General features: G+C 24.2%; 1077 protein-coding genes, 22 tRNA genes, 3 rRNA genes, 2 other RNA genes, 34 pseudogenes, 2 riboswitches and 1 other annotated feature (2 of these 1141 cut by a window edge). Of the genes and pseudogenes, 600 read left to right on the top strand and 538 right to left on the bottom strand.

The features are described 5' to 3' along the window. Positions 1-373: the 5' portion of a transposase family protein gene (locus AAHM85_RS07315; RefSeq protein WP_342260487.1), read on the bottom strand. Its footprint begins 122 nt before the window's first position; 373 of the gene's 495 nt are visible here — the first part of the coding sequence; its start codon is at positions 371-373; its stop codon lies off the left edge, out of view. Between the two features lie 4 nt (positions 374-377). Next, positions 378-725 (bottom strand): transposase family protein, encoded by a 348-nt coding sequence (locus tag AAHM85_RS07310; protein WP_342260488.1) that lies wholly within the window; start codon positions 723-725, stop codon positions 378-380. An 80-nt stretch (positions 726-805) separates the two neighbouring features. On the opposite strand from AAHM85_RS07310, the gene AAHM85_RS07305 reads away from it, so the two are divergent. The 3 genes from AAHM85_RS07305 to AAHM85_RS07295 all read left to right on the top strand — a co-directional run bounded on the left by AAHM85_RS07305 (position 806) and on the right by AAHM85_RS07295 (position 1,591). Next, a complete protein-coding gene (locus tag AAHM85_RS07305; RefSeq protein ID WP_342260813.1) occupies positions 806-1,048 on the top strand; it encodes a transposase in 243 nt (80 codons plus the stop codon). Positions 1,049-1,116: 68 nt separating this feature from the next. Further along, complete coding sequence (locus tag AAHM85_RS07300; RefSeq protein ID WP_342260812.1) at positions 1,117-1,242, top strand: hypothetical protein; 126 nt, start codon at positions 1,117-1,119, stop codon at positions 1,240-1,242. 4 nt (positions 1,243-1,246) lie between these two features. After that, entirely contained in the window at positions 1,247-1,591 is a 345-nt protein-coding gene (locus AAHM85_RS07295) for a hypothetical protein (protein WP_342261544.1), read from the top strand. On the opposite strand, the gene AAHM85_RS07290 is transcribed toward AAHM85_RS07295, so the two are convergent. Both AAHM85_RS07290 and AAHM85_RS07285 read right to left on the bottom strand, forming a co-directional pair. Beyond that, the gene (locus AAHM85_RS07290; protein WP_342260487.1) at positions 1,565-2,059 is read right to left on the bottom strand and encodes a transposase family protein; all 495 of its coding nucleotides are present in this window, start codon (positions 2,057-2,059) and stop codon (positions 1,565-1,567) included. The two genes, AAHM85_RS07295 and AAHM85_RS07290, sit on opposite strands and share 27 nt — an antisense overlap. 4 nt (positions 2,060-2,063) lie before the next feature. Next, on the bottom strand, positions 2,064-2,411 hold the full coding sequence (locus AAHM85_RS07285; RefSeq protein WP_342261543.1) for a transposase family protein: 348 nt from the start codon (positions 2,409-2,411) through the stop codon (positions 2,064-2,066). Positions 2,412-2,521: 110 nt separating this feature from the next. Here AAHM85_RS07285 and AAHM85_RS07280 point away from each other — a divergent pair, with 110 nt between their 5' ends. After that, complete coding sequence (locus AAHM85_RS07280; protein ID WP_342261405.1) at positions 2,522-3,661, top strand: hypothetical protein; 1,140 nt, start codon at positions 2,522-2,524, stop codon at positions 3,659-3,661. Next, positions 3,655-3,981, top strand: coding sequence for a hypothetical protein (locus AAHM85_RS07275; protein WP_342260810.1), 327 nt, complete (start codon positions 3,655-3,657; stop codon positions 3,979-3,981). Before AAHM85_RS07280 ends, AAHM85_RS07275 begins: the two co-directional genes overlap by 7 nt. Before the next feature lie 29 nt (positions 3,982-4,010). Here the strand turns inward: AAHM85_RS07275 and AAHM85_RS07270 are convergent, their stop codons facing one another. Further along, a complete protein-coding gene (locus AAHM85_RS07270) occupies positions 4,011-4,505 on the bottom strand; it encodes a transposase family protein (protein WP_342260487.1) in 495 nt (164 codons plus the stop codon). Positions 4,506-4,509: 4 nt separating this feature from the next. Next, the gene (locus tag AAHM85_RS07265; protein WP_342260488.1) at positions 4,510-4,857 is read right to left on the bottom strand and encodes a transposase family protein; all 348 of its coding nucleotides are present in this window, start codon (positions 4,855-4,857) and stop codon (positions 4,510-4,512) included. Between the two features lie 551 nt (positions 4,858-5,408). On the opposite strand from AAHM85_RS07265, the gene AAHM85_RS07260 reads away from it, so the two are divergent. The 4 genes and pseudogenes from AAHM85_RS07260 to AAHM85_RS07245 all read left to right on the top strand — a co-directional run. Next, entirely contained in the window at positions 5,409-5,756 is a 348-nt protein-coding gene (locus tag AAHM85_RS07260) for a transposase family protein (RefSeq protein WP_342260488.1), read from the top strand. Positions 5,757-5,760: 4 nt separating this feature from the next. Then, positions 5,761-6,255 carry a transposase family protein gene (locus AAHM85_RS07255; RefSeq protein WP_342260487.1) on the top strand — a complete coding sequence of 165 codons (495 nt, stop codon included), beginning with the start codon at positions 5,761-5,763 and terminating at the stop codon, positions 6,253-6,255. A 5-nt stretch (positions 6,256-6,260) separates the two neighbouring features. Beyond that, on the top strand, positions 6,261-6,458 hold the full coding sequence (locus tag AAHM85_RS07250) for a transposase family protein (protein WP_342261702.1): 198 nt from the start codon (positions 6,261-6,263) through the stop codon (positions 6,456-6,458). An 86-nt stretch (positions 6,459-6,544) separates the two neighbouring features. Then, positions 6,545-6,767, top strand: a pseudogene (locus AAHM85_RS07245) (transposase); the annotation flags it as partial. 171 nt (positions 6,768-6,938) lie between these two features. Here the strand turns inward: AAHM85_RS07245 and AAHM85_RS07240 are convergent. After that, positions 6,939-8,059, bottom strand: a protein-coding gene (locus tag AAHM85_RS07240; RefSeq protein ID WP_425289706.1) for an IS3 family transposase whose coding sequence is annotated in 2 segments (ribosomal slippage) — positions 6,939-7,816 and positions 7,816-8,059 — 1,122 coding nt in all. Because the reading frame shifts where the segments join, the coding sequence is not laid out codon by codon here. Between the two features lie 77 nt (positions 8,060-8,136). Between AAHM85_RS07240 and AAHM85_RS07235 the strand changes: the two are divergent. The 4 genes and pseudogenes from AAHM85_RS07235 to AAHM85_RS07220 all read left to right on the top strand — a co-directional run. After that, positions 8,137-8,556 (top strand): annotated as a pseudogene (locus AAHM85_RS07235) (IS5 family transposase); the annotation flags it as partial. A gap of 73 nt (positions 8,557-8,629) precedes the next feature. Then, positions 8,630-9,046 carry a transposase family protein gene (locus tag AAHM85_RS07230; RefSeq protein ID WP_342261542.1) on the top strand — a complete coding sequence of 139 codons (417 nt, stop codon included), beginning with the start codon at positions 8,630-8,632 and terminating at the stop codon, positions 9,044-9,046. Between the two features lie 22 nt (positions 9,047-9,068). Further along, on the top strand, positions 9,069-9,707 hold the full coding sequence (locus AAHM85_RS07225; RefSeq protein ID WP_342261403.1) for a hypothetical protein: 639 nt from the start codon (positions 9,069-9,071) through the stop codon (positions 9,705-9,707). Then, positions 9,634-10,404 carry a hypothetical protein gene (locus AAHM85_RS07220; RefSeq protein ID WP_342261402.1) on the top strand — a complete coding sequence of 257 codons (771 nt, stop codon included), beginning with the start codon at positions 9,634-9,636 and terminating at the stop codon, positions 10,402-10,404. The genes AAHM85_RS07225 and AAHM85_RS07220 overlap by 74 nt, the downstream gene beginning before the upstream one ends. Positions 10,405-10,406: 2 nt before the next feature. On the opposite strand, the gene AAHM85_RS07215 is transcribed toward AAHM85_RS07220, so the two are convergent. Then, on the bottom strand, positions 10,407-10,988 hold the full coding sequence (locus AAHM85_RS07215; protein WP_342261401.1) for an IS3 family transposase: 582 nt from the start codon (positions 10,986-10,988) through the stop codon (positions 10,407-10,409). Positions 10,989-11,068: 80 nt separating this feature from the next. Between AAHM85_RS07215 and AAHM85_RS07210 the strand changes: the two genes are divergently transcribed. Together AAHM85_RS07210 and AAHM85_RS07205 are read left to right on the top strand one after the other, a co-directional pair. After that, positions 11,069-11,416: a transposase family protein gene (locus AAHM85_RS07210; RefSeq protein WP_342260488.1), complete on the top strand. Its 348-nt coding sequence runs from the start codon at positions 11,069-11,071 to the stop codon at positions 11,414-11,416. A gap of 4 nt (positions 11,417-11,420) precedes the next feature. Continuing rightward, positions 11,421-11,915, top strand: a complete 495-nt coding sequence (locus AAHM85_RS07205; protein WP_342260487.1) for a transposase family protein — start codon at positions 11,421-11,423, stop codon at positions 11,913-11,915. Here AAHM85_RS07205 and AAHM85_RS07200 read toward each other — a convergent pair. Further along, entirely contained in the window at positions 11,889-12,140 is a 252-nt protein-coding gene (locus AAHM85_RS07200) for an IS3 family transposase (protein ID WP_342261541.1), read from the bottom strand. The two genes, AAHM85_RS07205 and AAHM85_RS07200, sit on opposite strands and share 27 nt — an antisense overlap. A 41-nt stretch (positions 12,141-12,181) precedes the next feature. Further along, positions 12,182-12,460 (bottom strand): transposase, encoded by a 279-nt coding sequence (locus tag AAHM85_RS07195; protein ID WP_342260957.1) that lies wholly within the window; start codon positions 12,458-12,460, stop codon positions 12,182-12,184. Between the two features lie 288 nt (positions 12,461-12,748). Here AAHM85_RS07195 and AAHM85_RS07190 point away from each other — a divergent pair, with 288 nt between their 5' ends. The 3 genes from AAHM85_RS07190 to AAHM85_RS07180 all read left to right on the top strand — a co-directional run bounded on the left by AAHM85_RS07190 (position 12,749) and on the right by AAHM85_RS07180 (position 18,451). Further along, on the top strand, positions 12,749-13,243 hold the full coding sequence (locus AAHM85_RS07190; RefSeq protein ID WP_342260487.1) for a transposase family protein: 495 nt from the start codon (positions 12,749-12,751) through the stop codon (positions 13,241-13,243). Between the two features lie 71 nt (positions 13,244-13,314). Then, positions 13,315-13,746 (top strand): hypothetical protein, encoded by a 432-nt coding sequence (locus AAHM85_RS07185; RefSeq protein WP_342261540.1) that lies wholly within the window; start codon positions 13,315-13,317, stop codon positions 13,744-13,746. A gap of 388 nt (positions 13,747-14,134) precedes the next feature. Further along, complete coding sequence (locus AAHM85_RS07180; protein ID WP_342261539.1) at positions 14,135-18,451, top strand: ribosome-inactivating family protein; 4,317 nt, start codon at positions 14,135-14,137, stop codon at positions 18,449-18,451. 190 nt (positions 18,452-18,641) lie between these two features. On the opposite strand, the pseudogene AAHM85_RS07175 reads toward AAHM85_RS07180, so the two are convergent. The 11 genes and pseudogenes from AAHM85_RS07175 to AAHM85_RS07130 form a co-directional block, all read right to left on the bottom strand. Beyond that, positions 18,642-18,758 (bottom strand): annotated as a pseudogene (locus AAHM85_RS07175) (IS5/IS1182 family transposase); the annotation flags it as partial. Between the two features lie 54 nt (positions 18,759-18,812). Next, positions 18,813-19,031 carry a hypothetical protein gene (locus tag AAHM85_RS07170; RefSeq protein WP_342261537.1) on the bottom strand — a complete coding sequence of 73 codons (219 nt, stop codon included), beginning with the start codon at positions 19,029-19,031 and terminating at the stop codon, positions 18,813-18,815. 42 nt (positions 19,032-19,073) lie between these two features. After that, positions 19,074-19,163 (bottom strand): IS3 family transposase, encoded by a 90-nt coding sequence (locus AAHM85_RS08495; protein WP_425289731.1) that lies wholly within the window; start codon positions 19,161-19,163, stop codon positions 19,074-19,076. 12 nt (positions 19,164-19,175) lie between these two features. Beyond that, the gene (locus AAHM85_RS07165; RefSeq protein WP_342261536.1) at positions 19,176-19,670 is read right to left on the bottom strand and encodes a transposase family protein; all 495 of its coding nucleotides are present in this window, start codon (positions 19,668-19,670) and stop codon (positions 19,176-19,178) included. Between the two features lie 4 nt (positions 19,671-19,674). Beyond that, positions 19,675-20,022 (bottom strand): transposase family protein, encoded by a 348-nt coding sequence (locus AAHM85_RS07160; protein ID WP_342260860.1) that lies wholly within the window; start codon positions 20,020-20,022, stop codon positions 19,675-19,677. A 520-nt stretch (positions 20,023-20,542) separates the two neighbouring features. After that, entirely contained in the window at positions 20,543-21,421 is an 879-nt protein-coding gene (locus AAHM85_RS07155) for an IS1595 family transposase (RefSeq protein WP_342260524.1), read from the bottom strand. Positions 21,422-21,791: 370 nt separating this feature from the next. Continuing rightward, complete coding sequence (locus AAHM85_RS07150) at positions 21,792-22,034, bottom strand: transposase (protein WP_342261535.1); 243 nt, start codon at positions 22,032-22,034, stop codon at positions 21,792-21,794. A gap of 67 nt (positions 22,035-22,101) precedes the next feature. Further along, a protein-coding gene (locus AAHM85_RS07145) for an IS3 family transposase (RefSeq protein WP_425289706.1) occupies positions 22,102-23,222 on the bottom strand; the annotation gives its coding sequence in 2 pieces (ribosomal slippage) (positions 22,102-22,979 and positions 22,979-23,222; 1,122 coding nt in all). 47 nt (positions 23,223-23,269) lie between these two features. Beyond that, positions 23,270-23,506 carry a transposase gene (locus tag AAHM85_RS07140; protein ID WP_342261534.1) on the bottom strand — a complete coding sequence of 79 codons (237 nt, stop codon included), beginning with the start codon at positions 23,504-23,506 and terminating at the stop codon, positions 23,270-23,272. Positions 23,507-23,520: 14 nt separating this feature from the next. Next, on the bottom strand, positions 23,521-23,892 hold the full coding sequence (locus AAHM85_RS07135; RefSeq protein ID WP_342261533.1) for an IS1595 family transposase: 372 nt from the start codon (positions 23,890-23,892) through the stop codon (positions 23,521-23,523). A 31-nt stretch (positions 23,893-23,923) separates the two neighbouring features. After that, complete coding sequence (locus tag AAHM85_RS07130) at positions 23,924-24,259, bottom strand: hypothetical protein (protein WP_342261532.1); 336 nt, start codon at positions 24,257-24,259, stop codon at positions 23,924-23,926. Positions 24,260-24,301: 42 nt separating this feature from the next. Between AAHM85_RS07130 and AAHM85_RS07125 the strand changes: the two genes are divergently transcribed. Next, on the top strand, positions 24,302-24,994 hold the full coding sequence (locus tag AAHM85_RS07125) for a transposase (RefSeq protein WP_342261531.1): 693 nt from the start codon (positions 24,302-24,304) through the stop codon (positions 24,992-24,994). A gap of 3 nt (positions 24,995-24,997) precedes the next feature. Here AAHM85_RS07125 and AAHM85_RS07120 read toward each other — a convergent pair whose 3' ends face one another. Then, complete coding sequence (locus tag AAHM85_RS07120; protein ID WP_342261530.1) at positions 24,998-25,240, bottom strand: transposase; 243 nt, start codon at positions 25,238-25,240, stop codon at positions 24,998-25,000. A gap of 109 nt (positions 25,241-25,349) precedes the next feature. On the opposite strand from AAHM85_RS07120, the gene AAHM85_RS07115 reads away from it, so the two are divergent. Then, positions 25,350-26,470, top strand: a protein-coding gene (locus AAHM85_RS07115) for an IS3 family transposase (RefSeq protein WP_425289706.1) whose coding sequence is annotated in 2 segments (ribosomal slippage) — positions 25,350-25,593 and positions 25,593-26,470 — 1,122 coding nt in all. Because the reading frame shifts where the segments join, the coding sequence is not laid out codon by codon here. 2 nt (positions 26,471-26,472) lie between these two features. On the opposite strand, the gene AAHM85_RS07110 is transcribed toward AAHM85_RS07115, so the two are convergent. Then, positions 26,473-26,643, bottom strand: coding sequence for a hypothetical protein (locus AAHM85_RS07110; RefSeq protein ID WP_342261529.1), 171 nt, complete (start codon positions 26,641-26,643; stop codon positions 26,473-26,475). Continuing rightward, positions 26,627-27,100, bottom strand: a complete 474-nt coding sequence (locus AAHM85_RS07105) for an IS1595 family transposase (protein WP_342261528.1) — start codon at positions 27,098-27,100, stop codon at positions 26,627-26,629. Before AAHM85_RS07105 ends, AAHM85_RS07110 begins: the two co-directional genes overlap by 17 nt. Before the next feature lie 219 nt (positions 27,101-27,319). Here AAHM85_RS07105 and AAHM85_RS07100 point away from each other — a divergent pair, with 219 nt between their 5' ends. From AAHM85_RS07100 to mgtA, 4 genes are all read left to right on the top strand, one after another. Continuing rightward, the gene (locus tag AAHM85_RS07100; RefSeq protein ID WP_342260865.1) at positions 27,320-27,820 is read left to right on the top strand and encodes an IS3 family transposase; all 501 of its coding nucleotides are present in this window, start codon (positions 27,320-27,322) and stop codon (positions 27,818-27,820) included. A 285-nt stretch (positions 27,821-28,105) separates the two neighbouring features. Further along, positions 28,106-29,647, top strand: coding sequence for a glutamine-hydrolyzing GMP synthase (gene guaA / locus AAHM85_RS07095; protein WP_342261527.1), 1,542 nt, complete (start codon positions 28,106-28,108; stop codon positions 29,645-29,647). 3 nt (positions 29,648-29,650) lie between these two features. Then, positions 29,651-31,117 (top strand): IMP dehydrogenase, encoded by a 1,467-nt coding sequence (gene guaB, locus AAHM85_RS07090; protein ID WP_342261526.1) that lies wholly within the window; start codon positions 29,651-29,653, stop codon positions 31,115-31,117. A gap of 416 nt (positions 31,118-31,533) precedes the next feature. Then, positions 31,534-34,257, top strand: a complete 2,724-nt coding sequence (gene mgtA / locus AAHM85_RS07085) for a magnesium-translocating P-type ATPase (RefSeq protein WP_342261525.1) — start codon at positions 31,534-31,536, stop codon at positions 34,255-34,257. Between the two features lie 91 nt (positions 34,258-34,348). On the opposite strand, the gene AAHM85_RS07080 is transcribed toward mgtA, so the two are convergent. Together AAHM85_RS07080 and AAHM85_RS07075 are read right to left on the bottom strand one after the other, a co-directional pair. Then, complete coding sequence (locus AAHM85_RS07080; RefSeq protein WP_342260555.1) at positions 34,349-34,504, bottom strand: IS3 family transposase; 156 nt, start codon at positions 34,502-34,504, stop codon at positions 34,349-34,351. 37 nt (positions 34,505-34,541) lie between these two features. Then, on the bottom strand, positions 34,542-35,627 hold the full coding sequence (locus tag AAHM85_RS07075; protein WP_342261524.1) for a hypothetical protein: 1,086 nt from the start codon (positions 35,625-35,627) through the stop codon (positions 34,542-34,544). 201 nt (positions 35,628-35,828) lie between these two features. On the opposite strand from AAHM85_RS07075, the gene AAHM85_RS07070 reads away from it, so the two are divergent. Next, on the top strand, positions 35,829-37,094 hold the full coding sequence (locus AAHM85_RS07070) for a rod shape-determining protein (RefSeq protein WP_342261523.1): 1,266 nt from the start codon (positions 35,829-35,831) through the stop codon (positions 37,092-37,094). A gap of 127 nt (positions 37,095-37,221) precedes the next feature. On the opposite strand, the gene AAHM85_RS08490 is transcribed toward AAHM85_RS07070, so the two are convergent. The 5 genes from AAHM85_RS08490 to AAHM85_RS07050 all read right to left on the bottom strand — a co-directional run bounded on the left by AAHM85_RS08490 (position 37,222) and on the right by AAHM85_RS07050 (position 40,163). Then, a complete protein-coding gene (locus tag AAHM85_RS08490; RefSeq protein WP_425289730.1) occupies positions 37,222-37,341 on the bottom strand; it encodes a BspA family leucine-rich repeat surface protein in 120 nt (39 codons plus the stop codon). 64 nt (positions 37,342-37,405) lie between these two features. Further along, entirely contained in the window at positions 37,406-37,633 is a 228-nt protein-coding gene (locus AAHM85_RS07065; protein WP_342261522.1) for a BspA family leucine-rich repeat surface protein, read from the bottom strand. 31 nt (positions 37,634-37,664) lie between these two features. Beyond that, positions 37,665-37,886: a hypothetical protein gene (locus tag AAHM85_RS07060; protein ID WP_342261521.1), complete on the bottom strand. Its 222-nt coding sequence runs from the start codon at positions 37,884-37,886 to the stop codon at positions 37,665-37,667. A 120-nt stretch (positions 37,887-38,006) separates the two neighbouring features. After that, positions 38,007-38,669, bottom strand: a complete 663-nt coding sequence (locus AAHM85_RS07055; protein ID WP_342261520.1) for an FMN-dependent NADH-azoreductase — start codon at positions 38,667-38,669, stop codon at positions 38,007-38,009. Between the two features lie 213 nt (positions 38,670-38,882). After that, positions 38,883-40,163, bottom strand: a complete 1,281-nt coding sequence (locus AAHM85_RS07050) for an IS3 family transposase (RefSeq protein ID WP_342261519.1) — start codon at positions 40,161-40,163, stop codon at positions 38,883-38,885. A 313-nt stretch (positions 40,164-40,476) separates the two neighbouring features. On the opposite strand from AAHM85_RS07050, the gene typA reads away from it, so the two are divergent. Continuing rightward, positions 40,477-42,321 (top strand): translational GTPase TypA, encoded by a 1,845-nt coding sequence (gene typA / locus AAHM85_RS07045; RefSeq protein ID WP_342261518.1) that lies wholly within the window; start codon positions 40,477-40,479, stop codon positions 42,319-42,321. 17 nt (positions 42,322-42,338) lie between these two features. Here typA and AAHM85_RS07040 read toward each other — a convergent pair whose 3' ends face one another. The 3 genes from AAHM85_RS07040 to AAHM85_RS07030 all read right to left on the bottom strand — a co-directional run bounded on the left by AAHM85_RS07040 (position 42,339) and on the right by AAHM85_RS07030 (position 43,456). Beyond that, the gene (locus AAHM85_RS07040) at positions 42,339-42,503 is read right to left on the bottom strand and encodes a hypothetical protein (RefSeq protein ID WP_342261517.1); all 165 of its coding nucleotides are present in this window, start codon (positions 42,501-42,503) and stop codon (positions 42,339-42,341) included. Positions 42,504-42,752: 249 nt separating this feature from the next. Continuing rightward, a complete protein-coding gene (locus tag AAHM85_RS07035) occupies positions 42,753-43,028 on the bottom strand; it encodes a transposase (protein ID WP_342261516.1) in 276 nt (91 codons plus the stop codon). Positions 43,029-43,039: 11 nt separating this feature from the next. Continuing rightward, the gene (locus tag AAHM85_RS07030; RefSeq protein ID WP_342261515.1) at positions 43,040-43,456 is read right to left on the bottom strand and encodes a hypothetical protein; all 417 of its coding nucleotides are present in this window, start codon (positions 43,454-43,456) and stop codon (positions 43,040-43,042) included. 250 nt (positions 43,457-43,706) lie between these two features. Here AAHM85_RS07030 and AAHM85_RS07025 point away from each other — a divergent pair. Continuing rightward, a protein-coding gene (locus AAHM85_RS07025) for an IS3 family transposase (protein ID WP_425289719.1) occupies positions 43,707-44,827 on the top strand; the annotation gives its coding sequence in 2 pieces (ribosomal slippage) (positions 43,707-43,950 and positions 43,950-44,827; 1,122 coding nt in all). Here AAHM85_RS07025 and AAHM85_RS07020 read toward each other — a convergent pair. From AAHM85_RS07020 to AAHM85_RS07010, 3 genes are all read right to left on the bottom strand, one after another. Continuing rightward, positions 44,814-45,197 (bottom strand): hypothetical protein, encoded by a 384-nt coding sequence (locus AAHM85_RS07020; RefSeq protein WP_342261514.1) that lies wholly within the window; start codon positions 45,195-45,197, stop codon positions 44,814-44,816. The two genes, AAHM85_RS07025 and AAHM85_RS07020, sit on opposite strands and share 14 nt — an antisense overlap. Positions 45,198-45,364: 167 nt before the next feature. Next, positions 45,365-45,880, bottom strand: a complete 516-nt coding sequence (locus AAHM85_RS07015) for a hypothetical protein (RefSeq protein WP_342261513.1) — start codon at positions 45,878-45,880, stop codon at positions 45,365-45,367. Positions 45,881-46,217: 337 nt separating this feature from the next. After that, positions 46,218-46,445 carry a hypothetical protein gene (locus tag AAHM85_RS07010; RefSeq protein ID WP_342261512.1) on the bottom strand — a complete coding sequence of 76 codons (228 nt, stop codon included), beginning with the start codon at positions 46,443-46,445 and terminating at the stop codon, positions 46,218-46,220. Positions 46,446-46,836: 391 nt separating this feature from the next. Here AAHM85_RS07010 and AAHM85_RS07005 point away from each other — a divergent pair, with 391 nt between their 5' ends. Then, the gene (locus AAHM85_RS07005; RefSeq protein ID WP_342261511.1) at positions 46,837-47,493 is read left to right on the top strand and encodes an IS1595 family transposase; all 657 of its coding nucleotides are present in this window, start codon (positions 46,837-46,839) and stop codon (positions 47,491-47,493) included. Here the strand turns inward: AAHM85_RS07005 and AAHM85_RS07000 are convergent. Then, positions 47,479-48,265: pseudogene (locus AAHM85_RS07000) on the bottom strand (IS5 family transposase). The gene AAHM85_RS07005 and the pseudogene AAHM85_RS07000 overlap by 15 nt on opposite strands. Between AAHM85_RS07000 and AAHM85_RS06995 the strand changes: the two are divergent. Further along, positions 48,247-48,456 (top strand): hypothetical protein, encoded by a 210-nt coding sequence (locus AAHM85_RS06995; RefSeq protein WP_342261510.1) that lies wholly within the window; start codon positions 48,247-48,249, stop codon positions 48,454-48,456. The pseudogene AAHM85_RS07000 and the gene AAHM85_RS06995 overlap by 19 nt on opposite strands. A gap of 126 nt (positions 48,457-48,582) precedes the next feature. On the opposite strand, the gene AAHM85_RS06990 is transcribed toward AAHM85_RS06995, so the two are convergent. From AAHM85_RS06990 to AAHM85_RS06960, 7 genes are all read right to left on the bottom strand, one after another. Further along, a protein-coding gene (locus AAHM85_RS06990) for an IS3 family transposase (RefSeq protein WP_425289710.1) occupies positions 48,583-49,703 on the bottom strand; the annotation gives its coding sequence in 2 pieces (ribosomal slippage) (positions 48,583-49,460 and positions 49,460-49,703; 1,122 coding nt in all). A 39-nt stretch (positions 49,704-49,742) separates the two neighbouring features. After that, positions 49,743-50,069, bottom strand: a complete 327-nt coding sequence (locus AAHM85_RS06985) for a hypothetical protein (RefSeq protein WP_342261509.1) — start codon at positions 50,067-50,069, stop codon at positions 49,743-49,745. 25 nt (positions 50,070-50,094) lie between these two features. Then, positions 50,095-51,375 (bottom strand): IS3 family transposase, encoded by a 1,281-nt coding sequence (locus tag AAHM85_RS06980; protein ID WP_342261508.1) that lies wholly within the window; start codon positions 51,373-51,375, stop codon positions 50,095-50,097. Between the two features lie 51 nt (positions 51,376-51,426). After that, a complete protein-coding gene (locus AAHM85_RS06975; protein ID WP_342261507.1) occupies positions 51,427-51,552 on the bottom strand; it encodes a hypothetical protein in 126 nt (41 codons plus the stop codon). After that, positions 51,540-52,091 (bottom strand): hypothetical protein, encoded by a 552-nt coding sequence (locus AAHM85_RS06970; RefSeq protein ID WP_342261506.1) that lies wholly within the window; start codon positions 52,089-52,091, stop codon positions 51,540-51,542. Before AAHM85_RS06970 ends, AAHM85_RS06975 begins: the two co-directional genes overlap by 13 nt. Continuing rightward, positions 52,092-52,970: an IS1595 family transposase gene (locus AAHM85_RS06965; RefSeq protein ID WP_342261505.1), complete on the bottom strand. Its 879-nt coding sequence runs from the start codon at positions 52,968-52,970 to the stop codon at positions 52,092-52,094. It abuts the gene before it with no gap. A 595-nt stretch (positions 52,971-53,565) separates the two neighbouring features. Further along, on the bottom strand, positions 53,566-53,745 hold the full coding sequence (locus tag AAHM85_RS06960; RefSeq protein ID WP_342261504.1) for a hypothetical protein: 180 nt from the start codon (positions 53,743-53,745) through the stop codon (positions 53,566-53,568). Between the two features lie 457 nt (positions 53,746-54,202). Between AAHM85_RS06960 and aguA the strand changes: the two are divergent. After that, positions 54,203-55,312, top strand: a pseudogene (aguA, locus tag AAHM85_RS08485) (agmatine deiminase). A 149-nt stretch (positions 55,313-55,461) separates the two neighbouring features. Here the strand turns inward: aguA and sepF are convergent. From sepF to AAHM85_RS06905, 9 genes are all read right to left on the bottom strand, one after another. Next, the gene (gene sepF / locus AAHM85_RS06945) at positions 55,462-55,746 is read right to left on the bottom strand and encodes a cell division protein SepF (protein ID WP_342261501.1); all 285 of its coding nucleotides are present in this window, start codon (positions 55,744-55,746) and stop codon (positions 55,462-55,464) included. Between the two features lie 6 nt (positions 55,747-55,752). Continuing rightward, a complete protein-coding gene (ftsZ, locus tag AAHM85_RS06940) occupies positions 55,753-56,907 on the bottom strand; it encodes a cell division protein FtsZ (protein WP_342261500.1) in 1,155 nt (384 codons plus the stop codon). Between the two features lie 35 nt (positions 56,908-56,942). Next, on the bottom strand, positions 56,943-58,223 hold the full coding sequence (locus AAHM85_RS06935) for a hypothetical protein (protein WP_342261499.1): 1,281 nt from the start codon (positions 58,221-58,223) through the stop codon (positions 56,943-56,945). A gap of 21 nt (positions 58,224-58,244) precedes the next feature. Further along, entirely contained in the window at positions 58,245-59,195 is a 951-nt protein-coding gene (gene rsmH / locus AAHM85_RS06930; RefSeq protein ID WP_342261498.1) for a 16S rRNA (cytosine(1402)-N(4))-methyltransferase RsmH, read from the bottom strand. A 5-nt stretch (positions 59,196-59,200) separates the two neighbouring features. Continuing rightward, positions 59,201-59,632: a division/cell wall cluster transcriptional repressor MraZ gene (gene mraZ / locus AAHM85_RS06925; RefSeq protein ID WP_342261497.1), complete on the bottom strand. Its 432-nt coding sequence runs from the start codon at positions 59,630-59,632 to the stop codon at positions 59,201-59,203. Between the two features lie 234 nt (positions 59,633-59,866). Then, complete coding sequence (locus AAHM85_RS06920; protein WP_342261496.1) at positions 59,867-60,418, bottom strand: BspA family leucine-rich repeat surface protein; 552 nt, start codon at positions 60,416-60,418, stop codon at positions 59,867-59,869. Continuing rightward, complete coding sequence (locus tag AAHM85_RS06915) at positions 60,393-60,560, bottom strand: hypothetical protein (RefSeq protein ID WP_342261495.1); 168 nt, start codon at positions 60,558-60,560, stop codon at positions 60,393-60,395. The genes AAHM85_RS06920 and AAHM85_RS06915 overlap by 26 nt, the downstream gene beginning before the upstream one ends. Positions 60,561-60,662: 102 nt before the next feature. Then, entirely contained in the window at positions 60,663-61,943 is a 1,281-nt protein-coding gene (locus AAHM85_RS06910) for an IS3 family transposase (protein WP_342261494.1), read from the bottom strand. Positions 61,944-62,300: 357 nt separating this feature from the next. After that, complete coding sequence (locus tag AAHM85_RS06905) at positions 62,301-64,232, bottom strand: hypothetical protein (RefSeq protein WP_342261493.1); 1,932 nt, start codon at positions 64,230-64,232, stop codon at positions 62,301-62,303. 782 nt (positions 64,233-65,014) lie between these two features. Here AAHM85_RS06905 and AAHM85_RS06900 point away from each other — a divergent pair. Further along, complete coding sequence (locus AAHM85_RS06900) at positions 65,015-65,893, top strand: IS1595 family transposase (protein ID WP_342261492.1); 879 nt, start codon at positions 65,015-65,017, stop codon at positions 65,891-65,893. 195 nt (positions 65,894-66,088) lie between these two features. Here AAHM85_RS06900 and AAHM85_RS06895 read toward each other — a convergent pair whose 3' ends face one another. Continuing rightward, positions 66,089-66,775, bottom strand: a complete 687-nt coding sequence (locus tag AAHM85_RS06895) for a hypothetical protein (protein WP_342261491.1) — start codon at positions 66,773-66,775, stop codon at positions 66,089-66,091. 579 nt (positions 66,776-67,354) lie between these two features. On the opposite strand from AAHM85_RS06895, the pseudogene AAHM85_RS06890 reads away from it, so the two are divergent. Next, positions 67,355-68,143: pseudogene (locus tag AAHM85_RS06890) on the top strand (IS5 family transposase). A gap of 309 nt (positions 68,144-68,452) precedes the next feature. On the opposite strand, the gene AAHM85_RS06885 reads toward AAHM85_RS06890, so the two are convergent. Further along, the gene (locus AAHM85_RS06885; protein WP_342261490.1) at positions 68,453-69,097 is read right to left on the bottom strand and encodes a hypothetical protein; all 645 of its coding nucleotides are present in this window, start codon (positions 69,095-69,097) and stop codon (positions 68,453-68,455) included. Between the two features lie 99 nt (positions 69,098-69,196). On the opposite strand from AAHM85_RS06885, the gene AAHM85_RS06880 reads away from it, so the two are divergent. The 3 genes from AAHM85_RS06880 (at position 69,197) to AAHM85_RS06870 (ending at position 71,698) form a co-directional block, all read left to right on the top strand. Then, complete coding sequence (locus AAHM85_RS06880) at positions 69,197-69,751, top strand: inorganic diphosphatase (protein ID WP_342261489.1); 555 nt, start codon at positions 69,197-69,199, stop codon at positions 69,749-69,751. 111 nt (positions 69,752-69,862) lie between these two features. After that, positions 69,863-70,741: an IS1595 family transposase gene (locus AAHM85_RS06875; RefSeq protein ID WP_342261488.1), complete on the top strand. Its 879-nt coding sequence runs from the start codon at positions 69,863-69,865 to the stop codon at positions 70,739-70,741. Between the two features lie 77 nt (positions 70,742-70,818). Beyond that, a riboswitch (cobalamin riboswitch) is annotated at positions 70,819-70,997 on the top strand. A gap of 128 nt (positions 70,998-71,125) precedes the next feature. Continuing rightward, complete coding sequence (locus tag AAHM85_RS06870; protein WP_342261487.1) at positions 71,126-71,698, top strand: hypothetical protein; 573 nt, start codon at positions 71,126-71,128, stop codon at positions 71,696-71,698. A gap of 52 nt (positions 71,699-71,750) precedes the next feature. Here the strand turns inward: AAHM85_RS06870 and AAHM85_RS06865 are convergent, their stop codons facing one another. Both AAHM85_RS06865 and AAHM85_RS06860 read right to left on the bottom strand, forming a co-directional pair. After that, positions 71,751-71,906, bottom strand: coding sequence for a hypothetical protein (locus AAHM85_RS06865; RefSeq protein ID WP_342261486.1), 156 nt, complete (start codon positions 71,904-71,906; stop codon positions 71,751-71,753). A 349-nt stretch (positions 71,907-72,255) separates the two neighbouring features. Continuing rightward, positions 72,256-72,435 carry a hypothetical protein gene (locus AAHM85_RS06860; RefSeq protein WP_342261485.1) on the bottom strand — a complete coding sequence of 60 codons (180 nt, stop codon included), beginning with the start codon at positions 72,433-72,435 and terminating at the stop codon, positions 72,256-72,258. Between AAHM85_RS06860 and AAHM85_RS06855 the strand changes: the two genes are divergently transcribed. Further along, positions 72,417-73,206 (top strand): IS5 family transposase gene (locus AAHM85_RS06855; protein ID WP_342261484.1). Its coding sequence is split into 2 segments (ribosomal slippage): positions 72,417-72,674 and positions 72,676-73,206, totalling 789 coding nucleotides; the frame shifts between segments, so codons are not numbered across the junction. The genes AAHM85_RS06860 and AAHM85_RS06855 overlap by 19 nt on opposite strands. Here the strand turns inward: AAHM85_RS06855 and AAHM85_RS06850 are convergent. Further along, the gene (locus AAHM85_RS06850) at positions 73,192-73,548 is read right to left on the bottom strand and encodes a hypothetical protein (RefSeq protein WP_342261483.1); all 357 of its coding nucleotides are present in this window, start codon (positions 73,546-73,548) and stop codon (positions 73,192-73,194) included. The two genes, AAHM85_RS06855 and AAHM85_RS06850, sit on opposite strands and share 15 nt — an antisense overlap. 17 nt (positions 73,549-73,565) lie before the next feature. Further along, positions 73,566-74,402: a transposase gene (locus AAHM85_RS06845; protein WP_342261482.1), complete on the bottom strand. Its 837-nt coding sequence runs from the start codon at positions 74,400-74,402 to the stop codon at positions 73,566-73,568. A gap of 684 nt (positions 74,403-75,086) precedes the next feature. On the opposite strand from AAHM85_RS06845, the gene plsX reads away from it, so the two are divergent. From plsX to AAHM85_RS06815, 6 genes are all read left to right on the top strand, one after another. Further along, positions 75,087-76,115: a phosphate acyltransferase PlsX gene (gene plsX / locus AAHM85_RS06840; RefSeq protein ID WP_342261481.1), complete on the top strand. Its 1,029-nt coding sequence runs from the start codon at positions 75,087-75,089 to the stop codon at positions 76,113-76,115. Positions 76,116-76,143: 28 nt separating this feature from the next. After that, entirely contained in the window at positions 76,144-76,863 is a 720-nt protein-coding gene (gene rnc / locus AAHM85_RS06835; RefSeq protein WP_342261480.1) for a ribonuclease III, read from the top strand. A 2-nt stretch (positions 76,864-76,865) separates the two neighbouring features. Next, positions 76,866-80,429, top strand: coding sequence for an ABC transporter permease (locus AAHM85_RS06830; protein ID WP_342261479.1), 3,564 nt, complete (start codon positions 76,866-76,868; stop codon positions 80,427-80,429). Positions 80,430-80,545: 116 nt separating this feature from the next. Beyond that, on the top strand, positions 80,546-80,788 hold the full coding sequence (locus AAHM85_RS06825) for a hypothetical protein (RefSeq protein WP_342261478.1): 243 nt from the start codon (positions 80,546-80,548) through the stop codon (positions 80,786-80,788). A gap of 284 nt (positions 80,789-81,072) precedes the next feature. Then, the gene (locus AAHM85_RS06820) at positions 81,073-81,525 is read left to right on the top strand and encodes a hypothetical protein (RefSeq protein WP_342261477.1); all 453 of its coding nucleotides are present in this window, start codon (positions 81,073-81,075) and stop codon (positions 81,523-81,525) included. After that, the gene (locus AAHM85_RS06815; protein WP_342261476.1) at positions 81,500-81,883 is read left to right on the top strand and encodes a hypothetical protein; all 384 of its coding nucleotides are present in this window, start codon (positions 81,500-81,502) and stop codon (positions 81,881-81,883) included. The genes AAHM85_RS06820 and AAHM85_RS06815 overlap by 26 nt, the downstream gene beginning before the upstream one ends. On the opposite strand, the gene AAHM85_RS06810 is transcribed toward AAHM85_RS06815, so the two are convergent. Then, positions 81,880-82,669 (bottom strand): IS5 family transposase gene (locus AAHM85_RS06810; RefSeq protein WP_425289718.1). Its coding sequence is split into 2 segments (ribosomal slippage): positions 81,880-82,407 and positions 82,409-82,669, totalling 789 coding nucleotides; the frame shifts between segments, so codons are not numbered across the junction. The two genes, AAHM85_RS06815 and AAHM85_RS06810, sit on opposite strands and share 4 nt — an antisense overlap. On the opposite strand from AAHM85_RS06810, the gene AAHM85_RS06805 reads away from it, so the two are divergent. Then, the gene (locus AAHM85_RS06805; RefSeq protein WP_342261474.1) at positions 82,651-82,860 is read left to right on the top strand and encodes a hypothetical protein; all 210 of its coding nucleotides are present in this window, start codon (positions 82,651-82,653) and stop codon (positions 82,858-82,860) included. The two genes, AAHM85_RS06810 and AAHM85_RS06805, sit on opposite strands and share 19 nt — an antisense overlap. Positions 82,861-83,459: 599 nt before the next feature. On the opposite strand, the gene AAHM85_RS06800 is transcribed toward AAHM85_RS06805, so the two are convergent. After that, complete coding sequence (locus AAHM85_RS06800; protein ID WP_342261473.1) at positions 83,460-84,122, bottom strand: IS1595 family transposase; 663 nt, start codon at positions 84,120-84,122, stop codon at positions 83,460-83,462. A 455-nt stretch (positions 84,123-84,577) separates the two neighbouring features. Between AAHM85_RS06800 and AAHM85_RS06795 the strand changes: the two genes are divergently transcribed. Then, positions 84,578-84,787: a hypothetical protein gene (locus tag AAHM85_RS06795; RefSeq protein ID WP_342261472.1), complete on the top strand. Its 210-nt coding sequence runs from the start codon at positions 84,578-84,580 to the stop codon at positions 84,785-84,787. A gap of 51 nt (positions 84,788-84,838) precedes the next feature. Beyond that, positions 84,839-85,510 carry a hypothetical protein gene (locus tag AAHM85_RS06790; protein WP_342261471.1) on the top strand — a complete coding sequence of 224 codons (672 nt, stop codon included), beginning with the start codon at positions 84,839-84,841 and terminating at the stop codon, positions 85,508-85,510. Here the strand turns inward: AAHM85_RS06790 and AAHM85_RS06785 are convergent. After that, the gene (locus AAHM85_RS06785; protein ID WP_342261470.1) at positions 85,500-86,177 is read right to left on the bottom strand and encodes a transposase family protein; all 678 of its coding nucleotides are present in this window, start codon (positions 86,175-86,177) and stop codon (positions 85,500-85,502) included. The genes AAHM85_RS06790 and AAHM85_RS06785 overlap by 11 nt on opposite strands. A 205-nt stretch (positions 86,178-86,382) precedes the next feature. Between AAHM85_RS06785 and AAHM85_RS06780 the strand changes: the two genes are divergently transcribed. Together AAHM85_RS06780 and AAHM85_RS06775 are read left to right on the top strand one after the other, a co-directional pair. Further along, entirely contained in the window at positions 86,383-86,883 is a 501-nt protein-coding gene (locus AAHM85_RS06780; RefSeq protein ID WP_342261469.1) for an IS3 family transposase, read from the top strand. Then, on the top strand, positions 86,846-87,172 hold the full coding sequence (locus AAHM85_RS06775) for a transposase (RefSeq protein ID WP_342261468.1): 327 nt from the start codon (positions 86,846-86,848) through the stop codon (positions 87,170-87,172). The genes AAHM85_RS06780 and AAHM85_RS06775 overlap by 38 nt, the downstream gene beginning before the upstream one ends. Positions 87,173-87,378: 206 nt before the next feature. Here the strand turns inward: AAHM85_RS06775 and udk are convergent, their stop codons facing one another. From udk to AAHM85_RS06760, 3 genes are all read right to left on the bottom strand, one after another. Next, positions 87,379-88,002 (bottom strand): uridine kinase, encoded by a 624-nt coding sequence (gene udk / locus AAHM85_RS06770; protein ID WP_342261467.1) that lies wholly within the window; start codon positions 88,000-88,002, stop codon positions 87,379-87,381. 16 nt (positions 88,003-88,018) lie between these two features. Next, complete coding sequence (gene ruvX, locus AAHM85_RS06765) at positions 88,019-88,444, bottom strand: Holliday junction resolvase RuvX (protein WP_286642295.1); 426 nt, start codon at positions 88,442-88,444, stop codon at positions 88,019-88,021. Between the two features lie 99 nt (positions 88,445-88,543). Next, positions 88,544-89,824, bottom strand: coding sequence for an IS3 family transposase (locus tag AAHM85_RS06760; RefSeq protein ID WP_342261236.1), 1,281 nt, complete (start codon positions 89,822-89,824; stop codon positions 88,544-88,546). 155 nt (positions 89,825-89,979) lie between these two features. On the opposite strand from AAHM85_RS06760, the gene AAHM85_RS06755 reads away from it, so the two are divergent. Then, positions 89,980-90,150: a hypothetical protein gene (locus AAHM85_RS06755; protein ID WP_342261466.1), complete on the top strand. Its 171-nt coding sequence runs from the start codon at positions 89,980-89,982 to the stop codon at positions 90,148-90,150. 115 nt (positions 90,151-90,265) lie between these two features. On the opposite strand, the gene AAHM85_RS06750 is transcribed toward AAHM85_RS06755, so the two are convergent. The 4 genes from AAHM85_RS06750 to AAHM85_RS06735 form a co-directional block, all read right to left on the bottom strand. Continuing rightward, positions 90,266-91,249, bottom strand: coding sequence for an OTU domain-containing protein (locus AAHM85_RS06750; protein WP_342261465.1), 984 nt, complete (start codon positions 91,247-91,249; stop codon positions 90,266-90,268). An 810-nt stretch (positions 91,250-92,059) separates the two neighbouring features. Further along, a complete protein-coding gene (locus tag AAHM85_RS06745) occupies positions 92,060-95,131 on the bottom strand; it encodes a DNA polymerase III subunit alpha (protein ID WP_342261464.1) in 3,072 nt (1,023 codons plus the stop codon). 496 nt (positions 95,132-95,627) lie between these two features. Continuing rightward, on the bottom strand, positions 95,628-95,897 hold the full coding sequence (locus AAHM85_RS06740) for a BspA family leucine-rich repeat surface protein (RefSeq protein ID WP_342261463.1): 270 nt from the start codon (positions 95,895-95,897) through the stop codon (positions 95,628-95,630). After that, positions 95,849-96,172, bottom strand: a complete 324-nt coding sequence (locus tag AAHM85_RS06735) for a hypothetical protein (protein WP_342261462.1) — start codon at positions 96,170-96,172, stop codon at positions 95,849-95,851. The genes AAHM85_RS06740 and AAHM85_RS06735 overlap by 49 nt, the downstream gene beginning before the upstream one ends. A gap of 196 nt (positions 96,173-96,368) precedes the next feature. Between AAHM85_RS06735 and AAHM85_RS06730 the strand changes: the two genes are divergently transcribed. Next, the gene (locus AAHM85_RS06730) at positions 96,369-96,521 is read left to right on the top strand and encodes a hypothetical protein (protein ID WP_342261461.1); all 153 of its coding nucleotides are present in this window, start codon (positions 96,369-96,371) and stop codon (positions 96,519-96,521) included. A gap of 602 nt (positions 96,522-97,123) precedes the next feature. Here AAHM85_RS06730 and thiI read toward each other — a convergent pair. The 5 genes from thiI to AAHM85_RS06705 all read right to left on the bottom strand — a co-directional run bounded on the left by thiI (position 97,124) and on the right by AAHM85_RS06705 (position 101,904). Then, positions 97,124-98,296 (bottom strand): tRNA uracil 4-sulfurtransferase ThiI, encoded by a 1,173-nt coding sequence (gene thiI, locus AAHM85_RS06725; protein WP_342261460.1) that lies wholly within the window; start codon positions 98,294-98,296, stop codon positions 97,124-97,126. Between the two features lie 23 nt (positions 98,297-98,319). Further along, complete coding sequence (locus AAHM85_RS06720) at positions 98,320-100,008, bottom strand: hypothetical protein (protein WP_342261459.1); 1,689 nt, start codon at positions 100,006-100,008, stop codon at positions 98,320-98,322. A gap of 50 nt (positions 100,009-100,058) precedes the next feature. Further along, a complete protein-coding gene (locus AAHM85_RS06715) occupies positions 100,059-100,832 on the bottom strand; it encodes a type III pantothenate kinase (RefSeq protein WP_342261458.1) in 774 nt (257 codons plus the stop codon). A 2-nt stretch (positions 100,833-100,834) separates the two neighbouring features. Next, a complete protein-coding gene (locus AAHM85_RS06710) occupies positions 100,835-101,509 on the bottom strand; it encodes a DNA integrity scanning protein DisA nucleotide-binding domain protein (RefSeq protein WP_342261457.1) in 675 nt (224 codons plus the stop codon). Positions 101,510-101,661: 152 nt separating this feature from the next. Beyond that, positions 101,662-101,904, bottom strand: a complete 243-nt coding sequence (locus tag AAHM85_RS06705; protein ID WP_342260813.1) for a transposase — start codon at positions 101,902-101,904, stop codon at positions 101,662-101,664. 80 nt (positions 101,905-101,984) lie between these two features. Here AAHM85_RS06705 and AAHM85_RS06700 point away from each other — a divergent pair, with 80 nt between their 5' ends. Next, positions 101,985-102,161 carry a hypothetical protein gene (locus AAHM85_RS06700; RefSeq protein ID WP_342261456.1) on the top strand — a complete coding sequence of 59 codons (177 nt, stop codon included), beginning with the start codon at positions 101,985-101,987 and terminating at the stop codon, positions 102,159-102,161. Between the two features lie 173 nt (positions 102,162-102,334). Then, complete coding sequence (locus AAHM85_RS06695; RefSeq protein WP_342260487.1) at positions 102,335-102,829, top strand: transposase family protein; 495 nt, start codon at positions 102,335-102,337, stop codon at positions 102,827-102,829. On the opposite strand, the gene AAHM85_RS06690 is transcribed toward AAHM85_RS06695, so the two are convergent. The 3 genes from AAHM85_RS06690 to AAHM85_RS06680 form a co-directional block, all read right to left on the bottom strand. Further along, a complete protein-coding gene (locus AAHM85_RS06690; RefSeq protein WP_342261455.1) occupies positions 102,803-103,471 on the bottom strand; it encodes an IS1595 family transposase in 669 nt (222 codons plus the stop codon). The two genes, AAHM85_RS06695 and AAHM85_RS06690, sit on opposite strands and share 27 nt — an antisense overlap. A gap of 118 nt (positions 103,472-103,589) precedes the next feature. After that, a protein-coding gene (locus AAHM85_RS06685; protein ID WP_425289708.1) for an IS3 family transposase occupies positions 103,590-104,710 on the bottom strand; the annotation gives its coding sequence in 2 pieces (ribosomal slippage) (positions 103,590-104,467 and positions 104,467-104,710; 1,122 coding nt in all). Positions 104,711-104,899: 189 nt separating this feature from the next. Further along, positions 104,900-106,020 (bottom strand): IS3 family transposase gene (locus tag AAHM85_RS06680; RefSeq protein WP_425289706.1). Its coding sequence is split into 2 segments (ribosomal slippage): positions 104,900-105,777 and positions 105,777-106,020, totalling 1,122 coding nucleotides; the frame shifts between segments, so codons are not numbered across the junction. Between the two features lie 222 nt (positions 106,021-106,242). On the opposite strand from AAHM85_RS06680, the gene AAHM85_RS06675 reads away from it, so the two are divergent. Next, positions 106,243-107,523 carry an IS3 family transposase gene (locus tag AAHM85_RS06675; protein ID WP_342261236.1) on the top strand — a complete coding sequence of 427 codons (1,281 nt, stop codon included), beginning with the start codon at positions 106,243-106,245 and terminating at the stop codon, positions 107,521-107,523. Between the two features lie 120 nt (positions 107,524-107,643). Here AAHM85_RS06675 and gmk read toward each other — a convergent pair whose 3' ends face one another. Both gmk and AAHM85_RS06665 read right to left on the bottom strand, forming a co-directional pair. Further along, positions 107,644-108,222 carry a guanylate kinase gene (gene gmk, locus AAHM85_RS06670; RefSeq protein WP_342261454.1) on the bottom strand — a complete coding sequence of 193 codons (579 nt, stop codon included), beginning with the start codon at positions 108,220-108,222 and terminating at the stop codon, positions 107,644-107,646. Between the two features lie 14 nt (positions 108,223-108,236). Continuing rightward, on the bottom strand, positions 108,237-108,794 hold the full coding sequence (locus tag AAHM85_RS06665) for an RsmD family RNA methyltransferase (RefSeq protein ID WP_342261453.1): 558 nt from the start codon (positions 108,792-108,794) through the stop codon (positions 108,237-108,239). A 101-nt stretch (positions 108,795-108,895) separates the two neighbouring features. Here AAHM85_RS06665 and def point away from each other — a divergent pair, with 101 nt between their 5' ends. Together def and AAHM85_RS06655 are read left to right on the top strand one after the other, a co-directional pair. Continuing rightward, positions 108,896-109,486 (top strand): peptide deformylase, encoded by a 591-nt coding sequence (gene def / locus AAHM85_RS06660; RefSeq protein ID WP_342261452.1) that lies wholly within the window; start codon positions 108,896-108,898, stop codon positions 109,484-109,486. Positions 109,487-109,645: 159 nt separating this feature from the next. Beyond that, positions 109,646-111,358, top strand: coding sequence for a ribonuclease J (locus tag AAHM85_RS06655; RefSeq protein ID WP_342261451.1), 1,713 nt, complete (start codon positions 109,646-109,648; stop codon positions 111,356-111,358). An 80-nt stretch (positions 111,359-111,438) separates the two neighbouring features. Here the strand turns inward: AAHM85_RS06655 and AAHM85_RS06650 are convergent, their stop codons facing one another. The 3 genes from AAHM85_RS06650 to AAHM85_RS06640 form a co-directional block, all read right to left on the bottom strand. Next, positions 111,439-112,287 carry a hypothetical protein gene (locus AAHM85_RS06650; RefSeq protein WP_342261450.1) on the bottom strand — a complete coding sequence of 283 codons (849 nt, stop codon included), beginning with the start codon at positions 112,285-112,287 and terminating at the stop codon, positions 111,439-111,441. Between the two features lie 148 nt (positions 112,288-112,435). After that, a complete protein-coding gene (locus tag AAHM85_RS06645; protein ID WP_342261449.1) occupies positions 112,436-114,406 on the bottom strand; it encodes an ankyrin repeat domain-containing protein in 1,971 nt (656 codons plus the stop codon). 52 nt (positions 114,407-114,458) lie between these two features. Further along, a complete protein-coding gene (locus tag AAHM85_RS06640) occupies positions 114,459-114,851 on the bottom strand; it encodes a GNAT family N-acetyltransferase (RefSeq protein WP_342261707.1) in 393 nt (130 codons plus the stop codon). A 332-nt stretch (positions 114,852-115,183) separates the two neighbouring features. On the opposite strand from AAHM85_RS06640, the gene AAHM85_RS06635 reads away from it, so the two are divergent. Together AAHM85_RS06635 and AAHM85_RS06630 are read left to right on the top strand one after the other, a co-directional pair. Continuing rightward, positions 115,184-115,531 carry a transposase family protein gene (locus tag AAHM85_RS06635; protein ID WP_342260488.1) on the top strand — a complete coding sequence of 116 codons (348 nt, stop codon included), beginning with the start codon at positions 115,184-115,186 and terminating at the stop codon, positions 115,529-115,531. A 4-nt stretch (positions 115,532-115,535) separates the two neighbouring features. After that, the gene (locus AAHM85_RS06630; protein WP_342260487.1) at positions 115,536-116,030 is read left to right on the top strand and encodes a transposase family protein; all 495 of its coding nucleotides are present in this window, start codon (positions 115,536-115,538) and stop codon (positions 116,028-116,030) included. On the opposite strand, the gene AAHM85_RS06625 is transcribed toward AAHM85_RS06630, so the two are convergent. Further along, a complete protein-coding gene (locus AAHM85_RS06625; RefSeq protein WP_342261314.1) occupies positions 116,020-116,577 on the bottom strand; it encodes a transposase in 558 nt (185 codons plus the stop codon). The genes AAHM85_RS06630 and AAHM85_RS06625 overlap by 11 nt on opposite strands. A gap of 263 nt (positions 116,578-116,840) precedes the next feature. Between AAHM85_RS06625 and AAHM85_RS06620 the strand changes: the two genes are divergently transcribed. Both AAHM85_RS06620 and AAHM85_RS06615 read left to right on the top strand, forming a co-directional pair. Further along, complete coding sequence (locus AAHM85_RS06620) at positions 116,841-117,086, top strand: hypothetical protein (RefSeq protein WP_342261313.1); 246 nt, start codon at positions 116,841-116,843, stop codon at positions 117,084-117,086. Next, positions 117,087-117,689: an IS1595 family transposase gene (locus AAHM85_RS06615; protein WP_342261698.1), complete on the top strand. Its 603-nt coding sequence runs from the start codon at positions 117,087-117,089 to the stop codon at positions 117,687-117,689. Between the two features lie 14 nt (positions 117,690-117,703). On the opposite strand, the pseudogene AAHM85_RS06610 reads toward AAHM85_RS06615, so the two are convergent. The 3 genes and pseudogenes from AAHM85_RS06610 to AAHM85_RS06600 all read right to left on the bottom strand — a co-directional run. Continuing rightward, positions 117,704-118,289: pseudogene (locus AAHM85_RS06610) on the bottom strand (IS5 family transposase); the annotation flags it as partial. 31 nt (positions 118,290-118,320) lie between these two features. Then, the gene (locus tag AAHM85_RS06605) at positions 118,321-118,854 is read right to left on the bottom strand and encodes an IS1595 family transposase (protein WP_342261448.1); all 534 of its coding nucleotides are present in this window, start codon (positions 118,852-118,854) and stop codon (positions 118,321-118,323) included. Continuing rightward, complete coding sequence (locus AAHM85_RS06600; RefSeq protein WP_342261447.1) at positions 118,827-118,955, bottom strand: hypothetical protein; 129 nt, start codon at positions 118,953-118,955, stop codon at positions 118,827-118,829. Before AAHM85_RS06600 ends, AAHM85_RS06605 begins: the two co-directional genes overlap by 28 nt. Before the next feature lie 388 nt (positions 118,956-119,343). Here AAHM85_RS06600 and AAHM85_RS06595 point away from each other — a divergent pair, with 388 nt between their 5' ends. Together AAHM85_RS06595 and AAHM85_RS06590 are read left to right on the top strand one after the other, a co-directional pair. Then, positions 119,344-119,691, top strand: coding sequence for a transposase family protein (locus tag AAHM85_RS06595; protein ID WP_342260488.1), 348 nt, complete (start codon positions 119,344-119,346; stop codon positions 119,689-119,691). A gap of 4 nt (positions 119,692-119,695) precedes the next feature. Then, a complete protein-coding gene (locus AAHM85_RS06590) occupies positions 119,696-120,190 on the top strand; it encodes a transposase family protein (protein ID WP_342260487.1) in 495 nt (164 codons plus the stop codon). Here the strand turns inward: AAHM85_RS06590 and AAHM85_RS06585 are convergent. Next, the gene (locus tag AAHM85_RS06585; protein ID WP_342261446.1) at positions 120,164-121,369 is read right to left on the bottom strand and encodes a hypothetical protein; all 1,206 of its coding nucleotides are present in this window, start codon (positions 121,367-121,369) and stop codon (positions 120,164-120,166) included. The genes AAHM85_RS06590 and AAHM85_RS06585 overlap by 27 nt on opposite strands. A 195-nt stretch (positions 121,370-121,564) precedes the next feature. On the opposite strand from AAHM85_RS06585, the gene AAHM85_RS06580 reads away from it, so the two are divergent. The 7 genes from AAHM85_RS06580 (at position 121,565) to AAHM85_RS06550 (ending at position 125,443) form a co-directional block, all read left to right on the top strand. Then, positions 121,565-121,912, top strand: a complete 348-nt coding sequence (locus AAHM85_RS06580; protein ID WP_342260488.1) for a transposase family protein — start codon at positions 121,565-121,567, stop codon at positions 121,910-121,912. Between the two features lie 4 nt (positions 121,913-121,916). Next, positions 121,917-122,411 carry a transposase family protein gene (locus tag AAHM85_RS06575; RefSeq protein ID WP_342260487.1) on the top strand — a complete coding sequence of 165 codons (495 nt, stop codon included), beginning with the start codon at positions 121,917-121,919 and terminating at the stop codon, positions 122,409-122,411. Between the two features lie 128 nt (positions 122,412-122,539). After that, the gene (locus AAHM85_RS06570; protein WP_342261445.1) at positions 122,540-123,643 is read left to right on the top strand and encodes a hypothetical protein; all 1,104 of its coding nucleotides are present in this window, start codon (positions 122,540-122,542) and stop codon (positions 123,641-123,643) included. Positions 123,644-123,753: 110 nt separating this feature from the next. Beyond that, positions 123,754-124,101, top strand: coding sequence for a transposase family protein (locus AAHM85_RS06565; protein ID WP_342260488.1), 348 nt, complete (start codon positions 123,754-123,756; stop codon positions 124,099-124,101). 4 nt (positions 124,102-124,105) lie between these two features. Next, a complete protein-coding gene (locus AAHM85_RS06560) occupies positions 124,106-124,600 on the top strand; it encodes a transposase family protein (RefSeq protein WP_342260487.1) in 495 nt (164 codons plus the stop codon). Next, positions 124,581-124,988, top strand: a complete 408-nt coding sequence (locus tag AAHM85_RS06555) for an IS1595 family transposase (RefSeq protein ID WP_342261706.1) — start codon at positions 124,581-124,583, stop codon at positions 124,986-124,988. The genes AAHM85_RS06560 and AAHM85_RS06555 overlap by 20 nt, the downstream gene beginning before the upstream one ends. A gap of 272 nt (positions 124,989-125,260) precedes the next feature. Then, on the top strand, positions 125,261-125,443 hold the full coding sequence (locus AAHM85_RS06550; protein WP_342260655.1) for a hypothetical protein: 183 nt from the start codon (positions 125,261-125,263) through the stop codon (positions 125,441-125,443). Positions 125,444-125,534: 91 nt separating this feature from the next. On the opposite strand, the gene AAHM85_RS06545 is transcribed toward AAHM85_RS06550, so the two are convergent. Together AAHM85_RS06545 and AAHM85_RS06540 are read right to left on the bottom strand one after the other, a co-directional pair. Continuing rightward, positions 125,535-126,413, bottom strand: a complete 879-nt coding sequence (locus AAHM85_RS06545; protein WP_342260524.1) for an IS1595 family transposase — start codon at positions 126,411-126,413, stop codon at positions 125,535-125,537. A 310-nt stretch (positions 126,414-126,723) separates the two neighbouring features. After that, a protein-coding gene (locus AAHM85_RS06540; protein ID WP_425289706.1) for an IS3 family transposase occupies positions 126,724-127,844 on the bottom strand; the annotation gives its coding sequence in 2 pieces (ribosomal slippage) (positions 126,724-127,601 and positions 127,601-127,844; 1,122 coding nt in all). Positions 127,845-128,403: 559 nt separating this feature from the next. Here AAHM85_RS06540 and AAHM85_RS06535 point away from each other — a divergent pair. From AAHM85_RS06535 to AAHM85_RS06520, 4 genes are all read left to right on the top strand, one after another. Next, positions 128,404-129,684: an IS3 family transposase gene (locus tag AAHM85_RS06535; protein WP_342261236.1), complete on the top strand. Its 1,281-nt coding sequence runs from the start codon at positions 128,404-128,406 to the stop codon at positions 129,682-129,684. 116 nt (positions 129,685-129,800) lie between these two features. Continuing rightward, entirely contained in the window at positions 129,801-131,810 is a 2,010-nt protein-coding gene (gene tkt, locus AAHM85_RS06530) for a transketolase (protein WP_342261444.1), read from the top strand. Between the two features lie 13 nt (positions 131,811-131,823). Further along, the gene (locus AAHM85_RS06525; protein WP_252319938.1) at positions 131,824-132,060 is read left to right on the top strand and encodes a YneF family protein; all 237 of its coding nucleotides are present in this window, start codon (positions 131,824-131,826) and stop codon (positions 132,058-132,060) included. Positions 132,061-132,409: 349 nt separating this feature from the next. Continuing rightward, entirely contained in the window at positions 132,410-132,565 is a 156-nt protein-coding gene (locus AAHM85_RS06520) for a hypothetical protein (protein ID WP_342260601.1), read from the top strand. Here AAHM85_RS06520 and AAHM85_RS06515 read toward each other — a convergent pair. Further along, positions 132,562-133,440 carry an IS1595 family transposase gene (locus AAHM85_RS06515; RefSeq protein WP_342260524.1) on the bottom strand — a complete coding sequence of 293 codons (879 nt, stop codon included), beginning with the start codon at positions 133,438-133,440 and terminating at the stop codon, positions 132,562-132,564. The genes AAHM85_RS06520 and AAHM85_RS06515 overlap by 4 nt on opposite strands. A 487-nt stretch (positions 133,441-133,927) precedes the next feature. Between AAHM85_RS06515 and AAHM85_RS06510 the strand changes: the two genes are divergently transcribed. Together AAHM85_RS06510 and AAHM85_RS06505 are read left to right on the top strand one after the other, a co-directional pair. Continuing rightward, a complete protein-coding gene (locus tag AAHM85_RS06510; RefSeq protein ID WP_342261443.1) occupies positions 133,928-134,233 on the top strand; it encodes a hypothetical protein in 306 nt (101 codons plus the stop codon). A 47-nt stretch (positions 134,234-134,280) separates the two neighbouring features. Continuing rightward, a complete protein-coding gene (locus AAHM85_RS06505) occupies positions 134,281-134,706 on the top strand; it encodes an IS3 family transposase (RefSeq protein ID WP_342261442.1) in 426 nt (141 codons plus the stop codon). A gap of 80 nt (positions 134,707-134,786) precedes the next feature. On the opposite strand, the gene rpsO is transcribed toward AAHM85_RS06505, so the two are convergent. From rpsO to AAHM85_RS06485, 4 genes are all read right to left on the bottom strand, one after another. Further along, the gene (gene rpsO / locus AAHM85_RS06500; RefSeq protein ID WP_342261441.1) at positions 134,787-135,053 is read right to left on the bottom strand and encodes a 30S ribosomal protein S15; all 267 of its coding nucleotides are present in this window, start codon (positions 135,051-135,053) and stop codon (positions 134,787-134,789) included. Positions 135,054-135,220: 167 nt separating this feature from the next. Beyond that, positions 135,221-135,934, bottom strand: coding sequence for a glycerol-3-phosphate 1-O-acyltransferase PlsY (plsY, locus tag AAHM85_RS06495; RefSeq protein ID WP_342261440.1), 714 nt, complete (start codon positions 135,932-135,934; stop codon positions 135,221-135,223). Positions 135,935-135,976: 42 nt separating this feature from the next. After that, positions 135,977-136,279 (bottom strand): SemiSWEET family sugar transporter, encoded by a 303-nt coding sequence (locus AAHM85_RS06490; protein ID WP_342261439.1) that lies wholly within the window; start codon positions 136,277-136,279, stop codon positions 135,977-135,979. Continuing rightward, positions 136,272-136,562 carry a SemiSWEET family sugar transporter gene (locus AAHM85_RS06485; protein ID WP_342261438.1) on the bottom strand — a complete coding sequence of 97 codons (291 nt, stop codon included), beginning with the start codon at positions 136,560-136,562 and terminating at the stop codon, positions 136,272-136,274. The genes AAHM85_RS06490 and AAHM85_RS06485 overlap by 8 nt, the downstream gene beginning before the upstream one ends. Before the next feature lie 223 nt (positions 136,563-136,785). On the opposite strand from AAHM85_RS06485, the gene AAHM85_RS06480 reads away from it, so the two are divergent. Then, on the top strand, positions 136,786-137,664 hold the full coding sequence (locus AAHM85_RS06480) for an IS1595 family transposase (protein WP_342261437.1): 879 nt from the start codon (positions 136,786-136,788) through the stop codon (positions 137,662-137,664). Between the two features lie 29 nt (positions 137,665-137,693). On the opposite strand, the gene AAHM85_RS06475 is transcribed toward AAHM85_RS06480, so the two are convergent. Together AAHM85_RS06475 and AAHM85_RS06470 are read right to left on the bottom strand one after the other, a co-directional pair. Then, entirely contained in the window at positions 137,694-137,858 is a 165-nt protein-coding gene (locus tag AAHM85_RS06475; protein WP_342261436.1) for a hypothetical protein, read from the bottom strand. 61 nt (positions 137,859-137,919) lie between these two features. After that, complete coding sequence (locus AAHM85_RS06470) at positions 137,920-138,060, bottom strand: hypothetical protein (RefSeq protein WP_342218002.1); 141 nt, start codon at positions 138,058-138,060, stop codon at positions 137,920-137,922. Between the two features lie 250 nt (positions 138,061-138,310). Between AAHM85_RS06470 and AAHM85_RS06465 the strand changes: the two genes are divergently transcribed. Together AAHM85_RS06465 and AAHM85_RS06460 are read left to right on the top strand one after the other, a co-directional pair. Further along, on the top strand, positions 138,311-138,637 hold the full coding sequence (locus AAHM85_RS06465; RefSeq protein WP_342261435.1) for a transposase family protein: 327 nt from the start codon (positions 138,311-138,313) through the stop codon (positions 138,635-138,637). A gap of 24 nt (positions 138,638-138,661) precedes the next feature. Then, positions 138,662-139,156: a transposase family protein gene (locus AAHM85_RS06460; protein WP_342260487.1), complete on the top strand. Its 495-nt coding sequence runs from the start codon at positions 138,662-138,664 to the stop codon at positions 139,154-139,156. 233 nt (positions 139,157-139,389) lie between these two features. Here AAHM85_RS06460 and AAHM85_RS06455 read toward each other — a convergent pair whose 3' ends face one another. The 5 genes from AAHM85_RS06455 to AAHM85_RS06435 all read right to left on the bottom strand — a co-directional run bounded on the left by AAHM85_RS06455 (position 139,390) and on the right by AAHM85_RS06435 (position 144,502). Next, positions 139,390-139,512 carry a hypothetical protein gene (locus tag AAHM85_RS06455; protein WP_256468302.1) on the bottom strand — a complete coding sequence of 41 codons (123 nt, stop codon included), beginning with the start codon at positions 139,510-139,512 and terminating at the stop codon, positions 139,390-139,392. A 301-nt stretch (positions 139,513-139,813) separates the two neighbouring features. Beyond that, complete coding sequence (locus AAHM85_RS06450; RefSeq protein WP_342261434.1) at positions 139,814-140,176, bottom strand: hypothetical protein; 363 nt, start codon at positions 140,174-140,176, stop codon at positions 139,814-139,816. A gap of 21 nt (positions 140,177-140,197) precedes the next feature. After that, positions 140,198-140,617: an HIT family protein gene (locus AAHM85_RS06445; protein WP_342261433.1), complete on the bottom strand. Its 420-nt coding sequence runs from the start codon at positions 140,615-140,617 to the stop codon at positions 140,198-140,200. A 97-nt stretch (positions 140,618-140,714) separates the two neighbouring features. Next, on the bottom strand, positions 140,715-142,433 hold the full coding sequence (locus AAHM85_RS06440; protein ID WP_342261432.1) for a hypothetical protein: 1,719 nt from the start codon (positions 142,431-142,433) through the stop codon (positions 140,715-140,717). 17 nt (positions 142,434-142,450) lie between these two features. Then, a complete protein-coding gene (locus AAHM85_RS06435; RefSeq protein WP_342261431.1) occupies positions 142,451-144,502 on the bottom strand; it encodes a hypothetical protein in 2,052 nt (683 codons plus the stop codon). Positions 144,503-144,799: 297 nt separating this feature from the next. Between AAHM85_RS06435 and AAHM85_RS06430 the strand changes: the two genes are divergently transcribed. From AAHM85_RS06430 to AAHM85_RS06420, 3 genes are read left to right on the top strand one after another with little or no spacing between them, the layout of a single operon-like run. Beyond that, entirely contained in the window at positions 144,800-146,083 is a 1,284-nt protein-coding gene (locus tag AAHM85_RS06430; RefSeq protein ID WP_342261430.1) for an aminotransferase class V-fold PLP-dependent enzyme, read from the top strand. After that, complete coding sequence (gene sufU, locus AAHM85_RS06425; protein ID WP_342261429.1) at positions 146,070-146,528, top strand: Fe-S cluster assembly sulfur transfer protein SufU; 459 nt, start codon at positions 146,070-146,072, stop codon at positions 146,526-146,528. Before AAHM85_RS06430 ends, sufU begins: the two co-directional genes overlap by 14 nt. After that, positions 146,512-147,072 carry a 5-formyltetrahydrofolate cyclo-ligase gene (locus tag AAHM85_RS06420; protein WP_342261428.1) on the top strand — a complete coding sequence of 187 codons (561 nt, stop codon included), beginning with the start codon at positions 146,512-146,514 and terminating at the stop codon, positions 147,070-147,072. The genes sufU and AAHM85_RS06420 overlap by 17 nt, the downstream gene beginning before the upstream one ends. A gap of 121 nt (positions 147,073-147,193) precedes the next feature. Here AAHM85_RS06420 and AAHM85_RS06415 read toward each other — a convergent pair whose 3' ends face one another. The 3 genes from AAHM85_RS06415 to AAHM85_RS06405 are packed head-to-tail and all read right to left on the bottom strand — an operon-like array spanning position 147,194 to position 149,334. Next, a complete protein-coding gene (locus tag AAHM85_RS06415; RefSeq protein ID WP_342260487.1) occupies positions 147,194-147,688 on the bottom strand; it encodes a transposase family protein in 495 nt (164 codons plus the stop codon). Between the two features lie 4 nt (positions 147,689-147,692). Next, the gene (locus AAHM85_RS06410; RefSeq protein WP_342260488.1) at positions 147,693-148,040 is read right to left on the bottom strand and encodes a transposase family protein; all 348 of its coding nucleotides are present in this window, start codon (positions 148,038-148,040) and stop codon (positions 147,693-147,695) included. 13 nt (positions 148,041-148,053) lie between these two features. After that, the gene (locus AAHM85_RS06405; protein WP_342261236.1) at positions 148,054-149,334 is read right to left on the bottom strand and encodes an IS3 family transposase; all 1,281 of its coding nucleotides are present in this window, start codon (positions 149,332-149,334) and stop codon (positions 148,054-148,056) included. Between the two features lie 478 nt (positions 149,335-149,812). Here AAHM85_RS06405 and AAHM85_RS06400 point away from each other — a divergent pair, with 478 nt between their 5' ends. From AAHM85_RS06400 to AAHM85_RS06385, 4 genes and pseudogenes are all read left to right on the top strand, one after another. Further along, positions 149,813-150,103, top strand: coding sequence for a hypothetical protein (locus AAHM85_RS06400; protein WP_342261427.1), 291 nt, complete (start codon positions 149,813-149,815; stop codon positions 150,101-150,103). A 26-nt stretch (positions 150,104-150,129) separates the two neighbouring features. Continuing rightward, the gene (locus AAHM85_RS06395) at positions 150,130-150,390 is read left to right on the top strand and encodes a hypothetical protein (RefSeq protein WP_342261426.1); all 261 of its coding nucleotides are present in this window, start codon (positions 150,130-150,132) and stop codon (positions 150,388-150,390) included. 58 nt (positions 150,391-150,448) lie between these two features. Beyond that, positions 150,449-150,667, top strand: a complete 219-nt coding sequence (locus AAHM85_RS06390; protein ID WP_342261425.1) for a hypothetical protein — start codon at positions 150,449-150,451, stop codon at positions 150,665-150,667. Positions 150,668-150,710: 43 nt separating this feature from the next. Continuing rightward, positions 150,711-151,165 (top strand): annotated as a pseudogene (locus tag AAHM85_RS06385) (oleate hydratase); the annotation flags it as partial. 22 nt (positions 151,166-151,187) lie between these two features. Here the strand turns inward: AAHM85_RS06385 and AAHM85_RS06380 are convergent. Further along, positions 151,188-152,308, bottom strand: a protein-coding gene (locus AAHM85_RS06380) for an IS3 family transposase (RefSeq protein ID WP_425289706.1) whose coding sequence is annotated in 2 segments (ribosomal slippage) — positions 151,188-152,065 and positions 152,065-152,308 — 1,122 coding nt in all. Because the reading frame shifts where the segments join, the coding sequence is not laid out codon by codon here. Positions 152,309-152,385: 77 nt separating this feature from the next. On the opposite strand from AAHM85_RS06380, the pseudogene AAHM85_RS08480 reads away from it, so the two are divergent. After that, a pseudogene (locus AAHM85_RS08480) lies at positions 152,386-153,119 on the top strand (oleate hydratase); the annotation flags it as partial. Between the two features lie 8 nt (positions 153,120-153,127). Here the strand turns inward: AAHM85_RS08480 and AAHM85_RS06365 are convergent. Then, a pseudogene (locus AAHM85_RS06365) lies at positions 153,128-153,547 on the bottom strand (IS5 family transposase); the annotation flags it as partial. 77 nt (positions 153,548-153,624) lie between these two features. On the opposite strand from AAHM85_RS06365, the gene AAHM85_RS06360 reads away from it, so the two are divergent. Further along, a protein-coding gene (locus AAHM85_RS06360) for an IS3 family transposase (RefSeq protein ID WP_425289706.1) occupies positions 153,625-154,745 on the top strand; the annotation gives its coding sequence in 2 pieces (ribosomal slippage) (positions 153,625-153,868 and positions 153,868-154,745; 1,122 coding nt in all). A 171-nt stretch (positions 154,746-154,916) separates the two neighbouring features. Here the strand turns inward: AAHM85_RS06360 and AAHM85_RS06355 are convergent. Further along, a pseudogene (locus AAHM85_RS06355) lies at positions 154,917-155,139 on the bottom strand (transposase); the annotation flags it as partial. Positions 155,140-155,205: 66 nt separating this feature from the next. Here AAHM85_RS06355 and AAHM85_RS06350 point away from each other — a divergent pair. Beyond that, positions 155,206-155,800 (top strand): annotated as a pseudogene (locus tag AAHM85_RS06350) (oleate hydratase); the annotation flags it as partial. A gap of 316 nt (positions 155,801-156,116) precedes the next feature. Here the strand turns inward: AAHM85_RS06350 and AAHM85_RS06345 are convergent. Further along, on the bottom strand, positions 156,117-156,812 hold the full coding sequence (locus AAHM85_RS06345; RefSeq protein ID WP_342261423.1) for an IS1595 family transposase: 696 nt from the start codon (positions 156,810-156,812) through the stop codon (positions 156,117-156,119). Positions 156,813-157,071: 259 nt separating this feature from the next. Here AAHM85_RS06345 and AAHM85_RS06340 point away from each other — a divergent pair, with 259 nt between their 5' ends. Next, positions 157,072-157,449 (top strand): S1 RNA-binding domain-containing protein, encoded by a 378-nt coding sequence (locus AAHM85_RS06340; protein WP_342261422.1) that lies wholly within the window; start codon positions 157,072-157,074, stop codon positions 157,447-157,449. 170 nt (positions 157,450-157,619) lie between these two features. Further along, positions 157,620-158,930: a glucose-6-phosphate isomerase gene (locus AAHM85_RS06335; protein ID WP_342261421.1), complete on the top strand. Its 1,311-nt coding sequence runs from the start codon at positions 157,620-157,622 to the stop codon at positions 158,928-158,930. Positions 158,931-158,975: 45 nt separating this feature from the next. Here AAHM85_RS06335 and AAHM85_RS06330 read toward each other — a convergent pair whose 3' ends face one another. After that, positions 158,976-159,854: an IS1595 family transposase gene (locus AAHM85_RS06330; RefSeq protein WP_342261420.1), complete on the bottom strand. Its 879-nt coding sequence runs from the start codon at positions 159,852-159,854 to the stop codon at positions 158,976-158,978. Between the two features lie 205 nt (positions 159,855-160,059). Here AAHM85_RS06330 and AAHM85_RS06325 point away from each other — a divergent pair, with 205 nt between their 5' ends. Then, positions 160,060-161,340: an IS3 family transposase gene (locus tag AAHM85_RS06325; protein ID WP_342261419.1), complete on the top strand. Its 1,281-nt coding sequence runs from the start codon at positions 160,060-160,062 to the stop codon at positions 161,338-161,340. 21 nt (positions 161,341-161,361) lie between these two features. Here AAHM85_RS06325 and AAHM85_RS06320 read toward each other — a convergent pair whose 3' ends face one another. From AAHM85_RS06320 to AAHM85_RS06310, 3 genes are all read right to left on the bottom strand, one after another. Further along, positions 161,362-161,988 (bottom strand): isochorismatase family cysteine hydrolase, encoded by a 627-nt coding sequence (locus AAHM85_RS06320; protein ID WP_342261418.1) that lies wholly within the window; start codon positions 161,986-161,988, stop codon positions 161,362-161,364. Between the two features lie 9 nt (positions 161,989-161,997). Further along, the gene (locus AAHM85_RS06315; RefSeq protein WP_342261417.1) at positions 161,998-162,315 is read right to left on the bottom strand and encodes a hypothetical protein; all 318 of its coding nucleotides are present in this window, start codon (positions 162,313-162,315) and stop codon (positions 161,998-162,000) included. 117 nt (positions 162,316-162,432) lie between these two features. Further along, entirely contained in the window at positions 162,433-162,861 is a 429-nt protein-coding gene (locus tag AAHM85_RS06310; RefSeq protein ID WP_342261416.1) for a hypothetical protein, read from the bottom strand. Between the two features lie 275 nt (positions 162,862-163,136). Between AAHM85_RS06310 and AAHM85_RS06305 the strand changes: the two genes are divergently transcribed. The 7 genes from AAHM85_RS06305 to AAHM85_RS06275 all read left to right on the top strand — a co-directional run bounded on the left by AAHM85_RS06305 (position 163,137) and on the right by AAHM85_RS06275 (position 163,811). Next, positions 163,137-163,212, top strand: a tRNA-Val gene (locus AAHM85_RS06305). Positions 163,213-163,219: 7 nt separating this feature from the next. Beyond that, a tRNA-Thr gene (locus AAHM85_RS06300) sits at positions 163,220-163,296 on the top strand. Positions 163,297-163,307: 11 nt separating this feature from the next. Then, positions 163,308-163,392 (top strand) — tRNA-Tyr (locus tag AAHM85_RS06295). Between the two features lie 10 nt (positions 163,393-163,402). Next, positions 163,403-163,477 (top strand) — tRNA-Gln (locus tag AAHM85_RS06290). Positions 163,478-163,495: 18 nt separating this feature from the next. Then, positions 163,496-163,570, top strand: a tRNA-Lys gene (locus AAHM85_RS06285). A gap of 6 nt (positions 163,571-163,576) precedes the next feature. Continuing rightward, positions 163,577-163,664: transfer RNA gene (locus tag AAHM85_RS06280), tRNA-Leu, on the top strand. A gap of 65 nt (positions 163,665-163,729) precedes the next feature. After that, a tRNA-Leu gene (locus AAHM85_RS06275) sits at positions 163,730-163,811 on the top strand. Between the two features lie 70 nt (positions 163,812-163,881). On the opposite strand, the gene AAHM85_RS06270 is transcribed toward AAHM85_RS06275, so the two are convergent. Then, positions 163,882-164,895 carry a hypothetical protein gene (locus AAHM85_RS06270; RefSeq protein ID WP_342261415.1) on the bottom strand — a complete coding sequence of 338 codons (1,014 nt, stop codon included), beginning with the start codon at positions 164,893-164,895 and terminating at the stop codon, positions 163,882-163,884. A 683-nt stretch (positions 164,896-165,578) separates the two neighbouring features. Between AAHM85_RS06270 and AAHM85_RS06265 the strand changes: the two genes are divergently transcribed. The 5 genes from AAHM85_RS06265 (at position 165,579) to AAHM85_RS06245 (ending at position 169,724) form a co-directional block, all read left to right on the top strand. After that, complete coding sequence (locus AAHM85_RS06265; protein ID WP_342261414.1) at positions 165,579-166,775, top strand: hypothetical protein; 1,197 nt, start codon at positions 165,579-165,581, stop codon at positions 166,773-166,775. 77 nt (positions 166,776-166,852) lie between these two features. Next, positions 166,853-167,200: a transposase family protein gene (locus tag AAHM85_RS06260; RefSeq protein ID WP_342260488.1), complete on the top strand. Its 348-nt coding sequence runs from the start codon at positions 166,853-166,855 to the stop codon at positions 167,198-167,200. A 4-nt stretch (positions 167,201-167,204) separates the two neighbouring features. Next, a complete protein-coding gene (locus tag AAHM85_RS06255; protein WP_342260487.1) occupies positions 167,205-167,699 on the top strand; it encodes a transposase family protein in 495 nt (164 codons plus the stop codon). A gap of 347 nt (positions 167,700-168,046) precedes the next feature. Then, complete coding sequence (locus AAHM85_RS06250) at positions 168,047-169,591, top strand: sodium-dependent transporter (RefSeq protein WP_342261413.1); 1,545 nt, start codon at positions 168,047-168,049, stop codon at positions 169,589-169,591. Between the two features lie 4 nt (positions 169,592-169,595). After that, complete coding sequence (locus tag AAHM85_RS06245) at positions 169,596-169,724, top strand: hypothetical protein (protein WP_342261412.1); 129 nt, start codon at positions 169,596-169,598, stop codon at positions 169,722-169,724. A gap of 95 nt (positions 169,725-169,819) precedes the next feature. Here AAHM85_RS06245 and AAHM85_RS06240 read toward each other — a convergent pair whose 3' ends face one another. Then, a complete protein-coding gene (locus tag AAHM85_RS06240) occupies positions 169,820-170,212 on the bottom strand; it encodes a hypothetical protein (protein WP_342261411.1) in 393 nt (130 codons plus the stop codon). Positions 170,213-170,372: 160 nt separating this feature from the next. Between AAHM85_RS06240 and AAHM85_RS06235 the strand changes: the two genes are divergently transcribed. Beyond that, a tRNA-Gly gene (locus AAHM85_RS06235) sits at positions 170,373-170,446 on the top strand. Between the two features lie 53 nt (positions 170,447-170,499). Here the strand turns inward: AAHM85_RS06235 and AAHM85_RS06230 are convergent. Both AAHM85_RS06230 and AAHM85_RS06225 read right to left on the bottom strand, forming a co-directional pair. Further along, positions 170,500-170,697, bottom strand: a complete 198-nt coding sequence (locus tag AAHM85_RS06230) for a hypothetical protein (RefSeq protein ID WP_342261410.1) — start codon at positions 170,695-170,697, stop codon at positions 170,500-170,502. Then, positions 170,697-170,924, bottom strand: coding sequence for a hypothetical protein (locus AAHM85_RS06225; RefSeq protein WP_174481002.1), 228 nt, complete (start codon positions 170,922-170,924; stop codon positions 170,697-170,699). Before AAHM85_RS06225 ends, AAHM85_RS06230 begins: the two co-directional genes overlap by 1 nt. 914 nt (positions 170,925-171,838) lie before the next feature. Here AAHM85_RS06225 and AAHM85_RS06220 point away from each other — a divergent pair. The 3 genes from AAHM85_RS06220 (at position 171,839) to AAHM85_RS06210 (ending at position 174,996) form a co-directional block, all read left to right on the top strand. Further along, on the top strand, positions 171,839-172,087 hold the full coding sequence (locus AAHM85_RS06220; RefSeq protein WP_342261409.1) for a hypothetical protein: 249 nt from the start codon (positions 171,839-171,841) through the stop codon (positions 172,085-172,087). A 248-nt stretch (positions 172,088-172,335) separates the two neighbouring features. Beyond that, on the top strand, positions 172,336-174,018 hold the full coding sequence (locus AAHM85_RS06215; protein ID WP_342261408.1) for a phospho-sugar mutase: 1,683 nt from the start codon (positions 172,336-172,338) through the stop codon (positions 174,016-174,018). A 15-nt stretch (positions 174,019-174,033) separates the two neighbouring features. Continuing rightward, on the top strand, positions 174,034-174,996 hold the full coding sequence (locus tag AAHM85_RS06210; protein WP_342261407.1) for a 3'-5' exoribonuclease YhaM family protein: 963 nt from the start codon (positions 174,034-174,036) through the stop codon (positions 174,994-174,996). 103 nt (positions 174,997-175,099) lie between these two features. On the opposite strand, the gene AAHM85_RS06205 is transcribed toward AAHM85_RS06210, so the two are convergent. Beyond that, positions 175,100-176,149 (bottom strand): hypothetical protein, encoded by a 1,050-nt coding sequence (locus AAHM85_RS06205; protein ID WP_342261406.1) that lies wholly within the window; start codon positions 176,147-176,149, stop codon positions 175,100-175,102. 332 nt (positions 176,150-176,481) lie between these two features. Here AAHM85_RS06205 and AAHM85_RS06200 point away from each other — a divergent pair, with 332 nt between their 5' ends. After that, a complete protein-coding gene (locus tag AAHM85_RS06200) occupies positions 176,482-177,621 on the top strand; it encodes a hypothetical protein (RefSeq protein ID WP_342261405.1) in 1,140 nt (379 codons plus the stop codon). Continuing rightward, positions 177,615-177,941 carry a hypothetical protein gene (locus AAHM85_RS06195; RefSeq protein ID WP_342260810.1) on the top strand — a complete coding sequence of 109 codons (327 nt, stop codon included), beginning with the start codon at positions 177,615-177,617 and terminating at the stop codon, positions 177,939-177,941. Before AAHM85_RS06200 ends, AAHM85_RS06195 begins: the two co-directional genes overlap by 7 nt. Positions 177,942-177,970: 29 nt before the next feature. Here AAHM85_RS06195 and AAHM85_RS06190 read toward each other — a convergent pair whose 3' ends face one another. Then, complete coding sequence (locus tag AAHM85_RS06190; protein WP_342260487.1) at positions 177,971-178,465, bottom strand: transposase family protein; 495 nt, start codon at positions 178,463-178,465, stop codon at positions 177,971-177,973. Between the two features lie 4 nt (positions 178,466-178,469). After that, positions 178,470-178,817, bottom strand: a complete 348-nt coding sequence (locus AAHM85_RS06185; RefSeq protein ID WP_342261404.1) for a transposase family protein — start codon at positions 178,815-178,817, stop codon at positions 178,470-178,472. Positions 178,818-179,368: 551 nt separating this feature from the next. Between AAHM85_RS06185 and AAHM85_RS06180 the strand changes: the two genes are divergently transcribed. Genes AAHM85_RS06180 through AAHM85_RS06155 form a run of 6 tightly spaced genes read left to right on the top strand, consistent with a single transcriptional unit; the run spans position 179,369 to position 182,275 of the window. Beyond that, positions 179,369-179,716, top strand: coding sequence for a transposase family protein (locus tag AAHM85_RS06180; protein ID WP_342260488.1), 348 nt, complete (start codon positions 179,369-179,371; stop codon positions 179,714-179,716). A 4-nt stretch (positions 179,717-179,720) separates the two neighbouring features. Next, positions 179,721-180,215 (top strand): transposase family protein, encoded by a 495-nt coding sequence (locus tag AAHM85_RS06175; protein WP_342260487.1) that lies wholly within the window; start codon positions 179,721-179,723, stop codon positions 180,213-180,215. A 5-nt stretch (positions 180,216-180,220) separates the two neighbouring features. Then, positions 180,221-180,418, top strand: a complete 198-nt coding sequence (locus AAHM85_RS06170; RefSeq protein WP_342261702.1) for a transposase family protein — start codon at positions 180,221-180,223, stop codon at positions 180,416-180,418. Between the two features lie 4 nt (positions 180,419-180,422). Beyond that, positions 180,423-180,917, top strand: a complete 495-nt coding sequence (locus AAHM85_RS06165; RefSeq protein ID WP_342260487.1) for a transposase family protein — start codon at positions 180,423-180,425, stop codon at positions 180,915-180,917. Between the two features lie 22 nt (positions 180,918-180,939). Then, positions 180,940-181,578: a hypothetical protein gene (locus tag AAHM85_RS06160; RefSeq protein ID WP_342261403.1), complete on the top strand. Its 639-nt coding sequence runs from the start codon at positions 180,940-180,942 to the stop codon at positions 181,576-181,578. Next, positions 181,505-182,275, top strand: coding sequence for a hypothetical protein (locus AAHM85_RS06155; RefSeq protein WP_342261402.1), 771 nt, complete (start codon positions 181,505-181,507; stop codon positions 182,273-182,275). Before AAHM85_RS06160 ends, AAHM85_RS06155 begins: the two co-directional genes overlap by 74 nt. 2 nt (positions 182,276-182,277) lie before the next feature. Here the strand turns inward: AAHM85_RS06155 and AAHM85_RS06150 are convergent, their stop codons facing one another. Next, positions 182,278-182,859 carry an IS3 family transposase gene (locus tag AAHM85_RS06150; RefSeq protein WP_342261401.1) on the bottom strand — a complete coding sequence of 194 codons (582 nt, stop codon included), beginning with the start codon at positions 182,857-182,859 and terminating at the stop codon, positions 182,278-182,280. Positions 182,860-182,939: 80 nt separating this feature from the next. Between AAHM85_RS06150 and AAHM85_RS06145 the strand changes: the two genes are divergently transcribed. From AAHM85_RS06145 to AAHM85_RS06135, 3 genes are all read left to right on the top strand, one after another. Then, entirely contained in the window at positions 182,940-183,287 is a 348-nt protein-coding gene (locus tag AAHM85_RS06145) for a transposase family protein (protein WP_342260488.1), read from the top strand. 4 nt (positions 183,288-183,291) lie between these two features. Further along, positions 183,292-183,786, top strand: coding sequence for a transposase family protein (locus AAHM85_RS06140; RefSeq protein WP_342260487.1), 495 nt, complete (start codon positions 183,292-183,294; stop codon positions 183,784-183,786). 431 nt (positions 183,787-184,217) lie between these two features. Continuing rightward, positions 184,218-185,338 (top strand): IS3 family transposase gene (locus AAHM85_RS06135; RefSeq protein ID WP_425289710.1). Its coding sequence is split into 2 segments (ribosomal slippage): positions 184,218-184,461 and positions 184,461-185,338, totalling 1,122 coding nucleotides; the frame shifts between segments, so codons are not numbered across the junction. 2 nt (positions 185,339-185,340) lie between these two features. On the opposite strand, the gene AAHM85_RS06130 is transcribed toward AAHM85_RS06135, so the two are convergent. After that, complete coding sequence (locus tag AAHM85_RS06130; RefSeq protein ID WP_342261400.1) at positions 185,341-186,105, bottom strand: IS1595 family transposase; 765 nt, start codon at positions 186,103-186,105, stop codon at positions 185,341-185,343. 76 nt (positions 186,106-186,181) lie between these two features. Between AAHM85_RS06130 and AAHM85_RS08475 the strand changes: the two genes are divergently transcribed. The 3 genes from AAHM85_RS08475 (at position 186,182) to AAHM85_RS06120 (ending at position 187,336) form a co-directional block, all read left to right on the top strand. After that, complete coding sequence (locus AAHM85_RS08475) at positions 186,182-186,412, top strand: ankyrin repeat domain-containing protein (protein ID WP_425289729.1); 231 nt, start codon at positions 186,182-186,184, stop codon at positions 186,410-186,412. Between the two features lie 77 nt (positions 186,413-186,489). After that, positions 186,490-186,837, top strand: a complete 348-nt coding sequence (locus AAHM85_RS06125; protein ID WP_342260488.1) for a transposase family protein — start codon at positions 186,490-186,492, stop codon at positions 186,835-186,837. A 4-nt stretch (positions 186,838-186,841) separates the two neighbouring features. After that, positions 186,842-187,336: a transposase family protein gene (locus tag AAHM85_RS06120; RefSeq protein ID WP_342260487.1), complete on the top strand. Its 495-nt coding sequence runs from the start codon at positions 186,842-186,844 to the stop codon at positions 187,334-187,336. Positions 187,337-187,610: 274 nt separating this feature from the next. Here AAHM85_RS06120 and AAHM85_RS06115 read toward each other — a convergent pair whose 3' ends face one another. Next, complete coding sequence (locus AAHM85_RS06115) at positions 187,611-188,771, bottom strand: Mbov_0401 family ICE element transposase-like protein (protein ID WP_342261399.1); 1,161 nt, start codon at positions 188,769-188,771, stop codon at positions 187,611-187,613. Positions 188,772-188,843: 72 nt separating this feature from the next. Here AAHM85_RS06115 and AAHM85_RS06110 point away from each other — a divergent pair, with 72 nt between their 5' ends. Next, positions 188,844-190,550, top strand: a complete 1,707-nt coding sequence (locus AAHM85_RS06110) for a hypothetical protein (protein WP_342261398.1) — start codon at positions 188,844-188,846, stop codon at positions 190,548-190,550. A gap of 149 nt (positions 190,551-190,699) precedes the next feature. Beyond that, on the top strand, positions 190,700-190,846 hold the full coding sequence (locus AAHM85_RS06105; protein WP_342261397.1) for a hypothetical protein: 147 nt from the start codon (positions 190,700-190,702) through the stop codon (positions 190,844-190,846). On the opposite strand, the gene AAHM85_RS06100 is transcribed toward AAHM85_RS06105, so the two are convergent. Next, positions 190,833-191,953, bottom strand: a protein-coding gene (locus AAHM85_RS06100) for an IS3 family transposase (protein WP_425289706.1) whose coding sequence is annotated in 2 segments (ribosomal slippage) — positions 190,833-191,710 and positions 191,710-191,953 — 1,122 coding nt in all. Because the reading frame shifts where the segments join, the coding sequence is not laid out codon by codon here. The two genes, AAHM85_RS06105 and AAHM85_RS06100, sit on opposite strands and share 14 nt — an antisense overlap. Positions 191,954-192,311: 358 nt before the next feature. Here AAHM85_RS06100 and AAHM85_RS06095 point away from each other — a divergent pair. Continuing rightward, positions 192,312-192,593, top strand: coding sequence for a hypothetical protein (locus AAHM85_RS06095; protein WP_342261396.1), 282 nt, complete (start codon positions 192,312-192,314; stop codon positions 192,591-192,593). 1 nt (position 192,594) lies between these two features. On the opposite strand, the gene AAHM85_RS06090 is transcribed toward AAHM85_RS06095, so the two are convergent. The 24 genes from AAHM85_RS06090 to AAHM85_RS05975 form a co-directional block, all read right to left on the bottom strand. After that, positions 192,595-194,625: a hypothetical protein gene (locus tag AAHM85_RS06090; RefSeq protein ID WP_342261395.1), complete on the bottom strand. Its 2,031-nt coding sequence runs from the start codon at positions 194,623-194,625 to the stop codon at positions 192,595-192,597. Continuing rightward, positions 194,573-195,808 carry a hypothetical protein gene (locus AAHM85_RS06085; protein WP_342261394.1) on the bottom strand — a complete coding sequence of 412 codons (1,236 nt, stop codon included), beginning with the start codon at positions 195,806-195,808 and terminating at the stop codon, positions 194,573-194,575. Before AAHM85_RS06085 ends, AAHM85_RS06090 begins: the two co-directional genes overlap by 53 nt. A 145-nt stretch (positions 195,809-195,953) precedes the next feature. Continuing rightward, positions 195,954-197,906: a hypothetical protein gene (locus AAHM85_RS06080; protein WP_342261393.1), complete on the bottom strand. Its 1,953-nt coding sequence runs from the start codon at positions 197,904-197,906 to the stop codon at positions 195,954-195,956. A 65-nt stretch (positions 197,907-197,971) separates the two neighbouring features. Then, the gene (locus AAHM85_RS06075) at positions 197,972-199,594 is read right to left on the bottom strand and encodes a hypothetical protein (RefSeq protein WP_342261392.1); all 1,623 of its coding nucleotides are present in this window, start codon (positions 199,592-199,594) and stop codon (positions 197,972-197,974) included. Between the two features lie 14 nt (positions 199,595-199,608). Next, positions 199,609-200,793, bottom strand: a complete 1,185-nt coding sequence (locus tag AAHM85_RS06070) for a hypothetical protein (RefSeq protein ID WP_342261391.1) — start codon at positions 200,791-200,793, stop codon at positions 199,609-199,611. A gap of 18 nt (positions 200,794-200,811) precedes the next feature. Next, on the bottom strand, positions 200,812-201,189 hold the full coding sequence (locus AAHM85_RS06065) for a hypothetical protein (protein WP_342261390.1): 378 nt from the start codon (positions 201,187-201,189) through the stop codon (positions 200,812-200,814). A 16-nt stretch (positions 201,190-201,205) separates the two neighbouring features. Continuing rightward, a complete protein-coding gene (locus AAHM85_RS06060) occupies positions 201,206-201,394 on the bottom strand; it encodes a hypothetical protein (RefSeq protein ID WP_286642310.1) in 189 nt (62 codons plus the stop codon). 34 nt (positions 201,395-201,428) lie between these two features. After that, positions 201,429-201,587, bottom strand: a complete 159-nt coding sequence (locus tag AAHM85_RS06055; protein WP_342261389.1) for a hypothetical protein — start codon at positions 201,585-201,587, stop codon at positions 201,429-201,431. 16 nt (positions 201,588-201,603) lie between these two features. Further along, positions 201,604-202,362 carry a hypothetical protein gene (locus AAHM85_RS06050; RefSeq protein ID WP_342261388.1) on the bottom strand — a complete coding sequence of 253 codons (759 nt, stop codon included), beginning with the start codon at positions 202,360-202,362 and terminating at the stop codon, positions 201,604-201,606. After that, entirely contained in the window at positions 202,331-202,606 is a 276-nt protein-coding gene (locus AAHM85_RS06045) for a hypothetical protein (protein WP_286642307.1), read from the bottom strand. Before AAHM85_RS06045 ends, AAHM85_RS06050 begins: the two co-directional genes overlap by 32 nt. Then, positions 202,599-202,916 carry a hypothetical protein gene (locus AAHM85_RS06040; protein ID WP_342261387.1) on the bottom strand — a complete coding sequence of 106 codons (318 nt, stop codon included), beginning with the start codon at positions 202,914-202,916 and terminating at the stop codon, positions 202,599-202,601. Before AAHM85_RS06040 ends, AAHM85_RS06045 begins: the two co-directional genes overlap by 8 nt. Positions 202,917-202,919: 3 nt before the next feature. Then, positions 202,920-203,078 carry a hypothetical protein gene (locus AAHM85_RS06035; protein WP_342261386.1) on the bottom strand — a complete coding sequence of 53 codons (159 nt, stop codon included), beginning with the start codon at positions 203,076-203,078 and terminating at the stop codon, positions 202,920-202,922. A 164-nt stretch (positions 203,079-203,242) separates the two neighbouring features. Further along, the gene (locus tag AAHM85_RS06030) at positions 203,243-203,536 is read right to left on the bottom strand and encodes a hypothetical protein (RefSeq protein ID WP_342261385.1); all 294 of its coding nucleotides are present in this window, start codon (positions 203,534-203,536) and stop codon (positions 203,243-203,245) included. 2 nt (positions 203,537-203,538) lie between these two features. Next, positions 203,539-204,003: a hypothetical protein gene (locus tag AAHM85_RS06025; protein WP_342261384.1), complete on the bottom strand. Its 465-nt coding sequence runs from the start codon at positions 204,001-204,003 to the stop codon at positions 203,539-203,541. A gap of 2 nt (positions 204,004-204,005) precedes the next feature. Continuing rightward, complete coding sequence (locus AAHM85_RS06020; RefSeq protein ID WP_342261383.1) at positions 204,006-204,236, bottom strand: hypothetical protein; 231 nt, start codon at positions 204,234-204,236, stop codon at positions 204,006-204,008. A 134-nt stretch (positions 204,237-204,370) separates the two neighbouring features. Then, complete coding sequence (locus AAHM85_RS06015; RefSeq protein WP_342261382.1) at positions 204,371-204,889, bottom strand: hypothetical protein; 519 nt, start codon at positions 204,887-204,889, stop codon at positions 204,371-204,373. 1,040 nt (positions 204,890-205,929) lie between these two features. Further along, positions 205,930-206,598, bottom strand: coding sequence for a copper homeostasis protein CutC (locus tag AAHM85_RS06010; RefSeq protein ID WP_342261381.1), 669 nt, complete (start codon positions 206,596-206,598; stop codon positions 205,930-205,932). An 18-nt stretch (positions 206,599-206,616) separates the two neighbouring features. Beyond that, positions 206,617-207,798 (bottom strand): methionine adenosyltransferase, encoded by a 1,182-nt coding sequence (gene metK / locus AAHM85_RS06005; protein WP_425289728.1) that lies wholly within the window; start codon positions 207,796-207,798, stop codon positions 206,617-206,619. An 11-nt stretch (positions 207,799-207,809) separates the two neighbouring features. After that, positions 207,810-208,691, bottom strand: coding sequence for an alpha/beta fold hydrolase (locus AAHM85_RS06000; RefSeq protein ID WP_342261379.1), 882 nt, complete (start codon positions 208,689-208,691; stop codon positions 207,810-207,812). Between the two features lie 126 nt (positions 208,692-208,817). Continuing rightward, positions 208,818-209,645, bottom strand: coding sequence for a TIGR00282 family metallophosphoesterase (locus tag AAHM85_RS05995; RefSeq protein ID WP_342261378.1), 828 nt, complete (start codon positions 209,643-209,645; stop codon positions 208,818-208,820). 15 nt (positions 209,646-209,660) lie between these two features. Continuing rightward, complete coding sequence (ylxM, locus tag AAHM85_RS05990) at positions 209,661-209,975, bottom strand: YlxM family DNA-binding protein (RefSeq protein WP_342261377.1); 315 nt, start codon at positions 209,973-209,975, stop codon at positions 209,661-209,663. Beyond that, the gene (ftsY, locus tag AAHM85_RS05985; RefSeq protein WP_342261376.1) at positions 209,968-210,951 is read right to left on the bottom strand and encodes a signal recognition particle-docking protein FtsY; all 984 of its coding nucleotides are present in this window, start codon (positions 210,949-210,951) and stop codon (positions 209,968-209,970) included. The genes ylxM and ftsY overlap by 8 nt, the downstream gene beginning before the upstream one ends. A 216-nt stretch (positions 210,952-211,167) precedes the next feature. Further along, complete coding sequence (locus tag AAHM85_RS05980; RefSeq protein WP_342261375.1) at positions 211,168-212,124, bottom strand: ankyrin repeat domain-containing protein; 957 nt, start codon at positions 212,122-212,124, stop codon at positions 211,168-211,170. A 433-nt stretch (positions 212,125-212,557) separates the two neighbouring features. Next, the gene (locus AAHM85_RS05975; RefSeq protein WP_342261374.1) at positions 212,558-217,285 is read right to left on the bottom strand and encodes an ABC transporter permease; all 4,728 of its coding nucleotides are present in this window, start codon (positions 217,283-217,285) and stop codon (positions 212,558-212,560) included. 324 nt (positions 217,286-217,609) lie between these two features. On the opposite strand from AAHM85_RS05975, the gene AAHM85_RS05970 reads away from it, so the two are divergent. From AAHM85_RS05970 to AAHM85_RS05960, 3 genes are all read left to right on the top strand, one after another. Further along, positions 217,610-219,727, top strand: a complete 2,118-nt coding sequence (locus AAHM85_RS05970; RefSeq protein WP_342261373.1) for a hypothetical protein — start codon at positions 217,610-217,612, stop codon at positions 219,725-219,727. A 147-nt stretch (positions 219,728-219,874) separates the two neighbouring features. Further along, on the top strand, positions 219,875-220,675 hold the full coding sequence (locus AAHM85_RS05965) for an IS1595 family transposase (RefSeq protein ID WP_342261372.1): 801 nt from the start codon (positions 219,875-219,877) through the stop codon (positions 220,673-220,675). A 274-nt stretch (positions 220,676-220,949) separates the two neighbouring features. After that, on the top strand, positions 220,950-221,222 hold the full coding sequence (locus AAHM85_RS05960) for a hypothetical protein (protein WP_174480642.1): 273 nt from the start codon (positions 220,950-220,952) through the stop codon (positions 221,220-221,222). 108 nt (positions 221,223-221,330) lie between these two features. Here the strand turns inward: AAHM85_RS05960 and AAHM85_RS05955 are convergent, their stop codons facing one another. Both AAHM85_RS05955 and AAHM85_RS05950 read right to left on the bottom strand, forming a co-directional pair. Continuing rightward, positions 221,331-222,866 carry an ABC-F family ATP-binding cassette domain-containing protein gene (locus tag AAHM85_RS05955; RefSeq protein ID WP_342261371.1) on the bottom strand — a complete coding sequence of 512 codons (1,536 nt, stop codon included), beginning with the start codon at positions 222,864-222,866 and terminating at the stop codon, positions 221,331-221,333. Between the two features lie 104 nt (positions 222,867-222,970). Next, positions 222,971-224,251 (bottom strand): IS3 family transposase, encoded by a 1,281-nt coding sequence (locus AAHM85_RS05950; protein WP_342260726.1) that lies wholly within the window; start codon positions 224,249-224,251, stop codon positions 222,971-222,973. An 831-nt stretch (positions 224,252-225,082) separates the two neighbouring features. Here AAHM85_RS05950 and polA point away from each other — a divergent pair. The 15 genes from polA (at position 225,083) to AAHM85_RS05875 (ending at position 237,721) form a co-directional block, all read left to right on the top strand. Next, positions 225,083-227,707 (top strand): DNA polymerase I, encoded by a 2,625-nt coding sequence (polA, locus tag AAHM85_RS05945; RefSeq protein WP_342261370.1) that lies wholly within the window; start codon positions 225,083-225,085, stop codon positions 227,705-227,707. Positions 227,708-227,931: 224 nt separating this feature from the next. Next, positions 227,932-228,279 (top strand): transposase family protein, encoded by a 348-nt coding sequence (locus AAHM85_RS05940; protein WP_342260488.1) that lies wholly within the window; start codon positions 227,932-227,934, stop codon positions 228,277-228,279. Positions 228,280-228,283: 4 nt separating this feature from the next. Next, positions 228,284-228,778 (top strand): transposase family protein, encoded by a 495-nt coding sequence (locus AAHM85_RS05935; RefSeq protein ID WP_342260487.1) that lies wholly within the window; start codon positions 228,284-228,286, stop codon positions 228,776-228,778. 69 nt (positions 228,779-228,847) lie between these two features. Beyond that, entirely contained in the window at positions 228,848-229,408 is a 561-nt protein-coding gene (locus AAHM85_RS05930) for an IS1595 family transposase (protein ID WP_342261369.1), read from the top strand. After that, the gene (locus tag AAHM85_RS05925) at positions 229,339-229,725 is read left to right on the top strand and encodes an IS1595 family transposase (RefSeq protein WP_342261701.1); all 387 of its coding nucleotides are present in this window, start codon (positions 229,339-229,341) and stop codon (positions 229,723-229,725) included. The genes AAHM85_RS05930 and AAHM85_RS05925 overlap by 70 nt, the downstream gene beginning before the upstream one ends. Continuing rightward, the gene (locus AAHM85_RS05920; RefSeq protein ID WP_342261368.1) at positions 229,726-230,175 is read left to right on the top strand and encodes a hypothetical protein; all 450 of its coding nucleotides are present in this window, start codon (positions 229,726-229,728) and stop codon (positions 230,173-230,175) included. Beyond that, positions 230,121-230,513, top strand: coding sequence for a transposase (locus AAHM85_RS05915; protein ID WP_342261367.1), 393 nt, complete (start codon positions 230,121-230,123; stop codon positions 230,511-230,513). Before AAHM85_RS05920 ends, AAHM85_RS05915 begins: the two co-directional genes overlap by 55 nt. Positions 230,514-230,669: 156 nt before the next feature. Then, on the top strand, positions 230,670-231,500 hold the full coding sequence (mutM, locus tag AAHM85_RS05910) for a DNA-formamidopyrimidine glycosylase (protein WP_342261366.1): 831 nt from the start codon (positions 230,670-230,672) through the stop codon (positions 231,498-231,500). A 173-nt stretch (positions 231,501-231,673) separates the two neighbouring features. Then, a complete protein-coding gene (locus AAHM85_RS05905; protein WP_342261365.1) occupies positions 231,674-232,795 on the top strand; it encodes a DnaD domain protein in 1,122 nt (373 codons plus the stop codon). A gap of 45 nt (positions 232,796-232,840) precedes the next feature. Next, positions 232,841-233,770 (top strand): ATP-binding protein, encoded by a 930-nt coding sequence (locus AAHM85_RS05900; protein ID WP_342261364.1) that lies wholly within the window; start codon positions 232,841-232,843, stop codon positions 233,768-233,770. A gap of 89 nt (positions 233,771-233,859) precedes the next feature. Continuing rightward, positions 233,860-234,354 (top strand): hypothetical protein, encoded by a 495-nt coding sequence (locus tag AAHM85_RS05895; protein WP_342261363.1) that lies wholly within the window; start codon positions 233,860-233,862, stop codon positions 234,352-234,354. Next, positions 234,315-234,515: a transposase gene (locus AAHM85_RS05890; protein ID WP_342261362.1), complete on the top strand. Its 201-nt coding sequence runs from the start codon at positions 234,315-234,317 to the stop codon at positions 234,513-234,515. Before AAHM85_RS05895 ends, AAHM85_RS05890 begins: the two co-directional genes overlap by 40 nt. 395 nt (positions 234,516-234,910) lie before the next feature. Continuing rightward, positions 234,911-235,918, top strand: a complete 1,008-nt coding sequence (gap, locus tag AAHM85_RS05885; protein ID WP_342261361.1) for a type I glyceraldehyde-3-phosphate dehydrogenase — start codon at positions 234,911-234,913, stop codon at positions 235,916-235,918. A gap of 126 nt (positions 235,919-236,044) precedes the next feature. Continuing rightward, positions 236,045-237,235, top strand: coding sequence for a phosphoglycerate kinase (locus AAHM85_RS05880; protein ID WP_342261360.1), 1,191 nt, complete (start codon positions 236,045-236,047; stop codon positions 237,233-237,235). Positions 237,236-237,244: 9 nt separating this feature from the next. After that, positions 237,245-237,721 carry a hypothetical protein gene (locus AAHM85_RS05875; RefSeq protein WP_342261359.1) on the top strand — a complete coding sequence of 159 codons (477 nt, stop codon included), beginning with the start codon at positions 237,245-237,247 and terminating at the stop codon, positions 237,719-237,721. Here AAHM85_RS05875 and AAHM85_RS05870 read toward each other — a convergent pair. Together AAHM85_RS05870 and AAHM85_RS05865 are read right to left on the bottom strand one after the other, a co-directional pair. Beyond that, on the bottom strand, positions 237,713-238,300 hold the full coding sequence (locus AAHM85_RS05870; protein WP_342261700.1) for an IS1595 family transposase: 588 nt from the start codon (positions 238,298-238,300) through the stop codon (positions 237,713-237,715). The genes AAHM85_RS05875 and AAHM85_RS05870 overlap by 9 nt on opposite strands. A 39-nt stretch (positions 238,301-238,339) precedes the next feature. Continuing rightward, entirely contained in the window at positions 238,340-238,546 is a 207-nt protein-coding gene (locus tag AAHM85_RS05865; protein WP_342261358.1) for a hypothetical protein, read from the bottom strand. A 62-nt stretch (positions 238,547-238,608) separates the two neighbouring features. On the opposite strand from AAHM85_RS05865, the gene AAHM85_RS05860 reads away from it, so the two are divergent. Further along, the gene (locus AAHM85_RS05860) at positions 238,609-239,070 is read left to right on the top strand and encodes a hypothetical protein (RefSeq protein WP_342261357.1); all 462 of its coding nucleotides are present in this window, start codon (positions 238,609-238,611) and stop codon (positions 239,068-239,070) included. 107 nt (positions 239,071-239,177) lie between these two features. Then, the gene (locus AAHM85_RS05855) at positions 239,178-239,648 is read left to right on the top strand and encodes an IS1595 family transposase (RefSeq protein WP_342261356.1); all 471 of its coding nucleotides are present in this window, start codon (positions 239,178-239,180) and stop codon (positions 239,646-239,648) included. Positions 239,649-239,651: 3 nt separating this feature from the next. On the opposite strand, the gene AAHM85_RS05850 is transcribed toward AAHM85_RS05855, so the two are convergent. After that, a complete protein-coding gene (locus AAHM85_RS05850) occupies positions 239,652-240,530 on the bottom strand; it encodes an IS1595 family transposase (protein WP_342261355.1) in 879 nt (292 codons plus the stop codon). Between the two features lie 114 nt (positions 240,531-240,644). Between AAHM85_RS05850 and AAHM85_RS05845 the strand changes: the two genes are divergently transcribed. Further along, positions 240,645-241,070, top strand: a complete 426-nt coding sequence (locus AAHM85_RS05845; RefSeq protein WP_342261699.1) for an IS1595 family transposase — start codon at positions 240,645-240,647, stop codon at positions 241,068-241,070. A 238-nt stretch (positions 241,071-241,308) separates the two neighbouring features. On the opposite strand, the gene AAHM85_RS05840 is transcribed toward AAHM85_RS05845, so the two are convergent. After that, positions 241,309-241,542, bottom strand: a complete 234-nt coding sequence (locus AAHM85_RS05840) for a hypothetical protein (protein ID WP_342261354.1) — start codon at positions 241,540-241,542, stop codon at positions 241,309-241,311. A 588-nt stretch (positions 241,543-242,130) separates the two neighbouring features. Beyond that, complete coding sequence (locus AAHM85_RS05835; RefSeq protein WP_342261211.1) at positions 242,131-243,009, bottom strand: IS1595 family transposase; 879 nt, start codon at positions 243,007-243,009, stop codon at positions 242,131-242,133. A 350-nt stretch (positions 243,010-243,359) separates the two neighbouring features. Between AAHM85_RS05835 and AAHM85_RS05830 the strand changes: the two genes are divergently transcribed. Beyond that, a complete protein-coding gene (locus AAHM85_RS05830; protein WP_342260488.1) occupies positions 243,360-243,707 on the top strand; it encodes a transposase family protein in 348 nt (115 codons plus the stop codon). 4 nt (positions 243,708-243,711) lie between these two features. Next, entirely contained in the window at positions 243,712-244,206 is a 495-nt protein-coding gene (locus tag AAHM85_RS05825) for a transposase family protein (RefSeq protein ID WP_342260487.1), read from the top strand. Between the two features lie 5 nt (positions 244,207-244,211). Here AAHM85_RS05825 and argF read toward each other — a convergent pair whose 3' ends face one another. The 14 genes from argF to AAHM85_RS05755 all read right to left on the bottom strand — a co-directional run bounded on the left by argF (position 244,212) and on the right by AAHM85_RS05755 (position 254,150). Beyond that, complete coding sequence (argF, locus tag AAHM85_RS05820; protein WP_342261353.1) at positions 244,212-245,216, bottom strand: ornithine carbamoyltransferase; 1,005 nt, start codon at positions 245,214-245,216, stop codon at positions 244,212-244,214. 235 nt (positions 245,217-245,451) lie between these two features. Then, on the bottom strand, positions 245,452-245,643 hold the full coding sequence (locus tag AAHM85_RS05815; protein WP_342261352.1) for a hypothetical protein: 192 nt from the start codon (positions 245,641-245,643) through the stop codon (positions 245,452-245,454). A 366-nt stretch (positions 245,644-246,009) separates the two neighbouring features. Then, the gene (locus AAHM85_RS05810; protein WP_342261351.1) at positions 246,010-246,825 is read right to left on the bottom strand and encodes a hypothetical protein; all 816 of its coding nucleotides are present in this window, start codon (positions 246,823-246,825) and stop codon (positions 246,010-246,012) included. A gap of 53 nt (positions 246,826-246,878) precedes the next feature. Beyond that, positions 246,879-248,537, bottom strand: coding sequence for a DAK2 domain-containing protein (locus tag AAHM85_RS05805; protein ID WP_342261350.1), 1,659 nt, complete (start codon positions 248,535-248,537; stop codon positions 246,879-246,881). 23 nt (positions 248,538-248,560) lie between these two features. Then, entirely contained in the window at positions 248,561-248,854 is a 294-nt protein-coding gene (locus AAHM85_RS05800) for a hypothetical protein (RefSeq protein WP_342261349.1), read from the bottom strand. 105 nt (positions 248,855-248,959) lie between these two features. Continuing rightward, positions 248,960-249,097, bottom strand: coding sequence for a hypothetical protein (locus AAHM85_RS05795; RefSeq protein ID WP_342260635.1), 138 nt, complete (start codon positions 249,095-249,097; stop codon positions 248,960-248,962). Then, positions 249,051-249,737: a hypothetical protein gene (locus AAHM85_RS05790; protein WP_342261348.1), complete on the bottom strand. Its 687-nt coding sequence runs from the start codon at positions 249,735-249,737 to the stop codon at positions 249,051-249,053. The genes AAHM85_RS05795 and AAHM85_RS05790 overlap by 47 nt, the downstream gene beginning before the upstream one ends. Before the next feature lie 111 nt (positions 249,738-249,848). Further along, the gene (locus AAHM85_RS05785; RefSeq protein WP_342261347.1) at positions 249,849-250,241 is read right to left on the bottom strand and encodes a transposase; all 393 of its coding nucleotides are present in this window, start codon (positions 250,239-250,241) and stop codon (positions 249,849-249,851) included. Between the two features lie 139 nt (positions 250,242-250,380). Then, positions 250,381-250,773 carry a ribosome hibernation-promoting factor, HPF/YfiA family gene (gene hpf / locus AAHM85_RS05780; RefSeq protein WP_342261346.1) on the bottom strand — a complete coding sequence of 131 codons (393 nt, stop codon included), beginning with the start codon at positions 250,771-250,773 and terminating at the stop codon, positions 250,381-250,383. A 166-nt stretch (positions 250,774-250,939) separates the two neighbouring features. Further along, complete coding sequence (locus AAHM85_RS05775) at positions 250,940-252,133, bottom strand: hypothetical protein (RefSeq protein WP_342261345.1); 1,194 nt, start codon at positions 252,131-252,133, stop codon at positions 250,940-250,942. A 120-nt stretch (positions 252,134-252,253) separates the two neighbouring features. Next, positions 252,254-252,505, bottom strand: coding sequence for a hypothetical protein (locus AAHM85_RS05770; RefSeq protein ID WP_342261344.1), 252 nt, complete (start codon positions 252,503-252,505; stop codon positions 252,254-252,256). A gap of 132 nt (positions 252,506-252,637) precedes the next feature. Then, the gene (locus AAHM85_RS05765) at positions 252,638-253,132 is read right to left on the bottom strand and encodes a transposase family protein (RefSeq protein WP_342260487.1); all 495 of its coding nucleotides are present in this window, start codon (positions 253,130-253,132) and stop codon (positions 252,638-252,640) included. 4 nt (positions 253,133-253,136) lie between these two features. After that, a complete protein-coding gene (locus AAHM85_RS05760) occupies positions 253,137-253,484 on the bottom strand; it encodes a transposase family protein (RefSeq protein ID WP_342260488.1) in 348 nt (115 codons plus the stop codon). A 589-nt stretch (positions 253,485-254,073) separates the two neighbouring features. Next, a tRNA-Ile gene (locus AAHM85_RS05755) sits at positions 254,074-254,150 on the bottom strand. Positions 254,151-254,325: 175 nt separating this feature from the next. Between AAHM85_RS05755 and AAHM85_RS05750 the strand changes: the two genes are divergently transcribed. From AAHM85_RS05750 to AAHM85_RS05710, 9 genes and pseudogenes are all read left to right on the top strand, one after another. After that, positions 254,326-254,487, top strand: a complete 162-nt coding sequence (locus AAHM85_RS05750; RefSeq protein WP_342261343.1) for a hypothetical protein — start codon at positions 254,326-254,328, stop codon at positions 254,485-254,487. Positions 254,488-254,612: 125 nt separating this feature from the next. Then, on the top strand, positions 254,613-254,870 hold the full coding sequence (locus AAHM85_RS05745; RefSeq protein ID WP_342261342.1) for a hypothetical protein: 258 nt from the start codon (positions 254,613-254,615) through the stop codon (positions 254,868-254,870). Between the two features lie 831 nt (positions 254,871-255,701). Beyond that, positions 255,702-255,995, top strand: a pseudogene (locus AAHM85_RS05740) (ISNCY family transposase); the annotation flags it as partial. 125 nt (positions 255,996-256,120) lie between these two features. Beyond that, complete coding sequence (locus AAHM85_RS05735) at positions 256,121-256,417, top strand: transposase family protein (protein WP_342261340.1); 297 nt, start codon at positions 256,121-256,123, stop codon at positions 256,415-256,417. A 4-nt stretch (positions 256,418-256,421) separates the two neighbouring features. Beyond that, positions 256,422-256,892, top strand: coding sequence for a transposase family protein (locus AAHM85_RS05730; protein WP_342260936.1), 471 nt, complete (start codon positions 256,422-256,424; stop codon positions 256,890-256,892). A 299-nt stretch (positions 256,893-257,191) separates the two neighbouring features. Continuing rightward, positions 257,192-257,413 (top strand): transposase, encoded by a 222-nt coding sequence (locus tag AAHM85_RS05725; protein WP_342261339.1) that lies wholly within the window; start codon positions 257,192-257,194, stop codon positions 257,411-257,413. Between the two features lie 60 nt (positions 257,414-257,473). Continuing rightward, complete coding sequence (locus tag AAHM85_RS05720; RefSeq protein WP_342260488.1) at positions 257,474-257,821, top strand: transposase family protein; 348 nt, start codon at positions 257,474-257,476, stop codon at positions 257,819-257,821. A gap of 4 nt (positions 257,822-257,825) precedes the next feature. Continuing rightward, positions 257,826-258,320: a transposase family protein gene (locus tag AAHM85_RS05715; protein ID WP_342260487.1), complete on the top strand. Its 495-nt coding sequence runs from the start codon at positions 257,826-257,828 to the stop codon at positions 258,318-258,320. A 124-nt stretch (positions 258,321-258,444) separates the two neighbouring features. Beyond that, complete coding sequence (locus AAHM85_RS05710; protein WP_342261338.1) at positions 258,445-258,996, top strand: DDE-type integrase/transposase/recombinase; 552 nt, start codon at positions 258,445-258,447, stop codon at positions 258,994-258,996. Here the strand turns inward: AAHM85_RS05710 and AAHM85_RS05705 are convergent. Both AAHM85_RS05705 and AAHM85_RS05700 read right to left on the bottom strand, forming a co-directional pair. Then, positions 258,986-259,480, bottom strand: coding sequence for a transposase family protein (locus AAHM85_RS05705; RefSeq protein WP_342260487.1), 495 nt, complete (start codon positions 259,478-259,480; stop codon positions 258,986-258,988). The two genes, AAHM85_RS05710 and AAHM85_RS05705, sit on opposite strands and share 11 nt — an antisense overlap. A 4-nt stretch (positions 259,481-259,484) precedes the next feature. Next, complete coding sequence (locus AAHM85_RS05700; RefSeq protein ID WP_342260488.1) at positions 259,485-259,832, bottom strand: transposase family protein; 348 nt, start codon at positions 259,830-259,832, stop codon at positions 259,485-259,487. Between the two features lie 79 nt (positions 259,833-259,911). Between AAHM85_RS05700 and AAHM85_RS05695 the strand changes: the two are divergent. Together AAHM85_RS05695 and AAHM85_RS08470 are read left to right on the top strand one after the other, a co-directional pair. Then, positions 259,912-260,178 (top strand): annotated as a pseudogene (locus AAHM85_RS05695) (IS3 family transposase); the annotation flags it as partial. 22 nt (positions 260,179-260,200) lie between these two features. Further along, positions 260,201-260,563, top strand: a pseudogene (locus AAHM85_RS08470) (ISNCY family transposase); the annotation flags it as partial. An 8-nt stretch (positions 260,564-260,571) separates the two neighbouring features. On the opposite strand, the pseudogene AAHM85_RS05685 reads toward AAHM85_RS08470, so the two are convergent. The 4 genes and pseudogenes from AAHM85_RS05685 to rplM all read right to left on the bottom strand — a co-directional run. Next, positions 260,572-261,359, bottom strand: a pseudogene (locus tag AAHM85_RS05685) (transposase); the annotation flags it as partial. Between the two features lie 210 nt (positions 261,360-261,569). Then, positions 261,570-262,616 carry a hypothetical protein gene (locus AAHM85_RS05680; RefSeq protein WP_342261336.1) on the bottom strand — a complete coding sequence of 349 codons (1,047 nt, stop codon included), beginning with the start codon at positions 262,614-262,616 and terminating at the stop codon, positions 261,570-261,572. Between the two features lie 311 nt (positions 262,617-262,927). Continuing rightward, positions 262,928-263,335, bottom strand: coding sequence for a 30S ribosomal protein S9 (rpsI, locus tag AAHM85_RS05675; RefSeq protein WP_342261335.1), 408 nt, complete (start codon positions 263,333-263,335; stop codon positions 262,928-262,930). A 6-nt stretch (positions 263,336-263,341) separates the two neighbouring features. Then, complete coding sequence (rplM, locus tag AAHM85_RS05670; protein ID WP_342261334.1) at positions 263,342-263,782, bottom strand: 50S ribosomal protein L13; 441 nt, start codon at positions 263,780-263,782, stop codon at positions 263,342-263,344. A gap of 195 nt (positions 263,783-263,977) precedes the next feature. Here rplM and AAHM85_RS05665 point away from each other — a divergent pair, with 195 nt between their 5' ends. The 4 genes from AAHM85_RS05665 to rpsD all read left to right on the top strand — a co-directional run bounded on the left by AAHM85_RS05665 (position 263,978) and on the right by rpsD (position 267,275). Next, positions 263,978-265,258 (top strand): IS3 family transposase, encoded by a 1,281-nt coding sequence (locus AAHM85_RS05665; RefSeq protein WP_342261333.1) that lies wholly within the window; start codon positions 263,978-263,980, stop codon positions 265,256-265,258. Between the two features lie 209 nt (positions 265,259-265,467). Further along, on the top strand, positions 265,468-265,962 hold the full coding sequence (locus tag AAHM85_RS05660) for a hypothetical protein (RefSeq protein WP_342261332.1): 495 nt from the start codon (positions 265,468-265,470) through the stop codon (positions 265,960-265,962). Then, on the top strand, positions 265,923-266,300 hold the full coding sequence (locus AAHM85_RS05655; protein ID WP_342261331.1) for a transposase: 378 nt from the start codon (positions 265,923-265,925) through the stop codon (positions 266,298-266,300). Before AAHM85_RS05660 ends, AAHM85_RS05655 begins: the two co-directional genes overlap by 40 nt. A gap of 363 nt (positions 266,301-266,663) precedes the next feature. Continuing rightward, positions 266,664-267,275, top strand: coding sequence for a 30S ribosomal protein S4 (rpsD, locus tag AAHM85_RS05650; protein ID WP_342261330.1), 612 nt, complete (start codon positions 266,664-266,666; stop codon positions 267,273-267,275). Between the two features lie 437 nt (positions 267,276-267,712). On the opposite strand, the gene AAHM85_RS05645 is transcribed toward rpsD, so the two are convergent. From AAHM85_RS05645 to hprK, 8 genes are all read right to left on the bottom strand, one after another. Beyond that, positions 267,713-268,789 (bottom strand): hypothetical protein, encoded by a 1,077-nt coding sequence (locus AAHM85_RS05645; protein WP_342261329.1) that lies wholly within the window; start codon positions 268,787-268,789, stop codon positions 267,713-267,715. Between the two features lie 16 nt (positions 268,790-268,805). Further along, positions 268,806-270,422, bottom strand: coding sequence for a tyrosine--tRNA ligase (gene tyrS / locus AAHM85_RS05640; RefSeq protein WP_342261328.1), 1,617 nt, complete (start codon positions 270,420-270,422; stop codon positions 268,806-268,808). An 8-nt stretch (positions 270,423-270,430) separates the two neighbouring features. Further along, positions 270,431-270,886, bottom strand: a complete 456-nt coding sequence (locus tag AAHM85_RS05635; RefSeq protein ID WP_342261327.1) for a hypothetical protein — start codon at positions 270,884-270,886, stop codon at positions 270,431-270,433. A 186-nt stretch (positions 270,887-271,072) separates the two neighbouring features. Next, complete coding sequence (locus AAHM85_RS05630) at positions 271,073-271,369, bottom strand: helix-turn-helix domain-containing protein (protein ID WP_252319896.1); 297 nt, start codon at positions 271,367-271,369, stop codon at positions 271,073-271,075. Positions 271,370-271,402: 33 nt separating this feature from the next. Continuing rightward, complete coding sequence (whiA, locus tag AAHM85_RS05625; RefSeq protein WP_342261326.1) at positions 271,403-272,350, bottom strand: DNA-binding protein WhiA; 948 nt, start codon at positions 272,348-272,350, stop codon at positions 271,403-271,405. 23 nt (positions 272,351-272,373) lie between these two features. Next, complete coding sequence (trxB, locus tag AAHM85_RS05620) at positions 272,374-273,339, bottom strand: thioredoxin-disulfide reductase (RefSeq protein WP_342261325.1); 966 nt, start codon at positions 273,337-273,339, stop codon at positions 272,374-272,376. Further along, the gene (locus AAHM85_RS05615; RefSeq protein ID WP_342261324.1) at positions 273,323-274,525 is read right to left on the bottom strand and encodes a prolipoprotein diacylglyceryl transferase; all 1,203 of its coding nucleotides are present in this window, start codon (positions 274,523-274,525) and stop codon (positions 273,323-273,325) included. Before AAHM85_RS05615 ends, trxB begins: the two co-directional genes overlap by 17 nt. 33 nt (positions 274,526-274,558) lie before the next feature. After that, positions 274,559-275,506 carry an HPr(Ser) kinase/phosphatase gene (gene hprK, locus AAHM85_RS05610; protein ID WP_342261323.1) on the bottom strand — a complete coding sequence of 316 codons (948 nt, stop codon included), beginning with the start codon at positions 275,504-275,506 and terminating at the stop codon, positions 274,559-274,561. 157 nt (positions 275,507-275,663) lie between these two features. On the opposite strand from hprK, the gene AAHM85_RS05605 reads away from it, so the two are divergent. Next, entirely contained in the window at positions 275,664-276,497 is an 834-nt protein-coding gene (locus AAHM85_RS05605; RefSeq protein WP_342261322.1) for an IS1595 family transposase, read from the top strand. Positions 276,498-276,681: 184 nt separating this feature from the next. Further along, entirely contained in the window at positions 276,682-276,912 is a 231-nt protein-coding gene (locus tag AAHM85_RS05600) for a hypothetical protein (RefSeq protein ID WP_342261321.1), read from the top strand. Positions 276,913-276,922: 10 nt separating this feature from the next. On the opposite strand, the gene AAHM85_RS05595 is transcribed toward AAHM85_RS05600, so the two are convergent. The 5 genes from AAHM85_RS05595 to uvrA form a co-directional block, all read right to left on the bottom strand. Beyond that, a complete protein-coding gene (locus AAHM85_RS05595; RefSeq protein WP_342261320.1) occupies positions 276,923-278,095 on the bottom strand; it encodes a hypothetical protein in 1,173 nt (390 codons plus the stop codon). 54 nt (positions 278,096-278,149) lie between these two features. After that, the gene (locus tag AAHM85_RS05590; RefSeq protein WP_342261319.1) at positions 278,150-279,106 is read right to left on the bottom strand and encodes an SGNH/GDSL hydrolase family protein; all 957 of its coding nucleotides are present in this window, start codon (positions 279,104-279,106) and stop codon (positions 278,150-278,152) included. A 317-nt stretch (positions 279,107-279,423) separates the two neighbouring features. Beyond that, positions 279,424-280,476: a hypothetical protein gene (locus tag AAHM85_RS05585; RefSeq protein WP_342261318.1), complete on the bottom strand. Its 1,053-nt coding sequence runs from the start codon at positions 280,474-280,476 to the stop codon at positions 279,424-279,426. A gap of 136 nt (positions 280,477-280,612) precedes the next feature. Beyond that, on the bottom strand, positions 280,613-281,491 hold the full coding sequence (locus AAHM85_RS05580) for an IS1595 family transposase (RefSeq protein WP_342260524.1): 879 nt from the start codon (positions 281,489-281,491) through the stop codon (positions 280,613-280,615). A gap of 365 nt (positions 281,492-281,856) precedes the next feature. Then, positions 281,857-284,727 (bottom strand): excinuclease ABC subunit UvrA, encoded by a 2,871-nt coding sequence (gene uvrA / locus AAHM85_RS05575; RefSeq protein ID WP_342261317.1) that lies wholly within the window; start codon positions 284,725-284,727, stop codon positions 281,857-281,859. 539 nt (positions 284,728-285,266) lie between these two features. On the opposite strand from uvrA, the gene AAHM85_RS05570 reads away from it, so the two are divergent. Next, positions 285,267-286,056, top strand: a protein-coding gene (locus AAHM85_RS05570) for an IS5 family transposase (RefSeq protein ID WP_342261316.1) whose coding sequence is annotated in 2 segments (ribosomal slippage) — positions 285,267-285,527 and positions 285,529-286,056 — 789 coding nt in all. Because the reading frame shifts where the segments join, the coding sequence is not laid out codon by codon here. Here AAHM85_RS05570 and AAHM85_RS05565 read toward each other — a convergent pair. Continuing rightward, positions 286,042-286,185 (bottom strand): hypothetical protein, encoded by a 144-nt coding sequence (locus AAHM85_RS05565; RefSeq protein ID WP_342261315.1) that lies wholly within the window; start codon positions 286,183-286,185, stop codon positions 286,042-286,044. The genes AAHM85_RS05570 and AAHM85_RS05565 overlap by 15 nt on opposite strands. A gap of 217 nt (positions 286,186-286,402) precedes the next feature. Here AAHM85_RS05565 and AAHM85_RS05560 point away from each other — a divergent pair, with 217 nt between their 5' ends. Together AAHM85_RS05560 and AAHM85_RS05555 are read left to right on the top strand one after the other, a co-directional pair. Further along, on the top strand, positions 286,403-286,750 hold the full coding sequence (locus tag AAHM85_RS05560) for a transposase family protein (protein ID WP_342260488.1): 348 nt from the start codon (positions 286,403-286,405) through the stop codon (positions 286,748-286,750). 4 nt (positions 286,751-286,754) lie between these two features. After that, entirely contained in the window at positions 286,755-287,249 is a 495-nt protein-coding gene (locus AAHM85_RS05555; RefSeq protein WP_342260487.1) for a transposase family protein, read from the top strand. On the opposite strand, the gene AAHM85_RS05550 is transcribed toward AAHM85_RS05555, so the two are convergent. Continuing rightward, a complete protein-coding gene (locus AAHM85_RS05550; protein ID WP_342261314.1) occupies positions 287,239-287,796 on the bottom strand; it encodes a transposase in 558 nt (185 codons plus the stop codon). The genes AAHM85_RS05555 and AAHM85_RS05550 overlap by 11 nt on opposite strands. A gap of 263 nt (positions 287,797-288,059) precedes the next feature. On the opposite strand from AAHM85_RS05550, the gene AAHM85_RS05545 reads away from it, so the two are divergent. After that, positions 288,060-288,305 carry a hypothetical protein gene (locus AAHM85_RS05545; RefSeq protein WP_342261313.1) on the top strand — a complete coding sequence of 82 codons (246 nt, stop codon included), beginning with the start codon at positions 288,060-288,062 and terminating at the stop codon, positions 288,303-288,305. Then, on the top strand, positions 288,306-288,908 hold the full coding sequence (locus AAHM85_RS05540) for an IS1595 family transposase (RefSeq protein WP_342261698.1): 603 nt from the start codon (positions 288,306-288,308) through the stop codon (positions 288,906-288,908). It abuts the gene before it with no gap. 14 nt (positions 288,909-288,922) lie between these two features. Here the strand turns inward: AAHM85_RS05540 and AAHM85_RS05535 are convergent. Beyond that, a pseudogene (locus tag AAHM85_RS05535) lies at positions 288,923-289,508 on the bottom strand (IS5 family transposase); the annotation flags it as partial. 31 nt (positions 289,509-289,539) lie between these two features. Then, entirely contained in the window at positions 289,540-290,418 is an 879-nt protein-coding gene (locus AAHM85_RS05530; RefSeq protein ID WP_342260673.1) for an IS1595 family transposase, read from the bottom strand. 144 nt (positions 290,419-290,562) lie between these two features. Here AAHM85_RS05530 and AAHM85_RS05525 point away from each other — a divergent pair, with 144 nt between their 5' ends. Next, the gene (locus tag AAHM85_RS05525; protein ID WP_342260488.1) at positions 290,563-290,910 is read left to right on the top strand and encodes a transposase family protein; all 348 of its coding nucleotides are present in this window, start codon (positions 290,563-290,565) and stop codon (positions 290,908-290,910) included. A 4-nt stretch (positions 290,911-290,914) separates the two neighbouring features. Next, positions 290,915-291,409, top strand: coding sequence for a transposase family protein (locus AAHM85_RS05520; RefSeq protein ID WP_342260487.1), 495 nt, complete (start codon positions 290,915-290,917; stop codon positions 291,407-291,409). A 59-nt stretch (positions 291,410-291,468) separates the two neighbouring features. On the opposite strand, the gene AAHM85_RS05515 is transcribed toward AAHM85_RS05520, so the two are convergent. After that, positions 291,469-291,924 (bottom strand): methylated-DNA--[protein]-cysteine S-methyltransferase, encoded by a 456-nt coding sequence (locus AAHM85_RS05515; protein ID WP_342261312.1) that lies wholly within the window; start codon positions 291,922-291,924, stop codon positions 291,469-291,471. An 89-nt stretch (positions 291,925-292,013) separates the two neighbouring features. On the opposite strand from AAHM85_RS05515, the gene AAHM85_RS05510 reads away from it, so the two are divergent. Continuing rightward, entirely contained in the window at positions 292,014-292,604 is a 591-nt protein-coding gene (locus tag AAHM85_RS05510) for an IS1595 family transposase (RefSeq protein WP_342261311.1), read from the top strand. A gap of 21 nt (positions 292,605-292,625) precedes the next feature. Further along, a complete protein-coding gene (locus AAHM85_RS05505; protein ID WP_342261310.1) occupies positions 292,626-292,847 on the top strand; it encodes a transposase in 222 nt (73 codons plus the stop codon). A 40-nt stretch (positions 292,848-292,887) separates the two neighbouring features. Here the strand turns inward: AAHM85_RS05505 and AAHM85_RS05500 are convergent, their stop codons facing one another. From AAHM85_RS05500 to uvrB, 6 genes are all read right to left on the bottom strand, one after another. Next, the gene (locus AAHM85_RS05500; protein ID WP_342261309.1) at positions 292,888-293,172 is read right to left on the bottom strand and encodes a hypothetical protein; all 285 of its coding nucleotides are present in this window, start codon (positions 293,170-293,172) and stop codon (positions 292,888-292,890) included. Next, positions 293,138-293,539 (bottom strand): hypothetical protein, encoded by a 402-nt coding sequence (locus AAHM85_RS05495; protein ID WP_342261308.1) that lies wholly within the window; start codon positions 293,537-293,539, stop codon positions 293,138-293,140. Before AAHM85_RS05495 ends, AAHM85_RS05500 begins: the two co-directional genes overlap by 35 nt. Then, positions 293,540-293,722 (bottom strand): transposase, encoded by a 183-nt coding sequence (locus AAHM85_RS05490; RefSeq protein WP_342261307.1) that lies wholly within the window; start codon positions 293,720-293,722, stop codon positions 293,540-293,542. 12 nt (positions 293,723-293,734) lie between these two features. Beyond that, a protein-coding gene (locus AAHM85_RS05485) for an IS3 family transposase (protein ID WP_425289706.1) occupies positions 293,735-294,855 on the bottom strand; the annotation gives its coding sequence in 2 pieces (ribosomal slippage) (positions 293,735-294,612 and positions 294,612-294,855; 1,122 coding nt in all). Between the two features lie 39 nt (positions 294,856-294,894). After that, a complete protein-coding gene (locus tag AAHM85_RS05480) occupies positions 294,895-295,641 on the bottom strand; it encodes an IS1595 family transposase (RefSeq protein ID WP_342261306.1) in 747 nt (248 codons plus the stop codon). 203 nt (positions 295,642-295,844) lie between these two features. Continuing rightward, positions 295,845-297,830: an excinuclease ABC subunit UvrB gene (uvrB, locus tag AAHM85_RS05475; RefSeq protein WP_342261305.1), complete on the bottom strand. Its 1,986-nt coding sequence runs from the start codon at positions 297,828-297,830 to the stop codon at positions 295,845-295,847. A 308-nt stretch (positions 297,831-298,138) separates the two neighbouring features. On the opposite strand from uvrB, the gene AAHM85_RS05470 reads away from it, so the two are divergent. Together AAHM85_RS05470 and AAHM85_RS05465 are read left to right on the top strand one after the other, a co-directional pair. Beyond that, positions 298,139-298,324, top strand: coding sequence for a hypothetical protein (locus AAHM85_RS05470; RefSeq protein WP_342261304.1), 186 nt, complete (start codon positions 298,139-298,141; stop codon positions 298,322-298,324). A 640-nt stretch (positions 298,325-298,964) separates the two neighbouring features. Next, complete coding sequence (locus tag AAHM85_RS05465; protein WP_252320481.1) at positions 298,965-299,102, top strand: hypothetical protein; 138 nt, start codon at positions 298,965-298,967, stop codon at positions 299,100-299,102. A gap of 560 nt (positions 299,103-299,662) precedes the next feature. Here the strand turns inward: AAHM85_RS05465 and AAHM85_RS05460 are convergent. The 3 genes from AAHM85_RS05460 to AAHM85_RS05450 form a co-directional block, all read right to left on the bottom strand. Then, positions 299,663-300,541, bottom strand: coding sequence for an IS1595 family transposase (locus tag AAHM85_RS05460; RefSeq protein WP_342261303.1), 879 nt, complete (start codon positions 300,539-300,541; stop codon positions 299,663-299,665). 29 nt (positions 300,542-300,570) lie between these two features. Then, entirely contained in the window at positions 300,571-301,851 is a 1,281-nt protein-coding gene (locus tag AAHM85_RS05455; RefSeq protein WP_342261236.1) for an IS3 family transposase, read from the bottom strand. 626 nt (positions 301,852-302,477) lie between these two features. Then, positions 302,478-303,116, bottom strand: a complete 639-nt coding sequence (locus AAHM85_RS05450) for an IS1595 family transposase (protein ID WP_342261697.1) — start codon at positions 303,114-303,116, stop codon at positions 302,478-302,480. A gap of 619 nt (positions 303,117-303,735) precedes the next feature. Here AAHM85_RS05450 and AAHM85_RS05445 point away from each other — a divergent pair. The 6 genes from AAHM85_RS05445 (at position 303,736) to AAHM85_RS05420 (ending at position 306,619) form a co-directional block, all read left to right on the top strand. Beyond that, complete coding sequence (locus AAHM85_RS05445; protein WP_342261302.1) at positions 303,736-303,978, top strand: hypothetical protein; 243 nt, start codon at positions 303,736-303,738, stop codon at positions 303,976-303,978. Between the two features lie 11 nt (positions 303,979-303,989). Further along, entirely contained in the window at positions 303,990-304,241 is a 252-nt protein-coding gene (locus AAHM85_RS05440; protein WP_342261159.1) for a hypothetical protein, read from the top strand. Positions 304,242-304,243: 2 nt separating this feature from the next. Beyond that, on the top strand, positions 304,244-304,387 hold the full coding sequence (locus AAHM85_RS05435; protein ID WP_342261301.1) for a hypothetical protein: 144 nt from the start codon (positions 304,244-304,246) through the stop codon (positions 304,385-304,387). Between the two features lie 244 nt (positions 304,388-304,631). Next, positions 304,632-305,645 (top strand): hypothetical protein, encoded by a 1,014-nt coding sequence (locus tag AAHM85_RS05430; protein ID WP_342261270.1) that lies wholly within the window; start codon positions 304,632-304,634, stop codon positions 305,643-305,645. A 109-nt stretch (positions 305,646-305,754) separates the two neighbouring features. After that, positions 305,755-305,910, top strand: coding sequence for an IS3 family transposase (locus AAHM85_RS05425; RefSeq protein WP_342261300.1), 156 nt, complete (start codon positions 305,755-305,757; stop codon positions 305,908-305,910). A gap of 25 nt (positions 305,911-305,935) precedes the next feature. Further along, a complete protein-coding gene (locus tag AAHM85_RS05420; protein WP_342261299.1) occupies positions 305,936-306,619 on the top strand; it encodes an IS1595 family transposase in 684 nt (227 codons plus the stop codon). Between the two features lie 144 nt (positions 306,620-306,763). Here AAHM85_RS05420 and glyA read toward each other — a convergent pair whose 3' ends face one another. Together glyA and rpiB are read right to left on the bottom strand one after the other, a co-directional pair. Continuing rightward, positions 306,764-308,065: a serine hydroxymethyltransferase gene (gene glyA / locus AAHM85_RS05415; RefSeq protein WP_342261298.1), complete on the bottom strand. Its 1,302-nt coding sequence runs from the start codon at positions 308,063-308,065 to the stop codon at positions 306,764-306,766. 37 nt (positions 308,066-308,102) lie between these two features. Beyond that, positions 308,103-308,531 carry a ribose 5-phosphate isomerase B gene (gene rpiB / locus AAHM85_RS05410; protein WP_174480264.1) on the bottom strand — a complete coding sequence of 143 codons (429 nt, stop codon included), beginning with the start codon at positions 308,529-308,531 and terminating at the stop codon, positions 308,103-308,105. 205 nt (positions 308,532-308,736) lie between these two features. Between rpiB and AAHM85_RS05405 the strand changes: the two genes are divergently transcribed. Next, entirely contained in the window at positions 308,737-309,174 is a 438-nt protein-coding gene (locus tag AAHM85_RS05405) for a PPC domain-containing DNA-binding protein (protein WP_342261297.1), read from the top strand. 55 nt (positions 309,175-309,229) lie between these two features. Here the strand turns inward: AAHM85_RS05405 and fba are convergent, their stop codons facing one another. From fba to ychF, 13 genes are all read right to left on the bottom strand, one after another. Continuing rightward, positions 309,230-310,099 (bottom strand): class II fructose-1,6-bisphosphate aldolase, encoded by an 870-nt coding sequence (gene fba / locus AAHM85_RS05400; protein WP_342261296.1) that lies wholly within the window; start codon positions 310,097-310,099, stop codon positions 309,230-309,232. A 136-nt stretch (positions 310,100-310,235) separates the two neighbouring features. Beyond that, positions 310,236-311,840: a CTP synthase gene (locus tag AAHM85_RS05395; RefSeq protein WP_342261295.1), complete on the bottom strand. Its 1,605-nt coding sequence runs from the start codon at positions 311,838-311,840 to the stop codon at positions 310,236-310,238. A 36-nt stretch (positions 311,841-311,876) separates the two neighbouring features. Then, the gene (gene rpoE / locus AAHM85_RS05390) at positions 311,877-312,278 is read right to left on the bottom strand and encodes a DNA-directed RNA polymerase subunit delta (RefSeq protein WP_342261294.1); all 402 of its coding nucleotides are present in this window, start codon (positions 312,276-312,278) and stop codon (positions 311,877-311,879) included. A 50-nt stretch (positions 312,279-312,328) separates the two neighbouring features. After that, positions 312,329-313,969, bottom strand: a complete 1,641-nt coding sequence (gene argS / locus AAHM85_RS05385; protein ID WP_342261293.1) for an arginine--tRNA ligase — start codon at positions 313,967-313,969, stop codon at positions 312,329-312,331. 83 nt (positions 313,970-314,052) lie between these two features. Continuing rightward, a complete protein-coding gene (locus AAHM85_RS05380) occupies positions 314,053-315,144 on the bottom strand; it encodes a hypothetical protein (RefSeq protein WP_342261292.1) in 1,092 nt (363 codons plus the stop codon). Between the two features lie 31 nt (positions 315,145-315,175). Further along, positions 315,176-316,369 carry an HD domain-containing protein gene (locus tag AAHM85_RS05375; protein ID WP_342261291.1) on the bottom strand — a complete coding sequence of 398 codons (1,194 nt, stop codon included), beginning with the start codon at positions 316,367-316,369 and terminating at the stop codon, positions 315,176-315,178. 217 nt (positions 316,370-316,586) lie between these two features. After that, positions 316,587-317,270: an IS1595 family transposase gene (locus tag AAHM85_RS05370; protein WP_342261290.1), complete on the bottom strand. Its 684-nt coding sequence runs from the start codon at positions 317,268-317,270 to the stop codon at positions 316,587-316,589. Then, positions 317,260-317,418, bottom strand: coding sequence for a hypothetical protein (locus tag AAHM85_RS05365; protein WP_342261289.1), 159 nt, complete (start codon positions 317,416-317,418; stop codon positions 317,260-317,262). The genes AAHM85_RS05370 and AAHM85_RS05365 overlap by 11 nt, the downstream gene beginning before the upstream one ends. Positions 317,419-317,504: 86 nt before the next feature. Next, the gene (gene gltX, locus AAHM85_RS05360; RefSeq protein WP_342261288.1) at positions 317,505-318,950 is read right to left on the bottom strand and encodes a glutamate--tRNA ligase; all 1,446 of its coding nucleotides are present in this window, start codon (positions 318,948-318,950) and stop codon (positions 317,505-317,507) included. 80 nt (positions 318,951-319,030) lie between these two features. Further along, on the bottom strand, positions 319,031-319,774 hold the full coding sequence (locus AAHM85_RS05355; RefSeq protein ID WP_342261287.1) for a hypothetical protein: 744 nt from the start codon (positions 319,772-319,774) through the stop codon (positions 319,031-319,033). Between the two features lie 18 nt (positions 319,775-319,792). After that, complete coding sequence (locus AAHM85_RS05350; RefSeq protein ID WP_342261286.1) at positions 319,793-320,452, bottom strand: hypothetical protein; 660 nt, start codon at positions 320,450-320,452, stop codon at positions 319,793-319,795. Positions 320,453-320,466: 14 nt separating this feature from the next. Beyond that, positions 320,467-320,970, bottom strand: coding sequence for a hypothetical protein (locus AAHM85_RS05345; RefSeq protein WP_342261285.1), 504 nt, complete (start codon positions 320,968-320,970; stop codon positions 320,467-320,469). Positions 320,971-321,054: 84 nt separating this feature from the next. Continuing rightward, positions 321,055-322,152 (bottom strand): redox-regulated ATPase YchF, encoded by a 1,098-nt coding sequence (gene ychF, locus AAHM85_RS05340; protein ID WP_342261284.1) that lies wholly within the window; start codon positions 322,150-322,152, stop codon positions 321,055-321,057. Positions 322,153-322,379: 227 nt separating this feature from the next. On the opposite strand from ychF, the gene AAHM85_RS05335 reads away from it, so the two are divergent. The 3 genes from AAHM85_RS05335 to AAHM85_RS05325 are packed head-to-tail and all read left to right on the top strand — an operon-like array spanning position 322,380 to position 324,355. Further along, on the top strand, positions 322,380-323,180 hold the full coding sequence (locus AAHM85_RS05335; RefSeq protein ID WP_342261283.1) for a transposase: 801 nt from the start codon (positions 322,380-322,382) through the stop codon (positions 323,178-323,180). Further along, a complete protein-coding gene (locus AAHM85_RS05330) occupies positions 323,164-323,661 on the top strand; it encodes an IS3 family transposase (protein ID WP_342261282.1) in 498 nt (165 codons plus the stop codon). Before AAHM85_RS05335 ends, AAHM85_RS05330 begins: the two co-directional genes overlap by 17 nt. Beyond that, complete coding sequence (locus tag AAHM85_RS05325) at positions 323,624-324,355, top strand: IS1595 family transposase (RefSeq protein ID WP_342261281.1); 732 nt, start codon at positions 323,624-323,626, stop codon at positions 324,353-324,355. Before AAHM85_RS05330 ends, AAHM85_RS05325 begins: the two co-directional genes overlap by 38 nt. Positions 324,356-325,112: 757 nt before the next feature. On the opposite strand, the gene AAHM85_RS05320 is transcribed toward AAHM85_RS05325, so the two are convergent. The 3 genes from AAHM85_RS05320 to rsmG all read right to left on the bottom strand — a co-directional run bounded on the left by AAHM85_RS05320 (position 325,113) and on the right by rsmG (position 327,531). Further along, complete coding sequence (locus tag AAHM85_RS05320; protein ID WP_342261280.1) at positions 325,113-326,000, bottom strand: ParB/RepB/Spo0J family partition protein; 888 nt, start codon at positions 325,998-326,000, stop codon at positions 325,113-325,115. After that, positions 325,993-326,757 (bottom strand): ParA family protein, encoded by a 765-nt coding sequence (locus tag AAHM85_RS05315; protein WP_174480209.1) that lies wholly within the window; start codon positions 326,755-326,757, stop codon positions 325,993-325,995. Before AAHM85_RS05315 ends, AAHM85_RS05320 begins: the two co-directional genes overlap by 8 nt. Positions 326,758-326,835: 78 nt before the next feature. Continuing rightward, the gene (gene rsmG / locus AAHM85_RS05310) at positions 326,836-327,531 is read right to left on the bottom strand and encodes a 16S rRNA (guanine(527)-N(7))-methyltransferase RsmG (RefSeq protein ID WP_342261279.1); all 696 of its coding nucleotides are present in this window, start codon (positions 327,529-327,531) and stop codon (positions 326,836-326,838) included. A 693-nt stretch (positions 327,532-328,224) separates the two neighbouring features. Between rsmG and AAHM85_RS05305 the strand changes: the two genes are divergently transcribed. Next, positions 328,225-328,443 carry a hypothetical protein gene (locus AAHM85_RS05305; protein ID WP_342261278.1) on the top strand — a complete coding sequence of 73 codons (219 nt, stop codon included), beginning with the start codon at positions 328,225-328,227 and terminating at the stop codon, positions 328,441-328,443. Here AAHM85_RS05305 and AAHM85_RS05300 read toward each other — a convergent pair. The 7 genes from AAHM85_RS05300 to AAHM85_RS05270 all read right to left on the bottom strand — a co-directional run bounded on the left by AAHM85_RS05300 (position 328,429) and on the right by AAHM85_RS05270 (position 335,826). Then, positions 328,429-329,218 (bottom strand): IS5 family transposase gene (locus AAHM85_RS05300; RefSeq protein WP_425289717.1). Its coding sequence is split into 2 segments (ribosomal slippage): positions 328,429-328,956 and positions 328,958-329,218, totalling 789 coding nucleotides; the frame shifts between segments, so codons are not numbered across the junction. The genes AAHM85_RS05305 and AAHM85_RS05300 overlap by 15 nt on opposite strands. Positions 329,219-329,262: 44 nt before the next feature. Next, positions 329,263-329,733: a hypothetical protein gene (locus AAHM85_RS05295; RefSeq protein ID WP_342261276.1), complete on the bottom strand. Its 471-nt coding sequence runs from the start codon at positions 329,731-329,733 to the stop codon at positions 329,263-329,265. A gap of 434 nt (positions 329,734-330,167) precedes the next feature. Beyond that, a complete protein-coding gene (locus tag AAHM85_RS05290; protein ID WP_342261275.1) occupies positions 330,168-331,082 on the bottom strand; it encodes an ABC transporter permease subunit in 915 nt (304 codons plus the stop codon). A gap of 2 nt (positions 331,083-331,084) precedes the next feature. After that, positions 331,085-332,287, bottom strand: a complete 1,203-nt coding sequence (locus AAHM85_RS05285) for an ABC transporter permease (RefSeq protein ID WP_342261274.1) — start codon at positions 332,285-332,287, stop codon at positions 331,085-331,087. A 95-nt stretch (positions 332,288-332,382) separates the two neighbouring features. After that, on the bottom strand, positions 332,383-333,984 hold the full coding sequence (locus tag AAHM85_RS05280; RefSeq protein ID WP_342261273.1) for an ATP-binding cassette domain-containing protein: 1,602 nt from the start codon (positions 333,982-333,984) through the stop codon (positions 332,383-332,385). Between the two features lie 2 nt (positions 333,985-333,986). Further along, a complete protein-coding gene (locus AAHM85_RS05275; RefSeq protein ID WP_342261272.1) occupies positions 333,987-335,102 on the bottom strand; it encodes a hypothetical protein in 1,116 nt (371 codons plus the stop codon). Positions 335,103-335,412: 310 nt separating this feature from the next. Then, positions 335,413-335,826, bottom strand: coding sequence for a transposase family protein (locus AAHM85_RS05270; protein WP_342261271.1), 414 nt, complete (start codon positions 335,824-335,826; stop codon positions 335,413-335,415). A 75-nt stretch (positions 335,827-335,901) separates the two neighbouring features. Between AAHM85_RS05270 and AAHM85_RS05265 the strand changes: the two genes are divergently transcribed. Together AAHM85_RS05265 and AAHM85_RS05260 are read left to right on the top strand one after the other, a co-directional pair. Beyond that, a complete protein-coding gene (locus AAHM85_RS05265; RefSeq protein WP_342261270.1) occupies positions 335,902-336,915 on the top strand; it encodes a hypothetical protein in 1,014 nt (337 codons plus the stop codon). 109 nt (positions 336,916-337,024) lie between these two features. Next, the gene (locus AAHM85_RS05260; RefSeq protein ID WP_342260555.1) at positions 337,025-337,180 is read left to right on the top strand and encodes an IS3 family transposase; all 156 of its coding nucleotides are present in this window, start codon (positions 337,025-337,027) and stop codon (positions 337,178-337,180) included. A 228-nt stretch (positions 337,181-337,408) separates the two neighbouring features. Here the strand turns inward: AAHM85_RS05260 and mnmG are convergent, their stop codons facing one another. Together mnmG and AAHM85_RS05250 are read right to left on the bottom strand one after the other, a co-directional pair. Next, the gene (gene mnmG, locus AAHM85_RS05255) at positions 337,409-339,292 is read right to left on the bottom strand and encodes a tRNA uridine-5-carboxymethylaminomethyl(34) synthesis enzyme MnmG (protein WP_342261269.1); all 1,884 of its coding nucleotides are present in this window, start codon (positions 339,290-339,292) and stop codon (positions 337,409-337,411) included. 594 nt (positions 339,293-339,886) lie between these two features. Then, positions 339,887-340,675 (bottom strand): exonuclease domain-containing protein, encoded by a 789-nt coding sequence (locus AAHM85_RS05250; protein WP_342261268.1) that lies wholly within the window; start codon positions 340,673-340,675, stop codon positions 339,887-339,889. A gap of 550 nt (positions 340,676-341,225) precedes the next feature. Here AAHM85_RS05250 and AAHM85_RS05245 point away from each other — a divergent pair. Next, complete coding sequence (locus AAHM85_RS05245; protein WP_342261267.1) at positions 341,226-341,405, top strand: hypothetical protein; 180 nt, start codon at positions 341,226-341,228, stop codon at positions 341,403-341,405. Positions 341,406-341,412: 7 nt separating this feature from the next. Here the strand turns inward: AAHM85_RS05245 and AAHM85_RS05240 are convergent, their stop codons facing one another. Continuing rightward, complete coding sequence (locus AAHM85_RS05240) at positions 341,413-342,693, bottom strand: IS3 family transposase (protein WP_342261266.1); 1,281 nt, start codon at positions 342,691-342,693, stop codon at positions 341,413-341,415. A gap of 127 nt (positions 342,694-342,820) precedes the next feature. Between AAHM85_RS05240 and AAHM85_RS05235 the strand changes: the two genes are divergently transcribed. The 9 genes from AAHM85_RS05235 (at position 342,821) to AAHM85_RS05195 (ending at position 348,546) form a co-directional block, all read left to right on the top strand. Beyond that, a complete protein-coding gene (locus tag AAHM85_RS05235) occupies positions 342,821-343,699 on the top strand; it encodes an IS1595 family transposase (protein WP_342261265.1) in 879 nt (292 codons plus the stop codon). 295 nt (positions 343,700-343,994) lie between these two features. After that, complete coding sequence (locus AAHM85_RS05230) at positions 343,995-344,306, top strand: HU family DNA-binding protein (RefSeq protein WP_342261264.1); 312 nt, start codon at positions 343,995-343,997, stop codon at positions 344,304-344,306. A 30-nt stretch (positions 344,307-344,336) separates the two neighbouring features. Then, positions 344,337-345,350: an alpha/beta hydrolase gene (locus AAHM85_RS05225; protein ID WP_342261263.1), complete on the top strand. Its 1,014-nt coding sequence runs from the start codon at positions 344,337-344,339 to the stop codon at positions 345,348-345,350. 70 nt (positions 345,351-345,420) lie between these two features. Continuing rightward, positions 345,421-346,869 carry an FAD-dependent oxidoreductase gene (locus tag AAHM85_RS05220; protein ID WP_342261262.1) on the top strand — a complete coding sequence of 483 codons (1,449 nt, stop codon included), beginning with the start codon at positions 345,421-345,423 and terminating at the stop codon, positions 346,867-346,869. 33 nt (positions 346,870-346,902) lie between these two features. Then, a complete protein-coding gene (locus tag AAHM85_RS05215; RefSeq protein WP_342261261.1) occupies positions 346,903-347,325 on the top strand; it encodes a hypothetical protein in 423 nt (140 codons plus the stop codon). Between the two features lie 41 nt (positions 347,326-347,366). Continuing rightward, complete coding sequence (locus AAHM85_RS05210) at positions 347,367-347,564, top strand: hypothetical protein (RefSeq protein WP_342261260.1); 198 nt, start codon at positions 347,367-347,369, stop codon at positions 347,562-347,564. Positions 347,565-347,647: 83 nt separating this feature from the next. Beyond that, entirely contained in the window at positions 347,648-347,797 is a 150-nt protein-coding gene (locus tag AAHM85_RS05205) for a hypothetical protein (RefSeq protein ID WP_342261259.1), read from the top strand. Between the two features lie 105 nt (positions 347,798-347,902). Beyond that, complete coding sequence (locus tag AAHM85_RS05200) at positions 347,903-348,214, top strand: hypothetical protein (protein WP_425289716.1); 312 nt, start codon at positions 347,903-347,905, stop codon at positions 348,212-348,214. 14 nt (positions 348,215-348,228) lie between these two features. Then, the gene (locus tag AAHM85_RS05195) at positions 348,229-348,546 is read left to right on the top strand and encodes a hypothetical protein (RefSeq protein ID WP_342261258.1); all 318 of its coding nucleotides are present in this window, start codon (positions 348,229-348,231) and stop codon (positions 348,544-348,546) included. Here AAHM85_RS05195 and AAHM85_RS05190 read toward each other — a convergent pair. The 6 genes from AAHM85_RS05190 to AAHM85_RS05165 all read right to left on the bottom strand — a co-directional run bounded on the left by AAHM85_RS05190 (position 348,524) and on the right by AAHM85_RS05165 (position 355,469). Continuing rightward, positions 348,524-349,274, bottom strand: a protein-coding gene (locus tag AAHM85_RS05190; RefSeq protein ID WP_342261257.1) for an IS5 family transposase whose coding sequence is annotated in 2 segments (ribosomal slippage) — positions 348,524-349,012 and positions 349,014-349,274 — 750 coding nt in all. Because the reading frame shifts where the segments join, the coding sequence is not laid out codon by codon here. The genes AAHM85_RS05195 and AAHM85_RS05190 overlap by 23 nt on opposite strands. A 379-nt stretch (positions 349,275-349,653) precedes the next feature. Continuing rightward, the gene (locus tag AAHM85_RS05185; RefSeq protein ID WP_342261256.1) at positions 349,654-350,175 is read right to left on the bottom strand and encodes a hypothetical protein; all 522 of its coding nucleotides are present in this window, start codon (positions 350,173-350,175) and stop codon (positions 349,654-349,656) included. 21 nt (positions 350,176-350,196) lie between these two features. Next, positions 350,197-352,857 carry a cation-translocating P-type ATPase gene (locus AAHM85_RS05180; protein WP_342261255.1) on the bottom strand — a complete coding sequence of 887 codons (2,661 nt, stop codon included), beginning with the start codon at positions 352,855-352,857 and terminating at the stop codon, positions 350,197-350,199. Between the two features lie 23 nt (positions 352,858-352,880). Then, the gene (locus tag AAHM85_RS05175) at positions 352,881-353,756 is read right to left on the bottom strand and encodes an aldo/keto reductase (RefSeq protein ID WP_342261254.1); all 876 of its coding nucleotides are present in this window, start codon (positions 353,754-353,756) and stop codon (positions 352,881-352,883) included. Between the two features lie 27 nt (positions 353,757-353,783). Beyond that, the gene (locus tag AAHM85_RS05170; protein WP_342261253.1) at positions 353,784-354,434 is read right to left on the bottom strand and encodes an NAD(P)-dependent oxidoreductase; all 651 of its coding nucleotides are present in this window, start codon (positions 354,432-354,434) and stop codon (positions 353,784-353,786) included. A gap of 201 nt (positions 354,435-354,635) precedes the next feature. After that, positions 354,636-355,469, bottom strand: a complete 834-nt coding sequence (locus AAHM85_RS05165) for an IS1595 family transposase (protein ID WP_342261252.1) — start codon at positions 355,467-355,469, stop codon at positions 354,636-354,638. Positions 355,470-355,715: 246 nt separating this feature from the next. On the opposite strand from AAHM85_RS05165, the gene AAHM85_RS05160 reads away from it, so the two are divergent. Further along, the gene (locus AAHM85_RS05160; protein ID WP_342261251.1) at positions 355,716-355,841 is read left to right on the top strand and encodes a hypothetical protein; all 126 of its coding nucleotides are present in this window, start codon (positions 355,716-355,718) and stop codon (positions 355,839-355,841) included. A 27-nt stretch (positions 355,842-355,868) separates the two neighbouring features. Here AAHM85_RS05160 and AAHM85_RS05155 read toward each other — a convergent pair whose 3' ends face one another. From AAHM85_RS05155 to AAHM85_RS05125, 7 genes are all read right to left on the bottom strand, one after another. Further along, positions 355,869-356,723, bottom strand: coding sequence for a hypothetical protein (locus AAHM85_RS05155; RefSeq protein WP_342261250.1), 855 nt, complete (start codon positions 356,721-356,723; stop codon positions 355,869-355,871). Further along, positions 356,689-357,336: a nitroreductase family protein gene (locus AAHM85_RS05150; protein WP_252320126.1), complete on the bottom strand. Its 648-nt coding sequence runs from the start codon at positions 357,334-357,336 to the stop codon at positions 356,689-356,691. Before AAHM85_RS05150 ends, AAHM85_RS05155 begins: the two co-directional genes overlap by 35 nt. A gap of 102 nt (positions 357,337-357,438) precedes the next feature. Continuing rightward, positions 357,439-358,695, bottom strand: a complete 1,257-nt coding sequence (gene tuf, locus AAHM85_RS05145) for an elongation factor Tu (protein ID WP_286641788.1) — start codon at positions 358,693-358,695, stop codon at positions 357,439-357,441. Positions 358,696-358,798: 103 nt separating this feature from the next. Next, entirely contained in the window at positions 358,799-360,901 is a 2,103-nt protein-coding gene (gene fusA, locus AAHM85_RS05140) for an elongation factor G (RefSeq protein ID WP_342261249.1), read from the bottom strand. Positions 360,902-360,916: 15 nt separating this feature from the next. Continuing rightward, positions 360,917-361,384 (bottom strand): 30S ribosomal protein S7, encoded by a 468-nt coding sequence (gene rpsG, locus AAHM85_RS05135; RefSeq protein ID WP_342261248.1) that lies wholly within the window; start codon positions 361,382-361,384, stop codon positions 360,917-360,919. A gap of 14 nt (positions 361,385-361,398) precedes the next feature. Beyond that, on the bottom strand, positions 361,399-361,818 hold the full coding sequence (gene rpsL, locus AAHM85_RS05130) for a 30S ribosomal protein S12 (protein WP_342261247.1): 420 nt from the start codon (positions 361,816-361,818) through the stop codon (positions 361,399-361,401). Between the two features lie 185 nt (positions 361,819-362,003). Beyond that, positions 362,004-363,215 (bottom strand): spiralin repeat-containing protein, encoded by a 1,212-nt coding sequence (locus AAHM85_RS05125; RefSeq protein ID WP_342261246.1) that lies wholly within the window; start codon positions 363,213-363,215, stop codon positions 362,004-362,006. A gap of 235 nt (positions 363,216-363,450) precedes the next feature. Here AAHM85_RS05125 and AAHM85_RS05120 point away from each other — a divergent pair, with 235 nt between their 5' ends. Continuing rightward, positions 363,451-363,765 (top strand): HU family DNA-binding protein, encoded by a 315-nt coding sequence (locus tag AAHM85_RS05120; RefSeq protein WP_286641782.1) that lies wholly within the window; start codon positions 363,451-363,453, stop codon positions 363,763-363,765. A 175-nt stretch (positions 363,766-363,940) separates the two neighbouring features. Here AAHM85_RS05120 and AAHM85_RS05115 read toward each other — a convergent pair whose 3' ends face one another. Next, positions 363,941-365,554: an MATE family efflux transporter gene (locus tag AAHM85_RS05115; protein WP_342261245.1), complete on the bottom strand. Its 1,614-nt coding sequence runs from the start codon at positions 365,552-365,554 to the stop codon at positions 363,941-363,943. A 394-nt stretch (positions 365,555-365,948) separates the two neighbouring features. Then, positions 365,949-367,229, bottom strand: coding sequence for an IS3 family transposase (locus AAHM85_RS05110; RefSeq protein ID WP_342261244.1), 1,281 nt, complete (start codon positions 367,227-367,229; stop codon positions 365,949-365,951). A 91-nt stretch (positions 367,230-367,320) separates the two neighbouring features. Between AAHM85_RS05110 and AAHM85_RS05105 the strand changes: the two genes are divergently transcribed. Continuing rightward, positions 367,321-367,668 (top strand): transposase family protein, encoded by a 348-nt coding sequence (locus tag AAHM85_RS05105; RefSeq protein WP_342260488.1) that lies wholly within the window; start codon positions 367,321-367,323, stop codon positions 367,666-367,668. A 4-nt stretch (positions 367,669-367,672) separates the two neighbouring features. Further along, positions 367,673-368,167: a transposase family protein gene (locus AAHM85_RS05100; protein WP_342260487.1), complete on the top strand. Its 495-nt coding sequence runs from the start codon at positions 367,673-367,675 to the stop codon at positions 368,165-368,167. A 108-nt stretch (positions 368,168-368,275) separates the two neighbouring features. On the opposite strand, the gene AAHM85_RS05095 is transcribed toward AAHM85_RS05100, so the two are convergent. The 10 genes from AAHM85_RS05095 to AAHM85_RS05050 form a co-directional block, all read right to left on the bottom strand. Next, positions 368,276-369,154 carry an IS1595 family transposase gene (locus tag AAHM85_RS05095; RefSeq protein ID WP_342261243.1) on the bottom strand — a complete coding sequence of 293 codons (879 nt, stop codon included), beginning with the start codon at positions 369,152-369,154 and terminating at the stop codon, positions 368,276-368,278. A 186-nt stretch (positions 369,155-369,340) separates the two neighbouring features. Further along, positions 369,341-370,435 (bottom strand): hypothetical protein, encoded by a 1,095-nt coding sequence (locus AAHM85_RS05090; RefSeq protein ID WP_342261242.1) that lies wholly within the window; start codon positions 370,433-370,435, stop codon positions 369,341-369,343. Positions 370,436-370,440: 5 nt separating this feature from the next. After that, positions 370,441-370,935: a transposase family protein gene (locus AAHM85_RS05085; protein ID WP_342260487.1), complete on the bottom strand. Its 495-nt coding sequence runs from the start codon at positions 370,933-370,935 to the stop codon at positions 370,441-370,443. Between the two features lie 4 nt (positions 370,936-370,939). Beyond that, complete coding sequence (locus tag AAHM85_RS05080; protein WP_342260488.1) at positions 370,940-371,287, bottom strand: transposase family protein; 348 nt, start codon at positions 371,285-371,287, stop codon at positions 370,940-370,942. A gap of 80 nt (positions 371,288-371,367) precedes the next feature. Continuing rightward, positions 371,368-372,159, bottom strand: coding sequence for an alkaline phosphatase (locus AAHM85_RS05075; protein ID WP_342261241.1), 792 nt, complete (start codon positions 372,157-372,159; stop codon positions 371,368-371,370). Between the two features lie 343 nt (positions 372,160-372,502). Beyond that, positions 372,503-372,868: a hypothetical protein gene (locus AAHM85_RS05070; RefSeq protein ID WP_281748740.1), complete on the bottom strand. Its 366-nt coding sequence runs from the start codon at positions 372,866-372,868 to the stop codon at positions 372,503-372,505. Positions 372,869-372,887: 19 nt separating this feature from the next. Next, positions 372,888-373,268 carry a hypothetical protein gene (locus AAHM85_RS05065; RefSeq protein WP_342261240.1) on the bottom strand — a complete coding sequence of 127 codons (381 nt, stop codon included), beginning with the start codon at positions 373,266-373,268 and terminating at the stop codon, positions 372,888-372,890. Positions 373,269-373,445: 177 nt separating this feature from the next. Beyond that, positions 373,446-374,126, bottom strand: coding sequence for a 50S ribosomal protein L1 (gene rplA / locus AAHM85_RS05060; protein WP_342261239.1), 681 nt, complete (start codon positions 374,124-374,126; stop codon positions 373,446-373,448). Position 374,127: 1 nt separating this feature from the next. After that, positions 374,128-374,574: a 50S ribosomal protein L11 gene (gene rplK, locus AAHM85_RS05055; RefSeq protein WP_342261238.1), complete on the bottom strand. Its 447-nt coding sequence runs from the start codon at positions 374,572-374,574 to the stop codon at positions 374,128-374,130. Positions 374,575-374,791: 217 nt separating this feature from the next. Next, positions 374,792-375,670, bottom strand: coding sequence for an IS1595 family transposase (locus tag AAHM85_RS05050; protein ID WP_342261237.1), 879 nt, complete (start codon positions 375,668-375,670; stop codon positions 374,792-374,794). 81 nt (positions 375,671-375,751) lie between these two features. Here AAHM85_RS05050 and AAHM85_RS05045 point away from each other — a divergent pair, with 81 nt between their 5' ends. Together AAHM85_RS05045 and AAHM85_RS08465 are read left to right on the top strand one after the other, a co-directional pair. Further along, on the top strand, positions 375,752-377,032 hold the full coding sequence (locus AAHM85_RS05045) for an IS3 family transposase (RefSeq protein WP_342261236.1): 1,281 nt from the start codon (positions 375,752-375,754) through the stop codon (positions 377,030-377,032). Then, a complete protein-coding gene (locus AAHM85_RS08465) occupies positions 376,995-377,273 on the top strand; it encodes an integrase core domain-containing protein (RefSeq protein ID WP_425289715.1) in 279 nt (92 codons plus the stop codon). The genes AAHM85_RS05045 and AAHM85_RS08465 overlap by 38 nt, the downstream gene beginning before the upstream one ends. A 64-nt stretch (positions 377,274-377,337) precedes the next feature. Here the strand turns inward: AAHM85_RS08465 and nusG are convergent, their stop codons facing one another. The 10 genes from nusG to AAHM85_RS04995 form a co-directional block, all read right to left on the bottom strand. After that, complete coding sequence (gene nusG / locus AAHM85_RS05040; RefSeq protein WP_342261235.1) at positions 377,338-377,970, bottom strand: transcription termination/antitermination protein NusG; 633 nt, start codon at positions 377,968-377,970, stop codon at positions 377,338-377,340. A 19-nt stretch (positions 377,971-377,989) separates the two neighbouring features. Then, positions 377,990-378,421 (bottom strand): preprotein translocase subunit SecE, encoded by a 432-nt coding sequence (gene secE / locus AAHM85_RS05035; protein ID WP_342261234.1) that lies wholly within the window; start codon positions 378,419-378,421, stop codon positions 377,990-377,992. A gap of 11 nt (positions 378,422-378,432) precedes the next feature. Beyond that, the gene (gene rpmG / locus AAHM85_RS05030) at positions 378,433-378,582 is read right to left on the bottom strand and encodes a 50S ribosomal protein L33 (RefSeq protein ID WP_342261233.1); all 150 of its coding nucleotides are present in this window, start codon (positions 378,580-378,582) and stop codon (positions 378,433-378,435) included. Between the two features lie 177 nt (positions 378,583-378,759). Further along, positions 378,760-379,851, bottom strand: coding sequence for a hypothetical protein (locus AAHM85_RS05025; RefSeq protein WP_342261232.1), 1,092 nt, complete (start codon positions 379,849-379,851; stop codon positions 378,760-378,762). A 78-nt stretch (positions 379,852-379,929) separates the two neighbouring features. Beyond that, positions 379,930-381,261, bottom strand: coding sequence for a hypothetical protein (locus AAHM85_RS05020; protein ID WP_342261231.1), 1,332 nt, complete (start codon positions 381,259-381,261; stop codon positions 379,930-379,932). 53 nt (positions 381,262-381,314) lie between these two features. Continuing rightward, positions 381,315-381,773 carry a hypothetical protein gene (locus AAHM85_RS05015; RefSeq protein WP_342261230.1) on the bottom strand — a complete coding sequence of 153 codons (459 nt, stop codon included), beginning with the start codon at positions 381,771-381,773 and terminating at the stop codon, positions 381,315-381,317. Between the two features lie 174 nt (positions 381,774-381,947). Next, a complete protein-coding gene (locus AAHM85_RS05010; RefSeq protein WP_342261229.1) occupies positions 381,948-383,228 on the bottom strand; it encodes an IS3 family transposase in 1,281 nt (426 codons plus the stop codon). Positions 383,229-383,340: 112 nt separating this feature from the next. Further along, positions 383,341-385,086: a hypothetical protein gene (locus tag AAHM85_RS05005; protein WP_342261228.1), complete on the bottom strand. Its 1,746-nt coding sequence runs from the start codon at positions 385,084-385,086 to the stop codon at positions 383,341-383,343. 193 nt (positions 385,087-385,279) lie between these two features. Then, positions 385,280-385,462 (bottom strand): hypothetical protein, encoded by a 183-nt coding sequence (locus AAHM85_RS05000; protein ID WP_342261227.1) that lies wholly within the window; start codon positions 385,460-385,462, stop codon positions 385,280-385,282. Positions 385,463-385,674: 212 nt separating this feature from the next. Next, entirely contained in the window at positions 385,675-385,827 is a 153-nt protein-coding gene (locus AAHM85_RS04995) for a hypothetical protein (protein WP_342261226.1), read from the bottom strand. Positions 385,828-386,133: 306 nt separating this feature from the next. Between AAHM85_RS04995 and AAHM85_RS04990 the strand changes: the two genes are divergently transcribed. The 5 genes from AAHM85_RS04990 (at position 386,134) to AAHM85_RS04970 (ending at position 391,051) form a co-directional block, all read left to right on the top strand. Further along, positions 386,134-387,254 (top strand): IS3 family transposase gene (locus AAHM85_RS04990; RefSeq protein ID WP_425289714.1). Its coding sequence is split into 2 segments (ribosomal slippage): positions 386,134-386,377 and positions 386,377-387,254, totalling 1,122 coding nucleotides; the frame shifts between segments, so codons are not numbered across the junction. Between the two features lie 192 nt (positions 387,255-387,446). Beyond that, positions 387,447-387,794, top strand: coding sequence for a transposase family protein (locus AAHM85_RS04985; RefSeq protein ID WP_342260488.1), 348 nt, complete (start codon positions 387,447-387,449; stop codon positions 387,792-387,794). 4 nt (positions 387,795-387,798) lie between these two features. Further along, a complete protein-coding gene (locus AAHM85_RS04980) occupies positions 387,799-388,293 on the top strand; it encodes a transposase family protein (RefSeq protein ID WP_342261225.1) in 495 nt (164 codons plus the stop codon). 177 nt (positions 388,294-388,470) lie between these two features. Further along, positions 388,471-388,797, top strand: a complete 327-nt coding sequence (locus AAHM85_RS04975; RefSeq protein ID WP_342261224.1) for a hypothetical protein — start codon at positions 388,471-388,473, stop codon at positions 388,795-388,797. Positions 388,798-389,770: 973 nt separating this feature from the next. Beyond that, entirely contained in the window at positions 389,771-391,051 is a 1,281-nt protein-coding gene (locus AAHM85_RS04970) for an IS3 family transposase (RefSeq protein WP_342261223.1), read from the top strand. 67 nt (positions 391,052-391,118) lie between these two features. Here the strand turns inward: AAHM85_RS04970 and rlmB are convergent, their stop codons facing one another. The 4 genes from rlmB to AAHM85_RS04950 form a co-directional block, all read right to left on the bottom strand. Next, positions 391,119-391,859: a 23S rRNA (guanosine(2251)-2'-O)-methyltransferase RlmB gene (gene rlmB / locus AAHM85_RS04965; RefSeq protein WP_342261222.1), complete on the bottom strand. Its 741-nt coding sequence runs from the start codon at positions 391,857-391,859 to the stop codon at positions 391,119-391,121. Between the two features lie 12 nt (positions 391,860-391,871). After that, the gene (gene cysS / locus AAHM85_RS04960) at positions 391,872-393,203 is read right to left on the bottom strand and encodes a cysteine--tRNA ligase (RefSeq protein ID WP_342261221.1); all 1,332 of its coding nucleotides are present in this window, start codon (positions 393,201-393,203) and stop codon (positions 391,872-391,874) included. A 101-nt stretch (positions 393,204-393,304) separates the two neighbouring features. Next, the gene (locus tag AAHM85_RS04955) at positions 393,305-393,511 is read right to left on the bottom strand and encodes a hypothetical protein (protein ID WP_342261220.1); all 207 of its coding nucleotides are present in this window, start codon (positions 393,509-393,511) and stop codon (positions 393,305-393,307) included. A gap of 62 nt (positions 393,512-393,573) precedes the next feature. After that, complete coding sequence (locus tag AAHM85_RS04950) at positions 393,574-393,969, bottom strand: hypothetical protein (RefSeq protein WP_342261219.1); 396 nt, start codon at positions 393,967-393,969, stop codon at positions 393,574-393,576. A gap of 68 nt (positions 393,970-394,037) precedes the next feature. Here AAHM85_RS04950 and AAHM85_RS04945 point away from each other — a divergent pair, with 68 nt between their 5' ends. The 3 genes from AAHM85_RS04945 to AAHM85_RS04935 all read left to right on the top strand — a co-directional run bounded on the left by AAHM85_RS04945 (position 394,038) and on the right by AAHM85_RS04935 (position 396,541). Next, positions 394,038-395,237 (top strand): hypothetical protein, encoded by a 1,200-nt coding sequence (locus AAHM85_RS04945; protein WP_342261218.1) that lies wholly within the window; start codon positions 394,038-394,040, stop codon positions 395,235-395,237. 31 nt (positions 395,238-395,268) lie between these two features. Then, positions 395,269-396,389, top strand: a protein-coding gene (locus AAHM85_RS04940; RefSeq protein WP_425289706.1) for an IS3 family transposase whose coding sequence is annotated in 2 segments (ribosomal slippage) — positions 395,269-395,512 and positions 395,512-396,389 — 1,122 coding nt in all. Because the reading frame shifts where the segments join, the coding sequence is not laid out codon by codon here. A 23-nt stretch (positions 396,390-396,412) separates the two neighbouring features. Continuing rightward, on the top strand, positions 396,413-396,541 hold the full coding sequence (locus tag AAHM85_RS04935; protein WP_342261217.1) for a hypothetical protein: 129 nt from the start codon (positions 396,413-396,415) through the stop codon (positions 396,539-396,541). 85 nt (positions 396,542-396,626) lie between these two features. Here the strand turns inward: AAHM85_RS04935 and AAHM85_RS04930 are convergent, their stop codons facing one another. The 30 genes from AAHM85_RS04930 to dnaA form a co-directional block, all read right to left on the bottom strand. After that, positions 396,627-397,205, bottom strand: coding sequence for a hypothetical protein (locus AAHM85_RS04930; protein ID WP_342261216.1), 579 nt, complete (start codon positions 397,203-397,205; stop codon positions 396,627-396,629). 132 nt (positions 397,206-397,337) lie between these two features. Beyond that, entirely contained in the window at positions 397,338-398,462 is a 1,125-nt protein-coding gene (locus AAHM85_RS04925; RefSeq protein ID WP_342261215.1) for a bifunctional folylpolyglutamate synthase/dihydrofolate synthase, read from the bottom strand. Between the two features lie 18 nt (positions 398,463-398,480). Further along, positions 398,481-399,428, bottom strand: coding sequence for a hypothetical protein (locus AAHM85_RS04920; protein ID WP_281748707.1), 948 nt, complete (start codon positions 399,426-399,428; stop codon positions 398,481-398,483). A 110-nt stretch (positions 399,429-399,538) separates the two neighbouring features. After that, positions 399,539-400,210 carry a uracil-DNA glycosylase gene (locus tag AAHM85_RS04915; protein WP_342261214.1) on the bottom strand — a complete coding sequence of 224 codons (672 nt, stop codon included), beginning with the start codon at positions 400,208-400,210 and terminating at the stop codon, positions 399,539-399,541. Positions 400,211-400,222: 12 nt separating this feature from the next. Then, positions 400,223-400,696 (bottom strand): 23S rRNA (pseudouridine(1915)-N(3))-methyltransferase RlmH, encoded by a 474-nt coding sequence (locus tag AAHM85_RS04910; protein WP_342261213.1) that lies wholly within the window; start codon positions 400,694-400,696, stop codon positions 400,223-400,225. Further along, complete coding sequence (locus AAHM85_RS04905) at positions 400,696-401,445, bottom strand: hypothetical protein (RefSeq protein ID WP_342261212.1); 750 nt, start codon at positions 401,443-401,445, stop codon at positions 400,696-400,698. The genes AAHM85_RS04910 and AAHM85_RS04905 overlap by 1 nt, the downstream gene beginning before the upstream one ends. A gap of 512 nt (positions 401,446-401,957) precedes the next feature. After that, the gene (locus AAHM85_RS04900) at positions 401,958-402,836 is read right to left on the bottom strand and encodes an IS1595 family transposase (RefSeq protein ID WP_342261211.1); all 879 of its coding nucleotides are present in this window, start codon (positions 402,834-402,836) and stop codon (positions 401,958-401,960) included. Between the two features lie 132 nt (positions 402,837-402,968). Further along, a complete protein-coding gene (locus tag AAHM85_RS04895; protein ID WP_342261210.1) occupies positions 402,969-403,409 on the bottom strand; it encodes an ankyrin repeat domain-containing protein in 441 nt (146 codons plus the stop codon). Positions 403,410-403,544: 135 nt separating this feature from the next. After that, positions 403,545-405,779, bottom strand: coding sequence for a hypothetical protein (locus AAHM85_RS04890; protein ID WP_342261209.1), 2,235 nt, complete (start codon positions 405,777-405,779; stop codon positions 403,545-403,547). A gap of 223 nt (positions 405,780-406,002) precedes the next feature. Continuing rightward, complete coding sequence (locus AAHM85_RS04885; protein WP_342261208.1) at positions 406,003-407,622, bottom strand: lysine--tRNA ligase; 1,620 nt, start codon at positions 407,620-407,622, stop codon at positions 406,003-406,005. Between the two features lie 365 nt (positions 407,623-407,987). Continuing rightward, positions 407,988-408,368 (bottom strand): GNAT family N-acetyltransferase, encoded by a 381-nt coding sequence (locus AAHM85_RS04880; RefSeq protein ID WP_342261207.1) that lies wholly within the window; start codon positions 408,366-408,368, stop codon positions 407,988-407,990. 65 nt (positions 408,369-408,433) lie between these two features. Continuing rightward, positions 408,434-409,447 (bottom strand): ABC transporter ATP-binding protein, encoded by a 1,014-nt coding sequence (locus AAHM85_RS04875; protein WP_342261206.1) that lies wholly within the window; start codon positions 409,445-409,447, stop codon positions 408,434-408,436. 96 nt (positions 409,448-409,543) lie between these two features. Further along, positions 409,544-412,771, bottom strand: coding sequence for an ABC transporter permease (locus AAHM85_RS04870; RefSeq protein WP_342261205.1), 3,228 nt, complete (start codon positions 412,769-412,771; stop codon positions 409,544-409,546). Positions 412,772-412,908: 137 nt separating this feature from the next. Continuing rightward, complete coding sequence (gene hpt, locus AAHM85_RS04865) at positions 412,909-413,487, bottom strand: hypoxanthine phosphoribosyltransferase (RefSeq protein WP_338961573.1); 579 nt, start codon at positions 413,485-413,487, stop codon at positions 412,909-412,911. A 207-nt stretch (positions 413,488-413,694) separates the two neighbouring features. Further along, on the bottom strand, positions 413,695-414,378 hold the full coding sequence (locus tag AAHM85_RS04860; protein ID WP_342261204.1) for an IS1595 family transposase: 684 nt from the start codon (positions 414,376-414,378) through the stop codon (positions 413,695-413,697). Positions 414,379-414,558: 180 nt separating this feature from the next. Further along, positions 414,559-416,568, bottom strand: a complete 2,010-nt coding sequence (ftsH, locus tag AAHM85_RS04855; RefSeq protein ID WP_342261203.1) for an ATP-dependent zinc metalloprotease FtsH — start codon at positions 416,566-416,568, stop codon at positions 414,559-414,561. Between the two features lie 37 nt (positions 416,569-416,605). Next, positions 416,606-417,895 carry a tRNA lysidine(34) synthetase TilS gene (tilS, locus tag AAHM85_RS04850; protein WP_342261202.1) on the bottom strand — a complete coding sequence of 430 codons (1,290 nt, stop codon included), beginning with the start codon at positions 417,893-417,895 and terminating at the stop codon, positions 416,606-416,608. Positions 417,896-418,016: 121 nt separating this feature from the next. Then, on the bottom strand, positions 418,017-418,655 hold the full coding sequence (locus tag AAHM85_RS04845) for a tRNA1(Val) (adenine(37)-N6)-methyltransferase (RefSeq protein ID WP_342261201.1): 639 nt from the start codon (positions 418,653-418,655) through the stop codon (positions 418,017-418,019). 3 nt (positions 418,656-418,658) lie between these two features. After that, a complete protein-coding gene (locus AAHM85_RS04840; RefSeq protein ID WP_342261200.1) occupies positions 418,659-419,624 on the bottom strand; it encodes a hypothetical protein in 966 nt (321 codons plus the stop codon). After that, complete coding sequence (tmk, locus tag AAHM85_RS04835) at positions 419,611-420,285, bottom strand: dTMP kinase (RefSeq protein WP_342261199.1); 675 nt, start codon at positions 420,283-420,285, stop codon at positions 419,611-419,613. Before tmk ends, AAHM85_RS04840 begins: the two co-directional genes overlap by 14 nt. A gap of 38 nt (positions 420,286-420,323) precedes the next feature. Further along, positions 420,324-420,593, bottom strand: coding sequence for a YbaB/EbfC family nucleoid-associated protein (locus tag AAHM85_RS04830; RefSeq protein ID WP_342261198.1), 270 nt, complete (start codon positions 420,591-420,593; stop codon positions 420,324-420,326). A gap of 18 nt (positions 420,594-420,611) precedes the next feature. Continuing rightward, on the bottom strand, positions 420,612-422,315 hold the full coding sequence (dnaX, locus tag AAHM85_RS04825; protein WP_342261197.1) for a DNA polymerase III subunit gamma/tau: 1,704 nt from the start codon (positions 422,313-422,315) through the stop codon (positions 420,612-420,614). Between the two features lie 58 nt (positions 422,316-422,373). Then, on the bottom strand, positions 422,374-422,826 hold the full coding sequence (locus AAHM85_RS04820; protein ID WP_342261196.1) for a nucleoside deaminase: 453 nt from the start codon (positions 422,824-422,826) through the stop codon (positions 422,374-422,376). Positions 422,827-422,851: 25 nt separating this feature from the next. Beyond that, positions 422,852-422,946, bottom strand: an RNA gene (ffs, locus tag AAHM85_RS04815) — signal recognition particle sRNA small type. 70 nt (positions 422,947-423,016) lie between these two features. Next, positions 423,017-424,282 (bottom strand): serine--tRNA ligase, encoded by a 1,266-nt coding sequence (serS, locus tag AAHM85_RS04810; RefSeq protein WP_342261195.1) that lies wholly within the window; start codon positions 424,280-424,282, stop codon positions 423,017-423,019. 16 nt (positions 424,283-424,298) lie between these two features. Beyond that, a complete protein-coding gene (gene gyrA, locus AAHM85_RS04805) occupies positions 424,299-426,788 on the bottom strand; it encodes a DNA gyrase subunit A (protein WP_342261194.1) in 2,490 nt (829 codons plus the stop codon). 31 nt (positions 426,789-426,819) lie between these two features. Continuing rightward, the gene (gene gyrB / locus AAHM85_RS04800; protein ID WP_425289727.1) at positions 426,820-428,742 is read right to left on the bottom strand and encodes a DNA topoisomerase (ATP-hydrolyzing) subunit B; all 1,923 of its coding nucleotides are present in this window, start codon (positions 428,740-428,742) and stop codon (positions 426,820-426,822) included. Positions 428,743-428,986: 244 nt separating this feature from the next. Then, on the bottom strand, positions 428,987-430,018 hold the full coding sequence (locus AAHM85_RS04795; RefSeq protein WP_342261192.1) for an SGNH/GDSL hydrolase family protein: 1,032 nt from the start codon (positions 430,016-430,018) through the stop codon (positions 428,987-428,989). 58 nt (positions 430,019-430,076) lie between these two features. Next, positions 430,077-431,264, bottom strand: coding sequence for a DNA polymerase III subunit beta (gene dnaN / locus AAHM85_RS04790; protein WP_342261191.1), 1,188 nt, complete (start codon positions 431,262-431,264; stop codon positions 430,077-430,079). 172 nt (positions 431,265-431,436) lie between these two features. Further along, on the bottom strand, positions 431,437-432,816 hold the full coding sequence (dnaA, locus tag AAHM85_RS04785; protein ID WP_342261190.1) for a chromosomal replication initiator protein DnaA: 1,380 nt from the start codon (positions 432,814-432,816) through the stop codon (positions 431,437-431,439). Between the two features lie 273 nt (positions 432,817-433,089). On the opposite strand from dnaA, the gene rpmH reads away from it, so the two are divergent. From rpmH to AAHM85_RS04730, 11 genes are all read left to right on the top strand, one after another. Continuing rightward, entirely contained in the window at positions 433,090-433,224 is a 135-nt protein-coding gene (gene rpmH / locus AAHM85_RS04780) for a 50S ribosomal protein L34 (RefSeq protein WP_174481423.1), read from the top strand. A 29-nt stretch (positions 433,225-433,253) separates the two neighbouring features. Next, the gene (gene rnpA / locus AAHM85_RS04775) at positions 433,254-433,583 is read left to right on the top strand and encodes a ribonuclease P protein component (RefSeq protein WP_342261189.1); all 330 of its coding nucleotides are present in this window, start codon (positions 433,254-433,256) and stop codon (positions 433,581-433,583) included. A gap of 13 nt (positions 433,584-433,596) precedes the next feature. Beyond that, a complete protein-coding gene (yidC, locus tag AAHM85_RS04770; protein WP_342261188.1) occupies positions 433,597-434,778 on the top strand; it encodes a membrane protein insertase YidC in 1,182 nt (393 codons plus the stop codon). Positions 434,779-434,868: 90 nt separating this feature from the next. Next, the gene (locus tag AAHM85_RS04765; protein WP_342261187.1) at positions 434,869-435,564 is read left to right on the top strand and encodes an IS1595 family transposase; all 696 of its coding nucleotides are present in this window, start codon (positions 434,869-434,871) and stop codon (positions 435,562-435,564) included. Between the two features lie 345 nt (positions 435,565-435,909). Continuing rightward, positions 435,910-436,110 carry a hypothetical protein gene (locus tag AAHM85_RS04760; RefSeq protein ID WP_342261186.1) on the top strand — a complete coding sequence of 67 codons (201 nt, stop codon included), beginning with the start codon at positions 435,910-435,912 and terminating at the stop codon, positions 436,108-436,110. Between the two features lie 127 nt (positions 436,111-436,237). After that, positions 436,238-437,593, top strand: coding sequence for a tRNA uridine-5-carboxymethylaminomethyl(34) synthesis GTPase MnmE (mnmE, locus tag AAHM85_RS04755; RefSeq protein ID WP_342261185.1), 1,356 nt, complete (start codon positions 436,238-436,240; stop codon positions 437,591-437,593). A 17-nt stretch (positions 437,594-437,610) separates the two neighbouring features. After that, the gene (locus tag AAHM85_RS04750; RefSeq protein WP_342261184.1) at positions 437,611-438,456 is read left to right on the top strand and encodes a TatD family hydrolase; all 846 of its coding nucleotides are present in this window, start codon (positions 437,611-437,613) and stop codon (positions 438,454-438,456) included. After that, positions 438,449-438,808, top strand: a complete 360-nt coding sequence (locus AAHM85_RS04745; RefSeq protein WP_342261183.1) for a DJ-1/PfpI family protein — start codon at positions 438,449-438,451, stop codon at positions 438,806-438,808. Before AAHM85_RS04750 ends, AAHM85_RS04745 begins: the two co-directional genes overlap by 8 nt. Further along, complete coding sequence (locus tag AAHM85_RS04740; protein WP_342261182.1) at positions 438,772-439,008, top strand: DJ-1/PfpI family protein; 237 nt, start codon at positions 438,772-438,774, stop codon at positions 439,006-439,008. Before AAHM85_RS04745 ends, AAHM85_RS04740 begins: the two co-directional genes overlap by 37 nt. Before the next feature lie 208 nt (positions 439,009-439,216). Beyond that, on the top strand, positions 439,217-439,540 hold the full coding sequence (locus AAHM85_RS04735; RefSeq protein WP_342261181.1) for a hypothetical protein: 324 nt from the start codon (positions 439,217-439,219) through the stop codon (positions 439,538-439,540). 156 nt (positions 439,541-439,696) lie between these two features. Beyond that, complete coding sequence (locus AAHM85_RS04730; RefSeq protein ID WP_342261180.1) at positions 439,697-439,825, top strand: hypothetical protein; 129 nt, start codon at positions 439,697-439,699, stop codon at positions 439,823-439,825. Positions 439,826-439,920: 95 nt separating this feature from the next. Here the strand turns inward: AAHM85_RS04730 and AAHM85_RS04725 are convergent, their stop codons facing one another. The 5 genes from AAHM85_RS04725 to AAHM85_RS04705 form a co-directional block, all read right to left on the bottom strand. Continuing rightward, entirely contained in the window at positions 439,921-440,262 is a 342-nt protein-coding gene (locus AAHM85_RS04725; protein ID WP_342261179.1) for a hypothetical protein, read from the bottom strand. Positions 440,263-440,499: 237 nt separating this feature from the next. After that, a complete protein-coding gene (locus tag AAHM85_RS04720) occupies positions 440,500-440,730 on the bottom strand; it encodes a hypothetical protein (protein ID WP_342261178.1) in 231 nt (76 codons plus the stop codon). A 27-nt stretch (positions 440,731-440,757) separates the two neighbouring features. Beyond that, positions 440,758-440,928 (bottom strand): hypothetical protein, encoded by a 171-nt coding sequence (locus AAHM85_RS04715; RefSeq protein WP_342261177.1) that lies wholly within the window; start codon positions 440,926-440,928, stop codon positions 440,758-440,760. Positions 440,929-441,403: 475 nt separating this feature from the next. Next, positions 441,404-442,642, bottom strand: a complete 1,239-nt coding sequence (locus tag AAHM85_RS04710; RefSeq protein WP_342261176.1) for a rod shape-determining protein — start codon at positions 442,640-442,642, stop codon at positions 441,404-441,406. A 30-nt stretch (positions 442,643-442,672) separates the two neighbouring features. Beyond that, positions 442,673-443,812, bottom strand: a complete 1,140-nt coding sequence (locus AAHM85_RS04705) for a rod shape-determining protein (protein WP_342261175.1) — start codon at positions 443,810-443,812, stop codon at positions 442,673-442,675. A 178-nt stretch (positions 443,813-443,990) separates the two neighbouring features. On the opposite strand from AAHM85_RS04705, the gene rsmA reads away from it, so the two are divergent. From rsmA to pth, 3 genes are all read left to right on the top strand, one after another. Beyond that, complete coding sequence (rsmA, locus tag AAHM85_RS04700) at positions 443,991-444,836, top strand: 16S rRNA (adenine(1518)-N(6)/adenine(1519)-N(6))-dimethyltransferase RsmA (protein ID WP_342261174.1); 846 nt, start codon at positions 443,991-443,993, stop codon at positions 444,834-444,836. Between the two features lie 263 nt (positions 444,837-445,099). Beyond that, the gene (locus tag AAHM85_RS04695; protein ID WP_342261173.1) at positions 445,100-446,110 is read left to right on the top strand and encodes a ribose-phosphate pyrophosphokinase; all 1,011 of its coding nucleotides are present in this window, start codon (positions 445,100-445,102) and stop codon (positions 446,108-446,110) included. A 5-nt stretch (positions 446,111-446,115) separates the two neighbouring features. Continuing rightward, positions 446,116-446,679: an aminoacyl-tRNA hydrolase gene (pth, locus tag AAHM85_RS04690; protein ID WP_342261172.1), complete on the top strand. Its 564-nt coding sequence runs from the start codon at positions 446,116-446,118 to the stop codon at positions 446,677-446,679. A gap of 19 nt (positions 446,680-446,698) precedes the next feature. Here pth and AAHM85_RS04685 read toward each other — a convergent pair whose 3' ends face one another. Further along, entirely contained in the window at positions 446,699-446,956 is a 258-nt protein-coding gene (locus tag AAHM85_RS04685; RefSeq protein WP_342261171.1) for a hypothetical protein, read from the bottom strand. A gap of 118 nt (positions 446,957-447,074) precedes the next feature. On the opposite strand from AAHM85_RS04685, the gene AAHM85_RS04680 reads away from it, so the two are divergent. The 3 genes from AAHM85_RS04680 (at position 447,075) to AAHM85_RS04670 (ending at position 451,777) form a co-directional block, all read left to right on the top strand. Further along, a complete protein-coding gene (locus tag AAHM85_RS04680; protein WP_342261170.1) occupies positions 447,075-448,637 on the top strand; it encodes an adenylosuccinate synthase in 1,563 nt (520 codons plus the stop codon). Between the two features lie 2 nt (positions 448,638-448,639). Next, positions 448,640-449,941, top strand: a complete 1,302-nt coding sequence (gene purB, locus AAHM85_RS04675) for an adenylosuccinate lyase (protein ID WP_342261169.1) — start codon at positions 448,640-448,642, stop codon at positions 449,939-449,941. A gap of 555 nt (positions 449,942-450,496) precedes the next feature. Then, the gene (locus tag AAHM85_RS04670; protein WP_342261168.1) at positions 450,497-451,777 is read left to right on the top strand and encodes an IS3 family transposase; all 1,281 of its coding nucleotides are present in this window, start codon (positions 450,497-450,499) and stop codon (positions 451,775-451,777) included. A 46-nt stretch (positions 451,778-451,823) separates the two neighbouring features. On the opposite strand, the gene AAHM85_RS04665 is transcribed toward AAHM85_RS04670, so the two are convergent. Then, entirely contained in the window at positions 451,824-452,702 is an 879-nt protein-coding gene (locus tag AAHM85_RS04665; RefSeq protein WP_342261167.1) for an IS1595 family transposase, read from the bottom strand. 188 nt (positions 452,703-452,890) lie between these two features. Between AAHM85_RS04665 and metG the strand changes: the two genes are divergently transcribed. The 3 genes from metG (at position 452,891) to AAHM85_RS04650 (ending at position 456,162) form a co-directional block, all read left to right on the top strand. After that, positions 452,891-454,474: a methionine--tRNA ligase gene (gene metG / locus AAHM85_RS04660; protein ID WP_342261166.1), complete on the top strand. Its 1,584-nt coding sequence runs from the start codon at positions 452,891-452,893 to the stop codon at positions 454,472-454,474. A gap of 235 nt (positions 454,475-454,709) precedes the next feature. Beyond that, on the top strand, positions 454,710-455,990 hold the full coding sequence (locus AAHM85_RS04655) for an IS3 family transposase (RefSeq protein ID WP_342261165.1): 1,281 nt from the start codon (positions 454,710-454,712) through the stop codon (positions 455,988-455,990). Between the two features lie 16 nt (positions 455,991-456,006). Then, positions 456,007-456,162 carry a hypothetical protein gene (locus tag AAHM85_RS04650; protein ID WP_342261164.1) on the top strand — a complete coding sequence of 52 codons (156 nt, stop codon included), beginning with the start codon at positions 456,007-456,009 and terminating at the stop codon, positions 456,160-456,162. 16 nt (positions 456,163-456,178) lie between these two features. Here AAHM85_RS04650 and AAHM85_RS04645 read toward each other — a convergent pair whose 3' ends face one another. Both AAHM85_RS04645 and AAHM85_RS04640 read right to left on the bottom strand, forming a co-directional pair. After that, positions 456,179-456,700 carry a ferritin-like domain-containing protein gene (locus AAHM85_RS04645; protein ID WP_342261163.1) on the bottom strand — a complete coding sequence of 174 codons (522 nt, stop codon included), beginning with the start codon at positions 456,698-456,700 and terminating at the stop codon, positions 456,179-456,181. Between the two features lie 112 nt (positions 456,701-456,812). Next, the gene (locus AAHM85_RS04640) at positions 456,813-457,793 is read right to left on the bottom strand and encodes an SGNH/GDSL hydrolase family protein (RefSeq protein WP_342261162.1); all 981 of its coding nucleotides are present in this window, start codon (positions 457,791-457,793) and stop codon (positions 456,813-456,815) included. Between the two features lie 335 nt (positions 457,794-458,128). On the opposite strand from AAHM85_RS04640, the gene AAHM85_RS04635 reads away from it, so the two are divergent. The 11 genes from AAHM85_RS04635 (at position 458,129) to AAHM85_RS04585 (ending at position 461,898) form a co-directional block, all read left to right on the top strand. Further along, positions 458,129-458,263, top strand: a complete 135-nt coding sequence (locus AAHM85_RS04635) for a hypothetical protein (protein WP_342261161.1) — start codon at positions 458,129-458,131, stop codon at positions 458,261-458,263. 729 nt (positions 458,264-458,992) lie between these two features. After that, complete coding sequence (locus AAHM85_RS04630) at positions 458,993-459,244, top strand: hypothetical protein (protein WP_342261160.1); 252 nt, start codon at positions 458,993-458,995, stop codon at positions 459,242-459,244. A gap of 1 nt (position 459,245) precedes the next feature. After that, positions 459,246-459,497 (top strand): hypothetical protein, encoded by a 252-nt coding sequence (locus tag AAHM85_RS04625; protein WP_342261159.1) that lies wholly within the window; start codon positions 459,246-459,248, stop codon positions 459,495-459,497. Positions 459,498-459,499: 2 nt separating this feature from the next. Beyond that, positions 459,500-459,970 carry a hypothetical protein gene (locus AAHM85_RS04620; RefSeq protein ID WP_342261158.1) on the top strand — a complete coding sequence of 157 codons (471 nt, stop codon included), beginning with the start codon at positions 459,500-459,502 and terminating at the stop codon, positions 459,968-459,970. After that, positions 459,927-460,220: a hypothetical protein gene (locus AAHM85_RS04615; RefSeq protein WP_342261157.1), complete on the top strand. Its 294-nt coding sequence runs from the start codon at positions 459,927-459,929 to the stop codon at positions 460,218-460,220. Before AAHM85_RS04620 ends, AAHM85_RS04615 begins: the two co-directional genes overlap by 44 nt. 2 nt (positions 460,221-460,222) lie before the next feature. Next, positions 460,223-460,348 carry a hypothetical protein gene (locus AAHM85_RS04610; RefSeq protein ID WP_342261156.1) on the top strand — a complete coding sequence of 42 codons (126 nt, stop codon included), beginning with the start codon at positions 460,223-460,225 and terminating at the stop codon, positions 460,346-460,348. After that, the gene (locus tag AAHM85_RS04605; RefSeq protein ID WP_342261155.1) at positions 460,341-460,508 is read left to right on the top strand and encodes a hypothetical protein; all 168 of its coding nucleotides are present in this window, start codon (positions 460,341-460,343) and stop codon (positions 460,506-460,508) included. The genes AAHM85_RS04610 and AAHM85_RS04605 overlap by 8 nt, the downstream gene beginning before the upstream one ends. 104 nt (positions 460,509-460,612) lie before the next feature. After that, positions 460,613-460,807 carry a hypothetical protein gene (locus tag AAHM85_RS04600; RefSeq protein WP_342261154.1) on the top strand — a complete coding sequence of 65 codons (195 nt, stop codon included), beginning with the start codon at positions 460,613-460,615 and terminating at the stop codon, positions 460,805-460,807. 164 nt (positions 460,808-460,971) lie between these two features. Next, positions 460,972-461,247: a hypothetical protein gene (locus AAHM85_RS04595; protein WP_342261153.1), complete on the top strand. Its 276-nt coding sequence runs from the start codon at positions 460,972-460,974 to the stop codon at positions 461,245-461,247. Positions 461,248-461,365: 118 nt separating this feature from the next. Beyond that, a complete protein-coding gene (locus AAHM85_RS04590) occupies positions 461,366-461,602 on the top strand; it encodes a hypothetical protein (RefSeq protein WP_342261152.1) in 237 nt (78 codons plus the stop codon). Between the two features lie 122 nt (positions 461,603-461,724). Further along, the gene (locus AAHM85_RS04585) at positions 461,725-461,898 is read left to right on the top strand and encodes a hypothetical protein (protein WP_342261151.1); all 174 of its coding nucleotides are present in this window, start codon (positions 461,725-461,727) and stop codon (positions 461,896-461,898) included. Between the two features lie 115 nt (positions 461,899-462,013). On the opposite strand, the gene AAHM85_RS04580 is transcribed toward AAHM85_RS04585, so the two are convergent. From AAHM85_RS04580 to AAHM85_RS04565, 4 genes are all read right to left on the bottom strand, one after another. Then, positions 462,014-462,175, bottom strand: a complete 162-nt coding sequence (locus AAHM85_RS04580; protein WP_342260929.1) for a TraM recognition domain-containing protein — start codon at positions 462,173-462,175, stop codon at positions 462,014-462,016. A gap of 135 nt (positions 462,176-462,310) precedes the next feature. Then, entirely contained in the window at positions 462,311-462,652 is a 342-nt protein-coding gene (locus AAHM85_RS04575; protein ID WP_342261150.1) for a carboxymuconolactone decarboxylase family protein, read from the bottom strand. Positions 462,653-462,676: 24 nt separating this feature from the next. Continuing rightward, positions 462,677-463,225, bottom strand: coding sequence for a DJ-1/PfpI family protein (locus AAHM85_RS04570; protein ID WP_342260931.1), 549 nt, complete (start codon positions 463,223-463,225; stop codon positions 462,677-462,679). Between the two features lie 773 nt (positions 463,226-463,998). Further along, on the bottom strand, positions 463,999-464,163 hold the full coding sequence (locus AAHM85_RS04565) for a hypothetical protein (RefSeq protein ID WP_342260932.1): 165 nt from the start codon (positions 464,161-464,163) through the stop codon (positions 463,999-464,001). A gap of 180 nt (positions 464,164-464,343) precedes the next feature. On the opposite strand from AAHM85_RS04565, the gene AAHM85_RS04560 reads away from it, so the two are divergent. Further along, positions 464,344-464,604 carry a hypothetical protein gene (locus AAHM85_RS04560; protein ID WP_342253460.1) on the top strand — a complete coding sequence of 87 codons (261 nt, stop codon included), beginning with the start codon at positions 464,344-464,346 and terminating at the stop codon, positions 464,602-464,604. Beyond that, positions 464,605-465,003: a ParA family protein gene (locus tag AAHM85_RS04555; RefSeq protein ID WP_342261149.1), complete on the top strand. Its 399-nt coding sequence runs from the start codon at positions 464,605-464,607 to the stop codon at positions 465,001-465,003. Here AAHM85_RS04555 and AAHM85_RS04550 read toward each other — a convergent pair. The 4 genes from AAHM85_RS04550 to AAHM85_RS04535 all read right to left on the bottom strand — a co-directional run bounded on the left by AAHM85_RS04550 (position 465,000) and on the right by AAHM85_RS04535 (position 470,009). Beyond that, a complete protein-coding gene (locus AAHM85_RS04550; RefSeq protein WP_342260694.1) occupies positions 465,000-466,280 on the bottom strand; it encodes an IS3 family transposase in 1,281 nt (426 codons plus the stop codon). The two genes, AAHM85_RS04555 and AAHM85_RS04550, sit on opposite strands and share 4 nt — an antisense overlap. 115 nt (positions 466,281-466,395) lie before the next feature. Then, positions 466,396-468,924, bottom strand: a complete 2,529-nt coding sequence (locus tag AAHM85_RS04545) for a vitamin B12-dependent ribonucleotide reductase (protein WP_342261148.1) — start codon at positions 468,922-468,924, stop codon at positions 466,396-466,398. Positions 468,925-469,162: 238 nt separating this feature from the next. Then, positions 469,163-469,657, bottom strand: coding sequence for a transposase family protein (locus AAHM85_RS04540; RefSeq protein WP_342260487.1), 495 nt, complete (start codon positions 469,655-469,657; stop codon positions 469,163-469,165). Positions 469,658-469,661: 4 nt separating this feature from the next. Next, complete coding sequence (locus AAHM85_RS04535) at positions 469,662-470,009, bottom strand: transposase family protein (RefSeq protein ID WP_342260488.1); 348 nt, start codon at positions 470,007-470,009, stop codon at positions 469,662-469,664. Between the two features lie 112 nt (positions 470,010-470,121). On the opposite strand from AAHM85_RS04535, the gene AAHM85_RS04530 reads away from it, so the two are divergent. Then, positions 470,122-470,343, top strand: coding sequence for a transposase (locus AAHM85_RS04530; RefSeq protein ID WP_342261147.1), 222 nt, complete (start codon positions 470,122-470,124; stop codon positions 470,341-470,343). A 310-nt stretch (positions 470,344-470,653) separates the two neighbouring features. Here the strand turns inward: AAHM85_RS04530 and AAHM85_RS04525 are convergent, their stop codons facing one another. Genes AAHM85_RS04525 through AAHM85_RS04515 form a run of 3 tightly spaced genes read right to left on the bottom strand, consistent with a single transcriptional unit; the run spans position 470,654 to position 471,822 of the window. Then, positions 470,654-470,971: an IS1595 family transposase gene (locus AAHM85_RS04525; protein ID WP_342260551.1), complete on the bottom strand. Its 318-nt coding sequence runs from the start codon at positions 470,969-470,971 to the stop codon at positions 470,654-470,656. 28 nt (positions 470,972-470,999) lie between these two features. After that, on the bottom strand, positions 471,000-471,470 hold the full coding sequence (locus tag AAHM85_RS04520) for a transposase family protein (RefSeq protein WP_342260936.1): 471 nt from the start codon (positions 471,468-471,470) through the stop codon (positions 471,000-471,002). Positions 471,471-471,474: 4 nt separating this feature from the next. Beyond that, positions 471,475-471,822 (bottom strand): transposase family protein, encoded by a 348-nt coding sequence (locus tag AAHM85_RS04515; protein WP_342260488.1) that lies wholly within the window; start codon positions 471,820-471,822, stop codon positions 471,475-471,477. A 254-nt stretch (positions 471,823-472,076) separates the two neighbouring features. Between AAHM85_RS04515 and AAHM85_RS04510 the strand changes: the two genes are divergently transcribed. From AAHM85_RS04510 to dnaB, 8 genes are all read left to right on the top strand, one after another. Further along, a complete protein-coding gene (locus AAHM85_RS04510; RefSeq protein ID WP_342261146.1) occupies positions 472,077-472,757 on the top strand; it encodes a hypothetical protein in 681 nt (226 codons plus the stop codon). Between the two features lie 497 nt (positions 472,758-473,254). Continuing rightward, positions 473,255-473,854 carry a deoxynucleoside kinase gene (locus AAHM85_RS04505; RefSeq protein WP_342261145.1) on the top strand — a complete coding sequence of 200 codons (600 nt, stop codon included), beginning with the start codon at positions 473,255-473,257 and terminating at the stop codon, positions 473,852-473,854. A 191-nt stretch (positions 473,855-474,045) separates the two neighbouring features. Continuing rightward, complete coding sequence (gene rpsF / locus AAHM85_RS04500) at positions 474,046-474,573, top strand: 30S ribosomal protein S6 (protein WP_342261144.1); 528 nt, start codon at positions 474,046-474,048, stop codon at positions 474,571-474,573. A 30-nt stretch (positions 474,574-474,603) separates the two neighbouring features. Beyond that, on the top strand, positions 474,604-475,107 hold the full coding sequence (locus AAHM85_RS04495) for a single-stranded DNA-binding protein (protein WP_342261143.1): 504 nt from the start codon (positions 474,604-474,606) through the stop codon (positions 475,105-475,107). Between the two features lie 12 nt (positions 475,108-475,119). After that, the gene (gene rpsR / locus AAHM85_RS04490) at positions 475,120-475,350 is read left to right on the top strand and encodes a 30S ribosomal protein S18 (RefSeq protein WP_338958381.1); all 231 of its coding nucleotides are present in this window, start codon (positions 475,120-475,122) and stop codon (positions 475,348-475,350) included. A gap of 190 nt (positions 475,351-475,540) precedes the next feature. Then, positions 475,541-477,538 (top strand): DHH family phosphoesterase, encoded by a 1,998-nt coding sequence (locus AAHM85_RS04485; RefSeq protein ID WP_342261142.1) that lies wholly within the window; start codon positions 475,541-475,543, stop codon positions 477,536-477,538. Between the two features lie 32 nt (positions 477,539-477,570). Further along, positions 477,571-478,014 carry a 50S ribosomal protein L9 gene (gene rplI, locus AAHM85_RS04480; RefSeq protein WP_342261141.1) on the top strand — a complete coding sequence of 148 codons (444 nt, stop codon included), beginning with the start codon at positions 477,571-477,573 and terminating at the stop codon, positions 478,012-478,014. A 2-nt stretch (positions 478,015-478,016) separates the two neighbouring features. After that, positions 478,017-479,357, top strand: coding sequence for a replicative DNA helicase (gene dnaB, locus AAHM85_RS04475; RefSeq protein WP_342261140.1), 1,341 nt, complete (start codon positions 478,017-478,019; stop codon positions 479,355-479,357). 147 nt (positions 479,358-479,504) lie between these two features. On the opposite strand, the gene AAHM85_RS04470 is transcribed toward dnaB, so the two are convergent. Then, complete coding sequence (locus AAHM85_RS04470) at positions 479,505-479,726, bottom strand: transposase (protein ID WP_342261139.1); 222 nt, start codon at positions 479,724-479,726, stop codon at positions 479,505-479,507. Positions 479,727-479,747: 21 nt separating this feature from the next. Beyond that, on the bottom strand, positions 479,748-480,338 hold the full coding sequence (locus AAHM85_RS04465) for an IS1595 family transposase (protein ID WP_342261138.1): 591 nt from the start codon (positions 480,336-480,338) through the stop codon (positions 479,748-479,750). Positions 480,339-480,498: 160 nt separating this feature from the next. Between AAHM85_RS04465 and AAHM85_RS04460 the strand changes: the two genes are divergently transcribed. From AAHM85_RS04460 to prmC, 7 genes are all read left to right on the top strand, one after another. After that, positions 480,499-480,708 carry a hypothetical protein gene (locus tag AAHM85_RS04460; protein WP_342261137.1) on the top strand — a complete coding sequence of 70 codons (210 nt, stop codon included), beginning with the start codon at positions 480,499-480,501 and terminating at the stop codon, positions 480,706-480,708. Positions 480,709-481,087: 379 nt separating this feature from the next. Beyond that, positions 481,088-481,417, top strand: coding sequence for a 50S ribosomal protein L31 (rpmE, locus tag AAHM85_RS08460; protein WP_425289713.1), 330 nt, complete (start codon positions 481,088-481,090; stop codon positions 481,415-481,417). Positions 481,418-481,595: 178 nt separating this feature from the next. After that, the gene (locus AAHM85_RS04450; RefSeq protein ID WP_342261136.1) at positions 481,596-483,575 is read left to right on the top strand and encodes a hypothetical protein; all 1,980 of its coding nucleotides are present in this window, start codon (positions 481,596-481,598) and stop codon (positions 483,573-483,575) included. Positions 483,576-483,589: 14 nt separating this feature from the next. Next, the gene (locus AAHM85_RS04445) at positions 483,590-484,615 is read left to right on the top strand and encodes a bifunctional oligoribonuclease/PAP phosphatase NrnA (protein WP_342261135.1); all 1,026 of its coding nucleotides are present in this window, start codon (positions 483,590-483,592) and stop codon (positions 484,613-484,615) included. A 24-nt stretch (positions 484,616-484,639) separates the two neighbouring features. Next, positions 484,640-485,230 carry a thymidine kinase gene (locus tag AAHM85_RS04440; protein ID WP_281749194.1) on the top strand — a complete coding sequence of 197 codons (591 nt, stop codon included), beginning with the start codon at positions 484,640-484,642 and terminating at the stop codon, positions 485,228-485,230. 15 nt (positions 485,231-485,245) lie between these two features. Continuing rightward, a complete protein-coding gene (gene prfA / locus AAHM85_RS04435; protein ID WP_342261134.1) occupies positions 485,246-486,343 on the top strand; it encodes a peptide chain release factor 1 in 1,098 nt (365 codons plus the stop codon). Between the two features lie 444 nt (positions 486,344-486,787). Continuing rightward, positions 486,788-487,627 (top strand): peptide chain release factor N(5)-glutamine methyltransferase, encoded by an 840-nt coding sequence (gene prmC / locus AAHM85_RS04430; protein ID WP_342261133.1) that lies wholly within the window; start codon positions 486,788-486,790, stop codon positions 487,625-487,627. A gap of 413 nt (positions 487,628-488,040) precedes the next feature. Here prmC and AAHM85_RS04425 read toward each other — a convergent pair whose 3' ends face one another. Continuing rightward, a complete protein-coding gene (locus AAHM85_RS04425; protein ID WP_342261132.1) occupies positions 488,041-489,321 on the bottom strand; it encodes an IS3 family transposase in 1,281 nt (426 codons plus the stop codon). A 75-nt stretch (positions 489,322-489,396) separates the two neighbouring features. On the opposite strand from AAHM85_RS04425, the gene AAHM85_RS04420 reads away from it, so the two are divergent. From AAHM85_RS04420 to AAHM85_RS04395, 6 genes are all read left to right on the top strand, one after another. Continuing rightward, entirely contained in the window at positions 489,397-490,278 is an 882-nt protein-coding gene (locus AAHM85_RS04420; protein ID WP_342261131.1) for an IS3 family transposase, read from the top strand. An 86-nt stretch (positions 490,279-490,364) separates the two neighbouring features. Beyond that, a complete protein-coding gene (locus AAHM85_RS04415; RefSeq protein WP_342261130.1) occupies positions 490,365-490,910 on the top strand; it encodes an L-threonylcarbamoyladenylate synthase in 546 nt (181 codons plus the stop codon). Between the two features lie 36 nt (positions 490,911-490,946). Next, a complete protein-coding gene (locus AAHM85_RS04410; protein ID WP_342261129.1) occupies positions 490,947-491,078 on the top strand; it encodes a hypothetical protein in 132 nt (43 codons plus the stop codon). 83 nt (positions 491,079-491,161) lie between these two features. Next, complete coding sequence (locus tag AAHM85_RS04405) at positions 491,162-491,542, top strand: hypothetical protein (RefSeq protein ID WP_342261128.1); 381 nt, start codon at positions 491,162-491,164, stop codon at positions 491,540-491,542. Positions 491,543-491,625: 83 nt separating this feature from the next. Continuing rightward, positions 491,626-491,874 carry a hypothetical protein gene (locus AAHM85_RS04400; protein WP_342261127.1) on the top strand — a complete coding sequence of 83 codons (249 nt, stop codon included), beginning with the start codon at positions 491,626-491,628 and terminating at the stop codon, positions 491,872-491,874. A gap of 60 nt (positions 491,875-491,934) precedes the next feature. Further along, positions 491,935-492,633: a hypothetical protein gene (locus tag AAHM85_RS04395; protein ID WP_342261126.1), complete on the top strand. Its 699-nt coding sequence runs from the start codon at positions 491,935-491,937 to the stop codon at positions 492,631-492,633. 27 nt (positions 492,634-492,660) lie between these two features. On the opposite strand, the gene AAHM85_RS04390 is transcribed toward AAHM85_RS04395, so the two are convergent. After that, complete coding sequence (locus AAHM85_RS04390) at positions 492,661-492,978, bottom strand: IS1595 family transposase (RefSeq protein ID WP_342261125.1); 318 nt, start codon at positions 492,976-492,978, stop codon at positions 492,661-492,663. A 178-nt stretch (positions 492,979-493,156) separates the two neighbouring features. On the opposite strand from AAHM85_RS04390, the gene AAHM85_RS04385 reads away from it, so the two are divergent. Beyond that, positions 493,157-493,402 carry a hypothetical protein gene (locus AAHM85_RS04385; protein ID WP_342261124.1) on the top strand — a complete coding sequence of 82 codons (246 nt, stop codon included), beginning with the start codon at positions 493,157-493,159 and terminating at the stop codon, positions 493,400-493,402. Between the two features lie 42 nt (positions 493,403-493,444). Here AAHM85_RS04385 and AAHM85_RS04380 read toward each other — a convergent pair whose 3' ends face one another. The 3 genes from AAHM85_RS04380 to AAHM85_RS04370 form a co-directional block, all read right to left on the bottom strand. After that, a complete protein-coding gene (locus AAHM85_RS04380) occupies positions 493,445-493,939 on the bottom strand; it encodes a transposase family protein (protein WP_342260487.1) in 495 nt (164 codons plus the stop codon). Positions 493,940-493,943: 4 nt separating this feature from the next. Next, positions 493,944-494,291, bottom strand: a complete 348-nt coding sequence (locus AAHM85_RS04375) for a transposase family protein (protein WP_342260488.1) — start codon at positions 494,289-494,291, stop codon at positions 493,944-493,946. Between the two features lie 347 nt (positions 494,292-494,638). Beyond that, positions 494,639-495,049, bottom strand: coding sequence for a hypothetical protein (locus AAHM85_RS04370; protein ID WP_342261123.1), 411 nt, complete (start codon positions 495,047-495,049; stop codon positions 494,639-494,641). Positions 495,050-495,548: 499 nt separating this feature from the next. On the opposite strand from AAHM85_RS04370, the gene upp reads away from it, so the two are divergent. The 11 genes and pseudogenes from upp to AAHM85_RS04315 all read left to right on the top strand — a co-directional run bounded on the left by upp (position 495,549) and on the right by AAHM85_RS04315 (position 505,233). Next, positions 495,549-496,193 (top strand): uracil phosphoribosyltransferase, encoded by a 645-nt coding sequence (upp, locus tag AAHM85_RS04365; protein WP_342261122.1) that lies wholly within the window; start codon positions 495,549-495,551, stop codon positions 496,191-496,193. 257 nt (positions 496,194-496,450) lie between these two features. After that, a complete protein-coding gene (locus AAHM85_RS04360) occupies positions 496,451-496,603 on the top strand; it encodes a hypothetical protein (protein ID WP_342261121.1) in 153 nt (50 codons plus the stop codon). Next, positions 496,604-497,410: a F0F1 ATP synthase subunit A gene (locus AAHM85_RS04355; RefSeq protein WP_342261120.1), complete on the top strand. Its 807-nt coding sequence runs from the start codon at positions 496,604-496,606 to the stop codon at positions 497,408-497,410. It begins immediately after the preceding gene. Between the two features lie 26 nt (positions 497,411-497,436). Beyond that, a complete protein-coding gene (atpE, locus tag AAHM85_RS04350) occupies positions 497,437-497,730 on the top strand; it encodes an ATP synthase F0 subunit C (RefSeq protein ID WP_281749185.1) in 294 nt (97 codons plus the stop codon). A 33-nt stretch (positions 497,731-497,763) separates the two neighbouring features. After that, the gene (atpF, locus tag AAHM85_RS04345; RefSeq protein ID WP_342261119.1) at positions 497,764-498,291 is read left to right on the top strand and encodes a F0F1 ATP synthase subunit B; all 528 of its coding nucleotides are present in this window, start codon (positions 497,764-497,766) and stop codon (positions 498,289-498,291) included. 12 nt (positions 498,292-498,303) lie between these two features. Beyond that, positions 498,304-498,846, top strand: a complete 543-nt coding sequence (locus tag AAHM85_RS04340; RefSeq protein ID WP_342261118.1) for a F0F1 ATP synthase subunit delta — start codon at positions 498,304-498,306, stop codon at positions 498,844-498,846. A gap of 11 nt (positions 498,847-498,857) precedes the next feature. Further along, the gene (atpA, locus tag AAHM85_RS04335; protein ID WP_342261117.1) at positions 498,858-500,441 is read left to right on the top strand and encodes a F0F1 ATP synthase subunit alpha; all 1,584 of its coding nucleotides are present in this window, start codon (positions 498,858-498,860) and stop codon (positions 500,439-500,441) included. Between the two features lie 27 nt (positions 500,442-500,468). Further along, positions 500,469-501,320, top strand: coding sequence for an ATP synthase F1 subunit gamma (atpG, locus tag AAHM85_RS04330; protein WP_342261116.1), 852 nt, complete (start codon positions 500,469-500,471; stop codon positions 501,318-501,320). A gap of 17 nt (positions 501,321-501,337) precedes the next feature. After that, positions 501,338-502,900, top strand: a complete 1,563-nt coding sequence (gene atpD, locus AAHM85_RS04325) for a F0F1 ATP synthase subunit beta (protein ID WP_342261115.1) — start codon at positions 501,338-501,340, stop codon at positions 502,898-502,900. A 14-nt stretch (positions 502,901-502,914) separates the two neighbouring features. After that, a complete protein-coding gene (locus tag AAHM85_RS04320; protein WP_174480958.1) occupies positions 502,915-503,232 on the top strand; it encodes a F0F1 ATP synthase subunit epsilon in 318 nt (105 codons plus the stop codon). 480 nt (positions 503,233-503,712) lie between these two features. Next, positions 503,713-505,233 (top strand): annotated as a pseudogene (locus AAHM85_RS04315) (PTS transporter subunit EIIC). Here the strand turns inward: AAHM85_RS04315 and AAHM85_RS04310 are convergent. The 3 genes and pseudogenes from AAHM85_RS04310 to AAHM85_RS04300 form a co-directional block, all read right to left on the bottom strand. Continuing rightward, positions 505,230-505,757 (bottom strand): annotated as a pseudogene (locus tag AAHM85_RS04310) (IS5 family transposase); the annotation flags it as partial. The pseudogenes AAHM85_RS04315 and AAHM85_RS04310 sit on opposite strands and share 4 nt — an antisense overlap. Before the next feature lie 28 nt (positions 505,758-505,785). Then, positions 505,786-506,103 carry an IS1595 family transposase gene (locus AAHM85_RS04305; RefSeq protein WP_342260551.1) on the bottom strand — a complete coding sequence of 106 codons (318 nt, stop codon included), beginning with the start codon at positions 506,101-506,103 and terminating at the stop codon, positions 505,786-505,788. Continuing rightward, the gene (locus AAHM85_RS04300; RefSeq protein ID WP_342261114.1) at positions 506,103-506,264 is read right to left on the bottom strand and encodes a hypothetical protein; all 162 of its coding nucleotides are present in this window, start codon (positions 506,262-506,264) and stop codon (positions 506,103-506,105) included. The genes AAHM85_RS04305 and AAHM85_RS04300 overlap by 1 nt, the downstream gene beginning before the upstream one ends. A 117-nt stretch (positions 506,265-506,381) precedes the next feature. Between AAHM85_RS04300 and AAHM85_RS04295 the strand changes: the two genes are divergently transcribed. The 7 genes from AAHM85_RS04295 (at position 506,382) to AAHM85_RS04265 (ending at position 510,675) form a co-directional block, all read left to right on the top strand. Further along, the gene (locus AAHM85_RS04295; protein ID WP_342261113.1) at positions 506,382-506,597 is read left to right on the top strand and encodes a hypothetical protein; all 216 of its coding nucleotides are present in this window, start codon (positions 506,382-506,384) and stop codon (positions 506,595-506,597) included. Beyond that, on the top strand, positions 506,591-506,746 hold the full coding sequence (locus tag AAHM85_RS04290) for a hypothetical protein (protein WP_342261112.1): 156 nt from the start codon (positions 506,591-506,593) through the stop codon (positions 506,744-506,746). Before AAHM85_RS04295 ends, AAHM85_RS04290 begins: the two co-directional genes overlap by 7 nt. Positions 506,747-506,893: 147 nt before the next feature. Next, entirely contained in the window at positions 506,894-507,430 is a 537-nt protein-coding gene (locus AAHM85_RS04285) for a hypothetical protein (RefSeq protein WP_342261111.1), read from the top strand. A 14-nt stretch (positions 507,431-507,444) separates the two neighbouring features. Next, positions 507,445-508,776 carry a hypothetical protein gene (locus AAHM85_RS04280; protein WP_342261110.1) on the top strand — a complete coding sequence of 444 codons (1,332 nt, stop codon included), beginning with the start codon at positions 507,445-507,447 and terminating at the stop codon, positions 508,774-508,776. A gap of 3 nt (positions 508,777-508,779) precedes the next feature. Beyond that, a complete protein-coding gene (locus tag AAHM85_RS04275; protein ID WP_342261109.1) occupies positions 508,780-509,070 on the top strand; it encodes a hypothetical protein in 291 nt (96 codons plus the stop codon). After that, positions 509,036-509,854, top strand: a complete 819-nt coding sequence (locus AAHM85_RS04270) for a hypothetical protein (protein WP_342261108.1) — start codon at positions 509,036-509,038, stop codon at positions 509,852-509,854. Before AAHM85_RS04275 ends, AAHM85_RS04270 begins: the two co-directional genes overlap by 35 nt. Beyond that, positions 509,854-510,675, top strand: coding sequence for a hypothetical protein (locus AAHM85_RS04265; RefSeq protein WP_342261107.1), 822 nt, complete (start codon positions 509,854-509,856; stop codon positions 510,673-510,675). The genes AAHM85_RS04270 and AAHM85_RS04265 overlap by 1 nt, the downstream gene beginning before the upstream one ends. Before the next feature lie 205 nt (positions 510,676-510,880). Here AAHM85_RS04265 and AAHM85_RS04260 read toward each other — a convergent pair whose 3' ends face one another. Next, positions 510,881-511,543, bottom strand: a complete 663-nt coding sequence (locus AAHM85_RS04260) for an IS1595 family transposase (RefSeq protein WP_342260980.1) — start codon at positions 511,541-511,543, stop codon at positions 510,881-510,883. A gap of 236 nt (positions 511,544-511,779) precedes the next feature. Here AAHM85_RS04260 and AAHM85_RS04255 point away from each other — a divergent pair, with 236 nt between their 5' ends. The 5 genes from AAHM85_RS04255 to AAHM85_RS04235 are packed head-to-tail and all read left to right on the top strand — an operon-like array spanning position 511,780 to position 514,706. Beyond that, positions 511,780-512,298 (top strand): hypothetical protein, encoded by a 519-nt coding sequence (locus AAHM85_RS04255; protein WP_342261106.1) that lies wholly within the window; start codon positions 511,780-511,782, stop codon positions 512,296-512,298. Between the two features lie 3 nt (positions 512,299-512,301). Further along, a complete protein-coding gene (locus tag AAHM85_RS04250; RefSeq protein WP_342261105.1) occupies positions 512,302-512,643 on the top strand; it encodes a hypothetical protein in 342 nt (113 codons plus the stop codon). Positions 512,644-512,686: 43 nt separating this feature from the next. Continuing rightward, the gene (locus tag AAHM85_RS04245; protein WP_342261104.1) at positions 512,687-513,823 is read left to right on the top strand and encodes a hypothetical protein; all 1,137 of its coding nucleotides are present in this window, start codon (positions 512,687-512,689) and stop codon (positions 513,821-513,823) included. Between the two features lie 60 nt (positions 513,824-513,883). Further along, positions 513,884-514,231, top strand: a complete 348-nt coding sequence (locus AAHM85_RS04240; protein WP_342260488.1) for a transposase family protein — start codon at positions 513,884-513,886, stop codon at positions 514,229-514,231. Positions 514,232-514,235: 4 nt separating this feature from the next. Continuing rightward, positions 514,236-514,706, top strand: coding sequence for a transposase family protein (locus tag AAHM85_RS04235; RefSeq protein WP_342261103.1), 471 nt, complete (start codon positions 514,236-514,238; stop codon positions 514,704-514,706). On the opposite strand, the gene AAHM85_RS04230 is transcribed toward AAHM85_RS04235, so the two are convergent. Further along, positions 514,599-515,879: an IS3 family transposase gene (locus AAHM85_RS04230; protein ID WP_342260894.1), complete on the bottom strand. Its 1,281-nt coding sequence runs from the start codon at positions 515,877-515,879 to the stop codon at positions 514,599-514,601. The genes AAHM85_RS04235 and AAHM85_RS04230 overlap by 108 nt on opposite strands. Before the next feature lie 55 nt (positions 515,880-515,934). Between AAHM85_RS04230 and AAHM85_RS04225 the strand changes: the two genes are divergently transcribed. From AAHM85_RS04225 to AAHM85_RS04190, 8 genes are all read left to right on the top strand, one after another. Then, positions 515,935-516,102: a hypothetical protein gene (locus tag AAHM85_RS04225; protein ID WP_342261712.1), complete on the top strand. Its 168-nt coding sequence runs from the start codon at positions 515,935-515,937 to the stop codon at positions 516,100-516,102. 498 nt (positions 516,103-516,600) lie between these two features. Beyond that, positions 516,601-518,061, top strand: a complete 1,461-nt coding sequence (locus tag AAHM85_RS04220) for a phage terminase large subunit (protein WP_342261102.1) — start codon at positions 516,601-516,603, stop codon at positions 518,059-518,061. 11 nt (positions 518,062-518,072) lie between these two features. Beyond that, positions 518,073-519,422, top strand: coding sequence for a hypothetical protein (locus tag AAHM85_RS04215; RefSeq protein ID WP_342261101.1), 1,350 nt, complete (start codon positions 518,073-518,075; stop codon positions 519,420-519,422). Further along, on the top strand, positions 519,352-520,239 hold the full coding sequence (locus AAHM85_RS04210; protein WP_342261100.1) for a hypothetical protein: 888 nt from the start codon (positions 519,352-519,354) through the stop codon (positions 520,237-520,239). The genes AAHM85_RS04215 and AAHM85_RS04210 overlap by 71 nt, the downstream gene beginning before the upstream one ends. 64 nt (positions 520,240-520,303) lie before the next feature. Beyond that, on the top strand, positions 520,304-520,651 hold the full coding sequence (locus tag AAHM85_RS04205) for a transposase family protein (protein WP_342260488.1): 348 nt from the start codon (positions 520,304-520,306) through the stop codon (positions 520,649-520,651). Between the two features lie 4 nt (positions 520,652-520,655). After that, complete coding sequence (locus AAHM85_RS04200; protein WP_342260487.1) at positions 520,656-521,150, top strand: transposase family protein; 495 nt, start codon at positions 520,656-520,658, stop codon at positions 521,148-521,150. A gap of 169 nt (positions 521,151-521,319) precedes the next feature. Further along, positions 521,320-521,688 (top strand): hypothetical protein, encoded by a 369-nt coding sequence (locus tag AAHM85_RS04195; RefSeq protein ID WP_342261099.1) that lies wholly within the window; start codon positions 521,320-521,322, stop codon positions 521,686-521,688. 233 nt (positions 521,689-521,921) lie between these two features. Beyond that, positions 521,922-523,042 (top strand): IS3 family transposase gene (locus AAHM85_RS04190; protein WP_425289706.1). Its coding sequence is split into 2 segments (ribosomal slippage): positions 521,922-522,165 and positions 522,165-523,042, totalling 1,122 coding nucleotides; the frame shifts between segments, so codons are not numbered across the junction. Positions 523,043-523,201: 159 nt separating this feature from the next. On the opposite strand, the gene rplQ is transcribed toward AAHM85_RS04190, so the two are convergent. The 29 genes and pseudogenes from rplQ to rpsJ all read right to left on the bottom strand — a co-directional run. After that, positions 523,202-523,567, bottom strand: coding sequence for a 50S ribosomal protein L17 (gene rplQ, locus AAHM85_RS04185; protein ID WP_252319218.1), 366 nt, complete (start codon positions 523,565-523,567; stop codon positions 523,202-523,204). 18 nt (positions 523,568-523,585) lie between these two features. Continuing rightward, positions 523,586-524,554, bottom strand: a complete 969-nt coding sequence (locus AAHM85_RS04180; RefSeq protein WP_342261098.1) for a DNA-directed RNA polymerase subunit alpha — start codon at positions 524,552-524,554, stop codon at positions 523,586-523,588. An 18-nt stretch (positions 524,555-524,572) separates the two neighbouring features. Beyond that, positions 524,573-524,965, bottom strand: coding sequence for a 30S ribosomal protein S11 (rpsK, locus tag AAHM85_RS04175; protein ID WP_252319229.1), 393 nt, complete (start codon positions 524,963-524,965; stop codon positions 524,573-524,575). A gap of 17 nt (positions 524,966-524,982) precedes the next feature. Further along, positions 524,983-525,381 (bottom strand): 30S ribosomal protein S13, encoded by a 399-nt coding sequence (gene rpsM, locus AAHM85_RS04170; protein WP_174480910.1) that lies wholly within the window; start codon positions 525,379-525,381, stop codon positions 524,983-524,985. Positions 525,382-525,405: 24 nt separating this feature from the next. Next, positions 525,406-525,519, bottom strand: coding sequence for a 50S ribosomal protein L36 (gene rpmJ, locus AAHM85_RS04165; protein ID WP_174480911.1), 114 nt, complete (start codon positions 525,517-525,519; stop codon positions 525,406-525,408). Positions 525,520-525,541: 22 nt separating this feature from the next. Next, positions 525,542-525,862 (bottom strand): translation initiation factor IF-1, encoded by a 321-nt coding sequence (infA, locus tag AAHM85_RS08455; RefSeq protein WP_425289712.1) that lies wholly within the window; start codon positions 525,860-525,862, stop codon positions 525,542-525,544. After that, complete coding sequence (gene map, locus AAHM85_RS04155) at positions 525,855-526,643, bottom strand: type I methionyl aminopeptidase (RefSeq protein WP_342261097.1); 789 nt, start codon at positions 526,641-526,643, stop codon at positions 525,855-525,857. The genes infA and map overlap by 8 nt, the downstream gene beginning before the upstream one ends. Continuing rightward, entirely contained in the window at positions 526,636-527,301 is a 666-nt protein-coding gene (locus AAHM85_RS04150) for an adenylate kinase (RefSeq protein WP_342261096.1), read from the bottom strand. Before AAHM85_RS04150 ends, map begins: the two co-directional genes overlap by 8 nt. Before the next feature lie 9 nt (positions 527,302-527,310). Further along, entirely contained in the window at positions 527,311-528,669 is a 1,359-nt protein-coding gene (gene secY, locus AAHM85_RS04145; RefSeq protein WP_342261095.1) for a preprotein translocase subunit SecY, read from the bottom strand. Then, entirely contained in the window at positions 528,670-529,113 is a 444-nt protein-coding gene (gene rplO / locus AAHM85_RS04140) for a 50S ribosomal protein L15 (RefSeq protein ID WP_342261094.1), read from the bottom strand. It lies immediately after the preceding gene. A 9-nt stretch (positions 529,114-529,122) separates the two neighbouring features. Then, positions 529,123-529,827 carry a 30S ribosomal protein S5 gene (gene rpsE, locus AAHM85_RS04135; protein ID WP_342261093.1) on the bottom strand — a complete coding sequence of 235 codons (705 nt, stop codon included), beginning with the start codon at positions 529,825-529,827 and terminating at the stop codon, positions 529,123-529,125. Between the two features lie 18 nt (positions 529,828-529,845). After that, positions 529,846-530,196 carry a 50S ribosomal protein L18 gene (rplR, locus tag AAHM85_RS04130; RefSeq protein WP_174480918.1) on the bottom strand — a complete coding sequence of 117 codons (351 nt, stop codon included), beginning with the start codon at positions 530,194-530,196 and terminating at the stop codon, positions 529,846-529,848. 30 nt (positions 530,197-530,226) lie between these two features. Next, positions 530,227-530,781, bottom strand: coding sequence for a 50S ribosomal protein L6 (gene rplF / locus AAHM85_RS04125; RefSeq protein WP_342261092.1), 555 nt, complete (start codon positions 530,779-530,781; stop codon positions 530,227-530,229). Positions 530,782-530,793: 12 nt separating this feature from the next. Beyond that, positions 530,794-531,198 carry a 30S ribosomal protein S8 gene (gene rpsH, locus AAHM85_RS04120; RefSeq protein WP_174480920.1) on the bottom strand — a complete coding sequence of 135 codons (405 nt, stop codon included), beginning with the start codon at positions 531,196-531,198 and terminating at the stop codon, positions 530,794-530,796. A 13-nt stretch (positions 531,199-531,211) separates the two neighbouring features. Further along, positions 531,212-531,397 (bottom strand): type Z 30S ribosomal protein S14, encoded by a 186-nt coding sequence (locus tag AAHM85_RS04115; protein ID WP_174480921.1) that lies wholly within the window; start codon positions 531,395-531,397, stop codon positions 531,212-531,214. Between the two features lies 1 nt (position 531,398). Then, entirely contained in the window at positions 531,399-531,956 is a 558-nt protein-coding gene (gene rplE, locus AAHM85_RS04110; RefSeq protein ID WP_342261091.1) for a 50S ribosomal protein L5, read from the bottom strand. Positions 531,957-531,977: 21 nt separating this feature from the next. Then, positions 531,978-532,325 carry a 50S ribosomal protein L24 gene (rplX, locus tag AAHM85_RS04105; protein WP_342261090.1) on the bottom strand — a complete coding sequence of 116 codons (348 nt, stop codon included), beginning with the start codon at positions 532,323-532,325 and terminating at the stop codon, positions 531,978-531,980. 13 nt (positions 532,326-532,338) lie between these two features. After that, on the bottom strand, positions 532,339-532,707 hold the full coding sequence (gene rplN / locus AAHM85_RS04100) for a 50S ribosomal protein L14 (RefSeq protein WP_174480924.1): 369 nt from the start codon (positions 532,705-532,707) through the stop codon (positions 532,339-532,341). A 21-nt stretch (positions 532,708-532,728) separates the two neighbouring features. Then, a complete protein-coding gene (gene rpsQ / locus AAHM85_RS04095; protein ID WP_252319243.1) occupies positions 532,729-533,007 on the bottom strand; it encodes a 30S ribosomal protein S17 in 279 nt (92 codons plus the stop codon). Then, positions 533,007-533,498 carry a 50S ribosomal protein L29 gene (gene rpmC / locus AAHM85_RS04090; RefSeq protein ID WP_342261089.1) on the bottom strand — a complete coding sequence of 164 codons (492 nt, stop codon included), beginning with the start codon at positions 533,496-533,498 and terminating at the stop codon, positions 533,007-533,009. The genes rpsQ and rpmC overlap by 1 nt, the downstream gene beginning before the upstream one ends. Beyond that, on the bottom strand, positions 533,479-533,964 hold the full coding sequence (gene rplP, locus AAHM85_RS04085) for a 50S ribosomal protein L16 (RefSeq protein ID WP_281748520.1): 486 nt from the start codon (positions 533,962-533,964) through the stop codon (positions 533,479-533,481). Before rplP ends, rpmC begins: the two co-directional genes overlap by 20 nt. Before the next feature lies 1 nt (position 533,965). Further along, entirely contained in the window at positions 533,966-534,709 is a 744-nt protein-coding gene (gene rpsC, locus AAHM85_RS04080; protein ID WP_252319246.1) for a 30S ribosomal protein S3, read from the bottom strand. Between the two features lie 16 nt (positions 534,710-534,725). Beyond that, the gene (rplV, locus tag AAHM85_RS04075; RefSeq protein ID WP_174480929.1) at positions 534,726-535,058 is read right to left on the bottom strand and encodes a 50S ribosomal protein L22; all 333 of its coding nucleotides are present in this window, start codon (positions 535,056-535,058) and stop codon (positions 534,726-534,728) included. Between the two features lie 12 nt (positions 535,059-535,070). Further along, entirely contained in the window at positions 535,071-535,343 is a 273-nt protein-coding gene (gene rpsS / locus AAHM85_RS04070) for a 30S ribosomal protein S19 (protein ID WP_174480930.1), read from the bottom strand. Between the two features lie 14 nt (positions 535,344-535,357). Beyond that, a complete protein-coding gene (rplB, locus tag AAHM85_RS04065) occupies positions 535,358-536,221 on the bottom strand; it encodes a 50S ribosomal protein L2 (RefSeq protein ID WP_342261088.1) in 864 nt (287 codons plus the stop codon). Between the two features lie 24 nt (positions 536,222-536,245). Continuing rightward, entirely contained in the window at positions 536,246-536,539 is a 294-nt protein-coding gene (gene rplW, locus AAHM85_RS04060; protein WP_252319250.1) for a 50S ribosomal protein L23, read from the bottom strand. 1 nt (position 536,540) lies between these two features. Continuing rightward, positions 536,541-537,170, bottom strand: a complete 630-nt coding sequence (gene rplD / locus AAHM85_RS04055; RefSeq protein ID WP_342261087.1) for a 50S ribosomal protein L4 — start codon at positions 537,168-537,170, stop codon at positions 536,541-536,543. A 23-nt stretch (positions 537,171-537,193) separates the two neighbouring features. After that, on the bottom strand, positions 537,194-537,886 hold the full coding sequence (gene rplC, locus AAHM85_RS04050; protein ID WP_342261086.1) for a 50S ribosomal protein L3: 693 nt from the start codon (positions 537,884-537,886) through the stop codon (positions 537,194-537,196). 115 nt (positions 537,887-538,001) lie between these two features. Then, positions 538,002-538,304 (bottom strand): annotated as a pseudogene (gene rpsJ / locus AAHM85_RS04045) (30S ribosomal protein S10); the annotation flags it as partial. A gap of 334 nt (positions 538,305-538,638) precedes the next feature. Between rpsJ and AAHM85_RS04040 the strand changes: the two are divergent. The 3 genes and pseudogenes from AAHM85_RS04040 to AAHM85_RS04030 all read left to right on the top strand — a co-directional run bounded on the left by AAHM85_RS04040 (position 538,639) and on the right by AAHM85_RS04030 (position 541,377). Then, positions 538,639-539,517, top strand: a complete 879-nt coding sequence (locus tag AAHM85_RS04040; RefSeq protein WP_342260886.1) for an IS1595 family transposase — start codon at positions 538,639-538,641, stop codon at positions 539,515-539,517. Positions 539,518-539,802: 285 nt separating this feature from the next. After that, positions 539,803-540,471, top strand: a complete 669-nt coding sequence (trmB, locus tag AAHM85_RS04035; protein ID WP_342261085.1) for a tRNA (guanosine(46)-N7)-methyltransferase TrmB — start codon at positions 539,803-539,805, stop codon at positions 540,469-540,471. Between the two features lie 90 nt (positions 540,472-540,561). Next, positions 540,562-541,377: pseudogene (locus AAHM85_RS04030) on the top strand (IS5 family transposase). Positions 541,378-541,574: 197 nt separating this feature from the next. Here AAHM85_RS04030 and AAHM85_RS04025 read toward each other — a convergent pair. After that, on the bottom strand, positions 541,575-542,963 hold the full coding sequence (locus AAHM85_RS04025; protein ID WP_342261084.1) for a M17 family metallopeptidase: 1,389 nt from the start codon (positions 542,961-542,963) through the stop codon (positions 541,575-541,577). A 145-nt stretch (positions 542,964-543,108) separates the two neighbouring features. Between AAHM85_RS04025 and pepF the strand changes: the two genes are divergently transcribed. The 5 genes from pepF (at position 543,109) to AAHM85_RS04000 (ending at position 548,861) form a co-directional block, all read left to right on the top strand. Further along, positions 543,109-544,947 carry an oligoendopeptidase F gene (gene pepF, locus AAHM85_RS04020; RefSeq protein ID WP_342261083.1) on the top strand — a complete coding sequence of 613 codons (1,839 nt, stop codon included), beginning with the start codon at positions 543,109-543,111 and terminating at the stop codon, positions 544,945-544,947. Between the two features lie 128 nt (positions 544,948-545,075). Then, entirely contained in the window at positions 545,076-546,065 is a 990-nt protein-coding gene (locus tag AAHM85_RS04015; protein ID WP_342261082.1) for a GMP reductase, read from the top strand. A 453-nt stretch (positions 546,066-546,518) separates the two neighbouring features. After that, positions 546,519-547,910, top strand: a complete 1,392-nt coding sequence (locus AAHM85_RS04010; RefSeq protein WP_342261081.1) for a hypothetical protein — start codon at positions 546,519-546,521, stop codon at positions 547,908-547,910. A 164-nt stretch (positions 547,911-548,074) separates the two neighbouring features. After that, positions 548,075-548,434: a hypothetical protein gene (locus AAHM85_RS04005; protein ID WP_342261080.1), complete on the top strand. Its 360-nt coding sequence runs from the start codon at positions 548,075-548,077 to the stop codon at positions 548,432-548,434. Next, positions 548,421-548,861 carry an IS1595 family transposase gene (locus AAHM85_RS04000; RefSeq protein ID WP_342261079.1) on the top strand — a complete coding sequence of 147 codons (441 nt, stop codon included), beginning with the start codon at positions 548,421-548,423 and terminating at the stop codon, positions 548,859-548,861. The genes AAHM85_RS04005 and AAHM85_RS04000 overlap by 14 nt, the downstream gene beginning before the upstream one ends. A gap of 96 nt (positions 548,862-548,957) precedes the next feature. Here the strand turns inward: AAHM85_RS04000 and AAHM85_RS03995 are convergent, their stop codons facing one another. Further along, positions 548,958-549,863, bottom strand: coding sequence for a hypothetical protein (locus AAHM85_RS03995; protein ID WP_342261078.1), 906 nt, complete (start codon positions 549,861-549,863; stop codon positions 548,958-548,960). Between the two features lie 153 nt (positions 549,864-550,016). Between AAHM85_RS03995 and AAHM85_RS03990 the strand changes: the two genes are divergently transcribed. The 3 genes from AAHM85_RS03990 (at position 550,017) to AAHM85_RS03980 (ending at position 551,639) form a co-directional block, all read left to right on the top strand. After that, entirely contained in the window at positions 550,017-550,364 is a 348-nt protein-coding gene (locus AAHM85_RS03990; RefSeq protein ID WP_342260488.1) for a transposase family protein, read from the top strand. A 4-nt stretch (positions 550,365-550,368) separates the two neighbouring features. Further along, positions 550,369-550,863, top strand: a complete 495-nt coding sequence (locus AAHM85_RS03985) for a transposase family protein (RefSeq protein WP_342261077.1) — start codon at positions 550,369-550,371, stop codon at positions 550,861-550,863. Positions 550,864-550,888: 25 nt separating this feature from the next. Beyond that, a protein-coding gene (locus AAHM85_RS03980; RefSeq protein WP_425289726.1) for an IS5 family transposase occupies positions 550,889-551,639 on the top strand; the annotation gives its coding sequence in 2 pieces (ribosomal slippage) (positions 550,889-551,158 and positions 551,160-551,639; 750 coding nt in all). Here the strand turns inward: AAHM85_RS03980 and AAHM85_RS03975 are convergent. Beyond that, the gene (locus AAHM85_RS03975) at positions 551,616-552,206 is read right to left on the bottom strand and encodes an IS1595 family transposase (protein WP_342261076.1); all 591 of its coding nucleotides are present in this window, start codon (positions 552,204-552,206) and stop codon (positions 551,616-551,618) included. The two genes, AAHM85_RS03980 and AAHM85_RS03975, sit on opposite strands and share 24 nt — an antisense overlap. Before the next feature lie 77 nt (positions 552,207-552,283). On the opposite strand from AAHM85_RS03975, the gene AAHM85_RS03970 reads away from it, so the two are divergent. Together AAHM85_RS03970 and AAHM85_RS03965 are read left to right on the top strand one after the other, a co-directional pair. Next, the gene (locus tag AAHM85_RS03970) at positions 552,284-552,544 is read left to right on the top strand and encodes a transposase (RefSeq protein WP_342261075.1); all 261 of its coding nucleotides are present in this window, start codon (positions 552,284-552,286) and stop codon (positions 552,542-552,544) included. Positions 552,545-552,789: 245 nt separating this feature from the next. Continuing rightward, positions 552,790-554,424: a DEAD/DEAH box helicase gene (locus AAHM85_RS03965; RefSeq protein WP_342261074.1), complete on the top strand. Its 1,635-nt coding sequence runs from the start codon at positions 552,790-552,792 to the stop codon at positions 554,422-554,424. Between the two features lie 126 nt (positions 554,425-554,550). Here the strand turns inward: AAHM85_RS03965 and AAHM85_RS03960 are convergent, their stop codons facing one another. Next, positions 554,551-554,823: a hypothetical protein gene (locus AAHM85_RS03960; protein ID WP_342261073.1), complete on the bottom strand. Its 273-nt coding sequence runs from the start codon at positions 554,821-554,823 to the stop codon at positions 554,551-554,553. 23 nt (positions 554,824-554,846) lie between these two features. After that, entirely contained in the window at positions 554,847-555,305 is a 459-nt protein-coding gene (locus tag AAHM85_RS03955; RefSeq protein ID WP_342261072.1) for an RNase H family protein, read from the bottom strand. Between the two features lie 55 nt (positions 555,306-555,360). Between AAHM85_RS03955 and AAHM85_RS03950 the strand changes: the two genes are divergently transcribed. Next, positions 555,361-556,641, top strand: a complete 1,281-nt coding sequence (locus tag AAHM85_RS03950) for an IS3 family transposase (RefSeq protein WP_342260794.1) — start codon at positions 555,361-555,363, stop codon at positions 556,639-556,641. Between the two features lie 213 nt (positions 556,642-556,854). Beyond that, the gene (locus AAHM85_RS03945) at positions 556,855-557,301 is read left to right on the top strand and encodes a hypothetical protein (protein WP_342261071.1); all 447 of its coding nucleotides are present in this window, start codon (positions 556,855-556,857) and stop codon (positions 557,299-557,301) included. Between the two features lie 61 nt (positions 557,302-557,362). Here the strand turns inward: AAHM85_RS03945 and secA are convergent, their stop codons facing one another. Together secA and AAHM85_RS03935 are read right to left on the bottom strand one after the other, a co-directional pair. Then, positions 557,363-559,747 carry a preprotein translocase subunit SecA gene (secA, locus tag AAHM85_RS03940; RefSeq protein ID WP_342261070.1) on the bottom strand — a complete coding sequence of 795 codons (2,385 nt, stop codon included), beginning with the start codon at positions 559,745-559,747 and terminating at the stop codon, positions 557,363-557,365. A gap of 181 nt (positions 559,748-559,928) precedes the next feature. Further along, on the bottom strand, positions 559,929-560,117 hold the full coding sequence (locus AAHM85_RS03935) for a hypothetical protein (RefSeq protein ID WP_342261069.1): 189 nt from the start codon (positions 560,115-560,117) through the stop codon (positions 559,929-559,931). Between the two features lie 125 nt (positions 560,118-560,242). On the opposite strand from AAHM85_RS03935, the gene AAHM85_RS03930 reads away from it, so the two are divergent. The 7 genes from AAHM85_RS03930 (at position 560,243) to AAHM85_RS03900 (ending at position 565,436) form a co-directional block, all read left to right on the top strand. Further along, positions 560,243-560,590 carry a transposase family protein gene (locus tag AAHM85_RS03930; RefSeq protein WP_342260488.1) on the top strand — a complete coding sequence of 116 codons (348 nt, stop codon included), beginning with the start codon at positions 560,243-560,245 and terminating at the stop codon, positions 560,588-560,590. Between the two features lie 4 nt (positions 560,591-560,594). Further along, positions 560,595-561,089 (top strand): transposase family protein, encoded by a 495-nt coding sequence (locus AAHM85_RS03925; protein ID WP_342260487.1) that lies wholly within the window; start codon positions 560,595-560,597, stop codon positions 561,087-561,089. Between the two features lie 36 nt (positions 561,090-561,125). Beyond that, on the top strand, positions 561,126-562,406 hold the full coding sequence (locus AAHM85_RS03920) for an IS3 family transposase (protein ID WP_342261068.1): 1,281 nt from the start codon (positions 561,126-561,128) through the stop codon (positions 562,404-562,406). Then, complete coding sequence (locus AAHM85_RS03915; protein WP_342261067.1) at positions 562,369-562,677, top strand: hypothetical protein; 309 nt, start codon at positions 562,369-562,371, stop codon at positions 562,675-562,677. Before AAHM85_RS03920 ends, AAHM85_RS03915 begins: the two co-directional genes overlap by 38 nt. Before the next feature lie 200 nt (positions 562,678-562,877). Next, on the top strand, positions 562,878-563,720 hold the full coding sequence (locus AAHM85_RS03910) for an energy-coupling factor transporter ATPase (RefSeq protein ID WP_342261066.1): 843 nt from the start codon (positions 562,878-562,880) through the stop codon (positions 563,718-563,720). Continuing rightward, positions 563,696-564,574, top strand: a complete 879-nt coding sequence (locus AAHM85_RS03905) for an energy-coupling factor transporter ATPase (RefSeq protein ID WP_342261065.1) — start codon at positions 563,696-563,698, stop codon at positions 564,572-564,574. Before AAHM85_RS03910 ends, AAHM85_RS03905 begins: the two co-directional genes overlap by 25 nt. A gap of 13 nt (positions 564,575-564,587) precedes the next feature. After that, positions 564,588-565,436, top strand: a complete 849-nt coding sequence (locus AAHM85_RS03900; RefSeq protein ID WP_342261064.1) for an energy-coupling factor transporter transmembrane component T — start codon at positions 564,588-564,590, stop codon at positions 565,434-565,436. 174 nt (positions 565,437-565,610) lie between these two features. On the opposite strand, the gene AAHM85_RS03895 is transcribed toward AAHM85_RS03900, so the two are convergent. Together AAHM85_RS03895 and AAHM85_RS03890 are read right to left on the bottom strand one after the other, a co-directional pair. Further along, the gene (locus AAHM85_RS03895; protein ID WP_342261063.1) at positions 565,611-565,904 is read right to left on the bottom strand and encodes a hypothetical protein; all 294 of its coding nucleotides are present in this window, start codon (positions 565,902-565,904) and stop codon (positions 565,611-565,613) included. Between the two features lie 99 nt (positions 565,905-566,003). Continuing rightward, the gene (locus AAHM85_RS03890) at positions 566,004-566,273 is read right to left on the bottom strand and encodes a hypothetical protein (RefSeq protein WP_342261062.1); all 270 of its coding nucleotides are present in this window, start codon (positions 566,271-566,273) and stop codon (positions 566,004-566,006) included. Positions 566,274-566,938: 665 nt separating this feature from the next. On the opposite strand from AAHM85_RS03890, the gene AAHM85_RS03885 reads away from it, so the two are divergent. After that, on the top strand, positions 566,939-567,166 hold the full coding sequence (locus AAHM85_RS03885) for a hypothetical protein (RefSeq protein WP_342261061.1): 228 nt from the start codon (positions 566,939-566,941) through the stop codon (positions 567,164-567,166). Positions 567,167-567,202: 36 nt separating this feature from the next. On the opposite strand, the gene AAHM85_RS03880 is transcribed toward AAHM85_RS03885, so the two are convergent. The 8 genes and pseudogenes from AAHM85_RS03880 to AAHM85_RS03845 form a co-directional block, all read right to left on the bottom strand. Beyond that, positions 567,203-568,033 carry a hypothetical protein gene (locus AAHM85_RS03880; RefSeq protein WP_342261060.1) on the bottom strand — a complete coding sequence of 277 codons (831 nt, stop codon included), beginning with the start codon at positions 568,031-568,033 and terminating at the stop codon, positions 567,203-567,205. A gap of 170 nt (positions 568,034-568,203) precedes the next feature. Continuing rightward, positions 568,204-568,993 (bottom strand): annotated as a pseudogene (locus AAHM85_RS03875) (IS5 family transposase). A gap of 33 nt (positions 568,994-569,026) precedes the next feature. Then, the gene (locus AAHM85_RS03870) at positions 569,027-569,962 is read right to left on the bottom strand and encodes a hypothetical protein (protein ID WP_342261059.1); all 936 of its coding nucleotides are present in this window, start codon (positions 569,960-569,962) and stop codon (positions 569,027-569,029) included. 2 nt (positions 569,963-569,964) lie between these two features. Then, the gene (locus AAHM85_RS03865; RefSeq protein WP_342261058.1) at positions 569,965-570,156 is read right to left on the bottom strand and encodes a hypothetical protein; all 192 of its coding nucleotides are present in this window, start codon (positions 570,154-570,156) and stop codon (positions 569,965-569,967) included. Positions 570,157-570,365: 209 nt separating this feature from the next. Then, the gene (locus AAHM85_RS03860; RefSeq protein ID WP_342261057.1) at positions 570,366-570,554 is read right to left on the bottom strand and encodes a hypothetical protein; all 189 of its coding nucleotides are present in this window, start codon (positions 570,552-570,554) and stop codon (positions 570,366-570,368) included. 226 nt (positions 570,555-570,780) lie between these two features. Beyond that, entirely contained in the window at positions 570,781-570,903 is a 123-nt protein-coding gene (locus AAHM85_RS03855; protein ID WP_342261056.1) for a hypothetical protein, read from the bottom strand. A gap of 98 nt (positions 570,904-571,001) precedes the next feature. Continuing rightward, positions 571,002-571,181, bottom strand: coding sequence for a hypothetical protein (locus AAHM85_RS03850; protein ID WP_342261055.1), 180 nt, complete (start codon positions 571,179-571,181; stop codon positions 571,002-571,004). A gap of 317 nt (positions 571,182-571,498) precedes the next feature. Further along, a complete protein-coding gene (locus tag AAHM85_RS03845) occupies positions 571,499-572,332 on the bottom strand; it encodes an IS1595 family transposase (protein WP_342261054.1) in 834 nt (277 codons plus the stop codon). A gap of 209 nt (positions 572,333-572,541) precedes the next feature. Here AAHM85_RS03845 and AAHM85_RS03840 point away from each other — a divergent pair. The 3 genes from AAHM85_RS03840 to AAHM85_RS03830 all read left to right on the top strand — a co-directional run bounded on the left by AAHM85_RS03840 (position 572,542) and on the right by AAHM85_RS03830 (position 574,705). Continuing rightward, positions 572,542-572,618 (top strand) — tRNA-His (locus AAHM85_RS03840). A 156-nt stretch (positions 572,619-572,774) separates the two neighbouring features. Next, positions 572,775-573,305, top strand: a complete 531-nt coding sequence (locus AAHM85_RS03835) for a DUF402 domain-containing protein (protein WP_342261053.1) — start codon at positions 572,775-572,777, stop codon at positions 573,303-573,305. Positions 573,306-573,538: 233 nt separating this feature from the next. Next, positions 573,539-574,705, top strand: a complete 1,167-nt coding sequence (locus AAHM85_RS03830) for a hypothetical protein (protein ID WP_342261052.1) — start codon at positions 573,539-573,541, stop codon at positions 574,703-574,705. Here AAHM85_RS03830 and AAHM85_RS03825 read toward each other — a convergent pair. Continuing rightward, a protein-coding gene (locus tag AAHM85_RS03825) for an IS3 family transposase (protein WP_425289706.1) occupies positions 574,692-575,812 on the bottom strand; the annotation gives its coding sequence in 2 pieces (ribosomal slippage) (positions 574,692-575,569 and positions 575,569-575,812; 1,122 coding nt in all). The two genes, AAHM85_RS03830 and AAHM85_RS03825, sit on opposite strands and share 14 nt — an antisense overlap. Before the next feature lie 77 nt (positions 575,813-575,889). Here AAHM85_RS03825 and AAHM85_RS03820 point away from each other — a divergent pair. After that, complete coding sequence (locus AAHM85_RS03820) at positions 575,890-576,042, top strand: IS3 family transposase (protein ID WP_342261051.1); 153 nt, start codon at positions 575,890-575,892, stop codon at positions 576,040-576,042. Here AAHM85_RS03820 and AAHM85_RS03815 read toward each other — a convergent pair. Beyond that, positions 576,035-576,541 carry a hypothetical protein gene (locus AAHM85_RS03815; RefSeq protein WP_342261050.1) on the bottom strand — a complete coding sequence of 169 codons (507 nt, stop codon included), beginning with the start codon at positions 576,539-576,541 and terminating at the stop codon, positions 576,035-576,037. The genes AAHM85_RS03820 and AAHM85_RS03815 overlap by 8 nt on opposite strands. A gap of 164 nt (positions 576,542-576,705) precedes the next feature. Next, a pseudogene (locus AAHM85_RS03810) lies at positions 576,706-577,496 on the bottom strand (IS5 family transposase). 92 nt (positions 577,497-577,588) lie between these two features. Between AAHM85_RS03810 and AAHM85_RS03805 the strand changes: the two are divergent. From AAHM85_RS03805 to AAHM85_RS03780, 6 genes are all read left to right on the top strand, one after another. Continuing rightward, the gene (locus AAHM85_RS03805; protein ID WP_342261049.1) at positions 577,589-577,900 is read left to right on the top strand and encodes a hypothetical protein; all 312 of its coding nucleotides are present in this window, start codon (positions 577,589-577,591) and stop codon (positions 577,898-577,900) included. A gap of 64 nt (positions 577,901-577,964) precedes the next feature. Next, positions 577,965-579,323, top strand: a complete 1,359-nt coding sequence (locus AAHM85_RS03800; RefSeq protein WP_342261048.1) for a BMP family ABC transporter substrate-binding protein — start codon at positions 577,965-577,967, stop codon at positions 579,321-579,323. A 318-nt stretch (positions 579,324-579,641) separates the two neighbouring features. Next, positions 579,642-580,949: a BMP family ABC transporter substrate-binding protein gene (locus tag AAHM85_RS03795; RefSeq protein WP_342261047.1), complete on the top strand. Its 1,308-nt coding sequence runs from the start codon at positions 579,642-579,644 to the stop codon at positions 580,947-580,949. A gap of 17 nt (positions 580,950-580,966) precedes the next feature. After that, entirely contained in the window at positions 580,967-582,547 is a 1,581-nt protein-coding gene (locus AAHM85_RS03790) for an ABC transporter ATP-binding protein (protein WP_342261046.1), read from the top strand. After that, positions 582,540-584,585 carry an ABC transporter permease subunit gene (locus tag AAHM85_RS03785; protein ID WP_342261045.1) on the top strand — a complete coding sequence of 682 codons (2,046 nt, stop codon included), beginning with the start codon at positions 582,540-582,542 and terminating at the stop codon, positions 584,583-584,585. Before AAHM85_RS03790 ends, AAHM85_RS03785 begins: the two co-directional genes overlap by 8 nt. Further along, complete coding sequence (locus AAHM85_RS03780; protein ID WP_342261044.1) at positions 584,585-585,505, top strand: ABC transporter permease; 921 nt, start codon at positions 584,585-584,587, stop codon at positions 585,503-585,505. Before AAHM85_RS03785 ends, AAHM85_RS03780 begins: the two co-directional genes overlap by 1 nt. Before the next feature lie 188 nt (positions 585,506-585,693). On the opposite strand, the gene AAHM85_RS03775 is transcribed toward AAHM85_RS03780, so the two are convergent. Next, the gene (locus AAHM85_RS03775; protein ID WP_342261043.1) at positions 585,694-586,449 is read right to left on the bottom strand and encodes an IS1595 family transposase; all 756 of its coding nucleotides are present in this window, start codon (positions 586,447-586,449) and stop codon (positions 585,694-585,696) included. A gap of 256 nt (positions 586,450-586,705) precedes the next feature. On the opposite strand from AAHM85_RS03775, the gene AAHM85_RS03770 reads away from it, so the two are divergent. The 14 genes from AAHM85_RS03770 (at position 586,706) to AAHM85_RS03705 (ending at position 601,268) form a co-directional block, all read left to right on the top strand. After that, a complete protein-coding gene (locus AAHM85_RS03770) occupies positions 586,706-587,533 on the top strand; it encodes a purine-nucleoside phosphorylase (RefSeq protein ID WP_342261042.1) in 828 nt (275 codons plus the stop codon). Next, the gene (gene tsaD / locus AAHM85_RS03765; RefSeq protein WP_342261041.1) at positions 587,508-588,446 is read left to right on the top strand and encodes a tRNA (adenosine(37)-N6)-threonylcarbamoyltransferase complex transferase subunit TsaD; all 939 of its coding nucleotides are present in this window, start codon (positions 587,508-587,510) and stop codon (positions 588,444-588,446) included. The genes AAHM85_RS03770 and tsaD overlap by 26 nt, the downstream gene beginning before the upstream one ends. Before the next feature lie 10 nt (positions 588,447-588,456). Next, positions 588,457-589,050, top strand: coding sequence for a dephospho-CoA kinase (gene coaE / locus AAHM85_RS03760; RefSeq protein WP_342261040.1), 594 nt, complete (start codon positions 588,457-588,459; stop codon positions 589,048-589,050). A gap of 358 nt (positions 589,051-589,408) precedes the next feature. Continuing rightward, positions 589,409-589,574, top strand: a riboswitch (cobalamin riboswitch). 157 nt (positions 589,575-589,731) lie between these two features. Beyond that, on the top strand, positions 589,732-590,751 hold the full coding sequence (gene nrdF / locus AAHM85_RS03755) for a class 1b ribonucleoside-diphosphate reductase subunit beta (RefSeq protein WP_342261039.1): 1,020 nt from the start codon (positions 589,732-589,734) through the stop codon (positions 590,749-590,751). 17 nt (positions 590,752-590,768) lie between these two features. Beyond that, positions 590,769-593,375 (top strand): class 1b ribonucleoside-diphosphate reductase subunit alpha, encoded by a 2,607-nt coding sequence (gene nrdE / locus AAHM85_RS03750; RefSeq protein ID WP_342261038.1) that lies wholly within the window; start codon positions 590,769-590,771, stop codon positions 593,373-593,375. A 101-nt stretch (positions 593,376-593,476) separates the two neighbouring features. Further along, positions 593,477-593,971, top strand: coding sequence for a hypothetical protein (locus tag AAHM85_RS03745; protein ID WP_342261037.1), 495 nt, complete (start codon positions 593,477-593,479; stop codon positions 593,969-593,971). A gap of 11 nt (positions 593,972-593,982) precedes the next feature. Beyond that, entirely contained in the window at positions 593,983-594,309 is a 327-nt protein-coding gene (locus tag AAHM85_RS03740; protein WP_342261036.1) for a transposase, read from the top strand. A gap of 149 nt (positions 594,310-594,458) precedes the next feature. Continuing rightward, a tRNA-Ser gene (locus tag AAHM85_RS03735) sits at positions 594,459-594,549 on the top strand. Between the two features lie 100 nt (positions 594,550-594,649). Further along, positions 594,650-596,173 carry a cardiolipin synthase gene (gene cls / locus AAHM85_RS03730; RefSeq protein ID WP_342261035.1) on the top strand — a complete coding sequence of 508 codons (1,524 nt, stop codon included), beginning with the start codon at positions 594,650-594,652 and terminating at the stop codon, positions 596,171-596,173. 50 nt (positions 596,174-596,223) lie between these two features. Next, positions 596,224-596,925 carry an acetyltransferase gene (locus tag AAHM85_RS03725; protein ID WP_342261034.1) on the top strand — a complete coding sequence of 234 codons (702 nt, stop codon included), beginning with the start codon at positions 596,224-596,226 and terminating at the stop codon, positions 596,923-596,925. Between the two features lie 14 nt (positions 596,926-596,939). Continuing rightward, positions 596,940-598,721: a hypothetical protein gene (locus tag AAHM85_RS03720; protein WP_342261033.1), complete on the top strand. Its 1,782-nt coding sequence runs from the start codon at positions 596,940-596,942 to the stop codon at positions 598,719-598,721. A 6-nt stretch (positions 598,722-598,727) separates the two neighbouring features. Then, a complete protein-coding gene (gene proS / locus AAHM85_RS03715) occupies positions 598,728-600,179 on the top strand; it encodes a proline--tRNA ligase (protein WP_342261032.1) in 1,452 nt (483 codons plus the stop codon). 440 nt (positions 600,180-600,619) lie between these two features. Then, positions 600,620-600,901, top strand: a complete 282-nt coding sequence (locus AAHM85_RS03710) for a hypothetical protein (RefSeq protein WP_342261031.1) — start codon at positions 600,620-600,622, stop codon at positions 600,899-600,901. Beyond that, the gene (locus tag AAHM85_RS03705; RefSeq protein ID WP_342261030.1) at positions 600,852-601,268 is read left to right on the top strand and encodes a hypothetical protein; all 417 of its coding nucleotides are present in this window, start codon (positions 600,852-600,854) and stop codon (positions 601,266-601,268) included. Before AAHM85_RS03710 ends, AAHM85_RS03705 begins: the two co-directional genes overlap by 50 nt. Here AAHM85_RS03705 and AAHM85_RS03700 read toward each other — a convergent pair. The 3 genes from AAHM85_RS03700 to AAHM85_RS03690 all read right to left on the bottom strand — a co-directional run bounded on the left by AAHM85_RS03700 (position 601,265) and on the right by AAHM85_RS03690 (position 602,984). Then, positions 601,265-601,894, bottom strand: a complete 630-nt coding sequence (locus AAHM85_RS03700) for an IS1595 family transposase (protein ID WP_342261029.1) — start codon at positions 601,892-601,894, stop codon at positions 601,265-601,267. The two genes, AAHM85_RS03705 and AAHM85_RS03700, sit on opposite strands and share 4 nt — an antisense overlap. Beyond that, positions 601,812-602,144, bottom strand: a complete 333-nt coding sequence (locus AAHM85_RS03695) for a transposase (protein ID WP_342261028.1) — start codon at positions 602,142-602,144, stop codon at positions 601,812-601,814. Before AAHM85_RS03695 ends, AAHM85_RS03700 begins: the two co-directional genes overlap by 83 nt. Positions 602,145-602,194: 50 nt before the next feature. Then, a protein-coding gene (locus tag AAHM85_RS03690) for an IS5 family transposase (protein WP_342260572.1) occupies positions 602,195-602,984 on the bottom strand; the annotation gives its coding sequence in 2 pieces (ribosomal slippage) (positions 602,195-602,722 and positions 602,724-602,984; 789 coding nt in all). Positions 602,985-603,133: 149 nt separating this feature from the next. On the opposite strand from AAHM85_RS03690, the gene AAHM85_RS03685 reads away from it, so the two are divergent. The 4 genes from AAHM85_RS03685 to AAHM85_RS03670 all read left to right on the top strand — a co-directional run bounded on the left by AAHM85_RS03685 (position 603,134) and on the right by AAHM85_RS03670 (position 605,498). Then, a complete protein-coding gene (locus AAHM85_RS03685) occupies positions 603,134-604,414 on the top strand; it encodes an IS3 family transposase (protein ID WP_342261027.1) in 1,281 nt (426 codons plus the stop codon). Between the two features lie 208 nt (positions 604,415-604,622). Then, positions 604,623-604,877: an acyl carrier protein gene (locus AAHM85_RS03680; protein WP_342261026.1), complete on the top strand. Its 255-nt coding sequence runs from the start codon at positions 604,623-604,625 to the stop codon at positions 604,875-604,877. Between the two features lie 25 nt (positions 604,878-604,902). Continuing rightward, on the top strand, positions 604,903-605,364 hold the full coding sequence (locus AAHM85_RS03675; protein WP_342261025.1) for a Fur family transcriptional regulator: 462 nt from the start codon (positions 604,903-604,905) through the stop codon (positions 605,362-605,364). A 59-nt stretch (positions 605,365-605,423) separates the two neighbouring features. Continuing rightward, positions 605,424-605,498, top strand: a tRNA-Trp gene (locus tag AAHM85_RS03670). 50 nt (positions 605,499-605,548) lie between these two features. Here AAHM85_RS03670 and AAHM85_RS03665 read toward each other — a convergent pair. Together AAHM85_RS03665 and AAHM85_RS03660 are read right to left on the bottom strand one after the other, a co-directional pair. Beyond that, positions 605,549-606,430, bottom strand: coding sequence for a DegV family protein (locus AAHM85_RS03665; RefSeq protein WP_342261024.1), 882 nt, complete (start codon positions 606,428-606,430; stop codon positions 605,549-605,551). A 161-nt stretch (positions 606,431-606,591) separates the two neighbouring features. Then, positions 606,592-606,861: pseudogene (locus AAHM85_RS03660) on the bottom strand (transposase); the annotation flags it as partial. Between the two features lie 97 nt (positions 606,862-606,958). Here AAHM85_RS03660 and AAHM85_RS03655 point away from each other — a divergent pair. The 5 genes and pseudogenes from AAHM85_RS03655 to AAHM85_RS03635 form a co-directional block, all read left to right on the top strand. Beyond that, positions 606,959-607,744, top strand: a pseudogene (locus AAHM85_RS03655) (transposase); the annotation flags it as partial. 139 nt (positions 607,745-607,883) lie between these two features. Further along, positions 607,884-608,762: an IS1595 family transposase gene (locus AAHM85_RS03650; protein WP_342260524.1), complete on the top strand. Its 879-nt coding sequence runs from the start codon at positions 607,884-607,886 to the stop codon at positions 608,760-608,762. A gap of 427 nt (positions 608,763-609,189) precedes the next feature. Further along, a complete protein-coding gene (gene secG, locus AAHM85_RS03645) occupies positions 609,190-609,453 on the top strand; it encodes a preprotein translocase subunit SecG (RefSeq protein ID WP_174480339.1) in 264 nt (87 codons plus the stop codon). A gap of 106 nt (positions 609,454-609,559) precedes the next feature. Continuing rightward, positions 609,560-611,836: a ribonuclease R gene (gene rnr / locus AAHM85_RS03640; protein WP_342261693.1), complete on the top strand. Its 2,277-nt coding sequence runs from the start codon at positions 609,560-609,562 to the stop codon at positions 611,834-611,836. Further along, on the top strand, positions 611,809-612,423 hold the full coding sequence (locus tag AAHM85_RS03635; protein WP_342261023.1) for a hypothetical protein: 615 nt from the start codon (positions 611,809-611,811) through the stop codon (positions 612,421-612,423). The genes rnr and AAHM85_RS03635 overlap by 28 nt, the downstream gene beginning before the upstream one ends. Here the strand turns inward: AAHM85_RS03635 and AAHM85_RS03630 are convergent, their stop codons facing one another. Further along, positions 612,424-612,816, bottom strand: coding sequence for a hypothetical protein (locus tag AAHM85_RS03630; protein WP_342261022.1), 393 nt, complete (start codon positions 612,814-612,816; stop codon positions 612,424-612,426). 276 nt (positions 612,817-613,092) lie between these two features. Here AAHM85_RS03630 and smpB point away from each other — a divergent pair, with 276 nt between their 5' ends. Then, on the top strand, positions 613,093-613,524 hold the full coding sequence (smpB, locus tag AAHM85_RS03625) for an SsrA-binding protein (protein WP_342261021.1): 432 nt from the start codon (positions 613,093-613,095) through the stop codon (positions 613,522-613,524). A gap of 295 nt (positions 613,525-613,819) precedes the next feature. Here smpB and AAHM85_RS03620 read toward each other — a convergent pair whose 3' ends face one another. From AAHM85_RS03620 to AAHM85_RS03600, 5 genes are all read right to left on the bottom strand, one after another. Beyond that, positions 613,820-613,978, bottom strand: a complete 159-nt coding sequence (locus tag AAHM85_RS03620; protein ID WP_342261020.1) for a hypothetical protein — start codon at positions 613,976-613,978, stop codon at positions 613,820-613,822. Then, positions 613,941-614,717: an IS3 family transposase gene (locus tag AAHM85_RS03615; RefSeq protein ID WP_342261019.1), complete on the bottom strand. Its 777-nt coding sequence runs from the start codon at positions 614,715-614,717 to the stop codon at positions 613,941-613,943. Before AAHM85_RS03615 ends, AAHM85_RS03620 begins: the two co-directional genes overlap by 38 nt. A 136-nt stretch (positions 614,718-614,853) precedes the next feature. Further along, positions 614,854-615,348: a transposase family protein gene (locus AAHM85_RS03610; protein ID WP_342260487.1), complete on the bottom strand. Its 495-nt coding sequence runs from the start codon at positions 615,346-615,348 to the stop codon at positions 614,854-614,856. Between the two features lie 4 nt (positions 615,349-615,352). After that, entirely contained in the window at positions 615,353-615,700 is a 348-nt protein-coding gene (locus AAHM85_RS03605; RefSeq protein WP_342260488.1) for a transposase family protein, read from the bottom strand. A gap of 64 nt (positions 615,701-615,764) precedes the next feature. Continuing rightward, complete coding sequence (locus AAHM85_RS03600; RefSeq protein ID WP_342261018.1) at positions 615,765-616,154, bottom strand: transposase; 390 nt, start codon at positions 616,152-616,154, stop codon at positions 615,765-615,767. 137 nt (positions 616,155-616,291) lie between these two features. Here AAHM85_RS03600 and ssrA point away from each other — a divergent pair. After that, positions 616,292-616,707, top strand: a transfer-messenger RNA (tmRNA) gene (ssrA, locus tag AAHM85_RS03595). 116 nt (positions 616,708-616,823) lie between these two features. Here ssrA and AAHM85_RS03590 read toward each other — a convergent pair. Further along, entirely contained in the window at positions 616,824-617,507 is a 684-nt protein-coding gene (locus tag AAHM85_RS03590) for an IS1595 family transposase (protein WP_342261017.1), read from the bottom strand. 338 nt (positions 617,508-617,845) lie between these two features. Here AAHM85_RS03590 and AAHM85_RS03585 point away from each other — a divergent pair. The 10 genes from AAHM85_RS03585 (at position 617,846) to AAHM85_RS03540 (ending at position 619,242) form a co-directional block, all read left to right on the top strand. Then, positions 617,846-617,921 (top strand) — tRNA-Cys (locus AAHM85_RS03585). Between the two features lie 107 nt (positions 617,922-618,028). Further along, positions 618,029-618,105 (top strand) — tRNA-Arg (locus AAHM85_RS03580). 1 nt (position 618,106) lies between these two features. Then, positions 618,107-618,183: transfer RNA gene (locus AAHM85_RS03575), tRNA-Pro, on the top strand. Between the two features lie 12 nt (positions 618,184-618,195). Next, positions 618,196-618,271, top strand: a tRNA-Ala gene (locus AAHM85_RS03570). Between the two features lie 33 nt (positions 618,272-618,304). After that, a tRNA-Met gene (locus AAHM85_RS03565) sits at positions 618,305-618,381 on the top strand. Between the two features lie 7 nt (positions 618,382-618,388). Then, positions 618,389-618,465 (top strand) — tRNA-Ile (locus AAHM85_RS03560). Positions 618,466-618,478: 13 nt separating this feature from the next. Continuing rightward, positions 618,479-618,568: transfer RNA gene (locus tag AAHM85_RS03555), tRNA-Ser, on the top strand. A gap of 21 nt (positions 618,569-618,589) precedes the next feature. Next, a tRNA-Met gene (locus tag AAHM85_RS03550) sits at positions 618,590-618,664 on the top strand. 1 nt (position 618,665) lies between these two features. Next, positions 618,666-618,741 (top strand) — tRNA-Asp (locus AAHM85_RS03545). A gap of 231 nt (positions 618,742-618,972) precedes the next feature. Further along, positions 618,973-619,242 (top strand): hypothetical protein, encoded by a 270-nt coding sequence (locus AAHM85_RS03540; protein ID WP_342261016.1) that lies wholly within the window; start codon positions 618,973-618,975, stop codon positions 619,240-619,242. Here the strand turns inward: AAHM85_RS03540 and AAHM85_RS03535 are convergent. The 6 genes from AAHM85_RS03535 to AAHM85_RS03510 all read right to left on the bottom strand — a co-directional run bounded on the left by AAHM85_RS03535 (position 619,239) and on the right by AAHM85_RS03510 (position 623,404). Next, on the bottom strand, positions 619,239-620,057 hold the full coding sequence (locus tag AAHM85_RS03535; RefSeq protein WP_342261015.1) for an IS3 family transposase: 819 nt from the start codon (positions 620,055-620,057) through the stop codon (positions 619,239-619,241). The genes AAHM85_RS03540 and AAHM85_RS03535 overlap by 4 nt on opposite strands. A gap of 216 nt (positions 620,058-620,273) precedes the next feature. Next, positions 620,274-620,936, bottom strand: a complete 663-nt coding sequence (locus AAHM85_RS03530; RefSeq protein ID WP_342260980.1) for an IS1595 family transposase — start codon at positions 620,934-620,936, stop codon at positions 620,274-620,276. A gap of 436 nt (positions 620,937-621,372) precedes the next feature. Next, complete coding sequence (locus tag AAHM85_RS03525; protein ID WP_342260487.1) at positions 621,373-621,867, bottom strand: transposase family protein; 495 nt, start codon at positions 621,865-621,867, stop codon at positions 621,373-621,375. 4 nt (positions 621,868-621,871) lie between these two features. Then, positions 621,872-622,219, bottom strand: coding sequence for a transposase family protein (locus tag AAHM85_RS03520; protein WP_342260488.1), 348 nt, complete (start codon positions 622,217-622,219; stop codon positions 621,872-621,874). A gap of 60 nt (positions 622,220-622,279) precedes the next feature. After that, positions 622,280-622,465 carry a transposase gene (locus AAHM85_RS03515; RefSeq protein WP_342261014.1) on the bottom strand — a complete coding sequence of 62 codons (186 nt, stop codon included), beginning with the start codon at positions 622,463-622,465 and terminating at the stop codon, positions 622,280-622,282. A 60-nt stretch (positions 622,466-622,525) separates the two neighbouring features. Continuing rightward, a complete protein-coding gene (locus tag AAHM85_RS03510) occupies positions 622,526-623,404 on the bottom strand; it encodes an IS1595 family transposase (RefSeq protein ID WP_342260524.1) in 879 nt (292 codons plus the stop codon). Positions 623,405-623,596: 192 nt separating this feature from the next. Between AAHM85_RS03510 and AAHM85_RS03505 the strand changes: the two genes are divergently transcribed. Beyond that, complete coding sequence (locus tag AAHM85_RS03505) at positions 623,597-624,169, top strand: hypothetical protein (protein ID WP_342261013.1); 573 nt, start codon at positions 623,597-623,599, stop codon at positions 624,167-624,169. A 95-nt stretch (positions 624,170-624,264) separates the two neighbouring features. On the opposite strand, the gene AAHM85_RS03500 is transcribed toward AAHM85_RS03505, so the two are convergent. Continuing rightward, positions 624,265-625,385, bottom strand: a protein-coding gene (locus AAHM85_RS03500) for an IS3 family transposase (RefSeq protein WP_425289710.1) whose coding sequence is annotated in 2 segments (ribosomal slippage) — positions 624,265-625,142 and positions 625,142-625,385 — 1,122 coding nt in all. Because the reading frame shifts where the segments join, the coding sequence is not laid out codon by codon here. Between the two features lie 333 nt (positions 625,386-625,718). On the opposite strand from AAHM85_RS03500, the gene AAHM85_RS03495 reads away from it, so the two are divergent. The 7 genes from AAHM85_RS03495 to AAHM85_RS03465 all read left to right on the top strand — a co-directional run bounded on the left by AAHM85_RS03495 (position 625,719) and on the right by AAHM85_RS03465 (position 633,384). Continuing rightward, complete coding sequence (locus tag AAHM85_RS03495) at positions 625,719-626,330, top strand: hypothetical protein (protein WP_342261012.1); 612 nt, start codon at positions 625,719-625,721, stop codon at positions 626,328-626,330. A 22-nt stretch (positions 626,331-626,352) separates the two neighbouring features. Next, positions 626,353-627,978 carry a hypothetical protein gene (locus AAHM85_RS03490; protein ID WP_342261011.1) on the top strand — a complete coding sequence of 542 codons (1,626 nt, stop codon included), beginning with the start codon at positions 626,353-626,355 and terminating at the stop codon, positions 627,976-627,978. Between the two features lie 225 nt (positions 627,979-628,203). Continuing rightward, positions 628,204-628,674 (top strand): hypothetical protein, encoded by a 471-nt coding sequence (locus AAHM85_RS03485; RefSeq protein WP_342261010.1) that lies wholly within the window; start codon positions 628,204-628,206, stop codon positions 628,672-628,674. Positions 628,675-628,944: 270 nt separating this feature from the next. Further along, entirely contained in the window at positions 628,945-629,565 is a 621-nt protein-coding gene (locus AAHM85_RS03480; protein WP_342261009.1) for a hypothetical protein, read from the top strand. Between the two features lie 22 nt (positions 629,566-629,587). After that, on the top strand, positions 629,588-631,165 hold the full coding sequence (locus tag AAHM85_RS03475; RefSeq protein ID WP_342261008.1) for an AAA family ATPase: 1,578 nt from the start codon (positions 629,588-629,590) through the stop codon (positions 631,163-631,165). A gap of 14 nt (positions 631,166-631,179) precedes the next feature. Continuing rightward, positions 631,180-632,667: a VWA domain-containing protein gene (locus tag AAHM85_RS03470; RefSeq protein ID WP_342261007.1), complete on the top strand. Its 1,488-nt coding sequence runs from the start codon at positions 631,180-631,182 to the stop codon at positions 632,665-632,667. Between the two features lie 309 nt (positions 632,668-632,976). Next, the gene (locus AAHM85_RS03465; RefSeq protein WP_342261006.1) at positions 632,977-633,384 is read left to right on the top strand and encodes a hypothetical protein; all 408 of its coding nucleotides are present in this window, start codon (positions 632,977-632,979) and stop codon (positions 633,382-633,384) included. Positions 633,385-633,561: 177 nt separating this feature from the next. Here the strand turns inward: AAHM85_RS03465 and AAHM85_RS08450 are convergent, their stop codons facing one another. The 7 genes from AAHM85_RS08450 to AAHM85_RS03435 all read right to left on the bottom strand — a co-directional run bounded on the left by AAHM85_RS08450 (position 633,562) and on the right by AAHM85_RS03435 (position 637,463). Beyond that, entirely contained in the window at positions 633,562-633,702 is a 141-nt protein-coding gene (locus tag AAHM85_RS08450) for a hypothetical protein (RefSeq protein WP_425289711.1), read from the bottom strand. Positions 633,703-634,688: 986 nt separating this feature from the next. Beyond that, positions 634,689-634,910 carry a transposase gene (locus tag AAHM85_RS03460; RefSeq protein ID WP_342261005.1) on the bottom strand — a complete coding sequence of 74 codons (222 nt, stop codon included), beginning with the start codon at positions 634,908-634,910 and terminating at the stop codon, positions 634,689-634,691. Further along, positions 634,891-635,067 (bottom strand): transposase, encoded by a 177-nt coding sequence (locus tag AAHM85_RS03455; protein WP_342261004.1) that lies wholly within the window; start codon positions 635,065-635,067, stop codon positions 634,891-634,893. Before AAHM85_RS03455 ends, AAHM85_RS03460 begins: the two co-directional genes overlap by 20 nt. Continuing rightward, on the bottom strand, positions 635,028-635,522 hold the full coding sequence (locus tag AAHM85_RS03450; protein WP_342261003.1) for a hypothetical protein: 495 nt from the start codon (positions 635,520-635,522) through the stop codon (positions 635,028-635,030). Before AAHM85_RS03450 ends, AAHM85_RS03455 begins: the two co-directional genes overlap by 40 nt. Positions 635,523-635,554: 32 nt before the next feature. Next, positions 635,555-635,791, bottom strand: coding sequence for a hypothetical protein (locus AAHM85_RS03445; protein WP_342261002.1), 237 nt, complete (start codon positions 635,789-635,791; stop codon positions 635,555-635,557). A 36-nt stretch (positions 635,792-635,827) separates the two neighbouring features. Beyond that, positions 635,828-636,617, bottom strand: a protein-coding gene (locus tag AAHM85_RS03440) for an IS5 family transposase (RefSeq protein ID WP_342261001.1) whose coding sequence is annotated in 2 segments (ribosomal slippage) — positions 635,828-636,355 and positions 636,357-636,617 — 789 coding nt in all. Because the reading frame shifts where the segments join, the coding sequence is not laid out codon by codon here. Positions 636,618-636,673: 56 nt separating this feature from the next. Then, positions 636,674-637,463 (bottom strand): IS5 family transposase gene (locus AAHM85_RS03435; RefSeq protein ID WP_342260572.1). Its coding sequence is split into 2 segments (ribosomal slippage): positions 636,674-637,201 and positions 637,203-637,463, totalling 789 coding nucleotides; the frame shifts between segments, so codons are not numbered across the junction. A 166-nt stretch (positions 637,464-637,629) separates the two neighbouring features. On the opposite strand from AAHM85_RS03435, the gene AAHM85_RS03430 reads away from it, so the two are divergent. The 7 genes from AAHM85_RS03430 (at position 637,630) to gpmI (ending at position 643,933) form a co-directional block, all read left to right on the top strand. Further along, positions 637,630-637,890, top strand: a complete 261-nt coding sequence (locus tag AAHM85_RS03430; protein ID WP_342261000.1) for a hypothetical protein — start codon at positions 637,630-637,632, stop codon at positions 637,888-637,890. 128 nt (positions 637,891-638,018) lie between these two features. Beyond that, positions 638,019-638,094 (top strand) — tRNA-Phe (locus AAHM85_RS03425). Between the two features lie 131 nt (positions 638,095-638,225). Beyond that, complete coding sequence (gene nagA / locus AAHM85_RS03420) at positions 638,226-639,419, top strand: N-acetylglucosamine-6-phosphate deacetylase (RefSeq protein WP_342260999.1); 1,194 nt, start codon at positions 638,226-638,228, stop codon at positions 639,417-639,419. A 27-nt stretch (positions 639,420-639,446) separates the two neighbouring features. Beyond that, positions 639,447-640,196 carry a glucosamine-6-phosphate deaminase gene (gene nagB / locus AAHM85_RS03415; protein WP_342260998.1) on the top strand — a complete coding sequence of 250 codons (750 nt, stop codon included), beginning with the start codon at positions 639,447-639,449 and terminating at the stop codon, positions 640,194-640,196. A 16-nt stretch (positions 640,197-640,212) separates the two neighbouring features. After that, positions 640,213-640,962 (top strand): triose-phosphate isomerase, encoded by a 750-nt coding sequence (tpiA, locus tag AAHM85_RS03410; protein WP_342260997.1) that lies wholly within the window; start codon positions 640,213-640,215, stop codon positions 640,960-640,962. A gap of 41 nt (positions 640,963-641,003) precedes the next feature. Next, positions 641,004-642,380, top strand: a complete 1,377-nt coding sequence (locus tag AAHM85_RS03405) for a hypothetical protein (RefSeq protein ID WP_342260996.1) — start codon at positions 641,004-641,006, stop codon at positions 642,378-642,380. A gap of 17 nt (positions 642,381-642,397) precedes the next feature. Continuing rightward, a complete protein-coding gene (gene gpmI / locus AAHM85_RS03400; RefSeq protein ID WP_342260995.1) occupies positions 642,398-643,933 on the top strand; it encodes a 2,3-bisphosphoglycerate-independent phosphoglycerate mutase in 1,536 nt (511 codons plus the stop codon). Between the two features lie 30 nt (positions 643,934-643,963). Here gpmI and AAHM85_RS03395 read toward each other — a convergent pair whose 3' ends face one another. Then, positions 643,964-644,842 carry an IS1595 family transposase gene (locus AAHM85_RS03395; RefSeq protein WP_342260524.1) on the bottom strand — a complete coding sequence of 293 codons (879 nt, stop codon included), beginning with the start codon at positions 644,840-644,842 and terminating at the stop codon, positions 643,964-643,966. Between the two features lie 294 nt (positions 644,843-645,136). On the opposite strand from AAHM85_RS03395, the gene AAHM85_RS03390 reads away from it, so the two are divergent. The 9 genes from AAHM85_RS03390 to rrf all read left to right on the top strand — a co-directional run bounded on the left by AAHM85_RS03390 (position 645,137) and on the right by rrf (position 659,567). Further along, positions 645,137-646,054, top strand: a complete 918-nt coding sequence (locus AAHM85_RS03390; RefSeq protein ID WP_342260994.1) for a hypothetical protein — start codon at positions 645,137-645,139, stop codon at positions 646,052-646,054. 43 nt (positions 646,055-646,097) lie between these two features. Next, positions 646,098-648,431, top strand: coding sequence for a hypothetical protein (locus tag AAHM85_RS03385; protein WP_342260993.1), 2,334 nt, complete (start codon positions 646,098-646,100; stop codon positions 648,429-648,431). A 119-nt stretch (positions 648,432-648,550) separates the two neighbouring features. Further along, positions 648,551-649,855, top strand: a complete 1,305-nt coding sequence (eno, locus tag AAHM85_RS03380) for a phosphopyruvate hydratase (RefSeq protein WP_342260992.1) — start codon at positions 648,551-648,553, stop codon at positions 649,853-649,855. Between the two features lie 106 nt (positions 649,856-649,961). Then, positions 649,962-651,014, top strand: a complete 1,053-nt coding sequence (locus AAHM85_RS03375; RefSeq protein WP_252319488.1) for an ATP-dependent 6-phosphofructokinase — start codon at positions 649,962-649,964, stop codon at positions 651,012-651,014. An 18-nt stretch (positions 651,015-651,032) separates the two neighbouring features. Next, complete coding sequence (gene pyk, locus AAHM85_RS03370) at positions 651,033-652,439, top strand: pyruvate kinase (RefSeq protein WP_342260991.1); 1,407 nt, start codon at positions 651,033-651,035, stop codon at positions 652,437-652,439. A gap of 43 nt (positions 652,440-652,482) precedes the next feature. Further along, positions 652,483-654,417, top strand: coding sequence for a threonine--tRNA ligase (thrS, locus tag AAHM85_RS03365; RefSeq protein ID WP_342260990.1), 1,935 nt, complete (start codon positions 652,483-652,485; stop codon positions 654,415-654,417). A 311-nt stretch (positions 654,418-654,728) separates the two neighbouring features. Continuing rightward, a 16S ribosomal RNA gene (locus AAHM85_RS03360) occupies positions 654,729-656,245 on the top strand. 193 nt (positions 656,246-656,438) lie between these two features. After that, positions 656,439-659,378 (top strand): 23S ribosomal RNA (locus AAHM85_RS03355). An 82-nt stretch (positions 659,379-659,460) separates the two neighbouring features. After that, positions 659,461-659,567 (top strand): 5S ribosomal RNA (gene rrf, locus AAHM85_RS03350). The 16S, 23S and 5S rRNA genes sit together here, the layout of an rRNA operon. A 16-nt stretch (positions 659,568-659,583) precedes the next feature. Here rrf and AAHM85_RS03345 read toward each other — a convergent pair. Both AAHM85_RS03345 and AAHM85_RS03340 read right to left on the bottom strand, forming a co-directional pair. After that, on the bottom strand, positions 659,584-659,856 hold the full coding sequence (locus tag AAHM85_RS03345; RefSeq protein ID WP_342260989.1) for a hypothetical protein: 273 nt from the start codon (positions 659,854-659,856) through the stop codon (positions 659,584-659,586). Positions 659,857-660,136: 280 nt separating this feature from the next. Continuing rightward, positions 660,137-660,646: pseudogene (locus tag AAHM85_RS03340) on the bottom strand (IS5 family transposase); the annotation flags it as partial. A 77-nt stretch (positions 660,647-660,723) separates the two neighbouring features. Here AAHM85_RS03340 and AAHM85_RS03335 point away from each other — a divergent pair. The 8 genes from AAHM85_RS03335 to rplT all read left to right on the top strand — a co-directional run bounded on the left by AAHM85_RS03335 (position 660,724) and on the right by rplT (position 664,501). After that, positions 660,724-661,071, top strand: a complete 348-nt coding sequence (locus AAHM85_RS03335; RefSeq protein ID WP_342260488.1) for a transposase family protein — start codon at positions 660,724-660,726, stop codon at positions 661,069-661,071. Positions 661,072-661,075: 4 nt separating this feature from the next. Continuing rightward, entirely contained in the window at positions 661,076-661,570 is a 495-nt protein-coding gene (locus tag AAHM85_RS03330; protein WP_342260487.1) for a transposase family protein, read from the top strand. A 125-nt stretch (positions 661,571-661,695) separates the two neighbouring features. After that, a protein-coding gene (locus AAHM85_RS03325) for an IS5 family transposase (protein ID WP_342260988.1) occupies positions 661,696-662,485 on the top strand; the annotation gives its coding sequence in 2 pieces (ribosomal slippage) (positions 661,696-661,956 and positions 661,958-662,485; 789 coding nt in all). A gap of 92 nt (positions 662,486-662,577) precedes the next feature. Further along, positions 662,578-662,862 carry a hypothetical protein gene (locus AAHM85_RS03320; RefSeq protein ID WP_342260987.1) on the top strand — a complete coding sequence of 95 codons (285 nt, stop codon included), beginning with the start codon at positions 662,578-662,580 and terminating at the stop codon, positions 662,860-662,862. Further along, positions 662,807-663,079 carry a hypothetical protein gene (locus AAHM85_RS03315; protein WP_342260986.1) on the top strand — a complete coding sequence of 91 codons (273 nt, stop codon included), beginning with the start codon at positions 662,807-662,809 and terminating at the stop codon, positions 663,077-663,079. Before AAHM85_RS03320 ends, AAHM85_RS03315 begins: the two co-directional genes overlap by 56 nt. Before the next feature lie 298 nt (positions 663,080-663,377). After that, positions 663,378-663,920 (top strand): translation initiation factor IF-3, encoded by a 543-nt coding sequence (gene infC, locus AAHM85_RS03310; protein ID WP_342260985.1) that lies wholly within the window; start codon positions 663,378-663,380, stop codon positions 663,918-663,920. A gap of 16 nt (positions 663,921-663,936) precedes the next feature. Then, positions 663,937-664,125 (top strand): 50S ribosomal protein L35, encoded by a 189-nt coding sequence (rpmI, locus tag AAHM85_RS03305; RefSeq protein ID WP_174480739.1) that lies wholly within the window; start codon positions 663,937-663,939, stop codon positions 664,123-664,125. Between the two features lie 16 nt (positions 664,126-664,141). Beyond that, complete coding sequence (gene rplT / locus AAHM85_RS03300; protein WP_342260984.1) at positions 664,142-664,501, top strand: 50S ribosomal protein L20; 360 nt, start codon at positions 664,142-664,144, stop codon at positions 664,499-664,501. A 240-nt stretch (positions 664,502-664,741) separates the two neighbouring features. Here the strand turns inward: rplT and AAHM85_RS03295 are convergent, their stop codons facing one another. The 3 genes from AAHM85_RS03295 to AAHM85_RS03285 form a co-directional block, all read right to left on the bottom strand. Beyond that, the gene (locus AAHM85_RS03295; protein ID WP_342260983.1) at positions 664,742-664,966 is read right to left on the bottom strand and encodes a hypothetical protein; all 225 of its coding nucleotides are present in this window, start codon (positions 664,964-664,966) and stop codon (positions 664,742-664,744) included. A gap of 74 nt (positions 664,967-665,040) precedes the next feature. Further along, positions 665,041-665,244 (bottom strand): hypothetical protein, encoded by a 204-nt coding sequence (locus AAHM85_RS03290; protein ID WP_342260982.1) that lies wholly within the window; start codon positions 665,242-665,244, stop codon positions 665,041-665,043. A 71-nt stretch (positions 665,245-665,315) separates the two neighbouring features. Beyond that, entirely contained in the window at positions 665,316-665,792 is a 477-nt protein-coding gene (locus AAHM85_RS03285) for a UPF0236 family transposase-like protein (protein ID WP_342260981.1), read from the bottom strand. 510 nt (positions 665,793-666,302) lie between these two features. Between AAHM85_RS03285 and AAHM85_RS03280 the strand changes: the two genes are divergently transcribed. Continuing rightward, entirely contained in the window at positions 666,303-666,965 is a 663-nt protein-coding gene (locus tag AAHM85_RS03280) for an IS1595 family transposase (protein ID WP_342260980.1), read from the top strand. Positions 666,966-667,229: 264 nt separating this feature from the next. Further along, the gene (locus tag AAHM85_RS03275; RefSeq protein WP_342260979.1) at positions 667,230-667,595 is read left to right on the top strand and encodes a hypothetical protein; all 366 of its coding nucleotides are present in this window, start codon (positions 667,230-667,232) and stop codon (positions 667,593-667,595) included. 350 nt (positions 667,596-667,945) lie between these two features. On the opposite strand, the gene AAHM85_RS03270 is transcribed toward AAHM85_RS03275, so the two are convergent. After that, a complete protein-coding gene (locus AAHM85_RS03270) occupies positions 667,946-668,629 on the bottom strand; it encodes an IS3 family transposase (RefSeq protein WP_342260978.1) in 684 nt (227 codons plus the stop codon). Beyond that, complete coding sequence (locus AAHM85_RS03265) at positions 668,619-669,170, bottom strand: transposase (RefSeq protein ID WP_342260977.1); 552 nt, start codon at positions 669,168-669,170, stop codon at positions 668,619-668,621. Before AAHM85_RS03265 ends, AAHM85_RS03270 begins: the two co-directional genes overlap by 11 nt. Positions 669,171-669,245: 75 nt before the next feature. On the opposite strand from AAHM85_RS03265, the gene AAHM85_RS03260 reads away from it, so the two are divergent. The 13 genes from AAHM85_RS03260 (at position 669,246) to AAHM85_RS03200 (ending at position 681,035) form a co-directional block, all read left to right on the top strand. Continuing rightward, positions 669,246-669,590 carry a transposase family protein gene (locus tag AAHM85_RS03260; protein WP_342260976.1) on the top strand — a complete coding sequence of 115 codons (345 nt, stop codon included), beginning with the start codon at positions 669,246-669,248 and terminating at the stop codon, positions 669,588-669,590. A 446-nt stretch (positions 669,591-670,036) separates the two neighbouring features. Further along, positions 670,037-670,826, top strand: a protein-coding gene (locus AAHM85_RS03255) for an IS5 family transposase (RefSeq protein ID WP_342260572.1) whose coding sequence is annotated in 2 segments (ribosomal slippage) — positions 670,037-670,297 and positions 670,299-670,826 — 789 coding nt in all. Because the reading frame shifts where the segments join, the coding sequence is not laid out codon by codon here. A 234-nt stretch (positions 670,827-671,060) separates the two neighbouring features. Continuing rightward, positions 671,061-671,408 carry a transposase family protein gene (locus tag AAHM85_RS03250; protein WP_342260488.1) on the top strand — a complete coding sequence of 116 codons (348 nt, stop codon included), beginning with the start codon at positions 671,061-671,063 and terminating at the stop codon, positions 671,406-671,408. Positions 671,409-671,412: 4 nt separating this feature from the next. Further along, a complete protein-coding gene (locus AAHM85_RS03245; protein ID WP_342260487.1) occupies positions 671,413-671,907 on the top strand; it encodes a transposase family protein in 495 nt (164 codons plus the stop codon). Positions 671,908-672,142: 235 nt separating this feature from the next. Further along, a complete protein-coding gene (locus AAHM85_RS03240; protein WP_342260975.1) occupies positions 672,143-673,003 on the top strand; it encodes a hypothetical protein in 861 nt (286 codons plus the stop codon). Positions 673,004-673,034: 31 nt separating this feature from the next. Beyond that, positions 673,035-673,538 carry a dUTP diphosphatase gene (locus AAHM85_RS03235; protein WP_342260974.1) on the top strand — a complete coding sequence of 168 codons (504 nt, stop codon included), beginning with the start codon at positions 673,035-673,037 and terminating at the stop codon, positions 673,536-673,538. 35 nt (positions 673,539-673,573) lie between these two features. Next, the gene (locus AAHM85_RS03230; protein WP_342260973.1) at positions 673,574-674,281 is read left to right on the top strand and encodes a SprT family zinc-dependent metalloprotease; all 708 of its coding nucleotides are present in this window, start codon (positions 673,574-673,576) and stop codon (positions 674,279-674,281) included. Next, positions 674,259-675,050 carry an RNA methyltransferase gene (locus tag AAHM85_RS03225; protein WP_342260972.1) on the top strand — a complete coding sequence of 264 codons (792 nt, stop codon included), beginning with the start codon at positions 674,259-674,261 and terminating at the stop codon, positions 675,048-675,050. The genes AAHM85_RS03230 and AAHM85_RS03225 overlap by 23 nt, the downstream gene beginning before the upstream one ends. 31 nt (positions 675,051-675,081) lie before the next feature. After that, positions 675,082-675,531 carry a hypothetical protein gene (locus AAHM85_RS03220; RefSeq protein WP_342260971.1) on the top strand — a complete coding sequence of 150 codons (450 nt, stop codon included), beginning with the start codon at positions 675,082-675,084 and terminating at the stop codon, positions 675,529-675,531. Continuing rightward, entirely contained in the window at positions 675,521-675,868 is a 348-nt protein-coding gene (locus tag AAHM85_RS03215; protein ID WP_342260970.1) for a transposase, read from the top strand. Before AAHM85_RS03220 ends, AAHM85_RS03215 begins: the two co-directional genes overlap by 11 nt. A gap of 174 nt (positions 675,869-676,042) precedes the next feature. Beyond that, positions 676,043-677,107 (top strand): phenylalanine--tRNA ligase subunit alpha, encoded by a 1,065-nt coding sequence (pheS, locus tag AAHM85_RS03210; RefSeq protein ID WP_342260969.1) that lies wholly within the window; start codon positions 676,043-676,045, stop codon positions 677,105-677,107. 24 nt (positions 677,108-677,131) lie between these two features. Further along, positions 677,132-679,537 (top strand): phenylalanine--tRNA ligase subunit beta, encoded by a 2,406-nt coding sequence (pheT, locus tag AAHM85_RS03205; RefSeq protein WP_342260968.1) that lies wholly within the window; start codon positions 677,132-677,134, stop codon positions 679,535-679,537. Between the two features lie 76 nt (positions 679,538-679,613). Further along, a complete protein-coding gene (locus AAHM85_RS03200) occupies positions 679,614-681,035 on the top strand; it encodes an MATE family efflux transporter (RefSeq protein WP_342260967.1) in 1,422 nt (473 codons plus the stop codon). A gap of 453 nt (positions 681,036-681,488) precedes the next feature. On the opposite strand, the gene AAHM85_RS03195 is transcribed toward AAHM85_RS03200, so the two are convergent. Next, positions 681,489-681,761: a transposase gene (locus AAHM85_RS03195; protein ID WP_342260966.1), complete on the bottom strand. Its 273-nt coding sequence runs from the start codon at positions 681,759-681,761 to the stop codon at positions 681,489-681,491. 68 nt (positions 681,762-681,829) lie between these two features. Between AAHM85_RS03195 and AAHM85_RS03190 the strand changes: the two genes are divergently transcribed. The 4 genes and pseudogenes from AAHM85_RS03190 to AAHM85_RS03175 all read left to right on the top strand — a co-directional run. Then, complete coding sequence (locus AAHM85_RS03190; protein ID WP_342260965.1) at positions 681,830-683,110, top strand: IS3 family transposase; 1,281 nt, start codon at positions 681,830-681,832, stop codon at positions 683,108-683,110. Positions 683,111-683,223: 113 nt separating this feature from the next. After that, the gene (locus tag AAHM85_RS03185) at positions 683,224-683,637 is read left to right on the top strand and encodes a hypothetical protein (RefSeq protein ID WP_342260964.1); all 414 of its coding nucleotides are present in this window, start codon (positions 683,224-683,226) and stop codon (positions 683,635-683,637) included. 11 nt (positions 683,638-683,648) lie between these two features. Continuing rightward, positions 683,649-684,440 carry a hypothetical protein gene (locus AAHM85_RS03180; RefSeq protein ID WP_342260963.1) on the top strand — a complete coding sequence of 264 codons (792 nt, stop codon included), beginning with the start codon at positions 683,649-683,651 and terminating at the stop codon, positions 684,438-684,440. A gap of 527 nt (positions 684,441-684,967) precedes the next feature. Further along, positions 684,968-685,843, top strand: a pseudogene (locus AAHM85_RS03175) (class I tRNA ligase family protein); the annotation flags it as partial. Between the two features lie 253 nt (positions 685,844-686,096). Here the strand turns inward: AAHM85_RS03175 and AAHM85_RS03170 are convergent. Beyond that, complete coding sequence (locus AAHM85_RS03170; protein WP_342260961.1) at positions 686,097-686,342, bottom strand: transposase family protein; 246 nt, start codon at positions 686,340-686,342, stop codon at positions 686,097-686,099. A gap of 4 nt (positions 686,343-686,346) precedes the next feature. After that, positions 686,347-686,694 (bottom strand): transposase family protein, encoded by a 348-nt coding sequence (locus AAHM85_RS03165; protein WP_342260488.1) that lies wholly within the window; start codon positions 686,692-686,694, stop codon positions 686,347-686,349. Between the two features lie 100 nt (positions 686,695-686,794). On the opposite strand from AAHM85_RS03165, the gene AAHM85_RS03160 reads away from it, so the two are divergent. Beyond that, positions 686,795-687,742 (top strand): class I tRNA ligase family protein, encoded by a 948-nt coding sequence (locus tag AAHM85_RS03160; RefSeq protein ID WP_342260960.1) that lies wholly within the window; start codon positions 686,795-686,797, stop codon positions 687,740-687,742. Here AAHM85_RS03160 and AAHM85_RS03155 read toward each other — a convergent pair. Continuing rightward, entirely contained in the window at positions 687,716-688,210 is a 495-nt protein-coding gene (locus tag AAHM85_RS03155) for a transposase family protein (protein WP_342260487.1), read from the bottom strand. The genes AAHM85_RS03160 and AAHM85_RS03155 overlap by 27 nt on opposite strands. Before the next feature lie 4 nt (positions 688,211-688,214). Beyond that, positions 688,215-688,562, bottom strand: a complete 348-nt coding sequence (locus AAHM85_RS03150; protein ID WP_342260488.1) for a transposase family protein — start codon at positions 688,560-688,562, stop codon at positions 688,215-688,217. Between the two features lie 122 nt (positions 688,563-688,684). On the opposite strand from AAHM85_RS03150, the gene AAHM85_RS03145 reads away from it, so the two are divergent. Continuing rightward, the gene (locus AAHM85_RS03145) at positions 688,685-689,281 is read left to right on the top strand and encodes a class I tRNA ligase family protein (protein WP_342260959.1); all 597 of its coding nucleotides are present in this window, start codon (positions 688,685-688,687) and stop codon (positions 689,279-689,281) included. On the opposite strand, the gene AAHM85_RS03140 is transcribed toward AAHM85_RS03145, so the two are convergent. Beyond that, complete coding sequence (locus AAHM85_RS03140; RefSeq protein WP_342260487.1) at positions 689,271-689,765, bottom strand: transposase family protein; 495 nt, start codon at positions 689,763-689,765, stop codon at positions 689,271-689,273. The two genes, AAHM85_RS03145 and AAHM85_RS03140, sit on opposite strands and share 11 nt — an antisense overlap. A 4-nt stretch (positions 689,766-689,769) precedes the next feature. Beyond that, a complete protein-coding gene (locus AAHM85_RS03135; protein ID WP_342260488.1) occupies positions 689,770-690,117 on the bottom strand; it encodes a transposase family protein in 348 nt (115 codons plus the stop codon). A 122-nt stretch (positions 690,118-690,239) separates the two neighbouring features. Here AAHM85_RS03135 and AAHM85_RS03130 point away from each other — a divergent pair, with 122 nt between their 5' ends. Further along, positions 690,240-690,836, top strand: a complete 597-nt coding sequence (locus AAHM85_RS03130; protein ID WP_342260959.1) for a class I tRNA ligase family protein — start codon at positions 690,240-690,242, stop codon at positions 690,834-690,836. On the opposite strand, the gene AAHM85_RS03125 is transcribed toward AAHM85_RS03130, so the two are convergent. Continuing rightward, entirely contained in the window at positions 690,826-691,320 is a 495-nt protein-coding gene (locus tag AAHM85_RS03125) for a transposase family protein (RefSeq protein ID WP_342260487.1), read from the bottom strand. The genes AAHM85_RS03130 and AAHM85_RS03125 overlap by 11 nt on opposite strands. A gap of 4 nt (positions 691,321-691,324) precedes the next feature. Next, positions 691,325-691,672 carry a transposase family protein gene (locus AAHM85_RS03120; RefSeq protein ID WP_342260488.1) on the bottom strand — a complete coding sequence of 116 codons (348 nt, stop codon included), beginning with the start codon at positions 691,670-691,672 and terminating at the stop codon, positions 691,325-691,327. A 64-nt stretch (positions 691,673-691,736) separates the two neighbouring features. Between AAHM85_RS03120 and AAHM85_RS08445 the strand changes: the two genes are divergently transcribed. Both AAHM85_RS08445 and AAHM85_RS03115 read left to right on the top strand, forming a co-directional pair. Further along, complete coding sequence (locus AAHM85_RS08445) at positions 691,737-691,949, top strand: hypothetical protein (RefSeq protein ID WP_425289725.1); 213 nt, start codon at positions 691,737-691,739, stop codon at positions 691,947-691,949. Between the two features lie 122 nt (positions 691,950-692,071). Then, a protein-coding gene (locus AAHM85_RS03115) for an IS5 family transposase (protein ID WP_342260572.1) occupies positions 692,072-692,861 on the top strand; the annotation gives its coding sequence in 2 pieces (ribosomal slippage) (positions 692,072-692,332 and positions 692,334-692,861; 789 coding nt in all). Between the two features lie 7 nt (positions 692,862-692,868). On the opposite strand, the gene AAHM85_RS03110 is transcribed toward AAHM85_RS03115, so the two are convergent. Together AAHM85_RS03110 and AAHM85_RS03105 are read right to left on the bottom strand one after the other, a co-directional pair. After that, a complete protein-coding gene (locus AAHM85_RS03110; protein WP_342260958.1) occupies positions 692,869-693,474 on the bottom strand; it encodes a DDE-type integrase/transposase/recombinase in 606 nt (201 codons plus the stop codon). 41 nt (positions 693,475-693,515) lie between these two features. Beyond that, positions 693,516-693,794, bottom strand: coding sequence for a transposase (locus tag AAHM85_RS03105; RefSeq protein WP_342260957.1), 279 nt, complete (start codon positions 693,792-693,794; stop codon positions 693,516-693,518). Positions 693,795-694,065: 271 nt separating this feature from the next. On the opposite strand from AAHM85_RS03105, the gene AAHM85_RS03100 reads away from it, so the two are divergent. Further along, positions 694,066-694,533, top strand: a complete 468-nt coding sequence (locus AAHM85_RS03100; RefSeq protein WP_342260956.1) for a hypothetical protein — start codon at positions 694,066-694,068, stop codon at positions 694,531-694,533. Positions 694,534-694,906: 373 nt separating this feature from the next. Here the strand turns inward: AAHM85_RS03100 and AAHM85_RS03095 are convergent, their stop codons facing one another. Continuing rightward, positions 694,907-695,149, bottom strand: a complete 243-nt coding sequence (locus tag AAHM85_RS03095; RefSeq protein WP_342260603.1) for a transposase — start codon at positions 695,147-695,149, stop codon at positions 694,907-694,909. Positions 695,150-695,236: 87 nt separating this feature from the next. On the opposite strand from AAHM85_RS03095, the gene AAHM85_RS03090 reads away from it, so the two are divergent. Further along, positions 695,237-695,584, top strand: a complete 348-nt coding sequence (locus AAHM85_RS03090; RefSeq protein ID WP_342260488.1) for a transposase family protein — start codon at positions 695,237-695,239, stop codon at positions 695,582-695,584. Between the two features lie 4 nt (positions 695,585-695,588). Continuing rightward, positions 695,589-696,083 carry a transposase family protein gene (locus AAHM85_RS03085; RefSeq protein WP_342260487.1) on the top strand — a complete coding sequence of 165 codons (495 nt, stop codon included), beginning with the start codon at positions 695,589-695,591 and terminating at the stop codon, positions 696,081-696,083. Between the two features lie 2 nt (positions 696,084-696,085). Here the strand turns inward: AAHM85_RS03085 and AAHM85_RS03080 are convergent, their stop codons facing one another. Then, complete coding sequence (locus AAHM85_RS03080) at positions 696,086-696,718, bottom strand: IS1595 family transposase (protein WP_342260955.1); 633 nt, start codon at positions 696,716-696,718, stop codon at positions 696,086-696,088. A gap of 141 nt (positions 696,719-696,859) precedes the next feature. Between AAHM85_RS03080 and AAHM85_RS03075 the strand changes: the two genes are divergently transcribed. The 5 genes from AAHM85_RS03075 (at position 696,860) to AAHM85_RS03055 (ending at position 700,495) form a co-directional block, all read left to right on the top strand. Beyond that, complete coding sequence (locus AAHM85_RS03075; RefSeq protein WP_342260954.1) at positions 696,860-697,012, top strand: hypothetical protein; 153 nt, start codon at positions 696,860-696,862, stop codon at positions 697,010-697,012. Between the two features lie 218 nt (positions 697,013-697,230). Then, positions 697,231-698,142: a DNA polymerase III subunit delta gene (gene holA, locus AAHM85_RS03070; RefSeq protein ID WP_342260953.1), complete on the top strand. Its 912-nt coding sequence runs from the start codon at positions 697,231-697,233 to the stop codon at positions 698,140-698,142. A 43-nt stretch (positions 698,143-698,185) separates the two neighbouring features. Next, positions 698,186-699,634 carry a hypothetical protein gene (locus AAHM85_RS03065; RefSeq protein WP_342260952.1) on the top strand — a complete coding sequence of 483 codons (1,449 nt, stop codon included), beginning with the start codon at positions 698,186-698,188 and terminating at the stop codon, positions 699,632-699,634. Between the two features lie 28 nt (positions 699,635-699,662). Then, a complete protein-coding gene (locus tag AAHM85_RS03060; protein ID WP_342260951.1) occupies positions 699,663-699,797 on the top strand; it encodes a hypothetical protein in 135 nt (44 codons plus the stop codon). A 14-nt stretch (positions 699,798-699,811) separates the two neighbouring features. Next, positions 699,812-700,495 carry an IS1595 family transposase gene (locus AAHM85_RS03055; RefSeq protein WP_342260950.1) on the top strand — a complete coding sequence of 228 codons (684 nt, stop codon included), beginning with the start codon at positions 699,812-699,814 and terminating at the stop codon, positions 700,493-700,495. 86 nt (positions 700,496-700,581) lie between these two features. Here the strand turns inward: AAHM85_RS03055 and AAHM85_RS03050 are convergent, their stop codons facing one another. From AAHM85_RS03050 to AAHM85_RS03035, 4 genes are all read right to left on the bottom strand, one after another. Beyond that, positions 700,582-700,719, bottom strand: coding sequence for a hypothetical protein (locus AAHM85_RS03050; RefSeq protein ID WP_342260949.1), 138 nt, complete (start codon positions 700,717-700,719; stop codon positions 700,582-700,584). Between the two features lie 138 nt (positions 700,720-700,857). Next, complete coding sequence (locus AAHM85_RS03045) at positions 700,858-701,106, bottom strand: hypothetical protein (RefSeq protein WP_342260948.1); 249 nt, start codon at positions 701,104-701,106, stop codon at positions 700,858-700,860. A gap of 379 nt (positions 701,107-701,485) precedes the next feature. Then, entirely contained in the window at positions 701,486-702,121 is a 636-nt protein-coding gene (locus AAHM85_RS03040; RefSeq protein WP_342260947.1) for an ABC transporter ATP-binding protein, read from the bottom strand. Positions 702,122-702,287: 166 nt separating this feature from the next. After that, on the bottom strand, positions 702,288-703,166 hold the full coding sequence (locus tag AAHM85_RS03035; protein WP_342260593.1) for an IS1595 family transposase: 879 nt from the start codon (positions 703,164-703,166) through the stop codon (positions 702,288-702,290). A gap of 367 nt (positions 703,167-703,533) precedes the next feature. Here AAHM85_RS03035 and ilvA point away from each other — a divergent pair, with 367 nt between their 5' ends. Next, entirely contained in the window at positions 703,534-704,784 is a 1,251-nt protein-coding gene (gene ilvA / locus AAHM85_RS03030) for a threonine ammonia-lyase (RefSeq protein ID WP_342260946.1), read from the top strand. A 63-nt stretch (positions 704,785-704,847) separates the two neighbouring features. Here ilvA and rpsT read toward each other — a convergent pair whose 3' ends face one another. Next, a complete protein-coding gene (rpsT, locus tag AAHM85_RS03025; protein ID WP_342260945.1) occupies positions 704,848-705,108 on the bottom strand; it encodes a 30S ribosomal protein S20 in 261 nt (86 codons plus the stop codon). A 500-nt stretch (positions 705,109-705,608) separates the two neighbouring features. Between rpsT and AAHM85_RS03020 the strand changes: the two genes are divergently transcribed. The 4 genes from AAHM85_RS03020 to AAHM85_RS03005 are packed head-to-tail and all read left to right on the top strand — an operon-like array spanning position 705,609 to position 709,505. After that, positions 705,609-706,217 carry a hypothetical protein gene (locus tag AAHM85_RS03020; protein WP_342260944.1) on the top strand — a complete coding sequence of 203 codons (609 nt, stop codon included), beginning with the start codon at positions 705,609-705,611 and terminating at the stop codon, positions 706,215-706,217. A gap of 36 nt (positions 706,218-706,253) precedes the next feature. Then, positions 706,254-708,008 (top strand): DUF2779 domain-containing protein, encoded by a 1,755-nt coding sequence (locus AAHM85_RS03015; protein ID WP_342260943.1) that lies wholly within the window; start codon positions 706,254-706,256, stop codon positions 708,006-708,008. Further along, positions 707,995-708,942, top strand: coding sequence for a methionyl-tRNA formyltransferase (gene fmt / locus AAHM85_RS03010; RefSeq protein WP_342260942.1), 948 nt, complete (start codon positions 707,995-707,997; stop codon positions 708,940-708,942). Before AAHM85_RS03015 ends, fmt begins: the two co-directional genes overlap by 14 nt. Before the next feature lie 47 nt (positions 708,943-708,989). Beyond that, positions 708,990-709,505: a hypothetical protein gene (locus AAHM85_RS03005; RefSeq protein WP_342260941.1), complete on the top strand. Its 516-nt coding sequence runs from the start codon at positions 708,990-708,992 to the stop codon at positions 709,503-709,505. Here AAHM85_RS03005 and AAHM85_RS03000 read toward each other — a convergent pair. Both AAHM85_RS03000 and AAHM85_RS02995 read right to left on the bottom strand, forming a co-directional pair. Next, positions 709,491-709,613: pseudogene (locus AAHM85_RS03000) on the bottom strand (IS5/IS1182 family transposase); the annotation flags it as partial. The gene AAHM85_RS03005 and the pseudogene AAHM85_RS03000 sit on opposite strands and share 15 nt — an antisense overlap. A 28-nt stretch (positions 709,614-709,641) precedes the next feature. Then, complete coding sequence (locus AAHM85_RS02995) at positions 709,642-710,922, bottom strand: IS3 family transposase (protein ID WP_342260940.1); 1,281 nt, start codon at positions 710,920-710,922, stop codon at positions 709,642-709,644. 273 nt (positions 710,923-711,195) lie between these two features. On the opposite strand from AAHM85_RS02995, the gene lepA reads away from it, so the two are divergent. Further along, the gene (gene lepA, locus AAHM85_RS02990; RefSeq protein WP_425289724.1) at positions 711,196-713,004 is read left to right on the top strand and encodes a translation elongation factor 4; all 1,809 of its coding nucleotides are present in this window, start codon (positions 711,196-711,198) and stop codon (positions 713,002-713,004) included. Between the two features lie 185 nt (positions 713,005-713,189). Here the strand turns inward: lepA and AAHM85_RS02985 are convergent, their stop codons facing one another. Further along, entirely contained in the window at positions 713,190-713,702 is a 513-nt protein-coding gene (locus tag AAHM85_RS02985; RefSeq protein WP_342260938.1) for an IS1595 family transposase, read from the bottom strand. A gap of 231 nt (positions 713,703-713,933) precedes the next feature. Between AAHM85_RS02985 and AAHM85_RS02980 the strand changes: the two genes are divergently transcribed. The 5 genes from AAHM85_RS02980 (at position 713,934) to AAHM85_RS02960 (ending at position 716,000) form a co-directional block, all read left to right on the top strand. Continuing rightward, positions 713,934-714,281, top strand: a complete 348-nt coding sequence (locus AAHM85_RS02980) for a transposase family protein (RefSeq protein ID WP_342260937.1) — start codon at positions 713,934-713,936, stop codon at positions 714,279-714,281. A gap of 4 nt (positions 714,282-714,285) precedes the next feature. After that, on the top strand, positions 714,286-714,756 hold the full coding sequence (locus AAHM85_RS02975) for a transposase family protein (protein WP_342260936.1): 471 nt from the start codon (positions 714,286-714,288) through the stop codon (positions 714,754-714,756). Between the two features lie 176 nt (positions 714,757-714,932). Next, complete coding sequence (locus AAHM85_RS02970; protein WP_342260935.1) at positions 714,933-715,076, top strand: transposase; 144 nt, start codon at positions 714,933-714,935, stop codon at positions 715,074-715,076. A gap of 77 nt (positions 715,077-715,153) precedes the next feature. Beyond that, on the top strand, positions 715,154-715,501 hold the full coding sequence (locus AAHM85_RS02965) for a transposase family protein (protein ID WP_342260488.1): 348 nt from the start codon (positions 715,154-715,156) through the stop codon (positions 715,499-715,501). A 4-nt stretch (positions 715,502-715,505) separates the two neighbouring features. Then, a complete protein-coding gene (locus AAHM85_RS02960) occupies positions 715,506-716,000 on the top strand; it encodes a transposase family protein (protein ID WP_342260487.1) in 495 nt (164 codons plus the stop codon). On the opposite strand, the gene AAHM85_RS02955 is transcribed toward AAHM85_RS02960, so the two are convergent. From AAHM85_RS02955 to AAHM85_RS02945, 3 genes are read right to left on the bottom strand one after another with little or no spacing between them, the layout of a single operon-like run. After that, complete coding sequence (locus AAHM85_RS02955; RefSeq protein ID WP_342260934.1) at positions 715,990-716,379, bottom strand: transposase; 390 nt, start codon at positions 716,377-716,379, stop codon at positions 715,990-715,992. The genes AAHM85_RS02960 and AAHM85_RS02955 overlap by 11 nt on opposite strands. Positions 716,380-716,430: 51 nt before the next feature. Then, positions 716,431-716,850, bottom strand: a complete 420-nt coding sequence (locus AAHM85_RS02950) for a ParA family protein (protein ID WP_342260933.1) — start codon at positions 716,848-716,850, stop codon at positions 716,431-716,433. Then, positions 716,851-717,111, bottom strand: a complete 261-nt coding sequence (locus AAHM85_RS02945; RefSeq protein WP_342253460.1) for a hypothetical protein — start codon at positions 717,109-717,111, stop codon at positions 716,851-716,853. A 180-nt stretch (positions 717,112-717,291) separates the two neighbouring features. Here AAHM85_RS02945 and AAHM85_RS02940 point away from each other — a divergent pair, with 180 nt between their 5' ends. From AAHM85_RS02940 to AAHM85_RS02925, 4 genes are all read left to right on the top strand, one after another. Continuing rightward, positions 717,292-717,456, top strand: a complete 165-nt coding sequence (locus AAHM85_RS02940) for a hypothetical protein (RefSeq protein WP_342260932.1) — start codon at positions 717,292-717,294, stop codon at positions 717,454-717,456. A 773-nt stretch (positions 717,457-718,229) separates the two neighbouring features. Next, positions 718,230-718,778, top strand: a complete 549-nt coding sequence (locus AAHM85_RS02935; protein WP_342260931.1) for a DJ-1/PfpI family protein — start codon at positions 718,230-718,232, stop codon at positions 718,776-718,778. 24 nt (positions 718,779-718,802) lie between these two features. Then, complete coding sequence (locus tag AAHM85_RS02930) at positions 718,803-719,144, top strand: carboxymuconolactone decarboxylase family protein (protein WP_342260930.1); 342 nt, start codon at positions 718,803-718,805, stop codon at positions 719,142-719,144. 135 nt (positions 719,145-719,279) lie between these two features. Continuing rightward, positions 719,280-719,441, top strand: a complete 162-nt coding sequence (locus AAHM85_RS02925) for a TraM recognition domain-containing protein (RefSeq protein WP_342260929.1) — start codon at positions 719,280-719,282, stop codon at positions 719,439-719,441. Between the two features lie 60 nt (positions 719,442-719,501). Here AAHM85_RS02925 and AAHM85_RS02920 read toward each other — a convergent pair whose 3' ends face one another. Together AAHM85_RS02920 and AAHM85_RS02915 are read right to left on the bottom strand one after the other, a co-directional pair. Then, on the bottom strand, positions 719,502-719,996 hold the full coding sequence (locus AAHM85_RS02920) for a transposase family protein (protein ID WP_342260487.1): 495 nt from the start codon (positions 719,994-719,996) through the stop codon (positions 719,502-719,504). A gap of 4 nt (positions 719,997-720,000) precedes the next feature. Then, positions 720,001-720,348, bottom strand: a complete 348-nt coding sequence (locus AAHM85_RS02915; RefSeq protein ID WP_342260488.1) for a transposase family protein — start codon at positions 720,346-720,348, stop codon at positions 720,001-720,003. A gap of 444 nt (positions 720,349-720,792) precedes the next feature. On the opposite strand from AAHM85_RS02915, the gene AAHM85_RS02910 reads away from it, so the two are divergent. From AAHM85_RS02910 to ribF, 14 genes are all read left to right on the top strand, one after another. Further along, the gene (locus AAHM85_RS02910) at positions 720,793-721,434 is read left to right on the top strand and encodes a hypothetical protein (protein ID WP_342260928.1); all 642 of its coding nucleotides are present in this window, start codon (positions 720,793-720,795) and stop codon (positions 721,432-721,434) included. Positions 721,435-721,494: 60 nt separating this feature from the next. Then, positions 721,495-721,842 (top strand): transposase family protein, encoded by a 348-nt coding sequence (locus tag AAHM85_RS02905; protein WP_342260488.1) that lies wholly within the window; start codon positions 721,495-721,497, stop codon positions 721,840-721,842. Between the two features lie 4 nt (positions 721,843-721,846). After that, positions 721,847-722,335 (top strand): transposase family protein, encoded by a 489-nt coding sequence (locus AAHM85_RS02900; RefSeq protein WP_342260927.1) that lies wholly within the window; start codon positions 721,847-721,849, stop codon positions 722,333-722,335. Positions 722,336-722,409: 74 nt separating this feature from the next. Next, on the top strand, positions 722,410-723,288 hold the full coding sequence (locus AAHM85_RS02895; RefSeq protein WP_342260544.1) for an IS1595 family transposase: 879 nt from the start codon (positions 722,410-722,412) through the stop codon (positions 723,286-723,288). A 72-nt stretch (positions 723,289-723,360) separates the two neighbouring features. Next, the gene (locus AAHM85_RS02890) at positions 723,361-723,516 is read left to right on the top strand and encodes an IS3 family transposase (RefSeq protein WP_342260555.1); all 156 of its coding nucleotides are present in this window, start codon (positions 723,361-723,363) and stop codon (positions 723,514-723,516) included. A 95-nt stretch (positions 723,517-723,611) separates the two neighbouring features. After that, entirely contained in the window at positions 723,612-724,796 is a 1,185-nt protein-coding gene (locus tag AAHM85_RS02885) for a prolipoprotein diacylglyceryl transferase family protein (RefSeq protein ID WP_342260926.1), read from the top strand. Between the two features lie 123 nt (positions 724,797-724,919). Further along, positions 724,920-725,228, top strand: a complete 309-nt coding sequence (locus AAHM85_RS02880; protein WP_174480536.1) for a hypothetical protein — start codon at positions 724,920-724,922, stop codon at positions 725,226-725,228. A 19-nt stretch (positions 725,229-725,247) separates the two neighbouring features. After that, complete coding sequence (locus AAHM85_RS02875) at positions 725,248-726,306, top strand: MSC_0882 family membrane protein (RefSeq protein ID WP_342260925.1); 1,059 nt, start codon at positions 725,248-725,250, stop codon at positions 726,304-726,306. A 156-nt stretch (positions 726,307-726,462) separates the two neighbouring features. Next, positions 726,463-727,341: an IS1595 family transposase gene (locus AAHM85_RS02870; protein ID WP_342260524.1), complete on the top strand. Its 879-nt coding sequence runs from the start codon at positions 726,463-726,465 to the stop codon at positions 727,339-727,341. A gap of 193 nt (positions 727,342-727,534) precedes the next feature. After that, the gene (locus AAHM85_RS02865) at positions 727,535-727,888 is read left to right on the top strand and encodes a transposase (protein WP_342260595.1); all 354 of its coding nucleotides are present in this window, start codon (positions 727,535-727,537) and stop codon (positions 727,886-727,888) included. Between the two features lie 149 nt (positions 727,889-728,037). After that, positions 728,038-728,814: an IS3 family transposase gene (locus AAHM85_RS02860; protein ID WP_342260924.1), complete on the top strand. Its 777-nt coding sequence runs from the start codon at positions 728,038-728,040 to the stop codon at positions 728,812-728,814. A gap of 495 nt (positions 728,815-729,309) precedes the next feature. After that, on the top strand, positions 729,310-731,271 hold the full coding sequence (gene topA, locus AAHM85_RS02855; RefSeq protein ID WP_342260923.1) for a type I DNA topoisomerase: 1,962 nt from the start codon (positions 729,310-729,312) through the stop codon (positions 731,269-731,271). 9 nt (positions 731,272-731,280) lie between these two features. Next, positions 731,281-732,204: a tRNA pseudouridine(55) synthase TruB gene (truB, locus tag AAHM85_RS02850; RefSeq protein WP_342260922.1), complete on the top strand. Its 924-nt coding sequence runs from the start codon at positions 731,281-731,283 to the stop codon at positions 732,202-732,204. After that, complete coding sequence (gene ribF / locus AAHM85_RS02845) at positions 732,164-733,081, top strand: riboflavin biosynthesis protein RibF (RefSeq protein ID WP_342260921.1); 918 nt, start codon at positions 732,164-732,166, stop codon at positions 733,079-733,081. Before truB ends, ribF begins: the two co-directional genes overlap by 41 nt. Positions 733,082-733,632: 551 nt before the next feature. Here ribF and AAHM85_RS02840 read toward each other — a convergent pair. After that, on the bottom strand, positions 733,633-734,445 hold the full coding sequence (locus AAHM85_RS02840; protein WP_342260920.1) for a phosphotransferase: 813 nt from the start codon (positions 734,443-734,445) through the stop codon (positions 733,633-733,635). Between the two features lie 82 nt (positions 734,446-734,527). On the opposite strand from AAHM85_RS02840, the gene AAHM85_RS02835 reads away from it, so the two are divergent. Then, positions 734,528-735,061, top strand: a complete 534-nt coding sequence (locus AAHM85_RS02835; RefSeq protein WP_342260919.1) for a cob(I)yrinic acid a,c-diamide adenosyltransferase — start codon at positions 734,528-734,530, stop codon at positions 735,059-735,061. Beyond that, the gene (gene rdgB, locus AAHM85_RS02830) at positions 735,061-735,654 is read left to right on the top strand and encodes an RdgB/HAM1 family non-canonical purine NTP pyrophosphatase (RefSeq protein WP_342260918.1); all 594 of its coding nucleotides are present in this window, start codon (positions 735,061-735,063) and stop codon (positions 735,652-735,654) included. The genes AAHM85_RS02835 and rdgB overlap by 1 nt, the downstream gene beginning before the upstream one ends. Positions 735,655-735,664: 10 nt before the next feature. On the opposite strand, the gene AAHM85_RS02825 is transcribed toward rdgB, so the two are convergent. Next, entirely contained in the window at positions 735,665-735,832 is a 168-nt protein-coding gene (locus tag AAHM85_RS02825) for a hypothetical protein (RefSeq protein WP_342260917.1), read from the bottom strand. Between the two features lie 334 nt (positions 735,833-736,166). On the opposite strand from AAHM85_RS02825, the gene AAHM85_RS02820 reads away from it, so the two are divergent. The 3 genes from AAHM85_RS02820 to AAHM85_RS02810 all read left to right on the top strand — a co-directional run bounded on the left by AAHM85_RS02820 (position 736,167) and on the right by AAHM85_RS02810 (position 737,527). Next, positions 736,167-736,514: a transposase family protein gene (locus AAHM85_RS02820; protein WP_342260488.1), complete on the top strand. Its 348-nt coding sequence runs from the start codon at positions 736,167-736,169 to the stop codon at positions 736,512-736,514. Positions 736,515-736,518: 4 nt separating this feature from the next. Next, complete coding sequence (locus AAHM85_RS02815) at positions 736,519-737,013, top strand: transposase family protein (RefSeq protein WP_342260538.1); 495 nt, start codon at positions 736,519-736,521, stop codon at positions 737,011-737,013. A 367-nt stretch (positions 737,014-737,380) separates the two neighbouring features. Continuing rightward, a complete protein-coding gene (locus tag AAHM85_RS02810; RefSeq protein WP_342260916.1) occupies positions 737,381-737,527 on the top strand; it encodes a hypothetical protein in 147 nt (48 codons plus the stop codon). Positions 737,528-738,212: 685 nt separating this feature from the next. Here the strand turns inward: AAHM85_RS02810 and AAHM85_RS02805 are convergent. Continuing rightward, positions 738,213-738,419, bottom strand: coding sequence for a hypothetical protein (locus AAHM85_RS02805; RefSeq protein ID WP_342260915.1), 207 nt, complete (start codon positions 738,417-738,419; stop codon positions 738,213-738,215). A 240-nt stretch (positions 738,420-738,659) separates the two neighbouring features. Beyond that, on the bottom strand, positions 738,660-739,313 hold the full coding sequence (locus AAHM85_RS02800; RefSeq protein WP_342260914.1) for a hypothetical protein: 654 nt from the start codon (positions 739,311-739,313) through the stop codon (positions 738,660-738,662). Between the two features lie 136 nt (positions 739,314-739,449). Here AAHM85_RS02800 and AAHM85_RS02795 point away from each other — a divergent pair, with 136 nt between their 5' ends. The 3 genes from AAHM85_RS02795 (at position 739,450) to AAHM85_RS02785 (ending at position 742,224) form a co-directional block, all read left to right on the top strand. After that, positions 739,450-740,724 carry a hemolysin family protein gene (locus AAHM85_RS02795; protein WP_342260913.1) on the top strand — a complete coding sequence of 425 codons (1,275 nt, stop codon included), beginning with the start codon at positions 739,450-739,452 and terminating at the stop codon, positions 740,722-740,724. A gap of 75 nt (positions 740,725-740,799) precedes the next feature. After that, positions 740,800-741,870: a hypothetical protein gene (locus tag AAHM85_RS02790; protein ID WP_342260912.1), complete on the top strand. Its 1,071-nt coding sequence runs from the start codon at positions 740,800-740,802 to the stop codon at positions 741,868-741,870. A gap of 93 nt (positions 741,871-741,963) precedes the next feature. Then, positions 741,964-742,224 carry a hypothetical protein gene (locus tag AAHM85_RS02785; RefSeq protein WP_342260911.1) on the top strand — a complete coding sequence of 87 codons (261 nt, stop codon included), beginning with the start codon at positions 741,964-741,966 and terminating at the stop codon, positions 742,222-742,224. A 195-nt stretch (positions 742,225-742,419) separates the two neighbouring features. Here the strand turns inward: AAHM85_RS02785 and AAHM85_RS02780 are convergent, their stop codons facing one another. After that, positions 742,420-743,295, bottom strand: coding sequence for a Cof-type HAD-IIB family hydrolase (locus tag AAHM85_RS02780; protein ID WP_342260910.1), 876 nt, complete (start codon positions 743,293-743,295; stop codon positions 742,420-742,422). A 12-nt stretch (positions 743,296-743,307) separates the two neighbouring features. After that, positions 743,308-744,333 carry a tryptophan--tRNA ligase gene (gene trpS / locus AAHM85_RS02775; RefSeq protein ID WP_342260909.1) on the bottom strand — a complete coding sequence of 342 codons (1,026 nt, stop codon included), beginning with the start codon at positions 744,331-744,333 and terminating at the stop codon, positions 743,308-743,310. Between the two features lie 191 nt (positions 744,334-744,524). Here trpS and AAHM85_RS02770 point away from each other — a divergent pair, with 191 nt between their 5' ends. Then, positions 744,525-746,129, top strand: a complete 1,605-nt coding sequence (locus tag AAHM85_RS02770; protein ID WP_342260908.1) for a hypothetical protein — start codon at positions 744,525-744,527, stop codon at positions 746,127-746,129. Between the two features lie 184 nt (positions 746,130-746,313). On the opposite strand, the gene AAHM85_RS02765 is transcribed toward AAHM85_RS02770, so the two are convergent. Continuing rightward, on the bottom strand, positions 746,314-746,643 hold the full coding sequence (locus AAHM85_RS02765) for a hypothetical protein (RefSeq protein WP_342260907.1): 330 nt from the start codon (positions 746,641-746,643) through the stop codon (positions 746,314-746,316). A 408-nt stretch (positions 746,644-747,051) separates the two neighbouring features. On the opposite strand from AAHM85_RS02765, the gene AAHM85_RS02760 reads away from it, so the two are divergent. From AAHM85_RS02760 to AAHM85_RS02750, 3 genes are read left to right on the top strand one after another with little or no spacing between them, the layout of a single operon-like run. Further along, entirely contained in the window at positions 747,052-747,447 is a 396-nt protein-coding gene (locus tag AAHM85_RS02760) for a Spx/MgsR family RNA polymerase-binding regulatory protein (protein WP_174481244.1), read from the top strand. 20 nt (positions 747,448-747,467) lie between these two features. Then, a complete protein-coding gene (locus AAHM85_RS02755; protein WP_342260906.1) occupies positions 747,468-748,292 on the top strand; it encodes an NAD(+)/NADH kinase in 825 nt (274 codons plus the stop codon). 38 nt (positions 748,293-748,330) lie between these two features. After that, complete coding sequence (locus AAHM85_RS02750) at positions 748,331-748,729, top strand: hypothetical protein (RefSeq protein WP_342260905.1); 399 nt, start codon at positions 748,331-748,333, stop codon at positions 748,727-748,729. A 1-nt stretch (position 748,730) separates the two neighbouring features. Here AAHM85_RS02750 and AAHM85_RS02745 read toward each other — a convergent pair whose 3' ends face one another. Next, positions 748,731-749,066: a rhodanese-like domain-containing protein gene (locus AAHM85_RS02745; RefSeq protein WP_342260904.1), complete on the bottom strand. Its 336-nt coding sequence runs from the start codon at positions 749,064-749,066 to the stop codon at positions 748,731-748,733. A gap of 106 nt (positions 749,067-749,172) precedes the next feature. On the opposite strand from AAHM85_RS02745, the gene AAHM85_RS02740 reads away from it, so the two are divergent. After that, positions 749,173-751,287 (top strand): polyribonucleotide nucleotidyltransferase, encoded by a 2,115-nt coding sequence (locus tag AAHM85_RS02740; RefSeq protein ID WP_342260903.1) that lies wholly within the window; start codon positions 749,173-749,175, stop codon positions 751,285-751,287. A 178-nt stretch (positions 751,288-751,465) separates the two neighbouring features. Beyond that, complete coding sequence (locus tag AAHM85_RS02735) at positions 751,466-753,235, top strand: ribonuclease J (RefSeq protein ID WP_342260902.1); 1,770 nt, start codon at positions 751,466-751,468, stop codon at positions 753,233-753,235. A 297-nt stretch (positions 753,236-753,532) separates the two neighbouring features. Here the strand turns inward: AAHM85_RS02735 and AAHM85_RS02730 are convergent, their stop codons facing one another. Next, a complete protein-coding gene (locus tag AAHM85_RS02730; RefSeq protein ID WP_342260694.1) occupies positions 753,533-754,813 on the bottom strand; it encodes an IS3 family transposase in 1,281 nt (426 codons plus the stop codon). 291 nt (positions 754,814-755,104) lie between these two features. Between AAHM85_RS02730 and AAHM85_RS02725 the strand changes: the two genes are divergently transcribed. Both AAHM85_RS02725 and uvrC read left to right on the top strand, forming a co-directional pair. Continuing rightward, positions 755,105-756,169 (top strand): hypothetical protein, encoded by a 1,065-nt coding sequence (locus AAHM85_RS02725; protein ID WP_342260901.1) that lies wholly within the window; start codon positions 755,105-755,107, stop codon positions 756,167-756,169. Between the two features lie 104 nt (positions 756,170-756,273). Continuing rightward, the gene (gene uvrC, locus AAHM85_RS02720; protein WP_342260900.1) at positions 756,274-758,043 is read left to right on the top strand and encodes an excinuclease ABC subunit UvrC; all 1,770 of its coding nucleotides are present in this window, start codon (positions 756,274-756,276) and stop codon (positions 758,041-758,043) included. A 507-nt stretch (positions 758,044-758,550) separates the two neighbouring features. On the opposite strand, the pseudogene AAHM85_RS02715 reads toward uvrC, so the two are convergent. Next, positions 758,551-759,340, bottom strand: a pseudogene (locus AAHM85_RS02715) (IS5 family transposase). Positions 759,341-759,679: 339 nt separating this feature from the next. Continuing rightward, positions 759,680-760,177, bottom strand: a complete 498-nt coding sequence (locus AAHM85_RS02710; protein ID WP_342260899.1) for a hypothetical protein — start codon at positions 760,175-760,177, stop codon at positions 759,680-759,682. A gap of 103 nt (positions 760,178-760,280) precedes the next feature. Between AAHM85_RS02710 and AAHM85_RS02705 the strand changes: the two genes are divergently transcribed. From AAHM85_RS02705 to AAHM85_RS02695, 3 genes are all read left to right on the top strand, one after another. Next, positions 760,281-760,439 carry a hypothetical protein gene (locus tag AAHM85_RS02705; protein ID WP_342260898.1) on the top strand — a complete coding sequence of 53 codons (159 nt, stop codon included), beginning with the start codon at positions 760,281-760,283 and terminating at the stop codon, positions 760,437-760,439. Continuing rightward, complete coding sequence (locus tag AAHM85_RS02700) at positions 760,429-760,935, top strand: IS1595 family transposase (RefSeq protein ID WP_342260897.1); 507 nt, start codon at positions 760,429-760,431, stop codon at positions 760,933-760,935. The genes AAHM85_RS02705 and AAHM85_RS02700 overlap by 11 nt, the downstream gene beginning before the upstream one ends. Positions 760,936-761,304: 369 nt before the next feature. Further along, positions 761,305-761,583 carry a SemiSWEET family sugar transporter gene (locus tag AAHM85_RS02695; protein WP_286641432.1) on the top strand — a complete coding sequence of 93 codons (279 nt, stop codon included), beginning with the start codon at positions 761,305-761,307 and terminating at the stop codon, positions 761,581-761,583. Between the two features lie 138 nt (positions 761,584-761,721). Here AAHM85_RS02695 and AAHM85_RS02690 read toward each other — a convergent pair whose 3' ends face one another. The 9 genes from AAHM85_RS02690 to rpmG (AAHM85_RS02650) all read right to left on the bottom strand — a co-directional run bounded on the left by AAHM85_RS02690 (position 761,722) and on the right by rpmG (AAHM85_RS02650) (position 768,148). Continuing rightward, positions 761,722-762,369 carry an alpha/beta hydrolase-fold protein gene (locus AAHM85_RS02690; RefSeq protein ID WP_342260896.1) on the bottom strand — a complete coding sequence of 216 codons (648 nt, stop codon included), beginning with the start codon at positions 762,367-762,369 and terminating at the stop codon, positions 761,722-761,724. 16 nt (positions 762,370-762,385) lie between these two features. Then, positions 762,386-763,129, bottom strand: coding sequence for a hypothetical protein (locus AAHM85_RS02685; RefSeq protein ID WP_342260895.1), 744 nt, complete (start codon positions 763,127-763,129; stop codon positions 762,386-762,388). A gap of 81 nt (positions 763,130-763,210) precedes the next feature. Continuing rightward, on the bottom strand, positions 763,211-764,491 hold the full coding sequence (locus AAHM85_RS02680; RefSeq protein WP_342260894.1) for an IS3 family transposase: 1,281 nt from the start codon (positions 764,489-764,491) through the stop codon (positions 763,211-763,213). A gap of 206 nt (positions 764,492-764,697) precedes the next feature. Next, the gene (locus AAHM85_RS02675) at positions 764,698-765,333 is read right to left on the bottom strand and encodes a zonular occludens toxin domain-containing protein (protein WP_342260893.1); all 636 of its coding nucleotides are present in this window, start codon (positions 765,331-765,333) and stop codon (positions 764,698-764,700) included. A 187-nt stretch (positions 765,334-765,520) separates the two neighbouring features. Then, positions 765,521-765,925, bottom strand: coding sequence for a transcription antitermination factor NusB (gene nusB / locus AAHM85_RS02670; RefSeq protein WP_342260892.1), 405 nt, complete (start codon positions 765,923-765,925; stop codon positions 765,521-765,523). Further along, entirely contained in the window at positions 765,891-766,259 is a 369-nt protein-coding gene (locus AAHM85_RS02665; RefSeq protein ID WP_342260891.1) for a hypothetical protein, read from the bottom strand. Before AAHM85_RS02665 ends, nusB begins: the two co-directional genes overlap by 35 nt. A 14-nt stretch (positions 766,260-766,273) precedes the next feature. Then, positions 766,274-766,837 carry an elongation factor P gene (gene efp, locus AAHM85_RS02660; RefSeq protein WP_342260890.1) on the bottom strand — a complete coding sequence of 188 codons (564 nt, stop codon included), beginning with the start codon at positions 766,835-766,837 and terminating at the stop codon, positions 766,274-766,276. A gap of 2 nt (positions 766,838-766,839) precedes the next feature. Next, positions 766,840-767,916: an aminopeptidase P family protein gene (locus tag AAHM85_RS02655; protein WP_342260889.1), complete on the bottom strand. Its 1,077-nt coding sequence runs from the start codon at positions 767,914-767,916 to the stop codon at positions 766,840-766,842. Positions 767,917-767,998: 82 nt separating this feature from the next. After that, complete coding sequence (gene rpmG / locus AAHM85_RS02650) at positions 767,999-768,148, bottom strand: 50S ribosomal protein L33 (RefSeq protein WP_342260888.1); 150 nt, start codon at positions 768,146-768,148, stop codon at positions 767,999-768,001. Positions 768,149-768,586: 438 nt separating this feature from the next. Here rpmG (AAHM85_RS02650) and AAHM85_RS02645 point away from each other — a divergent pair, with 438 nt between their 5' ends. The 4 genes and pseudogenes from AAHM85_RS02645 to AAHM85_RS02630 all read left to right on the top strand — a co-directional run. After that, a complete protein-coding gene (locus AAHM85_RS02645) occupies positions 768,587-768,856 on the top strand; it encodes a hypothetical protein (protein WP_342260887.1) in 270 nt (89 codons plus the stop codon). A 37-nt stretch (positions 768,857-768,893) separates the two neighbouring features. Then, positions 768,894-769,097 (top strand): annotated as a pseudogene (locus tag AAHM85_RS02640) (transposase); the annotation flags it as partial. Between the two features lie 99 nt (positions 769,098-769,196). After that, positions 769,197-770,075, top strand: a complete 879-nt coding sequence (locus AAHM85_RS02635; protein WP_342260886.1) for an IS1595 family transposase — start codon at positions 769,197-769,199, stop codon at positions 770,073-770,075. A 143-nt stretch (positions 770,076-770,218) separates the two neighbouring features. Then, positions 770,219-770,683: pseudogene (locus AAHM85_RS02630) on the top strand (IS5 family transposase); the annotation flags it as partial. 7 nt (positions 770,684-770,690) lie between these two features. Here AAHM85_RS02630 and AAHM85_RS02625 read toward each other — a convergent pair. The 3 genes from AAHM85_RS02625 to AAHM85_RS02615 are packed head-to-tail and all read right to left on the bottom strand — an operon-like array spanning position 770,691 to position 771,851. Further along, positions 770,691-770,933 carry a Gfo/Idh/MocA family protein gene (locus AAHM85_RS02625; RefSeq protein WP_342260885.1) on the bottom strand — a complete coding sequence of 81 codons (243 nt, stop codon included), beginning with the start codon at positions 770,931-770,933 and terminating at the stop codon, positions 770,691-770,693. 28 nt (positions 770,934-770,961) lie between these two features. Beyond that, complete coding sequence (locus AAHM85_RS02620; protein WP_342260884.1) at positions 770,962-771,387, bottom strand: Gfo/Idh/MocA family oxidoreductase; 426 nt, start codon at positions 771,385-771,387, stop codon at positions 770,962-770,964. Between the two features lie 11 nt (positions 771,388-771,398). Continuing rightward, positions 771,399-771,851 carry an RsmE family RNA methyltransferase gene (locus tag AAHM85_RS02615; RefSeq protein WP_342261692.1) on the bottom strand — a complete coding sequence of 151 codons (453 nt, stop codon included), beginning with the start codon at positions 771,849-771,851 and terminating at the stop codon, positions 771,399-771,401. Positions 771,852-771,930: 79 nt separating this feature from the next. Between AAHM85_RS02615 and AAHM85_RS02610 the strand changes: the two genes are divergently transcribed. Further along, complete coding sequence (locus tag AAHM85_RS02610; protein WP_342260488.1) at positions 771,931-772,278, top strand: transposase family protein; 348 nt, start codon at positions 771,931-771,933, stop codon at positions 772,276-772,278. A gap of 4 nt (positions 772,279-772,282) precedes the next feature. Next, the gene (locus AAHM85_RS02605; RefSeq protein ID WP_342260487.1) at positions 772,283-772,777 is read left to right on the top strand and encodes a transposase family protein; all 495 of its coding nucleotides are present in this window, start codon (positions 772,283-772,285) and stop codon (positions 772,775-772,777) included. Here the strand turns inward: AAHM85_RS02605 and AAHM85_RS02600 are convergent. From AAHM85_RS02600 to AAHM85_RS02590, 3 genes and pseudogenes are all read right to left on the bottom strand, one after another. Next, on the bottom strand, positions 772,767-773,054 hold the full coding sequence (locus AAHM85_RS02600) for a hypothetical protein (protein WP_342260883.1): 288 nt from the start codon (positions 773,052-773,054) through the stop codon (positions 772,767-772,769). The genes AAHM85_RS02605 and AAHM85_RS02600 overlap by 11 nt on opposite strands. A gap of 163 nt (positions 773,055-773,217) precedes the next feature. Next, a complete protein-coding gene (locus AAHM85_RS02595) occupies positions 773,218-773,445 on the bottom strand; it encodes a hypothetical protein (protein WP_342260882.1) in 228 nt (75 codons plus the stop codon). Between the two features lie 160 nt (positions 773,446-773,605). Beyond that, a pseudogene (locus AAHM85_RS02590) lies at positions 773,606-774,270 on the bottom strand (IS5 family transposase); the annotation flags it as partial. Between the two features lie 88 nt (positions 774,271-774,358). Between AAHM85_RS02590 and AAHM85_RS02585 the strand changes: the two are divergent. Continuing rightward, positions 774,359-775,639, top strand: coding sequence for an IS3 family transposase (locus AAHM85_RS02585; RefSeq protein WP_342260881.1), 1,281 nt, complete (start codon positions 774,359-774,361; stop codon positions 775,637-775,639). 62 nt (positions 775,640-775,701) lie between these two features. On the opposite strand, the gene AAHM85_RS02580 is transcribed toward AAHM85_RS02585, so the two are convergent. Together AAHM85_RS02580 and AAHM85_RS02575 are read right to left on the bottom strand one after the other, a co-directional pair. Continuing rightward, the gene (locus AAHM85_RS02580) at positions 775,702-777,627 is read right to left on the bottom strand and encodes a hypothetical protein (RefSeq protein WP_342260880.1); all 1,926 of its coding nucleotides are present in this window, start codon (positions 777,625-777,627) and stop codon (positions 775,702-775,704) included. 123 nt (positions 777,628-777,750) lie between these two features. Then, a complete protein-coding gene (locus AAHM85_RS02575) occupies positions 777,751-777,882 on the bottom strand; it encodes a hypothetical protein (protein WP_342260879.1) in 132 nt (43 codons plus the stop codon). A gap of 75 nt (positions 777,883-777,957) precedes the next feature. On the opposite strand from AAHM85_RS02575, the gene AAHM85_RS02570 reads away from it, so the two are divergent. The 4 genes from AAHM85_RS02570 (at position 777,958) to AAHM85_RS02555 (ending at position 780,307) form a co-directional block, all read left to right on the top strand. After that, positions 777,958-779,238 (top strand): IS3 family transposase, encoded by a 1,281-nt coding sequence (locus tag AAHM85_RS02570; RefSeq protein ID WP_342260878.1) that lies wholly within the window; start codon positions 777,958-777,960, stop codon positions 779,236-779,238. A gap of 3 nt (positions 779,239-779,241) precedes the next feature. Continuing rightward, entirely contained in the window at positions 779,242-779,511 is a 270-nt protein-coding gene (locus AAHM85_RS02565) for a hypothetical protein (RefSeq protein ID WP_342260877.1), read from the top strand. Next, positions 779,472-779,663 carry a transposase gene (locus AAHM85_RS02560; RefSeq protein ID WP_342260876.1) on the top strand — a complete coding sequence of 64 codons (192 nt, stop codon included), beginning with the start codon at positions 779,472-779,474 and terminating at the stop codon, positions 779,661-779,663. Before AAHM85_RS02565 ends, AAHM85_RS02560 begins: the two co-directional genes overlap by 40 nt. Before the next feature lie 299 nt (positions 779,664-779,962). Continuing rightward, positions 779,963-780,307: a hypothetical protein gene (locus AAHM85_RS02555; RefSeq protein ID WP_342260875.1), complete on the top strand. Its 345-nt coding sequence runs from the start codon at positions 779,963-779,965 to the stop codon at positions 780,305-780,307. A 21-nt stretch (positions 780,308-780,328) separates the two neighbouring features. Here AAHM85_RS02555 and AAHM85_RS02550 read toward each other — a convergent pair whose 3' ends face one another. From AAHM85_RS02550 to acpS, 6 genes are all read right to left on the bottom strand, one after another. Next, the gene (locus tag AAHM85_RS02550) at positions 780,329-781,066 is read right to left on the bottom strand and encodes a pseudouridine synthase (protein ID WP_342260874.1); all 738 of its coding nucleotides are present in this window, start codon (positions 781,064-781,066) and stop codon (positions 780,329-780,331) included. Then, positions 781,059-781,640: an SMC-Scp complex subunit ScpB gene (scpB, locus tag AAHM85_RS02545; RefSeq protein ID WP_342260873.1), complete on the bottom strand. Its 582-nt coding sequence runs from the start codon at positions 781,638-781,640 to the stop codon at positions 781,059-781,061. The genes AAHM85_RS02550 and scpB overlap by 8 nt, the downstream gene beginning before the upstream one ends. Then, on the bottom strand, positions 781,633-782,385 hold the full coding sequence (locus AAHM85_RS02540) for a segregation/condensation protein A (protein WP_342260872.1): 753 nt from the start codon (positions 782,383-782,385) through the stop codon (positions 781,633-781,635). Before AAHM85_RS02540 ends, scpB begins: the two co-directional genes overlap by 8 nt. 154 nt (positions 782,386-782,539) lie before the next feature. Further along, positions 782,540-783,853, bottom strand: coding sequence for a hypothetical protein (locus tag AAHM85_RS02535; protein WP_342260871.1), 1,314 nt, complete (start codon positions 783,851-783,853; stop codon positions 782,540-782,542). A 74-nt stretch (positions 783,854-783,927) separates the two neighbouring features. Then, positions 783,928-785,139, bottom strand: a complete 1,212-nt coding sequence (locus AAHM85_RS02530) for a thymidine phosphorylase (RefSeq protein ID WP_342261691.1) — start codon at positions 785,137-785,139, stop codon at positions 783,928-783,930. A gap of 123 nt (positions 785,140-785,262) precedes the next feature. Continuing rightward, positions 785,263-785,583 (bottom strand): holo-ACP synthase, encoded by a 321-nt coding sequence (acpS, locus tag AAHM85_RS02525; RefSeq protein ID WP_342218986.1) that lies wholly within the window; start codon positions 785,581-785,583, stop codon positions 785,263-785,265. Positions 785,584-785,714: 131 nt separating this feature from the next. Between acpS and AAHM85_RS02520 the strand changes: the two genes are divergently transcribed. From AAHM85_RS02520 to AAHM85_RS02505, 4 genes are all read left to right on the top strand, one after another. After that, entirely contained in the window at positions 785,715-786,575 is an 861-nt protein-coding gene (locus tag AAHM85_RS02520; RefSeq protein ID WP_342260870.1) for a ribonuclease HIII, read from the top strand. A gap of 181 nt (positions 786,576-786,756) precedes the next feature. Next, a complete protein-coding gene (locus AAHM85_RS02515; protein ID WP_342260869.1) occupies positions 786,757-786,969 on the top strand; it encodes a hypothetical protein in 213 nt (70 codons plus the stop codon). A gap of 137 nt (positions 786,970-787,106) precedes the next feature. Next, complete coding sequence (locus AAHM85_RS02510) at positions 787,107-788,921, top strand: hypothetical protein (RefSeq protein ID WP_342260868.1); 1,815 nt, start codon at positions 787,107-787,109, stop codon at positions 788,919-788,921. A 110-nt stretch (positions 788,922-789,031) separates the two neighbouring features. After that, on the top strand, positions 789,032-789,235 hold the full coding sequence (locus tag AAHM85_RS02505) for a hypothetical protein (RefSeq protein WP_342260867.1): 204 nt from the start codon (positions 789,032-789,034) through the stop codon (positions 789,233-789,235). Between the two features lie 63 nt (positions 789,236-789,298). Here the strand turns inward: AAHM85_RS02505 and AAHM85_RS02500 are convergent, their stop codons facing one another. After that, a complete protein-coding gene (locus AAHM85_RS02500) occupies positions 789,299-790,540 on the bottom strand; it encodes a DEAD/DEAH box helicase (RefSeq protein ID WP_342260866.1) in 1,242 nt (413 codons plus the stop codon). Between the two features lie 630 nt (positions 790,541-791,170). Here AAHM85_RS02500 and AAHM85_RS02495 point away from each other — a divergent pair. Continuing rightward, positions 791,171-791,671: an IS3 family transposase gene (locus AAHM85_RS02495; RefSeq protein ID WP_342260865.1), complete on the top strand. Its 501-nt coding sequence runs from the start codon at positions 791,171-791,173 to the stop codon at positions 791,669-791,671. After that, entirely contained in the window at positions 791,634-791,927 is a 294-nt protein-coding gene (locus AAHM85_RS02490; RefSeq protein WP_342260864.1) for a transposase, read from the top strand. The genes AAHM85_RS02495 and AAHM85_RS02490 overlap by 38 nt, the downstream gene beginning before the upstream one ends. Here the strand turns inward: AAHM85_RS02490 and AAHM85_RS02485 are convergent. Next, positions 791,919-792,431 carry an ankyrin repeat domain-containing protein gene (locus tag AAHM85_RS02485; RefSeq protein WP_342260863.1) on the bottom strand — a complete coding sequence of 171 codons (513 nt, stop codon included), beginning with the start codon at positions 792,429-792,431 and terminating at the stop codon, positions 791,919-791,921. The genes AAHM85_RS02490 and AAHM85_RS02485 overlap by 9 nt on opposite strands. 351 nt (positions 792,432-792,782) lie before the next feature. Here AAHM85_RS02485 and parE point away from each other — a divergent pair, with 351 nt between their 5' ends. Continuing rightward, entirely contained in the window at positions 792,783-794,705 is a 1,923-nt protein-coding gene (gene parE / locus AAHM85_RS02480) for a DNA topoisomerase IV subunit B (protein WP_342260862.1), read from the top strand. A gap of 20 nt (positions 794,706-794,725) precedes the next feature. Then, a complete protein-coding gene (parC, locus tag AAHM85_RS02475) occupies positions 794,726-797,191 on the top strand; it encodes a DNA topoisomerase IV subunit A (protein ID WP_342260861.1) in 2,466 nt (821 codons plus the stop codon). Positions 797,192-797,356: 165 nt separating this feature from the next. Here the strand turns inward: parC and AAHM85_RS02470 are convergent, their stop codons facing one another. Further along, positions 797,357-797,917: an IS1595 family transposase gene (locus AAHM85_RS02470; protein WP_342261690.1), complete on the bottom strand. Its 561-nt coding sequence runs from the start codon at positions 797,915-797,917 to the stop codon at positions 797,357-797,359. A 214-nt stretch (positions 797,918-798,131) separates the two neighbouring features. On the opposite strand from AAHM85_RS02470, the gene AAHM85_RS02465 reads away from it, so the two are divergent. Both AAHM85_RS02465 and AAHM85_RS02460 read left to right on the top strand, forming a co-directional pair. Continuing rightward, complete coding sequence (locus AAHM85_RS02465) at positions 798,132-798,479, top strand: transposase family protein (protein ID WP_342260860.1); 348 nt, start codon at positions 798,132-798,134, stop codon at positions 798,477-798,479. Positions 798,480-798,483: 4 nt separating this feature from the next. Continuing rightward, positions 798,484-798,681: a transposase family protein gene (locus AAHM85_RS02460; protein ID WP_342260859.1), complete on the top strand. Its 198-nt coding sequence runs from the start codon at positions 798,484-798,486 to the stop codon at positions 798,679-798,681. Here AAHM85_RS02460 and AAHM85_RS02455 read toward each other — a convergent pair. Next, positions 798,674-799,954, bottom strand: coding sequence for an IS3 family transposase (locus AAHM85_RS02455; protein ID WP_342260858.1), 1,281 nt, complete (start codon positions 799,952-799,954; stop codon positions 798,674-798,676). The genes AAHM85_RS02460 and AAHM85_RS02455 overlap by 8 nt on opposite strands. Positions 799,955-799,996: 42 nt before the next feature. Here AAHM85_RS02455 and AAHM85_RS02450 point away from each other — a divergent pair, with 42 nt between their 5' ends. Then, positions 799,997-800,350, top strand: a complete 354-nt coding sequence (locus AAHM85_RS02450; RefSeq protein ID WP_342260857.1) for a transposase family protein — start codon at positions 799,997-799,999, stop codon at positions 800,348-800,350. On the opposite strand, the gene AAHM85_RS02445 is transcribed toward AAHM85_RS02450, so the two are convergent. Further along, complete coding sequence (locus AAHM85_RS02445) at positions 800,340-800,462, bottom strand: transposase (RefSeq protein WP_342260856.1); 123 nt, start codon at positions 800,460-800,462, stop codon at positions 800,340-800,342. The two genes, AAHM85_RS02450 and AAHM85_RS02445, sit on opposite strands and share 11 nt — an antisense overlap. A gap of 254 nt (positions 800,463-800,716) precedes the next feature. Between AAHM85_RS02445 and AAHM85_RS02440 the strand changes: the two genes are divergently transcribed. The 3 genes from AAHM85_RS02440 to AAHM85_RS02430 all read left to right on the top strand — a co-directional run bounded on the left by AAHM85_RS02440 (position 800,717) and on the right by AAHM85_RS02430 (position 804,155). Next, entirely contained in the window at positions 800,717-802,156 is a 1,440-nt protein-coding gene (locus AAHM85_RS02440; protein WP_342260855.1) for an NADP-dependent glyceraldehyde-3-phosphate dehydrogenase, read from the top strand. A 200-nt stretch (positions 802,157-802,356) separates the two neighbouring features. After that, on the top strand, positions 802,357-803,307 hold the full coding sequence (locus AAHM85_RS02435) for an L-lactate dehydrogenase (protein ID WP_342260854.1): 951 nt from the start codon (positions 802,357-802,359) through the stop codon (positions 803,305-803,307). Positions 803,308-803,327: 20 nt separating this feature from the next. Further along, positions 803,328-804,155 carry a formate/nitrite transporter family protein gene (locus AAHM85_RS02430; RefSeq protein WP_342260853.1) on the top strand — a complete coding sequence of 276 codons (828 nt, stop codon included), beginning with the start codon at positions 803,328-803,330 and terminating at the stop codon, positions 804,153-804,155. Positions 804,156-804,389: 234 nt separating this feature from the next. On the opposite strand, the gene AAHM85_RS02425 is transcribed toward AAHM85_RS02430, so the two are convergent. Further along, positions 804,390-805,268, bottom strand: coding sequence for an IS1595 family transposase (locus tag AAHM85_RS02425; RefSeq protein ID WP_342260524.1), 879 nt, complete (start codon positions 805,266-805,268; stop codon positions 804,390-804,392). A gap of 196 nt (positions 805,269-805,464) precedes the next feature. Between AAHM85_RS02425 and AAHM85_RS02420 the strand changes: the two genes are divergently transcribed. After that, a complete protein-coding gene (locus AAHM85_RS02420) occupies positions 805,465-805,758 on the top strand; it encodes a hypothetical protein (protein WP_342260852.1) in 294 nt (97 codons plus the stop codon). 234 nt (positions 805,759-805,992) lie between these two features. Here the strand turns inward: AAHM85_RS02420 and AAHM85_RS02415 are convergent, their stop codons facing one another. Further along, a complete protein-coding gene (locus AAHM85_RS02415) occupies positions 805,993-807,030 on the bottom strand; it encodes an Mbov_0401 family ICE element transposase-like protein (RefSeq protein WP_342260851.1) in 1,038 nt (345 codons plus the stop codon). Positions 807,031-807,516: 486 nt separating this feature from the next. On the opposite strand from AAHM85_RS02415, the gene AAHM85_RS02410 reads away from it, so the two are divergent. The 5 genes from AAHM85_RS02410 to AAHM85_RS02390 all read left to right on the top strand — a co-directional run bounded on the left by AAHM85_RS02410 (position 807,517) and on the right by AAHM85_RS02390 (position 810,807). Continuing rightward, a complete protein-coding gene (locus AAHM85_RS02410; RefSeq protein WP_342260850.1) occupies positions 807,517-807,828 on the top strand; it encodes a hypothetical protein in 312 nt (103 codons plus the stop codon). Further along, positions 807,809-808,003, top strand: coding sequence for a hypothetical protein (locus AAHM85_RS02405; RefSeq protein ID WP_342260849.1), 195 nt, complete (start codon positions 807,809-807,811; stop codon positions 808,001-808,003). Before AAHM85_RS02410 ends, AAHM85_RS02405 begins: the two co-directional genes overlap by 20 nt. A gap of 144 nt (positions 808,004-808,147) precedes the next feature. Then, the gene (locus AAHM85_RS08440) at positions 808,148-809,173 is read left to right on the top strand and encodes a rolling circle replication-associated protein (protein WP_425289723.1); all 1,026 of its coding nucleotides are present in this window, start codon (positions 808,148-808,150) and stop codon (positions 809,171-809,173) included. 368 nt (positions 809,174-809,541) lie between these two features. Next, a complete protein-coding gene (locus tag AAHM85_RS02395) occupies positions 809,542-809,817 on the top strand; it encodes a hypothetical protein (protein ID WP_342260842.1) in 276 nt (91 codons plus the stop codon). Positions 809,818-809,943: 126 nt separating this feature from the next. Continuing rightward, positions 809,944-810,807 (top strand): hypothetical protein, encoded by an 864-nt coding sequence (locus tag AAHM85_RS02390; protein ID WP_342260841.1) that lies wholly within the window; start codon positions 809,944-809,946, stop codon positions 810,805-810,807. A gap of 15 nt (positions 810,808-810,822) precedes the next feature. Here the strand turns inward: AAHM85_RS02390 and AAHM85_RS02385 are convergent, their stop codons facing one another. Next, complete coding sequence (locus tag AAHM85_RS02385) at positions 810,823-811,317, bottom strand: transposase family protein (RefSeq protein ID WP_342260487.1); 495 nt, start codon at positions 811,315-811,317, stop codon at positions 810,823-810,825. A gap of 4 nt (positions 811,318-811,321) precedes the next feature. After that, entirely contained in the window at positions 811,322-811,669 is a 348-nt protein-coding gene (locus AAHM85_RS02380) for a transposase family protein (RefSeq protein ID WP_342260488.1), read from the bottom strand. 321 nt (positions 811,670-811,990) lie between these two features. Here AAHM85_RS02380 and AAHM85_RS02375 point away from each other — a divergent pair, with 321 nt between their 5' ends. From AAHM85_RS02375 to AAHM85_RS02335, 9 genes are all read left to right on the top strand, one after another. Continuing rightward, the gene (locus AAHM85_RS02375) at positions 811,991-812,224 is read left to right on the top strand and encodes a hypothetical protein (RefSeq protein WP_342260495.1); all 234 of its coding nucleotides are present in this window, start codon (positions 811,991-811,993) and stop codon (positions 812,222-812,224) included. A 1-nt stretch (position 812,225) separates the two neighbouring features. Continuing rightward, complete coding sequence (locus tag AAHM85_RS02370; protein WP_342260847.1) at positions 812,226-812,432, top strand: hypothetical protein; 207 nt, start codon at positions 812,226-812,228, stop codon at positions 812,430-812,432. 270 nt (positions 812,433-812,702) lie between these two features. Further along, positions 812,703-813,050, top strand: coding sequence for a transposase family protein (locus tag AAHM85_RS02365; protein ID WP_342260488.1), 348 nt, complete (start codon positions 812,703-812,705; stop codon positions 813,048-813,050). A gap of 4 nt (positions 813,051-813,054) precedes the next feature. Beyond that, positions 813,055-813,549, top strand: coding sequence for a transposase family protein (locus AAHM85_RS02360; protein WP_342260487.1), 495 nt, complete (start codon positions 813,055-813,057; stop codon positions 813,547-813,549). Between the two features lie 102 nt (positions 813,550-813,651). Further along, on the top strand, positions 813,652-813,960 hold the full coding sequence (locus AAHM85_RS02355) for a hypothetical protein (RefSeq protein WP_342260494.1): 309 nt from the start codon (positions 813,652-813,654) through the stop codon (positions 813,958-813,960). Between the two features lie 209 nt (positions 813,961-814,169). Beyond that, positions 814,170-814,361, top strand: coding sequence for a hypothetical protein (locus AAHM85_RS02350; RefSeq protein WP_174479934.1), 192 nt, complete (start codon positions 814,170-814,172; stop codon positions 814,359-814,361). Between the two features lie 2 nt (positions 814,362-814,363). Continuing rightward, entirely contained in the window at positions 814,364-814,786 is a 423-nt protein-coding gene (locus AAHM85_RS02345) for a hypothetical protein (RefSeq protein WP_342260846.1), read from the top strand. A gap of 332 nt (positions 814,787-815,118) precedes the next feature. After that, complete coding sequence (locus AAHM85_RS02340) at positions 815,119-815,682, top strand: hypothetical protein (protein WP_342260845.1); 564 nt, start codon at positions 815,119-815,121, stop codon at positions 815,680-815,682. 11 nt (positions 815,683-815,693) lie between these two features. Continuing rightward, positions 815,694-816,599 carry a hypothetical protein gene (locus AAHM85_RS02335; RefSeq protein WP_342260844.1) on the top strand — a complete coding sequence of 302 codons (906 nt, stop codon included), beginning with the start codon at positions 815,694-815,696 and terminating at the stop codon, positions 816,597-816,599. A gap of 191 nt (positions 816,600-816,790) precedes the next feature. Here AAHM85_RS02335 and AAHM85_RS02330 read toward each other — a convergent pair. Next, a protein-coding gene (locus AAHM85_RS02330; RefSeq protein WP_425289710.1) for an IS3 family transposase occupies positions 816,791-817,911 on the bottom strand; the annotation gives its coding sequence in 2 pieces (ribosomal slippage) (positions 816,791-817,668 and positions 817,668-817,911; 1,122 coding nt in all). A 411-nt stretch (positions 817,912-818,322) separates the two neighbouring features. Between AAHM85_RS02330 and AAHM85_RS02325 the strand changes: the two genes are divergently transcribed. From AAHM85_RS02325 to AAHM85_RS02260, 14 genes are all read left to right on the top strand, one after another. After that, on the top strand, positions 818,323-818,670 hold the full coding sequence (locus AAHM85_RS02325) for a transposase family protein (RefSeq protein WP_342260488.1): 348 nt from the start codon (positions 818,323-818,325) through the stop codon (positions 818,668-818,670). Positions 818,671-818,674: 4 nt separating this feature from the next. Continuing rightward, a complete protein-coding gene (locus tag AAHM85_RS02320; protein WP_342260487.1) occupies positions 818,675-819,169 on the top strand; it encodes a transposase family protein in 495 nt (164 codons plus the stop codon). Positions 819,170-819,446: 277 nt separating this feature from the next. After that, entirely contained in the window at positions 819,447-820,382 is a 936-nt protein-coding gene (locus tag AAHM85_RS02315; protein ID WP_342260843.1) for a rolling circle replication-associated protein, read from the top strand. A gap of 368 nt (positions 820,383-820,750) precedes the next feature. Continuing rightward, on the top strand, positions 820,751-821,026 hold the full coding sequence (locus AAHM85_RS02310; RefSeq protein WP_342260842.1) for a hypothetical protein: 276 nt from the start codon (positions 820,751-820,753) through the stop codon (positions 821,024-821,026). 126 nt (positions 821,027-821,152) lie between these two features. Further along, a complete protein-coding gene (locus tag AAHM85_RS02305) occupies positions 821,153-822,016 on the top strand; it encodes a hypothetical protein (RefSeq protein WP_342260841.1) in 864 nt (287 codons plus the stop codon). Between the two features lie 2 nt (positions 822,017-822,018). After that, complete coding sequence (locus AAHM85_RS02300; protein WP_342260496.1) at positions 822,019-822,267, top strand: hypothetical protein; 249 nt, start codon at positions 822,019-822,021, stop codon at positions 822,265-822,267. Further along, positions 822,267-822,500: a hypothetical protein gene (locus AAHM85_RS02295; protein ID WP_342260495.1), complete on the top strand. Its 234-nt coding sequence runs from the start codon at positions 822,267-822,269 to the stop codon at positions 822,498-822,500. Before AAHM85_RS02300 ends, AAHM85_RS02295 begins: the two co-directional genes overlap by 1 nt. A 489-nt stretch (positions 822,501-822,989) precedes the next feature. Beyond that, positions 822,990-823,211, top strand: a complete 222-nt coding sequence (locus tag AAHM85_RS02290) for a hypothetical protein (RefSeq protein WP_342260840.1) — start codon at positions 822,990-822,992, stop codon at positions 823,209-823,211. A 43-nt stretch (positions 823,212-823,254) separates the two neighbouring features. After that, positions 823,255-823,458, top strand: coding sequence for a hypothetical protein (locus tag AAHM85_RS02285; RefSeq protein ID WP_342260839.1), 204 nt, complete (start codon positions 823,255-823,257; stop codon positions 823,456-823,458). Between the two features lie 64 nt (positions 823,459-823,522). Further along, the gene (locus AAHM85_RS02280) at positions 823,523-823,870 is read left to right on the top strand and encodes a transposase family protein (RefSeq protein ID WP_342260488.1); all 348 of its coding nucleotides are present in this window, start codon (positions 823,523-823,525) and stop codon (positions 823,868-823,870) included. A 4-nt stretch (positions 823,871-823,874) separates the two neighbouring features. Beyond that, positions 823,875-824,369 (top strand): transposase family protein, encoded by a 495-nt coding sequence (locus AAHM85_RS02275; protein ID WP_342260487.1) that lies wholly within the window; start codon positions 823,875-823,877, stop codon positions 824,367-824,369. 336 nt (positions 824,370-824,705) lie between these two features. After that, entirely contained in the window at positions 824,706-824,897 is a 192-nt protein-coding gene (locus AAHM85_RS02270) for a hypothetical protein (protein ID WP_174479934.1), read from the top strand. A gap of 2 nt (positions 824,898-824,899) precedes the next feature. After that, the gene (locus AAHM85_RS02265) at positions 824,900-825,958 is read left to right on the top strand and encodes a hypothetical protein (protein ID WP_342260838.1); all 1,059 of its coding nucleotides are present in this window, start codon (positions 824,900-824,902) and stop codon (positions 825,956-825,958) included. An 11-nt stretch (positions 825,959-825,969) separates the two neighbouring features. Next, on the top strand, positions 825,970-826,224 hold the full coding sequence (locus tag AAHM85_RS02260; RefSeq protein WP_342260837.1) for a hypothetical protein: 255 nt from the start codon (positions 825,970-825,972) through the stop codon (positions 826,222-826,224). Here AAHM85_RS02260 and AAHM85_RS02255 read toward each other — a convergent pair. Further along, entirely contained in the window at positions 826,214-826,708 is a 495-nt protein-coding gene (locus tag AAHM85_RS02255; RefSeq protein WP_342260487.1) for a transposase family protein, read from the bottom strand. The genes AAHM85_RS02260 and AAHM85_RS02255 overlap by 11 nt on opposite strands. 4 nt (positions 826,709-826,712) lie before the next feature. Beyond that, a complete protein-coding gene (locus tag AAHM85_RS02250) occupies positions 826,713-827,060 on the bottom strand; it encodes a transposase family protein (RefSeq protein ID WP_342260488.1) in 348 nt (115 codons plus the stop codon). 136 nt (positions 827,061-827,196) lie between these two features. Between AAHM85_RS02250 and AAHM85_RS02245 the strand changes: the two genes are divergently transcribed. Then, positions 827,197-827,625, top strand: a complete 429-nt coding sequence (locus tag AAHM85_RS02245) for a hypothetical protein (protein WP_342260836.1) — start codon at positions 827,197-827,199, stop codon at positions 827,623-827,625. Here the strand turns inward: AAHM85_RS02245 and AAHM85_RS02240 are convergent. Further along, positions 827,612-828,732 (bottom strand): IS3 family transposase gene (locus AAHM85_RS02240; protein ID WP_425289710.1). Its coding sequence is split into 2 segments (ribosomal slippage): positions 827,612-828,489 and positions 828,489-828,732, totalling 1,122 coding nucleotides; the frame shifts between segments, so codons are not numbered across the junction. The genes AAHM85_RS02245 and AAHM85_RS02240 overlap by 14 nt on opposite strands. Positions 828,733-829,474: 742 nt before the next feature. Here AAHM85_RS02240 and AAHM85_RS02235 point away from each other — a divergent pair. The 5 genes from AAHM85_RS02235 (at position 829,475) to AAHM85_RS02215 (ending at position 834,338) form a co-directional block, all read left to right on the top strand. Further along, entirely contained in the window at positions 829,475-830,353 is an 879-nt protein-coding gene (locus AAHM85_RS02235) for an IS1595 family transposase (protein ID WP_342260835.1), read from the top strand. Positions 830,354-830,382: 29 nt separating this feature from the next. Beyond that, positions 830,383-831,219, top strand: coding sequence for a rolling circle replication-associated protein (locus AAHM85_RS08435; protein WP_425289722.1), 837 nt, complete (start codon positions 830,383-830,385; stop codon positions 831,217-831,219). 64 nt (positions 831,220-831,283) lie between these two features. Continuing rightward, a complete protein-coding gene (locus tag AAHM85_RS02225) occupies positions 831,284-832,564 on the top strand; it encodes an IS3 family transposase (protein WP_342260833.1) in 1,281 nt (426 codons plus the stop codon). Between the two features lie 675 nt (positions 832,565-833,239). After that, positions 833,240-833,413, top strand: a complete 174-nt coding sequence (locus AAHM85_RS02220; protein WP_342260832.1) for a hypothetical protein — start codon at positions 833,240-833,242, stop codon at positions 833,411-833,413. A 232-nt stretch (positions 833,414-833,645) separates the two neighbouring features. Next, the gene (locus AAHM85_RS02215) at positions 833,646-834,338 is read left to right on the top strand and encodes a hypothetical protein (RefSeq protein WP_342260831.1); all 693 of its coding nucleotides are present in this window, start codon (positions 833,646-833,648) and stop codon (positions 834,336-834,338) included. Here AAHM85_RS02215 and AAHM85_RS02210 read toward each other — a convergent pair. The 10 genes from AAHM85_RS02210 to AAHM85_RS02165 form a co-directional block, all read right to left on the bottom strand. After that, positions 834,328-834,822 (bottom strand): transposase family protein, encoded by a 495-nt coding sequence (locus AAHM85_RS02210; protein WP_342260487.1) that lies wholly within the window; start codon positions 834,820-834,822, stop codon positions 834,328-834,330. The genes AAHM85_RS02215 and AAHM85_RS02210 overlap by 11 nt on opposite strands. Before the next feature lie 4 nt (positions 834,823-834,826). Beyond that, complete coding sequence (locus tag AAHM85_RS02205) at positions 834,827-835,174, bottom strand: transposase family protein (protein WP_342260830.1); 348 nt, start codon at positions 835,172-835,174, stop codon at positions 834,827-834,829. Between the two features lie 60 nt (positions 835,175-835,234). After that, positions 835,235-835,411: a hypothetical protein gene (locus AAHM85_RS02200; RefSeq protein WP_342260829.1), complete on the bottom strand. Its 177-nt coding sequence runs from the start codon at positions 835,409-835,411 to the stop codon at positions 835,235-835,237. Positions 835,412-835,530: 119 nt separating this feature from the next. Beyond that, positions 835,531-836,016, bottom strand: coding sequence for a hypothetical protein (locus AAHM85_RS02195; protein WP_342260828.1), 486 nt, complete (start codon positions 836,014-836,016; stop codon positions 835,531-835,533). Next, positions 836,009-836,731: an ERF family protein gene (locus tag AAHM85_RS02190; protein WP_342260827.1), complete on the bottom strand. Its 723-nt coding sequence runs from the start codon at positions 836,729-836,731 to the stop codon at positions 836,009-836,011. Before AAHM85_RS02190 ends, AAHM85_RS02195 begins: the two co-directional genes overlap by 8 nt. Positions 836,732-836,746: 15 nt before the next feature. Beyond that, positions 836,747-836,917, bottom strand: a complete 171-nt coding sequence (locus AAHM85_RS02185; RefSeq protein WP_342260826.1) for a hypothetical protein — start codon at positions 836,915-836,917, stop codon at positions 836,747-836,749. A gap of 19 nt (positions 836,918-836,936) precedes the next feature. Beyond that, a complete protein-coding gene (locus tag AAHM85_RS02180) occupies positions 836,937-837,143 on the bottom strand; it encodes a hypothetical protein (RefSeq protein WP_342260825.1) in 207 nt (68 codons plus the stop codon). 1 nt (position 837,144) lies between these two features. Next, on the bottom strand, positions 837,145-837,327 hold the full coding sequence (locus tag AAHM85_RS02175) for a hypothetical protein (protein WP_339046861.1): 183 nt from the start codon (positions 837,325-837,327) through the stop codon (positions 837,145-837,147). Continuing rightward, positions 837,317-837,475 carry a hypothetical protein gene (locus AAHM85_RS02170; RefSeq protein ID WP_342260824.1) on the bottom strand — a complete coding sequence of 53 codons (159 nt, stop codon included), beginning with the start codon at positions 837,473-837,475 and terminating at the stop codon, positions 837,317-837,319. The genes AAHM85_RS02175 and AAHM85_RS02170 overlap by 11 nt, the downstream gene beginning before the upstream one ends. A gap of 134 nt (positions 837,476-837,609) precedes the next feature. Then, a complete protein-coding gene (locus AAHM85_RS02165) occupies positions 837,610-838,098 on the bottom strand; it encodes a hypothetical protein (RefSeq protein ID WP_342260823.1) in 489 nt (162 codons plus the stop codon). 537 nt (positions 838,099-838,635) lie between these two features. Between AAHM85_RS02165 and AAHM85_RS02160 the strand changes: the two genes are divergently transcribed. The 6 genes from AAHM85_RS02160 (at position 838,636) to AAHM85_RS02135 (ending at position 841,726) form a co-directional block, all read left to right on the top strand. Continuing rightward, positions 838,636-838,791 carry an IS3 family transposase gene (locus tag AAHM85_RS02160; RefSeq protein WP_342260555.1) on the top strand — a complete coding sequence of 52 codons (156 nt, stop codon included), beginning with the start codon at positions 838,636-838,638 and terminating at the stop codon, positions 838,789-838,791. Further along, positions 838,754-839,491, top strand: a complete 738-nt coding sequence (locus tag AAHM85_RS02155) for a transposase (protein WP_342260822.1) — start codon at positions 838,754-838,756, stop codon at positions 839,489-839,491. Before AAHM85_RS02160 ends, AAHM85_RS02155 begins: the two co-directional genes overlap by 38 nt. Further along, a complete protein-coding gene (locus tag AAHM85_RS02150) occupies positions 839,492-839,992 on the top strand; it encodes a hypothetical protein (protein WP_342260821.1) in 501 nt (166 codons plus the stop codon). Positions 839,993-840,215: 223 nt separating this feature from the next. Then, positions 840,216-840,563 (top strand): transposase family protein, encoded by a 348-nt coding sequence (locus tag AAHM85_RS02145; RefSeq protein ID WP_342260488.1) that lies wholly within the window; start codon positions 840,216-840,218, stop codon positions 840,561-840,563. 4 nt (positions 840,564-840,567) lie between these two features. After that, positions 840,568-841,062 carry a transposase family protein gene (locus AAHM85_RS02140; protein ID WP_342260487.1) on the top strand — a complete coding sequence of 165 codons (495 nt, stop codon included), beginning with the start codon at positions 840,568-840,570 and terminating at the stop codon, positions 841,060-841,062. 40 nt (positions 841,063-841,102) lie between these two features. Beyond that, a complete protein-coding gene (locus AAHM85_RS02135) occupies positions 841,103-841,726 on the top strand; it encodes a hypothetical protein (RefSeq protein WP_342260820.1) in 624 nt (207 codons plus the stop codon). Here the strand turns inward: AAHM85_RS02135 and AAHM85_RS02130 are convergent. Beyond that, on the bottom strand, positions 841,700-842,194 hold the full coding sequence (locus tag AAHM85_RS02130) for a transposase family protein (RefSeq protein WP_342260487.1): 495 nt from the start codon (positions 842,192-842,194) through the stop codon (positions 841,700-841,702). The two genes, AAHM85_RS02135 and AAHM85_RS02130, sit on opposite strands and share 27 nt — an antisense overlap. Before the next feature lie 4 nt (positions 842,195-842,198). Beyond that, positions 842,199-842,546 carry a transposase family protein gene (locus AAHM85_RS02125; RefSeq protein WP_342260488.1) on the bottom strand — a complete coding sequence of 116 codons (348 nt, stop codon included), beginning with the start codon at positions 842,544-842,546 and terminating at the stop codon, positions 842,199-842,201. Between the two features lie 91 nt (positions 842,547-842,637). On the opposite strand from AAHM85_RS02125, the gene AAHM85_RS02120 reads away from it, so the two are divergent. Together AAHM85_RS02120 and AAHM85_RS02115 are read left to right on the top strand one after the other, a co-directional pair. After that, positions 842,638-842,925: a hypothetical protein gene (locus tag AAHM85_RS02120; protein WP_342260819.1), complete on the top strand. Its 288-nt coding sequence runs from the start codon at positions 842,638-842,640 to the stop codon at positions 842,923-842,925. After that, positions 842,894-843,073 (top strand): hypothetical protein, encoded by a 180-nt coding sequence (locus tag AAHM85_RS02115; protein WP_342260818.1) that lies wholly within the window; start codon positions 842,894-842,896, stop codon positions 843,071-843,073. Before AAHM85_RS02120 ends, AAHM85_RS02115 begins: the two co-directional genes overlap by 32 nt. On the opposite strand, the gene AAHM85_RS02110 is transcribed toward AAHM85_RS02115, so the two are convergent. Beyond that, positions 843,047-843,541 (bottom strand): transposase family protein, encoded by a 495-nt coding sequence (locus AAHM85_RS02110; protein ID WP_342260487.1) that lies wholly within the window; start codon positions 843,539-843,541, stop codon positions 843,047-843,049. The genes AAHM85_RS02115 and AAHM85_RS02110 overlap by 27 nt on opposite strands. A gap of 4 nt (positions 843,542-843,545) precedes the next feature. Beyond that, on the bottom strand, positions 843,546-843,893 hold the full coding sequence (locus AAHM85_RS02105) for a transposase family protein (RefSeq protein WP_342260488.1): 348 nt from the start codon (positions 843,891-843,893) through the stop codon (positions 843,546-843,548). Between the two features lie 284 nt (positions 843,894-844,177). On the opposite strand from AAHM85_RS02105, the gene AAHM85_RS02100 reads away from it, so the two are divergent. The 4 genes from AAHM85_RS02100 to AAHM85_RS02085 are packed head-to-tail and all read left to right on the top strand — an operon-like array spanning position 844,178 to position 846,192. Continuing rightward, the gene (locus tag AAHM85_RS02100) at positions 844,178-844,609 is read left to right on the top strand and encodes a hypothetical protein (protein WP_342260817.1); all 432 of its coding nucleotides are present in this window, start codon (positions 844,178-844,180) and stop codon (positions 844,607-844,609) included. Continuing rightward, on the top strand, positions 844,609-845,511 hold the full coding sequence (locus AAHM85_RS02095; RefSeq protein ID WP_342260816.1) for a hypothetical protein: 903 nt from the start codon (positions 844,609-844,611) through the stop codon (positions 845,509-845,511). Before AAHM85_RS02100 ends, AAHM85_RS02095 begins: the two co-directional genes overlap by 1 nt. After that, entirely contained in the window at positions 845,512-846,030 is a 519-nt protein-coding gene (locus AAHM85_RS02090; RefSeq protein WP_342260815.1) for a hypothetical protein, read from the top strand. 3 nt (positions 846,031-846,033) lie between these two features. Beyond that, positions 846,034-846,192 (top strand): hypothetical protein, encoded by a 159-nt coding sequence (locus AAHM85_RS02085; RefSeq protein ID WP_342260814.1) that lies wholly within the window; start codon positions 846,034-846,036, stop codon positions 846,190-846,192. On the opposite strand, the gene AAHM85_RS02080 is transcribed toward AAHM85_RS02085, so the two are convergent. Together AAHM85_RS02080 and AAHM85_RS02075 are read right to left on the bottom strand one after the other, a co-directional pair. Beyond that, on the bottom strand, positions 846,182-846,676 hold the full coding sequence (locus tag AAHM85_RS02080) for a transposase family protein (protein WP_342260487.1): 495 nt from the start codon (positions 846,674-846,676) through the stop codon (positions 846,182-846,184). The two genes, AAHM85_RS02085 and AAHM85_RS02080, sit on opposite strands and share 11 nt — an antisense overlap. Positions 846,677-846,680: 4 nt before the next feature. Further along, positions 846,681-847,028 (bottom strand): transposase family protein, encoded by a 348-nt coding sequence (locus AAHM85_RS02075; RefSeq protein WP_342260488.1) that lies wholly within the window; start codon positions 847,026-847,028, stop codon positions 846,681-846,683. Positions 847,029-847,108: 80 nt separating this feature from the next. Between AAHM85_RS02075 and AAHM85_RS02070 the strand changes: the two genes are divergently transcribed. From AAHM85_RS02070 to AAHM85_RS02055, 4 genes are all read left to right on the top strand, one after another. Continuing rightward, complete coding sequence (locus tag AAHM85_RS02070; protein ID WP_342260813.1) at positions 847,109-847,351, top strand: transposase; 243 nt, start codon at positions 847,109-847,111, stop codon at positions 847,349-847,351. Positions 847,352-847,419: 68 nt separating this feature from the next. After that, positions 847,420-847,545 (top strand): hypothetical protein, encoded by a 126-nt coding sequence (locus tag AAHM85_RS02065; protein WP_342260812.1) that lies wholly within the window; start codon positions 847,420-847,422, stop codon positions 847,543-847,545. Positions 847,546-847,549: 4 nt separating this feature from the next. Further along, positions 847,550-849,031, top strand: a complete 1,482-nt coding sequence (locus AAHM85_RS02060; RefSeq protein ID WP_342260811.1) for a hypothetical protein — start codon at positions 847,550-847,552, stop codon at positions 849,029-849,031. Then, the gene (locus AAHM85_RS02055) at positions 849,025-849,351 is read left to right on the top strand and encodes a hypothetical protein (protein ID WP_342260810.1); all 327 of its coding nucleotides are present in this window, start codon (positions 849,025-849,027) and stop codon (positions 849,349-849,351) included. The genes AAHM85_RS02060 and AAHM85_RS02055 overlap by 7 nt, the downstream gene beginning before the upstream one ends. A gap of 29 nt (positions 849,352-849,380) precedes the next feature. On the opposite strand, the gene AAHM85_RS02050 is transcribed toward AAHM85_RS02055, so the two are convergent. Next, entirely contained in the window at positions 849,381-849,875 is a 495-nt protein-coding gene (locus AAHM85_RS02050; RefSeq protein ID WP_342260487.1) for a transposase family protein, read from the bottom strand. 4 nt (positions 849,876-849,879) lie between these two features. Next, positions 849,880-850,227 carry a transposase family protein gene (locus tag AAHM85_RS02045; RefSeq protein WP_342260488.1) on the bottom strand — a complete coding sequence of 116 codons (348 nt, stop codon included), beginning with the start codon at positions 850,225-850,227 and terminating at the stop codon, positions 849,880-849,882. Positions 850,228-850,365: 138 nt separating this feature from the next. Between AAHM85_RS02045 and AAHM85_RS02040 the strand changes: the two genes are divergently transcribed. The 4 genes from AAHM85_RS02040 to AAHM85_RS02025 all read left to right on the top strand — a co-directional run bounded on the left by AAHM85_RS02040 (position 850,366) and on the right by AAHM85_RS02025 (position 855,496). Further along, the gene (locus tag AAHM85_RS02040; protein ID WP_342260809.1) at positions 850,366-850,698 is read left to right on the top strand and encodes a hypothetical protein; all 333 of its coding nucleotides are present in this window, start codon (positions 850,366-850,368) and stop codon (positions 850,696-850,698) included. Then, a complete protein-coding gene (locus AAHM85_RS02035) occupies positions 850,664-851,200 on the top strand; it encodes an IS1595 family transposase (RefSeq protein ID WP_342261688.1) in 537 nt (178 codons plus the stop codon). The genes AAHM85_RS02040 and AAHM85_RS02035 overlap by 35 nt, the downstream gene beginning before the upstream one ends. Positions 851,201-852,217: 1,017 nt before the next feature. Continuing rightward, entirely contained in the window at positions 852,218-855,181 is a 2,964-nt protein-coding gene (locus AAHM85_RS02030; RefSeq protein WP_342260808.1) for an AAA family ATPase, read from the top strand. Between the two features lie 180 nt (positions 855,182-855,361). Then, positions 855,362-855,496, top strand: a complete 135-nt coding sequence (locus AAHM85_RS02025) for a hypothetical protein (RefSeq protein ID WP_342260807.1) — start codon at positions 855,362-855,364, stop codon at positions 855,494-855,496. A gap of 5 nt (positions 855,497-855,501) precedes the next feature. Here AAHM85_RS02025 and AAHM85_RS02020 read toward each other — a convergent pair whose 3' ends face one another. From AAHM85_RS02020 to AAHM85_RS02005, 4 genes are all read right to left on the bottom strand, one after another. Further along, positions 855,502-855,996 (bottom strand): transposase family protein, encoded by a 495-nt coding sequence (locus AAHM85_RS02020; protein WP_342260487.1) that lies wholly within the window; start codon positions 855,994-855,996, stop codon positions 855,502-855,504. Between the two features lie 4 nt (positions 855,997-856,000). Next, positions 856,001-856,348 carry a transposase family protein gene (locus tag AAHM85_RS02015; protein ID WP_342260488.1) on the bottom strand — a complete coding sequence of 116 codons (348 nt, stop codon included), beginning with the start codon at positions 856,346-856,348 and terminating at the stop codon, positions 856,001-856,003. 60 nt (positions 856,349-856,408) lie between these two features. After that, entirely contained in the window at positions 856,409-856,705 is a 297-nt protein-coding gene (locus tag AAHM85_RS02010; RefSeq protein WP_342260806.1) for a hypothetical protein, read from the bottom strand. 179 nt (positions 856,706-856,884) lie between these two features. Further along, the gene (locus AAHM85_RS02005) at positions 856,885-857,661 is read right to left on the bottom strand and encodes a BspA family leucine-rich repeat surface protein (RefSeq protein WP_342260805.1); all 777 of its coding nucleotides are present in this window, start codon (positions 857,659-857,661) and stop codon (positions 856,885-856,887) included. Between the two features lie 732 nt (positions 857,662-858,393). Between AAHM85_RS02005 and AAHM85_RS02000 the strand changes: the two genes are divergently transcribed. The 3 genes from AAHM85_RS02000 to AAHM85_RS01990 all read left to right on the top strand — a co-directional run bounded on the left by AAHM85_RS02000 (position 858,394) and on the right by AAHM85_RS01990 (position 860,752). Then, a complete protein-coding gene (locus AAHM85_RS02000; protein WP_342260804.1) occupies positions 858,394-859,077 on the top strand; it encodes an IS1595 family transposase in 684 nt (227 codons plus the stop codon). Between the two features lie 339 nt (positions 859,078-859,416). Continuing rightward, positions 859,417-860,218, top strand: a protein-coding gene (locus AAHM85_RS01995; RefSeq protein WP_342260803.1) for an IS5 family transposase whose coding sequence is annotated in 2 segments (ribosomal slippage) — positions 859,417-859,677 and positions 859,679-860,218 — 801 coding nt in all. Because the reading frame shifts where the segments join, the coding sequence is not laid out codon by codon here. 123 nt (positions 860,219-860,341) lie between these two features. Continuing rightward, the gene (locus AAHM85_RS01990) at positions 860,342-860,752 is read left to right on the top strand and encodes a DUF1295 domain-containing protein (protein WP_342260802.1); all 411 of its coding nucleotides are present in this window, start codon (positions 860,342-860,344) and stop codon (positions 860,750-860,752) included. 142 nt (positions 860,753-860,894) lie between these two features. Here AAHM85_RS01990 and AAHM85_RS01985 read toward each other — a convergent pair whose 3' ends face one another. From AAHM85_RS01985 to AAHM85_RS01965, 5 genes are all read right to left on the bottom strand, one after another. Further along, the gene (locus AAHM85_RS01985) at positions 860,895-861,998 is read right to left on the bottom strand and encodes a DnaJ C-terminal domain-containing protein (protein WP_342260801.1); all 1,104 of its coding nucleotides are present in this window, start codon (positions 861,996-861,998) and stop codon (positions 860,895-860,897) included. 20 nt (positions 861,999-862,018) lie between these two features. Further along, positions 862,019-863,788, bottom strand: a complete 1,770-nt coding sequence (gene dnaK / locus AAHM85_RS01980; protein ID WP_425289709.1) for a molecular chaperone DnaK — start codon at positions 863,786-863,788, stop codon at positions 862,019-862,021. Between the two features lie 92 nt (positions 863,789-863,880). Then, positions 863,881-864,525 (bottom strand): nucleotide exchange factor GrpE, encoded by a 645-nt coding sequence (locus AAHM85_RS01975; RefSeq protein WP_342260799.1) that lies wholly within the window; start codon positions 864,523-864,525, stop codon positions 863,881-863,883. Positions 864,526-864,540: 15 nt separating this feature from the next. Continuing rightward, entirely contained in the window at positions 864,541-865,554 is a 1,014-nt protein-coding gene (hrcA, locus tag AAHM85_RS01970) for a heat-inducible transcriptional repressor HrcA (protein WP_342260798.1), read from the bottom strand. 83 nt (positions 865,555-865,637) lie between these two features. Further along, positions 865,638-867,779: an ATP-dependent Clp protease ATP-binding subunit gene (locus tag AAHM85_RS01965; RefSeq protein ID WP_342260797.1), complete on the bottom strand. Its 2,142-nt coding sequence runs from the start codon at positions 867,777-867,779 to the stop codon at positions 865,638-865,640. A 329-nt stretch (positions 867,780-868,108) separates the two neighbouring features. Here AAHM85_RS01965 and AAHM85_RS01960 point away from each other — a divergent pair, with 329 nt between their 5' ends. Together AAHM85_RS01960 and AAHM85_RS01955 are read left to right on the top strand one after the other, a co-directional pair. Continuing rightward, positions 868,109-869,674, top strand: coding sequence for a hypothetical protein (locus tag AAHM85_RS01960; protein WP_342260796.1), 1,566 nt, complete (start codon positions 868,109-868,111; stop codon positions 869,672-869,674). Between the two features lie 98 nt (positions 869,675-869,772). Further along, complete coding sequence (locus AAHM85_RS01955; RefSeq protein ID WP_342260795.1) at positions 869,773-870,465, top strand: transposase; 693 nt, start codon at positions 869,773-869,775, stop codon at positions 870,463-870,465. A gap of 3 nt (positions 870,466-870,468) precedes the next feature. On the opposite strand, the gene AAHM85_RS01950 is transcribed toward AAHM85_RS01955, so the two are convergent. Further along, entirely contained in the window at positions 870,469-871,347 is an 879-nt protein-coding gene (locus AAHM85_RS01950; RefSeq protein ID WP_342260524.1) for an IS1595 family transposase, read from the bottom strand. A gap of 180 nt (positions 871,348-871,527) precedes the next feature. On the opposite strand from AAHM85_RS01950, the pseudogene AAHM85_RS01945 reads away from it, so the two are divergent. The 3 genes and pseudogenes from AAHM85_RS01945 to AAHM85_RS01935 all read left to right on the top strand — a co-directional run. Next, positions 871,528-871,749, top strand: a pseudogene (locus AAHM85_RS01945) (transposase); the annotation flags it as partial. A gap of 192 nt (positions 871,750-871,941) precedes the next feature. Further along, positions 871,942-873,222, top strand: a complete 1,281-nt coding sequence (locus tag AAHM85_RS01940) for an IS3 family transposase (RefSeq protein ID WP_342260794.1) — start codon at positions 871,942-871,944, stop codon at positions 873,220-873,222. 225 nt (positions 873,223-873,447) lie between these two features. Beyond that, on the top strand, positions 873,448-873,909 hold the full coding sequence (locus AAHM85_RS01935) for a DxFTY motif-containing membrane protein (RefSeq protein ID WP_342260793.1): 462 nt from the start codon (positions 873,448-873,450) through the stop codon (positions 873,907-873,909). 225 nt (positions 873,910-874,134) lie between these two features. Here the strand turns inward: AAHM85_RS01935 and AAHM85_RS01930 are convergent, their stop codons facing one another. Next, positions 874,135-874,497: a hypothetical protein gene (locus AAHM85_RS01930; protein ID WP_342260792.1), complete on the bottom strand. Its 363-nt coding sequence runs from the start codon at positions 874,495-874,497 to the stop codon at positions 874,135-874,137. Between the two features lie 173 nt (positions 874,498-874,670). Between AAHM85_RS01930 and AAHM85_RS01925 the strand changes: the two genes are divergently transcribed. Continuing rightward, the gene (locus AAHM85_RS01925; protein ID WP_342260791.1) at positions 874,671-875,951 is read left to right on the top strand and encodes an IS3 family transposase; all 1,281 of its coding nucleotides are present in this window, start codon (positions 874,671-874,673) and stop codon (positions 875,949-875,951) included. A 113-nt stretch (positions 875,952-876,064) separates the two neighbouring features. On the opposite strand, the gene AAHM85_RS01920 is transcribed toward AAHM85_RS01925, so the two are convergent. The 4 genes from AAHM85_RS01920 to AAHM85_RS01905 all read right to left on the bottom strand — a co-directional run bounded on the left by AAHM85_RS01920 (position 876,065) and on the right by AAHM85_RS01905 (position 878,552). Continuing rightward, positions 876,065-876,412, bottom strand: a complete 348-nt coding sequence (locus AAHM85_RS01920) for a transposase family protein (protein ID WP_342260488.1) — start codon at positions 876,410-876,412, stop codon at positions 876,065-876,067. A gap of 547 nt (positions 876,413-876,959) precedes the next feature. Continuing rightward, positions 876,960-877,634 (bottom strand): IS1595 family transposase, encoded by a 675-nt coding sequence (locus AAHM85_RS01915; RefSeq protein WP_342260790.1) that lies wholly within the window; start codon positions 877,632-877,634, stop codon positions 876,960-876,962. Positions 877,635-877,705: 71 nt separating this feature from the next. Continuing rightward, positions 877,706-878,200 (bottom strand): transposase family protein, encoded by a 495-nt coding sequence (locus AAHM85_RS01910; RefSeq protein ID WP_342260487.1) that lies wholly within the window; start codon positions 878,198-878,200, stop codon positions 877,706-877,708. Positions 878,201-878,204: 4 nt separating this feature from the next. Continuing rightward, positions 878,205-878,552, bottom strand: coding sequence for a transposase family protein (locus AAHM85_RS01905; RefSeq protein WP_342260488.1), 348 nt, complete (start codon positions 878,550-878,552; stop codon positions 878,205-878,207). A 155-nt stretch (positions 878,553-878,707) separates the two neighbouring features. Beyond that, positions 878,708-878,780: a sequence feature (ribosomal protein L21 leader region), on the top strand. An 11-nt stretch (positions 878,781-878,791) separates the two neighbouring features. On the opposite strand from AAHM85_RS01905, the pseudogene rplU reads away from it, so the two are divergent. From rplU to AAHM85_RS01845, 12 genes and pseudogenes are all read left to right on the top strand, one after another. Continuing rightward, positions 878,792-879,082 (top strand): annotated as a pseudogene (rplU, locus tag AAHM85_RS08430) (50S ribosomal protein L21); the annotation flags it as partial. A gap of 334 nt (positions 879,083-879,416) precedes the next feature. Next, complete coding sequence (locus tag AAHM85_RS01895; RefSeq protein WP_342260788.1) at positions 879,417-879,728, top strand: ribosomal-processing cysteine protease Prp; 312 nt, start codon at positions 879,417-879,419, stop codon at positions 879,726-879,728. Positions 879,729-879,730: 2 nt separating this feature from the next. Further along, on the top strand, positions 879,731-880,018 hold the full coding sequence (rpmA, locus tag AAHM85_RS01890; protein ID WP_342260787.1) for a 50S ribosomal protein L27: 288 nt from the start codon (positions 879,731-879,733) through the stop codon (positions 880,016-880,018). A 102-nt stretch (positions 880,019-880,120) separates the two neighbouring features. After that, positions 880,121-881,293, top strand: a complete 1,173-nt coding sequence (gene coaBC / locus AAHM85_RS01885; protein ID WP_342260786.1) for a bifunctional phosphopantothenoylcysteine decarboxylase/phosphopantothenate--cysteine ligase CoaBC — start codon at positions 880,121-880,123, stop codon at positions 881,291-881,293. Between the two features lie 166 nt (positions 881,294-881,459). After that, entirely contained in the window at positions 881,460-882,749 is a 1,290-nt protein-coding gene (obgE, locus tag AAHM85_RS01880) for a GTPase ObgE (protein ID WP_342260785.1), read from the top strand. A 25-nt stretch (positions 882,750-882,774) separates the two neighbouring features. Next, positions 882,775-883,866: a DNA recombination protein RmuC gene (locus tag AAHM85_RS01875; protein ID WP_342260784.1), complete on the top strand. Its 1,092-nt coding sequence runs from the start codon at positions 882,775-882,777 to the stop codon at positions 883,864-883,866. 2 nt (positions 883,867-883,868) lie between these two features. After that, a complete protein-coding gene (gene nadE / locus AAHM85_RS01870; RefSeq protein ID WP_342260783.1) occupies positions 883,869-884,615 on the top strand; it encodes an NAD(+) synthase in 747 nt (248 codons plus the stop codon). A gap of 12 nt (positions 884,616-884,627) precedes the next feature. Continuing rightward, positions 884,628-885,350 (top strand): YebC/PmpR family DNA-binding transcriptional regulator, encoded by a 723-nt coding sequence (locus tag AAHM85_RS01865; protein ID WP_342260782.1) that lies wholly within the window; start codon positions 884,628-884,630, stop codon positions 885,348-885,350. A 220-nt stretch (positions 885,351-885,570) separates the two neighbouring features. After that, positions 885,571-886,851 carry an IS3 family transposase gene (locus AAHM85_RS01860; protein ID WP_342260781.1) on the top strand — a complete coding sequence of 427 codons (1,281 nt, stop codon included), beginning with the start codon at positions 885,571-885,573 and terminating at the stop codon, positions 886,849-886,851. A 152-nt stretch (positions 886,852-887,003) separates the two neighbouring features. Continuing rightward, positions 887,004-890,168 (top strand): protein translocase subunit SecDF, encoded by a 3,165-nt coding sequence (gene secDF, locus AAHM85_RS01855; RefSeq protein WP_342260780.1) that lies wholly within the window; start codon positions 887,004-887,006, stop codon positions 890,166-890,168. Between the two features lie 9 nt (positions 890,169-890,177). Further along, complete coding sequence (locus AAHM85_RS01850; RefSeq protein ID WP_342260779.1) at positions 890,178-890,699, top strand: adenine phosphoribosyltransferase; 522 nt, start codon at positions 890,178-890,180, stop codon at positions 890,697-890,699. Between the two features lie 13 nt (positions 890,700-890,712). Next, on the top strand, positions 890,713-892,965 hold the full coding sequence (locus tag AAHM85_RS01845) for a RelA/SpoT family protein (protein WP_342260778.1): 2,253 nt from the start codon (positions 890,713-890,715) through the stop codon (positions 892,963-892,965). 212 nt (positions 892,966-893,177) lie between these two features. Here the strand turns inward: AAHM85_RS01845 and AAHM85_RS01840 are convergent, their stop codons facing one another. The 3 genes from AAHM85_RS01840 to AAHM85_RS01830 all read right to left on the bottom strand — a co-directional run bounded on the left by AAHM85_RS01840 (position 893,178) and on the right by AAHM85_RS01830 (position 894,009). After that, positions 893,178-893,555, bottom strand: coding sequence for a transposase (locus tag AAHM85_RS01840; protein WP_342260777.1), 378 nt, complete (start codon positions 893,553-893,555; stop codon positions 893,178-893,180). Beyond that, positions 893,516-893,719, bottom strand: coding sequence for a hypothetical protein (locus tag AAHM85_RS01835; RefSeq protein ID WP_342260776.1), 204 nt, complete (start codon positions 893,717-893,719; stop codon positions 893,516-893,518). Before AAHM85_RS01835 ends, AAHM85_RS01840 begins: the two co-directional genes overlap by 40 nt. Before the next feature lie 74 nt (positions 893,720-893,793). Next, complete coding sequence (locus AAHM85_RS01830) at positions 893,794-894,009, bottom strand: hypothetical protein (RefSeq protein ID WP_342260775.1); 216 nt, start codon at positions 894,007-894,009, stop codon at positions 893,794-893,796. Positions 894,010-894,174: 165 nt separating this feature from the next. Here AAHM85_RS01830 and hisS point away from each other — a divergent pair, with 165 nt between their 5' ends. After that, on the top strand, positions 894,175-895,467 hold the full coding sequence (gene hisS, locus AAHM85_RS01825; protein WP_342260774.1) for a histidine--tRNA ligase: 1,293 nt from the start codon (positions 894,175-894,177) through the stop codon (positions 895,465-895,467). Continuing rightward, a complete protein-coding gene (gene aspS / locus AAHM85_RS01820; RefSeq protein WP_342260773.1) occupies positions 895,451-897,193 on the top strand; it encodes an aspartate--tRNA ligase in 1,743 nt (580 codons plus the stop codon). Before hisS ends, aspS begins: the two co-directional genes overlap by 17 nt. Positions 897,194-897,407: 214 nt before the next feature. On the opposite strand, the gene AAHM85_RS01815 is transcribed toward aspS, so the two are convergent. The 3 genes from AAHM85_RS01815 to AAHM85_RS01805 all read right to left on the bottom strand — a co-directional run bounded on the left by AAHM85_RS01815 (position 897,408) and on the right by AAHM85_RS01805 (position 900,251). Further along, positions 897,408-898,688, bottom strand: coding sequence for an IS3 family transposase (locus tag AAHM85_RS01815; RefSeq protein ID WP_342260772.1), 1,281 nt, complete (start codon positions 898,686-898,688; stop codon positions 897,408-897,410). 92 nt (positions 898,689-898,780) lie between these two features. Beyond that, on the bottom strand, positions 898,781-899,383 hold the full coding sequence (locus AAHM85_RS01810) for a hypothetical protein (protein ID WP_342260771.1): 603 nt from the start codon (positions 899,381-899,383) through the stop codon (positions 898,781-898,783). A 112-nt stretch (positions 899,384-899,495) separates the two neighbouring features. Then, on the bottom strand, positions 899,496-900,251 hold the full coding sequence (locus AAHM85_RS01805) for an IS1595 family transposase (RefSeq protein ID WP_342260770.1): 756 nt from the start codon (positions 900,249-900,251) through the stop codon (positions 899,496-899,498). A gap of 289 nt (positions 900,252-900,540) precedes the next feature. Here AAHM85_RS01805 and AAHM85_RS01800 point away from each other — a divergent pair, with 289 nt between their 5' ends. The 6 genes from AAHM85_RS01800 (at position 900,541) to AAHM85_RS01775 (ending at position 906,020) form a co-directional block, all read left to right on the top strand. Further along, positions 900,541-901,404 carry a DegV family protein gene (locus AAHM85_RS01800; protein WP_281748924.1) on the top strand — a complete coding sequence of 288 codons (864 nt, stop codon included), beginning with the start codon at positions 900,541-900,543 and terminating at the stop codon, positions 901,402-901,404. Positions 901,405-901,470: 66 nt separating this feature from the next. After that, positions 901,471-902,260, top strand: a protein-coding gene (locus AAHM85_RS01795) for an IS5 family transposase (protein ID WP_342260769.1) whose coding sequence is annotated in 2 segments (ribosomal slippage) — positions 901,471-901,731 and positions 901,733-902,260 — 789 coding nt in all. Because the reading frame shifts where the segments join, the coding sequence is not laid out codon by codon here. A gap of 908 nt (positions 902,261-903,168) precedes the next feature. Further along, a complete protein-coding gene (locus AAHM85_RS01790) occupies positions 903,169-903,924 on the top strand; it encodes an IS1595 family transposase (RefSeq protein WP_342260768.1) in 756 nt (251 codons plus the stop codon). Positions 903,925-904,182: 258 nt separating this feature from the next. Further along, complete coding sequence (locus AAHM85_RS01785) at positions 904,183-905,061, top strand: IS1595 family transposase (RefSeq protein WP_342260767.1); 879 nt, start codon at positions 904,183-904,185, stop codon at positions 905,059-905,061. A gap of 237 nt (positions 905,062-905,298) precedes the next feature. Then, positions 905,299-905,646: a SemiSWEET family sugar transporter gene (locus AAHM85_RS01780; RefSeq protein WP_342260766.1), complete on the top strand. Its 348-nt coding sequence runs from the start codon at positions 905,299-905,301 to the stop codon at positions 905,644-905,646. A gap of 5 nt (positions 905,647-905,651) precedes the next feature. Continuing rightward, positions 905,652-906,020, top strand: a complete 369-nt coding sequence (locus AAHM85_RS01775; protein WP_342260765.1) for a SemiSWEET family sugar transporter — start codon at positions 905,652-905,654, stop codon at positions 906,018-906,020. A gap of 215 nt (positions 906,021-906,235) precedes the next feature. Here AAHM85_RS01775 and AAHM85_RS01770 read toward each other — a convergent pair whose 3' ends face one another. Both AAHM85_RS01770 and AAHM85_RS01765 read right to left on the bottom strand, forming a co-directional pair. After that, positions 906,236-906,562: a hypothetical protein gene (locus tag AAHM85_RS01770; protein ID WP_342260764.1), complete on the bottom strand. Its 327-nt coding sequence runs from the start codon at positions 906,560-906,562 to the stop codon at positions 906,236-906,238. 280 nt (positions 906,563-906,842) lie between these two features. Beyond that, positions 906,843-907,963, bottom strand: a protein-coding gene (locus tag AAHM85_RS01765) for an IS3 family transposase (RefSeq protein WP_425289708.1) whose coding sequence is annotated in 2 segments (ribosomal slippage) — positions 906,843-907,720 and positions 907,720-907,963 — 1,122 coding nt in all. Because the reading frame shifts where the segments join, the coding sequence is not laid out codon by codon here. Positions 907,964-908,133: 170 nt separating this feature from the next. Between AAHM85_RS01765 and AAHM85_RS01760 the strand changes: the two genes are divergently transcribed. From AAHM85_RS01760 to AAHM85_RS01725, 8 genes are all read left to right on the top strand, one after another. Continuing rightward, the gene (locus AAHM85_RS01760; protein ID WP_342260763.1) at positions 908,134-908,382 is read left to right on the top strand and encodes a hypothetical protein; all 249 of its coding nucleotides are present in this window, start codon (positions 908,134-908,136) and stop codon (positions 908,380-908,382) included. A 258-nt stretch (positions 908,383-908,640) separates the two neighbouring features. Next, positions 908,641-908,775: a hypothetical protein gene (locus AAHM85_RS01755; RefSeq protein WP_342260762.1), complete on the top strand. Its 135-nt coding sequence runs from the start codon at positions 908,641-908,643 to the stop codon at positions 908,773-908,775. Between the two features lie 230 nt (positions 908,776-909,005). After that, the gene (locus AAHM85_RS01750; protein ID WP_342260761.1) at positions 909,006-909,437 is read left to right on the top strand and encodes a hypothetical protein; all 432 of its coding nucleotides are present in this window, start codon (positions 909,006-909,008) and stop codon (positions 909,435-909,437) included. A gap of 16 nt (positions 909,438-909,453) precedes the next feature. Continuing rightward, positions 909,454-909,612, top strand: coding sequence for a hypothetical protein (locus AAHM85_RS01745; protein ID WP_342260760.1), 159 nt, complete (start codon positions 909,454-909,456; stop codon positions 909,610-909,612). A 34-nt stretch (positions 909,613-909,646) separates the two neighbouring features. Further along, positions 909,647-909,835 carry a hypothetical protein gene (locus AAHM85_RS01740; protein WP_342260759.1) on the top strand — a complete coding sequence of 63 codons (189 nt, stop codon included), beginning with the start codon at positions 909,647-909,649 and terminating at the stop codon, positions 909,833-909,835. A 15-nt stretch (positions 909,836-909,850) separates the two neighbouring features. Further along, positions 909,851-910,228 carry a hypothetical protein gene (locus AAHM85_RS01735; RefSeq protein ID WP_342260758.1) on the top strand — a complete coding sequence of 126 codons (378 nt, stop codon included), beginning with the start codon at positions 909,851-909,853 and terminating at the stop codon, positions 910,226-910,228. 18 nt (positions 910,229-910,246) lie between these two features. Further along, entirely contained in the window at positions 910,247-910,420 is a 174-nt protein-coding gene (locus AAHM85_RS01730; protein WP_342260757.1) for a hypothetical protein, read from the top strand. 280 nt (positions 910,421-910,700) lie between these two features. Further along, the gene (locus AAHM85_RS01725) at positions 910,701-911,423 is read left to right on the top strand and encodes a hypothetical protein (RefSeq protein WP_342260756.1); all 723 of its coding nucleotides are present in this window, start codon (positions 910,701-910,703) and stop codon (positions 911,421-911,423) included. On the opposite strand, the gene AAHM85_RS01720 is transcribed toward AAHM85_RS01725, so the two are convergent. Continuing rightward, positions 911,420-912,058, bottom strand: coding sequence for an IS1595 family transposase (locus AAHM85_RS01720; protein ID WP_342261686.1), 639 nt, complete (start codon positions 912,056-912,058; stop codon positions 911,420-911,422). The two genes, AAHM85_RS01725 and AAHM85_RS01720, sit on opposite strands and share 4 nt — an antisense overlap. Positions 912,059-912,073: 15 nt before the next feature. Further along, positions 912,074-912,298, bottom strand: coding sequence for a transposase (locus tag AAHM85_RS01715; RefSeq protein ID WP_342260755.1), 225 nt, complete (start codon positions 912,296-912,298; stop codon positions 912,074-912,076). Between the two features lie 162 nt (positions 912,299-912,460). Between AAHM85_RS01715 and AAHM85_RS01710 the strand changes: the two genes are divergently transcribed. Further along, positions 912,461-913,210, top strand: coding sequence for a hypothetical protein (locus AAHM85_RS01710; RefSeq protein WP_342260754.1), 750 nt, complete (start codon positions 912,461-912,463; stop codon positions 913,208-913,210). Here AAHM85_RS01710 and AAHM85_RS01705 read toward each other — a convergent pair. Together AAHM85_RS01705 and AAHM85_RS01700 are read right to left on the bottom strand one after the other, a co-directional pair. Then, positions 913,203-913,703 carry an IS3 family transposase gene (locus tag AAHM85_RS01705; protein WP_342260753.1) on the bottom strand — a complete coding sequence of 167 codons (501 nt, stop codon included), beginning with the start codon at positions 913,701-913,703 and terminating at the stop codon, positions 913,203-913,205. The two genes, AAHM85_RS01710 and AAHM85_RS01705, sit on opposite strands and share 8 nt — an antisense overlap. 172 nt (positions 913,704-913,875) lie before the next feature. Beyond that, positions 913,876-914,484, bottom strand: coding sequence for a transposase (locus AAHM85_RS01700; protein ID WP_342260752.1), 609 nt, complete (start codon positions 914,482-914,484; stop codon positions 913,876-913,878). Positions 914,485-914,539: 55 nt separating this feature from the next. Here AAHM85_RS01700 and AAHM85_RS01695 point away from each other — a divergent pair, with 55 nt between their 5' ends. Continuing rightward, positions 914,540-914,701, top strand: coding sequence for a hypothetical protein (locus AAHM85_RS01695; RefSeq protein WP_342260751.1), 162 nt, complete (start codon positions 914,540-914,542; stop codon positions 914,699-914,701). Between the two features lie 110 nt (positions 914,702-914,811). Continuing rightward, on the top strand, positions 914,812-915,408 hold the full coding sequence (locus tag AAHM85_RS01690; protein WP_342260750.1) for a hypothetical protein: 597 nt from the start codon (positions 914,812-914,814) through the stop codon (positions 915,406-915,408). A gap of 106 nt (positions 915,409-915,514) precedes the next feature. Here AAHM85_RS01690 and AAHM85_RS01685 read toward each other — a convergent pair whose 3' ends face one another. The 3 genes from AAHM85_RS01685 to AAHM85_RS01675 all read right to left on the bottom strand — a co-directional run bounded on the left by AAHM85_RS01685 (position 915,515) and on the right by AAHM85_RS01675 (position 917,339). Continuing rightward, on the bottom strand, positions 915,515-915,754 hold the full coding sequence (locus AAHM85_RS01685) for a hypothetical protein (RefSeq protein ID WP_342260749.1): 240 nt from the start codon (positions 915,752-915,754) through the stop codon (positions 915,515-915,517). Between the two features lie 174 nt (positions 915,755-915,928). Continuing rightward, positions 915,929-916,582 (bottom strand): hypothetical protein, encoded by a 654-nt coding sequence (locus tag AAHM85_RS01680; protein ID WP_342260748.1) that lies wholly within the window; start codon positions 916,580-916,582, stop codon positions 915,929-915,931. Then, on the bottom strand, positions 916,533-917,339 hold the full coding sequence (locus AAHM85_RS01675; protein WP_342260747.1) for an ABC transporter ATP-binding protein: 807 nt from the start codon (positions 917,337-917,339) through the stop codon (positions 916,533-916,535). The genes AAHM85_RS01680 and AAHM85_RS01675 overlap by 50 nt, the downstream gene beginning before the upstream one ends. A gap of 175 nt (positions 917,340-917,514) precedes the next feature. Here AAHM85_RS01675 and AAHM85_RS01670 point away from each other — a divergent pair, with 175 nt between their 5' ends. From AAHM85_RS01670 to AAHM85_RS01660, 3 genes are all read left to right on the top strand, one after another. Beyond that, positions 917,515-917,892, top strand: coding sequence for a hypothetical protein (locus AAHM85_RS01670; protein WP_342260746.1), 378 nt, complete (start codon positions 917,515-917,517; stop codon positions 917,890-917,892). A 24-nt stretch (positions 917,893-917,916) separates the two neighbouring features. Next, a complete protein-coding gene (locus AAHM85_RS01665) occupies positions 917,917-918,750 on the top strand; it encodes an IS1595 family transposase (protein ID WP_342260745.1) in 834 nt (277 codons plus the stop codon). 283 nt (positions 918,751-919,033) lie between these two features. Further along, positions 919,034-919,453, top strand: coding sequence for a hypothetical protein (locus AAHM85_RS01660; protein ID WP_342260744.1), 420 nt, complete (start codon positions 919,034-919,036; stop codon positions 919,451-919,453). Between the two features lie 111 nt (positions 919,454-919,564). On the opposite strand, the gene lon is transcribed toward AAHM85_RS01660, so the two are convergent. After that, positions 919,565-921,949 (bottom strand): endopeptidase La, encoded by a 2,385-nt coding sequence (gene lon, locus AAHM85_RS01655; RefSeq protein ID WP_342260743.1) that lies wholly within the window; start codon positions 921,947-921,949, stop codon positions 919,565-919,567. Positions 921,950-922,211: 262 nt separating this feature from the next. Beyond that, positions 922,212-922,746, bottom strand: partial view of a trigger factor gene (tig, locus tag AAHM85_RS01650; RefSeq protein WP_342260742.1) — the 3' end only. The gene runs 776 nt beyond the window's last position; only the last 535 of its 1,311 coding nucleotides appear in the window; its start codon lies beyond the right edge, outside the window; it ends in the stop codon at positions 922,212-922,214.

Below are 922,746 nucleotides of genomic sequence, written 5' to 3'. Positions count from 1 at the left end.
AAAATGCAAAAACATGTTCAATTTTTCTACGAGTTTTATTAATAATCTTATTAAAGATTTTGGTTTTATTTGTTTTAGGATTATTTTTGCTAATTTTAATGGGTAAAAATGTATTAGCATGAATTTTTTGTAAACCTTGATAACCTTTATCTGCAAGAATTATAGTTTCTGGTAAAAACTTTAACTTTGAATTCTTAAAAGTTTTAAAATCATGATTTTTACCAATATCAGAAAAAATATTTAAAATTTCATTAGTATTTGCATTAATTACGGTTTGAAACTTAACAGTATGCATTCATTTTTTACCAGAAAATCAATCTTTTTGGTTATATTTTGGTCGTTCTGTTTCTACCTCTGTTACATCAATTATCAAAATTTTATTTTTTAATTCTTCTTTTTAAAAAAATATTTTTATTTGTTAAATTATTAAACTTATTATTCTTTATTAAAATATCTTCAATTGAACGAATATTTCGTAAAGCAGTAGTATCAACCATACCATACTCAGCACCAATACTATGATATGTACGATTTTCATATAAATATCTTAAACTCATTACTAGTCGATCTTCTATTGACATTTTATATGGCCTTCCACCAATAGTAGTTTTGAGTTTTTGATGTTCTAATAAAATATTTAAAATTTCGTTAAAAACGAGTTTATTAATACCCACTATTTTACGAAAATATTGATCAGATTTATCTTTTAATTCAAAATATGTCATAAAGTTTATCCTTAACTATTCAAATTTTATTTTAATAATAACAAAAAAATAAAAAGTTAACTAGTTATGCAGTAAGTCTAATGAATAAAATTTTACCATATGAACAAGTTAATCACAAAAAATATTTTTCTTATAATGGTATTCATACAAATACAATAGAAAGTTTTTGAGCAATATTAAAAAGAGGTTTTATCGGCCAATTTCATTGAGTTTCAAAAAAATGACTCCAATCTTATTTAAATGAATTTTGTTTTAAATATAATAACCGTAAAGAAAAAATCACATTTAAAAATATCATAATTAAATTATTTATTAAGAATTAAGTGTTAACCAATAAGCGTAAAATTCCGAAGAATTTTTATATGGTGAGTTAAATACTGAGGTTCAAACTTTGGATTGAGATAATATTAATGGTAGAATAATGCTTTCTTTACAAATGCAGAATGATACAATTGCTATTATTAGTGACCCTACAAGATATGGTCAACTTTTAAAATTAGAAGAATTACAGGAATAATATTATGAATAAAGAATTTACTTATTTACATGCAATTAGTTATTGATTATTAAATAAAAATGATTTTACTCATAGTGAATATAATTTAAGTGGAAGTAGATATTCAAGTAAAACATATAGTATTGCAGAAGAATTAGCAATATTACTTGCAATATCAATTAAAGTTAATAAATCAATTGCTATCTATTGTTTTAGAAAATTAAATAAAGATATTAATGATTTAGTTAAAGAAATATATAATGCTTTAATAACAATTCATTTTAATGATTATAAAGATTTTACTTTAAAATATCCAAATAAACAAGCAGATTTTAGATTAGACTTACTGCATAACGTTTTTAAGTTTTAATGATAAATTATAAAATCCTGCAATTAAATTAAATCTTAAAAATATTCGTTTTCTGGCTTTTCTAAATTTATAACCAATAATCTTAAAACATTTTAAAAATGCAAAAACATGTTCAATTTTTCTACGAGTTTTATTAATAATCTTATTAAAGATTTTGGTTTTATTTGTTTTAGGATTATTTTTGCTAATTTTAATGGGTAAAAATGTATTAGCATGAATTTTTTGTAAACCTTGATAACCTTTATCTGCAAGAATTATAGTTTCTGGTAAAAACTTTAACTTTGAATTCTTAAAAGTTTTAAAATCATGATTTTTACCAATATCAGAAAAAATATTTAAAATTTCATTAGTATTTGCATTAATTACGGTTTGAAACTTAACAGTATGCATTCATTTTTTACCAGAAAATCAATCTTTTTGGTTATATTTTGGTCGTTCTGTTTCTACCTCTGTTACATCAATTATCAAAATTTTATTTTTTAATTCTTCTTTTTAAAAAAATATTTTTATTTGTTAAATTATTAAACTTATTATTCTTTATTAAAATATCTTCAATTGAACGAATATTTCGTAAAGCAGTAGTATCAACCATACCATACTCAGCACCAATACTATGATATGTACGATTTTCATATAAATATCTTAAACTCATTACTAGTCGATCTTCTATTGACATTTTATATGGCCTTTCACCAATAGTAGTTTTGAGTTTTTGATGTTCTAATAAAATATTTAAAATTTCGTTAAAAACGAGTTTATTAATACCCACTATTTTACGAAAATATTGATCAGATTTATCTTTTAATTCAAAATATGTCATAAAGTTTATCCTTAACTATTCAAATTTTATTTTAATAATAACAAAAAAATAAAAAGTTAACTAGTTATGCAGTAAGTCTATTTAAAGGTAGTAAATCATTTATTAGAGTTATGGGTGTATATAGTAATTCAAATGATAGAATACCTTTAAAAGGGCTTTCTAGAAGTGAAATTAAAGGTTTTGATTTAGCAATTGAATGATGTGAAGAAGCAAATGAATTTAGTCAACAAGAATTTCAAGCAATTACATTTGCATTAGGTAATGCTAAAAAAAGAATTAAAATAAAAAGTTGTAATCCAGATAATATTTATCAATATTTTATTGAATATATGAATAAAATAGTACCTTTTAATTTAGAAATTATGAAAGAAAATAATGAACAAATTAAATCAGTATTTGATAATAATATATTTAAATTATTTCATTATTCAAATTGAAAAGTAAATTCTCATAATTTAACATTAGATATGATTAATGATTTAGAAGAATTAAAAGTATTAGACCCTATTAAAGCACAAAGTTGATATTATGGGGTACCTAGTATTCTTACTGGTGCTATATTTGCAAGATATTTAGATAAAGTAGGTACTAAATTAGATTTTCAAGTACAAAGATTAACTGGTGGATTAGATATTGGTATGGCAACAAGTAGTAGTGGTCATCCAACTGCTGCTTCATTATGATTTATTGGTGAAAATGAAAACGGAAGAAGAGCACATAAAGAAAGTGAATTTTATCATAGTAATGTTACTATGCAATATAAAGATACTGATACATTAGCAAATGATATTATTAATTATTATTTAAATGAAAGTAAACGTTATATAGCAATGTTATTTGGTTTTATTTGTTATGTTGATTATGGTAATGGTGGATTAGTATTTATTGATGTTTTAAAAAGTTGAGTTAAAAAACGTAATATAACATGATTAAAATTTATAGCAGTAGATAAATCAATTTTATATTTAAATGATAGAATTGATTTTACAACAATTTGTATGCTTAAAAATATTATTAGTTTTAATTGAGAAAAATGTTCAGAAACTAAAAGACAATATAGTTTAATGCAATGATTAGATAAAAAGAAATTAGATAGTAATAATAATACTCCTAAAATGTTAGATTTACATGATGATACTTGAGATAGTGATATGTATGCTTTAATGCATGAAATGAAATGATTAATTAATGGTATTAATAATAAATTATTAATTAATAAAAATAAATTTAATGGTGATGAATTATGATAAATACAATGGAATATTTAAGTTGTGATAAATCAAATTGATATATTGATATACCTATGATTATTGCTCAAAAATCAACTAAATTATGATTAGGTAAAGGTTTTTTATTTAATTCAAGTAAAAAAGAAATATTAGATTATTTAAATGAAATGAATTTAAAAGATAAATGATTAGAAAAATTTTATAAATTTGGTTTACAAAATAGTTTAATGGGTAAAGTATTTATTATGATTATAGTTAATGAAGATAATAGTAAATCACTTAAAATATTACCTAATAGTTTTTGTGGTAGAGTTGCTAAATATAATAGACTTACTGCATAACGTTTTTAAGTTTTAATGATAAATTAGACTTACTGCATAACGTTTTTAAGTTTTAATGATAAATTATAAAATCCTGCAATTAAATTAAATCTTAAAAATATTCGTTTTCTGGCTTTTCTAAATTTATAACCAATAATCTTAAAACATTTTAAAAATGCAAAAACATGTTCAATTTTTCTACGAGTTTTATTAATAATCTTATTAAAGATTTTGGTTTTATTTGTTTTAGGATTATTTTTGCTAATTTTAATGGGTAAAAATGTATTAGCATGAATTTTTTGTAAACCTTGATAACCTTTATCTGCAAGAATTATAGTTTCTGGTAAAAACTTTAACTTTGAATTCTTAAAAGTTTTAAAATCATGATTTTTACCAATATCAGAAAAAATATTTAAAATTTCATTAGTATTTGCATTAATTACGGTTTGAAACTTAACAGTATGCATTCATTTTTTACCAGAAAATCAATCTTTTTGGTTATATTTTGGTCGTTCTGTTTCTACCTCTGTTACATCAATTATCAAAATTTTATTTTTTAATTCTTCTTTTTAAAAAAATATTTTTATTTGTTAAATTATTAAACTTATTATTCTTTATTAAAATATCTTCAATTGAACGAATATTTCGTAAAGCAGTAGTATCAACCATACCATACTCAGCACCAATACTATGATATGTACGATTTTCATATAAATATCTTAAACTCATTACTAGTCGATCTTCTATTGACATTTTATATGGCCTTCCACCAATAGTAGTTTTGAGTTTTTGATGTTCTAATAAAATATTTAAAATTTCGTTAAAAACGAGTTTATTAATACCCACTATTTTACGAAAATATTGATCAGATTTATCTTTTAATTCAAAATATGTCATAAAGTTTATCCTTAACTATTCAAATTTTATTTTAATAATAACAAAAAAATAAAAAGTTAACTAGTTATGCAGTAAGTCTAATGAACAAGAACAATCAGCAGAATTTTATTTTATTAATGAACAAGCAGATAGTGCAACTTTAACTTGAGTAACAATTCAAAATGGAAAAGTTAAATATGAAACATATAAAGATAATAATAAAGATATTATTTTAGGTTCTACAAAAACAAAATTAAAACCAAATATTACTCCATTAAAAACTTATGAAATTAAAAATCCATTTAATTATATACCAATTTTTGAAATAACTAATTTACCAATTATTAATTTATATGGTAATGCTACAACTTTAAATGCTTATCCAGATTGTACACCAGTATGAGATTTAATTTGAGATTTAAATCGTGTAATTAGACAAAAAAGATTAGAAAGAGAATTAAATGTTACTACTTTATTTGCAGCATTAGATAATAGACTTACTGCATAACTAGTTAACTTTTTATTTTTTTGTTATTATTAAAATAAAATTTGAATAGTTAAGGATAAACTTTATGACATATTTTGAATTAAAAGATAAATCTGATCAATATTTTCGTAAAATAGTGGGTATTAATAAACTCGTTTTTAACGAAATTTTAAATATTTTATTAGAACATCAAAAACTCAAAACTACTATTGGTGGAAGGCCATATAAAATGTCAATAGAAGATCGACTAGTAATGAGTTTAAGATATTTATATGAAAATCGTACATATCATAGTATTGGTGCTGAGTATGGTATGGTTGATACTACTGCTTTACGAAATATTCGTTCAATTGAAGATATTTTAATAAAGAATAATAAGTTTAATAATTTAACAAATAAAAATATTTTTTTAAAAAGAAGAATTAAAAAATAAAATTTTGATAATTGATGTAACAGAGGTAGAAACAGAACGACCAAAATATAACCAAAAAGATTGATTTTCTGGTAAAAAATGAATGCATACTGTTAAGTTTCAAACCGTAATTAATGCAAATACTAATGAAATTTTAAATATTTTTTCTGATATTGGTAAAAATCATGATTTTAAAACTTTTAAGAATTCAAAGTTAAAGTTTTTACCAGAAACTATAATTCTTGCAGATAAAGGTTATCAAGGTTTACAAAAAATTCATGCTAATACATTTTTACCCATTAAAATTAGCAAAAATAATCCTAAAACAAATAAAACCAAAATCTTTAATAAGATTATTAATAAAACTCGTAGAAAAATTGAACATGTTTTTGCATTTTTAAAATGTTTTAAGATTATTGGTTATAAATTTAGAAAAGCCAGAAAACGAATATTTTTAAGATTTAATTTAATTGCAGGATTTTATAATTTATCATTAAAACTTAAAAACGTTATGCAGTAAGTCTAATAGAAGATCGACTAGTAATGAGTTTAAGATATTTATATGAAAATCGTACATATCATAGTATTGGTGCTGAGTATGGTATGGTTGATACTACTGCTTTACGAAATATTCGTTCAATTGAAGATATTTTAATAAAGAATAATAAGTTTAATAATTTAACAAATAAAAATATTTTTTTAAAAAGAAGAATTAAAAAATAAAATTTTGATAATTGATGTAAGAACCTGTTTAGAATCTTTTAGAGAATAAGGTAAAATTACTATATATTTTAAAATAAGAGGTATATATGCATAAAAATTATCCAAGTCATGTCACTAAAGAACAATTTGAGAACATAAGATTAATTTTAGAAAATGTCAAAAAGAAAACAAAACCAAGAAATTTAGATTTATATGAAGTATTTTGTGCAGTTTTATATGTATTAAAAAGTGGTTGTCAATGAAGAATGTTACCAAAAAATTTTCTAAAATGACAAACTCTATATTATTATTTTCAAATTTGAAGTAAAAATAATGGTAAAGAACCTAGCATATGACAATTAATTTTTTGAAAAATTAGTTAGAAAAGTTCGTATCAATAATCATCGAAAAGAAAAAACCAGTTTTTGTATAATTGATTCACAAAGTGTTAAAAATACAGATACTACTAAAAACAAAGTGAAATGGCAACCCTTTTTAGGACTATTTTTTGGTAGACATTTTTTCTTGATATTTAATGGGAGTTAAGTAGTTTAAAGTGCTGTGGATTCTTATATTGTTATATCAATTGATATAATCAAATAATTCTAATTTTAACTGTATTAATGATGTAAATTTTTTGTCATTAATAAATTCAGTCTTGAAAGTTTTAAAAGTTGCTTCAGCAACAGCATTGTCATAAGGACAACCTTTTTTACTTAAAGAGCGGGTAATATTGAATGCTAATAAAAGTTTGTTAATAATTTTATTATTAAATTCGTTACCTCGATCGCTATGAAATATTTGCATATCTTTTAAACAGCGATTTGATTGCATAAATGCTTGATATACCAATGATGCATCTTTTTTAGTACCTACACTATGTCCAACAATTTCGCGGTTAAATAGGTCTATTAATAAGCAAATATAGTTTCATTTACCATTAACTTCAACATAACTAAGATCACTGACAATCACCTCATTTTTAATTCTATTATTAAAGTTTCTATTAACAATATTAGTGATTTGTTCATTATTTACTTTATTACGATGATTTTTAAATGATAATTTAGTGTATTTTGACATTAAATTATGTTTATCCATAATTTTTTTAATTTTTCTTCTTGATAAATAAATTTCTTGTTTTTCTAGTATGACTTTTAATCTTCTTGTTCCATAAACACATTTGTTTTCTTTAAAAGCACTAATAACAGCTTGATCATAAATATTATTTTTGATTTTATCTTCTTTTTTCTTTAAATTAAAATAATATGTTGATTTAGAAATTTTTAAAAAACGACACATTGGGCGAATCTTATATTTTCATTTATTATTTGCAATAATCTCTACTTTCTGCCTATTATTAGTGCTGCTTGCTTTAAAATATCATTTTCCATTCGTAATTGTTTTAATTCTTTATTCATTTGAATTAATTGTTTTTCTAAATCAGAAAGATTATCTTTAGTTTTAAAACTTCCCGAATTAGTAAATTGCTTAATTCATTTATATGCAACTGCTCTTGTAACATTGTACTCTTTAACAAGACAAGATACTGATTTGCCACTTTGATATAAAGCTACTATTTGTTTTTTAAATTCATCTGTATATGAAGTAATATTGGCCATAATTATATTTCCTTTCTTTTAACAAATATTGTTATTTGTCTACATAATTAGTGTCCAATAAATTGTAGCCGATCCACAAAGGTTATGATGCTGGTAAAAAGATTTCAGGAATAAAACGTCATATTGCTGTTGATTCTCAAGGTTTACCACATGCAATTTACGTAACTACAGCAGAAAAAAAGATCGTAATAGTGCTATAATAATGATTCAAAATGAAAAAGAAAATCTTTCTACAGTTCAAAAAATAATAGTAGATGCTGGTTATACTGGTGAAAATTTGCTTCTGTAATCAAAACAATTATAAATGCGAATGTTGAAGTTGTAAAACGTAATAAATTACATTCTTTTGTAGTATTACCAAAAAGATGAGTTGTAGAGCGAAGTTTTGCTTGATTAGAAAAATGTAGAAGATTATGAAAAAATTGTGAAAGAAATTAAATACTAGTTTACAAATGGTTGTTCTTTCCTTTATTTCAATTTTATTAAAAAGATTCTAAACAGGTTCTAACAGAGGTAGAAACAGAACGACCAAAATATAACCAAAAAGATTGATTTTCTGGTAAAAAATGAATGCATACTGTTAAGTTTCAAACCGTAATTAATGCAAATACTAATGAAATTTTAAATATTTTTTCTGATATTGGTAAAAATCATGATTTTAAAACTTTTAAGAATTCAAAGTTAAAGTTTTTACCAGAAACTATAATTCTTGCAGATAAAGGTTATCAAGGTTTACAAAAAATTCATGCTAATACATTTTTACCCATTAAAATTAGCAAAAATAATCCTAAAACAAATAAAACCAAAATCTTTAATAAGATTATTAATAAAACTCGTAGAAAAATTGAACATGTTTTTGCATTTTTAAAATGTTTTAAGATTATTGGTTATAAATTTAGAAAAGCCAGAAAACGAATATTTTTAAGATTTAATTTAATTGCAGGATTTTATAATTTATCATTAAAACTTAAAAACGTTATGCAGTAAGTCTAATGAAACAGTTAAAGAAATGCAAGAAAATGGTAATATTATTGAAAATCCTAAAAAAGATATGTTTGTTAATGTTGGTAGTGCTGGATATGATAAAAATGGTAATGGTGGTATGCAAATTATTCAAGGTAACCCTAAATTTAATGAATATTGATTAGATTATAATGATACTGCTAAAGTAATATTTAATGGTGCTGGATATGATTATGATGAACATGGTAATGATGTTTATACTAATAAAACACAAAGTATGTTTAATAATAAATATGATATGGAAACAACCGAAATAAAAATAGCATTTTATAGTGCTTATTTTTATCGTATATTTGATTTATTACTTATTAGTGAAAATTTATGAAATGGTATTGGAGAAAGACCTTATAGTTTTAAATTTATTCCAATTGCTATGACTGACCAAATAGTACAAGACCAAATTATTAATTCAAGATTAAATAATGGCACAATGACAATAATTGAAGCAATTGGTGAATATGATAATATTGACCAATTAATGGCTGAAAATAAATTAGAAAATATTATTAATGAAAATCAAAAATTAAATAAAAATTTAGGAGGTAATGAAAATGAGCAGACATCAACAAATACAATTAATGAAACACGCTCACATGAGATTAAAGATGCAACAAATATTAATTAAAAGACAATCACATTGAAAAATATTTCCATTTATTATAAATAATGGTGCTATACCTTTAACTGAAACTGGTTATAAACCAATTAATAGTAAGATAAGTGATTTTGGGCAATATGAATTAATATTAACTGGTAATACTCCAGTTGTATGTATTTGAAAAAATAGTACAAAAATATATCAAAAAAATAAAGGAATTATTGACCAAGAAACACATAAAGTAAAAGGACAAGATGAATTTTATACAAAACAATATAAAATTGGTGATTATTGAAATGCTTATTTAATTGATGATACAAGTGGTGTAGATTTTAATAATTTACCAAATAATCAAATATTTAAAACAGTACAAACTAAAAGACAATATACTTTAGTAATGTTTGAAGAACATATTACAATTGATGATTATTTACAATTCTTTTGTGTATTTAATGATGAAAATGAAAATATTGGTGGTAATAGTGGTAAAAATCAAGATAGACAATTATTATATATTTCAAATGTAACAAATTATTATAGTCCTTATAATGGTGCATTTAGTATGCAAGTTTTAACTTTTAGTAGTTTAAATGATAGAGTAATAAGTAGTGGTCAAAATACACTTGATTTTGTACAATATGCAAGCCCGGGTAGTGGTTATGCTTTTCCTACTATTGAGAATGGAAAAATAACCTTAAATCGTTGAAATGGCAACCCTTTTTAGGACTATTTTTTGGTAGACATTTTTTCTTGATATTTAATGGGAGTTAAGTAGTTTAAAGTGCTGTGGATTCTTATATTGTTATATCAATTGATATAATCAAATAATTCTAATTTTAACTGTATTAATGATGTAAATTTTTTGTCATTAATAAATTCAGTCTTGAAAGTTTTAAAAGTTGCTTCAGCAACAGCATTGTCATAAGGACAACCTTTTTTACTTAAAGAGCGGGTAATATTGAATGCTAATAAAAGTTTGTTAATAATTTTATTATTAAATTCGTTACCTCGATCGCTATGAAATATTTGCATATCTTTTAAACAGCGATTTGATTGCATAAATGCTTGATATACCAATGATGCATCTTTTTTAGTACCTACACTATGTCCAACAATTTCGCGGTTAAATAGGTCTATTAATAAGCAAATATAGTTTCATTTACCATTAACTTCAACATAACTAAGATCACTGACAATCACCTCATTTTTAATTCTATTATTAAAGTTTCTATTAACAATATTAGTGATTTGTTCATTATTTACTTTATTACGATGATTTTTAAATGATAATTTAGTGTATTTTGACATTAGACTTACTGCATAACTAGTTAACTTTTTATTTTTTTGTTATTATTAAAATAAAATTTGAATAGTTAAGGATAAACTTTATGACATATTTTGAATTAAAAGATAAATCTGATCAATATTTTCGTAAAATAGTGGGTATTAATAAACTCGTTTTTAACGAAATTTTAAATATTTTATTAGAACATCAAAAACTCAAAACTACTATTGGTGGAAGGCCATATAAAATGTCAATAGAAGATCGACTAGTAATGAGTTTAAGATATTTATATGAAAATCGTACATATCATAGTATTGGTGCTGAGTATGGTATGGTTGATACTACTGCTTTACGAAATATTCGTTCAATTGAAGATATTTTAATAAAGAATAATAAGTTTAATAATTTAACAAATAAAAATATTTTTTTAAAAAGAAGAATTAAAAAATAAAATTTTGATAATTGATGTAACAGAGGTAGAAACAGAACGACCAAAATATAACCAAAAAGATTGATTTTCTGGTAAAAAATGAATGCATACTGTTAAGTTTCAAACCGTAATTAATGCAAATACTAATGAAATTTTAAATATTTTTTCTGATATTGGTAAAAATCATGATTTTAAAACTTTTAAGAATTCAAAGTTAAAGTTTTTACCAGAAACTATAATTCTTGCAGATAAAGGTTATCAAGGTTTACAAAAAATTCATGCTAATACATTTTTACCCATTAAAATTAGCAAAAATAATCCTAAAACAAATAAAACCAAAATCTTTAATAAGATTATTAATAAAACTCGTAGAAAAATTGAACATGTTTTTGCATTTTTAAAATGTTTTAAGATTATTGGTTATAAATTTAGAAAAGCCAGAAAACGAATATTTTTAAGATTTAATTTAATTGCAGGATTTTATAATTTATCATTAAAACTTAAAAACGTTATGCAGTAAGTCTATTAAATTATGTTTATCCATAATTTTTTTAATTTTTCTTCTTGATAAATAAATTTCTTGTTTTTCTAGTATGACTTTTAATCTTCTTGTTCCATAAACACATTTGTTTTCTTTAAAAGCACTAATAACAGCTTGATCATAAATATTATTTTTGATTTTATCTTCTTTTTTCTTTAAATTAAAATAATATGTTGATTTAGAAATTTTTAAAAAACGACACATTGGGCGAATCTTATATTTTCATTTATTATTTGCAATAATCTCTACTTTCTGCCTATTATTAGTGCTGCTTGCTTTAAAATATCATTTTCCATTCGTAATTGTTTTAATTCTTTATTCATTTGAATTAATTGTTTTTCTAAATCAGAAAGATTATCTTTAGTTTTAAAACTTCCCGAATTAGTAAATTGCTTAATTCATTTATATGCAACTGCTCTTGTAACATTGTACTCTTTAACAAGACAAGATACTGATTTGCCACTTTGATATAAAGCTACTATTTGTTTTTTAAATTCATCTGTATATGAAGTAATATTGGCCATAATTATATTTCCTTTCTTTTAACAAATATTGTTATTTGTCTACATAATTAGTGTCCAATAAATTGTAGCCGATCCAGAAATGCCAATATTTGATTCACCAGTTAATATTTTAGAAAGAGTAATATGAAAATCGTACATATCATAGTATTGGTGCTGAGTATGGTATGGTTGATACTACTGCTTTACGAAATATTCGTTCAATTGAAGATATTTTAATAAAGAATAATAAGTTTAATAATTTAACAAATAAAAATATTTTTTTAAAAAGAAGAATTAAAAAATAAAATTTTGATAATTGATGTAACAGAGGTAGAAACAGAACGACCAAAATATAACCAAAAAGATTGATTTTCTGGTAAAAAATGAATGCATACTGTTAAGTTTCAAACCGTAATTAATGCAAATACTAATGAAATTTTAAATATTTTTTCTGATATTGGTAAAAATCATGATTTTAAAACTTTTAAGAATTCAAAGTTAAAGTTTTTACCAGAAACTATAATTCTTGCAGATAAAGGTTATCAAGGTTTACAAAAAATTCATGCTAATACATTTTTACCCATTAAAATTAGCAAAAATAATCCTAAAACAAATAAAACCAAAATCTTTAATAAGATTATTAATAAAACTCGTAGAAAAATTGAACATGTTTTTGCATTTTTAAAATGTTTTAAGATTATTGGTTATAAATTTAGAAAAGCCAGAAAACGAATATTTTTAAGATTTAATTTAATTGCAGGATTTTATAATTTATCATTAAAACTTAAAAACGTTATGCAGTAAGTCTATTATTAAACAAAGATATTGAAACTGTAAAAACTCATTTAAGATTTATAAAACAAAAACAATTAGTTTTGATAAATCAAGTAACAAGAAAAAACATTTACTTTCTTTCAAACTTAGGAAAAGAAAACAACAAATCAAAATTAAATTTAAACCAACTTACTCACCAAGATTTAATGATTAAATGACTAGCTAAACAAAAAAACATAGCAAGTTATGAAACTGAACTTGAACTAAAAAGTTGAAATTCAAAACAAGACAGATACCCTGACTTAATGATTGAATATGAAAACAAAAATAAAGTTTGAGTTGAAATCGAACGAACACGTAAATCAAAAGAACGTATAGAAAACAAACTTGATAACATGCGCGAACACATAAGAGGCAATCATAAAGTAATTTGAGTTATACCAGATGAAAAAATGGCTAAATTCATACAAGAACAAATCAATAATTACAATTGATACAAAGATGCACATACAATTGAAATATTTAACATATAAATTTTAAAAAGTCAAAGTAATGGTTTAATAAAAATGATATATAAAATTGCAATCTTTTTCTATCTTCAAAATCAATTTTAAGGCATCAAATTTCCTCATATACAAATGATTTAAAAATTTATATGTTTTGGGGGTTTATTAAAAATAATAAATCAAAATAAAGATATTTATGAGCTTAATTTTATTATGTTAAAATTTAAAATAAATTTTAGAATATTTCCACATTTAAATTTTTATATGTATAATTAAATTGTTAAAAACTTAATGAAAATATTTTTATTTAAATAGATAAAATAAAAAGAAGAGCCTTTCTAATTTCAACAAATTAGAGTATTTTTTTCTTTTTTTGTTTTTAACACATATTTATTAATGAAAGGAAATATTTATAATGAAATATTTTAGTCCAAGTTATTGATTTAAATTGTGAGTACTAAGTGCTCCACTTTTTAATGATAAAACACAAGGTATTAATGCTAAGTCAATTGATAATAATCAAAACATTAAAGATTGAGCTAGCAACAATACTAATTTACAATCAATAAACCAAGATATGATTTTTATAAACTCAAGTACTAATTATCAACTATACAATTTAAATGAACCACAAGAAAACCAAAATATAGACTCCTTTTATCAAACATATTTAGATTCACTAGCAAGCCCAGAATTAGAAACAAGTACTCACCAACACCGTCACGAAAAAAGTAAAAAAAATAAAAGAGAAACAAATGCTGGATCCATGATTGAATTTGAAGGTCATTTTTTGGGTGTCGATGGTAAAGTTTTAATTTCACTTAAACCTCAATTGTGAGAAGAAATTTCTTTTTTATATCGTGATAATAATAAAGAAGATTTTTCAAAAAAATTTAAAAATTTAATGTTTGAAGTTCCTCTTTGAAAAGATTGAAGAGTTGAAAATGTTCCTGAAGATGTTAAAAAATTAGGAGAAGTAATATATGATAATTTTTTAACTATTAATAATAAATTTAGAAATAGTAGTAGAAGAGAACGCATAATGATTATTATAGAAAAAAACAAGGATTTTTGAACATCTAATTATTCATTTGCTTATAAAGAAGCGAATATAAGAACAGATGATAGTCAATATTATCCAAATAAATATATTCCTAATTTAATTTCTGATTTTAAAACATGTATAGATCCTGTTGATGACACTAATGATGAAACAATTTTAAAAGCTATTAAATCTAAAAATCCTAGTGTAGATACATCACAAGTTTATGTTAAAGAAAAAACAATAAATGGTAAATTAGTTATTGGTGTTAAACGTTATTCAAATAAATATAATGTTAATAATTCTGCATCATGTAATAATTTTCAAGTTAAACCTGATTTAATTTCTGATTTTAAAACATGTATAGATCCTGTTGATGACACTAATGATGAAACAATTTTAAAAGCTATTAAATCTAAAAATCCTAGTGTAGATACATCACAAGTTTATGTTAAAGAAAAAACAATAAATGGTAAATTAGTTATTGGTGTTAAAAGTTATTCAAATAAATATAATGTTAATAATTCTGCATCATGTAATAATTTTCAAGTTAAACCTGATTTAATCTCTGATTTTAAAACATGTATAGATCCTGTTGATGACACTAATGATGAAACAATTTTAAAAGCTATTAAATCTAAAAATCCTAGTGTAGATACATCACAAGTTTATGTTAAAGAAAAAACAATAAATGGTAAATTAGTTATTGGTGTTAAAAGTTATTCAAATAAATATAATGTTAATAATTCTGCATCATGTAATAATTTTCAAGTTAAACCTGATTTAATCTCTGATTTTAAAACATGTATAGATCCTGTTGATGACACTAATGATGAAACAATTTTAAAAGCTATTAAATCTAAAAATCCTAGTGTAGATACATCACAAGTTTATGTTAAAGAAAAAACAATAAATGGTAAATTAGTTATTGGTGTTAAAAGTTATTCAAATAAATATAATGTTAATAGTTCTACATCATGTAATAATTTTCAAGTTAAACCTAATTTAGATAAATTTATAAATAGTTTAGATCCAAGAATTTCTTTTTTAGGATCGGATATGAAACAAAGAGGTGTTCTTTGATTAGATACTGCAAATAAACTGATAAAATTTTATCCAAGAACTGATGATGATGGTAATCAAAAAACTTTTGGAACTTATAAAAATATTATTATCAAAGATCAAAATGATAATACGATTAGAATTATTACTTTTAATCTGAATAATACTATGAGTGAAGTTTTAAATAATCATAATTTAAATAGTAAAAAAGTTCCTAATGATGGTCTTGATTATGAAGATGGCTATACTATTGAAATCACTTCATCTCAAGCTGATACAACTCAATTAAAAAGAGATGAATGCTGTAATTGATATTGAAATACTTCAAAGGGTCAACATACTGAAAAACTTTTTATAGTTAACAATTGATTATGACACAAAGATTATTATCTAAAAAAACAAAGAAATGAAATTAATTTAAAAAGAAGTTTAAATTTACCAACTACTTTTTTTCAAAATAATTTTTATTGTAAAGAAAATAATATCTTAACAAATATAAATAAAGAGACTATTTTGGATAAAAGTAAAATTATTCTATCATCAGCAATTGATAATAACAATAATGTTTATATTTCTACCGATAATGGTGTTTATAAAATTAATTTTAAAAAAAATGAAAATTGAAAAATACCAGGATTTAATAATGATTTAATATCAAAAATAATTTTAGATGCAAGTGATAATCCTTATTTTATATCAGTTAATGGTAATGCATATTTTTTAACAAACCATTGATTTTGATGAAATTCAGTGCAAAGAATTGATAAATATCACAATGTTCCTGAAATAAAAAATGTGCTAGCAATAAAATCAATAAAAACAAATAAAAAAAGTAATGATAATGGTGTTTATTTTGCAACTAATCATGGTGTATTTTACATGAAATCTTTTAGTTGAACAGCTAATAAAATTGGAGGAATAAATGAAATAATTGTAAAAATTAGTATCGATACAAGTGGTAATGTTTATTTTATATCAGTTAATGGTAATGCATACTATATCACAAATACTTTGACATGAACCGCTGAAAGAATAGATATAAAACATAATGTTCCTGAAATAAAAAATGTTTTATCAATAAATGAAATTCCAAATCCTAGTATTGTATCTACTGCTGATGGTGTTTATTTTGCAACTAATCATGGTGTATTTTACATGAAATCTTTTAGTTGAACAGCTAATAAAATTGGAGGAATAAATGAAATAATAGCAGAAATTGCTATAGATAAAAATGGTAATGCTTATTTTACATCAGTTAATGGTAATGCATACTATTTGGCTAATAGCTGATCTTGATGAAGTGCAGTAAAAATTGATGATTATTATAATGTTCCTGAAATAAAAAATGTGCTAACAATAAAAATTGATAATAATAATGTATATTATACAACTGACCATGGTGTATATACTATGCCCATCAATAATTGAACACAAATTAAAAAAATAGATGAAATAAATAAAATAATAGCAGAAATTACTACTTCAAATAATAATCTTGATTGTTTTAAAAGTTTTTCTTCATTTGAAAATAAAGAAAATAAAAAATATGAAATAAAACAAAATGAAAATCCCGAAATAATAGTTGATGATGAAAATGAACAAACAATTAAAGGTATTGAGTTATTACATACTTTACAAAGAGGCGGTGATTATGGCTTAGTTCCAGTCAATACAATTAACAGAGGTTATTTAAATTTTGTTAATTCTTTTGACAATGTTTTAAGATATTTTATTAATCAAGGAATTGTCACTAATAATTATGATCATGAAACTTTTAGATTTCAAAGAGGTATTCCTTATCGACTAACTAATTCAAATGGCTTTTTTATTGTAAATGTTAATATTATCAACTTAATTCAAAATAGAAGGCTGCAATTGGTGTTCCTTAGTAGTAATCTTTATCTTCAAGGTTTTGTTATTAGAAATGGTAATGATTACACTTCTACTGGTACTTATTATTACTTTCGTGGGGATGATATTATTAATGATTTAAGAGATCCGACTTTAAACTCAGAAATATTAAGATTTAATGCACATTATAGTGGCAGTGGTTCTATGCAATCTAGATACAACAATCCCAATCTTAATTGAAATTTAATAACTCAATCATTTCGTGAATTGTTAAATTATAATAGTAGAACTCAATTAATCACAATTCAAAATGCATTAACAAGAGTAATTTTTAGTACCGCGGAAAGTTGACGTTTTAATTATTTATATACAGAAATGGCGCTAGTATCAACAGACAGAACACTAAGTTTTCCTTGAAGTAATTTTGATTCTAATTTAACTGATTGAGGTACTCGTAGTAACTTTCAAGGTCCTTTAGACATTGAGACAATTTTTGATAGAAATGAAAATTTTATTGATCTTAGACATCTTGAACATTCATTTTTATCTACTTTAAGAATTGCAAATAGCCCAAGTTCATCAAGGAGAAATAAAAGAAGTATTTTTGTTGAAAATGCAAATCTAACTAATGTAGAATTAGATTCTGAAAAAGATTTAAATAATAAAAATATATTTAAATGAACTGATGATTTTACAAAAGATATCAATCAAGAACAACATTTATCAAAAATAACTAATAACACTAATTACATAGCAAATAATATAACAAATCTATAATAAATACTCCCTCTTTAATTATAAAACCATTGTTATATGAACACCTATAATAAAGTAGACACAAAAAAACCGGTTTGTGATAAAACTTTATTGAAAGAGGTGTTCATTTTTATGGATAAATGTTATTCACAAAAAGAAAAATTAGAAATGTTAAAAAAAATAAAAGGATTAGGATGTACTACTGCTAGTAAAATACTTCATATAAATCTAAATTTCTTGGTTTTGTTTTCTTTTTGCCATTTTCTAAAATTAATCTTATGTTCTCAAATTGTTCTTTAGTGACATGACTTGGATAATTTTTATGCATATATACCTCTTATTTTAAAATATATAGTAATTTTACCTTATTCTCTAAAAGATTCTAAACAGGTTCTAAGGTTTTAATATAATATTGTCAATCTTGTTTCTCATTTTTAAATCATATTGTTTCACTTATTAGTTTTTCTAATTCTCATACTTGAAACACTAACATAGAAATTTTAGAAATAAAATAAGAATTACATTTATCATTTAATTTATTTTCCCTTATTCAATTTTGATAAGTTGATAGAAGTTCTTGCTCTTTATTTGTTAATTGCATTGTTTTCACCTATTAGTTTTGAAATGGCAACCCTTTTTAGGACTATTTTTTGGTAGACATTTTTTCTTGATATTTAATGGGAGTTAAGTAGTTTAAAGTGCTGTGGATTCTTATATTGTTATATCAATTGATATAACAATAGACTTACTGCATAACGTTTTTAAGTTTTAATGATAAATTATAAAATCCTGTAATTAAATTAAATCTTAAAAATATTCGTTTTCTGGCTTTTCTAAATTTATAACCAATAATCTTAAAACATTTTAAAAATGCAAAAACATGTTCAATTTTTCTACGAGTTTTATTAATAATCTTATTAAAGATTTTGGTTTTATTTGTTTTAGGATTATTTTTGCTAATTTTAATGGGTAAAAATGTATTAGCATGAATTTTTTGTAAACCTTGATAACCTTTATCTGCAAGAATTATAGTTTCTGGTAAAAACTTTAACTTTGAATTCTTAAAAGTTTTAAAATCATGATTTTTACCAATATCAGAAAAAATATTTAAAATTTCATTAGTATTTGCATTAATTACGGTTTGAAACTTAACAGTATGCATTCATTTTTTACCAGAAAATCAATCTTTTTGGTTATATTTTGGTCGTTCTGTTTCTACCTCTGTTACATCAATTATCAAAATTTTATTTTTTAATTCTTCTTTTTAAAAAAATATTTTTATTTGTTAAATTATTAAACTTATTATTCTTTATTAAAATATCTTCAATTGAACGAATATTTCATAAAGCAGTAGTATCAACCATACCATACTCAGCACCAATACTATGATATGTACGATTTTCATATAAATATCTTAAACTCATTACTAGTCGATCTTCTATTGACATTTTATATGGCCTTCCACCAATAGTAGTTTTGAGTTTTTGATGTTCTAATAAAATATTTAAAATTTCGTTAAAAACGAGTTTATTAATACCCACTATTTTACGAAAATATTGATCAGATTTATCTTTTAATTCAAAATATGTCATAAAGTTTATCCTTAACTATTCAAATTTTATTTTAATAATAACAAAAAAATAAAAAGTTAACTAGTTATGCAGTAAGTCTAATTTATAATCATTTCATAATAATTTCTAAATTTTACATATTCTTCTTTATTACTTTTAATAAAATTAGGAATTTTTAATTCATTCTTAGTATTACTCATTATTTTGTTCTCCTTTTTTATTTAATATTTCTAAAATTTCATCTAATTTTTTATTAATTTTGCCTATATGTTTTAATAAAATTAAAATTGATTTATCCATGATTATCATCCTTACTTACTATTTCATCAACTATTTTTTCTAAACATTTCATACATCAATATTTACTTAATCAAATTCTTTTTTTACATTTTTTACATTTATTCATATTTATTTATCCTTGTTTTTAATAAACTTAATTCATATTTAATTTGTTTTCTAATTTCAAATTCAATTACTTCATCATGCGAATATTCTAATAATTCATTTAAATATTCGGAATTTTACGCTTATTGGTTAACACTTAATTCTTAATAAATAATTTAATTATGATATTTTTAAATGTGATTTTTTCTTTACGGTTATTATATTTAAAACAAAATTCATTTAAATAAGATTGGAGTCATTTTTTTGAAACTCAATGAAATTGGCCGATAAAACCTCTTTTTAATATTGCTCAAAAACTTTCTATTGTATTTGTATGAATACCATTATAAGAAAAATATTTTTTGTGATTAACTTGTTCATGTGGTAAAATTTTATTCATTTTATAATATCCACGATATTCATCAGTAAAAAGAATAGAATTGTTAATATCAACATTTTCTTTAACTATTTTCATTAAATCTTCAGATTTAATACTTTTATTTTTTGCATGAAATAATTTAACATTACCATTTCGTTCAATAATGCCAACAACACACTCTTTACTAGTTCCTCTACCACGTAATGAGTTATTTTTATTATCAACATCATTATATTTACGCGGTTTTCCACCCACATATGTTTCATCCATCTCTAATATTTTTGCTAATAATTTAATCTCATCATTAGCCATTGCCTTTCTAATTTTATGCATCATTTTTCATACAGTTGCTAAACGTAAATTTAAGTCTCTTGAAGCTTGAGATGATGATAAACTTTTTTTAGCATTAGCCATTAATACTATTAAAATAAATCACTTTTGAAGTGGTACACGTGTATGATGAAAAATAGTTTGAGCAGTTACACTAAAAGACTTATGACATTTTTTGCATTTATAACGCGACTCTTTTAAAACAGAGTTAACTTTTTCACTAAAACAAAAAAGACATTTTGGTTTGTTATTTCATCTTATTTCTTCTAAAAATTTTATACAAGATTCTTGGTTTGGAAATTTATTTATTATGTCTAAAATATTCATTTTCAATCACCTTTAATTAGATTTTATTTTACTAATATCTAATTATAGTTTTCAGAAATAATAATGTATATAAGTTATTGCCAATAAACGTAAAATTCCGTAAATATTTAATATTTTCTTTAATTTGCTCTATGTCTTCTTTATTAAATTTATTCATTTTCATTTTTAATTTCTCCTTTAAAATATTTTGTTTTTGCATTCATTCATTCAATTAATAATTCACTTGTTATTTCAATTTCTATTTCTTCTTGAGTATTTTTATTAGTTAAATAAACTAAATCTGGTGTTCCAGCAATTAAATCACTAATAATTGGTTTTTCTATAATAAATTCATAATTATTTTCGGAATTTTACGCTTATTGGTTAACACTTAATTCTTAATAAATAATTTAATTATGATATTTTTAAATGTGATTTTTTCTTTACGGTTATTATATTTAAAACAAAATTCATTTAAATAAGATTGGAGTCATTTTTTTGAAACTCAATGAAATTGGCCGATAAAACCTCTTTTTAATATTGCTCAAAAACTTTCTATTGTATTTGTATAAATACCATTATAAGAAAAATATTTTTTGTGATTAACTTGTTCATGTGGTAAAATTTTATTCATTTTATAATATCCACGATATTCATCAGTAAAAAGAATAGAATTGTTGAAATGGCAACCCTTTTTAGGACTATTTTTTGGTAGACATTTTTTCTTGATATTTAATGGGAGTTAAGTAGTTTAAAGTGCTGTGGATTCTTATATTGTTATATCAATTGATATAATCAAATAATTCTAATTTTAACTGTATTAATGATGTAAATTTTTTGTCATTAATAAATTCAGTCTTGAAAGTTTTAAAAGTTGCTTCAGCAACAGCATTGTCATAAGGACAACCTTTTTTACTTAAAGAGCGGGTAATATTGAATGCTAATAAAAGTTTGTTAATAATTTTATTATTAAATTCGTTACCTCGATCGCTATGAAATATTTGCATATCTTTTAAACAGCGATTTGATTGCATAAATGCTTGATATACCAATGATGCATCTTTTTTAGTACCTACACTATGTCCAACAATTTCGCGGTTAAATAGGTCTATTAATAAGCAAATATAGTTTCATTTACCATTAACTTCAACATAACTAAGATCACTGACAATCACCTCATTTTTAATTCTATTATTAAAGTTTCTATTAACAATATTAGTGATTTGTTCATTATTTACTTTATTACGATGATTTTTAAATGATAATTTAGTGTATTTTGACATTAAATTATGTTTATCCATAATTTTTTTAATTTTTCTTCTTGATAAATAAATTTCTTGTTTTTCTAGTATGACTTTTAATCTTCTTGTTCCATAAACACATTTGTTTTCTTTAAAAGCACTAATAACAGCTTGATCATAAATATTATTTTTGATTTTATCTTCTTTTTTCTTTAAATTAAAATAATATGTTGATTTAGAAATTTTTAAAAAACGACACATTGGGCGAATCTTATATTTTCATTTATTATTTGCAATAATCTCTACTTTCTGCCTATTATTAGTGCTGCTTGCTTTAAAATATCATTTTCCATTCGTAATTGTTTTAATTCTTTATTCATTTGAATTAATTGTTTTTCTAAATCAGAAAGATTATCTTTAGTTTTAAAACTTCCCGAATTAGTAAATTGCTTAATTCATTTATATGCAACTGCTCTTGTAACATTGTACTCTTTAACAAGACAAGATACTGATTTGCCACTTTGATATAAAGCTACTATTTGTTTTTTAAATTCATCTGTATATGAAGTAATATTGGCCATAATTATATTTCCTTTCTTTTAACAAATATTGTTATTTGTCTACATAATTAGTGTCCAATAAATTGTAGCCGATCCATGTTAATATCAACATTTTCTTTAACTATTTTCATTAAATCTTCAGATTTAATACTTTTATTTTTTGCATGAAATAATTTAACATTACCATTTCGTTCAATAATGCCAACAACACACTCTTTACTAGTTCCTCTACCACGTAATGAGTTATTTTTATTATCAACATCATTATATTTACGCGGTTTTCCACCCACATATGTTTCATCCATCTCTAATATTTTTGCTAATAATTTAATCTCATCATTAGCCCTTCCTTTCTAATTTTATGCATCATTTTTCATACAGTTGCTAAACGTAAATTTAAGTCTCTTGAAGCTTGAGATGATGATAAACTTTTTTTAGCATTAGCCATTAATACTATTAAAATAAATCACTTTTGAAGTGATACACGTGTATGATGAAAAATAGTTTGAGCAGTTACACTAAAAGACTTATGACATTTTTTGCATTTATAACGCGACTCTTTTAAAACAGAGTTAACTTTTTCACTAAAACAAAAAAGACATTTTGGTTTGTTATTTCATCTTATTTCTTCTAAAAATTTTATACAAGATTCTTGGTTTGGAAATTTATTTATTATGTCTAAAATATTCATTTTCAATCACCTTTAATTAGATTTTATTTTACTAATATCTAATTATAGTTTTCAGAAATAATAATGTATATAAGTTATTGCCAATAAACGTAAAATTCCGATTATTTTTATCTTTAAATTTTTCTTTTAAAAATATCAGTGATTTTTTACAATAAGAATAATTTATTGAATTTGTTAAAGGTTTTAATTTTTTTAATAAATTATTAATAATATTTTCTTGATGAATATTTTGTAAATATAATTCATTTAATTTATGAACTCATTTACCACGAACTGAAGCATTTTTTAATACTTCTGGTGCTATATGACTATATCCAAAACCTAAATAAGGTATCAGTCACTTAAGTTTACCAATTAATATTTTCAATCTGTAATATAATTAAAAATAATTAATACAGAAGGAGAAATTATGAATTATAAAGTTTATTCAAAAGAAACAAAATTAGCCGTTGTTAATGAGTATTTAGTTGATAAAAAACTAAAAATACATGAAATTCAAGTCAAATATAAATTATCAACTCCAGTATTAATTTATAATTGGGTTAACCAATATCAAATTAAAGGTGAAAATGCATTCACCAAAATTTCTAAATCCCAAACTTCTCACAGGATCGATAAGAAAGATATTGAAATTAAACTATTAAACAAAGAAATTGATAAACTTAGAAAACAAGCTTTAAAAGATGAGGTTGAAAAAGAACTTTTAAAGGAGCAATTAGCCTGTGAAAAGAAATTAACAAGGGGAAAAAATAGTAAATTATTAAAATATAAGTGTTTTTTAATAGTAGAAAAATATAAGCAAAAAGGTCATCAATTAAATAAAATTATTGTTTACATAGCTATTAGCAAAACAGCATACTATTTATGAGTAAAAAAAGGTAAAAAGCAATATCAATCAAAAATTAATGATAATTTGATACAAGCAATAAACAAAATAGTTCTCATTAAAAATGAAAAAAAGTACATTAATATCACTAGTTTTGAAAAAGTAAGATTAGAGTTAAAAATAAAAAATAAAGGTCTTAAATGCAGTAAAACAAGCATAAAACAAATATTAAAAGATAATAATATTAAATTACGGAATTTTACGCTTATTGGTTAACACTTAATTCTTAATAAATAATTTAATTGTGATATTTTTAAATGTGATTTTTTCTTTACGGTTATTATATTTAAAACAAAATTCATTTAAATAAGATTGGAGTCATTTTTTTGAAACTCAATGAAATTGGCCGATAAAACCTCTTTTTAATATTGCTCAAAAACTTTCTATTGTATTTGTATGAATACCATTATAAGAAAAATATTTTTTGTGATTAACTTGTTCATGTGGTAAAATTTTATTCATTTTATAATATCCACGATATTCATCAGTAAAAAGTGGATCGGCTACAATTTATTGGACACTAATTATGTAGACAAATAACAATATTTGTTAAAAGAAAGGAAATATAATTATGGCCAATATTACTTCATATACAGATGAATTTAAAAAACAAATAGTAGCTTTATATCAAAGTGGCAAATCAGTATCTTGTCTTGTTAAAGAGTACAATGTTACAAGAGCAGTTGCATATAAATGAATTAAGCAATTTACTAATTCGGGAAGTTTTAAAACTAAAGATAATCTTTCTGATTTAGAAAAACAATTAATTCAAATGAATAAAGAATTAAAACAATTACGAATGGAAAATGATATTTTAAAGCAAGCAGCACTAATAATAGGCAGAAAGTAGAGATTATTGCAAATAATAAATGAAAATATAAGATTCGCCCAATGTGTCGTTTTTTAAAAATTTCTAAATCAACATATTATTTTAATTTAAAGAAAAAAGAAGATAAAATCAAAAATAATATTTATGATCAAGCTGTTATTAGTGCTTTTAAAGAAAACAAATGTGTTTATGGAACAAGAAGATTAAAAGTCATACTAGAAAAACAAGAAATTTATTTATCAAGAAGAAAAATTAAAAAAATTATGGATAAACATAATTTAATGTCAAAATACACTAAATTATCATTTAAAAATCATCGTAATAAAGTAAATAATGAACAAATCACTAATATTGTTAATAGAAACTTTAATAATAGAATTAAAAATGAGGTGATTGTCAGTGATCTTAGTTATGTTGAAGTTAATGGTAAATGAAACTATATTTGCTTATTAATAGACCTATTTAACCGCGAAATTGTTGGACATAGTGTAGGTACTAAAAAAGATGCATCATTGGTATATCAAGCATTTATGCAATCAAATCGCTGTTTAAAAGATATGCAAATATTTCATAGCGATCGAGGTAACGAATTTAATAATAAAATTATTAACAAACTTTTATTAGCATTCAATATTACCCGCTCTTTAAGTAAAAAAGGTTGTCCTTATGACAATGCTGTTGCTGAAGCAACTTTTAAAACTTTCAAGACTGAATTTATTAATGACAAAAAATTTACATCATTAATACAGTTAAAATTAGAATTATTTGATTATATCAATTGATATAACAATATAAGAATCCACAGCACTTTAAACTACTTAACTCCCATTAAATATCAAGAAAAAATGTCTACCAAAAAATAGTCCTAAAAAGGGTTGCCATTTCAAAGAATAGAATTGTTAATATCAACATTTTCTTTAACTATTTTCATTAAATCTTCAGATTTAATACTTTTATTTTTTGCATGAAATAATTTAACATTACCATTTCGTTCAATAATGCCAACAACACATTCTTTACTAGTTCCTTCTACCACGTAATGAGTTATTTTTATTATCAACATCATTATATTTACGCGGTTTTCCACCCACATATGTTTCATCCATCTCTAATATTTTTGCTAATAATTTAATCTCATCATTAGCCATTGCCTTTCTAATTTTATGCATCATTTTTCATACAGTTGCTAAACGTAAATTTAAGTCTCTTGAAGCTTGAGATGATGATAAACTTTTTTTAGCATTAGCCATTAATACTATTAAAATAAATCACTTTTGAAGTGGTACACGTGTATGATGAAAAATAGTTTGAGCAGTTACACTAAAAGACTTATGACATTTTTTGCATTTATAACGCGACTCTTTTAAAACAGAGTTAACTTTTTCACTAAAACAAAAAAGACATTTTGGTTTGTTATTTCATCTTATTTCTTTTAAAAATTTTATACAAGATTCTTGGTTTGGAAATTTATTTATTATGTCTAAAATATTCATTTTCAATCACCTTTAATTAGATTTTATTTTACTAATATCTAATTATAGTTTTCAGAAATAATAATGTATATAAGTTATTGCCAATAAACGTAAAATTCCGTTAAATTATTATTAGAACCTAAATCAACAAATAGAGTAGTAGAAAATAGTGATTTAAAAAATAATAAAGATTTATTAAAACGTAATTTTTCAAGTAATAACTTTCTTGAAAAAGTTGGTATGGATGGCACATGATTTAAAAATATAATTATTGGTGATAAAAAAACAAAATTATTAGTTGTTTTTGCTACTGATATGTACAGTAATTCAATTGTTGGCTGAAAAATAAACAAAAGTGAAAATGCCAAAACTGTGTTAAATGTGGTTAATCAAATAGAATTAGCGAGTGCTAAACAATGTAATTTTACGACTATTCAATCAGATTTAGGTTCTGCTAATACAAGCGAAATTGTTAGTAAAGTTTTTAATACAAGTACTAATCTAATTCATTCAAAAAGTCTATCAGGTTTTAAAGGTAATCAAGTTAGTGAATGTTTAAATCGTTGAATTAAAAGAGATTTTAAAATGATGTTTGGTAGCACTTTTGAAAGTATGGAAAGTTTTAATAAAATATTAGAAAAATTTGTTAGATATTGAAACAATGATAGAATAGTTATTAGATTGAAAATGCCTCCAAATCAATTTGTACAGATTTGAAGACAAGAAAGTAAACTTATCTAACCAATGCCAAAATAGTAATATAAACTTACAATTACATAAAAATCCCAAATTATTTCTTGTCTGAAATATAATAAGACTATATAAGATTTAATTTATTCCGGATTTTTGACAATCTCCCCTTAATTTCTTTAAAATATAGTTTAACTTTTAAGAGTAATCATTAATATCAATATTTTTAATTATATTTTAAAGAAATTAAAATCTATCATAAAATAATTATTAGTGTAATCTATTTTATTTTTTGTCAAAAAATGATTTAATTACTATTATATTTGGAGGAAAAAAATGATAAATACACAAGTATTGATTTTAGATTTTGGAAGTCAATATACACAATTATTAGCAAGAAGAGTAAGAGAAGCAAATGTTTATACTGAAGTTTTATCTTTTAATATTAGTTATCAAAAAATAAAAACATATCCCAATTTAAAAGCAATTATTTTATCTGGTGGACCATCAAGTGTTTATTTACAAAATGCTTATAAAATTGATCAAGCGATTTTTAATTTACCAGTTGCCATTTTAGGAGTTTGTTATGGCATGCAATTATTAACAAATCATTTTAAAGGGAAAGTAGAATTGGCAGATGAACAAGAATTTGGAAAATCAATTTTATATCTTGATCAACCAAACAATAAATTATTTAAAAAAGTTACTAATCAATCAAAAGTATGAATGAGTCATGCTGATCATGTAACAAAAATTCCAAAAGATTTTATACAAATAGCTCATTCTGATTCTTCAATTTCAGCAATTGCACATTTGACTAAACCAATTTATGGTATCCAATTTCATGCTGAAGTTACCCATTCAGAATTTGGTAAGCAAATAATCGAAAATTTTTTATTTACAATAGCAAATTGTACGAAAGATTGAAGTTTAGATGATTTTATTACTAATCAAATTACAGAAATTAAAAATAAAGTCCAAGATAAACAAGTTATTTTAGGTTTAAGTGGTGGAGTTGATTCTTCAGTTGCTGCTGCCATTATTTCTAAGGCAATTGGTAAACAATTAACTTGCATTTTTGTTGATACAGGTTTATTGAGAAAAAATGAAGCAATTGACGTTATGGAAATTTATAAACAAAATTTTAAACTTAATCTTGAAATGATTGATGCAAGTAAACATTTTTTTACTGCTTTAAAAGGTGTTAAAAATGCTGAAGATAAAAGAAAAATTATTGGTAAACAGTTTATTGATGTATTTACAACAGCAGCAAGAAAATTTAAAATAGCTGATTTTTTAGCACAAGGAACAATTTATCCAGATATTATTGAATCATCAAGTAAACATGCAAGTTCAAAAACAATTAAAACTCATCATAATGTTGGTGGTTTACCTGATGATTTACAATTTAAATTGTTAGAACCATTAAAAACCTTATTTAAAGATGAAGTAAGAGAAATTGGTTTAAAACTTGGGTTACCTGAAACATTAATTAATCGTCATCCTTTCCCTGGTCCTGGATTAGGAGTTAGAGTTATAGAAGAAGTAACAAAAGAAAAATGTTTAATTTTACAAGAAGTTGATCATATTTTTATTACCAAATTGAAAGAAAAAAATATATATAATCAATTATCACAAGCATTTGCCACTTTGCTACCAGTTAAAACTGTGGGCGTAATGGGTGATAATCGCACTTATGATTATGTTGTTAGTTTAAGAAGTGTTAATACAATTGACTTTATGACAGCAACAAGTTCACATTTACCATGAGAATTTCTAGATGAAGTCGCAAATGAGATTATTAATAAAGTAGATGGTGTTAATCGAGTAGTTTATGATATTACATCAAAGCCACCAGGTACTATAGAATGGGAGTAAACTATGAATAAAGATTTAAATCAAAAAATAATATGTGAAGGAATTACTTTTGATGATGTGTTATTAGTTCCAGGATATTCAGAAGTTTTACCAAATCAAGTTTCTTTAAAAACTAAATTAACAAATAAAATTGAATTAAATATTCCAATTTTGTCTGCTGCTATGGATACAGTTACTGAATCTGATCTAGCAATTGCCATGGCAAGAGTTGGGGGTATTGGCATTATTCATAAAAATTTATCAATTGCTGAACAAGCTTTAGAGGTACAAAAAATTAAAAGAAATGAGTCGGGTTTTATTACTGATCCAATTACTATTGGTGTTCAAACTTTAATTAGTGAAGCAAAATCAATTATGACTACTTATCGAATTTCTGGATTGCCTGTTGTAAATGAAGAAAATCAACTAATTGGAATTGTTACTAATCGTGATTTAAAATATCTTGATAATGATAATGCATTAGTTAAAAATATTATGACTACCAAAAATTTAATTGTTGGCGATAAAACAACAACAATTGAACAAGCAAAACAAGTTATGTTAAAAAATAAAATTGAAAAACTACCAATTGTTGGTTCAAATAATAAGTTGATTGGTTTAATTACAACAAAAGATATTGATAAAGCTATTGATTATCCAAATGCTTGTAAAGACGATCAAGGACGATTAAGAGTTGGCGCTGCTGTTGGTGTTGGTGAAGATACTTTAGCAAGAGTTGAGGCATTAGTTAAAGCAAAAGTTGATGTATTAGTTGTTGATTCAGCACATGGTCATAGTTTAGGGATTTTAAAAACAGTTAAAATAATTCGTAAAACTTATCCTAAATTAGAAATTATTGCTGGAAATATTTGTACTGCAGCTGGTGCACAAGCACTTTATGAAGCTGGCGCAAATTGTATTAAAGTTGGTGTTGGTCCTGGTAGCATTTGTACTACTAGAATAATAGCAGGAGTTGGTGTGCCACAAATTACTGCTATTAATGATGTTTATAATTGAGCAAAAAATAAAAATGTAACAGTCATTGCTGATGGTGGTATTAAATATTCTGGTGATATTGTAAAAGCAATTGCTGCTGGTAGCAATTGTGTAATGTTAGGTAGCATTTTAGCTGGAACAGAAGAATCACCAGGTGAAGAAATTATTGTCAATGGTAAAAAATATAAAAATTATGTTGGTATGGGTTCATTAGCTGCCATGAAACGTGGTAGTAGTGATCGTTATTTTCAAAAAGGAATTAAAAAATTAGTACCAGAAGGAATTGAAGCACGTGTTCCTTTTAAAGGAAAAGTACAAGATGTTATTTTTCAATTAGTTGGTGGTATTAGAAGTGGTATGGGTTATGTTGGTGCTAAAAATATTTTATTTTTAATCCAAGATTCTAAATTTGTAAAAATTTCAAGTGCTAGTTTAAGAGAATCACATCCTCATGATGTTGAACTAACAAAAGAAGCACCAAACTATAATAAATAAAAAATTTGTATATTTAAAAAAAGTAAGTTTTAATAAAACTTACTTTTTAATTATCAATATTTTTTTAATTTATATTTCCTTTCATTTTTCTAAATAAAAACCTATTATTTTTAAGTAAAAATAATAGGTTAAAAACTCATATCAAGTTTAACTAAATACTATGATATTTGATTAATAAATATAGAAAATTGATTAGAAGATTTATAATTATATTTCAACTCCTTTTAAATCATTGATGTTTACTCCTATTTTTGATATAAATAATTTGTATTTAAAATAATACAAATTATTTATTAAAAATAGAAGAATATTATTCTTAAATATTTGGTAGTTTTAAGAACTTTATTCACTAAAATAAAGTTCTTTTGATTTTAGTATACAATTAAATTATACGTTTGAAGAAAGGTTGGTTGATAATGCAATTTTTTAAAAAGAAGCATATAGAGCAAAAAACAACAACCATGTTTAAACAATTTTCGCAACTATCGAAAGAAGAAGTTATCCAACAATTAGATGGTAGTATGTACGGATTAAAAAAGGAAGAAGTAGAAAACAGACTTAAGAAATATGGTAAAAATGTTTTTTCTCATAAACGATTTGTTTGATACAAAAAATTAATGCACAATATTTTTAATCCTTTTATTATTGTTTTAATGATAATAGTTATCTATAATTTTATTAGTTACAGTATTATTGATACTAATACTGATAAAAATGTTGATTTGTACAGTGCTATTATTGTTTTAGTAATGATTATTTTGAGTGTTTTTATATCTTACTTTCAAGATTATCGTTCCTATAAATCTTCAGAAAAATTACGACAATTAATTGAAACAACAGCCAGTGTTTTTCGATTTAGTAATAAAAATAAAAAAATTGATTTTAATGCTCTAAATAGTGTTGCCAATTTTACAAAAGAAGTATTAATTGAAAATTTAGTACCAGGTGATATTATTTTCTTATCTTCTGGTGATATGATTCCTGCTGATGTTCGAATTTTAGTTTCAACTGATTTATTTATTAATCAATCAGCACTAACTGGTGAAACATTTCCTGTTGAAAAACATGCTATTAATACTAAAGATGATAATAAAAAAAGTAGTATCCTAGAATTAGGAAACATATGTTTTATGGCTACTAGTATTGTTTCAGGTGGCGCTATTGCTATTGTTATTGCCTCAGGTGTTAATACTTATTTTGGCTCAATTGCTAGTGCAGTAACTAGTAAACGCCCTGTTACTAGTTTTAGTAAAGGTATTAAAAAAGTTACTTACATTCTTATTGGTTTTATGTGTATAATGGTACCATTAATATTTATTGTTAATGTAATTACTAAAAATAATATTTTAACAGCGTTAATATTTTCAATATCAGTTGCTGTTGGTATTACCCCCGAAATGCTCCCGATGATTGTTAGTGCTAACTTAGCAAAAGGTGCAATTAGATTATCACATAAAAAAGTAATTGTTAAAAATTTAACTAGTATTCAAAATTTTGGTGCAATGGATGTTTTATGCACTGATAAAACGGGTACTTTAACTGAGGATAGAATTGAGTTAGTTAAACACTTAGATCCAGAAGGTGTCGAATCAAACAAAGTTTTAGAAATGGCATATTTAAATAGTTCTTTACAAACTGGATTAAAAAATAATATTGATAAAACAATTGTTCAACACATTAAAGCTCATCATAATAAAATAGTTGAAATGCCCTATCGTAAAATTGATGAAATACCTTTTGATTTTATAAGAAGACGAATGTCAATAGTAGTTTCAAAAGATAAAATTAATAATACTTTAATTTGCAAAGGAGCAGTAGAAGAAATATTAAAAATTTGTACTAAAGTTGAAATTAGGGGGAAAGTAATTACCTTAACTGATAAGATTAAAGAAAATGTTTTAAAATTAAGTGTGGAATTAAATAATGATGGTTTACGAGTAATTGCAATTGGCTATCAAAATTTTGCTAGTGACAAAACAATTTTTAAAATAGAAGATGAATCTAATTTAGTTTTATTAGGATATATAGGTTTTTTAGATGTACCTAAACCTAGTGCTATTAAAGCAATAACAACTCTTAATCAACATGGAATTGATGTTAAAATTTTGACTGGTGATAATGAAATTGTTACTAAAGCAATTTGTAAAAAGGTGGGATTAGAACCAGGAATTCCTTTATTAGGTAGCAACATTGAAGATATGGATGATCAACATTTACAAGCATTAGTTAATAAAACTACTATTTTTGCGAAAATGGATCCATTACAAAAATCACGAATTATTGATATTTTAAAATTAAATGGTCACACTGTTGGCTTTTTAGGTGATGGTATTAATGATGCTGTTGCTTTACATCATGCTGATGTTGGAATATCTGTTAATAGTGCTACTGATATTGCCAAAGAAGCATCTGATATTATTTTATTAGAAAAAGATTTAGATGTTTTAGAGCAAGGAGTAATTAGTGGTAGAAATACTTTTGGTAATATTTTAAAATATATTAAAATTACTATTTCTTCTAATTTTGGTAATTCATTAAGTATTTTAATTGCTTCAATTTGATTACCTTTTTTACCAATGATGGCAATTCAAATTTTACTACAAAATTTATTATATGATATTTCTCAATTAGCAATTCCTTGAGATAGGGTTGATGAAGACTTTATTAAAAAACCACAAAAATGAAATGCAAAAAGCATTTTACCTTTTGCATTCTGAAATGGACCGCTAAGTTCAGTATTTGATATAACCACCTTTTTATTTTTAGGATATGGTTTACATATTTTTGCCAATTTTGCTAATGCAGATCCTAATAGTGCTGCTGGCATATATCAACAATCATTATTTCATACTGGATGATTTATTTTAGGAGTTACTTCACAAACATTAATTGTACAATTATTACGAACTTCTAAGATACCTTTTATTCAAAGTATGCCATCTCATCAACTATTTTTAACAACAATTATAATTACTATTATTGGCATTAGTATTCCATATACACAATTAGGTGCTACTATTGGTTTAACACCAATTCCTTTAATTTTTTATGCTTATTTAGCTGGTGTTGTTTTTGTTTATTTCATTGCTAGTCAATTATTAAAAATGATATATATAAAGGTTAATAAACGCTGATTGTAAATTAAATTTTTAATTTTAAGAAAATATATTGGATTTTTTTAAAATTATGATACAAATAAATGTAAAACTAAAGAAAGTTTTTGGGCATTGGTTAGATAAGTTTACTTTCTTGTCTTCAAATCTGTACAAATTGATTTGGAGGCATTTTCAATCTAATAACTATTCTATCATTGTTTCAATATCTAACAAATTTTTCTAATATTTTATTAAAACTTTCCATACTTTCAAAAGTGCTACCAAACATCATTTTAAAATCTCTTTTAATTCAACGATTTAAACATTCACTATTGATTACCTTTAAAACCTGATAGACTTTTTGAATGAATTAGATTAGTACTTGTATTAAAAACTTTACTAACAATTTCGCTTGTATTAGCAGAACCTAAATCTGATTGAATAGTCGTAAAATTACATTGTTTAGCACTCGCTAATTCTATTTGATTAACCACATTTAACACAGTTTTGGCATTTTCACTTTTGTTTATTTTTCAGCCAACAATTGAATTACTGTACATATCAGTAGCAAAAACAACTAATAATTTTGTTTTTTTATCACCAATAATTATATTTTTAAATCATGTGCCATCCATACCAACTTTTTCAAGAAAGTTATTACTTGAAAAATTACGTTTTAATAAATCTTTATTATTTTTTAAATCACTATTTTCTACTACTCTATTTGTTGATTTAGGTTCTAATAATAATTTAATATTATTATCTTTTAATATTTGTTTTATGCTTGTTTTACTGCATTTAAGACCTTTATTTTTTATTTTTAACTCTAATCTTACTTTTTCAAAACTAGTGATATTAATGTACTTTTTTTCATTTTTAATGAGAACTATTTTGTTTATTGCTTGTATCAAATTATCATTAATTTTTGATTGATATTGCTTTTTACCTTTTTTTACTCATAAATAGTATGCTGTTTTGCTAATAGCTATGTAAACAATAATTTTATTTAATTGATGACCTTTTTGCTTATATTTTTCTACTATTAAAAAACACTTATATTTTAATAATTTACTATTTTTTCCCCTTGTTAATTTCTTTTCACAGGCTAATTGCTCCTTTAAAAGTTCTTTTTCAACCTCATCTTTTAAAGCTTGTTTTCTAAGTTTATCAATTTCTTTGTTTAATAGTTTAATTTCAATATCTTTCTTATCGATCCTGTGAGAAGTTTGGGATTTAGAAATTTTGGTGAATACATTTTCACCTTTAATTTGATATTGGTTAACCCAATTATAAATTAATACTGGAGTTGATAATTTATATTTGACTTGAATTTCATGTATTTTTAGTTTTTTATCAACTAAATACTCATTAACAACGGCTAATTTTGTTTCTTTTGAATAAACTTTATAATTCATAATTTCTCCTTCTGTATTAATTATTTTTAATTATATTACAGATTGAAAATATTAATTGGTAAACTTAAGTGACTGATGCCAAATTACCAATATATTAATCCCATATTTCCTTATAAATTAATATAAATAACTTATTTATAAAATCATGTAAAATTAATTTAGATAAAATTTAAGTATTTAAAGAAAGGGAAAATTAGAGAAATGTTTAAAACAAGAAAAGAAAATTTAAATCAGAAAAATAACAAACTTAAATCAATAACTGATTATCAATGATTAGCTTTAGATATCGGAACTGAAAATTTTAAAGCTAGACATATTAATATAGGTCTTAGATATGATGCTCCAACCTATTTAGCTGAAGACTATGAAAAAAATAGAATTCTTTACGGTGAAGAGGCTAAAGTATTAATTGATAAAACAAATGAAAATGTTATTATTAAACGTCCAGTTCGTGATGGTAATATTGCTGATCCAGATGCTTTACAACGTATTCTTACTAAAATTTTTCAAGATTTCAGACTTGAAATTAAAAATTTAAAGCAAATTAATAACAACTCTATAAAAAAGCATGAAAAATTAGATAAAAATCGTAATTTGATTGTGTTGATGGCAACACCAAGTGAAATTAATTCAGTACAAAAAGAAGCTTTAGAAAATATTGTATATCGTTTAGGAGCACTCCGTGGATTTGTACAAGAAGAAGTAAAAATGGCAGCCTTAGGTTCAGGGCAAGATATTTTTGGAAGTGCAATTATGTGCATTGATATTGGTGGTGGCAGTACTGATGTTGCCATTATTAGTAATAATTCAATATTGTATTCATATACAACACATTGTGCTGGTGACTATTTAATACAAAAAGTTCAAGAATATATTATAAAAAAACATGCCTTAAAAGTTGGAATAAAAGAAGCTGAAGATGTCATTAAAAATATTGGTTCACTTATGAAATATCAAGATGAAAAACCATACACAATTTCAGGTTTTTCATTACCTAGATTAAATTCTCAGCCAGGAGAAACAATGTCAATTTCTAAGACTATTGAAATTACACCAGAAGAAATTCGTGAAAATGTTATGCAATTTCAATTCAAAGAACATGTTATTCCAGCCATTCGTAGAGTACTAAGAACTGCTGGTGACAAGGCTGCTGGAAGTATTAGCGATTTAAAGAAAAAAGGTAAGGGAATCACAATTTGTGGTGGTGGAGCTTATATTAAAAAAGTTGATAAATTTATTCAAGAAGAATTAGCTAAAGAATATTATATTGAAGTTAAAACTGAAAAAGGTACAAAACCAATGCGTCAAAAATATGAAGGAGATCTTTTTGAAGTACGTACTGCTCAAAATCCTTTAGATAATGTTATTGATGGTTGTGTAAAATATCGTGATACAATTTACAAACAATTAATAATTGAACAAAATCCTAATCGTGAAATTCTAGTAAAGAACGAAGATTTAGGATAAAAAATATAAAATTCTTAAATTAGTATTTTTAAATTATTAAAATTTTTTTAAACTTTGGTAATTTATTTGAGTTATCAATTCCTGAATCAAAAGAAAAACCTTGGTGTTCCATAACGCTTGATACATTTTAGTTTGATATATTTTGATTAAAAGATGCTGCATTTCAAAACATACCATTCATACTTTTTACATTTGAAGTATTTCAAGATGATAAATCTTGATTAAATAATGAAGTATAAGTAAACATATAGCTCATATTTGTCACTTTTGAGGTGTCTCACTTTGAAAGATCTTGATTAAAATGTTGCACATTATCAAACATACCATTCATTCATACTTTTTACATTTGAAGTATTTCAAGATGATAAATCTTGATTAAATGATATAGCACCATGAAACATTCAATTCATATTTTTTACATGTGAGGTATCTCAAGATGAAATATCTTGATTAAATGTTTCACAAAATATAAACATAAATTGTAAAGATGTAATTTCTGGTGGCAATTGATTAGATACTTTTTTAATTGTTCTTGGCATGTTAACAACTTGAATTTCTCCTTCTTTATTTTTAAAATCCAATTTGAACAATTTCTTTACTATTTATATTTGATAAATCTCTTTCACTAGTTGTTATTTGTTTGCCATTTTTATCAATGTAAATTGTGTCTTGTTGAGTTTTATTATTTAAAACATCATTTTTTTGTGAACTTGTGTTTAAGACAGTTACAGTTAAACTTCCTGCAGTTGTTGCAAGTGCTAAAACACTTAATGCTGTCAATATTTTTTTCATTTTTTCATCCTTCTATTTTATTTTGACTTTATTTAGGAAACCAATTTTACTTTACTACTTTTTGAAGATAAACTCACAAAAATTATATTTTTTTGACTAAAAAATTTTTATTTTTTAAAGTTAAAACTTTTTTGCTGTTTCTTTAATATACTGTTCAAATTTATCCATCGTTTTTTCTGGTCCTAATGCTGGCAAACCTCCACCTTTTGCTAATATTTTAGAACCAATAAGTAAATTAGCATCGTTTTGATGAAGTTCTTGAACCTTAGTACCACAAATAAGAATTGGTTCTACTACTTTAGCACCTACAAATTCTCATGTTCCTTTTAAATAAGTTGCATGATTGCCTCATAAATATCAACCATATGGTGCTCCTTGTGTCGCCAAAATTTGAACTTTTAAATGTGGTAATAATCCTCTAGCTTCACCTTGTTTGGTATATTTATAATCAAAAGTTTTACCAGCAACTAAGATGTGATCTAAATAATTTTTTGTCATGCTAGTAACATTAAAATTAGTCATTGGTGTTGTGTATATAACTTTATTAACATTTTTTAGTTGATTAATATAATAATCAGAGTCTTTTTCATTAAAATATGAAGTAAAGTTTTTTTGCGTAATAGTAATACTTGCCATTGGTATTTGATTTAAATCTAATTCAATTATTGAATCTTCTGGATGAAATTCACGATAATATTTAACAAAACGAGATACTAAACTTTCAGAATAAGATAGTTCTTTTTTAATCATAGAAGAACGAATTACTAATACTTTATTTGCCATTATTTTTTACCTCCGAAATATCTAAAATAACTTTCTAACTTTATTTTATCAGTTTTTATTTATTATTTTTAAAAAAATAATAAATAAAAATATAGTTTTATAAAAAAATCAAATATTTATTATAATTTTATCAATTTCTATAAAGTGTTATCATTAAAGTGTGTAAAACTTTTAAAAAAGTTTATAGAAAAACTTTAATAAATAGGACATTGGTTAGATAAGTTTACTTTCTTGTCTTCAAATCTGTACAAATTGATTTGGAGGCATTTTCAATCTAATAACTATTCTATCATTGTTTCAATATCTAACAAATTTTTCTAATATTTTATTAAAACTTTCCATACTTTCAAAAGTGCTACCAAACATCATTTTAAAATCTCTTTTAATTCAACGATTTAAACATTCACTAACTTGATTACCTTTAAAACCTGATAGACTTTTTGAGTGAATTAGATTAGTACTTGTATTAAAAACTTTACTAACAATTTCGCTTGTATTAGCAAAACCTAAATCTGATTGAATAGTCGTAAAATTACATTGTTTAGCACTCGCTAATTCTATTTGATTAACCACATTTAACACAGTTTTGGCATTTTCACTTTTGTTTATTTTTCAGCCAACAATTGAATTACTGTACATATCAGTAGCAAAAACAACTAATAATTTTGTTTTTTTATCACCAATAATTATATTTTTAAATCATGTGCCATCCATACCAACTTTTTCAAGAAAGTTATTACTTGAAAAATTACGTTTTAATAAATCTTTATTATTTTTTAAATCACTATTTTCTACTACTCTATTTGTTGATTTAGGTTCTAATAATAATTTAATATTATTATCTTTTAATATTTGTTTTATGCTTGTTTTACTGCATTTAAGACCTTTATTTTTTATTTTTAACTCTAATCTTACTTTTTCAAAACTAGTGATATTAATGTACTTTTTTTCATTTTTAATGAGAACTATTTTGTTTATTGCTTGTAGCAAATTATCATTAATTTTTGATTGATATTGCTTTTTACCTTTTTTTACTCATAAATAGTATGCTGTTTTGCTAATAGCTATGTAAACAATAATTTTATTTAATTGATGACCTTTTTGCTTATATTTTTCTACTATTAAAAAACACTTATATTTTAATAATTTACTATTTTTTCCCCTTGTTAATTTCTTTTCACAGGCTAATTGCTCCTTTAAAAGTTCTTTTTCAACCTCATCTTTTAAAGCTTGTTTTCTAAGTTTATCAATTTCTTTGTTTAATAGTTTAATTTCAATATCTTTCTTATCGATCCTGTGAGAAGTTTGGGATTTAGAAATTTTGGTGAATACATTTTCACCTTTAATTTGATATTGGTTAACCCAATTATAAATTAATACTGGAGTTGATAATTTATATTTGACTTGAATTTCATGTATTTTTAGTTTTTTATCAACTAAATACTCATTAACAACGGCTAATTTTGTTTCTTTTGAATAAACTTTATAATTCATAATTTCTCCTTCTGTATTAATTATTTTTAATTATATTACAGATTGAAAATATTAATTGGTAAACTTAAGTGACTGATGCCTTTATTAACCCAACAAATTCAACAAAATAATTTTTTAAATAATAATGATAAAAGTACATATAGAAATAAAGCTGATGAAAATGGAAAACAATCACAAATAATAAGATTTAGATAATTATTATATGTCAAAAAATCATTTTAAATAAATTATTTTTTTAATTATTTTACTAAATTTAAAAATATTGCGTATAATTTATATAATGTCAAAATTTAAGAATAACGGAGAATGAATAATGTCTGAACAAGAAAAAGTTTCTGCTGAACAAAAAATTATTAATATTGCAGTGATAGCACACGTTGATGTTGGAAAATCAACATTAGTTGATGCTTTATTAAAGCAATCAAATATTTTTCATCAAAACCAAGTTATTGTTGAACAAATAATGGATAGTAATGATCAAGAACGTCAACGAGGAATTACTATTTATTCTAAAAATTGTTCAATCATGCATGGTAATACAAAAATTAATATTATTGATACACCCGGTCATGCTGACTTTTCCTCTGAAGTTGAAAGAATTATGAAAACAGTAGACTGTGTTATTTTACTAGTTGATAGTGTTGAAGGACCAATGCCACAAACTCGTTTTGTATTGCAAAAAGCACTAGAACATAACTTAAATCCAATTTTAATGATTAACAAAATTGATAAAAAGGACCAAAGAATTGAAGAAGTAAAAGATGAAGTATTAGAACTTTTTATGGAATTAAATGCTAATGATGAACAGTTAGATTTTCCAACACTTTATGGAATTACTAAAGAAGGTATTGCCCAATATGAATTGAATCAACCAAGTGAAAATTTAGAACCATTATTTGAAACAATTATTAAACATGCTAAAATTTCTAAATTAGTAAAATCTAATGAACCTTTACAAATGCAAATTAGTTCATTAGATTATGATAGTTTTATTGGTAGAATTGGAATTGGTAGATTATTTCAAGGTACTATTTCTGAAGGACAAGAAATAATTGTTGTTGATGATTATGATTTAAAAAGAAAAGCAAAAGTAAAATATTTATTTGTTTATCAAGGATTAAAACGAGTAGCTGTTAAAAATGCTGTTGCTGGTGATATTGTTTGCATAGCAGGTATTGAAAATATAACAATTGGTAATACTATTTGTGATAAAGATAATGTTGTGCCAATGGAACCAATTACAATCCAAGCCCCAACAATGTCAATGAATTTCCTTGTTAATAATTCACCATTTTCTGGAACTGAAGGTAAACTAGTAACTAGTAATAAAATTAAAGAACGTTTAACAAGAGAATTAGAAACTAATGTTGGTTTAAAAATAGAACAATTATCTGGAAGTAATGCTGATGGTTTTAAAGTTTTTGGTCGTGGTGAATTACATTTATCTGTTTTAATTGAAAATATGCGTCGCGAAGGCTTCGAGTTGGCTATTTCTAAACCGGAAGTAGTATTTAAAAAAGATGAAAAAGGACACACCACTGAACCAGTGGAAGAAATTATTTTAAATCACCCTACTGAATATAGTAGTACTGTTATTAATAATTTAAATCTAAGAAAAGGTATTATGACTAATATGGATTCTGATAATGTTCGTGATAAAATTATTTTTCATATTCCAACACGAGGATTAATTGGATTTGGTCGTCAATATGTTAATATTACTCGCGGAACAGGTGTTATGGTTCGTAGTTTCCTTACATATGAACCATTAAAAGGCGAAATTAATAATAATAGAAATGGTGTTCTAGTAAGTATGATTACAGGAACAACATTACCTTATGCTTTAAATTCTTTAGAAGAACGTGGTACTTTATTTGTTAAACTACAAACTAAAGTGTATGAAGGAATGATTATTGGTTTAAGTAATCGTGATAAAGATTTGGATGTTAATCCTTGTAAAGCAAAACAATTAACAAATACTAGAAGTTCAGGTAATGATGAAGCTGTTAGATTAACACCACCAACTATTTTTAGTTTGGAAGAATCTTTAGAATTTATTGCTAGCGATGAATTAGTTGAAGTAACACCACAAAATATTCGTATGCGTAAAAAATTCTTGACTGAAAATGAACGTAAACAAAATAGAAATCGTAAGTAATACTTACGATTTTTTGTTTAAAGATTAAAAAGATTATAATTTACACAGTTAACTGTAGATACTCAATATTCTGATTCAATATCAATAATATCATTTAAAGAAAGAATTTTTTGATTTTCTTGCAATGTATCTTCTATCTGTATTGTTTCATAATTAGCAAAGTTATTAACTTCATTAATCATTAATTGAATTTGCTTATCAATAAGTTCTTTATTTTTTCTCTTTTCAATATATTTTTTTCTGCGTCTTTTTTCTCCTTCTCTTTTTTTCTAATAAATTCAGGATTTGATTTATTTTTCGCTTTTCTCCCTTTATGTACTATTTTTTAATTTTATCACATAAATGCTGAGAAAAGCGTATCTAGGGACTTCTCCCCACATTTTTAAATTAAACACAGCATTACAATTTCAAAACTAGGTATCTTGTTGAATTTATATGCACTTCTTTGGCATATAAATAAACATGATGTTTTGCAACTTTGATATGTGTTTTAATGTTCTTCTTATATGTTTTCAAACTGATTCAATTTGATTGGTATTTACACCAGTTTTTGAAACATAACCATCTTGATGGTTAACTGTTTTATGTTTTGGGAAAACCAATTTGAAATCGCAATATCCTTTTCAATCATCAGTATATACATGACATTTTGAAGAAATGTGGCTTCTTGCAAAATTCAAAAGACTTTTACTCTTTGCATTTTTCAATACTTTCACAATTAAATTATTAGTTTTTTTTCATAAATGCCAACAATCAATGTTTTATTTTTCAAGGATCTTCCTTGTTTTTTAAAAGCCATATGTGAAAGATACATTTCATCAATTTGCACTGTGCCTTCAACAATAAATTGAGGTTCTTGTTTTGTAATACGTATTCTAATTTTATGACCCATTCTCCATGCTGTTTTTAAGGTCACTCCCAATTCTTTTGAAACATCAGTTAACGGAATTCCATGTTTGGTGTTTATTCATCTAAAGATGAGGTAAAATCATGATCTTAAAGATGTTTGTGACCTTGAAAATATGGTACCCGTGAGAATACTAAATGTTTGATTACATTTCAAACATCTTATTCTTTTTAAATCAGAAGTATTCAAATTAAAACTAGAACACCTAATACATTTGTTTTCTTTCAAATTTGCTATATATGCAAGACATTACTGTTCAGTTTGAAAAGCATTGTTGAACTCATTCAGTTTCATTGTTCCCTCCACAAGTACATGTAGAGAGAAGTCCGTTATTTTTTTCTAAATATTGTTTTTGTCTTTCTGCATGTTTTTGTTTTTTAGTTTTAATGTTTTCAAATGAATGGATCGGCTACAATTTATTGGACACTAATTATGTAGACAAATAACAATATTTGTTAATAAGAAAGGAAATATAATTATGGCCAATATTACTTCATATACAGATGAATTTAAAAAACAAATAGTAGCTTTATATCAAAGTGGCAAATCAGTATCTTGTCTTGTTAAAGAGTACAATGTTACAAGAGCAGTTGCATATAAATGAATTAAGCAATTTACTAATTCGGGAAGTTTTAAAACTAAAGATAATCTTTCTGATTTAGAAAAACAATTAATTCAAATGAATAAAAAATTAAAACAATTACGAATGGAAAATGATATTTTAAAGCAAGCAGCACTAATAATAGGCAGAAAGTAGAGATTATTGCAAATAATAAATGAAAATATAAGATTCGCCCAATGTGTCGTTTTTTAAAAATTTCTAAATCAACATATTATTTTAATTTAAAGAAAAAAGAAGATAAAATCAAAAATAATATTTATGATCAAGCTGTTATTAGTGCTTTTAAAGAAAACAAATGTGTTTATGGAACAAGAAGATTAAAAGTCATACTAGAAAAACAAGAAATTTATTTATCAAGAAGAAAAATTAAAAAAATTATGGATAAACATAATTTAATGTCAAAATACACTAAATTATCATTTAAAAATCATCGTAATAAAGTAAATAATGAACAAATCACTAATATTGTTAATAGAAACTTTAATAATAGAATTAAAAATGAGGTGATTGTCAGTGATCTTAGTTATGTTGAAGTTAATGGTAAATGAAACTATATTTGCTTATTAATAGACCTATTTAACCGCGAAATTGTTGGACATAGTGTAGGTACTAAAAAAGATGCATCATTGGTATATCAAGCATTTATGCAATCAAATCGCTGTTTAAAAGATATGCAAATATTTCATAGCGATCGAGGTAACGAATTTAATAATAAAATTATTAACAAACTTTTATTAGCATTCAATATTACCCGCTCTTTAAGTAAAAAAGGTTGTCCTTATGACAATGCTGTTGCTGAAGCAACTTTTAAAACTTTCAAGACTGAATTTATTAATGACAAAAAATTTACATCATTAATACAGTTAAAATTAGAATTATTTGATTATATCAATTGATATAACAATATAAGAATCCACAGCACTTTAAACTACTTAACTCCCATTAAATATCAAGAAAAAATGTCTACCAAAAAATAGTCCTAAAAAGGGTTGCCATTTCAATTTTATTTATTTCATCAATAGAATTACTATCTTCTTCTATATCTCAACCATTTTTTTGATCAATTTCTTTTGTTATTTTTTCCAACTCTATTTTGATTTCTTTTAAACTAGTTTTATTAATATTATTATTTAATCTTTTTTCAATATTTTGAATTTTTATATCAATTTCATGATATCAAGTAATATCTACAACATTGCAAAGTGGTTCTTGTACTCAAACATGATACATTTTTCTTTCTTCAAATCCTTCTGTAAGTTTTATTTCTTCTTTAATTTCGGCAATTAATTTATATATACTTTTTATTCTTTTAACTTTACTATACATATCTTTTAATCTTCCTTTCAAAAATAAAAACTCATATACTTTAAAAATTAAAATAATGAGTTGAAAACTTAAATTAAGTTTAAAGAATTATATCATAATATCTATGGTATTTGGTGTTAAATTTTTATACATATTTTTAAAAATAAAAAAATAGTTATAAAAAAATAAAACTACTGAATTGAGTAGTTTTATTTATCTTCTTCAATTTTTACTGTCATTTCTTGATCATCAAAAACAAATTTAACTTTTTTATCATCTTTTTTATTAACAACATCATTGGGTTTATCATTTTTTTTATTTTCAAATAAAGGTTTTGGTTTTTTCTTTAATTCTTTTTCATTTTTTAAATAATATTTTTGAACTATATCAAAAAGTTCATTATTTAAACTACCATCTTTATATCTCTTTTTAAATTTATAAAAATACTTATAACGCTTATCTAAAATTATTGATTTAATTTCATTAAAGAGTATAAAAGCATTTCTACTTGAAAATTTATAATTATTTTTACCTATTTTTACTAAATTATCACTTATAATATTGTTTATTTTAAACTTAAATCTTTTTCTTTTAAAAAGAAAAATAACTAAAATAAAAATAAAAGTTAGCATTAATAATAATATTGATAATCCTATTATTATTCAGTCCTTTATTGAAAAATCTGATCAATTAACTAAAAACATTATATTTAAATTATTTTGCATATAAATAACCCCCTAAATTTTCTTAATATATAAATTTGCGTGATTTTATAAACAAGTTCTTCTTATCTTTTATTTTGGATAAATTACATTTAAAATTACACTTCCAATAACTAAAGGGTCATCATAAGTCATTTCAACTGTTAAAGTAGTTGGTTTAATTTTCATATTATTATATTTTAAATCACCTAAAATAATTTTTTCTTTTATTAAATTTGATTGTGGATTACTTTCAATTAGTCTCTCTTTAATAACCTCTCCTTTACAGTTTCTGGACTTGTCATTTTCAATTTGTCTTCAGGTTTTAATTGCAGATTTGTTTTGTTTTTGAAAATTACTCCTAAAGTTCGTTTATTATCACTAATTGATGATTGTTTAGAGACCGAACTATTTGATTTATTTTATTTTTTTCTTCCTCCTCTTCTTCTTTTTCTCCTTCTGTTTCAGCAATAGCTGTCATACCACCAGCAATGGTAGCTCCAATTAAAGCTGCAGAACCGATGAGACCAGCAATAATTTTTGTTGATTTCTTCTTTTTTTTCTTTTCTTCTTCATCTTCTTCTGACATAAATTACAAACCTCTTTTCTAAACCCTTAAATTTTTTCGGGAGATTGTCAAAAATCCGGAATAAATTAAATATTATATAGTCTTATTATATTTCAGACAAGAAATAATTTGGGATTTTTATGTAATTATAAGTTCATATTACTATTTTTTAAAACATATTTCAACTAAAATACTTATTTTTAAAAATTACTAAAATAAATTTAATATTTATACATAACAAAAATGCTTATTAAAGTTCATTTAATAAGTTTTATTTTATTTTTAGTTTTTTTAAAAAAACTAATTTTTAACGGACTTCTGCCCACATGTACTTGTGGAGGGAACAATGAAACTGAATGAGTTCAACAATGCTTTTCAAACTGAACAGTAATGTCTTGCATATATAGCAAATTTGAAAGAAAACAAATGTATTAGGTGTTCTAGTTTTAATTTGAATACTTCTGATTTAAAAAGAATAAGATGTTTGAAATGTAATCAAACATTTAGTATTCTCACGGGTACCATATTTTCAAGGTCACAAACATCTTTAAGATCATGATTTTACCTCATCTTTAGATGAATAAACACCAAACATGGAATTCCGTTAACTGATGTTTCAAAAGAATTGGAAGTGACCTTAAAAACAGCATGGAGAATGGCTCATAAAATTAGAATACGTATTACAAAACAAGAACCTCAATTTATTGTTGAAGGCACAATGCAAATTGATGAAATGTATCTTTCACATATGGCTTTTAAAAAACAAGGAAGATCCTTGAAAAATAAAACATTGATTGTTGGCATTTATGAAAAAACAACTAATAATTTAATTGTGAAAGTATTGAAAAATGCAAAGAGTAAAAGTCTTTTGAATTTTGCAAGAAGCCACATTTCTTCAAAATGTCATGTATATACTGATGATTGAAAAGGATATTGCGATTTCAAATTGGTTTTCCCAAAACATAAAACAGTTAACCATCAAGATGGTTATGTTTCAAAAACTGGTGTAAATACCAATCAAATTGAATCAGTTTGAAAACATATAAGAACCTGTTTAGAATCTTTTTAATAAAATTGAAATAAAGGAAAGAACAACCATTTGTAAACTAGTATTTAATTTTCTTTCACAATTTTTTCATAATCTTCTACATTTTTCTAATCAAGCAAAACTTCGCTCTACAACTCATCTTTTTGGTAATACTACAAAAGAATGTAATTCATTACGTTTTACAACTTCAACATTCGCATTTATAATTGTTTTGATTGCAGAAGCAAATTTTTCATCAGTATAACCAGCATCTACTATTATTTTTTGAACTGTAGAAAGATTTTCTTTTTCATTTTGAATCATTATTATAGCACTATTACGATCTGTTTTTTCTGCTGTAGTTACGTAAATTGCATGTGCTAAACCTTGAGAATCAACAGCAATATGACGTTTTATTCCTGAAATCTTTTTACCAGCATCATAACCTTTGTTTTTAGTAGTATCTGTATTTTTAACACTTTGTGAATCAATTATACAAAAACTGGTTTTTCTTTTCGATGATTATTGATACGAACTTTTCTAACTAATTTTTTTTAATTAATTGTCATATGCTAGGTTCTTTACCATTATTTTTACTTCAAATTTGAAAATAATAATATACAGTTTGTCATTTTGGAAAATTTTTTGGTAACATTCTTTATTGACAACCACTTTTTAATACATATAAAACTGCACAAAATACTTCATATAAATCTAAATTTCTTGGTTTTGTTTTCTTTTTGACATTTTCTAAAATTAATCTTATGTTCTCAAATTGTTCTTTAGTGACATGACTTGGATAATTTTTATGCATATATACCTCTTATCTTAAAATATATAGTAATTTTACCTTATTCTCTAAAAGATTCTAAACAGGTTCTAAGAAGAACATTTAAAACACATATCAAAGTTGCAAAACATCATGTTTATTTATATGCCAAAGAAGCTGCATATAAATTCAACAAGATACCTAGTTTTGAAATTGTAATGCTGTGTTTAATTTAAAAATGTGGGGAGAAGTCCGTAGATACGCTTTTCTCAGCATTTATGTCATAAAATTAAAAAATAGTACATAAAGGAAGAAAAGCGATTTTCAATTTATAATAATTGAAATGGCAACCCTTTTTAGGACTATTTTTTGGTAGACATTTTTTCTTGATATTTAATGGGAGTTAAGTAGTTTAAAGTGCTGTGGATTCTTATATTGTTATATCAATTGATATAATCAAATAATTCTAATTTTAACTGTATTAATGATGTAAATTTTTTGTCATTAATAAATTCAGTCTTGAAAGTTTTAAAAGTTGCTTCAGCAACAGCATTGTCATAAGGACAACCTTTTTTACTTAAAGAGCGGGTAATATTGAATGCTAATAAAAGTTTGTTAATAATTTTATTATTAAATTCGTTACCTCGATCGCTATGAAATATTTGCATATCTTTTAAACAGCGATTTGATTGCATAAATGCTTGATATACCAATGATGCATCTTTTTTAGTACCTACACTATGTCCAACAATTTCGCGGTTAAATAGGTCTATTAATAAGCAAATATAGTTTCATTTACCATTAACTTCAACATAACTAAGATCACTGACAATCACCTCATTTTTAATTCTATTATTAAAGTTTCTATTAACAATATTAGTGATTTGTTCATTATTTACTTTATTACGATGATTTTTAAATGATAATTTAGTGTATTTTGACATTAAATTATGTTTATCCATAATTTTTTTAATTTTTCTTCTTGATAAATAAATTTCTTGTTTTTCTAGTATGACTTTTAATCTTCTTGTTCCATAAACACATTTGTTTTCTTTAAAAGCACTAATAACAGCTTGATCATAAATATTATTTTTGATTTTATCTTCTTTTTTCTTTAAATTAAAATAATATGTTGATTTAGAAATTTTTAAAAAACGACACATTGGGCGAATCTTATATTTTCATTTATTATTTGCAATAATCTCTACTTTCTGCCTATTATTAGTGCTGCTTGCTTTAAAATATCATTTTCCATTCGTAATTGTTTTAATTCTTTATTCATTTGAATTAATTGTTTTTCTAAATCAGAAAGATTATCTTTAGTTTTAAAACTTTCCGAATTAGTAAATTGCTTAATTCATTTATATGCAACTGCTCTTGTAACATTGTACTCTTTAACAAGACAAGATACTGATTTGCCACTTTGATATAAAGCTACTATTTGTTTTTTAAATTCATCTGTATATGAAGTAATATTGGCCATAATTATATTTCCTTTCTTTTAACAAATATTGTTATTTGTCTACATAATTAGTGTCCAATAAATTGTAGCCGATCCATTACATTTAAAAATAACGATTTTAATATAAATTAAAATATTATATGTTCTATTAGCAAGCATTTCTTTTAAAACATGTCAAATATTTGTTTCTGTAAAACAACCAATATTTCATTTTGCACCTTGATTTTCAATACCTTGTTTATTATTTTTAAAATATTTTTTCTTTAATTTTTTATGATTATCTAATTCTTTATATAAATAATCAATTAATTGTTCATATTGACCATTATTAATTAAATTTTTACAATGATTATATTCTTTTACATACTTTCCTTTATTTCCAGCCATTATTCCAAGATATAATGGGCATTGGTTAGATAAGTTTACTTTCTTGTCTTCAAATCTGTACAAATTGATTTGGAGGCATTTTCAATCTAATAACTATTCTATCATTGTTTCAATATCTAACAAATTTTTCTAATATTTTATTAAAACTTTCCATACTTTCAAAAGTGCTACCAAACATCATTTTAAAATCTCTTTTAATTCAACGATTTAAACATTCACTAACTTGATTACCTTTAAAACCTGATAGACTTTTTGAATGAATTAGATTAGTACTTGTATTAAAAACTTTACTAACAATTTCGCTTGTATTAGCAGAACCTAAATCTGATTGAATAGTCGTAAAATTACATTGTTTAGCACTCGCTAATTCTATTTGATTAACCACATTTAACACAGTTTTGGCATTTTCACTTTTGTTTATTTTTCAGCCAACAATTGAATTACTGTACATATCAGTAGCAAAAACAACTAATAAATTTGTTTTTTTATCACCAATAATTATATTTTTAAATCATGTGCCATCCATACCAACTTTTTCAAGAAAGTTATTACTTGAAAAATTACGTTTTAATAAATCTTTATTATTTTTTAAATCACTATTTTCTACTACTCTATTTGTTGATTTAGGTTCTAATAATAATTTAATATTATTATCTTTTAATATTTGTTTTATGCTTGTTTTACTGCATTTAAGACCTTTATTTTTTATTTTTAACTCTAATCTTACTTTTTCAAAACTAGTGATATTAATGTACTTTTTTTCATTTTTAATGAGAACTATTTTGTTTATTGCTTGTATCAAATTATCATTAATTTTTGATTGATATTGCTTTTTACCTTTTTTTACTCATAAATAGTATGCTGTTTTGCTAATAGCTATGTAAACAATAATTTTATTTAATTGATGACCTTTTTGCTTATATTTTTCTACTATTAAAAAACACTTATATTTTAATAATTTACTATTTTTTCCCCTTGTTAATTTCTTTTCACAGGCTAATTGCTCCTTTAAAAGTTCTTTTTCAACCTCATCTTTTAAAGCTTGTTTTCTAAGTTTATCAATTTCTTTGTTTAATAGTTTAATTTCAATATCTTTCTTATCGATCCTGTGAGAAGTTTGGGATTTAGAAATTTTGGTGAATGCATTTTCACCTTTAATTTGATATTGGTTAACCCAATTATAAATTAATACTGGAGTTGATAATTTATATTTGACTTGAATTTCATGTATTTTTAGTTTTTTATCAACTAAATACTCATTAACAACGGCTAATTTTGTTTCTTTTGAATAAACTTTATAATTCATAATTTCTCCTTCTGTATTAATTATTTTTAATTATATTACAGATTGAAAATATTAATTGGTAAACTTAAGTGACTGATGCCTAAATTCAATAATTTTTTGATGATAATTTTTAATATTATTTTTCATTAAATTTGTATTATTAATAATTTCTTGTTTAGTTTCTTCTAATTGAAGCATTTTTTGTTCTTCTTCAATAGCTTCTTCTTTATTTTTTTACTTTCTGTTATTTTTTCTTTTGTAATAGTTCTAATGTTTTTAATTTGTTGTTTTAACTCTGCTATCATTTTTTTATCATTATCTAAACTTACATTTTCTAAAGTTTTTGATAAATTTTCATATGTCGTTCTTTCTTTTTTATTAATAACTTCAATCGATTTACTTTCTTCTTCAACGAATTGTTCACAATGTCTATCAAACTGTAATTTAATTTCTTTTATTCTTTCAAAAGTACTTTTTGTTAAATTTATTGCTTCTGTTATATATTTCATTATGAAATTTTTTGCTAAGTCACTTGTATATGAATCACTTATTTTTTTTAATACAGTAAATTCATTATTGATAGCACCACATATTCTATTAATATTTGATTGTAAACTATCTGCTTCAAATTGTTCAGTACTATTAAAAATAAGAAATTGATAATAATAATCTATTATCTTAGAATCTTCAATATTATTAATAAAATTTTTCGGAATTTTACGCTTATTGGTTAACACTTAATTCTTAATAAATAATTTAATTATGATATTTTTAAATGTGATTTTTTCTTTACGGTTATTATATTTAAAACAAAATTCATTTAAATAAGATTGGAGTCATTTTTTTGAAACTCAATGAAATTGGCCGATAAAACCTCTTTTTAATATTGCTCAAAAACTTTCTATTGTATTTGTATGAATACCATTATAAGAAAAATATTTTTTGTGATTAACTTGTTCATGTGGTAAAATTTTATTCATTTTATAATATCCACGATATTCATCAGTAAAAAGAATAGAATTGTTAATATCAACATTTTCTTTAACTATTTTCATTAAATCTTCAGATTTAATACTTTTATTTTTTGCATGAAATAATTTAACATTACCATTTCGTTCAATAATGCCAACAACACACTCTTTACTAGTTCCTCTACCACGTAATGAGTTATTTTTATTATCAACATCATTATATTTACGCGGTTTTCCACCCACATATGTTTCATCCATCTCTAATATTTTTGCTAATAATTTAATCTCATCATTAGCCATTGCCTTTCTAATTTTATGCATCATTTTTCATACAGTTGCTAAACGTAAATTTAAGTCTCTTGAAGCTTGAGATGATGATAAACTTTTTTTAGCATTAGCCATTAATACTATTAAAATAAATCACTTTTGAAGTAGTACACGTGTATGATGAAAAATAGTTTGAGCAGTTACACTAAAAGACTTATGACATTTTTTGTATTTATAACGTGACTCTTTTAAAACAGAGTTAACTTTTTCACTAAAACAAAAAAGACATTTTGGTTTGTTATTTCATCTTATTTCTTCTAAAAATTTTATACAAGATTCTTGGTTTGGAAATTTATTTATTATGTCTAAAATATTCATTTTCAATCACCTTTAATTAGATTTTATTTTACTAATATCTAATTAAAGTTTTTAGAAATAATAATGTATATAAGTTATTGCCAATAAACGTAAAATTCCGAAATTTTTTAATTCATTTATACTTTTTGCTATTTTTTTTGAAAACTATTATAATAACTTTCATTATTATAATCTTCTAAATCAATTAAAAATTGTTTTCTTTTCATAACATTACTAACTAATGCTACTTGTTCACTACATTCTTTAACTTTTTCTAGATTTCTTTTATGATTTCTTGATAATCTTCACCAATAATTTTAAATTTTTTAATATTTTTTTCAAAATTAATAAAAACATTACATAACTCAGCAATATTTTCTTTTCACTCTGCTGATAAAAACTGATCTAAATTTTCTTCTTGTATAATTTGTTTTCAAAAATTAATCGCATTATCGCGAAGTTTTAACTCAGGAAAAAAGTAATCAAAATTAATTAGTGCTTGTTCTTGTTTAAATTTTATAATTTCAAAATATTGTTCTGGAAATGCTTCTTTAACTATATTTTTTAATTCAATAATTAAATTATGTTCTTCATTAAAAATTTGCCGTTCTTTTAATTAAACTATTAAAAAATATAGTAAGGTCATCATTATTAATTGTTTACAATACTTTCTTTCTATTTTTGCACTTGTAATCTTAGAAATTATTTCTTTTCTAAAATCCTTAATATTTTTTTGCTTTTTATTATCAGAACCTATTTCTTGACTTTCTGTAGGCACTTCTTTACATCCTTTCAAATAAAAAACCCATTTATTTTATTAAAAATAAAACAATGGGCTTGAAAAACATATTTTTTTAAATTTTCATTAAAATAAGCAAAGGAACAATTCTAAAATAAATTAGTTATAATTTATTTGAAAAAGTTAATTAACAATTTCTAAAATCTCTTGTTAATTACCTATAATAATGGATATAGTTTATCTCAAATATTAGAGATAACTATTACTAAATAATAGCATGTATAAAATGTATTGCAAATAATATACAAAAATCATACTTTATATTACATTAATTTTACTAATTAAAATGATAAATAAAAACATCATTGATATTATATAAAATAATAAACACTTTTATTATTAAATAAATTTTATTTTGTAAACAAAATATTTTATAATAAAAAATACTATTTATATATAGAATAGGGTTACATAAATCCACTATTATAAATAGTACTACTTAAAGGGGGGAATTATGAGCAAATTATTAACATCAACACTAAAAAAAGATGGTTTTTTTGCCCCAATTGAATCAATAGAACATAAAGGTACATGAATGATTTGACCACTTATGAAATATGATTGACAAAAAGAATGTCAACCAGCACGAACTGTTTTTGCAAAAATAGCCAACTCAATCAATAAACATGAACCAATAAAAATTATTATTAATAAAAGTAATTGAAATGAAGCTCGCAAACTATTAGATCCAACTATCAAATTAATTGATATTAAATATCAAGATAGTTGAGCGCGTGATATGGGACTAATTTATTTAATAAATAAAAAAGGACAACGAAGAGCTGTTCATTTTTCACTTCACTGCATGAGGCATGAAAAATGAACCAAGTGTTAATCCACCCAGTTGAAATTGAAATTATGAAATTGATAATAAAGTTGGAATTGAAATGACTAAAAATAGTAACATTGATTATTATCAAGCACCAATTGTATTAGAAAGCGAAAGCGTTCATCAAGATGGTGAAGAAACAATTTATACTACAGAAGAATGTTTATTAAACCCTAATCGAAATCCTGATTTAACAAAAGAAGATATTGAAGAACATTTAAAACAATATTTAAATGCACAAAAAATAATATGAATTCCTCGTGGTGTTTATAATGATGAAACAAGTGGTCATGTTGATAATCTACTACATATCATTACACCTGGTCATGTTGTTTTAACATGAACTGATGATAAAAATGATCCTCAATATGAGCGTAGTTTAGAAGCTTTAACCTTTCTTAAAAATAGTACAGATGCAAAAGGACGAAAAATAAAAGTAACTAAATTACATCAACCAGCACCATTATTTATAACTAAGTCAGATTCAGAAAATCGTGAAAAAAGTCCTCGTTTTGCTAATCGTACCGAAGGATTTTGTATGCCAGCTAGTTATGTTAATTTCTATATTACAAATAAAACAATCATTATTCCCATTTTTAATGACCCAATATGGGATAAAATGCAATTAATGTTTTACAAAATTGTTTTCCTAATTATAAAATTAATTCATTTTATACATGTGAAGTACTATTAGGTGGTGGCAATATTCACTGTATAACACAACAAGAATTATAAAAATAACAAATAAGCAAATTAAAACAATAAAAATCCCTTCTAAATTAGAAGGGATTTTTATTCTAAAATTAATGTAAGAACAATTTAAAAAATAAATAATTTTATTTCTTTAATTATTAAAAAGAAATAAAAAATCTATTTGTTCAAAATTAACTTAATTCATTTTTAAATTCATAAATATGAATATCAATTTTATCAACAACAAAACCAATAACATACGAAATACCACAAAGAAAATCAATAATTCTTCTTCGATCATTTTCAACAGTTGTTGTTAAATTAACTTTAATTGGTTTTTGTAAAATCATAGCATTAGCAATTGATTCAATTTCTTGATAATTTTTAGGAGCAAATTCTTGTATTTGTTCTTGAAAACTGGTTTTATAATTACTATTTTCATCATTGTCTTTATATTTTTTACTTCTTCATCCCATAATTAATTAAACTCCCTTTCGTCTTCGTAAAAATGATGGTAAATCATCATCTGCTTCCATTGCTGCTTCTTGAACTAATTTTTGTTGTTCTTCTTCCTTTTTCTTTGTTTGTTCTTTTATTTCTTCACTTAAATATTGAGTCTTATTATTAATAAATTCATGATTATCAACTTTTGAACTATAAACAAAATTATTAGCATTAGCACCTTCTTCATCAAAACCAGTAGCAATAACTGTTACAATCATTTCATCATTTAAATTTTCATTAACAGCAACACCAAAAATGATATTAACATCATTACCTGCAGCATCACGAACTAAATCAACAGCAATATTAGCATCAGTTAATGTCATTGTTGTTCCACCAGTAACATTAACAATAGCATTTTTAGCACCCTTAATTGTCACATCATCAAGTAAAGGAGAAGAAATAGCTTTTGTTGCGGCTTGTTTAGCTTTATGCTCACCCTTTGACATTCCAATACCAAATAAGGCATTACCTTTATTTTCAATAATAGTACGAACATCAGCAAAATCTAAATTTATTAAGGCAGGAACAGCAATTAAATCAGTAATAGTCTGTACACCTTGACGTAAAATATTATCTGCTTCTTTAAACGAATCTTTAAGAGGGATATTACCAATTACTTGTAATAATTTATCATTAGAAATTATAATAATTGCATCAACTTGTTTCTTTAAATTTTCAATTCCAACTACAGCATGAGCATTACGATTACGTCCTTCAAATTTAAATGGTTTAGTAACAATAGCAATTGTTAAAACACCACATTCTTTAGCAATTCTTGCAACAATTGATGCAGCACCAGTACCAGTACCACCACCCATACCAGCAGCAATAAAAACCATATCTGCACCATCTAAAGCACGTTTAATATCTGCTTCACTTTCAATTGCGGCTTGTTTACCAATTTCCGGATTAGCTCCTGCTCCAAGTCCCTTTGATAATTCTTTGCCCAAAATAATTTTATTTTCAGCTGGTGATGCATTAACTACTTGTGCATCAGTATTAGCAACATAAAAATCAACACCTTGTACCTCTGCTTCAATCATTCTATTAACAGCATTATTACCAGCACCACCAATACCAATTACCCTAATTGATGCTATTGGTTTAAATTGTGAATTATTATGTTCCATTTTATTTTCCTCCTGATTAATCAAATTGTCTTCTTCTATTTACTACCATCATTATACTGATAATTTGGTTGAAAGGGGGAATTATAATGCTTATTATCATGATTATTAGGTTGTGTATAATGATTTAATTTTGATACAATTTCTGGTTTATGTATTGATGAAATATAATTATTACTAAAAACATTTACTAAATGTTGATAGTGAGTATTACCGATTAAAGTAGTTCACTGATAACTATATGCACCAGGAGTTTGGCTAAGCATATATTTTACTTCTTTTAGTTTGCTATTATTTTTAAAATAGTTGGCAAAACCACATAAACCAATAGTAATTCCCGTAAAAATAATTTCCATATCTGAACTATTATTATCACTAACTTCATCAAGAAAATATTCAATACAAGCAATAATTTCATTAATTTGTTTTTTAACTGTTGCTTGTAAATCAGTTTTTGTTAAACGAACAATAGATTTTGTTTGATCATCAACATACTTATCAACAACAACATCGCATAAATAATTACTACTTATATTAATAATTTTTTGTAAATATCTTTCAGCTTTATCATAACCACAATGCATTTGCTTCATTAATGATTGAATTATTTGATTTCAACCAATTTTAATATTAGTTGTTGCAAATAATACTGAATTACTAAAAACACTAATCTTAGTACTATTAATATTTCAATCAACTAAAACTGTATTACGATTAAAATCAGTATTTTTAATATTACATACTAATGCAAATTGGTCTAAAGTAACAGTTAACAATTCTGTTTCAGCATTAGTTAATACTTCAAGGTGAGAATTATATAAACTTTTAGGTAATGAGTAAACTAAAGCATCAACATGCATAACTTGTCCTTTTTTAGCAATTGGTAATTGCTCATTACCAATTGCATGATCAACTTTAAAATTGTATGGTTTAGTTAAACAAATAATTTCACTATTATCAATAGTAATGTTTTTAGCCATTTCAATCACTTTACTACAATCTTCATCAGTAATAATGTGGTTAGCATCTTTAAAGTCAAGTGATGCTTGTGATTGATAAATTTTTAAATTATTTGAAGGTAAAGTTAAGGCAATACGTTGTACTTTTATATTTAAAGTATTATTAATTTTATTAATAATTTGCCTTAATAACTTACCTGTAGCAATTGAATTAATAATTACACCATTTTCAGAAAATTGTTCAGTATCAACAGTTTCTTTATATAAAACCTGAATTTGATTATTAACATAATTATTAACCATAACTTTTAAACTAAAGTCTTCAATTTGACATATAATATATAGTTCTTGAAAATTCATATTGTTCACCTCTAAACGTTTTTACGAATCAATATAAGTAATAACTCTTAGTTTTGCACTTCGTGCTCTTGGATTTTTATTTATTTCATCAGGCTTTGGTGTAATTGGTTTTTTAATTATTAAATGATATTTTGTTTTTCAATTATTGTGAACTGGTAATTTAGCATATAATTGTGCTTGTGGATCAATTAAAAGTTCATTAAAAGTTTGTTTAACAATACGATCTTCTAAAGAATGAAAACTAATAACAACAATTCTACCATTAGATTTTAATAATTTCAAAGATTGTTTTAAAGAAGATTTTAATGTTTCTAACTCATTGTTAACAGCAATTCTTAATGCTTGAAAAGTCTTTTTGGCAGGATGATGATGTTTATTTAATACTCTTAATGGTAATGATTTTTTAATAATCGTAACCAATTGTAAAGTGGTATCAATTGGTTGAAAAGTTCTTGTTTTAATAATATTTTTAGCAATACTACTAGCAAATACTTCTTCACCATAATTTTTAATAATTGTTTTTAATTGCTCATAATTATAATTATTAACAATATCTCACGCATTTAATTTTTGACTTTGATCCATACGCATATCTAACTTAGCATCTTTCATATAACTAAATCCTCTAATATCTTCATCAACTTGTGGTGATGATATACCTAAATCATATAATATACCATCAACTTCAGTAATATTTCTTTTTAAAAGCTCAGATTGAATATTAGCAAAATTACTTTTAATTATTTCATATTTATCTTTAAAATCTTTTAAAATAATTTTACTATTATCAATGGCCATTTGATCTTGATCAAAAGCATATAGTTTGCCAAAGGTAAGTTTTGATAGTATAACTTTACTATGACCTGCTCGTCCTAATGTACAATCGACATAAATACCATCAGGTTTAATATTTAAGAAATCAATTGCTTCTGTTAACATTACAGAAATGTGTCTTGCATTGATATTATTCATAATTTTTATATCTCATCTAGAGCTGCTGCCGCTGACTCAAATTTATCCTTGGTATCTTGATTAAAACTATTTCAATTAGTTTCTGATCAAATCTCAATTTTATTGGATAGTCCAATCATAATTACTTTTTGTTTAATATCAGCTAGTGTCAATAATGAATGTGGAATATTAATGCGACCTTTGCTATCAATAGTTAATTCTTCTGAATTAGCAAATACTTGTCTTGCTAAAATTCTGGCTTCTTTCTGACCTTCTGATTGTGATAAGATTTTATCTTGTCATTTAATAAATTCAATTTCGTTACGAATAACTAAACAGCCTTCAAAGCCTTTAGAAACAATAACAATCTCATTGTTATGAAAATAACTTCTAAACTTATAAGGAATTATCATTCGTTTCTTTTCATCTAATGTTGACAATGATTGTCCTAGTAGCATAATATCACCCACACTTTCCCACTATTACCCATATTATATAATCTTTGCATATAATTGCAATTGATTACTTTAAATGTATGACTAGTCATACATTTAAAAGAGCATACAATAATAAAAAAGCTTACCGTTTGTCAATATTATATTCTTTTATAAAAAAACAAATATAATATTTTATTATACTATTCTAAGTTTTGTTATAGTTAATTACTTAGAAATTAAATATTTTTGATTAAATTAAATAGTGTTATTAATAAAAAAAATTTTAAATTTAGGTAATTTATTAGAATCAGAAATTGCTGAACCAACAGCAAAATCAGTCTGATCTAGTACATTGGATACATTTCACTTTGAAAGATCTTGATCAAATAATACTGATCCAGCAAACATACCAGTCATAATTCTTACATTGGATACATCTCAAGTTGATAAATCTTGATTAAATTTTAAACTACCATTAAACATAACAAGCATATCTGTTACATTAGATACATCTCAATTTGAAATATTACCATTAAATGAAGTAGCACCAGCAAATACACTCAACATACTTGTCACTCTAGATACATCTCAAGTTAATAAATCTTGATTAAATTGTGAAGCACCCAAAAACATAATATTTAAAGATGTTACTTCTGATGGTAATTTGTCAGGTACTTCTTTAATTGTTTTTGGCATTCTAACAACTTGAATTTCACCTTGTTGATTTTTATAAAAACCAATTTGAGTAATTTTGGTAGTTTTTATGTTCGATAAATCTCTTTTATTTAGTTGTTTGTTCTTTTCCATCTTTATCAATGTAAATTGTATCTTGTTGTGTTTTATTATCTAAAAGTTCAATTTTTTGTGGAGTTGTATTTAAAACAGTATTTAAAGTTCCCATAGATGTACCAAATGTTAAAACACTTAGTGCAGTAATCAATGTTTTCATATTGAAAACCTCCCTTTTTATTTTATTAAATCTATAAGTTATTTATATCTTAGAACCTGTTTAGAATCTTTTAGAGAATAAGGTAAAATTACTAGGCATTGGTTAGATAAGTTTACTTTCTTGTCTTCAAATCTGTACAAATTGATTTGGAGGCATTTTCAATCTAATAACTATTCTATCATTGTTTCAATATCTAACAAATTTTTCTAATATTTTATTAAAACTTTCCATACTTTCAAAAGTGCTACCAAACATCATTTTAAAATCTCTTTTAATTCAACGATTTAAACATTCACTAACTTGATTACCTTTAAAACCTGATAGACTTTTTGAATGAATTAGATTAGTACTTGTATTAAAAACTTTACTAACAATTTCGCTTGTATTAGCAGAACCTAAATCTGATTGAATAGTCGTAAAATTACATTGTTTAGCACTCGCTAATTCTATTTGATTAACCACATTTAACACAGTTTTGGCATTTTCACTTTTGTTTATTTTTCAGCCAACAATTGAATTACTGTACATATCAGTAGCAAAAACAACTAATAATTTTGTTTTTTTATCACCAATAATTATATTTTTAAATCATGTGCCATCCATACCAACTTTTTCAAGAAAGTTATTACTTGAAAAATTACGTTTTAATAAATCTTTATTATTTTTTAAATCACTATTTTCTACTACTCTATTTGTTGATTTAGGTTCTAATAATAATTTAATATTATTATCTTTTAATATTTGTTTTATGCTTGTTTTACTGCATTTAAGACCTTTATTTTTTATTTTTAACTCTAATCTTACTTTTTCAAAACTAGTGATATTAATGTACTTTTTTTCATTTTTAATGAGAACTATTTTGTTTATTGCTTGTATCAAATTATCATTAATTTTTGATTGATATTGCTTTTTACCTTTTTTTACTCATAAATAGTATGCTGTTTTGCTAATAGCTATGTAAACAATAATTTTATTTAATTGATGACCTTTTTGCTTATATTTTTCTACTATTAAAAAACACTTATATTTTAATAATTTACTATTTTTTCCCCTTGTTAATTTCTTTTCACAGGCTAATTGCTCCTTTAAAAGTTCTTTTTCAACCTCATCTTTTAAAGCTTGTTTTCTAAGTTTATCAATTTCTTTGTTTAATAGTTTAATTTCAATATCTTTCTTATCGATCCTGTGAGAAGTTTGGGATTTAGAAATTTTGGTGAATACATTTTCACCTTTAATTTGATATTGGTTAACCCAATTATAAATTAATACTGGAGTTGATAATTTATATTTGACTTGAATTTCATGTATTTTTAGTTTTTTATCAACTAAATACTCATTAACAACGGCTAATTTTGTTTCTTTTGAATAAACTTTATAATTCATAATTTCTCCTTCTGTATTAATTATTTTTAATTATATTACAGATTGAAAATATTAATTGGTAAACTTAAGTAACTGATGCCGTTTTACTTTGAATCTAATTAGTTGTAATATTAGTTTTTTCTTCAATTGTATTTAAAATATTGATTAAATTTCCTGTGGTTGTTGCAAGTGTTAAAACACTTAATGTTGTTAATAATGATTTCATAATTAGTCCCCTTTATTTTCCCCAATAACTTTTTCTTAAATCTATAAGTTATCTATATTTTAAATTGTTTAAAGAGAAATGCAATAACTGACTTGTATATTAGGATACTTTTTAAATTAAAATATCTAATTATTGAAGAAAATTATTAAAAATTATTGACTAATATGAAATAATTTTATTTTAAAGGTTTTACTTGTAAGAAAATTATCATTTTTAAATGTAATATCATAACTTTTATTATCTAAATTATTTTTAATTTTATAACTTAAAACTGCACTAACACTACCATCATCATGTTTAAATGTATTCATTGCAATATCACTTAAAGTAAAATAACTATTATTATTAATATCAAAGTATTTACTATACATATCTTTATATAAATTTTCTTGGTCCTTTAACATATTATCAAGAATACCATTATTATGTGTTTTATCAACTATTATATTTAGTAAGGAATTTAAACTACTAGTAGGAGTATTTAATCAATTAGAAAAGTTTGCAAGAACACTATCTTGCTTAAAATTAGTTTCACCACCAAATTGAACACCTAATAATTGTAATATTTCTTTAGTTTTACTAATATTATCTGTTGTTGGATGATTAATAATATATTTAAGATTATTTAAAGCATTAATAAAATCTTTACTACCAAAAGTTAAATATAAATATTTTACTAAATCTTTTAAATCAATTAATGGATTTGTTGTTAAATATTTATTAGTAAACTCAAATATTTTATTAATTGTGTCACTAATTGGAACATTTTTAATTGCTGATTCTAAACTATTAACAACTTGTTGAGGAATATCACTAATAGCTGAAATAAAAGAAAATTTCTTTTGAATCTCAGGTAATGTTCAATATGTATCAGTTCATGCAAAAGTAACTTTAGCAATAATATCCTCACCAAAAGGTCCGGTCATTAAATTGGTAACTAATTTAAGCATATTATCTTTTGAAGATATTAATTCTTGAAAGATAGTTAATACTTTTTTTAGTTGAACTGTATTATTTTTAAGTGGTGTTTTGTCATTTCAAGTAATACTATCAATGCCAAGAGTTGGATTAGTTAATTTTAATACTTCGCTTTTAACCATTGGTATTATTTTTTTTATTAAATAAGGTCATGCCACTGGATTTGTTAAAATTTTACTAAGAGTTTCACTAAATATAGCATTAAAATTATCAGAATTAAAACCAATAGGTCCAACACCTCAAGCATTTTTAATATTATCACTAATCATTTCACCAATATATTTTCCTGATATTGACTTAAACATATAATTAAAATTAACACCAGCTATATATTCATAAAATTGATTTCAATTTCAATCTTTTGCTTCATCTTTAACATAATATCACTTTTCATGACTTGGAATATTTCAAGCTTGAGCAAATGTCGCTTTCTTTGACATATAATCTTGCATTTTTTCAAAAGTAGTATTACCACTAAAATTATCTTCTTGATCTCAATCTGCTAATAATTCGTCAATAGTATTAGTTATAATTAGAATATAATTAGTATAAGATAAGTAATCATTAATATTTGGTATTAAATTTTTAATATTTTTTAACATTCCATCAATCATATTAACAGTATCATCATTAGATAAAATAGAATTATTTAAATAATTTTTAACCATTGGTAATATGTCACGATAACTACTATAGCTATTAATATTATTAGTGATAGCATCAACTTTAGATTGATTAATACCATTACGTTGAAATAAAAACTGAATAGTATTAATACTATTACCATCTAAGTTACTAGTTCAATTTTTAATAAAATCATTGCCAGTATTCTTACCTGCAAGATTATCAATTTGAATAGAATGGTTTTGATTATACATATCATTTAATAAACTATTAGTATTAAAACCTTTATTTTTACCAATTAATAATGATTTACCAACAATAGAGGTTTCATTAGCATACTTAGTTGCTGTTTTAGTATCAACATTGTTGTTAGCAAAAATATTAATACTAACATTATTTGTATCAATTGTGAATGCTAAAAGTGACATGCTAGAACTTAATAAAAGGTTTGTAGTAAAAAATAAATTTAATTTTCGTCTCATATTTTACACTCCTTTTATAATGATTTTGATATTATTATAAACTATTACAAAATAATGTACAGTAAATTTTATTTTTAAAAAAAATATCTACTAATAAGTTAAATTAGTAGATACTTAATACATTTTAATTATGAATTTAATTAGATATTCCATTTTTGTTAAGTTAGGACTAATAACTAGTAAAGGAATATTTATAAATTTATGAGAAATTATGTTTATTGTGTTTTTTTGTTGTAGAAGCATTAGTTTGTGTTTTATTAAAAACATGTGTTGGTTTAACTGAATGATTATTCTCTTGATTAAAATGAGAATATTTTTTGTGCTGATGTAATTTATTATTACATTTATTAAACAAATGTTTAATCAAATGTAAGGGATTTACTATACAGTGATGATGGTGACATAAAATATCAACAATATTAGTTAATAAATAATTAACATTTTTATTAGTTTCCAAATTATGTTGGATAGGTTTTTCTAAAATGCTATAAAAACTAGGAATAATATTATTATAATTAGCGATATCTCTTTCCTATAAATATGTTAACATTTCCAATACTTTTTTATTATTTACTAAATCATTATTACTTTTAAACTTTCTAATCTTGATAATGTTACTATGATAAGAATTTGGATTACATAAACGATATTTTATTTTCCTTGATGATTTTATTTTCTTTTTCGGAATTTTACGTTTATTGGCAATAACTTATATACATTATTATTTCTGAAAACTATAATTAGATATTAGTAAAATAAAATCTAATTAAAGGTGATTGAAAATGAATATTTTAGACATAATAAATAAATTTCCAAACCAAGAATCTTGTATAAAATTTTTAGAAGAAATAAGATGAAATAACAAACCAAAATGTCTTTTTTGTTTTAGTGAAAAAGTTAACTCTGTTTTAAAAGAGTCGCGTTATAAATGCAAAAAATGTCATAAGTCTTTTAGTGTAACTGCTCAAACTATTTTTCATCATACACGTGTACCACTTCAAAAGTGATTTATTTTAATAGTATTAATGGCTAATGCTAAAAAAAGTTTATCATCATCTCAAGCTTCAAGAGACTTAAATTTACGTTTAGCAACTGTATGAAAAATGATGCATAAAATTAGAAAGGCAATGGCTAATGATGAGATTAAATTATTAGCAAAAATATTAGAGATGGATGAAACATATGTGGGTGGAAAACCGCGTAAATATAATGATGTTGATAATAAAAATAACTCATTACGTGGTAGAGAAACTAGTAAAGAGTGTGTTGTTGGCATTATTGAACGAAATGGTAATGTTAAATTATTTCATGCAAAAAATAAAAGTATTAAATCTGAAGATTTAATGAAAATAGTTAAAGAAAATGTTGATATTAACAATTCTATTCTTTTTACTGATGAATATCGTGGATATTATAAAATGAATAAAATTTTACCACATGAACAAGTTAATCACAAAAAATATTTTTCTTATAATGGTATTCATACAAATACAATAGAAAGTTTTTGAGCAATATTAAAAAGAGGTTTTATCGGCCAATTTCATTGAGTTTCAAAAAAATGACTCCAATCTTATTTAAATGAATTTTGTTTTAAATATAATAACCGTAAAGAAAAAATCACATTTAAAAATATCATAATTAAATTATTTATTAAGAATTAAGTGTTAACCAATAAGCGTAAAATTCCGTTCTTTTTTCTTAATTTCAGAAAAAATATTATTATAAAACCAATTAAAAAAATAATACTCATGATAATAATTAAAATAACTATTAACTTCATATATTACTCCCTAATTTTATTTTTAATTAATAAGTATTAATTTAACATTTTATTTTATAAAATAAAATACTTTTTATTAAAAATAATAACGTTTAGCAGAACCTATCTTTCTTTCAACTAAACTAAATAAGATAAAGATAAAAATAAATCTTAAAATTTCAATACCAAGTAAAATAAATAATATAATTACTGAATGATTATTAAAATTAAGAATATTATTATCATATTCATCAGGTCTTGATAGGTTAGGACTAAAATAAAGCACTACTAAAGTTAAAGCAAAAGATAAAGTAGCAATAATCGCATTTAAGGGTACTATTACTAGACCAGCACTTACTTTTTTGATAGTATCTACTTTTAAATTTTTACTTTTATTACACAATTTAAAAAGATAGTAGTAAATAAAATAAAAAGAAACAATAAATAAAATATTAGCAATATTATCAAAGAAAAGTTGAATTGGTGGATGATCACTATCTGCTAATAAATGTAATCAAGGTTCGATAATACCAATTGCTAATGTATAATATAAACCAATAATTGGTAAAGCAAAAGCAATAATTAATGAATCAAAAATTCTTAATGGTAAAATTAATCCCATAAACTGAATAGGTATTTCAATTAACGAAGAAGCAACAGCTAATCCCAATAAAATTCCTGTTAAAGTAATATTAAAAATTTGTTGTTTTGAATTAATCTTTATTTTTTTCTTTGTTTTTATATCTACTTTTTCTTTTTCTTGGTCAACACTTTTAACTATCATTATAACTTCTCCTTTTTAAAATAGGTATTTAATTAAGTAAATACTTATTTATAAAAATTATAAATTAATTTTAATCAAAAAACAAGACATTTATTAAATTTTTATAAAAACTAATAATACTACTCTAATTTAGAAAATCAATTAACAATGAAACTATCATAATAATAATTTGATAGATAGTTTTTTAAAAAATAAATAACAAAAACTAAAAAATAAATTATAATATTAATCATTAATTTAAACAGTGTTAAATCCTTATATAGATATTTTTCTGTATTAGGATTTTTATTAAATTAAATTGCTAAAAGAAAAGGAAAATTAAAAGATGGTAAAAAATATACACCTGAAATAAAAGAAAAAGTATTACAATACTTACAAGATGGTAAAAGTTATGGTGAAATCAAAAAAGAAACTGGCATTTCAAAAACAACAATTTGAATTTGAAAACAAAAAGCAAAAAAGAATGAACTTAAAACAAAACATTCAGCCAACTCAGCTCCAAGAGATATATTAGAACCTGTTTAGAATCTTTTAGAGAATAAGGTAAAATTACTATATATTTTAAAATAAGAGGTATATATGCATAAAAATTATCCAAGTCATGTCACTAAAGAACAATTTGAGAACATAAGATTAATTTTAGAAAATGTCAAAAAGAAAACAAAACCAAGAAATTTAGATTTATATGAAGTATTTTGTGCAGTTTTATATGTATTAAAAAGTGGTTGTCAATGAAGAATGTTACCAAAAAATTTTCCAAAATGACAAACTGTATATTATTATTTTCAAATTTGAAGTAAAAATAATGGTAAAGAACCTAGCATATGACAATTAATTTAAAAAAAAATTAGTTAGAAAAGTTCCTATCAATAATCATCGAAAAGAAAAAACCAGTTTTTGTATAATTGATTCACAAAGTGTTAAAAATACAGATACTACTAAAAACAAAGGTTATGATGCTGGTAAAAAGATTTCAGGAATAAAACCTCATATTGCTATTGATTCTCAAGGTTTACCACATGCAATTTACGTAACTACAGCAGAAAAAACAGATCCTAATAGTGCCATAATAATGATTCAAAATGAAAAAGAAAATCTTTCTACAGTTCAAAAAATAATAGTAGATGTTGGTTATACTAGTGAAAAATTTGCTTCTGCAATCAAAACAATTATAAATGCGAATGTTGAAGTTGTAAAACGTAATGAATTACATTCTTTTGTAGTATTACCAAAAAGATGAGCTATAGAGCGAAGTTTTGCTTGATTAGAAAATGTAGAAGATTATGAAAAAATTGTGAAAGAAAATTAAATACTAGTTTAAAAATGGTTGTTCTTTCCTTTATTTCAATTTTATTAAAAAGATTCTAAACAGGTTCTTAGAAGAAGCTATTAATATTGCAAAAATAAATTGTGATAATAATGAAAATCAAAATTATAAAGAAGAATTTTTAAATCAACAGCAAGCAATAAATTTATTATCAGTAAATATTAAAAAACAAATAGAAAACAACTATTTTGATAGTTCAGAAGAAGATAGTGATTCAGAACGATTAGTAATTGATGAAGATTATAAAGAAGAAGTAAATATTTAAAGACCTTGAGAAGAATCAGAAATTAAACAAAATAGTGAAGAATCTTTAGCAATAGAATTAAACAAAGACCAATAAAATATATTATTTAAATATTAAAATGTTGTACTAAAATTTGTACTGGCCTAACTAATAATAAATATAAAAACAAAACTGAAGTAAATTTAATTAAATTAAATGGTAGAAATATAATTCAAATCTTATCTTTAAGATCACCAGCTCCATACATGTCTAAAATAAAAGCTCAATTATAAAAAGCACTAATTAATGATACTAAAATACAAGTAATAACAATTGTTGGTATTTCAATAATCATTAATCGTTTTCAAGAATTATTAGATTGCGTTTTTCAAAACGGTAATTGCTTAAATAATAATTTAAAACTACTATATAATAACAATAAAGTAATAGTACTTAACATATAAGCAAATTCACCAATCGGTTCAGCGTTACCAGAAGGAAAATGAGGTAATATTAAACTTAATCAAGGAACAATAATAGCAATTAACAAGCTATAAGGAAGTTTAATAATTAACAATGCAATTAAATTAATAGTATTACCAAAATCAATTTTTAAAAAAGGTAAAAAAATAGGTGGTGTTTCTAATAAGGTCATTAATGTCGTAACTGCCAATAAACTACTAATTAATGCTATCCTATGAGTAGTCAATTTTAAAGAATTATTAATATTACTTTTAAATTGTTGTCACTTTTTCTCATATTTTAAATTCATTTTTTACTCCTTAAAATACATTTATTATTTTAATTATATATAAAAAAACGTTTATTTATTATATAATAAAATTAATTTTTAAAAGGAGATGAAATATTAATGAAAAAAAGTGAAAATAACATTGTGCAAATGGTAGTTGAAATTCCCAAAGGATCAAGTAATAAATATGAATATGATTGAAAATCTAAAACTATGATATTAGATCGCGTCCTTTATGGTGCTAATTTTTATCCCGGTGAATATGGATATATTCCTGAAACTTTAGATTACGATGGTGATCCTTTAGATATCATTAGTTTAATTACTTACCCAACTTTCCCTGGTTGCTTAGTAGAAGTTAGAATTTTAGGAATGATTAAAATGATTGATGGTGGTGAAGTCGATACTAAATTATTTGGTGTTGTTAATTCTGATCCACGCTTTAATGAGTATCAAGTTCTAAAAGATGTACCACAACATTTACATGATGAAATTGTTAATTTCTTTTTACAATATAAAGAACTACAAAAAAAGAAAGTCATAATTGAAGGTTGAGGTAACTTAAAAGAAACATTAACTGAACTTACAACATGTAAAAATATGTTTAAACAATATCAAAATGAAATGAATAATTTACCAAAAGCACAATTAGTGTCATTATTAAACAAAAAATAAACAAAAAGTATCGGAATTTTACGTTTATTGGCAATAACTTATATACATTATTATTTCTGAAAACTATAATTAGATATTAGTAAAATAAAATCTAATTAAAGGTGATTGAAAATGAATATTTTAGACATAATAAATAAATTTCCAAACCAAGAATCTTGTATAAAATTTTTAGAAGAAATAAGATGAAATAACAAACCAAAATGTCTTTTTTGTTTTAGTGAAAAAGTTAACTCTGTTTTAAAAGAGTCGCGTTATAAATGCAAAAAATGTCATAAGTCTTTTAGTGTAACTGCTCAAACTATTTTTCATCATACACGTGTACCACTTCAAAAGTGATTTATTTTAATAGTATTAACGGCTAATGCTAAAAAAAGTTTATCATCATCTCAAGCTTCAAGAGACTTAAATTTACGTTTAGCAACTGTATGAAAAATGATGCATAAAATTAGAAAGGCAATGGCTAATGATGAGATTAAATTATTAGCAAAAATATTAGAGATGGATGAAACATATGTGGGTGGAAAACCGCGTAAATATAATGATGTTGATAATAAAAATAACTCATTACGTAGTAGAGGAACTAGTAAAGAGTGTGTTGTTGGCATTATTGAACGAAATGGTAATGTTAAATTATTTCATGCAAAAAATAAAAGTATTAAATCTGAAGATTTAATGAAAATAGTTAAAGAAAATGTTGATATTAACAATTCTATTCTTTTTACTGATGAATATCGTGGATATTATAAAATGAATAAAATTTTACCACATGAACAAGTTAATCACAAAAAATATTTTTCTTATAATGGTATTCATACAAATACAATAGAAAGTTTTTGAGCAATATTAAAAAGAGGTTTTATCGGCCAATTTCATTGAGTTTCAAAAAAATGACTCCAATCTTATTTAAATGAATTTTGTTTTAAATATAATAACCGTAAAGAAAAAATCACATTTAAAAATATCATAATTAAATTATTTATTAAGAATTAAGTGTTAACCAATAAGCGTAAAATTCCGAAAAGTATAATATATTTTTAATATATTAAATCATTTATCCTTAAATAACAACTGAATAAAATTAAATAGATGAACAATTGTTCATAAAAGAGAATTAAGTAATCTTAAGTTGCCCCAGCAACTGTGATACTGATAAAAGTTACATAATCCATTGAAATCAAAAATTTTGAGAAGGGTAACAAGTAAAACGAAGTTAAGCCAGTAGACCTATCTATTTAATTAATACTATTAAACTAATCTCTGTGTGCAGATAACAGTTATATAATTTTAATTGATGTTTTATCTCCGATTAGTATAACTAAACCACCTTTATGAGGTGGTTTTAAATTTAAAAAATAAAGAAAGCTGAGAACAAATATGAGTAACCATGTCCAAAAATTAATTCGTATCTTGATTATTCCTTCATATGCAGCACTAGTCTTTGCTTTAAAAGAAGTACTAACAATATTACCAAATATTGAAGTTGTAACTTTTCTATTAGCATTTTCAGCATTAGTTTTTCCATTATATATGTCAATTACTATTCCTTTAATTTTTGCTTCATTAGAAATTCTACTTTACGGTGGTAATAGTTGAATATTTTTATATTTTAGTATATGACCAATATTGGTAATAATAATTTGAATATTTCGTCATTTAATTAAAAAGCATTGATGAATTTTTGTAATTATTACAAGTTTATGAGGTTTTACTTTTGGTACATTTGATGCTCTAATTCATTTAATATTATTTGGTAAATCCAGTTTTTATCTTTACTGATTATCTGGATTAAGTTTTGATGCTATTCATGGCATTGGTAACTTTATGTTTAGTAGTTTTCTGTATAGACCAATTATTAGTATTTGAAATAAATATTTACAATATTATATTAATATTGAAGAAAGCAATAATGAACAAACATCAAATAATGAAATATTAGTTGAACCATAAATATAAATTTATATTTAAATAATTAACTATTCATATAATATTATTTATATCATTAAACTAATAATGAAAAGTGTTTATTTCAACCTCTTATTGATTCTTTTTCTTCTAAATTAAATGAATTTATATATTTTTTCAAATCATCTTCTTTTGCAAATAATTCTTTAAGATCTTTTTGTAATAAGTTTTGCTCATTAATTAATACTTGCATATTAGTTTTTACTATATCATATTTTTCTTTTGAATTTTCTTTTTCCCTATTGGTTTTTATAAATTCATTTTTATTTTCACATAGTTCTTTTTCTGTTATTTTATTTCAATCATAAAAATCTAAAGTAATACATTTAATATAAAAATTAATTCTTGGATTTATTTTCTTTGTATTTAAATTAATAATAGATTTTCTTAATTTAGAACTTTTTGACTCTAAAATTAAAAGTTCTTTTTTTTAATTTCTTTAATTCTATTTTAAAATCAAGTATTTTAGGTAATAACTCAATATAATATTTTTTCATTTTTTGATCAATTTCTTTTTCAAATATCTTAAATTTTGGCATTGGTTAGATAAGTTTACTTTCTTGTCTTCAAATCTGTACAAATTGATTTGGAGGCATTTTCAATCTAATAACTATTCTATCATTGTTTCAATATCTAAGAACCTGTTTAGAATCTTTTAGAGAATAAGGTAAAATTACTATATATTTTAAAATAAGAGGTATATATGCATAAAAATTATCCAAGTCATGTCACTAAAGAACAATTTGAGAACATAAGATTAATTTTAGAAAATGTCAAAAAGAAAACAAAACCAAGAAATTTAGATTTATATGAAGTATTTTGTGCAGTTTTATATGTATTAAAAAGTGGTTGTCAATGAAGAATGTTACCAAAAAATTTTCCAAAATGACAAACTGTATATTATTATTTTCAAATTTGAAGTAAAAATAATGGTAAAGAACCTAGCATATGACAATTAATTTAAAAAAAAATTAGTTAGAAAAGTTCGTATCAATAATCATCGAAAAGAAAAAACCAGTTTTTGTATAATTGATTCACAAAGTGTTAAAAATACAGATACTACTAAAAACAAAGGTTATGATGCTGGTAAAAAGATTTCAGGAATAAAACGTCATATTGCTGTTGATTCTCAAGGTTTACCACATGCAATTTACGTAACTACAGCAGAAAAAACAGATCGTAATAGTGCTATAATAATGATTCAAAATGAAAAAGAAAATCTTTCTACAGTTCAAAAAATAATAGTAGATGCTGGTTATACTGGTGAAAAATTTGCTTCTGCAATCAAAACAATTATAAATGCGAATGTTGAAGTTGTAAAACGTAATGAATTACATTCTTTTGTAGTATTACCAAAAAGATGAGTTGTAGAGCGAAGTTTTGCTTGATTAGAAAAATGTAGAAGATTATGAAAAAATTGTGAAAGAAAATTAAATACTAGTTTACAAATGGTTGTTCTTTCCTTTATTTCAATTTTATTAAAAAGATTCTAAACAGGTTCTAACAAATTTTTCTAATATTTTATTAAAACTTTCCATACTTTCAAAAGTGCTACCAAACATCATTTTAAAATCTCTTTTAATTCAACGATTTAAACATTCACTAACTTGATTACCTTTAAAACCTGATAGACTTTTTGAGTGAATTAGATTAGTACTTGTATTAAAAACTTTACTAACAATTTCGCTTGTATTAGCAGAACCTAAATCTGATTGAATAGTCGTAAAATTACATTGTTTAGCACTCGCTAATTCTATTTGATTAACCACATTTAACACAGTTTTGGCATTTTCACTTTTGTTTATTTTTCAGCCAACAATTGAATTACTGTACATATCAGTAGCAAAAACAACTAATAATTTTGTTTTTTATCACCAATAATTATATTTTTAAATCATGTGCCATCCATACCAACTTTTTCAAGAAAGTTATTACTTGAAAAATTACGTTTTAATAAATCTTTATTATTTTTTAAATCACTATTTTCTACTACTCTATTTGTTGATTTAGGTTCTAATAATAATTTAATATTATTATCTTTTAATATTTGTTTTATGCTTGTTTTACTGCATTTAAGACCTTTATTTTTTATTTTTAACTCTAATCTTACTTTTTCAAAACTAGTGATATTAATGTACTTTTTTTCATTTTTAATGAGAACTATTTTGTTTATTGCTTGTATCAAATTATCATTAATTTTTGATTGATATTGCTTTTTACCTTTTTTTACTCATAAATAGTATGCTGTTTTGCTAATAGCTATGTAAACAATAATTTTATTTAATTGATGACCTTTTTGCTTATATTTTTCTACTATTAAAAAACACTTATATTTTAATAATTTACTATTTTTTCCCCTTGTTAATTTCTTTTCACAGGCTAATTGCTCCTTTAAAAGTTCTTTTTCAACCTCATCTTTTAAAGCTTGTTTTCTAAGTTTATCAATTTCTTTGTTTAATAGTTTAATTTCAATATCTTTCTTATCGATCCTGTGAGAAGTTTGGGATTTAGAAATTTTGGTGAATGCATTTTCACCTTTAATTTGATATTGGTTAACCCAATTATAAATTAATACTGGAGTTGATAATTTATATTTGACTTGAATTTCATGTATTTTTAGTTTTTTATCAACTAAATACTCATTAACAACGGCTAATTTTGTTTCTTTTGAATAAACTTTATAATTCATAATTTCTCATTCTGTATTAATTATTTTTAATTATATTACAGATTGAAAATATTAATTGGTAAACTTAAGTGACTGATGCCGATGCCAAATACTAGTTTACAAATGGTTGTTCTTTCCTTTATTTCAATTTTATTAAAAAGATTCTAAACAGGTTCTTAGATATATACTTAAGAAGTAACTACATTTTAAAGTTTTTAAAATAAAATACAATAAAAATTATTTTTAATTAACTTTATTTTATTTTATTTTTATGAATAATAATCAATTTAATAGTGTTTATTTTTATAAATAAAAATAAACACTATTAAATGTTTTTAATTTTTTTTAATTCTTTGATTATTTTTGATTTTAGTAAAATTATGATAAGATATTTTTATATTTATATTAGTTTTTTGCTTTTAAATTTTTTTTATTAATAAAATAAATAAAAGGGTTTTGGTCTTTAAAAAAAAACTGGTGTAAATAAAAACAATTATTTAGAAAATCAATATCAAAATAATTAGAGATAAATTGTTTTTTAACTTTACTAGCAAATAATGAAATATTCATATTTAAAATAAATAAATGCAGTATTAGTTGGATTGTTAATCTTAAGGAATTAAAAAAATTAACGTATAATTAAACTATTAATAATATAATATTATTTAAGGTTTCTTAAATTATTTTTTGTTTTCAGGAGGAACTATGAAAATTGCTTTTGATGTAATGGGTTCAGACCATGGTAGTTTGCCCGCTATTGCTGCAGCGTTAGAAGTTATTAAAGAATTCAAAAACGTTGAAATTTGTTTAGTTGGTGATGAAAAACAAATTAATGGAAACTTGCAGATTTTATTAAAAAATAAGCCATTATCATCAAGAATAACAATACTAGCAACAACCCAAGTAATAACTATGAATGATGGCCCACTCGCTGGTATTAGAATGACTGATTCTTCTATGAATCAAGCCATTCAGTTAGTTAAAAATAAAAAAGCAGATGGGATTCTAACTTCGGGTTCAACTGCTGCCTATCTTGGTGCTTGTCATTTTTTATTAGGCGAAATCAAAGGCATTAAACGTCCGGCATTCATGCCAATTATGCCTACTTTAATAAAAGATCGACAAGTAGTATTATTGGATGTTGGAGCAAATATTGAAAATACTGTTGATGAATTAATTAATTTTGCATTAATGGGTCATATTTATTGTCAAACTATTCAAAATATTTCACGTCCTAAAATTGGTTTATTAAATATTGGTATTGAAGAAAGCAAAGGTCCAGAAGTAACTAAAGCAACATATACTAAACTAAAACAATTAACACAAAAAAATGAAAAGTTAAGTTTTTTAAATTTTCACGGTAATATTGAATCACGAAATGTTTTAAGTGGTGATGTTGATATTATTATTTGTGATGGTTATTCAGGTAATATTGTTTTAAAATCAGTTGAAGGCATGGCATCATTATTATTTACATTAATTAAAAATGGTTATAAAAAAAATTTATGAACTAAATTTTTAGGTTTAATGTCAATTGGTATTTTTAAAAATATTAAAAAAACTTTTGATTATAAGAATACAGGTGGTGCTCAATTAATAGGTATTAATGGCATTGCTTTTAAAGCACATGGATCTAGTGATAAAAAATCTTATTATAGTACTTTAAAACTTTTAATTCGTGCTATTGAGCAAGATGTTACTAATAAAATAGCTAAACAAATTCAAGAATTATAATTTATAAATAAGTATTAAGGAGAAAAATATGATTAATATTGAACATATTTTAAAATCGAGTATTTTAGAAAAAATTAAATCTAATCGTAATTATCGTGAAGCGTTTACTCATCGTTCTTTTTCAAACGAACATAATCTAGATTATTCATATGAGCGATTAGAATTTTTGGGTGATTCGATTTTAGGGGAAAATATTTCAACTTACATTTGGCACTTATTTCCAAATAAAGATGAGGGACAATTAACAAGTTTACGTAGTAAAGCAGTTAGACAAGAAACATTGGCAGCAGTGGCAATTGCTTTAGGGTTACAAGATTATTTATTTTTGGGAAATGGTGAAAAAAATACAGGTGGACAACAACGTGAAAGTATTTTATCAGATGTTTTTGAATCATTTCTTGCTGCAATATATCTTGATTTAGGAAATAGTGCCGTTAAAAAAATTTTAGATTTAACCTTATTTGAATTAATTAAAACTAATCAGTTAGAAACGATTATTGATTATAAAACTAAATTACAAGAATTAGTACAGGCAGAAAAAAGAGATCCTATTAATTATAAAACTATGGAACAAATTAAAAAAGATAATATTACTTATTTTATTGTTCATGTGTATTTAGATAATAAAATACTAATGGGGAAAGGAGTAGGAACAAATAAAAAGAAAGCTGAGCAAGAAGCAGCAAAATCAGCTTTAGCAAAACTATCAAAATCTAATTTATTAATAAGTGATCATAAGAAGGGATAATCATGTTTAAATTATTACATAATTATATTCGTGAACAAAAAAACAATTTATTACAAATGTTTGGTTTAGGTTTTTTAGTAATGATTATGATTATTGCCTTTTTATCATTAAATTTTTCTAATAATTATTTATTTGAACAATATGTTAACGATATTGCTCATAATGAATTTAACCAATATAAATTTTTTTCACCAATGGAATATGTTAATTTCGATGGAAAATATAATGAAAAAGATAAAGCTGGTTCTTATTTAAATAATATTAATTATTATCAAAAAGATAATACTATTGATAAAGAAAAGATGGCAAAAGCTACTTTTCAGTTAACAATACCAGATGCTACTAGACCTGATATATATCGTTTTACTTTTCATGATGGGGTCGCTAGTAGTAAAGAATATTTTGCTATTGGTGATAGTCTTTTTAATGATACTAGCCATAATTATATTGATTTTAAAATTAATATTCCTATTAATTATCCATCTTATGATACTCATAAAGCAATGATAGAACAATATGCTAATATTCTTAATCAATATCTATATGATCCATTACATCCAGAAAAAAATCCAGAAAATGCAACAAATTTTATGATTACTAGTGAAGCTGCTTTACAGTTTTATAATGATAATTTTAAGGGACAATTGTCATATGCTAATCGAAACTATAATGAAATAGATATTAATAATGAAGCTAAGTTATATGAAATAATGTCAATGGGAATGTTATATAAAGACATTGAATGACAACATGCTATTATGGTCCGTGATTTATTAATTACTAGTAAAAATTTTGCTTTTATTGAAACAGGACCCGAATATATTGTTAATAAAGCAATTATTGTCAAAGATGGTGGCCCAAGTTTAACAGAAAAACCATTACAAGATAATGAAATTTTAATTTACAAACATTTTGCTGAACTAAATAATTTACATATTGGTCAAAATTATGTAATTGCTGGACAAACGTTTATTATTCGTGGTTATGCTACAAGTTCATTAGCAGCATTTGTTGGTCGTTATTTTGGTAATTCACTTGATTTAAAAAATAATACTGTCGCTTTTACTAATGGTAATACGATGCGCAAAGTTGAATCTGATTTAAAGGCATTTAGTAATAATATTGATGATTTTTTTTTAGGTATTAATCCTGATTTGGCTAAAAATATTGATTCACAAATAAATAATGAATGAATTTATAATTATCTTCATGCAACTTATAAAACACCTACTGATATAGCAAGTACAAAATATTATAATAATGGTATTGATTATAATAAAATAGTTTCACCTTTAAATATCAGTAATCCTAGATTTTATACTAGTATGCAAGAATGACCTTTTAGTTCCATTAATAATAGAATTAATGTTATTGAAGAGATTTCTAGTTTATTTTTAATTTTGATTTTTATTGTGACTACTATTATTATTTTTATTATTACTTTTAAAATGATTGATCGTAATAAAAAATTAATTGGAATTTTAAAAGCAACAGGATATAAAAGTTGGCAATTAAGTATATCATTAGTAATTTCAATTATTGCTCCTTTAATTATTTTTGCTATTATTGGTGTTTTAATTTCGATTCCAGTTGCGCATTATTTAATTTATATTACTAATATTAGTACTGTTGCCTTAATTAGTTATGGTTGGTACTTTAATATTGTTACCGCTATTTTATTACTTGTTATTCCAATCATTAGTTTAACTTTCATTAGTTTTTTAATGGTATTATTCTTATTAAGAAATAAACCCTTAGATTTAATTACTAATAATATTTCAAAACAAAAATATAAAATAAATATTAGTTCAACTTTTACTTTTATTGCAAGATATGTGATTGGTAGATTTAGTTATCGTAATAAGTTGGCCGTTACTACTTCGCTACGTAGTTTTGGTAAAACATTAATTATGTGTTTTACTAGTATTTTTGCTGCAACATTAGTATTCTTTGCGCTTGCTGCTAGTAGTTTAGTTAATAATATGTTAGGTTCACAATTTGCGGGAACTAATTTTAATTATCAAAATGGTTATCAATTTGATGATAATATTAAAACTAACTTTATTAATAACGAAAATAAATTAATGTATCAATTTAATAGTGTTGATAATATTAAAAGTAAAATTTCATTATATCCAGAATTATTAGCGGCAATTAAACAATTTGTTCCACTTAATCCTAATAAATCAATTATGATTAATGTTCAAAATCGGTATATTATGGGTAGTGAATTATTAAAAATAAAACAGTGAATTGATGCTAATCCATCAAAGATGCCACCAATAATTAAAGATTTCTTAAAGAAAAATGAAATATTATTTAATTATTTAACCAATAATAATGGTAAAAATAATACTGATTTAATGATAAGTTTTGGTTTAATTCCTTATGATGAACAGCATGAAGTACCATATACACAATTAGAGCTTGATAAGGCTAATCTGTTACTTCCTAATCAGCCTGGTGTTGTTTTTGATAATGATACACAAACTTTATCAAAAGAATCTTTTAAAAATTGAAGTGCACCAAGAACTGCTTATGGTATTGATGATAGTTTAAGTGATTTTTTATCTCTAAATTTTAGTATAAGTAATTTCTCTACTTTTAGTAAATTAAATTTAGCTGATATGGAAATTTCTAATAATTGGCAAGATAAACAATTTATTAATATTCGTAATCATTTAATTGAAAAATTAGGAATTAAAAATCCAGATAGTAGTGCCGTTCAATTTATTCCAATGGCTACTTCTGCTTTACCTTCGGTTGTTAATGTTTATAATGGTGGAGAACAACTTAATAATAGTCTTATTTATAGGTATAAAGGATTAGATAATCAAACAAAATATATAATTGGTATTACTTATGATTATATTAATAAATTAGATCCAAAAATAATAGTAATGCCCAAACTTTGGCTTAATGATATTTTATTTGGTAGTAAAAGTGATTTATTAGAAAATAATTTTGCTAATAGCAAATTAAGCAAATTTACTGATAATGAGTTTAAACATTACTTACCAATTATTAGTAATAAAAATGATTATAATATTGATTTAGCACAAATTTCACACTCAGGATATTTGGAAAGTAAAGGTATTAGTACTTCATTATCATCGGTGTATGATATTAGTAATTTACGTAGTATTATGAAGAATAATCAATATAGTTTACAAATAATCATTTCATTTTTTGGTATTTTTAGTGTTATATTATCATTAATGATTATTGTTATTGTTACTAATATTAGTGTTCGTGATAATTTAATATTAATTAATATTTTACGAAGTTTAGGTTATACTGCATTAGAAGTTTCTTATAATTTCTTTCTGGTAATAATACCGGCATTGGTAATGAGTAGTTTGGTTGCTGTTTTTATTGTTCCTTCTTTAGTAATGGTACTTTCTAATTTATTAGCAACTTTTGCAAAAATTGCATTTCCCATTGTTTTTCATTGATGGTATTTTGCATTGATGATTAGTATAAATATTTTAATTTATTTAGTCTCATACATTATTACTTGAAAGTTAAACGTTAATAATAAACAATTAATGACATTAACTAAATAATATATAATCTGGTTTGCTGCTTAAAATAAAAAATTGCACATTAAAATATTTTAATTTTAAAAAAAATTTTTAAATTGATAAAATTAATTTGAAGTATCAACTGGAGTTAGTGGAATATGGTAAAAATATTTTTTAATTATTTGCGTGAACAAAGAAAAAATATTATTCAAGTTTTAGGATTAGGATTTTTAGTTATGATTATGATTATAACTTTTTTAAGCATTAAGTTTTCTGATCAATATCTAGAAAATCAATATTTAAATGATATTAGTCAAAATACTAATTTTCAAGAATTAAATGAAGTACCAATTGAAAAAATACTTTTGAAAAAGGATATAATTATTATAAAGCACATTTAGGATTATGATTGGAAAATATGTCATATTATAAACAAGATGATAGTATTGATACTTTTAAATTAAATCATGCGACTTTTCAAATTGTTTTAATTAATGGTAATACCGATACTTAGCGTTTTATTTTTAATGGTAGTAGTGATTTAAGTGATTCTCATGCTAATAATTATTTACAAATTGGAAATAACATATCTACTAAATATCATCATGATTATGTTGATTTTAAACTATTAGTTCCTAATGATTATCATCAAGGTTATAACTCTTCTGAAGAATATAAAAATGCAATGCGTAATTTAATTAATAGTTATGTTTATTATGGAAAGACAAATATTAATCAAGTAAACTATTTTATTTTAAATGATAAATCATTAAAAATTTATCAAGATGAAATTTATCATAAAATATCATACGCTAATCATGAATATAATACAATTGATATTTCTTTGCAATCACAACTATATTTTTTAGTTATTAATGGCATGTTATTTCAAAATATTGAATGAAATCAATATACTTTAGTTAATGATTTATTAATGACTGGTAAATCTTTTCTTTTTACACAAACAGTTCCTAAAAATATTATTGATCCACCAATTTTAGTAGGTAATTATAAACAAAGTTTGGAAGAGTTACCATTACAAGATAATGAAATTTTAATTTATGAACAATTTGCTAATAATAATAATTTAAAAATTGGTGATAAGTATAATATTGTTAATCGTACTTTTAACTATTAGAGGATTTGTTACTAGTCGTAATAGTGCTTTTATTGCCAATAATATTAGTCGATTGATGGATCCAAAAAATAAAACCGTTGCTTTTGTTAATAGTAATACAATTGCTAATATCAATAATGATTTTAAGGGTTTTATTGATAAAAATAAACAAAAAAATAGTTTTAATCCGGTTTATCCTGAACGTGGTTTAAATCCATGATTATATAATATATTACATAATCAATTAGCATATGGTCATCATTATCAGAATCTTACTAATGGTATAAATTTTGCTAATGTTGCTAGTATTTTAACAAATGATGATTATTTATGAAGACCTTATAATGAAAATGCTATTTTTTTCTTAGAACCTGTTTAGAATCTTTTTAATAAAATTGAAATAAAGGAAAGAACAACCATTTGTAAACTAGTATTTAATTTTCTTTCACAATTTTTTCATAATCTTCTACATTTTTCTAATAAAGCAAAACTTTGCTCTACAACTCATCTTTTTGGTAATACTACAAAAGAATGTAATTCATTACGTTTTACAACTTCAACATTCGCATTTATAATTGTTTTGATTGCAGAAGCAAATTTTTCACCAGTATAACCAGCATCTACTATTATTTTTTGAACTGTAGAAAGATTTTCTTTTTCATTTTGAATCATTATTATAGCACTATTACGATCTGTTTTTTCTGCTGTAGTTACGTAAATTGCATGTGGTAAACCTTGAGAATCAACAGCAATATGACGTTTTATTCCTGAAATCTTTTTACCAGCATCATAACCTTTGTTTTTAGTAGTATCTGTATTTTTAACACTTTGTGAATAAATTATACAAAAACTGGTTTTTTCTTTTCGATGATTATTGATACGAACTTTTCTAACTAATTTTTTTTAAAATTAATTGTCATATGCTAGGTTCTTTACCATTATTTTTACTTCAAATTTGAAAATAATAATATACAGTTTGTCATTTTGGAAAATTTTTTGGTAACATTCTTCATTGACAACCACTTTTTAATACATATAAAACTGCACAAAATACTTCATATAAATCTAAATTTCTTGGTTTTGTTTTCTTTTTGACATTTTCTAAAATTAATCTTATGTTCTCAAATTGTTCTTTAGTGACATGACTTGGATAATTTTTATGCATATATACCTCTTATTTTAAAATATATAGTAATTTTACCTTATTCTCTAAAAGATTCTAAACAGGTTCTAAGAAGAACATTTAAAACACATATCAAAGTTGCAAAACATCATGTTTATTTATATGCCAAAGAAGTTGCATATAAATTCAATAAGATACCTAGTTTTGAAATTGTAATGCTGTGTTTAATTTAAAAATGTGGGGAGAAGTCCGTAGATACGCTTTTCTCAGCATTTATGTCATAAAATTAAAAAATAGTACATAAAGGGAGAAAAGCGAAAATTACGGAATTTTACGCTTATTGGTTAACACTTAATTCTTAATAAATAATTTAATTATGATATTTTTAAATGTGATTTTTTCTTTACGGTTATTATATTTAAAACAAAATTCATTTAAATAAGATTGGAGTCATTTTTTTGAAACTCAATGAAATTGGCCGATAAAACCTCTTTTTAATATTGCTCAAAAACTTTCTATTGTATTTGTATGAATACCATTATAAGAAAAATATTTTTTGTGATTAACTTGTTCATGTGGTAAAATTTTACGGAATTTTACGCTTATTGGTTAACACTTAATTCTTAATAAATAATTTAATTATGATATTTTTAAATGTGATTTTTTCTTTACGGTTATTATATTTAAAACAAAATTCATTTAAATAAGATTGGAGTCATTTTTTTGAAACTCAATGAAATTGGCCGATAAAACCTCTTTTTAATATTGCTCAAAAACTTTCTATTGTATTTGTATGAATACCATTATAAGAAAAATATTTTTTGTGATTAACTTATTCATGTGGTAAAATTTTATTCATTTTATAATATCCACGATATTCATCAGTAAAAAGAATAGAATTGTTAATATCAACATTTTCTTTAACTATTTTCATTAAATCTTCAGATTTAATACTTTTATTTTTTGCATGAAATAATTTAACATTACCATTTCGTTCAATAATGCCAACAACACACTCTTTACTAGTTCCTCTACCACGTAATGAGTTATTTTTATTATCAACATCATTATATTTACGCGATTTTCCACCCACATATGTTTCATCCATCCCTAATATTTTTGCTAATAATTTAATCTCATCATTAGCCATTGCCTTTCTAATTTTATGCATCATTTTTCATACAGTTGCTAAACGTAAATTTAAGTCTCTTGAAGCTTGAGATGATGATAAACTTTTTTTAGCATTAGCCATTAATACTATTAAAATAAATCACTTTTGAAGTGGTACACGTGTATGATGAAAAATAGTTTGAGCAGTTACACTAAAAGACTTATGACATTTTTTGCATTTATAACGCGACTCTTTTAAAACAGAGTTAACTTTTTCACTAAAACAAAAAAGACATTTTGGTTTGTTATTTCATCTTATTTCTTCTAAAAATTTTATACAAGATTCTTGGTTTGGAAATTTATTTATTATGTCTAAAATATTCATTTTCAATCACCTTTAATTAGATTTTATTTTACTAATATCTAATTATAGTTTTCAGAAATAATAATGTATATAAGTTATTGCCAATAAACGTAAAATTCCGGAAAATTATTTTAAATATTGAACCAAAAGAACTACCTTTCCAAATAGTGAAATTATTTTCGAAATATTTTTAATTAAAAATAATAAATTATACAAACACGTTAAAAAATATGAAAATATTGACAAATTATCATATGACCTAAATAATAATAAACTTTTAGATTCTTCTCCTATCAAAGTTAAAGGAGGTGAAAAATCAAATCTAAAATATTATTATTTTTTAGAAAACGCTACTATAAATTATTTCTATTAATAATATAGATACACTTATAAAAAATATTATCTTATTTAATCAAAAATTAAATAATAATACTGATTATGATACTTTATTAGAGTTATATCAGTATTTAACATATATGCAAAAACTTATTGATAATCCTACTTCGTCTAGCAATATTTCAATCAATACCAAAATTAAAGAAACATTACCTAATTTATTTTTAGGATTACTACTAGTTTATATTGCATTTACTGGAAAAAATGCACAAAGAATAATTTCTACATATATTTTTGATGATCAAGAATATACATCAGAAGGGCATCAGTCACTTAAGTTTACCAATTAATATTTTCAATCTGTAATATAATTAAAAATAATTAATACAGAAGGAGAAATTATGAATTATAAAGTTTATTCAAAAGAAACAAAATTAGCCGTTGTTAATGAGTATTTAGTTGATAAAAAACTAAAAATACATGAAATTCAAGTCAAATATAAATTATCAACTCCAGTATTAATTTATAATTGGGTTAACCAATATCAAATTAAAGGTGAAAATGCATTCACCAAAATTTCTAAATCCCAAACTTCTCACAGGATCGATAAGAAAGATATTGAAATTAAACTATTAAACAAAGAAATTGATAAACTTAGAAAACAAGCTTTAAAAGATGAGGTTGAAAAAGAACTTTTAAAGGAGCAATTAGCCTGTGAAAAGAAATTAACAAGGGGAAAAAATAGTAAATTATTAAAATATAAGTGTTTTTTAATAGTAGAAAAATATAAGCAAAAAGGTCATCAATTAAATAAAATTATTGTTTACATAGCTATTAGCAAAACAGCATACTATTTATGAGTAAAAAAACGTAAAAAGCAATATCAATCAAAAATTAATGATAATTTGATACAAGCAATAAACAAAATAGTTCTCATTAAAAATGAAAAAAAGTACATTAATATGACTAGTTTTGAAAAAGTAAGATTAGAGTTAAAAATAAAAAATAAAGGTCTTAAATGCAGTAAAACAAGCATAAAACAAATATTAAAAGATAATAGACTTACTGCATAACGTTTTTAAGTTTTAATGATAAATTATAAAATCCTGCAATTAAATTAAATCTTAAAAATATTCGTTTTCTGGCTTTTCTAAATTTATAACCAATAATCTTAAAACATTTTAAAAATGCAAAAACATGTTCAATTTTTCTACGAGTTTTATTAATAATCTTATTAAAGATTTTGGTTTTATTTGTTTTAGGATTATTTTTGCTAATTTTAATGGGTAAAAATGTATTAGCATGAATTTTTTGTAAACCTTGATAACCTTTATCTGCAAGAATTATAGTTTCTGGTAAAAACTTTAACTTTGAATTCTTAAAAGTTTTAAAATCATGATTTTTACCAATATCAGAAAAAATATTTTTATTTGTTAAATTATTAAACTTATTATTCTTTATTAAAATATCTTCAATTGAACGAATATTTCGTAAAGCAGTAGTATCAACCATACCATACTCAGCACCAATACTATGATATGTACGATTTTCATATAAATATCTTAAACTCATTACTAGTCGATCTTCTATTGACATTTTATATGGCCTTCCACCAATAGTAGTTTTGAGTTTTTGATGTTCTAATAAAATATTTAAAATTTCGTTAAAAACGAGTTTATTAATACCCACTATTTTACGAAAATATTGATCAGATTTATCTTTTAATTCAAAATATGTCATAAAGTTTATCCTTAACTATTCAAATTTTATTTTAATAATAACAAAAAAATAAAAAGTTAACTAGTTATGCAGTAAGTCTAATAATATTAAATTATTATTAGAACCTAAATCAACAAATAGAGTAGTAGAAAATAGTGATTTAAAAAATAATAAAGATTTATTAAAACGTAATTTTTCAAGTAATAACTTTCTTGAAAAAGTTGGTATGGATGGCACATGATTTAAAAATATAATTATTGGTGATAAAAAAACAAATTTATTAGTTGTTTTTGCTACTGATATGTACAGTAATTCAATTGTTGGCTGAAAAATAAACAAAAGTGAAAATGCCAAAACTGTGTTAAATGTGGTTAATCAAATAGAATTAGCGAGTGCTAAACAATGTAATTTTACGACTATTCAATCAGATTTAGGTTCTGCTAATACAAGCGAAATTGTTAGTAAAGTTTTTAATACAAGTACTAATCTAATTCATTCAAAAAGTCTATCAGGTTTTAAAGGTAATCAAGTTAGTGAATGTTTAAATCGTTGAATTAAAAGAGATTTTAAAATGATGTTTGGTAGCACTTTTGAAAGTATGGAAAGTTTTAATAAAATATTAGAAAAATTTGTTAGATATTGAAACAATGATAGAATAGTTATTAGATTGAAAATGCCTCCAAATCAATTTGTACAGATTTGAAGACAAGAAAGTAAACTTATCTAACCAATGCCCTATTCTTTTTACTGATGAATATCGTGGATATTATAAAATGAATAAAATTTTACCACATGAACAAGTTAATTACAAAAAATATTTTTCTTATAATGGTATTCATACAAATACAATAGAAAGTTTTTGAGCAATATTAAAAAGAGGTTTTATCGGCCAATTTCATTGAGTTTCAAAAAAATGACTCCAATCTTATTTAAATGAATTTTGTTTTAAATATAATAACCGTAAAGAAAAAATCACATTTAAAAATATCATAATTAAATTATTTATTAAGAATTAAGTGTTAACCAATAAGCGTAAAATTCCGAAAAATAGTGTTTATGAGCAAATAATGCAAATACAAAAATTTAATGTTTTATCTCTTTTAAATGAAAATAAAATTGATTATTTAAGTTGTTAATCTTCTTTGTTAACTTATAAAAAAACAATAAAATGCATTTTTAAGATGCATTTTATTGTTTTTTTAAAAATTAAAACTTAAAGAAATTATTTAATAATTGCTTTAATTTTAGTAGCAATAATATCAATAGCTACAGTATTATGAAAATCAAAAGGAATAATAATATCAGCATAACGTTTAGTTGGTTCAACAAAAGCATCATGCATAGGTTTAACAGTTAATGCATATTGTTGTAAAACACTGTCAAGAGTACGATTTCTAAAACTAACATCTCGTTTAATTCTTCTTAATAATCTAGTATCACTATCAGTGTCAACAAAAATTTTGATAGTAGATAATTCACGAATAATAGGATTTTCTAAAGCAAAAATACCATCCAGAATGATAACATCACCCGGACCAATAATCTCAGTGTTTTTACTGCGACTATTGATTTTAAAATCATAAATAGGTTCTTCAATAGCATTACCAAGTAATAATTGTTCTAAATCATGAATTAATAATTTCATATCAATAGCATTAGGATGATCAAAATTAGTTTTTTTTCTTTCTTCAACTTTTAAGTTACTAAGGTCATGATAATAATTATCCATTTGTACAAAAATGACATTTTTTTTATTACAAGCTTCAGCAATTTTTTCTGCTACTGTTGTTTTTCCTGAAGCACTGCCACCAGCGATAGTGATTAAATTAATTTTTTTATATTTCACATTTATCTCCTAAAATTTAAGATTGAGTTATTTTATCAAAGTATGATTGTAAAATAATAGCAGCAGCCAATTGATCTTTAACTTGTTTTCTTTTATTTAAAGAAACATTAGATTTTATTAATATTTGCTGCGAAGAATAAGTAGTTCTTCTTTCATCTTGTAAAACAATATTTAGTTTATCATTATTTTGTGTTAATTTAAATTTATCAATAAAATTTAAAACAATTTTTGCGCTGGGGCCGACTGTGCTATCCATGTTTAAAGGGTAACCAAAGACAAGAATATCAGCATCATATTCTTTAATAGCATTTTGGAGTTGGATAATGGCATTATTAAAATCATGCTCTGGGAAACGAATAGTTTTTCAAGAAAAAGCAATTTTTCCTTCACCACGAGCAAGTCCTAATGTTTTACTACCTAAATCAATGCCTAAATACTTCATAAATTTATTATACTTAATATTTTTTTTAATTTTAATAATATATTGATTTTATAAAAAATATTTTTTATATTGTAACTATAATAAAAATGCAGGCATTGGTTAGATAAGTTTACTTTCTTGTCTTCAAATCTGTACAAATTGATTTGGAGGCATTTTCAATCTAATAACTATTCTATCATTGTTTCAATATCTAACAAATTTTTCTAATATTTTATTAAAACTTTCCATACTTTCAAAAGTGCTACCAAACATCATTTTAAAATCTCTTTTAATTCAACGATTTAAACATTCACTAACTTGATTACCTTTAAAACCTGATAGACTTTTTGAGTGAATTAGATTAGTACTTGTATTAAAAACTTTACTAACAATTTCGCTTGTATTAGCAGAACCTAAATCTGATTGAATAGTCGTAAAATTACATTGTTTAGCACTCGCTAATTCTATTTGATTAACCACATTTAACACAGTTTTGGCATTTTCACTTTTGTTTATTTTTCAGCCAACAATTGAATTACTGTACATATCAGTAGCAAAAACAACTAATAATTTTGTTTTTTTATCACCAATAATTATATTTTTAAATCATGTGCCATCCATACCAACTTTTTCAAGAAAGTTATTACTTGAAAAATTACGTTTTAATAAATCTTTATTATTTTTTAAATCACTATTTTCTACTACTCTATTTGTTGATTTAGGTTCTAATAATAATTTAATATTATTATCTTTTAATATTTGTTTTATGCTTGTTTTACTGCATTTAAGACCTTTATTTTTTATTTTTAACTCTAATCTTACTTTTTCAAAACTAGTGATATTAATGTACTTTTTTTCATTTTTAATGAGAACTATTTTGTTTATTGCTTGTATCAAATTATCATTAATTTTTGATTGATATTGCTTTTTACCTTTTTTTACTCATAAATAGTATGCTGTTTTGCTAATAGCTATGTAAACAATAATTTTATTTAATTGATGACCTTTTTGCTTATATTTTTCTACTATTAAAAAACACTTATATTTTAATAATTTACTATTTTTTCCCCTTGTTAATTTCTTTTCACAGGCTAATTGCTCCTTTAAAAGTTCTTTTTCAACCTCATCTTTTAAAGCTTGTTTTCTAAGTTTATCAATTTCTTTGTTTAATAGTTTAATTTCAATATCTTTCTTATCGATCCTGTGAGAAGTTTGGGATTTAGAAATTTTGGTGAATGCATTTTCACCTTTAATTTGATATTGGTTAACCCAATTATAAATTAATACTGGAGTTGATAATTTATATTTGACTTGAATTTCATGTATTTTTAGTTTTTTATCAACTAAATACTCATTAACAACGGCTAATTTTGTTTCTTTTGAATAAACTTTATAATTCATAATTTCTCCTTCTGTATTAATTATTTTTAATTATATTACAGATTGAAAATATTAATTGGTAAACTTAAGTGACTGATACCAATAAAGAAGAAATTTTTGCAAAATTGGAAGATTATATCAGACAAATTAGAATATCACATTATAAAATTGGATTAATGGAGGAAAGAATTTATATTTATTTTAAACCAGAACAAATGATAATTACTGATAATCAAGAATTAAAACTTAATATTGTGGGAGCATATTTACATAATTATGATGAAGAAAAACATTTACCAAATTCTGTTTATTATATAACAACAACTATTAAATACCAAGTAAAATAAATTTAAAAATATACTAAAAATAACCAAATATTTGGTTATTTTTTATTAATATAACAAATCAATAAATACAAAAGTGATAATACTAATAATACTTATTAAATGATTTTAATACTAATTAATTAGTATTTGTATTAGTACTTTCTTTTAATAATTGTTGATCTCCTGTTTTAGAACCATTAATTATTGGTTTAATAAATGATTGAAAAACAAGATTAGGATTTGTAAATAATTGATCTTGATTATTTAATTCAAAAATAGATTTTTCTAATATTTCATTTTTTTGATGTGCTGGTACTTTAATTATATCTTCAATAAAAATATCAATTATAGCATTTTGTGTTTCTTCATTAATTTCTTTATCAGACAACTGATTTTTAAGTTTTAATCTAGCATTAATTAAAAAATCATCACTTTCCTCTCTTGGAAATGAAATACTTTCTTGAAAACTATTATTACTTGAGTTAACTTCAAATGAAGGTGTTACTACTTTTGTAGTTTCTTCTTCATTCCTTTTTGTTGGTGTTTGATTAGTAATATTTGAAAAATATTGATAATGTCCAGCTTGATAGTATAACTTCACTTCATTATTAGCAATTACATTATCTGGTTCAAATCTTTCCCTATTTGCAATATCAAAATCTTCATTATTTCTAATAATATCACAATTTAAAATATTACAAATTGCTTCAATTTCAACAGAACCTGTTATTTTACCATTTTTTCTCATTTGTTCTAAATTTTTTCTTATTTGTGTCTCTTCACTATTGTTAGGATATAATTCTTTATTTTTTTTATTGATTTCACTATCTAATAACATTGATCTAAAATTAGCTTTATTATTTGGACGTTTTGTATCTAAATTTGTTTCAATATAATCACAAATACGATTACGAAACACTTTAACTAATTTTTCATTTTCTTTATCAGCAAAATTAAAATCAGCAAAATTAAAAATTCGTTCTCAACCGCCTTCTATACCAAAAAGTGATTTATATCTTTTTTTAAATTGGTTTTTATTAGTTTTAACTTGTTCTAAATATGAAACAATTACTGCTCATAATAAACAATTACCATCTCTTTGTACATCTTTAATTGCCATGGTGATGTGCTCCTTTAAACAAAAAACAGTTACTTTAAAATAAAGTAATAAACTAAAATTTTAAATAAATATATTGGGATTTTAATCCTCGTTGCTTTGCAATTCATCGCAAATTGGTAATAAATATTACTACTTATAATATAACAAAAAAAACAAAAAAATAATAGCAAATCACTATTAAAATATTATATATAAATATTTCATAATTTAATTTTATTTAATAAAATATAAGGAGATTTTTAGAAATGAAAATTCAGAAACTTAAAAAAATAAATTTAATAACGCTATCACTATTCATTTTAACTATTTTGGTTATATTTACATCTTTAACCTTAATAGATTTTTTTAACATAAAAAATGATATAAAATATATACCTTGTTTCTATAATAATTATAGAAAGCAAGAAATAATAACAAAAGAAAATGGTTTTAATTTAATAAAAGAACATGGTTTAATTTATATATTAACTAATAATAAATTATATTTTTGTAAACATTACCTCTTCCAAAATATTATTGAAAACTATAATCTTAAATCATTAGTACAACTAAAAATTGGAATTGTTTTTGCTATAATTTTAAGTCCAATTTTATTATTTATAACTATATTACTAATCTTTTTAAATAAATATTTAAAAATAAAAAAAGAAAATAATAACTTTTGAGATGCTATTGAAAATTGTGAAATTATTAATAATTATTATGTTCATTAATTTTTTATTTATTATTAGAAATTAAACTAAGAAACTTAAAAACTATTGATTATATTTATTATTTAATATAGTAAGCATAGATAAAATTATATGCTTACTATAAATTTTTAATTACTCTTGATAAAATTAACTGAATATTATCATTATAAATCTCTACCTTTCCTTCCATTAAAATTACTTTATTAACTTGTAAATATTCTTGGTATATTTGATATAACTTTTCAAAAACCGTTACTTCAATAACATTGCTATCATTTTGCATTTCAAAAAAAGCCATTAATTTTTTAGTTTTAGTTTTAATTACTCTAATATTATTGATAACTCCATATACTCTAACATGTTGATCAACATAATTATTAATATATGCTAAATCAATAGCTTTATTATGAGGATCTAATTTTTCTTTTCATAGTAATTTAGGATTATATTTTAAGTAAAGTCCTAATGCACGATGTTCATTAATACTATTATTATTTCAATCATCTTCTCTTTGTAACATAATTGGTTTAGCAATTAAATTAAAATTTAATGATAATTCTTCTCCACTAGTTTCATCTTTTACCTGCACCATATTGGCATATTCTAATGCAGCATCCAAGTTTAATAATAACATTGTTCGATTTGATTGAATATCATCTAAAGCACCAGCAGCAATTAAATGTTGAATATTTTTACGATTCAAACCAATAAATATTGCTCGAGCACAAAAGTTAAAAAAATCTTGAAAAAATCCATTACTAGTACGTTCTTTAATAAGATTACTACAACTACCTTGACTCATTTGCTTAATTGCTTGTAAACTATAACGAATAGCTTTTTTAGCATCATCAATTAAAAAATCAATGCCAGAAAATTGAATTGATGGTGATAAAACTTTAATTTGATATTTTTGACATTCATTCAAATATTGTAACATTTTTTGATCATTACCAATAACACTGCTTAATAACGATACCATAAATGCCAATGGATAATTTGCTTTTAAATAAACTAAATAATAACTAATTAATGAATAAGCAACAGCATGAGAACGATTAAATCCATAACCAGCAAATTTTTCAATATCTTCTCATATTTTCTTAACAACTCTTGATGAATAACCTCTATTAACAGCACTTTTAATAAATGAGTTTGCTTGTTCTTTCATAACTGTAGTATCTTTTTTACTAATTGCACGACGAATTAAATCAGCTTTTCCTAATGAATAACCAGCAACTTTCTGTAGAATTAATAATATTTGTTCTTGATAAATAATAATGCCATAAGTTGATGCTAAATAAGGTTTTAAATCTTCATGAATATATGTAACTTTTTGTTTTCCTAATTTACGATTAATATAATCTTGAATGTACTCTTGTGGTCCAGGACGAAATAAAGAAGAACTAGCAATAATATCTTCTAAGTTATCAACTTTCATTTTAATTAAAATTTGACGCATTCCTGAAGATTCCAATTGAAAAATACCAGTTGTATCACCATTTTTAATAATGCTAAAACTTTTTTCATCATTTAAAGGAATTTGAGATAATTTTAAATTTAAAAAATAATGTTTACTTACTTGTTGTAAAATATTTTGTAAAATAGTTAAATTACGTAATCCTAAGATGTCCATTTTTATCAAACCAAGAGCTTCTAGGGTTTGCATTGGAAATTGCGTTTGATAAATACCTTGAAATCCTAATTGTAATGGAATAGCAGTAACTAACGGTGCTCTTGTAATAACAATTCCTGCTGCATGAGTACTAGTTTGTCGTGGAAAACCAAGAATTTCTTTGGTTAAAGTAAACAATAGAGGATACTTATTTGCATATCATGCTAATTTTGGTGATTGTTTAATAGCCATATCTATTTCAAAATTATATTGAATTGGTATCAATTTTGTCATTTCATTAATATCTTCAATATTAACTTGAAAAACTCTTCCTAAATCACGAATTGCCATTTTACTAGCAATTGTTTGAAAAGTAACAATATATGCAACATGTTCCTTGCCATATTTTTGATGAATATAATTAATAACTTCATCTCTTCTTGTATCTTCAAAATCGATATCAATGTCTGGTAATGATATTCGTTCTGGATTTAAAAATCTTTCAAAAATTAAATTATAAGCAATAGGATCAACACCAGTAATTCCTAAAACATATGCCACTAAACTACCAGCAACACTTCCTCTACCTGGTCCAACCATTATATTCTTGCTTTTTGCAAATTTAACATAATCATTAACAATTAAAAAATAATCAGCAAAACCCATTTCATTAATTACTTGTAATTCATATAAAACTCTTTTAACGTATGTTTCAGGAATTTCACGACTTTGAAAATGCGCTTCTAATCCCTGCTTACATAATTCTTGCAAATATAAATTACTAGTAAGATTATTAGGGCAAGTAAATTTTGGTAAACTCAATTCTGCGCTATTTGGCTTATTTTTAGGAAATTTTAAATTACATAATCAAATAACCTTTTCAATGTTTTCAATAATTTCATTTGGATAATGTTTCATTAAATCTTGTTTAGTTTTATATAAAAACTCATTACTTTTTGATAAATCTTCTGATTTTAATGTTTTTTGTTCTTTAATAGCTTGTAAAATTTGATAAGTACGATGTTGTTTTTCATCTAAATATAAAACCAAATCAATTGGAATAATATTAGATGTAATCGATTTTAATAAAGTAATATTATCCATATCACTAGGTACTAAACCAAAATAAACTAATTCATGACCTGTTGAATTTAAAATATCATAATTATTTTTAATATATCTAATATTTTTGTTATTAGCATGAATAATAACTAAAACTTCACGTGTTTGATTAAGATATTTTTTTACATCATTAGTAGTAACAATATTATTATTAGTACTAATAATAGTAGAAAGTTCTATTAATCTTTGATAACCAGCATATGAAGTTGCCATAATAGTTAATTCAACTTTATCAGTAGCACTTTCTCAAACGCAATTTAAACCAATTAATGGTTTAATATCATTCTCTATACATAAATTACAAAATTCATAAGTACCATACATTATATTTTTATCTACTAAAGATAGAACTTTTAAATTATTTTTTTTAGCAAATTCAATATAATCACTTATTTTAATAGTTGATGAAAGAAATGAATAATTAGAACGAACATTTAAATTAACTATATATTTCATATTATCTCCTACAATTCTTGAATGACTTATATTACAAGTTAATTTTAACATCATTTTTTCTTACTAGGTTATTCTTAAGTTATTGTTTTTAATACGAAACTATTTACAACACTTAAAATAATTTTTTTTCAAAAATACTCATATTTTTAAACACTATAGTAATAAATTTCAAAATTACTATAATTCTATAATATTGTAATATTTTTTGCATTATCATTTCTATAATTTGCAATTCTTCTTTCATTTCTTCTGCTGTTAATGGAATAGGGTTTCTAATAATATTTAAAGTGTTAAATTTTTGAATTTTACTTTCAATTTTATATATGAAATTAACACTTTCATCTTCATTAATTAATATTCTTGGAATTTTTAATTTGTTCTTCTTTTGTTAAAATCAAAAAAATATATTTAAAATATGTAATTATATCTATTTTCTTTTTAATAAGTTATATTAAATATATTTTCTTATATTAATTAAGATAAAAAATTAAGAAAATTAATTAGGAAATTTTGGTAACTTATTAGGATCAGTAATTCCTGAATTTCCAGCAAAATTTTTATGTTCTTTTACATTAGATACATCTCAGATTGAAATATCTTGATTAAATGATGATGTGAAAAGAAACATATAATTCATATTTATTACATTAGATACATCTCAATTTGAAATATCTTGATTAAAATTTGAAGATAAACTAAACATACCAGTAACATCCTTTATTTCTGATGGTAATTGCTCACGTACTTTTTCAACTGTTTTTGGCATTCTAACTGCCTGAACTTGCTCTTGTTCATTTTTATAAATCCAATTTGAATGATTTCTTTACTATCTATATCTGTTAAAAAATGTTGATTAGTTGCTACTTGCTTTCCAACTTTATCAATGTAAATTGTATCTTGTTCTGTTTTTGTTTCAAAAATACTATTTTTTTGATTTAAAAAAATATTCGTTTTTTGTACAGTAACATTTACAATACTGCTCAAATTTCCCATATTAACTCCAAGTGCTAAACTGCTTAATGTTATTAATCATGAAATCATGATTAACCCCTACTTTGTTTAGATTTATGTCAACTTTTCTTAAAATTATATAAGTTATCTAAATTCTAAAACTTTGTAAAAAAAATACAACAAAAATAACTTTCACAAAAAAATATAATAATATGCTACAATTTGCATAAACTTAATACAAATTTTTAACTTATTAATTTATTTTTAATCAAATAAGGAGAATAAAATGGATATTCAAATAATATTAGCTGCTAAAAGTGATGATCTACAAGTAATTAAAAATGGTGGCAATGTTAATTATATATGCGATGATATAACCGCTTTAATATGAGCAGCACAAAATGGTCATTTAGATGTAGTTAATTATCTTAATAGATAATAATGTTAGTATTTATCATGTAGTAAAAAATAGACGCGATCCTTGAATATTAAATAATATTAATGGACAAATAATTATAGCTAATTATTTAAAAACAAATGGTTATTATAACTATGCTAATCTTTTACTAGACACCATTGAAAATGGTGATACAGCTTTAACAATAGCTGCTAAAACAAAGACCCAAAAATAGTTGAAAGATTAGCCTATGAAATTTATGAACAAAAAATAAAGCAACGATATAAATTTGAATTACCTACTATTCTTAATGTTACAACCAATAAAAATAATTTTGAAGTTAAATTTCTTCAAGAATTAGCAAATGAAGTACAAAAAATAACAAGCGGTATTGATTTTAGAGAACCAAATCCATATCAAAAATTAAAAATAAATTTAAAACTTACTCAATTAGAAATTGATAAGAAAAAAATAAATGAAATCAATAAAAGAATTGAAAAAACAAAATTATTAGTAAATGAAATAAATGCAATCGATTTACAAAATCAAACTTCAACAAGTAATCAAAATACTTATTGTAATATTTTATATTTAAAGTAAATAAACTACATTTATTAAAACTATTAAATTATTAATAAATTTATTTACATTTTTTCAATATCTTTAAAACTTTTTATTAAAATTTGTTCTCAATCAATTATTTGCTTTAAATCATTTTCCAAAAGTTCACATTCTTTAATCTTTGGTTGTGTAACAGGGTTTTTGGGAACAAATAATGAACAACAATCAGCGAATGGTAAAATTGATGTTTCATAAGTACCAATTTTTTTAGCAAGATTAATAATATCAACTTTATCTTCGGCAATCAAACTACGCAAAATTGGTAAATTGCTAACAATATTAATAGCGTTAATACTTGCTAATGTTTGTGAAGCAACTTGACCAATTGCTTCACCAGTTGTTAATGCTTGAATTTTATATTTTTCTGCAAATAAACTAGCAATTCTAATAAACATTCTACGCATTAAAGTAATACGATAACTTTCTTTCTTAATATGACTTAATTCATTTTGCAAGTTAGTAAAATTGCAAATATATAAATTTTTACTACCAGCATTATAAGGTGCTAAAATTTGAACTAAAGTTTCTACTTTTTTTAATGCTGTTGGTAAAGTAAAAGGTGGAGTAGCAAAATGTAAATACTGAACTTGTAATCCTCGTTTCATTAATTTATATGCTGCTACAGGTGAATCAATACCACCGCTCAATAATAATAATACTTTCCCTGAACTACCTACTGGAAAACCACCAGCACCAATAATTTTATTTGCAAATAAATAAATATCATCCTTATTAACTTTGATATTTATTTTTAAATCAGGATTAGTAACATTAACCTTTAAATCTGTTTTTTTTAAAATTATAGAAGCTATAATTTTAACTATTTGTTCTGAATTTAATGAAAAACTCTTATCACTACGACTAACAAAAAGTTTAAATGTTTTAAAATTTGTTAGATCTTGACTTAAAATTAATGATATTACTTTTTCTGATAATATTTCCATATTTTTAGCAATTCTAAAAGCAGGTGATAATGAACTAATACCAAATATTTTCACCAAAATATTAATAACATCATTCATTACATCAAGAGATAAATTGGTTAGTTCCATCCGATCATGAAAATGAATAATATTTATTTCTTTATAATCACTAAGAGCATACTTAATATTTGTTTTTAATTGTTTAATAAAATCAATCCGATTTTTACTTTTAGTTGTTAATTCACCATAACGAATAATAATAATTGGTACCATTTAATTTTCCTCTTTTTTAAAATTTATTCCATTAATTCCAATAATAATGTTAATGCTTTTTGATTATGATTATTAGTGATATTATTTTCAATTTCATTAAATTTACTGCTAAGTTGCTGATTAATTGAACGATGACGATTAGCATAAACAAGAGTTAAATGTGATAATTTATGAATAGTAATTTCCATTTTTAATTCAGTATAAAGATGAAAAATTTTATTTTGTAAATCATTAAATTTACTAAAAGAAGAATTATCATAATTTCCATTTTTAAAATTTAAAATAGTATCATTTATTAAATATTGTAAATCACTAAACTTTTCTTTATAAATTTCATTTAAATAATAAAAATTAATATTATTTAAAATATTATCAATTTGTAACATCATTGAATTGATTTTATCAACATAAGTTTTAAATTTAATTTTTGATTTATTTTGTTCACTCAACAATTTATTATACTCTTTTAAACTATTAAAAACAACAATACTATTTTCAAATAATGCCGCTAATAACATTACTAATGTTTCATAACTAGTATTTTTTATTGATTTTTGATGTTCTATGATTAATAAATTATCAAAATGATTAACAGTAGTAAGTTGTTTATTAATAATAGTTTCTAAGTTAGTTATTTTACTATTCTCTATCATTTTAGAATTAATTTTATTTGAAAGAGCAATTTCATTTTTAATAGTTTCAAATATTTCATTAAAATTAAAACTCATAACTAAAATTTTTTCATAATTTTGTTTAAAAATATTATAAAATATTTGTTCTTTATCAATTTTATTATTAAAAGTGGCAATTAATTTTAATATTTCTTGAGTGTTAACCTTAGCTTTTTTGTATTGTAAATTATTAATTTGTTTATTAATAAAAGTTAACTTTTCATCAACGTTTACTACTAATTGTTCGTATTGTAAAAGTAAAGTATTATTTATTTTTATCATTTGATATTTATTTTTTAAAGCAGACATTTTCTGTTTAATTTCATATGTTATAATATAACGAAGTGTTGGTAAATTATCTAAAATTTCTGCCAATGTTACAACAGCAATCGCAATCTCACTTAAAATAGTAATAATTTGACTAACATTAATAGCATTAATATTTGTTTCTAATTCTTTAAACATATCATTAATTATTTTAATAACTTCATCTAATTGTTCTCGATTAAGATCGTTTTGTAAATTAATCTTGATCATTTGATCTTGTAAATAATTAAAATTTTGTTTAAAAAATAATTGATATTCTCGTAATAATTGATCAATACTAATAAAATAATCTATTTCAATTGTTAATAACTGCAACTGATTTTTTAAATTATTACTCTTATTATGCATTCTATACATTAATTTATATCTTTTTCATAATTCTTTATTATTTTGTAATTTTAAAATTTGAATATACTTTTTAAAAACCTTATTTAAATCTTTTTTAAAAAAAAGATTATAACGACTAATTCAAATTCCTAAAATAGAACTATATTGTTCATTTGCTTGTACCATTTGATTAATACGATTTAATCTTTCTTTAATATTAATATTTTGAATATATTGCAAATTTTTATAAACCATAAATTGTTTATTTTTATATGAACTAAAAATTACTAATAAACTTGTTAAAACGATAATAGTAAAAATTAATAAACTAATAATAGTTATTATAATAATTTGTGCACTAGTTAATTTATAAATTTTTATTAACATCAACATAGTTTTATTCTCCTTTCCTTATATTTTAAATATATTAAAAGATATTAATCATTTATTTTATTATTACTTCTAAAATATTTAATAATATCAACTAAACCTAAAAATAACATTTGTGGTTCATAAATATAAGAAAAATCAAAATAAGATTTTAAAATTGGTACACTACCTCCTGTTAAAATTACAGGTAAACTAATATTTGTTTCATTTTGAATTCTAGTAACTATACTATTAATCATTGCACTAAAACCATAACCATAACCAATTGATAAAGCATGATTAGTATTTTTACCTAGCATTGATTGATAATGTTGCATTTCAAAATCGACAAGTAAAGCAACATTATCAATCAATGCATCTTTACTGGTACTAAATCCAGGTCCAATAATAACACCAACCAAAACATCATTAATAACAACACTATAGGTAGTAGCAGTTCCCAAACTAACAACTATCGCATTATGATACTTAGTATAAGCAGCATATGATAATGCTATTAAATCACTACCTAATTGACAATTTTCTAAATTAAGTTTTAAAGGTAAAGAACTTAGTAAATTAAAATCAACAATTAACGGTTTTAAATTATATGTAAAAACAATTAATTTTTCTATTATTATTAAAAACTTTGCAACAACACAACTAATAACAGCTTCTTCAAAATATAATTTTTTATTTAATTTAAATGCTTTTTTCAATTGATCAATTGCATTTTTACTTTTGGTTTCTATTACTGATCATTGTTCAATAATTTCACTATCATTAATCATAGCAATCTTAATTAATGTATTACCAATATCTATTAATAACAAACTTTTCATTATTATACTTGTTGAACCATTTCTTTAGTTGAAGCTAATTCATCATATAGTGTACGAACAAGATTATTTAAGTTTTCAACTTGTAAAAACTTACCACTACGAGCTATTGAAACAGAACCATTAGTTTCACTAACAATAACTGATACTGCATCGGTTTGCTCTGATATTCCAATAGCAGCACGATGACGCGAACCAAATTGACTAGATATTTTTTTATTAGTTAATGGAAAATAAGTAGAGGCACATTCAATACGACCTAAACGAATAATAACTGCACCATCATGCAATGGTGAACCTTTAATAAAAATAGATTGTAATAGTTGTGAAGTTACTTCACCATCAATTTTTACTCCCAAATCAGTATATTCATTTAATGAAACATTTCTTTCAATCGTAATTAGTGCTCCAATTTTTTCTTCTGCTAATTTAATCACTGCTTCTGCTAAAACACTCGCTAACATTCTTTTTTCTGAAGTTGCTAGTAATTTCATATGAGATTTATTTCTTGTTGTTCATCAAACTTTTTTACCACGAATAAAGGTATTCATAACTATTAAAATAAGAATTGTCATTAATAAAGAAATGGTTATTCCGAATAAAACCGCTATTTCAGCAATAACCGTTCCAATATCTGCTGAAATTACAGCCGAAATAATATTTAACGGTAATACACTCATATTAAATACCACCATTCCTTTATTTTTTGATTCCACTACTTTAATTATAAAGTAAAAAAATTATTTTTGATATTATTAGTATAACAACTTATCATAATTTACAAAATACTCCTTTTAAATTTATTCGGAATTTTACGCTTATTGGTTAACACTTAATTCTTAATAAATAATTTAATTATGATATTTTTAAATGTGATTTTTTCTTTACGGTTATTATATTTAAAACAAAATTCATTTAAATAAGATTGGAGTCATTTTTTTGAAACTCAATGAAATTGGCCGATAAAACCTCTTTTTAATATTGCTCAAAAACTTTCTATTGTATTTGTATGAATACCATTATAAGAAAAATATTTTTTGTGATTAACTTGTTCATATGGTAAAATTTTATTCATTAGACTTACTGCATAACTAGTTAACTTTTTATTTTTTTGTTATTATTAAAATAAAATTTGAATAGTTAAGGATAAACTTTATGACATATTTTGAATTAAAAGATAAATCTGATCAATATTTTCGTAAAATAGTGGGTATTAATAAACTCGTTTTTAACGAAATTTTAAATATTTTATTAGAACATCAAAAACTCAAAACTACTATTGGTGGAAGGCCATATAAAATGTCAATAGAAGATCGACTAGTAATGAGTTAGATATTTATATGAAAATCGTACATATCATAGTATTGGTGCTGAGTATGGTATGGTTGATACTACTGCTTTACGAAATATTCGTTCAATTGAAGATATTTTAATAAAGAATAATAAGTTTAATAATTTAACAAATAAAAATATTTTTTTAAAAAGAAGAATTAAAAAATAAAATTTTGATAATTGATGTAACAGAGGTAGAAACAGAACGACCAAAATATAACCAAAAAGATTGATTTTCTGGTAAAAAATGAATGCATACTGTTAAGTTTCAAACCGTAATTAATGCAAATACTAATGAAATTTTAAATATTTTTTCTGATATTGGTAAAAATCATGATTTTAAAACTTTTAAGAATTCAAAGTTAAAGTTTTTACCAGAAACTATAATTCTTGCAGATAAAGGTTATCAAGGTTTACAAAAAATTCATGCTAATACATTTTTACCCATTAAAATTAGCAAAAATAATCCTAAAACAAATAAAACCAAAATCTTTAATAAGATTATTAATAAAACTCGTAGAAAAATTGAACATGTTTTTGCATTTTTAAAATGTTTTAAGATTATTGGTTATAAATTTAGAAAAGCCAGAAAACGAATATTTTTAAGATTTAATTTAATTGCAGGATTTTATAATTTATCATTAAAACTTAAAAACGTTATGCAGTAAGTCTATTTTATAATATCCACGATATTCATCAGTAAAAAGAATAGAATTGTTAATATCAACATTTTCTTTAACTATTTTCATTAAATCTGAAGATTTAATACTTTTATTTTTTGCATGAAATAATTTAACATTACCATTTCGTTCAATAATGCCAACAACACACTCTTTACTAGTTCCTCTACCACGTAATGAGTTATTTTTATTATCAACATCATTATATTTACGCGGTTTTCCACCCACATATGTTTCATCCATCTCTAATATTTTTGCTAATAATTTAATCTCATCATTAGCCATTGCCTTTCTAATTTTATGCATCATTTTTCATACAGTTGCTAAATGTAAATTTAAGTCTCTTGAAGCTTGAGATGATGATAAACTTTTTTTAGCATTAGCCATTAATACTATTAAAATAAATCACTTTTGAAGTGGTACACGTGTATGATGAAAAATAGTTTGAGCAGTTACACTAAAAGACTTATGACATTTTTTGCATTTATAACGCGACTCTTTTAAAACAGAGTTAACTTTTTCACTAAAACAAAAAAGACATTTTGGTTTGTTATTTCATCTTATTTCTTCTAAAAATTTTATACAAGATTCTTGGTTTGGAAATTTATTTATTATGTCTAAAATATTCATTTTCAATCACCTTTAATTAGATTTTATCTTATATAAGTTTATAAAATTATTAAAACTAAATGTCTTCAGTTTACTATAAATTTGTTGTTAGAACCTGAAATGGCAACCCTTTTTAGGACTATTTTTTGGTAGACATTTTTTCTTGATATTTAATGGGAGTTAAGTAGTTTAAAGTGCTGTGGATTCTTATATTGTTATATCAATTGATATAATCAAATAATTCTAATTTTAACTGTATTAATGATGTAAATTTTTTGTCATTAATAAATTCAGTCTTGAAAGTTTTAAAAGTTGCTTCAGCAACAGCATTGTCATAAGGACAACCTTTTTTACTTAAAGAGCGGGTAATATTGAATGCTAATAAAAGTTTGTTAATAATTTTATTATTAAATTCGTTACCTCGATCGCTATGAAATATTTGCATATCTTTTAAACAGCGATTTGATTGCATAAATGCTTGATATACCAATGATGCATCTTTTTTAGTACCTACACTATGTCCAACAATTTCGCGGTTAAATAGGTCTATTAATAAGCAAATATAGTTTCATTTACCATTAACTTCAACATAACTAAGATCACTGACAATCACCTCATTTTTAATTCTATTATTAAAGTTTCTATTAACAATATTAGTGATTTGTTCATTATTTACTTTATTACGATGATTTTTAAATGATAATTTAGTGTATTTTGACATTAAATTATGTTTATCCATAATTTTTTTAATTTTTCTTTTTGATAAATAAATTTCTTGTTTTTCTAGTATGACTTTTAATCTTCTTGTTCCATAAACACATTTGTTTTCTTTAAAAGCACTAATAACAGCTTGATCATAAATATTATTTTTGATTTTATCTTCTTTTTTCTTTAAATTAAAATAATATGTTGATTTAGAAATTTTTAAAAAACGACACATTGGGCGAATCTTATATTTTCATTTATTATTTGCAATAATCTCTACTTTCTGCCTATTATTAGTGCTGCTTGCTTTAAAATATCATTTTCCATTCGTAATTGTTTTAATTCTTTATTCATTTGAATTAATTGTTTTTCTAAATCAGAAAGATTATCTTTAGTTTTAAAACTTCCCGAATTAGTAAATTGCTTAATTCATTTATATGCAACTGCTCTTGTAACATTGTACTCTTTAACAAGACAAGATACTGATTTGCCACTTTGATATAAAGCTACTATTTGTTTTTTAAATTCATCTGTATATGAAGTAATATTGGCCATAATTATATTTCCTTTCTTTTAACAAATATTGTTATTTGTCTACATAATTAGTGTCCAATAAATTGTAGCCGATCCAAACCTGTTTAGAATCTTTTAGAGAATAAGGTAAAATTACTATATATTTTAAAATAAGAGGTATATATGCATAAAAATTATCCAAGTCATGTGAAATGGCAACCCTTTTTAGGACTATTTTTTGGTAGACATTTTTTCTTGATATTTAATGGGAGTTAAGTAGTTTAAAGTGCTGTGGATTCTTATATTGTTATATCAATTGATATAATCAAATAATTCTAATTTTAACTGTATTAATGATGTAAATTTTTTGTCATTAATAAATTCAGTCTTGAAAGTTTTAAAAGTTGCTTCAGCAACAGCATTGTCATAAGGACAACCTTTTTTACTTAAAGAGCGGGTAATATTGAATGCTAATAAAAGTTTGTTAATAATTTTATTATTAAATTCGTTACCTCGATCGCTATGAAATATTTGCATATCTTTTAAACAGCGATTTGATTGCATAAATGCTTGATATACCAATGATGCATCTTTTTTAGTACCTACACTATGTCCAACAATTTCGCGGTTAAATAGGTCTATTAATAAGCAAATATAGTTTCATTTACCATTAACTTCAACATAACTAAGATCACTGACAATCACCTCATTTTTAATTCTATTATTAAAGTTTCTATTAACAATATTAGTGATTTGTTCATTATTTACTTTATTACGATGATTTTTAAATGATAATTTAGTGTATTTTGACATTAAATTATGTTTATCCATAATTTTTTTAATTTTTCTTCTTGATAAATAAATTTCTTGTTTTTCTAGTATGACTTTTAATCTTCTTGTTCCATAAACACATTTGTTTTCTTTAAAAGCACTAATAACAGCTTGATCATAAATATTATTTTTGATTTTATCTTCTTTTTTCTTTAAATTAAAATAATATGTTGATTTAGAAATTTTTAAAAAACGACACATTGGGCGAATCTTATATTTTCATTTATTATTTGCAATAATCTCTACTTTCTGCCTATTATTAGTGCTGCTTGCTTTAAAATATCATTTTCCATTCGTAATTGTTTTAATTCTTTATTCATTTGAATTAATTGTTTTTCTAAATCAGAAAGATTATCTTTAGTTTTAAAACTTCCCGAATTAGTAAATTGCTTAATTCATTTATATGCAACTGCTCTTGTAACATTGTACTCTTTAACAAGACAAGATACTGATTTGCCACTTTGATATAAAGCTACTATTTGTTTTTTAAATTCATCTGTATATGAAGTAATATTGGCCATAATTATATTTCCTTTCTTTTAACAAATATTGTTATTTGTCTACATAATTAGTGTCCAATAAATTGTAGCCGATCCACATGTCACTAAAGAACAATTTGAGAACATAAGATTAATTTTAGAAAATGTCAAAAAGAAAACAAAAGGTATCAGTCACTTAAGTTTACCAATTAATATTTTCAATCTGTAATATAATTAAAAATAATTAATACAGAAGGAGAAATTATGAATTATAAAGTTTATTCAAAAGAAACAAAATTAGCCGTTGTTAATGAGTATTTAGTTGATAAAAAACTAAAAATACATGAAATTCAAGTCAAATATAAATTATCAACTCCAGTATTAATTTATAATTGGGTTAACCAATATCAAATTAAAGGTGAAAATGCATTCACCAAAATTTCTAAATCCCAAACTTCTCACAGGATCGATAAGAAAGATATTGAAATTAAACTATTAAACAAAGAAATTGATAAACTTAGAAAACAAGCTTTAAAAGATGAGGTTGAAAAAGAACTTTTAAAGGAGCAATTAGCCTGTGAAAAGAAATTAACAAGGGGAAAAAATAGTAAATTATTAAAATATAAGTGTTTTTTAATAGTAGAAAAATATAAGCAAAAAGGTCATCAATTAAATAAAATTATTGTTTACATAGCTATTAGCAAAACAGCATACTATTTATGAGTAAAAAAAGGTAAAAAGCAATATCAATCAAAAATTAATGATAATTTGATACAAGCAATAAACAAAATAGTTCTCATTAAAAATGAAAAAAAGTACATTAATATCACTAGTTTTGAAAAAGTAAGATTAGAGTTAAAAATAAAAAATAAAGGTCTTAAATGCAGTAAAACAAGCATAAAACAAATATTAAAAGATAATAATATTAAATTATTATTAGAACCTAAATCAACAAATAGAGTAGTAGAAAATAGTGATTTAAAAAATAATAAAGATTTATTAAAACGTAATTTTTCAAGTAATAACTTTCTTGAAAAAGTTGGTATGGATGGCACATGATTTAAAAATATAATTATTGGTGATAAAAAAACAAAATTATTAGTTGTTTTTGCTACTGATATGTACAGTAATTCAATTGTTGGCTGAAAAATAAACAAAAGTGAAAATGCCAAAACTGTGTTAAATGTGGTTAATCAAATAGAATTAGCGAGTGCTAAACAATGTAATTTTACGACTATTCAATCAGATTTAGGTTCTGCTAATACAAGCGAAATTGTTAGTAAAGTTTTTAATACAAGTACTAATCTAATTCACTCAAAAAGTCTATCAGGTTTTAAAGGTAATCAAGTTAGTGAATGTTTAAATCGTTGAATTAAAAGAGATTTTAAAATGATGTTTGGTAGCACTTTTGAAAGTATGGAAAGTTTTAATAAAATATTAGAAAAATTTGTTAGATATTGAAACAATGATAGAATAGTTATTAGATTGAAAATGCCTCCAAATCAATTTGTACAGATTTGAAGACAAGAAAGTAAACTTATCTAACCAATGCCATATTAAATTTATAAAATTATTGTAATATAGTTTTCTATACCATTATATTTTTATACAAATTAACATCATTAAATGTTTTTCATATTTAATTCTAAACTATCAAATTAAAAACTAATTAATATTATTTTTAATAATATCTGTTATTTCTTTAACAGCAATATCTAAGTCATCATTAATAACAATATAATCATATTCATGTTGAACTTTAAATTCTTCTTTTGCTTTATTTAACCTTTTCTCAATAATTTCTTCTGACTCGCTAGCACGCATACGAATTCTTTGTTCTAATTTTTGATAAGAAGGAGGCATAATAAAAATACTCATAATATCATTGCGATGTTCATAATTTTTTAAAACTTGACTAGCACCATCAACCTCAATTTCCAAAATAACATTATAACCTTGATTTTGCAAATTTAAAACATAACTCTTACTAGTACCATAGTAATTACCAATAAAATTTGTATATTCTAAAAAATCATTACCTTTAACATGATTTAAAAAAGTTGATACATCAACAAAAAAATAATTAATGCCATCTTGTTCTTTATTACGTGGTTTTCTTGTTGTCATTGAAACTGAATATGCTAAATTTAACGATTTATCAGCAAATAATTTAGCAATAATTGCACCCTTACCAACACCACTTGGTCCAGAAAGAATAATTAATTTTCCTTTTTTTTGTTCCATTTACATTCTACCTTCTATTTTTCATAAAATTGAATTATTTTAATATATATATTACCGTATTTTTTATTAGATACTACTTTAAAATGGAAATTTAATTGTAAATTTTCAAGTGGTACATTTGTTTCTAAAACAATTAAAGCATTATTAGCAAGTAAATTTTTTTTATAAAAAAAATCAATAATTCACTGTTGACAAGTAATATTTGCAAACGGTGGATCAATAAAAACAATATCACATTGTTGTACTAGTGTTTTACTAAAAATTTGATAATCCAAATTACTTAATTTTACTTGCTCTTGTAAATTACAAGCAAGACAATTTTGATTAATAATATTACAAGCAGCTTTGTTAATATCATTTGCAAAAGCAAATTTTGCCCCTCGTGATAAACTTTCAAGAATTAAATTACCGCTTCCAGCAAATAAATCAACAACAATTTTATCTTCAAAACTACAATAATTTAACATAATATTAAAAATATTTTCTTTAATTCGATTTAACGTTGGTCTTGTTGATAAACCTTCTAAAGTAATTATTTTTTTTCCTTTTAATTTTCCAGCAATAATTTTCATGTTTTCTCCAAAATTTAGTTTATAATAACTTTATCATTAAATTTGATAAAAGCAAGTTAGTTTAATTTATTATTTATTACAAACTGATGAAAGGATCTGCAATGTTAAAAAAATTACAAAACGAAGTACCATCAGCATCTTGAATTACTGAAGATACAAAACCTAGTTTATTAAGACCTTGTGCTGATGTTATTTTACCCTTAACACCTAAAGATGAAAATATTATGAAACGTATGATTGATTGAGTAAAAGCATCACAAGATAAAGAATTTAATGCTAACAACACTTTAACCGAAGCTATTGGTATTGCTGCACCACAAATTGGAGAAAATATAAAAATGTATTATATTTTATTACCAATTCCTAATAAAAATGAAAAAATTATTTACTATGAACATGCATTAATAAATCCAAAAATCATCGGTAAAAGCGAACAAATAGCTTATTTAAAAAAAGGTGAAGGTTGTTTAAGTGTAACTAATCACCCTCATGAAGGTTTAGTTCCACGTAGTTATAAAATCAACGTTACAGGTTATGACTATTTAAAAAAGAAGAAAGTAATTTTAACTGTTAGAGGTTATGAAGCAATTGTTTTTCAACATGAGCAAGACCATTTAGAAGGAAAACTCTTTTATCATCACATTAATAAGGATAATCCTTGACTTAATGATGATAAATGGATTATGATATAAAGTAGAATGATAAACTTAAGTTTTTAAATTGCTTTATTATAGTTAAATATAATATACCAAATAAGTAATAAGTAAAAACATGATTAAATTAATTACTTTTTTTATGTTATGTTTTATGTTATTTCTTTATAATTTTAAAATGAATGAAGGAGAAAAAATATGAGTGATACACCCACAAAAAATACTATGCCAGTTAAAAAGTTCGTCACTAAAATCTTTGCGCTTGGTGGGCTAGAAGAAGTTGGAAAAAATACTTATGTAATTGAACAAGATAATGAAATTATTATTATTGATGCTGGAGTAAAATTTGCTGATGCTTCTATGCCAGGAATTGAAGCAGTAATTCCTGATTATAGTTACCTAAAAGAAAATAAACATAAAATTAAAGGAATATTTATTACTCATGGTCATGAAGATCATATTGGTGGTATACCATACTTATTAAAAGAAATTAGTGATATTCCAGCTATTTACGCTCCTAATTTAGCAGCAGCTTTAATTCGTCATAAAATTAAAGACAAAGGAATAAAATCAAAAATAAAAATAAATATTGTTGATGGTAATAGTAAAATTAAAATTAACAGATTTATTATTAGCTTCTTTGCTGTTAATCATTCAATTCCTGATGCATATGGAATTTGTGTAGAAAATTCAAATGGAACTGTTGTTACAACAGGTGATTATAAATTTGATTGAACACCTTTAGGTCATAAAGCAGATATTGATAAAATGGCACAAATGGGTCAAAAAGGAGTAACATTATTTTTAGCAGATTCAACGAATGCTGAAGTACCCGGTTATACAATGACAGAAATGCTTGTTGTTAAAAGAATTAGTGAAATATTTGCTAAAGCGAAGGGCAGAATTTTAATTTCTACTTTTGCTTCTAATGTACACCGTTTACAACAAATTATTGAAGTTGCAACAAAACATAATAGAAAAGTAGTAGTTGTTGGAAGAAGTTTAGAAAGAATAGTTAATGTTATTCGTCAAATGGGGCATTTAAAAGTTCGTGATAGTTCATTTATTAAAGCAGAAGAAGCTAAAAAATATGATAATAATCAAATTGTTATTATTTGTACGGGTTCCCAAGGTGAACCAATGGCAGCGTTATCAAGAATTGCTAATCGCGAACATCGTCAAATAAAAATTATACCTGGTGATACAGTAATATTCTCTTCATCGGCAATTCCCGGTAACCGTGCTGACGTTGAAAGAGTAGTTAATAAACTAACACGACTTAGTGCGATTGTTGAAGAAAATTCACCATTAAATTGATTACATACTTCTGGTCATGCTTCACAAGAAGAACAAAAACTAATGTTAAATTTAATTAAACCATCATACTTTATGCCAATGCATGGTGATTATCGAATGTTAAAAGTTCATAAAGAAACAGCTGTATCAATCGGAATCCCTGAAGAAAATATATTTATTTGTGCTAACGGTGATCCAATTATTATGGATAATGGTAAATGTTCTTTAAGTGATAAACGCATTGTTGCTGATCCTATTTATGTTGATGGTGGAAAAGATATGTCTGGAGTAACAACTGCTGCAGTAATTCGTGATAGACAAATTCTTTCTAAAGATGGTTTAATTGCAATTGTTGTTTCTATTGATTCACAAAATAATAAATTATTAGCACCACCAACGTTTATTTCTCGCGGTTCTTTCTATGTTCGCGATGCAGCACCTTTAGTATCTGAAGCAATATCATTACTAACAAAAGCTATTAATGAAGTATTAAAAAGTGAAAGACCTACTTTTGCGACAATAAAAAATGCTATCAAATCAACATTAGCACCTTATATATTTAAAAAGAAAAGAAGAAATCCTTTAATTATTCCTGTTATATTAAATAAAAAATAGTTTTTAAAACTATTTTTTATTTTTTTGATATATTTTATTAAAATAATTAGCATCGAGTATGTATTTATATTGTGTTATTATTAAGGATTAACTATTAATTCTTCTGCTACAAAAATCATAAATTCACCGATTTTAAATCTAACTGTAATTTTATCATTGGCTATAAAATTACCTGTTAATTTATCATTTTTTGTTACTAACAATTTTAATGATCCTTTATTTAATAATTTTTGGATTCCAAAGATTATTTTAACATTATCTTTAGAATTATCTAACATTGAAGTCAAATCACTCTTAATTTGAAATTTACTTACTGATTGACCTACTTTAAATTCACTTTGAAAATTACTATTAAAATCTGTTTTTTTAATTGAAAAAATATCATGACCAACTACTCCATTTGGATTTGTTTTTGTAACTACTTTATATTTATCAGTTTTTGTAACACCATTTGTAAACATTATATTATATGAACCTTTTACAATATAAAAATCATTTTTCCCTGTTACTGGATTTAAATCAACATTAATATTTGAAATAATAGTAGTTACATTATTTAATTCTGTTTCATTAAAAATAGCATCTTCTAATTTTGTACCACTATCAATTTTAATATTTAAGACATTTTTTAAAAATTGAAAACTTTCTTCATCTTTAGCTCTTTTATCATTTTTAACCAAATTTATTACCTTAATATTAGTTGTATTGATTTTTCAAGTTACTTGTGATTTATCATTTTCATCAACATTAATAATAGGCATTAATAATCCTTCGCCAGTAGCATTAGTCAATTTTAAATTTTGTGAAACTTTTGCATTTAATAAATTTTCTTCGAAATCTTGATTATCACATGCGATAACTGAACTTGTGCTAACTGTAGTTAAGGCAACTGTTGACATTAATCTTAATACCGCTTTTATAATATTCATATTTTTCTCCTTAATCTTTAAATCTTTTTTACTATACCTATTATATATAATTTTTGTTATATTGCATTAATTATTATTTTATTATCATTTGAGTGTTTACTTAATTAATTGTATAAATTTAATATATATAATTAGATAAAAATTATCTTTATATTTGTAAAGTTTGTTTATTATTAATTGTTAAAAAATTATTATCATCTTCAACTAAATTTATGTTATTTTTAAAATAATCAAAAGCATCAATAGCAACTTCATCAATATCATAATAATAATTTATAATATTTAATCTATTTTTATTAGCATTTTTATCTTTTTTGTTTAAAGGTTTAATAAAACAAGATTCTTTTCTTGATAATAAATCAATATTTTTTTCTAAAAATATTCTATCTTCTTCATTTACTTGATCTTTTAATTTAATTGCTACAGCAGTTTCTTTTTTTAGTAACATACAAGCATGATTTCATGCTGAATTCCCCGAACTATCTTTATAATCAATATCAAATGGTCATTTTTTTACTAAATAAGTTACTAATTTTTGTCAATCATTTAATACTGCTATATGCAATAATGAATAATTTTCCTCTTCAAATTTTAGACTGTTGATAAATTCTTTTTTTAAAAAAAGAATTAGTTGCCCATCAATATTTTTGGTTTTTTTATTAATATAATCTTCATAATTTTGCAATATTTTAATAAATTTTCTTTCTATTTTTTTTGAATAAATTCTTTCTTTATTTTTATTAAAAAAAATGTTCATTTTATTTATCATTTTTTTAACATTTAATAAATTTTCTCTTTTTAAACTACTTACTTGAATGATTATCTTTTTTATCTGTGAATGATTATATTTGGTTGCTAATAATAAAGCAGTATTACCATTTACATCTACATCATCAATATTAGCATTATATGCTAATAAAGTTTTAACTATTTCTAAATGAGCATTCCTCGCAGCTCACATTAAAGGCGTATAACCATTTTCATTTATACAATTAACATTTGCACTATTTATTAATAAAGTTTTAACTATATCCAAATGTCCATTTTTAGCAGCAACAATTAAAGCGGTTTCTTCAATTATATTTTCATGATTAACATTAGCTCCATTTTTGATTAAAATATTAACTATTTCTAAATGACCATTTTGTGCTGCTCATATTAAGGCGCTCAAACCATTCATAGCTACATGATTAACATTATTTCCATTTTTTATTAAAGTATTAACTATTTCTAAATGACCTTTACCTGCAGCAGCAATTAAAGCAGTATAACCACAAATTTTTGTTATAGAATGAACATTTGCACCTTTATTTAATAACAAATTAACTATTTCTAAATGACCATTCCTCGCAGCTCACATTAAAGGCGTATAACCATTTTCATTTATACAATTAACATTAGCTCCCAATTCTAATAAAGTTCTGACTATTTTTAAATGACCATTCCTCGCAGCTCACATTAAAGGCGTATAACCAAACATATTTTTTCTATTAACATTAGGATAATTTGTTAATAAGGCATTAACTATTTCTAAATAATTAGATTTAATTGCTAATATTAAAGCAGTATTACCATTTATAGAGACATGATTAATATTAGTGCCATTTGCTAGTAAATCATTAACTATTTCTAAATGACCTTTACCTGCAGCAGCAATTAAAGCAGTTTCGCCATATCGATTTTCATGATTAACATTAACATTATGTGTTAATAAAGTTTTAACTATTTCCAAATTTCCATTTTCAGCACTTAAAATTAAAGCAGTATTACCAAATTGATCCTCACAACTAACATTAACATTATGTTCTAATAAAAGATTAATTATTTTTGTATAATTTTTTTTAGTAGCTAAGATTAAGGCAGTATTACCATTTACAGATATGTAATTAACATTAGCATTATGTGCTAATAAAACATTAACTATTTCTAGATAACCTTTTTCAGCAGCTCACATTAAAGGCGTATAACCATTTGTATCAATATAATCAATATTAATATCATCTTTTAATATTTTATTAACTACATCTAACTTTTTATTTTTAATAGCATCTATCATTTTTGCTTCTTTGTTATTAGTATTTATATTTATTCCAAATATTTCCCTAACTCACTCAAACATATTCTTTTCCTTTCATTGTTTTTAAAAAACAATGTATTTAAAATATTATTCTTTAAAATTTACTTTCATTATATATTTTTTTCTCCATTTTACAATGTTTAATTCCAGCGTCTAAAAATATTTCAGAACAAACTTTATAACCTAAATTTTTATAAAAATTTAGTGCTTGAATTTGTGCATGAAGAGATATAACTTTAAATTGATTTTTAATTGCAACTTTTTCCATAAATTCCATTAATTTTTTACCAATACCTAATTTACGATATTCTTGCAATATACACACTCTTTCAATCTTTACATTATCTTCAACTTTTCGCATTCTACTAGTAGCTATCGGTTTATTATTATCATCAAAAACTAAAAAGTGAATCGATACATCTTCAAATTCATCAATTTCTTCTTCAAAAGGAACCTTTTGCTCATTAACAAAAACTTTTTTTCTAATAGACTTACTGCATAACTAGTTAACTTTTTATTTTTTTGTTATTATTAAAATAAAATTTGAATAGTTAAGGATAAACTTTATGACATATTTTGAATTAAAAGATAAATCTGATCAATATTTTTGTAAAATAGTGGGTGGCATTGGTTAGATAAGTTTACTTTCTTGTCTTCAAATCTGTACAAATTGATTTGGAGGCATTTTCAATCTAATAACTATTCTATCATTGTTTCAATATCTAACAAATTTTTCTAATAGACTTACTGCATAACTAGTTAACTTTTTATTTTTTTGTTATTATTAAAATAAAATTTGAATAGTTAAGGATAAACTTTATGACATATTTTGAATTAAAAGATAAATCTGATCAATATTTTCGTAAAATAGTGGGTATTAATAAACTCGTTTTTAACGAAATTTTAAATATTTTATTAGAACATCAAAAACTCAAAACTACTATTGGTGGAAGGCCATATAAAATGTCAATAGAAGATCGACTAGTAATGAGTTTAAGATATTTATATGAAAATCGTACATATCATAGTATTGGTGCTGAGTATGGTATGGTTGATACTACTGCTTTACGAAATATTCGTTCAATTGAAGATATTTTAATAAAGAATAATAAGTTTAATAATTTAACAAATAAAAATATTTTTTTAAAAAGAAGAATTAAAAAATAAAATTTTGATAATTGATGTAACAGAGGTAGAAACAGAACGACCAAAATATAACCAAAAAGATTGATTTTCTGGTAAAAAATGAATGCATACTGTTAAGTTTCAAACCGTAATTAATGCAAATACTAATGAAATTTTAAATATTTTTTCTGATATTGGTAAAAATCATGATTTTAAAACTTTTAAGAATTCAAAGTTAAAGTTTTTACCAGAAACTATAATTCTTGCAGATAAAGGTTATCAAGGTTTACAAAAAATTCATGCTAATACATTTTTACCCATTAAAATTAGCAAAAATAATCCTAAAACAAATAAAACCAAAATCTTTAATAAGATTATTAATAAAACTCGTAGAAAAATTGAACATGTTTTTGCATTTTTAAAATGTTTTAAGATTATTGGTTATAAATTTAGAAAAGCCAGAAAACGAATATTTTTAAGATTTAATTTAATTGCAGGATTTTATAATTTATCATTAAAACTTAAAAACGTTATGCAGTAAGTCTATTTTTAATGAGAACTATTTTGTTTATTGCTTGTATCAAATTATCATTAATTTTTGATTGATATTGCTTTTTACCTTTTTTTACTCATAAATAGTATGCTGTTTTGCTAATAGCTATGTAAACAATAATTTTATTTAATTGATGACCTTTTTGCTTATATTTTTCTACTATTAAAAAACACTTATATTTTAATAATTTACTATTTTTTCCCCTTGTTAATTTCTTTTCACAGGCTAATTGCTCCTTTAAAAGTTCTTTTTCAACCTCATCTTTTAAAGCTTGTTTTCTAAGTTTATCAATTTCTTTGTTTAATAGTTTAATTTCAATATCTTTCTTATCGATCCTGTGAGAAGTTTGGGATTTAGAAATTTTGGTGAATGCATTTTCACCTTTAATTTGATATTGGTTAACCCAATTATAAATTAATACTGGAGTTGATAATTTATATTTGACTTGAATTTCATGTATTTTTAGTTTTTTATCAACTAAATACTCATTAACAACGGCTAATTTTGTTTCTTTTGAATAAACTTTATAATTCATAATTTCTCCTTCTGTATTAATTATTTTTAATTATATTACAGATTGAAAATATTAATTGGTAAACTTAAGTGACTTATGCCCTTTTAATAATTCACAATTTTCCTCTTCTTGTCGAATTAAATTATTAATATTTTGATTTATATTGATTTTTCCAAATGAAAAAATTTTAATAAAAAAATTTTTAACTTTATTAATTTTTTGTTTTTTTAACTTTAAAATTTGATTTTTATAATTAATTATCGGACTTCTCCCCACATGTACTTGTGGAGGGAACAATGAAACTGAATGAGTTCAACAATGCTTTTCAAACTGAACAGCAATGTCTTGCATATATAGCAAATTTGAAAGAAAACAAATGTATTAGGTGTTCTAGTTTTAATTTGAATACTTCTGATTTAAAAAGAATAAGATGTTTGAAATGTAATCAAACATTTAGTATTCTCACCGGTACCATATTTTCAAGGTCACAAACATCTTTAAGATCATGATTTTACCTCATCTTTAGATAAATAAACACCAAAGATGGAATTCCGTCAACTGATGTTTCAAAAGAATTGGGAGTGACCTTAAAAACAGCATGGAGAATGGGTCATAAAATTAGAACACGTATTGCAAAACAAGAACCTCAATTTATTGTTGAAGGCACAGTGCAAATTGATGAAATGTATCTTTCACATATGGCTTTTAAAAAACAAGGAAGATCCTTGAAAAATAAAACATTGATTATTGGCATTTATGAAAAAACAACTAATAATTTAATTGTGAAAGTATTGAAAAATGCAAAGAGTAAAAGTCTTTTGAATTTTGCAAGAAGCCACATTTCTTCAAAATGTCATGTATATACTGATGATTGAAAAGGATATTGCGATTTCAAATTGGTTTTCCCAAAACATAAAACAGTTAACCATCAAGATGGTTATGTTTCAAAAACTGGTGTAAATACCAATCAAATTGAATCAGTTTGAAAACATATAAGAAGAACATTTAAAACACATATCAAAGTTGCAAAACATTATGTTTATTTATATGCCAAAGAAGTTGCATATAAATTCAACAAGATACCTAGTTTTGAAATTGTAATGCTGTGTTTAATATTAAAATATATTACATAAATCTTAGAACCTGTTTAGAATCTTTTTAATAAAATTGAAATAAAGGAAAGAACAACCATTTGTAAACTAGTATTTAATTTTCTTTCACAATTTTTTCATAATCTTCTACATTTTTCTAATCAAGCAAAACTTCGCTCTACAACTCATCTTTTTGGTAATACTACAAAAGAATGTAATTCATTACGTTTTACAACTTCAACATTCGCATTTATAATTGTTTTGATTGCAGAAGCAAATTTTTCACCAGTATAACCAGCATCTACTATTATTTTTTGAACTGTAGAAAGATTTTCTTTTTCATTTTGAATCATTATTATAGCACTATTACGATCTTTTTTTCTGCTGTAGTTACGTAAATTGCATGTGGTAAATCTTGAGAATCAACAGCAATATGACGTTTTATTCCTGAAATCTTTTTACCAGCATCATAACCTTTGTTTTTAGTAGTATCTGTATTTTTAACACTTTGTGAATCAATTATACAAAAACTGGTTTTTTCTTTTCGATGATTATTGATACGAACTTTTCTAACTAATTTTTTTAAATTAATTGTCATATGCTAGGTTCTTTACCATTATTTTTACTTCAAATTTGAAAATAATAACGGAATTTTACGCTTATTGGTTAACACTTAATTCTTAATAAATAATTTAATTATGATATTTTTAAATGTGATTTTTTCTTTACGGTTATTATATTTAAAACAAAATTCATTTAAATAAGATTGGAGTCATTTTTTTGAAACTCAATGAAATTGGCCGATAAAACCTCTTTTTAATATTGCTCAAAAACTTTCTATTGTATTTGTATGAATACCATTATAAGAAAAATATTTTTTGTGATTAACTTGTTCATGTGGTAAAATTTTATTCATTTTATAATATCCACGATATTCATCAGTAAAAAGAATAGAATTGTTAATATCAACATTTTCTTTAACTATTTTCATTAAATCTTCAGATTTAATACTTTTATTTTTTGCATGAAATAATTTAACATTACCATTTCGTTCAATAATGCCAACAACACACTCTTTACTAGTTCCTCTACCACGTAATGAGTTATTTTTATTATCAACATCATTATATTTACGCGGTTTTCCACCCACATATGTTTCATCCATCTCTAATATTTTTGCTAATAATTTAATCTCATCATTAGCCATTCCTTTCTAATTTTATGCATCATTTTTCATACAGTTGCTAAACGTAAATTTAAGTCTCTTGAAGCTTGAGATGATGATAAACTTTTTTTAGCATTAGCCATTAATACTATTAAAATAAATCACTTTTGAAGTGGTACACGTGTATGATGAAAAATAGTTTGAGCAGTTACACTAAAAGACTTATGACATTTTTTGCATTTATAACGCGACTCTTTTAAAACAGAGTTAACTTTTTCACTAAAACAAAAAAAGACATTTTGGTTTGTTATTTCATCTTATTTCTTCTAAAAATTTTATACAAGATTCTTGGTTTGGAAATTTATTTATTATGTCTAAAATATTCATTTTCAATCACCTTTAATTAGATTTTATTTTACTAATATCTAATTATAGTTTTCAGAAATAATAATAGACTTACTGCATAACTAGTTAACTTTTTATTTTTTTGTTATTATTAAAATAAAATTTGAATAGTTAAGGATAAACTTTATGACATATTTTGAATTAAAAGATAAATCTGATCAATATTTTCGTAAAATAGTGGGTATTAATAAACTCGTTTTTAACGAAATTTTAAATATTTTATTAGAACATCAAAAACTCAAAACTACTATTGGTGGAAGGCCATATAAAATGTCAATAGAAGATCGACTAGTAATGAGTTTAAGATATTTATATGAAAATCGTACATATCATAGTATTGGTGCTGAGTATGGTATGGTTGATACTACTGCTTTACGAAATATTCGTTCAATTGAAGATATTTTAATAAAGAATAATAAGTTTAATAATTTAACAAATAAAAATATTTTTTTAAAAAGAAGAATTAAAAAATAAAATTTTGATAATTGATGTAACAGAGGTAGAAACAGAACGACCAAAATATAACCAAAAAGATTGATTTTCTGGTAAAAAATGAATGCATACTGTTAAGTTTCAAACCGTAATTAATGCAAATACTAATGAAATTTTAAATATTTTTTCTGATATTGGTAAAAATCATGATTTTAAAACTTTTAAGAATTCAAAGTTAAAGTTTTTACCAGAAACTATAATTCTTGCAGATAAAGGTTATCAAGGTTTACAAAAAATTCATGCTAATACATTTTTACCCATTAAAATTAGCAAAAATAATCCTAAAACAAATAAAACCAAAATCTTTAATAAGATTATTAATAAAACTCGTAGAAAAATTGAACATGTTTTTGCATTTTTAAAATGTTTTAAGATTATTGGTTATAAATTTAGAAAAGCCAGAAAACGAATATTTTTAAGATTTAATTTAATTGCAGGATTTTATAATTTATCATTAAAACTTAAAAACGTTATGCAGTAAGTCTAATATTTTATTAAAACTTTCCATACTTTCAAAAGTGCTACCAAACATCATTTTAAAATCTCTTTTAATTCAACGATTTAAACATTCACTAACTTGATTACCTTTAAAACCTGATAGACTTTTTGAGTGAATTAGATTAGTACTTGTATTAAAAACTTTACTAACAATTTCGCTTGTATTAGCAGAACCTAAATCTGATTGAATAGTCGTAAAATTACATTGTTTAGCACTCGCTAATTCTATTTGATTAACCACATTTAACACAGTTTTGGCATTTTCACTTTTGTTTATTTTTCAGCCAACAATTGAATTACTGTACATATCAGTAGCAAAAACAACTAATAATTTTCTTTTTTTATCACCAATAATTATATTTTTAAATCATGTGCCATCCATACCAACTTTTTCAAGAAAGTTATTACTTGAAAAATTACGTTTTAATAAATCTTTATTATTTTTTAAATCACTATTTTCTACTACTCTATTTGTTGATTTAGGTTCTAATAATAATTTAATATTATTATCTTTTAATATTTGTTTTATGCTTGTTTTACTGCATTTAAGACCTTTATTTTTTATTTTTAACTCTAATCTTACTTTTTCAAAACTAGTGATATTAATGTACTTTTTTTCATTTTTAATGAGAACTATTTTGTTTATTGCTTGTATCAAATTATCATTAATTTTTGATTGATATTGCTTTTTACCTTTTTTTACTCATAAATAGTATGCTGTTTTGCTAATAGCTATGTAAACAATAATTTTATTTAATTGATGACCTTTTTGCTTATATTTTTCTACTATTAAAAAACACTTATATTTTAATAATTTACTATTTTTTCCCCTTGTTAATTTCTTTTCACAGGCTAATTGCTCCTTTAAAAGTTCTTTTTCAACCTCATCTTTTAAAGCTTGTTTTCTAAGTTTATCAATTTCTTTGTTTAATAGTTTAATTTCAATATCTTTCTTATCGATCCTGTGAGAAGTTTGGGATTTAGAAATTTTGGTGAATGCATTTTCACCTTTAATTTGATATTGGTTAACCCAATTATAAATTAATACTGGAGTTGATAATTTATATTTGACTTGAATTTCATGTATTTTTAGTTTTTTATCAACTAAATACTCATTAACAACGGCTAATTTTGTTTCTTTTGAATAAACTTTATAATTCATAATTTCTCCTTCTGTATTAATTATTTTTAATTATATTACAGATTGAAAATATTAATTGGTAAACTTAAGTGACTGATACCATTTGAATTTTCATAGTTTTCTCCTTAAACATAAATAGACTTACTGCATAACTAGTTAACTTTTTATTTTTTTGTTATTATTAAAATAAAATTTGAATAGTTAAGGATAAACTTTATGACATATTTTGAATTAAAAGATAAATCTGATCAATATTTTCGTAAAATAGTGGGTATTAATAAACTCGTTTTTAACGAAATTTTAAATATTTTATTAGAACATCAAAAACTCAAAACTACTATTGGTGGAAGGCCATATAAAATGTCAATAGAAGATCGACTAGTAATGAGTTTAAGATATTTATATGAAAATCGTACATATCATAGTATTGGTGCTGAGTATGGTATGGTTGATACTACTGCTTTACGAAATATTCGTTCAATTGAAGATATTTTAATAAAGAATAATAAGTTTAATAATTTAACAAATAAAAATATTTTTTTAAAAAGAAGAATTAAAAAATAAAATTTTGATAATTGATGTAACAGAGGTAGAAACAGAACGACCAAAATATAACCAAAAAGATTGATTTTCTGGTAAAAAATGAATGCATACTGTTAAGTTTCAAACCGTAATTAATGCAAATACTAATGAAATTTTAAATATTTTTTCTGATATTGGTAAAAATCATGATTTTAAAACTTTTAAGAATTCAAAGTTAAAGTTTTTACCAGAAACTATAATTCTTGCAGATAAAGGTTATCAAGGTTTACAAAAAATTCATGCTAATACATTTTTACCCATTAAAATTAGCAAAAATAATCCTAAAACAAATAAAACCAAAATCTTTAATAAGATTATTAATAAAACTCGTAGAAAAATTGAACATGTTTTTGCATTTTTAAAATGTTTTAAGATTATTGGTTATAAATTTAGAAAAGCCAGAAAACGAATATTTTTAAGATTTAATTTAATTGCAGGATTTTATAATTTATCATTAAAACTTAAAAACGTTATGCAGTAAGTCTAATAATATTTTAAATTAATTATATAATTAATTTTTAAATTTAATCTAACAATTAGTGAATTTTTAATTATTGTTATAATTTAAGTAAGCGATTTTAAAAAATATTTTTTGGGGAGGAATAAATTTTGGAAATACAAAAAATTCAATTTAAAAAATTACGACCGCATAATTTTTTGGGAGGGCAATATTTTGTTTTATTATTTTTTTGAATAATATTTATTACATTACTAATTACTGCATTAGTCTTATTTTTAAATGAAAGAACAAGAATTGATAAAGAAAATAATGTTAAAGAACTACTAGAACAAATTGCTAATGCAAAACAAGAAAGTGACAAAACTCCTTTCTATAAAAAATTAATGGATATTTATTATCCATTAATTGATTTTTCATTAATGTCATTTATTTTTACTAAACATGATGATGCACCAATAAGTGACTGAGGAAGTGCATGAACACAACGTTTAAATAGCATTAATACTGCTTATTCATATATCTTTATTACAATTTTAATCGCTTTAATCGCTTTACTTTTTTATATTATTATCATTATTAAACTTTATTGTCGTCGAGCATTTCAAAGAAAATATGGTTTAACAACTCAATTCGCAAATGATTATCCAATTTATGATATTAAAATGTATCTAGGTTTTACAGTTAATTTAGCTATTGTTTTTAGTTTTTTCAATTTTCTAACAAGTATCATTGTATTAATTTATGGTGTTATCTTGGTATTAACTTCTTATTTCTTTTGATATATTTTAAAAATTAAAACAGAAATATTAATTATACATAAATGATGAAAAACACCAAACTTTGCTTTATTTTTATCTGTTATTTTATTCCAAAATGGTTATACTTTATTAAAATCAATATTTGCTCAAAAATTTAATGTTAACTTGGACTTAATTTTATCAATTATTTTACCAATTGGAACAATTACCATCTTCATTACCTTATTAATCAAAAATATGCTTAATTCACAAGTTACAGCAGTAAAAAATGCTATTAAAACAATTGGTGCTAAAATTAGTGCTTTTCAAATTTTCTATTACACACAAAAAGAAAAATCTTTAGAAGACTACATGTTTGTTAGCCAATTACCAACACTTGTTCGTATACCATTACAAAATAATAGCATTAATACCAAACAAGCAGTAATGCTAATGGCAACTATTGATGAAACAATAATATTTTTAAAAAACACTTTCATAAACCAAAAGAATTAAACTATATGCTTTTTCACTTATTTAATAGAATAGACTTACTGCATAACTAGTTAACTTTTTATTTTTTTGTTATTATTAAAATAAAATTTGAATAGTTAAGGATAAACTTTATGACATATTTTGAATTAAAAGATAAATCTGATCAATATTTTCGTAAAATAGTGGGTATTAATAAACTCGTTTTTAACGAAATTTTAAATATTTTATTAGAACATCAAAAACTCAAAACTACTATTGGTGGAAGGCCATATAAAATGTCAATAGAAGATCGACTAGTAATGAGTTTAAGATATTTATATGAAAATCGTACATATCATAGTATTGGTGCTGAGTATGGTATGGTTGATACTACTGCTTTACGAAATATTCGTTCAATTGAAGATATTTTAATAAAGAATAATAAGTTTAATAATTTAACAAATAAAAATATTTTTTTAAAAAGAAGAATTAAAAAATAAAATTTTGATAATTGATGTAACAGAGGTAGAAACAGAACGACCAAAATATAACCAAAAAGATTGATTTTCTGGTAAAAAATGAATGCATACTGTTAAGTTTCAAACCGTAATTAATGCAAATACTAATGAAATTTTAAATATTTTTTCTGATATTGGTAAAAATCATGATTTTAAAACTTTTAAGAATTCAAAGTTAAAGTTTTTACCAGAAACTATAATTCTTGCAGATAAAGGTTATCAAGGTTTACAAAAAATTCATGCTAATACATTTTTACCCATTAAAATTAGCAAAAATAATCCTAAAACAAATAAAACCAAAATCTTTAATAAGATTATTAATAAAACTCGTAGAAAAATTGAACATGTTTTTGCATTTTTAAAATGTTTTAAGATTATTGGTTATAAATTTAGAAAAGCCAGAAAACGAATATTTTTAAGATTTAATTTAATTGCAGGATTTTATAATTTATCATTAAAACTTAAAAACGTTATGCAGTAAGTCTATTGAACGAAATGGTAATGTTAAATTATTTCATGCAAAAAATAAAAGTATTAAATCTGAAGATTTAATGAAAATAGTTAAAGAAAATGTTGATATTAACAATTCTATTCTTTTTACTGATGAATATCGTGGATATTATAAAATGAATAAAATTTTACCACATGAACAAGTTAATCACAAAAAATATTTTTCTTATAATGGTATTCATACAAATACAATAGAAAGTTTTTGAGCAATATTAAAAAGAGGTTTTATCGGCCAATTTCATTGAGTTTCAAAAAAATGACTCCAATCTTATTTAAATGAATTTTGTTTTAAATATAATAACGGTAAAGAAAAAATCACATTTAAAAATATCATAATTAAATTATTTATTAAGAATTAAGTGTTAACCAATAAGCGTAAAATTCCGCAAAATTTTATAAACGATGTATTTTATTAAACAAAAACGATGAAATTATAGTAACTGGTCAAATCTTTAATACTTTAAATATTCCTAAAATCGTGCATTTTGTTCAATCAATGTTAAATGATTTAAAAAATGAAAGGAATAAAAAATTAATTATATTAAAAAACAACAAAAATTCTATAATGGTACAGAAATAGATTTAATACTTGATATTTTATTACAAAAAATAATTAATGGTGAATTTAATAATGAATAAATTAACTAGAATTGAAATTTGTGTAAATAATAACAAATTAACTCATAAAGATTATCAATGATATACAAAAGAATATTCTAATTGAATACAAGAAGATAGAAAAATTAAATATGAAATTCAAGATAATGGAAAAACATTAAAGGTATGAATAGATGAAAAAATGAAAAAAATCTAATAAAAGAATCTGATTAAGTAAAAATTGATGTATGAAATGTTTAGAAATAATAGTTAATAATTTACGGAATTTTACGCTTATTGGTTAACACTTAATTCTTAATAAATAATTTAATTATGATATTTTTAAATGTGATTTTTTCTTTACGGTTATTATATTTAAAACAAAATTCATTTAAATAAGATTGGAGTCATTTTTTTGAAACTCAATGAAATTGGCCGATAAAACCTCTTTTTAATATTGCTCAAAAACTTTCTATTGTATTTGTATGAATACCATTATAAGAAAAATATTTTTTGTGATTAACTTGTTCATGTGGTAAAATTTTATTCATTTTATAATATCCACGATATTCATCAGTAAAAAGAATAGAATTGTTAATATCAACATTTTCTTTAACTATTTTCATTAAATCTTCAGATTTAATACTTTTATTTTTTGCATGAAATAATTTAACATTACCATTTCGTTCAATAATGCCAACAACACACTCTTTACTAGTTCCTCTACCACGTAATGAGTTATTTTTATTATCAACATCATTATATTTACGCGGTTTTCCACCCACATATGTTTCATCCATCTCTAATATTTTTGCTAATAATTTAATCTCATCATTAGCCATTGCCTTTCTAATTTTATGCATCATTTTTCATACAGTTGCTAAACGTAAATTTAAGTCTCTTGAAGCTTGAGATGATGATAAACTTTTTTTAGCATTAGCCATTAATACTATTAAAATAAATCACTTTTGAAGTGGTACACGTGTATGATGAAAAATAGTTTGAGCAGTTACACTAAAAGACTTATGACATTTTTTGCATTTATAACGCGACTCTTTTAAAACAGAGTTAACTTTTTCACTAAAACAAAAAAGACATTTTGGTTTGTTATTTCATCTTATTTCTTCTAAAAATTTTATACAAGATTCTTGGTTTGGAAATTTATTTATTATGTCTAAAATATTCATTTTCAATCACCTTTAATTAGATTTTATTTTACTAATATCTAATTAAAGTTTTCAGAAATAATAATGTATATATGGATCGGCTACAATTTATTGGACACTAATTATGTAGACAAATAACAATATTTGTTAAAAGAAAGGAAATATAATTATGGCCAATATTACTTCATATACAGATGAATTTAAAAAACAAAAATTATTGCAGGAATAGTTAGTTCTGCGGTTTTATTTAGTGATGCAACTGCTGGTATTTTATATAATTCTGAAATGGAAGAAAAGATTGAAGAAGATGAAATGGCAACCCTTTTTAGGACTATTTTTTGGTAGACATTTTTTCTTGATATTTAATGGGAGTTAAGTAGTTTAAAGTGCTGTGGATTCTTATATTGTTATATCAATTGATATAATCAAATAATTCTAATTTTAACTGTATTAATGATGTAAATTTTTTGTCATTAATAAATTCAGTCTTGAAAGTTTTAAAAGTTGCTTCAGCAACAGCATTGTCATAAGGACAACCTTTTTTACTTAAAGAGCGGGTAATATTGAATGCTAATAAAAGTTTGTTAATAATTTTATTATTAAATTCGTTACCTCGATCGCTATGAAATATTTGCATATCTTTTAAACAGCGATTTGATTGCATAAATGCTTGATATACCAATGATGCATCTTTTTTAGTACCTACACTATGTCCAACAATTTCGCGGTTAAATAGGTCTATTAATAAGCAAATATAGTTTCATTTACCATTAACTTCAACATAACTAAGATCACTGACAATCACCTCATTTTTAATTCTATTATTAAAGTTTCTATTAACAATATTAGTGATTTGTTCATTATTTACTTTATTACGATGATTTTTAAATGATAATTTAGTGTATTTTGACATTAAATTATGTTTATCCATAATTTTTTTAATTTTTCTTCTTGATAAATAAATTTCTTGTTTTTCTAGTATGACTTTTAATCTTCTTGTTCCATAAACACATTTGTTTTCTTTAAAAGCACTAATAACAGCTTGATCATAAATATTATTTTTGATTTTATCTTCTTTTTTCTTTAAATTAAAATAATATGTTGATTTAGAAATTTTTAAAAAACGACACATTGGGCGAATCTTATATTTTCATTTATTATTTGCAATAATCTCTACTTTCTGCCTATTATTAGTGCTGCTTGCTTTAAAATATCATTTTCCATTCGTAATTGTTTTAATTCTTTATTCATTTGAATTAATTGTTTTTCTAAATCAGAAAGATTATCTTTAGTTTTAAAACTTCCCGAATTAGTAAATTGCTTAATTCATTTATATGCAACTGCTCTTGTAACATTGTACTCTTTAACAAGACAAGATACTGATTTGCCACTTTGATATAAAGCTACTATTTGTTTTTTAAATTCATCTGTATATGAAGTAATATTGGCCATAATTATATTTCCTTTCTTTTAACAAATATTGTTATTTGTCTACATAATTAGTGTCCAATAAATTGTAGCCGATCCAAAGAAATTGAAATTGAAAAGAAAAAACTTAGAAATAATTTTTCCTAAAGGAAAAAGAAATTTAGGTAAAATTTATATTGGACAAAACATAACTACTATAAATGATGATGAAAAAGTAAAAAAAGATACGCTTTTCTCATCATTTATGTGATAAAATTAAAAAATAGTACATAAAGGGAGAAAAGCGTATCTACGGACTTCTCACCACATTTTTAAATTAAACACAGCATTACAATTTCAAAACTAGGTATCTTGTTGAATTTATATGCAGCTTCTTTGGCATAAATAAACATGATGTTTTGCAACTTTGATATGTGTTTTAAATGTTCTTCTAAGAACCTGTTTAGAATCTTTTTAATAAAATTGAAATAAAGGAAAGAACAACCATTTGTAAACTAGTATTTGGCATCAGTCACTTAAGTTTACCAATTAATATTTTCAATCTGTAATATAATTAAAAATAATTAATACAGAAGGAGAAATTATGAATTATAAAGTTTATTCAAAAGAAACAAAATTAGCCGTTGTTAATGAGTATTTAGTTGATAAAAAACTAAAAATACATGAAATTCAAGTCAAATATAAATTATCAACTCCAGTATTAATTTATAATTGGGTTAACCAATATCAAATTAAAGGTGAAAATGCATTCACCAAAATTTCTAAATCCCAAACTTCTCACAGGATCGATAAGAAAGATATTGAAATTAAACTATTAAACAAAGAAATTGATAAACTTAGAAAACAAGCTTTAAAAGATGAGGTTGAAAAAGAACTTTTAAAGGAGCAATTAGCCTGTGAAAAGAAATTAACAAGGGGAAAAAATAGTAAATTATTAAAATATAAGTGTTTTTTAATAGTAGAAAAATATAAGCAAAAAGGTCATCAATTAAATAAAATTATTGTTTACATAGCTATTAGCAAAACAGCATACTATTTATGAGTAAAAAAAGGTAAAAAGCAATATCAATCAAAAATTAATGATAATTTGATACAAGCAATAAACAAAATAGTTCTCATTAAAAATGAAAAAAAGTACATTAATATCACTAGTTTTGAAAAAGTAAGATTAGAGTTAAAAATAAAAAATAAAGGTCTTAAATGCAGTAAAACAAGCATAAAACAAATATTAAAAGATAATAATATTAAATTATTATTAGAACCTAAATCAACAAATAGAGTAGTAGAAAATAGTGATTTAAAAAATAATAAAGATTTATTAAAACGTAATTTTTCAAGTAATAACTTTCTTGAAAAAGTTGGTATGGATGGCACATGATTTAAAAATATAATTATTGGTGATAAAAAAACAAAATTATTAGTTGTTTTTGCTACTGATATGTACAGTAATTCAATTGTTGGCTGAAAAATAAACAAAAGTGAAAATGCCAAAACTGTGTTAAATGTGGTTAATCAAATAGAATTAGCGAGTGCTAAACAATGTAATTTTACGACTATTCAATCAGATTTAGGTTCTGCTAATACAAGCGAAATTGTTAGTAAAGTTTTTAATACAAGTACTAATCTAATTCATTCAAAAAGTCTATCAGGTTTTAAAGGTAATCAAGTTAGTGAATGTTTAAATCGTTGAATTAAAAGAGATTTTAAAATGATGTTTGGTAGCACTTTTGAAAGTATGGAAAGTTTTAATAAAATATTAGAAAAATTTGTTAGATATTGAAACAATGATAGAATAGTTATTAGATTGAAAATGCCTCCAAATCAATTTGTACAGATTTGAAGACAAGAAAGTAAACTTATCTAACCAATGCCTTATTATTTTTATACTTTTTTTAATTATTTTTAAAAAATTATCTATTTTATTAAGAATATTGTTAATATTATATTAAATAATAACTATTAAAAATTTAAGGAGAAATTATGGAAAATAAAATTAATTTAGATAAATTAACTATTAATTCAATTCGTATGTTAGGAGTACAAGCAGTTAATGCTGCTAAAAGCGGCCACCCTGGCATTGTTTTAGATGCTTCACCAATGACTTTTTCTTTATTCAAAAATCATTTATCTTTTAATCCAAAAAATCCAAAATGATTTAATCGTGATCGATTTGTTTTATCAGCAGGTCATGGTAGTGCTTTATTATATTCAATATTACATCATGCTGGTTATAAATATACAATTAATGATATAAAACAATTCCGTCAATTAAATAGTAATACACCAGGTCATCCTGAATATAATTTAGACTATGGAGTAGAGACAGCTACTGGACCATTAGGTCAGGGTATTGCTAATGCTGTTGGAATGGCGCTTACTGAGAGTTTTCTTAGTGCTAAATATAATCAAAAAGATCTTAATATTATTGATCATTATACATATGCAATTTGTGGTGATGGTGATTTACAAGAAGGTATTGCGCAGGAAGCACTTAGTTTTGCTGGACATTTTAAATTAAATAAACTAATTATTTTATATGATTCAAATGATATTCAATTAGATTCATCTGTTAAATTAGTATATTCAGAAAATTTAAAAATGCGTCTTCAAGCATTAGAGTGAAATTATTTAAAAGTTGAAGATGGTGAAGATGATAAACTTATTTCTGAAGCTATTAAAAAAGCGAAAGTTACTGATAAACCAACTTTAATTGAAATTAAAACTATAATTGGTTATGGAGCTAGTAAACAAGGAACACCAAGCGTTCATGGTTCTCCTTTAATGGAAGATATTAAAACAGTTGCTAAAAATTTAAACTGAGAATATCCTGAATTTACTGTTCCAAAAGAAGTAAGTACTTACTTCACACAAACAGCACTTAATCATGGTTCTAAAATAGAATTAGCTTGAAATCAAAAAGTTGAAAAATATGCAAAATTATATCCAAAATTGTATGATGAAATTAAATCATCATTGAAAAATGAAATTTTTAATGATGATTATCAATTAAATAAAATTGATTGAAGTTCAATTATTGGAGTAAATCCACAAGCAACAAGAGTAGACTCTGGTAATATTTTAAAACTTTTATCAGCTCATTGTCCAACATTAATTGGTGGTAGTGCTGATTTAGCTGGCTCAACTAAAGCATTAGTAACAGACAAAGATTTTCTACCTCTTGATCATTCAGGAAGACATATTCATTATGGAGTAAGAGAATTTGCAATGGGTGCTATTGTTAACGGTATGACGTTACATCAAGGCACAATTCCTTTTGGTTCTACTTTTCTTGTGTTTAGTGATTATCTAAAGCCTGCATTACGATTAGCAGCTTTAATGTCAATTCCATCTTTGTTTATTTTTAGTCATGATAGTATCGCAGTTGGCGAAGATGGCCCTACTCACGAACCAGTTGAACAACTAACAATGTTAAGAACTATTCCTAATTTTAATGTAATTCGCCCTGCTGATACAAAAGAAACAATTGGTGCATATTTAATGGCATTATCTAGTAAAACTAACCCTAGTGCTATTATTATTACTAGACAAAATTTACCACAACTTGTAAATAGTAATATTGAGGCAGTTCAAAAAGGTGCTTATATTATTAGTAAAGAGAATAGTAGTAAAGCTGCTTTAGATTTTATTATTATTGCTAGCGGTAGTGAAGTTTCATTAGCTATTGCTAGTCAAGAACAACTATGAAACGATCAAAAACTTAATGTTCGTGTAGTTTCAATGCCTTCTACTTTTATTTTTGATAAACAAGATAAAACATATCAAAATAAAATTTTACCTAATGATATTATAAAAGTTGCTATTGAAATGGGTTCTAAAGATAGTTGGTATAAATATGTTGCAGGTAATGGCTTTGTTATTGGCGTAAGTACTTTTGGTATTTCTGCTCCTGATAAGATGGTACTAGAAAAATATGGCTTTACATCAAATCAAGTGTGTGATAAAATTAATAAGTTTTTAAACAGTAAGTAAGGAGAAATTAATAATGATGGTTTGGTGAGCAGTATTAATCATTGGCATTGCTAGTGCGTTAATTGGTGGATTAGTTGGTTTTATTGTTACTAAGAAGATTTTCGAAAAACAATTACAGAAAAATCCTCCTATTAATGAAAATATGATTCGTGCAATGTATTTACAAATGGGGCGTAAACCTACTGAATCTCAAATTAAATCAGTAATGCAAGCAATGAAACGTCAACAAAGTACTACTAAAAAACGATAATTTATATTTGTGATAAATTTAATGTTCTATATATACGCTTGTTGATGGTTTATCTTGTGCATAATTTTCTTCTTTTAATTCTTGTTTAATTTTTTTCTGTCATTTTTTTCTTGATTAGTATTTAATTTATTAATATTACATTTAAATATATTCTTTATTTTTTGTTCAATTTTTAAAATTCTTTTCTTATCAATTTTTAATCCAATTAATATTAAATTTTCTTTTATATTTTTTACTGAATTATTTGTATTTAAATGTATTATATATTAGGCATCAGTCACTTAAGTTTACCAATTAATATTTTCAATCTGTAATATAATTAAAAATAATTAATACAGAAGGAGAAATTATGAATTATAAAGTTTATTCAAAAGAAACAAAATTAGCCGTTGTTAATGAGTATTTAGTTGATAAAAAACTAAAAATACATGAAATTCAAGTCAAATATAAATTATCAACTCCAGTATTAATTTACGGAATTTTACGCTTATTGGTTAACACTTAATTCTTAATAAATAATTTAATTATGATATTTTTAAATGTGATTTTTTCTTTACGGTTATTATATTTAAAACAAAATTCATTTAAATAAGATTGGAGTCATTTTTTTGAAACTCAATGAAATTGGCCGATAAAACCTCTTTTTAATATTGCTCAAAAACTTTCTATTGTATTTGTATGAATACCATTATAAGAAAAATATTTTTTGTGATTAACTTGTTCATGTGGTAAAATTTTATTCATTTTATAATATCCACGATATTCATCAGTAAAAAGAATAGAATTGTTAATATCAACATTTTCTTTAACTATTTTCATTAAATCTTCAGATTTAATACTTTTATTTTTTGCATGAAATAATTTAACATTACCATTTCGTTCAATAATGCCAACAACACACTCTTTACTAGTTCCTCTACCACGTAATGAGTTATTTTTATTATCAACATCATTATATTTACGCGGTTTTCCACCCACATATGTTTCATCCATCTCTAATATTTTTGCTAATAATTTAATCTCATCATTAGCCATTGCCTTTCTAATTTTATGCATCATTTTTCATACAGTTGCTAAACGTAAATTTAAGTCTCTTGAAGCTTGAGATGATGATAAACTTTTTTTAGCATTAGCCATTAATACTATTAAAATAAATCACTTTTGAAGTGGTACACGTGTATGATGAAAAATAGTTTGAGCAGTTACACTAAAAGACTTATGACATTTTTTGCATTTATAACGCGACTCTTTTAAAACAGAGTTAACTTTTTCACTAAAACAAAAAAGACATTTTGGTTTGTTATTTCATCTTATTTCTTCTAAAAATTTTATACAAGATTCTTGGTTTGGAAATTTATTTATTATGTCTAAAATATTCATTTTCAATCACCTTTAATTAGATTTTATTTTACTAATATCTAATTAAAGTTTTCAGAAATAATAATGTATATAAGTTATTGCCAATAAACGTAAAATTCCGTTAATTTATAATTGGGTTAACCAATATCAAATTAAAGGTGAAAATGCATTCACCAAAATTTCTAAATCCCAAACTTCTCACAGGATCGATAAGAAAGATATTGAAATTAAACTATTAAACAAAGAAATTGATAAACTTAGAAAACAAGCTTTAAAAGATGAGGTTGAAAAAGAACTTTTAAAGGAGCAATTAGCCTGTGAAAAGAAATTAACAAGGGGAAAAAATAGTAAATTATTAAAATATAAGTGTTTTTTAATAGTAGAAAAATATAAGCAAAAAGGTCATCAATTAAATAAAATTATTGTTTACATAGCTATTAGCAAAACAGCATACTATTTATGAGTAAAAAAAGGTAAAAAGCAATATCAATCAAAAATTAATGATAATTTGATACAAGCAATAAACAAAATAGTTCTCATTAAAAATGAAAAAAAGTACATTAATATCACTAGTTTTGAAAAAGTAAGATTAGAGTTAAAAATAAAAAATAAAGGTCTTAAATGCAGTAAAACAAGCATAAAACAAATATTAAAAGATAATAATATTAAATTATTATTAGAACCTAAATCAACAAATAGAGTAGTAGAAAATAGTGATTTAAAAAATAATAAAGATTTATTAAAACGTAATTTTTCAAGTAATAACTTTCTTGAAAAAGTTGGTATGGGGATGGCACATGATTTAAAAATATAATTATTGGTGATAAAAAAACAAAATTATTAGTTGTTTTTGCTACTGATATGTACAGTAATTCAATTGTTGGCTGAAAAATAAACAAAAGTGAAAATGCCAAAACTGTGTTAAATGTGGTTAATCAAATAGAATTAGCGAGTGCTAAACAATGTAATTTTACGACTATTCAATCAGATTTAGGTTCTGCTAATACAAGCGAAATTGTTAGTAAAGTTTTTAATACAAGTACTAATCTAATTCACTCAAAAAGTCTATCAGGTTTTAAAGGTAATCAAGTTAGTGAATGTTTAAATCGTTGAATTAAAAGAGATTTTAAAATGATGTTTGGTAGCACTTTTGAAAGTATGGAAAGTTTTAATAAAATATTAGAAAAATTTGTTAGATATTGAAACAATGATAGAATAGTTATTAGATTGAAAATGCCTCCAAATCAATTTGTACAGATTTGAAGACAAGAAAGTAAACTTATCTAACCAATGCCCTATTTCTGTTTTTAATATTATTTAGATGTATATAAAAAAATCAGTATTAATAAGTAAATACTGATTTAATATTAGTTATCTTTTAGTGATAGTGCTGTTAATAATTTATTGTATGTAGCAACATCTTGTTTTTTAAAGTATTTTAAGAAACGTTTTCTACTTGCTACCATTTTTAACAAACTTCGTTTTGCAGTAATATCTTTTTTTTGTACTTGTAGATGGGCTGTTAATTCTAAAATTCTTTTTGTTAAATTAATAATTTGAACTGTAGAAGAACCAGTATCTTTGGCATTTAAGCGAAATTTTTTAATCAATTCATCTTGTTTAATTTGTTGCATATTTGTCAACTCTCCTTTAAATATAATTCGGCTTAAGCAAAGCTAATATCGGAGAGAATATTAACAATGTTAAGTCAACACGGTTATAATAGTACATTAATTTTAAACATAAAACAAGTATTTTTTTAAAAAATATTTTTATTGATTTTGTATAAAGAGATGATTTTTTATTTTTTTTCTTCATTTGCTTTTTTATTTTTTTTATCAAAAATAGTCACTTTACGTTCAGTATGATTAAGAATTCTTTTACAATTATCTCAATGACGAATAATAATTAATACTCAAATTAGAGCCATAGTTATATTAACAATATAGTATTGAGTGTCTTGTTGGGAAAGAAAAGCATGCAGTGGCATATTCGGTATTCATGATAAGATAAAAGCAAGTATCATCATTAACATTGAAGATAAAGATGACATTCTACTTAAATATAAAATAAATCATCAACTAGCAATTGTGATAACGCAATAAATAGGATTAATCATTAATAGTACTCCTAATGAAGACGCAGCTCCTTTGCCACCACGAAAACCATAAAATAGTGGTCAACAGTGACCAATAATTGCAGCAAGACCAGTTGGATAAATGTATGCTTGTTTAAATATTGTTTCATAATTAGGATTAGTAATATCAATAAAGGTTAAACCGTATGCAATTAAAATAGGAATAGCCGGCTTAAAACCATCAATAATTAAAATAATAGCTCCTCATTTACCACCCATAACTCGTGTTGAATTAGTAGCACCAGCATTTTTAGAGTAATATTCTCTAACATCGGTTTTAAATTTTAATTTACTAATAATAATTGAAGGTGAGATTGAGCCAATTAAATAACCAATGATAATAAAAATAAAAGTTCCTAATAGATTAATATGTGCCATTTTTTTCTCCATTCTTGTGCAAGTATTATGTTAATAAAAATTTTATTTTTTAGAAGTTAAATTGTTCTTTTTATCTTTATTATAATATAAATTATAAATTATTAATGTTAATAATATGATATTAATAACTGTACCAAAGGCATTTGCTGCTAGTAAGGGAATGTTTTTAATTAAACTAGCATAAATTATGAATGAAGTTAATCCTATTTGATATATGCTATAAGAAATTAACGATAAACCTTTTGTGTTTTTAGTTTTAATTAGTTTAATAGTTTGTGGTAAAAAGGTACCTGAAATAAAAAAGGCACCTATATATCCAATAATATCAATTGCAATATTAGACATTTTTTTCCTCCTTATTTTTTTGTTTAATTAAATTGTTAACAATAATACCAATTATTATGAAATTTAGTGTAGCAGTAATAGTTTGACAAGTAATCATAGGAATATCATGACGAAGTATGCCAAATATTAAAAAAGTAAGACCCCCCAGTTGATAGATACTATATGAAAAAATAGAAAGACCTGAAGTATTTCTTGTTTTAATTAGTTTAATAGTTTGTGGTAAGAATGCCAAAGGAATACAAATGGCTGCAATATACCCCAATATTTCTATAAAAATGTTCATTTTTTCTCCTTTTAATTAATTTAATTTATCATAATAATTATAATAAAATATTGTGAAAATAGTTATTTATTTTATTTTAAATAATAAAAAATGTGTTTAGCAAAACACATCATTAATTTATTTCGGAATTTTACGTTTATTGGCAATAACTTATATACATTATTATTTCTGAAAACTATAATTAGATATTAGTAAAATAAAATCTAATTAAAGGTGATTGAAAATGAATATTTTAGACATAATAAATAAATTTCCAAACCAAGAATCTTGTATAAAATTTTTAGAAGAAATAAGATGAAATAACAAACCAAAATGTCTTTTTTGTTTTAGTGAAAAAGTTAACTCTGTTTTAAAAGAGTCGCGTTATAAATGCAAAAAATGTCATAAGTCTTTTAGTGTAACTGCTCAAACTATTTTTCATCATACACGTGTACCACTTCAAAAGTGATTTATTTTAATAGTATTAATGGCTAATGCTAAAAAAAGTTTATCATCATCTCAAGCTTCAAGAGACTTAAATTTACGTTTAGCAACTGTATGAAAAATGATGCATAAAATTAGAAAGGCAGTGGCTAATGATGAGATTAAATTATTAGCAAAAATATTAGAGATGGATGAAACATATGTGGGTGGAAAACCGCGTAAATATAATGATGTTGATAATAAAAATAACTCATTACGTGGTAGAGGAACTAGTAAAGAGTGTGTTGTTGGCATTATTGAACGAAATGGTAATGTTAAATTATTTCATGCAAAAAATAAAAGTATTAAATCTGAAAATTTAATGAAAATAGTTAAAGAAAATGTTGATATTAACAATTCTATTCTTTTTACTGATGAATATCGTGGATATTATAAAATGAATAAAATTTTACCATATGAACAAGTTAATCACAAAAAATATTTTTCTTATAATGGTATTCATACAAATACAATAGAAAGTTTTTGAGCAATATTAAAAAGAGGTTTTATCGGCCAATTTCATTGAGTTTCAAAAAAATGACTCCAATCTTATTTAAATGAATTTTGTTTTAAATATAATAACCGTAAAGAAAAAATCACATTTAAAAATATCATAATTAAATTATTTATTAAGAATTAAGTGTTAACCAATAAGCGTAAAATTCCGATTTATTTTTCTTCTTCTTTAATGAAACAATTTTTACATAAAGATTTTCCTTCTTTTGTATCAAGAATATCAAAAGCTTCAAACATCATTCCGCAATCAAAACATTTTACGGTTTTTGTTAAAGATTCATCATCAGTTTTATTGTTTATTTTCTTGAATCATTTCATTATATCCTTCCTTTCTAAATATATTAAATAAGTGTGTTATCAACACACTTATTTAATATATTTATTTAGCACAATCTTTACATAAACATTTACCATCTGCTGCTTTAGTGCATTCAGATGAACTTTTCATTTTCCCACAACCATCACATTTTTTTTGATCTTTTGCTTCTCCAGTTTTATCCTTTTTTTTAAATGGTCACATGTATATAACTTCCTTTCCACATATCATAATTATTCTACTCAATTATAACAAATTTTATTATTTTCTATGGTATTAACTATTTTTAAAACTTTTTTGTTAAATTTTCTTAATTATTTTTTTCTTTTAAGAATATTATTTTTGATTTCTTCAATTTCTTCAATATCAGTTATTAGACTTACTGCATAACTAGTTAACTTTTTATTTTTTTGTTATTATTAAAATAAAATTTGAATAGTTAAGGATAAACTTTATGACATATTTTGAATTAAAAGATAAATCTGATCAATATTTTCGTAAAATAGTGGGTATTAATAAACTCGTTTTTAACGAAATTTTAAATATTTTATTAGAACATCAAAAACTCAAAACTACTATTGGTGGAAGGCCATATAAAATGTCAATAGAAGATCGACTAGTAATGAGTTTAAGATATTTATATGAAAATCGTACATATCATAGTATTGGTGCTGAGTATGGTATGGTTGATACTACTGCTTTACGAAATATTCGTTCAATTGAAGATATTTTAATAAAGAATAATAAGTTTAATAATTTAACAAATAAAAATATTTGTTAAAAAGAAGAATTAAAAAATAAAATTTTGATAATTGATGTAACAGAGGTAGAAACAGAACGACCAAAATATAACCAAAAAGATTGATTTTCTGGTAAAAAATGAATGCATACTGTTAAGTTTCAAACCGTAATTAATGCAAATACTAATGAAATTTTAAATATTTTTTCTGATATTGGTAAAAATCATGATTTTAAAACTTTTAAGAATTCAAAGTTAAAGTTTTTACCAGAAACTATAATTCTTGCAGATAAAGGTTATCAAGGTTTACAAAAAATTCATGCTAATACATTTTTACCCATTAAAATTAGCAAAAATAATCCTAAAACAAATAAAACCAAAATCTTTAATAAGATTATTAATAAAACTCGTAGAAAAATTGAACATGTTTTTGCATTTTTAAAATGTTTTAAGATTATTGGTTATAAATTTAGAAAAGCCAGAAAACGAATATTTTTAAGATTTAATTTAATTGCAGGATTTTATAATTTATCATTAAAACTTAAAAACGTTATGCAGTAAGTCTATTATGTCTAAAATATTCATTTTCAATCACCTTTAATTAGATTTTATTTTACTAATATCTAATTAAAGTTTTCAGAAATAATAATGTATATAAGTTATTGCCAATAAACGTAAAATTCCGATTTGTTTTATTAACAATTAAGATGAAAATTGTTTTAGAAAACTAAAACAATCAGTAAAAATTTTAAAATTAGTTGATAAGGCATATAAATTTTGTTAATAATCAAAAATTATTGATTAGCGCATTCTGGACATTTCATAATTTTTCTTGCTGTTTTTGAGTTTGAAGCTAAATCATTACCATTAATTTCTTTATTACAACTTGAACAGTGTAACACTTTTCTTTTTTTCATATCTCAATCTCCTTTATCTTTTTTTATTAATGTTTAAAATTATAGCATCATTAATAAAAAATACTTTTTTGATGAAAACAAAATGATAGTTATGCCACTCATCAATTAAATATTTTTACAAAATTCGATAATAATAACTATTATAATATTTGTTCTTATTATCTATGTTGAAAATAAGCTCTAAAAATATTATTAATCATTTATTAAAAATTGGTTTAATACTATTTTCAACCAAAATTATAAAAAAATATTGGATAATATATTATCCAATATTTTAAGTTATTAATAATTATTTTATCACTTATTTACTATTAAATATCCATAAAATAGAACCAAGCGCCATGATAATATGTGGTAAAGCATTAATATAAGTTCATGTTGACTTATAATCTACACCTTTACCAACAAATAAACCAATAACTATTATAATTGAAAGAAATGATATAAATAGCGCTCATAGTCTTGATCATAATCCAGGTTTAACTGAAAAAGGTATTAGAATATAAATAATACCTATTATAACTAATGTAGCTCCATTTTCATTTCAGCCATAGAAACTATAAGTTATAACTCCTGCTGCATACAATAAACTAAAAACAATAATTCATACAGCACCAATTAGCATTAATATTTTAGGTAAAGTTAATAACTTAAGACTTTTCATTTTTTCCTCCTTAAATATTTTTTACATTAATTGTGATTTTAGTATTTTTTTAAGATTATTAATATCATCAATTGTAACATTTTCTTTTGTCCTATTAATTAAAAAACCTTTTTCACGAATATATTTTGGAATAATATGAACATGATAATGAAATACTTCTTGAAATGCTTCGCTACCATTATTAGTTAAAATATTAAATCCTTTAATTTCAGGAATAGTTTTTATTAACAAATTAGCAATTTTATGAGTTGTGATACTAACATCACCTACTATTTTAGGCGTAGTATCAATAAAAGTTTCAAAATGTTGCTTTGGAATTACTAGAATGTGTCCTTTAGTTACAGCATTGATATCCATGAATGCTGCTGTATTTGTATCTTCAAAAATTAAGTTATTTGTATTTTTAATAATTGTACAAAAAATGCATGCTTTATTTGTCATATATTTCACCTCAACTTACTTTATAAGTATAACTTAAATTATTCTAATATTTTAAAAAACATATACTAAGTATATGTTTTTTAAAATTTAAATATTATTATGGATAAAACTCTTTTACTTTACTTCAAAATCCTTCTTCATATATATTATTTTTTGGAATATATGTTGGAAATAAATTTTGAGCAGCGATTTTAAAGTTTTCAGTTGCTGGTGAATCTTTAGTTGCAGAATCACTAGCAGATATAGAATATAACATTTGTCAAAATATATTTCACTTTGTTTCTTGGGTAATAGTGCTTTCGTTACCATCACCCCTTATATACTTAGAGAAATCTGTCTTAAGACTAGCATTACCACTATTGCTTCATGAATGAATTAAATTACTAATTTCTGGAACTCAGCCTTCGTTTTTATTATTTTTTAAAAAACTAAAATCTAAATTTTGTAGAAGGTTTAGGAAATAAATAGGAGCAGAATAAGTAAATGTAGCAATATTATTATTCGTAGTGTAATGTAATCCACCATTAGGTACTCAACCTGCAACTAATACTCAATTAGCTGCAGTACTTAAGAAACCATTAGCACCAAAATTAGGATCAATTTCACTAATAGTTGAGGCATTACCGCTTGTTAATTGAATAAAAAAATCAGAATTTAAAGTTTTTCCTTTTCCTGAATCATCATCTTTAACAATTGACTCTCACTTTGGAGGTTCAGAAGGGCTATTATTTCATTTTTTATCAATGCTTTGCGCATTTGCTAAATCAGTAGTAAAATTTCACGTTGCATTATAGTTACTCTTTTGTCAACTAGTAGTATCTTGTAATTGACTTATGTAAAGGTTATTTGTTTGGGTTGAAATTATAAGTTTACCTGCTGCATTATCTTTAATATCAACAATATTATCTAAAATATAAGACATTGTAAATAAAGTTTGATTTAATGCTGGTAAAATTTCATATTGATAATATTGTTGATAACGAAAACGTAATCATCATTGGAAACGTTTTAAATATTTTGAATAAGTTGGAATACCTTCATTAGAAAGACCTTTTTGTGTTTTATTAATACCAGCACTACTATTTCACTTTTTAGCATCATTTGGTAATAATTTACCAATTTCGTCACTATAATTGTCATCTGGATGTTTAGCAATGGCAGCTAATTGTTCATCAAAAGCAACATCTCCTTTATCACCATAATCTTTATATAAACTATCAGGAGTAAATATTTGATCAGGATCATTAACTTTACCAGTAGCATCATTTTTTTCTTTATAAAAATCTAAATTTTGATAATTAAATTTACTTGTACCATCCTGATGTCAACTTTGATTTTGAAATAATAACTCATTATTATCTGCTGCTGATACTTTATCTAGTGAATTAGCTGTATTAATACCACTTAAATACTTTTGAGTTAATAAACTTAATCCTAAATCATCTTTAAGTTTTATAAAAGCTTTATTAGCTTCTCCCATTGCAGTAGTACCATCTGCATTTTTTGTGTTTTCACTATAATGAAGTTTATTATGAAAAAATCCATAAAATTTCTGCTGAGCAATTGTTCCTTCAACATCTTTTAAAATAAAATCAAGACCTTGTGAATAAGTATTCTTAAACTGAGCAGAAATCGTTTCATTAAAATTTACTCCTAAAAAATTAAATAATACACGATTTTTATAATCATCAGGAATTTTACCACTAGGTAAATTAGTCATATCACGTTCATTATCACAAGCAACTAATAATAATACAGGGCCAGATAAAAGAGTAATTGAAGTTAATAATGGTAAAATCTTTTTTATCTTTTTCATTTTTTTATACCTCCCGTCTAAGAACTAATAATACTTGGATCATATCATCATAATGTTCGTTTCCCAACAACATCTAGATAATTAGCAATATTAATATCCATACGAGCAACTGGTGCATCTTGCGTAAAACCATCTCATGTATTATTAGTTTTTATAATATTATCCTTAAATGTTGCATTAATATTAATACCTTGTCTATTGTTTCAACGATTTTCTTTAGTTTTGTCAAATCAACTTTTCATTTTTTCAACAAAGTCATTAATTTTCTTATCAGTTGGATCAAGAGGACTTGAACCAAATATATCTTGTAAATTTCAATGAATTAAACTCGAGTTATTATTAAAATATAAATTATAATCTCATCAAGTTGCATCACCAAGACTACCAGTACCTCCCGCTCCTCCAGTAAAGTCTGTTAATGCAACATTTAAATTAAAAGTAGGAGTTGTATTTGGAGTATATTTTTGTAGTAAAAAACCAGTTTGTAAATAATCAAGATAAGGAGAATCAGATAATCCACCTGGACGTTCAGATAATGGCGCTAAGTCTTTTCACTGATAATTATCTTTTCTATGATTTTTAAATGTTTTAATTATATTATAAGTAGATTCATCACTTTTAGGTTTGTCTTGCTGTTGATATGTGATACCTGGCGTTTGAATAAAATGAATACCACCAGTATCAATAAAAATACCAACTCCAGGTCCATTATTAACTGCAGCATCAGGAAGTTGTGGTCCTTTTATATCTTTCATATAAACTAAATCATTATATTGACTAGTACCATCTTTACCTTTATCTTTAATACTATCACGGTCTATATAAGGAATTAAGTCATCTAAACCCTTTTCCTTGTCAGTTGGTGAAGTAAATTGTGTTAATTTATATCGTTGAATACCATCAACATTTTTACCAACACCTTCAGCACTAGTTACATAACGATATAAGTAATAATAAAAAGGACTATTCTCTTGTGAAGATTTAGTAATATCCATTAATCCTAAATCACCAGTTTTACTAACATCAGTAGTAGCAGCACCTTTTTCTTCAGTAAATGTTTGATCAAAACCATTAGTACTAATATTCTTTAAAATTTCATTAATTTTAGTTTTATTTTGAGAAAACTGAGAAACATTAATCTTTTCTTGTAAAGGTTTAGCAGTAGAGTCAAAAGGAATAACAATTTGACGAGTTCAAATTAATTCTTGATTTCTTAACATTACTTTAGATATTTTAGATTGATTATCACTTAATAAGCCATCAATAGTATTGTATGAATCTGTTTCATAATTAGTATCATTCTTATCATCACTAGTTTTTACAACAGGAAGACTAATATTAACACCAGTTCATGTTTTAGCAAGTTTAACATTATAATCTAATTTTGCAATAGTATCCTTTTCAAAATTATTAGCATTAGCGACAACTCAAATTTTGCTAAAATATTTACCAGCATCAGTAATACTTGTTTTACCACTAATGTATTGCTGTACACTTTCATAAGTACCATTTGGATTATTAGTACTCTTTACTTGTTCTCATAAATCCTTTAATCAAATATTAATTTCATTTTGATTGTAGTATTTATAATCCTTATAATTACTAGTAACATAACTACGTTGAATAATACCTAAAGCACTCTTTTTTAAAATATTATCAATGTAAGTATTAACATCATCATCCCCCAATACTTTCTTTCATTGTTTTTCTCATGAACGACCATATTTTGCTTGCAATGATTTTATTTTATTTTCCATTTCAGATTGAGCCGCCGTCAAAGCAGCAAGATAATCATCTTTATATTCTGGAGTATTTTTTAAAATTGAAAGATTAATATATTGATTAATATCAGTATATAATGTTTTACCTCATCCACTATTGGGATTATTTAATAAGTAATTAAAAAAGGTATCAGTCGTAGTACTTGTATCTATAAAAGCACTATTTCAGTCGAAAACATTAGTTGTGCCTCTTTCATTTGAATTATTACAAGCTATAATAGACATAGTTGATGTTGATGATAACGTGAAAGCTGCAACTAAGGCAAGAATATTGCGCACTTTATTCACTCCTTTTAATTAAATCTATAGCAAAAAAAAGATTTTTTAATTTATTTTACTAAGATATCTTAACATAAAATTTATATTTAAGGGATAGTTTTTTCTAATTAATTTTAAAATGAAATAACTAATTAACAATTATTTATTTTAAAAAATTTAAAATATTAATTTTTTTAAATATTATTACTTTATAGTCCACAATTAATATTTTATTCATTTTTTAATTTTAAGAAAATTAGCACAAAATTAAGTGTATAATCATTAGTATAAGTATATTATATTTGGTGTAATGATATAGGAGTAAATATGAATAAAAAAATAAACATTAATGATAATACCTTTAAAACTGATTTTCCCTTTTTTAAAAATAAACCTGATTTAGTTTATTTAGATACAGCGGCTTCTTCACTAAAACCACAAATAGTTATTGATGCTGTTAGGGATTATTATGAAAAATATTGTATTAATCCACATAGTCAAGATTATCAACTTGCTGTTAAGGGAAATGATATATTTGAAGATACTAGAAAAAGAATTAGTAAATTTATTAATAGCAACGAAAACGAAATAGTTTTTTGTCCTTCAGCAACTTTTGCTTATAATCAAATTGCTTTTGGCTTAGAAAAACATTTACAAGAAAATGATGAAATTTTATTAACCACTTTAGAACATAGTTCATTACTCTTACCATTTTATCGTTTGATGCAAACTAAAAAAATTAAAATAAAATTTATTGAAACAAATAAACAAGGAGTCATTACTGTTGAAAGTTTAAAAAAAGTTTTAACACCTAAAACTAGAATAGTTGCTTTTGCAAATATTAATAATTCTTTAGCAATAGAAAATGATACTGAAACATTAACTAATTTTATTAAAGAATATGGTAAAAAAAATGTTAAAAATGATAATTGAATTTTTAAAAATATTTTAGTAATAATAGATGGTGCACAATCAATAGGACATATAAAAACTGATGTTAAAAATTGAAATATTGATTTTTTTGGATTTTCTGGTCATAAAGTTTTTGGTCCAACTGGAATCGGTGTCTTTTGAGGAAAAAACGAATGATTAAATATGCTAGATCCACTAATATTGGGTGGAGGCATGAATGGTGATATTTATGAAAATGGTAAATTTAACTTATTAGATAGTCCTTATCGTTTTGAAGGTGGAACACAAAATATTGCGGGTGTATTTGGGTTAGGTGCAGCTATTAAGTATTTATTAAACATTGGTATTGAAAATATTAGAAATCATGAAATTTTACTAAAAAAATACGCAATTGAACAATTAACAGCGCAGTTAGGAAATAATATTGAAATTTATAATATTGATGGTAATAGTAGTAACATAATATTTAATATTAAAAAAGTATTTGCAAAAGATGTTGCTAATTTTTTAGGAACACAAAATATATGCGTACGCAGCGGAACTTATTGTGCTAAATTATTACCTAATATAATTAACGCTGAAGTAACAATTCGTCTTAGTTTTTACATATACAATTGCAAAAAAGATATTGACTTATTAGTAATAGCTTTAAAAAAAGGGATTAATGAAGGAGGAGATTTTTTAAATGAATTCTTTTAATAACAATCAAGACTATTATCGCAAATTAATTGTTGAACACTATAGTAATCCAAAAAATAAAGGTTTTAAAAATTTACCAAATAGTTTGACATATCATCAAAACAATGAATCATGTGTTGATAATTTTCATGTTGAAATTTCTATTAAAAATAAAGTTATTAATAGCGCACGCTTTACTGGAATTGGGTGTGCTATTTCAACTGCAGCAACCGATCTTTTTTGTATTTTAATTGAAGGTAAAATAATATCACAAATAAAAGAAATTATTATTAATTATCAAGCAATGTTATCAGAAAAGAAATTTAATGATAAAATAATTGAAAATATGATTGCTTTTAAAAATGTACCAAGACAGCGTAATCGAATTAAATGTGCCCTTATTGGTATTAATGGTATTAATAAAATAATTGAGAAAGAATGTGAAAAAAATGGAAATGGAAATTAAGGATAAAATTAGTTTAAGAACCATTTATTTAAAAAAATTAAAAAATGTTTCTAAAAATAATTATCAAAAGTGAAATAAAATTATTTTCATTAAATTTATTGAATCACATTATTTTAAACAAAATAATGTATTTGCTCTTTATAATTCCTTAACATATGAAATAGAAACTAAAGAAATTATTGAATTATTATGAAAAAATCTAAAACAAGTTTGTTTACCAAGAATAAATGGTGAACATTTGGAATTTTACTTTATTAATAGTTGAAATGATATTGTATTTGATAATGATTTTAAAATCGGACAACCAAGTTTAAATTGCCAAAAAGTTATGGGAAGTCAAATTGATTGTATGTTAGTGCCATTAATTGCTTTTGATAAAGATTATTACCGTATTGGTTATGGTAAAGGCTTTTACGATCGTTATTTATCTAAAAATAAATTTAACTTTAGTAAAATAGGGCTTGGTTTTGCTATTCAAAAAATTCCCTATATAATTAATCATGATAATTGAGATATACCATTAGACTATATTTTTACTAATTAATTAGTAAGTTATAATTTTAATCTAAAATTAAATACACCAATCAATAAATAAAAGATAATTTAATTAATCAAATTATCTTTTATTTATTTTTATTGTATATTCATTTTTTCAATTATAAGACTTACTGCATAACGTTTTTAAGTTTTAATGATAAATTATAAAATCCTGCAATTAAATTAAATCTTAAAAATATTCGTTTTCTGGCTTTTCTAAATTTATAACCAATAATCTTAAAACATTTTAAAAATGCAAAAACATGTTCAATTTTTCTACGAGTTTTATTAATAATCTTATTAAAGATTTTGGTTTTATTTGTTTTAGGATTATTTTTGCTAATTTTAATGGGTAAAAATGTATTAGCATGAATTTTTTGTAAACCTTGATAACCTTTATCTGCAAGAATTATAGTTTCTGGTAAAAACTTTAACTTTGAATTCTTAAAAGTTTTAAAATCATGATTTTTACCAATATCAGAAAAAATATTTAAAATTTCATTAGTATTTGCATTAATTACGGTTTGAAACTTAACAGTATGCATTCATTTTTTACCAGAAAATCAATCTTTTTGGTTATATTTTGGTCGTTCTGTTTCTACCTCTGTTACATCAATTATCAAAATTTTATTTTTTAATTCTTCTTTTTAAAAAAATATTTTTATTTGTTAAATTATTAAACTTATTATTCTTTATTAAAATATCTTCAATTGAACGAATATTTCGTAAAGCAGTAGTATCAACCATACCATACTCAGCACCAATACTATGATATGTACGATTTTCATATAAATATCTTAAACTCATTACTAGTCGATCTTCTATTGACATTTTATATGGCCTTCCACCAATAGTAGTTTTGAGTTTTTGATGTTCTAATAAAATATTTAAAATTTCGTTAAAAACGAGTTTATTAATACCCACTATTTTACGAAAATATTGATCAGATTTATCTTTTAATTCAAAATATGTCATAAAGTGGCATTGGTTAGATAAGTTTACTTTCTTGTCTTCAAATCTGTACAAATTGATTTGGAGGCATTTTCAATCTAATAACTATTCTATCATTGTTTCAATATCTAACAAATTTTTCTAATATTTTATTAAAACTTTCCATACTTTCAAAAGTGCTACCAAACATCATTTTAAAATCTCTTTTAATTCAACGATTTAAACATTCACTAACTTGATTACCTTTAAAACCTGATAGACTTTTTGAGTGAATTAGATTAGTACTTGTATTAAAAACTTTACTAACAATTTCGCTTGTATTAGCAGAACCTAAATCTGATTGAATAGTCGTAAAATTACATTGTTTAGCACTCGCTAATTCTATTTGATTAACCACATTTAACACAGTTTTGGCATTTTCACTTTTGTTTATTTTTCAGCCAACAATTGAATTACTGTACATATCAGTAGCAAAAACAACTAATAATTTTGTTTTTTTATCACCAATAATTATATTTTTAAATCATGTGCCATCCATACCAACTTTTTCAAGAAAGTTATTACTTGAAAAATTACGTTTTAATAAATCTTTATTATTTTTTAAATCACTATTTTCTACTACTCTATTTGTTGATTTAGGTTCTAATAATAATTTAATATTATTATCTTTTAATATTTGTTTTATGCTTGTTTTACTGCATTTAAGACCTTTATTTTTTATTTTTAACTCTAATCTTACTTTTTCAAAACTAGTGATATTAATGTACTTTTTTTCATTTTTAATGAGAACTATTTTGTTTATTGCTTGTATCAAATTATCATTAATTTTTGATTGATATTGCTTTTTACCTTTTTTTACTCATAAATAGTATGCTGTTTTGCTAATAGCTATGTAAACAATAATTTTATTTAATTGATGACCTTTTTGCTTATATTTTTCTACTATTAAAAAACACTTATATTTTAATAATTTACTATTTTTTCCCCTTGTTAATTTCTTTTCACAGGCTAATTGCTCCTTTAAAAGTTCTTTTTCAACCTCATCTTTTAAAGCTTGTTTTCTAAGTTTATCAATTTCTTTGTTTAATAGTTTAATTTCAATATCTTTCTTATCGATCCTGTGAGAAGTTTGGGATTTAGAAATTTTGGTGAATGCATTTTCACCTTTAATTTGATATTGGTTAACCCAATTATAAATTAATACTGGAGTTGATAATTTATATTTGACTTGAATTTCATGTATTTTTAGTTTTTTATCAACTAAATACTCATTAACAACGGCTAATTTTGTTTCTTTTGAATAAACTTTATAATTCATAATTTCTCCTTCTGTATTAATTATTTTTAATTATATTACAGATTGAAAATATTAATTGGTAAACTTAAGTGACTGATGCCCACTTAAATTTTATAAAAACTGAATTAATTAAAATTATTTTATATTTTTTTATCAAAATGAATCCAAAATTAAATAATAAAAAATGATATTTTTAGTAAATCTTAATACTAAAAAATAAATATTTCTAAAAAAATAATGAAAAAAATACATAGGAGACAAATAAACATGCGTTGATATAACTTAACATGTGCTACACTTTTAAGTTCATTATCATTATTAACTATTAATTCAAATTAATTCAAAGCATTGTTCTTTAAATAAAGGAGAACAAGCTATAGAACAAGTTGATAACTTATATGTTATTGGTGATAGTTTATCAGATAATGGCGCACTTGTTGGGGCTGGAACTCAATTTTTTAAAGGTAATAAAATTCTTCCAAAAATTCAAGAAATTAAAATGGAAGAACCTTATCATAATAATCAGTTTTGTAATTGTCCAAATGCAGTTAGTGTTGTAGCAAATTATTTTCATAAACCTTTAACACCAGCATGGAAATTTCAAAAAATACCATTGGTTGGCAAAACTTATCAACAAATTGGCGAAAATTATGCTGTTGGTGCTGCCAGATTAGGATATAGTATCTATCCAGGCGGATTTTTGTTAGTAAATTTTCAACACAAGCACAAGTTACTTCTTTACTTTCACAACATAAAAATATTAATGATCATGATTGAGTACTATATGTAATGGGGGCTAATGATCTTTTAGCAGTAATGCAAGATACAACTTCTCCTTTCTTAACATGAAAACTTTATTTAGATTTTGCAATCCTTAATGAAAAAATATCAATAATGCGACTACTTAAACATCATGTAGCAAATATTGTTGTTACTGATGTTCCAGATATTAGTGAAACTCCTGCTTATAATAATGATCCTATCCTAGAGACAAAAGCAGCAACTTTTAAATATTTTTCATTCGCAATGAAAAGCAATGATAAAAACTTTAAAATAAGATTACCCAAAACAAATTAATGATTTTGAACTTTCATCAGTTGTTAAACAAACATTAAATGATTTAGGTAAAAGGCGAATGAATATTAAAGAAGGAGCTACTGATATTAGCTTTTATGAATCATTTTTAAAAGATGGTATTTTACAACCCAAATTAAATCCCGGGGTAACTTTAGATACAGTTAATAACTACTTCTTTGTCGATACTGTTCATCCAACTGAAATACCATCAAAAGTAATTGGTATGCAGTTAGCTCATTTTATTACTAATAAAATTAAACAAAATTTAAATGATTAACAAAAAAAATAAAAAATAATAACAAATAGGAGGTACAAATTATATGTATAAAAGCAATGGAAATTATGAAGCATTTGCACAAACTAAACCAGGAAAAGAAATAGAAGATAAAAAAGCATTTTTAGTAGGAGCAGGATTAGCTTCTTTAGCCGCTGCTACATTTTTAATCAGAAATGCAAAAATGAATCCAGAAAATATCCATATTTTTGAAGAATTAAGTATTGCTGGTGGTAGTTTAGATGGGATTTTAATCCAGATAAGGGCTTCATTAGTCGTGGTGGACGAGAAATGGAAAACCATTTTGAATGTCTATGAGATTTATTTCGCTCTATTCCATCTTTAGAAATTGAAAGGGCTTCAGTTTTAGATGAATTTTACTGATTAAATAAAGAAGATCCAAATTATTCTAAGTGTCGACTTATTCATCAACAAGGGAAAAGAACAGAAGATAATGATAAGTTTACTTTGAATGAAGAGGCTTGTAAACAAATAATTGATGAAATGGCAACCCTTTTTAGGACTATTTTTTGGTAGACATTTTTTCTTGATATTTAATGGGAGTTAAGTAGTTTAAAGTGCTGTGGATTCTTATATTGTTATATCAATTGATATAATCAAATAATTCTAATTTTAACTGTATTAATGATGTAAATTTTTTGTCATTAATAAATTCAGTCTTGAAAGTTTTAAAAGTTGCTTCAGCAACAGCATTGTCATAAGGACAACCTTTTTTACTTAAAGAGCGGGTAATATTGAATGCTAATAAAAGTTTGTTAATAATTTTATTATTAAATTCGTTACCTCGATCGCTATGAAATATTTGCATATCTTTTAAACAGCGATTTGATTGCATAAATGCTTGATATACCAATGATGCATCTTTTTTAGTACCTACACTATGTCCAACAATTTCGCGGTTAAATAGGTCTATTAATAAGCAAATATAGTTTCATTTACCATTAACTTCAACATAACTAAGATCACTGACAATCACCTCATTTTTAATTCTATTATTAAAGTTTCTATTAACAATATTAGTGATTTGTTCATTATTTACTTTATTACGATGATTTTTAAATGATAATTTAGTGTATTTTGACATTAAATTATGTTTATCCATAATTTTTTTAATTTTTCTTCTTGATAAATAAATTTCTTGTTTTTCTAGTATGACTTTTAATCTTCTTGTTCCATAAACACATTTGTTTTCTTTAAAAGCACTAATAACAGCTTGATCATAAATATTATTTTTGATTTTATCTTCTTTTTTCTTTAAATTAAAATAATATGTTGATTTAGAAATTTTTAAAAAACGACACATTGGGCGAATCTTATATTTTCATTTATTATTTGCAATAATCTCTACTTTCTGCCTATTATTAGTGCTGCTTGCTTTAAAATATCATTTTCCATTCGTAATTGTTTTAATTCTTTATTCATTTGAATTAATTGTTTTTCTAAATCAGAAAGATTATCTTTAGTTTTAAAACTTCCCGAATTAGTAAATTGCTTAATTCATTTATATGCAACTGCTCTTGTAACATTGTACTCTTTAACAAGACAAGATACTGATTTGCCACTTTGATATAAAGCTACTATTTGTTTTTTAAATTCATCTGTATATGAAGTAATATTGGCCATAATTATATTTCCTTTCTTTTAACAAATATTGTTATTTGTCTACATAATTAGTGTCCAATAAATTGTAGCCGATCCATGAATTATTTTTAACAAAAGAAGTAAATCTAAATAATAAAACAATCGAAGAAGTATTTCCAAAAGATTTTTTTAAATCAAATTTTTGATGATATTGATCATCAATGTTTGCTTTTGAAAAATGATATAGTGCTATGGAAATGAGAAGATATATTATGAGATTTATTCATCATCTTGGTGGATTACCAGATTTATCAGCACTTAAATTTACTAAATACAATCAATACGAATCACTTGTTTTACCATTAATTTCTCACTTAGAAGAACAAGGTGTTGTTTTTCACTATGAAACAACAGTAAAAAATATTATAATTTCAGAAAATGAAAATAAAGAAAAATTGCAAAAAAAATCATTTTTCAAAAAAAGAATAAAGAACAACAAATAATATTAAAAGAAAATGATTTCGTTTTTGTAACCAATGGCAGTATTACTGAAAGTACAACATATGGTGATCATAATACTCCAGCACCAATTAGTGAACAACTCCAATTAGGTGGAAGTTGAGAATTATGAGAAAATTTGGCAAAGCAAAGTAAAAATTTTGAAAAACCAGAAAAATTTTATGCAAATTTACCAAAAGAAAGTTCATTTATCTCAGCAACATTAACAACTCTAGATAAAAAAATGGCACCTTATATTGAAAAAATCAGTAAAAGAGATCCATATGCTAAAAAAGTTGTAACTGGTGGAATTGTTACTGCTATCGATTCAAGTTGAATTTTAAGTTATACCTTAGAACCTGTTTAGAATCTTTTTAATAAAATTGAAATAAAGGAAAGAACAACCATTTGTAAACTAGTATTTAATTTCTTTCACAATTTTTTCATAATCTTCTACATTTTTCTAATCAAGCAAAACTTCGCTCTACAACTCATCTTTTTGGTAATACTACAAAAGAATGTAATTTATTACGTTTTACAACTTCAACATTCGCATTTATAATTGTTTTGATTACAGAAGCAAATTTTCACCAGTATAACCAGCATCTACTATTATTTTTTGAACTGTAGAAAGATTTTCTTTTTCATTTTGAATCATTATTATAGCACTATTACGATCTTTTTTTCTGCTGTAGTTACGTAAATTGCATGTGGTAAACCTTGAGAATCAACAGCAATATGACGTTTTATTCCTGAAATCTTTTTACCAGCATCATAACCTTTGTGGATCGGCTACAATTTATTGGACACTAATTATGTAGACAAATAACAATATTTGTTAAAAGAAAGGAAATATAATTATGGCCAATATTACTTCATATACAGATGAATTTAAAAAACAAATAGTAGCTTTATATCAAAGTGGCAAATCAGTATCTTGTCTTGTTAAAGAGTACAATGTTACAAGAGCAGTTGCATATAAATGAATTAAGCAATTTACTAATTCGGGAAGTTTTAAAACTAAAGATAATCTTTCTGATTTAGAAAAACAATTAATTCAAATGAATAAAGAATTAAAACAATTACGAATGGAAAATGATATTTTAAAGCAAGCAGCACTAATAATAGGCAGAAAGTAGAGATTATTGCAAATAATAAATGAAAATATAAGATTCGCCCAATGTGTCGTTTTTTAAAAATTTCTAAATCAACATATTATTTTAATTTAAAGAAAAAAGAAGATAAAATCAAAAATAATATTTATGATCAAGCTGTTATTAGTGCTTTTAAAGAAAACAAATGTGTTTATGGAACAAGAAGATTAAAAGTCATACTAGAAAAACAAGAAATTTATTTATCAAGAAGAAAAATTAAAAAAATTATGGATAAACATAATTTAATGTCAAAATACACTAAATTATCATTTAAAAATCATCGTAATAAAGTAAATAATGAACAAATCACTAATATTGTTAATAGAAACTTTAATAATAGAATTAAAAATGAGGTGATTGTCAGTGATCTTAGTTATGTTGAAGTTAATGGTAAATGAAACTATATTTGCTTATTAATAGACCTATTTAACCGCGAAATTGTTGGACATAGTGTAGGTACTAAAAAAGATGCATCATTGGTATATCAAGCATTTATGCAATCAAATCGCTGTTTAAAAGATATGCAAATATTTCATAGCGATCGAGGTAACGAATTTAATAATAAAATTATTAACAAACTTTTATTAGCATTCAATATTACCCGCTCTTTAAGTAAAAAAGGTTGTCCTTATGACAATGCTGTTGCTGAAGCAACTTTTAAAACTTTCAAGACTGAATTTATTAATGACAAAAAATTTACATCATTAATACAGTTAAAATTAGAATTATTTGATTATATCAATTGATATAACAATATAAGAATCCACAGCACTTTAAACTACTTAACTCCCATTAAATATCAAGAAAAAATGTCTACCAAAAAATAGTCCTAAAAAGGGTTGCCATTTCACTTTGTTTTTAGTAGTATCTGTATTTTTAACACTTTGTGAATCAATTATACAAAAACTGGTTTTTTCTTTTCGATGATTATTGATACGAACTTTTCTAACTAATTTTTCAAAAAATTAATTGTCATATGCTAGGTTCTTTACCATTATTTTTACTTCAAATTTGAAAATAATAATATAGAGTTTGTCATTTTAGAAAATTTTTTGGTAACATTCTTCATTGACAACCACTTTTTAATACATATAAAACTGCACAAAATACTTCATATAAATCTAAATTTCTTGGTTTTGTTTTCTTTTTGACATTTTCTAAAATTAATCTTATGTTCTCAAATTGTTCTTTAGTGACATGACTTGGATAATTTTTATGCATATATACCTCTTATTTTAAAATATATAGTAATTTTACCTTATTCTCTAAAAGATTCTAAACAGGTTCTTAAATCGTCAACCACACTTTAAAAGCCAATCAGATGATCAATTAGTTGTTTGAATCTATGGATTACTTTCAAATAAGGAAGGAGATTATATTAAAAAAGTATTACTGAATTTTCTGGCATGGAAATAGCTCAAGAGTGATTATATCATATTGGTGTTCCTGAAGAAGAAATCTTTGAACTTGCTAAAAACTCATGTAATGTGGTACCAGTTTATATGCCATTTATTACCTCATATTTTATGCCAAGAGAAATTGGTGATCGTCCTTTAGTAGTTCCAGAAAGTTCAAAAAATTTAGCATTTATTGGTAATTTTAGTGAAACTGAAGATGATACAGTTTTTACAACCGAATATTCAGTGAGAACTGTTATGGAAGCTGTCTATAAATTATTAAACGTTGATAGAGGAATACCAGAAGTTTTTGCTTCAGCATATGATATTAGAGTACTATTGAATTGAACTCATATTTTATGAGATAAGAAAAAAATTAATGATATACAAGTTCCTCTTGTCTTAAAAATTTTCCGTAGAGGTGCATTAAAAAAATCAAGGGAACTTTTCTAGAAGAATTACTTGAAAAATCAGGATTACTATAATAAATCCCAATATTTTTAATAATATTTATAAAATAAAATATCTATTTTAACTTACCGTTTTAAGTATAAAATAAAGAAAACTATTAAAAAAACGCTTTTCTCAGTATTTATGTGATAAAATTAAAAAATAGTACATAAATACTGAGAAAAGCGTATCTACGGACTTCTCCCCACATTTTTAAATTAAACACAGCATTACAATTTCAAAACTAGGTATCTTGTTGAATTTATATGCAGCTTCTTTGGCATATAAATAAACATGATGTTTTGCAACTTTGATATGTGTTTTAAATGTTCTTCTTATATGTTTTCAAACTTATTCAATTTGATTGGTATTTACACCAGTTTTTGAAACATAACCAACTTGTTGGTTAACTGTTTTATGTTTTGGGAAAACCAATTTGAAATCGCAATATCCTTTTCAATCATCAGTATATACATGACATTTTGAAAAAATGTGGCTTCTTGCAAAATTCAAAAGACTTTTACTCTTTGCATTTTTCAATACTTTCACAATTAAATTATTAGTTGTTTCTTCATAAATGCCAACAATCAATGTTTTATTTTTCAAGGATCTTCCTTCTTTTTTAAAAGCCATATGTGAAAGATACATTTCATCAATTTGCACTATGCCTTCAACAATAAATTGAGGTTCTTGTTTTGCAATACGTGTTCTAATTTTATGACCCATTCTCCATGCTGTTTTTAAGGTCACTCCCAATTCTTTTGAAACATCAGTTGACGGAATTCCATGTTTGGTGTTTATTCATATAAAGATGAGATAAAATCATGATCTTAAAGATGTTTGTGACCTTGAAAATATGGTACCCGTAAGAATACTAAATGTTTGATTACATTTCAAACATCTTATTCTTTTTAAATCAGAAGTATTCAAATTAAAACTAGAACACCTAATACATTTGTTTTCTTTGAAATTTGCTATATATGCAAGACATTGCTTTTCAAACTGAACAGCAATGTTGAACTCATTCAGTTTCATTGTTCTCTCCACAAGTACTTGTGGAGAGAAGTCCGTAAAAAAATTAATGATATTGTTACAAATAACATTCATTTCTTTAAAAACAAACAAGTTGTTAACAAATTTAATATTCTAATAATCTTTAAATTTAAAATCAATTAATAATTTCTCATTCTAATGTTTAAAAATTCATAAAATTAATAATATTAATTTTAACTTCAAGATTAAATATAATGTTATAATGTTTCTATGTATTATTAAATTATACAAAAGAAAGAGGAATTAACTTATTATGAGTACAATTATTAAAAATGAAGAAAATGAATCAAATATTCAACAATTTCAAGTTGGCGACATTATTACCGTAACTCCAACAGGAATAAAGGAATTTGGAGTTTTTTGTAAGTGTCCAAATGGATTTTCTGGTTTAATTCACATTAGTCGTATTACCCCTAAATTTGTTAAAAATGTTAGTGATTATTTTACAATTGGTACATCAGTTAAAGCAGAAATAACAGGTATTGATCATATTAAACAACAATTAAGTTTAAGTACAAAAGAGCAAGGATTAGTTGCAAAAAATAATTCTTCAATTGAAGAAAATGGTAAAGGATTTGCACCAATAAGAGAAACTGTTGATAATTGATTTAAAAAAGAAGAAAATAATTAAAATACTATTTTTCTTCTAAATAATAAAAAATATTGCTATTTAATAGCAATATTTTTTATTATTTTCTTGCAATCCAAAATTTTTACAACTATATTTTTATTATAAATATTAAATAGTATTATTACGAATTAATATTTTAATTTTAAATACTATAAGGAGGTTATAGAATAGTGATAAAAACTAATTTAAAGTTTACTAATTTAGATATAAAAGAATTATCAACTTTATATCAAGAAAAAGTAACGGAGATTAACGCTGAACTGGAAAGTAATGCTAAAAATGAAGATGGTTGATTAGGATGAATTGATTTTCCATTTGCATACCAAAAAGACATTACTTTTCAAGAGTGTTGAAAACGAATGAAAATTCTAGCATTGAAACTAGAAAAAGAAATACAAGTTTTAGTAGTAATTGGTATTGGTGGCTCATACTTAGGTGCTAGAGCAGGAATTGATATGGTGCAAGGTTTATTTAATAATACAGCTCCTGTCAAAGTAATTTATATGGGTAATACTATGAGTTCAACTTATGTTCACCAAGTTTTATCATATTTAAAAGATAAAGAATTTGCTATTAATGTTATTTCTAAATCAGGAACTACTACTGAACCAGCAATTGCTTTTCGTTTGTTAAAAGAACTATTAATTAAACAAAAGAAAAATAAGAATATTATTAATAATAGAATTATTGCTACTACTGATAAAGCAAAAGGAGTACTCCATGATTTGGCAAAAGAAGAAGGATATGAAAGTTTTGTTATCCCCAATAATATCGGTGGTAGATACTCTGTTTTAACTCCTGTTGGTATTTTTCCGATGATGGTAGCAGGAATTAACTGCGAAGAAATTATTGCTGGTGCACAATTAGCAGCAAAAGAATGTAAAAGTGATAAAATCGATGTTAATGATGCCTATTTATATGCAGTTTCTCGCTATCATTTACATAAAACTAATAATAAAGCAGTTGAAATTTTAGTAAGCTATGAATTACAAATGCAAATATTATGTGAATGATGAAAACAATTATTTGGTGAATCAGAAGGTAAGGATGACAAAGGATTATTACCAGCTAGTGTTGTTTTTTCAACTGATTTACATTCAATGGGCCAATTTATTCAAGAAGGTTCAAAAATGTTTTTTGAAACAGTAATAAAAATCAAAAAACCTAATGAAGATATCAAAATTCCACTTGATAAAGAAAACAATGATCAATTAAACTATTTAACAAAACATTCTTTACATGAAATTAATAATATTGCCTTACAAGGAACTATTGAAGCTCATAGTGATGAAATAGTAGGAAAAACTCCAAATATTTTATTAGAATGGGATACAATGGATGGCAAAATGTTTGGTTATGCTAGTTATTTCTTTATGAAGGCTTGTGCTGTTAGTGCAAAATTATTAGGTGTTGACCCATTTAACCAACCTGGTGTTGAAGTATACAAAAAGAAAATGTTTACATTATTAGGTAAAAAATAATTTCCTAATAATAAATTTCGGAATTTTACGCTTATTGGTTAACACTTAATTCTTAATAAATAATTTAATTATGATATTTTTAAATGTGATTTTTTCTTTACGGTTATTATATTTAAAACAAAATTCATTTAAATAAGATTGGAGTCATTTTTTTGAAACTCAATGAAATTGGCCGATAAAACCTCTTTTTAATATTGCTCAAAAACTTTCTATTGTATTTGTATGAATACCATTATAAGAAAAATATTTTTTGTGATTAACTTGTTCATGTGGTAAAATTTTATTCATTTTATAATATCCACGATATTCATCAGTAAAAAGAATAGAATTGTTAATATCAACATTTTCTTTAACTATTTTCATTAAATCTTCAGATTTAATACTTTTATTTTTTGCATGAAATAATTTAACATTACCATTTCGTTCAATAATGCCAACAACACACTCTTTACTAGTTCCTCTACCACGTAATGAGTTATTTTTATTATCAACATCATTATATTTACGCGGTTTTCCACCCACATATGTTTCATCCATCTCTAATATTTTTGCTAATAATTTAATCTCATCATTAGCCATTGCCTTTCTAATTTTATGCATCATTTTTCATACAGTTGCTAAACGTAAATTTAAGTCTCTTGAAGCTTGAGATGATGATAAACTTTTTTTAGCATTAGCCATTAATACTATTAAAATAAATCACTTTTGAAGTGATACACGTGTATGATGAAAAATAGTTTGAGCAGTTACACTAAAAGACTTATGACATTTTTTGCATTTATAACGCGACTCTTTTAAAACAGAGTTAACTTTTTCACTAAAACAAAAAAGACATTTTGGTTTGTTATTTCATCTTATTTCTTCTAAAAATTTTATACAAGATTCTTGGTTTGGAAATTTATTTATTATGTCTAAAATATTCATTTTCAATCACCTTTAATTAGATTTTATTTTACTAATATCTAATTATAGTTTTCAGAAATAATAATGTATATAAGTTATTGCCAATAAACGTAAAATTCCGATAAATTTAATAAAAACATAAAAAAGGCATCAGTCACTTAAGTTTACCAATTAATATTTTCAATCTGTAATATAATTAAAAATAATTAATACAGAAGGAGAAATTATGAATTATAAAGTTTATTCAAAAGAAACAAAATTAGCCGTTGTTAATGAGTATTTAGTTGATAAAAAACTAAAAATACATGAAATTCAAGTCAAATATAAATTATCAACTCCAGTATTAATTTATAATTGGGTTAACCAATATCAAATTAAAGGTGAAAATGCATTCACCAAAATTTCTAAATCCCAAACTTCTCACAGGATCGATAAGAAAGATATTGAAATTAAACTATTAAACAAAGAAATTGATAAACTTAGAAAACAAGCTTTAAAAGATGAGGTTGAAAAAGAACTTTTAAAGGAGCAATTAGCCTGTGAAAAGAAATTAACAAGGGGAAAAAATAGTAAATTATTAAAATATAAGTGTTTTTTAATAGTAGAAAAATATAAGCAAAAAGGTCATCAATTAAATAAAATTATTGTTTACATAGCTATTAGCAAAACAGCATACTATTTATGAGTAAAAAAAGGTAAAAAGCAATATCAATCAAAAATTAATGATAATTTGATACAAGCAATAAACAAAATAGTTCTCATTAAAAATGAAAAAAAGTACATTAATATGACTAGTTTTGAAAAAGTAAGATTAGAGTTAAAAATAAAAAATAAAGGTCTTAAATGCAGTAAAACAAGCATAAAACAAATATTAAAAGATAATAATATTAAATTATTATTAGAACCTAAATCAACAAATAGAGTAGTAGAAAATAGTGATTTAAAAAATAATAAAGATTTATTAAAACGTAATTTTTCAAGTAATAACTTTCTTGAAAAAGTTGGTATGGATGGCACATGATTTAAAAATATAATTATTGGTGATAAAAAAACAAAATTATTAGTTGTTTTTGCTACTGATATGTACAGTAATTCAATTGTTGGCTGAAAAATAAACAAAAGTGAAAATGCCAAAACTGTGTTAAATGTGGTTAATCAAATAGAATTAGCGAGTGCTAAACAATGTAATTTTACGACTATTCAATCAGATTTAGGTTCTGCTAATACAAGCGAAATTGTTAGTAAAGTTTTTAATACAAGTACTAATCTAATTCACTCAAAAAGTCTATCAGGTTTTAAAGGTAATCAAGTTAGTGAATGTTTAAATCGTTGAATTAAAAGAGATTTTAAAATGATGTTTGGTAGCACTTTTGAAAGTATGGAAAGTTTTAATAAAATATTAGAAAAATTTATTAGATATTGAAACAATGATAGAATAGTTATTAGATTGAAAATGCCTCCAAATCAATTTGTACAGATTTGAAGACAAGAAAGTAAACTTATCTAACCAATGCCCAATGCCCCTTAATTAAATAACATCTTTAACAATAGTAATGCCATTTTTAAGCATTGAATATCATGCATATTGATTTAAAATATGAGCTGGATGCTCTGGTTGATCATAAGTATTTGTCATTGTCATTGGAACAATAACATTTACTTCTTTATTGTGCTGATTAAATCAAGTTTTACAACTAATAGCAAATTGATAAATACAAATATCAGTACAACAACCAACAATAATAATGTTATCCCATTGTAAATTTGGCTTAAAATCAAAAGCAAAAAAACCATTAGTACTATTTTTTTTAATAATCTTAATATTGTCAGATTTTAATTCTTCTACTAACTCTGATTCAATAGTATCTTCCAAACAATGACTAGGAAAAGTATGAAATTCGGGACTATGTTCATTATGAGCATCATTAAAAGCAATAACTTTAGTTTCATTAGTATTTACTTTTGCTAATAAATTTTTAATTGGTTTAATAATTGAATTAATATTAGGTGAAAATAAATTTCCTTTTTTAGCAAAGCCATTAACCATATCAACAATAAATATAATATTATGACCTTTTAAAGCTTTAAAATCTAAATTAACTGTTTTATCCAAAGTTTTATTTATTATTTCAATAAATGAATCATTATTTTTCATTATTCACCTCTATTTTTTAAAAATTAATCGTTTAATAATAAATCAAATTATACTACAGCCAGAACAAATTGGCATTAAGAAAATAGTAAAAATAATCCCTACTTTTAAAAAGAAAATATCTACTGTTATTCCCTGACTACTTTGATAGGTTAAACTATCAATTACACCATTTATATAAATAACATTAAATCCATTAAAAATGTTATCTATTTTAATGCTTAATAACATAATTAACCCTAATAACAAAAATATAAAACCAGAAAAAAATAAAATAGTAACTATTTTTTCATCAAAAGGTAATTTTTTTCATCAATTTTTAGTTATCATTATTATCACCTATTTTTTTTAATTATATCATTGTTATATTACTGCTATAAAATAAATAAATAAATCTTACTTTAATTTGAAAAATAAGAATTTTTTAAAATTAATAAATTGCTATTTTTATTTTTTTACTACTTTTAAATAACAACTGTATCCAAAAATAATAATACTTGTAAATAATAAGATTGGAGTAGCAATAATCGCTAAGATTACTCCTATTTGTAATTGCGCTGCTGTACCTGTTAAAGTTGCAGTTCCACCTAATGCAGCAACTGCAATTTTTAATTTATCAAAAAAATCAGCTAATGACATAGTAACACCAAAATTAGTTATACTACCCTTAATAAAATCTCCAATAGTTCAAGGATGAGAATTTCTTAAAATTCAAAACCCATCATGACTTTCAGCCACTTTAGCTCCTAATGGTTTAACTGTTCAAGATACTGTTCCGATTAAAATTAATCCTAAAATCATTACTATTAACATAGTTATAAATACGTAAATGCTAATTTTATCTAACTTTGATAATTTTTTTCATATTTTTTGCATAAAATAATTTCACTTTCTTTTAATATAAATATGGCTCAGAAAAATTGTAGCAAACTTTAAAAAATATATTATATTTAAAATATATAAAACTGAAAATAGGTATAAAATAGTAATATTTAATATAAAATTATTTTTTTTGGTTTTTTCTTTTAAAAAATAATTAAAAATAAAATAATTTTACATTATCTTTAAAAAATAATTGTAAATGTGAAAAATATCTATTATAATGATTAAGGTTTTTTAAGAATAAATAATTCTAATAAAACAATAAATAAGGAGTATTAGCTCAGCTGGGAGAGCAATTGCCTTACAAGCAATAGGTCGGCGGTTCAAGTCCGTCATACTCCACCATTTACCTGCTGATGTGGCTCAATCCGGCAGAGCAACGGTTTTGTAAACCGTAGGTTGCAGGTTCGATTCCTGTCATCAGCACCATTATTATTTATGGAGGGGTAGCAAAGTGGCCAACTGCACCTGGCTGTAAACCAGATCTCTTCGAGTTCGGGGGTTCGACTCCCTCCCCCTCCACCATATTACTTATTGGGGTGTAGCCAAGCGGTAAGGCAACGGCCTTTGACGCCGTCATGCGTTGGTTCAAATCCAACCACCTCAGCCATATATATTTTATTAACTTGTCCTCGTAGCTCAGCGGTAGAGCACTCGGCTTTTAACCGAGGTGCCGCAAGTTCGATCCTTGCCGGGGACACCATTTGATGCCCAGGTGGTGAAATGGCAGACACGTCGGGCTTAAGATCCGATGACTTTTACAGGTTGTGCGAGTTCGAGTCTCGCTCTGGGCACCATTTTATATATTTATTAATGACGAGGAAGTATTCCTCATTTTTTATAAGTAAGTAAACTATATTTTGCCCAGATGGCGAAATGGCAGACGCAGCAGACTCAAAATCTACCGAGAAATCATGCGGGTTCGAGTCCCGCTCTGGGCACCACTAATATTAAATTATTAGTATAAAAAGGTATTCTTAAAAGAATACCTTTTTATTTTTATAATATTAAATATTATAAAAATGATAATCGACGTTCTGAAGATGGTTGTTTAACAGGAAAACATTCTTCAAAATTTAATGCTTCTGTATTAAGTGGTTTAGGATCAGATATTTCAATAACACTAGAAGTTGGCATTACTGATTGTGTTTCCTCTTCATTATTAATTTTTTCTGGATTAAAAGATTTATTTAATAATGAATTATTATCATCATCACTATCTTCAGAACTTGATGATGATGGTGAAGATGTACTGCTAGAAACATTTTCATAATTACCTTCCTCATCAAAATCATTAACATCCGCACATCAATTTTCATATAATTCTATTCCAGTATTTACTAATAAACCAGTACCAACTGTTGCAAGACCAGCTATTGTTTCTCAAAAAGCCATTGATCTTTTTTTATAAAATGGTTGATCATCATTATTATTTGGATTACTTAATTCATGATATGCAAAAAGACTAACACCAGTAATTGCACTAGCAATAGTTATTGGTGCTAATAAACTTGCTGCTGTATTACCTATTTTTTGTCATATATTACGTTGTTGATTTATTGCATTTTCTTCATTATTAGGTGCACAACATTCTAATATTTTTTTACTCACTGTCACTATATGATTTAAACTTGAAGCTGCTGCTGTAATAAAAGCATATGTAACAGGTAATGTATCTGGATTGGGTGTTGGTCAGTTAAGTCAAGCTACTGCTAGTGGTAATAATGGTGCTGTTGCAAAACTTAGTTCTGTTAATAAATTATTAATATTTCGATATCTTAATATTAAATTAGTTAGCGAAATTTTTGAATTAACTGCTCCTTCCACCATAAAACATAATGCTGGTACTAGTGATAATACTCCATCTTGATATAATAAATAGTTACCCCCAGTTACCATTGAATTACCAAAAGTAAGTAACACATCTCTTATAGTAGGTGCTACCCTATTTCTATTATTAGTTGATATTAAATCATTTGGTAATAATTGTTCTGTAGAAGAATAACTTCTTGCTGGTGATGAATCCATATTTTTCATCCTTTCTAAAAAATAATTTAAAATAATAAAATTAATATAAAAACACCCATATTAAGAATTACAATCCTTAAATATGAGCTAAACTCTAGTCTTTATCTATTACTTCTTGTATTATAACCCTATATTAAATAAATGAAAGTAATATAATCATTAATATTGAAATTATGAAAAATAATTTGGACGATTGTCAAATTTACGAAATAATTAATTATCATATTAGTAACTTATTTCCAAATGAATTATTTGAAAAATCATTAAAATTAGACAAAATTACTCTCTTTTCTTAAAACATTAAATTTATATTTTATATTCGACGTATTTAAAAAAATAAAATATACATTTTATAAGTTAAATTAAAATTATTAACAAGGAAAAAGACAAAAAATAATCTTGTCTTTTTTTGTAATTGTAAAATTTTAAAATTTTTATTATTAGCACCCTTTAAATATCTACTACACGCAGTGACCAAGTAGGAGAAAGTTAATAATTAATAATCTTCTTTAACGCTATTATCAACACGTGTTAGAACCTGTTTAGAATCTTTTTAATAAAATTGAAATAAAGGAAAGAACAACCATTTGTAAACTAGTATTTGGCATCAGTCACTTAAGTTTACCAATTAATATTTTCAATCTGTAATATAATTAAAAATAATTAATACAGAAGGAGAAATTATGAATTATAAAGTTTATTCAAAAGAAACAAAATTAGCCGTTGTTAATGAGTATTTAGTTGATAAAAAACTAAAAATACATGAAATTCAAGTCAAATATAAATTATCAACTCCAGTATTAATTTATAATTGGGTTAACCAATATCAAATTAAAGGTGAAAATGCATTCACCAAAATTTCTAAATCCCAAACTTCTCACAGGATCGATAAGAAAGATATTGAAATTAAACTATTAAACAAAGAAATTGATAAACTTAGAAAACAAGCTTTAAAAGATGAGGTTGAAAAAGAACTTTTAAAGGAGCAATTAGCCTGTGAAAAGAAATTAACAAGGGGAAAAAATAGTAAATTATTAAAATATAAGTGTTTTTTAATAGTAGAAAAATATAAGCAAAAAGGTCATCAATTAAATAAAATTATTGTTTACATAGCTATTAGCAAAACAGCATACTATTTATGAGTAAAAAAAGGTAAAAAGCAATATCAATCAAAAATTAATGATAATTTGATACAAGCAATAAACAAAATAGTTCTCATTAAAAATGAAAAAAAGTACATTAATATCACTAGTTTTGAAAAAGTAAGATTAGAGTTAAAAATAAAAAATAAAGGTCTTAAATGCAGTAAAACAAGCATAAAACAAATATTAAAAGATAATAATATTAAATTATTATTAGAACCTAAATCAACAAATAGAGTAGTAGAAAATAGTGATTTAAAAAATAATAAAGATTTATTAAAACGTAATTTTTCAAGTAATAACTTTCTTGAAAAAGTTGGTATGGATGGCACATGATTTAAAAATATAATTATTGGTGATAAAAAAACAAAATTATTAGTTGTTTTTGCTACTGATATGTACAGTAATTCAATTGTTGGCTGAAAAATAAACAAAAGTGAAAATGCCAAAACTGTGTTAAATGTGGTTAATCAAATAGAATTAGCGAGTGCTAAACAATGTAATTTTACGACTATTCAATCAGATTTAGGTTCTGCTAATACAAGCGAAATTGTTAGTAAAGTTTTTAATACAAGTACTAATCTAATTCATTCAAAAAGTCTATCAGGTTTTAAAGGTAATCAAGTTAGTGAATGTTTAAATCGTTGAATTAAAAGAGATTTTAAAATGATGTTTGGTAGCACTTTTGAAAGTATGGAAAGTTTTAATAAAATATTAGAAAAATTTGTTAGATATTAGACTTACTGCATAACTAGTTAACTTTTTATTTTTTTGTTATTATTAAAATAAAATTTGAATAGTTAAGGATAAACTTTATGACATATTTTGAATTAAAAGATAAATCTGATCAATATTTTCGTAAAATAGTGGGTATTAATAAACTCGTTTTTAACGAAATTTTAAATATTTTATTAGAACATCAAAAACTCAAAACTACTATTGGTGGAAGGCCATATAAAATGTCAATAGAAGATCGACTAGTAATGAGTTTAAGATATTTATATGAAAATCGTACATATCATAGTATTGGTGCTGAGTATGGTATGGTTGATACTACTGCTTTACGAAATATTCGTTCAATTGAAGATATTTTAATAAAGAATAATAAGTTTAATAATTTAACAAATAAAAATATTTTTTTAAAAAGAAGAATTAAAAAATAAAATTTTGATAATTGATGTAACAGAGGTAGAAACAGAACGACCAAAATATAACCAAAAAGATTGATTTTCTGGTAAAAAATGAATGCATACTGTTAAGTTTCAAACCGTAATTAATGCAAATACTAATGAAATTTTAAATATTTTTTCTGATATTGGTAAAAATCATGATTTTAAAACTTTTAAGAATTCAAAGTTAAAGTTTTTACCAGAAACTATAATTCTTGCAGATAAAGGTTATCAAGGTTTACAAAAAATTCATGCTAATACATTTTTACCCATTAAAATTAGCAAAAATAATCCTAAAACAAATAAAACCAAAATCTTTAATAAGATTATTAATAAAACTCGTAGAAAAATTGAACATGTTTTTGCATTTTTAAAATGTTTTAAGATTATTGGTTATAAATTTAGAAAAGCCAGAAAACGAATATTTTTAAGATTTAATTTAATTGCAGGATTTTATAATTTATCATTAAAACTTAAAAACGTTATGCAGTAAGTCTATTGAAACAATGATAGAATAGTTATTAGATTGAAAATGCCTCCAAATCAATTTGTACAGATTTGAAGACAAGAAAGTAAACTTATCTAACCTCCTCCCTTATATAAGGGAGGAGGTTTATTTTTTACTATTACTTTTTTAAAATTTACTTAAAAACCTTGTTTTTTCTTATTCTTTATTTTTAATAATATCATTTATTTAATAAAATAAAATTTTCATTTTCTATATATTTTCCAACACACCTTATTAATAAATAACATTACAAAATTTTATTTACTGAAATTGGTTTTAATAAAATATTTTTTTTGTATAATTAACTGTTATAAAGGAGGTCATTTATTAATATGAAAAAACAACGCTTAAATATCTCAAAATTAGGATTCTTACTTTCAGTAATGGGTTCAGCAGTAGGATTAGGTGGTATTTGAGGATTTCCAACTCAAATGTATAACCATCACGGTGCTTTTCTAATACCCTTTTTAATATGTATGGTAATTTGTGCAATACCCGTTTTATTTATTGAAATGACAATTGGTAATAAATATCGTAAAAATCATATTGAATTTTTTAGTGAAGTTGGAGGTAAAAAAGGTGCTTTTTTCTCTTGATTGCATTCAACAACCGTTATTTTACTAAGTACTTATTATAGTGTTTTAGTAGGATGAACTTTAATTAATATTATTATTAGTTTTACTTCTAATTTAAATAAAGGTTCTTATTTTTATCATAATATTTTACAACAAACAAATGATCAAGATATTAGCAATTTAAATAGCCTAGGTAACTTAAATTGAATGATTTTACTTGCAACAATTGGTGTATGAATTATTTTAGGTATTATTCTACTAGGTGGTGTTGAAAAAGGAATTGAAAAAGCCAATAAAATTATGATTCCATTTTTATTTTTAATGATTATTATTTTAGCAATTTATACTAGTAACTTATCAGGTGCCAAACTTGGATTAAATGTAATGTTTGATTTAGATGCTAAAGAATTATTAAATCCTGGATTATGAAAAGATGCTTTTGGTCAATCATTCTTTATGTTATCAACATGTACAGGAACCATTTATATTTATTCAGCTCATGCTCCTGAAAAACAAGATAGTACTAATCAAGCTTTTGTAGTAGCCTTTGGCACTAGCGTTATTGGTATATTAACAACAATTATTGTTTTTAATTCAATAGGTGCAATTGCTCAAAATCAAGGTAAAACTGATATTAAAGATGTATTTCAAGCAGGACCTGCTTTGATTTTCCAAGTAATACCACAATTATTTGCTATTATTAATAATCAAGTTCCTATTTTAGGAAATATTTTAGCAATATTATTTTTTGTTACACTTTTCTTTGCAGGTATGTCCTCACTAACTGGTCAAGTTGAATCAATGGTAAATGGTTTAGAATATGAAATTCATTTAAAGCGCAAACAAGCATTAGCAATATCATTATTAGGAGCAATGGCAGTATCAGTATTATTTACCTTTAGTAATTCACCAGCGCTGTTTAATGGGCTAGCAATTTGAGTAGCGCAAATTTGATTACTAATAATTGGATTTATTTTATTAATTGGTATTAGTCCATATGGCTGAAAACTATATGATACATTAAAATTATATAATAATGAAAATTCATGAATGAAATGAACAAAAGGATATAAAATAGTAATTTTAATTATCGCACCAATTTTAATTTTAATTAATATTGCTACTGGTATCTATGATTTTATTATTAATATTATCAATGCTAATTTTGTCTATGGTACAGTTGGTCTAACACTTGGTGTTGGGTTAGTTTTACTTTTAACTTTTATCTTAACTTATCATAAAAATATTCATAATGGTTTTAATAAATTATTTAAAATAAAACCAAAAACTGAAAGAGGTTAAAAACATGGATGTTGCAGCAATTATTTTGATGGTAATTTCTTTAGTAAGTATTATTGGTCTTTTTATTTTCTTTGTCATAATGGATTTTAAGAGTCATAAAAAACAAAAAAGAAAAGAAAAAAACAAAGAATAATATTTTTTAAAATATTTTAGTATACTTATGATAAAGTATTATAATTAGGTTTTTTTGTAATCTGGCATCAAAATGCCAGATTACAAAACTTATTATTAAATGGTGAGTGAAATGGAAAAAAATAAATTAAAACAAATTTTATTAATTAGCAAAATAACTTTAACAATTGCTTCTTTATTTTTATTTTTAGTTTGACTAATGTTTATGACTAATAATTTTTTTCCTAAATCTCAGAACTCATTTGTTGCCAAAATTATGAATACTTCAATTCAAATTATGATTTGACCAATTACTAGTATAATTCTATTTATTTTTATTATGCCAATATGAGTTACTAATAAAAAACAAATTTTATTAGTATTTTTAACATTGTCACTAATTATCACAATATTGTGCATAACTTTTCTTTTTAGTTTAAATATTAATAAATTCTGAATTATATGATTAATTGCTCATTTTTTTGCTATAGCTTCAATTATTTTTGTCATTGTTTCTTATTTCTTTAAAGAAAAAATTCTTTTATTTAAAAAGAAAAAAATAAATATATTGAAAAAAACATTAAAAAATAATTTTTTTTAACTTGTTTATCAAAAGTAGTTGACTTTAATTTTAGTAATATGATATAAATACATGGTGGTTAACATAACTGCGGGTGTCGTATAATGGTATTATTACAGCCTTCCAAGCTGAAGACGTGGGTTCGATTCCCATCACCCGCTCCATTATAAAATAAAAAAAGGCGTATTAATTACGGCTTTTATTTTTTTATAATGGTTTATATTTTAGGACCTTTTTTATTTTGTAGTACTACTGGTGTTTCTTCATCACTAGAATTACTGCATGCACATTTATTAACTGTTTCTGCTCATGAATTTACTGGATACATAACTAAAGACATTCCATTAGTTCTTTCTGGTAATGATTCTAAATATTTTATTTTATTATTTGTGCATTCTTCTAAATTAATTTTCATTAGTTATCCCCTACTTCTTTTAAAATTCGACTATTAAAAGCATCTGCTAAGAACTTATAAACTTTTACTTCAGAAATATTTTTTAGATCATAACAATTAATGATGTCAGTTAATTTTAAAATCACATCATGATATTTTATAAAGTAAGTTTTATTTTCAACATTTGCTCACTTTTCTAAATTCATTGCATAATAAATTATCCCATCTCTATAAAATTGTGATTTCATATTTCTCACTCCTTTAAACGATATAATAAAACAAAAAACCTAATTTAAATACAAAAATTTAAACGAGGTCTATAAAAAACCAAAATATTTTGTTCCAAAGTTCCTTTAAAACTTTAATACAATTGTAACTCATTTACAAGAAATTCCAAGTAAAATCAATAAAAAAATTTAATAACTTAAAATTAATATAAAGAGATAAATAAAGATTGCATTTGCAATCTTTATTTATAATTGTCCTGAAATTGTTTTTAAAACAAAAATTTTTATATTCACTGATTGGAACCTCAGTTTTATTTTAAATCACTCACTTGTTTTTATCATTTTTTTAACTAAGTTTTTCATCTCTACATAGTCAGGTGTAACAATAGAAACAAAAATAATCATTTATTTCATAATTTGTAACTCAACCTCACAATGTTTCTTATTGACTAATCTGGGGTCTCAAGCATAAGCAAGAACTGTTCTATTGCTTACTGCTACTTTAATTAATTTGTTTTAGTTTTATCTTTAGGAATTTCTTTTAATCTTTTTTTTCCTTTTCTTTAAAACTTTAATTTAATAAAAATCCTAACATAGAGATATATCTATATTAGGACTGAACAGTTATTAAATTATGAATATATAATAACATAAAAAATAATACTTTTGATTAAAATTATAATTAACACTTATATAAGTATTAATATTTAATTTCATATACATGTATTTTTTATAAACAATTAAATTATAAAACTTCTAAGGAAGTAACTATTTCTAATTAAACAATAGTTATCTAATACAGAAATAAATGAAAAATATCTATATTAAATATAGAAATTATGATATAATTTTCCTAAAATTAATATAAGTTTTTACCTATTTACTTTTATTTTAAAGTAAATAGGTTTTTAATTTGAAAAAGGAGATATTTAGAAGTGCCATATAGTAAAAAATCAGAAAATCTTATAACAGAAAAAGAAAAACAAGTTTTTAAAGAAAAAATAACAACAAATTCAAGAAAAATTAAACCAGAATTACCAATAACAACAACACTTGCTGAAATATTACTAAATAATGATGAAAACCTTGTTGGTACTATTACTAGTGATCAGCATCTTAATAAAGATAACAAACAAGTACCATTATATAAACTAATTAAAACTTCAGAGCCAAATAAAAAATAAATATTGAAGCAATAAATTCTATTAAAAATGATAAACAACCAATAACAACTCTAAATAAAACCAATTCACAATCAATATAAAAATAAAATAAAATTATTAAAGATTGAAATTGAAATTTTTAATAATTTTATTTTTTATTATTTAATTAAAAGTTTATGTTTAGATTAACTACTAAAATTTATTTTCTTCTTATTTTATAGTATGATTTACCTATAAACTTAATTTTTTATTATAAAGGAGAAATAATAATGAATGTACTAAAAACATATGAGATTTGAAAAAAGCAAAACTTACCACAACACTTAAAAAAACAATTAACTACAATGTCTAAAAGTGAAATTGAAGATGCTTTTACTACAACTTTAGAATTTGGTACAGCTGGCATGCGTGGTATTACTGGAGTTGGTACCGGCAGAATTAATGAAATTATTATTATGAAAGCAACTGTCGCATTTATTCAATATTTAAAATCTGCCTTTTCTGAAAAAGACTTACTTCGTGGTGTTATTATTGCTCATGATAATCGTCACTTTTCAGCAGAATTTACAATGTTAATAGCAAAAACTTTAGCTAAACATAAAATTCCTGTTTTTTTATTTAAAAATAATGATTTAAGACCAACACCAGTACTTTCATATAGCATTAGAAAAGTTAATGCTCTTGCTGGAATTGTTATTACGGCCAGTCATAATCCTCCTGAATATAATGGTTATAAAATTTATGATCAATATGGCTGTCAATTTCTTCCTAATGTTACCAATATAATTGGCAACAAAATGGAGCAATTGCCTGATGATTTTCAATTAACATTTGATTATGATACTAAGCTAATTAAAGAAGTACCTTCAACAGTAGAAGATAATTATCGTGATGATATTAAAAATTTACAGTTTTATCCACAAGTTAAAAATCGTAACTTTAAAATTGTATTTTCTAATCTACACGGTACTAGTCGTGAATGAGTTAAACCAATTTTAGAACAATGCGGTTATGAAATTATTTTAGTAACAGAGCAAGCTAACTATGATCCTGATTTTAAAGGTGTAGTGTCACCTAATCCCGAAGTAAAACCAACATTTGATTTAGCAATTAAACATGCTAAAAAACATGATGCACCATTAATTATTTTAAATGATCCTGATGCTGATCGCATTGGTATTGCTGTAATACATAATAATGATTATGTATTATTAACAGGTAATGAAACAGCACCAATTTTATTAGAATATTTATTAAGTCATTATCAACTTAATAAAACAATGCCAAAAAATCCTGTTATGTACAATACATTTGTTACTTCAAATTTATCTGATATGATTGCTAAATCATATGGATGCCAAGTCATTAAAACGTTAACTGGTTTTAAATGAATTGGTGCAGAAATGCTAAAAGAAAAAGCACGTAACATTAACTTTGTTTTTGGTTTTGAAGAAGCATATGGTTATGTTATTAAAGATATTACTCGTGACAAAGATGGTATTCAATCAGCAATAGTAGCAGCAGAAGCAGCTTGATATTATCAAAAGTCACAAAAAACATTAGTTGATGTTTTAGAAAATATTTATCAAAAATTTGGATATTATTACTGTTATACTGTTAATCTTATTTTAAAAGGAAAAACAGGACAAAATACTATTAATAATATGTTAGAAACATTAAGAACTAGTAAAATACCAACACTTAATAATATTAAAACAATTAAAGTTGAAGACTATCAAACTGGTTTACATGGAATGCCATCGCAAAATTTACTAAAATTTTACTTCAGTGATGGTTCATGATTTGCTGTTAGACCTAGTGGAACTGAGCCAAAAATTAAATTTTATTTTGTTTGCATTGATAAAACCATTAATGATGCACAATTAAAAATGAGAAAAATGTATGAAGAATTAGCTATCAAATATCTAAATATCAAAGATATAAAATGATAGAAAGGAACTAAAAAAATGACAGTAATTAAAGATATTAAACCTAATAATGTTTTAAGTTTAGTAGTAATTATTAATAGAGTAATTCAAGGTGTTGCTTCTAACAATACTAATTATTTAAACTTACAATTACAAGATAAAACTGGGACAATTTCAGCAAGAATTTGAGACGTAAGCAAAGAAACTATTGATCAATTAACAACAGGACAAGTAATTAAAATTGAAGCAAATAGCATTAATTATAATAATGAAATACAACTAAAAATTAATAATTGAAATATTATTAGTAATCCTAGTGAATATTATGATTTATTACTTACACAAGCACCAATTAATATTATTGAAGCATGAACTGAAATTAGTCAAACAATAAAGGAATTTAAAAATCCAATTTTAAAAAAAGTATTAATCCAATGTTTTAATAAAAAAAATATTGATGATTATAAAAAGTGACCAGCAGCAGTTAAAATGCATCATGCTGTTCAAAGCGGTTTATTATGACACTCAGTAACAATGTTAAGAATGGCAAAACAAGTAGTAGTGCTTTATAATGATCGTAACATTAATAGTGAATTATTATATGCAGGAATCATTATGCATGATTATGGAAAAATGGTTGAATTAAATAATAATCCTATTAGTTCATATACACTATCAGGTAAAATGATTGGTCATATTTCATTAGGTGCAATGCAAGTTACACTTGCTTGTAAGGAATTAAATATTAACTTAGAGGAAGAAATCGTAGTTTTATTACAGCATCTAATATTAGCTAGTCATGGCAAATATGAATATGGTTCACCTGTCTTACCAAAAACAATAGAAGCTGAAATTTTACATCATTTAGATAACTTAGATGCAAAGATCTATGCAATTGATGAAGCATTGGTTAATATTAATGTTGGTGAATCAACTGCTCGTATTGCAAGTATTGAAAATAGAATGTTCTATAAACATCAAAATTTAAAAGAAAAAAAATAAAGATGTTACTTGAATTTTTTTCAAGATTTAAAATATATTTTAAATCATAAAAGAATTAGTTCTATTTTAAAATAATTTTAATTAAGTTTCTATTTGAATAAAACTAAGTTATATTTATTCAAATAGGAAAGAAATAACCATCTTCTTCTTTTACACTACCATAAAAAATTATTATTAATGCTGGTTTTTTTGTTTCTTTATTTTCAAATCAATTATCAGAAACCGGCTTTTCATTTACATCATAAATTTCATTTTTATTTGTAAGTTTATTAAAATCAATTTTTTCCTTATACATACCTTCTAATATTGACTTAGTAAGATATTCAAATTTTTTTTGGATTTTCTTTAAACTATCTGTAACATTTGCAATTGCCTGCTGTTTATCTGATGTAGCAGGAATTGAAGGATTTTCTGGTGCAAGTTTGGCTACTGGTTTAGTTCTCTCTGCAAAATTATTTTGCATATCAATATCTGAAATAATTGTTTGTTTAGTTATATCAATCATTGTTGAACCTTGATAATTTGGATCATTTGAATTACTACTTATTTTGACAAATATTTTAGATACTTTTTCAAGTTCTTGTTTATTGTTTGTTATTTCTTCATTATTTTCGTTATAAAATTGAAGTTGATAACCATCAGCTAATGGTGTTGACTTAAATTCATCAAAACTATTTATATTACTAATTAATTCTTTATAATTTTTACTTGGATTAGCAATAATGTCTAAACCAGTTAATTGAGTAATAGTACTTAAATCAGTTTTATCAGATTGTTCTTTTAAATTTATTTTAATTGGTGCTGATGAACCTTGATAATTCAAATCATTACTATTGCTAGTAATAACTATATATAAATCACCAACTTTTTGTGATTTAGTAGTTATATCATTTTTAGCTTCTTTATCACTAAAATATTTAATTACAGGGTTAACTAACTTTGGATTTAAGTTTTTAACTTCTGTTGTATTATTTATTAATGTATCTAATTTTTTATTACTTTTATTAACATCTACAGTAATATTTGTTGTTAGTTTAGTAATTTTATCTTTTAATTCTGTTTTTTGTATTGTGTTATTATCACAAGCAACAACTGATAATGGTATTGGTGTTGATATTGTTAAGATCGATAATAATTTTACTAAGTTTTTCATTTTTTACCTCGCTTAAAAATAATAAGTTAATTTAAAAACCAATAAAGATTTTGAATTAATAATATATGAAAACCAAATATTTTACAATATAACTTTAATATGCAAAAATACTTGTAAATTAAATTATTTTTAAAAAAATTTCTTTTCTTTTTTATATATTTTAAAATTATTTTTAATTAAAAATGATAATTATCTATTACTAGTAAAGAAAATATGATATTAGACTTACTGCATAACTAGTTAACTTTTTATTTTTTTGTTATTATTAAAATAAAAAGTTAACTAGTTATGCAGTAAGTCTATTTAAAGGTAGTAAATCATTTATTAGAGTTATGGGTGTATATAGTAATTCAAATGATAGAATACCTTTAAAAGGGCTTTCTAGAAGTGAAATTAAAGGTTTTGATTTAGCAATTGAATGATGTGAAGAAGCAAATGAATTTAGTCAACAAGAATTTCAAGCAATTACATTTGCATTAGGTAATGCTAAAAAAAGAATTAAAATAAAAAGTTGTAATCCAGATAATATTTATCAATATTTTATTGAATATATGAATAAAATAGTACCTTTTAATTTAGAAATTATGAAAGAAAATAATGAACAAATTAAATCAGTATTTGATAATAATATATTTAAATTATTTCATTATTCAAATTGAAAAGTAAATTCTCATAATTTAACATTAGATATGATTAATGATTTAGAAGAATTAAAAGTATTAGACCCTATTAAAGCACAAAGTTGATATTATGGGGTACCTAGTATTCTTACTGGTGCTATATTTGCAAGATATTTAGATAAAGTAGGTACTAAATTAGATTTTCAAGTACAAAGATTAACTGGTGGATTAGATATTGGTATGGCAACAAGTAGTAGTGGTCATCCAACTGCTGCTTCATTATGATTTATTGGTGAAAATGAAAACGGAAGAAGAGCACATAAAGAAAGTGAATTTTATCATAGTAATGTTACTATGCAATATAAAGATACTGATACATTAGCAAATGATATTATTAATTATTATTTAAATGAAAGTAAACGTTATATAGCAATGTTATTTGGTTTTATTTGTTATGTTGATTATGGTAATGGTGGATTAGTATTTATTGATGTTTTAAAAAGTTGAGTTAAAAAACGTAATATAACATGATTAAAATTTATAGCAGTAGATAAATCAATTTTATATTTAAATGATAGAATTGATTTTACAACAATTTGTATGCTTAAAAATATTATTAGTTTTAATTGAGAAAAATGTTCAGAAACTAAAAGACAATATAGTTTAATGCAATGATTAGATAAAAAGAAATTAGATAGTAATAATAATACTCCTAAAATGTTAGATTTACATGATGATACTTGAGATAGTGATATGTATGCTTTAATGCATGAAATGAAATGATTAATTAATGGTATTAATAATAAATTATTAATTAATAAAAATAAATTTAATGGTGATGAATTATGATAAATACAATGGAATATTTAAGTTGTGATAAATCAAATTGATATATTGATATACCTATGATTATTGCTCAAAAATCAACTAAATTATGATTAGGTAAAGGTTTTTTATTTAATTCAAGTAAAAAAGAAATATTAGATTATTTAAATGAAATGAATTTAAAAGATAAATGATTAGAAAAATTTTATAAATTTGGTTTACAAAATAGTTTAATGGGTAAAGTATTTATTATGATTATAGTTAATGAAGATAATAGTAAATCACTTAAAATATTACCTAATAGTTTTTGTGGTAGAGTTGCTAAATATAATAGACTTACTGCATAACGTTTTTAAGTTTTAATGATAAATTAGACTTACTGCATAACGTTTTTAAGTTTTAATGATAAATTATAAAATCCTGCAATTAAATTAAATCTTAAAAATATTCGTTTTCTGGCTTTTCTAAATTTATAACCAATAATCTTAAAACATTTTAAAAATGCAAAAACATGTTCAATTTTTCTACGAGTTTTATTAATAATCTTATTAAAGATTTTGGTTTTATTTGTTTTAGGATTATTTTTGCTAATTTTAATGGGTAAAAATGTATTAGCATGAATTTTTTGTAAACCTTGATAACCTTTATCTGCAAGAATTATAGTTTCTGGTAAAAACTTTAACTTTGAATTCTTAAAAGTTTTAAAATCATGATTTTTACCAATATCAGAAAAAATATTTAAAATTTCATTAGTATTTGCATTAATTACGGTTTGAAACTTAACAGTATGCATTCATTTTTTACCAGAAAATCAATCTTTTTGGTTATATTTTGGTCGTTCTGTTTCTACCTCTGTTACATCAATTATCAAAATTTTATTTTTTAATTCTTCTTTTTAAAAAAATATTTTTATTTGTTAAATTATTAAACTTATTATTCTTTATTAAAATATCTTCAATTGAACGAATATTTCGTAAAGCAGTAGTATCAACCATACCATACTCAGCACCAATACTATGATATGTACGATTTTCATATAAATATCTTAAACTCATTACTAGTCGATCTTCTATTGACATTTTATATGGCCTTCCACCAATAGTAGTTTTGAGTTTTTGATGTTCTAATAAAATATTTAAAATTTCGTTAAAAACGAGTTTATTAATACCCACTATTTTACGAAAATAGTGATCAGATTTATCTTTTAATTCAAAATATGTCATAAAGTTTATCCTTAACTATTCAAATTTTATTTTAATAATAACAAAAAAATAAAAAGTTAACTAGTTATGCAGTAAGTCTAATGAACAAGAACAATCAGCAGAATTTTATTTTATTAATGAACAAGCAGATAGTGCAACTTTAACTTGAGTAACAATTCAAAATGGAAAAGTTAAATATGAAACATATAAAGATAATAATAAAGATATTATTTTAGGTTCTACAAAAACAAAATTAAAACCAAATATTACTCCATTAAAAACTTATGAAATTAAAAATCCATTTAATTATATACCAATTTTTGAAATAACTAATTTACCAATTATTAATTTATATGGTAATGCTACAACTTTAAATGCTTATCCAGATTGTACACCAGTATGAGATTTAATTTGAGATTTAAATCGTGTAATTAGACAAAAAAGATTAGAAAGAGAATTAAATGTTACTACTTTATTTGCAGCATTAGATAATAGACTTACTGCATAACTAGTTAACTTTTTATTTTTTTGTTATTATTAAAATAAAATTTGAATAGTTAAGGATAAACTTTATGACATATTTTGAATTAAAAGATAAATCTGATCAATATTTTCGTAAAATAGTGGGTATTAATAAACTCGTTTTTAACGAAATTTTAAATATTTTATTAGAACATCAAAAACTCAAAACTACTATTGGTGGAAGGCCATATAAAATGTCAATAGAAGATCGACTAGTAATGAGTTTAAGATATTTATATGAAAATCGTACATATCATAGTATTGGTGCTGAGTATGGTATGGTTGATACTACTGCTTTACGAAATATTCGTTCAATTGAAGATATTTTAATAAAGAATAATAAGTTTAATAATTTAACAAATAAAAATATTTTTTTAAAAAGAAGAATTAAAAAATAAAATTTTGATAATTGATGTAACAGAGGTAGAAACAGAACGACCAAAATATAACCAAAAAGATTGATTTTCTGGTAAAAAATGAATGCATACTGTTAAGTTTCAAACCGTAATTAATGCAAATACTAATGAAATTTTAAATATTTTTTCTGATATTGGTAAAAATCATGATTTTAAAACTTTTAAGAATTCAAAGTTAAAGTTTTTACCAGAAACTATAATTCTTGCAGATAAAGGTTATCAAGGTTTACAAAAAATTCATGCTAATACATTTTTACCCATTAAAATTAGCAAAAATAATCCTAAAACAAATAAAACCAAAATCTTTAATAAGATTATTAATAAAACTCGTAGAAAAATTGAACATGTTTTTGCATTTTTAAAATGTTTTAAGATTATTGGTTATAAATTTAGAAAAGCCAGAAAACGAATATTTTTAAGATTTAATTTAATTGCAGGATTTTATAATTTATCATTAAAACTTAAAAACGTTATGCAGTAAGTCTAATAGAAGATCGACTAGTAATGAGTTTAAGATATTTATATGAAAATCGTACATATCATAGTATTGGTGCTGAGTATGGTATGGTTGATACTACTGCTTTACGAAATATTCGTTCAATTGAAGATATTTTAATAAAGAATAATAAGTTTAATAATTTAACAAATAAAAATATTTTTTTAAAAAGAAGAATTAAAAAATAAAATTTTGATAATTGATGTAACAGAGGTAGAAACAGAACGACCAAAATATAACCAAAAAGATTGATTTTCTGGTAAAAAATGAATGCATACTGTTAAGTTTCAAACCGTAATTAATGCAAATACTAATGAAATTTTAAATATTTTTTCTGATATTGGTAAAAATCATGATTTTAAAACTTTTAAGAATTCAAAGTTAAAGTTTTTACCAGAAACTATAATTCTTGCAGATAAAGGTTATCAAGGTTTACAAAAAATTCATGCTAATACATTTTTACCCATTAAAATTAGCAAAAATAATCCTAAAACAAATAAAACCAAAATCTTTAATAAGATTATTAATAAAACTCGTAGAAAAATTGAACATGTTTTTGCATTTTTAAAATGTTTTAAGATTATTGGTTATAAATTTAGAAAAGCCAGAAAACGAATATTTTTAAGATTTAATTTAATTGCAGGATTTTATAATTTATCATTAAAACTTAAAAACGTTATGCAGTAAGTCTAATGAAACAGTTAAAGAAATGCAAGAAAATGGTAATATTATTGAAAATCCTAAAAAAGATATGTTTGTTAATGTTGGTAGTGCTGGATATGATAAAAATGGTAATGGTGGTATGCAAATTATTCAAGGTAACCCTAAATTTAATGAATATTGATTAGATTATAATGATACTGCTAAAGTAATATTTAATGGTGCTGGATATGATTATGATGAACATGGTAATGATGTTTATACTAATAAAACACAAAGTATGTTTAATAATAAATATGATATGGAAACAACCGAAATAAAAATAGCATTTTATAGTGCTTATTTTTATCGTATATTTGATTTATTACTTATTAGTGAAAATTTATGAAATGGTATTGGAGAAAGACCTTATAGTTTTAAATTTATTCCAATTGCTATGACTGACCAAATAGTACAAGACCAAATTATTAATTCAAGATTAAATAATGGCACAATGACAATAATTGAAGCAATTGGTGAATATGATAATATTGACCAATTAATGGCTGAAAATAAATTAGAAAATATTATTAATGAAAATCAAAAATTAAATAAAAATTTAGGAGGTAATGAAAATGAGCAGACATCAACAAATACAATTAATGAAACACGCTCACATGAGATTAAAGATGCAACAAATATTAATTAAAAGACAATCACATTGAAAAATATTTCCATTTATTATAAATAATGGTGCTATACCTTTAACTGAAACTGGTTATAAACCAATTAATAGTAAGATAAGTGATTTTGGGCAATATGAATTAATATTAACTGGTAATACTCCAGTTGTATGTATTTGAAAAAATAGTACAAAAATATATCAAAAAAATAAAGGAATTATTGACCAAGAAACACATAAAGTAAAAGGACAAGATGAATTTTATACAAAACAATATAAAATTGGTGATTATTGAAATGCTTATTTAATTGATGATACAAGTGGTGTAGATTTTAATAATTTACCAAATAATCAAATATTTAAAACAGTACAAACTAAAAGACAATATACTTTAGTAATGTTTGAAGAACATATTACAATTGATGATTATTTACAATTCTTTTGTGTATTTAATGATGAAAATGAAAATATTGGTGGTAATAGTGGTAAAAATCAAGATAGACAATTATTATATATTTCAAATGTAACAAATTATTATAGTCCTTATAATGGTGCATTTAGTATGCAAGTTTTAACTTTTAGTAGTTTAAATGATAGAGTAATAAGTAGTGGTCAAAATACACTTGATTTTGTACAATATGCAAGCCCGGGTAGTGGTTATGCTTTTCCTACTATTGAGAATGGAAAAATAACCTTAAATCGTTGAAATGGCAACCCTTTTTAGGACTATTTTTTGGTAGACATTTTTTCTTGATATTTAATGGGAGTTAAGTAGTTTAAAGTGCTGTGGATTCTTATATTGTTATATCAATTGATATAATCAAATAATTCTAATTTTAACTGTATTAATGATGTAAATTTTTTGTCATTAATAAATTCAGTCTTGAAAGTTTTAAAAGTTGCTTCAGCAACAGCATTGTCATAAGGACAACCTTTTTTACTTAAAGAGCGGGTAATATTGAATGCTAATAAAAGTTTGTTAATAATTTTATTATTAAATTCGTTACCTCGATCGCTATGAAATATTTGCATATCTTTTAAACAGCGATTTGATTGCATAAATGCTTGATATACCAATGATGCATCTTTTTTAGTACCTACACTATGTCCAACAATTTCGCGGTTAAATAGGTCTATTAATAAGCAAATATAGTTTCATTTACCATTAACTTCAACATAACTAAGATCACTGACAATCACCTCATTTTTAATTCTATTATTAAAGTTTCTATTAACAATATTAGTGATTTGTTCATTATTTACTTTATTACGATGATTTTTAAATGATAATTTAGTGTATTTTGACATTAGACTTACTGCATAACTAGTTAACTTTTTATTTTTTTGTTATTATTAAAATAAAATTTGAATAGTTAAGGATAAACTTTATGACATATTTTGAATTAAAAGATAAATCTGATCAATATTTTCGTAAAATAGTGGGTATTAATAAACTCGTTTTTAACGAAATTTTAAATATTTTATTAGAACATCAAAAACTCAAAACTACTATTGGTGGAAGGCCATATAAAATGTCAATAGAAGATCGACTAGTAATGAGTTTAAGATATTTATATGAAAATCGTACATATCATAGTATTGGTGCTGAGTATGGTATGGTTGATACTACTGCTTTACGAAATATTCGTTCAATTGAAGATATTTTAATAAAGAATAATAAGTTTAATAATTTAACAAATAAAAATATTTTTTTAAAAAGAAGAATTAAAAAATAAAATTTTGATAATTGATGTAACAGAGGTAGAAACAGAACGACCAAAATATAACCAAAAAGATTGATTTTCTGGTAAAAAATGAATGCATACTGTTAAGTTTCAAACCGTAATTAATGCAAATACTAATGAAATTTTAAATATTTTTTCTGATATTGGTAAAAATCATGATTTTAAAACTTTTAAGAATTCAAAGTTAAAGTTTTTACCAGAAACTATAATTCTTGCAGATAAAGGTTATCAAGGTTTACAAAAAATTCATGCTAATACATTTTTACCCATTAAAATTAGCAAAAATAATCCTAAAACAAATAAAACCAAAATCTTTAATAAGATTATTAATAAAACTCGTAGAAAAATTGAACATGTTTTTGCATTTTTAAAATGTTTTAAGATTATTGGTTATAAATTTAGAAAAGCCAGAAAACGAATATTTTTAAGATTTAATTTAATTGCAGGATTTTATAATTTATCATTAAAACTTAAAAACGTTATGCAGTAAGTCTATCATATAAATAACACAATAGATACTGCTTTAACACTATCTATTAAACAAGGTCATGAAAATATAGTTAAATTTTAGTAACAAATGGTGCTAATGTTAATTATATAAACAAAAATGATGATACAGCTTTATTATTAGCTGCTAAAAAGGTTACACAAAAATAGTTGAAACTTTATTAAAAAATTACGGAATTTTACGCTTATTGGTTAACACTTAATTCTTAATAAATAATTTAATTATGATATTTTTAAATGTGATTTTTTCTTTACGGTTATTATATTTAAAACAAAATTCATTTAAATAAGATTGGAGTCATTTTTTTGAAACTCAATGAAATTGGCCGATAAAACCTTGGATCGGCTACAATTTATTGGACACTAATTATGTAGACAAATAACAATATTTGTTAAAAGAAAGGAAATATAATTATGGCCAATATTACTTCATATACAGATGAATTTAAAAAACAAATAGTAGCTTTATATCAAAGTGGCAAATCAGTATCTTGTCTTGTTAAAGAGTACAATGTTACAAGAGCAGTTGCATATAAATGAATTAAGCAATTTACTAATTCGGAAAGTTTTAAAACTAAAGATAATCTTTCTGATTTAGAAAAACAATTAATTCAAATGAATAAAGAATTAAAACAATTACGAATGGAAAATGATATTTTAAAGCAAGCAGCACTAATAATAGGCAGAAAGTAGAGATTATTGCAAATAATAAATGAAAATATAAGATTCGCCCAATGTGTCGTTTTTTAAAAATTTCTAAATCAACATATTATTTTAATTTAAAGAAAAAAGAAGATAAAATCAAAAATAATATTTATGATCAAGCTGTTATTAGTGCTTTTAAAGAAAACAAATGTGTTTATGGAACAAGAAGATTAAAAGTCATACTAGAAAAACAAGAAATTTATTTATCAAGAAGAAAAATTAAAAAAATTATGGATAAACATAATTTAATGTCAAAATACACTAAATTATCATTTAAAAATCATCGTAATAAAGTAAATAATGAACAAATCACTAATATTGTTAATAGAAACTTTAATAATAGAATTAAAAATGAGGTGATTGTCAGTGATCTTAGTTATGTTGAAGTTAATGGTAAATGAAACTATATTTGCTTATTAATAGACCTATTTAACCGCGAAATTGTTGGACATAGTGTAGGTACTAAAAAAGATGCATCATTGGTATATCAAGCATTTATGCAATCAAATCGCTGTTTAAAAGATATGCAAATATTTCATAGCGATCGAGGTAACGAATTTAATAATAAAATTATTAACAAACTTTTATTAGCATTCAATATTACCCGCTCTTTAAGTAAAAAAGGTTGTCCTTATGACAATGCTGTTGCTGAAGCAACTTTTAAAACTTTCAAGACTGAATTTATTAATGACAAAAAATTTACATCATTAATACAGTTAAAATTAGAATTATTTGATTATATCAATTGATATAACAATATAAGAATCCACAGCACTTTAAACTACTTAACTCCCATTAAATATCAAGAAAAAATGTCTACCAAAAAATAGTCCTAAAAAGGGTTGCCATTTCAACCTCTTTTTAATATTGCTCAAAAACTTTCTATTGTATTTGTATGAATACCATTATAAGAAAAATATTTTTTGTGATTAACTTGTTCATATGGTAAAATTTTATTCATTTTATAATATCCACGATATTCATCAGTAAAAAGAATAGAATTGTTAATATCAACATTTTCTTTAACTATTTTCATTAAATCTTCAGATTTAATACTTTTATTTTTTGCATGAAATAATTTAACATTACCATTTCGTTCAATAATGCCAACAACACACTCTTTACTAGTTCCTCTACCACGTAATGAGTTATTTTTATTATCAACATCATTATATTTACGCGGTTTTCCACCCACATATGTTTCATCCATCTCTAATATTTTTGCTAATAATTTAATCTCATCATTAGCCATTGCCTTTCTAATTTTATGCATCATTTTTCATACAGTTGCTAAACGTAAATTTAAGTCTCTTGAAGCTTGAGATGATGATAAACTTTTTTTAGCATTAGCCATTAATACTATTAAAATAAATCACTTTTGAAGTGGTACACGTGTATGATGAAAAATAGTTTGAGCAGTTACACTAAAAGACTTATGACATTTTTTGCATTTATAACGCGACTCTTTTAAAACAGAGTTAACTTTTTCACTAAAACAAAAAAGACATTTTGGTTTGTTATTTCATCTTATTTCTTCTAAAAATTTTATACAAGATTCTTGGTTTGGAAATTTATTTATTATGTCTAAAATATTCATTTTCAATCACCTTTAATTAGATTTTATTTTACTAATATCTAATTATAGTTTTCAGAAATAATAATGTATATAAGTTATTGCCAATAAACGTAAAATTCCGAAAAATTATGCCAATGTTAATCATAAAACAAAATTTGGTAATACTGCTTTAACAAAAGCCGCTAAAAATGGTCATTTAAATGTAGTTGAGTTATTAATAGAAAATGGTGCTGATATTAATCAAATAAATTTACGTGGTGAAACTGCTTTAATAAGAGCACAAAAACAAAAACATACAAAAGTAGAAAAAATTTTAATAAAACAATAGACTTACTGCATAACTAGTTAACTTTTTATTTTTTTGTTATTATTAAAATAAAATTTGAATAGTTAAGGATAAACTTTATGACATATTTTGAATTAAAAGATAAATCTGATCAATATTTTCGTAAAATAGTGGGTATTAATAAACTCGTTTTTAACGAAATTTTAAATATTTTATTAGAACATCAAAAACTCAAAACTACTATTGGTGGAAGGCCATATAAAATGTCAATAGAAGATCGACTAGTAATGAGTTTAAGATATTTATATGAAAATCGTACATATCATAGTATTGGTGCTGAGTATGGTATGGTTGATACTACTGCTTTACGAAATATTCGTTCAATTGAAGATATTTTAATAAAGAATAATAAGTTTAATAATTTAACAAATAAAAATATTTTTTTAAAAAGAAGAATTAAAAAATAAAATTTTGATAATTGATGTAACAGAGGTAGAAACAGAACGACCAAAATATAACCAAAAAGATTGATTTTCTGGTAAAAAATGAATGCATACTGTTAAGTTTCAAACCGTAATTAATGCAAATACTAATGAAATTTTAAATATTTTTTCTGATATTGGTAAAAATCATGATTTTAAAACTTTTAAGAATTCAAAGTTAAAGTTTTTACCAGAAACTATAATTCTTGCAGATAAAGGTTATCAAGGTTTACAAAAAATTCATGCTAATACATTTTTACCCATTAAAATTAGCAAAAATAATCCTAAAACAAATAAAACCAAAATCTTTAATAAGATTATTAATAAAACTCGTAGAAAAATTGAACATGTTTTTGCATTTTTAAAATGTTTTAAGATTATTGGTTATAAATTTAGAAAAGCCAGAAAACGAATATTTTTAAGATTTAATTTAATTGCAGGATTTTATAATTTATCATTAAAACTTAAAAACGTTATGCAGTAAGTCTAATGTTCTTTAGAATCTAATAAAAATGAAATCAATGCAACTAATTATAAGGGAGTATACCGATGTTGTCAATAATATTCAAATTTGTCTTTAAATTATAAGATTAGACGAGAATAATTTAGACTTCAATATGCAATTGTATGTTAATCTTAGCACTTGTAAAATATTAGTCAACAATAATACTTACTTTTATAATTCAAAAATTCTTATTAATAGTTACTTTAATAAGTTTTATTTTATTTTTGGTTTTTTTAAAATTTTTAATTTTAATTTATAATAACTGGATGGCAGTATTTATTTGATAGCATTTAAAATTAACCATTTTTGTATACATATCAATGTTATAGGTTCTATCACCAATCATATGCTTTAAAATTTGTTTAATATTCGTTTCAGTAAAACAACCAATATTTTCAACTAATGCTTGGTTTAATACACCATCTTTGGCATTAATAAAATAACCAACTTTTAATTTTTTATATTGTAAAGTTAATGATTCTAAAAAATCAATTAATTCATAATATTGACCTTTGGAAAATAAATTTATTGCATTTTCATAGTGTAATTTAGCAATTTTATTTTTTCTTCTTCCAGCCATTATGCCAAGAAATAAAACATGAAAAGCATGAAATTTATCTAAAATAAATTTAGCATTTAAAATTGTAGCAGTTTTTCTAATTCATTTTGCGCTATCTCCGCAAACTACTAAATTTGCTTGTTCAAAATTTTCAAAAAATAAATTACCATATTTTTCAATTAATTTTGCAGTTTTTTCAGCACCAATTTCTGTTTTTGATACTCTTATTTGACATGCAGCTCTTTTATTAATTAATTTTCCATTTTTCTTTTTACCAGTACAAAATACTATTAATCTCATAGAACATTTTTTACAATTTTTAGTATTGTGTTTTTCATTAAACTTAAATTTTCTATGCCCATCATCAATATTTATATATAAAGTTTGATTTGGTTGTAATACTATTTTAGGAATATTAACTTTTGGTAATTCAAATTTTTGATATGTTCTGCAAACTGTACTATTACTTATTAAATCTTCAATAAAAGTATCACAAACATCACGATACTTTTTATCATCAGCAAAATATTTTAAAATTTGTTTAATAACATTTGGTGCAAGTTTGCTATATTTTTTAACACCAAGATAGTTATCTAATAACGATACATATTCATTTTTTTGTTTTTCTGTGTTATAATAAGTACAAATACGTCGTTTATAATTTAATAAACCTTTTTTTGTTTTTAATTTTCTTTTTCTAAATCTATATGATTTATATACAGATTTATCACATGTATTTCATAAATAATCATCTATTTTTGAAAATAATTCCTCTGTTTGTTTTAAACTTAATTCATCTTGATTAAAATCGTGTTTGTCTCAATCAAAATGATTTGCGAATGGTAATATAAACATTTTTAATGTTCCTTTCTAAATTTGTTTTGTTAATAATTTAAGTTTAATTTTTTTAAAAAATAAGGAGTAAAAATGGCTTTTATTACTAGTTATGCACAATTAAATAAAAAATATAATCTTAATTTTAGTGATAATAATTATGGTTTTAGTTGAGATATTTTTAAAGAATTTGTTGGTGATGAATGAGCAGAATTTTTCACAACCAACTGTTTTTATCGTTTTGTTCCAACAGCACGATTAACAAGAAAAACTTGAAACTGTTTAGCGTTTGATTTATTTATATGTTGTAATTTTAGTGATAGTAGTGTTCAAGAAGTAAGAAGATATGAAAATACTCATAATGAAACCACTATTGGGTCTTTAATGGATGTTTGTCAATATTTAGCAGATAACTATAATATTCATTTAGGAGTAAATAATCCACATGGTATTAAGTGAAAAATAACTAAGGATGGTGGATGTATTATTTTTCCCAATAATCAACAAATTGATTTTATTGGTTATGCTAATGGTAATAAAATTTTTGGTAAAGCAGTTGGTGGTTCAAGTTATTTATGTTCAAGAACTGATGAAATTATTATGGCAGAAGAAAAAGAAACATTAAGTGAAAAACAATTAACTCAACGTTATGAACGTTTAAAATTATCAATGTTTCGTAGTAATCGCATTAAAGTATCAAATCAACCAATTAAAGACTGAAGTTGAACATTTATTGATAGAAATGTATTTAGTTCAACTTATGGTCAAAAAATTACTCGTTATTTTTATAAAAATCATTTTATTTCTTTTACTTGTAATCCTTATGATAAATATCATCCATTTTATTTACTTTATTGCACGCCATATTTACCATTAAATGATAAAGTGACAGATACTTTGAAAAAAATTGGTAAGATTTATTATGAAGACACCGAAGCATTTTCGGGTTTAGGATTATTTATTTTAAGATTTACATTATTGCCATTTTGAAATAAATTAGAACCAGTAACTAAAAAATTAATTCTAGAACTCAAAAAGAAAAATCCTGATGAATTTAATACTGTTTATTATGGCTTTGAATTTTTAGATAGTGATGCTACTATTTTTCCTTTTCAAAAAACATTAAAATATTGACAAAAATATGATTTAAAACAATTTTATAATCAAGAAAAAGATATGTATAAATTTGATTTTTATAGTGTTGGTATTGATTGAGCAACTGGTCACAAAGACCATACAGTATTTATGGTAGTGGGTTTTAAAGAATATAATAATACTGGCTATTATGATGCTTATATTATTTGTGAATTAGTAGTTACACCAAATGACTTTATAAATGAAAACGAAAAAATTAGTGCTTATGTAAATGAAGTTTTGGGATTAATAGATAATTTTGAAGATTTTGCACAAACTGTTTATTTTTATGATGATAAAGCAAGAACTGCTATTGATTGATTAAATCAAAAATTAATCGATGAACATAATACTACTTTAATAACACAAACTGCTATTAAACACGCTTCAAATTTAAATCAAGAAGCAGGATTAACTAATAGAGTAGTTTGAATGAGAAATATTATGAGTTATGGAAATTTTTATGCTAATAAAAATGATTTACCAAAGACCACTCAATGTTTAGAAGAATTACGTTATGACCAAACCAAAACTAACATTCCTGACAAAAATATGTATCAAGACCCATATGATGCATTGTTTTATGCACTATATCCATATAAAAATATAATTAGGGGTAAAAATAATGCTACTGTGAAAAAAAACATCTTCACATTTGCCATATAATAAACAAGTACAATATAATTAATAGTTATGATTTCACAAAATAAACGCCTTGAATTTAGGCGTTATTTTTCGTTTAAAAGCATACTTGTAAAAATAATGAAAAATAGTACAATTTTAAAGTAAAATTAAGACATAAGGAGTAATTTAATATGAGTCAATTTGAAAAACATAAAATAGAACAATCTATTAAAGATTTTAAGAAAAATATAGAAAATGCTCATACAGAAATATCTTTTTTAGAAAAGAAAAAAAATCAAGATGAAATGGCAACCCTTTTTAGGACTATTTTTTGGTAGACATTTTTTCTTGATATTTAATGGGAGTTAAGTAGTTTAAAGTGCTGTGGATTCTTATATTGTTATATCAATTGATATAATCAAATAATTCTAATTTTAACTGTATTAATGATGTAAATTTTTTGTCATTAATAAATTCAGTCTTGAAAGTTTTAAAAGTTGCTTCAGCAACAGCATTGTCATAAGGACAACCTTTTTTACTTAAAGAGCGGGTAATATTGAATGCTAATAAAAGTTTGTTAATAATTTTATTATTAAATTCGTTACCTCGATCGCTATGAAATATTTGCATATCTTTTAAACAGCGATTTGATTGCATAAATGCTTGATATACCAATGATGCATCTTTTTTAGTACCTACACTATGTCCAACAATTTCGCGGTTAAATAGGTCTATTAATAAGCAAATATAGTTTCATTTACCATTAACTTCAACATAACTAAGATCACTGACAATCACCTCATTTTTAATTCTATTATTAAAGTTTCTATTAACAATATTAGTGATTTGTTCATTATTTACTTTATTACGATGATTTTTAAATGATAATTTAGTGTATTTTGACATTAAATTATGTTTATCCATAATTTTTTTAATTTTTCTTCTTGATAAATAAATTTCTTGTTTTTCTAGTATGACTTTTAATCTTCTTGTTCCATAAACACATTTGTTTTCTTTAAAAGCACTAATAACAGCTTGATCATAAATATTATTTTTGATTTTATCTTCTTTTTTCTTTAAATTAAAATAATATGTTGATTTAGAAATTTTTAAAAAACGACACATTGGGCGAATCTTATATTTTCATTTATTATTTGCAATAATCTCTACTTTCTGCCTATTATTAGTGCTGCTTGCTTTAAAATATCATTTTCCATTCGTAATTGTTTTAATTCTTTATTCATTTGAATTAATTGTTTTTCTAAATCAGAAAGATTATCTTTAGTTTTAAAACTTCCCGAATTAGTAAATTGCTTAATTCATTTATATGCAACTGCTCTTGTAACATTGTACTCTTTAACAAGACAAGATACTGATTTGCCACTTTGATATAAAGCTACTATTTGTTTTTTAAATTCATCTGTATATGAAGTAATATTGGCCATAATTATATTTCCTTTCTTTTAACAAATATTGTTATTTGTCTACATAATTAGTGTCCAATAAATTGTAGCCGATCCAAGAATTTAATAATATATCTTTAAAAGACACATCTTTTGATTTTACTGATTGAAATAAAAAAATAAATTCTAAAATTAAATACCACGAATCTGTAATAGATTATTTTAATGAAAAAATATATCAAAGTAATGAATTATTATTAATATTAAATACTAAAAAAGCACCAGTTTTTTCAAAAAAAGTCATAAATAGTATTGATAATAAAATGGAAAAATCTAAACCAATTAATATTGCAAAAGGTAAAAAAATAAAACCATAAATTATTGTAGAAAGGAAAATAAAATGAAAACATGAATTAAAACAAATTTAAGTAAAATAACATTAGCATTAGCACTAACTGGTGCAGTGACAGGAACAATAGGATTAATCATGGGGGGGGTACTTACCCATAATATGGAAAATTATTATTTAAAACCAAATGGTGAAAAAGTATATGGAACAACAACTATTTGACTTAATAAACATACTAGTAGTGATATTTTTGAATTATATTTTGGTAGTAAACCAGTACATCCAGATGATATTGTATGAGATGGTACATATCCAAATTGATATTTTAAATAATTTAAATTTCTAAATTTATATAAGAAATATTCTCGTTATATTTATCAAATAGGTTAATATTAGTTAAATTTATATTTTGATTATTAGTTATTAAAATTAAATCATAATTTCCAGCTCCAAATACACCACTTATTTCAATCCGATTTAAGTTATTAATTGGATTTTCAATTTGCAATTCAAATTCATCATTATTATCAATTTGCAATATTTCTTTATAAAACTCTAATTTAGAAAATAATTGAGATTTATTTGAACCATATAACTTTAAAGCATTTTCAATTTTATTTTTATCAATAATTGCTCTTGTAAAATATTTACCATATTCACCATTACCGAGCGTTCAATCGGCAGGAATTAAAGATGGAATATTATTGGTTTCTAATTCGTTTGTAATAGATAATCAATTAAATTGGTTATCATCCAGTTTAAATAATTGATTTTGACTAATATCATTATTTTTTAATTTAATATTATTAATATTTGTAAAATCAAAATATGCAGATTTTAATATTACTTTTGCATCTTTAAATTCTCAAACTTTATCAGAAGTAGAATGTATAGGATTTGATTTTAATTCAAAATAATATGGTAATAATAACTTATAATCATCATTTAAACCTTTGTTAATAGACATATTTGAATAAATATTATTTGATAACATAATAACTATTTGTTTAATTATTTTAGCCTCTGGTAAGTTTATATAACTTGGATAATCTAATTTTCATTGTTTAAATAGGTTGGTAATAACATCATCAGATTTTTGTCCTTCAAATTTTTGACGTAATTTTGCTATATCATTTGTTGGATTACCATTACTATATTCTGCTCCATCAAAATTCCTATTATAACTATATGTATAAGTTAGCATATCTAATAATACTTTTTGCAAACTATCAATTGGTGGTTTGTCTTTTATTTCTAATTCTATATCTTTAAATTTATCATTGGTAGCAATACTTACATATTCTTTTCCTAAAACATCATGAATTTTTCATACTTCTTTATCTTTAAGTTCTTTTTCGTTAGGTAATGGTCATTCATGAAAATCAATAGAACTTAAAAAATATCCTAATCAAGCATTTGTTACTCGTGCATTATTAATAATTTCTTTTCTTGTTTCTCTACCACCACCAATAGCAATTAAATCTAAAACTGATTTTTCTTGTCCTATAAATTGTTTTGCTAAATTTCAAGGTAATATTTGTTCACTAAATCATTGTTGTAATATTCTAACTTTTGGTTGAGTTTCAATAGGCATTGATAATAGCGGAAATGCTATCTTATCTTTAACGAATAATTTAGGGTATACTTCCATATTGTCAACTTCACCAAGTAACTTTATATTGCCAAAAATCATGCTTCTAGGCGCTTTAATTTTTAAACCAATAACTTTGGTATCTTTATCTAATGGTTTTTGCAATTTAATAATAATTGGATAACCATCTCTTGTTTTAAAATCTTTAATTTTAATAATAGTTATACTTTTAGTACTTCTAGTTTTTGGATTTTGATAAGGTTGGGAATAATTATTAATAATATATAAATTATCAATATTATTTTCAGTTAATGGTTCATTTATACTAACTGCATATAACTTAAATTGATTTAATAAATTTATTTCTTGAAATATTAAATTTTTAATATCAGTCATACTATATTCAATAGTATTATCATTAATATTTGTGCTAGCTCTTTGATTTAATTGCATAGTAAAGTCTGATGTTTCAACAGCAGTAGTTTTTAATACTTTATCAATATCAATAAAACCTATTTTAATAGTATTTGCTGAAAATCTTAAACTATTATTTTCATTATTTTTAAATAAACGTTCAATTTCATAAATATAAATTGTTCTTTTTTTAAATTCATCATATGCTCTATTAATATCAGGGTCACTAGTAGCACCCATCATATTAGTAAAATCATAAGGAATATTATCAATTAAATAATCATTTTCTGCTTCTGCTTGATTAAGTTTAGTTTGTTTCTGTGGAAACTTCGTTTGTGGTTTGTTGTCTTTGCTGTCCATTATTATCTCCTATTAATTGATTATTTTCGGGGTTAAATAATTTTAATTTAACTGTTAAATTATTAATTTCTTGTTCATCATTAATATTAAATGTTTTACTATTTAATAAATCTTTATCTACGCTTACTAATATTTGAATAAATTTAAGAATATCAATATTAAATTGTCATAATTTTTGTTCAATATAATTAATAGTTGAAATATTTACTGCTGTACTTTCGGGAACTGATTGTTGTGCAGATTTCTTTTGACTTGGTATATGAATACCACAACGTTTAAATATTTCATTAACATTTCAATCGTATATATCAGTTAAATTTTTACCTTTAAAATTACTACTTGTCATATTAATATTTTCGTTTTGTTCGTTATTATCTCCGCCACTTTTAAATATGTAGTTTTTAGTAACCAAAGTTCTTACTGCTTGTTCTAATGTTGATTGAACATTACCATAAGTTTGATTAAAAATAAATTTAGGTGAGTTTAAAATAGTATCTAAAACAATTTGTTCATAAATAACATCTAATGCTTTAATTTTATCCATTACTTTATCACAATCTGCTAATTCATTTGCTTTATTTCTCATAATTGCTATTGGAATATAATTAATATTTAATGTTTGTTCTTGTTCTAAATTGGGATTATTAATATACGTTTTAAAATCTAATGGCAGTTGTTTTTTATTATCATTAATACTATAAATTGCACGATTAATAGTTACTTGTTCATTATTTAGTTTATAAATTTCAAATAATCTTACCATTTGTGCATTTTGTTCATAACTATCATAAAAAATAGTACATTGAATTAATTTACCAGTAATGTCATAAACTCTTTGTTGAATATCAACTACTTGAAAATATAAATCATCATTAGCAATAAAAATTAAATAACCACTAATTCCTAATTTACTTAACTTAAAAATAGAATTTCAATTTTTTCTATAAAACTCTTGTTGAATTAAATACTGTTTAATAGTTTCATTATTAATTTCTAATGGAGCATTATATAAATTAGCATTATTTTCTGCTACAAAATCAGTAAAATAAGTTTCATGATTAAAATCATTAAAACCAAAATAACTTAAAATAGAAGCATGTGTACTCTTATCTTTTAAAAAAGTTAATTTAGGTTTTTCTTGATTATTAATACCTTTATCTTTTCTTAAAAACCTACCTAACATAATATTCACCACCTTTTTTTAAAATATTTGATTAATTTTTAATACAATTTTTACTATAATAAATATAATTAAACCCGCAATAGCCGAAGATAATAACACTCCAATTAAACTTAAAATAATTTTTATAATTTTTCAAATCATAATTTTATCCTTGTAATTCTTGTAATTTTCAAAAATTACCATCATTAGAATTATTTTTTCATGATATTTTATGTTGATTAATTACTATTATTAAATGTGAAAGATTAGTATCTTTTCAATGTGGTAAATTAATTCATAAATCATTAAAACTACTTCCATCAGTATAAATTCAATAAAATTCACTTATTAAACAAGGATATTTACCAATTAATCCAGTACTTCTTTTATTATTAACATCATAAAATATTCTATAATGTGTATTGGTTTTCAATTCATAAATAATTGTTTCTCTATCTTGTGAAAATGCTACATCTTTTCAATTTGAGCCACTTGATTGTTTATCTTTTATTTCATTAATAGCACCAGCAACAGTTTTATTTTCAGTTTCTAAATTAGGAATTTCTTGACTTACAGCATTTATTTGAAATGCAATAGGAAATTGTGATTTTACATCTTCTAATTTTTTATCTAAAGTTCGTAAATTAACAGCATCTTGTGGTTGTGTAGGGTCTGCTATATCAACAATTCTAGTATTATTTGAAGTAATAATTCTTTTTTCTTTAGGTTGAATAATATTTGGACTATTAGGGTCTATTAATCATAATGATTCACTACCACTAGTAGCACTGATTTTATTATTTTCATCAATCTTAATATTTTCACCAGCAATTAATTTATCTTGTTTTTTATCTAATAAATTATTAGTTTCTATTTTTGTGTAATAATCGCGTTCAGTACCTTCTTCTGCTATAAATTCAGTTGGTGTACCCTTTCCAATATATTTATATATATCAAAAATTATTGGTTTATACTTTTGTTTAGCACTAGTAACAATAAATTGTTGTAATTCAAAATTAAATAATAATGTTATTTTATCAACATCAACATCAACATTTTCAATTACTATAATTTTTTGTGGTGGATTACCAGCGTACCCTAAATTAATTTTTGTTAATTTTTTAGCATCATTATACCCATGGGTACTATCAATAAATTCGTATGCTCAATAAATAATATATCATTCATTTGCATATAAATCTTTATTATCAATTTTCTTTCATAAAGGACTAGTTTCAATATTAAATCAATTATTTTTAACATCATTAATATTTTCGTTTGCTTTAATTAATTTACTATTTAATTTTGTTATATTGTTTTCATTTGTAGTAATTCTTTTTTGTTGTTTAGCAGAAAAATCAGCAGTTGCAGCATGAGTAAAATCACCAATTTGTGGATTATTTTGTAATGCTTCGGGTGGTAATGTACCAATTTCATTAGGTCAATTTAAAATCATAGTTTCAGTTTCTTTATCATATTCTGTTGCTACATATCCTTTATTGATAAAATTAGTTACAGCACCACGAAAAACTTCATGTTCATTATCATCAATAACATCATCATATAGTTTAATTTGTTTTGACAATGTAAATTCTTTTTGTTGTTCAATTAGTTCATCAACTTGATTTCTAGTATAAAATGCTTTTAAGTCAATTTTTTCAACATCTATTTCATCATCATTATAACTTGAAAATATTTGTTTTAATTCAGTTAATCTTGCTCATATTTTCATTCTACTAGGTGCTAAATCTCAAACATTAATTGTAGGGATACTACTTGCACTAAATTGACTACCATTATTAAATTGAATAGTAGCATCAACGTTAAATTCAATTGGTGTACGATTAAATACTCAATGCTCAACCATTACATAAACCATATCTCTTAATGTTTCTTTAATTAATTCATCTTTAAAACTATCAAAAGAAAATTTAGATAAAATAAAATCAAGATAAGCATTAATATCATTTTGAGCACGAATAGCAAATGTTTTAAATCAATCATTAACATTTGGTCATGTTTTTATATATTGTGATGGTGATTCTGTAATTTTTCCAGTTAAAGGATATCAGTTATTATAATTTTCTAAACTGACACCGGTTCAAAGTTTATTAATCATATTTTATCATTCCTTAAAAAACGCTTTTTTATAATGTTTAGTTCTTGTTTTAGTTTTTCTATGTGCTATATGAATAATTTCTTTTTACCCTTTTCTACAACTTGACTATATGCAAATTTTTCTAAATGATGTAGTAGTCCTGTACCAAATAAAGTATTAACTGAAAATTTTAAACCAGCACTTTTAAATGATTTATTAATATTTTCAATAGGGTTATTAATAACATTTACTATTTTATGATAAGTTCTAATTGTTCTAAATATTTCTCTATAAACTTTAAAACTATCTCTAATTACTTGTTGAACAACTGGTGGTGCAAATGCTATTGATTTTAATCACTTATTATGATTTACTCCATAACCAATGTATCAGCCAGTATATCATCTATATCAATGAAATGGATGAATTTGAGTGACGAAAGTTTCTGCCTTAACAATACTATCAACTACTACAATTGGTTTATATTTAGGATTACGATGATAAATACTAATAGCACATTTATCTAATGACAAAAATTGAATTTTACAGCCCATAAATACTGGTGAATTCAATGGAATTAATTGTGCATGTCTGATTGCTTTTTTCTCAGCACTACTAAATAAATCAGTAACTTTTTCTTTTAATTTATTAATTTTTTCAATTGCTTTTTCTTCTAATTGTTCAAATTTTTCTTGTAATTTATATATACTTGCTCGTAATTTTTCAAAATATGGTGTATCTTTTCAAAATTTATTAAAACTCTTTTTTAAATAAAATCTAATATCAAAATATTTAAAAGTTTGATTGGTTTTTAATACCAATTTATGAATTGAACTATTTTTAAAATTAAATTTAATAGCATCAGCACGAATTTTTTGTAAGTCCAAAATTAAAGATTTACCATATCTATTATCTGCATATATTGTATGAACTAAATTTAATCAATCATTTTGATTCATTTTTAATACTTCTTTTAAATTACTATTATATTTCTTTAAAAAGTTATTTGCTTTTTCAATATCCTTGATTTTAAATTTTGGAGTTAATTGTGGGCTTAATTTTATTAATGTATTTTGTAATATTAAATAATCTTTTAACTCTTGTTCTTCTAATTTTTGAAAATTATTTTTGAATTGTCTTTCAGCAACAAAACCTAAATTTTGAATTATTGTTTCACGATTAGGAGCATAACTATAATTAAATAAATAACGTTTATTGCCAATAATCTTATCTGTTAAAAACTCTTTTCCACTTACTTGATTAATTATTTCTTGTAAGTTTTTAACTTCTTTAACACCAATTTGTTCTAGAGTTTTAGTTTTTTGTGCTAGTTTAATAAATTTAGTAGTACGATAACCACGAGTAATTCTATTAAGTCCTGCAAATGCTGGTAATAAATTAAAGAAAGTATTTAATGATGTTACATTTCCTTTTAAATAATCATAAACTTGATTAATAGTAAAATCAGTTGCAAACTCAACACCAGTAGCACTAATACTAGCAATTAAATCACTTGCACCTAATCCAAGTGCTAAATCTTCACTTAAACCACCAGTAAAAGGAGCAAGTGCTACTGCTATAACTTGTACACCAATCATTTCTAAAATTTCTCATCATAAACTTTTATGCTCTTGTTGTTGACTAGTTCTAGTATGTTTTGGTTTATTTATTTTTAAGAGTGTTGCTGTATTTGCTGTACCAATAGGCATGATTAATGTCCTTATTATTTAAGAGTTATTTTTATAGGATTTGTTGAGCCTTGATAATTTGCATCATTAATATTTGCAGTAATAATTACATATAAATCCCCTGCTTTTTGATTTTGATTACTTACATCAGTTTTGCCTTGTGCATCACTAAAATATTTAATATTTGCATGTACTAAGTCTAATGCTGGGTTCAAACTAGTAATTTCTCTTGAATTTTTTATTGCTGTATCTAATAATTGATTTTTTCTGCTAGTATTAGCAGTAATATCAGTTGTTAAAGTTGTAAGTTTGCTACTTAAATCCGTTTTAGTAATAATTCCACATAACATTCAACGTGATGTTGTTTCTTTTTTTGACATATAAGGAATTGATTGACCTAGTACTTCACCACCAACTTTATATGCTCTACCAAGTTTACCATCAGCAATTTCTTGAACATATACAATTGTTTGTTGTAACATATATCTTTTCATTGCTCTTGGTGTTGCTAAAATAAAAGGTATAATTTGTTTTTTATTTTCACTATCAGTAAATGCCATATAATCATCCATTACAATTTGACATAATACACCTTTGATATATAAATCATTACCATTTAATCTTAGTTGTTGAGCAATTTGGTTATCTGTAATTAAACCTTTATTATTAGCCAAATAAACAATAGTATCATAAAGATTATTTGTAATAAAGAAACGACAATTTGCACTATTTCTTAATTGAAATAAAGTATTTCAAGCAGATAACATTGCTTGTATATGTCCTGTTGGTGATGTATCACTAATTATTACTTTAGTTGCATTATCACTAATGACTTGTATATCATCAGTTGCTAATTTATCTGCTAAATCATTAGCAACTTCATATTGCATACTTTCTAGTAAATTTTGCCCATTTTCAGCATTTAAATCTACAGCAGCAATAGTTTCACCTGCAACATATAATTTTTCAATTATTTTCGGAATAGTATCAGTTTGTGCATAAGTTACATCTATTCTTTGACTTTTATCATTTCATGCAATAACTTTAATTGATGGGTCTTTTGGAACTTTAATAATAAATTCTATTTTAGTAGAATTAACTATTTCAATTGGAAAAAAGTTTGCTCATGGACTATTTGATTGTTTAAAAAATTCAATAAATTCTGGTACTTCAACTAGTTTTTCTGTATTATTTAAGTTTGTTTGAATATTAATTGCCATTTTTATTTTTCCTTTCTGTTATAAATTATTTTTCTTTTTATAATCCAATAAACTACTTTTTATTGAATTGGGTTGATTTGTTAATATTGTTTCTGGTTTACCACCTGTATTAATTGGTTCTTTAAATATTGGTTGTTCTTTAATCATTTTTTTAATAGTATCTTCTATTTTTGAATTTTCTATATTACTAGTTTTAAACTTTAAATAGTCATAAAATTCATTTTTAACTTGATATTTTTTAAATATATTAATTATTTCTTTTTCTTTAATTTCTTTATTAAGTTTATTTAACTTATTTTCTAATTCAACAATCTTAGTTTCTTGCTCTTGTTGTAAATTATTACTTTCAGTTAAAGGTTCAGTTGTTTCTTGAACATTAGTTTCATTTTCTAACATTTATATCACACCTTTATTATTTACTTTCTTTATTAATTTTTTCATTTAATTTTGCTAATTTTTTTTGATGTTTTATTACTTTATTATTTGCTCGAACATGTTTTGGGGTTGTAATAAATCGTTTAAATCAAACAATTAGTTCCCTACAAATTAATGTTCCTACACTTGTTCCAATAATAATTAATTCATGCAATAATTCTTTCATTTCAATATTTTCCTTTCAATTATTTATTTTTTAATTATTCGTCAAATTGACCACCATTAATTCTTTCAATCATTGACTGATAATTACTTATAATAGTTACTAATAAAGAAATTTCTTTATTTAATTGTTCCATTCTTTCTTTAAGCGTATTTATTTCGTGATTATAATATTCAATTAATTTTTCTTTATTCATAAATTATTCACCTCCTTTATAAACTGTTATATACAGTTGGTCGATATACTGGTGATATTCTATCTACAACATCATTAATTAATCTTGCATTTTCACTAGTAAATGTTGTTTCTTGCATTTCTTCAACATTATGATTGGTTTCCATAGGCAATAAATTATGAATAATTTCAGATGCACCAGCAACTATTGTTGGAACTGCATAAGCATTACTAAAATCATTATTAATACCCATAGCAACCCCACTTGATATTAAGCAACCACCAGTTGCCATATTTGCTATTTTACGTATAGTTTCAAATTTACTTGGTATTAATTCAGTAATTCCAGCAACCAAATTGGCAATACCATATGAATTTAAAGATATATAAGTATCTCAATCCATTAAAGATTGTTCATTAACGTTATTGTTAGTTACTGATAATGTTAATGTTGGTCATGGTGGTGTTTCTGTAGTTGTTGTAGTTGGGGTAATAGGATTTATTGTTTCAGTAAATTTACTATAATTTGCTAAACCAATTGTTCCTAATCCTAATGCTATTTTTTTACTTGAATTTAATAATTTACTTTTTAAATTTGGCATTTGATTTAAATTTCATATATCAATTCCTAATTTTTTAGAAAATAATAAAGCATTTATACTACCTAATATTGGATTTCCTATTAATTGACCATAGTATGCAGAAGTTCCTATCATACCAAATAATGGACTTGCTCCAGTTCTTATTAATTTTAATAAAGTGTAATTACTTGATTGTACAGTTATGTCATTTGGCATTTCCTTCTACTCCTTCTACTTTTTGTTTAATAAATACTTCTATTCAACCTTGATAATTGAAATTATCTCCAACTAAAATTGCGGTATTAGCATGTGGTTGAGAAACAATTAAATATTTAGCAATGACATTAGGATATTTTCATAAAATCAATGCTTTTATATCATTACTGTCTGTTAAATCTTTGGGATTTGGTGAAAATATTTCTATTTTATCTTGACCAAACAAATCTATTAATTTAATCATTATCAAATTCACCATTTTCAATTCTTTCTTTTAAATAAAAGACATATTCTGTATAAGTTCTATGTGGGTTTGTATCATTTATAATTTTATTGATATCTAAAATTATTTTTTCTTTACTAATGCAATTTTTATGCATTAATTTTCGTGTTTCTTTAACTTGTTTTAAGTGTATTTCACAAAAATATCTTTCATTAACATTATGTTTATCTCTTGTAGTATTTGTACTATTACATTCAATTATTTTATAATAGGGTAGATCATATGAGTTATATGATACTTTTGTATCATTTTCAGTTCAGTTACATTTCATTATTTATTCTTCCTTATCAAATTCACCATTTTTAATTCTTTTAATTAGTTCATCAATACCTTTTATATTTGGGTCTCTATTTGAAGATAATAAAAATTGTTTTCCATTATAAGCATTTGCTTTATTATTAATTAAATATTTAATTAATTTTTCTTTATTCATATCTATTTCTCCTTTTTTTCAATTTCTTTTGCTATATCATTTAATTTTGTTAATACTTTATAATCTTTTTTTAAATCAATTATTATAAAAATTAAAAATATTATTAGTGTTATACTTGTTATTAATATTGGTGCTATTAATAAAATTTTTCATAATATCATTTTTTACTCTTTTCATTTTTTAAATCATTTAACATTGATTGAACAAAATGCACGATTTTTAGGAATGTTTAAAGTATTAAAGATTTGACCAGTTACTAAAATTTCATCATTTTTGTTTAATAAAATACATCGCCTATAAAATTTTGGGTTGTTAAAAATTAAAGTAACATAGTTTAAACCATTTCACTGACCTCGAACACTATAATATAATTCTTTATTACCTTTTTCGTAATATTTTGCTTCAATAGTGTTACTAAGTTTTACTGTTAATTTGATGTAATTTGCTTTATCTTTCATGTTTATAATTTCCTTAAATAATTATCAAAAATTAATATTTTTTTATTATTTTTTAAATAATATTGAATATGCTTATAAGCATCTTGTTCATGTTTTGTTAATTTTATATTTCCTTTATAATCTGTTATTTTATTTTTATTTTTTGGGTGGTTTTCGAAATAATCTCAATTCATAACATCTTGTATCAATACCATTAAAGCACCAATAATTTTAGGAGTTGCTAATGGATTAGTTAATAATTGTTTTGAACTTAAAAAGAAATTTTCTACAATAACTAATATTTTTTTATCAATAAATTTTTCTTTAATTAATTGAAATTTTTCTTTATACATATTTTTAGTTCATAAAACAGTTAATGTATTAAATGTTTCATTAAAAACAATATTATTAGTTTCATTTGAATATATAACAATTCCATTATTACCAATACCAGCGGGGTCAATACCAATAATTAAGTCATATTGCATTATTAATCAAATTCTCCACTATTGATTTTTTGAATTAATGAATAATATATTGCATCATTATTTGTACTTCTATATCCATCATTTTCAATTTTATTTTCTAAATATTTAATGAATTTTCCTTTATCAATAAAGTTATCAAATTTTTTTCATAAACCGTTATATAATCTGTCATTATTTTGTTTAAGTAGTTCTATTTCTAATTTTAATGAATTAATTTCTTGTTCTTTATTCATATTTATACCTCCTACTTAACCTAATATTTAAAATACAGTCATAACAAATTGCTTTACTATTTTTATCTCTTAAAAAATATTTTCTTGTTTTTATATCATTAGTATTAAAGAATAAATAATCTAATTTATTTTGTTTACATGTTCAACAAAAATACTTTTTCATTATGAGTTGAAATTTCCTTATACGAAGTAACTATATAATTAATTGGTAAATCATCATGTTTATATGGATTATTTATTTTAAAGCCTTTTCTGTTTTCTTCTCACGTAATGTTATATTTAAAACAAGGATTAGTAATTTTAGTTTTGTTATCTGTTATTTCACCCATAAATCAACTATTATGCTGTTCATAAAATGTTAATGGTTCAAGTTTTATATCATTAAGATAATATTCTTTTGGAACAGTTGGTTTATTAACAGTTATTTTTTGGTCTTTAATATATGGTTCTAATAATTTTATTAATTCATTACCACTTAATTCTCTTTTAATATTTTCTAAATTAAAAACTCAATATGTGTAACTGTTATCAACAATAAAAGAATTATTTTTAATCATTCATTTTGGAAGTGATAATTTATATTCAACATAATCAATAAGAATAGATTGTGGTTTATCTTTTACAATTTGTTCTTTTTTAAATTCTATTTGCATAATAATCCTTTCCTAATATGTTCTGTTGCTTCTAGCATAAAGAACATATATTTTGATTTTTAGATTATTAATAATACTACTATTCGTTTTATTCATTCCATGAAAACTGGGCTCAAAAATAAATTGTGAAATTTTAAAAAACATTGAGGCATTCGATTCAATATTTATTTAATTTGCGTTTAGCAAATTAATATTTTAATTGAACCGGCACCGCTCAATTTTTTTTACAAGTTTGAAATTTATTTTCTCGCCCAAAAAATTTTTCAAAAAAAATAAAAAATAAAACCAACACTTGCTCACTGGGGAGTGGCAAGGTTGGTTAAATAAAGAATAGAATTAATACAATAGGTCCCTACAACAGGTCTATATATACTAGTTTCCAATCCGCTCCCACCCCAAGGATTACCATTAAATGGTTAGTATATTTTATTAGGTATCACTCCACTTTTTATTTATCCATGCAAGTCCACATGCTAGCCACTATTTTGAACAACTGTGTTGTGGTTCACTTTTTTAATTCCTTAACACGTGTTGATAATAGTATTAAAGAAAGTTATTAAAAATTTTAAAATTTTACAATTACAAAAAAAGACAAGATTTTTATTCTCGTCTTTTGTCATTTATTTTTAATTTAAGGGTTAAAAAAATTAGGAAGTTATTTTTGAAAATTACTAGTTATCGACATCTTCGGTACGCTCCCAATTATAATAATAAACCATCAATAAAGGTTGCTGTTTAATCTTATATATTATAAAACTTTTCGGAATTTTACCACATGAACAAGTTAATCACAAAAAATATTTTTCTTATAATGGTATTCATAAAAATACAATAGAAAGTTTTTGAGCAATATTAAAAAGAGGTTTTATCGGCCAATTTCATTGAGTTTCAAAAAAATGACTCCAATCTTATTTAAATGAATTTTGTTTTAAATATAATAACCGTAAAGAAAAAATCACATTTAAAAATATCATAATTAAATTATTTATTAAGAATTAAGTGTTAACCAATAAGCGTAAAATTCCGAAACTTTTTATTATTTATGCCATATTTTTAATATTATTAATTAATTTATAATTAATAGGATTATTAAAATTATTATCTTCATGCACACATTTTCCAAAATGAATATCATTAATACCATTTTTTAATAAAACATTAACATTTTCTAAATTAACTCCACCACCAGCAAGAATTTTTATTGGTAAATTTAATTTTTTTAATTCTTTAAATTTATTAATGTTATTCACAATATTATCTTGACCACCAGAAGTTAAAACTGTAGTAACACCTAATTTTACTAACTGCTCTAAAGCTTGTTTTTTATTAAAAATTTCATCAAAAGCACGATGAAAAGTTACTTTTAAAGGTTTTGCTAATTTAATAACTTCACTCATTCTTTCAACATCAATGTTATTATCTTTAGTTAAAATGCCACAAACAATACCTGATGCATGAGTTGTTTTAATAAATTGAATATCTCTTTTAAAGATTTTAAAGTCATTATCAGTAATATTAAAACCATTATTGTTATTTCTAACCATAACCATTACTGGTTTCAACGAAATTTTACATGCTTCAACAATCAATTCATAACTTGGAGTATAACCACCAAATTCCATAGCAGTACAAAGTTCAACTTGATTAGCTAAAGAATTATTAATTTTTTCTATATCTTTTAAAGATGTAGCTATTACTTCTAAAAACATAAAATATTTCTCCCTATCTTATTTTTTTGGTAAATAAGTTTTCAATAAACTAACTTTATCTAATTGCTCTCAAGGTAATTGTAAATCATTTCTACCAAAATGACCATAAGTTGATAATTGTTGATAATTTTGTTTAGATAACTCTAATTTATCAATCATAGCACTAGCAGAACAATCAAAAACTTGATAAATAATTTCTGTTAATTTTGCTTCTGTTAAACCGGAAATAATAGTTTGATGAGTATTAACAAATATTGCAATTGGTTCAAGAGTTCCAATTGCATAAGCTAATTGTACTTCACAAATCTTTGCTAAGTTAGCAGCAACAATATTTTTAGCAATATACCTAGCATAATAAGCACCCGTTCTATCAACTTTAGTGGGATCTTTTCCTGAAAAAGATCCCCCACCATGACAAGCAGCTCCACCATAAGTATCAACCATTAATTTTCTTCCTGTTAAACCAGTATCACCAGCAGGTCCACCAATTACGAATTTGCCAGTTGGATTAATTAAATATTTAAAATCAAGATTTAAATGATATTGATTAGCAACATATTGCATAATTTCTTTATGAATAAATGTTTTAAATTGTTTTTCATCATAATTTGCTTGATGTTGAATGCTCATTAAAATAGTATGTATTTTTAAATTTTTAGGTTCTTCTTGATCAATATCAATAGTAACTTGCGCTTTCATATCAAGAAGTGCATACTTAAATTTTTCTTCCTTTCGTAACTTTGTAGCCCGTTTAATTAATTCATGTGCTAAAACGATTGGTAATGGCATATATTCTGATGTTTGTTGACATGCATAACCAAACATTATTCCTTGATCACCAGCACCGATTTGATGATTTTTTAATTCAACGCCTTGTAAAATATCGGGTGATTGTTCATGAATTAACACTTTAATTTCACAAGTAAAACCATTAAATCCAATTTCATCATTTATATAACCAATTTCAGTAATAACTTTTCGCGCAATTGCTTGATAATCAACTTGAGCATGACTATGAACTTCACCCCCAATTAAAACAAAATTTGTAGTAATAAAAACCTCACATGCTACTTTGGCATGTGGATCTTGTTTTAAAAAAGCATCCAAAATTGCATCAGCAATTTGATCGCAAATCTTATCAGGATGACCAGGAGCAACAGACTCACTAGTAAAAAGAGGATAGATAATATTAGGTATTAATTTCATATTTTTTAACCTTTCTCAAGTAAAATATTTTTTGTAATTCATGGCATAATTTCATTATCAAATATATCTTTAATATTAGGTTCATTAATTAAAGCATGTTTACCATCAAAAATAAAAACATAACTATGATGTTTCTTCCAATATTTTTTATTAATTTTAAGTTGATGAAAATCACTAAATACATCATCAGCACTTTGTAAGATTAACGTTGGAAGTTCTGAATTACTAATTTCCATTATACTTTTTTTATTAATTTTTTTAAATTGTAGTAAAAAACGTAATGATCAATTTTGACGATTACTATATCTTTGATTTATATTAGTAATATGAGCATTATTACTAGAAATATCTTGATTTTCAACATAAATTGGCATTTGAATATTAGAATTAAAAATAAAAGCAAAACAAAAGCAAATAATAAAACTTAATGAAAATTGACAAAGATTTTTTTTAGTTACTAAATTACTAGTAATTAATGCTGATACTTGTGAATTATTTTTAGCAGCATGACTAGCAATAGCTGCGCCTAATGATTCACCAAAAACAATAATTTTTTGATTAGGATATTTAGATTTTACTGCACTTATTATATCTTTTAAATCATTAATATCAGTACCTAATGATTTAAATTTTCAATCTTGTCCATTTTTACCAATACCTCTTCGATCATAAGTAATCAAAGATAGTTGTGATTTTTTACAAAAAGAACTTAATAATTTAAAATCATCTTTTTGACCTTGCAAGCCATGAGCACCAATAATAATGATTGTACTTTTATCAACCATTTGTTTAAATAATTTTACTTCATAACCATCACGTAAAATAATTACCTTTTCTCGTATTTCAGCAGCTTGTTGTACATGAACATTGTCTTTAATTTTTGCCATTAATAAAATTCTTAAAATTATTAATATACTAATCCCAATTAAAATTGAATATAAACCATTTTTATCAGTAAAAAAATTAGCATTATTTCATATCATGTTAAAGTTAGTCCCTTCCTATATTTGTAATTATTCGTAAATTTTAAAATTAGGTGCTTGTGGATGAATAAAAATACGTTCAATTTTTTCTGCTTTATTTGTCTCATCATTAATAGTCAATAAAACGGCTGAAAATTGACCTTCACCATCAGCTGGACTAAATTTTGCCGGCATACTTTTTTTATCACGAATAATAACTTCTTCAGCTTTAGCACCAATAATGGAATAAAACGGACCTGTCATTCCAACATCACTAATAAAAGCAGTACCTTTTGGTAATAAACGATTATCTGCTGTTTGAACATGAGTATGAGTTCCTACTACACAAGTAACTTGACCATCAAAATTTCAAGCAAAAGATAACTTTTCCGCTGTTGCTTCAGCATGAAAATCAATAATATGAATGTCACTTTTTTCTTCACTATTTTGTTTATCAATCGTAATAAGTTGTTCAAGAGCAAAATAAGGATTATCAGATTTATCCATGAAAGTACGACCAATTAAATTTGTTACACGCACTTTTTTATTACCAACTTTAACTAAAATTGTACCATTACCTGGATGATAAGGATTATAATTTAAAGGACGTAATAAATCTGGAGTTGTATTAATATACTTAGCAACATCAGGATGACCAAAAATATGATTACCAGTAGTAATAATATCAATACCAGCATTTTTTAATTCATCATAGTGTTTTTTACATAATGATTTACCATGAGTAGTATTTTCACCATTCGCAACTACTAAATCAATCTTAAATTGATTTTCATATTCCTTTTTTATTTTAGGAATTCAATATTTAACCATTTGTCTACCAACAATACTGTAAATATCACCAATTATTAAAATTTTCATTAATTTCCACCTGCTTTATTCTATTTTATCAATTTCTTGTAAAACTTTAATAAAATTATACTTTTCCGTATATTTTTCATATATTACTTGTCTTTGTTTATATTTTTCATAAAGATACAACTTACTTTCATATTTATTTAATAAAATAATAACTTTTTGCAGACTATCATAAACAGCCGTTCGTGATACTTTTTGTAAATCAGCGATTTCTTGTAAAGATAAATTCTCAATAAAGTAATTTGTAAAATATTGTTTTTGTTTTGCTGTTAATAATGTATTATAAAAAGCAAATAAACTATAATATAAAACTTGTTTTTCTAAACTATTCATTTTCATACTCCGCAAACAAATCACTTGTTAAACTAAAAATATACTTATCTAAATCAAACTCTTCCAAGTCATTAATACCTTCACCAAAACCCATTAATTTAACAGGAATATCTAATTCTTCTTTAATAGCAAGAATAATACCACCTTTAGCAGTACCATCCATTTTTGTTAAAATAATGCCAGTCAAAGAAACAATTTTCATAAATTCTTGTGCTTGATTAATACCATTTTGTCCAGTTGTACCATCAATTACTAACAATGTTTCATTAGCTTCATGTCCTAATTTCTGAGTAATAATTTTATTAATCTTTTTTAACTCCTGCATCAAATTAACTTTATTTTCTAATCTTCCTGCTGTATCAACAATAATAACATCACAACCTTCAGATTTAGCTGCTTCAATTCCAGCATAAACAACACTAGCTGGATCTTGCTTTGGTGTTCCTAAATAACAAGGAATACCAATTCTTTCTGCTCAAATTTGCAATTGTTCAACGGCACCAGCACGAAAAGTATCAGCAGCAACTAGAATTGGTTTTTTACCTTGTGTCTTTAATTTAGCTGCTAATTTAGCTGCTGATGTTGTCTTACCATTACCATTAACACCAACAACTAAAAATAACGAAATATTATTACTACTAAAATTTAATCTTGTAGAAACTAACTGACCATCAGTATAAATAACAAACATTTTATCAATAATAATATCATTAATAACTTTTGGTTTTGTTAATTTTTGGATTTTAGCTTCATGACGAATTTCATCAGTAATAGTTTCTGCCATTTTGTATCCAACATCTGCTAAAATTAATACTTCAGTTAATTCTTCAAAATATTGTTCATCAAGTTGATGATAACGCGCTGCTAACGCTTTAATTTTAGATGCAAATAATGTTCTTGACTTTTTAAGTCCCTGATCATATTTAGTTGTCTTTTGACCAAATAATTTTGTCTTTAAATTTTTAAAAAATGCCATATTTTCACCTACATTATTATACCAACAAATAACTAGTTATTTATGACATTAATACTTTAATTTTATTAAAATATTAATAGTACGATTTAAAAGTTTTATTTAATAAGTAATTTATTAAATTAAAATATAATAATAAATACAAAAAATATTAATCAATTTTTCTTGATTTTAGCTAAAAATAAAAGATTGCAAAAGCAATCTTTTTAACTTGTTTTATTAAATACATGATGAATTTGATGGTTTATATCCACTTGCTGACTGTTTATTTTTCAGATCCATTGCATTTATTATTCTAGCTTTATTAAATTTTATTTTTCTTATTTCTTGTTCCAATAATTGTTTTTCATTATTAATTATTATTTTATCTGATAATAATTTATTAAGCTCATTATTTTTAATTGAAATATCCTCATTTATATTTTTATTCTTATTAACGCAACCAAAAGTAAAAATAATAATAATATAATTTAATGCTGAACTTATTTTTTTCTGTTCAAAATGTACAATTTCTCTTTCAATATTGCTAATTCTTTTAGTTATATTTAGTAAAATTTGTTGATTTTGTTTTATTTTTAATTTTTTCATTTTTTTAAAAAAAAACTCAGAAACTTTCTTATCTTTTGCAAAAGATTTTACAAAAGATAAACTATCATTACCCATTTTATCTTTCTCAATAAAATTAGCACCTTTATCAACTAATAAATTAATAAATTTTAAATCAGCATTACCCATTATAGCATAATGTAAAGGAGTATTATCTCTATTATTTTTGGCATTTATATTAGCACCATATTTAATTAATAGATCTGCAGTTTCTAAAAAATTATGAAAACATGCATAATGTAAAGGAGTATTACCAGAATTATCTTTTTCATTTATATTTAAATTATTTATTTTATTAGTAAGAAAATAAATAACTACCTTATTATTACCGTTTTGTAAAGAGTAAATAAAAAGTTTTTGATCAAAAACTTTTCTTAAGTTTTCATCTGTTAATATTCTTTTTGCTTCATTCAATTCTTGCATTTTAAGTTTTGATTGAGGATTATTATTTTTATCTGGGTGAGTTTTTAGAGCATTCTGTTTGAATTTTTTTTTAATTTCTGCTACTGATGCTGTTGTTAATACATTTAATATATCATAATAATTAAAAATTAATGATTCATCTTTCAAAATTTTTTTTCTCCTTTCAAAATAAAAACCCATTTACTTTAAAAATAAAGTAATGAGTTAAAAACTATATTTAGTTTTCAAATAAAGTATACATATTTCACTATCAATTTGGTAAATTTAAATATTTAAATTCGGAATTTTACCACATGAACAAGTTAATCACAAAAAATATTTTTCTTATAATGGTATTCATACAAATACAATAGAAAGTTTTTGAGCAATATTAAAAAGAGGTTTTATCGGCCAATTTCATTGAGTTTCAAAAAAATGACTCCAATCTTATTTAAATGAATTTTGTTTTAAATATAATAACCGTAAAGAAAAAATCACATTTAAAAATATCATAATTAAATTATTTATTAAGAATTAAGTGTTAACCAATAAGCGTAAAATTCCGTTTAAATTTACCAAACATTCTTTAGTGAACTTTATTTTATTCATCAGATTTTAATAATTCAATTAAATTCATTTTATTTAATTCATGATTATTAATAATAAATGTTGATATATATATACCACCAATTATGGTAAAACTTACTGGTAATATTCATCATGTTATTGTAAATGGTAAAGCCACACCAACAAAACTAGTAAGAATAGAAATTAAACCATAAATTGCAAGGAAACCTAGGGCAAACCCTACAATATAACCAAGTAATGCTCAAGGTGTAAAAATACCTAAAGTAAAAGAATTAATTTCTCAATTAGTATATCCTTCTGCTTTCATATGAGCCATAAAACGACGAAATTGATCGGTAAATAAATCAGTAATCATAATAACAATTAATATTGAACAAATAATCGTTGTCACAATAAATAAAGCACTAGCACTGAAAGCAATATCTGACATTTTAGTAATCATCGCTTGTTGTCTTGATAGTAAATAATTTTTTTTGACCATTGGTATATTTTGATTACCACTTAAACTAGTAGTTGCATAAATAGTATAATCATCTAAATTTGATTTAAAACTCATTCTTCCAATTAAATCAAAAACATTAGCATTAGCACTTAACTTACCATTAAATCATTGAAATACATCGGTTCCTGAATAATAAGGATTATCATCAATATAACTATAACCCATAATTTCATTAGCTCATTTTTGATCAATATAGGCTTTAGGAGCATCATAAGAATCTTGAATTCCTACAACTTGATATGTATGAAGTGGATTGTCATTACCCATAATATTTTTTCATCATGTTGGCATGTTATTTTTAATATCTGCTTGTAAACTATCAGCATTAATATTATTTTCTTTAGTTAAAATATTATTATTAACCATTCCCATAAATCATTCTGCTGGGCGGTTTAATAAAATACTTAATGGGTCTTTAGGATCAAATCCATTATATGGCTTTACCAAATCATATGAAAAAGGTCTAATTCATTCACCTGTTGAATCTAAAATATGTGATAAATCAAAATCAATAGTTTTAGCATTATCAGCTGTTGGAATTTTACCACTTTTAGCATTAGGACTAATATCAGGAGGTAATTTTAATCAAATATCATTAACATTATTTCAAGTACTAGGTTCATTATTTACAATTGGTTGTCCTTTAGCATCATACATACCATTATACCTAGTACCATGGCTATCACTATATTCTTTATTATTATCAGATAATTTTATTTTTTGATCACCGCGATAATTTCATTTTGTTCCACTTTTTGATCAGATGCCACCATTTGTAGTATAAGCACCTGATGGTGGCATCTCACCATAATATCAATTTTCTTTTGGTAAAGGAACACTTTTACCATCAATATTTTTATAACATAGAGTATTAACTTGTGGTACACCACTAAATTGTGAGCCAACATCTAATCCAAATTTAGATTGAAAAGCACGGTTGATAATCATTGGAATAGTATTAGCATTAGCATTATATTTTAAAGCTTTAACTTCATCATTTTTTAATACTAACATTGCAGTATCAGGATTAATGCCAATAACATCCATTAATTCTTTTTTAGCAATTTTTGTACTTTCATCAACACCAACTTTAAACTGTGTTACTAATTCTTCATCTGGACCATTAATATCACCATTATTAGTACTTTTTGGATTAAAAGCAATAGTATTATGACCAATACTAAAATAATCATAAGGATCTTCTTTAATATTGGGTCTTGGCAAACTATCAATACTCTGACGAACAAAGCCTGGTAATACTTGCTTTAAAATTTCTTTAATTGCCTCTGGACCAGGTGGCACTCCGGGATTAGGAACTTGCAAAATATTAGGTAATTGACCACTTGCAAAATTAACAATATTATATGAAAATATTTTTGATGGTGTATTATCTTCTTTACTTAAATCAGTTAATAACTGATTACTAAAAGCTTTGCCACCCAATCAACTATATGATCAAACTAAATCACTAAGATCTAATGTCCCTGTTGATTGTTCTTGATAATAAGAGGACATTTTTTTTATAAACTCTGTTCTTTCAGATTCAGGAAAAGATGAATCAAAAGTAAAAATATCAGCAAAATTATTAGTTAATTTTTCTTTTTTAAACAATAATGGATTATATCACCCAACTCGTGCCTTTTTCTCATCATAAACAATTTTATCTTCAGGTCAAGGCATAGCACCATAAGTTGGATAATATTTCTCATCGTTTGGTCAATTAAAAAAATCTCATGAATATAATCCATATTTACTCATCGGCATATTCGGCATTGGTGTTTGATACTCATAATAATTTTTATATTTTTGAGTTTTGAAATAATTAACTTTTAAACTATTAATAGTGGCAAGAACTAGTGTTGTTGCTACAATTGAAAGTGAAGCTAAAGTAATAACTCCTGAAGTAACTAAAATTTTTTTTCAACTAGTTTTTGATAACGATAATAAAAAACGAAGACGAAAATTATTTTGTAAAAACTTGCTAGCTCTACTTTTAGGAACACCTAAAGCTAAATCACTATCTTTTTTAATTAAAAATAAAGGATCACGTTTTAAAAGACGAAAGGCAGTTAATAAAGTAACAATTGTAATAAAACCAATAATTAAAACAATTGAAATAAATAATGGAACAACATCAAAGTTAAAAACATTATATGGTAAAACAAATAAAGTATTAAAGATCTCAGTTAAATATACCTGAATTACAAGACCAACAATTCAGCCAATTGGAATTGCAATTAATAGTGTTAATAATGGATATGCCAAATAAGAAATCGTAATTTGTCATGTTTTATAACCTATTGATTTTAAAATACCCATTGAAACTTGTCCGTGTTGAATTGCTTTTTTAACAATTAAAGTGGTAATAAAAATAACAACCGTTAGTAAAAATAATACTCCTGCTATTGCTGCATATAAAAAGCCAATTATTGCTGAATTAAATATCTTTTCTTTACTATTATAAATCGAAAACTGACTATTACTACTTGTAACTACAGGATTTGGATTAATAAGGTATGTAGAAGATGATTGTGGTGTTGGATCTGTATTACCGTATTTCTCAACTAAATACTTATTATAATCATATTGATTTAAATCACTAACACCATTATCACTAAATATTGTTTTTTGAAAAAAATCATTAAATAAATCAACATCAAATTCATGAATACTATTTTTAGGAACATTATTTCATTTTGTAAAATACATTAAAGTATTATCAGTTTTTTCTGCTGTCTTATATCAATCTCCATCATTTCACGCTGAAGGTGTAACATAAGCAATAAATTCAGTTCTTGTATTGGGAATTGGATTTAAGTCACTAATTGTTGGATAAATATCATAAGCATCACCACCAATACCACTAACAATAAAGTCAGTACCATTAATATTAATATGATCGCCTGGTTTATATGCTTTATTACTTTTATTTTTTCTTGCATATTGTGGCGTAATAACTATTTCATTTTTACTTGTTGGTTCAACACCTTCAAAGACTTTTAGATTAGTATGATTTAAACCATTAGGTAAACCAATATCAATAATCTTAGTATTAATTTGAGTATTATTGACTACTCCAACACTGGCACTAAATTGATTACGAACATATAAATCACGCATTTGTAATGCTGCAACCGCACGAATTAAATATGTAGAAAGTGCGTCTCTTTCAGTACCATCACTAATCATATTATAGTTAAAAGGTGAATGATAACCAATAGAAGTATTAGTAAAATTAGTATAAATGTTACTATCTGATTCTTTTGCAGAAAAATTACGATAAATTCTCATTCATTGACCATTCATACCATAATCATTGTCTAATCTTGGATCGAGTTCAGTTTCCTTAACTACCTTAATAAAAAGCTCATTTCTTTCTGTTGGAACTTGCAAATTAACACTATCAGGAATAGTAGCATCATTAGAAGAAGATCTAAAATTTATTTTATTTTCTAAAATTCAAGTGGTAACTTTATCATTATCAGTCTCTTTTAATATTGGATCTGTTGAATGTTTTGTAATCCATTCCTTAATAAAAGTATTAATAGATTGAACAATATTGGGTGCTGTTTTTTTTAAAAAAATATCGCGATATAAATCATCTGCTGCTGTTTTAAAATGATTTTTTAAATTCTCATTAGAAGCATTTTTTGATTTTAATAATAATTGACCATAGATGCTTGCTTTAACATTATTATTATTCAAATTAAAAATTAAAGGATTATCCGAATTTGTTCATCTTATATCATTAAACCCAGTAATATTACCTGTATTATCACGAGTATAATCAATAGTTAAGTTATCTTTAGTGATTGGTAGGATTTCTTGATCTGTACCTATTTTTGTATCATCAAAATAAAGCGCTTTAGTACTTTTACTATTAGTTCCATCTTGAACATAAAATCGACCTAACTTTAAACTAAAAGCTTGATTAGCAATTTGTTTAATACCTTGTGACACTGGTGAATAAGGTAAAACAGCATCAAACTTAAGATCATTTAATCCTAATTCATTAGCTCCTCCAATCATTCTAACGTACGATATTCAACTTCCAGTAACCAACGAAGTTGCAAAAGCAGTAAGTAATAATAAAATAACTAATTGTAATTTACTTTTTCATGTAGCAACTAAAGTCTGCTTTAATAGCAATGCATTCTTAAATAAACTTTTTTTTGCTTTCTTATTAGTAGATACCATTTTTTTATTATTCGCTTTTTCGGGTTTATTTAACCTTGCCATTACAGTTCTCCCTAATTCCTGAAATTAAAATTTTGCATTTAATTTTAATTATTAAGTTCAAATATGGATTAATAATATCACACTTATACAAAATTAATATATAGGATAATTTTAAAATAAATAGTAGATAGTTTTTATAATGTTTAATTTTTCTCTGTTTGATATATTACCATATTTAAATTGTTTATTTAAATAAATTTTAAAATTAAAATAACTAATGATACAATTTGTAAGAAATGAATTTAATTATTTTCAGAGTTAAATGTATTAAATTTTAGTAAAATAAAATTGACAAAAATAACACTTTATTTAAGGAGAACTGCTATGAAAAAAGTATTTACCAAGTTAGGAATTATCTTAATAGCAAGTGCCACTATTTTACCTCTATCAGCTTGTACCTTTAATTTTTATGTTAACTGTGTAACTAATAGTATCGCTAAAAGTTTTGCTGATCAAACTTCTGCTTTAATTAAAAGTATGGTTATGTCAAAAGAGTTGGGTGCTGATACTAGTAGTACTAATGATGATATTATGGGAAAAATTAAAAATAATAGTATTAATAATTTAACTAAAAACACTAGTTTAGATAATTGAGGTGATTTACAAACACGTTGAGGGAAAAATGGAAAAATTGATGTAAATAATTTTGATCCTGATAATTTTTTTAAAGCTTCTGGAACAGGTCAATTAACTAAAACCATAAATAGTAAAAAGCAAGTTAATGATGTTTTTTCATCACTTGATTATATTAGAACTATATCAATTATGGCTAACCCACAATTAGAAAATATAGTTGTAGGTGCTGGTATGGACCCCATTTCTAGTTTTTTAAAATCATTACAAGGTGACTTAAGTACTTTACCAGCTGGATTACAATTAGTTGCTAATTTAATTAATAACTATGGTCCTAATTTTTTAAATCCGCTAACTAGAATATTTGGTAATTTAGTCAATGGCAGTTGATCTGATCAACAAACTTCTACACCTACTGATGAAGAAACATTAACTAAGTTTATGAATAATTGAAAAAATGATAGTGGTCAACCTTATAGTGCTTGAAATGATGGAGAAAGATGAAAAATAAGCCCAACTTTCGTTCCTGGTCACACAGTAAGTAATTGAAAATCAAAACAAGATTATGATTTATATCATGGTGGAACTTTAATTAATTACTTGTTTTGAAAAATGAGCGAAGACAATAAAATTTCTGGTAAAGATGGTAAAACTCCACGATATTTAGGTGGCATTCTTTCAGAACATATAACTGTTACTGGTTCAATTACCGATCGAAATGTTGATTTTGATTATAAAGGTTTTTTTGCTGATATTGAAAGATACCTTCCCTATCTTTTAACTAACCCACTTTATATCTTAACAATTATTGAAGCAATTATTCCGGTTATTAAAAAATGAATATTAGATATGCCAGATATTACCCAAGGTGTTAAAAACTTAACAATTGGTAATGGTTATCCATCAAAGCCAAATGCTGGTAGTTATAATTTACTTGATATTATTAATACTATAAAATCTTTAATTAACCAACCAGAAAAATTAAAACAAATACTTCTAACCGTATTTGGTAAAACTACAACAGAAACTCGTGGTTTTGATACATTTCTTTATGACGTTAAACTCAATTTAGAAATAACAGGAATTATTCCAATGCATGTAAACTTGACTTTAGGCGGCCTTATTGGTGATAGTGCATATGATCCTAGCCCATTAATTGATACCATTATCAAAGAAATTAATACAGATAGTGTTAAAAACACTATCACTAGTATTACTGATCTAATTACCAAAATTTCAGAACAATATCCAGGTAATGAAGGTATTAATATTGATTTACAAGATTTAGAGAATTTTTTATTTAATAATACTACTGGTCTCTTAATAATTCTTAAAAATGATACTATTGTTACTCTAAAAAACGTAATTAATAAAAGTGATGTAACAGCAACCGATGTCGAAGAATTATATAAATCATTAGGTGGACACATTAATAAAGATGATCCAGAATTTCCAACTTTTACTCAAGGTTCAATACTTGATATTTTACAAAAAACTATGCTTCAATCAAACAGTCAACTAAATAATATTTTAAATTTATTACTTGGTACTACTGATGAAAATCATAAATTAGGAATTAAAAATATTATTACTGCTGATAATAATCAATGAATTAAAGATAACTATGAAGCTTATTTTGATGCTGATAATAAAACAGGTATTAATAAAAAAATAGGTAATACTTGTAATATTACTATGACTAAAACTACTACCAATAGTATTGAAACAATTAATTTAAAATATGGTTTTACATATAAAATTAAAAACACTACATATCATTTTATTATCACTGCTATTGATATTGAAAACTTAATTGATTTTCAAGGTATACGTACTTTTAAATTTAAAAGGATTACTTTAGTAAAATAATAAACTAATTTTAGTAATATTATTTACTAGATATTTAATAAAAAAATCGGAATTTTACGTTTATTGGCAATAACTTATATACATTATTATTTCTGAAAACTATAATTAGATATTAGTAAAATAAAATCTAATTAAAGGTGATTGAAAATGAATATTTTAGACATAATAAATAAATTTCCAAACCAAGAATCTTGTATAAAATTTTTAGAAGAAATAAGATGAAATAACAAACCAAAATGTCTTTTTTGTTTTAGTGAAAAAGTTAACTCTGTTTTAAAAGAGTCGCGTTATAAATGCAAAAAATGTCATAAGTCTTTTAGTGTAACTGCTCAAACTATTTTTCATCATACACGTGTACCACTTCAAAAGTGATTTATTTTAATAGTATTAATGGCTAATGCTAAAAAAAGTTTATCATCATCTCAAGCTTCAAGAGACTTAAATTTACGTTTAGCAACTGTATGAAAAATGATGCATAAAATTAGAAAGGCAATGGCTAATGATGAGATTAAATTATTAGCAAAAATATTAGAGATGGATGAAACATATGTGGGTGGAAAACCGCGTAAATATAATGATGTTGATAATAAAAATAACTCATTACGTGGTAGAGAAACTAGTAAAGAGTGTGTTGTTGGCATTATTGAACGAAATGGTAATGTTAAATTATTTCATGCAAAAAATAAAAGTATTAAATCTGAAGATTTAATGAAAATAGTTAAAGAAAATGTTGATATTAACAATTCTATTCTTTTTACTGATGAATATCGTGGATATTATAAAATGAATAAAATTTTACCACATGAACAAGTTAATCACAAAAAATATTTTTCTTATAATGGTATTCATACAAATACAATAGAAAGTTTTTGAGCAATATTAAAAAGAGGTTTTATCGGCCAATTTCATTGAGTTTCAAAAAAATGACTCCAATCTTATTTAAATTAATTTTGTTTTAAATATAATAACCGTAAAGAAAAAATCACATTTAAAAATATCATAATTAAATTATTTATTAAGAATTAAGTGTTAACCAATAAGCGTAAAATTCCGAAAAAAATAGTTATCATAATAATAATTATTTTTAAGTATAAAATATATGACTATATACTATACAATTTTAATTTTAATGCTATACTTAATTAAGTGCTTATTAATCTCATTATATCAGATATTATTATCAGATTTATCAATTAGGCGCCAGAAAGAAGAGGCATTGTTAATGGAAAACAATCAAACAATCGAAGCATTATTAGAAGAAATTAAAGTTTTAAAAGAAACAGTAATTACTATTAATGCAAGTTTAACAACACTTGTAAAAATCACAGAAGAACGTGAAAAACGTTTTGCTGAACGTGGAGCAAGAACACAAGGGGATAGAAATTCTTCTGATCGTGGAAACTTTAGACCACGTTCTGACCGTGGTGATTCTAGTTGAGGAAACAGTGGTGGATTTAGCAGACGAGACCGTGACGACCGTAATCGTAAAGGGTAATTTAAACAAATAAAAAAATACTTATAACTAAATGTTAGTTATAAGTATTTTTTTATTTGTTTAAATGTATAATGAAATTAAATATTAAAAATAACTATTTTAATTTCACTAATTTGTTAATTTTTCAAAATCTAAAACGCCATCAACTCAACTATTATTAAAATTAGTATCATGAGTTGTCAATAATACAGTACCTTCAAATTGTTGCAATGCTTTTAATAAAGACTCTTTAGCCAAAACATCAATATGATTAGTTGGTTCATCTAAAATTAATAAGTTGTAAGGTTTTAATGCAAATGCTGCTAATCTAACCTTAGTTTGTTCGCCACCAGAAAGTAAGTTCATTGGTTTCATTACTAAATTACTACGCAAACCAAAACTTGCTAAAATTCTTCTAATCTCAACATCATTTAATTTAATATCTAACTCTTTTAAATAATTAAATGGAGTAGTACTAGTCATTACTTCAGTTTGATGAAAATACGCTACTTGCATTCGATCATCTAAATTAATATTTCCAGCAAGTGCTGGAATATTACCAGCTAACGTTTGCAAAAAAGTAGTTTTACCAATTCCATTATATCCTTTAACAACTCACTTACTACCAGTTTTAATAACAAAAGTAAGTGACTTAATTAATGGTTTATGATAACCTATTTCAAGGTTTTTAGCTTGGACAGCAATTGAACTTGTTGTTTTATAATACTTAAAATAAAAATTTGGCGGAGTCTGAATTTGTTGTTTTTCTAAAACATTAATTTTAGACAATTGCTTTCTTCTTGATTCAGCACTTTTAGCAGTTGAAGCACGTGCTGCATTTTTACTAATATAAGTTTCTAATTTTTCAATTAATTTCTTTTGATTTGAATATGCTGATTCATATTGGCGATGATGTAAACTTTTTTGTTCTAAAAAACTTTCAAAATTACCAACATAACGAGTAATCATATAATTATCAATATCGAAAATAATATTACATGTTGTATTAATAAAATTACGATCATGTGACACTAATAAAAATGCACTAGGGTAATTTTGTAAAAACTTAGCTAATCAATTAATTTGTTCAATATCCAAAAAATTAGTTGGCTCATCAAGTAATAAAAAATCATCTTCATTTAATAATAATTTTGCTAATAATACTTTTGCTCTTTGACCACCACTTAAACTACCTAAAGTTTGTTCTAAAAGTTGTAAATTAATACCTAATCCATCAACTAAACGACCAATTTTTTTACTAATAGTATCAAATCCTTGGTGTGTCAATTCATCTTGAATTTTCATTGCTTTTGTTAATAATTCTTCACTATAATTATTAGCCATTTCTGCATATAAATTTTCCATTTGTTGTTCACGTTCAAAAAGTTTTTGATAACTTTCACGCAAATATTGTAAAACTGTTAATTCTAGATTAACCTCTTGATGTTGTTCCAAATACCCAATTTTAATTTTAGTATGAATATTTAAATTAATATGATCTGCAGATACTGTTCCATTAATAATATTTAATAATGTTGTTTTACCAACACCATTCATACCAATTAATGCCACATGTTCACCTTTATTAATTTGTAAAGTGGTGTTTTTATATAAAACTTTTCCACCATTAGCGTGTGTTAAATTCTCAATTGTGACAATACTCATCTTATACCTCATTAATATTTTTTAATTACTTAGTAATAATAACATGAATGTTAATCTTAAAATAAGAGAAAACAGAAAATAGTATTAATTTTATAGGGCATTGGTTAGATAAGTTTACTTTCTTGTCTTCAAATCTGTACAAATTGATTTGGAGGCATTTTCAATCTAATAACTATTCTATCATTGTTTCAATATCTAACAAATTTTTCTAATATTTTATTAAAACTTTCCATACTTTCAAAAGTGCTACCAAACATCATTTTAAAATCTCTTTTAATTCAACGATTTAAACATTCACTAACTTGATTACCTTTAAAACCTGATAGACTTTTTGAGTGAATTAGATTAGTACTTGTATTAAAAACTTTACTAACAATTTCGCTTGTATTAGCAAAACCTAAATCTGATTGAATAGTCGTAAAATTACATTGTTTAGCACTCGCTAATTCTATTTGATTAACCACATTTAACACAGTTTTGGCATTTTCACTTTTGTTTATTTTTCAGCCAACAATTGAATTACTGTACATATCAGTAGCAAAAACAACTAATAATTTTGTTTTTTTATCACCAATAATTATATTTTTAAATCATGTGCCATCCATACCAACTTTTTCAAGAAAGTTATTACTTGAAAAATTACGTTTTAATAAATCTTTATTATTTTTTAAATCACTATTTTCTACTACTCTATTTGTTGATTTAGGTTCTAATAATAATTTAATATTATTATCTTTTAATATTTGTTTTATGCTTGTTTTACTGCATTTAAGACCTTTATTTTTTATTTTTAACTCTAATCTTACTTTTTCAAAACTAGTGATATTAATGTACTTTTTTTCATTTTTAATGAGAACTATTTTGTTTATTGCTTGTATCAAATTATCATTAATTTTTGATTGATATTGCTTTTTACCTTTTTTTACTCATAAATAGTATGCTGTTTTGCTAATAGCTATGTAAACAATAATTTTATTTAATTGATGACCTTTTTGCTTATATTTTTCTACTATTAAAAAACACTTATATTTTAATAATTTACTATTTTTTCCCCTTGTTAATTTCTTTTCACAGGCTAATTGCTCCTTTAAAAGTTCTTTTTCAACCTCATCTTTTAAAGCTTGTTTTCTAAGTTTATCAATTTCTTTGTTTAATAGTTTAATTTCAATATCTTTCTTATCGATCCTGTGAGAAGTTTGGGATTTAGAAATTTTGGTGAATGCATTTTCACCTTTAATTTGATATTGGTTAACCCAATTATAAATTAATACTGGAGTTGATAATTTATATTTGACTTGAATTTCATGTATTTTTAGTTTTTTATCAACTAAATACTCATTAACAACGGCTAATTTTGTTTCTTTTGAATAAACTTTATAATTCATAATTTCTCCTTCTGTATTAATTATTTTTAATTATATTACAGATTGAAAATATTAATTGGTAAACTTAAGTAACTGATGCCAAATACTAGTTTACAAATGGTTGTTCTTTCCTTTATTTCAATTTTATTAAAAAGATTATAAACTGGTTCTAAGATAAGTAGAACAAAATTATTGCAATTTTTCCAAAAATATTTATCAAAAAATAAAAAACTTATATAGAGTATGAATATATTTTTTTAAAAAAACTGAAAATATAAATTATTTCTAAAAATAATAACAAATTTCCTTGCAATTTAAATATTATTTGTTATTATTCTTATAAGGATTTAGATAGCCTAGGTCCTTTAAAATTAAGGTAATATGTCAAAACATTATTCAATTATAATATTTTTAAATATAAAAATTTAAAATTAATCTAAAACCCCTAATTTAAACTCTATAACCCCAATAACCTTAAGTTTTATTTATAAATAACCCCCCTTTTTTTTTATAAATGACATATTACCTTAGCAATAATTCTTGTGTAGACAAGAGCTGAAAAGCTCTTGTTTTTTTATATATAAAAAAGAAAAAATGAATTTAAAAATTAAAAATTAAATGTTATAATAAATATTAAGTTACAGAACTCTAATCACTATAAATATAATAATTCTCTTAAAATTAACCCTAAAACCTTATATTTATAATGTTTTCTACACAATTAAATCTGTAACTTAATTATTGTTCGATAGCAAGAAAAAAATCTTGTTTTTTTTATGTTGTAATTTTTTAATTTTATATGAAGTTATACTTACTTATTGTTATAATAATTTTATGAAATTAGGTGAATAAATGAAAAAAGCATTAATTATTGATGGTAACAATTTACTATTTAAAGCATATTATGCTACTGCATACCAAGGAGTTAATCTACATTCGCTACAAGGTATTCCAACTAATGCTGTCTATGCTTTTATTAGAATGTTGACTAAGTACTTAAAATCTAACAACTATGCTAGTGTTTTTGTTGCATTTGATGCTGGTCGTAAAACATTTCGTCATGAAACTTTAGCAACATATAAAGGAAAACGAAGTGAAACTCCAGTTGAATTAATTGAACAATTTAATTTAGTTAAAATATTTTTAGACTTAGCACAAATTCCTTGAGGACAAATAAATAATTATGAAGCTGATGATATTATTGGCAGCATTGTTAAAAAAAAAGTTGCTAGTAATTATCAAATTGATATTATGAGTAGTGATAAAGATTTATTACAACTATTAGATAATAATATTAAAATCCTTAATCCACAAAAAGGGATGAGTGATTTAAAGGTTATTACTATTTCTACATTTCAATCAGAATATGAATTATTACCATATCAAGTTACCGATCTAAAGGGATTAATGGGTGATAGTTCTGATAATTTACCTGGCATTAAAGGGATTGGTCAAAAAACTGCCATTAGTTTATTAAAAAAATATAATACATTAGAAAACATTATTGAAAATGTAGAACAATTAAAACCAAACGTTAGTAAGTTAATTAAACTTAACTTTAATAATGGTATTATTTGTAAACAACTAGCGCAACTTAATTTAAATACACCAATTACTGGTAATTTAGAAACGTTTAATTATAATATTGAAAATTTAAATAATGAAAAGTTACAAGATTTTTACAAGCAATATAATATGAACTCTTTATTAATACAAGACACTAATCCTAAAATTAATAAAAATAGTACATCTCACATTCAAATTATAAATCAGTGAAGTCAAGAATGAAATTGTGATTCAAATTACTTATGATTAGAAATTTTTGGTGATAATTATAATCGTCATAATATTATTGGTTTTGGTATTAAAAACGAAAAAGGAACATTTTATATTAATAAAATTAATGCAATTAATTGTTCTAATTTTCAACATTTCTTACAAAATAAAAAACTACAAAAAATAACTTGAGATTTAAAAAAAGTTATTATCGCGGGACTACGTTTAAACCTGATAATAAATAATATTATTTTTGATCATATGTTAGCTGCTTACCTTCTTTATGCTAACGAAAAAATATTACCAGAAAACATTGCTGTTATACTCAATGTCAATGTTAAAGATAATTTAAGCGCTGATGATTTCTATGGCAAAGGTATTAAAAAAAATATTCCCAATGATGAAAAAGAAATAGCTATTTTCTTAGAAAAAAAATTAAATTTTTTAACAGATTCTCATCTCATTCTTATAAAAAAATTAAAAGATACCAATAACTGAAGTTTATATCAAGAGATTGAACTACCTGCTGCTTTTGTATTAATAAATATGGAGCGTAACGGTGTTAATATTGATCAAAAAAAATTAAAATTACTAACCGATAAAACTTTATTAAAAATCCAAGATTTAGAATTACAAATTAAAAAAGAAAGTAATAGTAATTTAAATCCAAATTCACCAAAACAAATTAGTGAATACTTATTTAAAGAATTAAAATTACCTAATTACAAAAAAGGTAGTACTGCTTTTGAAGTTTTAATTAGTTTAGAAAATCAACATCCAATCATCAATATTCTTTTAGAATATCGTAAATTACAAAAATTATATTCCACTTACTTACTTGGTTTACAAAAATATATTTTTGATGATGGTAAAATTCATAGCATTTATAATCAAGTGCAAACCAGTACTGGTAGATTATCTTCATTAGATCCTAATATGCAAAACATTAGTATTCGCGATAAAGAGCAAAGAGAAGTTCGCAAAATCTTTATTCCAAGTAAACCACATACTAAAATACTATCCTGCGATTATTCGCAAATTGAATTAAGAATATTAGCTCATATTAGTGCAGATGAAAATTTAATTAAAGCTTTTCAACAAAACCATGATATTCATCGTGAAACTGCAAGTAAAATATTAAATATACCTTTAGCAGAAGTTAATAACGAACAAAGACAAAATGCAAAAGCTATTAACTTTGGCATTGTTTATGGCATTTCTAGTTTTGGTTTATCACAACAAATAGGAATTAAAGTTGAAGATGCTAAAATATTTATTAATAAATATTTTTCGGTTTTTCCAAAAATTAAAAATTATATTAATAATATAATTGACTTTTGTGAAAAAAATGGATACGTTCAAACAATTTTTAATCGTAGAAGAGAAGTAATGGAAATTACAAATAAAAATAAGGTGATTCAAAATTTTGGTAAACGAATAGCAATGAACATGCCAATTCAAGGTAGTGCTGCTGATATTTTAAAATTAGCAATGAATAAAATTTATGAAGAAATAAAAAAACAAAATATTGATGCAATATTAATTGCACAAATTCATGATGAATTAATTTTTGAAGTTGAAGATAATAAAGTTAATGATGTTATTACTAAAATTACTAAAATTATGTCTAACGTTACTAAATTAAAAGTTCCCTTACTAGTTAATACTAGTATTGGTGATAACTGATTTGAATTAAAATAAATTTCGGACTTCTCCCCACATGTACTTGTGGAGGGAACAATGAAACTGAATGAGTTCAACAATGCTTTTCAAACTGAACAGCAATGTCTTGCATATATAAAAAATTTCGGAATTTTACGTTTATTGGCAATAACTTATATACATTAGACTTACTGCATAACTAGTTAACTTTTTATTTTTTTGTTATTATTAAAATAAAATTTGAATAGTTAAGGATAAACTTTATGACATATTTTGAATTAAAAGATAAATCTGATCAATATTTTCGTAAAATAGTGGGTATTAATAAACTCGTTTTTAACGAAATTTTAAATATTTTATTAGAACATCAAAAACTCAAAACTACTATTGGTGGAAGGCCATATAAAATGTCAATAGAAGATCGACTAGTAATGAGTTTAAGATATTTATATGAAAATCGTACATATCATAGTATTGGTGCTGAGTATGGTATGGTTGATACTACTGCTTTACGAAATATTCGTTCAATTGAAGATATTTTAATAAAGAATAATAAGTTTAATAATTTAACAAATAAAAATATTTTTTTAAAAAGAAGAATTAAAAAATAAAATTTTGATAATTGATGTAACAGAGGTAGAAACAGAACGACCAAAATATAACCAAAAAGATTGATTTTCTGGTAAAAAATGAATGCATACTGTTAAGTTTCAAACCGTAATTAATGCAAATACTAATGAAATTTTAAATATTTTTTCTGATATTGGTAAAAATCATGATTTTAAAACTTTTAAGAATTCAAAGTTAAAGTTTTTACCAGAAACTATAATTCTTGCAGATAAAGGTTATCAAGGTTTACAAAAAATTCATGCTAATACATTTTTACCCATTAAAATTAGCAAAAATAATCCTAAAACAAATAAAACCAAAATCTTTAATAAGATTATTAATAAAACTCGTAGAAAAATTGAACATGTTTTTGCATTTTTAAAATGTTTTAAGATTATTGGTTATAAATTTAGAAAAGCCAGAAAACGAATATTTTTAAGATTTAATTTAATTGCAGGATTTTATAATTTATCATTAAAACTTAAAAACGTTATGCAGTAAGTCTATTATTATTTCTGAAAACTTTAATTAGATATTAGTAAAATAAAATCTAATTAAAGGTGATTGAAAATGAATATTTTAGACATAATAAATAAATTTCCAAACCAAGAATCTTGTATAAAATTTTTAGAAGAAATAAGATGAAATAACAAACCAAAATGTCTTTTTTGTTTTAGTGAAAAAGTTAACTCTGCTTTAAAAGAGTCGCGTTATAAATGCAAAAAATGTCATAAGTCTTTTAGTGTAACTGCTCAAACTATTTTTCATCATACACGTGTACCACTTCAAAAGTGATTTATTTTAATAGTATTAATGGCTAATGCTAAAAAAAGTTTATCATCATCTCAAGCTTCAAGAGACTTAAATTTACGTTTAGCAACTGTATGAAAAATGATGCATAAAATTAGAAAGGCAATGGCTAATGATGAGATTAAATTATTAGCAAAAATATTAGAGATGGATGAAACATATGTGGGTGGAAAACCGCGTAAATATAATGATGTTGATAATAAAAATAACTCATTACGTGGTAGAGGAACTAGTAAGAGTGTGTTGTTGGCATTATTGAACGAAATGGTAATGTTAAATTATTTCATGCAAAAAATAAAAGTATTAAATCTGAAGATTTAATGAAAATAGTTAAAGAAAATGTTGATATTAACAATTCTATTCTTTTTACTGATGAATATCGTGGATATTATAAAATGAATAAAATTTTACCACATGAACAAGTTAATCACAAAAAATATTTTTCTTATAATGGTATTCATACAAATACAATAGAAAGTTTTTGAGCAATATTAAAAAGAGGTTTTATCGGCCAATTTCATTGAGTTTCAAAAAAATGACTCCAATCTTATTTAAATGAATTTTGTTTTAAATATAATAACCGTAAAGAAAAAATCACATTTAAAAATATCATAATTAAATTATTTATTAAGAATTAAGTGTTAACCAATAAGCATAAAATTCCGAAAAATTTTAAAGAAAACAAATGTATTAGGTGTTCTAGTTTTAATTTGAATACTTCTGATTTAAAAAGAATAAGATGTTTGAAATGTAATCAAACATTTAGTATTCTCACGGGTACCATATTTTCAAAGTCACAAACATCTTTAAGATCATGATTTTACCTCATCTTTAGATGAATAAACACCAAACATGGAATTCCATCAACTGATGTTTCAAAAGAATTGGGAGTGACCTTAAAAACAGCATGGAGAATGGGTCATAAAATTAGAACACGTATTGCAAAACAAGAACCTCAATTTATTGTTGAAGGCACAGTGCAAATTGATGAAATGTATCTTTCACATATGGCTTTAAAAAACAAGGAAGATCCTTGAAAAATAAAGCATTGATTGTTGGCATTTATGAAAAAACAACTAATAATTTAATTGTGAAAGTATTGAAAAATGCAAAGAGTACAAGTCTTTTGAATTTTGCAAGAAGCCACATTTCTTCAAAATGTCATGTATATACTGATGATTGAAAAGGATATTGCGATTTCAAATTGGTTTTCCCAAAACATAAAACAGTTAACCATCAAGATAGTTATGTTTCAAAAACTGGTGTAAATACCAATCAAATTGAATCAGTTTGAAAACATATAAGAAGAACATTTAAAACACATATCAAAGTTGCAAAACATCATGTTTATTTATATGCCAAAGAAGCTGCATATAAATTCAACAAGATACCTAGTTTTGAAATTGTAATGCTGTGTTTAATTTAAAAATATGGGGAGAAGTCCGTAGATACGCTTTTCTCAGCATTTATGTGATAAAATTAAAAAATAGTACATAAAGGGAGAAAAGCGATAAATTTTTAAAATTTTTATTAATATTTAAAATAAATTAGTTTAATATATTTTATTGGAAGGAAAATTAAAATGCCAGAATTACCCGAAGTTGAAACTGTTCGCAAAACTTTACAACCACTTTTAACTAATCATAAAATTATTGGTGTTAGAATTCTTTTAAATAAAATTATCAAAACGCCAAGTATTGAACAATTCACAAAACAAATTATTGGACAAACAATAAATGATGTTCAAAGAGTTGGTAAATTATTAATATTTATATTAGATGATTATGTATTATTAAGTCATTTAAGAATGGAAGGAAAATATTATTTTCAACAAAACGATCAATCAATAAATTGAAAACATGTCTTATTAATATTAGAATTAGACAATAAATACGAATTACGATATCATGACACAAGACAGTTTGGAACCTTTCATTTACAAACTAAAAATGAATATCAAAAAATAAAACCTTATATTAATATTGGTCCAGAACCTTTTAATAATAATGTTACTACTGAATATTTAAAAAATAAATGAAAAAATAAAAGTCAAAGTATTAAAGCAACATTATTAGAACAAAATGTTATGAGTGGTTTAGGAAATATTTATGCAGATGAAGTATTATTTTATGCTAGTATTCATCCGCAAAGCATTACTAAAAATTTAACACTTAAACAATTGCAAGAAATTATTAATAAGGCAAAATTTGTGCTTAATAAATCAATAAAACTTGGTGGATCAACAATTAGTAGCTATACTTCAAGCCTTGGTGTAACAGGTTACTATCAACAAGAATTACAAGTTCATACTAGAGCAAAAATGCCTTGTTTTAAATGCCATACTATTATCAAAAAAATAAAAATAAACCTTCGTGGAACTTACTTTTGTAGTCACTGTCAAATTAAATATTAACTGTGGAAAACTCAAAAGAATATATTAATAAAGAATATTTTTAATAAATAATAGTGGAATAAATGTGGATAAGTATGTGTTTTAATCATTTCACTTTATTTATATTCTTTATGTGCATATAATTATCATACCATGAAAGAAATGGATAGTAAAAAGAAAGTTAGGGAATGAATATGAACAGAACAATAAATGATATTGATATTTTTAAGTTGAACCAATCGGAATATATTAATAACGAAGATTACCAAATTTTATTTATGTTATATCAACCAATAATTGGTATTGAAGCAATAAATTTATATTTAACTTTAGTTCAAGAAAAGTTATTAACAAAACGTATTAATCTTGATTTCAATCACGGACGAATTAAATCTTTATTAAAGATAACTTCCACTCAATTACTTGTTGCTTTCCAACAACTTGAATCTGTTAACCTTATTAATACTTACTACTACTCTTTAAAATCTACTTACATTTATCAATTGTGTTCTCCCTTATCTGCTGATGATTTTTTTGCTAATATCCATTTAAACTCAGAACTTCTTAAACAATTAGGGACTTTAAATTATGAAAGACAAAAATTTTATTTTTTAAAAAATGATATTGAAATTACAGAAAATTATGTTAATATTACTCAACAGGAAAATACTATCCCTCAATCTTTAAAATTAAAAACAGCACTTAATAATATTTATGCTACACAAAAACAAATATCAATTTCTAGACCAATTTATTCATTTCAAAATAAAAATCAAATTAACGCTATGAAAGTTAATTTAAATTCTAATAGTAATACAGTTATATCTAAAGATAATTCTGACTTTATTAATACCACATTAAATTTAATGCAACAAAAATTACCTGAAGAATATTTAAAAAATTTAACTGGTAAAATACCAACTGATAAATTAAAAACAACATTAGAAATATTAACTAATAACTTTCAATTAAATAATGCTGTAATTAACTGCTTAATTGAATATGTTTGATTTAAAAATAATAAACGTTTAGAACCAAACTATATTATTAAAATTGCTGAAACCTTTCAAGAAAATCAAATTAATAGTATTGATGATGCTTTATCTCATTTAAAACTTGCTTATGCTCGTAGCAAAAAAAATCCACAGCAACAATTTCAACAAGAATCATTATGGTCTACTACAGAACAATCAACAACAAATAATTTCAATAAAAAATTAATTAAAAAATATAAGGTTGATAATATTAATAAAAAAGATATAACATTAACTCAAGAAGAAATAAATAATATTTTAAAGGAATTTGATGCTCATTAATTTAATTATTAAAAAACACTATTATTAAGTAAGGAAATGATTATCATGAAACTTAAAGCGACAACTATCTTAAAAGAAAACATTAACAATGCTGAACTTCATGACTTTATTAAAAAAAGCAACTTAACCAACAGCAAACTAGAACCATATGTTGATTTATTAAAAACTTATATTGACAGCTACAATTTATGTAAAAAACGAGAAAATCTTAGCAAATGTCTACAAAATGTTAAAGGATATCGTTATAAACTAGTAATGTTACCTAATCAAAAAATAAGCTTAGTACTAACGGATTGTCTTCATTCTATTAATAGATCTGTTCAACAACAAGTACATAATAATTTTTTAATTAAATACTATGATGATAAACTTTTATCACTTTCATGAAGTAAAAATTTTAATGCGTCAACTAATGCAAGAAAAGAAATCATCCAGTATTTACATCAATCTTTAAAACACAAAAGTTATCAAGGTTTATACTTATATGGTGACACAGGCAGTGGTAAAACTTTCATTTTTATCTTATTTGCAAATAAATTAATTCAAAAAAATCAAACTGTTTGTTTTATTGTATGACCTGAATTTGTTATGGACATTAAAAAAAGTTTCAAAAATGATACTGATACTAATCAACAAATTGAGCAATTAAAATCATGTGACTTATTATTTATTGATGATTTAGGTGGTGAAACTGTTAGTGCTTGAGAGCGTGATGAATTATTATTTAGTATTCTTAATGCACGAATTTTACCATTAAAAACTACATTTATTAATTCTAACTATAGTATTAGTGAACTATATCAACATTATTATTTAAGAAATAGTAAATCAGAAGAAATTAAAGTTAAACGCTTATTAGAACGTATTCAAACTTTAACTATACCAATTGAATTAACTGTTGAAGAATCACAAACTACAATTGAAAATATTAATATTGACAATATTAATAATGAAATAGAATATATACCAATATAAAACATAGTACTTTTCATAAAAAAATAAAATAATGAAGATTATAACTAAAATAAAGGAAATAATTTACGGACTTCTCCCCACAAGTACTTGTGGAGGGAACAATGAAACTGAATGAGTTCAACAATGCTTTTCAAACTGAACAGCAATGTCTTGCATATATAGCAAATTTGAAAGAAAACAAATGTATTAGGTGTTCTAGTTTTAATTTGAATACTTCTGATTTAAAAAGAATAAGATGTTTAAAATGTAATCAAACATTTAGTATTCTCACGGGTACCATATTTTCAAGGTCACAAACATCTTTAAGATTATGATTTTACCTCATCTTTAGATGAATAAACACCAAACATGGAATTCCGTCAACTGATGTTTCAAAAGAATTGGGAGTGACCTTAAAAACAGCATGGAGAATGGGTCATAAAATTAGAACACGTATTGCAAAACAAGAACCTCAATTTATTGTTGAAGGCACAGTGCAAATTGATGAAATGTATCTTTCACATATGGCTTTTAAAAAACAAGGAAGATCCTTGAAAATAAAACATTGATTGTTGGCATTTATGAAAAAACAACTAATAATTTAATTGTGAAAGTATTAAAAAATGCAAAGAGTAAAAGTCTTTTGAATTTTGCAAGAAGCCACATTTCTTCAAAATGTCATGTATATACTGATGATTGAAAAGAATATTGCGATTTCAAATTGGTTTTCCCAAAACATAAAACAGTTAACCATCTTGATGATTAACTGTTTCAAAAACTGGTGTAAATACCAATCAAATTGAATCAGTTTGAAAACATATAAGAAGAACATTTAAAACACATATCAAAGTTGCAAAACATCATGTTTATTTATATGCCAAAGAAGTTGCATATAAATTCAACAAGATACCTAGTTTTGAAATTGTAATGCTGTGTTTAATTTAAAAATGTGGGGAGAAGTCCATAGATACACTTTTCTCAGCATTTATGTGATAAAATTAAAAAATAGTACATAAAGGGAGAAAAGCGATAATTTATTAATAAAATAAATGTTTTATAAATAAATCCATATTTTATGAGAAATATTAACAATATTTGTTTATAATATACTTAGTCATTAATCAATATAAAAAACAAACACATAAAAGGAGTGACTTAATAATGGCAATTAAAATTGCAATTAATGGATTTGGACGTATTGGCCGCCTTGCCTTCCGTCAGTTATTTGACAAAAAAGAAATTGATATTGTTGCTATCAATGATTTAGGAAATGTAGAAGCTCTAGCATATCTATTACAATATGATTCAGCACATAGAACTTGAAAACACGGAAAAATCAAAGCAGACAAATCAAAAAACACTATTAATGTTGATGGTAAAATAATTAAAGTTTGTCAAGAAAAAGACCCAAAAGCATTACCATGAAAAGCCAATGCTGTTGATATCGTAATTGAAGCAACTGGACGTTTTACAACAAAAGAATTAGCACAAGCACATATTGATGCTGGAGCTAAAAAAGTTGTGATTTCAGCACCTGCTAAAGGAGACTTAAAAACTATTGTTTATAATGTTAACCATGATATTCTAAAAAGTACTGATAATATTATTTCTGGTGCTTCATGTACTACTAATTGTCTTGCTCCTGTTGTTCATGCTCTAGAATCAGAATTTGGAATTATTAAAGGATGAATGACAACAGTTCATGCTGCAACTAATGACCAACGTTTACTAGACTTAGAACATTCAGATTTCAGAAGAGGACGTAGTGCTATGTCTAATATTGTTCCTGCAGCTACAGGTGCTGCTGCAGCTATTGGTTTAGTTATCCCTTCTGTTAAAGGAAAACTAGATGGTTCAGCAATGCGTGTTCCAATTATTACTGGTTCAATTGTTGATTTAACAATTGAGTTAAAGAAAAATGTTACTGTTGAACAAGTTAATGCAGCAATGAAAAAACATAGTAGCGAATCATTTGCTTATAATGAAGATCCAATTGTTTCAACTGATATTATTGGTTCAAGTTTTGGTTCAAGTTTTGATGCAACATTAACAAAAGTTATTGAAGTTGAAGACAAACAAATTGTTAAAGTTTTTGCTTGATATGATAATGAAATGTCATATGTATCACAATTAGTAAGAACAGTAATACACTTAGCAAAGCTAAAATAATTTTTAAATAGTTTAATTAAAATATTAAACTACAAAAATGCATCTTACCAATTACAAGATGCATTTTTATTAATAGCTTTAAAAATATATTAAAATTATAATATGAAAAAAGGAGATGAAAATTATATGAATAAAAAAACATTAAAGGATCTTGATTTTAAAAATAAAAAAGTTATTGTTCGTTTTGACTTCAATGTACCATTAGAAAATAATAAAATTACCGATGATACAAGAATAAAAGCAAGCATCGAAACTATTAAGTATTTACAAAATCAAGATGCAAAAATAATCATGTTATCACATCTTGGAAGAATTAAATCTGAAGCAGATAAAGCAAAAAATAGTTTAGCACCTGTTGCAAAAAGACTAAGTGAAATCTTAAAAGAAAATGTAATATTCATTAATGAAACTCGTGGTACAAATCTTGAAACAGCTATTAATAATCTTAAAAACAAAGAATTACTTTTAATAGAAAATACTCGTTTTGAAGATTTAAATGGTAATAAAGAATCTACTAATAATCCCGAATTAGGTAAATATTGAGCACATTTAGGTTATGTATTTGTTAATGATGCTTTTGGTACTGCACACCGTGCTCATGCATCTAACGTTGGTATTGCTACTAATATCAAAAATAGTTGTGTTGGTTTATTAATTGAAAAAGAATTAACAATGCTTAATAAAATCACCGTTAATCCAGAACATCCTTTTATAGCAGTACTTGGTGGTGCTAAAGTATCAGATAAAATTGATGTTATCAAACAATTATTAACAAAAGCTGATAAAGTTCTTGTTGGTGGTGGTATGGCTTATACTTTTATGAAAGCATTGAATTATAAAATTGGTGATTCATTATTAGAAAAAGATAAAATTGATATTGCTAAAGAAATTATTGAATTAGGAAAAGAAAAATTAATACTACCTATTGACTTTGTAATTGCTCCGGAATTTAAGGATATCAAAAGTAAAATTACTACTAATGAAAATATTGACGATGGATATGAAGGAATGGATATTGGACCAAAAACAATTAAATTATTTGAAAATACTTTAATTAATGCTAAAACTGTATTTTGAAATGGACCATTAGGAGTTTTTGAAATGAGTAACTTTGTTAATGGAACAAAAAATATTTGTAAAACTATTTCACAACTAAAAGGTGCATTTACACTAATTGGTGGTGGTGATAGTGCAGCAGCAGCAGTTAAATTTGGATATGAAAATAAATTTAGCCATATTTCAACTGGTGGAGGTGCTTCATTAGAATATCTAGAAGGTAAGGATTTACCTGGTATTAATGCTATAGAAAATAAATAGTGAAAATATATGATTACTCAAGATCAAACAACAAGTATTTTTATTCTTATTAGTTTATTTTTAATTACGATGGTTTTAATATTTCAATTATTCCAATTTATTTTTTGATTAATTATTATTTTAAAAACTAAAAAAAATATTTTAAAGTTAAAAAATCGTGATTTTAATGAAACTACTACTTGAAATAAATATCAAACTTTAAGTAGTGTACTTGTTATTAAGTGAAAGAATAATTCTCAAAAATGAAGTAATTTAACTCTACCAATTATTAATTTATTTTTTATAAGTGGTGTTATTATTACTATTATTTGTTCTTTATTATATTATATTCTAATTCAAAATAGCAATACTAATATTAACAAGGAAACATTAGCAATTTTTAGTTTCCTTAGCCTACTTATTATTACTATAAGTTGATTATTTTGAACAATGTTTTATGAAAAATTTCGTAAGCAATTAATGACATTAAATACAGAATTAAATTAAACACAGCATTACAATTTCAAAACTAGGTATCTTGTTGAATTTATATGCAACTTCTTTGGCATATAAATAAACATAATGTTTTGCAACTTTGATATGTGTTTTAAATGTTCTTCTTATATGTTTTCAAACTGATTCAATTTGATTGGTATTTACACCAGTTTTTGAAACATAACCATCTTGATGGTTAACTGTTTTATGTTTTGGGAAAACCAATTTGAAATCGCAATATCCTTTTCAATCATCAGTATATACATGACATTTTGAAGAAATGTGGCTTCTTGCAAAATTCAAAAGACTTGTACTCTTTGCATTTTTCAATACTTTCACAATTAAATTATTAGTTGTTTTTTCATAAATGCCAACAATCAATGTTTTATTTTTCAAGGATCTTCCTTGTTTTTTAAAAGCCATATGTGAAAGATACATTTCATCAATTTGCACTGTGCCTTTAACAATAAATTGAGGTTCTTGTTTTGCAATACGTGTTCTAATTTTATGACCCATTCTCCATGCTGTTTTTAAGGTCACTCCCAATTCTTTTGAAACATCAGTTGACGGAATTCCATGTTTGGTGTTTATTCATCTAAAGATGAGGTAAAATCATAATCTTAAAGATGTTTATGACCTTGAAAATATGGTACCCGTGAGAATACTAAATGTTTGATTACATTTCAAACATCTTATTCTTTTTAAATCAGAAGTATTCAAATTAAAACTAGAACACCTAATACATTTGTTTTCTTTCAAATTTGCTATATATGCAAGACATTGCTGTTCAGTTTGAAAAGCATTGTTGAACTCATTCAGTTTCATTGTTCTCTCCACATGTACTTGTGGAGAGAAGTCCGAAATATTATTTTAAAACAAAAAATGAAGCAATAATATTTTTGAAAAAATATAAGAAAATCTATGAGCAACGAATAACAAAAACTAAACAAAAATATGGACAATCAATACCATTATTAAATGGTTTACAACTTAATCAAGAACAAGTACTATTAAAAGTAAAAGAGTTAATAAGCACAATAACATTAAAAAATAACAATAATGTTTTAATAAAAATAAAATTAACTGATCCAATTGAAAATATATATACAAGTCTTTTAGAATTTGAAGATCAACAAGCAGACACATTAACACTACTTTCTGATATTTATTATGATAACACACCAACCCAATCACAACAAAATTTAAGTTCTTTTACTATTGATAATAGTATAAACATTAAAGAACAAAGTCCTGAAGAAATAGAAGAAATAAAAGATGAAAAAAAATATGAGTTTCTTAATTCTGAAAACTCACAAATAGTAAAAAATAAACTAGCAAAAAAAGTAGTATATAACATATAAAAACTTTCGGAATTTTACGTTTATTGGCAATAACTTATATACATTATTATTTCTAAAAACTTTAATTAGATATTAGTAAAATAAAATCTAATTAAAGGTGATTGAAAATGAATATTTTAGACATAATAAATAAATTTCCAAACCAAGAATCTTGTATAAAATTTTTAGAAGAAATAAGATGAAATAACAAACCAAAATGTCTTTTTTGTTTTAGTGAAAAAGTTAACTCTGTTTTAAAAGAGTCACGTTATAAATGCAAAAAATGTCATAAGTCTTTTAGTGTAACTGCTCAAACTATTTTTCATCATACACGTGTACTACTTCAAAAGTGATTTATTTTAATAGTATTAATGGCTAATGCTAAAAAAAGTTTATCATCATCTCAAGCTTCAAGAGACTTAAATTTACGTTTAGCAACTGTATGAAAAATGATGCATAAAATTAGAAAGGCAATGGCTAATGATGAGATTAAATTATTAGCAAAAATATTAGAGATGGATGAAACATATGTGGGTGGAAAACCGCGTAAATATAATGATGTTGATAATAAAAATCGGAATTTTACGCTTATTGGTTAACACTTAATTCTTAATAAATAATTTAATTATGATATTTTTAAATGTGATTTTTTCTTTACGGTTATTATATTTAAAACAAAATTCATTTAAATAAGATTGGAGTCATTTTTTTGAAACTCAATGAAATTGGCCGATAAAACCTCTTTTTAATATTGCTCAAAAACTTTCTATTGTATTTGTATGAATACCATTATAAGAAAAATATTTTTTGTGATTAACTTGTTTATGTGGTAAAATTTTATTCATTTTATAATATCCACGATATTCATCAGTAAAAAGAATAGAATTGTTAATATCAACATTTTCTTTAACTATTTTCATTAAATCTTCAGATTTAATACTTTTATTTTTTGCATGAAATAATTTAACATTACCATTTCGTTCAATAATGCCAACAACACACTCTTTACTAGTTCCTCTACCACGTAATGAGTTATTTTTATTATCAACATCATTATATTTACGCGGTTTTCCACCCACATATGTTTCATCCATCTCTAATATTTTTGCTAATAATTTAATCTCATCATTAGCCATTGCCTTTCTAATTTTATGCATCATTTTTCATACAGTTGCTAAACGTAAATTTAAGTCTCTTGAAGCTTGAGATGATGATAAACTTTTTTTAGCATTAGCCATTAATACTATTAAAATAAATCACTTTTGAAGTAGTACACGTGTATGATGAAAAATAGTTTGAGCAGTTACACTAAAAGACTTATGACATTTTTTGTATTTATAACGTGACTCTTTTAAAACAGAGTTAACTTTTTCACTAAAACAAAAAAGACATTTTGGTTTGTTATTTCATCTTATTTCTTCTAAAAATTTTATACAAGATTCTTGGTTTGGAAATTTATTTATTATGTCTAAAATATTCATTTTCAATCACCTTTAATTAGATTTTATTTTACTAATATCTAATTAAAGTTTTTAGAAATAATAATGTATATAAGTTATTGCCAATAAACGTAAAATTCCGATAAAAATAACTCATTACGTGGTAGAGAAACTAGTAAAGAGTGTGTTGTTGGCATTATTGAACGAAATGGTAATGTTAAATTATTTCATGCAAAAAATAAAAGTATTAAATCTGAAGATTTAATGAAAATAGTTAAAGAAAATGTTGATATTAACAATTCTATTCTTTTTACTGATGAATATCGTGGATATTATAAAATGAATAAAATTTTACCACATAAACAAGTTAATCACAAAAAATATTTTTCTTATAATGGTATTCATACAAATACAATAGAAAGTTTTTGAGCAATATTAAAAAGAGGTTTTATCGGCCAATTTCATTGAGTTTCAAAAAAATGACTCCAATCTTATTTAAATGAATTTTGTTTTAAATATAATAACCGTAAAGAAAAAATCACATTTAAAAATATCATAATTAAATTATTTATTAAGAATTAAGTGTTAACCAATAAGCGTAAAATTCCGAAAACTTTTAAATAAATTAACTAATGCTATTCTTTTAAATTAAAAAAAGAATAGCATTTTTAATAACAAATTAAAGATTGACTACTATCATTTAATTCTGAATTATTATCTCAATTATCCAACATATCATTAATTACTCTAATTGAAATAGATCAAATCTAATTAATTGATTATTAACATCAATAATTAAGTTATCTACCATTCTCTCTAATTATCATTGAAACATTAATGGTTTTTCTTTATTTTGTAATTCTTCTTTTTTATTGTTCAATTTTGTTAATATTTCCATTAAGCTAACTGTACTATTTTCATTTCAGTTATTATTTATATTTACAAAATCATTTCTTAAATTTTCAATTTCACTAATAGTTTTATTTATATACATTGCTTCTGCTCTCTTTTCATATCATTCAGGAAATATTTTTTTATATACAAATGGCCCCATAATAAATAATACTAATAATGAACTAGTAACAGCACCCATTAGCATTCGAATTGGTAATGAAAATAAATTTTCATTATTACCAAGTGCTTTAACAATTTTTTCATTACATAAATATGTTATACCAATGCCTGCTATATTGTACTAAACAAAAAAAACACTACCAATAATGCCCACTTTTTTTCATATATTTAATCCTTGATGATTATATATTAATTGTTGTCTACTATCTTCTGATATTCCTTCTTGTCTTATCATAATTTGCTCCTATTTTCCTAATTTGAGTTAATAAAATTAATCGGAATTTTACGCTTATTGGTTAACACTTAATTCTTAATAAATAATTTAATTATGATATTTTTAAATGTGATTTTTTCTTTACGGTTATTATATTTAAAACAAAATTCATTTAAATAAGATTGGAGTCATTTTTTTGAAACTCAATGAAATTGGCCGATAAAACCTCTTTTTAATATTGCTCAAAAACTTTCTATTGTATTTGTATGAATACCATTATAAGAAAAATATTTTTTGTGATTAACTTGTTCATGTGGTAAAATTTTACGGAATTTTACGCTTATTGGTTAACACTTAATTCTTAATAAATAATTTAATTATGATATTTTTAAATGTGATTTTTTCTTTACGGTTATTATATTTAAAACAAAATTCATTTAAATAAGATTGGAGTCATTTTTTTGAAACTCAATGAAATTGGCCGATAAAACCTCTTTTTAATATTGCTCAAAAACTTTCTATTGTATTTGTATGAATACCATTATAAGAAAAATATTTTTTGTGATTAACTTGTTCATGTGGTAAAATTTTATTCATTTTATAATATCCACGATATTCATCAGTAAAAAGAATAGAATTGTTAATATCAACATTTTCTTTAACTATTTTCATTAAATTTTCAGATTTAATACTTTTATTTTTTGCATGAAATAATTTAACATTACCATTTCGTTCAATAATGCCAACAACACACTCTTTACTAGTTCCTCTACCACGTAATGAGTTATTTTTATTATCAACATCATTATATTTACGCGGTTTTCCACCCACATATGTTTCATCCATCTCTAATATTTTTGCTAATAATTTAATCTCATCATTAGCCATTGCCTTTCTAATTTTATGCATCATTTTTCATACAGTTGCTAAACGTAAATTTAAGTCTCTTGAAGCTTGAGATGATGATAAACTTTTTTTAGCATTAGCCATTAACACTATTAAAATAAATCACTTTTGAAGTGGTACACGTGTATGATGAAAAATAGTTTGAGCAGTTACACTAAAAGACTTATGACATTTTTTGCATTTATAACGCGACTCTTTTAAAACAGAGTTAACTTTTTCACTAAAACAAAAAAGACATTTTGGTTTGTTATTTCATCTTATTTCTTCTAAAAATTTTATACAAGATTCTTGGTTTGGAAATTTATTTATTATGTCTAAAATATTCATTTTCAATCACCTTTAATTAGATTTTATTTTACTAATATCTAATTATAGTTTTCAGAAATAATAATGTATATAAGTTATTGCCAATAAACGTAAAATTCCGAAATTAATTATTAATATCTTAACATAAAACTAACATTAATATTTTATTAAATAATCAATTAATAGTATTTAATATTCTAAAATAAAAAGTAAAAAAACTAATTAATACAAATAAGTTTATTAAATAAGATAATTAAAAATTCTTTTCATTTTTAATATAATCTCCTATATTAGACTTACTGCATAACTAGTTAACTTTTTATTTTTTTGTTATTATTAAAATAAAATTTGAATAGTTAAGGATAAACTTTATGACATATTTTGAATTAAAAGATAAATCTGATCAATATTTTCGTAAAATAGTGGGTATTAATAAACTCGTTTTTAACGAAATTTTAAATATTTTATTAGAACATCAAAAACTCAAAACTACTATTGGTGGAAGGCCATATAAAATGTCAATAGAAGATCGACTAGTAATGAGTTTAAGATATTTATATGAAAATCGTACATATCATAGTATTGGTGCTGAGTATGGTATGGTTGATACTACTGCTTTACGAAATATTCGTTCAATTGAAGATATTTTAATAAAGAATAATAAGTTTAATAATTTAACAAATAAAAATATTTTTTTAAAAAGAAGAATTAAAAAATAAAATTTTGATAATTGATGTAACAGAGGTAGAAACAGAACGACCAAAATATAACCAAAAAGATTGATTTTCTGGTAAAAAATGAATGCATACTGTTAAGTTTCAAACCGTAATTAATGCAAATACTAATGAAATTTTAAATATTTTTTCTGATATTGGTAAAAATCATGATTTTAAAACTTTTAAGAATTCAAAGTTAAAGTTTTTACCAGAAACTATAATTCTTGCAGATAAAGGTTATCAAGGTTTACAAAAAATTCATGCTAATACATTTTTACCCATTAAAATTAGCAAAAATAATCCTAAAACAAATAAAACCAAAATCTTTAATAAGATTATTAATAAAACTCGTAGAAAAATTGAACATGTTTTTGCATTTTTAAAATGTTTTAAGATTATTGGTTATAAATTTAGAAAAGCCAGAAAACGAATATTTTTAAGATTTAATTTAATTGCAGGATTTTATAATTTATCATTAAAACTTAAAAACGTTATGCAGTAAGTCTATTATCCTTTCAAAGTTGCTAACATTACAGCCTTAATAGTATGTAAACAATTTTCTGACTGTTGAAATACCTTTGATGCAGAAGATTGAAATACTTCATCAGTAACTTCTAATTCACCTGTTCCACCATATTGCTTAACAATATCTTGAGTAATTTGTGTATTACCATCATGAAAACTTGGTAAAGAGTGTAAAAATATAACATCTGATTTTGCAATTTTCATTTTTTCATTATTAACTTGATATGGCATTAATTCTTTAATTCGTTGTTTTAATAAAACTTTATCTTCACATACAGATGATCAAACATCAGTAGCAACTACGTCAGCATCTTTACTTGCTGTTTTATAATCTTCTGTTAAAATAATAGAACCACCAGTTTCTTGAGCAATTTCTTGACATTGTTTTAATAGTTGAGGATATGGTCATAAATTTTTATTAGTACAGATTACTAAATTCATTCCTAATTTTGCACTAATAATCATATAACTATTAGCCATATTAAAACGAGCATCTCCAAAATAAACAAATTTAATACCTTTAACATTTTTATTTTTTTTACACTCTTGAATTGTCATGATATCAGCTAGCATTTGCGTTGGATGATATAAGTCAGTTAAGCTATTTCATATTGGAACACCGGCATTTTCAGCTAATTCTTCAACATCAGTTTGTTTATATCCACGAAATTGAATACCATTATAAATTCTACCAAGAAATTTAGCAGTATCAATAATTGATTCTTTAATTCCTAATTTACTACTAGTTGGATCAAAATATGTTGAATGCATTCCTAAATCACAAGCAGCAACTTCAAATGCGCTTCTTGTTCGTAATGAATCTTTTCGATATAATAAAGCAACACTATAACCTTTTAATGGCTGCTTTTCTATTCCTTTTTGTTTTGCAATTTTTAAAGTAGCAGCTAATTCTAATAAGTAATAAATTTCTTCTGGAGTAAAGTCTAATAAACAAATAAAATTTCTGCCTTTTAAATTAATAGCCACGATATGTTTTCTTCCTTTCAGATCCTAATATCTTTATTTAATTTAACATTGATATACAATGTGGACAACACTCTGACCACACGACAATTCAGAATTAGTAATTTCATAAACATGGATATGTATTATTATATTTAATTTTTAACTAAAATTTATTAACACCAGTAATTATTTTGTTAATAAATTGTTGAACTGAAAGTTGCTTTAAATATTTTCTAGTGAAATAATATATTCTTTTTTAGAATTCCATTTTTTCAAAATTTGATTGATTAAGTAAAAACATTTTTTTATCTTGGATAATACCCATTGCAACAAACTTTTTAATATAAAATACTCCAATACCATTTCTGATAAAAATTTTAGCAAGTAATAAAACTATTTTTAATTTATTAATTTCTGAATATATATTAACAGCAGACTTACTTTGCATTCAGTATTCTCCTTAACTTAAAATATTCTTTTTTTCTCTCTCATAGTTAACATTTAAAACCTTTTTTTATATTTTTGCAATAAATATACAAAAAATTACTAATTAAAATATATATATTAAATTAATAAGTGTATTTTATTGTATATTTAAAATTTTATTTTGATAGTTTTAAATTTTAAATATACAATAATAAATGAAAATGAAAAATATTAGTTTAGTAATTAAATGTAAAATTAAAAAAACAAAACTTTAAAACTTACTAAAATAGAATATTTTATAAAAGTTTTGAAAATAATGTTTTATCAATAAAACTTAATATAATTTTAAATTTAAAATTTGTACCTATAATTTAGATACAAATTTTTATTATTTCTCATTTTGCTGTGTGTACATCACAATACGTAAAATAAGTTGTAATATTTCATAAATCATACGAATCAAGTAATAAATAAACTTAATTTGGAAAATTCAACTAATAGCACGTATTTCTTTTTCATTTAAAACACCAACAAGATTTTGACAAATTTCTTTTCTTGATTTAGCATAAAAAATCATTTGCATTGATGAAAAAAAAATCAATAAAATACTACCTATAATTGATAAAACAATTGAGAGTATATTGGCGCTCGCTACTGATAAAGTAATTCAAGAATTAGCAGGTGAAAGAGCAAATAGAATAGCAAGTGCAAAAGGAATTAAAACAAAAAATAATGTTATTTTACGAGAAAAATCTCATCAAAAAGTATTAAAACGACTACTATTTGAACTACTTACTGCTCAAGTACTTTCCATTGCCATTGCTAAAGTATAAATAGAACGACGGTGATAAGTTCATGGTAATAATCTTAAAGTAAAATTACCATTATTAAATAAATATGGTCTTAAATAAAAAAATCTGGGTTCAACAGTAATACTATTAACATTACCAAATCCCTTAAATTTTATTCTTTTTGCATTAATACCGTATTTTTTTAAATATTTTTGAGATAACTCGCCACCAGTTAAATTAGCACTATTTTCACGATGAAATCAAGAATACTTAATTCAAGTAAAAAATCAAATCATAGTAACAACAAACAAAATTACACCAACAATAGCTACTAAACTTGCTAAAACAATTAAACTAGTTGATCAAGTCTTTGGATCATTTGGGTTAACTGAGGATAATAATAAATTAGTCATAATCTTCTCCTTTCTAACTATTTGAATAGAGTCTACAATATTATAACATAGTATTATTCAACCACGAAAAGAAAGTTATAAACTTCCTGTTCACCATCAACAATTTCATATTCAATATCATAATCTTCATCTAAAATTTTTTTCATAAAATTAATTTGATCTTTTGAATAACCTTTACCTTTAAAAATAGTAATTATTTCTGCACCATCTCAAATTAATTTAGTAAATAATACTTTAATTACATTAAATAAATTCTCATTTGAAGCAATAATTTTTTCTTTACCATCTTTATTACGAAAACTAACAGCAGAAAAAAAGTGTTTTTTTCCAATTTTAATACCATCTATTTCAACATCACGATCAGCAACTGTTATATAACCAAAAGCAGCATATTTAATTTCACTTCACATATTTTTATTATTTTCTTTTGCACTTAATTCAGGATTGAAATTTAAAGCAGCACGCATACCTTGAGCAATATTTTTAGCAGGTAATACAAAAACTTTTGATTTTTTTTCTAATTTTCTTGCTTGTTCTGCCGCTAAAAATAAATTACTATCATTTGACAAAATAAAAACATTTTTTGCATCAACAATTTCAATTGCCTTTAAAAAATCATCTGTTGATGGATTAATTCTTTTTGAATACATAATAATATTGTTAACCTTTAATTCATCTCTAAAAAAGGTTTCAATTCCTCTACCAGGAACAGCAGCAATTAAAGCAAATTTATTATTTAATTTACGAATTGGTTTAATAGTTTGTGTATGTGCTTTTGCCTGTTCGGTCATATTTTCAATTTTTACTTTTAAAATTTCACCAAATTTCTGAAAATAATTTAAAATTTGACCCGGTTTTAAAGTATGAACATGAACTTTAATTAAATCTTCATCATCTACTAAAACTATTGATTGACCATCCATTGTTTCTAAATCAGTTCGTGTTTTACTTAAATTAAAATCTAACTTACTAACTTTATTTAATTTTACAATAACTTCTGAACAATAACCAAAGTTTTCTTGATTTAAAACCATTTCTAACTTTGCTGTATCTTGTTGTTCTAATTTTTTCTTTGGTGAAATAGCTTTACCATGTTTTAAACCATAGACCATACCTTCAATAATATAAACTAAACCAGCACCACCCGAATCAACAACTCCTACTTTTTTTAAAATTGGTAATAAATCAGGTGTTCTCTTTAATGATTTATTCATTCCTTCTAGTAATTTTTCAAAAATATAAAGCGAGTCTTTGCCTGTTATTTCTAATTCATTAATATAATTAGCACCATCTTTAATAATAGTAAGAATAGTACCTTCTACTGGTTTCATAACTGCACGATATGCATAATCTTGAGCACTTTTTCAAGATTTTAATAAATCCTCATTACTAATGAAATCATTTTTTAAATCTTTTGTTTTTATAGTTTGAAAAAAACCACGAAAAATTTGAGATAAAATAACTCCAGAATTACCACGTGCACCCATCATTAAACCTCGAGAAAAAGTAGTAGCAAATGTTTTTAAACTATCATATTCTTTGCCATTTAATTCTTTTATAGCATTCATCATTGTTAAATTCATATTTGTTCCAGTATCACCATCAGGTACTGGGAAAACATTTAATTTATCAACTTCAAAATGATGATTATAAAGATTATTAGCACCGCTAATAAGCATAACTTTTAAGGTTTTAATATCAATTTTTTTCATTTAATTTCACCTTATATTTTCTTTTATTCTTCAATTAAATCATGAACAAAAATGTTAAGTACTATATAGTCTTGATGTTTAATAATCTTTTCAACAATATATTTTAAATTTTTCTGAGCTTGATTCATAATATTTCAAATATTATTATTAAAAAAACAAACTATATTAATATCAATAATTCAACCTAAATCAGCTTTGTTAACTTTAATTCCATAATTATTATCTTCTTCATAAATATTGGCAACACCTGGTACAGATAAAATACTTTCTGATAATGCTTTTTTAATAATGTTCATAATATCTTTATCTTTCTCCACATAATCACCCCTATTATATTAATAATAAATTAAATTTATACAAAATAAAATCTCTTACAATTTTTATAGTGTCTTATATTATACCTAATATAATATAGGCATTGGTTAGATAAGTTTACTTTCTTGTCTTCAAATCTGTACAAATTGATTTGGAGGCATTTTCAATCTAATAACTATTCTATCATTGTTTCAATATCTAACAAATTTTTCTAATATTTTTATTAAAACTTTCCATACTTTCAAAAGTGCTACCAAACATCATTTTAAAATCTCTTTTAATTCAACGATTTAAACATTCACTAACTTGATTACCTTTAAAACCTGATAGACTTTTTGAATGAATTAGATTAGTACTTGTATTAAAAACTTTACTAACAATTTCGCTTGTATTAGCAGAACCTAAATATGATTGAATAGTCATAAAATTACATTGTTTAGCACTCGCTAATTCTATTTGATTAACCACATTTAACACAGTTTTGGCATTTTCACTTTTGTTTATTTTTCAGCCAACAATTGAATTACTGTACATATCAGTAGCAAAAACAACTAATAATTTTGTTTTTTTATCACCAATAATTATATTTTTAAATCATGTGCCATCCATACCAACTTTTTCAAGAAAGTTATTACTTGAAAAATTACGTTTTAATAAATCTTTATTATTTTTTAAATCACTATTTTCTACTACTCTATTTGTTGATTTAGGTTCTAATAATAATTTAATATTATTATCTTTTAATATTTGTTTTATGCTTGTTTTACTGCATTTAAAACCTTTATTTTTTATTTTTAACTCTAATCTTACTTTTTCAAAACTAGTGATATTAATGTACTTTTTTTCATTTTTAATGAGAACTATTTTGTTTATTGCTTGTATCAAATTATCATTAATTTTTGATTGATATTGCTTTTTACCTTTTTTTACTCATAAATAGTATGCTGTTTTGCTAATAGCTATGTAAACAATAATTTTATTTAATTGATGACCTTTTTACTTATATTTTTCTACTATTAAAAAACACTTATATTTTAATAATTTACTATTTTTTCCCCTTGTTAATTTCTTTTCACAGGCTAATTGCTCCTTTAAAAGTTCTTTTTCAACCTCATCTTTTAAAGCTTGTTTTCTAAGTTTATCAATTTCTTTGTTTAATAGTTTAATTTCAATATCTTTCTTATCGATCCTGTGAGAAGTTTGGGATTTAGAAATTTTGGTGAATGCATTTTCACCTTTAATTTGATATTGGTTAACCCAATTATAAATTAATACTGGAGTTGATAATTTATATTTGACTTGAATTTCATGTATTTTTAGTTTTTTATCAACTAAATACTCATTAACAACGGCTAATTTTGTTTCTTTTGAATAAACTTTATAATTCATAATTTCTCCTTCTGTATTAATTATTTTTAATTATATTACAGATTGAAAATATTAATTGGTAAACTTAAGTGACTGATGCCCATCAACTTTGAATAAAAAAACTAATGCTAATAATTGTATACTTTCATAAATGTTTTCTTTAATCTTTATTTTCTGTTACGTCAATAATAACTTCACTATTATCATCAAGAATTTCTTTAGTTATAAATTGACCAACGCTTTCAACACCAGTTTTATCAGCAACTGTTTTTAAACGACTTAATTGTTTTTCTAACGGAACTAATGTTTTATTAATGCCAACATAAAGATCGTGATTTTCTATTAAACACTGTAAAAAATTATTATTTAATAACTGAATATGAACGGAAATATTATATGTATGATTACTATTTCTTTCAATACCAACTTTAGCAATCATATCTTTTTTAATATATTTAGAATACTTTTCTTGTAAATAATTAAAATTTTTATCAACAGCATTTTTAATTTCATAAGTAATATTAATATTTTTTCCATGGACAATAACTTGCATGATTAATTGCTCCTATCTTTTAATTATTATATACATTTTCCCATAAACAAATAAATTTTAAAAGATAATAGTGTAATTAAATTTAAATTATTAACAACTAAGCAAAATACCAATTATATTTATAATATGCTTAATATCATCTTCAATTAAATTAATGATTAATACTCTATTTTTTATCTTTTCATGATTTTTGTTTTAAAAAATTTTGTTTTCCATTAAAAGTAATAGTTGTTTTTCAACGTGGATAATTATTACCTTTAGTAATAGCATTAGTATTATTTATTGGTTGTAAATTACTAATATCAGAAGTACCTCCATGAAATAAAGGTCGTTGATGTATAATAGTTCAATTATAACTTTTAGGATTATCATTAAGTTTAACATTACTAATAAAGTTGTTTCTAAACATTAGCGCACCTGCATAGTCTTTTCGATATAACTGTGGATTATAATCATCAATAATTTCTCCTTTATTTCATACTTCTTCAATTTGTTGTGATGTTCAAGTTACTTCACTATTAACAACATTACTATTGTTATTAGTTTGAACAGGATTTGGATTACTAGTTACTTGATTATCAAGTAATTTTGATTGTGGAAGTGCACCTCCACCAGTATTATTAATAACTATATTTATACCTTGTGTTGATTTATCGTGTTCATTAAAAATCGATCTGTAAATGATTGGCCCAATAGTTTGTTCACCAAAAAGAGAATTTTGTTCAACACTTGCAGGTATTTCTGTTACTGATAAAGCATTATTATTTGTCAATGATGCTTTTTTTCATTTATTTCTTAGATTAGCCATTATTAATCATAAAGAAAAAAGTACTAAAAAAAAACTACAAATTAATGCAAAACCTCAAGGTAAAATAAAAAATAAAACATTAATAATTTTTTTGTCCATAACATAACTATAAATTTTTTTATAGCCATAACTTATTAATAATCCTGAACCAATAAGTAAGACAAGCGAAATTACTACTACTATTAATGCTCATATTAAAGTTATTACTCCATATTCATTTAAAAAAATAAATGGAATTGTAATAAACACTAAAGTAATAACCGAAAAAATTAAAGTAAAAATTGTTAAAATCTGAAAAGTAAGAGTAAATTTAATGCCTTTACTATTAATTACTTCAGTTAAAAGTGTTAAAATCTCATTAATATTAGTACGATAAAGTATAAGTCATAATACTCAACTTATAATCAAAGTTATTGCCATTAACCCCGAACTAACATTAATTCCTCAACGATTATGAGAATTAATCTTTCTATAATTCTCTGCTGACACTTCCATACTAAAACCTCACAACTCTAAAATCTCATTAAAATCTCATATATTAAATTCTATCATAAATGATGATTAACATGTTTAACGACAATTATGAAATATAAATGAAAATATAACGTTTATAAAAATACTTCTTGAAAATTAAAATTTAGATTTAATTTAATAAAATGTATCATAATATTTTTAATAAACTTTAAATTTACAATGTTCTTTGGGATAATCTTTTGTTAAAGATTGTTGATTTTGTGATTCTGATTTATTAATTTTTTCAATATTTAATCTTTCATCTAATGATTCATCTTCAAAAAAATTCCTTCTACTCTCTTTTTTTGCTAATCTATTTTTTTCTAAAATATCAAATAAACTTTCTGCTTTTAATTCAATATTTAATTGAGATTGTAATAATGTTTTATCTGTTTCTAACGTGGTAGTCATTTTTAATTTTGCAAGTTCTAACTGCTTAGTTAAAATATCTTGTTGTACCCTACTTCTTTCTAGACTTAATTGTTCAATTTCTTTTTGCCTAATTAAATTTTCTGCTTCTATCTTCCTTTTTTCTAATTAGACTTACTGCATAACGTTTTTAAGTTTTAATGATAAATTATAAAATCCTGCAATTAAATTAAATCTTAAAAATATTCGTTTTCTGGCTTTTCTAAATTTATAACCAATAATCTTAAAACATTTTAAAAATGCAAAAACATGTTCAATTTTTCTACGAGTTTTATTAATAATCTTATTAAAGATTTTGGTTTTATTTGTTTTAGGATTATTTTTGCTAATTTTAATGGGTAAAAATGTATTAGCATGAATTTTTTGTAAACCTTGATAACCTTTATCTGCAAGAATTATAGTTTCTGGTAAAAACTTTAACTTTGAATTCTTAAAAGTTTTAAAATCATGATTTTTACCAATATCAGAAAAAATATTTAAAATTTCATTAGTATTTGCATTAATTACGGTTTGAAACTTAACAGTATGCATTCATTTTTTACCAGAAAATCAATCTTTTTGGTTATATTTTGGTCGTTCTGTTTCTACCTCTGTTACATCAATTATCAAAATTTTATTTTTTAATTCTTCTTTTTAAAAAAATATTTTTATTTGTTAAATTATTAAACTTATTATTCTTTATTAAAATATCTTCAATTGAACGAATATTTCGTAAAGCAGTAGTATCAACCATACCATACTCAGCACCAATACTATGATATGTACGATTTTCATATAAATATCTTAAACTCATTACTAGTCGATCTTCTATTGACATTTTATATGGCCTTCCACCAATAGTAGTTTTGAGTTTTTGATGTTCTAATAAAATATTTAAAATTTCGTTAAAAACGAGTTTATTAATACCCACTATTTTACGAAAATATTGATCAGATTTATCTTTTAATTCAAAATATGTCATAAAGTTTATCCTTAACTATTCAAATTTTATTTTAATAATAACAAAAAAATAAAAAGTTAACTAGTTATGCAGTAAGTCTATTCTATGTTTTTATCTTCTATTTGCTTAGTTAAAATAATTAATTCTTTTTCATTTATTTCTAACTTTAATTGTTCAAGTTCTTCTTGCTTAATTAAATTTTTTGCTTCTAATCTTTCTTTTTGTATTTCTGATCTTATTTTACTAATTTCTAATTCCTTAATTAATTTTTTATCGCTTTTCTCAGCATTTATGTGATAAAATTAAAAAATAGTACATAAAGGGAGAAAAGCGTATAATAATTACTATATGGTTAATATACTTAATACTGATATATTATATATTAATTTATAATTCAAAAATAAAAAAATTAAAAATATAAAAAGTACTAAAAAAGAATAACAATCAATAAAAACCTATGACTAATTAAAATATCTGATCAATCATAGATTTTTAATATAACTTTTTATATTCTTAATAAATCAATTGATTTACATCTTTATTATAATTTTTAATTTGATTTAAATAAAAAAAATAAACAAAACTGTTTATTTCATAATTTCACATATAATGGTGGGACTAAATGGACTTGAACCATCGACCTCACGCTTATCAAGCGTGCGCTCTAACCAGCTGAGCTATAGTCCCAAAAAGAGCAACAGAGATATTATATATTTGTTCAATCACGATTGCAATATATAATAACAATATTTTATTTAATTTTTATTTAATATTCTTATAATAAAATTTATATTTTTAAAAGTAAAAAAAATTTTTTGTATAATTTATTCATACAAGGTTTTTTATTAAGAGGGGATTGAGAATGACAAAGATTAAAATACATATCTTAAAAATTGAAAAATGAAATCAAAATCTAGGAAAAGAAGCAACACTAAATGATGATGATATAAAAGATATAAATGAGAATGAGAATATAGAGCAAATTAATGATGACATTATTGCAAAATCACCTACACTTTCATAATCATATTTTTTAGTATATATTTATTAATAATTTTTAATAAAAAAATACTAAATATGAATTAAGTAAAATGATATAATTTATATATAATTTACTTGTTAAATTATATAAGTTTGAGAGGTAAAAAAATGAATGGCAATAAAAATGAAATGAAAATAAAACTCAAAGAAATTTATTTATTAAAATATAAAACAAATCAAAGTGATGATATAAAATATAAAGCATTTGAAACATTAGAATTAGCAACACTATTTCATCTAAGTTTTAAAGAAATAGTTACAAAATTTGGATATCCTAATCGCGAAATTATTCATTATGAAATTATTGTAATACCATTTAATTTAGATGCAAGTAGAATGTTGAATCAAATTAATAAATCAAAATAATATTTAGAAAATATTTAAATATTTTCTAAATATTATTCATTTATATAATTAAATAAACTATTAATTAAAATTTTGCTTATACAATCAATAATTGTAAAAACACTATAAATTTGTTATCATTTTTACATAAAATAATATAGTTTTTAACTTATTAATTTTATAATATAAAAATGTTTTTTTATATTTAAAGAGGTATCAAAATGAAAAAATAGAAAATATTACAGTTAACAACTATAATATTATTTGCAATCACGGTTTTAATTACAATTACTGGTTTATACTTAATTTGATTTAGTAACTTTTATTTTAAATTCGATAATAATGAACAATGTTATTCAAATTTTAAAGTTGGATATACAATGTTAAAACATCTTGGTTTAAGTTATACTATTAGCACTTCAGCAAGTTCTTTCTGTAACTTAAGTCATTTTCCTGATAATTACTATTGTTGAATTCAATTACAAATTGGAGTTATCTTTTGTATAATTATCGTTCCAATCTTATTATATACAGTATTTCTATTCATAGTAGTTATTTTTATTTTTAAAATAAAAGATAAAAATAAAAATTTTTGAGATGCAATCCAAAATTGTGAAATAATTAATAATTACTATGTTCATTAATTTTTATTAATATTTTAAAAATGAAACTTAATTTTGCTAATTTTTGTTTTAACTAAATATTCTCTAAACATTATAATATTTTTATTATAATGTTTTTTATTTTTTTAACAATTTTATTTTATTCTTTGTCATTATTTAATGATAATTTCCTATTAGTTATCGAGTAATAATTTCCCAAAAGTGAAGTTAAATATACTTGGTGATAAATATGGAAAGAAGCATGACTATGAAAGAAAAATATAAGTACAAATTTATAAATAATATTATTATTAATAAATTATCTAAACATCAAGCCAAAAATAAACTTAACCTAACTATTAAAAGAATTAACCAATTGATTCAAATTTTTAATAAAGAAGGTAAAGTGGGTTTTATTCATAAATCTCGAAATAAAATTTCTAATAAGGCAATAAAAATTGAAATTAAAAATAAAATTATAAACTTATATAAAACAAAATATTATAATTTTAATTTTCAACATTTTCATGAAAAATTAATTAATAGACTTACTGCATAACTAGTTAACTTTTTATTTTTTTGTTATTATTAAAATAAAATTTGAATAGTTAAGGATAAACTTTATGACATATTTTAAAAGATAAATCTGATCAATATTTTCGTAAAATAGTGGGTATTAATAAACTCGTTTTTAACGAAATTTTAAATATTTTATTAGAACATCAAAAACTCAAAACTACTATTGGTGGAAGGCCATATAAAATGTCAATAGAAGATCGACTAGTAATGAGTTTAAGATATTTATATGAAAATCGTACATATCATAGTATTGGTGCTGAGTATGGTATGGTTGATACTACTGCTTTACGAAATATTCGTTCAATTGAAGATATTTTAATAAAGAATAATAAGTTTAATAATTTAACAAATAAAAATATTTTTTTAAAAAGAAGAATTAAAAAATAAAATTTTGATAATTGATGTAACAGAGGTAGAAACAGAACGACCAAAATATAACCAAAAAGATTGATTTTCTGGTAAAAAATGAATGCATACTGTTAAGTTTCAAACCGTAATTAATGCAAATACTAATGAAATTTTAAATATTTTTTCTGATATTGGTAAAAATCATGATTTTAAAACTTTTAAGAATTCAAAGTTAAAGTTTTTACCAGAAACTATAATTCTTGCAGATAAAGGTTATCAAGGTTTACAAAAAATTCATGCTAATACATTTTTACCCATTAAAATTAGCAAAAATAATCCTAAAACAAATAAAACCAAAATCTTTAATAAGATTATTAATAAAACTCGTAGAAAAATTGAACATGTTTTTGCATTTTTAAAATGTTTTAAGATTATTGGTTATAAATTTAGAAAAGCCAGAAAACGAATATTTTTAAGATTTAATTTAATTGAGGATTTTATAATTTATCATTAAAACTTAAAAACGTTATGCAGTAAGTCTAATGAAAAAACCATTAAAATTGCATATAGTACAGTTTATACTATATTAATTAAAGAAAAAAATACTTCACCAAAAAGACATAAAAATAAGAAAAATAAGTTACATCCAACTAGAAATCGTACAACAAATTTTGGTGAATTAATTCAAATGGACACAAGTAATCATCATTGATTTGATTATGATAAACCAAAAGCATTGGATCGGCTACAATTTATTGGACACTAATTATGTAGACAAATAACAATATTTGTTAAAAGAAAGGAAATATAATTATGGCCAATATTACTTCATATACAGATGAATTTAAAAAACAAATAGTAGCTTTATATCAAAGTGGCAAATCAGTATCTTGTCTTGTTAAAGAGTACAATGTTACAAGAGCAGTTGCATATAAATGAATTAAGCAATTTACTAATTCGGAAAGTTTTAAAACTAAAGATAATCTTTCTGATTTAGAAAAACAATTAATTCAAATAGACTTACTGCATAACTAGTTAACTTTTTATTTTTTTGTTATTATTAAAATAAAATTTGAATAGTTAAGGATAAACTTTATGACATATTTTGAATTAAAAGATAAATCTGATCAATATTTTCGTAAAATAGTGGGTATTAATAAACTCGTTTTTAACGAAATTTTAAATATTTTATTAGAACATCAAAAACTCAAAACTACTATTGGTGGAAGGCCATATAAAATGTCAATAGAAGATCGACTAGTAATGAGTTTAAGATATTTATATGAAAATCGTACATATCATAGTATTGGTGCTGAGTATGGTATGGTTGATACTACTGCTTTACGAAATATTCGTTCAATTGAAGATATTTTAATAAAGAATAATAAGTTTAATAATTTAACAAATAAAAATATTTTTTTAAAAAGAAGAATTAAAAAATAAAATTTTGATAATTGATGTAACAGAGGTAGAAACAGAACGACCAAAATATAACCAAAAAGATTGATTTTCTGGTAAAAAATGAATGCATACTGTTAAGTTTCAAACCGTAATTAATGCAAATACTAATGAAATTTTAAATATTTTTTCTGATATTGGTAAAAATCATGATTTTAAAACTTTTAAGAATTCAAAGTTAAAGTTTTTACCAGAAACTATAATTCTTGCAGATAAAGGTTATCAAGGTTTACAAAAAATTCATGCTAATACATTTTTACCCATTAAAATTAGCAAAAATAATCCTAAAACAAATAAAACCAAAATCTTTAATAAGATTATTAATAAAACTCGTAGAAAAATTGAACATGTTTTTGCATTTTTAAAATGTTTTAAGATTATTGGTTATAAATTTAGAAAAGCCAGAAAACGAATATTTTTAAGATTTAATTTAATTGCAGGATTTTATAATTTATCATTAAAACTTAAAAACGTTATGCAGTAAGTCTAATGAATAAAGAATTAAAACAATTACGAATGGAAAATGATATTTTAAAGCAAGCAGCACTAATAATAGGCAGAAAGTAGAGATTATTGCAAATAATAAATGAAAATATAAGATTCGCCCAATGTGTCGTTTTTTAAAAATTTCTAAATCAACATATTATTTTAATTTAAAGAAAAAAGAAGATAAAATCAAAAATAATATTTATGATCAAGCTGTTATTAGTGCTTTTAAAGAAAACAAATGTGTTTATGGAACAAGAAGATTAAAAGTCATACTAGAAAAACAAGAAATTTATTTATCAAGAAGAAAAATTAAAAAAATTATGGATAAACATAATTTAATGTCAAAATACACTAAATTATCATTTAAAAATCATCGTAATAAAGTAAATAATGAACAAATCACTAATATTGTTAATAGAAACTTTAATAATAGAATTAAAAATGAGGTGATTGTCAGTGATCTTAGTTATGTTGAAGTTAATGGTAAATGAAACTATATTTGCTTATTAATAGACCTATTTAACCGCGAAATTGTTGGACATAGTGTAGGTACTAAAAAAGATGCATCATTGGTATATCAAGCATTTATGCAATCAAATCGCTGTTTAAAAGATATGCAAATATTTCATAGCGATCGAGGTAACGAATTTAATAATAGACTTACTGCATAACGTTTTTAAGTTTTAATGATAAATTATAAAATCCTGCAATTAAATTAAATCTTAAAAATATTCGTTTTCTGGCTTTTCTAAATTTATAACCAATAATCTTAAAACATTTTAAAAATGCAAAAACATGTTCAATTTTTCTACGAGTTTTATTAATAATCTTATTAAAGATTTTGGTTTTATTTGTTTTAGGATTATTTTTGCTAATTTTAATGGGTAAAAATGTATTAGCATGAATTTTTTGTAAACCTTGATAACCTTTATCTGCAAGAATTATAGTTTCTGGTAAAAACTTTAACTTTGAATTCTTAAAAGTTTTAAAATCATGATTTTTACCAATATCAGAAAAAATATTTAAAATTTCATTAGTATTTGCATTAATTACGGTTTGAAACTTAACAGTATGCATTCATTTTTTACCAGAAAATCAATCTTTTTGGTTATATTTTGGTCGTTCTGTTTCTACCTCTGTTACATCAATTATCAAAATTTTATTTTTTAATTCTTCTTTTTAAAAAAATATTTTTATTTGTTAAATTATTAAACTTATTATTCTTTATTAAAATATCTTCAATTGAACGAATATTTCGTAAAGCAGTAGTATCAACCATACCATACTCAGCACCAATACTATGATATGTACGATTTTCATATAAATATCTTAAACTCATTACTAGTCGATCTTCTATTGACATTTTATATGGCCTTCCACCAATAGTAGTTTTGAGTTTTTGATGTTCTAATAAAATATTTAAAATTTCGTTAAAAACGAGTTTATTAATACCCACTATTTTACGAAAATATTGATCAGATTTATCTTTTAATTCAAAATATGTCATAAAGTTTATCCTTAACTATTCAAATTTTATTTTAATAATAACAAAAAAATAAAAAGTTAACTAGTTATGCAGTAAGTCTAATAAAATTATTAACAAACTTTTATTAGCATTCAATATTACCCGCTCTTTAAGTAAAAAAGGTTGTCCTTATGACAATGCTGTTGCTGAAGCAACTTTTAAAACTTTCAAGACTGAATTTATTAATGACAAAAAATTTACATCATTAATACAGTTAAAATTAGAATTATTTGATTATATCAATTGATATAACAATATAAGAATCCACAGCACTTTAAACTACTTAACTCCCATTAAATATCAAGAAAAAATGTCTACCAAAAAATAGTCCTAAAAAGGGTTGCCATTTCACATTTTTACATGCTGCAATTGATGATGCTACAGGAAATATTGTTGGACTATGATTTGATCATCAAGAAACATTAGATGGTTATTATAATGTTTTTTATCAAATTTTAACTAAATATGGCATACCAAAAACATTTTATACTGATAACAGAACGGTTTTTGAATATAAGAAAAGAATCGACTCAGGTAAACTAAACCCAGAAAATGATACTTATACTCAATTTCAAAAGTGCTGTAATGATTTGGGTGTCGAAATAATTAGAACTTTAATTCCACAAGCTAAAGATAGAATTGAACGCTTATTTGGAACACTTCAAAATCGATTAATTAGTGAACTAAGATTTCATAAAATTAAAACCTTAGAATCTGTTTAGAATCTTTTTAATAAAATTGAAATAAAGGAAAGAACAACCATTTGTAAACTAGTATTTAATTTTCTTTCACAACTTTTTCATAATCTTCTACATTTTTCTAATCAAGCAAAACTTCGCTCTACAACTCATCTTTTTGGTAATACTACAAAAGAATGTAATTCATTACGTTTTACAACTTCAACATTCGCATTTATAATTGTTTTGATTGCAGAAGCAAATTTTTCACCAGTATAACCAGCATCTACTATTATTTTTTGAACTGTAGAAAGATTTTCCTTTTCATTTTGAATCATTATTATGGCACTATTACGATCTGTTTTTTCTGCTGTAGTTACGTAAATTGCATGTGGTAAACCTTGAGAATCAACAGCAATATGACGTTTTATTCCTGAAATCTTTTTACCAGCATCATAACCTTTGTTTTTAGTAGTATCTGTATTTTTAACACTTTGTGAATCAATTATACAAAAACTGGTTTTTTCTTTTCGATGATTATTGATACGAACTTTTCTAACTAATTTTTTTTAAAATTAATTGTCATATGCTAGGTTCTTTACCATTATTTTTACTTCAAATTTGAAAATAATAATATACAGTTTGTCATTTTGGAAAATTTTTTTGGTAACATTCTTCATTGACAACCACTTTTTAATACATATAAAACTGCACAAAATACTTCATATAAATCTAAATTTCTTGGTTTTGTTTTCTTTTTGACATTTTCTAAAATTAATCTTATGTTCTCAAATTGCTCTTTAGTGACATGACTTGGATAATTTTTATGCATATATACCTCTTATTTTAAAATATATAGTAATTTTACCTTATTCTCTAAAAAATTCTAAACAGGTTCTAAAAGAAAGCAATGAGTTAAAAACTTATATTAATTTTGTATAAATTAATTATACAAAATTAAAAAAATAAACAGTTTAATCTTCCAAAATAACTTATCTTTTTAACAAATATTTTTGGGAAATTTTAACTCGATATTGACATTTTATTTTATTCTTTTAAAAAGTAACTTCCCTTGATAATTTTGATTAGTTTTATCATTATAATTTTTGCTTCCAATATATAAATTATTATCTGCAGGTAATAAACTCACTACCGCACCATAATCTTTATTTCAACCAAATACTTCAGTAAAAGTAATAGCACCATCAGATGACTTATATAATCCACCTTTAAATTTATTATCAACAACTTGAACTCTGCTTCCAACATATAAATCATTATTAACAACAGCTAAACTTCAAATCTCACTATAATTTTTATTATTTTTTCAACCAATAGTTTCTGTTATTTTTTCTCCTTTAAGAGAAAGTTTAAATAGTCTACTTTCATATAGTTGATTTCTACTTCCAATATATAAATCATTACCAAAAACTATTAAACTCCAAACTTCACCATTATTTTGATTTCATTTTTTTAACACTAATATTCCATTAGGCTTAAATATCAATAAATTTCCAGTATATGTACCAGTTTTAGTACCAATATACAAATCATTATCAATAAACGCTAAACTTCTAACTTCACCATATGTTTCAATTCAGTCTTTAATTTCTGATACTTTTTTATTAGATTCAATCATAAATAACTTACCATAACAATCAGAAGTTCTTGTTCCAACATATACATTATTGCCCATAACTACCAAACTATAAACTTTTCCTGTTATTTCTGATATTCGTGTCGAAATATTTTGTTCAAGAGAATATCTAAAAACTCCATTAGCAAAAGTTGCTACATAAATAGTGCCATCATTAGTAACAACTAAACTAGAAATATAACCATTAATAACATTAATTAGTGTTATTATTTTATCTTTTGTATTAATTGCATTATCTTTAATTTTATATACACCATTACTAGTTCCGACATATAAATCATTATTTATATTTAATAAAGTTGATATTGCACCATAAGATTCAGGTCAATTAAAAATATTTAATTTTTCTTGATATACTCCCTCATTTTGAACTAATATTTCAGAAGTTGCTATAATACCCCGATTAATCCACCAGCCAAAACTGTCCCACAAACCATTCCTACAATAACTTTTCTTTTTCCTTTAATTTCTTTTGGCATAAACTAAAATCTCTCCTTAATTTTATTAAGTTTTTTGTAAATTAATTTTACATTATTCTTAAAACAAATTATTGATATTCTGATTTTAAACATATATAGTGTTTATAATAAAAACACCTCCAATTGATCTAAAGAAATACAAATTTAAAAAAAGTAAATTATAAACAAAAATAATATATAAAATTCTAATAATACTATCAAAATAATAAAAAAATATTAGATAATAGTAGTAAAAAAAGAGTCTGAGACTCTTTTTTTACTATATTAACGTTTTGAGAACTGTGGTGCTTTTCTGGCTGCTTTTAAACCATATTTTTTACGTTCTTTTTTACGTGCATCACGAGTTAATAATCCAAATTGTCTTAATAATGCTCGATATTCTTCTGACACCTTAACTAAAACATTAGATAAAGCTAAACGTGCGGCACCAGCTTGACCAGTTCTTCCACCACCTTCAACTTTGATATTAATTTCAAAGTTTTCTAACGTATTAGTTACTTTTAAAGGGAATAACATATCTTGAACTAAGATTTCTTGTTCTAAATATTTTAAAGGCTCAAAACCATTAATTAATATTCTCGATTGACCAGTATTTTTTAAATGAACACGGGCAGTTGACGTTTTACGTCCGCCTGAACTTGAATAAGTTACGGGTTTATTAGATGTTGTCATAAAAGTCTACTCCTCTTGGCCTAATGTTAAAACTTCGGGGTTTTGGGCTTGATGTTGATGTTGATCATGGTTATAAACATGAAGATGTGTAAATTGCTTACGACCTAAGGTAGTATTTGGTAGCATACCTTTAATCGCTATCTCTACTAATTCAGAAGCATCTTTAGCAATCATACTTTGTGCATTACGTACACGTAATCCACCAGGATATTGTGAATGGTTATAATACTTCTTATATTGTAATTTATTACCTGTTAATTTAATTTTGTTTGCATTAATAATAATAATATAATCTCCACAATCTAAATGTGGTGTAAATGAAGGTTTATTTTTACCACGCAATATCATTGCAACTTTAGTTGCAAGACGCCCTAAAATTAAACCACTGGCATCAATAACATATCATTTTTTTTCAATGTTACTGAAATTCATTGTTGTTTGACGCATTTTTTTCTCCTTACAGTGTAATTTTTACCGGGACTACATTGCTTAAAGCATTAATAATTATATAGAAACTTATTTAAAAAAACAAGTATTATCAAAGATTTAATAATTATTTTTAGGCATCAGTCACTTAAGTTTACCAATTAATATTTTCAATCTGTAATATAATTAAAAATAATTAATACAGAAGGAGAAATTATGAATTATAAAGTTTATTCAAAAGAAACAAAATTAGCCGTTGTTAATGAGTATTTAGTTGATAAAAAACTAAAAATACATGAAATTCAAGTCAAATATAAATTATCAACTCCAGTATTAATTTATAATTGGGTTAACCAATATCAAATTAAAGGTGAAAATGCATTCACCAAAATTTCTAAATCCCAAACTTCTCACAGGATCGATAAGAAAGATATTGAAATTAAACTATTAAACAAAGAAATTGATAAACTTAGAAAACAAGCTTTAAAAGATGAGGTTGAAAAAGAACTTTTAAAGGAGCAATTAGCCTGTGAAAAGAAATTAACAAGGGGAAAAAATAGTAAATTATTAAAATATAAGTGTTTTTTAATAGTAGAAAAATATAAGCAAAAAGGTCATCAATTAAATAAAATTATTGTTTACATAGCTATTAGCAAAACAGCATACTATTTATGAGTAAAAAAAGGTAAAAAGCAATATCAATCAAAAATTAATGATAATTTGATACAAGCAATAAACAAAATAGTTCTCATTAAAAATGAAAAAAAGTACATTAATATCACTAGTTTTGAAAAAGTAAGATTAGAGTTAAAAATAAAAAATAAAGGTCTTAAATGCAGTAAAACAAGCATAAAACAAATATTAAAAGATAATAATATTAAATTATTATTAGAACCTAAATCAACAAATAGAGTAGTAGAAAATAGTGATTTAAAAAATAATAAAGATTTATTAAAACGTAATTTTTCAAGTAATAACTTTCTTGAAAAAGTTGGTATGGATGGCACATGATTTAAAAATATAATTATTGGTGATAAAAAAAGAAAATTATTAGTTGTTTTTGCTACTGATATGTACAGTAATTCAATTGTTGGCTGAAAAATAAACAAAAGTGAAAATGCCAAAACTGTGTTAAATGTGGTTAATCAAATAGAATTAGCGAGTGCTAAACAATGTAATTTTACGACTATTCAATCAGATTTAGGTTCTGCTAATACAAGCGAAATTGTTAGTAAAGTTTTTAATACAAGTACTAATCTAATTCACTCAAAAAGTCTATCAGGTTTTAAAGGTAATCAAGTTAGTGAATGTTTAAATCGTTGAATTAAAAGAGATTTTAAAATGATGTTTGGTAGCACTTTTGAAAGTATGGAAAGTTTTAATAAAATATTAGAAAAATTTATTAGATATTGAAACAATGATAGAATAGTTATTAGATTGAAAATGCCTCCAAATCAATTTGTACAGATTTGAAGACAAGAAAGTAAACTTATCTAACCAATGCCTTTGGTGGTGCTTCACAATTCAATAAAGATCTTTCAGATTGAGATGTAGAAAAAGTAATAGAATATATTGACTTTTTCTGGAATTCAGGAATAACTGATAACAAAAAAATACCAAAATTCAATAACTAACTTTTTAAATTAAATACTAAATTTTATTATATAAATTTAAATTATTTTTCGGACTTCTCCCCACATGTACTTGTGGAGGGAACAATGAAACTGAATGAGTTTAACAATGCTTTTCAAACTGAACAGCAATGTCTTGCATATATAGCAAATTTGAAAGAAAACAAATGTATTAGGTGTTCTAGTTTTAATTTGAATAATTCTGATTTAAAAAGAATAAGATGTTTGAAATGTAATCAAACATTTAGTATTCTCACGGGTACCATATCTTCAAGGTCACAAACATCTTTAAGATCATGATTTTACCTCATCTTTAGATGAATAAACACCAAACATGGAATTCCGTCAACTGATGTTTCAAAAGAATTGGGAGTGACCTTAAAAACAGCATGGAGAATGGGTCATAAAATTAGAAGACGTATTGCAAAACAAGAACCTCAATTTATTGTTGAAGGCACAGTGCAAATTGATGAAATGTATCTTTCACATATGGCTTTTAAAAAACAAGGAAGATCCTTGAAAATAAAACATTGATTGTTGGCATTTATGAAAAAACAACTAATAAATTAATTGTGAAAGTATTGAAAAATACAAAGAGTAAAAGTCTTTTGAATTTTGCAAGAAGCCACATTTCTTCAAAATGTCATGTATATACTGATGATTGAAAAGGATATTGCGATTTCAAATTGGTTTTCCCAAAACATAAAACAGTTAACCATCAAGATGGTTATGTTTCAAAAACTGGTGTAAATACCAATCAAATTGAATCAGTTTGAAAACATATAAGAAGAACATTTAAAACACATATCAAAGTTGCAAAACATCATGTTTATTTATATGCCAAAGAAGCTGCATATAAATTCAACAAGATACCTAGTTTTGAAATTGTAATGCTGTGTTTAATTTAAAAATGTGGGGTGAAGTCCGTAGATACGCTTTTCTCAGCATTTATGTGATAAAATTAAAAAATAGTACATAAAGGGAGAAAAGCGTTATTTTTTAAAAAAAAATAATAACTAAAATTTAATGATATTTAATTGCAAAAATGAAAAAATAATATTTGACAAATAACATTACTTATCCTATAATTGATAAGCATTCACGAAAGCAGCAAATAAGTATTATTAAGTTGCAAATAGTTTACCCTCAAAGATTATTCTTTTTATTAATCTTAATAGTAACCAGTGCTGTTCTGGCGAATTGTAAACTATCTTAATGAGAACTTATTAAAGTCTCTTTGTGTTTGTATACATTCCAAGGAGGTTTTTATTATGTCAAGATATACTGGTCCAGTTTTTAGAAAATCAAGAAGATTAAACTTCTCAATTCTTGAATCTGGTAAAGAATTTGCAAAGGGAAAAAAGCGAACATTCGCTCCTGGACAACATGGTCAAAAAAGAATTAAACTTTCTAACTATGGATTACAATTACAAGAAAAGCAAAAAATTCGTTTCACTTATGGTTTAAATGCTCGTCAAATGAAAAATTTATTTGATGAATCAAAAAAAACTCATGGTGTTACAGGTACTAACTTGTTGGTATTCTTAGAATCAAGATTAGATAATATTGTTTTTCGTTTAGATCTATCTTTAACAAGAAAAGGTGCTCGTCAATTAGTAAATCATGGTCATGTTTTAGTTAATGGTAAAAAAGTTAATATTCCCTCATATCGTGTTAAAATAGGAGATAAAATTACTATTACTAAAAAAGCACAAAAAAATTCAAAAATTATTGAAGCATTAAATGCTAACGCTTCAACATTACCATTTATTGAATTCAATAAAAAAACATTTATTGGTACATATGTACGTCATCCACTACGTGACGAACTAAATACTGATATTAATGAAGCATTAGTTGTTGAATCATATGGACGTGCTTAAAATTAATAATTAATTTAAAATCTGTTATCAATTGATAACAGATTTATTTTTTAAATGGTAAATGTCAATAAAAGCATTTACCATTTTTTGTTTTTGAAAAAAATAAAATATAAATTAACGGACTTCTCTCCACAAGTACTTGTGGAGAGAAGTCCGTTATTATATTGTTGTTCTTCGGGTGCACTCTCTATTATTTCTTTAAGTAAATCTATCATAATTTTATCTTCCTTTGCTTATTAAAATTTAACTTAATAAAAATCCTAATATAGAAAATATCTATACTAGGAAAGAACATTTATTAAATTACTAGGTAATAATATCATAATTTTTTTAAAACACAAAGAAAAATTACTACTCCAGTTATAAATAAAAATTAAATGCTCAACTATTTTTTTATAAAAATATTGAAATAGAAAAAAATATTTTTTTTATTTTTATTAAAACGGATTATAAATATTTTTTAAATTCTGAATAATATGCTCTCTCACTATTACATCTTTAATTGAATTAGTAAAAGCAGAAATTTTAGGCTTTAAAAGATTATAACGACCCATATTTTGTGGAAGTGTAGTATCTATTATTGGCATATCTTTTAAATTATCATCGAATATTTGTACTACTTCCGAATATAAATTAAGTATATTAGCATAAGCATTAAAAACTGATACGATATAATTAACGTCTAAAAAATTATCAACTCCGTGTTGTTGCAAGAGATCTATAATTATTTTTTTATTAGCAATGATATCACCTGTTGATTCCATCTCTTTTAAAGCATTAGCAATTTTATCGGTTTCATCTACTCTTAATATAGCTATCATTTTTAACTTTTCAACAGTACTGTAACATTCCTCATAAGTTGTATTATTTTTTAATTCATTTATACTCTGTTTTAATGTTTCACTATTTTGATATAAAGCAATAACAGTGTTAATGTCTGTTACATTAACATTTAAAAAAGGAATATTATTATCAATACTACTAAATATTTTATGAGTAACAGAAGTTGTCGGTATTTCATTTTTAATAACACCATAACTTAATAATTTATTACCAAAAACATTAGTACCCATCATAATAATTACGATACTACCTAAAATACTCATTCTAATAAAATTAATTAAAATTCCAGCTGTAGCATTTATTGCTCTGTGTTCAATTTTATTTTTATTAAAAAGCACAAAATATAAAATAATATAGATTATTCAAAATAAAATATTAAAGGCAATAATTCAAACAATAGCATATATCAAAAAGCCAATATTATCAGTTAATAAATTCTTAAATGAAGCAAAACTACCACTAAGACCACTAAATCATGGTGATACCATATTTTTAAAAGAATTTATTAACATTGGTTTAAATGCCAACATTAAACCAATACTAAGTAAATTAACAACACTAATAAATGTTAATGATCTTCCCCCAATAAAAAAACCGGTAATAATACCAAAAATAATAATAGCGAAAATAATAATATCCCATAATAATGGAGAAACATTAATAAATATCATATTTAAATACCTTTCCTTATTTATAAACAACTATAAAATAATGACGCTTACCTTTTTTAATAATTGTTACTTGATTATTAATTGCATTTTTTTTACTAATAAGAAAATTTATATTAGTAATTTTTTCACCATTAACAATAATTGAACCTTGCATAATCAGTTCTCTTGCTATTCTTTTCGAATTACAAATTTGATTATTAACTAAAAAATCAATTATTTGTTCATTATGATTAAGATTAAAATGTGGTACATCTTTTAAAACCTGTAAAATCTCAGATGACTTCATTTGATGAATCCGATCATGGAAAAAAGCATTAGTAATATTAATAGCACTAAAATATCCATTTAATTTATGAATAAATACCGTTAATAAAGCTGCTAAAATCTTTTGTCCATAATGTTGTTTAACATCACTGTTATGAATTACTAAAATTTTTGTTATTTGTTCTTCACTAAATAAAGTTAAAGAATTAAAAAAAGTAGGCAAATCTTTATCTTCTTGATTAAATAAAAATTGATATAACTCATAAGGTGAAGTTTTTTCACTATTTAAAAATATAGCGCCTTTTTCACTTTTACCAAATTTTTCACCATTAGATTTAGTTAATAAATTAATAGTAATACCGGCAGCATGATGTTCATCACCTTTTTGTTTTCTAATTAAATCTAAACCGGCAGTAATATTTCCTCATTGATCACTACCACCAGATTGAATATAACATTGCTCTTTTTCATATAAATGATAAAAATCATACGCTTGTAATACCATATAAGAAAATTCAGTATAAGAAATTCCAGAATTTAAACGATTAGCAATCATTTCTTTACCTAACATTTGATTAACGTTAAAATGTTTACCAATATCACGCAAAAAAGTTATAATTGTTAGTGGACCTAATCATGTTTGATTATTAATAATTTTAATTGGCTTAATTTTATTATTTAATGTTCCCAATGGTAATTTTAAAAATGTAATTCAAGTTTCTACATAACTGTCACAATAATTTAACAATTGTTTAAAGGAAAGATTATTTAAATCACTTTTCATAGTAACTCACTTTTGATCAAAATTACAAATTTCATATAAAGTTTTTAGTAATGATGCTGATAATCCTAATTCTTCTCATGGTAATGGCAATGTTTTTAAAATACTACTTAAAGTCTGTTGATATTGATTATTTGGATTAATACTTTTAATAATCATTTCTAATGTTTTATATTCTTTATCATTTAATAAATTACATGTTTTAATTAATTCTAATGATGTTAAATTATCAATATTTTCATAACTTAATAATGTTACTAACTGCTCTTTTATTTTTCTAACATTAGTTTGTAAAACATTTTCATCTAATAAATTACGTTCTTTATTTTTACCACTTGGATCACCAATCATTGCCGTTGTACCACCAATAACAGCAATTGGTTGAAAACCAAATATGGCAAAACGATGCAATAAAATAATTTGCAGTAAATTACCTAAATGTAATGAATCATTACTTGGATCAAAACCACAATATATTCCTTTTCCTAATTTTCCTGCATTAATTACTTTATCTATGCTACTAATATCTTTTAAGATATTACGTCATTTTAATTCGTCAATAATATTGGATTTTATTATATTATTCATAGCATCTCCTATTTATTTTCATCTAAAATATCATCAACTAACAAATCAATAGTTGTAATAATTGTATCGTTATTACTTGCATTATTGTAATTAATAGATGTAGTTTCTTTAAATATTTTATCGCGAAATTCTAGATAGCGCGATGGTAAACTATCATATATTTGTTGTTGTTCTCTATTTTTTTTAATTTGTGCAATTCTAGTATTATCAAGATTACTAGAATTATTATACGTTACTTCTTTTTCGCGAAAAATATTTTCTTTAGTTTTTTTATCAACATATTGCTCAATAATGCTAGAACTGCTATCGGCTTTTTTAATATTAATTGGAATCGTAGTTATTTTTTGATGATTAAGACCAAATATAGGTGAAATAATACTAGTTAGTTGATAAGGTTCTTTTTCAACATTATCAACATTAGTAGTAACATTTTCAATTTCAACTTCTGGATTTTCTATTGTCATAATAACTCCTTAATGATAATCAATAATTAAATTATATCATTTTAATGATTAATTATTCCTAATATAAGGTGAATAAATTTCATAATCTTCATTAATATAAAATAATTACTAGTGAATATAAAATTAATTTTAATAAAAAAGTAGTACTTATTTATAAAGTACTACTAAAAGTGTATTAAATTGATTTTATTCAACACTAAATGTGTCATATAAATTTGAAGTATCAATATTATCAAACCCTACAGCAAAAAACTCACTAATAGATGAATCCAACCCATTAATTATTTTTAAGATTGCAACTAAAGATACGTTTCTTGTTCCTCTTTCAGCATCAGAAATATAATTACGATGTAGGCCGCTTGCTTCTCCAAGTTTCTCTTGTGAAAATTTTCTACCTTTTTGATTACGTAAAGTTTTCATTCGTTTTCCAAAAGCATTCAATAAATCTTGACGACCTTTGCTTAAAATTTCTTTCTTTTTCATTGTATGGCCTCCTCTTATACTTTTTATATTAACTTACAATGTTTCTTGATACTTTTTCTTAATTTCGCGAATTAAATGATTAACCCCAGACTTAGTAATGACAAAACCAGTTTCTTGATAGTAAAGTTCACCCAATTCTGAAAGTGATGCTTCAGGATTTTTTAATCTTAAATTTGAAATAATTTGAGCTTTTAATGACAACGCTTTGAAAAGTTTTTTATCCTTTAAAACGGAAATCATTATAACTTGCTGGTCTCCAGCATTTAAAATTTTTTGTTGATTAGAAATATCAATATTATTAAAACGATTAATATTATTAAATAATTCTCGTGAAATGCGTTTATCTTCAAAAGCGAAAACTGCTTGTGGACAATCAATTATTTTTAAAAAGTCAGAAATTACATTAGATTTTTTTAGATAAAGCACCGTTTTATTACGACGTTTTATTATTTTAAAGTTTAATTTAAAAGTTTGTAATAAAATATTTTTAATTTTTTTAGCCAACATATCATTATGAAATTGCAATTCCAAATGGTAGTTAGGTGTTGAAGGAGAATTGATACTGCCAACTACAAGGAAGATTCCTGCGATATACGCTCTTATACAATGCTCTTTTATTATATGCTGGTGCATAGCTTCTTTCTCAATAAAAAGATATTTATCTTGAAGCATTAAATCATTAATAATAAAATTGATTTTATTATTAATACGAATATTATACACCTTTGGACGCTCAAATTTATTTAAAACATCCACCATAACTATCAATCTTACATCTTTATATTGATTTTTTAAAAATTTATATATTAACCTAGTGGTTTTGTTATGAAAACTATGAATAATAATCTCATTATTTATTTTATCTGAATTTGTAATCTTACCATTAATAAGCGAATATGCTGATAGTAAAGATTTCTGACAACAATTTTTAAAATTTTTTTGACAGATTTCATCTTTTACACTTGTTGTAAATGATATCATTACTATCACCTCAATTGTACACTTTATTCATTAAAATTATCAATAAAATTTATTAAATATTGTGCTGCAATCGCTCCATCATTAACAGCAGTTACTATTTGTCTTAAATTTTTAGAAATTACATCACCAGCTGCATATAATCCTGGGATTTTAGTTTGACACTTATCATTAACTATAATATAACCATTGCTATCACAAATATCTAAATCTTTAACAAATTTTGTAACAGGATCAGAGCCAATATAAGGAAATAAGGCATCAGTAGTAATTTCACTAATTTCCTTAGTTTTAATATTTTGAATTTCTAATTTACCTACTTTTTTCTTATCCTCAGTACCTAATACTTTTAATACAACATGATTAGTTATTAAATTAATATTTTCATTGTTTTTAACTTTATTAACGGTTTTATCATCAGCACGAAATTGATCACGGCGATGAATAAGATTAACTTTATTAGTAAATCTTATTAAATATAAAGATTCTTCACAAGCAGCATAACCACCGCCAACTACACTAATAATTTTATTCTTAAATAAAGCACCATCACAAACAGCACAATAAGAAACACCACGATTAGCATATTCCTCTTCACCAGAAACACCAATTTTACGTTCTAATGAACCAGTCGCTATAATTATTCCTTTAGCAGTAAGAACATCACCACTACTTAAAATGACTGTTTTAATTTTATGATTTTCACTATCTGTAATTTTAATAACTTCATCAGTAACAAATTCAACTTGTAGTTTCTCAACTTGCTTTTGCATTTTTTCTGATAATTCAGGCCCTAAAATATAATCATAACCTGGATAATTTTCAATTTCAGAAGTTTTAATCATTTTTCCACCAACAATATATTTTTCAATAATCACAGTTTTAAGATTTGCTCTTTGTGCATAAATAGCAGCTGTCATTCCTGCTGGACCACCACCAATAACTACTAAATCATAATCATATTTATTTTCTTTATTAGTATGATTTTTCATATAATCATTCTCCTTTACGAAATCTTGATGGTGCAATAATTTGTGCAAATATTACTAAAATAACACCTAAAATAATTCACATTCCAGAAACTATCATTGAAGTTGAAACATTGGCTATTTTCATAATGTCTCTATTATCACGAAGTGGTTCTAAAATCATTCTAATAATACCATAAAAGACAAAGTATAAACTACCTGATACTCCTGCATACGTTACTCGATAATTATTAGGATTATACATAGTATTTAAAGATTTAGAATGTGGTTGCATATTATATTTAATCTTTAAATATCATTTTTTTATCTTTGATTTAACTTTCGAATGTGTTTTAACATTTTTTCAAGGTATTTTTTCAACACTTTTAACACTATTCTTATTGGATGTAAAATCAAAATATGCTTGTTTTCAACTTTCATATTTAAATTTACGATATCCATGAAATTTTTTAATAATTTTTCAAGGTTTTAAAAAATCTTTTCCAACAATTGGATTAGTCTTTAAAGGCGAAATAAATTGCGAAGAATCTAATTTTCATGGTTTTTTACTAAACATTTGTCCTGTTTTTGGTACAAAAAACGTTAAAAAGAATCAACCAAATAATGAAGATAATGACTCATATAAAAACAAAGGTTGACAATAAACAGCAACAAGATCTGGTTTATCACTATTAAAACCATAATGTAAATGATTATTTATTCATGTTGGTAATCAACTGAAAGGATGACCAACATCAGCTCCTAGTAATTCTTGATTAAAAAAATTACCTCATCTACCAATAGCTTGGCCTAATAAAATATTTGGAACAATACAATCAATAAAAACTCACATTGAAATTTGTAACTGTTTTGAAGTACGATAAAAAATAAAGAACCCTACTATCATTCCAACTGTAACGCCTCCTTCAATTGCCATACCACCTCTTCAAACAGCAACCACATCAAGTGCATTTTCAATTGTGCTAGTATTATTAAGAACATATCATGCTCTTGCTCCTATTAATCCTGCTAATGCAATAACTAATGTTCCTCATTCTAAAGTTTTAGTTGGAATATTACGGCGATATAATTTTATTCATGAAGCAATAACAGCAATTAAAAACCCTACTGCCATTAATACCGAATAAATATGAATTCCCGTTCCTGGAATATCGGTAATTAAACTATTGTATCCATCATCATTAATCATATTTTTTTCCTTTTTGATAATTTAATAATTAAATTATTTCTTTTTTGTTAAATTTCTAATTATTTGTTTTTGAAAACTAGCAGTAGCGTCTTGACCTTCATCTTTTAACTTTAAACTAATAACTGCTGCTTCAATTAAATCAGCTAAATTTCTTCCTGAACTAACAGGAATAATTATTTTGGGCACTTTAATTTCAAAAAAAACATCAAAGTTATTATGATCACCAAGTCGATCAACTTTAGTTCAACCATCATTTTCAATTCTAATTAAATTAATAATTAAATTTACTTGACTCTCATGCATTATAACATGATATCCATACATTTTGGTAATATCTAGAATACCTATTCCTCTAATTTCAATTAAATTTTTAATAATCGGATTAACTTTTCCTACAATTTTATTATTGACTTTTAAAATATCAATACTATCATCACCAACAAATAAGTGCCCATTACGTAATAAATCTAATGTTGTTTCTGATTTACCAATACCACTTTCACCTGTAATTAGGACACCATAACCAAAAATATTTACTAAAGTACCATGTAAACGTTTAGATTCAGATAAACGTTCAGCAATATAAGTAGAAATTGTTGCTGCAAATTCAGAAGTAAAAAATAATACTTCAATAATTGGAACTGTTGAATTAATCGCTTTAGCACAGTCACATAATTCTTTTTTAAATTTAAAATTAGGTGTTACAAAAATAGCAGGAATATGATCTTCTAAAATATTACTAAAATGGTTCTTAAATTCTGTTTTTGGTAAAGAGGAAATATATTCTCTTTCTTTACTGCTTAATAAAATTATACGACGACTACGTGAAATTTGTTTAGTTTTAAACCCCGTTAATTCTAAACCACCACGATTAGTACCAATATTAGTAATAATTCTTTTTTCAATTGGAATTTTGGGATTAATATATAAAATTGTTAAATTAAATTTTGTTACTATTTCACCAACACTAAGGTTTTCCATACTTAATTTCCTGCCTTTTATAATTAAAATTTTTGATTAATTTTAAACATAATATAATTATATATAATATATTGACAGAAAGTTTATTATTAACAAAAATTCTAAAAACATTGAAAAACTATTGAATAATATAACGGACTTCTCCCCACATGTACTTGTGGAGGGAACAATGAAACTGAATGAGTTCAGCAATGCTTTTCAAACTGAACAGCAATGTCTTGCATATATAGCAAATTTGAAAGAAAACAAATGTATTAGGTGTTCTAGTTTTAATTTGAATACTTCTGATTTAAAAAGAATAAGATGTTTGAAATGTAATCAAACATTTAGTATTCTCACGGGTACCATATTTTCAAGGTCACAAACATCTTTAAGATCATGATTTTACCTCATCTTTAGATGAATAAACACCAAACATGGAATTCCCTCAACTGATGTTTCAAAAGAATTGGGAGTGACCTTAAAAACAGCATGGAGAATGGGTCATAAAATTAGAACACGTATTGCAAAACAAGAACCTCAATTTATTGCTGAAGGCACAATGCAAATTGATGAAATGTATCTTTCACATATGGCTTTTAAAAAACAAGGAAGATCCTTGAAAAATAAAACATTGATTGTTGGCATTTATGAAAAAACAACTAATAATTTAATTGTGAAAGTATTGAAAAATGCAAAGAGTAAAAGTCTTTTGAATTTTGCAAGAAGCCACATTTCTTCAAAATGTCATGTATGTACTGATGATTGAAAAGGATATTGCGATTTCAAATTGGTTTTCCCAAAACATAAAACAGTTAACCATCAAGATGGTTATGTTTCAAAAACTGGTGTAAATACCAATCAAATTGAATCAGTTTGAAAACATATAAGAAGAACATTTAAAACACATATCAAAGTTGCAAAATATCATGCTTATTTATATGCCAAAGAAGCTGCATATAAATTCAACAAGATACCTAGTTTTGAAATTGTAATGCTATGTTTAATTTAAAAATGTGGGGTGAAGTCCGTAGATACGCTTTTCTCAGCATTTATGTGATAAAATTAAAAAATAGTACATAAAGGGAGAAAAGCGTTTATAAAATTAATAATCCTAAAAAAATTAAAAATTATTATGATATAATTTTTTCAAAATTGTTAAAAATTAAAATATTAGAAATTGGTGTTAACTTTTTATGAATAGCAACTATATTCCTTTTGAATTAGTATTAAAAACTATTATCTCATCATCTATCAATCAAAATTTAAATCATATTTATGAAACTATTGATAAAAATAAAAATGAAAAAAATACTGGTAATTTAGTTTCTGAAAAATGAGATTACCATTTTATTAATTATTTAGGACAATTAAGTCCAATTGGAAGTGGTACTCCTCCACAATTACCACCAAGAAATAAAATATAAATAAATATTACTAATTAATATTATCTAAAATTTGAATAATAGTTTTAACTATCTTTTCAGCATTTTTTTCATTCTTAAGAACATATAAATAATCTTTTAAATACTTAAAATTTTCTATATCATTTTCTATTTTTATGAATATTTCTTTAGTAGCATAACCAGTTGAAGCTATAGGAATTATTATTTTATTTTTATCTCTAGCAATTTCAAATTCATTTAACACACCTTTTGATAAAACAATATTATTATTTTCATCCATTTTATTACCAAAAATAAATAGTACAATGTCTGCTTTATCTATTAACTGATTACGATATTCTGGTCAACTTTTTTTAAATTGTTGGGGAAATGGTCATACATCAAGAATTTTATCCAAAATGACATTATTTTCTTTAGCATACTTAACAGCACCACTTACTATTTCATCACTAACGCCGATTCCAAATGCATTTATTATTTTTTTATTTTCTTTACATAAAAAATTTGATAAATCAAATACAAATTTTTTACTTTTTTTTATAGTGCCAAATTCTTCATAACTATTAGCTATACCTGAAATAAAAATATTTCTCTTCAAATTATTATTAGTTGCAGAATTAAATATTTCTGCTTTTGAATCGCAATGATTGTTTAATAATGTTTTAAAATTAATATTTTTAAAACAATTGTGGTTTATAGAATTGAATAACTTACCATAAATTGTAAGAGAAAAAGAATCGTTTGAAAACTGTAATTCTGTTTCAGGAATAAATTTACTATATAAACTATTTTCTCCTAATGTTCCATCGCCATAACCATAATATTTATCATTAATATCCAAATTAAGTGCAGTTAAATCAATTGCATAATAATACCATACTTTAGTGCTTATTTTTGAAGCATAATGAGTACCTAAAAAATAAATAGGAGTATCTTTTGTTAAAAAAATGCCAGTTTCTTCTCTCATTTCATTATAAACTGTTTCCAAAGGATTATTATTTTCCACTCCACCAGTAATTGAACTATATTTACCCAGTTTATTTTTATTAAATAAAGGATTACTCTCACATGTTTGCATAAAATAACGACTACCATCATCTTTAATTATAAATGGTAATATTGCGACACCTTTGTTATTACATCAAGGTTCTTCAACACCATGCATAAAGTCTACTTTAATTAATTTAACTCATTCTTTTTTCATATTTATTTTTTCCTTTATAATAAAATTATAACTCTTATAAATAAATATTTCTAATTAATTCTTATTATTATTTATTAATTTAATTAATTCTTGAGCCATAATATTATGTGCTCATTTATTAGGATGAATGCTATCAAAAAAGAAATAATTATTAATATTTTCTTCATTAATACCTTCATTGAAATGAGGAACAATAATACCATTATTAATTATTTCACTAAAATCAATAGTAACTGCTGCATCAACAATATTGTTATTAATATTCAAGTTTTTAAACTTATTAATAGCATTTGTTATTGCTGTAAACATATCATATTTAATAATATTTTTTTTATTTTTATTTAATTCTTCAATAACACTATCTAACATTTTATTAAAATTAGTAGTTAAATTTAAAATACGCTCCTTGTCTTTTTCTTTATTTTTAAATAAAGGGATAATACTCATATTAGGCACATTACATAGTAAAATACGTTGAGCACCCTTATTTATTAATTTAGTTAAAGCATTTTTTATTAACTCAACTGCTTTATTAATAATTTCTTCTTGATCACTTAATAATGATTGCTTAAAAGCATATAAAATATCATTACCACCAAACTCAACTAAAATTATATCATTACTATTAATATGATGCTGACTAATTAAAGCATCTACTTGATGAGTAATATCAAAATGATTAATAACAAAGCTTTCTACTGTTAATTCTTTTTTTCTACTAGCTAAAGCTCCACTAACTGCATAATTATTACCAATTTGCTCATCAGCAAATAAAAAAAGGTCAAATCTTCAAGCAGAAGTTAAATTTATATGCAAATAATCAGAAATAATTTCTGCTGCCACAGGACCATTAGAAAAAGAATTTTTATAAAATGGTGTCAACATTTTAACTATTTTAGGTATTTTTAAATGCTTAAAAAGAGCTGTAAAACCACTTACTAATGCTCCTGTATCTGATAAACTATCTCCTAAAACATAAAAGTTACCTTTTATTTTTTCATTATTATTCATGACTTCTCCTTCTAACAATAAACTTAAACTGAAAATATCTTAACATAATTGATTTAGCTTATCATAGTACAAAAAATAATTATGCTAAAAGTGGATATTATCATATTTAAATGGCATTGGTTAGATAAGTTTACTTTCTTGTCTTCAAATCTGTACAAATTGATTTGGAGGCATTTTCAATCTAATAACTATTCTATCATTGTTTCAATATCTAACAAATTTTTCTAATAGACTTACTGCATAACGTTTTTAAGTTTTAATGATAAATTATAAAATCCTGCAATTAAATTAAATCTTAAAAACGTTATGCAGTAAGTCTAATGAATTAGATTAGTACTTGTATTAAAAACTTTACTAACAATTTCGCTTGTATTAGCAGAACCTAAATCTGATTGAATAGTCGTAAAATTACATTGTTTAGCACTCGCTAATTCTATTTGATTAACCACATTTAACACAGTTTTGGCATTTTCACTTTTGTTTATTTTTCAGCCAACAATTGAATTACTGTACATATCAGTAGCAAAAACAACTAATAATTTTGTTTTTTTATCACCAATAATTATATTTTTAAATCATGTGCCATCCATACCAACTTTTTCAAGAAAGTTATTACTTGAAAAATTACGTTTTAATAAATCTTTATTATTTTTTAAATCACTATTTTCTACTACTCTATTTGTTGATTTAGGTTCTAATAATAATTTAATATTATTATCTTTTAATATTTGTTTTATGCTTGTTTTACTGCATTTAAGACCTTTATTTTTTATTTTTAACTCTAATCTTACTTTTTCAAAACTAGTGATATTAATGTACTTTTTTTCATTTTTAATGAGAACTATTTTGTTTATTGCTTGTATCAAATTATCATTAATTTTTGATTGATATTGCTTTTTACCTTTTTTTACTCATAAATAGTATGCTGTTTTGCTAATAGCTATGTAAACAATAATTTTATTTAATTGATGACCTTTTTGCTTATATTTTTCTACTATTAAAAAACACTTATATTTTAATAATTTACTATTTTTTCCCCTTGTTAATTTCTTTTCACAGGCTAATTGCTCCTTTAAAAGTTCTTTTTCAACCTCATCTTTTAAAGCTTGTTTTCTAAGTTTATCAATTTCTTTGTTTAATAGTTTAATTTCAATATCTTTCTTATCGATCCTGTGAGAAGTTTGGAATTTAGAAATTTTGGTGAATGCATTTTCACCTTTAATTTGATATTGGTTAACCCAATTATAAATTAATACTGGAGTTGATAATTTATATTTGACTTGAATTTCATGTATTTTTAGTTTTTTATCAACTAAATACTCATTAACAACGGCTAATTTTGTTTCTTTTGAATAAACTTTATAATTCATAATTTCTCCTTCTGTATTAATTATTTTTAATTATATTACAGATTGAAAATATTAATTGGTAAACTTAAGTGACTGATGCCCTTCATCTTTTACTTTCACTAAAAATTTTCGGAATTTTACGCTTATTGGTTAACACTTAATTCTTAATAAATAATTTAATTATGATATTTTTAAATGTGATTTTTTCTTTACGGTTATTATATTTAAAACAAAATTCATTTAAATAAGATTGGAGTCATTTTTTTGAAACTCAATGAAATTGGCCGATAAAACCTCTTTTTAATATTGCTCAAAAACTTTCTATTGTATTTGTATGAATACCATTATAAGAAAAATATTTTTTGTGATTAACTTGTTCATGTGGTAAAATTTTATTCATTTTATAATATCCACGATATTCATCAGTAAAAAGAATAGAATTGTTAATATCAACATTTTCTTTAACTATTTTCATTAAATCTTCAGATTTAATACTTTTATTTTTTGCATGAAATAATTTAACATTACCATTTCGTTCAATAATGCCAACAACACACTCTTTACTAGTTCCTCTACCACGTAATGAGTTATTTTTATTATCAACATCATTATATTTACGCGGTTTTCCACCCACATATGTTTCATCCATCTCTAATATTTTTGCTAATAATTTAATCTCATCATTAGCCATTGCCTTTCTAATTTTATGCATCATTTTTCATACAGTTGCTAAACGTAAATTTAAGTCTCTTGAAGCTTGAGATGATGATAAACTTTTTTTAGCATTAGCCATTAATACTATTAAAATAAATCACTTTTGAAGTGGTACACGTGTATGATGAAAAATAGTTTGAGCAGTTACACTAAAAGACTTATGACATTTTTTGCATTTATAACGCGACTCTTTTAAAACAGAGTTAACTTTTTCACTAAAACAAAAAAGACATTTTGGTTTGTTATTTCATCTTATTTCTTCTAAAAATTTTATACAAGATTCTTGGTTTGGAAATTTATTTATTATGTCTAAAATATTCATTTTCAATCACCTTTAATTAGATTTTATTTTACTAATATCTAATTATAGTTTTCAGAAATAATAATGTATATAAGTTATTGCCAATAAACGTAAAATTCCGAAAATTTTTGCATTCATTGATACTGTTTTTCTATTATTTTTAAATTTTTAAAAAAAATCTTTTTCAAAAAAAAATAAATCAATATTCTAAGTATTGTATATTAGAAGAAGTACTAAAAACTTCTTTTAACTTTATTATATTACTTTTAACATTTTGTATAGTTGAATTTATAAGTATTTCTTTTAAATTTGGTACTACTTCTAAAGACATTTTATTTCTCTACTTCTTTTGTTAAAATTCAAGAATACTACAGAAAATAATTAAATTATTTTCTATTCAAATCACGATTAATAACTGCTTTTAAATATTGTCCAGTATAAGAATTAGGATTTGTTATTACTTGTTCTGGTGTTCCTGTAGCAATGATTTCACCACCAAATTTACCACCCTCAGGTCCTAGATCAATAATGTAATCAGCAACTTTAATAACTTCTAAGTTATGTTCAATTACAACAACAGTATCACCATGATTAACAATTTTATTTAAAACTTCAATTAACCTTTTAATATCATCAACATGTAAACCAGTAGTTGGTTCATCTAAAATATACATAGTTTTGCCAGTAGCACGTTTTTGTAATTCTTTAGCTAGTTTTACTCTTTGTGCTTCACCACCAGATAATTCAGTAGCGGGTTGTCCTAATTTTATATATCCTAGTCCCACTTCTTGTATCATTGCTAATTTTTTATGAATTTTTGGATGATTAGCAAAAAAAGTTAATGCTAAATCAACAGGCAGTTCTAGTACATCATAAATATTTTTACCTTTATATTTAACTTGTAATGTTTCACTATTATAACGTTTTCCTTCGCATATTTCGCAAGTTACATAAACATCTGGTAAAAAGTGCATTGCAATTTTAATAACACCATCACCAGAACAACGTTCACATCTTCCTCCTGGTACATTAAATGAAAATCTACCTTTAGCATATCCTCTAATTTTTGCTTCTGGTGTTTGCGTAAATAAATCACGAATATCATCAAAAACTGAAGTATAAGTAGCAGGATTACTTCTTGGTGTTCTACCAATTGGTTCTTGCGAAATAGCAACAATTTTATCAATAAATTCAATCCCTTTTATTGCTTTATGTTTTCCTGGTCGTTGTCCTTTTAAACCCAAATACTTTTGAATACTAGTATATAAAATATCATTAACAAGTGTTGATTTACCACTTCCTGAAACACCAGTAACACAAATAAATTTACCTAAAGGTAATTTAACATTTATTTTACGTAAATTATTAGCTTGTGCTTCTTGAATTTCAATAACTTTACCATTACCACTTCTTCTTGATTTAGGTAACGCAATAAATTTTTCACCATTTAAATATTGTCCAGTAATTGAATTAGGATTATTAGCAACTTGCTGTGGTGTACCTTCAGCAATTACTTCACCACCATAAATTCCAGCTTTTGGACCAATATCAATTAATCAATCTGCTGCTCACATTGTATCTTCATCGTGTTCTACTACTAATAATGTATTATCAAGATCTCGCATTTGCTTTAAAGTTTCAATTAACTTAACATTATCACGTTGATGTAAACCAATTGAAGGTTCATCAAGAACATACAATACTCCTGTTAATTGTGAACCAATTTGAGTTGCTAATCGAATTCGTTGTGATTCACCACCAGATAAAGTTTGTGCCATTCGTGATAAGTTTAAATAACCTAAACCAACATTAGTTAAAAAACTTAAACGATTAATGATTTCTACTAATATTAATTTAGCAATTTCTTGTTGATAAGGTAATAATTTAATATTTAACATAAATGTTAAACTTTCTTCGATGTCTAAATTAGTGTACTGACTAATATTCATTTCTTTATTATTTTCATCTTTAATTTTAACTGCTAGTGCAAATTCATTTAATCTTGTTCCTTGACAAGTTAAACAAGTACGTTCACTCATAAATTTACGATAATAATCACGGGCAAAATCACTAGTTGTTTCTAAAAAACGCCTTTCAATTAAAGTGGCAATGCCTTCAATATAATCATGATTAGGATATTTACGACCATTTGTCGAAGTAATACTAAAAGTAATGGCTTCATCACTACCACGCATAATATAATTAAGTTGTGCTTTTGTTAAATTTTTTAATGGTTGATTCAAATCAATTAAATAATGATAACAAAGAACTTTTAATTTTTGTCATTCTAAATTACTAGTACCAACTAAGTTTTTATAATACTCAATGCCACCATCATTAATTGATAATTTTAAATCTGGCATTAATAATTCTTCATCAACTTCTAATTTTACTCCTAAGCCTTTACAATCAAAGCACGCTCCACTTGGTGCATTAAAAGAAAATAAACGCGGTTCTAAACTGGGAATTGAAAATCCACAAATTTTACAAGCATATTTTTGAGAAAATAATCACGTTTCATTTGTTTGCAATAAAATAACCTTTGCTAAACCATTACTATGATTTAAAGCAACTTCTAAAGCATCATGAATTCGTGAAATAGTATTATCATCATTGATAAATTTAATACGATCAATAACAATATCAATATCATGACGTAATGATTTATTCAATTCAATTGGTTCATCTAAACTATATATTTTATTATTAATTTTAACTCGCAAAAAGTTTTCTTGTTTTAATTTTGCTAATAAATCTTGATGACTACCTTTTTTAGCATTAGTAACTGGTGCTAAAATTTCAATATTAGTATTATCTTCTAACGTTTTAATTTTATTAACCATTTCTTTTAAAGTTTGCGTGCTAATTGGACCATGACCCTTATTACAATAAGGAGTTCCAATCCGTGCATAAAGTAAACGCAAATAATCATAAATTTCAGTAACAGTACCAACAGTACTGCGAGGATTATTACTTGTAGTTTTTTGATCAATAGAAATTGCTGGTGCTAAACCATCAATAGCATCAACATCAGGTTTTTCACTGTTTCCTAAAAATTGACGAGCATAGGCTGAAAGTGATTCAACATATCTTCGCCTTCCTTCTGCATAAATTGTATTAAAAGCTAATGATGATTTACCACTTCCTGAAACACCAGTAATAACTACTAACTTATACTTTGGAATTTTAATATTAACATTTTTTAAATTATGTTCACGTGCACCTTTAACAGTAATATATTTTTGATTATCTGTCATTTATTCCTCCACTTATATGCTCTTTGTAATTAATTATATACTATATATAGTTAACTTTAATAGCATTATTTATAATTAATATTAAAGAATATCAATTATAATTAGTTTAAAATATTATCTAAATCATTATTTAAACTATTAAAATTATTTATTGCAAAAAAGTATATAAAAACTTAAAATACAAAAAATGAACAATATATATTCAAAAATGAAATACAGCAATTGCTCATTTTATAATAAAATTTAAAAAATAGAATTAATTATTACTAAAAAATGTTATATTCCAATTATTTTTTTCTAATAAAAAAATAATTGGAATAATTTTATTTACTTAAATTATATAAATTTATCCATTAACTTTATTTATCTTATTTTTTTTCTTTCTTTTTATTAACTTTAACTACTACTATTTTCTCCTTGATATTGTCAAAGTTCAGCAAATATTAATACTAGCTAAATTATTCTCAGTATTAGAACCTGTTTAGAATCTTTTAGAGAATAAGGTAAAATTACTATATATTTTAAAATAAGAGGTATATATGCATAAAAATTATCCAAGTCATGTCACTAAAGAACAATTTGAGAACATAAGATTAATTTTAGAAAATGTCAAAAAGAAAACAAAACCAAGAAATTTAGATTTATATGAAGTATTTTGTGCAGTTTTATATGTATTAAAAAGTGGTTGTCAATGAAGAATGTTACCAAAAAATTTTCCAAAATGACAAACTGTATATTATTATTTTCAAATTTGAAGTAAAAATAATGGTAAAGAACCTAGCATATGACAATTAATTTTAAAAAAAATTAGTTAGAAAAGTTCGTATCAATAATCATCGAAAAGAAAAAACCAGTTTTTGTATAATTGATTCACAAAGTGTTAAAAATACAGATACTATTAAAAACAAAGGTTATGATACTGGTAAAAAGATTTCAGGAATAAAACGTCATATTGCTGTTGATTCTCAAGATTTACCACATGCAATTTACGTAACTACAGCAGAAAAAACAGATCGTAATAGTGCTATAATAATGATTCAAAATGAAAAAGAAAATCTTTCTACAGTTCAAAAAATAATAGTAGATGCTGGTTATACTGGTGAAAAATTTGCTTCTGCAATCAAAACAATTATAAATGCGAATGTTGAAGTTGTAAAACGTAATGAATTACATTCTTTTGTAGTATTACCAAAAAGATGAGTTGTAGAGCGAAGTTTTGCTTGATTAGAAAAATGTAGAAGATTATGAAAAAATTGTGAAAGAAAATTAAATACTAGTTTACAAATAGTTGTTCTTTCCTTTATTTCAATTTTATTAAAAAGATTCTAAACAGGTTCTTAAATAATATTGAATATGTTTGTAAGCATCTTGTTCATGTTTTGTAAATTTTATATTTCCTTTATAATCTTCTATTTTATTTTTGTTTTTTGGTTCATTTTCATGATAATCTCAGTTCATAACATCTTGTACTAATACGATTAAAGCACCAATAACTTTTGGGGTTGCTAATGATTAGTTAATAACTGTTTTGAACTTAAAAAGAAATTTTCAACAATAACTAATATTTTTTTATTGGGAAATTGCTTTTTAATTAATAGACTTACTGCATAACTAGTTAACTTTTTATTTTTTTGTTATTATTAAAATAAAATTTGAATAGTTAAGGATAAACTTTATGACATATTTTGAATTAAAAGATAAATCTGATCAATATTTTCGTAAAATAGTGGGTATTAATAAACTCGTTTTTAACGAAATTTTAAATATTTTATTAGAACATCAAAAACTCAAAACTACTATTGGTGGAAGGCCATATAAAATGTCAATAGAAGATCGACTAGTAATGAGTTTAAGATATTTATATGAAAATCGTACATATCATAGTATTGGTGCTGAGTATGGTATGGTTGATACTACTGCTTTACGAAATATTCGTTCAATTGAAGATATTTTAATAAAGAATAATAAGTTTAATAATTTAACAAATAAAAATATTTTTTTAAAAAGAAGAATTAAAAAATAAAATTTTGATAATTGATGTAACAGAGGTAGAAACAGAACGACCAAAATATAACCAAAAAGATTGATTTTCTGGTAAAAAATGAATGCATACTGTTAAGTTTCAAACCGTAATTAATGCAAATACTAATGAAATTTTAAATATTTTTTCTGATATTGGTAAAAATCATGATTTTAAAACTTTTAAGAATTCAAAGTTAAAGTTTTTACCAGAAACTATAATTCTTGCAGATAAAGGTTATCAAGGTTTACAAAAAATTCATGCTAATACATTTTTACCCATTAAAATTAGCAAAAATAATCCTAAAACAAATAAAACCAAAATCTTTAATAAGATTATTAATAAAACTCGTAGAAAAATTGAACATGTTTTTGCATTTTTAAAATGTTTTAAGATTATTGGTTATAAATTTAGAAAAGCCAGAAAACGAATATTTTTAAGATTTAATTTAATTGCAGGATTTTATAATTTATCATTAAAACTTAAAAACGTTATGCAGTAAGTCTATTTTTAATGAGAACTATTTTGTTTATTGCTTGTATCAAATTATCATTAATTTTTGATTGATATTGCTTTTTACCTTTTTTTACTCATAAATAGTATGCTGTTTTGCTAATAGCTATGTAAACAATAATTTTATTTAATTGATGACCTTTTTGCTTATATTTTTCTACTATTAAAAAACACTTATATTTTAATAATTTACTATTTTTTCCCCTTGTTAATTTCTTTTCACAGGCTAATTGCTCCTTTAAAAGTTCTTTTTCAACCTCATCTTTTAAAGCTTGTTTTCTAAGTTTATCAATTTCTTTGTTTAATAGTTTAATTTCAATATCTTTCTTATCGATCCTGTGAGAAGTTTGGGATTTAGAAATTTTGGTGAATGCATTTTCACCTTTAATTTGATATTGGTTAACCCAATTATAAATTAATACTGGAGTTGATAATTTATATTTGACTTGAATTTCATGTATTTTTAGTTTTTTATCAACTAAATACTCATTAACAACGGCTAATTTTGTTTCTTTTGAATAAACTTTATAATTCATAATTTCTCCTTCTGTATTAATTATTTTTAATTATATTACAGATTGAAAATATTAATTGGTAAACTTAAGTGACTTATGCCCTTTTAATAATTCACAATTTTCCTCTTCTTGTCGAATTAAATTATTAATATTTTGATTTATATTGATTTTTCCAAATGAAAAAATTTTAATAAAAAAATTTTTAACTTTATTAATTTTTTGTTTTTTTAACTTTAAAATTTGATTTTTATAATTAATTATCGGACTTCTCCCCACATGTACTTGTGGAGGGAACAATGAAACTGAATGAGTTCAACAATGCTTTTCAAACTGAACAGCAATGTCTTGCATATATAGCAAATTTGAAAGAAAACAAATGTATTAGGTGTTCTAGTTTTAATTTGAATACTTCTGATTTAAAAAGAATAAGATGTTTGAAATGTAATCAAACATTTAGTATTCTCACCGGTACCATATTTTCAAGGTCACAAACATCTTTAAGATCATGATTTTACCTCATCTTTAGATAAATAAACACCAAAGATGGAATTCCGTCAACTGATGTTTCAAAAGAATTGGGAGTGACCTTAAAAACAGCATGGAGAATGGGTCATAAAATTAGAACACGTATTGCAAAACAAGAACCTCAATTTATTGTTGAAGGCACAGTGCAAATTGATGAAATGTATCTTTCACATATGGCTTTTAAAAAACAAGGAAGATCCTTGAAAAATAAAACATTGATTATTGGCATTTATGAAAAAACAACTAATAATTTAATTGTGAAAGTATTGAAAAATGCAAAGAGTAAAAGTCTTTTGAATTTTGCAAGAAGCCACATTTCTTCAAAATGTCATGTATATACTGATGATTGAAAAGGATATTGCGATTTCAAATTGGTTTTCCCAAAACATAAAACAGTTAACCATCAAGATGGTTATGTTTCAAAAACTGGTGTAAATACCAATCAAATTGAATCAGTTTGAAAACATATAAGAAGAACATTTAAAACACATATCAAAGTTGCAAAACATTATGTTTATTTATATGCCAAAGAAGTTGCATATAAATTCAACAAGATACCTAGTTTTGAAATTGTAATGCTGTGTTTAATATTAAAATATATTACATAAATCTTAGAACCTGTTTAGAATCTTTTTAATAAAATTGAAATAAAGGAAAGAACAACCATTTGTAAACTAGTATTTAATTTTCTTTCACAATTTTTTCATAATCTTCTACATTTTTCTAATCAAGCAAAACTTCGCTCTACAACTCATCTTTTTGGTAATACTACAAAAGAATGTAATTCATTACGTTTTACAACTTCAACATTCGCATTTATAATTGTTTTGATTGCAGAAGCAAATTTTTCACCAGTATAACCAGCATCTACTATTATTTTTTGAACTGTAGAAAGATTTTCTTTTTCATTTTGAATCATTATTATAGCACTATTACGATCTTTTTTTCTGCTGTAGTTACGTAAATTGCATGTGGTAAATCTTGAGAATCAACAGCAATATGACGTTTTATTCCTGAAATCTTTTTACCAGCATCATAACCTTTGTTTTTAGTAGTATCTGTATTTTTAACACTTTGTGAATCAATTATACAAAAACTGGTTTTTTCTTTTCGATGATTATTGATACGAACTTTTCTAACTAATTTTTTTAAATTAATTGTCATATGCTAGGTTCTTTACCATTATTTTTACTTCAAATTTGAAAATAATAACGGAATTTTACGCTTATTGGTTAACACTTAATTCTTAATAAATAATTTAATTATGATATTTTTAAATGTGATTTTTTCTTTACGGTTATTATATTTAAAACAAAATTCATTTAAATAAGATTGGAGTCATTTTTTTGAAACTCAATGAAATTGGCCGATAAAACCTCTTTTTAATATTGCTCAAAAACTTTCTATTGTATTTGTATGAATACCATTATAAGAAAAATATTTTTTGTGATTAACTTGTTCATGTGGTAAAATTTTATTCATTTTATAATATCCACGATATTCATCAGTAAAAAGAATAGAATTGTTAATATCAACATTTTCTTTAACTATTTTCATTAAATCTTCAGATTTAATACTTTTATTTTTTGCATGAAATAATTTAACATTACCATTTCGTTCAATAATGCCAACAACACACTCTTTACTAGTTCCTCTACCACGTAATGAGTTATTTTTATTATCAACATCATTATATTTACGCGGTTTTCCACCCACATATGTTTCATCCATCTCTAATATTTTTGCTAATAATTTAATCTCATCATTAGCCATTGCCTTTCTAATTTTATGCATCATTTTTCATACAGTTGCTAAACGTAAATTTAAGTCTCTTGAAGCTTGAGATGATGATAAACTTTTTTTAGCATTAGCCATTAATACTATTAAAATAAATCACTTTTGAAGTGGTACACGTGTATGATGAAAAATAGTTTGAGCAGTTACACTAAAAGACTTATGACATTTTTTGCATTTATAACGCGACTCTTTTAAAACAGAGTTAACTTTTTCACTAAAACAAAAAAGACATTTTGGTTTGTTATTTAATCTTATTTCTTCTAAAAATTTTATACAAGATTCTTGGTTTGGAAATTTATTTATTATGTCTAAAATATTCATTTTCAATCACCTTTAATTAGATTTTATTTTACTAATATCTAATTATAGTTTTCAGAAATAATAATAGACTTACTGCATAACTAGTTAACTTTTTATTTTTTTGTTATTATTAAAATAAAATTTGAATAGTTAAGGATAAACTTTATGACATATTTTGAATTAAAAGATAAATCTGATCAATATTTTCGTAAAATAGTGGGTATTAATAAACTCGTTTTTAACGAAATTTTAAATATTTTATTAGAACATCAAAAACTCAAAACTACTATTGGTGGAAGGCCATATAAAATGTCAATAGAAGATCGACTAGTAATGAGTTTAAGATATTTATATGAAAATCGTACATATCATAGTATTGGTGCTGAGTATGGTATGGTTGATACTACTGCTTTACGAAATATTCGTTCAATTGAAGATATTTTAATAAAGAATAATAAGTTTAATAATTTAACAAATAAAAATATTTTTTTAAAAAGAAGAATTAAAAAATAAAATTTTGATAATTGATGTAACAGAGGTAGAAACAGAACGACCAAAATATAACCAAAAAGATTGATTTTCTGGTAAAAAATGAATGCATACTGTTAAGTTTCAAACCGTAATTAATGCAAATACTAATGAAATTTTAAATATTTTTTCTGATATTGGTAAAAATCATGATTTTAAAACTTTTAAGAATTCAAAGTTAAAGTTTTTACCAGAAACTATAATTCTTGCAGATAAAGGTTATCAAGGTTTACAAAAAATTCATGCTAATACATTTTTACCCATTAAAATTAGCAAAAATAATCCTAAAACAAATAAAACCAAAATCTTTAATAAGATTATTAATAAAACTCGTAGAAAAATTGAACATGTTTTTGCATTTTTAAAATGTTTTAAGATTATTGGTTATAAATTTAGAAAAGCCAGAAAACGAATATTTTTAAGATTTAATTTAATTGCAGGATTTTATAATTTATCATTAAAACTTAAAAACGTTATGCAGTAAGTCTAATATATAGTAATTTTACCTTATTCTCTAAAAGATTCTAAACAGGTTCTTATACGTTATTTACTTTCTTGTGCTAATAAAAAATTTTTAATATGGGCACCATAAAGATAATTAACAATATTCTTATTTTTATTAACAACACGATGACAAGGAACAATAATTGCTAATGGATTTTTACTTAAAGCTGAACCTACTGCCCTACTTGCTTTTGGATAACCTATCTTTTGTGCCAACTCTTGATAAGTTAAAGTTGTCCCAAATTGAATAGTACAAGTTTTACTCCATACTAATTCTTGAAAAGAAGTTCCTTTTAAAGCTATTGGTAAGTTAAAATCACTTAATTTTTTATCAAAATACATTGCTAGTTGTTTTAAACAATTAGTTACCACTATATTACTACTATCCTTAGCAACTTGACGAGTATTAACGAAACTAACTTTTACTACTTGTTCTGCAACTACTATGATTTCAATTAAACCTATTTTAGTAGTTAAATAACCATATTTTTTCATATTTTTTATTACCCCTTTATTTTATTTAAACTATTACTTTATTTTACGAGTTCTTGTAATATTTTACGGACTTCTCCCCACATGTACTTGTGGAGGGAACAATGAAACTGAATGAGTTCAACAATGCTTTTCAAACTGAACAGCAATGTCTTGCATATATAGCAAATTTGAAAGAAAACAAATGTATTAGGTGTTCTAGTTTTAATTTGAATACTTCTGATTTAAAAAGAATAAGATGTTTGAAATGTAATCAAACATTTAGTATTCTCACGAGTACCATATTTTCAAGGTCACAAACATCTTTAAGATCATGATTTTACCTCATCTTTAAATGAATAAACACCAAACATGGAATTGTGTCAACTGATGTTTCAAAAGAATTGGGAGTGACCTTAAAAACAGCATGGAGAATGGGTCATAAAATTAGAACACGTATTGCAAAACAAGAACCTCAATTTATTGTTGAAGGCACAGTGCAAATTGATGAAATGTATCTTTCACATATGGCTTTTAAAAAACAAGGAAGATCCTTGAAAAATAAAACATTGATTGTTGGCATTTATGAAAAAACAACTAATAATTTAATTGTGAAAGTATTGAAAAATGCAAAGAGTAAAAGTCTTTTGAATTTTGCAAGAAGCCACATTTCTTCAAAATGTCATGTATATACTGATGATTAAAAAGGATATTGCGATTTCAAATTGGTTTTCCCAAAACATAAAACAGTTAACCATCAAGATAGTTATGTTTCAAAAACTGGTGTAAATACCAATCAAATTGAATCAGTTTGAAAACATATAAGAAGAACATTTAAAACACATATCAAAGTTGCAAAACATCATGTTTATTTATATGCCAAAGAAGCTGCATATAAATTCAACAAGATACCTAGTTTTGAAATTGTAATGCTGTGTTTAATTTAAAAATGTGGGGACAAGTCCGTAGATACGCTTTTCTCAGCATTTATGTGATAAAATTAAAAAATAGTACATAAAGGGAGAAAAGCGTTATTTTATTATCAAAATTTTGTTTTAACAAATCTGAATTTTCAACAATCTTTTCAATAGATCAATCTCATCATTTTATATTTTGTAATTTTTGAACTATTTTTTTAGAAAAACGATATTTTATAATTTTAGCGGGATTACCACCAATAATTGCATAAGGAGGCACATTTTTTGTAACTACACTTTTAGCTGCAATTACTGCCCCATTACCAATAGTTACCCCTCTTAAGAGTCACATCATGACCAATTCAAACATCATTTTCTATCACCGTTGGTGATTTAATCGGAAATTTATCTAATTTATCTTTTTCTGTAACTTCTGATAAATTTAATGATTTATAAAATAATGGTAAAGGAAACGTTGAAACTGCACAATAATTATGATTAACACCATTCATTATAAATAAAACACCTTGCGCAATTGAACAAAATTTACCAATAATTAATTCATCATCTATCATATTTGGAAAATGATAAATTATATTTTTATTTTCAAAATCAATAGCTGCTTGTTCACCATTAAAATCATGATAATAAGTATAATCACCAATAAAAATTTTAGATTTAGTAATATAATTTTTCGGAATTTTACGCTTATTGGTTAACACTTAATTCTTAATAAATAATTTAATTATGATATTTTTAAATGTGATTTTTTCTTTACGGTTATTATATTTAAAACAAAATTCATTTAAATAAGATTGGAGTCATTTTTTTGAAACTCAATGAAATTGGCCGATAAAACCTCTTTTTAATATTGCTCAAAAACTTTCTATTGTATGAAATGGCAACCCTTTTTAGGACTATTTTTTGGTAGACATTTTTTCTTGATATTTAATGGGAGTTAAGTAGTTTAAAGTGCTGTGGATTCTTATATTGTTATATCAATTGATATAATCAAATAATTCTAATTTTAACTGTATTAATGATGTAAATTTTTTGTCATTAATAAATTCAGTCTTGAAAGTTTTAAAAGTTGCTTCAGCAACAGCATTGTCATAAGGACAACCTTTTTTACTTAAAGAGCGGGTAATATTGAATGCTAATAAAAGTTTGTTAATAATTTTATTATTAAATTCGTTACCTCGATCGCTATGAAATATTTGCATATCTTTTAAACAGCGATTTGATTGCATAAATGCTTGATATACCAATGATGCATCTTTTTTAGTACCTACACTATGTCCAACAATTTCGCGGTTAAATAGGTCTATTAATAAGCAAATATAGTTTCATTTACCATTAACTTCAACATAACTAAGATCACTGACAATCACCTCATTTTTAATTCTATTATTAAAGTTTCTATTAACAATATTAGTGATTTGTTCATTATTTACTTTATTACGATGATTTTTAAATGATAATTTAGTGTATTTTGACATTAAATTATGTTTATCCATAATTTTTTTAATTTTTCTTCTTGATAAATAAATTTCTTGTTTTTCTAGTATGACTTTTAATCTTCTTGTTCCATAAACACATTTGTTTTCTTTAAAAGCACTAATAACAGCTTGATCATAAATATTATTTTTGATTTTATCTTCTTTTTTCTTTAAATTAAAATAATATGTTGATTTAGAAATTTTTAAAAAACGACACATTGGGCGAATCTTATATTTTCATTTATTATTTGCAATAATCTCTACTTTCTGCCTATTATTAGTGCTGCTTGCTTTAAAATATCATTTTCCATTCGTAATTGTTTTAATTCTTTATTCATTTGAATTAATTGTTTTTCTAAATCAGAAAGATTATCTTTAGTTTTAAAACTTCCCGAATTAGTAAATTGCTTAATTCATTTATATGCAACTGCTCTTGTAACATTGTACTCTTTAACAAGACAAGATACTGATTTGCCACTTTGATATAAAGCTACTATTTGTTTTTTAAATTCATCTGTATATGAAGTAATATTGGCCATAATTATATTTCCTTTCTTTTAACAAATATTGTTATTTGTCTACATAATTAGTGTCCAATAAATTGTAGCCGATCCAGTATTTGTATGAATACCATTATAAGAAAAATATTTTTTGTGATTAACTTGTTCATATGGTAAAATTTTATTCATTTTATAATATCCACGATATTCATCAGTAAAAAGAATAGAATTGTTAATATCAACATTTTCTTTAACTATTTTCATTAAATCTTCAGATTTAATACTTTTATTTTTTGCATGAAATAATTTAACATTACCATTTCGTTCAATAATGCCAACAACACACTCTTTACTAGTTCCTCTACCACGTAATGAGTTATTTTTATTATCAACATCATTATATTTACGCGGTTTTCCACCCACATATGTTTCATCCATCTCTAATATTTTTGCTAATAATTTAATCTCATCATTAGCCATTGCCTTTCTAATTTTATGCATCATTTTTCATACAGTTGCTAAACGTAAATTTAAGTCTCTTGAAGCTTGAGATGATGATAAACTTTTTTTAGCATTAGCCATTAATACTATTAAAATAAATCACTTTTGAAGTGGTACACGTGTATGATGAAAAATAGTTTGAGCAGTTACACTAAAAGACTTATGACATTTTTTGCATTTATAACGCGACTCTTTTAAAACAGAGTTAACTTTTTCACTAAAACAAAAAAGACATTTTGGTTTGTTATTTCATCTTATTTCTTCTAAAAATTTTATACAAGATTCTTGGTTTGGAAATTTATTTATTATGTCTAAAATATTCATTTTCAATCACCTTTAATTAGATTTTATTTTACTAATATCTAATTAAAGTTTTCAGAAATAATAATGTATATAAGTTATTGCCAATAAACGTAAAATTCCGTAATTTTTTATTAAAAACATTGTTGGTATATTAGGATTAATTTTAGTATTTGGACTTATCAAAATACCTTTTTGTGCTTTATTGGTCAACTTATTTTACTCCTTTATTTTTCACTTTCAATACTCAAAATTAAATCACGAAGTGAAGCTGCCTTTTCAAAATTTAAATCTTTAGCTGCTTGTAACATTTCAACTCTCAAATCAGCAATTATCTTTGCTTTAGCAGCTATTTTTATTTTACCTTTACTTGAATTTAAAATTTTTAAATCAACATCTAATTCTCTAGTACTTACGATTTCACTCAACGGTTTTTTAACAGTAACTGGTACTATATTATGTTTTTTATTATAAGCAAGTTGAATTTCTCTTCTTCTTTGTGTTTCTTCAATTGCTTGTGTCATTGCCTCTGTCTTAATATCTCCATATAGTATAACATGACCATTAACATTTCGTGCTGCTCGGCCAATAGTTTGAATTAATGATTTAGTATTACGTAAAAAACCAGATTTATCAGCATCCAAAATACAGATTAATGACACTTCTGGTACGTCTAATCCTTCACGTAATAAATTAATACCAACAATAACATCAAAAACACCTTTTCTTAAATCTAACAAAACTTTAGTACGTTCTAATGTTTTTAATTCATTATGAATATAAGCAACTTTAATTTTTTGTTCTTGTAAAAAATTTGATAATTCTTCTGCCATTCTAATTGTTAAAGTAGTAATAAATACTCTTTCATTATTTTTTGTTCGTAATTTTATTTGATTAATAATATCTTCCATTTGATTTTTAGTTGGTTTAATTTCAATTGTTGGATCTAATAAACCTGTGGGACGAATAATTTGTTGAACTGGTACATTAAAGGGTTCAACTTCATTTTTAATTAAAGATAATTCATAATCAGCAGGAGTTGCTGAAGTATAAATAACTTGCTTTAACTTATTAGAAAATTCATTAAAATTTAAAGGACGATTATCCAAAGCACTAGGTAAACGAAAGCCATATTTTACTAATGTTTCTTTTCTGCTGCGATCAGTATTATACATTCCTCTAATTTGCGGTAATGTCATATGAGATTCATCAATAATTGTTAAAAAATCATCTGGAAAAAAATCAATTAAAGTATAAGGTGCTGAACCCACTTCTCTATTTTCTAAATGACGAGAATAGTTTTCAATACCACTGCAAATACCAAATTCTTTTAAGGATTCTAAATCATGTTCTGTTCTTTGTTCTAATCTTTGCGCTTCTACTAACATATTATTTTTTCTTAGTTGTGCTAATGTTATTTTTAACTCTTCAGTAATTTTAATAATTGCCTGATCAACACGATTTTTACTAGTAATATAATTTTGCGCAGGAAAAATTGTAATAAAAGGAAAACGCTCTAAAACATTAGCACCTAATGTATCAATACGTGCTATTTCTTCAATTTCATCACCAAATAAACTAATTCTTAAATAAAATTGATCATTTCAAGATGGAGCTAACTTTATTAAATCACCTTTTGCACTAAAACTACCAGGTTCTAATGTAACATCATTACGTATATATCCATTTTTAATTAGTCTTAATAATAAATCTTTTCTATTAATTTTTTGTCCTTTTCTCAATTCAAAAAAGTTATCTTTATATGCTGTTGGTTCTTGTTGACCATAAATTGCTGCTACTGATGCCACAACAATAACATCTTTACTAATAGATAAACCATTTAAAGCACTTAATCTTAACATTTCAATTTCTTGATTTTGTTTAGAATTTTTATCAATATAAGTATCAGTTTTTGGTAAATATGCCTCAGGTTGATAAAAATCAAAATATGAAACAAAATATTCAACGCGATTTTCAGGAAAAAAAGTTTTCAATTCTCCATATAATTGCATAGCTAATGTTTTATTATGTACTAAAATTAAAGTTGGTTTTTGCACTTGCGCAATAACATTGGCCATCGTAAAAGTTTTACCCGTACCAGTGGCTCCTAATAATACTTGGTATTTAATATTATTCTTAATAGCTACTACTAATTTTCTAATTGCTTCAGGTTGATCACCTGTTGGTTTATAAGGTGCTTTTAATTTAAACATAAATTTATATTCCTTTAAAATATTCTATATAGAATACCATATTATTTTAAATAAAATAAAACTTTTATATAATTAAAATTATTATAAAACAATATAAATAGTATACTTATTTTTTGATTTTTATAAGTATAAAAAAATTATAATAAATTTCTTAAAAAATTTAAAGTTTAGTTATCAAATAAATCCAATGTTTAAAAATTCAGTTATTATCGTTTATATTTTATTTTACTTAGAATATAGTAAAATTTTAGACAGAAAATTAAAATAATTTTTATATAAATTAAAGAAACTAAAAAGGTGGGATGATTATGAAAACACTATTAACAACAGTAAGTCTTTTAACATTTGCAACAAGCACAGGAAACTTAAATTCTATTTTAAACACCGAAATTAAAACTACAAATATTTTAAATAATGAACCAATAAAATATGATGGTGAAGATAAAATTTGTAATGTCTGAAAAGAAAATTGAAAAAGTCCTGCAACATTTTAGTGTATATAAAAAGTAGTACTTTAGATACTTGATTTAAGCTTTTTTCTTTAAATTAACTTGAAAAATTAAAAGAAAAAATATACTATGATACTTCATCTTTTCCTTATCAAGGTAATGGAAGAGAAAAGATTAGCATATATGAATTAACTGAAAAATTAATAAATAATTTTTCATCTTTAATTAATGTACGTGGATATAATATGTATGGAATTATAGTAACTTATCATGAAGCACCTAAGGAATTGTCTTTTCTAGCACCACAATTTTCACCAAATACTCACGATAAAATATAATAGAAAAATATTATAAATTTTTATGACATGATACTTTAAAAATTGCAATAAGCCAATATGAATGACAAAACATTTTAAATACTAATAAAAATAAAACTGAAATTTTTAATATTATTTCTAGATTTCCCGAATGAGATGCAAGTGGTTGAAAAGATTATATTTCAAACGAAGATTTATATACTTTATCTGAAAAAATTATTGAGAATTTTAATTAATTAAAAACTAAATTCAAAAATAGTAATACAGGATGAAAAGTAGTGACTAACACTACTGGCTCATGAACAGAACTTAAACAAGAATAAAATATACTTACAAAAAAATAATCAAAAGAAAGAGAAAAAAATATAATGTTTAAAAAATTTAAAGAAATTTTCAAAAAGAAAAAATGACATTGTGATTATTGTAAAGAAAATTATCCTCTACTTTGTCCAATCAAAGGATTAGAAAAAGATGGAGAAGATTTTGAAAAAAAACCAAAAGATTAATTTCGGAATTTTACGCTTATTGGTTAACACTTAATTCTTAATAAATAATTTAATTATGATATTTTTAAATGTGATTTTTTCTTTACGGTTATTATATTTAAAACAAAATTCATTTAAATAAGATTGGAGTCATTTTTTTGAAACTCAATGAAATTGGCCGATAAAACCTCTTTTTAATATTGCTCAAAAACTTTCTATTGTACTTGTATGAATACCATTATAAGAAAAATATTTTTTGTGATTAACTTGTTCATGTAGTAAAATTTTACGGAATTTTACGCTTATTGGTTAACACTTAATTCTTAATAAATAATTTAATTATGATATTTTTAAATGTGATTTTTTCTTTACGGTTATTATATTTAAAACAAAATTCATTTAAATAAGATTGGAGTCATTTTTTTGAAACTCAATGAAATTGGCCGATAAAACCTCTTTTTAATATTGCTCAAAAACTTTCTATTGTACTTGTATGAATACCATTATAAGAAAAATATTTTTTGTGATTAACTTGTTCATGTAGTAAAATTTTACGGAATTTTACGCTTATTGGTTAACACTTAATTCTTAATAAATAATTTAATTATGATATTTTTAAATGTGATTTTTTCTTTACGGTTATTATATTTAAAACAAAATTCATTTAAATAAGATTGGAGTCATTTTTTTGAAACTCAATGAAATTGGCCGATAAAACCTCTTTTTAATATTGCTCAAAAACTTTCTATTGTACTTGTATGAATACCATTATAAGAAAAATATTTTTTGTGATTAACTTGTTCATGTGGTAAAATTTTATTCATTTTATAATATCCACGATATTCATCAGTAAAAAGAATAGAATTGTTAATATCAACATTTTCTTTAACTATTTTCATTAAATCTTCAGATTTAATACTTTTATTTTTTGCATGAAATAATTTAACATTACCATTTCGTTCAATAATGCCAACAACACACTCTTTACTAGTTCCTCTACCACGTAATGAGTTATTTTTATTATCAACATCATTATATTTACGCGGTTTTCCACCCACATATGTTTCATCCATCTCTAATATTTTTGCTAATAATTTAATCTCATCATTAGCCATTGCCTTTCTAATTTTATGCATCATTTTTCATACAGTTGCTAAACGTAAATTTAAGTCTCTTGAAGCTTGAGATGATGATAAACTTTTTTTAGCATTAGCCATTAATACTATTAAAATAAATCACTTTTGAAGTGGTACACGTGTATGATGAAAAATAGTTTGAGCAGTTACACTAAAAGACTTATGACATTTTTTGCATTTATAACGCGACTCTTTTAAAACAGAGTTAACTTTTTCACTAAAACAAAAAAGACATTTTGGTTTGTTATTTCATCTTATTTCTTCTAAAAATTTTATACAAGATTCTTGGTTTGGAAATTTATTTATTATGTCTAAAATATTCATTTTCAATCACCTTTAATTAGAGGCATTGGTTAGATAAGTTTACTTTCTTGTCTTCAAATCTGTACAAATTGATTTGGAGGCATTTTCAATCTAATAACTATTCTATCATTGTTTCAATATCTAACAAATTTTTCTAATATTTTATTAAAACTTTCCATACTTTCAAAAGTGCTACCAAACATCATTTTAAAATCTCTTTTAATTCAACGATTTAAACATTCACTAACTTGATTACCTTTAAAACCTGATAGACTTTTTGAGTGAATTAGATTAGTACTTGTATTAAAAACTTTACTAACAATTTCGCTTGTATTAGCAGAACCTAAATCTGATTGAATAGTCGTAAAATTACATTGTTTAGCACTCGCTAATTCTATTTGATTAACCACATTTAACACAGTTTTGGCATTTTCACTTTTGTTTATTTTTCAGCCAACAATTGAATTACTGTACATATCAGTAGCAAAAACAACTAATAATTTTGTTTTTTTATCACCAATAATTATATTTTTAAATCATGTGCCATCCATACCAACTTTTTCAAGAAAGTTATTACTTGAAAAATTACGTTTTAATAAATCTTTATTATTTTTTAAATCACTATTTTCTACTACTCTATTTGTTGATTTAGGTTCTAATAATAATTTAATATTATTATCTTTTAATATTTGTTTTATGCTTGTTTTACTGCATTTAAGACCTTTATTTTTTATTTTTAACTCTAATCTTACTTTTTCAAAACTAGTGATATTAATGTACTTTTTTTCATTTTTAATGAGAACTATTTTGTTTATTGCTTGTATCAAATTATCATTAATTTTTGATTGATATTGCTTTTTACCTTTTTTTACTCATAAATAGTATGCTGTTTTGCTAATAGCTATGTAAACAATAATTTTATTTAATTGATGACCTTTTTGCTTATATTTTTCTACTATTAAAAAACACTTATATTTTAATAATTTACTATTTTTTCCCCTTGTTAATTTCTTTTCACAGGCTAATTGCTCCTTTAAAAGTTCTTTTTCAACCTCATCTTTTAAAGCTTGTTTTCTAAGTTTATCAATTTCTTTGTTTAATAGTTTAATTTCAATATCTTTCTTATCGATCCTGTGAGAAGTTTGGGATTTAGAAATTTTGGTGAATGCATTTTCACCTTTAATTTGATATTGGTTAACCCAATTATAAATTAATACTGGAGTTGATAATTTATATTTGACTTGAATTTCATGTATTTTTAGTTTTTTATCAACTAAATACTCATTAACAACGGCTAATTTTGTTTCTTTTGAATAAACTTTATAATTCATAATTTCTCCTTCTGTATTAATTATTTTTAATTATATTACAGATTGAAAATATTAATTGGTAAACTTAAGTGACTGATGCCCTTATTGGTAACTTTTTTTATATAAAAAAATGTGGGAGCGTGGCGAAGATGTCTATAACTAAAAAGTTTTAAAATTAGCTCCTTTCTTTTTTAAACCCTTAAATTAAAAATAAATGACAAAAGACGAGAATAACATCTTGTCTTTTTTTGTAATTGTAAAATTTTAAAATTTTTATTATTAGTACCCTTTAAATATCTACTACACGCAGTGACCAAGTAGGAGAAAGTTAATAATTAATAACAGTCTTTAACGCTATTATCAACACGTGTTAGGGAATTAAAACAGTGAACCACAACACAGTTGTTAAAAATAGTGGCCAAAACATGTGGACTTGCATGGATAAATAATAAGTGGAGTGATACCTAATAAATTATACTAACCAGTAATGGTAATTCTTGGGGTGGGAGCGAATTGGAAACTAGTATATATAGACCTGCTAGGGAACCTACTATATTAATTCTATTCTTTATTTAACCAACCTTGTCACTCCCCAGTGAGCAAGTGTTGGTTTTATTTTTCGGAATTTTACGCTTATTGGTTAACACTTAATTCTTAATAAATAATTTAATTATGATATTTTTAAATGTGATTTTTTCTTTACGGTTATTATATTTAAAACAAAATTCATTTAAATAAGATTGGAGTCATTTTTTTGAAACTCAATGAAATTGGCCGATAAAACCTCTTTTTAATATTGCTCAAAAACTTTCTATTGTATTTGTATGAATACCATTATAAGAAAAATATTTTTTGTGATTAACTTGTTCATGTGGTAAAATTTTATTCATTTTATAATATCCACGATATTCATCAGTAAAAAGAATAGAATTGTTAATATCAACATTTTCTTTAACTATTTTCATTAAATCTTCAGATTTAATACTTTTATTTTTTGCATGAAATAATTTAACATTACCATTTCGTTCAATAATGCCAACAACACACTCTTTACTAGTTCCTCTACCACGTAATGAGTTATTTTTATTATCAACATCATTATATTTACGCGGTTTTCCACCCACATATGTTTCATCCATCTCTAATATTTTTGCTAATAATTTAATCTCATCATTAGCCATTGCCTTTCTAATTTTATACATCATTTTTCATACAGTTGCTAAACGTAAATTTAAGTCTCTTGAAGCTTGAGATGATGATAAACTTTTTTTAGCATTAGCCATTAATACTATTAAAATAAATCACTTTTGAAGTGGTACACGTGTATGATGAAAAATAGTTTGAGCAATTACACTAAAAGACTTATGACATTTTTTGCATTTATAACGCCACTCTTTTAAAACAGAGTTAACTTTTTCACTAAAACAAAAAAAGACATTTTGGTTTGTTATTTCATCTTATTTCTTCTAAAAATTTTATACAAGATTCTTGGTTTGGAAATTTATTTATTATGTCTAAAATATTCATTTTCAATCACCTTTAATTAGATTTTATTTTACTAATATCTAATTATAGTTTTCAGAAATAATAATGTATATAAGTTATTGCCAATAAACGTAAAATTCCGTTATTTTTTATTTTTTTTGAAAAATTTTTTGGGCGAGAAAATAAATTTCAAACTTGTAAAAAAAATTGAGCGGTGCCGGTTCAATTAAAATATTAATTTATTAAACATAAATTAAATAAATATTGAATCGAATGCATCAATGTTTTTTAAAATTTCACAATTTATTTTTGAGCCCAGAATTGCTGGAATTAATAAAACGAATAGTAGTAGTTATTAATAATATAAAAATATATGTCCTGTTGCTTCTAACATAAAGGACATATTAGGAAATGATTATTATGGCAATAGAAATTCTTGATTATGAAGCACTAAGAAAGATTGATAATAAAATTAAAAAAAGAAGAAAAAGATGTGTAGAATGTGACGAATTATATAATGATGATTATTTAAATATGACTTATTATTTTAAAACAGAAGAAGAATCACAACAACATGATATTAAAAAATATGAAGATGATTATGATATTGAAGAACATTTGGATTATACAAAACCATATGGATATGTTTGTGATTGATTGTAGAAGTGATTAATATGAATAAAGAAAAAATATTTTCTTATAAAGACCAAGAAATTAATTCATTAAAGTTGGAAATAGAACTACTTAAACAAAATAATGATAGATTATATAACGGTTTATGAAAAAGATTTGAGAACTTTATTGATAAAGCAAAATTCATTACATATTTAGAAAATAAAATTGAAAATGATGGATATAGAAATGCAAATAATGATGCAATATATTATTCATTAATTCAAAAAATCAATAGTGGAGAATTTGATTAATAATGCAATATGACTCAATTATTGGGATTGACCCTGCTGGTATTGGTAATAATGGAATTGTTATATATTCAAATGAAACCAATAATATTGTTTTTAATGAAACATTAAAAACTAAAACAGTTTTAGAAAGTAAAAATTTGTTTTAAGAATACTTTTTAACAATTCAACATCATTTTGATAATAAAAAAATATTAGTTATTGTAGAAAATTTCTTTTTAAGTTCAAAACAATTATTAATTAATCCATTAGCAACTCCTAAAATTATTGGTTCATTAATGGTATTAGTAGAAGATGTTATGAATTGAGATTTGGCATCAGTCACTTAAGTTTACCAATTAATATTTTCAATCTGTAATATAATTAAAAATAATTAATACAGAAGGAGAAATTATGAATTATAAAGTTTATTCAAAAGAAACAAAATTAGCCGTTGTTAATGAGTATTTAGTTGATAAAAAACTAAAAATACATGAAATTCAAGTCAAATATAAATTATCAACTCCAGTATTAATTTATAATTGGGTTAACCAATATCAAATTAAAGGTGAAAATGCATTCACCAAAATTTCTAAATCCCAAACTTCTCACAGGATCGATAAGAAAGATATTGAAATTAAACTATTAAACAAAGAAATTGATAAACTTAGAAAACAAGCTTTAAAAGATGAGGTTGAAAAAGAACTTTTAAAGGAGCAATTAGCCTGTGAAAAGAAATTAACAAGGGGAAAAAATAGTAAATTATTAAAATATAAGTGTTTTTTAATAGTAGAAAAATATAAGCAAAAAGGTCATCAATTAAATAAAATTATTGTTTACATAGCTATTAGCAAAACAGCATACTATTTATGAGTAAAAAAAGGTAAAAAGCAATATCAATCAAAAATTAATGATAATTTGATACAAGCAATAAACAAAATAGTTCTCATTAAAAATGAAAAAAAGTACATTAATATCACTAGTTTTGAAAAAGTAAGATTAGAGTTAAAAATAAAAAATAAAGGTCTTAAATGCAGTAAAACAAGCATAAAACAAATATTAAAAGATAATAATATTAAATTATTATTAGAACCTAAATCAACAAATAGAGTAGTAGAAAATAGTGATTTAAAAAATAATAAAGATTTATTAAAACGTAATTTTTCAAGTAATAACTTTCTTGAAAAAGTTGGTATGGATGGCACATGATTTAAAAATATAATTATTGGTGATAAAAAAACAAAATTATTAGTTGTTTTTGCTACTGATATGTACAGTAATTCAATTGTTGGCTGAAAAATAAACAAAAGTGAAAATGCCAAAACTGTGTTAAATGTGGTTAATCAAATAGAATTAGCGAGTGCTAAACAATGTAATTTTACGACTATTCAATCAGATTTAGGTTCTGCTAATACAAGCAATTGTTAGTAAAGTTTTTAATACAAGTACTAATCTAATTCATTCAAAAAGTCTATCAGGTTTTAAAGGTAATCAAGTTAGTGAATGTTTAAATCGTTGAATTAAAAGAGATTTTAAAATGATGTTTGGTAGCACTTTTGAAAGTATGGAAAGTTTTAATAAAATATTAGAAAAATTTATTAGATATTGAAACAATGATAGAATAGTTATTAGATTGAAAATGCCTCCAAATCAATTTGTACAGATTTGAAGACAAGAAAGTAAACTTATCTAACCAATGCCTAAAAAGAATAAGATGTTTGAAATGTAATCAAACATTTAGTATTCTCACGGGTACCATATTTTCAAGGTCACAAACATCTTTAAGATCATTATTTTACCTCATCTTTAGATGAATAAACACCAAACATGGAATTCCGTCAACTGATGTTTCAAAAGAATTGGGAGTGACCTTAAAAACAGCATGGAGAATGGGTCATAAAATTAGAACACGTATTGCAAAACAAGAACCTCAATTTATTGTTAAAGGCACAGTGCAAATTGATGAAATGTATCTTTCACATATGGCTTTTAAAAAACAAGGAAGATCCTTGAAAAATAAAACATTGATTGTTGGCATTTATGAAAAAACAACTAATAATTTAATTGTGAAAGTATTGAAAAATGCAAAGAGTAAAAGTCTTTTGAATTTTACAAGAAGCCACATTTCTTCAAAATGTCATGTATATACTGATGATTGAAAAGGATATTGCGATTTCAAATTGGTTTTCCCAAAACATAAAACAGTTAACCATCAAGATGGTTATGTTTCAAAAACTGGTGTAAATACCAATCAAATTGAATCAGTTTGAAAACATATAAGAAGAACATTTAAAACACATATCAAAGTTGCAAAACATCATGTTTATTTATATGCCAAAGAAGCTGCATATAAATTCAACAAGATACCTAGTTTTGAAATTGTAATGCTGTGTTTAATTTAAAAATGTGGGGAGAAGTCCGTAGATACGCTTTTCTCAGCATTTATGTGATAAAATTAAAAAATAGTACATAAAGGGAGAAAAGCGTAATTTTATTGAAAAAATGAAAGAAATTAAAGATTCAAAAAAATAAAATAATTATTTTTATTATTGAGGTAATTTTATATCTTCATAAATGGGAAATTTTTTTAAAAGCATATCAACTTTTTTTCTTAACTCATTTAAAGCATCATCATTAATACCCTTAGGTAATTTTCAAGCACTAATAATAATCTTTCCTAATTCAATAAACTGCTCTTCTTTAAAACCTCTCGTTGTCATTGCTGGACTACCAAAACGAACACCACTAGTAATAACAGCTGGTAAAGGATCAAAGGGAATACCATTCTTATTAGCAACAATATTAATCTTTTCTAAAATATCAACAGCTTCTTTACCATTTAAACTGTTAATATTAGTAACATTAACAGTTAATAAATGATTATCAGTTCCACCCGCCACTACATGAAATCTTGCATCAAGAAAAGTTTTTGCTAATGCTTGAGCATTTTTAATTACTTGCATTTGATAAGTTTTAAATTCTGGCATTAATGCTTCATAAAAAGCTTGTGCTTTTGCTGCAATAATATGTTCCAATGGTCCACCTTGATTGCCAGGAAATACCGCACTATCAATTTTCTTTTTTAATTCTTCAGTACAAAGAATAGCACCACCACGTGGTCCTCTTAATGTTTTATGAGTTGTTGTTGTTGTAATATCAGCATAACAAATAGGATTTTGATGTAATCCAGCAGCAATTAATCCAGCAATATGCGCCATATCAACCATTAAATATGCTCCAACAGTATCGGCAATTTTACGAAACTTTGATCAATCAATAAGTCTTGAATAAGCACTAGCTCCTGCTACAATAATTTTTGGTTTACATTCTTTAGCAATTTTTAAAATTTCATCATAATCTAAATACTCATCCTTTTTACTTACACCATAATTAACACCGTGATAAATTTTACCAGAAAAATTAATTTTATAACCATGAGTTAAATGACCACCAGCATCAAGTTCCATACCAAGAATAGTATCACCTGGACTTAATATAGCAGCATATGCTTCAGCATTAGCTTGACTACCAGAATGAGGTTGTACATTAGCATGAAAATTACCTTTTTTACATTGACCTGGTTTATGATTACAATTAAATAATTGTTTAAAACGTTCAATTGCCAAATTCTCAATTTTATCAACATTTTCGCAACCATTATAATACCTTCTCCCTGGATAACCTTCTGCATACTTATTAGTTAATATTGTCCCAGCAAGTGTAAGTACAGCTGGTGATACATAGTTTTCTGAAGCGATTAATTCAATATGATTTTGTTGACGTTGTCATTCATCTTTCACAATTTTTTTTAATTCTGAGTCAAGACCCTTATTAAAAGATTTATCCATTTTTAAACATCCTCTCTTTAATAATTTAATAGTAAAATTATTTTAGTTTTGCAACTCTTAATTGATGTCTTTTTTCATCACTTGTTTTAGTATTTAAAAATAATTTCACAAGTTCTACTGCTTTATAATCAGAAATAATTCTAGCACCTAGTGCTAAAACATTAGCGTCATTATGAAGCCTTGCTAATCTTACTGTTTCTTCTTCATAGCAAAGAGCACAACGAACACCATTAATACGATTGGTAGCAATGCTAATACCAATACCAGTACCACAAATTACAATACCAAAATCTGCTTTTTTACTAACAATAGCATTTGCAACATTAAAACCAAAATTAGGATAATCAACAGGTTCACTGCTATTTGTTCCTAAATCTAAAATTTGATAGCCTTCTGTATGTAAAAATTTAATAATTGGTTGTTTAAATTCATAAGCGGTATGATCATTACCAATAGCAATTACTAAACCATTAGTTTTCAACTTTATCACTTCCTTAGTTTAAATATTAGTTTTATTATACCTATTAATTTTAAAATTAATATATTTTCTTTTTAAAATAATTTTTATTACAAAAAGAAAAATATTTTTTTCCTATAATAATCAAATTTAATCATTATTGCTATTAATAAATATGTTAAAATACTGCTAAAAGAAAGGTGAGATTCTTATTATGAAAATTAAAAAAATGATCGGAAATAAGTATGCATTAATTATTGAAAAAGATGAAATGATTATTAAAACTTTAGAACAATTTGCTATTAAAGAAAAAATAGGAATGGCACTATTCCAAATGATTGGTGCTGTTACTAATGTCACTTTAGGCTATGTTCCTAAAAAAAGTAATGATTATGTAAAAAAAACTTTTCTTGAACAATATGAATTGTTATCAACAATTGGAACAATCATTTGAGATGAAAAAGATACAAATAAACCAATTATTCATTGTCATACTACTTTTGGTGATGATAATTTTAACGTAATTGGTGGTCATATGTTAGACGCGAAAGTTGCTATTAAGGTCGAAGTAATAATTGATATTTTAAGTAATGAAAAAATATCACAAGTTATTGATAATAAAAGTAATTTTCATATTTGAAAATTATCTTAATTTAAGGAAAATCTTAAAAGAAATGGTCATATTATTACTAATATGACCATTTCTTTTAAGATTTTCCTAATGAACCAAATTCTGTTAGTAACTCTTTAGTTTTAAGTTTAATTGCTTCCATTCCTGATTTAAAAATTTTTCTAGGATCAAACCCTTTATCTTCATTAAGTTTTCCTTCTGTAACATATTTTTCAATAGCTGTGGCAAACACTTCTTGTAATTCAGTATTAACATTAATTTTACTAATTCCTAAATTAATAGCTTTTTTAACCTGATCTTTTGGAATTCCAGAACCACCATGTAATACCATTGGTTTATTTGAAGCTACTGATAAATTTTTTAACACATCAAAATTTAAACCATCTCAATTTTTAGGATACTTTCCATGAATGTTATTTATTCCGGCTGCTAAAAAGTCAATTCCTAAAGCCGCCAATGATTTACAATCTTCCTCACTAGCAATTTCACCACTACCAATAATTCCATCTTCTTCGCCACCAATAGTACCTGCTTCTGCTTCAACAGATGCATTTTTTTTCTTAGCATAAACAACTACTTCTTTAGTACCTTTTATATTTTCATTAAAATCTAAATGAGAACCATCAAACATAACAGAACTAAAACCAGCATCTAACGCTTTCTTACAAGAATCTACTGATTGACCATGATCTAAATGTAATGCTACTGGAATAGTAATATTCAAATCATTCAATAACGCTAAAGTCATACTAGCAACTGTGTTAAATCCACCCATGTATTTAATAGCACCTTCTGAAACACCTAAAATAACAGATGATTTAGTTTCTTGTGCAACTTCAAGAATAGATCTTGTTCATTCTAAATTATTAATATTAAAATGAGCAACGGCATATTTACCTGCTTTTGCTTTATCAATCATATTTTTTGCACTAACAAATTTATTCATTTCTTTTCCTTCTTTCTTAAAATATTATAACCTTATATTATATATTTTCATAAAAAATCTAGTTGCATATATATTTTGAGAATATACAATTCATAAAGATTTAATAATTTTAAAATTAAATTTTCTTACTTTATCATTATTTTTTAATAATACTTTTAATTAATCCTAAAAATAAAGGATTTGGTTTATTAATTCTTGATGTGAACTCAGGATGAAACTGACTTGCAATAAAGAAAGGATGTACTTTTTTTGGCAACTCAATCACTTCTACTAAATCTTCTTTATTATATATACCACTAAAAATTAATCCATTTTTTGCAAGTAATGTTTTATAACTATTATTAAATTCATAACGATGACGATGACGTTCAATAATAATAGTTTGTTTATAAAGAGATTTTGCTAATGAATCATTAATTAAAGTGGTTGGATAATTACCCAGTCTTAAAGTTCCCCCAATTTGATCACTTTTATTTTTACCACGTAATAAATCAAAAATAGGGTTTTTAGTTTTTTTATTAAATTCAGTAGAATTAGCATCTTGTAAGTTACATACATTACGAGCATATTCAATACAAGCCAACTGCATACCTAAACATAATCCCAAGAAAGGAATTTTATTAACTCGAGTATAATTAATTGCATTGATTTTGCCTTCAACACCACGATTACCAAAGCCACCAGGAACAATTATTGCTTGGAAAGGAGAAAGCATAGAACTAATATTTTTACTATCTAAACTTTCAGCGTTAATAATTTTATAATTAACTTTAGTATTAAGACTATAACCTGCAATTTTCAATGATTCAATTACTGATAAGTAAGCATCACTTAAATTCGAATATTTTGCCACAATACCAACAGTAACTTCTTGATTAATATTATCTAACTTTTTAACAATTGCATGTCATTCTGACATATCTGGTTTAGTTTTATTTAATTTTAATAATTCTGAAACTACTTCATCAATTTTTTGTTGTTCCAAAGATAATGGCACTTTATAAATATTATCACAATCAGGAATTGCTAAAACATGACTGCGTTTAATATTACAAAATAAAGATAATTTATCAAAAATATGATCAGGTGGCATAGTTTCACTACGACAAACCAAAATATCAGGTTGAATACCTAATGATAATATTTCTTTTACTGAATGTTGACTGGGTTTCGTTTTAAATTCACCAACTGAATGTAAATAAGGAATTAATGTAGTATGAATAACAATAACATTTTCATGACCTTTTTCGTTTTTAACTTGTCTAATGGCTTCAATAAAAGCTAATGATTCAATATCACCAACTGTTCCACCAATTTCGGTAATAACAACATCAGCCTTACTATTAATTGCGGAATTAAAAATGTGTTTTTTAATTTCATCAGTAACATGAGGTACAACTTGTACAGTTTTCCCTTCATAAAAACCATCACGTTCCTTTTTTAAAACAGTTTGGTATACTTTTCCAGCAGTAATATTGGAGTCTCTAGTCAGATTTTCATCAATAAAACGTTCATAATGACCTAAATCTAAATCAGTTTCAGCACCATCACTAGTTACATATACTTCACCATGTTGATAAGGACTCATAGTACCTGGGTCAACATTAATATAAGGGTCAAATTTTTGCATAAAAATCTTAAGATTTTTTTGCTTTAATATACGCCCAAGCGATGCTGCTGTAATTCCTTTACCTAAAGATGATACAACACCACCAGTAATAAATATATACTTTGAATTCATTAGTTTTCTCCTAAATATTAATTAATAATATCATTATTATTCATCATCATAACTATCTTCTAATGGTTGAATACTAATGGTATCTAAATCATCATCTTCTACGTCTTCACTTAAATCTATAGTTTCATCATTATCTGTAACTGTTTCAGTACTATCAATTTCTTCTTTTGTATTACTTGGAATTTCTACTCTTGTCATATGTTCTTTAATTTCTTCTAATGAAACTTCATTACGTGGATATCAAAGTTTATCATTTTTTAAGAAAAAATTGGTATTTAAAATAATTCCAGTATAAAGTTCACCAGCAATTTTTTCTTCATCTTCTTTAGAAATATTACATTGTTTTTTAACATGTGTTCAAATTTCATTTAAACTACTTTTTTTCTTTTTGCATAAAAAACTATATGCTACTTCTACTAATGTTTGTTTGTTTTGCATTTCTTAATCACCTTCTAAATTGTATATTATAAATAATAAAAATATATTTTTTACATCTTTTTAGGCGCATCCACACCAATTAAATTTAAAGCATTGGCCATTATTTGTTTTATTGCTAAAACTAATGTTAATCGTTGAGTTGTTAATTGTTGATCTTCACTAATAACTTTATGTTTATTATAATAAGAATGAAATAACTTAGCTAATTTTTGAATATAATTTGTAAGCAAATGTGTTTGATGCTGTTTTTCAATTTTTTGCAAAATAATTATATATTCATCTAATGTAATCAATAATTCTTTTTCCTTTTGTTCTGTTAATAAATTAATACTATTTGCAATTTTAAATTTTGGATAATTCTCCATAATTTGATTTATACGCGCATGAACATATTGAGCATAATAAACAGGATTTTCGTTAGATTGTTGTTTAGCAAGTGCTAAATCAATATCAAGATGTGATTCAACTGATCTTGATACTAAAAAATAACGTAAAGCATCCTTTCCAATTAAATCTATCATATGTCTTAAAGTTATTGATGTTCCTGCTCTTTTTGACATTTTTTGTTCTTTGCCATTATCAATAACCTTTACCATTTGCATACATAAAATATCAAGTTTACTGGCATCATTATTAAGCATATATAATCCTGCTTTAATTCGTAGAATATATCCATAATGATCTGCTCCTCAAATATTAATTAACAAATCACTACGTTGAAACTTAATATGATGATAAGCTAAATCAGGAAGCATATATGTGTAAGTTTTGTCTTTCTTAACAATTACACGATCTTTATCATCTTCAAACAAAGTAGTTTTTAAGAAAATAGCACCATCAAGTTGATAAGTATTACCTTGCATTTCAAATTGTTTGATTAAATTAGAAATAACATTTTCTTTATATAAAAACGATTCAGAAAATCAAATATTAATTTTAACTTTAAATTTTTTTAAATCTTTTTTAATTTCTGAAAGCATATAATTAATACCAAATTCTTTAAAAATTAAAGAAGAAGTTTCATCAAAAGGTTTATTTGCAAATTTATTACCATTTAATTTCAAAAATGATTGTGCAGCAGTTAAAATTTCAAAACCACGATAACTTTCTTTTGATAATTCAAAAGCATTGCCACAAAGATTTTGATAATTTATGAAAATTGAATTGGCCAAAACATTAATTTGATTACCAGCATCATTAATATAGTATTCTCTAACTATATTATATCCTCTATGTTCTAATATATTAGCTAAACTATCACCAATAGCCGCATTTCTTGCATGCCCTAAATGTAAAAGTCCCGTTGGATTAGCACTAATAAATTCAATATTATAAGTAATATTTTTTTTATTAGATTGACCATATAATGATTTCTCATTAATAATTTTCATTAATAACAAACTAAATACTTCAACATTAATATTAATATTAATAAAACCAGGAGTAATATAATCAATTTTTTTAATTAATGGGTGTTTCTGATGAATATTTTTAACTATAATTTCGGCAATGTCTAATGGTTTTTGTTTATATTTCTTTGCTAATATCATTGCTATTGATGTAGAATAATCACCTAAGTCATTATTTTTATTAATTTCAATAACAACCTGATTCAATTCTACTTCATAATTTGCAAATGCTACTGCATCAAGAATAATAGTAGTGAGTTCATTAATAACATAACTATCCACAGTTCAGACCCCTTTCAATATCTAAAATATTATACTCATAAATTTAATTTATATCATATAAAAAAATAAAAATAAATACTTTTTTATAAAAGTTGCTCAATTGTATTATTAACATACTGTATAAAACCAATTCTAATTAAAAATTCCAAAATAGCAACATCATTGTAATTTAAATCAATTAATTCTTGATAGTTACCAAAAATTTGATTATCAAGCACATTTCTTAATTTATCATTAATTTTTTTTGGATCATCCTCGATATTAATTCCTGAAACTTTAACTAATTCCGAATCAATTTTTTTTTGCATTTTAACTTTAGTATTATCATCTTTATATAATTCTATTAATTTTAAATATAATTCTTGTAATAAACTTAAAGCTTTGACAAAATTACTTAATAATTCTTGCTCATTAATTATATATGAATTTAAATTATGAAAATAATTATGATTTATTTCAGCTTCATATCTTGCTGCTTGACCACCAGGATTAATTTGTTCAAAATAACGTAAACGTTCTCTTAAATTTAATAATATTTTACTCATTTCTTCATTTTCAACTCTTGTAGTACTAATTAATTTAATTAATCGTATTAAATTATGAAAATTAAATTTTTTCTTACTAGCCGAAGGTTCAACTTGAATATATTTTCTTAAACAATGCTTTAGTTTTAATTCTAACGATTGATATACTGAAAAAAGAGTAATATGAAAATTATCATATCCAATACCTTTTTTAATATTTAAAATAGCGTTAACTGCATACATATTAGCGCGATCATTATCATTACCCAAAACATTAGTTAAATGCAAAGTTCTTGGAAACTTATTAATCATTATAAGTAATGTTTCATTAAATTTAAGTTTTAACGTATTATCTTTAAATTTAATTTGATTTATTTTAACTGATTTTAAATCATTATATTCATTACCTATTATAAGATAGGCAAAAATAGAAAAATAAACAATTACTTTTTCTTTAAAGTTTATTCAAGTAAAATTTAAAGTTTTAATAGCATTTTCAATCTTTTCTTTATTAATTAATACACCCAATATCACTATTACTTCTTGCGTTGCTAAATGATATTCATGTGAATTTAAGTAAAAATCTCCTGGCGTTAAATCTAAAATATTTGGATAGTCAAAAACTTTATTAATTGATTTTAAAATTTTCATAATTACCTCGTTTTATAATACTTTTAAATTTCTATTTCTTTTTTAAAAAATAAATTGTATTTGCTGCTTTAATTGGATCTTGCAAAATTTGTGAAATTTTTTCTAAAGTAATATACTCTTCGTTTTTTGTTTTAATAATAATTGGATCTTTTTTAAAATAATAAAGTACATTTTTTAAATCTTGTTTAACACCAATAACATTAGTGCTATTTTGACTTGTTAATAATAACAATTCACTTTCTCAGTTAAAACAAAATAAAATTACTTTTGATATTTTTACTAACTCATTATCTTTTTCAAAATTAATAATATCTTGCATTAACTTAATTAAAGTAGCATCTGTTCAATTTAAATATGTTTGTATTTCAACACTTTTTCCCTCAAAAATAGCAATAAAATCATGAATATTGACTTTAAATGAATAAGTTTTATCAAAATATAATTCAGTTATTCTTGAAAATAATTTTTGTAAATAAAGATCAAAAAGGATTCCACTTTTATGATAATAAACTTGAGAATACATATGGAACCTTGTGATTAAATAATTTTCAATAGCAGAAATTGCCTTGTATGAAAAAACTAAACCCTCTTTAATATCAATTATCATATTCGTAATAATTCAATCAATATCAATACTTCCATAACCAACTCCTGTAAAATATCCATCACGCATTAAATAATCAATACGATCGCAATCTAATTGCGATGATACCAATTGAATTTGATATTTAGGATAATTTTTATAATCCTTCTTAAGGATACCAATAATAGCATTAATATTAATATTAAATTGTTTTAAAATCATGTTAATTTCAGTACTATTATCATTAATAATAGCACAAGTATAATCTTCATGAGTAAAATTTTCTTTTTTATTAACATTAAGATTTATGATTTTTTCAAAAGTGTGTGAAAAAGGACCGTGTCCTAAATCATGTAATAAACCAGCAATTTTAATGTTTGTTTTTTCTTCTTTATTAAGTAAAGAAGAACCTTCAACCTCACTAAGGACACGATTTAATATATGATAAACACCGATACTATGAACATATCTAGTATGAGTCGCATTAGGAAAAGCAATTTGCACCCCACCAAGTTGATTAATTCATCTTAATCTTTGAAATTCTTTACAAGATATTAACGCCTGAATAACGGGTTCGCTGATATTAATATTTTTGTGTATAGCGTCACGAATAAAAGTTACTTTATAATTATTGCTTGACATAAGTTTTAACCTCTCATTAATATCTTATAAATTTTAGGTATTATTAATTTTATTTTAATAGTAACATAATATTAAATTTTTCTGCTATTTTATTAATTATTTTAAGTAAAAAGAACAATTTAATAATTTTTATCGCTTTTCTCCCTTTATGTACTATTTTTTAATTTTATCACATAAATGCTGAGAAAAGCGTATCTACGGACTTCTCCCCACATTTTTAAATTAAACACAACATTACAATTTCAAAACTAGGTATCTTGTTGAATTTATATGCAACTTCTTTGGCATATAAATAAACATGATGTTTTGCAACTTTGATATGTATTTTAAATGTTCTTCTTATATGTTTTCAAACTGATTCAATTTGATTGGTATTTACACCAGTTTTTGAAACATAACCATCTTGATGGTTAACTGTTTTATGTTTTGCGAAAACCAATTTGAAATCGCAATATTCTTTTCAATCATCAGTATATACATGACATTTTGAAGAAATGTGGCTTCTTGCAAAATTCAAAAGACTTTTACTCTTTGCATTTTTCAATACTTTCACAATTAAATTATTAGTTGTTTTTTCATAAATACCAACAATCAATGTTTTATTTTTCAAGGATCTTCCTTGTTTTTTAAAAGCCATATGTGAAAGATACATTTCATCAATTTGCACTGTGCCTTCAAGAATAAATTGAGGTTCTTGTTTTGCAATACGTGTTCTAATTTTATGACCCATTCTCCATGCTGTTTTTAAGGTCACTCCCAATTCTTTTGAAACATCAGTTGACGGAATTCCATATTTGGTGTTTATTCATCTAAAGATGAGGTAAAATCATGATCTTAAAGATGTTTGTGACCTTGAAAATATGGTACCCGTGCGAATACTAAATGTTTGATTACATTTCAAACATCTTATTCTTTTTAAATCAGAAGTTCAAATTAAAACTAGAACACCTAATACATTTGTTTTCTTTCAAATTTTCTATATATGCAAGACATTGCTGTTCAGTTTGAAAAGCATTGTTGAACTCATTCAGTTTCATTGTTCCCTTCACAAGTAAATGTGGGGAGAAGTCCGATTTTTATTTATAATAAAATCAAATATTATATTTTCTATATGAGTAATAATAATTATTTTTGTTTAATATTTAAAATTTAATTTTACATTGTTAATAATGGTATCATAACCTAATAATTTAATGGTGCTAACTAAATCAGGTCCATGCATTTGTCCTGTCGTAATAATTCTAATTGGCATAAATAATAATTTACCATTAACATTAGTCTCTTTTTTAACTTCATTAATAATCTTTTTAAGATTATCACTAGTTCAATTTTTACAATCAATAATCTTTTTAATAAATGTTGTACAAACTAAGTTACATTCATTATCATTCAAAAAAGTCTTTGCTTCTATATCTACCTTAAAATTATTTTTAAAAAATAAACTTACCAATTCATTAATTTGACTACCATATTCTAACTGTGATTGATAAATTAATAATACTTCTTTTCATCATTCAATAGTTTTGCTATTTCAATTATATTTTTCTTTAATAAAAGGTGTTACTAAAACTAAGTATTGGTCCACATTTAATCTTTTAATATAATAATTATTCATTCACACTAATTTTTCTGAATCAAACATACTTGGTGCTTTACTTAAATATTTTGGGGTAAATAATTTAATTAATTGTTCTTTAGTATAAATTTCTTTTTCTTCATGCGAACTTCATCCTAATAAAGCAATAAAATTAAAAATTGCTTCTGGTAAATAGCCTTCTTTACGATATTGATGAATAAATTGGATAATGCTACCATCACGCTTTGATAATTTTTTACGTTTATTATTAACAATTAATGTTAAGTGGGCAAAAATTGGCATTTTCCAATTAAAATATTCATAAATAACTAATTGTTTTGGTGTATTTGATAAATGTTCTTCACCACGAAAAACATGACTTATTTCCATTAAATGATCATCAATAACAACAGCAAAATTATAAGTAGCCACTCCATTTGATTTAATAATAATGTAATCTCCTAAGTCTACTGAATTAAATTCAACATTACCACGAACTAAATCTTTAATTTTATAACTTTTATTAGTGGGAATTTTAACTCTAATAGCATATGAAATTTTATTTTGTAAATTTTCTTCAATTACAGACTGCTCTAATTTTGAACATGTTCTATCATACTGGAAAGCTAAAATATTTTTATCTGCTTGTTTCTTACGCATTTCTTCTAGATATTGAGGTGTACAAAAACAATAATATGCTTTTTTTTCTTTTATTAGTATTAATGCATGTTGAATATATATATTTAAACGTTCAGTTTGTTTATAAGGAGCATATTTACCTGGTAAATCAATAGTTTCATCAGGAATTATTCCCATTCAACGTAAATTATCTAATTGTGAACTAATTCCAACTTCAATATTACGTTCTAAATCAGTATCTTCAATTCTAACTATAAAATCTCCTTTGTTATTTTTTGCAAATAAATAATTAAATAATGCTGTTCTAGCACCACCAATATGTAAATACCCAGTAGGACTAGGTGCATATCGTACACGAATTTTCATATTTTCACCATCTTTATTAAATTTAAGATTTTTTAATATTATTAACTTTTTTTCTATTTTATTAGTCTTATTTTTAGAATTTAATTTTTTTTATTATTTTTAGAGGATTTCAGTGCTTTTTTACGATTAGTTTTTGATTGTAATTTTTCATTTACTTCTTCATCAAGAAAAATTGTAATAGTCTGTGTATCATTTGGATCAAATTCATTAGAACTTGGTAGTGGTTGTTTTAATTCTGGTTCAAAATCAATTGCTGCTTCAATGCGTTGACGATAAAAGTGATATGTTTGAACATTAATTAAATTTAATTTAAGTAATAAAATAACTGCTGCAACAAGTAATGCAAAACATAACCCAAAAATTGATCAAACAATTGTTGAAGAAACTCAATGTCGATAATAAAAGCTTGGTACTTCAATTGTTCCTCCTCTATTAGGTATTATTTGTGCACTGTCATTACTTCATTCACAATAAAGCAATTGACCAGAAAAACTTATCAAAAATCCAACAACAAAAATTATAAAGTTTACAACTAAAAATACAAATTTAAAACGAGGAGATTTTTCAAGAAAAACTCTTGCCGTAAAAATACAACTAATCAAACCGAAATTGCTTACAACTAAACCTATTACTGGTAAATAATAAATTGCAGTATAACTTGAAGGATTAAAACTTGGTGAAGGTTCTGCAATTTCAAAACCATAATAATATAAATCTTTTAAAGCTGTATTTTTTGACAAAGCAATTAAAAAAAATAATTCATAAATAATAAATGTGCTTAATAATAAATAAAAACTAATAAACCACCAATTACGAATTCTCATAAATCTGTCCCCCCCTTTTTATTTAATATTCAAAGTTTTTTTACTAAATCCTTTTTCTTGTTTTCTAATTTTTTTTAATTCTTGTTTTCTAATTCGTCTTTGTTTTTTTTCCATACTTCTAGTAGTATAAATTTCATAATCTGAATTCATAAATGTAAATTTTCTACGCATAATTCAAAAAAATAGTTGTGTAATCAAAATTAAAAAAAGACTAAAAACAATAAATATTCTTGCAATAATTGGATTAATTCAATGATAATTTTCATTATATAATATTCCAGATTGTGAAATATAAGTTAATTGTACTTCTGAACTTAACATTACACTAAGAATTAATAATCAAAAAGCAGTATAAAACATTCTACTGCTATACTTTGAAGATACAATACTTACTCTAGGAGCAAATATTAATAAAACCATACTTATGGTAATTGCAATTAAACAAAAAATTGGTGCATAAAATAAATTCAAAATATGATAATTAAAATCAGTAAGTTCTACGTTATATAATTTATATTTTGATACATTAATAGCAGCAAATAATGAAAAAATAAAAACTGATAAAAAAAGAACTATCGATATTCCCAAATAAACAAAATATGCATTTTTAGTCTTTTGTTCATATGGAATAAAACCTGTTTTTTTGTTTTTAATATTATCTAAATCTTTGATTTTCATTATTTTCACCTACTTTATTTTTCATTAGGTAATTCTTCAACTACTAAAATTAAAATAATCGCTGCTATTACTTCACATATTCATACAATTAATGATATTAATGAAAAAAATAGTAATACTGGTATTGATCAAAAAACTAGACTACCGCTTAATATTAATGTTGATAATATTAATGTTGAAATAGCAGTAATTCTAAATGAAGATTTCTTTTTAAGTTTCTTTGCTGGTATCATAAAGCAAATAATACTGACTAAAATTGCAATTCCAACATATGATAATGATAAAGCTAATTGCAGTTTACTAAATTCAAATCCCATTTTTTGCCCAACAAATGCATTAACTATTAATAGTATTAAAAAAGCAATACTACCAATAATTTGCACAATTGGTGATCAAAAAAGTAAAGCTCTTGAAACTTTTATTTTATTAAAAACATCAAACTTTTTAGTTTTTTTATTTGGAACATAATTGTTTTCTTGAATGTCAGAATCAGGATTTTGTAAATTACTTTTTAACATAATAAATTTTCCTTTCTTGCTAGTATATTTTCAAATTAATTATAACAAAACTATAACCTTTTTATAATTAATATTATCTTAAAACTAAACATTAAAAAGGAAATGACAAATATCACCATCTTCAACTATATAATTTTTACCTTCAACTCTCATTTTTCCCTTTTCCTGAACATTTTTTTCACTACCCAATAATTCTATATCTTGATAATTATAAACTTTAAGTCTAATAAAACCTTTCATGAAGTCTGTATGAATGATACCAGCACACTCTGGTGCTTTCATTCCTTTAATAAAAGTTCAAGCATGAACTTCTTTGGGTCCAACAGTAAAATAAGTACCTAAATTTAATAGTTTATAAGTTGCTAATACAATTTGATCAATTCCTGATTCAAAAATATTTAACTCTTTAAACATTTCTTTTTTTTCTTCTGCTTCTAATTCAGAAAGTTCACATTCTGTCTTAGCACACACAACAATTACAGTAATATTTTTTTTGCTCATATATTGTTGTAATTGTTCAACATATTTATTGGTTTTAGTAATTAAATCTTTTTCATTAATATTAGCAATAACAATTATTGGTTTAGCAGTTAAAAAATTATAAGGTTTAATCATTAGTAATTCTTCTGAACTTAACTTTTGATTACGAATAGCAATACCATTGTTTAATTCATTATTAATTTTCTCTAATAAAGCAACTTCAGCAATACCTTGTTTATCTCTAGTTATTTGTGATTTTTTACGGACTTTTTCTTTTCGTTTACTTATTACTTCTTGATCAGCTAACATTAATTCCAATTCAATAATTTCAAAATCATTAATTGGATCAATTTTATTTTGAACATGACTAACATTAGTATCATCAAAACAACGAATAACTTCACATATTGCATCAACTGTTCTAATGTTGGCAAGAAATTGATTACCTAATCCTTCACCTTTACTAGCGCCTTTGACAAGTCCAGCAATATCATGTAATTCTAAAATGGTTGGTACAACTTTTTGTGGATTAAAGATTTTTATTAAATTTAAAATTCTTGAATCATTGACTGGAACGCTACCAATATTTGGTTTTATAGTAGCAAAAGGATAATTTTCAATTAATACTTGTGAATTGGTAATGGCTTTAAATAATGTTGATTTACCTACATTAGGTAAACCAACGATACCAGCAGTTAACATATAATATACACCTGTTTCTTTTACTTATATGATTACATCGTATCATATAAATTATAAAGAAAAATATAAAATTAATTATCAATTAAGAAAAATTTAATTTTGAAGTTGATTTGAATGCTAATGGTACAGTATTTGCTAAATTATTACGGCATCAGTCACTTAAGTTTACCAATTAATATTTTCAATCTGTAATATAATTAAAAATAATTAATACAGAAGGAGAAATTATGAATTATAAAGTTTATTCAAAAGAAACAAAATTAGCCGTTGTTAATGAGTATTTAGTTGATAAAAAACTAAAAATACATGAAATTCAAGTCAAATATAAATTATCAACTCCAGTATTAATTTATAATTGGGTTAACCAATATCAAATTAAAGGTGAAAATGCATTCACCAAAATTTCTAAATCCCAAACTTCTCACAGGATCGATAAGAAAGATATTGAAATTAAACTATTAAACAAAGAAATTGATAAACTTAGAAAACAAGCTTTAAAAGATGAGGTTGAAAAAGAACTTTTAAAGGAGCAATTAGCCTGTGAAAAGAAATTAACAAGGGGAAAAAATAGTAAATTATTAAAATATAAGTGTTTTTTAATAGTAGAAAAATATAAGCAAAAAGGTCATCAATTAAATAAAATTATTGTTTACATAGCTATTAGCAAAACAGCATACTATTTATGAGTAAAAAAAGGTAAAAAGCAATATCAATCAAAAATTAATGATAATTTGATACAAGCAATAAACAAAATAGTTCTCATTAAAAATGAAAAAAAGTACATTAATATCACTAGTTTTGAAAAAGTAAGATTAGAGTTAAAAATAAAAAATAAAGGTCTTAAATGCAGTAAAACAAGCATAAAACAAATATTAAAAGATAATAATATTAAATTATTATTAGAACCTAAATCAACAAATAGAGTAGTAGAAAATAGTGATTTAAAAAATAATAAAGATTTATTAAAACGTAATTTTTCAAGTAATAACTTTCTTGAAAAAGTTGGTATGGATGGGCACATGATTTAAAAATATAATTATTGGTGATAAAAAAACAAAATTATTAGTTGTTTTTGCTACTGATATGTACAGTAATTCAATTGTTGGCTGAAAAATAAACAAAAGTGAAAATGCCAAAACTGTGTTAAATGTGGTTAATCAAATAGAATTAGCGAGTGCTAAACAATGTAATTTTACGACTATTCAATCAGATTTAGGTTCTGCTAATACAAGCGAAATTGTTAGTAAAGTTTTTAATACAAGTACTAATCTAATTCACTCAAAAAGTCTATCAGGTTTTAAAGGTAATCAAGTTAGTGAATGTTTAAATCGTTGAATTAAAAGAGATTTTAAAATGATGTTTGGTAGCACTTTTGAAAGTATGGAAAGTTTTAATAAAATATTAGAAAAATTTATTAGATATTGAAACAATGATAGAATAGTTATTAGATTGAAAATGCCTCCAAATCAATTTGTACAGATTTGAAGACAAGAAAGTAAACTTATCTAACCAATGCCGATGAAATAACAAACCAAAATGTCTTTTTTGTTTTAGTGAAAAAGTTAACTCTGTTTTAAAAGAGTGGCGTTATAAATGCAAAAAATGTCATAAGTCTTTTAGTGTAACTGCTCAAACTATTTTTCATCATACACGTGTACCACTTCAAAAGTGATTTATTTTAATAGTATTAATGGCTAATGCTAAAAAAAGTTTATCATCATCTCAAGCTTCAAGAGACTTAAATTTACGTTTAGCAACTGTATGAAAAATGATGCATAAAATTAGAAAGGCAATGGCTAATGATGAGATTAAATTATTAGCAAAAATATTAGAGATGGATGAAACATATGTGGGTGGAAAACCGCGTAAATATAATGATGTTGATAATAAAAATAACTCATTACGTGGTAGAGGAACTAGTAAAGAGTGTGTTGTTGGCATTATTGAACGAAATGGTAATGTTAAATTATTTCATGCAAAAAATAAAAGTATTAAATCTGAAGATTTAATGAAAATAGTTAAAGAAAATGTTGATATTAACAATTCTATTCTTTTTACTGATGAATATCGTGGATATTATAAAATGAATAAAATTTTACCACATGAACAAGTTAATCACAAAAAATATTTTTCTTATAATGGTATTCATACAAATACAATAGAAAGTTTTTGAGCAATATTAAAAAGAGGTTTTATCGGCTAATTTCATTGAGTTTCAAAAAAATGACTCCAAACTTATTTAAATGAATTTTGTTTTAAATATAATAACCGTAAAGAAAAAATCACATTTAAAAATATCATAATTAAATTATTTATTAAGAATTAAGTGTTAACCAATAAGCGTAAAATTCCGTTCATTTTTTCATTAAACAAATCAGTTAAATCCAATACATTGTCTTCAGAAATTTGTTCTTTTTCTAATCAATTATTAATTTTTTGATTAAATAATTTAGTTAAAATTACTACATCTTCTTCAAAAATTTTTCTTTTTTTTAAACAAAGAATTAATCATTTTTACTCAATCAATTTCATCTTTATATTTTCTAAAATAATACGTTTAAATAACGTATTCTTATCTTTTTCTGGCATATTTAATTTTCCTTTCAATGTTAAAATAAATTATTTTAAATAACATTATAACATCAAATATAATGATAAAAACTTTTACAATAGTAAATAATTATAAATAAGTAAGACTTAAAAAATAAATATAACTTTTAGGAGAAAAATATGAAAAAGAAACTTTTAACTTATCCTCATGATATATCAAAAAAGTTATTAATCATACTAGGTATAAGTAAAATTGCAATTGGTTTCTCTATCTTATTTGTTTTTATTACAAACTTAATTATCTATACTAATTCAGGATTAATATTTCCTTTTAGAGAAATATCATAAAATAAATTTACAAGATAAAAAATGAGTATAAATACTTTAAAACATTTATACTCATTTTAAATTTATATTAATTTTAAAAATTCTAAAATTCGATTTAATTCTTTGTGATTACTATAATTAATTATTAATTGTTTTTTATTGATTTTTACTTTAGTATCTAAAGTTCTTGATAAAGTATTTTCTAATGCTACTAAATGAAGGTCTGATTTTTTATTAACATTTTGTTTTTGATTTAAACTTAATTGTTGCATCTTAATAACATCTTCAACCTTACGAACACTTCATTGTTCACTATATGTCCTTTTAGCAATAGTTACAATTAAATTAAGATTAGTACCTAAACTTAATAATGGTTTAACATGACCCATTGTTAATTCATTGCGTTGAAGCATTTGTAAAATCTCTACTGGCAATTGTAGAATTCGTAAAGTATTAGTAATGTGACTACGTGATTTATTAACTTTTTGTGAGAGTTGTTCTTGAGTTCATTTCATTTTACTAATTAAAGTTTGATAGGCTTGTGCTTCTTCAAAAGCATTCAAATCAACACGTTGAATATTTTCAATCAAAGCAAATTCCATTAATTGTTGATCTGTTACTTCAATAGTTACTGCAGGTATTTCTGTTAGACCTACTAATTTTGCAGCTTTAGTTCTACGTTCACCAGCAACTAATTGAAAAACACCATCTGTTATCGTTTTTTTAACAATAATTGGTTGAATTAAACCGTGAATTTTAATTGAATCACTTAGTTCTTTAATTTCTTGTTCATTAAATACTACACGTGGTTGATATGGATTAGGAATAATTTTAGCAAGAGAAATAGTTTGTGAAAAAGTTTTAGCAATTTCTGGTGAACTTTCAATGTTAGTTATTAAATCATTTAAACCCTCACCAAAAATTGATGCTAAGCCTTTAGCAGAAATACGATTTTTTTTATCATTAGACATTATTTAACACCTCATTCACTAAACTTTGATAAGCAATAGCACCACTGCAACGTGGTCGATAACTAAAAATATTTTTACCATGACTTGGTGCTTCACTTAGAGTTACATTTCTTGGAATATAATTTTTATAAACTTTTTCTCTAAAATTTTTTTGAATTTCTTTGATAACTTCAACAGAAGAAGTCGTTCTAATATTAACCATAGTTAATAAAATGCCTTCAATCTCTAAATTGGGATTAAATAATTGTTGTACTAAACGAATAGTAGATAATAATTGTACTAAACCACCTAATGCATAAAACTCAGCTTGTAACGGAATAATAACTGAATTAGCTGAAGCTAAAGCATTACGATTAACTAATCCTAAACTAGGTGGACAGTCAATAATAATAAAATCATATACTTCCTTTACGGGTTCTAATTTTTCTAATAAAATATTTCTTTTATTACGAGATTGCTCTAATAAAAATATTTCGGCTCCCGCCAAAGAAATGGTCGATGGTAATAGATCTACTCCTTGACAAACTTCGGTTTTAATTACTTTTTCTAAGGGAACATCATGTACTAGAACATCATATATATCTTGTTCAACTTTATCAGCAGCAAAACCCATTGAAATAGTAGCACTACCTTGTGGATCTAAATCAATAAGTAACACTTTTTTATTTTTTATACCTAAACCTGCAGCAAGATTAGTAGCAGTAGTTGTTTTTCCAACTCCACCTTTTTGATTAGCAATTGCAATAATTTTGCCCATAATAATTACCTTTCTAAATTAATAGACTAATATTTTATCCTACTAATTAAGTTTAACACTAATTTTAATTAATATTATTTACAAAGGTTTACTTTTAATTTGTTGATAAGGTCTTGGATATTTTAAAGCACATAATTTATATTTTTGAAATTGAAGGATTGTTCTTTGACCATAGTTATTTGGTAATTGAACAGTAAATTGATTAATTAACTTTGCACCCATTGTGTTAATACTATTTTGTGCCAATGCAAGTTCTTCTTCAACTTTAAGACCCTTATAAGCAATAAATAATCCTTCAACTTTAACTAGCGCTAAACATAATTCACTTAAAATATTTAGCGGTGCTAATGCTCTTGCTGTTACAATATCAAATGTTTCGCGATATTGATGAGCAAATGTTTCTGCTCTTTGATTAATTATATAAACGTTTTCTAAGTTTAGTTCAGTAATTACTGTTTTTAGAAATTGACATTTTTTTGTATTAGATTCAATAATAGTTAATTGTAATTTGGGAAAACAAATTTTTAAAATTATTCCTGGTATACCAGCACCACTACCAAGATCACAAATATTTTGATCCTCCAAAATGATATTATTACTAATTAAAAGAGCATCATAGAAATGTTTATAATAAACTTCTACTTCTTCAATGATCGTTGTTAAGTTATATTTTTTATTTTCAGCAATTAAAATTTTATAATACTGACTTAATTGTTGTTCCATTATTGGGGTTAAAGTTAAATTAGTTAAACCTATAGCTCAATCTTTATTCATTGCTTACTCCTAAATCAATCATTTAATAAAATACTTTATTTAAAGTAGACTATAAATATAATGCTTTAAATAATTAAATTATATTTAAATATAATGTTTTTTAGTATATGTTTGAAATTTTATCACATAACTACTATCCTTCAAAATTTAATGTTATTTTTAATTAATTATTAATTAAATAATTTAAAATGTTTAAAATATCATTTTCGTTGTATTTTCTTTAAACTCAAATATAATTGACACATATAATAAGAATTATTAAAAAATTATAAAAGTTTTTTAACTCATTGCTTAATTTAAAGTAAATGAGTTTTTATTTTTTAATTTATATCATTGAAAGGAAAAATAAAAAAATGAAAATTTTACTTAATTTTTCAAACAAACTAACAAAATCTATTAATAATAGTTCATTAAACTTAACCAGTATACAAATTAACAATTGAACAAATCCTATCCAAGAATATAAAAATAAACTTGAACAAATATATCAAAATTTTCTAAAATCACAAGAATTATCAAAGGCTTTATTTAATAAATCAATAAATATATATATAAACCACATTTCATAAATAGAATGAAAAGAGAAATACTATTTATTAAACTAAATGAAGAAAAAAAGATATAAATCTACAAAATATAAATAAATTGACTACACATGAAATTGAAATACTCACAAAAAAAGAAGTACAAAGATTGACAACTGAAGAAATAGTAATTTTAACACCAAGACAAATACAAGCATTTACAGAATGACAAATTACTTGATTCACGATTGAACAAATTCAATCATTGACAAAAAAACAAATAGAATCATTTACTACTTTACAAATCACTTGATTTACCAAAAAACAAATATCATGATTTACAAATTTACAAATAACTTGACTTAGAACCTGTTTAGAATCTTTTTAATAAAATTGAAATAAAGGAAAGAACAACCATTTGTAAACTACTATTTAATTTTCTTTCACAATTTTTTCATAATCTTCTACATTTTTCTAATCAATCAAAACTTCGCTCTACAACTCATCTTTTTGGTAATACTACAAAAGAATGTAATTCATTACGTTTTACAACTTCAACATTCGCATTTATAATTGTTTTGATTGCAGAAGCAAATTTTTCACCAGTATAACCAGCATCTACTATTATTTTTTGAACTGTAGAAAGATTTTCTTTTTCATTTTGAATCATTATTATAGCACTATTACGATCTGTTTTTTCTGGTGAAGTTACGTAAATTGCATGTTGTAAACCTTGAGAATCAACAGCAATATGACGTTTTATTCCTGAAATCTTTTTACCAGTATCATAACCTTTGTTTTTAGTAGTATCTGTATTTTTAACACTTTGTGAATCAATTATACAAAAACTGGTTTTTTCTTTTCGATGATTATTGATACGAACTTTTCTAACTAATTTTTTTTAAAATTAATTGTCATATGCTAGGTTCTTTACCATTATTTTTACTTCAAATTTGAAAATAATAATATACAGTTTGTCATTTTGGAAAATTTTTTGGTAACATCCTTCATTGACAACCACTTTTTAATACATATAAAACTGCACAAAATACTTCATATAAATCTAAATTTCTTGGTTTTGTTTTCTTTTTGACATTTTCTAAAATTAATCTTATGTTCTCAAATTGTTCTTTAGTGACATGACTTGGATAATTTTTATGCATACATACCTCTTATTTTAAAATATATAGTAATTTTACCTTATTCTCTAAAAGATTCTAAACAGGTTCTTAGAATGTTTATTTCTATAATAACAAGCACGACATACAATATTTTCAGTTTGTAATATACTATTCAACTTATCTAATCCTACTGATCTAATATCATTTACTGAAAAATCTAAATCTTGTGACTGTTCATAGTCTTTAACGGTACTTAATTCACTCTTTAAAGAGTGAATATAATTTAAAGCACAACTATTATATCTTTGTAAATAAGACTTAGGAAATCATAAACTAAAAGTCATAGTTTCATCACTAAAACTAGGTGGTAATCCACCACGTTTAATTATTTTCTTAGTTTGTCTTTTAGATAAAACAACTTTATTATAATCATCAGTATTAGTATAAATATTCAATTTAAATTTAACTAAAAATAACAAAATACGCATTCTTTTAACTTGAACAATATACTCTACTCTTTCTGGTATTCTATCGGGGTGTTGTTCAATCATATACATAATTCCATTAAATTATGACCTATTAACTTATAAAACATTCCTAAACTTTCTTCTGTTTCTTTAAATTCAGATGACAAATCATTAATCTAAAACAACCATATCACACTCTTTAAAAGTATAATTACTATTTAATTAATTAAATTTAAAAACATTATCATAAGAACAATGATAACTATATTCATTACGTACCTTAATAGGAATAGGGCACTACTCCCCTTATGTTTTTGGGCTAAACAGTAAGCGAGAACAGATTTACCAGTACGTGGTTGGTGCTAAAATAATATAACTACCTAAATGTTGTAATATCTTTATATTTTTATAGTTATTATTTAATATATTATCACAAAAAATAAAAACTGAATTTATTAAAAACATTTAAAATATTATTTTTATTAAACTTAATAAAGGATTTAAAACATTGCTAGCATATAATTTTATTGTCATTTTCTACCTGTTTTAACATAAGGTTGCGCTCAACTTTTTACTAACTCTGTATTAGGACGAAAAATCATTAATGAAACTAATGCTATTAAATATGGAAACATGCCTCATAATCAACTTGGAATATTATTACTAATAACTATAAATGTTTGTGAAGCATTAATATACTGATATAAAAAAGAAAAAATAAAACAAATAATAGAAGTTAAAAAAAATCTACTGTGTGCCATCATTCATAAAGCAATTGCCAAAAATCCAATACCAGCAAAATTATTACTATAAATAAAAGTACTTGGAAGCACATAAACAAATAAAGCACCGGAAAAACAAGCTAAGGAACTAGAAAATAGCGAAATATAAAATCGAGAACGACGAACATGAATATAATTTAAAGCTACTGCCGTTGGATTCTCACCAATTCCTCTAATGTATAATCCAAGTTTAGTTAAAAATAAAATAGCTGCAAAAATATAAATTGCTAAAAAGGTTACCAAAATTGCAATTCAAGAAAATTGATAAATATAAATACTTGATAATGAATAATTTATTTCTCCAGTAAATGTTAATGGTAAAATTACTGCTAATCCATAACCAAAGTAATTAATAACCATTGATACTAAAAATTGATTTGCTCTAAACAATAAGGTTGCTAAACTATGAATTAAACCAAATACAATTCCGATGATAATAGTAATAAAAAATGCCAAAATTGCAACTCCACCACCAAAATTATTTTTTAATTGTGAAATAATTATACAATATGTGGCAGCACCAGTACACATAATACCATCAAAACCAAAATTAACAATTCCTGATCTAGTATTTAAAATTCCACCTGTACATAACAATAATAATGGACAAGCAAATAATAATGTATTAACTAAAATTGTTGAAAATGAGAGAATCATAATTATTTTTTTCTCCTTTTCTTTTTAAATATTTTATCTTTTTTTAAAAATTTTGAAGATTTTAATTCAATATTAACAATTTTAACTTTTTGTTGTTCTTCCTCAATTATTTCTTTTTTTCGTATTAACTTCTTTTTTACTCTTATTAAATATTCTTTAATAGCAACAGAATGAGTTAAGTAATGTCAAATAAAAGGGTAAATACCAATAATGTAAATTGTTATTGATAATATTATTATTGCAATTTCTGGATTTTTCAAATACATAAAAGCATTATTTTCAATAGGACTAATAAATAAACTCATAAAAAATGATGAAAATAAAATAACTCCTGGTGTATATCCAGCTAAGGCAGCTACTACTATCCCATAAAATCCTTCTTGAATTGGAGCAGAAAGCGAAGGTAAATTATTATTAACTCCTAAAAAATAAAGATAACCAGCAATTCCTGCTATCGCTCCTGAAATTGGTAAAATTATCAAACCTTGATATTGGGGATTTAATCTGGCATATTTTGCAGCAACAGGGTTTTTAGCAATTGCATTTAATTTAAAACCAAGAGTGCGATTATTAAAAATAATAATTGCGATTAATAAGACAATAATAGCAATAATAATACCAGCAGAAAATAAATTACTAATACTAAAAGGTCCACTAATTAATGAAAATCTAAGATTAGTAATTTGTGTTGGAATTTTTAAGTTATGATAAGCATTACTAGTTATTAAACCTTTATATCCTTCTCAAGCAATAAAATTAAACAAAATAGTGCTAATAATTTCATGAATTTTAAAATAAGTTTTTAAAATTGCAATAATTAAACCCGCTAAACCACCAATTAAAACTGCAATTAATAAAAGAAAAGGAGTAATTAATTGACTATAACCACCGCTTTTATAAATAGCTACTGCCAATACATATGTTACCATAGCACTAAATAACATTTGACCAGTAACTCCAAAGTTGTAAATACGATACTTAAAAGTAATAGCTACTGCTAATCCTGTTAATATTAATACACTATATGTTTCAATTAAATTACTAAAACTTACCAAACTAGTTAAAGGATTAATAAAAATAGTTTTCCAAAATGATAATGGATTAACTTGTAAACATAACATTAATAAACTAACAAAAAATAGAGTTATTAATAATAATAGTGCACCCACTAATCAAAAATTTCATTTTTTAATATTTTCCAGCATTTTTTAACCCAACCTTGATTTAATATTTTCCATTTTTTTATTAATTCAACTAGTAATTTTGACAAATGGTCTTTTCAAATAATTAATTGTTTTAATTATTTTTTCTTTTTCAAACTTCACTTTGTTTGTGGTAATTGGTACATTTTATCAGTTTTAATAATTATTTCATTTGTAATAGGATAATCATTCCATAGTGCTGGATTGTTCATTATTTCAACTTTAACATTTTTATTTTCCAATTTACAAACAAATTGTTTGTGATAAATAACTGCTACTCGTTGACACAATAATTGTAATAAGTACGGATCAGTATCAATAATTAAAATACTTGAACCACTTTCGCGTAACTCTATTATCTTTTTAATAATTAATAATGAAGAATTTTCATCTAAATCAGAAAATGGATTAGATAAAATTAATAATTGTGGTTGCTCTTCAATACTTCTTGCTAATACAAATTTCTGCATTTCTCCTTTTGATAATTTATTAATTTTAATAAAAATATTATTATCATTAAATATTTGATATTTTTTAATAATTTCTCGTACTTTTTTATTAACAACGGGTATTTTGACAACTCCGGATTTAGTTACATATTTTTCTTTATTATAATTTCAAAAGGTAAAATTTTCAAATAAAGTTGCATCGGGAATTATAGCAGTATTACTATAATGTCCAGATATTCAATCAATTCCTAAATTACTAATTTCTTGCGGTTTAAAATAAGTTACTTCTTGTTCTTGAAAAAAAATGCGTCCTGTTTGCGTTTTAATCATCCGTACTATACTTTCAAGTAAAACCTCGCTATAAAGGTTTTCATAATCATAAATACCATATATTTCACCAGGACGAATTGCAAATTCAATATTATGAAAATTTGAAATATTAGGTTTATTCAAAGAAAGATTATCAATATAAAGCATTGGTACTGAATTTATCGATTTTGGCTTTTTATAATTAAAAATCTTACCTCAATAATTAGTTATAAACAATTTAGTATTTTCTTCTAATTTTATTACTTTTGTTTTACCAATATTTAAGTTTTCAATTCAAGATACTCGGTTAGCAACCATCTTAGCAAATTCTTCATCTCTAGTTGTAAAAAGAACTGTTATTTCTTCATTACGAAATGTTTTAAAAATCATTCAAAACTCTACTTTTTGACTATCAGATAAACCAACAGTTGGTTCATCTAACAACAATATTTTAGGTTCTTTGAATAAAGCACGAAGCAAAGATAATTTTTTTAATTCTTCAATCGCAAGTGTTGATACTCTCTTATTTAAATTAAGTTTAATTTTATATTTTTCCATTAAATTATTAATTTTAAATTCAGCTTCTTTTCAATTAGGAAAAATTTTGGCAATAGTTGGTTCATTACCAAGTATAATATTTTGTTTAACAGTAAGATTGTCTAAGAAAAAATCATCTTGACCAGCATAAGCCATTCTAAAATAAAGCATTTCACTAGGATCACGAGGAAAATAACATCCTTTTCTTAAACTATTAATAACAATTTTTCCTTTAGAAGGTTGTTCAAAACCAGCAAGCATTTTAATTAACGTTGATTTACCAACACTATTATTACCAACAATGGCATGAATTTCTTGTGTTATTTCTAAATTAACATTTTCAAATATAATACGAGTATCATAATATTTACTAATTTTTTGTAACTTCAATATTGTTTTTTCCATAATTATATATCTCCATACTGATTAGTAAAATCAATGTCATTAACACCATAAGTTTTAATTTTACTTTCTGAAGCACTAGGTACAATTTTAAAATCAGGATTAATTTCTTCTTTAAATGTCTCATCAAGAATTTCTAAACTAGGCATAAAACCAAAAGCTAAATAATTAATATCATCATAAACATAATCATTATTATTAATATTAGATCCAACAAAACTAATGGTTTTACTATAAGTTGGACGTGAAGATATTAACCTAGCAGTATAAGCAATAATACTGTTATATCAATAATTAGTATTAATAATAAAATTAACACCATGTGCTTCATATAATGATTGGACAATCTGACCAACACCCGCAACACTGTCAGCACTATAAATATTACTTGTTACAAAACTATCATGAGGATTAGCATAAATAATTTTATATGTAATTTTTGGATTATCAACACCATTAATTACCTCAGCAAATTGATTCAAAATAGTTTGATCATAATCAATGCCAATATTATTAATAATACCAATTCTAACTATCAATTTACCGTTGTCATCAACATCAAAATTATATTTTTTATTTATTATTCCATTCTGAACATTATCAACAAAGTGTTCTGCGATTTTACTGCCATAATTTAAGAGGCTACTAGTTACGTTATCACTGTTATATCTAATATCATAAATATTATTATTCACTTTAACAGTATCAGCAATAATATTATTAAAAAAATAAAATTTAACATTCTGAAATTGTTGTAACACTCTAATTAAGTTTTTAGTAGAATAACTACTAATTTTACTGTGATGTGGAATATACTTTTGAAAACTAGGATTTAAAATATAAACTTTTTTGATATTATATGTAGATAAAAAGTTTCTCAACATTAATGCATAATAATTATCATCTTGAGAACTAAACAATGTTACTACATGATCTTTACCATAAAAAATTTGTAACTTTTGATAAACAAGTCGGTCATAAATGTTTTGATTTTGTGCTTGTTGATAACTTGTTATTAATAAAACTGTTGGTTGTAAATTCCAAGTACAAGCATAAATACTACTACTAATAGTAGTTATTGTTGGCAAAATTATAGTGAATAATAGAAAACCTCGAAACATAAAAACCACCTACTAATAATACTTATTTATAATTATACAAGAAATCTTAGTTTAATATCAAACAATCAATTTATTGCAAATTAATTAAACAGTTTATTAAAGAAATAATAAAGAATATAGATAAAGAGGATTTATGACAAGTAATTTTCTTAATAGTAATATTGGTTTGTTATTATTTTCAAAGTTATTTTCTTTTGTTATTCCTAAAATGTAATGAGAAGAAATTTTAATTTTATTTTTAGTCGCATTTACGTTCTTATTTATATTTTTTTCTAAATCATTTATTTGAAATTCTAATTTTTCAATAGACTTACTGCATAACGTTTTTAAGTTTTAATGATAAATTATAAAATCCTGCAATTAAATTAAATCTTAAAAATATTCGTTTTCTGACTTTTCTAAATTTATAACCAATAATCTTAAAACATTTTAAAAATGCAAAAACATGTTCAATTTTTCTACGAGTTTTATTAATAATCTTATTAAAGATTTTGGTTTTATTTGTTTTAGGATTATTTTTGCTAATTTTAATGGGTAAAAATGTATTAGCATGAATTTTTTGTAAACCTTGATAACCTTTATCTGCAAGAATTATAGTTTCTGGTAAAAACTTTAACTTTGAATTCTTAAAAGTTTTAAAATCATGATTTTTACCAATATCAGAAAAAATATTTAAAATTTCATTAGTATTTGCATTAATTACGGTTTGAAACTTAACAGGCATCAGTCACTTAAGTTTACCAATTAATATTTTCAATCTGTAATATAATTAAAAATAATTAATACAGAAGGAGAAATTATGAATTATAAAGTTTATTCAAAAGAAACAAAATTAGCCGTTGTTAATGAGTATTTAGTTGATAAAAAACTAAAAATACATGAAATTCAAGTCAAATATAAATTATCAACTCCAGTATTAATTTATAATTGGGTTAACCAATATCAAATTAAAGGTGAAAATGCATTCACCAAAATTTCTAAATCCCAAACTTCTCACAGGATCGATAAGAAAGATATTGAAATTAAACTATTAAACAAAGAAATTGATAAACTTAGAAAACAAGCTTTAAAAGATGAGGTTGAAAAAGAACTTTTAAAGGAGCAATTAGCCTGTGAAAAGAAATTAACAAGGGGAAAAAATAGTAAATTATTAAAATATAAGTGTTTTTTAATAGTAGAAAAATATAAGCAAAAAGGTCATCAATTAAATAAAATTATTGTTTACATAGCTATTAGCAAAACAGCATACTATTTATGAGTAAAAAAAGGTAAAAAGCAATATCAATCAAAAATTAATGATAATTTGATACAAGCAATAAACAAAATAGTTCTCATTAAAAATGAAAAAAAGTACATTAATATCACTAGTTTTGAAAAAGTAAGATTAGAGTTAAAAATAAAAAATAAAGGTCTTAAATGCAGTAAAACAAGCATAAAACAAATATTAAAAGATAATAATATTAAATTATTATTAGAACCTAAATCAACAAATAGAGTAGTAGAAAATAGTGATTTAAAAAATAATAAAGATTTATTAAAACGTAATTTTTCAAGTAATAACTTTCTTGAAAAAGTTGGTATGGATGGCACATGATTTAAAAATATAATTATTGGTGATAAAAAAACAAAATTATTAGTTGTTTTTGCTACTGATATGTACAGTAATTCAATTGTTGGCTGAAAAATAAACAAAAGTGAAAATGCCAAAACTGTGTTAAATGTGGTTAATCAAATAGAATTAGCGAGTGCTAAACAATGTAATTTTACGACTATTCAATCAGATTTAGGTTCTGCTAATACAAGCAATTGTTAGTAAAGTTTTTAATACAAGTACTAATCTAATTCATTCAAAAAGTCTATCAGGTTTTAAAGGTAATCAAGTTAGTGAATGTTTAAATCGTTGAATTAAAAGAGATTTTAAAATGATGTTTGGTAGCACTTTTGAAAGTATGGAAAGTTTTAATAAAATATTAGAAAAATTTGTTAGATATTGAAACAATGATAGAATAGTTATTAGATTGAAAATGCCTCCAAATCAATTTGTACAGATTTGAAGACAAGAAAGTAAACTTATCTAACCAATGCCCTCTAAAAGATTCTAAACAGGTTCTTATACTCTTTTTGTTTTTCATTATTCATAAATTTATCACCCCTTAAATTTGTGTCATTGTGTCATATTTATGATTTTTATTACTGTTTAATTTCCTTTGATCATCATAAATCAAAATCTTTTTTAAAGTTTAAAATGCAAGTAAAAATATTTAATATATAAAATTAACGATCTTAATTAAAAAATCGCTAATTTATTAAATATTTAAATTTGGATATTTGCGTTTTAAAAAAAATAATAAAACTTGAATATCAGCAGGACTAACACCAGAAATTCTTGTAGCATGACCAATTGTTAATGGTCTAACACGCTTTAATTTTTCTCTAGCTTCACCAGTAATACTTTCTACTAAATCATAGTCAATATCACTAGGAATTTGTTTTTTTTCTAAACTATTAGTTTGTTGTGCCATTTTTAGTTGTTGATTAATATACCCTGAATATTTAATTGTAATTTCTAATTCCATTAATTCATGATATTGTAAATCCTTTATTAAAGGTAACTGTGGAGTAAACATTGATAATTTAACACCTGGGCGTTTTAATAATTCATAAGCAATAATATGATTGTCGGGAATTGGACCTAAATTATTATTAATAATGTACTTAGCAACTTCTGAATTGGGACTAACTTTAATAGTTTTTAATTTTTCAATAATATTGGACATTAATGTTTGTTGAATATTAAATTGTGATCAACGTTGTTCACTAACTAAGCCAACTTGATAACCATATTTAATTAATCTTGTTTGAGCATTATCATTTCGTAATAATAAACGATGTTCAGCTAAGGAAGTTAATAAACGATAAGGTTCAACAGTTCCTTTCGTTACTAAATCATCAATTAAAACTCCGATATATGCTTCATTACGCTTTAAAATTAATGGTTTTTCTTTTTTTATTTTTAAATGTGCATTAATTCCAGCTATTAAACCTTGACACGCTGCTTCTTCATAACCACTAGTACCATTAATTTGACCAGCACTAAATAAGTTTTTAATTAATTTAGTTTCCAATGTTGGTCATAATTGTGTTGGTTTAAAAGCATCATATTCAATAGCATATGCTCATTTTAATACTTCACAATTTTCTAAGCCAGGTAACGTTCTCAACATTTTATCTTGCACATCAATTGACATTGATGTTGAAAAACCTTGGACATAAATTGAATCCAAAGCAAGTGATTCTGGTTCTAAGAAAATTTGATGACGAGGCTTATCAGCAAAACGTACTACTTTATCCTCAATACTTGGACAATAACGTGGTCCAGTACCCTGTGCTTCACCATTATACATTGGTGATTTATCTAAATTATTATTAATAATGGTATGAGTTTTATCATTTGTATAAAGCAAATAACAAGGTAATTGTTTTGCTAATGGTAAAAAATTTTTAGTTTCATGTGAAAATGCTAAAGGTAAATCACTACCTAGTTCAATATTAGTTTTGTCAAAATCAATACTATTTTTTTTAATACGAGGTGGTGTTCCTGTTTTTAAACGTATCATATTAAAGCCTAAAATTTTTAATTGTTCAGAAATACCATTACTTGTTCTTTGACCATCTGGTCCTTCTGATTTCTTATTATGACCTTGTAAAGTTAAAGCTGTCATATAAGTACCAGTAGTCAAAATCACAATTTCACTAGTAATTTTTTCACCATTCTCTAAAATAACACCTTTAGAAGTTTTTTCTTCAATTATTAATGATTGTACCATAACTTCTAAAATTGTTAAATTTTCTTGTTTATTTATTGCATTTTGCATATATTGTGAATAAGCAATTTTATCAGATTGAGCACGAATAGCTCAAACTGCTGGACCACGTGAATGATTTAATAGTTTCATTTGCAAAGCAGTAGCATCTGCTGCTTTAGCCATTTCTCCACCAAGTGCATCAATTTCACGGACCACAACTCCTTTGGCGGGTCCACCAATAGAAGGATTACATGGCATTAATGCAATTTTAGTTTTATCAAGAGTAATAATAGCAGTTTTATGACCTGCTCGTGCAGAAGATAATGCCGCTTCAACACCAGCATGACCCGCACCAATTACAATAATTTCATAGTCATATTTCATTGATTTCACCTCCATTTCATAAAATATTACATATCAAAAATTAATAACATCAAAAATAAGAAATTTTATTTTTAATTTCTTTAGTAATGTTATCATAAACAAGCAAAATATTCATGTACTTTTTAGACTTTTATTAAATAAAAATTGAATTTTAGTTAATAATCTTCTCGATTATAATTCGTTATATTTTATACAAGATATAAATATTATTTAAAGAATTAGTGGCACCTAAAAATAGTAACTGTTTTAACTAGTAATCATTAATACTAATTTAAAATAAGCAATTACTTACTTTTAAGTATTTTATTTATTAGCACAAGATGTGTTTTTATTGAAAAGACACTTTTGTCATTAACATTAGTGACTGTATCCAATGGTGATAAAACATATGCAACATCTATTTCTTTTTCCATAACTGTAACCTCTTTTGTATACAATTTGATTTAAATAATTTATCTTAATATCCCTACATAAGTATAATTATAATGTTAATTTTTAAATTTGCAAATTTTTATTTACTATATAACCATAACCAGATTTAATACCTTTAAACTTAAAAAGTATTTTTATATATAAAAATACATCTCATATTAATTAAGATAAAGAATCACCAAATAATCTACTCATTTTAATATTAAGACTATTACATAAAGTTTTTAAATGGTAATGTTCACTGAAATGTATATTAATTAATTTATGTAAAGTGGTAACATCTGCCAATGGATCATGATGATCAAATTTAATTTGATTACTATGAGCAAGAGCACTTAAACGGTTATTAGGATAATCATATGTTCTTCTAAATAACTTAACTGAACAAATGTAAAAAAAATTAGGACATTTTAAATCATAATGATTAATTAATGATCTTAAGATATTAATGTTAAAGTTAGCGTGATGAGCAATAACAACAGTATTTTCAGTAAAAAAAGTAACGATGTCTACTCATAATTCTTTAAAGTTTGACATTAAAGATACGCTTTCACTTGTAATTCCATGAACATGAGAAAAAGTAAATTCTTCAGGATGTGGTTTAATTAACGAACTATAAGTTTTGACAATTTTACCTTGTGTTACTTTTATCATAATTAATTGACAAGCACTTGTTTTATTCGAATTTGCCATTTCAAAATCAATAAAAACATAATTAGTATTATCAATCCCTCAATCATGAACACTAAACTTTTTCTTACTGTTTAATTTTGTTTGCTTTCTTTTTAATAACATTTTTTTAGCAAAAAGATTTTTACTATCTTTACTTTTATACTGTTTAAAAGGTGTAATTATTTCTTGTTTTCCTTCTATATTAACTTTTGATTCAGAATTATCATCTGTTTCAAAATCATCATTTGTCTTCTTGAATTTTACACTTTTAAAAAACATATTAATGGCAATAGCACCTTTCTATCTAAATTTTCATAAATTAATATTAATTATTCCTTTGATAAATTATAACATTGATAAGTTAGAGTAACTATATTTTTACTTATAAAACTTCATTTTTTGCAAAATTCATTAATTAACTAATTATCATTCTTTAGCAACTAACTTAATAGAATTTATAAAAATAATATTATGAATAAAATATTATCTTGTTAACAATAAAAAAAGAACCTGTTTATTTTGTGATACCTATACTATTAATTGTATTGCACTTGTTTATTATATTGGAAATATGAAAGTACTTTTTTTCACAGTACCATTATTTTAATCATAATTACGTTCTTATGTGGATTATTGTGGATAAAATAAAGCAAAATAGATTATTAATATAATTTATCATATTTTAACACTTTAAATTTATGTAAATTAAAATTAATAATTGATGCAGAAACAGATTAGGAGAATTAAATATGAGTTTTAATTATTTATGAACTTTAAAAGAAGCAACTGAAAGAATGTATCAATCATTTAGAGATGATATAAAAAATCAATGAGAAAAAACAGATTGAAAATATTAAAAGAAAGAGATAAAAAATATATTCCAGTTAAAATTAAAGAAAGAACTAGAAATACTATCAATGGTCTTGTCACTTATAAATACTATGATGAAAAATGAAAAAAATGAGTAAGAGTTTGTTTATTAGATGAAGAATTACAATTACCTAAATAGGCATTGGTTAGATAAGTTTACTTTCTTGTCTTCAAATCTGTACAAATTGATTTGGAGGCATTTTCAATCTAATAACTATTCTATCATTGTTTCAATATCTAATAAATTTTTCTAATATTTTATTAAAACTTTCCATACTTTCAAAAGTGCTACCAAACATCATTTTAAAATCTCTTTTAATTCAACGATTTAAACATTCACTAACTTGATTACCTTTAAAACCTGATAGACTTTTTGAATGAATTAGATTAGTACTTGTATTAAAAACTTTACTAACAATTTCGCTTGTATTAGCAAAACCTAAATCTGATTGAATAGTCGTAAAATTACATTGTTTAGCACTCGCTAATTCTATTTGATTAACCACATTTAACACAGTTTTGGCATTTTCACTTTTGTTTATTTTTCAGCCAACAATTGAATTACTGTACATATCAGTAGCAAAAACAACTAATAATTTTGTTTTTTTATCACCAATAATTATATTTTTAAATCATGTGCCATCCATACCAACTTTTTCAAGAAAGTTATTACTTGAAAAATTACGTTTTAATAAATCTTTATTATTTTTTAAATCACTATTTTCTACTACTCTATTTGTTGATTTAGGTTCTAATAATAATTTAATATTATTATCTTTTAATATTTGTTTTATGCTTGTTTTACTGCATTTAAGACCTTTATTTTTTATTTTTAACTCTAATCTTACTTTTTCAAAACTAGTGATATTAATGTACTTTTTTTCATTTTTAATGAGAACTATTTTGTTTATTGCTTGTATCAAATTATCATTAATTTTTGATTGATATTGCTTTTTACCTTTTTTTACTCATAAATAGTATGCTGTTTTGCTAATAGCTATGTAAACAATAATTTTATTTAATTGATGACCTTTTTGCTTATATTTTTCTACTATTAAAAAACACTTATATTTTAATAATTTACTATTTTTTCCCCTTGTTAATTTCTTTTCACAGGCTAATTGCTCCTTTAAAAGTTCTTTTTCAACCTCATCTTTTAAAGCTTGTTTTCTAAGTTTATCAATTTCTTTGTTTAATAGTTTAATTTCAATATCTTTCTTATCGATCCTGTGAGAAGTTTGGGATTTAAAAATTTTGGTGAATGCATTTTCACCTTTAATTTGATATTGCTTAACCCAATTATAAATTAATACTGGAGTTGATAATTTATATTTGACTTGAATTTCATGTATTTTTAGTTTTTTATCAACTAAATACTCATTAACAACGGCTAATTTTGTTTCTTTTGAATAAACTTTATAATTCATAATTTCTCCTTCTGTATTAATTATTTTCGGAATTTTACGTTTATTGGCAATAACTTATATACATTATTATTTCTAAAAACTATAATTAGATATTAGTAAAATAAAATCTAATTAAAGGTGATTGAAAATGAATATTTTAGACATAATAAATAAATTTCCAAACCAAGAATCTTGTATAAAATTTTTAGAAGAAATAAGATGAAATAACAAACCAAAATGTCTTTTTTGTTTTAGTGAAAAAGTTAACTCTGTTTTAAAAGAGTCGCGTTATAAATGCAAAAAATGTCATAAGTCTTTTAGTGTAACTGCTCAAACTATTTTTCATCATACACGTGTACCACTTCAAAAGTGATTTATTTTAATAGTATTAATGGCTAATGCTAAAAAAAGTTTATCATCATCTCAAGCTTCAAGAGACTTAAATTTACGTTTAGCAACTGTATGAAAAATGATGCATAAAATTAGAAAGGCAATGGCTAATGATGAGATTAAATTATTAGCAAAAATATTAGAGATGGATGAAACATATGTGGGTGGAAAACCGCGTAAATATAATGATGTTGATAATAAAAATAACTCATTACGTGGTAGAGGAACTAGTAAAGAGTGTGTTGTTGGCATTATTGAACGAAATGGTAATGTTAAATTATTTCATGCAAAAAATAAAAGTATTAAATCTGAAGATTTAATGAAAATAGTTAAAGAAAATGTTGATATTAACAATTCTATTCTTTTTACTGATGAATATCGTGGATATTATAAAATGAATAAAATTTTACCATATGAACAAGTTAATCACAAAAAATATTTTTCTTATAATGGTATTCATACAAATACAATAGAAAGTTTTTGAGCAATATTAAAAAGAGGTTTTATCGGCCAATTTCATTGAGTTTCAAAAAAATGACTCCAATCTTATTTAAATGAATTTTGTTTTAAATATAATAACCGTAAAGAAAAAATCACATTTAAAAATATCACAATTAAATTATTTATTAAGAATTAAGTGTTAACCAATAAGCGTAAAATTCCGATTATTTTTAATTATATTACAGATTGAAAATATTAATTGGTAAACTTAAGTGACTGATGCCATATACTTTCTTATACTATTGAAATAATAAAGAAATTTTTATCTTTGATTATTAATACTTTTAATGTTAAAATTATTCAAATTAAATATGTAAAATGCCTTTTATATATAAAATTATTAACAATCAAAGTACGAAAAATTTATAGATTACATTTTATAAATAAAATAATATTAGAAGGATATGGGCAAACAGATAGGGTTGAATTTTATGAACGCAAAAGAATTAATTGCAAGAGTATCAGATAAAACTAAATTTAACATTCAAGATATTGAAATAGTTTTTAATTGTGTAATTGAAGAAATTAAAAATATTAACCAACTAGGTAAAGTAATCACTATTCCTAATTTTGGTACTTTTAAAATCAAAAAAGTAAAACCCTGTTTACGACGCAATAGTAAAAATAATGGACAACACGTAGTTAGCAAATACAAATATATTAAATTTATACCCTATAAAAAATATAAAAAATACATTCGTTGTAAACCAAAACCAACAATACTAAATAATGTCAACTATTAAAATGTATGACCTAAAATGTGAGGAAAACTAATGAAACAAAGTAGTATTAATAGAATAAAATTAAGACAAAAAGTTAATATAAATTCAATTGAAATGTTTAAAGCATGCTTGCAATATAATTCACAATTTCAACCGAAAGTTAAAATTGAATTAGCAAAATGGCCAATGTATTTTGAATATTGAGAATACCTAGAAAAACATGAAAATATAATTCCCTTTTCAATTAAAACATCAATTGACAATTTAACATTATACGGTAACCTTTTAAAAAATCCGCTTAAAAATGAAAATAATAATAAAACAATAATTTTATTACACGGAATAACTAATACAAGATTTTGAATATTTAAACAAGCTTTCATTTTTTTACGTGCTGGCTACAATGTTATTTGATATGATGCTCGTAACCATGGTGAAAGTGATGCATCACCAACAACTTTTGGTTTAAAAGAATCACAAGATTTACAAGACATTATTGAATATTGTTGTAAAACATACAAACAAGAAACTACTGCTTTAGGATTATATGGTTTTTCATTAGGTGGCGCAACATTAGTAATATGAAGCAATTTATATGCAAAACATAAAATTAATCAAAAAATAAAATTCATTATTTCTGATTGTACATTTAGTCGCTTAGATCGTACCTATATTGAAAAACTATACAATTATGCTTTCTTACCTACTAATTTAATGCTGAAATTAAGTCGTAAAAAAGCACAAAAAACATTTGGTGTCGATGGTTTACAAGAAATACAACCAATTAAATATTTAAAATTAATACCTGATATGCCAATGTTATTTCTTCATGGTCAAAATGATCACTTTATTAACTACACTAATGCTAACGAATTATTTCAAGAAAAAATTCGTTATGAAATATCAAAAAAAAGTTCATTATACACTATCCTTGACGCTAACCACGGTCAAAGTTTTTTAATTGGTGATTTAGATCACACAGTTGTTAATGAATATAATTTAGTAACTGATAAAGGTATTAGTGACACTACTTTAGAATTTGTTCAAAAATGAATGAATACTTAAGATAAACACTATTAATTGATTTTTTTATTAAATATATATTATAATTAATGAGAGTGGAGCGATGATAAAAATGAAAATTAAAGTTATTATTATTGGTGCTGGCGCGACTGGGATGGGAGTTGCGAGTAAATTATTACGTAGTGAAAAAAATAGTGATAAAAATTTTGATATCCATGTTTATCAAGAAAAAAACTATATTTCACTTGGTGCTTGTGGTATTCCTTATTATATTGCTAATGAATTTAAAGATAAAAAACTTTTAAATGACCGTACAAAAAAAGATTTTTCAGAAAAAACTAATAATAAAAATAAAATTAAAATTCATTTAAATCAAAATGTTATTAAAGTCGATACAGCAAAACAAGAAATTCATGTCAAAAAAACGACAGACGATAAAACTAAAGCAAAAGTTGTATCTTATCATGCCTTAGTTATTGCAACAGGAGCCAAACCAAAAATTCCGCCACCTTTTAGTCATGGTATTTTACCACATAATGTTTATAATGTTTTTACTAAAGAAGATGCCATAAATCTAAAAAAAGCAATGAAAAACGCTAAAAAAGTAGTTATTATTGGTAGTGGATTCATTGGCATGGAAATGGCAGAAGCGTGCTTAAAACAAAAAAAAGATGTCACAATCGTTGAAATGAAAGATTGATTAATGGCAGACGTTGTTGATAAAGAATTTAGTCAATTAATTTATGATGAACTAACCAAAAAAAATATTAATCATAAAACTAAATCAAAAAACGATGCCACTATTTTACTAAACTATCAAGTTGAAGAACTAATGATGACTCATAATAATGTTAATGATTTGCGTTTAAGAAGCGTAAATGATAAAAAAAATGGAAAAACTATACCTTGTGATTTAGTAATATTAGCAGTTGGTTTTGAACCAAATACGAATTTTTTACAAAATAGCAATATTGAATTAAACAAAAATAAAGCGATTATTATTAATGAATTCTGTCAAATTCCTTCTAAAGAAAATGTTACCAAAAAGTTTTCAAATATGTATAGTGGTGGTGATTGTGCACAAATATATAGTCAATTTGATAAATCATCAATATATGTTCCCTTGGCAACTAATGCTAATAAAATGGCACGTATTATTGCTGATAATATTAAAAACCCAGAACATAAATATCCAGGAACTTTAGGATCAAGTATTTTACGTGTTGGTAATTTAGAAATAACAAAAACTGGTAGTTTTGATACGATTGATAAAAATAAAATTGGTACTGTTTATATTAAAGATTATGATCTACCAAGATATTTAAAACAATCTCGTCCTTTATACTTGAAACTATTTTATGATAAAACAAATTTCCAATTACTGGCAGCACAAATGGCAGGCTATAATCATGCCACATTAAGAATTAATGCTCTTGCTACTGCCATTTGAAATAAAATGGACATCCGTGATTTACAAAATTTAGATTTAGTTTATTCACCTCCTTTTGCTCGTACTAGTGATATTATTCATATAGCAAGCAGAAAAGTAACATCGTCATAACCTATAAAAAATAAAAAGAATGAGGTAGCAACTATGACAACTCTTAGTAATGACAATATTAACTTATTAAGAGACTTTGTTGGTATTTCACACTGACAAAGTCTAATTGGGATAATTGTCTTTTTTATTATTATCCTAGCACTTTCTATTTTTATTAAAAAAACTAAACCTAAATTTCCAATTCGTATTTTTACTGGAATGGGATTAGGATTAATTTTTGGTATTACTATCCAAGCTATTACTGGTTTTAATAGTCATAACATTACTTATCGTAACTTACCTGGAACACCAGTAAAACCTAATCTTGACTATATACCCTGAGTTGCAGAAATTGTACACTGAATTGAATTATTAAAAACTATTTTTATTATTGGTATTAGCATGTTAACTATTCCATTAGTATTTTTAGCTATTGCTAGAATTACTAGTAAAAAAATAGTAACTCAAAAACAATAACTAAAGTTTCAGGAGTTGGTATTACTATTTTATTAATAAATATGGCTATTGCTTTTAAAATTGGCCAAGGTTTTAATTTAACTGATGGTGGTAGTTATGACAAAACTACTGCCAAAACAATTCCTAAAATTATCATTAGTTATGTTCCTAGCAGCTTAATTGGTGTTTTTACTCAAACATTAATTATTCCAATCATTGTCCTTGGTGCTTTAATTGGATTTGCAATTAAAACTAACTAAGCATAATGAAGAACGAATCGACAAAGCAAGAAACACTTTAGAAACAATATGAAAAATTATTATTTCAATATTAATGATGAATAATGTTTATTAAAATTATGCCATTTGCTGTTATGAGTATGCTAGCAACAGCAATTATTAATCAACCAATTGGTGCACTTGCTAATATTGGTATTATTATTGGAGTTACTTATTTAGCACTACTTATTACTTTCTTATGACATTTATTATAATTATATTTATTTGGTATTAATCCTTATCGTTGATTAGTAAAAGCACAGAAACCAATTATTGCTGATTTTACAACTCAGTGTTCTAATGCCGCTTTACCAATTGCTATGAATACCTTAAAAGAAGAGGGTAGTGATACAGTAATGCCGCTTTCAACAACAATAGGTTTAAGTGGCTGTGCTGGAGTGCAAGCTGGAATTATTTTATCTTTCTTATGATTCAGTGTTATCCTTCCTGGTAATTTTCCCAACTGAACAATCGCTGTTTTATTTATTAATGGTTTAATTGTAACACTAGTTGCTTCATTAGGAATTGCGGGAGTACCAGGAACTGCTGCTGTTGTAACGGCTGGTGTTTTAGGTGGTGTCTTGGTTTTGGTAGCTATTATTCTGCTGTTTATGGTATTATTGGTGCTTTAGATGGTTTATTTGATATGGGCAGAACTGCAGTTAATATTTCTGGTGGTTTACAAGCTACTGTTATTGCTTCTCGCAATCAAGAATTAATTGAAGATGAAAAACTTTTATTAAAAAAATACTCTTTTAAGGGTTTACACATTTTAACAAAGAAAGTTGGAGCCAAATTGTTAATTAGATCTGAAAAAAATGATAAGATTCAAGCATTAAAAAAAGATACTAAAGTTAAAATTGAAGCATTAAAAAAAGTAAAAAATAGTGAGAATGATATTAAATTTTTAAAAGAGCAATTAAAAAAAGATATTAAAGCAATTAAAAATGGCAAAAACATCTAAGAACCTGTTTAGAATCTTTTCATAATCTTCTACATTTTTCTAATCAAGCAAAACTTCGCTCTACAACTCATCTTTTTGGTAATACTACAAAAGAATGTAATTCATTACGTTTTACAACTTCAACATTTGCATTTATAATTGTTTTGATTGCAGAAGCAAATTTTTCACCAGTATAACCAGCATCTACTATTATTTTTTGAACTGTAGAAAGATTTTCTTTTTCATTTTGAATCATTATTATAGCACTATTACGATCTGTTTTTTCTGCTGTAGTTACGTAAATTGCATGTGGTAAACCTTGAGAATCAACAGCAATATGACGTTTTATTCCTGAAATCTTTTTACCAGCATCATAACCTTTGTTTTTAGTAGTATCTGTATTTTTAACACTTTGTGAATCAATTATACAAAAACTGATTTTTTCTTTTCGATGATTATTGATGCGAACTTTTCTAACTAATTTTTTTTAAAATTAATTGTCATATGCTAGGTTCTTTACCATTATTTTTACTTCAAATTTGAAAATAATAATATACAGTTTGTCATTTTGGAAAATTTTTTGGTAACATTCTTCATTGACAACCACTTTTTAATACATATAAAACTGCACAAAATACTTCATATAAATCTAAATTTCTTGGTTTTGTTTTCTTTTTGACATTTTCTAAAATTAATCTTATGTTCTCAAATTGTTTTTTAGTGACATGACTTGGATAATTTTTATGCATATATACCTCTTATTTTAAAATATATAGTAATTTTACCTTATTCTCTAAACAGGTTCTAAAATAGAAATTTTATTTATAAAAATAAATGGTTTATATTAATAAACCATTTATTTTTATAAGATTCTTTTACATATTTTCTTTTACTAGATTCAAAACTAGTTGCTACCATTATTATTTATATATGACATGATAATCAAAATATTTGAAGTAAAACTACTTTTGCCATCTATGGCGAAGGATGATATAAACTAGTTAATTTTAAATTAAACTCAATTACTTTTAATAATAAATAATAACTTTATATATTTCTTTAGTTAAATTTAATATATGGAGATAAACAAGAAAATCAAAGAAATTAATAGTAAAAATATAACTTAAATTACACTTCCAATAAAAAATTATTTATTTTTTCAAAAACAATATTCATATTTAATTTCTTAGGTTTAAAAGAACCATTGTTATTAATTTTCATAAACATTTCTTTATACCACAAAGAAAGTTGTTCATAAAAATTTTTATTTATTTTATCTTTATTTTTAATTGTCATCATCATAATTTCATATCAATTTAAATTACATTTATATGGTTGAAAACCTTTTAAATCTCATTGTATGCAACATTCAATAATTAAAAAATCAGGGGTTGCAACAAATTCAAAATCATTGTATTTAGTATAACATTTAAATAATGAATTAACATAATGCTTTCGTTTTTGCATTTCTAATTCTCATTTATATAAAAGTAAATTAAAGTAGTTGCGTTCCAAGTCTAAAAATGGTTGCATTGCCATATTTGTAATTTTTTTATTTAAACAATGATCATACATTAGTAATTCCTTACGCAATGCAGTTAAACTCATATCTGGTGTATAAATAAATAATTCATACGGAATAATTCTCATTATTAATTTTCCATTCTAATATTATTTAACTTTTACTTTATTTTGTTCTTTTTTAATTAATTTATTAACTAAAAATCTAATTCCTTTATACACTTCTAATAATCACATTGGTATTGTTGATAAAGCAATACAAAGTAATCAATCAACTGCACGAAAACCAGCATAAATACCAAAAGCATTGCTAATAACAACAGGTGTAAAAATAATAAAAGTATTAATAGCAAAAGCACTAATCGCCGCAACTCAAATATATTTATTTTTTCAAGTAATCTTATTAAAAATACTTGTATTAGCACCTGAAACAAAAGAAAATGCATAGAAAACAGGAGCATTAGTCATTATGACAAAAACAAAACCTTCACTATTATTTTCATGTAAAATTTGAGGTAAAAAATGAAAAGCTAATAGTAACAAGGTACTTAATATTATACTAACAATACCAATAAATCCTCAACTACCAGTAAGAATTCTATCATTCCGTTTCGTTGGTTTTCTAAGCATTAAATCAGGGTTATTAGGCCCCATTGACATTGGAATTGCAATAACAGATTCAACAATTAAATTAATTCATAAAATTTGAATTGGTTGTAATAATTCATTTCATCCAAAAATAGCACCAATAACAATTGAAAATACTTGGGTCATATTAGTAATTAAAATAAAAATAACAATTCTTTTAATTTTACTATAAATATTGCGCCCTTCTTCAATAGCATCAACAATAGTAGCAAAATTATCATCAGTTAATACTATTTGTGAAGATTCTTTAGCAACATCGGTTCCCGTAATACCCATCGCTACTCCAATATCTGCTGTTTTTAAACTAGGAGCATCATTAACACCATCACCAGTCATTGAAACAACCTTATTATGACTCTGTAATGCTTTAACAATCTTAACTTTATGTTCGGGAGAAACACGAGCAAAAACTCGATATTGATTAATATTAGCATTAAATGATTCTTCTGGAATGTCATCAATAGTATTACCACTAAGTGCTTGTGTTTTATTTTCAATCAAACCTAATTCTTGACCAATAGCAACAGCAGTATTTAAATGATCACCAGTAATCATAATTGTATCAATACCTGCTTTTTTAGTTTTAACTAAAGAATCTTTAACTTCGTTTCTTGGTGGATCAATCATTCCAACTAATCCTAAAAAAGTTAAATTACTTTCAACTTCACTAATATTACTATAATCTTTCGTATTATTAACAGTTTTATAACTTGCTCCTAAAACACGTAATGCTGAATTTGACATTTCTTCCATACTTGCAATTATTTCTTTTTTAATTTGTGGAGTTAATACTACTCTTTCATTATTAATAAGAGCATGAGTACAAATATTAATCATATTATCAACTGCACCTTTAACAAAAACATAAGTTTCTTTATCATATTCATTAATTGTTGACATTAATTTACGATTGGAATCAAAAGGTATTTCATAAACTCGAGTATGTTTTTCATTAAGTGCCTTTGTTGGAAACTTTAATGTTTCTGATCAATTAATAAGTGCTGCCTCTGTTGGATCACCAATAGTTTTATTTTTACTAACTTCACTATTATTACATAATACTAAACAATCTAAAAATAATTGTTCTTGCTTAGTTTTCTTTTTAAAGTCATTACTATCATTAACTGATTTTATTAAATAATATTTTTTAACAGTCATTTTATTTTGTGTTAAAGTTCCGGTTTTATCAGAACAAATAATATCAACTTGGCCTAATGTTTCAACAGCAGGTAAATGTTTAACAATAGCATGTTTTTTTGCCATTCTTGAACTTCCCAGTGATAATGAAACGGTAACAATAACTTGCAAACCTTCCGGTATTACTGCTATTGTCAAAGCAATTCCAAAAATTAAAGCATTAATAGCAGATACTTTAATTAAGAAAAATTGTAGTAAAAACATAGTTAAACCTAATAATAAAGCAAAAACTGAAATTATTCTAATTAAAAAAGACATTTGTCGCGTTAATGGTGACTTAGGTTCTTTTTCTTCTTGTAATAACTTAGTTATTTTTCCAATTTCAGAAGTTTTTGCTGTTGCATAAACTAAACCAAGACCACTACCTGTCGCAACAGAAGTAGACATAAAAGCAAGATTAGTTCTTTCACCAATTGATAATTTTTTTTCAGTTAGTGCTTCAGTAGTTTTACTAATTAAAGTTGATTCACCAGTTAAAAGTGATTCATTAGTACGTAAATTATAAGACTGAATAATACGCAGATCAGTAGGAACAAACATTCCCGCATCTAAATAAACCAAATCACCCACCACTAAATCTTTAGCATCAACATCGTATTTATTACCATTACGAATTACTACTGCTTGTGAAGAAACTAACTTCTTTAAAGAATCCAAAGAAGCTGTGGCTTTTACTTCTTGATAAGTAGCCAAAGTAGCATCAACAATTACAATTAAAAAAACAACTAATGCTTCTTGTCATTGACCAATAACAGTAGCAATAATTGCTAATGCAATTAATACTAAAACAAATGGTTCAATAAAATGTGCTAAAACTATTTTTCAAATTGGCTTTTTTTTCGTAACTGGTAATTGATTAGGTCCTGTTTCTATTAGCAATTGAGCTGCGGCTTCTTCAGTTAAACCTGTAACAAAATTAGTATTTAACTTTTTTGCTAATTCCTTAGTTGTATCATTTCAAATCACAATTATTTAACCCCCTTTTTAATTTAATCCATCATAATTCCTTTTCAAAATTTTTTATCATTAGATTGTGGCCCTAAAGCAGTTTGCGGTAATTTTTGAATTTTTAACATTTCTTCTTCTGTTAGTTCAAAACCCCCAATATCGGGATTACTAATAATTCGTTCTGGATTAGTTGATTTAAGGATAACTATTTGCCCCAATTGTCAAGCTCATCTTAAAGCAATGTGACTAATAGTAACTTTGTATTTATTTGCTAATTCTTGTAATAATGGTATCTCATCCACTCTACCACCTAGCATTGTTCTTCATGAAGTAACAGCAATATTATTCTCGTAACAAAAATCTATTGTACTTTTTTGATTAAAACCAGGATGTGTTTCAATTTGATTAATTGCTGGTTTTATTTTTATTTTTTTTAAAAAATCTTTCAGTTGTGAACTATTAAAATTTGAAATACCGATTGCCCTAACTTTACCATATTCATAAAATTCTTCTAAGGCTCTTCAACATTCAAAAGTTTGTTTAGTTGGTCAATGAATTAAACATAAATCTAAATAATCTAGTTTTAAACGAGTCAGGATACCACGAAAAGCATCTTTAGTAAATTCATATTCATGATTGTCATTTCAAATTTTAGAAGTAATAAATAAATCTTCCCTTTTAACTTCTGGATTTTCTGCTAAAAAATCTTTAATTGCATTACCAATTATCTCCTCGTTTTTATAATATTCTGCAGTATCAATATGACGATAACCATTTTGCAAAGCACAAATTACTGAATTATAAATAGATTTACTATCAACCATTAAATATGTACCTAATCCGAATTGAGGAATTTTGACACCATTATTTAAAGTTATCGTTTTTTGTAAAATTTGTTCTTTTGTAAGTTTTACCATTTGTCTAATATCCTTTCAAACAAAATATTAATTATAACCCACTGTAAAACGTTTTTTAATAAATTTTTGTTCTTTAATCTCATTAATAATAGCAATTGCAGCATCACCATAACTAATTTCACTTTTTCCTTCTTTATTAACAATTAAATGATTGTTACCAATTTTAAATTTGCCTAAAGTTGGTAATTCTGGATCATAGTATAAAGAAGGACTGAAATATGTTCAATTAATGTCACTGCTACGATAAGTAGCTAATGCTTGAACTTGTTGTTGTGCATGCTCTTTTCATGCTTCAGGAAATGCACTTGTTTCTACTAATATTTCATTCTTATCATTTAACAAACTACCAGCACCACCAACAATTAATAACCTTTTAATATTTTGACATTCATGCATGATAGTAATTAAGTTTTTAGCAACTTGCTGATGAATATTTTGGGGATTATCAATAGTAGGACCGTAAGCACTAATTAAAATATCAACATCATTAACAACCGCTTTAATACTACTTTTATTAGTAAGATCAGCTTTTTTAATGGTTAATCGATTATCATTGTTAAGAATTGGCATTTTAATAGGATTTCTAGTAATGGCAACAACTTGATATCCCTGTTTTAAAGCTTCTTTAGTTAAAGCAAATCCTGATTTTCCTGATGCTCCAATAATTCCAATTTTCATAGTTAGTACTCCTTTTCAAACTTAATTTTAACGAAGAGTCAACAATATACTATAGTAATTATAGCATAAGTACACCTTATATTAGGTATTAGTTTGGATGTTAGCAAATCATAAAGTTATTATTTTAATTTATAATATTGCTACTTTTACTTACAAATTTACAATTATATATAATAATTTAACGCTTTTCTCCCCACATTTTTAAATTAAACACAGCATTACAATTTCAAAACTAGGTATCTTGTTGAATTTATATGCAGCTTCTTTGGCATATAAATAAACATGATGTTTTGCAACTTTGATATGTGTTTTAAATGTTCTTCTTATATGTTTTCAAACTGATTCAATTTGATTGGTATTTACACCAGTTTTTGAAACATAACCATCTTGATGGTTAACTGTTTTATGTTTTGGGAAAACCAATTTGAAATCGCAATATCCTTTTCAATCATCAGTATATACATGACATTTTGAAGAAATATGGCTTCTTGCAAAATTCAAAAGACTTTTACTCTTTGCATTTTTCAATACTTTCACAATTAAATTATTAGTTGTTTTTTCATAAATGCCAACAATCAATGTTTTATTTTTCAAGGATCTTCCTTGTTTTTTAAAAGCCATATGTGAAAGATACATTTCATCAATTTGCACTGTGCCTTCAACAATAAATTGAGGTTCTTGTTTTGCAATAAGTGTTCTAATTTTATGACCCATTCTCCATGCTGTTTTTAAGGTCACTCCCAATTCTTTTGAAACATCAGTTGATGGAATTCCATGTTTGGTGTTTATTCATCTAAAGATGAGATAAAATCATGATCTTAAAGATGTTTGTGACCTTGAAAATATGGTACCGGTGAGAATACTAAATGTTTGATTACATTTCAAACATCTTATTCTTTTTAAATCAAAAGTATTCAAATTAAAACTAAAACATCTAATACATTTGTTTTCTTTCAAATTTGCTATATATGCAAGACATTGCTGTTCAGTTTGAAAAGCATTGTTGAACTCATTCAGTTTCATTGTTCCCTCCACAAGTACATGTGGGGAGAAGTCCGTAATTTAATTACAAAAATCTTTTTTAAAAAAGATAAAAAAATAATATTATTAATAATAATTTATTAAATGTTCATTATTAGTATAGATATTTTTTATATAAATTATTTTTTTTAATTTTATTAAGTTATTTTAAAAAAATAAAGATAAATATTCAAATTCAAAATTTACTTAAATTAACAAATAATAATGATAATTTAGAAACTCAAGATGTAAGTTTAAATAGTGAAACAAGATTTAATGTTAATGAAATTAATAATTGAATGTCTTTATCAACAAATACAAAAATATATAATTCAAAAATACCAAAAAGTTTGAATTAAAAAAATAAAATGTAATAAAAAATATTAATTTAAATAATTAATATTTTTTATTTTCTTAATATTTATCATAAAAAGTATAAAGTAATGATAAGATTGCAGCACCAATTAAAACATCATTTTGATTATGATTTGCTACTTGCCTAGTAAAACTAGGTAATAAACAAATATTATTAAAAAAATATTGATCAATAATTCTTCCAATATTATTATTTGTTAATGAAAATTGTTCTTTTAATATTTTACAATAATCATTATTATTTTTAATTAGTATTAAAGTTTTTTTAGTAGCACCAACATCAAGATGTAAAGTTTTTTTATATAAAGGTAAATTTAAAACTTGATCATTATTTCAAATATCATATAAATCAAAAATTTTATGTTTTTGAAAAAAATAACTAACTTTATTTTTGAATTTACTTTCATCATTATGATAACTCAAATAGTTTTTTAGCATTAATATCTCAGTTCTAGCACCAAGTAAAATCAAAGATTTAATGTTATATTTTAATAACTTATTAGTTAAAAATTTAAAAAATTGTTGCTGATGTTTAACAAGTTTTAAATCTTCATTTAAAATATTTGGTTGTGGAATAATAGTTTTAACAAACAAATGTAACTTTTTATTTTGTAAATTGCTAACACTTAAATCTTCTTTTTTATTAATAATTAATAATGCAATTGAAAAAATTTTTTCAAAATCATGAGCATATGAATTGTTCTTTTTTTTATGTAATAAATTACGAAAAGTCTCAAAATCAAAAATAAGAATTGGATATTCAATCTTATCTAAAAATTTACCAATAACATTAATATTTAATTCAATATCTAAGTTATTTATTTTTAATTTTTCCATTGCAATACCTTTTCTAATACATTTATTTGATAAGCGTACTGATTTCACTAACTTCATTTTTAATAATTTTAGTTTTTGATGGATAACCATAACCAGCAGACACTAAAATTGTAACATGATACTTATTAGGTTCAATAATCTTATTTGATTCTAAGTAAGTTAATAATTGCTGTTCATTAAAACCACCTAATACAACATTATCAATTTCATGAGCAGTTAATAATAATAAAAGATTTTGTAATAATATAAAAGTTTGACATTGTGCCCAATGATTTATTTGTGTTTTTTTGTCATGGTCAAAAAAATTATTAAATGTTGATTTATAAATCTCATATTGTGGTTTTGTTAAATTGCGTCTTTTCATAACAGTATCAACAAATCATTGATTACTAGTATTGAAATTTTCACCACTATAACTTAATAAAATAAATAAATGTGAACAAGTACTAACTTGTTGTTGATTATTTATGATTGGTTGCAATTGTGCTTTAATTTTAGAATTACTAATAACTAAAATTTTTCATGGTTCTAAACCATATGAAGATGGGGTATGACGCACATAGTTAAGAATATCGTTAATTTTACTATCACTAATAATTTTACTAGGATCATAATTACGAATTGATTTACGATTTAAAATTAGACTTTCCAGCTCTTTAACATAAGGCATTGATTTGTCATCTCTTTTCTATAAATTAATTTTACTACTAAAATATTTTTAATTAAAAATCTTTATTCTCAAAAGAGAATAAAGATTTTTAATTTAATGTGATTATTTAATAACTTCAGTAACTTGTCCGGCACCAACAGTTCTTCCACCTTCACGGATTGAGAATTGAGTACCTTTCTCAAGAGCAACTGGATGAATTAATTCAACAGTAATAGTAACATTATCACCTGGCATAATTAATTCTGACTTTTCACCTTTATTAATAAAGTCTCCCATACTTCCTGTAACATCAGTTGTACGGAAATAAAATTGTGGTCGATATCCTGGATTAAATGAAGTATGACGTCCACCTTCTTCTTTAGTTAGAATATAAACTTCACCTTTAAATTTAGTATGTGGAGTAACTGATCCTGGTTTAGCAATAACTTGCCCACGTTGAATATCTTCACGTTTAACTCCACGTAATAATACTCCAACGTTATCACCAGCTTGCGCTTCATCTAATAATTTTCTGAACATTTCAATACCAGTAACAACAACTTTTTTAAGACCTTTGTTAATACCAATAATATCAATTTCATCATTAACTTTTAAAGTTCCACGTTCAATTCTTCCAGTAGCTACTGTTCCACGTCCAGTAATAGTGAAAACATCTTCAACAGCTAATAATACTGGTTTATCAACTTCTCTTTTTGGTGTTGGGATTCATTCATCCATTGCTGTTAATAATTCTTTAATTTTTTCTTCTCATTCTTTTTTACCATCTAATGCTCCTCTTGCAGAACCACGAATAATTGGTGTATCATCACCTTCAAATTCATACTTAGTTAGTAATTCACGAATTTCCATTTCAACAAGTTCTAATACGTCATCGTCTACACTTTCCATATCACACTTATTTAAGAATACAACAATTTTTTTAACTCCAACTTGACGTGCCAATAGAATGTGTTCACGTGTTTGTGGCATTGGACCATCAGTTGCAGAAACAACTAACACTGAACCATCCATTTGAGCTGCACCTGTAATCATATTTTTAATGTAGTCAGCGTGACCTGGACAGTCAACGTGTGCATAGTGACGAGTTGGTGTTTCATATTCAACGTGAGCTGTATTAATAGTAATACCACGTGCTTTTTCTTCTGGAGCAGCATCGATAGAAGCATAGTCCTTAAACATACCTTTATACCCATCTGCTTCATGTTTTGAACAATAACTAGTAATTGCAGCAGTTAATGTTGTTTTTCCGTGGTCAACATGACCAATTGTTCCAACATTAACGTGCGGTTTTGTACGTTCAAATTTTTGTTTTGGGCCTGTTGATACAGGCTTTGATTTTTTTACTTCTTTTTCTGCCATTTTTGTTTCCTCCTTGGAAATAATTAATACTTATTTTTATTTAATTAAATTAAACACTAAGATAATTTTAAAGTAAAGTTATTATACTTTCAATTAAATTATTTTATTTTTTAGTAATTCTTCCTTTTTGATATTTACCAGCAACTGCTTCAGTAACTGATTTTGGTGCTTCTTCATAATGTGAAAAAGACATTGTATATGTTCCGCGTCCTTGGGTCATTGAACGTAATTCAGTAGCATAACCAAACATTTCAGATAAAGGCACTTTAGCTTTAACAACTTTACTATTACCACGCATTTCATCTGCTTCAATAGTACCTCTTTTACCAGAAATTTTACCAACAATAGAACCATAATATTCATCTGGAATAATAACTTCAACATTCATAATTGGTTCTAATAATACTGGTTTTAATAAATCTTTATTATCTTGTAAAGATTTAGAAGCTGCAATATTAAAGGCACGTTCTGAAGAGTCAACAGGGTGGAATGAACCATCATATAATGTTGCTTTAACATCAATAACTGGATATCCAGCAATTAAACCATTAGCTAATGATTCAATTAATCCTTCTTGTACTGGTTTAATGTATTCACGTGGCACTTTACCACCAACAATTTTATCAACAAACTCAAATCCTTTATCTGGATTTGGTTCAAATTTAATAATAACATGTCCATATTGACCACGACCACCTGATTGATGAATATATTTACCCTCAGCGCGCTCACAAACTGCTTTAATTGTTTCACGATAAGCAACTTGTGGATTTCCAATGTTAGTTGCTACTTTAAACTCACGTTTTAAACGATCAGTTAGGATGTCTAAATGCAGTTCTCCCATTCCTGAAATAATTGTTTGTCCTGTTTCTTTATCTGATGAAACACGGAATGTTGGATCTTCTTCTGCAAGTTTTTGTAAACCTAAACTCATTTTTTCTTGATCAGCTTTTGTTTTAGGTTCAAGCGCTAATGAAATAACTGGTTCTGGAAACACCATTTTTTCTAAAATAACTTCATGTTTTTCATCACATAATGTATCACCAGTAGTTGTATCTTTTAAGCCAACAATAGCAGCAATGTCACCAGCATAAACCTTTTTAATTTCAGCACGACTATTGGCATGCATTTGTAAAATTCGACCAACGCGCTCTTTTTTTTCTTTAGTTGAGTTTAATACATAACTACCAGATTCTAATGTTCCTGAATATACTCTAAAAAAAGTTAGTCTTCCAACAAAAGGGTCAGTCATGATCTTAAATGCCAACGCTGAGAAAGGTTCTTCATCACTAGAATGACGTTCTACTTCTTTTGATGAAACAGGTAATATTCCTTTAATTGCAGGTACATCTAATGGTGAAGGCAAGTAATCAATAACTGCATCTAACATTAATTTAACACCTTTATTTTTAAAGGCACTACCACATAATACTGGGAAAAACTCAGCAGCAATTGTTGCTTTACGAATTACTGTCTTAATTTCAGCAACCGTTACTTCTCCTTCAGCATATTTCATAAAGAAATCATCATCAAAGTGGGAAAGTGCTTCTAATAATTCCTCACGTCTACTTGCAATAACATCTTTAAGTTCTTCAGGAATTGCAATTTCTTTATAATCCTCATTTGGTTTACCATCAAAATGGTATGCTTTCATCTCAATTATATCAATAATTCCATTAAAAGCATCTTCTGCACCAATTGGTCATTGAATTGAATGAGCATTAGCACCAAGACGATCTTTTAATGTTTGAATTGAATGAGCAAAGTCAGCACCAATTTTATCCATTTTATTTGCAAAAACAATTCTTGGTACATTATACCTAGTTGCTTGATTTCAAACAGTTTCAGTTTGTGGTTCAACTCCAGTTTGCGCATCTAATACGGCAACTGCTCCGTCTAAAACTCTTAATGAACGTTCAACTTCAACAGTAAAGTCAACGTGACCTGGAGTATCAATAATATTTATTCGATTATTTCTTCAAACAGCAGTTGTTGCGGCTGAAGTAATAGTAATACCACGTTCTTGTTCTTGTTCCATTCAGTCCATAGTTGCGGCACCTTCATGTACCTCACCAATTTTATGAATTTTACCAGTATGGTATAAAACTCTTTCTGTTGTTGTAGTTTTACCAGCATCAATATGAGCCATAATTCCAATATTTCTAGTATTTGCTAGTGAATATTCTCGACCTGATTTTTCTGCCATCTTCTCTCTCCTTTATTATCATTTATAGTGAGCAAAGGCTTTATTAGCTTCAGCCATACGATGAATTTCATCACGTTTTTTAATTGATGAACCATTACCAGTAGCAGCATCCATAATTTCGGCTGCAAGTTTATCTTGCATACTATTACCATATCTTGCTTGTGAATAAGAAACTAATCAACGAATTGCTAAAGTTATCTTACGAGTAGCACTAACTTCAATAGGAACTTGATAGTTTGCGCCACCAATTCTTCGAGTTTTAATTTCTAATTGTGGTGTAATGTTAGCAATTGCCTTTTCAAATACTTCTAATGGTATTTGTTGGGTTTTTTCTCCAACAATTTTAAAAGCATTATAAACAATTTTTTGAGCTACACTTTTTTTACCATCAATCATAATGGCATTAATTAATTGAGTAACAATTTTTGAGTCATAAATTGGATCAACAACTAATTCTCTTTTAATAGCTTGATTTTTACGCATTTAGTTTTACCTCCTTATTTCTTATCTTTTGGTTTTTTAGTTCCGTATTTAGAACGACCTTGATTACGATTTACTACTCCGGCAGTATCAGAATACCCACGAATAACATGGTATCTAACTCCAGGTAAGTCTTTAACTCTTCCACCACGGATTCCAACAATAGCATGTTCTTGCAAATTATGACCTTCTCCAGAAATATAAGCAGTAACTTCCATACCGTTAGTTAAACGAACACGAACAATTTTTCTTAAAGCTGAGTTAGGTTTTTTTGGTGTTCTTGTAGTTACTACAAGCGCTACACCTTTTTTTTGCGGACTGCTAATTGAAGAAGTTGTTTTTGTTAATGAATTATATGAAACATTTAACGCTGGTGATTTAGATTTGTATTTTTTATCTGTACGTCCTTTACGTAATAGTTGGTTCATTGTTGGCATTAATCGTTAGCCTCCTTTATGATTTTAAAGAATTAATTATATACACAATTCCTAGTGTATCAAAATTTAGTCCAATAAATATAATACCAGTTTTTAATAGTAATAGTCAAATAAATTTTGAAAAATAATTAGAAAAAATGACATAATTTAAATTATGTCATTTTAAAATAATATATATTAATTATTTATTCAATAGTATCTTTAAATGTAAATGTTCCTGAAATTTTATCACCTTGTGCTGTAACTGTAAATTTAACTTCACCAGCAACTTGTTTATCTTCTTTTTTCTTATCATTAGTTAAAGTAAAATCAGTACCTACACTAACATCTAATTTAGTTGTTTTTTTAATTGCTGCTGCAACTGCATCATTAATTTCTTTATTAGTATTTAAATCACTAAAAGTTTTTTCACTATCTACTGCTGTTTTAAGATCATCAACTTTAACATCTTTAATATCTTGCTTAGCAACAGTTAAAGTATCTTTAAATGTAAATGTTCCTGAAATTTTATCACCTTGTGCTGTAACTGTAAATTTAACTTCACCAACAACTTGTTTATCTTCTTTTTTCTTATCATTAGTTAAAGTAAAATCAGTACCTACACTAACATCTAATTTAGTTGTTTTTTTAATTGCTGCTGCAACTGCATCAGTAATTTCTTTATTAGTATTTAAATCACTAAAAGTTTTTTCACTATCTACTGCTGTTTTAAGATCATCAACTTTAACATCTTTAATATCTTGCTTAGCAACAGTTAAAGTATCTTTAAATGTAAATGTTCCTGAAATTTTATCACCTTGTGCTGTAACTGTAAATTTAACTTCACCAACAACTTGTTTATCTTCTTTTTTCTTATCATTAGTTAAAGTAAAATCAGTACCTACACTAACATCTAATTTAGTTGTTTTTTTAATTGCTGCTGCAACTGCATCAGTAATTTCTTTATTAGTATTTAAATCACTAAAAGTTTTTTCACTATCTACTGCTGTTTTAAGATCATCAACTTTAACATCTTTAATATCTTGCTTAGCAACAGTTAAAGTATCTTTAAATGTAAATGTTCCTGAAATTTTATCACCTTGTGCTGTAACTGTAAATTTAACTTCACCAACAACTTGTTTATCTTCTTTTTTCTTATCATTAGTTAAAGTAAAATCAGTACCTACACTAACATCTAATTTAGTTGTTTTTTTAATTGCTGCTGCAACTGCATCAGTAATTTCTTTATTAGTATTTAAATCACTAAAAGTTTTTTCACTATCTACTGCTGTTTTAAGATCATCAACTTTAACATCTTTAATATCTTGCTTAGTAGTTTGGTCACCACAAGCTACAACTGAAGTTGTAGATACTGTTGTTAGGGTTAATGCACCCATAAGTCTTAATAAATTTTTCATTTGCATATCTTAGTACCTCCGAAATAGTTATTTACTTACTTTTTAAATTTTAACATACAAGAAAATGAATGTAAAGATTTTTTTCACTTTGCACTTGTCAATTAACATATAAATTTATTTTATATGTTCAAATCTTCTTTTTTTTACTAGTCTTTGATTTTCATTAAATAAGGTTTTTTTAAAAAATGTTATATAATAATAAGTATCATTTAAGGCATGTTTTTATAGCATACTTATGGTAATTGGTGAAGAAAGGGTTGAAAATTTTATGCAAAAAAGTCAGATAGCACGAGCTGTACAAAAAAAATTAGAATTATCAGAAAAAGAATACAAAGAAGTGTTAGAATTTATCTTAGATAAAATTGCTACTGCTTTAATTAAAGGAGAAAAAGTAACACTACGTAACTTTGGAACTTTTACTATTAAATACCGCAAAGCTCGACCGGGAGTAAATCCACAAAATTCAGAACCGATGGCTATTCCTAGAAAACGAGTAGTTAAATTTAATTCTTGTAAAGCATTAAAAAAGAGAGTTAATGAAGGTAAATAAATATTTTATTTTAGGAATGACTTCAATCAAATATAGATTGTATGTTCATTCCTTTTAATTTGTAAAACTAACAACCTTTTTTAATCTCAAATAATTAAAAAATACTCTGTTTTAAATGAGTATTTTTTATTTTCTTCATAATATTAAGATATCTTTTTATAAATTACTTAATCTATTATATTTTTATTAAGTACTTTTTTTCTATTAAATTAGATACTTGTGTTTTTTTATCTTTAGTTGTATGAATAAATGGTTTAGATTTTCAAAATGTATAAATTAATAATGGTAATAATATAAAAGCAGCAAATAAATCAATAAAGCCAAGAAATAAATAAAAATAAAAACCATTATGAGAAACATGTGCAACATAATATCCTAAACTTAAACAAACAATTGGCATTATAATTGTTCGTTGTAAACTAGCAAATAATGATAATTTACCACGATTAATTGATTGATAGAAAATAACAGCAACATAATGTAGTGTAGCTAATGGATAAAAAGCAAACTGCATAATAATATAAACTTTAAAGAATCTTGCCATTTCTAAATCTACGCCAAAGAAATTCATCATATATTGCCCTGCTATTACTACTAATAATACTGAACCAATTAGCAACAATAAAAGTAATAAAGTTAAACGTCACATCAATTGTCAAACACGACTAAAGTCCTTTGAGCCATAAACATAGCCAATTAATGCTCTTGCTCCTTGCGTAATTCCAATAATAGGTGCATTAATCAAAATTAACCAAGGCATAATACCACCATATAATTGAACAAAAACCGGAATGCCAGTACTTCCACCACCATGATAGTCTGGAGGTGGCAATGTATTTAAAATTTTAGTAGTAACCATTGCCAAGATACTTTGAGCAATGTTTTGTAATAAAGAAGTTGCACCAATTAATAAAATACCCGTTACTATTACTCATTTAAGTTTTAAGTGTGCTATTTTAAATCTTAAATTATCGGCACTATATCAAATAATACCTATTGAAAATAAATTAATGCTTGCTCAAGCAATAATAGTTGCATATGCAGTACCTTCCATTCCTAGTTTACCAGGAATAACAAAAATAAAATCTAAAGATATATTTACTAAACAAGCTGCAACATTAATTAAAATTGTTCATAACATCATTCCTTCACTACGTAACAATGAAACTAAAAAATAAGCAAAAAAAAGTAATGGTGTAGCAAGAATTAAAATTTGTGAAAATCTAACTGCTTCTTTAATTATTATTTCCCTAATTATTGGATTACTTCCAGCATCACTTCCGGCTTGAAATTCAATAATACTCTGACAACTAAAATACATAATGATCATAAGAACAATAGAAACTAAAAAAGATAATAAAAACCCATTTCCCAAATATTCTGACATTTGTTCTCGTTTATTTTGACCATATGCAATTGAAAACTTAATACCTGTTCCAGTTGCAACCATTAAAGCAAAGGAAACCATCATTGAAGAGGGAACAGCAGCATAAGTAGTAGCAATATTAATAATTTTTAATGCTTGTTCAGCAGTTATCATTATTCCTGAATTTTGATAATTATTATAACGATCAATAATACTTTGTCCACCTCATTGTGTAGCAATTCATTTATCAAAAATTTGATAAGTAGAAAAAATAATTACAGCAATTAAAGGTGGTGTAACCATAATAAAGATTGCTTTTCATGGATTTGCCGTGCTAAAAATAGCTTGTCTTTTCAACTTGTTTATTGAATTTCTTTCTGTTCGTTTATTGAAAGTAACTTTAGCAAGATTTTCTTTTTCCATAATATTATCCTTTCTAACAAAATTAATCTAATTAATATTATATTTTATAAAAGCTCATAACTAAAATATCTATTGCTGGCATAAATAAAAAACATGTTTAGTATTTTAAAAAATGTTAGAAGAAAAAAATTAAAATATAAATTTTTATAAAAAATATAATTACATTATAACCTAATAATAAATAAATATTTAAAAAATAATCTCTTTAATTTATTTTTATTTAAAAATTATCATTAATTCCAATTGGAAAAACAATTGGAATTTTGTTAGTTTTTCACTTAGTTCCTGTAGGAAAATCAGGTGTAAGAACCTGTTTAGAATCTTTTTAATAAAATTGAAATAAAGGAAAGAACAACCATTTGTAAACTAGTATTTAATTTTCTTTCGGCATTGGTTAGATAAGTTTACTTTCTTGTCTTCAAATCTGTACAAATTGATTTGGAGGCATTTTCAATCTAATAACTATTCTATCATTGTTTCAATATCTAACAAATTTTTCTAATATTTTATTAAAACTTTCCATACTTTCAAAAGTGCTACCAAACATCATTTTAAAATCTCTTTTAATTCAACGATTTAAACATTCACTAACTTGATTACCTTTAAAACCTGATAGACTTTTTGAGTGAATTAGATTAGTACTTGTATTAAAAACTTTACTAACAATTTCGCTTGTATTAGCAGAACCTAAATCTGATTGAATAGTCGTAAAATTACATTGTTTAGCACTCGCTAATTCTATTTGATTAACCACATTTAACACAGTTTTGGCATTTTCACTTTTGTTTATTTTTCAGCCAACAATTGAATTACTGTACATATCAGTAGCAAAAACAACTAATAAATTTGTTTTTTTATCACCAATAATTATATTTTTAAATCATGTGCCATCCATACCAACTTTTTCAAGAAAGTTATTACTTGAAAAATTACGTTTTAATAAATCTTTATTATTTTTTAAATCACTATTTTCTACTACTCTATTTGTTGATTTAGGTTCTAATAATAATTTAATATTATTATCTTTTAATATTTGTTTTATGCTTGTTTTACTGCATTTAAGACCTTTATTTTTTATTTTTAACTCTAATCTTACTTTTTCAAAACTAGTGATATTAATGTACTTTTTTTCATTTTTAATGAGAACTATTTTGTTTATTGCTTGTATCAAATTATCATTAATTTTTGATTGATATTGCTTTTTACCTTTTTTTACTCATAAATAGTATGCTGTTTTGCTAATAGCTATGTAAACAATAATTTTATTTAATTGATGACCTTTTTGCTTATATTTTTCTACTATTAAAAAACACTTATATTTTAATAATTTACTATTTTTTCCCCTTGTTAATTTCTTTTCACAGGCTAATTGCTCCTTTAAAAGTTCTTTTTCAACCTCATCTTTTAAAGCTTGTTTTCTAAGTTTATCAATTTCTTTGTTTAATAGTTTAATTTCAATATCTTTCTTATCGATCCTGTGAGAAGTTTGGGATTTAAAAATTTTGGTGAATGCATTTTCACCTTTAATTTGATATTGGTTAACCCAATTATAAATTAATACTGGAGTTGATAATTTATATTTGACTTGAATTTCATGTATTTTTAGTTTTTTATCAACTAAATACTCATTAACAACGGCTAATTTTGTTTCTTTTGAATAAACTTTATAATTCATAATTTCTCCTTCTGTATTAATTATTTTTAATTATATTACAGATTGAAAATATTAATTGGTAAACTTAAGTGACTGATGCCGGATAAACTTTATGACATATTTTGAATTAAAAGATAAATCTGATCAATATTTTCGTAAAATAGTGGGTATTAATAAACTCGTTTTTAACGAAATTTTAAATATTTTATTAGAACATCAAAAACTCAAAACTACTATTGGTGGAAGGCCATATAAAATGTCAATAGAAGATCGACTAGTAATGAGTTTAAGATATTTATATGAAAATCGTACATATCATAGTATTGGTGCTGAGTATGGTATGGTTGATACTACTGCTTTACGAAATATTCGTTCAATTGAAGATATTTTAATAAAGAATAATAAGTTTAATAATTTAACAAATAAAAATATTTTTTTAAAAAGAAGAATTAAAAAATAAAATTTTGATAATTGATGTAACAGAGGTAGAAACAGAACGACCAAAATATAACCAAAAAGATTGATTTTCTGGTAAAAAATGAATGCATACTGTTAAGTTTCAAACCGTAATTAATGCAAATACTAATGAAATTTTAAATATTTTTTCTGATATTGGTAAAAATCATGATTTTAAAACTTTTAAGAATTCAAAGTTAAAGTTTTTACCAGAAACTATAATTCTTGCAGATAAAGGTTATCAAGGTTTACAAAAAATTCATGCTAATACATTTTTACCCATTAAAATTAGCAAAAATAATCCTAAAACAAATAAAACCAAAATCTTTAATAAGATTATTAATAAAACTCGTAGAAAAATTGAACATGTTTTTGCATTTTTAAAATGTTTTAAGATTATTGGTTATAAATTTAGAAAAGCCAGAAAACGAATATTTTTAAGATTTAATTTAATTGCAGGATTTTATAATTTATCATTAAAACTTAAAAACGTTATGCAGTAAGTCTTTTATCATTTTTCAAATAAAGATGGTTGATTATAAAATGAGGGAAATTGTTAATAATTAAAAGATGATAATTATTTTCGGAATTTTACGCTTATTGGTTAACACTTAATTCTTAATAAATAATTTAATTATGATATTTTTAAATGTGATTTTTTCTTTACGGTTATTATATTTAAAACAAAATTCATTTAAATAAGATTGGAGTCATTTTTTTGAAACTCAATGAAATTGGCCGATAAAACCTCTTTTTAATATTGCTCAAAAACTTTCTATTGTATTTGTATGAATACCATTATAAGAAAAATATTTTTTGTGATTAACTTGTTCATGTGGTAAAATTTTATTCATTTTATAATATCCACGATATTCATCAGTAAAAAGAATAGAATTGTTAATATCAACATTTTCTTTAACTATTTTCATTAAATCTTCAGATTTAATACTTTTATTTTTTGCATGAAATAATTTAACATTACCATTTCGTTCAATAATGCCAACAACACACTCTTTACTAGTTCCTCTACCACGTAATGAGTTATTTTTATTATCAACATCATTATATTTACGCGGTTTTCCACCCACATATGTTTCATCCATCTCTAATATTTTTGCTAATAATTTAATCTCATCATTAGCCATTGCCTTTCTAATTTTATGCATCATTTTTCATACAGTTGCTAAACGTAAATTTAAGTCTCTTGAAGCTTGAGATGATGATAAACTTTTTTTAGCATTAGCCATTAATACTATTAAAATAAATCACTTTTGAAGTAGTACACGTGTATGATGAAAAATAGTTTGAGCAGTTACACTAAAAGACTTATGACATTTTTTGCATTTATAACGCGACTCTTTTAAAACAGAGTTAACTTTTTCACTAAAACAAAAAAGACATTTTGGTTTGTTATTTCATCTTATTTCTTCTAAAAATTTTATACAAGATTCTTGGTTTGGAAATTTATTTATTATGTCTAAAATATTCATTTTCAATCACCTTTAATTAGATTTTATTTTACTAATATCTAATTATAGTTTTCAGAAATAATAATGTATATAAGTTATTGCCAATAAACGTAAAATTCCAATTATTTTTATCATAAGAGCAAAAGATTAATTATAATAATTTAATGAATCATTGCTTTCTTTTTTTCTATAGCAAATACTTTAAATTTAAATAGTTTTACATATTGTCTTGAATAGAAAAGCACAAAAGAAAATTAAAATTGACATCTTAACAAATGAGTAAATTATAGTAACAAAAAAATTATTATTTACAAATTCCACTGCTCTTCTAGCAATATTTAATCCAAATATTAAGCGTAATAATAAACCTGTCATAAATTCAACACTAATTACTTTATTAAAAGCAATATGGAAAAATAAAATAAAAGTAGTACCATGAAATAAAAAGGCTAAAGTTTTATTATAATTAATATTTAACATAATAAAGGGAATAAATAAAAATAAAGCTTGCAAAATTTCCATAATATCTCAATAAATTAAAGGAAAATAAAATATCATTCGACAACTAATAATAACAATAAATAAAGAAAAACTAAGTAATGAATAAACCATATTATCTTTTATCTTTTCTCAATTTATTCATCACTGAAAATTAAGACCAATTAAAAAAGCTAATAACCCAGGTATCAGTTGTAAAAATCCACCCTCACGAAATGATACATAAAATAAATCTCAATTAAAGTTATCATATCAACCTAACTTACTAGTAACTTGCAAATGAATACTAAATATTAAAACTATTATTAAAAAAACACTAGTAATAACTAAAGTTATTATTTTAACAATATTTCAACTTTTATTACTTAAAGAAAAATGGTTAGTAACAACTTTTACTAATGCACTACCACCAATAATAATTCATATCATTCATTTACCATAATCAAAAAATAATAATTTAAATCACAATGCTATCATATAACCTGTTGTTACGTATCCTTCTTTAAAGGCAAAAAAATCTAAATACATAAAACTTGTAATTAAAGACAAAATCATAATAGCCAGTATTAATTTACTATACTCTTTTCAACTAAAATTATTATTGGCACTTAAAAAACCAAATGATATCAATATAACAAATAACATTGGTGAACAAAAATAAGCATTAAAGGCATGTAAACTACCACCAATATTTAAAGTAACATTTTGTACATTATTTCAAACAATAAAAATAGTAGCAAGCACAATAAGTAATCTAATGCCATTATTTCGAAAATTAATTTGTTTAAAATTGATAATATCCATTAGACTTACTGCATAACGTTTTTAAGTTTTAATGATAAATTATAAAATCCTGCAATTAAATTAAATCTTAAAAATATTCGTTTTCTGGCTTTTCTAAATTTATAACCAATAATCTTAAAACATTTTAAAAATGCAAAAACATGTTCAATTTTTCTACGAGTTTTATTAATAATCTTATTAAAGATTTTGGTTTTATTTGTTTTAGGATTATTTTTGCTAATTTTAATGGGTAAAAATGTATTAGCATGAATTTTTTGTAAACCTTGATAACCTTTATCTGCAAGAATTATAGTTTCTGGTAAAAACTTTAACTTTGAATTCTTAAAAGTTTTAAAATCATGATTTTTACCAATATCAGAAAAAATATTTAAAATTTCATTAGTATTTGCATTAATTACGGTTTGAAACTTAACAGTATGCATTCATTTTTTACCAGAAAATCAATCTTTTTGGTTATATTTTGGTCGTTCTGTTTCTACCTCTGTTACATCAATTATCAAAATTTTATTTTTTAATTCTTCTTTTTAAAAAAATATTTTTATTTGTTAAATTATTAAACTTATTATTCTTTATTAAAATATCTTCAATTGAACGAATATTTCGTAAAGCAGTAGTATCAACCATACCATACTCAGCACCAATACTATGATATGTACGATTTTCATATAAATATCTTAAACTCATTACTAGTCGATCTTCTATTGACATTTTATATGGCCTTCCACCAATAGTAGTTTTGAGTTTTTGATGTTCTAATAAAATATTTAAAATTTCGTTAAAAACGAGTTTATTAATACCCACTATTTTACGAAAATATTGATCAGATTTATCTTTTAATTCAAAATATGTCATAAAGTTTATCCTTAACTATTCAAATTTTATTTTAATAATAACAAAAAAATAAAAAGTTAACTAGTTATGCAGTAAGTCTATTACTTAAATTCCTCACTATGATCATACATATTTGTCATATCAAAAAAAGGTGTTAAAATTGGCTGACCATCTCAAATTATTGGTTGTGAATTAATATCTAATAATCAAACAATAGTAGCCGGAATATCATAAATTTTAATTTTATCTAGAATAATTCCGTGTTTTGGAATACAATTTCCTGCAAAAAGCAAAGGAATTTTTTGTTCAGCATCAGAAAAATGACCATGATATTGTGAAACACCTCCATGATCAGAACTAATAATTAATAAGGTATCTTCTCACATTTCTAAATCTTTTAAATTTTCAATAATACCTCCAATATATTTATCAGTCTGACTAATTGCTTGATAATATTCTTCACTATTTCATTCACGTGAATGACCTGCTAAATCAGGATTAACATAATAAAAAAATGAAAATAAAGGTTTATTAATTAATACATTTTTGGTATTTTCAAAAGTCTGTTTATCATTTTCTGTTGCACAATAATTGCCATTATTACTAATTAAAGTTTTTATATTTTCTTGCCCTTTGGGCTGAAAATTAGCAATCATTTCGCCTTCACTAGCATAACCAAATAATTTTTTTGAAGGACCATACTGATCAATAATAGAACTAAAAATACTTACTTGATCAGCTTTTACTTCAGCATGAACAGTATGATGAACATTCCACAAATCTTGATCAACAACACCATGCTTAACAGGATCTGTAGCAAACATAACACTTGCTCAATTTGCAGCAGAAGAAGTTGGTAAAACATCACGTGCTTCCAGTGTATACGGCACCATGATGCATTAAATAGTTCATATTTGGACTATAACCACTTTTTAATGCATAACTCGCCATACCATCAACACCCACCATAAGTACATGTTTAGGTTTTTTTGCTTTGGGAACCAATTGATTAGTTGGTTCATTTGTTAAATAATCGTTACTATGTGGTACATAATTTAAAATTGGATTGTGATAACTATCGTAACTAATAGTTATCACAATCCAAACTACTACTCACACAATATTTATTAGTAAAAAAACAGTTATTTTTTTAGAATTAAACATCATAATACACCCTTTTAATGAAATAATGATTATTAAATTTTACTATAAATAAATTTATGAAGTAATTATATATTAAATTCTTGACTTTCATCATCCTCTAACTAATAAACTAACTCCAAGAACAAAACATATTGGTACAATAATGATTAAAAAAATAATTGCAAAATAAACTTGTTCAAAAGGATGAGAAACATAAGTATTTTTAGCCGCTTCTATATCTAGTTGATCTCAATTATAAAACAAATTAATAATACCATAGTGTTTTAAACTTCAAAAACCGTTACCAAGAAAATTATTATAATGATCATTAAAAATAGCTGTTCCAAATAGTATTAAACTAATTATTAGAAAAAGCAAAGTTAAAATGCATAAGAATAATCCTAGTTTTTGTTTTCAATCCCAAGATGTAACTTTTTTATATTCTACATTTTTATCCATATTTAACACTTACTAAACACTAAGAATATAATCAACGTTTAAAATAACCAAATATTAAAGATAAAACACTAATGCCAAGAAAAATAGCAGTTAAAATTACTGTAAATACAATTCCAACAACTACTTGAGCAAGAGGATAAGTTAAAAGTTTATCACTAGTAGCATCTGTTCACATTTGATCATAGCCAGCTTTGCTTAAAAAACTATCAAGTCCTCATATAAAAATAGCATGAAAACCATTTCCAGCATATTGTGAACTTCCACCACTTGGGGCTTTAAAATTGGCTGTTGCAATTAAAATTAGTCCTAACGCTAAACAAAGCAAACTAATTACCAGTGAGGCAAAGCCAATTTTTATTCCTCAATTTTGTTTCTTAAAAAGATTTATAAGATTTTTCATTAAGGTTTCTCCTTTACTACCTAATTATTTTATTGTTTTACCAAAATAATATATTAATTGGTATTATCACAATAAATAAATTATAGCGTAAATTTTTTTTAAATAATAAAAAAATTATGAATAATAATATAGAAAAATCATTAGTATTTTTACTAATGATTTTTCTATATTATTATATTATTCTTCAATTAATACTTTAATACCAGGGCCCATTGCTGTAGTAATACTTATATTTTTAATATAAGTACCTTTAACTGCTGCAGGCTTAACTTTTCTTAAGGTATTAAGAATTGCTAAATAATTATCTTTTAACCCTTCTTGTGCAAATGATACTTTACCAAAAATAACATGAATATTACCTTGCTTATCAACACGATATTCAACTTTACCTTTACGAATATCAGCTATTGCTTTTTGAACATCAATTGTTACTGTTCCAAGTTTTGCTGTAGGCATTAATCCTTTTGGTCCTAATACTCTACCAATTTTTCCTAACTCACCCATCATTTCGGGTGTCGCAATAATGACATCAAAATCAAATCAACCTTTTTGAATTTTTTCAATCATTTCCTTACCACCAACAAAATCAGCTTGACTTTCCATTGCCTCTTTTTGTTTAGTAGTAGTTATTACTAAAACACGTTGTGTTTTTCCAGTTCCTGCTGGTAAAACAATAGAACCACGTAACATTTGATCAGCATGTCTTGGATCAACATTTAAACGAAATGCTGCTTCAACTGTTGCATCAAATTTTAATGATGAAGTTTGTTTAGCTAATTCTAAAGCACGATCAATTGGATAAACTTTAGTATTATCAACTAATTTTGCAACTGCAAGATATCTTTTACTTCTATTCATATTAAACACCTTGCTTTCCATCTTCAACAGTAATGCCCATATTCTTGGCTGTTCCTGCAACAATTTTAATTGCATCTTCTAAAGAATAAGCATTTAAATCAGGTAATTTAATTTGAGCAATTTCTGTAATTTGTGCAATAGTAAGTGTTCCTACTTTTGTTAATTTAGCATTTGATGAACCTTTTGCAAGTTTCAATGCTCTTTTTAAAAAAAATGTTGTTGGTGCAGTTTTTATTTTAAAGTCGAAAGTTTTATCTTTATATGCTCTAATAAAAACTGGAATTGGAATCGGATTAACATCATCTTTTTGATCTTTGGTTTTATCGTTAAATTCTCTACAAAAACGTGGCATATCAATACCGAATGATGCTAAACTAGCACCTGGTTTGGCACTACCAGCTGGTAATTGAATAATACCTTCACGATTAATATTTTTTTTATCTGCCATGAGCAACTCCTCCTAAATGGATTCTCACTGTGGTCCAAACGAATAAATCTTCCACAAGTTTAAACATAATTAAAGTCTATTTACATATAAATAGTACTTTACAAATAATAACATCATTATAATTAGTAGTCAAATATATTTTAATTTTATTTTGTAGATTAGACACACTTTTTGGACTAATAAAAGTTTTCGGAATTTTACGCTTATTGGTTAACACTTAATTCTTAATAAATAATTTAATTATGATATTTTTAAATGTGATTTTTTCTTTACGGTTATTATATTTAAAACAAAATTCATTTAAATAAGATTGGAGTCATTTTTTTGAAACTCAATGAAATTGGCCGATAAAACCTCTTTTTAATATTGCTCAAAAACTTTCTATTGTATTTGTATGAATACCATTATAAGAAAAATATTTTTTGTGATTAACTTGTTCATGTGGTAAAATTTTATTCATTTTATAATATCCACGATATTCATCAGTAAAAAGAATAGAATTGTTAATATCAACATTTTCTTTAACTATTTTCATTAAATCTTCAGATTTAATACTTTTATTTTTTGCATGAAATAATTTAACATTACCATTTCGTTCAATAATGCCAACAACACACTCTTTACTAGTTCCTCTACCACGTAATGAGTTATTTTTATTATCAACATCATTATATTTACGCGATTTTCCACCCACATATGTTTCATCCATCCCTAATATTTTTGCTAATAATTTAATCTCATCATTAGCCATTGCCTTTCTAATTTTATGCATCATTTTTCATACAGTTGCTAAACGTAAATTTAAGTCTCTTGAAGCTTGAGATGATGATAAACTTTTTTTAGCATTAGCCATTAATACTATTAAAATAAATCACTTTTGAAGTGGTACACGTGTATGATGAAAAATAGTTTGAGCAGTTACACTAAAAGACTTATGACATTTTTTGCATTTATAACGCAACTCTTTTAAAACAGAGTTAACTTTTTCACTAAAACAAAAAAGACATTTTGGTTTGTTATTTCATCTTATTTCTTCTAAAAATTTTATACAAGATTCTTGGTTTGGAAATTTATTTATTATGTCTAAAATATTCATTGGCATCAGTCACTTAAGTTTACCAATTAATATTTTCAATCTGTAATATAATTAAAAATAATTAATACAGAAGGAGAAATTATGAATTATAAAGTTTATTCAAAAGAAACAAAATTAGCCGTTGTTAATGAGTATTTAGTTGATAAAAAACTAAAAATACATGAAATTCAAGTCAAATATAAATTATCAACTCCAGTATTAATTTATAATTGGGTTAACCAATATCAAATTAAAGGTGAAAATGCATTCACCAAAATTTCTAAATCCCAAACTTCTCACAGGATCGATAAGAAAGATATTGAAATTAAACTATTAAACAAAGAAATTGATAAACTTAGAAAACAAGCTTTAAAAGATGAGGTTGAAAAAGAACTTTTAAAGGAGCAATTAGCCTGTGAAAAGAAATTAACAAGGGGAAAAAATAGTAAATTATTAAAATATAAGTGTTTTTTAATAGTAGAAAAATATAAGCAAAAAGGTCATCAATTAAATAAAATTATTGTTTACATAGCTATTAGCAAAACAGCATACTATTTATGAGTAAAAAAAGGTAAAAAGCAATATCAATCAAAAATTAATGATAATTTGATACAAGCAATAAACAAAATAGTTCTCATTAAAAATGAAAAAAAGTACATTAATATCACTAGTTTTGAAAAAGTAAGATTAGAGTTAAAAATAAAAAATAAAGGTCTTAAATGCAGTAAAACAAGCATAAAACAAATATTAAAAGATAATAATATTAAATTATTATTAGAACCTAAATCAACAAATAGAGTAGTAGAAAATAGTGATTTAAAAAATAATAAAGATTTATTAAAACGTAATTTTTCAAGTAATAACTTTCTTGAAAAAGTTGGTATGGATGGCACATGATTTAAAAATATAATTATTGGTGATAAAAAAACAAAATTATTAGTTGTTTTTGCTACTGATATGTACAGTAATTCAATTGTTGGCTGAAAAATAAACAAAAGTGAAAATGCCAAAACTGTGTTAAATGTGGTTAATCAAATAGAATTAGCGAGTGCTAAACAATGTAATTTTACGACTATTCAATCAGATTTAGGTTCTGCTAATACAAGCGAAATTGTTAGTAAAGTTTTTAATACAAGTACTAATCTAATTCACTCAAAAAGTCTATCAGGTTTTAAAGGTAATCAAGTTAGTGAATGTTTAAATCGTTGAATTAAAAGAGATTTTAAAATGATGTTTGGTAGCACTTTTGAAAGTATGGAAAGTTTTAATAAAATATTAGAAAAATTTGTTAGATATTGAAACAATGATAGAATAGTTATTAGATTGAAAATGCCTCCAAATCAATTTGTACAGATTTGAAGACAAGAAAGTAAACTTATCTAACCAATGCCTTCATGAAACTACACCGTTTAGATCACCACAGAGTAATGGTAAGATTGAAAGATTTCACAGAAATTGAAGTAATTTATTTGAAATAAAACCATATTTAAATAGTGATTTTAGTTTATTTCAAAAATTAGTGAACTCTTTTCAAGAATATTATAACAATTCTAAACCACATAAATCATTAGGATTAATGACTCCTATGGATTATTTTGATAAACTTTTATTAGATAAAAAATAGTCCAAAATGTCTGTACTACCTTACAATTTTAATTTTATTTTACATAAAAACTAAATAGTTTAAACTAAACTTTAATTTTTTTACAACTATCATATTCTACTTTAATTTCGGTTTGACGACCAAACATATCAACAGAAACTGTTGCGACACCCTTATCTTCATCTAATTTAATAACTTGTCCTTCTCGGCCTTGTAAAGCACCAGAAGTAATATGAACAAAATCATTCAACTCAAAATCACGAATAATTTTTTTTGTCTCTTTAACTTTAGGTTGTGATGAATTTTTAGAATTACGATATAACATTTCATTAACTTCTTTAGTAGAAAGTGGAGTTGGTGGTACACCTTTACCACTAGAACCAATAAATCCATTAATACCTGTTGTATTACGAATATCATATCAAGTATCTTCGGTTAAAATCATATGAATAAAAATATAACCCGGAAAAATATTTTTTTCAGTTATTTTTTTATCTTTATCTGGTATTGCTTCTTTAACAACTCTAACTTGAAAAATATTATCTTTTAAATTTAATTTTTTTTCAATTTTATTTTTTAAATCAGCAGCAACTTTATCTTCATGACCTTTGTTACAATTAACAATATATCATTGTGCTTGCTCAATTCGATGTTTATGTGTTTCTTCTAATGATGTAGTTCTCACTAAAGGGGCTTCTTTTTTTATTCTTTCGCTCATTTTTTGGCATCTCCATTTTTTACATTATTTTTAATAAAGGTAATACAAATAGTAATAACTGCTCAATTCCATAAAAGAATAGTGCTAAGACAGCAATAAATAATACTGTTGTAATAAATTTATTATTTAATTGTTTTCTTGGTGTTCAACGAGTTCTTCTAATTTCTCTTGATAAGTATAAGAAAAAATATTTATGATAAGTTCTCGATTCTTTTTTATAATAAAAACGTTCTTCAGGCGTACGATTTTTACGTTCTTTTTCTCAAATTTCGCTAATATTAACCTTTTTATTTTTATCGGCTGTTCGTGGATCAAAACTTGGCTTTCCTTCAGAACTTCTTTTTGTTCTTAAAGGTTTAATTTTACGTAAAATATTAAATTTACTTTTTAAAAGAGCCAATTTTTCAGGATTAATTTTTGGTTTTTCTTTTGACTTGTCTTCTGCACTCATGAAAATTTCTCCTAACGTGATTCCTTATGTAAAGTATGTTTTTGACAATGTTCACAATATTTTTTTAGTTCCATACGCTCTTTATATTTAATCTTATTTTTGTATGTATGATAATTACGATTTAAACATACACTACAAATTAAAATTATTTTTTCGTTCATTAAATTCACCTAGAAAATTTAACCATTTTTAATTATATTATTATTTAAAATAAGTGTCAATTTTAAAATATTTTTATTTTAAAAACAAAGTTAAATTTTTAATCTTTCTTTAAAATTCATCATTTCTAAAATAATTGTACAAGAAAAAATAAAATAATAAATAAAAAATAATTTTTATTAACTATTAATACTTCCTAAAAGTGGTTGTCTTTCATTGGATTCTATGATAACTTCTGGCATATCATTATTTGCATTTGTAACAAATTCTGGTTCAAACTCATAATCAGGAATTTTTAACTTTATTCTTTCTCGTTGACTATTATCTTCAACCTCCGTTACTAATTCCACCTTTTTATTTTCGGGAGTATAATTATCTATTCATTCTTTAAACTTTGTCAATGTTGCTCTTCAATCTTTTATTTTTCCGGGTTTAACAAAACTAGGAATTGTTTTATCTGAATGTCTCATTTCAAACTTATCTCAATTATTTTTTTCTAAATACTCATATATTTCCTTTAAATCTTTATTACTTAAAATACCTTTATATAAAGAAAAACTTTTTGTAATATGTTCTTTTCTTTCATTAATAATTTTAATAATAATTTCCTCTTTACTATTTGAAGTATTAGATTTACTCATTGTAGAAAAATATGTGTGACTAACATCCATTATTGCTGAAATTGACATTAAATTTCCTCCCACAATATTACCATTTGTAAAATTAAGGCTTGCAGTTGCAAAAGTAGTAAGTGATTTTAAGTATTCAATAGTTCTTGTTACTTTTTGAATTTTATATAAATCAAAACCTGATATTCCACTAAGCACTTTAACTAATCCATTTGTACCAGTAAATAATTTATTTAATGCAATAGAAATCATTTCTGGAGTTAATTCATTACTTACAGCATCTTCTGTTAATTGTTCAGCAATTGCAGCATAAAGTCTTTCATCATTTGGTGGTAAAGTAGGAAAAGTAGGTAAATTTGGCTCGGTAGTTGTACTACCACCAGTTTCATTTAAATTATATGCTTGTCAAATAACTCAACCACCAAATGCAGCATATAACATATCAGCTATTCCACTTTTAATTAATTGATAACGTTTTTCAATATTACTATCCCTAGTAACAGACTTAAGTCCTGCTATTGTTAGTAGAACTCCTGTTGTCGTATTAGTTCAATTTTGTGCACTTAATGCTCCTGCTCTAATTGGACCATGAAGATTATTCAACGCTCATTGTACTTCTTTTCATGTTTCTTCTTTATTCATTTTCATTTTATTAATTCCTTTCATAGTTAAAGTTGTTTTAAATTAATTTTTTTATTTTATTGATAAGATGATACATAATTATTCATTAATAATGTTACTAATCGTTCATCTACTAATATTTATTGAGAAAGATGGTCCAATATCAAAAGCACGAGATATAGAACTACTTCTAAGTTGTTGATATATAATGTTTTCATCATGTCAAATAAATATATAAATAACTAATCCTTGTGATTTATGACCTGCAGGTGGCTGATTTACTACTCGTCAAACTGATAATTGATTATCTTTGTCTTGAATTTTTTTGGTATTAAAGTTTAGTTCATTACTTTTAATTGTTGTTGTATTATTCATAACACTATAAGTTATGCTGTCTGTAGAACTAGCAAAAATTGTTGAATATAAAAACATAAAATTATTTCATGAATCAGCATAATCACTTCATTTTAAAAGCGTAGTTATTTCTGAATTATAATCTATTAGCTTTCCTCCATCTTTTGGAAAACTATGACTTAATGTTAAATTATTATTAGTATCCAAATTTTTGCTATCATATTGTAAACATCCAACGCTAATAATGTTACCAGTACTGTCAACTAAATATCTAATACTCATCTTTTTACTATTATTTTCAATTGAAAAATTGTTAATAACAGATTCTAAATTTGGACTATCAATCATATTATTGAAAATATTTTCAGAAATTTTTTCTGCAGTGCTTTCATTATTTTTTAAACTACTTTTAGTAATAAATTGTTTAACAAAGTCAAGACAAATTCCCCTACTATTTTTTGAATGAGACTGAGCAATATAATATAAACCCAATGTTTCGCTTAAATTATCATAGTTCTTAATTACATCAACAATACCTTTTGTTCCAACTAATGATATATGAGTGTTAGCACCACCAAATTGAATAAAAGTAAAATTACTTTTAGACTTTTTATTTGAAATATAAGCTGTTGTTGATATTTTGCTCAAGTTTTGTTTTTGAAAAATTTGCAAATCATTAGTACTTGTTAATTGTTCTTCTTTATAATTAATAGCAGCAATTTCTTTATCAAACTCATTAATAACATCTTTATTTATCTTTTCAGGGTTATAAGTTAATTTAAAATCATCAATATAAATATCTTTTACATAAGGTTCTAAATTTGGATTATCAATAATGCTTTTAACATCAAAAAGATGATATATTCCATTTTCATCTTGACTATTTAAAATAGTACTATTACTTAAATTACCATACGTAGTATTAGTAACTACTTCATTAATTTCAGTTTTATTTTTATTTTCTTGTTTTAATTTATTAATACTTGTTAAATTATTAGTAATACTAGTGTTAGCAACAATATTAGTGGTTGCTAATGTTAAACTAAGTCCCAACCATAAATTTTTATTTTTTAACATTTTATTTTGCACCTCAGAATTTTATTTTTTAGTAAATCTATTATAAATTTCATTTATTTTTTTTCATAAATGTTATGGATTTTTGGTTGATAATATTTCGTATCTTTTAACTTTGTTGGTAAATACTGTTGTTGTACATAATCATTAGCATAATCATGTGGAAATTTATATAATTTATCTTTACCTACTGGTTTTTTTAATGTTTTAGATCAATTATGTTTCAAATAATCAGGAATTGGATATATTTTTCCTTGTAAAACATCACTATATGCTTTTTGTACTGCCAAATTAGCACTATTTGATTTCTCACTAAGTGCCATTTCAATAACTACTAAACCAAGCGGAATTATACCTTCAGGCATACCAATTTGACGAAAAGTATCAATAGCAGTTTTTATCCTAATTGCTAAAGCAGGATTAGGAAGTCCAATATCTTCGTAAACAATAATCAACATTCTTCTTAATAAAGCTTCATAATCACCAGTTACTAATAACCTTGCTAAATAATGCAAAGCAGCATTAACATCACTGCCTCTAATTGATTTTTGTAATGCTGACTTTAAATCATGATGTTCATTTCCCTCTTTAGCATTTCAATTACTTGCTTTAGAACCTGTTTAGAATCTTTTTAATAAAATTGAAATAAAGGAAAGAACAACCATTTGTAAACTAGTATTTGGCATTGGTTAGATAAGTTTACTTTCTTGTCTTCAAATCTGTACAAATTGATTTGGAGGCATTTTCAATCTAATAACTATTCTATCATTGTTTCAATATCTAACAAATTTTTCTAATATTTTATTAAAACTTTCCATACTTTCAAAAGTGCTACCAAACATCATTTTAAAATCTCTTTTAATTCAACGATTTAAACATTCACTAACTTGATTACCTTTAAAACCTGATAGACTTTTTGAGTGAATTAGATTAGTACTTGTATTAAAAACTTTACTAACAATTTCGCTTGTATTAGCAGAACCTAAATCTGATTGAATAGTCGTAAAATTACATTGTTTAGCACTCGCTAATTCTATTTGATTAACCACATTTAACACAGTTTTGGCATTTTCACTTTTGTTTATTTTTCAGCCAACAATTGAATTACTGTACATATCAGTAGCAAAAACAACTAATAATTTTGTTTTTTTATCACCAATAATTATATTTTTAAATCATGTGCCATCCATACCAACTTTTTCAAGAAAGTTATTACTTGAAAAATTACGTTTTAATAAATCTTTATTATTTTTTAAATCACTATTTTCTACTACTCTATTTGTTGATTTAGGTTCTAATAATAATTTAATATTATTATCTTTTAATATTTGTTTTATGCTTGTTTTACTGCATTTAAGACCTTTATTTTTTATTTTTAACTCTAATCTTACTTTTTCAAAACTAGTGATATTAATGTACTTTTTTTCATTTTTAATGAGAACTATTTTGTTTATTGCTTGTATCAAATTATCATTAATTTTTGATTGATATTGCTTTTTACCTTTTTTTACTCATAAATAGTATGCTGTTTTGCTAATAGCTATGTAAACAATAATTTTATTTAATTGATGACCTTTTTGCTTATATTTTTCTACTATTAAAAAACACTTATATTTTAATAATTTACTATTTTTTCCCCTTGTTAATTTCTTTTCACAGGCTAATTGCTCCTTTAAAAGTTCTTTTTCAACCTCATCTTTTAAAGCTTGTTTTCTAAGTTTATCAATTTCTTTGTTTAATAGTTTAATTTCAATATCTTTCTTATCGATCCTGTAAGAAGTTTGGGATTTAGAAATTTTGGTGAATGCATTTTCACCTTTAATTTGATATTGGTTAACCCAATTATAAATTAATACTGGAGTTGATAATTTATATTTGACTTGAATTTCATGTATTTTTAGTTTTTTATCAACTAAATACTCATTAACAACGGCTAATTTTGTTTCTTTTGAATAAACTTTATAATTCATAATTTCTCCTTCTGTATTAATTATTTTTAATTATATTACAGATTGAAAATATTAATTGGTAAACTTAAGTGACTGATGCCCTTATCCATACTCATCACCTTTGTTTTTTAATTTAACGTCGTGAAGTTATTTTAACAATAGAACTAAAATTAATAAAGGTTAAATTATTATTTTGAATATTAACATACAAGGATTGAAGCATTTTATATTCTTTATCATCATCATATTTAATAATGATACCAATGTTTTTTAAGTGCTGATATTTATCATTTTGTTCAGAAATACTAACAAATGCAATACTATTTATCTTTTTTATGATATCAGAAATAATTATTTTTTGAAAATGAATTTGATAGTTATCACCATCAACATTAATTCCTATATTCATTTCTAAACTAATGTCATTAGTGGGAGAAAAATTATTCATATCATTAATAGCTTCTTGAAATAATAGTGAAATAAGTGAAATAGAATTGTCTTTAAAAGTAATTGGATATATTAAACCACTAGCAAGAACATTTGGATATAAATCAATAGAATTTAAATCTTTAACATTAAAATTGTTATTTTTAAAGGTTTTTTCATTTGCTTCTTTATTTTGACATTGAATATTTATTGAAAACTGGATAGTATCTTGCAACTGATTTTTACCAACGATTGTTACTATTATAGATTTTGGTTTTTGATAATTTCCAGTAACCGCATTACTAGTAATAATATAATCTTGATCATTAAAATCTTGATGTCATTTTTGCTTACCAAACTCATTTATTTTTTTACTAATAAGGAAAGCAATATGATTATCAATATCCACTTTGCTAACATTAGTATTATCTTCAATAGTTATTAATTGATTAATTACACTTTCATCATTTTCCAATACTGTTTTAATAACAGATAATGATTTTTTTGTTCAACTACCTTGAACAAAAAAATTAATATTTAATTGACCTTTAATAATTTCACTACTATTTTTAGCACAAATAACAACTGTTATTTTCTTTTTTATCATATAATTATCAAGACTTTTTATTGAATCATAATTAATAATAAAATCATTTTTTGTTACTTTATCTGATAATGCTTTTTCTTTATTAATTTCTTCTAAAAATTTCTCTTCAATAATTTTATTGATTTGAGATTCTATTTCATTTTTAGTTCCTTTTGTAGCATCTGACATTACTATTGTTTGTGATGGAATTGTAATTTTATTGTCTAAATCAGAAATATTAAATTTTTCTGGAATAACATCATTTTCAACACTAAAATTGAAATTTAAATCACAAGGAAGCAAACCATAATTACTGCCAAACTGATTAACACTTATTTCAATTTTAAACTGTTTTATTTTTTCTTTATAAGATGGTATTTTTATTGAAAAATTATTTTTAAGTGCATTTTCATCATTAATTTTAATATTAATAGCTGGATTTACTGATAAATGTACAAAAAAGTTATTAGGAATATCTATTTTATTTGTTTGCAATACATTATCAATCTTTTTTAATAAATCACTAAGATAAAAATTTTTTAATTTTTTATCAGTAGATATTAAACTAATATTCTTTAATTCATCCTTGTAATCTATCAAATTATATTTTTTATTTAACGGACAATTATTCTTATAATAATCTTCTCAATTTTTATCTTGATTAAGATTTCAGTTGTTGGAATTATTAGTATTTATGGCACTATTTCATTGATTATTTGCAATAATTAAAACCATAGTAGTAATAATTAAAATAATAACAACAAATAACAAAGAAAAAATTTTAAACCAATGTTTTTTTTCTTGCTTAACATTAGGTTTTTCCTTATAATTTGATTTTTCATTTTGATTAATACCAATTTTATACATTATTTCCTCCACCAAAAATGGCTAATAAAACATAAAAAAACTTTATAATGATTAAAAAATAACTACAAAGCAATAGCTAAATTATATAAATAATAATATAACAATAAAACTTATAAATTAATTTTTAAAATTAAAAAAATAAAATTAAAATATAAATTTTATTGTTGTCTTAATTCTATCATAGTAATTTTCATTAAATATATTTTTTGTAACTATTTTTTAATTTTAACTTTACTCGTGTTCAAGCATTATCAATTTGCTTATAGGTAAAATTTAATTTTTTCATAATTTGATGAACATTATATCCTCTTCGTTTTAATCTTAAAACTTCATTTTCATTAATAGTAAAATTTGTAATACTAATAACTTCTTCCAAAAATTAAGTATATTCACAATCATTTTTTTGATATAAATAATCATTATATTTTAAGGCACAATTAATAATTTTATGATTATTATTTAAAAAAATTTTAATATAAGTAAATATTCCTCATTTTACTTCATAATATAAAAAATTTTGAAATGACTTGTTTTTTCTTTCTTGAAATTTAAAAATTGCCTTTAAAAAAATAAAATAAAAAGTTGATTTTAAATCATTTGTTTCCAACGGAATAGCAAAAAACTTTTTAATAATATTTCGTAAAAAAAATCATTTTTCAATTCATATTTTTTATATAAAAAATTAAAAGCAAATTCATTGTTTTCAATACAATACAAATAAATCAATTCATTATCATTCATAATTAAGTCCTCCTAAATATTTCAAATAACAAACTAATTATGAATTACTAATCAACTAATTATTTAAAGTTATGATATATTAGTATTTAATTTTGAAATTCTTAATATTACATATTTAATCCATAATCTGTTTAATAGTTGATTGACTCATTATTGATGATGAATCCAACAAATTTATCTTATCTTTAAAGATTTCTACTTCTGTTTATGGTATGTAATAGTTAAATATTTGGATCGGCTACAATTTATTGGACACTAATTATGTAGACAAATAACAATATTTGTTAAAAGAAAGGAAATATAATTATGGCCAATATTACTTCATATACAGATGAATTTAAAAAACAAATAGTAGCTTTATATCAAAGTGGCAAATCAGTATCTTGTCTTGTTAAAGAGTACAATGTTACAAGAGCAGTTGCATATAAATGAATTAAGCAATTTACTAATTCGGGAAGTTTTAAAACTAAAGATAATCTTTCTGATTTAGAAAAACAATTAATTCAAATGAATAAAGAATTAAAACAATTACGAATGGAAAATGATATTTTAAAGCAAGCAGCACTAATAATAGGCAGAAAGTAGAGATTATTGCAAATAATAAATGAAAATATAAGATTCGCCCAATGTGTCGTTTTTTAAAAATTTCTAAATCAACATATTATTTTAATTTAAAGAAAAAAGAAGATAAAATCAAAAATAATATTTATGATCAAGCTGTTATTAGTGCTTTTAAAGAAAACAAATGTGTTTATGGAACAAGAAGATTAAAAGTCATACTAGAAAAACAAGAAATTTATTTATCAAGAAGAAAAATTAAAAAAATTATGGATAAACATAATTTAATGTCAAAATACACTAAATTATCATTTAAAAATCATCGTAATAAAGTAAATAATGAACAAATCACTAATATTGTTAATAGAAACTTTAATAATAGAATTAAAAATGAGGTGATTGTCAGTGATCTTAGTTATGTTGAAGTTAATGGTAAATGAAACTATATTTGCTTATTAATAGACCTATTTAACCGCGAAATTGTTGGACATAGTGTAGGTACTAAAAAAGATGCATCATTGGTATATCAAGCATTTATGCAATCAAATCGCTGTTTAAAAGATATGCAAATATTTCATAGCGATCGAGGTAACGAATTTAATAATAAAATTATTAACAAACTTTTATTAGCATTCAATATTACCCGCTCTTTAAGTAAAAAAGGTTGTCCTTATGACAATGCTGTTGCTGAAGCAACTTTTAAAACTTTCAAGACTGAATTTATTAATGACAAAAAATTTACATCATTAATACATTTAAAATTAGAATTATTTGATTATATCAATTGATATAACAATATAAGAATCCACAGCACTTTAAACTACTTAACTCCCATTAAATATCAAGAAAAAATGTCTACCAAAAAATAGTCCTAAAAAGGGTTGCCATTTCAGTTTTTGTTATTAAATCTTTATTTTTAATAGAGCAAGTTAAAGTAGTAAAACCACCTTGATTTTTATGATAAACATGAGCTTTGTATAATAGACTTACTGCATAACTAGTTAACTTTTTATTTTTTTGTTATTATTAAAATAAAATTTGAATAGTTAAGGATAAACTTTATGACATATTTTGAATTAAAAGATAAATCTGATCAATATTTTCGTAAAATAGTGGGTATTAATAAACTCGTTTTTAACGAAATTTTAAATATTTTATTAGAACATCAAAAACTCAAAACTACTATTGGTGGAAGGCCATATAAAATGTCAATAGAAGATCGACTAGTAATGAGTTTAAGATATTTATATGAAAATCGTACATATCATAGTATTGGTGCTGAGTATGGTATGGTTGATACTACTGCTTTACGAAATATTCGTTCAATTGAAGATATTTTAATAAAGAATAATAAGTTTAATAATTTAACAAATAAAAATATTTTTTTAAAAAGAAGAATTAAAAAATAAAATTTTGATAATTGATGTAACAGAGGTAGAAACAGAACGACCAAAATATAACCAAAAAGATTGATTTTCTGGTAAAAAATGAATGCATACTGTTAAGTTTCAAACCGTAATTAATGCAAATACTAATGAAATTTTAAATATTTTTTCTGATATTGGTAAAAATCATGATTTTAAAACTTTTAAGAATTCAAAGTTAAAGTTTTTACCAGAAACTATAATTCTTGCAGATAAAGGTTATCAAGTTTTACAAAAAATTCATGCTAATACATTTTTACCCATTAAAATTAGCAAAAATAATCCTAAAACAAATAAAACCAAAATCTTTAATAAGATTATTAATAAAACTCGTAGAAAAATTGAACATGTTTTTGCATTTTTAAAATGTTTTAAGATTATTGGTTATAAATTTAGAAAAGCCAGAAAACGAATATTTTTAAGATTTAATTTAATTGCAGGATTTTATAATTTATCATTAAAACTTAAAAACGTTATGCAGTAAGTCTATTATAAATCAATAACTATTTATTATAATTATAATATAAATTCTGTAAGTGATATACATGGTAGTGGTTATGGTACTAAAGAAAGTTTTAATCCAGCAAAAGAATTAACAAGTTCAATTGAAATTAATTTAAATGATTTAATATTTTCAAAGTCAATACCTAATATTGATAAAATGAAACATTTTGAAAAAGGTAAAATTGGTAACCATTCTTCTGGATATGCTTATGCTTATTATCAAGGTAATAAATCACAATATAATTTAGTAACTTATGAATTCACAGTACGTGCTGGTATTGAATCAAAATTTAATAATAATCCAATTGGATTTGATATATTAAGTAATTCAAACGATAATTTAAATTGAAAAATTAATATTTTTATTACACCTTGTAAAGGTCATGTAGAAACTATTATAGATTTCAGTGAAAATTCTTATGCTAAAATCTATATAAATCAAGAATTAGCAGGTATTAGTAAAATAATTTTAAATGCAAGATAAAAATAGTATATAATTATAATTATTTATTAAGTATTATGATATGGAGAAGATTAAATATGATTGAACTATGATTAGCAGATGTAATAATACTTTCAGTAATGTTTGGAATAGTATTATTATTAATTGCATGTAAAGGTCATGATTTATGTCATAGAAATAAATATGTTGGTTTAATTTTTTTGTTTATTTCTTTGAATGTTTTTGGACTAATTTGAGGTATAAATATACTATCAAAATCTAACCAAAATAATATTTCCCCACAATCTAATTAAAAAGTTACCAATTAAGGTAACTTTTTTTATATATTATTAATAGTAAGATAGTTATTATTTGTTTTATATTTACTAATAAATTTACGCTTTTCTCAGCATTTATGTGATAAAATTAAAAAATAGTACATAAAGGGAGAAAAGCGTTAAATATTTTAAAAAACTTATTTAAACGTAGAAAAAATCATTATCCAAGTAATAACAGTACAAATATTGAAAATAGCGAGTTTTTTTCTATAATGAACAAAAAATGTTATCAAAATTAAAAGAATTAAGTGAAAAAAAGATAAAGAATTAAAGGAATTAACTAATGAAAATAACAACACTTCTAAAGTAATATTACTTTCTTCAAATATTTTAGAACTAAGATCAAAAATTTGAACTTTGGAAGAAATGTTAGAAAAGAAAATAACAATAAAAATAAAACAATTAGAAAAAAGTAAAATAAATATAAAAATTTTTGGGAGCGTGGCGAAGATGTCTATAACAAAAAAGTTTTAAAAATAGCTCCTTTCTTTTTTAAACCCTTGAATTAAAAATAAATGATAAAAGACGAGAATAAAATCTTGTCTTTTTTTGTAATTGTAAAATTTTAAAATTTTTATTATTATCACCCTTTAAATAGGCATAAGTCACTTAAGTTTACCAATTAATATTTTCAATCTGTAATATAATTAAAAATAATTAATACAGAAGGAGAAATTATGAATTATAAAGTTTATTCAAAAGAAACAAAATTAGCCGTTGTTAATGAGTATTTAGTTGATAAAAAACTAAAAATACATGAAATTCAAGTCAAATATAAATTATCAACTCCAGTATTAATTTATAATTGGGTTAACCAATATCAAATTAAAGGTGAAAATGCATTCACCAAAATTTCTAAATCCCAAACTTCTCACAGGATCGATAAGAAAGATATTGAAATTAAACTATTAAACAAAGAAATTGATAAACTTAGAAAACAAGCTTTAAAAGATAAGGTTGAAAAAGAACTTTTAAAGGAGCAATTAGCCTGTGAAAAGAAATTAACAAGGGGAAAAAATAGTAAATTATTAAAATATAAGTGTTTTTTAATAGTAGAAAAATATAAGCAAAAAGGTCATCAATTAAATAAAATTATTGTTTACATAGCTATTAGCAAAACAGCATACTATTTATGAGTAAAAAAAGGTAAAAAGCAATATCAATCAAAAATTAATGATAATTTGATACAAGCAATAAACAAAATAGTTCTCATTAAAAATGAAAAAAAGTACATTAATATCACTAGTTTTGAAAAAGTAAGATTAGAGTTAAAAATAAAAAATAAAGGTCTTAAATGCAGTAAAACAAGCATAAAACAAATATTAAAAGATAATAATATTAAATTATTATTAGAACCTAAATCAACAAATAGAGTAGTAGAAAATAGTGATTTAAAAAATAATAAAGATTTATTAAAACGTAATTTTTCAAGTAATAACTTTCTTGAAAAAGTTGGTATGGATGGCACATGATTTAAAAATATAATTATTGGTGATAAAAAAACAAAATTATTAGTTGTTTTTGCTACTGATATGTACAGTAATTCAATTGTTGGCTGAAAAATAAACAAAAGTGAAAATGCCAAAACTGTGTTAAATGTGGTTAATCAAATAGAATTAGCGAGTGCTAAACAATGTAATTTTACGACTATTCAATCAGATTTAGGTTCTGCTAATACAAGCGAAATTGTTAGTAAAGTTTTTAATACAAGTACTAATCTAATTCACTCAAAAAGTCTATCAGGTTTTAAAGGTAATCAAGTTAGTGAATGTTTAAATCGTTGAATTAAAAGAGATTTTAAAATGATGTTTGGTAGCACTTTTGAAAGTATGGAAAGTTTTAATAAAATATTAGAAAAATTTGTTAGATATTGAAACAATGATAGAATAGTTATTAGATTGAAAATGCCTCCAAATCAATTTGTACAGATTTGAAGACAAGAAAGTAAACTTATCTAACCAATGCCATAAAATATTATTTTTTTCATAAATTTAAATATTATCAAAAAATATAGGTTCTTAAAATTTACGATAATTTTAACGTTTCAACATAAATATAGTTTGCAATAATACCACAAGCAACGCTAGCATTAAATGATTCTATTTTTGGACTTATTGGTATTTGAACAATATAATCGGTATGTTTTAATAACTTTGGACTTATCCCTTCACCTTCATTACCAATAATTAATGCTAAGTTGCTACTACAATCAATAGTAAAATAATCAATTGCTTTTACTGTTTTAGCAGCAGCCAAAATTCAAAATTTATATTTTTCTTGTAAATTATTAATTGCGGAAGTTAAATTATTAACTTGACAAATTGGAATAATACTTAGAGCACCGGCTGCAGCCTTTGCAACTGCACCATTTATTTCAGATTGATTACGATTTAAAACAATTACACCATCAAACTCATTACCCACTGCAATTCTTAACATTGAACCAAAATTATGTGGATCAGAAATACGATCTAAAATTAAAATTCTTAAAAATTTAGATGTTGAACCAATATTAATTAATTCATCAAAAGAAAAATATTGATAGTCTTTAACATTAGCAGCAATATTTTGATGTTTAGTAGTACCTAATAAATTATTCATTGCTTGTAAACTAATAATTTCATAAGGAATATTTACACTTTTTAAATCTTTTTTCAATTCTTGGTACTTATCTTGAACTAAAAAAACTTTTTTAATTTTTATTAATGATGATGATAATAATGCAGCAATAATAGGGTGATAACCATAAATATATTGTAATGCCATAATTTTGCTCCTTTAAATAATATTCAAATCTTTTAATTCTTGACGAATTTTATCAGCTTCTTGGTATTGTTTTTCCTTTTTTAGTTGCTCTCATATTTTAATTTTATTTTTAATTTTTTCAGAATAATTACCAACTTTAAAATCAAATCCTAATATTTTTAAAGCAAAGGTAAAAGTATAAAAAATTTCTTGAAATTCTTCATTAAAATTTTTTTTAATAAGTGCTTCATTTAATTTTTTAATCATATTTTCAATTAAAGTAATAGTATTAGTTGTATCAATATTATTTGATAAATTTTTAATAATTTGTTGATAATAAATTGAATGATGATTATTATTACATGTTATATTGTTAATAAATATTTGATATGTTCATTGTTTTAAAACATTTTCATATTTTTTTGTTGACACTAATCCATTTTCAATTGTTTCCTTATTAAAATCGATTGGTTGTTGATGATCACGATTTAATATCAAATATCGCAGTACATTTGGGTGATATTGCTGACAAAATTCTTTAACCAAAATAAAATTATTTAAAGATTTTGACATTTTTTCATTAGCAATATTAACATGACCATTATGTCATCAAATATTTGACATTTTTTTATTATTAGCTGCAACAAATTGAGCTCGTTCATTTTCATGATGAGGAAATTTTAAATCAACACCACCACCATGTAAATCAATAGTTTGACCATTAAATAAATCCTCAACAAAACAAGCACACTCAGTATGTCAACCAGGTCTTCCTTTTCCTCACGGACTATTTCAACTAATACCTATTGTTGTTGATTTTCACAAAGCAAAATCTAGATTATTTTCTTTAGCAACTAAATTTTTAATTCTAAAATTTGGAATTAAATCTTCAATATTTTTATGTGCCAAACTTCCATAATCTTTTAACTTATTAACTTTAAAATAAACATCACCATCAGTAACATATGCATAATCTTTAATAATTAATTTATTAATAAATTCAATAATCTTTGAAATATATTCACTTACTTTTGGTAATTTTGTAGGAAAAATAATATTTAATTTTTCTAAGTCTTCATAATATGCTAACGTGTATTTTTCAGTAACTTGTTGTTCTGTTATTTTTAAATCCGCAGCTTTCTTAATAATTTTATCATCAATATCAGTAATATTATGAACATAATTTATTTTATAATTTTGATGAATTAACAAACAATGTAAAACATCAAAAACAAGTACACCACGAATATTGCCAACATGAATATAGTTATAAACAGTAGGACCACATAAATACATATTAACTTGCTTTTTATTAGGGGCAAGCATCTGCAATGTTTGTGAAAAACTATCATAAATTTTAATCATTTAATTAACCCTTCTTAATAAAGTTTAGTTTTCATATACTCTATTATACTGTAAAGAATATCAATCTGTAACAAAATAATTTTTTAAATTTAAAACTCTCTTTAATAAAGAGAATCATTAATAATTAAAAAAGTATTAATTATTTGAAATTTCATAATTTTGATAGATATCATTTTTATGTTTTTATTTTTTTCAGTTATATATAAATTTCCTTTATTAGCAGAAGTTATTGTTCCAATATAAATAGTATCATTAATATTTGTTAAACCTCAAACTGCACCATTAGTATCTTCTCAACCAAGCATCAATTCAAAACTTTTATCAGGTTTACTTTTATATAAATTTCCTTCACCATTAATATCTGTTATTGCTACATAAAGTGTACTATACTATCAACATTTGTTAAACTTCAAACTTCACCGTTAATATTTTTTCAAGTAGAGACTGGCTCAATCTTAGCATTAATATCATTCGTATTTATTTTATATAAATTTCCCTTTTTATTAGCAGTTGATGTTCCCACATAAAGTACACCATTAATATTTGTTAAACCTCAAACTGCACCATTGTCTTGTTTTCAATTACTCATTAATTCAAATTTGCCATCACTATTACTTTTATATAAATTTCCTTTACCAGATATTGATGTTCCTATGTAAACTGTGCCCTTAATATTTACTAAAGCATGAACTACACCATTAGTATCTTCTCAATTAGAAACCTTTTTAAAATTAGTAATAGTACAAGATAAAGAGGCATCAGTCACTTAAGTTTACCAATTAATATTTTCAATCTGTAATATAATTAAAAATAATTAATACAGAAGGAGAAATTATGAATTATAAAGTTTATTCAAAAGAAACAAAATTAGCCGTTGTTAATGAGTATTTAGTTGATAAAAAACTAAAAATACATGAAATTCAAGTCAAATATAAATTATCAACTCCAGTATTAATTTATAATTGGGTTAACCAATATCAAATTAAAGGTGAAAATGCATTCACCAAAATTTCTAAATCCCAAACTTCTCACAGGATCGATAAGAAAGATATTGAAATTAAACTATTAAACAAAGAAATTGATAAACTTAGAAAACAAGCTTTAAAAGATGAGGTTGAAAAAGAACTTTTAAAGGAGCAATTAGCCTGTGAAAAGAAATTAACAAGGGGAAAAAATAGTAAATTATTAAAATATAAGTGTTTTTTAATAGTAGAAAAATATAAGCAAAAAGGTCATCAATTAAATAAAATTATTGTTTACATAGCTATTAGCAAAACAGCATACTATTTATGAGTAAAAAAAGGTAAAAAGCAATATCAATCAAAAATTAATGATAATTTGATACAAGCAATAAACAAAATAGTTCTCATTAAAAATGAAAAAAAGTACATTAATATCACTAGTTTTGAAAAAGTAAGATTAGAGTTAAAAATAAAAAATAAAGGTCTTAAATGCAGTAAAACAAGCATAAAACAAATATTAAAAGATAATAATATTAAATTATTATTAGAACCTAAATCAACAAATAGAGTAGTAGAAAATAGTGATTTAAAAAATAATAAAGATTTATTAAAACGTAATTTTTCAAGTAATAACTTTCTTGAAAAAGTTGGTATGGATGACACATGATTTAAAAATATAATTATTGGTGATAAAAAAACAAAATTATTAGTTGTTTTTGCTACTGATATGTACAGTAATTCAATTGTTGGCTGAAAAATAAACAAAAGTGAAAATGCCAAAACTGTGTTAAATGTGGTTAATCAAATAGAATTAGCGAGTGCTAAACAATGTAATTTTACGACTATTCAATCAGATTTAGGTTCTGCTAATACAAGCGAAATTGTTAGTAAAGTTTTTAATACAAGTACTAATCTAATTCATTCAAAAAGTCTATCAGGTTTTAAAGGTAATCAAGTTAGTGAATGTTTAAATCGTTGAATTAAAAGAGATTTTAAAATGATGTTTGGTAGCACTTTTGAAAGTATGTGGATCGGCTACAATTTATTGGACACTAATTATGTAGACAAATAACAATATTTGTTAAAAGAAAGGAAATATAATTATGGCCAATATTACTTCATATACAGATGAATTTAAAAAACAAATAGTAGCTTTATATCAAAGTGGCAAATCAGTATCTTGTCTTGTTAAAGAGTACAATGTTACAAGAGCAGTTGCATATAAATGAATTAAGCAATTTACTAATTCGGGAAGTTTTAAAACTAAAGATAATCTTTCTGATTTAGAAAAACAATTAATTCAAATGAATAAAGAATTAAAACAATTACGAATGGAAAATGATATTTTAAAGCAAGCAGCACTAATAATAGGCAGAAAGTAGAGATTATTGCAAATAATAAATGAAAATATAAGATTCGCCCAATGTGTCGTTTTTTAAAAATTTCTAAATCAACATATTATTTTAATTTAAAGAAAAAAGAAGATAAAATCAAAAATAATATTTATGATCAAGCTGTTATTAGTGCTTTTAAAGAAAACAAATGTGTTTATGGAACAAGAAGATTAAAAGTCATACTAGAAAAACAAGAAATTTATTTATCAAGAAGAAAAATTAAAAAAATTATGGATAAACATAATTTAATGTCAAAATACACTAAATTATCATTTAAAAATCATCGTAATAAAGTAAATAATGAACAAATCACTAATATTGTTAATAGAAACTTTAATAATAGAATTAAAAATGAGGTGATTGTCAGTGATCTTAGTTATGTTGAAGTTAATGGTAAATGAAACTATATTTGCTTATTAATAGACCTATTTAACCGCGAAATTGTTGGACATAGTGTAGGTACTAAAAAAGATGCATCATTGGTATATCAAGCATTTATGCAATCAAATCGCTGTTTAAAAGATATGCAAATATTTCATAGCGATCGAGGTAACGAATTTAATAATAAAATTATTAACAAACTTTTATTAGCATTCAATATTACCCGCTCTTTAAGTAAAAAAGGTTGTCCTTATGACAATGCTGTTGCTGAAGCAACTTTTAAAACTTTCAAGACTGAATTTATTAATGACAAAAAATTTACATCATTAATACAGTTAAAATTAGAATTATTTGATTATATCAATTGATATAACAATATAAGAATCCACAGCACTTTAAACTACTTAACTCCCATTAAATATCAAGAAAAAATGTCTACCAAAAAATAGTCCTAAAAAGGGTTGCCATTTCAATGGAAAGTTTTAATAAAATATTAGAAAAATTTGTTAGATATTGAAACAATGATAGAATAGTTATTAGATTGAAAATGCCTCCAAATCAATTTGTACAGATTTGAAGACAAGAAAGTAAACTTATCTAACCAATGCCCTTTCCTTTATTTCAATTTTATTAAAAAGATTCTAAACAGGTTCTCAGAAATTTTAATTAAATAATTATTTTTTGGTTTATTCTTCACATACTCTATTATATTGTAAAGATTGCGGATCTGTAGCAAAATAATATTTTTTAAATTGATTTTCTAAATTTAAAGTTTTCTTTAATGCAGAATAACAAGTAATAATTAAAAAAACATTAACCGTTAAATCAATAGGATATTTTATAACTCTTAATGGAAAATACATTAATCATAAAGGTGGTAATCCAGAAAATAATATTTTTAATGCAATAGGATCAGTACCAGTAATAATTAATGAAGTAATAGCATAAGCAATTGGCAAATATCAATAAAATGTCTTTTTACTATAATAAATTTTAGTAAAATTTAATACTAAATAGTAAGGTAATATACATCATAAAATACTAGTAAAAGTAAAAAATAAACATGGTGATGCACCACCAATACTAAATAATAAACCTAAAAAATCACTAGCAATACCACTAAGAAAACCTAATAATCCACCACAAAAGAAACCTATTAAAACTAATATAAAATTACCCAATTTAATTTCAAAATATTTAGAAAATGGTAAACTTTTTAACATTAAAGCACCTGTTGTATTTAAAGAAACAGCTAATGCTAACATTATTCCACTTAAGCAAATAAATTTTATTTGCCTTATCTTTTTTTTATTATCTTTATAATCAAAAACTGTGATCAATAAAAAAACAATTAAAATTAACACTCCACCAATTATATTCAATAACAATACATTCATTTAATTACCACCCTTTTTTATCATAATTATTTTTTTTGTTCTTAAATAATTAAGAACATCTGCTAAAAAATAACAAGAACCGGTAATTAAAATTATTTTATGAGCGTTACATTCAATCATTTTTTGATAATCAAAAATTTCACCAGTAATACTATTTAAATTACTATTACTACAAATAATAATATTATCTGAAACTTTTTTTAAACAACTAATTAATTTTTGTGGATATTTATTTTTTAAACAAGAAAATATAATTTGTTGAGGAATAATTTTATTAATTTTTAGCGTTTTAATTAATGCTTTAATACCATCAATATTATGAGCAGCATCAAAATAAATAGTTTTATCATTAATTTGATATTTCTCAAATCGTAATCTAATATTAGTATCATTAATGATTTTTAAAGCTTGTTTAATATTAATTTCTAAAAATGTTTTTGAAATTACTGTTAAAACTAATTTTTTATTTTCTTGATAGTATGGTTGATTGATTAATCTTGAAGAATATATAGGTTTATAACCTTCCATATCAATTTGCTTTTTTAATTTATTATTTAAATTACCTGAAATAAAAACATTTTTTGTCGTTGGTTTCACTATTCCCAATTTTTGATGTAATATTTCAGATGTAGTTTTACCAAGTCTATCTTGATGATCTTTACCAATTGAAGTAATAATAGCATATGTTGCATCAATGATATTTGTAGGATCAATTTTTCCACCAATTCCAACTTCAATTATTGCTCATTGCACATTTTGTTCTTGAAAATAAATTAATGCAATTAAAGTTAAAATACCAAAAAAACCTAATTGATAATATTCAATATCATCAAAAATCAAGCTTCTAATACGTACTAAATCTTTGTTACTAATCATCTTGTTATTAACAACAATTCGTTCATTAACAAACTCAATATGGGGAGAGGTAAATAAACCAATTTTTTGTTTTAAAGTTTGTGATAATATAGCAAAAATTAAACGTGATACCGAACCTTTACCATTTGTTCCAGCTACATGAATATACTTAATATTATTGTTTAAATACTTTGGAGTAATAATTTTTAATTTTTTTAAACAATCTTTATTTGAATATTTAGATATTTTTTTAAAAAATTCTTCATTCATATTTTTAAAATCCTTTATTTAATAATTATTATTATCAATATTAATTAAAGGATTAACAGTTCTTCAAGTCACATAAATTATAATTGAATTAATTATAATTTTAAGAGGTGCTTGCACAATTCTCATAATCGCTGTTACTCCATAATCTTTGGCATTAGGATCAAATAAAGTCATATCAGCATAGGAGGCTATAAGCACTGTTGTTACATACTCGGCTACTACCGCTAATAAAATAATTGGTAAAATTTCTTTAATTCTATAAATTTCTTTTTTCAATAAATAATAAAATAAAACACTATAAATACTTAATAGGCCAATAATGCCACCACCACCCATAATACTAGCAAGAACATATTTATTAACAATAATTCCTGACATAGAATATGATGATTGCTTACCTGAAATAACAATATACATGCCACCACCAGCAAAGAAAATAATAAAAAAATTAATTAAAGCAAAAATAACTCATGGATAATCCTTTAGTTTTACTTTAAATATTCCAGCAATTCCTGCCAAAAAACCAGTAAAAATAATACAAAACATATAATAAATGCTAATATATGAAGGAACAAATAACATTACCAAAATATCTGTTACTGCAGCACAAATAATACCTATAATTGGACCAAACATATAACCAGTTATTTTAATCATTAAACCCTCAAAAGCAATTCTAATTGGTGGTAATACTGTAATGGGTATCGTAATAGAAACAATAATAGTTGCCACAACTGATACCGAAGATAACATTGTTATATAGGCAATATTTTTAGTAGTAAAACGAACACCTTTATATTTATCTTTACGAAATCATTTTCAAAAACTATTCATTAAAATATATGCTAACATTATGCTACTTAAAGTAATAATTAAATAAATAGCTGTAGATCTACTAAATAAATTCAAGGTATTTAAATCATATCGTTGAGAAAATATGTGATTAAATATTAAATTATTGGGCATTTAAATAACCACCATTCCCGAAATATTCTTTAAAACTATATTAATTTTAACAAATATATCATAACATTGTTTGCTTAAATACATATAATAAAATTATTATTTTTTTATTTTTATCACTTAATGGGAGTTTTATTTTTTGAAATCAATCAATTATTACTTTTGCTAAATGGTCTTGAATTAAAAAAACCATTATAAGCACTTAAAGGTGAAGGATGTACATTCTCAATAATAAAATGTTTTTCTCTATCAATTAGTATTTTTTTATTTCTTGCATTTTTACCTCATAAAATAAAAACAAGATTAGTACAGTTTAAATTTAAAAATGATAAAACATGATCAGTAAAAGTTACTCATTGATATTGTAAATGACTATTAGGCTGACTTTCTCTGACAGTTAAAGTTGTATTTAAAAGCAAAACTCCCTGCTTAGCTCAACTTGTTAAATTACCATCATTATCTTTTTCAATATTTAAATCATTTTTTAGTTCTTGAAAAATGTTTTTTAAACTTGGTGGTAATGGAGTATTTGTTTTAACACTAAACGCTAAACCATGAGCTTGATTTGGCTGATGATAAGGATCTTGACCTAATATTATTACTTTAACCTTTGATAAAGGAGTTATTTTAAAAGCTTGAAATATTTCTTCTCATTGAGGATAACAAAGATAAGTTTGATATTCTTTTTTAATATCTTCTAATAATTTAGTAAAATATGCTTCTTTATATTCTTGTTGAAAAAATTCTAATCATGAGGAATCAACAAATAAAGTTTTATTATACATTTCTTTCACCTACTACTTATGATAACTTTGATTATTAAGTATTTGTAATGAACAATATATTTGCTCTAATAAAACAACATAACATAATTGATGAGGTAATGTTATTTTATCAAAAGAAATTTTAATTAAATTAATATTGTCTTTTAATATTTGTGCTACACCATTCCTACCACCAATAATAAAACCAATTTTGCCTTGTTGATAAATTTGATTTTTATTAATCATCTGTGATAATTGTTCGCTACTTATTAATTGTCCTGATAAATCTAATAAAAATCATTGATAATCATTATTCTTTGATATGTATTCAGTGATTTTATTAGTTTCAATTTTAATATTATTAGGAATTGAATTTAATTTAGATTCCATAATATTTTTTGTTTCAATATTAGTTCGTTTTTTAATTCGTTCTAAATAATCTTTGGCAGCTGATTTTCAATATGTTTGTGACAACTGACCAATACAAACAATTTTAATATTTATCATTATAATTCTGAAAAAGTCATGTTATTTATTCTTTCATAAACCACTTTATATGGGTTACGAAAATCAACATCACCCAAAGCTTTATCAATAGTATTTATATTAATAACAACTATTTCTTTTTTATTTTTATCAACATATAAACTAAAACTTACATCAATTTTAATATTAAAATCAATTTTAAAAGTCTTGTTCATTTTTGAATCTTTCATTATAAAGAATAAATGAATTCAACCTTTTTTAGTAATAGTTTTATTTTTATCATCTTTAAAGTCAGTAATTTTTGGTGAAACAATACTAGTTTTAGCAACTTTCGAAGGGTTTTCTGCTTCTGTTGCTGTTTCATATGTAACATATCAATAACCATAATATTGCTGTTTAGATATATCATTATCAGTTAAACCAAAAACTAAAAGACTTCCATTTGCATCTTTACAACTAAATGGTTCATTCATTACTTTATCTGGATCATTATTAACATTATAATTAATACTCTCATAATTACCTGATTTATATTGATCACTATTATAAAAATCCCTAGCAGCATCTGTAACTTCTAATGCATTACGATCAATTCTAATTTTGTCTGCTGCTAGTTGCATAAATGCAGCAAGTGGTTTGTATAAAAGCTTAGTATCATATTGATAGTATTTATTATAAACATAATCAACTAAAGGATCACCATCTTTGTTTGATGGCTCGTTTTCAAAATTTGCTTGAATTTTTGAACCATCTCCAGTACCACAAGCCACAATAGTACTCACAGAAGAAGAAAGTAAACTAAGTGTTGAAAATAAAGTGATTAATTTACGCATTTGATTGTTATTCTCCTTAAACTAAATAATAATTAAATATTCACTAAGAATTGTAACTTATTTTTTTATAAAAAGCAAAAGGAAATTCATATAGGTAAAATTACATTTTTTAAAATTAAAATATTAATGTTTATTTTAATATTTTAATAAAAATTAACGGAATTTTACGCTTATTGGTTAACACTTAATTCTTAATAAATAATTTAATTATGATATTTTTAAATGTGATTTTTTCTTTACGGTTATTATATTTAAAACAAAATTCATTTAAATAAGATTGGAGTCATTTTTTTGAAACTCAATGAAATTGGCCGATAAAACCTCTTTTTAATATTGCTCAAAAACTTTCTATTGTATTTGTATGAATACCATTATAAGAAAAATATTTTTTGTGATTAACTTGTTCATGTGGTAAAATTTTACGGAATTTTACGCTTATTGGTTAACACTTAATTCTTAATAAATAATTTAATTATGATATTTTTAAATGTGATTTTTTCTTTACGGTTATTATATTTAAAACAAAATTCATTTAAATAAGATTGGAGTCATTTTTTTGAAACTCAATGAAATTGGCCGATAAAACCTCTTTTTAATATTGCTCAAAAACTTTCTATTGTATTTGTATGAATACCATTATAAGAAAAATATTTTTTGTGATTAACTTGTTCATGTGGTAAAATTTTATTCATTTTATAATATCCACGATATTCATCAGTAAAAAGAATAGAATTGTTAATATCAACATTTTCTTTAACTATTTTCATTAAATTTTCAGATTTAATACTTTTATTTTTTGCATGAAATAATTTAACATTACCATTTCGTTCAATAATGCCAACAACACACTCTTTACTAGTTCCTCTACCACGTAATGAGTTATTTTTATTATCAACATCATTATATTTACGCGGTTTTCCACCCACATATGTTTCATCCATCTCTAATATTTTTGCTAATAATTTAATCTCATCATTAGCCATTGCCTTTCTAATTTTATGCATCATTTTTCATACAGTTGCTAAACGTAAATTTAAGTCTCTTGAAGCTTGAGATGATGATAAACTTTTTTTAGCATTAGCCATTAACACTATTAAAATAAATCACTTTTGAAGTGGTACACGTGTATGATGAAAAATAGTTTGAGCAGTTACACTAAAAGACTTATGACATTTTTTGCATTTATAACGCGACTCTTTTAAAACAGAGTTAACTTTTTCACTAAAACAAAAAAGACATTTTGGTTTGTTATTTCATCTTATTTCTTCTAAAAATTTTATACAAGATTCTTGGTTTGGAAATTTATTTATTATGTCTAAAATATTCATTTTCAATCACCTTTAATTAGATTTTATTTTACTAATATCTAATTATAGTTTTCAGAAATAATAATGTATATAAGTTATTGCCAATAAACGTAAAATTCCGAAAATTAATATTGTCATAAAAGGAATTAAAAATTATATATTTTTTATCATTGATAATTGTTTTTGCCAATCTATTTCATCTTTAAAATAATCAGAATTATTAATTTCTTGTTGAAATTTCATTACTTCTTCATATGTTGGTAATTTGTCTTTATCTTCTTTTAACATACTTTCATATGTTGGTAATTCATTTTTATCTTGTTCTAAAATTTCTTCATCTAAAATATCGTTAGTATTTTCCATTAAAAAATTAAAGACTTCCAAATTATTATTTCAAACAGCTAATATTAAAGCATTATGTCCATATTCATTTACTTGATAAACATTTGCATTATTATCTATTAAATACTTAACTATCTCTAAATCATTATTTTTGATAGCTAACATCAAAATAGTGAAACCATCTTTAGTTACATAATTTATACTAACACAGTTCCTAACTAATAATTTAACTTTTTCTAAGTTATTATTCATAACAGCTTTTATTATTTTCTGATTTTTCTTATTAATAAATACTCTTATTTTTTTCGTAATGTACTTCTTAAGCATTTTCTCTCTTTCTATAAATTAAACTTGATACAATAATAAAGTTAATCTTATTAGTTTGTTTTAAACTGTATTTAATATTTCTGCTTTTGTTTCCGAAGATAATTGAGATTCTATTACACCCATATTATCTCATTTTTGTTCACTTGCATTTTTTGATTCTTCTGATAAAGATTGTTGTAACTCTGGAATTTCACTACTTATTAATTTTCATACTTCATTTAAAGATGTTAATTTTATTTCTTCTTCATTCAATGTATTTTTAATTTTTTGTTCTTCTTTTTTTGAATTTTTTTTATTTAAATTATTTTTTAAATTATCACAATTTTCAGTAGTTTTTTTACTTTCCATTGCAAAAAAATATCTAATATTTTCCAATGTTGTAGATAAATCTTTTACTTCATCTTCATGTAATTCCTTTATTGAAATTATTTTTTTTTCTAAATCATTTATTTGAAATTCTAGTTTTTCAATGGTTTTATTTTGTTCTTCAATTTTTTGATCTTGTCAACTAGGTTTCTCATTTTCTTGATTTATTTCGGTTTGGATTTCAATACTTACTAATTTTGATTGATTAATTGTTCTTAAAGATTCCTGAATTTTTTCCTTTTTTTCTCTAATTGCGTTTTCTATTATTTCTTTTTCTTTTAATTTAAAATTAATTTCTAAAGTTGTGAAATCATTTTTAAATTCATTTTCTATTTTTTCATTTTCTTCTCTTATGTTTTCTAAATTATTTTGAATGTTAAAATTTTCATTAAATTTCTCAATACTGTCAGCATTTTCTTCTCAATAATTTTCAATAATCTTAATAAATTCCATATTTTCTAATTTATTAACTTCTTTTAAGAAATTAATAAATATTTTTTGATCTTTACTAATATTTTTAATTCATTTTTCTTTTATTTTTTTAAGTTCAAACATCATCGTATGTTTATTTTGCTTAAAAAAATCCTCAATTTTATTAATTTTATCTTCTATTTTTTTTATTTTTTTATCATTAATATTTAACTCAGTATCATGTCTTGTAATATTATCTTGTAACTCCGCAATATAATCATTCTTTTTCTTAATATCACTATTCTTTTTTTTAATTACTACATCTATTTCTTTTAAATATTGTTTTTTTCCTTTTTTATCATCTGAAATATTTTTAATTAATATTTGATTTTCAATATTATTTTTATTTTCTTCTAAATCTTGCAAGTAACTAATTTTTTTATTTTTTATATTTTTCTTTCGTTTTTCTAAATTTTCAATTTGTTTTCTTTTTTCTGCTATCTCTTTCTGATGTATTCTAATTTGTTCTTTTTTTTCTTCTAATTCATTTTTAAATAATTCTATACTTTCTTTCACTTTATCTTTAGTTTTAATAATTTCCTCTTGTTCACTTATTAATTCCTTTTCTCGATCATTATATTTTTCAAATATATCATTGTATATTCTTTCTTCATTTTTAATAATTTTTTTAATATATCGGTTAAATATGTCATCTATTAATTCAAAGAAAAATACAAAATTTTTATCAAATTTACTTTTTAAATCTTTATCTTCTTTTAAAATCAATTTATATTCATCTCCACTTTTCATTCTAAATGCTCAAAAAGATAAAATTAATTGGGTCATAACTTCTTCTTTAAAAAGGTTTTCAAAAATTTTCTCTTTTTTATTTTCTAATTCTTCATTTTTTTGATATAGCCTACGAATTTCTTTATCAATTTTTATTTTTAATTCTCGTGTTTTTTTAAAAAACTCTTTTTTATTTTCAAAAATATTTAAATTTATTGTTTTTAAAAAAATAATATCATTACTTATTGTTTCACTTAAAAAATTAAAAAGATTAAAATAATCTGTGATTTCAATAAACTCAGTACTATTTTGATTAGTTTTATTAATTTTATTTTGTTCAATTAATGTTTTATTTTTCTCCAAGGATAATAATTTTTCATTTTGTTTTTTAATTTTATTATCAAGTTCTATTAAAAAATAATCTAATTGTCTAATTAATTTTAAATTTTCTTTTTTTTCTCAAAAATAAGAAAAAAAATTATATTTTAAATCATTTCTTAATTCCTTAATTAATTTATCTAAATCAGTTTTTTTATTTTCTTTTAATTGAGTTAATGGTGCTGATGTACTTGGGCTTTCAAAATCAGTATCTTCTGAATTAGAAAAAAAATTATTTTTTTCATTGTATTCTTTAAAAAAAATCTTAAAAGTTTCAACAACTTCGTCTAAATTTTCATCAGTTAAAGGATAATTTCTAAATTTTTTTATTAATTCATTAAATCAAGGCATAAATCTTATTCTCCTAAATTTTATTTATAAAATAAAAAAACCAATTGTTTTTAAATAAAACAATGGGTTTGAAAACTTATATTTTTCAATCTTTTGTGTTGATAAAAATAAAATGCTCTTTATTCTAAAGAACTATCTTGATTATAACTAATTAATTTATCTTTTTTTAAAAAAAAGATAAATTACTATTATATGTTTATATAATAAAAATTTATCACAAAAATTATTTTTCAGTTCTAGGTTTCATATGTGGAAATAATAATACATCTTTAATACTATTTTGACCAGTTATTAACATAACCAAACGATCAATACCAATTCCTAATCCACCTGTTGGTGGCATACCATACTCCAATGCTTCAACAAAGTCTAAATCCATAGTTGCTGCTTCATCATTACCACTATTTTTTTCTTTTATTTGCTCTTCAAAACGGTTATATTGTTGTAAAGAATCATTTAGTTCCGAATAAGCATTTGCATATTCTCTACCAACAATAAATAATTCAAAACGATCAGTAAACTCTTTACTATTTTTATTTAATTTAGCAAGTGGTGAAATTTCAATTGGATAATCAAAAATAAAAGTAGGTTGAATTAAAGTTTCTTCAACAAAAGATTCAAAAAATAAATTAATAATATGACCAGTACTATTATAATGTTCTGGAATATGAAGTTTATAACTTTTTGCAAGTTTTAATATAAGTTTAAATGTTTTATTTTTTTCAATTTTTCTAATATTATCATCTTCAATATTATGATATTTTAAAATCATATCACTAATTTCTTGGAAAATTTTAGTAAACTCTTCATCTTTGATCATGGCTTTTTTAATTGAATCAATCATACTAATTTTTGCTCATGATTTTTCAAAATTTAATATATTTTCATCATATTCTAATGTTAATTTATTATGTACTATATTAATTAAATGTTTTATACAAGATTCTATTAAATCCATCATATATTTCATATCTTGATAGGCAACATAAATTTCAATAGTTGTAAATTCTGGATTATGTTTTTTGCTCATACCTTCATTACGAAATAATCTACCAATTTCATAAACTTTTTCAAAACCACCAACTATTAATCTTTTTAAATGTAATTCAGTAGCAATTCGTAAATATAAATCGGTTTTTAATGTATTATGATAAGTAATAAAAGGTTTAGCAGCAGCACCACCATATACTTCTTGTAAAATAGGTGTTTCAACTTCTAAATAACCTTTATTATTTAAAAAATTTCTTAATTCATTAATAATTTGTGTACGTTGTAAAAACGTTTTTTTAGTTTCTTGATTCATAATTAAATCTACATATCTTCGTCGATAACGTTCTTCAATATCTGTTAAACCATGAAATTTATCTGGTAAAGGTCTAAGTGCTTTTGATAACATTACAATATCATAGACTTGAACTGTTAGTTCTCCTTTATTGGTTTTCATAACCTTACCTTTAATACCAAAAAAATCTCCTAAATCTGCATATTCTGCAAATCATTCAAATTTTTTTTGATTAACATATTCTGGTTTTAAATAAATTTGAAATTTACCTGTTTGATCTTGCAAATGAGCAAAGATTGAACCCTTTCCCATTTCTCTTTTTGTCATTAATCTACCTGCCATTTTAATTTGAACATTAGGTAAATTAGCAACAAATTTTGCTAACTCTTCTTTACTTTTATTTCTAAATTCGCTATTTAAAGTTTCACAATTATAATTTCTTTCTCAATTACGCCCATAAATATCATAATTTTGTTTATATAAATCTTGTATTTTTTGATATCTTAATGCTTCTTGCTCTGTTAAAATACGTCCATTAATTTCAAGTTTAGTTTCTTTCATTGTTTTCATCCTTTGTATTTAAAATAAAAAATTAAATTAAATAAGATTGTTTAGGTTTATACATAATGATATCAATTTTCAATACCAAATTCTACTGTCAACAATTAATTTTAAATTTTATAATAAAACCCTTATTATAAATATAAGGGTTAAAGCTTAATTTAAACATTTCTACTAATAGATATCTATAAAAATGATAGACAATTTATTAAACTTTTTTTACTTTCTAAATATTAATTTTGTATAAAACATGTTTTGCTAAAATATCACTTTTATTTATTTTTGGATGATAAAATTCTTTTATTTTTTTCATACCTATTCGTTTCATTACATTTTCTGATTTAATATTTAATATAGTAGTAAAACTATAAATTTCAGTGAATTTTAAATTGTTTTTTTGCATATCTTAAACATTCTTTAGCTGCTTCTGTTGCTATTCCTTCACCTCAAACACTTTTTTTAAAACGCCAACCAATTTCAATACATGGTCTAAAATCATCAATAAAATCAATTTCGCTAAAACCAATAAAATTATTGTCTTTTTTAAATTCAACAGCATAAAAACCAAATCCATTATTATTTAAATTATTTTTAATTTTCGAAAAATATTTTTTTGTATCATCTTTTGATAATGTACTAGAAAAATATTTCATGACATCTTTATCAGAATTTAATAAAACAAGTTGAACTAAATCACTATCTTTTCACTGTCTAATTTTTAATCTAGGTGTTTCAAAAAATATCATATTTTTACTCCTTTATTATGATATTTTTTCTATTAACAATTTGTTAGTTTATTTAATTAATAATATTAACTTCAATTTATTTCACTTGGTTTCATTGGTTTTTCATTATTTTTTACACTAATAATTTTACCATTTTTAACGTTAATAACAGTATTTGCAACATATTGGAAGTTAGGATTATGAGTAACCATAATAATTGATGTTTTATATTCTCGATTAACATCCAATAAAATCTCTAATACCTTACGCCCCATTTCCTCATCAAGCGCTCCTGTTGGTTCATCACAAAATAAAATTGTCGGATTTTTTGCTAGTGCTCTACCAATCGATACTCTTTGTTGTTGTCCACCCGATAATTGACTTGGAAACTTATTCATATGTTCATCCATTTCAATAACTTGAAAAATATCATCAATACTCATATTTTTATTTTTAGCAAGATTTTCACCAACTTCAGCATTTTCACGAGCAGTTAAGTTAGTTAATAAATTGTATTGTTGAAAAATAAAACCAACATTATCTCGTCTAAATTTAGTTAAATGACTATCTTTTAATAAAGATAAATTATATCCCACCACAAAAACATCACCAGTATTAGGTTTATCTAACCCCGAAATAATATTTAATAATGTTGTCTTACCACTTCCCGATGGTCCTAAGATAACAACAAAATCACCTAATTTAATTTTTAAATTAACTCCTTTTAGTACTTCGTATTCTAAGTCTCCAGTTAAGTAAGATTTTTTAACATCAAATAATTCAATAACATTAGTGTTAGTATCAGGGGTATTATTAGTCATTGATATAATTTTACCTGTTAAAATTTCTTTTGAATGAGTTTTTGTTAATTTTTTAATTGCTTTTTGATTATCTTTAAAAGCTTGCAATTTTGCTTTATTAGCTTCTATTTCTTCCTTTGATTCTGGTTTATCACGAGATTTATGGGTTACTGGTGGTATTGTACCTTCATTTTTAGATACTGACTTCTTTGTAAAACTAGATTCTAACTTATTTTTAGTTACTTGTTTACTTCCAATGTCTTTATCATCTTTTTTAATTATCTTATTATCTTTTTTCATAATCATTTCTCCTTTTTAATTCCATGCTTTTATAAATAACACACTCATTTTATCAATTACTTTACCTTATTTATATAGAAATGCTTAAAAAATATTTTAACTTCCTTGTAATAAAGCTGTTACTGGTTTGTATTTAATTAAATACAAACCAACAGCATAGCCAATAACCATTATTAAAAATACCATTCCAAAGCAAGACAAAATTGTAACTAGATTAGCAGCCACATTAAAAACAACGCCTGCTTTAGTTGCAATAATTAAAGTAATAATATTTCACACAACATAAGAAATAATAGTTCCTAAAATAAAAGCAACCAATAAAGCAATAATATAGGAGCCAATAATCAATCTGTTAATTTCATTTACACGATAACCCAAAGATTTCATCATTGCAATAATTAATAAATTATTATCTAAAATCATATTAACAATAATTACCAATACAAAAGCTACAGCAAATAATGTTAAAATTTTTGCAATATTTATAATTGTTCTAATTCCATCAAATATTTCAACCAATAATCTTTTAACTAAATCATTAATAAAAGGTATTTTATTAATAGGTTCTAAATTTTTTGCTAATATTTGTTCTTTAGTATATTCTGCAGATGGTTGTAAAATATTTATATAATTTAATGGAAAAATATTGCTCTCTTTAGATAATCAATGATTAAAAGAATCTGATATTGGTTTTGGTTCTTCTGACTGGGAAGGTTTTATTAATCCAATAGATGTTCGTAAATCATCAAGATTAATATAAACATTAGAATTGTCTAAATTATTTTCAATTATTCCTTTAACTTGATAAATTACTGGAATTGTATAATTATATCAACTTGCTAACATTAAAAAGTGATCATCAATTTTATAATCATTTAAAATTGATAATGTTTTTGAAATAACTGCTGGTAAAATATAAGCTGTAGTTTTTATATTTTGTCCTTGATTATCAGTATAAGTAACCTTTTGTACTTGTAAATTATGAGAATTATTAAAAATAGGATCAATATCACGATTTTTTGCTTCTTTAAAGTTAAATCAATTTTTTCAAACTAAATCTTGATTTGGATCATTATAAAGTCCTGTTGCTTTATTTTTTTTTGCGAGCATGCGACCTTGATTATGCCCTTTTCATTCATTAGGAGGCCTTAAATTTATTTCAATAGTTGGATAATAATTATTATTATAAATATTTAAACCTAAACTAATACCAGGCAACGGGTCTATTTCTGGATTAATACCTGTATTTGTTGAAATATAATTAAATACTTGATGGATATTTTGACAAATAGCTTCCATTAATGGTTCAGGTATTATCTTTTTTGGATTAATAAAATCTTCACAATCAGATTTGGTTTTAGTTTTTTGATAAAGGATATTAATTTCTTCACTATTCATAAAATAATTTTTAAAATTATTATTAATAATAAAACTTTCAATTTTTTTAGCTTTACTGTCATTATCAATATGAAAATCATCAGCTACTCATTGATGATATTTATTAGTACCCGTTTCTTTATCTTTCGCAATATCTTTTTCTGAAACTCAATCAAAAACATGCTTATCAATTTTTAAATTAGAATCATTAGTATATGTATACATTGATGAAGTTGATGTATTTCATTTAACGTCTTTATTGTAATATCCATATAAATTATTTATTTTATTATCAAATAAATCAGTAGCTGAACTTTGAAATAGTAATAAAAAACTAACAAAAATAAAAGTAAAAAATACTAAAAATAGTTTTCCAACCGATTTTAGAGTAAAAGCAATTGCCAAACGTTGTTTAAATGGTCAATAACGAAAAGGATATTTTAAAACTGAAATTAGTTTAGAACTTGAATTACTTGGTCTATCATAAATTAATAATAATGGACTAACGCGTAATTTTGTTTCAGATTGCATATAACTAATTACTATAAAAATAATAGGAATAATTATTAAACTTACAATAAATACTATCCAACTAAAAAATAGCACTGGTAATGGCATAAAAAAACCAATGTTATTTAACGAATTAAATCATATTTGTAATCCTAGACCAATACCTAAACCAATAATGCTGGAAATGAATGTTATCAAAAATATTAAAATTACAAAACTAATAGCAATTTGAAAATTACTATAACCAAGGGCTTTTAATAACCCTATCTGTGGTTTTTGTAAATCAATTTCTTTTCTAACATATGACATAATGATAAAAATAATAACTAATAATACTACAAGAGTAATTGCTGTAAACATTATATTTTCCATTTTAAAACTCTCTAAAATTTGTCCTGAACGAATATCTTCACTATCACTGCTAATAATTGAACCAAAACTAAAACTAAAAGTTTTAATTAAAAGTTCTTCTAACTTACTAACAAAATAACTATCGTTATTGTTAACTTTTAATAAAAATATATTATTTAAATTAGTTCTAAATGTAGAATCTTTTATTAAATTATTAAACCATTGATTTGACATATAAACAGCACTTGTATTTTCAGATGTGGGATTAGGATTTGTTGCAGTACGACTACCAGTAATTCCCCAATAAGCATAGCCAAAACCAACAACTTTTAACTTTTCAACTTTATCAATAACTGTTATATAATCATTTAATTTAATATTATTAATACGTGCAAATTCAGGATTGATTACTATTTCTAATGAATTAATAGGTTTAATACCTTCGGAAATATAAACTTCATTAATATTATTTCTTTTTGGAGCAAAATCAAAAGATTCACTTTCTCTTGAAGTATAAAATCCATTTTCTAATGAATAATAAATTTTTTTAAGAGAAATAACGTTTTCATAATCAAAAGTTTTAAAAAATGATTTAGCAAGTTCATAATGTTGCAAATTATAAATTTCATCATCTTTAACTTCGTTTTCTAAAATATCATTAAATAATATTCCTTGATAACTTAATCCTCAGTTTAACAAATAATTTTCAAAATCTTTATTAATATCTACTCCCGAAGGAAGGATAGGAAAACTATTATTTCTAAGATTATTTTCTTTAATTTCATCTATCTGTTCATCAATTTCTGGTTCTTGTGGATGACCTTCAAATTGTTTTTTGATAATTGTTTGGATTCTTGATGTTGCAGTAGCAGTATCTTTATAATTATTTAATAATTGTAAATTAATACGATAGTCATATTTACCACTATTGTTTAATACTGTATAAAAACCTGATTCAGCTCTTGATGCTGTACTATAAAGCGCAGAAAGAGTAGAAATTACAATAACTAATAGTATTATAATACCTAAATATTGTAATAATCTTTTCTTGATTCCTCTTAAAACATTAACAAAAAGATTGCTCATTATAACTCCAATATTCTTATACAACTTAAAAACTGCTAATAGTATAATTTTATCATAATAAAATAATGCTAATTATATTTGAACTATATTAAAAAATGAAAATTTTAATATTATTATTAACTTCTAAACTTATTTACTTAACTACTTTTTTTACATTTTTCTAAAATTGCAATTTTATTAAGGTCAGCAATACCAACATAAGGTAAGTTTCTTAATTTTTCATCGTAATCAAGACCATATCCCACTAAAAAATGATCAGGAACTTCAAAACCATATCAATCAGCTTCAATTTTAGCAACTCTTTTAGATTTCTTATCTAAAAGAGTAATTATTTTTACGGATTTTGCTCCAAGTTCTTGTAAATGATCACGAATTTTAAATAACGAATTACCTGAATCAATAATATCTTCAACAATTAATAAATCGCGACCCTTAACATTATTGATAACATCCATTCTTATTTTTGGTTTATTTACCGCCTTTGTTTGTCCTAAATATGATTCTACATACATAAAATCAACCAAACAATCAATCTTAAGGTTTAACATAAATTGTGATAAGAAGGGTAAACATCCTCTTAATATCCCTACTAAAATAATGGGCTCTTTATTATCTTTATAATAACTATTAACTGATTTTGCAAGTTCAATAATTTTATTATTAATTACATCAGTACTTAATAATATTTTTTCTACTAATTCATGTTTTTCCAACATTGTTTTTCTCCTTATTACTTTTTATATTATATTTACCAAATAAAAAAAGAAAATAAAACAAAACTTACACATTATCGAAAATATTAAAATAGTAACTTTTGTTTTTTTATTATAATAATTTAACGCTTTTCTCCCTTTATGTACTATTTTTTAATTTTATCACATAAACGCTGAGAAAAGCGTATCTACGGACTTGTCCCCACATTTTTAAATTAAACACAGCATTACAATTTCAAAACTAGGTATCTTGTTGAATTTATATGCAGCTTCTTTGGCATATAAATAAACATGATGTTTTGCAACTTTGATATGTGTTTTAAATGTTCTTCTTATATGTTTTCAAACTGATTCAATTTGATTAGTATTTACACCAGTTTTTGAAACATAACCATCTTGATGGTTAATTGTTTTATGTTTTGGGAAAACCAATTTGAAATCGCAATATCCTTTTCAATCATCAGTATATACATGACATTTTGAAGAAATGTGGCTTCTTGCAAAATTCAAAAGACTTTTACTCTTTGCATTTTTCAATACTTTCACAATTAAATTATTAGTTGTTTTTTCATAAATGCCAACAATCAATGTTTTATTTTTCAAGGATCTTCCTTGTTTTTTAAAAGCCATATGTGAAAGATACATTTCATCAATTTGCACTATGCCTTCAACAATAAATTGAGGTTCTTGTTTTGCAATACGTGTTCTAATTTTATGACCCATTCTCCATGCTGTTTTTAAGGTCACTCCCAATTCTTTTGAAACATCAGTTGACGGAATTCCATGTTTGATGTTTATTCATCTAAAGATGAGGTAAAATCATGATCTTAAAGATGTTTGTGACCTTGAAAATATGGTACCCGTGAGAATACTAAATGTTTGATTACATTTCAAACATCTTATTCTTTTTAATCAGAAGTATTCAAATTAAAACTAGAACACCTAATACATTTGTTTTCTTTCAAATTTGCTATATATGCAAGACATTGCTATTCAGTTTGAAAAGCATTGTTGAACTCATTCAGTTTCATTGTTCCCTCCACAAGTACATGTGGGGAGAAGTCCATAATTTAATTATTTCTTCTTAGGAACAACTGATATTGTATCACCATCAGTTCCTGAATTATTATCTTCCTTTTTATCATTTGATTCATTATCCTCTTTGGAAGAATTTTTACTGTTTTTTTGCATTTCTATTACTTCAATTGGTAATTTATTATGTTTATCAATATATTCTATTTGTTCAGCAGTAATTGTTTCTAAAGTCATTAATGATTTGGCAATTAATTCTAATGTATCTTTATGTTTTTTAATTGTTGCTACTGCTTCAATATAACAAACATCTAATAATTTTTTAATTTCTCCATCAATTTTAGATGCAATATCATCAGAAAACTTATTTGCTGCAAAAGCTGAATACTCATTACGTGGACTTTCAAATTGAACTAATCCTAATTCAGATGACATTCCATATTCAGTTATCATTTTTCTGGCAATATTTGTTGCTTTTTCTAAATCATCATGAGCACCAGTAGTAATATTTGCATTACCAAACATAATTTCTTCTGAAGCGCGACCACCTAAATAACCAGTAATAGTTGATCTTAAATGTACTTTTGAATAAAACATAGTATCTTCTTTAGGAGTCATAATAGTATATCCACCTGCTTGTCCACGTGGTATTATTGTAACTTTTTGAACTTTAGAAGCATATTCTAGTTTTAAACCAATAAGAGCATGTCCAGCCTCGTGATATGATACTATTTTTTTATCCATATCAGTAATTACTCTTGAAGTTTTAGCAGGTCCACCAACAACTCTATCAATAGCTTCATCAATTTCTACTAAACCAATAACTGTTTTATTATAACGAACAGCTAACAAGGTTGCTTCATTTAATACATTTTCTAACTGCGCACCACTAAATCCTGGCGTTCTCTCTGCTATTCTTTGAAAATTAACTTTTGGCGAAATATTTTTATTACGAGCATGTAATCGTAAAATTGCTTCACGTTCTTTAATATCAGGTCAACTTAAAGAAATTTGACGATCAAATCTACCTGGACGTAATAACGCTTCATCAAGTACATCAGCACGGTTAGTAGCAGCCATAATAATAACTCCCAAGTTAGTTTCAAATCCATCCATTTCAACTAATAATTGGTTTAAAGTTTGTTCATTGGTTGCAGTTGAAGCTGAGGCACGCTTTCTTCCTACTGCATCAATTTCATCAATAAAAATAATACAAGGAGCACTTTTTTTAGCAGTAGTAAACATTTCTCTAATTCTTGAAGCTCCAACTCCAACAAAAACTTCTTCAAATTCAGAACCAGAAATTGAAAAGAAAGGAACACCTGCTTCACCAGCAACTGCTTTTGCTAATAAAGTCTTACCAGTACCAGGAGGTCCTACAAGAAGAACTCCTTTTGGCACTCTTGCACCCATTTGTGCATATTTTTGTGGAAACTTTAAGAAATGAACAACTTCTTCTAATTCCAATTTTTCTTCTTTAATACCAGCAACATCAGTAAATCTAGTATCTGATGTTCTAATCTTAGCACGACTTTTTCCCATTGAAAAAGGATTCATACCACCACCGGCACCCATTTTATTCATTTTAGAAAATAATCAAAATGAACCACCAACTAATACTAATATTGGAAACATACTAATTAAAAATTTTTTTCAAAAGTGAACTAATTCACTAATAATTGTGGGATTAATATCAAAGCCTTTACCATCTTTATCTTTTCTGAATAATTTTTCAATAACATCATGATAAAAACCACCTGTAGCAGTTCCAGAAACTGTCGCTTCAAATCGTTTTACCTTACCATTAATTCCTAAAAAGCCTGTAATATAAGTAGTATGATCAAAAAATTGAACTTGTACTCTATCAATTTTGCTAACAGTATCACTACTATTACCAGGGAGTTTACCATCTCTAACTAATGTTTCTAATTGAAATTGATCTAAAGTTAAAGCATTACCTCTTAAAAAATACCACAATAAAATTCCAACAAATACTAAAAAAGCAACGAATAGTGCAACAATCATTCAATTAATTTTAATTCGCGTTTGCATTATTTTTTCACCTACGTTTAATTTCTAATTTATTTTCTTAAATAATACCATAATATTTTAGCACATACAAATTAGGTTTCTCACTAATATTGTTTTTATTTACTGATAATTTTGGAATTGCCACTACTTTTCCACTTGAATTTATGATTACTGGTCATATAAGACGTTCACGATATGGAATTTTATTATCAATAAATAAACGATTAATTTTTTTTGTACCAAATGGTGTCTCAATTTCTTCTTCACCATTATTAGTTCTAATTGTTAATGGAAAATCTGATTTATTAATATATAAAGCTTGAAATTCGCCACCTGTTGGTTCAGTTTTAGAAATAGTAATTTCCTTAAAATTATAGTTATTTATTTTAGAAATTTTATAACTAAATTGTTTTGGTTCATTTTTTTCACTAATATATGCAAAATTATATTCTTTAATAACTCAGGTATTTTCAGAAATACAAATAGTAATATTTGGTTTACTAGATTTAGTTAAAACTCTAACTATTTCTTTAATTTTAGCCTTTTTTAAAGATAAAACTAATTCTTCATCATATTGGCTTAAAAATTCATAAATAATCATTTGTTGTAATTTAAATTCATATTTTTTAAACTCATTAATAGCAAGCATATCATCATTAATAATGGTATTGTAAATTACTTCAAGTTCATCTTTCAGTAACTCTTGTTCACTATTTAATTCTTTAATTTCACTTAACATTAAATTAATATCAAAATCAGTAAGTTTATTAATTTGTTGTTGTCTAATTCGATTTCTTTCATAAATAATTAATTCATTTGTTTCATCAAATCCATATTTAATATGATACAAAGTTAAATAGTCAATAATATCTTCTTTTTTTAATTCTAACATTGGACGATAAACCGATAAAGATTTATATGTTGTTTTAAATTTTAACCCATAATAAGAAACTATTGCCTTTCGTTGTTTTTGAATAATATATGTTTCAAGTAAATCGTAAATATGATGTGCTACAACAAGATTATAAACTTGATATTTTTGAGCAATTTCATTAAAAAAATCATATCTAAGTACACGCGCTTGACTTTGAAAATTTTGTTTTTTATTGTATTCCTCTTCTTTAATATTTTTTACTTCTAAAGTTATTTTATTATTTGCGCAATATTCTCGAACAATTTGCTCATCAACATTACTACTTCAACGTTTATGATAATTAACATGACAAACAATAATTTTAAACTCATTACGTACTAAATTATCTAATAAAAACATACTATCTGGACCACCTGATACAGCTAATAAGTAAGTTATTTTTTTATTAAGTTTATTTAATCAATTAATATTCATTTTAAACACCTAACCTTACATTTATATTAAGATTATTTATATCACTTTGCTATTTCATCAATATAAGTATTATTTTCATTATGACAAATCAATGGTGGCAAAACAATCATTCCTTCTTTCGCTAAAATCCTGCTTCAATTAAAAAAACATTGGCAGCCTGATTAATTTTAGGATAAACTATTTGTAATTTTTTAGGTGTAATTTGATATTTTTTTAATAAAAGCAGTGTTTCGTTTATTCTTTCTACACTATTTATCATAACCAATCGCCCTTTGTCTTTTAATAATTTACTTGTGCTAACAATAATCTCCTCTAAATAAATATATACTTCATGTCTTGCTGGGATTTTTAAAGGTTGTGCTTTTACTTTGCTTTTATCTCATAAAGGAAAAAAAGGTGGATTGCATACAATTAAATTGACTTTTTCTTTTTCTCTTTGAGCATAAATTTTTATGTCTTCATGAACAATGACAATTCTTTTTTCTAAATCATTAAGTTTTATATTTTTTAAAGCAAGTTCAACAGCTGGTTTTTGAATTTCAATACCAATTATTTTTCCGTGAAATTTTGCTGCTAAAATTATTGGAATAACAGCATTATTAGTTCCAAAATCAATTATTGTTTTAGTACTAGGTTTTATTTTAATAAAATTACTTAATAAAATAGTATCCAAAGAAACACAAAACATATCTTTTCTTTGAATAAGTTTAATTTTTTTATCATATTGATTTAAAACTAAAATTTTTTTTGTACTTTCCATAATTTAATTATCACTTACCTTAATAAGAAAAGAATTTATTAATAAATTTAAGTTAACATTAAATTTTAATTTACTAATTGTAAATGAAATTTGTTCTAAAATATAAGCTATGCTTTTTAAATTACTAATTTTTCATAAATTAACTAAACTTTCAATAAAAAAATTATTAAAATCATACTTTTTAAATAAAAGAAAAGTTAATTTATTAAAAACTACTAAATTAAAAAATCTAAAAAAGTAAATAATTTCTTCTTTTAAACTAACTATTTTTTTATTCAAAAGTTGATTGTTAACCTTTTTATCATTATCATTAATAATAAATTGTTTAATAATTTCAATATATTTTTTTAATTTAAGTTTACTGGTTTCATCTGTTAAAAAAGTAGTATTTGAAAATATTTTTAATATTAATAATTGTTCATCGTCATAATTGTTACTAAAAAATATATCATTTTCTTTTGAAGAATTTATTAATTGACAACGAGATTTAATAGTAGGTAGTATTTGATTAATATTAGTGGTAGTAAAAATTACATAAATATTTTTAGATAATTCTTCTAAAGTTTTAAGCATAACATTTGAGGCTGAAGTTGAAGAAAATTCAATTTGATTTATTAAATAAATTTTATTAGCATCTTTTTCTAAATTTGTTTTAGAAAAATCATTAATAATTTCTAAAACAATATTTTTATTCATAATATTATTTTTACTAAAATCAAATCTTTTAAAATCAAAATAACTATTAGTTTTAATTTTAAAACAATTTTGACACATATTTTCTTCAGTACATTTTTTTAATTGATTATTATTTTTACAAATAATTTTTTTTATTAACTTATCACTAACATTTATATTTAATATTTTATTTTTCGAATACAATAAAATTACCTGTGGAATATTTTTCACCCCAAAAATAGAAAAATTTTCTGATTCTTCATTTTCAAATAAAATTACATTATTTTCCTTCATTAAATCCTCTAATTTTAATTTTTTTTTCTTTAAAACCTTTTTCTTCAACTAAATTTATGATTAATTCATAAACACTATTAAAAACTTTTTTTTCTGATAAATTAGCATTTATTGTATGAACGCGATTTGGATTACTAATAGCAATTTTTTTATAACCATTATATACTTTTTGATGAAATTCTATTGTCTCTTCATCTAATCTATTCAATTTTTCACCTTTTCTTAATAAAATTCGTTGTAAACCTGTTTCTGGTTTAATATCAAATAAAACTGTCAAATCAGGTTGATAATCTTCAAAAATAAGTTTTTGAATAAGATTTATTTTATCAATATCTAAATTTCTAGCATAACCCTGATATGCTAAAGTTGAGTCAGAAAAACGATCAGAAATAATGATTTTATTGCTGTTTTTATTTGGCAGAATTTTTTCAATTAAATGTTGTCTTCTAGCTGCAATATAAAGTAAAACTTCTGTTCATGGATCCATTAACATATTTTCTTTATTTAAAATAACTTGTCTTATTTGTTCAGAAATTTCGCTACCACCTGGTTCTCTCGTAATAATAACATCAAAACCATCTTGTTTTAATTGTTCTTTAATCATTTTTAAAACTGTAGTTTTACCTGCACCTTCTGGTCCTTCAAAGGTAATAAATAACATTTTTCTACCTCTTTCTATGCTAAAATTACTAAACTCTTCTAAAACTTACCAGCAATATTTTTTTCTTTTTCATCTATTTGTTTTAATGCTTTATTTAGTTCTGTTTGTAACATATCATTAATACTTGAATAATCATTTTCTGCTTCTTTTAATAGTCCTTCAATATTAATTGAAATTAGCTTACGTCCGCCTGTTATAATAATTTTAACCAAACCATCAATATCAGAAAAAGTAAATTCTTCTTTTTTAAATTTTGTTAACTTTCCTTGAATTGCTTGTGCTTGTGCTAACATTCTTTTCATATCCATATTTTTCACCTCATATTTTTATATTTCTTCAATTTCAGTAAATATTTTTTTAATAAAATTTAAAGTTGGATCTCTATCTACATTGGTAAACGAATAAATTACAGGTTTTGATATTACAATATCTACTGATTTTGGTAATATTTTTTTTGTTAGTAACTCTTGATATTTTTTTCTTGTTTCCTGTCATTGATTTTTATCAAGGGCATAAATCATATATTCATTTTCTAATAAAATGTTTAAAAATTCTCTATGTTCTTTACTTAAAAAACTTTGATTTATTAAATCAGATTGAATAATATTTTTGGTAATAATAATAATGCCATTAGTAGATGCTGCCGCAATAATAGTATTTATATAAACTTTAGTTATGTTTCTAAATTTATTATCATTAATAAATTTAGAAACATTTTTTCACTTTTCACTAACTTCTTTTCTAATATTTTTATCAGCTTGTAAAATTAAATTAATGGCTTTATCAATTATCTCATCATTTTTTAAATTTTTCACAGTTGGTACATCAAAAATTTCTTTTTCTTTAATATTAGTATTTTCTTCTTTTACTAAAATTGAAGTTAATTCTTTATCATTTTTGTCTATTTCGTTTTTTTTAAAAATTTTTGTTATTTCTTCATAATTTAATGAATATTTATTCTCAAAATTTTTAATTAAATTTAATATTTTTAATATTAATATTGGTTTTAAATCATCAACATCTTCTTGAATTAAAATTTCATTAAATGAATTTAAAATTAAAAGTAAATCAGATTTTACTACTTCAGAAAAAATATTTACTTGTTGAATATTTATCATTTTAAGTAATTCTATTTTTTTAGTAATAGCATAAATTAATATTTCTTCAAGAATATAAATAAAATCAATAATATTTTTTTTATATTGAATAGTATATTCGTCAAATAATGTTAATTGTTTTATTACTTGCTCAATATTACAATTAAATATATTAATTAAAAATAATATTTTATTTTTTTTTGATAAAACAGAAAATATTTTTTCAACATTTTTAAGTGCTATATTGTTAGCATAATTAAATGTTTTTTCTAAATAATTTAAACCATCACGTAAAGATCCTTCGCTCAATATTGCTAATTCTTCTACTGCTTCAACCTCAAAATTAATTTTTTCTTTTGTTAAAACATCAATAAAATGTTTTTTAGTTTCATTTACATTAATTTTTTTAAATTCAAATCATAAACAACGAGAAATTATAGTTGGAATTACTTTATATGGTTCTGTTGTTGCTAAAATAAAAATAATATGTTGTGGTGGTTCTTCTAAGGTTTTTAATAATGCGTTAAAAGCAGAAGTTGTTAACATATGAACTTCATCAATAATATAAACTTTATATTTGAAATTCATCGGTAATAAGTTAATATTATCTCTAATACTTCTTATTTCATCAACACCATTATTGGAAGCACCATCAATTTCTAAAATATCAATACAATTATTTGAACTAATGCTTATACAATTTTCACAAGTATTGCATGCATCTCCATCAATGTTATTTTGACAATTAATTGCTTTAGCAAATATTTTAGCCGTTGATGTTTTTCCTGTACCTTTTGAACCTGAAAATAAATAAGCATGATTAAAACTATTATTTAAAACAGAATTTTTTAATATTCTTACAATATTCTCCTGACTAATTATTTCTGAAAAAGAATTTGGTCGGTACTTTCTATAAAAAGATTTATGTTTCATTTAAATCACCTATATTTATCCTAACAATTTTTTATAAAATTTGTTATAAAAACACTTATTATAAATTACGAATTTCTCCAAAAAAACTTTGTAACATTTCTTTACTATCTAAATTTAAAGAATAAGTATATTCACTACGATGATTAAATCTTTTATCTAATGTTAAATTATAGAGTGATTCAACACATCCAAATTTACTATCTTTTAAAGCAAAAACAATATGCTTTATTCTTGTTTGTAACAAAGCACCTACACACATTAAACATGGTTCTAATGTTGTATAAATAGTACAATTTAATAAACGTCAATTATTAATTTTTTTACATGCTTTTTTTATTGCAATAATTTCCGCATGTTGAGTTGGATCTTTGTCTTTTTCCTTTTTATTAAATCCTCTACCAATAATATTATCGTTTTCATCAACAATAATTGCACCAATTGGAACATCACCATTAATAGCAGCTTTTTTAGCAAGCTTTAAGGCATTTTGCATGTAATTTTGTTTTTTCATTTAAAGAAACCTCTTTTTTTATTTTGAAAAATAAAACCACCGCACACAATCCTAATCCTTATGGCTGCTACTTTTCGGTCCTGACCCGGTTCAAATGTAATTGTTGCAATGGCATTATTAATTATAACAATTTTTTTATAAAAAAATAGATTTTTTTTAATTTATAATGTTTCACGTGAAACATTATAAATTAAATAGTTTTTAAATTATTCATATAAGGTTGTAAAACAATAGGTATATTTACAACATTATCTTCTTCAAAATAAAAATTTTCTAAAATTGCTGCAACAACTCGATCAATAGCTAATCCCGACCCATTTAGTGTATGTGGAACTATTTTCTTATTATCTTGACTAACTCTAGTTTCCATTCTTCTTGCTTGAAAATCTTCACAATTACTACATGAAGAAACCTCACGATAACACATTTGAGAAGGTAATCATAATTCTAAATCATAAGTTTTAGCAACACTAAAACCAATATCACCACTACATAAATTAATAACTCTATAAGGAATATCTAATTTTTGTAAAATTAATTCAGCATTTTTAGTTAATTCTTCAAGGGCATCATAAGATTTCTCAGGATCAACAATTTGAACTAATTCTACTTTATTAAATTGATGTAATCTAATTATTCCTCTTGTATCTCTACCAGCAGAACCAACTTCTGAACGAAAACATGGTGTATAAGCACACATTTTTATTGGTAATTCAGAAAAATTAATAATTTCATTACGATAAATATTTGTTAAAGGAACTTCTGCTGTTGGAATTAAATACTGTTCATTATTTAATTGAAATAAATCATCTTTAAATTTAGGAAGTTGCCCTGTACCAAATAAGTTTTCTTTATTAATAATTAATGGCGGTAAAAATTCAGAATAACCATTTTTTAAATGAGAATCAATCATAAAATTCATTAATGCTCTAACTAATAAAGCACCTTTATTTTTATACATAATAAATCTAGTGCCACTTAATTTAGTTGCTTTTGAAAAATCAATTATATTTAATTTTTCAGCAATTTCTCAGTGTGGTTTACTATTTTTTTTAATAATTTTTCCTCATTTTCTAACTTCTTGATTATTAGTTTCATCGTTTCCTTGTGGAACTGAAAAATGTGGCATATTAGGAATTACTAATTGTAATGCATATATTTTCTCTTCTAAATCTACAATTTTTAAATTATTTCTTATAATTTTTTCTTTTAAAATAATCATATCATCTTTAATTTTTTTTATTTCATCATTTTTTTTATTTTTTAATAATTCACCAATTTGTTTAGAATGCTTATTTCTTGTTTCTTCTAATTTTTGATTTTTTGTTTTTAAAGTTCTTATTTCTAAATCTAAATTAAAAATTTTATTTATTTCATTTTTATAACTTTGGCCCCTTGTTCCTATTTTACTAATAGTTTTTTCCGAATTATTACGTATTTTTTCTATATCAATCATTTTAGCACCTCTTAAATTAATCAATAAAAATAGTTTTTTCTTTAGTGATTGGGATTGTTACAATTGAAGAAATTGCATCATCTTCTGTTTTAAATCTAATTAACTTAACACCTATAGTATTTCTTCTTGTAGTTCTTATATCTTCTAAAGAAAATCTAATAACTGTACCTTTTAAAGTCATAATTAATAAATCATTACTATTATTAGTGTTATTTATTGAATTTATACCAATTAATTTTCCTGTCTTTTGAGCTAATTTCATTGAAATTATACCCTTACCACCACGATTTGCTAAACGATATTCTTCAAATCGTGATATTTTTCCATAACCTTTTTCACTAATGGAGATAACCAAATCACCATCTTGATTAGAACACATTCCAACTACATGAGTACCTTTTGTATCTATTCCTTTTACTCCACTGGCTATTCTTGACATTACTCTAACTTGATTTTCATTAATTCTAACTGCTCGTCCACTAGCCACAGCAATAATTATTTCATTATTACCTCTAGTTTTCAACACATCTACTAATTGATCATTTGAACGCAATTTGATAGCTATTTTACCGTTTTGATAAATAGATTTAAATTGATCTAAAGGTAAACGTTTAATAACTCCTTTTTTAGTAACAAAAAATAAATTAGCATTTATATCATAATTTTCTGATATAGCAATTATTGTTTTAATAGTCTCATTTTTTTCTGTTGCTATTAAATTAACAATTGGTGTTCCTTTAGCTGTTCTTGAATAATTTGGTACCTTATGAGCACGAATTCGATAAACTTTCCCTTTATTACTAAATATTAACAAATCAGAGTGAGTTGAAGTAATTAAAACTTTATCAATATCATCAGTATTAATGTCAGTGCCACCAGCACCTTTAACACCAACACCACCACGATGTTGAGTTCTATATGTATCTAAAGGTAAACGTTTAATATAACCACTTTTTGAAAGCGTTATAACCACTTGTTCTTCTTTAATCAAAGCTTCATCAATAATTTCACCTTCATAATTTTCAATAATTTCAGTTCTTCTATCATCACCATAATTTTCTTTAATTGTTGTTAACTGAGAAATCATTAATTCTATTTGCCTAGAAGGTTCATTAATTAAAGTTCTTAATCGAATAATTTCTTCATTAATAAATGATAATTCATTGTTTAATTTTTCTTGTTCTAAATCTGTTAAACGTTGTAGTTTCATTTCTAAAATAGCTTTAGCTTGTTTTTCAGAAAATTCAAATTTACTCTGTAAATTAGTTAATGCTTCTTCTGTTTTCTTTGATTCCTTAATTATTTTAATAATTTCATCAATATTTTGTAATGCTTTAACAAGACCAAAAATAATATGATATTGATGTTCATATTTTTTTAATTCAAAATTAGATTTATTAAGAATAATTTCAATTTGATGTTCAATATAAATTTCAATCATTTCTTTTAAATTCATTACTTTAGGTTGTTTATTATGTAATGCTAATAAATTTATTGTGAATGTTGTTTGTAATGAAGTAAATTTATATAGTTGATTTAAAATAAGTTCAGCATAATCAATATTTTTAATTTCTAATACTAATCTTATTCCTTCACGATTAGATTCATCTCGTAAATCAGTTATATAATTTACTTTTTTTTCTTGAACTGCTTTAACTATATTATTTATTAAATTAGTTTTATTAGTTTGATAAGGTATTTCTTCAACAATAATTGCAGGCTTACCATTTGATAATTTTTCAACTTTAGTTTTACTACGAACTGTTATTGTTGATCTTCCATTTAAATAAGCATTTTTAAATGAATTTACACCCAAAATCATTGCACCTGTAGGAAAATCAGGTCCTTTAACAATATCTAATATTTCCATAATATCACAATCAGGATTTTGAGCTACAAAAATAATCGCATCAACTATTTCTCTTAAATTATGTGGTGGAATACTTGTTGCCATTCCAACCGCAATACCTGTTGTTCCATTAACTAATAAATTAGGAAAATAAGCTGGTAAAACACTAGGCTCTTTTTCAGCACCATCATAATTTTCAACAAAAGTAACTGTATTTTTATTTAAATCTTTAACCAACTCTCCTGCCATTTTACTCATTCTAACTTCAGTATATCTCATAGCAGCAGCACTATCACCATCAATTGAACCAAAATTACCTTGGCCATCAGCTAAAGGGTAACGATAATTAAATTCTTGAGCCATTCTTACCATTGTTTCATAAACTGCAATATCACCATGAGGATGAAATTTTCCAATACATTCTCCAACAATACGTGCTGCTTTTTTATAAGGTTTATCATATGTCATACCTAAAATTGCTAAAGAATATAAAATTCGACGATGTACTGGTTTCAATCCATCTCTTGCATCTGGTAAAGCTCTTGAAACAATAACTGACATTGAATATTCTAAAAAACTAGTTCTCATTTCATCAGATATATTACGAACATATTTATTAGAAATAAATGTTTCATTTTTTTTAGTTATTTCGCTCATATATAAACTCCTAATTTTATTTTATTAACTTTTAAGCATCAATGTTTTTTACATATTTAGCATTTTCTTGAATAAATTCTTTTCGTGGAAATACATCTTTCCCCATCAATATTGAAAATGTTTCATCTGCTTCTGAAGCATCATCAATACTTACTTGTAATAAAATTCTATGTTGTGGATCCATAGTTGTTTCTCATAGTTGCGTGGCATTCATTTCTCCTAAACCTTTATAACGTTGAATGTTAAAATTAGTTCCATTAAAATTATCTTTAATTTCTTGCAATTCTTGATCATTATATGCATATTTAACAAATTTACCACTATAAAATTTGTATAAAGGAGGCTGAGCTATATATATATAACCAGCATCAATTAAAGGACGCATGTAACGATAAAAAAATGTTAATAATAATGTTTTAATATGTGAACCATCAACATCAGCATCGGTCATAATAATAATTTTATGATAACGTAATTTAGTAATATTAAATTCTTTACCAACACCACAACCGAAGGAAATAATAAGATTATTTATTTCTTCATCAGAAAAAACTTTTAAAAGTCGTGCTTTTTCAACATTAATTATTTTCCCTCTTAATGGCAAAATTGCTTGAATTTCTCTACTTCTTCCCAATTTTGCAGTTCCACCAGCTGACTCACCTTCGACAAGAAAAACTTCTGTTTTAGTTGGATCTTTAGAAGAACAATCTGCTAATTTACCAGGTAAATTAGAAAATTGTAAAGGATTTTTTCTCGAAGTCATAATATTCTCACGTGCTTTTTTAGATGCTAAACGTGCACTTACTGATAAAATAACTTTATTAATAATAATTTTTGCTTCAGCAGGATTTTCCATTAAAAATTTATTAATTATTTTTCCAGTTACATTAGAAACAATTTTTCTAACTTCAGAATTACCAAGTTTTGTTTTAGTTTGCCCTTCATATTGTGGATTAGGATGTTGAACTGAAATAATTGCTAAAATTCCTTCTTTAACATCATCTCCAGTAAATGTTTCATCATTATTTTTTAAAAGATTATTTTTTTTCGCATAAGAATTCAATTCTCTTGTTAATGCTAAACGAAAACCATCTTCATGTGTTCCACCTTCAGGTGTATTAATATTATTACAAAATGAAAATATTTGTGATTCTTCACTTTCATTATATTGAAAAGCTATTTCTGTGTTTATACCATTTATTTCAAACTCTCCATAAATAATTTCATGTTTTAAAGGTTCAAATTTATTATTTAAAAAGGCAACATATTCTTTAATGCCTCCTTCATAACAAAAAGTTTCTTCTTTATTCTCACGTTCATCAATAACTTGAATAGTTAAACCTTTATTTAAAAAAGCAAGTTGTCTTAATCTTGTTTTAATTATTATAAAACTAAAATTTACAGTTTCAGTAAAAATACTTTCATCAGGTTTAAATAAAACAGTTGTTCCTTTTTTATCACTTTGTCCAATAATTGCTAATGGTAATTCTGGTTTACCACCTTCAATGTATTTTTGAAAAAAAATATTACCATCACGGTAAATAGTAACTTCCAAATACTTACTTAAAGCATTTACTACTGAAGCACCAACACCATGTAAACCACCTGATACTTTATAAGAACCATTATCAAATTTTCCACCAGCATGTAATGTAGTAAAAACCGTTTCTACTGTTGAAATATTAGTCTTTGGATGTATATCAGTAGGAATACCTCGACCATTATCTTTTACTAATATTTCATTATGTTTAGTAATAGTTACAGAAATTTTTGTACAAAAACCAGCAATAACTTCATCAACAGCATTATCAATTATTTCTCAAACTAAGTGATGCAATCCTCTTTCTGCAGTGGAACCAATATACATTCCAGGTCGTTTTCTAACTGCTTCTAGTCCTTCTAAAACTTGAATTGAGTTAGCATTATAATCATTTGGAGTCCTTGTGTTCACTATTTTCACTCTCTTTCATCATTAAATGTTTTCATTAATTTAATAATGAAAACATTTAAAATTTCAAAAATAAATTCAAAAAAAGACTTTTTATTCTTTAAAATAAGCATATTATTTTACTTTACATTTTATGTATAAATTATACATTTTTTTTGATTTAAAACAACATATTTTTTTTAAAAGAAAAATTAAAAAATCTTTATTCAAAAATAATAAATTACTTTTTTTAAAATATTTAATAAAAAAACTATTTAAAATTTTCTATTAAATTAATAATACTATTTGCCATTTGTTGATGAAATCACATACCTGGATGAAATTCATCAAAATAAAAATATTTATTTAAGTTACTTTCATTAACTCCAAAATTAAAAACTGGTTTATAAGAATATTTTGTTTCTTTAGACATCATTCTACAAATTGTAGCACTAGTTTCAATAATTCCATCTGGAATTTTATTTTTAAAATCAATCATATCAGTTGCTAATTCTCTTGAAAGAAAAAAAGGTGTAATAATATTTTTATAAATTATTTTCATTTCTAATATCATTTTTTTTCATTGTTTTTGATATTCAATACATGTTTTACGTGCTATTTGTATTTTTTGTTGATTATTATGTAATATCTTTTTAATCTTTGGTGTTAATGTTAAGTCAGGAACATCACTAATAATAATTTTATTTGCATCATTTTTAATTAATAATTTTATTGCTTTTTTTTCTTCATTTATTACATTATTAATTTTACTATTAATAATAATAGGATCTGTTTTATTCATTAAATTGCCAATATCATTAGCTCCCATTTCTATTCAAATAACATCTTTTTTTTGTAAAGAATGTTGTAATAACAACATTTGTGTTTGATGAGATAAATCAAAAGTTTTAATAATATCTAAATTATTATCACTGCTATCAGCAACTTCTCCTCCATAAGCATAATTATTACCAAAACTTTGAAATGTTTTACCGTTGATGTTAAATAATCACCCAGGTTTAAAATTAATATTTAATTTTTCAGCAATTAATTGTGAAGCTACTTTATTACTACTTCAACAATTATTATAATAAGGTTTATCTAATTGAAAATGTTTAAACTTACCATTACTATTTTCTAAATATTGATTTTGTGCAAATGTTCCTGCACCAGTATCTGATAAACTATCCCCTAAAACATAAAATTCACTAATACTATCTTGCTTATTTTTACAAGCAATTATATTTAAATTAGTAAAAATTAAAATAGTAAACATACTTAATAACTGTAATTTCTTTTTCATTATTTTTTTACCTTTTCTGAATTTTTTAATTAAAAATAACTACTTTAGTTATATCATATTATTTTTCGCCAATTGGTAAAACTAGTTGTAATAACCCAATTTCTTCTTCACTATCAATAATTGTATATTTTTTTGGTCAAGAAATTTTCAAATTTACTTTTTTACATTTATTAAAAGATTTTAAAGCGTTAATAATTAATTTTGAATTAAAAACTACTTTTATTTCTTCTTTTAAACTTTTAGATTTTACAATATGAAATTTTTTAAATTGTTCAATTACTTCACCTATACTATCATTATTAGATAAACAATTAATTTTAAAATCATTTTTTTCTACATTGATTCAAAATTGAATCATAGGTGAAGTATCTTTTTTTGCTAAAATTATTGATAATTCAATAATTTTTAAAAATTCTCTAACGTTATTAATTTCAATAATATTTTTTTCTTTTTCTATAATATTTTTAATAATATCATCCGTATTTGGATAAGTACCTTCAATCATTCGTGTTTGAAATAAAAAATTTTCAATTTCAATAATTAAATTATAATCATTTTCAAAATAAAAATTTATATTTGAATTTAAATCACTAGTAATTTTATCAATTTCATTTATTAAATGAACTGGAATATTAAACTCTTTGTTATTAAATTCTAATTTTTCTTTAAAAGAAAATCATTTTTTTGCTAAACAATATCCATCAGTTGCTGTAACAAATAACTTTTGATCATTAAATTTAAAATTAATTCCACTTAATGCTGGTTTATTATTATTTGTATTTGTTGCAAAAGCAATTTGTTCATTTATATTTTGTAACAAACTTTTATTAAAAGATACTTTATTTTTAATATTTTTGTTAAAGTTAATTTTTGGAAATTTTTCAATTGTCAATGTACTTAATTTAAAGATAAAATCATTATTATCATTTTTAAAATTACTAATGATTAAGTTATTAATTTTAAGTTCAAATAAAATTCATTCATTTTCTAATTTACTAAAAATATCATAAATAATTTTAGTATTAATTAATACTAAACCAATGTTTAATATTTTTAAATATTTTTCATTATTATTTAGTTCATATTTTAATGATAAATTACCATTAGATGCAGTTAAAATTATTTTTTCTTTTTCAACTTCTAATAAAAAACAAGATAATTCTTCGTAATTATTATTAGAAATTGTTATTTTTATTATTTTTTTTATTATTTTGAATAATATAGAACTTTTGATTTCGATTTTCATAAATATCTCCCATTTTTAAACATTAATAATTATTATATATATAATATATAATTAATTATTTAATTATTAATAATATTACAATGTGGATTAATGTTAATAACTAATTTTAACTTATAAAATAAGTAAAAAATAAGGATCTTATATGTTAATAATTTATGATTAAAATAGTGGATTAATTGTGTTTTAAACATTCACGTGATAATCTTTCAATGGTTTTTTTAAATTCATAATTAATTTCAATATTTTTTTTAACTTTGTTATAAGCATTTATTACTGTTGTATGATCTTTACCTCCAAATTCAGAACCAATTTTTGTATATGATTCATTTAAAAGTGTTTTTATTAAATACATTGCTACATGGCGTGCTATTGTTATTGTTTTAACTCTAGAAGTACTAATCAATAATTTGATTGGAATATTATAATATTCACCTACAATTGTTTTAATTTTTTTAATAGTTAGTTTTTCTTTTAATGAAGTATTTGATGTTTTAAAAGCTTTCATAACGTCTTCAAGCACTATTAAATGATTAGGTTTTATATATAAAATGCTGTAAAAAATTAATCTATTTAATGCTCCTTCTAATTTTCTAACGTCACTATTAAAATTTAAAGCAATAAAACTTAAAGATTCTTCAGTAAAAATGCTTGGATCATAATTTAAAGACTTAATTTTTTCTTTCAAAATAATTAATGAAGTTTCAAAATCTGGTGAATCAATACCAACACTTAAACCACTTTGAAACCTTGAAACATTTCTTTCTTCAAAACCATATAAATCATCAGGATGTTTATCTGATGTAATAACAATTTGTTTTTGTTTATTAACAAAACTATTAAATATATGAAAAAATATTTCATTTGTTTTACTACGATTAGCTAAAAATTGAATATCATCGACAAGAAGAACATCGTATTGATTAAATGAATCTTTAAATTTTTCAATATCATTAATATTTTGTTTAATAATTTCTGGTACCATGCGGCCAAATTCTTCAGAAGATAAGTAAAGTACTTTTTTTTGATTATTATATTTTATTAATATTTCATTTTCAATAGCGTGAAGTAAATGTGTTTTTCCCAATCCAGAATTACCATAGATAAATAAGGGATTTCAATACCTACCAAGTTCTATGGTAATTGAAAATGCTGCTTGATAAGCATCGTTATTTGATTCACCTTTAACAAAGTTATTAAATTGAAATTGTTTTTTAATTTGTTGCAATTTATTAAATTCAACAAAATCTTTTTCTACATATATTTTTTGTTTCTTTGCTTCATTAAGTTCTAAAAATTCAATTTGAAGGTTTTGTTGAATAATTCTTTCTAAAATTTCTTTAACTTTAAATGTTATATTTTTAGTTAAAATTTCTTTTGCGAATAGCGAATCAACAATAATTAAACATTTATTTTCAAAAATATCATAAATATAAGTATTTTTAATATAATTATTAAAAATACTTGGATCAATCATTTCATCATATTGAAGAAAGTTTCTAACTTTATTTCAAATATTTTGAAAGTTTTCTAGTTTATTATCAGTGTCATTCATTTTAAAAACCTCTTTAATTAATATAATTATTGTGGATAAATTGTGGATTAATGTTGATAACTTTTTTATAATTATAATCTGTATTATACTTTTAAAAAAAATAAAAAAATAATATTTATTATTTAATATTATAAATGATTTATTTTTTTGTTAAACTAATATTGTTTTTATTAAAAATAAGCAGAATAATTTGTTAAGATATAAATATTATGTTAGAATACTTTTAATGATTTTATGATTTTTTATTAGAATTTTAAAAAAAAGGAGAAAAAAATGAAACCGACATATCAACCAAGTAAGAGAAAACATCAAAAAACTCATGGTTTTTTTGCAAGAATGAAATCTGCAACAGGCATTAATGTTATTAAAAGAAGACGTCAAAGAGGACGTAAAAAATTAACAGCATAGTTTAAAAAATAAAATAAGGTGAACAAAATATGGAAAAAAAATACCGCCTTTTGAAAAATCATCATTTTAAATATTTAATTAATGAAGGAAAAAGTATTTCAAATGGTCAATTTTTTATCTATTATATGAATAGAATAGATTTTGAAACTATACGAGTAGGTGTATCAGTAGGAAAAAAACTAGTTCGTTTTGCTTTTGCACGTAATAAGATTAAGCGTCAAGTATGAGGAATGTTAGTAGATATTAAAAAAGATTGACCAGTAGATATAGTAATTATGATTAGAAAAAATTATTTATCTAATACATATGAAGAAAATCTTAGTTCTTTATTACATCTTTTAATGAAAATCCCATTATAGGAGAGTAAATTTAATGCAATATAAAAAGTTTTTATTTCCTGAGCAACAGAAAAAAAACGTTTGATTAAAAATAACATGAAAGTGAACTAAAATTATTTTAGGAACTTTTTTATTGATGTCAACACTTTGAGGTTGTGGTCAGACTATGGGTGATCCTAATGTTGCAACTAGTGATGTTATTTCAGCTTATGATTTTCAAAGATATAATGTAGCGGCTGTTTTTTTTGAATTACTTATTGGTAACAGTGATGTAGCAAAAAATCACATTTTTCATTTTAATGGTAATAATATTTATGAATATGGATTTACAGGTATTAGAACATGAAGTGAAGCTTGAACGCAAACTAAATCACCGTTCTTTGGAATGTTTGTTTATCCAATTGCTTGAATTTTAGTTAGCATTTCTGCTGGATTAAGTGGTGGAATTGATGTAAATTCAAAATATTGATCAGTAAGTGTTATTTTTGCTATTATTTTTACAACGTTAATTATTAAACTTATTACATTAGTATTTACTTTTAAAGCCCAACAAAATCAGGAAAAAATGCAGTCAGTGCAAATGAAAACTTCCGAAATTCAAGCCAAATATAAACATTCACGTGATCCAAGTGCAAAACAAAAACAACAAATGGAATTAATGGCTATTTATAAAAAAGAAGGAATAAATCCAATGGTTGCTTTTATTCCAATGTTTTTATCACTTCCTTTCTTAACAGCTATGTTTACTGTTATGAAATCAACTAATTTATTAAAAAATACTGTTGTTGGTGCTATTAGTTTAGTTGAACAACCATGAACTATGGTTACTCATGGAGAATTTATGTATTTAATAATTATTGTTATATATATACCAACACAATTAGTTTCTATGCTATTGCCGATGTTTTTAAATCGTTCACGACAGAAGATTAAAACTAAAGAAGCAAAAGCTGCATTAAAAAAACAAGTTATTATTCAAAGCGTTATGATTTTTATGTTTTTATTTTATGTATGTGTTGCCCCTTCAGGATTGGGTATTTATTGAATTATTTCTGGAATATTACAAATATTTCAAACTCTTGGTTTTCATTACTATAATAAACATAAACGTAGTCGTTATAAAAAAAATGGTAGAATTAGTACACCATTTTCAAGTAAGATTAAAAAAATATTTACAAAATCTGAAATAGTTGTTCAACCTAAAAAAAATAAGTAATTTATTATAATGTGGAGAAAAAAAGTTGGAAGTTAAATCATTTTAAAAAAAATATTGATTTAGAAAACGGACTTCTCCCCACATGTACTTGTGGAGAGAACAATGAAACTGAATGAGTTCAACAATGCTTTTCAAACTGAACGGCAATGTCTTGCATATATAGCAAATTTGAAAGAAAACAAATGTATTAGGTGTTCTAGTTTTAATTTGAATACTTCTGATTTAAAAAGAATAAGATGTTTGAAATGTAATCAAACATTTAGTATTCTCAAGGGTACCATATCTTCAAGGTCACAAACATCTTTAAGATCATGATTTTACTTCATCTTTAGATGAATAAACACCAAACATGGAATTCCGTCAACTGATGTTTCAAAAGAATTGGGAGTGACCTTAAAAACAGCATGGAGAATGGGTCATAAAATTAGAACACGTATTGCAAAACAAGAACCTCAATTTATTGTTGAAGGCACAGTGCAAATTGATGAAATGTATCTTTCACATATGGCTTTTAAAAAACAAGGAAGATCCTTGAAAAATAAAACATTGATTGTTGGTATTTATGAAAAAACAACTAATAATTTAATTGTGAAAGTATTGAAAAATGCAAAGAGTAAAAGTCTTTTGAATTTTGCAAGAAGCCACATTTTTTCAAAATGTCATGTATATACTGATGATTGAAAAGGATATTGCGATTTCAAATTGGTTTTCCCAAAACATAAAACAGTTAACCAACAAGTTGGTTATGTTTCAAAAACTGGTGTAAATACCAATCAAATTGAATAAGTTTGAAAACATATAAGAAGAACATTTAAAACACATATCAAAGTTGCAAAACATCATGTTTATTTATATGCCAAAGAAGCTGCATATAAATTCAACAAGATACCTAGTTTTGAAATTGTAATGCTGTGTTTAATTTAAAAATGTGGTGAGAAGTCCGTAGATACGCTTTTCTCAGCATTTATGTGATAAAATTAAAAAATAGTACATAAAGGGAGAAAAGCGTTAGAAAAAATTATCAAAAATTTACCCCCAAAGACATTTTATATAAAATTAGGTATAGAAAAACGTTTATTTAAAACCATTACTAAAATTTTTATTTTTAATGAAAATGATATTAAAAATTATTTGAATGATAAATGACATGATTTATTAGAACTTTTTAATATAAAAAATTATCAAGAAGAAATAATATTAAAGGGTAATAGAATTTATATTAATATTAATTGTAAAAATAAAAATTCAATTTTAATTAGCAAAAAAGGTTATACAATTAGTGCTTTACAAAATTTACTTATTACTTATTTAGAAACAAAATTTAAAAATTAGAATATATGAAATTATAAAAAAATAAGAATAAATGAAGAAATGTTTCATTTTGAATCAATGCCTAATAATCAAATTAGAGTAATTTAAGATTTTAAATTTTAGATTGTTTAAATGAAAAGAGGAAAAAATGTTAAATGATACTATTACTGCAATTGCAACTGCACCTTTAAATCAAGCAATTAGTATTATTAGAATTTCAGGAAAAGATACTTATGAGTTATTAAATAAGATTTTTGACAAAGATATTTTAAATCAAAAAGGTCACACTTTAATAACAGGATATATTATTGATCATAATAAGAATAAAATTGATCAAGTTGTTTTGGCATGTTATCGTGCTCCCAAATCTTTTACAGGTGAAGATACAATTGAAATTAATTGTCATGGTGGAGTGCTAATAACACAAAAAATTTTGCAATTATTACTATCTACAGGTATGAGAATGGCAACAAGAGGAGAATTTACGAGAAGAGCTTATTTAAATGATAAAATTGATTTAATTGAAGCAGAAGCTATTAATGATTTAATTATGGCTGAAAATAATACTATTTTTAAAACTGCTATTAATAGTTTAAGTGGTAAAACAAGAGTACTAATTGATGAATTGTCTTCAGAATTACTAACTTTAATTGCTAATATAACAGTTAATATTGATTATCCTGAATACGATGGAGTTGAGGAAAAAACAATTGATAATGTTATTCCTTTAGTTGAAAAATTTTTAAATAAAATAAAAGTTATTAAAGAACATAGTAAAATTACTAAAACTATAAAAGAGGGAATTAATACAGTTATTATTGGAAAACCTAATGTTGGAAAATCTTCCTTATTAAATGTGCTTTTAAATGAAGATAAAGCTATTGTTTCTAATGAAGAAGGAACAACAAGAGATCTGGTGGAAGGCAAAATTAATTTGGGTGATATTAGTTTAAATTTAATTGATACAGCAGGTATACGTCATACTTTAAATGATATCGAAAAAGCAGGTATTGATAAATCATATAAGGCTTTAAATGAAGCAGATTTAATAATATTAGTACTTGATGGTTCAAAAGATTTAAGTATTGAAGATAAACAGTTATTAGAAAAAATAAAACATAAAAATTACCTTATTGCTATTAATAAAACGGATTTAAGGTTAAAATTAAAATTAGACATTAAAAATAATTTTAATGTGGTAAAAGTTAGTGCAATAATGGGCGAAATTGAAAATTTAATTTTAGGAATAAAAAATAAAATTATAACTACTGAAATTAATTTTGATAAGGAATTACTTTTTGCAAATACAAGACAATTAGCATATTTAGATGAAATTGAACTTAGTATTTCAGAAGCATTAAAAGATTTAAAAAAGAATATTTCTATAGACTTAATTATTGTTCACTTACAAACTGCATGAAATAAGATTTTAGAAATGCAAGGTAAAAAATTTGAAACTGATTTATTAGATGAAATTTTTAAAAGATTTTGTTTAGGAAAATAAAAGGGAAGGTAAAATATATGGCTAATAATGGAATTTTTGATACTCATTGTCATTTAATGTCAAAACATTATGATGAAACAGAAATATTAAAATTATTAACTGATGCTTATTCAGCAGGTGATAGTATTGGTAGTATTTGTAATGTTGGTTTTGACTTAAATACTAGTAAGCAAGCTGTTAGTCAAATTTATGAATTTGAGAGTGAAGAAAAAATTCCTAATCTTTATGCAGCTGTAGGTATTCATCCAACAGAAGTAAACACTTGTGATAGTAATACTATTTCAGAATTGAAAAAATTAATAGCAACCGGTAAAGTAGTTGCTATTGGTGAAATTGGATTAGATTATTATCATAAATTTACAGAACCACAATTGCAAAAAAAATGATTTATTGAACAACTAAAATTAGCTAAAGAACATAAATTACCTGTATTATTACATATTCGTAATGCTTTTGAAGATGCTTTTGAAATTATTAAAAAAGAAAATATTACTAATGGTGTTCTTCACTGTTTTACAGGGACAAAAGTAATAGCTGAAAAATTTATAAAACAAGGTTTTTATATTTCTTTTGCGGGTAATGTGACATATAAAAATGCTTTGAAATTACAAGAGGTAGCAAAAAGTATACCAATTAATAAAATATTAGTTGAAACGGATGCACCCTATTTAACTCCTGAACCAAAAAGAGGCAAAAATCCTAAAAACGGATTAACAATTAATCATCCAGAAAATATAATATTTACAGTTAATAAAATAGCTGAATTAAAGAAAATCCCCAAACAAAGTATTATTAATGCAACTAGGGAAAATGCTATTAATGTTTTTAAATTAAATAATGAATTGAAAAAAAATAATGAGTAATAATGAGAAGTTTAAAGTAGCTATTTTTTTAGCAACAGGCTATGAAATGGGTGAAGTAATAATTACTATTGATTTATTAAGAAGGGCTAATATTATTATTGATTTAGTAAGTATTGAAAATGACTTAAAAATCAAATCAAGTCATAATGTTTTTATTTTATGTGAAAAGAAAATCAATGATACTGATTTGTTAAGTTATAAGATGCTAATTTTACCAGGTGGTAAAATTGGGGTAGAGAACTTAAGCAAAAATGAATTATTAAAATCAATGTTAGTTATTTTTGCTAAAGATAGCAATAAGTTTATTGCTGCTATTTGTGCAGCACCTCAAATTTTAGGACAATTAAAATAGATAACAAAAAAATTACACATTACCCTGGCACTAATGTCGGCTTAAATAAAAGTATTATTTTAGATGAAAAAGTAGTAGTTGATAATAATATTATAACTGGAAAATCAATTGATGCTGCATTTGAATTTGGTTTAAAATTAATTGAAGTTTTAGAAAGTAAAGAAATTAGTGAACAAATTAAAAAACAATTAGTTTTTTAATTTGTATTTTTTTATATAAAGTTAAAATTATTACTTTTAAAATAGTTAATGGCTTAGAACCTGTTTAGAATCTTTTAGAGAATAAGGTAAAATTACTATATATTTTAACGCTTTTCTCAGCATTTATGTGATAAAATTAAAAAATAGTACATAAAGGGAGAAAAGCGTTAAAATTTTATATAAAGTAAAAAAAGGAGTAGTGAAAAAAATGATAAATAATAATAATTTTATTAAAATAGGTTTAATAATTGGAATGATTATGTCAATAATATTACTTATTAGTTTTATTATTTATGGAATATTTACATTTTTTAATTATTTTTCACTAGTTATTATTTTAATAATTATTTATGGACTATTTCAAGTGATTCCCTTTTTACTTTGTTTAAATAATTATTTTATTGAAGAAAAATGATTATTTTTAACAGGTTTATTTAGTTTAACAACATTTGTTATTCCTGGAGTTTTAATTTTAATTGGTTATTTTGTTAGACAAAAGAAATTAATAAAACTTATTAATAATAATTTGTAAAAAAATAAATGTTATTTTATTTTTAGGTTATTATTTTATATAATTTTCCTTTATTAATATTGCTTCATGTTTCTATCTATAATAGACTTCTTGGATAGTTATCTATTAAAATTTAATTTTTAGAATATGATTAAAATTAAAAAAGATAGGAAATCTATGATATTTGATAAATTAAAAATTATTAAAAATACAGGGTTATTAAGATTAACTGGTATAAATAATATTACTTTTAATAAAATTCTAGAAATTTTAAAAACAGAAGAATTAAAAAAGTTTATTAATTAAAATATTTTATAGAAAAATTTATAAATAAGTTGGTAATTTTTTAATAAAAAAATCATTTAATAATTCTCAATTTCACCCTTGTCCAGATTGCGGCGTTAATAATCATTCAGTAAAGGCTTCGGCAAAAATTCACCTTTTTTATAGGGTTTCCCTTCACTTCAAAACATACGACCATAATTACTTTGCACAATAATCATTGGGAATACTAATCTTTTTTGATAATCACTACTACTAATATTAACTTTATCATTTAAGTAATCCATTAATAATTGACTACAATCAGAAATTTGTGCCCCCATCATGTGATTTTGTGCTCTTCAAACAGATGAATAAGCATTATTAATTTTAAAAATATTTTTATTAAGTAAACAATTTTCAATTTTATTATTTTTAGGCCAATTTCAATTGTTATTAAACGTACTACGATCAGCATCCACTAATGATAAAAAATTATCGAAAGCATGACCACATTCATGAGTACTAACACTAATTATGTTATTAGTTGCTCATCAACCCGCTTGATAGTTTTCGCTAATTTCTTTAGTATTAACAAAATCTGGACCATAAATTTGACGTTGGCTATTAATTAAATAAGAATATTGATTATAAGCAACGACGTTTTATCTGATATTGATGCTTCAGTAACACTTTGCATTAAACGTAAAATGTTATTTTTACCATATACTTCCTGCCATAATATTATAAAAACGTAATTGCTCTTTTTTTGCTGTTTCAGTAGCAAGTTGACTTAAACCAACATCTTTATATAATTTTTCTCAATCAACATTACTGTTTTGAATTCCTAGTGGTGTATTAGTTAAATCGTGTGTTAATTGATTAAAATTAAGAAAAGGTAACGGTTTACTAGCAGTATCATAAAAACTATTAAATTCATTATTTGCCATTTGACTAGCTGGGTTTTTAATTTTTCGTTAATTCTCTTTAATAAAACTAGTCATTTCTGATGATCAACGATAACGTAATAAACTAAGATAATAATCACGATTATAATTAGGTTGATAACTTCAAACAATAATTCAAGCAAGTAAACCAGTAACCAATAAAACTATGAAAATTATAAAAAATTTACGATATTTTTTCATAAAATCTCCTTTTAAAAAAATTTATTATTAATAATTTCAATTCCTTATTTAAATTAATATTCATAGAAAGAGAAAATAAATTATTAATTCGCACCTTCTAAGCACTTCATATTTTTGTTTGCTTTTTTGAAATTGATAACTAAATCATTACTATTAATTTCTATTACAACTTGAATAGTGTAAATTTTCTTTTTTTTCAATGTTTTTTTAGTAAACTTCAAACCTTACCATTATTTTCATTTCATTCTGATACTTGTATTGGTAAGGATTATATTTGTTGTTTAGTTCCACTACATGCCATAATAGTTAAACTTGTTGTTTTGTTAAAATTAGTGTTCCTAAAATAGTCAGTAATCTTTTCATATCTTATCTTAATACCTCTTATAATCTTTAAATCTTTTGAGATATATTAACAATATAGGTAAAAAATGCACTTCTATAAATTTTAAAAGTGCATTTTATTTAAACTTATTTTTTATCCTAAATCTTCGTCTTTTGTTAGAATTTCGCGGTTAGGATTTTGTTCAGCTATTAATTGTTTGTAAATTGTATCACGGTATTTTACACAACCATCAATAACATTATCTAAAGGATTTTGAGCAACACGTACTTCAAAGATATCTCCTTCATATTTTTGACGAATTGGTTTTGTACCTTTTTCAGCTTTAACTTCGATGAAATATTCCTTAGCCAATTCTTCTTTAATAAATTCATCTATTTTTTTAATGTAAGCTCCACCACCACAAATTGTGATTCCCTTACCTTTTTTCTTTAAGTCACTAACACTACCAGCAGCTTTTTCTCCAGAAGTTCTTAGTACTCTACGAATTGATGGAATAACATGTTCTCTAAATTGAACTTGCATTACATTTTCACGAATTTCTTCTGGTGTAATTTCAATAGTTTTAGAAATTGACATTGTTTCTCCTGGTTGAGAGTCTAATCTAGGTAATGAAACACCTGAAATAGTGTATGGTTTTTCATCTTGATATTTAAGAAGTGAACCGATGTTCTTTTTAACATCTTCTGCTTCTTTAGTACCAATTTTTAAAGCATGCTTTTTAGCTATGTATTCTTGAATTTTTTGTGTTAAATAGTCTCCAGCACAATGTGTTGTATATGAATATAGGATTGAATCGTTGCTAAGTACGGCAATATCAGTACTTCCTCCACCAATATCAACACACATAATTGCAGTTCCAAAAATATCTTGGCCTGAACCTAATGCTGCCATTTTAACTTCTTCTTGAACAAATCCACGAAGTGCTCCTAAACGATGAACTATATTTTCTAATGCTTCTTTTTGTACTGAATTAATTTCACTTGGTGTTGCCATTAAAACAATTAAATTACGGTTTTTATCAGCTTGTTTTGAATCTTTAATTTCAAGTCTAAAATCTTGAAAAATTTTAGCAAGGATACGTTGTAAAGCATCTGGATCAGCAATATTACCATCACGAACTGGACGTTTAATAACAACATTTTCATTTGTTTTATCAATTAAAGCTTTAGCTTCTTCACCATAAAGAATAACATTTTTTTCATAGTCTTCAGCAAGATAAGTTGGAGCATCATATGTAAGTCCAATATTAACATACCTTGCTTTAAAGTTTTCTGTTCCGACATCTAAAGCTAATCATTGGTAGTCATTAATAGACTTAATATTACTTTTTTTATTTAAGTTTTCTTTGGGTTTTTTATCAAATAATCCCATTTTTTTTCCTCCTTCTACACACCTGGAATTTTAATTACTTGGTCTAATGAATCCTTTTTCATATACATCTTGTTTATGAGTTTCATAGGCTTGAGTTCCTCTAATTACACACTCTCTTGGATTATTAGCAGATACCACATGTTCTAAATTTAGTCGTTTTTTTAGATAAGTTGTAATATTTTCAAGCAAAGCACCCCCACCAGTGATAGTTAAACCATCTTTCATAATCATTTCTGAAAAGGCAGGTCCAGCTTTATCAATAATGTCACTACATAGTGCAACAATTGGTTCAAAGGCTTCGGTAACTACTCTAGCTACTTCTTGTTTAGGAACTATAATTTGCTCAGGTTTTTTAGTTTTAGTACTTTTTCCATGGATAGTAATTTTATTTTCACTATCTTTTTCACCATCTATTCAAATTCCAGCACTAATTTTTGTTTTTTCAGCCTCCATTGAGCTAAGAGATATATAGTGCATTTTTTCAAAATGTTCTTTAATACTACGTTCAATAGCATTTCCAGCAATTGGAATTGAATCTTGAACAATAACTTCTCCACTTGATAAAATGGCACAGTCAGAAGTTCCGCCACCAATATCAAGAATAAATACTCCTGAAGAATCTCAAAGTGCTTCCCCAGCACCAATAGCTGCCAATTTTACTTCAGGAACAATAGCAACTTTTTCAGCTTTCATTACGCTTTCATTAATTGCATTATATCTATTGGGAAATTTATCACTATAAATTGGAATTTTAGCTATTTTTTTTCCTTGTAGAATTTCACGTAAAACAGTTCTATCTAATTTATAAACCTTAGATGGAATAGCTACAAGTGCTACTGAATTTTCTCAAATTTTTTCAGCTTTCACATCAATAATTTGTGTAAAAATCTCAGTTAATAAAGCAATCAAAGCATTACTGTCACTAATAACACCATTAGCCATTGGTTCTCTGAAAATTTTATTTGCTGGAGTTTTTTCTTTCATTAATAAAGCAGCTTCACCAATGAATACTTCTCCGTTTTCTGTATCAAATACAATTGCTGATGGTTGACTATAAACAACCCTTCCATTAACTCTGACAATTAAATTTCTTGTTCCTAAATCTAGAGAAACAATATTAACGTCTTGGTTATTGTGTCCGTCATTAGCAACCTCTATTTTTGTTGCCATATAAAAATCATCTCCTTTTCCCACTCAAATTAATATTTATTTATTAAGTTGATATATGTTAATATTACCACATGTAGATTTGCTAGTAGTAAATTTAGCATATATGATTAGTTGGCTAACTATTTATTTAATTATATACTAGTAATAATTAAATAAAAATATGAATTGGAGAATAATAATGGAAAATCCAAAAAAAATATTGAAAAAATACGACTTACATGCAATTAAAAAGTTTGGACAAAACTTTTTAATTAATAATAATATAATTGATAAAATTGTTAAAACTAGTAATTTTAAAGGTGAAGATGGCATTATTGAAATTGGAGCGGGCATTGGTCATTTAACCAATAAATTACTCAGCACTACGCAAAAAGTTGTGACAATTGAAATTGACAAAAAATTAATTCCTGTTTTAGAAAAAGAGTTAAATGAATACAAAAATTTAAAAATTATAAATGATGATTTTTTAAATTTAGATTTAAAAAAAATCATTAATGAAGAATTTGCAATAAATCAAAAAATTCATGTAATTGCAAATTTGCCTTATTATATTACTTCACAAATTGTTTTAAAATTATTAGAAAATATTGAATTATTTGATTCATTTACATTAATGATGCAAAAAGAAGTTGCACAAAGATTTTGTGCTAAACCTAAAACTAAAGTATATAATAATCTTTCTGTTATGTGTCAATTTTATTGTGATGTTAAAATTTTTTTTGATGTTAGTCCTAATAATTTTACTCCGATACCTAATGTCACAAGTAGTGTTGTTTATTTTAAAGTAAATCCTAAATTTCAACTTGATGAACCACAATTATTTTGAAAATTTGTAAGAAGTTGCTTTGTTAATAAGAGAAAAACATTAATTAACAATTTGGGTATTTATTTAAATAGCAAAGAAAAAGCCGTTAATTTAATTAACGACTTATCTTGATCATTAACAATAAGATCTGAAGAATTAACATTTTCAATGTTTTACCAGTTATTTACTATTATTAATAATAAATACCTTTCAGAATAATTATTAAAATTAATGATATTAGAATGTGGATAATAAGTATATAAAACACCTCAGCAATAATCCTTGTTTATTAATAAACATATTTTTAAATATTTATTATCCGTTAACTATTATAATGATTTTATTTTTTCTTGCAAAAGATATAACTTTTTATTAATTATTTTTAATTAATAGTCTTTAAATTTAATATACTTAAATTGTAATAAACATTGTATAATGAAATTATAATTATAATTTTTTAGAAACATGTAAAGGAGGATTTAATGAATAATGTAGAAAAAATTGTAGTTTTTGGTTTAAGTGCTAGTCAAAAATTTACACGAGAAGTTTGTAAAAAACTTAATATTGAACCTGGAAAAGCAGAAATTAGTCGTTTTGCTGATGGTGAATTTAACATTCAATCTATAACATCAGTACGAGGGAAAGTGGTATATATTATCCAATCAACTTCGCCGCCAACTAATGATAATTTAATGGAATTATTAATTTTTGTTGATGCTTTAGTTCGTGCATCTGCTGCTAAAATTCATGTAGTAATTCCTTATTTTGGTTATGCTCGTCAAGATCGAAAACAAGGTGGTAGACAACCTATTACTTGTAAACTTGTTGCAAATTTATTAACTGTTGCAGGTGTTGATCGTGTTATTACTGTTGATTTACATTCACCACAAGAACAAGGATTTTTTGATGTTCCTGTTGATGATTTACGAGCAACTCAAGATTTAGCATCTTATTTAATTGAAGAAAATTTAACTAATTTAGTTGTTGTATCTCCAGATCATGGTGGTGTTACTCGTGCTCGAAGATTAGGTAATTATTTAAGTGTACCCTTGGCAATTATTGATAAAAGAAGAACAACTCCTAATCAAAGTCAAGTTAAGTTTGTATTAGGAGTTGTTAAAGAAAAGAATGCTATTATTATTGATGATATGATTGATACAGGTGGTACTATTATTAATGCAGCAAAAGCTATTAAAGAACATGGTGCAAAATCAGTTTATATTTTAGCTACTCATGGTATTTTTAGTGGTCAAGCTTCAAAAAATTTGAAACAAGCTGTTATTGATGGAATTATTAAGGAAGTTGTTATTACTAATACTATTGAAATTTCTGAGGAAAAAAAATTTAATGGCTTAAAAATTATTTCAATTGCTGATTTCATTGCAAAAATGATTGATGCTTCAATTAATAATAAATCATTAACGAAAGTTTATGATGATAAAACAAATGAATTAATAAAAAAAATAGTAAAAAATAATAAAGAGGAAATTTAAAGTAAATGAAATTAGTTATTGGATTAGGAAACCCAGGTAAAGAGTATGAATTAACGCGTCATAATATTGGTTTTATTATTATTGATATGATTTGTGAAACATTACAATTAAAAATTAATCAAACTAAATTTAATGGTCAATATGTTAAAACTGTTGTTAATGGCACTGATGTTATTTTTTTGAAACCATTAACTTTTATGAACTTATCAGGTTTTTGTGTTTCAAATTTTATGAATTATTTTAAAATTAAAATTGAAAACATGTTAATTATTCACGATGAAGTTGATTTAAATTTTGGTCAATTTCAATACAAGCAAAAATTTAGTGCTGCGGGTCATAATGGAATTAAAAGTATTTTTAATCAAATTGGTAGTAAAGATTTTCAAAGATTAAGAATCGGTGTTGGTAAAAATTCTAATTTTAACACGGCTGATTGAGTTTTGAGTAAGTTTAGTAATGATGAGTTAAAGAATATAAATGATCATAAACAATTTTTTGTAGAAAGTATTAGTAGCTGAATTACTTATAGTAAATTTGAAAATATTATGAATAAATATAATAAAAAATAATTAATATATTATAAAAATATTAAAGAATATTTTCATTTTTATGTTTTCTACATAAGTAAACATAAAGTTGTGTTTCTTTTTCTTTTTTAATTTTTTCTAATTCTTTTTTTATTTCTTCAATTAATAAAATATCATTTTGTGTTTGCTGATATTGATTTATTTCATTTATTTTTTCAAGTTTTGCTTCTAGTAATTTTTGCTTACAAATAGGACAAAGTTTGTCAAAATCATTATTATTATTATTTTGAAAACTATCATTATCAAAATTTCATTTCATTTTTTAAATTTCCTTTACTAGTTTATTTTAATAACAATATTTTGATAATCATTATTAAATAATTATATAATTAATTTATAAATTTATAAATACTTTTTTTGAGTATAAAGGAGACAATATGAAAGCAAAAAAAAATATAATTAAACCAACAATAGAAAAGGCAAAAACTAAAGTTGAACAGCTTAATAAAACTATTAAACCAAAAGTTAAAGAGGTAAAAAAAGCGACTAAAGTAAAAACGCAAGCAATAAAAACTGACACTATTAAGCCAATCATTAATAAGATGAAGGTAGATTTTGAAAAGTCAAAACATATAATAAAAGAAGAAAATCAAAAAATTGCTAATAAAATTGTAAATACTAAAAATATTTTAATATCAAAAATTCATCAACCAAAACCATTTAAAACTACTGCTATTATTGGTTGTCAATGAGGTGATGAAGGAAAAGGTAAAATAACTGACTATTATAGTCAAAATTCTGATGTTATTGTTCGTTGAAGTGGTGGTGATAATGCTGGACATACAATTGTTTTTGATCATCAAAAATATAAATTAAGTATTATTCCTTCTGGTATTTTTAATAAAGTTTCATATTGTGTTATTGCTAATGGTTGTGTTGTTAATCCAGAAAAATTAGTTTCTGAAATTGAATATTTAAAAGCTGCTGGTTTTAGTTGTCAAAATTTACGAATTTCTGATCGTGCTCATATTATTTTATCTTATCATTTAGCATTTGATGAATATGAAGAAAAAATTAAGGGTGATAAAGCCATTGGCACTACCAAGAAAGGAATTGGACCTTGTTATGCTGATAAAGTTAATCGGATTGGAATTCGAATGGGTGATTTATTAGATAAGGATCGACTATTAGAATTGATTACTGATAATTTGTTAATTAAAAATAAAATATTAAAAAATGTTTATGGATATGAAAAAGAATTTAATGCACAAACAATATATAATCGTTTATTAGAATTATTGCCAAACTTTAAAGATTTAATTATTGATACTGGTCAATTTTTAAATGAACAATTAATTAGAAATAAAAAGATATTATTTGAAGGAGCACAAGGTACTTTATTAGATTTAGATCATGGTACATATCCTTTTGTAACATCTTCTAATCCAAGTGCTAGTTCAATTGCTATTGGTTCAGGTATTTCTTTAAAAGCAATTAATGAAATTATTGGTGTAACTAAAGCATACAGTACAAGAGTTGGTGCTGGTGGGTTTCCTAGTGAAGTTTTTGGTAAATTAGCAGATTATATTCGTATGACTGGTAATGAATATGGTACAGTTTCAAAAAGACCAAGAAGAATTGGATGATTTGATGCAGTTATTGCTAAGTATAGTGCACAAATTAATGGATTTACTAGTTTAGCTATTATGTTGTTAGACGTGGTTACTGGTATTGAAACATTAAGCATTTGTACTCATTATACTTTAAATGGCGAAATAATTAGATACATACCTTCTCAAATTAATAACTTTAATAAATGTCAACCAAATTTTATTACTATGCCTGGATGAAATGAAGATATTACTAATATTACTAGTTATGATGAATTACCAGAAAATGCTAAAAATTATTTAAAAAAAATTAGTGAGTTGGTGGGTGTTCCAATTAGAATATTTTCTGTTGGTCCAGATCGTAAACAAACTATATTTATTAAGGAGTAAAAATGATTGAACGTTACGAAACAAAAGCAATGACTAATATTTGAAATATGAAAAATCGTTTAAACTTATGAATGAATTTTCAAATTGATGTTTGTGAATCATTACAACATTTAAATATAGTTCCCTTTAAAGATTTTCAATTAATTAAAAAAAATGCTAAGTTAGATATTGAATTAATGAATAAATTAGAATTAGAAACTAAACACGATGTAGTTGCTTTTACTAGAATGTTAAGTGCTAACTTAAAAACTGAAAGTCGTTGAATTCATTATGGTTTAACTTCAACTGATATGGTTGATAGTGTCCAAAATCTGCAAATAAAATTTTCAAATGAAATTATTGAAAAAGCTTTAATTACTTTACAATTTAAATTAAAAGAGTTAGCGTTTAAATATAAAAATCAATTAGTAATTGGTCGCAGTCATGGTATTTTTGGTGAACCAACTTCATTAGGATTAAAATTTGCTTTATGATACGATGAAATAAATAGACAGTTAGTAAGGTTGGAGTTGGCAAGAAAACAAGTTGAAGTTATTAAGATTACGGGTGCTATGGGTAATTTTGTTCATATTTCGCCAAAAGTTAGTGAACTTATTGCCAAAAAATGAAAAATGGAAGTTGACAGTTCTGCTACGCAGGTAGTACAACGTGATCGTTTGATTTTTTTAATTACACAATTAAGTTCAATTGCTACAACAATTCAAAAAATAGCTTTAGAAATTCGTTTGAGTCAACGTAGCGAAGTTAATGAACTTTTAGAGGGATTTTCTATTTCACAAAAAGGTTCAAGTTCAATGCCACATAAAAAAAATCCAATTGGTTCTGAAAATATTTGTGGTTTAGCAAGATTAGTTCGAAGTTATAATAGTATAGTATATGAGAATAATTTATTATGATATGAACGTGATATCTCTCATAGTTCTAATGAACGCATTATGTTACCTGATATTTATCATATATTAGATTTTATTATTAATAGAATGACAAACATTTTAGATAATTTAGTGATTAATACTAGTGCCATGGCAAATAATATTGCTAAAGCTAATGAACTTTATTTTTCACAAGTAGTTTTATTGGCTATTATTAAAAATAATCCAAAAATAACACGTGAAATTGCTTATGATTTTATTCAAAAATGCACTTTAGAAGCACAAAATAAAATGATTAATTTTAAAGATGTATTAATAAAGAATAATATTAATCAATATTTAACTAGTGAACAGTTAAATGAATGTTTTAATAATAATATTTTTTTAATAAATGTTGATTATATTTTTAAAAAAGTTTTTAAAGATAAATAATGTTTAATATTAAATTTAATTAGCATTTAATTTATTAATTTTGTTTTTTTTATTTTACCTAATAATCAATAAAAATAAAAGATTAAGAAAATATTATAATCAGTCACTAGACTATATCAGTTTAAGGAGTGAAAATTATGAAGAAATACAAAATGGATGATAGTTTTCCTTTTATAGATCAACATCTTAATTTTATTACAAGTTATGATGATGATAATGAAGAACATTTTATGATGTTTTAGATGATCGATACTTAAAAGATAATGGAGAAATAGATATTAATTTATTAAAAAAGAAAATTAATAAAATAAAAATAATATTATATTAGCAATAAGAAATATAAATGTGAAAAAAATTGCAATCAATTATTAAAAAAAATCTAGATTTCTTTCCTATAATAGAAATAGTATTAAAAAGTTAGATATTTTGCAAAAGCAAAAAACAAGTAAAATTTTTAAATTTAAGAATAAATTAGGGCATCAGTTACTTAAGTTTACCAATTAATATTTTCAATCTGTAATATAATTAAAAATAATTAATACAGAAGGAGAAATTATGAATTATAAAGTTTATTCAAAAGAAACAAAATTAGCCGTTGTTAATGAGTATTTAGTTGATAAAAAACTAAAAATACATGAAATTCAAGTCAAATATAAATTATCAACTCCAGTATTAATTTATAATTGGGTTAACCAATATCAAATTAAAGGTGAAAATGCATTCACCAAAATTTCTAAATCCCAAACTTCTCACAGGATCGATAAGAAAGATATTGAAATTAAACTATTAAACAAAGAAATTGATAAACTTAGAAAACAAGCTTTAAAAGATGAGGTTGAAAAAGAACTTTTAAAGGAGCAATTAGCCTGTGAAAAGAAATTAACAAGGGGAAAAAATAGTAAATTATTAAAATATAAGTGTTTTTTAATAGTAGAAAAATATAAGCAAAAAGGTCATCAATTAAATAAAATTATTGTTTACATAGCTATTAGCAAAACAGCATACTATTTATGAGTAAAAAAAGGTAAAAAGCAATATCAATCAAAAATTAATGATAATTTCATACAAGCAATAAACAAAATAGTTCTCATTAAAAATGAAAAAAAGTACATTAATATCACTAGTTTTGAAAAAGTAAGATTAGAGTTAAAAATAAAAAATAAAGGTCTTAAATGCAGTAAAACAAGCATAAAACAAATATTAAAAGATAATAATATTAAATTATTATTAGAACCTAAATCAACAAATAGAGTAGTAGAAAATAGTGATTTAAAAAATAATAAAGATTTATTAAAACGTAATTTTTCAAGTAATAACTTTCTTGAAAAAGTTGGTATGGATGGCACATGATTTAAAAATATAATTATTGGTGATAAAAAAACAAAATTATTAGTTGTTTTTGCTACTGATATGTACAGTAATTCAATTGTTGGCTGAAAAATAAACAAAAGTGAAAATGCCAAAACTGTGTTAAATGTGGTTAATCAAATAGAATTAGCGAGTGCTAAACAATGTAATTTTACGACTATTCAATCAGATTTAGGTTTTGCTAATACAAGCGAAATTGTTAGTAAAGTTTTTAATACAAGTACTAATCTAATTCATTCAAAAAGTCTATCAGGTTTTAAAGGTAATCAAGTTAGTGAATGTTTAAATCGTTGAATTAAAAGAGATTTTAAAATGATGTTTGGTAGCACTTTTGAAAGTATGGAAAGTTTTAATAAAATATTAGAAAAATTTGTTAGATATTGAAACAATGATAGAATAGTTATTAGATTGAAAATGCCTCCAAATCAATTTGTACAGATTTGAAGACAAGAAAGTAAACTTATCTAACCAATGCCGATTAATAAAACGGAATTTTACGCTTATTGGTTAACACTTAATTCTTAATAAATAATTTAATTATGATATTTTTAAATGTGATTTTTTCTTTACGGTTATTATATTTAAAACAAAATTCATTTAAATAAGATTGGAGTCATTTTTTTGAAACTCAATGAAATTGGCCGATAAAACCTCTTTTTAATATTGCTCAAAAACTTTCTATTGTATTTGTATGAATACCATTATAAGAAAAATATTTTTTGTGATTAACTTGTTCATGTGGTAAAATTTTATTCATTTTATAATATCCACGATATTCATCAGTAAAAAGAATAGAATTGTTAATATCAACATTTTCTTTAACTATTTTCATTAAATCTTCAGATTTAATACTTTTATTTTTTGCATGAAATAATTTAACATTACCATTTCGTTCAATAATGCCAACAACACACTCTTTACTAGTTCCTCTACCACGTAATGAGTTATTTTTATTATCAACATCATTATATTTACGCGGTTTTCCACCCACATATGTTTCATCCATCTCTAATATTTTTGCTAATAATTTAATCTCATCATTAGCCATTGCCTTTCTAATTTTATGCATCATTTTTCATACAGTTGCTAAATGTAAATTTAAGTCTCTTGAAGCTTGAGATGATGATAAACTTTTTTTAGCATTAGCCATTAATACTATTAAAATAAATCACTTTTGAAGTGGTACACGTGTATGATGAAAAATAGTTTGAGCAGTTACACTAAAAGACTTATGACATTTTTTGCATTTATAACGCGACTCTTTTAAAACAGAGTTAACTTTTTCACTAAAACAAAAAAGACATTTTGGTTTGTTATTTCATCTTATTTCTTCTAAAAATTTTATACAAGATTCTTGGTTTGGAAATTTATTTATTATGTCTAAAATATTCATTTTCAATCACCTTTAATTAGATTTTATTTTACTAATATCTAATTATAGTTTTCAGAAATAATAATGTATATAAGTTATTGCCAATAAACGTAAAATTCCGTAATAAAATATTATTAATTTAAATAAGTATTACAATAAATAATACTATTTTAATGTAAAATTATAATTATTAAATTTAGGAGCAAATAATGACAAAAAAATTTTATATTACTACCCCTATTTATTATCCTAGTGCTAAGTTACACTTGGGACATGCTTATACAACAATTATTGCTGATGTTTTAGCTCGCTATAAGAAAATGCAAGGTTATGAAGTATTCTTTTTAACTGGAAGTGATGAACATGGTCAAAAAATTGCTAAAAAAGCGGATGAAAATAAGCAAACTCCACAAAAATTTGTTGATGATATTGTTGTTGGGTTTAAGAATTTATGAAAAAACTTAAATATTGATTATGATAAATTTATTAGAACAACTGATAAAAATAATATTTTAAGTGTTCAAAAAATCTTTAGCAAATTATTAAAACAAAATGATATTTATTTGAGAAAATATGAAGGTTCATATTGTATCTCTTGTGAAGAATTTTTGACAGATAGCCAAATTATTAAAACTAATAATACATGTAAAATATGTCAAGGTAATATTACTACTTTATCAGAACCATCATATTTTTTAAAATTGGAAAATTATACTAAACAATTATTAAAATATTATGATGAACACCCGTTATTTTTATGACCACTTAATCGTAAAACGGAAATGATTAATAATTTTATCACGCCAGGTTTAGAAAATTTAAGTGTTACTAGAACGAGTTTTACTTGAGGGGTACCAGTATTAGAAGATCCAAAACATGTTATTTATGTTTGAATTGATGCATTAAGTAATTATTTAACAGGATTAGGTTATTTACAAGATGATGACATTAATTTTAAGAAATTTTGACTGGATTCAAATTGTGAAATTGTGAATTTAGTTGGTAAAGAAATTAGTCGTTTTCATATGATTTATTGGCCAATTTTATTAATGACATTAAACTTGAGACAACCAAATCGAATTTTGGCCCACGGTTGAATTACTAATGAAGAAGGAAAAATGTCGAAATCAAAAGGTAATGTTATTGATCCTTTAGTATTAGTAAATCGTTATGGTGCAGATGGACTACGTTTTTTTTTAATGAAAGAAATTATTATTGGTCATGATGCAAAATATAGTCATGAATTATTTTTAAATTGTTATAACTCTTATCTTGTTAATGATTTAGGTAATTTGCTTTCGCGAACAGTTACAATGATTATTAAATATTGTGATGGTAAAATTCCCAAAGTTAATTTAAATAAGTTACAACCAGAAGCAATAGAAATAATTAAAATTATTAAAAGTACTATTAATGATTTTAATATTGAAATGGATGAGTATCAAATTCATGAAGCAATTAATGTTGTTTTTAAATTGATAACTAGTGGTAATAAATTAATTGATTTAACAAAACCATGAGATTTATATAAAAATAATAAAACTATTGAATTACACAATATTTTAAATTTATTAGCAAATATTTTAATTATTAGTAGTGCTTTATTAAGTCCAATTTTGGTTAATAGTTCATTAAAAATTCATGAACAATTGGGTGTCTTAAAAATTACTAAACCAATAGTCAATATTAACTTGAATGAAGTTTTTAATAAATCTGTTAATAAAAAAGAGTTATTATTTCCAAGATTAAACATTGAAGATGAATTATCATTTTTAAACAATGCATTTAAATAACATATAAGAGTTGTTAAAAAAATGCCAGTTATAGATAATAAATATCCAATTCATTTTGTATGAATTGGAGAAATACCAATTACTGTAAGAACCTGTTTAGAATCTTTTTAATAAAATTGAAATAAAGGAAAGAACAACCATTTGTAAACTAGTTTGGCATCAGTCACTTAAGTTTACCAATTAATATTTTCAATCTGTAATATAATTAAAAATAATTAATACAGAAGGAGAAATTATGAATTATAAAGTTTATTCAAAAGAAACAAAATTAGCCGTTGTTAATGAGTATTTAGTTGATAAAAAACTAAAAATACATGAAATTCAAGTCAAATATAAATTATCAACTCCAGTATTAATTTATAATTGGGTTAACCAATATCAAATTAAAGGTGAAAATGCATTCACCAAAATTTCTAAATCCCAAACTTCTCACAGGATCGATAAGAAAGATATTGAAATTAAACTATTAAACAAAGAAATTGATAAACTTAGAAAACAAGCTTTAAAAGATAAGGTTGAAAAAGAACTTTTAAAGGAGCAATTAGCCTGTGAAAAGAAATTAACAAGGGGAAAAAATAGTAAATTATTAAAATATAAGTGTTTTTTAATAGTAGAAAAATATAAGCAAAAAGGTCATCAATTAAATAAAATTATTGTTTACATAGCTATTAGCAAAACAGCATACTATTTATGAGTAAAAAAAGGTAAAAAGCAATATCAATCAAAAATTAATGATAATTTGATACAAGCAATAAACAAAATAGTTCTCATTAAAAATGAAAAAAAGTACATTAATATCACTAGTTTTGAAAAAGTAAGATTAGAGTTAAAAATAAAAAATAAAGGTCTTAAATGCAGTAAAACAAGCATAAAACAAATATTAAAAGATAATAATATTAAATTATTATTAGAACCTAAATCAACAAATAGAGTAGTAGAAAATAGTGATTTAAAAAATAATAAAGATTTATTAAAACGTAATTTTTCAAGTAATAACTTTCTTAAAAAAGTTGGTATGGATGGCACATGATTTAAAAATATAATTATTGGTGATAAAAAAACAAAATTATTAGTTGTTTTTGCTACTGATATGTACAGTAATTCAATTGTTGGCTGAAAAATAAACAAAAGTGAAAATGCCAAAACTGTGTTAAATGTGGTTAATCAAATAGAATTAGCGAGTGCTAAACAATGTAATTTTACGACTATTCAATCAGATTTAGGTTTTGCTAATACAAGCGAAATTGTTAGTAAAGTTTTTAATACAAGTACTAATCTAATTCATTCAAAAAGTCTATCAGGTTTTAAAGGTAATCAAGTTAGTAAATGTTTAAATCGTTGAATTAAAAGAGATTTTAAAATGATGTTTGGTAGCACTTTTGAAAGTATGGAAAGTTTTAATAAAATATTAGAAAAATTTGTTAGATATTGAAACAATGATAGAATAGTTATTAGATTGAAAATGCCTCCAAATCAATTTGTACAGATTTGAAGACAAGAAAGTAAACTTATCTAACCAATGCCAAACTGATTTGAAAGAAAATAAGTTAAAAGTTATTGAATGAAGTAATAAAAGTAAAAATAAAATAAATATTGAAGGTAAAGAAAGAGAATACAGTTTAAACTATGAAAAAGAAGAAAATAAAAAAAATACAACAAAGTTTTTATACATTTTTGGTGAAAATTAAGAGTTAAATATGAAATTTATTCAGGTTCATAAAATGGAACAATAACTTTTAAAGTATCTGGCTCTTCAGTTTTTAGTAAACGTTTGTCAATTTTATAAAGGTTACTATTAGACATTGCAATTCAATCCAATAAGTCTTTTTCATAAGCAATTTCTTCATAGAAATCAATTAAGAATCAGTCATAAAATTTCGCAGTTAAATTATCATTATTTTCACGAGCACTTTTAACAAGTTTATTAGTAAAATCAAGTAATTCTTCTTTAGTAGATTTTAATTTTTTTAATGTTTCTTCAATGCTTTTTGTAGTAAAAGTTGGAACTTTAATGTCTTTAATTTCAACTTGAGCATCTTGATCCATTAAATAGTTACAAATTTTACGAATATGAACAACAGCATCAGCTGCCTCTACTTGGAAGAAGCGTGCAAACCCAGGATATCCTTTTTGATTTGCATCATTACTTAATTTAAAACTAAGCATTTGATATTTTAGATGTTCACTAATATAATCATTTAGATCATCGTTAATTTTTTTAATCATTAAATACACCTTCTTTCTTGGCTTTATATGTATTATACTACTTTAATACTATATATATTAAAATAAATTAAGAATAGAAATATTGTTAATTTATTGTTTCTATTACATTTTTTTATGAAGTAAGTTCAGTGAATAGTTCAAGACCAATTTGATCATGTGCTCATTTATTTGGATGAACATAATCAAAGAAAAAATTATTATTAATAGTTTCTGGAGTTATTCCATCAATATATCTTGGATTTAAATTTAAAGCTAAACCCGGAATTGATCATTTTATTGATTCATTAGTAATATTTTTTCCTATTTCTTGTGCTTCAGATAATAAATCACTAAAATTAGTTTCTAAGTTAAACAGTCTGATATTAATATCAGAATTATTTTTCATTAATGCAGTAATTTTATCATTTCACTTGTTATTATATTCAGTTGATAAGTAGTTTGCTATTTCTTTAACAGATTGTTTTTCATTAACATATTTTGGAATATTACTAATGTTAGGCACATTGGCAATTATTAAGTTTTGAGCACCAGCATTAATTAATGTTTTAACAGTTTCAAACTCAGTTGTTATTGCATTGCTAATAATTGATTCTTGTTTTGCTGTTGAACTTTCATCCATAGCAGAAAGCAAATCATTACCACCTATTTCAATAAAAATATCATCATTTTTTTGAATTTTATGATCTTTTAATAATTGATTAGCTTGGTGGTCAATAGAATAATGATTTAAGAATAATTGATATTCTCAACTATGATTTTGTCCGGCTTGTGCTCCACCTACAGCATAGTTGTTACCTTTTTGATATCAAGCTGGTAATAGTTCTGTTCCTAGTTTTTTTGCTAAAATACTAGCAGCAACATCGGCATTAGTAAATGAGTTATGATAAAAAGGTTCTTGAAATTTAACTTTATCTAAATTTCAAGAATCATAAGTAAAAATATTAGCTAAATTACCATTATCTGATAAACTGTCACCAAGGACATATAATTGTGATTTAACACTTATTAGTTCATTAAAATGTTTTGCTATCATTTCATTTCCAGCAGTTAAAGTTATTGTTGTCAGAGTGATATTTATTAAAAATGTTTTCATTTGATAAATTCCTTTTCTCATTAAAAATTTAAATATGAAGGTAATTTTTAAAAGAAAACTACATTCTCTTTTAAAAATTAATAACTTAACTTAATAGTAAGTTATTAACTTTATATTACCATATTAGTAGTAATGAGTAAATAAGGTTTTTTATTACAAAATAAAAATTGATTTTAAAGAATGATTATATAAATTTAATGAAATTTTTAAGAATAATTTTATTGTAAAAAAAATAAAATGTGTTTATTTTACAATAAAAGATTGATTTTTTACCCATTTACTTTATTTTTAAAGTAAATGGGTTTTTTATAAAATATTGAAAGGGAATGGGAAAAATGAGTAGAAATATAGCAGAAGCAATTGAAAATTTAGTTAATTTAAAAATAGTAGAAGAGTGAGTTTTTCTTTTTGAACAAAAAATTAAAAAAGAAGAATTAAAAAATTCGGGAGCGTGGCGAAGATGTCTATAACTAAAAAGTTTTAAAATTAGCTCCTTTCTTTTTTAAACCCTTAAATTAAAAATAAATGACAAAAGACGAGAATAACATCTTGTCTTTTTTTGTAATTTTAAAATTTTTATTATTAGTACCCTTTAAATATCTACTACACGCAGTGACCAAGTAGGAGAAAGTTAATAATTAATAACAGTCTTTAACGCTATTATCAACACGTGTTAGGGAATTAAAACAGTGAACCACAACACAGTTGTTAAAAATAGTGGCCAAAACATGTGGACTTGCATGGATAAATAATAAGTGGAGTGATACCTAATAAATTATACTAACCAGTAATGGTAATTCTTGGGGTGGGAGCGAATTGGAAACTAGTATATATAGACCTGCTAGGGAACCTACTATATTAATTCTATTCTTTATTTAACCAACCTTGTCACTCCCCAGTGAGCAAGTGTTGGTTTTATTTTTTATTTTTTTTGAAAAATTTTTTGGGCGAGAAAATAAATTTCAAACTTGTAAAAAAAATTGAGCGGTGCCGGTTCGATTAAAATATTAATTTATTAAACATAAATTAAATAAATATTGAATCGAATGCCTCAATGTTTTTTAAAATTTCACAATTTATTTTTGAGCCCAGAATTGCTGGAATTAATAAAACGAATAGTAGTAGTTATTAATAATATAAAAATAAAAATATATGTCCTGTTGCTTCTAACATAAAGGACATATTAGGAAATGATTATTATGGCAATAGAAATTCTTGATTATGAAGCACTAAGAAAGATTGATAATAAAATTAAAAAAAGAAGAAAAAGATGTGTAGAATGTGACGAATTATATAATGATGATTATTTAAATATGACTTATTATTTTAAAACAGAAGAAGAATCACAACAACATGATATTAAAAAATATGAAGATGATTATGATATTGAAGAACATTTGGATTATACAAAACCATATGGATATGTTTGTGATTGATGTAGAAGTGATTAATATGAATAAAGAAAAAATATTTTCTTATAAAGACCAAGAAATTAATTCATTAAAGTTGGAAATAGAACTACTTAAACAAAATAATGATAGATTATATAACGGTTTATGAAAAAGATTTGAGAACTTTATTGATAAAGCAAAATTCATTACATATTTAGAAAATAAAATTGAAAATGATGGATATAGAAATGCAAATAATGATGCAATATATTATTCATTAATTCAAAAAATCAATAGTGGAGAATTTGATTAATAATGCAATATGACTCAATTATTGGGATTGACCCTGCTGGTATTGGTAATAATGGAATTGTTATATATTCAAATGAAACCAATAATATTGTTTTTAATGAAACATTTAAAACTAAAACAGTTTTAGAAAGTAAAAATTTGTTTAAAGAATACTTTTTAACAATTCAACATCATTTTGATAATAAAAAAATATTAGTTATTGTAGAAAATTTCTTTTTAAGTTCAAAACAATTATTAATTAATCCATTAGCAACTCCTAAAATTATTGGTTCATTAATGGTATTAGTAGAAGATGTTATGAATTGAGATTTTCAAGAAAGCGAACCCAAAAATAAAAATAAAATAGAAAATTATAAAGGAAATATAAAATTAACAAAACATGAACACGATGCATATAAGCATATTCAATATTATTTAAGGAATTCTAAAAATGAAAGACAAAGCAAATTATGTGAAATTAACAGTAAAACTTAGTAACACTATTGAAGCAAAATATTACGAAAAAGGTAATAAAGGATTATATTATAGTGTTCGTGGACAATGAAATGGTTTAAACTATGTTACTTTAATTTTTAATAACCCAAAACTTTATAACCGATGTATTTTATTAAACAAAAATGATGAAATTATAGTAACTGGTGAAATCTTTAACAATTGAAATATGAGTATAAATCGTGCATTTTGTTCAATCAATGTTAAATGATTTAAAAAATGAAAGGAATAAAAATGAATAAAGAAAAATTAATTAATTATATTAAAAAACAACAAAAATTCTATAATGGTACAGAAATGGATTTAATACTTGATATTTTATTACAAAAAATAATTAATGGTGAATTTAATAATGAATAAATTAACTAGAATTGAAATTTGTGTAAATAATAACAAATTAACTCATAAAGATTATCAATGATATACAAAAGAATATTCTAATTGAATACAAGAAGACAGAAAAATTAAATATGAAATTCAAGATAATGGAAATACTTTAAAGGTATGAATAGATGAATAAATGTAAAAAATGTAATAAAAGAATCTGATTAAGTAAAAATTGATATATGAAATGTTTAGAAATAATAGTTAATAATTTAACTAAAAATAAGGATAAATAAAATAATGATTAATGAGTATGATTGAACATGATATTGTGATATTTATGGTTGTAAAAATAATAATAGTAAACAAGAAATATATGTTTGTTCAATTAAAAAAGATAAAAAATTAGGATTATGTAAAACTCATTTTAATAATTATAGAAATATAATCATTGATTATATTATTGATAAAAAACAAGAAAATGTAGCTAAATAAAATGAAAAAGTATTTTTGTTGAACATGTAAACAACATAAATTAGATTATTTATTTTTTAATACTAATGATATAAAAACAAGAAAATATTTTTTAAGAGATAAAAATAGTAAAGCAATTTGTTATGACTGTATTTTAAATATTAGGTTAAGTAGGAGATATAAATATGAATAAAGAAAAACTATTTTCTTATAAAGACCAAGAAATTATTAATGAATATAATAAAAAACGTAATAAAGAAATAACAGAAGAACATTTATATAATATAGAAAAATTAAGAGAAGAATTTAAACAAAAAGTAATTAATAAATATAACGAAAAATTAATTATCTGATTGAATAAGCAAATTAGTATTTGTTTATGTGATTCATTAAAAGAAGCAGGTAAACTTACTGCTTATTATAAAGTAATTGAGTTTATAGAAAATGGAGAATTTGAATAATGAATAAAGAAAAATTAATTAAGTATATTAATGATTTAATTGAATTAGAACCAGCACGTAGAACGGATGTAACGTTATTTATTTTAAATAAACTAATTAAAAATGGAGAATTTGATTAATGATAATATTGCCTACTTTATTTGGTGAAAAAGATGAAATTGAAATATTAACACCATCACCACAAGCACTTCGTACTCATAATGATATTAGAGCAATTATATTAATGAAATATCCAAATGTTAAATCACAACATATAATTATTTCTGATCCAGAAGATAATGTTTCATTAATAGTTGGTGATAATGATGTTTATCAAGGTTGAGTAAAAGTTTGAATTAAAAAAATAGAAAACTAAAGGAGAATATTAAAATGAAAAAATAAAAATTAGAAATTATGAATTTGAATTAAATTCTTATGTAGTAGATTCATTATTAGATGTTATAAGAGAACTGATAAAAACAAATAAAGGAGATTAAAATGCCAAATGTAGAAAATCAATCAAATTATACTTTATTAAAATTAATAAGAACTGGAATAAGTCCCATTTCAGCAATGATTGGTACAAGTGCTTATTATGGCCAACTTATAGGAAATCCAATATTAGGTAGTATTAATTCATTAGACTTACTGCATAACGTTTTTAAGATTTAATTTAATTGCAGGATTTTATAATTTATCATTAAAACTTAAAAACGTTATGCAGTAAGTCTATTGATTAAAAAATAAAATATATAGATGTTGTTTGATGAAAAAAATTAGTCTATCCCTACTTTTCTACATAATTGAAATATTCTTCTACTAATATTTTGGCATTTTGATAATCATTAGTATGCAAAAAATATCTTAAGTTGCAATTAGCAATAAGTGTACGATAATTTTTATATTTATTTTTAAGTTGTTCAAAATCTTGAATGTGGAATGGCAACACTTTTTAGAACTATTTTTTGGTAGATATTTTTTCTTGATAATTAACTGGAATTAAGTAGTTTAAAATGCTGTGGATTCTTATATAATTTATAAAATTAAAAACTAGACTTTTTAAAATTTTAATAATAAATGAAAATTAAGTGTCTAATTCTTTTATAGCATCATAAAGTTTACTAACAATAAAAGTTAAAGTGGGGCCACCACCAAAAAGAACAGCAACTTTGGCACTTTCTAAAATTTCATCACGTGTTGCTTTTAATTGCAACGCATTATTAATATGTTTTAAAATACATTCATGACAACGGTTGTAACTAGCTATACCAATTGCAATTAATTCTTTAGTTTTAGTATCAAGATTATCATTTTTCATAATTTCTGAATTTAAAAAACTATAAGCTTTCATGAAATTTATTTCTTTTTTATTAAAATCTATTAAATTATTATTTAACTTTTCTAAAATTACTTTTGAACTTGACATGATATTTTTTTCCTTTCTTTTTTATTATCTAAATAACAAATTATTTTCCATTTCCAATCTACGATTTTTACTATGTATTTTTTCTACTAATTTTAAAGCAAAAGGAAAAACACAACCCAAAGATGGACTAGTAATAATATTACCATCCATTATAACTGGTAATTTATTATTTATTTTGCCTATATTTTTTACTGCTTCTAAACAAGAAGGATAAATAGTATATTCTTTATCATTTAATAATCCAAATTCTGCTAAAACCATTGGTCCAGCACAAATAGCACCAATTATTTTTTGCTCTTTATTTGCATTTGTTAATCATTCTTTTAATTTTTTTGATTTTTTTAAATTTATAACTTGATCTCAGCCCCCAGGTAAAATAAAGGCTTGATAATCTTGATAGTTTGCTCGATCAAAATTAATATCAATTTTAATATTGAATCTATTACAACTAGTTACTTCTTTATTACTTAAACTTATTAAATCAACTGTAATATTTGCTCTTTTAAGCAAATCAGCAGTAACTATTGCTTCTCCCTCTTCATAACCATTTTCTAAAAACATCGCTACTCTCATTAATTTTCATCTCCTTATTTTTAAATAGTATTTTTTTCCTATTAATTTTATTTAAAAATAGAAATATAATTTTATTTTAATTTTATGTTTATAGTTATATAAATCTTATGTAAAATTATCATGTTTTAATAAAAAATAAAAGTCTATTTTATTACTAATTTAACAATAGACTTCTTGCATAATTAAAATAATATTTAACATTTTTAGTATTTAATTTAAATATAAAATTTTTTATTAAAGCAATTGTTTAGATTTTTTATTATGAAAACACAATAAAAAATTATTATTTACAATTCAGGAATAATAAAAATTAAACTTTTAAATTTTTAAATCTTTTTAATTAAGCAAAAAAATTTTCAATAACAACTCTCATTTTTGAAATTAATTTTTTATTTTTAGTTTTTCTTTTAGCAATTAAAACATTAGGATGTATGTTTTGTATTCCTTGATATCCTAGTACATCCTAAAACAATTATACAAACAATTTTAAAATAAAAATAATTAAATATTATTTTTATTAATTATATTAAAAATAATTTAGGAGAAAATTAAACATGCCACAAATAAAAAATAAGAAATTTGATTGTTAGGAGTATTGATAAATAAAAAAACTATGCTCTATCCTTTGAAAAATAAAACATAGCACTAACTAAGAAGGCATAGTGCTATAACGGCATAAATACTCTTTTCTTATAGTAGTTTAATTATAACAATAAATAAACAATTAAAAATAAATAATTAAGATCACAACAATACTAAAAGAACTTGTATTTTTAAAAATTAGGCGGTTTTAAATTCTTCATTATGATTTGTTGTATATTTTCTGTTTCATTTATTGTTTCAATTTCATTTAATAAATTTATTTTTTCTTCTTCAATTTTATCTAATTCCTGATTTCATTTTTTAATTTTTAAAATGTGTGCTTGTATCTTTTTCATATTCAACTCCCCTTATAATCTAAAACTTTTATAAAGTTAATTATACAAAAATAATAATAATTTTTTGTCTTGATAAATTTTATAAATATTATTTATGTTATCAATATTATTGAGTAATTATTTATATTTAATGTTATTTATTTTATTTATGTTATCAATATATTAGGAGTTGATGTTATTATGCCACAAATAAAAAAAATAAGAAATTCATTTTTAGAGAATGATATTTCAGATAAAGATATTTTAAAAACAATTGAAAATGTATCAAGTTATAATAAAACTAAAAAATATAATAAAATTGATTATCAAGATATTATGCCACCAATGACATGTAAAGTTGAATTAGTAAGAAAATTTAGAAAACAAGCTAAGGATAAAAAATGAAGTTATACAACTTTAATGAATGAAATTTTAACTGATTGATTTAATAAGGGAGAATAAATGGTTATGAAAATGATTTCTATTTGTAATAAAAAAGGTGGTGTGGGAAAAACTACTCTTTGTAAAAATATTGCTTATAAACTTGCTTTAGAAAATAAAAAGGTTTTACTTATTGATTTAGATCCACAAGCTACAATTACTATGCAAGTTAATAATGATGTTAAAAATGATAAATGTATTTTAGATATAATTGCTTCTAAATCAGCAGTAAAACTTATTAAAATTATTAATTTAATTGAAAGAACAAAATATAAAAATATTGATATTATAATGGCAAATGATGAATTAAATAAAGTTTCAGCTACAATAAATGCAACATATTCTGAAAAAGAAAAATATTTACTATCTGATATAATTTATCAAAATAATCAAGAAATATTTGAAAATGGCATTGGTTAGATAAGTTTACTTTCTTGTCTTCAAATCTGTACAAATTGATTTGGAGGCATTTTCAATCTAATAACTATTCTATCATTGTTTCAATATCTAATAAATTTTTCTAATATTTTATTAAAACTTTCCATACTTTCAAAAGTGCTACCAAACATCATTTTAAAATCTCTTTTAATTCAACGATTTAAACATTCACTAACTTGATTACCTTTAAAACCTGATAGACTTTTTGAGTGAATTAGATTAGTACTTGTATTAAAAACTTTACTAACAATTTCGCTTGTATTAGCAGAACCTAAATCTGATTGAATAGTCGTAAAATTACATTGTTTAGCACTCGCTAATTCTATTTGATTAACCACATTTAACACAGTTTTGGCATTTTCACTTTTGTTTATTTTTCAGCCAACAATTGAATTACTGTACATATCAGTAGCAAAAACAACTAATAATTTTGTTTTTTTATCACCAATAATTATATTTTTAAATCATGTGCCATCCATACCAACTTTTTCAAGAAAGTTATTACTTGAAAAATTACGTTTTAATAAATCTTTATTATTTTTTAAATCACTATTTTCTACTACTCTATTTGTTGATTTAGGTTCTAATAATAATTTAATATTATTATCTTTTAATATTTGTTTTATGCTTGTTTTACTGCATTTAAGACCTTTATTTTTTATTTTTAACTCTAATCTTACTTTTTCAAAACTAGTGATATTAATGTACTTTTTTTCATTTTTAATGAGAACTATTTTGTTTATTGCTTGTATCAAATTATCATTAATTTTTGATTGATATTGCTTTTTACCTTTTTTTACTCATAAATAGTATGCTGTTTTGCTAATAGCTATGTAAACAATAATTTTATTTAATTGATGACCTTTTTGCTTATATTTTTCTACTATTAAAAAACACTTATATTTTAATAATTTACTATTTTTTCCCCTTGTTAATTTCTTTTCACAGGCTAATTGCTCCTTTAAAAGTTCTTTTTCAACCTCATCTTTTAAAGCTTGTTTTCTAAGTTTATCAATTTCTTTGTTTAATAGTTTAATTTCAATATCTTTCTTATCGATCCTGTGAGATGTTTGGGATTTAGAAATTTTGGTGAATGCATTTTCACCTTTAATTTGATATTGGTTAACCCAATTATAAATTAATACTGGAGTTGATAATTTATATTTGACTTGAATTTCATGTATTTTTAGTTTTTTATCAACTAAATACTCATTAACAACGGCTAATTTTGTTTCTTTTGAATAAACTTTATAATTCATAATTTCTCCTTCTGTATTAATTATTTTTAATTATATTACAGATTGAAAATATTAATTGGTAAACTTAAGTGACTGATGCCAAACTACTTAATTAATTTTAAGTAGTTTTTTATTTTTATAATCCACATTTAGATTGAATGCCACAATTATTGCAAGTATAACAACCAGCGCTAAAGACAAGGACTCCTTCTTTACACATTGTACATAAGTCACCTAAATCAGTGCCAATTTTACGATCTTGACGATCATTACGTCATCCTGGTTTAATTAGTTTTGTTTCATTAATACTATCAGCAAAAGTTTCAGTTAGACCAAGATCACTTAGGTTAACTTGTTCTTGCATTTGATTATCATCATCGGATAAAGATAAGACTTGACTATCTCTACTTCCATCAACATAAACAGTTCCACCTTTAGCTCCATCTTTATATAATTTGTAATATATTTGTTCTACTTTTTTAACAGTGTAACCTTTGGGAGCATTAACAGTTTTTGAAATTGAAGAATCAACTCAACGTTGAATAATACATTGTACATTAGCATGATCTTCAGGTGTTAATTGCATTGCTGAAACAAAAATATCTGGTAATGGTTTTTCTTTAAATTCGGGATGATACTGTAATCAGTCATTTACAATTTTTGCTTTTACTTCCATAAATTTGCCAAGTCTTCCTGAGCGGAAATATGAAAAGGCAAAGTATGGTTCAAGTCCTGTTGATACACCAACCATAGTTCCAGTTGAACCTGTTGGAGCAACAGTTAATAAATGTGAGTTACGGATACCACATTTAAGAATATCATTTCTAATGTCCTCAGGCATTGTTTTCATGAAGCCACTATTAATAAATGCTTCGCGTGATTTTAGAAATGGAAAATTTCCTTTTTCTTTAGCAATATTAATTGATGCACGATAAGCACTAGTAGTAATAGTTTCAAAAATTTTATTAACTACTTCATTAGCTTCTTTTGAACCGTATTTTAGATTACTTCAAATTAATAAATCATGTAAACCCATTACTCCTAGACCAATTCTTCGTTCACCAAGTGCTTGTTTTTTATTTGCTTCTAAAAAGTATGGAGTGCTATCAATAACATTATCTTGCATACGAACACAAGTTGTTACAGATTTACTTAGTTCATCATAAAGAATTTCACTTGTTTTTTTATTAACAAAATTAGCTAAATTAATTGCTGATAAATTACACACTGAATAGGGTGCTAATGGTTGTTCGCCACAAGGATTAGTAGCAACAACACGCATACCATATGCTTGAGCATTAGTCATTTCATTAGCTCTATCAATGAAAAAAATACCAGGTTCTGCTGAATATGTAGCACAGAAATTAATTAAATCTCATAAGTCAGACGCATTAATTGTATAATAAGTTTTAATTGGGTAACCCATTTTTTCTCAATCATGAACATCACCAATTTTATTTCAATGTTCATCATAAGCTTGTTTTTGGGTTACAGTATAGTTATCTAAATCAGGGAAACGTAAATTTCATTTACCATTTGTTGTAACGGCATTCATAAATTCATCACTAATAGTTACTGAAATATTAGTTCCGGTTAAAAAATCATTTTTAATTACTTGTCAAGATCCACCAAGTGCTAGTTTATTTTTAGCATTTTCTATTATTTCTTCATTAAAAAGTTCTTCATTATTTAAGATTGATTCAAAAATATTACGATCTTGGTCACTAAGTACCTCAAATTTTAATTTTTTACTTGCTTCATCACGAATTAAACTTGATTTTGAATTTTCTTTTAACCATAATAAAATTTTTGCATTTTGCATTTTTGAAATAATAAATTCGATAATATCTGGATGTCAATCAGCTAGCATAATCATTTGTGCGCCACGTCGTGATCCACCTTGTTCTACTAAATGAGTTAATGTAGATAAATCGTTTAATCAAGAAACAGCTCCTGAAGATTTACCACCAACTGTTTTAGCAACAGTGCCTTTTGGTCTTAATGTTGAACCATTAGAACCAACACCACCACCATGTGACATAATTTCCATAACTTCTTGACGATGGGCAGCAATTCCATTTCGTGAATCATGAATAAAAGGCATTACGAAACAGTTAAAAAAAGTAACATCAGAGTCACTACCAGCCCCATATAAAACTCTTCCGGCAGGTACTATATTTAGCAATTTTAATTGTTCATAAAATTCGGATAAATAAACAGATCTTAATTTTGGTGATTCTTTTGTAGTTAATGATTTACTAACACGATAAGCAATTTGTTCATAAAATAACTCCAGTGGTTTTTCAAGTTCATATTTTTGTTTGTGGATAATACCAGCTTTACCAGAAATTTTTATTAGTTCAGGATCAATTGAGCCGAGGTATTCATCTTCAATTTTAATAGCATAAACTTGATTTTCTAATTCTTCAACAACATAACCAATTCCTCTAGTTGGAAAAATAGCATCTTCACGGATAATACTAATTACCAAATCACCTGGTTTTAAAGTAATTAAATTTTTATCTTTTTGTGCATAACGATCAAGCATTACCATTCTTGATACACCTTCATGAGTAATTTTATAATCTTTTTCTATTGTTTTTAACTGTCTAAAATGCTTACTAATATCTTGATTTAAATTATTTTTTAAGCTTTCACTGTACATAAAAATTCACCTGACTCTTTACAAATTTATTCTTATTATAACAATGTAAATTTAAAGTCTAAATTTACATTGTTAGTAATTTATTATTTATTTCAGAAAATAATACGCTTTAAAATAATATCATAATTTATTTTATTAAAATAATTTAATTTTAAACATTGTCTAATTGTTTATTATAAATTTTTATAAATTTAAATTTATTTTATAGTTAAATATTTTTTCTTTTTTTAAAATAGACTTACTGCATAACGTTTTTAAGTTTTAATGATAAATTATAAAATCCTGCAATTAAATTAAATCTTAAAAATATTCGTTTTCTGGCTTTTCTAAATTTATAACCAATAATCTTAAAACATTTTAAAAATGCAAAAACATGTTCAATTTTTCTACGAGTTTTATTAATAATCTTATTAAAGATTTTGGTTTTATTTGTTTTAGGATTATTTTTGCTAATTTTAATGGGTAAAAATGTATTAGCATGAATTTTTTGTAAACCTTGATAACCTTTATCTGCAAGAATTATAGTTTCTGGTAAAAACTTTAACTTTGAATTCTTAAAAGTTTTAAAATCATGATTTTTACCAATATCAGAAAAAATATTTAAAATTTCATTAGTATTTGCATTAATTACGGTTTGAAACTTAACAGTATGCATTCATTTTTTACCAGAAAATCAATCTTTTTGGTTATATTTTGGTCGTTCTGTTTCTACCTCTGTTACATCAATTATCAAAATTTTATTTTTTAATTCTTCTTTTTAAAAAAATATTTTTATTTGTTAAATTATTAAACTTATTATTCTTTATTAAAATATCTTCAATTGAACGAATATTTCGTAAAGCAGTAGTATCAACCATACCATACTCAGCACCAATACTATGATATGTACGATTTTCATATAAATATCTTAAACTCATTACTAGTCGATCTTCTATTGACATTTTATATGGCCTTCCACCAATAGTAGTTTTGAGTTTTTGATGTTCTAATAAAATATTTAAAATTTCGTTAAAAACGAGTTTATTAATACCCACTATTTTACGAAAATATTGATCAGATTTATCTTTTAATTCAAAATATGTCATAAAGTTTATCCTTAACTATTCAAATTTTATTTTAATAATAACAAAAAAATAAAAAGTTAACTAGTTATGCAGTAAGTCTACTGATGATTGAAAAGGATATTGCGATTTCAAATTGGTTTTCCCAAAACATAAAACAGTTAACCATCAAGATGGTTATGTTTCAAAAACTGGTGTAAATACCAATCAAATTGAATCAGTTTGAAAACATATAAGAAGAACATTTAAAACACATATCAAAGTTGCAAAAAATCATGTTTATTTATATGCCAAAGAAGCTGCATATAAATTCAACAAGATACCTAGTTTTGAAATTGTAATGCTGTGTTTAATTTAAAAATGTGGGGAGAAGTCCGTAGATACGCTTTTCTCAGCATTTATGTGATAAAATTAAAAAATAGTACATAAAGGGAGAAAAGCGTTCTTTAATTTTTCAATCAAAACAGTAGTTTTTTCTTCTTTTAATTTTTCATTTTCTAATTCTTTCACTTTTATCAATTGTTCATTATTAATTTTACAATTTTCTAATTTTTCTTGTTGAACTGTTATTTTTTGATTTCAATCTCAAAAACCAAAACTAATAATTTTTTAAAAATTATTTTTTCATTTACTAATTTTTTCGGAATTTTACGCTTATTGGTTAACACTTAATTCTTAATAAATAATTTAATTATGATATTTTTAAATGTGATTTTTTCTTTACGGTTATTATATTTAAAACAAAATTCATTTAAATAAGATTGGAGTCATTTTTTTGAAACTCAATGAAATTGGCCGATAAAACCTCTTTTTAATATTGCTCAAAAACTTTCTATTGTATTTGTATGAATACCATTATAAGAAAAATATTTTTTGTGATTAACTTGTTCATGTGGTAAAATTTTATTCATTTTATAATATCCACGATATTCATCAGTAAAAAGAATAGAATTGTTAATATCAACATTTTCTTTAACTATTTTCATTAGACTTACTGCATAACGTTTTTAAGTTTTAATGATAAATTATAAAATCCTCAATTAAATTAAATCTTAAAAATATTCGTTTTCTGGCTTTTCTAAATTTATAACCAATAATCTTAAAACATTTTAAAAATGCAAAAACATGTTCAATTTTTCTACGAGTTTTATTAATAATCTTATTAAAGATTTTGGTTTTATTTGTTTTAGGATTATTTTTGCTAATTTTAATGGGTAAAAATGTATTAGCATGAATTTTTTGTAAACCTTGATAACCTTTATCTGCAAGAATTATAGTTTCTGGTAAAAACTTTAACTTTGAATTCTTAAAAGTTTTAAAATCATGATTTTTACCAATATCAGAAAAAATATTTAAAATTTCATTAGTATTTGCATTAATTACGGTTTGAAACTTAACAGTATGCATTCATTTTTTACCAGAAAATCAATCTTTTTGGTTATATTTTGGTCGTTCTGTTTCTACCTCTGTTACATCAATTATCAAAATTTTATTTTTTAATTCTTCTTTTTAAAAAAATATTTTTATTTGTTAAATTATTAAACTTATTATTCTTTATTAAAATATCTTCAATTGAACGAATATTTCGTAAAGCAGTAGTATCAACCATACCATACTCAGCACCAATACTATGATATGTACGATTTTCATATAAATATCTTAAACTCATTACTAGTCGATCTTCTATTGACATTTTATATGGCCTTCCACCAATAGTAGTTTTGAGTTTTTGATGTTCTAATAAAATATTTAAAATTTCGTTAAAAACGAGTTTATTAATACCCACTATTTTACGAAAATATTGATCAGATTTATCTTTTAATTCAAAATATGTCATAAAGTTTATCCTTAACTATTCAAATTTTATTTTAATAATAACAAAAAAATAAAAAGTTAACTAGTTATGCAGTAAGTCTAATTAATAAGTAAAATATATTTTTATGTAAAAACTATTATTTTCAAATAATAGTTTCTTTTTATTTTAAATATGATATTATAACTCTACAATTTTATATTAAAGTTTTTTTGTTTAACTTATTACTTGGTTTTTAAAGTAATGATTTTTTTTATGTTAAAGGAGGATATTTAAATATGCCTATTCAAAATTATCAATCAATTAATGGTGATATTGAAAATGTAAATTCAAACGAAAATATAGCAACTACTTTTTCAAGTATTAGAAAAAATGCTTTGAAAAAGTTAATCATACACGGTTTTAAATTAGGTTGTTTATGTTGTGTGGGAGCCTTATTTACAGCTTATATTGAAAATGAAATGACTAGTGATAGATTTAATAGTTTTTGAGAATTCCTTAAACAATTTAAAAATTATCTTTCTTGAGGTTTAGCAAGTATAGGGTTTGGTATTATTTTAGACAAAACTGCTTTTTCATATTTTGATGCTGTTATTATTGATATTAAAGAATTAATAACAGGTGAAAAAATATTTACAAGTGAAGAATTAGTTGCAGAAAAAATAAAAGAATTGGAAGAAAAAATTAAAAAATTGCAAGACAAAGAAATTGAAAATCGTGAAGAAATTAAATTATTTAAAGAGAATATTTGGAAAGAAATTGTTGTTTCTAAAGATTGTTCAAAGTGTAAAGTAAATGATGAAAATTTTTATACTAATAATTTTGTTAAAGAAGATTTTAATTACAATATAAAATATATTAATAATTTTGTATACTCAAATGAATTTGAAAGACAAAAAATAAATGTTGATAATCAGTTTTCAAGAAGTAGTTCTAAATCAAAATCAGCAAAATTATAAAATAAAAAATGATGTATACTGTGATTGTAATTTGTATGAATCAAGAATGGAAAGGGAAATAGTTCTTGTATATTTAAATTAAATAAGCAACAAGCAAGTTTGAAAGAAAATATAATAATTAATTTGATTACTGTTTATATTAATGTAATTTAGTTTGTAGTTTACTTCTCTTTTATTTTTAAAATTTAGTTTATAAATATATGAATTTGATTTATTTGATAACTCTTTAGGTATTAAAAAGTAGTAGTATCCTTATCAATAAATTTTATGTTATGATAAATATAGTTATTAAAGGGTATATAGAATCAAGAAAGTGTATTATCAATAATCTCAAAAATGCAATTGATATTACGTTAATCTTTGAAAATATAAGGAACGAGTTTTAGTAAAAGTAAAATTTAATTTATTAAATATTTTTTAAGATTTTTTTATTTGGAGGGAGAAAATTTATATATTAAGATAAATTAATTGTAATCATATACTATGGGAGGCAAAAAATGAAAATTGTATTATCTGGTGTAGTTGGTGTTGGTAAGAGCACTATTAGTAGAGAATTAGCAAAATTATTAAAATATAAAATTATGGACGAACCAGTTACTAGTAATCCCTATTTAGATGATTTTTATCAAAATCCTTTAGAATATGCTTTTAAAATGCAAGTATTTATGTTGATGGCACGAAGTAAACAATTAAAAGAAGCACAAAATTTTAAGAATGTTATTTTTGATCGCAGTATTTTAGAAGATCCTATTTTTGTTGAAGTATTAAAAGCTCAAAACAATATGAATGATAGGGATTATGAAGTGTATTTAAATTTTTATAATAATGTTATTATTTCATCACTTTATTTTGATCCACAAATTAAGCCCGATTTAATTGTATATTTAAAAGCAAATCTTGAAAACACAATTGAACGCATAAACCTTCGTGGTCGTGAATCAGAAAAACATGTACCTCATGAATACTGAAGTTTATTAAATAAAAAATATGAACAGTGATATGAAAAAGAAAAAAATAACTTTAATTTTTTAGTAATTGACACTAATGATTTAACTCATAAGGAAATAGTGCAAAAAATAATTGATTATATAAAATAAAATTTCTTATTGAAATCAAATTTTTATTTAGTCATTTTTTCTCATGTTATATTAATAATTATTGTTATTTTTCCTTTACTTTAAAGGTAATTACGTTATAATATTGTATGAGTCAAATATTTAAAAATCAAACTTAATATATTTACTCCTTGCTCATCAGAGCCATATGCCCAAAAGGAGGTCTTCGAACATTGGAAGATTTAAAACAAAAGCATAATTATGAAATTATGTACATCGTTGATGATCAAAATCAAGAAAAAGCACAATTAATTAAAAAAGAATTTTGTGAAATTTTAACTAAAAATGCTGGAAAAATTACTAAAGAACAAGATTCTATTCGTCAATTTGCTTATCCTATTAACAAAAAAGTTAAGGGTCATTATTTTATTATTGAAGTGCTAACTTTACCAGAAAACATTGCTAACTTTAATCGTGTAGTTTTAAATAAACAAAGACAATTAGATGTAATGCGCTTTTTGGTTATTAATTTAGATAGTGAAAAAATTAATAAGTTTAAACCAAAACGCCAAGTAGAATCTAGTTCTTTTTCTCGACCAACAAGACCAGGAAATCGTCCTTCTTATAATCGTGATGAAAATGGTGAAAGAAAACCAAGACCAATCGCTGGTACTGAATCATCTTATCGTACAAAAACTAATTACCAAAATTCAAAAACAAATACTAATAATAATGTATCGAATACTGAACAAAAAGATTAATAAAATCTAAGTTAAAAGTGAGGATAAAAAATGAATATTGTTACATTAATTGGTAGAATCACTCGTGATTTAAAGTTACATCAAACTTCAACAGGAAAATCTTTTACTTTTTTTACACTTGCAGTTAATAATATTCAAAATCAAGCTGATTATATTTCATGTGTGTCTTGAAATAAAGTTGCTGAAAATATGACCAATTATTTAGTTAAAGGTTCTTTAATTTCAGTTTCAGGAAGACTGTCAGTAAGGAAATCAACAGATCAGAATGGAAAAGAACTATATATTACTGAAGTGGTTGCACAAACTGTTACTTTTTTAGATAATCGTAAAAAAGATAGTAGTGGTAATAATACTAATATTAATTATTCAAAACCAAGAGATGAGAATAAAATTCATTTAGATGATGCTTTTAAAAGTCCTAGTTATAGTACTGATATTACTTTTACTAATACTAATCAGCTTCAAGAAAAAGAAGCGGCTATTCAAAATATAGAATTTGATGAAGAAGATATCATTTGAGATTTAAATAGTTAAAGGAGGATAATTATGAACACTGGTAAACCAAGAAATTTTACAAGAAGAAAATTTTGTTTTATTACTAAAAATAATATTACTTATATTGATTATAAAGATATTGAATTACTAAGTAAATTTATGGGTAATAATAACAAAATTTTGCCTGCAAGAACAACAGGTACTAATCCAAAGTATCAACGTTTAATTGCTAAAAATATAAAACGTGCCCAAATCATGGGATTATTACGATATTCAAGATAAAAAAAGTTGAGTAAGTTTATAATTCTTACTCAACTTTTTATTTATTTTTATCTTAAAAATATTTTATTTTAAATAATAGTTTAAAATAAAAATAAAAAGACCTTAATAGTATTATATTACATAAAAGATAATGGCTGTTTTTAATATTAGTATTATAGTATAATTAATAATATTAGAAGGAAGTGACAAAGTGTTCAAATCGTTAAGAAATTATCATTTAATAATGATTGTTTGATTAGTAGTTGAAATTTTAATTGGCTTGACTTATTTTATTGTTAATATTGAGACAGCAGAACAAGTGGTCACTATTACTGTAATTTTAAGTTTAGTTTTAGGTAATTTTATTATTGTTTGTCTTTATATTTTTTTATTTAGTTTATGAATTCGTCATCGTTATATTAACACAGCTGAAATCATAAAATTAAATAATGCACAAGCTTTAACTTTTGGTAGCGTTGGTATGATTGTTTTAGATAATGATTTATCAATTATGTGAGTAAGTGAATTTTTAGAAGATAAAGGTTTAGGTAGATTAATTGGAAAATCAATTGTTAAACTATCAAGAGATTTAGAACAATTAATTAGTAATAATATTACTCAAATTACACTTAAAATTGAAGATATGCTTTATGATGCTATTTATTTAGTACAAACTAGAACAATTTTGTTACAAGAAACAACTAAATATCATTTTTTATATAATAAATTACAGCAAGAAAAATTAGTTTTTGGTGTAATTAGTATTGATAATTTTTATAATTCTCTACAAAAATTAAGAGTTGAGAATCAAATTCGTGTTGAAGCATTTATTAAAACTGAATTAAATGATTTTGCTAATAATTATTCAGGTTTATTATTAGGTAATATTGAAGATGGTTACAATATTTTACTTTATCAAAATGAATTTAATAAAGCAAGAAATGATAACTTTCCACTTATTAAAAATATTCGAGAAGGTGTTAAAAAATTTAAAGCAGATATTACGTTATCTGCTGGTTTCTCTTATGGTAATGCTATTAGTAAAGATCTATATGATTTGGCTATTGAAAGTAAAGAGTTAGCAGTTTATCGTGGTGGTGATCAAGTAGTTATTCGTGAATTTGGTGGTAATACAGTTTTTATTGGAGGTACTATTGAAGCAAAACAATCAGAATCTAAAATTAATATTAGAATGTTTGCACAATCATTATATAATGAAATAAAATTAGCAGAAAACATTTTAGTTATGGGACATGCAGCTGCTGATTTTGATAGTATTTCTTCAGGAACAGCTATTATTGAAATTGCTAAAAGTTTAAATAAAAGTGCTCATTATGTTATTAATCAAAATGAAGTTGATGAAAAAACATTAAAAATTCTTCATGAACTTGTTCCTGAAAGTTATATTAGTCGTAATTTTATTACTGGTAAACAAGCACTTAAATTTCTTCATGCAAATACTTTATTAATTGTTGTTGATACTCATAATCCACAACGCGTTGATAGTCCTGATTTATTAAGCAAAGCTGTAAAAATTATTGTTATTGATCATCATCGTGTTTCTGATGAATCAATTAGTAGTACTATTACTTCTTATATTGATGCAGGAACTTCTTCAACAGCTGAAGCAATGACAGAAATTATTTATTATAATGATTTTAATAATATTGAATCAGAATTTTTATGAAATATAATGTTTGCGGGTATTTTAATTGACACTAATAATTTCCAAGTACGAACAACAAGAAGAACTTTTGAAGCCTGTGGATTATTAACTGATTGAGGGGCTTCTCCTTCTAAAGTTAAAGGATTATTGAAAAATAGTTTAAATGAACTAATTGATAAATTTGCTTTAATTAGTCACGCCCAAGAAATTAAAAAAGGATTTTTAGTTGCTGTTGGTGATGAAAACTTAGAGGTACATACTTCATATTTAGCCCAAATTTCAGAAATGTTGTTAGACTTACGTGATTGTAAAGCATCATTTACTATTGCTTATGATCGTCAAGGACGTGCTTGTTTATCAGCACGAAGCAACGGTGAAATAAACGTTCAAATTATTTGTGAAAACTTAGGTGGTGGTGGTCACTTTAGTGCTGCTGCTGTCCAAAGTAGTAAATTGGGAATTAGAGCATTGTATGATGAATTGGTAAAATTAATTGAAAGTGGCGTATATCAAAGTGAGAGTGCTACTACTGAAAGATATTAAAAATTATTAAAATAGAAAGTGAGATGTTTACAATGAAAGTTGTCCTTTTAACGGATGTTAAAAATTATGGTAAAAGAGGTGAAGTTGTTAATGTTAGTGGTGGTTATGGTAAAAATTATTTGCTACCTAGAAAATTAGCGGTAATTGCTACATCAGAAGCATTAAAAATTAATCAAAAAGTAATTGAAAATAAAAAAATACAACGAGAAATGGAATTAGAAGATTTACAAAAAATTAAAGAACAATTAGATTTAATTACTTTACAATTTAAATTAAAAAGTAATAATGGTAAAGTTTTTGGTGCTATTTCTTCAAAACAAATTTGTGAACAACTAGTGCAAAAATATAACATTAAAATTGATAAACATAAATTTGTTAAATTTAATCCTATTAATGAATTAGGTATAACTAACATTAATATTAAATTAGATGTTGCAATTATTGCACAATTAAAGGTTGAAGTTTTAGGAGAATAATTATGTCTAACAATGGTCAATATATAAATAATGCAGAAATTAATGTTTTAAGTGCGATGATTCAATCATCACCAGCATGTGAAAGTGCATTAAATTTATTGGCACCACATGATTTTACAATTAATTCTAATCAAATTATTTTTAAAACAATTACCAATCTTTATAAAAATAATTCTGGTGTTGATGTAATAACTATTGCCGAAGAATTAGTTAAGCAAAATAATTTGGATAAAATTGGTGGAATTGAATATTTATCTTCTTTAGTGGCTCAATATATTACTGATGCTAATTTAAAAGAACACATTGATATTTTGATTGAAAGAACTACTAAACGACAATTAGAAAATGCTTTAAAAAATATTGGTAAAGAGTTACAAAGTGAAAAGTCAATTAATGAAGTTTTAATTGCTGCTGAGGCTCAAATTGTACAAGTAAGTAGTGAACGTAATCATGAAGAAATGTTACCAATTAGTGAACACATTGATGATGTGGTAACTAAAATTGAACAACTACAAAAATCAACAGTTAATATTACTGGTACAAGTTCAGGTATTAACAATTTGGATATGATTACTAGTGGTTTTCAGCGAGGTGACTTAATTATTTTAGCAGCTAGACCTTCAATGGGTAAAACCGCCTTAGCACTTAATTTTGCTTTAAATGCTGCTGATGAAAAAGATAATAAAAACGATGTTGTTGTTATTTTTTCATTAGAAATGCCGAAAGATCAATTAATTACAAGAATGATTTCTTGTCAAGGACATTTTGATGCTAATCGTTTACGTAATAAGTCTAAATTTACACAGGCTGATTGAAATCGTATTAGTGCTACTGCTGAGCAATTAAAACAAAAAAGAATTATTATTGATGATACACCTGGTTTAAGAGTTTTAGAGTTGCAAACCAAATTAAGAAAATTAAGTCGTGAAAATAGCATTAAGTTAGTAATTATTGATTATTTACAGTTATTAACTGGTAGAGATAGTGAATCACGTCAACAAGAAGTTTCAAATATTTCTCGTAGTTTAAAAATTTTGGCAAGAGAATTAAGAGTACCAATTGTTTGTTTATCACAATTATCAAGATTGGTGGAAAGACGTGAAGAAAAGCGCCCTTTAATGTCTGATTTACGTGAATCAGGGGCTATTGAACAAGATGCTGATGTAATTATGTTTTTATATCGTGATGATTATTATAAGGAAAAAAATAGTGAAGAAACAACAAGTTCACAAGAAAGCAATCTTGCTGAAATTCTTATTTCTAAACATCGAAACGGTCCGACAGGAAAAGTAGTAACTGTTTTTATTCCAAAATGAGGTAAGTTTGAAAATTATACAGGATAAAAATAATAAAAAAACCTAAAATTTAATTTTAGGTTTTTTTAAAAGAAGTTAATAAATTAAATTCGCTTTTCTCCCTTTATGTACTATTTTTTAATTTTATCACATAAATGCTGAGAAAAGCGTATCTACGGACTTCTCCCCACATTTTTAAATTAAACATAGCATTACAATTTCAAAACTAGGTATCTTGTTGAATTTATATGCAGCTTCTTTGGCATATAAATAAACATGATGTTTTGCAACTTTGATATGTGTTTTAAATGTTCTTCTTATATGTTTTCAAACTGATTCAATTTGATTGGTATTTACAGCAGTTTTTGAAACATAACCATCAAGATGGTTAACCGTTTTATGTTTTGGGAAAACCAATTTGAAATCGCAATATCCTTTTTAATCATCAGTATATACATGACATTTTGAAGAAATGTGGCTTCTTGCAAAATTCAAAAGACTTGTACTCTTTGCATTTTTCAATACTTTCACAATTAAATTATTAGTTGTTTTTTCATAAATGCCAACAATCAATGTTTTATTTTTCAAGGATCTTCCTTGTTTTTTAAAAGCCATATGTGAAAGATACATTTCATCAATTTGCACTGTGCCTTCAACAATAAATTGAGGTTCTTGTTTTGCAATACGTGTTCTAATTTTATGACCCATTCTCCATGCTGTTTTTAAGGTTACTCCCAATTCTTTTGAAACATCAGTTAACGGAATTCCATGTTTGGTGTTTATTCATATAAAGATGAGGTAAAATCATGATCTTAAAGATGTTTGTGACCTTGAAAATATGGTACCGGTGAGAATACTAAATGTTTGATTACATTTTAAACATCTTATTCTTTTTAAATCAGAAGTATTCAAATTAAAACTAGAACACCTAATACATTTGTTTTCTTTCAAATTTGCTATATATGCAAGACATTGCTGTTCAGTTTGAAAAGCATTGTTGAACTCATTCAGTTTCATTGTTCCCTCCACAAGTACATGTGGGGAGAAGTCCGTTAAAAAAATACTCCGCTTAGAGTTAAACCTTTAAGTGGGGTATTTTTTATTTACTTAGTAAAATTAATGTAGTATTAATTATTAGTTTATTCAAGATAGAACAGGGGCATTGTATTAATGCAAGAACAAATTAGTATTGTTTTTATCACTAAAATTAGTTGATGTTTTTAAAAGAGCATTAGAATATTTAAAAGTTGAATATGAAGATAAAGAAACATTCCATTCAAAATGAAGAAAAAATAAAGTTTATATCCTTTATGGTACAAGAACAAGGAAAATTAATAATATCTTTGGTGTCTATACAAGCATTGGGAAAAATATAAATATTGTTAGTTTACCATTCTAATTTAGCATTAGGTATTAAAAAATATCAAAGAATTACTAATCATTTACAAATTAAAATTTTATCTTTAATTACTGAAAGTAAATATTTTGAATAATGTGTTTATTGTATTTAATTAACTGAAAATGTATCAATTAGGTAAATAATATTTTTTTATTCATATAAAAACAATTTTTAAGTTTTAGATTTCAATAGAATATATAATTTAAAAAAAATAAAGTTCATGATATCTAATTAATTGAACTAGAACACATTTTTACAACATAATCTACCAAAATAAAATCTCTATCTATCATTAATATTTATTTGCTTTTTTATATTGTTAATGATATTATTTTTAAGTACTTTTTATTAATAGTAATTTTATAAGTGAGGTGAAACCATGGAAAAAGCAAGCATCCATCCAGATTATTTTCAAACTAAAGTAACATGTATAACATGTAGCAATAATTTTATAAGTGGTTCAACTAAGGGTAAAGAAATCCGTGTTGATACATGTTCAAATTGTCATCCATTTTATACTGGAAAACAATCATTTGTTTCAGCAAAGGGAAGAGTTGAACGCTTTAATACAAAAGCAAGCAAACAAGTTGAAACAAAATCAAAAACTGTTGAAATAAACAAAGCAAAACCACAAAATACTAAAACTATTGTATTAGAAACAGCAAAAGATGTTCTAAAATTAACTGATAGTAAACAAGTTAAAAAATAATTTTAATTAAACTAGAAACTAATAATAGTTTCTTTTTTTATACTCTAAAAATAAAATTATTTACAGAGATATTTAACATTAAATAAGTTAAAATATTGTATGTATACAACCCAATAAATATAGAATATAATTTTAATAGTATATGAAATAAAAAAACTTTAAGGTAGGGAATGGTTTTATGGAAAAATCATTTGAATTTAATAAATTAGTAGTAAGTAAAGGTATTAGATATAATACTGATGAAACTAGTAACTTTAATTTTAGTATTATTAATTTATCCGTTGAAAAGGCCGTAAAAGATTGAAGTTTTGAAGGAAAATATCCTAGTTGCTTGGCAATTTTTAGTAATGATGAAGATAATATTGAAAAATTAATTAATGCTCTAGCAGGTTCTTCTGCTATTATGGAGGGTAAAATTTTAATTGATGATATTGATGTTACTTATAATAGTATTGGTTTTGAACGAAAAATGGCTTATGTTAGTATGCATTTACAGAGTTGAAATAAATTATTTAGTATTCAACGTAACTTAGCAAGAACAGCAATTACTAATAAACCTTTTTTACAAGAAATAAGTAATATTAATCAAAAAATTAAGACTGATATTGAAAACTTAAAAAATACAGGTTTAAATTTAGACAGTGGTTATTTTAAAGAAAAATTAATTAATATTATTAAAAATTTTATTTATGAAACACAAAGCACTCGTAATAATTTTATTAAAGAATATCAATATCAAATTAATCATTTTCATAAAAACTTTGCTCAAGAGAAATTTAATTTTGCTGGAAGTGAAAAAATAACAGATATTCTAATTAAAAAATTCACTGCCGAAGAAAAAAATATTATTGCAAATAATAACTTATTATTTTTACAATCTTTGCAAGATCGTATTTCTAGTTTGGAAAGTTTAGTGGGACCATGTTTTTGTGGATGTAAGCCACCAAAAGAAAGAAAATGGGAGTTTCAACTACGAGAAATTAGTTTTGTTATTAAAGAAATAAATAATTATTTAAATAGAGAGATTAGTACTACTAGAAGTGAAATTAGAACTACGTTAAAAACTTGTAACAATCATAATCAAAATTTTAATAGTGAACTTAATCATTTAGTTTCATATCAACAAATAAAATGTACTCGTAGTCAAATTGATCAAATTTTAGACCAATGAATTGACTTAGCAGAAGTACAAAGAATTAAATTTAATATGAAACAAGATTTTGTGGCAATGCAACTTTTACCAGATGAAATGCATTTACTTTTAAAAAATATTAAATATGAAATTAAAATTTATCATGATAAAATTTTAAAAAATCCACAGTTACAAGATAAAGAAACATATCAACAGCAATTACAAACTTTATATTCACAGTTAATTGATGTCCGTGATTTAATTAGTGAAAATATTGTTATGATATTTAAACATTTAGATATAAGTCATTTATTGTCACTACGTTTAACACAATTAACAATAGTAGAGCGACAAATAATAAAAATCATTCAACAATTAATTGTACCTACTAAAATTTTAATTTTACATAACCCATTTGAACTTTTAAATGTTGATAATAAAGAACAATTAGCAAATTGAATTAAAAAGTTACAAAAATTTTTGAAAATAATTATTATTTTTACAACTAATAATCAAGTTGATATTAATTTATTAGCGACTAATGTTACTGTTATTGAAAATGAAATAATTATTCAACAAGGAAATGTTAGTGAAATCACTGATAAACCATTATCTTTAAATTTATTGAAAGAAATAAATGAACAGCATATTAATATTGCAAAGGGAGAATGAAATGCTCATAATTTATATTTTTATAATGTAAATTTAGGTAAGTTTGATTTTAAAACCGCTTCTACTATTGCTTTTATTGCTTTTAAATCAAATGCTATTTTGTTTAGTGCAAAGAAACCGCGATTTACTTTTTTTAAAAATTCAATTATTATTAATTGTGTTATTAAAAATATTACTAAGGTTAATGATAAAAAAGCATATTTATTGGTTGAAACTACTAAATCAGAACAATTTGAAGTTTTAACAAATAATAATGATAATTTAGAAGTGGCAACTGTTGGTTGAATTAGTATTACTAAAAATTCAATTTTTGTTTTTGATGATGAAACAAAACAATTAATTGGTACATGATAGAAAGGATATATAATATGAATAAGTTTAAAAAAGAAGCACAAGCAATTTATGAATTAATAAAAATCAGTAATCCAATTATTATTCATCGTCATATTAATCCTGATGGAGATGCTTTGGGTTCACAATGAGGGTTAAAAAAAATTATTGAAGATAATTTTGAAAATAAAAAAGTACTTGTTCCAGGTGAAACAAATGAATATATGGCGTCATTCTTTCCACAACCAACTTTTGTTAAAAAAGAAGATTATAAAAATGCACTAGTAATAGTCACTGATACAGCCAATCGCGAACGAATTAGTGGTGAATTTTGAGAAGAAGGAAAAAAGATAATTAAAATTGATCATCATCCAATTGTTGATAAATATGGTGATATTGATTTAATTGAAGAAAAGGCTTCTGCTGCTTGCCAAGTAGTGGCAAAATGAGCACAAGTATTGAATTTAAAAGTTTCTGCTTTAGCAGCTAGAAATTTATTTCTTGGTTTAGTTACTGATTCTGGTAGATTTTTGTATCGGTCTGTTAATGAAGAAACTTTTCAGGTTGCTAGTTTTTTAGTTAAAAAAAATTTTAATTTATTAGATTTATATCAAAGTTTATATATTCAAAATTTAAAAATCACAAGATTGAAAGGATATATATTATCAAATTTTAAAATTACTGATAATGGTGTTGCTTATATAATATTTAACGATAAAATAATTACTGACTTACAAGCAAAAATTATTAGTCAAAATAAAATATTAAATATTAAAGGCGAAGTTGTTTTAAGTAGAGAAGATTTAACTAGCCAAGTTAATGTAATGTCAAATATTGATGGTATTAAAGTTTGATTAATTGCTGCTTATGATCAAATGAATAGTAAAATTAAAGTTAGTGTTCGTAGTGCAAGATGAATAATTAATGATGCTATTGCAAAGTTTGGTGGTGGTGGTCATCAAACAGCAGCTGGTACATATTTACAAAATATTAATGAAGTTGAAAAATTGATTGATAGTTTAGATAACATTGCAAGTAAATCACCAGAATTAACAAAGAATTAAAATTAGAGATGGAGTTGGATATAAATGTATAGTCGTTATAATGAGGGATGAATTGAAGTAATTACTGGTTGTATGTTTGCTGGAAAAACAGAAGAGTTTATGCGACGTATAAATCGTTTACAGTATGCTAAACGCAAAGTGCTAGTTTTTAAACCCAAGGTTGATATTCGTTATGATGCTAAAAAAGTAGTAAGTCATAAAGGAGTATCTATCACAGCGATAGTAATTGATGATCCAATGCAAATATTAAAACATGTAGATAAAGAAATAGAAGCAGTTGCAATTGATGAAGTACAATTTTTTAAACCATCAATTATTGAAGTGATTAAAACATTAGCAAATCAAAATAAGCAAGTTATTGTTGCTGGCTTAGATCAAGATTTTCGTGGTGAACCATTTCCTGTTACTAAAGAATTATTAGCTTTAGCAGAGTTTGTAACTAAATTAGATGCTGTTTGTGTAAAATGTGGTAAAGCAGCAACAAGAACACAACGCATTATTAATGGCCGAGAAGCTAGATATGATGATGAAATTATTTTAATTGGTGCACAAGAACAATATGAAGCTCGATGTCGTAGTCATCATCGTGTCTTAACAAATAATCAGAATAGATAAATCAGGTGTTATATTATGAATGAAAAAATATTAGAACAATTAATGCAACTTACTAAAAAATATAGTGAAATTGAAAAACAATTAGAAAATCCCGAATTAATTACTCGTGATAAATATACTGAATTAACAAAAGAACATAGTAGATTAGAACCAATTATTGAACAATATTGAAAATATGAAAAAATTAACAAAGAAATTATTGAAGCAAAAAAGGCATTAGCAACCGAACAGGATCAAGAACTTTGTGAAATGTATAAAATAGATATTAAAGCAAATGAAATAGAATTAGAAAAAGCAGAAAATGAATTAAAACTAACACTAATTCCTAAAGATATAAATGATGATAAAAATGTTATTATTGAAATTAGAGGAGCTGTTGGTGGCGATGAAGCAAATATTTTTGCTGGTGATTTATATCGTATATATAGTAAGTATTGTGAAATTCAACGATGAAAAATTGAAACTATTGAAGCAAAAGAAGCAATAAATGGTGGATTTAGTTATATTGCTTTTATGATTAAAGGTAAACATGTATTTGCTAAATTAAAATTTGAAGCTGGTGGACATCGTGTTCAGAGAGTTCCAAAAACCGAATCACAAGGACGAGTTCATACTTCAATTGCAACGGTTGCTGTATTGCCAGAAGTTAATGAAGTTGAAATTAAAATAAATAATTTGGATTTAAGAATTGATACTTATCGTTCTAGTGGTGCTGGTGGTCAACATGTTAATACTACTGATTCAGCAATTAGAATTACTCATATTCCAACAGGTGTTGTTGTAACTTCACAGGACGGACGAAGTCAACATGATAATAAAGATAAAGCAATGCGGGTATTAAGAGCTAAACTTTATGAAAAAAAAGTTGAAGAAGAACAGGGAAGAATTGGTAATTTAAGAAAAACAGCTGTTGGTAGTGGTGATCGTTCAGAAAAAATTAGAACATACAATTATCCACAAAATAGAGTAACTGATCATCGAATTGGATTATCTTTATTAAAGTTAGATCGTATTATGGAAGGTAATATTGATGAAATTATTATTGCTTTAATTAGTAATGAACAAAAAGAAAAATTAGAAAATATTGATGAAAATATTACAGTATTAAAGTAAAAAAGGAAGAAATTATTATGGATTTTAAGATTTTAGACTCTAGAACAAAAATTTTGTTTTTAATATCAGTTATTTTTTTATATGCGGCATTAGGAACATTTATTACATTAACTTTTAGTAGTGGTATTATTCACATTTTATTTTTAGTTTTAACATTATGATTTGCTAGTGCATCTAGTTTAATTTTTCATTATTTATTATGAAAAAATTTAGAATTTTTACGAAATATTAATGGTAATAATATTAATAATTTTGGTTTTATTATTAGTATTTGTAGTTACATTATTCTTTTTCCAATTATTTGTTTATTAACAATTAGTTTTTTATTTATTTTTAGTATTATTGTTTTAATTCTGGTTGTTAATAATTTAATAAAAAAAACTTCAAGAAATAATAATTCATCTGTCAATTTTTAATAAAATATTTATTTTGGAGTATAAATTAATGACTTATAAAGATTATCTTTTATTAGCAAAAAAAAATAATAAAAAAAATGAACAAATTAATAAGATAATTTTATTAAAACTTATTAATAAAGATTTATCTTGATTATATGCAAATCTTAGTCAAACAATAGCAATAGATTTTTTAGAATCATATTTACAACTAGTTAAAAAATTTGTTGCTGGCTACCCTTTACAGTATATTGTTGGTTATCAATGATTTCTTGATCATAAGTTTGTTGTTGATAATAGAGTATTAATTCCTCGTAATGAAACTGAAGAACTAGTTAAAAATGTTTTTGTCTATGCGCAAAACATTTTTAATAATGATAATTTAAAAGTATTAGATTTAGGTACAGGCAGTGGTGCTATTGCTATTAGTTTAGCGTTAAAGAAACCTAATTGAAATATAGTAGCAAGTGATATTAGCAAAGACGCATTAACTATTGCTAAGATTAATAATGATAATTTTAACCTAAAAAATATTAATTTTGTTGAAAGCGATATATTTACAAATCTTAAAAATCATAAATTTAATATTATTGTTTCAAATCCACCATATATTGATGAGACAGCAAATACTTTTTCAAAACATAATTTACAATATGAACCAAAATTAGCTTTATTTGCTCATCATAAAGGATTATATTTTTACGAAGTAATTTTTCAACAATGTCATGCAGTTTTAGAAGAATCTTTTTTATTAGCATTTGAATTTGGTTTTGATCAAAAAGAAGCACTAACTATTCTTATTAAAAAGTATTTACCACAATATAATTACAAATTTATTAAAGATATTAATAATAAATGAAGAATGCTATTTATTTGGCAAACATTATAACATATAAAAATAATTTAAGAACAATAATTTTGTCACTCAAAAGGTGACTATTTTATTTTTTGAAAAGGAAAATCTCATTTAATCTTTCAATTAGGATAATGGGGGCAGTTTTAATGTGGCGTATCATTGAAATATTAAAATATTTTCAGTATTCTTGTTCGGTTAATATAGCATTTCTAATGGAAAAATTTAATCTTACATTTCGAACTTTACAAAGAAATATTACTTTTATTAATACAATGTTAATAAAAATTAGTAATTGTAATATTTCCAGAAAGCAAGAGTGTTTTGTAATTAATGGTGACAATGAAATAATAGCAATAAATACTTTGCTTAGAACCTGTTTAGAATCTTTTTAATAAAATTGAAATAAAGGAAAAAACAACCATTTGTAAACTAGTATTTGGCATTGGTTAGATAAGTTTACTTTCTTGTCTTCAAATCTGTACAAATTGATTTGGAGGCATTTTCAATCTAATAACTATTCTATCATTGTTTCAATATCTAACAAATTTTTCTAATATTTTATTAAAACTTTCCATACTTTCAAAAGTGCTACCAAACATCATTTTAAAATCTCTTTTAATTCAACGATTTAAACATTCACTAACTTGATTACCTTTAAAACCTGATAGACTTTTTGAATGAATTAGATTAGTACTTGTATTAAAAACTTTACTAACAATTTCGCTTGTATTAGCAGAACCTAAATCTGATTGAATAGTCGTAAAATTACATTGTTTAGCACTCGCTAATTCTATTTGATTAACCACATTTAACACAGTTTTGGCATTTTCACTTTTGTTTATTTTTCAGCCAACAATTGAATTACTGTACATATCAGTAGCAAAAACAACTAATAATTTTGTTTTTTTATCACCAATAATTATATTTTTAAATCATGTGCCATCCATACCAACTTTTTCAAGAAAGTTATTACTTGAAAAATTACGTTTTAATAAATCTTTATTATTTTTTAAATCACTATTTTCTACTACTCTATTTGTTGATTTAGGTTCTAATAATAATTTAATATTATTATCTTTTAATATTTGTTTTATGCTTGTTTTACTGCATTTAAAACCTTTATTTTTTATTTTTAACTCTAATCTTACTTTTTCAAAACTAGTGATATTAATGTACTTTTTTTCATTTTTAATGAGAACTATTTTGTTTATTGCTTGTATCAAATTATCATTAATTTTTGATTGATATTGCTTTTTACCTTTTTTTACTCATAAATAGTATGCTGTTTTGCTAATAGCTATGTAAACAATAATTTTATTTAATTGATGACCTTTTTGCTTATATTTTTCTACTATTAAAAAACACTTATATTTTAATAATTTACTATTTTTTCCCCTTGTTAATTTCTTTTCACAGGCTAATTGCTCCTTTAAAAGTTCTTTTTCAACCTCATCTTTTAAAGCTTGTTTTCTAAGTTTATCAATTTCTTTGTTTAATAGTTTAATTTCAATATCTTTCTTATCGATCCTGTGAGAAGTTTGGGATTTAGAAATTTTGGTGAATGCATTTTCACCTTTAATTTGATATTGGTTAACCCAATTATAAATTAATACTGGAGTTGATAATTTATATTTGACTTGAATTTCATGTATTTTTAGTTTTTTATCAACTAAATACTCATTAACAACGGCTAATTTTGTTTCTTTTGAATAAACTTTATAATTCATAATTTCTCCTTCTGTATTAATTATTTTTAATTATATTACAGATTGAAAATATTAATTGGTAAACTTAAGTGACTGATGCCTAAAGCAAGCAGCACTAATAATAGGCAGAAAGTAGAGATTATTGCAAATAATAAATGAAAATATAAGATTCGCCCAATGTGTCGTTTTTTAAAAATTTCTAAATCAACATATTATTTTAATTTAAAGAAAAAAGAAGATAAAATCAAAAATAATATTTATGATCAAGCTGTTATTAGTGCTTTTAAAGAAAATAAATGTGTTTATGGAACAAGAAGATTAAAAGTCATACTAGAAAAACAAGAAATTTATTTATCAAGAAGAAAAATTAAAAAAATTATGGATAAACATAATTTAATGTCAAAATACACTAAATTATCATTTAAAAATCATCGTAATAAAGTAAATAATGAACAAATCACTAATATTGTTAATAGAAACTTTAATAATAGAATTAAAAATGAGGTGATTGTCAGTGATCTTAGTTATGTTGAAGTTAATGGTAAATGAAACTATATTTGCTTATTAATAGACCTATTTAACCGCGAAATTGTTGGACATAGTGTAGGTACTAAAAAAGATGCATCATTGGTATATCAAGCATTTATGCAATCAAATCGCTGTTTAAAAGATATGCAAATATTTCATAGCGATCGAGGTAACGAATTTAATAATAAAATTATTAACAAACTTTTATTAGCATTCAATATTACCCGCTCTTTAAGTAAAAAAGGTTGTCCTTATGACAATGCTGTTGCTGAAGCAACTTTTAAAACTTTCAAGACTGAATTTATTAATGACAAAAAATTTACATCATTAATACAGTTAAAATTAGAATTATTTGATTATATCAATTGATATAACAATATAAGAATCCACAGCACTTTAAACTACTTAACTCCCATTAAATATCAAGAAAAAATGTCTACCAAAAAATAGTCCTAAAAAGGGTTGCCATTTCAAACAACTATTATATTTAAAATAATAGGTGTATAATTTAGTTAAAATTTTATAGTGGTGTTTTCATGATAACTTTACAGCAAAATCAAATTAAAGAAATTAGTCAAATCATCGCTAATGGCGAAGTGGTTGCTTTACCAACAGATACAATTTATGGTCTTGTTTGTAAATTTAATGATGACAAAGCTATTAATAAAATTTATCAAATTAAAAAACGTGATTATACTAAAGAATTACCAATTTTAGTTGCTAGTTGAGAACAAGCTAAAAACATTGGCATAATTAATGATCAATTACAATCATTTTTAATAAATAATTTTAGTGCTGGTAAAGTTACTATTATAGTTTTAAAACAACCTAGTTTAAACACATCATATTGAATAAATAAAAAGACAATAGCAATTAGAGTTAGTGCTTCACATTTTATTCAAAAATTAATTAAATTAACAGGGCCTTTAGTAGCTACAAGTTGTAATTTAAGTAATGAACAACCAATTAACGATTATCATAATATAAACTTGCCTAATTTAAGGTATAGAGTAGCAGGTGAGATTTTAACAAATAAACCGTCAACTATTTTTAATAGTTTTAATGATAAAATTATTAGATAATAATTAGATAACAGTATTAAAAAAGGAGATAATACTATGAATTGATGAATAATTTTAATTATTATTGCATGCACAACAATATTGATTTTATTAATTGCATTAATTTTATTAATTAAAAAAAATAAACAAAAGAAAATATTAAAAATTACTAAAGATATAAATACTTAAAATTAAAAAAAATAAATACTAAAGAATTACCAGTTTCAATAGAAGAAATTAAAGAAGATATTTATTATAGTGACAAAGTCATTTTGGGAAAGTTTGAAGATCTTAATAAGATTTCTGGCCAAAATATTCTTTTAAAAACTGAATATAGTGCTGCCAAAAAATTATTTTTACGTTATAAAATTAAAGATATTAATCTTATCAAATCATCAGATTTTATACCTTTAAATCAAATAGACTTGTTAATTTCACAAAATAATCTTTATTTTATTGATTCTTTTGAACCACAAATAATACCACTAGTTAATGTTAAAAGTATTACATTTTTTTGAGAAAAAAATAATTATATAAAAAATAAACAAAAATATATTGGTATTGAAATTAACTTTCAAAATAAACGTCTATTTTTTCTTTTTAATAAATATGAAGAAGCAATTAGTTTTGCTGTTCATGTTATTAGGTTATAACAAATATTACTTAATAATTAAAAATTTTGTTTTTTTTGTGAAAATGATATAATTATACAAAATATATTATTAGGAGCAAAATTATGTCAAAAAAACACTCTAAATTCAATACTTGAAAGTTTATTCAATTTACTGGCTTTTTTTTAATTACTTTAGGAATTATTTTTTCTTTTTCTTCTTTTAAAGTTAGCCTATTGTTATATTTTGGTTTAGTATCAGTATTAATAGGTTCTATTAATATTTTAATTTACTATATTTTTATTGGAACAAATAGTTATAAAAAATATTTAAGAAAACAAAATAATAATAAATTAATAATTAAAAATAATTAAGAAATATAAAGTTAAAACTAAGAAGATTAGTTTTTTCGAGAGAATAATAGGTGAAAAACTATGAGAAAAATATTAAAAGTATTTAAAGTGATGTTTTTAACGAGCATTATTTCTTTACCACTTATTGCATGTGATAAGGTAAATGATGCAAATCAAAAATATGTTGATATTAGTAATATTAATATGGAAGTTACTAATGCTCCTGTTGAATTAAATAAAGATAGTTATAATACAACTTTAATTAAATTTAAAGCTAAAGTACAAACTAAAATTAATGAATGAGTTCCAGAAGGAAAAAAACCAGAAAATGGTGCTGATTATAAAATAACAATTCTTAATCATGATAATATGTATGCTAAAATTAATAAATTTGAATCACTTGCTGTTAATGTATCTGCTTCAAATAATAGTAATATTTTAAAAGGTAGTTTTAATGCTTGTGTAAAATTAGTACCAAAAGCTAAAGATATTAGTAATATTAATATTGATAAGCAAGAAGAAAAAATTAAAATTAATACCACTACTTTTGTTGAAACAATTGCTTTAGATTGTTTATTATTAATTGAAAGTCAAATTAACGCTATTGTTCCAACAGCAAAACAAGATAGTGATTATCTTGTTAATGTAGAAGGTCATAGTTTATCAGAATCTATTAAAACATTTGATAGTGTTAATATTAATGTTAATGCTATTGAAGATGATTATCATTTTTTATTACATGGTAGTTTTAGTTTTGTCTTAGCCTTTGTTAAAGATTAACGGAATTTTACGCTTATTGGTTAACACTTAATTCTTAATAAATAATTTAATTATGATATTTTTAAATGTGATTTTTTCTTTACGGTTATTATATTTAAAACAAAATTCATTTAAATAAGATTGGAGTCATTTTTTTGAAACTCAATGAAATTGGCCGATAAAACCTCTTTTTAATATTGCTCAAAAACTTTCTATTGTATTTGTATGAATACCATTATAAGAAAAATATTTTTTGTGATTAACTTGTTCATATGGTAAAATTTTATTCATTTTATAATATCCACGATATTCATCAGTAAAAAGAATAGAATTGTTAATATCAACATTTTCTTTAACTATTTTCATTAAATCTTCAGATTTAATACTTTTATTTTCGGAATTTTACGTTTATTGGCAATAACTTATATACATTATTGCCAATAAACGTAAAATTCCGAAGATTAATTTATATTATTTAGGTAATAAAAAATAACTTAATTTTTATTATTATCATTAAAATAAAGTAGTATAGTATGGGGTAAACATGTCAGAAATAGAAAAGTTATTAACAATGAATTATGAAAATGTTTGTAATTTTTTAAAAAATAAATATGGGTGTATTTCAAAAAATTATTTTTCAGATGCAACAATGACTAAGAAATCACAAGGAATAACAAGGGGAAAAGAAGGTTTATATATTCATCATATTGATGAAGATAAAGCAATTTGTTATCTACTCCCAAATGAGCTCAAAAGTTACCATTTGCCTATCAGTATGCTGATCGATTAGTTTATTGTAATTTATTAGAACATTTGGTTTTGCATATTAGACTTACTGCATAACGTTTTTAAGTTTTAATGATAAATTATAAAATCCTGCAATTAAATTAAATCTTAAAAATATTCGTTTTCTGGCTTTTCTAAATTTATAACCAATAATCTTAAAACATTTTAAAAATGCAAAAACATGTTCAATTTTTCTACGAGTTTTATTAATAATCTTATTAAAGATTTTGGTTTTATTTGTTTTAGGATTATTTTTGCTAATTTTAATGGGTAAAAATGTATTAGCATGAATTTTTTGTAAACCTTGATAACCTTTATCTGCAAGAATTATAGTTTCTGGTAAAAACTTTAACTTTGAATTCTTAAAAGTTTTAAAATCATGATTTTTACCAATATCAGAAAAAATATTTAAAATTTCATTAGTATTTGCATTAATTACGGTTTGAAACTTAACAGTATGCATTCATTTTTTACCAGAAAATCAATCTTTTTGGTTATATTTTGGTCGTTCTGTTTCTACCTCTGTTACATCAATTATCAAAATTTTATTTTTTAATTCTTCTTTTTAAAAAAATATTTTTATTTGTTAAATTATTAAACTTATTATTCTTTATTAAAATATCTTCAATTGAACGAATATTTCGTAAAGCAGTAGTATCAACCATACCATACTCAGCACCAATACTATGATATGTACGATTTTCATATAAATATCTTAAACTCATTACTAGTCGATCTTCTATTGACATTTTATATGGCCTTCCACCAATAGTAGTTTTGAGTTTTTGATGTTCTAATAAAATATTTAAAATTTCGTTAAAAACGAGTTTATTAATACCCACTATTTTACGAAAATATTGATCAGATTTATCTTTTAATTCAAAATATGTCATAAAGTTTATCCTTAACTATTCAAATTTTATTTTAATAATAACAAAAAAATAAAAAGTTAACTAGTTATGCAGTAAGTCTAATATAAACAACCATGAAAACAGAAAGTTACTGAAGTTGTTTTACCGTTAAAAGAAGATTACTTTAAATGTATTAAAAAATTAGTAGAACTTGGGTTTTCTTATCCTTTGCTTACTTCTTTTAATCATCAATTGGTACATGAAATAATAAAAATAATAATAAGTTATATGAAGAAATGATAAAATTGGGTGTTAAACAGTAACTTTTTTTAATGTTATTTAGTCATAAATAATAAATGTTAGTAAATTACCAACATTTATTATTAAGTTTATGAAAAAGTTAATTGACAATGATTTTGATTAATTATTGGTAATTGTTCACTATTAATACTTGTTATATCGTTATTTCTTAATAATGGAGTTCTTTCAGATATTTGTTGTTGTTCGTTATTACTTTCAACATTAATATCAGAAATATTTGTTGGAAAACATTTATCATAAATATTTGAAATGGAAGTGCTAATTCCATACCCTAGTTTAGCGCCTAAAAATGCTCCAATAAAAGTTGAACCCACTACACTAAACATTATTCCAAAGAGTGCCATTCCTGCTTCTGGATCATGTAAAGCTTCCTTATTTTTTGAAATTAAATCATAATAAAAATAACTTATGCCACTTAGTGCTGTACTACCGTCTAATATTCTGCTTGTATATGTAAAGTATTTTTGAATTTTTTTCATTTTTTTCTCCTTTCAAAATAAAAAACTATTTATTTTAAAATTAAAATAAATAGTTTAAAAACTTGTATGAAGTTTTATATTTTAATTTTAACATAAGATTTTTTTTGATAAAAAGAAGACAAAAATTACTATTAATAGTTTGTTCCAAATATATAATTTTCTATATTAATAAAAGAAATTTATTAAATTTATGTTTTAGATTATAATTTTTTTAAAAATATATTAATAAAATTTTTTAAGGTTTAAAAAAAATTATTCTTTAAAATGAAAACAAAGTTATTAAAATATAATTTATAAATTTTATTTTTATTTAGTTAATTTAGAACTGTAAGAATGTTATTAACAATCAAAAAAATAATTTTTGAATAAAACTTTTATCTTTTTTCGTTATTTTTATTGTTATTTTATTGATTTATAAATTAAAAGGCGTAAAATTTCATATTAGTATATATTTTAAATTATTGAAAATATACGCATTAAAGATAAAGGAGTGTTTTTAGTGGAAAGTAGTAAAAATCTGTTTATTGTTAATCATCCTTTAATACAAGATAAATTAACAAGAATTAGAAATCACTTAACCCAAAAAAAAGATTTCAAAGAGAATTTAAGCGAAATTGCAACGTTAATGGCTTATGAACTATTTAAAGATATTCCTCTTGATGAAATTGAAGTTGAAACACCCATTACTAAAGTTATTGGTAAAACATTAACTAAGACAATCATTCTTTCTCCAATTTTAAGAGCAGGATTAGGGATGACAAATGGATTTGAGTATGTAGTACCTAATGCAATTATTAGTCATGTTGGTCTTTATCGTGATGAAGAAACTTTAAAACCACAAAAATATTTTTTTAAATATCCGAAAAATATTAAAAATATAAGTGATGCATTAGTATTTATCTTAGATCCAATGCTTGCTACTGGTGGTACTGCTGACGCTGCTATTAAAGAATTAAAAAAAGTAGGTTTTAAAAATATTACTTTAGTTTCCATTGTTGGAGCACCAGTAGCTATTAAGAAAATTAATCATAATCATCCTGATGTTAAAATTTTTTTAGCAGCGTTGGATAAAGAATTAAATGATGATGGTTATATTGTACCTGGATTGGGTGATGCTGGTGATCGAATTTTTGGAACTAAATAAATATTTTAATGGAAAAAATTAAAAATAACCTTTTTCTTTCAATATTTTTTACAATGTTATGCTATTGATTATTAATTAATGTAGGATTAATTATAACCGTTGTAATTAATACAAACTATTGGTTATTAATTGTTGGATTTAATATTGGTTTTATAGGAAGTATGATTGGGTTATGCTTTTTATATTTATCGTCAAAATGATTAACCAGCAGAATACATTTAAAACAAACCTTAGCATATTTTGGATTCTTATTAAGAATGTTAATTTATGGTTCAATTATAGTTTTGAATATTTTCTTTAACTTTGCTAATATTTTTACTATAATTTCCGGAATGTCAATATTAATGGTTGCTACTATTACTGCAACATTATGTGTATATCAAAAAAATAACTTAAAAGAAGGAATTTAAATGGAAACTTTAGCTGGATTGGAAAGTTGGAATTATTTACAAATTATGCCACAATTGGTAACAATTTTGATAACAACAGTCTTTATCAGCGTTATTAGTTATATTTATTATTATAAAGTAAAACGAATGAAGCCTGATGAAGATCCAAGAGGTATTGTTTTAGTTGTTGAATTAATAATTAAATCAGTTGAAAAAATTGTTGTTGATGTTCTTGGTGTAAAGTATAAAAACCTGACAGTTTATTTGTTATATGTAATGGGTTATATTTTAATTGGTAATTGATTGTCGATTATTGGTCTTGAACCACAGTCATCAATGTATACGGTTACTTTATCAATGGCATTAGTTACTTTTATTGGAATATATTATATTGCTATTAAATTTCAGAAACTTTTATTTTTTAAAAAATTTATTATTAACCCTCTAGAATTAATTACTCAATTTGCACCTTTGATTTCTTTATCTTTTCGTTTATTTGGTAATATTTTAGGTGGAAGTATTATTTTGGCAATGCTTTATGGGGTAACTGCTAATATTTGAAGTAATATCGCAATTATTGGTCAGATGAATTTATTAATTGGTGTAATTGGACCATTCTTACATATTTATTTTGATTTATTTGCTGGAAGTATTCAAGCCTTAATTTTTGGCACCTTAACTCTTGTTTATTGGAAGTTACAAATGGAGGAAGGAAGTTCTCATAAGGGAGAACTTACTATTAAATTACCAAAAAAAATTCGTAAACAACAAGCAATAAATCATGAAGAAGAAATTTATACCGAACGTTCAATTATGGAAAAAAAATAAAACACAAAAAGGAGAATTTATTTATTATGGAACTATTAACAACAGTAATGACACATGTCTTTCATTTTTTTAATCATTTAGCAGCTGATCCTAATGGATTGATGAATTTAAAGTTTGTTGGAGCTGGAATTTCAACTATTTCTTGTGCGGGTAGTGGAATTGGTCAAGGTTTTGCTGCTGGTAAAGCTGTTGAAGCGGTTGCTCGTAATCCTGAAGTAGAATCTAAAATTAGAACACAATTTGTTATTGGTGCAGCTATTGCCGAATCAGGTGCTATTTATGGTTTAGTTGTTTCTCTAATTTTAATATTTGTAGCATAAGGTATTAAAAAATATTAAAAAGTAGGTGATTTTATGAATTTTAATTTCAATGATTTAGTATCGGGAGATGATATTGTTAATCAATTATTTCCCAATCTTCCTGTTTTTATTGCCCATATTTTTGCAACATTAATTTTATTAATGGTACTTTGAAGATGAGTTTATGCTCCGTTTCGTAAGGCTTTACATTCGCGACATTTAGTAATTAAAGAAAAACTTGATGATGCTGCTTGCAAGCAATCATTAGCTAATCAAGATCGTGGTGAAGCTAGTCAAATATTAAAAGCTGCTAAAATTGAAGCTCAGGAAATTATTGCTAATGCACAAAATGATGGTTACAATAAACGTAAACAAATTATTGATAAAGCGCAAGAAGAGAGTATGCGTATTACTAATCAATCAAATCGTGATTTAGTTCGTGCTCGTAAAGAGGCAGAAGCAAAGATTAACGAAGAAATCAAAGTAGTAGCATTAGAAGCAGCTAAACAAATTATTGGTGCTGAAATTAATGCTAAAAAACACGAGCAATTAATTACTGATTTTATTAAAAATTTGGAATAGTGGTGAAGTTAAATGATAGATGAAGGATTAGCTAATCAATGAAGTAATGGTCTTTTTCAATTAGCAAGAGAAATAAAAAAAATTACTGAATTTGCTGAAGAAAGTAATAAATTAATTGATATTTTTACTACTTATCCAGAATTTATTGATATTACTAGTAGTAGTAATTTAACTATTGAAACACGTAAACAAATTATTAGTGAAACTTTTAAAAATCATATTGAACCATATATGTTAAATTTTTTCTTTTTATTAATTGATGAACATCATTTCCAGTATGTTCGTTTCATTTTAAAAGAATTTCGCAAATTATGTAATGAATATCAAGATGTAAACTATGGCATTATTTATTCAGTAATAGAACTTTCAAACCAACAAATAAATCAAATAAAATTGAAAATTGAGAAAGTCATTAAACATAAGATTAAAGTTGTTAACAAGATTGATAAATCATTAATTGGTGGTATTAAAGTTAAAGTACGAAATCAAGTTTTTGATGGTTCAGTTAAAGGTCAAATTGATCAATTAAAACAAGAATTATTAAGTCATGAATAGAGGTAAAACAAATGTCCTTAAACGTTAATCAAATTTCAGAAATTATAAAAAGCCAAATTAAAAATTATGGTAAAAAAATTAGTGCTAATGAAGAAGGCATTGTTGTTACTGTCGGTGATGGAATTGCGCTAATTCATGGTTTAGATAAGGCTGTTAATGGTGAATTAGTATTTTTTCCTAAAAGTAATATTTATGGTATGGTTTTAAGTTTAGAAGAAACCGCCGTTGGTGTTATTTTAATGGGGGATGACACGGGTATCAAAGAAGGAGATATTGTTAGTAGAACAGGTAATGTTGTTAAAACACCAGTTGGTAATATGCTTTTAGGAAGAGTTGTTAATGCACTAGGACAAAAAATTGATGGTAAAGGTCCAATTAAAACTACAAAAACTAGACCGATTGAAAGAATAGCATTGGGTGTGATGACTAGAAAATCTGTATCAGAACCTTTAGCAACAGGATTATTATCAATTGATGCAATGATTCCGATCGGTAAAGGTCAAAGAGAATTAATAATTGGTGATCGTCAAACTGGAAAGACAACAATTGCTATTGATACTATTATTAATCAAAAAGGTAAAAATGTTTTTTGTGTTTATGTTGCTATTGGTCAAAAAGCTTCAACTGTTGCTCAAATTGTTGATAAATTAACACAACTAGGGGCAATGGAGTATACAACTATTGTTGCTGCTACTGCTAGTGAAGTTGCTCCTTTGCAATATATTGCTCCTTATACAGGAGTAACTATTGCCGAAGAATGAATGGAAGAAGGTAAAGATGTCTTAATTGTTTATGATGATTTAAGTAAACACGCAGTTGCCTATCGCGCTATTTCCTTACTATTAAGACGACCACCAGGAAGAGAAGCTTATCCAGGAGATGTTTTTTATCTTCATTCACGTTTATTAGAACGTGCAGCTAAATTAAATGAAAAACATGGTGGCGGGAGTATTACTGCCTTACCTATTATTGAAACGCAAGCCGGTGATATTTCTGCATATATTCCTACTAATGTTATTTCAATTACTGATGGTCAAATTTTTTTAATGTCAGAATTATTTAATGCTGGAATTCGTCCAGCAGTTGATGTGGGTTTATCAGTTTCACGGGTAGGTTCATCAGCACAAATTAAAGCAATAAAACAAGCAGGTGGAACATTAAAATTAGAATTAGCACAATTTCGTGAATTACAAGCTTTTTCACAATTTGGTTCTGATTTAGATGAAAATACTAGAGCTGTTATTGAACATGGTAAACGTGCCATTGAAATTTTAAAACAAAAACAAAATGAACCATTAAATCAAATTGATCAAGCAATTATTTTATTAGCAATTAAAAATAAGGCAATTAAATGATTACCAGTAGAAATGATGGATTCTTTTAAAAAGGAAGTAATAACTTATTTTCAAAAACAACAACGAAAAAGTTATTTAAAATTACAGCAAGATCAAGCATTTAGTGAAGAGTTACAAGTGAGCATTAGTCAAGGCATTATGCAGGTTGTTTATAATTTGACCAATAAGCTAAATGACTATAATCCTAAAATATATGGTAGTCTTGAAGAATGAGAAACATTAATTAAAGCATTCAAATAATGTATTAGGAAGGTAAGGTGGAATATCATGGCCCAAAGTATGGAACAAATTAGACAAAAAATTAAATCTGTTAATACTAGTTATAAAATTACTAAAGCAATGCAACTAGTATCAACAGCTAAATTAAAAAAAGTAGGTAAAAGAATTGAGATGATTAAACCTTATTATTCTGAAGTTTATGATACATTCAATCAACTAATACCTAAATTAAGTAATTCAATTTATTTAAAAACAAAAGATCAAGTTATTAATAAAACAATATGAGTTGTTTTTAATTCTAATTTAGGATTATGTGGTGGTTTTAATAGTAATTTAAATAAATTAGTACTAGAACAATATAAACCACAAGATGAAATAGTTGTTATTGGTAGTAAAGGAATTTCATATTTTACTAGTCATCATTGTAAAATTATGCAATCTTATACTGAAATTAACATTCAATCATCATATAATGATTCGCAAGAAATATCTTTGTTGTTACTTTCTAAGTTTAATAATAAAGAAACTGATGCTATTAAAATTGCATATACAAAATATGTAAATACGGTAACAACAATTCCAACAATTATTGATTTATTACCAATTGTGTCTATTAAAACTAATCAAGAAAGTAATTTAATTCAAACTGATTTTGAACCAGATGCTAATACTATTATTAATAGTGCTATTCCTTTATATGTTGGTGCCATTGTTTATGGTGCATTAGTAGAATCACAAGTGTCAGAGCAAGCATTACGAAGATTAGCAATGGAAAATGCTTCAAATAATGCCAAAGAAATGAAAGATAAATTATTAGCAAGTTATAATCGTGCCCGTCAAGGTGCTATTACCCAAGAAATTTCAGAAATTATTGGTGGTGCTGATGCCCAATCATCATAATAAAGGAGTAAACTAAAATGAAAAATGCAACTAGTAAAAAACCTATAACAATTAAAGAAAAAAATGTTAGTGATAAAAATTCTTTAAAAAAGGATAACACTAAAGTTATTGCTAAAGTAAAAGCAAAAGTGACTAAAAAAGTAGTTAATAGCAAAGAAAGTGTTAAAACTAGTAAACAATTACCAACTAAACGAAATATTGGAAAAATTGTTCAAATTTCAGGTCCAGTTATTGATATTCGTTTTAATGATAATAGTTTACCTAATTTAAATAATGCTATTAGTATTGATAATAATGGTCAAAAATTAATTGTTGAAGTTGCAAAACATATTGGTGATGATAGTGTTCGATGTATTTCAATGGGTCCAACCGAAGGGTTACTACGTGGTCTTGAAGCAGTTGATTTAGGAATACCAATTAGTGTTCCTGTTGGTGAAGAAGTTTTGGGTAGACTTTTTAACGTATTGGGTGAAGTCATTGATGATGGTAAAGAACTTAAAACTAAATTAAAATATCCTATTCATCGTACACCTCCTAGTTTTGATGAATTACAATCAAAATCAGAAATTTTAGAAACAGGAATTAAAGTTATTGATTTATTAGCACCTTATGCTAAAGGTGGAAAAATTGGTTTGTTCGGTGGAGCTGGAGTTGGTAAAACAGTTTTAATTCAAGAATTAATTAATAACATAGCTAAAGAACATGGTGGTATTTCTGTCTTTTCAGGAGTTGGTGAAAGAACACGTGAGGGTAATGATTTATATTATGAAATGCAAGAGTCAGGTGTTATTAGTAAAACCGCTTTAGTGTTTGGTCAAATGTCAGAACCACCAGGTGCTAGAATGCGTGTTGCATTAACTGGTTTAACAATTGCTGAATACTTCCGTGATGAAAAACAGCAAGATGTATTATTATTTATTGATAATATATTTCGTTTTACGCAAGCTGGTAGTGAAGTATCAGCCTTATTAGGAAGAATGCCTTCAGCAGTAGGGTACCAACCAACATTATCAACAGAAATGGGTGCTTTACAGGAACGTATTGTATCAACAACACGTGGTTCTATTACATCTGTACAAGCAGTATATGTACCGGCTGATGATTTAACTGATCCAGCTCCTGCGACAACATTTACTCACTTGGACGCCAAAATTGTTTTAGATCGTAATATTGCTGCTTTAGGACTTTATCCTGCTGTTCATCCTTTACAATCTTCATCAAGAATGTTAGATCCTGCTATTGTTGGTCAGGAGCATTATGATGTTGCGCAAAGAGTTATTCAAACAATTCAACGTTTTTCTGAATTAGAACCAATCATTGGTATTTTAGGAATGGATGAGTTGAGTGAAGAAGATAAAAAAATAGTAGCTAGAGCAAGAAGAATTCGTAATTTTTGTTCACAATCATTTCATGTTGCTGAAAAATTTTCAGGTTTAAATGGTATTTATATTCCTGTTAGTCAAACTGTTAATAGTTTTAAACAAATTTTAGATGGTGAATGTGATGATTTACCAGAGCAAGCATTTTTATATGTAGGAACTATTGAACAAGCAATTGAAAAGGCAAAGAAATTGAGATAATTGAAGGTGATAGTATGGCATTAAATCTTAAAATTATTACTCCTGATGGTATTTTTTTCGATGGAGAAGTACAGTGAGTTAATGTTAAAACAACTGAAGGCTATGTTGGTATTCTTGAATGGCATACACCCTTGATTGCTAATATTCAAATATCAAAAATGTCATTTAAAATTAAAGAAAAAATTCGTAATTTAACGATTTCTGGTGGACTTTTGGTAACTGATTTACATATGGTTCGTATTATTAGTGATAAAGTTGAATATACATCAATTTTAAAAGAGCAAGAAACGAAGGTATTTGATGAACGTATTAAAAGGGTTAGTGGAGGTTAATAAATATGCATGATTCACATTTAATAAAATGAATAATTGAAATAAGTATTTATCTTTTTAGTTTTATTGCTAGCGGATTTGCTGTAAAACCAATTCCTTTTAATAAATTTCTTGATCATAAAAGAATAAAAGAATCATGAATTTTATATATGTTAACAACTTTAGTTTTTACTTATTGTATTGGTACGTTAATTATTAAATTTATTGGTTTAGATATTTGGTTTAATTTAAATTAATACTTAAAATTAAAAAAATAAAAATAGTAAGTGTTTAAAATACTTACTATTTTTATTTTTTTAATTACAATATATTATTAAAATTTATAGTAGTTATTAATAATACCTATATAGATTATAAAATTTCTTCGAAATTACTATTATAGTAGTAAAAAAATTGTTTTTATTTATTTTAATGTTGTTTTTACTATTATATATATAATATTTTTATCTGTATAGAAAAATATAGAATGGAGGTGAGAAAATGAGTAAATTTTTTCATAGGAAACAAACATCTCCTGTGGATAAGAAAAATCCTAGTTTTACTTTTAAAGGAACTTTCAATAAATTAGGTGGCAAAATGTTTGGCAAAATGCAAAACTTATCAAGAGCCATTGTTTTACCATTAGCTACATTACCAATAGCTGGTTTATTGTTAGGAATTGGTGGAGGAGTTGCTAGTGCTTTAAAGCAATTACCTAATCACGATAGTCTTGTTGGTATTATTAATATTTTTTCAATTATGCAATCAGCTGGAAACATTGTTTTTGCTATTTCTATTGCCTTTGGTTTTGCGAAAGCTAGTAAAGGTGTAGTTGCTCTTTCTGGATTTATTACTTTTATTGTTATGACTTCAGTTATTAGTGGCATCTTTTTTTGAAATCCTAAAACAGGAATGTTGGGTTTTGATCCATGAAATTTAAGTAAGGGTGCAGCTGTCAATTCAGAGAGTGGTAAATCTTCTGGTTTATTTTCTTCTGTCTTAGGATTATTTCCTACGTTTGATACTTCATTTAGGTGGCATTCTTGTTGGTTGATTAGTATTAATTGTGTTCATAATCATTCATACAATATTCGTATGCCAAGAGTATTAGCTTTTTTTGGTGGTGAACGTTTTGTGCCAATTTTAGCTGTTTTTGTTGGAATAGGAATGGGATTAGCTTTTTTCTTTATTTGACCAATGTTATTAATTGCTTTTAGAGAAATTGGTAATGGCTTAGCAGCTGGTATGAATACAGGTCAACTTACTGATGGACAGTTGTTAACTGGTGATAATTTTCATCCGACAGTTGGTGGAGCATTTATTGCAATGTTTTTTGGAATTACTGAACGTTTATTAATACCAACAGGATTGCATCACGTTCAATATGCACCTTTCTGATATACTGGAATTGGTGGAAATTGAATTAATGAATCTGGTGATCATTTTGTTGGAGCGTACAATATTTTCTTTGGATAATTTGCTTCTAATGCAGTAGGGCACATGAATCAAACACTAGGAACAATGTTTATGACTGGACGATTTGCATATATGCAATATCGATATCCATTTGCAGCCCTTGCTATGTGAATGTTAGCACGACCAGAAAATAAAAAAATGGTTGGTGGTATTTTAGGATCTGCTGCTTTAACTTCTTTCTTAACAGGAGTTACAGAACCATTGTTGTTTTCATTCTTATTTGTAGCACCATTATGTTTTGTTTTCCATGCATTTATGGCAGGAATTAGTTTTATGATGGCGTATTTATTAAATATAGTTGTTGGTCAAGGTTTTGCTGCTGGATTTATTGACTTTTCTTTCTTTGGAATATTACCAAGTATTCTTGGTAAAGAAACAGGATTCTATTGAGTATTTGTTACTGGATTAATTATGGCACCTACTTATTTCTTTGGGTTCTATTACATTATTAAGTGAAGAAATTACAAAACTTTGGGTCGTGAAGAAGGAGAATTAGCAACTAATTTAGCTTTACAAAGTGTTGAAAGTTCTTTAGAATCTGTTTAGAATCTTTTTAATAAAATTGAAATAAAGGAAAGAACAACCATTTGTAAACTAGTATTTAATTTTCTTTCACAATTTTTTCATAATCTTCTACATTTTTCTAATCAAGCAAAACTTCGCTCTACAACTCATCTTTTTGGTAATACTACAAAAGAATGTAATTCATTACGTTTTACAACTTCAACATTCGCATTTATAATTGTTTTGATTGCAGAAGCAAATTTTTCACCAGTATAACCAGCATCTACTATTATTTTTTGAACTGTAGAAAGATTTTCTTTTTCATTTTGAATTATTATTATGGCACTATTATGATCTGTTTTTTCTGCTGTAGTTACGTAAATTGCATGTGGTAAACCTTGAGAATCAACAGCAATATGACGTTTTATTCCTGAAATCTTTTTACCAGCATCATAACCTTTGTTTTTAGTAGTATCTGTATTTTTAACACTTTGTGAATCAATTATACAAAAACTGGTTTTTTCTTTTCGATGATTATTGATACGAACTTTTCTAACTAATTTTTTTCGGAATTTTACGCTTATTTGTTAACACTTAATTCTTAATAAATAATTTAATTATGATATTTTTAAATGTGATTTTTTCTTTACGGTTATTATATTTAAAACAAAATTCATTTAAATAAGATTGGAGTCATTTTTTTGAAACTCAATGAAATTGGCCGATAAAACCTCTTTTTAATATTGCTCAAAAACTTTCTATTGTATTTGTATGAATACCATTATAAGAAAAATATTTTTTGTGATTAACTTGTTCATGTGGTAAAATTTTATTCATTTTATAATATCCACGATATTCATCAGTAAAAAGAATAGAATTGTTAATATCAACATTTTCTTTAACTATTTTCATTAAATCTTCAGATTTAATACTTTTATTTTCGGAATTTTACGTTTATTTTTATATCAATAATAATCATAATCTAATAAATCTTTATTATAATCTTCTAATTTTTGATTTGCATGTTGAATATCAAAAGTATCATAATCATATTTATCATTAATTCAAGGCATGATATAAATCCTTTCTTAAATTTATGATTTGATTATAAAACTATTAAAATTAAACTGTTGTGATTTGATTTTGAGAAGATGTTATAATTAAATATATAATTTAAATAAGGTGATAATATGCCAGCAAAAAGAAAAGAATTAGGAAATTATGATGTTACAATTAGTAATTATTTAAGAACAAAAAATAAAACATTAACACCACAAGGATTAAATAATGCACTTGGAATTGATAGAAAATTTATATTTGATTGCCGACGCAGAAGCAATCCATGACAACGTAATTTTTTAAAAAGTTATGATAAAGCACGTAGTATTATTTCACTCATATGTTAGAAAAAGCATTAGTAAAACCAGAGTTAATTTATCAACATTGATTAAAATCTCATCCTAATGAATTTGATATTAATGAAGAAGATAATAGTATAAAAAGTAATATAATTATTAATATTTGTGAACCTAGAAAAATAGAAAATAATGATTAGAAACCTATAATAAATATAGGTTTTTTTCTTTCTTTTAAAGGATAAAAATGATATAATTAAATAAAGTGAATATGTTAAATAACATATATAAAAGTGACCTATTAACCAAGTGAATTATTAAATTTTATTAAAAGGGAGATTAAAAGTATGAGTGATTTTACTTTTGATGAAAAAGAAAATTATAGTTTAGATGATGTTAAAAGTTTACTAAAACAACATAGAAATGTAGTATATGCTGAAAGTAAAAAAGATATTGAACCTAAATTAAGTGAATATGAAACAAAAATAAAAGAATATGAAAATAAAATTAATAGTTTTGAAGAGCAACAATTATTTTCTAATATTAAAGATACTAAAAAAGTAAATTTAATTAAAAATTTAATGAGTACTGATAATTATAAATCTTTATCTAAACAAGAAGCATTTAATAAAATAAATGAAGATTATAAAGAATTTTTAATTGATAAAAAATCAGAACCTATTAAACAAGAAAATAAACAACAAGATAATTCAATTAATCCTACTGATTTAATTTTACAATTACATAATAATTCATTAGACCATTTTAAAATTGCTCAAGATTTAAAAAATAAAGCAACAACACAAGGAATGACTAATCAAAAAGAATTAGAAGATTTAGTTGAAATTACTAGAAATGAAGCTTTTCAATCTATTAGTAAATAGAAAGAAGTTTTATTATGGGAGCAATAAAAATACCTGAAGCATTTTTTATTAAAGGTAATAATCCTACAGAAAATGCTATTTTAAGTGTACTTGAAGCACAAGTACGTGGTGAATTAACAAGTGAAAAATCAACCATGTTTATGCGTGGAACTTGTAGTGCTTCTCAAATTGGTGAAATGGCTGGAGTTGCTATAGCAATTTATAGAGCAACTGTTCGTGTATTATGAGGTTCAACATGAGATTGAAAACAAGGTACTAAAAGACAAAAAGGTGATGTATATACAACTAAATTAGAAATTAATAAATATTTAACAATTGATTTTGAAATTCCAGAATTTGATATTGAAAGATTTATGAAAGCACCAAAAGATATTGCAGTACAAATTGTTTCAAATTGAACAGCAAGTTTTATGAGAAATTTAGGTGAAAATTTAGAATTAATATTTTTAAATGGTATTCAAGATTATGCTATTGCTAAATCATTAGTATTACCATTAGATTTAATTAATATGAATGCAGAACAAGCAAAAGAAGCTTATTATAAAATTTGAGCAAGAAATAATAAATTAATTAAATTAGTAAATTATATTACTGTAGGAACTAATAGAGAAGATTTAATGGGAGCAACTGGAATTGATAGTAATTTAGGTTTATCAAAAGCATTTACTGTTTTAAATTATAGTCAAATTTCAGCAGATACTTTAGCATATGGTAGAAGATATACAAGTTTAATTGCTGGTATGGAATTTTGAGAAAGTTTTTATTTAGAACAAGAATTTATTCATGATACTGAAAAAGCAATGCATTTAGAAAAAGATTATAGTTTATTAAATACACATGGATTTGTAGTTAATAGATATATGTGAGGTATGCCTATTTCATTTACTAAAATAAGACAAAAATTAGATAATGATACAGATAATATTAAAATTATTGGTAAATGTTTATTTGCTTTACCAAGTGCTATTAGGCCTAATTTAATGTATTTAATTAGACCAACTATGCCTACAGTTGAAGAAATAAAAGAAGCAAGAGCAAAAGATTTTTTAACTAATCCTAAAAATGAAAATGCAACTTATCAATCAACTTTATATGATGATATAAATAAATTAAATTTAGAAGATGTTATTTATTATAAAGATTTAGGAAAAATTACTATTACTGGTGATAATCCTACTAGTGATGAATTAGATACAGCAATAATAAATGTTGGTAATGTTGGATTTAATCCTAAAAAAGCAACATATACTGATATTACAACAACAAGTGCAACTATGACTGGTGATAATAAAGAATATTATGGAACAGTAAAAATAACATTTTCAAAATTAAAAAAGAAAAATTAAATTATGACTAATATATATGAATATTTTAATTATAAAAATGAAATTATTATTAATTCACCAAAACCAGAAGATTTAAATAGTTCACAAGATATATTAGCAATATTACTTTATGAATTTCCAACATTAAATCCTAATTATATAAGAGTAAGTAATGTACATGATAATTTTGCTGTTTGTGTTGGAGATAATATTAATTATCAAGGAAAAGTAATAATTAAAATTGAAAAATCTACTAATTTATTAAAAGGAGAAAATAAACATGCCAGAACATGCTGAGACTATACAATCGAATAATTATACTTTATTAAAAATAATACGTTCTTCAATAAGTCCATTATCTGCAATGATAGGTACATCAGCATATTATGGTCAACTTATAGGTAATCCAGTATTAGGTAGTATTAATTCATTATTATTTGGTAAAAAATTAGGTTTAGATATATGAAACTTAAATCAAAGACCAAGTAATAAAACAAAAGTAATTAATAGTAGTAAAAAAATATTATTAGGTTTAGGAACTATTGGTTTAGCAAATTATAGTAAATTTATAAGTACTATAATTGAACCTATTGAACCTACTACAACACATTTTCCTATTACTAGTACTACACCTATATATACAACAACATCTACTAGTACAACACCAGTTAATCCATTTCCAGATGATTTATTATTGACTGTAAATAATAATCCTAATAATTTAATGGATTGGGATACTTATATTTCATTAAATGCTTATGGTATATCAAATCTTATTAGTGGTTTAACTGAATTAATACCTAATAAATTTGAAACAATAAGAAAGATTTGTAATATGGCTACTGGTGGTTGTTTAATATCAAGTGGTGTTGCTATGGGTATTAATAATGATTTTAATAATGCTTATGCTATTCCAACTATAATAGCGGGAGCAAGTGAAATTATTCATAATTTATTACCTATTGAAACAATTAATAATTATGAAGAATTACAAGAAACTAATTTTACTATTAATAGTGAAACAAATAGTCAATATTATGATAGTGATAATATGAGTGAAGTACCATTAACTTGAGATTATAATCACATGAGTTTATAATGTTACCTTTAATTATTGAATGAATATATTATGCTTTAGCAACTAATGATATTAAATTAGCATTAATAAATGCTCTAAAAACTTATTATAAAAATCAATCATTAAAAGCAGTATTTGATAGTGAAAATATTAGTGAAAAAGAAATACATCAACCATATAGTGTTTTTAATCCAAATATACTTAAAAAATTAGCAAGTATATTAAAACCAAATGAATTATCAATATTACAAAATGAAATTAATAAATTTAAAAATCCAGTAAATAGTTTTAAAAAATCTATTATGCCAACAGAAATTAGAACTGTTAAAAATTATGTAAATAAATTTGATAATTTATTGAAAGAAAATGAAGAAGAAATACCAGATAATGCATGAGAAGTATTATCAAGTTCATGATTTAAAAAAGGTAGATTTATTGTTGATAATAAAAATTTAAAAATTGGAACCTTAACAACATTATTTCAAAGTGATAATGATAAAAGACAAATATGATATGGTCCATATACTTATCCAGCATTTCCACAAGAAATATGAATATTAATGACACAAGCTAAAGGTAAAAATGGTTCTGGTGCTGGAACAATATTTTGAAAATTTTGAAATAGAAAATGATTACCAAGTCAGTTAAGAAAATATGTTAAAAGTGAATTAGCAAAAAAAGGTAAATATTATGGTTCACAAGATATTAGTGTAATTTATCCAAATAATATTAATGTTCAAAAAACTATGAATTTTATTAATAGATTAGAAAAAGGTTTTTTTAAATTAAAAGAATATAAAACTTCGGAATTTTACGCTTATTGGTTAACACTTAATTCTTAATAAATAATTTAATTATGATATTTTTAAATGTGATTTTTTCTTTACGGTTATTATATTTAAAACAAAATTCATTTAAATAAGATTGGAGTCATTTTTTTGAAACTCAATGAAATTGGCCGATAAAACCTCTTTTTAATATTGCTCAAAAACTTTCTATTGTATTTGTATGAATACCATTATAAGAAAAATATTTTTTGTGATTAACTTATTCATGTGGTAAAATTTTATTCATTTTATAATATCCACGATATTCATCAGTAAAAAGAATAGAATTGTTAATATCAACATTTTCTTTAACTATTTTCATTAAATCTTCAGATTTAATACTTTTATTTTTTGCATGAAATAATTTAACATTACCATTTCGTTCAATAATGCCAACAACACACTCTTTACTAGTTCCTCTACCACGTAATGAGTTATTTTTATTATCAACATCATTATATTTACGCGGTTTTCCACCCACATATGTTTCATCCATCTCTAATATTTTTGCTAATAATTTAATCTCATCATTAGCCATTGCCTTTCTAATTTTATGCATCATTTTTCATACAGTTGCTAAACGTAAATTTAAGTCTCTTGAAGCTTGAGATGATGATAAACTTTTTTTAGCATTAGCCATTAATACTATTAAAATAAATCACTTTTGAAGTGGTACACGTGTATGATGAAAAATAGTTTGAGCAGTTACACTAAAAGACTTATGACATTTTTTGCATTTATAACGCGACTCTTTTAAAACAGAGTTAACTTTTTCACTAAAACAAAAAAGACATTTTGGTTTGTTATTTCATCTTATTTCTTCTAAAAATTTTATACAAGATTCTTGGTTTGGAAATTTATTTATTATGTCTAAAATATTCATTTTCAATCACCTTTAATTAGATTTTATTTTACTAATATCTAATTATAGTTTTCAGAAATAATAATGTATATAAGTTATTGCCAATAAACGTAAAATTCCGTAAAACTTTATCTAAAAATGAAATAGGAAGTACACAATGAAGATATGAAAGAAAACAATTATTAAAAAATTCTTTACATACAAGAAAATATATAAAAATTAAACAAAATTCTAATTTTTATAAAACATGAAAGTAGGTGGTAATTATTATTGAATTAGATAAACCAATTAAACCAATTGGTATATGAAATACTATTAATCCATTAAGTAAAGATAATAAAGAATATAAAAGATTAAATAAGATTTGATTTAATAAAAATAGTACTCATATTGATAAAATAAAAATTTTAATATCAAATATTTTAAAAATAACAAGTCATATTATTGGTATGTTAATAACATTATTTTTTACAATAACACCATGATTAATACCTAAAATACCAATAGAAATGGGTATAGGTAATTATACTAATCAATATAATTTTACTTGACCTGATCATTTAATATTAACTTTATTTCCTATGTTTAGTCATATTGGATTAAATATTATTACTAAATTAGGTAATTATGGAAAATTAATTAAATATATATTAATAACAATACCAATTATTATTACAAGTCCTTATTTAATATATCAATATAAACATATTAGAAAACATAAAAAAGAATGTCAATTATGTAAACAACATTCAAATAAAATTCAATTGGAGGAATAAATTATGAATTTATCAACAGAATTAATATCATCAGTAATAGGTGGAGCAGTTGCTAGTGGAATAGTTATTACATTAGTATTACTATTATTTGGTAAATCAATTAAAAAATCAAAACAATCAAATTTAGCAAAAGAATTAAAAAATAATAAAGAATTAGAATTTATTAAAGCAAATATTAAACAATTAAATAATCATTTACAATTAGAAACTACATCTACTGCTAAATTACTTGATAGTTTTAATGTAGAACAAGAACAAGTAGATAATTTTGTTTTAGCACAAAAATCTAAAAAGAAAGAATTATCAGAAAAAGATAAGAAAAAAGCAACTAAATTTAAAATTTAAAGGGTTTAAATACCCTTTATTTTACATTAAGGAGTAAATTATTATGGCTATTAAAGACCCATTAATGTTTATTACAATTGAAGAATTTAAAAATTGAAAAGGATTTAATAAATTAGAATTTGATGATACTACAACACCAGATAATGAAATTTGATTTGCTATTTCAATTGCAACTAATAATATTGATTATTTAAGTGGTTTTGAAATTAGTAAAAAATGACCAGAAACTATATTAACAGAATTTACTAATGTTGTTCAAACTGCAACTGCATATTATGTTAGATTTTTATTAACAAAAGATAGTAATTATATTCGTGGTCAATCAAGTATTAGTCAAGGTGGAATGACTTATAGTGAAAATAATCCTAATGACCCTTATTTTATTGTTCCAGAAGTATTTAATTGTTTAAGAAAAATTAAAGAATATCCAAATATTACTGGTTTTAATTTAGATGTTTTACCTAAAAGAAATGATTTTTTTAGTAATTTTTATAGTAATTTTGGAGAAGATAGTCCTTTAACGAGATATATTGAATGTATAAATTTAAAATCTAAAGACCCTAGAACTAAAATAACTTTAGAAAATCCTAAAAATTTAATTGGAACTGAAGTATGAATTGATGCTACTGGTATTAAAACAGATATTGGTAGTTCATTATGAGAAGTTGATAAAGATAATCCTAATTTTATTTTCCCAAAAGATTTTAAAGGTATTAGTGCAAATGATAAACGTATTATTGATGTTGGAACACCTACATTTTTAACTGATGCAACAAATAAAGAATATGTTGATGAGTTATTAGATAAAAAACAAGATAAATTAACTTTTAATAATCAATTTAAAAATGAAAATAATACTATTTCATTAGATACAGAAATAGTATTTAATAAATTAGATATTCCAAATGTAAATACAACTAGTAAAACTGTTAATGGTGCTATTAATGAAAATAAAAATAATATTGATAAAAAGCAAGATAAAATTAATGATTTAGAAAATAAAATATTTAAAGATAAAGAACAAAAAGAAAATTTTATTGAATTACTTACTAATGCTTTTTATCTTGCAAATAGTCTTTTTGATGAAAATGAATTTTATGGAACAAATACAAAAGAATTAGGTAATAAAATTCACTTAAATACAGATGGTATTGTAACAATAGACTTACTGCATAACTAGTTAACTTTTTATTTTTTTGTTATTATTAAAATAAAATTTGAATAGTTAAGGATAAACTTTATGACATATTTTGAATTAAAAGATAAATCTGATCAATATTTTCGTAAAATAGTGGGTATTAATAAACTCGTTTTTAACGAAATTTTAAATATTTTATTAGAACATCAAAAACTCAAAACTACTATTGGTGGAAGGCCATATAAAATGTCAATAGAAGATCGACTAGTAATGAGTTTAAGATATTTATATGAAAATCGTACATATCATAGTATTGGTGCTGAGTATGGTATGGTTGATACTACTGCTTTACGAAATATTCGTTCAATTGAAGATATTTTAATAAAGAATAATAAGTTTAATAATTTAACAAATAAAAATATTTTTTTAAAAAGAAGAATTAAAAAATAAAATTTTGATAATTGATGTAACAGAGGTAGAAACAGAACGACCAAAATATAACCAAAAAGATTGATTTTCTGGTAAAAAATGAATGCATACTGTTAAGTTTCAAACCGTAATTAATGCAAATACTAATGAAATTTTAAATATTTTTTCTGATATTGGTAAAAATCATGATTTTAAAACTTTTAAGAATTCAAAGTTAAAGTTTTTACCAGAAACTATAATTCTTGCAGATAAAGGTTATCAAGTTTTACAAAAAATTCATGCTAATACATTTTTACCCATTAAAATTAGCAAAAATAATCCTAAAACAAATAAAACCAAAATCTTTAATAAGATTATTAATAAAACTCGTAGAAAAATTGGGCATTGGTTAGATAAGTTTACTTTCTTGTCTTCAAATCTGTACAAATTGATTTGGAGGCATTTTCAATCTAATAACTATTCTATCATTGTTTCAATATCTAACAAATTTTTCTAATATTTTATTAAAACTTTCCATACTTTCAAAAGTGCTACCAAACATCATTTTAAAATCTCTTTTAATTCAACGATTTAAACATTCACTAACTTGATTACCTTTAAAACCTGATAGACTTTTTGAGTGAATTAGATTAGTACTTGTATTAAAAACTTTACTAACAATTTCGCTTGTATTAGCAGAACCTAAATCTGATTGAATAGTCGTAAAATTACATTGTTTAGCACTCGCTAATTCTATTTGATTAACCACATTTAACACAGTTTTGGCATTTTCACTTTTGTTTATTTTTCAGCCAACAATTGAATTACTGTACATATCAGTAGCAAAAACAACTAATAATTTTGTTTTTTTATCACCAATAATTATATTTTTAAATCATGTGCCATCCATACCAACTTTTTCAAGAAAGTTATTACTTGAAAAATTACGTTTTAATAAATCTTTATTATTTTTTAAATCACTATTTTCTACTACTCTATTTGTTGATTTAGGTTCTAATAATAATTTAATATTATTATCTTTTAATATTTGTTTTATGCTTGTTTTACTGCATTTAAGACCTTTATTTTTTATTTTTAACTCTAATCTTACTTTTTCAAAACTAGTGATATTAATGTACTTTTTTTCATTTTTAATGAGAACTATTTTGTTTATTGCTTGTATCAAATTATCATTAATTTTTGATTGATATTGCTTTTTACCTTTTTTTACTCATAAATAGTATGCTGTTTTGCTAATAGCTATGTAAACAATAATTTTATTTAATTGATGACCTTTTTGCTTATATTTTTCTACTATTAAAAAACACTTATATTTTAATAATTTACTATTTTTTCCCCTTGTTAATTTCTTTTCACAGGCTAATTGCTCCTTTAAAAGTTCTTTTTCAACCTCATCTTTTAAAGCTTGTTTTCTAAGTTTATCAATTTCTTTGTTTAATAGTTTAATTTCAATATCTTTCTTATCGATCCTGTGAGAAGTTTGGGATTTAAAAATTTTGGTGAATGCATTTTCACCTTTAATTTGATATTGCTTAACCCAATTATAAATTAATACTGGAGTTGATAATTTATATTTGACTTGAATTTCATGTATTTTTAGTTTTTTATCAACTAAATACTCATTAACAACGGCTAATTTTGTTTCTTTTGAATAAACTTTATAATTCATAATTTCTCCTTCTGTATTAATTATTTTTAATTATATTACAGATTGAAAATATTAATTGGTAAACTTAAGTGACTGATGCCTTGAACATGTTTTTGCATTTTTAAAATGTTTTAAGATTATTGGTTATAAATTTAGAAAAGCCAGAAAACGAATATTTTTAAGATTTAATTTAATTGCAGGATTTTATAATTTATCATTAAAACTTAAAAACGTTATGCAGTAAGTCTAATTTTAAAAAATAAAAATATACCAGAATTAGAAACATTTTATAAAACTATTATAAGTGCAATTAATGAATTAAATAAAAGAACTAAACGTTTAAAAATTGATTCAAAAACTTTATTAACAAATGAAATTAGAGAAAATGAATGAGAAATTAATTTAAAAGAAAACCCAACACCAAGTCCAAGTATTCCAAAATGAAAAGATGTAGGAACAAGAGAAAATAATAAATGAGATAATTGACAAATTACTTATAATTTTCAAGAAAATAAACGATACAGAGTTTATTATTCTTGAAGTATATATAATCCAGTTTATGCTATTAAAGAATTTATTATAACTGATGATAGAATAGCTGGTATACGAGTAGATGTTTTTAATGATAATGAGAATATATTAGTTTTATCAGTAGCTCATGCAAAATCTGTTACTATTTTTTCTTTAAAAGGGGAAAGTAAAGGTAATTTATGAAAATTAGAAGAATTACAGGAATAATATTATGAATAAAGAATTTACTTATTTACATGAAATTAGTTATTGATTATTAAATAAAAGTGATTTTACTCATAGTGAATATAATCTTAGTGGAAGTCGTTATTCTAGTAAAACATATAGTATTGCAGAAGAATTAGCAATATTAATTGCTATTTCAATTAAAGTTAATAAATTAATTGCTATATATTGTTTTAGAAAATTAAATAAAGATATTAATGAATTAACTAAAGAAATTGATGAAGCTTTAATTAATATTGGTTTTGATTATAAAGATTTTAATTTAAAATATCCAAATAAACAAGCAGATTTTCGTTTTAAAGGTTCAAAATCATTTATTAGAGTTATGGGTGTATATAGTAATTCAAATGATAGAATACCTTTAAAAGGTCTTTCTAGAAGTGAAATAAAAGGTTTTGATTTAGCAATTGAATGATGTGAAGAAGCAAATGAATTTAGTCAACAAGAATTTCAAGCAATAACATTTGCATTAGGTAATGCTAAAAAAACTATTAAAATAAGAAGTTGTAATCCAGATAATATTTATCAATATTTTATTACTTATATGAATGAACGTGTACCTTTTAATTTAGAAATTATGAAATGTAATAATGAACAAATTAAATCAATAGAAGAAAATAAAATGTTTAAATTATTTCATTATTCAAATTGAAAATTAAATGAACATAATTTAAAACAAGATAAAATTAATGATTTAGAAGAATTAAAAGAATTAGATCCAATTAAAGCACAAAGTTGATATTATGGTGTACCTAGTGTTTTAACTGGTTCTATATTTGCAAGATATTTAGATAAACTTAAAACTGAATTAGATTTTAATGTTAATGAAATAGTTGGTGGTTTAGATTTAGGTTTTGCTACAAGTTCACAAGCTCATCCTACTGTTGCTGTTTTATGTTTTATTGGTGAAAATGAAAAAAGTAGAAGAATACATCAAGAAAGTGAATTTTATCATAGTAATGCTATTATGAAATTTAAAGATACATATGAATTAGCTAATAATATTATTGATTATTATTTAGATGAAAGTATTAAATTTCAAGCAATGAAATTTGGATTTACTTGTTATGTTGATTATGGTAGTGGTGGACTAGCAGTTATTGATATTCTTAAAAAAGAAGTAGAAAAAAGAAAAATAAATTGATTAAATTTTACTCCAGTAGATAAAACTACAATGTATTTAAGAGATAGAATTGATTGAGATACTATTTGTATGATTAAAGGTATATTAAGTATTAATTGAAAAAGATGTCCTAATACACATGAAGAATTATCAAAAATGCAATGATTAGCAAAATCTAAATTAGAAAATTCAAATAATGAACCACAAATGCTTGATTTATATGATAATTGTTGAGATGCAAGAATGTATTCTTGTATGCATAAAATGAAATGATTAATTAATAATATTGATAATGAATTATTAATTAATAAAAATAAATTTTAGGAGTGATAAAAATGAATAATCCATTAGAATATCTTTCTTGTAATAAAAGAGAATGATATAGTGATATTCCTATGAGAATTGCTCAAAAATCAACTAAATTATGATTAGGTAAAGGTTTATTATTTGATAGTGAAAAAGAAATTATTTTAAAATATTTTACTAATAAAATTATTAGTGATAAATGATTTGAAAAATTATATAAATTTGGAATACAAGAAAGTTTACTTGGAAAAGTATATATAATGCCAATTATTTATAAAGATAATAGTACAAGTTTAAAAGTATTACCTAATTCATTTGCTGGTAGAGTTGCTAAATATAATGAAGAAGAACAATGTGCAGAATTCTTTTTTATAAATGAACAAGCAGATAGTGCAACTTTAACTTGAGTAATTGCTGAAAATGGAAAAATAAGATTTGAAACTTATAAAAATGAAAAAGAAATTATTTTAGGAACAGCACATACAAAATTAAAACCTAATTTAATACCAAAATATAGTTATGAAATTAAAAATCCTTGAAATTATTTACCAATATTAGAAATAACAAATTTACCAATAGTTAATTTTTATGGTAATTCAACAACATTAAATGCATATCCAGATACTTATCCAGTTTGAAATTTAATTGAATATTATCATAAATCTTATACTCAAAGAAATGTTGATAGAGAATTAAATGTTACAACATTATTTGGTGCATTTGATAATGAAACTGTTAAAAATATGATTGAACATGGAAAAATTATTGATAATCCTAAAAAAAATATTGTAGTTAATGTTGGTACTGCTGGCTATAATAAATCTGGTGCTGGTGGTATGGAAGTTATACAAGGTGATTTTAAAGCTAGTAATTATATTTTAGATAAAGATGATTTAGGTAAAGATATTTGAAATGGTTCTGGATATGATTATAATGAATTTTCTGGTGTAAATTATGAAAATAAAACTAAATCATTATTTAATAATAAAAATGATATGGAAACTACAGAAACTAAAATAAGTCATTATTCATATTATTTTTATAGATTTTTTGATATGTTATTAATTTATGAAAAATTATGAAATGGTAAAGGTGATAGACCTTATAGTTTTAAATTTTTACCTATTGCTATGACTGACCAATTATTAAAACAAGAAATGATTAGTCAAAGATTAGCAGATAGAACAATGTCATATACACAAGCTATTGCTGAATTAGATGAAGTAACAAAACAACAAGCAAAAAAACATTATAAAGAAATAATTGATGAAGATAAACAAACAATAAAATTATTAGGAGAAAATGAAAATGATACATCAACAAATTCAATTAATGAAACATCTACATCTTCAATTAAAAAGACAACAATTGCTAATTAAAAGATGTAGTTATTGAAAAATATTTCCATTTATTATTAATAATGGTGCAATTCCTTTAACTGAAACTGGTTATAAACCAATTAATAGTAAAATAAGTGATTTTGGTCAATATGAATTAATATTAACTGGTACTACTCCAGTTGTATGTATTTGAAAAAATAGTACAAAAATATATCAAAAAAATAAAGGTAAAATTGATCCTATAACTCATAAACCTAGTGGTCAAGATGAATTTTATACAAAACAATATAAAATAGGTGATTATTGAAATGCTTATTTAATTGATGATACAAGTGGAGTTGATTTTAGTAATTTACCAAATAATCAAATATTTAAAACAGTACAAACTAAAAGACAATATACTTTAGTTATGTTTGAAGAACATATTACAATTGATGATTATTTACAATTTTTTGTAGTATTTAATGATGAAAATGAAAATATTGGTGGTAATAGTACTAAAAATCAAGATAGACAATTATTATATATTTCAAATGTAACAAATTATTATAGTCCTTATAATGGTGCATTTAGTATGCAAGTATTAACTTTTAGTAGTTTAAATGATAGAGTAGTTTCTACTGGTCAAAATACACTTGACTTTGTACAGTATGCTTCACCAGGTAGTGGTTATGCTTTCCCTACTATTCAACAAGGAAAAGTAACGTTAAATCGTACTTTAATGCGTGATATAGGAGTAAGATATAGTCATAGACAAAGTTATGGATTAGAATTATTAACAAGTTGTTATTATTATGGAAGACCAATAATTCAAGGACAAGAACCTATACAGCAAAATAATAGACTTACTGCATAACTAGTTAACTTTTTATTTTTTTGTTATTATTAAAATAAAATTTGAATAGTTAAGGATAAACTTTATGACATATTTTGAATTAAAAGATAAATCTGATCAATATTTTCGTAAAATAGTGGGTATTAATAAACTCGTTTTTAACGAAATTTTAAATATTTTATTAGAACATCAAAAACTCAAAACTACTATTGGTGGAAGGCCATATAAAATGTCAATAGAAGATCGACTAGTAATGAGTTTAAGATATTTATATGAAAATCGTACATATCATAGTATTGGTGCTGAGTATGGTATGGTTGATACTACTGCTTTACGAAATATTCGTTCAATTGAAGATATTTTAATAAAGAATAATAAGTTTAATAATTTAACAAATAAAAATATTTTTTTAAAAAGAAGAATTAAAAAATAAAATTTTGATAATTGATGTAACAGAGGTAGAAACAGAACGACCAAAATATAACCAAAAAGATTGATTTTCTGGTAAAAAATGAATGCATACTGTTAAGTTTCAAACCGTAATTAATGCAAATACTAATGAAATTTTAAATATTTTTTCTGATATTGGTAAAAATCATGATTTTAAAACTTTTAAGAATTCAAAGTTAAAGTTTTTACCAGAAACTATAATTCTTGCAGATAAAGGTTATCAAGGTTTACAAAAAATTCATGCTAATACATTTTTACCCATTAAAATTAGCAAAAATAATCCTAAAACAAATAAAACCAAAATCTTTAATAAGATTATTAATAAAACTCGTAGAAAAATTGAGCATGTTTTTGCATTTTTAAAATGTTTTAAGATTATTGGTTATAAATTTAGAAAAGCCAGAAAACGAATATTTTTAAGATTTAATTTAATTGCAGGATTTTATAATTTATCATTAAAACTTAAAAACGTTATGCAGTAAGTCTAATGAAGAAATATTTGAAAGTAAAGTATTTGCTTCAAGAAGATTATTTATTGCTGGTAATAATGACCATTCTACTACAGAAGTTAAAAATAATGGTGGTTTACTTGCTGGAATAAATGATAAAATAACAACAAGTAGTCATGCAGAAACTACATTTTATAATATAATGGATGCAAAACCTACTGGATTTACTAATTTTAAAAATTTTACAGAATGATTAAAAACTTCATTAAATTTTCAAGATAATTTATTTGTAACAAAAGATTTTAAAGGTATGTTAGCATTTGATAAAGATAAAGCAAGATTAAGTAATGGTACATCAGTAGGAGAAGCAAAATTCTTTTGAGATAGTGAATGAAATATAAATAATATCTCTGGTAATTATAATGTTGATATGTCAAGTAATTTTAAATATAAAGACCCAGAAAGTGGATTAATTATAGGAAGTCCAACTGTTGATTATAGTAAAATATCACAAAAATATATGTCAGCAATATTAAATTTCGGAATTTTACGCTTATTGGTTAACACTTAATTCTTAATAAATAATTTAATTATGATATTTTTAAATGTGATTTTTTCTTTACGGTTATTATATTTAAAACAAAATTCATTTAAATAAGATTGGAGTCATTTTTTTGAAACTCAATGAAATTGGCCGATAAAACCTCTTTTTAATATTGCTCAAAAACTGGATCGGCTACAATTTATTGGACACTAATTATGTAGACAAATAACAATATTTGTTAAAAGAAAGGAAATATAATTATGGCCAATATTACTTCATATACAGATGAATTTAAAAAACAAATAGTAGCTTTATATCAAAGTGGCAAATCAGTATCTTGTCTTGTTAAAGAGTACAATGTTACAAGAGCAGTTGCATATAAATGAATTAAGCAATTTACTAATTCGGGAAGTTTTAAAACTAAAGATAATCTTTCTGATTTAGAAAAACAATTAATTCAAATGAATAAAGAATTAAAACAATTACGAATGGAAAATGATATTTTAAAGCAAGCAGCACTAATAATAGGCAGAAAGTAGAGATTATTGCAAATAATAAATGAAAATATAAGATTCGCCCAATGTGTCGTTTTTTAAAAATTTCTAAATCAACATATTATTTTAATTTAAAGAAAAAAGAAGATAAAATCAAAAATAATATTTATGATCAAGCTGTTATTAGTGCTTTTAAAGAAAACAAATGTGTTTATGGAACAAGAAGATTAAAAGTCATACTAGAAAAACAAGAAATTTATTTATCAAGAAGAAAAATTAAAAAAATTATGGATAAACATAATTTAATGTCAAAATACACTAAATTATCATTTAAAAATCATCGTAATAAAGTAAATAATGAACAAATCACTAATATTGTTAATAGAAACTTTAATAATAGAATTAAAAATGAGGTGATTGTCAGTGATCTTAGTTATGTTGAAGTTAATGGTAAATGAAACTATATTTGCTTATTAATAGACCTATTTAACCGCGAAATTGTTGGACATAGTGTAGGTACTAAAAAAGATGCATCATTGGTATATCAAGCATTTATGCAATCAAATCGCTGTTTAAAAGATATGCAAATATTTCATAGCGATCGAGGTAACGAATTTAATAATAAAATTATTAACAAACTTTTATTAGCATTCAATATTACCCGCTCTTTAAGTAAAAAAGGTTGTCCTTATGACAATGCTGTTGCTGAAGCAACTTTTAAAACTTTCAAGACTGAATTTATTAATGACAAAAAATTTACATCATTAATACAGTTAAAATTAGAATTATTTGATTATATCAATTGATATAACAATATAAGAATCCACAGCACTTTAAACTACTTAACTCCCATTAAATATCAAGAAAAAATGTCTACCAAAAAATAGTCCTAAAAAGGGTTGCCATTTCATATCAATAATTGTATTAATAAACGTAAAATTCCGTTAATAAATACAATTTTATTTAAAATTGTCAACATATAAAAAAAGAGAAAACATAAAAATGCTTTACTCTTTCCAAAAATTTTCTTGCTTTAATATTTTTAATTAAACAAAAGTAATTAATACCATTGGTGCATTATCACCAGTTCTATTATCTACTTTAATTAACTTTGTATATCCACCTTTACGGTCTTTATATCTTTCAGCAATATTGCCAAATAATGTTGGAATAACACCATCTTTTGGATGCTCTTTAGTTGTGATTTTACGCAATTTAGCAATTGCCATTCTTCTTGAATGCAAATCACCACGTTTAGCTAATGTTACTAAAGGTTCAATAAATGTTTGTAATCTTTTTGCTCTTTTTTCTAACAAAACTAATTTTCCATGAACAATTAATTCACTTGCTAAATTACGGATTTCAGCATCTACTTTAGCACTATTTCTTCCGATATCGTTAATATATGACATTTTTTCTTATCCTCCTTCTTAGTTTTTAATAGAAAACTCTAAATTATGTTTTGATACACAATCTTCAATTTCTTTAATTGATTTTGAACCTAAATGTTTAATTTGTTTAATTTCATCTAAACTTTTACTTACAATATCACCCAAAGTTTTATAACCATCTCGTTTTAAACAATTGTATGAACGAACAGTTAAATTCAATTCTTCTAAAGCTTTGTTTAAATCATTATTTTCTTGCTCATTAGTAATTGAAATAACTTCAAAGTTTTTAACATTATCATCTAAATTAACAAAAAATTCAATATGACTCATTAAAATTTTAGCTGCCATTGCAATAGCTGATGCCGCTTTAACTGAACCATTAGTTTGTACACCAAGAATTAATTTTTCATATTCAATACCTTTTAATGTTTTAGTTACAGGTTCAATTTTATAATCAACTTTTTCAACGGGTGAAAAGTTTGAATCAATAGCAATAATACCTGAACTATTAGCAATTTCTTTTTTATTTTCCTCAAATGAAGAATAACCACGAGATTTCTTTACCATTAATTCCATTTCAAAAAGAACATTTCTTGAAGTTGTTCGAGCAATAATTAATTCTGGATTAACTACTCTAACATCAATTGGACAAATAATATCTCCGGCAGTAATATCTTGTTCACCAGTAATACTAATTTTTAAATTAGCAATTTTTTCGTCCTTTTGAATATCACCATCAAAAGCTAAAACTAAGTCCTTAACATTTAAAATTATTTCAGAAACATTTTCAATTACACCTTTAACTGCAGTAAATTCATGAGATACACCACTTATTCTAATTGCATATACAGAAATACCTGGTACTGAAGATAATAATGTTCTTCTTAAGGCATTAGCTAAAGTTGTTGCATAACCACGTTCTAATTGACTCACAATAAATTCACTGTAATTAATAGCACTATTTTCACTGTTTAAACTAAATTTTGGTTTTAAAAATTGTTGTTCCATGTTTTATTTTCACCTACTTTATTTTCTTGGTTTTTTTGGTGGACGACAACCATTATGAGGGATTGGTGTCACATCATTTAAATCTTTGATTTCAAAACCTACTGCTTGTAAACTACGAATTGATGGTTCTCTTCCTGGGCCTGTTCCATTAACAAAAACACTTAAAATTTTAACTCCGTGTTCCATAGCAGTTTTACCTGCAGCTTCAGCTGCTAACTGTGCTGAGTGAGGAGTTGATTTACGAGTTCCTTTGAAACCTACTGCTCCAGCACTTGATCAAGCAATAACATTACCATTAAGATCAGTAATAGTAACAATAGTATTATTAAAACTTGCTTTAATAAATGCTTTTGCTTTAATAAAATTAGGATTAACTTTAATTTTTTTCTTTACTGTTGTTTTTATATTCATTATTTTTTTCCTCCTAATTAACTTGCTTTTTTCTTGTTAGCAACCGTTTTACGTGGTCCCTTGCAAGTTCTTGCATTAGTTTTTGTTGATTGTCCTCTAGCTGGTAATCCTTTACGATGACGAATACCACGATAACATCCAATTTCCATTAATCTCTTAATGTTTAAAGACACTTCACGTCTTAGTTCACCTTCGGTTTTATATTTCTTTTCAATTAATTGACTAATTGAACTTAATTCTTTTTCTGTTAATTCATTAATTTTTTTAGTTTCTTCAATTTTTAGTTCTTTTAATATTTCTGAAGATTTGCTGCGACCAATTCCATAAATTCTTGTTAAACCAATTACTGTATGTTGATTTCCAGGAATATTTACTTGCGCAATTCTTCGACTTGCATTGTTAGTATTTGATGTCATATTTATTTTTCCTCCTTAATATTTCTATCCTTGACGTTGCTTATGTTTAGGATTTTCACAAATGATTACATTACGTTTTTTACGTTTGATTGGTTGACATTTGTCACAAATTTTTTTAACTGATGCTTGTACTTTCATCATTTTCCTCCTGTTAAACCTATTAGTTTTCTTTATTTTCATCATCTTTATTTATCGGTAAATGTGTAGTAGACATTCTGTTACGAAAAGTAATTCGTCCTTCAGTTAAATTATAAGTTGATAATTCAACTTTTACATGATCACCTTTGATAATTTTAATTTTATGTGTTTGCATACGACCAGATGGTCTTACAATAGGAGTAAAGTCATATTCATTCAATTTTACTTTAAATCTAGCATTAGGTAAGACTTCTATTACTACACCTTCACATTCAATAGTACTATCATTAGTTTTTTTTACTTTTTGAACTTTAGGTTTAACTACTTGTTTTGGTTTAGCCATTAATTACATTCCTCATTATTTTTTGATTTTCATTAAGTATTGTTAGTACTTCACATCCATCATTAGTTACTAGGATAGTGTGTTCAAAGTGAGCAGTTTGCTGTTTATCAGCAGCAATTACTGTTCACTTATCACTTAAAACCAGAATTTTATCAGTTGTTGTTTGAACCATTGGTTCAATACAAATTGTCATTCCTGACTGTAATTTTATTCCAGTGTTGGGCTTACCAACATTAGGAATAGCTGGGTCTTCGTGGAGTTTTTTACCAATACCATGCCCAGTATATGATGTTGGTAAATAAAAGCCTTCGCTTTCTACATAAGTTTGAATAGTGTTACTAATATCACCAATTCTAACTCCTGGTGCAATAATTGCTATTGCTTTATTTAATGACTCTTTAGTCACATTAATAAGTTTTAATTGTTCTGGTGTTGGTTTACCACCAACACACATTGTAAAGGCAGAATCTGCATGATAACCATTAATAGCAGCACCAGCATCAATTTTCACAATATCATTCATTTTAAAAGGTTTATCATTAGGAATACCATGAATTAATTGTTCATTAACTGAAACACAAATCGTGGCAGGAAAACCATGATAATTTAAAAAAGAAGGTACAGCATTATTTTCTTTAATAATTTGTGCTGCCACTTTATCAAGCATTTTACCAGTTATTCCAACTTTTATTATCTTTGCTAACTCTTTATGAATAAGTGCTACTACTTGACTAGCGGTTTTGATATTTTGAATTTCACTTTGACTTTTAATGCTAACCATTATTTTTATTTCCTTTTAATGATGATAAATATGATTTAATTTGTTTTTTAATATCACTATTATCTTGGTTGGCATCCACTGTTCTTAACAGTCCACGTTCTTGATAAGAATCTACCAATGGTGCCGTTGCTACTTTGTAAGTTTTTAAACGATTGATAATTGTCTTTTCATCACTATCATCAATTCGCTTAATTAATTTTACCCCATCATTATCACAAATACCAGTAATCTTTGGTGGTAGGAAATTAAGATTATAAATTGCTTTACATTGAGGACAAGTAACTCTTGAAGACAAACGTTTAATAATTGTTTCCTCATTAATATCTAGATACAATACCATTGAAAGCGTTTCATTCAAACTTGTTAATACTTTATCTAATGATGCTACTTGTGAGATTGTTCTTGGATAACCATCAAGAATAAAATTATGTTTAATATTTTTTAAAGTATTACTAATAATCTCATTTGTAATCTCATCAGGAACATATTGACCCTTATTAACATAAGTTTGAGCTTTTTTACCTACTGGTGATTGTTTTGTGATTTCATCACGAAACAAATCACCAGTTGATAAATGCATTAAATTATATTGTTCTTTCAAAAACTGTGACTGTGACCCTTTCCCTGATCCTGGTGGACCTAAAATAATTAAATTCATCGTTACCCCCTAAGACCATAAGTGTTCTTTAACATCTTTGTTTTCCTTATAATTTAAGAATGAATGTTGAGTAATTCGTCCCTTAATTTGTTTTGTTGTATCTAATCCTACTCCAACCATAATTATTAATCCAGTTCCACCAACCGCTAATGAAGAAGGTAGATTAGTAAATTTAGAAATCAAAAATGGAGTCACTGCAACAGCAGTTAAGAAAAAGGAACCAATCGTACTTAAACGATTTAACATTCTTTTAATATAAACTTCTGTTTCCTTCCCTGGCTGAACGCCAGGAATATAAGTTCCTGATTTTTGAAAATTCTTAGCCATTTGTTCGGGATTAATTTGCACTTGTGCATATAAGAAAGTAAACATAATCGTCATTATAGCAAAAATACTAATTCCCGGCCACGACTGTAAAGATAAATAATTTCTAGCAAAATTAGCAAAACCACTATTTTGATCAACAATTTGCGCCACTGTCATTGGAGCAGTAATTAGTGCCGAAGAAAAAATAACAGGAATTACTCCGGCTGAGTTAACTTTTAAAGGTAAATAAGAACTTTTATCACCCTTTAAAGTTAAACCACTACCAGTTTGTTGAATTGGTAAGTGTCGCTCTGATTCACTAAAGAATACAACAACAAGAATAATCAGTAGGAAGGCCGCAAAATAAAGAGCAAATTTTAAAGCCCCTTGAAAAATAACACCGTTATTAGTATCTGGTCCTACTCAATACTTAAAAGTTGAAGCTAAGTTAAATGGTAAATTAGCAGCAATTCCACCAAAAATAATTAATGAAATTCCATTACCAATACCACGATTAGTAATCTGATCAGCCATTCATAATGATAATATTGTTCCTGCTAATAAAATAGCTGGAATTAATACATAATAAAAGACTTCTGGTCCGGCTGCTCCCGACCCCGAACTTCAATCAACACTAATAATATGTTGAGATTGTAAGCCAAAGATAGTGGCAAAACCTTGCATAATAGCAAAGGGAACAGTTAATACTCGATTCATTAACTCTAATTTTTTCTTACCTTTTTCTCCTGATTTAGCCCATCTTGTTAAAGTAGGAACAACATCAGTTGATAATAACTGTACAATAATTGATGCAGTAATGTAAGGTGACACTCCAAGTGCAAAAACAGAAAATCTGCTAATAGCACCCCCACCTAACATTGAAATTAAATTAAAGAATTCAATACCACTACTATTACTACTACTTAAATCTTCATTCAAAGTTACTCCTGGAACTGTAATAAATGCTCCAACACGAAAGATAAATAAAATAAAAATGGTAAATAAAATTCTAATTATAACTTCTTTATACTTTTTTATTAATTCACGGGTTGTTGTGAACACTTAGATCACCTGCGCTTTTCCTCCGGCTTGTTCAATAGCAGTAATTGCTGATTTTGAAAATTTATGAGCTTTAATTGTTTTTGGTGTTGTTAATTTTCCTTTACCAAGAACTTTAATACCATCTTTTTTACTTCTAACTAATTTTAATTGAAATAAAAGTTCAGGTGTTATTTCATGCTCTTTAATTAAATCAATTTGTTCTAAGTTAATAATACTATAATTGGTTGTAGTAAAGTTAGTAAACCCTCGTTTTGAAATACGACGGTACAGTGGTGTTTGTCCTCCTTCAAATCCAGGTCTTGTTCCACCACCGGTACGAGCATTTTGCCCTTTTGTTCCTTTACCAGCCGTTTTACCTTTTCCAGATGAAGTTCCTCTACCTAAACGTTTAATGTCTTTACGAGAACCTGGTGTTGGTTTTAAGTTATGTAATGTTGTTTCCATGATCCACCTCTAACCATTACTACGCTTAGTAGTAAGATTTTTATTTTTTATAAAATATTCTACTGGTTTAACATTGCCAAGACCTGCAATTGTTGCTCTAGCTAAATTAATTTTATTTCTAGATCTAAATGCTTTTGAATAAATATTATGAATACCAGCTAATTCTAAAATATCACGAGCAGATCCACCAGCTTTAATTCCAATTCCTTCTTTAGCTGGTTTTAATAAAATTTCACTTCCACAATATTTACCTTTAACTTCATGAACAATAGAATTATTGTTTTTAGTTATCGTAATTGTTGTTAAATTTTTGTGAGCAGCTTCAATTGCCTTTTTAATTGCATCAGGAACTTCATTGGCTTTAGATATCCCAAAACCAACTACTCCTTTACCATTACCAATAGCAACAGCAGCAGAGAAACGCAATCTTCTTCCCCCAGTTGTTACTTTGTTAATTTTTCTGATTCAAATCACTTTTTCAATAAATTCACTTGGATTTTTTGATTTACGTTCAAAATTTTTACGTGGTTCACGAACTTTATTTTCTTTTTTATCGTGGCTATTTCTTGGTTGTGATGAATTAGTATGTCTAATTTTATTTTCATTACCAGTAAGATTTTTTACTTCTGCTTTAACAGAAGGTTTTGCTACTGATTTTTGAACTTCAGTATTTTCTTTATCATCAATAATTGTTTTTTTATTTTCTAAACTCATACTTTTAATTCTCCTTCTTTAGAATTCTAATCCAGCACTACGCGCTGCTTCTGCGAATGCTTTCACTTTACCATGATATAAATATCCACCACGATCAAAAACCACTTTTTTAATTTTTTTCTTAATAGCTAAATTAGCAATTGTTTCTCCAAGTTTAGTAGCAGCATCTATATTGCTTTTTGATGCTAAATCTTTAAATGTTAATGTTGATACACCAATAATTGTATTTGAAGCAGTATCGTCAATAATTTGAGCATAAAAACTATTATTAGATTTAAAGATATTTAAGCGTGGTCTTTCACTAGTACCCATAATTTTACTACGAATACGATAATGACGAACTTTACGAGCTTGTTGTTTATTAATCATTTTCTATTCTCCTTAAGTGCCAGTATAAGATTATTTACCTTTACCAGCAGCTTTTCCTTCCTTACGACGAATGTGTTCATTTTTATACTTAATTCCTTTACCTTTATATGGTTCTGGTTTACGGAATTTACGAATTTTGGCTGCAACTTCTCCAATTAATTGTTTATCAATACCACTAATTTGTAATACTGTTGGTTTAGGAGCAACAATAGTAATTCCTTGCGGAATTTGAAACTTAATAGGATGAGAATATCCTAATGTTAAATTTAAGATATTAGCTTGGACAGCAGCACGATATCCAACACCATTTATTTCTAATTCTTTCATGAAACCTGTTGATACACCAACTAACATTCCATTAATTAATGAATTAGTTGTTCCGTGAAGTTGTTTATTTTTTTTGTTATCATCAGGTCTTGTTGTAGTAATAGTTTTTTTCTCTTCATCAACGTTAATTTTAATAACATTTGGTAATAGTTTTTTTAAAGAACCTTTTGCTCCTGTAACAGTTAACAAATTACTTGCATCTAGCGTTATTGAAGTATTTACTGGAATGGTAAGGATACGGTTACCAATACGTGACATATAGTTTCCTCCTTATCATACATAAGCAAGAACTTCGCCACCAAGACCAAGTTTTTTTGCTTGTTTATTTGTCATAATACCTTTTGATGTAGAAATGATTGCAATTCCATAACCATTTAACACACTTGGTAAGTCTTCACATTTTGCATACATTCTTAATCCTGGTTTAGATATTCTTTTTAAACCAAGAATTGGGCTTTTACCAGTATGAACTAATAAAAGTTCTAATTTAGGTTTGCTAGGATTTTCTTTAGTAACACGATATTTTTCAATATAACCATTTTTTTGCAAGATATCCGCTATCTTAACTAGTTGTTTTGAAGAAGGTACACTAACTACTCGATGTTTACTGCTATCCGCAGCGCTAATAGCATTACGAATAACTGTTAAAATATTACTTATTGGATCTGTCATCATAATTATATACCTCCTATCATGATGCTTTTCTAATACCAGGAATTTGTCCTTGGTATACTAAACCGCGAAAACAAATACGGCATAACATAAATTTACGAATAACCGCATGAGGACGGCCACACTTTTGACAGCGTGTATATGCTTGCGTACTAAACTTTGATTTACGGGCTTGTCTTACTTTTAATGAAGTTTTTGCCATCTTATGCCACCTGCTTTCCTTGTTTTTTAAACGGTAATCCTATTTTTTTTAATAATAATAATGCTGTTGCATTATTTGATGTTGTGGTAATAATTGAGATTTCCATACCACGAACTTTATCTACTTCTTCATAATTAATTTCAGGGAAAATAATTTGTTCTTTGATACCAACAGTGTAATTACCATTTTGATCAAATCCTTTAGATGATAAACCTTGAAAATCACGAATTCTTGGTAAAGAAATTGAGATAAATTTATCAAGGAAATCATACATTTTTTCACCACGTAATGTAACTTTACAACCAATTGGCATTCCTGCTCTTAATTTAAAGCCGGCAATTGATTTTTTTGCTTTAGTAATAATTGGTTTTTGACCAGTAATTTTTGATAATTCAGATACTGAATTATCAATGGCTTTTGGATTACTACTTGCATCTCCAACACCAATATTAATAACAATTTTTTCAATTTTGGGTACTTGCATTATTGATGTAAAATTTAATTCTTTTTGCAATTGGGGAATAATAGTTTTATTATATTTTTCTTGTAAACGATTCATTTTTATGCTGTTACTCCTTTATTATCGTAATTCTGTTTCAGATCTTCGTGCAATACGAACTTTTTTGCCATCTTTATCAATTTTGTACCCAATTTTTGTTACTTTTTTATCTTTTTTACCATCAATGATCATTACATTAGAAATGTGAACACTAGTTTTTACTTCCACAATTCCACCTTCTTGATCATTTTGAGTAGGTTTTTTATTTTTCTTAGCAGTAATACCTTCAATAATAACACGATTTTTTTCACGAAGTACTTGGATAATTGGTCCGGTATGACCTTTATGCTTTCCTGCAATGATTTTAATTTGGTCGCCTCTTTTTAATTTAGTATCAAGACTAATAACTGGTTTCTTTTTGCTTGCCATTTATTTCATCCTCCTAAACAATTTCTTCTGCTAAAGAAGCAATTTTATTATAACCACGCTCTTTAACTTCACGAGCCAAGACACCAAATACTCTAGTACCACGTGGCGTTTTATCTTCTTTAATAATTACTACTGCATTATCATCAAATTTTACACAAGAACCATCATTACGTTTTACACCAAATTTACTACGTACGACAACTGCTTTAACAACTTGTCCTTTTTTCATTGCACTATTAGGTGTTACTGATTTTGCTGAACAAACAACAATATCACCAATTTTAGCAAATTTTTTAGTACTACCACCCAAAACTCTAATAACCATAACTTCTTTAATACCAGTGTTGTCAGCCACATTGGCTCACGATAGATTTTGTAACATCTTTCTTATCCTCCTGGTTAATTAAGCTTTTTTATTTGTTTTAGATTCAATAATCTTTAACAAACGGAAGCGTTTTAGAGCTGAAAGTGGACGAGTTGAAATGATTTCAACCTTGTCACCAATTTTAGCTTGGTTAGTTTCATCATGGGCATGATACTTTTTAGTTGACTTAAAACTTTTATGGTACATTGGGTGTCGTTTTGAAGTTTCAACAACAACAGTAATTGTTTTATCATTTTTGTCAGAACTTACAATTCCAACAAAAGTTTTACGTTGTTTGTTTGGAATAATATTTGTCATTATTCTTTGTCCTCCTTAGCTGGTGTAACAGTTTTCTTAACTGTAGGTTTTTTAGATGGTTTTTCTACTTTAGTAGCAGTAACTTTTTTATCTTCTTTGTTTGATGATTTTGCTTTAGTTGTTTTTTCAGTAACTTCTTTTTTAGCAATTTTATCTGATTCTTTAATAACTTCTGATTTAGTTATTGTTTTAACTTTAATATCTTTTTTATCAACTTTAGCAACTTTTTTAGTTTTTTTGCTTTCTTTATTTTCTTCTGGTAATACCATTTTATTAATATGTAATGGTTTGATTTTTTCACCATTATTAATTCTGATAGTTAATTCAGTTTTAATACGAGCAATATCCTTACGAAGATTATTTATCATATGCGGAGTTTCTAGTTTACCTAACGAACTTTGAATTCGTAAAGCAAACAATTGCGCACGAAGAGTTTCTTCATGTTGTTGTAATTGTAAAGTTGATTTATTTTTAATTACTTGCATTTCCATTTGCTTCACCCAATTCTGTTGTTAAATTTTTAGCAACCTTTACTTCTTCTGTTGGTTTTATTTCTCTAGTAACAATTTTACATTTGATTGGCAACTTGTGCATTGCAAGACGCAATGCTTCACGTGCTGTTGCTTCATTAGGATATGATACTTCAAACATAACTGTTTTTGCTTTTACTACTGAGACTCAATGATCAATTGAACCTTTTCCTGAACCCATACGTACTTCCGCTGGTTTTCTAGTAATTGGTAAATGTGGAAAGATTCTAATTCAAACTTTTCCACCACGTTTCATGTAACGTGTCATTGCTACTCTGGCTGCTTCAATTTGTCTTTCAGTAATGTAAGAACCTTCTTCAGCACGAAGTCCGTAAGTTCCAAAAGCAACTGTTTTACAACCTTTTGCAGTTCCTTCATAACTTAAACGGTGAACGCAAGAGTGTTTATATCTCTTAGGTATAGCCATCTTACTTTACCTCCTTACGTGGTTGTTGTGAGTAATTATTTCGGCGATTGTTATTATTTCTTTGATTGTATTTTGAAATAATTTCAGGTTGAGTTGAGTCAGTTCCTGATAAAATTTCACCTTTATATACCCAAACTTTAATACCAATTTGACCAAAAGTTGTTTTTGCCTCAGCAGTAGCATAATCAATATTACTACGTAATGTTGCTAGAGGAACACTACTTTCTGAATAACCTTCAACACGTGCCATATCCGCTTCACCAAGTCTTCCTGAAACACGAGTTTTAATTCCCTTTGCTCCAGCGCGAAGTGCTTTACGAATTGCTAATTTTTGTGTTGTACGATGTGACATACGATTGCTTATTTGTTGTGCTAATGTATTAGCAATTGTTTGCGCATCAATATCAGGATTTTTAATTTCAACAACATTAATTCTAATACCTATTTTACGATTTTTAATTGTTTTACGAACTAGTGTTGTTAATACTTCAATGTTTGATCCACCTTGCCCTAAAACTGAACCAACACGAACACAGTGGATAAATAAGGTAATTTGTGATTTAGTTCTTTCAATTTCAATTTTAGAAACGCCAGAAGTTTTTAAATGCGCAAATAGTGCTTTTCTAATTTTGTGGTCTTCTAAAATTCATTTTGCTAAATCTTCATTACTAGTTGCATATCAACGTGATTGTCAATCTTTATTGATACCATATCTTAATCCATTTGGACTAACTTTGTGACCCATATTACTTATTTACCTCCTAATTATCGCTAACCACGATAGTGATTTTGCTTGTTCTTTTTAAGATTTGATATGCTCTACCATGAGCACGGGGCATAAATCTTTTCATAGTTGGACCTTCATTTACAAATATTTCCTTAATACGTAATTTGTTGGCTTCCATTCCATAGTTATTAGCAGCATTAGCAACTGCTGAATTAATTAATTTTATAATTGGCTGTGCTGCGCGTTTTTTTTCATGAGCTAGAATTACTAGAGCTTTGGCAACAGCATTATCACGAACTAAATCGGCTACTAAACGCACTTTTCTTGGACTAATGCGTAATTTATCTAAATGAGCTTTTGCTTCCATAATTTCTATCTCCTAACGCTTTTTCTTGTCAGAACCGTGACCACCAAACTTACGTGTGGGTGCGAATTCTCCTAATTTATGACCAACCATATCTTCTGTTACATATACAGGTAAATGTGTTTTGCCATTATGTACACCGAATGTATGTCCAACAAATTGTGGGAAAATTGTTGAACGACGAGATCAAGTTTGAATAATTTTTTTTGATTTATTTTTATTTTGAGTCTCCACTTTGTTTAATAAATGACTATCAGCAAAGGGTCCTTTTTTTAAAGATCTTGACATATATTACTTTCCTCCTACTTTGTTGCATTTCTTCTTCGTACAATTAATTTATTTGATGCTTTTTTACTATCACGAGTTTTTAATCCTAATGCTTTTTTACCTCATGGTGTTACTGGAGCTTTTCTTCCGATTGGGGCTTTACCTTCTCCTCCACCATGTGGGTGATCATTTGGATTCATAACACTACCACGAACAGTAGGTCTAATTCCTTTTCAACGATTTCTTCCTGCTTTACCAATGTTTACTAAGTTATGATCATCATTTCCAACTGTACCAATTGTAGCTCGACAATTACTTAATACTTTTCTAACTTCACCTGATGTTAATTTTAATAATGTATACTTAGCTGTTTCATCACGACCAAGAATTTGAACACTACCACCAGCACTTCGTGCCATTTGTCCACCTTTACCTGGTTTTAATTCAACATTATGAACAACTGTTCCTTGTGGAATCTGTGATAATAGTAAACAGTTACCAACAGTAATATCAATTTTAACAGTATCACTGTTTTCACCACTTAATAACTTATCTCCTACTTTGATTCCTTTTGGTGCTAAGATATAACGCTTTTCACCATCAAGATAAGAAATAAGACAAATGTTAGCATTACGGTTTGGATCATATTCAATTGTTTTAACTGTCCCAACTACATTATCTTTGTTACGTTTAAAATCAATAATACGGTATTTAACCTTATGACCATTACCTTGATGTCTTACTGTAATTTTACCTTGATTATTTCTACCAGCTTGTTTAACTAAATTTACTAATAAAGATTTTTCAGGGCTATTACCAATAGTTAAGTTCTGTTTGTAATCCAGAACGGTCATATTACGTCTTCCTGCAGTAGTGGGATTAATTTTTCTAATTGCCATTGTTTTTTTCTCCTTCCAATCTCATTAGCTTTGTTCTTCAGAACTAAACAAACTTAATTGTTCACCAGGAGCTAATTTAATAAGAGCTTTTTTTACTGCCGATGTTTTTCCAACAAATCTACCAACAGTTTTAGTTTTTGGTTTACTATTAATAATATTAACGTCTGCTACTTTAACTTCAAAAATCTGTTCAAAGGCTTTTTTAACGTGACTTTTATTAGCTTTACGGTTAACAGTAAATGTATAGATACCTTCAGCCATTTGTTTATAAGTTTTCTCAGTTAATACTGGTTTTACTATAACTTCACTTAAATGCATATTAAATTAAAGCCTCCTCAACGATTTTAATTGCCTCAGTAGTAAATAATACTTTTTTAGCATTTAATAAATCGTAAATATTAATACTATTAGCAGTGATTGTTGTTGTTCTAGGTAAATTGCGACCTGATTTAATAACTGTTTCTTTACTACTTATTCCTGAAACAATTAGTGTTTTATTATTTGCTAATTCTAAAACTTTTAAAGTTTCTAACATAATTTTAGTTGAAGGTTTTTTGAAGTTTAATTCATCAATTACAACTATGTTTTTATTTTGGAATTTGGCAGCCAATGCTGATTTTATTGCCAATCTTCTTACTTTTTTTGGTAATCCAATTAAATAATTACGATCAGTATTTGGTCCAAAAACAATCCCCCCACCTTTTCATTGTGGTGAACGAATTGAGCCTTGACGCGCATTCCCTGTTCCTTTTTGTTTTCATGGTTTTCTACCACCGCCAGCAACTTCAGCACGACTTTTAACAGCGTGTGTTCCTTGACGTTTTGTAGCATTATAACTTAATAAACTATCAAACTGCGCTTGCTTGTGGGGTTCAATTCCTCAAATTTTTTCGTTTAAAGTTAATTCGCTAACTTTTGTTCCAGCGTTGTTAACAACATTAATTTTCATTTTGCTATCCTCCATAATTAACTTTATTGACCATCAGTAACTTCGGTTGTAGTATTTTGTTTTCTAACAACTAATAATACTGGGGTTTTGAGAATTGGTTTTTTAACTGCTTGTTTAATAACAAGAAAGCCTTGTTTTGGTCCTGGAACTGAACCTTTTACTAAAAGATAATTATTTTCTTTATCTACTTTAATAACTTCTAAGTTAGCAACACTACGTTTAACATTTCCCATTTGCCCTGGCATTGGTTGTGATTTAAACACACGGTTAGCATTAATAGAACCTGTTGAACCCATTTGACGATGTAAACCTGACCCATGACCCATTGGACCACGTGATTGATTATGACGTTTAATGCGTCCTGTAAATCCTTTACCTTTAGAAGTTCCTTGGACATCAACGAATTCACCTTCTGTGAATACGTCAGCAACATTAATAAGATCTTTATGATTAAATCCGTTCATGTTACGAATTTCTTTCACGAAGCGCTTAGGTTGACTGTCGGCTTTTTTAAAGTGTCCGATTGTTGGTTTGTTTGATAAAGTAACGCGAAGATCGAACGTTGCAAGTTGTAAACTACTATATTTGTCTTTTACATTTGTTTTAACTTGACTTACTATATTTGGTTGTACTTCGATAATTGTTACTGGAACTAGTTGTCCGTTGTTTAAGAAAACTTGTGACATTCCTAGTTTCTTACCTAAGATTCCTTTCATAATTTCCTCCTTGGAATATGTTGTAAATAATTAATATTTATCGATTTTAATGATTTTTTTTATTAATCTTTTTTGATACTTGACTTAAAGTTGATTTTTTTTCATTTTTAGATTCGATTATCAAAGAGATACTAACACTATTAGGGATAGTAAGTCCACTTAGAGCATTTAAAGATTTTGGTGATAATTGTGCACCAATAATTCTTTTGTGAGTTCTCTTTTCAAATTGTTCACGTGAATCTTTATGTTTATGCGGTGAACGAAGAATAGTGAAAATTTCTTTATGAGTTGGTAATGGTATTGGCCCTACCACTTCAGCACCTTCTTTTTTTAACACATCTTTAATTTTCTGTGCTATTTGGTCAATAACTGAGTGATCATAACTTTCTAAACGAATTTTTACTTTGTCTCCTATGATTGCCATTGGCTATATCCTCCTTAGAACGATTTTTAATAATAAAGAACAAAACATGTGATATAATGACAACTGATATCAGTGTATCAGCATTTATACATAACAATCACGCTTTGTAAGTATAACATACTGTAATGGTAAAAGGGAATAGCAAAATACAAAAAATACAAAAAAAATAATGGGTTTTTTGCTCATAATCTTTTAACTATTAATTTAATTGTAAAAAATAAAGAGTTTCGGAATTTTACGTTTATTGGCAATAACTTATATACATTATTATTTCTGAAAACTTTAATTAGATATTAGTAAAATAAAATCTAATTAAAGGTGATTGAAAATGAATATTTTAGACATAATAAATAAATTTCCAAACCAAGAATCTTGTATAAAATTTTTAGAAGAAATAAGATGAAATAACAAACCAAAATGTCTTTTTTGTTTTAGTGAAAAAGTTAACTCTGTTTTAAAAGAGTGGCGTTATAAATGCAAAAAATGTCATAAGTCTTTTAGTGTAACTGCTCAAACTATTTTTCATCATACACGTGTACCACTTCAAAAGTGATTTATTTTAATAGTATTAATGGCTAATGCTAAAAAAAGTTTATCATCATCTCAAGCTTCAAGAGACTTAAATTTACGTTTAGCAACTGTATGAAAAATGATGCATAAAATTAGAAAGGCAATGGCTAATGATGAGATTAAATTATTAGCAAAAATATTAGAGATGGATGAAACATATGTGGGTGGAAAACCGCGTAAATATAATGATGTTGATAATAAAAATAACTCATTACGTGGTAGAGGAACTAGTAAAGAGTGTGTTGTTGGCATTATTGAACGAAATGGTAATGTTAAATTATTTCATGCAAAAAATAAAAGTATTAAATCTGAAGATTTAATGAAAATAGTTAAAGAAAATGTTGATATTAACAATTCTATTCTTTTTACTGATGAATATCGTGGATATTATAAAATGAATAAAATTTTACCACATGAACAAGTTAATCACAAAAAATATTTTTCTTATAATGGTATTCATACAAATACAATAGAAAGTTTTTGAGCAATATTAAAAAGAGGTTTTATCGGCCAATTTCATTGAGTTTCAAAAAAATGACTCCAATCTTATTTAAATGAATTTTGTTTTAAATATAATAACCGTAAAGAAAAAATCACATTTAAAAATATCATAATTAAATTATTTATTAAGAATTAAGTGTTAACCAATAAGCGTAAAATTCCGAAGAGTTTTATTAAAAAAATAATAAAATACCATTATTTTTTTATTATTTTCTTATTTTAAAAAAGTAAAAGATAATATATAACTATATAATTAAAATATTTCACAAAATTTATTTAAATAAAAATATTACATGATATAAATATAATAATGAAATTCTTTTAGCAAAAGATATTTAAACTTCAATTTTGATATAATTCTAAAATTAGTATGTTACACTTTTATAACAACTATGTTGATTAAGTTAGAAAAGGAATTACAATGAGAGTAAGAAATAAGCCATGAGCAAAAGAATTTATTTTAACACATAATAATTTATGTATTAATGACCCATATAATTACAAAGGGAAATGAAATAAAAAAATATTTCAAAATAAAAATCCAATCAATATTGAAATTGGAAGTGGAAAAGGAAATTTCATTATAAATCTTGCTAAACAAAATTCAAATCAAAATTATATTGCTATTGAAAAAAACATTTCTATTATAACTATACTATTAAAAAAATTAATTGAAAACAAATTATCTAATTTAAAAATAATTATAGAAGATGCTATAAATTTAAAATATTTTTTTGCCAATAATGAAATTAATAAAATTTATTTAAATTTTTCTGATCCATGACCTAAAAAAAGACATTTTAAAAGAAGATTAACATACCAAAAATTTTTAGAAATATACAAAAAAATTTTAATAAAAAATGGTCAACTTCACTTTAAAACAGATAATAACAATTTATTTAATTATTCACTTTTAGAATTTCAAAAAAATAAATGAAATTTATTAGAATATACAATCAATCTACATCAAGATAATAATATAATAAAAAATGATGAAGCATTTATTAAAACTGAATATGAAGAAAAATTCATTAAAGAAAATAAAAATATTAATTATTTATTAATACAAAAAAATAAAATTGAAGTTTAAACTTCAATTTTATTAAAAAAAACTTAATAATTAACTAAGATTATATTCATATTAAACTAATTACTATATATTTTAAAATAAGAGGTATATATGCATAAAAATTATCCAAGTCATGTCACTAAAGAACAATTTGAGAACATAAGATTAATTTTAGAAAATGTCAAAAAGAAAACAAAACCAAGAAATTTAGATTTATATGAAGTATTTTGTGCAGTTTTATATGTATTAAAAAGTGGTTGTCAATGAAGAATGTTACCAAAAAATTTTCCAAAATGACAAACTGTATATTATTATTTTCAAATTTGAAGTAAAAATAATGGTAAAGAACCTAGCATATGACAATTAATTTTAAAAAAAATTAGTTAGAAAAGTTCGTATCAATAATCATCGAAAAGAAAAAACCAGTTTTTGTATAATTGATTCACAAAGTGTTAAAAATACAGATACTACTAAAAACAAAGGTCATAATGCTGGTAAAAAGATTTCAGGAATAAAACATCATATTGCTGTTGATTCTCAAGGTTTACCATATGCAATTTAAGTAACTTCACCAGAAAAAACAGATCGTAATAGTGCCATAATAATGATTCAAAATGAAAAAGAAAATCTTTCTACAGTTCAAAAATAATAGTAGATGCTGGTTATACTGGTGAAAAATTTGCTTCTGCAATCAAAACAATTATAAATGCGAATGTTGAAGTTGTAAAACGTAATGAATTACATTCTTTTGTAGTATTACCAAAAAGATGAGTTGTAGAGCAAAGTTTTGCTTGATTAGAAAAATGTAGAAGATTATGAAAAAATTGTGAAAGAAAATTAAATACTAGTTTACAAATGGTTGTTCTTTCCTTTATTTCAATTTTATTAAAAGATTCTAAACAGGTTCTTAGAAAAAATAAATATTAAATTAAATGATACTATTGATACAAGTAATCTATTAAATATTAATAAAATTAATAATTCTTAACTACCACCATTATTAAAAACACTACAAAAAATAGAATCAAATATTTTTCCAATACCAATTAACTAAAAATATTGTTAAATAACTTTTTTATAAAATAAAAAAGGAATAATTGTTATGATTATTCCTTTTTATAGTTTTATTTACTTGTACTATAATTTTTCATATATTGAACTAATGTTTTAATTAATACACCCATACCACGATCATTTTTATAAGCAGTTCCCGCAATATCTAAATGTAAAAATGGTTTATCTTCACTAAATTCTTTTAAAAATGCAGCAGCATTTGATGAACCACCATATGGATCTTTAGAAAGATTACTTAAATCAGCTATTTTAGATGAACGCATATTTAAAATATTTTGTTGATGAATTGGCATTCTTCAAATTTCTTCATTAGTTTGTTGTGATGATAAATCAAAATCATTAAATAATTTATCATCAGTAGCAAAAGCACCAGTCATATAACTACCTAATGCCACTAACATTGCACCAGTTAAGGTTGATAATTCAATAATACGATTTGCTTTTCCTTTACGTAAAGCATATGTCATACCATCTGCTAATACCAATCTTCCTTCGGCATCGGTATTATTAATTTCTACAGTTTTACCATTCATTGAAGTAAAGACTGTTTCTACTAAAGTAGCATGACTACCAATCTTATTTTCTGTTAAACAAGCAACAGCTACAAAGTTTATTTTTAATTGTAATTTAGCAGCAGCAATGGCAGCATTACATACACTAGCTGCACCTGACATATCAAATTTCATACCTTTCATTGCTGAAGAAGGTTTTAATGAATAACCACCACTATCAAAAGTAATTCCTTTACCAACTAAACCTAAAATATCATCAGCATGCTGTGGATCACCTTTATATTCTAAAACAACAAAACGAGCATCAAAATTACTTCCAGCATTAACTGCTAATAATAAATTCATATTTAGTTCTGCTATTTCTTTTTGCCCTAAAACCTTTACTGATAAATTTTTAATACCTTTTGCTGCATCTTGAATTTTTTTTGCAAAAACTTCGGGATATAACAAATTAGGTGGCATATCTTGCAAATTACGTGCTAAATTAATACTTTCTCCTTGGATTTCAATTTGTTGTTGTGAAGTATAGTTAGGAAAATTTGCTGTTGAAACAACATTATATTTAACTTTTTTTTCTTCATTCTTTTTACTTTTTAAAGTATATTCTTTAAAAGTACCAAATCATAATGCTTCATATATAGTTTGTAAAAGTATACTTTCATCTAAATTAGTCGTAACAAAAGATTTGACATCAATATCCAAATCTTGACTATTATTACTACTAAAATTTACAAAAAAATTATAAACATCATTACGAGTTAAGCCTTTACTATCACCTAAATATAGGTAATAAGTTTTATCTTCAGAAATTAATGTTAATTTATTTTTTTCTTTAGCAATCAATTCATGAGGAACTTTATCAGCAAATACCACTGTTAATTTTAATTCAAGTTTACTACTAACATTAAGTAGAATATTTTTATCCATATTTTCACTCCTAAATGGTAATATTAAAATAATTACAATATATCTGAATTAATATTTTCGAAAATTACAACAAAAATAAATAAGTTAAACAATATTATTGTATTATTATTGTATTGTAATATTACCATAGAATGGAGCAAAAACTATGAAGCGTTCTGAATTAAATGAAAAAGATAAAAAAAAGTACTGCTGAGATTTTAAGCATTTATTTATTAATAATGAATCTTGAAAAAAAGCTTTACCTGAGTTTGATAAATTTGCCAATCAACTTTTAACTTTTAAAGGAAAATTAAATAATATTGATAACTTTAAAAAATATTTAGCAATTAGCAAAGAAATATCAATGTTAGGCTCTAAAGTTGCGCAATATTTACATTATGGAGATTTAGATCAAACTAACTTAGAATTACAACAATTATCTAGTTTATTTGCAACTCAACAAAGTAAGTTATCGGAAAAGTTAGCATGGATTGAACCAGAAATTAAAACTATTGGTTTACAAACTATTAAAAACTGAATTAATAATGAGCCCTCATTAATGGTATATAAACATGATATGGAAGTTTTCTTTAAATTTGAAAAATTTATTTTAAGTGAACACGATGAAACTTTACTAAGCAAAGTTAGTAAATCAAGAAGTGCTGCTGGTGGTTTATATGATAGTTTGGTTTATGCTGATAAACAAAAAACAATGTTTAATTATCAAAATAAAGAACAAGAATTAACACAAACTTTATATTTAGACATTTTAGAAAATAGTAATCCAGTAAAAGATCAACAATTAAGAGTTGATATTTCAAAAAAATTTTATGAAGATATTAAAAATAAAAAACATTCATTAGCACAAGTTTATGAAAGTATTTTAGAAGTAGCTGTTGAAGAAATAAAAATTCGTAATAATGATAAAGAAAAAGATAATAAAAAACATTTAACTACTTTAGAATATAGTTTATTAAGTGATGATGTACCATTAATACTATATGAAAATTTAATAAAAACGGGACAGAAAGACGCTATTTTAGTAGAAGAATTTTATAATTTAAAACGTAAATTTTTTAAATTTAAAAAATTTTATAGTAGTGATACTAGTTTAAAAATGACAACAATACCAACCAAAAAATTCAGTGTTGAAGAAGGTATTAATTCAGTCAAAGAAATCTTAAGTATCTTAGGTGATGAATATTTAGAACAATTAAACTTAGCATTATTACCAGGTAGAATTGACTATTATGAAGATACAAATAAACGAACTGGTGCTTATTCAACGGGTGGTAATGGTGTAGAACCCATTATTTTAATGAATTGAGATGATACTATTAATTCACTTAATACACTAGCTCATGAATTAGGTCATTCTGTTCACACCCTATTTTCAGAAAAATATCAAAAATATCCAAATGCTGACTATCCAATTATTTTAGCTGAAGTTGCTTCAACAGTTAATGAACATCTAGCCTTTGATTATTTATATAATAAAGCGTCAAATAATCAAGAACGTATTTACTTACTACAAACTCATATTGAAACTGTAATTGGTACTTTTTTTCGTCAAATTCAATTTGCTGAATTTGAATGAGAAGCACATAAATTAGTAGAAAAAGAAGTGCCATTAAACGCTGATATTTTGGCTGATTTATTTGAAAATACAGCTAATAAATATGGACAAAAAGCATTAGATAAATACGAAGAAAAAGCAAAAGGATACTCATGACCACGAATTCTTCACTTTTTCCACTCACCTTATTATGTTTACAAGTATGCTACTTCAATTACCGTTTCTTATAAACTTTATGAAGATGTTAAAAATGGTAAAAAAGAAAATTTACTTAACTTTTTAAAAGCTGGTGGCAGCAAATATCCATTAGATATTTTAAAAGATGCGGGTGTTGATTTAACACAAATTGATGTTTATAACCCATTAATTACTAATTTAAAGAAAATGATTAACCAATTATCAGACTTAATTAATAATAAAGATAATTAAATTCCAAAAAAATAATATATAATACTAATGGTGTTTTAGTCCTTTAACATCTTATTTAAAACATTATAAAATAATATGTACGTATTTTGACTATTACAATTAGTAAACACTAAGGAGAATAAATAAAAATGAATATAAAATTTGATTTTGAAGATATAAATCTAATTGCAAATAAAGGAATAGTTAAATCACGAAAAGAATGTGATACCAGTGTTAAACTAAATGGTTTTACTTTTAAAATTCCAATTATTCCGGCAAATATGAGTGCTGTCATTAACCAAGAATTATGTATTTGATTGGCTAAAAATAATTACTTTTATGTAATGCACCGTTTTAATATCGATCAAATTAAATTTATTAAAAGTATGCATGAACAAAAGTTATATGCTTCAATTAGCATTGGTGTTAAAAAAGAGGATAAAGAATTACTTGAACAATTAATCAAACTGAATCTAATTCCTGAATTTATTACTATTGATATTGCTCATGGTCATAGCAATGCTATGGAAGAAATGATTAAATTTATAAAAAGTACTTTTGCTAAAACAAATACTAAACCTTTTATTATTGCTGGTAACGTTATGACAAAAACCGCTGTTAAAGATTTAGAAAAATGAGGCGCTGATGCAATTAAATTTGGTGTTGGCCCGGGAAAAGCTTGTATTACTAAACTAAAAACTGGATTTGGTACAGGTGGTTGACAATTAAATGCTTTACAAGATGTTGCCAATAGCACCACTAAACCATTAATTGCAGATGGTGGTATTAGATGTAATGGTGATATTGCTAAAGCAATAGCTTTTGGTGCCACTATGATTATGGCAGGAAGTATTTTAGCGGGTTATGATGAATCACCTGGCAAAATTGTTACAATAAATGGTCAATCTTACAAAGAATATTTTGGATCAGCAAGTATTTTTAACAAAGCGGAAGCGACAAATATTGAAGGTAAAAAAATACTTGTTCCATATAAAGGTTCAATTGCTGATACTTATAAAGAAATGGAAGAAGATTTACAATCTGCTATTTCTTATGCTGGCGGTAAAGATTTATCTGCATTAACAAAATCTGATTATGTTATTGTTAAAGGTACTATTAATAATGGTGATGATCGTTAATAACTTTTAATTTTTCTTTAAAAACAATTCTGGGTACCCAGAATTGTTTTTTATTAAAATACAAGCAATCAAAATGCCTATGATGATAATTGTTTAATGATATTAAAGAATCTAATAATTAAATTATTTTTAATATTTGAACTACTTTGTCTGAAACTTTTTTCTGATTTTTTATCATTATTTTATATTTATTTTGATTACATTTCTTTATGATATCATCTTTAATAGTTTTGCTTTTTTATCTTCTTCCATATTTTTTTTGCTTTTTAGTTTATATTCAATTATATTTTTAATAAAAAAAATTAAATAAATTTTATTTAAAATACTAGATAAAAATATATTGTGAAATACGTTTTATTTCTTTATAATAAATATAAAAATTAATATAAGTTTTTTAATCCATTTACTTTCATTTCAAAGTAAATGGTTTTTTATTTTGAAGGGGATGAAAAGATGATTAATACAGAAAAATTACCTTTATTAGAAAAAAATAAACATACTAATTATGGAATTACCAATCAACAACCTTCTATAAATGATAGTAATTCAAGTAGTACTGAAAGTATTATAGTTTTAGATGATGATCAAATAACAAATGCAAGAGAAAATAATAATTTAAACAATTTATTATTTGATAGTGATTCAGTAAATACTATTGTTAATTTTAGCAATGATTGAAGGGATACTGATGAGCGTTATGGTGGAAAAACACAAAAAAGATTAGATATTAATGGTAATTGAGAATATAATACAAAATTTATAACGGGTGATGTTTTAAATGAAAAAATAGAAAATATTAATAATCAATTATATTTAATGAAAGAAATTATATTAAATGATGGTACAGTTATTTTAGAATTATCAAATTTAAATGAAAATAAAAAAATTGAAACAAAATATAAAGTATACAATAATGAAGAAGAAAGAGAATACAATAATAATTTAAATGACTTGGATTTAACTACTTTTTTACCAATAAATAAAGAAAAACCTAATTTTTTTAAAAAAAATTTAAGTTCAAAATATATGTTTTTACCTAATACATTTTTTTTAAATTTTGCTTTCGGATCAGTATTATTATTTGAAGCTAAAAATTATTTTCATAAAGAACAGTTACCTAAAAATCTTTATAATAATTTTTGAGATATATTAATGAGTGTTACTAGTGGTGTTACAGTAATGAATTTATCGTATTTAAATTACAAACTTATTTCTTTAAAAAATAAATGAAAATACTTATCTTTTTCTTTAGTAATTGGTGGTATTAGTATTTGAGATCAATTTTTATATTTATATGTTAGTGAAGAAAATTTCAACTTCATCTCTTTTATAGAAAGAATAAGTATTTTTTTTACTAGTATTTTAATTGAAGAATTAATTTTTGATAAAATTGTTCAACCTTGTATTGAAAAATTATGACAAAATTTAAAAAATCTAAACTTTTCAAAAATCATTAAATATGGTAGTACTGTTAGTATGCTTCTTTTTGTATCAATTTTAAAAAATATTTTAACTGGTCTTTATGGTGAAGAAAAAGAAATAAATTTTGAAAATATTAAAAAAGCACTTCCACTAACACTATTGACAGTAATTTTTGAAAATACTCTTACTTCTTCTTCTTTTTCTTATTTTGATTGATTTTGAACAAAAATTTCAATTACAAAAGAAATAGCAACCAATAGTATAAAAGGAATAGAAAGATTTGCTAATCAACAAGCACAAAATTTTAGTTTTAAAAAATTAATAAAACAATTTAATTTTCAACCATTTAATGCAAACTTAATAAATGAAAGCGAACCGATAGATCATCCAGATTCAAATAAATCATCTATCCAAGCCATGTAAAAGTAAAGTCATTAACTCATCTTTTGATGAAATATAAAACAAATCACACAATTTAGTAAAAAATATTAACTGAAAAAATACATTATATAATAATAAAAAAGTGAATTAATAATTCACTTTTTTATTATTATAATTATTTAATGGACTTCTCCCCACATGTACTTGTGGAGGGAACAATGAAACTGAATGAGTTCAACAATGCTTTTCAAACTGAACAGCAATGTCTTGCATATATAGCAAATTTGAAAGAAAACAAATGTATTAGGTGTTCTAGTTTTAATTTGAATACTTCTAATTTAAAAAGAATAAGATGTTTGAAATGCAATCAAACATTTAGTATTCTCACCGGTAGCATATTTTCAAGGTCACAAACATCTTTAAGATCATTATTTTATCTCATCTTTAGATGAATAAACACCAAACATGGAATTCCGTCAACTGATGTTTCAAAAGAATTGAGAGTGACCTTAAAAACAGCATGGAGAATGGGTCATAAAATTAGAACAATTAATGCAACTTACTAAAAAATATAGTGAAATTGAAAAACAAGGAAGATCCTTGAAAAATAAAACATTGATTGTTGGCATTTATGAAAAAACAACTAATAATTTAATTGTGAAAGTATTGAAAAATGCAAAGAGTAAAAGTCTTTTGAATTTTGCAAGAAGCCACATTTCTTCAAAATGTCATGTATATACTGATGATTGAAAAGGATATTGCGATTTCAAATTGGTTTTCCCAAAACATAAAACAGTTAACCATCTTGATGGTTATGTTTCAAAAACTGGTGTAAATACCAATCAAATTGAATCAGTTTGAAAACATATAAGAAGAACATTTAAAACACATATCAAAGTTGCAAAACATCATGTTTATTTATATGCCAAAGAAGCTGCATATAAATTCAACAAGATACCTAGTTTTGAAATTGTAATGCTATGTTTAATTTAAAAATGTGGGGAGAAGTCCGTAGATACGCTTTTCTCAGCATTTATGTGATAAAATTAAAAAATAGTAGATAAAGGGAGAAAAGCGTTATTTAATATATTAAAAAGAAGAAGTAAACCCTCTATCATCATTATATCCAATTTCATTGAAACAGCGATTGGGATCCATTTCATTTCAAGATACAGCATGTCTAGACGTTGTAGGTTGAGATTGCATAGTTGCTTGATTTCTTAATCCAGAAATCTTTTGCTTAATTTCATATAGTTTTGCCTTTTTTTGTTGTTTAATTTCATTGTTTCTACTATTATTAAAACGACCACAACTAATAATAACTCAAAATTTATTAGAAAAATATCCTCCTCCTTTATCTATTTCTAATTTTTGGATTTCTTTTTCTAATTTTTCTAACTGAGCTTGATATTGATTTAATGTTACTTCATATTTATATTTTTGAAATTGTTTATTCAATCAAATAAAAGGAGATTTTAATAATATTTTTATTTGCGTTTTTATACTTTGTGAATTATAAATTTGTCTTACTATTGCAAGACAACCATTAATTTCAATATTTTTTTTATTTATACTAACATTTAATTTTGCAATTTTTTTATCTATTTTTGCAATATCTAAATTTCTTCTACTTATATTACGATTTAAATCACAAATATTTTCCATCTTCAATTTTAATCTTATTTTTAATCTTGCATCTAAAACTTCTTTTTCTGATTTTAGATTTGGAGATAATCATCAATTTTGTTGTTTTATTGAAAAAAATTTATTTGCTATTTCAAGTTCATTTCTAGCAATTTTACAAAATATTCTTTTTGTTTTAAATGTTCTTCTTTCTAACTTAACAGCTAATCTTGCTGTTTTTAATTTTAACTTTGATAAAATTAATTTTTTATTTAAATCATGAGCATTAAAATTTTCAATTTGCTGTTCTATATTTGTTCCTTCAAGTTCCAATAATCTTATTTCACTATCTAATTTCTCTTCTCGTATCATTTCTTTGGATATCTCTTCATCTAATGCGACTATGTTTTCTTTTCATTTTTTTATCATATATGTTGTTTGTAATTAGACTTACTGCATAACTAGTTAACTTTTTATTTTTTTGTTATTATTAAAATAAAATTTGAATAGTTAAGGATAAACTTTATGACATATTTTGAATTAAAAGATAAATCTGATCAATATTTTCGTAAAATAGTGGGTATTAATAAACTCGTTTTTAACGAAATTTTAAATATTTTATTAGAACATCAAAAACTCAAAACTACTATTGGTGGAAGGCCATATAAAATGTCAATAGAAGATCGACTAGTAATGAGTTTAAGATATTTATATGAAAATCGTACATATCATAGTATTGGTGCTGAGTATGGTATGGTTGATACTACTGCTTTACGAAATATTCGTTCAATTGAAGATATTTTAATAAAGAATAATAAGTTTAATAATTTAACAAATAAAAATATTTTTTTAAAAAGAAGAATTAAAAAATAAAATTTTGATAATTGATGTAACAGAGGTAGAAACAGAACGACCAAAATATAACCAAAAAGATTGATTTTCTGGTAAAAAATGAATGCATACTGTTAAGTTTCAAACCGTAATTAATGCAAATACTAATGAAATTTTAAATATTTTTTCTGATATTGGTAAAAATCATAATTTTAAAACTTTTAAGAATTCAAAGTTAAAGTTTTTACCAGAAACTATAATTCTTGCAGATAAAGGTTATCAAGGTTTACAAAAAATTCATGCTAATACATTTTTACCCATTAAAATTAGCAAAAATAATCCTAAAACAAATAAAACCAAAATCTTTAATAAGATTATTAATAAAACTCGTAGAAAAATTGAACATGTTTTTGCATTTTTAAAATGTTTTAAGATTATTGGTTATAAATTTAGAAAAGCCAGAAAACGAATATTTTTAAGATTTAATTTAATTGCAGGATTTTATAATTTATCATTAAAACTTAAAAACGTTATGCAGTAAGTCTATTTTAAAATAAGAGGTATATATCCATAAAAATTATCCAAGTCATGTCACTAAAAAACAATTTGAGAACATAAGATTAATTTTAGAAAATGTCAAAAAGAAAACAAAACCAAGAAATTTAGATTTATATGAAGTATTTTGTGCAGTTTTATATGTATTAAAAAGTGGTTGTCAATGAAGAATGTTACCAAAAAATTTTCCAAAATGACAAACTGTATATTATTATTTTCAAATTTGAAGTAAAAATAATGGTAAAGAACCTAACATATGACAATTAATTTTAAAAAAAATTAGTTAGAAAAGTTCGTATCAATAATCATCGAAAAGAAAAAACCAGTTTTTGTATAATTGATTCACAAAGTGTTAAAAATACAGATACTACTAAAAACAAAGGTTATGATGCTGGTAAAAAGATTTCAGGAATAAAACGTCATATTGCTGTTGATTCTCAAGGTTTACCACATGCAATTTACGTAACTTCACCAGAAAAAACAGATCGTAATAGTGCTATAATAATAATTCAAAATGAAAAAGAAAATCTTTCTACAGTTCAAAAAATAATAGTAGATGCTGGTTATACTGGTGAAAAATTTGCTTCTGCAATCAAAACAATTATAAATGCGAATGTTGAAGTTGTAAAACGTAATGAATTACATTCTTTTGTAGTATTACCAAAAAGATGAGTTGTAGAGCGAAGTTTTGCTTGATTAGAAAAATGTAAAAGATTATGAAAAAATTGTGAAAGAAAATTAAACGTAAAATTCCGAAAATAAAAGTATTAAATCTGAAGATTTAATACTTTTATTTTTTGCATGAAATAATTTAACATTACCATTTCGTTCAATAATGCCAACAACACACTCTTTACTAGTTCCTCTACCACGTAATGAGTTATTTTTATTATCAACATCATTATATTTACGCGGTTTTCCACCCACATATGTTTCATCCATCTCTAATATTTTTGCTAATAATTTAATCTCATCATTAGCCATTGCCTTTCTAATTTTATGCATCATTTTTCATACAGTTGCTAAACGTAAATTTAAGTCTCTTGAAGCTTGAGATGATGATAAACTTTTTTTAGCATTAGCCATTAATACTATTAAAATAAATCACTTTTGAAGTGGTACACGTGTATGATGAAAAATAGTTTGAGCAGTTACACTAAAAGACTTATGACATTTTTTGCATTTATAACGCGACTCTTTTAAAACAGAGTTAACTTTTTCACTAAAACAAAAAAGACATTTTGGTTTGTTATTTCATCTTATTTCTTCTAAAAATTTTATACAAGATTCTTGGTTTGGAAATTTATTTATTATGTCTAAAATATTCATTTTCAATCACCTTTAATTAGATTTTATTTTACTAATATCTAATTAAAGTTTTCAGAAATAATAATGTATATAAGTTATTGCCAATAAACGTAAAATTCCGTAAAATTTTACCACATGAACAAGTTAATCACAAAAAATATTTTTCTTATAATGGTATTCATACAAATACAATAGAAAGTTTTTGAGCAATATTAAAAAGAGGTTTTATCGGCCAATTTCATTGAGTTTCAAAAAAATGACTCCAATCTTATTTAAATGAATTTTGTTTTAAATATAATAACCGTAAAGAAAAAATCACATTTAAAAATATCATAATTAAATTATTTATTAAGAATTAAGTGTTAACCAATAAGCGTAAAATTCCGAAATTAAATACTAGTTTACAAATGGTTGTTCTTTCCTTTATTTCAATTTTATTAAAGATTCTAAACAGGTTCTAAATAGAATTCAATAACTTATAATTTTAAAAAAAATTAAATTATTAATAATCTAATATTTACTAACAAAAATAATTTATTTTTTAATTTATATTAATTTTATTATAATATTTAATATCATATACAAACACTAAAGTAGGTTACTAATGTTAGAAATCATAAGTCTTAATAATGAACATATTACAATTAAAGTGAAAAAAAATAAAAAAGAAATTTTAAATGCACTAGGTATTATTGATATCAATAATACTAATGAATTTAAAATATTTAATACTCCTTTTGCTCTTGAAGTACTACTTAAATATACAAATAATAATGATAAATTAAAACAAATATATGAACAATCACTAATATCATGAAAAAAAATCCAACAAGAAAAAAACTTAAACGATTATCCAGGTAATACTAAATTAAGACATTATCAACGTGTTGATGTTGCAATTTTAAAAGAAAATAAAAGATTTGGCTTATTTAATGAAATGCGTACTGGTAAAACACCAACTATTTTAACAGCATTATCAGAAATGAAAACTAATAAAATATTATTTGTTGTTCCTAAGTCAACTATTTTATTAACATGGGTTCCTGAAATTAAAAAATGAACTACCTATAATTGTATTACTATTAAAGATGATATTACTAAAGTGCGAACAGAAAAATATAATCAATTTAAAAATAGTAATAATTGTATTTTAGTAGTTTCTAAAAACACTTTTAAAAATGATATAAAAAATAAATTATTAACTAAATTTGATTTTACATTAGTTATTGATGAAGCACATTTTTTAAGAAACTACAAAACTGCACAAAGTTCAACAATTTTGGAAGTTGCAAATAAAATATCATCAGTTTATTGTTTAACTGGTACTCCTGCTAATAATCATTCTAGTGATATTTTTGGTATATTAAAAATTATTGATAATAAACTATATAAAAATATTGATTATTGAGATTTTGTTGCTCGTTATTTTGGAATAATTAGAAAACGTATTACCAATTTTGTAACTATTAATATACCAAAACCAAATGTTAAACCACAACTAGCAGCAGAATTTGATTATTTAGTTAAAAAAATATCAATTATGCGTAAACAAATTGATGTGCGTAATGAAATGCCAAAAATTATTAAAAATGATTTAATTTTAACTATGCCTAAGGCACAAGCTGCAATTTATTATGATACTCTTGAAACTATGAAACAAGAATTATTTTATAATAAAAAATCTAAAATAACTTTTTTACAAATATTTACCAAATTAAGAACTATTTGTTCAACACCTATTAATGAGGGAATGAAAGAATTAGGTGCAAAATTTAATTGACTACTAGACTACTTACATGATAATGAAAATGATTCAATTATTATTTATAGTGGTTTTAGTGATAAAGGAATTAATATTTTAAGTAATATTTTATATAAACATAAATTAAATCATCAATTAATTACTGGTAAAGTAAATCATGAACAAAGGCTTAAAGCTATTAGTGATTTTCAAAGTAAAAAAGTTAAAATTATTTTATGTAATATTAAATCTACTAATGTTGGTATCACATTAGATCAAGGTGATGTTATGATTTTTCTAGATCGTGAATTAAACCCAACCGAAAATGAACAAGCTGAAAGTCGTTTTTTTCCAACTCAATTAAACGATAATAAAACTAGAGAAATTATTAATTTATATTGTGCTAATACTATTGATTTAAAAATTAAAGATATGCTTAATAATAAAATTGATATTAATAAAGTTATTAATGATCAAGGTATTAAATTTTTTGAATAATTTTTATTATATTTAATAAACTAAACGAGGATTAAAAACAAGATCTGCATTATTATTAGGAATGAATTGTTCATCATTAATTTCAATAATATATTCTTGCAATAAAGGCGCAAATTCGTTTGAAGATTAAAGAGAATGAGAGTTATCAATTATTTGCTGATTTTCAAAAAATTCTCTATAATGACCATTATCTTCTTCAACATTTAAACAACAAAAAAGACCTGAAATAAAGTCAAAGAGAGCACCAGTAAAACATCCTGAAAGCATTGTTACAGCTGAAGTAATATCAAATTCAAAAAGATTTTGTTCTCTTTTTTGATATAAATGATAAAGAGTAAACAAACTACCTACAATAATATTTCCTAAACAAGTTGCTAATATTATTTTTTTATTAATCATGTTATTTACCACCTTTTTAATATTTAAATTATTGGTTTAGATATTTTTTTTAAATTAAATGCTTTTCAAGCAAGAGCATCTGCTTCATCATTATATATATTACCGCTATGACCTTTAACTCATTTAAAATAAACTTTAACATCTTTTGCTATTTTATCATAAAATGCTTTATATGCCTTTGTTTCTACTTTAGTAGTTTTTCATTCACCAGTACATCATTTACTAATTCCAACATAATCGTGACAAATTAAAATTGATTTTATATTATTTTCCAAAGCTAACTGCATTGCCTTTTGTGCGCCCATTATTTCTCCAGCAACATTTCTTAATTTTGCTCAATTTTCATCATCAAATTTTTCATAAAATATATCTTTTTTGCCATTATTTAAGAAAACAAGTCCATAGGAAAATTGACTAATTTCTTCTTTAAAACTACCATCAGTATATGCTATTACTTGGCATCAGTCACTTAAGTTTACCAATTAATATTTTCAATCTGTAATATAATTAAAAATAATTAATACAGAAGGAGAAATTATGAATTATAAAGTTTATTCAAAAGAAACAAAATTAGCCGTTGTTAATGAGTATTTAGTTGATAAAAAACTAAAAATACATGAAATTCAAGTCAAATATAAATTATCAACTCCAGTATTAATTTATAATTGGGTTAACCAATATCAAATTAAAGGTGAAAATGCATTCACCAAAATTTCTAAATCCCAAACTTCTCACAGGATCGATAAGAAAGATATTGAAATTAAACTATTAAACAAAGAAATTGATAAACTTAGAAAACAAGCTTTAAAAGATGAGGTTGAAAAAGAACTTTTAAAGGAGCAATTAGCCTGTGAAAAGAAATTAACAAGGGGAAAAAATAGTAAATTATTAAAATATAAGTGTTTTTTAATAGTAGAAAAATATAAGCAAAAAGGTCATCAATTAAATAAAATTATTGTTTACATAGCTATTAGCAAAACAGCATACTATTTATGAGTAAAAAAAGGTAAAAAGCAATATCAATCAAAAATTAATGATAATTTGATACAAGCAATAAACAAAATAGTTCTCATTAAAAATGAAAAAAAGTACATTAATATCACTAGTTTTGAAAAAGTAAGATTAGAGTTAAAAATAAAAAATAAAGGTCTTAAATGCAGTAAAACAAGCATAAAACAAATATTAAAAGATAATAATATTAAATTATTATTAGAACCTAAATCAACAAATAGAGTAGTAGAAAATAGTGATTTAAAAAATAATAAAGATTTATTAAAACGTAATTTTTCAAGTAATAACTTTCTTGAAAAAGTTGGTATGGATGGCACATGATTTAAAAATATAATTATTGGTGATAAAAAAACAAAATTATTAGTTGTTTTTGCTACTGATATGTACAGTAAATCAATTGTTGGCTGAAAAATAAACAAAAGTGAAAATGCCAAAACTGTGTTAAATGTGGTTAATCAAATAGAATTAGCGAGTGCTAAACAATGTAATTTTACGACTATTCAATCAGATTTAGGTTTTGCTAATACAAGCGAAATTGTTAGTAAAGTTTTTAATACAAGTACTAATCTAATTCACTCAAAAAGTCTATCAGGTTTTAAAGGTAATCAAGTTAGTGAATGTTTAAATCGTTGAATTAAAAGAGATTTTAAAATGATGTTTGGTAGCACTTTTGAAAGTATGGAAAGTTTTAATAAAATATTAGAAAAATTTGTTAGATATTGAAACAATGATAGAATAGTTATTAGATTGAAAATGCCTCCAAATCAATTTGTACAGATTTGAAGACAAGAAAGTAAACTTATCTAACCAATGCCGTTATGAATATCATTATTTTTTATTATTGGATCAATTTTATTTTTTTCCTTTAGTGGATATGTTGCTTTTTATAAATTTGCTTCTACGATAACTATTCGGAAAAAACTATTTTTCATTATTCCATGAGGATTAGAATTTTTTTATTCTATAGTTTTAATAATTTCTTGTATATGCTTTATTAAAAAAAATAGAAAAAAGAAATATATGTCACTAGAAGCAAAAGCACTATATTCGCAAAATGAAATTAATCAAAACATAACTTCTTCAACAAATAATAATGATGATGAACAAGCAATATGAACGCCACAACAAATTGAAGAAGTATGAAATAAAGGAGAAATTATCAATAATTTTAATCCACAATTATACCGTCGAGATTATGCGGGTGCCTTAATGTTTTGACATAATTTTATTTCACAACCTAAACTTAATGATCCAATTGAAAGTTTAAATTGAACTATTGTTTATGAACACCCCACCACAGCAGATGGAACTAATTATATTAAAAATTTAGTACCCATGAATAATAATAATGCTGTTACTAAAGGTAATAATTTCCCCCATTGAACGACTTCAGCAACTTATGACAGTAAAAAAAATAAAAACATATTTAAAAAAAAGTCATGAAAACATAAAGAAAAAACCAAATAGAATAAAAAAAATATTTAAAAAACTAAGTATTTTAATACTTAGTTTTTTAAATAAAGATTAATTATCCAATTTTAGTTTTAGTTTCAACATTACTTGCTAATACTGTATCCAATACATCTTGACCACCACGAACCTGATGTTGTTCTGGATCAATGCTATGTAACATAATAATAACTTGATGAGCAACATTGATTTTCATACGATTAAACAATTTTGAAGCTTCCTCAATATAAGCTTGTAAAGGATTTAACTGTGCATAACCACGCAAATGAATTCCTGCACGCAGTTTGCTTAAAGCATCAATATGATTAGTTCAATATTGATCAAAAGTTTGTAAAATAACACTATTTTCAATTTGTTTTATAATAACATCATTTAATTTTTCTCTTTTTTCAAGAAAAAAATTATAAGATTTTTCAACAATTAAATCAATATTTTCTTCAATACTTAATCGATTTAACTTTTCTGCTATTAAATCATTAGGTTTAATTAATTTATTTTCAATACCTTTAACTAATTCATCATAATCAATAAACTGTTCTCTACCAACAACTTTATTAAAAATATTTAGTAAATCACGCGCAACTGTTCTGTGCATATTTTTGATTAAATCTAATAAATCATCAGCAAGTAAAATATTATCACGTTGATGATATGTCGCTTCACGATGCTGAGCAATAACATTATCATAATCTAATAAGTTTTTTCGTGCATCAAAATTCATACCTTCAATTTTTTGTTGTGCTCTGGTAATTGATCTAGTTAACATTTTTGATCTAACATAGTCTTCACCTAAACTTGCAAAAGCTTTTTTTAATTTTTCACCACCAAAACGTAACATCAAATCATCTTCAATCGAAACATAAAATCGTGAAAATCCAGGATCACCTTGTCTTCCAGCTCTTCCACGTAATTGATTATCAATTCTTCGTGCTTCATTTCTTTCAGTACCTAATACAGCAAGTCCACCAAGTTCAATAACATCCTTACCAAGTTTAATATCAGTTCCACGTCCTGCCATATTAGTTGCTAAAGTAATTGATCCTTTTTCACCAGCTCTAGCAATAATATCAGCTTCACGAGCATGATTTTTAGCATTTAAAATTTCATACTTAATTCCTTCCAAAGTTAACATATTAGCAATTCGTTCTGATACATCAACATTAGCAGTACCAATCAAAATTGGTTGTCCTTTAGTATGTCGTTCTTTAACTTCTGCAATTAAAGATTTAAATTTAGCATTTAATGAAGCAAAAACATGATCGGGTTTATCTTCTCGAATAATTGGTTTATTAGTAGGAATCTTAATTACTCTCATATTATAAATTTTTACAAATTCTTCTTCTTCGGTTTTAGCAGTTCCTGTCATACCACTTAATTTATTATATAAACGGAAAAAGTTTTGATAAGTAATAGTAGCTACTGTTGTTGTTTCTTGTTGAATTGTAACATTTTCTTTAGCCTGTAAAGCTTGATGAAGTCCATCACTATAGACTCTACCAGGCATTAATCTACCAGTAAATTGATCAACTAGCACAATTTCACCATCTTTAACAACATACTCTACATCTAATTTGAAAACATGATTAGCACGAAGTGCATTTTGAATATGATGAAATAATTCTGAGTTATCAATGTCAAATAAATTTTTTAAATTAAACTGTTTTTGAGCTTTATTAACACCCGTTACTGTTAATGCAATTTGACGTGATTCTCAATCAATTTTATAATCTTCAGGTATTAAAGTTTTCGCAAAAACATCTGATGCTTGATATAAAGGAGTACGATTTTTTGAACCACCAGAAATAATTAAAGGTGTTCTTGATTCATCAATTAAAACAGAGTCCGCCTCATCAATGATAGCATAATTAAGCTGACGTTGAACTTTTTCTGGATAAACCTTAACCATATTATCACGCAAATAATCAAAGCCTAATTCTGAATTAGTTGTATATGTAACATCTTTTAAATACGCTTCACGTTTTTGAATAGTAGAATGATCACGAAGACTAACGCCAATAGTAATTCCCAAAAATTCTAAAATTGGTCGATTTAATTCAGCATCTCTTGCTGCTAAATATTCATTAACAGTAATAACATGAACACCTTTACTACTTAAAGCATTTAGATAAATTGGCATCACAGCAGTTAAAGTTTTTCCTTCACCAGTTCGCATTTCAGCAACATCACCATTATGAAGAACAATACCACCAATTAATTGAACAGGATATGGATGTAATCCACTAATTCTTCGTGCTGCTTCTCTAATTGTCGCAAAAGCTTCAACTAAAATATCATCTAAAGTCTCACCTTCTGCCAATCTGGTTCTGAATTCAACTGTTTTATTTGCTAATTTTTCATCTTTAATTTTTCTCATTGTTTCATCAAGGCTAATTATTGCCTTAACTTGTTTATTAATTTTTCGTAAAATTTTACGATCTCACATAAAGTAAATCACCATTTTTTTCTTTATTATTACTTATACTTATTATTACTTGTAAAGTAATAAAATCTTTATTATTTTAACATAAAAAATCTTAGAAAACTTAGTACCCAAAAAAAATGTATTTATATTATATTTTTTTCTTTCTCTTTGAAGTTAGAAAAAATAATTTACTATAATTATTTTAATTACTATAAAAAACTTGATTATTATATGATTTAATATTACTTTTATTAAAAGACTCCTTATTAATTTCTGATTTTGCAAGTTCAATAAAATTAATTTTAGATTCTAACATTTTATTTAAACTATTTTCATTAAAGTTATCTTCTTCTTTTTTTAAATTACTTTTTTTTCTAAATTGATTTGGCATCAGTCACTTAAGTTTACCAATTAATATTTTCAATCTGTAATATAATAGACTTACTGCATAACTAGTTAACTTTTTATTTTTTTGTTATTATTAAAATAAAATTTGAATAGTTAAGGATAAACTTTATGACATATTTTGAATTAAAAGATAAATCTGATCAATATTTTCGTAAAATAGTGGGTATTAATAAACTCGTTTTTAACGAAATTTTAAATATTTTATTAGAACATCAAAAACTCAAAACTACTATTGGTGGAAGGCCATATAAAATGTCAATAGAAGATCGACTAGTAATGAGTTTAAGATATTTATATGAAAATCGTACATATCATAGTATTGGTGCTGAGTATGGTATGGTTGATACTACTGCTTTACGAAATATTCGTTCAATTGAAGATATTTTAATAAAGAATAATAAGTTTAATAATTTAACAAATAAAAATATTTTTTTAAAAAGAAGAATTAAAAAATAAAATTTTGATAATTGATGTAACAGAGGTAGAAACAGAACGACCAAAATATAACCAAAAAGATTGATTTTCTGGTAAAAAATGAATGCATACTGTTAAGTTTCAAACCGTAATTAATGCAAATACTAATGAAATTTTAAATATTTTTTCTGATATTGGTAAAAATCATGATTTTAAAACTTTTAAGAATTCAAAGTTAAAGTTTTTACCAGAAACTATAATTCTTGCAGATAAAGGTTATCAAGGTTTACAAAAAATTCATGCTAATACATTTTTACCCATTAAAATTAGCAAAAATAATCCTAAAACAAATAAAACCAAAATCTTTAATAAGATTATTAATAAAACTCGTAGAAAAATTGAACATGTTTTTGCATTTTTAAAATGTTTTAAGATTATTGGTTATAAATTTAGAAAAGCCAGAAAACGAATATTTTTAAGATTTAATTTAATTGCAGGATTTTATAATTTATCATTAAAACTTAAAAACGTTATGCAGTAAGTCTAATTAAAAATAATTAATACAGAAGGAGAAATTATGAATTATAAAGTTTATTCAAAAGAAACAAAATTAGCCGTTGTTAATGAGTATTTAGTTGATAAAAAACTAAAAATACATGAAATTCAAGTCAAATATAAATTATCAACTCCAGTATTAATTTATAATTGGGTTAACCAATATCAAATTAAAGGTGAAAATGCATTCGCCAAAATTTCTAAATCCCAAACTTCTCACAGGATCGATAAGAAAGATATTGAAATTAAACTATTAAACAAAGAAATTGATAAACTTAGAAAACAAGCTTTAAAAGATGAGGTTGAAAAAGAACTTTTAAAGGAGCAATTAGCCTGTGAAAAGAAATTAACAAGGGGAAAAAATAGTAAATTATTAAAATATAAGTGTTTTTTAATAGTAGAAAAATATAAGCAAAAAGGTCATCAATTAAATAAAATTATTGTTTACATAGCTATTAGCAAAACAGCATACTATTTATGAGTAAAAAAAGGTAAAAAGCAATATCAATCAAAAATTAATGATAATTTGATACAAGCAATAAACAAAATAGTTCTCATTAAAAATGAAAAAAAGTACATTAATATCACTAGTTTTGAAAAAGTAAGATTAGAGTTAAAAATAAAAAATAAAGGTCTTAAATGCAGTAAAACAAGCATAAAACAAATATTAAAAGATAATAATATTAAATTATTATTAGAACCTAAATCAACAAATAGAGTAGTAGAAAATAGTGATTTAAAAAATAATAAAGATTTATTAAAACGTAATTTTTCAAGTAATAACTTTCTTGAAAAAGTTGGTATGGATGGCACATGATTTAAAAATATAATTATTGGTGATAAAAAAAGAAAATTATTAGTTGTTTTTGCTACTGATATGTACAGTAATTCAATTGTTGGCTGAAAAATAAACAAAAGTGAAAATGCCAAAACTGTGTTAAATGTGGTTAATCAAATAGAATTAGCGAGTGCTAAACAATGTAATTTTACGACTATTCAATCAGATTTAGGTTCTGCTAATACAAGCGAAATTGTTAGTAAAGTTTTTAATACAAGTACTAATCTAATTCATTCAAAAAGTCTATCAGGTTTTAAAGGTAATCAAGTTAGTGAATGTTTAAATCGTTGAATTAAAAGAGATTTTAAAATGATGTTTGGTAGCACTTTTGAAAGTATGGAAAGTTTTAATAAAATATTAGAAAAATTTATTAGATATTGAAACAATGATAGAATAGTTATTAGATTGAAAATGCCTCCAAATCAATTTGTACAGATTTGAAGACAAGAAAGTAAACTTATCTAACCAATGCCGTTGTGGTTGTTATAATAATCATGGCAAAACAACAAGAAAAATAGCAGAAAAAAAACGAGAATTAAAAGACATTAAAAGAGAGCTAGAAAAATTATCAAAAAATAATGTTTCAAATAATGACCCACAACCTTCAACTTCATCAGCAGTACCCAGCTCGTCTAAAAGTTGAAGTGATAAATTATTGAAGTCAACAGAAGAAGTAATAGAAAATGATTCTTTATTAAAAGAAAATTCTAAAAATCCGAGTGCTTCTTTACATTAATTTTATAGAATAGAAATTTATATAACTTTAATTTATAAACTAAATTTTATTAGAAAATGAACAATAATTTTACTTCAATTTTGAACAGGTATTGTTCATTTTTTTCTTTTTTTATAATTTTTATAAATTATAAATTGATATATATAAAATTACTGTTATAATTTTACTAGCATAATATTTAAAATGGAGTTAGAAGTAATATGAGTAAATCTAAAATTTCATTAAGTTTAAAAAATGTTGAGTTTCGCTATAAACCAGAATACAATAACGCTGTTGATAATGTTAGTTTTGATATTAATCATGGTGAATATATTACTATAATTGGTCATAATGGTAGTGGTAAGTCAACACTTTCAAAAATTATTATTGGTGTTTTACACAAACAAAAAGGTACAATTCAATTATTTGGTGAAACAATTACTAATAAAAACATAAAACAGTTACGTCGTCACTTAGGTATCGTTTTTCAAAATCCTGATAATCAATTTATAGGTTCAACTGTCCGTGATGATATTGCTTTTGGCTTGGAAAATCATTTAGTTGAACCCAGTGATATGCCAGCAATTATTGACAAAGTTTCTAGGGCAGTAGGTATGGAAAAATATTTAGATCATGAACCACTATGATTATCTGGTGGTCAAAAACAACGTGTAGCTATTGCTTCAGTTTTAGCTTTAGAACCTGATATTATTATTTTTGATGAGGCAACTAGTATGCTTGATCCAAAAGGTAAACGAGAAGTTAAAGAAATTATGCTAAAATTACAAGAACAACGCAATAAAACTATTATTTCTATTACTCATGATATGGATGAAATTATTAATGCTGATAAAATTATTGTTATGAATAAAGGTAAATTAGTTCGTTATGGAACTCCATCTGAAATATTAAAAGAATGAGAGTTTTTACAAAGTATTCATTTAGATATTCCTTTTGTTTTAAAAGTATCGTTAGGTTTAAAAAATAAGGGAATTAATATTAATGAAACATTAAGTGAAGAGGAGCTGATTTCTAGTTTATGTCAATTAAATTTAAAGAAGTAAGTTATACTTATTCTCCAAAAACCCCTTATCAGTATCAAGCATTAAAAGATATTACTATTGAGATTGTTGAACAAAAAATAGTTGCTATTATTGGTGAAACTGGTAGTGGTAAATCAACTATGATTCAACATATTAATGGTTTATTAGTTCCAATGGCAGGTTCAGTTGCTATTAATGATTTTATTATTAAGGCTAATCAAAAAAAAATTCGTGATATTAAAAAAATACGTAAACAAATTGGCTTAGTTTTTCAATTTCCTGAATATCAGTTATTTGAAGAAACTATTGAACGAGATATTATGTTTGGACCAGTTAATTTTGGTGAGAAAAAAGATAAAGCACGAGAGTTAGCAAAAAAATATATTAATTTGGTTGGATTAGACGAAACATATTTATCAAGAAGTCCATTTGATTTGTCTGGTGGTCAAAAACGAAGAGTTGCTATTGCTGGTATTTTGGCATTACAAGGTCATACTTTAATTTTAGATGAACCAACAGCAGGACTTGATCCTGATGGTGAAAAAGAATTAATTAATTTATTTTATGATTTAAATCATAAAGAAAATAAAACTATTATTTTAGTAACTCATAACATGAATCATGTACTAATGGTTGCTGATGAAGTTATTGTATTACATAATACACAGATTTATAAAAAAGCAGATCCAATTACTATTTTTAGAGATAAAAAATTAATTGCCGAAACCGGAATTGAGCCACCAAAAATTTATAGTTTTTTATATAAATTAGAAGCAGCAGGATTTGATACATCAAAAATTACTGCTAGAAGTGATTCAGAATTAATTGACCAGTTATCAAAAATATTATCCAAAAAAAATAGCAATAAAAAGTAAGGAGTAATAAATAATGAAAGTTAGTTTTGGTCGTTATTTACCTTTAAATTCAATCATTCATCGTGTAGATCCAAGAATTAAATTAGTAGTTTTAATTTGTTTAATTGCTTCACTTTTTTTTCATACTGGTTTTGAAGGTTATGCTCTTATTGGTTTTACTGTCATAACAATTTTCTTTTGTGCTAAATTGCCTTTTATGATGTTATTAAAATTAATGCGCCCCATTTTATTTATGGCATTTATTTTGTTTATAATTAATTGTTTTTTAACTGATGGTCCTAATGTTGGAATGATTTGACGTTGGCACGGTATTAAAGTATCATATAAAGCTATATTTGTTAGTATTTATATTGCTCTTAGAATTTATTTAATGATTTTAATTACGACAATTTTAACAACCACTACTCAACCATTAGATTTAACATTAGCATTAGAAGATTTAATGCTACCACTAAAATTAATTAAATTTCCAGTACATATTATTTCAATGATTATTTCTATTGCTCTTCGTTCAATTCCTACATTATTAGATGAAGCGGGCAGAATTTTAAAAGCGCAGGCATCACGTGGTGTTGATTTAAAAAATGGTCATTTTAAAGAAAAAGTTAAATCGTTAGTATCATTAATTATTCCCTTATTAGTTTCTTCATTTCAAAAAGCAGAAGATTTAGCGTACGCTATGGATTCAAGGGGTTATGATCCACAAGGCAAAAGAACACGTTTTCGTCAATATCATATTGATTTTAAAGATATATTTTTCTTTATTATTGGTGTAGGGTTGTTAGCATTTCTTATTTCTTATACTTATCATCCGGAAATTTTTTGAAAAATTCCATTTATTGATGATTATTATTCACAATAATAAGCGTATATGAATTAGGTTTACTAATTTTAAATATTTATTAATATTTAGTTAAAATAAAAAATTTTGCAACAAGTGTCATAATATTTATCATTTTTATTTTTTCTTATACTCCCTAATTATTTTTTTTAATTAAAAATTCTTAACGCTTTTCTCAGCATTTATGTGATAAAATTAAAAAATAGTACACAAGGCGAGAAAAGCGTTTTGTTTTTGTGTTTTTATTTCAGGTCTTTGAGCATATTTTTGTTGTTTTTCTTTAATAAGTTGATATCTTTTTTGGTCATATTTTTTCTTTCTTGCTTTGACTTCAGGTCTTTGTTTATATTCTTTAATTTTTTGTTTATTTTTTTGATATCATGTTTGTTGAGATATTCGTTTTTTTGTTTTTTTAGATTGTTTATTAACTACTTCTTCATTGGTTTGAAATGAAGAAGTAGTATTAGTAATTATATTTTCATTATTCATGTTTTTTCCCCTAAATTTAATTTAATTTAAACTTTTACTACTTTTTAACTAGAAATTCTTACTTTAAACTTAAAAAATATTATTAATAATTAAAATTAATTAAGGAGTAAGTCCAGTTGATAAATTATAATCATAAATATCACTATCTAAGTTACTTGTAACTACAATACTGTTATTTCATTCAACATTTTGTTCTGCTATTTTTTCACTAACTAACAATTGTTCAATAGCTTTATCTAATAAATTTAATTGATCTAATTCTAAATTATTTAATACATCTTTTATAACTTGTTTATCATACACATTATCACAATTAAAATTACTTAAATCAAAAATTTGTTTTGAACTAGAAACATGATCATATTGCAATTCTCTTTGTTTTTCTTTAATAAGTTGATATCTTTTTTGGTCATATTTTTTCTTTTTTTCTTTTATTTAAGGTCTTTGTTTATATTCTTGTCATTTTCTTTTTTTTAGATTGTTTATTAACTACTTCTTCATTGGTTTGAAATGAAGAAGTAGTATTAGTAACTATACTTAAACTATTATTCATGTCTTTTTTCCCCTAAATATAATTAAATTTAATTTAATTTAAACTTTTACTATATATTTTTTGATACATAAAAATGTATATTATAACTTTTTCAAAGTTTTAATAATCAGATTAATAAGATATATCAAGTATATAGGGACTACGTCCCTCGCCACTACATCGCTCACCCAAATTATAGTCGCAGTAGGTTCACTGCGACTATAACTATTTTTATTTATCTTTATGTTTTATTAATTAAAAAAAATATGTTAAAATTTAAATATAAACTTAATATAAGTTTTTAAACCATTATTTTAATTTTAAAATAATAGTTTTTTTATTTTGAGAGGAGAAAAAAATTCAAAAATACTTTACATATACAGGCGGAATATTAGGTGGTAGTACAGCATTAAGTGGTATAAATTATTTTTTTTATAATTTAATTTCAAAAGCAGATAAAGATGTTTTTAATCAACCAGAAGCAGGAATAGCAATATTTGGATTGATGTTTTGTGAAATAACTTCACCTTTAATTGGATACTGATTAGGTTCTAAATTAGGTTATGGAATTGGCACTGCTGTTTCAAATATTTCTGATATTAATGTTGAAAGTAATAATCAAGAACAAATTTCTGAAACAACTCCATTATTAACAAGCGAGATTGTAAGTATTAATAGTGACCAATTATCAATAAACAATCAAACACAAAATCAATTAATTCTTTCATAAAACTACTAAAAATAAATGTTAATAATTTATTAACATTTATTTTTTCTTTTTTTGTAAAATATTATCTAATTTATCCAAACCAGCAGATTTAATATCACTATAAGTCATATCAATACTACTTGCTTCTTTAAGATATTTCTTAGGTGACAATTCACTTTTAAGTTCATGCACATAATGTAAAGCACGTGAATTATACCTCTTTAAACAATGTCTAGGAAAAAATAAAGTCATAGCCATTACTTCACTACTATAACTTGGAGGCATAATACCTTTCTTAATCATTTTCTTTGTTCTACGTCGTGAAAACACTACTTTATTATAATCCTCAATATTAGTATATAAATTAAGATTAAATATAACAAAAAATAATAAAACACGCATTCTTTTAACTTGAACAACATATTCTACTTTTTCTCTTGCTTGTACTGGTATTCTATTACGGTGTTGTTCAATACCATTAAACATATGAGCTATTAACTTACAAAATTGGCCTAAACTTTCTTGTTGATTTTTAAACTGTATTCCTAAATCATTAGAATTTATTTTCAATGCTAATTCATCTAAAATTATTAAATCTTGTTCTTCAAAAGCATAATTACTTGCTAACTGATTAAAAGTAAAAACATCATTATAATTAACCAAATAAGAATAACCATTTTTTAATTTAATAGGAAAAGGACTAACTACTCGCTTTTTATGAGTTTGTGCTAAACAACAAGCAAGAGCAGATTTACCAGTTCTTGGGGGTGCTGAAATAATATAACTACCAACTCGTTTTAAAATTTTAACATTACGAATAGTTATACAAATTGGATAAACAATCATAATTAAACCTATAATTAATAACACATAACCATATCAAGGCATAAAACTGCTCCTAACCAATAATTAAACTAATTGCTCTAACAAATAATCATAAAGGTATAATATTTTCTATTCCACTAACAATATCAATATTTAAAGCAGTACTAATAGTATCTGAAAAAAAATGTCGTAATAAACTATCTATTGTAAAAAGAAATTGTCTTAGAACCTGTTTAGAATCTTTTTAATAAAATTGAAATAAAGGAAAGAACAACCATTTGTAAACTAGTATTTAATTTTCTTTCACAATTTTTTCATAATCTTCTACATTTTTCTAATCAAGCAAAACTTCGCTCTACAACTCATCTTTTTGGTAATAATACAAAAGAATGTAATTCATTACGTTTTACAACTTCAACATTCGCATTTATAATTGTTTTGATTGCAGAAGCAAATTTTTCACCAGTATAACCAGCATCTACTATTATTTTTTGAACTGTAGAAAGATTTTCTTTTTCATTTTGAATCATTATTATGGCACTATTACGATCTGTTTTTTCTGCTGTAGTTACGTAAATTGCATGTGGTAAACCTTGAGAATCAACAGCAATATGACGTTTTATTCCTGAAATCTTTTTACCAACATCATAACCTTTGTTTTTAGTAGTATCTGTATTTTTAACACTTTGTGAATCAATTATACAAAAACTGGTTTTTTCTTTTCGATGATTATTGATACGAACTTTTCTAACTAATTTTTTTTAAAATTAATTGTCATATGCTAGGTTCTTTACCATTATTTTTACTTCAAATTTGAAAATAATAATATACAGTTTGTCATTTTGGAAAATTTTTTGGTAACATTCTTCATTAACAACCACTTTTTAATACATATAAAACTGCACAAAATACTTCATATAAATCTAAATTTCTTGGTTTTGTTTTCTTTTTGACATTTTCTAAAATTAATCTTATGTTCTCAAATTGTTTTTTAGTGACATGACTTGGATAATTTTTATATATACCTCTTATTTTAAAATATATAGTAATTTTACCTTATTCTCTAAAAGATTCTAAACAGGTTCTTAATGGCTCAACTGGTAAAACTTTACCAACAACACCATAAAGTACTCATCTAAAAGCATTACGTAAATGACCAAAAACATCATATCAACTTGGTCTTTCATACTCGGGGTTAAATGGACTATTTGGTGGTGCTGGAACAATATCTTTGGAAGAAAAAATATTCATCTGACCAAAATTTACATGCAAATTATCACTATAATCAGTTAATGAAGTTAAATCAAAATTAATAGTTAAATTTTTTAAATTTGGAACATGAACCGGCATAGTAATAAAATTATATTTTCCTAAATTATAAACACTATCTTTATTATTTAATACACCTTTAAAATTATAACGAATATTACCCTCATAATCTAAAAATGAAAATGTATAAATAGAAGAAAAATATTTAAAATAATCAGCACTAAGATAAAACATAAAACCTTGAATATAAAAACTCAATGGTTTTGTAATTTCAAAAGTCAACTTAAAACTTAAATTATTACATCTACCATTTCAAAAAATTAAATCATTCAACTGACTAGACTGTATAAAATTATGATTAAACAAAATCAAAGATAATTGTTCTAAATCTTGCTCTGTAAAATTATAATCAGTAGACAAACCACTAATTTGCCTATTAAAAGAACCTACAACGTCAGACTTAAACCAAATTGAATAAGGGGAAACAACAGTCTTATGAACAAAAGCAGCAACTAATTTTAAATCTGGTTGACCAACATCAAAATAAGCAGAATTTCAAGGAATAGTTGCTCAATCATTAAAATCATTATATTTTACAGCTTTAATCATATTCTTAGTTATAGTATAATTACTTTCACTACGTGCATTTGAAACAATCAAAGAAGTCGGTGCTTGAACAGAAGTATTTACAACAAAAAATAATTTAGCAAACTTAAATCACATAATTATTTACCAAATAAACATTTTAAAATTCATCATAAACCATAAAATATAATAAATCCAATAAAAAACTGTGTTCCATAAACTACTAAATTTCATAAAATAGTAGTAAATTGGTCAACTAGACTTCCTATAAACATAGTTCAATAATCAACTATACATTGATGTATTTTATTGTAAATATCTCAAACACTCATACTTAACACCTACCCAAACAATGACCTAAAAATAAATTTAATACTACGATAAATAAAATTAAAAAATACACCTAATACCAACCAAAAAGTCAAATTAAACAAAATATAAACTTCATCAGTAATATTAGTTTGATTTAAAAATATACCAATATCATTACTAGAAAATATAAAAATTAAATGCAATATACTATTCACAAAATCATTCATAATTAAGTACCTACAAACTTTCCTTTTTTATTTTCAACACCCTTAGCATTATTTCTTAAACGTTTTCTTTCATGTTGCTTAGCAATTTGCTTTCCAACAAATTTTGAACTACCTTTAATATTTTTATAACTTTGTTTTACAGTACCCGATGTAGAAACTGGCTGAATATCAATATTTAAAAAAACTGACATAGCAAACTTTATTAAAAAGACTTACTGCATAACTAGTTAACTTTTTATTTTAATAATAACAAAAAAATAAAAAGTTAACTAGTTATGCAGTAAGTCTATTTTTAAAATGTTTTAAGATTATTGGTTATAAATTTAGAAAAGCCAGAAAACGAATATTTTTAAGATTTAATTTAATTGCAGGATTTTATAATTTATCATTAAAACTTAAAAACGTTATGCAGTAAGTCTAAAGAATAAAAACAACAAAAGTTCCCAAATTAAAACCTAAATCTGCCATTGGCAAATTTCAAAATTTCATAAAAATTTGTCCAAACAATTCTAAAATTTTTGAAATAAAAGAAACACCCATAATAAACTACTCCTATATAATTTTAATAATTTTAAAATTAAAGAAAAAGTAAAAAGTACTAAAATAATTGCTAATAATGGTGGTGGCATAGAAACTATTTATTGTAAACTATCACCAAAAATAAAACTTTTAATAACCAAAGATAAATTATGTAAACCAGAAAAATCAGTAATATAACTTTGCAAAATATTTTGCACAATATTATTTAAAGAAGATAAAAGTTTACCTAATAAAGGAAAAACAAAAATTATTGCAAAAAATAATTGGGCAGTTGTCAAAAATCCGGAATAAATTAGTTCATATATAGTCTTATTATAATTTAGACAAGAAATAATTAGGGATTTTATGTAATTGTAAATTTATCTTACTACTATTTTAAAAATATTACAATTAAAATACTCCATTTTATAAATTATAAAAATAATTTAATAATTTAATTAACATAAATATATAATTAAAATTCTTATTAAATTAAAAGTTAATAAGAATTTTAATTTTTTATCGCTTTTCTTGCTTTTCTTCCTTTATGTACTATTTTTTAATTTTATCACATAAATGCTGAGAAAAGCGTATCTACGGACTTCTCTCCACATTTTTAAATTAAACACAGCATTACAATTTCAAAACTAGGTATCTTGTTGAATTTATATGCAGCTTCTTTGGCATATAAATAAACATGATGTTTTGCAACTTTGATATGTGTTTTAAATGTTCTTCTTATATGTTTTCAAACTGATTCAATTTGATTGGTATTTACACCAGTTTTTGAAACATAACCATCTTGATGGTTAACTGTTTTATGTTTTGGGAAAACCAATTTGAAATCGCAATATCCTTTTCAATCATCAGTATATACATGACATTTTGAAGAAATGTGGCTTCTTGCAAAATTCAAAAGACTTTTACTCTTTGCATTTTTCAATACTTTCACAATTAAATTATTAGTTGTTTTTTCATAAATACCAACAATCAATGTTTTATTTTTCAAGGATCTTCCTTGTTTTTTAAAAGCCATATGTGAAAGATACATTTCATCAATTTGCACTGTGCCTTCAACAATAAATTGAGGTTCTTGTTTTGCAATACGTCTTCTAATTTTATGACCCATTCTCCATGCTGTTTTTAAGGTCACTCCCAATTCTTTTGAAACATCAGTTGACGGAATTCCATGTTTGGTGTTTATTCATCTAAAGATGAAGTAAAATCATGATCTTAAAGATGTTTGTGACCTTGAAAATATGGTACCCGTGCGAATACTAAATGTTTGATTACATTTCAAACATCTTATTCTTTTTAAATCAGAAGTATTCAAATTAAAACTAGAACACCTAATACATTTGTTTTCTTTCAAATTTGCTATATATGCAAGACATTGCTGTTCAGTTTGAAAAGCATTGTTGAACTCATTCAGTTTCATTGTTCCCTCCACAAGTACATGTGGGGAGAAGTCCGTTAATAATTATGGTTAATTATTAATTTAAATTGTGTTCTAATTGTTAATAGTAGCATTGTTTTTTATTATTACTGTCATAATAGGAAAATTAGATAATTATTTTTGTAGTTTTATGAAAAAAAATATTAAAAAATCATAAATTTATTGTATAATATTTAACGGTTTTACTTATAGAAACTAATATGGCGACTGTGGCGTAGCGGTCTAGCGCATCAGTTTGTGGAACTGACATTCGCGGGTTCGAATCCCGTCAGTCGCCCCATTTAATAAAATTATGTTTTTTACTACTCCTTTTTGGATTTTTTTATTTTTTAAAGAAATATTATTATAAATTTATTTTTCGCTTTTTATTTACTAAATAAATAATGTTATAATTATTATGTTTTATGATTTGCAGAAAGTTGAGGTTTAAATGTATATGTACCTTAAAGAAGGGCAAATACTTTCAATTCATGCATATAAGCATAATGGCGATTTATATCGTGGTTGAAATAATTCAATTGTTTTAGAAGATACTGAAAAATATTTAGTTTTAGTAAATGAGAATGTAACAATTACTGAAATTAATGGTCGTAAATGAACAACCGTTGATCCAGCAATTTGATTATTCTTTAAAAATGATTGATACAATATTATTTGTATGATTCGTAATGATGGTGTTCATTATTATTGTAATATTGCCAGTCCCTTTATTTTAGATTCGCAAACAGTTAAATACATTGATTATGATTTAGATGTTAAAGTATTTCCTAATCGTTCTTATAAACTGTTAGATTTGAAAGAATTTAAAACTAATCGTCGAATATGAAAGTATCCAATACCTTTACAAAATATATTATGACAAAATATAAATAAATTAAAAAAAGGAATTAAGAAAAATGAAATTAATTTATTTAATGATGATGTAATTTTAAATTATTGAAAAAATTATCAAAACCAAAGTTTATAAAAATAGTAGGAACATATGTTCCTACTATTTTTGATATTAAAACTTTTTCTAATTAAATTTATTTTCGCTTTTCTCCCTTTATGTACTATTTTTTAATTTTATCACATAAATGCTGAGAAAAGCGAAAATAATTATAAAGAGGTAAAAAGGATGGGCATCAGTCACTTAAGTTTACCAATTAATATTTTCAATCTGTAATATAATTAAAAATAATTAATACAGAAGGAGAAATTATGAATTATAAAGTTTATTCAAAAGAAACAAAATTAGCCGTTGTTAATGAGTATTTAGTTGATAAAAAACTAAAAATACATGAAATTCAAGTCAAATATAAATTATCAACTCCAGTATTAATTTATAATTGGGTTAACCAATATCAAATTAAAGGTGAAAATGCATTCACCAAAATTTCTAAATCCCAAACATCTCACAGGATCGATAAGAAAGATATTGAAATTAAACTATTAAACAAAGAAATTGATAAACTTAGAAAACAAGCTTTAAAAGATGAGGTTGAAAAAGAACTTTTAAAGGAGCAATTAGCCTGTGAAAAGAAATTAACAAGGGGAAAAAATAGTAAATTATTAAAATATAAGTGTTTTTTAATAGTAGAAAAATATAAGCAAAAAGGTCATCAATTAAATAAAATTATTGTTTACATAGCTATTAGCAAAACAGCATACTATTTATGAGTAAAAAAAGGTAAAAAGCAATATCAATCAAAAATTAATGATAATTTGATACAAGCAATAAACAAAATAGTTCTCATTAAAAATGAAAAAAAGTACATTAATATCACTAGTTTTGAAAAAGTAAGATTAGAGTTAAAAATAAAAAATAAAGGTCTTAAATGCAGTAAAACAAGCATAAAACAAATATTAAAAGATAATAATATTAAATTATTATTAGAACCTAAATCAACAAATAGAGTAGTAGAAAATAGTGATTTAAAAAATAATAAAGATTTATTAAAACGTAATTTTTCAAGTAATAACTTTCTTGAAAAAGTTGGTATGGATGGCACATGATTTAAAAATATAATTATTGGTGATAAAAAAACAAAATTATTAGTTGTTTTTGCTACTGATATGTACAGTAATTCAATTGTTGGCTGAAAAATAAACAAAAGTGAAAATGCCAAAACTGTGTTAAATGTGGTTAATCAAATAGAATTAGCGAGTGCTAAACAATGTAATTTTACGACTATTCAATCAGATTTAGGTTCTGCTAATACAAGCGAAATTGTTAGTAAAGTTTTTAATACAAGTACTAATCTAATTCATTCAAAAAGTCTATCAGGTTTTAAAGGTAATCAAGTTAGTGAATGTTTAAATCGTTGAATTAAAAGAGATTTTAAAATGATTGAAATGGCAACCCTTTTTAGGACTATTTTTTGGTAGACATTTTTTCTTGATATTTAATGGGAGTTAAGTAGTTTAAAGTGCTGTGGATTCTTATATTGTTATATCAATTGATATAATCAAATAATTCTAATTTTAACTGTATTAATGATGTAAATTTTTTGTCATTAATAAATTCAGTCTTGAAAGTTTTAAAAGTTGCTTCAGCAACAGCATTGTCATAAGGACAACCTTTTTTACTTAAAGAGCGGGTAATATTGAATGCTAATAAAAGTTTGTTAATAATTTTATTATTAAATTCGTTACCTCGATCGCTATGAAATATTTGCATATCTTTTAAACAGCGATTTGATTGCATAAATGCTTGATATACCAATGATGCATCTTTTTTAGTACCTACACTATGTCCAACAATTTCGCGGTTAAATAGGTCTATTAATAAGCAAATATAGTTTCATTTACCATTAACTTCAACATAACTAAGATCACTGACAATCACCTCATTTTTAATTCTATTATTAAAGTTTCTATTAACAATATTAGTGATTTGTTCATTATTTACTTTATTACGATGATTTTTAAATGATAATTTAGTGTATTTTGACATTAAATTATGTTTATCCATAATTTTTTTAATTTTTCTTCTTGATAAATAAATTTCTTGTTTTTCTAGTATGACTTTTAATCTTCTTGTTCCATAAACACATTTGTTTTCTTTAAAAGCACTAATAACAGCTTGATCATAAATATTATTTTTGATTTTATCTTCTTTTTTCTTTAAATTAAAATAATATGTTGATTTAGAAATTTTTAAAAAACGACACATTGGGCGAATCTTATATTTTCATTTATTATTTGCAATAATCTCTACTTTCTGCCTATTATTAGTGCTGCTTGCTTTAAAATATCATTTTCCATTCGTAATTGTTTTAATTCTTTATTCATTTGAATTAATTGTTTTTCTAAATCAGAAAGATTATCTTTAGTTTTAAAACTTCCCGAATTAGTAAATTGCTTAATTCATTTATATGCAACTGCTCTTGTAACATTGTACTCTTTAACAAGACAAGATACTGATTTGCCACTTTGATATAAAGCTACTATTTGTTTTTTAAATTCATCTGTATATGAAGTAATATTGGCCATAATTATATTTCCTTTCTTTTAACAAATATTGTTATTTGTCTACATAATTAGTGTCCAATAAATTGTAGCCGATCCAGATGTTTGGTAGCACTTTTGAAAGTATGGAAAGTTTTAATAAAATATTAGAAAAATTTATTAGATATTGAAACAATGATAGAATAGTTATTAGATTGAAAATGCCTCCAAATCAATTTGTACAGATTTGAAGACAAGAAAGTAAACTTATCTAACCAATGCCCTTCATGGTAATTCTAAATTTGTTAATGTATAATGCATTAATTGTCGATGTATGCTAATAATTAAAACGTTAAATATTGTTACAATAAATAAAATTCATCAATGATCGTTTAAAGTATTAAAATAATCAAGTTTGCTTTTAAAAACGGCAGTTTCAACTAACATAAATAATGCATTTAAAATGAAAAAAATTAATCAACCAAAACTAAATAGAATAATTAGATAACGATAAAATTTAGTTTGAAAAGTACTACCTTTGACTTTAATTTGATAAACTGTTTCATAAGTATAATGATTAATAGAAAAAGCAAACAAAATTAATAGAATTAAACTATTTATGCCAACTATTAATAAAATATTAATTATTTTTTCGCTAGTAGTATTTATTAAAATTGCACCTATTATTATAAATATAATTTGAACAATTAATCACAAAATGCTAACATAAAAAAAACTTTTTTTTGTTCAGTATTTAATTAATTCATTTTCCATTTTATATCACCATATTAATTTTAGTATATTTTATACAAATATAGAATAAAATTTATCTTTTTATAATTTTTCATAACATAATAAGTTTGGGAATAACTAAAATTAGAGAGGGAAATAAAATGACAATTGAAGTAGAAATTAGGCGTATACGTCTAAGAACCTGTTTAGAATCTTTTTAATAAAATTGAAATAAAGGAAAGAACAACCATTTGTAAACTAGTATTTAATTTTCTTTCACAATTTTTTCATAATCTTCTACATTTTTCTAATCAAGCAAAACTTCGCTCTACAACTCATCTTTTTGGTAATACTACAAAAAGAATGTAATTCATTACGTTTTACAACTTCAACATTCGCATTTATAATTGTTTTGATTGCAGAAGCAAATTTTTCACCAGTATAACCAGCATCTACTATTATTTTTTGAACTGTAGAAAGATTTTCTTTTTCATTTTGAATCATTATTATAGCACTATTACGATCTGTTTTTTTTGCTGTAGTTAGGTAAATTGCATGTGGTAAACCTTGAGAATCAACAGCAATATGACGTTTTATTCCTGAAATCTTTTTACCAGCATCATAACCTTTGTTTTTAGTAGTATCTGTATTTTTAACACTTTGTGAATAAATTATACAAAAACTGGTTTTTTCTTTTCGATGATTATTGATAGGAACTTTTCTAACTAATTTTTTATAAAATTAATTGTCATATGATAGGTTCTTTACCATTATTTTTACTTCAAATTTGAAAATAATAATATACAGTTTGTCATTTTGGAAAATTTTTTGGTAACATTCTTCATTGACAACCACTTTTTAATACATATAAAACTGCACAAAATACTTCATATAAATCTAAATTTCTTGGTTTTGTTTTCTTTTTGACATTTTCTAAAATTAATCTTATGTTCTCAAATTGTTCTTTAGTGACATGACTTGGATAATTTTTATGCATATATACCTCTTATTTTAAAATATATAGTAATTTTACCTTATTCTCTAAAAGATTCTAAACAGGTTCTAAGACTTGGTTGAACACAAGCATATTTGGGGAAATTAGTAGGTGTTCGTCAAGCAACAATTAGTAGAATTGAGAGTAATGCTAAAAATTCTTCATGAGGAATAATTCATAAAATTCTTTTAGCATTATTAGTAGATATGAATGATATAAAAGGTTTTACGCATGATTTTGTATTAAAAGAAAATGATTTTGAACTATTTATTAAACTGTTAATCGCTAATTCACAATTAAAAACTAATATTTTATATAATACCGTTCATTGTGCACGAATTATTATTGATGCATATAATAGAGGAATTATTAATTTTGATGAAAAATATGGTAAAAATAAAGTATAAAAAAATTGTAAATAAATATTAATATTTTTACTGTAGTACATTTTTTTATTTATAGGAGAAATTTATGAATTATTTTTTAAAATTATTAATTATTACTTTGTTAATAAATAGTTCATCAGTAGGATTAATTGGATGTAGTATTCCTAGTATTGGTGATGTTTGAATAATTACTGATGGTGGTGATTTATTTGACAAAGCTTTTAATCAGCAAGTATTGGAAGGTTCAAAAGAATTTACTAAAACATTTAATGATAATCGTATTATGATTAGTGATTTACCGGGTAATGAAGTTTGAAAAAATAAAAAAATGAAAACGCGTTGAATTATTTCACGAGATAGTACCGTTTCAACTTTACAAAATAATTATAATTTAGCAACATTTGCTGGAGCTAAAACAATTATTGTTGTTGGGTTTAATCATCTTGCTGCATTAACACCAGCTATTCAAAATCAATATAAAAAGTTAGGTGTTCGTTTTATTTTAGTTGATGCTAAATTAGAAAAACCAGTTGATGTAGCGTGTTTAAGTTATTCAGCAGAACAATCAGGGTTTTTATCAGGATTAGCAGGAGCAATATGATTAGCTGCTAATCATGAAACATATGATGATAATGGTTTAAAAATGTCAACTTTTGGTGGGTTACCAGCTGATACTATTGTTAGTTATATGATGGGTTATTATTGAGGTGTGTATTATTTTACTAAATATCGTAATAGCAATGATAATTTATTGGAAATGACTAATGCCATTAGAATTAAAGAGGGTAAGGAAAAAATTGAAAAATGAACTAATAAATTTGATATTCATTTTGATAAAATTGCTAAACAATTTACAGGTAGTTTTGAATCAGGTACAAAATCATCAAAAGCGATAACTTCACAATTAATTGATGGATATAAAGATGATATTGTAATGCCTGTTGCAGGAGCACAAACAATTGATTTAGTATCAGCTGTTAAAAACTCTAGTACTAATAGCAAAGCAAAAATTATTGGTGTCGATGTTGATCAAAGTGTTCAATATAGTTATGCTAAAGATATTTTTATTACATCAGCTTTAAAAGGAATTCATAAGTCAGTTAATACTTGATTATGACATTCTTTTAATTTAGATTATAATGAGGATGATCAGCAATCGGTCATTAAACCTATTAATGGTGAACAATACTTTGATGGCAGCATACGACAACCAGCATTAGATGGTCAGCAATATCTTGGAATTGCTGATAATGTTTCTATTAGTGCTATTTATAATAAGTTAATTATTGATAGTAATGATTATTGACTTTTAGCACAAAAAGTAACTGATGCTTATAATAAATTAGTTGCTGATTTAGCTAATGATTCTACTCGTGATAAGTGAGAAAATGCTTGAAAAAAATATGTTGATGAAAATGTTGAAAAGTATAAACCACAGTTTTAATAAAACTTTACTATATATTTTAAAAAATTTATAATTATTCTTGAATTTTTAAAGAATAAGTTTTATTATCTTATATAATGGTACTTTTGCCATTAAAAGGAGAAACTAGTGTTTAGAGTTAATTGTGAAAATAAGAAAATAATTAATATTAAATACATATATAGTGTATTTTTTAATAGTAAGTTATTCCCAACCATTTATTTTCAAAATTTATTTATACACAGTTTTATTTTATTTTGAATAATTGAATTAAGAAAGCAATGTTTTTGCTTTTTTTTATATTTTTTTTATATATGATTGTAGGAGGAATATAATAGTATGCGTAAAATTTTTACTGCATTTAGTTCAATATCATTGTCGATAATAATGGTATTACCAATTATTGCTTGCAATAGTCAGTTTAATAATCCAAATATTTATCGAATAACTGTTGTAACTGATGGACATACTATTAATGATGCTTCTTTTAACGAATCATCATATAATGCTGCCCTCAAGTTTAAACAAGAGTTTAATGATTGAACACATAGTGATTATGTTGATCCTCAATATAAAAATAAAAAAGTTGAGGTTTCTTGAGATAATCCCCAATTAATTAATACCGATGATTTAATGACATCATATAATAAAGCTGTTTTCATAAATAGTAAAGTAATTATTGCTTCAGGATTTTTACATCATAATGCTTTAGTTAAAGCACAAAATACTATTTTAAAACATAAAGTTAAATTTATTTTTATTGATGGTGATACACCAAATAAAGAAGTACCAAAATCTAATAAACAATTGGCTGGTTTACTTTATAAAGCAGAGCAATCAGGCTTTTTAGCCGGATTGGCAGGGGCAATATGGTTAACTGCTCATGCCAATCAATATGGTGGACTTGATAATTTAAAAATGTCAACCTATGGTGGACTTGATATTCCAGCAGTTACTAATTATATGTATGGTTATTATTGAGCTATACAGTTTTTTAATAATAAATCTAAAAATAAAGAAGCTGAAGAAAAATTAATATCATGAGTTAAAATTTTAAATTCAGATTTTAAAGAACCATTACCAAATATTAAATTTATAACTTCAGGTACTCAATTTAGTGGTGATTTTACTCAAGGTTCAAAAGGTTCACAAGCAATTAATGATGATCTTGCTCGACAAAAAACTAATATTATTTTTCCAGTAGCAGGACCACAAACCGAAGATACTTTATCATCATTAAAAAAATCTGGTCAAGGTAAAATTATTGGTGTTGATACAGATCAGCAACTTCAATATCCACAATCTGCAGATAGGTTTATTACTTCTGCAGAAAAAGATTTAATTAGTTCAATTAAACTTATGCTCTGAAAATCAGTTGGTAAAACTAATCAAAATCCAGAGCATCCAACCGATCTAACTGCCGATCAAACATTTATTGATGATGCACCATACAGAGGTGGGCCTAATTTTACTGGAATAGCACCAAATAAAGCAATTAAAGATGGTGATAAAGATATTTACACACCATTAATGACAGAAACTACTAATTGATTAGATAAAATTTCTGCTGGATGACAAAAAGTACTGAATTTAAAAGATGATTATTGAATTAATGGTATTAAAAAAGAATATGATCCATTTAAATAATTAAGAGGGGTGATAAAATGCGAGTAAATATTGAAAAACAGAGTTTACAATATGCTGTTGAAATGGAAGGTATTACTAAAGTTTTTTTAGATACTATTATTGCTAACAATAATATTTCTATTAAAATTAAAAAAGGAGAAATTCATGCTTTGGTTGGCGAGAATGGTGCAGGTAAATCGACACTAATGTCAATTTTATTTGGACTATATCAACCAACAAAAGGTATTATTAAAATTAATGGTAAAGAGGTAGTAATATCAGGACCAATTAGAGCAGGTGAATTAGGTATTGGAATGGTACATCAACATTTTAAATTAGTTAATAACTTCACTATTTTGCAAAATATTATTTTAGGTAGTGAACCAGTTCATAAATGACAGTGAATTAATTATAAAAAAGCTAAATCTAAGATTTTAGAAATTTCAAAAAAATATAAATTAGACATTAAACTTAATTTAAAAATTGAGAATGCTAGTGTTGGTATGCAACAACGTGTTGAAATTTTAAAAGTTCTTTATCGTGGTGCTAGTATTATTGTATTTGATGAACCAACCGCAGTTTTAACACCACAAGAAATTACTAGTTTATTAGCAATTATTGAAGAACTTAGACGTGATGGTAAAACTATTATTTTTATTAGTCATAAATTAGAAGAGGTTAAACAAGTTGCTAATAATGTTACAGTAATTCGTTTAGGTAAAGTTATTGAAACGTTTGAATCTAAGAGTAAAACTAAAGAAGAAATTGCTACTTTGATGGTTGGTAGAGATTTAGTTGATATTAGAAATCAAGGTAATGTTGTATTAGGGCCAGTATTATTAAAAATTGATAATTTATTTGTTCATAAAATTGGTAATAGGAAATCAATAATGGGGCTTTCTGATTTTAGTTTAGAAGTTAAGTCAGGAGAAATTGTGGCTATTGTCGGTATTGAAGGTAATGGTCAAACTGAATTAATTTCGGCAATTACTGGTTTAATTAAGCCAGAAAAAGGTGACATTTTTTTTGGTAATAAGAATATGAAACATAGTTCAATTCAAAGTTTATATAAAAGTGGTTTAAGTCATATTCCTGAAGATCGTCATAAATATGGACTTGTTTTAGATTATAATGTTATTGATAATATGGTTTTACAAAATATTAGCGAATATCCTTTTTCTAAGCATGGTTTGATTCGTAGTAAAGCTATTCAATCTTATGCACAAAATATTATTAATAATTATGATGTTCGTGGTAGTAAAAGTGGTTTTGCTTTAGTTCGAGGTTTGTCAGGTGGTAATCAACAAAAAGCGGTTGTTGGTAGAGAATTAACAAGAAAACATAAAATTTTAGTTGTTGCTCAGCCAACACGTGGCTTGGATATTGGTGCTATTGAATATATTCATAGTCGTATTCTTGATGAAAAAAATGAAGGTAATGCAGTATTATTAATTTCTTATGAATTATCAGAAGTTATGTCATTAGCAGATCGAATTGTTGTTTTACATGCTGGTAAAATTACTGGTAATGTTAGTGCTAAAAATGTTACTCGTGAACATTTGGGATTAATGATGGCGGGACAAAAAATGTTAATGGAAGGAAATGAAGATAATGTTTAAACAAAAAACATGATTTTTAAAACGACGAAGTCGTTTATATCTTGGTTCAAAAGAAATGAATAGTAGTCTTACTAAATTTAAGGGTTCACTTTTTGCCATTATTTTTGGATTAATTATTGCTTGTTTTGTTATAATTGGTTCAGGTCAAAATGCTTTTACTTATTTTCAGTTGTTATTAACATATGCTTTTACAAGTTGACCAGCTAATAATTGAGATAATACTTTAGTTTGATGAGCAATTTATATTGTAGCAGGATTAGCACTAGTTATTTCTTTCCGTTCAGGAATGTTTAATATTGGAGTTGCGGGTCAAATGTTAGCAGCAGGAGCTGTTGTTATTGCAATTGGTGTCCGTTATGACTTATCACAACCATTAGCTATAATTACCGCACTTTTTGCTGGAGTATTAGCAGCAATATTGGTGGCGTTGGTAACAGTGTTATTAAAAGTTTTTTTTAATGTTCATGAGGTTGTTACTTCTATTTTATTAAATTGAACAATTTGATATTTAGTAAAATGACTATTTAAAATCAATAAAGATTTATATGATGCTGATCACGGAACATCAGCAACTATTCATGATAGTATGAGTATGAGTATTAATGGTTATAATTGTATACTACCATTATTAATTTCCATTATTTTAATAATAACAGTTTGATTCTTATTGAAAAAAACAACTTTAGGTTATAAAATTCGAACAGTAGGTTTAAATTCATTTGCTGCGGTTTATAGTGGTATTAATCATAAACATTATTCTATAACATCATTTGTTATTTCAGGAGCATTAGCAGGAGTGATGGCTGTTATTTATTATATTGCCAAAAATCCTTCAATTAGTTTTTTAAGTGATGATTTACCAACTATTGGTTTTGATAGTATAGCTGTTGCCTTAGTTGGTCAAATTAATCCAATAGGTGTTGTGGGTTCTGCTTTTCTTTGAGGTTTAATTAAGAGTGGTGGTTCAATTGGTTCAGTATTAACATTACCAACAGCAACTGGTGATATTATTTTTGGTGTTATTATTTATTCAGCTGCTTGTGCGGTTTTATTATCTCGCTTACAGCCAATTAAATTTTTAATTCGTTATTTAAATATAGCCTTTAATGGAGAAAAACGAAAAGTTACAAACAGTTTTATTGGTAAGATGTACTATCATTTTATTGAAAATTTTAAAATAAAGAGAGAATATAATAAGTTAAAATCAGATTTAATTAAAGAAAAAAATAATAAAATTAATCAATTAAAGAGAGAATATAATAAAGCATTATCAGATTATGAGTCAAAAGTTAAAAATTTAAAACAAAATCTTTCGCAAGAAATTAATAAAGTTAATAGTGATATCAACTTACAGTTACAAGCAGTTATTAATAATAAAAATGATAAAGTTGGTGTTAATTGAGCACAATTTTTCCAAGAAAATAAAGCTTTAAATCATTATATATATAAACAATATAATGCAATTTGAAAAAAAGGTAAAATTGGTAATTGAAATAATTTTCAACAAGAAATAAAAACGATTTATGGTGAAAGTTTAAATATGTATATTAATGAAAAAATGAAATATGAAAATAATATTTATAATTATAAGCAAGATTTAATTCGAGAAATAGCACTATTAAAAAAACAAAAAGCAATATTAGATAAGTCAAGAGTAAAAGACTTAAAATTAAATCTTTATCGAGAAATTAATAAATTGAAACAAGAATTAAGTGATGAATTAGAATCATTAAAAAATCAAACAGTTAAAACTGATGATAAAAAAATAAAAAAACAATTAATTTTAGCAAAACATCAACTTCAAACTAATTATAAAAATAATATTAAAGAGTTAATTAAAAATAATAAAATTGATAAACAGCAATTAAAAAGTCAAATTATCCCAATTAATAGTAATATTAATATATTAACTAAACAATTTACTAAAAAAGCGGAAATTGAAAAGACAACTTTTATTAATAAATTTACTGATATATTTAAAAATGAACAACAAGCAATTATGAAAATAAAAACTGAAAGAACAGGAGGAAAAAGTTAATGGAAGCACTCAAAATAATTCTTGAACATTCTAGTTTAATTTTTGTTGTTTTAGTACTTGGTTCATTATCTGGATTAATTTCAGAACGTGCTGGTGTTGTTAATATTGGTATTGAAGGAATGATGACAATTGGTGCTCTTGCTTTTTCTTCATTTGGGAAAAATATAGGTGTTAACTGAGGTAATTGATCACAAATTATTGCTTTATTAGTAGCTGGATTAGTGGGAATGGGATTTGCTTGTTTCCATGCTTTTGCATCAGTTACTTTAAAATCTGATCAAATTATTTCTGGTGTTGCAATTAATATTTTAGCAGCAGCAATTGCAGTTTTTGTTGTTCAGTTACCAGGGAATAATGGTTTTATTTCATTAACAAATATTTATCAATTACCAAAAATTGGTAATAATGAATTTTTTAATTTATATTTATTTTTAGCAATTATAGTTTTAGTAAGTATTGCTATTATTTTAAAATATACTAAATGAGGATTACATCATGTTGCGACTGGCGAAAATCCCAATGCAGTTGATGCTGCAGGAATTAATGTTATTAAACAACGATATGTTGCTGTATTATTATCTGGTTTTTTAGCAGGAATTGCTGGTGGTATTTTTCCAATGTATGCTAGTCAAACTTTTCGTGGGACAGTTAGTGGAAATGGTTTTATTGCTTTAGCTATTTTAATTTTTGGACAATGAAGGGTACCGTTGATTACAATTGGTGCTGCCTTATTTGCTATTGTTGAAACAACAGGTGCTAGAATTACGTTTTTACCAAATATTCCTCAATGAATATCAAGTAATTCTGATATATGGAATATATTACCTTTTGTAACATCTTTATTAGTTTTAGTGTTTACATCAAAATGAAGTAAAACACCAAAAGCATTGGGTGTTGCTTTCAATAAATCTAAACGATAAAATTAATTATTGATAATTTTAATGATGAATTAATTTTGAAATTAAATTTTACTTTTTTAGTAATATTTTCCAAGATTTAATTAAATATTTATTAATATTTAAAACGCTTTTCTCCCTTTATGTACTATTTTTTAATTTTATCACATAAATGCTGAGAAAAGCGTATCTACGGACTTCTCCCCACATTTTTAAATTAAACACAGCATTACAATTTCAAAACTAGGTATCTTGTTGAATTTATATGCAGCTTCTTTGGCATATAAATAAACATGATGTTTTGCAGCTTTGATATGTGTTTTAAATGTTCTTCTTATATGTTTTCAAACTGATTCAATTTGATTGGTATTTACACCAGTTTTTGAAACATAACCAACTTGTTGGTTAACTGTTTTATGTTTTGGGAAAACCAATTTGAAATCGCAATATCCTTTTCAATCATCAGTATATACATGACATTTTGAAGAAATGTGGCTTCTTGCAAAATTCAAAAGACTTTTACTCTTTGCATTTTTCAATATTTTCACAATTAAATTATTAGTTGTTTTTTCATAAATGCCAACAATCAATGTTTTATTTTTCAAGGATCTTCCTTGTTTTTTAAAAGCCATATGTGAAAGATACATTTCATCAATTTGCACTGTGCCTTCAACAATAAATTGAGGTTCTTGTTTTGCAATACGTGTTCTAATTTTATGACCCATTCTCCATGCTGTTTTTAAGGTCACTCCCAATTTTTTTGAAACATTAGTTGATGGAATTCCATGTTTGGTGTTTATTCATCTAAAGATGAGGTAAAATCATGATCTTAAAGATGTTTGTGACCTTGAAGATATGGTACCCGTGAGAATACTAAATGTTTGATTACATTTCAAACATCTTATTCTTTTTAAATCAGAAGTATTCAAATTAAAACTAGAACACCTAATACATTTGTTTTCTTTCAAATTTGCTATATATGCAAGACATTACTGTTCAGTTTGAAAAGCATTGTTGAACTCATTCAGTTTCATTGTTCCCTCCACAAGTACATGTGGGGAGAAGTCCGTAGATACGCTTTTCTCAGCATTTATGTGATAAAATTTAAAAATAGTACATAAAGGGAGAAAAGCGATAAAAAATTAGTCATTAAAAATATTAATGTTGTTACTAAATTAACAATATATTATAATAACTATTATTATTTTAAAAAAAGGAGAATATATGGATAATAAAGAAAAAATTCCAACAGCTCATATTAAAGCTGCTCGTGATCAAATTGCAAAAGTAGTAATTATGCCAGGTGATCCATTACGTGCTCAATTTATTGCTTCTAATTTTTTACAAGATTGAAAACAAGTAAATAATGTTCGTAATATGCTAATGTTTACTGGAAAATATAAAGGATATAATATTACTATTGCTGCTAGTGGTATGGGTATGCCTTCAATTGGTATATATTCATATGAGTTATTTAAATTTTATGATGTTGACTGTATTATTCGTGTTGGTAGTGCTGGTTCATATCAAAAGGATATTAAAGTTTATGATATTATTAATACTACTAAAGCATATAGTGAATCTACTTTTGCTAAATATGCTGCTAATATTGATGAAAATCAAATTGAATCCGTTGGTAATATTAGCAAAATTATTAATAAAGTGGCACAAAAAATTGATAATGAATTTGATCTGCAAAAAAATAAAAATTCTTCGTATATAGTAAGTGAAAAAATAAGTTTAAAATCAGGTTTAATTCATTCAAGTGATGTATTTTATCGTATTAATGATAATGATTATAAAACTAATCCTTTAATTAGCAAATGCTTAGCAGTAGAAATGGAATCTTTTGCTTTATTTGCTAATGCAAAACATTTAGAAAAAAATGCGGCTTGTTTATTAACAATTTCTGATTCTTTTATTACCGGTGAATCAATTTCAGCAATATTACGCGAAACTAGTTTTAAAAAAATGATGATTTTAGTCTTAGAATCAGCAGTTGCTTATTATAAAGAAGAGGATATTGATGATAATCTTAGCAATAGAAACTAGTTGTGATGAAACTAGTGTTGCTGTTATTAAAGATAAAAATGTTTTAAGTAATATTATTGCTTCACAAATTAAGCTTCATCAACAATATGGTGGTATTGTTCCAGAATTAGCAGCACGAGCTCATAGTGAAAATATTGCTACTGTCTTACAAACAGCAATTGAAAAATCTAAAATTTCAATTATGGATATTGATTTTGTTGCTTATACTAATACTCCTGGTCTTGCTAGTTGTTTACACGTAGGTAAAATTATAGCAGAAACTATTGCTGCTTATTTAGAAAAGCCATTGCTTCCATGTAATCATTTGTATGGACATTTGTATGCTTCTTTAATTGATAATGAATGAGAATTTCCAGTACTTGGTTTATTAGTTAGTGGTGGTCATACACAGTTGATGTTGGCAAATGAACATTTAAATTTCAGTATACTTGGTCAAACATTAGATGATGCTGTTGGCGAATGTTATGATAAAGTTGCAAGAATGTTAGGTTTAAAATATCCGGGTGGTCCTGAAATTGAACGAAGTGCTAAATTGGGAAAGCCAACTTATAAATTACCATTACCTAAAAATGATAATAGTTTAGATTTTAGTTTTAGTGGTTTAAAATCAGCCTGTGCTAATTTGATAAATAAAGAAAAAGGTAAGTTACAATTTAATAATTTTGCAAGTTCTTTTCAAACAACAGTTATTCAAGTGTTAATTAATAAAATTGAATTAGCATTAAAAAAACGTAATCCAAAAACTTTAGTTTTAGCAGGAGGAGTTAGTGCTAATCAGCAATTAAGACTGGCAGTATTAAATTTAAAGATTAAATATCCAAATTTAAAAATAATTGTTCCAAAATTAGAATATTGTACTGATAATGCAGCAATGATTGGTATTCTTGCAAGTTATCAAATTGAACATAAGTAAGGGTGAACTCATGATTATTGGTATTATTGGTGAAGCGGGAGTAGGCAAGACAACTGCTACAAATTTTTTTCAAAATAAAGGTGCTTATGTTATTTTTGTTGATAAAGTTGTTAAGCATATTTATACACTAAAAGAAACAAAAAAAGCATTAATTAATGAATTTGGTGATTCTTTTATTAATAATGATAAAACAATTAATAAAATAAAATTACGGTATGAGGCATTTCAACACCCTTATATTTTACGTAAATTAGAAAATATTATTTGACCAAAAATGATAAAAATTGTTGAAGAAGATATTATTCGTAATAAAACACACCAAGAATTAATTGTTATTGATTGTGCAGTATTATTTAATGCAAATTTAAATTTATTAGTTGATAAAATTCTTTTAATTGAAGCTGAGGAAGATAAAAAAATCCAACGAATAAAAGAACGTGATAATGTTAATGATTTACAAGTTATTTCACTATTAAATCAACAAAAAAAATATTTAATTTTAAATAAAGATATTGATTTTATTGTTAAAAATAACGGTACTATTAATGATTTTATTAAACAATTACAAAAAGTTGAAAAAAAGTTATTGACAAATAAAGTATAAAGATTAATGTTTTTTTACTTTAAAAAACGGAATTTTACGTTTATTGGCAATAACTTATATACATTATTATTTCTGAAAACTATAATTAGATATTAGTAAAATAAAATCTAATTAAAGGTGATTGAAAATGAATATTTTAGACATAATAAATAAATTTCCAAACCAAGAATCTTGTATAAAATTCCGTTAAAAAATAACAGTAAAGAATATATTTAATTATTTTTGTATATTAAAATGAAAATTTTCATAATAAAAATTTTAAGAATAATTTTAAAATAGTTGAGGTTAAAAAAATACATAGTAATGTATTTATAAATTACCAAAATTGTTTTTCTTGTAGTAGAATATTTATACAACTAAATAACAAGGAACTTTAGATGTTCGGGAAAAAGATGAGAATTCTTTGCTGCCCCAGCAACTGTGATGTTGATGAACGTTACAAAACCATTGAAGATAAAACTTTGAGAAGGGTAACAAGTAAAATGAAGCTAAGCCAGTAGACCGGTCTAATTTTTTAAGTAGTATTATATTCCTGGGTGTGAATTAATGATTATTTTTAAAAATTACTTTTATTTTTTAATATTTGTAATTTTAATAAAGTAATTTTTAATAATGACAACATCCTTTGTATAATATAGGGGATGTTTTTAGTTGTGTAATTAAGTAGAGGGGTAATAATAAATGGCAAAAGATAACAAATATTTTCAACAATCACAGTCACCATTAGAGTATATTATGAAAAATTTTAATGGAAAAATGCGTTCTGTAAATTGAAATGTAATGAATGATGAAAAAGATTTAGAGGTTTGAAATCGTATTACTCAAAATTTTTGGTTACCAGAAAAAATTCCTGTATCTAATGATTTGACTTCTTGAAAAACGTTAAATCGAAAATGACAAGAGTTGATAACAAGAACATTTACAGGTTTAACTTTATTAGATACAATTCAGGCAACAGTTGGTGATATTGCACAAATACCTAATTCTTTAACTGATCATGAACAAGTTATTTACACAAATTTTGCTTTTATGGTAGCAGTTCATGCTCGATCATATGGAACAATTTTTTCAACTTTATGTTCTAGTGAACAGATTGAATCTGCTCATGAATGAGTAATTAATAATGAAAGTTTACAAGCCAGAGCACGTGCGCTAATTCCTTATTATACAAGTGATGATCCTTTAAAATCCAAAGTAGCTGCCGCTTTAATGCCGGGTTTTTTATTATACGGTGGTTTTTATTTACCATTTTATTTATCTGCTCGTAGTAAATTACCTAATACTTCAGATATTATTAGATTAATTTTACGTGATAAAGTTATTCATAATTATTATAGTGGCTATAAATATCAAAGAAAAGTTGAAAAGTTGCCAAAAGAAAAACAAGAAGAAATGAAAAAATTTGTATTTGATTTATTGTTTAAATTAATTGATTTAGAAAAACAATATTTGACAGAATTATATCAAGAATTTAATTTAGCTGAAGACGCTATTAAGTTCAGTTTATATAATGCTGGTAAGTTTTTGCAAAATTTAGGATATGATTCACCTTTTAGTGAAGAACAAACAAGAATTAAGCCGGAAATTTTTAATCAATTATCAGCTCGAGCTGATGAAAATCATGATTTCTTTTCAGGTAATGGTTCATCGTATGTAATGGGTATTACTGTAGAAACGCAAGATGAAGATTGAGAATTTTAATTTTAAAGGAGAAAAAAATGCATAATGATGTTGTAAAAGTTTCAAACCAAAAAATATTAAAACCAGAAGGAAAAATTCATGTTGTTTATTTTTCTTCTTTGTCAAATAATACTCACCGTTTTATTCAAAAATTAGAGGTTTTAAATTCAAGAATTCCTCATGATCTACAAGAGGAAATTTTAGTTGATAAAGATTATGTGTTAATAACACCAACATATAGTGGGGGTGGTGATATTAAAGAAGGGGCGATTCCTAAACAGGTAATTAAATTTTTAAATAATAAGCAAAATCGTAATTTTTGTCGTGGTGTTATTGCGTCGGGGAATACTAATTTTGGTGATACTTTTGCAATTGCTGGGCCAATTCTTTCAAAAAAATTAAATGTCCCACTATTATTTCAATTTGAATTATTAGGAACTCATAATGATGTATCAACAATAAAAAATATATTAGTAGATTTTTGAGATAAAGATAAAAAAAATACCAATGAAATAAATACTTTATCTGGAACTTTAGAAAGTGATGAATATGTTACTTTAAATGCTAGAGCAAAAACTACTAATAATGCACAATTTGATTTGCAAGCAGCACAATCTTATATGAAAAATCATATTAAACCAAATTTATTGCTTTTTAAAACTGTTAAAGAAAGAATTGAATATTTAGTAAAAAATCAATATTATGATGAAACAATAATTAATAAATATTCAATTACCGAAATTGAACGATTAACAAATGAAGCATATAGTTTTAATTATCAGTTTACAAGTTTTATGGGTATTTTAAAATTTTATAATTCTTATGCTTTAAAAAGTTTTAATGGTAAACAATATTTAGAAAATTATGAAGATAGAGTTGTTATGAATAGTTTGTTTTTCGCTGATGGGAATATTGAACATGCTAGTAAAATTTTACGACAAATTATGTCTGGTAGATTTCAACCAGCTACTCCCACATTTTTAAATGCGGGGAAAAAGCAAAGAGGTGAATACACTTCATGTTATCTTTTACGAATTGAAGATAACATGGAATCAATTGCTCGCGCTATTACTACTTCATTACAGTTATCAAAACGTGGTGGTGGAGTTGCTTTGTGTTTAACGAATTTAAGAGAATTTGGAGCGCCAATTAAAAACATTAAAAATCAAGCAACAGGCATTATCCCAGTTATGAAAATTCTTGAAGATTCATTTTCATATGCTAATCAACTAGGTCAAAGACAAGGAGCTGGGGCGGTTTATTTAAATGTTCATCATCCAGATATTATGTTATTTTTAGATTCAAAGCGTGAAAATGCAGATGAAAAAATACGTATTAAATCAATGTCTTTAGGGGCAGTTATTCCTGATATTACTTTTGAATTAGCAAAAAACAATGAAGAGATGGCACTTTTTAGTCCTTATGATATTGCGAAAGTTTATGGTAAAGCAATGACAGATATTTCTATTACTAAAGAGTATTATAATATGTTAAAAAACCCTGATATTAGTAAAACTTTTATTAGTGCTCGCAAATTATTTCAAATGATTGCTGAATTACATTTTGAAAGTGGGTATCCTTATTTATTATTTGATGATACAGTAAATAAAAATAATGCTCATCCTGGTAGAATTGTTATGAGTAATTTGTGCAGTGAAATTATTCAAGTAAGTACAGCTAGTGAATTTAATAGTGATTTAAGTTTTAAAGAAATTGGTGAAGATATTAGTTGTAATTTAGGAAGTATTAATATTGCAAAAGTAATGGAAAGTGGAAGTGAATTTGGTGAGGTTATTTTTCAAGCAATTCATTCATTAGACCACGTATCAAGAAGTAGTGATTTTTCTAGTGCTCCGTCAATTGCATATGGAAATAAAAAAAATCATGCTTTGGGTTTAGGCGCTATGAATTTACATGGATTTTTAGCAACAAATCATATTTTTTATGATTCAAAAGAATCAATTGATTTTACTAATATTTTCTTTTATGTTATGGCTTATCATGCTTTTAGTGCTTCAAATAAATTAGCATTAAAATTTGGAAGTTTTAGTGGATTTAAAGATTCAAAATTTGCTGATGGTTCATATTTTGATAAATATATAAAATGTCAGTCAGATAAATGAACTCCTGAAACAAAAAAAATACAAGAATTGTTTACAAAATATAACATTATGATTCCAACTCAGAAGCAATGAAAAGAATTAGTAATAAAAATTAAAGAAACTGGGTTGGCTAATTCACATTTAATGGCAGTAGCACCCACTGGTTCAATTAGTTATTTATCTTCATGTACACCAAGTCTACAACCGGTAGTTGCTCCTGTTGAGGTACGAAAAGAAGGGAAATTAGGTCGTGTTTATGTTCCTGCTTATAAGATTGATGATAATAATTTAGAATATTACACTGAAGGTGGATATGAATTAGGTCCTAATCCAATTATTGATATTGTAGCAGCCGCACAACAACACGTTGATCAAGCAATTTCTTTAACTTTATTTATTACTGATAAAGCGACAACTCGTGATTTAAATAAAGCTTATATTAGAGCCTTTAAAAAAGGTTGTTCATCAATTTATTATGTTCGTATTCGTCAAGAGGTTTTAGAGGATAGTGAAAATTATCAATGCAATGTTTGTGTTGTATAAAGTAATTAGATTAGTGAATAGTAGTTTGAAATAAATAAATAAATTTGTAGCAAATTTAGTAGTATATTAATTATTTAACGGACTTCTCTCCACAAGTACATGTGGAGAGAACAATGAAACTGAATGAGTTCAACATTGCTTTTCAAACTGAACAGCAATGTCTTGCATATATAGCAAATTTGAAAGAAAACAAATGTATTAGGTGTTCTAGTTTTAATTTGAATACTTCTGATTTTAAAAGAATAAGATGTTTGAAATGTAATCAAACATTTAGTATTCTCACGGGTACCATATTTTCAAGGTCACAAACATTTTTAAGATCATTATTTTACCTCATCTTTAGATGAATAAACACCAAACATGGAATTCTGTCAACTGATGTTTCAAAAGAATTGGGAGTGACCTTAAAAACAGCATGGAGAATGGGTCATAAAATTAGAACACGTATTGCAAAACAAGAACCTCAATTTATTGTTGAAGGCACAGTGCAAATTGATGAAATGTATCTTTCACATATGGCTTTTAAAAAACAAGGAAGATCCTTGAAAAATAAAACATTGATTGTTGGCATTTATGAAAAACAACTAATAATTTAATTGTGAAAGTATTGAAAAATGCAAAGAGTAAAAGTCTTTTGAATTTTGCAAGAAGCCACATTTCTTCAAAATGTCATGTATATACTGATGATTGAAAAGGATATTGCGATTTCAAATTGGTTTTCCCAAAACATAAAACAGTTAACCATCAAGATGGTTATGTTTCAAAAACTGGTGTAAATACCAATCAAATTGAATCAGTTTGAAAACATATAAGAAGAACATTTAAAACACATATCAAAGTTGCAAAACATCATGTTTATTTATATGCCAAAGAAGCTGCATATAAATTCAACAAGATACCTAGTTTTGAAATTGTAATGCTGTGTTTAATTTAAAAATGTGGGGAGAAAAGCGAATTTAATTTAAAAAATAGTGAAATTTTATTTTGGAATATAGGATTTTTTTAAAAAAATTAAAAAATACATAGTAAATTTTAAAATTAAAGTTATAATAATAATTGTAAAAAAATAATTATTATAACTTTGGAGTGGTACTCAAGAGGCTGAAGAGGACTGATTGCTAATCAGTTAGGACGGGAAACCGTCGCGAGAGTTCGAATCTCTCCCATTCCGCCATTATTTAAAAAGCATTAATTGCTTTTTTTACTTTTAAATAATAAATTTATTAATAATTAGATATAATTTAATAAAGAACTCTTTATATTAAGGAGAAATCATGCGTAAACGAGTAAACTTACTTTTATCATTAATCTTATATATTGCTTTAATTGCAACAATAGTTTTTGTTATATTTAATTATATTAAATATTCATGAATTATTTTGATGATAATTATTACCTTAACTATTTTAACTGGTATTATTATTTTTATTACTAATCGTATGCAAGATGCAAAACTATCATGAATTATGGTTACCTTATGTTTGCCAATCATCGGTATTTTTTTATATTGAACTTTTGGTCGTCCTTATCGTTATCGACGAAAACAAAAAGCTTATTTAAAAACAAATAGTTATTTTTATACTCAAGAAGATTGAACTTTTGCTAATTCAATTTTAGAATCAAAAAAAATAACTTTGAGTGAAGATACTTTATCTTTATTTAACTATACAACAAGAATTTCTCATCGACCATTTTATAATAATACTGATGTTCAAATTTTAAATAATGGTCCTAATAAATTTGTTAAATTAATTGAAGATTTAAAACAAGCAAAAAGTTATATTTTTATTAATTATTTTATTCTTGGTGAAGGGGAACTATTAGAAGTAATTATTAATGTTTTAAAAGCAAGGATTGAAGCAGGAGTTAAAGTTTATATGATTTATGATGCTGTTGGTTCATATTTTAGTTTATCTAAATATAAAATATGAAAAATGAAAAAAATGGGAATTATTATTCATAAATTTTCACCAGTTAGATTACCATTTATGACAGGAAATTATAATTTTCGTAATCATCGTAAAGATATTATTATTGATGGGAATATTGGCTATGCTGGTGGAGTTAACTTAGCAGATAACTATATTTATCTTTCTGCAAAGTATGGTTTTTGAAGAGATACCCAAATTAGAATTGTTGGTGAAGCTGTTAAATCAATTGATTTAATATTTAGACAAGATTGAAATTTTATTACTGGTAATATTCTTGATATTACTGCTGAAAAATCTGAAATAAAAATTAAAAATAATATTATTGTCCAAGTAATTGATGATGGACCGATTACTAAAGAAACAATTCAAAAAGATTTATTTATTAAATTTATTAGTAATGCTAAAAAGCGAGTTTGAATTAGTACTCCTTATTTAATTCCAACTAGCGATTTAATTACTGCATTACGTAATAGTGCTTATTCTGGTGTTGATGTTAGATTATCATTACCTGGAATTACTGATAAATTTTTATCATTAGATATGTCAAGAACTTATTATGATTCATTGATTGAGTCAGGTGTTAAAATTTATGAATATAATAATGTTTTTAACCATTCTAAGTCTGGTATTTTTGATGATGATATTACTATTATTGGTTCAACTAATCTTGATTATCGTAGTCTTTATTCAGATCATCAAACTTTAGTAATTGTTTATGATAGTAAAACAAATAGTGATTTATCTGCTTCATTTGAAAAAGATTTTATTCATTCTAGTTTAATTATTAGTAATCCACTACTACATCGTAGTTTTGCCTATCGGGGTGTATTTTTATTATTGCTTAGAATTTTAGCACCATTATTTTAAAAAAATTTAGTATAATTAGGTAAATATTAATAATAAGGTGGTCATAATTTATGGGTTGAAGTCGACGAATTAAAAAAATTAAAGAATATTTTAGTGATGAAAATCAACCTAATTTGGATATTTCTAAATTATCAGAAGACAATGAAAAAAAAGCTCCTTTTTTTAATAGGTTTAAAAAACAAAAAAAATCTAATAAATCTTCTACTTTAATGAATAATAAAAAACGCAATAATATTTTTTTAAATTTTAGAAGAAGATCAACTATTCAAATTATTAAACATTTAGAAAATAAAAATATTTTTAACTTATTTTTTTATACTGATGTTAATAATATTACATTAATATTAGAACAAGGAATTAAACCTTCTTCACGAATTAAATTATTACCAAAGCAAGAATATATTGTTTGAACTTATTTAGAACATGCTACTTATTTAGAATTAGAATTAGGTAATTCAACACGCCATTTTTTTTGAAAGTGATGTGCAGAGCAAAATGTTGATGTTAATAAAATAGCTATTATTTCTGTTGATATTCATAAACTATTTCAAAGTACTATTAAAGATTGAGGTTTAAATGTTGATACTAATCGTGTTCAAATATATGAAACAATTCCTGTTGAAGCTATTGATTGAATTTTGGTTAAAGATCGCAAAATGTTTCGTTTAGCTAAATTATATATTGACAATCAAAGATTAAAGTTAAAACTTTTCCAAGGGAATAATGGTAATATTACTTTAGGCTCTGATTAAATGGAGGTAAAATTATGCGTTGATCTGCAATTGTAATTATTGCTTTAATTCCTTTTATGACAATAATAATTATTTTATTTATACGTTTAAATCATCGTAATAATCAATATTATAATGTTATCCATGGTGATTTGTTAAGTTTAGTTCCATTGAAAATTGATTTAAAAAATGAAATTATTACTTTTTCTGAACGCTTAGAAGTTTTAAATCGTAAAAAACGAATTTCATTGTTTGTATTTAAATCAATGATGAATCGTAAAACTAAAGTAAAAATTGAAATTTTTATTCAAGATTTATTAGTGAATAAAGTTCCATTTGAGTCGTGTCATTTTTCGGTTTCTTTTCAATTAGGAAGTAAAGTTATTGTTTATGACTTGTCAATTGATTATTTTGATAATAATAAAGTTTTGTATGGTCAAATGCAAAGTAATATTCGTTATAATCGTTTTGCTATTTCACAAGCAATTATTTTACAACAAAATGAGTTAACAGTGGTAAAGTCAGTTTTTGTGCAAACTATTTTAGATAATTTTAGTCAAAAAAAATATAATAAAAAAATAAATAGTCAATTTGAATATATGATTTTAATAAAAATAAAAAATTATTTAGCATTAGAAAATATTTTAACTGTTAATAATATTGAACGAATGGAATTATTAATTTCATATTATAGTAAAATAACTTTAGGATTAGATAATACTATTATTTGTAAATATTATGATGGACAGTTTTTAATTTATTCCAGAAATAAGAAAATAAATTTATATCGATTCCAAAAAAAAATAAATAGTTATATTAAACGTAATTTAGTAGAAAAAAGTAGTTATTTGCAGATTCAAAGTCAAATATTATGTGTTTATGCTTCAGTAAAAACTGATGCTTCAAATGTCTATATATTATATAATAAAATTATTGATAAGAATCAATTAGAAGTAGTACAAAGTAGAGACCTAATTGAAATTAAATTGAAGACAAATGATATTTTAAATTATCCTGATTATAATCATTATTCACTTCTACAATCAGAACAAATGGAAAAATTATTAAGTGTTAGTATTAGACCAGTATATAAAAGTGATAATTCAAATGAGCCAAATTGTTACTATGCTTGATGAAATTTTGTTAAAAATTCTTATTATGTTTCGTTTATTGTTTTGATGCGTAATATTCAAGATTCAGGATTGTGATGAAAAGTAAATGAGCCTTTATTTATTCAAACATTTGAAAAATTTGCAAAATTAAAACAAGAAAAAAACCTTATTCTTCCTGTTAGTTTAATTGAGTTACAAGATAAAACTATTTTAACAAAGTTGATTGCTCTTGTTAATAAGAGAAAAAATCTTTTTGAAAATAGTGATTTAATTTTTGATTTTCAAGATATTGGTGAAATTAATAGTTGGAATAAGTATGATTCAATTATTAAAACTATTCGTAGTAATAAAATTAAAATTTCTTTTACTCATGATTTACGTCATATTGATAATTTTAAATTAATTAATCATTTTAAGCCTGATTATGTAGTTTTAACTTCTAATTTATTAGAACAAGTCACTTTTAGTTTTAGTAAATATATTGATGTTATTATTTGTTTGCATTATTTAAGAATTTTAGGTATTAAAAATATTTTAGCTCGTGGTATTATTAATGTTCCTGAAATTATTGTTTTAAAAGGATTAAAGGTTGATTATTTACTAGGAAAAGTATTAGAATCAGAACAAGCAAATAAAGTGCTAGATGCTTTAAATTACCCAAATTATTGGAAGTGACATAAAAGTCAATCAACGAAAGGTGAATAAATCATTATGAATAATGCAAAGAGTAAAAATATTACAGCAAGAGAGATTGATTTTGTCAAATGATATACTGATGTTATTAAACAAGCAGAACTTTGTGATTATGGCGCAGAAAATGGTTCAGCTGCTGGTACCATTATTTTTCGTCCTCGTGGATATGCAATTTGAGAAAATATTCAACATTTATTAAATCAAAGGTTTAAAATTTTAAATATTGAAAATGTAATGTTACCACTTTTAATTAGTCAAAAAGCATTTCAAGTTGAAAAAGATCATATTGAGGGTTTTGCACCAGAATGTGCAACTGTAACTAAAGTTGGAAATAATCAATTATCAGAAGAACTAATTATTCGTCCTACTTCAGAAGTTTTATTTTGTCGTCATTTTTCAAAAATAATTAGTTCATATAAACAACTACCATTATTATATAATCAATGATGTAATGTTGTTAGATGAGAAAAAAATACAAAACCATTTTTAAGAACTAGTGAATTTTTATGACAAGAAGGACATACAATGCATAATAACGATGAAGAAGCAAAAAACTTTACCTTAAAAATGATTAAGTTGTATGCTGATTTTGTTGAACAACAATTAGCAATTAAAGTTATTGTTGGTGCAAAAACAATTCACGAACGTTTTGCTGGAGCAAAAATGACATATACAATTGAAACTATGATGCAAGATGGACAAGCATTACAAGCCGGTACTAGTCATTATTTTGGTCAAGAATTCACAAAGGTATTTAATATTAAATTTAGTAATAAAGACAATAAACAAGAATTAGGATATCAAACATCATGAGGTGTATCCACAAGATTAATTGGTGCTTTAATTATGGCACATAGCGATGATCTGGGTTTAGTGTTGCCATCTACAATTGCACCGCATCAGATTATGATTTTAAATTTATCACCTAAAAGTGATAAATTTAAAATAACTGTTGAAAGAATATTTAAAATTTTAAGTTCTCATTTCCGAGTATTAATAAATGATGATAATAAAAGTTTTTCTTATAAGAAAAGTGAAAGTCAAATTAAAGGTATTCCAATTACTATTGCAATTGGTGAGCAAGAAATTGAAAACCAAGCAATTAAATTAATTTTACGTCATAACTTGGATACTATTGATGTTGAAATTAATAATGAAAAATTATTAGTAACAACTATTATTAATCAATTAAATAAATTAAATAAAGATTTATTTAATAATTCACAAAAAAAATTAAATACAAGTTTAAAAGAATTAACAGATTTCAATGAATATCATAAATTAGTTAAAATTCATAAAGGTTTCTTTATTGTACCTTTTTGTGATCAAATAAAGTGTGAAGAAGAAATTAAAAGTTTAACTGGTACAACATCACGTTGTATTCCTTTAGAACCGTATAAAACACCAAGTAATTGTTTTAAGTGTCAAACTCCTAATAGCGTCTGAACTTATTTTGCAAGATCATATTAAAATTACTAAGTTAAATAGAAATAAAATAGAGGAAACATAATTATTTGTTCTTAAATTATTATTGAGGTGATAATAATTTAAGAACAAATAAGTGCTGATAAGCAACTAATTGCTGCTATTTTTGTTAAATATGAACAAGCAAAATTAACATTAGCAAATAATAATTTTAAAGAAAATTATGTTTTGAAAGAGGATAGTTCTCACTATGCTAAAAGATAGCAATAAATAAGGATTTAAAGAATTATGAAAAACACGTTCAAATTATTGATACAGTTTTAGCATTATTACCAAAAAATGAATATAGTTATATTGTTAGAACGTTCTTAGTTAAATCAAATAAAAATTGATGAAAAAAATATTATCATATCAAAGAATATGAAAAATTAGAAAAAACGGCTATTAAGCGTTTTTTATACTTATATTTAATTTAAGGATATAAAATGAATATTAATAGCATTGATTTATTGAATTCGCGTAGTTTTTTAGAACAAAAGATGAATTTAACGGGTGATGTAAAAAACAGCCCCATTTATGAAAAAGAATTATTTTTAATTCCAAGATTCACAGTGGTTGGCTTTCCGATCCAAACTTTGCAAAAAAGCAGTTATTATTATATTGAACTTCAAATTGTAGAAGCATATAGTTATGATTTTGATATTAGCAAAGAACCAAGTGAAGGGATTACTTGATGATGTAACGTTTCAATATGATTTGAATTATAGTAATATTAAGCAAGCAAGTGGACAACTTGTGATATCTAAATCAATTAAGTGAGTATTTCTTACTTCTTCATATTTAGAATTACTTGAAAATAATAAACTTGGTCCATATGCTGATATTTCTTTTTTGCATATGGCTATGAAAATTTATAAGATAATTTTACCAGCAATAGCAATTAAAAAAGATAATGTAAATGTTTTAAATTATAGTTTTAATTGTAAAAAACCTAGCAATTTAAAGGAAAATTGTCATATTAATAATAAACATAATTATGGATCACTTAGTTTTTATTTTAATAGTAATCCACAGTATCAATTACAAATTAAACCAAAAATGTTCGGAATTTTACGCTTATTGGTTAACACTTAATTCTTAATAAATAATTTAATTATGATATTTTTAAATGTGATTTTTTCTTTACGGTTATTATATTTAAAACAAAATTCATTTAAATAAGATTGGAGTCATTTTTTTGAAACTCAATGAAATTGGCCGATAAAACCTCTTTTTAATATTGCTCAAAAACTTTCTATTGTATTTGTATGAATACCATTATAAGAAAAATATTTTTTGTGATTAACTTGTTCATGTGGTAAAATTTTATTCATTTTATAATATCCACGATATTCATCAGTAAAAAGAATAGAATTGTTAATATCAACATTTTCTTTAACTATTTTCATTAAATCTTCAGATTTAATACTTTTATTTTTTGCATGAAATAATTTAACATTACCATTTCGTTCAATAATGCCAACAACACACTCTTTACTAGTTCCTCTACCACATAATGAGTTATTTTTATTATCAACATCATTATATTTACGTGGTTTTCCACCCACATATGTTTCATCCATCTCTAATATTTTTGCTAATAATTTAATCTCATCATTAGCCATTGCCTTTCTAATTTTATGCATCATTTTTCATACAGTTGCTAAACGTAAATTTAAGTCTCTTGAAGCTTGAGATGATGATAAACTTTTTTTTAGCATTAGCCATTAATACTATTAAAATAAATCACTTTTGAAGTGGTACACGTGTATGATGAAAAATAGTTTGAGCAGTTACACTAAAAGACTTATGACATTTTTTGCATTTATAACGCGACTCTTTTAAAACAGAGTTAACTTTTTCACTAAAACAAAAAAGACATTTTGGTTTGTTATTTCATCTTATTTCTTCTAAAAATTTTATACAAGATTCTTGGTTTGGAAATTTATTTATTATGTCTAAAATATTCATTTTCAATCACCTTTAATTAGATTTTATTTTACTAATATCTAAGAACCTGTTTAGAATCTTTTTAATAAAATTGAAATAAAGGAAAGAACAACCATTTGTAAACTAGTATTTAATTTTCTTTCACAATTTTTTCATAATCTTCTACATTTTTCTAATCAAGCAAAACTTCGCTCTACAACTCATCTTTTTGGTAATACTACAAAAGAATGTAATTCATTACGTTTTACAACTTCAACATTCGCATTTATAATTGTTTTGATTGCAGAAGCAAATTTTTCACCAGTATAACCAGCATCTACTATTATTTTTTGAACTGTAGAAAGATTTTCTTTTTCATTTTGAATCATTATTATAGCACTATTACGATCTGTTTTTTCTGCTGTAGTTACGTAAATTGCATGTGGTAAACCTTGAGAATCAACAGCAATATGACGTTTTATTCCTGAAATCTTTTTACCAGCATCATAACCTTTGTTTTTAGTAGTATCTGTATTTTTAACACTTTGTGAATCAATTATACAAAAACTGGTTTTTTCTTTTCGATGATTATTGATACGAACTTTTCTAACTAATTTTTTTTAAAATTAATTGTCATATGCTAGGTTCTTTACCATTATTTTTACTTCAAATTTGAAAATAATAATATACAGTTTGTCATTTTGGAAAATTTTTTGGTAACATTCTTCATTGACAACCACTTTTTAATACATATAAAACTGCACAAAATACTTCATATAAATCTAAATTTCTTGGTTTTGTTTTCTTTTTGACATTTTCTAAAATTAATCTTATGTTCTCAAATTGTTCTTTAGTGACATGACTTGGATAATTTTTATGCATATATACCTCTTATTTTAAAATATATAGTAATTTTACCTTATTCTCTAAAAGATTCTAAACAGGTTCTAAGGCATCAGTCACTTAAGTTTACCAATTAATATTTTCAATCTGTAATATAATTAAAAATAATTAATACAGAAGGAGAAATTATGAATTATAAAGTTTATTCAAAAGAAACAAAATTAGCCGTTGTTAATGAGTATTTAGTTGATAAAAAACTAAAAATACATGAAATTCAAGTCAAATATAAATTATCAACTCCAGTATTAATTTATAATTGGGTTAACCAATATCAAATTAAAGGTGAAAATGCATTCACCAAAATTTTTAAATCCCAAACTTCTCACAGGATCGATAAGAAAGATATTGAAATTAAACTATTAAACAAAGAAATTGATAAACTTAGAAAACAAGCTTTAAAAGATGAGGTTGAAAAAGAACTTTTAAAGGAGCAATTAGCCTGTGAAAAGAAATTAACAAGGGGAAAAAATAGTAAATTATTAAAATATAAGTGTTTTTTAATAGTAGAAAAATATAAGCAAAAAGGTCATCAATTAAATAAAATTATTGTTTACATAGCTATTAGCAAAACAGCATACTATTTATGAGTAAAAAAAGGTAAAAAGCAATATCAATCAAAAATTAATGATAATTTGATACAAGCAATAAACAAAATAGTTCTCATTAAAAATGAAAAAAAGTACATTAATATCACTAGTTTTGAAAAAGTAAGATTAGAGTTAAAAATAAAAAATAAAGGTCTTAAATGCAGTAAAACAAGCATAAAACAAATATTAAAAGATAATAATATTAAATTATTATTAGAACCTAAATCAACAAATAGAGTAGTAGAAAATAGTGATTTAAAAAATAATAAAGATTTATTAAAACGTAATTTTTCAAGTAATAACTTTCTTGAAAAAGTTGGTATGGATGGCACATGATTTAAAAATATAATTATTGGTGATAAAAAAACAAAATTATTAGTTGTTTTTGCTACTGATATGTACAGTAATTCAATTGTTGGCTGAAAAATAAACAAAAGTGAAAATGCCAAAACTGTGTTAAATGTGGTTAATCAAATAGAATTAGCGAGTGCTAAACAATGTAATTTTACGACTATTCAATCAGATTTAGGTTCTGCTAATACAAGCGAAATTGTTAGTAAAGTTTTTAATACAAGTACTAATCTAATTCACTCAAAAAGTCTATCAGGTTTTAAAGGTAATCAAGTTAGTGAATGTTTAAATCGTTGAATTAAAAGAGATTTTAAAATGATGTTTGGTAGCACTTTTGAAAGTATGGAAAGTTTTAATAAAATATTAGAAAAATTTGTTAGATATTGAAACAATGATAGAATAGTTATTAGATTGAAAATGCCTCCAAATCAATTTGTACAGATTTGAAGACAAGAAAGTAAACTTATCTAACCAATGCCCACAGATTATATATAAAATACAATTTAATCAAGATTTATTTCAATACATATTTTTAAATAATGCTGTATGAGTTGAATATAATACTAATTTAAAATTAGATTATTTAGAATGATATTTTAAAATAACAAATAAAATTTAATGCTCTATGTTATACTAAGTATAACTATTAATAAAAATGATGTAAATTAGGAGTGAATTTATGAATATTTTAAGTGAAATTCATAAAATTGTTAAAGAAGATTATCCAGAAATTAAAGAAAAAATTACACCCAAAACTAAATTTAAAGATGTAAAAATTGACTCTCTTGGATTAGTAATGATTGTTCTTAAGTTAGAAAAAGAGCATCATGTAAAAATTAATGATAATAAATTACTGGATTTACAAACAAAAACAGTTCAAGATTTAATAAATGAAATTGAAAGATTAGAATCAGCAGAAAATAAAAAAAAGTAATATTATATTTTATCAGGAGATTAGTATGAATAAAAATTTTGAAAATATTATCCAAAAGTTGAAAGATAAAGACTATCGTTTAACTGATGTTCGTAAAGCAGTTATTAAAGTATTAACGCTTAAGCAACATGTTAGTATTAATGATATTATTAGTTTTTTAACAAAAGAAGGTAATGATAATATTAATATTATGAGTATTTATAATACTATTGATTTATTAATGACAGAACATATTATTCATGCTAATGTTTTTGAAGGAAAACAAATAATTTATGAATTATCAGAAAATACCGTTCATATTATTTGTAATTTTTGTAATAAAATCATTCATACCTCTTTAGAAGATAAGAAACAAATTTCACCATTACAAGAAGAAAAACTTGAAAAATTAGCAACTAAAAATAATTTTTATTTTTCACATTATAAGTTAGAAATTCATGGAATTTGTGATAAATGTGAATTAAAAATAAAAAAATTGAAATTTTAATTGAACTTAAAACTTCTTTCGCGTAAAATTGAACATGTACTATTTAAATTAAATATTTTAGGGGTGTAGTTCAATGGTAGAACATCGGCCTTCAGATCCGAGTGTTGTGGGTTCGAGTCCTGCCACCCCTGCCATTATTAAAATTCACTTTTAAATGTTTCTCATAAAAGTGAATTTTTTATTATTATAATTTTGGTAATTTATCTTTATCTAAATTAAAAGCAACAAAACTGAAGGTTCCAATTCCTGTATGAGCACAAATTACATTTGCTAAATTGATGGTTTTAACGTTTTTAATGCCATAATCTTTAACACACTTTGTAACTTTTTCTATTTCTTTTGGATCAGCAAAAGCATGAATAATGTAAAAAAGAGTAATACTTTCTATTTTTTTACTTTTATTAATTTCTTTAAGAGTATTTTTAATAGCTTTATCTCATGTTCTTGTTTTATCAAATTTATCAATGCTTCCGTCAAAAGATAAAATTGGAGTTATTTTTAACATAGTAGCTAAGGCTGCTGCTGATTTTGAAATTCTACCACCACGAACTAAATAATTTAAATCATAAGGTAAAATAAATGCTATATAGTTATCTCTTATTAATTTTAGCGTTTCTATAATGTCACTAACATTATTTTTTTCGTTAAGTGACATTTGAAATGCTTTTTTAACTAATAGTCAGTTAATAATTGAAACACCATTACTATCAAAAACAAAAACTTTATCTTTAAAATTAGATTCTTTTGATAACATGGTAGCAGTGTTATATTGACCCGATAACCCCTTTGATAAAGGAATAAAAATAATTTTTTCAAATTTAGTTAAAGCATCTTTTCAAATTATACTCATTTGACCAAGTGGTGTTTGTGAAGTTTTGGCAGATTGTTTTTTATGAACTATTCTATTATAGAATTCTTCATCCTTTAGAATGTTAGGGTCATCAGTAATAGTTCTATCATCACTAAAAGTGATTAATAATGGACAAAATCCAATATTCATTTCTTTTAAATCCTTAATTGAAAATCCTGAAGAGGAATCAGCAACAATACCAATTTTTTTTTTCAATTTTCTCACCCTAACTATAATATTTTTTACTTATTTGTTAAATTATAGCATATATTTTTTACTTAAAAATGAACTTTCATCGTTGAAAGATATATAAAATAGTTAATATGTTGTTTTTGGAGTGGTTGATTCTTCTTTCTTAGAACCTGTTTAGAATCTTTTAATAAAATTGAAATAAAGGAAAGAACAACCATTTGTAAACTAGTATTTAATTTTCTTTCACAATTTTTTCATAATCTTCTACATTTTTCTAATCAAGCAAAACTTCACTCTACAACTCATCTTTTTGGTAATACTACAAAAGAATGTAATTCATTACGTTTTACAACTTCAATATTCGCATTTATAATTGTTTTGATTGCAGAAGCAAATTTTTCACCAGTATAACCAGCATCTACTATTATTTTTTGAACTGTAGAAAGATTTTCTTTTTCATTTTGAATCATTATTATGGGACTATTAGAACCTGTTTAGAATCTTTTAGAGAATAAGGTAAAATTACTATATATTTTAAAATAAGAGGTATATATGCATAAAAATTATCCAAGTCATGTCACTAAAGAGCAATTTGAGAACATAAGATTAATTTAGAAAATGTCAAAAAGAAAACAAAACCAAGAAATTTAGATTTATATGAAGTATTTTGTGCAGTTTTATATGTATTAAAAAGTGGTTGTCAATGAAAAATGTTACCAAAAAATTTTCCAAAATGACAAACTGTATATTATTATTTTCAAATTTGAAGTAAAAATAATGGTAAAGAACCTAGCATATGACAATTAATTTTAAAAAAAATTAGTTAGAAAAGTTCGTATCAATAATCATCGAAAAGAAAAAACCAGTTTTTGTATAATTGATTCACAAAGTGTTAAAAATACAGATACTACTAAAAACAAAGGTTATGATGCTGGTAAAAAGATTTCAGGAATAAAATGTCATATTGCTGTTGATTCTCAAGGTTTACCACATGCAATTTACGTAACTACAGCAGAAAAAACAGATCCTAATAGTGCCATAATAATGATTCAAAATGAAAAAGAAAATCTTTCTACAGTTCAAAAAATAATAGTAGATGCTGGTTATACTGGTGAAAAATTTGCTTCTGCAATCAAAACAATTATAAATGCGAATATTGAAGTTGTAAAACGTAATGAATTACATTCTTTTGTAGTATTACCAAAAAGATGAGTTGTAGAGTGAAGTTTTGCTTGATTAGAAAAATGTAGAAGATTATGAAAAAATTGTGAAAGAAAATTAAATACTAGTTTACAAATGGTTGTTCTTTCCTTTATTTCAATTTTATTAAAAAGATTCTAAACAGGTTCTTAGAAATTGAACCAGAATAAAAGTTAACGGAATTTTACGTTTATTGGCAATAACTTATATACATTATTATTTCTGAAAACTATAATTAGATATTAGTAAAATAAAATCTAATTAAAGGTGATTGAAAATGAATATTTTAGACATAATAAATAAATTTCCAAACCAAGAATCTTGTATAAAATTTTTAGAAGAAATAAGATGAAATAACAAACCAAAATGTCTTTTTTGTTTTAGTGAAAAAGTTAACTCTGTTTTAAAAGAGTCGCGTTATAAATGCAAAAAATGTCATAAGTCTTTTAGTGTAACTGCTCAAACTATTTTTCATCATACACGTGTACCACTTCAAAAGTGATTTATTTTAATAGTATTAATGGCTAATGCTAAAAAAAGTTTATCATCATCTCAAGCTTCAAGAGACTTAAATTTACGTTTAGCAACTGTATGAAAAATGATGCATAAAATTAGAAAGGCAATGGCTAATGATGAGATTAAATTATTAGCAAAAATATTAGAGATGGATGAAACATATGTGGGTGGAAAACCGCGTAAATATAATGATGTTGATAATAAAAATAACTCATTACGTGGTAGAGGAACTAGTAAAGAGTGTGTTGTTGGCATTATTGAACGAAATGGTAATGTTAAATTATTTCATGCAAAAAATAAAAGTATTAAATCTGAAGATTTAATGAAAATAGTTAAAGAAAATGTTGATATTAACAATTCTATTCTTTTTACTGATGAATATCGTGGATATTATAAAATGAATAAAATTTTACCACATGAACAAGTTAATCACAAAAAATATTTTTCTTATAATGGTATTCATACAAATACAATAGAAAGTTTTTGAGCAATATTAAAAAGAGGTTTTATCGGCCAATTTCATTGAGTTTCAAAAAAATGACTCCAATCTTATTTAAATGAATTTTGTTTTAAATATAATAACCGTAAAGAAAAAATCACATTTAAAAATATCATAATTAAATTATTTATTAAGAATTAAGTGTTAACCAATAAGCGTAAAATTCCGAAAGTTAATAAATTAGCTCAGTTTTTACAAAAAAATATAATAGATTTGGTGCATAACTTAAAAAAATAATTTTTCTTTAAGTAGTTAATAAATTTTCCTGTAAAGGAATTATAAAAGAAATTTAATTTTATTGTTAAATAGTTATGTACGGTGCTGTTGGTTGATTGGGCCTGATTACTAGACCACTTTTAGTATAAAATTCTAAATTTTTATTTGTAATATTGGTGTTTAGCAGTTTAGAATGTATTCTTTCGTAATTATAAAACATAACATATTAAACTTATTTCATAATTAAAATTTTAATTATGAAATAAGTTTAATAATAATTATGAAAATTTTTTTATTTTTAGTAAAATTAAGTGTAATATTAATAATATTATAAAGAAGTGGAAGTGACAAAATGAGTCAAAACATTATTTTTGCTTTTGAAATTATTGCCTTAATTATCGCTATATTATTAGTAATTTTAGGTTTATTACAAGGTAAAAAAAATCATAATGGACTTGGTGCTTTAAGTGGGGGTAATCAAGAATTATTTGCTAGTACTAAAGAACGTGGTTGAAGTAAGTTATTTTCTATTGCCACTTTAGTATTAGGTATATCGTTATTTACTATGGCAATAATAGTAAGAATTCTTATTAATACTATTGGAGTTATAAATTAATGATAATTATTTTATAAAAAGGCACATTTTAGTGTGCCTTTTTATAAATTTTAAAAGATAGATTATAATTAATTATATAATTAGGATAAAGTTGGGATTGATTGAAATGAAGCAAGAGATTATTAATGAGTTACAAAATAGTATTACACCTTTATCAACGGTTGATTTAACAGTGAAACTTAATATTACTAATCATCATCAACAGCAAGAACTTATTGCTGATTTAGAAGAATTGAAAAATAGTGAAATTATTTTGGAAAATAAAGAACAACAATTTTATATGCTAAAAAATAATAATTTATTTATTGGCAAAATTCAAATTACTAAAAAAGGATTTGGATTTGTTAAATTATTAAATAGTGAAGAAGAATATTATGTTAATATAAAAAACATAAATAATGCGTTAAATAATGATGAAGTATTATGTAAGTTAGTAAAAATTAATAATCAGACTGATGAAGCTGTAGTATTAAAAATTATTAAACGCGATACTAATCTTCTTGTTGGTACTGTTATTGTTAATGCAGATACGAAAGTAAAAACATTATTAATTCAAAATGCAAAGTTACAACAGTATGAGGTTAATATTTTAAACCCTGATAAAGCGTTAGAAAATAATATTGTTGTTGCAAAAATTAAAAATTTTGAACAAAATATTTTTAATGTTACTATTACTAAAATCTTGGGTAATATTAATGATCCTGGTGTTGATATTTTAGCTGTTATTTATGAAATTGGTATTAAAGCACAATTTGATGTTGAAACATTAGCAGCAACAGATAAGGTGCCATTAACAGTTTTAGAATCAGATAAAATTGGTCGTATTGATTTGACTAAAGAGTTATTAGTTACAATTGATGGCAAAGATGCTAAAGATTTTGATGATGCTATTTGTGTTACTAAACTAGCTAATGGTAATTATCGTTTAATTGTAGCTATTGCTGATGTTAGTCATTATGTAACAGAAAATAGTCCTTTAGATGAAGAGGCATTTACTCGTGGTACATCTGTTTACTTAGCAGATCGTGTTATTCCTATGTTACCAACGCAGTTATCAAATGGTATTTGTTCTTTAAATGAACAAGTAGAACGTTTATGTATGGTTTGTGATATGGAAATTGACAAGAACGGTTTAACAGTAAAACATAAAATTTATCAGGCATTTATGAAATCAGCAAGAAGAATCAATTATGATGAAGTAAATGATGGATATAATGGTAAAAATCCAAATTTTATTAAAACACATCCACAAATTTGAGAAATGTTACTACAAGCAAAAGAATTACACCAAATTTTATGAAAGTTTAAACAAGATGCTGGAGTAATTGATTTTGAAATTAATGAGGCAAAAACAATTATTAATGACAACGGAGAAGTAACTGATATTATTTTAAGAACTCGCGATATCGCTGAAAAATTAATTGAAAGTTTTATGATTAGAGCCAATGAAGTAGTTGCTAAAACTGTATTTGATATGAAATTACCATTTATTTATCGTGTTCATGAACATCCTCGTTCTAAAAAAATGCATCAAATGGTTACAATTCTGAAATTAATGGGCATTAAACTAAATCCAAAAATCACAAATATTAGTTCAAAAGATTTACAATTATTATTAAATTCTTTAAAACAATTACCAACATTTCAAGTTTTATCAACTTTATTATTAAGAAGTATGGAAAAAGCACAATATACTAATAAATGTATTGGCCATTTTGGACTTGCTAGTGATTATTACACACATTTTACTTCACCAATTAGACGTTATCCTGATTTAATAGTTCATCGTTTATTGCGTCAGTATATAGTTAAAAGAGAAATAAATGCTAAAATAATTGAGAAATATCAAAGTTTTACTAATTGAGCTGCTGAGCAATCTAGTAATATGGAATTAAAAGCATTAGAGTGTGAACGAGCTGTAGATCAAATGAAAAAAGCAGAATACATGATGCAATTTATTGGTCATAAATTTGAAGGTATAATTTCTAGTGTAACTGGTTTTGGATTATTTGTTGAGTTAGATAATACGATTGAGGGTTTAATTAGAATTGCAGACATGACTGATGATTATTATATTTTTAATGAAAAAGCAATGATTTTGTTTGGTGAAAGAAAACGAAAACAGTATGCTCTTTGTCAAAAGGTCAGTATTCTTGTTAAAAGTGCAAATAAAGTTGCTAGAACTATTGATTTTATTTTAGAAGAAAATGGTCAACAAAATAAAAACCGTGATAAAAATAATAATAATCAATCATCAAAAATGTATAAAGCAAATAATTTTAAATATAGAAAAAAGATAAAACTAAATGGTAAAGTTAAAAAAAATAAAAGTGAAAAGAAAAATGGAGTAAAAAAATGAAAATACAAGGGCAAAAAAGATTAATTCAACAAAGCAATCTTAACATTGAATGCTATTATTATAATTATTTTAAATCGCCAGGCTTAAAACAATATCTGGATTTATTATGAGTTAATGAAGATTATAACTTAATTAAGCAAGTAAATATTGAACAAGATATTGTAATAAGATTAGCAACTAATTTATTTGAAGTTGGTCAAAAATTTAATTTGTTTGAAAATTTAGATTATTTTATTATGATGCCAAAAAAGCCTACTTCAGTTAGTAGTTTAGAATTAGTAATAATTGAATTGGTTAAAATTATTAAAAAAAAATTAAATTATGAAATATTATTTATTAATAATATTTTCCAAGTTGATAACTACCATAAATTTTGAGAAAATAAATTAAAAGTTAGCGAAAGACAAATGGAAATTACTAATAAGATTCATTTATTACCTAAATATATTAATTTTTTTAATAAAAAAAACATTATTATTATTGATGATATAGTTGCCTCAGGGATTTCTATTGCCCAAACTATTTTAGAAATTATCAATAATAATAATGATTTTAAAATTAAAGCTTTGTGTTATGGTTCAGTTTATAATTGAGAAGAAATTTATAAATAGTTAAAAGAGTTTCCTAATTTTTCTCTTTTTTTCTTCTAATGAGTCTGATTCAGATATATTATAAGAATCTTCAATATTATTTATAAATGCATAATTAATTTCAGTATTAATTTGATTTTTAGCAATAAGTTTTAAGATAAAATCAGCAGTATCTGCTTCTAAAGCAAATGTGTAAATTTCAAATTCATCTTCATTAATAATTTCCGTTTTAGTAGAAATTTTTAAAATATGATTTTGTTCATCAATAATAATTTTACAAACCTCAAGTTTTTTACCAGTTAAAATTTTATAAATAATTACTTTATCATTATTATTTTTATCAAAACCCAAATCGCCTTGATAAAATTGACTATTTTTTACTGCTGTTGCTTTAGTATTTAACTCTCCTGCCATGTCCTTAGACTCCTTTCAGTTGTTTATTAATATATAAAATTAACAAAAACCCGTAAAACAAATATAAAATTTATTTCTTGGGTCGCTATACAACAAATATTAATTTTATGTTTAATTTTACATTAATCATTGTTAGAAAAACTATTGATTAATCTAACCTTCATTAAATTATAGCATGTTCTTAATAAAAAACAAATTTAAGTAAGTATTTCAGTATTTATGAAATTATTATTATATAATCTAATTATAAAGTTTATGAAAATAATGGTGGAAATAATGAAAATAATTGCAAAAAATAAAAAAGCGTACTTTAATTATGAATTATTAGAAAAATTAGAAGTGGGAATTGTTTTGACTGGTTCTGAAATTAAATCAATTCGTTTAGGCAGTGTATCTTTACAGGATAGTTATGTAACTTTTAGCGATAATGAAGCTTATATTATTAATATGAACATTACTACTTATAAATTTACTACTAGTTATATACTTGATCCATTAAGAAAAAGAAAATTACTTTTAAATGCTCGCGAAATTAAAAAAATTCAACAAGAACAAAAGCAAAAAAACTTAACTGTTGTTCCAACAATGATATATTTAAATAGTAAAAGTAGAGCAAAGTTAGAAATAGCATTGGCTTGTGGTAAAAAAAATTATGATAAAAGAGAGACCATTAAAAATCGTGATGCAGTAAGACAAATCAAAAAATAATAATTTAATTAAGAAAGGAAAAAAAACTATGATAATATGATTACCTTTCTTAATAATCTTTTGTTTATTTACAAGCTTTTATTTATTTTTTCTGTTTAAACAAAAGATAAATAAGTGGCAATGATTATTTATTAGTTATTATTTTTTTCTTTATCTTGGTATTAATAGTTTAAAAGTTATTAATAATTTTTTAGTTTTATCATTAACTAATTTAGTAACTGAAGCAATTAGTATTACAGTAATCATTTCACTTACTGTAATTATTTTTCGGAATTTTACGCTTATTGGTTAACACTTAATTCTTAATAAATAATTTAATTATGATATTTTTAAATGTGATTTTTTCTTTACGGTTATTATATTTAAAACAAAATTCATTTAAATAAGATTGGAGTCATTTTTTTAAACGGCATTGGTTAGATAAGTTTACTTTCTTGTCTTCAAATCTGTACAAATTGATTTGGAGGCATTTTCAATCTAATAACTATTCTATCATTGTTTCAATATCTAACAAATTTTTCTAATATTTTATTAAAACTTTCCATACTTTCAAAAGTGCTACCAAACATCATTTTAAAATCTCTTTTAATTCAACGATTTAAACATTCACTAACTTGATTACCTTTAAAACCTGATAGACTTTTTGAGTGAATTAGATTAGTACTTGTATTAAAAACTTTACTAACAATTTCGCTTGTATTAGCAGAACCTAAATCTGATTGAATAGTCGTAAAATTACATTGTTTAGCACTCGCTAATTCTATTTGATTAACCACATTTAACACAGTTTTGGCATTTTCACTTTTGTTTATTTTTCAGCCAACAATTGAATTACTGTACATATCAGTAGCAAAAACAACTAATAATTTTGTTTTTTTATTACCAATAATTATATTTTTAAATCATGTGCCATCCATACCAACTTTTTCAAGAAAGTTATTACTTGAAAAATTACGTTTTAATAAATCTTTATTATTTTTTAAATCACTATTTTCTACTACTCTATTTGTTGATTTAGGTTCTAATAATAATTTAATATTATTATCTTTTAATATTTGTTTTATGCTTGTTTTACTGCATTTAAGACCTTTATTTTTTATTTTTAACTCTAATCTTACTTTTTCAAAACTAGTGATATTAATGTACTTTTTTTCATTTTTAATGAGAACTATTTTGTTTATTGCTTGTATCAAATTATCATTAATTTTTGATTGATATTGCTTTTTACCTTTTTTTACTCATAAATAGTATGCTGTTTTGCTAATAGCTATGTAAACAATAATTTTATTTAATTGATGATCTTTTTGCTTATATTTTTCTACTATAGACTTACTGCATAACGTTTTTAAGTTTTAATGATAAATTATAAAATCCTGCAATTAAATTAAATCTTAAAAATATTCGTTTTCTGGCTTTTCTAAATTTATAACCAATAATCTTAAAACATTTTAAAAATGCAAAAACATGTTCAATTTTTCTACGAGTTTTATTAATAATCTTATTAAAGATTTTGGTTTTATTTGTTTTAGGATTATTTTTGCTAATTTTAATGGGTAAAAATGTATTAGCATGAATTTTTTGTAAACCTTGATAACCTTTATCTGCAAGAATTATAGTTTCTGGTAAAAACTTTAACTTTGAATTCTTAAAAGTTTTAAAATCATGATTTTTACCAATATCAGAAAAAATATTTAAAATTTCATTAGTATTTGCATTAATTACGGTTTGAAACTTAACAGTATGCATTCATTTTTTACCAGAAAATCAATCTTTTTGGTTATATTTTGGTCGTTCTGTTTCTACCTCTGTTACATCAATTATCAAAATTTTATTTTTTAATTCTTCTTTTTAAAAAAATATTTTTATTTGTTAAATTATTAAACTTATTATTCTTTATTAAAATATCTTCAATTGAACGAATATTTCGTAAAGCAGTAGTATCAACCATACCATACTCAGCACCAATACTATGATATGTACGATTTTCATATAAATATCTTAAACTCATTACTAGTCGATCTTCTATTGACATTTTATATGGCCTTCCACCAATAGTAGTTTTGAGTTTTTGATGTTCTAATAAAATATTTAAAATTTCGTTAAAAACGAGTTTATTAATACCCACTATTTTACGAAAATATTGATCAGATTTATCTTTTAATTCAAAATATGTCATAAAGTTTATCCTTAACTATTCAAATTTTATTTTAATAATAACAAAAAAATAAAAAGTTAACTAGTTATGCAGTAAGTCTTATTAAAAAACACTTATATTTTAATAATTTACTATTTTTTCCCCTTGTTAATTTCTTTTCACAGGCTAATTGCTCCTTTAAAAGTTCTTTTTCAACCTCATCTTTTAAAGCTTGTTTTCTAAGTTTATCAATTTCTTTGTTTAATAGTTTAATTTCAATATCTTTCTTATCGATCCTGTGAGAAGTTTGGGATTTAGAAATTTTGGTGAATGCATTTTCACCTTTAATTTGATATTGGTTAACCCAATTATAAATTAATACTGGAGTTGATAATTTATATTTGACTTGAATTTCATGTATTTTTAGTTTTTTATCAACTAAATACTCATTAACAACGGCTAATTTTGTTTCTTTTGAATAAACTTTATAATTCATAATTTCTCCTTCTGTATTAATTATTTTTAATTATATTACAGATTGAAAATATTAATTGGTAAACTTAAGTGACTGATGCCGTATTTTTAAGAAAACCAAAAATTGCTTTATAGTAGAAAGTAATGTATAATATTAGCGGGGATGTTCTGGTTTCGACAGGAGTGAACAACTAATTGTGGCAGTGGTTTGGTAGACCATAATACTACGAGGTTTCATAACCGGAAAACAAACTAAAACCGTAGTACCTAACTGATTCACAACAAAGTTAAACAACTTTGGATTTGGTTTAGGAAATCAAGCAGTTTTACCTGCTTAATTACTTAAGAAGTAAATACTACCGTTGCTAATAGCAAGTTTATCATTATTAGTAACGTATCATAGGATAAACTAGAAAAAATGATGTTAATAAATTTTTTCGAATTTCCATTAACTAGCTATTCATAATTTCGTATAATTTATTATTAAATAGTGATTTTTCTAAATTATACTAAACTGTAGATACAGTTAGTCAGTTAACTTTTGGACGCGGGTTCGATCCCCGCCATCTCCACCATAAATTAAATGTACAATTGTTTTTTTATTTATCGCTTTTCTCCCTTTATGTACTATTTTTTAATTTTATCACATAAATGCTGAGAAAAGCGTATCTACGGACTTCTCCCCACATTTTTAAATTAAACACAGCATTACAATTTCAAAACTAGGTATCTTGTTGAATTTATATGCAGCTTCTTTGGCATATAAATAAACATGATGTTTTGCAACTTTGATATGTGTTTTAAATGTTCTTCTTATATGTTTTCAAACTGATTCAATTTGATTGGTATTTACACCAGTTTTTGAAACATAACCATCTTGATGGTTAACTGTTTTATGTTTTGGGAAAACCAATTTGAAATCGCAATATCCTTTTCAATCATCAGTACATACATGACATTTTGAAGAAATATGGCTTCTTGCAAAATTCAAAAAACTTTTACTCTTTGCATTTTTCAATACTTTCACAATTAAATTATTAGTTGTTTTTTCATAAATGCCAACAATCAATGTTTTATTTTTCAAGGATCTTCCTTGTTTTTTAAAAGCCATATGTGAAAGATACATTTCATCAATTTGCACTGTGCCTTTAACAATAAATTGAGGTTCTTGTTTTGCAATACGTGTTCTAATTTTATGACCCATTCTCCATGCTGTTTTTAAGGTCACTTCCAATTCTTTTGAAACATCAGTTAACGGAATTCCATGTTTGGTGTTTATTCATCTAAAGATGAGGTAAAATCATGATCTTAAAGATGTTTGTGACCTTGAAAATATGGTACCCGTGAGAATACTAAATGTTTGATTACATTTCAAACATCTTATTCTTTTTAATCAGAAGTATTCAAATTAAAACTAGAACACCTAATACATTTGTTTTCTTTCAAATTTGCTATATATGCAAGACATTCTGTTCAGTTTGAAAAGCATTGTTGAACTCATTCAGTTTCATTGTTCCCTCCACAAGTACATGTGGGGTGAAGTCCGTTATTTAATTTAATAATTAATTATAAATAACTTTATAAAATTTTAATTAGTGAAATAAATAATAAAAAAATATTTAAATATTTTATGAATAATATTGTAAAACAAGTTGCAAATAGTAACTAGTCTTGGTAATATTGAAAAGTCTTTAAATTTTTTTAATTATATTTGGAGCCGTGGCCAAGTGGTTTAAGGCATAAGTCTGCAAAACTTTGATCGTCGGTTCGAATCCGATCGGCTCCTCCAAAATATTAATAATATTTGCAAATATACTTGTAAATATTACTTTTAATAAGTTATAATTGATTAGGTTTAATGATTTAATGATTTACTATAAATTTTAGTAATTAAATGCGCCTGTAGATCAATTGGATAGATCGTTTGACTACGGATCAAAAGGTTGTGGGTTCAAGTCCTGCCAGGCGCACCATCGGGATGTGGCTCAGCTTGGTAGAGCGCTCGGTTTGGGACCGAGAGGTCGCAGGTTCGAATCCTGTCTTCCCGACCATTATTAAATAAGGGGCCCTTAGCTCATTTGGTAGAGTGCCTGCCTTGCACGCAGGAGGTGGTCGGTTCGATCCCGATAGGGTCCACCATTTATATATCGGTTAAACATTTAAACTAAAACTGGCGAGGTAGCTCAGTTGATTAGAGCGTTCGGTTCATACCCGAGAGGCCATGGGTTTGAGTCCCATCCCCGCTACCATAGTCTAGGACCCTTAGCTTAGTTGGTTAAAGCTCCCGGCTCATAACCGGGCGAGCATTGGTTCGAATCCGATAGGGTCCACCATACTTAAATACTCGGAGGCTTACCCAAGTCCGGTTGAAGGGAACAGTCTTGAAAACTGTCAGTGCGCAAGTGCTCGAGGGTTCGAATCCCTCAGCCTCCTCCATTATTATTAAATTTTATACATCGCGGAGTGGGGAAGTGGTATCCCGTCGGGCTCATAATCCGAAGATCATTGGTTCAAATCCAGTCTCCGCAACCACGGTCTTGTGGTAAAGTGGTTAATACGCCTCCCTGTCACGGAGGAGATCGCGGGTTCGATCCCCGTCAAGACCGCCATTAGAAAATAAAACATAAGCAGTATTAATTTAGAGAGTAAGTAAAAGGTCTTACTCTTTTTTTTATTGCTGTAATTAATAATTATTTTATTCATTATGGAAGAAAGTTTTTGATTGATTAAGTAAATTAAAAATATTAAAATACACGTATAATTTAAATAATCAATATAATTTTATTTAAATTTAACTATTACTTTATAATAGTTTTTAATTTTTAAAAAGGAGCAAAAATATGCCAAACAATTTATTAAACTTTAATAACTCATCTTCAAGTATCATAAGTAGCAATAATGTTGAGACATTGATACCAGTGAATAATGCATTAACATTAGAAAATGGTATCAATGAACCAATTTTAAAAAATATATTATCATTAAATTTTTTATATAATATTGAAATGAGTTCTAAAGAACAACTTCAATTACTAACGGCAGAACAATTACAATTATTTACGCAAAAACATATTAAAGTGTTTAATAAAAAACAAATTGGCATTGGTTAGATAAGTTTACTTTCTTGTCTTCAAATCTGTACAAATTGATTTGGAGGCATTTTCAATCTAATAACTATTCTATCATTGTTTCAATATCTAACAAATTTTTCTAATATTTTATTAAAACTTTCCATACTTTCAAAAGTGCTACCAAACATCATTTTAAAATCTCTTTTAATTCAACGATTTAAACATTCACTAACTTGATTACCTTTAAAACCTGATAGACTTTTTGAGTGAATTAGATTAGTACTTGTATTAAAAACTTTACTAACAATTTCGCTTGTATTAGCAGAACCTAAATCTGATTGAATAGTCGTAAAATTACATTGTTTAGCACTCGCTAATTCTATTTGATTAACCACATTTAACACAGTTTTGGCATTTTCACTTTTGTTTATTTTTCAGCCAACAATTGAATTACTGTACATATCAGTAGCAAAAACAACTAATAATTTTGTTTTTTTATCACCAATAATTATATTTTTAAATCATGTGCCATCCATACCAACTTTTTCAAGAAAGTTATTACTTGAAAAATTACGTTTTAATAAATCTTTATTATTTTTTAAATCACTATTTTCTACTACTCTATTTGTTGATTTAGGTTCTAATAATAATTTAATATTATTATCTTTTAATATTTGTTTTATGCTTGTTTTACTGCATTTAAGACCTTTATTTTTTATTTTTAACTCTAATCTTACTTTTTCAAAACTAGTGATATTAATGTACTTTTTTTCATTTTTAATGAGAACTATTTTGTTTATTGCTTGTATCAAATTATCATTAATTTTCGGAATTTTACGCTTATTGGTTAACACTTAATTCTTAATAAATAATTTAATTATGATATTTTTAAATGTGATTTTTTCTTTACGGTTATTATATTTAAAACAAAATTCATTTAAATAAGATTGGAGTCATTTTTTTGAAACTCAATGAAATTGGCCGATAAAACCTCTTTTTAATATTGCTCAAAAACTTTCTATTGTATTTGTATGAATACCATTATAAGAAAAATATTTTTTGTGATTAACTTATTCATGTGGTAAAATTTTATTCATTTTATAATATCCACGATATTCATCAGTAAAAAGAATAGAATTGTTAATATCAACATTTTCTTTAACTATTTTCATTAAATCTTCAGATTTAATACTTTTATTTTTTGCATGAAATAATTTAACATTACCATTTCGTTCAATAATGCCAACAACACACTCTTTACTAGTTCCTCTACCACGTAATGAGTTATTTTTATTATCAACATCATTATATTTACGCGGTTTTCCACCCACATATGTTTCATCCATCTCTAATATTTTTGCTAATAATTTAATCTCATCATTAGCCATTGCCTTTCTAATTTTATGCATCATTTTTCATACAGTTGCTAAACGTAAATTTAAGTCTCTTGAAGCTTGAGATGATGATAAACTTTTTTTAGCATTAGCCATTAATACTATTAAAATAAATCACTTTTGAAGTGGTACACGTGTATGATGAAAAATAGTTTGAGCAGTTACACTAAAAGACTTATGACATTTTTTGCATTTATAACGCGACTCTTTTAAAACAGAGTTAACTTTTTCACTAAAACAAAAAAGACATTTTGGTTTGTTATTTCATCTTATTTCTTCTAAAAATTTTATACAAGATTCTTGGTTTGGAAATTTATTTATTATGTCTAAAATATTCATTTTCAATCACCTTTAATTAGATTTTATTTTACTAATATCTAATTATAGTTTTCAGAAATAATAATGTATATAAGTTATTGCCAATAAACGTAAAATTCCGTTAATTTTTGATTGATATTGCTTTTTACCTTTTTTTACTCATAAATAGTATGCTGTTTTGCTAATAGCTATGTAAACAATAATTTTATTTAATTGATGACCTTTTTGCTTATATTTTTCTACTATTAAAAAACACTTATATTTTAATAATTTACTATTTTTCCCCTTGTTAATTTCTTTTCACAGGCTAATTGCTCCTTTAAAAGTTCTTTTTCAACCTCATCTTTTAAAGCTTGTTTTCTAAGTTTATCAATTTCTTTGTTTAATAGTTTAATTTCAATATCTTTCTTATCGATCCTGTGAGAAGTTTGGGATTTAGAAATTTTGGTGAATAGACTTACTGCATAACGTTTTTAAGTTTTAATGATAAATTATAAAATCCTGCAATTAAATTAAATCTTAAAAATATTCGTTTTCTGGCTTTTCTAAATTTATAACCAATAATCTTAAAACATTTTAAAAATGCAAAAACATGTTCAATTTTTCTACGAGTTTTATTAATAATCTTATTAAAGATTTTGGTTTTATTTGTTTTAGGATTATTTTTGCTAATTTTAATGGGTAAAAATGTATTAGCATGAATTTTTTGTAAACCTTGATAACCTTTATCTGCAAGAATTATAGTTTCTGGTAAAAACTTTAACTTTGAATTCTTAAAAGTTTTAAAATCATGATTTTTACCAATATCAGAAAAAATATTTAAAATTTCATTAGTATTTGCATTAATTACGGTTTGAAACTTAACAGTATGCATTCATTTTTTACCAGAAAATCAATCTTTTTGGTTATATTTTGGTCGTTCTGTTTCTACCTCTGTTACATCAATTATCAAAATTTTATTTTTTAATTCTTCTTTTTAAAAAAATATTTTTATTTGTTAAATTATTAAACTTATTATTCTTTATTAAAATATCTTCAATTGAACGAATATTTCGTAAAGCAGTAGTATCAACCATACCATACTCAGCACCAATACTATGATATGTACGATTTTCATATAAATATCTTAAACTCATTACTAGTCGATCTTCTATTGACATTTTATATGGCCTTCCACCAATAGTAGTTTTGAGTTTTTGATGTTCTAATAAAATATTTAAAATTTCGTTAAAAACGAGTTTATTAATACCCACTATTTTACGAAAATATTGATCAGATTTATCTTTTAATTCAAAATATGTCATAAAGTTTATCCTTAACTATTCAAATTTTATTTTAATAATAACAAAAAAATAAAAAGTTAACTAGTTATGCAGTAAGTCTAATGCATTTTCACCTTTAATTTGATATTGGTTAACCCAATTATAAATTAATACTGGAGTTGATAATTTATATTTGACTTGAATTTCATGTATTTTTAGTTTTTTATCAACTAAATACTCATTAACAACGGCTAATTTTGTTTCTTTTGAATAAACTTTATAATTCATAATTTCTCCTTCTGTATTAATTATTTTTAATTACGGAATTTTACGCTTATTGGTTAACACTTAATTCTTAATAAATAATTTAATTATGATATTTTTAAATGTGATTTTTTCTTTACGGTTATTATATTTAAAACAAAATTCATTTAAATAAGATTGGAGTCATTTTTTTGAAACTCAATGAAATTGGCCGATAAAACCTCTTTTTAATATTGCTCAAAAACTTTCTATTGTATTTGTATGAATACCATTATAAGAAAAATATTTTTTGTGATTAACTTGTTCATGTGGTAAAATTTTATTCATTTTATAATATCCACGATATTCATCAGTAAAAAGAATAGAATTGTTAATATCAACATTTTCTTTAACTATTTTCATTAAATCTTCAGATTTAATACTTTTATTTTTTGCATGAAATAATTTAACATTACCATTTCGTTCAATAATGCCAACAACACACTCTTTACTAGTTCCTCTACCACGTAATGAGTTATTTTTATTATCAACATCATTATATTTACGCGGTTTTCCACCCACATATGTTTCATCCATCTCTAATATTTTTGCTAATAATTTAATCTCATCATTAGCCATTGCCTTTCTAATTTTATGCATCATTTTTCATACAGTTGCTAAACGTAAATTTAAGTCTCTTGAAGCTTGAGATGATGATAAACTTTTTTTAGCATTAGCCATTAATACTATTAAAATAAATCACTTTTGAAGTGGTACACGTGTATGATGAAAAATAGTTTGAGCAGTTACACTAAAAGACTTATGACATTTTTTGCATTTATAACGCGACTCTTTTAAAACAGAGTTAACTTTTTCACTAAAACAAAAAAGACATTTTGGTTTGTTATTTCATCTTATTTCTTCTAAAAATTTTATACAAGATTCTTGGTTTGGAAATTTATTTATTATGTCTAAAATATTCATTTTCAATCACCTTTAATTAGATTTTATTTTACTAATATCTAATTATAGTTTTCAGAAATAATAATGTATATAAGTTATTGCCAATAAACGTAAAATTCCGTTTAATTATATTACAGATTGAAAATATTAATTGATAAACTTAAGTGACTGATGCCCTTCATTAAGTTTAAGTAGAAAAAACGTTCGACTCGTTTGAATTTAGAAATGTATATTAGTCACCAAATTCAATTATTAACAAAAAAAGAAATTCAAGCATTTACAGAAAAACAAATTCAAGCATTCACAATCGAACAAATACCAAAATTTGAACCAGAACAAATAGAAAAATTTACAACTGAACAAATTCAATTTTTTACAGAAGAGCAAATTCATTTTTTTACAGCAGAACAACGAAAAATTTTTGAGGGAAAAATAGATAAGTATTTTAATAGTACAACTAGCACAACAGTTAATTCAACAACAGTAAAACAAGTTCAAGAATTTAATTCAAAATCAATGCAATTATTATCAAAATCAGAAATTCAATCATTATCATTAGAACAAATTCTATTATTAACTCCGATACAAAAAACAGAACTGTCAGAAGAACAAATTTCATGATTTAATCAAGAACAATTGGCAACATTTAGATTAGAGTCAGAGCAAGTTGAAAATAATAAATTAGTTTCAATGTCTTTTTGAATTTTGCCTATTTTTCCTCTTTGTTTAGTTGGAGGTTTAATAGGTTTTATCTGTATGTGATGAAAATATAGAAAGTCTAAATAATCAAGTTGATAAGTGAAAACAAATAAACTCAATAGATTTATCAGATTCTCAATCAAAATTAGCAAGTGCAAGTGAAATGGCAACCCTTTTTAGGACTATTTTTTGGTAGACATTTTTTCTTGATATTTAATGGGAGTTAAGTAGTTTAAAGTGCTGTGGATTCTTATATTGTTATATCAATTGATATAATCAAATAATTCTAATTTTAACTGTATTAATGATGTAAATTTTTTGTCATTAATAAATTCAGTCTTGAAAGTTTTAAAAGTTGCTTCAGCAACAGCATTGTCATAAGGACAACCTTTTTTACTTAAAGAGCGGGTAATATTGAATGCTAATAAAAGTTTGTTAATAATTTTATTATTAAATTCGTTACCTCGATCGCTATGAAATATTTGCATATCTTTTAAACAGCGATTTGATTGCATAAATGCTTGATATACCAATGATGCATCTTTTTTAGTACCTACACTATGTCCAACAATTTCGCGGTTAAATAGGTCTATTAATAAGCAAATATAGTTTCATTTACCATTAACTTCAACATAACTAAGATCACTGACAATCACCTCATTTTTAATTCTATTATTAAAGTTTCTATTAACAATATTAGTGATTTGTTCATTATTTACTTTATTACGATGATTTTTAAATGATAATTTAGTGTATTTTGACATTAAATTATGTTTATCCATAATTTTTTTAATTTTTCTTCTTGATAAATAAATTTCTTGTTTTTCTAGTATGACTTTTAATCTTCTTGTTCCATAAACACATTTGTTTTCTTTAAAAGCACTAATAACAGCTTGATCATAAATATTATTTTTGATTTTATCTTCTTTTTTCTTTAAATTAAAATAATATGTTGATTTAGAAATTTTTAAAAAACGACACATTGGGCGAATCTTATATTTTCATTTATTATTTGCAATAATCTCTACTTTCTGCCTATTATTAGTGCTGCTTGCTTTAAAATATCATTTTCCATTCGTAATTGTTTTAATTCTTTATTCATTTGAATTAATTGTTTTTCTAAATCAGAAAGATTATCTTTAGTTTTAAAACTTTCCGAATTAGTAAATTGCTTAATTCATTTATATGCAACTGCTCTTGTAACATTGTACTCTTTAACAAGACAAGATACTGATTTGCCACTTTGATATAAAGCTACTATTTGTTTTTTAAATTCATCTGTATATGAAGTAATATTGGCCATAATTATATTTCCTTTCTTTTAACAAATATTGTTATTTGTCTACATAATTAGTGTCCAATAAATTGTAGCCGATCCACAAGTATTTCTGGATATTCCATATAATCGAAAAATATTTAAACAATACTATATTATTAAAATAAACAATAATTTTCAATAATTATTGTTTATTTTTCATATTATTTGTAGTTAAAAATAGATATTATTAATTATGTTTGTATTTATTTTAAAATAATAATTTGATTATTTTATTAGATTTAAAATTCGAATATAAGTTAACTATATAGTTTTTAAATAAAATGCATTATAATTATTTTTATAGGATGGGTGAAATATATGGATAAATCATTAGATAAACAATTTTTAACTGCAAGTAATCTTATTGGTCAAAAAGAGTTAAAGAAATTAAAGGAAGTTCCTTTACCTTCATTATTAGATTTAAATTTAACAAGAGTTTATTTTACTAGTCTTGGTGATGGTTTTTCGCGAATATTTATTTTAATTATTCAATTTTTTTGAATTGGTTTGATTTTTTTTAATGGCATTGATTTTGGTCAATTAGTTGCTAATTTTCCTGGTATACCATCAGCACCAGTTTTTCAAAGTGCAATATTAAAAGTAGTAGCAATGTTAGTTACTGTTTTATTTGCTTTTATAATTTTAATTATGATTTTACCTGTTTTTTTATCTAAAACTATTAGAGGTATTGGTTTAAGTTGCTTATTTTTTTTAATATTTGGTTCTATTGTTAATTTAATAATTATTGGTATTAGTTTTTTTATGTTTTTTTATAGTGACAGTCCTTATCGAATGACAGTATTGGTTTTGGCAGTTATAGCACTTTTATTATGATGAATTGCTATTTTGTATTGATGATTAAATACTATTGAAAATAAAAAATATTTAATTAAAAGTATTATTAAAATGTATGAATTAAGTTTTAGATAATGGAAATTTAGGTGAATAATATATGGCTAAAAAGAAAGATAATGATGATTGAAGAAAACTAAATAATATTACTAAATACGTTACTGGTAAAGTAGAACCAGTAAAAGTAAAAAAAAGTTTTCTGACAATAACTATTTCTTTAATTATGATAATTGGTTTAGCAATTAGTACTTTTTTTATTGCTCTTGCTATGCAGAGTGCTTTTAATATTGGTGATTTTAAACAAAATATTTCAGAAGAATCAATTATTGTTGATATGAATGATGTTCCAATTGATAGTAGTAATAAAAATTTACGTTTGCCATTTTTTGAAGAAGAATCAAAAAAACAAGTTTTTGATTTATTAATAAAAGAATCTTGATGAGATAGTTTTTTTCCAACTAATATTACTAATTATGATTTCACTTTTTATAAACCTAATAGTAATGATGAATTAGATAAGAGTTTAATTCAAACTGATGGTGTTACTAAATTTGATTTAAAATTAAAGTTACAATCTTCATTTATTGAATTTAAAATACCAGTAATTGCATTAATTAAAAATACTGCTAAATTTTATGAAAAATTTATGATGTTTAATCAATTTGAAGGAAAATTTAGTAAGCATATTTCAGGAAAATTTCCAAATGGTAATGATTATTTGCAAGAACAATGAACACATGGTTATTTACCAAATAATTTTTATTATGCTGATAAAATTGATAATACTGTTGTTTATAAAACAATCGAAGATGAAATTAATAGATTTATTAATGATTATGAAGAAGAATTTACTAGTGCTACTCATCTTTATCCAATAATATCAACAATTCCTTTAGCAAATATTGATTTTAATGATGCAACTACTATTAAACCATATTTTGAATTAGTTCATCATCCCGAATTAAATTATGTTGGTAATGCTGTGACTAGTTCGAAAGAATATGTTAATCTTTATTCATATTCTTCAAATTTTCCACTAAAACCTTTTTATATAACATATGTTTCTAATCCAAATGTTGTTTATGATTTCATTGAGTTAAAACCAACAAATATTGAAGAGATTATTGATTATCTTAAAGTTAATTCTATTGATTTTGTTCCTTTTAGTATGATTCAAGAAGCAGCAGATAGTGATGAAGCATTAATAAAATATAGCCCTCCATATGTATTATTGACTAGTGATAATAGTGGTAATCATTTTAAATATAAAGAATTGAGTCATTATTTTGGATTTTCAAATTCAATAAATAATAGTATTGAAAATATGAATGTTAATGATTATGTTAATATTGGTGATCTAGAAACTTTTTTAGAAAATAAATATTGACAAGAAATGTATCAATTTGCAAAAAATAATTCTACTTTTTTCTTATTAGATTATCCTGATTCAATGGTTGATCCAACTACTAATTGAAATCTTGTTATTAAATCACTAGATACTTTTAAAGGATATTTTGTTAAAGCTTTAAAGGTGCAAATTAATGAGTTAACTACTTTTACTTTTTTAGACATTGATGGTAATAATTTATCATTAAAGGCAACTGATATTATTAATACTGATGATATTAAAAAAATTAGATTTCATATTGGAAAAGATTTGACAAGCAGTGACTATGTTCCCAAACCCCATAGTTTTAATTTTACTTTTAAAGTAAAGTGATTTTAGATACTTAAAAATAAGTATTGATTTTATGAAAATGGGTAAAATTTTGATAACTATAATTTAATATTCATACTACTTATATAAAATAGTTTTAATTATATAGGTTATTAATTGTAAAATTAATATAAATTTGTTATTATTTTTATGTATAAAAAATATAGTAGTTTTTAACCCATTGTTTGTTGAGATAAAAGCAAATGGGTTTTTATTTTGAAAGGAAAATTATAAATGATATTACAAAAATATAAAAAATTAAAATTAACAACTTTATTTTTATTTATTTTAACTATTTTAACTATTTTAATTATGGTAATTGGTTTAATGTTAGTTGGTTTTTCAAATTTTAATAAAAGTTTTTTTGAACATCTTAAATTATATAAAGAAAAAAGACTTATTGTAGAAATAACAATAGAAATAACAAATGGATTTAGTTTATTAAATTATATAAGTGTAAATTATATTTTAAATCATTCTGCAGAAAATATATGTTCATCAGTAGTTCATAATTATGATGGTTATTATGATTGAGTTCAGTTACAAATTGGAGTTATTTTTTGTATAATTTTAACTCCAATTTTTGGATTCTTTACTATTGCATTAACTTTTTTGATTATTGGTTTAAAAGTAAAAATAAAAAATAATAATTTTTGAGATGCAATCCAAAAATGTGAAATAATTAACAGTTATTATGTTCATTAGGTATTTTGTTTTTAAAATATATTAAGTATTATTTTTAGTGAATCAACAAATGTTTTATTTTATATATTGATTTATAATTTCTTATTTATTTAAAAAATATTTTTAATAATTATTTAATTTTGCTATATTATATTTTAAAAAAATAAATTTAAATTTGATAATTTTGTAAAATTAAACACTTATAATTTTTATTTATATCAGATACTATTATTAAGTTTTAATACCTAAAATAAGTTATAATATAAATAAAAAATAAGGGGTGTTAGATATATGGAAGAAAAAAAAGATGACTTAAAAAATACTCCATTGTCAAATGTTGATAATAGTATTATCAAACCGAATAATGATAATCCATCATTTAAAGATATTGAAGAACAACGCTTTACTACTTATAATCCGTTATTAAGTGATAGTATTAAATTTAAAAGAATGTACTGAAGTTCAAAAATGGAAAATATTGCTCGTATTTTGTTACTTGCAGTTTCATGTCTTCATTTAATTTTTTCTTATTTTTTAGCTAACAATTTGGTTAATCAAATTTTGAGTAATAAAGGTAGTAACATGAACCCAACTTATATAATTTATATATTTTTAATTATAACTCTGGGATTTAATTTTATATTTTATTTACCAGTAGCGATTGGTCGCACTGCTAGTGCTATGTTTGGATGATCAATTGTTTATATTATTTTAGCAATTGCTTATTTTATAGTTTTAGAAGTATTTTGTACGATTTTGTTAGTGGTTGATGGATTAGTAAATGAAACTGTTTCTGCAGAAGTTCCAATATTTATGATTATTGTTTTATTAATAACTGTTTTATGATTAATTGCTGCTTGTTTATTAATTGTTAAAAGTGATGATGTAAGAAGAGAATTAAGTGTTGAATAAATAATAAGTAAAGGAGAATATAATGAGTACAAATAGTTTACTTTCTAAGCGAATTGAACAATTAATTAAAGTAATTAGCACTGATGTTTATGAAAAAGAAACTGTTTTTAAACTTGCTATTTTGGCGTTATTATCAGGAGAATCAATATTTTTATTAGGATTACCAGGAATTGCTAAATCATTAATTTCACGACGAATTAAATATGTGCTTCATGATGGGCGAAATTTTGAATATTTAATGAATCGTTTTTCTAATCCAGAAGAAATTTTTGGACCAATCTCAATCAAAGATTTATTAAAAGGTAACTATGTAAGAATTATTGATCAATATTTGCCTGCTGTTGATATTGCTTTTTTGGATGAAATTTGAAAAGCTGGTCCTTCCATTCAAAATACATTACTAACTATTATTAATGAAAAAATCTTTCGTAATGGTGGTGTTGATATCAAAGTACCATTAAAACTATTAATTTCAGCTTCCAATGAGTTGCCAGAAAGTGGTAAAGGTTTAGAAGCTTTATTTGATCGTTTTATTATTAGAATGATAGTTTATGGTTTAACTAATGAAGAAAATTTTAATGATATGTTAGAAAGTATTACTAGTTTAGAAGTAAAAGTTCCGCTTGAATTACAAATTAAAACTTCTGAATATGAAAAGTGATTAAAAGAATTGGAAACTAATGTTACTTTAAGTAAAGTAACATTAAATTTTATTTCTCGTTTTCGTAAAATTTTAACAGAAGCAACTAATGGTAAAGCTTACATTTCTGATCGAAGATGAAAAAAAATTGCTAAATTAATAAAAGCTTCAGCTTATTATAATGGTAGAACAACTACTGATAAGCCTGATTTATTGATTATTCCTTACTGTATTTGAGATAATGAAGATCAAGAAAAAGAATATACAAAACTTTTCAATGAAGCATATTGTGAAGATTTAACTTACACATTGAAACAAAATCAGATTGAACTGGAAAGTGAGTTGGAAACATTAAGTAATAATGCTGAAAACATTAAAGATAGTCAAAATCAACCATCTATTTACTCCAATCCATTTTCTGAACAAATTAAAGGTATATATTATCGTTTATTATGACATAGTGATGAATTTCCAATTTGTTTTATTAGTAGAAAAGATTTTCAGTTATTATTACGACGTAATAAAAAGAGTCATAATATTCAATTATTTTATGGTAAAAGTTTAAGTAAAATGGAAGGTAATCAGAAGTTTGAACTACAATTAAAGAATTCTAGTGAATTAATAAATATTACAAATAATTCTATAATTCAACTTGAATTAACTAATACTGATAGTAAATCACAATTTGGAAATATTAATAGTCAAATTAAAGATTTAAAGCAACAAATTAATGAATTAAAAGTACATTTTGAACAAGAATATCATCGTTTAAGTAAAACCGATTCTATATTTTTTGATGAACAATTTAAATCACTATTAGAAATGGCATTTTTTGATAAAATTTCACAAATACCGGAAGCAGAAACTGAAACGAGTCTTTCATCAGAATCACTAACTGAAGATTCACCAATAACTATTCCAAATGTTAATGACACTAATAATAATTTTGATATTAATTAAGATAGGTGATTATTATGGAACAATTAATTGAATCCCATGTTTCACAAATTTTAGAAACTAAATTGAAAAAAATGTCTTTATCAGAAACAAATTTAAGTAGTTTTGCTTGATTTAAAAAAAATTTTCCTTGATTAGCTCCGGAATTTGATCAACAAATTAGTCATTTTTATTTAAATGAAGTTTTAGAAAAAAGTAAAAATATTATTATTAGTCACATCATTAAAAGAGAATTACGATTATATTTCTGAGTTATGATTAATGGTATTGATAGATTAAAAAATAATTGACAAGAAATTTACACTAGGGCAAAAGTCCTTGATTCACCAATGATTAATTATTTTCATTATTTTCAAGAAAAATTTAAAGATCGTAAACTTAATAGTAAATTAACTTTTGATAATTTTACAAGATATTGAGAAAACTTAATTGTTCAAAGAATTGTAAATTATAAATTATTTGAAACTATGCAAATGCGTCAAAAGTACTTAACAATGTGAAGTAATAATATTAAAATTATTAATGAAGTAAGAAATATTGTTGGTTTCGCTTGAAATTTTTTTGGACGATTTTGAGAAGGAGATTTAAATGATTTTAAAAAAATTAATTTAAATACTATTATACAATATGGTGAAATTTTAAATAAGAATCCAGCTATACTTGAAATCGCTAGACTACTTGGTCGTTGAAAAGGAATTTCAGGTTTAACAGAAAAGCAAGTTCATCAAAAAATACAAATTGAATATGAATTAAAGCCATTAGGAAAATGGCCTGAAGAAATAGTAGGAATTACCGAGGGTAAAGATTTAGAACATTTATTACCATTAGAATTAGTTAATCTTGCTATTCCAGAGTTAAATGCTATTTTTTATAAAAAATTTGTTGAAGAAAAGTTAGCAATTACAGAGTTTGAATCAATGGATTTAGTTGCCACTGAACATCTTGTTGAAGAAATTGTAGAAGTACCAATTCCTGAAAGTGAAGGTCCTTTTATCTTATGCATTGATACATCTAAATCGATGAGTCATAGTCCAGAAATTATTGCAAAATCAATTGCGCTTGCTATTAGTAAAATTGCTTTACAAGAAAAAAGACCATGCTATATGATCAATTTTTCTGGTAAATTTGAAACTTATGACTTATCTAATTTAGTTTCATCAATTCCCAATCTAATTCATTTTTTAGGTCATAGTTTTAAAGGACATACTAATATTAATCCAGCTATTAGTCATGCTTTAACAATTATGCAATCTAAGACATATCATAATGCAGACTTATTGGTAGTTTCTGATTTTTTATCTGCTAATATTACTAAAAATAATATTAATTTAATGTTACAACTAAAAGCAAAAGCTAATCGCTTTCATGCTATTAATATTGCTTCTTCAACATTGCCTAATAATTTTAAAAAATATTTTACTAATTATTGACATTATGATCCTTGTGATCCATTTGCTGCGCGAAAAATTGCGTTAAATTTATCTAAAATTAAAAATAAATCTTAATTTTGATAGTTATTTTTTTGCTTTAATAATTATAAAATATTATTAGAGTGAAAAAATAAACTGATAATGAGAGATGGATAATATGAAAAAAATAGTTTAATTTTAAGTAAAACATTAGTTATTATTAGTGTTTTAACAGTAACAATTAGTTTATCAATTTTTCCATTATTTAATTGGGGTGTTCCATTAAAAAACAATATTGCTATTATTATTACTTTAATCGTTAATAAAGAACCAATTACTAGTAGTTTTTATAAACAGTTAATGACTAGTGATAGTATAGTTTCTTTATATACTTTTGGAACATTATTGATTTTTAATTTAACTTATTTAATACCATTAATTTCTATTAAAAAACCTTTTTCAAAATCAGTTTTTGCTATACACATGTTATTAATGACCTTAGTATTGATACTTTTTGTATTAGTACTTTTTAATTACTTTAATATTAGAAATTTTCAAACTATTCCTTTTAAAGATTTATGAACAATTCCTTGAGCAGGTATTGGTTTAAGTTTACTTACTATTTTTTGATATGGCTTAAAAAATTTATGAGTTAATCCTCCACAATTATCAAAAAAAACTAATGATTATAGTAAAAACAAAAAAGAAGAAATTAAAAGTAATGATTTACCATCATATGAAGATTTACAATTACAATTAAAAATGTTAAAAAAACAATTAAAAGAAGTTAGAAATATTAAAGGTAAGAAATAATAAAAGTTTATTAGATTTTTAATTAGATCATTAGTAAACTTTGTTTTTTGTTATTTGTTGTTGGTTGGTTACTAGAGTTAGGTGAATTTATTTCGTTTTTACTTGAGTTTAAAATTCATGATTGCAAATATTCTTTCACTTCTAAATTCACTTTATTTATTGATTCTCAAAGATTATCTATAAATTATCTATACATTCAATTTTAGCACCATTTTCTATTAGAAACTTAACTTCCTCTACATTATTATTATCAGCAATTAAGATTAAGGCAGTTTTACCATTTTGATTTGTATGAGTATGTGTTAGACCACATTCCAAGTATGAGGTTAATGATAAAAATACATACAATTATCAATATGTGGCATAACATTATTATCTTTAATAATTTTTTTTAAATGTTAAAGGAGCTAATATGAGTGGAATTGGAAAAAAGCAAAAATAATAAAAAAATAGGTATGATGGAGTAACAATTAAGTATGCTAATGAATTAGTTAGAAAATATAGTAAATTAACTTTAGAAGAACAAAAAGTTTTACATTTGATTTTTTCTCATGTTGAACCTTTTAAAAAAATCAAATTTAAAAGGTGATGATAAGTATAAAAGATATAAACTTGTAGCCAATAGCTTAATTTTAAAAATTTTTATCGAAATAGATAATGTTCAAGTCAATTCAAAGGGAGTAGTAATATAAATCATCAAAAATAATATCATTGTTATTAACAAATACCAAAAAATTTTAGTCAGATTTAGTAAATTCAAAAAAATATTAAATGAAATTGCTAGTGGAACTAAATCAACGACTAATAAATTAGAAACTTTAGCTGTGAAGTTACCAAAAAAAGTAGTTGATAAAAAAACAATTCAAGTTAAGAGTGATGAAATTGTTAAAAAATTAGGTATTTCTAATAGTTCAGTAATAGAGTTATTAATTAATAAATTTGAACAAAAGTAAACAAAAATATACAATACATAATATATTATGTATTGTATATTTTGATTTGTAAATAAAGAAATTTTTTTATACTTTTATGCTAATTTATTACTAAAAATTTTATTTTTGTTAGTTAAAAATTGACTTGATAATTGTATTGTATTTATTTCCTCTGAATTAAATCATGGTTGATTATCTAAAGCATCATGAAATTCTTTATTTTTCGCTTGTTTTTGGTTACTTTGGTTATTTAAAACAGTTAAATCTATTTCTTCTATAATTTGTTTTCGCTTTTCTCCCTTTATGTACTATTTTTTAATTTTATCACATAAATGCTGAGAAAAGCGTATCTACGGACTTCTCCCCACATTTTTAAATTAAACATAGCATTACAATTTCAAAACTAGGTATCTTGTTGAATTTATATGCAGCTTCTTTGGCATATAAATAAACATGATGTTTTGCAACTTTGATATGTGTTTTAAATGTTCTTCTTATATGTTTTCAAACTGATTCAATTTGATTGGTATTTACACCACTTTTTGAAACATAACCATCTTGATGGTTAACTGTTTTATGTTTTGGGAAAACCAAATTTGAAATCGCAATATCCTTTTCAATCATCAGTATATACATGACATTTTGAAGAAATGTGGCTTCTTGCAAAATTCAAAAGACTTTTACTCTTTGCATTTTTCAATACTTTCACAATTAAATTATTAGTTGTTTTTTCATAAATGCCAACAATCAATGTTTTATTTTCAAGGATCTTCCTTGTTTTTTAAAAGCCATATGTGAAAGATACATTTCATCAATTTGCACTGTGCCTTTAACAATAAATTGAGGTTCTTGTTTTGCAATACGTGTTCTAATTTTATGACCCATTCTCCATGCTGTTTTTAAGGTCACTCCCAATTCTTTTGAAACATCAGTTGGCGGAATTCCATGTTTGGTGTTTATTCATCTAAAGATGAGGTAAAATCATGATCTTAAAGATGTTTGTGACCTTGAAAATATGGTACCCGTGAGAATACTAAATGTTTGATTACATTTCAAACATCTTATTCTTTTTAAATCAGAAGTATTCAAATTAAAACTAGAACATCTAATACATTTGTTTTCTTTCAAATTTGCTATATATGCAAGACATTGCTGTTCAGTTTGAAAAGCAATGTTGAACTCATTCAGTTTCATTGTTCCCTCCACAAGTACATGTGGGGAGAAGTCTGTTTGTTTTTTTAAAATATTATATTGTTTTTCTTCAGAATATCCTTTTTTTCTAAATAGTTATTTATCTGGTTTATTTTAATTTTAAATTGTTCTAATTGTTCAAATTTTGTCATTTCATTTATAACTTCATCAAAGTTATCATCATTTATTAATTCTTGTCAAATTTTTAATTGAGTAAACCCATCACTAAAAATACTTGTATAGATTTCTTGTATACCTAATTGTAAAAATTCTTTTTCAGGCAAACATGATGTTTTAATGTTACTTCTTTTAGAACCAGTTTAGAATCTTTTTAATAAAATTGAAATAAAGGAAAGAACAACCATTTGTAAACTAGTATTTAATTTTCTTTCACAATTTTTTCATAATCTTCTACATTTTTCTAATCAAGCAAAACTTCGCTCTACAACTCATCTTTTTGGTAATACTACAAAAGAATGTAATTCATTACGTTTTACAACTTCAAGATTCGCATTTATAATTGTTTTGATTGCAGAAGTAAATTTTTCACCAGTATAACCAGCATCTACTATTATTTTTTGAACTGTAGAAAGATTTTCTTTTTCATTTTGAATCATTATTATAGCACTATTACGATCTGTTTTTTCTGCTGTAGTTACGTAAATTGCATGTGGTAAACCTTGAGAATCAACAGCAATATGACGTTTTATTCCTGAAATCTTTTTACCAGCATCATAACCTTTGTTTTTAGTAGTATCTGTATTTTTAACACTTTGTGAATAAATTATACAAAAAATGGTTTTTTCTTTTCGATGATTATTGATAGGAACTTTTCTAACTAATTTTTTATAAAATTAATTGTCATATGCTAGGTTCTTTACCATTATTTTTACTTCAAATTTGAAAATAATAATATACAGTTTGTCATTTTGGAAAATTTTTTGGTAACATTCTTCATTGACAACCACTTTTTAATACATATAAAACTGCACAAAATACTTCATATAAATCTAAATTTCTTGGTTTTGTTTTCTTTTTGATATTTTCTAAAATTAATCTTATGTTCTCAAATTGTTCTTTAGTGACATGACTTGGATAATTTTTATGCATATATACCTCTTATTTTAAAATATATAGTAATTTTACCTTATTCTCTAAGAACCTGTTTAGAATCTTTTTAATAAAATTGAAATAAAGGAAAGAACAACCATTTGTAAACTAGTATTTAATTTTCTTTCACAATTTTTTCATAATCTTCTACATTTTTCTAATCAAGCAAAACTTCGCTCTACAACTCATCTTTTTGGTAATACTACAAAAGAATGTAATTCATTACGTTTTACAACTTCAACATTCGCATTTATAATTGTTTTGATTGCAGAAGCAAATTTTTCACCAGTATAACCAGCATCTACTATTATTTTTTGAACTGTAGAAAGATTTTCTTTTTCATTTTGAATCATTATTATAGCACTATTACGATCTGTTTTTTCTGCTGTAGTTACGTAAATTGCATGTGGTAAACCTTGAGAATCAACAGCAATATGACGTTTTATTCCTGAAATCTTTTTACCAGCATCATAACCTTTGTTTTTAGTAGTATCTGTATTTTTAACACTTTGTGAATCAATTATACAAAAACTGGTTTTTTCTTTTCGATGATTATTGATACGAACTTTTCTAACTAATTTTTTTTAAAATTAATTGTCATATGCTAGGTTCTTTACCATTATTTTTACTTCAAATTTGAAAATAATAATATACAGTTTGTCATTTTGGAAAATTTTTTGGTAACATTCTTCATTGACAACCACTTTTTAATACATATAAAACTGCACAAAATACTTCATATAAATCTAAATTTCTTGGTTTTGTTTTCTTTTTGACATTTTCTAAAATTAATCTTATGTTCTCAAATTGTTCTTTAGTGACATGACTTGGATAATTTTTATGCATATATACCTCTTATTTTAAAATATATAGTAATTTTACCTTATTCTCTAAAAGATTCTAAACAGGTTCTAAGACAATTAATTCCGAAGAGTTTAAAGAATGATAGGATAAATTTATTGAAAATTGTGAATCATTAATTGAAAAATGAAAAGGTAATGAAAAATATAAATTGATATTAGATAGGTGTAAAAAACTATGTGAGATTGTCAAAAGTTTAATAAATGATGTATGCAGCGATCATGAATTTCAAAGAAGTGAATCATTAAATATTATTGGTAATAATATATTTTTAAAAGCAAATATTGATAAAGAAAATTTGTTTACTGATTTATCAAATAATAATTGAAAAGAAGAAATTAGAAGAGAATCAAATCACTTAATGTCAAAAACTGAAAAACCTTGTTGAATAAGATATGTAATTAGAAGATAATTAGTAAAAAATTAAACTATAATTAGCTTAATTTTTTACTAAAAAAAACATATATTTAAATAAATTAAAAAATAAGTTTTAACCCCTTGTTATTTTTTACTTTTATATGCTATTATTGTATAGGTAATGGCTCGGTAGCTCAGTTGGTAGAGCATTCGCCTGAAGAGCGAAGTGTCAGTGGTTCGAATCCGCTTCGAGCCACCATTATTTAAAATATAGGCAATTAAGCCTTTTTTTAATTATTTTTCTTAGATTTAAGTTTAAGTTAAAATTTTAGGTATAATAGTGTCATTAGCAATTTTAAACAATTAATAATTCTAGAAAGAAGGGTATTAGTGTCTAAAATTTTAGTTTTAAATAATGCGAAAATAATTAGCATTAAGAAAATAATAAATAATGGTTTTTTAGTAATTAAAGATAATTTAATTTTCCAAATTAATGAAGGAAAGTATAATCATGAATTTCAAGATGCTCAGGTTATTGATTGTCATAATCAAACAATAATACCTGGTTTTATTGATTTACATGTACATGGAGGTTATGGCTATAGTTTAATGGATGGTACCATTGAATCAATTAATAATTTTGCAAGATTAGTTCCAAAAGAGGGAGTAACAAAGTTTTGTTATGCAACAGTTACTGCCAGTAAAAAAGAAATTGATAATATTCTTTCAGTATTTGCTAAGTATATGAAAACAGAAAATAAAGGTAACAAGGCACGAATTATTGGTGCATATTTAGAAGGTCCTTTTATTTCAGAATTACAAAAAGGAGCACATACTCCGTCATTACTTCATGTTCCTGATCTTAATTTAGTAAAATCTTGAAATATAATTAGTAACAAAAATTTAAAATTTATTGTTTATGCTCCTGAGATAGATCCTAATTTAAATAATAAAAATTCAAATTTTATTTCTTCATTAATTAAAAATAATATTATTCCTAGTGTTGGTCATAGTAATGCTACTTTTAAAGAAATAACTAAAACTGTTGAATATGGTTTAACACATATTACCCACCTTTATAATGCAATGAGCCCCTATAATCATCGTGATCCTGGTGTTGTTTCCGCATCACTATATTATGATCAATTAGTTACTGAGTTAATTTGTGATGGCATTCATGTTGATATTGATATTTTAGCAATAACATATAAAATTAAAGGTGCCGATGGAATTTGTATGATTACTGATGCCATGAGTGCAAAAGGACAGCCTGATGGTAAGTATTTATTGGGACCATTACCTGTCATTAAAAGTAATAATAAGGTTACTGTTGAAGCAACCGGGAAATTAGCAGGCAGCATTGCAACAATGATTGCTGGTTTTAAAAAATTATTAAAAATTACTAATAATAATTGACAAGATTGCATCAAAATGGCCTCTTATAATAGTGCTAAACAAGTAGGAATTGCAAATAAAACAGGTGATATTGTTATTGGTAAATTAGCAGATATTATTGTATTAACTAAGAATAATGATATTTTTTTAACAATATGCGAAGGAAAAATTGCGTATCAACAAGAATAAGTAAGTAATGTAAGGGGTTTTTAAATTATGAAATTAATTATTTTAAAAGATAAAACTGAGGTTGCACAATTATTAAGTAAAATTATTATTGATATTATTAAAGTTAAACCAAATGCTATTTTAGGATTAGCAACGGGAAGTAGCCCAATTGAAACATATGATTTATTAATAGCAGATGCAAAAAATAACAAAAGAGATTGATCAAAAGTTGTAACATTTAATTTAGATGAGTATGTTGGTTTAACTCCAGATCATGTAAAAAGTTATCGTTATTTTATGAATCATCAATTATTTAATCATATTAAAAGTCTTAATTTAAAAAATACATATGTTCCTAAAGGTATTGGTGATTTAGACCAAAATGTGGAAGAATATGAAAAATTATTAAAAGAAAAAGGACCAATTGATTTACAAATATTGGGCTTAGGTACTAATGGTCATATTGCTTTTAATGAACCAGGTACTCTTGCAAGTAGTAAAACACATGTTGTTAATTTAACTAAAGAAACAATTGAAGCTAATAAAAGATTTTTTTTTAAAGTTGAAGATCTACCAACTAAGGCTGTTACGATGGGTATTCATACTATTTTACAAGCTAAATTGATTGTTTTAATTGCTACAGGAACTAATAAAGCACAAGCCATTCGAGAGTTAGTTGAAGGTAAAGTTTCTCCAAATTATCCATGTACTTTTTTACAAAATCATGATGATGTTACAATTATTATTGATGAAGAAGCAGCAAAACTATTAAAACCAACTATATCAAAAAAAAATTAACTTAAAGGAGAAACAAATGGAACGTAAAAAGATTATTATTGGAAATTGAAAAATGTATAAAAATATAGAAGAAACTGAATTTTTTTTAAATGAATTTAATAAATTAATAAAAACTAAAAATATTAAATATGATTATGGAATAGCGGCTAGTTTTACTAATTTATCTTTATTAAAAATGAATAAAACTTCTGATTTAATTATTGCAGCTCAAAATTGTCATTATGAAACGGAAGGTGCATATACTGGTGAAATTTCAATTAAGATGCTAAAAGATATGATGGTTAGTCATGTTATTATTGGTCATTCTGAACGCAGAATGTATTTTAATGAAGTAGATGAAACAATAAATAAAAAATTACATTCACTATTTAATGCTAAAATTATACCAATTTTATGTTGTGGTGAAACTTTAAACCAATATGAAAATAAAGAAACTAATGAAGTAATTAAAAATCAAATTAAGTTAGCATTAAAAAATATTAAAGCAGAAAATATTGCTAAGTTAGTAATTGCCTATGAGCCAATATGAGCAATTGGTACTGGTAAAACAGCAACAGCTCAACAAGCCCAAACGGTTTGTAAAATGATTCGTGAATTTATTAGTGAATTATATAATAAAAATGTTGCAGAACAAGTACGTATTCAGTATGGTGGTTCAGTAAAACCCGATAATATTAAATTAATACTTTCTGAACCTGACATTGATGGTGCATTAGTTGGAGGTGCTTCATTAGTACCACAATCTTTTTTTGATTTACTAATTTAACTCTATTTAAGTTACTAATAAAAATAAGGAGTTAACTAAACATGGAATTATCAAAGATACAAATTAAAAGTATGTGAACAAAACTAACAAAAAAAATTAAACATCGTGCCTTTCCAGCAACCACTTTTGTCAATGCTTTTAGGAATAAGTCAGAAATTTTAGCATTGTTTAGTAAAAATGGTGAAGACACTAATCAATTAGAACAAATTGGTTTTATTATTTGTACTAAAACTATTTTTGCTCCTAGTAGTGATAATATTGTTAGTGACAAAGGTATTATTACTAATGAATATTTTACTGGTGAAGTAATTGATGTTAATAATACTCTTATTCCCAATACTTATATTCATTTAGTTAAGGTTAATAGTGGACCAATTGTTATTAACGATATTCCACTGTATTTAACCATCAATGAAAGTCATCATCAATCATTAGTTAATAATAAAATTGGTGCTAAATTATTTACAAATAGTTTGATGAAACAATTAAATTATAAAACTTTTAATTTTAGTTCTATTTCTATTACTGAACAAAATTTTATTATTACTCTTAATAATTTAAAGATAAATAGAAAACAAATATTGCAAAGTGAATTTATCATTAATTCTTTATTAGAACAAAAATTATCATTAGAACAGTTAATTTTATTGCAAAATAAAAAAGACTACAGTTATTTAAAAAAATTTAATGAAGTTGAATTACAAGAAATTATTAATTTACAAAAAATAGCAGTTGTTGCTATTAAAACTAACAAAGATCAGTGAAAAATAACATTAATAGCAGGTAATAAACAACGAATTGAAAACTTTTTTATTAATGCTAAAAAACCAATCATTATTGCTATTAATGCTATTAATAAAAAAATTAGAGCAATTAATCAGTCTGAAAATATTCAACCAATAGCACCGATAACTAATATTACTAATTATCAAGATTTATGACAATTACAAAAAATTCATAAAGAACTATTGAAGTCATTTTCAAAATGGCGGATAGTATCTCAAGATATATTAGAAAATTTATCACAGACTTTTGCTTATGGTTATTATTCAGAAGTAATTGATAATTTGAAGATTACTCATTATTCTTTTAATAATGATTTATTAGATTATAATTTAATGGAAATTAAAGGACGCAATTTATTAGCTAATAGTAGTAATACTATTTTATTTCTTTCTAATAATATTAGTGATAATCCTAGTATGGTTATTTTATTAAGTGAAGATTTAAAATCAATTTGCGATTTAAAAACAATAGTTACTAAAATTACTAAAAAGCAATCTATTAAAATAGTCTTTAAAAAAGATATTGTTATTTTGAGTACTGCTCATTATCAATGTATTACTGATTTTATTACTAAAATGATTACCATTTTTAAATCTGATAATTTTAAACATCAGTTACAAGTTACTAAATAAAATATGAGGTGAAATTTATGAAAACAAAACAACCAATATTACTATGTATTTTAGATGGTTTTGGTATTGCAAAATCTAGTTCAACAAATGCTATTAGTTCTGCAACAAAACCTAATTTGGATTATTTATTAAAAACTTATCCGCATACTGAAGTTTCAGCTTCTGGCCTTGCAGTTGGCTTGCCAGAAGGACAAATGGGCAACTCTGAAGTTGGACATTTACAAATTGGTGCTGGTAGAGTAATTTATCAGTCATTAACATTAATTAATAAGTCAATAAATGATAAAATATTTTTTAAAAATGAAACAATATTGTCAGCAATTAATCATGCAAAAAAGAATAATAGTAATGTTCATATTATTGGTTTACTAAGTGATGGTGGAGTACATGCTCATATTAATCATATTTTAGCATTATTAGAAATTGCTAAACAACAAAATTTTAAGAATGTTTATGTTCATGCTATTTTAGATGGTCGTGATACAAAAGCTGATATTTCTAAAATTTATATTGAACAGTTATTAAAAACTATGAAACAATTAGGCGTTGGTATGCTTGCTACTATTTCAGGAAGATATTATGCTATGGATCGCGATAAACGTTGAGATCGTTTAAAAATAGCATATGATGTAATAGTTAATCATGAAGGTGCTTCATTTATTGATCCTATTGCTTATGTTAATGCAGAATATAGTGCTGGTCGTAATGATGAATTTATTATGCCTGCTTATAATTCTGAAATTAATAATGGTAATATTAGGAATAACGATAGCATTATTTTTGCTAATTTCCGTCCTGATCGTGCAATTCAATTAGCATCAGCATTAACAAATAATAAATATGATTTTAATATTAGTATGAAAATAGCAACATTAAAAAATACTTTTTTTATTTCAATGATGGAGTATGCTAAAAGTGTTAAACCACAAGGTGTTATTTTTCCACCTATATCAATGGTTGATGCTTTAGGACAATGATTAAGTAAAAATCAATATCATCAATTACGAATTGCTGAAACTGAAAAATATGCACATGTGACTTATTTTTTTGATGGTGGTGTTGATGTTGAATATCCACTATCAACAAGAATTTTAATTCCTTCACCAAAAGTAGCAACTTATGATTTAAAACCATTAATGAGTGCTCGCGAAATTACTACTCGTTTAGAAAGTGAAATTGCTAAAAACATATATGATGTTATGGTTTTAAATTTTGCTAATCCTGATATGGTTGGGCATACTGGTGTTTTAAATGCTGCCATTGATGCGATTGATGTTATTGATGAATGTCTTGGAAAATTGTATCAAGCAATAAAAAAAGTGAATGGTATTTTAATGATTACTGCTGATCATGGTAATGCTGAAATCATGATTGATAAAGAGGGTAATCCTAATAAAAAACATACATCGCAACCAGTACCATTTATTATTTGTAAAACAGGATTAAAATTAAAATCAGGTGGCTGCTTAGCAAATATTGCTCCAACATTATTAGACGTTTTAGGTTTAGTTAAACCAACTGTTATGACTAGTGAATCTTTAATTATTAAATAAAAACGGAATTTTACGCTTATTGGTTAACACTTAATTCTTAATAAATAATTTAATTATGATATTTTTAAATGTGATTTTTTCTTTACGGTTATTATATTTAAAACAAAATTCATTTAAATAAGATTGGAGTCATTTTTTTGAAACTCAATGAAATTGGCCGATAAAACCTCTTTTTAATATTGCTCAAAAACTTTCTATTGTATTTGTATGAATACCATTATAAGAAAAATATTTTTTGTGATTAACTTGTTCATGTGGTAAAATTTTATTCATTTTATAATATCCACGATATTCATCAGTAAAAAGAATAGAATTGTTAATATCAACATTTTCTTTAACTATTTTCATTAAATCTTCAGATTTAATACTTTTATTTTTTGCATGAAATAATTTAACATTACCATTTCGTTCAATAATGCCAACAACACACTCTTTACTAGTTCCTCTACCACGTAATGAGTTATTTTTATTATCAACATCATTATATTTACGCGGTTTTCCACCCACATATGTTTCATCCATCTCTAATATTTTTGCTAATAATTTAATCTCATCATTAGCCATTGCCTTTCTAATTTTATGCATCATTTTTCATACAGTTGCTAAACGTAAATTTAAGTCTCTTGAAGCTTGAGATGATGATAAACTTTTTTTAGCATTAGCCATTAATACTATTAAAATAAATCACTTTTGAAGTGGTACACGTGTATGATGAAAAATAGTTTGAGCAGTTACACTAAAAGACTTATGACATTTTTTGCATTTATAACGCGACTCTTTTAAAACAGAGTTAACTTTTTCACTAAAACAAAAAAGACATTTTGGTTTGTTATTTCATCTTATTTCTTCTAAAAATTTTATACAAGATTCTTGGTTTGGAAATTTATTTATTATGTCTAAAATATTCATTTTCAATCACCTTTAATTAGATTTTATTTTACTAATATCTAATTATAGTTTTCAGAAATAATAATGTATATAAGTTATTGCCAATAAACGTAAAATTCCGAATAAAAATATATTGATTCTTCTTTTTATTGATAAGTGCTTGTTTTAAGAATATAAAAGTATTAAAATATAGGCATATGAATTAAATATAGTGTTTCCCCTTTTATTTTTTTAAATAAATATAAGGGGTTTATTATATTTAGCTCCTATATTTTAGAAATTTATACATTTATTAAAAAAATATGGAGGTAAAATATGCCATTATCAGAAACAGTAGAATATCGAGAACTTAATGACTTTCTACAAAAATCATTAAGTTCTAAAAAAGATGAATCATTACCCGATATAACTTTAAATAGTTTGGAAGTTAAGATTGATGATATAAAAACACAATTAGATAGTAGTTTAAAAGAATATATTATTGAACTTGTATATATAGATGAAAAGGGGCGTTTAGTAAATAATACTAATGATGAAAACGTTAGTATTATTCAACAGCCACCCTTACCAATTAATAGTGCTCAATTACAACAACTAGTAATAATAAAAGAAAAATTAGATAGTTCTCTAGTACATTTATATCGAACTAAAAAAGAAAATGATAAAATTATTCTTGAATATTTAGGTGAAAAAGAATTACCATTATTATTAAAAACTCAATCAGAATCCAATAATTTAAATAATGAAGAATATAAACAAGAGTTAGATGATCTTAATGTTAATATTATAAAAAGATCTGAAGTGCCTATGAAATTATCATTTGCTGAGAATGGAACGTGTTATTTGTTTATTGATGATAAAAACAAAACAATTGTTCCTGTAGATGTAAATGATGCTAAGGAATTTAAAAATTTTGTAGCCAAAGAATGCCCTCGTAATGGTACTATAAATATTGAAGTTGATAAAAACGGAAAGATTTTGTTTGCATATATTATTGATAACCAGACTCATAAGAGGCAAGATATAGAAATTGATGAAAAATTAATTGATACTCTTGAAAGAGTAATTAGTACAGCCTCTTTTTTACATTCACAACATTCACAAAATAATTCTGTTGCACCTAAAAAAGAAGTGCAAGGTAATAATTCTTTTCCTGCAAAGGAGGTTAATGGTAATGAACCACCATCAAAACCAGTAGAACAAACTACTAAGTTAACTATGCCAATGGCATAATAGTAAACGTTGATTTATATAAATAAACAAGGGAGAAATTAAAATGTCACAAATAAATTTTCAATTATTTGCAAAAATTATAAAATATATATATGTAAAAGTATCAAATGGTAGCGATATTGCTATTGAAATAGAAAATGATCTATATTCAAAAAAAAATACACTTAATATTTTAAAAGAATTTGATATTAATCCATTAAAAGTAAAAAAAATAGTTAGTTTAAATCAAGATGGAAAGTGGGTTATTGATAATGGTTTATCAACTAATGATATATTTATTAGTAATGAATCATTAAGTCAAGATGACCAAAATTTATTTAAAAAAGATCAATTAATTTTTGTTGAAGATGAAACTGATAATAATAAGATTAATGTATATAAGATTTTATTTGATGAATCTGAAGGAGAAGTAAGACCTGAGTTAGGATTATGTGAAAGTATAGACTTATCATTATTTAATAGTATGTTTCTATATTCTGGGTTGTTTATAGGATATGATATTTTAATTAATCAAAAAATTGAAGGATTATTAGAAGCTCCAATTTTTCAAAATCCATTTCAAGAACCAGCACCGGTTTGAGAAAGGGAACACTTTCGTATTAATGGATACTATTTAAATAGTACATTGATTATAGATTTTAAAAAACACTTAGCACTAGTTAATGTTGAAAAAGACTATTTTATTTATCGTAAAGAAAATGAAATTATTATTGAAAATGTTAGTGATGGAAGTGATAGATTTGTAATCCCAGCAACTCCTGCAAATATTACTGATAATGATGTTTTTTATTTAAAGAAAAATATTGACGAAAACGGAGAAATTCTTTGAGAAACTTATAAAATAACATCAACACTTATTCTTGGTTCATTTCATCATAATTTAAAATATCAAGCATATGAATATAATGTTTTAACAGAACAACAATTTAATGATTTAAAAGCATTAAGTATTCCTTCACAATTAGGATTTACTGTAGATCCAGGAAATAATAATGGATTAGTATCATTTTTTAAAGAAGAACAACGAGAAATTGACTTAGTTGCTATGGGTTTTTTAATAAATGCACCAGAAGTGTTACCAGAAGATTTACCTGACCTTTTACCGATTGTAAATAATATCTCTGAAACATTACAAAATAATAGTGTAGAGCGTTTGTATAGCTTAGTAATAGAAGATAATAAAATAAAAATAACAGAAATTAGTTCTTCTTCTTCTAATGAAGAAGAAGAACTAATTTCTGAACAAGAACTTTCTCAGGATAATAAAAAAAAATGAAATGATATAGAAGTTGCTGGTAAGTATCAAAAAGTATACTTTGCAAAAAATCCAAATAATAATTTAGTAGAAAAATGAGTAGTTATTGCTGATCAAAATCAACTACAATGTATTGGAACAATTTCTTTACCGGAATTAAGAAAAAGTTTTGCAAATAATAATTTATTTCCTATCACATTAAATGGTATTCATTGTGGAGAAAATGGAGCACAAGTTAAAGTAGCAAAAGCTGCTGCTGAACAGGTAATACCACCAGAACCATTAGTTACAAAATTGTCTCCAGCTATCGTTAATAATGTTATTAATTTAAAATGAGATGATAGTAGAGAATTGTGAGATTTAAATATAACAACTTCTAAAGAGACATTAGATAAAAAAATAAAATTAGAAAAAGATGAAAATGATATTTTGAAAAATTTAATAGATAAAAATAATAATGCAAATACTGTTATTTTATTTAATAAGTGTGATGGAAAATTTTTAAGAGCATATTATTTTGATGAAAATAATAAAAAAGTAAATTGCTCTAATAAGTTAAGTGATGAAGATAAAGAACAACTTAGTGTTATAAATCAAAAAGCAAAAGCAAGAGTATTAGAAGCAAGAATAGTAACACCAATATCTTCAAAATCAGGGTTATTTTCAAAAAATAATAATACTTTTAATTTAAGTATTATTAATAGAAAATGCTATGTTTTATGTAATGATGAATTTGAAATTTCATTAAGAGCAGAAGTAGATCTTAGACCTGAAGAAATTAGTGCATTATCATATTTAGTTAAAAATGCAGTTGATTTTTCTTTAACTTTTGATAAAAATAATAATTTTAAAAGTATAAGTTATAAAAATCACGTAAATCAAAGTAATGTAACTATTGATATGAAAGATTTACCTGATAGTAATACTTTTAATCAAAAAAATATTAAGACTGATGAATTAATGGAAACGATAATTGAAGCATTAGAAGATTCTAAAAAATTAAAACCAGAGGATGACTGAGTAACTCCAAAACCATGAAATAGTGATATTGCTGCTAAAGTTAATGGCACATCATCACCAAGTAGTACAACTCAACAGCCACCACAACAACAACAAATGTAATTAAATCATCATTATTTTAGAAGCACAAATAAAAAATATTTGTGCTTTTTTGATTCTAAACAATATTTTTTTCTGTATAATAATTAGTGAAATATTAAAGAAAGAAGGAATTAACAAATATGTCTTGCATTATTGATATTAGAGCACTACAAGTAATAGACTCAAGAGGAAATCCAACTATTCAAGTTGAATGTTGAACTGAAGATGGTGGATACGGGCTTGCTTTAGTGCCATCAGGTGCTTCAACAGGTACTAGAGAAGCTTTAGAACTACGAGACAAAGATACTAAAGTTTATGGTGGACTTGGTGTTATGAAAGCTATTAAAAATATTAATGAAAATATTGCCGAAGCCACTATTGGTTTGGAAGTTACTAATCAACGATTAATTGATCAAACAATGATTAAGTTAGATGGAACAGAAAATAAAACAAAATTAGGTGCCAATGCTATTTTAGGCGTATCATTAGCAGTTGCTAAAGCTGCCGCTGATGAATTATATGTGCCCTTATATACATACTTAGGTGGTACTAATGCTTGTCAGTTGCCAGTCCCAATGTTAAATGTAATTAATGGTGGTGCTCATGCTGATAATAATATTGACTTTCAAGAATTTTTAATAATGCCAGTTGGTGCTAAAACATTTTCAAAGGCAATCCAAATGGCTGCCGAAATTTTTCATGCTTTAAAAAGTATTTTAAAAGGTAAGGGTTTAGTTACTGCAGTTGGTGATGAAGGTGGTTTTGCTCCTAATTTAAAATCAACTGAAGAAGCATTAGATTTAATTGTTGAAGCTATTAAAAAAGCGAGTTACATTCCAAATAAAGATATAAAAATTGCTATGGACTGTGCATCATCAGAGATTTATAAAAATGGTAAATATGTTTTTGGTAATAAAGATGGTAAAAGTAAAAATACTGAAAAATTATTAACTTCAGCGCAACTAGTAGATTATTTAGTTGATTTAACTAAAAAATATCCAATTATTTCAATTGAAGATGGTTTGGCTGAAGGTGATTGAGAAGGATTTAAATTATTATTAGAAAAATCAGAAGGTAAATTCCAGGTTGTTGGTGATGATTTATTCGTTACTAATCCAAAAATTATTAAAGAAGGGATTAGTAAAAACGTTGCTAATTCAGTATTAATTAAATTAAATCAAATTGGAACATTAACTGAAACTATGGAAGCTATTGAAATGTGTCAAAAAGCTGGGTGAACAGCAGTAGTATCTCATCGTTCTGGGGAAACTGAAGATACAACAATTGCTGATTTAGCAGTAGCTTTTAATACTGGACAAATTAAAACAGGTTCAATGTCAAGAACTGATCGTGTTGCAAAATACAACCGCTTATTAACAATTGAAGCCGATTTAGCAGATCAAGCTAAATTTTTAGGTAACGATGTATTTTATAATATTAATTAATTAAAATCATATTTTATGGTTAAATTTACTGATATCCTTTTTAATTTTTAACAAATTATAATAATTATCACTAAAATAATGTAATTAGAAGAGAGGATGACTAAATATGCAAGAATTAAATAAAAGAAGAATTGGAATCTTAACTTCTGGTGGTGATTCACCAGGTATGAATAATGTTATTAATGCAGTCTATAAGACTTTTCGTGGTATAAATCATGAAAATAGTAAAATTGCTACTGCTGATAAAAGACCATTTGAATTAGTTTTAATCAAAAATGGTTATAAAGGAATAATGACAAATGATATTCACGTTATTGATAACAATTGAGCAAATTTAATTGATCTAGGAACTGAGATGGGGGGGACAATCATTGGGTCTGCTCGTTTTAGAGAATTTGAGCAAGAAGAAACTCGTAAAAAATGTATTGAAATTTTAAAATCTAAAAAAATTGAAGGTTTAATTGCTATTGGTGGTGATGGTACATATAATGGTTTGCAAAAATTAAGTAATGAAGCAGCTATTCAATGTGTGGGTATTCCAGGTACTATTGATAATGATATTAGTTCAAGTGAGTTTACTATTGGTTTTGATACTGCTCTTAATACAATTGTTGAAAATCTTGATAAAATTCGTCAAACCGCTAATTCTCATGGACGAATTATGATTGTTGAAGTAATGGGTCGTAATTGTGGTGACCTTGCTCTTCATAGTGCTGCCGCTGCAAATTGTGATTTAGTTGCAACTAAAGATTTAGGAATTGGAGAACAGTCATTGATTGATATTATTAAACAGTTGTACACTAAAAAACAACGTCGTTCATTAGTAATAGTAGTAACTGAACGTCAATATGATGTTAATAAAATAGCTAAAATCATTGAAAAAGATACTGATTGCGAAACAAGAGCAGTAATATTGGGCCAAATTCAACGTGGGGGAACACCAAGTGCATTTGATCGTTATTTAGCAACAATGATGGGTATTTTTGCTGCCGAAAGATTTGCAAATAGTAATAAATCTAGTATTTGTATTGGATTACAAGATAATAAATTAGTAGCTATTGAAATTCAAGATGCATTAAACACACCTTCAATAAATAAAAATAACGTTGCTAATAAAATTTTACGTTTGTCAGGAGTTATTTTTAAAAAAAATACTTAATAAAAAGAGGTGAATAATTTGATATCAATTATAAAAAGAACTAAATGTGTAACTACTTTAGGACCGGCTTCAAATTCTGCTGATGTTATTAAACAACTAATAGAAAATGGCTCAATTTGTGGGCGTTTAAATTTTTCTCATGGTACTCATGATGAACATTTAGCAAGGGTTTTAATGATTAGAGAAGTATCCAAACAATTAAATGTACCAGTTGCTATTATGTTAGATACTAGAGGTCCAGAAGTTAGAACACATACCTTTACAAAAGGTAGTGTAGAAATTAAAAAAAATGAAATTATTACGATAATTGATAATAAAGAGATTATTGGTACTGCGGATAAGTTTTCTGTAAATTATGGTAATTTAGCAAAGGATATTAAAGTTAATGATAATTTACTAGTAGATGATGGTAAATTATCATTAAAGGTTACAGCGGTTAAAGACCATACTGTTATTTGTCAAGCTTTAAATACACATACTATTAAAGATCGTCGTGCTATTAATATTCCAAATGTTAAATTGTCTTTACTTTTTATTTCTGAAAAAGATAGAGCAGATTTAATTTTTGGTTGTCAGCAAAAAGTAGATTATGTTGCTGCATCATTTGTTTGTTCAGCAGCTGATATTAAAGAAATCCGCAAAGTTTTAGATGATAATGATGGTAAACATATTCAAATCATTGCTAAAATTGAATCACAATTAGCAGTTAATAATTTTGATGAAATTTTAAAAGAATCAGATGCTATTATGGTTGCTCGTGGTGATTTAGGAGTTGAAATTCCTTTTGAAAAAGTTCCTTTTTTAGAACGTGAATGAATTAAAAAATGTCATAATGTTAACAAACCGATAATTGTTGCTACGCAAATGTTAGATTCAATGATAGATAACCCTCATCCAACACGCGCTGAAGTTACTGATGTTTGGGTTGCTATGGATTGGGGAGCAACATGTACAATGTTATCGGGTGAATCTGCTAATGGTAACTATCCTGTGTTATCAATTGCAACAATGAGTAAAATTCTTGTTGATGCTGAAAGTCATCAAGAACAGAGTAAAATTGCTACTGATTTACTGCATACAAAAGATCAATTAGTTGCTAAAACTATTAAAAAAATTATTGAAGAAAAACCACAATATTTAATTACTAATAGTCAAGATAGTAATTATATTAGAACTATTGCTAATGCTCATTTGCCAGTTTATATAATTCCTATTGTTAATAATGTTATTGATTATAATAAATTTGCAATAAACTTTGGAATTTATACTTTTTTAGCAGCTGAAGGAATTCCAGTAGAATTAAGTAATTCTTCGCAATTAGTTAAAAGCATTAGTAGCACTTATATAATTCCTACTAAATCAAAACTATTAGTAGTAGATATTAATAATAATACTAATCCTTTTACAACTTTTATTGTTAAATAACCTAGTACTACTGAGGTAAATTAGAAAAGGAATTAGGTAAAACATGAAAATTAATGTAATTAAATTAAATGGCAAAACGATGACTTATAATATTGAAAATCCAATTACTGGTTATCAATTATTAAAACAGGAAAATGAAAATATAGATTCTTCAATTATTGCTTTTACTCTGAATGGACAATTGAAAGATTTATATTGAGAAATTAAAGAAGATGCTGAAATCAAGTTTATTAAAAAAGATGATGCTTTAGGATGAACTATTTTAAATTATGGATGTGCTATGATTTTAGCTCATACTATTAAATTAATGTATCCACAAGCGTTAATTACGATTGCTAATACTAATGATAATGGTTTTTATTTAGATTTTGATTATGAAAAGCGACTTTCTAATGATGAATTAATTAAAATTGAAGAAAAAATGCGTGAAATTTTAATAAAAAATACTGAAATTAAAAGAGTTTGTCAAACTAAAGAAGAATCTTTAAAAACTCATAAAGACAATCCTTTCGCTTTAGAATATATTAAATTAAATCATGTTAATGGATTAAAATGCTCTTATTTAGTTGATAATAAGACTTTAGTAGTAGCATCAGGTGTTGCTATTAATAATTCTTCATCAATAAAAGATTTTAAATTATTAAGTATTACTGGTGCATATTGATTAGGAAATGATAAAAATAAACAATTACAGCGCATTTCTGGAATTTGTGATTATTCAAAAGTAAAATTAGTAGATAAACTTAATGAACTTGAAGAACGAAAAAATCGTGATCATCGTAAACTAGGTAAAGAATTAAGTATTTTTACTTTTAATGATGATTGTGGTAAAGGATTACCTATATTTTTACCAAATGGTATGGTTATTAAAAAAGTTTTGCAGGAATATTTGAGAAAACAAGAATTTATGTGAGATTATCAAGAAGTAGCGACACCAGTTTTAGGTTCTGTTGAATTATATAAAAAAAGTGGTCATTGAGATCATTATCGTGAAAATATGTTTACTCCAATTAAAAAAGAAGAAGAACAATTGGTATTAAGACCAATGACTTGTCCTCATCACTGTATGATTTATAAAAGTGCTCTTCGTAGTTATAAAGATTTACCTTTACGTTTAAGTGAGCATGCTTTATTATATCGTTATGAAGCAAGTGGGGCTTTAACTGGTTTAGAACGAGTAAGAAGTATGGAATTAACTGATTCTCATATTTTTGTTAGATTTGATCAAATGAAAGCAGAGTTTAAACGTTGTTATCAGTTAATTGCTGAGGTTTTAAAAACTTTAAATATTAAAATTGATTATTTATCATTATCTTTACGAGATCCTGCTGATAAAGAAAAATATTTTAATGATGATAAAATGTGGAATCAAGCAGAAACAGCATTACGTGAAGTATTAGATGAATTACAATTACAGTATAAACTAATGATTGGTGAGGGTGCTTTTTATGGGCCAAAATTTGATGTTCAAATTAAAACAGCATTAGGTCATGAAATTACAATATCTACTATTCAATTCGATTTCTTATTACCAAAAAAGTTTAATTTAACTTATATTGATGAAAATAATAATGAAACAAATCCAGTTATTGTTCATCGAGGATTAATTGGTACATATGAACGTTTTATTGCCACATTGTTAGAACAAAATAAAGGTGTTTTTCCAATATGATTAGCACCAAGGCAAATTGCAATTTTACCAATAAATGAAAAAGAAAAAACCTTAGAATATGCTAATAAATTATTGCAAGCTTGTAAACAACATAATTTACGAACTGAAATTATTAGCAGTGGAACTATTGGTAAACGTATTGTTGAAACACAAACTCAAAAAATTCCTTATCAAATTATTATTGGTGATAAGGAAATAGAAAATAATAATTTAAGTTATCGTCAGTATGGTCAAAAAGAAAGTAAAATTGTTATTTTATCAGAATTTTTAAAATTATTAACAAAACAAGTTGAGAATAAAATATAACTATAAAAATTAAAAAAACCATTTAAGAATTAGAACCTTAAATGGTTTTTTAGTTAATTAAGCAATTTAAATTTTACTAAGTATATTAGTAAAATTTAAAACATTTTTTTATACGAAAAAAATATTTATATTTTTACTATTATTTTCATTGACATTGGGTTTTGTTTTCTGTAAGATACTTACTGTGCTCGAAAATAAATGGGTTACAAACTAGAAAAAAGGATCTTTGAAAACTAAATAGAACAAGAATTAATCCGTCAATTTTTATTAAAAATTAAATAAATCAGACATCATCTTTTAACAAAAACAATTTTATTGAGAGTTTGATCCTGGCTCAGGATTAACGCTGGCGGCATGCCTAATACATGCAAGTCGAACGAAAGTAGCAATACTTTAGTGGCGAACGGGTGAATAACACGTATCTAACCTACCATTTAGTGGGGAATAACTGTTGGAAACGACAGCTAATACCGCATATGTTATTTATTTGCAATGATAAATAATGAAAGGAGCATTTGCTTCGCTAATTGATGGGGATGCGGCGCATTAACTAGTTGGTAAGGTAATGGCTTACCAAGGTAACGATGCGTAGCCGATCTGAGAGGATGAACGGCCACATTGGGACTGAGACACGGCCCAAACTTCTACGGAAGGCAGCAGTAGGGAATTTTTCACAATGGGCGAAAGCCTGATGGAGCAATGCCGCGTGACTGATGAAGGTCTTCGGATTGTAAAGGTCTGTTGTAAGGGAAGAAGTGCTAGAATAGGAAATGATTTTAGTATCGACCATACCTTACCAGAAAGCCACGGCTAACTATGTGCCAGCAGCCGCGGTAATACATAGGTGGCAAGCGTTATCCGGATTTATTGGGCGTAAAGCGTGCGTAGACGGTTTTGCAAGTCTGAGGTTAAATTTAGGGGCTCAACCCCTAACCGCCTTGGAAACTACATTACTAGAGTATAGGAGAGGTTAGTGGAATTTCATGTGTAGCGGTGGAATGCGTAGATATATGAAGGAACACCAGTGGCGAAGGCGCGGCTAACTGGCCTATTACTGACGTTGTGGCACGAAAGCGTGGGGAGCAAATAGGATTAGATACCCCCTAGTAGTCCACGCCGTAAACGATGAGTACTAAGTGTTGCCATGAGGCAGTGCTGTAGCTAACGCATTAAGTACTCCGCCTGAGTAGTATGCTCGCAAGAGTGAAACTCAAAGGAATTGACGGGGACCCGCACAAGCGGTGGAGCATGTGGTTTAATTCGAAGCAACGCGAAGAACCTTACCAGGTCTTGACATACCTTGCGAAGCTATAGAGATATAGTAGAGGTTAACAAGGATACAGGTGGTGCATGGTTGTCGTCAGTTCGTGTCGTGAGATGTTTGGTTAAGTTCAGCAACGAACGCAACCCTATGTCCTTAGTTGCCAGCATTAAGTTGGGGACTCTAAGGAGACTGCTAGAGGAAGGTGGGGACAACGTCAAATCATCATGCCCTTTATGACCTGGGCTACACACGTGCTACAATGGCTGATACAAAGAGTCGCTAAACCGCGAGGTCAAGCAAATCTCAAAAAGTCAGTCTCAGTCCGGATTGAAGTCTGCAACTCGACTTCATGAAGTCGGAATCGCTAGTAATCGCGAATCAGCAATGTCGCGGTGAATACGTTCTCGGGTCTTGTACACACCGCCCGTCAAACCACGAGAGTTGGCAATGCCAGAAGTCGGTGTCCTAACCGTAAGGAGGGAGCTGCCAAAGGCAGGGTTGATGATTGGGGTTAAGTCGTAACAAGGTATCCCTACCGGAAGGTGGGGATGGATCACCTCCTTTCTATGGAGTTTAGTTTCTAATAAGAAACCAAGACAACAAGAAAAATTAGATGGATGATTTACTGGATTACTTCTTTTGTTCTGTTTAGTTTTCAGGGATTGTTTTCTCTGAGCAATTGTTCTTTAAAAACTGGATAATAGACATCTTTTAAAAAAAATAAGATAATTTTTATCTTGAAATTAGGATATTCTAAAAATAAATTATTAAGAGCGTATGGTGGATGCCTTGGAATTGGAAGACGATGAAGGACGCGATTACCTGCGATAAGCTTCGGGGAGCTGGAAATAAGCTTTGATCCGGAGATGTCCGAATGGGGAAACCCACTATCTTTAATCAGATAGTACTGTACAATGAATTCATAGTTGTGCAGAGTGATACCTAGAGAATTGAAACATCTTAGTACCTAGAGGAAAAGAAAGCGAATGCGATTCCCTTAGTAGCGGCGAGCGAAAAGGGAGCAGCCTAAACCAGTCGTCAGACTGGGGTTATAGGACTGTCTATTAGGTTCGACCTATGAAGAGTTACAAAATTTATATATAGCAGAAGTTGTTGGGAAGCAACGCCATAAATGGTGAAAGCCCAGTATGCGAAATGTATAAATCTCTTGACAGTATCCTGAGTACGGCGAGGCACGTGGAACCTTGTCGGAATTTGCGCAGACCACTGCGTAAGGCTAAATACTAACCAATTACCGATAGTGAACCAGTACCGTGAGGGAAAGGTGAAAAGTACCCCGAGAGGGGAGTGAAATAGTTTCTGAAACCATATGCTTACAACAAGTCGGAGCCCGTTAATGGGTGACGGCGTGCCTTTTGTAGAATGAGCCGGCGAGTTACGATTACATGCAAGGTTAAGTTGAAAAAACGGAGTCGAAGTGAAAGCGAGCCTGAATAGGGCGTTTAGTATGTGGTCGTAGACCCGAAACCAGGTGATCTAGCCATGAGCAGGTTGAAGTTAATGTAACAGTTAATGGAGGACCGAACCAACGTTCGTTGAAAAGACCGTGGATGACTTGTGGCTAGCGGTGAAATTCCAATCGAACCTGGAGATAGCTGGTTCTCCCCGATATAGTTTTAGGACTAGCGTCAGAATTAGTGCAATGGAGGTAAAGCTCTGAATGTATGATGGCCCCACCTCGGGGTACTGAATGCAATTAAACTGCGAATGCCATTGTTACATATCTGGTAGTCAGTCTATGGGTGATAAGGTCCATGGACGTGAGGGAAACAGCCCAGATCATCAGCTAAGGTCCCCAAATCAATGCTAAGTGGAAAACGATGTGGAATTGTTTAGACAGCTAGGAGGTTGGCTTAGAAGCAGCCATCCTTTAAAGAGTGCGTAACAGCTCACTAGTCGAATGATTCTGCGCGGAAAATGTACCGGGGCTAAGCATTGTACCGAAGCTATGGGTCTATATATATACATATATTGTGGGCGGTAGGGGGGAGCGTTCTAATCTGCGACGAAGTTAGACTGGAAGGACTAGTGGAGCGTTTAGAAGTGAGAATGCCGGCGTGAGTAACGATTGAAGGTGAGAATCCTTCATGCCGATTGACCAAGGTTTCCTGGGCTAGGTTCGTCCACCCAGGGTTAGTCAGGACCTAAGGCGAGGTCGAAAGGCGTAGTCGATGGATAACAGGTTGATATTCCTGTACCACCATGGTGACTGATGAAATGACGGAGAAGGCTAAAATGTCCCAGTGGTTGGTAGTGCTGGGCTAAGTACAAAGAGGGTTGTGTAGGCAAATCCGCACAGCGTTAACCTTGAAGTACGATGGGGAGTGAACAGTTCGCTTAGTAACGAAGCATTTGATGCCATACTTCCAAGAAAAGTTTCTAAAGACATCACCATGGTGCCTGTACCGAGAACGGACACACGTGGTCAAGGAGAATATCCTAAGGCAAGCGAGATAACTATAGCTAAGGAACTCTGCAAAATAACCCCGTAAGTTAGCGAGAAGGGGGAGCTCATAGCAATATGAGTCGCAGTGAAGAGGTCCGGGCGACTGTTTAGCAAAAACACAGCTCTCTGCTAAGTCGTAAGACGATGTATAGGGGGTGACGCCTGCCCAGTGCTGGAAGGTTAAAGAGATTTGTTAGCGTATAAGCGAAGCTTTGAACTGAAGCCCCAGTGAACGGCGGCCGTAACTATAACGGTCCTAAGGTAGCGAAATTCCTTGTCAGGTAAGTTCTGACCCGCACGAAAGGCGTAACGATCCGGACGCTGTCTCGGCTATAGACTCGGTGAAATCTTAGTACCTGTGAAGATGCAGGTTACCCGCGATTAGACGGAAAGACCCCGTGGAGCTTTACTACAACTTGATATTGAATTTTGGTGTAGTTTGTACAGCATAGGTGGGAGACGTTGATATGCAGACGCTAGTAGGCATGGAGTCACCATTGGGATACCACCCTTGCTATATTGAAATTCTAACTTGAGACCATAATCTGGTCTAAGGACAGTGTCTGGTGGGTAGTTTGACTGGGGGCGGTCGCCTCCTAAAAAGTAACGGAGGCGACCAAAGGTACCCTCAATATGAATGGAAATCATATGTAGAGCGCAAAGGTAAAAGGGTGCTTGACTGCGAGACATACAAGTCGAGCAGGAACGAAAGTTGAGCTTAGTGATCCGGCGGTGCTGTGTGGAAAGGCCGTCGATCAACGGATAAAAGTTACCCCGGGGATAACAGGCTAATCTCTCCCAATAGTTCATATAGACGGGGAGGTTTGGCACCTCGATGTCGGCTCATCGCATCCTGGAGGTGTAGTCGCTTCCAAGGGTTGGGCTGTTCGCCCATTAAAGCGGTACGCGAGCTGGGTTCAGAACGTCGTGAGACAGTTTGGTCCCTATCTGTCGTGGGCGCAAGAAATTTGAGGAAAGCTGTTCCTAGTACGAGAGGACCGGAATGGACCTACCTCTGGTGCACCAGTTGTCACGCCAGTGGCACAGCTGGGTAGCTATGTAGGGCATGAATAAGCGCTGAAAGCATCTAAGCGCGAAGTCAGTTCCAAGATGAGATTTCTCATTCGAAAGAAGTAAGATCCCTTGAATACTACAAGGTTGATAGGTCAGGTGTGTAAGCATAGTGATATGTTCAGCTTACTGATACTAATAGATCGAGGATTTATTGAAGAATATATTGTTTATTGCAAATCAAAAGTAATCAAATTTAAAGATGTCTGTTTCTAGTTTTTAGGGAGCAATTGCTAAACTATTTGGTGTCCATAGCGGAGTGGTCACACCTGTTCCCATATCGAACACAGCAGTTAAGCACTCCAGCGGCGAAAATACCAGCAATGGGAAAATAGCACGATGCCAAATTTTTTTTATTGTTAATTTATGATTGTTTTAAACCACTTATACGCTCTGCTATTGATAAATCATTTTTTATTCATCAATAAATAGTAATAATAAGTCCAATTAATGATATATAAGTTATATATTGTAGTAAACTGCAAAGTCCATAGATTAGTTTTTCTTTACGATTTGATCCAACATTAATTCCAGTGACGATTTCACCAACGGTTCTAATATTAAATATTCATAAAATGGCATTAATAATAAATAAAAAAATATTAATTAAACTTTTAATTAAACGTTTTGTTTGCATATTATTCTCCTTTTAAACTAAAAATATTGACAATAATAATTTTAAGATTTTAAGTATAAAATATATTATTTTAAATATTACCTTTATTATTGATATTATTTTAATATCAAATTAAAAATAATTTTGATGCTTTATCATAAGAAATGAAACAAATAATAATGTAATGCAAATTGATATTAAATATTTTTCATTGGTTTTTTATATATAAAAAGTTAATAATTTTTATTAATGAAATTTAAAAGGAAAATAGTATGACAGAATTATTAAAAAACAGGTATAATTACCAGTCACTCCAAGATCTGGCTGTGACTATTAGAACCTGTTTAGAATCTTTTAATAAAATTGAAATAAAGGAAAGAACAACCATTTGTAAACTAGTATTTAATTTTCTTTCACAATTTTTTCATAATCTTCTACATTTTTCTAATCAAGCAAAACTTCGCTCTACAACTCATCTTTTTGGTAATACTACAAAAGAATGTAATTCATTACGTTTTACAACTTCAACATTCGCATTTATAATTGTTTTGATTGCAGAAGCAAATTTTTCACCAGTATAACCAGCATCTACTATTATTTTTTGAACTGTAGAAAGATTTTCTTTTTCATTTTGAATCATTATTATAGCACTATTACGATCTGTTTTTTCTGCTGTAGTTACGTAAATTGCATGTGGTAAACCTTGAGAATCAACAGCAATATGACGTTTTATTCCTGAAATCTTTTTACCAGCATCATAACCTTTGTTTTTAGTAGTATCTGTATTTTTAACACTTTGTGAATAAATTAGACTTACTGCATAACTAGTTAACTTTTTATTTTTTTGTTATTATTAAAATAAAATTTGAATAGTTAAGGATAAACTTTATGACATATTTTGAATTAAAAGATAAATCTGATCAATATTTTCGTAAAATAGTGGGTATTAATAAACTCGTTTTTAACGAAATTTTAAATATTTTATTAGAACATCAAAAACTCAAAACTACTATTGGTGGAAGGCCATATAAAATGTCAATAGAAGATCGACTAGTAATGAGTTTAAGATATTTATATGAAAATCGTACATATCATAGTATTGGTGCTGAGTATGGTATGGTTGATACTACTGCTTTACGAAATATTCGTTCAATTGAAGATATTTTAATAAAGAATAATAAGTTTAATAATTTAACAAATAAAAATATTTTTTTAAAAAGAAGAATTAAAAAATAAAATTTTGATAATTGATGTAACAGAGGTAGAAACAGAACGACCAAAATATAACCAAAAAGATTGATTTTCTGGTAAAAAATGAATGCATACTGTTAAGTTTCAAACCGTAATTAATGCAAATACTAATGAAATTTTAAATATTTTTTCTGATATTGGTAAAAATCATGATTTTAAAACTTTTAAGAATTCAAAGTTAAAGTTTTTACCAGAAACTATAATTCTTGCAGATAAAGGTTATCAAGGTTTACAAAAAATTCATGCTAATACATTTTTACCCATTAAAATTAGCAAAAATAATCCTAAAACAAATAAAACCAAAATCTTTAATAAGATTATTAATAAAACTCGTAGAAAAATTGAACATGTTTTTGCATTTTTAAAATGTTTTAAGATTATTGGTTATAAATTTAGAAAAGCCAGAAAACGAATATTTTTAAGATTTAATTTAATTGCAGGATTTTATAATTTATCATTAAAACTTAAAAACGTTATGCAGTAAGTCTATTATACAAAAACTGGTTTTTTCTTTTCGATGATTATTGATACGAACTTTTCTAAGAACCTGTTTAGAATCTTTTAGAGAATAAGGTAAAATTACTATATATTTTAAAATAAGAGGTATATATGCATAAAAATTATCCAAGTCATATCACTAAAGAACAATTTGAGAACATAAGATTAATTTTAGAAAATGTCAAAAAGAAAACAAAACCATGAAATTTAGATTTATATGAAGTATTTTGTGCAGTTTTATATGTATTAAAAAGTGGTTGTCAATGAAGAATGTTACCAAAAAATTTTCCAAAATGACAAACTGTATATTATTATTTTCAAATTTGAAGTAAAAATAATGGTAAAGAACCTAGCATATGACAATTAATTTTAAAAAAAATTAGTTAGAAAAGTTCGTATCAATAATCATCGAAAAGAAAAAACCAGTTTTTGTATAATTTATTCACAAAGTGTTAAAAATACAGATACTACTAAAAACAAAGGTTATGATGCTGGTAAAAAGATTTCAGGAATAAAACGTCATATTGCTGTTGATTCTCAAGGTTTACCACATGCAATTTACGTAACTACAGCAGAAAAAACAGATCGTAATAGTGCTATAATAATGATTCAAAATGAAAAAGAAAATCTTTCTACAGTTCAAAAAATAATAGTAGATGCTGGTTATACTGGTGAAAAATTTGCTTCTGCAATCAAAACAATTATAAATGCGAATGTTGAAGTTGTAAAACGTAATGAATTACATTCTTTTGTAGTATTACCAAAAAGATGAGTTGTAGAGCGAAGTTTTGCTTGATTAGAAAAATGTAGAAGATTATGAAAAAATTGTGAAAGAAAATTAAATACTAGTTTACAAATGGTTGTTCTTTCCTTTATTTCAATTTTATTAAAAAGATTCTAAACAGGTTCTTAGTAATTGATAATGAAGATAATGTTTATGTTGGTAGTGATACTGGTGTATGCAAAATCAGTAAAAATGGAAGCACTAGTTTAATGCAAGGAACAAATGGTGATCATATTAGAAGTTTAGCAGTTGGTCCAGATGGTTCAATTTATGCTGGTGATGATGATCGTGGAATAATTTATAAAACTGATAAAATAAGTGAAACTTTTGGAATATTTCAACAAATAAATGATGGACATCAAATTGATAGTTTAGTGGTTGACAAGGATAATACTGTTTTTGCTGGTTCTTGAAATGGTCATCTTTATAAGATAAAGAATGGAATATATAATATATGAGGTAATATTAGAAACAAACCCAAACCACGAGGTTAAACGTTTAGTCATTGATAGAGATAATAATTTATTTGTTGGTATTGACTCCAATAAAGTATATAAAAAAATAGAAGGTACAGATTTATGTTCTGAATTATCTGGAATAAAAAATACTGATGATCATATTTTTGCTTTAGCAGTTGGTCCAGATGGTTCAATTTATGCTACTGGATCGCAAGGAATTTTATATACAGCTAAAAATTTTAATAAAAGATAGGTTTATATATAAATAATTAGTATTAAAATTAATAAAAATAAAAGATTTGCTGGATAATTATATAGTAAGTTTTTTTATTTTTATTTAAATTTATGTACTAACATATTAAAAAAATCTTGTAATTTATTAAAAATCTAATATAATAATACTTGACATAAAGAAAGTAGTTTTTACGCTCACCTGATAACTAAGTTGTTATAGGTTCAATGCTTTAAATTTTTATTTTTAAAATAAAGTTTTGTAGTGGTGAGTGTGCTTTTTAGCACACTTTTATTTATGCAAATTAAAGGAGGTATGTATGGCTTTTAAAAATAATGATAATTTATGAAATAGTAATATTCCCTTTTATGAATTTTTATTAATTGGTAATGATGGTACTAATTATGGTTTAATGAAAAAAAATGATGCTTTAAAAAAAGCAGAAGATTTAGGATATGACCTATTATGTATATCACCAAATGCTAAACCACCTGTTTGTAAAATGTTTAAATTTGATACATATCGTTTTGAACAACAAAAAAAGGAAAAAGAAGTTAAAAAAGCACAAAAATTAACAATTGTTGAAGAAAAAGAAATTCGACTAAGTGTTGTTATTGATAATAATGACATTAAAACAAAGGCAAATAAGGCTCGTAAGTTTCTAAGTAATGGTAACAAAGTAAAAGTTACATTAAAATATCGTGGTCGTGAATTACATAATCCTAAAGCAGGATTTGAAGTAATTACAAAATTTTATAAAGAATTAGAAGATATTTGTATTTATGATAAAAACTTTGATAAAAAAGAAAAAAATATACAAACTATTTATCTTTTTCCAAAAAAGAAAAATCAAGAAAATTAACAATAGGAGGTAAAATATGCCAAAAATGAAAACAAAAAAAGCTTTAAAAAAAAGAATTAAAGTAACAGGAAGTGGTAAATGAATGCGTAGTGGTGCTTTTGTTTCTCACTTAGCTCAAAATAAAACAACAAAACAAAAACGTCAATTACGTGGGTGAAGTGAAGTATCTGCTTCTGACTATAAGCGTTTAAAAGATTTAATTTAGGAAGGTGACAAAATAAATGGCTAGAGTTAAAGGCGGTTATACAACTAATCATCGTCGTAAAAAAATACTAAAAGCAGCAAAAGGATATTATGGGGCAAAACATAGTTTATATCGTACAGCAAATGAACAGGTAATCAACTCATTAGCATATGCTTATCGTGATCGTAAAAATTGTAAACGTGAGTTTCGCAAGTTATGAATTCAAAGAATTAATGCAGCTGTTCGTAATTATGATTTATCATATTCACGTTTTATTGATGGCTTAAATAAAGCTAATATTAATCTTAATCGTAAAATATTGTCTGAGTTATCAATTAATCAACCAGAAGAATTTGAGAAATTAGTTTTGGCGTCAAAATCTGCTTTAGCAAAATAAATAATTGCAAAATTTTAGGGAGCATACCGATGTTGTCTATAATATTCATTAAATGTCTATAAATTATAAAGTTAGACGAGAATAATTTAGACTTCAATATGCAATTGTATGTTAATCTTTAACACTTAACAAATATTAGTCAACAATAATACTTAGTTATATAATTCAAAAATTTTTATTAAATTAAAATTTAATAAGTTTTATTTTATTTTTAATTATTTTTCAATTGAAGTTTTTAATTTACAATAATTGTATGGCTGTATTTATTTGATAGCATTTAAAATTAACCATTTTTGTATACATATCAATGTTATAAGTTCTATCACCAATCATATGCTTTAAAATTTGTTTAATATTAGTTTCAGTAAAACAACCAATATTTTCAACTAATGTTTGGTTTAGTACACCATCTTTTGCATTAATAAAATAACCAACTTTTATTTTTTTATATTGTAAAATTAACAATTGTAAAAAATCAATTAATTCATAATATTGACCTTTGGAAAATAAATTTAGCATTTAAAATTTGAGCAGTTTTTCTAATTCATTTTGCAACTATCTCCACAAACTATTAAATTTGCTTGCTCAAAGTTTTCAAAATATAAATTACCATATGTTTCGATTAATTTAGCTGTTTTTTCTGCACGAATTTCTGTTTTTGATACTCTTATTTTACATACAGCTCTTTTATTAATTAATTTTCCATTTTTCTTTTTACCAGTACAAAATACTATTAATCTCATAGAACATTTTTTACAATTCTTAGTATTGTGTTTTTCATTAAACTTAAATTTTCTATGACCATCATCAATATTTATATATAAAGTTTGATTTGGTTGTAATGTATTTTAGGGATATTAGCTTTTGGTAATTCAAATTTTTGATATGTTCTACAAACTGTACTAGTACTTATTAAATCTTCAATAAAAGTATCACAAACATCACGATATTTTTTATCATCAGCAAAATATTTTAAAATTTGCTTAATAACATCTGGTGCTAATTTACTATACTTTTTAACATCAAGATATATATCTAACAATGATATATATTCAATTTTTTGTGTTTTTGAGTTATAATATGTACAAATACGTCGCTTATAAGTTAATAGGCCTTTTTTTGTTTTTAATTTTCTTTTTCTAAATTTACATGGTTTATATATAGATTTATCACATTCATTTCATAGTTTATCATCTATTTGTTTAAATAACTTTTGTGTTTGTTTTAAATTTAATTCATCTTGATTAAAATAATGTTGTTCTCAATTAAAATGATTTTGAAATAATAACATTTTTTATTTCCTTTCTAAATTTATTAATAATTAAATTTTAACTTATATATGTTAACTAAGGAGAAAATATACCATTCATTAGTAGTTATGCACAACTAAATAAAAAATATGATCTTAATTTTAGTGATAATAATTATGGTTTTAGTTGAGATATTTTTAAAGCATTTGTTGGTGATGAATGAGCAGAATATTTTACTACTAATTGTTTTTATCGTTTTATACCAACAGCACGTGGTACAAGAAAAACTTGAAATTGTTTAGCATTTGATTTATTTATTTGCTGTAATTTTAGTGATAGCAGTGTTCAAGAAGTAAGAAGATATGAAAATACCCATAGTGAAACTACTATTGGTGCATTAATGAATGTTTGTCAAGTTTTACTAGATAAATATGATATTAATTTATAATAACGGAATTTTACGTTTATTGGCAATAACTTATATACATTATTATTTCTGAAAACTATAATTAGATATTAGTAAAATAAAATCTAATTAAAGGTGATTGAAAATGAATATTTTAGACATAATAAATAAATTTCCAAACCAAGAATCTTGTATAAAATTTTTAGAAGAAATAAGATGAAATAACAAACCAAAATGTCTTTTTTGTTTTAGTGAAAAAGTTAACTCTGTTTTAAAAGAGTCGCGTTATAAATGCAAAAAATGTCATAAGTCTTTTAGTGTAACTGCTCAAACTATTTTTCATCATACACGTGTACCACTTCAAAAGTGATTTATTTTAATAGTATTAATGGCTAATGCTAAAAAAAGTTTATCATCATCTCAAGCTTCAAGAGACTTAAATTTACGTTTAGCAACTGTATGAAAAATGATGCATAAAATTAGAAAGGCAATGGCTAATGATGAGATTAAATTATTAGCAAAAATATTAGAGATGGATGAAACATATGTGGGTGGAAAACCGCGTAAATATAATGATGTTGATAATAAAAATAACTCATTACGTGGTAGAGGAACTAGTAAAGAGTGTGTTGTTGGCATTATTGAACGAAATGGTAATGTTAAATTATTTCATGCAAAAAATAAAAGTATTAAATCTGAAGATTTAATGAAAATAGTTAAAGAAAATGTTGATATTAACAATTCTATTCTTTTTACTGATGAATATCGTGGATATTATAAAATGAATAAAATTTTACCACATGAATAAGTTAATCACAAAAAATATTTTTCTTATAATGGTATTCATACAAATACAATAGAAAGTTTTTGAGCAATATTAAAAAGAGGTTTTATCGGCCAATTTCATTGAGTTTCAAAAAAATGACTCCAATCTTATTTAAATGAATTTTGTTTTAAATATAATAACCGTAAAGAAAAAATCACATTTAAAAATATCATAATTAAATTATTTATTAAGAATTAAGTGTTAACCAATAAGCGTAAAATTCCGAAATTATTTATTAAGAATTAAGTGTTAACCAATAAGCGTAAAATTCCGTATAATAATACCCATGGTATTAAATGAAAAATTACTAAGGATGGTGGATGTATTATTTTTCCTAATAATCAGCAAATTGATTTTATTGGTTATGCTAATGGTAATAAGATTTTTGGAAAAGAAGCGGGTGGGTCAAGTTTTTTAGGTTCAAGAACAGATGAAATAATAATGGCTGAAGAAAAAGAAACTTTAACAGAAAAGCAATTAACATATCGATATGAAAGATTACAAAATTCTATGTTTAGAAGTAATCGTATTAAAGTATCAAATGAACCTATTAAAGAGTGAAGTTGAACATTTATTGATAAAAATATACGGAATTTTACGCTTATTGGTTAACACTTAATTCTTAATAAATAATTTAATTATGATATTTTTAAATGTGATTTTTTCTTTACGGTTATTATATTTAAAACAAAATTCATTTAAATAAGATTGGAGTCATTTTTTTGAAACTCAATGAAATTGGCCGATAAAACCTCTTTTTAATATTGCTCAAAAACTTTCTATTGTATTTGTATGAATACCATTATAAGAAAAATATTTTTTGTGATTAACTTATTCATGTGGTAAAATTTTATTCATTTTATAATATCCACGATATTCATCAGTAAAAAGAATAGAATTGTTAATATCAACATTTTCTTTAACTATTTTCATTAAATCTTCAGATTTAATACTGGCATTGGTTAGATAAGTTTACTTTCTTGTCTTCAAATCTGTACAAATTGATTTGGAGGCATTTTCAATCTAATAACTATTCTATCATTGTTTCAATATCTAACAAATTTTTCTAATATTTTATTAAAACTTTCCATACTTTCAAAAGTGCTACCAAACATCATTTTAAAATCTCTTTTAATTCAACGATTTAAACATTCACTAACTTGATTACCTTTAAAACCTGATAGACTTTTTGAGTGAATTAGATTAGTACTTGTATTAAAAACTTTACTAACAATTTCGCTTGTATTAGCAAAACCTAAATCTGATTGAATAGTCGTAAAATTACATTGTTTAGCACTCGCTAATTCTATTTGATTAACCACATTTAACACAGTTTTGGCATTTTCACTTTTGTTTATTTTTCAGCCAACAATTGAATTACTGTACATATCAGTAGCAAAAACAACTAATAATTTTGTTTTTTTATCACCAATAATTATATTTTTAAATCATGTGCCATCCATACCAACTTTTTCAAGTAATAACTTACTTGAAAAATTACGTTTTAATAAATCTTTATTATTTTTTAAATCACTATTTTCTACTACTCTATTTGTTGATTTAGGTTCTAATAATAATTTAATATTATTATCTTTTAATATTTGTTTTATGCTTGTTTTACTGCATTTAAGACCTTTATTTTTCATTTTTAATGAAAACTATTTTGTTTATTGCTTGTATCAAATTATCATTAATTTTTGATTGATATTGCTTTTTACCTTTTTTTACTCATAAATAGTATTCTGTTTTGCTAATAGCTATGTAAACAATAATTTTATTTAATTGATGACCTTTTTGCTTATATTTTTCTACTATTAAAAAACACTTATATTTTAATAATTTACTATTTTTTCCCCTTGTTAATTTCTTTTCACAGGCTAATTGCTCCTTTAAAAGTTCTTTTTCAACCTCATCTTTTAAAGCTTGTTTTCTAAGTTTATCAATTTCTTTGTTTAATAGTTTAATTTCAATATCTTTCTTATCGATCCTGTGAGAAGTTTGGGATTTAGAAATTTTGGTGAATGCATTTTCACCTTTAATTTGATATTGGTTAACCCAATTATAAATTAATACTGGAGTTGATAATTTATATTTGACTTGAATTTCATGTATTTTTAGTTTTTTATCAACTAAATACTCATTAACAACGGCTAATTTTGTTTCTTTTGAATAAACTTTATAATTCATAATTTCTCCTTCTGTATTAATTATTTTTAATTATATTACAGATTGAAAATATTAATTGGTAAACTTAAGTAACTGATGCCAAATCATGATTTTAAAACTTTTAAGAATTCAAAGTTAAAGTTTTTACCAGAAACTATAATTCTTGCAGATAAAGGTTATCAAGGTTTACAAAAAATTCATGCTAATACATTTTTACCCATTAAAATTAGCAAAAATAATCCTAAAACAAATAAAACCAAAATCTTTAATAAGATTATTAATAAAACTCGTAGAAAAATTGAACATGTTTTTGCATTTTTAAAATGTTTTAAGATTATTGGTTATAAATTTAGAAAAGCCAGAAAACGAATATTTTTAAGATTTAATTTAATTGCAGGATTTTATAATTTATCATTAAAACTTAAAAACGTTATGCAGTAAGTCTATTAATATTTTAATTGAACCGGCACCGCTTAATTTTTTTTACAAGTTTTAAATTTATTTTCTCGCCCAAAAAATTTTTCAAAAAAAATAAAAAATAAAACCAACACTTACTCACTTGGAGGTGGTAAGGTTGGTTAAATAATAAGAATATAATAAAATAACTAATTGATTTATAATGTTCTTATATAAGAATATAATAGGTTCCCTAGCAGGTCTATATATACTAGTTTCCAATTCGCTCCCACCCCAAGAATTACCATTACTGGTTAGTATATTTTATTAGGTATCACTCCACTTATTATTTATCCATGCAAGTCCACATGTTTTAGCTACTATTTTTAACAACTGTGTTGTAGTTCACTTTTTTAATTCCCTAAGAACCTGTTTAGAATCTTTTAGAGAATAAGGTAAAATTACTATATATTTTAAAATAAGAGGTATATATGCATAAAAATTATCCAAGTCATGTCACTAAAGAACAATTTGAGAACATAAGATTAATTTTAGAAAATGTCAAAAAGAAAACAAAACCAAGAAATTTAGATTTATATGAAGTATTTTGTGCAGTTTTATATGTATTAAAAAGTGGTTGTCAATGAAGAATGTTACCAAAAAATTTTCCAAAATGACAAACTGTATATTATTATTTTCAAATTTGAAGTAAAAATAATGGTAAAGAACCTAGCATATGACAATTAATTTTAAAAAAAATTAGTTAGAAAAGTTCGTATCAATAATCATCGAAAAGAAAAAACCAGTTTTTGTATAATTGATTCACAAAGTGTTAAAAATACAGATACTACTAAAAACAAAGGTTATGATGCTGGTAAAAAGATTTCAGGAATAAAACGTCATATTGCTGTTGATTCTCAAGGTTTACCACATGCAATTTACGTAACTACAGCAGAAAAAACAGATCGTAATAGTGCTATAATAATGATTCAAAATGAAAAAGAAAATCTTTCTACAGTTCAAAAAATAATAGTAGATGCTGGTTATACTGGTGAAAAATTTGCTTCTGCAATCAAAACAATTATAAATGCGAATGTTGAAGTTGTAAAACGTAATGAATTACATTCTTTTGTAGTATTACCAAAAAGATGAGTTGTAGAGCGAAGTTTTGCTTGATTAGAAAAATGTAGAAGATTATGAAAAAATTGTGAAAGAAAATTAAATACTAGTTTACAAATGGTTGTTCTTTCCTTTATTTCAATTTTATTAAAAAGATTCTAAACAGGTTCTAACACGTGTTGATAATAGTGTTAAAGAAGATTATTAATTATTAACTTTCTCCTACTTGGTCACTGCGTGTAGTAGATATTTAAAGGTTGTTAATAATAAAAATTTTAAAATTTTACAATTACAAAAAAAGACAAGATTTTATTATCAGACTTACTGCATAACTAGTTAACTTTTTATTTTTTTGTTATTATTAAAATAAAATTTGAATAGTTAAGGATAAACTTTATGACATATTTTGAATTAAAAGATAAATCTGATCAATATTTTCGTAAAATAGTGGGTATTAATAAACTCGTTTTTAACGAAATTTTAAATATTTTATTAGAACATCAAAAACTCAAAACTACTATTGGTGGAAGGCCATATAAAATGTCAATAGAAGATCGACTAGTAATGAGTTTAAGATATTTATATGAAAATCGTACATATCATAGTATTGGTGCTGAGTATGGTATGGTTGATACTACTGCTTTACGAAATATTCGTTCAATTGAAGATATTTTAATAAAGAATAATAAGTTTAATAATTTAACAAATAAAAATATTTTTTTAAAAAGAAGAATTAAAAAATAAAATTTTGATAATTGATGTAACAGAGGTAGAAACAGAACGACCAAAATATAACCAAAAAGATTGATTTTCTGGTAAAAAATGAATGCATACTGTTAAGTTTCAAACCGTAATTAATGCAAATACTAATGAAATTTTAAATATTTTTTCTGATATTGGTAAAAATCATGATTTTAAAACTTTTAAGAATTCAAAGTTAAAGTTTTTACCAGAAACTATAATTCTTGCAGATAAAGGTTATCAAGGTTTACAAAAAATTCATGCTAATACATTTTTACCCATTAAAATTAGCAAAAATAATCCTAAAACAAATAAAACCAAAATCTTTAATAAGATTATTAATAAAACTCGTAGAAAAATTGAACATGTTTTTGCATTTTTAAAATGTTTTAAGATTATTGGTTATAAATTTAGAAAAGCCAGAAAACGAATATTTTTAAGATTTAATTTAATTGCAGGATTTTATAATTTATCATTAAAACTTAAAAACGTTATGCAGTAAGTCTATCGTCTTTTATCATTTATTTTTAATTCAAGGGTTTAAAAAAGAAAGGAGCTATTTTTAAAAATTTTTTGTTATAGACATCTTCGCCACGCTCCCAAATTTTATATAAATTTCAAAGAATATTTTTTTATCACAAACTTTGTTTTATAATATATTTAATGGTAAAATTAAAAAAATAAATTCGCTTCTTAGTATAAAAATAAGAAAGAAATTTAAAAAAGAGGGGGCTATTATGCAATTTGTTTTTCTTGCATTTTTTGATGGTAATCCACAAGCAGTTATTAATCCTTTATTTGGTATGTATTATTGAATTGGCTTATCTATATCATTATTCTTGATAATTAGTTTATTTATTTTTAAAAGGTTTTATGCTAATTTAAGTAAGTGTTATAGTTTTAAATGTAGTTTAGGTATTTTTCAAATAGTTTTATATATTAGTTTTTATATTGTTCATGGATTGAATGGTGATAATTATCAATGGTATGATTATTTTCCTTTTCAATTATGTTCAGTATTAAATATTACTAGTGGTATATTATTAATTATTCCAAATAAAAGTTTGTTTAATATTACCTTTCCTTTAATTGGTCCTGTTATTTTGGCATTTTTATTACCAGATAAAACAAAATGAGTTTTTGGTCCACAGCATTTTCTTTATTGAAATTATTATTTTATTCATATTATTATTCTTTTTTCTTATTTACTTTTATATTTATATGGTCATATTGAATATGACAAAATATATATCAAAAAAAGTATATTATATTTAACTTTATTTGGTAGTGGTGTTTTTATTTTTAATACTTCTTTTGGTACTAATTACTTATTTATTGGTAATGCTGGTTATACAGCAAGTTTTGGTAAAAAAGTATTAGATACTTCAGTGTGGTTACCAATTTTACGTTTTACATTTATGTCTGTTGTTGGTATTTCATTATTAGTTTTAACGTATATTTTTATTATAAAAACTTTATCTCCTTTTTATTTAGAAAAAGGAACAAAAATTAATCCTATTTACAAAGATAAAAAATGATTAATTACAAAATTTTATAAAAAATTAAATTTAAAAGATAAAAAAATAATGAAATCTTAATTAATAATTAAAAAAAGAAAGTGAGTTAATTATGTTAAATTCAAAACAATTTTCAAGAATTATCCAACTTCAAAATGAGTTAGATAAAAAAATCATTATTAATCGTGGTGTTAGCGATATTAAAACATTAAATTCTAGATTTTTAGCACTTTTAGTTGAATTAGGTGAATTTGCAAATGAACAAAGATGTTTTAAATATTGAAGTTCAAAACCGAGTAGTGAAAAATCAGTAATGCTTGAAGAATATATTGATAGTCTTCATTTTATTCTTAGTATTGGTAATAGCCTTAATATTGATTTTAAAAATTTTAGTTTTTCAGAAAAAACAAATTATCAAGATCTTAATCTTGCATTCATTGATTTATTTGCTTTTGTTACAATTTTTTTTAAATCAAAATCAAGTAATGATTTTTTTGAATTATTAAATATTTATTTTACAATTGGTAAAAAATGTAACTTTAATAGTGAAGACATTATTTCTTGTTATATTTATAAAAATGAAATAAATCATTTACGACAATCACAAAATTATTAATGGAAATAAGTGATAGTTTTATTTAGGAGATTAAAATGACTAATGTTAAAATTTTCAATTATAATAATACAAAATGAGAGTACATTATTATATATAAACAGCAAAAACATATGTATTTAAAAGTGCGTAATAATCAAATTATTATTAGTGCTCCATTTTTTATGCAAGAAAAATTAATTGAAGATTTCATTTTAAAAAGTTTACCTAAAATTTTAAAAAAGAAAACTATAGTAAAACCTAATATTATTAATAATAATAATGACAGTTATCTTTATTTTTTAAGTAAAAAATATCAATTAATTACTAAGTATCATTCAAAAAAAACCATTATTTATTTTGAATTTAATAATTTGGTAGTATGCACAAATATTCAAGATGATAAGCAAATATTAATTAAAATTCAAAAGTTTTTAAAAGAAGAATCAAAAAATATTTTTATGAGTCGTTTACAATATTGATCAGAAATTATGAATATTCAGTTTTCAGTACTAAAAATTCGTTCGATGTTAAATAAATGAGGTGTTTGTCAACCAAATACTAAAATTATTACACTTAATTATAAATTAATTCATTTTGATTATGCTGTAATTGATTATGTTATAATTCATGAGTTAACGCATATAATTTATGCTCATCATCAAAAAATATTTTGAAATTTTGTTGCTCAATATTGTCCAGATTTTCAAGATTGTCAAAAAATATTAAAACAAGGAGTTATGGATGAAACAAATAACTTCACTTAAAAATCCAATAATTCAAGAATTAGTTTTATTACATGAAAGAAAACATCGCAATTTTAAAAAAATGTTTTTAATTGAAGGAGAACATTTAATTAGTATTGCATTATTAAAAAAAAGATTGCTTGCAGTATATGTTGATGAGAAGTATTTAGACAAATATGCAAATTTATTAAAAGATTGTAATAATATTGAAGTTATTGTTGTAAGTAGTATGATTATTAAAAAAATTTCACAACAAAAAACACCACAACCAATAATTGGCGTTTGTAATATTGTTAAACCTTTAAATTATTTTTATTCTTCTAATATTATTCTAATTGATACAATTCAAGATCCAGGTAATTTAGGAAATATTTTACGCAGTGTTACTGCTTTCAATATTTCTGAAGTATATTTATCAAATGAAAGTGTTGATTTATATAATCACAAAGTAATTAGTGCAAGTCAAGGAGCTATTTTTTATACTAATGTGTATTATGAAAATTTTGATCAATTTTTATTAAAAGTAAAAAATGCAAATTATATGATTTATGGTACATTTCTACATGAAGATAATAGTACTAATTTATCTAAAATTACCTTTAAGCAAAAGAATGCTTTTTTATTTGGCAATGAAGGGCAAGGCATTAATAAAAAGTATAAAGATAAAATTAATAGTAATATTTTTATTCCAACTTCTTTCAATGTTGAATCATTAAATTTAGCAACAAGTGTAGCAATAGTAACGTATTGCTTATATATTAAAATAAATTATACTTATTTTAAATTATAAAAATTTAATGGACTTCTCCCCACATGTACTTGTGGAGGGAACAATGAAACTGAATGAGTTCAACAATGCTTTTCAAACTGAACAGCAATGTCTTGCATATATAGCAAATTTGAAAGAAAACAAATGTATTAGGTGTTCTAGTTTTAATTTGAATACTTCTGATTTAAAAAGAATAAGATGTTTGAAATGTAATCAAACATTTAGTATTCTCACGGGTACCATATTTTCAAAGTCACAAACATCTTTAAGATCATGATTTTACCTCATCTTTAGATGAATAAACACCAAACATGGAATTCCGTCAACTGATGTTTCAAAAGAATTGGGAGTGACCTTAAAAACAGCATGGAGAATGGGTCATAAAATTAGAACACGTATTGCAAAACAAGAACCTCAATTTATTGTTGAAGGCACAGTGCAAATTGATGAAATGTATCTTTCACATATGGCTTTTAAAAAACGGAAGATTCTTGAAAAATAAAACATTGATTGTTGGCATTTATGAAAAAACAACTAATAATTTAATTGTGAAAGTATTGAAAAATGCAAAAAGTAAAAGTCTTTTGAATTTTGCAAGAAGCCACATTTCTTCAAAATGTCATGTATATACTGATGATTGAAAAGGATATTGCGATTTCAAATTGGTTTTCCCAAAACATAAAACAGTTAACCATCAAGATGGTTATGTTTCAAAAACTGGTGTAAATACCAATCAAATTAAATCAGTTTGAAAACATATAAGAAGAACATTTAAAACACATATCAAAGTTGCAAAACATCATGTTTATTTATATGCCAAAGAAGCTGCATATATATAAATTCAACAAGATACCTAGTTTTGAAATTGTAATGCTGTGTTTAATTTAAAAATGTGGAGAGAAGTCCGTAGATACGCTTTTCTCAGCATTTATGTGATAAAATTAAAAAATAGTACATAAAGGAAGAAAAGCAAAATTTAATTATACATATTAACAAATTAATGGAGGAATAGAATGTTAGCGGTTAACGATTTAAAAAAAAGATTAGAAATTATTAGACATCAAGCATTTAATAATATTGATGAAGTTGCTGATTTACATAAATTACAAGTTTTAAAATCACAATATTTAGGTAAAAATTCGGATATTAATAATATATTAAAATCTTTAGAAAAGTTTCCTCATAATTTTAGAATTGAAATTGGTCAATCAACTAATAAGTTAAAAAAAGAAATTAATGAATATATAATAAAAAAATTTAATGAAATTGAGAAAGAGAATATTAATGAACGTCTTAAATCTTCAGAAATCGATTTAACACTACCGGGTATTGATTTTAATATTGGTCACATCAATCCTCTAATAAAAACCGTTACTGAGATATCTGAAATTTTTAAAAATATGGGTTATCAAATCATTAGTGGTAACGAAGTAGAAAATGAAGAATATAATTTTAATCGCTTAAATTTACCATTTGATCATCCAGCAAGAGATATGCAAGATACTTTTTATCTTGAAAATAATAATGATAAACTTAATCGTTGATTATTAAGAACACACGCTACAAATATGACTGCACGCATTCTTAGCGAGCAAGATAAAAATTCAAAAGAAACCACGGCTATTATTAGTTTAGGAAATGTTTATCGAAAAGATGATGATGATGTTACTCATTCTCATCAATTTATGCAAGTTGATGGGTTTTTAGTTGGATCTAATATTACTTTTGCAAATTTAAAATGAACATTAAATTATTTTTGTCAGCAATTTTTTGGTATGGAAACTAAAACAAGATTACGTCCTAGTTATTTCCCATTTACGGAGCCTTCAGTTGAAGTAGATGTAAGTTGCCCAAAATGTAATACAGAAGGTTGTTCATTATGTAAATATACTGGTTGAATTGAAGTTTTAGGTGCTGGTATGATTCACCCAAATGTTTTTATTGCTGCAGGTTTAGATGAAACAACAGCAGGTTTTGCCTTTGGTGTAGGTATTGAAAGAATTACTATGATTAAATATGGCATTGACGATATCAGATTATTTTATAATAATGATTTTCGATTCTTAAAACAATTTTAAAAATTAAAAGGAGTATAAAATAAAATGATAGTTTCACGTAAAATCATTTCGCAGTTATTGAATATTAATAGCATTAAAGATTATGAAATCGTTGATGCTTTAAATAGTTTAGGTTTTGAGGTTGATCAAGTAAAAAATTTAATGTTCAGTAATACAAACTTAGTTGTTGGTCAAATTACTAAAATTACTAAACATCCTAAATCGAATAAATTAAATATTTGTGAAGTAACAGTAGGTACTGAAATGTTAACTATAATTTGTGGTGCGCCAAATGTAGTTATTGGTATTAAAGTTGTTGTAGCAAGGATAGGAAGTGTTTTAGGTAATGGTCTTACTATTGTTGAAAGAACAATTCAAGATGTAGTTTCTTCAGGAATGCTTTGTTCATTAACAGAATTAGGATTAAGCGGTATTGTTCAGAATAAAGAAGAATTAAGTGGTATTATTCATTTACCAGATGATGCAATGGTTGGCAATATTAATCCATTACAATATTTAAATTTAGATGATACAATTTTTTTTATTGATTTAACAGTAAATCGTAGTGATTGTTTGGGGATTTATAGTATTGCTAGAGAATTAAGTGGTTATTTTAAAATTCCTTTAAAAAATATGGAAGTTAGTAGCATAGGAAAATTAGATAATAAAAATCAAGTTAGTGTTCTTAATGGTAAAATTCAAGCTTTAGCAACATTAAAGATTGCATTTGATGATAAATCTCTAATAACACCAATTTGAATTAGAAGAACACTACAACTTGCAAATATTGTACCCAAAACTTTATCAGAAGATATTATTCATTTAGTAATGTTAGAATTGGGTCAACCCTTAATTACTTTTAGTGCTGATGTTTTAAAAAAACCGTCTTTAAATATTTCACCTAAATCATATCCAGAAGGTAATTTGCAAATTAAAGAGGGTGATATTTTATTACACGATAAATATTTAGCTTTTAGTGTTTTAGGAGTTAGTCATAATATTGAATATGAAGTTAAACCAAGTTCACAAGAAGTTTTTATATTTTCAATTAATCCTGATGTTATCTTAATGAGTAAACAAGCAAAGCGACATGGTACTCTTATTAATACATTATTAGAGCGTTTAACAAGACCAGTTGTTCCTGATTATTATTTAATTGCTTTACAACGTTATTTGTTTATTTTAGGGCAATTACAAGTTAAATATGAAATTACTGGTTTTAGTAATGATGTTCCTTATCAAGTTAAAACAAAAGTAATTAATTTTAATTTTAATTTTATTAATAAAATTTTAGGTACAAATTTTGAGGTTAATGAAATAATTAATTATTTGACTATTATTGGTTGTCGAATTGAAATTGATTCAAAAAATCAAGAAATTTTAAAAGTAACAGTTCCTAATCATCGCAGTGATTTAAATAATCCTAATGATTTTAGTGAAGAAGTTGCCAGAATATTTGGTTATGATAAATTACCAGTTATTAAGCCACAATTTAATGCATCATTTAAGTCACCAACGGCAATGGAAAATTTAATGATGAAGTGAAGACAACATTTAACAAGTTATGGTTTTAATCAAGTAAAAACATATAGTTTAACAAGTATGCAGAGATTAAATGATTTTAATTTTTTTAAATATAAAATACCTGTAAAATTAGAAGCACCGTTGACATTGACAAGAGAAGTTATGCGTTTTAGTTTGACAGATAGTTTATTAAAAATTTGTCAATATAATTATGCACGTAAAGAAACACAATTAAAAATTTTTACTGATGAAACTATTTATACAGGTCATGAAACTGATGATAATCATCATTTAGCTTTTATGATTATGGATAATTTTTGACCAAAAATTAATACTAATAAAATTACTAATAATACTTATTATTTTATTAAAGGTTTTTTAGATGGTTTTTTAGCAAAAGTTATGCCAAATTTATTTAACTCTATTGTTTATAAAACAAATAATAATTCTTTAATGCATCCGTATTTAAGCGCAGATATTTTTTATGAGCAAGAACATATTGCTACTATTGGCGCACTGCATCCACAAACTGAAAAAATAATGAATGTTGAAAAAATATTCTTAGCAGAAATTAATTGTAGTAAGTTAGTTAAAATCATAGAAGAACAACGAAAAGTAGTTTCTAAATTTAAGATTTGATCAAAATTTAATGCTTTAAGTCGTGATGTATCAATTATTGTTAATAGTGATATTCAATTTTCTGATGTAAAAAATGCTATAATATTTGCAAATATTGATTTTTTAGAAAAAATATCATTAGTAGATTTTTATAATGATGAAAAATTAAAATCACAACATCAACATTCATTAACTTTTAATTTGAAATTTAATAGTCAAGAAGAACAATTAGATGAAACAAAAGTAAGTGGACAAATAAGTATTATTCAAGAAATATTAAAGAAAAAATTTCAAGCAATTATTCGTTAAAAATATAACAAAATATTAAATAATAACATTAATATATTTTTTTATTATATTAAATTTTTAAATTGGGTGAGATGATATGAAAACGTTAAACAAAGATAATTTAAACTTTTATAAAATGGCATTATTATTTATGATTCCAATTTGTGCACAATCTTTAATTGAAACATTAATAAACTTAATGAATAATTTTGTGGTTGGTCAATTTGGAAATGATGATGCTATTGCTGGAGTTGCATCATCAAGTAATATTTATGATATGGTTTGATATATCTTTTTTGCCATTGTTGCTACCGGTAATATTTTTACTGCTCAATATTTAGGTATTAAAGATAAGCAGAAAATCCAAGAAACTACTAATATAAAATTATTTTATACTTTAATTTTTTCAATATTTTTTGTTGTAATATTAGAATTATTTAGTAAACAAATTATGGGAGTAATTCTTGGTGCTGAAGATAATTCTCATCAAAATGCTATTGGTATTGCTGAAGAATATAGTAAATTAATTGCTTGAAATTATCCATTGTTAGGTTTTGCTTTTATTATGTCAATTACTATGAATACATGTGGTAATGTTAAAACACCATTGATAACTTCTATTTGTTCATTACTCTTAAATACATTTTTAGTTTGTATTTTATCATTACCATATAGTGGTGGACCGCAGTTAGGTATTGAAGGATTAGCAATAAGTTTAATTATTTCACGAGCAGTAGAATGTTTTATACTGTTGGGTTATTTAATTTATAAAAAACCAATTTATGCTCCTAATTGAAATATTTTTAAATTTACAAAAGATTTACATAAAAAATATATTATTACTTTTATTCCTTTATTTGCCAGTCAAGTATTATTTGGTGTTTCAGTGGTAATGTTAACAGCTTTATATTCTCATTTTGGTGATACTGAAGTTGTTGCCGCTGTGCAAATTGTTGGTAGTGTTGTTGCTATTTTTTATTCTACTTTTAGGGGATATAATGCTTTAGTTGGATATGCTGTTGGTAGCAAGTTAGGTTCAGGAGAACTAGTACTTGCTAAAGAAAATGCTAAGAAGATATTAAAATTGAGTTTTGCTATTTCAACTGTTATTGCTTTAATTATTTTGAGTAGTGCTTTTTGAGTTCCAAAAGTATTATTTCCAAATTTATCTAATAATACTATGAAACTTGCAATTTGATATATGGCTTTTTCGGCAGTAACTTATTTTTTCATTAATATGATGCAACCATTATTTAGTTTCCTTTATGCTGGTGGCTATACTTTAATTATTAGTATTGCTGATCTATTTTTAATTTGATTTATTGATATTTTTATTACCTTTGCTTTATTGCAGTGAACTGACTTAAGTATTAAAATGGTAATTATGATTTCGTGTTTAAGTAAATCAGCTGATTTTATTTGTGCTTATATATTTTATAAGGTGATTCCTTGAAATAAAAATATCATTAATTCTAAAGTAGAAAATGTATCTCATCCGACATTTGAACCACATGGATAATAATTTAATTAACTGTATTAATTTCAATTAATAAAGAGTTTTTACAAAACTAATTTAATTTCTTTTTCATCAACAACTAATCAAAAATGATTTTGCTTTGGATTTGATACATTTTTTTCTTTTTATAAAATCATGTAAATCATAATTATGATATTTTAAAAATCCTTTTGTTAATAATAGATTTTATTTTAATAAATTTTCTTTAAAAAATGTTGAAAAAATTCTATTAAATTTTAGCAAATAAATTCATATTTATAGTTTTATTGCATTTAATATACAATTATTATAGTTACTGGTGTGATTTTAGAGAATGGCAGAAGTAATGATTTTTTTATTTTTAGTTACAATTAAAGTTTTATAATAATTTAACGCTTTTCTCCCTTTATGTACTATTTTTTAATTTTATCACATAAATGCTGAGAAAAGTGTATCTACGGACTTCTCCCCACATTTTTAAATTAAACACAGCATTACAATTTCAAAACTAGGTATCTTGTTGAATTTATATGCAGCTTCTTTGGCATATAAATAAACATGATGTTTTGCAACTTTGATATGTGTTTTAAATGTTCTTCTTATATGTTTTCAAACTGATTCAATTTGATTGGTATTTACACCAGTTTTTGAAACATAACCATCTTGATGGTTAACTGTTTTATGTTTTGGGAAAACCAATTTGAAATCGCAATATCCTTTTCAATCATCAGTATTATAGGCATCAGTCACTTAAGTTTACCAATTAATATTTTCAATCTGTAATATAATTAAAAATAATTAATACAGAAGGAGAAATTATGAATTATAAAGTTTATTCAAAAGAAACAAAATTAGCCGTTATTAATGAGTATTTAGTTGATAAAAAACTAAAAATACATGAAATTCAAGTCAAATATAAATTATCAACTCCAGTATTAATTTATAATTGGGTTAACCAATATCAAATTAAAGGTGAAAATGTATTCACCAAAATTTCTAAATCCCAAACTTCTCACAGGATCGATAAGAAAGATATTGAAATTAAACTATTAAACAAAGAAATTGATAAACTTAGAAAACAAGCTTTAAAAGATGAGGTTGAAAAAGAACTTTTAAAGGAGCAATTAGCCTGTGAAAAGAAATTAACAAGGGGAAAAAATAGTAAATTATTAAAATATAAGTGTTTTTTAATAGTAGAAAAATATAAGCAAAAAGGTCATCAATTAAATAAAATTATTGTTTACATAGCTATTAGCAAAACAGCATACTATTTATGAGTAAAAAAAGGTAAAAAGCAATATCAATCAAAAATTAATGATAATTTGATACAAGCAATAAACAAAATAGTTCTCATTAAAAATGAAAAAAAGTACATTAATATCACTAGTTTTGAAAAAGTAAGATTAGAGTTAAAAATAAAAAATAAAGGTCTTAAATGCAGTAAAACAAGCATAAAACAAATATTAAAAGATAATAATATTAAATTATTATTAGAACCTAAATCAACAAATAGAGTAGTAGAAAATAGTGATTTAAAAAATAATAAAGATTTATTAAAACGTAATTTTTCAAGTAATAACTTTCTTGAAAAAGTTGGTATGGATGGCACATGATTTAAAAATATAATTATTGGTGATAAAAAAACAAAATTATTAGTTGTTTTTGCTACTGATATGTACAGTAATTCAATTGTTGGCTGAAAAATAAACAAAAGTGAAAATGCCAAAACTGTGTTAAATGTGGTTAATCAAATAGAATTAGCCAGTGCTAAACAATGTAATTTTACGACTATTCAATCAGATTTAGGTTTTGCTAATACAAGCGAAATTGTTAGTAAAGTTTTTAATACAAGTACTAATCTAATTCATTCAAAAAGTCTATCAGGTTTTAAAGGTAATCAAGTTAGTGAATGTTTAAATCGTTGAATTAAAAGAGATTTTAAAATGATGTTTGGTAGCACTTTTGAAAGTATGGAAAGTTTTAATAAAATATTAGAAAAATTTGTTAGATATTGAAACAATGATAGAATAGTTATTAGATTGAAAATGCCTCCAAATCAATTTGTACAGATTTGAAGACAAGAAAGTAAACTTATCTAACCAATGCCCCTTTTGTTTTTAGTTTTTTAGACTATGTTGGTAATACAAAATATGTTTTTAAAGGTAAAGTTGATAATGATGTTTATCAGCAAGATTTATATAATTTTGTTACTATGCCAGTTCGTGTTCCAAATTTAAGACATTTAAGAGTATTTTTTGATGTTCATGGTGAATCAATTTCAAATATTCGTTCATTTTTAAATTTTGGTCAAATTAATGTTTTTTCAAGTGAAAAAGTTACACCAGTACCACCAAATAGTCCTTTTAATCCTGAGTATGAACGAGTTAGTTGATATGATGTTTTTGGTCATTTGCGTAATGCTTTTAGGTGAGTACTTTATGGAGTAGTTGGTAAAGTTTTACCCGTGGAACCATTAAGAGAGTTTTTTACTAAACTTGATGGATTATTGAGACGTATTTTTGATGATACTATTAGTTCTGTTTTAAATGTTGATTTTACTAGTGGTTTAGAACAAGTTTTAACATTGTGAGTATTTTTAAAAGCAGTTGGATTTTTAGTTGGTTAGGAGTTGAAATAATGCCTTGATATGGTTATTTACTTTTAGGAGTTTTATTATTAATAATACTTTATCCATTTTTAATAACTAGAAAAAATATAAAGATATTGCAACGTGTAGGTAGTTATATTATTTCAGCACCACCACGTACTGGTAAATCTGCTCTTGCTTGTTGTTTGGCACAAAGACATAAAGGTAGGGTAGTTAGTCCTATTCCTATTAAAGTGCGTAATGAGTATAGTTATCGTTGTTCTTATGATGATGTTTTTAAATTTAATCAATTAAATAGTAATTATGCTTTTAAAGAGAATGATATGCTTGTTTTTGATGAGTTAGGTTTGAAAATTAATAGTAATGATTTGTCACCCGAATTTAAAGAAACACAAGAAAGTTTAGGAATGTTTTGTAAGTTAATAGGTCATAATTTTAATGGAATTATGTATATGATTGAACAACACCCCGATAGAATACCAAAACAAGCACGTGAAAAAGTAGAATATATTGTACAAGTTAAAAGAATGCGTATTTTGTTATTTTTAGTTAAGTTTAAACTAAATATTTATACTAATGTGGATGATTATAACAAAGTTGTGTTTTCTAAAAGACAAACTAAGAAAATAATTAAACGTGGTGGATTACCACCTAGTTATAGCGGTGAAACTATGACTTTTAGTTTATGATTTCCTAGGTCTTATTTACAAAGATATAATAGTCGTGCTTTAAATTATATTCATTCGTTAAAGAGTGAATTAAGTACTATTAAAGACTATGAGCAGTCACAAAGGTTTGGAGTTTACTGTTGATGATATTAGAGCAGTAGGATTAGATAAGTTGGATAATATATTACAAGATGATAAAAGAGATGTTATTAAAGTTCGTGGTAAACGTAGTTATGATAAGAATAAAAAGTTTGCTAAGAAGTAAAATGTGTATGTATTGCCGGTGCCAACCAGAACCTTTGGTTTGGTTGGCGTGGGCGTTTACGCCCTTTGTCTCACTTTTTTAAAGTGAGTGGGGTGTGGGTGCGTAGCACCCAAGGGGCAACGCACCTATATACTTGATAGATTTTTTCTTTTCTCAAATGTCTTGTTTTTTAAAATTAACAATGTAAAATAAAATACATAATTAATTTAAAATATAAAAGAGTAAAATTAAATGGTAATTTAGAGACTTAGTGGTTGCTGTAAACTAAGCAACTTTAATTTGAAGGTAACTTATATTACTAGTAATTTAAATAATAATTAAGTGCATTTACTTTGTAAATGAATTAGGATGGTACCGCGTTAAGAAACGTTCCTATTTGTGGAATTTTTTTTTATTTTAAAAAGGAGTATAACAAATGAATAGAAATTTAAACAAAAAATATAATCATATTGAAATTGAAAAGGATCGTTATGAGCAATGAGTAAAATCTGGATTATTTAAGGCAAATGTTAGTTCTATTAATCCTACATTTTCTATTATCTTACCACCACCTAATGTAACGGGACTTTTACATTTAGGTCATGCTTGAGATAGTACTATCCAAGATTTATTAATTCGTTATAAACGTTTACAAGGCTTTAATACTTTATTTATACCTGGTATGGATCATGCTGGCATTGCCACTCAAGTTAAAGTTGCACAACGTATTAAAGAAGAACAAAAACTTAATTTGCAAGAATTAGGTAAAGATAAATTTTTACAACAAGCATGAAAATGAAAAACAGAATATGCACAAAACATAAGAAAACAGTGAGCAAAACTTGGTTTAACATTAGATTATTCGCATGAAGTATTTACTTTAGATGAAAATGTTAAGCAAGCAGTTAATGAAGTATTTGTAAAGTTATATAAAGAAGGTTTAGTTTATTGAGGAAAAAAGATAGTAAATTGAGATCCAGAATTAAAAACCGCTATTTCTAATATTGAAGTAAATTATCATGAAACAAAAGGAAAAATGTATTATTTAAAATATTTTGTAGAAAATAGTAGTGAATTTATTACTATTGCTACCACCAGACCAGAAACAATGTTTGCTGATCAGTGTATAGTTGTAAATAGTAAAGATAAACGTTATTTACAATTTATTGGTAAAATGGTTGTTAATCCAGCTAATAAAATGTTAATTAAAGTCATCGCTGATGATTATGTTGATATGAATTTTGGAACAGGTGCTATGAAATGTACACCAGCTCATGATGCTAATGACTATGAAATTGCATTACGTCACAATAGACTTACTGCATAACGTTTTTAAGTTTTAATGATAAATTATAAAATCCTGCAATTAAATTAAATCTTAAAAATATTCGTTTTCTGGCTTTTCTAAATTTATAACCAATAATCTTAAAACATTTTAAAAATGCAAAAACATGTTCAATTTTTCTACGAGTTTTATTAATAATCTTATTAAAGATTTTGGTTTTATTTGTTTTAGGATTATTTTTGCTAATTTTAATGGGTAAAAATGTATTAGCATGAATTTTTTATAAACCTTGATAACCTTTATCTGCAAGAATTATAGTTTCTGGTAAAAACTTTAACTTTGAATTCTTAAAAGTTTTAAAATCATGATTTTTACCAATATCAGAAAAAATATTTAAAATTTCATTAGTATTTGCATTAATTACGGTTTGAAACTTAACAGTATGCATTCATTTTTTACCAGAAAATCAATCTTTTTGGTTATATTTTGGTCGTTCTGTTTCTACCTCTGTTACATCAATTATCAAAATTTTATTTTTTAATTCTTCTTTTTAAAAAAATATTTTTATTTGTTAAATTATTAAACTTATTATTCTTTATTAAAATATCTTCAATTGAACGAATATTTCGTAAAGCAGTAGTATCAACCATACCATACTCAGCACCAATACTATGATATGTACGATTTTCATATAAATATCTTAAACTCATTACTAGTCGATCTTCTATTGACATTTTATATGGCCTTCCACCAATAGTAGTTTTGAGTTTTTGATGTTCTAATAAAATATTTAAAATTTCGTTAAAAACGAGTTTATTAATACCCACTATTTTACGAAAATATTGATCAGATTTATCTTTTAATTCAAAATATGTCATAAAGTTTATCCTTAACTATTCAAATTTTATTTTAATAATAACAAAAAAATAAAAAGTTAACTAGTTATGCAGTAAGTCTAATTTAGCAATACCTATTTGTATGAATGTTGATGGAACTATGAATGAATTAGCACAATCATATATTAATCAAGATCGAATGGTATGTCGTAAACAATTAGTTGAACAATTAAGAAAAGAAAATTTAGTTGTAAAGGTTGAAGAACATCTTCATCAAGTTGGTTATTCAGAACGAAGTAACGCTATTATTGAGCCATATTTATCACAACAATGATTCATAAAAATGAAACCATTAGTTGAAATGATTATTGATAAACAAAAAAATAAGAAAACAAAGATTGATTTTCATCCAATATTATTTGAACAACAATTTTTGCAGTGATTAAATAATATTCAAGATTGATGTATTTCTCGTCAATTATGATGGGGTCATTTGCTTCCAGTTTGATATCATAAAAAAACTAAGAAAATTTATGTTGATACTAACCCACCATCACCAATTAACGATTATATTCAAGAATCAGACGTATTAGATACATGATTTTCTAGCGGTTTATGACCCTTTGTAACTTTGGGTTGACCGCAAAAAAATGTTGATTTGCAAAAATATTATCCAATATCAGTATTAGTTACTGCTTATGATATTTTATTTTTTTGAGTTGCACGAATGATGTTTATGGGTTGAAAATTTACTAATCAAAAACCATTTACTAATGTTTTAATTCATGGTTTAATTCGTGATGAACAAGGTAGAAAAATGTCAAAATCATTAAATAACGGAATTGATCCAATGGAAATTATTAAAAAGTATGGCGCGGATGCTTTACGTTATTTTTTAGTTAGCAATTGTGCTCCGGGTCAAGATTTAAGATTTAGTATTACTAAAGTTGAATCAGCTTGAAATTTCAATAATAAATTATGAAATGCTGCACGTTATGTACTAATGAATACTGATGATAAGTTTCAATTGGATGAAAATATTGCCTATAATAAATCATTAGACTTACTGCATAACGTTTTTAAGTTTTAATGATAAATTATAAAATCCTGCAATTAAATTAAATCTTAAAAATATTCGTTTTCTGGCTTTTCTAAATTTATAACCAATAATCTTAAAACATTTTAAAAATGCAAAAACATGTTCAATTTTTCTACGAGTTTTATTAATAATCTTATTAAAGATTTTGGTTTTATTTGTTTTAGGATTATTTTTGCTAATTTTAATGGGTAAAAATGTATTAGCATGAATTTTTTGTAAACCTTGATAACCTTTATCTGCAAGAATTATAGTTTCTGGTAAAAACTTTAACTTTGAATTCTTAAAAGTTTTAAAATCATGATTTTTACCAATATCAGAAAAAATATTTAAAATTTCATTAGTATTTGCATTAATTACGGTTTGAAACTTAACAGTATGCATTCATTTTTTACCAGAAAATCAATCTTTTTGGTTATATTTTGGTCGTTCTGTTTCTACCTCTGTTACATCAATTATCAAAATTTTATTTTTTAATTCTTCTTTTTAAAAAAATATTTTTATTTGTTAAATTATTAAACTTATTATTCTTTATTAAAATATCTTCAATTGAACGAATATTTCGTAAAGCAGTAGTATCAACCATACCATACTCAGCACCAATACTATGATATGTACGATTTTCATATAAATATCTTAAACTCATTACTAGTCGATCTTCTATTGACATTTTATATGGCCTTCCACCAATAGTAGTTTTGAGTTTTTGATGTTCTAATAAAATATTTAAAATTTCGTTAAAAACGAGTTTATTAATACCCACTATTTTACGAAAATATTGATCAGATTTATCTTTTAATTCAAAATATGTCATAAAGTTTATCCTTAACTATTCAAATTTTATTTTAATAATAACAAAAAAATAAAAAGTTAACTAGTTATGCAGTAAGTCTATTATCATTTATTGATCAATGAATTTTACAAGAACTTAATCAATTGATTATTTATGTAGAACAATATATGGAAAAATATGAATTTGTTTTAGTGGTTAAAGCACTATCAAATTTTATATGAAATAAATATTGTTCTTGATATATTGAATTAAATAAAGTTAATTTACAAAATCAAGAGCAACAAAGTAACTCATTACAAACATTATATTATGTATTACAGCAAATTATTATTATGGTTCATCCCTTTATTCCCTTTATTACAGAAGCAATTTATGAAGAAATGGGGTATAAAAATAGCATTTTAACAAATAAGTTTCCTAAAGTTAAAGTTATGGAAAAAACAAAAGATGTAACACAATTTGTTGAAATATTAATCGAAATTATTAGTAATATTCGAGAAATTCGTAAAGAACTTAATTTATCATTAAAATTACCGTTAACTATTCATATCAATACTACTAATTCTTTTTTTGAAGTAGAAAAAAATACTTTAAATCCTTATTTATTACAATTAACTAATACTCAAATTGTTACTATTAGTGATAGTCCGTTGTCTGTTAATAATAAAGTAATTAAAATTATTAATTTAGCAGTAATAGAAATTAATGTTTCAAATTTATTTAATAGACTTACTGCATAACGTTTTTAAGTTTTAATGATAAATTATAAAATCCTGCAATTAAATTAAATCTTAAAAATATTCGTTTTCTGGCTTTTCTAAATTTATAACCAATAATCTTAAAACATTTTAAAAATGCAAAAACATGTTCAATTTTTCTACGAGTTTTATTAATAATCTTATTAAAGATTTTGGTTTTATTTGTTTTAGGATTATTTTTGCTAATTTTAATGGGTAAAAATGTATTAGCATGAATTTTTTGTAAACCTTGATAACCTTTATCTGCAAGAATTATAGTTTCTGGTAAAAACTTTAACTTTGAATTCTTAAAAGTTTTAAAATCATGATTTTTACCAATATCAGAAAAAATATTTAAAATTTCATTAGTATTTGCATTAATTACGGTTTGAAACTTAACAGTATGCATTCATTTTTTACCAGAAAATCAATCTTTTTGGTTATATTTTGGTCGTTCTGTTTCTACCTCTGTTACATCAATTATCAAAATTTTATTTTTTAATTCTTCTTTTTAAAAAAATATTTTTATTTGTTAAATTATTAAACTTATTATTCTTTATTAAAATATCTTCAATTGAACGAATATTTCGTAAAGCAGTAGTATCAACCATACCATACTCAGCACCAATACTATGATATGTACGATTTTCATATAAATATCTTAAACTCATTACTAGTCGATCTTCTATTGACATTTTATATGGCCTTCCACCAATAGTAGTTTTGAGTTTTTGATGTTCTAATAAAATATTTAAAATTTCGTTAAAAACGAGTTTATTAATACCCACTATTTTACGAAAATATTGATCAGATTTATCTTTTAATTCAAAATATGTCATAAAGTTTATCCTTAACTATTCAAATTTTATTTTAATAATAACAAAAAAATAAAAAGTTAACTAGTTATGCAGTAAGTCTATTATCATTTATTGATCAATGAATTTTACAAGAACTTAATCAATTGATTATTTATGTAGAACAATATATGGAAAAATATGAATTTGTTTTAGTGGTTAAAGCACTATCAAATTTTATATGAAATAAATATTGTTCTTGATATATTGAATTAAATAAAGTTAATTTACAAAATCAAGAGCAACAAAGTAACTCATTACAAACATTATATTATGTATTACAGCAAATTATTATTATGGTTCATCCCTTTATTCCCTTTATTACAGAAGCAATTTATGAAGAAATGGGGTATAAAAATAGCATTTTAACAAATAAGTTTCCTAAAGTTAAAGTTATGGAAAAAACAAAAGATGTAACACAATTTGTTGAAATATTAATCGAAATTATTAGTAATATTCGAGAAATTCGTAAAGAACTTAATTTATCATTAAAATTACCGTTAACTATTCATATCAATACTACTAATTCTTTTTTTGAAGTAGAAAAAAATACTTTAAATCCTTATTTATTACAATTAACTAATACTCAAATTGTTACTATTAGTGATAGTCCGTTGTCTGTTAATAATAAAGTAATTAAAATTATTAATTTAGCAGTAATAGAAATTAATGTTTCAAATTTATTTAATAGACTTACTGCATAACGTTTTTAAGTTTTAATGATAAATTATAAAATCCTGCAATTAAATTAAATCTTAAAAATATTCGTTTTCTGGCTTTTCTAAATTTATAACCAATAATCTTAAAACATTTTAAAAATGCAAAAACATGTTCAATTTTTCTACGAGTTTTATTAATAATCTTATTAAAGATTTTGGTTTTATTTGTTTTAGGATTATTTTTGCTAATTTTAATGGGTAAAAATGTATTAGCATGAATTTTTTGTAAACCTTGATAACCTTTATCTGCAAGAATTATAGTTTCTGGTAAAAACTTTAACTTTGAATTCTTAAAAGTTTTAAAATCATGATTTTTACCAATATCAGAAAAAATATTTAAAATTTCATTAGTATTTGCATTAATTACGGTTTGAAACTTAACAGTATGCATTCATTTTTTACCAGAAAATCAATCTTTTTGGTTATATTTTGGTCGTTCTGTTTCTACCTCTGTTACATCAATTATCAAAATTTTATTTTTTAATTCTTCTTTTTAAAAAAATATTTTTATTTGTTAAATTATTAAACTTATTATTCTTTATTAAAATATCTTCAATTGAACGAATATTTCGTAAAGCAGTAGTATCAACCATACCATACTCAGCACCAATACTATGATATGTACGATTTTCATATAAATATCTTAAACTCATTACTAGTCGATCTTCTATTGACATTTTATATGGCCTTCCACCAATAGTAGTTTTGAGTTTTTGATGTTCTAATAAAATATTTAAAATTTCGTTAAAAACGAGTTTATTAATACCCACTATTTTACGAAAATATTGATCAGATTTATCTTTTAATTCAAAATATGTCATAAAGTTTATCCTTAACTATTCAAATTTTATTTTAATAATAACAAAAAAATAAAAAGTTAACTAGTTATGCAGTAAGTCTAATAAAGAAGAACAGTTAGCAAAATTAAAACAGGAATTAGTTTATATTGAAAATGAAATAAAACGTAGTAAAGATATTTTAAGTAACCAACAATTTTTAGCAAAGGCATCACCAACAAAAGTTGAAATAGAAAAACGGAAATTAGAAAAGTATCAAAATCAAAAAACTTTAATCAATGCCAAGATTAAAGAATTGTAAAAAACTTTCGGAATTTTACCACATGAACAAGTTAATCACAAAAAATATTTTTCTTAGAACCTGTTTAGAATCTTTTAGAGAATAAGGTAAAATTACTATATATTTTAAAATAAGAGGTATATATGCATAAAAATTATCCAAGTCATGTCACTAAAGAACAATTTGAGAACATAAGATTAATTTTAGAAAATGTCAAAAAGAAAACAAAACCAAGAAATTTAGATTTATATGAAGTATTTTGTGCAGTTTTATATGTATTAAAAAGTGGTTGTCAATGAAGAATGTTACCAAAAAATTTTCCAAAATGACAAACTGTATATTATTATTTTCAAATTTGAAGTAAAAATAATGGTAAAGAACCTAGCATATGACAATTAATTTTAAAAAAAATTAGTTAGAAAAGTTCGTATCAATAATCATCGAAAAGAAAAAACCAGTTTTTGTATAATTGATTCACAAAGTGTTAAAAATACAGATACTACTAAAAACAAAGGTTATGATGCTGGTAAAAAGATTTCAGGAATAAAACGTCATATTGCTGTTGATTCTCAAGGTTTACCACATGCAATTTACGTAACTACAGCAGAAAAAACAGATCGTAATAGTGCTATAATAATGATTCAAAATGAAAAAGAAAATCTTTCTACAGTTCAAAAAATAATAGTAGATGCTGGTTATACTGGTGAAAAATTTGCTTCTGCAATCAAAACAATTATAAATGCGAATGTTGAAGTTGTAAAACGTAATGAATTACATTCTTTTGTAGTATTACCAAAAAGATGAGTTGTAGAGCGAAGTTTTGCTTGATTAGAAAAATGTAGAAGATTATGAAAAAATTGTGAAAGAAAATTAAATACTAGTTTACAAATGGTTGTTCTTTCCTTTATTTCAATTTTATTAAAAAGATTCTAAACAGGTTCTAAGGACAACCTTTTTTACTTAAAGAGCGGGTAATATTGAATGCTAATAAAAGTTTGTTAATAATTTTATTATTAAATTCGTTACCTCGATCGCTATGAAATATTTGCATATCTTTTAAACAGCGATTTGATTGCATAAATGCTTGATATACCAATGATGCATCTTTTTTAGTACCTACACTATGTCCAACAATTTCGCGGTTAAATAGGTCTATTAATAAGCAAATATAGTTTCATTTACCATTAACTTCAACATAACTAAGATCACTGACAATCACCTCATTTTTAATTCTATTATTAAAGTTTCTATTAACAATATTAGTGATTTGTTCATTATTTACTTTATTACGATGATTTTTAAATGATAATTTAGTGTATTTTGACATTAAATTATGTTTATCCATAATTTTTTTAATTTTTCTTCTTGATAAATAAATTTCTTGTTTTTCTAGTATGACTTTTAATCTTCTTGTTCCATAAACACATTTGTTTTCTTTAAAAGCACTAATAACAGCTTGATCATAAATATTATTTTTGATTTTATCTTCTTTTTTCTTTAAATTAAAATAATATGTTGATTTAGAAATTTTTAAAAAACGACACATTGGGCGAATCTTATATTTTCATTTATTATTTGCAATAATCTCTACTTTCTGCCTATTATTAGTGCTGCTTGCTTTAAAATATCATTTTCCATTCGTAATTGTTTTAATTCTTTATTCATTTGAATTAATTGTTTTTCTAAATCAGAAAGATTATCTTTAGTTTTAAAACTTCCCGAATTAGTAAATTGCTTAATTCATTTATATGCAACTGCTCTTGTAACATTGTACTCTTTAACAAGACAAGATACTGATTTGCCACTTTGATATAAAGCTACTATTTGTTTTTTAAATTCATCTGTATATGAAGTAATATTGGCCATAATTATATTTCCTTTCTTTTAACAAATATTGTTATTTGTCTACATAATTAGTGTCCAATAAATTGTAGCCGATCCAGTTTTTGAGCAATATTAAAAAGAGGTTTTATCGGCCAATTTCATTGAGTTTCAAAAAAATGACTCCAATCTTATTTAAATGAATTTTGTTTTAAATATAATAACCGTAAAGAAAAAATCACATTTAAAAATATCATAATTAAATTATTTATTAAGAATTAAGTGTTAACCAATAAGCGTAAAATTCCGAAAAATTTTGTTATTACCTTCAATGTTGATAACTACTATTACATCCAATAATAAGACAGAAAAAACAGTTATTGATTATCATCAGTTATATGTTCTTGGTGATAGTCTTTCTGATACTGGGAGTTTTGTTGGAGCTGGGAGTGACTTTGTGCAAAAATCACCATTAGCACCTTGATGAGTCGCTCAAGTAGAATTAGGAGATCCGTATTATTTAAATCGTTCTTTCAGTAATGGTAAGGTTGCAGCTGAAATTTTAGCTAATAAATTACATTTAAACTTACAAGCAGGATGAAAATATAGGATTTTAAATGATGCAGCAACTTATGAACAATTTGGTAATAATTATGCGGTTAATGGCGCTGTTGCAGCTGAAAATGATTCATGAACAGGAACATTTATTCAAATCGTTTTAGTCTTGAGCATCAAATGAATACTTTATTATCTCAACATCAAGATTTACAAAGTGACGATTTAGTCTTTCTTGAATCAGGAAATAATGATATGTTGGCTGCTATTGATGGTAACTATTATAAAGGACTTGAAATGCAATTATAAAAGAAGGGGATATAATTCAAGAATTAATTAATAAAGGCATCCAACATATTGTTGTTACTGATGTTCCAGATTTTAGTCTTGTCCCAAAATATTATGGAACTAAATCGCAAGTTTTAGCAAAAGAATTATCTGATGCTTATAAAACACTTTGAAATCACGAGATATCTTTATATACAACTAATTATCCTAATTTTATTAGAAGATTTAGTTTAAGAGAAGAATTAAGTAAATATGCGCTGATATTTCAACAAGAAGGTAAAAATATTCGGAATTTTACGCTTATTGGTTAACACTTAATTCTTAATAAATAATTTAATTATGATATTTTTAAATGTGATTTTTTCTTTACGGTTATTATATTTAAAACAAAATTCATTTAAATAAGATTGGAGTCATTTTTTTGAAACTCAATGAAATTGGCCGATAAAACCTCTTTTTAATATTGCTCAAAAACTTTCTATTGTATTTGTATGAATACCATTATAAGAAAAATATTTTTTGTGATTAACTTGTTCATGTGGTAAAATTTTATTCATTTTATAATAGACTTACTGCATAACTAGTTAACTTTTTATTTTTTTGTTATTATTAAAATAAAATTTGAATAGTTAAGGATAAACTTTATGACATATTTTGAATTAAAAGATAAATCTGATCAATATTTTCGTAAAATAGTGGGTATTAATAAACTCGTTTTTAACGAAATTTTAAATATTTTATTAGAACATCAAAAACTCAAAACTACTATTGGTGGAAGGCCATATAAAATGTCAATAGAAGATCGACTAGTAATGAGTTTAAGATATTTATATGAAAATCGTACATATCATAGTATTGGTGCTGAGTATGGTATGGTTGATACTACTGCTTTACGAAATATTCGTTCAATTGAAGATATTTTAATAAAGAATAATAAGTTTAATAATTTAACAAATAAAAATATTTTTTTAAAAAGAAGAATTAAAAAATAAAATTTTGATAATTGATGTAACAGAGGTAGAAACAGAACGACCAAAATATAACCAAAAAGATTGATTTTCTGGTAAAAAATGAATGCATACTGTTAAGTTTCAAACCGTAATTAATGCAAATACTAATGAAATTTTAAATATTTTTTCTGATATTGGTAAAAATCATGATTTTAAAACTTTTAAGAATTCAAAGTTAAAGTTTTTACCAGAAACTATAATTCTTGCAGATAAAGGTTATCAAGGTTTACAAAAAATTCATGCTAATACATTTTTACCCATTAAAATTAGCAAAAATAATCCTAAAACAAATAAAACCAAAATCTTTAATAAGATTATTAATAAAACTCGTAGAAAAATTGAACATGTTTTTGCATTTTTAAAATGTTTTAAGATTATTGGTTATAAATTTAGAAAAGCCAGAAAACGAATATTTTTAAGATTTAATTTAATTGCAGGATTTTATAATTTATCATTAAAACTTAAAAACGTTATGCAGTAAGTCTAATATCCACGATATTCATCAGTAAAAAGAATAGAATTGTTAATATCAACATTTTCTTTAACTATTTTCATTAAATTTTCAGATTTAATACTTTTATTTTTTGCATGAAATAATTTAACATTACCATTTCGTTCAATAATGCCAACAACACACTCTTTACTAGTTCCTCTACCACGTAATGAGTTATTTTTATTATCAACATCATTATATTTACGCGGTTTTCCACCCACATATGTTTCATCCATCTCTAATATTTTTGCTAATAATTTAATCTCATCATTAGCCATTGCCTTTCTAATTTTATGCATCATTTTTCATACAGTTGCTAAACGTAAATTTAAGTCTCTTGAAGCTTGAGATGATGATAAACTTTTTTTAGCATTAGCCATTAATACTATTAAAATAAATCACTTTTGAAGTGGTACACGTGTATGATGAAAAATAGTTTGAGCAGTTACACTAAAAGACTTATGACATTTTTTGCATTTATAACGCGACTCTTTTAAAACAGAGTTAACTTTTTCACTAAAACAAAAAAGACATTTTGGTTTGTTATTTCATCTTATTTCTTCTAAAAATTTTATACAAGATTCTTGGTTTGGAAATTTATTTATTATGTCTAAAATATTCATTTTCAATCACCTTTAATTAGATTTTATTTTACTAATATCTAATTATAGTTTTCAGAAATAATAATGTATATAAGTTATTGCCAATAAACGTAAAATTCCGAAAATATTATTCAAAATGCAATTGAATTTGATTATGCTCATATGGCATTAGATGGTGCTGTTACAGCAACATATGTTAATGGTTCAACAAAAGAAACATTAAATAATTATTTCTTTTTTGATGAAGTTCATCCAACAACATTAGTTCATCAAGCAGTTTCTGAGAATCTTTATACTTTAGTTGAAAATTGATAATGTTTTAAAACATTAGAGATAACAATTAGTATATAAGATAAAAGTTCAAATTTGGAATATTATCAAAAATTAAAATAGTTTCCGAATATTGAAACACTAAATAAACTTAAAAAAAGTTTATTATTGAGGAAAAAATAAAAGTGTGATTATATATATGAAACATTATGATATTATAACATTAACATAAAATATATTAATAATTTTGTGAGGTTGGAAACATGGTTTATATTGTTCATGGTCAAGATGAGTATTTAGTAAGAAAAAATATTGAACAATTAATTAAAAAAAATCATAAAAAAGAAAATTATGATTATAATCTATATGAATTACAAGACGATACAATTGCTAATATTATTAATGAAATTCAAATTATGAGTATATTTGAAGAAAATAAAGTAATTGTAATTAATGATAGTAGTAATTTATGACAAAAATATATTAAAGAAAAAAAATTTGTTAATGCTTTGCTTAATCATAATCAAAAAACAATGATAATTATTAAAAGTTTAAATGTTGATTTTAAAATTAGTAGAGAATTTCAACAATTTAATATTATAAAAATTAAAAATTATACAAAAGCACAATTATTATTATTAATTAATAAAGTTTGCAATAGTTTTAAAATTAACATTACTCAAGAAGCAACTAATTTTCTTTTAGAATACTTGCCAAATGATGTCAGTATTATTTTAAATGAGTTATCAAAATTAAGATTAATTGGAAAAAAAATAACTTCAGATATTATTATTGAGGTGGTTCCTAAATATTTTGAAACAAATATTTTTAAAACTATTGAATATATATTAAAAAAAGATTATAACAATTTTTGAACACAATATAACTATTATAATGTTATTAATTATGATAAAATTAAACTGATTAATATTCTTGTATATCAATTAGAATTAATTAGAGATATCAAAATTTTAGTTAAACAAAAAAAAAGTAATGAAGATATTTCTAATATATTAAATATTTCCAAGTTTCAAGTAAAAATATTAGAACAATATTTAAATATTAGTTTAAATATTAATAATATTTTGTTAAAATTATATGAATTAGATTACAATATCAAAAAAGGAAAGTTTAATAAAAATATCACAATTGATTTATTTTTTTTGAATATTTAGTATATAATTATAGATGTTTTAAACTCAAGAGGTGATACATATAATGAAAAGTAATAAAAATACTGATGTTACAGAAAAAAAGTTAGTAGAAGAAAATAGTGACGTTACATTGGTTAAGCCAAAAGTAAAAAGAGTTACAAAGAAAAAAACCGAAAAAGTGTACTCAGAAGAAGATTTAAATGTTGCATTATACTATGAAATATCAAGCACTATATATAACAGTTTAAATAATTTAATTGTTAGAAAATCTATTTTTGCTAATGAAGAACTTTTAAAAATTTTAGAACTACAAATTTCTAATTTATTTTTTCTTGAAAAAGAACTAAAAGAATTAAAAGATAAAAAATATGCAATAGAATTTTTGCAGTTAATTTCTAATTTGGTAAATCGTAGTTTGAGTATTACTAAAAGTTCTCCTAAAAATCGTATTGAAATTCTTGAAGAGCGTAACTTATTAATAGTTACAATTACTAATATTTGTAAGACTGTGGAAAAAGAAAGTCTTGAACGAATAAGACAGTTTGATAATAATACTTTTAATGAATTAAATGATCAAATTACTGCATTAAATAATTTTAGTGATGATGTTACTGAAGTTAAGCCAAGTGTTACTCCAAATAATCAGAATATTGATAATAATGTTGATACAAATGCTAATATTGGTGGCATTGGAAATCTAGGTAATAATTTAAATATTAATAATCTTGATAATAATAGTTTAGCAAATTTAGCGAAGTTAGGTGTATTACCGCAACATCCCGCCGCAAATCCTAAATTTTACCCGTATATGAATAAACCAAAATCTATTCCACTTTTAAAGAAAATATTATCAGCTTTTTTCTTATTAACAACAGTGCTAGCAATATTTGCTTATATACTAACTTATTTTATAGCAGGTACTTTTCCAATTAAAGGAAATAGTGCACCTGTTTATTATAATTTTGCACAACAATCAAAAACTATAGTTTTCATCATTGTTACAACAATAGTTCTAAATGGAGGTTTTTTATATTCAATTTTAAAACCACCAAAATTAGGTCGTGATTTATATCGAACATCATATTTTTTAATAGTTATTTTAATTTTTTGAATAATTTATACAATTTCAAATTTATTTTATATGACAACAGATGATTCATTAAAAAGAACATTTACTTCTTTTTTAGATAAAGGTGATGAAATTAATCCTAATGCTTTACCTTGATTAAAAGGATTAGCAACTTTTAAAGTTTTTCAAATATTAACATATATTACAGCAGCATCAGCAATTTTACCAATTGCTATTATATTCGTTATTGCTATTCTTAATCCAAAAATTGATCGTAATAAAATTATGAGGGCCAATTCGGAATATCAAAATGCTATTAATAATGCTTTAAGTGGTAAACCCTATGAAATCGATCCATCACTTTTTGATGATAGTTTAGATAGTGATAATAAAAAAGATACAAAAGATCATAAATTTTGACGTAATAGTGATTTATTTAAATAATAAAACGGACTTCACCCCACATGTACTTGTGGAGGGAACAATGAAACTGAATGAGTTCAACAATGCTTTTCAAACTGAACAGCAATGTCTTGCATATATAGCAAATTTGAAAGAAAACAAATGTATTAGGTGTTCTAGTTTTAATTTGAATACTTCTGATTAAAAAGAATAAGATGTTTGAAATGTAATCAAACATTTAGTATTCTCACGGGTACCATATTTTCAAGGTCACAAACATCTTTAAGATCATGATTTTACTTCATCTTTAGATGAATAAACACCAAACATGGAATTCCATCAACTGATGTTTCAAAAGAATTGGGAGTGACTTTAAAAACAGCATGGAGAATGGGTCATAAAATTAGAACACGTATTGCAAAACAAGAACCTCAATTTATTGTTGAAGGCACAGTGCAAATTGATGAAATGTATCTTTCACATATGGCTTTTAAAAAAGAAGGAAGATCGTTGAAAAATAAAACATTGATTGTTGGCATTTATGAAGAAACAACTAATAATTTAATTGTGAAAGTATTGAAAAATGCAAAGACTAAAAGTCTTTTGAATTTTGCAAGAAGCCACATTTTTTCAAAATGTCATGTATATACTGATGATTGAAAAGGATATTGCGATTTCAAATTGGTTTTCCCAAAACATAAAACAGTTAATCATCAATATGGTTATGTTTCAAAAACTGGTGTAAATACCAATCAAATTGAATCAGTTTGAAAACATATAAGAAGAACATTTAAAACACATATCAAAGTTGCAAAACATCATGTTTATTTATATGCCAAAGAAGCTGCATATAAATTCAACAAGATACTTAGTTTTGAAATTGTAATGCTGTGTTTAATTTAAAAATGTGGCGAGAAAAGCGTAATAAAATTAAAAAGGACTAAAAGTCCTTTTTAATTTTATTATTTTTAATTATTAGATTTAATATCTTATGCTTGTCAACGTAATTTTAAACTTGCAACTATTGTGTAAATACCAATTAATCCAAGTGCAACTCCTAGATATATTCCATAAGTTGTTGTAAAAGTAAAACTTGTTCCACTTCAAGCTTGAATAAATGGATTCATAGCGTATTTGAATGGATTAAAGTAAGTTGCATATTTTAAAACAGGACTACTATTAATTAACTCAGCTGGGAAAAATACCCGACTTAAAAATGCAACTGGAAAATAAATTACATTTGATGCTGCAACTAAAGCAGTTACTTATTTGAAAATTGAGGCTAATAACATTTCTAAACCCATTGATGAAAAGAAAATTAATATAATAAATGGGATAGATTCTCCAATAAAATTTGCTGTTACTATATTATTTCACCCATAAGTACCACCAAACATAATTCCAGCTCATAATAAAGATCATAAGAATGTTGCTATCATAAAGAAAAATCCAATTATCATAACAGAAAGAACAAAGAAAATTGGTTTAATATTTGTTGCTTCAATTCGCTTCATTAAAACACTATTTTTTAAATTCAACAATTGTTTGTGGAATAATGAAAAATTCCTACTGCCATTGGTTGTAACATTGAAATTGAACCAACTAAAGTATGTAAACTTTTTACAGTATCACCTTCCATTTGTTTAAAAGCAAAACCTTCTAAGAACAAAATTAGAATTGGAAATAAAACTAGAAAGAAGGGTACAAAAAATCCTCGATAATAATATTTAAACATTAAGTTTATTAATGGTCGACTTTTTTCGGGCATTTTGGCTTTATGAATTCATTTATTTTTTTCTTATTTTTTTTGATTTCAACATTTTCTTTTTTTATTTCTTCATATTGTTTTTTAAATCAGCTTTTTTATTTTTATCAAACATTTTTCATGTAAAATTATGAACTGAACCATATTTTAACAATATCTTTGACATTTCCTGCTTCTTTTATAACTCCATTATGAATGTAAATATACTTTTCACAAAATTCTTCAACTTCGCTCATATTATGAGTAACTAAGATCATTGTCTTATTTTTATCAATAATATTTTTTCTAAAAAATTCAAAAATTTCTGAACGAACTTCAATATCTAATCCCGTAAAAACTTCATCTAAAATAACTAGATCAGGATCATGAATAACAGCTAATAAAATATTTAAATGTTGTTGTTGTCCACCCGAAAGTGTTTGAATAAACTTATTTTCAATTCCAAGTAATTGGTATGTCTTCAGTAACTCTAATAGTTCATCTTCTTTCATTGAAATATTAAAAGTATGTAAATAATATTTAATCATATCCATAACAGATATTCCGGCCGGATATCTAGATTCTTGAAATTGTAAACCATTTACCAGATGTTCTTGACGAATTATTTCACCAGATGTTGGTTTACGAATACCACCAATAATTTCACTTAAAGTTGATTTACCACTAGCATTTGCACCAATGATTCCAATTCGATCACCAGGATTAATAGTTAAATTAACTTTATCTAATGCTAATTTATTTCTATATTCCTTTGTTAGATTCAAGATTTCTACTAGTGGTTGAGACTTATCTATTTTTTCTTATTTTGTTGATTGTTTTCCATATATAATACCTCCTGCATTAGATTGTACTATAATTAAGTGTTAAAAAGAAATTATTGAAATTTGTAACAATAAAATAAAACGGAATTTTACGCTTATTGGTTAACACTTAATTCTTAATAAATAATTTAATTGTGATATTTTTAAATGTGATTTTTTCTTTACGGTTATTATATTTAAAACAAAATTCATTTAAATAAGATTGGAGTCATTTTTTTGAAACTCAATGAAATTGGCCGATAAAACCTCTTTTTAATATTGCTCAAAAACTTTCTATTGTATTTGTATGAATACCATTATAAGAAAAATATTTTTTGTGATTAACTTGTTCATGTGGTAAAATTTTATTCATTTTATAATATCCACGATATTCATCAGTAAAAAGAATAGAATTGTTAATATCAACATTTTCTTTAACTATTTTCATTAAATCTTCAGATTTAATACTTTTATTTTTTGCATGAAATAATTTAACATTACCATTTCGTTCAATAATGCCAACAACACACTCTTTACTAGTTCCTCTACCACGTAATGAGTTATTTTTATTATCAACATCATTATATTTACGCGGTTTTCCACCCACATATGTTTCATCCATCTCTAATATTTTTGCTAATAATTTAATCTCATCATTAGCCATTGCCTTTCTAATTTTATGCATCATTTTTCATACAGTTGCTAAACGTAAATTTAAGTCTCTTGAAGCTTGAGATGATGATAAACTTTTTTTAGCATTAGCCATTAATACTATTAAAATAAATCACTTTTGAAGTGGTACACGTGTATGATGAAAAATAGTTTGAGCAGTTACACTAAAAGACTTATGACATTTTTTGCATTTATAACGCGACTCTTTTAAAACAGAGTTAACTTTTTCACTAAAACAAAAAAGACATTTTGGTTTGTTATTTCATCTTATTTCTTCTAAAAATTTTATACAAGATTCTTGGTTTGGAAATTTATTTATTATGTCTAAAATATTCATTTTCAATCACCTTTAATTAGATTTTATTTTACTAATATCTAATTATAGTTTTCAGAAATAATAATGTATATAAGTTATTGCCAATAAACGTAAAATTCCGAAATAAAAAGTATTAATTCTAAATATTTTGGAAAAATATTTTTTAATTTTTGTTTTTCATGTATATATAATATAGATTTGAAAATAGTGATTATGTAGTATAGCAATTTAACACATGCTTTAAATCAACATTTATGAATTCAAATCCCATTTAATTATAAAACCATATACTATTAATCATTACTTTTGTTGTTTTATAAATAAAAGTTATTATATTGTATAATTAATTATATTTGAGAAATTAGATAGAAACTTAGGAGGAACCATTGTGGAAAATTTAGTAAGTGAAGAAGTAATTGAAGAAACGTATTCAAAAATTAAAGATAAAATTAGTAAGACAAGTTTGATAAAAGCAGATAAACTTTCTTCATTTTTTGGTAATAATATATTTTTAAAGTTAGAAAATTTACAAAAAACAGGTAGTTTTAAAATTAGAGGAGCTTTAAATAAAATTCTTAATTTATCAAAGGAACAGCAAGCAAAAGGTTTAATTGCTGCTAGTGCTGGTAATCATGCACAAGGAGTCGCTTTAGCAGCTTCAAGTTTAAATTTAGTATCAAAGATAGTTATGCCTGTAACAGCACCACTAGCCAAAATTGCGGCTACTAAAGAATTTGGTGGTTCTAAATGTACTGTTAAACTTTGTGGTAATATGTTTGATGACGCAATGTCTGAAGCATTAAGACTTGAAAAAGAAGAAGGGTTAACGTTAGTTCATCCATATGATGATAATTTTGTTATTGCTGGTCAAGGTACAATTGGTTTAGAAATATATGAGCAAATGAATGCAATGGGTAAAGAAATTGATTATTGTTTAGTTCCTATTGGTGGAGGAGGACTTTTAAGTGGTATTTCAATTTATTTAAAAAGTAAAAATCCAAATATTAAATTTATTGGTATTGAAGCACAAAATGTTGATTCTTATAATCAAGCTTTAAAACAAGGAAAACCATTTAAAATTCAAGGTAAAAGCTCAATTGCTGATGGAATTGCTGTTAAACAAACAGGAGAATTAACATTTAATATTTTAAAGAAAAATGTTGATAAAGTTATTACTGTTAGCGAAGAAGAAATTGCGCAAGCAATGTTATTTTTATTAGAAAAATGTAAAATTGTAACTGAAGGTAGTGGAGCTGTTAGTGTTGCTGCTATTCTTTCTGGTAAATTAGATAAAATCATTGGTAAAGATAAAAATGTTGTTTGTGTAATTAGTGGTGGTAATGTTGATATTACTACATTAGGAACAATTATTAATAGTGCTTTAATTAGTTCACATCGACGAGTTCCTTTTTCAGTTAACGGTAAAATTAATAATAGTACTATTAGTGAAATTATTAATATTATTACTAAAAATGGTGCCTCTATTTATAAAATTCACAGTACATTTGATCGTAATAAATTAGATATTAGTAATTTTAGTATTTTTGTAGTTATGGATACATCAGATGAATTTCAAAAAAATAAAATTTTTGCTGAGATTAGAGCATCAAGTTCTAACTTTACATTATTAGCTAAATAATTTTTTAAATTTGGTATTTTATTAAAATAAAAATTTAGTTTAAAAATATTAACTATATATTAATTATTTTGCTTTTGCTAATTTAGTCATAATTTTAGATTTTTGACGAGCAGCTTTATTAATATGATAAATGCCTTTAAGAACAGCTTTATCAATTAAACTACATACTTCATTAACAAGTACTGCAGCATTTTCTGCTTTATTTTTTATTGATACTTCAGCTTTTTTTAAAGCAGTTTTAACTTTAGATTTATAACTTTTATTAATTTCATTTCTTTTTTGGTTTGTTTTAATTCTTTTAATTTGTGATGCAATGTTAGCCATTTTTTCTCCTTTTTTGTTTTGAACATGTTTTATAGATTAATTATAACAAAAATCATAAATGTTGTATAATATTTTTTATTTTTTCAGTATAATTAATGTGTTAGCTTTTTGTTAATAGTATATTTTAATTTTTTTACACTTTTAATGTAAATTATTTGTTTAAAAACTTTAATGATAAATGTAGGTGTGGTAAATAAATGAGTTACTATTTTCGTAACCCTTATCAATTTTCTTACCATAGTATTAGTAGGATTAGAACAAGATTAAAATTGCAAGACTTAAATGATATCCAATTACGTGAATATTGTTTAAAATTGATTAATGAGTCTTATGATATTGAAGAGACAAAAAGTTTTAAATATATTAGAGTAAATAAAACACATCTTTATTTCGTAATTAAAAAAGATGTTAATTTAATTTTAACAATTTCACCGATGAGTCCAGCTAAACTATTAGGAGTAATCGAGGAAAATTTATAAATCAAAAAAGAGGAATAAAAAATGGGAAATTTATCTAGTCAATGATGAATGTTAGCACTTATAGGAATAGTTTTAATAATTTTTATTTTTACAACCATTTCAGCAAAAAAGAAAAAAAAAGAAGAGAAAAAACAACGTCAAAAAGAAGTAAAAAATATTATTAAATCCTTTATGCGTGATGAATTAAAATTGCAACATAAAACAGTAGAATTTGAACAAGTAGTTTCACGTAGTAGTAAAGAATATCGCTATCGTGATGTTTTTGATGTAATTGTAAAATTATATGATTCTAAGAAAAATGATTTATTTGCAACTAAAGCATTTGAGGTAGAAGGGTTTACTAAGCAATTAGCAAAGAAAGAATTTGAAACAATTTGAAAAGTAAATTGTGAATTAGATTTAGAAGAAACACTTAAGAAAATTGAAATGTCAAAAAAACGTAGTGGTAAAATTAAAATAAAAAGAAAAACAGCAGAAGAAAAAGCAGCAATTAAAAAAGAAAATGAAGCCGTTAAACTTGCAATTGAAGAGAAACGTTTACAAAATAAAGAAAATAAAAAACGTGCTAAAAATTTAGAAAAACCTAAAATTGCAATTCATGATAAATTTTCTGGATGAAAAGATAAATAAATCTTTATTTTTAAGTAGACAATTAGGTGATATGTAATGAAAATTTATAAAGATGATTATAAACATTTCCGTATTTGTCGAAAGCTTTCATGATTTTTAAATGCAAAAAATTACGCTTTAGCTAAGCATTTAATTGAAGAGAAAAAGATAATAAATTTTGTTGAATTAACGCATACTAAAACAAGTAGTAAATTTAAATCTAATTTAATTACTATTTCTGATTTAGACTATGATACATTTGAAAATAATTATAATGAAGAAGATGATTCTGAATTTTATCTTGGTGAAACAATTGCAGATGGTATTGAAACTGGGCACTATGCTCAAGAATATTTTACTTTAAAATATTCTTGTTTTAATTTTGAGTCTGAACCCGGTACTAATGTCATAGAAATTATTAATAATAAAGAGTATGATGTTTTATTTGAACCAAGATTTGAATATCAGGGCTGTGTTACTAAGTGTGATATTTTAAAACGAAATAATGATGGTTGGGATTTAATTGAAGTAAAAGCAGTAACTTGAGTTAAAGAAGAACATATGTGAGATTTACTTTATCAGTATGATATTTTAACTAAATGTGGAATTAAAGTAGTTAATACTTATATTATGTATTTAAATAATAATTATGTTAAGAAAGAAAAAATAGATTTAAATGAATTATTTGTTGTTAATGGATCAACTTGGCAAAAAAGTCCTAACACTAAAAAAAGTTTTAGTCTTTTTGAATCAATTCAAGATGAAATTTTAAATAATAATTTGAAATTACAATATGAAAATATTAAGAATATTATTAAAATTAGTGATATTGACGAAATAGTTAAATTATTAACTTTACCTTATTGTCATGAAAATAGTAATCAATTTTGTCCTCATATTTTTAAATATTTTTCTATTCATAATACTATTTTTGAATTATATCGTTTAAGAAAGACTAAGAAAGCATTGTGATATTATGAAGAAGATTTGTTAGAAATTAATGATGAAAGATTATTACCATTTCTAACAAAGTCTAATTTACATTTAAGACAATATGATGTAATTAAAAATGGTGAAAAATTAATTGATGGCAATAAATTTGTTGATTTAAAAATTGAATACAAAAAGTACCAATATCCGATTTATATGTATGATTTTGAGACTATGAAATCTGCAATACCTAAGTTTAAAAATAGTAAACCATATCAACAAATTCTCTTTCAATATTCTGTCCATGTATTATTAGCACCAGATTTTGATTTTAAAACTTATAAATCAATTAAACATTATGAATTTTTAGCAGATGGCAATGATGATCCAAGAGAAATGTTAACAAAAAAATTATGTCATGATTTAATTAATATTCATGGTCAAGGTACGTATGTTGCTTATAATCAATCATTTGAGAAATCTGTTCTTAAAAAATTAGCTTATTATTATCCTCAATATAAAAATAAATTATCATTAATTCATGATGGTACTATTGATTTACAAGATTTTTTTAAAGAATTTAAAATTTATAAAGAACAGTTTTATGGTTCTCTTTCAATTAAAAAAACTTTGCCAGCATTTGAACCTTTATTTTCTTATGAAGGATTAGTTATTAAAAAAGGAGATATGGCCTCAGAAGCTTTTCGTAGAAGAGTTGAAAATAACATTAGTTTAACTAATTGGATTCATAATTTTCGTGAAAATATGTTAAAATATTGTGCTCAAGATACTTTAGGTATGGTAGTATTATTCTGACATGTAAAAAATATTATTGAAATGTACAAAGCAAAAATTGAGGGCGAAAATTATGAAAAAATTTAAAATTTTATTTATGGGTTCTTCTTTTTTTTCTGAAAATATTTTAAAAACATTGTTATTAACAATGAAAAATGAAATTGAAATAGTTGGTGTTGTTTGTCAGCCAGATCGTAAAATTGGTCGTAAACAAGAAGTTGTTCCTTTAGCAATTAAACAATTGGCACAAGAATATCAAATCCCTGTTTTCCAACCCGAAAATATTATTGAAAGTTTAAAAGATTTACAATTATTAAATATTGATGTTATTCTTACTTGCGCTTATGGTCAATTTTTACCAAAAGCAATTTTAAATTTACCAAAATATAAATGTTTAAATATTCATGCTTCATTATTACCATCATTACGTGGTGGTGCCCCTATTCAATGAGCAATTATTAATGGATTACAAACTACTGGTATTACATTAATGAAAATGGTAAGTAAAATGGATGCAGGAGTAATTTATGTTCAAGAACAAGTTTCAATTAGTAATGAGGATACATATAGCTCTTTAGTTAATAAGTTGATAACTTTAGCACAAAATATGTTAATAAAATATTTATTAAAAATCATTAATAATGAAATAGAAGAGCAAGAACAAGATGAAAATAAAGTAACTTTTGGTTTAAATATTAAAAGAAGTGATGAAAAAATTAATTGAAATCTTTCAGCACAATTAATTTCATGTCATGTTCGTGGATTGTATAATACACCAATTGCTTATACTACGTTGAATGATAATATATACAAAATTCATCAAGTAGCAGTAACTAATGAATTATCAAATGCTATGCCAGGAACAATTGTTGCAATAAATAAATTAGGTATTATTGTTGCCACTAAAACTAATAACATAGTAATTAAAGTTATTCAACCAGCAGGTAAAAAAGAAATTATAGTAGCTTGTTACTATGGTTCTAAAATTAATCCAATTGCAATTGGTTTTATCTTTAAATAGTAAAAAAAATAATTAACTAATATTTTTTGGTAATCTAGGAGGAAAAGATGTATCGTTTTCGCTCAATTAAGTATTTAGCAATGACTGGTATTATTACTGGTTTATTAGTAACAATTGGTTATTGTTCAACTTTTCTTTTTGGTTGAGCAATTACTAGTTTATTTGGTGGAAATTCTACTTTGCAATTATTTGATGCTGTTTTTATTCCATTTTGTGCTTTTTTTGAAGGGCCAATGCTGTTATTTGCAGGACCAATTGCGGGTAGTATTTTTGATTTAATTAGTGGTGTTAAAATTGTGGTTATTCCTATTACAATTTTTATTAGAATTTTAATGTTTTTTGTTATTAAGTTATTAATTAATAAATCTTGATGAAGTAGTGTTTATACTTTCTTTTTTGCTGCTATTTTATTACTTATTTACCCATTGTCTTATTTAGTAATTTATCAAGATTATGCTATTACAGTTAATGAATTAATTACCGACAGTATTCAAGCTGTCTTTGCTTATTTTGTTGCTATTCCAATTTATTATGCTCTTAGAACCGGTTTAGAATCTTTTTAATAAAATTGAAATAAAGGAAAGAACAACCATTTGTAAACTAGTATTTAATTTTCTTTCACAATTTTTTCATAATCTTCTACATTTTTCTAATCAAGCAAAACTTCGCTCAAAACTCCTTTATTTTTGTTGGCATTGGTTAGATAAGTTTACTTTCTTGTCTTCAAATCTGTACAAATTGATTTGGAGGCATTTTCAATCTAATAACTATTCTATCATTGTTTCAATATCTAACAAATTTTTCTAATATTTTATTAAAACTTTCCATACTTTCAAAAGTGCTACCAAACATCATTTTAAAATCTCTTTTAATTCAACGATTTAAACATTCACTAACTTGATTACCTTTAAAACCTGATAGACTTTTTGAATGAATTAGATTAGTACTTGTATTAAAAACTTTACTAACAATTTCGCTTGTATTAGCAGAACCTAAATCTGATTGAATAGTCGTAAAATTACATTGTTTAGCACTCGCTAATTCTATTTGATTAACCACATTTAACACAGTTTTGGCATTTTCACTTTTGTTTATTTTTCAGCCAACAATTGAATTACTGTACATATCAGTAGCAAAAACAACTAATAAATTTGTTTTTTTATCACCAATAATTATATTTTTAAATCATGTGCCATCCATACCAACTTTTTCAAGAAAGTTATTACTTGAAAAATTACGTTTTAATAAATCTTTATTATTTTTTAAATCACTATTTTCTACTACTCTATTTGTTGATTTAGGTTCTAATAATAATTTAATATTATTATCTTTTAATATTTGTTTTATGCTTGTTTTACTGCATTTAAGACCTTTATTTTTTATTTTTAACTCTAATCTTACTTTTTCAAAACTAGTGATATTAATGTACTTTTTTTCATTTTTAATGAGAACTATTTTGTTTATTGCTTGTATCAAATTATCATTAATTTTTGATTGATATTGCTTTTTACCTTTTTTTACTCATAAATAGTATGCTGTTTTGCTAATAGCTATGTAAACAATAATTTTATTTAAATGATGACCTTTTTGCTTATATTTTTCTACTATTAAAAAACACTTATATTTTAATAATTTACTATTTTTTCCCCTTGTTAATTTCTTTTCACAGGCTAATTGCTCCTTTAAAAGTTCTTTTTCAACCTCATCTTTTAAAGCTTGTTTTCTAAGTTTATCAATTTCTTTGTTTAATAGTTTAATTTCAATATCTTTCTTATCGATCCTGTGAGAAGTTTGGGATTTAGAAATTTTGGTGAATGCATTTTCACCTTTAATTTGATATTGGTTAACCCAATTATAAATTAATACTGGAGTTGATAATTTATATTTGACTTGAATTTCATGTATTTTTAGTTTTTTATCAACTAAATACTCATTAACAACGGCTAATTTTGTTTCTTTTGAATAAACTTTATAATTCATAATTTCTCCTTCTGTATTAATTATTTTTAATTATATTACAGATTGAAAATATTAATTGGTAAACTTAAGTGACTGATGCCGTTATTATAATTTTACATGATTTTAAAAACTAGTTATTTATGTATATATCTTTTCATATATTCTTAAGTGATAGTTTAATATATTTATAACATTATCTGCAACTTTCGATTTAATTTTATTTAAACTTTGATATACTAAAACATAGTAAATAGTTTATAAGCAAAAGATAGGTGAATAAATAATATTATGAGTATCGATAAAAAATACATTAGAAATTTTTCAATTATCGCCCATATTGATCATGGTAAATCAACTTTGGCTGATCGTATTTTAGAATTAACTAATGCTGTTTCAAAAAGGGAAATGAAAAATCAATTGTTAGATTCACTGGATTTAGAACGTGAACGTGGCATTACAATTAAACTAAATAGTGTACAACTTAAATATCAATCATTAGATGGTCATACTTATTTGCTCCATTTAATTGATACTCCAGGTCATGTTGATTTTACTTATGAAGTATCGCGTAGTTTAGCAGCATGTGAAGGTGCCATTTTAGTAGTTGATGCTGCTCAGGGTATTGAAGCACAAACTTTAGCAAATGTATATTTAGCATTAGATAATGACTTAGAAATTATTCCTGTTATTAATAAAATAGATTTACCAAGTGCTGAACCAGAAAAAGTTAAAGAAGAAATTGAAAAAGTATTGGGCTTATCTGCTGATTATGCACCTTTAATTTCTGCAAAAACAGGTATTAATATTCGCGATGTTTTAGAAGCAGTTATTAAATACATTCCTTATCCAATTGATGCTGATGATAATGAACCATTACGTGCTTTAATTTTTGATTCATTATATGATAAATATCGTGGAGTGATGGCATTTATTAGAATCAAAACTGGTGTAATTAAAGTTGGCGATAAAGTACGAATGATGTCAACGGGTGCTGAATATGAAATTACTGAATTAGGGGTACGAACACCAAAAGAAGAAAAGAGAGAAATGTTAACAGCTGGTGAAGTTGGTTGAATTAGTGGTGCAATTAAAATAATTAGTGATATTCATGTTGGTGATACAATTACTAGTGTTATTAATCCTGCTGATGCACCATTACCAGGATATAAAACTTTAAAACCAATGGTTTATTGTGGTTTATATCCAATTGATACTAATAAATATCAAGAATTAAAGGATGCATTATATAAAATTCAATTATCGGATGCCTCATTAATTTTTACTGCTGAAACATCACAAGCATTAGGTTTTGGTTTTCGTTGTGGTTTTTTAGGGTTATTACATATGGATGTTATTCAAGAGCGTTTAGAGCGTGAATATAATTTAGTTTTAATTTCAACAGCTCCTTCTGTAATTTATGAAGTAATTTTAACTAATGGTGAAAAGTTAATAATTGATAATCCAGCAAAGTGACCAACTGTGCAGACAATTAAAAGTGTAGAAGAACCATTTGTGCAAGTAACAATAATGACACCAGAACAATATGTTGGTGCATTGATGCAATTATGTCAGGATAAACGTGGAACTTATTTAGATTTAAAATATGCTGATAATTTACGAAGAACTCTTATTTATAATATGCCATTGAATGAAATTGTCATTGATTTTTTTGATAAATTAAAATCAATATCAAAAGGTTATGCTTCATTAGATTATGAGTTAATTGGTTATCAGGAGAGTAAATTAGTGAAAATGGATATTTTATTAGCAGGTAATATTGTTGATGCATTATCTGTTATTGTTCATAAGGATTTTGCTTATGATCGTGGGTGTGTTTTATGTGAAAAATTAAAAAAATTAATTCCAAAACAAAATTTTGAAGTTGCTATTCAGGCTGCTATTAGTAATAAAATTATTGCTCGTCAAACTGTGCAAGCAGTTAGAAAAGATGTTATTGCTAAATGTTATGGTGGTGATATTACAAGAAAAAGAAAACTTTTAGAAAAACAAAAAGAAGGAAAGAAAAAAATGAAATCAATTGGTAATGTTGAATTACCACCAGAAGCATTTCGTGCTGTTTTAAAAATAGATGAAGAAAATTAATAAAAAAGTATAAGTACTTGATTTGTATTTTTCTAAATTGAATTATTTGAAAATAAAAAATTAATTGATCTATTTAAGTCAATTAATTTTTTATTTTCATAAAGCATATTTTTAGATTAAAATCAGATTTCTAACAAATTTATGTTAAATATATAGTATTTTTTAACGGACTTCTCCCCACATTTTTAAATTAAACACAGCATTACAATTTCAAAACTAGGTATCTTGTTGAATTTATATGCAGCTTCTTTGGCATATAAATAAACATGATGTTTTGCAACTTTGATATGTATTTTAAATGTTCTTCTTATATGTTTTCAAACTGATTCAATTTGATTGGTATTTACACCAGTTTTTGAAACATAACCATCTTGATGGTTAACTGTTTTATGTTTTGGGAAAACCAATTTGAAATCGCAATATCCTTTTCAATCATCAGTATATACATGACATTTTGAAGAAATGTGGCTTCTTGTAAAATTCAAAAGACTTTTACTCTTTGCATTTTTCAATACTTTCACAATTAAATTATTAGTTGTTTCTTCATAAATGCCAACAATCAATGTTTTATTTTTCAAGGATCTTCCTTGTTTTTTAAAAGCCATATGTGAAAGATACATTTCATCAATTTGCACTGTGCCTTCAACAATAAATTGAGGTTCTTGTTTTGCAATACGTGTTCTAATTTTATGACCCATTCTCTATGCTGTTTTTAAGGTCACTCCCAATTCTTTTGAAACATCAGTTGACGGAATTCCATGTTTGGTGTTTATTCATCTAAAGATGAAGTAAAATCATGATCTTAAAGATGCTTGTGACCTTGAAAATATGGTACCCGTGAGAATACTAAAGACTTACTGCATAACTAGTTAACTTTTTATTTTTTTGTTATTATTAAAATAAAATTTGAATAGTTAAGGATAAACTTTATGACATATTTTGAATTAAAAGATAAATCTGATCAATATTTTCGTAAAATAGTGGGTATTAATAAACTCGTTTTTAACGAAATTTTAAATATTTTATTAGAACATCAAAAACTCAAAACTACTATTGGTGGAAGGCCATATAAAATGTCAATAGAAGATCGACTAGTAATGAGTTTAAGATATTTATATGAAAATCGTACATATCATAGTATTGGTGCTAAGTATGGTATGGTTGATACTACTGCTTTACGAAATATTCGTTCAATTGAAGATATTTTAATAAAGAATAATAAGTTTAATAATTTAACAAATAAAAATATTTTTTTAAAAAGAAGAATTAAAAAATAAAATTTTGATAATTGATGTAACAGAGGTAGAAACAGAACGACCAAAATATAACCAAAAAGATTGATTTTCTGGTAAAAAATGAATGCATACTGTTAAGTTTCAAACCGTAATTAATGCAAATACTAATGAAATTTTAAATATTTTTTCTGATATTGGTAAAAATCATGATTTTAAAACTTTTAAGAATTCAAAGTTAAAGTTTTTACCAGAAACTATAATTCTTGCAGATAAAGGTTATCAAGGTTTACAAAAAATTCATGCTAATACATTTTTACCCATTAAAATTAGCAAAAATAATCCTAAAACAAATAAAACCAAAATCTTTAATAAGATTATTAATAAAACTCGTAGAAAAATTGAACATGTTTTTGCATTTTTAAAATGTTTTAAGATTATTGGTTATAAATTTAGAAAAGCCAGAAAACGAATATTTTTAAGATTTAATTTAATTGAGGATTTTATAATTTATCATTAAAACTTAAAAACGTTATGCAGTAAGTCTTAAATGTTTGATTACATTTCAAACGTCTTATTCTTTTTAAATCAGAAGTATTCAAATTAAAACTAGAACGGCATCAGTCACTTAAGTTTACCAATTAATATTTTCAATCTGTAATATAATTAAAAATAATTAATACAGAAGGAGAAATTATGAATTATAAAGTTTATTCAAAAGAAACAAAATTAGCCGTTGTTAATGAGTATTTAGTTGATAAAAAACTAAAAATACATGAAATTCAAGTCAAATATAAATTATCAACTCCAGTATTAATTTATAATTGGGTTAACCAATAGACTTACTGCATAACTAGTTAACTTTTTATTTTTTTGTTATTATTAAAATAAAATTTGAATAGTTAAGGATAAACTTTATGACATATTTTGAATTAAAAGATAAATCTGATCAATATTTTCGTAAAATAGTGGGTATTAATAAACTCGTTTTTAACGAAATTTTAAATATTTTATTAGAACATCAAAAACTCAAAACTACTATTGGTGGAAGGCCATATAAAATGTCAATAGAAGATCGACTAGTAATGAGTTTAAGATATTTATATGAAAATCGTACATATCATAGTATTGGTGCTGAGTATGGTATGGTTGATACTACTGCTTTACGAAATATTCGTTCAATTGAAGATATTTTAATAAAGAATAATAAGTTTAATAATTTAACAAATAAAAATATTTTTTTAAAAAGAAGAATTAAAAAATAAAATTTTGATAATTGATGTAACAGAGGTAGAAACAGAACGACCAAAATATAACCAAAAAGATTGATTTTCTGGTAAAAAATGAATGCATACTGTTAAGTTTCAAACCGTAATTAATGCAAATACTAATGAAATTTTAAATATTTTTTCTGATATTGGTAAAAATCATGATTTTAAAACTTTTAAGAATTCAAAGTTAAAGTTTTTACCAGAAACTATAATTCTTGCAGATAAAGGTTATCAAGGTTTACAAAAAATTCATGCTAATACATTTTTACCCATTAAAATTAGCAAAAATAATCCTAAAACAAATAAAACCAAAATCTTTAATAAGATTATTAATAAAACTCGTAGAAAAATTGAACATGTTTTTGCATTTTTAAAATGTTTTAAGATTATTGGTTATAAATTTAGAAAAGCCAGAAAACGAATATTTTTAAGATTTAATTTAATTGCAGGATTTTATAATTTATCATTAAAACTTAAAAACGTTATGCAGTAAGTCTTATTAAAAAACACTTATATTTTAATAATTTACTATTTTTTCCCCTTGTTAATTTCTTTTCACAGGCTAATTGCTCCTTTAAAAGTTCTTTTTCAACCTCATCTTTTAAAGCTTGTTTTCTAAGTTTATCAATTTCTTTGTTTAATAGTTTAATTTTAATATCTTTCTTATCGATCCTGTGAGAAGTTTGGGATTTAGAAATTTTGGTGAATGCATTTTCACCTTTAATTTGATATTGGTTAACCCAATTATAAATTAATACTGGAGTTGATAATTTATATTTGACTTGAATTTCATGTATTTTTAGTTTTTTATCAACTAAATACTCATTAACAACGGCTAATTTTGTTTCTTTTGAATAAACTTTATAATTCATAATTTCTCCTTCTGTATTAATTATTTTTAATTATATTACAGATTGAAAATATTAATTGGTAAACTTAAGTGACTGATGCCCATAATTTTCAAATATTTCTTGATTATTTTGATAAATTATATCAGATAGTAAATATTTTTCTTTTTCAGAATATGTTGCATTTATTGTAGCTGAAACTTTATTTAATTCATCATTTGCCATTATAATATCAATATTTTTATATTTTGTTCTTTCAATTAAATTAATAATTTTAATAAGTTTTACTGCTGATTTAGAAGCAATTATATCTAAAATACATTTATCATTTTTAACATCATTATTAACTTGCATAGTAATTGTAGCTTGTGGATCTAAATCAATAAGTAAAACCTTTTTATTTTCTAAAGCAAGTTTATAAGCAATATTTTTACAAAGAGTAGTTTTTCCCACACCACCTTTTTTATTACAAATAGAAATCATTTTCATAACCATTTATTCTCCCTTATTAAATCAATCAGTTAAAATTTCATTCATTAAAGTTGTATAACTTCATTTTTTATCCTTAGCTTGTTTTCTAAATTTTCTTACTAATTCAACTTTACATGTCATTGGTGGCATAATATCTTGATAATCAATTTTATTATATTTTTTAGTTTTATTATAACTTGATACATTTTCAATTGTTTTTAAAATATCTTTATCTGAAATATCATTCTCTAAAAATGAATTTCTTATTTTTTTTATTTGTGGCATAATAACATCAACTCCTAATATATTGATAACATAAATAAAATAAATAACATTAAATATAAATAATTACTCAATAATATTGATAACATAAATAATATTTATAAAATTTATCAAGACAAAAAATTATTATTATTTTTGTATAATTAACTTTATAAAAGTTTTAGATTATAAGGGGAGTTGAATATGAAAAAGATACAAGCACACATTTTAAAAATTAAAAAATGAAATCAGGAATTAGATAAAATTGAAGAAGAAAAAATAAATTTATTAAATGAAATTGAAACAATAAATGAAACAGAAAATATACAACAAATCATAATGAAGAATTTAAAACCGCCTAATTTTTAAAAATACAAGTTCTTTTAGTATTGTTGTGATCTTAATTATTTATTTTTAATTGTTTATTTATTGTTATAATTAAACTACTATAAGAAAAGAGTATTTATGCCGTTATAGCACTATGCCTTCTTAGTTAGTGCTATGTTTTATTTTTCAAAGGATAGAGCATAGTTTTTTTATTTATCAATACTCCTAACAATCAAATTTCTTATTTTTTATTTGTGGCATGTTTAATTTTCTCCTAAATTATTTTTAATATAATTAATAAAAATAATATTTAATTATTTTTATTTTAAAATTGTTTGTATAATTGTTTTAGGATGTACTAGGATATCAAGGAATACAAAACATACATCCTAATGTTTTAATTGCTAAAAGAAAAACTAAAAATAAAAAATTAATTTCAAAAATGAGAGTTGTTATTGAAAATTTTTTTGCTTAATTAAAAAGATTTAAAAATTTAAAAGTTTAATTTTTATTATTCCTGAATTGTAAATAATAATTTTTTATTGTGTTTTCATAATAAAAAATCTAAACAATTGCTTTAATAAAAAATTTTATATTTAAATTAAATACTAAAAATGTTAAATATTATTTTAATTATGCAAGAAGTCTATTGTTAAATTAGTAATAAAATAGACTTTTATTTTTTATTAAAACATGATAATTTTACATAAGATTTATATAACTATAAACATAAAATTAAAATAAAATTATATTTCTATTTTTAAATAAAATTAATAGGAAAAAAATACTATTTAAAAATAAGGAGATGAAAATTAATGAGAGTAGCGATGTTTTTAGAAAATGGTTATGAAGAGGGAGAAGCAATAGTTACTGCTGATTTGCTTAAAAGAGCAAATATTACAGTTGATTTAATAAGTTTAAGTAATAAAGAAGTAACTAGTTGTAATAGATTCAATATTAAAATTGATATTAATTTTGATCGAGCAAACTATCAAGATTATCAAGCCTTTATTTTACCTGGGGGCTGAGATCAAGTTATAAATTTAAAAAAATCAAAAAAATTAAAAGAATGATTAACAAATGCAAATAAAGAGCAAAAAATAATTGGTGCTATTTGTGCTGGACCAATGGTTTTAGCAGAATTTGGATTATTAAATGATAAAGAATATACTATTTATCCTTCTTGTTTAGAAGCAGTAAAAAATATAGGCAAAATAAATAATAAATTACCAGTTATAATGGATGGTAATATTATTACTAGTCCATCTTTGGGTTGTGTTTTTCCTTTTGCTTTAAAATTAGTAGAAAAAATACATAGTAAAAATCGTAGATTGGAAATGGAAAATAATTTGTTATTTAGATAATAAAAAAGAAAGGAAAAAAATATCATGTCAAGTTCAAAAGTAATTTTAGAAAAGTTAAATAATAATTTAATAGATTTTAATAAAAAAGAAATAAATTTCATGAAAGCTTATAGTTTTTTAAATTCAGAAATTATGAAAAATGATAATCTTGATACTAAAACTAAAGAATTAATTGCAATTGGTATAGCTAGTTACAACCGTTGTCATGAATGTATTTTAAAACATATTAATAATGCGTTGCAATTAAAAGCAACACGTGATGAAATTTTAGAAAGTGCCAAAGTTGCTGTTCTTTTTGGTGGTGGCCCCACTTTAGCTTTTATTGTTAGTAAACTTTATGATGCTATAAAAGAATTAGACACTTAATTTTCATTTATTATTAAAATTTTAAAAAGTCTAGTTTTTAATTTTATAAATTATATAAGAATCCACAGCATTTTAAACTACTTAATTCCAGTTAATTATCAAGAAAAAATATCTACCAAAAAATAGTTCTAAAAAGTGTTGCCATTCCACATTCAAGATTTTGAACAACTTAAAAATAAATATAAAAATTATCGTACACTTATTGCTAATTGCAACTTAAGATATTTTTTGCATACTAATGATTATCAAAATGCCAAAATATTAGTAGAAGAATATTTCAATTATGTAGAAAAGTAGGGATAGACTAATTTTTTTCATCAAACAACATCTATATATTTTATTTTTTAATCAATAGACTTACTGCATAACGTTTTTAAGTTTTAATGATAAATTATAAAATCCTGCAATTAAATTAAATCTTAAAAATATTCGTTTTCTGGCTTTTCTAAATTTATAACCAATAATCTTAAAACATTTTAAAAATGCAAAAACATGTTCAATTTTTCTACGAGTTTTATTAATAATCTTATTAAAGATTTTGGTTTTATTTGTTTTAGGATTATTTTTGCTAATTTTAATGGGTAAAAATGTATTAGCATGAATTTTTTGTAAACCTTGATAACCTTTATCTGCAAGAATTATAGTTTCTGGTAAAAACTTTAACTTTGAATTCTTAAAAGTTTTAAAATCATGATTTTTACCAATATCAGAAAAAATATTTAAAATTTCATTAGTATTTGCATTAATTACGGTTTGAAACTTAACAGTATGCATTCATTTTTTACCAGAAAATCAATCTTTTTGGTTATATTTTGGTCGTTCTGTTTCTACCTCTGTTACATCAATTATCAAAATTTTATTTTTTAATTCTTCTTTTTAAAAAAATATTTTTATTTGTTAAATTATTAAACTTATTATTCTTTATTAAAATATCTTCAATTGAACGAATATTTCGTAAAGCAGTAGTATCAACCATACCATACTCAGCACCAATACTATGATATGTACGATTTTCATATAAATATCTTAAACTCATTACTAGTCGATCTTCTATTGACATTTTATATGGCCTTCCACCAATAGTAGTTTTGAGTTTTTGATGTTCTAATAAAATATTTAAAATTTCGTTAAAAACGAGTTTATTAATACCCACTATTTTACGAAAATATTGATCAGATTTATCTTTTAATTCAAAATATGTCATAAAGTTTATCCTTAACTATTCAAATTTTATTTTAATAATAACAAAAAAATAAAAAGTTAACTAGTTATGCAGTAAGTCTAATATCAAATTAAAGGTGAAAATGCATTCACCAAAATTTCTAAATCCCAAACTTCTCACAGGATCGATAAGAAAGATATTGAAATTAAACTATTAAACAAAGAAATTGATAAACTTAGAAAACAAGCTTTAAAAGATGAGGTTGAAAAAGAACTTTTAAAGGAGCAATTAGCCTGTGAAAAGAAATTAACAAGGGGAAAAAATAGTAAATTATTAAAATATAAGTGTTTTTTAATAGTAGAAAAATATAAGCAAAAAGGTCATCAATTAAATAAAATTATTGTTTACATAGCTATTAGCAAAACAGCATACTATTTATGAGTAAAAAAAGGTAAAAAGCAATATCAATCAAAAATTAATGATAATTTGATACAAGCAATAAACAAAATAGTTCTCATTAAAAATGAAAAAAAGTACATTAATATCACTAGTTTTGAAAAAGTAAGATTAGAGTTAAAAATAAAAAATAAAGGTCTTAAATGCAGTAAAACAAGCATAAAACAAATATTAAAAGATAATAATATTAAATTATTATTAGAACCTAAATCAACAAATAGAGTAGTAGAAAATAGTGATTTAAAAAATAATAAAGATTTATTAAAACGTAATTTTTCAAGTAATAACTTTCTTGAAAAAGTTGGTATGGATGGCACATGATTTAAAAATATAATTATTGGTGATAAAAAAACAAATTTATTAGTTGTTTTTGCTACTGATATGTACAGTAATTCAATTGTTGGCTGAAAAATAAACAAAAGTGAAAATGCCAAAACTGTGTTAAATGTGGTTAATCAAATAGAATTAGCGAGTGCTAAACAATGTAATTTTACGACTATTCAATCAGATTTAGGTTCTGCTAATACAAGCGAAATTGTTAGTAAAGTTTTTAATACAAGTACTAATCTAATTCATTCAAAAAGTCTATCAGGTTTTAAAGGTAATCAAGTTAGTGAATGTTTAAATCGTTGAATTAAAAGAGATTTTAAAATAGACTTACTGCATAACTAGTTAACTTTTTATTTTTTTGTTATTATTAAAATAAAATTTGAATAGTTAAGGATAAACTTTATGACATATTTTGAATTAAAAGATAAATCTGATCAATATTTTCGTAAAATAGTGGGTATTAATAAACTCGTTTTTAACGAAATTTTAAATATTTTATTAGAACATCAAAAACTCAAAACTACTATTGGTGGAAGGCCATATAAAATGTCAATAGAAGATCGACTAGTAATGAGTTTAAGATATTTATATGAAAATCGTACATATCATAGTATTGGTGCTGAGTATGGTATGGTTGATACTACTGCTTTACGAAATATTCGTTCAATTGAAGATATTTTAATAAAGAATAATAAGTTTAATAATTTAACAAATAAAAATATTTTTTTAAAAAGAAGAATTAAAAAATAAAATTTTGATAATTGATGTAACAGAGGTAGAAACAGAACGACCAAAATATAACCAAAAAGATTGATTTTCTGGTAAAAAATGAATGCATACTGTTAAGTTTCAAACCGTAATTAATGCAAATACTAATGAAATTTTAAATATTTTTTCTGATATTGGTAAAAATCATGATTTTAAAACTTTTAAGAATTCAAAGTTAAAGTTTTTACCAGAAACTATAATTCTTGCAGATAAAGGTTATCAAGGTTTACAAAAAATTCATGCTAATACATTTTTACCCATTAAAATTAGCAAAAATAATCCTAAAACAAATAAAACCAAAATCTTTAATAAGATTATTAATAAAACTCGTAGAAAAATTGAACATGTTTTTGCATTTTTAAAATGTTTTAAGATTATTGGTTATAAATTTAGAAAAGCCAGAAAACGAATATTTTTAAGATTTAATTTAATTGCAGGATTTTATAATTCGGAATTTTACGTTTATTGGCAATAACTTATATACATTATTATTTCTGAAAACTATAATTAGATATTAGTAAAATAAAATCTAATTAAAGGTGATTGAAAATGAATATTTTAGACATAATAAATAAATTTCCAAACCAAGAATCTTGTATAAAATTTTTAGAAGAAATAAGATGAAATAACAAACCAAAATGTCTTTTTTGTTTTAGTGAAAAAGTTAACTCTGTTTTAAAAGAGTCGCGTTATAAATGCAAAAAATGTCATAAGTCTTTTAGTGTAACTGCTCAAACTATTTTTCATCATACACGTGTACCACTTCAAAAGTGATTTATTTTAATAGTATTAATGGCTAATGCTAAAAAAAGTTTATCATCATCTCAAGCTTCAAGAGACTTAAATTTACGTTTAGCAACTGTATGAAAAATGATGCATAAAATTAGAAAGGCAATGGCTAATGATGAGATTAAATTATTAGCAAAAATATTAGAGATGGATGAAACATATGTGGGTGGAAAACCGCGTAAATATAATGATGTTGATAATAAAAATAACTCATTACGTGGTAGAGGAACTAGTAAAGAGTGTGTTGTTGGCATTATTGAACGAAATGGTAATGTTAAATTATTTCATGCAAAAAATAAAAGTATTAAATCTGAAGATTTAATGAAAATAGTTAAAGAAAATGTTGATATTAACAATTCTATTCTTTTTACTGATGAATATCGTGGATATTATAAAATGAATAAAATTTTACCATATGAACAAGTTAATCACAAAAAATATTTTTCTTATAATGGTATTCATACAAATACAATAGAAAGTTTTTGAGCAATATTAAAAAGAGGTTTTATCGGCCAATTTCATTGAGTTTCAAAAAAATGACTCCAATCTTATTTAAATGAATTTTGTTTTAAATATAATAACCGTAAAGAAAAAATCACATTTAAAAATATCATAATTAAATTATTTATTAAGAATTAAGTGTTAACCAATAAGCGTAAAATTCCGTTATAATTTATCATTAAAACTTAAAAACGTTATGCAGTAAGTCTAATGATGTTTGGTAGCACTTTTGAAAGTATGGAAAGTTTTAATAAAATATTAGAAAAATTTGTTAGATATTGAAACAATGATAGAATAGTTATTAGATTGAAAATGCCTCCAAATCAATTTGTACAGATTTGAAGACAAGAAAGTAAACTTATCTAACCAATGCCCTATTTATATTGTGATTCTTAGTTAGTTATGGTATTCTATTATGGTATTCTATATTAAAAGATGGTCTTGTAAGTGAGGTGTTTGTTATGTTAAATTTAGATTTTGTTGGACCTCACGGCATTACTGATACTTATCGTGGATGATTTCATGTTTATGCATTTGCTATTATGTCAGGTATTTTTGCTTCAATTATTGCTTCTTGAGTAAAATTTAAACGTTATCGTGTTCCTACTGATTCTTTAGCATGATCAATAATATTTATTATTCCTGCTTCATTATTTGGTGCTAGTTTTCTTGGTAAGGATGATCCTGATAAGTCAATTAGTTTTTTTGAAAAATTTGCATTTTGAGAACCAGGGATGTCTATTCATGGTGGTGTTTTATTTGGTATTATTGCGGGTGCAATTATTTTTTACTTTGTTGGTCGTAAGTATAAAATATCATTATGAATATATTGTGATTTAATTATTCCTAATATCTTATTAGGACAGGTATTAGGTCGTTGAGGTAATTTCTTTAATCATGAATTACTTGGTAATGTTGTAAGTTATGATTCATTATCATGATTACCTGCTTTTATTCGTGATAATTGTTTTAAATTAATTGGTGGGCCAAGTGGTCATCGAGAAGTTGATACTGCTGGTGAATTTGTTTTTCGTGCACCCATATTTCTTTATGAATCAATTGCTAATTTAGGGTTATGATTAGTGATTACACTTGTTGTTCCAAATCTTGGTAAATGATTTGGTAAAAAGCCATGAAAAGTAGAACCAGATAAGTTTCAATTTGACTTTAAAGATAATTTTAAATACTGAGGAAAAATAACTTTTAATCCAAAATATTGAAATAAAGTAAATCGTGACCCAAAACATTTGACTTGAACTAAAATGTGAAATGAAGTTTACTATTATAATCAAGTACCAAAAAATGTAGTAAATAAAGCATTAGCAGAAGTCAAACCTTCTGGTAAGAAAATTAATGATTATATAAATAAAAGCAAAAAACTTTATGAAATAAATAATCCACATCATTATCGAATGATGCATGCAGGTGTTCAAATGGGACTTTACTTTTTCGGATGAAATTTAATTAGATTTATTTTAGAGTTACAGCGCCCACCAGAAGATTTATTTTTAATTAATCGTCCAATCCTTGATTATACAGTTTTATTATTGATTACTTTTTTTGGCCTGTTTCTAGCAATATTTGCACAATTTGTTGCAGCAAAATATTTACGTAGCGAAGGATGAACATATGAAAAAGAATATTAATAATATTCTTTTTTATTATTAAAATAATCATTATAACAGAAAATAAGCTATTAAATAGATAATATTAATTAGATTTGGTGTTTTTGTTATAATATTTATATACTAATGTATGAGGTGAAATTAGTGTTAGCAGTAGTAAGTGATGATAGTAGTACTAATACCATTAAGTTTTTAGGTTTTGAGATTCCAATTACTACTTTTTTATATTCAATGGGTGGGTTAGCACTTTTGATTTTTCTGTTGTTATTATCAATTTTATTAATAATGTATTTACGCAAAAGGATTTCTATTAAAGGATACTTAAGTTTAGAAGAAAAAGATTACCAATTTGAAGATAAAATTTTGGAAATTGAACATGAAATTGCCAAATTACAAAGAAAATTTTATTCAAGTAAACATATTTCTAAAAAGACAAAAAAATATTTTAACTAATTAAATGTAGGTGATGTATATGTCTAAAATAAAATTTAAATTATTTGATAAATTTTTTTCACAAAAAAATAGGTTGTCAGATAAAGAAGGTTATCAAAAATCAACTAATAATAAAACGTATTTTAGTAATGTTGTACCACCAATTAATAAAAGCAAAGAAAATATTCATAATTCTGATTTTAATGAAAACGATTATAATGAAAAAAATTATGATGGTAAAAATATACAAGTTACTAGTTCTTATATAATACCTTTACAAGAAAAAAAGACAGTGCCGATCAATGAAACCTTTACTAAAGAAAAAGATATGTATTATCATCAACCACAAACATTTAATACTATGGAAATAGTTAGTTATAAAAATAGTTTTAAAATTCCAAAACCAATTAGCAGAGAAATTAAATCAGAGAAGCTAAAACAATTGATTTTATTATTTATTGGTGTTATGACATTAATTATTGCTTCAACTTTTATTGGTTTATATTTTGGCATGATTAACATAAAAATTATTCCTCATCCTGTAATTACTATTCCATTAGCGATTATTGCTCTTACTATTATTTTAATTAATATTATTGAATTTGTGACATTAAGAAGAGAAGTGGATTTATATATTGAAAGAACACTAAAAGGGTCACTATTACCTCCTAATTTTATAATTAGAAATTATCGTAAAATTCATGCTAACTTGATAATTATTAATTGAATAAGTATTAGTAGTTATATTGTTCTTGGCATTATTATTGGCATTATGTTTTTGATTAGTGGTCAAAAATTAACTTTTATTATTCAAAAATGAACAGTTAATGTTCCTGATATTATTAAAGATGCAATAACTTTAACAATTATTTTAGGTGTTATTTTATTTATTCATATGATTAATGTTGTTATTTTTAAATTTCGTAAACGTAATATTATAAGTTATTATGGCTATGAAATTATTAATCCACAAGAGTTAAATGAATACAAAAAAAAGATAAATAGAATATGTATGATTATTACTATTGGTTTTACTGCTTTAATATTTTTTGCAATTGTTATTCCAATATTTGTATTAAAAAGAAGAAAGAAAAAGTAAAAAAATATTGAATATTATCTATATATAATTAGAGTGTGTCATTAAATAAAATATTTCGGAATTTTACGTTTATTGGCAATAACTTATATACATTATTATTTCTGAAAACTATAATTAGATATTAGTAAAATAAAATCTAATTAAAGGTGATTGAAAATGAATATTTTAGACATAATAAATAAATTTCCAAACCAAGAATCTTGTATAAAATTTTTAGAAGAAATAAGATGAAATAACAAACCAAAATGTCTTTTTTGTTTTAGTGAAAAAGTTAACTCTGTTTTAAAAGAGTCGCGTTATAAATGCAAAAAATGTCATAAGTCTTTTAGTGTAACTGCTCAAACTATTTTTCATCATACACGTGTACCACTTCAAAAGTGATTTATTTTAATAGTATTAATGGCTAATGCTAAAAAAAGTTTATCATCATCTCAAGCTTCAAGAGACTTAAATTTACGTTTAGCAACTGTATGAAAAATGATGCATAAAATTAGAAAGGCAATGGCTAATGATGAGATTAAATTATTAGCAAAAATATTAGAGATGGATGAAACATATGTGGGTGGAAAACCGCGTAAATATAATGATGTTGATAATAAAAATAACTCATTACGTGGTAGAGGAACTAGTAAAGAGTGTGTTGTTGGCATTATTGAACGAAATGGTAATGTTAAATTATTTCATGCAAAAAATAAAAGTATTAAATCTGAAGATTTAATGAAAATAGTTAAAGAAAATGTTGATATTAACAATTCTATTCTTTTTACTGATGAATATCGTGGATATTATAAAATGAATAAAATTTTACCACATGAACAAGTTAATCACAAAAAATATTTTTCTTATAATGGTATTCATACAAATACAATAGAAAGTTTTTGAGCAATATTAAAAAGAGGTTTTATCGGCCAATTTCATTGAGTTTCAAAAAAATGACTCCAATCTTATTTAAATGAATTTTGTTTTAAATATAATAACCGTAAAGAAAAAATCACATTTAAAAATATCATAATTAAATTATTTATTAAGAATTAAGTGTTAACCAATAAGCGTAAAATTCCGAAATATTTTATGTAATAAAGATTATTTTTAAATAAAAACTAATTTGTATTATGTAAATATTGTTAAAAATGTGTCAATATTGGGTGGGCATCAGTCACTTAAGTTTATCAATTAATATTTTCAATCTGTAATATAATTAAAAATAATTAATACAGAAGGAGAAATTATGAATTATAAAGTTTATTCAAAAGAAACAAAATTAGCCGTTGTTAATGAGTATTTAGTTGATAAAAAACTAAAAATACATGAAATTCAAGTCAAATATAAATTATCAACTCCAGTATTAATTTATAATTGGGTTAACCAATATCAAATTAAAGGTGAAAATGCATTCACCAAAATTTCTAAATCCCAAACTTCTCACAGGATCGATAAGAAAGATATTGAAATTAAACTATTAAACAAAGAAATTGATAAACTTAGAAAACAAGCTTTAAAAGATGAGGTTGAAAAAGAACTTTTAAAGGAGCAATTAGCCTGTGAAAAGAAATTAACAAGGGGAAAAATAGTAAATTATTAAAATATAAGTGTTTTTTAATAGTAGAAAAATATAAGCAAAAAGGTCATCAATTAAATAAAATTATTGTTTACATAGCTATTAGCAAAACAGCATACTATTTATGAGTAAAAAAAGGTAAAAAGCAATATCAATCAAAAATTAATGATAATTTGATACAAGCAATAAACAAAATAGTTCTCATTAAAAATGAAAAAAAGTACATTAATATCACTAGTTTTGAAAAAGTAAGATTAGAGTTAAAAATAAAAAATAAAGGTCTTAAATGCAGTAAAACAAGCATAAAACAAATATTAAAAGATAATAATATTAAATTATTATTAGAACCTAAATCAACAAATAGAGTAGTAGAAAATAGTGATTTAAAAAATAATAAAGATTTATTAAAACGTAATTTTTCAAGTAATAACTTTCTTGAAAAAGTTGGTATGGATGGCACATGATTTAAAAATATAATTATTGGTGATAAAAAAACAAAATTATTAGTTGTTTTTGCTACTGATATGTACAGTAATTCAATTGTTGGCTGAAAAATAAACAAAAGTGAAAATGCCAAAACTGTGTTAAATGTGGTTAATCAAATAGAATTAGCGAGTGCTAAACAATGTAATTTTACGACTATTCAATCAGATTTAGGTTCTGCTAATACAAGCGAAATTGTTAGTAAAGTTTTTAATACAAGTACTAATCTAATTCACTCAAAAAGTCTATCAGGTTTTAAAGGTAATCAAGTTAGTGAATGTTTAAATCGTTGAATTAAAAGAGATTTTAAAATGATGTTTGGTAGCACTTTTGAAAGTATGGAAAGTTTTAATAAAATATTAGAAAAATTTGTTAGATATTGAAACAATGATAGAATAGTTATTAGATTGAAAATGCCTCCAAATCAATTTGTACAGATTTGAAGACAAGAAAGTAAACTTATCTAACCAATGCCTATTACTTGATTGGTTTGTTAGATTATTTGAGTTTAATGTAGTTTTCTTTTCATCATTAATTTCTTTAACATTTTCATTTTTTTGTATTACTTTTATATTTAATTCTTGTTTTTTATTTTTGTAAAAATTTCATGAATAGTAACCAATTCCACCAGCAAGACACACTAGTCCCACTGTAAGAGGATTATTTGGAAGTACTGACTGTAATAAATTAGAAAGTATTTCAGGATTAATTTCGCTCTCATTTGTGTTTAAAAATTTCATTTTTATGTTCCTTTCAAATCAAAATAAATAGGATAAAAACTTATATTAAATTTTTACTAAATAAATATAGCATAATTTATATATTAATTGTTAATAAGTTATTTAAAATTTTTATAAAAAAGCATATATCCAAAAAAATATTGACTTTCGCGTTAAAGTTATATATATTACAAAATAGTATTTGAATAAAGCTAATAAATTATATATAGAGGAAGATATAAGATGCCATCAAAATTAGTAATCATGGAATCTCCAGTTAAAAGTAAAGCAGTACAATCATATTTAGGTAATGATTATTTAGTGTCATCTTCGGATGGACACATTCGTAATTTAGCAATTAAAGGTCAATATGGTTTGGGAATTGATTTAGAAACTTTTGAACCAATTTACAAAATTGATCGCAAAAAAATGCCAAAGGTAAAAGAATTAAAAAGTAAATTAAAAAATATTACGCATGTTTATCTAGCAACCGATCATGATCGTGAAGGAGAAGCAATTGCTTATCATTTAGATCAAGTATTAGCAACAAGTAATATATCATCACGAATAACTTTTAATGAAATTACTAAAGATGCAATTTTAACAGCATTTAAATCTCCACATAGTATTGATTTACCATTAGTTCGTAGTCAAGAAGCAAGAAGAATGGTTGATCGTATCATTGGTTTTCGTTTAAGTAATTTATTACAAAAGAAGATTGGTTCACGTAGTGCAGGGAGAGTACAATCAGTAGCATTAAAATTAATAGCAATAAGAGAACGTGAAATTACTAATTTTATTAGTAAAGAATTTTGAACAATTAATAGTACTTATCAAAAAAAAATAATATTAAATTGTGAAAAATATAAAGAAGAACTGTTAGTTATTAATAATGAACAAGAAGCAGTTGCTATTAAAAATGCATTAAGTGATAGTTATCAAGTAACTTCTGTTACTGAACAAAATCGTAAGCGTAATTCATTAAATCCATTTACTACTAGTAGTTTATTACAAGCAGCATCAACACAATTAAATTTTAGTACTGCTAAAACAACGCTTATTGCTCAGCAGTTGTATGAAGGAATTGATGTTAATGGAACACTTACTGGATTTATTAGTTATCCTCGTACTGATTCAATACGTTTAAACGATAAATTTATTGAAAATGCCAAAACATTAATTGTTAATGAATATGGTGAACAATATCTTGGACAGAAGAAAGAACAAACTTATAAAAAAAATGTGCAAGATGCCCATGAAGCAATTAGACCAACTGATTTAACAATGAATAATAAACGTGCTATTGATTTTTTAAATAAAGATCAATTAAAACTTTATAATTTAATTTATTTTCGTGCCCTTAGTTCATTAATGGCACCAGCACAATTAATTAGTACTACTGTTTTATTTAAAAATAATGATTATCAATTTCGTTTAACAGGACAACAAATCAAGTTTAAAGGATTTTTAATGCTTGATGTAGAAAGTCTTGAAAATGAAGAAGTTTTAGTTTTACCAAAATTTGAGAAAAATCAAATTATTAAAGTTGAGTCAGTAAATTTACAGCAACACTTTACTAAACCAAAACCAAGATACACAGAAGCTAAATTAATTAAAACATTAGAAGAACTAGGAATTGGTCGACCATCAACTTATAATCCAATTATGAACACTATTAAAGAACGCGGTTATGTTATTATTGAAAATAAGTCTTTTAAAGCTACTGAGAAAGGTCTTTTAACTAATGATAAACTTCAAGATTTTTTTTATGATATTATTAATGAGACATATACTTCACAAGTTGAAACTCAATTAGATCAAATTGCTCATGGTAATTTTGATATGCATCAAGTGGTAAAAGACTTTTGAGTTAAGTTTGAACCAAGGATTGATGATGCTTTTGATAAAATGACTGAGTTTAAAATTAAACCAGTTTTATTAGATCAAGATTGTCCACTTTGTGATGCCCCACTTGTGCAAAGAACAGGAAGATATGGTAAATTTAACGGTTGTTCAGCATTTCCAAAATGTCGATATATTCAAAAACAATTAGAAAAAATTAAACCTTGTTTAGTATGTACAGATGGTTGAATGGTTGTTAAATCTTCAAAACAAAATCGAAAATTTTTAGGATGTACTAATTATCCAAATTGTAAACATGTTGAAAAGTATCAAGAAATAACTTCTGATAAAGAAGTAAAGTAGGTGAAACACATGTTAAAAGATTATATATTATTAATAGATAAACCTTCATTTATGACATCACAAGATTGTCTTGTTGTTATTAAAAAGCGTTTAAAATTAAATAAAATTGGTCATACAGGTACGTTAGATCCTTTAGCAACAGGACTAATGGTAGTACTTGTGAATGAAGCAACCAAAATTAGTGACTTTATTTTAAAAAGTGATAAAGTTTACATTGCAAAAATGCAACTATTTTTAAAAACTGACACCGGCGATATTACTGGTAAAATTATTGAATCAAAACCACATCTTGATTTAAAAGAATCAGAAATTGTTAAAGCACTTGAATTTTATAATAATCGTCAATATGAGCAAATAATTCCTGCTTATGCAGCAGTTAAAATTAATGGTAAAAAACTTTATGAATATGCTCGTGAGAATATTCCTGTTGAATTACCAAAACGTAAGGTTTATATTAAATCTTTAAAATTAATTAGTTTTAATAATGATTTAGTTACTTTTGAAGTAGTATGTTCAAAAGGAACTTATGTTCGAGCTTTGGTTACTGACATTGCTAGAATTTTACATACATCAGCAACTTTAACTTATTTGAGAAGAATTCATCAATCAGGTTTTGATTTAAGTAATGCCCTAAATTTAGATGTTATCAATGATGAAACAGTTAGTAAAAATCATATTAGTATTTATGATGGTGTTAAAAATATTATGCCAGCTATTGTTGTTGATAATAGTAAAAGTGTTATTGATGGTAAACCTTTAGTTATTGATAGCACTAATGAGCCATATGTTTTAGTTGTTAATTCTGAACATTTGCCATTAGCTATTTATCGTAATCAAAAGAATAATTTATACGTAAGCCAACGAGGTTTTAAATGTAATGAAGATATTAAAATTGAAAAATCTAAATATTCAAAATCAAAAATTGAAGTCTAAACCAATTATTGCTTGTTGAGGTTTTTTTGATGGTATTCATCAAGGTCATCAAGCCTTATTTAAGCAATTATTAGTTAATTCAACAATAAATAATTATCAAACATGTATTATTAGTTTTGATAGAAAACCACAAAGTGTAATTAGTAATAAAAATAATGAGGTTTTATTAAGTTATGAAGATAAAATTAAAACAATTGCTAAATACAATTTTGATTATTATTGGGAAATTAAGTTTAGTAAAGAAATAGCAACACTTTCATCAGAGCAATTTATTTCGTGATTATTGGCAAATAATGTTAAAGCAGTAGTTGTTAATCCAAATATTAGGTTTGGTTATCAAGGGCAGGGTAATATTAAAACATTACAACAATCTTCATTACAAGTTTATCTTTGTAATGATATTGTTGTTATTAACAACAAAGTTTCTTCAACTTATATTAAACAACTTTTACAAAATAAAGATATTAGTAGTGCTAATCTTTGTTTACAACAAGAGCCATATACAATTAGTGGTAAAGTAGTTCATGGTATTAAAGAGGCTAGAACGATTAATTTTCCAACTGCTAATTTATCGTTATTAACAAACTATGCATTACCAGGGCTTGCTACTTATATTACGCTTACTGAAGTAGATAATAAATGATATCAAAGTATGACAGTAATTATGTTACGTAATAATAAGCCGTTAGTTGAAAGTTACTTATTAAATTTTAATCAAGATTTATATGGAAAAATCATTAAAGTTAGATTTTTAGATTTTCTTCGTGATAATTTAAAGTTTACTAATTTAGATGATTTAAAAAAACAAGTGGATAAAGATTTAGTAGAAACAATTAAATATTTTGCCAATTCTAGTAGTAAATTATTAAAGTCATAATAATTGTGATGTTCTTTATATTTACAATAATTATTAACATTATAAATACTTTTTATTAAAAACTATTTCCAGTAAAGTTAGATTTAGGAGTTAATTCATTAAAACTCGATAATTAGACATGATAATTTATATTAAAAGTTTAGATGGAAAATTAAGTAAAATTTAATTTTATTGTATATGCTAATGAAAATAAAAATGAAAAAAGGAGTAAATAAATAAAGAAATATTGAATAAAAGAATTTATAAATCAAATAAAAGATAGTAATGACATTTGTGCAAACTGTGATTATAAAGAAAATTTACATAAAAATATTACTTCAAACGATAATTTTCAAATTGTAAATGATGAAACAATGCCATTGTTACAAGAACACACTTCAAATAATAAATGTATAGTTATTGAAATAGAATCAAACATTTCAGCTGTTAATAATATAGTAGAAATAAATTTACAAGGAAAACAAATTGAACAAAAAAACAGACTACTAATAAATTACCTAATTATGGTTCAATTTGTTAAGAAATTAAAAAATATAATAATGATGAATTATTTAAATAACTGATTTTAATAGATTAGTTAATTTACTTTCACTAATTTCTTTATATATGTTTAAATTAGTTTGTTCGTATAAATAACAAGCTCAATAATATCAAATTAAATTTTGATAAATCATTCATTTTTTGGTAATAGCTATTTGTTCATTATTTAAATTAAAACAATTAAATCAAATATTAATTTCAGTTTCAGAAGTTAAACTTTCAGAAGCAAAAGAGGCAATATCAAATAATTCATCATTTCAACAAGCAAAATCTCAATCAATTAAATATCAACAATTATTTTTTTTAACAAAATTATTTAGTGTTAAATCATTATGAGATAAAACAATTGTTATTGGTTGATAAGTAGTAATTCATTTGATTACCTCATTAGCTATTTTTTCTAAGCAAGGATTACTAGTAGTTAAATTACAATATAAATTAAGTTGTTCTAAACCTTTTCAAGTTTTAATTAATGATTTATTATCAAATTTAATCTTATGTAGTTGTTTTATCAATAATGAAATTTGTTCTAATATTTGTTTATTAATTACTTGCTCACTTAAAGTAATTAAATTATGATAATATGGCATTAAGGTTAATAGTTTATTATTATTAATATTGACTTCATTAATAGGTAATGTGAATTTTTTTGATTCAATTAATTTAATAACATTAATTTGATTTGTAAGATTCAAAAAAGGTTGCAAAATATCTTTAGATTGTTTTAAAAAAAAATGTTTATTTACTAGAAATAAGTCATTGGTTAAACCTTTTGTCTTTAATAGTTCTAATTGGTATGGTGGTTTTATAGTTTTAAATTTCAAAATGACACCTCTATTTTGCTTGTATTGTCCGTAATAAAATTATACAATTTATTAAATAAAAATATTGAAAGTAAGTGATAGTATGTTAAAAAAAGGCTATATTCATATTTATAAAGGTGAAGGAAGAGGTAAAACCTCAATTCTTAATGGTATGGTAATTAGAGCATTTGGTAATAATCTTAATGTTAGTTACTTACGTTTTTTAAAAAATCATCCTTCTGGTGAAATTAATTTTTTAAAACAAAATACTAAACTTAAAATTGAAAGTTTTTATGAATCTTCGCAAAAATTTTTTTGAGAAATGGATGAAGAAGAAAAAAATAAATTAAAACAAGAAACTAATTATGGTCTTACTAGATTAAAACTGTTAAGTCAAAGTGATAATACTGATCTTATTGTTGTTGATGAAATTTTAGGGTGTATTCAAAATAATTTGATTAAAGAACAAGACTTAATTGAAATTTTAAAAAATAAAAAATCACATATTGAAATTGCATTATCTGGTAGATATGCATCTTTTGCCTTAGAGCAATGCGCTAATTTAATTAGTGAAGTTAAATCAATTAAACATTATTTTGAACAAGGTCAAATTGCTCGTGAAGGGATTGATTATTAATGACTGCTAAAACCTTATGGTTTGCATCTAATAATATCGGTAAAATTAATGAATTAAAGAGTATATTACAAACAAAGGGATATAATGTCAAATCAATGTTAGATCTTAATTCTCCTCTTGAAATTAATGAAACAGGTACATCATTTATTGAAAATGCAATTTTAAAAGCAACAACACTTGCAAAATTAGTGAATGGTCCTGTTATTGCTGATGATTCAGGATTAGAAATATTGGCTTTAAATAATTTTCCTGGTATTAACTCAGCACGATGAAAGGGAGAAATGTCCTATCATGATGCAATGTTAGACATTTTAGAACAAATGGAAGGTGAAACTAATCGTGCAGCAGTATTTATTTCTGCTATTGCTTATGTTGATTTTGATCATAAGATTACTAAAGCATTTATTGGTAAACTTGAAGGTGAAATCACTACTGAAATAAAAGGTAATGATGGTTTTGGTTACGATCAAATATTTTATGTTCCAGCAGTGCATGCTACTTTAGGTGAATTGTCATTGGCAGATAAAAATAAAATTTCTCATCGTAATTCAGCAATTCAGCAATTATTAACATTTTTACAAGAACAAAATTAGATAGTTAAAATTAAAATAAAAAGGATGATTTAATTATGTCAGAATCATTAACAGATTCACAATTACCATTATTAACTGATAATAACAATAATATAAAAACTACCACTACTCCTATTTGAAAATCATGAATAAAACCATTTAGTTTAATTAGTTTATCATGAACAGTTTCAATAATCACGTCACCAATTGTGACAATAACTAACTATTGAAAAAAAACTACCAAATTTGAATTTATAAATGGATGAAATGACTTTATTATGAGGCCCACTACTTTTATTAGTAGTGAATTAATTAATTCTTTTTTTATAGTTTGGCTTTTTTAAAGATTGAATTTTGTTTAGAAACTATTTTAAATAATAGTTTAAGTAAAATAGATAAATTAAAAAAAGTTAGTAAAGATACTATGTTAGTGATATCATTAGTATTTATTAATAGACTTACTGCATAACTAGTTAACTTTTTATTTTTTTGTTATTATTAAAATAAAATTTGAATAGTTAAGGATAAACTTTATGACATATTTTGAATTAAAAGATAAATCTGATCAATATTTTCGTAAAATAGTGGGTATTAATAAACTCGTTTTTAACGAAATTTTAAATATTTTATTAGAACATCAAAAACTCAAAACTACTATTGGTGGAAGGCCATATAAAATGTCAATAGAAGATCGACTAGTAATGAGTTTAAGATATTTATATGAAAATCGTACATATCATAGTATTGGTGCTGAGTATGGTATGGTTGATACTACTGCTTTACGAAATATTCGTTCAATTGAAGATATTTTAATAAAGAATAATAAGTTTAATAATTTAACAAATAAAAATATTTTTTTAAAAAGAAGAATTAAAAAATAAAATTTTGATAATTGATGTAACAGAGGTAGAAACAGAACGACCAAAATATAACCAAAAAGATTGATTTTCTGGTAAAAAATGAATGCATACTGTTAAGTTTCAAACCGTAATTAATGCAAATACTAATGAAATTTTAAATATTTTTTCTGATATTGGTAAAAATCATGATTTTAAAACTTTTAAGAATTCAAAGTTAAAGTTTTTATCAGAAACTATAATTCTTGCAGATAAAGGTTATCAAGGTTTACAAAAAATTCATGCTAATACATTTTTACCCATTAAAATTAGCAAAAATAATCCTAAAACAAATAAAACCAAAATCTTTAATAAGATTATTAATAAAACTCGTAGAAAAATTGAACATGTTTTTGCATTTTTAAAATGTTTTAAGATTATTGGTTATAAATTTAGAAAAGCCAGAAAACGAATATTTTTAAGATTTAATTTAATTGCAGGATTTTATAATTTATCATTAAAACTTAAAAACGTTATGCAGTAAGTCTAATGAAATTAGTAAAAATTTTGTTTTTAATTGATTAAATACTAAAGAAATATGAAGTTCTTTAACTGAAGATTTTGTTTTTAATTTAGGAAAAGAGATAGTGACTGTTATTGCTTGATAAATAATAATAGAAGTTTTAGTAGTTATTGTAATCCCGTATCTATTATGATTTTACTTGGTATTGCTTATATTGGTGTTAATATTGGTCAAACTTTATATACAATTTGAAATTCATCAATTTCTGAATTTTTTATGCCAAATTTTTTAGCAATATTCACTAGTAATAGTATTACTGGTAGTTTTCGTGTCATTAGTAATAGCTTACTTGCTTATTTTTTTAGTGATATTACTAAAAAATGAAAAAATGGTTTATGTAAAAAAAACAACGCAAAATGAAGTTGATTCATTACAAGAAGTAGTTGTTAGTGGATTTAATAGAACGTATAATACTTTTGGTAAAACCGAACCTTTAATATTAAAACATAGTATTAGTTATGATAGTTTTTTTTAATATTAAAGAAATAAATGAAAATGCTGAACGAGATTTTACTATTAATAGTAGTCAAAAATCTAATTTTATTTCAATATAATTTGTTTTAAATTGATTTTTAAAAAGATTGTAACTTAAAAGTTACAATCTTTTTTTACATTTTTGGTAAATTTGGTTTAAATTCAATTGTTGTTGATTGATTTTGCGAATCCATGGTGTTAATTTTTGTGATTACTTGTTTTGGTCAAAATACTTCTTTTTGTTCTTTTGTAAAGCATTTAATTTGTTCGTTTGTGAGTGTCTGTATTTGTTGAATTGTAAAACTTTGTATTTGTTCTGTTGTGAGTGCTTGGATTTGTTCAGTTGTAAATATTTCTACCTGTTTGATTGTGAATGCAGGTATTTGTTTTTGGTAAATCAAGAAATCTTATCTTTTGTGAATGCTGCTATGTGTGCTTCTGTGAATTGTGGTATTTGTTTTTTGGTAAATCAAGTAATTTGTCAAACAGTAAATGATTGAATTTGTTCGTTTGTGAGTGTCTGTATTTGTTGAATTGTAAAACTTTGTATTTGTTCTGCTGTAAATGATTTAATTTGTCAATTTGTTAATCATTTTATTTGTTTTGTTGATAATCTTTGTATTTGTTCTGTTGTGAGTGTTGAGACTAATATATTTGTGCTTCTTTTTTTATGTCTGTTTTTGATTTTAGTTGTTGTTAATGGCGTTGTTATTTGTTGTCTTAACTTTTTTTCATTCTTGTGATTTTAAAAAATTTTGATATGTTTGTTCAACTTTATTTTTGTGTTTTTGAATAGAATTTTTTCAAGTAATATTTTTTATATTAGTAGAATCTGTAGTGTTGGTATTAAAAGTTACCGCTTCAATGGTATTATTAATAAGTAAATAATTCATTTTAGATACCTCTTTTTAACTATAAAACTCATTACTTTTTTAAAGTAATGAGTTAGAAATGTTTAAAATTATTGTTATTTTTACTAAATCTGCTTATCTACTAAAATTTTAGCACCTTATATATAAAATACAATAAAAAATGAATACGTATTTTAGTTATATCACTTTATAAAAAATGGAATAAAAATATTAAGAAATAAAGAAATGAAAAAGTAAAAGAAGATAATTACATATCTTCTTTTAAAAATTATATAGTTTTTTAGCAGCAGTATTTAATAGATTACCTGTGATTAAAGTTGTTAGTTGATCAAAAAACTGATTTGGACCATTAATAGTTCCTCATTCTTGACCAACAGTTATTAGTTTACCTTTATTAACAATAAAAACAATTGGTAAAGCTTTAAATCCTCTTTCTTTATCAACAGGATTTTGAATTTCCTTGACACCTGAATCAGCAACAGGTGCTGAACTATTATCAAAAATTTTATGGTCAAGTAGTCAATGATAAATTTGTTGTTGTCAACTAATTTTTTTATCATTTCAAAATTGGTTAACAATATCACTACTAGGGTTGGCATAAGGAGATTTTTCATAAATTTTAATATCAATAGTTCCATTAGTACTAACACTGTCTATTTCAGTTTTTTTTTCTGTTAATCAGTTATCTCATTTACTTGGTACATTATTATTTTTGTTTTGCATTGTGTGTAAATCGTCAATAATTTGCTTAGAAAGTGGATTATCGGCAGCACCAAGGATGCCAAAAAAAGCATGCTCACTATTAACATCACTAATAAATTCTTGATATTTTGAATCATCTGTACAAGCACTAACTTGTAAACTAGTTGTTGTGCCTATCATTAAGGCTGTTATTAGTCCAAATTTTTTACGCATTTATTTTCATCACCTTCAATATAATATCATAAAGTTATATGAGTAATAAATTAATAATTAAATATAACGTACTAAGTATACTATGTTATAATCTTAATAACAATATAAAAATCAAAAGGAGTAGTTTTTTTTCTATATGGACAGTAATTGGTATATTTATTTAATAATATTGCTAGTTTTATTATTTTTAAGTGGTTTTTATTCATCTGCTGAAACATCATTAACTTCTTTAAATGTTATAAGAATTAAATCTATTGGTAAATTACGTAGTAAGAAAAGTCGTCGTGCTAATATTGTATTTAAGTTAGTTAAAAATTATAATGTAACTTTAACAACAATTTTACTTGGTAACACAGTAATTAATGTTGGAATTGGTACTTTAAGTACAATATTATTTATTGATTCTTTTCATATTTCTCCTACTTATGGTCCTTTAATATCAACTTTAGTTTCAGCAATTGTTGTTTTAATTATTGGTGAAATTATACCTAAAAGTGTTGCAAAGTTACATCCTGAGACAATAGCTTTAAATTATGCATATATTTTGTATATTCTTAATATTATTTTTTATCCAATAACTTTTATTGTTACTTTATTTCAATTTAAAAGTAAAAAACCAACAAGTTCTGAACAAGAACTTATTGAATTGATTTCAATAATTGAAAGAGAAGGAGTACTTGAAAAAGCAGAACGTGATTTAATTGAATCTGCAATTAAATTTGATGAAAAATCAGTTTTTCAAGCTATGCATCCCAAAAGTAAAATTAAGTATATTTATGATGATACGCCACCTAAAGTTATTAAACATCTATATTTAGAAGAAAAATATAGTAGAATTCCTGTTTTAGATCATGTTAATCAAAATGTAATTGGTATTTTAAATATTAAAGAATTTATTATTAATATGTTAGAAAATGAAAATCCAGATTTATTATTATTAATGTTACCTGCAATTTTTATTTCTAAACGTACTAAGTTAAATGAAGCATTGGAAATTTTACAAACCGAAAGAATGCATATGGCTATTGTTTGCAATAATAAAGATAAAAAAGATTTTAATGGTATTATTACACTTGAAGATATTCTTGAAGAATTAGTTGGTGAAATTTATGATGAAACTGATGAAATTGGATTAATACAAGAAATAGGAACACATAAGTTTCGTGTTGATGGTTCTTCAAAACTTGAAGTATTATTTAAACGTTATTTAAAAAGAAAACCTCCAAATTATAATAAACAAACTGTCCAAGAATGATATATGTTCAAAACAAAAGTAAAGAAAGTAAGGAAAAATAGTCCACTTTTAAAATTTCGAAATTTTTCATTTAAAATTATAAAGGTTCGTAAAGAATTTGCTGTTTTTGAAGTTGAAATTTTTACTAATAAAAAAATTAAAAATAAATGAGAATAGTTAGTGCAGTATTTTTATTTAAATGCTACAATGTAAAATCATAATTATAATTATGATATGAAGGGAAGGTTAATTATGAAAAAAAGTATTAAATTAGTAACTATGATTACAGCATTAAATCTCGTAACAGTTAATGGTTTAATGTTAACGTTTTCTCCAGACAGTGATCATTATGTTTATTTAAATAAGCATGATGCTAATGCTAGTTTATTAAAATGAAAACTTTCACCAGAAGATGCAAAGATGGTAAGAAAATATGAATATAAAATCCATCAAACAGCAAGTAAAGAAAGTATTGATGAATTTAATAACTTGTATGATAATAATAAAAGTGATGTAATTTGAAGTAATTATGATACTTTACAATATGATTTAACTCATACTAAAATTGGTCGTAAAACTATTGATGTTAATTGAATTGAAATATATAAAAAAGCTGGTTTAAATAATCAACAATTACAATTAGCAGAACAACAGCAATTACGTTTTTATAATATTTTTGCTAAAGTTTTTCATAAAAACACTGTTATTAAACTAATTCAAAAAGTAGCACCAGTTGCTGTAAGTGATAGCACAGTAGCATGAACTGCTTTTAATTCAGAAGCTGATAATCAACGTATGGGCTATGGTCCTGAATTTGCAAATATTAATTTAATTGATCAACAATTTCAAGCAGGATTTTGATCTTCAGATCAAATAATTAGTGTTACAACTCACGAATATGGTCATGCTTTAAGTAATTTTATTGGTTTAAGTGCTGATGAAAGAAATTCATTTAATGCTAATTGAAAGTGACCAGATAGCAGTTATAGTGATATTAATACTAATATGACATCAGTTTCTCATAAACTAACGGTTAACAATGATAACAAACAAATTTATGATCGTACTTGATATTTAATTGATTATTTAGGTCAACAAGCAAAATTAACTAATATTAAGCAAAAATTATTATTTGGTTTAATAACAGTTAATAGTAATTATGGTCGTAGTGCCTGATTTAATGGTAAGTATAATATAAATCTTGATGATGAATTTTTTGCCGAAAGTTTTGCTAGATGAATTTTAACACCTCAGAATCAGCGTGATTGAGGATGAGAATTAGAAAATAGTTTTTTCTTACATTACTTACCAACGGTTTTATAATAGTTTACTAGTTAAAAAGGAGAAATAATTCTCCTTTTTAATTATTTGATATAATAAATTTAAGTAAAAGAATTGAGGAAAGTAGGTAATTTTATGTTTGGCAAAAATATCCATGATCATGAATCACAGCAAAATAGTTGTTTAAAATGTCAGTATGAAAAAATTTTTAAAACCGGTAAAATATTATTTGATGAATGAGATAAACAACCACCAGCACCCGCTCAATTACTTAAAATAAAAAAGCAATTAAATGAATTAAAAATTAAAATTGAAGAACAAAAAAATGATTCGGAATTAAAGTTTTGTGCCAATCATCCAGAAATTTTTGACTTTTTGCCTTTAGAAGTTTTATAACTTTTTGTATTAATAGTGTTAAAATATTTATATTTAGTAGAAGTTTAATATAAATTAAATTTATAAAAAACTTTTTTCAAATAAAATCCTATTTACTTTATTTTTAAAGTAAATAGGATAAAAACTTATATTAATTTTTAAAAACTATATCATATTACCAATATAGAGATAATAGTTAATATATTTTCATTTACATTAAATATAAATTTCACTTTCTTCATAAAGATTTAATAATTTTGATAAATGATCACCAACGCCACCTTCATCATTAGTTTTAGTAGTAATATCATTAGCAATACTTTTAATAACAGTATTACCATTTTTCATTGCTACACCATAGCCAACTTCCATCAACATTTCTTTATCATTAATTTCATCACCATAAGCAATAACATCTCTAATATCAACATTATAATATTGAGCTAAAATGCGAGCTGTCATTCCTTTATCAATAAACTTGCTTGAAATTTCAAAGATTAGTTTATTATTATCATAGCGATTTCAAGTATTTACCTTAATTGAGTTTGAATATTTTTCCAAGTCACGATATACTTGATCAAGATTAGTATTTTCTTTAAATTCAATTAAAATGGCATTAGCGCTCCCTTTTCAATCACGAATTAATTTACTAATTGTAAAAGTATCGTTTTCAATAGTATCTAAATGAAAATAAGTTTCAAAGAAATCATCTTTTTTTCAACATACTGCTTTGTTGTAATATTCAATAACCGCGTTTTCAATTTGCTGAAAAATATAGTCTTCATTTAAAATATGTTTAACAATTGTTTCAGAAATTGGAAAAACTAATCGTTTGAATTTTTTGATTTTTGGATCATGAATATGGCCACCATTAAAATTACATAGTAATGTATTAAGACCTAATTCACGATAAAATTTAATTGATCCACGATAAGGTCGACCAGTGACGATACAAACAATATGCCCTTGTTTTTGAGTATCAATTAGCGCTTTTTTAGTATTAATATGAATTTCTCGACCACCACTTTTTAATAGAGTACCATCTAAATCAACTAGGATTAAATGTTTTTGTTTTTTATTGTATAAAGACATTGTCTCTTCCTCCTATCTTTCTTTCTCGATAAAATTAATACCCATTGTGTCTTGAACAAAGTTTAATTTTTTAGTAGCGATATTATTAGCAAAATTTGCACCTTCTTCTAAATATTTTGCTAATTGTGATGTTTTTTCATTAATAAATTCTTGGTGTTTTTTTTGCATTGGTTCTAATAAATCATTTATTGCTTTAATTACTTCTTCTTTTAAAAAACCATAATTGTGATTACTGAAGTATTGTTCACAAGTTTTGATATCTTTTTTAGTAATGCTAGAATAAATAGTTAATAAATTACTAACTCCAGGCTTATGTTCTGGATCAAATTTAATAATATTTTCTGAATCAGTAACTGCTTTTTTAATTTTATTGGTAACTTCTTGTTTGCTATCGCTTAAAAAAATAGTATTTTTTAGATTAGTATCAGATTTTGACATTTTTTTTTCAGGTTCTTGTAAACTCATAATTTTCTGTGCTTGTTTATCAATAATTATTTTAGGAATTTTGAATAAATCCGTTTTATAATTGTTATTCATTCTTGTTGCTAAAGTTTTTGTCAATTCTAAATGTTGAGTTTGATCAACACCAACTGGCACAAAATCAGCGTCATATAGTAAAATATCAGCAGCCATTAATGCCGGATATGTAAGAATACCTGTTGGAATACTAATCGTTTTATTTTGTTGATTTGTCATTTTTTGACTTTTATCTTTAAATTGTGTCATTCGTTCTAATTCACCGACATAGCTATTACATAATAATATATATCCTAATTGACTATGGGCTAAAACATCAGATTGAATAAAAATATGAGATTTATTTGGTATAATGCCCGCAGCAAAATATCAAGCGGCAATATCTTTAATATTTTTTCTTAATTCTTGTGCTTTTATTGGTAGTGTTAATCCATGTAAATTAGCAACAAATATTAAGAGTTCATGTTCTTCTTGCAATTTTAAAAAATTATTAATTGCTCCCAAGTAGTTACCAAGAGTTAATTTTCCAGTGCTAGTTATTCCAGATATAATACGAGCCATATATTTTGCTTCCTCCAAATTAATTTTTTAATATAATTAATTATCAATGATAAAGTTAAATAATTCAATTAATTATATTAAAATTTGTTTGATTTTGATATAATAAAAACATAAATTAAAAATAGTTTTTGACACATAGCTTTTATTTTTTAAGAGTAATGGGTTTTTTACTTTATAAAGGAGTTTTTTTTATGTTATTTGGAGAAGAAAAATATAAGGATGATTTACAAAAATATTTAAAAAAAATAAAAGATCGAAACAATGTGAAAGAATATCTTCAAAGTCTTAGTTTAAAACTTGAGGAATTAGAAATCAAGAAACAAGATATTTTTGAAAAACAAGTAAATTTTGAATCTGAAAGAAAACAACTAGAAGACATATTGAAGAAAGCTGAAAGTCAATTAAGAAATATCAAAGATAGTGAAGATAAAAAAACATTTATTGAACGATATGTTAATCAAATGACTGATAAATTAAAAGCAGTTAATGAAAATATATATGCTTTAGAACTCGAAAGCGAAGAAACTGGTAAAGATATAAAAAACAGAAATCTAGACAGAGTAGATAACAGAAGAACCTTAGAAAGAATTGGAAATGAATTATTTAATTTAAAAGAAATAATTCAAGAATCATCTTTTTTTAATGGTAGTTTAAAAGCATTAAAAGAAAGTATGATAAAATTACAAGAAGAAAAAACTAAAATATTAAATTTAAAAAAAGAAGAATTAAAAGCAGAATTACAAAGTTTAGAAAATTTAATTGTATTAATAAAACAAAAATCAGAAATTGAATTAGAAATTGAAAGATTAGAAAAAGACAAGGAACAATTAACAACAAATATTGCTGCAAATAATCGTCAAATACAATCTATTTTGAATGATAATGAAAGTTCTAAAGAGCAATTAATCACAAAAATAGATGAAATGAATTTAAATATTAAAACATTAAATGACAATATATATGCAAAAACTAATTCAATTTCTCGTTTAGAAGAAGAAATTGAAAGTAATGATAAAGATATTAATTTAAAACTAAAAGATTCAGAAAATATTTTTCAAAATATTATAGTTTTACAAGATTGAAGAGATAGTATTTGACGTCGTGTTATTGCACTATTAACTTTTGGCATTTTTTGTAGTTACAAAAGTGTTCAAAAAAAATTAGATAAAGAATTTGTTAATCGAAGTAATATAAATAAAGAAATTGCTGATTTACGAATGACAAATGAAAACAAAATAAAACAAAAAATAGATTTGTTTGATGAGATATTAAAACATAAAAAAGAGACAAATATATTAAAGGAAAATTGACTAGCATTAAAAGCACAATTAAGCAAAAAGAATAATACTAAAGAAATAGAAGATTTAAAAGTAACTAATAGTCAAAAACAATTTTTATTAGAAAATACAATACTAAAAATTAATAAACAAAGAGAAAAATTAAGAAATATTTCAATTGAAAATACGCAACCATTAACTGATTTAGAAATACTTCAAAAAGAAAAAACTGATAAATTAAATTCATTAAATGCCATTAGTTTAGATAAACTTGATAAAGATATAGAAACAATAATAGTAAGAGAAAGAGAATTAAAAATAAAAATTAATGAAAATAAATCATCTGTTTCAGATTCTAGTTTAGATAGTTTTAAGATAGAAGTAGAAATTGAAACAAAAAAACAACATTCAGAAATAGAACCATTTACTAAAGTAAAGCCACTCTTAGAAAAGAGTAATTCTAACGATTCTGGTATTGATATAACAACAGAATCAACTAAAGTGATAAGATCAATTTAATTTATTAAGGTATTTAAATTAAATTTTATGAATAAAATTTTAAAAGACTTAGTAAAAATACTAAGTCTTTTTATTTGCCTTTAAAAGATAAATATTTATAAAGTATTAATTGTTACTTTATTATTTATATTATTGACTGCGTTTTGTAATTCAAAGTTATTGATGTTCGTTACATCATTATTTGCTAATAAAGGAGTTCTTTTTTAGGTTTTGAAAATGATACTAGCATATTTTCTATTAATCCTTTAGTAGCGTTTGTTATTTTTTTATTACCAACTTGTGTTAAGTTTAAACTATGAATTAAAGGTACAGAACCCACTATGCACACTACTAAATTATTTGGTTTTAAAATAGTATTTAATTTATCCTTTATTGATTTTCCACTTCTTGTATTATCATAAAAAAATAAAATAGTTGATAAACTAAAACCAGTTAATAATATTCCAGTGGAACTAATTATAGTTCCAATTATGAATTCTTTAAAATATTTACTATTATTATTTTGAATAGGCATGATTAGTTAACTCCTTGTTTTTTATACATAAAAATTATTTATTTTTCTTTATTTACTTTAAAAGTAAAGTAAATAAAGAAAAATAAATTTTATAATTTCATTATATTATAATTCAAATTTTATTAATAATTTGATAGTAAAATATATGTTAAATTTTTCTATCAAATTTCAGGAATAAAAGTATCTATTTTTCAAAAAATAATATGATATAATATGTGGGTGAAGGATATAGCGGAAAAGGTCTTTCATGTACTTATTTTCTAAGTTTGGTCAAAGATAGTGTGGAAATATATATTATTATAGTAATGTAGAGTTTATTAACTTTTATCTTTAAAAGATAAAAAAATATTAATTTTAAAAAAGAGTATTTAAATCAAATGTAGTCTAAAAGCAAAGAGGGGTATTGTCATGATTAAAATATATGTTTCGCCAAGTTGTTTGTCTTCAAAAAAAGTTATTCAATTTTTTGATAAACATAAAATTCCATATATTAAACGTAATATTATCCATAATCCATTGACCGATACTGAAATTAAATTATTATTAAGATTTGTACCAAATGGTGTTGGTGATATTATTTCAACAAGAGCAAAGTTTATTAAAACACATGCTATTAATATTGAAAAGTTAACAATGTTACAAGTTTTTGATTTAATTAAAACTTCACCAACTGTTTTAAAGCGTCCAATTATTGTTCAAGAAAATAAACAACGTATTCAAATTGGTTATAATGAAGATGAGATTGAATTATTTTTACGTGGTTCTATTGAAAATGAATTTGAAGATTCTTGTGAAATATTTTAATTCAAATATGATTGGAATACATGATGAAAAATTATAAATTTGCAATTATTGCTAATAAATATGAGAATTCTCAGTCATTAGCTAAGGAATTAAGGGCCAAGTTATTGGCCCTTAAAGCACTTGAAGATACTTTTTTTCCAGATATTGTTTTTATTATTGGCGGTGATGGAACATTTTTAAAAGCTGTTCATGATTATAATAATATACTCAATACTGTTAAGTTTGTTAGTTTTAAATGTGGTAATCTTGGTTTTTATGAAAACTTTTTAAACACAGAAGTTGACAAAGTATTAATGTGAATTGATAAAAATGATAATAATTTAATAGTAAATAAATTTTCATTATTAGAAGTAAATATTAATAATAAGATTTTATATGCTATTAATGAAGTTAAATTTGTTAATTTAACAACAACTCTTTCATGTCAAGTGTTAATTAATAATCAATTATTTGAAAATTTTCGTGGTTCTGGTTTAGTTATTGCAACGAGAACTGGTTCGACGGGTTTAATGAAATCACTTGGTGGTGCTGTTTTAATTTCAAATCATAACTTAATGCAATTTCATGAAATTGCTCCAGTAGCTAATAATAGTTATCGCAGTTTAAATTCACCACTAATTTTGGATGAAGATCATGAAATTACTTTAAAAAATATTCAAAAAGATAGTAAATTGAGCGATTTTGGAAAATTAATTGTTGATACTTTTGATTTTAATGATAAACTAAATGATGAGGTAACAATTAAATTATCAAAATTAACGTTACAAGTTTTAGAATATCGTCTTAATCATAATCATTATTCTTTACTTGCTAAACTAAAAAAAGCTTTTATTCAAGAAGATTAAGAAAATGTTTAAAAATATATTAATTAAGGAAGGTAATCATGCCAATTTGACAAATAGTATTATTAGTTATTGCATTGTTATTTGCTGTGGCTAGTATTGGGATTTGAATATGAAATGTTAGTACAGCTAAAAAATTACGCAATCAACAAGAAAGTAGTTTAAAATCTATTAATAAACCACAAAAATTCCCATTTAAATTACAGAATTTTATTCTTGATTTAGGAGGAATTGATAATATTAAAGAGACAACAGCAACAGCAAATAAAATTAAGATAGAGATTATTGATCATTCAAAAATTAATTTTAATAATCTTAAAAAAATTAAAAATCGTGGTATCTTAGATCAAGACGATAGTGTTAGTTTAGTCTTAGGAACTTATTGTAATAATTTAAGTATTGCTATTAATGATCTTATTAAATTAAATAATGAGAAATAAGTTATTTTTTGTAATATCCATAAATACCATTAATTAAAACATAAGTGTTAGTATAGCCCAATTCTCTGAGCGTTAATGCAGCAGCAGTTGAACGATTTCCAGCATTACAAATAGTTATAATCACTTGATTTTTGTTTTCAATATATTTACTAGGATTTTTAATCAAATCATAGTAAGGAATATTAACAATATTAAGTTCACCATTATCATTTGTTATTTTTTTTAAAATTTGATATTCAGCAACATCACGAACATCAATAATTAAAGCTTTATTTTTAATTTTATCAAAGTTTTTATTTGAAATTGAAATTTCATTTTGTATTTTATGTTTAAACATAAGTTATGACCTCCTAAAATAAAATTGTTCTATAACTTATTTTAACATTTTATTATGCTATAATGCTCATAGTTGCGACAAAAAATGGAAGCTAAGGAGTAAAATAATGTTAAAAGAAAAATTCCTTTTTAAAGAAGGAAAATATGAATTAATTGTTGAATTAGGTACAATGGCTAATTTAGCAGAAAAATCAGTAAAAATTACTTATGGAAATACAGTTGTATTAACAACTGTATCTTATAATGAAGTTATTAATAATCAAGATTTTTTTCCATTACAAATAGTTTTTCAAGAAAAGTTATATTCAGTTGGTAAGATTCCAGGTGGTTTTTTAAAGCGTGAAGGTCGACCTAGTGAATATGCAACATTATGTGCTAGATTAATTGATCGTTCAATCCGTCCATTATTTCCAAAAGGTTTTGTTAATGAAGTGCAAGTTGTAAATAATGTTTTTGCGTTAGATGATGCTTGTGATGTTAGAGTAAATGCAGCTTTTGGTACTTCACTTGCTTTAGGATTAAGTAGTTTGCCATTTCAGGGTCCTAGTGCTACTGTTGTTGTTGGTAAAATAAATGATGAACTTGTCCTTAATCCAACACAAGAACAATTATTAAATTCAAAAATGGAATTAATTGTTGGTGGAACAAAAGATGCCATCAATATGGTTGAAGCGGGATGTCATGATATTTTAGAAAAAGATATGATTAAAGCATTAAAATTTGCACATGAACATATTATTAAATTAATAATTTTTCAAGAAAGTATCATTGAAAAATTAAAACCAAATAAATTTGAGCCACAGTTAGCATTAATTCCTGTTAATATTGAACAATTTGTTTCTACAAATTGTCAATCACAAATTAGTAAAATTAGTACTACTGTTGATAAAAAAAGTCGAAGCAATTTAATTAAAAATTTAGTTGAAGAAACATTTCAAAGTTTTAAAAATAAATTTAATCGAGAAGTTTTAAATGTTGGTGAAGAAACAACTATTCATAATTTACGCAAAAGTATTGATCAATTATTACAAAAAGCAATGCGTACTATGATTTTAAAAAATAATGTACGAGTTGATGGACGAAAAGCAGATGATATTAGAAAATTAACAAGTATGATTGATGTTTTACCTATTGTTCATGGTAGTGCAATGTTTACTCGTGGTGAAACACAAGTTTTATCTGTTTTAACTTTAGGTGCCCTTGCTGAACATCAAATTATTGATGGATTAGGTAAAGAAGAGTATAAACGTTTTATTCATCATTATAATTTTCCTCCATTTTCTGTTGGTGAAACCGGAAGAATGGGTATTCCTTCACGACGTGAGATTGGTCATGGTGCCCTTGGTGAAAAAGCATTATTACAAATTATTCCTCTTGAAAAAGATTTTTCTTATACAATTAGATTAGTATCAGAAGTATTAGCATCAAATGGTTCAACTTCACAAGCAGCAATTTGTGCTTCATCAATGGCATTAATGGCTGGCGGTGTACCGATTAGAGCTGCAATTGCTGGTATTGCCATGGGTTTAATTAAAGAAGAAAAAGATTTTACAATTTTAACTGACATTCAAGGATTAGAAGATCACTTAGGTGATATGGATTTTAAAGTGGCAGGAACAGCTAATGGTATTTGTGCTTTACAAATGGATATTAAAATTACTGGTATTGATTTTAATATTATTACACAAGCTTTGGAAAAAGCCAGAATTACGAGATTACAAGTATTAGCAAACATGAATGAAGTAATTAAAGAACCTAGAACTACATTGGCACCTAATGCTCCAAAAATTATTCAAAAGTTAATTCCAATTGATAAAATTCGTGATATTATTGGTGTTGGTGGGAAAGTTATTAATAAAATTATTACCGATTGTGATAATGTTAAAATTGATATTGAAGATGATGGACGATTGATGATTTATCATAATGAACAATCAGCCATTGATAAAGCTTGACAAATTATTGAAAGTATTGTTAATCCTGTTCAAATTAAAATTGGTTCTGAATTTGATAGTAAAGTTGTAAAAATTGTTAATTTTGGTGTTTTTGTTAATTTACAAGATAAGATTGATGGTTTAATTCATATTTCAGAATTTTCAAAAAAATTTAATAAACGTATTGATAATTTAAATAATGTCGTTAAAATCAATGATATAATTAAAGTTCGAGTAATTAAAGTTGAAGATAATAGTAAGCTTAGCTTAGAAATTATTGATAAATAATTTGAAACTATTTTTAATGAAAATTAATTGCAGTTTTATTATTAAATTAGTGTTAAAATACTAATAACATAATATAGTAGCATCTTGGGAATTTAAGTTAAAGTTTTAATTTTTATGTTCTTCTAAGATATTAAATTTTATAAAATAAAAATAAAGAAAGTTGAAAACTGGTGAAAACATGGCAAAGATAAAAGTATTTGCTCTGGGTGGATTAGATGAACGTGGTAAAAACTTATATGTTGTTGAAGTAAATGATAAGATATTTGTATTTGATGCCGGCATTAGACTCCCAGAAAGAGAAATTTTAGGAATTGATATTATTATTCCAGATTATACATATTTAAAAGAAAATAAACAGCTTATTCAAGGTATATTTATTTCAAAACCATCTGATGATGCTTTTGGAGCACTACCTTATATTTTAAAAGATTTTAATAAAATAAAACCCGAGTATAAAGTTCCAATCTTTACTAGTAAACTAACTGATTTTATGATTAAGCAGAAATTAGAACGTTTTCGTTTTATTAATCAAAATGAAATTATAATTAAAACTATTGAGCCTGAACAAAAAGTATCATTTGGTAATGTTGTTGTTAAAACATTTAAAACAACTACTTCAATTCCAGGCAGTTTAGGTTTTGTTTTAACGGTAAATAATGGTGAAAATAATAAATTAAATGAAATAATTGTTTATACGGGTGATTATATTTTTGATGGTGAACATCGTAGTGATTTTACTACTGATATTCAACATTTAGCTAGTGTTTCTAAGAATGATGTTTTATTATTAATTAGTGAAGCAACATGTGCCAATAGAAAAGCTTTTACAGCTCCTAAGCATAAAATTCAAACTATTATTGAACCAGTATTAAAAGAAGCACCGGGAAGGGTTATTCTTGCATGTTATGATCAAGATTTATATCGTGTTAGTGAAATTCTTAATGCTATTAAAGAAACTGACTCTAAACGTAAAATTGCAGTTTATGGTGCAACTTTATATGATATTTTATTAAAAGTTAATGATTTAAATGCTTTCAATATTAATAAATCACAAATTATTAATTTAGCACAAACAATTGGCACTAAAGATACAGTAATTATTGTTACTGGTAGTGGTGAACGTTTATTTACTAGAATGAATAAAATTGCTATTGGTAATGATGATTATTTAAAACTTGAATTCCAAGATACAATAATTTTAGCAACTCCACCAATTCCAGGAAATGAATTAGCTCATGCAGCCTTATTAGATGACTTAGCACGTACTGATGTTAAAGTTATTAATATATCAGAAAAACAAGCTTGAAGTTTAAATGCTTCTTATGAAGATATTAAGTTAATGGTTAATATTATTGAACCAAAATATTTTTTACCAGTGAAAGGTTTATATAAAGATTTTGTAGCAGCACAAGCAGCAGCTATTGATGCTGGTGTATTACATAACAATGCTTTAATTCATGATAATGGTGAAGTTATTACTTTTGAAAATGGTAAATTAATTGATAATTTTGTTAAACAGTATGTTGCACGTCCTTCTCGTTTTAATGATAAAAATGCTACTAATAAAACAACAGATAACTTAATAAAAACTGGTGATGTATATGTAGATGGTATTGGTGTTGGTGATATTGGTTCAATTGTTATTAGTGAAAGAAAACAATTACAACGTGATGGTATTTTAATTACAGGAGTGACAATAAATCGTAAAACTAAAGAAATTGTTTCTTTAATTGATGCACAAATGCGTGGTGTTGTTTATTTAACTAATAATGAAGAAATGTTGAAAAAATTACAAAACATTATTATTAATGTTATTGAAAAATATAAAACTAATAATGCTTTTAGTCTTAGTGAAGTTAAGACTAAAATGAAAAATGACTTACAAGATTATATTAAAAAAGAAACTGGTAAGTTACCTATGATTTTAACAGTTGTTAATGAAATTTAAGGTTAATGATAATATCATTAACCTTAAATTATATATTTTTTCATGTTTAAACTAATTTTAAAATTTAGATAATGTTTAGTAAATTAGAAACAGTTTAGAAAATACTAAAAACTATTGAAAATCAATTTAAAATAATTTATAGTGCATTTAGTAAAAAAAATGAAAACTATTCCTGGAAAATTTGAAAGTAATAAAAAATATAACAAAAAATGAACAATGACTATTCAAAATTGAAATATATCAATTGTTCATTTTTATGATAAAGTTTAAAAATAAAATTAACTTAAACGGCATTGGTTAGATAAGTTTACTTTCTTGTCTTCAAATCTGTACAAATTGATTTGGAGGCATTTTCAATCTAATAACTATTCTATCATTGTTTCAATATCTAATAAATTTTTCTAATATTTTATTAAAACTTTCCATACTTTCAAAAGTGCTACCAAACATCATTTTAAAATCTCTTTTAATTCAACGATTTAAACATTCACTAACTTGATTACCTTTAAAACCTGATAGACTTTTTGAGTGAATTAGATTAGTACTTGTATTAAAAACTTTACTAACAATTTCGCTTGTATTAGCAGAACCTAAATCTGATTGAATAGTCGTAAAATTACATTGTTTAGCACTCGCTAATTCTATTTGATTAACCACATTTAACACAGTTTTGGCATTTTCACTTTTGTTTATTTTTCAGCCAACAATTGAATTACTGTACATATCAGTAGCAAAAACAACTAATAATTTTGTTTTTTTATCACCAATAATTATATTTTTAAATCATGTGCCATCCATACCAACTTTTTCAAGAAAGTTATTACTTGAAAAATTACGTTTTAATAAATCTTTATTATTTTTTAAATCACTATTTTCTACTACTCTATTTGTTGATTTAGGTTCTAATAATAATTTAATATTATTATCTTTTAATATTTGTTTTATGCTTGTTTTACTGCATTTAAGACCTTTATTTTTTATTTTTAACTCTAATCTTACTTTTTCAAAACTAGTGATATTAATGTACTTTTTTTCATTTTTAATGAGAACTATTTTGTTTATTGCTTGTATCAAATTATCATTAATTTTTGATTGATATTGCTTTTTACCTTTTTTTACTCATAAATAGTATGCTGTTTTGCTAATAGCTATGTAAACAATAATTTTATTTAATTGATGACCTTTTTGCTTATATTTTTCTACTATTAAAAAACACTTATATTTTAATAATTTACTATTTTTTCCCCTTGTTAATTTCTTTTCACAGGCTAATTGCTCCTTTAAAAGTTCTTTTTCAACCTCATCTTTTAAAGCTTGTTTTCTAAGTTTATCAATTTCTTTGTTTAATAGTTTAATTTCAATATCTTTCTTATCGATCCTGTGAGAAGTTTGGGATTTAGAAATTTTGGTGAATGCATTTTCACCTTTAATTTGATATTGGTTAACCCAATTATAAATTAATACTGGAGTTGATAATTTATATTTGACTTGAATTTCATGTATTTTTAGTTTTTTATCAACTAAATACTCATTAACAACGGCTAATTTTGTTTCTTTTGAATAAACTTTATAATTCATAATTTCTCCTTCTGTATTAATTATTTTTAATTATATTACAGATTGAAAATATTAATTGGTAAACTTAAGTGACTGATGCCAAATGATTTATTTTAAATTTTTAAAATCTAGAAAATAATGAATATGAAATTTAAATAATACATTTTTTATGATAAAAGTATTAAAAAAATTATTATTGTTTTTTTGCAATAATAAATCAAAAATTAGTTATAGAAAGATATTACATATATCAATTGTGTTATACTATTTTTATAAGTTATTTTGTGGAGAATGTTAAGAGGTGATGTTCTTATGATTAAAAATGGCATTAAAATATCAAAATCTCAATCTCGTGGTGATGAAGTTGGGTTACTTTTTTTCTTATTAGTAATCTTCTTTTTCTTAATAGTTAGTTTAATTAGATTTTCAATAATTGGTAAAGTACTTGATGATTTTCTTTTTTCTTTTTTATTTGGATGAATGAAATATGCTGTTTATTTCTTTCTTTTTTTAATGATTATTCCTTTAGCTTTTGGTTATCGCATGCAATTTAAATTGAAGTATATTTTTTTTTCATTTTTATTTTTAATTATTAGTTGTTGGACAACACAAACTTTGAGTTTAATAATTTTAGGAAAAAATAATTTATGAACTAGTTATTATAATTTAAACCTATTAAATATTAGTGAAATATATGTTAAAACATGATGAAATACAAATGCTATAAATAATTATCTAGGTTTTTTTGCTTCACCAATTTCTTTTAAAGATTTTAGTGCTGAAATCTTTTTTCCAGCATATGCTACTGGTGGTATTATTAGTAATGTTTTAATAGGTATTTTTAATTATGGTTTTTTTGTTACTAATTTAATTGTAAACTTTATTAGTTTTTTTTCTTTAATTTGTTTATTTATTTTTAATAAACCTTTTATTTTCTTTAGCAAAATGAAACAAATTATTAAACAAATTATTATTAATAATAAAAAACAAAAAAATAAAATAAATGCTGATTTAAAACAAAAACATATTAAGTTAAAAAAAGAAAAATTATTAATTGATAAACAAGTTAAAAAATCTTTTAGAAAAGAAAATAGTTTTAATAAGGAATCAAAGAAGGAATCACCTATATCACCAGTAAAAAAAGCAGAAATAAAACAAAATGATAGTAGTGACATTATCAATAAACCTTCTTCACCTATTGTTTATTTTAATGAAAATAGTTATTTAACTCCTTTTGGTAAAATTGACCCTGAAAAACAAAAAGATGTAATGAGCAATAGCAAAGGTACTCTGGTAGTTAAAAAAAGTTTAGAAGATAGTATTTTAAATCGTGAAATTATTAATGATAACGAAACTATTATTAATAACGAATCATAAGTAATTAATAATGAATAAAATTAAGAGTTTACTTTAGGATAAAACATTATATTAATGTTAAAATCAAAGTATTTTTTAATTTGTTAATAAATTTAGGTGAATTAATGGCAGAAAAATCTTTACTACAAATGAAAATTAAACTTTTACCTAATATTGCTGGATGTTATTTATTTAAAGATATACGTAATAATTTAATTTATGTTGGTAAAGCTAATTCATTAAAAAAACGAGTAACTTCATATTTAAATAAAGCCAGTAATTTTAAAACAATGTTATTAGTTAATGATATTCATGATGTTGAATACATTACGACATCTAATGAAAAAGAGGCTTTAATTTTAGAACAAACATTGATTAAGAAACATCATCCTAAGTATAATATTTTGTTAGCAGATGATAAAAAATATCCTTATATTCAAATCACTAATAATCGTGATCCACAATATCATTATGTACGTAGTGCTACTAAAAAAGAGGGGCATTATTATGGACCATTTCCCGATGGTACTGGTGCGCGTGAAATTTTAAAGTTATTGGAACGAATTTTTCCATTGCGCAAATGTGCTGGTAATCTTGGTAAACCTTGTTTATATTATCATTTACAGCAATGTTCTGGTGCTTGTTTTAAATCGGTGCCTATTAGTTATTATGAAGATATGATTAGTAAAATTGATCAATTTTTCAAAGGGAACGTTACTGCTGTTAAAAAAATATTAATTAATAATATGAATATTAGTGTTGAAAACTTACAATTTGAAAATGCTAATCGTATTAAAATTCTGTTATCAAAAATAGATTTATTTTTATCACAACAAGTTGTTGAGTTTCAAGATTATGGAAATCGCGATTTTATTAATTTTTTAATTGAAGATGAAATGGTTGTTTTAATTACTTTATTTTATCGTAATGGTAAATTGCAAGCTAAAGATGAACAAATAGTTCAAAATAATTACTTAGAAATTCAAGATTTAATTCGTAATTATTGTCAACAACTATATAGTAAAAATACATTGCCAAATGAAATATATTTACCAACAAATATTGATTTAAAACAATTAAAATTATTATTTCCACAAATAAAATTTATTAATCCAATTAAAGGAACAAAAGAACATATTTTAACATTGGCAAAAACCAATGCCATTTATGCATGAAATAATTATTTACAAACTAATCAGTTTAATGCTCCGTTAAATATGATGAAAGTATTATCACAATGATTAAAAATTCCTAATTTAAATCATTTAGAGGTTTTTGATGTTTCTAATCTTCAACAAAGTGCTAGTGTTGGAGGTATGATTGTTTATAAGAATGGTAATTCTAGTTTTAATGATTATCGCAAATTTTTATTAGATCCAAAGATTGTTGATGATTATCATCGTTTTTGTGAAATGATTTATCGTAGATATCATCACTTAGTTATTAATAAATTGCCACTTCCTGATTTAATTATTGTTGATGGTGGAAAACCACAAATTAGTGCTACATTAGAACAACTAACATTATTAAACTTAAGAATTCCTATTATTGGATTAGTTAAAAATAAAAAACATCAAACTGATAAAATTATAAATGATAAAATGCAAATTATTAACATTCCTAAAACTGATGCTTGTTTTTTATTTTTGAGTAAATTACAAGATCAAGTTCATAATTATGCAATTAAATATCATAAAGCAAAACGAAGTCAATCAATGATGAGTAGTGTTTTATCATCAGTGCCAGGAATTGGTTTACAATTACAAAATAAAATATTACAGCAATTTCCAACTTGACAATTATTGCAAAATGCCACAAAAACAGAACTTTTATCATTAGTTAAATCAAAAGTAATTTTAGAAAAACTATGAAAAGAATTACATAATTTTGAATAATATATTATTAAGAAATAAATAATAACGTAAATAAGATATTTATCTAAGTTATTAATGTAAAAATATCAAAAGTTAGATAAAAACTATCTTAATGTTTTAAGATATTAAAAATTTTAACGTATTGCTTTCGTTTGTGAAAGAATTTTGCATTTGTAAATCGATACTACTAATATGTTCTCAGCTCTCAATACTATTTTTATCTTTTGGCATATAATAGTCAATAATTTTTTTCTATTTTCACTGGCATTTTTATCAATTTCTTTTTTTCAATTGGATTTCAGTTTGGAGATGAAGGAATTAATTGTTTTATAAATACTTTATTTTTATCAGTTAATTGATGTTCTTTTTTAATAGTCAAAGTATTTTTCGATTGTAATAACATACAAGCATGATTTCATGCTGAATTTCCCGAATTATCTTTATAATCAATATCAACTGGTCATTCATTTATTAAATAAGTTACTAATTTTTGTCAATCATTTAATATTGCTATATGTAAGAACCTGTTTAGAATCTTTTTAATAAAATTGAAATAAAGGAAAGAACAACCATTTGTAAACTAGTATTTAATTTTCTTTCACAATTTTTTCATAATCTTCTACATTTTTCTAATCAAGCAAAACTTTGCTCTACAACTCATCTTTTTGGTAATACTACAAAAGAATGTAATTCATTACGTTTTACAACTTCAACATTCGCATTTATAATTGTTTTGATTGCAGAAGCAAATTTTTCACCAGTATAACCAGCATCTACTATTATTTTTTGAACTGTAGAAAGATTTTCTTTTTCATTTTGAATCATTATTATGGCACTATTACGATCTGTTTTTTCTGCTGTAGTTACGTAAATTGCATGTGGTAAACCTTGAGAATCAATAGCAATATGAGGTTTTATTCCTGAAATCTTTTTACCAGCATCATAACCTTTGTTTTTAGTAGTATCTGTATTTTTAACACTTTGTGAATCAATTATACAAAAACTGGTTTTTTCTTTTCGATGATTATTGATACGAACTTTTCTAATTAATTTTTTTTAAAATTAATTGTCATATGCTAGGTTCTTTACCATTATTTTTACTTCAAATTTGAAAATAATAATATACAGTTTGTCATTTTGGAAAATTTTTTGGTAACATTCTTTATTGACAACCACTTTTTAATACATATAAAACTGCACAAAATACTTTATATAAATCTAAATTTCTTGGTTTTGTTTTCTTTTTGACATTTTCTAAAATTAATCTTATGTTCTCAAATTGTTCTTTAGTGACATGACTTGGATAATTTTTATGCATATATACCTCTTATTTTAAAATATATAGTAATTTTACCTTATTCTCTAAAAGATTTTAAACAGGTTCTTATAGTATAATTATTTATAAACTTAATATAAGTTTAATTATTTTAAATAAATACCTTTTCATTTTAATAAGGAGAAAAAATGCAAAAAGTTAATGAATAAATAAACATCAACATGAATTTAATAAAACACTTGAAGAAAGAAATAAAAGAACAATAAATTTAGAACAAGAACACAAAATAATTAATAATTTAAGAGAAGAAATAAACAACAAATATAAAAAAAGCTAATTTAATAAAAAAATAAGTTACTTTGTAAAGTAACTTATTTTTTGTTAACTATTACATTTTGCTAATTTTGCTTGATGTTCTAAATTAAAAGTAAATTCACTATTTAATTCTACTTGTAAATTAGTATTTGTTTTTAAACGAAGCTTATATTTTTTAGAGTAATAACCAAAGTATCAAGTTATTGCAAAAATCACATTACTTAAAATAAATACTAACTCAATAATCATAGCAACCATTGCACTTGAATCAGTGGCTGTAACTGCATCATAAATAATAGAATAATAATGTCAAACGAACATTAAACCTAAAGTTATTAAAATAAATGGAAAAGTAATTTTTTCATATCAATTCAGTTTTAATTTTTTATCTAATGCTAATTTTAATATTGTAATTAAAACCATGATATAAATAAACATTGTAATCACAGAAAAAGCTGATGATAAATTAGCAACATTAAAAGCTGATGAATATTGTTGATCAGGATGTGAAACTAACCAAATTCCTTTAATTAAATCAGGAATAACTAATCATAAAATTAACATAATAGATGTTACTATTAAATTAATAACTGCTGCTTTAACAGGAATTCCATCTTTATTTAAATTAAATAACTTATTAGAAACGGACTTCTCCCCACATGTACTTGTGGAGGGAACAATGAAACTGAATGAGTTCAACAATGCTTTTCAAACTGAACAGCAATGTCTTGCATATATAGCAAATTTGAAAGAAAACAAATGTATTAGGTGTTCTAGTTTTAATTTGAATACTTTTTTTAAAAAGAATAAGATATTTGAAATGTAATCAAACATTTAGTATTCTCACGGGTACCATATTTTCAAGGTCACAAACATCTTTAAGATCATGATTTTACCTCATCTTTAGATGAATAAACACCAAACATGGAATTCCGTCAACTGATGTTTCAAAAGAATTGGGAGTGACCTTAAAAACAGTATGGAGAATGGGTCATAAAATTAGAATACGTATTGCAAAACAAGAACCTCAATTTATTATTGAAGGCACAGTGCAAATTGATGAAATGTATTTTTCACATATGGCTTTTAAAAAACAAGGAAGATCCTTGAAAAATAAAACATTGATTGTTGGCATTTATGAAAAAACAACTAATAATTTAATTGTGAAAGTATTGAAAAATGCAAAGAGTAAAAGTCTTTTGAATTTTTCAAGAAGCCACATTTCTTCAAAATGTCATGTATATACTGATGATTGAAAAGGATATTGCGATTTCAAATTGGTTTTCCAAAAACATAAAACAGTTAACCATCTTGATGGTTAACTTTCAAAAACTGCTGTAAATACCAATCAAATTGAATCAGTTTGAAAACATATAAGAAGAACATTTAAAACACATATCAAAGTTGCAAAACATCATGTTTATTTATATGCCAAAGAAGCTGCATATAAATTCAACAAGATACTTAGTTTTGAAATTGTAATGCTGTGTTTAATTTAAAAATGTGGAGTGAAGTCCGTAGATACGCTTTTCTCAGCATTTATGTGATAAAATTAAAAAATAGTACATAAAGGGAGAAAAGCGTAAAATAATTATACTTAAAATTATTATTTTTACTATCAACTTAACCATTAATATCTTATAATAACATTTAGAATACTAAAATATAGTAAGAATTTAGGAGAGAAAGATATGGAACTTACAATTAATATTTTATCTTGGATTGGAGCAATTTTAACTAGTATTGTTTTAATTCCTCAAAGCTTTAAAATAATTCGTACCAGAGATACAAAATCACTATCACTATATATGTATATTATTTTTGTACTATCAGCAATAACATGAATTATTTTTGCAATATTGTCTAATCAACCCGCTATTATTACAACTAATACTATTGTATTATTTTTTGCAAGTATTATTTTAATTCTAAAAATTAATAATATTTTTAGAAAAAAAGAAAAACCATAGTTTCAATTAGTTAGTAAAAATTAAAGGATTTTCATTAATATATTTAATTCATCATTTAAAACCATGACTACCATTTTCATCAATTTCTAGATTAGTAGTAATTTTTCTATTAGTTAATATTTTTTTAATTCAATAGTATTACTTTCATAATTTGTTACTAATTTGCCTTCAAAAAACTTTGGTTCTTTTTTTTCCTACCCATAGTTCAACTGTTAAAGGTTGATTATTATTCAAAACTTTAGTTTTTAAATCTTCAATAATTTGTGAATTAAATCAAATTGCTGGCGAAAATAATAATAATTTTGTAAATTGTAATTTTGATAAATATAACATTTGTAAACAAAAATATGCTCCCAAAGAACAACCAATAGCATTTAAGTTTTTAATTTTTAAATTAAATTTATTAATAACAAATGGTATAACTTCATTAGTAATAAATTCTAAGTAATTTTTACCATTACCACCAAGAAAATTAATATTACTTTTTTTTAATTCAGGAAAATATTTTGTCATTAATATTTTTACATCATCATTAGTATAAGTTGCTAAATCATTAAAACGAGTCATATTATTAGTACTACTAATACCAATAAAAATACAATTACTATTATTTTCAATTAAAATATTACTATTACTATTAAGTAACATATTTTTACCATCAAAAACTAAATAAACTTCATAAGCAATATTTTGATCATAAATAGAAGGTAAAGCAATAATAATATCTTTATTAATATTTAAAAAATTACTTTTAATATTATCAACTTTTACATCATAATTATTCATATTTTTTCTCCTTAATTTATTCATAATTTCCTAACAATGAATAATTCATTATTCTAATATAAAAATTAAAATTAGTTTGTTCTAAGCACATAGCACATTTAACTAATTCATCTAAAATTATCAACTTATTAGTAAATAAAGTTTCATATGAAAAAATAGCTTTTAAATTTAAATCAGTACTATCTTTTGTCAGCAATGTTTTTCTAGTTTCTAAATCCAACAAGTAAAATAACATTAATAAACTTCCAAACTCATAATTATTTTTTATGTTTGTTTCATTCTTAGTTAAATTAATAAAGATATTACCACTAATATTTACCAATCTTTTAATTATTAGCAAACTTTCTTTTTTCAAATTAGAATTATTTATCAAAAAATCAGGTAATATTACTTTTGAAGTATCATCAAATCAAACTTTTATTTGTTCTTTACATCCAAGTAATAATAAAAGTTCCTTGGCATTTTGAGAATCATCTAACTGTTTTTCTTGACGCTTAAAAGTAGGAATTAAAGCAGAAATAGTTAATATAAAATTTGCAACTAATCTTAAATATTCTTTATAAGAAATTTTATTAAAATATAAATAAACACTTATTATTTTCATAAACATTAAATTTTGATTACTATTAAATATTAAGTTATAAGTATTACGATAATCTTTTGCTTTTAAATGACCTAATTTTTTTTTAATTTCGCGCTTAAAAAAATAATTACTTTTTAAAAGCAAAAGATGGTTAAATAATCGATATTCGGGAATCATTTTTTACTTCCAATCTAATCATATATTTTTAAATTTAATCTTAAAATAATTATAACATTGAAATAAATAAGTAGGCATTGGTTAGATAAGTTTACTTTCTTGTCTTCAAATCTGTACAAATTGATTTGGAGGCATTTTCAATCTAATAACTATTCTATCATTGTTTCAATATCTAACAAATTTTTCTAATATTTTATTAAAACTTTCCATACTTTCAAAAGTGCTACCAAACATCATTTTAAAATCTCTTTTAATTCAACGATTTAAACATTCACTAACTTGATTACCTTTAAAACCTGATAGACTTTTTGAGTGAATTAGATTAGTACTTGTATTAAAAACTTTACTAACAATTTCGCTTGTATTAGCAGAACCTAAATCTGATTGAATAGTCGTAAAATTACATTGTTTAGCACTCGCTAATTCTATTTGATTAACCACATTTAACACAGTTTTGGCATTTTCACTTTTGTTTATTTTTCAGCCAACAATTGAATTACTGTACATATCAGTAGCAAAAACAACTAATAATTTTGTTTTTTTATCACCAATAATTATATTTTTAAATCATGTGCCATCCATACCAACTTTTTCAAGAAAGTTATTACTTGAAAAATTACGTTTTAATAAATCTTTATTATTTTTTAAATCACTATTTTCTACTACTCTATTTGTTGATTTAGGTTCTAATAATAATTTAATATTATTATCTTTTAATATTTGTTTTATGCTTGTTTTACTGCATTTAAGACCTTTATTTTTTATTTTTAACTCTAATCTTACTTTTTCAAAACTAGTGATATTAATGTACTTTTTTTCATTTTTAATGAGAACTATTTTGTTTATTGCTTGTATCAAATTATCATTAATTTTTGATTGATATTGCTTTTTACCTTTTTTTACTCATAAATAGTATGCTGTTTTGCTAATAGCTATGTAAACAATAATTTTATTTAATTGATGACCTTTTTGCTTATATTTTTCTACTATTAAAAAACACTTATATTTTAATAATTTACTATTTTTTCCCCTTGTTAATTTCTTTTCACAGGCTAATTGCTCCTTTAAAAGTTCTTTTTCAACCTCATCTTTTAAAGCTTGTTTTCTAAGTTTATCAATTTCTTTGTTTAATAGTTTAATTTCAATATCTTTCTTATCGATCCTGTGAGAAGTTTGGGATTTAAAAATTTTGGTGAATGCATTTTCACCTTTAATTTGATATTGCTTAACCCAATTATAAATTAATACTGGAGTTGATAATTTATATTTGACTTGAATTTCATGTATTTTTAGTTTTTTATCAACTAAATACTCATTAACAACGGCTAATTTTGTTTCTTTTGAATAAACTTTATAATTCATAATTTCTCCTTCTGTATTAATTATTTTTAATTATATTACAGATTGAAAATATTAATTGGTAAACTTAAGTGACTGATGCCTTATGTCTAAAATATTCATTTTCAATCACCTTTAATTAGATTTTATTTTACTAATATCTAATTATAGTTTTCAGAAATAATAATGTATATAAGTTATTGCCAATAAACGTAAAATTCCGATCATTTTTATTTATCTTTATTTTTAGGTTTATCTTTTTTCTTTAAAATATTATCTAATTTATCCAAACCAGCAGATTTAATATCACTATAAGTCATATCAATACTACTTGCTTCTTTAAGGTATTTCTTAGGTGATAATTCACTTTTAAGTTCATGCACATAATGTAAAGCACGTGAATTATACCTTTTTAACCAATGTCTAGGAAAAAATAAAGTCATAGCCATTGCTTCACCACTATAACTTGGAGGCATAATACCTTTCTTAATCATTTTCTTTGTTCTGCGCCGTGAAAACACTACTTTATTATAATCCTCAAGATTAGTATATAAATTAAGATTAAATATAACAATAAAACCCAAAAAACGCATACGTTTAACTTGAACAACATATTCTACTTTTTCTCTTGCTTGTACTGGTATTCTATTAGGGTGTTGTTCAATCAAATACATAGTCCCATTAAACATGTGACCTATTAACTTACAAAATTGTCCTAAAATTTCTTGTTGATTTTTAAACTGTACTCCTAAATCATTAGAATTTATCTTTAATGCTAATTCATCTAAAATTATTAAATCTTGTTCCTCAAAAGCATAATTACTTGCTAACTGATTAAAAGTAAAAACATCATTATAATTAACCAAATAAGAATAACCATTTTTTAATTTAATATATTATACTTTATTTTTTTATTCTTAACTATTAATTTTAAAAAATAGTTGTATTGAATAAAATATTGGATTATAAAATAAAAAACATCTTTAAAATAACATAATATATTTATATTAGAGATATAGTTATTAACTAAATTCAATCATATACCAGTTATAACTACTTATTTATTTTATCTAAAACACCATTAATGTATTTATAAGCATCATTTGGACAATAAGCTTTAGTTATAATAATAGCTTCATTAATAATAATTTTTTTATCTATTTTAGTATGGGCAATTTCATACACTGCTAAAATTAAAATTGCTTGCTCAATTGGTTTTAAATTTTCAAAATCTCATCCTTGTTTTAAATTTTTGTTAATTAAATCTATTAAATGATACTCATAATCAATTATTTTATTTAATATCTCGCATTGTTCAGTAATTAAAGTCTTACCTTCTTCTTCAAAAAGAAATTGTTTAAATGCTTGTTGTGATTGACCTTCAAGGAAATATTGATATAATACTTCCATCATGCCAATTCTTTTATGATGCTGGGTTATTTTCTTTTGTTCTTGCATTATTGATTTCTACTTCCTTAGTTTGAGCAATAAATATTATATGAATATTTAATAAAAATAAATTTAAAGCCGATTCAGTACGTTTTAAAATTAAATTATTAATTTTATTTTTTAAATTTACTAAATCTTCATTTGGATTAACAATTAATTTTATTCGCACGATAATATTATTATTAATAGCAGTAATATCATTTGTTTCTAACATTAGAACTTCAACATCTTCTAATGTTAATTGATAGTTATCATTAATTAATAACATATAAATAAATTTTTTAATAACTAACGAAGATAATTTTAATGTTCCAACTTTACTTTCTTCAATAAGTATTTCCATAACATTCACCTTTCTTAAGCTCGAGTTTTGTATTTCCCTTCATCTGTACTTACTACAATTTTATCACCATTATTAATAAACATTGGTACTTGTAATTGTAAACCAGTTTCTAAAATAGCTGTTTTTGTCGTATTAGAAACACTATTTCCTTTTAATCCTGGTGGAGCATCAGCCACCACTAATACTACTGAAGGAGGTAAATCAATACCTAATATTTCTAAGTTTTTATAAACCCTTAAGGATACTTCATTACCAGGAACTAAAAATTTTTTTTCTCATGATAAGCGTGATTGATCAATTCTAATTTCATTATAATCTTCATTATCCATAAAAACTGAATACATACCATCATCATAACTATAAATTGCTGGTCTTTTATCAATAATAGCTGGATAAACTGTATCACCACCAGTAAAAGTAATACTAATAATAGCTTGTGTTCTTAAATTTTTTGCTTTTACTTTCACATGCGCTTGACCACGTCCACTTTTAGAATGTGCTGATTCAATAACTATTAAAATATCAGTTTTATTATGTAAGAAAGTAATTCCTGGTTTAAAATCATTAACGTTAATCATTTTTATTTTTTCTCCTTTCAAATATCAATTTCACGAGATGATTTTGTTAAAATTTGATAACCATCTTTGGTAACTAAAATATCATCTTCAATTCTAACACCACCTAAATTAGGAATATAAATACCTGGTTCAACAGTAATAACCATTCCCGGAACTAAAATAGTAGATTCGTTTTTAATAACTCAAGGTGCTTCATGAATTTCAATGCCAAGCCCATGACCAGTACCATGAGTAAAATATTGTTCATAACCATTTTCTTTAATATATTCTCTACAAATCTTATCAATTTCACCAATAGCTATACCTGGCTTTACAGCCTTAATTCCTGCCATTTGTGCTGACTTAACTATTTCATGAATTTCAATTAATTTTGGATTAACTTTACTAATCGCAAAAGTTCTAGTCATATCTGAACAAAAACCTTCATACACACAACCAAAGTCACAAGTAATTAACTCATTATTGCCAATTTTTTTATTACTAGCTTTACCATGAGGCATTGCTCCTCTTTTTCCAGAAGCAACAATAGTATCAAATGATGCTTTTGTTGCACCATTTTTAACAAATGAACGCAATATTATATCTTCAACATCTTTTTCACTAACACCTGGTCGAATAAAATTTAAAACTTCATTAAAAGCCAAATCACCAATAGCACAAGCTTTTGCAATACGTGCAATTTCGATTTCATTTTTAATCATTCTTAATGAACTAACATAAATTGGAACAAATTCAATATCTTTAATTTCTTGCTTTCAACTTTCTAGTTGAGCAATAGTAATATATTCTGCTTCAAAACCAATTTTTTTAATTTTTTGTGATTTTAATAAATCTTTCAATGAAGAAAAAATATTACTAAATTGAATGCATTTAACATTTTTGGCTTTTTCTTTTCCCTCAGTAATATATCTTCCATCTAATAATAAATTTTCATCATTTTTGCTAATCAATAAATAACCTAACGTTGAAATAAAATCACTATATCAAAAGCGATTTTCGGGAGAGTAAAATAACATAGAATCTATTTTATTTTTGGTTAATATTGTTTCAATAATTTCTTTTTTATTTAAATTTTTCATTTTAAATTCAATCCTTTTAATAATTCATTAGTTAATAACTAAGTTATTGTACTGCAAATTAAAGAAAAGAAATAAGTTTTACTTATTTCTTTTCTTTATGTAGTGTATGTTGATTACAACGAGAACAATGTTTTTTTGTTTCTAATTTTTCAAGCTTAGTTTTTTTATTACGATCAGCAATATAATTTTCTTCTTTGCAAACGTCACATCTTAAAGTTAATCCATCACGCATTGTGCGCCTCCTTAATAATAATTGAGTTATATACAATACAATATTATTGCATAATTAAATAGTTAGTTCAATTAAATAAAGGAATTATTTTTAAACTTTCTTATATGAAAAAATGTTACTAATATTAAATATAAAAAATATCAGTAACTAGGTAATTATTTAAATAGTATTATTTAAAACACTTGATATCAATATAAGTCATCAGTTTTATACTATGTAAAAATACTAACTGTTTTATTATATCTATTAATTTCGCCATTCATTCCATCAGGAATACTTTTATTATTAACTTCTAAATTCTCAATCTTTTTTATATTTGCATCAATATTAAGAACATAATTTGGATTATTTAATGTTTTAACAAAAAAAATAGTTGAAGATTTACCCCTATTTTCTTGACTATTTAATAATTTTACGGACTTCTCCCCACATGTACTTGTGGAGGGAACAATGAAACTGAATGAGTTCAACAATGCTTTTCAAACTGAACAGCAATGTCTTGCATATATAGCAAATTTGAAAGAAAACAAATGTATTAGGTGTTCTAGTTTTAATTTGAATACTTCTGATTTAAAAAGAATAAGATGTTTGAAATGTAATCAAACATTTAGTATTCTCACGGGTACCATATTTTCAAGGTCACAAACATCTTTAAGATTATGATTTTACCTCATCTTTAGAACCTGTTTAGAATCTTTTAGAGAATAAGGTAAAATTACTATATATTTTAAAATAAGAGGTATATATGCATAAAAATTATCCAAGTCATGTCACTAAAGAACAATTTGAGAACATAAGATTAATTTTAGAAAATGTCAAAAAGAAAACAAAACCAAGAAATTTAGATTTATATGAAGTATTTTGTGCAGTTTTATATGTATTAAAAAGTGGTCGTCAATGAAGAATGTTACCAAAAAATTTTCCAAAATGACAAACTGTATATTATTACGGAATTTTACGTTTATTGGCAATAACTTATATACATTATTATTTCTGAAAACTATAATTAGATATTAGTAAAATAAAATCTAATTAAAGGTGATTGAAAATGAATATTTTAGACATAATAAATAAATTTCCAAACCAAGAATCTTGTATAAAATTTTTAGAAGAAATAAGATGAAATAACAAACCAAAATGTCTTTTTTGTTTTAGTGAAAAAGTTAACTCTGTTTTAAAAGAGTGGCGTTATAAATGCAAAAAATGTCATAAGTCTTTTAGTGTAACTGCTCAAACTATTTTTCATCATACACGTGTACCACTTCAAAAGTGATTTATTTTAATAGTATTAATGGCTAATGCTAAAAAAAGTTTATCATCATCTCAAGCTTCAAGAGACTTAAATTTACGTTTAGCAACTGTATGAAAAATGATGCATAAAATTAGAAAGGCAATGGCTAATGATGAGATTAAATTATTAGCAAAAATATTAGAGATGGATGAAACATATGTGGGTGGAAAACCGCGTAAATATAATGATGTTGATAATAAAAATAACTCATTACGTGGTAGAGGAACTAGTAAAGAGTGTGTTGTTGGCATTATTGAACGAAATGGTAATGTTAAATTATTTCATGCAAAAAATAAAAGTATTAAATCTGAAGATTTAATGAAAATAGTTAAAGAAAATGTTGATATTAACAATTCTATTCTTTTTACTGATGAATATCGTGGATATTATAAAATGAATAAAATTTTACCACATGAACAAGTTAATCACAAAAAATATTTTTCTTATAATGGTATTCATACAAATACAATAGAAAGTTTTTGAGCAATATTAAAAAGAGGTTTTATCGGCCAATTTCATTGAGTTTCAAAAAAATGACTCCAATCTTATTTAAATGAATTTTGTTTTAAATATAATAACCGTAAAGAAAAAATCACATTTAAAAATATCATAATTAAATTATTTATTAAGAATTAAGTGTTAACCAATAAGCGTAAAATTCCGTATTATTATTTTCAAATTTGAAGTAAAAATAATGGTAAAGAACCTAGCATATGACAATTAATTAAAAAAAATTAGTTAGAAAAGTTCGTATCAATAATCATCGAAAAGAAAAAATCAGTTTTTGTATAATTGATTCACAAAGTGTTAAAAAACAGATACTACTAAAAATAAAGGTTATGATGCTGGTAAAAAGATTTCAGGAATAAAATGTCATATTGCTGTTGATTCTCAAGGTTTACCACATGCAATTTACGTAACTACAGCAGAAAAAACAGATTATAATAATGATTAAAAATGAAAAAGAAAATCTTTCTACAGTTCAAAAAATAATAGTAGATGCTGGTTATACTGGTGAAAAATTTGCTTCTGCAATCAAAACAATTATAAATGTGAATGTTGAAGTTGTAAAACGTAATGAATTACATTCTTTTGTAGTATTACCAAAAAGATGAGTTGTAGAGCAAAGTTTTGCTTGATTAGAAAAATGTAGAAGATTATGAAAAAATTGTGAAAGAAAATTAAATACTAGTTTACAAATGGTTGTTCTTTCCTTTATTTCAATTTTATTAAAAAGATTCTAAACAGGTTCTAAGAGGTTACTCCTTTACTACAAGTAATAGTAGTAATAGTTCCATTTTCATGTTTTAAAATAACATGATTACTTAAATTAACACCATTAGGTAACTTAATTGCCATTGCTTTGACTGTTTTTACTTTACCTAATAAATACAATACTAATTGTAATGGATATACTAAACTATCATAAGTTGAACCTTTAGCCAAATCTTTATCAAAAACAGAATCATATATTCCTTTTTCTACTGATGACATTCTTGAAGAAATACGATTAAAATTAAAGTTAACTACTTCTGGATTTATTTCATGAACTAATTTTTAATTTAGAAAAAATAGGTAAATGAACAGTAACATAAGCTTCTAATAAAATTAATTTTTTACTTCTTGCTAAAGAAATTAGATCTTTAACTTCTTCAACTGTAAAAGTAATAGTTTTTTCTACCAAAACATGAATATTATTATTTAAAAATAATTTACTTTGTTTGTAATGCAAACCATTTGGTGAAGCAATATAAATAGCATCAATATGTTCTATCATTTTATTTAAATCATCAGTACTATTGGCAATATTATATTTTTTTGCTCATGTTTCTGCTTTATCTAAACTTCTTGAATATATACAAGTTATTTTAACTTTTTTATTAGTTAACGCTTGCTTTATAAATCTTTGAACAATTTTTCCAGTTCCAATAACACCAATTCTGATCATCTTGTACTCCTTTAACTTTTTAAACTTGTTTCATAATTAATAATTGACATTAAAAATAAAGGCGCAGTTTCAGCACGTAAAATTAATTTTCCTAAGCTAATATTACTGAAATTAAGTTGTGTTAAACTTGCAATTTCTTCTTTAATGATTCCTCCTTCGGGTCCAACTATAATTGTTATTGATGATAATTTATTATTTATTTGACTAATTCAACTAGTTTCTGATGAATTTTCATATGCAACCAAATTAAGATGAGACCGATATCGTTCTAATTGTTTTAATTCAAAAACAACGGGTGTAACAATCGGAATTAAATTGCGATTTGATTGTTTGGCAGCAGCTTTTGCAATATTTTGTCAACGTAAAACTTTCTGCTCTGCTTTTGTTCTTGTTAAAACACTAACACATCGTTTTAACTGCAATGGCACAATTTGATAAACTCTCAATTCTACTGCTTTTTGAATAGACTTACTGCATAACTAGTTAACTTTTTATTTTTTTGTTATTATTAAAATAAAATTTGAATAGTTAAGGATAAACTTTATGACATATTTTGAATTAAAAGATAAATCTGATCAATATTTTCGTAAAATAGTGGGTATTAATAAACTCGTTTTTAACGAAATTTTAAATATTTTATTAGAACATCAAAAACTCAAAACTACTATTGGTGGAAGGCCATATAAAATGTCAATAGAAGATCGACTAGTAATGAGTTTAAGATATTTATATGAAAATCGTACATATCATAGTATTGGTGCTGAGTATGGTATGGTTGATACTACTGCTTTACGAAATATTCGTTCAATTGAAGATATTTTAATAAAGAATAATAAGTTTAATAATTTAACAAATAAAAATATTTTTTTAAAAAGAAGAATTAAAAAATAAAATTTTGATAATTGATGTAACAGAGGTAGAAACAGAACGACCAAAATATAACCAAAAAGATTGATTTTCTGGTAAAAAATGAATGCATACTGTTAAGTTTCAAACCGTAATTAATGCAAATACTAATGAAATTTTAAATATTTTTTCTGATATTGGTAAAAATCATGATTTTAAAACTTTTAAGAATTCAAAGTTAAAGTTTTTACCAGAAACTATAATTCTTGCAGATAAAGGTTATCAAGGTTTACAAAAAATTCATGCTAATACATTTTTACCCATTAAAATTAGCAAAAATAATCCTAAAACAAATAAAACCAAAATCTTTAATAAGATTATTAATAAAACTCGTAGAAAAATTGAACATGTTTTTGCATTTTTAAAATGTTTTAAGATTATTGGTTATAAATTTAGAAAAGCCAGAAAACGAATATTTTTAAGATTTAATTTAATTGCAGGATTTTATAATTTATCATTAAAACTTAAAAACGTTATGCAGTAAGTCTAATGACTAAATCAAATTTTTGTTCTTTTAATAACGCCATTACTAATGTGATTTTACATCTTAATTCTGAATTACTATTTGGCACTGTTTTTATAATTTCGCATTTAACAACTGATGTAATTTCAATAATTTTTGTTAAATATTTTTGTTCTTGATGAATAATAACTATTACATCATTAATTTTATGACGTAATACTTTAATTAGATGTTTATTATCTTCTTCATCTAATATTAAAATATTATTAGTTTTATGGTTAGTAAAGTAGCATTCCATAGTCCACCTCTAATTTGATTATAACATAAGGTAAAACTCAAATTAACAAGTTTTAACTATCATCTTTAATTTATAAAATATAAATTAAAATAAAATTTCTTTTTTTCTTTTATCATGAAACTAAATTAAAAACTACTTAATTAATTAAGTAGTTTTTAATTATTTATAAAATAATACATTTTGCAACTTTAGTAGTAGCATTATTATCTATGTTTACTAAAGGTTTATCATTTATTATGTTCTTATTTTTATTACTTTCAAATGTATCAGCAACTTTTCCTCGTCTTTCTCTTTCTTTTTCTTTTCCAAAACTATTATTTACTTCATCTACTTTTTTTGCAAGTGACTCTTTATCTTTTGTATTTCATTTTTCATATGGTTCTCATGGCATATTTTTTACTTCCTTATATTATTTTTTGAATATTTTTTATACCCTTTAAATACTCAGTAAAATTATTTTTAAAACAATATTTTATATTGAATAACTTCGTTGTTTTGTTACTGGACTAATTGGGGGTTGCATATCAGAAGAATTAACTATAAGAATCTGTTTAGAATCTTTTTAATAAAATTGAAATAAAGGAAAGAACAACCATTTGTAAACTAGTATTTAATTTTCTTTCACAATTTTTTCATAATCTTCTACATTTTTCTAATCAAGCAAAACTTTGCTCTACAACTCATCTTTTTGGTAATACTACAAAAGAATGTAATTCATTACGTTTTACAACTTCAACATTCACATTTATAATTGTTTTGATTGCAGAAGCAAATTTTTCACCAGTATAACCAGCATCTACTATTATTTTTTGAACTGTAGAAAGATTTTCTTTTTCATTTTGAATCATTATTATAGCACTATTACGATCTGTTTTTTCTGCTGTAGTTACGTAAATTGCATGTGGTAAACCTTGAGAATCAACAGCAATATGATGTTTTATTCCTGAAATCTTTTTACCAGCATCATAACCTTTGTTTTTAGTAGTATCTGTATTTTTAACACTTTGTGAATCAATTATACAAAAACTGATTTTTTCTTTTCGATGATTATTGATAGGAACTTTTCTAACTAATTTTTTTTAATTAATTGTCATATGCTAGGTTCTTTACCATTATTTTTACTTCAAATTTGAAAATAATAATATACAGTTTGTCATTTTGGAAAATTTTTAGGTAACATTCTTCATTGACGACCACTTTTTAATACATATAAAACTGCAAATAGGCATCAGTCACTTAAGTTTACCAATTAATATTTTCAATCTGTAATATAATTAAAAATAATTAATACAGAAGGAGAAATTATGAATTATAAAGTTTATTCAAAAGAAACAAAATTAGCCGTTGTTAATGAGTATTTAGTTTATAAAAAACTAAAAATACATGAAATTCAAGTCAAATATAAATTATCAACTCCAGTATTAATTTATAATTGGGTTAACCAATATCAAATTAAAGGTGAAAATGTATTCACCAAAATTTCTAAATCCCAAACTTCTCACAGGATCGATAAGAAAGATATTGAAATTAAACTATTAAACAAAGAAATTGATAAACTTAGAAAACAAGCTTTAAAAGATGAGGTTGAAAAAGAACTTTTAAAGGAGCAATTAGCCTGTGAAAAGAAATTAACAAGGGGAAAAAATAGTAAATTATTAAAATATAAGTGTTTTTTAATAGTAGAAAAATATAAGCAAAAAGGTCATCAATTAAATAAAATTATTGTTTACATAGCTATTAGCAAAACAGCATACTATTTATGAGTAAAAAAAGGTAAAAAGCAATATCAATCAAAAATTAATGATAATTTGATACAAGCAATAAACAAAATAGTTCTCATTAAAAATGAAAAAAAGTACATTAATATCACTAGTTTTGAAAAAGTAAGATTAGAGTTAAAAATAAAAAATAAAGGTCTTAAATGCAGTAAAACAAGCATAAAACAAATATTAAAAGATAATAATATTAAATTATTATTAGAACCTAAATCAACAAATAGAGTAGTAGAAAATAGTGATTTAAAAAATAATAAAGATTTATTAAAACGTAATTTTTCAAGTAATAACTTTCTTGAAAAAGTTGGTATGGATGGCACATGATTTAAAAATATAATTATTGGTGATAAAAAAACAAAATTATTAGTTGTTTTTGCTACTGATATGTACAGTAATTCAATTGTTGGCTGAAAAATAAACAAAAGTGAAAATGCCAAAACTGTGTTAAATGTGGTTAATCAAATAGAATTAGCGAGTGCTAAACAATATAATTTTACGACTATTCAATCAGATTTAGGTTTTGCTAATACAAGCGAAATTGTTAGTAAAGTTTTTAATACAAGTACTAATCTAATTCATTCAAAAAGTCTATCAGGTTTTAAAGGTAATCAAGTTAGTGAATGTTTAAATCGTTGAATTAAAAGAGATTTTAAAATGATGTTTGGTAGCACTTTTGAAAGTATGGAAAGTTTTAATAAAATATTAGAAAAATTTGTTAGATATTGAAACAATGATAGAATAGTTATTAGATTGAAAATGCCTCCAAATCAATTTGTACAGATTTGAAGACAAGAAAGTAAACTTATCTAACCAATGCCTATTTCAACTTATATGATTAACAGTAAATCTAAATAAATATAATCTGTTAAATTCTAACTAAAGGTCACACCTTGCAAGTTAATATTCCATACTCGATCACGGAAACATTTAACTGTATCAGTGCTTCAATTAATGCTTACATAAACATTTTCTTCATCATGTCAAATATGAATATAACCATGTAATTCAAGAAAGGCTCCTCAAAATCCACCATCATGATAGTAACTAAGCTCAAATATATTTTTGTTTCTATCATTACTAATATCATTAGTACTAATACTTAATTGCGAACCTGTTAATTTTTGATCAGTATAAGTATTACAATAAAGACTAAAATACGAATTATCACCAAAACTTAATTTACTAAACTTATTAGAAAAACTATCTCAATCTGGTGCATAATTTGTTCAATTAGATAATAAAGGAATATCACTGCTAGTTCAAGTAGTTTTTAATGAACCAACACTATTAGTTTCACTATAATTATAATTTAGTTGATTATTATTAATAGTACTACTATCAATAGTAAAATCAGCAACTACCTTCCCTTTATAAATAGTTTCATCACCACTAATAGTTACTTGTTGATTAGTAATATCATCTTCACTAAATTTAATTGCATCTAACTTTACATTTGGATTGCTTTTACTAATCGCAGTTTTAATTTCTTCAATATTTGGTTTTGATAATCCATTAGTTTTAATTGTTCCTAAATTTAAATTTTTAAAAGCATCACTTAAAAGTTCTGTTTTATCACAATCATAAGTAACAACAATATTATCATTGCTATAAAATTTACCATCACCTTTAATAACTGCGCTATTATCAGTAATTTTATCAACTATAATTTTGCTTACATCAAGATTATAGTTAGCGGTTTTAAGTGCTGAAACTAATTGCCCTTTACTTGGTGTATTTTGTCCAGGGATATTAAAAGTTGGTAATTTATTATTTAAAACACTATTTAAATCAATAAGTAAATTATTAATTACTACATCAGCACCAGTGTATACATATTGATTAATAGATTTAATAGTAACACTATTATTTTGCAATGTTATTTGAATAGCATTCATATTTAACCTTGAATATTGTTTTTTCAATGCACTATTAACATCTTCTAAAGTTATTACTTTTCCTCTAATAGCAATTTTATCTAATCCCTTATTAATAACGTCTTTAAGAGCAATTCTAATATCAAGATTTAAATTTAGTATTACTTTACCAGTATATTTTTTTTGATTTGTACTAGTAATAGTGGCACTATTAGCAGCAGTAATTTCTATTGCAATAAAAGAAGTATCTAACTTTTCTTGGTAAGTATCACGTAATGCTCTCATTACATCATTATTTGATGGTATATCATGACCGTTGGTCTTAACCATTAAATCTTTTTTATTAATAATAGTACTTAAATCAACACTATCATTAGTACTAAATGTAACTGTTACCTTACCAGTATAAAGAGGAATAACATCATCACCTGTAATAGTTGCTTCTTTATTAGAAATAACATCAATTTTAAGGCGATCCATTTCTAAATTAGAATATTTTTCTTGAATACGACTGCAAACAGCTTCCACAGTAGGTTTTTGACCATTCGTAGCAAAATTACCAATGGATGCTCCATCAACAATTATTGTTCTAATATCAATAGTTTGGATTTGATAAGTAATTTTAATTTTATCTTGATTATAAAAAATACCATCACCAACAACAAAAGCTAAATTAGTGGTTTTATTAATAATTATAATATTATCAGTATGAAGTTCATGATTTAAAATAAATAGTTGTGATTTTAAATCATAATCTGTAGGTATTGTTCCTCGATGTTCCTCTGGTACAATTTTTAAATCTGTTTGTATTAAATCTTTTTTTAAATCTTTTTTGAATATAGTTGGATTATTACACGCTGTTGTACTAACAGTAACTGCACTTGATAATAATAATGCACCCATAAATAATAATGGCTTTTTCATATATATACCTCATTCAAATATTATAAAAAATTAATAATTATTTTAAAGTGATTATATCATAATTTAAAAAAAATAAAATTCTTTTTTTTAAATGATTTTATTAAAAAATAGGGTGTATATATTTTACATTTTTAATGTACGTATTTTTAATGAAGGAGTTGAAACCGAAATACTTTGTACATCTTTATTAATTTTATTATTATTTTCTAATTTTTTCTTTACAAAAAATTGTTTTTTATAACATTCAAATGGCATCAGTCACTTAAGTTTACCAATTAATATTTTCAATCTGTAATATAATTAAAAATAATTAATACAGAAGGAGAAATTATGAATTATAAAGTTTATTCAAAAGAAACAAAATTAGCCGTTGTTAATGAGTATTTAGTTGATAAAAAACTAAAAATACATGAAATTCAAGTCAAATATAAATTATCAACTCCAGTATTAATTTATAATTGGGTTAACCAATATCAAATTAAAGGTGAAAATGTATTCACCAAAATTTCTAAATCCCAAACTTCTCACAGGATCGATAAGAAAGATATTGAAATTAAACTATTAAACAAAGAAATTGATAAACTTAGAAAACAAGCTTTAAAAGATGAGGTTGAAAAAGAACTTTTAAAGGAGCAATTAGCCTGTGAAAAGAAATTAACAAGGGGAAAAAATAGTAAATTATTAAAATATAAGTGTTTTTTAATAGTAGAAAAATATAAGCAAAAAGGTCATCAATTAAATAAAATTATTGTTTACATAGCTATTAGCAAAACAGCATACTATTTATGAGTAAAAAAAGGTAAAAAGCAATATCAATCAAAAATTAATGATAATTTGATACAAGCAATAAACAAAATAGTTCTCATTAAAAATGAAAAAAAGTACATTAATATCACTAGTTTTGAAAAAGTAAGATTAGAGTTAAAAATAAAAAATAAAGGTCTTAAATGCAGTAAAACAAGCATAAAACAAATATTAAAAGATAATAATATTAAATTATTATTAGAACCTAAATCAACAAATAGAGTAGTAGAAAATAGTGATTTAAAAAATAATAAAGATTTATTAAAACGTAATTTTTCAAGTAATAACTTTCTTGAAAAAGTTGGTATGGATGGCACATGATTTAAAAATATAATTATTGGTGATAAAAAAACAAAATTATTAGTTGTTTTTGCTACTGATATGTACAGTAATTCAATTGTTGGCTGAAAAATAAACAAAAGTGAAAATGCCAAAACTGTGTTAAATGTGGTTAATCAAATAGAATTAGCGAGTGCTAAACAATGTAATTTTACGACTATTCAATCAGATTTAGGTTTTGCTAATACAAGCGAAATTGTTAGTAAAGTTTTTAATACAAGTACTAATCTAATTCACTCAAAAAGTCTATCAGGTTTTAAAGGTAATCAAGTTAGTGAATGTTTAAATCGTTGAATTAAAAGAGATTTTAAAATGATGTTTGGTAGCACTTTTGAAAGTATGGAAAGTTTTAATAAAATATTAGAAAAATTTGTTAGATATTGAAACAATGATAGAATAGTTATTAGATTGAAAATGCCTCCAAATCAATTTGTACAGATTTGAAGACAAGAAAGTAAACTTATCTAACCAATGCCCCTTATCTTTAGATGAATAAACACCAAACATGGAATTCCGTCAACTGATGTTTCAAAAGAATTGGGAGTGACCTTAAAAACAGCATGGAGAATGGGTCATAAAATTAGAACACGTATTGCAAAACAAGAACCTCAATTTATTGTTGAAGGCACAGTGCAAATTGATGAAATGTATCTTTCACATATGGCTTTTAAAAAACAAGGAAGATCCTTGAAAATAAAACATTGATTGTTGGCATTTATGAAAAAACAACTAATAATTTAATTGTGAAAGTATTGAAAAATGCAAAGAGTAAAAGTCTTTTGAATTTTGCAAGAAGCCACATTTCTTCAAAATGTCATGTATATACTGATGATTGAAAAGGATATTGCGATTTCAAATTGGTTTTCCCAAAACATAAAACAGTTAATCATTAAGATGGTTATGTTTCAAAAACTGGTGTAAATACCAATCAAATTGAATCAGTTTGAAAACATATAAGAAGAACATTTAAAACACATATCAAAGTTGCAAAACATCATGTTTATTTATATGCCAAAGAAGCTGCATATAAATTCAACAAGATACCTAGTTTTGAAATCGTAATGCTGTGTTTAATTTAAAAATGTGGGGTGAAGTCCGTAGATACGCTTTTCTCAGCATTTATGTGATAAAATTAAAAAATAGTACATAAAGGGAGAAAAGCGATAATAATTTTCACCAAGGATTAAGAATAATGGTTTTTAGCATAAGCATGTATCATGCAATTAATAATCATGAAAATCCACTATTAATAACTTCAAATCAAAAATGAAAAATAAAAAAATTACAAAATTGAATAGATATCAGTATTAAAATCTGTGAAAAACAAAAATGTGCTATTGCTAAAGAAGCAAATAAATTTCAAAACTTAAATAATCTTATTGAAATACTGAAAAATTTTAAAAGTGATATTATTACAAATAAAAAATTACAAGAGGAAATAAAAACAGCAAAATCTTTTGCTGAAAATATTATTGAAATAAATAAGATTTTTAATACAAAGACAAACCCAGAAAATATAAAAAGGTGTTATATTTAAAAAATAAATTATTCTTTTATTTTAACTCTTTTGACTCAAAGTCATCAATGTTGTTACTTCTTCTTGTGTCAAATAACGATATTCACCCATTGTTAAACCTTTTAAAGTAATATTAGCAATTTGTAAACGTTTTAACGTAATTACTCTACTTCCTACTGCTTTAATCATACGTTTAACTTGTTGATTTTGCCCTTCATGAATAGTTAGATGTAGTAAAGTATTTTCTTTTTTTATATTTTTATAAATTATTTTAACAATAGCAGGAGAAGTTGTAAATGAAGATGATAAAATAATACCCTCTTGTAGTTTTTTAATAGCACTTGATGACAAAATACCACTTGCCAATACTTCATATACCTTATCTATTTTATAACGGGGATGAATAATCGCATTAGTAAATTCACCATCATTAGTCATTAACAACAAACCTGAAGTATCAAAATCTAAACGACCGACTGGGTAAATTCTACTATTAATATTAGTAAAATAATTCATTACTGTTGGTCGATTTTTAGGATCACTGACTGTTGTTAAACAATTAGGTGGTTTATAAAATGCTAAATAAATATGATTAGATTGTTGAATAATTTGATTATTAACTTTAATAACATCACTACTTGTAACTTTAAAACCTAACGTTGTAATAATTTGCCCATTAACTGTTACCTGCCCATTAATAATTAGTAATTCTGCTTTTCGTCGTGAACATACTCCAGAATTAGCAATAACTTTTTGCAAGCGTTCTAAATCATTATTCATTAGTAAAGTTGTAAATTTCTTGTTCATCATTTTGGTTATTAAATTGTGACAAAGTTGGTAATTGAGTTAAAGATTCGATATTAAAATGATCCATAAATTCATCAGTTAAATCATATAAAATTGGTTTTCCTGGTAATTCACTACGACCAATCTCGATAATTAAATTTAAACTTTTTAGTTTAAAAATAATAGAATCACAATTTACACCACGAATATCTTCAATTTGTGGTTTAGTAACTGGATGATTATAAGCAATAATAGCTAGTGTTTCTAAAGCTGCTTGTGATAAACGAATTAAAGGTTGTTGTTTTAATACTTGATAGCGATTATAATGAATAGGTTTTGTTGTTAATTTATAAAGATTACCAACTTTAATTAAACTTAAACCACTGGCATCATCATCATTTAATTTCATTTGTAAAGATGCAATTAAATTTTCAACAGTTTTTGGTTTTTTTGTTAATTCTAAATATTCAGCAAGTGTTAATAAATCAAGGCCTTCATTACCAGCAATAAATAATAAACCTTGTAAAACTGCTAATCTTTCGTTTGTTTTTCAATTGCTATTATTCATTTTTCTCACCTCAATAAATTACTGTAATTTCAGTAAAAGTATTAGTTTGTATAATATGTAACATTTGATGATTTGCAAGATCTAAAATTGCAATAAAAGTAATAATAAAATAATGTAAAGTTAATGTTTTAGTAAAAAATAATTGTTCTAAAGTAAAGTGTTGCTTGGGTTTTTTTTTCAGTAACTGTTTAATTTCTTTAGCACGATCTTCAGCTGAAATTAAGTTTAATGCTAAATTAACTGGTAATTTATTTTCATTTTGTAGTCTATTAAATAAGTTTAACATTGCTTGTGTTAATTTATTAACATTATTTTTTACCAAAATTGGTGTAATTTCATCAACTAAATATGTTTTTAAATCACTAGGTGCTTTTGTTAATAATTGGGTTCTATATAGTGCCTGTTCTTTGAAATAATTACTTATTTCTTTAAATTTTTTATATTCTAATAAACGAGCAATTAATTTTTGACGATTAACTTCATTTTCGTAAGCGCTATCTACTAGTAGTTCTTGTTTTGGTAATAATTGTTTTGATTGCAATTCTAATAAATAAGCAGCAATCGGTAAATATTCACTTACTAAATCAATATTTTCAATTAATTCTTCATTAATAAAATGAACATATTGGTTAGTAACATCATTTAGATTTAAATCTAAAATATCAATATTTTTTTCTTTAATTAAATGCAAAAGCAAATCCATTGGTCCTTGAAAAGATTCAATTGTAATTACTGGTTGTAACATTATTCTCGTTCCCTCAATATCATTTTATACTTATTAATATTAATTATAACTTAATTTAATAGTACTTTATTAATCTTTAATAAATAAAAAAACTTATTTTTAATTTTTTAATGATTAAAATAAGTTTTAAAAGTTATTATATATTTAAATATTATTATTTAACTTCACGTAATATAATATGAATATTTTCAGCATTTATTTCAAATTTTGAAGATGTATTTAGTAATAATCCTTTTAGGTCATATTTTAATTTAAATTTTAAATTAAAATAACCATTTTTTTCGTTAGGATTAAGATTAAATCCACTTTCAGGATTAGTAATAGTTATTACACTATCAGTTCATTTGGAAGCAAGAATACTATAAATTTTATTAATATTAGCAAAATAACCATTTGTTATAACTTGTTCTTTTATCTTTCCATCTTTGTCATAATCTGAATACTTGTCTGAAGCTTTTGGTAATTCCTTCACTGTATCAACTGTTTGCTCAGAAAATATTTTTGAAATTTGTGTTGTTGCATCAACAAAAGTTTGATTAATCTTAATAGCAGTAGTAGTGCTTCCAATATCACCAGTATTAAAAGTAGATTTACCATCATTACCAACTAAGAAATCAATAGTAATATTATTAATATTACCATTAAATACAATTGATTTATCATCATTATTGGTAACCGTTGCAGTTGTCATTTTAAATAAAGTTGATTTAGCATCATTTGAAAAATCACCTGAAAATACAAAACTTAAACTTAAACCAGAATATTCAACTTTATCTTTAATAGCAACATTTAAATTTTGTTTGATATATGATAATTGGGTTCTAGCAATATCTTCTTTTGAAGGTGCATCAATTTTTCCATCAATTGGTAAATTTTCGACATTAATATTTAGATTACCGTTAGTAATTTTTTGTTTAATAAAGTCTCTAATTGCATCAGCTTTTTTTTGATCACTAGTATGACTTGTATCATTATTAATTGTAATTTTAATATCTTTAGTAACTGATGGTAAATTTAAATAAGAGATTTCCGTTTTTACTCATAAATGACCATTGACTAATTCACTACCAGTTGGTAAAACAAACTTAGGTTTGTCCTTTTCATCATTATCATTATCTTTTTTTGGAACATAGTCCATAATTTTGACATGTGCATCAGGATGATATCAATTTGTTGGATGTTCATTGGTACTTTCTTTAAGTTTACTAGAAAAAAAGTTACAAATGGCAGTTTGCACAGAAGTATCTAATTCGCTAAAAATTTTACCTTTCATTTCTCCTATATTGGTATCATCTGATAAATTAAGATCAGCCTTAATTTGCAGACTACTATCAGTAACAAAAGAGGCAGCAAAATTAAGAATATCCCTTGGAGTCATTTGATTATTTTCACTACCACAAGCAACAACTGTTACCACTGGTGTTGTTGCTAAAGCAAGTGTGCCCAGTAATTTTAATAAAGATTTCACAAAAACGCTCCTTATCATTTCATTTGATTAATATTTTTAAAATACTGTAACATTATAAACAATTTTAAACTAAATTACATTATTATTTCTAAAATTATTGGTTTAATATCGTATTTTTTATTAGTAATCTGAAATGTAGAAATTGCCAAATCTAAAAATTGTTGATGAAAATGTTGATCTTTATTAGTATGAAGTTCCATAATTACACTATTTTTTTCAACTTTTTGACCATGAATTTGTTTTAAATAAATTCCTGCCACTGGATCAATGATATCAGTTTTAGTAGTTCTTCCTGCTCCTAATATTACTGATAATTCACCTAAAGCATAATTATTAGTAAAATCTAAATAGCCCGATAATTGTGCCTTAACTTTAATAATATATTTAGCTGGTGGTAATTTATCAATATTATCAAGATATTTAGTATCTCCACCTTGACTTTTAACAAAATCATAAAAAATTTGTAGTGGTTTTTCACTAGTAAACATAGCATTAGCTTTATCAATACCCTCTTTTAAGGTTTTTACCTTTTTAGCTCCCAATAAGGCTAAAGCTACTAAATTACTAACAAGAATTTTCAAATCTTCTGGTCCTTTATTTTTTAAACTTAAAATAACTTCTTGTAATTCTAGTGCATTACCAATTGTTTGTCCTAAAGGCTTATTCATATCACTAATAATAGCATAAATTTTTTTATTAAAAGCTTTACCAATATGTACCATTAACTTTGCTAATAATCTTGCGGTTACTATATCTTGAACAAAGGCACCTTTTCCGCATTTAATGTCTAGCAAAATTAAATCAGCACCCATTGCTATTTTTTTAGACATAACACTAGCAGCAATTAATGGTAATGAATCAACTGTTCCTGAAACATCACGTAATGCATATAATTTTTTATCAGCGGGCACTAAATTACTAGTTTGACTAATAATACTCATACCAACTTTATTAACAACTTTAATAAAATCTGATATTGCCAAATCACATTTAAAATTTGGAATTATTTCCAATTTATCAATAGTACCACCAGTAATACCCAATCCTCTTCCAGAAATCTTTGCAACTTTTAAGCCACAAGCAGCAGCTAATGGACCGAATACTAAACTAGTTTTATCACCAACACCACCAGTTGAATGTTTATCAATACTAAAACCAGTAATTTGTGATAAATTCATAGTTTCACCAGTATTAATAATGGCTTTTGTATATTCTACTAATTCATCATTAGTCATTCCCTGAAAATAAACAGCCATTGCTCAAGCACTAATTTGATAGTCTGGTATTGTTTCGTTGGCAATACCTTCTGTTAAAAATTTAGTTCCTCTTTGTTTAAACTTTGTCCTAATTTCTTTTTAGAAATTAAATCAATCATATACATTTTAACAAAACACCTTACTTTCTTTTTATTAAATAACAATCGCAATGGCAATTGCATTAGTTTGATTATGTGATAAAGATAAAAGTAATTGATAATTTTTGATAATAGTTATCGGTTGATTATATTGGTTATAACTAATATCAATATTTTTAAATGTTAACTTTTCTTGTGGTAATGCCTTAAAAATTGCTTCTTTTAATGCTCATCTTCCTGCCAAAAATTCTTGTTGACGTTGCAAAGAATATTGATTAAAAAGTATAATTTCTTTCTTACTTAAAATTCTTTTAGCAAGCTCTTCAATATTTTCTATTCGATTTACTTCAATAATATCTATACCTACACTACGCATTGTTAACTCCTTATATAAAATAAAAGGTTAAAACCCTAAAATCCTTGTTTTTATTATATAATTAATATGAAAGAAAGTGTGATATTAATTTCAATAAATCAAATAAATTTTGAAAAGATGGTGGTATATTAATGACATTTTACTTAAATCAAAAACAAAAATCATTAATTAAAGAACACTACCAAAACTATAAAGTTGATAATAAAAATAGTAGTTATGAATTATTTCAATATCATAATATAACAATTGAAATTTATCAAGAAAAAGTTATTTTTAAAGGTACTAAAGAAGATATTATTGCAGAATATCGTAGTATTTGAAATCAACTTGATGAAAATCAATCACCAGTCATTGGCAATGCTGAATTTGGTATTAATAATTTTTTTGGTCCACTTGTTATTATTAGTTCTTATATTGGTTCGGGTAATTTAGAAAAATTACGTTTACTTAACATTCGTGATTATAAAGACTTATCACAAAGTAAATTTATTGAATTAGCACAAGATATTATGAAAACAATTATTTTTGAGTCAGTAATCATTAACAATCGTAAATATAATCAATGAATTGATGCGGGTTATAGCCCTAATATTATTAAAACCTGAGGAGAAAATCAAGCATTAGTTCGTATGTTACAACATAGAATTCAATATGATACTATAGTTATTGATCAATATATTAGTGAAGATACATATTATAAATACATTGAAAATATGAAAGATAATCGTAATAAAATTATTAAAGATAAAGTTCAATTTGTTACTAATGCAGAAAGTAAGTATTTAGCTATCGCTTGTAGTATTATTATTAGTCGCTATTTATTTTTAGAAGAAGTTAAAAAAATAAAAGGTGTTGATACTAATACAATTCCATTAGGTAGTGGAAAAGAAGTTAATATATTTTTAGAAAAAATTAAAAATGAAAAAACAATTGAATTTAATAAATTTCTTGAACGTCATAGCAAAAAATCATTTACTGAATTTTTTAAATAAATAATTAAAAGAATACTTAAAACTTAATTTTTATTAACTATATATAAAAAGATATTTTTTATTTAAAAACTATTAAATAAATGATATAATCCAAATCAGATATATGTTTAAATATATTTTTAAGTCCTATTTTGTTTATATAAACAAAATAGGACTTTTATACTTAAAGGAGAAAAATAAAATGCCAAAAGAAGAAAAAAAACCTTTATTAGAAAAAAATAAACATACTAATTATGGAATTACCCATCAACAACCTTCTATAAATGATAGTAATTCAAGTAGTACTGAAAGTCTTAATAGTTCAAGTACAATCATCGAAATAGAAGATAGTGAAGAAAATAATTGAATAAATTGTAGTAGTCGTTATGGAGGGTCAACAAAAAAAAAAAACTAGATGATAAAGGAAATTGAAAATATGAAACTGAAATTAGAGATAACTTTGGTAATTTAACTATTATTAATGAAAGCACTATAATTATTAATAACAATCAATATTGAAAAAAAGTAACATGTGTTGAAAGAAATGAAACATTGGTTTTGGAATTATTAAAAATAAATTTTAGTAAAAATACAATAGAAGTATATAAAAAAGAATACAATGATGCTGATGAATATATTGATGATAATTTAGATTTAAAAACTTTTCAAAAAAAAGAAAGAAAATTATCACCTGAAAATCAATTCTTAGAAGGTATTACTATAAAAACTATTAATAATATTAATAAATTTATAACAAATACCAACTCACTTAATGAACAATTAAAATTATTTAAAGAAAATTCTAATAATAGAGATTTAAATGTTTTATTAAAATTATATAAATATTTAACAATAATACAAAATTTTATTGATCAAACAAAACCAGGAATAATAAGAAATATTGCATATAAATTTTTAGGATTATTAGAAATTTATATTGGACTTACTGGTAAAAATTTACAAAGAGTAGTTTCTAATTTTCCCATTGATGGTAAAGAACATACATCCCAAGATTATATTGATGCTATATTTTGAAATTGACAAAATTATGTTATGGTATTACTTGATACTGCACTTGGCACATTTTTCACTTCAGCAGCTTCAAGTTGATCACGAGATGTTTTTTTTAATAAAAAAAATAAAACAAATCCCATTGAAATCAATCAATTTAATACCAGTGACTTTGAAAAATATAAAGAAATATTCGAAACATTTTTATTTGAAGAATACCATCAAAAATTAATGAAATATTTTTCAAATATTTCCATACTTAATGATTTGATACAAAAGTTTAATAAAATTGAAAATTGTATAGAAACAGAATTTGAATATCATCCAAATTTTAAAAAAGAAATTGAACGAATTAAAAAACTAATTATTAATTCACAAACAGAAAATAATAGTGATAATAATGATATTGAAATTAAACAGGTAATATCTTTAGCAAATAAAACAATTAAAACTATGGAACAACAAAATAATAAACCAATAGCATTGGTAAAAAATTGAGGACGTAATCTTTTAGTTAATTTAACTTTAGAAACACTAACATGAGCAGGTAGCCATATTATTCTAACCGGCTCATCAGAAAATACTTCTAAAGAAGATTTTAATTTACATGATTGAATCACTAAAGACATTTTTACTACAGGTGCTTTAGCAGCAAATATAAGTCGTTATTTTGTTATGAGACCAATTAATAATATTTTTAAATCAGGTTTAACAAACTTAGGAATTCCAACTAATCTTTGTCCTGAAAAACTTTCAAAATGAGTTGAAAAACAAACTAGATATAAAAAAATATTAATGGCAATCCCTTTATTTTTATCAGTCACTTGTACTGTTAATGCTGTTAAAACAGAAGCTGCATTAGTTACTGAATATGGATTTAAAAAAGCCACAAAATTATTTTATGAAAAATTTGTTAGATGAACAACATTAGGATTTTCAATTGGTGTAACAGCAATTGATATGATTGCTTTTGCTATTTCTGATTTTTATAAAGATGTATTTAATCAACCAATAACTATAAAAAAAATAACAGAAATATTAACTAGTTGTTGTGGATTTACTAAAAAAGAAGCAGTTTTTCTTGAAAAACATTTAGAAAAATTAGAAAACAATGGAAAATTCACAACTTTTGATGAATTGTTTAAAAAATATCAGGAAGAAGAATTTGAAGATTCTGGTATTGAAGAAATTTTATCACAACAAATAGAAGCAGAAAAATCATCAAATGGAAAAGAAACTGATGACGAAACATCAATAAAAGAATTTCCTATTGACAATCCATATGAATTTGCAAATGATATAAATAACCAACCATCGACAAGTACAGGAATATACCATCCAATGCCATTCAATTAAAAATACTATTTAAACTTAATTTTTAGTCACTCTTTTAAAAAGAGTGATTTTTTTAATATTTTATATTTATTTTTTTTCTAAAAAATGTACACTTATTTTAGGTATTTTAGATGTATAAGAATAAATATGCCAAAAAAAGTAGTAAGAAAGGGATTTTTATGGATGAAAAAAATAAAAGAGAAAAAGAAATAGCAAAAATAAAAGAAAAATTTGCAGCTAATAAAATAAGAAAAGAAGCAGAAAAAGCTGAAAAAGAAAGACAACAACAAGAAATCGAAAATAAGAAAAAAAATGAAAATAAAAAAACTTTATAAAATTAATATTTAAAGAAAAAATCACTTAATAATTAAGTGATTTTTTTATAAAAATGAACAATTTTAATATTTTGGTTTTCTTTTTCATTTTGAATTATTATCAACATTACGTTTAAAATCATTTCTATTGTTATGAGATGAAAAATTTAATTTAGTCTGTACTTTAACAACATTTTTAGGTAAATCTCAATCTGTAGTATCTAGTAAAGTAATTTCATGATTTTGATAATATTGAATTTCTTGAATTTCATTATATTGAACTCTATTACTTACTAAAGTAATAGCAGTCCCTTGTGCTCCAGCACGAGCTGTTCTACCAATACGATGAGTATAGTATTCATATTCACGTGGAATATCATAATTAAAAACATAATCAATACCATTAATGTCAATTCCTCTAGCAACAACATCAGTAGCAATTAGTACTCTAACCTTACCATTTTTAAATTGTCTCATTGCTTCCATACGTTCTCTTTGACTTTTATCACCATTAATAACAGCGCATTTAATATTATTTTGTTCTAATAATTGTGCAATTTTATTAGTAAAAGCTTTTGTATTTGAAAAAACAATACTTAATTGTGGTTGTAATTTTTGATATAAAGCAACTAATGCAGTTTCTTTTGTTATATTACGACAATCAAAATAATATTGTTTAATATTTGCTTGTTGTAATTTTTGACTTTCATCTTCAACAGTAATACTAACTGGATTATTTTGATAATCATCAGCAATTTTTAAAACTGGTTTAGACATTGTTGCTGAAAAAAGAACAGTTTGAATATTTTGTGGTGAATTTTCAAATAAGAAATCAATATCTTTTTTAAATCCCATTTTTAACATTTCATCTGCTTCATCTAAAACTAATGTTTTAATTGAATTTAATCTTAAACTACCGCGATTAATATGATCAGTAATTCTTCCTGGTGTTCCAACAACTATGTTACTAGTTCTTAAATCATATAATTGATTTCTAATATTAACACCACCACATAATAAAGCAACATTAACACCATTTAAAAAATAAGCATATTTTTTTACTTGTTTAGCAACTTGGATTGCTAATTCTCTAGTTGGACAAACAATAATGGCTTGATTACGATATAATTTTATATCTAAATTATGTAATATAGGTAAGACAAAGGCAGCAGTTTTTCCCGTTCCAGTATGACTTTTTCCAATAATATCTTTTTTTTGTAAAGAAACTGGAATTGTCTTCTTTTGAATCGGTGTTGGGGTAGTATAACCTCATTTAGCAATAGCAGCAGTTAATTCTTGTTTTAAATTTAGTTCTGTAAAACTCATATATTTCTCCTTAAAAATAAATTTTGAATAAATTTAGAAAAAATGATAATTATAACCTGAAAAATAACCTCTAAAAGAGGATTATTTTAAAAAAGGATTAGTTTTATTTATTATTTATATATACTTACATTTTAAAGTATTAATTCATCTAATTTTTCTAAAATTAAAAGTTGTCAAATAATTTCATGATATTATTTATTTCTTTGACATCATTAACAACTTTTTGATATTTTTTTATCAATCATATCTTAAAAGAAAATTGCGAATTAATCAACAACTTAAATATAATACACTATTTTTAATTAAATGTAAAGATAAATTTATAGAAATGAAAATATAAAAATAATAATTAAAATACTATGCAAATTTTTAAATTCATTAAAATTAAAAATTTAAATTATATTAGAAATTTTTTATCATAACAAAACATTTTGAAAAATAATATAACGCTTTTCTCAGCATTTATGTGATAAAATTAAAAAAAATAGTACATAAAGGGAGAAAAGCGTTATTAAATTATTATTAGAACCTAAATCAACAAATAGAGTAGTAGAAAATAGTGATTTAAAAAATAATAAAGATTTATTAAAACGTAATTTTTCAAGTAATAACTTTCTTGAAAAAGTTGGTATGGATGGCACATGATTTAAAAATATAATTATTGGTGATAAAAAAACAAAATTATTAGTTGTTTTTGCTACTGATATGTACAGTAATTCAATTGTTGGCTGAAAAATAAACAAAAGTGAAAATGCCAAAACTGTGTTAAATGTGGTTAATCAAATAGAATTAGCGAGTGCTAAACAATGTAATTTTACGACTATTCAATCAGATTTAGGTTCTGCTAATACAAGCGAAATTGTTAGTAAAGTTTTTAATACAAGTACTAATCTAATTCATTCAAAAAGTCTATCAGGTTTTAAAGGTAATCAAGTTAGTGAATGTTTAAATCGTTGAATTAAAAGAGATTTTAAAATGATGTTTGGTAGCACTTTTGAAAGTATGGAAAGTTTTAATAAAATATTAGAAAAATTTGTTAGATATTGAAACAATGATAGAATAGTTATTAGATTGAAAATGCCTCCAAATCAATTTGTACAGATTTGAAGACAAGAAAGTAAACTTATCTAACCAATGCCATTGAAAAGGATATTGCGATTTCAAATTGGTTTTCCCAAAACATAAAACAGTTAACCATCAAGATGGTTATGTTTCAAAAACTGGTGTAAATACCAATCAAATTGAATCAGTTTGAAAACATATAAGAAGAACATTTAAAACACATATCAAAGTTGCAAAACATTATGTTTATTTATATGCCAAAGAAGTTGCATATAAATTCAATAAGATACCTAGTTTTGAAATTGTAATGCTGTGTTTAATTTAAAAATGTGGGGAAAAGTCCGTAGATACGTTTTTCTCAACATTTATGTGATAAAATTAAAAAATAGTACATAAAGGGAGAAAAGCGATTATTTATTTGATTTGTATGATCAGCGTTAGCATTATGCGCTATTATAACATTAGCTATATATAAATATCCGTTTTTGGAAGCTCATATTAAAGCTGTATCACCATAACAATTTTCATGATTAATATTAGCAAAATTATCAATTAAGAGATTAATGATTTCATGGTATCCGTTTCTGGCAGCTAAGATTAAAGGAGTTTCATCATTATCTTCATTTATGTGATTAACATTGGCATTATGTGTTATTAATACATTAACGATATTTAATTGTCCATTTCAGGCAGCTAGTGTTAAAGCACTAAAATTATTTATAGTTAAATAATTAACATCAGCACCATTATTTGTCAGTAAAATATTAATTGTATCTAAATCACCATTTCAAGCACTATTTATTAATTTTTCATTTAAATCATTATTCATGTTTTTTTCTCCTTTAACAATAAAAAACCCATTTACTTTGTAAATATTAAAATAAGTAACCGATAAAAGTCTATAATCTTTATAAGAATATTATATTTATTTTTTTTATGATTCAATTATTAACTTTTAAATTAGTTAAAAGTTAATAATTTTTTTATTTTATAACTGTTTTATTAATAATTAAAAATTATTAGATAAATATTTATTTTAAATATATTATATTAAATTTTGTATAGGAACCTTTAACTTTAAATTATAAAATTGATTTAGTTCTTTTATCAACATTATCTTTAAATAAATAAATATATGATAAAATGAAAATGAAATAAATTGTAGTAAGGAGTTTTTTTCATGGCAAATAAACCAAAAAGCAGTGTTTATAATGAATCATCAATTCAAATTTTAGAAGGTCTAGAAGCAGTTAGAAAAAGACCTGGAATGTATATTGGTTCTACTGATAATCGCGGTCTTCATCATTTAGTTTGAGAAATTGTTGATAATGGTATTGATGAAGCATTAGCTGGCTTTTGTACTAGTATTGTTGTTACTATTAATGTTGATAAGTCAGTTACTGTTGAAGACAATGGTCGTGGTGTTCCAACTGGTATGCATGCTTCAAAAAAAAGTACTCCTGAAGTTATTTATACGGTTTTACATGCTGGTGGGAAATTTGACACTAATAGTTATAAAACCTCGGGTGGTTTACATGGTGTTGGTGCTTCAGTAGTAAATGCTTTAAGTAATTGAATGATTGTTACTATTCATCGTGATAAAAAAATTCATGAAATTAAATTTAAAAATGGTGGTAAGATTGATCAAAGTTTAAAAATGATTGGCAGCACTTATAAAACAGGAACTAGAGTACAATTTTTACCTGATTTTCATCGTGTTTTTCTAGGTTGTGATTGAAATGTTCATTTATTTGAACAACATTTACGTGAAAGTGCTTTTTTAATTAATGATTTAAGTATTCAATTAATTGATAAGAGGACAGGTACTGAAGAAACTTTTCATTATGAAAATGGTTTAGTTGCTTTCATGCAATATTTAAATAAAGATAAAAAAAATTTATCACCAATTGTTAGTTTAAAGGGTAAACAAAATAATATTGATGTTGAAATTGTATTACAATATACTGAAGATTATACTGAAACATTAGTAGGGTTTGCCAATAATGTTAAAACTGTTGATGGTGGAAGTCATTTAGTTGGTTTTAAAAGTGGTTTAACAAAAGCTATTAATGAATATGCAAGAAAACAAGAATTATTAAAAGTAAAAGATAAAAATTTAGAAGGTAATGATTTGCGAGAAGGTTTGGTTGCTATTGTTTCATTGCGTATTCCTGAAAATTTAATTCAATATGAAGGTCAAACAAAAGGTAAATTAGGAACGCCCGAAGCAAGAATTGTTGTTGATAATATTGTTAATGAAAGATTTTCATTTTGACTTCATGAAAATAGTGATGCTGCTAAAAAAATTATTGATAAAGCCATTAAGGCTCGTGATATTCGTAATGCTTTAAGAAAAGAACGTGAATCATTGCGTAATAAAAGTAAAGATACGCAAAAATTTTTAGTAGGTAAATTGGTACCTGCACAAAGTAAAAATCCTAATATTAATGAATTATTTTTAGTGGAAGGAGATTCGGCTGGTGGCAGTGCCAAGTCAGGTCGTGATCGTAAGTTCCAAGCAATATTACCATTAAAAGGAAAAGTAATTAATGCCGAAAAAACTAAAGTAATTGATCTTTTTAATAATGAGGAAATTAGTATGATTATTAATGCGATTGGTGCTGGTGTTGGTAACGAATTTAATATTGAAAATTGTAATTATAATAAAGTCATTATTATGACTGATGCCGATACTGATGGTGCCCATATTCAAATTTTATTACTAACTTTTTTCTATCGTTATATGCGAGATTTAATTACTTCGGGCAATATTTATATTGCATTGCCGCCTTTATTTAAAATTTCTTTTAAAGAAGAAGAACAAGAAAAACATGTATATGTTTGAAATGAGTTAGAATTAAAAGATAAAGTTGAAACAATTAAAGGTAAATATGACCTGCAACGTTATAAAGGTTTAGGAGAAATGAACGCTGAACAATTATGAGAAACAACTATGAATCCAAATGTTCGTCAATTAATTAAAATTACTATTGAAGACGCTCTATCAGCAGAAACAGAAATTCAAATATTAATGGGTAATAAACCAGAAAAAAGACGAAAATGAATTGAAGAAAATATTTCTTTTGAAGCTAGTGATTATTAAGAAAAAGGAGTTTATAAGTTATGAATAGTAAAGAAGAGATTCAACAAAATAATGAACAAATTTTATCTTATCCTATTGATGATATTGTTGCAGAACGTTTTGGTCGATATGCCAAATATATTATTTTAGAGCGAGCATTACCCGATGTTCGTGATGGTTTGAAACCAGTTCAACGTCGAATTTTGCATGCTATGAATGATTTGGGCTTAACCAATGATAAAGCATATAAAAAAGCAGTTCGTGTTGTTGGAGAAGTAATTGGTAAATATCATCCTCATGGTGATACAGCGGTTTATGCTGCGATGTGTAGAATGGCACAAGAGTGAAAGGTAGCATGACCATTAGTACAAATGCATGGTAATAAAGGTTCAATTGATGGTGATAATCCTGCTGCGATGCGATATACAGAAGCACGTTTATCATTAATTTCAGAATTATTATTGAAGGATATTAAGAAAAATACTATTAGTTTAATTAAAAATTTTGATGAATCAGAAACAGAACCAACAGTTTTACCTGCCTATTTTCCAAATTTATTAGTAAATGGTGCTTCTGGAATTGCTGTTGGAATGGCAACTAATATTCCACCTCATAATTTACAAGAAGTAATTAATGCAATTGTCATGAGAATTAATAATCCACAATGTAATTTAAGCGAATTAATGCATGTTATTAAGGGTCCTGACTTTCCAACTGGAGGAATTATTCAAGGTATTAAAGGTATTAAAGAAGCTTATCGTTCTGGTAAAGGACGAATTGCAATTCGTGCTAAAACTCATATTAATAATGAAGGTGAAATTCCACAAATTATTATTACCGAAATTCCATTTGAAGTTATTAAACAAGATTTGATTAAAAAAATTGATGATGTTAAAACATTAGCAAAAATTCACGGTATTAAAGAAGTACGTGATGAAACGGATCGTTTTGGTTTACGAATAGTTATTGATTTAGTAGAAGATAGTAAACCGCAAGAAATTTTAAATTATTTATTTAAAAATACCAATTTACAAATTTATTATAACTTTAATTTAGTAGCAATCGCTAATAAAAAACCAGTACAAATGAGTTTAATTAATATGTTAGATTTTTATATTAATCATCAAATTGATGTTGTTACTAAGCGTTCACAATATGACTTAGCACAATTAGAACGAAGGTTAGAGATTGTTAATGGTTTAGTTATTGCATTAAGTGAAGTTGATAAAGTAATTAAAATTATTAGAACATCAACTGACCGTATGCAAGCAAAATTAAATTTAATATCAGCTTTTAATTTTAGTGATATTCAAGCAGAAGCAATTGTACAATTACGTTTATATCGTTTAACTGCTACTGATATTCAATCATTAGTTTTAGAAAAAGCAGATATTGAAAGTAAAATTATTGTTTTACAAGAAATTCTTAATAATGAAAATTCGCTACATCAAGTTATTATTACTGAGTTAGAACAAATTAATTCTCGTTTTTCTGGATCAAGAAAATCACAAATTCAAGGTGAAATTTCTGAAATCACAATTGATGAAAAAGCAACATTGCGACAAGAAAATGTATTTGTTAGTATTAGTTATGATGGTTGAATTAAGGTAATAAGTGGTAAAATATTTTCACAAAATCTTGATAATCAAGATTTTGGACGTAAGCCAAATGATGTTATTATTGGTGGAGCAATGTTCAATAATTTTAATAATTTATTATTTTTTACAAATAAAGGTAATTATTTTTTAATACCAATTTTTAAATTAGAAGAAAATAAATGAAAAGATAATGGTATTCATGTTAATACGTTATGTAAACTTGAAGGAAATGAAAAAATTATTAGTGTTGCACAAATTAATAGTTTTGAACAGACAAATGTAAATATAGTAGTCGCTACTAGATATGGTTTAATTAAAAGAATGCCACTTTTAGAGTTAGCAACTACTAGATTTAATAAAACTGCCAAATATGTTAAGTTAAAAGAGAACGATGGTGTTATTAGTGTTAATAATACTACGGGTCATGATTTTATTGTTATTAGTACTCGCAAGGGTATGACTTTAAAATATTTAGAAACGAAAGTTCCATTATTAACTAAAACCGCAACAGGTATTAAAGCTTTGAAAATTAATTCTGAAGAAGATGAAGTGGTAGGAATGGCTTGTGGTAATAGTAATGATATTTATGCAATGTTAACATCAGTTGGAACAATTAAACGAATGTTATTCAATACTATTGAACAAACTTCACGAACAACAAAAGGTAATAAGGTAATAAAAGTGCCTAAAAGTAAAAGTATTAGTATTATTAAAACTTTCTTATCACCAGCAACATCTTTTATTAATATATTAACGAAAAAAGAAAAATGATTAGTGATTAAAGCAAGTGACATTAATCTTAGCAAGGTAAATGAAGGAACTGGCAAAGTAGTTGCTGATGATATTATTGCTGGTGGTAATAATTTAGTTATTGATTTAAAAACTGATGTTATTGATGCTGATATATAATCAATATCAGAAAATTTTGATACAAAAGAAAGTAACAATGGTATTTAAAATAAACTTTTTCGGAATTTTACGCTTATTGGTTAACACTTAATTCTTAATAAATAATTTAATTACGATATTTTTAAATGTGATTTTTTCTTTACGATTATTATATTTAAAACAAAATTAATTTAAATAAGATTGGAGTCATTTTTTTGAAACTCAATGAAATTGGCCGATAAAACCTCTTTTTAATATTGCTCAAAAACTTTCTATTGTATTTGTATGAATACCATTATAAGAAAAATATTTTTTGTGATTAACTTGTTCATGTGGTAAAATTTTATTTATTTTATAATATCCACGATATTCATCAGTAAAAAGAATAGAATTGTTAATATCAACATTTTCTTTAACTATTTTCATTAAATCTTCAGATTTAATACTTTTATTTTTTGCATGAAATAATTTAACATTACCATTTCGTTCAATAATGCCAACAACACACTCTTTACTAGTTCCTCTACCACGTAATGAGTTATTTTTATTATCAACATCATTATATTTACGCGGTTTTCCACCCACATATGTTTCATCCATCTCTAATATTTTTGCTAATAATTTAATCTCATCATTAGCCATTGCCTTTCTAATTTTATGCATCATTTTTCATACAGTTGCTAAACGTAAGTTTAAGTCTCTTGAAGCTTGAGATGATGATAAACTTTTTTTAGCATTAGCCATTAATACTATTAAAATAAATCACTTTTGAAGTGGTACACGTGTATGATGAAAAATAGTTTGAGCAGTTACACTAAAAGACTTATGACATTTTTTGCATTTATAACGCGACTCTTTTAAAACAGAGTTAACTTTTTCACTAGACTTACTGCATAACTAGTTAACTTTTTATTTTTTTGTTATTATTAAAATAAAATTTGAATAGTTAAGGATAAACTTTATGACATATTTTGAATTAAAAGATAAATCTGATCAATATTTTCGTAAAATAGTGGGTATTAATAAACTCGTTTTTAACGAAATTTTAAATATTTTATTAGAACATCAAAAACTCAAAACTACTATTGGTGGAAGGCCATATAAAATGTCAATAGAAGATCGACTAGTAATGAGTTTAAGATATTTATATGAAAATCGTACATATCATAGTATTGGTGCTGAGTATGGTATGGTTGATACTACTGCTTTATGAAATATTCGTTCAATTGAAGATATTTTAATAAAGAATAATAAGTTTAATAATTTAACAAATAAAAATATTTTTTTAAAAAGAAGAATTAAAAAATAAAATTTTGATAATTGATGTAACAGAGGTAGAAACAGAACGACCAAAATATAACCAAAAAGATTGATTTTCTGGTAAAAAATGAATGCATACTGTTAAGTTTCAAACCGTAATTAATGCAAATACTAATGAAATTTTAAATATTTTTTCTGATATTGGTAAAAATCATGATTTTAAAACTTTTAAGAAGGCATTGGTTAGATAAGTTTACTTTCTTGTCTTCAAATCTGTACAAATTGATTTGGAGGCATTTTCAATCTAATAACTATTCTATCATTGTTTCAATATCTAACAAATTTTTCTAATATTTTATTAAAACTTTCCATACTTTCAAAAGTGCTATCAAACATCATTTTAAAATCTCTTTTAATTCAACGATTTAAACATTCACTAACTTGATTACCTTTAAAACCTGATAGACTTTTTGAGTGAATTAGATTAGTACTTGTATTAAAAACTTTACTAACAATTTCGCTTGTATTAGCAGAACCTAAATCTGATTGAATAGTCGTAAAATTACATTGTTTAGCACTCGCTAATTCTATTTGATTAACCACATTTAACACAGTTTTGGCATTTTCACTTTTGTTTATTTTTCAGCCAACAATTGAATTACTGTACATATCAGTAGCAAAAACAACTAATAATTTTGTTTTTTTATCACCAATAATTATATTTTTAAATCATGTGCCATCCATACCAACTTTTTCAAGAAAGTTATTACTTGAAAAATTACGTTTTAATAAATCTTTATTATTTTTTAAATCACTATTTTCTACTACTCTATTTGTTGATTTAGGTTCTAATAATAATTTAATATTATTATCTTTTAATATTTGTTTTATGCTTGTTTTACTGCATTTAAGACCTTTATTTTTTATTTTTAACTCTAATCTTACTTTTTCAAAACTAGTGATATTAATGTACTTTTTTTCAATTTTAATGAGAACTATTTTGTTTATTGCTTGTATCAAATTATCATTAATTTTTGATTGATATTGCTTTTTACCTTTTTTTACTCATAAATAGTATGCTGTTTTGCTAATAGCTATGTAAACAATAATTTTATTTAATTGATGACCTTTTTGCTTATATTTTTCTACTATTAAAAAACACTTATATTTTAATAATTTACTATTTTTTCCCCTTGTTAATTTCTTTTCACAGGCTAATTGCTCCTTTAAAAGTTCTTTTTCAACCTCATCTTTTAAAGCTTGTTTTCTAAGTTTATCAATTTCTTTGTTTAATAGTTTAATTTCAATATCTTTCTTATCGATCCTGTGAGAAGTTTGGGATTTAGAAATTTTGGTGAATGCATTTTCACCTTTAATTTGATATTGGTTAACCCAATTATAAATTAATACTGGAGTTGATAATTTATATTTGACTTGAATTTCATGTATTTTTAGTTTTTTATCAACTAAATACTCATTAACAACGGCTAATTTTGTTTCTTTTGAATAAACTTTATAATTCATAATTTCTCCTTCTGTATTAATTATTTTTAATTATATTACAGATTGAAAATATTAATTGGTAAACTTAAGTGACTGATACCGAATTCAAAGTTAAAGTTTTTACCAGAAACTATAATTCTTGCAGATAAAGGTTATCAAGGTTTACAAAAAATTCATGCTAATACATTTTTACCCATTAAAATTAGCAAAAATAATCCTAAAACAAATAAAACCAAAATCTTTAATAAGATTATTAATAAAACTCGTAGAAAAATTGAACATGTTTTTGCATTTTTAAAATGTTTTAAGATTATTGGTTATAAATTTAGAAAAGCCAGAAAACGAATATTTTTAAGATTTAATTTAATTGCAGGATTTTATAATTTATCATTAAAACTTAAAAACGTTATGCAGTAAGTCTACTAAAACAAAAAAGACATTTTGGTTTGTTATTTCATCTTATTTCTTCTAAAAATTTTATACAAGATTCTTGGTTTGGAAATTTATTTATTATGTCTAAAATATTCATTTTCAATCATCTTTAATTAGATTTTATTTTACTAATATCTAATTATAGTTTTCAGAAATAATAATGTATATAAGTTATTGCCAATAAACGTAAAATTCCGAACTTTTTTATTGAAAATTATGAACTTTTTTAAAGAATTAGTTTTTTTGAGTTTCATAATTAAATTTAAAAAATAATTTTAGTTAAGAATGAATAGGATAGGACTTATATCAATGCTATAATTATTATAGTAGTGATATAAGGAGGAAGTATAGATGACAAATAATATTATTAAATATCAATCTCTAATTAATGGTGAGTTGTATGAAAATGGTAAATGAATATCAGTTATCAACCCTACTACTAATAAAATAGCGGGTCAAGTTCCTGCCTTAACTAAAGTTGAAATTAAAAAAGTATATGAATCTGCAAAATTTGCTCAAAAAAATTGAGAACAAATGCCTATTTTAAAAAGAATTTCTTTTTTAAATTCTTGAAAACAATTAATTATTCGCGATAAATTAATAATTGCTGAATTAATGACCAATGAAATTGCTAAAGGCACAAAAGCAGCTTGCAGTGAAATTGATAGAACAGTTGAATATATTGAATATACTTTACAAGAAGCATTGCGTCTTCATCCTGAATCTTATACAGGTGATAGTTGAGGAAGTATGAACAAATTAGCTATTTTTGAATACGTACCAAAAGGAATTGTTCTTGCTATTTCACCTTTTAATTATCCAATAAATTTATCAGTTTCTAAAATATTTCCAGCACTTGTAACTGGTAATAGTGTTGTTTTTAAACCCGCAACACAAGGATCATTGGTAGGATTACACTTATCTAAATTAGCCAAAGAAGCTAGCATTCCTAATGGTGTTTTTAATTCTATAAGTGGTAAAGGTAGTGAAATTGGTGATAGTTTAGTTGAAAATGAAGCAATTAATGTTATTTCTTTTACTGGTAGTGCTGTTGTTGGTAATCATATTTCACAGAAATCTTTAAAAGCGGATTTAATTTTAGAATTAGGAGGTAAAGATCCAGCAATAGTACTTAATGATGCTGAACTTGAAGATACAGCAATCAAAATCATTAAAGGTGCATTTAGTTATTCAGGACAACGCTGTACTGCCATTAAAAGAGTGTTAGTACAAAGAACAATTAGTAGCAAATTAATTCCAATCTTAAAAGAAAAAGTTGAAAAATTGACTGTTGGTTTGCCCACAGATGATTGTGATATTACGCCTGTCATTGATCAACCAACAGTTGATAATGCTAAAAAATTAATTAAAGATGCTTTAGATAAAGGAGCTAATTGTTTAATTGGTAATAAATTTAAAGAAAATTTAATGTGACCAACTATTATTACTGACGTAACAACAAAAATGAATTTAGCATGAGAAGAACCTTTTGCACCATTGTTGCCAATTATTATTTTTGATGAAGTAAAAGAAGCAATTAATATTGCAAATGATTCACAATATGGTTTACAAGCTTCTGTTTTTACTACTAATATTAATAGTGCAATGAGTATTGCTAAATTATTAGAAGTTGGAAGTGTTAATATTAACGATCAGTCACAACGTGGTCCCGATCACTTTTCTTTTGTTGGTGTTAAGGATTCGGGTCTTGGCGTACAAGGTATTCGTCCTTCGTTACTTGCTTTTACTAGACCAAAAGGTATTGTTATTAATTGAAAAACAAAAATTTAAAAGAAAAAATAGTGGTAAGATAAAAATGTAATAAATTTTTGTTCTTGTTAATTAGATTTTTATTTTTTTAACATTCTTATATAAAAAACATAATAAAAATATTACATATCATTGTAACTTTTATTTTAAAAAGTAAGTTATTAAAATAGTGTCGAGGATACAGTACTGTTACATGAAATGCAAAAAATATGGAGGTAAATATGGCAAAACGAAAAATTGTACTTGTTGGATGTGGAGCTGTTGGTAGTAGTTTTATTTACAGTGCCATTAATCAAGGTTTAGCCCAAGAATATGTATTAATTGATGCTTTTGAAGGGATAGCTGAAGGGAATGCAATTGACTTTGCTGATTGTCAAGCAGCTTTAGATCATCCTTTTATTTCAATTAAGGCTGGAAATTACACCGATTGTAAAGATGCTGATATTATTGTTATTACTGCTGGAAGACCACAAAAAGATGGTGAAACAAGATTAAATATGGTAGCAGATAATGCCAAAATTATGAAGAGCATTGCTTTAGAAATTAAAAAATCAGGATTTAAAGGTGTTACTATTATTGCATCTAATCCTGTTGATATTATGACAACTGTTTATCAAAAAATTATACAATTTGATTATCATCAAGTATTAGGTTCTGGTACAATTTTAGATACCTTACGTTTACAACATTTAATTGGAGAAAAAATTGCGGTTAATCCAAAGTCAGTTGCTGCTTATGTAATTGGTGAACATGGTGATTCTTCAATGATTCCTTGAAGTTCGGTTTCGGTAGGTAATAAAACTATTTATCAACAAATTACTGAAGGTAGAATTAAAGAAAAAGATTTAGACGAATTAAGAAAAGAAGTAGCACAAAGAGCTTATAAAATTATTAAATTAAAACGAGCAACTTTTTATGGTATTGGTGCAGCATTGGCATTATTAGTAAGAAATATCCTTGAAGGACAAAATCATGTTTTAGTAGCGGGTGCTTATTTACAAGGAGAATATGGACAGCAAGGTTTTTATATTGGTGTACCAACAATACTTTATGAAAAAGGTTGAAAAAGAATAGTACAATTACCATTAACGAAAGAAGAGCAAACGGCATTTGATAAATCTTGTGCAATTATTAAAGAAACTTTAGAAACAGCTTTTGCTGCTATTAAATAAAAGATAGGAGTAGTTTATTCGTGAATACAAGTGTAGAAAATATGAATAATGAAGAAACATTAACAAGTATTGAAACTTATATTGCTGTTTATAAGTATGCATTAAAGAAAGCACAAAGTCCGTTATTAAAAACCTTTCTAATGGGTATTGCGGCCGGTCTTTTTGTTGGTATTGCTTATATTGCGTCTATTTTTGGTAGTAGAGGATTAAGTGATAATGGTATTAAAAACTTAACATTTGGTTTTATTTTTACTTTAGCAATTACTATGATTGTCTTTATGGGCGGTGAACTTTTTACTTCTAATTCCATGATATTTATGCCATTAATAAAAAAACAAGTTAAGTTAACAAGAATGTTAATTAACTTACTAGTAGTATTAATTGGTAATTTTATAGGTTGTTTTATTCTTTCATTATTTACATGATGAGCAGGATTTTTTGATAATCAAGCTTTTTTGGATAATGCTGTTAGTATTTTTAATCATAAATTAGCAATGTCTTGATGAAAAGCCTTTTTTAGTGGGATATTATGTAATTTTTTAGTAGCAGGAAGTGTTTATATTTCTCATGCTACTAGTTCATCTACTGCTAAATTTTTATTAATAGGATTAGTAATTATGGTTTTTGCCTTATCTGGTTTTTCTCACGTTGTAGCAAATTCTTATGTTTGAGGATTAGGACCTTTATTTAATATTTATGGAATTCATAGTGGATTTAATGACTTTTTACAATTTAGTTATCAAGTACAACTTCCAACCTTATTTGGTAATTTTATTGGTGGTGGTATTTTATTACCTGGTATGTATTATTTAATCTTTAGAAAAGAATTACCAAAAATAACATTATAAATATATTATTAGTTTAATATAAAAATTAGTCCATTACTTTATTTTAAGTAATGGATTTATTAATTTTATTAAAATAAATTAATTGTAAGTGGTGATTATTTTCATAAGTATTTTTTAAAATTTGTCAAATTAAAGATTTTAAAAAATAGAATGGTTTTGAAAAAATATTTTTTAGAAAATAGATTAGATTATTTTAATATTAATTTACGGAATTTTACGCTTATTGGTTAACACTTAATTCTTAATAAATAATTTAATTATGATATTTTTAAATGTGATTTTTTCTTTACGGTTATTATATTTAAAACAAAATTCATTTAAATAAGATTGGAGTCATTTTTTTGAAACTCAATGAAATTGGCCGATAAAACCTCTTTTTAATATTGCTCAAAAACTTTCTATTGTATTTGTATGAATACCATTATAAGAAAAATATTTTTTGTGATTAACTTGTTCATGTGGTAAAATTTTATTCATTTTATAATATCCACGATATTCATCAGTAAAAAGAATAGAATTGTTAATATCAACATTTTCTTTAACTATTTTCATTAAATCTTCAGATTTAATACTTTTATTTTTTGCATGAAATAATTTAACATTACCATTTCGTTCAATAATGCCAACAACACACTCTTTACTAGTTCCTCTACCACGTAATGAGTTATTTTTATTATCAACATCATTATATTTACGCGGTTTTCCACCCACATATGTTTCATCCATCTCTAATATTTTTGCTAATAATTTAATCTCATCATTAGCCATTGCCTTTCTAATTTTATGCATCATTTTTCATACAGTTGCTAAACGTAAATTTAAGTCTCTTGAAGCTTGAGATGATGATAAACTTTTTTTAGCATTAGCCATTAATACTATTAAAATAAATCACTTTTGAAGTGGTACACGTGTATGATGAAAAATAGTTTGAGCAGTTACACTAAAAGACTTATGACATTTTTTGCATTTATAACGCGACTCTTTTAAAACAGAGTTAACTTTTTCACTAAAACAAAAAAGACATTTTGGTTTGTTATTTCATCTTATTTCTTCTAAAAATTTTATACAAGATTCTTGGTTTGGAAATTTATTTATTATGTCTAAAATATTCATTTTCAATCACCTTTAATTAGATTTTATTTTACTAATATCTAATTATAGTTTTTAGAAATAATAATGTATATAAGTTATTGCCAATAAACGTAAAATTCCGTTAATTTTTATTGCATTTATTTTTTTGAAAATTAAAATGTAATTAACTTCTTAAATTTAAGAAGTTAATGGGGAAAACAAAAAGGGGGTTTTCATCATGAAAACATTATTAAAAACATTAAGTGTTTTAACACTTGCAACAACTGTTAGCAGTTTAAGCAGTACTTTAAATACTAATAATATAGGTACGAATGCTAATCAGTTACAAGATTTAAAATGTAATCTTCAACAAAATAAAAATAATATTTCTTTAATTAATTTGAATAAAAAAGGTAAATTTTATTTTTTTAATAATAATCTTGGTTTAGTGATTAATGAAAATAAATTATGATTTTTAAATAAAGATAAGAAGTTTGAAAAAATTTCTAATCCTGATAGATTGGGACGGTAACAAAAACGGAGGATATAATTACTTATTAACTATTTCTTAAATTCTAGACAAGAAATAATTGTAATTATATGCAATTGTAAATTTATCTTACTACTAAATTAAAATAATTTCAATCAAAATACAAATATTGAAAAAAATTAATAAAAAAATTTAATATTAATACACAACAAAAATTCTTATTAATTTTTAATTTAATAAGTTTTTAATATTTTTAATAAAAAATAAAAATTTTGATTATGTTTTGGAATTTACAAGATTACACTTAAAAATAACCATTTTAGTATAAATATTTATACTATATGTTCTATTACAAAGCATTTCTTTTAAAATATATCAAATATTACTTTCAGTAAAACAACCTATATTTCACTTTGCACCTTGATTAACAATACCTTTTTTATTATTTTTAAAATATTGTTTTTTTAATTTTTTATGATTTTTTAGTATTTCATTCATATACTTTATTAATTCATCATATTGACCATTTTCAATAAAATTTCTACAAGTATTATATTCACTTCAATATTTTCCCTTGTTTCCAGCAATAATTCCTACATATAACTTTTTAATCAAATGGAATTTATCTAAAATAAACTCAGCACCTAAATAATCTGCAACATCTTTAATTCATCCTGTACTATCTCCACAAATAATGATTGTTGCTTGTTCAAAATTTTCAAAAAATCTGTTTCCTTGTTCTTTAATAAATTCAGCAGTTTTTTGAACTCCAAGTTTAGTTTTTGTTAGTCTTATTATTACATCTACTCTTTTATTAATTAATTTATGATTAACATTATCTATACAAAATAGTACTAAACGCATTGAATATTTACCAGAATTTCGTTTAAATTTTCAAAATTTTCTATGTCCGTCATCAATATTAATATAAATAAATTGATTTGGTTCTAATTTTATTTTAGGAACATCTAATTTATTAACTTGATATTCTTGAAATATTCTACTAATACTGGTTGTACTAAATTTTGTTTGTTTCATAGTATGTAAAATATCAATATATCTTTTTCCGTCAGCAAAATGTTCAATAACATTATTTTTTATATCTTGACAAGTTCTTTTATATTTAGGTAATTGTAATTCTTCATCTAATAAACAAACTCTTACTCATTTTTTTAATTTTTCATCATAGTATTTATAATCACGACATTTATAAATGACAAGACCATTGATAGTATTTCTAGTTCTTTCTTTAATTTTAACTGGAATATATTTTTTATCTCTTTCTTTTAATATTTTCAATCTGTTTTTTCTCATTGATTTTTTATATCATCTCTAAATGATTGATACATTCTTTCAGTTGCTTCTTTTAAAGTTCATAAATAATTAAAACTCATATTTAATTCTCCTAATCTGTTTCTGCACCAATTATTAATTTTAATTTATATAAATTTAAAGTGTTAAAATATGATAAATTATATTAATAATCTATTTTGCTTTATTTTATCCACAATAATCCACATAAGAACGTAATTATGATTAAAATAATGGTACTGTGAAAAAAAGTACTTTCATATTTCCAATATAATAAACAAGTGCAATACAATTAATAGTATAGTATCACAAAATAAAAATCTTATATTTAGGCGTTATTTTCCGTTTAAATGTATACTTGTAAAAATATCAAAAAATGGTTACAATTAAACAATAAAATTTTAAAAAATAAGGAGTAAGTTATGATGAATAAAGAAAAATCATTAAAAGTTGTAAATAATTTGAAATATTTAAAAAAGATTTTACAAAATGAATGTTATTTGTCAAAGTAAAAATTGTAATAACAAATGAAGTAATATTGTATTACTAAATTTAAAATCAACAACATTTAGTCTTTTTCTTTGTGAAAATCATGCAATTAATTTAGAACATGAATTATTACCAAAATGATTAAAAAAATGTGAAGAGTTAAGAAAAAATAACAAAATAAAAAAGGAGAAATTTATTATGAAAACATTAATAAAAACAAATTTAAACAAAATAACATTATCATTAGCACTAACTGGTGCTACAACAGGAACAATAGGATTAATCATGGGGGGTGATTACCCATGAAATTAATTCTAAAAATTCATATGAAAAACCAAATCATAGTATAATCTATGGTAAATATCCAATTTGAATTGATAAAACAACAGCTCCAGAAATATTTTCATTATATTTTTCTTCTCATAAAATTCATGAACAAGATATAAAATGAGATGGTAAATATCCAAAAAAATATTTTGATTGATAAATTGATAATTAAATTTCTAAATTTATATAAGAAATATTTTCATTATATTTATTAAATAAGTTAATATCTGTTAAACTTATTTCTTGGTTAAGTATCATTTGTTAAGTATCATTTTTCACCGCAAGTGTAAAGTTTGATACTTTTTTATTATTTTATGATAAGATATATAAAGATTTATATTTATTTATAAATCATTCAATTTTATTAAAAGTTCCTAGCAGGATTGATTTTAAGTGAATATTTCATATAATTTTTTATGTTAAAAAAATTTTTTATGCTTGTTATGTTAAAAATGTTGTTTTACCTATTGATATTTTAAAAAATGAAAGAAATAAATTAGGTATAAAGAATATTGGTAATGTTATTAAGTTAAGAAATAATAATGTTCGTACTAAATGTAAATTAGTTCAAAAAGCATTACATAATTTTTATAATGCAAGAATTTTAAGTTTTTTAACTTTAACTTATCATAAAAATGAAACTGATATTAGAAAAGCAAAACATGATTTACAATTATTTTTTAAACGTTTAAAGCGTTGATGAAATGACCCTAAACGTTCTAAACATTTAGGTGAATTAAGATATTTTTATGTTTATGAATATCAAAAGCGTGGTGCAGTTCATTTTCACATATTATTTAATCGTAAAATACCATATAGCATGATAACTACATGATGACCACATGCTGGTAATAATAAAGGTATTGATTTGAAAGTTGTTCATAAAGGTACAAATGAATTTGTAGTTAAATATTTAAGTAAATATGTAACAAAAGTACAAGAAAATATTAAATCATTAAATCAAAAAGATGTTGGTGTTCAAGCATATTCTTTTAGTAGAAATTGTAGAAATCCGCTTGTAGTTCGTGGTACTAAAACTTTAAGTTTACAACAATTAGTACAAGCATGTGAAAAAGCAAAAGAATTTTATTTATTTAAAACTAAACCAAATGAACAAGGTATTACTAATTTAATTGGTGGAAGTTATGATTATGTTGCTAATAGTGATTATTTTAAGGATTTTAATTATTATGTTAGTTTAGAAAGTTTACGATTTAGGTATTACTTAAAAAATAAATTTAATAGAAATGATGTTTTAGATTTTCTTTATAAAGTTTTTGAAAAAAATAAAATTGAAAAAATATTTTTACAAAAAAGAATTTTACATTAGTTATATTTTGATATTTTTTTGTAATATTTTTGCTTTTTGTGGTACATTTGTTATACTTTAATTGTGGTAAAGATATTTGCTGTTCTGCTAGGTAGTGAATGTCTTTACTTTTTTGTTGTATATTTATTGATATTTTGTTTAATTATGATATTATTTAGTCATAAGTAAATATGTTTTAGATTAGTTTTTAAATTATATTTAACTTATTTGAATTGGTTTACAGTTCCCTAGCAGGAATAGTTAAATATTAATATTAAGAACTTTTTATTTATTAAATTAATTTTATAGTTATGTATTTTTAATTTAATTATTTATAATTGTTTGCCAATTCAATTTATATTTTATATAGAAAGAAGTTGGCAATTTTTATGTTTAAAGTTCAATTGGTTAATATTGATAAAAATAGAATGATACCGGATAAAAATAATCATGGTCAAAATTTGAAATTTGATGTTTTAACTTTTTTAGAGATTAATAAACAAACTAATATACCTACCGGTAAAGTACGGGATAAATGATATAACCCGTTAGTAGTTAATGATTTTACACAATATTTACATAAACTTAGTTTTAAAGTTGGTAATTATTATGATTTAAAATTAGATTTATCCGGTACTATTATAGATATTACTGAATGAAAATAATGTATCAACAAATAATTGAATAAGGGGCTTATATATGGATTATATATTTTTCATTAAGCCCCAATGGATTAGATTATAATTCATATACAAGCTCCTTATTAGTATATAAAGTAAGGAGTTTTATTTATGCCTTTGGAATTAGAGCAAACTAGTAATTATACTTTAACTAAAATTTTAAGAACTGGATTAAGTCCATTAAGTGCAATGGTTGGCGTTAGTGCTTATTATGGTCAATATTTAAAAGACCCAGTATTAGGTTCTATTAATTCTTTGTTATTTAGTAAAAAGTTAGGAATTGATATATGGAATATTAATCAAAGACCAACTACTAGAAATAAAGTTATTAATAGTTATAAAAAAATATTTTTAGGAATTGGGACAATTGGTTTAATTAACTATGCTAAGTTTGTTCAGTATGTAGATAAGTCTGTGACTTTATTAAAAGATGAACCTTGTTTTTGACCGCCATGCCCTACTGAACCCCCAAGACCAACTTATCCACCCTTTACAACTGTTAAACCAATAATTGATGTACCTTTTGTAGATTGAGATACTTATATATCTTTAAATAGTTTTGGTATAGCAAATGTTATTAGTGGTTTAACTGAATTAATACCTAATAGATTTGAAACTATACGTAAAATAGCGAATATGGGTACTGGTGGTTGTTTGATTAGTAGTGGTGTAGCAATGGGTATAAATAATGATTTTAATAATTATTTTGCTATTCCTACTATTATTGCCGGAGCATGTGAGATTATAAATACTTTACTGTTGCCATTAGGAAATACACATAATAATACTGAATTACAAGAAGTATTTACTGATGAAAGGGCAAGATTAATTAATGCTAGTGTTAGTGATTATCAAAGTACAGATGACAGTATGGTTGATGTTGATTTAAATGATGATAGTATGTCGGAGATTAATTTAGATAGAGTAAGTTTAAACTGGGATTATTCTTATGCTTATACACTAGGTGGTGTTTAATAATGGAAAATAGACTTACTGCATAACGTTTTTAAGTTTTAATGATAAATTATAAAATCCTGCAATTAAATTAAATCTTAAAAATATTCGTTTTCTGGCTTTTCTAAATTTATAACCAATAATCTTAAAACATTTTAAAAATGCAAAAACATGTTCAATTTTTCTACGAGTTTTATTAATAATCTTATTAAAGATTTTGGTTTTATTTGTTTTAGGATTATTTTTGCTAATTTTAATGGGTAAAAATGTATTAGCATGAATTTTTTGTAAACCTTGATAACCTTTATCTGCAAGAATTATAGTTTCTGGTAAAAACTTTAACTTTGAATTCTTAAAAGTTTTAAAATCATGATTTTTACCAATATCAGAAAAAATATTTAAAATTTCATTAGTATTTGCATTAATTACGGTTTGAAACTTAACAGTATGCATTCATTTTTTACCAGAAAATCAATCTTTTTGGTTATATTTTGGTCGTTCTGTTTCTACCTCTGTTACATCAATTATCAAAATTTTATTTTTTAATTCTTCTTTTTAAAAAAATATTTTTATTTGTTAAATTATTAAACTTATTATTCTTTATTAAAATATCTTCAATTGAACGAATATTTCGTAAAGCAGTAGTATCAACCATACCATACTCAGCACCAATACTATGATATGTACGATTTTCATATAAATATCTTAAACTCATTACTAGTCGATCTTCTATTGACATTTTATATGGCCTTCCACCAATAGTAGTTTTGAGTTTTTGATGTTCTAATAAAATATTTAAAATTTCGTTAAAAACGAGTTTATTAATACCCACTATTTTACGAAAATATTGATCAGATTTATCTTTTAATTCAAAATATGTCATAAAGTTTATCCTTAACTATTCAAATTTTATTTTAATAATAACAAAAAAATAAAAAGTTAACTAGTTATGCAGTAAGTCTAATAAAGAAATTAAAAAAAAGTGGTATGACACTTCTAAATTTCATGTTTTTTGTTTTATTGTTGGTTTCTTTTCTATGGTTTGAACTGTTGCTGAAATACATAATATTATAAATGGTAATTTTGACTTTTTTATCGGTTTAGATTTAGGGATTAATATTTTACTTTTTGTTTTAGTAATTGTTTATGAATTATTTAGTTTAATTAATTTTTTAAAAAAAAGAAAAAAAGGAAGTGTTAAATAATGGACATGAAAGAAATTATAAAATATGCGTTATATATTGGTGGTTTTTGTTTAATTCTTTGGTTTTGTAGAAATTGAATACGTGAAGGTATACAAAGATTTAAACATAAAAAACATATAAAAGATAATGATAGTGAACCGGATTGTACTTTTTGTCGTAAAGATTTTGAAAAGAAGAAACGTAAATTAGAAATGGAAAAACAACAAAAAGAATTAGAGAAAGGGGGTGATTAATATGCCCGCTGGACTATCAGCATTATTAAATATGATTGGTGGTGTTGGACAACAATTATTAAATGCTTTTACTTATATTTTTGGTTGAGTATTTACTACTGGTGATGGTGGAACACTTACAAATTGACCAGTGTTAATTTCAATTGTATTTATGGTTCTTGTATTTATTAAGCAGTTTGTTGGTCATATTATCCATGCAACTCATTAGTAATTAGAAAGGAGTAAGTAAATGGTAAAGTTATTTTTTAGTTTGGTTTTTGTTTTACCTTTATTGGGTAGACTTTTACCAGTTGTTAATACTTTGGTACAAACTATTTATATGCAGTATTTAAGTTCTTTTGCTGGATTACATACTGTGACACTTTTTATTAAGTCGTTTTTTATGATAGTTTATATACTAGACTTACTGCATAACTAGTTAACTTTTTATTTTTTTGTTATTATTAAAATAAAATTTGAATAGTTAAGGATAAACTTTATGACATATTTTGAATTAAAAGATAAATCTGATCAATATTTTCGTAAAATAGTGGGTATTAATAAACTCGTTTTTAACGAAATTTTAAATATTTTATTAGAACATCAAAAACTCAAAACTACTATTGGTGGAAGGCCATATAAAATGTCAATAGAAGATCGACTAGTAATGAGTTTAAGATATTTATATGAAAATCGTACATATCATAGTATTGGTGCTGAGTATGGTATGGTTGATACTACTGCTTTACGAAATATTCGTTCAATTGAAGATATTTTAATAAAGAATAATAAGTTTAATAATTTAACAAATAAAAATATTTTTTTAAAAAGAAGAATTAAAAAATAAAATTTTGATAATTGATGTAACAGAGGTAGAAACAGAACGACCAAAATATAACCAAAAAGATTGATTTTCTGGTAAAAAATGAATGCATACTGTTAAGTTTCAAACCGTAATTAATGCAAATACTAATGAAATTTTAAATATTTTTTCTGATATTGGTAAAAATCATGATTTTAAAACTTTTAAGAATTCAAAGTTAAAGTTTTTACCAGAAACTATAATTCTTGCAGATAAAGGTTATCAAGGTTTACAAAAAATTCATGCTAATACATTTTTACCCATTAAAATTAGCAAAAATAATCCTAAAACAAATAAAACCAAAATCTTTAATAAGATTATTAATAAAACTCGTAGAAAAATTGAACATGTTTTTGCATTTTTAAAATGTTTTAAGATTATTGGTTATAAATTTAGAAAAGCCAGAAAACGAATATTTTTAAGATTTAATTTAATTGCAGGATTTTATAATTTATCATTAAAACTTAAAAACGTTATGCAGTAAGTCTACTTTACCTTTGCCTATTCTTGCTTTAATAAATGTTAGTTTTGTATTTTATTTAATTTTAGGATTATTTAGATTTACAAGACATTAGGATGTGAAATTATGTTTATACCTTTTATTACAACAGTTATGCATTTATTTGCTTCAATTTTTATGAAGTTTTTTAGTTTTCCACTTGGTGATTTAGGTTTTAATTTGGGTACGTTAATGATATTTTTGATTTTGCTTAGATTTGCATTTAGGGTTATTTTACCCGAATTAATGTTACCAACGTTAGATTTAGGACAGAATGTTAAAACTATGGGTCGTGCTTCTGTTAAATTTTATAAAGGTTCATCATGAGTTGGTAAACAAATTGCTAAGGGACATAAACAAACACAAGATGTTAGTGGAATAAATGTAGGTAATTAATTATGTCTAATTTTGTTCTTAGTATATTGCATTTTATTTTTATATTTTCTAGTAAAGATATTCAAATATTTTTAAATCAACCAAATATTACTAATGAAGTTTATATTTTGTTTAATTTGACTTTTTGGTTGGTATTAGGTGTATTTTTTAATTTTATTTATCGTAGTATTAAATTTGTTTTTAGGTCATTGTTTGGGTAGGTGTTAAGTATGAGTGTTTTAGAAATTTATAATAAAATACATCAATGTATAGTTGATTATTGAACTATGTTTATAGGTAATCCAGTTGATGATTTTACTACTATTTTATGAAATTTAGTAGTTTATGGAACACAGTTTTTTATTGGATTTGTTTTATTTTATGGTTCATGGTGAATTTTAAAATGTTTATTTGGTAAATAATTATGTGATTTAAGTTTGCTAAATTATTTTTTGTTGTAAATACTTCTGTTCAAGCACCGACTAGTTTAATTGCTTCAAATGACCCTAATGTTGTTAATTATGATATTACAAAAGAAATGGTTAAACATGTTAAATACCATAATTTTGATGATTGAGCAACAATTCCATGAAATTCTGCTTATTTTGATGTTGACCAACCGGATTTAAAATTAGTTAGTGGTGAATTTATAGGTAATAATGAAGGTTTATATACGTGTTATTATTATAGTGATACAGTTGGTGTTCCATCACAAATGATAGATATGGGAACTGGCGTTTATACTTTTAATAGAAAACAATTAGATGAATTTTCACGTATTATGTTTAATCATAATTATGTTGCAGAAAAGAATACTAATAATTTAAATTTTAGACTTACTGCATAACTAGTTAACTATTCAAATTTTATTTTAATAATAACAAAAAAATAAAAAGTTAACTAGTTATGCAGTAAGTCTTATTAATAAAACTCGTAGAAAAATTGAACATGTTTTTGCATTTTTAAAATGTTTTAAGATTATTGGTTATAAATTTAGAAAAGCCAGAAAACGAATATTTTTAAGATTTAATTTAATTGCAGGATTTTATAATTTATCATTAAAACTTAAAAACGTTATGCAGTAAGTCTTTTGTTAATACTGGTAAAAGTATTATAAATTTTCAAACACAGTTAAATTTTGAAATTGATAAACCTTTAAGTTTTTATATTCAAGGTTTTATGTTTTATTTTGAATATGAATATTTTAAAACTTTTACTGCTAATTTTGTTTTTAGTTTTTTAGATAATGTTGGTGATACAAAATATGTTTTTAAAGGTAAAGTTGATAATGATATTTATCAACAAGATTTATATAATTTTGTTACTATGCCTATTCGTGTTCCAAATTTAAGACATTTAACAGTGTTTTTTGATGTTCATGGTGAATCAACTAGTCCAACTTTTTCACCACAATTAAATTTTGGTCAAATTAATATTTTTTCAAGTGAGAAAGTAACACCAGTACCACCAAATAGCCCTTTTAACCCTGAGTATGAACGTGTTAGTTGATATGATGTTTTTGGTCATTTGCGTAATGCTTTTAGGTGAGTACTTTATGGTGTTGTTGGTAAAGTTTTACCAGTTGAACCATTAAGAGAATTTTTTACTAAACTTGATGGATTATTAAGGCGTATTTTTGATGATACTATTAGTTCTGTTTTAAATGTTGATTTTACTAGTGGTTTAGAACAAGTTTTAACATTATGAGTATTTTTAAAAGCAGTTGGATTTTTAGTTGGTTAGGAGTTGAAATAATGCCTTGATATGGTTATTTACTTTTAGGAGTTTTATTATTAATAATAATTTATCCATTTTTAATAACTAGAAAAAATATAAAGATATTACAACGTGTAGGTAGTTATATTATTTCAGCACCACCACGTACTGGTAAATCTGCTCTTGCTTGTTGTTTAGCACAAAAACATAAGGGTAGGGTAGTAAGTCCTATTCCTATTAAAGTGCGTAATGAGTATAGTTATCGTTGTTCTTATGATGATGTTTTTAAATTTAATCAATTAAATAGTAATTATGCTTTTAAAGAGAATGATATGCTTGTTTTTGATGAATTAGGTTTAAAAATTAATAGTAATGATTTATCACCCGAATTTAAAGAAACACAAGAAAGTTTAGGAATGTTTTGTAAATTGATAGGTCATAATTTTAATGGAATTATGTATATGATTGAACAACACCCCGATAGAATACCAAAACAAGCACGTGAAAAAGTAGAATATATTGTTCAAGTTAAAAGAATGCGTATTTTATTATTTTTAGTTAAATTTAAATTGAATATTTATACTAATGTTGATGACTATAATAAAGTTGTCTTATCTAAAAGACAAACTAAGAAAATAATTAAACGTGGTGGATTGCCACCTAGTTATAGTGGCGAAACTATGACATTTAGTTTATGATTTCCTAGGTCTTATTTACAAAGATATAATAGTCGTGCTTTAAATTATATTCATTCGTTAAAGAGTGAATTAAGTAGTCTTAAAGACTATGAACAGTCACAAGCATTAGATTTTACTGTTGATGATATTAGAGCAGTAGGATTAGACAAGTTGGATAATATATTACAGACTGAAAAGAAAGAAACTGAAAATACTGTATGCCGTGCTTGTTATTATAGAAATAAACATTCTAAAAAAAATAAATAAAGATGTTAAAATAAATACATAAACTTAATATAAGTTTTTAATTCATTACTTTATTTTAAAAGTAAATGAGTTTTTTTATTTTGAAAGGAGAAAAATTATGGATAGACAAAGACAAAGTGGAGATGGAGATAAAACAACAGATAGGGAAATTCAACAACGATTAGAAAGTGAAATGGCAACCCTTTTTAGGACTATTTTTTGGTAGACATTTTTTCTTGATATTTAATGGGAGTTAAGTAGTTTAAAGTGCTGTGGATTCTTATATTGTTATATCAATTGATATAATCAAATAATTCTAATTTTAACTGTATTAATGATGTAAATTTTTTGTCATTAATAAATTCAGTCTTGAAAGTTTTAAAAGTTGCTTCAGCAACAGCATTGTCATAAGGACAACCTTTTTTACTTAAAGAGCGGGTAATATTGAATGCTAATAAAAGTTTGTTAATAATTTTATTATTAAATTCGTTACCTCGATCGCTATGAAATATTTGCATATCTTTTAAACAGCGATTTGATTGCATAAATGCTTGATATACCAATGATGCATCTTTTTTAGTACCTACACTATGTCCAACAATTTCGCGGTTAAATAGGTCTATTAATAAGCAAATATAGTTTCATTTACCATTAACTTCAACATAACTAAGATCACTGACAATCACCTCATTTTTAATTCTATTATTAAAGTTTCTATTAACAATATTAGTGATTTGTTCATTATTTACTTTATTACGATGATTTTTAAATGATAATTTAGTGTATTTTGACATTAAATTATGTTTATCCATAATTTTTTTAATTTTTCTTCTTGATAAATAAATTTCTTGTTTTTCTAGTATGACTTTTAATCTTCTTGTTCCATAAACACATTTGTTTTCTTTAAAAGCACTAATAACAGCTTGATCATAAATATTATTTTTGATTTTATCTTCTTTTTTCTTTAAATTAAAATAATATGTTGATTTAGAAATTTTTAAAAAACGACACATTGGGCGAATCTTATATTTTCATTTATTATTTGCAATAATCTCTACTTTCTGCCTATTATTAGTGCTGCTTGCTTTAAAATATCATTTTCCATTCGTAATTGTTTTAATTCTTTATTCATTTGAATTAATTGTTTTTCTAAATCAGAAAGATTATCTTTAGTTTTAAAACTTTCCGAATTAGTAAATTGCTTAATTCATTTATATGCAACTGCTCTTGTAACATTGTACTCTTTAACAAGACAAGATACTGATTTGCCACTTTGATATAAAGCTACTATTTGTTTTTTAAATTCATCTGTATATGAAGTAATATTGGCCATAATTATATTTCCTTTCTTTTAACAAATATTGTTATTTGTCTACATAATTAGTGTCCAATAAATTGTAGCCGATCCAAAGATTAAGACAAGAAACAGAAAGAGAAAGACGAGACCAAGAAAGACGAGAAAGAGAAGCAAGAGATAGAGCTGAAAGAGAAAGACAAAATAATAATAGAGGACGAGGACCTAGAATGTAAATTGAGGTTTTTAATAATCTGTATTTTTATTTTATACAAAAGTAGTTTAGATTAATTTTATCTTCAAATTTTATTATAAAATGAGCAATTTCTATATTTCAATTTGAATAGGTATTGTTCATTTTTTATTATATTAGACTTACTGCATAACTAGTTAACTTTTTATTTTTTTGTTATTATTAAAATAAAATTTGAATAGTTAAGGATAAACTTTATGACATATTTTGAATTAAAAGATAAATCTGATCAATATTTTCGTAAAATAGTGGGTATTAATAAACTCGTTTTTAACGAAATTTTAAATATTTTATTAGAACATCAAAAACTCAAAACTACTATTGGTGGAAGGCCATATAAAATGTCAATAGAAGATCGACTAGTAATGAGTTTAAGATATTTATATGAAAATCGTACATATCATAGTATTGGTGCTGAGTATGGTATGGTTGATACTACTGCTTTACGAAATATTCGTTCAATTGAAGATATTTTAATAAAGAATAATAAGTTTAATAATTTAACAAATAAAAATATTTTTTTAAAAAGAAGAATTAAAAAATAAAATTTTGATAATTGATGTAACAGAGGTAGAAACAGAACGACCAAAATATAACCAAAAAGATTGATTTTCTGGTAAAAAATGAATGCATACTGTTAAGTTTCAAACCGTAATTAATGCAAATACTAATGAAATTTTAAATATTTTTTCTGATATTGGTAAAAATCATGATTTTAAAACTTTTAAGAATTCAAAGTTAAAGTTTTTACCAGAAACTATAATTCTTGCAGATAAAGGTTATCAAGGTTTACAAAAAATTCATGCTAATACATTTTTACCCATTAAAATTAGCAAAAATAATCCTAAAACAAATAAAACCAAAATCTTTAATAAGATTATTAATAAAACTCGTAGAAAAATTGAACATGTTTTTGCATTTTTAAAATGTTTTAAGATTATTGGTTATAAATTTAGAAAAGCCAGAAAACGAATATTTTTAAGATTTAATTTAATTGCAGGATTTTATAATTTATCATTAAAACTTAAAAACGTTATGCAGTAAGTCTATTTTTATTTAATAATTAAAAATATAACAAAATCTATATTATGGTCGTTGCCAACCAGAACCTTGGTTGGTTGGCCGCGGGGTTTAGCCCCGCTGGGGTGAGTTGCGAAGCAACGAGAGGGGCAAAGCCCCTATTACTTAGTTAAGTATCATTTTTCACCGCAAGTGTAAAGTTTGATACTTTTTTATTATTTTATGATAAGATATATAAAGATTTATATTTATTTATAAATCATTCAATTTTATTAAAAGTTCCTAGCAGGATTGATTTTAAGTGAATATTTCATATAATTTTTATGTTAAAAAAATTTTTTATGCTTGTTATGTTAAAAATGTTGTTTTACCTATTGATATTTTAAAAAATGAAAGAAATAAATTAGGTATAAAGAATATTGGTAATGTTATTAAGTTAAGAAATAATAATGTTCGTACTAAATGTAAATTAGTTCAAAAAGCATTACATAATTTTTATAATGCAAGAATTTTAAGTTTTTTAACTTTAACTTATCATAAAAATGAAACTGATATTAGAAAAGCAAAACATGATTTACAATTATTTTTTAAACGTTTAAAGCGTTGATGAAATGACCCTAAACGTTCTAAACATTTAGGTGAATTAAGATATTTTTATGTTTATGAATATCAAAAGCGTGGTGCAGTTCATTTTCACATATTATTTAATCGTAAAATACCATATAGCATGATAACTACATGATGACCACATGCTGGTAATAATAAAGGTATTGATTTGAAAGTTGTTCATAAAGGTACAAATGAATTTGTAGTTAAATATTTAAGTAAATATGTAACAAAAGTACAAGAAAATATTAAATCATTAAATCAAAAAGATGTTGGTGTTCAAGCATATTCTTTTAGTAGAAATTGTAGAAATCCGCTTGTAGTTCGTGGTACTAAAACTTTAAGTTTACAACAATTAGTACAAGCATGTGAAAAAGCAAAAGAATTTTATTTATTTAAAACTAAACCAAATGAACAAGGTATTACTAATTTAATTGGTGGAAGTTATGATTATGTTGCTAATAGTGATTATTTTAAGGATTTTAATTATTATGTTAGTTTAGAAAGTTTACGATTTAGGTATTACTTAAAAAATAAATTTAATAGAAATGATGTTTTAGATTTTCTTTATAAAGTTTTTGAAAAAAATAAAATTGAAAAAATATTTTTACAAAAAAGAATTTTACATTAGTTATATTTTGATATTTTTTTGTAATATTTTTGCTTTTTGTGGTACATTTGTTATACTTTAATTGTGGTAAAGATATTTGCTGTTCTGCTAGGTAGTGAATGTCTTTACTTTTTTGTTGTATATTTATTGATATTTTGTTTAATTATGATATTATTTAGTCATAAGTAAATATGTTTTAGATTAGTTTTTAAATTATATTTAACTTATTTGAATTGGTTTACAGTTCCCTAGCAGGAATAGTTAAATATTAATATTAAGAACTTTTTATTTATTAAATTAATTTTATAGTTATGTATTTTTAATTTAATTATTTATAATTGTTTGCCAATTCAATTTATATTTTATATAGAAAGAAGTTGGCAATTTTTATGTTTAAAGTTCAATTGGTTAATATTGATAAAAATAGAATGATACCGGATAAAAATAATCATGGTCAAAATTTGAAATTTGATGTTTTAACTTTTTTAGAGATTAATAAACAAACTAATATACCTACCGGTAAAGTACGGGATAAATGATATAACCCGTTAGTAGTTAATGATTTTACACAATATTTACATAAACTTAGTTTTAAAGTTGGTAATTATTATGATTTAAAATTAGATTTATCCGGTACTATTATAGATATTACTGAATGAAAATAATGTATCAACAAATAATTGAATAAGGGGCTTATATATGGATTATATATTTTTCATTAAGCCCCAATGGATTAGATTATAATTCATATACAAGCTCCTTATTAGTATATAAAGTAAGGAGTTTTATTTATGCCTTTGGAATTAGAGCAAACTAGTAATTATACTTTAACTAAAATTTTAAGAACTGGATTAAGTCCATTAAGTGCAATGGTTGGCGTTAGTGCTTATTATGGTCAATATTTAAAAGACCCAGTATTAGGTTCTATTAATTCTTTGTTATTTAGTAAAAAGTTAGGAATTGATATATGGAATATTAATCAAAGACCAACTACTAGAAATAAAGTTATTAATAGTTATAAAAAAATATTTTTAGGAATTGGGACAATTGGTTTAATTAACTATGCTAAGTTTGTTCAGTATGTAGATAAGTCTGTGACTTTATTAAAAGATGAACCTTGTTTTTGACCGCCATGCCCTACTGAACCCCCAAGACCAACTTATCCACCCTTTACAACTGTTAAACCAATAATTGATGTACCTTTTGTAGATTGAGATACTTATATATCTTTAAATAGTTTTGGTATAGCAAATGTTATTAGTGGTTTAACTGAATTAATACCTAATAGATTTGAAACTATACGTAAAATAGCGAATATGGGTACTGGTGGTTGTTTGATTAGTAGTGGTGTAGCAATGGGTATAAATAATGATTTTAATAATTATTTTGCTATTCCTACTATTATTGCCGGAGCATGTGAGATTATAAATACTTTACTGTTGCCATTAGGAAATACACATAATAATACTGAATTACAAGAAGTATTTACTGATGAAAGGGCAAGATTAATTAATGCTAGTGTTAGTGATTATCAAAGTACAGATGACAGTATGGTTGATGTTGATTTAAATGATGATAGTATGTCGGAGATTAATTTAGATAGAGTAAGTTTAAACTGGGATTATTCTTATGCTTATACACTAGGTGGTGTTTAATAATGGAAAATAAAGAAATTAAAAAAAAGTGGTATGACACTTCTAAATTTCATGTTTTTTGTTTTATTGTTGGTTTCTTTTCTATGGTTTGAACTGTTGCTGAAATACATAATATTATAAATGGTAATTTTGACTTTTTTATCGGTTTAGATTTAGGGATTAATATTTTACTTTTTGTTTTAGTAATTGTTTATGAATTATTTAGTTTAATTAATTTTTTAAAAAAAAGAAAAAAAGGAAGTGTTAAATAATGGACATGAAAGAAATTATAAAATATGCGTTATATATTGGTGGTTTTTGTTTAATTCTTTGGTTTTGTAGAAATTGAATACGTGAAGGTATACAAAGATTTAAACATAAAAAACATATAAAAGATAATGATAGTGAACCGGATTGTACTTTTTGTCGTAAAGATTTTGAAAAGAAGAAACGTAAATTAGAAATGGAAAAACAACAAAAAGAATTAGAGAAAGGGGGTGATTAATATGCCCGCTGGACTATCAGCATTATTAAATATGATTGGTGGTGTTGGACAACAATTATTAAATAGACTTACTGCATAACTAGTTAACTATTCAAATTTTATTTTAATAATAACAAAAAAATAAAAAGTTAACTAGTTATGCAGTAAGTCTTATTAATAAAACTCGTAGAAAAATTGAACATGTTTTTGCATTTTTAAAATGTTTTAAGATTATTGGTTATAAATTTAGAAAAGCCAGAAAACGAATATTTTTAAGATTTAATTTAATTGCAGGATTTTATAATTTATCATTAAAACTTAAAAACGTTATGCAGTAAGTCTAATGCTTTTACTTATATTTTTGGTTGAGTATTTACTACTGGTGATGGTGGAACACTTACAAATTGACCAGTGTTAATTTCAATTGTATTTATGGTTCTTGTATTTATTAAGCAGTTTGTTGGTCATATTATCCATGGAACTCATTAGTAATTAGAAAGGAGTAAGTAAATGGTAAAGTTATTTTTTAGTTTGGTTTTTGTTTTACCTTTATTGGGTAGACTTTTACCAGTTGTTAATACTTTGGTACAAACTATTTATATGCAGTATTTAAGTTCTTTTGCTGGATTACATACTGTGACACTTTTTATTAAGTCGTTTTTTTATGATAGTTTATATACTTTACCTTTGCCTATTCTTGCTTTAATAAATGTTAGTTTTGATTTTATTTAATTTTAGGATTATTTAGATTTACAAGACATTAGGATGTGAAATTATGTTTATACCTTTTATTACAACAGTTATGCATTTATTTGCTTCAATTTTTATGAAGTTTTTTAGTTTTCCACTTGGTGATTTAGGTTTTAATTTGGGTACGTTAATGATATTTTTGATTTTGCTTAGATTTGCATTTAGGGTTATTTTACCCGAATTAATGTTACCAACGTTAGATTTAGGACAGAATAGACTTACTGCATAACTAGTTAACTTTTTATTTTTTTGTTATTATTAAAATAAAATTTGAATAGTTAAGGATAAACTTTATGACATATTTTGAATTAAAAGATAAATCTGATCAATATTTTCGTAAAATAGTGGGTATTAATAAACTCGTTTTTAACGAAATTTTAAATATTTTATTAGAACATCAAAAACTCAAAACTACTATTGGTGGAAGGCCATATAAAATGTCAATAGAAGATCGACTAGTAATGAGTTTAAGATATTTATATGAAAATCGTACATATCATAGTATTGGTGCTGAGTATGGTATGGTTGATACTACTGCTTTACGAAATATTCGTTCAATTGAAGATATTTTAATAAAGAATAATAAGTTTAATAATTTAACAAATAAAAATATTTTTTTAAAAAGAAGAATTAAAAAATAAAATTTTGATAATTGATGTAACAGAGGTAGAAACAGAACGACCAAAATATAACCAAAAAGATTGATTTTCTGGTAAAAAATGAATGCATACTGTTAAGTTTCAAACCGTAATTAATGCAAATACTAATGAAATTTTAAATATTTTTTCTGATATTGGTAAAAATCATGATTTTAAAACTTTTAAGAATTCAAAGTTAAAGTTTTTACCAGAAACTATAATTCTTGCAGATAAAGGTTATCAAGGTTTACAAAAAATTCATGCTAATACATTTTTACCCATTAAAATTAGCAAAAATAATCCTAAAACAAATAAAACCAAAATCTTTAATAAGATTATTAATAAAACTCGTAGAAAAATTGAACATGTTTTTGCATTTTTAAAATGTTTTAAGATTATTGGTTATAAATTTAGAAAAGCCAGAAAACGAATATTTTTAAGATTTAATTTAATTGCAGGATTTTATAATTTATCATTAAAACTTAAAAACGTTATGCAGTAAGTCTAATGTTAAAACTATGGGTCGGGCTTCTGTTAAATTTTATAAAGGTTCATCATGAGTTGGTAAACAAATTGCTAAGGGACATAAACAAACACAAGATGTTAGTGGAATAAATGTAGGTAATTAATTATGTCTAATTTTGTTCTTAGTATATTGCATTTTATTTTTATATTTTCTAGTAAAGATATTCAAATATTTTTAAATCAACCAAATATTACTAATGAAGTTTATATTTTGTTTAATTTGACTTTTTGGTTGGTATTAGGTGTATTTTTTAATTTTATTTATCGTAGTATTAAATTTGTTTTTAGGTCATTGTTTGGGTAGGTGTTAAGTATGAGTGTTTTAGAAATTTATAATAAAATACATCAATGTATAGTTGATTATTGAACTATGTTTATAGGTAATCCAGTTGATGATTTTACTACTATTTTATGAAATTTAGTAGTTTATGGAACACAGTTTTTTATTGGATTTGTTTTATTTTATGGTTCATGGTGAATTTTAAAATGTTTATTTGGTAAATAATTATGTGATTTAAGTTTGCTAAATTATTTTTTGTTGTAAATACTTCTGTTCAAGCACCGACTAGTTTAATTGCTTCAAATGACCCTAATGTTGTTAATTATGATATTACAAAAGAAATGGTTAAACATGTTAAATACCATAATTTTGATGATTGAGCAACAATTCCATGAAATTCTGCTTATTTTGATGTTGACCAATCGGATTTAAAATTAGTTAGTGGTGAATTTATAGGTAATAATGAAGGTTTATATACGTGTTATTATTATAGTGATACAGTTGGTGTTCCATCACAAATGATAGATATGGGAACTGGCGTTTATACTTTTAATAGAAAACAATTAGATGAATTTTCACGTATTATGTTTAATCATAATTATGTTGCAGAAAAGAATACTAATAATTTAAATTTTGTTAATACTGGTAAAAGTATTATAAATTTTCAAACACAGTTAAATTTTGAAATTGATAAACCTTTAAGTTTTTATATTCAAGGTTTTATGTTTTATTTTGAATATGAATATTTTAAAACTTTTACTGCTAATTTTGTTTTTAGTTTTTTAGATAATGTTGGTGATACAAAATATGTTTTTAAAGGTAAAGTTGATAATGATATTTATCAACAAGATTTATATAATTTTGTTACTATGCCTATTCGTGTTCCAAATTTAAGACATTTAACAGTGTTTTTTGATGTTCATGGTGAATCAACTAGTCCAACTTTTTCACCACAATTAAATTTTGGTCAAATTAATATTTTTTCAAGTGAGAAAGTAACACCAGTACCACCAAATAGCCCTTTTAACCCTGAGTATGAACGTGTTAGTTGATATGATGTTTTTGGTCATTTGCGTAATGCTTTTAGGTGAGTACTTTATGGTGTTGTTGGTAAAGTTTTACCAGTTGAACCATTAAGAGAATTTTTTACTAAACTTGATGGATTATTAAGGCGTATTTTTGATGATACTATTAGTTCTGTTTTAAATGTTGATTTTACTAGTGGTTTAGAACAAGTTTTAACATTATGAGTATTTTTAAAAGCAGTTGGATTTTTAGTTGGTTAGGAGTTGAAATAATGCCTTGATATGGTTATTTACTTTTAGGAGTTTTATTATTAATAATAGTTTATCCATTTTTAATAACTAGAAAAAATATAAAGATATTACAACGTGTAGGTAGTTATATTATTTCAGCACCACCACGTACTGGTAAATCTGCTCTTGCTTGTTGTTTAGCACAAAAACATAAGGGTAGGGTAGTAAGTCCTATTCCTATTAAAGTGCGTAATGAGTATAGTTATCGTTGTTCTTATGATAGACTTACTGCATAACGTTTTTAAGTTTTAATGATAAATTATAAAATCCTGCAATTAAATTAAATCTTAAAAATATTCGTTTTCTGGCTTTTCTAAATTTATAACCAATAATCTTAAAACATTTTAAAAATGCAAAAACATGTTCAATTTTTCTACGAGTTTTATTAATAATCTTATTAAAGATTTTGGTTTTATTTGTTTTAGGATTATTTTTGCTAATTTTAATGGGTAAAAATGTATTAGCATGAATTTTTTGTAAACCTTGATAACCTTTATCTGCAAGAATTATAGTTTCTGGTAAAAACTTTAACTTTGAATTCTTAAAAGTTTTAAAATCATGATTTTTACCAATATCAGAAAAAATATTTAAAATTTCATTAGTATTTGCATTAATTACGGTTTGAAACTTAACAGTATGCATTCATTTTTTACCAGAAAATCAATCTTTTTGGTTATATTTTGGTCGTTCTGTTTCTACCTCTGTTACATCAATTATCAAAATTTTATTTTTTAATTCTTCTTTTTAAAAAAATATTTTTATTTGTTAAATTATTAAACTTATTATTCTTTATTAAAATATCTTCAATTGAACGAATATTTCGTAAAGCAGTAGTATCAACCATACCATACTCAGCACCAATACTATGATATGTACGATTTTCATATAAATATCTTAAACTCATTACTAGTCGATCTTCTATTGACATTTTATATGGCCTTCCACCAATAGTAGTTTTGAGTTTTTGATGTTCTAATAAAATATTTAAAATTTCGTTAAAAACGAGTTTATTAATACCCACTATTTTACGAAAATATTGATCAGATTTATCTTTTAATTCAAAATATGTCATAAAGTTTATCCTTAACTATTCAAATTTTATTTTAATAATAACAAAAAAATAAAAAGTTAACTAGTTATGCAGTAAGTCTGATGATGTTTTTAAATTTAATCAATTAAATAGTAATTATGCTTTTAAAGAGAATGATATGCTTGTTTTTGATGAATTAGGTTTAAAAATTAATAGTAATGATTTATCACCCGAATTTAAAGAAACACAAGAAAGTTTAGGAATGTTTTGTAAATTGATAGGTCATAATTTTAATGGAATTATGTATATGATTGAACAACACCCCGATAGAATACCAAAACAAGCACGTGAAAAAGTAGAATATATTGTTCAAGTTAAAAGAATGCGTATTTTATTATTTTTAGTTAAATTTAAATTGAATATTTATACTAATGTTGATGACTATAATAAAGTTGTCTTATCTAAAAGACAAACTAAGAAAATAATTAAACGTGGTGGATTGCCACCTAGTTATAGTGGCGAAACTATGACATTTAGTTTATGATTTCCTAGGTCTTATTTACAAAGATATGAAATGGCAACCCTTTTTAGGACTATTTTTTGGTAGACATTTTTTCTTGATATTTAATGGGAGTTAAGTAGTTTAAAGTGCTGTGGATTCTTATATTGTTATATCAATTGATATAATCAAATAATTCTAATTTTAACTGTATTAATGATGTAAATTTTTTGTCATTAATAAATTCAGTCTTGAAAGTTTTAAAAGTTGCTTCAGCAACAGCATTGTCATAAGGACAACCTTTTTTACTTAAAGAGCGGGTAATATTGAATGCTAATAAAAGTTTGTTAATAATTTTATTATTAAATTCGTTACCTCGATCGCTATGAAATATTTGCATATCTTTTAAACAGCGATTTGATTGCATAAATGCTTGATATACCAATGATGCATCTTTTTTAGTACCTACACTATGTCCAACAATTTCGCGGTTAAATAGGTCTATTAATAAGCAAATATAGTTTCATTTACCATTAACTTCAACATAACTAAGATCACTGACAATCACCTCATTTTTAATTCTATTATTAAAGTTTCTATTAACAATATTAGTGATTTGTTCATTATTTACTTTATTACGATGATTTTTAAATGATAATTTAGTGTATTTTGACATTAAATTATGTTTATCCATAATTTTTTTAATTTTTCTTCTTGATAAATAAATTTCTTGTTTTTCTAGTATGACTTTTAATCTTCTTGTTCCATAAACACATTTGTTTTCTTTAAAAGCACTAATAACAGCTTGATCATAAATATTATTTTTGATTTTATCTTCTTTTTTCTTTAAATTAAAATAATATGTTGATTTAGAAATTTTTAAAAAACGACACATTGGGCGAATCTTATATTTTCATTTATTATTTGCAATAATCTCTACTTTCTGCCTATTATTAGTGCTGCTTGCTTTAAAATATCATTTTCCATTCGTAATTGTTTTAATTCTTTATTCATTTGAATTAATTGTTTTTCTAAATCAGAAAGATTATCTTTAGTTTTAAAACTTTCCGAATTAGTAAATTGCTTAATTCATTTATATGCAACTGCTCTTGTAACATTGTACTCTTTAACAAGACAAGATACTGATTTGCCACTTTGATATAAAGCTACTATTTGTTTTTTAAATTCATCTGTATATGAAGTAATATTGGCCATAATTATATTTCCTTTCTTTTAACAAATATTGTTATTTGTCTACATAATTAGTGTCCAATAAATTGTAGCCGATCCAAAGATTAAGACAAGAAACAGAAAGAGAAAGACGAGACCAAGAAAGACGAGAAAGAGAAGCAAGAGATAGAGCTGAAAGAGAAAGACAAAATAATAATAGAGGACGAGGACCTAGAATGTAAATTGAGGTTTTTAATAATCTGTATTTTTATTTTATACAAAAGTAGTTTAGATTAATTTTATCTTCAAATTTTATTATAAAATGAGCAATTTCTATATTTCAATTTGAATAGGTATTGTTCATTTTTTATTATATTTTTATTTAATAATTAAAAATATAACAAAATCTATATTATGGTCGTTGCCAACCAGAACCTTGGTTGGTTGGCCGCGGGGTTTAGCCCCGCTGGGGTGAGTTGCGAAGCAACGAGAGGGGCAAAGCCCCTATTACTTAGTTAAGTATCATTTTTCACCGCAAGTGTAAAGTTTGATACTTTTTTATTATTTTATGATAAGATATATAAAGATTTATATTTATTTATAAATCATTCAATTTTATTAAAAGTTCCTAGCAGGATTGATTTTAAGTAAATATTTCATATAATTTTTTATGTTAAAAAAATTTTTCGGAATTTTACGTTTATTGGCAATAACTTATATACATTATTATTTCTGAAAACTATAATTAGATATTAGTAAAATAAAATCTAATTAAAGGTGATTGAAAATGAATATTTTAGACATAATAAATAAATTTCCAAACCAAGAATCTTGTATAAAATTTTTAGAAGAAATAAGATGAAATAACAAACCAAAATGTCTTTTTTGTTTTAGTGAAAAAGTTAACTCTGTTTTAAAAGAGTCGCGTTATAAATGCAAAAAATGTCATAAGTCTTTTAGTGTAACTGCTCAAACTATTTTTCATCATACACGTGTACCACTTCAAAAGTGATTTATTTTAATAGTATTAATGGCTAATGCTAAAAAAAGTTTATCATCATCTCAAGCTTCAAGAGACTTAAATTTACGTTTAGCAACTGTATGAAAAATGATGCATAAAATTAGAAAGGCAAGGGCTAATGATGAGATTAAATTATTAGCAAAAATATTAGAGATGGATGAAACATATGTGGGTGGAAAACCGCGTAAATATAATGATGTTGATAATAAAAATAACTCATTACGTGGTAGAGGAACTAGTAAAGAGTGTGTTGTTGGCATTATTGAACGAAATGGTAATGTTAAATTATTTCATGCAAAAAATAAAAGTATTAAATCTGAAGATTTAATGAAAATAGTTAAAGAAAATGTTGATATTAACAATTCTATTCTTTTTACTGATGAATATCGTGGATATTATAAAATGAATAAAATTTTACCACATGAACAAGTTAATTACAAAAAATATTTTTCTTATAATGGTATTCATACAAATACAATAGAAAGTTTTTGAGCAATATTAAAAAGAGGTTTTATCGGCCAATTTCATTGAGTTTCAAAAAAATGACTCCAATCTTATTTAAATGAATTTTGTTTTAAATATAATAACCGTAAAGAAAAAATCACATTTAAAAATATCATAATTAAATTATTTATTAAGAATTAAGTGTTAACCAATAAGCGTAAAATTCCGAAATTTTTTATGCTTGTTATGTTAAAAATGTTGTTTTACCTATTGATATTTTAAAAAATGAAAGAAATAAATTAGGTATAAAGAATATTGGTAATGTTATTAAGTTAAGAAATAATAATGTTCGTACTAAATGTAAATTAGTTCAAAAAGCATTACATAATTTTTATAATGCAAGAATTTTAAGTTTTTTAACTTTAACTTATCATAAAAATGAAACTGATATTAGAAAAGCAAAACATGATTTACAATTATTTTTTAAACGTTTAAAGCGTTGATGAAATGACCCTAAACGTTCTAAACATTTAGGTGAATTAAGATATTTTTATGTTTATGAATATCAAAAGCGTGGTGCAGTTCATTTTCACATATTATTTAATCGTAAAATACCATATAGCATGATAACTACATGATGACCACATGCTGGTAATAATAAAGGTATTGATTTGAAAGTTGTTCATAAAGGTACAAATGAATTTGTAGTTAAATATTTAAGTAAATATGTAACAAAAGTACAAGAAAATATTAAATCATTAAATCAAAAAGATGTTGGTGTTCAAGCATATTCTTTTAGTAGAAATTGTAGAAATCCGCTTGTAGTTCGTGGTACTAAAACTTTAAGTTTACAACAATTAGTACAAGCATGTGAAAAAGCAAAAGAATTTTATTTATTTAAAACTAAACCAAATGAACAAGGTATTACTAATTTAATTGGTGGAAGTTATGATTATGTTGCTAATAGTGATTATTTTAAGGATTTTAATTATTATGTTAGTTTAGAAAGTTTACGATTTAGGTATTACTTAAAAAATAAATTTAATAGAAAGGCATCAGTCACTTAAGTTTACCAATTAATATTTTCAATCTGTAATATAATTAAAAATAATTAATACAGAAGGAGAAATTATGAATTATAAAGTTTATTCAAAAGAAACAAAATTAGCCGTTGTTAATGAGTATTTAGTTGATAAAAAACTAAAAATACATGAAATTCAAGTCAAATATAAATTATCAACTCCAGTATTAATTTATAATTGGGTTAAGCAATATCAAATTAAAGGTGAAAATGCATTCACCAAAATTTTTAAATCCCAAACTTCTCACAGGATCGATAAGAAAGATATTGAAATTAAACTATTAAACAAAGAAATTGATAAACTTAGAAAACAAGCTTTAAAAGATGAGGTTGAAAAAGAACTTTTAAAGGAGCAATTAGCCTGTGAAAAGAAATTAACAAGGGGAAAAAATAGTAAATTATTAAAATATAAGTGTTTTTTAATAGTAGAAAAATATAAGCAAAAAGGTCATCAATTAAATAAAATTATTGTTTACATAGCTATTAGCAAAACAGCATACTATTTATGAGTAAAAAAAGGTAAAAAGCAATATCAATCAAAAATTAATGATAATTTGATACAAGCAATAAACAAAATAGTTCTCATTAAAAATGAAAAAAAGTACATTAATATGACTAGTTTTGAAAAAGTAAGATTAGAGTTAAAAATAAAAAATAAAGGTCTTAAATGCAGTAAAACAAGCATAAAACAAATATTAAAAGATAATAATATTAAATTATTATTAGAACCTAAATCAACAAATAGAGTAGTAGAAAATAGTGATTTAAAAAATAATAAAGATTTATTAAAACGTAATTTTTCAAGTAATAACTTTCTTGAAAAAGTTGGTATGGATGGCACATGATTTAAAAATATAATTATTGGTGATAAAAAAACAAAATTATTAGTTGTTTTTGCTACTGATATGTACAGTAATTCAATTGTTGGCTGAAAAATAAACAAAAGTGAAAATGCCAAAACTGTGTTAAATGTGGTTAATCAAATAGAATTAGCGAGTGCTAAACAATGTAATTTTACGACTATTCAATCAGATTTAGGTTCTGCTAATACAAGCGAAATTGTTAGTAAAGTTTTTAATACAAGTACTAATCTAATTCACTCAAAAAGTCTATCAGGTTTTAAAGGTAATCAAGTTAGTGAATGTTTAAATCGTTGAATTAAAAGAGATTTTAAAATGATGTTTGGTAGCACTTTTGAAAGTATGGAAAGTTTTAATAAAATATTAGAAAAATTTGTTAGATATTGAAACAATGATAGAATAGTTATTAGATTGAAAATGCCTCCAAATCAATTTGTACAGATTTGAAGACAAGAAAGTAAACTTATCTAACCAATGCCAAATGATGTTTTAGATTTTCTTTATAAAGTTTTTGAAAAAAATAAAATTGAAAAAATATTTTTACAAAAAAGAATTTTACATTAGTTATATTTTAGACTTACTGCATAACTAGTTAACTTTTTATTTTAATAATAACAAAAAAATAAAAAGTTAACTAGTTATGCAGTAAGTCTATTTTTAAAATGTTTTAAGATTATTGGTTATAAATTTAGAAAAGCCAGAAAACGAATATTTTTAAGATTTAATTTAATTGCAGGATTTTATAATTTATCATTAAAACTTAAAAACGTTATGCAGTAAGTCTTTTGATATTTTTTTGTAATATTTTTGCTTTTTGTGGTACATTTGTTATACTTTAATTGTGGTAAAGATATTTGCTGTTCTGCTAGGTAGTGAATGTCTTTACTTTTTTGTTGTATATTTATTGATATTTTGTTTAATTATGATATTATTTAGTCATAAGTAAATATGTTTTAGATTAGTTTTTAAATTATATTTAACTTATTTGAATTGGTTTACAGTTCCCTAGCAGGAATAGTTAAATATTAATATTAAGAACTTTTTATTTATTAAATTAATTTTATAGTTATGTATTTTTAATTTAATTATTTATAATTGTTTGCCAATTCAATTTATATTTTATATAGAAAGAAGTTGGCAATTTTTATGTTTAAAGTTCAATTGGTTAATATTGATAAAAATAGAATGATACCGGATAAAAATAATCATGGTCAAAATTTGAAATTTGATGTTTTAACTTTTTTAGAGATTAATAAACAAACTAATATACCTACCGGTAAAGTACGGGATAAATGATATAACCCGTTAGTTAGTAGTTAATGATTTTACACAATATTTACATAAACTTAGTTTTAAAGTTGGTAATTATTATGATTTAAAATTAGATTTATCCGGTACTATTATAGATATTACTGAATGAAAATAATGTATCAACAAATAATTGAATAAGGGGCTTATATATGGATTATATATTTTTCATTAAGCCCCAATGGATTAGATTATAATTCATATACAAGCTCCTTATTAGTATATAAAGTAAGGAGCTTTATTTATGCCTTTGGAATTAGAGCAAACTAGTAATTATACTTTAACTAAAATTTTAAGAACTGGATTAAGTCCATTAAGTGCAATGGTTGGCGTTAGTGCTTATTATGGTCAATATTTAAAAGACCCAGTATTAGGTTCTATTAATTCTTTGTTATTTAGTAAAAAGTTAGGAATTGATATATGGAATATTAATCAAAGACCAACTACTAGAAATAAAGTTATTAATAGTTATAAAAAAATATTTTTAGGAATTGGGACAATTGGTTTAATTAACTATGCTAAGTTTGTTCAGTATGTAGATAAGTCTGTGACTTTATTAAAAGATGAACCTTGTTTTTGACCGCCATGCCCTACTGAACCCCCAAGACCAACTTATCCATCCTTTACAACTGTTAAACCAATAATTGATGTACCTTTTGTAGATTGAGATACTTATATATCTTTAAATAGTTTTGGTATAGCAAATGTTATTAGTGGTTTAACTGAATTAATACCTAATAGATTTGAAACTATACGTAAAATAGCGAATATGGGTACTGGTGGTTGTTTGATTAGTAGTGGTGTAGCAATGGGTATAAATAATGATTTTAATAATTATTTTGCTATTCCTACTATTATTGCCGGAGCATGTGAGATTATAAATACTTTACTGTTGCCATTAGGAAATACACATAATAATACTAGACTTACTGCATAACGTTTTTAAGTTTTAATGATAAATTATAAAATCCTGCAATTAAATTAAATCTTAAAAATATTCGTTTTCTGGCTTTTCTAAATTTATAACCAATAATCTTAAAACATTTTAAAAATGCAAAAACATGTTCAATTTTTCTACGAGTTTTATTAATAATCTTATTAAAGATTTTGGTTTTATTTGTTTTAGGATTATTTTTGCTAATTTTAATGGGTAAAAATGTATTAGCATGAATTTTTTGTAAACCTTGATAACCTTTATCTGCAAGAATTATAGTTTCTGGTAAAAACTTTAACTTTGAATTCTTAAAAGTTTTAAAATCATGATTTTTACCAATATCAGAAAAAATATTTAAAATTTCATTAGTATTTGCATTAATTACGGTTTGAAACTTAACAGTATGCATTCATTTTTTACCAGAAAATCAATCTTTTTGGTTATATTTTGGTCGTTCTGTTTCTACCTCTGTTACATCAATTATCAAAATTTTATTTTTTAATTCTTCTTTTTAAAAAAATATTTTTATTTGTTAAATTATTAAACTTATTATTCTTTATTAAAATATCTTCAATTGAACGAATATTTCGTAAAGCAGTAGTATCAACCATACCATACTCAGCACCAATACTATGATATGTACGATTTTCATATAAATATCTTAAACTCATTACTAGTTGATCTTCTATTGACATTTTATATGGCCTTCCACCAATAGTAGTTTTGAGTTTTTGATGTTCTAATAAAATATTTAAAATTTCGTTAAAAACGAGTTTATTAATACCCACTATTTTACGAAAATATTGATCAGATTTATCTTTTAATTCAAAATATGTCATAAAGTTTATCCTTAACTATTCAAATTTTATTTTAATAATAACAAAAAAATAAAAAGTTAACTAGTTATGCAGTAAGTCTACTTTATTTTTAAATTGTTTTTTATGAAAATAACACATATTAAAAAATTGTTCTGTACTATTTTCTATATCTAAAGTTTTTAAAGTTACTAATACTTTATTATTACAACCTTTACATATACATTTAATTAATACTTTTTCTTGTTTTTGTTTTTGCATTATTTTTCTCATTTTCATCTAAATTTAAAATTAATAAAAATATATAAATATAAAATAAATGTAAATAAAGTTAATATAGTATTTAAACTAAATATAATTAAAATTGCTATTTGCATTATTTATTTCTCCTTATTTAAATAATATCAACCAATTAATAAACTATCTGCTTCATCATGATTTGATATAGTTATATTTCATTCATATTTTTCATTTAAATAAACACATATATCTTCACTTATTTTTTTATTTCAATTTTTTAAAGAAATATTAGTAATATTATTATCTATATATCATTTCTTTCATGAAGAAGGACTTATTAACATATTTTTTGTTAATAATTTATTAAATGTTCCTGCAATAAAACCTCTTAAATGTTCTTGTGTTTCATAACCAATACCATTTTTACTATGAAAAGTACCACGTTCCATTAATAAATCATATTTATTCATATCTATTAAATAACTTATTTGTAATTGTATTTTTTCTCAATCATAATTATAATCTTTAAAACTATAACTATTTATTCAAATTGGTTTTTTATTTTCTCATAATGTAAAACCTGTATTTTTTATACTTGGGTCTACTGAAAGTAAATAATTATTCATAATTTCTATACTCATTTTTATTATTATTTTTTAAATTTTTAAATCTTTCACGAATTTCTTTAAATTTATCAAATAATACTTTTAAATAATTTTCACCCATTAATATTAAAAAATCTTTATTATTACTTGGATTTAATCTTTCCATATCTTCTCTTATACATTCATCAAATAAAACTGTATTTGTAATCATATATTTTTCAAAATAATCTAATTGTTTTTCACTTGGTTCTCATTTTTCATTAGATACTTTTATATTATTACTATAATTTTGTTGTTTATTATTATTTTGTATTAAATTAATACTATCATTATCTGGGTCAAGTTCATCTTCACTTAATAATAATAAATTCATTAAAAAATATCTATAAGCATAAGTTTCTGCACTACCTTTTGCTTTTGCTATATCTGTATTTTTAGCACAAGCAAGTATATCAAAATATTTAATTTCTTTATCATTATCTAAATCAATAATTGTATATCTTTTAAAATAAGTTATTTCTACTTCTTTAGTATCTAAATAATTTATTTTTCTATCAGTTGTTAATATATCTTCATGTGTAATCACAATATTTAATTCTTTACATAATAATTTAAATTTATTAAAAATATCACTTAATAATCAATATTTATAATTTCCAAATTTATTAAAACCATTTTTAGGTGTACTACCAATTTCTAATTGTAATTTAAGTATTTTTTTATATAAATTATTCATTATTTATCACTCTTTCTATTTATTTATTGCTTTTTTAATTAAACTTCTTATAAAACCATTAATTTTCATATTTTTTTCTTCACAAATTTCTTTTAATTTTTCATAATCTTTTTCAGTAAATCTTAAATGAACAATAATTTGTTTAATCATTAAATCTTCTGGTTTCTTTTTAGGTGCTGCTACCATATTTATTCACTACTTTCTTTTAACCTTTAATAATTCTTTTATAATCAATAATTGCTTGTTGTAATTTGTTTACATCTTCATATGTAAAATAATCAAAACGAATGTTTAATTCACAATCAGCATCAATGGTAATTTCTAAATCTTCATATTTACTATTAAATTCTTCTTTTAATTCTTCAAATTTTTCTATTAATTTCATTGCATTTTGTAATTCTAATTTATTCATATTAAACTCCTTTAAAATTTTCTAATTGTAATTCATTAATATAATATTCATATAAATAATCTCAATTATTTGATGTTAAATACATATCGTTTTCAATCATTTCATCAATACATTTATTACAATAATAAGTATTTTCTAATTCAGAAAATCATATATATTTTTCATTATGGATATTACATTTCATTATTTTCACCTATTAATTTATAAAAACATTTATTACAAGTTCTATTTGCAAATGATGAATTTTTATTACATATATCACATGAACCAAATATTTTTTCAATTTCTTCATATTTTAAATATATTCTTTTATCTTCTTTTAAATTCAACATAATTATTTACTCTCTTTCTATAATTTTTAATATTTCTTGTATTTCAATATATTTTTGATTTTTAAGTAATTTTTCATTACATAATTTTTTTATTAATTCAATTTTTTCAACATTTAATAACATATTAATTTCCTTTAATACTTTAAATAAAATATTTTTTCATTATGAGTTTCTATATTTTTCATTGGTGTAATAATATAATTTATTGCTAAATCATTATGTTTATATGGATTATTGATTTTAAAACTTTTCATATCTTGTTCTCATGTAATGTTATATTTAAAACATTCTTGATTTTTATCATTTTTAAAAATATAATAACCATTATATTGTTCATAAAATTCACAAGATATTAATTCATTTTCATTTGTATTAATATTTGGAATATTTTTAATATATTTTAAAATATCACTACCTTTAACACTTTCAATATCTTTTGTTATTGATTTTTTACCTAATTTATAATAAAAATCTTCAATTATTTTTAATGCTATTTTTTTATTTTTTTCATCAATAATAGTATCTTTAATAGGAAATCATGTTTCATATTCACCAATTTCTAATAACATACCTTTAGTTGTTTCTTTAATTTTATTTTTAATATCTAAATTAACATTAATCATTACATATCCTTTCTATGTATAAGCTTTATCACCTATAGGTGATAAAAGTCTTATATACTACTAACTAATACTTCTACTACTATATGTAAGGCTTATGCTACTGTAAGTAGCATAAGCCTTGGAGGGTAGGGGTTCTAGGGGAAGGGAACCAAAAAATATCAAGTTTTAAAAGAGCAACACAAAAATTACTATTGGTTAATTCCAGCACAATAGCCTAAATAATTTTTTATTTAGTTATGTAATAATTAATTACTTTAATAAAGTGCTGGTTTAATAAAATAATTAATTATAATTGTTTAACAATTAAAAAATGAGAGTATTATCTCTCATTTAAGTTTTTATTAAATCTAACCATTAACTTGATACGCCCGTAATTTTACGACTATTCAATCAGATTTAGGTTCTGCTAATACAAGCGAAATTGTTAGTAAAGTTTTTAATACAAGTACTAATCTAATTCATTCAAAAAGTCTATCAGGTTTTAAAGGTAATCAAGTTAGTGAATGTTTAAATCGTTGAATTAAAAGAGATTTTAAAATGATGTTTGGTAGCACTTTTGAAAGTATGGAAAGTTTTAATAAAATATTAGAAAAATTTGTTAGATATTGAAACAATGATAGAATAGTTATTAGATTGAAAATGCCTCCAAATCAATTTGTACAGATTTGAAGACAAGAAAGTAAACTTATCTAACCAATGCCCAATTTCACTTTATGAATTTATTTTATGATTTAAAAATAATGAATGAGATCGTGAAAAATATAAATTAAACAATACAATCAATAATATTTTACAACCAGGATTAATTATTAAAATTGAATATAAAAATGATAATTTACAATATAAGTTACCATGATCAAATTTTATTTATTTAAAAACAGAAAATGATAATTATTTAGTATTGGCAGTTCCCGATAGTGAAGAAGCTAATTTTCAAATATTAAATAAAGAAGGCAGAAAAATTTTGATTAAAAAATTAATTGAAGAGGAAAAATATTGTTTTTTATCTAGAAAATTTTGTAATTTATACACTAAATTTACATTAGTTGAAGATAATTTTTTAAGTGAAAAGGAAGTAAACAAAATTTTAAAAAAAATAGAAGTATTAGAAAATATTAAAACTATTGAAAATGAAACTCCTCAATTAAAAAATAACGGAATTTTACCATATGAACAAGTTAATCACAAAAAATATTTTTCTTATAATGGTATTCATACAAATACAATAGAAAGTTTTTGAGCAATATTAAAAAGAGGTTTTATTGGCCAATTTCATTGAGTTTCAAAAAAATGACTCCAATCTTATTTAAATGAATTTTGTTTTAAATATAATAACCGTAAAGAAAAAATCACATTTAAAAATATCATAATTAAATTATTTATTAAGAATTAAGTGTTAACCAATAAGCGTAAAATTCCGAAAAATAATAAACAAAAAGAATTTTTTCAAGCAAAACTTAATGAAATATTTCAAAAAATTGAAGAAGAATATCAGTCACTTATAACATCATTAAAAGAAATTTTTCCTATTGAAAGATTAAAAGTTATTAATAGTTCAAAGACGATTGATAATAGTGAAAATGTAGGAACTAAAAATGAAGATTATTTATTATTTGAAATGATTATTAAATATATTGATACATATATAGAAGATTTAATTCCAAAAATTAAAGAAAAAGTTGAAAAAGAATGAGAAGAAACCGAAGATGAAGATTGAGATGCAGTTGAAGCAATAACTACTGCTTTCAAATCTGAGTTTAAAAAAAAAGATACTGAAATTGAACATTTAAAAAAAATTATTGAAGAAAAAGAAGAAAAAATTGCACAACTAGAGACACAATTAAAAAATGTGCTACCTAAAAAAATAGTCCAGTTATGAGTTTTAATGATATAAAAGAGCAATGTGATTCAGAATTTTACCAATTTTAGAAAATAATTTTGATGAACTTCAACAAAGTAAAGAAAGTGATTCTAGTAGAAATTTATCTTCAACTTCACTTACTTCTTATTAAAATATTCATGTCAAAATTTAATTAATAGACTTACTGCATAACTAGTTAACTTTTTATTTTTTTGTTATTATTAAAATAAAATTTGAATAGTTAAGGATAAACTTTATGACATATTTTGAATTAAAAGATAAATCTGATCAATATTTTCGTAAAATAGTGGGTATTAATAAACTCGTTTTTAACGAAATTTTAAATATTTTATTAGAACATCAAAAACTCAAAACTACTATTGGTGGAAGGCCATATAAAATGTCAATAGAAGATCGACTAGTAATGAGTTTAAGATATTTATATGAAAATCGTACATATCATAGTATTGGTGCTGAGTATGGTATGGTTGATACTACTGCTTTACGAAATATTCGTTCAATTGAAGATATTTTAATAAAGAATAATAAGTTTAATAATTTAACAAATAAAAATATTTTTTTAAAAAGAAGAATTAAAAAATAAAATTTTGATAATTGATGTAACAGAGGTAGAAACAGAACGACCAAAATATAACCAAAAAGATTGATTTTCTGGTAAAAAATGAATGCATACTGTTAAGTTTCAAACCGTAATTAATGCAAATACTAATGAAATTTTAAATATTTTTTCTGATATTGGTAAAAATCATGATTTTAAAACTTTTAAGAATTCAAAGTTAAAGTTTTTACCAGAAACTATAATTCTTGCAGATAAAGGTTATCAAGGTTTACAAAAAATTCATGCTAATACATTTTTACCCATTAAAATTAGCAAAAATAATCCTAAAACAAATAAAACCAAAATCTTTAATAAGATTATTAATAAAACTCGTAGAAAAATTGAACATGTTTTTGCATTTTTAAAATGTTTTAAGATTATTGGTTATAAATTTAGAAAAGCCAGAAAACGAATATTTTTAAGATTTAATTTAATTGCAGGATTTTATAATTTATCATTAAAACTTAAAAACGTTATGCAGTAAGTCTACTTTAGCAACTGGTAAAAGATATACAAATCAAATTATGGGAATGGAATTTTATGAAAGTTTTTATTTAGAACAAGATTTTATTCATGATACTGTTTCTGGTATGCATTTAGAAAAAGATTATAAATTATTAAATTTATTTGGAGTAGTTTATAACAGATATATGTGAGGTATGCCTATTTCATTTACAAAAGTAAGAAATAAATTAGATAATGCTACAGATAATATTCGTATTATTGGTAAAGTATTATATTCATTACCAGCAGCAATAAGACCTAATTTAATGTATATAATTCAAGAAAAAATGCCAACAGTAGATGAAATTAAAGAAGCAAGAGCAAAAAATTATAAAGTTGATGCAACTAATATTAATGCAACATATCAATCAACTGATTATGATAATATGAATATTTTAGATTTACAAGATGTTATTTATTATAAAAATTTAGGAAAAATTACTATGGCAGGAACCACTCCTACTAATGATGAATTAGAAACTGTAATAGTAAATATTGGTAATAATGGTTATGAAAAAGGTAAAGTAACATTTAGTAATATTACATCAACAAGTGCTACTATTTCTGGTAATAATAAAGATTATTATGGAACAGTAAAATTAGAATTTACTAAAGACTTACTGCATAACGTTTTTAAGTTTTAATGATAAATTATAAAATCCTGCAATTAAATTAAATCTTAAAAATATTCGTTTTCTGGCTTTTCTAAATTTATAACCAATAATCTTAAAACATTTTAAAAATGCAAAAACATGTTCAATTTTTCTACGAGTTTTATTAATAATCTTATTAAAGATTTTGGTTTTATTTGTTTTAGGATTATTTTTGCTAATTTTAATGGGTAAAAATGTATTAGCATGAATTTTTTGTAAACCTTGATAACCTTTATCTGCAAGAATTATAGTTTCTGGTAAAAACTTTAACTTTGAATTCTTAAAAGTTTTAAAATCATGATTTTTACCAATATCAGAAAAAATATTTAAAATTTCATTAGTATTTGCATTAATTACGGTTTGAAACTTAACAGTATGCATTCATTTTTTACCAGAAAATCAATCTTTTTGGTTATATTTTGGTCGTTCTGTTTCTACCTCTGTTACATCAATTATCAAAATTTTATTTTTTAATTCTTCTTTTTAAAAAAATATTTTTATTTGTTAAATTATTAAACTTATTATTCTTTATTAAAATATCTTCAATTGAACGAATATTTCGTAAAGCAGTAGTATCAACCATACCATACTCAGCACCAATACTATGATATGTACGATTTTCATATAAATATCTTAAACTCATTACTAGTCGATCTTCTATTGACATTTTATATGGCCTTCCACCAATAGTAGTTTTGAGTTTTTGATGTTCTAATAAAATATTTAAAATTTCGTTAAAAACGAGTTTATTAATACCCACTATTTTACGAAAATATTGATCAGATTTATCTTTTAATTCAAAATATGTCATAAAGTTTATCCTTAACTATTCAAATTTTATTTTAATAATAACAAAAAAATAAAAAGTTAACTAGTTATGCAGTAAGTCTTAAAAAATAATTATGGAATTTATATATAAATATTTTAATGAAAAAGCACATATTACTATTTATTCTGCTAAACCAGAAGATTTAACCACAAGTAATGATATTAGAGCAATTTTATTAGATGAATATCCTAAATTAAGAAATGATTATTTTATAGTAAGTGATGTACATGATAGTTATGCTATATGTGTTGGAGATAATATTCATTGTGAAGGTAAAGTAATTATTAAAATAGAAAAACAAACTAATTTATTAAAAGGAGTAAATGAAAATGCCAAATGACATCACTATACAATCAAATAATTATACTTTATTAAAAGTAATTCGTTCTTCAATAAGTCCATTATTAGCAATGATTGGTACAAGTGCATATTATGGTCAAGTAATTGCAAATCCAGTATTAGGTTCAATTAATAGTTTAGACTTACTGCATAACGTTTTTAAGTTTTAATGATAAATTATAAAATCCTGCAATTAAATTAAATCTTAAAAATATTCGTTTTCTGGCTTTTCTAAATTTATAACCAATAATCTTAAAACATTTTAAAAATGCAAAAACATGTTCAATTTTTCTACGAGTTTTATTAATAATCTTATTAAAGATTTTGGTTTTATTTGTTTTAGGATTATTTTTGCTAATTTTAATGGGTAAAAATGTATTAGCATGAATTTTTTGTAAACCTTGATAACCTTTATCTGCAAGAATTATAGTTTCTGGTAAAAACTTTAACTTTGAATTCTTAAAAGTTTTAAAATCATGATTTTTACCAATATCAGAAAAAATATTTAAAATTTCATTAGTATTTGCATTAATTACGGTTTGAAACTTAACAGTATGCATTCATTTTTTACCAGAAAATCAATCTTTTTGGTTATATTTTGGTCGTTCTGTTTCTACCTCTGTTACATCAATTATCAAAATTTTATTTTTTAATTCTTCTTTTTAAAAAAATATTTTTATTTGTTAAATTATTAAACTTATTATTCTTTATTAAAATATCTTCAATTGAACGAATATTTCGTAAAGCAGTAGTATCAACCATACCATACTCAGCACCAATACTATGATATGTACGATTTTCATATAAATATCTTAAACTCATTACTAGTCGATCTTCTATTGACATTTTATATGGCCTTCCACCAATAGTAGTTTTGAGTTTTTGATGTTCTAATAAAATATTTAAAATTTCGTTAAAAACGAGTTTATTAATACCCACTATTTTACGAAAATATTGATCAGATTTATCTTTTAATTCAAAATATGTCATAAAGTTTATCCTTAACTATTCAAATTTTATTTTAATAATAACAAAAAAATAAAAAGTTAACTAGTTATGCAGTAAGTCTTTTATTATTTGGTAAAAAATTAGGTTTAGATATATGAAATTTAAATCAAAGACCAAATACTAAAACTAAATTAATTAATAGTTCTAAAAAAATCTTATTAGGTTTAGGAACAATTGGATTATCAAATTATGCTAAATTTACTAATTCTTCAATTAATCCAAATCCTAATCCATTTCCAGATTTATTATTAAAAAATAATAAATTAATGGATTGAGATACATATATTAGTTTAAATGCTTATGGTATTTCAAATCTTATTAATGGAATTCTAGAATTAATTCCTAATAGATTTGAAACTATACGTAAAATAGCAAATATGGCTACTGGTGGTTGTTTAATAAGTAGTGGTGTTGCTATGGGTATTAATAATAATTTTAATAATTATTTTGCTATTCCTACAATTATTGCCGGTGCAAGTGAAATAATCCATAATTTATTACCTATGGAAACTACAAATCATGTAGAAGAAATGCAAGAAACACCATTTAATAATGAAACTGCAAGATTAATTAATAATAATAGATTTACTATTAATAGTGAAACAACTAGTCAATATGGTAGTGATAATATGAGTGAAGTACCATTAAATTATGATAATGCTTCATTAAATTGAGATTATAATCACATGAGCTTATAATGTTACTTTTAATTATTAGAATTATCTATTCTGCATTAGAAACTAATGATATTAGAACTGCAATTATTAGTTTATTAAAGTTATATAGTAAAAATCAAAGTTTAAAATCAGTTTTAGATAGTGAAAATGTTAGTGAAGAAGAAATTAACCAACCATATTCAACTTTTAATCCAAATATTATTAAAAAACTTATTTCAATTTTAAAACCTAGTGAATTAACGGAATTAAAATCACAATTAGATAAATTAGTATTTAAACCTATAAAAAAAGTTAATAATTTGTTTAAAGAAGATAAAAAAGATATTAATAGTAATGATATAGAAAAAGATAATAAAGATGATAATGGTTGAGTAATATTATCAAGTTCATGATTTAAAAAAGGTTTATTTTATAAATCAAATAAATTATTAAAAGTTGGAATATTACAAGGTTTATTTCAAAGTGATACATCTAAAAATAAACGTTGATATGGTGTATATACTTATCCAAATGTACCAGAAGAAACTTGAAATTTAATGAAAGTTCAAAAAGGTAAAAATGGTAATGGTGCTGGAACAATATTTTGAAGATATTTTTTAAGAGGGTTTTTACCAAGTCAAATACGTTTATATGTAAAGAAACAACTTAAAGAACAGAAAGGTATTAGTAAAGGTAAACAACGTTATAACGTTATTAAATCAACTAATATTAATGTTTTAAAAACAACTGCATTTATTAATAGATTAGAACGTGGATTTTTTAAACTTAAAGATTTTAAAACTTTGCCAAAAACTGAATTAGGTAGTAGAGCATGAAGAGTAGAAAGAAAAGAATATTTAACTTTTCATAAAACTAATAATTTAAATAAAAATATTGGTATTTCAATTTATAAAAATAAAAGTAAATATAAAACATGAAAGTAGGTGGTAATTATTATTGAATTAGATAAACCAATTAAACCAATTGGTATATGAAATACTATTAATCCATTAAGTAAAGATAATAAAGAATATAAAAGATTAAATAAGATTTGATTTAATAAAAATAGTACTCATATTGATAAAATTAAAATTTTAATATCAAATATTTTAAAAATAACTAGTCATAGTCTTGGTATGTTAATAACATTATTTTTTACAATAACACCTTGATTAATACCTAAAATACCAATATCAATGGGAATAGGAAATTATACTAATGAATATAATTTTACTTGACCTGACCATTTAATATTAACTTTATTTCCTATGTTTGGTCATATTAGTTTAAATATTATTACTAAATTAGGTAATTATGGAAAATTAATTAAATATATATTAATAACAATACCAATTATTATTACAAGTCCATATTTAATATATCAATATAAAAATATTAAAAAACATAAAAAAGAATGTCATTTATGTAAACAACATTCAAATAAAATACAATTGGAGGAATAAAAAATGAATTTTTCAATAGAATTAATATCAGCAGTAATAGGAGGAGCAGTTGCTAGTGGAATATGTATTACTTTAGCATTTCTATTATTTGGTAAATCAATTAAAAAATCAAAACAATCTAATTTAGCAAAAGAATTAAAACATAATAGACTTACTGCATAACGTTTTTAAGTTTTAATGATAAATTATAAAATCCTGCAATTAAATTAAATCTTAAAAATATTCGTTTTCTGGCTTTTCTAAATTTATAACCAATAATCTTAAAACATTTTAAAAATGCAAAAACATGTTCAATTTTTCTACGAGTTTTATTAATAATCTTATTAAAGATTTTGGTTTTATTTGTTTTAGGATTATTTTTGCTAATTTTAATGGGTAAAAATGTATTAGCATGAATTTTTTGTAAACCTTGATAACCTTTATCTGCAAGAATTATAGTTTCTGGTAAAAACTTTAACTTTGAATTCTTAAAAGTTTTAAAATCATGATTTTTACCAATATCAGAAAAAATATTTAAAATTTCATTAGTATTTGCATTAATTACGGTTTGAAACTTAACAGTATGCATTCATTTTTTACCAGAAAATCAATCTTTTTGGTTATATTTTGGTCGTTCTGTTTCTACCTCTGTTACATCAATTATCAAAATTTTATTTTTTAATTCTTCTTTTTAAAAAAATATTTTTATTTGTTAAATTATTAAACTTATTATTCTTTATTAAAATATCTTCAATTGAACGAATATTTCGTAAAGCAGTAGTATCAACCATACCATACTCAGCACCAATACTATGATATGTACGATTTTCATATAAATATCTTAAACTCATTACTAGTCGATCTTCTATTGACATTTTATATGGCCTTCCACCAATAGTAGTTTTGAGTTTTTGATGTTCTAATAAAATATTTAAAATTTCGTTAAAAACGAGTTTATTAATACCCACTATTTTACGAAAATATTGATCAGATTTATCTTTTAATTCAAAATATGTCATAAAGTTTATCCTTAACTATTCAAATTTTATTTTAATAATAACAAAAAAATAAAAAGTTAACTAGTTATGCAGTAAGTCTAATGAATAAAATTTTACCATATGAACAAGTTAATCACAAAAAATATTTTTCTTATAATGGTATTCATACAAATACAATAGAAAGTTTTTGAGCAATATTAAAAAGAGGTTTTATCGGCCAATTTCATTGAGTTTCAAAAAAATGACTCCAATCTTATTTAAATGAATTTTGTTTTAAATATAATAACCGTAAAGAAAAAATCACATTTAAAAATATCATAATTAAATTATTTATTAAGAATTAAGTGTTAACCAATAAGCGTAAAATTCCGAAGAATTTTTATATGGTGAGTTAAATACTGAGGTTCAAACTTTGGATTGAGATAATATTAATGGTAGAATAATGCTTTCTTTACAAATGCAGAATGATACAATTGCTATTATTAGTGACCCTACAAGATATGGTCAACTTTTAAAATTAGAAGAATTACAGGAATAATATTATGAATAAAGAATTTACTTATTTACATGCAATTAGTTATTGATTATTAAATAAAAATGATTTTACTCATAGTGAATATAATTTAAGTGGAAGTAGATATTCAAGTAAAACATATAGTATTGCAGAAGAATTAGCAATATTACTTGCAATATCAATTAAAGTTAATAAATCAATTGCTATCTATTGTTTTAGAAAATTAAATAAAGATATTAATGATTTAGTTAAAGAAATATATAATGCTTTAATAACAATTCATTTTAATGATTATAAAGATTTTACTTTAAAATATCCAAATAAACAAGCAGATTTTAGATTTAAAGGTAGTAAATCATTTATTAGAGTTATGGGTGTATATAGTAATTCAAATGATAGAATACCTTTAAAAGGGCTTTCTAGAAGTGAAATTAAAGGTTTTGATTTAGCAATTGAATGATGTGAAGAAGCAAATGAATTTAGTCAACAAGAATTTCAAGCAATTACATTTGCATTAGGTAATGCTAAAAAAAGAATTAAAATAAAAAGTTGTAATCCAGATAATATTTATCAATATTTTATTGAATATATGAATAAAATAGTACCTTTTAATTTAGAAATTATGAAAGAAAATAATGAACAAATTAAATCAGTATTTGATAATAATATATTTAAATTATTTCATTATTCAAATTGAAAAGTAAATTCTCATAATTTAACATTAGATATGATTAATGATTTAGAAGAATTAAAAGTATTAGACCCTATTAAAGCACAAAGTTGATATTATGGGGTACCTAGTATTCTTACTGGTGCTATATTTGCAAGATATTTAGATAAAGTAGGTACTAAATTAGATTTTCAAGTACAAAGATTAACTGGTGGATTAGATATTGGTATGGCAACAAGTAGTAGTGGTCATCCAACTGCTGCTTCATTATGATTTATTGGTGAAAATGAAAACGGAAGAAGAGCACATAAAGAAAGTGAATTTTATCATAGTAATGTTACTATGCAATATAAAGATACTGATACATTAGCAAATGATATTATTAATTATTATTTAAATGAAAGTAAACGTTATATAGCAATGTTATTTGGTTTTATTTGTTATGTTGATTATGGTAATGGTGGATTAGTATTTATTGATGTTTTAAAAAGTTGAGTTAAAAAACGTAATATAACATGATTAAAATTTATAGCAGTAGATAAATCAATTTTATATTTAAATGATAGAATTGATTTTACAACAATTTGTATGCTTAAAAATATTATTAGTTTTAATTGAGAAAAATGTTCAGAAACTAAAAGACAATATAGTTTAATGCAATGATTAGATAAAAAGAAATTAGATAGTAATAATAATACTCCTAAAATGTTAGATTTACATGATGATACTTGAGATAGTGATATGTATGCTTTAATGCATGAAATGAAATGATTAATTAATGGTATTAATAATAAATTATTAATTAATAAAAATAAATTTAATGGTGATGAATTATGATAAATACAATGGAATATTTAAGTTGTGATAAATCAAATTGATATATTGATATACCTATGATTATTGCTCAAAAATCAACTAAATTATGATTAGGTAAAGGTTTTTTATTTAATTCAAGTAAAAAAGAAATATTAGATTATTTAAATGAAATGAATTTAAAAGATAAATGATTAGAAAAATTTTATAAATTTGGTTTACAAAATAGTTTAATGGGTAAAGTATTTATTATGATTATAGTTAATGAAGATAATAGTAAATCACTTAAAATATTACCTAATAGTTTTTGTGGTAGAGTTGCTAAATATAATAGACTTACTGCATAACGTTTTTAAGTTTTAATGATAAATTAGACTTACTGCATAACGTTTTTAAGTTTTAATGATAAATTATAAAATCCTGCAATTAAATTAAATCTTAAAAATATTCGTTTTCTGGCTTTTCTAAATTTATAACCAATAATCTTAAAACATTTTAAAAATGCAAAAACATGTTCAATTTTTCTACGAGTTTTATTAATAATCTTATTAAAGATTTTGGTTTTATTTGTTTTAGGATTATTTTTGCTAATTTTAATGGGTAAAAATGTATTAGCATGAATTTTTTGTAAACCTTGATAACCTTTATCTGCAAGAATTATAGTTTCTGGTAAAAACTTTAACTTTGAATTCTTAAAAGTTTTAAAATCATGATTTTTACCAATATCAGAAAAAATATTTAAAATTTCATTAGTATTTGCATTAATTACGGTTTGAAACTTAACAGTATGCATTCATTTTTTACCAGAAAATCAATCTTTTTGGTTATATTTTGGTCGTTCTGTTTCTACCTCTGTTACATCAATTATCAAAATTTTATTTTTTAATTCTTCTTTTTAAAAAAATATTTTTATTTGTTAAATTATTAAACTTATTATTCTTTATTAAAATATCTTCAATTGAACGAATATTTCGTAAAGCAGTAGTATCAACCATACCATACTCAGCACCAATACTATGATATGTACGATTTTCATATAAATATCTTAAACTCATTACTAGTCGATCTTCTATTGACATTTTATATGGCCTTCCACCAATAGTAGTTTTGAGTTTTTGATGTTCTAATAAAATATTTAAAATTTCGTTAAAAACGAGTTTATTAATACCCACTATTTTACGAAAATATTGATCAGATTTATCTTTTAATTCAAAATATGTCATAAAGTTTATCCTTAACTATTCAAATTTTATTTTAATAATAACAAAAAAATAAAAAGTTAACTAGTTATGCAGTAAGTCTAATACTTTTTTTTATTAAATTAGCAAAAAAATTGTTCGTACTTCTCCCCACATGTACTTGTGGAGGGAACAATGAAACTGAATGAGTTCAACAATGTTTTTCAAACTGAACAGCAATGTCTTGCATATATAGCAAATTTGAAAGAAAACAAATGTATTAGGTGTTCTAGTTTTAATTTGAATACTTCTGATTTAAAAAGAATAAGATGTTTGAAATGTAATCAAACATTTAGTATTTTCACGGGTACCATATTTTCAAGGTCACAAACATCTTTAAGATCATGATTTTACCTCATCTTTAGATGAATAAACACACAAACATGGAATTCTGTCAACTGATGTTTCAAAAGAATTGAGAGTGACCTTAAAAACAGCATGGAGAATGGGTCATAAAATTAGAAGACGTATTGCAAAACAAGAACCTCAATTTATTGTTGAAGGCACAGTGCAAATTGATAAAATGTATCTTTCACATATGGCTTTTAAAAAACAAGGAAGATCCTTGAAAAATAAAACATTGATTGTTGGCATTTATGAAAAAACAACTAATAATTTAATTGTGAAAGTATTGAAAAATGTAAAGAGTAAAAGTCTTTTGAATTTTTCAAGAAGCCACATTTCTTTAAAATGTCATGTATATACTGATGATTGAAAAGGATATTGCGATTTCAAATTGGTTTTCCCAAAACATAAAACAGTTAATCATCAAGATGGTTATGTTTCAAAAACTGGTGTAAATACCAATCAAATTGAATCAGTTTGAAAACATATAAGAAGAACATTTAAAACACATATCAAAGTTGCAAAACATCATGTTTATTTATATGCCAAAGAAGCTGCATATAAATTCAACAAGATACCTAGTTTTGAAATTGTAATGCTGTGTTTAATTTAAAAATGTGGGGAAGAAGTCCGTAGATACGCTTTTCTCAGCATTTATGTGATAAAATTAAAAAATAGTACATAAAGAAAAGCGAAATTGTTATTATTATATTTATTAAATATGATTGTATTTTTCAAAGAGGAATAATTTGTGTTTTTATTATATAAGCAAAAATTTAAAGATTGAAGATTTTTATATAAATTATTAAGCTGTATATTAATTTTTATTTTATCAATATTGACTATCATCTTTTCTGTATTTACTGAATTTTGATATGTTAATACTAGTAATAAAGATAATTTTTATAATTCTATAGTATTGCAAAACTTTGATATAATGTTATCATTTTGGTCTTCTCAAACAATATTTATTGTTAATATTTGATTTTTATTTTCTTTAATTTATCATCAAAAAGAGCAGACAAATAAATTCACTAATATTTATAGTCAAATTAATTTAACAATATATATAACTATTACTGCTCTTATTTTTTGAGTGGGAATATTTATTGATAGTGTTTCAAAGTTAGATTTAGAACTTAGTTGATTTTGAAAATTAAATAATTTATCTTTATTTTGTTCCTTTTTAGATCATTTAGTATCACCAATATTGATGATTATTTTTTTAATTTTAACGTTTAGAAAAAATAAATTTAATATCAATATTAAAAAACAATTTATATTAGTAGTTATTTATCCAATTATTTATCTAACTTATATTTATATTAGAGCTAGCATTTTACAAGCAAATGATGTTAAAAATTTTATTTATCCTTATAATATCCTCAACTTTAATTATTCAATTATTGGAATTCCATTATGAATTAATAGTATCTTAGTTATAATGTTAATTATTAGTACTATTATTAGTACTACGTTATTTTATTTGTGAATTAATAAATTTTATTATAAAACAATTAAAGAACAAATAATAATGCAAATAAAGTAATATTTCTGTAAATCTTAACAATAAATATTAAGCTGATTCATGGTAAAATATAAATATATATTTTAAAATAGGTGAGGTAAGATGGCATTCTTAAAAAGAATTGAAGCATATGGTTTTAAGTCATTTGCAGAGCCTTTAACAATAGAATTTGATACTAATATTGTAGGTATTGTTGGCCCTAATGGTTCTGGAAAGTCTAATATTAATGATGCTATTCGTTGAGTTTTAGGTGAACAATCAGTTAAATCATTACGTGGTGAAAATAGTGAAGATATAATTTTTAATGGTGCTAAAGGCAAACAGCCATTAAATAGTGCTCAAGTTACTTTAGTTTTTGATAATACTAATAAAATATTTAAAGTTGATTTTAATGAAGTACAAATTACTAGAAAAACTTTTCGTAATAGTTCAGAAAATGAATATTACATTAATAAAGCTCGTGTTCGTTTAAAAGATGTACAAGAAATTATTATGGGTACAGGTTTAGCTAAAGGTTCACTTGCAATTATTAGTCAAGGTAATGTTTCACGATTTGCTGATTCTAAGCCAGAAGAAAGAAGAACTTTATTTGAAGAGGCTGCGGGTGTTTCAAAATACAAAAAGAGGAAAGAAGAGTCATTACGTAAATTAGAGCGTACTAATGAAAATTTAGTTCGAGTTAATGATATTATTAGTGAAATAAGTAGAAAAATTGAACCATTAGCAAAACAAGCACAGAAATCTAAAACTTATGTTGAATTACGTGATAATTTAAAAAAATATGAAATTACTATTATTGTTAAAGATTTGGAAACTTATCATAATCAATTAAAACTTACAACAGTCACTATAAATGATAATGAAATTTTACAACAACAACTTAATTTAAGTATTAGTAAGAATGAACAACAATTAAAATTTTTAAAAAATAAAAGTTATGATTTAGATAAAAACATTAATAGTTTAGAAATGAATTTATCTAATGTTAATAGTTTATTGCAAGTTTTAGAACAACAAAAATCGTTAATGAAAACAAAACAAAGTGAAATAAAAGATCAAACAGAAGTTGAAAAATTAAAAAATGAAATTGAAACTTTGCTTACTATTATTGAACAAAAAACTTTTTTGCAAAAAAAAGAACAAGAAAATTTTGATAAAATTAATAATTTATTTGAAGAACTAAATGTTCAACATCAAGATTTAATTTTAGGACAAAATAATATTCATCGTGGTTTAGGCGAAAAAAAAGCACAATTAGAATCGGTAATTAATTATCAACAACGACAAAATCAAAAATATTTGGGTGTTCAAACAATTTTAAATAATAAAGATAAACTATATGGCATCATTGGAGTAGTGAGTGATTTAATTTCGGTGCCCGATCTTTATAGTGAAGCGATTGTTAAAGTATTAGGCAATACTTTAAAAAATATTGTTACGGCTACTAACAAAGATGCAACCAAGGCTGTTGAATTTTTAAAACAAAATAAAGCAGGAATTGCCACTTTTTTACCTTTAAATTCAATTCAAGTTCGAACAGCGACTAAAGAAGATGAAATTATTGTTAATAGTAAATCGGGTTATTTAAGTTTTGCTCATCATTTAGTTACAGCAGTTGATAGTAGAATCCACCCGGTTATTAATTTTCTTTTAGGTCGTACTATTATTTGTGAAGACTTAGAAAGCGCAAGAGTTATTTCACAATTAATTGCTGCTAAATACCAATGTGTAACTTTAGATGGTCAATTAATTAAAGCTGGTGGTGCCATTGTTGGAGGTTATCAATATCAAAATAATATTAATGTTTTTGTTTTTAAAGAAAAGTTAATAGTTTCTGAATTAAAAGAAGAAATTAAATCATTAGAACAACAATTAGTTAATATAAATGTCCAAAGAACAAGTATTGAAAGCGAATTAAATAATTATCAAGGTCAAAAGTTGACAATTACTTTAACAATAAATAAATTGATTAGTGAAATTAGTGATATCACTAATCAATCACAATTATTAACTACTCAATATCAAACATTAACTGGTAAAAAATTAGATATTGATACTACAAACCAATTAAATGATATTTTTATTCAATATGAAAATTCTAAATATGATCAAGCAACAATAAAAAGTCAATTACAATTAATTCGTAAACAGAAACATCAATTATTAGAACAAATGCAAACTTTAGAAAATGAATTATATAGTTTAAATCAAGAACATTTTATGACTAGTGATAAATTAAATAATCAAAAGCTTGAACAAGTAAAAATGGAGTCAAAAGTAGAACAACATTTAAGACGCTTAGTTGAAACTTATAATTTAACTTATGAATATGCTAGAGAACATTATAGCGAACCATTAGCAGATGAACAACAAGCACGTAATTTGGTACAACAATTACGTAGTGAAATTGAAGATTTAGGATTTGTAAATATTAATGCTATTGAAGAATTTGAAAATGAAAATGAACGTTATTTACGTTTAAAAACTAAACATGATGAATTACAATTAGCATCACAATCGTTGTTAACAACTATTGATGAAATGGATAATGTTATGGTAACGCAATTTGACGAAACAATCAAAGCTATTAATATGGTATTGCCCGAAACATTTCAAACTTTATTTGGTGGAGGAACTTGTAGTTTACGATATACATCACCTGATGATATTTTAAATACAGGTGTGGAAGTACTTGCTAATCCTCCTGGTAAAAGAATTAATAATTTAAACTTGTTATCAGGTGGTGAAAAATCATTGGTTGCATTAGCGGTATTATTTGCTATTTTAAAAGTCAAGCCGTTGCCATTGACAATATTAGATGAGGTTGAAGCACCATTGGATCCAGCAAATTTAGAGCGTTTTGCTAGATATGTTCGTAGTTTTTCACAATATACACAATTTATTATTGTTACTCATCGTCCAGGAACAATGGAAAATTGTGATGTATTATATGGTACAACTATGCAAAATCAAGGAATTACGAAAATGGTAGCCATTAAATTAGCAGATGCTAAAAAAATTATTGAAAGCGATAAATCAGCGAAAAATGTTAATTATGTCGTTTAAATTTTTATGTTATATTAAAATTAATATTTATTAAAAACAGACCTGTGAAATAGGTCTGTTTTTAATAAATTTAAGTATTATTTTTTTTATTGTGATGAAACATTAACGATTCATGTTGGTGTTAAACCAACCATATCAATAATAACTCCATTATCATTATCATAGTCAGAAATTTGTCATATGTATCATTGTGCAATTAATATTGCTGCAACTGCACCAATTATTGCAGCTAATGCTGGTAAAGCAACACCTAGGACAGCAGAGACTGCTCCTATTCCTGAACCAATCGTATTATTTAATTTATGTAATGTATAATAGACTTACTGCATAACGTTTTTAAGTTTTAATGATAAATTATAAAATCCTGCAATTAAATTAAATCTTAAAAATATTCGTTTTCTGGCTTTTCTAAATTTATAACCAATAATCTTAAAACATTTTAAAAATGCAAAAACATGTTCAATTTTTCTACGAGTTTTATTAATAATCTTATTAAAGATTTTGGTTTTATTTGTTTTAGGATTATTTTTGCTAATTTTAATGGGTAAAAATGTATTAGCATGAATTTTTTGTAAACCTTGATAACCTTTATCTGCAAGAATTATAGTTTCTGGTAAAAACTTTAACTTTGAATTCTTAAAAGTTTTAAAATCATGATTTTTACCAATATCAGAAAAAATATTTAAAATTTCATTAGTATTTGCATTAATTACGGTTTGAAACTTAACAGTATGCATTCATTTTTTACCAGAAAATCAATCTTTTTGGTTATATTTTGGTCGTTCTGTTTCTACCTCTGTTACATCAATTATCAAAATTTTATTTTTTAATTCTTCTTTTTAAAAAAATATTTTTATTTGTTAAATTATTAAACTTATTATTCTTTATTAAAATATCTTCAATTGAACGAATATTTCGTAAAGCAGTAGTATCAACCATACCATACTCAGCACCAATACTATGATATGTACGATTTTCATATAAATATCTTAAACTCATTACTAGTCGATCTTCTATTGACATTTTATATGGCCTTCCACCAATAGTAGTTTTGAGTTTTTGATGTTCTAATAAAATATTTAAAATTTCGTTAAAAACGAGTTTATTAATACCCACTATTTTACGAAAATATTGATCAGATTTATCTTTTAATTCAAAATATGTCATAAAGTTTATCCTTAACTATTCAAATTTTATTTTAATAATAACAAAAAAATAAAAAGTTAACTAGTTATGCAGTAAGTCTAATGTATAATGATTTAATCCAATAACATGGTAAGCAAAATAATATTGATAATAGTTTTCGCCACCTGCATATGTTGCTACGTTATTTTTTGTTAGATATTTTCAAACGCTATTTTCAGCAGTAATATTAGATAAATCAACATTACTTACTTTTTTTATATCTTGGTTTAAAATAGTATTAACAGCTTCTGTTTTTTGATTAGTCTTTAAGTTACTACTTAAATTTCCTACAGTTGTACCAAGTGTTAAAACACTTAGGGCAGTAATTAAATTTTTCATTTTAAACACCTTCTTTATATATATGTTATAAATTAAAAGGATATTTTGGATTAATAATAGTTTCTATAAATTTTAGGAATGATAATATTAATCCAAAACTAGGAAATATTTTCTATCCATCTTAATTTTAACACTTTAAGTATTAATATAAAAGGCAAGCAAAATTAACAATATATTAATTATTTTATTGTTATAATATTATTTTTAAACTTTGGTAATTTATTAGGATTAGTAATTCCTGAATAATTTGCAAAGTTACTATGTTCTGTTACTTTTTTTACATTTCATGTTGAAAGGTCTTGATTGAATAATTTAGCACCATAAAACATAAAATTCATATATACTGCATTAGAAGTATTTCAATTTGAAATGTTTTGATTGAATGAGGTTGCACCATAAAACATAAGACTAAAACGGTTTATATTAGATACAATTCATGTTGAAAGGTTTTGATTGAATGAGGTTGCATTTGCAAACATAACAAAAGTACTTTTTACATTAGAAACATTTCAATTAGTAATATTACTATTAAATGAAGTGGCTCCATTAAATGTAAAATTCATATTTGTTATATTGGAAGTATCTCATGTTGAAAGGTCTTGATTGAATGAGGTTGAACCTGTAAACATATTTTTTAAAGATGTTATTTCTGGTGGTAATTTGTCAGGTACTTTTTCAATTGTTTTTGGCATTCTAACAACTTGAATTTCTCCTAATATATTTTTAAAAAATCCAATTTGAATAATTTCTTTACTATTTATCTTTGATAAGTCTCTTTCACTAGTTGTTATTTGTTTACCATCTTTGTCAATATAAATTGTGTCTTGTTGAGTTTTATTTTGAATATAGTTAGTTGTAATATTATTTTTTTGTATAGTTGAGTTTAAAAAACTTGTTAAATTTCCTGTGGTTGTTGCAAGTGTTAAAATACTTAATGTTTTTATTAATGTTTTCATTATGAAAACCCCCTTTTTGTTTTTCCAATAACTTCTTAAATTTAAGAAGTTAACTATATTTTAGTGCTTTTAAAAATAAATGCAATTAACTATTTTTGTATATTTGTATTAATAACAAATTATGAAATACTACAATAACTATTATCTTTGTTAGTTCATCGTTGTTTACTTTGTATATCACTAGAATTTACCTTATTAACATCTAATTTGTCATTTATTTTTTCTTTTTTAATATTTTTATTTTTTTCTCTTTCTCTTAACAAATCTTGTGTATAATATATATTAACTATTTCAGTTATTGATGGTATAATTTTAATTCCCCTTTATTTTAAAATTAAAAATTCAATTACTTTAAAACTAAAGTTAATTATAAACTTATATTATGTAAGTTTATAATTGAATTATATATTTAAAATATAGATTTTAAATATATTTTTGTACAAAATTAAAATATAAATCTAAGTTATTAAACTTATTTCATTAGTTGTTATAATTGAAATATATTTAATATAATTTAGAGGGGTATTTATTATGGATTTTTATATTATACTTTGAATATTTTTACGGACTTCTCTCCACATGTACATGTGGAGAGAACAATGAAACTGAATGAGTTCAACAATGCTTTACTGAACAGCAATGTCTTGCGTATATAGCAAATTTGAAAGAAAACAAATGTATTAGGTGTTCTAGTTTTAATTTGAATACTTCTGATTAAAAAGAATAAGATGTTTGAAATGTAATCAAACATTTAGTATTCTCACGGCTACCATATTTTCAAGGTCACAAACATCTTTAAAATCATGATTTTATCTCATCTTTAGATGAATAAACACCAAACATGGGATTCCGTCAACTGATGTTTCAAAAGAATTGGGAGTGACCTTAAAAACAGCATGGAGAATGGGTCATAAAATTAGAACACGTATTGCAAAACAAGAACCTCAATTTATTGTTGAAGGCACAGTGCAAATTGATGAAATGTATCTTTCACATATGGCTTTTAAAAAACAAGGAAGATCCTTGAAAAATAAAACATTGATTGTTGGCATTTATGAAAAAACAACTAATAATTTAATTGTGAAAGTATTGCAAAATGCAAAGAGTAAAAGTCTTTTGAATTTTGCAAGAAGCCACATTTCTTCAAAATGTCATGTATATACTGATGATTGAAAAGGATATTGCGATTTCAAATTGGTTTTCCCAAAACATAAAACAGTTAACCATCAAGATGGTTATGTTTCAAAAACTGGTGTAAATACCAATCAAATTGAATCAGTTTGAAAACATATAAGAAGAACATTTAAAACACATATCAAAGTTGCAAAACATCATGTTTATTTATATGCCAAAGAAGCTGCATATAAATTCAACAAGATATCTAGTTTTGAAATTGTAATGCTGTGTTTAATTTAAAAATGTGGGGAGAAGTCCGTAGATACGCTTTTCTCAGCATTTATGTGATAAAATTAAAAAATAGTACATAAAGGGAGAAAAGAGTTTTTTTAATATCATTAACTATTAATTTTATTTTCTTTATGATAGCTTTTATTTTTAAAACTGCTATCATAACTGATATTATTTATTGTTTAAGTTTTAATTGTTTAAGTGTGATCATTGTTGCTTGAAAGCAAAATTTTAGTCCTGTCCAAATTTCATTGTTTGTTCTTTATAATATTTGAGCTCTAAGAACCTGTTTAGAATCTTTTAGAGAATAAGGTAAAATTACTATATATTTTAAAATAAGAGGTATATATGCATAAAAATTATCCAAGTCATGTCACTAAAGAGCAATTTGAGAACATAAGATTAATTTTAGAAAATGTCAAAAAGAAAACAAAACCAAGAAATTTAGATTTATATGAAGTATTTTGTGCAGTTTTATATGTATTAAAAAGTGGTTGTCAATGAAGAATGTTACCAAAAAATTTTCCAAAATGACAAACTGTATATTATTATTTTCAAATTTGAAGTAAAAATAATGGTAAAGAACCTAGCATATGACAATTAATTTTAAAAAAAATTAGTTAGAAAAGTTCGTATCAATAATCATCGAAAAGAAAAAACCAGTTTTTGTATAATTGATTCACAAAGTGTTAAAAATACAGATACTACTAAAAACAAAGGTTATGATGCTGGTAAAAAGATTTCAGGAATAAAACGTCATATTGCTGTTGATTCTCAAGGTTTACCACATGCAATTTACGTAACTACAGCAGAAAAAACAGATCGTAATAGTGCTATAATAATGATTCAAAATGAAAAAGAAAATCTTTCTACAGTTCAAAAAATAATAGTAGATGCTGGTTATACTGGTGAAAAATTTGCTTCTGCAATCAAAACAATTATAAATGCGAATGTTGAAGTTGTAAAACGTAATGAATTACATTCTTTTGTAGTATTACCAAAAAGATGAGTTGTAGAGCGAAGTTTTGCTTGATTAGAAAAATGTTGAAGATTATGAAAAAATTGTGAAAGAAAATTAAATACTAGTTTACAAATGATTGTTCTTTCCTTATATTTCAATTTTATTAAAAAAATTCTAAACAGGTTCTAAGATTAAGTAGTTTTTTATTATTAAAAATTATTAAACATAAAGTTGAATATCGTGTTGATAAAATTATTTGTTAATTGTTGAAAATTTAGTATTTTTTCAATTTTACAAGGAATTTCAGTTTTTGTGATTAGTATTCCTACAGTTTTTGCATTAAGTCTTGATATTGTTTATTTTAATAGTACATTTAATAATTACTTACTTATTTTTATTATGCTTGCTATTTTATTTTTAGTTATTGAGACAATTGCAGATTGACAAAAGTTTAGATTTTCCTTAAAGAAAAAACATGATTTACTTTTTATTAATTATGGTTTATGAAAAGATTGTTGTCACCCTAATTATTTAGCAGAAATTGGGTTTTGATATATGATGACAGCATTGTTTATTTGTGATTTATTATTTAAAAATATTAATAGTAATATAAATTATTTATTTCATTTATTATGATTATTAAGTCCGTTGTATTTTAATATTGTAGTAATTAATATTACCGACATACCAATATGAGAAGTAAAACAATGACAAAGGTTCTAGTCTAATGAAGATTATTACAAATATTTAAATGAAACTAGTTGTATAATGTGTTATATTGGTAAAAAAGGTCCAATTAATAAAGTGAAAAAATTAATATATAAAAAATAAGAACATATGTTCTTATTTTTTATATATTAATTTATTAAATTCTTTTTATTGCACTATTAACAAAATCTTCATTTGGATCAAATTTAGTTTCGTTATTAATATTTCATAATTTTTCTTGCTCTGTTTTAGTAACTTTATTAGGCATTTGTATATCAAGAATAATATGTAAATCACCACGTTTACTACTATTAGGGTAATAGAATCCTTGATTTTTTAAAGTAATTTTGTCACCATATTGCAGTCCTAATGGTAATTTATGTTTAATTATTCCTTCAAAGGTAGGAATCATAATAATATTTCCCAAAATAATATCTAAGTAAGATACTGGTAATTTAATATACATATCACTACCTTGACGATCTAAGAAAGCGTGTCGTTTAATATTAATACCAACAAATAAATCACCTTGAGTGCCACCATTATGACCAATTTTACCTTTACCTTTAATTCTAATTTGTTGACCATCAAAAATACTGTGAGGAATATCAAATTCTAATTTTTGATTTTCAATATAATAGCGATATCCTTTGCATTTTAAACATTTTTGGCGAATAATTTTACCAAGTCCTTGACATTGGTTGCAAACACCTTGATGTCTAAACATACCTAATGGTGATTGTTGAACATATTCAAGAACTCCTTTACCTTTACATTTATCACATGTACTAATATCATTAGGAGTTCTAGCGCCAGTTTCTTTACAATCCTTACAAGCAACATCGATGTTAATACTAATGGTCATTTTTTTGCCAAAGAATACATCGCGATAACTAATTTCAACTTTTGTTAGGATATTATCACCTGGTGTTTTACCATTATAGCGTTGTTGTTGTCTTCTATTACCACCAAATAAATCACCAAATAAATCACCAAATGCCGAACTAAAGTCACCGAAACCAGAAGAACTGTCAACTCCAGGCATATCATGACCAAATTGATCATATTTTGTTCTTTCATTAGTATCAGATAAAATTTGATAAGCTTCACTTATTTCTTTAAATCGAGCTTCATCACCACCACTTGGTGAATCAGGATGATATTTTTTTGCAAGCGTACGAAACGCTTTCTTAATTTCATCTGGAGTAGCATTACGTGAAAGTCCTAGAATTTCATAATAATCACGTTTTTTACTTGCCATTTTGTCCACCTCTAGTTATTTTATTTAGTTGTTGCGTCAACATCAATAACATCATCACTTTTATTATCATCTTTTTTAATATGATCTGTTGGTTCTTGTTTTTGTTGGTTCATAAATTGTTGTGCAGCAGCAAATGCTTGTTTTAATTGTTCTAGTTTTTCTTTTAAATCATCATATTTTTTTTCATCTAGTGATTTTTGTAAGTCATCACGTAGTTTTTTCATTTCAGCAATTTGTGGATTTTCTGCTTTGCCTTCTTTTGCTGATTTAGTAACTTCAACAGTCATTTTATCAATATCATAAATATAGGCTTGTGCTTGATTAGATAATTCAATTTCTTCTTTATGTTTTTCATCGTTTTCACGATTCTTTTCAGCATCTTGTACCATTTTTTCAATATCATCTTTACTTAAAGTACCACTATTGCTGATAGTAATTTTTTGTTCTTTATTAGTTTTTAGATCTTTAGCACTAACAGATACAATACCATTAACATCGATATCAAAAGTAACTTCAATTTGTGGAACACCTCTTGGCGCTGGTTCGATACCACTTAATTGGAAACGACCTAGTGAGTGATTATCTCTAGCTAGTGGACGTTCTCCTTGTAAAACACTAATATCAACAGCGGGTTGATTGTCTTCAGCAGTTGAAAATACTTGTGACTTTTTAGTAGGAACAGTACTATTACGAGAGATTAATGGTGTCATTACTCCCCCTAAAGTTTCAATACCTAATGATAAAGGAGTTACATCTAATAGTAAAATGTCAGTAACATCACCCGATAATACTCCTCCTTGAATAGCAGCACCTAAAGCTACTACTTCATCAGGGTTAACACCACGATGTGGTTCTTTACCAATTTCGTTTTTAATAACTTCTTGCACAGCTGGAATTCTTGTTGAACCACCAACTAAAATAACTTCATCAATTTCATTTTTGCTTAATTTAGCTTCTTTTAAGGCATCACGAACAGGAGCAATAGTTCGTTCAACTAGTGATTTTGTTAGTTCATTAAATTTGGCACGTGTTAATTTTTCATTTAAATGTAATGGACCTGAGGCATTCATTGAAATAAACGGTAATGAAATATCAGCTTGTACTACTCCTGATAAGTCTTTTTTTGCTTTTTCAGCAGTATCTTTTAAACGTTGCATTGCCATTTTATCTTTTGATAAGTCAACACCATTACTTTTTTTGAATTCACTAACTAAATGTTGAACAATTAAGGCATCAAAGTCATCACCACCAAGTTTGTTATCACCACTAGTTGATAATACTTCAAATGTTCCACCTGCTAATTCTAGAACTGAAACGTCAAATGTTCCACCACCTAAGTCAAATACTAAAATTTTGTGATCTTTATCTTGTTTATCTAAACCATAAGCAATGGCAGCAGCAGTTGGTTCGTTAATAATTCTTTCTACTTTTAATCCTGCAATAATTCCTGCATTTTTAGTAGCTTCACGTTGTTCATTGTTAAAGTAAGCAGGAACAGTAATAACTGCTTTTGATATTTTTTTACCTAATTTTGATTCAGCAAAAGTTTTAATAGTGCGTAAAATTTCTGCAGACACTTCTTCTGGTTTACGTGTTTTAGTAGCGGCTTTAACTGTTTCTTTAGTTCCCATAATTCTTTTAATTGAACTAACAGTATTATCTGGATCAGTAATAGCTTGACGTTTAGCAACTTCACCAACCATAATTTGACCATCTTTGTAAGCAACAACTGATGGTGTTGTTCTTCCACCTTCGGCATTTTCAATAACTTTTGGCTTATCACCTTCCATTACGGCAACACATGAATTAGTTGTTCCTAGATCGATTCCTAAAATGATTTCTTTATTTGTTGTTTTATTTGTAGACATAATATTTTCACTCCTTAATTTTTCTTTGTTTCTGTTTTTTCTTCTTTAGTTTGAAAAACTTTAACTTTAGTGGTGCTAATGACACGATTATGTAATTCATAACCATTAGCTATAACTTCAACAATAGTATTATTTTTTACGTTTTGATAATCATTGTTTGTATTATCATTAATAATTTCTACTGCCTCATGTTGGTGAGAATTAAATTGATCTCCAACTTTAGCAGTAATTTCTTTTAAACCTTCTTTACCAAGTGCCTTAATTAATTCTTCATAGATAAATTTAAAACCAACTAGGAAATTTTGAACAGCTGCATTATCAGTTTTAAAGTTTAGTGCTCGTTGGAAATTTAATAAAGTATGAACTAAATCTTTAATAATTTTTTGGTTAGCGTATTTAATGTGTTCTTTATTTTGAATTTCTAATTCTTTAATGGTATTTAATCTAGTAGCTAGCATTAATTGCTTTTGTTGTGAATTAATTTTATTAAGTTCTGCTGTTAATTCTTTAATTTTTGTTTCTAATTCGATTTCTTTATTTAATGATATTTTTTCTTTTTCGACACTTACTGGTGTTTCAGTAACAGGAGTTGAAGTAGTTGTATCTTTAGTTTCTGTTGCTGATACGTTATCAATGTTATCTTTTTTAGATTTTGTCATTTTATCATCTCATTTCTATTTAAAGTTTTTAATCAATGTTTGATTAATCCAATTTAGAATTTCAGTTAGTTTTTCATATTCTAAACGTTTAGGTCCAACAATTGCAATTTGTCCTTGTTCACCATCATGAACTTTAAAAGTAGTAGTAATCATTGCCATATCGTTATTTTCATTACCCAGCTCTTCACCAATTTTAATTTGTAGTTGATTATTATTTAATTGATCAAAATACATTCATGGTGATTGTGATTCAATGAATTTAATAATTGTTTTAACCTTATTAATATCATTAAATTCAGGATTTTCTAACATATATTGAACACCATGTGTTGTTGATAGTGGTCGTGAGAAATTAATTAAAGTGTTAACAAATCCTTGAATAATATATTCTGATTTTTGTACTTGTTGTTCAAGAATTGGTTTTAATAAATTTACTTTCTCACTAATTTCACTAATTTTAGTACCAATTAATCTGGTGTTAAAAATATCAATGGCAATTGACAAGTCGGTTAATGAGGTTTCTTGAATATTAAACATTTTGTTTTGAATATGACCATTACTAGTAATACAAATTGTTAAAGCATTATCATTACTAATCGGTATTAATTCAATTTTTTTTAAAGTATCTTCATTAAGATTAGGACCAGTAACAATACTAATCAAATTAGTCATTTCACTTAAAATACTACTAGTTTTATTTAATACTTCGGTAATTACTAAGTTACGGTTATTAAATAATTCTGCTATTTTTTTCTTCAAGATTTCTAGTTCTTGATGTTCACCCATATTCATTAAATTATCAACATAATAGCGATAACCTTTTGTTGAAGGAATACGGCCACTAGAACTATGTGCTTTTTCTAATAATCCTAATGTTTCTAATTCAACACATTCATTACGAATAGTAGCACTAGAAAAATTAATATTGTTATTATTTTCTAAAATAGTTTTGCTACCAATTGGTAATCCTGTTTTAATATATTTTTCAACAATGATTTTTAAAATTTGTGATTGTCTGTTACTTAACATTGTTCACCACCTTTTTTAGCATTCATTAACCTTGAATGCCAATACTTATATAATTATAACTGAGAGTGTAATAATATCAAGACTTAATTGAATTTTATTTTTTTACTCAGAATAAACATAATGTCTTTATTGATAGTAATTACCATTCGTTTGTGGGGTATTAATTCTTCTTTAATAATAGCTTGTGCAATAATAGTTTCAATATAGTGTTGAATATAGCGTTTAATCGGTCGTGCGCCATATTCTTCATCATAAGCATCTTTTAGTATTTTATTAACTACTTCTGATTCATAAGATAATTGTAAATTTTTTTCTTGTTTTAATCGTAATAATAGAGTATCTAATTCTTTAATAATAATTTCTGTTATTACTTTTTTACTTAATGGATTGAAGATAACAATTTCATCAATTCGATTAATAAATTCTGGTCGAAATGATTTTTTTAAAATATTTAATGCTTGCTTTTTGCTGTTATCTTTACCACTTAATAATTCTTGTGAACCAAGATTTGAAGTCATAATAATTATTGTGTTTTTAAAGTCAATTAAGAGACCATGACTGTCTGTAATTCTACCTTCATCAAGAATTTGTAATAAAATATTTAATACTTCAGGATGGGCTTTTTCGATTTCATCAAAAAGAATGATACTATAAGGATTTCTTCTTACTTTTTCGGTTAATTGTCCACCATTTTCATAACCAACATAGCCAGGAGGTGAACCTAGTAATTTGCTAACTGCATGTTTTTCCATAAATTCTGACATATCAATACGAACCATATTTTTTTCGCTATCAAATAAAATATCAGCTAAGGTTCTAGCAACTTCAGTTTTTCCAACACCGGTTGGACCTAAGAAAATAAATGAACCAATTGGGCGATTGGGATCTTTAATACCAGCGCGAGCTCTAATTAAAGCATCACTTACCAACTGTAGGGCATTACTTTGACCTTTAATTCTCGTATTCAAAGTTAAGGGTAATTTTAATAATTTTTCTTTTTCGGTTGCTAATAAACGAGTAACAGGAATGCCAGTTCATTTTGCAACAACTTTTGCAATATCTTCACTAGTAACATCTTCGCGTAGTAAAGGATTATCTTTTTTTATATTTTCACTATCTTTAAGTTCTTTTTCTAAGTTGGGAATAATACTATATTGTAGTTCACCAGCTTTTGTAAAATTACCTGATAATTGATATAATTCTAGTTCTGATTTAGCATTTTCTAATTTATTTTTTAAACTAGTAATATGGTCTAATGCTGACTTTTCTTTGACTCATTTATCTTCTAATTGTTGTAAAGTATTTTTTTTAGTTTTCAATTGTTTATCGACTTCAATTATTCTTGTTTGCGAGTTTTCATCTTTTTCTTTGCTTAAGGCTGCTTGTTCAATTTTTAATTGTAAGACTTTTCTTCTTATATCATCTAAATCACTAGGAACCGAAGCAATTTCAGTTTTAATACTAGCACAAGCTTCATCAATTAAGTCAATTGCTTTATCAGGTAAGTAACGATCATTAATATATTTATTAGATAGATAAACAGCTTCTCGTAATGCACTATCATGAATTTTTACACCATGATAAGCTTCAAAACGTTCTTTTAAACCACGTAAGATAGCAGTTGTATCTTCTGTTGTTGGTTCTTTAATAATCATCTTACGAAATCTTCGTTCAAGGGCTGCATCTTTTTCAATGTATTGACGATATTCATCAAGTGTTGTGGCACCAATACAACGTAGTTCACCACGTGCTAACATTGGTTTTAGTAAATTAGAAGCATCCATTGAACCTTGTGTTCTACCAGCACCAACAATTAAATGCAGTTCATCAATAAATAAAATAATTTTTCCATCAGAATTTTTAATTTGGTTAATAACCGCTTTTAATCGTTCTTCAAACTCACCTTGGAATTTAGCCCCAGCAATTAGTGCTCCCATATCTAGTTCATAAATAATTTTATCTTTTAAGTTACTAGGAACATCACCACGAACGATACGTTGGGCTAAACCTTCAATAATAGCAGTTTTACCAATACCAGGTAAACCGATTAAGACGGGGTTATTTTTAGTTTTTCGTGAGATTATTTCTTCTACTTTACGAATGTCTTCATCACGTCCAATAATAGGATCCATTTTTCCGGTTTTAGCTTGTACAATTAGGTTACGAGCAAATTTATCAAGAATTTTAGGATCATTACTATAATTAGGGATTTCATTTAATTGCATAATGTCACTCCTCTTTTTAGCACTATAATTACTTGATTGCTAATCATATTAATATAGTAACAAATAAAATTAGCAGTTTCAAGTAGTAACTGCTAATTTTATATTTAATTGACTTAGGGATAAGTATTTTCAATTAAAGAAACTTAATATAATATTAATATTTGTGATAGATCTTGTAGGTATTTTAGATCTTAAATATATATTTCTCGTGTGAATAATATATATCATATTTTAAAAAGAATTGATATACTAATTACATAATTACTAGTTAAAAATAAATAATAGTAATTTAAAGTAACTTTTAAATATTAGATTTATAAGGAAATATTATGAAACATTTTAAACAAAAATTAATTTTATTACTTAGTGCTAGCAGTTTATTAGTAACCTTAGTATTAAGTATTAGTTTTAATAATAAAAATCACCAAACTAGTAATAGTAAAGTTAATGGCTTTCATATTACTGTTAAATCATCAAATCGTAACTTAGTTAATAGCATTAAATCTTGAAATAATGATTCACAATATTTATATAATAATATTAAAAATACACCATTAAATGTTAATTTTGATAGTTATGATCAAATTATTAATAATGATTGAACACATAGTAATATTGAAACCAAGGATATTATTAATGATCAAGGTTATAGTCAATTAAAAAATATTATTAATGATAATAGTAGTTATTTTAAAAATGCACAAGGTTTTCTTACTGCAGGCGCTTTTGGTCATACTTTTAATGAAAAAAGTAATAATTTAATTTTACAATATCATCAAATAATTAAAGAAAGTATTGATGCAGGACTTTTTGCGACAATATATGAAGCAAGTGACATTAATACTTTAATGGAAGTTCCATATAATTTACAACCAAGTACTAATTTTCAAAAATCTAATTTTGAAACTCGTGCTAAAATATTTCCAATTGGACCATTTGCAAATACTAAGGATAGTTTTAGTAATGAAATGTTTGTTTTTTATGTGCATCCTCCTTTTGAAAAAACAGGATTAGAAATTTCTATTAATAATGAAAACAGAGAAATAAAAAAAAATGTTAAAACTAATAGTAATAAAACTTTTGACTATGCTATTTTAAACCAAGATTATAGTAAAAATAAGCCCACTATATATAATTTTAAATGAAATGATAGTGATGGTAGTACTGTTTTAAGACAAGAAACACTTACTATTAATAGTTCTATGCCAGACATTCAAGTTATTAATGAAAAAGAAGATAAATCTTCATTAATTCATCAATATTTTATTAATAATGAAAAAAATAGTAATTTACAAATGATTACTTTTAGTCAAATTAAATCAGAAGCTGTTATCACCGCTAATGTTAGTGAAGATAAATGAACATATCAGCGTGTTGATGATAATCTTGTTCCGCAAGAAGAAAAGGTAACACCTATTTCAAATCAACCATTAAAAACATATCAATCTGAAGATCATACTATTTATTTATTACAAAGAATAGTAAATGATAAAGTTGATAGTTCTTCAAGACAATATTTAAATATTTATAATATTAATCCTTTATCAACTAAGTTTTCTGGTTTTACTAATTTTGCTAATAGTCAATCTGGTATTGATTTTAATCAGTATTTACAAGAAACTACTAATATAGATTGTGCAATTGATGTACTAAATCCAGGTCAATTACGTTATTGAATATTATTTTATGAGCACGATTTAATTAATCATTTATATGCTAATGTTAAACATGATGATAAAAATAAAAATAACCCTTTTGTTTTACCAGAAATAAAACTAACAACAACTTTAATTAATAATTGAAATATTATAATTATTGGTAGTACTTTTTTATTAGTTATTTTAGCTATTCCAGTAGTTATAGCATTCTTAAGAAGAATGAAAATTAAAAAGTAAGCAGTTAATTGAGGTAAGGGCATCAGTCACTTAAGTTTACCAATTAATATTTTCAATCTGTAATATAATTAAAAATAATTAATACAGAAGGAGAAATTATGAATTATAAAGTTTATTCAAAAGAAACAAAATTAGCCGTTGTTAATGAGTATTTAGTTGATAAAAAACTAAAAATACATGAAATTCAAGTCAAATATAAATTATCAACTCCAGTATTAATTTATAATTGGGTTAACCAATATCAAATTAAAGGTGAAAATGCATTCACCAAAATTTTTAAATCCCAAACTTCTCACAGGATCGATAAGAAAGATATTGAAATTAAACTATTAAACAAAGAAATTGATAAACTTAGAAAACAAGCTTTAAAAGATGAGGTTGAAAAAGAACTTTTAAAGGAGCAATTAGCCTGTGAAAAGAAATTAACAAGGGGAAAAAATAGTAAATTATTAAAATATAAGTGTTTTTTAATAGTAGAAAAATATAAGCAAAAAGGTCATCAATTAAATAAAATTATTGTTTACATAGCTATTAGCAAAACAGCATACTATTTATGAGTAAAAAAAGGTAAAAAGCAATATCAATCAAAAATTAATGATAATTTGATACAAGCAATAAACAAAATAGTTCTCATTAAAAATGAAAAAAAGTACATTAATATCACTAGTTTTGAAAAAGTAAGATTAGAGTTAAAAATAAAAAATAAAGGTCTTAAATGCAGTAAAACAAGCATAAAACAAATATTAAAAGATAATAATATTAAATTACGGAATTTTACGCTTATTGGTTAACACTTAATTCTTAATAAATAATTTAATTATGATATTTTTAAATGTGATTTTTTCTTTACGGTTATTATATTTAAAACAAAATTCATTTAAATAAGATTGGAGTCATTTTTTTGAAACTCAATGAAATTGGCCGATAAAACCTCTTTTTAATATTGCTCAAAAACTTTCTATTGTATTTGTATGAATACCATTATAAGAAAAATATTTTTTGTGATTAACTTGTTCATGTGGTAAAATTTTATTCATTTTATAATATCCACGATATTCATCAGTAAAAAGAATAGAATTGTTAATATCAACATTTTCTTTAACTATTTTCATTAAATCTTCAGATTTAATACTTTTATTTTTTGCATGAAATAATTTAACATTACCATTTCGTTCAATAATGCCAACAACACACTCTTTACTAGTTCCTCTACCACGTAATGAGTTATTTTTATTATCAACATCATTATATTTACGCGGTTTTCCACCCACATATGTTTCATCCATCTCTAATATTTTTGCTAATAATTTAATCTCATCATTAGCCATTGCCTTTCTAATTTTATGCATCATTTTTCATACAGTTGCTAAACGTAAATTTAAGTCTCTTGAAGCTTGAGATGATGATAAACTTTTTTTAGCATTAGCCATTAATACTATTAAAATAAATCACTTTTGAAGTGGTACACGTGTATGATGAAAAATAGTTTGAGCAGTTACACTAAAAGACTTATGACATTTTTTGCATTTATAACGCGACTCTTTTAAAACAGAGTTAACTTTTTCACTAAAACAAAAAAGACATTTTGGTTTGTTATTTCATCTTATTTCTTCTAAAAATTTTATACAAGATTCTTGGTTTGGAAATTTATTTATTATGTCTAAAATATTCATTTTCAATCACCTTTAATTAGATTTTATTTTACTAATATCTAATTATAGTTTTCAGAAATAATAATGTATATAAGTTATTGCCAATAAACGTAAAATTCCGTTAAATTATTATTAGAACCTGTTTAGAATCTTTTAGAGAATAAGGTAAAATTACTATATATTTTAAAATAAGAGGTATATATGCATAAAAATTATCCAAGTCATGTCACTAAAGAACAATTTGAGAACATAAGATTAATTTTAGAAAATGTCAAAAAGAAAACAAAACCAAGAAATTTAGATTTATATGAAGTATTTTGTGCAGTTTTATATGTATTAAAAAGTGGTTGTCAATGAAGAATGTTACCAAAAAATTTTCCAAAATGACAAACTGTATATTATTATTTTCAAATTTGAAGTAAAAATAATGGTAAAGAACCTAGCATATGACAATTAATTTTAAAAAAAATTAGTTAGAAAAGTTCGTATCAATAATCATCGAAAAGAAAAAACCAGTTTTTCTATAATTGATTCAGGCATCAGTCACTTAAGTTTACCAATTAATATTTTCAATCTGTAATATAATTAAAAATAATTAATACAGAAGGAGAAATTATGAATTATAAAGTTTATTCAAAAGAAACAAAATTAGCCGTTGTTAATGAGTATTTAGTTGATAAAAAACTAAAAATACATGAAATTCAAGTCAAATATAAATTATCAACTCCAGTATTAATTTATAATTGGGTTAACCAATATCAAATTAAAGGTGAAAATGCATTCACCAAAATTTCTAAATCCCAAACTTCTCACAGGATCGATAAGAAAGATATTGAAATTAAACTATTAAACAAAGAAATTGATAAACTTAGAAAACAAGCTTTAAAAGATGAGGTTGAAAAAGAACTTTTAAAGGAGCAATTAGCCTGTGAAAAGAAATTAACAAGGGGAAAAAATAGTAAATTATTAAAATATAAGTGTTTTTTAATAGTAGAAAAATATAAGCAAAAAGGTCATCAATTAAATAAAATTATTGTTTACATAGCTATTAGCAAAACAGCATACTATTTATGAGTAAAAAAAGGTAAAAAGCAATATCAATCAAAAATTAATGATAATTTGATACAAGCAATAAACAAAATAGTTCTCATTAAAAATGAAAAAAAGTACATTAATATCACTAGTTTTGAAAAAGTAAGATTAGAGTTAAAAATAAAAAATAAAGGTCTTAAATGCAGTAAAACAAGCATAAAACAAATATTAAAAGATAATAATATTAAATTATTATTAGAACCTAAATCAACAAATAGAGTAGTAGAAAATAGTGATTTAAAAAATAATAAAGATTTATTAAAACGTAATTTTTCAAGTAATAACTTTCTTGAAAAAGTTGGTATGGATGGCACATGATTTAAAAATATAATTATTGGTGATAAAAAAACAAAATTATTAGTTGTTTTTGCTACTGATATGTACAGTAAATCAATTGTTGGCTGAAAAATAAACAAAAGTGAAAATGCCAAAACTGTGTTAAATGTGGTTAATCAAATAGAATTAGCGAGTGCTAAACAATGTAATTTTACGACTATTCAATCAGATTTAGGTTTTGCTAATACAAGCGAAATTGTTAGTAAAGTTTTTAATACAAGTACTAATCTAATTCACTCAAAAAGTCTATCAGGTTTTAAAGGTAATCAAGTTAGTGAATGTTTAAATCGTTGAATTAAAAGAGATTTTAAAATGATGTTTGGTAGCACTTTTGAAAGTATGGAAAGTTTTAATAAAATATTAGAAAAATTTGTTAGATATTGAAACAATGATAGAATAGTTATTAGATTGAAAATGCCTCCAAATCAATTTGTACAGATTTGAAGACAAGAAAGTAAACTTATCTAACCAATGCCTACAGATTTACAAAATAAAACAAAAATTAAATCAAAAAAATTACTTAATTTATAAGATAAGTAATTTTTAATTTCATTAAATTGTGGAAAACTATTATTATTTTTATTTTAAATTTTTGTATTAAAATAAGTGTTATTTAATAAATATAAATCTTATTTAATTATTAGTAAAAGCATGTTAAAATTGTAAAGAATTATATTATAGAAGAGGATAAGTATGAAAAATAAAAACCAAGAAGTTAATTTTGAAAATAATAGTGAAAATACATTTCCAAGAACTAAGTTTTTGATAAGTGTTGGTTATTTAATAATACAAGTATTAATTCCAGGAATTATTCTTTTTTTTACTACTGGTACTGATTTTACTTTTACTTTTAAATTACCTTTTTGAATAATGGTACTTTCTAGTTTAAGTTTAATCATATTTACTTTTATTATAACCTTTATTACATATAAGTTAAAATTACATCAATTAGATCAATTTACATATAGTATTCCATTTGCTTTTGTTTTATCATTATTTTATTTGTCGGGATACTTTTTAACTCCTCAACAAATTTTAATACGTTTTATTATTTCAATTGCTGGTGCTGTTATTGGTATTTTTTTAACAAGTATTGTTTTATTATTAGTATTAAGAAAAAAACAAAAAAATCATATATTAAGATATAACAGTTAAAAGAAAATAGTCCTAATAATAAATTAATTTAATTATAAAAGTTACCTTAATTGGTAACTTTTTATTTTATTTATAGTAACTTTAATTTTTTTTGTTTTTTTGTGTGTTGTTTTTGTTGATCTAATTTATTTGCTTCTTTTTTTATTGAAGAAAAATCTTGAATTTTATTTACTTTTTTCTTGATTTTATATCCTTGTTTCAATATTTGATATTATGGTCTAGAGTTTATATAACTACTACCTTTATCAACAATGTATTTGCCCCACTTTTAGCAATTACAATACCACCAGCAGTTGCTTCTAATGTATTCATTAATGATGCTTGTGGATTTAATGTTGCATTTAATACATCAGCACCAGCACCAGCACCACAAATTAATGATGTTCCAACTTTAGTTTTATTTTTATCTTTATTTTTTACGGCTTTTTTAATTTGATAACCTGCTATTTCTCCGGCTGCAGCACCAATTGCAATGTTTGTAACAGGCAGTGGATTTGTTCATGAAAGACCATCAATTGCTCCTAATCCAGCACCAATCAATGGTAAATAATCAATTGTTTCATTAAGGATATTTTTATCTTTAGCCATTTCTTTTAATCTTCCTTATCTAAAAATAAAAAAACTCATTTACTTTTGAAAAAGTAATGAGTTAAAAACTTATATTAATTTTAGAAAAATAATGGCATCAGTCACTTAAGTTTACCAATTAATATTTTCAATCTGTAATATAATTAAAAATAATTAATACAGAAGGAGAAATTATGAATTATAAAGTTTATTCAAAAGAAACAAAATTAGCCGTTGTTAATGAGTATTTAGTTGATAAAAAACTAAAAATACATGAAATTCAAGTCAAATATAAATTATCAACTCCAGTATTAATTTATAATTGGGTTAACCAATATCAAATTAAAGGTGAAAATGCATTCACCAAAATTTCTAAATCCCAAACTTCTCACAGGATCGATAAGAAAGATATTGAAATTAAACTATTAAACAAAGAAATTGATAAACTTAGAAAACAAGCTTTAAAAGATGAGGTTGAAAAAGAACTTTTAAAGGAGCAATTAGCCTGTGAAAAGAAATTAACAAGGGGAAAAAATAGTAAATTATTAAAATATAAGTGTTTTTTAATAGTAGAAAAATATAAGCAAAAAGGTCATCAATTAAATAAAATTATTGTTTACATAGCTATTAGCAAAACAGCATACTATTTATGAGTAAAAAAAGGTAAAAAGCAATATCAATCAAAAATTAATGATAATTTGATACAAGCAATAAACAAAATAGTTCTCATTAAAAATGAAAAAAAGTACATTAATATCACTAGTTTTGAAAAAGTAAGATTAGAGTTAAAAATAAAAAATAAAGGTCTTAAATGCAGTAAAACAAGCATAAAACAAATATTAAAAGATAATAATATTAAATTATTATTAGAACCTAAATCAACAAATAGAGTAGTAGAAAATAGTGATTTAAAAAATAATAAAGATTTATTAAAACGTAATTTTTCAAGTAATAACTTTCTTGAAAAAGTTGGTATGGATGACACATGATTTAAAAATATAATTATTGGTGATAAAAAAACAAAATTATTAGTTGTTTTTGCTACTGATATGTACAGTAATTCAATTGTTGGCTGAAAAATAAACAAAAGTGAAAATGCCAAAACTGTGTTAAATGTGGTTAATCAAATAGAATTAGCGAGTGCTAAACAATGTAATTTTACGACTATTCAATCAGATTTAGGTTCTGCTAATACAAGCGAAATTGTTAGTAAAGTTTTTAATACAAGTACTAATCTAATTCACTCAAAAAGTCTATCAGGTTTTAAAGGTAATCAAGTTAGTGAATGTTTAAATCATTGAATTAAAAGAGATTTTAAAATGATGTTTGGTAGCACTTTTGAAAGTATGGAAAGTTTTAATAAAATATTAGAAAAATTTGTTAGATATTGAAACAATGATAGAATAGTTATTAGATTGAAAATGCCTCCAAATCAATTTGTACAGATTTGAAGACAAGAAAGTAAACTTATCTAACCAATGCCGTTTGAAACTTAACAGTATGCATTCATTTTTTACCAGAAAATCAATCTTTTTGGTTATATTTTGGTCGTTCTGTTTCTACCTCTGTTACATCAATTATCAAAATTTTATTTTTTAATTCTTCTTTTTAAAAAAATATTTTTATTTGTTAAATTATTAAACTTATTATTCTTTATTAAAATATCTTCAATTGAACGAATATTTCGTAAAGCAGTAGTATCAACCATACCATACTCAGCACCAATACTATGATATGTACGATTTTCATATAAATATCTTAAACTCATTACTAGTCGATCTTCTATTGACATTTTATATGGCCTTCCACCAATAGTAGTTTTGAGTTTTTGATGTTCTAATAAAATATTTAAAATTTCGTTAAAAACGAGTTTATTAATACCCACTATTTTACGAAAATATTGATCAGATTTATCTTTTAATTCAAAATATGTCATAAAGTTTATCCTTAACTATTCAAATTTTATTTTAATAATAACAAAAAAATAAAAAGTTAACTAGTTATGCAGTAAGTCTAAATGATAAAAATCAAGAATGTTTTAAATATAACATTAAATGAGAACAAGATATGAAAAGTTTTAAAATAAATAATCCTTATAATGATAATGATTTAGCAATTAATTATATTGTTACACCAATAAAAGATATAAATACTCATAATGAAAAAATATTTTATTTAAAGTATTAAAGGAAATTAATATGTTATTAAATGTTGAAAAAATAGAATTAATTAAAAATTTATGTAATGAAAAATTACTTAAAAATAAAAAATATATTGAAATACAAGAAATATTAAAAATTATAGAAAGAGAGAATTAATTATGTTGAATTTAAAAGAAGATAAAAAAATACGGAATTTTATACAAGATTCTTGGTTTGGAAATTTATTTATTATGTCTAAAATATTCATTTTCAATCACCTTTAATTAGATTTTATTTTACTAATATCTAATTATAGTTTTCAGAAATAATAATGTATATAAGTTATTGCCAATAAACGTAAAATTCCGAAATTTTATTCATTTTATAATATCCACGATATTCATCAGTAAAAAGAATAGAATTGTTAATATCAACATTTTCTTTAACTATTTTCATTAAATCTTCAGATTTAATACTTTTATTTTTTGCATGAAATAATTTAACATTACCATTTCGTTCAATAATGCCAACAACACACTCTTTACTAGTTCCTCTATCACGTAATGAGTTATTTTTATTATCAACATCATTATATTTACGCGGTTTTCCACCCACATATGTTTCATCCATCTCTAATATTTTTGCTAATAATTTAATCTCATCATTAGCCATTGCCTTTCTAATTTTATGCATCATTTTTCATACAGTTGCTAAACGTAAATTTAAGTCTCTTGAAGCTTGAGATGATGATAAACTTTTTTTAGCATTAGCCATTAATACTATTAAAATAAATCACTTTTGAAGTGGTACACGTGTATGATGAAAAATAGTTTGAGCAGTTACACTAAAAGACTTATGACATTTTTTGCATTTATAACGCGACTCTTTTAAAACAGAGTTAACTTTTTCACTAAAACAAAAAAGACATTTTGGTTTGTTATTTCATCTTATTTCTTCTAAAAATTTTATACAAGATTCTTGGTTTGGAAATTTATTTATTATGTCTAAAATATTCATTTTCAATCACCTTTAATTAGATTTTATTTCGGAATTTTACGTTTATTGGCAATAACTTATATACATTAGACTTACTGCATAACGTTTTTAAGTTTTAATGATAAATTATAAAATCCTGCAATTAAATTAAATCTTAAAAATATTCGTTTTCTGGCTTTTCTAAATTTATAACCAATAATCTTAAAACATTTTAAAAATGCAAAAACATGTTCAATTTTTCTACGAGTTTTATTAATAATCTTATTAAAGATTTTGGTTTTATTTGTTTTAGGATTATTTTTGCTAATTTTAATGGGTAAAAATGTATTAGCATGAATTTTTTGTAAACCTTGATAACCTTTATCTGCAAGAATTATAGTTTCTGGTAAAAACTTTAACTTTGAATTCTTAAAAGTTTTAAAATCATGATTTTTACCAATATCAGAAAAAATATTTAAAATTTCATTAGTATTTGCATTAATTACGGTTTGAAACTTAACAGTATGCATTCATTTTTTACCAGAAAATCAATCTTTTTGGTTATATTTTGGTCGTTCTGTTTCTACCTCTGTTACATCAATTATCAAAATTTTATTTTTTAATTCTTCTTTTTAAAAAAATATTTTTATTTGTTAAATTATTAAACTTATTATTCTTTATTAAAATATCTTCAATTGAACGAATATTTCGTAAAGCAGTAGTATCAACCATACCATACTCAGCACCAATACTATGATATGTACGATTTTCATATAAATATCTTAAACTCATTACTAGTCGATCTTCTATTGACATTTTATATGGCCTTCCACCAATAGTAGTTTTGAGTTTTTGATGTTCTAATAAAATATTTAAAATTTCGTTAAAAACGAGTTTATTAATACCCACTATTTTACGAAAATATTGATCAGATTTATCTTTTAATTCAAAATATGTCATAAAGTTTATCCTTAACTATTCAAATTTTATTTTAATAATAACAAAAAAATAAAAAGTTAACTAGTTATGCAGTAAGTCTATTTAAATTATGTGTATAATTACTAAATTTTGTATTGCTTTTAATAAAAAATACTTTATAATATTTAAGACTGTTTATGCAGTTTCAACCGCTCTACTTTAGGTTAACAAGTGATTTATTCCACCTATAAGGCGAGTCTAAACTGGAGGTAATAAGAAAAATGTTTGTAGTTATTCAAACAGGAGGAAAACAAATTAATGTTTCCTATGGTCAAGAGATTTTTGTTGAAAAACTTGTTGGCAAAGCTAAAGATAAGATTATTTTTGACAAAATATTGATGATTGATCAACAATTTGGTAAACCTTTCCTAAAAGGTGCTGAAGTTCATGGTGAGATTATTAAACAAGATAAAGCAAAAAAGATTCGAGTGTTTAAATATAAACCTAAGAAAAATTCAAAAACAATGTATGGACACCGTCAGCCATATACAAAGGTATTAATTACTGATATTTTACTTGCTGGTAAAAGTCTTGTTGATAAGAAGGCGAAACAATCAAAATCAGTAATTAAAGATGAAGTAAAAAAAGAAGTAATTTCTGAAGTAGTAACTCCTATTATTAAAGAGCCAAAATCAGTAGTTAGTAAAATAAAAAAAGAGCTTACAAAAGAAAAAGTTGTTAAAGCTAAATCAGTTGTTAAGGATAATATTGCAGAACCAGATAACACTAAAACTGTTGTTAGTGAAGGTAATTTAAAAACTATTTTTGATCATAAAAATATGACTGTTAAAGTTGTTAAAGAAGATGATAAAAATAATAAAAAATAATTTAAGGTAATATTAAATTATGGTTAAAGTTACTTATAATTATCAAAATAGTAACATTGCAGAAGTTATAATTACTGGTCATGCTAATTTTTCAAAAATTGGAAATGATATTGTTTGTGCAGGGATTTCAGCCATTGTTATTGGTACACTAAATGCACTTCATGAACTTGAGAATAATCAAGTTCAAGTAATTAATAATACTGCTGGATTAGTGAAACTTAAAGTTACTAGTTTCACTAATAATTGTCAAATCATTTTAAAAACAATGCTTTGACAATTAAAAACTATTAAAGAACAATATCCAAAATATATTAACATAAAGGAGGTGTAATTATGTTTTATAAATTAAATTTACAATTATTTGCTTCAAAAAAAGGAGTGGGTTCAACTCGTAATGGTCGTGATTCACATTCTAAACGTTTAGGTGCTAAAATTGGTGATGGACAAAGTTTAAAAGTGGGAACAATTATTTATCGTCAACGTGGAACTAAAATTCACCCTGGTGAAAATGTAGGACGTGGTGGTGATGACACCTTATTTGCTTTAAAATCAGGAATTGTTAAGTATACTATTTTTAAAAAAAATAAAACACGAGTTTCAGTTATACTTGATAAAAAGTAAAAATAAATTTTTAATAATAAAAACCTATTTTCAATGCTATCATATTTTGAAGATAGGTTTTGTTTGTTTATTTTATGTTTAATGATATGATAGGAGAAAATAATGAAACATATTACTTTAATAATTACTGGTAGTATTGCAGCAAACAAAGCTTTAATTTTATTAAAACAATTAAAAAAAGAATTTTTAGTTGATATTATTTGTACTAAAAGTTCTTTACATTTTCTAGAAGATAAAACATTTTCTTATTATTCTGAAATGTTTGAACAAGATTCATATGTTAAAGGAGATTTAATTACTCATACTAATTTAGCAATTAAAACAGATTTAATTGTTGTTTATCCTGCTACTATGAGTTTTATTAGTAAAGCAAATTTAGCAATTGCTGATAGTTTAGCATTATCAGTATTTTTGGCTTCCAAAGCAGAAAAGATATTATTTTCAGCAATGAATCATAATATGTATCACAATCAAAGTTTTCAAAAAAATTTATTAGAATTATCTAATTTTGAAAACATTACTATTATTCCTCCAGATTCAGGAATGTTGGCCTGTAAGATGATTGGTGATGGACGGGTTAAAAGTCCAGATAGTGCATTAACAATAATTAAAGATTTTTTAAAAAAAAATATTGATTTATCTAATAAAAAAATTTTAATTAATATTGGTCGCACTAGAGCTTATATTGATCCAATTCGTTATATTACTAATAATTCTTCAGGAAAAATGGGTAAAGCATTAGTAGATGCTTTTCTTAAAACTAATGCTAAGGTAGTATTAGTTGCAGGTGATTGTGATTTTGAAATTAAATCGCAAAAAAACCTAACTATTATTAAAGCGAATACTAATGAAAAAATGTTCTTAGCAATGAAAAAAAAATTTGATAATGCTGATATTGTAATATGTGCTGCTGCTTTAAATGATTATAAAGTAAGTACATATATTCCTAATAAAATAATTAAAAATAAAAATGAAAATTTATCTTTATCACTGATTGCTAATATTGATGTATTGGCATTTTTAGGTAAGCAGAAAGCACAACAAGTTTTAATTGGTTTTGCTGCTCAAGAATTTAATGATAAAAATCTTGGTATTGAAAAAATGAAAATTAAAAATTGTGATGGTATTTGTATTAATAATATTAGTGTTATGGGTAAAAATGAAACAGAAATTGATTTTTATTTTAAAAATAATAATTATAATTTGGTTGGTTCAAAAGTGGAAGTTGCTAGACAGATAGTTGATATTATAATTAAGAATATTTTAAATTATTAATGTAATAAAAATAGAATTTGAATATGTAATTAATTGGTAAACTTAAGTGACTGATGCCCAATAATATCTGTATACTAAAATTATATGAAAAATAAAATAGCATTTTACACAAAAATGTTAACACTATATAATAAGACTTATTATTAATATAAAAAAGGAGTAAGAAATGCGTTTTATAGATGTAACAAAATTAAAAGTTACTGCTGGCAAAGGTGGTGATGGTGTTGTTGCTTTTCGTCGTGAACTTTATGTAGCCAAAGGTGGTCCATCTGGTGGAGATGGAGGAAGAGGCGGTAATATCATCTTTATTGGTGATTCAGGTATGAATACTTTATTAGACTTACGTAAAAATAAAGAGATAACTGCTGAAGATGGTAAAAATGGTGCACCCAAAAATATGCATGGACGTAAAGGAGTCAATACTTATGTAAAAGTTCCTTTGGGTACTATTATTAGAGATAACAAAACTCAAAATATTCTTGGTGATATTATTAAAGATAAACAAGAAATAATAATTGCTGCCGGTGGTCTTGGTGGACGAGGAAATGCACGTTTTGCTTCGGCAATAAATCGAGTACCTAAAATATGTGAAAAAGGAATGCCTGGACAACATTTTGAAATAATTTGTGAGTTGAAATTATTGGCCAATGCAGGATTAGTTGGTTTACCTAATGCTGGTAAATCAACATTATTAGGAGCTATTTCTGCTTCAACTCCAACGGTTGCTGATTATCCTTTTACTACTCTTAATCCACATTTAGGTGTTGTTAGAGTTGATAAAAATAATAATTTTGTTATAGCGGATTTACCTGGATTAATAGCAGGAGCTAGTCTAGGAAAAGGACTAGGTTTACAATTTTTGCGTCATATTGAACGTTGTCAAGTTTTAGTACATATGATTGATATTAGTGATAAGACTCAAGATCATTTTTTAAATTATCAATTAATTATGAATGAATTAGAAAGCTATAATAAAGATTTGACAAAAAAACCGCATTTAATTGTTGCAAATAAAATTGATTTACCAGATGCACAAACTAATTTAGAGAAATTAAAAGAACAAATTAAATTACCAATAATTGCAATTTCTGCTATGAAACATATTAGTTTGGATATATTAATTAAAGATATTGCTAAAGCTGTTGAAAAAGAACAACTGCATCAAGTTAATAATAATGATGAAAATAATGAAGAACATATTCTTTATGAATATATTAATAAAGAATATGTTCCACAAATTATTATTACTAAAATTGCAAGTAATCAATGAACTATTTCTGGTAAAACCGTTGAAGTAATATATCAAAAAAATCCTTTAAATAATTATCATAATATTTTATTATTTAAAATTAAATTACAAGATTTAGGAATTTATAATGAATTAAGAAAGCAAGGAATAAAAAAAAGTGATCATGTTAAGATTTTTAATTATGATATGATTTGAGAAGAAGAATAAAAAATAGGGCAAAGGAAAATAGGAAATGGAAATAGTAATTAGTTTATTGGTAGTTATTTTAATTGTTAGTAGTATTGGTGGCTTAATAATTTATATGCAAATTAAAAAAAGTCAAAAGGTTACTAGTGACCCAATTGCACAAGATTTTTTAAAAATGCAAGTAGAAACTTTAAAAGAACAATTAAATGATTTTAAAACATCATGAAATGGTTCAGATCGTGATAAAACCGAAAAATTAATTAATTTAATGAGTAATATTGATAATTTTCAAAAAAATTTAGATAAAAAAGAAGATGATTATAAACGTAATGCTGATGTCATTCAAAGACAAGTAGTAGATGTTATTAAAGATTTAGCAAAGTTACAAGAATCATCAACTGTTTTAGGTAAAATTAATGATAATATTCAAAGTTTACAGGAAGTTTTTATTAATACTAAAAAACGTGGTAATGTTGGTGAATTTGTTTTAGAAAAAATTTTAACTAATATGTTAGGTTCAAATCAAAAATTATGAGAGCGACAATATAAAACAATTGATGGCAAAGTTGTTGATGCCTATGTAAAAACAGATTCTGAAAAAGAAGGAATTGCTATTGATTCAAAGTTTTCAATTGATAACTATCAAAGGTATTTAGTAAGTGAAGATATTAAAGTTAAAGAAAATTATTTAAAAGATTTTCGTAATGATATTCGTAAACGAATTGATGAAGTTGGAAAATATATTAATATTAAAAATAAGATTTCTAGCGCAGTAATGTTTATTCCTTCTGAAGAAATATTTGCTTTTATTTACGCACAATTTGCTGATGATATTGTTGAATATGCTTTTAAGAAACGTGTTTGAATTACCTCTCCTACTACTTTATCTGCTGTTTTATTTATAGTTGATAAAAATCGTAAAGACATTGATTTTAATAAAAATTTAGAAAAAATGGCAAAAAAATTACGTTTATTCAAAGATGATTTTGATCGTTGGGTTGATAGATGAGAAAAAGTTAAGGCTGGTTTTGATACAACTAATAAAGCAATTGAAACTTTAGATAAAACCCATAATAAAATTGCTGGACATTATAACAATATTTTTGAAATGTCTGAAGAAATAAAAGAGAGTGAATAATTATGAATTTAGAACAATATTTACAGGAAATTATTAAATTTTTACAAAGTGAAGTAAAAAAAGCAAATGCCAAAGGTTTAATTGTTGGTTTAAGTGGTGGTGTTGACTCAGCAGTAGTAGCATTATTGATTAAAAAAGCTTTTCCTAATGATCATTTAGCATTAATTATGCCTTGTTTTTCACCAGATATTGATTTAGAATATGCAAATAATTTAGTTAATATTCATAAATTAAATGCCAAAGTAGTTAATTTAAATAATGTTTTTTTAATTTTTAAAAAAACATTAGAAAATGAGATTAATATAGAAAAATCAAAATTAATTTTAGGTAATTTAAAAGCTAGATTAAGAATGAATACTCTTTATGCATATGCGCAAAATCATAATTATTTAGTTGTAGGAACAGATAATAGTGATGAATGACACATTGGTTATTTTACTAAATATGGTGATGGTGGTGTTGATTTATTACCAATTATTCATTTGTTAAAAAAAGATGTTTTTGCTGCAGCAAAGATATTAAAAGTTAGTGAAGAGATCATTATCCGTAAGCCAACTGCCGGTTTATGAGATGGACAAACTGATGAAATGGAAATGCAATTTAAGTATGAACAATTAGATCAGTATTTACTAGGAAATAAATCATTAATACCATCATCAGTAATTAATAAAATTGAATTTATGCATCAGAATAGTGCACACAAAAGAATACCTGTACCGCAAGCTTCAAAATGAACAAGAAAAAAATAAAGGAATGAGAATATGGCTGGACATTCACAATATGCAAATATTAAACATCGTAAAGATGCCCAAGATAACAAACGTGGTAAAATTTTTCAAAAATTATCAAGAGAAATTTATGTTGCTGTTAAATTAGGTGGTGCAAATGTTGAAAATAATCCGCGATTGAAATTAATGTTAGAAAAAGCACGACATATAAATATGCCAAAGGATAATATTAATCGTGCTATTAATAAAGCTAGTAATAAAAATGAAACAACCAATTATGAAACAATCACTTATGAAGGATATGGACCAAGTAATATTGCCCTAATTATTCATTGTTTAACTGATAATAAAAATCGAACTGCAAGTAATATTCGAAGTTATTTTAATAAATTAGGTGGTCATTTAGCTGCTACTAATTCTGTTCAATATTTATTTCAAACAGCGGGGGTAATTCAATTTTCAAGTTTATTATCAGTTGAAGAAATATTAGAGTTAATAATTGATTTTGAGATTTTTAATATTGAAAAAAATGAAGATATTATTGATATTGAAGTTAATCCTAAACAGTTAAATGCTGTAACTAATTTATTAGAAAAAAATAATATTAATGATTTTATTACTAATGAAATTGTTAATATTCCCCATGAATTGATTACTATTACTGATCAACAGCAAATTAAATTAATTGATATATTACTAGAAACAATTGAAAATGATGATGATGTGCTTTCAATTGAACATAATTTTAAAAAATAAAAAGGTTTATTTTTCTTTTTCATCTAATTAATAGTAAGAATAGAAAAGAAGGAATAAGTCATGGATGAATATTTTTTAGGTATTATTAAATAATTTTATTTTCATAAAATTATTTTTGAATGTAATGATCATCGATATATGGCATCAGTCACTTAAGTTTACCAATTAATATTTTCAATCTGTAATATAATTAAAAATAATTAATACAGAAGGAGAAATTATGAATTATAAAGTTTATTCAAAAGAAACAAAATTAGCCGTTGTTAATGAGTATTTAGTTGATAAAAAACTAAAAATACATGAAATTCAAGTCAAATATAAATTATCAACTCCAGTATTAATTTATAATTGGGTTAACCAATATCAAATTAAAGGTGAAAATGCATTCACCAAAATTTCTAAATCCCAAACTTCTCACAGGATCGATAAGAAAGATATTGAAATTAAACTATTAAACAAAGAAATTGATAAATTTAGAAAACAAGCTTTAAAAGATGAGGTTGAAAAAGAACTTTTAAAGGAGCAATTAGCCTGTGAAAAGAAATTAACAAGAGGAAAAAATAGTAAATTATTAAAATATAAGTGTTTTTTAATAGTAGAAAAATATAAGCAAAAAGGTCATCAATTAAATAAAATTATTGTTTACATAGCTATTAGCAAAACAGCATACTATTTATGAGTAAAAAAAGGTAAAAAGCAATATCAATCAAAAATTAATGATAATTTGATACAAGCAATAAACAAAATAGTTCTCATTAAAAATGAAAAAAAGTACATTAATATCACTAGTTTTGAAAAAGTAAGATTAGAGTTAAAAATAAAAAATAAAGGTCTTAAATGCAGTAAAACAAGCATAAAACAAATATTAAAAGATAATAATATTAAATTATTATTAGAACCTAAATCAACAAATAGAGTAGTAGAAAATAGTGATTTAAAAAATAATAAAGATTTATTAAAACGTAATTTTTCAAGTAATAACTTTCTTGAAAAAGTTAGTATGGATGGCACATGATTTAAAAATATAATTATTGGTGATAAAAAAACAAAATTATTAGTTGTTTTTGCTACTGATATGTACAGTAATTCAATTGTTGGCTGAAAAATAAACAAAAGTGAAAATGCCAAAACTGTGTTAAATGTGGTTAATCAAATAGAATTAGCGAGTGCTAAACAATGTAATTTTACGACTATTCAATCAGATTTAGGTTCTGCTAATACAAGCGAAATTGTTAGTAAAGTTTTTAATACAAGTACTAATCTAATTCACTCAAAAAGTCTATCAGGTTTTAAAGGTAATCAAGTTAGTGAATGTTTAAATCGTTGAATTAAAAGAGATTTTAAAATGATGTTTGGTAGCACTTTTGAAAGTATGGAAAGTTTTAATAAAATATTAGAAAAATTTGTTAGATATTGAAACAATGATAGAATAGTTATTAGATTGAAAATGCCTCCAAATCAATTTGTACAGATTTGAAGACAAGAAAGTAAACTTATCTAACCAATGCCGCCTAATTTTATTTAGAAAATAATTATTTTTGATATTACTGTAAAACAATTGTTATTTATAACGAATGTTGGTATTCTTATATAGTGCTTAAATAATATACAATCTATGTTTATACAAATAAATTGATTTAGGAGTGAAGAAATATGAACACTTCTTCTAGGACAAGAAAAACTAAAAATCTTGGATTTTTTTTAAGAATTTTTAGTTTAATAATTATTGTTTCTACAATAATTATTTCAGTAGTGTTTAGTGCTAAATATGTTGAAAATAATAGTAAATTAAGTATTGAGTTTGCTGGTGGTTATCAAACACAAGTTCAATATGAGGGTAAAGGTAAACAAAAAGATGTTATTAATTTATTAAAAGACAGAGTTGACCCTTTAGGTACTAGCAACGTTGATATTGAAAGCATTACTAGCAGTAATCATAATAAGTATAATTTAGCGTTGAGTAAAGATGCGGGAGTTGATATCTCTACTTTTGTTCATAGTGTATCACGACGTGGTTATTCTTATATTGTTGATAAAGATGGTAATGACTTATTAGCAACCGAAAAGAAAGATGACAAAGCTACTACTTGAACAAAAAGAGATAAAAGATTATTAACTAGTGATGTGTTTTCTGGCATTAAAGCCGTTAATAATTCAGTTACTCATCGCCCAGAACTTGTTTTTGATGTTAAAAATGATTCAGTTTTAAAAGAACTTACTTCTGCTAAAGAAAATACATTTTATATTTATTCAGATATTGGTCAGTTATTAGATTATATTCGTAGTAGTATGGAGGGTATTCGTTCCCTTGCTTTTATAATTGATAATCTTAAAAATGATACTGATGGTAAGATTAAAGCATCATTAGCATCAGTATTAGATAATAATACACCAGGTCTTGGTAATGGTAGTGACATTTTAGCTAGAGCTAAAGCACAAGACCCTACTTTAGCACGATTATTAAATCCTAATCAAAATGGTCAATTTGGTATTAATTGAATTTATTCTGATAATTTAGATTCAGTTCATAGTCTTTCTGTTGATACTAATGATGAAAAAAATACATATGATCCTGCTAATCGTTTTGATCCTTTTGCTTCTCCTATTATTGGTTCACCTATGAATGCATGATTACCTTATATTAAAGATTTACTACGTTTACCAGATGTTTCAGATATTTTACATGAAGATGTTATTGATTATCGTTATATTCCATATTGAGTTGGTGAAGTCAAAGTAACTAGCAATAGTATTTCAATTAATTCAGATACTTTTAATCTTGAAACAGTTGAACAAATGAAAAGTGTTTTAACATCACAATTGTCAAAAAATAATTTTACTATGTTATCTTATGCTAATGTTAGTCCAACGCTAGGTGCAACATCTTTAAAAATTGCAGTTGTTATTATTATATTAGTTACCTTTGTTCTTATGACTATTGTTCTGTTTTATTATCGTATGTTAGGAATTATTGTTCTAATTATAATATCATTATTTTTATTATTTACTATTGTTAGTTTTGTTTTCATTAATGGTATAATTGCTCCCGAAAGTGTAATTGCTTTAATTATTGGTTTTGCATTATTATTAGATACGATTATTAATTTGTTAGAATGTTTTAAAAATGAATATATGCAAGGTAAAACTTTGGTTAGTGCTTTTAAATCAGCAAATAAGAAAACATTATCCTCTTCATTAGATTGTAGCGCTATTATTTTAATTGTTAATTTAACTATTTTTTGATTTGGAACTCGTGCTATCAAAGGTTTTATTATTATGACTTCTATTGCTACTTTTGGTGTAATTATTTTTGGAATTATCTTATTAAGATTAATATTATGAGCAGTATTACGAAATAATTGGTTAGAAAATAAACCTCAACTTTTAGGAACTAATAATATTAGTAGAAAAAGTACTATAGTTTTAAATAATTCAGTAGATACAAATAATATTAAAAGTAGTGATAAAACAATAAAAGAACAATTAATTTCAGAAAAATGTCAACTTCAAATTAATTATAAAAATAAAGTTAAAGAATTAATTAAAAAATTTAAAGTTGATAAACAGCAATTAAAAAAAGAACATAGTAAATCAAGATCAATTTATAAGTCAAAAGTAAAAGATTTAAAATTAAATCTTTCACAAGAAATTAATAAATTGAAACAAGAATTAATTAATGGATTAAAACCGTTAAAAATTCAAATAGTTAAAGCAAAAGACAAAAAAATATTAGTTAATTTTAAAAATATTTTTTCAAAACTTAAAATAAATAACTGAAATTATTTTCATAAATTAACAAAATGAATTCTTTCGGGCTCTGCTATTATTGTTCTTGCTTCAGGTATTACTTATGGTGTAGTTGGTTCTAATTTTGGCTCTGGTTTTGATCAACGAACTGATTTTGTTGGAATGGGTATAATTACTCAAGATCCAAGTGATCCTAATTACAATATTATTAAAGAAGCAGAAATAGCAAAAGATTTTATTAGTAAAGAAATTCAAAATAATAGTCAATTTAGTAAATATTTTAAAAATATTAATTTTGCCTTAATTGCTGGTGGTGAAGGAAAACAATATCAGTTTAAGATTATTGTTCAAACAACAGTAAATTCTCAAAGTATGCAGCAAAGGTTTAAGAATTTTTTAGGTGAGATTACTAGAAATTGAAAACAAGAATCTATCTTACAATGAGGAGAAATTGATCTAGTTGTTGCTAAGTCAGGTGTTGATTTATTAGTTAATATGATTATTTCAATTGCTTTATCTTTTATTGTTATTTTAATTTATATTATTATTAGATTTCAATTAACTTATGTTATTCCTTTAATTTTAGCTATTATTTTTAGTTTACTAATGACACTTGCTATTATTAGTATTTTCCAAATTGTAATTTCTACTTCAATTGTTGGAATATTATTGGGAGTAATGATTTTAACAATAATTAGTATTATGTCAATTTTTGATAATATTCGTGAAATTAAGATTAATAATAATCAAACACAAGTTATTAGTACAGAAGAAATAATTGAAATTTCAAATAAAAGTGTTCAAAAGGCTTTACCAAGAACATTAGTTATTAATGGTGTAGTGTTAATAACATCAGTAATTGTTATGTTTATTATTCCTAGTTTCTGAATAGTTAGTTTATCATTATTAATAGGTTGTATAGTAAGTTTAGTATCATCTTACTTTATTGCTCCTTTTATTTGAACTTATTTTGAGAAATGAAGAGTTTATAGATATAAAAAACGTATTAATAAAATTAAAAAACATTTCATTGGTGCAGATGAATATGTTATTAAAGGTATTAATGAATAGGTGGTTGCAATGACAAAAGAATCATTAAAAAAAATTATTATTAATATTCCTGATTTCCCAATTAAAGGTATCCAATTTAAAGATATTAACCCAATATTAAGTAATCCAGAAGCATTTCAAAGTGTTGTTAATATTTTTGTAGATTTTATTAAAAAATGTGGAGCAACAGCAATTTTAGCACCTGAAGCAAGAGGATTTATTTTTGGTTCTGCTATAGCATATAAGTTGGGTATTAAATTAGTTCTTGCACGTAAAAAAGGTAAATTACCAGGTAAAACCTATAAAGTAACTTATGATTTAGAGTATTGTACTGCTATGTTAGAAATGCAGCAAGATGTATTTTCAACAAAAGATAAAGTAGTAGTAATTGATGATTTGATTGCAACTTCGGGAACAATTAATGCTTGTCTTAATTTAATAAAGCAAAGTAGCGCTCAATCAGTTGGCATTGCTACTTTAATTTCGCTTTCTGAATTTGCTAATAAACATCATTTTGATAATATTCCGCTGCTAGAAATAATTCAGTTTTAATAAGTAGTAAATAATGAATAATTTAACTTGTAAAGATTTTAACCAATTATTAGAGGAAGCAAAAACATTTATCAAAGATCCTAAGCAAATTACAAAAATTAAAGTAGCTTATGAATATGCATTATTAAAACATAAAGATCAATATCGAAAGAATGGTGATCCTTATGTTTATCATGTTTTATCAACAGCATATAATTTAGTATTATGACATTTGGATGTCTCTTCAATACAAGCAGGATTTTTACATGATATTTTAGAAGATACACCAACAACTTTTGAAGAGTTAGTAGCAGAATTTGGTTTGGAAGTTGCTAATTTGGTTTTAGCTGTAACTAAAGTTAGTCATTTTGCAAAAGAAAAAAGAAATGAAATTAAAGCTAATTATTTACGTAAATTATATTTAAGTTTAGCTCATGATATTCGTGTCATTATTATTAAAATGGCAGATCGTTTACACAATATTAGAACTATTAATTTTTTAAATCCCGAAAAACAAATAATTATTGCTAAGGAAACTTTAGAAGTTTACGCTTCTATTGCTCATCGTCTAGGTATGCGTAAATTACAATCAGAACTAGAAGATCGTTCTTTTGCAGTATTACATCCTAAAGAGTATAAAAAAATTGATAATCTTATTAATTTGGATCGTGAAAAACGTGAAAAATTAGTTAATGAAATTATTAAAGAATTAAGTAAAACATTATCACAACATAAAAATTTAATTTTTAAAATTTATGGTCGTAGTAAACACTTATATTCTATTTATCGTAAAATGTATTATTTTGGAAAAGATTTTGATGATATACATGATATTTTGGCAATTAGAGTTGTTACTAATTCTATTGATAGTTGTTATGCCATTTTGGGTTATATTCATCAAAGTTTTACTCCTGTTCCGGGTAGATTTAAAGATTATATTGCAACACCAAAAAATAATATGTATCAATCATTACATACATCTGTTGTTTTTGATAATGAAATTTATGAATTACAAATTAGGACTGAAGAAATGGAAGATTTTGCTGAAGCAGGTGCAGCTTCGCATTGAAGGTATAAAGAAGGGGAAAATAAAAATCCTAAGAAACGTCAAGCAGAAATTGATGAAAAATTAAATATTTTTCAAGAAATATTAAATTTAAATGACTTAAATCCAAATGTTGATGAAAACATATTAGCAGATAATATTGCCAAAGATAATAATTTAGAAAAAGAAATTCGACAAGATATTTTTAGTGATTTAATTTATGTATTAACTCCAAATGGTAATGTTATAACATTACCATTTGGTTCAACTGTTTTAGATTTTGCTTTTAAAGTTCATACTGAAATTGGTGAAACAACAGTAGGTGCAAGAATAAATGGTATTTATTCTCCTATTAATACTGTTTTAAAATCAGGTGATATTGTTGAAATTAAAACTGCTAAAACCGCACGCCCTTCTCGTGATTGATTAAATATTGTTAAGACCAATTTTGCTCAACATAAAATAAAAAAATATTTAAATAATCAGCAAGAAAAATTTAATCAAGAAAATAAAATTAAAGATACAGAAAATAAAGAGAAAATAAAAAAAACAAAGGAAAAAATAGAAGAATATATTATTGAAAATCACATTCGTTGAAAAATTGCAAAACGTAATGTTATTATGTCAAGAATTAGATCATTAAAATATAAAACGTATGAAGATTTTTGCTTAGATATTGCTAATGGAACTTATACAATTGAACAGGCGGTTACTACTATTTTATATAGTGACTCAGCAACATTTCAAGAATTAAAAACTAAACAACAAACAACAATGAATTTAAATAGTAATAATGAAATTATTATTGAAAATGCCCCCAATACTAAAACATCATTGGCTCATTGTTGTTTACCTATCCCTGATGAACCAATTGCAGGTTATATTACTAAAGGGCAAGGCATTAAAGTTCATCGTTTAATTTGCCCTAATGTTAGTTTGCCAGAGCGTAAAGAACGTATTATTGACACTAAGTGAAATTTATTAGCAACTAGTCATCATCTTTATAATTCAAAAATTCAAATTCAATATTTAGATCGACCAGCATTGATGACTGATGTTTTAAATATTTTGGGGTATTTAAAGGCACAAATTCAAAGTATTGATGCTAATAATAAGCTTAAGGAAAATCATGGAAGTTTAAAAATTTTAATTAAAGTTTCTAATATTGAACGTTTACATCAAATTATTTCATCAATTAAAAAAATTCCTGATATTATTGCAATAAACAGAATAATTATGTAATATTTTAGTATAATATTTTCAGCATTTAAAAGTAAATTTAGGGTAAACATTAAGAGACAGTGTGGTTGGTGCAAACACTGGTTGACTAATTTTATGACATTAAATAGCTTGTATTATTAATTAATTAACGCTTTTCTCCCTTTATGTACTATTTTTTAATTTTATCACATAAATGCTGAGAAAAGCGTATCTACGGACTTCTCCCCACATTTTTAAATTAAACACAGCATTACAATTTCAAAACTAGGTATCTTGTTGAATTTATATGCAGCTTCTTTGGCATATAAATAAACATGATGTTTTGCAGCTTTGATATATGTTTTAAATGTTCTTCTTATATGTTTTCAAACTGATTCAATTTGATTGGTATTTACACCAGTTTTTGAAACATAACCATCTTGTTGGTTAACTGTTTTATGTTTTGGGAAAACCAATTTGAAATCGCAATATCCTTTTCAATCATCAGTATATACATGACATTTTGAAGAAATGTGGCTTCTTGCAAAATTCAAAAGATTTTTACTCTTTGCATTTTTCAATACTTTCACAATTAAATTATTAGTTGTTTTTTCATAAATGCCAATAATCAATGTTTTATTTTCAAGGATCTTCCTTGTTTTTTAAAAGCCATATGTGAAAGATACATTTCATCAATTTGCACTGTGCCTTCAACAATAAATTGAGGTTCTTGTTTTGCAATACGTGTTCTAATTTTATGACCCATTCTCCATGCTGTTTTTAAGGTCACTCCCAATTCTTTTGAAACATCAGTTGATGGAATTCCATGTTTGGTGTTTATTCATCTAAAGATGAGGTAAAATCATGATCTTAAAGATGTTTGTGACCTTGAAAATATGGTACCGTGAGAATACTAAATGTTTGATTACATTTCAAACATCTTATTCTTTTTAAATCAGAAGTATTCAAATTAAAACTAGAACACCTAATACATTTGTTTTCTTTCAAATTTGCTATATATGCAAGACATTGCTGTTCAGTTTGAAAAGCATTGTTGAACTCATTCAGTTTCATTGTTCCCTCCACAAGTACATGTGGGGAGAAGTCCGTTAATTAAATATGATAAATGATAATTAAGTGCATTTACTTTGTAAATGAATTAGGATGGTACCGCGTTAAGAAACGTTCGTTCCTAAAATAAAGGAACGTTTTTTAGAAGATTTATTTTTTATTAAAAGGAGTAAAAAAAGTATGCAATTTCAAAAAGCAAGAGGAACACGTGATATGTATAATGAAGAGGTTATTATATATCGTAATATTATTAAATCTTTAATACAGTGTGCAATTAAATATAATTATCAAGAATTTATTACTCCTATTTTTGAAAATGCTCAACTATTTTTACGAGCCGTGGGAGATACTACTGATATTATTCAGAAAGAAATTTATCAATTTAATGATAAAAATGATAGATTATTAGCTCTTCGTCCCGAAGGAACAGCAGGTATTGTTCGTGCTATAATTAAAAATAAATTATATAAATCTAAGCAAACATTAAAGTATTTTTATTATGGTTCAATGTTTCGCTATGAAAGACCTCAAAAAGGTCGTCAACGTCAATTTAATCAATTTGGCATTGAAACTGTTGGTGTTAAACATCCTTTAGTTGATGTTGAAGTAATGATGATGGCCCTAGAAATGATAAAAAGTTTTTCAATACCAAATTTAACTTTAAATATTAATTATTTTGGATCTAATGAAACAAAAAATAAATATCAAATAGCACTTAAAGAACAATTATTAAATCAAAGTAAGCAATTGTGTGAAAATTGTCAAATTAGAGTTAATGTATCACCACTAAGAGTTCTTGATTGTAAAATTTGTACTAAATTAAATTTAAAAATACCATATTTAAATGATTTTTTAACTAATGAAGAAAAAACATATTTTACAACTATTATTAATAGTTTAAAAAATAACAAAATTAACTTTATTATTGATGAACATTTAGTTCGTGGTTTAGATTATTATAATGGTATTATTTTTGAAATAACTACTATTGATTCACGAATTGGTGAAAGTCAAAATACTTTACTTGGTGGTGGTAGATATGATAATTTATTTAATGAATTGGGTTCACCATTAAAAATTCCTGCCATTGGTTTTGCAATTGGTATTGAAAGATTAATGTTATTATTGGTAGAAAATAAAAATATTAATAAACCACCAATTATTCATTTGCAAATTATTGCTTTAAGCGAATTAGGATTAATAATGGCTTCGGGTTTATTAGTACAATTGCGTAAAGAAAATTATCATATTGATATGGAATATAATTTATATCAAGATAAAAATAAGTCACAGATTATTGATCGTAGTTTAGCCAAAAATATACTATTTTTAAAAGAAAAAAATCAGGTTAGTTTTTATTCTTTTGTTAAAAAAGAAATGATAAAATTAATTTTTGATACTGAACAGCAGTTGCTTAGTAAGGTTAAAAATCTATTATTAGAGGAGAATGAAGAATATGGAAAAACTCTTTAGAACTCATACATGTGGTAATTTAACGCAGGGTGATATTACAAAAGAAATTATTATTAGTGGTTGAGTTAAAGATATTCGTATTAATAAATTTGGTATTTTTATTGATTTACGTGATATGTATGGAACAACACAAGTCATTGTTAAACCAGATAACGGATATTATCAAGAAATAAAAAATATTAAAGTTGAATCTGTTTTAAAAGTAATTGGAACAGTTGTCTTACGAAAAAATAAAGATGCAAAAACTGCTAATGATATGGTTGAAGTAATAGCAAAAGATATTGAAATATTAAGCAATTCTATTAATTTACCATTTGTTATTAAAAATGATAATACGCTTGCTAGTGAAGAATTACGTTTACAATATCGCTATTTAGATTTAAGAAGACCAGCAATGAATTATAATATTAAATTTAAACATCAAGTTCTTAGTTGCTTACGAACATTTTTGAATCAAAATAATTTTTTAGAAATTGATACTCCTTGCTTAACAAAGTCAACACCAGAAGGTGCTCGTGATTTTTTAGTTCCTGCTCGTATTCAAAAAAAACATTTTTATGCTTTACCACAATCACCGCAAATTTATAAGCAATTATTAATGATATCAGGTATTGACAAATATTATCAAATTGCTAAATGTTTTCGTGATGAAGATTTTCGTGCTGATAGACAACCCGAATTTCAACAATTAGACTTAGAAATGGCATTTACTACTAGTAAAGAAATTAAATTAATAGTAGAAGATATGCTAATAAGTCTTTTTAATACTTTAAAAATTGGTAATATTCCTTCAACATTTTCATCGATTACGTATGATCAAGCAATGGATTTATATGGTAGTGATAAACCTGATTTGCGTTGTACATGTAAGTTAATAAATATTAATATTAACAATAATAGTGTTGGATTTATCTATAAGGGTTTTATAGTTAATGATAAAATGAATGAAACAACTATAAAAAAATTAACAGAAATTAGCAGTCAGCATGGAGGAAAAACATTAATAATTTATGACTTAATTAAGAAAAAAATTATTCATAATAATTCTAAAGTAAAGTTTGATGATTTAGTTTTAACAGAAAAAATATCAAAAATAAAATATAATAATAATTTTTTAATTTTCGTATATGAACAACAAGATGTTGCTAATAAAGTTATGGGTGCTATTAGAAGTTTTTATATTAATGATTTATCAAAGCGAATTAATCATAAAGATTTTATGAATAGTATTGAAAACTTTGAATTTATTTGAATTATTGATTGACCAATGTTTGAACAGGAAGAAAATAAATGACAAGCTTGTCATCATCCTTTTACAAGTCCAAAAAATCCTGAAAAATTATTAGATATAAAAAATAAAGATTTAGGAACTTTAACTGCAGATGCTTATGATTTGGTTTTAAATGGTTTTGAAATTGCTGGTGGGAGCATTAGAATTCATGATTATAAATTACAAAAAAAGATTTTTGAATTATTAGATTTAAGTAAAACAGAAATTGAAAATAAATTTGGCTTTTTCTTATCAGCTTTTAATTACGGAGTTCCTCCACATGGTGGTATTGCTTTTGGCATTGATCGTTTATTAATGATTTTGATTAAGAATGAATCAATTCGTGATACTATTGCCTTTCCTAAAAATAATCGTGGTATTTGTTTATTAACAAGTAGTCCTAGTGAAATTTCACCTGATCAGTTATCAATATTAGATTTGGAATTTAAGAAGTAAAATTTTAATTTTAAAGTGATTAGAAGTTTAATAAAATTAGAAAATATAAATATTAAAAATCCCTAATGAAAAATAATTAAATCATTTTTCATTAGGGATTAATTATGTAATTTAATTGAGATGAATTTTTCAATAATGTAAATTTGATAATTATTAATTTCAATTATAATTTTTTATTAATTACTGTAATACTATAATTTGTTTTTGGCATTGGTTAGATAAGTTTACTTTCTTGTCTTCAAATCTGTACAAATTGATTTGGAGGCATTTTCAATCTAATAACTATTCTATCATTGTTTCAATATCTAACAAATTTTTCTAATATTTTATTAAAACTTTCCATACTTTCAAAAGTGCTACCAAACATCATTTTAAAATCTCTTTTAATTCAATGATTTAAACATTCACTAACTTGATTACCTTTAAAACCTGATAGACTTTTTGAGTGAATTAGATTAGTACTTGTATTAAAAACTTTACTAACAATTTCGCTTGTATTAGCAGAACCTAAATCTGATTGAATAGTCGTAAAATTACATTGTTTAGCACTCGCTAATTCTATTTGATTAATCACATTTAACACAGTTTTGGCATTTTCACTTTTGTTTATTTTTCAGCCAACAATTGAATTACTGTACATATCAGTAGCAAAAACAACTAATAATTTTGTTTTTTTATCACCAATAATTATATTTTTAAATCATGTGCCATCCATACCAACTTTTTCAAGAAAGTTATTACTTGAAAAATTACGTTTTAATAAATCTTTATTATTTTTTAAATCACTATTTTCTACTACTCTATTTGTTGATTTAGGTTCTAATAATAATTTAATATTATTATCTTTTAATATTTGTTTTATGGTTGTTTTACTGCATTTAAGACCTTTATTTTTTATTTTTAACTCTAATCTTACTTTTTCAAAACTAGTGATATTAATGTACTTTTTTTCATTTTTAATGAGAACTATTTTGTTTATTGCTTGTATCAAATTATCATTAATTTTTGATTGATATTGCTTTTTACCTTTTTTTACTCATAAATAGTATGCTGTTTTGCTAATAGCTATGTAAACAATAATTTTATTTAATTGATGATCTTTTTGCTTATATTTTTCTACTATTAAAAAACACTTATATTTTAATAATTTACTATTTTTTCCTCTTGTTAATTTCTTTTCACAGGCTAATTGCTCCTTTAAAAGTTCTTTTTCAACCTCATCTTTTAAAGCTTGTTTTCTAAGTTTATCAATTTCTTTGTTTAATAGTTTAATTTCAATATCTTTCTTATCGATCCTGTGAGAAGTTTGGGATTTAGAAATTTTGGTGAATGCATTTTCACCTTTAATTTGATATTGGTTAACCCAATTATAAATTAATACTGGAGTTGATAATTTATATTTGACTTGAATTTCATGTATTTTTAGTTTTTTATCAACTAAATACTCATTAACAACGGCTAATTTTGTTTCTTTTGAATAAACTTTATAATTCATAATTTCTCCTTCTGTATTAATTATTTTTAATTATATTACAGATTGAAAATATTAATTGGTAAACTTAAGTGACTGATGCCTTTTAATATTTGTTAATATTCAAGTTCAATAAATGGTTCACTATCTTTGGTTTTTAGATGTCATATAGCTGGTAAATTTTTTTGAATTAAACTAAAGACATTATTTGTTGCTAAACATTTATAAAGTGAACCATCATTAGTTTTAGTTTTTCCATCCCCGTTTCATGTAGTAACATATAAAAAATTTGTATTTTTATTAAAAACTAATAATAGTATTCCCCCTTTTATTCCAAACATTGGTTTAAAGTTTGTTTCTCCTACTAAACATTTATAAACCTCACCATTACTAGGAGATTGATATGAACCAGTTCAAACTCCTGCATAAATATTATCATCATTGTCAAAAGTTAAAGAAGAAACAGATTTATTTATACCATCCATTTTTTTAAAATTATTTTGATTTTTTTGATATTTATAAACGTTACCTTTAAAACTACTTTCTCTAGTACCTATATAAACATTTTCATTTTTATCAATAGCTATTGTTCATATTTCACCATATATTCCTAATATTGGTTTAAAGTTTGTTTCTCTTGCTAAACATTTATAAATAGCACCATGTCAAGAACTATTTCTAGTTCCAAGATAAAGATTACCTTTTGTATCAGTTGCCAAAGAACATATTTCACCAGGTATTATTAAACGCTTTTCTCCCTTTATGTACTATTTTTTAATTTTATCACATAAATGCTGAGAAAAGAGTATCTACGGACTTCTCCCCACATTTTTAAATTAAACATAGCATTACAATTTCAAAACTAGGTATCTTGTTGAATTTATATGCAGCTTCTTTGGCATATAAATAAGCATGATGTTTTGCAACTTTGATATGTTTTTTAAATGTTCTTCTTATATGTTTTCAAACTGATTCAATTTGATTGGTATTTACACCAGTTTTTGAAACATAACCATCTTGATGGTTAACTGTTTTATGTTTTGGGAAAACCAATTTGAAATCGCAATATCCTTTTCAATCATCAGTATATACATGACATTTTGAAGAAATGTGGTTTCTTGCAAAATTCAAAAGACTTTTACTCTTTGCATTTTTCAATACTTTCACAATTAAATTATTAGTTGTTTTTTCATAAATGCCAACAATCAATGTTTTATTTTTCAAGGATCTTCCTTGTTTTTTAAAAGCCATATGTGAAAGATACATTTCATCAATTTGCATTGTGCCTTCAGCAATAAATTGAGGTTCTTGTTTTGCAATACGTGTTCTAATTTTATGACCCATTCTCCATGCTGTTTTCAAGGTCACTCCCAATTCTTTTGAAGCATCAGTTGACGGAATTCCATGTTTGGTGTTTATTCATCTAAAAATGAGGTAAAATCATGATCTTAAAGATGTTTGTGAGCTTGAAAATAGGGTAGCCGTGAGAATACTAAATGTTTGATTACATTTCAAACATCTTATTCTTTTTAAATCAGAAGTATTCAAATTAAAACTAGAACACCTAATACATTTGTTTTCTTTCAAATTTGCTATATATGCAAGACATTGCTATTCAGTTTGAAAAGCATTGTTGAACTCATTTAGTTTCATTGTTCCCTCCACAAGTACATCTGGGGAGAAGTCCGTTATTTATTTAACTTAAAACTAATTAAAAAATAGTCTTAATTATTGAATAATTAAGACTATTTTTATTTTTACTACTAATAAGTTTATAGTCACTTTATATTTTTTCAAATTAAAACCATATATAGTAAAATAAATTTGTTATAATTTTACTATAATTTATTAGTATAAAAGGTTAGGAGCAAACAAAATGAAAATTGGAATTGTAAGTGATTCAGCTACTGGTTTTACCCTTGAAGATATGAAAAAATATCCTGAAATAATAATTATTCCTTTAAATATTATTGAAGGAGAAAATGCTTATGATGATAATAACATTGATATTGATAGTGAAACAATTCGTAAAAAGATGATTGATGAACACTATATTTTAAAAACTAGTCAAACTAGTCGTGGTAAACTTGAACAATATTGAGATAATGCTTTAAGTAAATATGATCAAATTTTATTTTTACCAATTGCTAATAATGCTTCAGGACAATATGCAAGTTCACAAGTTTTACAAAAAGAAGAAAAATATAAAAATAAAGTTCATATTTTAGAAACAGGTGCTGCTTCAATACCTTTAAAATTTATGGTTTTAATTGCTTTTACTCTTGTTAAAAATGGAAAAAAAATTCCTGAAATTTTAGAAATTTTAAATAAATTTCGCAAAACTTATGAATCTTATATTGCTCCTAATGATTTAAAATTTTTAGCTCGTGGTGGTAGATTACCAATGAGTAAAGCAAGAATTGGTAATTTTTTACGTTTTAAACCAATTTTAAGATGTAAAGAAACAATTGATAATATTGGTAGAGTTAGAACATTAAGTAAAGCTATGGAAGAAATGTTAGATATTATTACTAAAATTAAAGATGTTACTAAAGAAACAATATATATTATTGATGGTTGATGTAGAAAAGATATTATTGATGAGGCAATTAAAAAAGTAAAAAATAGAGGATTTACCAAATATAAAGTTGAACCATTATGTAATATTTTAAAAACACATACTGGTAATAATACTATTGGTTTCTCAGTAGTACCTAATCAATGAGTAAAAGAAGTCTAAGAACCTGTTTAGAATCTTTTAGAGAATAAGGTAAAATTACTATATATTTTAAGATAAGAGGTATATATGCATAAAAATTATCCAAGTCATGTCACTAAAGAACAATTTGAGAACATAAGATTAATTTTAGAAAATGTCAAAAAGAAAACAAAACCAAGAAATTTAGATTTATATGAAGTATTTTGTGCAGTTTTATATGTATTAAAAAGTGGTTGTCAATGAAGAATGTTACCAAAAAATTTTCCAAAATGACAAACTGTATATTATTATTTTCAAATTTGAAGTAAAAATAATGGTAAAGAACCTAGCATATGACAATTAATTTTAAAAAAAATTAGTTAGAAAAGTTCGTATCAATAATCATCGAAAAGAAAAAACCAGTTTTTGTATAATTGATTCACAAAGTGTTAAAAATACAGATACTACTAAAAACAAAGGTTATGATGCTGGTAAAAAGATTTCAGGAATAAAACGTCATATTGCTGTTGATTCTCAAGGTTTACCACATGCAATTTACGTAACTACAGCAGAAAAAACAGATCGTAATAGTGCTATAATAATGATTCAAAATGAAAAAGAAAATCTTTCTACAGTTCAAAAAATAATAGTAGATGCTGGTTATACTGGTGAAAAATTTGCTTCTGCAATCAAAACAATTATAAATGCGAATGTTAAAGTTGTAAAACGTAATGAATTACATTCTTTTGTAGTATTACCAAAAAGATGAGTTGTAGAGCGAAGTTTTGCTTGATTAGAAAAATGTAGAAGATTATGAAAAAATTGTGAAAGAAAATTAAATACTAGTTTACAAATGGTTGTTCTTTCCTTTATTTCAATTTTATTAAAAAGATTCTAAACAGGTTCTAATAAAAAAGTAGTTTTATAAAAGATTAATTAAGTATTCTGTTTTTAGAAAAATATATAAAAAATTTAAATCTAAAAACAGAATGTTAGTAAACTAAATTAACCTTTACTAACATTTAGATTTTTCAACTTATAAATAATAAAATATTAAATATTATGATTTAAATTCTTATTAATAGTTAAAGTTTTAAGTTAAAGAAATAATTGATAAAATTTAATAAAATAAATATTTATAAATCAAAGTAATGGTTTTTTAATTTATTGAGTTTTAACTATAAAATTAAAAAATATTTTTATTAAGTATTTTTAACTATTTCATAGTATAACTATTTTATTTTTTTAATTTTAATAGCCATTTTCATTTAGTGGTATTTTAAATCAAAAACCTTCATAACAAACAACATTTCCAAAATTATTTTTATATTTTTGATAAGAACGACAAATATTATTATAGGCTTGATAATAGCGTTTTTTATTAGTTTTATCAATGTGGTAAACTTTTATAATATTGCTTCTTCCATAGTGTCATAAACACCTAAACAGTTATCTTCTTTATCATATCTCGCATAAATAAAATTATTTTTTTCATTTTTAACTCCAATACTTTTTTATATATTCCCATAATTTAAGATTTACTTAGAACATAGATTATATTTATAATATTTAGGATTTTAAAAAAATATGAAATGGTGTAAGAACATTAAATTAGTTTGTAAATTTATAAAAAATAAAATGATAAGTTAAATTTATGACAATATTAAAAATATTGTTAATATCATAAATTGATAACAAATTATTTTTCGGACTTCTCCCCAGATGTACTTGTGGAGGGAACAATGAAACTAAATGAGTTCAACAATGCTTTAAACTGAATAGCAATGTCTTGCATATATAGCAAATTTGAAAGAAAACAAATGTATTAGGTGTTCTAGTTTTAATTTGAATACTTCTGATTTAAAAAGAATAAGATGTTTGAAATGTAATCAAACATTTAGTATTCTCACGGCTACCCTATTTTCAAGCTCACAAACATCTTTAAGATCATGATTTTACCTCATTTTTAGATGAATAAACACCAAACATGGAATTCCGTCAACTGATGTTTCAAAAGAATTGGGAGTGACCTTGAAAACAGCATGGAGAATGGGTCATAAAATTAGAACACGTATTGCAAAACAAGAACCTCAATTTATTGTTGAAGGCACAGTGCAAATTGATGAAATGTATCTTTCACATATGGCTTTTAAAAAACAAGGAAGATCCTTGAAAAATAAAACATTGATTGTTGGCATTTATGAAAAAACAACTAATAATTTAATTGTGAAAGTATTGAAAAATGCAAAGAGTAAAAGTCTTTTGAATTTTGCAAGAAGCCACATTTCTTCAAAATGTCATGTATATACTGATGATTGAAAAGGATATTGCGATTTCAAATTGGTTTTCCCAAAACATAAAACAGTTAACCATCAAGATGGTTATGTTTCAAAAACTGGTGTAAATACCAATCAAATTGAATCAGTTTGAAAACATATAAGAAGAACATTTAAAACACATATCAAAGTTGCAAAACATCATGTTTATTTATATGCTAAAGAAGCTGCATATAAATTCAACAAGATACCTAGTTTTGAAATTGTAATGCTATGTTTAATTTAAAAATGTGGGGAGAAGTCCGTAGATACGCTTTTCTCAGCATTTATGTGATAAAATTAAAAAATAGTACATAAATGCTGAGAAAAGCGAGTTAAAATTAAAATTTTATTTAATTTTAACTAATATTTTTTAAATTTATTATTTTATTTTAAATAAATTTTCGGAATTTTACATTTATTGGCAATAACTTATATACATTATTATTTCTGAAAACTATAATTAGATATTAGTAAAATAAAATCTAATTAAAGGTGATTGAAAATGAATATTTTAGACATAATAAATAAATTTCCAAACCAAGAATCTTGTATAAAATTTTTAGAAGAAATAAGATGAAATAACAAACCAAAATGTCTTTTTTGTTTTAGTGAAAAAGTTAACTCTGTTTTAAAAGAGTCGCGTTATAAATGCAAAAAATGTCATAAGTTTTTTAGTGTAACTGCTCAAACTATTTTTCATCATACACGTGTACCACTTCAAAAGTGATTTATTTTAATAGTATTAATGGCTAATGCTAAAAAAAGTTTATCATCATCTCAAGCTTCAAGAGACTTAAATTTACGTTTAGCAACTGTATGAAAAATGATGCATAAAATTAGAAAGGCAATGGCTAATGATGAGATTAAATTATTAGCAAAAATATTAGAGATGGATGAAACATATGTGGGTGGAAAACCGCGTAAATATAATGATGTTGATAATAAAAATAACTCATTACGTGGTAGAGGAACTAGTAAAGAGTGTGTTGTTGGCATTATTGAACGAAATGGTAATGTTAAATTATTTCATGCAAAAAATAAAAGTATTAAATCTGAAGATTTAATGAAAATAGTTAAAGAAAATGTTGATATTAACAATTCTATTCTTTTTACTGATGAATATCGTGGATATTATAAAATGAATAAAATTTTACCACATGAACAAGTTAATCACAAAAAATATTTTTCTTATAATGGTATTCATACAAATACAATAGAAAGTTTTTGAGCAATATTAAAAAGAGGTTTTATCGGCCAATTTCATTGAGTTTCAAAAAAATGACTCCAATCTTATTTAAATGAATTTTGTTTTAAATATAATAACCGTAAAGAAAAAATCACATTTAAAAATATCATAATTAAATTATTTATTAAGAATTAAGTGTTAACCAATAAGCGTAAAATTCCGTAAATTTTTACTATTTTAGTGGTTTTTTTTATTTTTTTATTATAAATTATTTTTAATTTTTTTAGATTTATTTGAAAATATTAACTAAACACTTTCTATTTTAAATGATTAAAAGTAAAATAATGTTATTGTTAATAAAACAAGACATAAATATATTAATAGTTTTAAAAAAACTACTAAAATATTTTTAAAATTTAATGGAGGATGAAAATGCAAACTTTTATTGGAATTATAGGTTATTTAGCCGGAATATTATCTATTATAACATTTATTCCACAAGCAATAAAAACAATAAAAACTAAGGAAACTAAACATATAATCTTATCAACTTATATTATTTATAATATTGCTAATCTTTTTTTCTTGATATTTGGAATACTTTCAGTAACATTACCAGTAATGTGACCAGAAGGTGCTGATACTCTTGAAATTGCAATTTGAGGTTCTACCTTAATAATACCGTATACAGTAACAATGACTGCAACTAATTGTATTATTTATGTTAAAGTAAAAAATATGAAAATGTTGGGCGAAAATGCTAGAACTTTGGAGGAATAAAAATAATGGCAAATACTGAATGATGAATTATTACTATAATAGGGATTATCGGAGCACTTATTGCTGTTATAGCATTTTGTCCACAATCTTTAAAAACAATAAAAACTAAAAAAACAGATGGTATTTCTTTACTTACATTTATTCTTTATACAACAGCTAACAGTTTATGAGTATTATGGGGCATTATTCATTTATCATATCATGGCGGTTCTGAATCAATAATTTTAATGAAAGATTTAGTTATAATTTGTGCTAATACACCTTGTGCAATATGATCAGGAATTATTCTTGGTATTAAAATTAATAATATGTATAAATATGGTGAAGATTGTAAAAAATGAAAAGGTAAAGTAAATATAAAGAGTAACTTTTAATAGTTTTTTGGGAGCATACCGATGTTGTCTATAATATTCATTAAATGTCTATAAATTATAAAGTTAGACGAGAATAATTTAGACTTCAATATGCAATTGTATGTTAATCTTAACACTTAACAAATATTAGTCAACAATAATACTTAGTTATATAATTCAAAAATTTTTATTAAATTTTAATTTAATAAGTTTTATTTTCAATTGAAGTTTTTAATTTACAATAATTGTATGGCTGTATTTATTTGATAGCATTTAAAATTAATCATTTTTGTATACATATCAATGTTATAAGTTCTATCACCAATCATATGCTTTAAAATTTGTTTAATATTAGTTTTAGTAAAACAACCAATATTTTCAACTAATGCTTGGTTTAGTACACCATCTTTTGCATTAATAAAATAACCAACTTTTATTTTTTTATATTGTAAAATTAACAATTGTAAAAAAACAATTAATTCATAATATTGACCTTTGGAAAATAAATTTATTGCATTTTCATAGTGTAATTTAGCAATTTGATTTTTTCTTCTACCTGCCATTATACCAAGATATAAAACATGAAAAGCATGAAATTTATCTAAAATAAATTTAGCATTTAAAATTTGAGCAGTTTTTCTAATTCATTTTGCACTATCTCCACAAACTATTAAATTTGCTTGCTCAAAGTTTTCAAAATATAAATTACCATATGTTTCGATTAATTTAGCTGTTTTTTCTGCACCAATTTCTGTTTTTGATACTCTTATTTTACATACAGCTCTTTTAATTAATTTTCCATTTTTCTTTTTACCAGTACTGAAATGGCAACCCTTTTTAGGACTATTTTTTGGTAGACATTTTTTCTTGATATTTAATGGGAGTTAAGTAGTTTAAAGTGCTGTGGATTCTTATATTGTTATATCAATTGATATAATCAAATAATTCTAATTTTAACTGTATTAATGATGTAAATTTTTTGTCATTAATAAATTCAGTCTTGAAAGTTTTAAAAGTTGCTTCAGCAACAGCATTGTCATAAGGACAACCTTTTTTACTTAAAGAGCGGGTAATATTGAATGCTAATAAAAGTTTGTTAATAATTTTATTATTAAATTCGTTACCTCGATCGCTATGAAATATTTGCATATCTTTTAAACAGCGATTTGATTGCATAAATGCTTGATATACCAATGATGCATCTTTTTTAGTACCTACACTATGTCCAACAATTTCGCGGTTAAATAGGTCTATTAATAAGCAAATATAGTTTCATTTACCATTAACTTCAACATAACTAAGATCACTGACAATCACCTCATTTTTAATTCTATTATTAAAGTTTCTATTAACAATATTAGTGATTTGTTCATTATTTACTTTATTACGATGATTTTTAAATGATAATTTAGTGTATTTTGACATTAAATTATGTTTATCCATAATTTTTTTAATTTTTCTTTTTGATAAATAAATTTCTTGTTTTTCTAGTATGACTTTTAATCTTCTTGTTCCATAAACACATTTGTTTTCTTTAAAAGCACTAATAACAGCTTGATCATAAATATTATTTTTGATTTTATCTTCTTTTTTCTTTAAATTAAAATAATATGTTGATTTAGAAATTTTTAAAAAACGACACATTGGGCGAATCTTATATTTTCATTTATTATTTGCAATAATCTCTACTTTCTGCCTATTATTAGTGCTGCTTGCTTTAAAATATCATTTTCCATTCGTAATTGTTTTAATTCTTTATTCATTTGAATTAATTGTTTTTCTAAATCAGAAAGATTATCTTTAGTTTTAAAACTTCCCGAATTAGTAAATTGCTTAATTCATTTATATGCAACTGCTCTTGTAACATTGTACTCTTTAACAAGACAAGATACTGATTTGCCACTTTGATATAAAGCTACTATTTGTTTTTTAAATTCATCTGTATATGAAGTAATATTGGCCATAATTATATTTCCTTTCTTTTAACAAATATTGTTATTTGTCTACATAATTAGTGTCCAATAAATTGTAGCCGATCCAATATTAATGATTTAATTGAATTAGAACCAGCACGTAGAACGGATGTAACGTTATTTATTTTAAATAAACTAATTAAAAATGGAGAATTTGATTAATGATAATATTGCCTACTTTATTTGGTGAAAAAGATGAAATTGAAATATTAACACCATCACCACAAGCACTTCGTACTCATAATGATATTAGAGCAATTATATTAATGAAATATCCAAATGTTAAATCAAAACACATAATTGTTTCTGACCCCGAAAGTAATGTTGCATTAATAGTTGGTGATAATGATGTTTATCAAGGTTGAATTAAAGTAACAGTAGACTTACTGCATAACGTTTTTAAGTTTTAATGATAAATTATAAAATCCTGCAATTAAATTAAATCTTAAAAATATTCGTTTTCTGGCTTTTCTAAATTTATAACCAATAATCTTAAAACATTTTAAAAATGCAAAAACATGTTCAATTTTTCTACGAGTTTTATTAATAAGACTTACTGCATAACTAGTTAACTTTTTATTTTTTTGTTATTATTAAAATAAAATTTGAATAGTTAACTAGTTATGCAGTAAGTCTAGTTAAAAAATTAGAAATTAAAGGAGAATAAAATGCCAAATATAGAAAATCAATCAAATTATACTTTATTAAAATTAATAAGAACTGGAATAAGTCCTATTTCAGCAATGATAGGTACAAGTGCTTATTATGGCCAATTAATAGTTTATTATTTGGTAAAAAATTAGGTTTAGATATTTGAAATTTAAATCAAAGACCAAATACTAAAACTAAATTAATTAATAGTTCTAAAAAAATTATTTTAGGTTTAGGAACAATTGGTTTAGCAAATTATAGTAAATGAACAGAAAATAATATTAATCCTATTATTCCAACAACACCAACTCCAATAACTACTACAACTACAACAGAAGGTCCTCCATGATTATTATTAAATAAACAAGAACATGAGTCATTAATGGATTGAGATACTTATATTTCATTAAATGCTTATGGTATTTCAAATCTTATTAGTGGATTAACTGAGTTAATACCTAATAAATTTGAAACAATAAGAAAGATTTGTAATATGGCTACTGGTGGATGTTTAATATCAAGTGGTGTAGCAATGGGTATTAATAATGATTTTATGAATGCTTATGCAGTACCTACCATAGTTGCTGGTGCAAGTGAAATTATCCATAATTTACTACCTATGGAAACAACTAATCATGTTGAAGAAATGCAAGAAACAACATTTAATAATGAAACTGCAAGATTAATTAATGATAATAGATTTTCAATTAATAGTGAAACAACCAGTCAATATGGTAGTGATGATATAAGTGAAGTATCATTAAATCATGATAATGCTTCACTAAATTGAGATTATAATCACATGAATTTATAAAGGGAGTGAATAATTTATGAATAAAGAAAAATTACTTAAATATTACAATGATAAATTAAAACAACTTGAAAGAAATTTAGATGAACTAAGATTTAATGATGGTATAGCAAAAAATCTTTTAATGGAAGTTAGTTGTATGATTGAAAGAATTAATAAAGGTGAATTTGATGAATAATCAAAAATAAAAAAATTGAAAGGAAAATATTGAAATGAAAGAATTTTTACATGAATTAATAATTATTGGAACAAGTGTTGGAACATTAATTTGCAGAGAAATTATTGTTTTATTAAAAAGATTTATCACAACTCCAAAACATGTTAGAGCAAATAACAAAATTATCAAACATCAAAAAAAATTAGCAAAATTAAATGAAAAGATTAAGAAAGAAAATAAATAAAAAGTGGTGATGTAAATGTTAGAAAATGAAAATAATGTTCAACAAACAACTGAACCTTTAACTGAAAATAATGCTTCTTCACAAGAAATAGAAAATAAAGTTAATGAAGCAGAAAATAAGTTAAATAAACTTAATCAAGAAATTAAAGAAAAAGAAATGATTAATATATTTAAAAAATATCAAGTTAAAACTGAATTTTATGATTATTTAAAATTTAAAACAAATAATATAGAAAATTCAAAAATTGAAGAAACTATTAAAAAAATGGTTAAAGAACAACCAGTATTTAAACAAACAATTAATACAGGTGGCAATAAACAAATAATTATTAATAATAAAACAAATGATAAAGAAAATTTTTTAATTAATTATAAAAAGAAAAATTATTTATAAACGAAAGGAAGAAATAAAATGTCAGTACCATTTAATCAAAATTTAGACAATACAGAGAGATTAGTAGAAGCACCAGAATTTATAGAGTTTTTTAAAATTTCAAATAGTCCATGGGCAAACTTTTTCCCTACTGAAATTGTTGACTCAGTAAATATTGAGTTTATTGTTAAAAACCAAAAAAACCGGAAGTAAAAATTATTGCTTGAGATGATAAAAGTAAAAGATATGAATTACCATATGTTGATACAGATAAAATTAGTAAAAAAATAACTAAAAAATATCTTGCAGGAGAAATTATTGCAGATGTAGATTTAAAAGCAAATAATGGACAAAATTTATTAGATAGTATGCAATATGAAGTTGCAAATGATTTAGCAGATAAATTGGCAATTGATGATACACAAGCAATTGCAAAATTTGCTACTAAAATCGATATTGAAGATACAACACCAGTATAGGCTATTTAAAATCAATGTTATCTGCTTGAAATACTTTGTTTCAATTTAGAAACATTGCAAATAGTAAATTTTTTATTACTAATGGTCTTTATGATAGTTTAGTTTATTTAGCAGATAATAAAGGTTTAATTACCGATAATCAGTTGGCACAACAATTACGTTTAAATGGAAATAATTTATATGTAAAAGGCGTATTATGTGAAATCGTTCTTGATGACTATATGATTTTTACTAATGATAAAAATGAACAACAATTAATGACCTTTGTTTTATCAACACCAAGAGCGATGAAAAGATACATGATAGAAAATACAGTTATTTATGTAGATTTTATTAAAGATGATAAAGCAGGAAGAGCATATAAAGTTGCTGGTGAAGTTGTTGGAGAAGCAATCCCATATATTTCTAATAATGAAACAACTTCACGTTGAATGTTATGTGGAGTTATTAAAACAGAAAAAACTGATTTAAAAAGTAAAATTACAACTTTAACAACTGATATTACTGCAAATGTTAATAACAATAATAGTGAATTAAATACACAAATAAAAAGTACTAATGAACTTAAATCATTAAATCCAAATTTAACAAATCCAACTATTAAATATTTTAGTGATGCACAAGGAAAAACTAATGTAAGTAATCAAAAACAAAAAGCAGGTGACTTATATATAACTATTAATGCAAATGTTAATGATTTAAATTACGGAATTTTACGCTTATTGGTTAACACTTAATTCTTAATAAATAATTTAATTATGATATTTTTAAATGTGATTTTTTCTTTACGGTTATTATATTTAAAACAAAATTCATTTAAATAAGATTGGAGTCATTTTTTTGAAACTCAATGAAATTGGCCGATAAAACCTCTTTTTAATATTGCTCAAAAACTTTCTATTGTATTTGTATGAATACCATTATAAGAAAAATATTTTTTGTGATTAACTTGTTCATGTGGTAAAATTTTATTCATTTTATAATATCCACGATATTCATCAGTAAAAAGAATAGAATTGTTAATATCAACATTTTCTTTAACTATTTTCATTAAATCTTCAGATTTAATACTTTTATTTTTTGCATGAAATAATTTAACATTACCATTTCGTTCAATAATGCCAACAACACACTCTTTACTAGTTCCTCTACCACGTAATGAGTTATTTTTATTATCAACATCATTATATTTACGCGGTTTTCCACCCACATATGTTTCATCCATCTCTAATATTTTTGCTAATAATTTAATCTCATCATTAGCCATTGCCTTTCTAATTTTATGCATCATTTTTCATACAGTTGCTAAACGTAAATTTAAGTCTCTTGAAGCTTGAGATGATGATAAACTTTTTTTAGCATTAGCCATTAATACTATTAAAATAAATTACTTTTGAAGTGGTACACGTGTATGATGAAAAATAGTTTGAGCAGTTACACTAAAAGACTTATGACATTTTTTGCATTTATAACGTGACTCTTTTAAAACAGAGTTAACTTTTTCACTAAAACAAAAAAGACATTTTGGTTTGTTATTTCATCTTATTTCTTCTAAAAATTTTATACAAGATTCTTGGTTTGGAAATTTATTTATTATGTCTAAAATATTCATTTTCAATCACCTTTAATTAGATTTTATTTTACTAATATCTAATTATAGTTTTCAGAAATAATAATGTATATAAGTTATTGCCAATAAACGTAAAATTCCGTTAAATTATAAAGGAACAACAAATCCAATTAAAATAACTCTTAAATAAAGGAAATTAATATCATGCCAATCGGTACAACTAGTACAGCAATACTTTTAAACATAAATAAACCAAAACATACTAGAACAAGTAACCAACAAGAAAATCAAAGTTTTTGATGAGAAATTTTAAAAATGATTGGTGTACAAGTCATAGCAGTAGCACTTGCTCCTTTTACTGGTGGATTAAGTGAAAGTGTAGCACTTGGATTAGGTGCAAGTGATTTAATTGCTAGTATTAGTGCTGTTGGTATAGAGTTTTTAACTGATTTTACTATTAATCAAGTTTATGATTATTTAAAAGGAAATGTAACACCATTAAATACTTTTTTTAATATATTACCTGCATTTGCTGGAATTAATAAAATTAGTCATGGTTATCGTACTACTAAATTTATTAAGTTAGCACAAAAAACTAAAACATTAGAACAAATTGGAATTAAAGAAGCAAAAAATTTACAAGAAATTATTAGTCAAGTAAGTGGTAAAGAAATTTTAACAGATAAAATTATTGGTAATAAACGTTATTTATTCAATTATAGTTTTGCTACTAATCGTGAAACAATAATACAAAATTTAGGAGATGTTGCTGAAAGACAATTTAAAAATAATTTTAAAAAGTTAGAAACCCAAGAGTTAAAAGATTATTTATTATTACAAAATACATTAATAAAATTAAGTCCACAATTAACTCCTAAATTTAAAATCAAAGATATTGAAAAAGCAAATAACTTTTTAAAAAAATATAATACTGAATTGGCATTGGTTAGATAAGTTTACTTTCTTGTCTTCAAATCTGTACAAATTGATTTGGAGGCATTTTCAATCTAATAACTATTCTATCATTGTTTCAATATCTAACAAATTTTTCTAATATTTTATTAAAACTTTCCATACTTTCAAAAGTGCTACCAAACATCATTTTAAAATCTCTTTTAATTCAACGATTTAAACATTCACTAACTTGATTACCTTTAAAACCTGATAGACTTTTTGAGTGAATTAGATTAGTACTTGTATTAAAAACTTTACTAACAATTTCGCTTGTATTAGCAGAACCTAAATCTGATTGAATAGTCGTAAAATTACATTGTTTAGCACTCGCTAATTCTATTTGATTAACCACATTTAACACAGTTTTGGCATTTTCACTTTTGTTTATTTTTCAGCCAACAATTGAATTACTGTACATATCAGTAGCAAAAACAACTAATAATTTTCTTTTTTTATCACCAATAATTATATTTTTAAATCATGTGCCATCCATACCAACTTTTTCAAGAAAGTTATTACTTGAAAAATTACGTTTTAATAAATCTTTATTATTTTTTAAATCACTATTTTCTACTACTCTATTTGTTGATTTAGGTTCTAATAATAATTTAATATTATTATCTTTTAATATTTGTTTTATGCTTGTTTTACTGCATTTAAGACCTTTATTTTTTATTTTTAACTCTAAATCTTACTTTTTCAAAACTAGTGATATTAATGTACTTTTTTTCATTTTTAATGAGAACTATTTTGTTTATTGCTTGTATCAAATTATCATTAATTTTTGATTGATATTGCTTTTTACCTTTTTTTACTCATAAATAGTATGCTGTTTTGCTAATAGCTATGTAAACAATAATTTTATTTAATTGATGACCTTTTTGCTTATATTTTTCTACTATTAAAAAACACTTATATTTTAATAATTTACTATTTTTTCCCCTTGTTAATTTCTTTTCACAGGCTAATTGCTCCTTTAAAAGTTCTTTTTCAACCTCATCTTTTAAAGCTTGTTTTCTAAGTTTATCAATTTCTTTGTTTAATAGTTTAATTTCAATATCTTTCTTATCGATCCTGTGAGAAGTTTGGGATTTAGAAATTTTGGTGAATGCATTTTCACCTTTAATTTGATATTGGTTAACCCAATTATAAATTAATACTGGAGTTGATAATTTATATTTGACTTGAATTTCATGTATTTTTAGTTTTTTATCAACTAAATACTCATTAACAACGGCTAATTTTGTTTCTTTTGAATAAACTTTATAATTCATAATTTCTCCTTCTGTATTAATTATTTTTAATTATATTACAGATTGAAAATATTAATTGGTAAACTTAAGTGACTGATGCCGTTTTATCGGCCAATTTCATTGAGTTTCAAAAAAATGACTCCAATCTTATTTAAATGAATTTTGTTTTAAATATAATAACCGTAAAGAAAAAATCACATTTAAAAATATCATAATTAAATTATTTATTAAGAATTAAGTGTTAACCAATAAGCGTAAAATTCCGAAAATATTTATATAATAACTAATAATAATTCTGGAGTAAATAAAGTTTATAAGTTTGATTTTTTACAATCAAGCCTTATTGAAATGAAAGTGATTGATAATGATACATATGATGTTAGTAATATTACTTTTGATAGTAATAAAAATATTTATGTTTTAACTATTAATGGTATTTATAAATGTTCATCTAAACAAACAGAATTTAAAAAAATGACAAAAATATGATGAAAAACAACAGAATTTCATTTTAATAACGGAAAATTAACTGATATAAGTTATTGAAAACAGACTAGAAATAATTCATTTATCCATACATTTGAATGAAATACAGAATATGATTTACCACTTGATTATCAATATATTACTTTTTTTAATGAAAATGGTACAGAAGATTATGTAGATTCATCTTATAGTTGAGGTGATACAGGATATCCAACTATTAACATTAATCAAGTTCTATTAACCCAGCAACTTTTTTGTAAAATTACGATATGTAGCGACAAACAAACATATTTACTTGCTCATTTAAGAATAGATATTAAATTAGGTTTAACTTTTTATGAAAAAAATGGAAAATGATTTTTTCAAATCATCATAGCTCATTATGGCGAAGCATGAGCATCTCAAAGTGGAGGACAAATTGAAACAATTTTAGGAAACGGCTTTCGATTATATTCATAATTTATTTTTAATAATCCTATTCTTTCAAAATATTGTTAATTTATAATCTAATTATTTTTTATAAATAATTAGATTATAAATTAACAAAAATAAGTAAGTTATTATATTAAAAAATTTTCAATTTTTGATTTAAATTTGAAATATTTGTCAAATATTTATTTTCTAATTGATTTATTACTTTAGTATTTAACTTATCACTTTGTTTTAAATAGTTTTGTTGAGATGCAACTTCTGATAATAGTTCTAAATTTTCAAATTTATTTTGATTATCTAATCATGCTTTAACTTTATCAAAATAATTAATTGGTTGTTCATCAATAACATTTTTTCTTATATTTTTAGGCATTGTATATTTTCACTCCTTTGTTGTTTTATAATTCATTACATACTTTTATAAAATATTAATCAAATCATTTAAATAGTTTTCAAGTTAAATAATAAATGCCACAGCTAATAAGATTTAAAGCAATAAATATACCTACTAAAATACCAATAACAGCACCAACACCAACACTTGAAACTAATCCTTCGCCAATAAGACTAGCTCTAAAAAGTAAGTTAAAATAATTAATGGTGCAACAATTAATAAACTAGTAAATAAACTAACAATTGCTTGTCCAGTACGACTTTTAATAATAACTGACATTAGCAAAGCAATACTAGTAATAGAAATAAATAATGTAAATAAAATAATAATTAATAATTGTCAATTAAAAATGGAACTAATCATTCCAGATAAAGGAACAACATAACCAATAATAATAACACCAATAAAAATAATAATATCAGAAATTAAAACTAAAGCTAAATTAAATATTGATGTTATAATAATAAACTTTGTTTTGCTAATCCTTGTTAAACCAATGCGTCGATAAACTACACTTTGTTTTAAATCTAATAAAATAGCTAAAAAAGTTTGAATTGAAAAGGAAGCAGTTTGTGTTAATCAAATAATCATCAAAATAAATCGTCCAATATTTTTACCAGCAGGTGATGATAATATTTGATTATTTCCACCAATTGATGCACCAATAAAAATCAATGGTGAAACGAAAACTGAAAAAATAATAATTGAACGATTACGTTTTAAATAACTTCAAAATAAATTAAGAAGTGATCAATCATTATTTTTGTTTTTTAAGGTGTTTTTTTCAAGACTTAGCTCATTTTTCATTATTTTTCCCTCCTAATCTTTTTAATAACGTTTCGCTATCATACATACCTATTTTATATTCTTTAAATTTAATTTTAACATATTCTTCAATACTTCCATATTCTTTAACAACAGTTTTAACATCATTGATACTAATAATTGAACCTTCAAACATGAAAATAATTTGTTGACAAAAACGTTCAATTTCTTGCATATTATGTGAAACAATTAAGACTGAAAGATTAGGTTTAATAAAAACTTCTTTTTCTAGTAATTCATAAATTCGTTCACGTACTTCTAAATCTAATCCCGTAGCTAATTCATCTAAAATTAATAAATCTGGTTCAACAATTAATGTTAATAAAATATTTATTTTTTGTTGTTGACCACCCGATAAAGTGATAATAGGTTTATTAATAAATGCTTCAGCGTCCAAATAGTACAATAACTTTTGAATGTCTTCAACAGACTTATTTAAACGATAAGCTCTCATATAATATTCGGCCATATCTCAACCAGTTAGACCACGAGGAAATTTAGTTTCTTGTAATTGCATGCCTATTTTTAAATCAGGTTTAATATTAATAGTACCTGTTGTTGGTTTACGAAGTTGGGAAATCATTTCACATAATGTTGTTTTTCCAGTGCCATTGGGTCCAACAATACCAATTTTTGCACCAATAGCAATATTCAGACTAACATTTTTAATGATTTCATTATTATCATAGTTTTTACTAACATTAATGATTTCAACATTATTTTTTTTATCTTTAATCATAATTACTTCCTTCCTATAACTTTATAATTTTATCATAATTACTATATAAATATTACTTCTTTTTTAAGTTATAAAATTAAAATATTATATAATATATTGTAAACTTTATTAGGTTTTTACTCATTACTTTCATAAAAAAGTAAATGAGTTTTTATTTTTAAAAAAGGAGAAAATTATGAAAAAAAATGCACAAAAAAAAGAATTAAAAAAATTAAAAGAAGAGAAAAAAGAATTAGAAAAAAGTTTGAATCCATTTAACAAAAATTTTAGTCTTAATAGTAAAGAAAAGATATTAAAAGAAATTGCTTTAATCAATGAAAAAATTGTTAACTTAAAACAAAAATTATTAGTAGATTATGAAGAACATTTAGATGAAATTGAAGATGAAAATCTAGAATTTAATTTTAACCTCCAACAATTAAGTAATGAAGATCAATATTTAAATGATAGTACATTTCTAATAACTAATGATGATATAAATAGTATAAATTCAGAAGAATTAATTAATATGCAATATGGTAATAAATGTTGTCCACCATGCACAATTTTTTAATCGGACTTCTCCCCACATGTACTTGTGGAGGGAACAATGAAACTGAATGAGTTCAGCAATGCTTTTCAAACTGAACAGCAATGTCTTGCATATATAGCAAATTTGAAAGAAAACAAATGTATTAGGTGTTCTAGTTTTAATTTGAATACTTCTGATTTAAAAAGAATAAGATGTTTGAAATGTAATCAAACATTTAGTATTCTCACGGGTACCATATTTTCAAGGTCACAAACATCTTTAAGATCATGATTTTACCTCATCTTTAGATGAATAAACACCAAACATGGAATTCCGTCAACTGATGTTTCAAAAGAATTGGGAGTGACCTTAAAAACAGCATGGAGAATGGGTCATAAAATTAGAACACGTATTGCAAAACAAGAACCTCAATTTATTGTTGAAGGCACAGTGCAAATTGATGAAATGTATCTTTCACATATGGCTTTTAAAAAACAAGGAAGATCCTTGAAAAATAAAATATTGATTGTTGGCATTTATGAAAAAACAACTAATAATTTAATTGTGAAAGTATTGAAAAATGCAAAGAGTAAAAGTCTTTTGAATTTTGCAAGAAGCCACATTTCTTCAAAATGTCATGTATATACTGATGATTGAAAAGGATATTGCGATTTCAAATTGGTTTTCCCAAAACATAAAACAGTTAACAATCAAGATGGTTATATTTCAAAAACTGGTGTAAATACCAATCAAATTGAATCAGTTTGAAAACATATAAGAAGAACATTTAAAACACATATCAAAGTTGCAAAACATCATGTTTATTTATATCCCAAAGAAGCTGCATATAAATTCAACAAGATACCTAGTTTTGAAATTGTAATGCTGTGTTTAATTTAAAAATGTGGGGAGAAGTCCGTAGATACGCTTTTCTCAGCATTTATGTGATAAAATTAAAAAATAGTACATAAAGGGAGAAAAGTGTTTTTAAATTTAGATATTTTTCTATAAAAATTTTAAATAATTATTAATAACAACACTTTTATTATTTATAATTTAATTTTTGAATTATAAATAATAAAATAATATATAATATAAAAACAAACTTGATCAAAGTTTTAACCCATTACTTTATTTTAAAAGTAAAGGTTTTTTTATTTTTTAAAAGAGGAGACATTAAAAAATGGATATTAATGACTTAGAAAGAGAAGTTAACTTTATAACAGATAACTATCATATTATTAATCTTTATTTACATTTTCCAATTGAAACTTATAGTAAAGATTACAATGATATTTTTGACTTTTGAGAAAATAATAAAAAAAATACTCTAAATCATTATCAATTTTTAAATCAAAAAATAAAAACTTTAGAATCTTTAAAAAAAACAGAAAATAATTTTATAAATTCAATAAATAAACTATCAAAAAAATTAAATAATAAAATAATAAATAAAATAATAAAAGTACTTACTATTGGATTATTTGTTTGAAATAAAAAAATAGAAACAAAAATAACTATTTTAACAAAAATCAAAGAAATTAAACAACAAAATTTAGTAAAAATAAACGAACTAATATTACGAATTAACAAAAAAAAATAATTAAAGATATAAATTTAGAAAGTAATTTTTCTGTAACAAATAAAAGCAAATCAAATTTATCACAAATATAAAAAAAGTAAATACTTGTTCTTAGTATTTACTTTTTTAAATTTAACCCTCATCAATAATACTTGAAGTTGGTTTAATATTATTAATAGGTGAATGAATTTTTGCTTTATGTTTATTAAAAATAAAATCATATACTTCAGAATAAAATTCAACTGAAACAATATTTAATTTTTTCTTTACTTCTTCTGGAATATCTTCTAAGTCTTTTATATTAGCTTTTGGAATTAAAATTGTTTTTAGTCCACTACGATGAGCAGAAATTGATTTTTCTTTTAATCCACCAATTGGTAATACATGACCACGAAGCGTAATTTCACCCGTCATACCAATATCTTTTGATACAGGTCTACTTGTCAGAGTAGAAATAATTGCAGTTGTTAAAGTAATACCAGCACTTGGACCATCCTTTGGCACCGCTCCTTCAGGAACATGGATGTGAATATCATATTCTGCAAAGAAAGTATCAGGAATATTGAAAGTAATAGCATTTGCTTTAATATAATCTAAAGCAATAGTAGCAGATTCTTTCATAACTTCACCTAATTTACCAGTTAATACTAAATTACCTTTTCCTTTAAAGTAGTTTACTTCAATTGGTAAGATATCACCACCATATTGAGTATAAGCAAGACCAGTTACAACTCCAATTTGTGATTCATTTTCTTTTTTAGTATAATCGAAAATTTGTTTTCCTAAATAATCTTTAACATTATCAGCAACAATTTCTTCAGTACTAATTTTTTTATTTAAAAGTTTAACAATAAATTTACGAGCAATTTTATTTAATAATCTTTCTAATTGTCGAACACCTGATTCTCTTGTATAATATTTAATTATTTCTTCAATTGAATTTGGTTTAAATTTTAACATTTTATTATTTAAAGCAGTAATTTCAATAACACGAGGAATTAAATATTTTTTTGCAATTTCAAGTTTTTCTAATTCTGTATATGAAGAAAGTTCAATAATTTCCATTCGATCTTTTAATGGCTCAGGGATACCTTCCATATAATTAGCTGTTGCTAGAAACATAACTTGTGATAAATCATAATTTTCTTCAATATAATGATCTGAAAAATTAGCATTTTGTTCAGGATCTAATACTTCTAACATAGCACTAGCTGGATCACCACGATAATCAGATGACATTTTATCAATTTCATCTAATAAAAATAATGGATTAATAACTTTAGCACGTTTCATACCTTGGATAATTCTTCCTGGCATTGCACCAATATAAGTTTTACGATGACCGCGAATTTCAGATTCATCTTTAACTCCACCAAGTGAAACTTTAACGAAAGTACGTCCCATCGCTTCAGCAATTGATTTAGCTAAAGAAGTCTTACCAACACCAGGAGGGCCAACTAAACAAATAATTTGCCCTGGCATTACCTTAGCCATTTTTTTAACAGCAAGATATTCAATAATTCTTTCTTTAACTTTTTCTAAGCCATAATGATATTTATCAAGAATTTTTTTTGCATTAATTAAATCAAATTTTTCTTTACTTTTTTGAAATCAAGGTAAAGTCATCATTCAATCAATGTATGTACGAATTATATTTGATTCACTTGAAGCTTGTGGCATATCTTCATAACGACTAATTTCTTCTTTAACACGAGTTTTGATTGCTTCAGGAAACTCTTCTGTTTCTAAGCGCTCTAAATAACGTTTCATTTCATTAGACTTACCATCAATTTCGCCTAATTCTTCTTTAATAGCACGCAATCTTTCTCGTAAATAATATTCACGTTGTTGTTCATCAATACGATCTTTAATTTTAGCTGTTAAATCCTTTTCAATGGCACCAACTTGTTTTTGACCACCAACATCTTTCAATAATAAATCTAAACGTTTATTAATATCAATTTCTTGTAAAATTTCTTGACGTTTATTGATAGTTAAAAATGGTAAAAATTGAGCCATTTTATCAATAATTTCACTAGCTTTCATTCCATCAGTGATTTGACTAATTACACCCTGTGGAATTGAACCATGAACATCTAAAATCTGTTGTAAATTATTTACAATTCTTTGGATCAACTCTTCTTCTAATGATTTTGAAACATTAGGACTAATTAAAGTTTCAGCATCTCCTGTATAAAATTTATCATCATAAAACTTAGATACTTTAACTCTTTGTTGTCCATAAAAAGATACAGTAAGTGTACCATCATTATGACTCTTTTGAATTTGCACTTTACACAAAGTACCATGATTGTAGACTTCACTTAATTGAGGATTATCTACTTTTGGATCCTTTTGCGAAAGTAAAATAATTTCTGAATTAAACTTAGCTACCGATTCATTAATTGCCGCTACTGATTTATGTCTGCCAACTTCTAGTTCTATTTCAACTGTTGGGAAAACAAAACTTCCTCTTGTTACTAGTACTGGAATATTAGTAATATTTTTTATCTTCATTGTCTCACCTCAAATAATGTATTAACTGGATTATAATATAAAACATTAGCACTTGCAATACTTAATTGCTAAAATATCTAATTTTTGATTTATACTATACTATTACAGTAGCACTTATTAATTCATATTTAATTTATACTAGTAGTATTTTATTACATTTATTTTTTTTTTGATAATTTTTACTTTTTTTTAAAAAAATAAACGATAAAATAACCTAATTATTAAATTGGTAATTAGGTTATATAATAATTATCAAATTAAATTAAGCATTTGTTGTTTGCTTTTGGTTTTTACCGTTACTTTCTCATAATAAATCAAAGGCTTTATTACGTTTTAGGGTAGTAGTAACTAAACTTAAATCTTTAATATTTTCTTTAACTTCTTCAATGCTTATTTTAAATTGGTCAGCAAATGTTGTTAATTGTTTTTGAACTTCTTCTTCAGTAATTTCTATTTTTTCTTGTTTAATAATTTCTTCAATAACTAAAAAATTCTGAAGTTGCATAATTGCATCCTTTTTTATTTCATTAATAATTTCTTCATGAGATAAACCGGTTGCTGCCATATAGTTTTCAATTGTAAAGTTTTGATTAGCTAATTGTTTTTTAAATTCATTTTCTAAACGTTCAGTTTCATTTTTAACAGCAAAATTTGGAATTATTATTTTTGAATCTTTAACAATTTTAGCAATAAGCTCTTCCATAAATTGTTCCTTAATTGTCATTGTTTTTTGTACTTCAATTTGTTTTTTAATATTTTCTAATAATTGTTCAGTAGTAGTAACATCTGGAATGTTA

This window comes from Spiroplasma endosymbiont of Notiophilus biguttatus (assembly GCF_964030985.1).
In the GTDB taxonomy this organism is placed as follows: Bacteria; Bacillota_I; Bacilli_A; order Mycoplasmatales; family VBWQ01; genus Spiroplasma_E; species Spiroplasma_E ixodetis_A.
Note: the sequence above shows the minus strand (reverse complement) of the source record. Positions and strands in the feature narration are given on the sequence as shown.